Consider the following 922,746-nt stretch of genomic DNA (forward strand, 5'->3'; position numbering starts at 1 on the left):
TCTCGTCCGACCCATCCGGGCCGCGCCCCTACCGGGCGGCGGTCTCGAGGCGTACCTCCACCCGTCGTCCACGGATCGTCGCCGCGCCGAGCGCCGTGACGACGGACGCGGCGATCTCGTCGGGAACCTCGACGATCGCGAACCGATCCGCGATCTCGATCGCCCCGATGAGCCGTGGGCTGACGCCGGCCTCGTTCGCGATCGCGCCGACGAGGTCGGCCGGGCGGACGCCGGCGGTGCGGCCGGCGCCGATAAAGATCCGCGCCACCTGCCACGGCGTCGTGCCGCGGCGCCCGCGGCCGCCGGCGCTCCCGCCGCTGCTGAACGTGCCCCCGGCACCACCGCCGAAGCCCCCGCCGCGCGCCGGCCTGTCGTCGCCCCGCGGCCGGCCCTGGCCGCGCCCGCTCGGCGGGGCGTAGGGCTCGCGCATCATCGCCGCCGGGATTTCCTCGGCGTCGCCCGCCCCGGCCTGCGCCGCGTGCGCCAGCTTCACGGCGGCCGCGGCGATGTCCATCACGTCGTAGCTGTCGGACAGCGCGTCGACGATCACCCGGAAGGTGTCGAAATCGCCCTCCTCGAGCGCCTCCTCGACGGCGGCGCGCGTCTGCTGCATCTGCCGCGCGCGCAGGTCGGCGACGGTCGGCACGGTGGCTTGCTCAATCCGCTGACCGGTGAAGTGCTCGATGTTTCGCAGCAGCCGGCGCTCGCGCGGCTCGGCCAGCGTGATCGCCATGCCGGCGCGGCCGGCGCGGCCCGTTCGGCCGATGCGGTGGAGGTAGACCTCGGGCGAGACCGGCACGTCGTAGTTGATCACGTGGGAGACGTGCTCGATGTCCAATCCGCGCGCCGCGACGTCGGTGGCCACGAGCAGGTCGGTCGTCTCGTCGCGGAAGCGCCGCATGACGCGGTCGCGCTGCTCCTGCGACAGGCCGCCGTGCAGCGCTTCGGCGCGGTAGCCGCGGGCGTTCAGCGCCTCGGTCAGCGTGTCCACTTCCGTCCGGGTTCGGCAAAAGACGATCGCCGAGCCGGGCGGCTCCATGTCCAGGATCCGCCCGAGGGCGTTCAGCTTGTGCGCCCGCTGGACGAGGTAGCCCACCTGCGGGACGAGGGGCGCCTCGCCCGCCGCGGCGGCCTCGCGTTGGACGTTGATCGTCACGGGCTCGCGCAGGTGCCGCTTGGCCAGCGCCGCCACGCGCGGCGCCAGCGTCGCCGAGAAGAGGACGGTCTGGCGGGTCGCGGGCGTCGTGGACAGGATGGCCTCGAGGTCCTCGGCGAAGCCCATGTCCAGCATCTCGTCCGCCTCGTCCAGCACGACGGTCCGCACGCTCTCCAGAACGAGCGAGCCGCGCTTGAGGTGGTCGACGGCGCGCCCGGGGGTGGCGACGACGATGTCGACGCCGCGGTGGAGCGCGCGCAGCTGTTGGCTGATCGCCTGGCCGCCGTACACCGGCAGGACGGAGACGCCGAGGGCCTTGCCGTAGCGGTGCAGCGCCTCGGCCACCTGGACCGCCAGCTCGCGCGTGGGCACGAGGACCAGGGCGTGCGGTCCCGGACCGACGAGGTCGGCGCCTTCGGCGCGCAGCGCGCCGAGGATGGGCAGCGCGAAGGCGGCGGTCTTGCCCGTCCCGGTGGCCGCCTGGCCGACGAGGTCGCGGCCGGCGACGAGGACCGGGATCGCCTCGCGTTGGATGGGCGTGGGCTCCTCGTAGCCGAGGTCGGACAGCACGGCCAGGAGGCGGGGGTCGAGGCCGAGGTCGGCGAAGGCGGAGGGGGGCGGGGTTTGGGGCAGGTCGGTCATCGTCAATGGCCTCGGGTTGGCGTGCCGGGGGCGTCCGGTCGACCGTCTACAGTAGCACGCTCGGCAGGATTGGGCGCGGAACTCGACCATCATCGGCCGGCCGGCGATCACGGACTGCCCGTCGACGCCTCCTTTTTGAGCACGGGCAGGTGGATGCGCCCCCCCTGTCCTTGTCCCGGCTCCTTCGTCGCCTCCGGGGTCACGGTCGGCCCCGCTGACGTCGGCCGCGGTCCGGGCGGCGTGGCCGTCGGGATGGCGACCGTCGGGCCGCCGGGCCGCCGCGTGGCGGTCGCCGTCGCGGGCCCCGGCCGTGTGGCAGAGGGCGTCGGGCCGGCCGTCGGCACGGTGGCGGACGGCGAAGGTCCGGTGGTCGGCGTCGGCGTGGGCGGCGGCGGCGAGCCGACGCTCGGGCCGTCGTAGCGCAAGCTCGTGCAGTTGCCGGCGTGGTCGCAGACGGACATCGACGCACCGCTCACGACGTACGTCGCGTGGCACCGGATCACGGCCGCGTACGTCCGTGCCTTCAGCCGATCGCCGGCTGCCCCGTCCGCCAGCTGTTCGGCCAGCGCCAGGTGCCACGGCGAGCGGTAGGGCGCCGCGTCGACGACGACCGCGTTGCCGCAGTCGCCCGGCAGCTGCACGTGGCTCGCGTCAAGGCTGAAGTCCTCGAACCGCAGCTCGAAGCCGATCCCGCCGTCGTCCGGCTGGGCAAACCCGCCCAGAAAGCGCGGCGCCAGCGTGTCCACGATACCGCTCCACAGCGCCTTCGGCTCGGCGTCGAAGTTGAGCAGGGCGTCGACGCCGCGGGCCTTCACGTCGTAGTAGCCCTCGACGCCGGACGGCAGACCGGTCGACCACGTTGCCGCCTCGATCGGGTCGGCGCCGAGGCCGGCCACCGTCGCATCCGTCCAGCGCGCAGCCGCCAGCGCGGCCACCTCAAGCGGCGGGAGGGCGCGGCGGTAGACCCGCAGATCGTCGAGCGCATAGCGTTGGGTCGGACTCTGGTGGACGAAGCGCAGCTCGGCGGCGCCGGCGCCCACACCGGAGCCGCCGGTGATGACGTCGCTCCGCAGCAGCACGCCGTCCTGATACGTCGACAGCGCGCCGGCGACGTCGTCCCAGACGACGACGTAGTGGTGCCAGCCGCGCGCGTCGCCGACTTGCGCCGGGTACACCAAGTCGTGGATCTCGGGCGACAGCCCGCCGCCGTCGAACCCGACGGTGTTGCCGCCGTACGCCAATCGCCCCTGGTTCATGTCCTCGAGCCACAGCGCGATCGAATACGACTCGCCGTCCGCCGGCAGCCCGCCCGTCGGCGCCGCGACGACGAAGCCGTCGGACGCCGGCGTGAGCTCGAGGGCGCCGGCGCCGACGGTGCCCGCGCGGGCGTGGTTCGCGGTGTCGTCGGCCGTGAACGGGCGATAGACCGCCTCCGCGCCAAGCGCGCCCGCGTCCGCCAGCGCGCCGCCGGCGACGATGTGCGGTTCGTCGAAGCCGAGGTGCAGCGTCGGGCCGAGACCCAGGATCGTCGGCCAGTCCGCGGCGGCGATCCGGCCGCGGGCGACGAAGACCTCGTCGATCGCGCCGTCGAACGCCTCGCGCGAGGCGGGGTCGCCGGTCAGGCTGGCGGTGCCGATGAGCAGCGGGCTGTCCGCATCGGCGGTGGCCGGACGATCGCCGGCGACGGTCTCCACCAGGCGGCCGTTCACGTAGAACTCGGCGTCGTTGTCGGCGGTCAGGTGGACGGCGACGTGCTGCCAGACGCGGGGCGTGATCACGTCCGGTGCGCTGTCGTAGTCCTGGACGAACCAGCTCGTCAGCCTCAGCCGGCTGCCGCTCAGGCCGAAGCTCCAGCCTTCCGCGTTATCGGTGCGCGGGCTGGAGACGATCCGGCGGACGGGGCCTCGTCCCTCGGGCCGGATCCAGGCCCCGACGGTGAAGTCGCTGGTCAGCGCGCCGATCGCCGGGTCGTGGGGCAAGGAGAGGCCGTCATCCGCGCCGTCGAAGCGCAGCGCCTGGCCGCTCCGGCTGGCGATGCCGGGCTGGGGGCAGTTCGGGGCGGCGCAGGCGGCGGATCGGCCGGCGACGAGGTCGGCGTGGCTTTGCGCGGATGCATCGGCCGCTTGGCCGCTCTTGTCAAGGGGCAGGTAAAGCAGGACGTTGTCGGGCAGGCCGCGGTTGACGAAGGACGAGCCGTGCCCGAAGAGCGGCTCAAGGGTAACCTGCACCCGCGCAATTCCAGCGACCGTGTCCTGGGCCTCCAAGCCGCTGGGTTGTTCATTGGCGGTCCCTAGGAGCAGCGACGAGGCACCGAGATACCCCAGATCGATAGGAATCTGTTGCGTCGCCTGCGCCACGTCGGCAACACTCGTCCCTTTGGTCCCTTTGGTCCCTTTGGTCCCTTTGGTCCCTTTGGTCCCTTCTGTCCCCCCCCCACCCACCCCCGTTAGCTCCGTCGCCGGATCCGTCGAATCCAACTGGAACGGCGGAATCGCCAGGACCGTCGTCGTGCCCACGCGATCCACCGCCGTCACCTCGCCGCTGAACGTGCCCGTCGGCTGGTCCATGCGCAGCGTGTAAGCCAGGTGCCAGTTGCCGCCGACGACGATCGCGCGCTGCAGCGGCGGCTCGCCGAGCGGCACGCCGTTGGCGTCGCGGACGGTCACCTCCACGTGGGCCACGCCGCTGCCGGGGTCGGCGCCGATCGGCGGGTCGGTCACCGTGCCGGCCAGGCCGAGCGTCCAACGGGCGGGGTCCGCCGGGTCGGCGGTCGGGCGGAACGGCGCCTGCGGCTGCGGCGCGAGCGTCAACGCGGGGGCCGTGCCGTCGACGATCACGTGGAAAGGCGCGCCCGATCCTCCGGACGACCGGTGGTCCTTCACGTTGCCGACCGCGTCGACGGCGTTCACCGTGACGTCGTAGCGGCCCTCGACGGGCGGGTCGAACGTGGCGCACATCGTGCTGCCGTCCACCGCGTCGCGGCACGGCAGGCCCCACACGTAACTGACAGGCTGGCCCGGTCGCTTGAACTCCAGCACCGCGAGCTGCGCGGCAGAATGCACGTCGTGCGTGTCGATCGCGAGCGTGCTCGGTTCGCCGAGCGGCACGTACTCGCCGGACTGCGCGAACGCAGCGGTCGGCGGCGTGCCGTCGACGGTCAGCGGGGCGGTGCTGCGCTCATCGATCCAGGTGTTCTGGAAGTTGAACAATCGGGCGATGTCCTCGTCGTTCAGCGCCGACTTGTAGAACGTCACCTCGTCCAGCCGGCCGCGCCAACTGCTGTTCGCGCTGCCGCCGACGGTGACCTGCGGCGGGGTCGCGGGGCCCGTCACCTTCGGCAAGCCGGTGGCCTGCTTGACGAGCGAGCCGTTCACGAAGAGGTCCATCGCCTCGGCGTTGTCGCGCAGCGGGTCGGTCGTGCGGCGGAACACGACGTGGGTCCAGAGGTTGGGCGGGATCTCGTGGTCTGCGACCACGGTGTTCGTCTTGCCGTCCGACTCGACATAAGCGTACGGCCGGCCGTTGAAAAGGCCGAAGAACGGGTTCCGCGCCCCGCTGTCCGCTGTGACGATCGGCCGGAACACCTGGTCGCCGACGGCGCCGCCCAACGCGTCGCCCAGCACCCAGGCCGACAGCGTGAACTCGCTGCCGTACAGGTTGAACTGCCCTGCGTCGCCGATGATCGCGCGGTCCGACGGTTCGACGAACTGGCGCGACTCGTTGATCTGGCCCGCGGCGAGCTCGGCGCCCCAGCTGAGGGTCTCCGGCCGCGGGTCGTCCATCGTGAGCGTGTGATAGGGGACGCTGTTCATCAGGGTGCGCACGCCCGCCGTGTCGAGGAAGCCCTTGCCGACGACGACGTCGTCGATCAGCCCCTCGTACGGCCGCGCGCCGCCCTCGGCGCTGCCGATCGTGAGGTTCAGGCCGGGCAGCACGCCCGTGAACAGCGGGCCGACGGCCGCGCCGTCCACGTACAGCTGCCCCCTAGCGGTGGGTTGGCGGCGGTCCACGGTGACGACGACGTGATGCCAGTCGGCGCGCGCGTACTCGTTCGTCGGGAACGCGAACGGGAAGCCGTCGCCCTGGCCGAACCAGAAGCGGACACGGTCGGGCTTGCCGGCGACGGGTACGGCGCGAAGCTCAGCGGCGACGGTGTCCTGGAACTTGGCCGACAGGAAGGCACCGGACTGCTGCGCCATGCCCGGTCGGACCCACGCGCCCATCGAGTAGCCGCTGGCGGTCGCCGTCTGGAGGTAGCTCACGAGCAGCGCCCAGGCTTTGGCATCCGTGATCCGGTCGTCCACGCCGTCGAAGCTGGCCGCCAGGTTCTCGCGCCCGCGCACGCCGACCGTCGGGCAGCCTTGCCCTTCGCACGATGCGCTCGATCCGCCGACGTAGTCCTCGAAGCGCGTCTGACCCGGTACCTCGTCCAGCTTATAGCGCACGATCGTCGAGTTGCTCTCGACGAGGTCGGTGATCTGGGCCTGGCTCAGCGCCCGGCCGTAGACCTCGAGGTCCCAGATCCGGCCGGAGAACGGGGTGACGGTGTGCCGCTGCACCCTGACGTTCGCGCAGCCGTCGGCGCTGATCGCCTGCGCCGGCTCGGTCAGGTTGCCGTGGATGTCTTCGTCAAGGTCGTAGATCGACAGGTAGTCCAGTCGGGCCCCTTTGCCGGTTGGCCAAGCGGCGGAGAAGCTGCGCTGGAAGCGCACCGGTTCGAGCAGCTCCGTTTCGCCGGGCGGTGGCAGCGTCACGAGCGGCCACTCGGGGCGGGGGCGGGCAGGGTCGTCGGCGGTGATGGCCAGCATGTACTGCCCCCGACCGACGGGGCACGCGTTCAGGACCGGCAGAATGGCGTAGTTGAACGCACTGGCCGAGCCGACGAGGAAGCCCTCGGCGCTCCGCGGCACCATGCCGGTCAGCACCAGGTCCTCTTTGTACGCCTGGTTGATGTAGAGCTTCGCCCGTTGGGCCGCCTTGTCGTAGCTGACGGCCACGTGGACGTCTTCGTTCTTGTTCACGTAGGCCTGGGTGGACGTGGCCTCGCACCACCCGTTGTCCGGGTCCGTGCAGCCGAAGCCGAAGACGATGCGACCGTCCTCGACGAGGAGCGACGGGAAGGCCCGGCGCGACATCTCGCTCGTCGACTTCGGCATCCACGGCCCGCCCTCGCCCGGCTGGTCCCGGCCGGCTTCGGCGCCCATGATCCCGTGCCGCACGCCCCCCGTCGTCCCGATCCAGCTTTGGTCCCACCAGTTCAGCCACGCGGCCACCGTGATGTCCCCGCCGTCGTACCGCGCGCCCTCGGCGCTGATCGGGCGGTTGTTCGGGTCGCGCGTGTTTTGGTTCAGGACGAACGCCCGGTCCAGGTCGTACAGGATCGAGGAAGCGAAAGCCTTGTCCTCGAGGTTCCCGAGCGGCACCGTCCGCCGGTCGATGGTGGCCGCCATGTCCTGTGCCACGTCGTGGTCGCCCGACGCCGCGTCGGCGCGCACGGTCATCGGGTGCAGGATCTTCTGCTCCGCCGGCGTCTGGGCGTTCTCGACGGCCGGGCCAAGGGTGAAGTTCTCGTACGGCGGCGCGTCGCTCGTGAGGACGTCCGGGACGTCCACCTTCAGCAGCCCCACAACGTTCTTGCTCAGCAGCCGGTTCGTCAGCGCCGTCTTGTGCACGATCCGCTGGCCCGGCGCGACGACGCCGTCGTCCAGGTTGTAGATCCCGAGCATCTGGAGCTTGAGCCGCGCCTCGACGTTGTCGCCCGAGCGCAGCGGCTCCCGCACGATGACGACCTCGTCGATCCGCCCCTCGAACGCCTCCGTCACGCGCGGCGGCACCGCGCCGGGCGACGCGTTCGTCGTGAAGACGCCGCCAATCTGGAGCGGCTCGCCCAAGTCCGGCCGCGCGCCGTCCTCGGGCGATGTGACGGTCTTCTCCGCCCCGTCCGTGTCGCTGCCCACGAGCCGCGCGGCGAAGAACTGCACCCTCGTCGATACCTCGCCCGAACCCGGGTCCACGACCCGCTCGGCCGACGCGGCCACCCACGTCCACTCGTCCACGCCGATGCCCATGGCGGGGGCGATGAACTCCGCGACGTCGTAGAACGTCAACACCAGGCCGTCGTCCCTGAGCCCGAACCCGAAGCCGTCGGAACGGGCGTCGCGCGACAGGCCCACAATGCGCTGCCGGCCGGTGACGCGCCCGGGCATGATCCACGCGGAGACGATGAAATCGTTCGTCAGCGCGCTGATCTCGGGCACGGTGCCGAGCGAGAAGTGATCGTCCACGCCGTCGAACAGGGCGGAGTTGCCCATCTGCGCGCTGTGGCCCGTAACCGGGCAGCTCGGGGCGGTGCAGTAGCCATTGAACGGGCTGCCGGGCTGGGCGGTGTCGGGAACCGTCGTCGCGCCGCCGGGCTCGTCGAAGCGCATCAAGATGGACGGCGCGGTCGGCTCGCGCAGCTCGGTGGAGTAGTTCAGCACGCGGCCGTCGTTCACCGTCCACGGGCTGAAGCCGAGCGCCTGCTCGCGGCCGTCGGGAATCCCGTCGCTGTCGGCGTCGCGGTTGCGCGGCGCCGGGAACACCCAGGTCGAGTCGCCCTTCGTGTTGTACGTGATCCGCCACCCGGCCAACTCGGCATCGTCCCGCAGCCCGTCGCCGTCCGTGTCGGCCAGGAGGGGGTCCGTGTCCCGGCGCAGCTCGGCGGCGTCGCCGAGGCCGTCGCTGTCCGTGTCGGAGCGCAGCGGGTCCGTGCCGATCTGCTTCTCGCGCAGATCCGGCACGCCGTCCCCGTCCACGTCGTGTGTGCGGTCGTCGGGGTCGAACGAGCGGTGGAGGCCGTCGCCGTCCGCATCAGCCAGGACCGGGAACGTCAGCGGCCCGGTCTGGCCCCAGGCGAGCGCCTGGCCCCGCTCGTCGGGCGGCCCCTTGGGGGTGAGCGTGTAGAACGCGTCGAGGGTCGTCGGGAAGACGTCGAAGGCCAGGCCGAGGTCGATGAACTGATCGTCCGAGCGCGTCTTGACCCAGCATGCCGCAACGCCGAGGCCGGCGCACTGCTGGACGTTGATCTCGAACGCCTCGGCCAGCCAGGCGTTCACGGGCTGGTTGATCCCGGTTTCGTTCGCCAGGGCCGGCGTACCGATGACGTCGCGGTCGAAGTGGAGCACGCGGTCCGTGACCGTCCAGTCCATCGTGTCGCCGATCTTCACGCTCGGCATGCTGCTCGGTTCCTGATCCGTGGTGACGGCGTAGGCGAACGCCGATTCCTTTGCGTGGCTTTCGTCGAACTGGTGGGGGTATTCCTGGCCGATGCCGTACGGTTCGGTGCGGGTGATCGTGTTGCGCACGGTGAGCTCCACGTTCAGCGTCGCGTCCGGCACGAACGCCTTTACGGGATCGTCCAGGTACGGGCTGAAGCGGCGGAACGTGAGGCGGTTCGGGTTGGAGAGGTCGACGACGTCCGTCTCGTCGTAGATCGCGGTCGCGATCGCCTCGGCCAGCAACCCCTGGATGCCCATGCAGGCGCCGGTCGCGATCACGTCGTCCTCGTCGGGCGGCCAGGCGCTGCAGACAAGGGTGACGAAGGCGTCGATGAGGGAGATGATCGCGACGGCGAGGGTGCCCCAGCCGGTCAGGGCGATCGCGGCGAGCACGCCGTCCAGCAGCGACTCGGCGACGACGTCGACGATTTGATCGTTGAACTCGGCACCGCCCACCTCGATGCCGGAGCGCGCCACGCCCTCGAAGAACAATCCAAACGAGAGGCCCGTGCTCACGAGCCACCCGACCGCGCCCGAGACGCGCTGGGACGCGCTCGTGTCGACCTCGCGCAGGAACGCCTTGAACGTCGGGCTGCTCGGGTTCTCCAGTTTGAACGCGTTGAACGCCTGCTTGAGCCGGTAGAACTCGATCATCGCGTCTGCCGCCTGAATCCCCTGCAGCGTCAGCCCGACGACGTTCTCGGCCGTGACGCCGACCTCGGGATCGACCTCGGCGTTCACGAAGCTGCCGATGAGCGTGGACATGATCAGCGCGCCGCGCAGCGCGGTCGGCCCGTGCGTGGCGAGGCTCTGCTTCCACTCCGTGAACGTGTCGTCGGCGAAGTCGCCAACCGCCTCCTCGATCGCCTCGTCCGTCGTCTCGCCGAGCTTCATCCGCCCGATGGCACCGCGGAAGCTGTAGGGCTCCGCCTTCAAGCCCACGAAGCTGTTGATCCGGTTGCGCCGCTTGTGCTCCTTGTACTCCTCGATGAACGGCTCGCTCGTCTCGATCACGAAGTCGATGATCCGGTCGCCGATCTCGTCCTTGGCCAGCGCCGACAGCTCGCCGATCCGGGCCAGCTCGACGTCCTCGGGCGTCTCGCCCGCCGTCAACGTGAGGTTGCCGATCTGGATCACCCGCGCCACGCCGGCGAACAGCCGGGTGTACGCCACCTGCGCGATCGCGATGTCCGCCGCCGTCTCGTACCGCCCCTCGGCGCCGCGGGCCGCCTGGTCCTTGAACGCCTTCAGCGGCGTGAGCACCTTCTCCATCCGCCGCCAGTACTCCTCCAGCGGGACCATCGTCCAGCCGGCCACGGTCACGTCGTAGCGGTACGGCTTCCAGCTCATCGACGCGGTCGTCGTCGCCTCGACGCGGGCGGGGTCGAGGTGGAGGGCGACCGTGCCGCCCGATAGCGATGCGAGCGCCGGTGCGCCGCCGTCGGGCGCCGCCGCATCGAGGTTCAGGCTGCGGCTGCGCGACTCGGTCGCCAGGAGCAGCGTCGGGACGAGCGTCGTCTGCGGGTTGCCGGCCAGGTCGGGGACGTCGCGCGTGCCCTCGGCGAACTCGGCATTCAAGATCGACGGGATCTCCGTCGCGCCGAGGGCGCCGAGGCCCGCCGTTCCGTCGTAGCGGAACGTGCGCACGTTCAGCGTGTCGGGGGCGATGTTCCAGCGCTCGACGTCCGTGTAGTCGCCCGGCTGGGATTCCCAGCGCTTGGCGATCTCGGTGACCGTCATCGTCCGCGCGCCGACTTCGTTCGTCCGGTTGCCGACGAACGTGCCCTCGAGCCCGTTGGCCAATGCCCAGAGATCGTCCTCGACCTCGAGGTGCTGCGCCGTCTCCGGATCGGCGTCCGTCTGGACCCGCTCGTCGACGGCCGGATCCTCATAGGCCACCGCGACGTCGATACCGTGCTCCTCGCGCACGCCGACGCCCGTCAGCCGCCATCCTTCGTTCGCGTACTGATGGACGACCTGCATCTCGCCGTCGTCGTTCACCATCGACACGAGCCACAGCACCCGGACCTCGTGGCGCAGCGTCGCGCTCGCCCCAAGCCGATAGAGCATGCTGGCGTTGAACGCCACCGGCGCGCCCGTCTGCCTGTCGACCGTCCGCACGAGCGGCGCGATCGCCACGAGGTTGCCGTCGGCGTCCTCGTGGACCGTGATCTGGTAGCTCTGCAGCGGCGCGGCGTCGATCATGTCGATCTGGTTCGACCCGCCGCCGAAGCCGCTGACGATGTTGCCCAGCGGCGCGCACGCCACCGTCTTCGTCCCCTCGTCGACGGTGATCACGTGCTTGCCGTCCACCAGATCGACCGCGTTCGTTCCGCCGAGCGTTCGCGTCACGTTGCCCTGCAGGCCGGCGATCAGCAGGTTCTCGGCGCCGAACTTCCCGCACCGCCCATCGCGGATCCGAACGTCGTAGCGCTTCGCCAGGTCGGCGAACGCGAACACGAGGTCCGTCCGGGCGGGACCCTGCTGCGCGATCTCGAGCGTGGCGACCTCGTCGACCTGCGCGGGCGTCGTGCGCTGGAAGGCCACCGCGATCGTCGTCTCGCCTTCGATGAGGCTCGGGATCGGGGCGCAATACGGGACGATGCCGACCTCGAGGACGGCCACGTGCTGGCCGTTGGCGAGGTGGCCGAGCGTGGCGACGGTGGGCAGCGGTAGGTGCTGCGCGTCGGTCAGGTTAACGGCGCCCGTCGCGACGGTGCTCCCGGCGGCGCTCCCGGCGGCGCCGCAGCGGCCCTTGACCACGGAGAGCGTCGCCGCGTCGCCGATGAGCGCGTCGAGCGTGGCCTGCGCGGACTCGATCGTCGTCTCGTCCTGCATCTTGTTGCCGAAGACGACGCGGCCGACGACCTCGCCGGCGTTGTCGAGCGTCACGCTGGCCCGCGCCGACGTGCGCGGGAGATCCGTCGAACCACCGGGGAGCGTGATCTCGAGCATCGGCGAGACGCGCATGTCGCCGCTGAACGCCGGGTCGGACGGATCGGGGTTCAGCCCTGGCGTCGCCGGGTCGACCGGGAACGTGTTGCCGATCGTGTTGTCCAGCCGGCGCTGGATCTGGCCCTGGACGTCGCCCGTCGGCCAGTCCAGGACGTTCTGGGCGAACGAGAGCTGCTTCGCGTTCGTCGGCCGCAGCTGGATGTCGACGACGACCGGCATGCCCGGCTGCAGGCCGGCGATCTCGAGCTGCAGCGGGTTCGCATCGTCGAACACCGTCGTCGCGCCGACGAACGGTGACGTGTCGAACCGGTTCGGCACGCCGTCCCCGTCGTTGTCGATGCTTTGTACGTCGGGCGCGTCCTGCACGCCCGAGTCAACGCACGCGAGCGTCGGTGTCCACGACGACGCGTACGGGTCGGGCGGGTCCGGCATGTCGCGCATGGAGGGGCACTCCATGCCGTCCGGTATCCCGTCGCCATCGGAATCTGGGTTCCGGGCGTCCGTGTAGCCGCGCCCGGCCGCGCCGAGCGCATAGCCCTTGATCTCCGTAGGGTCGCCGATCTCGTCCCCGTCCGTGTCCACGCCGTTCGGCGCCGTGCCGATGTGCAGCACCTCCTCGCCGTCCGTCAGCGTGTCGCCGTCCGTGTCTTTCTTGGTGGGGCTCGGGCAGCCGCTCGCCGCTGCGTTCTTCGCGCGCTCGGCGGCCGTCCACGGGTCGGACGGCTCGGCGACGGGGCACAGGATCGTCTCGTCGTAGTCGGCGATGCTGTCGTTGTCCGTGTCGGGCGCGGCGTCGCTCGTGCCCCACAGGCGTTCGAGCGCCGCGCTCAGGCCGTCGCCGTCGCGGTCGACGATGGCGCCGGCGGGGGCCTGGGCGGCGGCGCGGGCGGGGGGCGCGGCGGCAGGGGAGCCGGGCGGCGGGGCGAGGTCGGCGGCGACGTCGTAGCTGGGCGTCAGCGGGTAGGCGTAGGCGGGCGTCGCACTCGAAGCTGCGGCGAACATCGCGGCCGACGTGGATGCCGACGTCGGGTCATTCGCTTCGGCCGCATGCGCCGTCCCGGCCGGCGGGAAGCGCTCCAAGAACCGGGCCATCTGCCGCGTCGTGAGCGCGGTCTGGACGAGCGGCATCACGGTCAAGTGGGCCACCATGACCGTCGCGACGATCTGGTACGCCAGGCGCGGGCGCCGTCGCCGGAGCGCGAGAAGGGCGTAGCCGAGCGCCAGGACGAGGACGAACAGCGCGGTATCGGCGGCCAGCGAGGTCGCGACGGCTGCGGTTGCGCCACCGGGCGCATGATCGGCGACCCATGCGAGCGGGTGGGTCCAGAAGTCGCCGGCAGCGCCGACGGCGCCGGCCGCCGCGGCCGCATCCCCGTACCCCGTGAAGTCCGTCTGCACCTCGACCGTCGTGCGCGTCCCGTCGCGCGCCTGTGGGTGCTCCATCGTCAGCGTCATCCGCAGCGGCAGCCCATCGCCGTCGATCCAGGCCTCGCCGCGGGTGGCGACGTTCATGAAGCGGTCGACGGTGCCGAGCCGCACACCGGCGGGCAGTTCGCCGTGCGATCGGAGGTAGTCCGTGGTGAGGTCGCGCATGTACGTGGCGTACGCCTCGCCGTCGAGCGCGAACGCGTAGCGCTCGAACGACACCTCGCGCGTGGTACCCGAGGCCGTCGGCAGCTCGCGCGTCTCGGCTCCCAGCGGGCGCACGTGCTCGGCGGCCACGAGGAAGGAGGCCGCGTCGCCCGTTTGCGCAAGGCCGCCGTCGATATCGTCCAGCGCCTGCCACTCGCCGCCCTTCACGCGTGCGCTGGCGGCGACGCCGTCGAGGCGCACCTCCAGCGCTTCGGCCGGGTCGCCGATGGCGGCACCGTCCCGCCACAGCGATAGCTCAAGGCGCTGTGCCCGGCGGTCCGCTGTGCCGTCCATGAACAGCGTCGTGACCTTGGCCTGTCGTCCGGCCGACGTGATCGCGGGAGGCGGCAGCGTGGTCTGCGTCAGCCGGGTTTCGAAGGCGTAGCGGCCGACGCGCTCGGTGCGCTGCCAGGCCGTGCGCAGGATGGAGGCGGCGTCGGCGTGGACGCGGTCGGGGGACGGCGGGGCGACGACAAAGGCCGCCAGGAGGGCGGCCAGGAGGGAGGTGCGGAGGGCGATGTGGGTGCGGGGGGGACGCGTCATCGGGGGCTCCTTGAGCCGATCGGCGGGGGGGCACGCGGGGACATGCGAAGGGCTGACCGGCGAGCGCGATTGTGGCGGGGGTGGCGGGGGTGGGTCAAGCGCAGTGGCGGGCAATGCTCTTTCGGATGGCCGAAGTGGCACCATTGTCAGTGAACGCGTGGGACATGTCGGTGAAGCAATTGGGGTGGAACTCGATTGAGATCGTCGACGTCATCGACCCGGCGACGCCGCGCTGGGTGGGCCGGACGTCCCTGCACGCGGCTCCCCAAGGGCGCGGACTGGCCGTGCTCGACCCGTACGTGTATCTCGCCGACGGTGGCCTGCGAGTGTTGGACCTGAGCGATCCGGCCGCGCCACGCGATGTCGTGACCGTCGAGCTGCCGCCGCAGGCCCGGAACGGGGGCGGAGTCGCGGTCGACGCACGAACGAGCATGCTGTACTTTGCCAGCGCCGGTCTGTTTGCGTACGACCTGGCGGACCCGTCTGCGCCTCGCATGGTATCGGGCCGTCTCGAAGAGGAGACGTACGACTCGAACATCCGTGTTGGCGACGGTATTGCCTTCGTGTTCATCCCACGGGGGTTTCTCCCTTCGAAGCTGTACGCATTCAGCCTGAGGGATCCCGCCCGTCCGCAGCGATTCCGTCGGGCGATCGTGACCGGGGCACGACGTGGTTTCACGTCGGCTTGCAACACGGTCAGCGTGTCATCGCTGCGCGGAAGTTGTGCGTCGACACTAACGACCATGCAGGTCAACGTGCGGCAAGGGCTATTCCGTTGAACCGCTGCCGGCTGCCGGCTGCCGGCAATCCCTCCCGCGTTCGTGAGTACACCGGGTGGAGGGAGCAGGGACGGGCGGTCCAGCCGGGGCTTGGCCTATGACGTCGTGGTGGTGTGGCCCACGAGGACGCGGTCCGGTGCCCAACTGGCTTGCGACCGTGTATCGTTCACGGTATGTGCAGCGTGGAGGATAAGCGAATGTTCAAAGTGACCGTCATGCTTCCCGACGAGATCCGCGACGCAGCCGGCCGACAGGGCAAGTCCGTGGAGTTGCTCGTCCAGCAACTCGTGGATGCGTATCTCGAGGAACGGGACGATGACGCGCTCGTGGAGGACCTCAATGCCCGCGAAGCGGCCGGTCTCTCACGCGTGCGCGAGTTCGCTGCGTTCGCAGCTGAATTGGGCGCCGACGAGAACGACTGATGGCGACCTATCGCGTCGAGAATGATCCTACCGTCGTCCAACCCGTGATCCTCCCCCTCCCCCAGACTTGGGGGAGGGGGTCGGGGGGTGAGGGCCTTAGGCCGAACGGCTGCGCGAAGTTCTGACGGTTGTACGGAAGCTGCCGGGTCACCGCCATGATCAACGAACACGACCGCATCGCTCGGTCCCGAATCGCAACATGGAAGCGCCCGGACTTTCAATATTGAGTCGTCCGGGCTTTCTATGGTGAAACCCAACCGGTTTCAATGTTGAAACGCCACACGAATCAACATTGCATTTCCAACCCACTCCACTTGCCGCGCCCGCCTCGCGACCGGCCACACGGTTGGACTGCGCTGGCTGCAAGCAATCCAATCGATCTCGCCGTCTATACCCGCCGTACGTCGCTGTCGTCCCCTGCCACCCCAACCACCCCCGGCAAGCCCTCCCGCGCCCGCTCCCGCGCCCGCGAGTACGCCGGCCGCCCCCCCCGCGGCTTCACCGCCAAATACGGCGCCGGCCACCACTGATCGTCGTGCCCGTACTTGGCCGCGGCATGAAGCGTGAGGTACGGATCGCTCAAATGCGGCCGCGCCATCGCGCACAGGTCGGCGCGGCCGGCGGCCAGGACGGTGTTCGCGTGGTCGGCATTTTGAATCGCGCCGACGGCCATCACCGGGATGCCGACCTCCTTCTTGATCCGCTCGGCGAACGGCACCTGGAACATCCGGCCGTAGTCCGGCAGCGCGTACGGCGCGGTCTGGCCGGCCGAGACGTCGACGATGTCGCAGCCGTGGGCGGCGAAGGCGCGGGCGATCGCCACCGCGTCGTCGCCGTCGTTGCCGCCGTCGACCCAGTCGGTGGCGGAGATCCGCACGCTCATCGGCTTTGCGGCGGGCCACGCGGCGCGGACGGCGTCGAAGACCTCGAGCGGGTAGCGCAGGCGGTTCGCCAGATCGCCGCCGTAGTCGTCGACGCGCCGGTTGGACAGGGGCGATAGGAACGACGAGAGCAAGTAGCCGTGCGCGCAGTGCAGCTCGAGCATATCGAAGCCGGCGTCGACGGCCAGCAGAGCGGCGCGGACGAAGTCGGCCGTCACGGCCTCCATGTCGGCGCGCGTCATCGCCCGCGGGACCTGGCTGAACGGGTGGTACGGCACGGCGGAAGCGGCCACGATGTCCCAGTTGTGCCACGGCAGCGGCTCGTCGTAGCCCTCCCAGCCGACGCGCGTGCTCGCCTTCTGGCCGGCATGGGCGAGCTGGAGGGCGATCGCGGCTTGGCTGTGGCCATGGACGAACGTCGTGATGCGCCGCCACGCCTCGGCATGCCGCTCGCTCCACATCCCGCAGCAGCCCGGCGTGATCCGCGCCTCGGGCGAGATGTCCGTCATCTCGGAGATGATCAACCCGGCGCCGCCGATCGCCCGGCTCCCGAGGTGGACCATGTGCCAATCGTTCGGCAGACCGTCTTCCGACAGGTACTGGCACATCGGCGAGACGACGATCCGGTTCACGAGCTCGAGGCTGCGCAGCGAAAGGGGCGCGAAGATCGGCGTGAGCGGCGTGCCGTCTCCGGCCGTCGGCGCGCCCTCGACGTCGCGGAACACCTGGCGCACGCGGCCGATGAACCCCTCGTCGCGGCGGAGGAGGTTGTCGTACGTGATCTGCTTGGAGCGCGTGAGGAGGTCGAACGCGAAGCGGACGGGGGGCACGTCGATCCGCCCGGCGACGGTCTCGAACCAGTGCTGGCTCGTCCGCGCCACGGTCTGCGTCCGCCCGACCTCGACCCAGCGCGCGTCCTCGTACGCTTGCAGCGCGCCCGTCACCCCCCCCGGCCCGTCCACACCGACGGCGCACAGCGCGTCGACGAGCGCGATCGCGCTCTCCATCGCCAGCTTCGTGCCGCTGCCGATCGAAAAGTGCGCCGTGTGGGCCGCGTCGCCGAGGATGACGACGTTGCCGTCGTGCCACTGGCGGAGCGTGACCGTCGGGAAGGACCGCCAGATCGACCGGTTGGAGATGAGCGGCGCGCCGTCCAGCCAGTCGGCGAACAGCGCTTCCCCGAACGCGACCGTCGCGGCCTCGTCGGCGGTGTCCAGCCCGGCGCGGCGCCACGTGTCCTCGTGGCACTCGATGATGAACGTGCCGAGATCCGCCTCGAACGGGTAGGCGTGGGCTTGGAACAGGCCCCACTGCGTCTCGGCGAACAGGAACGTGAAGGCCGTCATCGGCCGCGGCGTCCCGAGCCACGTGAAGCGGCACGCGCCCCAGCCGACCGTCGGCCGGAACGCGTCGCGGCGCGCCTCCCGCACCCGGCTGTTCACGCCGTCGGCGGCGATCACGAGGTCGGCGCCGCCGTGCGTCGCGTCCGCGATGAACCGCTCAACGTCCTCGATGTCGCGCTCGAACTCCAGCCGCACGCCCAGCGCCCGGCAGCGCGCCTGGAGGATGACGAGCAGCTCGCGCCGCGCCAGCCCGCAGAACCCGTGGCCGGTGCTCGTCACGACCTCGCCGCCGACGTGGACGTCGATGTCGTCCCAGTACCGAAAGGCGCCCTCGATGGCCGCGTAGCTCTCCGGGTCCGCCTCGGCCAGCGTCTGAAGCGTCTCGGACGAGAAGACGACGCCGAATCCGAACGTCACCTCGGGCGCGTTGCGCTCGATGACGGTGACTTCGTGGCGCGCGTCGATGCGCTTCAGCAGCAGCGCGGCGTACAGGCCGGCCGGGCCGGCGCCGAGGACGACGACCTTGAGCGGGCGGAGCAGGTTGGGGCGGCCGTCCGCAGGCCAGGAGCGCGATGCTCGGCCGAGGGCGGGCGTCGTCGGCGAGGCGGGGGCGAGCATGGGCGGTCTCCGGGGCGGAACGATCGGAGCGGGCTGGGCGGCGGCCGGGGCGCGAGGTCGCCACGTGGGCGGGCGAGCCGGGGCCAGTAGGATAGCGAGCGGGCGGAGAGGGGCAAGGTGGACGATGGCGATCGCTGCCGCTGTGGCCGTGGCCGCGATTAGCACCAATCCGCCGCCATGCGGCCGTGCGACGCTCATGTATGGGCACCCCTTGTGGGTGCCCATACATGAGCGTCGCGATGGACGACACGGCCGAAACACGGTGGTGTGGTATTACGACGGCTCGCTTCACCGGCCGTCGCCGGTCGATGAAGCGAGCCAGGGTCTCGCGGGGTGGCGGTGGCACGTCGCCCTTGGCCCGCGCGCCGCACCGCTGACCGGGTCCCGCCGGACCCGGGCCGATGACCGGGCGGCTACGGCGCGACGGTCAGGTGGTACGTCATGTCCTGCGACGTGCTGCCGTCCACGTCGGCCGTGAAGTGCAGCTCATGCGCCCCCACCGACAGCGGCTTGACCATCACGTAGTAGCCGTCGCTGATGTTCGGGTTGCGCACGCCGGGCGTGTACCCGAAGTCCGTCCAGAGCGAGTCCGCGAGGAGGTCGAGGCTGAAGGCACCCGAGCTGGCGCGGTAGTCGAACAGGCCGGTGATCGCCTGGCCGTCCAGGGTCATCGACAGTCCGGTGACGTTCTCGGTCATGAACGTGTCCAGGAAGCCTTGCAGGTCGGCGGCGCTGCACGTGTCGGGCTCCTCGGATGCCCCGATCCACCAGCAGTCTTCGGGTGCCCAGACATCCCAGTTGATCAGCGGGACGAGCAGGGCCTTGTTCTTGGGCACGGTGAGCGTGCGCTCACCGGGGCCGCCGAACGTGCCGGCCAGGAACCACACGTTGCCGGCGGGCTGCTCGTCGGCATCGCCGTACGTGACGACGCCGCTGTCGGCGATCGGGCTCACGGCGTACGGATACTGGCCCATCCACGCCCACCACTCGCCGCCCCACGCGCCGAGCGACCGGCCGTGGGGATGGGCGTTCGGTGGGAACACCAGGGAGTTCTGGTTGGCGGCCTGGACCGGCCCGTTGACAGCCACGATCAACGCGGCGAGCGCGGCGAGGAGGGAAGTGATCAGCACGCGGGCCCGGACAAACCGGGCGAGGCGTTCGAGTTGCACGGGTTCTGTTCCTTTGTTCGTATGTTCTTAGATGTGCGGCATGCGATACAGCGGCGAGATGGGCGTACACATGTCGTGGGGCCGGCCGCCCACTGGGCCGTTCCGTGCCGACGGTACCTTCCTATCTATGATCTGGCCCTCCTGTCCTTGTGCGTCACCGCGGCCATCCGCGGCGACATCGTGGCGCCAGCATAGTCGGAGCGAGGCCGCGCCGGGAGTCCAGAAGGGGCCAATAAGGGGTCAGTTGTTGACGCGGACGTCCGCTCCCTACCGCCGAACGCCCCGTACCGCAAACGGCATGAACCCCCACCACCGCGAGGGCGTCGGCGAGGGCTCCGGCGTCGGCGTGTTCGTCACCGTCGGCGTCGCGCTCGGCGGCTCGGTCGCCGTGGCCGTCGGGACGTCCGTCGATGTCGGTTCCGTCGTCGCGGTGGCCGTTGCGGTTGCCGTCGCCGGGAGCGGGGTCGGCGTGCGCTGGCCGGCGCGGGGTGTTCGTGTCGGCTCGACGCTGGGCGTGAAGGACGGCTGCGGCGTGACGACCGGCGGCTCGTAGGCCACGCGGCGATCCGGATCGACCCGGATAAGCGTGTTCGCCTCGGTGTCGACGAAGTACAGGCGGCCGTCGGGGCCGACCTCGAGGCCGGCCAGGCGCCGGGCGTCCGTGTCCATCCGGCCCAGCTCGGCCAGCGTCGCCGTGTCGTACGCCACGATCTCGCCCCCGGTTGCCTGACCGACGAACAGCCGCCCCGCATGGAGCGCCACGCCCGACGGCTGCTTCAGGCCGCTCGCCACGACCTCGACCGTCGTGCCGCGCCACGTGGAAAGCTCGGCCAGCGGCTCGTTGTCGGGCTCGAGCGTCTCGGCACGCCGACCGCTGTCGATCTTCAACCGGATGACGCGACCGGCGCCCGGATCCGCGGCGTACAGCCAGCCGGTGGCCTTGTCGAGGGCAAGATGACCCGGAATGTCGGCCGTGTAGCCCACCTTCGCCTCGACATAACGGCGGACGATCCCGTCGCTGTGGTCATCCCAGCCCGGGCCGTGGTCGACGGCGAAGTCGTAGCGCACGAGATGGCCGTGCAGCCCGTCGAACGCCCAGTAGGCGTTGCCCGCTTCGTGCTCGATGCCCATGCAGTTCGGGCTCTGGTGGAGCATGTCGATATGGCTGCCCAGCCGCGGATTGGGGCCCTGCGCCACGTCGAACGGCCGCAGCGCGCGCGTCGCCTTGTCGCCCGGCCCGGAGCTCGGCAAGCAGGCGAACGCCCGCCCGACCGGCGCGGCGAAGCCGAGCGTGGCGGCAGGATCGACCGGCTGGTGGGAGCGCAGCAGCGCATCCATGTCCAGCGTCTGGTTGATGCGCGCATAGATGCTCAGGTCGGCCGTCCAGAGCGTCGGCCCCATGAAGTCGTTCGGGTTGTGCTGGCGGTTGTACGTGTTCCGCGACTCCTGGCAGGTCGCGAAGTTCCCGTAGTCGCCGAACGCGACGCTGCTGACCTCTTCCATGAAGTGGTTGCGGAACTTGTCCAGCCGCGCCTCGACCCGCTCTTGCGGCGTCCCGGGCTGAAAGTAGAGGACTGTGCCGTCCGTCGGCCGGTTCACCGTCCAGAGCTCGTACGGCCGCTCCGGGTTGAACGCCAGGTCGCGCGGGCCGGACAGGCCGTCGCGCTCGTCGCCGATCACCCGCAGGGCACGCTCGCCGGTCGCGCCGAACTCGGGGACGGCGGGGCCTTGTGCCGCGACGCGACCCAGCCCGACAACGGAGAACATGATCGCACCGCTGGCGATGACCACCCATCCCACCGCCCTGCGAAACCGATTCATCGTCCGTTCCATCGTCCGTTCCATCGTCCGGCTCCTTCGTTGCGCCCGCCAAGCGTTTCGGCAAACCCACCCATCGATTCGGCCAACCCGCACACCGCCATCATCACCCCCACCGCGTAGGGGCGACGCATGCGTCGCCCTCCCCCGCCCGCCACATGGGACCGCCTGCGACGCGCTCAACGATCGAATGGGGGCAATTGTATGGATTGGGTGGCCACGGCGACGCGTTCCAGGGCGACGCATGGCGTCGCCCCTACGCGAGCGCGACGCGTGTGGGCCTTCGGCATGGCGTTGCGGTTGACTTCGAGACACCCCGTCATCGCCCCGCCCACAACGGACCCGGCGGGCAGCGGGCGGTGACGACGGCCCATTCGCCGCCTCCCTCGCCGTCGAACGAGTCGGTCCGCACGCGGACGCGTTGGCGGCTGCCGGCGATTGCGACGAGGGGAGGCAGCACGGGGGCGGCGGTGTCGCCGATTCCGCGAGCCACGACGATCGCACCGGCGGCCTCGGCGGCCCGCGCTTCGGCGGCGGCGGAGGCGGTCTGCGCCGGCCACGCCCGCCCATCGCTGATGATGACGATCAGCTTCGCCGCCGATGGGCGGGCACGGACGAGCTCGGCGCGTGCCAGGGCAAGGGCACGGTCGATCGGCGTCTCCAACGACGTCGCACGTTCGACGGTCAGGCCCTCGACGAGCGGCAGCACGTCGATCGGGCGCGTGAACGGCGCGCGCAGCGCAGCCACGTCGCCGACGGTGATGATCGCCGCGCGATCGTCGGGACCCGCGGCCAGGGCGACGAGCCCGCCCGTGGCGGCGGACTTGGCCAAGTCGAGCCGCGTAAGCGCGCCGTCCCGCTCCGCCATGTGGGCGGACGTGTCGATGACCAAGACGGCATCGACGTCGGTGTCGCCCGGACCGCAGCGGCCGAGGAGCGCCACCGGCAGCCAGAGCGTCGCCGGCGTACGGGCGGACGTCGGCGACGGGGCGGTCGGTGCACTGGAAGGTGTGGCGGAAGGCGTGGCGGAAGGCGTGGCGGTCGACGTCCACGTCGGCGGGACGGTCTGCATGCCGTCGATCGTCGGCGAGCCCGTGGCCGTGGCAACGATCGTCCCGTCGACGGTCGGCGTCGGCGATGGCGTGCGCTCCCACGGCAGTTCGATCGTCGGGCTGCGCGTCGGGCCGATCGTCGGCGTCGCACGGCGGGTCGGGGTCGGCGGCGGCGTCGGGGTGGGCGGGGCGAGGGGGAGGGCGGACAGGCGGGCCGCGTGCACGTTGTTGGCCTCGGCATCGGCCGCTGCGTCCACGGCCCGCCATCCACCGGCGCACTCGGCCACGACGCCGCGCGGGTCCACGATGACCGCCACGGTGTCCGCGTCCGCGGGCCAGGCGACGGCAACGTCGACGTACGTCCCGGCGGCGAGGGGTGCCCCGAGCGTCGCCGTGGCCGCCAAGGTGCCGGTGACGAACGTGCGGTGGAAGGCGATCTCGACGCCGCGGCCGGCCGCCGCACTGCCGGCGTTGCCGATCCGCGCCAGCACGCGCGGCGCGCCGGGCGGGGCGCCGGCGTCGCGGACGAGGCGGCCGACGGTCAGGTCGGGCTGGCCGAACGACGGCGCGCCCGGGAGGCCGGCGTCGCGGAACCCGTTGCGCAGCTGCCAGCTCGGCGGGGCGACGAGCGGGATGTGGCCGGCGTCGTCGACGAACGTGTGCGCGAAGGCGTGCTGGTTCCAGACGGGGCGGGCCGGCGCCCAGGCCGGGTTCTCGAAGACCGCCAACCCCGCGTCGGCCGACATGTTGCCGTTGGTGTCGGTGCCGCCGACGCCGACGACGAGATCGGCATGGGCATCGCCGTCGACATCCGCCACGACGGGCATCTCGAAGGTCGTGAGGCTCGGCCGGGCCGTCTGCCAGATGGGGATCCCGGTTCGGCCATCGATGAGCCGCAGCCTCGACCGGTCGGCGTACACGACCTCGGAGGCACCGTCGCCGTCGAAATCGAACGCCGTAGCCGACGTGACGCCGGAGTTGTCATCATCCGTGTCCAGCTGCCACAGGACGCCGCCGGTTGTGTTTCGGGCGGTGAAGAGCTTGCGCCCCGCCACGCCAAAGTCCGCCCGTCCGTCCCCATCGAAGTCGGCGATGACCGGCGGGCCGCCCTGTCCGCCGCGGCCCTGGCGGCAGACGATCGGTGTGTCGGCGAAGCACCGCGATCTGTCGAGCGGCGCACCGTTGTGGTGAAGAAGCTGCACATCGCCGTCGTCGCCGACGATGACGATCTCGGGGTACGGGTCGTCGTCGAGGTTGGCGACGGCGTTGAAGCCGACGCCCTTGGCGGCGCCCTCGAACTGCCACAGCGGCTCGAGCCAGCGGTCCTCGAGGTGCGCCTTGAGGGCAAAACCGAAGCCGATGATCTCCGGCCGCGGCGGACCCTCATCGCCGCTCAGGCCGACGAGGTCGAGATCAACGGCCATCGCACCGGGGGGAAGGCGGCCGAGAAGCTTGCCGGCGGCGTCGAGCAGGACGTCGTCGACGAGGATCTCCGGCCAGCCGTCCGCATCGAGGTCGGCCAGCGACGGGCCGGCGAGGCGCAGGCGGGTGTTGTCGGGGTTGGCCAGCACGGGGTCGCTGCGCCAGACCGGCGTGCCGTCGATGTCGAACGCGAGGACGTGCTCGTACGCGGCATCCACGGCGACGATCTCGGGCGGGCCGTCGCCGAGAAGGTCGCCGACGGCCGGTGCGCTGAACGCGCCCACCCGCCAGTCCGGGGCCGTGACGGCGAACCTGTCGGCGCCCGTGCGCCCGTCGACCGCGCGGAGGATGCCGCTGTCGGGCTCGGTGTCCCGGTCGAGGGTGACGAAGACGATCTCGGCCACGCCGTCGCCGTCCAGGTCGACGATCGCCGGCGACGCCTCGACCTGACGCTTCGTCGGGGACGGCGGCGTCGTGCCGGGCAGCGGCCACCGCCACTTGGCGCGCGGGGTGGCGATGCCGGCGGTCGCGCCCGGCGCCGCGCGGCGGCAGAGGCCGGCGGTCGTTCCGACATTGTTCGTCACGTTGCCCTCGCCCACCGTGCCGCTGTCCCGAACGCTGACGAGTACGGGCGCATCGCGGAACGGCAGCCGGCCGCCGCCCGGCGCGCCGATCCCGACGGTGCCGAGCGGCGGCACGTCGTCCGGCAGGAAGGCGTTCGCCAGGACGGTGTCGGCCCCCGGTTCGAACCGCCGGCTGCCGTTCGCGTCGGCGAACCACGTCACGGTGATCGGCGCGCGCGACGAAGCGGCGCCGACGTTCGTCACGGTGACGGCGAACGTGGCGGTCAACGCCAGGGTCTGCGCGTTGTGCAGCGCCGGCGCCACACGCAGGCCGCCGATCGCGAGATCCGGCCGCCGGACGGGCGTTGCGGGCACGGGCGTCGGTGTCGGGGGGCGGGGCGTGGGCGTCACGACCGTCGGTTGCTGGCGGGGGCTCGGGCCGGAATCGAAGGCGCTGCGCGCTGATCGGGCGAGCGCGACATGCCAAGCGAGCGCGACCGCGGCGGCCACGAGCACGGCGGCGATGAGGCGGTGTCGGGGCGTCGCGGGGCGGGGCGGCATGGGGGAAGTGTAGCGTGCGCATGGGACGGGGTCACCGGCAGCCGGTGGCTGCCGCCGTCTGCGCCGTGCCGGCGGCCGATCCCCGCCCGGCGTTGCCCACGGCCGCTCCCCAACGTCGCGCCCCAATGCCGCTCCCAAAACCGGAGGAGCCGGCCCGGTCATGGCGACCGGACCGGCTCCTCGTCATCGAACGCGTTCGAGCGACGCCGCGCGCACGTGGCGCGCGTACCGTCAGCGCGTCGCGCGCTCGTGCACGCTCTCGAGCACCGCGCTGCCCGTTATGGCCGGCGGCGGCTCCTCGACACCGAACAGGGCCGTGCGCAGCAGCGCCGGCAGGAACACGCCGTCCGGGGTCACCGGGACCGGCGTCGGCACCGTGCCCGTCGGGTACCAGCGGACCGGGACACGCATCATCTGCGGCGAAGCGGTCGGGCCCATGAACAGGACGCCGGTGCTCGGCTCCGTCCGGCCGGCGACGGCCTGCGCGTCCGGACAGACCCGGATCATCGTCCGCTTGCCGGCCTCGATCGAGGTCGGCGGGTCGGTGACGCCGATGTCGTCGCCGTACGTCGCATCGATCGTCAACGTGAACGTCGTGCCGTTGCCCGGCACCGTGAAGCCGTGCACGAGGACGACGTACTCGCCGGACGGGCTGATGCTGTCGAGAACGACTTCTTCGTCGGCGTTCGGGGTGGTCGAGCTGCCGACCTGCTCGTTCGTGAAGTTGAACGTGCCGTCGGCGTTGTTGTCGTAGAGGACGAAGAGGTCGAGGTCAACGCCGTCGTCGTTGCCGTCGACGGTGAAGCTCAACCGGGCCGCTTCGCTCTCCAGCGTGTAGGTGTAGCGATAGCTGGCCGCGGCGGCGACGTTCTGATCGTCCTGCTTGGCCGGTTGATCGGTCTCGACGACGGGCGGATGCATTCCGTAGGCCATTACGGCCAGGTCGTCGATCGGCAGATCGGACATGAGCGCCACTTCGGTGCACGCCGGCCCCTCGAGGACGACCTCGCCGGGCGTGATCCGGATCGAGCCGACGGTCGTCTCGAACGGGATCTCGATGGACGAGCCGCTGAAGAGGACGTTGTCGAGCATGAGCTCGTGCAGTCCTTCGCCGGCCGGCGCCGAGACCCAGTCCTCGTTGCCGCCACTCGAGGTGTTGAACGCCCAGCGGCCGTCCCCCTGGATGTTGCTCGACGGGCTCTGCGCCAGCAGCGCGAGCGTATGCGGGCCGTACCAGGCGGTGTCTGCGCGGTTGCGCGTCTGCCCGTCCGCCTCCGGCTCGCCGTTGGCGGGGTGCGTCGGGTCCGTGTACCGGTCCATCGACGGGCCGTACAGGCGCGTGTCGATGTCCGTCATCTTCTCCGACGGGTCGTCCCAGCGGGTCCTGGAGATGAGGTACGAGAGCGTGTTCTTCGGCGGCTTGGCGGCATCCAGGAGGAAGTAGCGCCAGTCGCCCGACTCCGGCCGCCAGCCCCAGCTCTGCGCGCCGGCGACCGCACCGTTGTTGTACGGCGCGTCGCGGTCGTCGCCCTCGGCACCGCCGAACGTGACCGGGCCGTTCCAGCCGTACGACGCGGCGACGTTCACGTTCACCGGGATCGTCAGGCGACGGCCGGGCAGCTCGTAACCGCCGCGCGGCTCCTCGGGTGCCAGCTCGGCGAACACCGGGACGTCGCCGCCGGCGGTGTCGCGCGCGTAGTCGGCGAAGATGGCGCCGACGTAGCTGCCGTACGCGGCGTCGGCCGGGACGCTCATCGTCGCGTCGACGGTGAAGGTGCCCGGCGTGCCGCCGGCGGCGGCCGGGATCGTGACCGTCGAGTCGCCGGTCGAGAGCCACGGCCAGTCGACGTAATCGTAGTAGTCAACGCGCAGCGTCAGGTCCGTGACCGGCATCTTCGTGCTGCGGCCGCGCTGATCCCATGTGCCGCCCGCGTTGAACCACGCTTCCCAGTGCGACAAGCCGATGTAGATCCCGTTGCCCCACCGCTCCAGCGGGTGGTGAACGGTGACGAGGTGGTTGTTCGCGTCGTTGTTCAGATAGGCGAACCGCATGTACTCGCCCTGCTCGATCTCCGATGCGCCGTAGTCGAGCATGTTCGAGATCTTGGCGGGGTTGCCCGGCGGCGTCGAGTCCAGCGTCTGGGTGTAGAAGTCGCTCAGCTTGAGGTCGACGACCCCGTTGCCGTTCGCGTCGTTCCAGAGCTTCTGGTTGTCGTTGCGGTCCGTGTGCTGATACACCGTCAGACGCCAGATGTTGTCGGAGATGAGGTAGGACTCCTTCGGCGTTCCCGGGCGCCACGGGCCGACGTCAGGCGCCTCGAAGTCCATGTCCTCGAGCGGATAGGCCATCCGCACGACCATCAGGTCGGTGCCCGCCGGAACGGCGTCCTTGTCGATCGGCACGAGGTACTGCGGCGCGTTGAAGGACGTCGGCGAGCCGACCTCCTCGGTCACGGTCTTGGACGTCCACGGGATGTCCGTGTGCCCGACGCGGCGCAGCCACTGGCCGGACACCTTGACCTCGACGGGCTTGTCGTCCGCGTTCGAGAGCGTGAACGTCTGCTTGGCCTGGGAGCCGCGCGTCTGCATCTTGGCGAAGGCCGGGTAGGTCTTGCCGCGGTAGCCGCCGGTCGTCCACTCGGACGGCATGGACGCGACGCCGTACAGGCCGCCCGCGATCCGCGCCGCGTCGGCGGCGTCGAGCACGCCGGCGCCGGTGACGAAGGCGTCGTAGCCGTTGAAGCGGCTGCCGGCCATCGCGATCGAACGCGCCTCCTGCCAGGTCGGCCAGCGCCCGTGCTTGTCGTCGAAGGCCTGGTAGATCAGGGACATCAGGCCGGCGGCGACCGGCGACGAGCGGCTCGTGCCGCCCCATGTGCCGTTCGCGAACTCGCCGTCCCGCTTGAACTCGGGCTGGTTCGCGTTCGTGACGACGGCGTTCAGCGGGCTCGAGCCCGAGGCGTACGCGCCGTCGGCGGCCAAGCTGGCGCCGGCGCCCAGCAGGGCGATCGGGCCACGGTCCGACCACGGCGTGATGTCGCCGAACGTGATCTGCTTGGTGTCGTACGCCGAGTCCCAGCCGGTCGAGCCCATCTGGGTGCTGGCGGCGATGCCCATGCCGGTGGCCGGCTTGGGCACCGGGATCGTGCCGTAGCCCGGGCCGCCGTTGCCGTTGGAGTACAGCCCGGTCGACGTCGGGTTGAACGTCCGGACGTAGTAGTCGATCGCGTGCGAGTAGAGGTCCCAGCCGTCGTCGTCGTTGCCGGAGAAGCCGTAGCTGTTGGACGTGATCTGCGGGTCGTCCGACGGATCGGCCGGGTCGGCGCCGAGGACGCCGAAGCGCCAGCCGGCATCGAACGACGGGTCACCGCCGGAGTAGATGTTGCCGACGGAGATGATCTTCGCTTCCTTGCCCATGCCCGGATTGAGCGGCATCGGCTTGTGGTTGCCCGGCAGGTCCTGGAACTGGAGCGACACCGCGTCGGGCACGCCGAGGACGCCCCGCGAGGCGACGTTGGAGGCGCACAGCGTACCGTGGCCGCCCGTGTCGGCCTGGATGGCGACGTACATGCCGGCGGCGGGCTTCTCGTCGGCGAGTCCGAAGAGGTAGGAACCGGGCGGCGTCGACTGGCCGTCGGAGATCCAGTAGACCGTGCCGGCCGAGAAGTCGGCGATGCCGTTGCCGTTGATGTCCCGCCATGCGACGGGGTTCGCCTTGGTCTGCGGCATCTCATCCGTGAAGTCGCGGTCGAAGTCGAGGTCGACATACACCGTGTCGTACACGCCGGACGCGTTCGCGTCGACGACGATCATGTCCATGTAGCGGGACACGACGAACGGCACCGCGTTCGGCTCGCCGCCGAGCGGGCGGATGTTCGCGTCCGGGTGGTAGCCGTGCAGGATCCGGCCGCTCTTGGACGGGGGCATGACGAACGAGCAATTCGGCGGCAGGAACACGTTCAAGTTCTGGTTCGCCGGCCGGACGATCGCCCGCGACTGGACGCAGCCCGTCAGGACGCTCGTGCCGTTCACCATGGCGGCGGTCGGCGTGACGACGTTGGACATGAGGACGAGGCCGCCGGCGCCCTGCTGCGCACGCGGCCGACCCTGGGTCACCGGGATGCGCACGTCCTGTGACCACAGGTTGACACCATACGGGTCGAAGATCTCGGGCCAGCCCGTGTATGGCCCCTTCTCGTAGACGGCGTACGTGCCCTGGAGGTCGGGATGGGCGAAGTCGACCGACGTGTCCAGCACGGCGACCTTGACGCCCTTGCCGGTGTAGCCGAGGTCCCAGGCCTCCTTGGCGGAGTGGTTCCGCCAGATGTCGTGCCAGCCCTTGGGCTCCGGGCCACCCTTCGCGCTCGGCGCCGGCTTGGCGCCCGCGCTCGAATCGTTCTCCGGGCGGATCGTCGGCGGCGCTGCCTCGGCCTGTGCGCGCAGCTGCACGGCCTGCTCGGGCGAGATCGCCTCGTACGGGACGGTCAGGCCGTCCATGTCCATCGGCTTGGGAACGAAGATCGCGCCGGTGGCGTCCTGCGACGCGTCCGAGACGCGCGCGACGCCGGGCAGCGCCGCCAGCGCGCCGAGCTTGCCGACCGGCACCTCGACGAATGCCACGTGCTCGCCGGCCGGCATCGTCCAGGCGTGGTGGCGCGAGGTCAGCGCGTCGAAATCGACGGCGCGGTCGGACTGCACGTAGGTCATGACCACGTCCGCCGCGTCGCCGTCCTTGGCGATCGCGGTCAACCCGCTGTCGAGCTTCTCGACCGGCGAGCGATCCGCCATGTCGGCCAACACCTCGGCCGGCGAAGGGCCGGCGGCGACAGCGTCGGCCGGCGGTTGGGCAGCCGGCGATCGGCCGGCCGCGTAGAGCGCGGCCAGGGGCAGCGCCAGCAGCGCCGCGACGATCGCCAACGGAACAAGGGCCACCCGCAGGCGGCGCAACACGTCGATCATCCTCACCCTCCTGTTTGAGCCGCCGGGCGCCGCATCGGCATCCGACAACACGGTCGTTCAAATCCGGCCGATCGCGTTCGGCCGATCAAATCCGGTCGCTGCAAATGCCGGTCGTTCAAACCCCGGTCCAGTTGAATGCCGGTCGATCCAATCGGGTCGCCGCTGGCCGGGGCCGATGGCCGGCGGCCGCTCGGCGCGGTTCGATCCGAGGCGGTACGATCCGCGCCTGACCGGTCCCGTGCGGAGCGACGTCGGATGGTACAACGAACCAGCCCGCCGCAGGCGTGACGCAGCATGCGTGCGGCTTGCGGACGGCGGACGATCAGGCGCCCGCCGGCGCGGTCCCGCCGGCCGCTGCGACGGCCGAACGGAGTGCTTCCCAGTCCGGGTTGTCGCTCACATCCGCGGCGTAGCGCGCGTAGCGCACGCGGCCCGCGCGGTCGATGACGAACGTGCCGGGGAGCAGGAACGGATCGCCGGTCGGGACCCGGGGCAGGATGCCCTGCGCCGCCAGCTGCACGCCGCGCGCGACGGCCCGCGGGTGGACGATCTCCCACGGCAGCGCGCGCCGCATGCCGAACGCTCGGTGGGCGGACGTGTCCGGGCTGACGAGGACGTCGACGCCGGGCGCCGCCTTGCGCCCGAACCGCACCGCGTGCTCGGGCTCGCCGATCGCGACGGCGACAACGCGCGCGCCGAGCGCCTCGAGCGCCGGCCGCTCGCCGGCCAGCTCGCGCAGTGCGATCTGGCAATACGGACAGCCGAAGTGGCGGATGAACAGCAGGGCCGTCGGCCCGTCCGGCCAGCGATCCGCCAATCGGACGATGCCGCCTTCGGGGTCGAGGACGGTGGCGTCGGGTGCGGGATCGCCTGGCGCCAGCCGAACGCTCATCATCACCTACGCCGGATTGACGACATGCGCTGGGTCGGTCTGCGCCCGGCGCATGTCCCCCGGCGCGGCCCCCACGGGCAGCCGCAACAGGAACAGCGACGGCCCGACCGCCATCAGCGAAAGCACCCCGCCGACGAAGTACGGCACCGGCGGCCCAACGCTGTAGAGCACGCCCGCCAGCGCCGTGCTGGCGATGACCGAGAGGTTGGCCGCGCTCTGGTACCAGCCCAGCACGGCACCGCGATCCTCGTCGGCGACGGTGTGCGTGGCCAGCGTCTGCAGCGGGGGCATGGCAAGGCCCATCCCCATCGCAAAGAAGAGCGCGGCGAACGGCGTCAGCGCCGGGCCGCGCGCCGCCATGTAGAGGAACATGCCGATCGCCCTGAGCACGTTCGCGCCGATCACCAGGCGCGCCTCGCCCCACCGCCGGAGCGCGCGCCGAAGAACGACGAGCTGCGTGATGACCTGCGCCAGCCCGACGATGCCGAGCACGGCCCCGACGGCCAGCGCCACGTAGCGCTGCGGCAGCTTGGCGAACAACACGTCGTCGCCGTAGAGCGCGAGCGTCGACTGGAGCAGGCCGAGGGCGAACTGGCCAAGGACGGCGATGCCGAGGACGAGCATGAGGTTGCGGTTGGCGAGCACGGCCGCCACGTTCAGTTGACGGCCGCCGCGGGCGGAGCGCTCCGCGGCGAGCCGAGCGCGTACGTCGGGCGTCAGCGTCTCGCGCAGCGTCAGGCGGGTCAGCAGCGCCGTCCCGAGCGTCGCGACGGTGGCACAGGCGAACACGACCTCCGGCCGGAAGATCGAGCTGAGCGCACCGCCGAGCGCCGGACCGACGATGAAGCCCATGCCGAACGCGGCGAAGATGAGACCGAGGGCCTGCGTCCGCCGTTCGCGGGGCGTGATGTCGGTGACGTACGCCTGGGCGACGGTGATGTTGCCGCCGGTCACGCCGTCCAGGATTCGGCTGACGAACAGCACCCACGGCGCGAACGCGAAGCCGAGCAGCACGAACGACAGCGCCGTCCCGATCTGGCTCACGACGAGCACCGGCAGCCGCCCGATGCGGTCCGACCACCGGCCGAGGATCGGCGCCGCCACGAACTGGGCGGCGAAGAAGCTCGTCACGAGGAGCGTGTTCACGATCGGCGAGATCGCGAATCGCTCCTTGGCGAAGAGCGGCAGCGTCGGCAGCACCATGCCGGCGCCGACGATGTTCACGAAGACGATCGCCAGGATCGTGAGGAGGCGGCGATCGCGTATCGGTTGGGCTTCGGGCACCGGCGAGGGTCCTTCGGGCGATGGGCGGATGCAGGCAGTCAGCACGTCGACGACAGCCGGTGCCGCGTTACACGCTTACCCCTGCACCGCCGCCAGGCGGGCCGCCAGCGCCTCCCGGCCGATCTGATAGACCGACTCGCCGCGGTGTGCCTTGAAGCCGAGGCGATGGTTGATGGAGAGCATCGGGTCGTTCGAGTTCGCGTTGCCGGTGACGACGGTCTTCGCCGCGGGGTAGGTGTCGCGGATGTAGAGCAGCATGGCCGCCTTCAGCCACTTGCCCAGACCGCGGCCGCGGTGGTCCGCATCGACGCCCGTGAACTGCTGCATGACGCGGTCAGGGCGACCGGGTGAGTAGTTCACGTCCGTGATTCCGGAGATCGTGCCGTCCGGCTCGCGTGTGATGAGCGTGTGCAGGCTGGCGTCGATCTTGTCGTACCGGGCGTGCATGTCATGGAGGTCCTCGGGCCGCATAACGATCTCGCCGTGGTCGAGGTCGTCGTGCGGCATCGTGTTCAGCTGTTTGGTCAGCGCGGCACAGTACGGCACGATCTCGGCCTCCGGCACCCGGTGTTCCCAGAAGACGAGCGATGTATCCGGCGAGCGGCGCCGGCCCTCGGCCGCCCAGCGCTCGACCATCGCCCAGTCGACGTCGGCCAGCGCGAGGCGGTTTTCGGCCGCCTCCAACTTCACCTCGGCGCCGAGCCACGCCAGGAAGGCCCGGCCGTCGTCCTCGTTCGTGCCGGCCGTGAGCACGGAGCGATCCCGCGCGACCAACTCGTCCGCCACGAGCCGAACGATCGCGGTGCCGATGCCGCGGCGGCGGTGGGCACGGAGCACGCCGCCGCCGCCCCACATCAGATGCCCGTTCGTCGGGAGCATCGGCCCGTCCACGACCCAGCTCGCGCTGGCAGCGCCGACGACATCGTCGCCGTGCGCGACGAGCCAGCGCCGGTCAGCGCCGCCGAGCTGCGGCGTTCGGATCCAGACCTCGACATCGGCGTCGGGTGTGACCGGGTCCTCCGGCTGCGACTCGGCGTGGCGCCGGCGCCGGTAGGCGTGGAAGCGCATCCAAAGGGCGGCATCGGCGGTGGGCGGATCGAAGTCGATGATCGCGTAACCTGCGGGCAGCGCCACGGCGGTCCTCCGGGTCGGTACGGACGGTTGCAGGTAGCATAGCGCACAATCCGGCCCAACCGTGACGCGTATGGGCCGAGTGGCGGATGCCCTGAAGCTGCGGGGATCCCCGCAGCTTCGGGCGTCTGAGAGGCTGCCTGAAAAGCCGCTACCCGGTCGTCGTCTCCTCGTCCTCGGGCACGAGGAACTGTTGGCAACGGCTCTGCTGGGAGTCCTCGCCCGTCGCGTCGAGGGCGGCGCAGCCGGCGGCGACGAGGTCGCGCAGCCTGGTCACGACGGCATCGTGCTCGCCGTCTGCGTTCCACTTGAGAATCGCGGCCGAGAGCGTGCCCATCCGGTCGCCATTGCCCAGCGCGAGCGCGTCCTGGTTGGCCATCAACTCGGTGAGGATCTTCGTGGCCTCGGTCTCGAACGTCGCCTCGTCCTCCGGGGCGAGCCGGAGGAGGGCGCGCAGGTAGCTGTGGCCCCAGCGGAAACGCGTCATCGACCCCTGGGACGTCTCCCATGCCTTGCGGTACCAGCCGATCGCGCCGGCCGTGTCGTCCTTCTCCTCGGCGATGCTCGCGAGCTCGAGCATGTAGTAGTAGGGCTGGAGCGTCGAATCGAGCTTGGTGTTCAAGAGCTCCTCGGCGGCGGCGTCTTGGCCTGTCTCCTGGAGCATCCAGACCATCGTTCCCATGACGGTCTGCATCTCGCCTGCGTCGGTCACGGTCTCGCTGGACCACTTCACGCGCTCGGCCACGCGCTGCACGAGGTCCGCCGGCAGCGGGATGGGCGTGGGCTCGGCGTCGGCGGCGTCGGCGGCGTCCGCGGCGGCCCCGTCGACGGCCGCGGCCGTCGGGGTGAGCTCGCCGGTCGCAGTCACGACGTCGCTGGCGGCGGGCGCCGCGGACGCCTGCAGCCGAGCAAGAATGATCTGTGGGTAGAAGGCGGTCAGCCGGTCGTCGACCGTCATCGCCTCGTCGTCTTCGATCGCCCGGGCCGCGGCCGCCCAGGCGGCACCGAAGGCGTCGCGGTCGGGGCCGGGTTCGGGGAAGAGCATCGTGGCGGTTTCCTCGGACCAGTAATAGATCGTGTTCGTGTTCGCCGAGCGCTGCGCCGGGTCGGTGAAGACCTCGGCCAGCCCGGCCAGGAGGGCGGTCGCCTCGTCGGCGGTCGGTGCCGGGAGTTCGGGCGTTTCGCCTTCCTCGGCGGCGCCCTCGGCGTCCGACCGGGCGGCATGCAGTGCCTCGATCCAGAGGCACAGGAAGCGGTTCTTGGCGACGTTCAAGGTCGCCGGCGTTTCCTGCCACAGGCGCTTGAACAGCGCGAGCTTGCGGTCCGTGTCGAGTTCGAGGACGCTGTCCTGGTCCCAGGCGTAGAACGCCAGCAGGTCGAGGTCCTCCCCGGCGGCCGTCGCCGGGCCACCGGCCTCGACGGCGGCGAGGACGTCCGCGATCGGCATCATCTTCGCCTTGGCCGAGGTGAGGACGGAGGCGTACTTCTCGGCGTCGATGCCGCTGGTCAGGCGCATGATCTCATCGCCGTCCGGGTTGAAGACGATGACCGTCGGGTAGCCCTTGACGTCGAACTTCTCCCCCCAGATCTGGGCGCGCTCGGTGTCCCCGTCCAACTCGAGCGCCAGGAACTCTTTGCTGGCGGCGACGAACTCGGGCCGGTGGAAGACGCGCGTCTTCAGGTAGTAGCACGGCGGGCACCACACGGCGCCCCAGTAGAGGAAGACGGGCTTGTTCTCGGTCTTGGCCGTGTCGAACGCCGTCTGGACGTCGCCCTTGAACCAGGCCACCTCCTCGTGCGGCGTCTCGACCACCGGCTCCGTGGCCACCACCGGCGGTGCCGAGGCTTCCTCGGCCGGCATGTCGGTTTTCGTCTGGCATGCGCCGAGCGCAAGCGCAATGGTGAGCGCAAGCAAGCCCTGCGCGCTGCGGGCAGCCGCCCGCCGGTGGGTCTTCATCGTCGTGATCTCCTCTTCGCCGCATGCGTCCATCCGACGGACGGCTCCGCTGGGCGCTTCGGCCGTCTGAGTGTAAAGAACGCGGGTGCGGACGTCAACGGGGTTGCCGGGCAGCAGAAGACGCGCGGCGGGCTCGGTGACGTCCGGTCCGGCCCTACAATGGGCGCCGTGCGCCGGCATCGCCACCGACGCCCACCGATCCACCCACGGCGCCTGCCGCTCCGTTCACACGAGGTTTCCCATGGCCATGCGAGCGACCCGACCGACCGCGCCGACCGTCCGTATCCGGCGCGCGCTTGCCGCGGCGGCCGCCATCGTCGTTGCGACGGCCGGCGCCGCGGCCGGGCACGCGCATCGTGCGCCCGCGCCGCGCTCGGTCGCGGCAACGCACCGCGCCGTCGTCGATGGGCGGCTGACGGCGGCGCTGGCCGCGGGGCGGCCGGTCGCGGCGCTGGCGATCCTGGAAGCGCAGGCCGACGTGCAGGCGGCGGGCGCCCTCGCCGACAAGGCGGCCAAGGGCCGCTACGTGTTCGATCGGCTCGTCGAAGTGGCCGAGGTCACGCAGCGGCCGCTGCGTTCGTTGCTCGCGCAGCGCGGCGTGCCCTATCGTCCGTACTACATCGTCAACGCCGTCGCGTTCGAGGCGGACGCAGCGACCGTGGCGGTCGTCGCGGGGCAGGCAGGCGTGACCGGCATCGTGATGATGCCGACGTTCCGCATCGATCCGTCATGGACGGTCGACGCGGCGGGCGACATGGCAGTCGACGCGCGCGATCCGGCGGCGCCCGACGGCACCCTCGAGGTGGCCGTCGCGGAGCGCAACATCAAGGCGATCGGCGCCGACAAGGTCTGGCGCCAGGGCTATCTCGGTGCCGGCGCGACGGTCGCCATCATCGACACCGGCGTGAACGCTCGGCACCCGGCGCTCGCGCAACGGTATCGGGGGCGGGCGGAGGGGGACGACTACAACTGGCTCGATGCCGTCGCCGGCCAGAACGCGCCCGTGGACGTGAACGACCATGGGACGCATGTGGCGGGCATCGTGCTCGGCAAGCAGGGCAGCCGCGAGGTCGGGGTGGCGCCCGAGGCCGAGTGGATCGCGTGCCGGATCTTCGCCCAGGACCGCGGGACGACACAGGCCATTCTGGAATGCCTGCAATGGGCCCTCGCCCCGACGAAGCGCGACGGCTCCGCGCCGCAGCCGGACCGCGCGCCGGACATCGTCAACGCGTCCTGGGGCATCTTCGGGCGGCTGTTCTGCGACAACCCGTTCCCCGGCGAGGTCGCGATCCGCAACCTCGTCGCCGCCGGCATCCTGTTCGTCGCCGCCAGCGGCAACGACGGCCCGCGCTGTGGCAGCGTCTGTCCGCCGGCCTCGCTCATCGATGCCTTCGCCGTCGGCAACTACGACGACGAGCGGCGGAGCATCGCCGACACATCGAGCCGCGGCCCGTTCGTCCAAGGGGCCGTCGAGCGGATCAAGCCCGACGTGGCCGCACCGGGCGAGAACATCACCTCGACGGTCGGCACGAGCGGCTTCGGGATCAAGCAGGGCACGTCGATGGCCGCGCCGCACGTCTCCGGTGCGGCCGCGCTCCTGATCAGCGCCCGGCCGGCCCTCAGCGGTCGGCCGGGCGAACTCCGGGCGATCCTCGAAGAGACGGCGGACCCGGTGAACGCCGACCAGTGCGGCCCGTCCGGCGCGCGCGCGTTCAACAACGCCGCCGGCCACGGCGTGATCGACGTCGAAGCCGCCGTCGCCGCCGCCCTTTCCCTGCCGACCGCCACCCCGACGGCCACCGACGCGCCGCGCCCGACGGCCACCGCCACGGCAGCGGCCACCGCCACCGGTGTGCCCTCGGCGACGGCGCGCGCCACCACGACGCCCGCGCCAACGACGCCGGGAGCGACGACCTCCGCTGTGGCCACGGCCACCACGGAATGGACGCCAACGCCGCGCCCCTCCGTGCCGCCACCCACCGCCACGCGGTCGACCCCCGGGATCCCGGTTGGGCGCCTGTGGCTGCCGCTCCTGTCCCGCTGAAGAGCGGAAGAGCTGAGGACCTGCGAGGCGGCAGGCTGTGATTTGTGCCTGAGGAGGATTGGGTTACTATTTGATCGTATCGGCTTTGTCCGGTCGCCCGCCTGCCCTAGAATACTCCATCAGGTTGTGCACGGCCCCGGATCGTGTACGGCAGGGGCGGTCGACGGCAGCGTCGGCACCTCGCCAGCAGTTGGCGGACCCTACATGGCCCGCTCATGGCCCGCTTGCCAAGACATGCCGTGAGAGACGCTCGAGGGGGTGTGTGTGTTCAGGCAATTGCCCAACGATGTGCGTGCGTTTCAGGACTGGTCTTGGGTGCAGATCGCGCCGTACTACGCCGATCTGGCGGCGCGTCCGCTCACGGCCGGCAGCCTTGAGTCCTGGCTGGCGGACTGGACACGGCTGAGCTTTCTCATCTACGAAACGGGTGCGCGGCGCCACTTGGCGCACACCCAGGACACGACGGACGCGGTCGCCGAGGCGGCGTTCTTCCGCTATCTGGACGAGATCCGCCCGCCCGCGGCCACGGCCGAGCAGGAACTCAAGCTCAAGCTCCTCGCGTCGGGCCTTTCCTTGGAGGGATTGGCCGTTCCGCTGCGCAACCTCAAGGCGGAGGCCGACCTCTTCCGCGAAGTGAACCTGCCGCTGCTCGTCGAGGAGTCCAAGCTCGGCAGCCGGTACGACAAGATCATCGGCGCGCAGACCGTCGAGTGGGAAGGCAAGGAGATCCCGCTGCCGCAGCTCCGACCGGTGCTGGCCGGCACGGACCGCGCCCAGCGCCACGCCGCGTGGCAGCTGATGAGCCAGCGGCGGTTGGCCGATCGGTCAGCGCTCAACGACCTCTGGCGCGAACTGCACGCGCTGCGCCAGCGGATCGCCGCCAACGCGGGCCACCCGGACTACCGCAGCTACATCTGGCAGGCCAAGCAGCGGTTCGATTACACCCCGGCCGACTGCGCGACCTTTCACGACGCGATCGAGGCGGTCTGCGTCCCGGCCGCGACGCGGATCTACGATCGCCGTTCCCGACTGCTCGGGCTCCCGGCGCTCCGTCCGTGGGACCTGACGAATGGCGAGTTCAGCCGACCGGCCGACATGCCGGGGACACAGCCCCTCAAGCCTTATCGGGACGGCGGCGAGCTCCTGGACAAGAGCGCCGCGATCCTGGACAAGGTGGACCCGAGCCTCGGCGGTCAGTACCGGATGATGATTGCCGAGGGACTGTTGGACGCCGAGAACCGCAAGGGCAAGGCGCCCGGTGGCTATTGCACGTACTTCCCGGTGGCCAAGCGCCCGTTCATCTTCATGAACGCCGTCGGCCTGCACGACGACGTCCAGACGATGCTCCATGAAGCGGGCCACGCCTTTCATGCCTTCGCCTCGAGCGATCTCCCGTTCGCGCCGCAACTCGAGTCGCCGATGGAGTTCAACGAGGTCGCCTCGATGGCGATGGAGTTGCTGGCGGCGCCGTACCTGACGGCCGACCATGGCGGGTTCTACGATGTCGGCGGCGCCGCGCGTGCCCGGATCGAGCACCTCGAGAGCACGATTCTGTTCTGGCCGTACATGGCAGTCGTCGACGCGTTCCAGCAGTGGGCCTACACCCATCCCGAAGGTGCCGAGCCGGACGCATGCGACGCGCAGTGGCGCGCCCTGGTGCAGCGCTTCATCCCGGCGATCGACTTCGACGGCCTGGACGACGTCATGGCCACCGGCTGGCACCGCAAGCTCCACATCTTCAACGTCCCGTTCTACTACGTGGAGTACGGCCTCGCCCAGCTCGGTGCGGCCCAGGTCTGGCGCAACAGCCTCACCGACCACCCGCGCGCCGTGGCCGACTATCGTTCAGCGCTTCGCCTTGGTGGAACGGCGACGCTCCCGCAGCTCTTCGCCACGGCCGGTGCGCGCTTCGCGTTCGATGCCGGGACGCTCGGTGAGGCGGTGGGGCTGATCGAGCGGACGGTGACGGAGCTCGGGGCGGTGGCATAACGCTGCGGCGCCCCCGGCGACGGGACGACGGCGAGCCCGTCTGAGCCGCGGGCAACAACTGAGCCACGGACAACAACAACTGAACAACGCGAACAACAGCGCGCCCGGTCCGTGAAGCGGACCGGGCGCTGCCGTGTACCCCCGGCACGGCTCGAACGTGCGACCTACTGGTTCGAAGCCAGTTGCTCTGTCCACTGAGCTACGGGGGCGTGGTTCGGCGATGATAGCATACGGCCGGACGGGGGATTCGGATCGACGTCCGGGGCCTTCGCCGAGGGTGGCCTGCTGGGCCGCCACGCGCCTGCCTTCGCAGGCGCCGGACCGTTGGCCGCGTCGATCATTGTCGTCGGCTCCGTCGCCGTCGCCTCCGCAGGCGCCGTCGCGGTCATCGTCGCTGTGGCCGTCACCATTGCTGTGGCCGTCACCGTCACCGTCACCGTTGCCGTCGCCGTCGCCGTCGGCTGCGGATCGTGCCTGACCAGCGGCAAGTAGGCGCGCCCGGCGGGCGGTGTCGCCGTGTCCGTCGGCGGGATGTCCGTCGGCGTCGGCTCGTCGGTGGGCGTGGCGGTGCGGGCGGGTGTCGGCCGCGGGATCGTGGCGGTTGGGGGCAACGTCGGGCGCGCGGTGGGCGTCGGGTAGCTGAGGTCCGGCTCCCATGTCAGGGCGACGTTGTCGAGGAACACGCCGCCGCCCGGCGGTGCGCCCGCTGGTGCCGCGGCCGTCCACTCCAGCGTCCAGGCGGCGCCGCGCAGGTCGTACACCGCCGCCGGGTTGCGGACGTCGACGAGGTTCCGCAGGTCGAGGTAGCGCTGGGGGGACGCCCACGCGCCGGTGTCGCCCGTCGCGCCAAAGATCGGCACGCGGTCGACGGCGCCGCCGGGTCGGGGCACGTGGAGCCAGACGACGAGCCCGGCGTCCTCCGCCGCACCGAGACGAAACCAGACGTCGAAGCCAAGCTCGAGGCGGTTGGCGGCGCCGGCGGCCCGGAGGTCGAGGTGCAGGAAGGCGGTGGACGAGGCGCCGGGCGGCACGGCGGCGTCGCACGGCGCGTCGGGTGACGTTCCGGGTGGGGCGAAGGCGCGCAGGCCGCGCCGACCGCCGAGCGCCTGGCAGCCGGAGGTGCGCCACGTCGTGGCGGCGGCGGGCACCGTCCAGACCGTGGGGTCCGGCCACGCGGCGGCTTCGAAGTCGTCGAGGACGAAGCGGACGTCGCCCAGGCGTGCCGCGGCGGCCGGCGTGAAGGCGAGGGCCGCCACGGCGGCAACGGCGGTCCAGCGTGCCGCCGAGCGCGGCCCGCGTGGGCGGGCACCGTAAGCTTGGGCGCGCGCCAGCAGCCGCTCGAGCATCGAGCGTTCCTCCGGCGCGCAGCGCTTCGACCGACCGTCCATCGCCCGCTATCCTAAGGGACGCGTCGGGGCCGAGGCAACCTTCACGCCTCGTGCGGCGTTATACCCGTCGTGCCGGTGGCGCCGGCACGGTCCGCTGGGCAACGTCTGTCCGATGGCCGATGTTCGTCCGATGGCCAGCGTTCGTCCGATGGCCCGGGTCCGATCGACTCCTTCCGATCGCAACCTATCGCAACGTCAGGATGCCGCCATGAACTTCCGTGACCGCCCGCCGTTCCGAGCCGCGCCGCGATGCACGCCGAGCGATCGGCCACGACGCCGCACGCTGGCCGTCGTCGGCGCGCTCGCGCTCATCGGCGCGCTGGCCACCACGCTGTCCGCGTTCGATGCGGCCGCGGCGCAGGGGCAGGCGCAGGACTCGTGCAGCTTGGCCGTCGACAAGACGGCGGCGCCGGGGCGGATCTGGCTGGGCGAGGAGGTCACGGTCACGCTGTCCATCACGGGCAGCTGCACGGCGCGCGAGATCAAGTCCGACGTCGTGCTCGTCATCGACCGCTCGCGCTCGATGCTCAGCGCGGGCAAGTTCGTCGCGGCGCGCGCGGCGGCCAAGAACTTTATCGACCGCGCCGACCCGAACCTGATCCAGATCGGCATCGTGGCGTTCGACGACGTGGCCGAGTCCGTTCACTTCCTGTCCACGGACAAGACTGCCCTGAAGGCGGCGGTCGACGGGATCTCGCCGGACACCGGCACGAACCTCGTCGACGGGCTGGACGAGGGACGGAAGATGCTCGCCAGCGCCGGGCGCCGGGCGGACGCGCGGCCGGTGATCATCTTCCTCACGGACGGCCGCCACTCCGTCGGCTCGCCCCCGATCACCGACCTGCCGCGCGTCGTCGCCGACGTCCGCGCGGCCGGCATCCTGGTCTACACGATCGGCCTCGGCAACGACATCGACGAGTCCAACCTGCGCCAGATGGCCAGCGACCCGACGAAGTACTTCCGCTCGCCGACGGCGGCCGAGCTCGAGGCGATCTACATGCAGCTCGTCGGCACGATCAGCGCCACCGAGCTGATGAAGGAAGCGTTCATCGTCGACGAGCTGCCGGCCGACATGACGTTCATCCCGGGCAGCGGCCAGCCGGCCGAGCCGACCGTCAGCCCGGACGGCCGGACGCTGACGTGGCGCCTGGTGTCCGTGGCGATGCCGCCGCCGATGCTCTCGCTGTCCTACCGCGTGCGGCCCACCCGAACCGGCACCCGCCCGACGAACGTCGAGGCGCGCGCCGACGTCACGGACGGCTTCAGCAAGCGCCAGACGCTGCTGTTCCCGGTGCCGTCCGTCCTCGTCCTCGCGCCCGTCACGCCAACGCCCCCGCCGACCGCCACGCCGCCGCCGGCCGGCGCGCAGTGCGTCTGCCGCGTGACGCGCAACAAGGTGCCGCAAGCCGTCATCGACGCGGCGCTGGCCGACCCGTCCAAGGTGTATGGCTGGCAGCAACCCCTGAACCCCAACGTGCCGGGCCCGGTGCTGCCGCAGAACCCGCCGCGGACGTGCCTTGACCTGTTGAACCGCGGGGTGCAGTACCACCCGTTGTTCAACAGCGTGATCTGGCGGGCGGGGTGTTTGATCGGGCCTCCGTAGGCGCCATCACGCCCTCTGGTACCCTGCCACCACCCCCTCATACTGCCCCACCAGCCGCGCGTTTTCCGCGGCCCACCCCCGCGTCCGCGCGTACGCGTTCGCCGCGGCCGCCAGTCGCGCGCGTTCGTCCGGCGCGTCGAGCAGCTGGCGCACGACGGCGGCCAGGCTGTCGCGGCTCTCGGCGCGGAACAGACGGCCGGTGATGCCGTCGCGAACGTGCTCGAGCACGCCGCCGGCGTCCGGCACGACGACGGGCAGGCCGCTGGCCAGCGCTTCAAGGACGACGTTGCCGAGCGTCTCGTTGGCGCCGGGGAACACGAAGATGTCGGCCGCGGCATAGGCCTCGGCCAGCGGGATGCCGGAGCGGAAGCCGGTGAAGACGACGTTGCGGCCGGCGAAGGTGCGTTCGAGGGCCGGGCGGGCCGGGCCGTCGCCGACGACGGCGAGGCGCGCTTCGGGGCAGGCGTCGAGGGCGGCGGTGATCCAATCGATCCGCTTCTCGTTGGACAGGCGGCCGACGTAGGCGAGGAGCGGGGCGTCGGGGTGGCCGCCGGAGAGCTCGGCGCGCACCTCGGCGCGGCGGCGGTGCGGGCCGTAGAGGTCGGTGTCGACGCCGCGGCTCCAGATCGCGACGTTCGGGAAGCCGTGGGCCACGAGGTCGGCGGCGGTGGTGTGGCTGGGCGCGAGGTTGAGCGCGGCCTGGCCGTGGCCCCACTTGAGCATCCGCCACAGCGTCGGCGCCAGCCAGCCATGCCCCCAGCGAGTGGCGAAGCCGGGGATGTCGGTGTGGTAGCTCATGACCATCGGCAGGCTGCGCCGTCGGCCGTAGCGGATGCCGATCAGACCCGTGGCAACGGGGCCGGCGATGTGCAGTACGTCGGGCGCGAACGCGTCCAGGACCGGGTCGATGTTGTGCCAGGGCGGGGAGAGGCGCAGCTCCGGGTAGAGCGGGAACGGCATCGCCGGCAGGCCGACGACCTCGGCGCCGGCGTAGCGCGCCGGCAGGCCGGGCATGCGCGGCGTGACGACGAGCGCCGGGATGCCGACGGCCTCGAGGTGCCGTAGCACGTGCCCGAGCGTGTGGGTGATGCCGTCGATCTTGGGATGGAAGACCTCGGTGAACAACGCGATGCGCATGCGGTGGAAATCGTCCGATCCGTGGTGTGTTGCCCGGCCCAGTGGTGCGCCGACCGGTCAATACGGCAGGGATGCCAGGACGATCGCCGCCACCCCGACGGCCGTCCCGGCGACGACCTGCCGCGGCGTGTGTCGACGGAGCACGACGCGCGCCCACCCGACGGCTAGCGGCAGCGCGAGCCAGAGTGCGATGTCGGCGCCGACGGCTCCACTGGTGCCGGCCATCGCGCCGCCGGCGGTGATCGACATTCCGGCGGCAGCGCCGGCCGCGGCGCCGTGCAGGCTGATCTTCCAGCGCAGCGTCACCGCGCATAGCAGCGCCAGCAGCGCGCTCCACGCGACGCCGAACGCCACGAGCGTCGCCGGACCGCCCAGGTTGGCGAGGACGGCCGTGGACACGACGGCGCACAACGTGGCGACGGCGAACGGCAGGTGTCGCTGCCGCCTGTCGGACAGATCGAAGTCGACGACGCGGCCGGCCCGCACGAGCGCGGCCACGACGAGCGCCGGCGTGACGACGGCCGGCAGCGCGAACATCGCCGCCCACGCCCAGGCCCGCGGCACGGGCGAGCCGTCGATGACGCGCGCGAGGAGCACGAGGGCCACGACGGGCGGGCAGGCGATGCGCGAGATCCAGACGGCGGTGTGGCGGGACGCGGCGCGGAGCGCGTCGGCGTGCGGGGCGCCGGCATGCGGGGCGCCGACGATTCCGTGCGGCGGACGTGGAAGCGAGACGGCTGGGAAGGGCCAGTGGGGTCGTACGCTCATGACGTCGAGCGTAGTCCGGGCGGGTTAATGGGGCGGCGCGGCGTGGTTAATGGGCGGCGGCAGGGACGTTAAGGATGCTCACTTGACAGAACGGGGGCAGGAAGCGTGCGGTCGAAGACAAGGCTCCCCTACCGCCGCCCCCAAAACGCCCCCGCCGGACAAGGCAACCGCACCGCGATCGAGCTGTAAATCCCCGCCAACGCCTCCGCATCCGGCGCCACGAACGCATCCGCCGGCCGGCTAGCGATCGCCCGCAGCGCGTCCACGTCCAGGTCGTACCCGACGCCCACGGTGAACACCGTCACGCCCGCCGCCTTGGCGCGCGCCGCCTCCGCCACCGCCACGTCCGCCGGCACCGGGTTCGCGCGGCCGTCCGTGAGGACGATCATCGCCGCGGCGTTCTCGGCCCTGCGCCGCGCCGGGTCGGCGAGCGCTTCGGCGGCGACGGCGACGGCGCGGTCGAGGCGGGTGAGGGATGCCGTGGTGATGGAGGCGAGCGCGGCGTCGAGGGCGGCGCGGTCATCGGTCAGCGGCTGGAGGAGCCAGGCGTCGCTGTTGAACGTGACGATCGCGGCCTGATCGCCCTCGGCCAGCCGGAGCGTGCCGAGGAACGTGCGGGCGGCGTCGACGGCGGCGGCGAGCTTGGTGCGGCCGGCGGCGGTGGGCTCGGTCATGGACGACGAGGCGTCGATGGCGAGGGCGATGTCGACGTGGCGCTCGGTGGGGGTGCAGGATTCGGTGAGGGCGAGGGGGAGGTAGACGGGGGCGGGGAGGGGTGTGGGGGTCGCGGGGAGGGTCGGCGTGGCGGTTGGGAGGGGTGACGGGGTGGCGGTGGCGCGATGGGACGGCGTGGGCGTTGGGGTGAGCGTGAGGGTGGTGGGATGCGGTGGGAGGGGGCGTCGGGGAGGGCGGGGGGGTGAGGAGGCCGTTGGCGGTCCAGATGTCGCCGGGGAGGTTGTTGCGTACCGTTGAGGCGATGAGCATGCGGCGGAGTTCAAGGCGACGACCGCCATCCAGTACTTCGATGACGGCGAAGTCGCCATCGCCATTCTCTTCGGACGAGGCGGCGATCAAGTATTGACCACTGGCGCTCCAGGCAACGGACAGTGATGGCCCACCGGGCGCGCGCGTGAAGGCGCGATCACCAGGATAGATCATCGTGTAAGGAGCTCGAATCGGAAGTCGGGCAATCTCACGGGCGATATACGGTCGCTCAGCATCGTAGGCGCGGTCCGAAGGTGACATTTCGACAAGTTCGTACACGGCAACGATCGTGTTGGCATGAACAGCCAGGAGGCCACGGTTCAACCACGCATTGTTGAACGCTACGCCTCCCACATACTTGAAGTCCGGTGCAAGTGGCACAGTCTGTGCGGTGCGGCTCACAATGTCGATCGCCGCGATGTTTCCGGCGAATTGGCGATTCGTTACGACTAGGTTGCCGCGCGCGTTCAATGTGGCATGGAGGGCAGGTAGGGATCTGCCATGGCCATAGTAGAAGTGTGGCGGCGAGACGGCGGTCGGGAACGGGATGGGTTCGGCAAGTTCCGACCAAGTCGCACCATCCATTGACTCAATCGTTCCTCCGTCCGTCATGATGATGACGTGATCATCGCGCCCAGTGGGCAGAATCTCGACGGCGAGGTGTTCCGTGCGCGGACTGGCGCTCACTGTATCGAGGTCTGGACGCGATCCCCCTGTACTGCTGAATCGGATGCGGTCGATGCCGTAGGGTGGCTGCGGAATCAAGACATAGCCCTCGGGGCTAACCGCGTATCCTGCTCTGGCGGCAAGAAACGAACCATCAGGCATCGATGAAATCGCACCATACGATGCAAAGTCAGGGCCGCGCACACGGCCCTCAACAAAGCGACCAGACGAACTTGTGTCCGCGTTTGCAACGATAGCAAACGGTGAACAGGACTTGCTAATGTCGACTTGTTCTTCGCCAAACCCAAGTCCGCAACCAGAACCAGTTCCCGCGACGATTGTCGAAAGATCGGCCACGGCTGCCATTCGTCCAAGAATATTGTACGTCTCTCCGCGAAAAATGAGTGCCCCGATGTCGATGTTGTGAATAGTAATGGCTGACATTCCATCATCGGGACGCATGTTTGGATAAACATGGTCGTCGATTAGCACCACCGCGCTCAGAGGATCAATGTATGTTTGAGCTCCCGCAATAGTCTCCGCCGCAAATACAATAGATGCAACCCATGCTCCGACAAGAGCGAGGGCCGATGAGAGGTCAAGTCTAAGGCGGCACTTTCTCACGACAATTCCCCGCGACGGCTAGGTAATGGTGGCAGTGAGCCTCACATTCGCCCACTGCCACCATTACCCGTCAACGATTAACCATGACTGGCCTACAAGGTGTGAGCGGGTGCCCGTTAGTTGTAGATGATGTCCACTTGGGGGCCGCTGGCGCCTGCACACGAGTATGTGCATTCGAACGCACCACTATCCGTCGTGCCGAACGTTTGACTGACCGGGCTGACTGATGTTCCTTCGGAGCAGAGCAAAGCGTCGATCTGGTTGCCGTCATCAACGCTCGTCGTCTCGTACTCCACACGCGACAGATAGCCGTTTACCTGTGGCTGGCAAGAGATGCTGCCGAACACCCCGTTGATCTTCGCCAGATCCACAACCAACTCGTAGCCCCAGCTGTTGTCGATGCTCATCCCGCTTCCGCAGCCGTATGTGGCGCAGACAGTCACGCCGTAGATCGGGCCGGTAGACGAGTTGCAGCCGGTGCATGACGCCGACCAACTGTCGGTGGAGTCCGACCAGTCAACATCCACGGTTACCTGGGAAGATGTGGTCGTTTGGCACCTGCAAGGTAGAGTCTCAAGCAATCGAGAGTCCCAATAGCCGGTGATTGTCCAGGACTCGCCCGTATCCGGCTCCACGGCGACCACGTCGTCTCCGCCCACTTGGTCGTAGTGGATGACATCGATTGCGGACACCTGGCGGCTAAAGTTGACGCAGTCATTCTGTCCGCAGTACTGTGCGTGGGCGACGTGCGGTGCCAGCGCCACCATCACGGCCGCGGCCACCGCCGCAAGGCCAACACTAACGCGAATGGGAATCAGCCGACGCGATGTGCGTCCGATCGGGGGCGGGGAGGAAATAACGGTAAACAACATGATCCACTACCTCCTGATTGAGCGGCCTGTAGGGGGCAGACCGCCCGGCGGGTTGCCGGAGGCGTGTACTTTGCCGTCACGGCGGTGGGGAATCCCGCGGGGATGGACGGGGCCAGTCTACCCGGCGATCAAACGCATGTCAATGGCCTTCCAAGAACTCGCGACACCGACACGACAGCCACTCCTGCCTTACCGATACCATCGTTGCAGACCGGGGACATTGGCTCGATCCGCCCTGTAAGTTGCTTCCTCCGTCGCACAGCGAGGCGCTACCGCCTTCCCCAAAACACCCCCACCGGACAAGGCAGCCGCACCGCGATCGAGGCGTAAATCCCCGCCAGCGCCTCCGCATCCGGCGCCACGAACGCATCCGCCGGCCCGCTCGCGATGGCCCGCAGCGCGTCCACGTCCAGGTCGTACCCGACGCCCACGGTGAACACCGTCACGCCCGCCGCCTTGGCCCGCGCCGCCTCCGCCACGGCCACGTCCGCCGGCACCGGGTTCGCACGGCCGTCCGTTAGGACGATCATCGCCGCGGCGTTCTCGGCCCTGCGCAGCGCCGGGTCGGCGAGCGCCTCGGCGGCGACGGCGATGGCGCGGTCGAGGCGGGTGAGGGAGGCCGTGGCTATGGAGGCGAGCGCGGCGTCGAGGGCGGCGCGGTCGTCGGTCAGCGGCTGGAGGAGCCAGGCATCGCTGTTGAACGTGACGATCGCGGCCTGATCGCCCTCGGCCAGCCGGAGCGTGCCGAGGAACGTGCGGGCGGCGTCGACGGCGGCGGCGAGCTTGGTGCGGCCGGCGGCGGTGGGCTCGGTCATGGACGACGAGGCGTCGATGGCGAGGGCGATGTCGACATGGCGTTGGGAGGGGGTGCAGGATTCGGTGAGGGCGAGGGGGAGGTAGATCGGGGCGGGGAGGTGCGTTGGGGTGGCGGTGGCGGTCGATGATGGAACGGTGGTCGGCGTGAGAGTTGCCGGCACGGGAGTCGGTGTTGGTGTATCGGTCGCGGTTGGCGTCAGCGATGATGTCCGTGTTGGTGTGGGGGACGAGGTGGGCGTGGCCGAGGGGCCGATTCGGCCATTGGCGGTCCAAATGTCGCCGGGGAAACTGTTGCTCGTGGTCGATGCGGCGAGCATGCGTCGCTGCTCGAGGCGGTGGCCGTTGTCGAGCACCTCGATGACGGCGAAGTCGCCGCCACCGACTTCTTCGGACGAAGCGGCAATGATGTACTGGCCGCTTGTGCTCCACGCGATGGAGTACGACGGGCCCATTGGGGCCTCAGTCAAGGCCCGTGAACGCCACCACTCGGCGTCGAACGGCCGTCCGATGGACAGACGTGCCACTTCACGCGCAACGTAGGGACGCGCGGGCTCAAACAATGGATCGCCAGCCGGTACTGCGGACAGTTCATACACTGCTATGAAGCTGTCAGCGTGTACTGCGAGCAGATTGCGATTCACCCAGCCATTGTTGAACGCGACGCCGCCCGTAAACGGAATGTCGGGCGCTAGCGTTGCCGTCTGTGCGGTGCGACTCTCCAAATCGATGATGGCGATGTTACCGGCATTGAGGCGATTGGTCACGACGAGTCGTTCGTTGCCATTCATCGTGGCATGAAGTGCTGGAAGCGGTCGTCCGCGGCCATAGTAATGATTGTCAGGCGCGACAGCAGTCGGAAAAGGGATCGGGGGATCAATTTCGATCCAATTCGACGCATCCCTTGATTCTATCATGCCGCCATCGGTCATGATAACAACGTGGTCACCTTGTGCCTTGGGTAGAATCTCAATCGCAAGGTGGTCCATCTTTGGGCTAGAGCTCAACAACACCTTCTGAGGGCGATTCCCTATCGGCCGTCGAAATCGGACCCGGTCGATACCGTACGGCGACTCAGGCACCAGTGCGATGAATCCGGCGTCCACTTGACGGAAAGCGGCCCTGGCGAGCACAAACGATCCGTCGGGCAATGTGGCATTACCACCAAACCCGGCGAGGTCCCTGTCGAACAAGCGGGCGTCGGAGTATGGCGGATGGGACCCGGGACTGGCATCGGCAACGACGGCGAATGGAGAGCATGTGATGTCCATTACAGGCAGTTCGCGCGGGCGCCAGCCACAACCTTCTCCAGACCCAGCCACGATCATCGAAAGATCCTGAGTTGCAGACACCCGCCCAATTCCAACATACGATCTTCCACGAAACGTGGACACACCCGTTGGAATGTCATGGATCGTAATGGCTCCTTCGCCCTCACCATCACGCGCTTCGGGATGCATGGTGACGTCGATGAGCACCACTGTATCAACAGGATTCACATCAACAGGGCTATCTGGCGACTGAGCCCTTGCGTGATCAACAAGATGATGGAGAACTTGACCCATACACAAGATTGTAAACATCCACGAAACAAAGACTGATGTATTCTGTCGACTCTTATGCACGCTACTTACTCTCCCCAAGTAGATGGCGGCCGCGGAGGCTGGACGCCAAGCAAGCCTGCCCCCGCGGCCGCACACTCATCTACTCACATCGGCACGTCCAGACGCCGGTACGGTGCCCAATTCAGTCATACACGATGTCGACTTGTGGCCCGCTCGCCGCTCCGCACGAGAATGTGCACTCGAACGGGCCGGAGTCGGTAGTGCCGAACGCTTGACTGACCGGACTGACGGCAGTGCTCTCGGAACAGTACAGAGTGTTGATCTGGTTACCGTCGTCCACGCTGGTGGTTACGTACACGACGCGGTTGAGGAACGACGGGTTGGAGCCCCCGCCACAAGTGGACCCATTGTTTTCATCGACGCTCACGACTAGTTCGTAGCCCCAACCGTTGTCAATGCTCATGCCGCTGCCGCACCCGTACGTACTACAGATGGCGACTCCGCGCACTGGCCCAGCGAACGCATTGCAGCCAGTGCATGTGGCCGACCAGCCAGTGCTATCTGACCAGTCCACCGCTACATACACGACAGCGTTGCTGACAGCATCGCAGTCACACCAAATCGGATCACTGCCGAGTTGGTTCCAATACGCCGTTATCGTCCAGTGTTCGCCCGTGTTAGGCTCAACGGGTACAACCTCAGTATCGTCGATCTGGTCGTAGTGGATGACGTCGATGGCAGACACTTCGATTACAGCGGTTGAACAGTCATTGCGGCCACAGCCACCCTGAGCGTACGCGGCCTGCGGTGCCAGCGCCGCCATCACAGCTGCGGCCACCGCCGCAAGGCCAACGCTAACGGGGATGGGAATCAGCCGACGCGACGTGCGTCCGATAGGGGGCGGGGGAGGGGATATAACGGTGAACAACATGATCAAGTACCTCCTGATACGGCGGCCTGATTGGGGGCAGACCGCCCGGCGGGTTTCCGGAGGCGTGTACTTTGCCGTCACGGCGGTGGGGGATCCCGCGGGGATGGACGCGGCCAGTCTAACCGGCGATCAAGCGCTTGTCAATGGCCTTTCAAGAATTCGCGACACGGAAACGACATCACTTCCTGTCTTTCGGAGGCTTCCATGGGAGACTGCGGAAATTGGCTCGATCCGCCCCGAAAGTCGCTTCCTCCATCGCAAGTCACTCACCTACCGCCTTCCCCAAAACGCCCCCGCCGGACACGGCAACCGCACCGCGATCGAACTGTAAATCCCCGCCAGCGCCTCCGCATCCGGCGCCGTGAACGCATCCGCCGGCCCGCTCGCGATCGCCCGCAGCGCGTCCACGTCCAGGTCGTACCCGACGCCCACGGTGAACACCGTCACGCCCGCCGCCTTGGCCCGCGCCGCCTCCGCCACCGCCACGTCCGCCGGCACCGGGTTCGCGCGGCCGTCCGTGAGGACGATCATCGCCGCGGCGTTGCCCGCACTGCGCCGTGCCGGGTCGGCGAGCGCCTCGGCAGCGACGGCGACGGCGCGGTCGAGGCGCGTGAGGGATGCCGTGGTGATGGAGCCCAGCGCGGCGTCGAGGGCGGCGCGGTCGTCGGTCAGCGGCTGGAGGAGCCAGGCGTCGCTGTTGAACGTGACGATCGCGGCCTGATCACCCTCGGCCAGCCGGAGCGTGCCGAGGAACGTGCGGGCGGCGTCGACGGCGGCGGCGAGCTTGGTGCGGCCGGCGGCGGTGGGTTCGGTCATGGACGACGAGGCGTCGATGGCGAGGGCGATGTCGACGTGGCGTTGGGAGGGGGTGCAGGACTCGGTGAGGGCGAGGGGGAGGTAGATGGGGGCGGGGAGTGGTGTTGGCGTGGCGGTGAGGGAAGGCGTGGCGGTGGGGAAGGGCGATGGGGTGGCGGTGGCGAGGGGGGAAGGCGTGGGCGTTGGGGTGAGCGTGGGGGTGGGGGATGCGGTGGGCGTGGGCGTTGGGGAGGGCGGGGGGGTGAGGAGGCCGTTGGCGGTCCAGATGTCGCCGGGGAAGTTGTCGCGGGTGGTGGATGCCGTGAGCATCCGGCGGTACTCGAGCGTGCGCCCGTCGTCCATTACCTCGATGACCGCGAAATCGCCATCGCCGGTGTCCTCCGATGATGCGGCGATGAGATAGCGACCATCCGCGCTCCAGGCGATCGAGTACGCCGGGCCAAAGGGCGCGACGGTGAGCGCACGAGTTCGAAGCCAACTGGAGTTGATGGGCCGCCGAATGCTGAGTCGGGATAGCTCCGCGGCTTCGTACGGCCGCGCGGGATCGTACGAAGCATCGCTCGTCGGAACGGGAGACAGTCGGTATACAGCCACGTACTCGTCCGCGTGGACTGCCAGCAGATCATCGTTCAGCCACGCATTGTTGAATGCGACGCCGCCTGCGAATCGGGCGTCTGGCGCCAATGTTACGGTTTGAGCAGTGCGTGCCACCAAGTCGACAAGAGCGATGTCGCCGGCAATCAGTCTGTTGGTCGCGACGAGGCGCTCCTCGGAATTCATAGTTGCGTGGAGAGCGTGGATTGGGCGTCCCTTTCCGTAAGACATGTGATCGGGAGCCGTGGCCGTTGGAAATGAGATTGCTGCACCCATCGGCGACCAAGTATCGATGTTGAATGACTCGATGGTGCCGCCATCTGTAAGCACAATAATCGTTTTGTCATCTCGAGTAGGTAGAATTTCTACCGGAAGATGATTTAGGTTGGAACTTGAGTCGACTCGTTCAATTTGCGGATAGTTGGAAATCGGACCCTTGAATCGTATGTGATCGAGGCCAAATGGTGGCTTCGGAACGACGACATTAAACGGAATGTCGTGTCGAATCTGCTGTCCGGAACGAGTCATTATGAAGGTGCCATCAGTCAGCGCGGCAACGCCGCCGAACGGTGCATAGTCACGGTCGCGTGAACGGCCATCCACAAGGCGCGAAGATGAATCCAGCTTCCACTCTGCCAGGAGCGCGAATGGTTTGCACCTTTGGTCGAAGTCCCCTGCCCAAGTGGCCTCATCGACTCGAAACCCACAGCCCTCGCCCGGCCCGGCGATCAGCATTGACAAGTCGCTGGACGCCGCCATCCTTCCTAGTCCAAGATACGATCGTCCGCGTACAAGCGATTCGCCGTTATCCACATTGTGAATCGTCAGCGCCCCTTGTCCATCATATGGCCGCGACAACGATCCCGTTAGCGTAACATCAATGAGTACCACGGCTCTCACAAGATCAGGTAACGTTTGCGCGTGTACACGAATAACTACCGCAATAGCCAATCCAATCATCGACAGCCCGGTGACAAGGATTCCTGTGATCGCGTGGAGCCGAGGCGCCTTTCGATTCATGGACTTTCGACTCCTGAATGGCGGGAGCAGCGAAGACGCACTTTCGCCTCCGCTGCTCTCGGCTCACCGTAGTGACTCCGAATTCAATTGTCGACCTAGGTCAGCACAGCGTCAGTTGTAGACGATGTCCACCGTAGGGCCACTCGCGACACCGCACGAATTGGTGCACTCGAACGGACCGCTGTCGGTAGTGCCGAAGGCCTGCGAGATTGGACTGACCGCAGTGCTTTCGGAGCACAATAGGCCATTGATCTGGTTGCCGTTGTCGACGCTGGTTGTCACGTACTCAACCTCCGAAAGGAAGCCGTCCACGGCCCCATTGCACGTCGTCCCGTTTTTCTCGTTCAAGCTAACAACGAGCTCATAACCCCAGCTGTTGTTGATGCTCATCCCGCTGCCGCAACCATACGTTGTGCAGATCGTAACCCCAAATACGGGGCCGACGAACGCGTTGCATCCTGTGCAGGTTGCAGACCAGCTGTTGGTGGCATCTGACCAATCCACCGCTACATCGACCTGAGCCGTGGCCGTATGATCGCAGTCACACTGCTCTGGCGCACCGTGGGTCGAGCCCCAATACGCAGTGATCTCCCAGTCTTCGCCAGTATTGGGCTCGACTGCGATCACTGTGGTGGGGTTGATCTGGTCGTAGTGAATGACATCTATGGCGGAAACTTCAATCGTGCCGGGCGCACAATCGTCTTCGCCGCAGTATTGTGCGTACGCCGCCTGTGGTGCCAGCGCCGCCATCACGGACGCGGCCATCACCGCAAGGCCAACGCTAACGCGGATGGGAATCAGCCGACGCGACGTGCGTCCGATCGGGGGCGGGGGGGGATATAACGGTAAACAACATGATCCAGTACCTCCTGATACGGCGGCCTGTATGGGGGCAGGCCACTCGGCGGGTTGCCGGAGGCGTGTACTTTGCCGTCACGGCGGTGGGGGATCCCGCGGGGATGGACAGGGCCAGTCTACCCGGCGATCAAACGCTTGTCAATGGCCTTTCGAGAACTTGCGACACCGAAACGACATCACGTTCTGCCTTATCGAGACGTCCGTTGCAGACCGGGAAAATTGCCTCGATCCGCCCTGCAAGTCGCTTCCTCCGTCGCAAGCCGAAGCGCTACCGTCTCCCCCAAAACGCCCCCGCCGGACAAGGCAACCGCACCGCGATCGAGCTGTAAATCCCCGCCAACGCCTCCGCATCCGGCGCCACGAACGCGTCCGCCGGCCGGCTCGCGATCGCCCGCAGCGCGTCCACGTCCAGGTCGTACCCAACGCCCACGGTGAACACCGTCACGCCCGCCGCCTTGGCGCGCGCGGCTTCGGCGACGGCGACGTCCGCCGGGACGGGGTTCGCGCGGCCGTCCGTGAGGACGATCATCGCCGCGGCGTTCTCGGCCCTGCGCCGCGCCGGGTCGGCGAGCGCTTCGGCGGCGACGGCGACGGCGCGGTCGAGGCGGGTGAGGGATGCCGTGGTGATGGAGGCGAGCGCGGCGTCGAGGGCGGCGCGGTCGTCGGTCAGCGGCTGGAGGAGCCAGGCGTCGCTGTTGAACGTGACGATCGCGGCCTGATCGCCCTGGGCCAGCCGGAGCGTGCCGAGGAACGTGCGGGCGGCGTCGATGGCGGCGGCGAGCTTGGTGCGGCCGGCGGCGGTGGGCTCGGTCATGGACGACGAGGCGTCGATCGCGAGGGCGATGTCGACGTGGCGTTGGGAGGGGGTGCAGGATTCGGTGAGAGCGAGGGGGAGGTAGATGGGGGCGGGGAGGGGCGTCGGGGTGGCGGTGGAGGAGGGCGTGGCAGTCGGGAAGGGCGATGGGGTGGCGGTGGCGAGGGGAGACGGCGTGGGTGTGGCGGTGAGCGTGGGGGTGGGAGAGGCAGTGGCGGTGGGCGTCGGGGAGGGCGGGGGGGTGAGGAGGCCGTTGGCGGTCCAGATGTCGCCGGGGAGGTTTTCGCGGACAGTTGAGGCGACTAGCATGCGGCGGAGTTCAAGGTGCCGCCCGTCATCTAGAACCTCGATGACGGCGAAGTCGCCATCGCCGTTCTCTTCCGAGGCGGCGGCGATCAAGTACTGGCCACTTGCACTCCAGGCAATTGAAAGGGAAGGACCACTGGGGGCATTCGTGAAAGCACGATTGCCGGGATAATCAGAATTGTAGGGTGCTCGAATCGGCAGTCTTGCGATCTCGCGCGCCACGTAAGGGCGCGAAGCATCGTATGCCGCGTCCAAGTTGGACATCGCTACAAGTTCGTACACGGCCACCAGCGTGTTGGCGTGTACAGCTAGAAGGTTGCGGTTTAGCCACGCGTTGTTGAACGAAACGCCGCCCACATACTTGAGGTCCGGCGCCAGTGCAACGGACTGTGAAGTGCGGCTGACGACATCGATCGCTGCGATGTTGCCAGCGAATTGACGGTTCGTTACAACAAGGCCTCTGTGCGTATTCATCGTGGCATGAAGCGCAGGCAGAGATCGTCCTTGGCCAAAGTAATAGTGCGGCGGTGAGACTGCTGTCGGGAACGGGATTGGTTCGGCAAGCACCGACCAGGTTGAGACGTCCATCGCCTCGATCGTCCCACCGTCCGTCATGATGATGACCTCATCACCACGACCAGTTGGCAGAATCTCGACTGCGAGGTGGTCGGTTCGCGGGCTGGCGCTGACCGTGTCGATCCCGGCACGCGTCCCAACGTTGCGCCGGAAATGAACACGATCGATGCCAAAGGGCGGTTGCGGCAACATGACCAGGCCAATGTCATGAAGGGCGTATCCCGCCCTGGCGAAGAGGAACGAGCCATCCCGCATGGCAGCGACTGCACCATAGGTTGCAAAGTCGCGGCCGCGAACGCGCCCTTCCTGGAACAGTTCCGGCCCGGTACTATTCAACTCTGCGACAATGGCGAACGGGGAACATGAATTGAAGCCGTTGATCTGCTCTTCGCCAAAATGAAACCCACAATTGTAGCCGGTGCCGGCAGTGACAAATGACATGTCTGGCGATGCGGACATCCGCCCCAAAGCGCTGTATGTTTTGCCTCGAAAAATACGCGCGCCGCTTTCAATATTGTGTATGGTAAGGGCCGACATGCCATCATTGGGCCGCACGTTGGGTGAGATATGGTCGTCGATGAGAATTACCGAATGGAGCACGTCGATCGAGGTCTGTGCGCGCGCGGCATTGTGTGTCGTGAAAGCTACAGCGGTTACGCAAGTTCCTCCCAATGCGATGGCCAGGACTGTGGGAACTCGACTGCGCAAGCCACTCATCACATACTCCGGCGTTCATGGAGGGCGGCGGCGTTAGGCCGACAACTCGGCCACACGCCGTCGCCCCGATCAGTGACGTTCTCTCCAAGGCTCGCTGGAACTGACCGGTGGCCCGCTCAGTTGTAGATGATGTCTACCTGCGGTCCGCTGGCGCCCGCGCACGAGTAGGTGCACTCGAATGCACCATTGTCTGTCACGCCAAACGACTGGCTGATCGGACTTACAGCCGTGCTCTCAGAACACAGGAGTCCGTTAATCTGGTTGCCATCATCGACGCTCGTAGTCACGTACTCTACGCGCGTCAGATATCCGTTCACGCCCGGATTGCAGGAGATGCTGCTGAACATTCCATTGATCTTCAGCACGTCAACAACCAGTTCGTACCCCCAACTGTTGTCAACGCTCATCCCGCTGCCGCAGCCGTACGTGGCACAGACGGTAACGCCATAGATCGGCCCATTCGTCGGGTTGCAGCCCGTGCAGGATGCCGACCAGCTATCGGTGGAGTCGGACCAGTCAACATCGACGGACACAGATGCCGAGTTCGTCTGTTGGCACTGGCAGGCGAGTGGATTCGCCAGCAGCGAGTCCCAGTAAGCCGTGATCGACCACGTCTCTCCGGTGTCCGGCTCCACCGCTACGACGTCATCGTCGTCGATCTGGTCGTAGTGGATGACATCGATCGCGGACACTTGGCGGTTGAAGTTGACGCAGTCATTGCGTCCACAGGTCTGCGCATACGCCGCCTGCGGTGCCAGCGCCGCCATCACGGCCGCGGCCACCGCCGCAAGGCCAACACGAACGCGGATGGGAATCAGCCGACGCGACGTGCGTCCGATCGGGTTGGGGGATACAAAGGTAATCGACATAATCCAGTACCTCCTGATAGGACAGCCTGATTGGGGGCAGGCCGCCCGGCGGGTTGCCGGAGGCGTGTACTTTGCCGTCACGGCGGTGGGGGATCCCGCGGGGATGGATGGACGGAGGGAAGCCTACAGGCACTCGGCGCGGGTGTCAATAGGTGCATGCGTTGTTGAACTGTGGAATCCAATGAATAATTTACAATTCCTTCTCGACATCCGCACAGTTGACGACGCTTTGAACTGCACAGAGTGCACGACACTCAGGCGCGAAAGGACATCTGACTGACTAGGTTCTCTTCAACTCTATCGAAGTTACAGTTCGCATGCCTGTAACACTCGCGTGCAATCTGTCGCACATTGATCGCGCCGCAGTTCCACCGCGTGTCTCTTACCGCCGCCCCCAAAACGCCCCCGCCGGACAAGGCAACCGCACCGCGATCGAGCTGTAAATCCCCGCCAACGCCTCCGCATCCGGCGCCACGAACGCATCCGCCGGCCGGCTAGCGATCGCCCGCAGCGCGTCCACGTCCAGGTCGTACCCGACGCCCACGGTGAACACCGTCACGCCCGCCGCCTTGGCGCGCGCCGCCTCCGCCACCGCCACGTCCGCCGGCACCGGGTTCGCGCGGCCGTCCGTGAGGACGATCATCGCCGCGGCGTTCTCGGCCCTGCGCCGCGCCGGGTCGGCGAGCGCTTCGGCGGCGACGGCGACGGCGCGGTCGAGGCGGGTGAGGGATGCCGTGGTGATGGAGGCGAGCGCGGCGTCGAGGGCGGCGCGGTCATCGGTCAGCGGCTGGAGGAGCCAGGCGTCGCTGTTGAACGTGACGATCGCGGCCTGATCGCCCTCGGCCAGCCGGAGCGTGCCGAGGAACGTGCGGGCGGCGTCGACGGCGGCGGCGAGCTTCGTGCGGCCGGCGGCGGTGGGCTCGGTCATGGACGACGAGGCGTCGATGGCGAGGGCGATGTCGACGTGGCGTTGGGAGGGGGTGCAGGATTCGGAGAGGGCGAGGGGGAGGTAGATGGGGGCGGGGAGGGGCGTGGGGGTGGCGGTGGGGGAAGGAGTGGCGGTCGGGAAGGGCGTTGGGGTGGCGGTGGCGAGGGGGGACGGCGTGGGCGGGGCGGTGAGCGTGGGGGTGGGGGACGCGGTGGGGGTGGGCGTTGGGGAGGGCGGGGGGGTGAGGAGGCCGTTGGCGGTCCAGATGTCGTTGGGGAGGTTTCCGTTCTCGGTACATGCAGTCAGATAGCGTTCAATCTCAAGGTCCCGCCCGTCGTCTCGCACGTCGATGACGACAAACTCGGCGTCATCATGATCGGTAGCGGCGATGATGTGTGTTCCTCGTGAGGACCATGCGACCGAGAAAAGGGGTCCGGCGGCCGCGGATTCGACCACGCTCAATCCTTGCTTTGCAGCGTTGCTCGGCGGATCAATCGCGATCCGTCCAACTTCGCTAGCCGTCGAGTCGGCCATTAGACGATAGACGACCACTAGATCCATAGCATGTACGGCTAGTAGTCCGGAATTGATCGGGCCGGCATTGATAGATACGCCATCCACAAAACGTAGATCAGATGACAGCGGGACAACTACTGATTTGCGCGTTGCCACGTCAATCATGGCGATGCTCGGGGATAGCATCCGATTGACGATGATACGTCGCCCGTCGGCCATGATCGTCGCATGCATTGCTCCGATTGCCGCCTTCCCTCCATACGGACGACTATATCCTGACACCGCAGTCGGATACGGGATGGGAGGCTCCGCCCACTTCATCGTACTCGTGTCAATGACTCCAACACTGCCATTGGATTGAACAATTGCCGTAAATCGTGAATCCGCAGTTCGAAGGAACTCAATCGGCAAAGATGCGATGGCCATGCGCCCGAGTTGTAGTGCAAGAGCATCTCGATTCGCGATAGCCGCGGGTAACGTGATGCGAGCAACAAAGTAGGGCGACCTTGGGACAAGAATGCTTGCACCATCGTTGAGATCATAGCCAGCCTCGGCGACCAAGAGCGTTGAATCGCGCAGGAATGCAATGCCTCCCATCGTGCCAAACTTGTTGCCGCGAATCCGCCCCGTTGAGAAGCCTCCTCGACTGCCATCAACGGCCGTGAGGGCGATGAGTGCTGGCGTGCAATCCGGTGGATTGGGTTCGCGAAAGCTCACTGCGCAGCTATTGCTCAACGTGCTAATCATCACCGACGCATCATCTCGAACTGCCAGTCTACCCGGAGACACGAGGGTGTCGCTACTCTGAATTCGTGAACCGTCCACTATGTTGAATACCGAGATTGCATCACATCCGGCTGAGTCCATTGCCAGATCTTCCGTGACGACTACCAGGTCCTCAAGTTGGACTTCGGTCTGAGCCCCCACCCGTTCAGGTCATAGAAGCCGGAGCGCCATGGTGGCAATCAAGGTGACGGAGAGCCACTCGGCCCCGCGAGCGGGTCGGGCGCAGAAGTGACGATGGCCAGTGGGCGACCATCGCGCGAGAGACGAGCGCCCGGAGGCTTCAGCCTCCGGGCGGTCGTCGGTTGCGCGGGGACCTGCCCGTTTACCCCGCTTCCCACGCCGTCGCACGCCCCGCCACACACCGTGTACTTCGTGTCACACGCCAGTGCACACCGCGTCACACGCCAGTAGACTTCGCGTCACACGCCAGTGCATCTGCCGCCGCACGCCCGCGCGCTTCGAGACACACGCCACCCGGCCCTTCGTTCCACGCTGTGCGGGTTGGAGGACAAACACGGTCTGCGTCGGCGCACCGCACCTACCGGCAGACCAGCCCCTCCGACAAGCTCTCGTACAGCGCGATGAGCTCCGCCGCCCCCGCCGCCGCGTGGTACGCTTCCGCCGCCGCCACCAGCGTCCGCAGGAACGGCGCGTCCACGTCCGCGCCGAGGCCGACGACGTGGAGCTGTGCGCCGGAAGCGCGGACGCGTTCTGCGGCAGCGACGACCGGGGCCAGCTCGCCGTTCTGGCGGCCGTCCGTCAGGAGCACGACCGCCGTGCGGGCGTCCGGACGGGCGGCGCCCAGCGCGACGAGCGCGGCGTCGAGGCCGCGGTCCAGGCGCGTGCCGGGGTCGGTTTCGGCGCCGGCGAGGGCCACGCGCAGCGCGTTCGCGTCGTCCGTGAGCGGGACGATCACGCGGGCGGCATCGTCGAACGCCACAATCGCGGCGCGGTCCGTCGTCGCGGCGTCGCCGGTCAGCCAGAGCTGGTCCACGAACGCGCGCGCGGCGGCGACGGCGGCGGCCAGCTTGGTGACGGACGCGCCGGCGCCGGCCGGCTCCGTCATGCTTTGAGACGTGTCGATCGCCAGCACGACGTCCAGCGGTCGGGCGCGGCGCGTGCAGGCCTCGCGGACGGCGAATGGCAGGTAGATCGCCCGCGGCGCGAAGACCGTGACCTCGGGAACGGGGAAGACGATCCGGCCGGCGGCGCCGACGCCGTCCACCACATCGGCGACGGCATCGACGTTCGTCGGACGCACGCCCACCTGTTGCGGCACGACGCGGAACGTGAGGACGGGCCGGCCGCCGGCGATGACGTCGGCGATCCGCCACGTCAACGTCCGCGCCGCGCCGTCGTACGTGGCCGGCGGCACCGCGGACCCCGCCACGTAGCGCATGTCGTCCGGCAGCCGGTCGACGATCGTCGCCTGGCTGAGCAGGAGCGGCGGCACGATCGGCGGGCTCGCGCCCTCGGCGACGGCGCCGATGAGCGCCGCCGCCTCGTCCGGCGACGGCTCGAACGCGAACTGCGTGCTGCGGCTGCGGAGCTCGTCGACGAACGTCCCGTCCGGCGCGTCCTCGCCGTTGTCGAAGATGAACGCCGTCAGCGTCACGCCCTCCGCGGCCATCCGTGCCAGCGCCGCGGACGACTGATCGTACGGCACGCCGTCCGTGACGAGGAGAATCGCCTGCGGGACGCCGGGCCGGCGGGCAGCCGCCAGCACGTCGAGCGTGGCGGCGAGCGCATCGCCCGGGCGGGTGTCGCCCGCTGCCTGCAGCGTCCCGACGGCGCGCGCCACGCTCGGCAGGTCGCGCGTGAGCGGCGACAGGACGGCCGGCACTTCGCTGAACGCCACGAGGCTCACCTCGGTCGTGGCAGGGTCGAGCGCGCCGAGCGTTGCCCAGACGGCCTCTTGGGCGCGGGCGATCGTGTAGCCCCAGCCCATCGAGCGCGAGCGGTCGAATACGATGGCCAGCTGGAGCGGGCCGCGCGCGGCCGGGCAGTTGCCGGCCATCGTCAGCGTGATGGTAACCTCGCCGCCAAGGGGCACGCGGGCCGGCTGGGCGGTCTTGTCGCGCGAGAGCGCGCACGCCGTGTTCGGTCGCACCACGGGTGGCACGTCGGCGTCGGGCGCGTACACCCAGATGCCGCCGCCCTGGTGCGTGTCGCCCCGCCCGTTGGGGGCCAGCCGCTGCCACGTGACGTGCACGCGGCCGCCATCGTCCACCGCCAAGTCGGTCGGCACGGCGCCCTCGCCGGGCAGGGACCACGTGTCCGATACGGTGCCGTCCGCTGAGAAGCGCGTGACCCAGCCACCGTGGCCGAGGACGTAGACCGAGCCGTCCGGCCCGAGCGCGAGCGCATCGGGCGTGTCGTAGGACTTGAACCGGCCGAGCAACGCGCCGGCCACCGTCCGCCGCTCGACGAGCCGCGCGCCGCGCAGCGCCAGCGCGACGACGCCGCCCCGCACGTCGATGTCGACCGCGCTCGCGACGGCGCCGGCGGCCGCCGGGTCCGCCGTCGGATCCGCGGTCGATGCGCCGCCGAGCTGCCAGTGCGCCACGTGCGCGCCGGCCGGGTCGACGACGACGACGCCCGCCGCGGCCGCATCGAGCGCCGCGACATGGTTCGCGTCCGCCCCGACGGCCAGGAGCGACGTCCCGACGGACGCACCCCACAGGCCGCGCGGGCAGTAGCGCCAGCCCGGGAAGGCGTCGTTCGGACGCTGGACGATGCATACGTCGTCGACGAGATAGACGGGCGGACCGGCGGCCGGCGGCGCAGCGTCCCGCCCGAGCGCGACGTCGCGCGCCCAGTCCGCCTGCCGCCCGCCGGCGCAGTGGCCCAGCTGGTCCGTCAGCGCGCCGGCGGCCGTCCAGCGCTGGATGGACTGGATCGGCCGCGCGCCCGCCGGCGGCACGGCCATCGACGGGACGTCCGTGAAGCCTTCCGTGCGGTCCGCGAGCGGGGCGAACAGATCCTGCAGGACGGCGACGTCCGTGCCGGCCGCCACGCGCCGCGGCGCGATCGGGCCGGCGAGGGCCGGCTCGTCGAGCGCGCCGGCGAGGCGCCACGGGGCCTCGGGCCGCTGGCGCAGCGTGTCGATCCAAAGGACGCCCTGCCACGTGCAGTGGTCCAGCGCGGCGGCGACGGCGTCCGGGCCGAGCACCGCCACGTGCGGCTCGCCCGTCCAGCCGGGTCCGACGACGCGCGTCAGCGGCGTGTCCTCGCCCTCGATGTGCACCCGCCCGTAGCCCGTGATGACGGCCAGCCCTTCGCCCGCCCCGACGTCGATGCCGCCGTCGAACGGGATGACCCGTTGCCGGCTCAGATCGGGTGCGAAGACGATGACGCCGCTGACGGGCTCGGTCGGCGCCTGGGCAACCCCGTCGGGTGCGTCGTCAGGCGCTGTGTCGACGGCTGTGCCCAGCGTTGTGTCGGGCGCTGCGTCGACAACGTTCGATGGCCGTCCCTCGCCGAACACGCCGCTCGGACCGGGCGGCAGCGGCCGGCCGCCGCCGCCGCCGCCGCCGCTGCGGGGCGGCGGCGGGATCGTGTGGAGCACGTGGACGGTCCCGTCCGGCGCGATGTCGACGCGCTGCGGCAGGACCATCATCGGATCGCGCAGGCTGCTGACGTAGCCGCCGTCCGGCGTGTAGATGTCGACCGCCGGCTCCAGCTCGTTCAGCCGATAGGCCTCGGTCGGGCGCGTCAGGAACAGCCGGCCGTCGGGGTGGGCCGCAATGTCGCGGTAGCGCTCGTCGAGCGACATCTGGGCGCGGACCGCGCCGTCCACCGCCAGGCGGTCGATGCGCGCCAGCGGGCGGCAGTTGGGGCACGAAGACAGGACGACGAGCGTGCCGTCCGGGGCAAAGTCGATCGCCAGCAGGCTGCGATCGGCCGCGTCCGGCACGCGCCACACGGTCCGCGGCGTGCCGCCGGCAACGACGTGGACGGCGGCGTTCACCGCGTCCAGCACGTAGAGGGTGCTGTCCGGCGCGGCGGCGATGTCCGTGGCGTTGCCGTAGCGTCCCGCCGTGAGGTGCCACGGCTCAGCCGTGCGGGTGGCGATCAGCCGGTGGTGACCGCTCGGGACGACGGTCTGGCCGCTGGCCGGCTCGTTGGGCGCGAGGAGCGCGGCGAAGAGCGTCGCGACGCACAGCCTCGTCACGAACCGCGGCTTCGCGCTCCTCGCGCCGGCGCTCACTCCGAGGCGTCCCGCGGCTCGCTCGGCGCGACGCCGCCGCGGCCGCCGAACGTGGCCAGCCAACCCTCCATCGTCAGGCGGGCCTGGCGGCGGGGGAACTCGATCTGATCGGCCGAGATCTCGAGCAGCTCGAGGTCGCTCTGCGGGATCTCGTCGAGCATGGACAGCCACGTCGCGACGTCGTCGACCTCGTCGAGCGTGTGCTGGCGCCAGATCGCCCAGCGCTCATCGGCCACCTCGTCGGGCGAGGCGACGCGGTCGACGAAGATGTGCGTTCGGCGGGCACCGTTCGGGCGGATGCCGTCCGCTCGCAAGCTGTCCGGTCGCAGGCTGTCCGGTCGCAGGCTGTCCGGTCGCAAGTTCTCGGGGCGACTGCCGTCGGGGCGATTGCCGTCCTTGCGCACGCCGTTCGCGCGACCGCTGCGCTTGCTGGGCACGACGGTGATGATCCGGTCGCAGTGGTTGCAGTAGCCGCAGTCGACGGCCTCGTCGACGTCCTCGAGGGCGGGGTGGCGCGTCGCGACGGGTGCGGCGCACCAGCCGCAGTGGACGACCGTCACGTGGCAGCAGCCGCAGCTGGCCACGCCCGTCAGGAGAACCTCGAGGTCGGCGCAGCGGTCGTAATCGGATGGTCCGGCAACGAGCCGGCCGCCGGGCTCGAGCGTGACATAGATATAGCCTTCGCCAGGCGTGTTCGAGACGGCAGGCACACCGTCCTCGGCGCCGGTCGCGTCGGCATCCACGTCGTCCGCCTCGTCCACATAGCACGTGGCGCAGCGCCCGAGCCGAAGGCCGTGGCCCCGGCACTCGACGTCCGCCAGGTCGTCCGCCGTCCACTCGACGTTGATCACGCGGCCGCACCGGACGCAGCGAACACCGGCCTGGTGCCGACCGGAGAGCGTCTCGTGGTAGACGATCTCGCCGCCGCGCAGCCGTTTGGCGGCGCTCACCACGCGACGTTCCCGGCGGGCGCGGGCGCGTGCCGGGCCAAGTGCCGCACCCGCGCCGCGATGCCCATCAAGCCCATCGCCTTGCCCATCGACAGCTCGCGCCCGAAGATCTCGTAGACGATGTCGTCGGAAAGCGCTGTCGCTTCCTCGATCGGGCGGCCGTTCAGCGCGTCGCCGAGCAGGACGGCCAATGCGCGGGCGGAGACGCCTTGCGGGTTCTCGACGGCGAAGTGGTAGTCCAACGTCCCGTCCGGCCGCGGCGCGGCCCAGACGTACGCATCGGACTCGCAGTCCTTCACCCGGTTTGCCCGATCGAACGGCCGCGTCGCGACGCTCGGCGGCACGTCGCGGAACCGGCGGGCGATGTCGATGAGCATCTGCACGCGCGCCGAGCGGTCCTCGGACATGTCGAGCGCGTCGATCGCCTCGGCGAGCCGCGGCGGCACCGTGCCACCCAGCTTGTCGGCATGCGCGTCTCCACGCGGCGCGATCTCGCTCAACCCGTCCTCCTTCGGTGCAGGCCGTTCCGGCGTGCGAACACCGGTGACGGGGCCGAAGGATAGCACGCAACCCGAACCCGCCAAGTAGGGGCGGGGCCCCGTGCCTGCCCTCCCTCCACCCACCCCCCATTCCCCCAACGGCCCCCACGCCCACCCACCCGTCTCCCCCACGCCCACCTTGCCGTTCCCCCACCCAATGGCAGCATGCCCCGGTGCACCACCCCCCGGTCCCCCCGCTCATCGGCCACCCCCCCCCCGACGCCCCCGCCCCCGCCCCCGCCCCCCCCGTCACCATCATCGGCGCGGGCGTGATCGGCCTGACCACCGCCATCCGCTTGGCCGAGTCCGGCCGCCGCGTCGAGGTCGTCGCCCGCGCCTTCTCGCCGCACACGACGTCCGACGTCGCGGCGGCCGTGTGGTACCCATTCCGGGCCGGACCGGCGGACGCGGTAGCCCGCTGGGCGCTCCGCTCGTACGCCGTCCTCGGCGCGCTCGCCGCCGACCCCGCGACCGGCATCGCGGTCGTCGAGGGCCGCGAGTACGCGCACGATATCGTCCCGTACGAGCCGTGGCACGACCACGTCGACGGCTTCCGGCAGCTCCCGCCCGGCGAAGTGCCCCCACCGTTTCGGCACGGCATCGCCTTCCGCGCGCCCGTCGTCCAGATGCCGCGCTACCTCGCCTGGCTTCACGAGCGCGCCACCGCGCTGGGTGTCGCCTTCCGCACGCACGCGTTCGATGCGGGCGAGCTTTCAGCCCTGGTCGCCGCCGGAGCGGTGGTCGTCAACTGCACCGGCCTCGGCGCCCGCGAGCTCGTCGGCGACGGGACGCTCTACGCGATTCGCGGCCAGATCGTCCGCGTCGCGCCGGGCCACGCGCCGCACTTCGTGCAGGCCACGCGGCTGCCGCAGCCCGTGACGTATGTCATCCCGCGCGCCGACTGCACCGTGCTCGGCGGCTCGACGGACGCCGGCCGCGAGGACCTCGCGATCGATCCAGCCGAGGCGGCGGCGATCCGCGCCCGGTGCGTCGCGCTCATGCCCGCGCTGGCCGACGCCGCCATCCTCGGCCACGCCGTCGGCCTCCGGCCGGGCCGCGACGCGGTGCGGCTGGAGCGCGAGGACGTCGGCGCGGGGGTGATCGTCCACTGTTACGGGCACGGCGGCGCAGGCGTGACGTTGTCGTGGGGGTGCGCGGAGGACGTTGTGGCGCTCGTGAACGGTGCCCAGCGGGGCCTCCAATCCCTCAACCCGTGATCCTCCCCCTCCCCCAAACTTGGGGGAGGGGGTCGGGGGGTGAGGGCCGCAGGCCGCCGACAGCTCAAAGCGCTAAGGCATCGGCCCCTTCTCGCACACGATCAGCGAGATCTCGTCGATGTAGTGCCAAGTGGGCACGTTCTCGCTCATTCGGCTCTTGATCTGCAGCTGGAAACGCTCCCAGCCCGGGCGGACGACGACGTGGCGCGTGACGTCATAGCCGAAGCGCTTCCACGTCGCCACCGGGGCGAGCGGCACGCTCTCCTCGCTCGCGACGGCGTCCTTCACCGCCTCCTCCACGCCGTCCTGGCTGAGGAAGATCGGCTGCAGCGTATCGTCGTCGCGGCGGTTGGGCACCTCCTCGGTCAGCATCGTGAAGTCGAAGCTGAGCGAGGCCGAGATCAAGCGGGACGATTGGATCGTCGTCCAGAGGCGCAACGGTCGCCCGGGATGGGTGATCGTCTCGACGACGCCCTGGCTGCCGCCGCCGAGGGCGGCGAAGTACTCGCCCCACGTGGGCCGCGGGATCGTGTTCGGTTCCGCCTTGCGGATGATCTGCGACAGCGTTCGCGCCCGGAAGCCGGACTGGAGGTCCCACTCGTTCGGGCCCTTCTCGAAGTCGCCGTTCGTCGTCAGCTCGCGGCAGACGCGGCCGTCCGAGGTCGGCACGGGCGTCAGCGTGGCGGTCGGCGGCGGGGTCTGTGTCGGCTCGTCCGTCGAGAAGATGCCCGGCGTCGGGGTGAGGGTCACGTCGAGCGTCGGCGTTGCGGTCGGCGGCGGCTCGGTGGGGGACGCGGTCGGGGCCGCTGCCGTCCGTGTCGCGGTCGGTGCCGCAGTGGCCGGGTGCGCCGTCGCGGCGGCCGGGATGTCGTTGCGGCTGGCGCCGCGCAGGACGAGCGGCAGATAGTTGAACACCCTCGACCCGTTCTGGGCGAACGTCGGCCGCTCGATCGAGCCGAGCGTCCCCATCGCCCCCAAAGCGACACCCGCGGCCCCGATCACGGCGGCCCGGCGGCAGATCTCCCACAAGCGACTCATCGCCATCCCCCATGTTCGAACTCGACGGCGCCCAACCGGGCGCCGCTGGACGTCAGACACCGTTTCGACCCGCCCGGGTCGCAGCGCGCGCCACCGCTATACTGCCGCGCCGCTCGCCCGAGGGCAACATCGGCCGCGCGCCGTGCGGCCGTCAGCGACAGGCGACGACGGCCGCCAACCCACGGTAGATCTCCTCGAGCACCCGTTCGTCCGCCGCCGCGCGGTACCCGTCCGGGCTGGCGACGTCCACGAGCAGCGCGGCGTCGACGTCCGCGCCGAGGCCGATCGCGAAGACGAGCGTGCCGGAGGCCTTCAGGGCCGCCGCCACCTCGCGCACCGGCTCGACGGGGCCGTTCTGCGTGCCGTCGGACAGGAGGACGACGACACCGCGGCTGCCGGGCCGGCGGTTCGGGCTGCCGGCGAGCTCGCCGGCAGCGGCCCGCAGCGCGCGGTCGATCCGGGTGCCGGGGCTCGAGGCGAGGCCGTCGATGGCGGCGATCAGCACGGCGTCGTCGCCCGTCAGGCCGGCGGCCAGCGTCGGCTGCTCGCTGAAGCCGATGACGGCCGCCTGGTCGCCGCTCTCGCCGAGCAGGCCGACGAACGTCCGCGCCGCGGCCTTGGCCGCCTCCAGCTTGGCGCCGACCATGCTGCCCGACGTGTCGATCACGACGACGACGTCGTTGCGCCGCGCGCCGGGCAGGCAGGCGAGACGGTAGGCGGCCGGCAGGTAGACCGGGCGCGGCAGCGATGTCGGGGTGGCGGTCGGCGTGGGCGTCGGGGCGACGACCTCGATCTCGGGGACCGGAAACGTGAACGTCCGCCGCGCGCCGTCGCCGTCGGCGTACTCCGCCACGGCGCGAAGGTTCGTCCGCAGGCGGCCGGTCCGGAGCGGTCGGATCTGGTAGGTCAGCGTGATCCCGCTCTCCGGCAACAGCGTCCGGCCCCACTGCAGCGCCCGCGTCCCGTCCTCGAACGCCGCGGGCCGTGCCGAGCCGGCCACGAGCTCGACCTCACCGCCCATCGCGTCGTCGATGACGAGGTTGCCCGCCAGGCTCGTCGTCACGGAGCGCAGGATCTCACCGTACACCGGGAAGAGGTCCTCGGGCGTCGGCGCGTCGAAGAACCGCTCCTGCCGCCCGGCGATCGCGACGAGCGCCGGGCGGTTCACGTCCGCGCCGAGGCCGATCGTGTAGAGCTGGACGCCGGAGCGGCGGGCGGCGTCGGCGGCCAGGACGGGATCGCCCGGCCCGTTCTGCCGGCCGTCCGTCAAGAGCACGACGACCGGCAGCGCGTCCGGCCGCCCGGCGGCCGCGAAGTGGGCCACCGCGGTGTCGATCGCCGCCGCCAGGTTCGTCGAGCCCGTCGGCGCGAGGCCGTCGAGGGCGTCGATCGTCGCCACGAGGTCGGCCGAGAGCGGCGCGACGACGGCTGCCGTCGTCTCGAACGCGACGAGGCCGACGCGGTGGTGGCGGACGTCGAGCAGCTCGGTGAACGTCCGCGCCGCCGCTTGCGCCGCGGCCAGCTTGGCGCCGGCCATCGAGCCGGAGCGGTCGATCGCCAAGAGGACGTCGGCGCCGGACTGGCGCGTCGTGGCGGGGCAGCGGGCGGCCAGCGTGAGCGTGACGTTCGCCGTCTGGCCGAGGACGATCCGCGGCGGGCCGGCCACCTTGTCGCCCGTGACGGTGCACGCGCCGGGCGAGAACGTCGGGGTGGCCGTCGGCGTCGGCGACGTCGGCGATGGGCCGGGCGTGCGGGCTGTCGGCGTCGCGGGGCCGAACGGCATGAACAGGTGGAGGGATGCGCGCCGACGATCGGAGAGCCAGACGGCACCGAAGCGGTCGAGGGCGATATCGTCGGCGCTGATCGCCGTGCCGTCCAGCAGCCGGGGCGTGAAGCGGGCGACGAGCGACTCGTCGCGATCCGTCAGCGCGTGGACCTCGACGGCGCCGTCCGCGAGCAGCCCGGCGACCCAGGTAGACGACCCGGTGCCCGCTTGGGCCGCCGCGTCGTCGGGTACGGTGGCGGCCGCCAGGCGACGCGGGCCGGCCAGCAGGCCCATCGGCCACGCGCCGCGGAGCGGGCCGGGCGCGATCGGGTTCCAGCCCTGGATGTGCGCGTCGACGAGGTCGGCGGTCAGGACGATGCCGGTCGGGAACGTCGGGTCAGGCGCGACGGCGGCGATGTCCGTGGGCCAAAGGCCCTGGCCGCTCGGCCAGCGGATCCGGCCGGTCTCGCCGCCCGTGACGGCGTCCAGCAAGACGGCCTCGTGGCCGCGTGGCTGCGTCACGGCCACGTGCGTGCCGGCGGTGATCCGCCCGCCGAGCGCGAGCGGCACGGGCACGCGCCAGGCAGGCGGCGGGTCGCTCCAGCCGGCCTGGCCGAGCAGCGAGCCGCGCCGCTCGACCGCCCCGTCGGCCGTCGTCAGGTAGAGCTCGCCGTCCGGGCCGAGGGCGATATCGAGCGTGTTGCTCGGGACGATCCGGCTGCCGATCTGCACGCCGGCGGCGTCGAACGCGACGACGCGCTCGCCGCGCAGATCGAGGGCGGCCACATGCGGCCCGTCCCGCGGGCTGCCGGACGGCGCGGCGAGCGCGATGCCGCCGCCCCACGCCTCGCCCCCCAGCCGCGGCGCCCATGCCGGCTTGGCCGTCGTCCCGACGATCGCGGCGCGCGCTCCGCCCCCGGCCAGTCGGCCCTGCACGCGCAGCCGGCTGCCGGCGGAAAGCCCCGTCGTCGTCACCGCCCACCCGCCTGCCGGGCCGTCGTCGGCCATCGCCAGGGCGAACGGCCAGTCGCCCTCCGGCGGCGGCGTGCCGAGCGCGCGGGCCGTCCATACGACGACCGGGCGGCCGGCGGCGTCGAACGTCACGAGCAGCGCCGGGTCGGTCGTCGCCGCGGACTCGGGCCGGACGAGGGCGTACACGGCGTCGGCCGCGTCGACGGCGACGGCGAGCGGGACATAGCCGCTGGCGCCGAGATCGAAGGACCGCACGACGTCGCCCCGCAAGTCGAACCGTACGACGAGGCCGATCCAGGGCGATGCCGCCACCATGTCGCCACCGGGCGCGACGGCGAACCTGACGAGCTCGCCGTCGCGCCCGATCTTGGCCAGGCGCTGGGTCGCGCCCGAAGCGCGATCGACGCGCAGCGCGGTGCCGCCGATAACGGCGATGACGTCGCCCGTCCGCGGGTGGACCGCCAGATCGACCGCCACGCCGAGGTCGCCGCGCGCCTGCTCGAACGTGTCGACGCGCACGACGGACTCGCGCCGGCCGTCGGGCAGGCGGCTCTCGAGATAGTAGACCGTGACGCCGTCTCCGAGGCTGTCGGAGCTCTGGAAGATCTCTGCCCAGAGCACGTACCGCCGGCCGCTGCTCGCGCGCGGGTCGGCGGCGACGGCGTAAGGCAGCCGCACGGACGGCAGGTCCGGCCGCGGCGTGAGGGTGTTCAGCTCTTCGGGCGCCTGCCACCACGCCGAAGGCTCGATCTCGCCGCCGCGGTACACCTGCACCGCCCGGTTGTCCCCGTCGGCCACCAGCAGCTCGCCGGTTCGGTCGAGCGCGATGTCGATCGGCGCCGCGGGCAGGGGCGGCAGGTGGATGCTGGCGGCGAGGCCCCAACGGCCGACGGATTGGCCGGCGGCGGGGGGCGCCGGGCGGATCGTGGCGAGCGTCGCGACGAGCGTGATGGCCGCGGCGCAGATGGCGAGGCGCGCGGCGGCGGGAAGGCGTCGGGCTGCGGCTGGAGGCATCATGGGCGGCTCAGGTCCGTGAAGCGCGGGTCGAAGTGCGGGTCGACGCGCGCATGGGTACATCGGGTACAACCATCGGGCACATGTCGAAGCGCGCACGAGTGTAGCGGATCGGGCAAGGCTATACTCGACCGCAGGAGAAACGATGCCATCCAGCCTGCCTGAGACCGTCGCCGCCCCGCTCACCGCCGCCGCCGAAGCGGTTCGCGCGTCGCGCCGCGTCGTCGTCCTGACCGGCGCCGGCATGTCGGCCGAGAGCGGGATCCCGACGTTCCGCGACGCGGGCGGGATCTGGTCGATGTTCGACCCCGACGACGTCGCCACGCCGCGCGCGTTCGAGCGCGACGCGGGCAAGGTGTGGCGCTGGTACGCCGAGCGGCGCCGGTCGATGGCCGGCGCCCGGCCGAACGCCGGCCACGCGGCGCTGGCGGCGCTCGAGGCACGGCTCGCGGCGCGGGGCGGGTCGGTGATCGTCGTGACGCAGAACATCGACGGCCTTCACCGCGCTGCCGGCAGCCGGAACGTCGTCGCGGTCCATGGGGACATCCACGGCGCGCGGTGCTTCGACTGCCGTGCCGACGCGGGCGAGGCCGGTGCCCATGACGCTTCGACCGTCGTGCCCCCGCGCTGCCCCGCTTGCGGCGGTCGGCTGAGGCCGGACGTCGTGTGGTTCGGCGAGGCGCTGCCGATGGCGGCCGTCGGGCGGGCACTGTCCGCCATCCGCGCGTGCGATGTGCTGCTCGTCGTCGGGACGTCGGGCGAGGTCGAGCCGGTGGCCAGCTTCCCGCTGCTCGCGCTGGAGCACCGCGCCGTCCTCGTCGAGATCAACCCGGCGCCGACGCCGCTGTCGGCGCATGCCACCCACGTCGTGCGCGCCGGAGCGGCCACGGCGCTGCCGGCGCTCGTGGAGGCGTGCGGATGATCGCCCCGGTCGCCGCGGCCGTGCTGGCCCATGTCGCCCAAGTGCCCGAAGTGGCCGACGACTTCGTCCGGACGCTCATCGGCCTGCTGACGACGTACTTCGCGCTCGTGCTCGGCTTGGTGGCACTGTGGGTGTTCATCGTCTTCCGGATCATCCGCCGGATGACGGTCGGCCTGGACGACACCGGCCTCTTCGCGCTGCGCTCCGTCACGATCGCGGTGCCGCTGGCCATCGACGCCGTGGACCTCGGGCTCGACTTCTTCGGGTCGCCGCTCGCGTGGTTCATCGCCAACCAGACGCCGCTGAAGCCGCTGCGCGGGGCGTCGCTCTGGGAGGGCCTCGTGCCCGGGACGCAGCTCCTGCCGACGATGACGCTCGGCTGGTGGTGGGCGAACCATGTGCGGCGGGATGGGCCGTGGCCGGGGCGGGCGATCGACGTCGCGGCCGCACGCCTCGATGCCGGTGACGACGCGGATCGCGACGGCCTCGACTAACGCACGCCGATGATCGCGGCCACCTCCGCCCAGTCCAGGCCGTCCCACGCGTAGCGGTCGAGGTCGATCCGCAGCGTCTCGTCCACCGCGACCCCCTCGGCCCGGAGCCGCGCCGCCTGCTCCGCTGCGTCGTACTCGCGGTTCACGATGCTGATCCGGCCCTGTGCGTTGATCACGCGCTGCCACGGCACGTCGCCGTACGCCGGATCGCCTCCACGGTCCTTCAGCGCGTTCAACGCATAGCCGACGGCGCGCGCCCCGCGCGGCTGGCCGAGCATGAGCGCCACCGCGCCGTACGTCGTCACGCGGCCGCGGGGGACGCGGCGGACGACGGCGTAGACGTGGTCGAAGAACGTGGCGGCGGGCGGGGTTGCCGCAGACATGGTCGCGCGAGACCCTAACGGCCGGAGGATGACGCGAACGGCAGGAATAGGCGGCCATCATTCGGCGGCGGCCCGAGATCGCGCCTGTGCGTCACGCGTGCGATCGTCTCGCTCGGGCCGCTGAGCCAGACGTCGTAGCGGTCGGGATGGCCTTCGATCCGCAGGCTGAACCCGCCGCTGCCGACGACGTCCGCCACGGGGCCGATGCTCACGCGCCGCCAGCGGCCGGAGCGCAGGTGGAACAGCGCGCCGCTGTCCGCGTACCTCAGCTGCCAGCCGATCGCCCACGGCGACCCGTCCGGAGCGATCGCCACGTCCCAGAGGTCGGTCTGGTGCGGCAAGCCGGCCAGTCCGTCCGTTCGGTCGATCCAACGCCCGTCGCTGCGCTCGACGACGACGCCCTGGCCGACGAGCCAGCCGTGGTCGCGGCCGTCGAACGCGATGTCGCTGATCTGGCCCCGCAAGGCCGCAGGCAGCCCGGCGGATCGCCACGTGCCCGCGTCGAGCCGCCAGGCGTCGCTGCCGACGGCCCACGCGGTGTGCGCATCGACCGCCGAAAGGAGCCGTACGGCGTCGGGCAGCGTTGTCATCAGCTGCCAGCGTTCGCCGTCGAAACGCAGCACGTCCGTGGCGGGCGGATCGCCGGCGCGCTCCTGCGTTCGCTCCGTCGCCAGCGCGAACACGCCCTCCGGCGCCGTTCCGGCGATGGCGGCGATCCGCCGCTCCGTCGGGAGGTCGAAGGCCGTCCATGTGCCGGCCGCGTAGCGCAGCGCGGTCGTCGTCCGGCGCTGGCCGACGCCGTCTTGTCCGTCGCTGGCGCGCTCCGTCAATGTGGCCCACCAGACATCGCCGCCCACCGCCGTCACGCCGTCGAGTCGGTCGGCTTCGGTCGGGCCGTCGATCTCGCGCCAGCGTCCGTCATCGCCCCGCGCGACGACCGGCCCGCCGATGCCGACGGCCAACCCGCGGCCGCCCGGGGCGACGGCGGCCCGCAGCGGCGTGTAGTCGCCCGAGCGCGTGCCGCCCCAGCGATACCATCCGCCGCGGTCCTGGCGCAGGACGTTGTCCGGCCCGACGGCCCAGAGCGCGCCTTCGGAGGTCAGCGCGAGCGCGCCGAGGCCGAACGGATTGTCGACCGAGACGTAGACGTCGGGTTGCGTCCACTGCCAGCCGCGCCCGTCGAAGTGCGCGACGCCGAGCTGGCCCGAGGCGAAGACGTCGTCCGCGGCGCGCGCCTCGACGGCGCGCATCTCGCCCTGGTTGTCGTCGACGGCCAACCGCCACGCCGTTCCGTCGAAGTGAAGGATCGTCCGCACGCTGGGCACATCCATCCAGCCGAGCGCGCCGCCGACCGCCCACACGTCGTCGGCGGTGATGCCGTGGAAGTCCCGGATGCCGCCGTTGAAGCCGGGTGCCGGCACGGCCCGCCACGCCGCGCCGTCCCAGCGCAGCAGCTGCGCGCCGTCGCCGCCGGTCACCGCTGCCCAACCGTCCGCCTCCGCCCGCAGCCAGAGCGCGGTGACGAAGTACCCCGCCGGGTGGTCCACCCGACGCCAGCCGTCGCCGTCCCGCACCGCGACGAGCGATCGCGTCGCACCGTCCGCCGTCGGCTCGTGGCCGGCGATCCAGACCGTCCCGCCGGGCGTGATCGAGACGTCGCTCAGCGTGCACGCGAACGGCAGCGGATTGGACGCGACGCCCTCGGGCCGCAGCTCGGCGACGCGGCAGTCCGCGCCGGCGCCGACCGCCCAGCCGTGCCCGTCCGCGGCCACGTCGACCGCGGCGTAGCCGTACCCGTCCCCGTCCCGCCCGTGCACGAGCCGCCACGACGCGCCGTCGAAGTGCACGATCCCGTCCCAGCCGACGGCCCAGACGTCGTTCGGGCCGGCCGCGGCGACGTCGAGCACGTGCTGGAAGCCGCCGCGCTCGACGGTCACGACGTCGTTCGCCGCCGGTTGGGCGTGGGCCGACTCCGAGCGTTGCGGCGGCGGGTGGGCGCTCGCGGCGACGAGCGCGACGGCGGTGCAGGCGCGAAGGGTCGCGCGAGCCCACCGCGCTCGACAGGCACGCCACGGCGGGGCCGCCGGGCGGTCTTGGTCGGTCGATCGGACGATTGCGGATCGGATCATCGGCACGAACGGTAGGCCGGCGGCGGCGTCGGCGCAAGCGGCGCCTCGTCCCTTAACCGGAATCCGATTGACCGGAATTAACCGGAATCCGATTGACCGGAATCCGATTGCCGAACTCAGAACAACCCGACGACCTCACCCGTCTCGAAGTCGACATCCACGTTCTCCGCCGCGGGATGGCTCGGCAGCCCCGGCATCGTGCGCATCTCCCCCAGCAGGGGGTAGATGAACCCGGCGCCGATCGAGGCGCGGACCTCGCGGACGCGGACGGTGAAGCCGGTCGGCGCGCCGAGCTTCTTGGGGTCGTCGGACAGGCTCAAGTGGGTCTTGGCCATGCAGATCGGGAGGTTGCCGAAGCCGGCGGCCTCGAAGCGCTTGATCTGGCCCTCGGCCGCCGACTCGTAGGTCACGCCGGACGCGCCGTACACCTTGGTGGCGATCGCCTCGATCTTGGCTTTGATCGGCAGGTCGATCTCGTACAGGAAGCGGAACTGGCTCGGCTCCTCGGCCGCCTCGATGACGGCCCGCGCCAACGCCTCGCCGCCTGCGCCGCCGTCGGCGAAGTGCGTGCTCACGGCGGCGCGGCAGCCGGCGGCGGCGGCGACGTCGACGATGGCCGCCACCTCGCTGTCGTGGTCCGTGCCGAAGCGGTTGATACAGACCACCGGCGTCACGCCGTGGAGCTGGACGTTCTCGATCTGCTTGGCCAGGTTCGGCGCCCCCGCCAGCACGTCTTCCGCGCTCTCGGCCAGCATCCCGTCCGGCAGCGGCTTGCCGGGCACGACACGGAACTTGCCGGAGTGCAGCTTCATCGCCCGCACCGTCGTGACGATGACCGCCGCGTCCGGGCGCAGGCCGCTGGCGCGGCACTTGATGTTGAAGAACTTCTCGGCGCCGATGTCGGCGCCGAAGCCGGCCTCGGTGACGAAGAAGTCACCGGTGCGCGTGCCGATCAGGTCGGCCAGGACGGAGCTGTTGCCGTGCGCGATGTTCGCGAACGGGCCGGCATGGACCAGCGCCGGGCCATTCTCCAACGTCTGGACGAGGTTCGGCTTGATCGCCTCCTTCATCAGCGCCGTCATCGCCCCCGCCGCGCCGAGATCCTCGGCCGTCACGGGCTTGCCGTCCCTGGTTTGGGCGACGACGATCCGCGCCATCCGCGCCCGCATGTCCTTCAGGCCGGTCGTGAGCGCCAGGATCGCCATCACCTCGCTGGCGACCGCGATGTCGAAGCCGGTCTGCCGCATCGGCCCGTCGCCCTTCGTGCCGAGGCCGATCGTGACGTTGCGCAGCGTCCGGTCGCTGACGTCGAGCACGCGCCGCCACGTGACGGAATACGGGTCGATCCCGAGCTCGTTGCCGTGGAAGAGGTGGTTGTCGATCATCGCCGCCAGCAGGTTGTTCGCGGCCACGACGGCATGGATGTCGCCCGTCAGGTGCAGGTTGATCTGCTCCATCGGCACGACCTGGCTGTAGCCGCCGCCCGCCGCGCCGCCCTTGATCCCGAACGTCGGCCCTTGCGACGGCTGGCGGATCGCGAGCGTCGTCGGCCGCCCGAGCCGGTTCAGCGCCTGCGCCAGCCCGACGGTCGTCGTCGTCTTGCCCTCGCCCAGCGGCGTGGGCGTGACGGCCGTCACGAGGACCACCTTGGCCAGCGGACGCGCCGCCAGCCGGTCGATCGCCTCCAGCCGGACCTTGGCCATGTCGCGACCGTAGTGCTCGATCTCGTCGAGCTCGAGGCCCATCCCGGTGGCGATGTCATCGATCGGCCGGAGCGTGGCGGCCTGGGCGATCTCGAGGTCGGATGGGAAGGGCATGGCGGGGCTCCTGCCGGGACAACGGTTGGCGCATGTTCGACGTCGGCCGCGCACGTACCGACGGGGCCGCGCTGCGGCATCACGGCCGCGGCGACGGCAGGCGAATATACCACGCCGCCCGGCCGGGCCCTCAGGCGAGCCCGAGCAGCGGCAGGATGAGCCGAAGGCCGACCAGCGTTACGACGAGGCCGACGATGTCGATGACGAGCCCGGCCCGCATCATCTCCCGCTGCGGCACGAGCCCGGAACCGTACACGATGGCGTTCGGCGGCGTGCTGACCGGCATCATGAACCCAAGGCTCGCCCCGAGCGCCACGCCGAGCACGGGCGCGATCGGGCTCACCCCGGCCGCCTCCGCCAGGCCGATCGCCACCGGCGCCAGGATGCTGGCCGAGGCCGTGTTGCTCGCGATCTCGCTGAGGATGACGGCCGCCGTCGTCACGAGCGCCGTGATCGTCCACAAGCTGTCGGCCCCGAACGTCCCGGCCGCGACGCCGCCGATCGTCGCCGCGAGGCCGCTCTCGTCCATGGCGCGGCCGAGGGCAATGCCGCCGCCGAAGAGCAGGATCGTCCCCCAGTCGATGTGCGCGGCGTCCGTCCACTGCAGGACCGCGCGATAGGGCCGCCGCTCGGCCGGCAGCACGAACAGCGCCGCCGCCGCCCCGATCGCCCCGACGGACAGGGGCAGGCGAGCCAGGAGCCAGGCCGCCGCCGGGTGGCTGCGGCCGAGGACCGCTGCCGCCACGTCGGGCGCGAGCCATGCGGCCAGCGCCACGACGAAGGCGGCGAGCGTGCTCCGCTCGGCCAACGTGAGCGGGCCGAGGTCGGACAGGCGGCGAGCGGCCAGCGCGGGGTCGAGGGTGGCGGTCTGCGCGCCCGTCGCCCCGCCCGGCAGGTGGTAGAGCCGGCGCAGTACGAGCCAGCACGCGCCGAGCATGACCGCGGTGATCGGCAGCCCGAAGGCCGCCCACTGGACAAAGGAGATCCGGATGCCGGTGGACTCTTCGATCGCCGCCAGGCCGATGAGGTTGGGCGGTGTTCCGACCGGCACGCCGACCGCGACGCTCGAGCCCCACGTCAGCATGAGCAGCGTCGCCACAGCCAGCGGGCTGCCCCGCTCGGCCCGACCGAGGGCGCCGGCGATGCCAAGCCCGATCGGCAGCAGCATCGCCGTCGTCGCGGTGTTGGAGGCCACGAGCGAGACGCCGCACGCGACGGCGCCGAGCGCCAGCACGGCGCGCGACGGCGAGCGTCCGACCGCCCGCCACGCGAGCACGCCCCACGCCACCCGCTCGCCGAGCCGCGTCGCCTCGATGGCGCGGGCCAGCAGGAAGCTGCCGACGAACAGCGGGATGACGGGGTCGCCGAACGCCGCGAAGACGGTCTTCTCGTCCCGGCCCGCGACGACGACGAGCAGCGCAGCCGACACGAGGGCGGTGACGGGCAGCGGCTGCGCCTCGGCCACCCAGCCGGCCACGGCGAACGCGAACACGGCGGCGACGGCGCGCTGCGAACCCGGCAGGCCGGCCGCCAGCAGCCACACCGCCGCGAAGGCCGTCGGCGCGGCAGCCCAACGCAGCGCCGCCAGGGCGAACGCGCGGTCGAGACGTCCCATCGCAACACCCCCGGGTTCGGCGGCGGACCGGCCGGACGGTCGTCCGTGCGATGCGGCCGCACCCTGCGGACGCGCGCCCCACTGGCCGCGCGGCGCGGCGGATCATAACATGTCGGCCAGCCGCGGTTCGACGCTTCGCCGCCCGGGTCGGCGACCTTGACGCCGCCCGTATCGCCGACAGATCGGGTGCGTCTCATTTTGCAGACCGGGTTGGCCGCCGACCCTGCCCCGCCCCCTCGCGAGGTTTGCCGATGCCCTCTCCCCGCCGCTCGATCCCCCGCTCCGCCCCTTTCGCCGCCGGAACGCTCTCCGTCGCCGCCGCCGCCACGATCCTCGTCGCAGCGGCCGTCGGCGCGTTGTCGGCCGGCCCAGGCAGCGCGCTGGCGCCGCAGCCGCAGCTCTACGCGGCGGCGATGGATCGGGGCGTGCACGTCGTGGATTACGGCGCACCGGCCGCGCCGGCATCCGTCGGCGACTCGCAGCGCGCCGTGCCGAGCGAGGACGCGGCGGCCAGCGGGAACGTGGTCTACGTGGCGGCCGGCGCCAAGGGAATCGGGATCTTCGACATGCGGGACCCCAAGGTGCCGTTCCTCTACCAGACGATCCAGACGCCGCGCTTCGCCGCCACGCGCCTCGTGGTGGACGGCCGGCGGCTGTATGCGCTCGACCCGGCGGCCGGCGCGCGGATCTTCGACATCACGGATCCGTACGATCCCGGGCTGAAGGGCGCCTTCCACGAAGCCGGACAGATCTGGACGGGCGTCGCAGCCTCGGGCCAGTACATGGTTCTCCTCGGTGCGAAGCGGTTGCTGACGGTCGACGTGAGCGACCCCGGCTTCGGCAAGGCGCTCGGCGAGATCGCGCGCGGCGGCACGGACGTCGTGCTGCGCGCCGGCCTGGCGTACGTGTCGGACGAGGCGGAGCTCGGCATCGTGAACGTGCGGCGCCCGGCTGCGCCGATCGTTGTCGCCGGCGAGCCCTATCCGCAGGGCGCCAGGCTGACGGGCCCGCGCATCCACCTGGCGCTGGGCAAGGGGCGCAGCTGGGCGTTCGTCGGCGGCGGCCTGAACGGGGTCGACGTCGGCGGGGTCTTCACGTTCGATGTCGCCAAGCCCACCGCGCCGGCGTCCATCGACCTCTTCCGCTTCAGCGCGCCCGTGCGGAGCCTTGCCAGCGACGGCGAGGCGCTGGCGGACGACGGCCCGCTCGGCGCGGGCGAGCTCGTGTTCGTCGGCACGTCGAAGGGCCTCTCGACGGTGGCCGTGCTGGACGCCGCGCCGGACAAGGCGCAGGTGCTCGGCAGCGCCGTCGCCCTGGCGGACGCCGAAGTGCGCGGCGTTGTCGTCGACCCGCGCGAGCGCGAACAGGCCACGCCGACCGCGGTGATTCACGAGCAAGGGCAGGCGTGCGTGGACGCCGAGGCGGACGCCTGGGTGAGCGTGAACACGCGGGGCGTGAACCACGGCTCGGAACCGGATCTCTTCGTCTCGGCCGGCGGCCAGGACCAGGCGCTGTCCTACATCCGCTTCAAGCTCGGCTTCGTGCCGGCGGATGCGGCAGTGGTCACGGCGTCGCTCGAGGCGGAGCTCATCCAGCAGCAGGGCGGCGCGACGCCGATCCTGCAGTCGGTCGTCGACGCCTCGGACGCCGCGTGGGACGAGGCGACGATCACGTTCCTCAACCGGCCGGCCCATTCAGGCCGCTACGCGTCGCCGAGCATCGACGCCAAGGCTGGGCGGAAGCTGTTCGACGTCACGACGCTGGCCGATGCCTGGCACACCGGCGCCCGTCCGAACCACGGCCTGGTGCTGTGGAGCGAGAACACCGCCACGTCGCCGATCGAGAGCCGTTTCGGCAGCCGCGAGAACACGCGCACCGCGCCGCCCCGGCTGTGCATCGGCTGGACGCGCGACGTGACGCAGACGCCGGCGCCGACCGAGACCGCCACCGTCCCGGCCTCGCAGACACCGACGCCGGTCGACACCCTGACGCCCGTCCCGTCCCGCACGCCCGCCCCGTCGACCACACCGTCGACGGAACCGAGCGCGACGACCGGCCCGAGCCCGACCGGCGAGGGCGAGCTGCCGACGGTGACGCCCCGGCCGACCGTCGACGCCACGCGCGGCCCGACGCGCACCGCCCTGCCGACCGCGGCCCCGACCGCCCGCCCGTCCGCGCTGCCGACGGCCAAGCCGGCCGGCAGCGGCTTCCGCCGTCCGGACGCCGGCGCGCCGCTGCCGCTGCGCAGGATCCGCCGGCTGCGCTTCGGCCCCGACGGCGAGCTCTGGGCGAGGGTGCCCGATCCGAGCGGCGGGCCCGACATCGTCCTGACGCGTGTCGCCGGGCGGTGGCGGCGGTGGGGGACGGTCGAGCAGGTGATCGAGCAGCGCTTCAGCGAGCTCCTCGGCAAGGGCGTCGTGCCGGACTTCTTCGCCGCCGACGCCCGCGGCCGGATCTGGGCCGGCCCGAACCTGTACGATGGCCGCGCCTGGCGCCGGCTGGCGACGGACCAGATCCACCCCGGCGGCACGCTGCGCCACGACCAGCGAACGCTCCTCGATCGCGCCGGCCGCGCCTGGGTGCCGTTCGGCGGCACGACGGAGTGCGCCAGTCCGCTGGGCTGCGCCGCCGCTGGTGTGCGCGCGTTCGACGCAGACAGCGGCGCGGGCGCGAGCGTCGACGTCGACGTCGTGCCGGAGATGGGGGAGTACGGGCTCGAGGATCTGCACTTCGTCAAGGGGCAGGCCGGCTCTGGCCCGCCGACGCTCTCGTCGAGCGCAACGGCGACCGCAGCGCGGAACGACGCGCTCGGCCGGCTTGGGCGCTGGCTCGGCCTCGTGCGGCCGGGCGGCGGGCGCACGCCGTCCACGGCATCGACGTCGTCCGCGGCGTCCATGCTCGCCGCCGACGACGTCTACGTCGTGAGCCCGTCCGCGCTCTACGTCCTGCCGGACACGATTACCGCAATCCGCTACCCGTTCCTGCCCGGCATCGAGGATGCGGGCGGCGAGACGAGGAACGCGGGTTACGCGACGACTTCGGCCATGGATCCTTCGGGGCGGCTCGTCGCCTTCACCTGGGTCGAACGGCACGAGGGCCGGACGTTGTCCTATCAGATCGTCGCGAACACGTGGCTCGGCACGGGCTGGGACACGCCGCTGGATCTCACGCCCGGCAGCCCGCTCCTGATCGCCGGCTCGGCCGAGTTCCTGCGGATCTCCGCCGCAGCCTTCGCGCCGGACGGCACGCTCTGGCTCGGGACGAGCGACGCGCAGGTGGCGTCGTTGAAGGAGGGCGTGTGGACGCACCACTTCACGGCCGCGAACAGCCCGCTGATCGCCGGCGAGCCCATCCAGGCGCTGACGGCGGCGGCGGACGGCACGCTGTGGATCGCGCAGGCGAGCGGGATGCTGACGTACGGCGGGAGCGGGTTGGTGGAGACGCCGACGATCTATCTGCCGCGGGCGGAGAAGAAGTAGGGGTGGGGGGCGTCGTCGGCCGAGCGTCGACAGGACGTTGGTGGTGGAAGGTCTGCAAGAGTACGCACGCATGGGTTCCATCAATGGTGAGGATCTCGTGCGCAGCCGTTGGGGCGCTCGCAGGCGGCGGATGATCGTCGTTGGGCCGGGTTCGCCACGGTACGTGCGGCAGTACGCAATCGGACTTGTCCCAAGTGCACATGCTGACCGGATCCAGTTCCCATGCGTACTTGGACCAAGTACGCATGCCGATCGACAAGCGCAACACGGGAGAGGCCGATGATGAGCCACCGGGGTCGTGCCGTACTCGCCGCCGCCGCCCTGGTGCTCGTTGTCGTCATCGGCTGGCTCACGGTGGGCCGGGGGCCGGGCGTGCCGACGGTGACGATGCCGCACGCGCCGAACGAGCTCGACATCGACCTGGCCGCAGGGACGCCGATGCCGCTGCTGCCGACGGCCGTGCCGGACGGGTGGTCGATCACGACGGCGGAGCAGGCGCTCGTCGCGGGACTGCGTGGCGGGCGGTGGGCGGCGCAACCGAAGGACATCACCGTACGCCTTTTGAACAAAGGGATCATCAATCGGCTGTGTGGTGGCGACGGCAGTGGTCCCATGCCTGAGGAGGACCTCACCTGGGCGGTCGCCTACACGCAAGACGGCCTCGACACCAAGATCATCGCCGGCTCATGGTACAACCGCCAGCCGCCGCTCCTTTGGCTGGAGCTGACGCCGGACAAGAGCCTGCCAACGCCGACTCCGGTGCCGTCGCCCACGCCCGAACGGGTCGCGGGCGTGCTCATCGCGGTCTATGCAGTCGAAGGTTGGTCCCAGATTCCGGGTGCGTTGTTCGATCCGAACGCAGGAGGCAGGCTCTGTCCGACGCTTGCGATGATCCGCGCGAAGCGTTCGCTGCCGGACGTCATCACGCCGATGCCGACGGCGCTGCCGGTGACGCCGATGCCGACGGTCATGCCTTAGGTCCGTTTTGGGAAGCCGGCCGACGCCAGGGGTTCAAGCCCCCGTCTCACCACGCCCCCCCATCCACATCCACCCACCCGCTGTCATACCACCAATACCAGCTCGCCGCCACGCTGTACCACATCGCCCGCCGGATCGTCACCGCGCTCACGCTGTCGCCCGTCCCGTATTGCCACGTCAGGACGCTGCGGCCGGCCGGGCCGGGGTCCTCGCCCAGGCAGGTGGAGTTCTCGATGTCGGGGACATAGCCGTAGTCCGTGGCGGACGTGCCGGTGTAGAGGGCCAGGATGTCGGCCACCTGGGTGTAGGCCGCGTCGTACCACGGCTTGAGCACGTCGTTGCGCTGCGTGGCGTAGTTCGGCAGCTCGCTCGGGACGAGCGGATCGAGCGGGTAGCGCGCGGCCAGGAGGCGCATGAGGCCGCCGTAGCCTTGCAGGAGTTCGTTGTACGCCCCGAACCCGCCCTCGTCGATCAGGTAGTCGCGCGCCGAAGGGTTGTCCTTGTCGAACGCCCAGCGCCACGGCGCACCCGGGGTGTCGCGGCAGCCGGTGGCGTTGGACGGGCTGGCGACGAACGCCGCCGGCAGCGCCGGGTCGGGGCCGGGGCGCGGCTCGCGCCAGAGGTAGCGGAAGGCGAGGGGCGTCGACAGGTCGTCGGCGTCGGCGAACAGGGGCAGGCGCTTGATCTCGGCCGGCACGGGGTACGGCCACTTGCCCGCCTCCATCGCCAGACAGCGCGGGTCGGCCGGGTCCGCCACGTCGACGCATCGGAAATAGGACGATTGCGCCAGCCAGACCCACATCGAGAACTCGTCGACGTTGTTGCGGTGCCAGGCGTCGAACAGGCTCGGCGCGAGGCCGTCGGCCACCTTGTCGGACAGCGCATAGCCGAAGAGGAGCGTGCCGTACAGCGAGTTCGGGCCGGGCAGGTGGTTCTCCATCCCGGCCGGATACTCCTGTTTGTCCTCCGCCCAGGTGTCGCCGTTCACGGCCGCCGAGTAGCCGGTCGTGTCCTGCTCGCCGTAGCTGTAGCGGCCGTTCTGCGGCATGTCGTCGTGCCGCCCGGCGGACAGCGTCCGCACCGGCCGGTCCCCGCCTCCCTGGTTCAGCTTCCACTCCATGTCGTCGTCGTACGGGTCGGCGCCGTACCAGCCGCTCACGCCGTAGCCCAGGCGGTGGCCGAACGCCTCGTACGTCTTGCCGCCCAGCTGCCCCGGCGGCGTGTCCGGATCGCCGGACGCCTCGAGCTCGCGCAGGAGCGCCGCCGCCATCCGCCCGCCGGTGTGCGTCCAGACCCATTCTTCGGCGATCGAGCCGAGGTTCGTGTCGCCGCAGCCGATCGCCGTCGCCGTGGCGCTGCGCGTGTTGCAGTCGCCCGCCCCGTAGTAGCTGCCGATCGGCGAGCGCGTCCCGCCCTTCGCCTCGCGCTTCGCGTGCTCGAGGCATGCCGCGCGCTCGGTCGTGCCGTCCTTGAAGCGGCTGTAGCACCACCAGTCGCCCGGCATCGCATAGTCCGCGTCGAACCACAAGCCGCTCACGGCGCCCGTGTCCAGCGCCGCCGGCCGCAGGCTGTTGATCGGCACGCCGTCGTACACGAAGCGGTTCGTCCCGTTCCACGACCCGTCGAACAGGAGCGCGTCCTGGTACGTCTTTTCGCTGCCCAGATCGGCGAAGCCCGCCGTCCGCGGCCCGTCCAACTGCGTCGCCTGCCATTCCCACCACGTCCGTTGCGCAAACGCCGCGACGATGTTGATCGCGTTCTTGCGCGCTGCCGCGTCCGGCCAGCCGTTCGCCTCCTCCAGCGCCTGCACCGTCCGGACGTACCCGACGGCCAGCGCGCCGGCCGAGCGCGTCAGGTCGGCCTGGAACTGCCCGTCCGTCCGCGTGTCGCGGAACATCCGGACGATGATGTCGCGCTGATGGGCCTCGTAGGCCGCCACCATCCGCACGTGGTACGCCTTGCGGTCGCGGATCGCCGGATCGTCCGCCGGCACGTAGGCGCCCGCTTGCGGCGCGTCGAACGCCAGCGCAAAGGCGTGGTAGAGGGCGTAGTAGCCCGCCATCTGCGCCACGCCCTCGTTCGCGTAATAGCCGCGCGGCGCGCTGAACAGCGACTGGCCCGGCGCGAACGCCAGGCCGAAGGTCCGCGCGAGGCGCTTGCCGGTGCACGCGGCGAAGTCGGCGCCGGTCACGGCCGGATGGCACTTCGTCCCCGGCCCGCCGTGGTACTCGAACAGCGTGTCGGGATCCTTGTGCGCCTGCTTCTTGTCGATGTCCCACTCCGGGGCGCGCAGGTAGTACGGCGTGACCGCCGGCGCCCGCTGCCCGTAGTACTGCACCAGCATGGCGCGCACCCCGTTCACGAGGTCCGGCGCGGGCCAGATCGGCGTGGCCGGCGCCGCGAGCGCATCCGCGGCCGGGTGCGCATCGGCCGCCCGCCCGCCCGGCAGCGCGAGGAGGAGCGCGGCCGCGACGGCGATCGCGACGGCGGCGCGGAGGGGGGCGTGATGGGGGGAGGTCGAAGGCGGCATGCGGCACTCCGTGGATCGTCGACGGAACTTACGGGTTATGACGTGGCGCGCGAACGGGCGGTACTGTGCGTCGGGCGAACCGCTGCTTCGGCGGGCGCCCGGCCCCTACCACGCATACGCCTCCGGCGCCTGCCCGCCCGGCCCCGGCCAGATCGCGTCGATCTCGGCCAGCGTCTCGGCGTCCAGCGCGATCTCGAGCGCCAGCAGGCAATCGTCCAGCTGCCGGACCGTCCGCGGGCCGATGATCGGCGCCGTCACGGCAGGTTGGTGGAGGAGCCATGCCAGCGCGACGTCGGCCGGCGGCTGACCGAGCCGGGTGCACAGCGCCTCCCAGCGCTCGAGCTGCGGGTGGTGGCGGGCGATCTCCTTCAGCTGCGGCTCCGTGGCCCGCCGCCCTTCGGCCGCCTTCGCCAGCGCCCCGCCGAGCATTCCGCCGGCCAGTGGGCTCCACGGGATCACGCCGAGGCCGTACGCCTGGCACGCCGGCAGCACCTCGAGCTCGACGTGGCGGCAGGCCAGGTGGTACTTGCTCTGCTCGCAGACGAGCCCGAGCGAGCCCCGCCGCACCGCGGCCTCCTGTCCCTGGGCGATGTGCCACCCGGCGAAGTTGCTGCTGCCGACGTAGCGCACTTTGCCCTGCTGGACGAGGATGTCCATCGCCTGCCAGATCTCCGCCCACGGCGTCATGCGGTCCACGTGGTGCATCTGGTAGAGGTCGATCGTCTCGACGCCGAGCCGCTTCAGGCTGCCCTCGCAGGCACGCATGATGTGGTGGGCCGACAGCCGGCGGTCGTTCGGCCCGTCGCCCATGATCCCGTAGACCTTCGTGGCCAGGACGATCAGCTCCCGCCGCCCATCCCCCTGCGCCAGCCACCGCCCGATGATCTGCTCGGTGATCCCCTCGCCCCGCACGCCGCCGTACACGTTGGCCGTGTCGAAGAAGTTCAGCCCGAGCTCGAGCGCCCGGTCCATGATCGCCCAGCTCGTCGGTTCGTCGGCGTGCTGGCCGAAGTTCATCGTGCCGAGGCAGAAGCGGCTGACCTTCAGGCCGGTCCGTCCGAGGTGGAGGGGGTCCATCGCGACAAGCTCCTGTGGTGGGGGCGGCCGCGCATCGACCGCGCAGCGTCGGAGCGATCGATGCGCCGTCGACGCGCCGTCGACGCGCTACCGCTGGACGATGACCGGCGTACCGTAGTCCGCCCAGTCGTACAGCCACGCCGCATCGCCCGGCTGAAGGTTCACGCAGCCGTGGCTGACCGGTACGCCGAAGTTCTGGTGCCAGTATGCGCCGTGGATCGCATAGCTGCCGGTGAAATACTGGACGAACGGCACGTTCGGCAGGTCGTAGCCCGGCCCCGTCATCCGCTGGCGGTCCAGGCGCGCATACACCGCGAACTCGCCCACCGGTGTCGGCGTCCAGGCCGATCCCGTGGAGGCGATGAAGCGGTTCACGAGCCGCCCGCCGGCAAGCGCGCTGACCGTCTGATCGGACAGGTCGATGACGATCCGGCGCACGCCGCCGGGCGATGCCGCGATGCCGGCGGAGGCTTCGGACTCCATGTCCACGCCGCTTGCGCCCACGCCCCTCGCGGCGTCGTCGCTGCCATTCGCGTCCTCGCCCGCCGCCTCGTCCGGATTGCCCGACGTCGCCGCGCCGCCGTTGCCGGACGCGCCCCCGCCGATGCCGCGCGTCGCCCCCGGCACCACCAGACGCCGGCCGACCCGGATGAAGCCCGCCGGTCCGATCCCGTTTGCTCGGGCGATCGCCTGCACCGTGGTACCGTGGGTCATGGCGATGGTGAACAGCGTGTCGCCCGGCGCCGCCACGTGCCAGACCGCGTCGACCTGCGCATCGGCCGTGTCGACCAACGGATCGGCCGCCTCGTTCGTGGCGGCGCCCGTCCGGTCCGTCGGCACCGGCGCCGCGGCCGCGGCCGACGGACGCTCGGCAGCCGCATCGAGGTCGACGATGGGCTCGGGTTCGCGGTCGTCACCGGACATGCCGTCCTCCGACATGCCGTCGGGCACGAGCAGCCGTTGCCCGCTGAAGATCACATCGGCCGAGGCCAAGCCGTTCCGCGCCACGATGCTCTCCACGGTCGTGTCGTGCGCGGCGGCGATGGCGGACAGCGTGTCTCCGGGGCCGACGACGACGAGGGAGTCGGCGTGCGCGGTGACCGCCCGGGCGAGCGTGAGCGTGCAGGCCACGGCCGCTGCCGCCGCGACGCGTTGGGCGAGGCGGTGCGTCGCGGGTGAGCGCTGGTTGCGGATGTGCGAAGCCCTCATGCGCCGCTCCTGCACCCCATGGGCCGGGGCTGTTGACCGCCGCCAGTATACCGCGGCGCACGTCCGGGACGGTGAGGTCACACCCCGGCTGTGCCGAGCGTATGCTATCGCCTGGTTCACGAGACCCCACCCGATCCCACCTGATCCCACCCGATCCCACCCGATCCCACCCGCCGACGGTCCGACGACGCGCCCCTTCGCGTCGCACGCCGGCCGTCGAAGCGCGACCCGCCCGCGCAACGCGTCAACGTCCACGAACCCCATCGGAGCCTCGCCATGTTCAACCTTCGATCCGCTGTTCTCGCCCTCTCCGCCACCCTCGTCCCCGCCGCGCTCGCCCTCGCCGCCCTCGCCGCCGGCGCTCTCGCCCTGCCTCCGCGCCCGGCTGCCGGCCAGCCCGCCCCGCTGCCCCACCGCATCCACCTCCCCCGTGTCGTGCGTGCCGAGCCGCCGTACACGTCGCCGCCGACCGCGCGCCCGACATCGGCCGCGCCGACCGGCACGCCGACGTCGTCCGCCGTGCCGACGGACAACGCGACACCGTCGCCGACCGGGACGCAGCCCAAGCAGCCGGGCGTGCCGGCATGCGGCGCACCCAAGGGTGACGCCGGCGGTTTCCGGTTCTCCCTGGACGGAGGCCGGACGCTCTCACCAGGCGCCCAGCGGCTCGCCCCGCTGGCCTACACGTGGGCGATCGACATCGACCCGCGCGATCCCGACCACATCGTCGAGCTGCACGCCGGCCAGCTCTTCCACTCCCACGACGCCGGCTGCACGTTCACCCGTCCCGTCCCGCTGCCCGACCTCGGCGGCGACGCGACCGGCCTCACGCGCGCCGCAGCGGCCCCGGACACGCTCGTCCTCCACTCCATCTTCAGCCACGACATCGCCATCACGGATGACGGCGGCCGGACCTGGACCGTCGAGACGCTGCCGGACGACGTCGTCGCCCTGGCGATCGCGCCGAACGACGCGGCGCGTTGGACGTTCGTCGGCCGCGAAGGGATCTATGTGCGCACCGCGCGCGACGCGAAGTGGGAAGCGCGCCGGGTCGGCGGCGACGACGCCTCGCTCGGCGGCGTGATCCACACGGCGTCGGCGGCGCCGGGGCGGTGGGGCACGTGGCTCGTCGGCGGCCTGGACGGCATCGTCCGGACGACGGACGACGGCCTGAGTTGGCGCAAGGTCGACGCCGCGATGCGCGAGGGCGGCGTCGGCACGCCGCCGCAGCCGATCACGGTCGTCGTCGGCGTCTGGGTGACGCACGCCCCGAGCGACCCGGAACGTGGCGTATGCCGCCGTCAACCAGGTCAGCCGCGACCCGTCCCGGCGCGGCATCTGGCGCTCCGGGGACGGTGGCCTGACCTGGGAGCGCCGCGTCACGCAGGACCAGCCCGTGCCGACGGACGCGGGCGGCACGCTGCCGGCCGTCATGACCGGCGCCACCCGCGTCTTCGTCAGCCCGCACGACCCCGATGCCACGATCTTCGCGTTCGGCATGGCCTACGAGGGCTACGGCACGGACCTCTTCCGCTCGTCCGACGGCCTGCAGACGCTGCGCGCCGCCCACTTCAGCGGCTTCTACGAGGTCTTCACCGTGGCGTGGGGACCGTCGGCGAGCGACGTACTGTACGTCGGGGCGTCGAGCGACATCCCGTCGGCCAGGTGACGAGAGCCGCGCCGGCGTCGCGCCCGTGCGCTCGCTCCGGCCGTTGACGGTTGGAGAACAGGCGATAGCGGGCCCCATCGAACTTCCATGCGGGTTGTGACCTCCTGCCGCGGCGCGGCGTTAGACCGTTCGTGCGGCGCCATGCCGTACCGTTGCGCCCGCCGGGCGCGTCTTCATCGTCCGGAGCGAAGGCCGTTGGGCATTCAGCCCCGCGCCTTGCCCCGCAACCCCACGCATTTGGATTTCGATCAGGAGGACCACCCGTGACCACACTGCAACGGACGATCGGCCCGGCCGCGCGTCGCCCGCGCCTTGGACGATGGGCGTCGCTGTGCTTTGCCCTGTTCTGTCTGGGCTTCACGTTCCAGATCCCGTCATCGACGAGCGCAGCAGCGCCTCACCAGGAGGCGACGCCCGTCCCATCGCCCACCCCGACGTGCGAGCAGCGGTGCAACGCGCGGGCGCATGAGGTGTACGAAGCGTGCATCGCGATGGGCCGCGGCCCGGACGCGTGCGAGAAGGAGTCCAGTGCGGCGCGTGAGGCCTGTCTGCGCGAGTGCCCAAGGGCGACGGCCGTGCCGTCCTGCGAGGACAAGTGCCGGCAGCGGGCCGAAGCGGTGTTCAAGGCGTGCATCGATGCCGGTCGCAGCGAAGAGGCCTGTCACAAGGAGTCGGCCGACGCGAAGCTGGCATGCCTGAAGGAATGCCCGCGGCCGGATGCCACGGCGACACCCAAGCCGATCGAGCGCAGCTGCACGGAGCGATGCGCCGCGCACGCCGAGGAGATCTACAAGACCTGTATCGCCGCGGGCCGGGGCGCGGACGCCTGCCAGAACGAATCGCGTCAGGCCAAGGAGGCATGCCTCAAGGATTGCCCGCGCGATGCGACGAAGACGCCGGGTCCGCCGGATAGGACGTGCGAGCAGCGCTGTGCGGCCGCTGCCGAGGAAGGCTACAAGGCCTGCATCGCCGCCGGGCGCGGCCCGGACGTGTGCGAGGCCGAAGCGAAGGTGGCGCGCGAGAAGTGCGTGGGCGCGTGCCCGAAGCCGGAACCGACGCGGATCGGGAACTGCGAGGAGAAGTGCAAGAAGCGCTTCGACGAGGTCTACAACGCCTGCATCGCCTCGGGCCGCGGGCCGGACGCGTGTGAGAACGAGGCGCGCCAGGCCAAGGAGGCCTGCTTCAAGGAGTGCCCGCGCGAAGCGACGAAGACGCCGGCGGCCGAGGAGAAGTCGTGCGAGCAGCGCTGCGCGGCGGAGGCCGAGGCGGTCTACAAGGCCTGCATCGCCGGCGGACACGGGCCGGACGTGTGCGAGCGCGAGGCGAAGACGGCGCGCGAGAAGTGTGCAAGCATGTGCCCGAAGCCGGAACCGACGCGGATCGGGAACTGCGAGGAGAAGTGCAAGAAGCGCTTCGACGAGGTCTACAACGCCTGCATCGCCTCGGGCCGCGGGCCGGACGACTGCGAGGCCGAGGCGCACAAGGCCAAGGAGGCGTGCCTCTTGGCGTGTCCGCGCCCCGAAGGCACCAAGACCCCGCAGTCGCTGTCGTGCGAGGGCCGGTGCAAGGAGCACGCGGCGGCCGAACTCAAGGCGTGCCTCCAGGGCGGCGGCGACGAGAAGGCATGCCACGAACGGTCGAACAAAGCCCTCCTGGACTGCCTCGCCCGCTGCCCGCGGCCGACGCCAAAGCCGGAGAGCTGCCGCGATCAGTGCAACGCGAAGGCCGAGGCGGTCTACGCGGCCTGTCGCGAACGCGGAGCGGGCGAGGAAGACTGCCTGGACGAGAAGAACCGCGCCCTCAATGCCTGTGTCGCCGCCTGCGAACGCCCGACGGAGTCGTGCGAGGCGGGCTGCAAGCAGCGGGCCGAGGCCGTCTTCAAGGCCTGCCGGACCGAGGGTGGCGAGGAGGCGGTCTGCCGCGAGCGGATGCGCTCCGCCCTCGAAGTGTGCCTGAAGGGCTGCCCCCGGCCGCAGCCGATCGACTGTCAGGATCGGTGCGCCAAGGCGGCGCGCGAGGTGCTGGCGAAGTGCCTTGCCGAGGGCGGCGAGCAGCAGTCGTGCGAAGGGCGGGCCAAGGAGTCGTACGACCTCTGCATCAAGCACTGCGACAAGCAGGTACCGCCGGCGCCGATTCCGGATTGCAGCACGAAGTGCGCGCGGGCCGGCGCGGCGGTGTTCCAGCGCTGCCTGGCCGGCGGCGGCACGGTCGAGAGCTGCACCGAGGTGATGGCGCAGGAGATCCAGCGCTGCCTGACGGAGTGCCTCAGGCCCGTGGCGGCGCCGATTTCAGGCCGCTAGCGCCGCTTCATCGGGTGGGCGCTGCGCCCGCCGACACATGATCTCCCCGGCCGCCCGGCAGACCTGCCGGGCGGCCGCTGTGTCGGCGGGACGGTGGCGGAACGGGAACGTGGATACAATGACGCGCCGCGGTGGCGTCCGGCACCGCTTCTCCCGTTGACCGCTCCCGCAATGCCGCCCGATCAGGAGACTGCCGATGACCGCCACTTTGCCCGTCCGCCGGGACGCCGACCCCGCAACGACATGGGACGTCGAGAGCGTGTTCCCGGACCGCGCTGCCTGGGAGCACGCGGTCGCAGGCGTCGAGGCGGCGCTGCCGGCCCTTGCGGCGTTCGCCGGAACGCTGGCCCACGGGCCGGCGCAGCTGCTGTCGTGCCTGACGGCGATGGAGGCGCTCGCCCGGCCGTTCGAGCGGGTCTGGCTGTACGCCAGCATGTTCGCGGCCGTGGATGCCGCCGACGCCGATGCGCTGGCGATGGTCGACCGAATGCGGTCGCTCGGCTCGCGCGTGGCCGGCGCGACCGCCTTTTACGAGCCCGAGGTCCTCGCGATCGAGCCGGCGCAGTTGCGCGACTGGGTGGCGCATGAGCCCGCCCTCGCGCCTTACGCGCACGGCTTCGATCGCCTGGAGCGCCGCCGGCCGCACGTCCGGTCGGCCGAAGTCGAAGCGGTGTTCGGTCAGATCAGCGACCCGTTCCGGACCGCATCCTCCGTCCATTCCGTCCTCGCGAACGCCGAGCTTGCGTTCGCGCCGGCCGTGGGCGCCGACGGAACCCCGCACGCCGTGGCCCAGGGGACGATCGGCGCGCTCGTCACCCACCCGGATCGCGTCGTGCGTCGGACGGCGTACGAGAGCTACGCGGATGCGCACCTGGCGTGCAAGCAGACGATGGCCACGGCGCTGGCGGCCGGGATCAAGCAGGACGCGTTCTTTGCGGCGGCGCGCCGCTACCCCTCCAGTGTCGACGCTGCGTTGGCCCAGACCTTCGTGCCGCGCGACGTCTACGACAACCTGCTGGCCGCCTTCAGGGCCAACCTCCCTACGTGGCACCGCTACTTCCGCTGGCGGCGCGGCGCCCTCGGCCTGGACGCGCTTCATCCGTACGACATCAAGGCGCCGTTGACGGCCGCCCTGCCGGTCGTGCCGTACGCGCAGGCCGTGGAATGGATCATCGAGGGCATGCGACCGCTCGGGGACGACTATGTGGCCGTGATGGCCGAAGGGCTGACGACGGGCCGCTGGGTGGACATCTACCCGAACGTCGGCAAGCGCTCCGGCGCCTTCTCGACGGGCAGCTACGACACCCACCCGTTCATCTTCATGAGCTACAACGACGACATCTTCAGCCTGAGCACGTTGGCCCACGAGATCGGGCACTCCATGCACTCCTATTACTCCCGGCGCACGCAGCCGTACGCCACGGCGCGCTACGGCCTGTTCGCCGCCGAGGTCGCATCGAACTTCAACCAGGCGCTCGTGCGCGCCTGGCTGCTCGAGCACCAGCAGGCGCCGTCGTTCCAGTTGGCGCTGCTCGAGGAGGCGTTCAGCAACTTCCACCGCTACTTCTTCCTGATGCCCACGCTCGCCCGCTTCGAGCTGGCGCTGCACGAGCGCGCCGAGCGCGGCCAGCCGCTGAGTGCCGACGTCATGAACGGCCTGCTCGCCGACCTGTTCGAGGAAGGGTATGGCGGCGAGGTCGTCGTCGACCGCGATCGCGTCGGGATCACGTGGGCGCAGTTCCACACCCACCTCTACTCCAACTTCTACGTCTATCAGTACGCCACCGGCATCAGCGCCGCCAACGCGCTCGCCGAGCGCGTCCTCGGCGGTGTGCCCGGCGCGGTCGGGGCCTATCGCACGTTCCTTGGCGCGGGCGGCTCGGACTTCCCGCTCGCCCTCCTCGAGCGCGCCGGCGTCGACATGCGCTCCCGCGATCCGGTGGACGCCGCGTTTGCCGTGCTCGCGGACATGGTCGACCGCGTGGCCGTGTTGACCGCTGCGGCGCCGGGGCCGAACGGCTGACGGCGTGGCGGAGCGCATGAGCGCGGCGTGAGCGGTGGTGCGGCGCGGCCGGGTGTCGCGCCGAAGCGCCCGACCGGCCACAATGAAGAGTTCGTGAGAAAGGGGCGCTCGGCGCCCTTGAACGGCGCCGGCCGGCTGTCGGCGATGCCATAATCTGCGCCCTACCCCGTGACAACGCCCTGCCCCGTGACAACCTGTGCCGGGCGCAGTGCCGCTGAGGAGATCTCGATGGCCGATCCAAACCCCGTGCCCAACGACGACGCACACGACGTCGCCGGCGCGACGACCGCCCGGCCGTGGCCGTCGTCGCCGGCAACGGACGGCGGCGGGCTCGCCGGCGCCCCGAGCCCGGAGCGAACGGACGACCACGGCCCCGTCCCGCCCGCCGACCGTGACCGGACGTCGGAGCTGCGCGATCTCGCGGCCGCCGTCCAGCGCTCCGGCGCGTTCGTCGAACCGCTCGAGGCCGCGATCCGGCGCTACGTCGTCGGACAGGACGCGATGGTCGAGCGCGTGCTCATCGCCCTGCTGGCGGACGGCCATCTCCTGTTGGAGGGCGTACCGGGCCTGGCCAAGACGCTCCTCGTCAAGACCGTTGCCGGTTGCCTTCACGCCGATTTCAGTCGAGTCCAGTTCACCCCCGACCTCCTCCCGGCCGACCTCGTCGGCACCCAGGTCTACAGCCCGCGGACGGCCGAGTTCAGCGTCCACAAGGGCCCGCTCTTCGCCAACATCGTCCTGGCGGACGAGATCAACCGCGCACCGGCCAAGGTTCAATCGGCGCTCCTCGAGGCGATGCAGGAGCGCCAGGTGACGATCGGCGACGAGACGTTCCCGTTGCCGGAGCTGTTCCTGGTGCTGGCCACGCAGAACCCGATCGAGCAGGAGGGCACGTACCCGCTGCCCGAGGCACAGGTCGACCGGTTCATGTTGAAGGTCGAGGTGACGTACCCACAGCGCTCCGAGGAGCGCCGTGTCCTCGACGTGATGACCGGTGCGGCGCTGCCGCCGCCCGTGCCGGTCGTCCAGCCGGCCGACGTCCTGGCGGCGCGCGCCGTCGCGCGCCGGATCTATGTCGACGACAAGATCAAGGAGTACGTCCTCGATCTCGTCTGGGCGACCCGCGATCCGGCTTCCGCCGGCCTGAAGGATCTCGCGCCCCTCATCGACTTCGGCGCCTCGCCGCGGGCCGGCATCTACCTCGTTGCGGCGGCGCGCGCCCACGCGTTCCTCCGCCACCGGCCGTACGTCACCCCCGACGACGTCAAGGCGCTGGCGCCGGACGTGCTGCGCCACCGCGTGATCCCGAGCTACGAGGCCGAAGCGGAAGGCGTGAGCGGCAGCGCGATCGTCCAGCGCATCCTCGAGCGCGTCGACGTTCCGTAGGATCAGCCGGTGCCGCTCTTTCGCCGCCGTCCCGCCGCGCCTGCCCCTGAGGAGGCGCCGCAGCCCGTGCTGACGCCCGAGCTCATGCGCCAGATCCGGCGCATCGAGATCCGGACGCGCCACCTCGTCGACCAGAGTTTCGGTGGCGAGTACCACTCCGTCTTCAAAGGCCGCGGCATGGCCTTCGACGAGGTGCGACCGTACCAGCCGGGCGACGAGGTCCGCACGATCGACTGGAACGTCACCGCCCGGACCGGCGAGCCCCACGTCAAGCGCTTCGTCGAGGAGCGCGAGCTGACCGTCCTCCTCGTCGTCGACGTGAGCGCCTCGTTCGACGTCGGAACACGCGGCCGTTTCAAACGCGACCTGGCCGCCGAGCTCGGCGCCGTCCTCGCGTTCGCCGCGACGACGAACCACGACCGCGTCGGCCTTGTCCTGTTCTCCGACAAGGTGGAGCTGCTCGTCCCGCCGCGCAAGGGCCGCCGCCACGTGCTGCGCCTCGTGCGCGAGCTGCTCACGACACGCCCGACCGGCCGCGGCACGAACGTTCGCCTGGCGCTCGACACCGCCAACCGGGTCCTCGCCCGGCGCGGCATCATCTTCCTGATCTCCGACTTCCAGACGGACATCGGCCGGTTCCGCACGACCCTCGCCGCCACGCGGCGCCGCCACGACCTCGTGGCCGTCGAGCTGACGGATCCGCTTGAGGCTGACATTCCGGCCGTCGGCCTGGTGCGCCTCGCGGATGCCGAGCACGGCACCCACGCGCTCGTCGACACGAGCAGCGGCCGCTGGCGCACCGCCCACGCCGCCGCCCGCGCCACTCACGCCGCCGCGCTCACCGCGGCGCTGCGCGACGGGGGCGTCGACCGGATCGCCGTCACGACCGGCGCCGACTATGCACCGGCCCTCGCTTCGTTCTTCCAACGCCGTGCGCGCACCCGCCGCCGTGCCGGCCGCCGCCGGTCGGCCGCATGATCGGCCCACGCGTGCGTCCAACGGCGCCATCCACCACAGGCGCTGAGCGAACGTGCGCCCGAGCGACGGCGCGCGTCGCGGTGGCCGTCGCGGCTGCCCTCGGGACCGCGTGCGCGCTGGGCGCCCTGCCGGCCGCCGGCCGCATCCCGGCCCAGGACGGCGCACCTGCCGCGTCCATCGAGCTCGCGACCGCGGCGCCGACGGTCGGCGACCGGATCGCGTTCGACGTGCGCGTGATCCATCCGGCCGGCTCGACGATCGTCTGGCCCGAGTTGAAGGGGCGATGGGGGCCGTTCGAGGTCCTCGCCATCGGGCCGCGGCGCGTTCGGGATGGCACCGCGGCCCCGGGCGGCATGGTCGTCATCGAGCACCGCGTGATCACGGCAACGGCGTTCACGACGGGCACCCTCCAAACGCCTCTCCTCCGCCTGACGGCCGTCGATGCGGGCGGCGCGACACAGACGATCGTCGCCGCGCCGATCGACGTCGTGATCCGTTCCGTCCTCGATCCCAACGACGCGGCGCCGCGCGGCCCGCGCGGCCCGGTCGAGCTGCCGATGCCGGGCCGCTGGCCGCTCATCCTCGGTGCGCTCAGCGTCGTCGGTGCCCTGATCACGCTGCTCGTCTGGGCGCTGCGGCGCTTGTTCCGGCGGCAGGCGCCCGCCGCGGCGGAGCATGCGCCGGTCCACGATTTCCGCTCGCCCCTCGACCTGGCGACCGCCGAGTTGGACGACCTCGCCGCCGCCGACCTGCCGGCGCGCGGCCGGGTCATCGAGCACTACACCCGCCTCGCCGACACGCTCCGGCTGTTCGTCGAGCGCACGTACCACGTGCCGGCCCTCGAGCGCACGACGCCCGAGCTTGCCGCGGCCTTCGGCCCGCCGGGCACGCGGGACGTAGAGGTCGAGCCGCTTCTGGCCGTGCTCAGCGACGCCGACCTCGTGAAGTTCGCCCGGATCATCCCCGACGCCGCCACCGCGCGTGACTCGCTGGCCGACGCGCGCGCGCTGCTCGGCGGGCTGTGGGGCGCGGCCGAGCGGCGGCGGATCGCCGCCGAGGCGGCGGCCGCGCGGGCGGCGCTGCCGTACGATGGGTCCGATTCGCCGCACGACGGCCGTCCATCGTCCGGCGCGGCGGCCGACGGCGACCCATGGCCGTTGCCCGCCGCCGACCCCGTTTCGTCGCCTGACCCCGAGCCCTTCTCTTCCCCCGGCGACGAGGCGACGACGTGAGCACGTTCCGGTTCGCCTCGCCCGAGGCGCTCGTGCTGCTGCTGGCCGTGCCGTTGCTGGCACTCGCCCCGCGCTGGCGCCGGCGCCGCACGGGCGTCGATGCCGCGGCCGCGCTACGCGTCGCGAGCACGGCGGCGGTCGGGCGGGCCAGTGCGGCGGCCGGGCATTCGCTGCGGCAGCGTCTTTACACGCTGCTCGGGCCGGTGCGCCTCGTCGCGCTCGCGCTGGCGGTCATCGCCCTGGCGCGGCCACAGAGCGGGCAGGCGCGCGAGACGATCCAAGGCGAGGGCATCGACATCGCGCTGGCGCTCGACATCAGCGGCAGCATGGCGGCGCTGGACTTCGAGCCGGACAACCGGCTGGCAGCGGCCAAGGCCGTCATCAAGGAGTTCGTGGAGAGCCGGCAGTACGATCGGCTCGGCCTGGTCGTGTTCGCGCGCGAGGCGTTCGATCAGTGCCCGATCACGGTCGACCACAGTGTCCTCCTGCGCCAGCTCGACCAGGTAAAACTGTCGACCGAGCTCGGGATCGAGGACGGCACGGCGATCGGCCTTGGTCTGGCGAACGCGGCGGCGATGCTCAAGGACCAGCAGGCGAAGAGCAAGATCATCGTCCTCCTCACGGACGGCGTGAACAACGTCGGCCAGATCGATCCGCTCACGGCGGCCGAGGCGGCGCGGGCCCTGGGCATCAAGGTCTACACGATCGCCGCCGCCCGGAGCGGCCAGGTGCCGGTGCCGGTCGACGGGTTCTTCGGGCCGCGCGTGGCCTATCAGGAGAGCCAGATCGACGAGGAGACGCTGCGCGCGATCGCGGACGCCACGGGCGGTGCGTTCTTCCGGGCGCAGGACACGGCCGCGCTGCGGGAGATCTACGCGCAGATCGACAAGCTCGAGAAGTCGACGGTGGAGTTGCGGCAGTGGACGCGCTATCGCGAGCTGTTCGCGTGGTGGCTCGGCCCGGCGCTGGCGCTGTGGTGCCTCGAGCTCGTGCTGCGCCGCACGGCGCTGCGCACGCTGCCCTGACAAAGGTTGAAGCGATGACGTTTGCCCGTCCGATGCTCCTGTGGCTGCTCGCGCTCGTCCCGCTGGCCGTGCTGCTGCTGTTGGCCTCCGCCCGCAGCCGCACCCGCGCGCTCCACCGCCTCGGCGACCCGGCGCTGATCGCCCGCCTCAGCTCCGCCGCCGATGCGAACGCGCGGCGGGTGCGCGACGCGCTCTGGCCGGTGGCGCTGGCGCTCGCCATCGTCGCGCTGGCGCGGCCGCAGTGGGGGCGGGCGGTGCAGGTTGTCCAGCAGCAGGGCAACCAGGTCATCGTCGTGCTCGACGTCTCGACGAGCATGTTGGCCCAGGACATCAAGCCGGATCGGCTGTCGCGCGCCAAGGCCGAGATCGGCCGGCTGTTCGAGCTGCTCCAAGGCGACGAGGTCGGCCTTGTGCTGTTTGCCGGCGCCAGCTTCGTCCAGCTCCCGCTCACGAGCGACTATGCCACCGCCCGCGGCTTCCTCGATTCCGCCCAGCCGGCCGTCATTTCCCGCCCCGGCACCGAGATCGCCGACGCGCTCCGCACGGCGCTGACCGCGTTCGACATGCGCCGAGAGGGCGGCAAGGCCGTCTTCCTCATCACGGACGGCGAGGACCACGCCGCCGACCCGCAAGCCGCCGCCGACGAGGCACGCGACGCAGGTGTGAAGATCTTCGCCGTCGGCTACGGCTCGCCGGTCGGCGAGCGCGTGCCGCAGCTGGACGCGGCCGGCAATGTCGTCGGCTGGAAGGTCGACGCGGCCGGCCAGCCCGTGATCTCGCGTCTGGCGGAGCGCCCGCTGGAGCGCCTTGCGGCCACGACCGGCGGCTCGTACTGGCGTGCCGGGGTCGCGGGCGGTGCGGTCGACGGCCTGCTCGCCGCCCTTGACGGCATGCAGCGCGGTACGAGCGAGGGCCGGATCGAGACGTCGCGCGTCGAGCGCTTCCAGCTGTTCCTGCTCATCGCCGTGCTCCTCATGGTCGTCGCGGAAGCGTGGCCGTTCCTCGGCCGCGGCGCCATGGCGGGCACGCGAGCGCGGGACCGCGGCCCGGCGGCACCCACCGACGCCGTTGGCCGCCGCGCCCGCCCCGCTGCGCCGACCCTCGCCTTCGTGCTCATGCTCGGGCCGCTCGCCGCGGGCTGCGCCCCGAACGTCGCGGCCGACGTGCGCGCCGGCAACGAGGCGCTGGCCGCCGGCGACACGAAAGCGGCCGCCGCCCACTACGCCGCCGCCGCCGACGCCGCGCCCGAGCGCCCCGAGCCGGCATACGACCTCGGCGTGGCGCGCCTGGTCGACGGCGACTTCGGCAGCGCCCGGCGTGACTTCGAGCGTGCCCTCGTCGGAGCGACGGGCGATCTGGCGGCGATGGCGTGGTACAACCTCGGCACCGCCGCGCTCATGGCCGGCGAACTCGACGTCGCGATCGACGCCCTCTCCGAGGTGCTGCGCACGGCGCCCGATGATGGTGACGCCAAGCACAACCTCGAGCTCGCGCTGGCGGCGCGGAACACGGCCCAGTCGCAGTCCGAGGCGGAAGACGAACGGAAGGCCGAGGGTCAGGAAGGGCAGCAGTCGTCCGACGGGCAGAGCCGGCCCGGCGAGGAACAAGGGGACGGTCAAGAGCCCGGCAGCGGCGACGAAGAGGGATCCCAATCGTCAGCGAGCGGTCCCGGTACCGGCACGCCGGGCGCGACGGGCACGCCGGCGGCGGGCGACGAGCAGGCGAGCGCCGGCGCCGGCGGCACGAGCACCGCGATGGCGCAGGCGCGCCGCACGCCCGGCGCGGGCAGCGACCGGACGAGCGGCACGCCGGCCGCCGGCCAGGCCGGCGGCAAGACCGGGGGAGCGTCGGCCCAGATGACGCAGGACGAGGCGCGGCGATTGCTCGAAGCGATCGGCGGGCGGGCGCGGACGCTGGGCGAGGTGCTGCGGATGCGGCTGATGGCGCCGGGCAACCCGCCGGAGCAGGACTGGTGACGGCGCGCCCGACCCGGCGCGCGCTCGCGGCCTGCGCTTGGACGCTGCTCGTCCTCGCCGTCGCGCCGCCCGCGAACGCCCAGCCCCCCAGCGACCCGTCAGCAGCAGCCCCGACGCCTGCTGCGCCGAGCCCGATCTCGGCGTCCGTCGACAGGACGACACTCTCGACGGACGACACGCTCCGCCTGCGCGTCGAGGTGAACGCCGACACCATGCAGCTCTCGCAGCTGCAGCAGCCCGTGTTCGAAGGCTTCGCGATCGTCGGCAGCACGAGCAGTTCCAACCTGGCGATGATCAACGGCGTGCCCTCGTTCCAGCTCGGCTACGACTACGCGCTCCAGCCGATGCGATCCGGCGACCTTGTCGTCCCGTCGTTCAGCATCGACATCAACGGCCAAACGTACCGCACCGACCCGATCCCGATCACCGTCACAGTCGGCACCCAGCCGACGGTGTCGCCCGCGCAGGCCGCGCCCGGTGCGGTGGCGCCCGGCGAGCGGTTCTTCATCACTGCCGGCGTCGACAAGCCGGACGCCTGGATCGGCGAGCAGATCGTCTACACCTTCCGCCTCTTCCAAGCCGCCAACCTCGGCCAGCAGCCGTCGTACGGCGCGCCGCCGTTCACCGGCTTCTGGCAGCGCCGCGAGTCAAGCCAGCGCTCGGACCGCGTCCTCGTCGGCGATCGCCTCTATCTGGTGACGGACCTCGACACCTATCTCTTTCCGACCCGCAGCGGCGACATCGAGATCCCGCCCGCCCGACTTTCGCTCGTCGGAGACCTGAGCGATGCCCGCAACCGCCTGACGACGGAGCCGATCACCGTCCGCGTCCGTCCGCTGCCCGCCGGCGCGCCCCCCTCGTTCGGCGGCGCCGTCGGCCGCTATGGCCTCGCCGCGTCCGCCGCCCCGACCGACGTGGCGGTCGACGAGCCCGTCCGCCTGACGCTGACGCTCAGCGGCGAGGGCAACGTCGAGACCGCACCCGACCCCGCCTGGCCGGAGCTCGTCGGCTGGCAGTCCTATGACGACGGCCAGACGCAAGCCGTCGAGGCGCGTGATGGCCGGATCATCGGCCAGCGGACGTGGCGGCGGCTGTACGTCCCGTCGCGGCCCGGCCCGGCGCAACTGCCCGCCGTGCGCTATGCCTACTTCGACCCGCAGCGCGGCAGCTACGCCGTGGCCGAGACGGCCCCGATCGATGTGCGCGTCCGACCGGCCTCGAACGCCGGCGCCGCCGCGCCCGCGGCGACGGATCCCGCGGACCGCGCTGCACCTGTGGACGCCGGCGTCGTGCCCGTACCCGACACGTCCCGCTGGCGCACGGATGCCCCGCTGCTGGAACCCGTCGTCCCCCCGCCGGGCGCACGGACCGGCCCGGGCGTCCTCGGCCGCGCCGTGCCGGGTCGTGTCACGCGGCTGGGCTACTGGCTGCTCTGGTTCGGCCCGTTTGTCGTCATCGCGCTCGACATCGGCCGCTTGCGGCGGGCGCGCCGGCGGGCCGCGCAGCGCAACGCGCACGGCGCACGGGTACACGCCGCCGCCGACGCGGCCCGCCGTGAGATGGTCGCGGCATCCTCCTCCGGCGCCGTCCCGGCCGTGGCGCTCGCCGACGCGGTGCGGGCCGTGCTGGCGGCGGCCATCGGCCCGCGCGTGTCCGGTGTCGCGCACGATGCGCTGTTGCCGCTGCTGGAAACGAGCGGCATCGGGTCGGCGCTCGCCCGGCGGGCTGTCGAGGCGCTCACGCTCGGCGACGCCGCTGCATGGCGACCCGCCGGCTTCGAGGTCGCCGAGGGACGGGAGGTTGCCGAAGGGCAACCGGTCGCCGAGGGACAGGAGCCGCGCGCAAGCGGGCGCAAGGGCCGCACGGCTGCCGCCGATGCCGACGCGCTCATCGCGGCGCTGGCTGCGGCGTTGGCACGGGGGGAGGGCGGGCGATGAGCGAAGTTCGACGGACCCGGCGTTGGGGTGCTGCGCGCGCCAGCCGCGTGCTCACGGGGACGCCCGGGTTCGGTCTCCTCGCGGTGGCAGCGGCCGTGCTCGTGGCGTGGTCGCCAGCGGGCGGCGGCCGGGTGGCGGCAATGACGCCGGTGATGCCGACACCCGGCGCTCCGTCGGCCGTCGATCTCGTCGCCGCCGGCGACGCGCTGTATGCCGCGGACGACCTCGCCGCTGCCGCCGACGCGTACACCGATGCCCGCGAGCTCGGCGGGCTCGATGCGGCGCACGCCGTGCGCCTCGGCAACGCGTTCGTTCGGCTCGGCCTGCCGGGCCGGGCGATGGCCGCCTATCGGCTGGCCGAGGCGGCGACGCCGCGCGATCCGGCGCTGCGGGCGAACATCGCCTGGCTCCGGGCGCAGCTGGCGAACGGCGCCGCTGCGGCCCCGGCCGACGCACGCGGTGCCGCCGCCGAAGGGGCAGGGGCGGTGACCGCCGGTACCGACGACCTGCCGGAGGTGGACCACGCCACGGCGTTCGCGCCGGCCAAGCGGCGCAGTTGGTCGATCGCCTGGTGGGCGGTGGCGAGCCGCGCATGGTGGTCGCTCGACGGGCTCGCGGTGTTCGTGCTCGCCGCATGGTGGGTGGCGGTGCTTGCGCTTTGGACAGGGCGGGTCGAGACCCGGCGCTGGGCGCGCGTGGTCGCCGGATGTGCGCTCGGGGCGGCGCTGCTGGCGGGGGCGTTGCTCGGCGCGCGGATGGTGCGTCGTGCGGCCGCGGTGCCCGCGATCGTCGTCGAACCGCGGTCGGCGGCGGTCCGGCAAGGGCCTGGGCTGCCGTTCTCCGCCGTGCGGTCGCTCCCGGAGGGCGCCGAGGTGCGCTACGTCGAGCGGCGCGGGCGCTGGCTGCGGCTGGCGGACGAGGGCGGCGGGGCAGGCGGCGGCGGCTGGATCGCGGCCGGTTCCGTCGTCGACGTGCCCGAGTAGGTGTTCGTCGGCGGCGCATCGTGCAGATCGGGCGCCGGTACGGAGACGTCCACCATCTTCCGGGCTGCGGGCCGGGCGGACGTCGGCGGCGGCCCGCCGGTGATCGCGGCGGCGATGTGGGCCAGCAGCGCGTCCGCGCCGCGGTGCGCGGCGGCGCTCGTCTGCACGATCGGCGGGTCGATGCCGAGTTCCGTCAGAGCGGCGGTCAGCGCCTTCGTGCTGGCGGCGCGCTCGCGCTGGTTCGGCTTGTCGGTCTTCGTCAGCACCATGACATAACGGGCCTGCGAGCCGGCGCACAGGCCGATCGCCACCCGGTCGAGGTCGGTCGGGGGGTGGCGGCTGTCGATGAGATGGAAGATGAGCTTCACGGTCGGCCGCTGCTGGAGATAGGGTGCCATGAGCTTGGCCCACGCTTCGCGCTGCGTGCGCGATACCTTGGCGTAGCCGTAGCCCGGAAGGTCGACGAGGTACGCCTTCCCGTTGATCAGAAAGTAGTTGATCTCGCGTGTCTTGCCCGGTGTCCGGCTGGTGCGGGCGATGCTGCGCCGACCGGTCACCAAGTTCAACAGTGAGCTCTTGCCGACGTTGGACCGCCCGAGGAACGCGATCTCGGGCAGGCCGTCGCGCGGATAGCCGGCAGGCGAGACGACGCCCTTGACGAACTCGATCTCGTTGATCTTCATGGCAGAGAGCGTAGTGCCATCGCCGTCGGCCGCCAAGCCCTGCACCGTGAATCGTTGACCGCCGCCCCCGCTGCCGACATCCTTGAGCCGGCCGCGTCGTGCCCCGAGGAGCCCAAGCGATGATCGGTCCACCCACTTCCGCCGACCGCCCGACCGAGCCACTCCGCCCATCGCCCGCCACGTCGCCCGCCAATTCGCCCGCCAAGTCGGCCGCCGGCGGCGCTGCGCCGCCCCGTCGGCCGCGCAGCGTTGGCACGTACGTCGGCTACGGCGCCGCGCTGTTCGCCGCGGGCGTGCTCCTATTCGTGGCGCTGTACGCCTACGTGGCGCGCCAGCTGCCCCCGGCGGACGAGCTCGCACAGCGCGCCAGCCAGTTCCAGAGCACGCGGATCTACGACCGCGACGGCGGCTTGCTGTACGAGTCGATCGACCCGAACGCCGGCCGCCGTACGGCCGTGGCGATCACCGACGTCGCCAAGGTGATGGTCGATGCGACGGTGGCGACCGAGGACGCCAACTTCTACCGCCACCGCGGCGTCGACCCGCTGGCCGTCGTCCGCGCCGTCTGGTACGCCGTCCGCGAACGGCGCGTCGTCTCGGGCGCCTCGACGATCCCGCAGCAGCTCGTGAAAGGGCTCTATCTCACGCCCGAGCGGACCGTCCGGCGCAAGGTGAAGGAGGCGATCCTGGCGACCGAGATCAGCCGGCGCTACCCCAAGGACCGAATCCTCGAGATCTACCTCAACGAGCTCTACTACGGCAACCATGCCTACGGCATCCACGCCGCTGCCCTGACGTACTTCGGCGTTCCGCCCAAGGACCTCACGCTGGCGCAGGCCGCGCTGCTGGCCGGCCTGCCGCAGGCACCCTCGCTGCACGACCCGTACACGAACCCCGAGGACGCGAAGAACCGCCGCGACGTCGTCCTCGGCCTCATGGCCGAAGCGCGGCTGATCGACGCCGCTGCCGCCGAAGCAGCCAAGGCGGCGCCGGTCGAGCTCCAGCCGCCGCCGACGTTCGAGATGCGCGCGCCGCACTTCGTCCAGTACGTCCGCCAGCAGCTCGAGACGATGTACGGTGCCGAAGCGCTCCAGAAGTACGGCCTCGAGGTCACGACGACGCTCGAACCGCGCTCGCAGCTCGTCGCCGAGCGAACGGTGGCGGAGCACGTGGCGGCGCTGGCGGCGCAGGGCGCGTCCAACGGCGCGCTCGTCGCCCTCGAGCCGGCCAGCGGCGAGGTTGTCGCGTTCGTCGGCAGCGCGGACTTCGAGAATGTCGAGATCGAGGGCCAGGTGAACATGGCCCTTGCACCGCGCCAGCCGGGCAGCACGATGAAGCCGATCGCCTACCTGACGGCGTTCGAGGGCAAGGGGCGGGGGACGGAGGATCGCTGGTCGCCCGGCACGCAGATCGCGGACATCGAGGTCCGCTACCCCGGCGGCGCGGGCAGCGACTACGTGCCGGTGAACTACGACCGGCGCGAACACGGCATCGTCACCGCACGCGTCGCGCTCGGCAACAGCTACAACATCCCGGCCGTGCGGACGCTGGCCCACATCGGCCTGCCGGCGCTGATCGACATGGCCGAGCGGCTCGGGATCACGACGCTCGACCGGGATGGGGACTACGGCCTCAGCCTCGTCCTCGGCAGCGGCGAGGTGCCGCTGCTGGAGATGACGGGCGCGTTCGGCGTCCTGGCCGCAGGCGGCATCCGCCGACCGGTCGTCGCGATCCGCAAGGTCGTCGACAGCGCCAAGGCGGTGCGCTGCGAGGCCGGCACGAGCACGCCGTGCGTCGTCGAGGGCAGCGTCCAGGGCAAGCAGGTCGTCGGGGCGGCCGATGCGTTCCTCGTCACGGACATCCTGCGCGATCCGAACAACCGCCGCCCGGCGTTCGAGGGCGTGCTTCACAACCTCAGTCTGGCCGACGGGCGCCCGGCGGCCGTGAAAACCGGCACGACGGACGACTACCGCGACTCGCTGACGATCGGCTACACGCCCGACCTCGTGACGGGCGTCTGGGTCGGCAACGCCGACCGTCGGCCGATGGCGAACACGGCGGGCTCGATCGGCGCTGCGCCGATCTGGAGCCGGTTCATGAGCGCCTACCACCAGCAAATCGAGGTGCATGACTTCCAGGTCCCCGGCGGCGTCGCCGCGTTCGAGGTCTGCCGGGACACCGGTACGTTGCCGAGCGAGGCCTGCCCCGAGCGCACGAGTCACTTCTACGCCGTCGATCACCCGCCCCTTCCGCCGGAGCGCGACCTCTGGCAGCTCGTCCGGCTCGACCCGGCCACGGGGTTGAAGGCGGCCGAAGCCGCGCCCGACTGCCTCGTCGAGCGCCGGCCGTTCAAGGTATACCCCGAGGCGTTCCGCGCCTGGGCCGAGGCGAACGGCATCCCGCAGCCGCCCGCCGAGACGAGCCCGGTGGACAGCGGCGAGGCGGACGTCGAGATCGGCACGCCCGACGACGGCGACGCCGTGACGGCGGACGTCGTCCTGGCCGGCACCGCCTTCCTGCCCGGCTTCGCGGAGTACGTGGTCGAGATCGGCGCCGGTCGCAACCCCGACGACTTCGACCGCGTCGCCGGCCCGTTCGACGATCCCGTCACGGATGGCGTCCTGGCCGAACTCGATCTCGGCGGCCTCTCGAGCGGCCCGTACGTGCTGCGCGTGATCGCCCGCGACCGGTGCGGGACCGAACGTTCGGACGATGTCCGGATCGTTCTCGACCTCCCGACGCCGACCGCTTCCCCAACCGGCATCGCGACGCTCGGCCCGACGCCGAGCGCCACTGCCACCACCGCCGCCCGCGGCACGCCGACACCCCTCACACCCAAGGCCACCGCGGCGGGCGCGACGCCGACGCTGGCCGTGCGGCCCACCGTCCCGCCGCCGCCGTCGTCGACGCCCGTTCCGCCCGTCGCGACGCCCATCCCGACGGCCGGCGACGGCGTCCCGACCCCGTTCGCGCCCACGGCGACGCCGCCGAACGAGCCAACGGCCGAGCCGACCGCGGGCGCCGTGTCTGGGCTCGGGGACGGGGACTCGGACGTGCCGAGGCGACAGGCAGACCCACAACGCCGCGCGGGACGCCGATGACCCTCCGCCGACCCGCCGGCCGCCTGGACGGCCTGATCGAGAGCCAGATCCGCGAGATGACCCGCCTGGCGATCGCCCATGGCGCGGTGAACTGCGCACAGGGCTTCCCGGACTTCGGGACGCCCGAGCCGGTCCGCCGCGCCGCGGCCGAGGCGATCATGGCGGACCACAACCAGTACGCCATCACGTGGGGCGTGCCGGCCCTGCGCGAAGCGATCACGGCGAGCTACCGCGCCCGCTTCGCGCCGCACTTCGACTGGGTCGATCCCGAGCGGCACGTGACGGTGACGTGCGGCGTGACCGAGGCCGTGACGGTGGCGCTGATGGCACTCCTCGAGCCGGGCGACGAGGTCGTCGTCCTCGAGCCGGCGCACGAGAACTATGCCCCGGCCGCCCGCTTCGCCGGCGGGCGGGCCGTCGGCGTGCCCCTCCTGGGCCCGGACCACGCGCTCGACATCGACCGCCTGGCGGCCGCCGTCGGGCCGCGGACGAAAGCGCTGATCCTGAATGCCCCGCACAACCCCACCGGCCGCGTCTTCACGCCTGCCGAGCTCGGCGCCGTCGCCGCGCTGTGCATCGAACGCGACCTCGTCGCGATCACGGACGAGATCTACGACCAGATCGTCTACGAGCCGCACGTCCACGTGCCGCTGGCGACACTGCCCGGCATGCGCGAGCGGACGATCACGCTCTCCGGCTGCTCGAAGACGTTCGCCGTCACGGGCTGGCGCCTCGGCTACGCCGTCGCACCCGAACGGTGGTCGCACGCCCTGCGCACCGTCCACGACTTCACGACGATCTGCGCCCCGACCCCCCTCCAACACGCCGCCGCCGCTGCCCTTGCCCTGCCCGAGGCGTTCTTCGTCGATCAGCGCGCCGCCTACACCGTCCGCCGCGACGCGATGCTCGACATCGTCCGCACCAGCGGCTTCACGTGCAGCGTGCCGGAAGGTGCGTACTACCTCCTGTGCCGCTTCGACGCATGGCGGTTCGGCGGCGACCGCGACGGCGATCGCGTCGGCCCTGGCGACAGCGACGCCTTCGCCCGCTGGCTGACCGAGCACGTCGGCGTGGCCGTCGTGGCCGCCAGCAGCCTGTACGTCACGCCGGGGCTCGGGCGGGACGAGGTGCGGTTCGCGTTTGCGAAGAAGGCTGAGACGTTGGCAGCGATACGGACAAGGCTGGCCACGGGATTCGCGCAATTCGCCGTGTAGGGGCACGCCGTGCCCCCCCTACACGGCGGTCGTCGCGTCCATGGGCGCGTTCGTTGGGTCGACGGTTGTCTGGATGACCTCGACGCGGTTCCCGAACGGATCCCCGACGTACAAGCGCCGGCGCGGCGCCAGCGCTTCGTCCCACGCCGCCGCGTGCCCCGCCGCCCGCAGCGCGTCCGCCACCGCGTCGATGTCGTCCGCGACGAGCGCCGGGTGCGCCTTCGCTGCCGGGACGAAGGGCGTCTCGACGCCCAAGTGCACCTGCCGTCCGTCGTCGAGCGCGAACCACACGCCGCCCCGCCCGGCGAGCGCTGCCGGCTTGGCGACCTCGCGCAATCCGAGCAGCCCGCCGTAGAACGCCCGCGCTTCGTCCTCGCCGCCGGCGGGCATCGCCAGTTGGACGTGGTCGAGGCCGGTGATCATCGTGCCGTCTTCCTCGTCATCCGCGTCGGTATCCACGTTTGCCCGGGCTGATCAGCCTCCCGCGGCCGACGCGACCGTCGCGACGGCCAGCCGGACGCTGTCGGCCGGGCTGACCTTGACCTGCGCGTCCATGACCCGCCCTTGGGGATCGATGACGAAGTGGCTGCGAAGGATCCCTTCGTACGTGCGGCCGTACATCGACTTCTCGCCCCACGCGCCGTACGCTGCGGCGACGGCGTGGTCGGCGTCCACGAGGAGCGGGAACGCCAGTCCGTACTTGTCGCGGAAGGCGACGTGCGACGCCTGGCCGTCCGGGCTGATGCCGATGACCATCGCGCCCGCGGCGTCGACCGTCGGCAGCGCGGCCTGGAAGCCGCACGCCTGAGCGGTGCAGCCGCTCGTGTCGTCCTTGGGGTAGAAGAAGAGGATGACGGTCCGGCCGCGCAAATCGCCGAGGCGCACGGTGCGGCCGTCCTGGTCGGGCAGCGCGAATTCGGGGGCGGGGTCGCCGATCTGCAGGGACATCGTATCGACTCATCCTCGTGAAGGTGAACGTGCGGCTGAAGACGGAGTCGGGCGCGTTCGTCGCGATACCGATGCTGCTATTCTACCGCCGCACAGGATCGTGGAACGCGCCGGCGACTCTAACGCCCTCGCGCGTCCGCGCGTTTGTTCCGTCGGCGCGCAACGCCGCGCGCCCGCCGCATCGACCGCTACGCACCCACCCCCAGGAGGTGCCCGATGGCCGTCAGTCGCCGCACGTTCCTCGGCCGGGGCAGCGCCGCCCTCGCCGGCGCCGCACTCGCCCCCGGCGCCCTCGTCCGCGACCAACGGCCTGTCGTGCGCTGGGCCGCACGCACCGCGGCCGATATGCCCGAGCCGGACGCCGTCGCCCTGCTCTGGCAGCGGGCCGCCTTCGGCGCGCGGCCGGGTGACGTCGACGCGGCGCGGGAGTCGGGGGCCGAAGCCTGGATCGAGGCGCAACTCGCCTTCACCAAGCTGCCCGACCCGTACACCGATGCCGCGCTCGTCGCCCTCGGGCTCACGTCGTACGGCTTGACGGCGGCCGAACTGCTGGCCGGCAACAACGGCAACCCGGCGCAGCACCTCGTCAACGGCACCCTCATCCGGCAGTGGTTCAGCCCGCGCCAGCTGTACGAGGTCCTCGTCGACTTCTGGAACGACCACTTCACGGTCTTCGTCGGCCAGGCGGACGCCGGGCGGGTTCGGATCATCGATGACCGCACCGTCGCCCGGACGCACGCCCTCGGGAGGTTCAAGGACATCCTCACGGCCTCGGCCCATTCGCCGGCGATGCTGATGTTCCTGGACAACGACTCGAACCAGGCGCGCAAGATCAACGAGAACTATGCGCGGGAGATCATGGAGCTCCATACCCTTGGGGTGGCCGTGAACGGCGTGCCGTACACCGAGGACGACATCAAGGAGGTCGCGCGCTGCTTCACGGGCTGGAACTGGGTCCGCCAGGGCGGCGGCGGTCGCGGCGGCGCCGTCGGCGACTACCAGTACCGCGACGGGATCCACGACCAGAACGCCAAGCGCGTCCTCGGCCAGGCGATCCCGGCCCGCCAGGGCGAGCAGGACGGCGTCCAGGTCATCGACATGCTCTGCCGGCACGACGCGACACCGCGCTTCATCGCCACCAAGCTCATCCGCCGCTTCGTGTGCGACGATCCCGAAGCGGACGTGCCCGGCCTCGTCGACCGCGTCGCGGCCGTCTACAAGGCCAAGGACGGGGACATCAAATCGATCGTCCGCACGATCCTTACCTCCGCCGAGTTTGCCGGCGCGTTCGGCCGCTACGGCGGACGCTACAGCCGGCCGTTGGACTTCGCCGCCCGCGCCGCCCGCGCTCTCGGCGCCCAGCCCGCAGACTTCGACGCCCTGTCCGCCTTCACGACGTCGCGCCGTGGCCGGACCGGCGCCGGGATGCTCGCCCTTGCCGGTCACCTCCCGTTCTACTGGTCCACGCCGGACGGCTACCCGGACGTCAAGGTGGCCTGGGCGAGCTCGTCCGGCCTGCTGGCACGTTGGAATTACGCCCTCGACCTCGTCGGCAGCGTCGACCGCGGCGCCGGCGGCCGGCCGGCCGCCGGGGGCGTCGAGAGCCCGCTGAACGTCATCGACCAGACGCCGTCGGACCGCAAGACGGCCGGCGCCGTGGTGGACTACTGGATCGACCGCATTCTGAGCCGACCGATGCTCGCCGCCGACCGCGCCGTGCTCGTGGACTACGTCACGGCCGGCGGCACCGAGTTCGACACGCTGAGCGCGGACCAGCGGGCGCGGATTCGGGAGCTGGTGGCGTTGATCCTGGATAGCCCGTACGCGCTCTGGCGGTAACGAAGGCAACGGCTGAAGCCGTTGAACCCAATTAGAATGGGGCGCCCGAGCCGAGCGATCCCCCCGCCCGGCCCCATTCAACCGGAGCCGCCCATGGCCACGTACCTCTTCGACATCGACATGACCCTCCTCGCCACCGGCGGCGCCGGTGTCCTGGCGATGGGCCGCGCCGTCCGTGACCTCCTCGGCATCCCGGACGGCATGGCGGGCGTGTCGTACGCCGGCCGCACGGACCGCGCAATCGCCCGCGACCTCCTCGCGCGCGGCCGCGTCGACTCGGACCGCCTCGACGGTGGCTTCGAGGGATGGCTCGAGCGGTTCGCGGCCGTGTACGCCGAGCACCTTGGCGACGCCCTCCACGAAACGGTCGGCCGCGCCCTCCCCGGCACGCACGCCCTCGTCGAGCGCCTCGCGGCCGCGCCCGGCGCGCAGGTCGGCATCGCCACCGGCAACTTCAGACGAACGGGCCTCATGAAGCTCGCCCACTACGGCTTCGGTCCGCCCCTCGACGACGGCGGCTTCGCCGACACGCACGAGGACCGCGGACAGCTCGTCGCCCATGCCGCCGCGATCGTCGGCGGCCCGGCCGCCGTCACCCGGCCCGCCGAAGTCTTCGTCATCGGTGACACCCCGCTCGATGTCGCCGCCGCCCGCGCGAACGGGTTTCGGGCGGTGGCCGTCGCCACGGGCGACTACGATGTCGCTGCGTTGGCGGCCACCGGCGCCGACGTCGTGTTCGACGACCTCGGCGACGTCGACCGCGTGCTCGAATGGCTCCTGGCAGCGCCGGAACCGGCGTAACCGGCAGTCCCGTTCGACGTTGTCAACCATCGATCGCCATTGCCCGCGACCCACGATGATTCGCCCGCCACGACGATCGTGCCCGGCCCCGCCGCCTCCCCCTCCCCCAGACGACTTTACGGGGCCCCCTCCGCACCTCGGGTGCGGAGGGGCTTCGGAGGGGGTTGGGGGGTGAGGGCTTCTTCCCGCGTCCCCTGGAGCCCAACCGTGCGAACGTCCCGCCGCATCCCCACCCGCAGCGCCCTCCGCCGAATCGTCCCCGTCCTTGCCGCCACGCTGCCGCTCTGGGCCGCCGCCGACCACGGCGCGTTCGGGGCCCACACGCCGGCCCGCGCTGCGCAAGCCGTGGCGGCTCAGACCGCCGGCGGCGGCACCCATCTCATCACGCCGGAGCGGGCGATCGTCGGCACCGTGTTCGAGGACACGGACGGCGACGGCCTGCGCGGCAGCGGCGAGGGAGCGCTGGCCGGTCGGCCGATCGCCCTTGCCGGACCGACTGGAGCGGCCGGCGCCGCGACGTCGGACAGCACGGGCGCATTCGCGTTCGGCCTCAGCGCCGCCGGCGCGTACACGCTCACGCTCGCCGTTCCCGCCGGCTGGGCCGCCACGCGCGCGAACGAGGCGCACCTGCAGTTCGATGTCGCGCCGAACAGCGCGGCCGGCGCCCTCGGCGCGCCGGTGCAGTTCGGCCTGCACCGCGTCGGCGCCGCGACGCCTCTCGTCGTGGATGTCGACGCCTCGACGGGCTGCCAGGCCGGCCCGGGCGTTTCGTTTGCGCGCCCGGCGGCATCCGCCATCGTGGGCGAGCACGCCACGCTGCGCTTCCGGGTGCGCGGCGCCGCCGACGCTTGGATCTCCGTGCAGGACATCGCGCCGGACGGCGCCGTCCGTAGTTTGGCGGAGAAGCGGGCCGTCGACGGCGGGCAGGAATACGGTATTGCGGTGCCGATCGGCGCCGCGCTCGGCACGCGCCGCGTCCTGTGGCGCGCCTTCCGCGCCGCCGGCGATGCCCAGCCGGCAGCCGAGGGTGCCTGCGCGTTCGAGGTCGTCGCGCCGGAAGGACCCGCCGTCACGGTGCGGCCCGATCGCCTCACGTTCGACCGCGTTGCCACCGGGGGCACGTCCGATCGCATCCTGACCGTTCGCAACGCAGGCGGCGCGCCGCTGACGGTGTTCGGCCTTGCTTTGCAGAGCGACGTCGGCACTTCGCCCTTCACGCTGCCGGCACCGTGGAGCGCCAACACGCTCCTCATGCCGGGCGAGGAGCGCGGTGTGACCGTCCGGTTCGCCCCGAAGGCGGAGGGCGCGTGGCAGGACTTCGTCCTCGTCCGGACGGACGACGACCATGCACCGCTCGTGACGATCAGCCTCAGCGGCGAGACGAGCGGCGTGCCGCGCCTGGCGGCGGCCGTGGCCACCGACCGCGGCTGCGTGATGGGCGACAGCGGCCCGCTCTTCGTCGCCGGCGAGCCGGTCGACTTGACGCTCAACGTCGTCTCCGGCGGCGGCGAGAACGTGCAGGCGGTGCTCGAGGACATCGGCCCGAGCGGCGAGACCGCCGTGATCTTCAGCGGCGCCGCGCCCGCCATCCCGTGGCGGCGGGCCGTGCGGGCGCGCCGTTCGCTCGCGGCCGGGGGCGCGCGGCTGTCGGCCAGCACGGGCGGCGGGGCGCGCTATGCCTACGGCCAGTGCGACTGGCTCGTCGCGGCGGGCCTGACGGACATCGGCGGCACCGCCGAGGACGTCGGCGGGCCGGCGCCGGTGCCGCTCGCCGGCGCGCGCGTGACCGTGGCCGGACCGGAGGCGCAGACCGTGCTCACCGGCGCGGACGGATCGTTCCGCGTCGCCGTGGCCCAGCCGGGCCGGTACACCGTGGCCGTGGAGCCGCCGGAGGGGTATGCGCCGTCCGGCCCACAAGCGCACGTCGTGTGGGTGCGCGGCTTCGCGGGCGAGGACATCGCGGGGCTGCGCTTCAGCGCCGCGCGGGCCGACGGTGCCCCGACGGCCACCCCGACGCCGCCGGCCGCGCTCCCGACGCTCATCGGTCCAACCGCCACCCCGGCCCTGCCGACGCCCGTCCCGACGCCGACGATCCCGACGACGTGCCGCGTGTCGATCACGCCCCGCACCGGCACCGCCAACGTCGGCCAGCGCGTCGCGTTCCGGGCGGCGATGACCCCGACGCGCGGCAACTTCACGTACAGCTGGGGCTACGACGGCGACGCGATCGCCGATTACAGCGAGAGCACGGCCGGCGCGTGGCGGACGACACCGCTCCGCGCGGCCGACATGCGCGCTTCGACGTTCGCCCTCTATTGGAAGCCGGCGTTGAGCCAGCGCCACCCGAACAATGCCGGCCCGGTGGCGCGACGCGTTTGGGTGACGGTGCGCGACGGCGTGGGCCAGTGCACGGACGTCGTCACGCTCAGCGTCGAGCGCAACGCGGCCAACAGCACCCGGCAGGCCGAGGACTTCTACACGACGAACCACACCCAGTTCGTCCAGCGCGAGCACGCGCTGTGGCACCAGCGCTATGCGTTCGAGCAGCCGTTCTACGACGGGACGTTGTTCTTCGACTTCCACGTCCAGTTCATGGACCGCTTCAACCGCTGGCGGCACGAGTTCGGCTATCCCGAGATCGGGACGTGGGACTCCGCCCAGCCGCTCCCGCGGGGGCCGGACATCGACCACGCGTCGCGCAACGCGTTCTATCGGCCGTTCGCCAAGCCGGCATCGTTCACGGCCAACGGCGGCGCCGTCCGCGGCTGGAACGGGATGCCATGCGACGTCACCGGCGGCGGCCAATCCCGGCTGTCGGACTACCCGGCCGACCGGCGACTGCTCGGCTGCGCCGTCACCGAGCCGTGGCACAACACGATTCACCTCCTCATCGGCGGCGACATGTTGAACCCGCCGAGCGCGCCGCGGGACCCCATCTTCTGGCGCTGGCACCGCTGGGTGGACACCGTGAACCGCGACCGACGGATCCTGCAGGCCGGAGGACGGACGGGCGACGCCGCGGCGTCCGGCGACCCTTCGGCTCTCGAACCGCCGCACGTCATCTACCAGACGCCGTTCCACCTCCATCCGTACGTCGTATCGCTCAGCTCGTATGCCGTCACGTTCGACGCCGGGGTCGTCGGCGTCCGGCCGGCCATGCTGACGGTGAACGGCTCGCCGGCGACTTCAGTCGCCGGCGCCGGCGCCGGCCCATACGTCTTCACCGGCTTCGCCCCACCCGCCCTCGGCCCCGTCGAGGTCGCCCTCGACCGCAACGCCGTGGCCCGGGCCGGCGCGACCGCGCCCGCCGCCGCCCTCGGCCCGCCGCAGGTGTGGCCGTACACGCTCGTCGCGCCCAAAGCGGACGACGACGGCGACGGCCTGCTGAACGGCGACGAGGTCCTGCGCACGCTCTCGTGGCCCGACGACGCCGATTCGGACGACGACGGCCTCGACGACGCGGCGGAGTGGCGCGCCGGGACGATCGCCCTGGCGCCCGACACGGACGGCGACGGGGCGGGCGACGGTTGCGAGGCGCGCGCGGGCAGCGACCCGCTTGCGGCGGCGAGCCGGTCGACGCGGTGCGGGACGGAGTTCCCGTACGTCTGTCGGACGTCGCCGGCGCCGGCTAGGGTGTCCGTCGACCGCTGAGCCGTTCGATCCATCCAACGGTTGTAACGTACGCGCCGCAGCGCGCGACGGTATGGGGCTGCGGTGCGGAATCGTCGCATGCCGCGGCGATTCGGTCGTCATTGGCCGCTGTGTCATTGACCGCTGTGTCATTTGCACCTGTGTCATTTGCCCCCAGAAGGACAAGCTGCATGTCGCTGATCGCATCGAACCACACCCCGGCGCCTCATTCCGCAAGTGATCGCGTCCGGACCGGCATCGCGCCCGCGGCGCTGCCCCTGCACAACGGCGCACGGCCGCGCCTTGCCGCCGATGCCGGCGCCGAGGTCGAAGCGCTCGTCGGGCGACTGCTCGAGCTCCTCGGCGAGGACGCCGCGCGCGACGGCCTGCAGAAGACGCCTCACCGCGTGGCCAAGATGTACCGCGAGATGCTCTCGGGCTACGGGCAGGACATCGACACGATTCTGAACGGCGCGCTCTTCCAAGTGGAGTACGGCGAGGGCGAGATGATCGTCGTCGCCGATATCGACTACCAGTCGATGTGTGAGCACCACATGCTGCCGTTCACCGGGCGGGCGCACGTGGCATACATCCCACGCGACAAGGTGGTCGGGCTGTCCAAGATCCCGCGTCTCGTCGATATGTTCGCCCGGCGCCTCCAGATCCAGGAGCGACTGACGAACGAGATCGCCGACAGCCTCATCGCGGCCCTCGACCCCGTCGGCGCGATGGTCGTCCTCGAAGGCGAGCACACCTGCGCCAGCTTGCGGGGAGTGAAGAAGCACGGCGTGAACATGATCACCACCGCCCGCCGTGGTGCCTTCCGCGACGACCCGGCGCTGCGCGATGAGTTCTACCGCCTGATCGGGCGCTAGTCGCGCGATGCCCGTTCCGGAGACCCGCCGGCCACCGGCCACCGGCCACCGGCCACCGACTGCCCGGCCCGCCGGCAACGACTCCGCACCATCGACCCCGCCCCAAGGAACGACCATGCCCGCCCGCCCGCTCGCCGGCCGCACCGCGCTCGTCACCGGCGCCGCGGTGCGCGTCGGCCGTGCGATCGCGCTCGGGCTGGCCGGCGCCGGTGCCGACGTCGTCGTCCACTACGGCGGCTCGCGCGATGCGGCGCTCGCGACGGTGCGCGACGCCGAGGCGCTCGGCGTGCGCGCCGTCGCCCTTGCGGCCGATCTGGCCGATCCGGATGCGATCCCCGGCCTCGTCGCCGACGCCGCCGCCGCTTTCGGTCGGCTCGACATCCTCGTGAACAGCGCCGCCCGCTTCGATCGCCAGGCCGTCGGGACCGTTACGGCCGCCGACTGGGACGCGTCGATGGACGTGAACCTCCGCGCGCCGTTCCTGTGCGCACAGGCCGCCGCACCGCACCTGCGCGCCGCGGCGCGCCCGGACGGGGAGGGCGCCCTGATCGTGAACATGGCCGACCTGTCGGGCGTACAGCCGTGGCCCGAGCACATGCAGCACGGCGTGAGCAAGGCCGGCGTCCTCCATCTGACGCGCGTGCTGGCCCGCGCCCTCGCGCCGGACATCCGCGTGAACGCGATCGTCCCCGGCGCGATCCTCCCGCCGCCGGACGCCGCCGACGGGGACGACTGGGGACGGCTCACCCGCAAGCGCGTGCCGCTCCAGCGCGTCGGCGACCCGTCGGATATCGTGCGCACCGTGCTGTTCTTCGCCGCGAGTTCATTCGTCACCGGCGCCGTCCTCCACGTCGACGGCGGCGAGAGCCTGATCGGGCCGATCGGGCGATGACGCCGCTCGTCGGAAGCGACGCTGACCAAACCCGCCAGGAGCGGCAATACCCCATGATCGACGACGATCGGCTCGACAAGGTGATCATCCGCGACCTCCTGGTTCGCGGCGTCATCGGCCTGAACGATTGGGAGCGCCATGTCGAGCAGGACATCCTGATCAACCTCGTCCTCTACGTGGACACGCGTGTGGCCGGCAGGACGGACGATCCGGCCGGCATCCTGGACTACAAAGCCGTCACGAAGGCCGTCATCGCCCACGTGGCCGAGCACGCACCGCTCCTCGTCGAGCGGCTGGCGGCCGACGTGGCACGGATCTGCCTGGCGTGTGGGGCCGAACGCGCGACGGTGCGCGTCGAGAAGCCGGGCGCGGTCCGCTTCGCGAAGAGCGTCGGCGTCGAGATCACGCGCCGTCGCGCAGACTTCGACGGCGACGACCTCGACGATCTCGGCGGCGGGGCCAAGAGCGGCGCATGATCCCCGGCACCTCGCTGGCGCTCGTCAGCCTCGGCAGCAACATCGACGCGCGCGCCAACCTGTCGCGGGCGGTCGCGCTGCTGGCGGAGCGAAGCGACGTGCACGCGGTTTCGCGTGTGTGGCGCTCGAAAGCCGTCGGGGGCGACGGGCCGGACTTCCTGAACGCCGCCGTGGCCGTCGCCACGTCGCTCGATGCCGCGGCGTTCAAGTTCGCGCTGCTGCGGCCGATCGAAGCGGCGCTCGGGCGTGTCCGCACCGGGAACCGGTTTGCGCCGCGGACGATCGACCTCGACCTGGCGCTGTTCGGCGATGCCGTCGTGAACCGCGCGGACGGGCATGGCGGACGCCTGCGCCTGCCCGACCCGGACATCGTACGCTACGCCCACGTGGCCGTGCCGCTGGCCGATATCGCGGGCGATCTGCGGCTGCCCGGCGACGGGCGACGGCTGCGGGACATCGCCGCCGCGTGCGTGGCCGTGGACGCCGAGGCCGGCCGCGCCGTGCCGCGCGTCGTCCTCGGCCTCGATCTGGCAGCGGCGACGATGCTGCGATGACCCGCCCGCATGCGCCGCCGCCGCCCGGCCCGGCCTATCGCCTGACGACGCCGCGGACGCTGTTGCGCCCGTGGTGCCCCGAGGACGCGCCGGCGCTGGCCGCGGCGGTCGGCGACAGCCTGGCGCACCTTCGGCCGTGGATGGGCTGGGCGCAGGAGCGCCCGGACGTCGAGGCCACCATCGCCCGGCTGCGCCACCTGCGCGCCGAGTTCGACGCCGACCGCGACTTCACGTACGGCGTGTGGGAGCCGAGCGGGCAGACCGTCATCGGCGGCTGCGGTCTGCACCCGCGCATCGGCGCCGACGCGCTGGAGATCGGCTACTGGATGCACGTCGACCACGCCGGCCGCGGCCTGGCCACCGAGCTGGCCGCTGCCCTCACGCGCGCCGCGTTCAGCTTCCACCGCGTCCACCGCGTCGAGATCCACTGCGACCCGGCGAACAAGGCCAGCGCCCGCGTCGCCGAAAAGCTCGGCTACCGCCACGAGGCGACGCTGTCCGCCCGCCTGCAGCGTCCGGACGGCACGTGGCGGGACACGATGATCTGGACGATGTTCGCCGAGCGCTACGCCGCGAGCGCGGCTGCGGCGGTGTCGGTGACGGCGTGCGACGCACTCGGCCGGTCGATGGCCGTGGCCCCGTAGCCTCGCAGGAAATGCCCCGTTCCATCCCTCGTGCAGGGGCTACGCTCTTGCCGCCGACTCGCGCCAGAGTGACAACGTCCCGGACAGATTCTTGCACCTGAAGATGCGAAGGTGGCTCGATCCAGCTCTCAAGGAACGCAGCACGAGTTTACAGACCAATCCATGAGTGTTGCTGGAGATATGCATGATATCGCTAGAAAAACGCTTGACACCCCCGCCCAACTGTGCTACCTTGTCAAGGCATGACACTGTTTACAGAGTAATAGGAGTAGCGATGCGGGAAGAGTGCTCAAGTGACCGAAGCTCATGTTCTGAATCGAAAGAGAGATTGGCTGACCGACCGCGGTAACGATCGGCCAGCCGGCTGCCTTGGTGAGCTAACAGCGCAAGGCAGACTAGTTCAGATGTTGGCATAGAGGACCGTCCCCGTCAATCCGGGCCTCTTGCTGCTGCACCTCCACGCCTCGCTGGGGCCGCCTTCGCCTAGGCCTGGTTCGCGTTCTCGCGACCGACCCCCCAAGGAGGTGTTGTCAAGTGAAGCGTTGCCAATTGTTCCTACTCGCGTGTACCTTCACCGTCGTTGCAGTCTTGAGTGCCTTTCACGACGCGGCAACGCCTGTCGCCGCACAGGTTTCCGACCGCAGCCACTTGCGAATCACGAGCAGTGTACCAGCCGGCGGAATGAATCTTGATCAAGTGGTCAATAACTCGATCGTGGTCAAGATCATTATTGAGGAGAACGGCTTCCCGAACGACGAGGATTACGGATTCTTGACGCTGACGCCGAACAATCCGCCGGCGTACTCATGGAATTGTAGCGAGTGTGATGACGGATTCTTCAGCGGGTCACCCGTAGCCTGCGCCACGATTGGCGGCTGTGACAGCAACGATGTGAAGGAGTGGCTCGTGGGAGTCACGGTCAATGTAAGCGCCAATGTTGACGCCGTGGACTACAACATCGCGAGCGGCAACCTTGGCAATGGACAACGCTGGGTGACCAGCGGACCGGACTGCAGCGATGTTGTCTCGCCGGTGACTGCTTCCTACTGGGAGACCGATGTGCAGATCGGTTGGGACCAGAGCGCACTCTGCAGCAACAACGGCGTCAGCATCAATCTCGATTACCAGTAACGACTGGCGCTATTCAAGGCGGCATCGCAGCGGTCGCCGCGCAGGAGGCCGATGCGATGCCGCCCTGTTCCACGTCGCTAGAGGGCGGACGAATGAAGCGAAGATCGTGGAATGCCGGTGGAGTGACACTGCTACTGCTACTGCTAATGCTTCAGTGCGCTGATGCCAACGCAGGCGTGTTGCCAGCCGCCCCGACACTCTCCACCGACGTCGACGACATGAACTTGGTATTTGTGACTGAGGACTTGCGGATTGGAGCTCGGGGATGTGATTCCATCACGATTTTCGATTTTCGCGACCTGCTTCCGATCTACCGCGGATCTGAACGCGTCTCTCCTGGAAGACTTACGGCAACAACGGGACTCACGCTAGTCCTTGCCGTCAACTCCAACATACTGCTGCAACCATTTCTGTACGCACTACGACGAAACGTTGCCAGTTCTCTCCCGCGGGCTTCAGACTCAGAAGTCACTGGCGCCAACTTTCGCCTGGGAGGTGGCATTGCCATCGGCCCAGACGACAACACACTTCTTGTTACGACGACCCCGCACTTTCCCAACTACATCGCCCGGCCCGGACCTGCATCCATCAGCAAGTACCTATTATCGGAGGTGAAGGGCAGCCGGATTGGACCGGTGCGAGGCCAGTACGTTCTGGACAGTCCTGCAGCCGAGATCATTGTGGATGCCTTAGGCTCGCGGGCGCATATCTTCACCGTAGCAGGAGTTGTCCGGACGATCAACACACAACGCATGGTCGAGGAAGAACCACCTATCATCGGAGTGGCGCCAATTGTAAGCGGGTTCGCGTCGGGGCGCGCTCCAGCGACATTCTTTCACGCCACGCTGTCTCCGGATGGGCGCGTGATGGTCGCGAACCGATGGCAGGGGCGCGGCGTGACACTGTTCGACCTGAATGATCGTTCGGCCATAGCCGTAGATATACCTGTTCCGATTGTAGGTGGTGTAGCTTTCAACCATGCCGATACGAATCATGGCCTGCTGGCTGTCCACGAGGACTCGCGCATATCCACGTACCGCTACATCCCTCCGGATACGCTTGAGTTAGTGAGCTCAGTCCCTATTGCTCGCCCCCTTATCTCAGGTCGTGGCGCGCAAGCGGTTCAAGGACCATTCGAGTCGATCGCTTGGTCCGGCGATGGAACACGGCTCATCGCTGCTACGGACGTCGGGACGGCAGAGTTTCAGGTAATCCGGGTGGAGGACGAAGGAAGGAGACTGATCTCGGAGCGCCTGATGACGGCATGCCCTGCACCGGACGGTCGTCCCAATTGGTCCAACGATGTCCTGACGTCCAACCGCCTCCGCCCCCCCACCTCGTCCCCCACGCCCAGCCCCACCCCTACGCCCGCCCGAACGACCACCGCCGCCGCCACCGCGTCCCCGCCCAACCTGCCCACCCCAGTGCCTTCCGTGACCGCCACAGTCACCCCGCCGCCGTCCCCGACGTTCACCGCCTCCCCGTCCCCCCGTCCCCTCTACCTCCCCCTCGCCCTCCGCGAACGCTGCCTCCCCGATGAGCAGCGCCTCGACATCGCCCTCGTCCTCGACGCCAGCACGTCCATGCTCGAGCGCACCGCCGCCGGCCGGACGAAGCTCGATGCGGCAACCGAGGCCGCCCGCGTCCTGCTCGACCAACTGCGGCTGGACAAAGGCGATCAGGCCGCGCTCATCGCGTTCAACGCGGACGTCACGACGCTGCAGACGCTCACGAGCGTGCGCGCGGATCTCGACGGGGCGCTGACGCGCATCGCCGTTGCGCAGCTGACACGCATTGACCTCGGCATCCAAGCCGCCGCCGACGAGCTCCATGGCCCCCGCCACGTCACGTCGCACTTCCCCGTCATGGTCGTCCTCACGGACGGCCGCGCGAACCCCGTGCCCGTCGACGTGGCCGTGGCGAACGCGGCGGCGGCGAAGGCGGCGGGGATCACGGTCTACACGGTGGGCGTCGGCACCGACCTCGACGTCGAGGCGTTGCGGGCGATGGCGTCGTCGCCCGCGCACGTGCACCTTGCGCCGGACGCGGAACAGCTGGCGGACGTGTACCGGGCGATCGCGGTGGCGCTGCCGTGCGCAGGTCGGTATTGGCCGCGGTAATCAGCGGCGTCACATCGTGCCGGCGGCGACGCGAGGTTCCGTATCGACCCGCGTCGTCCTCGTCAGCCCCCCCCCCCCCATCCCCCCCATCCCAACCCAAGGCACATCCACCCCCACCCGCGCCCCGAGCCGCTCCATCAGCTCGCCCGTGTGCTGCTGGATGTGGCGCAGGTTGTAGAGCTGGAGTTCGAGCTTGCCGAACGGCAGCCACTCGAACCCCGACGGGGCGTCCAGGTTGACCGACGCGAGCTGTCCGGCAACGTGGTCGCGGCAGAGCGCCAGGTAGGCCAGCACGTCGTCGCGCGTGTACGGCGCACCGATCGCCACCGGGTCGTGCGGCGGCCAGGGCAGCGCGCCGAAGAACTGGTGGTGCTCCCGGTGGAGCGCCCACGGTGTGAAAGCGAGCTCGTTCGGGCTGAGGTAGAGGTCCGTGTAGAACAGGACGTGGTAGGCCACGTGCCAGAAGCGGTTCCTGTCGGCCGGGTCGTCCCACATCGCGTCCGGGCAGAGGCGGACCGTGTGCTCCAGCATGTCGAGGGCGGCGTCGAATTGCGAGCGAAGGACCTGCCTGATGTCCACGTATCGTCGCTCCGATCAAAGGTTGTCATTGGCCGACGGCCGACTCCGGCCGGTGTCGCCATCGGCCGGAATCTAGTGCGGTCAGCGGCCGCTTCCAGTCAGCGGTCGTCTCAGCGGTCGTCGATGCTGAGCGGGCAGAGGCAGAGCGCGGTCGCACCGTTGAGCAGTCGGACGGTCTCCATCGCATCCTGTGCGGCGGCAAGCGTCGTCAGGCCGGGCACGAGCGACGCCGCGAAGAGGCGCACCGATGCGGCCGTTCGAACCGCCGCGTCGCCCGCGGCGCCCGCCGCCGGCCCGCGCCGCTTCCGCCCCGCCCGCACCTCCCGCGCCGGCACGCCCGGTCCGACGCCCGCCAGCTCGCGCGCCTTGGCCAGCGCGTCGTCCAACGTGCCGAGCGCGTCGACGAGGCCGCGCTCGAAGGCTTGCCGGCCCGTCCAGACGCGCCCGCCGGCGACGGCGTCGAGCGCCTCCAGCGGCAGGTTGCGGCTCGTGGCGACGCGGGCCAGGAAGACGTCGTACACGCGGCGGATGTGGCCGAGCATCGTGTCGCGTTCGGCGTCGCTGAACGCCGTGGCGCTGTCGAACAGGCCTGCGGCGCCGCCGCGCGAGAGGGTCTCGTGGTTGAAGGTAAGCTTTTCCCAGAGCCCGCCGAGCACGAGCTTGCCGCTGAGGACGCCGATCGAGCCCGTGATCGTGCCCGGGTGGGCCACGATCCAGCGGGCGGGTGTGGCCACGTAGTAGCCGCCGGATGCCGCCACGCCGCCCATGTGCGCCACGACCGGCTTCCGGGCGGCCACGCGCTCGATCGCCGCCGCCATTGCCTCGCTGGCCGTCGCCGACCCGCCGGGCGAGTCGATGGACAGCACGAGCGCCACGGCGTCGTCGTCGGCCAGGATGCGGCGCGCCTGCTGGACGACCGTCCGATCGCCCGAACGCCCGTCCCCGACGACCGGCACCGGCAACGGCCCCGGCGGCGCGGCGGTCTCGCCGTCGACGATCGCCCCCTCGATGCGGAGCACGGCGATGTACGGGCCGGGCCGCGGCGGCGGCTCGTTGATCAGGGACCGCCGGGCCTGTCGCTCGTGGACGATGACGGCCGGCGGTGCGGCGGGCCGTTCGGCGGGCCGTACGGCGGGCGTCGGGCCGGCGGCCGCTGGTACACCGCCACTGCTGAATCCCCGGGTTCCGCGCTCTGGTGGCAACCCCGAGCGTGTCCAGTGGCGGTGTGCTAGGCGCGTCGGGAGGTCCTCCTCGCCGCCGACGTGATCGACGATGCCGGCGGCACGCGCCTCGATGTCCGTGAAGAAGCCGTCGGCCAGCAGCGCGTCGACGGCCTCGGCGGTCAGGCCGCGGCCGTCGGCGATCGAAGCCTTCATCTCCTGCCATGCCCCCTCGAGGAGCCACTCGCCCATCTCGCGCGCCGCGGCGGACATCTCCCGGCGGGTGAACGTGTCGGCGGCGGTCTTGTGCGGGGCGATCTGAACGGCGTCGAACCGCAAACCGGCGCGATCGAGGCCGTCGGCGATGTGGAAGTAGCCGCGCCGCAGGCTGAGCGGGCCGACGTGACCGCCCTTCTGGACGATGATCTCATCACAGGCGCACGCCAGGAAGTAGCCGCCGAGCGTGTAGTGCGGCGCGAAGGCCACGACGCGCTTGCCGGCCGCACGCACCTCGGCGATCGCCGACCGAAGCGTCTCGATGGACGATGCCGGCATCGACAGCGGCCGGACATGCAGCACGATGCCCACGGGGCGCGGATCGCGCGCCACGTCGCGCAACAGCGTGACGAGGTCGCGGATCGTCGGCGCCTGCGGCACGAGGCGCTGCCAGAGCGGGCCGGGCGGCGGCAACGGGGCCATCTGGTCGTCGACGAACGCCAGCACCCATTCGGGCGCCGGCTCGCGCCAGCGACGGAGTTGATCGAGCTGCCAGGCGCCGAAGACGGCGGCGTGGCCGAGCTGGTCCGCCAGGTTGCGCGGCGCCGGTCCCCGCACGCTCACGGCGCACCGCCGGTCGAGGCCGCGCCGCCGCCGATGAACCGCGCCCAGCCGGCGTCGATGGCCTCCACCCATGCCGGCGAAGGCTCGGCCATGCGCTGCGCGGCCACGACGTCCTCGGCGAGCGCGTTCGGCGGGGTCACGACCTCGGCGTACGTCGCCTGCCAGGTCTCGGGGACGAGGTGCGGCCCGATCACCGTCGGATCGCCCCAGTTCTCCGGTCCGAGCTTGGCGAACTGGGCTTCAGGATCTTGGAGGAAGTTCGCCAACACGATGGCCCCTTGCTTGTTCGGCGCGTTGAATGGAATCGCCAGGAAGTGCACCCGTGACAGCATGCCGCCCTCGAGGGCGAACGCACGGGCCCCGGAAAGCGCGGCGGCGCGGGCGGCGGTTGCGTCATCCTCGGATGCCGCGTCGCCGTCGCCGGCGTTCATCGGTCGCGGCGGCGGTCCGTAGCGCATCGAGATGTCGATCTCGGACGCCGCGAACAGATCGTCCGCCTCCGCTTGCGTCTGCGGGTAACGCCCACCCTGCTGCCAGAGCTTGGGCCCGATCGCGTCGAGCTTGGCCCAGCACGGCTCGAGCGCGGCCTCGGCCGTCGCGTCGTCGTACGGCCGGCTGAAGACCGCCGCGTCGTCGGCGAGGGCGATGCACGCCTGGCGGACGAACGCGCTGCCGACCGGGTCGGGCGGGGCGGCGTACGTGAAGCGGCCGGGATTCTGCTCGATCCACGTCCAGAGCGCCGGCCAGGACTTCGGTGGCGCCGGCAGGCGCGTCGGGTCGTGCAGCAGCACGAAGTGCGTTCGGCCCCAGGCCAGGGCGTTCTCGCCGACGTCCCGGCCGAACGTGCGTTTCAGCCAGCCGTCCTTCGGATCGAGGTAGCGCCGGCTGGGCGTGTAGCCCGTCCACGGGCCGTAGAGCAGGCCGCCGTCGGCGAGCGCGCCGTAGCTCGCATCGTCGATCCACAGCAGATCGATCGTGCCCGTCGTCGCCTCGGACGCGCCGAGGGCAGCCGCCTTCTCGGCCGCCAGCTGCGCCACGACGTCGCCGGTCGCTTCCACGTAGTTTGGCGCGACATCGATGCCGTAGCGACCCGCCGCCACGTCGACCACCCAGTCGTCCACCCACGCCCGCGGCGGGTCGTCGTCGCGCAGCGCGAAGCGGACGGTCGTGCCGGCCGCGTCGTCCAGGAGATGCTGCCAGCTGTACGTTTCGAAGCCGGCCGGGCGGGTGCTGTTCGGCAGCGGGAACTCGCCGCGCTCCGCGAACGTGCCGGGGTCGGACGGGTTCGTCGTCGGGAACGCCGCGACGGCGGTCAGCATGCGGGCGTCCGCCGTCACGGGCTTGCCGTCCGGTCCGGCCATCCGCAAGCCGCCCGGCAGCGTCGGGGCGGGCGTCGGCACGCCAGTGCAGCCGGCGAGCGCGAGCACGAGCGCGGCGATGAGGGCCGGGGCGGGCGCGGATGCGGCGGTGCGGGGCGACGGGCACGGTGGCGGTGGCGGGGCCGGGATCGGGCAGTGGGTCGGGATCGGGCGGTGCGTCGGGATCGGGCTCATGGCTTCAGCCTCGTGCGGCGGTGCGATCGGCCCAGGCGCGGCGGGCCGCCAGCCAGCGGGTTGCGAGGGCATGGTTGCCCGGCGAGCGCCGGCGGTGGTGCGCGTCGTCGGCCAACGCGCGCACCGCATCGGCGAACACGCCCGGCGGGCGGATCGCACGGCCAAGCTCGGCGAGCGTGATGCCGGCGTCGATCGCATGCGCCAGCTCGCCGATCGCCGTGGCGGCGTCCGGCCCGACGAGCGTTGCGCCGAGCAGGACGTCCGTTCCGGCGGCCAGGTGGAAGACGACGACGCCGACTCGGTTGCCGGCGTTGGACACGTTCGGCGGCGCTTCCGTTGCCTCCGCATGGTGGACGAGGGTGTCGAGCGGCACATCGGCGGCCTCCGGCTCGTGCGCCAAGAGACCGACGGAGGCCAGCTGGGGTTCGGTGAACACGACGCGCGGGATCGTCAGCACATCCGCCCGGCGGCGGCCGTCCAGCAGCGCGTTGCGCAGCGCCACGCGCGTGCAGGCCATTGCGCCCTGCGGCGATGGGTGGTCGAGCGCCGCGTCACCTGCAGCGTACACCCGCGGGTTCGTCGTGCGCAGGCGTTCGTCCAGGCGCAGGCGGACGCCGTCCAGCTCGACGGCGGCGGCGGGAAGGTCGAGTGCGCCCAAGTCCGAACGGCGTCCGGCGGCCAAAACGACGGCGTCGAAGGTGTCGGCGTCGAAACTCCCTGCGCTGTCTGTGCCGGCAATCGCGCCGCCGCGGAATCCCCAGCCGCCCGCCTGCGTCACGGCTGCCGCCACGCGGTGGTCCGTGCGAACGCGCACGCCGTCCGCCGTGAGGGCGGCGAGGATCGCCGCCGCAGCGTCCGGTGCCTCGCGCGGCAGAACGCGACCGTCGGCCTCGAAGAGCGTCACCCGACTGCCCCGGCGTGCCAGCGCCTGCGCCATCGCGCAGCCGGTGGCGCCGGCGCCGACAACGGCGACGCGGCGGGGCGGCGTCGCGAGGTCGGCCAGCGTGTCGGCGTTCACGCGGGGCACGGCCCCGATGTCCGTGGCGGACGGCACGACCGGCGTCGCGCCGGTGGCGATCAACGCGCGCACGAAGTGAAGCCGGCGGCCGGCGAGGTGAAGAGCGTCGGCGGCGATGAAGTGGGGCGCACCGCGGTAGACGTCGATTTCGGCCGCGACGCCGGCGGGCTGCGGACCGTCCGCCTCGCCGACGAGCCATGCCACGCGGGCGCCGAGGGAGGCGGCTTCGCATGCCGCCCAACGCGCGGCGCGGTCGCTGCCGAGGATGACGATGTCGTAGCGGCCGGGTGGGATCGGGTTTGACCCGGCGTCCGCCGTCGGACGGGCGGTGTTCGGTTGACTGGGGTGAGTCGGCATGGCGCGCTCCGCGGCAGGTCGAGCGGGTATGTTAGCGCGGGCACCTGAGAATCGCCCCGCGCGCAGGCGTGGCCTATAATGGCCTGCAACACCTACATTCGCGACCACGCGCCTCCTTCTTGGCCGTGACCCGCCCGATGACGGGCGCGGCGCGGCCTTTGCGTGTGGCCTTCGCCGGCGGCGCCGTTCGCCTCGTCCGTCGCCGCCAGGAGTGGTAAGCACATGTCCGATCCGCATGCCCCCAGTTCGCATGCCGCCGGTTCGCATGCCCCAAACGGGGCGGCCGCCAGCGCCGTGGCCGAAGCCCCCGCCATCGGCGCGCCGAACATCGATGAGGTCGATTCCGTCATCATCCGCTTCGCCGGCGACTCCGGCGACGGCATGCAGCTGACCGGCACCCAGTTCACGAACACGGCCGCCGTCGTCGGCAACGACATCAGCACGATGCCCGATTTCCCGGCCGAGATCCGGGCGCCGGCCGGCACGCTGGCCGGCGTCTCGGGCTTCCAGGTCCACTTCAGCAGCCTCGACATCCTGACGCCGGGCGATGCCGCGCAGGTCCTGGTGGCGATGAACCCCGCCGCGCTGAAGAGCGCGCTGTCCGAGCTCGTCCCGGGCGGCACGATCATCGTGAACACGGACGAGTTCAATGCCTCCAACCTGAAGAAGGCGGCGTACGCCACCAACCCGCTCGAGGACGGCAGCCTGAAGGGCTACAAGATCCACCCCGTCCCGCTCACCCGGCTGAACCGGGACGCGCTCAAGGACATCGAAGGCCTCACGACGAAGGACATGGACCGCTCGAAGAACCTCTTCGCGCTCGGTCTTTCGTTCTGGATCTACGACCGGCCGCTGGACAACACGCTTCAATGGATCGAGGAGAAGTTCGGCAAGAAGCCGGCGATCTTCGAGGCGAACCGCCGTGCGCTGATGGCCGGCTACCACTTCGGCGAGACGACCGAAGCGTTCCAGCGCCGCTTCCACATCCCCCCCGCCAACCTGGCGGCGGGACAGTACCGCAAGATCACCGGCAACGAGGCGGTCGCGATCGGCCTCGTCGCGGCGGCGGTGCTGGCCGACAAGTCGCTCGTCTACTGCAGCTACCCGATCACACCGGCCAGCGACATCCTCCACAGCCTGGCCGCCCTGAAGAACTACGACGTCCGCACGTTCCAGGCCGAGGACGAGATCGCCGCGATGGGGGCGGCGATCGGCGCGGCGTTCGGCGGCGCGTTCGCGGTGACGGGCACCAGCGGCCCGGGCCTGGCGCTCAAGAGCGAGGCGATGAACCTGGCGCTCGTCCTCGAGCTGCCGATGGTCATCGTCGACGTCCAGCGCGGCGGTCCGAGCACGGGTTCGCCGACGAAGACCGAGCAGTCCGACCTCCTGCAGGCGATGTTCGGCCGCAACGGCGAGAGCCCGCTGCCGATCCTGGCGCCGGCGACACCCGGCGAGTGCTTCGACATCACGGTCCTGGCGTTCCGGCTGGCCGCGCGGATCATGTCGCCCGTCATCGTGCTCTCCGACGGCTACCTGGCCAACAGCGCCGAGCCGTGGCGGATCCCCGACGTGAACGCGATGGCGCCGATCCAGATCGGCCATCCGACCGCGATCGGCCTGAACGGCACGGGCTTCCTGCCGTTCGCGCGCGACGCCGAAACGATGGCGCGGCCATGGGCGCTGCCCGGCACGCCGGGTCTCGAGCACCGCATCGGCGGACTGTCCAAGGAGCCCGGTACGGGCAACGTCAGCTACGACCCGATCCATACCCAGCAGATGAACGACGAGCGTCGGGCGAAGGTGGCGGGCCTGGCGGACTACCTGCCCGAGCAGGACGTGTACGGGCCCGAGTCCGGCGACCTGCTGGTTCTCGGCTGGGGCGGCACGTTCGGCGCGCTGCGCCAGGCGGTCATCCAGGCGAACGCACAGGGCAAGTCCGTCGCCCACGCGCACGTCCGCTACCTGAACCCGTTCCCGCGCAACCTGGCCGCCGTGCTCGGCCGCTACAAGCAGGTGCTCGTGCCCGAGCTGAACGGCGGCCAGCTGGCGCTCCTCATCCAGGGCCGTTTCCTGAAGCCGGTGATCCAGCTCGAGAAGCTGCAGGGCCAGCCGTTCCGCATTTCCGAGATCCGCGCCAAGATCGACGAGATCTTGGGCTAGGAGGTTCGATATGACGACCGAAACGATCCCGCTTCAGCCCGTGCCCATGACGAAAGCCGACCTCGTCACCGACCAGGCCGTGCGGTGGTGCCCCGGTTGCGGTGACTACGCGATCCTGGCGACGATGCAGAAGGTCCTGCCGGAGTGCGGCATCCCGCGCGAGAACGTCGTGTTCGTGTCGGGCATCGGCTGCTCGAGCCGGTTCCCGTATTACATGAACACGTACGGCGTTCACAGCATCCACGGCCGCGCCCCGACGCTGGCCACCGGCCTCAAGCTGGCCAACCCCGACCTGACGGTCTTCGTCATCACCGGCGACGGCGACGGCCTCTCGATCGGCGGCAACCACCTGATCCACACGCTGCGGCGGAACGTGGACCTGAACATCATCCTGTTCAACAACCGGATCTACGGCCTGACGAAGGGCCAGTACTCCCCGACTTCCCTGCCCGGCCACAAGACGAAGTCCTCACCCATGGGCTCGGTGGAGCAGGGCTTCAACCCGCTGTCCGTGGCGCTGGCCGCCGAGGCGACGTTCGTCGCGCGCTCGATCGACGTCCACACGAAGCACTTGGGCGAAGTGATCAAGCGCGCCGTCGAGCACAAGGGGACGTCGTTCGTCGAGGTGTTCCAGAACTGCAACATCTTCAACGACGGCGCCTGGGAGGACGTGGCCAACGCCAAGACCCGCGCCGAGCACACGCTCGAGCTCGTCCACGGCCAGCCGCTCGTCTTCGGCGCGGCGCGCGACAAGGGCATCCGCCTGAACGGCCTCCAGCCCGAGGTCGTGAACGTCGCCGACGTGCCGGCCGACTCGCTCCTGACGCACGACGAGCGGGCGCAGGTGGGCTATCACTACCTCGTCAGCCGGATGACGCTGCCGGAGTTCCCGGTGCCGCTCGGCGTCCTGCGCTCCGTCGACAAGCCGGTCTACGAGCACCAGGTCATCCAGCAGGGGCGCGACGCAGCGGCCAAGATGGGGCCGGGCAGCCTCGAGGATCTCGTGGCGTCCAACGAGAGCTGGGTGGTCTCCGCCCGCAACGGCCTGCACTAGGCCGCGCCTCCCCGCCGCCGACGGTTTCATCGTCGCCGTTACGACCGATAACCCATCGACAAACGGGAAGGGGCGGGTCTCAGACCCGCCCCTTCCCGTTTGTCCCGGCGGCGCCCAACACCCGTCCTACGGGCAGCCCGCCACCCACTTCAACGAGTTGAACATCGGGTGGAAGTGCACGTGCGGGTTCCACAGGCTCAGGTACACCCGCCGCGGGTTCAACGGATAGCTCACCGCCACGTTTGGATTGCGGGGCCGGTTGAAGCCGTACACCGCATCCGGGTTGGCCAGCGCGCTGGCGATGACCTGGGCGGGCACCTTGTTCACGATGAACTGACAGACCTGTCCGGTCTGCGGCACCTCAGTCGGCGCCGGCGGCATGCCGACGTTGGTGGCGGTGGGCGCGGGCGGCGGCAGCGTGGCCTGGAACGGCGCGGTGCCGGCGGCCTGGGTGGCGGGCGGGCCGTTCAGGCTGGCCATGGCCAGCACGGCGGCCACGCCGACGGCCGCGGCCGCGAGCGAAGGTCGCTTCACGGGTGGTCCTCCTCATGTGTTGGGTCGTGCGATACGAGGCGAGGGAGGCACCCGCACGTCGGCCGTCTCCCCCCTGTCCGCCGCTGAGTGTAGTGCGAAGGGCGGGTGGGGCCAAGGTGGGGGGGCCGCCGTGCGGGTCCTCAACCGTATCGTCGCCGTGCCGCGTGAGCGGGGCTTCGACACGCCACTCCACCCGCAGATCGAGTTCCGTGGCAGCGGCGGGCGCAGCGTGCATCGCCCCAACCTACATCACCGCCTTGCCATCCAGCGCCCAGAGCACCCCGAACACGATCACCGTCCCGATGACGATCGCCGCCACCCGCCGCCACGGTCGTGCGCCCCACGCCGGCTCGAACTCCGCCGCCTGCGTGAGCGTGGACGAGACGAAGATCAGGATGAGCACGAACGCGGTGAGCGACAGGACCGGGATCGTGATGAAGCCGAGCCAGTAGATGTAGTCCGAACTGCACGGGACCGAAACCTTGCAGGCCGGTGTCTCGGGCAGCCAGTTCGTCTTCTGGAGCAGCACGTGGTACACGGCGACGGCCGTCCCGACGAGCGCCGACGGGATGACATAACGCGCGACGCGGCGGTCGCGGACGCCGATGCCGATCGCCAGGATGAAGGCCAGCGGGTACATAAAGATGCGCTGGTACCAGCACAGCACGCACGGCGTGTAGCCCCGGATGTTGCTGAAGTAGAGGCTGCCGACGAGCGCCGTGAGCGCGACGACGAGTGCGGCGTGTAGACCGTAGCGCCGGATCGCGCTGTCGAGCTGATCGGCGATGCCCGGCGTGGCAGCCGCATCGTGCGTTGCCGTGGCGCTGTCCGTCATGGCGAGGGCTCCTGGGAAGGGAATCGTTCGGAACGGCGGGGCGCGTTCGGGGGACGATTATAGCGGTGCTCGAGGCAGCCTCTCTCCCCGACGCCGCAACGGCCCCAGCGGCCCCAAATCCCCATCCCTTTGCCCCTACCGCGCCGCCTCGTCCCCGACCCACGGCAAGTACACCCCCGTCCGGTTCGGCTGCACGGCCCCCGCCCGCAACACGTACACCGCCCGGTCCAGCCGATCCGCCACGTACACCGTCCCGTCCGGCCCGGCGGCGATGTCGCTGGCCGGCTCGTTGCCCGCTCCGGCGGGGCGCGGCAGCGGCACGACGGCCTCGCGGCGGCCGTCGGCGGCCAGGATCACGACGTCGTCGCTGCCCGCGAGCACGGCCAACCGACCGTCCGGCAGCGCCGCGATGCGAAGGGCGCTCTCGACGTCCAGCGCCACGGCGTCCAGTGCACCCGCACCCGGGTCGAGGACCAGCAGTCGCTTCGTCGGGCCGTGCAGCACGCCGATCCGGCCGCCCGGCAGCGCCACGACGTCGCGGTATTCCAGCGCGCTGCTCGCCTCGGGCAACGGCGTCGTCGCAACGTCGATCGTGTTCGACATACCGGGAACGACGTGGTGCAGCCGGGACGTGCCGCGATCGAGCACCCAGGCGCCCCGGCCGTCGGCGTCGGGCGCGCTGGCGGCGGCGACGATCGTGTCCGACGCGGTGACGTCCGTGTCGAACGTGCGGGTGACGGCGGTGGCCAGGTCGATGCCCGGGTCGGCGCCCGGACGCACGCCGTAGCGCTCGAAGCTCACCCGGCGGATGCCCGGCGGCGGGGCGTCGCGGTCGTCGGGGGCGTCGTTGGACGACGAGCTGCGCGTGCGGATGACGACGGCGGTCGACCCGTCGCCGAGGGGCACGATCTCCTGCAGGCCGTGCAGCGTGAACTGGGTGTCGCCCGCCTGGCCATCGGGTGTCAGACGCACGGCGCGCTCGAGCTCGTCGATGACCCACACGCGGCCGGTTCCATCGACCTGCAGCCGCAGCGGCGGTCCGAACCAGCGGCCGGCGGGGCGGGGCAGCGGCAGCCGGCGCACCTCACGCCCGCCTTCGACGACGGCGACGGCCGCCGGGGCGGCGGGCGAGGCGCCGTACAGGAGGAAGACCTCGTCGGGCGCGCGGGCGGCCATCGCCACCGGGAAGCCGGCGACGGGCCAGGCCCGGCCGATCTCGCCCCGTTGCCGGTCGATGCGGCTGACGATCCGGCGGTTCGTCCAGTCCAGGACGAACATCTCGCCGGCTGCGTCGAAGCTGATGTCCCGCATCCGCCACCGGAGCTGCGTTCGCGGCGGGATGACCGCGCCGTCGGCGGAGAACTCGTACAGCACGTTGGCCGCATTCGCCACCGGGTTCTCGGCCGCGAAGAACAGCGTCCCGCGCCCGCTCGTCGCCAGGCCGCTCGGCAGCTCGGAGGAGAACGAGAGCGCGCGCTGGACCGTGATCTCCGCTTCGGCCGTCCCGTCCGGGCGCCGGACGGCCAGCGCCGCCTTCGGCCGATCGTAGACATACAACCGCCCGTCCTGTCCGACCGTTGCCGCCTCGGGCTGGGCGAACCCGGCCCACGCCGCCTGCAGCCCACCGCCGAGATCGAACGCCAGCACCTTGCGCCCAACGGCGTCGGAGACGTACACCCTGGACCGCGCCGGATCCACCGCCACCCCGATCGGCGCCTCGATGAACGCCCCGTCGCCCGGCACGCCGCCGTAGCCGACCACGACGCCGCCGGCAGCGTCGTACCGTTCGGCCCGCTGGAGGGTGTCGTCCACGACGATGAACCCGCCGTCGGGCACCACCGCCAGGTCGACCGGACGGACGACGCCGCCGGGCGGCGGCAGGAAGCCCGGACGAACGGTGTCCACCACTGCCCACACCGCTGCCGCACCGGCACTCACTTCCGTACCGGCAATCGCTGCCGCCTCTGCCGCGACGTCGGCATCGGCGGCGGCACGCGTGGCGCCGCTTCCGACGAGCCCGAGAACAACAGCGGCCACGGCCCGCGTGGAAAGCGGCGCGGACCATCGACCGGACCGTTGACCGGACCCTCGTCCGGACCGTCGTCCGGACCGCTGTTGGATCGTCCCGTTGCGCGGATCCGCCATCGCCCTACCCTTGCCCTGCGGCTGCGTCCACGGCGGCGCCGATCTGCGCCAGCGCTTGGCTGAACGCCCGTCCGTCCGCCGCGGGTAGATCGACGAGCGGCGGCCGGGCGTGCCACGTGTCGCCGCCGAGCCGCAGGGCGAGGGCGGCCTTCAGGGCGGCGACGGCCGGCCGTGCGTCGAGGGCGTCGCGCGCCGCGTCGAGCGCCGCTTGCGCCGTCCGCGGATCATCGGCTGCCGTCATGGCGCTGGCCCAGACGCGGCGCAACAGGTCGCCTCGCACGGACGCCAAGGCCGTGATCGCCCCGGCTCCACCGGCCGCCAGCACCTCGGACAGGTGGGAGTCGGTGCCGGTGAAGATCGCCAGCTCCGGCAGCGCGCGGATCCGGTGCAGCGTCGCGTCCCGGTCGGCGGTGGAGTCCTTGAGACCGACGATCGGGCCGTGCGGGCCGTAGCCGTCGACGAGGGCGCGCAGGACGGCGTTGGGGATCGGGACGCCGGTGTGGCGGGGGATGTCGTACAGGAGGATGCGCGGCCTCGGGATGCGTGGCCCTTCGATGCCGTCGCTGCTGTCGCTGCCGGACCGCGGGGCTGCGGCGCCCTGCGCGAGCCGATCGCCCGCACCGTCGACCACCCGCCGGTACCAGTCGATCAGCCCGCCATCGTCCACACCCTTGAAGTAGTACGGCGGGACGACGACGGCCGCGTCGGCCCCGGCCGCGACGGCGGCGGCTGTCGCGTGCGCGGCGTCGGGCCAGGCAGGGTGGCCGGTGCCGCACAGGATCAGGAACGGCGGCGCGTCGATCGGACGGGCGGCGCGCCAGCGGGCGGCGGCGGCCACGAGCGCGATCCGCTCATCGAGCGTCAATGACGGGCCTTCGCCGGTCGAGCCGGCGAGGAGCGCCCCGTGGCAGCCGCTCCCGGCGGCCAGGTCGAGGAGCGGCCCGACGGCGGCGGGGGCGAGGGCGCCGGCGGCGTCGAACGGCGTCGGGAGGGCGGCGAGGACGCCGCGGAGCGGGAGCGGTGGCGTCGCATCCATCGTGCGCCCTACCTTGGGGGCGTCGGGGAGAACGTGCGGATGTAGGCGATGAGGGCGTCCTCCTCCGAGGGCGAAAGGGCGAGCGGGCGCATGGCGGTGCCGGCACGGCCGCGCCGGATGGTCTGGCGGATGAAGTCGTCCGACGCGGCGGCCTGGAAGACGGCGCCGGCCAGGCGCGGTGCCTCGTCCGTCCAGCCGCCTGCACCGTGGCACGACGAGCACTCGCGCGTGTAGACGGCCTCGCCGACCGCCACGTCGCCGGCGGCCCGGTAGTCGTCGTCGAGCGGCACGGGCTCGGCTCTCTGCCACATCCGGACGTGCCGCACGATGGCGTCGATCCGGTCGTCGTCGAGCGGGGTTGCGCCGTTGCCGTAGGCCTGCATCTTTACGCCTTTGGCGCCGATCCCCTCCCGACCCGGGCGACCATGGACGATCGCGGCGCGCAGGAAGTCGTCGCTGGCGAGGGCCAACAGGTCGTCGCTGGCCAGATTCGGCGCGATGCTGCCCTCGACGGTGCGCCCGTCCACGCCGTGGCAGACTGCGCAGAACTTGACGTAATCCGCGGCGGCCGCTGCTTGGACCTTCGGATCGTCGGGCGGGCCGTCGACGTACGCCCGGCGCCGGAGCAGGACGGCGATACCGACGATGAGGAGGACGGTGGTCAGGACGAGGGCGATGAGGCGCGTGGGGCGCATGTGGGCTCCGGGGAAGGGGCGGGGTGATCGGACTTCAGGCGACGCGAGGCCACGCCCGGCTCAACGAAGTCGCGTCGGGCGAGGCGACGCGGCTGCATACCGTGTGCGGCGAACACACTCTATCCGGCGAGCATGGGTCGATCAAGGCCGGCGAGGTCGTCGTGCGGGCGACGTGAACCGGACCGCGCCGCCGGCCGCTCCAACGCACGCAGTCGCGCTACACTCCCTGGCGTGAACGCCACGACCCCATCGGCCCTCGTCGCCGACCTTCCAGTCCTCACGCTGCGCAGCGCCCCGGCCCTCGCCACCGCCCTTGCCGACCGCTTCGCCCACGGCGCCGCCGCCCACGACCGCGCCGGCACGTTCGCCGCCGACCACGTCGCGGCGCTCTGCGCGATCGGCTGGCCGCGGTTGGCCGTGCCGGCGGCGCTCGGCGGCCTCGGCGCCGGCCTCGGCGCGTCCGTCGATGCGCATCGGCGGCTGGCGGCGGGGGACGCGTCGACCGCGCTGGCGGTGGCCATGCACACCCAGACGATCGGCGCCGCGGCGGCCGGAGGGCAATGGGCCGGCGATGCGTTTGCGCGGTTGTGCGCGGATGTCGTCGGCCGCGGCGTGTGGGTGAACGCGTGCGCCTCGGAGCCCGAGCTCGGCAGCCCAAGCCGCGGCGGGCTCCCCAAGACGACGGCGCGGCGCGTGGCGGACGGTTGGCGGATCGACGGGCGAAAGACGTTCGCCAGCCTGTCGCCGGCGCTCGACGCCTTCGTGATCCCGGCGGCGGTCGAAGGCGCCGAGGCGTTCGAGGGCATCGGCCGGTTTCTCGTGCCCCGCGGCGACGGCGTGCGCATCGAGTCCACGTGGGACCCGCTCGGCATGCGCGGCACGGGCAGCGACGACATCGTCCTCGAAGGCGTCGTCGTGCCCGAGGACGCGCTGCTCTATCGCCAGAGCGCGCTGGCGCCCGATCCGAACGCCTCGAACGCGAACGCCTGGTTCACGCTCCTGCTCTCGTCCGTCTACCTCGGCATCGCCGACGCCGCGTTGAACTTCGCCGCCCGCTACGCCGGCGCGCGCGTCCCGACCGCCCTCGGACGGCCGCTGGCGACCGTCGAGGGCGTCCAGCGGCGGCTGGGCGAGGCCGAGCTGGACCGCCGAACGGCCTCGACCGTCCTCACGACGGTCGCGCGCGCGTGGGACGACGCCGCGTGGGCGGGCGATGCGGCTGGGCCCGGCGCCGCGCCGGCCGATGGCCGCGCCGTCGGGGCGGGCGATCGAGCGGCCGCGGCCGACGCCCGCCGCGCCCTCGGCGACGACATCGTCGCGGCCAAGGTCGTCGTCACGAACCACGCCCGCAGTGTCGTCGATGCGGCCGTGCGCGTCGTCGGCGGCGCCGCGATGGGGCGTGCGCTGCCGATCGAGCGGCACTGGCGCGACGTACAGGCCGGGCTGTTCCACCCGCCGAGCGACGACGCGGTGCACGTGCTGCTCGGGCGGCGGGCGTTGATCGAGGCGGGGGTGGATCCGGACGAAGGGCGATAGGGCAACCGACCTACCGCCCGCCCGCCGCCACCCGCAGCACCGCCCCGCCCGCCATGTCCAGCGCGTACACCTCGCCCGCGTCGTCCTGCCCGAACGCGCTGATCGCGGCGTCGCTGTCCGTCAGCATCGCATCGTGCCACCGGCCACGGTCGTCGCGCCAGGCGCCCCAGAGGCGGCCGCTGCAGTAGTCGGCATAGAAGTAGACGCCGTCCAGCGCCGGGTAGCGCCGGCCGCGGTAGACGTGGCCGCCGGAGATCGAGCAGTTGCCGTCCTCGTGGCGGTACTCGGCCACGGGCCGTGTCGTGCGGCCGTCGGGGTCGCAGGCGGCCAGGCTGTCACCGGCGCCGTCGTCGGCGTCGTGGCAGTGGGCGCCCTCGACGTCCGGCCAGCCGTAGTCCTCGCCGCCGCGGCTCGCGGCCGGCTGCCAGTTCACCTCTTCGTACGTGCTGTCGCCGACGTCGGCGATGAACAGATCGCCCGTGGCGCGGTCGAAGCTGAGGCGCCACGGGTTGCGCAGGCCGACCGCCCAGACCTCGGGCAGGTGGTCGCCGGCGATGAACGGGTTGTCGGCCGGCACCCGGTAGCCCCCCGGCGGGCCGTCGACGTCGAGCCGCAGCACCTTGCCCAGCAGCGACGACGGGTCATGGGCGTTCTTCCCGGCGCCGCTCCCGCCGCCATCGCCCATCCCGACGTAGAGATAGCCGTCCGGCCCGAACGCGTTCTGGCCGCCATTGTGATTCGCGGCCGGCTGGTCGACCACGAGGATCTCGCGCTCGCTGGCCGGGTCGGCCCGCCGCCGGTCGGCATCTGCGGCCAGCTCGCTGACCACCGTCGCGCCGTCGCGGCGCGTGTAGTTCACGAACAGGCGGCCGTTGGCGGCATAGTCCGGATGGAACGCCACCGACAGCAGCCCTTGTTCGGACGCGCGGCTGTTCACCCGGTCCGACAGGTCGACGAACGGCGCGTCCGCCACGGTGCCGCTCGCGAGGTCGACGATCTCGATCGTCCCGGCCTTCTCGACGACGTACAACCGTTGCGCATCGACGCCGTCGCCCGTGGCGTGCACCGGCTCGTCAAGGCCCGTGGCGATCGCTTCGAGCGATACGTGGGTCTCGTCGGGATCGAACGGCGTCCCCCGGGCGCGGGTGGCCGTCCCCACCGCGCTGGAGGTCGCCGCGTCCGTCGGCTGGAGCAACGCCGTCACGGCCGACGTCGCCGCCACATCCGCCGCCCGCAACTCGTCTGCCCCACGCACCTCGTCGGTCGGGCGCGCGTCATCCGTGCCCCCGCCGTCGCGACGTTCGCCGGGTGCGCCGACCGCTCCGGGCGCACCCGGCGTCGGATCGGCGGGCATGGCGATCTGACGGACGGCCGCGCAACCGGCGACCGTGCCGCCGACCACGGCGACGGCCAGCACCGATACGGCGATGGCGGCGGCGCGATGGGCTCGGGCGAGCGGTGCGACTAACGTGGCCGCTGCTCCGGCTCGCGCGTCGCGCTGATCCATCCGGCGACGTTGCCGTCGCGCAGCGCCGCGAACACGCCGGGCAGGGCGGTGTGCCCGTCGCCGGCCGCGAACGTGAGCACCATGTCCGGCCCGTACGTGCCGAGCATGCTCACCCCGACGCCGATGTGCGTGAAGTGCCCGTGCAGGATGTTCGCGCGGTGCGGGGCCGAGTTCATCCACCACTTCAGCGCGGCGTCGGCCGTGCGCCGCGCGCACAGGATGTTCTCGCCCGCCCAGTTGTTGTACGGGTACCCGTTGCGGCGCAGCCGGTCACGTGCCAGCGATCCGTCCGAGCCGCGGTGGCGGCAGAAGTTGCGGTAGGCCATGTCGACGGCGTGCTGGCGAGCGGCCGCCACGAGGCGGTCGTCGAGCTGCAGCGGGCCGAGGCCGCGCTCGGCGCGCACGCCGTTCACGCGCTGGAGAATCTCGAGCTCGAGCCGCGTGCGGTCGTCGTAGTCCGGGTTGGCCAGGACGGCGCCGAGGTCGGGTGCGGTCCATTCGGCCGGCGGCGCCGGCTGCGCGAACTCGGGCGCGGGGTCGGGGGCGGCGGCGGGGGGATGGGCGTCCGCGGCGGCTGGAACGGCAAGCGCATCGACGGCCGGGGCTGCGATGGCAGCGGGGTCGACGGCCGCCGGGGCGGGCGATTCGACGGGTGCTTCGTCGGCGCGGGCGATGGGGGGGGCGGCGACGGCGAATGAGAACAGCGCGACGGCGGCGGACCACTTCATCAGCGGCACGCACGTGGCGCGTGCCCGGATGCGGCTTCGCATGCACTTCAGCTCCTCTGCCAGCATCGCTGCCCATCCACGCGACCAGGGTGCGGCGCGTCCAAGCGGACCGCGCACCCGTTCCTGACGAACTCCGTCGCGGAGCCGTCTGGCCGACCGCCGATTGCCTACCGAGCGGTCGGCCGCCGCGTTTCCGGGGCGACAACGCGGCCCATTGTATGGCGTTGGGGCCGGGCGTCAATGGGTCGCCCGCGTCGCCGACCCACCCGAGCGCCGTGCTGCGCCGCGCAACCCGCCGCGCCCCCGCTCGCGTTCGCCCTTGCGACCCGGCTGGCCCGTCGCCTACAATCGACCCGCCCGCCGCCCCAGGCCCGACATGCGCCTGCGGGTGCGTCGCGGCTCCCCGCAACCCCACCGCCGCGCCCCGGACAGCCCGGATGCGCCGCGCCCGGCACACCCGCCACGCCACGATGTCCGGAGGCTTTTCGTGATCGATCCGCATTCCCTTGCGCGGGCGCCGATCGCCCGCCGCCCGTCGCGCTCGACGCTCGCGCCGGTCGCCAAGGTGCTCTCGGTCGCTGTCGTCGTCGCAATCGCAGTCGCCGCCGCCCGCCCGTTCGGCGCCGCCATGGCGCAAGCCGGCGTCCTCGACCGCGTGTCGTGGCAGGCACTCCCGGGCGACCGCGCCCTCGGCGGCCACGGCGCGGTGATCGACGGCCGCGCGATGACGCTCATCGGCGGCGAGCAGGGTGACTTCCAGCCACCGGACGCGATGCGGTCGCTCTCGTTCGCGCTGCCGCAGGCATGGACGACGCTGGCCGAGAGCGGCGACCGGCCCGTGCCGGGACTGTCCGGCCGTGGTCTCGTCGGCGCGCGTGCCGTGCGCATCTCCGACGACGGAGCTGCGGCGACGTCCACGCTTCTGATCTGCCACTGCACGGGTGCCACCACGTACAACGCCGCTTGGCCGGCAGCCGGCGGTGCGGTCACGTGGCGGAGCCTCGCCGACGTCCAGTCCCTCCCGCTGGCGAACGGCCTCATGGCCTTCGACGGGCCGCGCCGGCGCGTCATCGCGGCCGGCGGCGAGTTCAGCGGCTCGGGCGACATCATGACCGCCACATGGGCGCTGGACGTGAACGATCTGAACACGGCCCAGTGGCAGCCGCTGCCGGCCGTGCCGTTCCAGCTCATCTTCCAGGCCGCGGACCGCGACCCGCGTTCCGGCCACTTCGTCGCGTTCGGCGGCCAGGGATCCGACGCCACCCCCACCGCCCACCTCTGGCGCGCGGACCTGGCCGCGCTCGATGCGCCCGGTGCGTGGTCGGACGTCGCGGCGCAGGCCGGCGCCGGTCCGAGCGCCCGCAGCGGCGCGACGCTGACGTTCGCCGGAAGCACCGGCTGGGCGATCCTGTACGGCGGCTACTCGCCCGCGCTCGGCGAGATGGCCGACGCCTGGGCACTCGACTACCGCGACCCATCAGCCCCCCGGTGGCAGTCGATCACGCCGGCCGGCACGCCGCCGAACGCGCGCAGCGGCCAGAGCGCGGTGTGGGATGCGGCGGGTGAACGCGTCCTCGTGTACGGCGGCCTGCGGCTCGAGGGCAACGGCGTGCGGTATCTGTCCGACGGCTTCGCGATCGACTTGACGCCCGACACGGCGCCGACCGTCACCACGCCCGCCCCGACCGCCACGACCCCCGTGCCGACGACGCCGTCCTCCACCCCCGTCCCGTCGCCGACGACGCCGTCCACCGCGGGCGGGCGGATCTTCCTGCCCCTCTCGCTCCGCAGCGCCGATGTCCGCGCCGCACCGTAGGCCCATGGGGCGCCGGCTGGAGCGATGAGCGCTGCCGGCGGGGTCGATGTCCTCTTCGGGCACGCGCTGTTCATGGCGCTCGACCCCAAGCAGGCCGCGCTCCAGCGGCCGTACCCGCCCCTCGGCACGTTGTACGCCGCCGCAGCCGTCCGGGACGCGGGGTGGAGCGTGGCGTTGTTCGACGCGATGATCGCCCATGGCCCGGAAGCGTTCGAGGCCGCCCTGGACGCCCACCGCCCGCGGCTCGTCGTCCTGTTCGAGGACAGCTTCAACTTCTACTCCAAGATGTGCCTGGCCGTCATGCGCGATGCCGCGCTGCAGATGGTCGCCATGGCGGCGCGCCGCGGCCTGCCGACGCTCGTCGCCGGGTCCGACGCCAGCGACGCGCCGCAGCGGTTCCTCGACGCCGGCGCGGCCGCGGTGGCCTACGGCGAAGCCGACTGGACGATCGTCGAAGCTGTGCGGGCGCTGCTCGGCCACACCGACGCGGCGGCGCTCGACGACGATCGTCGTTCCATGCCGCACGGCGTCGTTCGCCCGGACCTGTCCGCCGTGCCCGGCCTAGTCCTCGCCGACGCCGGCGGCGGCCTCGCCCGCACCCCACCCCGCCCGACCGAACGCGTCCCCGACCGCTTTCCGCCGCCGGCCCGCGATCTCGTCGACCTCGACGCCTACCGCGCCATCTGGCGAGCGGCGCACGGCCAGTGGTCCGTCAACGCCGCCAGCACGCGCGGCTGCCCGTTCCACTGCAACTGGTGCGCCAAACCGATCTGGGGCCAGCGCTACGCGATGCGCACGCCGGACGCCGTCGCCGACGAGCTGGCGGCGCTCAAGCGCGAACACGCGCCGGACCACGTCTGGTTCGCCGACGACATCTTCGGGCTGCGTCCCGAGTGGACGGCGGCCTTCGGCGAGGCCGTCGCCGCGCGCGGCGCCGACGTGCCGTTCACGATCCAGAGCCGCGTCGATCTGATCAGCGACGCCGCCGCGGACGGCCTGGCGCGCGCCGGCTGTGTCGAGGTCTGGCTCGGCGTCGAGAGCGGCTCGCAGCTCGTGCTGGACGCCATGGACAAGGGCATCCGCGCCGCCGACGTTCCGGCCGCTGCCGCTCGCCTGCGCGCCCGCGGCATCCGCGTCGCCTTCTTCCTGCAGCTCGGCTACCCCGGCGAGGAATGGGCCGACGTCGAGGCCACCGCCGCCCTCGTGCGCGCGGTCGTGCCTGACTCGATCGGCGTCTCGGTCAGCTACCCGCTGCCCGGCACGCCCTTCCACCTCCGCGTCGCCGACGAGCTCGCCGCCGGCAGCCATTGGCATGACAGCACGGACCTGGCGATGCTCTTTCAAGGCACGTTCACGACCGCTTTCTATCGCACGCTGCACGCCCAGCTGCACCGCGAGCTTGACGCCCGACATGCCCTCGCCCGCGCCGAGGCGGCCGGCGATTCGGACGCGCCTTCCCTCCGTGCCGCCGCCCGGGCCGAGCTGGACGCGACGATGGCCGCGTGGGACGTCCTCGCCGCCGACGCCGCGGCCGCCCGCAACGCGGCGCCGACGCGCCTGGCGGTGCGGCCGCCGTCGGCGCCGCCGGATCTGTCGGCTTCGGCGGGGTGATCGGGGACTTGCGGCGCCGCCGCACCGTCGTCGGCCGACGGATCGACGGCTGAAGTCGTCGCCTGATCTGACCACGACCCTGCCTTCCGCTACCATTCCCGCACACGCCGCCAGGCGGCCACGCATTGATCATCGCGCGCACCAGGGCCGGCTGGCGCAATCTTGGAGGCCCGCCGGTTGGACGTCCTCCTGTCGCACAGCTACTTCCTGGGCGAGGACGCGCACGAGCAGCACGTGATGAAGCCGTACGCGCCGCTCGGCCTGCTCTACGTCAGCGCTTATCTCAAGCGCGCCGGTTTCGCCGTCGCCGTGCAGGACACGACGTTCGCCACGCGCGCGGCGGCCCATGCCCGTCTGGCGGCCCGCGAGGCGCCCGTGCTCGGGCTGTACACCAACCTCACGACCCGCGCCAGCGTGCTCGACCTGACGCGCCAGGCCAAGGCGCACGGCTTCACCGTCGTGCTGGGCGGGCCGGAGAGTGCGAACTGGCCGGAGGCCTACCTGTCCAACGGCGCCGACGCGATCGTCATCGGCGAGGGCGAGGTGACGATGGCCGAGCTGCTGCCCGCCCTCGCCCGCTGCGGCCCGCACCGCCTGCACGACATCGCCGGCATCGCCTTCCGCGACGAGTCCGGCGCGTTCGTGCACACCCCGCCGCGCCCGTTGCTCACCGCCCTCGACGGCGTGCCGTGGCCGGACCGCGAGGCGATCGACATCGACGCCTACCTCACGTGCTGGCGGACGCACCACGGTGCCGGCTCGCTGAACCTGATCTGCGCCCGCGGGTGCCCCTACAAGTGCCGCTGGTGCAGCCACAGCGTCTTCGGCCACCACCACGCCCGCCGCTCGCCCGCGGACGTGGCCGACGAGGTGGCCTACCTGATCGAGCGCTGGAACCCGGACATGCTCTGGTACGCCGACGACGTCTTCACAATTCACCCGCGCTGGCTGTCCGAGTACGGCGCCGAGCTCGGCCGGCGCGGCTTGAAGCGCCCGTTCGAGTGCATCACCCGCGCCGACCGATTGACGCCCGCCGCCGTCGACGTCCTGCGGGAGATGGGTGCCTTTCGAATCTGGATCGGCAGCGAGAGCGGTTCGCAGCGCGTGCTGGACGCGATGGAGCGCGGCGTTTCCGTGGCCGAGGTGGCGCAGGCAACCGCCTGGCTCAAGGCCGCCGGCATCGCGGTCGGGATGTTCCTGATGTGGGGCTACGACGGCGAGACGACCGCGGACATCGAGGCCACAGTCGACTTCGTGCGTCGGACGGACCCGGACATCTTCCTGACGACCGTCGCCTACCCGATCAAGGGCACGCCGTACTTCGACGCCGTCGCCGACCGCGTGACGCCGCCCGCCGACTGGGCGGCCGCCAGCGACCGCGACCACCACGTGGCCGGCCGCCCCGGCCCGCGCTACTACCGCCACGCCACCCGCCGCCTGCGCCAATCCGTCGCCCTCGCGCGGCTGCGCCGCGACCGCCCGCACGCCCTGCTGCCGATCGCCCGCGCATGGCTCGGGGCCGAGTGGAGCCGCTGGGGCATGCGCTGGAACGACCGGCCGGTCGACGTGGCCCGCCGGCCATGACCGCGGTGGCGGCGGAGGACGGGTGGCCGGCGGCCGTCCCACTGGCGGACCCACTGGCGGACCCACTGGCGGACCCACTGGCGGCGGCCTTGGCGTCCGCGGCCGCGTCGCCGTCCGGATCGCCCCTCGCGGCCGCTTTCGACGCGCTCGCGTCCCGCTACGACGCGCTGTTCTCCGACCACCCGTCCGGCCGGATCGTCCGGCAAGCCGTATGGCGCGTCGCCGACGAGGTGTTCGCCGGCGCCGACCGCGTCCTCGACCTCGGCTGCGGCACCGGCGTCGACGCCGTCCATCTGGCCGCCCGCGGAATCGACGTCGTGGCGCTTGACGTCGCGCCGCAGATGGTCGCGGTGGCGCGCGACGTCGCTGCGGCCGCTGCGGCCGTGTCCGCCAGCGGTGTCGGCAGCGTCGCCGTCCACGTCGCCGACGTCGGTGATCCGTCGACGTGGCCGGTGGGCGTCTCGCGGCCCGATCCGCCGGAGAACCGTCGCCCGCCTGATCGCGCGCCCGATCGCGCGCCCTACGCCGGCGCCCTGGCCGACTTCGGCGTGCTGAACTGCATCGGCGACCTCGCGCCGCTCGGCGCGGCGTTGGCCGCGCTCGTTCGACCGGGCGGGTGCTTCGTCGCCGTCGTGATGCCCCCCGGCTGCGCCTGGGAGACCGTCCTCGGCCTGGCGCGCGGCGACGTCCGGCGGGCAACGCGGCGCTGGCGCGGCCGTGCCTCGGCCGATCTCGGCACCGGTCGCTGGCCGGTCTGGTATCGCCCGCCGCGCGCTGTGGTCCGCGGGCTCGGACCGGCGTGGCAGATCATCCGCGTCGTGCCGATCGGCGTGGTCGTCCCGCCCAGCTGGGCCGTGGCGCGGGGCGGGGCATTCGATCGACCGTGGCTCTGGCGTGCCTGGACGACCGCCGAAACCGCAGCCCGCCGGCTGCCGGCGGCGGCGCGTTGGGCCGATCACGTCGCCGTCGTGCTGCGGCGCGCGCCGTGACGCCGGCGGACGAGCGCGGATCGGCGGCCGGAACGGGTGTGGCCGGCTGGGCGATGCGCTGTCCGGCATGCGGGCACCCGCTCGGCGTGCTGCCGGAAGCCACGGCCTCCAGCCGGTCGGAAGCGGATCACACAGATGCCGACGGAGATGCCGACGCAGATGCAGATGCAGACGCCAGTGCCGTCGCCGCGATCCGCTGCACCGCATGCGGCGCGCAGTGGCCGTGTCGGGATGGCATCTGGCGCTTCCTCCAAGCGGAGGATGCGGCCCGCCTCGGGGCCTTCTTGGCCGAGTACACCGCCGTACGGCGCGCCGAGGGCCGTGCCGCGATGACGGCCGCGGAGCGGTTCGCGCTGCCCGAGGCGCTGTCGTCGACGCCGCTGGCGTGGCAGTGGCGGATCCGCGCCGCAAGCCACCGCACGTTCTGCCGCACGGTGCTGTCCGGCGGCATGCCCGGGCGGGTTGTCGACGTCGGCGCCGGCACGGGCTGGCTGGCGTGGCGGCTCGCCGTCGGCGGCGCCGACGTGTTGGCCGTCGACGTCAGCGACGATGCGGGTGACGGGCTCGGCGCGGGCGGGCTGTACGCGGCCGATCTCGCCGCGCGCGGCCTGGCTCGACGATTCGTTCGCGCCGTCGCCCATGCCGACCGCCTGCCCGTCGCGGACGGCGCCGCCGATCTCGTCATCTTCAACGCCAGCCTGCACTACGCCGTCGATCCGGCGGCGACGCTGGCCGAGACGGCCCGTGCCGTGCGACCCGGTGGGCGCGTCGTCGTCGTCGACAGTCCGATCTACGCGCGCCATTCGAGCGGGGCGCAGATGGTGGCCGAGCGCGCCGCGGCGTTTACGGCGCGCTACGGCTACCCGTCCACCGCCCAGGGCAGCCGCGAGTTCCTCGTCGCCGGTGAGCTCGAGCGGATCGGCGCGGCCATCGGGCTGACCTTCCGGCACGCGCGACCGTTCGTCGACGTCCGGTGGGCGCTGCGGCCGCTCACGGCGCGGCTGCGTGGCCGCCGGGCGCCGGCGCGGTTCGCGGTGTCGATCGGCACGAAGCGCGGCGAGCGCGTCGGCGATCGACACGGCCACGGCAGAGAGAGCGGTCCGACCCGAATGCTATAATCGCCGGATGGCCGACCCCCAAGCGCCGACCGCCGCCTCGCCGGCGGCCGCCCTATCGGACACCGAGCTCGAGATCCTCCGGCTCGTCGCCACCGGCGCGACGAACCGCGAGATCGCGCACGTCCGCACGATCTCCGAAGCGACGGTCAAGAAGCACCTGACGAACATCAACGCCAAGCTCGGCACGGCGAACCGGACCGAGGCGATGCGGCGGGCGCTCGACACCGGGCTGATCGCGCTTGGCGACCCGAGCGACGGCGGGCCGGATGCCGGCGGCGGCAACGACGATGCGCGCCGCAGCGACGGCGGGGCGGCGGCGCGTCTGGCCGAAGAGCTTTCGCGCACCCGTCGGCGGGCGCGGCGGACCGTCATGTTCACGCTCGGCGGCGCAGCGCTGACCGTGCTGGCCATCCTCGGCGCCGCCACGTGGCGCCTCACGCACGGCGCCGCGACGCCGACCCCGCCGCCGACCGCAGCGGCGCCGGCGCCACAGGCATGGGTCCTCGGCCGACAGCTGCCCGAGGCGCGCACCGGGTTGGCGGCCGTCGCCGCCGGCGCCGACCTGTTCGTCATCGCAGGGGCGACGGACGGCGGCCGCCTGGTGAGCACGACGCTGCAGTACGCCGGCGGCGCGGGGCTCGACTGGCGGGTGCGCGCCTCGAAGCCGACGGCGGTGCGCGACGTGGCGGGCGTGGCCGTTCAGGGCAAGATCATCGTGCCGGGCGGCTGCGCGGCCGATGGGCGGGCGACGGGGGTTGTCGAGATCTATGATCCGCGCACCGACACGTGGCGGGCCGCCGCGCCGCTGCCGGCCGGTCGCGCCGTCTGCGGCTACGGTCTGGCGATGCTCGACGGTCAGGTCTACCTCTTCGGCGGCCGTGCCGACGAGGATGCTTCGAGCGCGACGGATGCGATCCTGCGCTACGACTGGAGCACGGATACCTGGACCGTCGAGCCCGACCGGCTCTTGCGGCCGAGAGCGGACCTGGCGGCGGCGGCCTTCGAAGGGCGGATCCACGTGGTCGGCGGCCGGAGCCCCGGCGGCAAGCCCGAGAACAACCACTGGGTGTTCCGGCCGTTCGAGCCGACCGCCGACCGGTGGGACGAGACGGCCGCACCGCTGCCGGACGCCCGCGCGGGCCACGCTCTGGCCGTCGCGAACGTCTCGGGCGAGCGGTTGTACGTCGTCGGCGGCGGCTGGAACGCCCACCTCGACGTCGGGACGCTGGCCTACGACCTCGAGCGCGGCGCGTGGTCCGAGTTCGCGGTCGTCCGCGGCTACACGCCGGATCGTGGCGCCGGGCTGGCGGTGCTCGCGCGGCAGCAGCTCGTGCTCGTCGGGGGCCAGCGGCTGAGCGGCGAACCGTTGCGCCAGACCTATCTCCGGCCGCTCAAGTATCAGATCGTCCTGCCGACCGGCGGCCAGCGATGACGCGCCGCGCCGCAGTGTTACCCGAGCAGTGCCACCCGAGCAGTGCCACCCGAGCAGTGCCACCCGAACAGTGCCACGTCGCACGGCTCGGGCCGTGGCGAACGTCAACCGATACGATTGGAGGCTTCGATGTCGAGCGAACCCGGTTCGCCCCGGCCCACCGTCCACATCCGCCGTGCCACGCTGGCCGGCCTGGCGGCGCTCGTGCTGGCGTGCGGCGCGGCGTACGGCGTCGGCGCCGCCAGTGTCGCCGGCGCCGTCCAGGTCGCCACGCTGATCGAGGACCAAGGCTTCGAGGGCGCGTTCCCGCCACCGGACTGGTATGTCCAGGACAACATGACGCCGCCCGGACAGTACGTGTGGGCGCGGACGACATGTACCGCGCCGTCCGGCGGCGGCAGCGCCAGCGCCTGGTCGGTCGGCGGCGGCGCATCGGGCGGCGGCCTGGCGTGCGGCGGCACGTACGCCGGCCCGTCGGAGAGCGACCTGATGTTCGGGCCGATCGACACCCGACCCTTCGAGGACGGGCTGCAGGTGGCAACGTACTTCAAGCTCGACCTGCACCGCGAGTCGGACTTCCAGGTCTGCGTCACCAACCCCGGCTCGCCCGGCGGAGTCGACTGCTTCTCGGTCGGTGTGCTGCAGATCGACTGGAACTACTTCGAGCCGAAGCTCCAGTTCCCGCTCGTCGGCGGGCAAGAGGAGGCGTTCGTCGTCTTCCGTTTCCGCGACCGCGATTTCGAGGCGCCGCACCAGGGGGCCTTCGTCGACCGCGTCGTCATCCACGGCCTATCGGATGCGCCGCCGCCCACGACGACCGGCGCGGCCACGACCGCCGCGCCGACCGCCACGCCCTCGCCCTCCGCCAGCACGACCCACACCGCGTCGCCGAGCGCGACGCGCACCGGCACGCCCGTGCCCACAGCCGCCACGGGCAGCCCGACGGCATCGCCGACCGGGGCGCCCTCCGGCACGCCGACCGCGACGCGCACCCCGACCGGCACGGGCTCCCCGCCGAGCGCGACGCCCACCCGCACCGGCACGCCGCCCAGCACGCCACCGACGTCCGTGGTCACGCCGGACCGCCGGACGGCCACCGCCACGCCGTCGGCCACCGGGACGTTCGTGCTCCCGCCGCCGCCGACCGTCGTCGGCACCGTCACGGACGCACCGACGTCGACGTTGGAACCGACATCGACGGCCGGTCCGACCCTGGCGACGCCGACGACACCGACGGCGACGCCGACGGTGCTCGTCACGCCGGAGCATCGGATCTACCTGCCGTACGGGGTCCTGCGCCGCTCCCCCTGAGGCGCTCCCCTGAGATTCGGCTTGCTTCGCTGCTGCGACAGAGCGTTGGCGCCGTCCGAAGGGCGTGTGCTAGACTGTCGCCCGCTGGTCATGGCCGCCTTGCGCGGATGATGGGGAGGAGACTTGTCATGAGGATGCGCGAGGGAGCGGCGGTGCTCGGTGCGGTCGTCGCGGGGATGTGGGCGCTTCAAGGGGGCGCACCGGCGGTGCGCGCCGATCGGTCCGATTCGTTCAAGGTCGTGCCGGCTGCGGCAACGGTCGTCGAGGCGGCCTCGGTTGGGCTCGTGCCGGTCGAGGTCGGCGACAGCCGGACGGTCCGTCAGCGACCCCTTGCCGTCCGACCGCGGTCCCTGCAACAGGGCGCCGTGCCGGTGGCGGAAGAGGACTTCGAGGGCGACTTCCCGCCCGAGGGCTGGACGACCTATGACTTGCGGGTGGCGCAAGGTCAGCAAGAGAACTACACCTGGGGCAACCAGGACGTGCTCCTCGCCGCGCCCGCACCGGGGCGGCCGGGGGGCGGCCTGAAGGCGCCGTGGTCGATCGGCGGCGGCCGGCTGGGTGCCAACCTGTCGCCGGGCTCGAACTACGATCAGCCGGTGGCCACCGATCTCGTCTACGGGCCGTTCGACGCGACGGACTTCGACGGCGGCGTGCAGGTGAACCTGCTGCTCTACCTCGACGGCCCGGTCGGCTTCCTGCCCAACGGCACGAACGAGGTCGTTCTGTCGTTCAGGGTCTGCGCCAGCACCACGGTGCCGACGGAGCTGCGGTGCTATTCCCTGAACTACAGGTCGGGGGACGGCACGGATCTCCGCAAGCGCTGGCTCTCGCTGTCGGAGCCGCTCAAGTTCCCGTTCGCCGCCAACCTGCCGGCCGCGCGGATCTACTTCCGTGTGGAGGACGCAACCCCCACGGGTACGCACACCGGCACGCTGATCGACAACGTGACGATCGAAGGGCTCTCGTCCTCCGTGCCGACCGCGACGCTCGAGCCGGGCGTGACGCCTTCGGCCACGCGGCCGCCGAGCGACACGCCGGTACCGGAGGCCACGCCGCCGCCCGCGACACCGGACGGATCGTCGCGCACGTACCTGCCGATCGCCGTGAACAACGTCGACAAGGACATCATGGCCCCGTCCCAACCGACGGCTTTGCCCGGCAGCGTGGTGGTGGGCTTCGGGACGAATGTTCTGAACGACGGCACGCTCGTCGGCCAAGGCACGCGCTTCGGACGCATCTTCCAGTTGTGTTCGGCCCAGCGTTGGACCGGTCTGCCCGTCGACACCTTGCTGTCCGTGCAGTGGTACGAAGACGTCGCGGGAAGGTGGCAGAAGATCATCCTGACCGACGGCAACGAGCGCCTCAACCCGACGACGAAGACCACGGCCGCGTCCGGCTTCCTGTCCGAGTGCGTGAATGCCGCCGATGGGTCGGCGCTCGAGCCGGGGCGTCTCAGGGTCGCCGTGTTCCTGCGGGGCGAGGCGGTGGCGTGGTCGGACGAGGTGGCCGAGGTGACGGGCAACAGCGGTCCCGGGCCCACACCGAGCGCCGTGCCGACACTGCCGGCGAACTGCCAGAATCCGGTCGTCAACGGCGACTTCGAACTTGGGGGCGAAGGCTGGTCGGGCAGCGCCCGCAACGGCCATGAGCTGCTGCGCACGCCGGGCTTCCAGAGCCGATTCGCGATCGACCTGGGCGGCTACGACAACGCTGAGGACATCTTGGTGAACTCCGGCAAGATCGAGACGCTGCCGCTCGAGGACATCGCGTCCGTGCAGATCAAGCTGGCGCTCGGTATGCTCGGCAACGAGACGCGGGGCAACGGCGACAACGCCGACAAGTTCTTCCTCGGCGTCGTCGGCGACGCGCCGACGGACCAGGGGGCGCAGTGGTTGAGTGAGGACTCGCCCGTCGGTGGCCAGCTGCTGCCCCTTGGCCAGTGGGTGCCGCTCTCGGTCGATCTCAAGGATCTCTGGGCCAAGCGCGATGGGTTCAACTCGGCGCAGATCTTCTTCGGCGCGACGACGAACGGGTCAAACCCGATGGCGTTCGGCCTCGACAACGTCGCCGTCGAGTACTGCCGCAAGACCGGCGAGGTCGTGCGCCAGGACGTGCGCTGGACGCCGGCCCGGATGTCCGCCGCCCACCTCGCCGCCGCGCTCCGCAACGCCCGGCCGTTCGGGACGGACGACGTGCGGCGCACCGGCCCGACCTTCCGTGCGATCGAGCAGTTCGGCGTTCGCGAGAACCGCGGCACAACGGCAGGCCGTTGACCGCCCGGCGGACCGCGCGCCCGGGCGAATGACGGTGCAGTCGTTCAGCGATCGGGTAGGGGCGCACAACCGTGCGCCCCTACCCGCGCCCCATCGCGCGGCCCGACGTCTGCTCGCCCCGCGGTGATCGCCACGCCCGCGCTCGCCGCATGATCCCGCCACCGCTTCTGCGTCGACTGCGGCTGTCCGCCGTGGCGCTGCTCGGTGTCGCCGGCGCGGCCCTGTGGCTCGCGCTCCGCCCGCCGTCCGGCGCCGGGCTGGCCGGCGCGGCCGCCCACCGCCTGGCGACGATCCCGTTCACCGACGTGCACCCGTGGGGCGCCAACGTCTTCCTCGAGCGTGAGGTCGAGGCGTGGAAGGCGGAACAGACCGTTGTCCTGGCCGCCGACGCCGGGATCCGTTGGGCCAAGCAGCACCTGCCGTGGGCCGATGTCGAGCGCGAGCGCGGACGATTGGACTGGGCGAAGTACGATCGGATCGTCGACGTCTGTGATGCGAACGGGATCGAGGTTATCTGGCGGATCGACTGGACGCCCGCTTGGGCGGCGCGCGACGACCACGGCCCGGGCGCGAACAACGTCCCGGCCGACCCGGCGGACCTCGCCCGCTTCGTGGGCGAGGCGGCGGCGCACTTCAAGGGGCGGGTCCGGTTCTACCAGATCTGGAACGAGCCGAACCTGGCCAGCGAGTGGGGCTACCGGCCCGTCGACCCCGCGAGCTACGTGGCGCTGCTGGCCGCCGCCGCCGCCGCCGCGCGCGCGGCCGACCCGGCCGCGGTGATCATCGCCGCGCCGCTGGCGATCAACACCGAGACCCTGGCCGAGGGCGACAACCTGAACGATCTCGACTACCTGCGCGGGATGTATGCCGCCGGCGCCGCCGAGCACTTCGACATCCTGGCGGCCAACGCGTTCGGGATGGACCGGCCGCCGAACGACCCGCCGGCGCCGGACCGTCTGAACTTCCGGCGAATCGAGTTGCAGCGGGCGATCATGCGCGAAGCGGGTGACGACGAGACGCCGATCTGGCTCTCCGAGTACGGCTGGAACGCTGCGCCGGTCGGCCTGGCGGACAACATCTGGGGCCACGTGCCGGCCGCGTCGCAGGCCGAGTGGACGGTCGAGGGCGTCCGCTTGGCGCAGGCCGAGTGGCCGTGGGCGGGCGTCTTCGGGCTGTGGTACTTCCGGCAGTGGGGCGGCATCGCGCCCGACCGGGCGGATTACTGGTTCGCCGCCGTCATGCCCGACTTCACGCCGACGCGCCTGTTCGACGCCGTGCGCGACGCCGCAAGCGGGACGATCGTTGCCGGCCCAGGTTTCTGGCAGGAGCGCAGCGCGCCGGTGCGCGTGACACCGGGCGGCCGATGGCGCTGGCTGCCGCGCGAGGGCGCTTCGGACGGCCAGGCGCTCGTGGCGCAGGGCGCATCGGCGGACGGCGACGACGGCGCCGCTCGGCCGGCCGAGTCCACTGCCGCGCCGGGCGCTGCGGACCGCGACGGGCTCGTCTTCACGTTCCGCGGGCGCCAGGTCGTTGCCCGGCTGGCCACCGGCCGGCAGGCCGGCACGCTGGCCGTCGAGCTCGACGGCCAGGCGCAGTCCCCGCGTGCGCTCGGCGGCGCCGAGGCGGCCTGGGCCGACGTGACGCTCGTGGAAGGCCTCGACGGCGGTGCGCACACGCTGCGACTGACGGCCGGCGCGGCGGGCGGTGAGATCGCCCTCGACCACTTCCGCGTCGACAGCGGCCCGCCGGCCGACCCGCGCACGCTGTGGTGGGCGCTGCTGGCTCTTGCGGCGGCAGCGCTCTTGGCCTCGATCCTCCGGGACGCGCGGCAGGTGGCCGTGAGGTTGAACGCTTGACCGCGCCCACGGCTGCGGCGGGCGGCGAGGGCGCGGCGCGGCCCGATGCGGTCGCGCCCGTCGACGCGGACGGGGGGAGTCGGGCTGTGGAGAATGACCGCGATGCCGTGCTCGAGGGCTGGGTCGTCCGGACGCAGAGCGGGTTCTATGCGGTCGAGACGGGGGGCGTGATCCTGAAGGCCACGCTGCGCGGTCGGCTGAAGCGGGACCGTGATCGCGAGGGGCTGATCGCCCTTGGCGACCGCGTGAAGGTGCAGCGGACCGCGGCGCCGTCGGGCGGGGGTGGCAATGATGCCGTCATCGTTGAGCGGCTCGAGCGGACGAGCAGCTTGGTGCGCCGGGCGCCGGGTCCGAAGGGCGTCTGGTCAAAGGACGTCGTCATCGCGAACATCGACCTGTTGCTCGTCACGTTCAGCTGTCAACGTCCCGACCCGAACCCGCGCCTCATCGACCGCTTCCTTGCGCTGGCCGAGATCGACGAGCTGGACTGCATGATCGTCATCACGAAGGTGGACCTCGGCATCCAGCCGGTGGTGGCCGCCGACCTGGCGGAGTACGAGCGGATCGGCTACCGGATCCTCCCCGTTTCCGTGCGGACGGAGGAGGGCCTTGCCGCGGTGAAGGAGGCCCTGCACGGGCGCGTGAGCGCCGTCGTCGGGCCGAGCGGGGTCGGCAAGTCAAGCATGCTGAACGCGATCGAGCCCGGTCTCGCTCTCGGCGTCGGGGAGGTCAGCACGACGCATCACAAGGGGCGGCACACGACGCGCGTCGGCGAACTCCACCCGCTGACGGGCGGCGGGCGGGTGGCCGACACGCCCGGCTTGCGCGAGCTTGCGTTGTGGGAGGTGGACGGCGCCGAGCTGCAGTGGGGCTTCGTCGAGTTCCGTCCCTACCTCAACCAGTGTCGCTTCCAGGACTGCAGCCACGTCCACGAGCCCGGCTGCGCCGTTCGGGCGGCGGTGGCCAGCGGCGGGATCAGCGCGCGGCGCCACGACAGCTACGTGCGGATGTTGTCGGGGGATGTCGAGCGGTCGTCGTAACCTGCCGCGTCACGGTCGCTGGAGGCGGAACTCCACGCTGGTGCGCCTGAAGCGGTTGAAGGCGGAAGCGGGCACATCGACCGGATTCGGGCTGTCCGGGCACAGCGCGTAGCCGTCCGGTACGGCCAAGCTGAACGAGGCGTCGCGCCCGAGCGGGTACTGGAAGGTCAGCCGGCCGCTCTTGCCAAGCCTCGCGCCGAGCACGTCCGCCCCAGCCACGACGTCGACGCGCGGCTGCATCGCCAGCGGGACGTCCGTTCCGCGGCGGAAGCGCCGGTCGCAGCCAACGTCGACGTAGGCGAACACGCCGACGCTCCCGCAGTCCCGGACGCCCGTGCAGGCGGTCGTGCGTTCGACTGCGCCAGGGGGCGGCGTCGGGCCGACGGGCGGCGTGGCGCGGAAGACGACGTTGTCCAGATAGGCGCCCTGCGCGTCCGCGCTGCCGTCGGCGCTGAGGAAGATGAACTCGATCAGGACCTGCTTGCCGCGCAGGTCGCCGCGCCACGCACCGTCGTACACGTCGCGGGCGCTGGCCAAGTCGAGGCGGACGCCGCCGTCGATCCAGCGCCGGACGCGGCCGGTGCCGGAGTACAGGATGTGGCGGACGTAGTAGCCCTCCGGCGCTTCCGGCCTGAGGTACGCCACGATCAGGCCTTCGTTGGGCTCGGCGTCCATCCAGAGGTCGAATGCAAGCTCGGCCGTCGCCGCACCGGCCACGTTCGAGAGGTCGAGGGCCAGGACGGTCGAGGCGGTGAAGCTGCCTTCGTATGGCGCGGCGCATGTCGGCGGCCCGGCCGGCGTCGCCCCGTTGGCCCGCAGGCCCCGCGAGCCGCCCTTGGCCTGGCACGTGGACGGCGACCAGCGCGTCCCGGTGCCCGGTCGGTTGAGGTCGGTGTCGTACAGCCAGCGGGTCGGATCGGGCCAGAGGGCGCCCTCGAAAGCATCGAGCGTCGTCGTCCCGTACGGCAGGGCGAAGGCGTGCGTCGAAAGCGCCGAGGACGGCAGGGCGGCGGCGGACGGCTGGGGCAGCGCTTCGACGGCCGGCCGGTCGATCGCCGGCAGCCCGGTCGAGCCGCCGGCGGCCGATGCCGCGTTCGCGCCCGCGAACGCCATGGTGGACGCGACCGCGACGGCAACGAAGCAGCGACGGCCGATGCCCTGTCGATCCTTCTGCTGGGCAGTGTGCTTTGCGTGTGGACTCATTCGGATGGCCTCTCGATGGATGCCGGAACTTCGGGCTGGGGCGGTGTTGTTGAGGGCGAGCGTTCCGCCGCCCCTGGATCATCGGTCTGCGGCGCGGTCTGCGGCGCGGTCTGCGGCGCGCGCTGCCGCGGGGGGCGACGGCCCGGACGGACGACGAGCAGCGCCAAGCCGACGAGCCCGACCAGCGCCGCAGCGGCCGGCAGGACGAACCACCACCAGCGCCCGGCGCGCTGAAGTTGGGGCGCAGGAACCGACGATTCGTCGTCGGACGGGCGGCTCGCGCGGATGCGCGCGGGTTGGACGAGGCCGGGCGGCACGGCGTCGGGCAGGGGCGTTGCGGCCGGGGACAGGCCGCGTTCCCGCCGGTAGGCCTGATAGAGTCCGAGCTGATCGAAGCCGTACACCTCTGTCAGCGCTTCGTCGATCGTCCGATCGCCCGGCGCCACCGTGTCGAACAGCGCGGTCAGCTTGGCGCGGCCGTGCGTGTCGACCAGGTAGGCGATCACGTCGCGGCTCTGCGCGTAGGCCAGCGTCACCTGGTCGGCATCGCCGGGAAAGCTCGTCATCGAGCGCAGGCTCATCACCGTGTCGTCGCGGATCGCGCGGTCGAGGGCGCGGCGCTCGAGCGTGCCGAAGCCGCCCTCGAGGTACATCGCCAGCCCTTCGTCGAGCCAGGACGGGACGTCGATCCAGGTTTCGTCCATCCGGAGGTGGACGGCGACGTGCGAGAGCTCGTGGCGGAGCACGGTCTCGAGCGCCACGCTGCGGCTGCCGGCGTCGAGAACGACGACGTCGTCGGCGACGCGCGCACCAAGCGTCGCCAGGCGGGCCTCGTAGACGTCGCCGCGGCCGAGGAGGGACGGCCGCAGATCGGCCTGCGAAGCGTAGGCGACGACGTTCACCGGCTGTTCGACGGCGAGACCGACGCGCTCGCGGATCGTCCGGAGGGAGGCGACCGCTGACTCGGCCAGCGCCTCGGCGTCCTTGTCCTCGAGGCTGTACGACCACAGCCGCACGCCGGCCACGTCGCGGCTGGTCCAGGAGTAGCGCTGATCGAGGTAGCGCAACGTGCGTCGTTCCGTCTGGATCTGCCTGCCATCCGCCGTCGCGATGTCCCACCACCACCGGATCTCGCTCGTCGGCGGGATCGCACCGCGCGGCGAGGGCTCTTCGTGCCGCGCCACGACGCGCGTGCCGGGTTCGAACTCGGGGACGCGGCGGTTGATCACCTCGCCGTCCCCGATCGTGAAGCGCAGCACGACATCCCGGACGGGCGCGTCCGAGCGGACCTCCAGGCGAAACGCGATGCGCTCGGCGAACGAGAACGTGCCGTCGTTCGCGACGATCACGACGGACGGATCGGGGGTGGCCGCGGGCGGCGGGGTTGGCGTCATCGCCAGAACCGCGGCGGCGAGCGCCGCAAACAGGTTTTGCGCCAGCAGGTCAGTCATGGCCGCGAGTATAGCATCCGGCAGGCAGGGCCTTCGTTAAGGTCGCCGCGCACGTCCTCCGCGTCGCGCCCGTCGATCGTGCCGCGCACCCGCCTATCGCCGGCGGCTCTGGTTGCGCAGCGCCGGCAGCCAGATCCGATCGAAGTTGATCTGGCCCCCGATCGGCGCCGGCGTCGGACGGGCGTGGGTCGGGCTCGCGGCGGCCGTCGGCGTGGGTGGCGCGGTCGGCGCATCCGTCGGCTCGGCGCTCTGCGCCGTCGTCGGCGTCGGGGGGGCCGTCGTGGCGGGCGGCGTCGCGGTCGGGACGGTCGATGCGCCGCCGCGGGGCTGGAGCGCGAGGGCGGCGTCCAGCACGGCGATGAGCGTGCCACGCTGCCACGGGCCGCTGGCATCGGCCAGGTAGTCGGCTGGGTTCTGGCCGGCGAACGCGGCGCCTTCGCCGAACGTCTCCGGGCGGAAGTAGCCGGCCAGCGCCCACGCGGCGTCCGGCATGCCGGCCGGCGGGAAGAGGTCGTAGCGGTCGTGGCTGACGGTGCCGGCGTCGTCGTGGGCCCGCGGCGCGTTGCGGCAGGAGTGCGCGGCACCGTCGGTCGGGACGAACCGGCCGCCGTTGTCAGGCCGGATCGCCTGGTCGTACACCGGGTCGGCGAGCGCAACGGCCTCGCCGGCGGCGTCCGTCCCGGCGAGCGCGGCGTAGTGCCCGCCGATCCGACGCCACCCCTCGCCCGACTGCTCCCAGACGCCGATCAGCACGACGACGCCGGCGGACCGGTCGGCCTGCGCGCGCAGCCACAGCCCATTCGGTCGCAGCGTCGTGGCGACGGCGTAACCGGGCTTGAGCCGCCGCGAGGCCACGTACGACTCAACGCCGTCGACGAAGTCCTCCCAGCGCGTCCCGCGCACGCTGCCGGGCACGCCGCGGTTGTCCGTGTTCACCCGGCCGGCGAGGTCGTCGATGAGCGGCCCGAGGTTCGCCGCGTCGTGGTCGTCGCGAGGCGGCCCGAAGGCGGGGTAGGCCGTGACGAGGCCGTGGCCGTCGCGGACGAAGGGCGGCGCGGCCGGTTGCGGCTCGGCGCGCGAGTCCAGCCACCACAGGGCGTTTGCCAGGGCGACCGGCGCGCTGAACGTCCACTGGCCGGGACCGTTCGCCTCGGCGGCGGCGCGGCTCCACTCCGGCCGGCAGGCCGAGAAGTCCGGCACGCCGACGGGGGCGTAGTCCGTGAGATCAGCGGGGACGTAGTCGATCGGGGCAGGGGCGGCGGCGGTGCCGGCAGGGGTGACGATCTGCGCCGTCCCGAGGACCACGGCGGCCATGGCGACAAGCGCGTATCGTGGTTGTCGAGACATGTCTTGCTCCGCAGGAGGCCGAGGCGTGCGGGCCTCCGACGGCATCCACAGCTCGACCACAGTTGACCGCCCTCTCTCCGCACCGGATACTTCCAACGTCTCCCTACCCGCCGCCGTTATGCCTTCTCGTCCCGCCGACGAGCGCCGAGGCCAGCCCCATGTCCGATGATCATTCGATGGATGACCCAACCGACCTCGACGTCGATGTCGTCGATGTCGTCGACGAAGCCGACGACTTGACGGACGACGCTGTCGGGGACGACGACGCGGCGCATACCGACCTCGCCGAGCTGTACGAGGCGATCGCACCGGCCGATGCGGACGATGTCCTCGCGCGGATCTTCGGCAGCGCCGCCGAGCCGTCCGACGGCGTGTTCCGCAGCGGCTTCGTGGCGGTTGTCGGCCGGCCGAACGTCGGCAAGAGCACGATCATGAACGCCTTCGTCGGCGACAAGGTGGCGATCGTGTCGCCCAAGCCGCAGACGACGCGCCGCCGGATCCTCGGCATCCGCACGACGGACGCGGCGCAGGCGATCTTCGTCGACACACCGGGCATCCACCGGCCGCGGACGCCTCTGGGCAGCTACATGGTCAAGGTGGCGCGCGACGCGATCCCGGATGCGGACGTCGTCGTCTGGGTCGTCGACGCCTCCGTGCCGCCGCGCACGCTCGACGAGCGCGTCGGGGCGATGGTCCGCCGGGCGGGGCGGCCGACGATCCTGGCGCTGAACAAGACGGACAAGCTCCCGGCGGAAGACGTCGCGGCGCGCGTCGCTGCGTTCACGGCGTTGGCCGGCGAGGGCGCACTGTGGGAGCTGACGATCGCCACGCGCGGCCACAACCTCGATCGCCTGTGGGCGCTCATCGCCGCCCAGCTTCCGCCCGGGCCGCTGTACTACCCGGCCGATCAGATCTCCGACCAGACGGACCGAATGCTCGTCGCCGAGCTCGTCCGCGAGGCGGCGCTCTTCCTCCTGGAGGACGAGGTGCCGCACGGCATCGAGGTCATCGTCGAGCAGTGGGCGGTGCGCGAGAACGGCGTGACGGTCATCGGGGCGCGGCTGTTCGTGGAGCGCGAAGGGCACAAGGCGATCGTGATCGGCAAGGGCGGGGCCGTGCTCAAAGGGATCGGCACGCGCGCGCGCCAAGAGATCGAGAAGATGCTCGAAGGGCCGGTGTATCTCGAGCTGCAGGTGGGCGTCCGGCCGGACTGGCGGCGGAGCGCGGAGGGGACGAAGCGGATGGGGTTTGTGTAGGGACGGGGCGAGGCGCCGGTGGCCGGCCGGCCATCAGCTGCCGCGTCGTGCGGGACTCCGTCGTTCCAACCGGCGCACGCCAAGGCCGAGCATGATCAGCAGCCCGACGAGCGCCAGGCGTTGAGGCGTCTCGTCGGAGCCGCCGGTGCTCGGCAGGCGCGCGGGAGGTGGCGGCGACGGCGAAGCCGATGGATCGGCCCTCGTCATCCCTGCGGCGGGGTTCGCGAGGGCAGGTGAACCCGGCACGTCGGTGCGTACGGATTCACCGGACGGCGGGGTGGGCCCGAATGCGTTCGGCGTCGCCGACGCGGGCACGGCAGTTCGTGGGACGGAAGTGCCCGGCATCGCCGTCTCTGCCGGCAACGCCGTCGGTGGCTCGGCGGTTGTCGCGCCGTGGGCGACGCGCACCACGACGCTGCCGCCGTTGTCGTGGCGGCAGGCGTCGGCGTCGTTCATCCGCATCCGGAGCGCACCGGCGTGGTCGGCCACCGTCGATTTGTGGTTCCCGATCAGGAACGGCGGCCCGTCGCCGATGCGCCCGATGAGGGCGCCGTTCTGCTCGTCGGGCAAGGCAGCGTCGGCGCAGGCCCCTTGCACATCGTGCGGGTAGAAGCCCGGGTAGCCGTCCGCATCGAACCCGTTTCCGGCGGTGTTGATCGTCCAGGTGCCCGTGATGTAGCGGACCTCCAGCGCCTCACCATCCGCCAGGTCGATCGCCGCTTCTTGCCAGCCGTCGACCGCGGTCACGGCCAGCGTCGTGGCACGCGTTTGCCCTTGGGCGGGCTGCGTGTCGGCAGCGATGACCGCCACGGTCGTCAACCCGAGCGCGGCACACAGTCCAGCGTACACGGCCTTCACGACGACCTCCTCGTTGCCTGTCGCACTGTCACCCTGTCGCACTGTCAACCTGTCCCACCGCCGGACGAATCGGATTCACTCCCGGCGAAGCGTCGGCTCGACCACCGCCGCCCGCGGCATCCTGGCGCGCCTGCCGGCAGTGCGGCGTCAGCCCCCCCACTCCCCGCGCGCGCGTTCGACATCCGAGGTCATCTGCGCGATCAGCCCCGCGACGTCGTCGAACCGCGCCTCGGGCCGCTGGAAGGCGATGAAGTCGACGGCCATCGGCGTGCCGTACAAGTCGCCGTCCCAGTCGATGATGTGGACCTCAACAGTTTGCGCGTCGCCGTCATCGAAGTGGGGCCGGATGCCGATGTTCGCCGCGCCGCCCTTCGTCAAGTCGCGGCCGTCCGGCAGTTGAAGGTGCGCGCGCACGGTGTAGATCCCGTTCGCCGGCAGCTGATAGTCGTCGTCCAGCGCCAGGTTGGCCGTCGGGAAGCCGAGCGTGCGTCCACGCTTGGCGCCCTCGACGACGCGCCCGCGCAACCGGAACGGCCGGCCGATGAGCGCGCCGGCGCGGGCGACATCGCCCTCGGTGAGCAGAGCGCGGATCCGCCCCGCCGCCGCCCGCTCGCCGTCCACGCTCACGGGCGCGACGACGTGCACGTCGAAGCCGCGCTCCTCGCCGAGCGCGCGCAGCACGTCCAGCGTGCCGGCGCGGTCCTTGCCGAACGCGAAATCGGGGCCGACGACGACGGCCTGCACGTCGTACCACTCGTCCAGCTCGTCGAGGAACTCTGCCGGCGACAGCGCGGCGATCTCGGTCGTGAACGTCAGCCAACGCACGGCCTCGATCCCGTCGGCCATCAGGAGCTGCATCCGGTCCATCATCGAGGTCAGCACCGGCACGCGCCGGCCCGCAAGCACCGTCGCCGGGTCCGGGTGGAGCACGACCGCCGCGGCCTTCACGCCCAGATCGCGCGCCACGGCACGCACGCGCGTCGACAGCGCATGGTGCCCGAGGTGCACACCGTCGAACTTGCCGATCGTCAAGGCGACCGGCAGCCCCAGCCCGTCGTCCGTCATCTTCGCCTACCCCTTGTTGTCGGCCGGGCTGTTGTTGTCGGCCGGGCTGTGGGTCGAGTTGTCGGCCGGCGGGAACACCCGGCTCGGCTGCCAGCGCTCCGTCACGGCATCCCAGCGCGCCATGCCGACGAACGCGCCGCCGGAGTGGTAGACCCGGATCTGCGGTTGCCGGCGGTCGGTGGGCGGCGCGGCGTCGAACTGGCGGCCGGCGCGCATGTCGGCCGCCACGGCGTCGTCGGCCACGATTGCCGGGTAGGCGACCAGCGCGGTGTCGAGCGGGTGGAGGATATGCCCGTACCAGCCCTCCATGAACGCCTCGACGACGCGCGCGAGCGACGTCGCGTCGTCGACGGTGAACGGTCCGACCCGCGTGCGTTCGAGCGCCGAGAGGTGCCCGCCGACGCCGAGTGCGGCGCCGAGGTCGTGCGCGATCGACCGCACGTACGTGCCGCGGGAGCACAGGAGTTCGATCGTCACGTCGGGCGGCGACCAATCCAGGATGTCGAGGGCGTGCACCGTCACGCTCCGCGCCGCCCGCTCGACCTCGATGCCCTGGCGGGCCAGTTCGTACAGCCGCTTGCCCTCGTGCTTCAGCGCCGAGACCATCGGCGGGACCTGGGCGATCTCGCCGCGGAACGCGCCGAGCGCCGCCTCGACGTCCTCGCGCCCGATCGCCGCGAGCCGCCCGGCGTCGCCCGTGGACGTCACTTGGCCCATCGCGTCGTACGTGTCCGTGGCGCTGCCGAGCGTGATCCGGGCACGGTAGCCCTTCACGAAGGCCTGCACGTCGTCCACGACGCGCGTCGCCGAGCCGAGGCAGATCACGAGGACGCCGGTGGCCATCGGATCGAGCGTTCCGGCATGGCCGACGCGCTGCTCGCCGGACGCCCGCCGCACGGCCTGCACGACGTCGTGGCTCGTCCGCCCGGCGGGCTTGTCGATGTTCAGGATCCCGCTCTTGGGCGCGAGGCCGCTGCCCACCAGCGCCAATGCGGGCGAAGGCGGCTTCGACTTGGCCACGGGCAACGGCATGATGCCGTCCGGCACGGCGTAGATCCGCGTCGCCCACGACGGGATGACGGCATCGTCGTCTACCGGGCCGCCGCCACCCCCGTCGTCGCCCGCCGCGTCCTCGCCGTCCGTTCGCGTCGGCTCGAGCGGGTCGATCGGCTCCACCGGCCCCACCGGCACCACCGGCTCCAAGGGCTCGATGGGCTCGACGGCGTCCTCGGACATCATCGTTCCGCCGCCGCCACGTGCGCCGCCAGCGCCTGCCGGACCGCGTCGAGCGCCGCCGGCAGCGGCCCGGGCGTGCGCCCGCCGGCCGCCAGCGCATGCCCGCCGCCGCCCAGCGCCCGGGCCGCCGGCACGAGGTCGACGGTGCCCTTCGCGCGAAGGCTCACGTCGAACGTGCCGTCGTGGCGCTCGCGCAGCAGCGCGACGGCCAACGGTTCGACGGCCGTCGCCAGCGCCTGGACGATGCCGCGGCCGTCCTCGGGCGCGGCGCCAAGGCCCTCGAAGTCGGACAGGGACAGCCACGAGATCGCGAATGGGCCGTCCATCACGACGCGATCGAGAGCGCGGCCCTCGAGGCGCAGGCCGGCCAGCGGGCGGCTGAGGAAGACGCGGCGCGCCACGTCGGCCAGATCGGCGCCGTCGGCGACGAGTCGGCTGGCCGCGGCCAGCGTCGCCGCCGACGTCGACGGTGTTCGGAAGCCGATCGTGTCCGTGACGATGCCGCACAGCAGGCACGTCGCGGCCTCCGTGGAGAGCTGAACGCCCAAGGCATCGGCCACCGCGAGCAGGATCTCGCACGTCGAAGACGCGCTCGGCACGATGCAGTCGACGTCACCGAAGCCGGTGTTGGAGATGTGGTGGTCGATCACGAGCGTCGGCTGCGCCGCCCAGGTGTCGGCCGCATGGAGCGTCCCGAGACGACCGGCGTCGCCGGCATCCACGGCGACGGCCAGGTCGTACGGCCCGCCGGCGGCAATCCCATGCCCCCCGTGCGTGGTCGCATGGCCCCCGTGCGAGGTCGGATGCCCGCCCGGCCCCGACGCCACGATGTCCTTGGCCCCCGGCAGCCAGATCCCGTCGCGCGGCGGCGCATCCTGGCACGCCACCGTTGCCACCTTGCCGAGCGCCCGCAGGATGTGCGCCAGCCCGAGCGCGCTGCCGATCGCGTCGCCGTCCGGATCGACGTGGGTGCCGATCCAGACCCGTTCGGCCTGCCGAAGCGCCCCGGCGGCGGCGGCGACGGCGTCGGCCTGTGTGGCGGCGTGCGGGGCGGCTGCGGTCACGGCGCCTTGTCGCCGGGATCGTCGCCCTCACCGGTCCATTCGGGATCCTCGGACAGGTGGTCGAGCAAGTCGAGGACGCGCTTGCCGGCGATGAACGCGCGGTCGAACGCGAACACGAGATGCGGCAGGCGACGCAGCCCGACGTCCGCCAGTTCCGCCCGCAGCCCGAACTCGGCCGCCTTCAACGCGACGATGATCGCCTGGATTTCGGCTTCGTCCTCGGTCGGCGCGCGGAAGTAGACCTTGGCCGTCGCAAGGTCCTGCGTCGTCTCGACGCGCGTCACGACGACATCGGCCAGCGTGTCGTCCTCGTCGGCCGGACCGGGGATCAGGAGCGAGAGCTCCTCGAACAGCCGCTCGTTGATGCGGCGCTGTCGGAGCGTGGCCACTATCGGACCCGTTCGCGGATGCAGGCCTCGATGACGTCGCCCACCTGCAGCACGCTGCCGTCGTCCAAGCCGATGCCGCACTCGAACCCTTCGCGCACTTCGCGAGCATCCTCGGCGAAGCGCTTGAGGGACGAGATCGACGACTCGCTGATCAGCTCGCCGCCGCGAAGGAGCCGTGACTTGGCGTTGCGCCGGACGACGCCGCTCGTCACGAGCGAGCCGGCGATGCGTCCGACCTTGGTGATGTTGAAGACCTGCCGGATCTCGGCCGTGCCGATCACCTTGTCCTCGTACACCGGATCGATCATGCCCTTGAGCATGAGCTCGACGTCCTCGGACAATTTGTAGATGATGTCGTACTCGCGGATCTCGACGTTCTTGGAGAGCGCCATGCGCCGCGCCCGCCCATCCGGGGCGCTCCGGAAGCCGATGACGACCGCGCCTGACGCGGCCGCGAGGTTGATGTCGCTCTCCGAGATGTCGCCGGCCGATGCGTGGAGGATGTCCACCTTCACCTCGCCCGACAGCTTCTCGAGCGTTTCGACGACCGGTTGGACCATCCCCTGCACGTCCGTCTTGACGACCAGGTTGAGCGCCTTCACGTCGCCGGCCGCCGCCTGGGCGAACAACTCCTCGAGCGTCAGCGGCCGCGCGATGACGTTGTAGACGCGGGCGTGGCTGTCGGAGTAGTCGCCGCTGCGCCCCTTGGCGGCGCGCTGGTCCTTGACGACCTCGAATCGCGCACCGGCGCTGGGCACCTTGTTCAGGCCGAGGATCTCGACCGGCATGCTCGGCCCGGCGACCTTCACCTCGGCGCCGGTGTGGTCGAACATCGCCCGCACCTTGCTGAAGTCGTCGTCCACCACGATCAGATCGCCACGGTTCAACGTGCCGCTCTGGACGAGGACGGTCGCCGCCACACCGCGCGCCGGGTCCACCTTGCCCTCGAGCACGGTGCCCCGCGCCAAGCGTTTGGGGTTGCCCTTGGGTGGGAACTCCTCCGCGGTGAACAGGATCGCGTCCAAGAGCTCGTCGATGCCCGTCCCCGTCGACGCCGACGTCTGGACGAAGAACACGTCACCGCCCCAGCTGTCCGGGACGACGCCGAGCTCGGCCATCTGCTCGTAGATCCGGTCTGGCTTGGCCTCCGGCAGGTCGGACTTGTTGACCGCCACGACGATCGGCACGCCGGCTGCCTTGGCGTGGTCCACCGCTTCCTTCGTCTGCGGCATGACACCGTCGTCCGCCGCCACGACGATGACCGCGATGTCCGTCGCCTGCGCGCCGCGGGCCCGCATGGCGGTGAACGCCTCGTGGCCCGGCGTGTCGATGAACGTCACCGGCTGGCCGTTGCGCTCGGCGGTGTACGCCCCGATGTGCTGCGTGATCCCGCCCGACTCGCCCGCCGCGACGCGCGTGTTGCGGATCTTGTCGAGCAGACTCGTCTTGCCGTGGTCGACGTGCCCCATGATCGTGACGACCGGGCTGCGGGTCTCGAGCTTGTCGGCCGGTTCGTCGACAAGGTACCACGGCACCACCGGCCCTTCCGGCACGGCCGGAACCTCGGGTTCCTCGGGCGCCGGCGCTGCGGGCGCGGCGGCCTTGGCCGGCTTCACCTCCGCCCCTTCGAGGAGCAGGTCGAAACCGAGGTCCTCGGCGACGAGCGCTGCGGTCTCGTAGTCGATGGACTCCGAGATCGCCGCCATGATGCCGTTGGCGATGAGCGCCTTCAGGAGCTCGATCGGGCTGATCGCCAGCCGATCGGCAAGCTCCCGGACCGGGATCGTCGCCGGGATCACGACCGTCGTGCGTTGTTTCGTGGTGTCTGTCATTGCGCGTCTCCCCCGCCGGACACTCGTCCGGTCGCAGTTGTGGCGGCGTGCCGACGCGCGTGGCGGCCCTCAAGTGAGGGCGCGCGGCGCCGGATCAGCCGTGCCGTGTCATCGTTCAGCCCGCGTCGTCAGCGCTGCCCGTCTTGGGCAGGCCACGCCGTCTTCTTCCAGTTCGAGGGCGCGAGCGCGAAGTCGCGCCGCATCAACTGCACCGAACTTCGCCTTCAGCGCCCGCTCGAGCTTGGGCACGAGGCCCGGATCGGCCCAGCAGCTGCGCCACGTCCCGACATACGCGCCCCGACCGGCCGTCTTGCCGCTCGGGTCGAGCGAGACCGCCGTGCCGTCCCAGACCACCCGCACGAGCTCGCGCTTGGGCGCCCGGGCGCGGCAGAGCGCGCACATCCGTTCCGGCACGCGTCGGGGGGTCATCGTGCCCGCTCGCGATCATTCGTCGTCATCGCCGCCGGCGATGAAGTCATCTTCGGTGAAGCCCATGTCGTCCAGGTTCTCCTCGCCCGCCAGCCGGTCGTCGACGTCGTCCTTCCAGCTGGCGCGCGAGTCTTTGCGCCGGCGCTGGACGACGAGGTTGCCCGTCTTCGGGTCACGCACGAGCCGCTTGCCGCGGTTGCGCTTCTTGGAGGACGTCTCGAACAGCAGGTCCTCGTCCGTCTCCTCGTCCGTTTCGCCTGTCGGTTCGGCCGTTGCGGTGTCGTCGCCTGCCGCCGGAACGACTGCCGGCTGCAAGGCCGGCACGGGCTCCGCGACGCCCTCCGGGGCCGGGACAAGCGCCTCGGGTACTTCGATCACCGCCGCCGGGGCGACCTCGACGGCCGTTTCAGCCGCGACGGCAACCGGCTCGACGGCTTCGGGCGCCTCGACCGCGGCCGCAACAGGCGCAGCCGTCGGCTCTTCGTCGGCTGACGCCGCCCGCTCGACGGCCGCAGCGGCAACCGCCGCCGCCAGCGCTTCGGCCGCCGCCGTGGCGGATGCGGCGCGGTCGCGCGTGCGCAGCTCGTCGTCCACGCGGATCCGCTCGATCAACTCGCCGGCCTCGCTCTCGGCGCGGATGTCGATCCGCCAGCCGGTGAGCTTGGCGCCGAGCCGGGCGTTCTGGCCCTCGCGGCCGATCGCCAGGCTGAGCTGGTCGTCTGGCACGACGACGTTGGCGGTGCCGCGGGCGGGCGAGCCCTCGTCCTCACCCTCGCTGAGCCAGACGTGGATGACCTTGGCCGGCGAGAGGGCATGCTTGATGAACACCCGCGGGTCGGGGTCCCACTCCACGATATCGATCTTCTCGCCGCCGAGCTCTTTGACGAGCGTCTGGATCCGGACGCCGCGCATGCCGACGCATGCCCCGACGGGATCGACACCCTGTTGGAGCGACCAGACGGCCACCTTGGAGCGGCTGCCGGCCTCGCGGGCGATGGCCTTGATCTCGACGATCCCCTGGAAGATCTCCGGAATCTCGAGCTCCATCAGCTTGGAGAGCATCGTCTTGTGGGTTCGGCTGACGATGACCTGCGGGCCCTTGGGCGAGCGCTTGACCTCGCTGACGTAGACCCGGATTCGCTGGTTGGGCAGGTAGCGCTCGCCGGGGATCTGGCCGGCCTTCGTCAGCACGGCTTCGACGCGGTCGAGCGCGACCGTGATCAGGTCACGGTTGGCGCTTTGGACCACGCCGTACACGATCTCGCCCTCGCGGTCGGCATACGTCAGGTAGGTCTGCTCGCGCTCGGCCTCCCGGATCCGCTGGAGGATCACCTGCTTGGCCGTCTGCGCCGCGATCCGGCCGAAATCCTTGGGGGTGACCTCGACGGTGATCGTATCGCCGACGCGCGCGTCGGGCTTGACCTCGAGCGCCTGCTCGAGCGTCCACTCCGACAGCGGATCCTCGATGAACTCGGGCTCCGTCACAGCGTAATGACCGAAGACGCGGGCCAGGCCGCTCGTCTCCGAGATCTCGACGGTGACGCTCGACGCGGTCCGATCGGCGATCTTGTCGTACGCCGACCGCAACGCGGCCTTGAGCGCCTCGAGGATGACCTCAGGCGGCAGCTCGCGCGCCGCGCTCAGACCGCGCACGGCGGTCATCAGCTCGGACTTGGTGGTTGTGGCGGCTGCGACGGCCATTTCACTTCCCCGCGGACGTTTTTGAGAGCACGGTCGGACCCATCGAACGACGGTATCCAAGAGACACGGAGTCCAAGAGACACTGAGCCCAAGAGACACGGAGTCCAAGAGACACTGAGCCCAAGAGACACTGAGCCCAAGAGACACAGAGCCCAAACGACGGGTGATCACCGAAAACGAACGATCACCCAACAAACAGAAAAGTGGGGAGGCCCCACTCTTCGCAACCCACGATCGGCCCCCGCATGTTGGCGGCTCACGAGTATATCGCGCCACGCTCTTCCGGACAAGTCTGTTTTCGGCATGATGCGCACGATATAATCGCCACCCGTCTTCCCCGACGGCATTCCCGACAGAGCGGAGGCAACGATGAGCCCCCAGCAGCCGGTGATCACGGCCCGCCCGCGCGTGGCATCGCGCGCCGAATACGAGGAACGCTATCGCCGATCGATCGACGATCCCGAAGGCTTCTGGCTGGCCGAGGCTTCGCGCCTGGACTGGGACGTGCCCCCCGCTGCAGCCGGCCGCTGGGACTTCAACGCGGCCGACTTCGCGTGGTACGAGGGCGGCCGACTGAATGCGTGCCTGAACTGCGTCGACCGGCACGCCGCCCGCGACCCGGACCGCACGGCGATCATCTGGGCCGCCGACGAACCCGGCCGCTATGCCCACATCAGCTACGGCCAGCTGCGCCACGAGGTCTGCCGCGCGGCGAACGCGCTCCACACGGCGGGCGTCCGCGCCGGCGACCGCGTCTGCCTCTACCTACCGATGATCCCCGAGCTGGCGTACACGATGCTGGCCTGCGCCCGCCTCGGCGCCGTCCACTCGATCGTCTTCGCCGGCTTCTCGGCCGACGCGCTCCGCGACCGGATCCTCGACGCCGGCTGCCGCGTCGTCGTCACGGCCGACGAGGGGCTGCGCGGCGGGCGGACGATCCCGTTGAAGGCGACGGTGGACGAGGCGGTGGCGCAGGCGCCGTGTGTGGAGACCGTCTTCGTCGCCCGACGCAGCCACGCGTCCGTCGGCATGACCGCCGGCCGCGACGTCTGGCTGGACGAGGCGATGGACCGCGAGCGCGGCACGTGCCCTGCGGTGTCGATGGACGCCGAGGCGCCGCTGTTCATCCTCTACACCTCGGGCTCGACGGGCAAGCCGAAGGGCGTTGTCCACACGACGGGCGGCTACCTGGTCTACGCCGCGTTGACGCACGAGACGGTCTTCGACCTCCGGGACGACGACATCTATTGTTGCGCCGCCGATGTCGGCTGGATCACGGGCCACAGTTACATCGTCTACGGCCCACTGGCCAACGGCGCGACGACGGTGATGTTCGAGTCCACGCCGCTTCATCCGGATGCCGGCCGGTACTGGCGGATGGTCGACGAACTCGGGATCACGGTCTTCTACACCGCGCCGACCGCGCTGCGGGCGATCCTGCGCGAGGGCGACGACTGGGTTCATCGCCACGCGCGCGCCTCGCTGCGGGTGCTCGGAACGGTCGGCGAGCCGATCAACCCCGATGTCTGGTGGTGGTACAACGACGTCGTCGGCGGTGGGCGGTGCGCGGTGGTGGACACGTGGTGGCAGACCGAGACGGGCGGGATCCTGATCACGCCGCTCCCCGGGGCCGTCGCGCCGAAGCCCGGCGCGGCGATGCGACCGTTCTTCGGCATCGAACCGGTCGTCGTGGACAACGAAGGGCGCGAGGTCGTGGGGGACGGGATCAGCGGCAACCTTTGCCTGAAGCGCTCGTGGCCCGGCCAGGCGCGCACGCTGTACGGCGACCACGCCCGATTCAAGGCCACGTACTTCACCCAGTTCCCCGGCCTCTACTTCACCGGCGACGGCTGTCGGCGAGACGAGGACGGCGACTACTGGATCACCGGCCGCGTGGACGACGTGCTCAACGTCAGCGGCCACCGTCTCGGCACCGCCGAGATCGAGAGCGCCCTCGTGGCCCACCCGGCCGTCGCCGAAGCGGCCGTCGTCGGCTTCCCGCACGACCTGAAGGGCGAGGGCATCCACGCCTACGTCCTCGTCAAGCCGGAGCACGAGCCCGCGGACGACGAGGCGCGCGATGCGCTCGTCGCGTCGCTGAAGGCCCAGGTCCGCAAGGCGATCGGCGCGATCGCGACGCCCGACCGGATCCAGATCACGGCCGGGCTGCCGAAGACGCGCTCCGGCAAGATCATGCGGCGGATCCTGCGCAAGATCGCGGCGGGGGAGACGGACGCCGGGGCGCTGGGGGACGTGACGACGTTGGCGGATCCGGGGGTGGTGGAGGGGTTGATGGGGGGGCGGGGGTAAGCCGGACCGGGCGGACCCGTTTGGCTGCCGGATCGCGCCGTCGTCACCCCGAGACAGTCTGTGCGCCGCGCACGACCTCGTCGGGCGACATGTACCAATCCACCTCGAGCGTCCACGCCATCGCATGCCTGCCACCGGCCGCCAGGCTTCGCCCGATCGATGTGAGGTCCAGTCGCCCCATGCCCGGCGGCAGGTGGTCGCGCACGCCCACGACATCGTGCCAGTGCATGCCCCCCCACCGACCGCCGACGCGCGCCACCGCATCGAACCACTCGTTGAACGTCGCCGTTCCGACATTCGCCTGCACCCCCACATGCCCCGTGTCCAGCCATGCGCCCACGACCGGTACGGTGTCCGCGGTACCCGTCAGCCGTGCGCCATCGCAGTCCGCCCCGCCGACGACAGCGCCGGGCATCGCCGCATCGATGTCCGCCAGCAACACCCCCATCCCCCCCGCCGTCGGCAACTCCCACCCGTGATACCCCGTCTCGATCCCCAACGCCACGCCCGCCCCCCGCAGATCGCCGACGACGCGCGTGAGCACGGCTACCGCCCGCTCGATCGCCGCCGGCTGCACCACCGCCAGCCGATCGCGCAGCGCGCCCAGCGCCTCCACATAGCGCGGCGAACCTTTCTGCCCGGCCTGATAGCGGCTGTGGAGCTCGAACCAGAGCTTGCGCACCGCTTCGTCGTGCGCGCTGCCGAGGTGGGCGCAGATCGCCGACGCCCCCAGGCGCTGTGCCGTGTCGATCGTCCGCCGCAACGCGTCCGTCCAGCGCGCGCGGGCGGCCGGGTCGGGTGACGTCGCGTCGTCGCCGGGGCGCAAGGGCGGGCCGGCGGGGCAGGGGTGGTGGATGGAGGCGATGACGACGTCGGGCGGGATGGAGGCGAGCGCGGCGGGCGAGTGCGTGTGGCTGAGCTCGAAGCGCTCGAAGCCCATTGCACGGCCGGCGTCGAAGAACGGGCGGAGGTCATCGGGGTCGTCGAAGCGCTGCGCCCACATGGACGACAGGGCGAGCGGGCCGAACGTCGCCGCCGGCGGCGAGGCGCCCGCCCCTACAGCAGCCACAGCCCAAGCGCTCCGACCGCCACGCACCACACGGCGAACACATGCAACGGCGACCGCCGCACGAACCGCAAGAGAAAGCCGATCGCCCCGATCCCGACGACGAACGCTGCCGCGCAGCCGGCCGCGACGATGCCGGCCGGCTCCATCGCCCCTCGCGCCACAGGATCCCCCAGCACCTCAACCGCCTGCAACAGCCCCGCCGCCACGATGATCGGCGCCGCCATGAGAAAGCTGAACCGCGCCGCCGCCTCCCGCGTCACCCCGAGCGCCAGCCCGGTCGCGATCGTCGTGCCCGAGCGCGAGATGCCTGGGAGGATGGCCGCGATCTGCGCGACGCCCATCGCCAGCCCCCTCGCCAACCCGACGCCATGCACGTCGTCCAGCGGCGCGTTCGCCTCTTCCTCCGTCCGCGATCGCGAACGCGAACGCGCGACCCACTCGGCCACCACCAGAATCACGGCGTTCACGATCAGCAGCCCCGCCGCCAACCGCGGAACGCTGAACTGCGCCTCGAACCAGTCCTTGAACGTGATCCCCGCCAGCCCGGCCGGCACGTTGGCTGCCACGATCACGCACAACAGCCGCCCCTCGGCGTCGCGCCACGGCGCCCCGCGCCGCAAACCGCGCCAGCCGCCCGCCATGAGGCGTACCCAGTCGGCGCGGAAGTAGAGCAGCACGGCCAGCGCCGTCGCCATGTGAAGGGTCACATCGTAGGTCAGGCTCGGATGCGGCCAGCCGAGGAGCGCCGGTATCACGACCAGGTGCCCATCGGAGGACACGGGCAGGAACTCCGTCGCGCCCTGGAGCGCGCCGATGAACAGGGACTGCCAGATGTCGATCGTCATTCGTGCGCATTCCTGCCGACGTCGCGTCGAACGAAGTCCACGCCCCTACGCCCGCTCGAACGGGTCGACGAGCCGGCGGTACTCCTGCAGCGCGTACCGGTCCGTCATCCCCGCCAGATAGTCGCAGATCACGCGGTAGCTCTCCGGCGCCAGCGGCCGGCTCGCCCGGACGTCGGGTTGGACGCGGACGATGCGCGCCGCGGTCGAGGCCGGCAGCTGGCGGTAGTCGTGCTCGAAGGATTCGAACATCGTCTCGAGGACGTGGACGGCCTTGTGGAACATCCGGATGACCCGCCAGTGGCGGTAGAGGTTGGCGTACAGGAAGTCCTTCAGCTCGCGCTGCATCGCCAGCATCTCGTCGGACAGCGTCATCAGCGGCTCGCCCGCCCGCCGCACGTCGTCCGCGCTCTGCGGCGCGTGGCGCGCGATCCGCTCCGCGCTGGCCGTCACGACATCCGTGATCAGCGCGTCGACGACGCGGCGGATGATCCGGTGCCGCCGCAGTTCCGGGTCGTCGTCGTCGATGCCGTGCGACACGTGCTGCCAGAACGCCAATCGTTTCAGCTCGGGCATGTTCATGTCGATCATGCCGCTCCGCAGCCCATCGTCCAGGTCATGCGCGCTGTACGTCAGCTCGTCGGCGAAGTTGACGATCTGGCCCTCGAGCGACGATCGCCATGCAGGCTCGTACGGCTGCATCCACTCGAGGCCGACGGCATCGTACTCCGTGGCGTGCTTGACGATCCCTTCGCGCGCCTCCCACGTCAGGTTCAGCCCATCGAACCCCGGCCAGCGCTTCTCGAGCTTCTCGACGACCCGCAGGCTCTGGAGCGTGTGGTTGAAGCCCTTGCCCTTGTTCGCCTCGTCCGCCGGATCGAGCCCGATCCGCTCGAGCATCAGCCGATCGAGCGTCACCTCGCCGGAGTGCCCGAACGGGCTGTGCCCGAGGTCGTGCGCCAGCGTCACGGCCTCCGCCAGCTCCTCGTTCGCCCGCAGCGCCCGCGCGATCGTCCGCGCGATCTGCGCCGCCTCGCCGGTGTGCGTGAGCCGGGTGCGGTAGTAGTCGCCCTCATAGTTCACGAAGACCTGCGTCTTGTACTGCAGCCGCCGATAGGCCGTCGTGTGGACGATCCGGTCGCGGTCCTTCTGGTACTCGGAGCGATAGGCGTGCGGCTCGCTGGCGTGCAGCCGCCCCCGGCTCGTCGCCGACCGCTCGGCGTACGGCGCCAGGACGGTCGCTTCCTCATGGTCGATGTCGGCGCGTGTGCGCATCAGGCGGCGGGCGGCCTCGGTGGGCTCGGTCATGGACGGCGGCTCCTGGGCAAGCCGAGGGTCGGCGGGGCGGGCGGGGGGAGGATAACGGGGCGGGGGCGGGGTCGCAAGCGCTGGGGGGGGGTCGCGGGGGTTGGCGGAAGGTGATACTGTTGACCGACCGCCTAAGGCCCTCACCCCCCGACCCCCTCCCCCAAGTCTGGGGGAGGGGGAGGATGCTTGGCGATAGGAGTCAGAACATAAGCAGTCGAACCACCCGATGGCCACCCACCTCAAGCGTCCAACCGCGTGTCCCTTCCCTCCGCCAACCTGCCTCCCCCTCCCCCAGAATTGGGGGAGGGGGTCGGGGGGAGGGGGCCTTAGGCGGTCGCCTGCGCGCCTTCTTCGGCCTCCTGGCCATCCTCGCCGCCGCCCACTTCGCCTACCCCTCTACGGCCCGCGCCGACACCCCACCTCCCACCCCCTTCGACCCCTACCACCGCGCCGGCGCCGAACTCCTCCTCCCCATCCTCGACTTCCAAGGCCAGGACGACGTCTGTGAGAGCTGGATCGACGTCCAGAATCTCGGCGCCGACGATGCCAAGGTCGCGCTGATCACATGGGGCGAGCCGGGGTTCTGCCCGCCACAGGCGGCCGGGCCGCTGCGAGCCGTGTGCAGCGGTCTCGTCAAGCCGGGCGGCACGTGGACGATCTCGGGAGCGGTCGTGCCCACGGGTTCGAAGGGCGGCGTGCTCTATCGACTCGGCGCCCAACCCTATACGCCGTCCTGGCCGGACGCCGAGCTGATCGCCGGTATGACGATGGCCGATTCGCTGTGCACGTTCCTGTACTTCGGCCTCATCGGCGACGCCGACAGCTCGCGCCCCTTCATCCAGGCCTATCGCACGGGTCGGGTGTACGGAGGCATCGACTTCTGGGGGGCCGCCGGCACCGGCCTGCTCGCCGCCACCGTTACCCGTCGCTGCCCGGGCGCCGCGACGCCCGGTGTGGACGCGATGGCCAGCTACAACGGCATCGCCCTCAACCGCGTCGGCGACATCGACCCGGTGGAGGGCGCCTACGTCGTACACGCACCCGACGTCGAGTCCGGTTCGTCGATTTTCTACGCCCAGAACGCCGGCCTCCGCTGTGCCTCCGTCCAGATCTGGTTCGCCGCCCGCGACGGCTGCGTCGGCGCGCGCCTGTGCGCCGAAGAGGCGCTCGCGCCGCTGGAAACGCTGAACGTCGACGCGTCGCGCTGCGGCACGTCCGGCACCCAGGGTGCGATGTGGGTCCGCTCGACGCAGCCGGTGGCCGTCGTCGTCGACCGCGTCGCGGGCGACCGGATGACGACGTACTCCGGCGCGCCGTCGACGCTGCTTGCCGCGCACGACCCCAAGCGCGCCGCCCCGCTGCCCACCGGTCCCGTGCTCAGCGCCGCCTACGTCTCGAACGGCGAGGGCGGCCTCGGCACGCACGTCGTGGTCATGAACACGAACGCGTCGATGACGGCCCGCATCCGCCTCTCTCTCCTCGACCCCTCCGGCGCCGTCCGCACGTCGCTCGTCGACTGGCTCTGCCCGCGCGGCAGCGCGTCCTACGACCTGGCAGCGATGGGCGACCTGCCGGCCGGCTGGCACGGCGCGGCGCGCGTCGTCGCGTTGGGCGGTGGGTCGGCGTCCGGCGGCCATGCGCGGTTGGCCGGTGTGGCACGGCTGGTTGGAGGGGCGGCGGGGAACAGGGGCGGCGATGTCTCGTACGGCCTTGCGGCCCTGCCCGAGGACGCGGCCGCGGTCCGTGATCCGTCGCCGCGCCTCTATCCCGGCCTTGATGCCGCCGGCACCGGCCTGATCGTCCTGCCCTCGGTCCGGCGCGGGCCGGGTGATTCCTCGACGACGATCGTCGTCCACAATGCCGTGGCCGCCGCGGGTTACACGGCGCTGCGCACCGGCCTGTTCGACGCGAACGGACTGGTGCAGGTCCACTGCGACACCCTTTCCGCCGGGCAGCAGCTGACCATCGACCTCGACGCGCTCGCCTACCTCGGCGCCGGGTTCCGCGGCGCGGCCGTCGTCAGCGCATGGTACTGGGACCACGGTCGGATCGACGCGGACGACGAGGTCGAAGCCGAAGCGGCGAACCGCGTCCAGCTGACCGCGCTCACGGTGATGCGGGGTGTGGATCTCGGCGGCGCGACGATCGAAGCGTCCGCCGGCACGGTGGGCATTCCGCTGCGGCGGCGCGAGATCGATCGCGAGGGACACGGCATCTGGTGGCTGGTCGCGGGATCGTGTGACGGCGAGGTCTTCGCGTCGCGGGCGAGCGGGGGCGCGGACGGTCCGTGAAGCTTCCGTCGTGACGCTTCCGTTCCGCAAAGATGCTTAACGTCCCGCCGGTATCTGACCCCCCTCTCCCCCCGTTCTATAGGACGTCGCAACGCGGCTCCCTGCCACGCGCCGTACTCGCGGCGCGTCGCATGCGCGCCGCCAACCCACGCCCGTCGCCTCGATCGCCGCACGGAGACCGCCTGATGGCCCGCACACACCGCCTCGTCCGCCTGCTCGTGCTGCCCGCAGCCGTCGCCCTCGCCGCGACCCTCGCGCTCGCGCCGCGGATGGCTTTCGCCCAGGCGCCGGACCTGTTCATCTCGGAGTACACCGAGGGGACGAGCTTCAACAAGGCGATCGAGATCTACAACGCCACCGGCGCGCCGGTGAACCTGGCCGCCGGCAACTGGGTGATCGAGCTCTACTCGAATGGTGCCGCGGCGCCGACAGGGTCCGTCGCCCTCACGGGCGTCATCGCCAACGGTGACGTGTACGTCGTCGCCAACACGCAGTCCGGCGCCGCGCTCATGGCCGCCGCCGACCAGCTGGATGCCACGGCGATCAACTGGAACGGCGACGACGCGATCGCGCTGCGCAAGGGGGGCGTCGGCGGCACGCTCGTGGATGTGTTCGGCCAGATCGGCGTGGATCCGGGCACGGAGTGGGGCACCGGGCTCCAGAGCACGCAGGACAACACGCTGCGCCGCAAGGTGGACGTCTGCCAGGGCGACACGAACGGCGGCGACGTCTTCGATCCGTCCGTCGAGTGGGACGGCTTCGCCGTCGATACGTTCGACGGCTTCGGCGCGCACGTCTCCAACTGCCTCGCGGCCGCGACGGCGCAGTTCCTCCAGAGCAACGCCGTCATGACCGTCACCGACCCCGCCGGCTGCACCGGCCCGGGCGACTACCTCTCGGTCACGACGGCGATCACGAACACCGGCGACGGCGACGCGGTCGGCGTGGAGATCATCGCCGCCTTCGAGCCCGTGCTCCAGGGCGTCGCAGGCTCATGCTTCTTCACCGGCGGCCGGAACGGCAGCTGCAGCGTCGAGTCCAACCGGCTCATCTGGCGCGGCGACATCCCCGGCACGGCCGGCGCACCGGACAACGTCCTCTCGATCACGTACGAGGTCCGCGTCGCCGGCGGCACGCGCTTCGACACCGAGGCGTGCATCGGCACGACGCTGTTCTACTCGCTGGACGAGGCGCCGGACAACGAGGAGATGCTGAAGTTCGGCGCTTGCATCACCGTGAACTGCCCGCCGACCGTCGACCCGAACCGCCAACTCGGCGGCCAGGTGCACCTTCCGATCCTGAACTTCATCGGCCAGGATGACGTATGCACGACCTGGATCGAGATCCAGAACATCGGCGACGACATCGTCAAGGCGGCGCTGATCACGTGGGCCGAGCCCGGCTTCTGTCCGCCGCAGGCCGCCGGCCCGCTCAAGGTGGAGTGCACCGGGCTGATGAGCCCGGGCAGCACGTGGAACATGGTCGGCGCCCAGATCCCGACGGGCTCGAAGGGCGGCATCCTCTTCAAGTTCAGCGGCCGCCAGTTCTCGTTCCTCGGCATCGATGTCGGCGAGGACGACATCGTGGCCGACTTCCTCTGCGAGACCCTCTTCTTCGGTGTCGTCGGCGACGCCGATGACTACCGACGCTTCAAGAAGGCCTACAACGAGGGCCTCGTCTTCGAGGGCGTCCCGCTGAACATCGCCCAGGGGCGCGGCATTCTGGCAGCCGACGTCCACCGCACGTGCCCCGGCGACCAGACGCCCGGCGTCAGCGTCACCAGCAAGTACAACGGCATGGCCGGCTCGCACCTCGGCAAGTTCGATCCGGTGTACGGCGGCTACACGTACTACGTGCCGCTCGTGCAAGCGAACGCGGGGGGCTTCAACACGATCTTGTACATCCAGAACGGTGGCCTCGGCTGCTCGTCGGTGGAGATCTGGTTCAAGGGGCGCGAGGACTGCATCCGCGCCTCGATCTGCGACATTCTGACGTTGGCGGCCGGCGAGACCTATCAGTTCAACGCCGCCGACTGTGTCGGGCCGGACTTCCAGGGCAACGCGTGGCTGCGCGCCACGCAGCCCCTCGCCATCGCGGTCGACATCCTGGGCCACGACGTCCTCATGACGTACATCGGCGAGCCCGGTGAGATCAACTACACGTTCGACCCGAAGCGCTCGGTGGCCTCCGACGGCAGCCAGGTCGTCTTCGGTCCGCTCATGTATTCGGAGTACCAGGGCTGGGACACGGGCGTCCAGGTCCAGAACCTCTCGGCCGTGACGGCCGCCAAGATCAAGGTCTACTTCCTCGACCGCGGCGGCGACATCATCACGACGCTCGTCGACTGGGTCTGCCCGCGCGGCAGCCAGACGCTGTTCCTGCCCGTCGTCGCCGACCTGCCGGGCAACTGGGTCGGCTCGATCCGCGTCGAGAGCCAGGAGTGGGTCACGCCCGGCGCGCCGAACATCCTGTCGCCCAACATCGTCGCCGTGGCAACGCTGATCAAGTACATCGACTCGGCGCGCACGAGCGTCACCGAGGCCATCGCCTACAACCTGCTGCCGGAGCACAAGGTCTACGATTGGCAGATCGGGGCGAACGCCGGCGGGCTGGAGAGCGGCGTCGGCCTGATCGCCGTGCCGTCCCTGCTGCGCGACCTCGAGAAGTCCGGCATGACGAGCGAGCTCGCGATCGCGAACGTCGTGCCCAAGCCGGGCTTCACGGACCTCGTCATCTACCTGTACGACCAGAACGGGCTGTTGGACTACGTCTGTCAGAAGCTGAACGAGAAGCAGGTCGAGTACATCGACCTCCAGACGTGGGGCTTCGTCCACAACGGCTTCAAGGGCTCGGCCATCATCAGCGCCTTCTTCTGGGAGCACGACGTCTTCGACGAGCAGGGCCAGTTCGTCCGCAACCTCGTCGGCCTCGGCGCCGTCGCCATCGAGCGGCGCAAGACGCACCTCGGCGAAGACGTGCCCGGCGACGAGGCGGCCGGCGATCGCGGCATCCCGTTCCGCGAGCAGGACGTCGAGGGTGCCGCCTTGGGCTACCTCTTCCTCGGCCCGGCGCCGCTCTGCCCCGGCTTCCCCGAGATCTTCCGGCCGGCGAACGAAGGCGAGTGCCCCGCGACGATCACGGCGGCGTGCGCGAACTGCCCGCTGCCGCTGGCCGACCCGGGCCGCACGACGCTCAAGCTGCGCGTCAACGTCCCGGCCAAGTGCCAGGTCGACGACGTGAACGTCGTCCTCGACATCGATCACGGCTTCAACGCCGACCTCGATGTCGACCTGATCAGCCCGGGCCTGAACGCCAAGTCCAGCCGCCTGTTCGACGACATCTGCGGCAACACCGACAACGTGAACGTCCTGCTCGACGACGACGCCGGCACCCCGATCGGCGTCGTCTGCCCGCCCAGCGGCGTCGTCCAATCCGAGTCCGGCACCGCCCTCAAGGCGTTCGACGGCGCCCAGGCGGGCGGCGACTGGACGTTGGCGATCGAGGACGACTTCGCGGGGACGGCGGGGACGTTGCAGAACGTCGAGTTGCGGTTGAAGATCCGGATTCCGTAGGGGGCGATCCGGCAATCGTCGTTGGGGCCGGTCGTGCGGCCGCCGGCCCTCACCCGGCGCGCTGGGGCGCGCCCGCCCTCTCCCGCGGGGGCGGGAGAGGGCGGGTGCATCCGGTGGCCGACGCTCCAACCGCAGTGTTCACCCTGGCCAAGGATGGACTCTTTCCCCCGCCCCCGCGGGGGAAAGGTGGCAGCGCCGAAGGCGCTGACGGATAGGGGGAGGGGGCGGGCGATGTTCGTGCCAACGAATGCCGCCCGATTGTCCCCCGCCCCACACGCTGCTACCGTCATCCCCCTCCCACCCGCGCCGTGCCGCCCATCCCCCAGCGAGCGTGAGGCATGCCAACGACATCGTCGACCAACCCGAAGCAACCGACCGCGGTTCGAAGGACGCGCCGATCCGGATCGCACCCACGCGGTGCGCCGGCGAAGGCGGCGACCGATCGCGATGCGGCCGTCGTCGCATCGCCGTCGCCCGACTTGTCCGACCTGACCGACCCGTCCCTCTACCTCAACCGCGAGCTGAGCCTCCTCCAGTTCCAGTGGCGCGTCCTCGAGGAGGCGCAGGACCCGTCCAACAAGCTGCTCGAGCGCGTGAAGTTCCTCGGCATCGTCGGCAGCAACCTCGACGAGTTCTTCATGGTCCGCGTCGCCGGGCTGCACCACCAGGTCGAGGCCGGCGTCGTCGACGCGCCGCCGGACGGGCTGAGCCCCGCGGCGCAGCTGGCGGCCATCCGCCGCGATGCGCTCGCCCTCATGCGCCAGAGCCGCACGACGCAGCGGGAGCTGTTCACGGCGCTGCGCGCGCAGGACATCGCCGTGCTGGACTACGCCGAGCTCTCGCTGCGGCAGCGCGAGCAAGTCAAGCGCATCTGGGACGAGCAGATCTTCCCGGTCCTCACGCCGCTGGCATTTGATCCGGGCCGTCCGTTCCCGTTCATCTCGAACCTCAGCCTCAACCTGGCGGTGGTCGTGCGCGACGCGGCCGGAACGGAGCGGTTCGCCCGCGTGAAGGTGCCCGGCGGCCTGCCGCGCTTCCTGCCCCTCAAGCGCTCCAGCGGCGGCGTGCGGCGGGACGGCACGGCGCCGCGCAACCACGTCTTCACTTGGCTCGATCAGGTGATCGCCGCCCACCTCGGCGACCTCTTCCCGGGCATGACGATCGTCACGGTCTGCCCGTTCCGCGTCACGCGCGACGGCGACCTGACGATCCAGGAACTCGAGGCCGACGACCTGCTGGCGTCGATCGAGCAGAGCGTGCGCCAGCGTCGCTTCGGCGGCGTCGTGCGGGTGACGGTGACGGAGCAGATGCCGGCCAACCTGCGAGACCTGCTCGTCGCCGAGCTCGAGATGGACCCGAACGACGTCTACGTGCTCGACGGCCCGCTCGGCATGTCGAGCTTGTTCAGCCTGTACGGGATCGACCGACCGGACCTCAAGGATCGGCCGTTCGTGCCGGCGCTGCCGGCCGCGCTCGCCGCAGGCGGCCAGGAGGACGGGCCGTCCGTCTCGGCCGCCGTCGCCCGTCCGAACGCGCAGCGCCTGTTCGAGGCGATGCGCGCCGGCGACATCCTGCTCCATCACCCGTACGACTCCTTCGCCCCCGTCGTCCAGTTCCTGGACGCGGCGGCGCGCGACCCGCAGGTGCTGGCGATCAAGGTCACGCTGTACCGCGTCGGCAGCCCGTCGCCGATCGTCGACGCGCTCCTGACGGCGATCGAGAACCACAAGCAGGTGGCCGTGCTGGTGGAACTCAAGGCGCGCTTCGACGAAGAGAGCAACATCACGTGGGCCAGGCGGCTGGAGCAGGCGGGCGTGCACGTCGTCTACGGCTTGCTCGGCCTGAAGACGCACTCCAAGGTGGCGCTCGTCGTCCGCGCCGAAGGCGACGGGATTCGGCGCTATGTCCACCTGGCCACCGGCAACTACAACCCGTTCACGAGCACGATCTACACGGACCTCGGCCTCTTCACGTGCGACGCGGCGATCGGCGCCGACGCGACGGACCTCTTCAACTACCTGACCGGCTGGTCGGACAAGCACGCCTACCGCAAGCTCCTCGTCGCGCCGATCAACCTGCGCGAGCGGATGGAGGCGCTGATCGATCGCGAGATCGAGCATGCGCGCAAGGGGCGGGGCGGCCACATCGTCATGAAGATGAACAGCCTGGCCGACCCGGGCATTATCCGCCGACTCTACCTCGCCTCGCAGGCCGGCGTCCGCGTCGACTTGATCGTGCGGGGCATCTGCTGTCTGCGGCCGGGCGTGCCGGGGGTGAGCGACCTCATCCGGGTGCGCAGCATCGTTGGCCGCTTCCTGGAACACCACCGGATCTACTACTTCCGCAACGCCGGCCGCGAGGAGGTCTTCCTCGGCAGCGCCGACCTGATGCCCCGCAACATCGACCGCCGGGTCGAGGTCCTGTTCCCACTCGAGGACCCGCGCCTGATCGCCCAAGTGCGCGACGACGTCCTCGGCAGCGCGCTGGCCGACAACGTCAAGGCGCGCGAGCTGGGTGAGGACGGTCGCTATCGACGGGTGGCGCCGGCGGCGGGGGCGGAGGCGTTCAACAGTCAGGAGCGGTTGGTGGCGCATGTCGGGGGGCCGGGCTTGCCGGAGTAGGGACGGCGGTGGCCGTCGCGCGAGGGCGTACGCGCCGCCGCTGGAATCCGACTAAGGACTCGCGGCATTCCTCAGTGGGATTCGCTTCGGTACCCAAAGGGAATCGTGCGATTCCTTAGAGGGACTTGCGGTCGTCTGCTCTCGCACTTTGCTCATGCGCCGGCCGCAAGCGCTGAGTCGCGTCACCGCCCCGACTGCTCACGGACACGAATGTGCGCTCGCTCGCCCTGCCGTCGGCCTCCGGCGCCGCCAGCATGCGTTTGCCCTGCAAGTGCGCCCCGCCCCTTGACACCCCCGCCCCCCCCGCGCGATGATTGCCCGCCCTCCGCCCCATCCGCCCGCCCCATCCGCCCGCCCCTCCGCCCGCCCCTCCGCCCACCCGCCGCCGTGCCGCGTGGCCCACCAGCCGCGCCGCGGCGCCTTGATCTGGAGCGCTCCGATGTTGAACTCTCCCACCTGCCGTACGCCGATCTCGCGCGCCGGCGCGAGTCGAGCCAGCGCCCTCACCGTCGCCGCGTTCGGCGCAGCAATGTTCACCGCCCTCCGCCCCCACCCCGCCGCCGCCCAGTCCCCCGAGTGGCGCTTCGAGCGCCCCCCCAACGACCAAACCCTCCGCACGATCACCGCCGTCGATCACGACCACGCCTGGCTGGCCGGCGGTGACGGCGACAAGGACTGCGTGATCGGCCGCACGACGGACGGCGGCGCGCACTGGCAGGGGATCCAGTGCGACGACGGCCGACGGCCGGAGTCCATGGACTTCGCCGACGTGAACAACGGCTGGATCGTCGGTCGCGCCGGCCAGATCCTGCGCACCACGGACGGCGGCCGTTCGTGGAGCGTGCAGCGCGGCGGCACGGGCGCGGCCATCCTCAACGTCTTCGCCGTCGACGCCCAAACGGCCGTCGCCGTCACGCGCGACAGCGAGGTCCTCGTCACGACGGACGGCGGCAACAAGTGGACGCGGCGCACGACCGGTCGCGGCGAGGGGCTGTTCGACAGCTATTGGTTCGATGCCAACACCGGCTTCGCCGCCGGCAGCGCCGGGCTGATCACCAAGAGCATGGACGGCGGCAGGAACTGGCGCAAGATCGAGACCGGCAGCGACCAGCGCTTCTACGCGATCACGTTCACGGACGTGCGCCGCGGCTACGCCCTGGGCAACGACGTTCGCGTCACGGATGACGGCGGCGAGACGTGGCGGCTGCAGGTGCGGCCGGACAAGACGATGGCCGACATCGCCTTCGCGCCCGGCCAGCCGAACATGGGCTGGATCATCGGCGACGAGGGCCTGATCCTGCGCACCACCGACGGCGGCCAGCGCTGGGTGAACGACGGCGTCGGCCTGACCGGCAAGAGCATCCGCGGCCTGGCGGTCGTCGACCCGGAGACGATCTGGGTCGTCGGCACCGGCGGTCTCCTCATGCACCGCGTCGGCCCGCGCACCGTCCCCACCGACCCGCCCCCGCCGCCGACGTCGACCCCCCGCCCGACCGCCATCCCGACGCGCACGCCCACCCCGACGCCGACGCTGACGCCGACACCGAGCGGCCCGTGGGTGCGGATCAACCGCGACGACCTCGTGCTCATGGTCGGATCGTACGGCGCCCGGCCGCTGGGCGTGCAGTACGGCAACCTCGGCGCCTCCGAGACCGTCTCGGCGACGCTGACCGGCCCGGTGACGTTCCTGGGCGGGCAGCGGGCGTTGAGCGCCCCGGTCTTCCCGATCGCCGGCGCCGGCGAGTACCCCGTCGTCGTCCAGGCGGCCCCCGGCGCCAAGAGCGGCGACGCGTGGTCGATCCGCGTGCGAATGGGCGCGGCCGTGACCGAGCGGGCCGGCATCATCGCCTGGCAGGCGCGGCTGCCGAAGCTGAACGTTCGGCTGCGCTAAAGGCCTTCAAGACGCGCCGAGCTTCGATCTTCGACAGGACCGTCCTCCCCATCCAGCGATGGGGAGGACAGGCGCGCGCCAGCGCGCCGGGTGGGGTCCGCAGCGACGTCTTGCTCGCCCTCGCCCTGTTCGCCCTGGCAGTCGCCGTCCGCCTGCCGTACCTCACGCACGTGCCGCGCTACACGGACGAAGTGCGGCGGATCCTGTGGTCCGTGCAGATCGGCGAGGGCGGGTTCTGGCCGCTGGCCTACAAGAACGGCTACAACGGTCCCGCGATGCTCTACCTCACGGCGCTGGCGCTGAAGGTCGCGCCGGCCGTCGCGACGCCGCGCTTCGTGGTGCTCCTCGTCAGCAGCCTGACCGTGCCGGTGACGTACGGTGCCGGGCGAGCGCTCGGCGGCCGCGCCGCCGGAACCGTGGCCGGGCTGCTCCTGGCGACGTCGTTCATCCCGGTCGTCGTGTTCGGCCACGTGGTCTGGGCGATCACGTTCGGCGCGCTGGCCGTCGTCGGCGCATGGTGGGCGACGGCGCTGGCGGTGCGGGGCGCGTCGCAGCGGTGGCTCGTCGGCGCGGCGTTCCTGGCCGGCCTCGCCGTGCAGTCGCATCCGGTGGCCGTGTTCCAGCTGCCCGGCCTCGCGCTATGGGTGCTCGCCCAACCGTCCGCTGTCCGACGGCCCCTCGTGCGCGCGCTGCCCCGCGCCGCCGCCGCCGCGGCGCTGGCCTACAGCCCGATCGTGCTGTACCGGCTGCAAGCGTGGCGAACGAGCGGCACATCGGCCCTGACGACGACACGCGACCTGCGTGCCGGCGGGCTCCTCAACCTCGGCGCATACGCCGCCGGCCTGCGCGACATGCTCGGCAGCCTCGTCGACTCGCTGAGCGGCGCCGGTCACCATGCCGGCGCGCCCGCCGTGGCCGACCCCGTCGCCTGGGTCGTCGTGCCCGCCGTCGCCGTTGCGCTCGTGCTCCTCGCCGTCCGCGGTCCGCGGCTGCCGCTGTGCGTGCTCGCGAGCGCCGTGCTCCTCCAGCCCTTCGTCATCCGCGAGTACAACTTTCCGCTCAGCGCGCGCTACGTCGGGCTCGTCGTGCCGGCGGCCTATCTGGCGATCGGGCTTGCGGCAGCCGAGGTCTGGCGCATTGGGCGGATCCCGCGCGTTGCGGCCGTCGGTGGGATCGTCGCCGCGATGGCCGTGCTGTCCGTCGTCCGCATCGCCGCGTTCTATCGGAACGAGACGGCGAACGGCAAGACGAACGCACCGATCATCGCTTTGGCCGCCGCCTGCCGCGACGGCTTCGTCGTCCTGGACGACGAGATCGGCGCGAGCTTCTCCGCCAGCGGCAACGTGAGCCGTGTTCTCGAGGCGCTCCTCGCGCTGCAGCGCACACCGCACGAGAAGGCCTCCACGCCAGCGGAGATGGATGAGATCCTCGCGGAGCGGAGCGACAGCGCGTGCGTCATCGTGTCCGACGAGCACCGCGCGGTGATGCGGATGGGCAAGCGACTCGCGCCGGTCGACGGGCAGGCGGTGGCGGCGGGGGACGATGGCGACGGGTACGGGGTGTATCGCTGGGTGCCGTGAGTGCGGTTCGTCCGACCTGTTCCGTTGGCGTTGTCCAAAACCGCCGTGGACTTACGCGGTCGCGATCGCGTCGCCGATAGGCCAGGTGGCGCGGACGCCTGCGTCACGTCCCCGCGTCCGCCCGCGCCAAGATCGCGGGTCGCTCCCCGAACACGCGCGCGAACGCGGTCAGCTGTCCGTCCAAGCCCCAGCGCTCCAGCGACCAGTCGCCGCCGGTCGTCACGTGGAGCGCCAGCGTGCCGTCGTCGCGGCGGGCGAAGCGGGCGTCGCGGACGACACCGGTGTGCGTTCGGTCCAGGCTCTCGGCCAGGCGCAGGAGCGCGGCCAGCGGCCGGACCAGGCGGCGGCCGGCGCGGGGCAGGTCGCGGTACTCGAAGCGCAGCTTGGACGGGTACCCCTTGCGGTGGAAGCGGGCAACGGCGGCCAGCAGCTCGATCTCGTGGTCGTCGAACCCGAGCAGCGGGGCGTGCCGGACCAGGTAGTACGTGTGGCGCTCGTGGCCGCTGTAGGACAGGAAGGCGCCGATGTCGTGCAGCATCGCGGCGTGGGCCAGGATCTCGCGGGCGGTATCGGGCAGGTCATGGAGCCCGCCGGCGCGCGCGGAGTCGAACAGGCCGAGCGCCAGCCGGGCGACGTGGACGTGGTGCGGCTCATCGAACTGACAGCGGCGGCCGAGTTGGAGCACGCTCTGCTCGCGCACCGTCTGGCCGGCACGGATACCTGGGTGGTGGCGGTCCAGGTCGTCGAGGATCAGCCCCTCGCGCAGGCCGCGGTCGCTGATCGTCAGGTCGTTCACGCCCAGCTCTTCCAGCAGCGTCTGCAGGATCGCCGCGCCGGCGACGATGATGTCGGCCCGCGCCGGGTTGATCCCGGGGACCTTGGCCCGCTCGGCCTGCGGCAGCCCGCACAACATGCGCGCCACGTCCGCTACCTGTGCGGCCGTCACGACGTCCGTCCGCTCGCGCAGCCGGTTGTGCGCAAGCCGGATCGCAATGTCGGCCACGTTCTGCGCCGTACCCGACGATCCGACGGCCATGTCGAGCGGTCCGTAGCCGGCCAGTCGCTGCAGCGCGCGCACCGCGGTGGCGCGGACGGTGTCCTGCAGCTCCGCATAGCGCGCGGCGCTGACCGGTCCGTCGTCGCCCGGTCGGAAGAACTGCGCCGTGAGCCGAATCGCCCCGAGCCGCAGGGAATCGAGCGCCCGATAGCTGTTCTGGTCGCCGACGATCAGCTCGGTCGACCCGCCGCCGATGTCGATGAACACCGCCGTCCGGTCGCCGAGGTGCAGGCCGCTCGCGACGCCCAAATAGATGAGCCGCGCCTCCTCCAGGCCCGAGATCGGCCGGACATCCAACCCGGTCGCGTCGCGCAGTCCGGACAGGAAGACTTCGCGGTTGCGCGCCTCGCGCGTGGCAGCCGTCGCGATCGCCACGATCTCCGTCGCCCCGTTCGCCCGCGCCATGTCGGCGAACGTCCCTACGACGAGCGTCGCCCGCGCCATCGCGTCCGGCGTCAGGAAGCCGGTGCCGAACTCGCCCTCGCCCAGCCGAACGGTTTCCTTGCGCTGCGTCAGCTCGGTCGTGCTCCCGTCGGCGGTGATCCGCACGAGCACGAGCCGCACGGAGTTCGTGCCGATGTCGATGAACGCTTTGACCTGCGGCGAACTTCCCGCGTCGCCGGGGTCGAGAGAGCCGCGCTCTTCGGCCCGCGCGGCCGTGCCGCCTACGATCGCACCACGGTGGGCGTCAAACGACATCGCCGTCCCGTGCGCCGAGGATCGACAGCGCGCGGGCCAGACGGGCGCGCTCGTCCGGCGGCAGCTCGGCCACGGCGGGCGCCTCCGCCAACAGCTCGACCGCGCGATCGAACTTGCCGCCCACGGCCGCCCGTCCGCCGCTCGCGGCCGACAGTGCCGGCACGACACGCGCCAGGTCGTCCATCGTCGCGCCCGGCACCAGCTCGACCTCGACCTCGTCGAAGCTTGCGATCGCATCCGCGCCGCGGCGGATGTCGCCGGGCAGGTGAAGCCGCACGGCGTCGATCGACAGTTCGCCGACCGTCGCGCCGTCCAGCGTCACCGCCCGGACGCGCCGGCGCTGGGCCAGCGTGAAGAGCTCTGCCAGCGGCGGCACCGCGCCGCCGACCGCCGCTTCCGCGGCCAGCCGAACGTCGTCCGGCCACCCGGCGGTGTCGAACGGCGGGCCGACGACCGGGCCTTCGTGCTCGGCGCGGACGTGGACCCCGTCCCGCAGCGTGGCGGCGCCGGCGAGCTGCTTGAGCGTCACGACGTGCTTGACGGACGGCCAGCCCTCGGCGCCGGTGATGAACCGCGTGCGGTGCCGCAGCGCCCAGCCGGCGCGCAGCAGCGCCAGGTCGTCCGTGTCCGCGTAGTCGTCCTGGTCCACCTTCTCCGCTACGGCGCCGAGCATGATGTCGTCGGCCAGCGTGTCCGCCTCGGCCAGCGCGTCGCCGACCTCGGGCGCGTCGAGGGTGAACTTGGCTTCGATCTCGATGGGGGGCGGCTGGGCGGTCATTGCGGAAGACGTCGAGGGGGTGTTTCGTTCAGCACTCGGAATAGCCGCACGTGAAGCATTTCTGGCACCCCTCGATATGAACGAACGTGGCGAAGTGGCACGATGGGCAGAGGTCGCCGCCCGGCATGTGCGGTGCGGGGTCTGTGCCGTCGCCGTGGCCGTCCGGAACGCCGCCGCTCGGACCCTGGACGCTTCCGATGGCCGTTGCGTCTTCGGCGGACGCCGGGAACAGCCCCGGCTGGACGGCCTCCGCGCCACTGTCGCCGGCCGTCGCGTCCCGCAGCGCGCTGGCGATGCCGTCCGGGATCGACCGGACACGGTCCGGTCCGAACCCGACGTGCCGGCTGCCGCCGATCCCCTCGAGCTCGTCGACGACGAGCCGGAGGCGCTCGCTGGGTCGCAACCGGCTCGGCATCCGCAGCAGCAGGCTGATCAGCCGGCCCATCGCCTCGGCGTCCGCCGCCAGATCGCTGCCCGCCTTGCCGACGTTCACGAAGACTTCGAACGGCTCGTTCTCCTCGGCCAGGTTGACCGTGACGTACGCCTTGCCGAACGGCGTGTTCACCCGCACCGTCCGCCCAACGGTCTGTCGTGGGCGCCGCCGAATCGCGTCGGCCGTCGGCCAAGCACGCATCGACGAAGCCGTTCCCACCGCGTCGTCGCCCCCCCCCCCGGCCAACTCCCCCCCCGCGTGTAGGGGCACGGCGTCGGCGGCGTCGTCGGTGGTGGAATCCCCGTCGTCCTTCCGGTGCAGCACCTGCTCGTTCCGCGAACCGTCGCGGTAGATCGTGCCGCCCTTGCACCCGAGGCGGTACATCTCCTCGTACAGCGTCCGCGTCTGTTCGATCGTGTACTCGGCCGGGACGTTGCACGTCTTGGAGATCGCCGAGTCGATCCAGCGCTGGATGGCGGCCTGCGCCCCGACATGTTCGAGCGGCGTCAGGTCCATCGCGGTGACGAAGTGCGCAGGCAGCTCGGCCGCGTCGGGGTGCGCGGCGCGCCACTCGTTCACGACCGCCACGGTCTCCTCGTGCCAGCCCAGCCGGCTCTTGCGGTAGAAGGACCAGCTGAAGAACGGCTCGATGCCGGTGCTCGTGTTCACCATCGTGCCGGTCGTGCCCGTCGGCGCCTGGGTCAGGAGCGTGACGTTGCGCAGCCCCTTGGCGCGCACGGCGTCGCGCACCTCGTCGGGCATGCCCAGCATGTAGCCGCTTTGGAGAAGCGGCTCGGCTTCGAACCGCGGGAAGCTGCCCTTCTCGGCGGCGATATCGCTCGACGCCAGATAGGCCTCGCGGGAGATGAACGCGAACAACCCGTCGCAGAACGCGTTGCCCTCCGCGCTGCCGTAGCGAACGCCGCAGCGCACCATCAGCTCGGCCAGCCCCATCGTCCCGAGCCCGACGCGCCGTTCCGACTTCTGCTGGGCCTCGTTCTCGGCAAAGTGGTAGGGTGTGGCGTCGATCACGTCGTCCAGGAACCGCACGGCGTAGCGCACCCCTTGCCCGAGCGCAGGCCAGTCGACCTCGCCGGCGGGGGTGTGGAAGCGGGCGAGGTTCAGGGCGCCGAGGTTGCAGACGCCCCATGCCGGGAGTCCCTGCTCGCCGCACGGATTCGTGCAGATGATGGGCGCAAAGTACCACGAGTTCGACAACTGGTTCGTTCGTTCCCCGAACCACACCCCCGGCTCCGCGCTGGCCCAGGCGCTCTCGATGATCGTGTCCCAGAGCTCGCGCGCGCGGACCGTCTTATACGCGATGACCGGATGCCCGGCGGCGCGCCATGCGGCCAGGTCGCCGTCCCACGCCGTGTCGTACGCGGGCGCGTTCGTGTCCGGGAACACCAGTTCCCAGTCGCCGTCCGCCTGCACGGCAGCCATGAAGTCGTCCGTGATGCCCACCGAGATGTTCGCGTTCGTGATCCGGCCCATCGTCCGCTTGGCTTCGATGAACTCCGCCACGTCCGGGTGCCAGACGTTCAGAATGAGCATCAGGGCGCCGCGGCGGCTGCCACCCTGCTCGATCAGGCCCGTCACGAAGCTGTAGACCGATCCCCAGGACACGGCGCCGCTCGAGCGGCCGTTCACGCCGCGCACGTAGGCGTAGCGCGGGCGGAGCGAGCTGAGGTTGATCCCGACGCCGCCGCCGCGCGACATGATCTCGGCCATCTGGGACAGCGTCGTGAAGATCCCGTCGCGGCTGTCGCGCGGGTTGGGGATGACATAACAATTGTAGAACGTCAGGTTCTGGTCCGTGCCGGCCGCCGTCAGGATCCGCCCGCCGGGCACGAACCGCCACCCGCCGAGCAGCCACTCGAAGCGCGCCGCCCACGCGTCCCGATCGGCGGGCGCCTCGACGGCCGCGATCCCGCGGGCGACACGGGCCTGCATCTCGTCCGGGTGGAGCTCGATCGGCCGGTCGATGTGCTCGAGCGCCCGATCGACCGACTCGCCGCCGTCCAACGCCACCGTCGCGTGGCCGCCGCCGACCGCGGTGACGACGCCGATCTCCCGCTGCCCCGTCGCGGTGTCCACGCACACGACGACGGTGTCGCCGACGGAGAGGTGGGCCTTGTCCATGTCTTTGTGCGCGTACCGGTCGAGGAAGATCCGCTCGCCGAGTTCGCCGAGCGCGTTGAGTTCACCCTCGGCCACGCGGCGTCCGAGCTGTGCCGGTACGGCGTCGTGCTCCGCGCCGTCGCGTTCGGTCGGGCGCGGTCCGTCATCGGCAGGAGCGGCAACGGCAGCGGCGGAATCGGAAGCGGCGGCGTGGTGCCCGCCCTCTGCGGCGGGGGCCGGCCATGCGATCTTGGCCATCGGCTACACCTCGATCAAGCGCATCTGGCGCTTGTCTTCCTCGTCGCGCTGCTTCTGGTCACGCAGCCGCTCGATCTCGTCGACCAGACCGTCCAAGTCGGTGAACCGGCGGTAGACCGAGGCGAAGCGAACGTAGGCCACGTCGTCCAGCAGCCGCAGCTGGGCGATCACGAGGTCGCCGATCAGCTGGCTGTCGATCTCGCTGCGCCCTTGGCGGTAGAGCTCGCTCTCCACCGTTCGCAGCAGATCGTTCACGACGTCCGTGCTGATCGGCCGCTTGGCGCACGCGATCTGAATGCTCGTGAGGAGCTTGTCCTGGCTGTAGCCCTCGCGCCGCCGATCCCGCTTGACGACCTGTAGGTTCGTCGAGGAGAGCTGCTCGTATGTCGTGAAGCGCTGCCGGCAGCCGTCGCACTCGCGGCGCCGCCGGATCGTGCTGGCCACCTCGCGCGTGTCGACGACGTGGCTGTCGGCCTGGCAGTACGGGCACTTCATCGTATGCTCCGAGGCGCAACGGGAATCGAAAGGGAACCGCGTGCCATGCGACAGGTTTGCGACGACTTTGGCGCAAATTTGCCGCCGACGCTAGATGTCGTCGCGATCCAGCCGAGGGACCACCGTATCTGGGCGCGATTGTACCACCCGGCGAAACGCGCCGCAACCGGTTTCCCGGCGAATCGACGCGTCAACGCACGAGGGCGACCGGGACAAGCCCGATCGCCCTCGTGCCCCCCGAAGGGCAGCGGCTGTGTGGGGTGGGAGGGTCGATCAGCCCCCGTTCGACTGGCGCCGCAGGAACGCCGGGATGTCGATGTCGGACGCGCCGACCGGCAGCCCGCGCTGGAGCGAGGACTCGACGGAGCGCGTCACCGGGCGGCGGTGCGAGAGGTCGATCACGTTCGACGGCGTCGGGCGGCCTTCGACGCGTGCGTTCGCCTGGAAGCCGGTGGCGATGACGGTGATCCGGAGTTCCTCGTCCATCGTCGGGTCGAGCACCGCGCCGAAGATGATGTTCGCGTTCGCGTCCAGATGGCGGCCGATGACCTCGGCGGCGTCGTTCACCTCGGTCAGCGTCATGTTCATCCCGCCCGTCACGTTGAACAGCACGCCGGTCGCGCCGTCGATCGTGATGTCGAGGAGCGGGCTCTGGATCGCGCGCTCGGCCGACTCGACCGCCCGCCGCTCGCCCTTGGCGCGCCCGACGCTCATCAGCGCCGCGCCGCCGCCGCTCATGATCGAGCGGACGTCGGCGAAGTCCAGGTTGATCAGGCCCGGTACGGTGATCAGCTCCGAGATCCCCTGGATGCCCTGGTGAAGGACCTCGTCGGCGGCGCGGAACGCGTCGTGGAACGTCAAGCGGCCGTCGTTGAGCGACATCAGCCGGTCGTTCGGGATGATGATCAGCGTGTCGACGGCCTCCGCCATCCGCTCCAGCCCGGTCTCCGCCGACCGCGACCGCGGCGTGCCCTCGAAGATGAACGGGCGCGTCACGACGCCGATCGTCAACGCGCCGGCGTCGCGGGCGATCTGGGCGACGACGGGCGCGGCGCCGGTGCCGGTCCCGCCGCCCATGCCGGCCGTGACGAAGACCATGTCGGCGCCCTTGATCGCCTCCTCGAGGTCCTCGCGGCTCTCCTCGGCCGCCCGCTCGCCGACCTCGGCGCGGCCGCCGGCGCCAAGACCCTTCGTGAGCTTCGTGCCGATCTGGAGCCGCGCGCCGGCGCGGGACAACTGGAGCGCCTGGGCATCCGTGTTGACGGTGACGAAGTCGACGCCGGTCAATCCCTCTTCGATCATCCGGTTGACGGCGTTCGATCCGCCGCCGCCGACGCCGACGACCTTGATCGTGGCCAGGTTCTCGTGCAGGTTGGTGTAGTGGTGCGGGTTCATGGGGTACCTCCGGGTTGGTGGGTCAAACGGTTCGTTGTAGCGAGCGCGGGGACCGCGCGGTTGGGTCGAGTTTCAGGCGGGTCGAGTTTCAGGCGGGTCGAGTTTCAGGCGGGTCGAGTGTCAGGCGGGTCGAGTGTCAGGCGGATCGGGTGGCAGGCGGAGCGGCGTTCAAGGAGGAGGCCACTCCTTTCGGGCCTTCATCCGCGCCTCCCATCCCGGCGCGGCAGGAGCGTTTCGCGCATCCAGCCGAACATGCCGCCGAGCGGCACGGCGTGGCCGTTCGTTGACACGTTGGGTACGGCCGCGTCCGGCACGCCGCGCACCGCCCACATCAGGAGCCCGACCGCCGCGGCGTGGTCGGGGCTCTTGGCGGCGTTCGTCAGCCCCGCCACCTGCGTCGGCCGTCCGACGCGGACCGGCACGCGCCAGCTCTCCTGCAGCCGATGCGGCAGGCCCTTGAGTTCCGTTCCGCCGCCCACCAGCACGACACCGGCCGGCGGGTGGTCGCCGAATCCGGCGCGTTCGATCTCGGCGAGGATCATGGACGCCATCTCATCCGCCCGGGCCGCCAGGACGCGGCTGACGTCGCGCCGCCGAACGCTGCGCACCTGCTCCTCGCCGAACGGAACGATGTCGACCTCGGCCCGGTCGTCGTCGTGCTCGGGCAGGACGTGGCCGTGCGTCTTCTTCAGGCGCTCGGCCTGGTCGAACGGTGTCTGGAAGAGGACGGCCAGGTCGTTCGTCAGGTGCTTCCCACCGATCTTGAGCGTGGCGGTGTGAACGATCGCCCCGTCCGCGAAGCACGCGACGCCTGTCAGCGCATGCCCGAGGTCGACGACGACGACGCCGAGCTCGCGCTCGTCGGGCGTGACCGTCGCCTCGGCCGCCGCCAGCGTGCTCATGACGAGCCTGTAGCGGTCGATGTCGGCCAACTTCAGGCAGCGGCGCACCGTGTTGAACGCGCCGAGGCTGCCGGTGACGATGTGGACCTCGGCCTCCAGCCGAAAGCCCTCCATGCCGACCGGCGAGTCCACGGCGCTGCCGCCGTCCAGTCGATAGCTTCGCGGCAGGACGTGCAGCACCTCGCGCTCGGGCTCCACCGGCACGGTGCCGGCGACCTCGAGCACGCGCTCGACGTCGGTGGCGTCCATCGGCCGCGGGCGCCGGCCGCACGGCACGGCGGCGCGGTTGGCCGTGCCCACCACGTGCGCACCGGTCACGCCGATCACCGCGGAGTCGAATGTGTCCCCCGCGAGCCGCTCGGCCCGCTCGACGCACGCCCCGATCGCCCCCGCGGCGTCCTCGACGCTCACGACCTCCCCGGCCCGGATGCCCTCGGCCGGCGCGTGGCCGGCCCCGACGACGCGCACGCCGCCGCCGGGCAGGCCCTCGCCCATGAGCGCGACGATCTTGTGCGAGCCGATATCGATGCCGATGATCATGGCGTTCGGTCCTTTGGTGCGTGTCGTTACAGTCCGGACCGCAGTCGGTAGTACGGCCGGGAGGGGAATCGCAGGTCAACCAGGCCGACCGAGTCGACCGGCGTGTCGAGCCCGCGCCGGAAAGCTTGCAGCGTGGCCGCCTGAAGCGGCGCCTGGCCGGCGTCCGCGCCGAGGATGACGGTCCAGCCGTCTTCGGTCGTGGCGCGGAAGCCTTCGGCCGGTCCGCGCCACTCCAGCGCGCCGAACCGTTCCTGATACGCCATGGCCGCCGCGACGGTGCCGGCTCCGATGAGCGACCCGATCGCCGGCGGCTGGCCGGTGGCGTCCGTGATGCGCACGAGCCCGGCCGCCCACGCGCCGTCGGGCGGCAGCGGGATCGCCCGCCCGCCCTCGTCGATCGCCACGGCGGACGCCCCGGTCTGCCAGAGCAGCGCCGGTGCGGTCTCGACGACGCGGATCGTCACCCGGTTCGGCAGCGCCACGTCGATCGTCGCGTCCCGAATGTCGGCGAGCGCGGTGAGGCGGGCCTTTACGGTGTCGGCGTCGATCGCCAGCGCAAGCCGCCCATCGATGCCGGACTGCGCGTACACCGCGGCGCTCTTCAGGCGCTCGTTGCCGACGACGACGGCGCCGTGCACGCGGAAGCGCTGGCCGGTCCAAACGTGGACCAGCATCGCCCCGAGGAGGATGACCGAGGCCAGGCTGGCGACGCGCGACGGGTTGCCGAGGAGCGCCGCGAGCGGCGCGCCGAGGTCGGGCGTCCGGGCGCGGTGGCGGGCGCGGACGCGGGGCACCGCGCCGGCCGGGGACGGTGGTGCGGCGGCGAGCGCCTGTTTGCCGCGCCTGGCGCGCCAGATGCGGGTGACGCGGCGGCGCCGACGGCTAGACCAGAGCTTCATCGTCGTCTCCAAGCGTTTCGATCTCGAGGTCGAGCCGGATGCCGGCGCGGCGGGCGACGGCCGCCCGCGCCGCGGCGATGAGACGCCGGACGTCGCGGGCGTGCGCGCCGCCTTCGTTCACGAAGAAGTTGGCGTGCACGTGCGAGATCCGTGCCCCGCCCTCGCCGTGGCCTTTCAACCCGGCGTCCTCGATGAGCCGTCCGGCGAAGTCGCCGGGCGGATTCTGGAAGACCGAGCCGACGGACGGGGTTGTCGGCTGTGTCCGGCGGCGGTAGGCGCTGTGGGCGGCGATGCGGCTGAGGATCGCGGTCGGATCGTCCCGGCGGACGGCCAGCACGGCGCGGCGCACCAAGTGGGACGGGTCGTGCTTGAGGGCGCTGGACCGGTAGCCGAACGCCAGCCGGCCGGCGTCCCAGCGCTCGACCTCGCCGCTGCTGGCCACGACCTCGGCCCACACGACGCTGTCGGCCATCGCCCAGCCGTGCGCCCCGGCGTTCGTGACGACGGCCGCGCCGACGCTGCCCGGGATGCCGACGCCGGGCTCGATGCCGGCCCAGCCCTGCCGAGCGAGCTGGTGCGCCAGCGCCGCCAGCGTCACGCCGCCCTCGGCGACGACGCGCGCCGTCGCGGCATCGTCGCCGGGCGGTGGGCCGTCCGTTGCGCCGCGCTCGCAGCCGCCGTCGTCGGCCACGACGTGCCAGCCCTCGCAGCGGTTGATCAGCGCGACGCCCGGCAGGCCGGCGTCGGCGACGAGCACGTTCGAGCCGCGGCCGAGCACGCGCACCGGCGCGCCGAGCCGCCACGAGAGGAGCCACCAGTCCGTCAGGTCGGTGAGCGTCCGGATGCGCACCGCCACGTCGGCCGGGCCGCCGATCCGCAACGTCGTGTAGTCCGAGAGCGGGGACGTGCCGAGAAGGTCGCCGCCGAGGCCGGCGGCGCGCGCGGCGTCGGCGACGGCGGCGGCGGCGCGCCGGGCGAGGGCGCGCACCGCGGCGCGGCTGGCGCGTTGGATGTCGCCGGCGCCCATGAACAGCGCCACGTCGCCCGGCCGTGCCTCGGCCGCGACGACGTCGGCGGCCTGCGTGAGGTTGTCGACGCGCGAGGCACCGCCGTGGACGTCGTCGGACCGCTTGATCGTCCGCAGGGCGGCATCGATCGCGACCGTGCCGGCATCGCCGGCTGTCTCGCGGGCGCCGTAGACGGGCGTGAGGACGATGCGGTCGGCGGCGGCGAGCGTCGTCGCGAACGCGTCGGCCAGCAGCGCGACGCGGCTGAACGTGTGGGGTTGGAAGATCGCCCAGATGCGGCGGCCCGGGAAGCGGCTGCGCGCGGCGGAAAGCGTCGCCGTGATCTCGGTGGGATGGTGGGCGTAATCGTCTACGACGGTGATGCCGGCCACTTCGGCGATCACCTCGAACCGCCGGCCCGCCCCGCGGTAGCTGGCCACGGCGGTGCGGATTGCGTCCACGTCCACGTCGAGCGCGCGGGCCGCGGCGACGGCGGCGAGGGCATTGCCGACGTTGTGCGCGCCCGGCAGTCGCGTCGTGAACGTGCCGAGGCACTCACCGTCGCACGTGACGTCGAAGAGCTGGCGATCCGGCTGGACGCCGACGATGCGCGCCGTCCAGCGCGACCCGGCGGATGCGTCGTCGTGGCCCTCCGCGCGGACGGCATACGACTCGACGGCCGCGGATGCGGCGCCGACGACGGCGCCGATGGCGTCCGAGCCGGCGCTGACGATGACGCGGCCGTCCGAGTGGACGAGGGCGACGAACGCGCGGAACGCTTCGAGCACGTCGTCGAACGCAGGGTAGATGTCGGGGTGGTCGTGCTCGATGTTCGTGACGACGGCGACGTACGGCCGGCCGAACAGGAAGCTGCGGTCGTACTCGTCGGCCTCGTAGACCACGAGGTCGGACGTGCCGGCGGCCGCGCTGCCGCCGATGTCCGGGATGTCGCCGCCGACGAAGACGGTGGCGTCCAGGCCGGCGCTGCGGAGGATGTGGCCGACGAGACCCGTCGTCGTCGTCTTGCCGTGCGTCCCCGCGACACCGACGCCGCGGCCGGCGTCGACAAGGGCGCCGAGGAGCTGCTTGCCCTTCACGATCGGCACCCCCGCCTCGCGTGCGGCGTCGACCTCGGGATTGCCCGCCGGCAGGGCGGCCGTCACGACGAGCAAGCGGGCGTCGGCGGGCACATGCCCGGCGTCGTGGCCGGCGTGGACCGTCGCGCCCGCTTCGGCGAGCCGGGTGAGGGCGGGCGACGCGTCGCGGTCCGACCCGGAGACGCGCAGGCCCCGCGCCAATAGGACGGTCGCCAGCGCCTGCATGCCGGCACCGCCGATGCCGACGAGGTGGACGGCGTCGCCGGCGGCGAGGGCGGGGGCGCCGCAGCCGGCGGGCCAGCCGCGTGCGGGGAGCATCGGGTCCATCACCGCACCGCCTTCATCGAACGACCCGCAGGCCGATGAGGAGGATGAGGAAGCCGGCCAGCACCCAGGTCTCGAGGCGGTCGGGAATCAGGGCGAGCGGTGCGAGCTGGACCCAGTGGTCGGCCCGGGCGGTGATCGGCAGCTGGAAGCCGCCGAAGGCCGTGTTCGGGTAGCCGAGGTCGTGCGTCACCTTCCAGGCCGTCCAGACGACGAGCCAGCCGTTGAACAGCCCGATGAGCAGGTCGAAGATGAGGCCGGTCGCTGGGTTGGGCGGCCACTTGCCCTGAAAGGAAAGCGTCTGACCGGCGTAATTGATGATGACGAAGCCGGTGATGATGGCCATCATGACGAACCACTTGAACAAGTCGACGTTCGTCTGCGACGCAAGGCCGAGGCCCTTGAAGCTGTCGTAGACCAGCGTGCCGAGCGCGTCGCCGCCCAAGCTCAGCATGAGCATCATCGCGGCGTACACGATCGTCGCGCCGAGCTCGCGCGGGAACTTGCGCGCCACGCCGACGACGCCGAACGCGCCGACGAACAGGACCGCGACGTACTCGATCGGGACCATCAGTTGTACACCTTGAACCGCGGCGCGCTGCCGCCGAGCGACTTCACGCCGAAGAAGATCAACAGGACGACGACGCCGAAGAAGATCATCGGCGCGTACGGCGCCGCCGCCGCGGCGATCGTGAGGCGCGGATCGACGATGCTGATCCGTGCCCCGGGGACGATCCGCGGCAGCACGAAGTGGGCGACGAGCAGGCCCGTCAGGCCGCCGACCAGCGCGCCGACCAGGCGGTCGATGACGCGCGGCATCCGCGGCGCGCCCGGCTGGCCGCCGCCGGCAGGACGCGCTGCGATCGATCCGAACACCCGGTAACCGACGAGCAGGACGACCAGCGCGAACAGCGCGATCTGCCAGACCGCGGCATTCGCTCCCGTCGCGGGCACGATGGGCTTCATCGCGGACATGGATGCGAACACCTCCGCCGGCTCACCCGTCCCGGCGCTGACCTGGACGCCGGCGTACAACAGCTTCCACTGCTTGTTGATGACGGACGCCACCTTGGCCCAGGCCGGCCCGAACAGGAGGACCGCCATGCCGGTGACGACGATCGCCCGCGTCGCCCCCTTCACGCCGCGTGCCGCGCCGATCACGGCCAGCACCGCCATGATCACGAGGGCGTACGCGCTCAGGTCGACGCCGGTCGGCAGGGTCCCCGGCACCGCGCCCGGGTCGACCGGGCCGCCGAACGCCGGGTGCGCCAAGGCCGAGGCGGCGCCGGCCGAGAGGAGGCACAGCGCAAGGCTCGCCGCCGCCGCCAACCGCGATGCACGTGAAGTCATCATCGTCACGCCGCCCGTCCGCTCGTCATCGCCAGGATCACCTGGGCGATCGACTCTGCCGCCGCCGGTCGGTCGAGCCGCCGCGCGGCGGCCTGCATGGCGGCGCGCCGCGACGGGTCGTCGAGCAGCGCCGTGACCTCGGTCGCGAGGCGCGCACCGTCCATGTCGGCGTCCGCCACGACGACGGCCGCGCCGGCGTCGGCCAGAACGCGGGCGTTCGGCCATTGGTGGCCGCCGGAGATCGGCAGCGGCACGAGGATGGCCGGCAGGCCGCGCGCCGGGAGCTCGCCGAGGACGGCGGCGCCGGCGCGGCAGACGACGACGTCGGCGGCGGCGAGGCCGTCGGCCATCGCGTCGTCCTCGAAGTACGGCGCGAGGCGCCAGCGGGCGGCCATGTCGGCGCCGAGTCGTTCGGCGAGCGCGGCGCGGGCGGCCGTCGCCGCCGGCAGCGTCGTCGCGCCGGCGGCGTGCAGCACGACGGCGCGCGCGAGGAGCGCAGGCGCGGCGTCGGCGACGGCGTCGTTGATCCGGCGCGCACCCTGGCTGCCGCCGAAGACGAGCACGACGGCGTCGTCGGGCGCGACGGCGAGGCGGGCGCGCGCGGCGGCGCGGTCTGCGTCGCGGACGAGCGGGCGGACCGGGTAGCCGGTGACGGTTGCCCGGTCGCGGGCGCGGCGGGGCAGGGCGTCGAGCGCCGCTCCGGCCGTCACGCAGATGCGGTCGGCCAGGCGGGCGATCAGCTGCACGGCGCGGCCGGGGAAGATGTCCGGCAGGTAGACGCACAGCGGCGTGCCCGTGAGGCGGGCGGCGACGGCCAGCGGGACGCTGACGTAGCCGCCGGTGACGAAGACGGCGTCGGGCCGCTCGCGGCGGAGGTCGCGGGCTGCGGCGAGCGTGCCGCGGGCGATCGCGACGGCGCCGGCAAGGACGCCGCGCGGGCCGCGGTCGACGAGGGCGCCGGTCCGCACGGCGCGGAACGGGATGCCCGCCCGGGCCGTGAGCGTCGCCTCCATGCCGCCGGCGCGGCCATACCACATCACGGCGCTAACCCGCGAGCCCAGCGCGCCGCGCACGGTAAGCGCGGGATACACGTGACCGGCGGTTCCACCACCGGAAATCCACAAGACCATACGGCGTCACCTTTGCGGGATCGACCCGCTGCGAGATCGCCACGAGCAGCCCGACGCCCACCAGCGTCGTGGTGAGGCTGCTGCCGCCGGACGAGATGAACGGCAGCGGCACGCCGGTGAACGGAATGAGGCGCGTGACGACGGCCATGTGCACGAACGCCTGGCTGACGATCCACCACGTCACGCCGAGCGCCGCCAGCTTGGCGAACGGGTCGGGCGCGCCGCGCGCGATGCGCATGCCGCGCCACGCGACGGTGGCGAAGAGCGCGACGACGAGCAGGCAGCCGAGGACGCCGGTCTCCTCGCCGATGACGGCGAACACGGCGTCCGTGGCGCCGGTGGAGAGCGGCATGAAGTGCTTGTACTGTCCGTTGCCGAGCCCGACGCCGAACCAGCCGCCGCGGAGCACGGCGCCCTGCACCAGGTTCGGCTGCCAGTTCGCGCCGTCGGCCATGCCGCTGGCGTTCAGGAAGCCCAGGACGCGGCTGACGCGGTAGTCGGCCATGATCAGCGCCCCGGTCAGGACGACGACGGCGATCGAGCCGCTCATGAGCATCTGGTCGATCCGGGCGCCGGCCGCCACGAGCATCGCGCTGGCGATGCCGAGGACGAGGATGGCGGTCGAGAAGTTCGGTTGGAGGATGATCAGGCCGCAGACCAGGCTGACGAGGACGATGAACGGCACGAGGCCGACCGCGAACTGCCGGATCTCGTGCGGCCGCCCCGACAACCAGTCGGCGATGTAGATGACGACGACGAGCTTGGCGAGCTCGCCCGGCTGGACGGAGCCGCCGAACAGCCAGCGCGTGCTGCCGTTCACCTCCTGGCCGACGAGGAGCACCAGCACGAGGAGGCCGATCAGCCCGATGAACAGGAGCGGCGACCAGCGCTGGATGAGCCGGTAGTCGCCGATCGTGGCGACGACGCCGGCGGCGGTGATCCCGACGGCCGACCACATGAGGTGCCCCTGCAGCGCGGCGCTGTCGCTGGCGGTGAAGACGGCCAGGATGCCGATGAGCAGGAGCAGCCCGACGGCCCCGATCAGGACGCCGTCCCGCTGTCGCTTCGGCCGCGGCGGCGCGTGCATCGCGTCGTGGGGCGCGGCGGGCGACGCCGGCGCATGAATCGCCGGCCGCGTTGCCTGCACGTCGCCCGCTGCGCGCTGCGTCATCGTCACGCTGCCACCCAGGCGTCGTGGCGGGCCGCCAGTACCCATTCGGTGGCGCGGGCGCGGAACGAGGCGGTTGTGTCGCATGCGTCGCTTTCGCCGCCGTTGACGCCCTCTGCCCGCGGTGCGAGCGGCGTCCATGCCACCGCGTCGCCCACGTGCGCCAGCCGCCCGGCGGCCTGCACGGCATCCGCCATGTCCGCGCACCGGACGACGATCACGCCGCCGCCGACCTGCGCGATCGCACCGGCCAGCCGGGGTGCGGACGGCCCGAACATCACGACGTAGCGCGCCTTGCCGGCGCACGCCCGCGCCCAGCCGCCGAGGGCCGCTGGCACGTCGTGCGCGGCGACGATCGGCAGGACCATGCCGGGCCACGGGCGGAGGCGGGCCATCGCCTGCGCGCCGGTCGCGGCGAGCTCGGCCGCCAGCCACGTGACGCCGTCGCGCGTGCCGATCGTCTCGATCGTCTTGAGGCGGGGAAGGGTGGGCGCGGCCAGGGAGGTGTCGTTCACGGTCGGTCTCCGATGATTGTGGGGGATCCGCATCCCGCGTATCCCCAGCCCTGGCTGGCCTGTGGCCAGCCTGTCCCTCCCCTTGGGGGCAAGGGGACGGATGCATGCGTGCACATCGCAAAGCTTCGGTTGCCTTCGATCATCCCGACATCCCCCACGTGGCCCAGTACACGAACCCCACCGCCAGCGCACCGCCCGCGGCGCCCGCCAGCCAGAACCGCCGCGTCACGGCGGTCTCGTGCATCCCACCCAGCTCGAAGTGGTGGTGCAGCGGCGCCATCCGAAAGACGCGCTTGCCGCCGGTCCACTTGAAGTAGCCGACCTGGATGATGTCGCTGAGCACTTCCGCGACGTAGACGATGCCGATGAGCGGCAGCAGCAGCCACGTGCCGGTGGCGAGGGCGATCGTGGCGAGGGCGCCGCCGAGGGCCATGGACGTCACGTTGCCCATGAAGACTTTGGCGGGGTAGCGGTTGTGGACGAGGAAGCCGAGGCAGGCGCCGGCGACGGCGAAGCAGAGCAGAAAGTGCGAGAAATCGACGACCGACGTCATGCTCAGCGTATCGGGTCGCGCGAACTGCAATCGCAGCAAGCACAGGCCGAGCGCGGCGAAGGCGATCGCCGCAACGCCGGCGGCCAGTCCGTCGAGGCCGTCGCTTAGGTTCACACCGTTGACCATAGCGACGAGCACGATCGACGCCACCGCGAGCCACGCCAATGGTCCAAACGTCGTTCCAAGCGACGTCGGATCACGCACGATTAGCGTGAGGAGGCTCTGTGCGGTTGGGTGGGGCGAAGGCCGCAATCCCGGCATAGCCGAGTTGGTTGGCATGGCTGCCGGCATCCGCGCGAGAAGTAGGGCGACGACGAGGGCTGCGGCGAATTGCAGGGCAAGAAGACGGCGGGCGGACAGTCCGATCCCCAAGGCGCGCGCCCGTCCCTTGCGTGCCAGCCCGTGCCAGTCGTCCATGAGCCCGATCGCTCCGAACAGCAGCGTCGCGCCGGCCGTCGCGGCCAACGCCCACGCCATCGTGATAGCTGCCGCGCGGGCGCTCTTGGTGACCTCGTACGAATAGTCCCCGAACGCGAAGAACCGACTCAGGAGCCACGTTCCGAAGGCGGCCGCGGCGCCGATGCCGAGGAGTATCCCCAGGACGAGCACAATGCCGCCCATCGTCGGCGTCCCGGCCTTCGATCCGTGGCTCGGCCCATCCTCGCGAATGGCCTTTCCGAGTTGGCGCTGTGCCAACCACTTCGTGAGGGGCCTGGTTGCGATGGCGGTCACAGCGAACGCACTCAGCGCGAACAGAGCCCCAATACCCACGATGAAGACGACTTCAGTCATCACTCGTCGCCCCCCGTCTTGTCCCCAACCACCCCCAACGCCCCCGCCACCACCTCCGCCACCTCGGCGAAGATCGGCGCCGCCACCCGGCTGCCGCGCTCACCGACTGGCCGGTCGAGCTTCACGAGGATGACGGCCCGCGGCTTGGAGACCGGAAAGAAACCACAGAAGCTGGCGATCAGGTCGTCCTCGCCGTTGCCGTCGCTGTCGAACAACTCCGATGTGCCGGTCTTGCCGCCGGACGTGTGGTGGGCCATCTCGGCGCCCGTCGCGGTCTCGGCGACGACGCTCTCGAGCATCGTGCGCATCGTGCGGGCGGTGGCGGCGGAGATCACTTGGGCCACCGGGATGGGCGCCACGTCCTGCGGCGGTGCCCCGTCCGCGCGCAGCTGGCGCACGACGCGCGGCGTCATTCGCACCCCGTCGTTTGCGATGGTTGCCATCGCCACCGCCATCTGGAGCGGCGTGACGTCCAGACCCTGGCCGAACGCGTTGTAGGCGAAGTTGCTGCCCACCCAGCCCTCGGCGCCCGGCTGGACGATCATGCCCGGCGCTTCGCCCGCGACGTCGATGCCCGTCGGCCGGCCGAGGCCGAACGCGTCGAGCGCGCGGTAGAAGCGGGCGCTGCCGAGCGTGTCGGCCACATGGACGGCGCCGACGTTCAACGAGAGCTGCAGCATCTGCCACATCGTCGCCGCGCCGTGGGCCGTGTAGTCCTGGTTGGGAATCGTCACCCCCTGGTAGAAGACCGTGGCCGTGTCGTCGTACGTGGAGTTGGGCGACAGGATCCCGCCGTCGATCGCCGCGGCAAGGCTCAGCGGCTTCAGCACGCTGCCGGGCGGGTAGTAGGCGCCGACGGCCGGGTCGATGTAGCGGTTCACGTCGGCCGCGGCGAAGTTGTTCGGGTCGTAGGCCGGGTAGCTGACGGATGCCAGCACGTCGCCGGTCGACGGTTCGAGGACGATGACGGTCCCGCCCGTGGCGTCCTGCGTTCCGATGTGGGCCGCCAGGATCCGCCACACCGCCAGCTGGATGTCGCGGTCGATCGTCAGCACCAGGTCCGTGCCCTCGCGCGGCGGGACGTACGCCCGCGGGTCCGTGCCGAACGGGCCGGGCGTGTGGCCCTTGACCCCGGTCAGCTGGGCGTTGTACGCCGCCTCGATCCCGTACTCGCCGTTGCCGTTCGAGTCCACGAAGCCCGTCACGTGGCCCGCCGCCTCGCCCAGCGCGTAGTGCCGGCTGGCGAGCGGCCGGATGAAGACGGCCTCTGGCGGCGCGAGGGCCTTGACGGCGTCCGCCGCCTCCCGCTGGGCGTAGCTGAACACCGTCACCCACTTTACGGCCGGCTCGTCGAGCTGCTGACGGACGAAGTCCGCCCGCGCGCCCAGATGCGGCGTCGCCGCGGCCAGGAAGCCCGCCGGGTCCGGCAGCTTGGCCTTCTCGAGGATCACCTCGTAGCGGTCGTAGCTCTCGGTGGCCACCAAGCGCCCCCGCCGGTCCCATATCGCGCCGCGCTGCGGCAGCACTTCCGTCGAGGGCTCCCAGGCAGCGCCCGCCGCCGACGCCGGCCGGGCGCTCAGCCAGACCACGCGGCCGGCGACGAGCGCCATCGCGCCGAAGAGCGCGAGCCCGAGCCACGGCAGCCGCGGGTAGTCCACGCGGCCCCTCACGGGCTCGGCTCCAGCGCCTGCCAGAACGAGAGCGGGATCGCTGAGAGCGAGGGCTCGTCCGCGGCGGCGGGCGGCACTTCGGCCGGCGGGACGATGAGTTCGAGCGGGCTGCGGCGTCCGGGCTCGGCCAGCGCCGCCGACCCGGCCGGCGCCGCGGCCGCCGTGACGACGACGACCTCGACCGCGGCCTCCTCGACCGGCACGAAGCCGAGGCCGCGCGCCCGGTCCGCCAGGCCGCCGGGGTCCGTCGCCTGCGCCAGGGCGACACGGGCCGCAGCGCGCTGCATGAGCAGCGCTTCACGGCGCTCGAGGAGGTGGGCGATCGCCCGCCCGGTGTCCGCCACGGAGTTCGCCTGGCGGACCCAGAGCAGGCCCGCCATCGTGAAGCCGAGGACCGCGACGAGGACCGTCGGGGCGAGGGCGGCGACGGGCGGGCGCCGGTCGAGGTAGGGGGACGCGTCCGGGCGCGGCATCGCAGCCGTACGGCGGTGCACGGCCTCGCGCGGACCGCCGCCGTGCGACGGCAGCTGGCCCGGATCGACGCCGCGCGCGCCGACGCGCCGCGCGATCACGCCGCCACCTCGGCCAGGCGCTCGGCGACGCGGAGCTTGGCGCTGCGGGCGCGCGGGTTCGCGCGGCACTCGTCCTCGGTGGGCGTCACGGGGTGGCGCGTCACGAGGCGGACCGTTGGGCGGCCGCCGCATACGCACAGCGGCATCTCGGGCGGGCACGTGCAGCCGGTGGCGGCGGCCTTGAAGGCGCGCTTGATGATCCGGTCCTCGAGCGAGTGGAAGCTGATCACCGCCAGACGCCCGCCGGTCGCGAGCCGCCCGAAGGCCTGCGGCACGGCGCGCTCCACCGCAGACAGCTCGTCGTTCACCGCGATCCGGAGTGCCTGGAACGTGCGCGTGGCCGGATGGACCGGTCGCCGACCCCGCTCGGGGCGGACGACCCGCGCCACGACGTCGGCCAGCGCGCGCGTCGAGCGGAGGGGGCGGGCGGCCACGATCGCGCGGGCGATCCGTCGGCTCGCTCGTTCCTCGCCGTAGCGCCAGATGACGTCGGCCAGGTCGGCCTCGGCGGCGTCGTTCACCCAGTCGGCGGCGGTCATGTCGGCGTCGGGGCCGAGCCGCATGTCGAGCGGGCCGTCGGATTGAAACGACAGGCCGCGTGCCGGATCGTCGAGTTGGTCGGACGAGATGCCGAGATCGAACAGGATGCCGTTGCACGGCGGCCAGGCGTTCGCGTCGGCGACGGCGTCGAGGTCGGCGATGTTTCCTTCGGCCAAAACGAGTCGGTCGCCGTACGCGGCCAGCCGTTCGGCGGCCCGCGCGAGCGCCAGCGGGTCGCGGTCGATGCCGAGCAGCCGGCCGTCGGGCGCGGTGCGCATCAGCAGCGCCTCGGCGTGGCCGCCGCCGCCCAGCGTGCCGTCCAACCAGTGGCCGCCGGGCGCCGGAGCCAACAGCTCGAGGATCTCGGCGAGGAGGACCGGGGCGTGGCGCGTCGTCATCGCGTCGGCTCTGCGTCGCCGCGCATCGCCGCCAGATCGGCGGCGGCCATGATCTCCGCCACCTGGCCGATCACGTCGACGGCCTGCTTCTGCCAGAGCTCGGCGCTCCAGAGTTCGAGCCGGTGGCCCATGCCGAGCGCGGCGACGGCGGAGTTGGGCTTGAGGCCGCAGTGGTCGCGCAGCGGCGCCGGGATCATCGCCCGCCCCTGGCGATCCGGTGTCTCGGCGAAGCCCGTGCGCAGGAATCGGACCGCGTCCACCGCGCCGGCGCCGGCGGTGAGGTGCGCCAGGAGCGCCGCCCGTTGCGCCGGCCACTCGTCCAAAGGGAACAGCCAGAGGCACTTGCCCGACAGGCCGCGGATCATGTGCAGACCGGCCTCGAACGGCTCGCGGAAGGGCTTCGGGATGATCACCCGGCCCTTGTCGTCGATGCTGCACCGTAGCTCGCCGTCCAGATCCCAGGCAGACACGGGGTTTCCTTCCCACTCGGCTCGCAATCATCGAGGTAAACGAGATGCGTTTCATCCACAATTCACCACGATTCTCCACACCGGTGGATCTTACCATAACGCATGGCCGGTCCACAACCCACCTTGACCAACTTTTAAGGTTTAGTTGTCCACAGGCCCGGCGAAGGATGTCGGCCACCGTGCGCCTCTGTCGAGGCTGGCGCCGACGTGTCGCCCAAGTGTCGCGAGGGCGTTGACAGCATGGAGCGGATGCGTATACTTGCGATGGACTAGAATGCATGTTCTATGCCTCTCTGGTCATGTGATCGAACCGTCACCCACGAACCCTGAACGATCTGGAGGAAGTCATGTACCAACGCACTGTCGTCGTGGGCAATCTCGGCCGGGATCCCGAGATGCGCTACACCGCCAACGGCACCCCTGTCTGCAACTTCACCGTGGCCACCAACCGGAAGTGGACGGACCAGGACGGCTCATCCCAGGAAGAGACCACCTGGTTCCGCGTCAGCGTCTTCGGCCGCCAGGCCGAAATCTGCAACCAGTACCTGGCCAAGGGCCGGCTGGTCCTGTGCGAGGGCGAGATCCGCACGAGCACCTACACGGACCAGAACGGCGCCGAGCGCAACGGCTGGGAGCTCCGGGCGAACATCGTCAAGTTCCTCGGCGGCACCGGTGACCGCGGACCGGCCGGTGCGTTCGACGACGCCGGCGCCGGCCACGGCGAGAGCCACATGGCCGAGGACGACATCCCGTTCTAAGCGTGCCGAGGATGAAGCACCCGGCCGCACCGCGTGCGGCGCGGCCGGGTGCGACGCCGTCAGCCGGGCGCGGACATGCAATGGCCGTGCCACGCGGGGCACGGCCTTCGCTGTTCGCCGAAGCGCGGGTGGATGGTCGAAGTTGACAGAGGTGGGAGGGCAGAGCCCGGTTCGCCGGGCGGGCGGGCCAACGGCTTCCCGGCACGCGAAGGTGCGGCGGCGCACGGGAATATCCGCACGGGGCTACGGGTTCGTACGCACGGCGTGGGTGACAGGGCGGACCGTCGCGACGTGGTGGGCGTCAGGGCGCAGCGCGGCGTGACCACGCGCCGGCCAACCATGACACCTTGGCCATCGTCACATCGTGCGGTAGGGACACGGCGTGCCGTGCCCACCCGTCGGTTATCGCGATGCGGATGCAAAGGGCACGGCGTGCCGTGCCCCTACCGCGCTACGGGGTTTGGAAGACCTGGATCCGGCCGTTCTGCTGATCGACGACGTAGAGCTGGCCGGCGCTGAAGGCCAGTCCGGTCGGCGTGTTGAACTGCGTCGGTCCGGCGCCAAGCTTGCCGAGGTCGCTCACCCAACCGTTCGCGTCGAAGACTTGGATGTAGTGCGAGGCCGCTTCGCTGGCGTACAGTCGGCCCACATCGTCCAGCGCCAGACCGGCGATGCGGAAGAGCGTCTCGTCCTTGTAGCCATGGGCAAAGCTCTTCTCGTACGCGCCGTCCGCACCGAACACCTGGATGGCGTAGCTGTCGCCGACGCCGACGTACACCCGCCCGTCCGGACCGACGGCCAGCGCGCGCGGCTGCGAGAACTGGCCGCGGCCGCCGCCCTTCTCGCCGATCGTCCGAAGGTGGCGCCCGCCGGCATCGAAGACCTCGATGCGGCCGTTCACGGCGTCGGCCACATACAGGTTCCCGTCGCCGTCGAGCGCCAGTGCCGCCGGCTGCGTGAGCTGGCCGGGAGACGTACCGGCCTCGCCGACGGTGCCGATCGCGGCGCCCGCCGCATCGAAGACACGCACCGGCGGCGTCCGTTCGGCCACGTACAGCCGTGCGCCGTCGGGCGCGACGGCCACGCCCTCCACCGAGACGAGCTCGCCGGCGGCCACGCGCCGCACGAAGGCGCCGCTGCCATCGAACACCTGCACCCCGACGGAGTCGGCGATGTACACGTTGCCCGTGGCGTCGACGGCGATGCCGGTCGGCAATTGGAGCTGGCCGTCGCCGTTGCCGAAGCCGCCGAAGCTGCGCACGTACGTCGGTACCTTGCCCGTCGCGCGCTGCGTGCCGAGGGCGTCCGGCGGGGAGAGCGTCGGTCCGGAGCTGCTCTCGATTGTGACGGCCGCCGTTGCGCCGGGCGGTGCGGTCGAGCCGTCCGGCGCGACGGCAGGCGGCGTGCCGACCGGCGTGTCGTTGGGCGTGCAGCCGGCCATCACTCCGAGGGACAGCAGCGCGGCGGCGGCCAAACTGCGCGCCGTGCGGCGCGTGCAGCGCAGGATCGTGGTTGCGGGCATCAGGTAAGTCCCCTATCGGTTCGTCGGTGGGGGGCGGACGGGCGATTATAGGCCGCGCCCGTCCTAACGACGCGCCGCAGCTGCTCCGATGCGCCCGTGCGTTGCGTACGGCAGGTAGACGACGAAACGCGTCGGCCGCGTCGCCGTCGCCGACGGGGCGGCGGTGGCGGTGTGGATCGGCGTGGCGGTGGGCGGGACCGTCGGCGTCGGCTCGTCTGTCGGCGTTGCGGTGGCGGACGGCAATGGGGTGGGCGTCGGGGTAGGGGGTGATGCGCGGAAGAAGTGGATGCCGGCGTTCTCCGTCCCGACCCACATCCCCCCTCGAACGGCATCGAACGCCAACGCGGTGACGGACTTGACGCCGAGCACGTCGGGCGACGGCGCGAGGGCGAGCCAGCTGCGGCCGTCGAAGATCCGGATCCCGCCCTGCGCCTTGTCGACCGTGTCGAAGCCGACGACGGCGTGCTCCGTGGCCGCGTGGCCGCGCGTCGTGCCTGCCCAGAGCCGTCCCTGGTCGTCCGTCGCCAGCGCGTCCACCCAGCCCTCGCCCTTGAAGCGTGTCGCGTGCCAGCGACCGCCGTCCCAACGGTTGACGACGGCGTCCGTGAACGGCCAGACGGCGGCGATCGTGTCCCGTGTGACGTCGATGTCGTACGTCCCCGCCCAGACCTCACCGCTGGCCGACACGACGACGCTGCGCACGTCGCCCGTCACCAGCGGGTCGCGCCCGAAGCTCGAGCCGTGGTAGCTGTCGAGGCCGTCGCGGCCGCCCGTCCACCCGCCGAAGGTCCGGTCGACGGCGCGGGTCACGCCGCCGCCGACGCGCGACTCCGTTTCGGGATCGAGGTGATGGCTCGCGGCGGCCCATATCCCGTTCGGGCCGGCGGCCAGGTCGAGGACGGTGTTGCCGACGAGCGCCCGGCTCGTGCTGTCGTAGGTGTGATCCTCCCATCCCTTCGTCCGCGGGTCGTAGATCGCGATGCCGTTGCCGCGGCTCGTCGTGCCGCTGGCGCCGGGGCCGTCCGGAGAGGCGCCAAGCCCGATCCACAGCCGCCCGTCCGGTGCGACGAGCACGCTGCCGACATCGTTGTCCGGCAGTTCGGACGAGCCGTGACGCAGCGGCGGCTGCCATTGCAGCGTGCGCACGTCCAGGGCGCTCACGCCGCCGTCGACCCAGGCGCTGCCGTCGTACGTCGACTTCGTGCTGGCGACCCACAGTGTGTCCGTGCCGACCGCGAGGTCCGTGATCGCGTCGCCCGCCAGCCGACCGCCGGTGGTGGCGCGCGTCTGCCGCGTCCACGTCCGGCCGTCATAGTGGAGCAGCCCGTGGCCGCGCGTCCCGGCCCAGAGTCCGCCGTGGCCGTCGATGGCCAACGCCGTGACATCGTTCGTCGCCGGTGTTCCGCCGGCCGTCGACAGGACGCGCGCCGGCCCGCCGTCCCGTGTCGCGATCCCGCTGCCGTCGCCCGACCCGTCGTTCGACATGCCGTCGGCGGCAAACCAAACGCGGCCGGCGGCGCCGGCAATCGCCGTGATCGCGGGCGCGCCCGCGGCGGCGGCGGCGGTCGTCCAGCGCGCACCGTCCCAGCGCGACGTGCCGACGGCACCGCTCTCGTCCGCGCAGGCGGCCCAGAGCTGGGTGCCGACGGCGGACAGCGCGGTGATGCTCTTGCCGCACAGCCCGTTCTGGGGCCGGTGCCAGTACCAGTCCTCGCCGTCGAACCGATAGAGGCCGCGCAGCCACGTGCCGGCCCAGAGGGACCCGTCCCGCGGGTCGGCGGCCAGCGTCGTGATCTGCTCGGTCTGCGGCCCGTTGTTCGGGTTCCCGCCCGGTCCGACGGACGTGACGTGATGCCACGCCCGTTCCCCCGGGTCGTAGTACGACATGGCGGCCCGATCCTCGTCCACCCGGTCGCGGCCGTGGGCGAACCAGATCCGGCCGCGGCCGTCGATCAGGCTGGCGATCGCACCGCTGGCGCCGGGGCCCTTCTTGCCGGCGCGAGAGAAGCGCGTGAACGTGTCGCGCGGGGCGACCGTGAAACGATTGTCGCCGGGCGCCATGCGGGCGATGCCGGCGTCGCCGCTGGCCCATACCGTCCCGTCCGGCTGGACGACGACGGTCCGCACGACGTCCGACGGCAGGCCGTCGGCCACGTGCCAGCTGGGCCACACCGCGCCGTCGGCACGCACGACGCCGCCGGCGGTGGCGAGCCAGGCGGTGCCGGCCGGGTCGAACGCGATGTCGTACACGCGGTTGGACGGCAGGCCGGCCTGCGCCGGCGCCGCGAACTGCGCAAACGTCCCGGCCAACGCGTCCCAGACCACGACCCCGGCGCCCGCCGTGCCGGCCCACAGCCGGTTCGCGTCGCGCGGGTCGGCCTGCAGCGTCAGCACCTCGTCCCCGCTGGCGAACGTGCGCCACGCGGCCGGGTCGGCCGGGTGGTGGAGTGGCGGGAGCGCCGGGATGCCGGAGATCTGCGCCGCGGCGGGGCGGGCGGCGGCAAGCAGCGCGCCGGCGGCCACGATGACGCCGGCGACGGCGCGGCGGATGCCGTCGGGCACGCCGGCCCGACCGATCCCGGTCGGGCGACGGCGGCCTTGCGCACAACTGGATGTCGAACGGGTCACGACGAGCGAGCCATCGGGGGGGATGGGCGTCAAGGGTGGTTACGTCCTTCGAGGTGGCCGAACGGGGGAAGGGGGCCAGATCGAACGGTGCGGATCGGATCGGTCGACATGCGAAGTCGGTGGCCGGGCGAACCGGCAATTAAGACGGAGGGGGTGAGAGCGGGGTTACGACGGGCGAGCCCGGACGCATGACGGTGCAGCGCCCAGGCGGATGGGCGTTCGTTGCCGCGCCGTGGATCATGGCCGCACGTTCAGGCGGTATGCCTATGCCTTACGGATAGCACAACTGCACGCGCGCCAGCCGCAGCTGCGTGCCGTCATCGCTCGCGTAGGCCCATCCCACGTCGCCGTTCGGGTAGTTCTCGAAGTCGTCGTGGGCGCCGACGGCGGCCGGCACGCTGACCGGCGCCTCGCGCGGTTCGGCACGGGTGCTGAAGACCGAGAGCTTGAGCTGATCGCCCTCGTTCCAGCCGACGAGGAGATGCTCGCCGTAGTTGGCCATGTGCGGGGCGACCTCGTCGACGGCGGCGCTGTTCGTGAACCAATACGGGTCGCTGATCTCCTCGGCATCGCCATATACCCGCACGAGGCCGATGTCGTACGACTTGCGGCCCTCCTTGGACTGGAAGTTCAGGGCGAAGCCGTCGTCTTCACCGCGGCCCTCGATCGTGACGAGCCCGCCGAGCGCCGCGTCGCTGTGGCCGTTGCCGTCCCCGCTCGGCTCGCTCTTCAGCGTCGGGCCGTGGCGGTAGACGATCGCTTTGGCCGGGAAGCTGTCGGAAAGGCAGACCGGGCCGACGATGTCTTGCCGGCGGTTGTAGCGCAGCCGGACGTCGAGGCTGTGGCTGCAGCCCCAGTCCCACTGCGGGTAGTCCCGCGCCTTCTCGGTCTCGGGCAGGACGCGCTTGCCGTCGCCGTCGAACAGCCACATGAGATCGCCCTGGTGGACGCCGCCCGAGCCGAAGTTCTGGGTGTGGCCGATGTACGCGGCGAAGACCTCGCCCGTCCAGCGCAGACGGCTCTCGTGCGTCCAGTCCGGGCGCGCCCACTTCTTGCCGCTGCCCGTGCCGCCGTCCCCGACGACGACGGTCTTCCACGGCACGGTCCCATCCGTCTTGAATCGGACGAGGAGCATCTGGGTGTTGTTCCGCACGAGGGCCGCCCCGCCGTCGGCGCCGACGGCCGCCAGCCCGTGGACGCTGTCACCCTGCACCTTGACGTCGTCGTGCTCCCGCCGGCCGAGCGATGTCACGAACGAGAAGTGGATCTGACCGTCCGTGTCCGGCCACGCCACGATCGTCCGGCCGAGGTCGACCGGCGCGGCGAGGACCGGCATGCTGGTGAAGTACGTCGCTCGGCGATTCACCTCGTACTCGCCGATATCGATCGGGCGGGTCGAGACACGGGTGTCGAGCGGGCCGCGGCACGGGCCCGGCTGTCCCGGGATCGCGGTCGGGGACGGGACGGCCGTCGGCTCGGACGTGTTCGTCGGCTCAGGGGTGTTGGTGGGCGGCGGTGCGGTCTGCGCGGCCGGGATATCGCGCCGCAGCGCCTGTCGCATGACGAGGGACAAGTAGATCCGCTCGACGCGCGGCGGCGGGGCGAACTGCGCGACGTTGGCTGCCCGGACGGCGTCGAACGGCGCCGCCGGGCCTGTCGCGATCGCACCGAGCGCCGCGACGAAGGCGCCGCACGCCACGCGCCGCCATCCGTGCCGTCCGTTCGGCTGTCCACCGTGCGCTGCTGTCTGTCGGGTGCGACCCATCATCAGATGCTCTCCTCGAACCTGTGACCGTGCGCTGCAGTGCGGCGTATGGCGACACAATATGGCAGAGGACGGGGCGCCTGACAAGGTGCGTTTCGCCGTGCCCTCGCATCGGCGTTGCCCGACGATCTCAGCCCCGCGTCAAGCTCCGATACCGGATCCGATGCGGCGTGTCGGCGGCCGTTCCGAGGCGCCGACGCCGATCGGCCTCGTAATCCTGGAAGTTGCCCTCGAACCAGCGCACGACGCTGTCGCCCTCGAACGCCAGGATGTGCGTCGCCACGCGGTCCAGGAACCAGCGGTCGTGGCTGACGATCACGGCGCACCCGGCGAACTGCTCGATCGCCTCCTCGAGCGCCCGGAGCGTGTTGAGGTCGAGGTCGTTCGTCGGCTCGTCCAAGAGCAGGACGTTGGCGCCCGATCGCAGCATCCGGGCCAGGTTCACGCGGTTGCGCTCGCCGCCGGACAGCACGCCGACCTTCTTCTGTTGGTCCGAGCCCATGAAGTTGAAGCCCGATACGTATCCGCGTGAGTTCACGGTCCGCGGGCCGAGCTGCAGGAACTCGTCGCCTTCGGTGATCGCCTGCCAGACGGTCTCGTCGGCGGCCAACTGGGCGCGCGACTGGTCGACGTATGCCAGTTTGACGGTCTCGCCGACGGTCACCGTCCCGGCGTCGGGCACGTCCTCACCGGTGATCATCTCGAGCATCGTCGTCTTGCCGGCGCCGTTCGGGCCGATGACGCCGACGATGCAGCCCGGTGGGATCATGAACGACAGGTTCTCGAAGAGCAGCTTGTCGCCGAACGCCTTCGTGACGCCGTCGAACGTGATCACGACGTCGCCCAGCCGCGGGCCGGGCGGGATGTAGATCTCGAGGTCGGTCCGCTCGCGCTCGCCCTCCTCGCCGAGCATCCGCTCGTAGGCCGTGACCCGCGCCTTCCCCTTGGCGTGCCGCGCCTTGGGCGCCATTCGGATCCACTCGAGCTCGCGCGCCAGCGTCTGCTGCCGCCGCGAGTCGGCCTTGGCTTCGTTCGCCAGCCGCGCCTGCTTCTGCTCCAGCCACGACGTGTAGTTGCCACGCCACGGGATGCCGTGGCCGCGGTCGAGCTCGAGGATCCACTGCGCGACGTTGTCCAGGAAGTAGCGGTCGTGCGTCACCGCGATGACGGTGCCCTTGTACTGCTGCAGGTGCCGCTCGAGCCACTGGACGCTTTCGGCGTCGAGGTGGTTCGTCGGCTCGTCCAGGAGGAGGATGTCCGGCTCGGTGAGGAGCAGTCGGCACAGCGCGACGCGGCGGCGCTCGCCGCCGGAGAGGACGCGGATGGGCGTTTCGGGCGGTGGGCAGCGCAGCGCATCCATCGCGTGCTCGAGACGGCCGGCCAGGCTCCAGCCGTCGACGGCCTCGATCCGCTGCCCGAGCTTGGCCTGCGTCTCGATGAGCGCGTCCATCTCGTCGCCCGACAGATCTTCGGCGAAGCGCCCGGAGAGCACGTCGTACTCGGCCATCAGATCGATGACGGGCTGCACGGCTTCCTCGACGACCTGGCGAACGGTCTTGTCATCGTCGAGGGACGGCTCCTGATGCAGCATCCCGCGCGTCACGCCTTTGTCGATGATGATCTGCCCGGTGAAGCCGTCGTCCTCGCCGGCCATGATGCGCAGCAGGCTGCTCTTGCCGGCGCCGTTCAGGCCGAGGACGCCGATCTTGGCGCCGTAGTAGAACGAGAGCGAGATGTCGCGCAGGACGTGGCGGTCCGGCGGATGGAAGCGGCCGACGCCGATCATGGAAAAGAGAATCTGTTGGTTGTCGGACATCGTGTGGACCTCAAGCGGGGCAACGGCACGGGCACGCCGGCGATTCGTGTAGTCATTGCCTATCGAACGGCGGCGCGAGCCGTTATCCTATGGGTTCGCCGAACCGATGGGAAGGATGGACGATGACGACCGAACCCACAGGGCCGACCGGGAATGCCGCCGCCGCCGACGTTGCGACGCCGGCGGCCGGGTCGCCGCCGATCAAGGCGTACGGCGCCGGCGATCCCGCCTTGGCCGCCTACGTCGAGTCCGTGTTCGCGCCCGAGGACGGCGTCCTGCGCGCCGCCCGCGAGCGCTCCGCCGCCGCCGGTCTGCCGCTCATCCACGTCGGCGCGATGGACGCGCGCCACCTCGAGGTCGTGACGCGCGCTGTCGGGGCGGTGAAGGCGGTCGAAATCGGCACGCTCGGCGGCTACTCGGGCATCGCGATCGCCCGCGGCCTGGCGCCCGGCGGGCACCTCTGGACGCTCGAACTGGAAGCCGAGCGCGCCGAGCTGGCGCGGGCAAACTTCGCGGCGGCGGGCGTCGCCGACCGCGTAACCGTCGTCGTCGGCCCGGCGCTGGACAACCTGCCGGCGCTGGCGGCCGACGGCCCGTTCGACCTCGTGTTCATCGACGCGGACAAGGGCGGCTACGGCGCGTACCTGGACTGGGCGGCGGACCACCTGCGCCCGGGCGGCGTCGTCCTCGGGGACAACGCGTTCGCGTGGGGGGGCGTCGTGGGGGACGAAGCGCCGAGCGATGACGCGGCGGCGATAAAGGCGTTCAACGCGCGGCTGGCGGGGGACGGGCGGTGGCGGGCGACGATGTGGCCGACGGCGGAGGGGCTGGCGATGGGGGTGCGGGTGTAGGGCCTGGCGCGGGCCGCCGTTTCATTGCCCCCCCGCCTCATTCCCATATACTTACCAAGGTTCGGCGGCCGGTGAGGGCGGCCGAGCCTTGTCTCGTCGCGAGAGGGGGAGAAACCGCATGGCCAGTATGCGCACGGCCGGCACGCTGCCGCGCCCGGGGCTTTGGCGTCGCCTGCTCGGCATCCTGCGCTACCGCGGGCACGAGGGGCAGTGGTCGTGGATGCTGCACCGGGCGGCCGGGCTCGGCATCATCCTGTTCCTCTATCTCCACATCTTCGACATCTGGCTGATCGGGCTGGGCGAGGAAACGTTCAACGACTTCCTCTTCCTCTACAGCCACCCGGTGTTCAAGGTGTTCGAGACGTTCCTCATCTTCGGCGTGCTGTTCCATGCCGTGAACGGCGCGCGGATCATCCTGGTGGACCTCGTGCCCGGGATGACCCGACACCAGCGCAAGCTCGTCTACATCGAGACAGCCATCATGCTCACCGTCCTCGTCCCGACCGTCTGGGTCACCCTCGAATCCTTGTTTCGCTGAACGCGGAGGTGAGCGTGAGCATTTACCGCACCCCGCGCGCCGAGCGCGTGCGCGCGCAAGGCAACTTCGAACTGTACGCATGGTTCTTCATGCGCGTCAGCGGCCTCGTCCTGTTGTTCATCGCCGTGTTCCATCTGCTCTACATGCACTTGTACGCGCGGGTCGAGACGATCGACTACGCCTGGGTCGTGCAGCGCTGGTCGAATCCGGGGTGGCGGCTGTACGACTGGCTGCTCCTGACGTTCGCGCTGTCGCACGGCACGAACGGCGTGCGGACCGTGATCGACGACTACGTGCCGCGCGGCCTCGGCAACGTCGTCTGCAAGTGGACGGCGTTCGGCTTGGCGCTCTTCTTCTTCGTCATGGGCACCCAGGTCATCCTGACCACCAAGGTCCCGGCAGCCGCGCTGGCGCTGCTCCGCCTCGTCGCCTAATCGAACCGCCGCGCGGCGGGCCGTTGTCCGGCGCCGCGTGTCAGGGGGAATCGTGACCGTTCAACACCACTTCGACGCCGTCATCGTCGGCGCCGGCGGCGCCGGGCTGATGGCCGCGCTGAACGCGTCCAAGCACGCCCGCATCGCCGTGATCTCCAAGCTCTACCCCAGCCGCTCCCACACCGGCGCGGCGCAGGGCGGCATCGCGGCGGCGCTCGGCAACGTCGAGGAGGACCACTGGGAGTGGCACGCCTTCGACACCGTCAAGGGCGGCGACTACCTGTGTGATCAGGACGCTGTCGAGGTCATGTGCCACGACGCCGTCGAGGCCGTCATCGAACTCGAGCACGCCGGGCTGCCGTTCAACCGCACGTCGGCGGGCAAGATCGACCAGCGCCGCTTCGGCGGCCACACCCGCCCGGCGCCGACGGACGACAACCCGGACCACCGCGTCGCCGTCCAGCGCGCGTGCTACGCCGCCGACCGCACCGGTCACATGATCCTCCAGACGCTCTACCAGCAGTGCATCAAGCACGGCGTCCAGTTCTTCGACGAGTTCCAGGTCGTGGACATCATCGTGAAGAACGGCGCCTGCCTTGGCGTCGTCGCCTACGAGATCGACTCGGGCGAGATCCACGTCTTCCGCTCGCGCGCGACGATGTTCGCCACCGGCGGCTTCGGCCGGATGTGGAAGGTGACCAGCAACGCCTACTCGCTGACCGGCGACGGCAACGCGATTGCGCTCCGGCGCGGCGTGCCGATGGAGGACATGGAGTTCTACCAGTTCCACCCGACCGGCATCTACAAGCTCGGCGTCCTGCTGACGGAGGGCGTGCGCGGCGAGGGCGGCATCCTGTTGAACAAGGACGGCGAGCGCTTCATGCCGCGCTACGCGCCCAGCATCAAGGACCTCGCCAGTCGGGACGTCGTCAGCCGCGCGATCTTCCAGGAGGTCAGGGCCGGCCGCGGCATCGACGGCAAGGACTACGTCTACCTCGACATCCGCCCCGAGGTCGTCAACCGGTACTTCGACGAGGACGGCGCGAAGAACGTGGACGGCACGCCGCGCCGCATCACGGCCGAGGACGTGAAGAAGAAGCTGCCGGACATCTCCGACTTCGTCGAGACCTACCTCGGCATCGACCCCGTCACCGCGCCGATGCCGATCCAGCCGACGGCCCATTACGCGATGGGCGGCATCCCGACGGACATCGACGGCCGGGTCGTCATCGACGAGCGGAACACCGTCATGCCCGGGCTCTACGCCGCCGGCGAGTGCGCCTGCGTCAGCGTGCACGGCGCGAACCGCCTCGGAACGAACTCGCTCGTCGACCTCGTTGTCTTCGGACGGCGGGCCGGCAAGGCGATGATCGCCGATCTTGACGGCCTGCCGACGGACGACCTGCCCGCCGACGCAGCCGAATACACCGCCGAAGCCCTCGCCCGCCTGCTGGCGGACGGCGGCACGGAGCGCGTGGCCATCCTGCGCCGCGAGCTGCAGCAGTTGATGACGGACGATGTCGGCGTCTACCGCAACGCCGCTGACCTGACGAAGGCCGTCGCCGGGATCCGGGTGCTCCAGGAGCGCTACAAGCACGTGGCCATCGACGACCACGGCAAGCGCTTCAACCAGGACCTCCTCGAGGCATGGGAGCTCGGATGCCTGCTCGACTTGGCCGAGGTGACGGCCGTGGCAGCCCTCGAGCGCCAGGAGAGCCGCGGCGGCCACGCCCGCGAGGACTTCCCGGACCGCGACGACGAGGCCTGGCTCAAGCACTCGTTGGGCTACCAGACCGCTCAGGGCGTCGAGATGCGCTACAAGCCGGTCACGATCACGAAGTACCCACCGAAGGCGAGGGTGTACTAGATGGATGTCCACCTCAAGGTCCGACGCTTCAACCCCGAACGGGACACCGAGCCGTGGTGGGGTGAGTACACCGTCGAGGCCGAGCCCGATGACACCGTGCTCACGGCGCTGAACATCGTGAAGTGGTACCACGACGGCACGCTGGCCGTCCGGCGCAGCTGCAACCACGGCGTGTGCGGCAGCGACGCGCTCCGGATCAACGGCCAGAACCGGCTGGCGTGCAAGACGATCCTCAAGGACGTCGGCAAGCACGTCACCGTCGAACCGATCGGCGGCCTGCCGGTGCTCAAAGACCTCATCGTCGACATGGTGCCCTTCTTCGACAGCTATCGGGCGGTCAGCCCGTTCCTGATCAACGACGAGACGCCGGGCGAGCGCGAGCGGCTGCAGTCGCCCGAGGAGCGCGAACGGTTCGACGACTCGACGAAGTGCATCCTGTGCGCGGCGTGCACGACGAGCTGTCCGTCGTTCCTGGCGAACGATCAGTTCATCGGCCCGGCGTCGATCGTGCAGGCGCACCGATTCATGTTCGACAGCCGGGACCGCGGCGCCGCCGAGCGGCTCGAAGTACTGAACGACGGCGACGGCGTCTGGCGCTGCCGCACGATCTTCAACTGCACGGAGGCCTGTCCGCGCGGCATCGAGGTGACGCGGCGGATCGGCGAGGTGAAGAAGGCGCTCTTGTTCAACAAGGTGCGCTGACGCCGATCGAGTGGGTATCGCAAGGGGTACGCGACGGGGCGCAGGCGCGCGCCGCGTAGCGCGAGCTTCCGGGTCGATCTGAAGGGTCGGCCGGCTGAACACGTTGAGGAGATGTGAGATCGTGTCTGACATTCTGATCAAGGGCCTCGACGGAGTCGTCGTCGCCCAGTCCTCCAAGAGCAAGGTGTACGGCGAGATTGGGAAGCTGATCTATGGTGGCTACGCCATCGAGGATCTGGCCGAGAACGTGACGTTCGAGGAGGTGATCCACCTTCTGTGGTACGGCGAGCTGCCGAACCAGGCGCAACTGGCCGCGCTCAAGTCGGAGCTGGCCGACCTGCGCGCAGTGCCGGACGGCGTCCTGGCCGTCCTGCGCGATCTGCCGCTCGACGCCCACCCGATGTCCGTCCTCCGGACGCTCGTCAGCGCCCTCGGCTGCCTGGACAACGCGGACGCCGAAGCCGCCGCGCGCGACGAAGCGGCCCGCTGGCGTTGCGCCAAGCGGCTCGTGGCGCGCATCCCGACGCTGATCGCCGCCCACGAGCGGCACCGCCGTGGCCAACCGATGGTCGCCCCGCGCGCCGATCTGGCGCACGCCGCCAACTTCCTGCACATGCTCCACGGCACGCCGCCCGGCCCGCGCGCCGAACGCGCGCTGGACGCCTACCTGGTCCTCCTGGCCGATCACGGCTTCAACGCCAGCACGTTCTCGGCCCGCGTGACGGTGTCCACCGAGTCCGATCCGTACTCGGCGATCACGACCGCCATCGGAACGCTCAAGGGCCCGCTGCACGGCGGCGCGAACGAACGCGTGATGGCGATGCTGGAGCAGATCGGCGACCCGTCCAGGGCCAAGGCGTTCGTGGACGAGACGTTGTCCGGCAAAGGCCGGATCCCCGGCATCGGTCACCGCGTCTACAAGACGCTTGACCCGCGCGCCGGCGTGCTGCGCCGCCTGAGCGAGGAGCTCGTGGCCGAGGTGGGCGACAGCCCCGAGCGCCGCTACCACGAGATCGCGACGAACGTTGCCGATGCCGCGGCCGCGTGGTTCGAGACGAACCGACCGGACCTGCGCCTCCACCCGAACGTCGACTTCTACTCGGCGATCGCGCTGCGCGTGGCCGGCGTCCCAACGGACCAGTTCACGCCGATGTTCGCGATGAGCCGCGTGGCCGGCTACACCGCCCACATCCTCGAGCAGTACGCGGACAACCGGTTGATCCGGCCGCGCGGGGAGTACGTCGGTCCGCTGGACCGCGTGGTGGCGCCGATCGAGGAGCGGTAATCGCTTGACCTCGCCTCTCCTCATCGGCATCAGCGGCGCCCCCGACGCCATCCAGGGCACCGGCAGCGCCGCATCGGTCCGCGCCTGCCGCGCGCTCGGCATCGACGCCCTCGAGTTGGCGTGGGTGCACAGCGTCTCGGTGAAGCCGGAGGGGGGTGCGAAGATACGGGCGGCGGCCGAGTCGATGGGCGTTCGGTTGAGCGTTCACGCGCCGTACTACATCAACCTGAACAGCCCGGAGCCGGACAAGGTGGAGGCCAGCATCGGCCGGATCGTCCTGGCGGCGCGCGGCGCGGCGTGGGTCGGGGCGCGGAACGTCGTGCTTCACCTCGGCTTCTACCACACGGGCGACCGGGCGGACGTCTACGCGCGGATGCGGGACGGCCTGCTCGAAGCGCTTTCGCGCATCGCTGATGCGGACGACATCGACCCGACGACGGTCTGCCTGCGCCCGGAGCTCATGGGCCGGGCGAGCCAGTTCGGTGACCTGGACGAGGTGCTGCGGCTCTGCCAGGACGTGCCGGGCATCGCCCCGTGTCTCGACGTGGCGCACTGGCATGCCCGCACCGGCGCCTGGAACACGGCGCACGAGTTCGAGTCGTTCTTCCGCGCGGTGCGCGATGCGCTCGGGCCGGCGGCGCTGCAGGACCTCCACATCCACATCAGCGGCATCGCCTACGGCCCGTTGGGCGAGAAGAAGCACCTGCCGTTCGCGGAGGCCGACCTCGACGTGCGCGCGTTCCTCGAAGTCGCCACCGACATGGCGCTGGCCGGCACGGCGATCGTCGAGAGTCCGGAGCGGGAGCGCGACGTGCTGTGGTTGATCGAGCGGCAGCGCGAGGCACGGGGCACGACGGCGGGCGGATCGGAGCAGACGATATGACCAGCACCGGCTTCGCCGCGTACTATCCTGTGATCGCCGCCAGCATGATGGCCGCCGTGCCGCTCTATGCCGTGCTGCGCGGCCGCGCGATCGGCCCGCCCGCGCCGCGGTCGCTCGGCCGGCACGCGGTGTGGTTCGCCGCGTTCTTTGCCGCGGCGCTGCTTGGCTTCCGCTTCGCGTCCGCCGTGTGGACGCTTCTCGTCTACAGCATCGTCATCGGTATGCTCACCGCCCCGCGTGTCCGACAGGTTGCGCAGCGTGTCCTGTACGGCAGGGCGTGGGTGGAAGCCCATCCCGAAACGGCGGCTGCCGAGGCCAAGCTGACGTTCATCCCGCTGTTTTCGGTCGCCATCGCGTCGTTCCTCTTCGCGATGCTCGCGCGGGCGTTCGAGATCGTGGCGTCCGTCACGGGACCGGGCGGCGGCAGCGGGCCGTGATCGACGATTCCCGGGTGCCCCGGCGGCTATAATCGCCCCATGACCTTCCTCCTGGACACGATCGTCTGCCCGCCCTTCGGCGAGAACACCTACCTCGTCGGCGACGCCGCCTCCGGCGAGGCCGTCGTCATCGATCCCGGCGGCCGGATCGACGAGATCGTGCGCACGGCCGAGCTGCGGGGCGTGCGGATCACGCAGATCTGGGGCACGCACAGCCACATCGACCACATGGCCGGCGTGGCCGAGCTGCAGCGGCGAACGGGCGCACCGTTCCTGTTGCACCCGGAGGCAGTGCCGATGCTCGTCGGCTTGCCCGTGCAGGCGGAGCGCTTCGGCATGCCGCCGGTGGCCGTGCCGACCGTACAGCGGCTGCTGGCAGCGGGCGACTCGGTTTCCGCCGGCCAGTACACGTTCACCGTGCGCGACACGCCCGGCCACGCGCCCGGCCACGTCACGTTCGTCGGCCGCGACGTCGAATACGAGGGCGTCACGGCCGACGTGGCGTTCTGCGGCGACGTGATCTTCCATGGCTCGATCGGCCGCACGGACCTGCCGGGCGGCGACTATGCGCTTCTCCTTGGATCGATCGAGGCGCAGATCCTCACGCTGGACGACCGAACCGTCCTGTTCAACGGCCATGGGCCGGCGACGACGGTCGGGCGGGAGCGGCGATCGAACCCGTTCGTGCTGGACTGGTTGGCCCATCATGTCGCGCGGTGACGCTGCCGCGCCGCCCGCGCTGGTGCACGTCCGGTTGTTCGCGGCCTACCGCGACGCAGCCGGCCGGTCGGAGCTGATGCGGTCGATCGCCGGGCCGGACGGCACGCCCGTAACGGTGGGCGATCTGTGGGCCGCCCTCGTCGCCGATCACCCTGCGCTGTCGAAGATGCCGCCGGCCGCCGCCGTCAATGCCGTCCTGGCCCGCTTCGAGCACGTCCTCGCGCCGGGCGACGAGGTCGCGTTCCTGCCGCCGGTCAGCGGCGGGTAGACGCGGACGATGGCGGCAGGAACCTGTTGAACCGCCTCGCGGCCCTGACCGCCGCCGACATCGACCCCCGCGCCGTCGAAGCGCTCGTCGCCCGCCCGGGCGCAGGGGCCGTTGTGACGTTCCTCGGCGTGACGCGCGACCACACCGAGGGGCGGGCCATCGACTGGCTGGAGTACGAGGCGTTCGACGAGATGGCGGTGCCGGCGTTGCAGGCGCTCGTCGACGGCGTGGCGGAGCGCTGGGCGGGGGCGACGGCGGCCGTCGTCCACCGCACGGGGCGCGTCGACATCGGCCAGGCGTCCGTCGTCATCGCGGTGGCGGCACCGCACCGGGCTGAGGCGTTCGAGGCGTGCCGGTGGGTGATCGACACGCTGAAGTCGACGGTGCCGATCTGGAAGAAGGATGTCTGGGCGGGGGGCGGGGCGTCGGCCTGGGTGGCGGGGACGGCGATGGAGGGACCGACGTGATCGCCGGCCTGCTCAGGCAACCGGCTCGGCTCCACGGCGTGATCGTCCGCTGAAGATCCGCACCGAAGCGCGCGAGCGGCGGACGCCTTCCCGGCTTGGCCCCGCCACCCGCCTGACGCCATAATCCACCCGATGAGCACGTTCCACGACCCCATCGTCGACCTCGACCTCGCGGCCCTCACCGCCGACGACGGCCGGCCGCTGCCGTTCCGCCACCGCCGCCCGCCGTGGCTGAAGGTCCGCGCGCCGTGGGGTGAGACGTTCGGGGCGGTCGAGCAGCTCATGCGGTCCAACGCGCTGCACACGGTGTGCGAGGAAGCGCGCTGCCCGAACATCGGCGAGTGCTGGGGGGCCGGCACGGCGACGTTCCTGATCATGGGCGACACGTGCACCCGCAGCTGCGGCTTCTGTGCGATCAAGACGGGCCGGCCGGGTGTGTTGGACGTCCTCGAGCCCGAGCGCGTGGCGCGGACGATCGAACGGCTGAACCTGACGCACTGCGTGATCACCTCGGTGAACCGCGACGAGCTGCCCGACGGCGGCGCCGCGATCTTCGGCCGCTCGATCGCGCGCAGCCGCGCGTTGGCGCCGCACACGTCCATCGAGGTCCTCATCCCGGACTTCTGCGGCGACCGCGCGGCGCTGCAGGTGGTGATGGACGCGCGGCCCGAGATCCTTAACCACAATTTGGAGACCGTCCCGCGCCTGTATCGCACCGTCCGACCGCAGGCCATCTACCCGCGCTCGCTCGACGTCCTGCGGTGGGCCAAGGAGATGGACCCGACCGTCCTCACGAAGACCGGCATCATGGTCGGCCTCGGCGAGACCTGGGCGGAGATCGAGACGCTGATCGGTGACCTCGTGGCCGTCGGCGTGGACATCCTGACCGTCGGCCAGTACCTCCGCCCGACCGAAGCCCACCTGCCGATCATGCGCTACTGGTCCCCCGACGAGTTCGACCGGCTGCGCGACACCGGCCTTGCCATCGGCCTGCGCTGGGTCGAGGCCGGTCCGCTCGTGCGCAGCTCCTACCGCGCCGAACAGCAGGTGGCCCACCTGTCCGCGCGCAGCCCGCACGACGGCATGCGCCGCACCGCCGCGGAGCTGCGCCATCTGGCCCGCGTCGCTGCCGACGACGATCACGGGCACCCATCGCACCCGTCGCCCGCAGCCGCGACCGCCGAGATCACGCTCTTCGACGCCGCCGGGGCATGATCGACCTCCACACCCACACGACCGCTTCCGACGGCACGCTCACGCCCCCCGAACTCGTTGCCCACGCCGCCGCTGCCCGCCTGCTCACGCTGGCCATCACCGACCACGACACGACGGACGCCATCGCACCGGCCGCCGCCGCCGCCGAGGCGCACGGGATCACGCTGATCGCCGGCGTCGAGCTCGGCACGGAGGATGAGCGGGGGGAGCACGACATCCTCGGCTACTTCGTCGATGTCGCCGATCCGCCCTTCCAGTCCCTCCTCGAGACGATCCGCGCCCACCGCCACGTCCGCGCCGTCGCCATCGTCGAGCGCCTTCGCGCCGCCGGTGCCCCGCTCGCCATCGACGACGTGCTGGCCCTGTCCGACGGCGGTGCGATCGGCCGGCCGCACGTCGCGCGCGCGCTCGTGGCGATCGGCTGGGCGGAGGACGTGTCCGATGCGTTCAACCGCTTCCTCGGCACCGGCCGCCCGGCGCACGTCGGGCGCTACCGCCTCTCGCCGGCCGAAGCGTGTGCGGCCATCCGCGCTGCCGGCGGCGTGCCCGTCCTGGCCCACCCGACCCCGCCCGGCAACCCATGGTCCGACCCCAAACGGCTGCGGACGATGCTCGGACCGCTCGCCGACGCCGGCCTTGGCGGTCTCGAGTGCTATTACACCGGCTACACCGCCCGCGTGAACCGCTGGCTGGCCGTGCTGGCCGACCACTTCGGGCTCGTGCCCTCCGGCGGCAGCGATTTCCACGGTCCGCACCGTCCGCGCAGCGTGCTCGGCGCGGTGCGCGTGCCCGAGGACACCGTCGAGCGGCTGCGCGCGGCGGCGGGTCCGGTGCCGGGGGACCGGCCGAGAGCCCGCCAGTGAGCGTCCCGCTCGGCGTGCCAGGGCACGTGAACGGATCCCGCCTGATCCTCGGCATCGAGACGTCGTGCGATGAGACCGCCGCCGCCGTCGTCGAGGCGGGCCGCGTCGTCTGGTCGAACGTCGTCGCCAGCCAGGCGATGCTGCACGCCCCGTACGGCGGCGTCTTCCCCGAGGTCGCAAGCCGCCAGCACGTCCGCGACATCGCACCCGTGATCGAGGCGGCGCTGCTGGACGCGGGGATCACGTTGGCCGATGTCGAGGCGATCGCCGTCACGACCGGTCCCGGCCTCGCCGGCGCGCTGCTCGTCGGCGCCAACGCCGCCAAGGGCCTCGCGATCGCGACCGGCAAGCCGCTCATCGCCGTGAACCACCTGGCCGGCCATCTGGCCTCCAACTGGCTGCACGCGGACGGCGTCCTGCATGAGCGCCCGGCGGGCCGCGGCGTCGGCGGCCCGGACGTGGACGAAGCGGGTGCGGATGGGGCTGCCTTCGACGGCGACGCCAAGCCGCGGCGCGACCTCGATCCGGCGACGCTGCCGACCCCGCCGCTCCCCCACCTCGCCCTCATCGTCTCCGGCGGCCACACCCACCTCTTCTGGGTCCGCGCGCTCGGCGACATGACGCTCATCGCGGCCACGCGCGACGACGCGGCCGGCGAGGCGTTCGACAAGGCCTCCCGCATCCTCGGCCTCGGCTATCCCGGCGGCCCGGCCGTCCAGCGCGCCGCCGAAGACGGGGATCCGTCGCGCTTCCCGCTGCCCGTCGCCCGCACGGACGACGGCGACTGGAGCTTCAGCGGCTTGAAGACGGCCTTGGCGCGCCGGGTAGCACAGCTGTCGGTAGCACAGCTGTCGGCGGCACCACCGTCCACGAATGCCGATGATCCGCCCCGTCCCCTCCCGGTCGCCGATCTGGCCGCGTCCTTCCAGGCCGCCGTCGTGCGCGCCATCACGGAGCGGCTGCAGCGGGCCGTCGCCGAGCACCCCGCGCGTGCCATCGCCGTATCGGGCGGCGTCAGCGCCAACACCGCCCTGCGCACCGCGCTCGCCACCGCGTTCGACATCCCGATCCTGTTTCCGCCGCTGGCCCTCTGCACGGACAACGCGGCGATGATCGCGGCGGCGGGGTGGTTTGCGTGGGAGCGCGGCGCGGGCGGGGATGGGCTGGGTTTCGACGTGCGGGCGGACTGGGGCTTGGGCTGAGCGCCGCGGCGGGCGACGGATCGACACCGTCCCGTTGCGCGCGCCGACCTTCGATGTGGCCGCTACCGTCCCCGGCTCCACGCCAGATACGGCGAACAGAACGGCCGATTGAACCGCCACCCCGAGCCCGGATCGTCCTCGCGGAACCCGCCGATCCCGTCCACCGGCTCGACGATCAGCCGCCACATCCGGTCGCGTCGGACGTGCCATCGGCCGTCGGGCGAGTAATCGGGCAGGAGCGTCGCGAGCGTCCGGCTTTTGGAGCGCGGCACGCTTGTGACGTTGCCGGAGTCGGCGTCGAGGATGAAGGCGATCGTCGCGTCGCCGTCCACCTGCCACGCCCCGCGCCTGCCCACGTCCTGCCCGGCCAACGGCCACGTCTCGCCGACGATGGGCGACATGCGCGACGAGTCGTTGTCGGCGCCGACGTACAGGGCCAAGCGGTGCGTGTCGGGCACCCAGCCCGCCTGCCACGCCGCACCGAACTGCCCGTCGACGGTCTGCGGCGCGTTCATCGCGACGTGCAGCTCGTCGGATTCCGGCTGCCAGGCGAGCGCAACTACGCAGTCGGACGCGTCGCCGCAGCGCGCCGCCGTCCGGAACGACGCGGCCAGCCACAGCCCGTCGTCCGACCATTCGACGCCCATGACCTCGTTCACATTGGTGAATCCCAGGACGGGATCGCGCGGTTCCATCGCCTCGGCGAGCCGGTCCATCGGCATCGTCGCCACCTCGCCCAGCGAGTCGGCGTCGAGCACGGAGACGATGTACTTGGCGACGCCGTCGTACGGGTCGAGGTTCTCGGGGCCGTCGTCTGGCGCGGGAACGTCGTCGACCTCGTTCTCTCGCGACACTTCGCCTGATGCTTCGTCGCCGTTGGTCGCTCTCGCGGCCTCGGATCGGGATATGATCCGCGCGATCCGCGTGCCGTCGGGCGACCACGCCATCGCCGCGCCGCGGACGACGTGCGCTTCGACCCCGTCCAGCGATCGCAGGATGAACCCCCGGCTGGCGCTGTCCCGAAAGGCGACGCGCGCTCCGTCGGGCGCCCACATTGGCCGGTGCCCGCGGATCGTCGAAGCCGTAGACTCGAGGTGCGAGACGTAGGCATCGGTCACGGGCCGATGAACCACGACCGTTCGCATGACCGGTCGCGCCGCGACGTCGACCGCCCACACGCCGCCAACCTCCACCATCTCGAGCGCATCGTCGATGCCCTCGCTGAACCCGGCCCATGCGATCGAGCGACCGTCGGGCGACCAGTCCAGCCACGTCACGTACAGCGAGCGGTTTCCGTCATTGGGCTGAATGGTCGTCGGCCGTTCGATTCGGTGCCACACGCCGTCGTCGGCGCGGCGACGCAGGACGGACAGGAACGCGCTTGCCTTACTTACCATGACGTCGAAATCGAGACATGCGACCGCGAGGGCCTGACCGTCCGGGCTCCATGCCGATGCCGAATGGCGCATCCCACCGCACGCCGCCTCGCCCACGCTGACGACACCGCCCTCGCGCGAGACGAGGAGACCGTCGTTCGCGTCCAACGTCCGCATGACGATCGGCTCGGCCACGAACGGCGCCTGCCGCACCGGCCAGTCGAGCGCGAACGCGAGCCCCTCGGGTCCGATCCCGTGCTCGACCGGCGGCGGGATCGAGTTGTCGTACCCGCCCCAGTCGGCGTCCGTCGTCCACGCGACCATCGCCTGCTCGAACGCCGCTTCGTCGTGCCGCAGGAGCGTCGCTGCAAAGCTGCGGGCCGCCGTCGCACGCTCACGCGGAGAAACGGCATCGGCCGTGACGCTTCGGGCGTCGAGATGCCAGAGCGTCAGGCCGAGCCGCGCGGCGGTGGGGTCGGCGATCAGGGCATCGGTCGCCTTGGCATCCGCGTCCTCGATCAGCCATGCCTCGATGAGCGCCGGGCTGAACGAGCGGTTCGCCGGCTGTCGGAAAAGGTCCGGCTGGGGCGGTTCCTCCAGGTTGGCATCGCTGAACGCGTAGTCCAACCGGTGCGCCGCCGCCCGTGCCAGGCTGAACGCCAGGAGCTGGCGCGCCGCCTCGTCGGCCGGCATCCAGCCGGCGGGTGACGAAGGCGCGGTCACGCGCTGCGCGACGTCCACCGCCGACGCGTCGGCCGTGCCGAACGCGAACCGGGCGCGCCCGCCGCAGCGACGGTGGGCAGCACAGTACCGGATGACGGCGCGGTCGGCGGCCTCGAGCGCCGGGCGGAGCACGGGGCCGTCGGCGGCGGGAAACGCGGCGTGGATTCGCTCCGCGACGAAACGCTCGAGGTCGGACGGATCGCCGATCGGGGCGTCCGCCGTGAGGGCATGAAGCCAGCGGGCGTCGTCGGACCGAACGAAGCGCTGCACCTGCACGAACCGCCCGACCCGCGCGCCGTCCGTGGCTTGGACGCGGACAGTGGCGGTGACGGCCTGCACGCTGTGCGCCGCGTCCTTGGCGGCCACGACGACGTCCTCCAACTCCGGTGGATCTTCGGTAAAGTAGAGGCCGGCATACGGACCGACGCTCTTCAGCCACCGGGCGGCAACGTCGGGCCGGCGTAGCGCCAAACGGCGGCGCTCGTCCTGCAGGCTCATGTAGAGTTCGCGGTCGCCGTCGGCCAGGGCTTCGGCTTCAAGCTGCACCACGTGCTGGACGTCGCGCTGGATCAGTCGGTGCGTCCGGTCGCCGCGATAGGCGCGCACGAGGCCGAAGAGGACGAGGACGGCGAGCGCTGCGCCGGCCGTGCGTGTCGCCCAGCGGCGGAGGCGCTCAACCGAATCGGGATGTGCCCGGAGGTCGGCGTCGCCGCCGTCGTCGCCACCGCCGCCGCCGCTTCCATGGCTGCCGTGCTCGATGTCGGCTGCCTCGCCCGCCGGCCCCCACCGGCGGCGCGCATCATCCCCATCCTCGGCGCCGTCCGCCCAGCGCGGGATCGAACGCTCGCCCTCGATTTCCCAGGCGATGCCGTCGTCGCTCGGGCGCCGCTCTGATCGACCCGTGCGTTGCTCGCCCATCGCTCGCGCCTCCGGTGCTCCGATTCCGATCGGGTCGACGGCGGACCCGCACTACGTCCAGTCGGCGTTGTCTTCGAGCGCCGCACGGACGGCGTCGGCTTCCACGGTGCGCAGCGGGCGCACGTGGCCGGCCATCGCACATGCCTGGGTGAGGGCGGCCCACTCGTGGAGCGTCAGCGTCTGCGCCCGGCGCGTTGGGTCGATTCCTGCGTCGGCGAGCGCGGCGACCGCGTCGGCGTCCGTGACATCGAGACCGGCGGCGAGGCTGTTCTTCAGCTGCTTGCGCTTCTGGCCGAAGCCGGCGCGCACGACACGGAAGAACGAGCCGATGTCGTCGACCGGCGCGGGCGGCCGTTCGTAGAGGTCGAGGCAGAGCACGGCCGACTCCACCTTGGGCGGTGGGTGGAACGCGCCCGGCGGCACGACGGCGACGCGGCGCACGGCGGCGTGGAGTTGGATCGCCACGGCCAGCACGCTGAGATTGCCCGGTGCCGCGGTGATCCGGTCGGCCACTTCCTTCTGCACCATGACGACCGCCCGAACCGGCCGCTCGCGCGCCTCGAGCAGCCGCCGCAGCACGGCCGACGTGATGTAGTAGGGCAGGTTGGCGACGACCTTGTAGTGCGGGCGCAGCGGGCCGAAGTGCGGCTGGCCGGCCGGGAGAGCCGCGTCATCCGTCGCCCCTGCGGCGACGGATGCGGAACCGTCGGCGACGCCTCCGTCGATCGGCGCCGATGCGCCGTCCGCGCCTTCGTCGAGCAGCGCCACGGGGTCGACCTTCAGGATGTCCGCGGCCACGATCGCGAGGTTCGTGCGCGCGCCCAAGCGGTTGCCGAGGATCGTCCGCATCGCCGCGTCGATCTCGACCGCCACGACCCGTCCGGCGCGCTCGCACAGCGCCTCGGTGAGTACCCCGAGGCCGGGGCCGACCTCGAGCACGGTGTCGTCCGGCGCCAGCTCGGCGGCGTCGACGATCTGCGCGAGGTAGCTCGTGTCGACGAGGAAGTGCTGGCCGAGGCGCTTGTTCGGGCGGAGGCCGTACGCTCGCAACATCGCGCTCGGCCGATCGGGGCCCGCAGCGCCGTCGGTCGCGCGCTTGCCGGCGCTCTTTCCCGCGCTCTTGCCCGCGCCCTTGACCGGACCCTTGCCCCTGCCCTTCGCGGCTGCGGCAGCGCTCTGCGCACCGCGGGCGGGGCGGCTCAGGGCAGCACCCAGGGCATTCGGTCGGGCGGCGGGGCCGGCTCGAGGAGGTAGACGTCCACGTAGTGGTGCCAGCCGATGTAGTTGTCATCGTCGTAGCCGAGGTCGATGTGCAGGCGCTTGATCCCGCCGCCCGTGTCGCCGGCCAGCCCGAGCCCGTAGCCCTCGACGTACAGGTTCGTCCGCAGCGGGATGACGCGCGGGTCGACCGCCACGATGCCCTTGCGCATGACCTCGCCGATCCGGGTGCGTCCGTACCACGGCGCCGAACGCGGCGTGCCGGCGCGGGAGGCGCTGTAGCTGGTGGCGTACGTGCGGAGCTTGCGCCAGTAGCGCATCGGACCGGCCTCGGTCATCACGGTGCCCCACGTGATGTGCGTGCCGTATGCCACCCGCTCCGCGACCGGCTCGCGCACGATCGTCTCGTCCAGCACCGCCCGGTCGACGACACGCCCGCCGTGGTACGTCACTTCGAGGCGCTGGGTGGCCAGACCGGGTACGCCCGCCTGCAGCACCGCCACGTCGTCCAGCGGGCGGTTCGGATCGGGGACCGCCTCGGTCTGATACGGGATCTCGACGTCCCGCCACTCGAGGACGTCGCGCACCCGCGTCACCTCGACGGCGAGCCCCGGCGAGACCCCGGTCTCGGCCGGCGGGTCGACGATGTCGCGGCCCGCCAAGCCCACACCGGCTGCCTCCAGCGCGGCGCCGATCGTCGGCGCGCCGGAGCGCAGCTCGCGCGTCAGGCCGTCCGCATCGAGGGCGATCGGAACGCCGCGGTGGATCGTGATCTCGGGCGCGTAGGCCAGCGGCGTATCGAGCGGCGGCTGCACCCGGTCGCCCGGCAGATGGCGCACGCCGGCCCGCTCGAGCGCCTGGCCGACGGTCTCGCCCGACGCCGCGAGCGGCGTGCGCACCCCGTCGTCGACCACCCAGATCGGGCGCGACCGCACGACGCGCACGACGTTGCGCCCGATGGTCGCCGGTGGGCGCTCGCTTGGACGAAGGGCCGCAAGGACCGGGGCGATCAGGCGGCGTGCGGCGGCGCGCGGGTCGTCGCCGGGGGTGCGCGCGGCGAGCGACGCCACGGAACGGCCCGTCGATGCGCCGCGGCCGGGGTGGTGGCCCGTTTCATCGGCGTATGCGACGCGGGGGCTGAAGACGCCGCGGAACATCTCATCGATCGGGAAACGTCCCGCCGCCGCCCGGACTGCCGCGCGGCTTCCGACGGGTGCGGGGAGGCGTGCGTCCAACGACCACGGCTGTCCGTTCACGGTGACGCTGTCCGCCGGGTCGAGGACGACACCGGCGGCTTGCAGCACCGCGCGCAGCGTACGGCCTTCGGCCGTCACGTCGGTGGCGCTGCCGTCGGCGACAACGGTGACGCGTGGCGCGCGGCGGACGACCACACGACCGCCGTCCGGCACGGCGGCATCGACCTTCGGTGCCACGACGTCTTCCCTCGCCACACGGACGCCCAGCTCCGCCAACGCCAACCGCGTGGTGGCGGCCGTCGTCACGACGCGGTCCGACCGGCCGTCGACGTCGAGCGTGACGGTGCGCGCGGCTGCGCGGTGGAGATAGGGGACCAGCGCTGCGACGGCGGCGGCGCCGAGCGGGGCGAGCCACGGCCGCACCAGCGCCAGGGATCGCCGGGCCGCACCTGAAGTGCGGTCCGCGCGGCGACCGAGCCCATTCGAGGATTTCCCCACGCCCCCCTCCACGTACTCCGTCCCCTGGCACGCCGCGGACTCACGGGCGAACCCGCGTGATCCGCTGATGCTGCTGGGACGGCGTACCAGCAGCGCCGCTCACCGGCCCGGCAGGCCCGCCCAAGGCGAACCCGCGGCACCCGGAGGACATCCCTTAGCGCTGCTTCCTTCCGGACCTGACGCGGTTCGAGCGCCTCCGCCGCGCAGGACCCTGAGCGGGCCTGCCGGATCGGCGAACGTGACGGTGGATTCTAGTACAGCGGCGTCGAAACGGGCGACGGCGAGGTGGGGGACGACGGTCAGCCAAGTGCGAAAACCATCGGATGGGGCGGCGGACTCAAGGGCGCCTTAAGCTTAATGTAACCGTAATGACAGTTCGCGCCGCGCCCCGTATACTCAGCGGCGTAGCACGAACACGCCAGCGGCTGTGTGGGGGTCTGCCACGAGAGTGGCGACGCGTTGTGTGTGGGTGCTGCGCAAGGACCAGTGTCCAGGGCGAACGCCTTGGGGCGCTGGTCCTTTGTCTTGCGACGTCCTGTTGTCTTGCGAAGTCCTGTTGTCTTTCGAAAGCCCACTCGTCATGCGAAGCGCTGACGATCACGCCAGCCACTGCCGGAATACGAGCCGCCGTCAAAATCCGTGGCCGCGCGGCAGGGCAGTCCTACATCTCTTCGCGGTAGCTCAGGCCGTACTGCTTGCGCGCTTCGAGCACCGCCGCGCGCAGGATCTCCATGACGTTGTCGGGCTCGGTGACGTTCCGAAGGACGACCAAGGCATTGTCCGGGTCATGCGACTGGACGCGGATGTCGCCGATGTTGAACATGCGCTCGCCGATCGACTGGGTCTGGTCCAGGTCCTGAATCCGCACGTGCTCGATATCCGAGCGCATCCGGGTGAGCAGGCCGTGGCTGATCCGCAACCGTTGGCTCGTGATCGTGTAACGCGTCAACAGCGACAGGAACGGGCGACCCTGCCAGAGCACGCGCTCCTTGGCCGGATCGAGGTCGGCGGTGTCGTCGTCGCCGCCCGGTGACGCGGCTTCCATGAGCGCGTCGAACTCGGTCGCCATGCCGTCGCTGATCGCGCTGACCAGGCGATCGGCCGCGTCCGGCGGCAGGCCGGACAGGTCGACGCCGCTTTGGGCCACGGACTGCCAGATCCGGGCCTTGAGCCTCGACTGGACATCGCTTGGCGTCATCCCATCGCTCGGTGTCACCCTATCGCTCGGTGTCACCCCATCGCTCGGTGTCATCGCGCGCTCCTGTCGATTCCGGCCACAGCTGCGTCGACCACGATCTGGATAGCGCCGAGCGGCTACATGACGTCGGCGAGCGTCCGGCCTTCGGCCTTGAGGGCCGCGGAAAGGCCCTTCTTGGAGATCGTGCGCAGCGCGCTGGCGGACACCTTCAGGTTCACGAACTTGCCGAGTTCCGGCACGTACAGCCGCCGGTTCTGGAGGTTGACGTTCCAGATCTTCTTCGTCCGCCGGTGCGAGAACGACACGTTCATGGCCGTGAACGGCCCCTTGCCCGTAACCTGACACTTGCGCGCCATGAGATCCTCCTTGCGCCGTCCGGCCGGTCGGCCGAATCGGCGTCGATCGTCGAGTCCAAGTCGTCGGCTTGTCGCCGCTCCGCCTTCACCGCCGCCGGACCGCGGATGCGCTCGGACACATGCCCGAGCCATCGTGCGGCCTCAGCGGCCCATCTCCCACACCACGTGCTCGATCTCAGGCGAGATCAAGCGCTCGAACGCCAACCGCACCGCGTCCGGCGAGCCGGGCAGCGCGTACACCACCGCATCTCCGACCGTGCCCGCCGCCGCCCGCGAGAGCGTCGCCGCCGCTCCGACGCTCTCCCAGCTCAGCATCCGAAACAGCTCTCCGAACCCGGGCATCACCTTGTCGAACCGTCGCAGCACGACGTCCGCCGTGTTGTCCCGCCGGCTGATCCCCGTCCCGCCGTTCACGACGACGACCCGGCAACCCGCCGCCAAACATCCGTCGAGCGCCTGATCGATCGCCGCCGGATCGTCGCGGACCAGCACAGCGGCGCCCACGACATGACCTGCGGACCGCACCGCCTCCGCCAACCACCGGCCGTTGACGTCCGTCGCGGCCGTCCGGCTGTCGCTGACCGTCACGAGGCCGATCGCGATGGCGGCCGAAGAGCGGTCAGCGCCCGTCCGACGGGCCGCGTCCCGGTGGGCAGCCGCGGTCACGGACGGCGGACTACTTCGCCTCGCGGAACAAGACGTGCTTGCGCACGACCGGATCGTACTTCTTGATCTCCAGCCGGCCGGGATCGTTGCGGCGGTTCTTTTCCGAGACGTACGTGAACGCACTCTCGGTGGACCGCAGCTTGATCACCATCCGGACGTCTTTCTTTCTACCTGCCATGAACGCACTCCTTCGGCGGACGACAAACGGCGATGATACGCGCGCGGCGGGCGGTTGTCACGTTTACGGGCAGCCGGCCTTGAACGTCACCGGGTTGAAGAGGGGGTTGTACGGCGCGTTGATGTTCGTCAGGCCGAGGTAGATCTTCGGCGGGTTCGCCGGACTGGGCGGGCGGTTCGGGGCGCTCGGCTGGCCGAACGAGCCGATGTCGGACGGGTTGGCCAGCGCGTTCTGGATGACGGCCGGCGGCACGCGGCCGTTCAGCGTCGGACAGAGGCGCGGCTCGAGCGGGCCGTACGGGCTGACGGTCGGCACGGCCGTGGGGGTCGGCGTGCGGACGACCTCGGTGGCCGTCAGGGCGTAGAGATCGCCCGAGACGGTCTGCCGGCCGGTGCGCAGCTTGCCGCGACCGCCATACAGGATCGGCGTCTTGTGGACGGGGTCGTAGATCATCGAGGCCCCGATTCGGTCGCCGAGCGGTGTCTTCAAGTTGCGCCAGACGGGCGGCGTGACGCCAAGGTCCAGCGCCCAGACATCCGGGGCAGCCACGATCTCGCCCGTCGAGTGGATCGTCTTGATGTCGCCGCCATAGACCACCAGATGGTTGAGGTCGGCGTTGTATGCGGCCGTGTGCAGCGCGCGGCCGCTGGGCACCGACAGCGCGCCCGTGTTCACGAACGCGAGCTTCTGCCACTTCGAATTGACATAATCACTGGAGGTCATGTCCAGCGTCCAGACTTCGTTCGTGCCGTCGATCCGGTCGTACGTTCCGCCGAAGAGGAGGATTCGCTTCAGGCGGCTGTCGAACACCGCCGTCGCGCCGAACAGGCGCGGGCCGCTCGGGCCGCGCACCCAGCGCGGCGCACCGGTCAACGCGTCGAACTGCAGGAACAGCGTATCGTTGTACGGATCGTCGCACTCGATGCTGGCGGTCGGGAAGAAGATGCAGCGCTCGTTGCCGCCCTGCACGACCACGACGTCGTTGTTGGGGTCGTACACCACCGCCGCCAGCACGCGGTGATCGAACGCGCCCTCGGGCTTGATCGCGCTCCACGTGTTGTTGACGAGGTCATGCACCTGGAGCTGCTTGAACGGCGTCGCCACTGCGTCCGTGCCGCCGATCCAGTAGATCTTGCGATCGACGCCCTTGGCCCGGAACGCCCCGGCGGCACCCCAGAGCTCGGCGATCGCCCCGGCGGGCCGCAACCCGTTGTCCACCTTGGCGCCCGCCAGCGCCGCCGAGAGGTCGACGGCGTCCAACTGGTTGCGAACGTTGCCGTTCAGATCGAACCCGCCGTACAGATAGAGCTTCTTGGCGACGTTGTCATAGGCCGTGGCCCGGTGGAACAGCTTGGCGTTGATCGATGCGAACTTCTGCCAGGCGTAGACCGTGACGGGCTGTGCGGCGGCCCGCGACGGGCCAAGCGGCAGGATCAGCGCGGCCGTCAAAGCCAGCGCCGCGCACCGCGCCAGCGTGCGTCGTGTGCTCAACGTGGTGTGCAGCATGAGACCTCCTCGACCCGTACGACAGCCCTGCGCAGCATCGCGCGCGTCATTGTAGCCCGCACGACCGGCACGGCCGGCGGGGCAACCGCTATAACGACGACCGGCGGCGAAGGATACGACGGCTTTGCGGGTTTCGCCCGGCGATCGACCGTTCGACGGCCACGACTCACGCGCCCGTTCGATCGAAGAGATCGACGGGATCGTCGAGATCTGCGCGATCGGCCTCAGCGGCCGGGTCGGCCGAATCGACCGTTGCCCCATTGTCGCCCGCAGGCTGCTCGCGCAGGAACCACAGCGGCTTGTACGGCCGCCAGCGGAGCCCGAACGACGAAGTGGCGAAATCGAGGAGGTGCGCCATCGCCTCCTCGGGCACGTCGGTGACGAGGATGCGGTCGACGTCCGCGGCGGCGATCGTCCCGGCGGCAACCATCGTATGGCGCATGTACGCCACCAGCGGCTGCCAGTAGTCGGCGCCCATTAGGACCACCGGGAAGCCGTGCATCTTGCCGGTCTGGATGAGCGTCGTGGCATCGAACAGCTCGTCGAGCGTGCCGAAGCCGCCCGGGAGGATGACGAAGCCCATCGAGTACTTCAGGAGCATCACCTTGCGGATGAAGAAGTAGTCGAACTCGACGTCGACGTCGAGATAGGGGTTCGCGTCCTCTTCGTGCGGCAGCCGGATGCGGCTGCCCACCGACATGCCGCCGTTCTCGCGCGCGCCGCGGTTGGCAGCCTCCATGATCCCGGGCCCGCCGCCCGTCATCGTCACGAAGCCGGCACGCGCCAGTCGCGCGCCCATCTCGTGCGCGAGCACACAGTAGCGGTGCTCCTGTGGGAACCGCGCCGAGCCGAACACCGTCACGCACGGGCCGATGAAGTGAAACGTCCGAAACCCGCGCACGAACTCGGCCGCCATCCGGAAGAGCTCGCGCGTCTCGCGCCGCCGCGGTCGTGGGCCGCGAAGGAACTCGCCCTCGAACGCCGTGGCCGACCAGCCGTCCCACGGAGGTGCGTCGGCCGGTCGTCGGGCGGCGCCGGCCGTCGCCGCAGGCGGTGGATCAGGATCGATGTCGTTGGGCATCCGTGCTCGTCCCGTTTGTTGTAGGCAAAGGTCGTGTGGGCCAGGCGATCCGGTGCGGACGCGCCGCGTCCCGGTCGTCCGCCTTTGGCCGCCGCCGCCGCCGAATGGTACCCTCACCGGGTTCGTCCGACCGAGCGATGAGGATGCAACCAGCCATGACCGACCCGCGCCCCGCCGCCACCCTGCCCGATGACGTCTTCGCCGCGCGCCACATCGGCCCGCGCCCGGCCGAGGTGGCCCAGATGCTCGCCTTGCTCGGCGCGGCCGATCTCGATCAGCTGATCGACGAGGCCGTGCCGCCGTCCATCCGGCTCGCCTCGCCGCTCGACATCGGCGCGCCGCTCTCCGAGCACGAGGCGTTGGCGCGGCTCCGCGGTCTGGCCGATCGCAACGGTGTCCTGGCCGTCGGCGCCGACGGCGAACGAACGCGCCGGCCGGCAAAGTCGTTCATCGGCCTCGGCTACCACGGGACGCTGACGCCGCCGGTCATCCTGCGGAACATCATCGAGAACCCGGGCTGGTACACGCAGTACACGCCGTATCAGCCCGAGATCTCCCAGGGCCGGCTCGAGGCGATGCTGAACTTCCAGACAATGGTCGTCGACCTCACCGCGCTCGACATTGCCAACGCCTCGATGCTGGATGAAGCGACGGCCGCGGCCGAGGCGATGACGATGTGCCACCGGCTCCACAAGGGCGACGGCGCCGACTCGTTCCTCGTGGCGGACGATTGCCATCCGCAGACCATCGCGGTGCTCCGCACGCGCGCCGAGCCGCTCGGCATCCGGCTCGTCATCGGCGACCCGGACGCGTTCGACTTCGCCGCGGCGCCGGTCTTCGGCTGCCTCATGCAGTACCCCAACACGGACGGCCGAATCCGCGACCTGCGCGCCGTGATCGAGCGGGCGCACGCCGCCGAAGCCCTCGTCGTCCTGGCCTCCGATCTGCTCGCCCTGACGCTCCTTACCCCGCCGGGCGAGCTCGGCGCCGACGTCGCCGTCGGCAGCGCGCAGCGCTTCGGGGTGCCGCTCGGCTTCGGCGGGCCGCACGCCGCGTTCATGGCCACGCGCGAGGCTTACCAGCGCCAGCTGCCCGGCCGCCTCGTCGGCGTCTCGATCGACGCCGAGGGCCGTCCCGGCCTCCGGCTGACGCTCCAGACGCGCGAGCAGCACATCCGCCGCGACCGCGCAACGAGCAACATCTGCACCGCCCAGGTCCTGCTGGCCGTCGTCGCGTCGATGTACGCCGTTTACCATGGCCCAGGCGGCCTCACGCGGATCGCGACGAACGTCCGCCGGCGGACGTGTGCGCTGCGACGCGTGCTGAGCGAGCTCGGTGCTGCGGTCGACGACGGCGTGGTGTTCGACACGCTGCGCGTCGCCCCGCCCGTCGGGCGCGCCGCGGCGGACATCGTGCGCACGCTCGCGGCCGAGAGCGCGATCAACGTGCGCCTGCGCGACGAACACGGAACGAAGGCCGCGATCGGCATCGCGCTCGACGAGACGACGACGAACGAGGACCTCGCGGCGATCGCGCGGGCCTTCGGCGGCGGCGCGGACGTCGACGCGCACGTCGTGGCGGCGCTGGCGGCCGCGGCGGCCGACGAACTGGGTGCGCCGTTCGCCCGCACGTCGCCGTTCCTGACGCACGAGGTGTTCAACACCTACACGAGCGAGACCGAGATGCAGCGCTACATGCGCCGGCTCGAGGCGCGCGATCTCAGCCTGACGACGTCGATGATCCCGCTCGGCAGCTGCACGATGAAGCTGAACGCGGCGGCCGAGATGCTCCCGATCACGTGGCCCCTCTTCGCCGACATCCACCCGTTCGCACCGGACGACCAGTCAATCGGCTATCGTGCGCTCTTCGCCGAACTCGAGGCCGACCTTGCGGCGATCACGGGCTTCGACGCAGTCAGCCTCCAGCCGAACGCCGGGTCGCAGGGTGAGTACGCCGGGCTGCTCGTCATCCGCGCCTGGCAGCACGCCCGCGGTGCCGCCGATCGTGACATCTGCCTGATCCCGACGAGCGCGCACGGCACGAACCCGGCATCGGCGGTCATGGCCGGCCTCAAGGTCGTGCCCGTGGCGTGCGACGAGCAAGGCAACATCGACGTCGCCGACTTGCAGGCCAAGATCGACGCGCACGCCGACGCCCTCGCGGCGCTCATGCTCACCTATCCGAGCACGCACGGCGTGTTCGAGTCGACGGTCGTCGACATCTGCGGGCGGGTGCACGCCGCCGGCGGCCAGGTCTACTTGGACGGCGCGAACATGAACGCCCTCGTCGGGCTGGCCCGCCCGGCCGACTTCGGGGCCGACGTCTGCCACCTGAACCTGCACAAGACGTTCTGCATCCCGCACGGCGGCGGCGGGCCGGGCATGGGACCGATCGGCGTGAAGGCCCACCTGGCACCGTTCCTGCCGGGCCACCCGCTGCAGCCGGCCGTCGGCGGTGCACGGGCGACCGGGCCGGTGGCCGCCGCGCCGTGGAGCAGCGCCTCGATCCTGCCGATCCCCTACGCCTACATCAAGATGATGGGCGGGGCCGGCCTGACGGAGGCGACGAAGATCGCGATCCTGAACGCCAACTACATCGCCCGCCGGCTCCAGCCGCACTACCCGGTCGTCTTCACCGGCGCGGGCGGCCGTGTGGCGCACGAGTGCATCATCGACCTGCGGGGCCTGAAGGCTTCAGCGGGCATCGAGGCCGAGGACGTCGCCAAGCGCCTGATGGACTACGGCTTCCACGCGCCGACGATGTCCTGGCCGGTGGCCGGCACGCTGATGATCGAGCCGACGGAGAGCGAGTCGCAGGCCGAGCTCGACCGCTTCTGCGAGGCGATGATCGCGATCCGCGACGAGGTCCGCGCGATCGAGTCCGGTCGGATCGCGGCGGCCGACAGCCCGCTCAAGCACGCCCCGCACACCGCCGCCGCCGTGACCGCCGACGCGTGGGACCGCGCCTACACGCGCGCCCAGGCGGCCTTCCCGGCGCCGTGGCTGCGCGCGCACAAGTTCTGGCCGCCGACGGCGCGGATCGACAACGTGTACGGCGACCGGAACATCGTCTGCGTCTGCCCGCCGATGGAGGCATACGCCGAGGCGCCGGCCGGTTCGGCGTAACCATCGCGGCGCTCGTCCGTCATCCGTTGGGTGGCGGCGCACCCCCCGTGCCGCCGAAACAAGCTCAAGGAGTGTGCGATGTATCGTGCCCCGCACCATCGCTTCCTCGTCGCCGCCTGCATGGCGATCGTGTTGTCCGGTTTCGTCGCCCGATCCGCCCGGGCCGAGGTTTCGGCGTTCGAGATCACGGTCCTCAACCTCGTCAACCAGGACCGCGCCGCCCTTGGGCGCGCCGCCCTTGGGACGGACGTCCGTTTGTTCAACGCGGCCGAGGGGCACACCGAGTGGATGTGCGCGAACCAGACGCTGTCGCACATCGGCGCCGGCGGTTCGAGCCCGGGCACACGCGCCACGGCCGCCGGCTACGTCTGGAACGCGATCGGCGAGACGATCGCCCAAGGCTACGCCACGCCCCAGGATGTCGTGAACGGCTGGCGCGGTTCGTCCCCGCACTGGACGATCCTGATGAGCGCCACGTACCGCGACATCGGCGTGGCATACGTGGCGTGCACCGGGCAGACCCGCCGGCACTACTGGACGGCGATGGTCGCCAACAGCACGCGCTCGGCCACGCCCGTGAGCACGCCGACCACCGGCCCGACGCCGACCGTGACCCGCACCGCCACGCGCACCCCGACGCGCACCTCGACCGCCACGAGCGCCGGGCCGACGGCGACGATCCTTGTCGTGACCGCCACACCGTCCGCGACGCGCACCCGGACCGCGACGCCCGGCACGTCGTCGACGCCGACGCGTACCCCAACGCGCACGCCCACACGCACCGCCACCTCGCCGTCCCAGCCGACGGCGACCCGGACACGCACGGCCACGCGGCCGCCGTCGACCGCCACGCCGTCACGCACACCCACCCGGACCCCAACGCGTACGGCCACCGCCGTGTCGCTCGCCACCGCCACGCCGCCGCCGGCTGCCACCGCGATCGGTCCGACGGCGGCGGCGCCGGTCGGTGTGGCTGCCCTCATCGGCCGGGTCGTGCTCCAGGGCCGCCTGTCGCACGGGGGCACGACGATCTACGTCAACGGGGCGCCGCTGGCGATCACGTCCGACGACGGTTCGTTTGTCGTTCGGGGCCTCGCGCCGGGCTTCAAGACCGTCCGGGCGCAGCGCTTCGGGTACCTGGATGCGGCCGCGCAGACCCCGCTCGTGGGCGGTCAGTGGACCGTGCTCGGTTCGGCGAAGCTCCTCAGCGGCGACGTCCACGTCGACCATCGGGTGACGGCGCTCGATCAGCTCGTCGTCCAGCTGCGCTACGGCGCATGCATCGGCACGCCGGCATACGCCGTGCACATCGATCTCAACGGCAGCGGCTGCATCGACGCCGCTGACCTGGCGCTCGTCACGCAGAACGTGGGGCGGTTCGGGCCGACGGCCTGGCAGTAGCGCCGTCGCGGACGACATCGTGCGAACCGTGCGGAATTCGGATAAGCTTACGGCCGGATCCCTCGCCGAGCGGGCGGGGGCGCCGGCCGTCATGCTTGAAGGAGGCCCCAATGGGCACTTGGACGATTCCCCGCGCGCTGCGCCACTGTGGCTACGTGCTCCTTGTCGGCGGGCCGCTCCTCGTCGCCTCGCCGGTCCGGGCCGATCAACCGGCCGCGCCGCTCCGCGAGAGCGATGTGGGTGCCGTGCTCGACACCGCCGAGCTGTCCGCGACCGAGGACGCCTGGGTGTCGAGCGCGCGCGCCGGTGACAACTTCGGCGGCGACAATCGGCTGTACATCGGCGAGCGTCCGGGCTACGGTGCGGCCCGATCGCTCGTCCAGTTCCGGATGGGCGATCTCGACAAGGCGCGCGCCGTGACCGCCGCCGAATTCGTGCTCGAGAACACGACGGGGGGGCCTTCGGGCGACCCGGCGCGCGATGTCCCGATCTTCCGCGTGGACGGCACGTGGGACGAGGGCGGCGTGAAGTGGAGCAACTTCCCGGGGACCAACGGTGATCGGCTGGCGACGGTGTCCGTCGGCGTCGGGTCCGGCGTTCATCGCTGGCGGTCCGACAAGGTGACCGACCTCGTCCGGCGCTGGCGCCTCCCGAAGTGGCAGAAGCAGTACCTGCCCAACCGCGGCCTGTTCATCCAGGGCTACGAGGCCGGCGGCTCGCACCGCGGCTTCGGATCGAGCGAGTCCGGCCAGAAACCCAAGCTGCGGCTCACGCACGAGCGCGATGAGAAGGCGCCGGTCGGGCGCCTGAAGGCCGTCCCGCGCTACTTCAACGCCAAGACCGCCGACGGCGCGACGGGCCAGTCCAAGATCAAGCTCAGTTGGGATTTCGACGACCCGGCGCCGGCCAGCGGCGTGGCGTTCTTCCGGCTGTACAGCCAGCGCAACAACCAGCCCCTCGTCCTCGAAGCGGACACCATCGAAGCCGACCATTTCGAGTTCAGGGGGGACAACGGCGTCGAGTACGCGCTCGTGATCAACGCCGTCGACCAGGCGGGCAACGTCGAGCCGCAGGAGCCCGCCGAGGCGCTGACGCTCGTCGACCACCAGGCGCCGCAGGTCGCGGCCCAGCCGCTGCCGCCCTTCAGCCGCGGCACGTTCAACGTCATTATCGGCGGCGGCGACCTGCCGAACGGGCCGGGTCAGGTGAACGCCGGCATCCTGTGGTACGACATCGTCTACCGGCTGGACGGCGGCGCCTGGGCGCCGCTCGTGCTGCAGTCGACGTCCACCGCGGTCGCCGTGCCGGACCCGATCGACGGGGCGACATATGACTTCCACGTCCGCGCGTTCGACAAGGCCGAGAACGAGCAGCCGCTCAACCTCGGCGTCGTCCAGGCGACGACGACGATCGACCGCCGGCCGCCGGTCGTGACGTTCACGCCGGTGCAGGGGATCTCCAACCCGCGCTTCAGCGTCCAGTGGGCGGGCGTCGATCCGCTGCCCGGCGCGAGCGGCGTGGCGCGCTACGACATCCAGTTCCGGATCGGCGGCGGCGTCTGGACGGACTGGGTGACGGCCTCGACCGAAACGTCGCGCGTGTTCGAGGGCGCGTTCTCCAACGTCTACAGCTTCCGTGGCCGCGCTTCGGACAACGTCGGCAACCAGGGGGTCTATCTGAGCGAGGCGCAGTTGTACGTCGGCGTGCTGGATCGTGCGACGCTGACGCACCAGATTCGGCTGCCGCTGCTGCGGCGCTAGCACACCCCCACTGCAGAGTCTCCGGGTTCCACACGCTGGTGGCAACCCCAGGCATGTCCGGTGGCGGGGCACTCACCTGCGCGGGCATCATCGTCGCTCACCGCAAGGAGCACCGCTCATGAGGGCAGCCCCGCACCGTACCCGCCAGGCGCTCGGCGCGGCCCTTGCCGCCGTGCTGTGCGTCGTCGCCGCCGGGACGATCGAGTCCGCGCGCGGCGCCGCGCGCGCGGCGGCCGACCCGCCGACGGTCTACGTCAACAGCACCGCGGACGGTCCGCCGACGCCCTGCAAGCCCGGGCGCCACTGCTCGCTGCGCGACGCGATCGAGACCGTGGCCCAGACGGGCCGACCGGGCCGGATCGCGGCCCGATTCTGCGGCACGGGCGTGCCCGGTCCGTACTGCCTCGGCCAGGACGATCCGAACTACGTTCCGGCGGCGCGCGTCTGGCGAATCCCGCTGATCGAGCCCTACGGGTTCGACATCACGGGCACGCAGGTCACGATCGACTTCTCCGTCGGCGTGCCGGACTGGCAGGCCGCGGCCGACAACGTCATCGAGCTCGACACCGGCCAGGGAGAGATCGATTGGGCGTTCGGCATCGACGGCACCGGCCATGTGCTGCGCGGTCTCAACCTGCGCGGCGACGTCCAGACGGCGCAAGTGGTCCTCTACAACGGAGCGACCGGCGTGACGCTTCGACGGCCTGGCGTTCGCCGGCGTCGGCACCGTCGGCGAAGTGGGCGGCGACGCGATCCGGGTGCGCGACGAGAAGACGACCGGCAACCGGATCATCGGGACGCAGTGCGGCTGGTTCGGTCCGCCGAACACGGACGGTGCCGCGCGGCCGCCGGAGCCGGTCAGCGGCACGTGCGTCGAGGTGTCGCGCGGCGCCCACGACAACCAGATCGGCGAGCTCGGCGGCCCGCCCAATGTCTTCGCCGATGCCGCGATCGGCGTGCACGTCACCGGCCGGGGGACACGAGGCAACGAAGTCCGCAACGCGCGCGTCGACGGCAACGGCGTCGGGATCCGCGTGAGCGCCGATGCGCTCGAAACGCGGCTGGAGGGCAACACGATCGTCCGCAGCTCGGGCAACGGTGTCGAGGTCGTGGGCGCGTCCTGGAGCACGGCGATCGTCGGCAATCGGATCGGGATCGACGCGGGCGACGTGCCGGCCGAGAGCCCGCTGCCGAACGAAGGCTGGGGGATCGACATCGCCGCGCCGGCCAAGGGGAGCCGCATCGAGGACAACCTCGTCCAGGGCAACGGAGCGGGCGGCATCCGCGTCGCGGGCCGGACGGCCGAGCAGAACGCGCTGCTCCGCAACCGAATCACGGACCACGTGGGCGCCGCGATCGCGGTAGTGAACGGCGCGAACGGCGGCGTGGCACCGCCTGCGCTCAGCTGGGCCGGCGCGCGCATCGTCGGCCGAACGTGCTCGCAGTGCGATGTCCAGCTCTTCTCCGATCCGGCCGACGAAGCGGCCGCGCTCGAGGGCGCCGCCAAGGCCGACAACGGCGGCACCGTGATCTTTACGCCGGGTCCGGCGTTCCGCTTCCGGTTCATCACCGCCCTGGCCACCGATCCCGACGGCAACTCGTCCGCATTGAGCGCGCCGTTGGACACCGTGCCGGGGCCGACGCCGACGGCCACGTCGGTGGGGCCGGTGGTGCGCGGGCGGTTGTGGCTGCCGGTCGCGTGGCGAGGATGGCCGCGCTAAGCAGGGCAGTCGAACATCGCGCCGTCGCTCGGCCTACGGCCCTCTCCCCCCGACCCCCTCCCCCAAGTCTGGGGGAGGGGGAGGATGGTTGGCGCTGGAACAAGAGTTGCGTGACAGAACGGATGTTCGTACACTGAGACAATGTCCACCGACCTTGCCGACCGCCTTGACGTCCTGGCCGATGGCGCGCAGTTCGACCTCTGTGCCCAGTCCGGCCAGCCGATGCCGGACGGCCGGCCCAAGGCGACGACCGCATCGTCCGGCGGTTCGTCGTCGACCGCCGCCGACCGCGGCACCGAACGCAGCTACCGCCACGGCGACGTCACGCGCCACATCATGCGGATCAGCGGCCCGCGCGGACCGACGACGCAGCTGCGCGTCCTGCAGACGAACGCGTGCGCCAAGGACTGCTTCTACTGTCCGTTCCGGGCCGGCCGCAACTTCCGGCGCGAGGCGTTCACGCCCGATGAGCTCGCGCGCTTGACGGACGGGCTTCACCGGGCGGGGCGGATCAAGGCGCTGTTCCTGTCCAGCGGAGTCGTCGGGCACGATGACCACTCCATGGCGCAGATCGTGGCCACGGGTGAGATTCTCCGGCGCCGCTATCGGTACAGCGGCTACCTGCACCTCAAGATGATGCCGGGCGCGAGCGACGCGGCCATCGAGGCCGCGCTGACCGTCGCCGATCGGGTCAGCGTGAACCTCGAGGCGCCGACGGCGGCACACCTCGCGCGGCTGACGTCGACGAAGGACCTCGCGGCCGATCTCCTGGCGCCGCTGCGCCGCGTGAAGCGCATCGTCGACGCGCGGCGGCTGCGGCGGCGGAACGCGGTCACGGGGCGCGATGAGCCGGTGCGGGTGTCGCGCACGACGCAATTCGTCGTCGGGCCGGCGGGCGAATCGGACCGCGACCTGCTGGGCGTCACGCAGCGGTTGTACCGCGAGCTCGGCCTGTCGCGCGTCTACTACAGCGCCTTCCGACCCGTGCCCGATACGCCGCTGGACGGCCACCCGCCCGAGGATCCCCGCCGTGAGCGCCGGCTCTATCAGGCCGACTTCCTGCTGCGTGACTACGGCTGGTCGGCGGACGAGCTGCCGATGGCGGGCGACCGGCTCGACCTGGACGACGATCCGAAGCTGGCGTGGGCGCGCGCGCATCCGGATCGCTACCCGATCGAGGTGAACCGCGCGGCTCGCGAGGAGCTCCTGCGGGTGCCCGGCATCGGCCCGGTCGCCGCGGATGCGCTGATCGCGGCACGCCGTGAGGGGCGGCTGCGGTCGCCGGACCATCTTGGGCGACTGGGCGTGGGGGTGCGGGCGCTCGAATGGCTGACCGTCGACGGGCGGCGGGCGGCGGTGCAGATGTCGCTCGGGATTTGAGCCCGAGCGCCGCCCGGGACTTCGACCCGCAATTCCGCCGAACGGCTTGTGACCGTATCCTGTGCGGCGGGCACCACGTTAGAACGGACAGCACCGAGGGGAGCGTCCGGCAGCACCGCCCGACGCGATCGCATGGCCACAGGCAGGTTGAGCGCAGATGTACAGTTGCCGACGATGTACGAGCGGCCACGTCTGATGATTCGCTTCGATCGGCGGCAGCCGTTCGCCGCCCATCGCCGGACCGGGCAGCGTCAGAACGGCTGGCAGGTCGATGAGCATTCCTTAAGCTTGGCGGCCGTATCCATCAGGACATACTCATCGTTGATTCATACAGCGCGGCCACCGCCGCGTCGTTGCTGTATGCCGCCATGCGGCCGCGCAACCTTCAGGCACACGCAACGTCGACGACCGACCACCATACGACCGTGCCGTCACGAATAGGGAGCAGATCCATGCGCCGCCTGCCGCTTGCCGGTTCGTTCCTGGCCAACAAGGCCGCAAGGTACATCCGCGTCATCGCGCTCGCGTGCTGCGCGCTGGCCTTCCTCGCGCTCGGTGCGCCGGGCGGCGCGTCGACCAGCGCCGTCCGGGCGCAGCAGCAGCATGGCGCTCCGGACAGTGTCCAGGAGGCGCAGGCGCTCGGCGCGACGATCGTCGTGAACACGACGGATCAGGAGGTCAACAGCGACGCGGACTGCTCGCTGCAGGAGGCGATCTTCGCCGCCAACTTCGATGCGGCGGTGGCGATCAACCCGAACAGCCTGAACGGCCCGAAGATCACCACGGGGTGTACGCCGGGCAGCGGCGCCGACACGATCGTGCTGGCGGCGAACGCGGTGTATACGACGAACGGATCGGTCGCCTCCGGCGTCCAGAACGGGGTCGCCCAGGACCAGTTCAACCCGGCCGGGCTGACGGCCACGCCGTCCGTCACGTCCACGATCACGATCCAGGGCAACGGTGCGCGCTTCGAGCGGACGGCGGGGACGGTCGGCGTCGTCCGCGCCTTCATGGTGAACCAGCAGGTCGGCCTTGAGGTCTCCCACGCCCAGGGCAACCTGACGATCCAGAACCTGCATATCAAGGGCTTCAAGGCCCAGGGCGGACCCGGCTCCGACGGCGGCGGCGGCGGCATGGGCGCCGGCGGTGCGATCTACGTCCGCAACGGCATCCTGACGGTCGAGAACAGCACGTTCGAGGCGAACAACGCCACCGGCGGCGCAGGCGCCGCCGTGACGGGCACCGCCGGCGGCGGCGGCGGCGGCGGGATGTCGACGTCCTCGATGGGCGGCAACGACGTGGCGGTCGGCGCCGGGAACGGCGGCGGTGGCGGCGGCGGCGCCCGTGGCCGCGGCGGGAACGGCCCGAACTCGGGCGGCGGTGGCGGCGGCACAGCGCTCAACGGCGTCGATGGCAGCGCCGGCGGCGTCGGCGGCAACGGCGGCTTCAACTGCGGCGGCAAGGGCGGCGACTTCCCGAACAACGCGGCCAACAACGGCTTTTGCTCCGGCGGCGCCGGCGGCGGCGGCGCGCAGGGCACGGGCGCCGGCGTGAACGGCGGCGCGGGCGGCAACGGCAACTACGGCGGCGCCGGCGGCGGCGGCGGCGCGAGCAGCCAGGCCAACGGCGGCAGCGGCGGCAACGGCGGCTTCGGCGGCGGCGGCGGCGCGGGCGCGGTGGGCACGAGCAACGGCGGCAGCGGCGGCTACGGCGCCGGCGGCGGCGCCCGCGGCAGCACGGGCGGCACGGCGGGCGTGGGTGGGTTCTTCGGCGTCGGCGGCAACGTGGGACCGGCGGCGGCGGCGGCGGCTCGGGGCTCGGCGGCGCCATCTTCAGCGACAGCGGCAACGTGACGGTGCGCAACAGCACGTTCTTCGGCAACACCGCAGTTTCCGGACCCCGAGGCGCCTCGGCCTCCGGCTCGTCCGGTGTGGGCGGCGGCGGCCATCTGGTCCCGCAACGGCACCCTCGACGTCATCCACGCAACGTTCAACCAACTCCAGGTCGCCTGCCGCCGGGCACGGGCGAGCGATGGGCGCTCGGCATCTGGACCGACAGTGGCCAGACCGCCACGTTCAACCTCCGCAACTCGATTCTGTTCGGCAACGGCGCGAGCGAGTGCACCGCGTTCCAGCCCGGTGGTGGCGGCGCGCTCACCAAGCTCGGCAGCGGCAACCTGATCGGCAGCAACTCGGGTGGCGCGGGTGCATGCCCCGGCGTCGCCGTGACGACCGATCCGGTGCTCGGTCCGCTCCAGATCAATGCGCCCGGCAACACGCCGACGATGGCGATCAACGAGACGAGCTCGGCGTTCAACACCGCCGACGCGGCCCAGGGCCTGCCGACGGACCAGCGCGGCGTTCCGCGGCCGCAAGGTGCCGGCTTCGATATCGGCGCGTTCGAGGCGATCCTCGTCGACCTCTCGATCACGAAGTCGTGCTACGCGCGGCCGATCGCCGGGTCGCCGACGCAGGATCCGGACGTCGTGATCGCCGGCCAGCAATGGATCTGCGATATCACGGTGTCGAACCCAAGCGGCGTGCCGTTCAAGACCTGATCATCAATGACACGGTCAGCGCGGACCTGCGGTTCGTCGCCTCCACGGCCTCGGGCGACGCGAACGACTGGCGGCGGGCCGCGTCGTGCTCGCCGACGCCGCTCCAAGGACCCGGGATCGTGACGTGCGTCGGCATCGACGTCCTGCCGTTCAGCCAGACGACGTTCCAGATGGCGTTCGTCGTGGACGCGGACTTCGTGGCGCTGACGACGACCGGCGAGCTCCCGATCTCGAACAGGGCGTGTATCCGACCGGGCGCGTTCATCGACCCCAACGTGGCGAACAACTGCGACACCGAAACGGACCTCGTCAAGGAGCTGGCGGACCTGAAGGTTACGAAGATCTCGGAGCCGCACGACACCGTGCGGGCCGGCGAGATCTTCACGTACACGATCTTCGTGGACAACCTCGGCCCGTCGGTGGCGCGCAACGTCGTGATCAGCGACACGCTGCTGAACAGCAGCAACGTGAGCATCCAGAGCTGCGCGTTCAGCGTCAGCCAGGGCGGCGGGGCGATCACGCAGTTCACGTGCACGACGGGTCCGTTGGTCAGCACGCAGTTCGGGTCGGACATCGGGACGTTCCGCACGAACATCCTCGACCCGCTCAGCCCGACGAGCCAGGGGCGGCTGCGCGCCTCGTTCCGCCTCGTCGCCCGCGGGCAGATCGACCTGACGAACACGGTGCGCGTCACGTCCGCCACGCCCGACCTCGACATGTCCAACAACATGGCGATGGACACGATCTCCGTCACGGCGGTGTCGGACGTGTCGGTCACGAAGAGCGCCACCGCCGAGGAGCAGCAGACGAACCAGCCGGGGCTGATCTTCAACAACGCCGTGTTCGGGCAGGTGTTCCCGACGGCGCCGAACTACTTCTCGTCCATCCGCGTGACGGCCGGGCGGCGGATCCGGTACACGCTCGTCGTGACGAACAACGGGCCGAGCAGGGCGGAGAACGTCGTGCTGACGGACCGGTTGCCGGCGGGGGTGCGCTACTACCAGGGCAGCCTGACGGTGACGCGGGACCCGGCCGGGGCGGCGCCGCCTGTGCTGCTGCCGGCAGGCGGCGTGCAACACCGGCACGCCCGGCGACGTGAACGACCAGCTGACGTGCGGGCTGGGCACGCTGCTCACCGGCGGGGCGGGAGCGGGTGACACGGTGACGGTCGTGTTCGAGGTGATCACCGACTCGGGCCTCGAGCCGGGCTCGATCGTCGAGAACGACGCGCAGGTGACGGCCGATCAGTTCGACATCGACAACTCGGACAACTACGTCTTCACGCAGAACACGGTGCTGGCGGCGGCGGACATGGGCGTGTTGAAGTCGGCGGTCGGCGAGGTCGTGACGTCGTACAACGCCACGCTGCACGAGTTCATCGTGACGGACGAGGCGAACACAGTGACGGCGGGCATGATCCTGCGCTACCAGATCCAGGTCCAGAACAACGGCCCATCCGACGGCCGGAACGTGACGATCCAAGAGAACCTGCCGACGTCGCCGCTGCCGGGGCCGGTGACGTTCCTGCGCGCGGACGGGGCAGTGTGCCGGCCGGACGACGTGAACCAGCAGATCGTGGTCTGCGACCTGGGCTACATGGTGGCCGGGGCGCGCAAGACGTTCGACATCTACGTCCTGGTCGACCCGTCGGTGCCGACCGGCACGGTCCTGACGAACACGAGCGACGGCGCTGCAGAGCGGGTCGAACGTCGTCCCGCCGGGCGCGCCGCCGGCGATCCCGGGGGAGGACCCGACGCGGCCGATCACGTGGGATCCGTGTGGCCTGCGGCCGGTACAGGCGAACACGGCCACGAACCTGACCACGGTGAACGCCGTGGCGGACGTGTTCATCACGAAGACGGATGTGCCGGCGCGGACCGATCTGGACGGAACGGCTTCGGCCGGACAGGCAGCGCCTGGCCGGCAACGAGCACCGCTACGAGATCACGATCGGCAACAACGGCATGTCGACGGCGGTGAACGTCGGGGTGACCGACTTGCTGGACCTCAAGCAGCCGGGCATCCTGGGCGAGACGTTCGTGCGCTGCGAGCCGATCGACCCGGACGACCAGGTGACGTGCGCGTTCACGGGGCCGAACACGGTGACGGTGACGCGGCTGCAGGTGGGCAACGAGGCGGTGATCCCCACCGCCGGCACGGGCGGCGAACGCTCGTTCCAGGACGCTCGTCAAGGCGAACATCACGACGACGACGACGGACTTCCGCACGCAGAACAACCTCGACCGCCACCATACGCTGATCGTCGCCGAGGCGGACCTGTCCATCACGAAGTCGGACGACGCGGCCGGCTTCCTGAACTGCGACCCGGTGGCGCCGGGTGGGACGATCACCTACGACCTGACGGTGACGAACAACGGCCCATCGGACGCGGCGGACGTCTACGTCGTCGACCAGCTGCCGTGGCAGTTCGTCGTCGCCGATCCGACGCTCGTGGACGTGACGGTGAGTCGCGGCCAAGTGATCGAGATCCGCGACGACGGCCAGATCACGATCCGCGTCGGCAACGACGTGAACAACTCAGGCGTGCCGCAGCTGGGCCGGGTGAACGCGGGCAGCGCGGCGGTGACGATCCGGATCACGACGACGGTGCGCAAGGACGCGGCGTGCGGCCAGCAGGCGGCCAACCAGGCGCGCGTGGAGACGCGGCGGAACGACGCGGCGGCCCGACCGGTGTGGCCGCCGGCGCCGCAGCCGTTCCCGGGCATCGACGGCGGGCCGCGGACGCCGACGGCGGACCCGAACGGCGCGAACAACGCGGCCGTGGCGCTGACGACGATCGAGTGCCCGCGGATCCAGGTGATCAAGACGGTGTCGTTCGACGGGAAGTGCCCGGGCGTGAACATCAACGCCGGCGTGTTCAACCAGACGGGGCAGCCGATCACGTTCTGCTTCGAGATCACGAACACCGGCACGACGTTCCTGGACGAAGTGTTCGTGTCGGATGTGATCGACACGCGGACGATGGAGCCGACGGAGATCTACTCGGACACGATCACCGCGGGTGCTGACCCGAACACGCCGCTCAAGCCGGGCGAGACCGTGAGCCGCAAGGTGACGGTGGACCATGCGCTGCTGAAGTGGGATTGTGGGCGGATCACCGACACGGTGACGGTGACGGCCAACCCGGTGAACTCGGGTCGGACGGACCTGCCGTGCCTGGAAGACGTGACGGACACGGACGCTGCGACGGTCGACGTGCCGTGCGCGGGTGTGGACTGGCGGCTGCAGCTGCCGGTGGTCGGCGGCGAAGGCTGCGAGACGATCATCCAGGTGCAGAACGTCGGCGAGAAGGACACGAAGGCGCTCTTGGTGTTCTGGGGCGATCCGAGCTTCTGCCCGCCGCAGTCGGCGGGACCGCTGAAGGCGGAGTGCAGCGGCCTGCTGCGGCCCGGGAGCGCGTGGACGTTCATGGCCAGCCAGTTGCCGGCGGCGGCGCGGAGCGCGATGGTCTACTCGACGAACGCGAACAACCAGGTCCGGAACAAGCAGGGGAACCTGCGCCGGTTCGCGGACGTGGTGTGTGAGGAGGCGCTGACGTTTGCGGGCAGCGCGGACCAGTGGACGTCGTTCGACGAGGCGTACCGCTACCAGGGGACGTACTACGGCGAGTGGGACCAGAGCGGGCTGCACCAGGTGGTGCTGGACTTCGCGAAGAACCAGGGCGAGCCGCTGGCGGTGACGGTGAACCGTGGCTGTCCGGATGCGGTGGACGCCAACCTGAAGGACTACGCGGCCTACACGGGCGTGTCGAGCGACCAGGAAGGTGCGCGGGACCCGCGGGGCGGGGCGTTCATGTACTACGCGCCGCTCGTGTTCGCGGCCAAGGGCGGGTTGAACAGCAAGGTCTGCATCCAGAACTCGGGGACGGAGTGCACGTCGCTCGAGATCTGGTTCAAGGCGCAGGACGACTGCCTGCGGGCGGTGATCGGCGACGTGCTCTCGCTGGCGCCGGGCGAGACGGTGTGCTTCGACCCGAACGGCGTGATCGGCCCGGACTGGCTGGGCAGCGCCTGGATCCGGAGCACGCAGCCGCTCGGGGTGATCGTGGACACGATGGGCGGGAACCACTTCACGAGCTACAACGGCGTGCCGGCGGACGTGGACGCGCTGAACTTCAGCTACGGCAACCAGGTGAGCTTCCTGCCGCTGACGTACAGTGAGTACCAGGGCTGGGACTCGGCCATTCAGGTCCAGAACATGAGCGCGGTGGTGGCGGCCAAGGTGAAGGTGTACTTCCTTGACCGGGGCGGCGACATCGTGACGACGCTGGTGGACTGGATCTGCCCGCGGGGCACGCAGACGTTCTTCCTGCCGGTGATCGCGAACCTGCCGGGGATGTGGGCGGGGAGCGCGCGGGCGGAGAGCCAGGAGTGGATCACGCCGGGCGGGCCGAACGTGCTGGCGCCGCCGATCACGGCGGTGATGCTGATGGAGCGCTGGAGCGACCCGGCGCGGACGACGCGGCGGGAGGCGATCGCCTACAACGGGCAGAGCGAGTGCCTGCTGTACGACTGGCAGCTGGGCAGCGGGACGGGCGGAACGGCGAGCGGCGCGGCCGTGCTGGCGCTGCCGCTGATCGCCAAGTACAACCGGGGGATCAAGAGCGAGTTCGCGGTGACGAACCTGGTGCCGAAGCCGGGCTTCACGGACTTCGTGATCTTCATCTACGACCAGAACGGGCTGATCGACCAGATCTGCCAGAAGATCACGGAGAAGCAGGTGGACTACGTCGACCTGGACGGGTACGGGAACATCAACCGGGGCTTCCTTGGCTCGGCGGTGATCAGCGCGGTGTTCTGGGAGCACGACGTGTTCGACGCGCGGGGCAACTTCGAGCGGAACGTCGTCGGGCTGGGCGCGACGGCGATCGAGCGGATCGGGTCGACGAGCGGCGCGACGGACGCACCGGGCGACGAGAGCAAGGGCTACGAGGCGTTCCCGGTGTTCGACTTCTTCGCGCCCGAGGACGCGCTGAGCTGCCCGGGCATGCCGGGTGGGTTCGGGGGGCGGTAGGCAACCGCCTCCGGCCCCCGTAGGGGCGACGCATGCACGTCGCCCGCAGGCCGACAGCCCAAACGAGCGCACCGAGTCGCGGCGTTGAGCCAAATCGAATCGCACTGCTGCGGGGCCGGGTCGGATCATCGACCCGGCCCCGTCCGCGTCGCGCGACGGCCAGATCGCCGTCCGGGCGGCTCGTGCGCGGCGATGATCTGACCCGCCTGCGCCCGTATCCGGACGGCGAACCGCGCGTTGCAGATCGCGAACGCGCATGTCGCGCCGTGGCGACATGTTGTGCGTGTGTGCGTACCATCGAGCCGGTGCCCTGTTTGCAGAGGCGCCGTGTGATCAACAGCCTGCAACTCGCGATCCGGCCGCCCCACGGCATATTACGGAGATGGACGATGACGCTCCTCATGATTCCGAGTCGAGCGACAACGTTGCGACAGCGCGCGCTCGCCCCACGCATCGTCGCGTTCGTCGCGGCGGTGGCGCCTCTCCTCTGGCTCGGCGCGTCCGGCGCCCCAGACACGGCTGGCGCCGCGCGCGCGCCCAAGGCCGTCGCGCCCAAGGCCCTCCACGCCCTCGGCGCGACGATCACCGTCAAGCCAGCTCACGCAGGACATCACGTCGGACGGCCTCTGCTCGCTTCAGGAAGCCATCTTCTCCGCCAACCGGGACACGAACACGGCGACGGACGGCGGCGGCAGCGAGGTCACGACGGGCTGCGCGCCCGGAAACGGCACGGACACGATCGTCCTGGCGGCGAACGCCGTCTACATCGTGACAGGCGATGTGGCGAACGTCGGCAATGAGGTCGGGCCCTCGGTCAACCCGCCGGTCACCACAGGGATGATCATCCAGGGCAACGGCGCCCGACTCGAGCGGCAGGGCAGCCTGAACGTGCGCGCCTTCGACGTGCTGCCCGGCGGCAACCTGACCATCCAGAACCTGCATGTCAAGAACTTCCGCGGCCGCGGCGGCAACGGCAGCGAAGGGGGTGGCGGCGGCATGGGCGCCGGCGGCGCGATCTATAACCGCGCAGCCAGCGTGACCATCGAGAACAGCACGTTCAGCGAGAACAACGCCATCGGCGGCAGCGGGTCGCAACAGACGACGATCGCCGGCGGTGGCGGCGGCGGTGGCCTCAGCGGCAACGGCGGCAACGACGTCGCGTTCGGCTCCGGCAACGCTGGCGGCGGCGGCGGCGGCGCGCGCGGCAACGGCGGTGACGGCGCCAACTCCGGCGGCGGCGGCGGCGGCACGCGGGACAACGGTGCCGATGGCGCCGGCTCGGGCGCCGGCGGTGCCGGTGGCGCGAACTGTGGCGGCAAGGGCGGGGACAACACCGGCGCGGTGAACGGCGTGCCCGGCGCCTGCGTTGGCGGCGGCGGCGGCGGCGGTGGCTTCCAGGTGGGCGCCGGCAACGTCGGCGGCTCCGGCGGCAACGGCAACTACGGTGGCGGCGGCGGCGGCGGTGCCGCCTCGGCGCAGGGCAACGCGGGCTCGGGCGGCTCGGGCGGTTTCGGCGGCGGTGGTGGCTCGGGTGGTCCAAACGGCAACGGCGGAAACGGCGGCTTCGGCGGCGGCGCCGGCGCGGCCGGCCCCAGCGGCGGCTCGGTCGGCTCGCCTGGTTTCGGCGGTGGCGATGCGAGCGCGACCACCGGCGGTGCCGGCACCGGCGTGGGCTCGGTGATCTTCAACGAAAGCGGCTCTGTGATCGTCCGGAACAGCACCTTCGCCGACAACGGCGCCTTCGGTGGCCGCCGACGGTCCCCGGCTTGCCGGGCATCTTCCCGCGGCCGGGTGGCAACGCCCGCCATCATGAGTCCGCAACGGCGTATTGCGCGTGACCCACAGCACGTTCAGCAACAACAGAGGGACCGGGTTCGCTGACATCTGGGTCCTCGGCGATGGCGCAACGGCCAACTTCGAGTTGCGCAACTCGATCCTGGCCAATCCGAATGCGCCGGCGAACGGCTACAGCTGCGTGGTGTCGACGAACAACGGCGGAAGCATCTCGCAGAGCGGCAGCGGCAATCTCATGGAGCAGCCCGGCGTGGCGAACGGTCCGTTCTCGCCCTGCGCCGGCCTGGTACAGACCGGTGACCCGCAGCTTGGCCCGCTACAGATCACCGCGCCCGGCAACACCCCGACGATGGCCATCGGGGCCGGCAGTCCGGCGTTGGACGCCGCGGATGCCGCCTTTGGCCTGCCGACGGACCAGCGGGGCGGCACACGTCCGCAAGGCATCGGTTTCGACATCGGCGCGTTCGAGGCGATCGTCGTCGACATCTCGCTGGTGAAGTCGTGCTATGCCCGGCCGATCGCCGGCTCGCCGACCCAGGACCCGGACGTCGTCATCGCCGGCCAGCAGTGGATCTGCGACATCGTGGTCAACAACCCGGGGGCCATCCCGTTGGCCGACCTCACCGTGACAGACAGCGTGCCGGCCGGCGCGCGGTTCGTCGCCGACACGTCGATCGAAACGCAGATCGGCGGCGCGCCATACCGGTGTGCACGCCACTAGGCGTTAGCGGGCCGGCCACCGTGACGTGCACGGGCATCGACGTCGCGGCGTTTGGCGAGGCGCGCTTCCAGCTGGCGTTCACGATCAGCCCGTCGTTCGTCGCGACGGCGCCGACGGGCGATCTGCCGATCTCGAACACGGCGTGCGTCGTGGTCGTGAACTTCATCGACCCCGATCTGACGAACAACTGCGACACCGAGACGGACCTGGTCAAGGACCTGGCGGACCTGCGGGTGACGAAGTTCGTCGAGTCCACCCACAACCCGGTCCGGGCGGGCGAGATCTTCACCTATACGATCTACGTCGACAACCTCGGCCCGTCCGTGGCGCGCAATGTCACGATCACGGACACGTTCCTGTCCAGCAACAGCGTGAGCATCCAATCGTGCGCGTTCTCGGTCAGCCAGGGCGGCGGCGCGATCACGCAGTTCACGTGCACGACGGGCAACGTGGTGTCGACGCAGTTCGGCTCGGACATCGGGACGTTCTCCACGAACCGCCTCGACCCGGTCGGCGTCGTAGGCTCGCCACCGCCCAGCGGCGGGCACCAGGGGCGCCTGCGTGCGTCGTTCCGCCTCGTCGCCCGCACCGACCTCCAGACGACGAACACCGTCCGCGCGCACGCGCTGACGCCCGATCCGAACACGTCGAACAATCTCGCGACCGTCGAGCTCCGCGCCGAGTCCGTGGCAGACCTGTCCGTGACGAAGAGCGCCGAAGGCGAGGAGCAGCAGGTCAACCAGCCCGGGCTGATGTTCAACAACGCGATCTTCAACCAGCCCTTCCCGACCGGGCCGAACTACTTCGTCTCGACGCGCGTGACAGCCGGCCGGCGGATCCACTACCAGGTCACGGTCCGCAACAACGGGCCCTCGGTCGCCGAGAACGTCGTGCTGTACGACCGGCTGCCAGCGGGCGTGCGGTTCTATCAGGGCAGCCTGATCGTCGAGCGGAGCGTCCCCAACGGCCTCGTGACGGTGCTGCCGACGCCGTGTGCGACCGGGACGCCGGGCATCGCGCTGGACAAGATGACGTGCGGCCTCGGCAGCCTGCTCGTCGGCCAGTCGATGTTCATCAACTTCCAGGTCGTGACGGACGCGAACCTGGCGCCCGGCGCCATCCTCGAGAACGATGCGTGGACGACGTCCGATACGCTGGACATCAGCAACGTCAACAACTACGGCTTCACGCAGAACACGGTGCTGGCCGCCGCCGACATGGGCGTTTCCAAGAGCGCCGTAGGGCAGGTGGTGACCGCGTACAACGCCCCGTTCCACCAGTTCATCGTCACGGACGTGGCGAACCAGGTGACGGCCGGCAAGGTCCTGCGCTACCAGATCCAGGTCCAGAACAATGGCCCGTCGGACGGCCGGAACGTGACGATCCAGGAGAACCTGCCGGCTGCGCCGGTGCCGGGGCCCGTGACGTTCCTCAGGGCAGACGGCGCCAGTTGCCGCCCGGACTCGGTGAACCAGCAGCTGCTGTTCTGCGACCTCGGCGACATGGTGGCCGGGGCGCGCGAGACGTTCGACCTGTACGTCCTCGTCGACCCGTCCGTTCCGACAGGCACGCTCCTGACGAACACGGCTACGGCGCTGCAGAGCGGGTCAAACGTCGTGCCGCCGGGCGCGTCGCCGGCGATCCCGGGCGTGGACCCGACGCGGCCGATCACGTGGGACCCGTGCGTGGCGTGCGGCCCGACGGGCAACGCGAACGCGGCCGTGAACCTCACCACGGCGACCGCGGTGGCGGACGTGTCCGTCGAGAAGGTGGACGTGCCGGCGGACGCGGCACTGGACCGGCCGTTCGAGCCGGACCTGGCGATCGCGGGCAACGAGCACCGCTATCAGATCACGATCGGCAACAACGGGCCGTCGACAGCGGTGAACGTCGGGGTGAGGGACCTACTGGACTTCAAGCAGCCCGGCATCCTGGGCGAGACATTCGTGCGGTGCGAGCCGATCGACCCGGACGACATCGTAACGTGCAGTCTCACCTTGCCGAACACGGTGACGGTGACGCGGCTGCAGGTGGGCAACGAGGCGGTGATCCCGACGGCGGGGACGGGCACGCTCGTGCCGAATCGCCAGTACGGCTTCTACTTGATCACGCGCGTCGATGCGGGCTACGTGCTCGACGGGACGGACCTGTTGGCGGAGGACACGGCGACGATCTCATCCTCGACGACGGACTTCCGCTTCCAGAACAACACGGACCGTCATCAGACGTTGATCACGGCCGAAGCGGACTTGTCCCTCACGAAGGCCGATGACGCCGCGGGCTTCCTGACGTGCGACCCGGTGGCACCGGGCGGGACGATCACCTACGACCTCGTCGTGACGAACAATGGGCCGGCGGACGCGGCGGACGTATACGTCGTCGACCAGCTTCCCGCGAACTTTGTCGCCGTCGATCCGGCGCTGGTGAACGTCATCGTCAGCCGCGGCCAGGTCATAGAGGTGCGCGACGACGGCTGGATCACGATCCGCGTCGGGAACGACGTGAACAACAGCGGCACGACGGAGCTCGGGCGGGTGAACGCGGGCAGCGCGCCGGTCACGATCCGGATCACGACGACGGTGCGCCTGGACGCGGCGTGCGGCCAGCAGGCGGCGAACACGGCGCGCGTCGAGACACGGCGGAACGACGCCCCGCGCGGGCTGACCGGCGGGTGGCCGCCCGCCCCGCAGCCGTTCCCGGGCATCGACGGCGGTCCGCGGACCCCGACGATTGACCCGAACGGGGCGAACAACGCGGCCGTCGCGCTGACGACGATCGAGTGCCCGCGGATCCAGGTGATCAAGACGGTGTCATTCGACGGGAAGTGCCCGGGCGTGAACATCAGCGCGGGCGTGTTCAACCAGACGGGGCAGCCGATCACGTTCTGCTTCGAGGTGACGAACACGGGCACGACGTTCCTGGACGACATCTTCCTGTCCGACGTCCTCGACACGCGGACGATGGAGCCGACAGAAATCTACTCGGACACGATCACGTCGGGTGCCGATCCGAACACGCCGTTGAAGCCGGGCGAGACCGTGAACCGGAAGGTGACCGTGGATCACGCTCTCCTGAAGTGGGACTGCGGCGAGATCACCGACACCGTGACCGTCACCGCCAACCCGGTGAACTCGGGCCGGACGGACCTCCCGTGCCTGGACGACGTGACGGACGACGACACGGCCGTCATCGACGTCCCGTGCGCCGGCGTGGACTGGCGCCTCCAGCTGCCCGTCCTCGGCGGCCCGACGTGCCCGACACTCGTCCAAGTCCAGAACCTCGGCCGCAAGGACACGAAGGTCATCCTGGTCGTCTGGGGCGAAGAGAGCTTCTGTCCCCCACAAGCCGCCGGCCCGCTCAAGGTCGAGTGCGGCGGCCTGCTGCGCCCCGGCTCCTCCTGGACCTTCACCGCCTCACAGCTCCCCTCCGCCGCGCGCAGCGCTGTGCTGTACTCCGTGAATGCCACTGACATCGTGATGAACGTGGACGGCAACGAGTCGCGCTTCGACCTCGAGGTCTGCGACGCGCTGATGACGCACGTCGTCGGCAACTGGAAGCAGTGGAGCGTGTTCGATCTGGCGTACCGCCGCCAGCGCGTCTACCGCAGCCCGTTCGACGGCAGCGGCCTGCACCAGATCGTCCTCGACTTCAAGGCGCACCAGGGCGAGCCGATCGCGGCGACCGTCAACCGCTCCTGCCCGGACGCCGCCGACCCGAACGTGATGTCCAACGCCGTCTACACGGGCATTTCGAGCGATCAGGAAGGCGCGCGCGATCCGGTCAGCGGGGCGCGGATGTTCTACGCTCCGCTCGTCTTCGCCGGCAAGGGTGGATTGAGCTCCAAGGTCTGTATCCAGAACTCGGGTGACGAGTGCACCTCGCTCGAGCTCTGGTTCAAGGGCCAGGACGAGTGCCTGCGCAACACGCTGGCCGACGTCCTCACCCTCAGCCCGGGCGAGACGGTATGCTTCGATCCGGCCACGGTCGTCGGACCGGACTGGCTCGGCTCGGCCCACATCCGCTCGACACAGCCGCTCGGCATCGTCGTCGACACGATGGGCCCGAACCACTTTCACGTCCTACAACGGCGTCGCGGCCGACGTGTTCGCGCTCGGGTTCAGTGCCGGCAACCAGATCGCCTATCTGCCGCTGACATACTCCGAATACCAGGGCTGGGACACCGCGATTCAGGTCCAGAACCTCGACCCGACCCTGGCGGCCAAGGTGAAGGTCTACTTCCTCGACCGCGGCGGCGACATCATCACGACGCTGGTGGACTGGGTCTGCCCGCGTGGCAGCCAGACGTTCTTCCTGCCCGTCATCGCCAACATTCCCGGCTCGTGGGCGGGCAGCGCGCGCGTCGAGAGCGCCGAGTGGATCACGCCGGGCGGTCCGAACGTCCTTGCGCCGCGCATCGTGGCCGTGGCGCTCATGGAGCGCTGGAGCGACCCGGCGCGCACGACGCGGCGCGAGGCGATCGCCTACAACGCACAAGGGGAGTGCCTGCTCTACGACTGGCAGCTCGGCAGCGGCACGGGCGGGACGGCCTCCGGCGCGGGCGTGCTGGCGTTCCCTCTCATCGCCAAGGGCAACCGCGGCATCGACACCGAACTGGCGATCACGAACCTCGTGCCGAAGCCCGGCTTCACGGACTTCGTGCTGTTCTTCTACGACCAGAACGGCCTGATCGATCAGGTCTGCCAGAAGGTCACCGAGAAGCAGGTCGACTACATCGATCTCAACCAGTACGGCTTCCTCGACCGCGGCTTCCTCGGCAGCGCCGTCGTCAGCGCCGTGTTCTGGGAGCACGACGTGTTCGACGCCCGCGGCCAGTTCGTGCGCAACGTCGTCGGCCTGGGAGCGGTGGCGATCGAACGGGTCGGAACGGCCGGCTCGGCCGGCGCCGACCTGCCGGGCGACGAGTCGAAGGGCTACGAGGCGTTCCCGGTGTTCGATACGTACCAGCCGAACGATCCGCTGCGGTGCCCGGGGGTGCCGGGGGGGTTCGGGGGGCGGTAAGGCCGACAGAGGATCGAATGGGCGCAGGGCGGCAACGCCTTCGCCTCGTAGGGGCGACGCGAACGCGTCGTCCGTAGGCCAGATCTGGCCCGTCGGAGACGGATCGAAATCGCTAGAATCGGCGGGATCACGGGATCGAAATCGACCCGAGCGCCGACCAATCTGCACACCTAGATCGAGCACCAGATCCTCCGTGATTCAGACGGGGAGGGATCACGGTGAGGTTCTTAGGACGATCATGACGTGATGCCCAGAGGTCTTCGAACCTACCGCCGCGACACCGCCGTGAACGGCAGGAACAAGTCCGCCTTCCGCCAGCACGTCCGCAGGTCCGCCGTGTCCTGCCCGTCGCGCGGGTCCTTGACGGTGACCTTCGCCTCGAGGCAGCCGACGAAGTTCGTCCGGGACCGGAAGCAGAGCTCGCGCGTGCCTTGGGCGGCAACGAACAGGCTGTCCGAGTCGTACGGCTCGGCGAACCAGCGCAAGGAGAGCACGTTGTGGTCCGGATCGTCGGCCTTGTCCGTCAGGTCGTAGCACGCCTGCTGGTTGCGGGCGACGGTCATGCCGCGCAGTTTGTCGCGCAGGATGCGGGGCGGGATGTTGCCGTCCTCGTTCCGGCTGCGCCACGTGAGCGTGATGCCGGCCGTGGCGCGGGCGCCGCCGGAGTCCTGGACCTCGAGGTCGGCATTGTCGCTGCCGACGAAGCCCACGTCGGGCTCGAAGTCGATCACCTGGCGGCCGGTCTTGTTCACCTGGGCGTGCAGGCCGTCCGGGTTCAGGACGAACCACTCGAGGTTCTGCGGCGGGTCCTCCTTGTCCGTGGCCATGCCCGTCAGGTCGACCGTGATCGTCGTGTTCACGGGGGCCACATACTCGCGGCGCAGCTTGTCGTACTCCACGAACGGCGGCGTGTTGCGGTCGTTCGACCAGTAGAGGGCGATCGCCTGGCGCGCGCTGCAGCCGTCGCGGTCCGTCACGACGAGCGTGACGATCAGGCTGTAGCTCTCCTTGATGCCGCCGTTCAAGAGGAACGCCAGGCGCTGTCCGCCGCGGCCGGTGACGGTCACATCCTTGGCCTTGTCCGGCGGGATCTCCACATCCCAGCTGAGCTTGTCCTGCGGATCCTCGGTGTCCTGGGCGTTGCCGAGCAGGCTGAGCTCGATGATCTGGCCCCACAGCGCCGGCGCCGGGTCGGGGATGCGCGGCGTGATCTTCGGACAGTCGTTGATGCTGTTCACGATCACCTTGAACGAGAGCTCGGCCTTGACGAGCCCGTCCGAGACCTCGATCCGCACGCGCGTCGAGCCGAACCACTGCGCGGCCGGCGTGATGCTGATGACGTTCGTCGGCAGGAGCTTGACGCCGGCCAGCGGATCGCCGGCGTCGAGCATCGTGAAGCGCAGGGCGTCGTCGCCGCAGTCGGCGTCCGAGACGTAGTTCTTGAGGTCGACGATGGCCGTCTGGTCCTCCTCGAGCACGACGTCGGGGATCGGCTGGATGACCGGCGGCGTGTTGTAGTTGATCGTGTTCTGATAGAGCGCGCCGATCGCCAGGCAGCCGTCGCCGCCCATCTCCTTCCAGCCCTCCCACCAGTCCTTCAGCGTGGCCGGGTGCTTCGCGTCGACGACGGCGAAAACCTCCTTGAACGTCGCGTTGCCGACGTCCGTGCCGTCCATCGTGGCGTCCTTCTCGAACAGGTCCCAGAACGCGCCGGCGATCCGTCCGGGGACGGTGTCGCCGTCCTCCCAGTCCGGCGTGCCGCTGGTGGCCGCATCGAGGTCCATCGTTCGGAGCGCGGGCGTGCTGAAGCGCGGATCGGCCTTTACGCCGATCGGGATGAAGGCCGCGAGGCCATGCAACAGCGCGCACGCCGGATCGCTCTTCAAGCGGATGTCGGGTGGCGCGATGTCGAAGCAGCCCTGCCAAGCGGCCGGCGCCTGGTCGCCGAGCAGGCTGTCCAGGAGCGCGTACGCACCGTAGCGAAGGACGAGGTCGCCGCTCCGGGCATCCTCGTCGCGAAAGTAGAGCGTCTTGCCGGCGCGGTCGAAGCGGGGCCCGTCCTGGCTTGTCGCGGACCAATAGGCGGTGAGGGTGCCGGGGTCGCGACCGGCGGCATTGCGCAGGAAGAACCATTCGCTGGCGAGGTCGACGAACGTCCACATCGCCTCGATCTCGCGATCCTTCTCGGCGATGTACTGTGACGGGAAGCCGACGATACCGTCCGGGACGTTCTTCCGGTTGCCCGAGCGCTCGTTCAGCTCATAGCTCGTCCAGACGTAGCTGTGCGGTGTGCCGGCCTGCAGGAGCCGAACCTGCTTCCCTTCGGTGTAGATCTTCAGGAAGATGTCCTGCGTCCCCTCGCGCGAAGCCCCGTCCTGATCGACGTTGGGGACCTCCTTGGACGCGTAGCGCCCTTCTTCGTCGGTGTAGGTCGTCGCCAACAGCTGCGACGTGACCGGGAAGCCCTCGTCCTTGTCGTAGACCTCGACCTTGACCCCGGCGGCCGGATGGTTCATGTCGCTGGCGCGGTCGGAGTAATAGACGGCGCCGCGAACGATGATCATCCCGGGCTCGGGGGTCGCTTGGGCGGGGGCTTCGGCCTGCGTCACCGGCACCGCAGCGGGCGGCGCGACGGCATGCGCCGCAGGCACGGAAGCGGAAGACGCAACGGCAAGGACGGCGACTAGGCCCGCGACGGCGAGCGCCATGGGCGCGCGCGCTGCGAGGGCCAGCGGTGGCCGCTGGTGCATGGGGTGTCCCTCCAGGGGTGTGTGGGTTGTCGAAGGTTCCCTGTCCCCGCGGTGTGCGCTCGGCACACCGCGCCCGTCAGGGAGGACGTTTTCGAGGGGGGAATGGTTACGGTGTGGGAGTCGGCGTCGTCGGATCGCCTAAGGCCCTCACCCCCCGACCCCCTCCCCCAATGCTGGGGGAGGGGGAGGATACTCGAATGCTGGGGGAGGATGCTTGGCGGCGTCAGGCCCCCAGCGCCGCGACCGCATCGCGCGGCGGCTTGCGCCCCGGCGTCAGCTGGCGGTCGATGAGGAGCAGCGCGGCGGTCACGACGGCGGCGATCACGGCCAGCCCATAGGCAGCCACATAGCCGTCCGTCGCTCGCACCAGCGCGCCGCCGATGAGCGGCGCGAGGATCAGCGCGGGCGTGGCGAGGCTGTGGCCGAGGCCGATGTACGCGGGGCGGGTGTGCGCGTCGCCGAACGTGAGGATGTAGACCAACGGGATCATCGTGAGGGCGATGTTCGCCGTGCCGGCGAGGACGAAGACGGTGCCCATCCAGGCAAGGGAGGGGGCGATGCCGGCGAGCAGCGCGGCCGCCCCTGCGGCGATCGCCCCGCCGGCCATCACGCGCCGGTGGCCGACGTTGTCGGCAAGCCAGCCCAGTGCCGGGCTGAGGACGACCTGGACGAGCGCGAACAGCGCGCCGAAGGTGCCGATGTCGGACAGGGTTGCACCGAGGCGCGCCTGGGCGTCGACGGCGAAGAAGGCGGCGGGCATGAGCGCGAACCAACCGGCGAGGCGGGCGGCGACGAAACGGCGGAAGTGCGGATCGGCTTGCCAGACGGCGCGGATGGACGGGGGCGGGACGTTCGTGTGCTTGGCAGTTGCTGCAGTGGCTGCAGGGCTGCACCTGCTGCATCAGCTGCATCAGCTGCATCGGCTGCATCGTCGACGTCGGATGGGGCAGATGGTGCAGATGCGTCGGATGCGTCGGCCGGGGCTGCCGCAGGGGTTGGGGCAGCGGGCTGTGTCGGCTCGCGCAGGCGCGACAGAAAACCGTAGGACACGACCATGGCCGCCGTGCCGATGCCGAAGCACGCCGCAAAGCCCATGCGGCCTGGGGAGTGCTCCAGGATCCGCCCGGCGCCCCAAGCCCCGAGCGCCGCCATCAGCTGCACGGCGCCGACCATGATGCCGATGAACGCGCCGCGACGCCGGGACTCCGTCATCCGTACGAGGAGCGACTGCCACGGCGGCGCGGTCAGGCCACCGCCCAGGCCGAACACGAGGAGCAGCGCCAGCACGGCGCCGACGGCGACATGTCGCGGGAGCCACGGCAGTCCGACGGCGAGGACGGCGAGTCCGAGGAACGGGAGGCGTTCGACGATCGTCGCGCGGAGCACGGCCGGGTGGAAGCGGTGCAGGCGCGCGACGCGGCGCACGAGGAAGAGCTGCGGGACGTGCCAGCCGAGCGGATGGAGCCACGGGATGAGGGCGAGGGCGATGACGGACGGCGAGATCGACTTGACGAAGAGGGGCATGACGGACACGAACGACGCCAAGCCCATCGCCAGGCCGAAGAAGGCGCCGTTCAGGACGCAGAAGGTGAGGTTGTGGCGTTGGTGGGGGGGCGGGGGCATGGCGGGGCCTCGATCGAAGGATGTTGCGGTATCGTGGCCGGCCGACACCGTCCCACTTGGCTCGAAACGCGGGCGAGGGTTGACCGCCAGTCCGGCAACTCGCCCGTTCGGGTCTGGTCCACTGCCGGGCGTCACGCCTCAACCCCCCGACCTCAGAACAACGCGAGCGCCCCGCCCCCCCCAAGCAGCCCCGCATCCACCTGCGCCCCGGTGCTCGCGGCGGCCGTCGCCCCTGCCGACATGCCCACCGTCGCAGCCCCGGCCGCCGCATCGCTTGCGACCGCGTCCACCCCGCCCGTTCCGATCGCCGGCAGCCGCACCGTGATCGTCGTCCCCGCCCCGAGCACGCTCTGGATGTCCATCGTCCCGCCGTGGAGCATGACCAGGTGGTGGGCGATCGTCAGGCCGGTGCCGGTGCCGCGGGCGCGGTGGGTGAACGTCGGGCCGGCCGAGCGGGGCGGGGGGCGGCGCAGGGCGTCGCGCAGCAGGAGGAGCTCGTCGGCGGCGATGCCGCGGCCGGTGTCGGCGACGGAGATCGCGACGTCGCGGCCGAGTCGCCAGGCGCGGACGGCGATCTCGCCGGACTCCGTGAAGCGCGCAGCGTTGGAGACGAGGCTGTTGAAGACCTGCTTCAGGCGCAGCGCATCGCCGCCGACGGGCGGCAGATCGTCCTCGACGTCGATCCGCAGGCTCACCGGGCGGCCGACGAGCAGTCCGGCGGAGCCCGTGCGGACGGCGTCGAGCAAGGGCGGCAGGTCGACGGCCACGCGGTCGAGGCGCATCTCGCCGGCTTCGATCCGCGCCAGATCGACGAGGTCGTCGATCAGGCCGACGAGCTGCTGGCTGCTCTCATGGATCGCCATGACGTCCTCGCGGACCTCGTCGGAGATGTCGCCGGAGTAGCCGCCGAGGATGAATTCGACATAGCCCAGGATGCTCGTGAGCGGCGTCCGCAGCTCGTGGCTCACGTTCGCCAGGAAGTCGCTCTTCAACTGGTCGACTTCGCGCAGCCGCTCGCTCGTCGCCTTCAGCTCGCCGAACAGGCGCGCATTGTCCAGCGCGACCGCGATCTGGCTGGCCAGAACGCTGAACGCGTCCACATCGGCCTGCGAGAAGCGGTTGCCCTCGTTGTCCTGGACGTCGAGGACGCCGACGAGCTCGCCATGGGCCATGAGCGGCAGGGCAAGCTCGCTGCGGGTGTCCGGCAGGAGCGGGTTGGCCACGAAGAGCTCGCCCGCGCGCACGTCCGGCTCGTAGACGATTTCCCGCCGGCTGCCGGCCCGCGCGACGAGGCTCCGCGCCGCGTCGAGGCTGATCCGGTGGCCGCGGGCGAAGAGCCGCCGGCCGACGTACCCGCTGCCCGCGCGGACGACGAGGCTCCGCGAGGCCGGCTCGTACACGTAGATGTGGACGTGGTGCAGCCCGAAGCGCATCTGCAGCAGCTCGACCGTCTCCGGCAGCAGCTGCGCCGGATCCAGGATCGCCGACAGCCGTCCGGCCGCCTCGGCCGCCGTCCGCAGCAGCCCCGTGAACCGCGCCCGCTCGACGTCCGCCGCCTTGCGCGCCGTCACGTCCTCGAGCACGCCGAGCACGCCGCCCCATGTCGTTGGATAAGCCTGCAGGTGCCACCACCGCTCCCGCACGGCCACCTCGGCCGTCACGCTCTGACCCTCGTCGAGCGCCAGCGCCAGCGCATCGGCCAGCGACGTCCCGGCGAGGTCCGGCGCCGCGTCGGCCAGCGTCTTGCCCTCGATCTCGTCGACCGTCCCGCCGAGGAAGGCGGCGAACGGGGTGTTGCAGTGGAAGATCGTCCCGTCCGTCTGGAGCGCCACGAACGGCACGCCAAGGCTCTCGACGAGCAGCCGGTCCTTCACGACCTCGCGTCGCAGCGCCTCGAGCGTGCGGGAGCGGCGGGCGCCGTCTGCGTCGGGGTCGGCGGAGGATGCGGTGGCGGCGGCGGCGGGCCCGTCCGCCGGGGAGCTGAAGTCAGGTGTCGTGGGGGGCGCATGGGACGCAGACGGCACATGGGTCGAACGCGATCCATTCGTCCCGCTGGTCCCGCCAGGCGCTGCGTTCCCGCCCGGCACCGACGCGCCGCCCCCGCCCCCGCCGCGCGTCAGCCCGGCCTTCAGCCGCACGTTCAAGTGATCGAGCGCCCGCTCGGCCTCGGCCTGGTGGACCTCCATCGACAGGGCGTGGAAGACCTCGTGATGGTGGAGCGCGCGGGAGTGGTCGCCGCGGGCCTTGTAGAGCGCACAGAGGTCGTGGTGCAGCTCGGCGATGCGGGACTGGGCCTTGATGTCCTCCACGATCGCCAGCGCCTGGTGGAGGTGGTCGAGCGCCGCGTCGCTGTCGCCTTGGCGGCTGTGCAGGTCGCCAAGGTCGCGCAGCGCGCGGGCTTCCCACTGGCGGTCGCCGAGCGCCTGGAAGATGCTGAGGCTCTCCTCGAAGTAGTCCAGCGCGCTGCCGTCGTCGCCCATCTTCAGATAGAGCTCGCCGATGACGGTCTGGCTCATCGCCTCGCCGCGGCGGTCGCCCAGCTGCTGGCGGATGACGAGCGCACGCAGGTGGTAGACGAGCGCCGTCGACAGATCGCCCAGCGCCTCGTAGGCCACGCCGATGTTCATCAGGCTCATCGCTTCGCCCGGCCTGTCCGTGAGGCCGGTCTTGATGTCCAGCGAGCGCAAGTGGTAGTCCAGCGCGTGCTCGTCGTCGCCGAGCTCGTGGCGGACGTGGCCGATGTTGCCCAGCGCCACCGCCTCGCCGCGCCGATCGCCTGCCTCGGTGGCGACCTCGAGGCTGGCGGCGAAGTGCTCGAGCGCCGCCGTGTAGTCGCCCAGGCTGCCGTGGACGCTGCCCAGCAAGTTCAGGACGCTCGCCTCGTTCGCCCGGTCGCCCAGCGCCTCGAACGCAGCGCGGATCGATGGGAGTTCGTGGAGGACGGACGCGAAGTCGCTCTGCAGGAAGCGCCACGCCGCGATCGTGCGGCGCGCAAACGCGTGCCCGAGGGCGTCGTCCCGACGGGCGGCGATCGTGCGCGCCTCCTCGGCCAGGCTGGCGGCGCGCGCCGGATCGGCGTTCTTCAACTCCCAGGCCAGGGCGTTCAGGGCAGCAAGGCGTGCCGACTCATCGGCGGCGTCGGCCAGTTGCCCCTCGAGATCGCCCAGCACGTCCGCCACTCGCCCCTCCGGAACTCAGCGCTCTTCGCCGCGCGTCATGGCGACGGCGGCCGTCTCGCTGCTCACCGCGTCTAACGCAGTGACGCCGTTGTGCGTCACCGCGGCGCCTGCACCGGCCCCGTCCGCCAACAAGTACTCGTACTTCAGGCCGTTGCCCGTGAAGAACAACAGCACCCGTTCGTCTGGCGCGATCCAGCCGCGCGCCGCGAGCTCGGCCGCCGCGACGACCGTCGCCGCCGATTCGGGGGCCGTGAAGATCCCCTCGGCGTGGCCGATCCGCGGCAGCCACGCCAGGATCGCGTCGTCCTCGACCGCGATCGCGCAGCCGCCGCTCGCCCGCACCGCGTCCAGGATCAGGAAGTCGCCGATCGCCGACGGCACGCGCAGCCCGGGCGCCACCGTCGTCGCGCCGACCCACGGCGCCGCGCGGTCCGCGCCGGTCTCCCAGGCGCGGACGATCGGGGCGCAGCCGGCGCTCTGGACGCTGACCATCCGCGGCCGCCGGCCGTCGATCCAGCCGAGCGCCTCCATCTCGTCGAACGCCTTCCACATCCCGATCAACCCGGTGCCGCCGCCCGTCGGGTAGACGATCACGTCCGGCAGCGTCCAGCCGAGCTGCTCCGCCAGCTCATAGCCCATCGTCTTCTTGCCTTCGACGCGGTACGGCTCGGCCAACGTCGAGCAGTCGAACCAGCGGCCCTCGGCCACGCCGGCCTTGACGTGGGCCGCACAGTCCGTGATCAGGCCGTCGATCAGCGTCACCTCGGCGCCGAGCATCCGGGTCTCGAGCGCGATGAGCGGCGGAACGTCGCGCGGGACGTAGACGTGGGCCGCCAGGCCTGCCCGCGCGGCGTACGCCGCCAGCGCCGCGCCCGCGTTGCCGGCGCTCGGCAGCGCGACCGCCTTCGCCCCGAGTTCGCCGGCCCGCGAAACGGCCATCACGAGGCCGCGCGCCTTGAACGACCCCGTCGGGTTCAGCCCTTCGTCCTTGACGAGCAGGTTCGGCAGGCCGACGGCCGCGCCGAGCCGAGGCGTGGCGAGCAGCGGCGTCCAGCCCTCGCCGAGCGTCAGCCGCCACGCATCGTCGACCACGGGCAGCAGTTCGGCGTACCGCCAGAGCGACCCGATGCGGTCCGCCAGCGCGGCGCGCGGCAGCGCGTCGCGGGCTGCCGCTAGGTCATAGCGCGCGAGGAGGGGCGAGCGGCACGCGGTGCAAAGGTTCAGCAGCGCGTCGACCGGGTACGTCGCGGCGCAGCGGGCGCACTCGAGATGGGTGAGGAGGCTGGTGGCGTGGTTCACGGGTCGTCCGGAGAGGGCGTTGGCCTCTCGTCGGCCCCCATGCCATCGGCCCCCATCCACCCCCTCACCCGACAACCTCCGCCGCCTGCCCGCTTGGCCAGTGCAACTCCACCAAGTGAAGCAACTCAGCCACCTTGATCGGCTTGGCCAGGTAGTCGTCGCAGCCGGCCGCCAGGAACAGCTCGCGGTCGCCGCGCATCGCCGAGGCGCTGATCGCGATGACCTTGATCCCGGCCAGGTCGGCGTCGGCGCGGATCTGGCGGACGACCTCGAGGCCGTCGATGTCGGGCAGGCCGATGTCCAACAGGACGAGCCGCGGGCGCAATTTCCGGACAAGTGCCAGGCCGGACAGCCCGTCCTCTGCTTCGACGACGACGAAACCGGACGACTCGAGGATCTTCCGCACCAGGCGGCGGTTGTGGTAGTTGTCCTCGATGGACACGACGGTCTTGTCGCTCACGCGCGGCTCCTCATGGCAGCAGGATCGTTTCGACGTGGGCCAACAGGCTGCTGCGGTCGAGCGTATCCTTTGTCCAGATCGCGTCCGCGCGCGCCGACAGCCGGGCGCGCGTACGCGGGTCCACTTGTCGCGAGCTGACGATTACGAGCGGCACGTCGGCCATCGCCCCCGCGTCGGCGATCTCGGCGACGATGTCTTCGCCGTCGGCGTCCGGCAGCGAGAGGTCCATGATGATCAGGTCGGGCCGGGCGCGCGCCAGGTTCAGCCGGGCGGCTGCGGCGGTGGACGCGACCGTTACGGAGAAACGACCGCTGGACTCGAACAACCGGCGCAGGAGCCGGGCATCCAGCTCGAAGCCGTCGATGACGAGAATGCTCGGCCGCCGGCCGTCGCCGAACGCGGTCGCGTCGCTCCGCAGACCGCTCGCGTCGAGCGTGCCTGTGTCGCTGTCGCCGGTACCCGTGCCGTTGGCGTCGGCGCCGTTGCCCGCCCGGCCGACGGTGGCCACGACGTGCTCGACGAGTTCGGCGGCGCTGAAGCTCCCCTTCTGCCAAATGGACGCCGATCGCGCCTCGAGCCACCGGCGTTCCTCGACCTCGAGCGTTTTGGCCGAAACGACGATCACCGGCACGCCGGCCGTCCGCGCATCGCGCTTCAGCGCCTCGAGGATGGCGGTGCCGTCCATCCCGGGCATCATGAGGTCGAGCAGCACGACGTCGGCCCGCCGCTGGCGGACGAGGTCGAGTCCGTCCGGGCCGTTGTGGGCCTCGAGGACGCGGTAATTGCGGTAGCGTTGGAGCAGTCGGCGAATCAGCCGGCTGTGGTCGGGGTTGTCGTCGATGACGACGACGGTCGTCACCTGCTCGTCCAGCCCTTCCAGCGCCGCGCCGAGGCCCTCGCTGCCGCCGGGTCGCTCGCGCGTGCGCCCGAGATCGAGCGTGAAGGTGTAGCGGTCCTCCAGCGCGTGCTTCTCGGCGCTGAACGTGTGGCCCGAGCAGTTCACGACGACAGTGGCGTCGGGGGCGACGAAGTTGCGCTGGCGGAGCACTTCGAGGCCGGCGAACGCCACGCTGGCCGCCGGCTCGACCGAGAAGCCCTCGGCGCGTGCCACGCGGCGCATCGCGCGGAAGGCGTCGCCGTCGCTGACGGCCACCATCGCGCCGCCGTGGCGGTCGATCGCGCTCTTGAGCATCGTGTACGCCGGGCCGGGGTCGCCGGTGGCCAGCACGGTGATGAGCGTATCGGGTTGGACGGGCGTGGCGTGTACCTCGCCGCGCTCCCAGGCGCGGACCATCGGCGAGCAGCCCTCGCTCTGGATGAGGCCGAGCCGCGGGATCCGGTCGATCAGGCCGGCGGCGAAGAGCTCGCCGAAGCCCTTGTGCACGCCCAGCGGTCCGATGCCGCCCGAAACCGCCTGCACGTACCAGTCCGGGGCTCGCCACCCGAGCTGCTCGACGATCTCGTAGGCGACGGTCTTCATCGCCTCCTTGCCCGGGATCATCTTGGCGCCGCGGTCGAACGGGATGCCGCGCCGGGCCGCGAAGTCGGCCGCCACGGACTTGGCCTGATCGTACGTGCCGGTGATCTTCACGACCTCGGCGCCGTACAGCGCCAGCTCGCGCATCTTCTCGGCCGGCACGCTCGAGGTGAGGAAGACCCACAACCGGATGCCGGCCCGCGCGCAAAACGCGGCGTAGGCCGCTGCGGCATTGCCGGTGGACGCGATGACGAGCTCGCGCGTGCCGCGCGCGGCCAGGGCCGTCACGGCGGCGGCTGCCTGGCGGTCCTTGAAGCTGCCGGTCGGCTGCTGGCGCTCGTCCTTGATCCAGAGGTCGCCGTACCCGAGCTCACCCGCCAGCCCGGCGGACCGCGTCAACGGCGTCCAGCCCTCGCCCATCGACAGCGGCTGGACCTCGTCGCCGAACGGCAGCAGCTCGGTGTAGCGCCACATCGAGCTGACGCGGGAACGGACGAGCGCCGGCCAGTTCGGCGGCAGGCGGCGCACGTCGTAGCCGGCATCGAGCCAGGCGCTGCCGCACGACGGGCAGGCCTCGGCGTACACGTCGGCGGCGGTGCGGTGGCCGCATTCCAGGCACGTGACGGCGTTGAAGAGGGTGGTCACGCGGCGGCCGTCCCATTGGCGTACGCCGTCGGAGCGCCGAGCGTCGGTGCCGCGGACCGCGCGGCGGGCAGGCGGACCGTGAACACCGTGCCGACGCCGGGTCGGCTCTTCACCTCGATCGCGCCGTTGTGCAGCTCGACGAGGAACAGCGTGATCGCCAGCCCGAGCCCGGCGCCGCGGGCGCGGCGGGTGAACGGGCTGTCGGCGTGGCGGAAGGGCCGGAAGATGGCGGCGACGTCGGACTCGCTGATCCCCGGACCGGTGTCCTCGATCTCGAGGCAGACCTCGTCGCCCTCGCCGTAGCAGCGCAACCAGACATGACCGGCGGGCGTGAACTTCACGGCGTTGCCGACGAGGTTGTTCAGGATCTGGCCGAGCCGGACGCGGTCGCCCTGAATGGGCGGGACGTCCGGCGCCGAGACGACGTGCATCTGAATCGGGCGGCCCACGAGGAGGCCGGCGTTCGTGACCCGCGCCCGTTCGAGGAGTTCGGCGGCGCCGACGGGCTCGGGCTCGAGGCGCATCTGGCCAGCTTCGATGCGCGCCAGGTCGAGCAGGTCGTTGATCAGGTGCAGCAACTGCTGACCATTGTCGTGGATCGCCTCGATGTCCTCGCGCGCTGCCGGGTCGACGTCCGAGCCGAGGCCCATCAGGATCAGCTCGGCGTAGCCGATGATCGAGTTCAGCGGGGTGCGCAGCTCGTGGCTCATGTTCGCCAGGAACTCGCTCTTCAGGCGGTCGACCTCGCGCAGCCGCTCGGCCGTGGTCTGCACCTCCTGGAACAGCCGTGCGTTCTGGAGCGCGACGGCGATCTGTCCGGAGAGGGCGAGCAGGGCGTCGATGTCGGCCTGCGCGAACCGGCCGACGGCGCGGTCCTGCAGGTCGAGCACGCCGACGAGCTCGCCGCGCGCGACGAGCGGCAGCGCGACCTCGGAGCGGGTGTCGGGCAGGAGCGCGTTCGGAAGGAACGCCGGCTCGCTGTACACGTCGTCCACCTTCACCACGGTGCGGGCCGTCGCGGCGCGGGCCACGAGGCTGCGCGGTGCGGTGAGCGGGATCGCGAAGCGGCCCTCCACGAGCCGCGCGCCGACGTCACCGCTGCAGGCGCGGACGACGAGCTGGCCCGATGTGGGGTCGACAAGGAAGAGGTGGACGTAGTAGAGGTCGAACCGGTCGCGCAGGAGCTGGATGATCTCCGAGAGCAGGGCCGCCGGGTCGAGGATCGTCGAAAGGAGTTCGGCGGTCTCGGCCGAGGTGCGCAGCAGGCCGGTGTAGCGGGCGCGCTCGTGCTCGGCCTCGGCCAGCTCCTGATAGGTTCGGGCGAGCTCGACGTTCTTCAGGCGGTAGATCTCGGCCTCGCGCTGCGCTTCCTTGACCTCGTAGCGCACGCGCAGGTTCTGGACGTTGCGCTCGGCGCCCTCGCTGAAGACTTCCCGCTCCAGCGTGTGCGCTTGCTCGAAGTGCTCGAGCGCCCGCGCCGTGTCGCCGGCGCGCTTGTAGGCCTCCGCCAGCGCGCGGTGGGCCTCGAGCTCGCGCGGTCGGAAGCTGATCTCCTGGAGGGCCTTGACCGCATCGCGTAACAGGCCGATGCCCTCGCCCAGTCGGTCGTCGTCGGCCGCCACGAGCTTGCCGAGGCTGAGGCGCACGAGTCCCTGCCACTGGCGCATCTCGAGCTCGTCCACGATCTCGAGGCTGGTGCGCAAGTACTGCTCCGCGCCGTCCGCATCGCCCTGCTTGGCGCAGACCGTGCCGAGGTTCTCCAAGCACATCGCTTCGCCCAACCGGTCGCCGAGACGGCGGCGGATGCCGAGGCTCTCCTCGTGGCAGGCGCGTGCCCGGTCGAGGCTGCCGACCATCTCGCTCATCGCGCCGAGGTTCATCAGCGTCGCCGCGGCCCCGGCCTCGTCGTCGATCGCGCGCCGCAGCGCGAGGGCGCGCTCGGTGTGCTCGAGTCCGCTCGGGAGATCGCCCAGCTCGGCGTACACCTGGCCGATGTTGCCGAGCGCGACGGCTTCGCCGCGCTGATCGCCGAGTTCGGTGGCGATCGCGAGGCCGTCGAGGAAGAGTTCGAGCGCCTTCGGGAAGTCCCCGAGCGTGCCGTACGCGCTGCCGAGGATGTTCACGACGCTGCCCTCGCCGCGCCGATCCTGGAGCGTGCGGTAGAGCTCGCGCACGGCGGGAAGCTCGGAGAGCGCCTGTTCGTGCTCGCTCTTGATCACGTGGCAGGCGCAGAGCGTCCGCCGTGCGTCGGCGATGCCCTTGTCGTACCCGAGCCCGTCCGCGTAGGCCAACGCCTCCTCGGCCAGGGCGGTGGACTCCTGCACGTCGGCCTGCAGGCGTTCCCACGCCCGCGCGTTGAGCACGTCGATCGTGGCGCGCGGATCCACCTGCCGGCCGTCGGTGGTGGAGGCGCCGAGGGTATCGACCATCCATTGCCCCTGTCGTTCGCCCCGCCCGACGCATGGGAACAAGGGGGAGCGTCGCGTGCGCAGTGTTGAGGGGTGGGGCCCGCAAGGATACCCGCATTGGGCGGCGCCCGTCAATAGGCGGTCAGTCGTTTTTCCGTCGGTTCGCGCCGCCGATTCGGATCTGCGACGTCCTCTCGTGCGCCACATTGACGGGACGCGGTGCGTCGATACCATCTGCGGTGCCGCGCTGACGGTGTGCCCGACCGGGCGCAGCGCACCATCCGTGCGCCCGTCCGGGCGCTGTGTCGACCGCGAGGTGATCGGTGGCCGATCTGTTCACGACCGCCAACATGGTGTCGTTCCTCACGCTGACCGTGCTCGAGATCGTGCTCGGCATCGACAACGTGATCTTCATCGCCATCCTCACGGGTGCGCTGCCGCGCGAACGGCAGGGGCTGGCGCGGCGCCTGGGCATCAGCCTGGCGGTCCTGTCGCGCATCCTCCTCCTGTTCTCGATCTCATGGGTGATGCGCTTGAACGACCCGCTCATCACCGGCCTTCCCGGCGCGGACCGCGGCCTCTCCGGCCACGACCTCATCCTGCTCTTCGGCGGGCTGTTCCTGATCGCCAAGAGCACGGCCGAGATCCACAAGAAGCTCGAGGCGGACGACGTGCACAAGGTCGCGCGCGTCAGCACGATGGCCGGCGTGATCGTCCAGATCCTGCTGATTGACGTGATCTTCTCGCTCGACTCCGTCATCACGGCGGTCGGTCTGGCCGACGACCTGCGTATCATGGTCGCCGCCGTCGTCGTGGCCGCGGTGGTCATGCTCGTCTTCGCCGGCTCGATCGCCTCCTTCGTCGAGCGGCACCCGACGATGAAGGTCCTCGCGCTGGCGTTCCTCATTCTGATCGGCACGATGCTCGTCATCGAAGGATGGAACCCGGAGACCGCGCACGCGCTGGGCCTCAAGCAGTACGCCTACTTCGCGATGGCATTCTCGTTCGTGGTGGAGCTGGTCAACCTGCGGGTGCGGCGGTCGAGCGAGCCGGTGCACTTGCACAACACGCCGGATCCGGACGCGGCGGGCTGACGTTTCAGGCGTCGGGACGCCGCAACGCCCTACTGCTGTCGGTGTGCGACGGGCAGATAGCTTTCGAATCGTGACACCGGCGGAACGGTCGACACGCGTGTCGGACTCGGCGTCGACGTGGACATCGATGTGGGCGCGGCGGTGGCGGACGCCGTTTCTCCTGGCCCGGCCGTGGCGGACAACGTCGGTGTTGCCGTCGGCGCCCCGGCCGTCGCCGTCTGGCCGGCCTCGAACGAGCCGCAGTCATCGTTGAGATGGCCGCGCCGGTGGATGCACAGGCTGCCAACGTCGAGCGCCGCCTGGCACGAGCCGCGTGCACCGAGACGAAGGGTCAGGGTGTGTCTGCCGGCTGCGAGCGGAACGACGGACTCCGTGCCGCTGTTGCGCCCGTTCGGAGGCGCCACGCCGTAGCCCAACACGAACGCACCGGACCATGCGTCGATGCCCTCGGACCACGACACGACCGTGCTGTCGAGCGTCTGGCCGTCGGCCTGGAACGGCTCGATCGGGAACGCGCGCCACCGATCCTCGCCCAGCTCCAAACGGTAGTGCCAGCCGACGCCCGTCAGCCCGACCAAGCGCTGCCGTGCGCCGCGCAGCACCCGCACGGCCACGGACGACTCGCGGGTCAGCGAGTTCAGGCGATGCAGTTCGCCGCCCGCGCCCACGACGAGCGTGCTCAGCCAGCTCTTCGCCGTCAGCTCGACGACCGTTCGCTGGACAAGGGCGTCGCGCAGCCGGACGGCTTGTGCGCGCCAGTCGATGAACGCACCGGTGGGGCCGGGGGGACGATCGGCGACGACGAGGAGCGCCGTCGACTTCGTCGGCGGGCCGGACAGGAGCGCGTCCGTGGCGGTATCGATCGCCCGAACCCAGTCCTCGGCACTGCGGTCCCCGTGCGGCAGCACGGCCAGCGCTCGTCGCGCCTCGCCGAGCGCGCCGGCTCCGGACCACCACCGCACGGGATCGGACGCCGCGCCGACCGCGATGACCGCCAGCTCGTTGCCCCGATCGAGCTCGACCGTCTCCGCGAGGCGCTCCAGCCCAGCGGACACGACCGTCGCCAAATCGTCCTCCACCGGCCCGACGACGATGACGATGCGGTCGCGGATGGCGAACGGGTGTGGGCCGAGGTCGTAGGCCGCTTCGATCCGGACGGCGGCCTGGTCACCCGGCCCGAGGATGCGCGGCCGGATGACGGGTGGTGCGACCACCAAGCCGCACGCCGCCGGCCCCATGGGCGTCGGCGTCCCGGTCGGCGATCGCGGGATGTTCGCCGTCTCCGGCGGGGGCTGCGCCAGGATCGACGGTGGCGGGCCGGACCCTGTCCGCGGCGCCAAGGCAGCGGCGGCGACGACGAGGCCGGCGATGGCGCCAGCGAGCGGGGACGGGCGCATGGTCCACCTTGCGATGACGACGGGATGGCGATGGTGCGTGCTTCGGCAGCGCGCCAAGGATAGCAGAGCGGCTCGCACCCCGGCTCCGGAGCGCGCGGTGAGCGATGAAAGGGCGCCGCAGGCTTGACCTTCGCCGCGGACACCGCTACCTTCCTCGGCAACTTATCGGGGAGTAGCCACCTGCCGGCGCAAGCCGGCCGTGGGACGAACGGTCGTCAGTACGGAGCCAACGCTCCCGGCCGTTCGGCGTGTGCGCCGCGGGACGGCGACATGGCAGGCGAGACCGAGACGCAACCCTCGCGGGTCGTTCGGCCTCGCCTTTTTCGTTGCCGTGCGACCGCCCTCCCGGAGTGAGTCATGGCCGACAACATCTGGTTCTGGGTCGCCTTCAATGCCTTCGTCCTGGTGCTGCTGGCGCTCGACCTCGGTGTGTTCCATCGCACCGCACATGAGGTCTCCGTGCGGGAAGCCGCAGCGTGGAGCGCCTTCTGGATCTCGCTGGCGCTGGTCTTCAACGGCGTGCTGTACCTCTGGCAAGGATCGGAGGTCGCGCTGCAGTTCTTGACCGGATACCTGATCGAGAAATCCCTGTCGATCGACAACATCTTCGTGTTCGTCCTCATCTTCGGTGCGCTCGGCGTGCCGAAGATGTATCAGCACCGGGTGCTCTTCTGGGGCATCGTCAGTGCGCTCGTCCTGCGCGGGGCGATGATCGGGCTCGGGGCAGTGCTCATTCAGCGGTTCCATTGGCTGCTGTATGTCTTCGGCGCGTTCCTCATCGGCACCGGTATCAAGATGGCCTTCCAGAAGGCCCGTAAGCTCGATCCAGAGATGAGCCTCGTCGTACGGCTGGCGCGCAGGGTCGTGCCGGTCAGCAGCGGGTATGACGGCCAGCACTTCCTCACCCGGATCAACGGCCGGCGCGCCGTAACGCCGCTGTTCCTCGCCCTGCTCCTCGTCGAGGTGACCGACCTGATCTTTGCCGTCGACTCGATCCCGGCGATCTTCGCCGTGACGACCGACCCGTTCCTCGTCTACACGTCGAACGTGATGGCGATCCTCGGCCTGCGCTCGCTCTATTTTCTGCTGGCCGGCGTCGTCGACCGTTTCCACCTGCTCAAGCTCGGCCTGGCGCTCGTGCTCGTGTTCGTCGGCACCAAGATGGTGGTGGCGGACGTCTTCAAGGTCCCGACGGCGCTCTCGCTCGGTGTGATCGCCGTCCTCATCGGCGGCAGCGTGGCGGCGTCGCTGGCGTTCCCGAAGCGCGAGCCGACAGCCGCCTAGTACCCCGCCACTGGACACGCTCGGAGTGCCCAGCAGACATACGGAGGCCGAAGAATCGGCAGTGGCGGGGTACTAACCCTGCCGCCCGCGCGGACCGAGGTCGATCCGCCACGCCTGCCACTCGGCGCCGTCCTCGCGCGACATGAGGTAGGCCGTCCGTGTCGTGTGGAAGCCGTGGTGGCCGGCCGCGCCCGGGTTCACGACGAGCGCGCCGCCGACGCGCCAGAAGCCCTCGACGTGGCTGTGGCCCACGACGACGAGGCCGGGTCGCGCCTCGTCGACGAGGGCGCGCAGTTCGGCGTTCGGCCGACCGGGCGGCCCGGCGATGTGCAGCGACGCGACGCGCGCGCCCTCGACGTCGACCCACGCCGCGAGCGGCAGGTCGGACAGCACGCCGTAGTCGATGTTGCCGCGCACGGCCAGCACGGGTGCGACGGCCCGCAGCGCGTCGAGGATGGCGGCGTCGCCGATGTCGCCGGCGTGGACGATCAGGTCGACGCCGGCGAAGTGGGCGAGGACCGCCGGATCGAGCCAGCCGTGCGTGTCGGCGACGAGGCCGAGGCGGACCGCGGGGGACGTGACATCGCCCGCGCGTTCGCCGCGGTGCGTCGTCCTCAAGGCCGCGTCGCCGCCGCGCTCATCGCCGGCCCGTCGTACCCCGCCACCTGCAACGCCTCGATCAGGTCGGCCCGCTCCAGCATCGCCCGGACGTCGCCCGGTGGCAGGTGGGGCAGCGGGCGGTCAGGCGCGTCGGCCAGCGCCCAGAGCGTGTGGGCGCCGACGCACGCGGCGCGGGCGAACGGCGCGACGGCCACCTTGTCGAACGTGTCGCCGAAGCCGTGGTAGTACCGGCCGACCTCGGGCGGGAGGACGGCCTTCAAGCCGACGATCGGGACGCCCTCGAGCATGAACGGTTCGTGGTCGCTGTGCAGGCCGGCCTTGTCGTCGAACACGCGGCGCATGCCGAGCGGCGCCAGCTGATCGGCCAGTGCGCCGAGCACCGGGCTCGGCGCGTGCCCGGGCGTCCAGTAGCCGTACGGATCGCCCGTCATGTCGAAGTTCATCACGCCGACGTGTGACGCGAGCGCCGCTCCGTGAGTATCGACATAACGATGCGAACCGAACAGCCCGATCTCCTCGGCCGCCCACAGGGCGAAGCGCATCGTCCGGCGCGGGCGGACACCGGCGGCGTGGAGCAACGCCAGCGCGCGCGCCATTTCGAGCACGATCGCGCTTCCCAGGCCGTTGTCCGTGGCGCCCTGGGCGACGTCCCAACTGTCGAGGTGGGCGCCCGCCAGGACGATCTCGTCGGGGCGCTCCGTGCCGGGCAGGTCGGCCAACACCGTCCGCGTCGTGCGCGGTGCGAACGTGTTCGTCGTCGCAACGTGCACGAGCGGCACGGTGCCGGCGCCGAGGAGGCGCTTCAGGCGCTGCCCGTCCTCGAAGCTGATGCCGAGGCTCGGGATGGCGGCCTCGCCGTCCGCGCACACCCCGGTGCGGGCGATGTTGCCCGCGTCCCGGCTGTGGATGAGGAGCGCCGCTGCACCGTGCGCCGCGGCGGCCGCCAGCTTCTCGCTGCGGTGCCGCACCCGCACGCCCGGCGACGCGTCCTCATCGGCCAAGGCGACGGCGCCGCGGACGGTGTCGCCAAGGCGCGCCCAGTCCGCCGGCTCGGCGTGGCCGACATCGACGACCGGACCGGTGACGTCGGCGGACCGCGGACAGTTGCCGTGCGCCAGGGCCGACAGGGGCCAGACCGACGGTGCGACGACCTCGGCCGTCAGCGATCCGCGCGTCCAGGCAGTGATCTCGAACGCATCGTAGCGGACGTCGGCGAGGCCCCAGCCGGCGAGCAAGTCGTGGGCCCACGCCTCGGCCGCCGCGGCGCGGTCGCTGCCGGCGGGGCGGCCGCCAACGGTGTCGCACAGCGCACCGAGCAGGCCATGGGCGGTCGGACGGCCGAGGATCTCGGCGAGGAGAACATCGGCGACTTCGGGCGGGACGGGGTGGGGCATCGGGTGCGGTCCTCGACGGGTCACGGCGCGGGGGGCCCTCGGCGTCGTGTGGTATAACACGCCGCCCGCGCGCCGTCCAAGCCGTCCGGAGCGGTATGGCGACGCCTGTGACGGCGGCGGGGAATCGAGCGGCCCTGCACACCAGAATTGACGAGGAAACCGGCGTGAACTTCGATCTGCTCAAGCGATTGTGCGAAACGCCCGGCGTGCCGGGCCGCGAGGACCGGGTGCGCGCCCTGATCGCCGATGAGATCCACGGGTTGTTCGACGCCGTCGAGGTGGATGCCATGGGATCCCTGATCTGCCGGCGCGGACCGCGCCCCGGCACGTCGACGAGCGGCCCCCACGGCGCCCCGGCGGACGACGGCGCGACGATCGGCGCCCGGCCGAAGCGGGTCATGCTGTTGTGCCACATGGACGAGATCGGCTTCCTCGTGACGGCCGTCGACGACGACGGCTTCGTGTGGCTCGATCCCGTCGGCGGATTCGACCCGCGCAACCTGTTCAGCCGCCGCGTGCGCCTATGCACGGACGACGGCGACCTGCCGGGCGTCATGAACCCGGGCGGCAAGCCCGTCCACATCAGCACGCCCGAAGAGCGCAAGCGCATCCCGGAGGTCCCGGAGTTCTACGTCGACCTCGGGATCCCGGCGGACTCCGTCCGGGCCCGCGTGCATGTCGGCGACTACGTCGTGATGGACGAGCCCTGCCTGCAGATCGGCGAGAAGGTCGTGTCGAAGGCCCTCGACAACCGGGTCGCGTGCTGGCTTGGCATCGAAGCCGTGCGTGCGCTCGACGCGTCAGGGACGGGCCACGCGTGCGAGATCGTCGTGGCGTTCACGACGCAGGAGGAGGTCGGGTTGCGCGGTGCGCGGACCGCGGCCTTCGCCGTGCAGCCCGACATCGGCCTCGGGCTGGACGTCACGCTGTCCTGCGACACGCCGGGCGTCCCGGAGCGCGAGCGCGTGACGCAGCACGGCAAGGGCTTTGGACTACACGTGAAGGACAGCTCGTTCATCGCCGACTGGGACCTCGTCAAGGAGATCGAGGCGCTCGCCATCGACCGCGGCATCCCGTTCCAGCGGACGATCCTGCGGGCCGGCGGCCAAGACGGCGCCGCGGCGCAGCAGGCCGCGGCTGGGGCGCGGGCGGTCGGGATCGTCGTCGGGACGCGCTACATCCACACCGTGACGGAGATGATCCACACCGGGGACTTGGAGGCGGCGCGGGACATCGTGGCGGCGTACCTCGGGACGGTGGGGTAGTCGGCGGCCCTATCGGCGCGGACCCCGCTCGGCGAACGGCAGCCAGAGTGTGAGCTTCATGGCCGGCGAAACGGCGGGCGGCGGCGTCGGCGGTGACAGCGTCGGCGGCAACGACGACGGGACCGCAGTCGGCATGCAGATCGGTGGGCCCGGGAGCGGCGGTCCGTCGCAGAACGTCAGGGCCTTCGTGAAGGCGCTCGTGTCGGGCGCGGGTTGCGCGCGCGGCGCGAAGACGAACGCCTGGGCAATTCCGGCACCGACCGGCGCAGCGGCTTCGACCACGGCCTGGAATCGGCCGCTGGCGCGATAACCCCCGGCCGGCAGCACCCAGTTCACCAGCGTCGGCGTGGAAACCTCCGCCGGCGGCTGGGTCTCGGGGACCCCGTCGGACCAACGCGGCCGGAGCCGCAGCTGGACCTCGACCGAGTCCAGCGGCGCGCCGAAGGCGCCGAGCGTCTGGTGAACGAGCGACGCAAGCGTCGCACGGTCCGACCCCATGGGCATCAGGGTTACGAGCATCGCCGAAAACTCGGACCGCAACGCCAACCGCTTGGCCAGCCAGCCGATTTCCGACGCATCGAACAGCCAGGCCTGACCGACGATGTCGCGGATCGTCACCAAGCTCGCTGCGATGCGGTCAACGGTTTCCGCCTCCGCCTTCGCCGGTCCCGTCGCGTCGAGCACGATCAGCAGCGGTCGGTGGGTCGGCCGCACCGTGCGCAGCGACCGGTCGGCGGTGTCAAGGCCGGTGAGCCACGACATCGGTCCGAAGGCCGGGCGGATGGGAATCCGCTGGAGGCTTCCGAGCGCAGCGGTGAACTCGTCCGCGGTCGTGGCCCAGCCCGAAGCCACACCCGGACGGTCGAGGTCGATCGTCAGCAGCGATGTGCCGTCCGCAGCCTCGAGCACCTCGACCAGCAGCGCGAAACTCTGAGCGATGTCGGCGGCGCGGGCCGGGCTCACGCCGCCGACGACCAGGACCACCGACCGGCGGTCCAGCAGCCGCGGGCATTCGACTTGGACGTCCATCGTCAACGTCACCGGAACACCCGCTTGCAGCACGGTCGTCGAGGCGGCGAAGCCGGTCCGGATGGTGCAGCTCGGCAGCGTGCCCAGGATCGTCTGGGTATCGGGCAGGCCGCCCGGAAACGTCGCCGTCGGCGACGGTGGCGGGGAGGGCGCGGGCGGGCGGGTCGGGACGGCGGGTTGGGCGCCGGCGGGCCGCACGCCGAGCGACAAGGCGAGCAGCACAGCAAACATCGACGCCGCGCCGCGGATCGGACCTCGTCGCATGGCCTTGGCGGCGGGGACAAGGGTGGGGCTGGTGGCGCCGCTTGCCGCCGGCGTGGGTTGCTCAGGCATCGAACCCTCCATTCCATGTGCGCCGGCAGGCCGGCCACCTCGGCACGACGTCATCGATCCCGGATCCCGATCGGCAGCCACAATGTCCGCGCGGGCGCATCGGGCGACGTGGCCGATGGGGCGGTCGGGTCCGGCGGATCCGGCGACGGCGGTAGCGTCGGCGGGAGCGTGCGCGTCGCGATGGCGGTGGCGGTGGCGGTGGCCATCGCCGTCCCTGTAGCGTGAACGGCGGGGCTTGGGGTGGGGGTCGGCGTTTCGGTGAGCGGATCGCTCGTCGAAATCGCACGCGGGGTCGCTGTCGGCGGCACCGCCGCGCGCCGGCAGATGGCGGGGGACGGCGGCGGAGGATCGACACAGACGAACACCCCGGCGCGGCGCGACGAACGAAGCGCCGGCAGCGTGCGCTCGATGGCGACCGTGGAATTGGTGGTGCCGATGGAGTGTATGCCGGTCGTCCGGAAAGACGCCGTGTGGCGCAGCGTCATCCGGTGGCCGGTGCCGGGCGTCTTCCACCGGGCCGTCCTGTTCGTCGCGTCGTCCGCCGTCGGTGCCGTCACCGGGATTTCCTCACCCACCTGCATGTGCGTTTCCAGCAAGACGTCCACGAACGTGATCGGCGCCGCGGCCGATGCGAGCAGCTGGTGCAGCAGGTGCTCGAGCGTTTCGTTCAATTCGGCCGCCGGGAAGAGGGCGACGACGGTGCCGTCAACCGGAACGGGGCGGAAGATTCGGGCAGCCAGCCACCCGGTGGTCGAGACGTCGAGCAGCCAGACCTGGCCGGCCCTGTCGCGTGTCGCGCCGGCCAATTCCTGCATTCGTTCGACGACGTGCGCCTGACCGGAGACCGGCCCCCAGCTGTCGAGGACGATCAGAAGCGGCTGCTCCGACGGCCGCGTCGCACCAAGCAGCCTCTCGGCGGCGCCGATCGCGTCCACCCACGCGGTCTCGTCCAGCGCGGTCTGCACCTCGAGCTGGCGCACGCGCCCGTCAAGCGCCGCGATCTCGGCCGGCGTCGACGCCCACGGCGCCGGTCCGGTCGCCGCGCCGACCTCGACGATCGCGAGGCGCGTTCCGCGGCCGGTGGCCATGTGCTCGACGAGCAGCGTAAGGCTGGCACGTGCATCGCGGATCGAGGCGTGCGTCCGGCTGCCGATGATGACCACGGCCGCACGCCGGTCGAGCTGCTGCGGGCAATCGATGGCGGTGCTGACCGTCAGCGTCACCGGCTCGCCCGCGATGACCGCATCCTGCGAAGCCGACAGCGATGCGTGGAAGTTGCACTCGGGCAGGGCGCCGAGAAGGGCGAAGCCGGGCGGCCGAGCGGTCCGACCGGGTCCCGGGACCGGGGTCGGGACGGGGGTCGGAGGGGAAGTGGTCTGCGGCTGGGGAGTCGGCGCCTGGCCCAGCACGGATCGCGCCGCGGGTGCGGTCAGCGCGAAAGCCACGGCCAGCGGAACCGCCGCGGCCAGCGCCGCGACCGTTGCCCGCGCGGATCGGACAGCTGGGCGATCGCTGTCGAAGTAGATCCAGGTTGGCGTTCCCGTTCACGTTCATCCAGCGCACTCATTGCGTTCAGCGGCCGGCGCATGCGCCTGTCGACTGGTTCGACACGCGGCGACGGGAAACGGTGCCCTGGATTTGCGCCGCGTTGTCTACAACACGCGGCCGGCTACTCGATGACCACCCCCTCGACCCCGTCCTCGGCCGGCGGGAACCGCATGTCCAACCGCTCCAACGCCTCGACGATCGTCGCGACGCACACGAGGTCGCGGTACCACTTGCGGTTGGCCGGGATGACGTACCACGGTGCGTCCGGCGTCGTCGTGTGCTCGATCGCGTCCTCGAAGGCCCGCATGTAGGCATCCCAGGCTCGGCGGGCATCGAGGTCGCCCAGACGGAACTTCCAGCGCTTCTCGGGGTCGGCCAAACGCTCGCGCAGCCGCTCGGCCTGCTCGTCCCGGTCGATGTGCAGGAAGAACTTGAGGATCGTCGTCCCCTCGTCGACGAGCAGTTGCTCGAAGGATCGAATGTGGTCGTAGCGCTTGCGCCAGCGCGCCTCGGGCACCAGGTCGAGGACGCGCACGACAAGGACATCCTCGTAGTGGCTGCGGTTGAAGAGGACCATCTCACCGCTGCCCGGCACGTGCGGATGGACGCGCCAGAGGTAGTCGTGCGCCAGCTCGACGGACGTCGGGACCTTGAAGGACGCGACGTTCACGCCTGCCGGGTTCACGCCGTCGAACACCCGCCGGATCACGCCGTCCTTGCCGCCGCAGTCCATCGCCTGGAGCACGATCAGCACGCGGTGCTTGCCCTCGGCGAAGAGCAGCTCCTGGAGAACCTCGAGCCGGTCGTTCAGTGTCTCGAACATGGCCTCGGCGTCCGCGCGGTCGCCGTCGAAGGCACCGTCGCCCTCGGGGTCGATCTTGTCGAGGTCGATGCGTTCGCCGGGCTTGACGCGGTGGCGATCGAAGTCGATGCGCTTGAGGATCGAGCGGATGTCGGGGGCGTCGGCGGGCATCGTGACCACTCCTTGGCGGTTGGTCCATGGGGATCGGATCGGGATCCGCCGATATAATCGGTCCGGACCGCGCCGCGCGCCAGCCGCCGAGCGAGCCGTGCGGCGCGGACGCGGGCGACAACGATTGAGGTGCGTTGTGGACTCTGTGACGAACACGGCCGAGACGGCCACGGCCGGGATGATCGAATTCCGCCACGTGGCGGGCACGACCCGCGGGGCGTACAACGACATCTACGCCGGCGTCGGGATCCGGCATCCGGAGCGGATGTGGGAGTGGGTGCTGGACACGCTGGGCGCGCACGCCGGGCAGGATCTGCTCGATGTGGCCTGCGGCGAGGCGCAGATGGTCGCCCACGCGGCCGCCCGCGGCCTCGAGGCCCACGGCGTCGACCTGTCCGACATCGCCCTGAAGGTCGGGCGCCATCGGGCCGGCGCGCCGGCGATAGGACTGGCCGCGGCCAACGGCGAGGCGCTGCCGTACCCGGACGACGCGTTCGACCTCGTGACGAACCTCGGCAGCCTCGAGCACTACGAGGATCCGGTGAAGGGGGCGGCCGAGATGGCCCGCGTCGTCGCCTCCGACGGCCTGGTGCTGCTGCACGTCCCGAACGCCTTCGGCCTGCGCTGGAACGTCGCCCACGCCTGGCGCCACGGCGACGTCCACGATGACGGGCAGCCGATCCAGCGCTACGCGACGCGGGCGCAGTGGACGCGGGTGCTGGAGGCGGGCGGGCTGGAGGTCGTGAGGGTGCTGGGCTACGAGGAGATGGCGCACCAGCCGACGGGCCTTGCGGGGTGGCTGGGGGCGCTGCGGCACCCGAGCCGGTTGCTCGTCCCGTTCGCACGGTTCCTGCCGGTGGACATGGCGAGCATCTTCGTGTTCATCTGTCGGAAGGCGCCGCGGTGGTTCGACGACGCCGTCGTCGCCGATGCGGTCATCACGGATGCGGTCGACTCCAAGGCCGACGTGGTCGACGCATCGACCGACGTTGTTCCAGCGAACGTAGCCGGCCCTGTCCCGAGCCCCTGGCCCAGCGTAGAACCCGTCGTCTTCCCGACACCGCGCCGCAAACGTGCGGCATCCAAGTCCGCCCGCCCGCCCGTCGACCCGATCGAGGTCGCCGGGATCGAGCTGCAGTACGGTCATGGGCGCCGCGAGGCCGTCACGATCGACATCGCCGGCGACGCGTTCGACGACTGGTGGCGGACGATCACGGATGCGAGCGACCGGCGCGGCGAGGTCGTCCTCGTCGTGCGGCGGCCGGCGGACGGGCACGTGCTCGTCCACACGAAGCGCCACTATCCGCTGGGTGCGTGGCGGCTGCCGACGGGTGGGATCAAGCCGCACGAGGCCGTGCTGGACGGGCTGGCGCGCGAGTCCGTCGAGGAGACCGGGCACAAGCTCGGCGTCGAGCGCTTCATGGCGCTCGTCGAGCACCGGCTCGTCGGCGGTCCGGACGGCCGGGAGGCGACGGCATTCCCATCGTACGTCTTCCAGCTGCGCGCGCCGGTGGGCGAGATCGACGTGCAGGACAGCTCGGAGGGCATCGACGGCTTTCGCTGGGTGTCGCTGGACGAGCTGGCGATGCTGACGGCGAACTTGCGGCGGCTGGGGGGGCGGTATGCGGCGTGGGGGCGGTTTCGGGCGGTCGTGCAGGACGTGGTGCTGGATGGGCTGTCGAGCGACGTTGGCCGGACGTGATCCTCAGGCCGGCGGGGCCACAAACCGCTCGAACACCTGATTTCCCACCATCAACCCGCGCCCTGTAACCCGCGTCCGCTCGTCGTCGACGGTGATCATCCCCCAACCCACCAGCTCGGCGAGCACGTCGGCATACACGACCCGCGGATCCACCCCGTGCAGCGCCGCGAACCGCGCATGTCCCACGCCCTCGTCGATCAGCCGCAGGCCCACCATCATCGTTTCACCCATCGCCGTCGGGCTGTCGAGGTGCTCCTCGAAGTCCGTCGGTAGCTCGCCCTCGCTCACGCGCCGGATGTAGCCGTCCACGGCGCGATGGTTGCCCCAGCGAACGTCGGTCGCGGTGCCGGTGCCGGTGCCGACGCCGGCGCCGATGCCGGTCGTCCCGCGCGTGCGCAGATGCCCGTGGGCACCAGCGCCGCACGCCAGGTAGTCGTCGTTGCGCCAGTAACAAAGGTTGTGGCGGCTCTGGTGGGCGCTCGTGCGGGCCCAGTTCGAGACCTCGTAGTGCTGGAAGCCCGCCCCGCCGAGAAGCGCCATCGCCGCCTCGTACTGTTCGGCCGCCGCGTCGTCGTCGGGCGCGGCGACGGTGCCGGTGGCGACCCAGTGGTGGAGCGGGGTGTCGGGCTCGACGATCAGGCTGTACAGGCTGAGGTGGTCCGTGCCGAGGTCGAGGGCGCCACTCAGCGTGTCCCGCCAGCGGGCCACCGGCTGGCCGGGCAGGCCGAACATGAAGTCGACGTTGATGTTGTCGAACCCGGCCGCGCGGGCGGCGGCGACGGCCGCGGCGATGTCGGCGACGCCGTGGATCCGGCCCAGGAACGCCAGCTCGTCGGGCTGGAGGCTCTGCGCTCCCATGCTCAGGCGGTTCACGCCGATCGCCCTGAGCCCCTCGAACCGCGCGGCGTCGACGGTGCCCGGGTTCGCCTCGGACGTGATCTCGGCGTCGGGGGCGATCGAGAGGTGGTCGCGCGCGGCGTCGAGGACGCGGCCGAGCTGGGCCGGCTCGAGCACGGTCGGGGTACCGCCGCCGATGAAGACCGTCGTGACGGTGCGGCCCGCCACGGCCGGGGCACGGAGAGCGATCTCGCGGCAGAGCGCGACGACGTAGCGTTCGTAGCGGTCTTCGAGTCCGGCGTACGTGTTGAAGTCGCAGTACGGGCACTTCTGGGCACAGAACGGGATGTGGAGGTAGAGGCCGATCCCGTGCGGCGTGGTTCCCGGCGGTTGGTGTAACGTCATGTTGCGTGCGATTATCGTCGCCCCGCCCGCCGAATGCCCACTGCGCACCCCGAGGTTCGCCCGTGCCCTCCGTTGCCGAGCGTTTGCCTGACTCCGTTCGCGCCTCGTGTGCCGCCGTCACCGCCACGGCCCGCCGCGCCTGGCCGGACGCCATCGCGATCCCGCAGCTCGCCGCCCGCATTGCCGTCGGCATGGAAACCGGCGCTTACGCGGCCGGATCGTGGGACGCGTCGATCCACTTCGCCGGCCCCCCCGAGGCCACGGTCCAATACCTCCTCGTGCTGGACGCGCTGAACTTCTGCTTCTGGCCCACGCCCGCGTTCGAGTACGTCGATCTCGCCACCCGCCTCCGCGATTGTCTGGCTGCCGATCCCGCCGCGTTCGACGCCGACCGCCTCGTCGCCGCGACCCCCTCCACGCTCGCCACCTGGCTCGGCGCCGACGTCGCGCCGTTGGACGAGCGGGCGCGCCTCGTCCGCGAGGTGGGCGCGGGACTCCTCGACGCCGACAACGGCTATCACGGCCTGGCCGCCAACGTCGTCCGCGCCGCCGGCGGCGGCACCGCCCGTCTCGCCGCCCTCGTCGCTGCCGCGTTCCCCGGCTTCCGCGACGGCGCGGTGTACGATGGCCGCCAGGTCTTCTTCTACAAGCGCGCCCAGATCTTCGCCGCCGATGTCTGGGGGGCGCTGGGCGGCCAGGGACTGGGCGCGTTCGATGACATCGACGATCTCACGACGTTTGCCGACTACCGCGTGCCGCAGCTGCTGCGCGCGGAGGGGGCGATCCGGCTCTCGCCCGACCTTGCGGCGCGGATCGACGCGCGCGAGGAACTACCGGCCGGCGGAGCGGAAGAGGTCGAGATCCGCGCCGCGACGGTCGTCGCCGTCGACGCGCTGCGCGCCGCGCTCGCTTCCCTCGGCCGGCCGATGAGCGCCGTCGAGCTGGACTGGCGGCTCTGGAGCCGCGCCGAGGCGATCCGGGACCGGTTGCCGGCGCACCACCGGGTGCGGACGGTGGCGTACTGATGGCGGCCGACGCGCCGACCCCACCCGTCTTCGAGACGACCTGGACGGATGGCCGCGCCCGCGTCGGCCGTCTCGCCACGGCGCACGGCGTGATCGACACGCCCGCGTTCGTCGCCGTCGGCACGCAGGCGACCGTCAAGTCGATGATGCCCGCCGATCTCACCGCCGTCGGCCAGCAGGCGATCTTCTGCAACACCTACCACCTGTTCCTCCGGCCCGGCGCCGACGTCGTGGCCGCTCAGGGCGGCCTGCACCGGTTCATGGGTTGGGACGGCCCGATCATGACGGACTCGGGCGGCTTCCAGGTCTTCAGCCTCGGCGCCGGCCTCGAGTCGGGCGTCGGCAAGCTCGGCTCGATCTTCCCGGGCGAGGGCGGGATGCGGCGCCTCAAGGCCGGCCCGTCGTTCGTGCGCGTCACGGACGACGGCGTGCAGTTCACAAGCCACCTCGACGGATCGCGCCACTTCTTCACCCCCGAGGTCTCGATCGGCCTCCAGCAGCAGCTCGGCGCCGACATCATCCTGGCCTTCGACGAGTGCACCTCGCCCCTGCACGATCACGCCTACACCGGCGCGGCCATGCACCGCACCCACCGCTGGGCCGAACGGTCGCTGGCCGCGCATGGGGACGGTGTCAGCCCGCATGGCGATCGCCAACTGTTCTACGGGATCGTCCAGGGCGGCTGGTACCCGGACCTGCGTGCCGAGAGCGCCCGCTTCACGGCCGCGCTCGCCGCGGATGGCATCGCCATCGGCGGCTCGCTCGGGCAGACGAAGGCGGACATGCACGCCGTCCTCGACCTCACGGTGCCGCTGCTGCCGGCGGACAAGCCCCGTCACCTTCTCGGCATCGGCGAGATCCCGGACATCTTCGCGGCCGTCGCGCGCGGCGTCGACACCTTCGACTGCGTCGCCCCGACCCGCATGGCGCGCAACGCCGGCCTGATCGCCCGCGACGTGGACGGCGAGCGGCTGCCGCGCTTCCGCCTGAACCTGCGCAACGCCCGCTACAAGAACGATCCGCGGCCCGTCGATCCGGCATGCCCGTGCGCGCTGTGCGCCGGTTTCAGCCGTGCCTATCTCCATCACCTTTTCCGGTGCGATGAGCTGCTGGCCTATCGCTTGGCGACGCTTCACAATCTGACCGCCATCAACCGCCTCGTCGCCGAGATGAGGTCCGCGCTCGTCGAAGACCGATTCGAAGCCCTCCGTGCTGGCTGGCTCGGCGGCGGACAGGAGACCGAATGATGCTGCGTTGGCGTTCCGTGCTCGCCCGGTTGCACGACACGAAGATCCTGGCGCTCATCGCCTCGGCCATCGTCTTGAACTTCGTCGGCGGCGAGGTCATCAAGCTGGCGCGCCTGCCCGTCTACGGCGACAGCGTCGGCACAATGCTCGTCGGGCTGTTGGCCGGACCGGCGATCGGCGCGATCGGCGGCGTCGCCAGCAACCTCGTGCTCGGGCTGCGCGACCCGAACATGCCGTTCTTCGCGCCGGTGTCGCTCGTCATCGGGGCGCTCGCCGGTGTGTTCGCGCAGGCCGGTTTCTTCCGTGCCTGGCACGGCCCGGCCGCCCGGCGCGCACCCGTCCGCACCGGCGCCGCCGCCGTCTTCGCGGGTCTGCTCATCGGCGTCGCCGCCGCGTGCGTGGCCACCCCCATCGCCGCCTACGTCTACGGCGGCGTCACCGGCGGCCCGACGGATGTCCTGTTCGCGGTCTTCCGGTCGTATGGGCTGGACGTCTGGAAGGCCGTCTTCGGCCAAAGCGTCGTCAGCGATCCGATCGACAAGCTCGTGACCGCGCTGCTCGCGCTCGCGATCGTTTCGGCACTGCCGCGCCGCACTGTCGCGCGCTTCCCGAACGGCCCCCGCCTCCTCGGCGACGCCGATGCCGTGCCGTCCGTGCCCGCCTCGGCCGACGTCGACGGCGCTGCATAGCCGCACCTGAGGGCCGGGCAGCCGGGTGCCGCCTTCTCCGCCGACCCACGGATTGCGCTCGGCCGCGACGTGGCATCCCGCCACCATCGCCAGCCTGTCCGCGGGCCTGACGCTGCTCGCGTTCTGGCCGCTCCACCGCCTCGTCACCGCCATCGCCCTGCCGGCCGCCCTCGTCGCGGTCGCCGCGGTCGCCGCTGCGTCGGCCGGTCGTGCGGCCGCGCGTCGCTGGCGCCGCTGGATGGTTGCCGCGTGGTTGCCGGTGGCCGTCAGCCTCTTCGTGGTCCACGGTCTCATCTTCCCTGAGGGCCGCGATGTCCTCTGGCACCTCGGTCCGCTGGCTGTGACGGTCGAGGGGCTGGCGTTCGCCGCCGTACGTGCCGCCCGCTGGCTGGCCGCTGTGTCCGCGCTGGCCCTCGTCGGCGCGCTCTGCCGACCGGCCGCGCTGGCCGCGGCGATCGAGGCCGCCTCGCTGCCCGGCGGCCTCGGCCACGCGCTCAGCTCGGCGCTCCTCCTCGCGCCCGCCGCCCAACGCAGCGCCGTCCAGATTCGCGAAGCCCAGCGCGCCCGCGGGCTGGAGACCGACGGATCACCGTTCCGGCGCATGTGGTCCATCGCCCCGCTCGTCGTGCCGCTCGCCGTGGCCATGATCGTCGACGGACAGCATCGGGCGCTCGCGCTGACGTCCCGCGGCTATACGCCCGGTCAGTCGATGTCGCACCTCGAGCCGCTGCCCGACAGCGCGTTCCAGCGCCGATTCAGGCGCGGCGGGCCCGCGATTGTCCTTCTGGCGCTGGTCGTCGCCCACGTCTTGGACGCTGCGCAATGAACATGGACATCCCGCTGTCGGCCAGCGGCGTGGCGTTTCGCTACGCCGACGCTCCATCCTCGCGCCCCCCGGCGCTCGCCGACATCGACCTCGCCGTCCGCGCCGGCCGGATGCTCCACCTCCTCGGCGCGAACGGAAGCGGCCGGAGCACGCTGCTCGCCGTCCTGGCGGGCCTCGCACCCGCTGCGACCGGCGGCACGCTGGGCGGCGCCGTCCGCGGCAGCGACGGCACGGCGCTCGTCCACGCCGACCCCTACCTCAACCTGTCCGGCGCGCGCGATACCGTTCGGGCCGAGCTTGCGTTCGGCCTCGAGTGCCGACGGATGTCCCGCCCGTCGATGGCCGACCGCGTGGAAGCCGCGCTCGACGCGTTCGCCCTCGACTCCCTCGCCCACCGCGACCCGACGTCGCTCTCCGGCGGCGAGGCGGCGCGCCTGGCGATCGCCTGCCAATGGGTGCTCGATCCGGCCGTGCTCCTCGTCGACGAGGTCGACGCCCAGCTCGATGCGGCCGGCGCGGCCGCGGTCCGACGCCATCTGGCGGATCGGACGGCGGCCGGGGCAGGCGTGGTGTGGGCCGGGGCGCGGTTGGACATGGTCTTTGCGGCCGGCCCGGGGGCGGGCTCGGCCGATGCGGTCGTGCTCGCGGGCGGGCGCATCGTGGCGGAGGGCGGGTTGGACGGCGTCGCCGGGCAAGTCGCCGGGCACGATTGGGGCGTCGTGGCGCGGAGCGGGCCGGCGGTCGGTCGTGGCGCGACCGACGTTTCGAGGATGGACGTCTTGTCGACCACGGCGCTTGCGCCGGACCGGCAGGCCGATCTCGAAGTCGCCGGCCTCTGCTGCGCATTCGACGGCGCGGCCGCGCCCGTCCTTGACGACATAACGTGCCGGGCGGCACCCGGCGAGACCGTCGCCGTGCTCGGCCCGAACGGCGGCGGCAAGTCGACGCTGGCGCGGGCGATCACCGGGCTGCACGTGCCCGCGGCCGGGATCGTCCGCATCGGCGGGCGGGATGTCGGGGCGGGCGGGAGCGTGGGACGCGACGGTGGGGCGGGACGCATCGGCAGGCGAGACGCTTGGCGCGTCGGACCGGCGCGCGGCGTGGCCCTGAGCGTGCAGCGGCCGGAGCGGATGCTGTTTCGGCAGACCGTGGCGGATGAAGTCGCCATCGGGTTGAGGTGGTGCGGCGCAGCGCCGGACGTCGCCCGCGCAGCGGTCGGCGCCAGCTTGGCCGCGTGCGGCCTGGCCGACCGCGCCCTCGATCATCCGCACGATCTGCAGCCATCCGAGCGCCGCTGGCTGGCCCTGGCCGCCGCGGTCGCCCTGCGCACACCCGTCCTCGTCCTCGACGAGCCGACGGCCGGCTTCGACGCCCGCGACCTCGCGCGATTCGCCCGATTCCTTTCCGTTCTGCGCGCGGCAGGTCGCACCGTGGTCTGGGTCACGCACGACCACGGCCTCGCCCGCGCGTTGGCCGACCGCGCCCTCATGCTCGTCGCCGGCCGCGTCGAGGCGAGCGGGTCGGTCGTGGACGTGATCGACCGCTGGGCCGCGACGCATGGCTGACGCCCCCCCGTCCCTCCCGTCCCTCCCGTCCCTCTCGCCCCGCCTCGCCGCGATCGCCGCCCACGTCCCGCCGCACACCCGCCTGGCCGACATCGGCACCGATCACGCGACGCTGCCTGTCGTCCTCGCGCGTTCGCACCACGTCGCGTTCGCCGTCGCGATCGACCTCCGGCCCGGTGCGGTGGCGCTGGCGAACCGCATCGTCGCCCGCCACGGCGTCGCCGACCGCGTGGCCGTCCGGTGTGGCGACGGCCTGTCGGCTCTTCGCGCGGACGAGGCGGACGTCGTCGTCGTCAGCGGCCTCGGCGGGTCGACGATCGTTCGAATCCTGGCCGCCGAACCGGCGGCGCTGGACACCGTCCGTCGCGTCATCGTCGCGCCGCAGTCCGCGACGTGGCGCGTCCGGCGTTGGCTCTTGACGAACGGCTGGGCGATCGTCGCCGAAGACCTCGTGCGGGACGGCGCGCATGACTATGAGGTCGTCGTCACCGAGCGGGGCGACCCGCGCGCGGCCTACCGTTGGCCGGGGCGGTCGTCGCCGCTGCGTCCGGCGAGCCTGCTGTGGCTCGGGCCGCTGCTGGCGCGGGCGGCCGAGGGGCACTGGCAAGCCCGCTGGCGGCAAGCGGCCGACGCGCACGATGCGCTGGCCGTCCGGACGGCTGCGAGCGGGTCGGTCGGTGCGATCAAGGCGGCGGCCCGGCACCGGCGGCGGGCGGCGCGGATACGCCGGGCGGTCGATGCGGCGGAGGGAGCGGCCGTACGAGCGGCCGAACGTGGCGACAAGCGGGCGGCCAACGTTGGGTGAACGGGCAACGCCGCACGGATTGCCGTGCGGGCGCGGACGTCCGGGGGTCGGGCCGATGTCCACGCCTGATGCAGTTCGCCTCGCCGAGCCGCTACAATTCCCGCGGATCCGACGCGCCTCTCGCCGCCACAGGATGTCCGAGCGCCCATGCCGCCCCAACCTGAACGCCACCTCGAGCCGGAAGGCGATGTCGCCGTCCGGCCACGGGTCAGAAGCCGCGCCCGTGGCGCGTGATCCTGCACAATGACGACTACACGACGATGGCGTTCGTCATCCACGTCCTGCAGAGCCACTTCGGAAAGACGGCCGCCGAGGCGACGCACGTCATGCTCCAGGTGCACCACAAGGGCAGCGGTGTGGCCGGCATCTACCCGCGGGACGTCGCTGAGACGAAGGTCGAGGTCGTCACCGAGGAGGCGCGGGCCAACGGGATGCCGCTGCTGGTGGAGGCGGAGCCGGATCCGGACGGGGGAGACGATGGCGATGATGGCTGAGCGAATCGCCGGGCGACGTTTCTCGGCGAAGTCGACGGCACTCCGTTCGACCCACAATGCTCGTTGCACCGCCGCGGTCCGCGTGACCGCGGCGCGCCCGACGGGTTGACGCCCCGATGCGCATCAACGCCGACCTCGAGATCGCCCTGTCCGTCGCCCTGACCGAGGCGGCTCGCCGCGGCCACGCCTTCGCCGGCCTCGAGCACCTGTTGCTCGCGCTCCTCATCGACGATGCAACGCGCGGCGTCCTGGCGAGCGCCGGCGCGGACGTGGCGGCGCTGCGTCGCCGGGTGGACGGCTATCTCGAAGCCTCCACGGACGATGAGTTGCCCGTCGACCCCGACTTGGCGGACGAACCGCGCATGACCGTCGGCCTGCGCCGCGTCCTCTCGCGCGCCGCCGCGCACACCGAGGGCGCCGGCAAGGCGGAGCTCGGCCCGGCGGATGTCCTCGTGGCCCTCTACGATGAAGACGACAGCGAAGCGGCCGCCTGGCTGGCCGAGAGCGGCGCCACCCGGCTCGACGTCGTGTCCTTCCTGGCGCACGGCGGGCGGCGCGGCTCGGGCGGCCGGGGCGGCCGGGCCGGCGACGCCGCCGTGCCCGGTGCTGCGGCGGGATCCGACGGCGGGATGGACGGCGACGAGCGACTCGACCGCGGCATGGACGGCGCCACATCGGCCGCCGATCCGCTGGCGGCCTACACCCGCAACCTGACCGAGGCCGCCCGGCGCGGCGAGATCGACCCGCTTATCGGCCGGGACGCCGAGGTGGCGCGGGCCATTCACGTGCTCCAGCGGCGGCGCAAGAACAACCCGGTCTTCGTCGGCGACCCAGGCGTCGGCAAGACGGCCATCGTCGAGGGCCTCGCGCGCCGGATCGCCCGCGGCGAGGTGCCGGATCGGCTGGCGGACACCGCCATCTATCGCCTCGACTTGGCCGCGCTCATGGCCGGCACGCGCTACCGCGGCGACTTCGAGGAGCGCTTGAAGGGCGTGATCCATGCGCTCGAGGCGATGTCGGCGCTGCGACCGATCCTGTTCATCGACGAGATCCACATGCTCGTCGGCGCCGGCAGCGCCTCAGGGAGCACGATGGACGCGGCGAACCTCCTCAAGCCGGCGCTCGAGGGCGGCATGCTCCGCTGCATCGGCGCGACCACGTGGGAGGAGTGGCGGCAGCACGTCGAGCGCGACCGGGCGCTCGTGCGCCGCTTCCAGAAGATCGACGTCGGCGAGCCGTCGGTGGCCGAGACCGAGCGGATCCTCGAGGGCCTGAAAGGCGAGTACGAGCGCCACCACGGCGTGCGCTATGCCCGCGGCGCCATCGCGCTCGCAGCGGAGCTCGCCGCCAAGCACCTGCGCGACCGGCGCCTGCCCGACAAGGCGATCGACCTCATCGACGAGGCCGGCGCGGCGGCGGCGCTGGCCGGACGGAAGCAGGTCGGTCGCGCGGACATCGAGCGCACCCTTGCGGCCATCGCCCAAGTGCCCGTCGAGCGCGTGGCGGGCGACGAGCGGACGCGGTTGGCGGAGCTCGAGGGGCAGCTGAAGGCCGTCGTGTTCGGCCAGGACGACGCGATTCAGACCGTCGTCGGGGCCATCAAGGTGGCGCGGGCCGGACTGAGGGCACCGAACAAGCCGGTCGGCAGCTTCCTGTTCACGGGCCCGACGGGCGTCGGCAAGACCGAGCTGGCCGTGCAGCTGGCCAAGGCGCTCGGCATTCACTTCCTGCGGTTCGACATGAGCGAGTACATGGAGCGACACAGCGTCGCCCGACTTGTCGGCGCGCCCCCCGGCTACGTTGGCTACGATCGGGGCGGCCTGCTGACCGAGGCCGTGAGCCAGCACCCGCACGCCGTGCTCCTCCTCGACGAGATCGAGAAGGCGCATCCGGATGTCTTCAGCGTGCTGCTCCAAGTGATGGACCACGGCACGCTGACGGACACCACCGGCAAGGCGTGCGACTTCCGCCACGTCGTCCTGATCATGACGTCCAACGTCGGCGCCCGCGAGCTCGCCCGCGGCACGGTCGGCTTCGGGGGATCCGGGGGATCCGGGGGAACGGGTGGATCCGGTGGGTCCGCCGGCGACCGCCCCGCCACCGCTCGTCCGACGTCGAGTGCTTTCGGCCTGGACGACGCCGCCTACGAGCGTGCCTTCAGCCCCGAGTTCCGCAACCGACTGGACGCCCGCGTCGCGTTCCGCGCGCTCGACATGTCCGTCATGGCCCGCGTCGTCGACAAGGCCGTCGCCGAGCTCGCCGCGCAGCTCCGTGCCCGCAAGGTGAAGGTCCACCTCACGGACGCGGGGCGCGACGCCCTTGCCCGCCTCGGCTTCGACCCGGCCTTCGGCGCACGCCCGCTCGCCCGCGCCGTCGAGGCGCACGTCACCCGACCGCTGACGGACGCCGTGCTGTTCGGGGAGCTGGTGGGCGGGGGTACGGTGACGATCGATGCGGATGGCGATGCGGTGAAGTTGGTCTTCGACGGACGGTGAATGTTCGCATCCGTAAGAAGGCCCCGCCGCAGCAGAGCCGCGACGGGGCCGGACGGAGAGGGCGGGATTCGAACCCGCGATCCCTTGCGGGATACACGCTTTCCAAGCGTGCGCACTAGGCCAGACTATGCGACCTCTCCACGCGCGCCGGCGAGCGTCTCGGCGCGGCGGCGAGTGTAGCACGGGGGGATGTTGGCCGCCAACGCACCGCCGCGCTATCCTCGCGGCGTGCGCCCCACCCACCCAGCCCCCCCGCGTGTCCTCGGCTGCTACCCGCCGACCGCCGATCCGCTTGCCGCGGCCGACGGCCCCGTGCTCGTGGCGGTGTGCGGCGCGCACGGCAACGAGCCGGCGGGTGTGGACGCGGTCCGCGAAATCCTCGCCGGCCTCACGGCAGCCCAGCCGCGTGCGCGCGGCCGATTCGTGGCCGTCACGGGCAACAGGGCGGCGCTGGCCCGGGGTGTCCGCTACGTGGATGCCGACCTCAACCGACTTTGGACCGACGATGCCGTGCGCGACCTGACCGATCACGGCTCGCGGTCCGCCATCGATGGGTCCGGCGGCATCCAGGGTGGCGTGGAAGCGGCTGAGCAGGCCGAGCTGTTCGCCACCCTCGCGGCGATCACGGGCGACAGGGATGCCCATGGCAGCGGCGATGTCCACCACGGCCGGGTGTCGATCCTCGACCTCCACACGACTTCGGCGCCCAGCGCGCCGTTTGCGATCGCACTGCCCACGGTGCCGAATCGGCGGTTGTTGGCCGGGGTGCCGCTGCCGCTCGTCCACGGGCTCGAGGGCCGCCTGACCGGTACGCTCTCGTCCTGGCTGGCGCGTGCGGGCCACGCCGCGCTGTCGGTGGAGGGGGGCCAGCATGTCGAAGCGTCGAGCGTACGGCACCTCGTCCACGTGCTGTGGCTTGCCCTAGCCAACGGCGGCGTCCTCGATCGGCGGGACGTCGCGTGGGCGGCGAACGCAGCCGCGCTGCGCACGGCCCGCGCCGGCCGGCCGGCCGGCGTAACGGTGGCGTACCGCCATCCGGTGGGTCGTGGTGACGGGTTCCGGATGCGGCCGGGGTTGGAGAGCTTCCAGCGGGTGCGCAAGGGCGCGGTGCTGGCCGAGACGCATGCCGGGCCGGTCGCGGCACCGCTCGGCGGCGTGCTGCTCTTCCCGCTCTACCAGGGGCTGGGCGACGACGGGTTCTTCATCGCACGGCGGATCGATACGCGGTGGCCGCATGTCGCACCGCAACAGGAGGGGCTGGCATGACGGACTTCGCGCGCGCCGCAAGGCGTCGGCAACTGCGTGGCGTCTTCGGGATCGCCGCGGCCGTCCTCGTCGCCGGCGGCGCGACCCTGTTCTGGAGCGACCTCCGAGGGGGCGACGCGGCGCGACGACGGGCCGCCGCCCAGGCGGACGGGCCGCGGCAGTGCGACGTCCAGCTGACGAAGACCGCTGCCCCGGCGCGCGTCGTCCTCGGGCAGACGGTGTTCATCACGCTCACGGCCGACGCACGCTGCGCCGACGTGATCCGGCCGCTGCACGTGGCGTTCGTCGTCGACAATTCGATCGCCGTCGGCGGGCCCAAGTTGGGGGCGATGCGCAATGGCGTCAACGCGTTCATCGACACGCTCGACTTCACGACGTCGCGGGCCGGCCTCGTGGTGTACCACAGCGTCGTCGAGATCCTGTCCGAACTCTCGGCCGACCCGGTAGTGATCAAGGACAAGACCGCCGAGTTCTTCCCCCGGCTGGGCAGCAACATGCGGATGGGCCTGATGGCCGGCGACCTCATCCTTCAGCGCGGCCGCGGGCTGGCGGTGCGTCCGGATGTGAGCGAGGTCATCGTCCTCCTGGCCGGCAACGTGGACGAGGGCGATCCGGCGGCACTGCTGGCGGAAGCGGACCGGATCAAGGCGCGCGGCGTCACGATCCTGTGCATCGGCGTCGGCGGGATGGCGGACTTCGATGTGCTCGGCCAGATCGCATCCGGGCCGAACCATGTCTACACCGAGGCCGACAATGCGCTCCTGGCCGACGACATGCGCACGATCGCCGCCGGGATCGGTCGCGTACGTCTGACGGGGGCGTTCGTCACGGACACGCTGCCCGCCGACATGTCCTTCGTATGGGGCAGCGACGACCCACCGGCCCGGCCGCGCGGCGCGGATCTGCTCTGGAACTTCGCGCTCTGGCCGTCCGAGGGCCTGACGCTGACCTACGAAGTGGAGCCGAAGGCGCTCGGCCGCCACGCCACCAACGTCGGCGCCGAGGTCGAGCTGCGCTTCGACCAGGGGCCGCCCAAGCGGTATCCGTTCCCGGTCCCCGAGGTCGAGGTCGTCCTGCCGCCCACGGCGACGTCCACCTCGTCCCCGACGCCGACCGCCTCACCGCCGCCGACGCCGACCCCGGTGATCCTCCCGGCGTACCTGCCCGTGGCGCTCCGCCGCCATTGCACGCCCGACCTGCGCGGCGCGGACTTCATCATCGTCATCGACACCTCGCTGTCCATGGTCGAACGGACGGCCGGCGAGCCCAAGCTGGCATGGGCCACGCTGGCGGCGAGCGCCTTCATGGACGAGCTAATCCTGCCGGCCGATCGCGCCGGCGTCGTCGTGTTCAACAACCAGGCGCGGCTGCTGCAGTCGCTGTCCGCCAACCTCGGTGCGCTGCAGTACGCGCTCTTGGCGCTGTTCAACCAGCTGGCCACGGGCACGCGCCTCGACCTCGGGCTGCAGCTGGCGGCGGACGAGCTGGCCGGCGTCACGCCGAGCGGATATCCGGGCCCGGTGCCGGTGCGTTACCTGGACCCCGAACGCGACAAGGTGATCGTCGTCCTGACGGACGGCCAGACGGACCCTGAGCGAACGGCCGCCGTCGCCGCCCGGATCCGCGGCCAGGGCGTGACGATCTACACGATCGGCCTCGGTGACCAGGTCGACGGGCGGCTGCTCGAGCGCATCGCCGGCAGCCCGTCGCGGTACTTCCCGACGGCCGACGGGCAGGCGCTGGCCGACATCTATCGACAGATCGCTTCGTACAGGGGTTGTCCGTAAGGGGTTGTCCGTAATCGTCCGTGTCGGTGGTTCAATCACCCGGCGCCGATGGATCGATTGCTGATTGAACTGCCGTGCGATATGATCGAATGGCCGTTGGAACGAAATCGCGGGGCACGCGTGTCTCAAGGAATCGTACGGCGAACCAGAGACGGTCGGCCGCCTGGCGACCGTACGGATGCGCCACCGCCGATCGAAGCGGCCAAGCAGCCGCGGCGGCTTTCAACGAACCCGCTGGGATGAGGAAGGGGAGGAACGATATGGAACACCGTTCTTATGCACGGCGCGCGTTCGGCGCCGCCGTGGTCGCAGCCGCGGTCGTCATCGTGACGGCATCGGCGCACGACACCGCGCAGGCCGCGCCGAACCGGCTGCCGATGGCCGCGCGGCTCTTGCAGCAGCCGACGGCGACGCCGGATCCGGACCAGGTCTATTACTACTTGGACGGTTACACGCCGTGCAGCCTGAAGGGCCACCACACGATCACGCCGCAGACCGTCGAGGAAGGCAAGATGGTCACGGTGAAGGTGGACTACGAGTTCAATTGCGGCACGGAGGAGATCAAGCAGATCGACGTCGTGTTCGTCGTCGAGAACACCGGGTCGCTGAAGTTGAACAACGTCCAGGGCAAGATGCAGCCGCTCGACAACCTCAGGCAGGGCATGTCCAACCTGGTGCGCAACATCGACCCGACGAACGGCTCGCGCGTCGGTTTGGTGAAGTACGGCTGCGACAACCACACCGACCCGCCGATCGGCAGCGGCCAGGAGCACTACGAGCGCTTCCGGACCGCCGTGCAAGGGATGAACGGCAACCTGCCGGGCGGATCGAACCCCGGCACCGCTCTGCGGCGCGCATCCGGCGAGCTGGCGGCCCTGGCCAAGCCGGACCCGTTGAACCCGCCGTCGTTCATGATCGTCATCGACGCCGGTGGTCAGCCGTGCGCCGGACAGCCGCGCCCCCAGACCGCCGACATCGCCGACGCGTGCGACGCCGCCAAGACGAACATGGCGACCGTCGTCCTCATCGCCCTCCGGCCGTCCCAGGGCCGGCTCCGCGGCTGCAACACGCCGGGCTGGTACTTCCGCTCGTCGAACGACAACGGGACCGATCTCCAGGCGATCCTCGAGGAGATCCAGGAGCGGATCTTCAAGGGCTCGCGGCCGTATCGGACCGCCTACACCGTCTACCCGAACACCTATCTCTGGGGCTACGAGTTCGGCAGCGGCGTCCCGACGGAGCCGAACGTCACGTTCCCGGACCTGGCGTGGGAAGAGGACCTCGGCAACCGCCGCAAGGCCAGCTTCCGCTACGAGTACAAGATGCGCGCCCTCGAGGCATCCGCTCCGGCGTCGTGGGTTTCCATCGCGATCACGGATGGCGGGATCCCGTCGCCGCTCATCCAGTTCCTGTACAACGACGGCACGAGCGACCAGATCGTGGTGCCGGACACCAAGCTGTGCATCTTCCGGCCCGGCAAGGAAGCCGTGGACTGCGGGCCGTTCGTGAGCCAGGTGGCGGGAACGGCCGTGGCCGGCACCGTCACCGCCCAGGCGTACAAGTCGCCGACACCGTCGTCCGGCACGCCGGATACCGTTCCGACGGACGGTCCGGCGACGACCGAGGTGCCCACCGTCGATCCGACCGCAGTGGTCGCCACGGACACGCCGATCGGACCGGATCCGACGGACACGCCCGTGCCGCCGGACACCGTCACGCCCGTGCCGCCGGACACCGCCACGCCGCCGGTGCCGACGACGGACAACAACCACGACGTCTACCTGCCTTGGGCGGCGCGGACGTTCGGCTTCTAGTCGCAAGCCGACGGGTGTCGACGGACGCTCAATTCATGGATCAGAACGACGCCCGCGGTGCACAAGCACCGCGGGCGTCGTCGTTTCTGGCGGAGGGGGTGGGATTCGAACCCACGACGGGCTCACACCCGTACGCGTTTTCGAGACGCGCGCACTAGGCCAACTATGCGACCCCTCCCGAACGAGGGGCGAGGATAGCACGGGCCGCGGTGCGGCGCCAAGCGTCGTGCAGGCACCGTCGCTCGCCCGCATGTGCGGCTACAGGATCTGCTCCAGGAACTGCCGCGTCCGCTCGCTCTTCGGCGCGGTGAAGAACGTCGCGGGGTCCGCTTCCTCGACGATCTGGCCGGCGTCCAGCAGGATGACACGGTGCGCGACGGCGCGCGCAAATCCGACCTCGTGCGTCACGACGACCATCGTCATGCCGCCCTTGGCCAGGGCCTGCATGACCTCGAGGACTTCTTTGATCATCTCGGGGTCGAGGGCGCTCGTCGGTTCGTCGAAGAGCATGACTTTGGGCGACATCGCCAGCGCGCGGGCGATCGCCACGCGCTGTTGCTGGCCGCCGGACAGCTGGCCGGGGTACTTGTCGGCCTGCTCCGGAATGTGGACCTCCTCGAGCCGGCGCATGCCGAGCGCCTTGGCGGCGTCGGCGGCCAGCCCGAGGACGTGCAACGGCGCCAGCGTGACGTTCTCGAGCGCCGTCAGGTGCGGGAAGAGGTTGAACTGCTGGAACACCATGCCGACCTCACGCCGCACGCGCTCGACTGCCCGCGTGTCGCGCGTCAGCCGCGTCCCGTCGATGATCACGTCGCCGCTGTCGTGCGGCTCGAGCCGGTTGAGCGTGCGCAGGAGCGTGCTCTTGCCGGACCCGGACGGCCCGAGGATGCAGACGACCTCGCCCCGCGCGATCTGCAGGTCGATCCCGCGCAGCACGTGGAATTTGCCGTACCACTTGTGCACGTCGCGGACGATGATGATCGGGTCGGGGGGGGCGGTCATGGGCTCGGTCACGGGCACGCTCACGGTTGTTCTCATGCGGCGGCCGGGGATCGGCCGGTCGGGCGGCACAGTGTAGTCGGACGGGTGAGGAGCGCGCAACGGCGAACGTCCGACACGATTGGCCGCCGCCGCCCGCACCGGACTACCATGCGTGGCATGCCAATCGGCTGCCTTGCTCCGAGGAATGGACCATGCACGCGATCCCGCAGCCTCGTCGCCCGCGCCGCTGGGCGACGGTCATGCTCGTCTCGGCCGTTTGCGCCGCCTGTACGCCGACCGCCGCCGTGACCACGCCGGCCGACCCACCCACCGCCGGGCAGCCCGACCTGCCGACCGGCGTGCCGGCGACCGCGGCGATGGAGCCGACCGCCACCGCGGCGGCCATCGAACCGACCGCCACCGCCGACGGCGCCGCGGGCACGGCGGTCGCCCCGACGAGCGTCGACGCGTGCAGCGATCCGCAGACGCAGGCGCTGGGCACCGGTTGGAACTTCGTCATCGCCACTGCGCCGCTGGCCGGCGAGCACGTCCAGACGGGCTTCCTCCTGCGCGGCTGCGGGGACGTCTTCGAGGCCTCGTTCGGCTGGCGATTGCGGGACGCTTCGGGCGGCATCCTGGTGGAGGACTTTGCGATGATGACGTGCGGCACGGGCTGCGTCGGCACGTTCGACGTGCCGGTGGCCTATCCGCCGGTCGCCGATCCGTCGCTCGCCAGCCTCGAGGTCTATACGACGAGCATGAACGACGGCGCCGAGATGATCCGCGGGATCATCCCGGTCATCCTGCACTAGCACGACGACGCCGATGATCGTGCGAGCGGCGCCGGCCCACGTGACGCGCGGCAAGACGGCCGCCAATCGGCTGCGGCGGATCGACGTCTTCACGGCGCGCTACGATCCGTGGCTCCTGCGCCGATCGGACGGGCCGTGGGCGGATGCCTGGGTCGTCGACCTCGGCTACGGCGAGACGCCGGCGACGACGCTCGAAGCGGCGGCCAGGCTGCGGCGGCTGAACCCGCGGCTGCGCTTCCTGGGCGTCGAGATCGACCGGGCGCGCGTCGCGGCGGCGCTGCCGTGGAGCGACGATCGCACCGCGTTCCGCCACGGCGGCTTCGCGCTGCCGCTGCGGACGGTCGACGGCCGGCGCGAGACCGTGCGCTTGATCCGGGCGATGAACGTGCTGCGCCAGTACGACGCGGCCGAGGTCGCCGGCGCGCATCGGACGCTGCTCGACCACGTGCTGCCCGGCGGCATCGTCCTCGAGGGCACGTCGGACCCGACGGGGCGGCTCTGGACGGCGAACGTGCTGCGGCGGCCGGCGGACGGGGCGCGATCACTCGATGGGGCGCGGTCGTCGGCGTCCGATTCACCTCGTATCGCCACAGGCAACGACGTCCACACCCACGCCGCCCCCGCCGCCGAGGCCGTCGTCTTCGGCACGAACTGGGCGGACGGCTTCGACCCGCGGCGCTTCAAGGCCGTGCTGCCCAAGGACCACATCCACCGCGTCGTCCCAGGCGAGCCGATCCACGCGTTCCTGGCGGCGTGGGAGCATGCCTGGCGCACCGCCCTGGCCGGCGGCGACGCGTTCGGCCCCCGCTGGCTGTTCCGCGCCGCGGCCGACGGCCTGCGCGCCGACGGCTTCGACGTCGATGGCCGGCGGGCGTGGCTGGACCGGGGCATCCTGATCTGGCGCCGAACATGGGCATCGTGAGCGGGTGCCGAGCGTGAGCGGCGCGCCGTGACCGAGTCGACGATGCCTTCGATCGCCGACGTGCGCGCCCGCGTCGCCGCCGTGCTGCCCGAGCTGATCGCGCTCCGCCGCGACCTGCATGCGCACCCGGAGCTTGGCTACGCCGAGCACCGGACGAGCGCCGTCGTCCGCGATCGGCTCGACGCGCTCGACGTCCCGTATCGCGCCGGACTTGCGGGCGGCACGGGCGTCGCAGCCTTCCTGCCGGCAACGACCGCCGACGGCGCGCTCCGTCCGCCGATCGCGCTGCGCGCCGACATGGACGCGCTGCCGATCGACGAAGCGACGGGCGTGCGCTACACATCGACCGCGCCGGGCGTCATGCACGCCTGCGGGCACGACGGCCACACCGCGATCCTGCTCGGCGCCGCCCAGGTGCTCGCCGGTCTGGCCGAGCGGCCGAACCCGGTGATCCTCATGTTCCAGCCGGCGGAGGAAGGCGGCGCCGGCGGCAAGCGGATGGTCGACGAAGGGGCGCTGGCCGATCCGGACGGTGTGCCGGCTGCGGCCGTGTACGGCCTCCACGGCTGGCCCGACGTCCCGGTCGGGCACGTCGCCGTTCGCAAAGGGCCGCTCATGGCGGCATGCAATCGGTTCGACGTCGTGCTGACGGGGCGCGGCGGGCACGCGGCGCAGCCGGAGCGGACGGCGGACCCGGTGTTGGCGGCGGCACACGTGATCGTCGCGCTGCAGTCCATCGTCAGCCGCAACGTCACGCCGGGCGACGCGGCCGTCGTCACGGTGGCCTCCGTCCATGCCGGCTCGGCGTTCAACCTCGTCCCGGCGACGGCGACGCTGTCGGGGACGATCCGCGCGTTCGACGACGGCGTGTCCGCGCTGCTCACGCGGCGGATCGACGAGGTCGCCCGCGGCGTCGCCGCCGCGCTCGGCTGCGCGGCGGACGTCCGGTGGGACATCGGCTTCCCGGCGACGGTGAACGACGTCGGCGCGACGGACCGCGTCGTCGCCGCGGCCACGGCCGCGCTCGGCGCCGATCGCGTCGACGCGGCGTTCCCGCCGACGATGACGGCCGAGGATTTCGCCTACTACGGCCAGCAGGCGCCGGCGTGCTTCTTCTTCCTCGGCGTGCGCGATCCGGCGGCCGCTCGCTGGCCGCAGCTCCACCAGGCGGACTACGACTTCAACGACGACGCGATCGCGGTCGGCGTTGAGTTGATGGTGCGGCTGGCGTTGGCGGATGCGCCGGCGATGGGGGACACGACGCTGCGCTGAAACGGTTCAGTGCCCACCCCGCCCCCAGAATTGGGGGCGGGGTCGGTTCGCGAAGCGAACCGGGGGAGGGGGCCTCCGCCAATTCGCGCTTGCGCCCGCCGATCAGTTGGCCTTGGAGAGCTTCACGTCCGTCATCGAGAGGTAGAACGTCGCCTCGCTGACGGTCAGCGTGCCGGCCAGCATGACGTTGCAGAACGTGTCCGCGCAGTCCGTGGCGATGAAGTCCTTGGCCGCCTGATCGAGCAGGGCGCCGTCGAAGAAGACGTCCACCGGCAGGCCGTCCGCGGTCTTCACGTCCTCACCGGCGTCGTCGACGACGCGGCAGGCATAGTGGCCGTCGGAGCCCGGGGTGTTCATCAGGTTGCACTTGGTGAGTAGGACGGTCTTGCCGGACAGGGACAGCGCCTGGTCGACGAAGGCCTGGCCGCCCACCGTCGTCACGGCGCCGCCCTCGGTCATGCCGGACGTCGGGAGCGTGGGCAGGACCGCGGGCGCCGCTGTGGGAAGGCCGGACGAGCCGCCGGCGCGGACATCGCGGTCGGCATGGCCGTCGGGCCGGACGCGGCGCGGCCGCAGGCGGTGAGAGTGAGGGGCAGGGCGAGGGCGATGAACAGCATCGCGAAGCGGTTCATGGGCGGTCCTTTCGGGATCGGGAGGGAGGGCGCCGATCGGATGTCGACGCGGTGGCAGGGGATTGTAACGGCGATCGGGGCGGAGTCGCACGGAAGTGGCGGTGGGCGTTGCGCGGATCGGCCGTTGGGGCGCGGGGCTTTCAGGCTGGATCGTGATCGTTTTCAGGCTGGAGGTTGGGGGGATTCAGGCTGGAATCCGTCCGGTCATACGATCACGACCAACCCCTCCCGCCGTGCCGCTTCCTTCAGCCGCTCGTCGAGACTGACGAACGGTGCCGTTTCAGGTCGGCCGTCCACAAGGGCGATGGCGGCCGCCAGTTGAAGCGCATCGGCGGCGCGCAGGACGTGCGTGCGCAACAGACGCCGGGCGAGGGGACGGATGGCGGCCACAGGTTGCACCTCGAGCCACGTCGCTGCGAGGGTGTCGAGTTCCCTGAACAGCACGGTCGAATCGGACGACGTGAGCGAACCGGCATGCTCGCGCCGAGCAATCACCGAAGCGGTTTCCACTCGCGTCGTCCACCAGACCACGATGTTCGGGTCGACGTCGATCAGCGCACGCATCGCCGTGCTGGTAGGTTCGCCGACCAACAGGGGCACGATTGCCGACGTGTCCCAAAACCTCACCGGTCTTCGTGCCGATCTTCAAGAAACGCCTGAAGCACGCTCGTACCGTCGACCGTGGTCACGAGTGGCCAAGTCAACAGGGTCCTGTCGGCGGGGCGCGTGGGCAGTCGAACCAGACCGATGGCGGCCAGCCGATTGACCCGCTCGGCGTCGTCTGCCGACAGGTCCCCGACAACGGCTGGCTCGATGCGCGCAATCGGACGGCCACGGTGCAGGATGAGCACCGTCTCGCCTTCGGCCACGCGGCGCAGGAGTTCGCTCAGGCGGGCTTTCACGTCGGTCACGTTGGTGGTGATCATGTGACCATTATGGTCAGTGCGGCATGACCGGGTCAACCTGGCGTTCGCGACGATTCCGCCGGACGGCGGGGACGCGTCACCAGCAGCAGGCGTGCTAGCGGCGGGGACGGAATGCCACGGGCAGCCAGAGGTTCGTCTTTGGCCTGAAGCGGGTCAGGACTTCAACGCCGATTCGGTCGTCGTGCGCGAAGTACACGACATCGCCCAGCGCAGCCATTCGTCCGTCCGGAGGCACGCTCAACCGCCCGACAACCCGCGGCGTGATCCGATCATCGACGCGAACGACCCAAATCACCCCGTCCAGATAGGCGTACACCCACCCATCCGTGGCGTGCAACGTCTTGAACTCCTCCTCGAGGCGCAGGTGTGCGCGCACTTCCGGTCGCTCGGGCACGGCGAAATCGATGAACACGATGTCCCGACCGCCGCCGTAGACCGCAGTCGTGCCGCTCGTGCCTGCCGGCCTTAGGCCCTCCGGCACGCCTGCGAGCGGGCCGATCGGGCGCGGCGAGAACGGCTCGGTGATGTCGACCTGATAGGGTGGCGTCGACCCGATCAGGAGTCGACGCCCAGCAACGAGCAGCGGACCCATGACGGGCATATGGTGCATGCCCACCAGACGCGTCCGCCCCGGGGTGGACACATCGAGGACCGACAGGCGACCGTCGCTCCCGAGTGCGTAGACTGCCGGGCGGACGACGGCGAGGGCGTGGACATACGGCCCGCCGGGCGGCGGAGGGCAGCGGCCGTTCCCCATGCACCACTTGGCAGTCGGGGCCATACGGTGGCCCTGTGAGACGTCCCACACCGTGACGCCTCCATCCTCCGTGTTCATGGCCAGGATCCCATCGGCGCCGGCCAGCAGCGGAGTGATCGTGTAGTCCGCGTTCCCCAGCGGAGCCGGATGCGCCGCGTCGGACAGGTCGTACATCCACCGCAGATGCTCGATCCGATCGTAGTTGTCCACGATGAGTTGCCGGCCCACGACGTTGAGCTTCTTGATCTCACCGCTCTTCCAGCCGCGCCAGCGCCGCGTGGCGCCGAGATCGGCATCAGCGGCGCCGCCGACGAGGGACAGGACCTGGCCTTCGGAGCCGTGGCTGCTCACGGCCGCCACATGGTCCCGCAGCCCATGCATTTCGACGTTCTCGGCGATGACCGTGATCGGCGCCAAGGGCACGGGCGCTCCCGGCGTGCGAACGTCCAGGCGGGTGATCCAACCGGTTGGTCGCGTGACGTAGACGATGTCGCCGAAGCGGTACAGCCAGTGGTACCACCCCGGATGGCCCACGGGCACGTCGTCCGTGATGTCGACGACGCCGATCTGGCGCGGCGGATCCGCGGCGAGATCGATTAGCCGGAGGCGCAGCGTGGCCTCGGGCCCTTCGCGCTGCTCGTTCTCGAACGTGTAGGCGATCGTCCCGCGGGCGACGAAGGGAGCACGCCATGTCCACGTGAACTCGCCCGCGAGCCGCGGAGCGCTCGGCACGGTGAGGTCGACCTTGAGCCAGGTGTCGGCGGCCGTATGGACATAGAGGTGGCTGCCGCCGTTCACGACGACGTTCGGCTCGGCAGAGCCCGGCAGCACGGCGGAACCGAGCGGCGCGAGCGTCTCCGGATCGCGTAGCATCAGCTCGACTCTCGGCTCGGGCGCCGCGAACTTGTTCATGATGACGAGGCCGGGATCTGTCACGTGCGGCCCTTCGGCCGGAATGCCGGTGTCCCGCAGGCCGATCGTGCCGCCCGCGTCGTACAGGTCGGCAAGCTTCCCTTCGTGCTGGATCAGGGTCCGGGTCGGAAGATGAAAGATCGAGTAGATGAAGCTGGCCACCGTTTCCTCGGCTCGCCACGTCGCCCTCAGCTTGCCTGCCCCGTCGTCGGCGAGGCGGTACGTGTAGCCGCTGGAAGCCACGTAGAACGTCCCGTCCACCTCGAACACCTTCACCGGCTTCGGGTAGCGGGTCTCGACCTCGCCGTCGGGCCAGCCCTCGCCCGCCGGCAACACACGATACGGCTCGTCGCCGGTCCGACAGACAAACGCCCCCTCATTGCGCTGCGAGTAGGTGAGCTCGCCGCCGGGCGTGGGCATCCACGGCACGAAGCACGTGGTACCGCCGCCGTAGGCCACGAACGCCGACGGCGCAGCCTTCGTGCTGACAACCTCAAGCCCAGCGCCGTCGACCTGGCGCAGCCGGAAGAGCTCGTGGCCGATCATATCGCCGTTGCTGGCTTTCATCTCCGTCAGCACGAGCACGTCGTCGGCCGGGCCCTCGAACGCCGACCATACGATCTGCGTGTAGTCCGGCGCGTCGTCGGCGCGGTGCCATCGCCCGCGCTCCGTCGGAGAGGGCATCGCCGTGAAGTCCCAGACGATGACGTCGTTGCGATCTTGGAGCAGCAACGAGGAACGGCCCAGGCTGACGGGGGCCAATGGCAAGGGCGCGCTCAGCGTCGGGACGAGCGATCCGGGTACCCGGGTCTCGAAGACCTCGAGCGTCCTCGATCCGCCCGGTGCCTCGACGTCCGCTCCCACGCGTCCAGCGGATGCGATCAGGGCGCGGATCGTGCCCGACGGGCGCGCTTCGGCCATGCGTCGGACGTGTCCGTCGACGATGACGTACTTCGTCACGATGCCGATAGGCTGACCCTCCGGGTTCAGCCCGAGGTAAAAGTCGTTCCCATCTGTCGCGACGAGCATGCCGGACACCGGGTGGTGTTCGACGAAACGCGGACCCCCCGGTGCGGCAAGGTCGATGAAGCGAACGACACCGTCGCAGACGATGGCGGCCGCCGATCCGGAAACGAACAGCCCAGTCCAATTGGGAAGCGGTGACGCCAGCAATAGGGTCCCAAGGTGGCGCGGTTCGCCGTCGCCGAGCTCGAACGCATCGAACCGCCCCTCCTGCAGCCGAACCACATGGTCGCCGTCCACGGCCAGCCGCATGCGCCGTCGTCGGGCGCCCGAGGCGATCAGGTCGACGATGTCGGCCTGCAAGCTCGGCCCGGTCGCGGTGTAGGCGGTCGGCACCGGCACCATGCTCGGCGCCGGAACGCTCCAGGGCGTGTCGGACGCCGACGGCGTTCGGGTCGAGGGTCTGGTGGGCGGTTCCACGGTCTCAGTCGGCGATTCGGTCGGCGTTTCCGTCGGCGTCGGCACCGGCGTCACGGCGCGCACGACCCGTGGAGAAAGCGGTGACCGATCGTCGCCCATGCGACGCCGTGCATCGACTGCGCGAAACACGGCGCCGTCCGCCGGAAACGCCGCGTTGCGCTCGTAGGCGGCTGCGTGCAGCGGACCATCGCCGTCGATCCACACGCTGCCGTCGAATCCTTCCGGCACTGCGGGCATCTCCGCCAGGTCGAACCGCACCGCGCTGTCGCCCGACAGCGCGAACGCACACGCAGCCCCGCACGGTGAGATCGTCCCGTCCGCGTTGCGCAGCGTCAGCGCGGCGTTCATGGCGGCCGGCCCCGGGTTGAGCACATGGAACTCGGTGGTCCGACGTGTCGGACCGACAGCGCGCCGCGCCGGGAGCACCGCGTGCGCAACGGCCTCCGCGAGCGGCTGCGGCGCGTACAGGCCGATCGATCGCACCACGCCGTGCTGCTCGTTCACGAGCGCGGTCACGATCACATCGCCTGTCGCGTCGAAGCGCCCGCTGCCGGCGCAACGCCCCGGCAACGGATATGCGCTGAACAGGGCCGCACCCCGGGCCGGAATCTCGGAGGGCGGGTTCACCTGCCGGACGCCGCGGCAGTCCTCGGTGAGTCCCTGCAGGGTCTGGGTCACCTGAACCGTCGTGTTGCCCGGATTCACGACGTACGTGAACGACTCGATGGGCATCGACACGCGGTCCGACCAGCTCCAATACACGAGAGGAACGTGCCAGCGCCGGGCTGCGGAGGCGGCTGGAACGGCTTCGACGCTTGCGCTGATCATGCTGCCGCCGGTCTGCGCGAGGGTCCCTTGCACGGCCAACGGTACGGACGACCGCACGCGCGCCCAGCCACGGGTACCATCGCCCACAGCGACGCCTTCCGCGGGTGACGCGATGTCGATCGTCCGCACGGCGCCGGGCGCCAGCGCGAGCCGGGTCGTCACGACCGGGGCGCCGGGATCGCGGTCCATGTACCACTCGATGGCGATGTCGTCCGCCGCCTTGCTTCCGGGATTGAAGAGCGTCACCAGCCCACTCTGGTCGATGTAGCTGCGCACCCAGTAGCCCAGGACCAGATCCGACGACGCCGCCTCGACGGCATTGGCGGCGGCAACGCCCCACCTTGGCCCGTCCTCATACGTGACCAGTCCGAGTCGGCCGCCGCTCCAACGCACCGTCGCGGCATGCCGGCCGCCGCCGACCGCCGGCTCCGCGCCGAGGCTGCGCCGCGTGCTCGCGAACGGTGCCAGGCCGGGCCAGGTCAAGGCCTGCGTCAATGCACCGTCCTCACGGACGAGATCGATGGTGACGTTGGCACCGCGATCTGGATCCAAGTTGGCCAGCCAGAGGGTACTCGTCGCATCATCGACGCTGGACTGCGACGTACGGGCGTCAGATGCGGCGGTTGTCGTGGACGGCGCTGTGTCCGACCAGTCGTGAACGGTCAGCGACAGGGCGGCGAGGCCCAGTGCGGCGACGCGGGCGCGGCGAGGCATCCATCGTCCGATCGGTCGAACGGTCATCGAATGCTCCTCCGGTCGGTGGCTCGTCAGTCGCCCGGTACCCGCCCCTTCCCCAACGCCTCCGCCAACACCTCCGCCACGTCCATCACCTTCACGCCGTCCGCCGACTCGCCCACCCCCCCGCGCGCGCTGTCGAGCATCGTCAGGCAGAACGGGCACGCGACGGCCACGCGGTCGGCGCCGCTGGCGACGATCTCCTCGAGGCGGATGACGTTCACGCCCTTCTGCGCATACCCCTCGAACCACATCTGCCCGCCGCCGCCGCCGCAGCACAGCCCACTCTCCTTGGACCGCGGCAGCTCGACGATGTCGACGCCCGCGGCGGCCAGCGAGGCGCGCGGGGCGTCATATTCGCCGTTGTAGCGGCCGAGGTAGCAGCTGTCGTGGAAGGCGACGCTCTGACGGACGGCCTCGGGGATCTGCAGTCGACCGTCGTTCAGCAACTCCTCGAGCAGCTGCGAGTGGTGGATGACCTCGAAGTCGCCGTCGAACTGCGGGAACTCGTTCTTGATCGTGTTGAAGCAGTGCGGGCAGTGGCAGACGACGCGGTCGAAGGTGTACTTCTTCATGTTCAGGACGTTCGCGTTCGTCGCCGTTTGGTAGAGGTACTCCTCGCCGAGGCGCCGCGCGCTCTCGCACGTGCAGCTCTCTTCGGCCATGATCGCGAACTTGAGCCCTGCGGCGTGCATGAGCTGCGCCAGGCTCTGGGCGATTCGTTGGTTCCGCTTGTCGTAACTGCCCGAGCACCCGACCCAGTAGAGCGCGTCGTAATGCTCGCCCGGCTGGGCGATCGGCACCGGCACGCCGGCGCCTTGGGTCCACTTCGTGCGGTCCTCGGGCGAGTAGCCCCACGGGTTGCCGGCCGTGCTCATGTTCTTGGCCGTAACGGACGTCGTGCCCGGCAGCGCGCCTTCGGAGAGCGTCAGGTAGCGGCGCATGTCGATGAGGTCGTCGACGATCTCGATCTCGGCCGGGCAGACCTCGACGCACGCCATGCACGTCGTGCAGCTGAAGAGGACGTCGGGCGCGATGAGCTGGCCCTCGCCGACGACGATCGGCGCCTCGCCCGCGGGCATCGCCGGCGCGTCGAGCTCGGCGCGCAGCGCGTCGCCCAGCGTCAGGATCACGTTCTTCGGGTTCAGCGGCGTCCCGGCCAGAAAGGCCGGGCAGACCGTCTCGCACCGCCCGCACCGCACGCACGCATCGAACCCCAGGCGCTGCTTCCACGTGAACTCGCCCAGCTTGCCGACCCCGAAGAACTCGGCCGTCTCGAGGTCGATCGGCTGGAGCGCGGCGCCGGCGGCGATGCCGATGCCGATCGGCCGCATGACAAGGTTCGCCGACGTCGAAAAGATGTGGACGGCGTTCGAGAAGGGCAGGAGGGCGATGAAGCCGAGCGAGATCACGGCGTGGCCGAGCCACAGCCACAGGTGCAGCGACGTCGCGAGCCCGACGGACTCCCCGCCGAGGCCGAGCGCCAGGAAGCCCTTGGACAGCGCGTAGCCGCCCCACGACCAGACGCCGTGCGGCACCGGCGCGAACGCCAGGCGCAAGCCCTCGACAAGGAAGCCCGTCACGTCGATGAGGAGGAGGCTCCAGATCACGAAGTCCCACTGCGCCAGGACGTGGTGCGGCTTGGCGACGTACCGCCGCCACATCGCGATGCCCAGCCCGATGAGGAGCGCCACGCCGGCGGCGTCGAGGACGGCTTCGTAGACCAGGTAGAACGGGCCGTGCAGGAAGCGCAGCGGCGAAAGCTCGACGCCCGCGCCGTTCGGATCGACGAAGTTCGCCAGCCCGGGGACCTTGCTCAGCACGAGCGGCAGGTCGAAGTCGATCGTCGCCAGCACCGTGCCGATGAACAGGAGAGAGAAGCCGTAGAAGATCCCGCTGTGGAAGATCGCCGGCAGCGTCCGGCGCACCGTTCGACGCTGGCCGATCACGTGGGTCATGAACGTGCCCAGCCGCGCCCGCCAGTCGCCCGAGTTGCGCTTCGGCGCCGGTTGGCCGGCGCGCCACAAGCGGTAGTGGCGCCAGATGCCGTAGGCAAAGATCCCGATCGCGACCGCGCTGCCGAGGTAGAGGAACGTTTCGGCCCACGGCGGCACGTTGCAGAACGTCGGCCGGAGCGGGCCGTGCGGCTGGAGGCAGACGCTCTCGACGTTGCTCCACGGGTTCATGGCGCCGTCCCCGCGGGCGTCGAGGTGACCGACGGAGTGGCAGTGCCGAGCTCAGGCGGCAGACCCGCCGGTGCGTCCGGCCGCCGCTGGTCGAACGCGTCGGCGGCGCGCGCGACGCGCACGATGCCGCCGCTGACGAGCGCCGCCACGAGTCCGAGTACCGCCACCGTCAGCGCAAAGCTCGCCCCGCTGCCGACCTCGGGCACGGTGTCGCCGTCGGACACGGTGTTGCCCTTGGGCTCGACCATGTACATCCAGCCGATCGGCCGCAGGTAGTAGAACGCCGAAAGCGCCGTGTTCAACACGAGCACGACCGCCAGCCACGTCCAGCCGCCGTCGACGGCCGACTGGAAGATCATCCACTTGCCGAGGAATCCGGCCATCGGCGGCAGACCGACGAGCGACATCAAACAGATCGTCATCGTCGCGGCCAGCCAGGGCTGGGTGCGGCCGAGGCCCGCCAGGTCCGCCAGCGTCGTCGCGTCGCGCGGACCAGGGGCAGGGCGATCGGCGGCCGGGCCGCCGCGTCCGGGATCGTCGTCCGCGCCACCGCTGCCCTGCCCGTCGAGCAGCGCCAGCACGCCGAACGCACCGAGCTTGGCCAGACCGTACGCCAGCAGGTAGTACAGCGCCGCCGCCACGCCGCCCGTCGTCGCCGCCACGAGCGCGACGAGGACGTAGCCCGCCTGGGCGATCGCGCTGAACGCGAGCATCCGCTTGACGTCCGCCTGGACGATCGCCGCCAGATTGCCGACGACCATCGTGACGACGGCCAGCGCGGCCACCGCCGGCAGCCACGTCGCGGAGAGGCCGCCGAACGCCGTCCAGAGCACACGGATCAGCGCCACCGTCGCCGCCGTCTTCGTGGCGGCCGCCATGAAGCCGGTGATCGGCGTCGGCGCGCCCTGGTAGACATCGGGCGCCCATTGGTGGAACGGCACGAGCGCCATCTTGAAGCCAAGGCCGACGAGGAGGAGCGTGAGGCCCGCCAGTCCGACGCTCAGCTGGCCCGCGCTTCCACCGCCGTCAGGGTCGGCCAGTACCTGTCCGATCCGCGCCAGCTCGGTGCTGCCCGTCGCGCCGTACACGAGCGCGGTGCCGTACAGCAGGAAGCCGGCGGCCAACGAGCCGAGAACGAAGTACTTCAGCGCCGCTTCGTAGCCGGCGCGGTCGCCGGACCGGAAGGCGCACAGGACGTACAGCGCGATCGAGAACGCCTCGACGCCGAGGAAGATCATGATCAGGTCGGCTGCGGCGCCCAGCAGCAGCATGCCGGCGGCGGCGAACAGGACGACGGCCGTGTACTCGGCCTGACGCAGCCCGCGCCGCGCCACGTACGCCCCGCCCACCAGCACCGTGAACGCGGCCGCGACGAGGATGAGCAAGCCGCCGAACGCCGCCAGCGCGTCCTGTCGCACGAGCGCGGTGGCCGGCCCGCTGACCGCCGAAGCCGCGCCGCGGTAGATGGCCGACCCGTCGCCGCCTGAGCGCAACGAGAGCGTTTCAAGGAACGCCGCCCCACCAAGCCCGACGAGCGCGATGCCGTCGATCAGCCGTGCGTTCGTCCGGCGCCAGAGCGCTTCGACGAGCACGATCACGAGCGCGGCCATCACGACGGCCAGCGCCGGCAGCGCGACGAGCAGCTCGGGCAGGCTGGCAGGCGTCATGGCGGTCCGATCCGTCCTGTGGGGCGTGGCGCGGCGGCGGCGATTCTAACATTGCGCCCCGAGCGCGGCCAGTCCGCCCAGGGCGAACGCATGCGGCCGACGCCAGGGGCCGAGGCCCCCGGCGTCGCCTCCCGACGCACCTCGACGAGCACGCTCTCCGCCCCGACGGCCACCCGAAACCGCCCATCCCGCTGCCCCAGTTGCCGCACCGCGCAGCACCTGCCGGCGCTCAGCATCTCCATCGGCAACGTCGTGACCGTGGCCGTCTCGCCCGGCGCGGCCGGCAGGTCGAGCGTGCGGGACCGGCCGTCGGGGCTCCAGGCGATCACATGGCGGTCGAGGGCGCGCGGCACCTGGAAGGCCAACGCGACGATGTCGTCGTCGCGCAGGACGGAACCGCGGCCGTTCGTGAAGCGCCGGACCGTCGGCAGCGCGTACAGGGCCGGCTTGGGGGAGCGATCCGCGCGGATCAGGCCGCGTTGCCAGAACCCCGGCACCTGGCCCGGGAAGTCGCCCCAGGCGTACCAATAGACGCGTTCGACGTCGCCGGCGGCGAGGACGCGCGGCAGGAGCTGCGTGAGGTACGTCACCTGGCGGGCATCCAGCGCGTTGCTGCCCTCGTTCGTGCCGCGGTTCGTCTCCGTGATCCAGATCGGGACGCCGACGCCGTGCCGGCGGAGCGTGGCGCGGAAGCGATAGAACAGGTCGGGGCCGAGCGGCTCGGTCGGGAAGGCGGCCTGGACATCGGGGAACCAGTGGTAGCCGGCATAGTCGATGAAGCTGCCGCCGCCCAGCTCGAGGAACCGGTCGAGGAAGTCCATGTGGAACCGCTCCTCGACGTCGGCATACGCCAGGTTGCCGAACGTCACGCGCGTGCCGGGCGCGGCGCGCTTGACCTCTTCGTGGGCCACCCGCAGGAAATCGACGTACTCCGCCACGCGGTTGCCCCAGCAGCCGCCGGTCTGCGCCGCCGGCTCGTCGCCGCCCCAGTCCGGCGGCCGCTTCCGGTCGTCCGCCGTCACGGTCGTCTTGCCGTCGATCTCGTTGCCGATCTCCCAGGCGGCGATCCGATAGGGCGCCGCGCGGTAGCGCTCCGCCGCGGCGCGCACGAACGACCGCCACTCGTCGGCCATCTCCGGCGTGGTGTAGCCGAAGCCGCAGCCGTAGACCATCGCCCACTTCGGGTAGGCGACGATGCTCACGACGACGTCCCGCCCGTCAGCCGAGTACGCTGCCAGCCGGTCGTCGTAGCGCGACCAGTCGAACCGATCGGGCGTCGTGTTCGTCGGTTCGACGTCCCGCCAGTACAGGTTCGTGCGCAGGCTGCCGATGCCGGCCGCGGCGAGGCGGGGCAGGTCGACGGACACGTCGAGGGCGTGCTCGGCGGCGTCGAACTCCATGCTGAACTGCGTGCCCCAGCCGCGCGGCGGTCCGGGCGCCCAGGCGTCGTTCCGGGCGGCGAACGGCAGAAAGGCCCTGTGCCGCTCCGGCGACGCCGGCATCGGTCCGTCCTCGGCACGCACGGCGCGCAGCCCGGGCACTCGGTCGTCGTCTCCGAACGAGGCGGCGACGACGGCGGCGGCAACGCCGGCGGCAACAAAGGTCGTGAAGGGGGTGGTGAACACGGTGCGGGCCAAGCCGGCGCGGGCCATCGGCGACTCCGGATCTGGGGGGCGGCGATGCGATCAGCCGTTGGGACACGGCATCGCCGCCCGGCGTTCCGCCGGCGCCGCCTATGCTTCCCGCATCACGTTTCGCAGGATGAACCCGACGTTCTCCGGCCGCTCCGCCAGTCGCCGCATGAAGTACGGGTACCACTGTTGGCCGTACGGAACGTACACCCGCATCCGGTACCCTTCGCCGGCCAGCTGACGCTGCAGATCGCGACGGATGCCGTAGAGCATCTGGAACTCGAACGCGTCGCGCGGCACACCGTGCTGCGCGGCGAAGGCCTTCGCGACGTCGATCATCGCCGGGTCGTGCGTCGCCACGGCGGCGTACGTGCCGTTCGCGCGTGCGTCGGCCGCCAGCAGGCGCGCAACGAGCGCGGCGTAGGCGGCGTCGACCTCGGCCTTGTCCTGGAACGCGATCTCGTCCGGCTCGAGGTAGGCGCCCTTCACGATCCTGACGTGCGCGCCCGCGGCGGCCAGCGCCTCGGCGTCGGCGGCCGTGCGATGCAGGTAGGACTGGATGACGATGCCGAGGTGCGGGAAATGCGTTCGTGCGGTATGGAAGATCCGCAGCGTGCGCGCCGTGTACGGCGAGCCCTCCATGTCGATACGGACGAACACCGGTGGCGACTTCGTCGCCGCCCGTTCGAGGATCCGTGTGAGCTGCTCGACAGCGACGTCGTCGCCGAGATCGAGGCCGATGGCGGTCAGCTTGAGCGAGATCCCGCTGTGGATGCCGGCCGCCCGGATCGCATCGACGGCCTCGATATAGGCGTCGGCCGAAGCCGCGGCCTCCGCCAGCGTGGCGACGTTCTCGCCGAGATAGTCCAGCGTCGCGGACAAGCCCTCCTGGTTGAGGGCCTGGACTGCGGCGACGGCCTCGGCCACGGTCCGCCCGGCCACGAACCGGCGCGCGCCGGTCCAGGCCAGCGGGCTCTCCGTCATGAAGCGGGCCAGCCGCTTCGAGCGCGATAGGGCGAGCAGGGCCTGGCGCATCATCGGCACGCGATCCCCCCCAGTTTGGCGACTCGCCGGTCGTGTGACCAACCGGCGCAAAGACATCAGACAGGAAGCGCAACGGCCGGCGATTGTAGACCGGCCCGCGCCGGAACGCGACGCCGCGACGGACTTCGCCGGGCGCGTGTAACCTTCGTTGCCGCACGCGTGTCACCATCCACCGGGATCGCGCCAGCCATGCACGAGCGGCCGGTCCATTGGATCGATTCAAGCGGAGCGGCGCGTGGCGCCACGTGTCAGTCACGGCGCGCCGTTCCGGTTCCCCCCTTCGTGCTCGCGGTCGCGGCCATTGGTCGCGACCGCGACACTTAACAGGGCATGACGTGCCCCGTTCAGGCGCGCACGTTCGTCCGCTTGAATGCCCACTCGGGCACCAGTCGCACGATGACGGTGACCGGTCCCCACCACCACGGCACGTACGCCACGTCCGTCCGCCGGCGCAGCGCGTGGAACGTCAGCGTGCCTGCCCGCTCGGCGCCGACGAACCACGGCCTGCCACGCTTGTGCGCCGTCATCGGGGTCCGCACCGGTCCCGGGCGGATGTCGACGACGGCGACGCCCAACGGGTGAAGGCGGCTCCGCAACCCCTGCAGGTAGGTGCTCACGGCCGCCTTGGCCGCGCCGTACAGGTAGTTCTCGCGCCGGCCCCGCTGGCCGGCAACGCTCGTGATCACGCCGATCGTCCCGCCGTGCGCCGCCACCATGTGCGCCGCCAGCGGCACGAGCAGCGCCAGGATACTGGATGCGTTCGCCTCGAACGCCCGCAGCGTGGCGGCGACGTTCCGATCGCACTCCGCCTGGTCCGGCAGGATGCCGTGCGCGATCAACGCCACGTCGATCCGGCCGAGCGCACCGGCCGCCGCGGCGATGACGTCGTCGCGTTCCTCGGCCGACAGGACGTCGACGACGATCGCGGTCACGGCGGCTGCGCCCGCTGCCCGCAGCTCGCGTGCCACCCCGTCGAGCTTGGCGCCGTCGCGCCCCGTGACGACGAGGCGCGCACCCAGCGCGGCGTAGTGCCGGGCGACGACGGCCGCGATCGCCGACGTCGCGCCGACGATGAGCACGCCGGGCGCCGGCCGCGCCGCTGCCGGAAACGGTTGCGTCACTCGAGGCCCGTCGCCGTGGCCTGCGCGCTCGTCGCCGCGCCGGCGGCCCCGTCCCGGATGACCCGCTCGATCTTGTCTGCCGCTCGCCCGATCCCGGCGTCGCACCGCCGCCGCGCCTCGTCGAGCTCGACCCAGGCCAGCGCGTGGCTCTCGGCCTCGACGTGCGCCACGTCGGCCGGCCGCGTGGTCGTGAGCAGGAACCGCAGGTCGAAGTGGAGGTGGGCCGGTTCCGCGCCCGCGGGCGGGATGGGGTGCACGTCGACATCCAGCAGGAGCGGTCGGCCTGCCGCGTCGCAAACGGCGGGGTGGAACACCAGATGGTCCAGTCCTGACTCCTCGATGGCCTCGCGCAGCGCCACGGCCGCCGCGTCCGCTTCGCCCTCCGCGTGCCCGCCGAGCTGCAACCAGAGGCCGAGCCGTCGGTGATGCACCAGGAGCAGCCGCCCGTCGCCGTCGACGACGAACGCGGATCCCGTGAGGTGACCCGGGAGCGTGCGGCGGTCGAACGGCTCCGTGGCGGAATCGACGAAGGCGCGGATCCGCACCAAGCTGTCGGCCTCGGCGCCGTCAGAGGGGCGGTGGGCGGTCAGCAGCGCGTCCAGGGTGGCGCGATCAGTGGCTGAAATGGGCATCTTGGCTCGCTGGGGTGCGGCGTCACGTGCACGCATGAGCGCGCAAGTGTAGTCGAAGCAACGGCGACTGCCGCCGACTGGCGCCGTCCAGCGCCGCCTGCCGGCGACGGCCACCGCCTGCCGCCGATGGACCGGCGCGGCTCACGACCCGGACGTGACCGGGATGCGGATGCGCACGGCGTCGTTCGGCAGCCGCCCGTCCGCGCCCGTCGCCGGCAGGCGCGCTCCGTCGACCGGTGTGTACAGGCCGAACTCGACGTGTTCGGCGAACGCCGCGCCGGCCGGCAGCGGGATCGTGACGTGGTCGACGATGACGTCGCCGCGCCGCCAATCGCGGGTCGGCGCGTCGCCGGCCGCCGGCGGGCCGTCCAGCTGGGCGATCGGTGCGCCGGCAGCGTCGAGCACGTGGCGGAAGACCGTGGCGTCGATCCCGATGCGCCCTGTGGCCCGCCAGACGAGCGTCACGTGGATCGCGCGTGCGCCGTTGGGACCGATCACCCGACCGGCGCCCGCCGAATCGAGGACGATCTGGTCGCCGAAGCGCACAGGCATTGCCGCCGCGGCCGGCCCAACGTCGACATCGTCGCCAAGCGGCGGGAGGACCGCAGGGCCCGTCCGCCGCAGCGGATCGATGCGCACCTCGCGCAGTGACACGATGTCGCTGCCGTCGAGCGCGGTGAGGCGTCGACCGGTGTCGTCGTCGAACAGCCCGGCGATGAGGTGCACCGTGATCGGGCCGGCATCGGGGGCCGGGGCCAACCGGTGCATGTCGACGATGAAGCGATCCGTCGGCCACGTGCGGGTCGGCCGCCCGCCCGGATCGGTGGACGTATGGTTGGCGACGACGTCGGCGGTGCCTTTCGTCACCAGCTGAACGAACGGGCGATAGCGCCGGTCCGTCGGGCGCAGCGCGCGCCAGTAGAGCCGCACGACCATCGTGTCACCGGCACGGACGGCCCCGGGCGCGTCGAATCCGAGCAACTCGATCGCCGCCGGCCCGCCGTCGTCTCCGAGGGCGACGTGCAGCGGCACGTCCATCGACGTGGGCGAGGCGACGGGCGATCGCGGGGCCAGGAATGCGGATCGGGGCAGGATGAAGGCGCCCGTCGTACCTGCCGCAACGAGGCCGATGGCCAGCGCGACGCGCGACCGTGGCCCGAGGTCGTCGCCGTCCGTCCCACCCGCGCCGTCGCCCGTCCGCGCCCCGCGGCGTCGAACGAACGCCGCGACGCCAACGGCCAACGCGAACAGCCACGCGACCATGCTCACCGTGCCCGCCCCGCGGGCGAGCGGCGTCCCTGTGAACCGGGCCACGATGTGGCGTTCTTCGGCCGAAGCCGGCAGCGAGACGACGAGCGCGCCGTCGTCGTCTGCGTCGCGCTCGTTGCGCACCGCCCGGCCGCCGACCGTCGTCCGCCAGCCCGGGAACCCGAGCTGCCGCAGGCGGAGCACCGTTGCCGGGCCCGGACCCACGACGATCCGGCTGTCGTGGCGGCCGACGGACTCGGTGGCCGCGGTCACGCCAACAGGCAGCCGCGCTCGGTCGACATCGACCCACCACCGACCCTCGGCGTACGCGGCGAGGGCGGCGTCGGACGGCGGCGACGCAAGGTCCACCTTGGCGCCGTGCGGCAGGTACTCCATCGAGCTCGTTGTCCCGACCGGCGCGTCGCTCTGGCGTTCGGCGGGCACCGCCGCGCGCGCCGTCGCGTCGACGAGCGGCGCGGCGGAGCGGATCGGCACGAGCCACGGCAGCGCGTTGGCGCCCAACAGCGCCAGTCCGAGGGCAAGCCCGCCCGCCCGCCGCCGCTCGGGAAGCCAGAGCAGCGCCGCACCCGCCGCCGCCGCGAGCAGCGGCTCGGCGACGGCGAGCACGCGCCACGGGAACTGCACGAGCCCGATCAGGTCGGAGCTGCGCCACAACGGCGCGGCGAACGGCAGCGTGAGGAGCGTCGCACCGAGGCCGATCGCCGTGAAGCCGACGAGTCGGCGGCCGTCCTTGGACCGGCGTCGCGACGCGCGCACGGCCGCCGCGACACCCGCGAGCGCCAGCACGGCCGGAACCGGGCCCCAGCCGTGGTGGAACGGCCACGAGTGGGCGGTGCGGTCGATCCGGCCGAGGGGGCGAACGAGGTCGACGACCGGAACGAGCGCCGTCGAGGCGTCGAACATGCCGCTCCCGGCCTTGCCGAGCTGGACCCGGGGCGCGTCGACGACGGCGGGGAGCCAGTAGACCGCGCCAAGGAGGGCCGCGAAGACAAGTCCGCCGGCGACGCCAAGGGCGGCGCGACCGAGCGCGCGGCCCACACGCGGCGAAGCGCCCTCGCCGGTCAACTGACTTGGCCGCGATGAGGGCAGCGACCCGCGGGGTCGACCGGACGGAGGCGCTCCGAGCGAGAGGAAGCACTCGCTGCCCGCCAGGACACCGGCGAGCGGCAGCACCAGGACCGTCGTCACGTGGTGCGTGAGCACGATGAGCGCGAGCGGGACGCCGAAGCGGACTGCGGTCCGCAGCGTCGGCGTCCGCACCGCCTCCACCGCGCCGGCGAGCACCCAGGGCACAAGCGCCACGGCGAGGAGCTGCGGCACGTTGCCCTGCACGTGCACCTCGAACAACCGAACCGGGCTGAACGCCGCAACGCCGGCCGCGAGGAGCGCGGCGGACGCGGGCAACGCCGTCCGTGCCAGGCGGTATGTCCCGGCGGTGGCGAGCGCCCAGGCCGCGCCAATCAGAGCAACGTTGGCGGCGAGCGGACCGGCGCCGGCGGTGATGAGCGCAGCGGCCGCGAGCGGCGCGCCGGGTGGGTAGAAATGGTGGATCGGATAGCCCCAGCCCTGGACGAAGTGGGGCGCCCAGCGCGGCCAGCCGGGCGCGGCGGTGAACAGGTAGGCCACTGAGAGCGCACGGTGGACGTGCAGCGCGCCGTCCACGGTGGAAGGCAGGCCTTTGGCCAGGGCGATGAGGGCGGGCGGGAGGGCGATGAGGGCGGCGATGAGCGGGTTCGAGAGGCGGTTGGGAAGACCGGGGAGGCGGGGGAGACGGCGCATGCGGGTAGGGTAGCGCAAGGCACCCTGCAGACAGGGTTGGCGGGCACGTTCTCGCGCGGCGGCGCATCGCCGCCGCCTGGCGCTACGGCACCGCCAGCCCGAGGTACGTCGCCGGATCCGTCCGCCGCCCGCCGCGGTCCGCGGTCGGATAGTCGTTCACGAGGACGACGACCGGGCCGTCGGCGGTCACGACGGCGCCGCCGAACGTGCCGTCGCGGAGCGCCGGAACGGCCGGTGGCCACCAGTTGACGGAGTCCTCCGGCTCGATCGTGGCCTGGCAAACCGTGCAGCCCGTCACGGCGCGCGAATCACCCGATCGTGGGTCCGTCACGCTGAACGCGATCTCGACCTCGACCGGATCGAGTCCCGGGTTCATCACCTGGATGCCCGTCGAGAGCCCGACGTGGTTGCGGCGCCAGAGCGGCATTGCCACCTGTGCCGCCGCTTCGCCCAGTCCTTGCGCCACGAACGCCGAAAGGAGAACGTCGGCGGTGCCGTCTGCCGCGGTCGCATCGTAGACCATGGCGACGACGCGCTCGTCGGGGCCGGATGTCGTGATCCGGGCGGAGCCGAAGCAGTTCGTCGGTACGTTGTGCCCACCGCCCGGCGCCTGCCGGAAGACATGTCGGCCGCCGGCAGGGACGACGGTCGGCGGATGGTGGAACGTCGCGCCGCGGCAGACCGGGGAGGCCGCATCGTTGAATGCGCCCGTAAACGCGATCGTGACCTCGACATCGCTCGGTCCGGGGTTGACGACGACGATGCGGGTGCTCAGCGTTTCGCGTGCGCGCGCGCCGCGTTGGGCGCTGCGGAAGAGGGGCACGACGAGGTCGTTGGCGGCCGCCGCGTCCGGCAAGGCCTCGAACGCCGCGACCGTCCGCGGTTCGAGCCCAGCCGGTTCGCCGACCTCCCACACCTGAACGGCCAGCGGCGAGCCGTCGCTCTCGACGGCGAGCCAGCCCTCGAACGGACCGAGCGATTGGTACGCGGCCTCGAAGTCGGCCCAGATCCGCCGCGTCGTCCCCACCGGCAGTCGGAACCGCGTTGTCGTCGCCACAGGTGCGCCGCCGCCGGTCGTGTGGAGCGTCGCGACAATCTCGGCGTCCCGCGTGCCGGCGTTGGCGACCGCGGCCATCGAGCTCCGTCCGAGCGTCCGCCGGACGAAGCTCGGCACGAGAACGCGGCGCGCCGGCTGCGGGCCGCCGGCGATGCCCGCGCCGCCGTCGTCGAACCAGTCCGTGCGCACGATGGCCCCCAGGGCGGCGTCGGACGCGACGCGCAGGCCGAACAGGCTCGGGGCGGCATCGATGGGGTCGAGCACGGTCGGCAGGTAGACGTTCGGCGCTCCGAGGACGTCGGCGAACAGGTCGAGCGTCAACACTTCGGCGCCGTCCTCGTCGACGAGGACGGCCGTCAGGTCCGTCGGCTGCGCGGACAGGTTCTGCAGCTGGATCCCGCTCTGCACGTTGGCCGGTGAGAGCCATCGCCCGTACGCGGCGAACGGCAGGATCTGGCCCGGCGCAAGGACGGGCGGCGGCAGCGTGCTGGTCGGCTCCGGCACCGTCGTCGGCGTGGCGGTCCGCACGGGCGTCGAGGTCGGCGGCGGCGTCGTCGCGCTTGCCGTTGCCGTCGGCGTGCCGGACGGCGTCGGCGGGGCGGTCGACGTTGCGGTGCGGCTGGCGGTCGGCGCGGTGGTGGATGTCCGGCTGGCCGTTGCCGTGGCCCCTTCCGTCGGCTCAGGAGTCTCGGCGGTCGGCGGATCGCTCGTCGCCGTCGCGGGCTCGGCCGTGGCCGGTGCCGTGGCGGTGCGTGTCGCCGTGCGCGTGCGCGAAGCGGTCGGCGATGGACTCGCGGCCGACGTGGTGGACGCCGTCGGCGTGCTGCTTGGCGTCACGAGCGGGTTCGGGCCGACGGTCGGCGAGCGGGTGGCCGTTGGCGAGGCGGACGGGGTGAGCGTCTGCGTCGGCGCCGTCATCGTTGGCGTACCCGTTGGGGCGACGGTCGCGGTGACGGCGATCGTCGCGGTGACCGATGGTGTCGTGGTGGCCAACGGCGTTGCGGTGACGGACGGTGTCGCCGTGACCGATGCGGTTGCGGTGACGGACATTGTCGGGGTGACCGAGGCCGTCGGCGTCAGCGTCACGGATGGGCCGAGCGAGAGCGTCGGCGTCACGGCCGGCGTGCCGCTGGACAGCGGTGCGACGGCGAGGGTCGTAACCGGGCGGATGGCGGCCACCGCCAGCGCCGCACCGGCCGCGCCGAGGAGTACGGCCGCGCAGAGGGCGCCGCCGATCCGCGAACTCCACAGCGCCGCGTCGGGTCGATGCGACCGAATCACCCTCACGCTCCTCGTCGGGCCACGTTCGGCCATGTCCTGGGTTTCGATCTCCATCGGGAGTGAAGACGCCCACCGCGAGTCGACGATACGTCGCGCGCTATACTCCAGCGCTTCCGCGTCGGGCGGCGAGCGCCGGCCGGCGCTCCGGGACCGCCAGAAGGACACAAGGGACCGAAGAATCGTGCAATCGCCAGAAACGTCAACGACCGTCGCCTCCGGTGCGACCTCCCCGGCCCTCTCCCCGGCCCTCTCCCCGGCCCTGTTGGATGCGCTGCGCAGCCACCTCGAGGCGCGCCTGCCGGACTACATGGCGCTGCTGAAGGAGATGGTCGACATCAATAGCTTCACCCGCAATCCGTCGGGCGTCAACCGGCTCGGCGAGTTGACGGCGCGGCGGTTCGTCGACCTGGGATTCGACGCCGAGACCGTCGCGAGCCGCAACCCGGCTTACGGGAGCCATGTGGTGCTCACGCGACCCGGCACGAGCGGCCGGAAGATCGGGCTCGTGACGCACCTTGACACCGTGTTCCCCGCCGACGAGGAGGTCGCCAACGGCTTTCGGTTCCGCGTCGAGGGCGATCGGATCTACGGCCCGGGGACGGTGGACATCAAGGGCGGCACCGTGTTGATCTACATGGTCATGGACGCGCTTCGCGCCTGCGCGCCGAACGTGTTCGAGGCCGTGACGTTCGATGTGCTGCTCGACGCTGCCGAGGAGGCGATGTCGCCCGATTTCGGCACGTTGATGCGCGATCGACTGGCCGGACCCGCCAACGACAGCGTGGCGTGCCTGGTGTTCGAGGGCTGTCGCGTGGGCGACGAGGGCTGGCAGCTCGTGACGCGCCGCAAAGGGATGGCCGTGGCCAGCATCACGGTGGAGGGCCGCGGTGCGCACGCCGGCGGGGCGCACGGGCAGGGCGCGAACGCGATCGTCCAGCTGGCCCGCCTGATCGACCGGGCGGCGGCGCTGACGGACCCGGCGCGCGGCCTGACGGTGAACGTCGGCACCGTGACCGGCGGAACGGTGACGAACCGGGTGCCGCATCACGCGCGCGCCCGCCTCGAGATGCGCGCCGAGGACCCGGCGGTGCTGGCCGAGGCCGTCGAGCATGTGCTCGGGCTCGGCGCGCACGTCGACGTCGCGACGGCCGACGGCACCTTCACGTGCCGCGCCGACGTGCAGATCGAGTACGACATGCCGGCCTGGCCGACGAATCAAGGGACGGAGCGACTGTACCGGATCTGGGCGGCGACCGCGGGCGCAGTCGGCGTGACCGCCGCCCCGGAGGCGCGCGGCGGGCTCTCGGACGGCAACTGGACGTGGGCGTTCGTGCCGACGCTCGACGGACTCGGACCGCACGGCGACAACCTGCACTGCAGCGAGCTCGATCCGGCCGCCGGCAAGACACCGGAGTACGCGACGGCGTCGTCGTTCGTGCCGAAGGCGGTTTGGAACGCGCTGGCGCTGTGCCGGTTGGCGGCGGAGGAGAGGTTGGCCTGACATGACGACCCCCGCCGACCGCTACGCTGCCTTCGTGCACCTCACGTTCGACCGCCCGCTGCCCGGCGTGCTTCGAATCACGATGGCGCGCCCCGACCGGCTGAACGCGGCCGACCACGGCATGCACCGCGACCTGGCGTACGTCTGGCGCGCGATCGACGACGATCCGGACGTGCGGTGCGTCGTGCTCCGCGGGGCGGGGCGCGGCTTCTCCGCCGGCGGCGACCTCGATCTCGTCGAGGACATGGCGAACGACTTCAATGTGCTGGCCCGTGTCTGGAAGGAAGCCCGCGACCTCGTCTACAACGTGATCAACTGCGGCAAGCCGATCGTCAGCGCGATGCACGGTCCGGCTGTCGGCGCCGGCCTCGTGGCCGGGCTGCTGGCCGACGTGAGCATCGCCGCCCGCACCGCCAAGATCATCGACGGGCACACCCGCCTCGGCGTGGCCGCGGGCGACCACGCGGCGATCGTCTGGCCGCTCCTGTGCGGGATGGCGAAGGCGAAGTATCACCTGCTGCTGTGCGAGCCGCTGTCCGGCGAAGAGGCCGAGCGGATCGGCCTCGTCAGCCTCGTCGTCGACGACGATCAGCTCGAGGCGAAGTCGCTCGAGATCGCGCAACGGCTGGCCGACGCTGCGCCGACGGCGGTTCGCTGGACGAAGTACGCGCTGAACAACTGGCTCCGGCTGGCCGGCCCGACGTTCGACGCTTCGCTCGCGCTGGAGTTCCTCGGCTTCACCGGCCCGGAGATTCGCGAGGGGCTGGCCAGCCACCGCGAGAAGCGGCCGCCGCACTTCGAGGCGGGGGCGGATATCTGACCAGTGCCGGCCGCACCGTCGACCATTGGACTGTCCTGCGATCTGACTGCGCACATCGTCCATTCGGCTATGTCTAATCGGCTATGATGTAGCGGCCCCCGCGACGTTCCCTCCCGTTGGAGTCACCCCCCATGTTCGGTCTCGGCAAGAGCCAATCCACGTCGATCAGCGAAGCGGACGTCATCGCTGCGCTGTCGACGGTCAACGACCCGGAGCTGCACCGCGATCTCGTCAGCCTCGGCATGATCCGCGACATCGCCATCGACGGCGGCCGCGTCGCGTTCACCGTCGTCCTTACGACACCGGCGTGCCCGCTGAAGAACGTCATCCAGCAGGACTGCGAGAATGCGCTGAAGCGCGACATCCCGGCCGTGGAGACGGTGCATGTCCAGTGGGACGCCCAGGTGCCGCGCGACAGCCGTCTTTCCAGCCGCGTTGCCGTGCCGGTTCGCAACGCGATCGCGGTCGGCAGCGGCAAGGGCGGCGTCGGCAAGAGCACGGTGGCGGTCAACCTGGCGGTCTCGCTCGCCCAACAGGGCGCCACCGTCGGCCTGCTTGACGCGGACGTCTACGGGCCGAACGTGCCGATGATGATGGGCCAGCGCAAGGCGCGTCCGGTTTCGAAGGACGGCAAGCACATCGAGCCCATCGAGGCGTACGGTGTGAAGATGATCTCGATCGGCTTCCTCGTGGACGAGCAGACGCCGCTCGTGTGGCGTGGACCGATGCTCCACGGAGCGCTGCGCCAGTTCCTGGGCGACGTGAACTGGGGCGACCTGGACTACCTGATCATCGACCTCCCGCCCGGCACCGGCGATGTCCAGCTCTCGCTCACGCAGGCGATGCCGCTGACGGGCGCCGTGATCGTCAGCACGCCGCAGGCGGTCAGCCAGCACGACGTCGTCAAGAGCATCGCGATGTTCCAACTCGAGCAGATCGACGTGCCCGTCCTCGGTGTGATCGAAAACATGAGCGGCTTCGCTGCGCCGGACACGGGCACGGTGTACGATATCTTCGGCGCCGGCGGCGGCCGCGAGGTGGCCGATCAGATGAAGGTCCCATTCCTCGGCACGATCCCGATCGACATGGCCGTCCGCCAGGGCGGCGACAGCGGCGTGCCGATCGTCGTCGGCGCGCCGGACTCGCCGGCGGCCCGGGCGATCACGCAGATCGCGGCCGAGCTGGCCGGTCGGATCTCCGTCCTGACGCTGTCGCGCCCGAAGGAGCGGACGTTCGCCGCCGACCCGGATCTCGCGTTCGTCGGATGATGTGAGGAGTACCCCCATGAACCTCCGCCGCGCCCTCTCGCCCGGAACCGCCTTCGGCCTCGCCGTCTGGGCGATGGCCGTCCGCCGACTTGCGTTCGCCCACCTGGCCGTGGTCCACGAGGGCAGCCCGAACCCTACGACACCGCGCACGATCGACGACGTGACGCTGGCCCAGGCGTTCTACGCCCGTCTCGACCGAGGCGCGCGCGATCACTACGCCTTCCGGGTGGCCGACGATGTGGCAGGCCGCTTCATCCTCCTCGTGCCGGCCACGGCCTACGACAGCGGTTTCCGCGCCGACGTCGTGCTGACAGGCCCCGGCCTTCCCGATGAAGGCCGCCCGCTTTCACCGGCCGGCGACTCGCCGATGACGATCGCCGGCATCGACTACCGGCTGGCCGCCGCGCTGAGCCCCGACCTCGGCCCGGGCGACTATCGCGTCGAAGTCCGGTCGACCTCGGACGCAGACGGCGTGTACAGCCTGTGCGTCGGCGACCGTGAGGCGGGGGCGGCGGATCCGGTGACACGAGCGCGCGTTCGCGCCCTGATCGGCGTGTAGGGGCGCGGCATGCCGCGCCCACCCGCGGGCACTCCGTCCCGCCCCGCCGCGCACAACAAGCGCGCGATCGCGGCAGCGATCCTCGTCGCGATCGCGGGCGTGGCATCATCCGCGACCGCCGCCGACATCCGCATCGCCCGCGCCGAGCCGACGTACGCGCCCGCGCCGCAGACCGCTGCCACACCGCTTCTCGAACAGTCGGGCCACGCCGTCGGCGGCCTTGCCACGGCGACCTATCACGACGGGCTGGTCTACGGCACCGCCAACTCGCTGTTCGTCACGTTCAAGCCGATGTCCGACGGGCGGCTGGTCCCGCTCGGCCATGTGGACTGCGTTTGTGATCCGGTAGACGTTCGCGTCGAAGGTCTACTGGCGCACGTTCTGACCGGCGACGGTCGCCTGGTGCTCATCGACGTCTCGGTGCCGTCGTGGCCGCGTTTGCGCGGCGCGTTGGCGCCCCTGTCCGACCCGCCGCCTGGCCGCACCGAGTTCGGCGGCAGCCTGGATCTCGGTGCGGTGCGCGGCGGACACGTGTACGTTCTGGCGACGCCGGACAAGGCCATCAACGCGTCGTCGACCCGCGTCGAGGTGATCGACGTCACCGATCCCGACCGGCCGGTGCGCGCGGCGACCCATCCGTACCCCGGACTGAACGTGCGCGCCATCGCGTTCAGCGGCGACCGCGCCGTCGTCCTGGGCGAAGCGGATGGCAGCGTGCGGCCGTGGACGACACGCGTTCTCGTCGAGGATGCGCGCGATCCGACGGGTCCGAACGGCTGGCGGCGGCTGGGCGAGCTGGCGCTGGCCAACCGCGGAATCAGCATCGCTGCCACTGGAAGGGCCGTCGTCGTGGCGACCGTGGCCAACGACACGCTCGATCCGGCGCAGTGGCCGAACCGACCGGTGGAGGCAAGCCGCGGCGGTGTCGAGATCGTCGCCCTCAGCGGGTCAGGTCAGCCGACGCTCGTGGGCCGATGGGGCGACTCGAGAGTGGTGGGCGAGCGCCTCTATCGCGCCGGTGCCACGGTGTGGCTCGAGTGGGTCGACGCCGTTGACCGCGCGAACCGCCGGCTGACGTCGTTCGACGTCACCGACCCGAGCCGACCGGCCGTCCTCGGCGACGCCGGACTCGAGCGCTTCTCGATGGCGTTTCCGGGCGACACGGACGACCCGCGCATGTTGCGACGCACGAACGGCGGCACGGTGCTCTTTGAACTCGGGCCGGCCGAAGCGCCGCGCGTGGTAGCGCGCAGGGTGAGGTCCCACGGAAGCATCGACGAGACGCACGTCGTCGGCGGCCAGCTCGTCGCATTGCTCGGGCCGGACGATCCGGGTGAGTGGCATCCGCCGCCGACCGACCTGCCGTGGACGTCGATGGTGGCCTGGTACATGTGGGTCGACGGCGATCTGGCGATCGCGCAGTACGAGAGCGACCAGTACGCGGTCCTCGACGTGCGTCGGCCGATCGCACCGGTGCGGTTGGCGTCACTGCCGTTGCCGGAGGACATTCGCGGGCTTGCGCTCTCCGGCAACCGCGCGCTGATCAGCTTCGGCTCGCCCGAGCAAACGCTCCAGCTCGTCGACTTGACCGATCCGCGTCAGCCGCAGATGGGACCCGTCATCGGCACACTTGCCGAACCATCGACGCTCCTGTCATGGGGTGACGGATTCGCGATCCTCGCCGAAGGCGGCGTGAGAATCGTCGACCCGACCGCCGGACCACAGCTCGATCTGGATCGCCCAACGCTTCCGGGCACGCGGGTGGTGGACGCGTTTCGGCGCGACGACACTGCGTACGTTGTCGAATACATCGTTCACGAAGCCCCGTACGATGTGCGAACCACGATCAAGTCGTACGATCTGAACGACCCGGCGGCCGGTCCCATCGGCGAGCTCGCGCTGCCGAGCATTGCCCGTGACATCGCTTTGGATGGTGGCCTTGCGTTCGCCTTGATGGAGCGCGGGATCATCGCCGCCGATGGGATCATCGCCGCCGATCTGAGCGATCCAGCCAACATGCGGATCGTCGATGTCGTTTCGTTCGGCCACTCTTGGGACCGAATGGTGCGATTGGGCGACGATCTCGTCCTCTTCGACGAGGGCAGCAACGTCCGCATCTACCACCGCCTCGGCGTCGACCCGCCCGCCTGGCGCACCCCGTGCGGCACGACGCGCATCCTCGAAGTCACGCTTTCCGGCGCGGCGGTCGACGACGGAACCGGCACGGCCGTTGTGGCCATCGAGGTCGATGGGCGGATCGCGACGCGCGCACCCGTCGCAGCCGGTTCGTTCATCGCAAACGTTGCGCTGGAACCCGGCGCCCACCGCCTCACCGCCATCGCCGAGTCTCCCCGCGCCGACCCACGGCGATCTCTTCCGCTCGCGGTCACGGTGTCACCTGAACTCCCATGGGACCCGCTCGGCGTTCGCGTCGCCGCGTTGGATCGCGACCGCCGGACGGCCCTCGTGCAGCCGCGGTCGTCGGCGTCGTCAGCGACGGGCTGCATGGACGCGCACGGGCCTTGGACGCTGGCCCTGTCGCGCGGGACGACGGCGCTGACGATAAGCGTGCCGGTGGCTGACGTCGCGTCGGTGTCGGTGGCCGCGCGGGCAGGCGACGCGGAAGTGCGCTTGCTTCCGGAGGGCGGCGCGACGAGCGGACCGGGCACGCTGGCCGGGCGGATCGATGTCGCGGCCGCGCTCGGGCGCGTACCCGTCCGGTTCGGCCTGGACGTCGACGACGCATCCGGCCGCCAAACGCTGGCGGGCACGCTCGTCGTAAAGCAGGTCTGGCTGCCGCGGGTCGTAAGGTAGCGTGTCGGCGAGCGGATCAAGGTAACGTCGCGCCGCGCCCGACGATCAGTCTCCCGCCGCCCAGTCGTGCCCCGCCAACAACGCCGGCAGCCACACCCGCGCCTGCCGCGGCAGCGGCACCGTCGCCGGATCGACCGCGAGCTCCTTCGGCCCGTAGTACACGAGCCAGCTGCTCTGGTCGATCCGGGCATCGAATCCCTGGTCCGCGGCGTCCGGGTTCGGAACGGCAACGTAGTCGACATCGACTTCGTTGCCGTCCTTGTCCTTCGTGCGCCACAAGCCGCGGTAACGGATCGTGTTCGGTGCCCCCGGACGCACGTCGGCCGTCACATCGGCACGCCACGGCGGGACATCTTGGCCGGGGCACCAGCCCCCGCGGCCGTACACCCACGTGCCCGCCTGGTTGGGGATCACGCCGTTGTCGACCTCGGACACGCAGCCGACGCTCGTGCCGGCCGACGGATGGGCCTTGACGTGCGGCGGGCCGTCGTTCACGGTGAAATGGTGGGTGTGGTTGCAGAACTCGGCGCAGTTCTCCATGTCACGGCCCCAGCCGTGGCCTGAGATGATCGTCGCGACCTCGACCTTGGTCGCCCATGCCGGCGCGTCGAACACGAGCGGGCGGCGGCCCTTGTTGTAGTCCTTCCAGAAGCTGCCACCGCCAAAGAGGGGCACGGCAGCCTTCGGCGCGATCGCGGCGCCCGTGTCCGTCAACCGCAGCTTGACCGTGATCTGGTACCGCTGGATCGTGGCGAACGCGAAGCGGCGCGTGCCGCCCTGGGCGATCAGCCCGAGCAGCGGCGTCGCGTCCATGACCCAGCGCCCGCCGCTCGAATACGCGGTGACCCAGCGGCCGAACTCCGTGTTGCAGCGCGTCGGCGTCGCCGTGTCGCACAAGTACATGTTCACGAGGTAGTCCCAGGCCGGGCAGCGGCCCTTCCGGTTGCCGCCGTCGCACTTCATGTCGAGGTCGATCTCGAGTTTGTCATAACGCGCCATGTCCGCCGCGTCGGGCAGCGCGACGTCCGCGTAGAAGCGCTGGCCGGACCAGCCCGGATCGGCCATCCACTCGTCCTGCCAGACCGGCACGACGCGCGTCTTGCCCGACGCTTCCTCGGCCGCGAGCCGGGCGTCCACCGCGGCCTCGTGGCGGTACAGCCGCGCCTCGAGGGCCACGGAGTGCAGCGCATCGATCGCGTCAGGCCCGAGGTCGGCGTTGAACCCGAACGGGATCGAGCCGAACTCGCGCATCCGGCCTTTGTGGTCGATCGCGAAGGCGTCGACGCCGAGGGGCTTCGGTTCGAGGGTTGCGTGGAGCGCCGTATCGGGCTGGCTCCGCAGCGCGGCGACAATCGCCTCGCCCGGCGCGAGGTCGATCATCGCCACATGCATCTTGGGGCACGGTCCGCACGTGTTCGGCAGCCGGATCTTCGGCCGGCCGTCCGAGTACATGAGCATGCCGGCCGCGCCGAAGCGGGCGGCGTTGTTGATCTTGTCCACAAGCGGACAGACACCGCGCTTCACGACAACCATCGTGCCGGTGATCGGGGCCGCGGGCTTCTCGCCGTTGCATGCCAGGCCGGTGCCGCCGAAGTCGGACAGCGCGTACTGCACCGTCGTTGTCAGCGGCGTCGCCCAGCCGGTGTCCGTCGTGCCTGCGGTCTCGATGTGGACCGTGCTGCTGAACGGAGGCTGCCCGACGACCTCGATCTGTGCCGCCGTCTCCCCCCACGCCCGCAGCACCGCCGGCGCCGTCCCGCCGACCGTCAGTGGGTTCGCGGTCACGTAGTCGAACCGTGACCGCCAGAGCGCCGGATCCTCCGACGGCGGGCGAGCCGACAGCGCGGTCTCGACGCGCGCCTGCCAGGCGGCGATGTCGGCGTCCACGCCGGCCTGCGCCTCGGCATACGACATCACGACATAACGTGCATCGTCCGGTGATTGGGCGATCAGCTTGCCGACGTCGCCGCCCCAGATGGAGGGTGCCGTGCTGCCGAGCGGGTTGTTCGTGAGGAAGACCGTGCTGTGGTCGGCGGCGCCGCCGAAGGTGATGACACCCGTCGACGTCGGCAGCGTGAAGGGCGGGGCGGGCATGAACGGGTCGAGTTGGAGGGGCGCCCCGTCCTGGCCGTTCGTCGGCGCATCGAAGTTCGGCAGCGCGCCGACGACGGCGATGGCCAAGCCAACGAACGCGACGAGGAAGGCCGAGCGTGCGATCGGTCGGAGAGGCAGCGGGCGAGCGGGCATGGCTGGGCCTCCTCATGCGGCAGGACGGGTAGGCGATGCGGTGTGGAACGGGCGACGGAATGTCGGGCGCGCGGCATGGTGCCATGCACGGGGCGGGGGCGCAATCAACTGGACTGCGCCGCCAGGACATCGATCACCGCGGCCCGCCCCTCCTCCGGCTTGAACCCGAACGGCCCCGGCCCGCCCATGTAGGCCAGCCGTCCGCCCCGGTCGAAGACGAAGATCCGCTCCGGCCAAGCCGCGAACGCCGTCCGCGCCGCGTCGTCCATCCCGTCGACGAGCGTCGGGATCGACAGCCCGAGCGCCTCGGCGCACCGCTCTGCGGCCGCCCAGCGCTCCGCGAACTCGACCGGTTGGCGGATGCGGACCCCCTCGGCCTCGTTGGAGTCCGTCTGCCAGCCGTCCACCGCGTGCGCTTCGGCGATGTAGACGACGTAGAAGTTGGCCGCGCGCCGGAACCGGCGGTACATCCGCTCGAGGTCGCCAGACTGGCGACGGAACGGCGGTCAGGTGTAGCTGCCGAAGAACAGGACGAGGGGGCGGCGGCGCGGGGCGTCGAGCCGGACGCGGCGGCCGGAGCCGAGGCGCGCGAGGCGCAGGGTGGGCACGGGGTCGCCGATTGCGAGGGTGTCGGGCTGGCGGTAGGTGACGAGGGCGCAGCGCATGGCCTCGCGGCGAGCGGGGTCGGGTTCGGCGTCGACGAAGGACTGTTCGCGGGGGTCCAGCATGGCGGGTGGGCAGCCTGCTGCAGTGCGTGACCGTCGATGACGACTGTGCCGTGATGGACGGCGCCGGCGACGGAAGGATGACAAAGCGTCGACCGAGTGTACGGGGACGCCGGGAATCGGGGCAACTGCCGCGACAACCCTCGCCCTGCGACCGTCGAACTACGACCCTCCCGTACGACCTGCGCGCCATGACGCCGCCGTGCCTCTCGATTACGTTGGTTGCGGCCGCCGTGCCCGACGTCGGCACGCATCGATCTTCTACGACGAGGAGTCCGTCTTGAACCGCCGCCAACCCCCTCTGCCTGTGTCCGCCGCCCATCGAACCGCCCCGCCAGCCGTCCCGCTGTGGCGGACTTCGCCCGCACGTGCGCTCGCGCTCGGCGTCGGCGCCGCCACGCTGCTGGCTGCCGTCATCGCCGCCGCTCACGGTGCCGCCGCCTCGACGCGCGCCGCCGAGCACGCGTCCGCCGCCGGCCAGCGCGCTTTTCTGCCATGGTCCGCCGTGAACGCGCTGCGACCGAACGGCGGCTCCGTGCCGACGGCGATGCCGAGCCCGACCGATGTGCCGCCGTCGCCGCCGCCGCCATCGGCCATCCCGACGGACGAGCCGACGACGGCGCCGACCGAAGCGCCGACGGGCGCGCCGTCAGACGTCCCGACGTCGGAGCCGACGCCGACCGCGACGACGACGCCGTCGCCGACCGCGCCCCCGCCGCTCCACTGCCAAGAGCTCATCACGAACGGCGACTTCGAGGCGGGCGCGAAGCGGTGGTCCCTGATGGTCAACGGCATGCGCGAGCAGGCGGCGAGCGCCATTCAAAACGCGACGCGCCTCGGCTTCGCGCCGCACAGCGGCACGTATGCGGCATGGCTCGGCGCGCTGGACGACTCGACGATGGACCTGCGGTCCGACGCGCTGGTCAACGTCGACCCGGCGCGGATCCTGTCGGCCACGCTCTCGGCGGCGGTCGTCATCGTGACGAACGGCCCGCGCAATCGTCATGCGGACGACACGTTCGCCGTGGTCATGGAGGGCACACACGGCGAGGTCCGGCCCGAGCCGCTGCGGCTGAACGACGAGAGCTGGAATGCACCGTGGAAGTGGCACGTCCGGCAAGCCGACGTGACGACGCTGCTGCAGCGCGACACGTTCAGCCGGGTGCGCGTGCGCGTGGAGACGGATGCTGCCGACGCGACGTGGTTCTATTTCGACGACGTCTCGCTCAACGCATGCACAACCGATGGCTGAAGCGCCGCTGTCGGGCGCGGTTGATCGCGCAACCACGGACGCGTCGCCCTTCGACCGCTCTGCGATGTGCTACGGTTGGCCATCATCTGTGGATGGCCAACCTGAACGATCGACTGCCCGACAATTCGTTCGCCCCGCCGCCGCCGCTGCGGCGTGCCGTCCCCCGTCCGGCACTCGTGGCGCGGATCGAGGCGGCGCTGGACGGCGGTCTCGTGCTCGTCAGCGCACCGGCAGGCTCAGGTAAGACGACGGCGCTCGCCGAGTGGGCCGCAGCGAGCCGCCGCGCGGTGGCTTGGCTGGCCGTCGGTCCGCGCGACCACGATCCATTGCAGTTTGCGACACATCTCGCTGCCGCCGTCCGACCGCTCGCACCCGGCGCTGTGGACGCCGTGCTTCCGACCGCCCTGCGCAGCGCGGGGTCGGTCGGCGCGCGCGCCTCCGATGCCATCCTCCCGGTCGCTCACGCGCTGGCCGGGGCGTTGTTCGAGGCCGAACGATCGTCCGTGATCGTGCTGGACGACGTGCATGAACTAACCGATGCCGCGCACTGGGCGGGCATCGAAGCCTTCGTCGCCGAACGCCCGCCGGCGATCACCCTCATCCTGGCGGCGCGCAGCGACCCGCCGCTGCCCCTGGCGCGGTGGCGGCTCGCCGGTGCGCTCGCCGAAGTCCGTGAGGCGGACCTGCGTCTCGACCGCGACGTGCTGACCGCCGTCGTTGCCAAGGTGGCCGGCGTCGCGCTGACCGGCGCTCAGGCCGCGGTGCTCGAGGCGCGCACCGAGGGGTGGGCGGCGGGCGTGCAGGCCGCGGCGCTGGCGCTGCAGGGACAGCCGGACGTTGCCGCGGCCGTCGCGCGTTTCGCCGGCGACCACCGCTTCATCCTCGATTATCTGGATGCCGAGGTCATCGACCGCCAGCCGCCGGTCGTCCTTGCGTTCCTGCTGGACGTGGCGATCCTCGACCGCATGAGCCCGACGCTGTGCGATGCGGTGCGCGCCGTGCCGCCCGGCGAGAGCGCATCGTGGCTCGATCGCCTGGTCCGCCAAGACCTGTTCCTGCAGCCGCTCGACGACGCCGGTGGCTGGTACCGCTTCCATCGCCTCTTCGCCGACCGCCTGCGCCACCGGCTCGAGCGCACCGCGCCGGACCGCGCCGCCGTCCTCCACCAGCGCGCCGCCGCCTGGTTCGCAGCCAACGATGACTTCGACGAAGCCATTGCCCACGCGCTGCAGTCCGACGCGGCGCTCGCGGCCGACCTCATTGGCCAGGCAGCCCCCGGTCGGCTGACGGGCCGGCAGGCGGCGACGGTCCTCGGTTGGTTGCGCGCCCTGCCCGACGGCACGTTGCGCGCAGATCCGAGGCTCATGGTCGCGATGGCCTGGGCGTTGTTCGCCGCCGAGTCGCGCGCGACGGCCGAGCCGTGGCTTGGCGATGCGGAGGCGGCGCTCGCGTCCACCGGCGGTGCGGCCGACGATGCGTCGCCGGCCGCGCACGCCGAGGCGCTCGGCGCAGCCGCCGCCCTGCGCGCCCAGATGGCCAGCTGGGACGGCGATGTCGACGCCGCGCTTCGCCACAGCGCGGTGGCGCTCGAAACCCTCGGCCCGGGCTCGATCTGGCGCGCCGACGTCGCCCTGGCGGTGGGCGCGGCGCATCACCTGCGCGGCGACGTGCCGGCGGCGATCGACACGTTTCGTGCGGCGGTCGTCGACGCCGAAGCCGCGGGCCGGGCGGAAGCCGCCATCTTCGCGCGGGCCATGCTGGCCGAGTCGCTCTTCCTGGCCGGCCGCCTGACCGATGCGGCAACGGTCGCGGATCAGGCGTTGGCGCGTGCCGAATCCGTTGGCGGCACCGGCTGGCCGGCGACGGCCCGCGCCGGCGTCGTTCTCGGCCACATCCATCTCGAGCGGAACGACCTCGTCGCAGCTGCCGCCGCGGCTGAACAGACGATCGCCGCCGGTCGACGCGCCTCGACGCGCGTCCTGACCTTCACCGGCCTCCTCCTGCGCGCCGACGTCCGCGCGGCGACAGGTGACCACGCCGGTGCGATCGAGGCAGTGGACGAGGCCGCTGAGGTGGCCAAGGAGCCGGCTCTCCTGGCGGACCTGGCGCAGTTCCGCGCTGAGCTCGAACTCGACGCCGGCCGACCGGCCGCCGCCATCGCCCCTTGAGCGGGCGCGCGACGCAGCGGCCCGTGATCCCGGCGCAGAGCCGCCCAGCCTCTCGGCCGCGATGCTCAGCGCAGCCGTGTTGCTGCTTCAAGGGCGCCCCGCCGAGGCCGACGCGATCATCGCGCCGCGCGTCGCCGAATGCCAAGCCACCGGGAACGGGCTCGCCGCTACCCGGTTGCGCGTACTCCTGGCGCTCATCCGCTCAGCGCGGAGCCGACTGGACAGTGCGCGCGTGCTCCTCGCCGCTGCCCTCGACGACGCGGAGCGCGACGGCTATGTGCGGTCGTTCGCCATCGGCGGGCCGTCGATGCGGAGGTTGCTCCAAAGCGTCGTGACCGTGGGCGGGTTGCAGGCGCCGACGGCACAGCGGATTCTTGCGGCGCTCGCTTCAGGGGCGCCGGGCGGCTCATCAGGTCAGTCCATGCCGCCCGAGCCGCGGGCCGGCGCCGCGTTCGGGCTCTCGGCGCGTGAACGGGAGGTCCTTGGCCTCGTGTCCGACGGGCTCACGAACCAGGAGATCGCCGAGCGGCTCGTGATCTCGGTCGCCACCGTGAAGCGGCACCTGACGAACGTCTACGGCAAGCTGGGGGCGGATGGTCGGACGCGGGCGGTGGCGGTGGCGCGGGGGCGGGGGATGTTGGGGTGAGGGGGGACGGTGGGGAAACGGGGGGGGGTAGGCTCTCCCTCTATCCGTCAGCGCCTGCGGCGCTGCCACCTTTCTCCCGCGGGGGCGGGAGAAAGGGTCCTGCCTTGGCCGAGGGGAGTGGTGATGGCGGGTCACCGACCGCGCGTGCGCCTGTTGACTTGGTTGGGAGGAAGATGTGGAACGGCAAAGGAGAGAGGTGACGAACGTTGTGGGCGAGGCCGCCAAGAGCTTGCGGCGACGAGCGACGGTGGCGGAGCGGATGCTCTGGGAACTGCTGCGCGGTGGGGTGGACAGGCCGCGCGCAGCGCGGCAAGGTGGGAAAGCCCGACCGGCTCCCCGAGCCCCTCGCCGAGCCAGCCCCAACGTCTCAGTGAGACACGTCCAAGGTCTAAGTGAGATCCGACCCCGATCTCAGTGAGACACAACCCCGTTCTCACTGAGACCCGCCAGCCATCTCACCAACCCCGCCCCGCCCCGTCACCCACCATCCTCGCCGCTCGCCCCATCCGACTCGTCCGTCTCCACCCCGCTCGCCCGATCGTGTCGCCGTGTGATCCGCCGCGCCACGAACCACGCGGCACCGCCGCCGAGGGCACCCGGCAATGCGCCGATGGCCGAGGCCATCGCCAACTCGTCGAACCCACTGCTGATCATCAAGGCCAACCCGACTGCCAGCGCACCGATGGACATCGACGCGAACAGGCCGGTCGGCTCCAGCAATCGCCGACCCACGAGGACGCCGACGACCGACCCCAGTGCGGCGCCGATGGGCACGGTCAACCATCCGACATAGACCAGTCCAAGGAGTCCAAAGAGGACAAACTCGTACAGGTCGGCGGCGGTCCATGCGTGGTCTGCGCCGCCGACATAAGGCACCACGAACCCGGCAGTGAACGTCGCCACCACCGCCGCCACCGCCCCGCACACCGCGCCGACTGCCGCGTCACCACGACGGGTTGTCGTCATCGTCTCGTTGCCTCCTCGCACGTCGCCCCCACTATAGTGCAATGCAAGGTAGCTACCAACCCGCCCCCCTCTTGACCCTCCCCCCACCGCTCCCCTATCATCGCCCCGCCCGACGTCCCCGTCCGCCGCCCGCCCCGACGTCGCTGCGCCCACCCCGAGCACCCCCGCGCAGGAGACCCGCCCATGGCGACGACGAAGCCCCCGCGCGCCCCCGCCGCCGCCAAGGCCGCCGCCCCTCGCGCCAACGGCGCCAAGCGCACGCGCGCCGCCGCAGCGGATGCGTCGACGTCGCCCTCCGCGCCCCCCTCCATCCCCGCCCAACGCGACATGCTCGCCCTCATGCACCTCATCCGCACCTTCGAGGACGCGGCCGCCCGCGAGTACACCCGCGGCAACGTGGCCGGCTTCCTCCACCTCTACAACGGCTGCGAGGCCTCCGGCGTCGGCGTCCTGTCGGCCGTCCGGCCGGACGACTTCGCGATGGGCAACTACCGCGACCACGGGCATGCCCTGGCGCGGGGCGTGCCGGCCAACGCGCTGATGGCGGAGCTGTTCGGCAAGGTCGACGGCGTCTGCAAGGGGCGCGGCGGGTCGATGCACTTCTTCTCCAAGGAGCACAACTACCTCGGCGGCTGGGCGATCGTCGGCGGGCAGCTGCCGGTCTCCGTCGGGTACCAGTTCGCCACGGAGTACAAGCGGACGGTGATGAAGGAGGACGTCGACTCGATCGGCGTCTGCTTCCTGGGCGAGGGCTCGACGAACATCGGCTACTTCTACGAGACGATGAACTTCGCCAAGCTCTGGCACGTGCCGGTCGTGTTCGTCGTCGAGAACAACCTGTACGCGATGGGCACGCCGCTGGCGTTCCACAGTTCCGTGCACAACATGGCGGACAAGGGGCGCTCGTTCGGGATCGAGGCCGAGACGTGCGATGGGATGGACGTATTGGCGGTGCACGCGGCGATGTCGGCGGCCGTCGAGCGGGCGCGCACGACGCGCGAGCCGCAGTTCCTGGAGGTGATGACGTACCGCTATCGGGCGCACTCGATGGCCGATCCCGACCTGTACCGCACGAAGGACGAGATCGAGAAGTGGCGCAAGCGCGATGCGATTGAGCAACTGAAGCACGCGCTCATCGAAGGTGATCACCTGACCGAGGACGAGTTCGCGGCGATGGTGAAGGTGAACGAGAAGACCGTGACGGATGCCGTCGCCTTCGCCACGGCCAGCCCCGAGCCGCCGCTGTCGGATCTCATGGCCTACATCACCGTCCCGCCGCCCGCCGCCGAGCCCCCGGCCGCCGACGCGCCGACGGCCGACCTGTCGATGAGCGAGGCGCTGAACGCCGCGATCGACCACTGGATGCATAGCACGCCCACGGCCTTCGTCATGGGCGAGGACATCGACCACTACGGCAGCGCGTACGGTGTGACGCGCGGCCTGCCGGCCAAGTTCGGCCAGGATCGCGTGCGGGACACCCCCATCGCCGAGGGCGCGATCGGCGGGATCGCCACCGGCGCGGCGATGGGCGGGCTGAAGCCGCTGGCCGAGTTCATGACCGTGAACTTCGCCCTCCTCGCCTCGGACGCGATCATCAACCATGCCGCAAAAGTGCGCAGCATGTTCGGCGACCAGACGAGCGCGCCCGTCGTCTTCCGGGCGAACGCCGGCGGCACGCGCCTGGGGGCCACGCACTCGCAGCACTTCGACGCGATGTTCGCCGCCGTCCCGGGCCTGTGCGTCGCCTCCCCGGCCACGCCGTACGACGCCAAGGGTATGCTGGCGATGGCGCTCCAAATGGAGGACCCGGTGTTCTTCAACGAGCACCAGCTCCTCTACCGCGCCAAAGGCAAGGTGCCCACCGGCCACTACACGCTGCCCGTCGGTAAGGCGCACGTCGAGCGCGTCGGGGCGGCCGGCGGGCTGACGCTCGTCGGGTACTCGCGTGGCCTCATCATCGCCCTCGAAGCGGCCGAGCGGCTGGCCAAGGAGTTCGGGCTCGAGGCCGAGGTGATCAACCTGCGCTGGCTGCGGCCGCTGGATCACGAAACGATCGTCGAGAGCGTCAAGAAGACGAACCGGGTATGCATCGTCGAGGAGCCGTGGCAGAGCTACGGTATCGGCGCCGAAGTGGCGGCACGCGTCCAGCAGCATGCGTTCGACTTCCTCGACGCGCCGATCGTCCGCGTCGGTGGTGCCGAGGCGCCGATGCCCTACGCCGCCAACCTCGAGCGCGCCGCGTGGCCCTCGGCGGAGGGCGTCCTCGCGGCGCTCAAAGCCAACGGCATCGTCCGCTAGCCTGAGCAGGGCAAGGAGCCGCCGGTGGCCGCTGAAGTGACAATGCCCAAGATGGGCTACGACATGACCGAAGGCACGGTCCTCAAGTGGCTCAAAGCCGAAGGGGACGCCGTGGCCAAGGGCGATATCCTGGCGGAGATCGAGACTGGCAAGGTCACGATCGAGATGGAGTCCTTCGACGAGGGCGTCCTGCGCAAGATCGTCGTCGCCGAAGGCGCCACGGTGCCCGTCGGGCAGGTGATCGCGATCATCGCCGGCGCCGACGAGACGATCGACGTGCCCGCGGCGCCTGCACCGACGACCGGCGCTGCGCCGCCCGAGGCCGCGCCCGTGGAGACATTGACGACCGCCCCGTCGCCAACGGCTCCGCCGCCTGCGGCCGCCCCGACGCCTTCGGCCGGCCCGACGACGACCGCTCCCGCGTCACCCCCCCCCGCGTCGCCATTGCCGGCGACCAACGGTGTCGCGGCGCAACCGCTGCGGACGCCCGCCGCCGCCACGCCTTCCGCCGCACCGCCCGCCGACGGCCGCCTCCGCGCCTCCCCTCTCGCCCGCCGCATCGCCGCCGACCGCAACGTCGACCTCCATGCGGTGGCCGGCAGCGGACCGGGCGGCCGGATCACGCGCGACGACGTGCTGAGCGTCGCAGCGGCGCCGGCGACGGCGGTCGCCACAGGTGTCGCCGCCGCAGCAGCCGCTCGACCCGCCGCACCCGCCCCGATGCCCGCCGGCGAGCGCGAGGCCCTGTCGCGCATTCGAACGATGATCGCCCAGCGCCTCTCCCAGAGCTGGCAGGCCGCGCCGCACATCTTCGTCACGATGGCCATCGAGATGGACGCCGCCCTCGCGCTGCGTGCGCAAGTGAACGAGGCGCTCGCCGCGACGGGCGGCGGCAAGGTCAGCGTGAACGACATCGTCGTGAAGGCATGCGGCAGGGCGCTGCGGGCGCACCCGCTCTTGAACGTCAGCTGGGACGATGGGGCGCGGATCCGCCACGACCGCATCCACATCGGCGTCGCGGTGTCGCTCGACGACGGCCTGATCACGGTCGTCGCACCGGACGTCGACGTTCGGCCGCTCGGCGAGATCGGCGCCGACATCGCCGGCAAGGCGCAGCGGGCGCGCGAGGGGAAGCTGACGGCGGACGACATGGCCACGGCCAGCACGTTCACCGTCACCAACCTCGGCATGTTCGGCGTCGAGAGCTTCACCGCCATCATCAACCCACCCGAGGCGTGTATCCTGGCGGTCGGCGCCGCCGTGCCGTCGGCGGTCGTCGTGGACGGTGCGATCGTCGTTCGATCGGTGATGAAGGTCACGCTCTCGGCCGACCACCGCGTCGTGGACGGCGCTTCGGCGGCGGCGTTCCTGGTCACGCTCAAGCAACTCCTCGAGCACCCGCTCGGGATGCTCGTCTAGCACCGGAGGCATTTGTGGCCGATTCGAAAGTGGCCGATTCGAAAGCAGCGGACGGGGCCGGTTCGGCCGCCGCGGCGAAGTCGTACGACGTCGCGATCATCGGCGCCGGGCCGGGCGGCTACGTGGCGGGCATCCGCGCCGGCCAGCTCGGGCTGAAGGCGGTCGTCATCGACCGTGACCCGAACCTCGGCGGCGTTTGCCTGAACTGGGGTTGCATCCCCACGAAGGCGCTGATCAAGAACGCCGAGATGGTCCACTTCGTCCAGGACAAGGCCGAGAGCTTCGGCATCGGCGTCCAGGGCGTGACGCTGGACTGGGCGAAGGCGGTCGACCGCTCGCGCGGCGTCGTGAAGCGGATGAACCGGGGCGTCGAGGGGCTGCTGCGCAAGGCGGGCACGGACGTCGTCATCGGCAGCGCCAGCGTGCGCGACGCGAACACCGTCGTCGTCGCGGGCGACGCGGGCGAGATCGTGATCACGGCGAAGAGCCTCATCATCGCCACCGGCTCGCGCTCCCGCTTGCTGCCTGGGATGACGGCCGACGGGGAGCGGATCATCACGAGCCGCCACGCGGTGAAGCTGGGCGAAGTGCCCAAGCGCCTGCTCGTCATGGGCGCCGGCGCGGTCGGGATGGAGTTCGCCTACGTCTACCACGCCTACGGCGCCGACGTCACGGTCATCGAGATGCTGGACCGCGTCCTGCCGCTCGAGGACGCCGAGGCGTCCGAGCTCGTGGCGAAGCACTTCAGCAAGAGCGGCATCCGGATCAAGACCGCGACCAAGGTCGAGAACGTCGAGGTCACGGCCGACGGCGTGCGGCTGACGGTCACGCCCGTCGCCGGCGGCGACAGCGAGGTCCTCGAGGGCGACAAGGTCCTCGTGGCGATCGGCCGGGCGCCGAACACGGACAACCTCGGTCTCGAAGCCGTCGGCGTCGCGCTCGAGCGCGGCTTCGTGAAGGTCGACGACCAGCTGCGCACGTCGGTGCCCAACATCTACGCGATCGGCGATGTCGCCGGGCCGCCGATGCTGGCGCACAAGGCCAGCCACGAAGGCGTCCAGGTCATGGAGATGCTCGCCGGCCTCGCGACGCATTCGATCGACGCCTCGTTCATCCCGAACTGCACGTACTGCCAGCCGCAGGTCGCGTCCATCGGCCTGACCGAGGCCAAGGCGCGCGAGGCGGGGCTGGACATCAAGGTCAGCAAGTTCCCGTTCATCGCCATCGCCAAGGCCGTCGCGATCGCCGAATACGACGGCTGGGTGAAGATCGTCTCGGACGCGAAGTACGGCGAGATCCTCGGGGCGACGATCGTCGGCCCCGAGGCGACCGAGTTGATCCACGAGCTCGTCCTCGCCCGGTCTGCCGAACTGACCGCCGACGACCTCGCCGCCGCCGTCCACGCCCACCCGACGCTGTCCGAGGCGGTGCACGAGGCGGCCCTCGGCGTCGGCGGGCTGCCGCTCCACATCTAGTCCGCCGCGAGCCCGTCGCGGCCGGTTCACCCCGGACCATCATCGACGCGGTCGGCCGTCGACCCGCGCAACACGACACGAGAGAGGCAAGCGAGATGTCAGTTCCACCCGATCTGCGCTACACCGCCGAGCACGAGTGGGTCCGCGATGCCGCCGACGGCCACGTCGCCATCGGCATCACGGACTTCGCCCAGGAGCAGCTGGGCGACGTCGTCTACGTTGAGCTGCCCAAGGTCGGTGCCTCGCTGGTGGCGATGCAGCCGTTCGGTGTCGTCGAGAGCGTCAAGGCGGCCAGTGACCTCTACAGCCCGCTGACCGGCACCGTGGTGGCCATCAACCCCGCCCTGGCCGACACGCCCGAGCTTGTGAACACCGACCCGTACGGCGAGGGCTGGATGATCACGCTTGCACCGTCCGCACCGGCCGAACTCGACGGCCTCATGTCCCCCGGGGCGTACGGCGAGCACATCGCCGCCGGTTAGTGGCGTCCGCCATCACCCGTGCCAACTGCGCCTTCCCGACCTCGTGAACCCCCACCCCTCGACGGAGCGACCGCCGCGCATGGCGACCCCCAACCACGACCACCATTCCATCGCCGACCTAGAGGCCGTCCGGCGCCGGCTGGCCGTGGCCAGCATCCGGATGACCACGGCCGCCGAGAGCGGCCATCCGTCGACGTGCCTCAGCTGTTCGCACCTCGTCACCGCGCTCTATTTCGCCGGCCTGATGCACTACGATCCGCTGCGCCCCGACATGCCCGACCGCGACCGCTTCGTCCTGTCCAAGGGCCACGCCGCGCCGATCCTCTACGCCGCGCTGGCCGAGGCCGGCATCCTGCCGTGGGACGAACTCATGGACCTGCGGACGATCGGCAGCCGGCTGGAGGGCCATCCGAACATGCGCCGCGTCCCGATGGTCGAGGCCTCGACGGGCTCGCTCGGCCAAGGCCTTTCGATCGGCGTCGGCATGGCGCTGGCCGGGCGGCTGGCCGCCTCCGACCGCCGCACGGTCGTCCTCCTCGGCGACGGCGAGCTCGACGAGGGGCAGGTTTGGGAGGCGGCGATGGCCGGCGCCAAGTACGCGCTGGACAGCCTCGTCGCCATCGTCGATCGGAACGGCTACCAGCAGATGGGCGATGCGGACGCCGTCATGCCGACCGGGCCGCTCGCCGCCAAGTGGGAGGCCTTCGGCTGGCGGACGCTCGAGATCGACGGCCACGACTGGCCGGAGGTCCTCGGTTCGCTCCGCGCGGCGCGCGAGCGCAAGGGGCGGCCGACCGTCATCGTGGCCAGAACCCGGAAGGGTTTTGGTGTGTCGCAGATCCTCGCCGACCCGGGCAACAAGTTCCACGGCGTGCCGCTCAAGCCCGCCGAAGCCGAGATCGCGATCGCCGAGATCGACGCCGCGCCCTACCCGACGGAGGCGATATGAACCACGATGCCGCCATCGGCCTTCCGCTCGGCGAACCGACCCGCAATGCCTTCGGAGAAGCGCTGCGCGACCTCGGCGCGGCCTACCCGAATCTCGTCGTCGTCGACGGCGACGTCGGCAACTCGACCCGGACCGAGGTGTTCGCCCAGGCCTTTCCGGAGCGCTTCTTCCAGGTCGGGATCGCCGAGAGCAACATGGTCTCCGTTGCCGCCGGGCTCGCCGCGTGCGGTCACATCGCCGTCACGGCCAGCTTCGCCGCCTTCCTGACGTGCAACGCCTACGACCAGATCCGTATGGGTGTCGGGTTCACGGGCGCCAATGTGAAGCTCGTCGGCAGCCACGCCGGGATCTCGATCGGCGACGACGGGCCGAGCCAGATGGGGATCGAGGACATGGCGCTCATGAGCTCCATCCCCGGCATGACCGTCCTCTGCCCGGCCGATGCCGCCGCCGCACGCGCGCTCACCGCCCGGATGGTCGCCCACGTCGGCCCGGTCTACATGCGCACCGGGCGCCCGAAGGTCCCGACGATCTATCCGGCGGACGTCGACCTCAGGATCGGCCGCGCCGAAGTCGTCCGCGCCGGCTCGGACGCCACCGTCATCGCCTGCGGCTTGATGGTCTCCGCCGCGCTGGAGGCCGCGCACGCCCTCGCCGCCGAGGGTATCGACGTCCGCGTGCTGGACATGCACACGATCAAGCCGCTGGACGAGGCGGCCGTCGAGGCCGCCGCGCGCGAGACGGGCGCCATCGTGACCGCCGAAGAGCACCTCATCGAAGGCGGTCTCGGCAGCGCCGTCGCCCGCGCCGTCGCCCGCCGCGCGCCGTGCCCGATGGGCTTCGTCGGCGTCGACAACACGTACGCCGAAAGCGGCAAGCCGGCCGACGTCCTCGCCAAGTACGGACTGACGTGGCAGGCGATCGCCGACGAGGTCCGGCGTGTTCGGCAGCGTGCAGGGGTCGCCGAGAGTGCGTCCGGTGGTGCCTGACGTGGCGAACCGGCCCCGGTGGGTCGCCGTTCCGCGCACGCCCACGCCCACGTCGACACGCACGGCCCTCGCCCTCGCCCTCGCCGTCGCGCTCGCAACGGTGGCGACGTGGTGTGCCGCGGCTCCGCCAGACGTGCATGCTTCCCCGCACCGCGGTTCGCTCGACGAAGGGCTCGTCGTCGCCGCACGCCTGCCCGCGGCGGCACCGGCGCTGGACATCGCGGTGAACGGTGACCGTGCGTTCGTCGCCGCGCACGGCGTCGGCGTGCACATTCTGGACATCGCGGACCCGCACGCGCCGGTCATCCTTGGTACGCTCTCCACCGCCGGCACCGCCCTCGCCGTCGCCGCGGACAACAACGTGTTGGCCGTCGCGACCGGCACGGCCGGGCTGCAGATCTTCGCGCGACCGGACGTCGAGGCGGTGCCCGTGCTCGTCGGCGTGATCCTGCCGGCGCCGGGCGGCAAGGCATACAGCGTCGCCGTCAGCGGCGACATCGTCTGGGTCGGCGAGTGGAACGAGGACTTCGAGAACGGGGACCCCGGGCACGGCATTCGAGCCGTGGCCCAGATGCCGGACAAGACGTGGCGCGTGATCGGCGGGCTGACGACGCCGGGCTGGGCGGCGGACATCGCCATCGACAACTTGACCGCCTACGTTGCAGACGGCCCCGGTGGCCTGCGAATCATCGACATCGCGGACCCGACGGCCCCGCACGAGGTGGGCTCATTTGCCACGTCCGTCAGGGCGTACGGCATCGCCGTCGACGGGGCCACGAAACGCGCGTACATTGCGGACAACTCCGGCGGTCTCGTGATCGTCGACGTGTCCGATCCGGCCGCGCCGAAGGCGCTCGGCTCGCTGGCCACCGCCGGCGCGGCGTACGACGTGGCCTTCGACGCGGAAGGGCAGCGCGTCTGGATCGCCCAGGCGGACGGCGGCGGTCCGGCCGACGGCGGACGCGTCACGCTCGTCGATGTCCGCCGGCCGGCGGCGCCCGTGACGGTCGACGAGATCGTGCTGGCGCAGCGGGCGTGGGGCGTTGCGCTCGGCGCGGGTGACCGGGCTTGGGTGGCGGCGACCGGGAGCGGGGTCATCGGGCTCGAGCGCCGGCTGATCGATCCGCCGCCGACGGAAACCTCGTCGCCCGGCCCGTCGGTGACACCGACGGCCTTCGCGACGCCGGACGGCTCACCGGCCGGCCGCGTCCACTTGCCCTGGGCGAGTCGTTGAGAGGCGTCAGCGCCAGACGGCGGCGGCTTGGCACGGCGCCGTCGCATCGTGTAGGCTAGTCCTCGGGCGCCGTGCCCCCGACCGATGTTGCGGCGTCCACCGCGACCGTATCCTGCCAGCGTTCGCGGCGTCTTAACTGTGAACCCGCCGGCGGCCGTCACCGCTGCGCCATCTGCCTGCGATCGGCCGTCGTTCACCAAAAGATTGCGCTGCGCGGCGTCGCCAACAGCGGCACCGCGCAGCGTTGCGTGAGAGGTAGCCCAGTGAAGCGTTCAGACCCCCGAACGACTCCAATCGCGCAGCGCCTCGGTCGCTTCGTGCTCGTCGGCGGCCTCACGGCCGCGCTGTTCGCCACGCTCGCGCCGGTCGTCGGCGTGCAGTTCGGCGACGCGCAGGACGGCCGGACGGTGACGGCGCAGGGCGCCAACGACCAGACGACGGGCGGTCCGCTGGCCACGGGCTCGTGGCAGACCGTCGCGAACGGCGACCGTGTGAATCGGCTGCTGCGCGAGGGCCGGATCGTGTGGTCCGCCACCGACGGCGGAGGCTTGGTGCGCTGGGACCTCGATGCCGGGACGTACAAGCAGTACCTTGCGCCGCAGTCCGGGCTGCCGTCGAACGTCGTCCACGATATCGAAGCGGTGGGCGACGGCTCGTACTGGCTCGGCACGGCCGGTGGCTTGGTGCACTTCTTCCCGTCCGTCGACCGGTTCGACGTCATCCGGCCGGTGGCGGGCGAGGTTGGCGGGATGCCGGGCCGGGTGGTCACGGCCGTGCTGCGCCGGCCGGACGGCAGGCTTTGGGTGGGCTTCGGACAGGAATGGGATCCCAAGCTCCGCCATGTCCGGCGCACCGAGGATGGGGCGTTCACGGCGGCGGGTCTGGCGATGTACGACCCGGCGACGAACGCATGGTCGTACCAGGTGCACGCCAGTGTGAGCGGCGAGCCGTCCTCGCTCAAGACCGTCCCGAGCGAAAACATCACCGACCTCGCATTGGACACCGTCGGCAACCTCTGGGTCGGCACGAAGCGCTACGAGGTCTGGCAACACTATTGCCCTGAAGGCGGCAGTTCCGACTGCGTGGATGCCTGGGTGCCCGCCGGCGGCGGCGTGGCGGTGACGGACCTGGACAGTGTGGCCACCAGCGGCGGCACCGTGGAGAGCGCCAAGTGGTCCGCGTATCGACAGGAATCGTCCAGCGGCGGCAGCGTCGCGTCGTCGCAGTGCTACTCGGACTCGATCAGCATGCTCCGCGCGGATGTCGAGGGGCGGATGTGGGTGGCGACGCTCGACCGAGGCCTGCTCCTCTTTCGCAAGGGGCTCGCGCAGCGCGAGTCCTGCACGAGCCTGCCGCGCTACACCACCGTCGTGCGCAGCGGCGTGCAGAAGGTGGAAGGGCTGCGCGGCAAGCACGTGTTCTCGGTCGACATCGACGAAAACGGGTGCCTTTGGATCGGGCATGGCAGCGGGCCGTCCGTGGGCCAGGGCATCGCCGTCCTGTGCCACAAGAACACGTTCGATGACTCGTCGATCTCCTACACGCCGTGGATCTCCGACGACGAGTGGCAGTTCTTCACGTTTTCCGGTCAGATCGAGGGCGAGACGAACGTGCTGGTCAGCGCGATCGTCGTCGAACCCGGCGCCACGAAAGCGATCATCGGTACGCGCGACGATCGGGCCGGCGACGGTTACGGCGTGGCGGAGTTCACGCCGGGGACGCTGACCTGGGTTCCGTATATGACCGCAGCGAACGGGCTCCCGTCCAATCAGATCGCCGACGTGAAGCAGGACCCGGTGTCGGGCGACGTCTGGTACGCCCTCAAGAATCGCGGCGTGGCGCGCCAGAAGCCGGACGGCAATTGGAACTGGTGGAAGGCGTTTGGACCGGGTCGCGAGGTGACGCAGGTCAAGACGGCAACCGCTGCCGGGACCCGCCTCGTGAACATTCCGGTGAAGCTGTCGGACAAGGCGGCCTTCGATGCGATCTTCAGCGGTTCGAACCGCTACATCGTCATCGGCGACGACCCGACACGCTACCGCGTGACGGCCTTCAAGGCCGGCGCCAACGGCCTCGGGCCCTGGATCACGATCCAGCCCAACCTGCAGCGCGACGTGCCGATCAACACCCCGATCTACCTGATCGATCGCGGCCCGGCGTCCAACGAGGCCTCGGAGATCGCGTTCGGTAAGGACGGCAAGGTCTACGTCGGCGGTCGTGAGAGCATCTGGATGTCGGACCGGGAGTGCAGCAACCCTCCGGAGTGCTGGCTGGACGGCGGCCTCGGGGTGTGGAACGGCAGCGAGTGGTTCGTGTACACGCAACCCATCGGCGCAATCGACAGCAGCGGGCTGCTCGATCAGATGGTCAAGACCGTGACGGTGGACCTGATCGGCCGGATCTGGATCGGCTTCGGCGATCAGGACAGCACGCAGGGCGACGGCATCTCGGTGCTCGACCCCGCCACGGGCAAGTTCACGCACTACTACATTCCGCCACAGGGCGGCAGCGGCGCCAAACTCGGCTCGAACGGCGTGGCCGACCTCGATGTCGACCCGGCCAACGGCAATGTCTGGGCGGCGCACTTCCCGACGAAGAAGAACAACGAGGCGCCCGACGGAACGATCTCCCAGGTCCTGTTCGGCGGCGGTGCCTCGCGCTGGAACGGAACGGACTGGACGGCTTGGAAGAAGGATCAGGGCGCGTTGATCAAGGGCTATGGCCTCGGCACGTTCAACGCGATCCTGGCCGACCGTGTGCACAACCTGGCCTGGCTGGGCGGTTGGGACGCCGTGCCGCGCCAGTTCCACTGGACCGAGGGCCGGGGCGTCAATGCCGCCCTCAACTGGTGCGGCCTCGACAACTGCACGAAGGAGTCGTGGCAGAGCCGCGTGTGGCTGAACGAGGGGGAGGTCAACGCCCTCGCCCTCGACAAGCACGGCGCGGTATGGGTATCGATGAATCGACGCGGCCTCGGACTCGTTCCGCCCTTCGGCGGGGTTCGCCTGTTCGACGGCGTCGACTGGTATGCCTACAACCCGTCCAACACGCCGATGTCGTCGCTGAACGTGACGAGCCTCGCGCCGTTTGGGGACGGGGTCTACCTCGGAACCATGAACGCGGGCGTGACGATCTTCTCGTTCACGATCCCGCCCACCGCGACGCCAGCGCCCACGTTCACGCCCTCGGCCACCCCATCCAGCACGCCGGTGAACACCGTCGAGCCGACGCCGACGTTGGAGGGCAGCCCGACCCGCACCGCCACGCGCGGCGCCACGCCGACGCCGACACGCACCCAGTCGGGCGGTACGACCGGGACGCCGGCGCCGTCGACCTGTGCCGGGGGCTGGTGCTCGATCTACCTGCCCTACAGCCGTCGCTTCTGCAGCGGCACCGGCTGCCCCAAGCGCACGACGCCCCGCCCGACGATCCCGCGCAGCACGGCCGACCCGTCGTCCACGCCGACCCTCCGCCCGCCGACGGCGAGCCCGACGGGGCCCGTCGTGCCGACGATCGGGCCGTCCCCGACGGACGTCCAACAGGCCACCCCCGGCACGCCGTCGGCCACATCGACGACCGCGGCGACGCAGGCGGGCGGTACGGCCAGCGCGACGTCGACGACGACGGCGACCGCGAGCCGCACGCCTTCGCCGACCGCGTCGGCGACCACGGCGCCCGGCGTCACGCCGTCGCCGACGGCCGGCTCGTTCCCGTCGGGCGAGTGGCAGAACGTGAACCGGTCCTTGCAGATCACACGCAATACGCTCACGGGCGTCAGCGGCGCGTCGAACGGACTTGCGGTGCTGGTTGGCGCGAACAGCACGGTGCTCATCTGGGACGGCGTGGAGTTCACCAGCGCGGCAGTGCAGCCCGGGCGGATGCTGAACGGGGTCGTCATGCTCGACGACCGCAACGGCTACATCGTCGGCGACTACCTCGGGCAGTCGAGCACGTTGATCCGGACGCGCGACGGGGCCCAGTCGTGGTCCAGCATGGCGACCGAGAACCTGGACAACTGGTCGGCGGTGGCGATGGTGCGCGGCACGCAAGGCATTCGCGGATGGATCGTCGGCAAGACGAACGGCAGCCGCCAGTTCTTCGACGGTTCGACCTGGGCCAAGCAGTCGGCGTCGGACCTGAACAACACGTCGCACAAGTACGCCGATGTGGCGATGCTGTCCGACACGAGCGCCGTGGCCGTCCAGAACGGCGGAACGGGCTCGCGGATCTACAACTGGAACGGCACGGCCTGGTCGCCAGGGACACAGTCGGGTGCGCTCAACAGCGTGGACGTCCTGCCGTCGGGCGACGGCGTGGCCGTCGGCCCGACCGGCACGGTTTGGCTGCGCGATCCGACCGGGGACTGGTCACGCATGGACAACAAGCCGAGCACGAGCGGACGCGATCTGCTGGGCGTGAAGATGCTCGCCAAGGACCGAATTTGGGCCGTCGGCGAGCGAGGCGGCATCTATCTCTGGAGCGGCGGTCCGAGCTGGCAGACGTTCGCGGTCACCGGCGTGACGAAGGACCTGAACAGCGTCTGGTTCAGCCCGGACGGCCGCGACGGCTGGGCGGTCGGCGTGGAAGGCACGATCGCACACTACGTCGTCCCATCGCCCACCCCGACACCGACGCCGCGCCCATAGCTGCCGGCAGGCGACGACGATTCCACCGTCGGCACCGATCGACATCGCCGCTGCGTCCAAACGCCATCCGCCGCGAGACACCGCCCACGTCGCGCCGCTCGTCCTCGCGTTCGGCGTGGTCGTCGCCGGCGTCGCGGCAGCCGCCTGGTCCGCGCTCGGCCTGGCCGCCGCCGGGCGGTTCGATGCGCGCATCGCGCTCGCCGCGGGCGGCGCCGTGGCGGCTGCGGTCGTCGTCGCGCTTGTCCGCGCGGTGCGACGCGGCCGTCTGCGGCTTCGCCGCGATGCGGACGACGTTGCGGTCGACGCGGCGTGCGCCGTCATCATCGCCCTCGGTGTGCTCCGCCTCGGTCCCGCCGTACCATGGCCGGCCGCGCTGGACGGCGGGTGGTATGCCGCGGCGGCGGTGCGCATCGCCCACGACCGAAGTCTGTACTTCGACGCGCCGGCCGCAGCCATCGCCGGCCTCGTGACGCCGCTGGCCGCGCTGCGGGCCGAGGGCATCCCAGCGCCCGACGACGGCACGCACGGCTTTCACGCCGTGGCCTTTGCCGTCCCGCGCATCGGCGTCCCGAAGGCCACGCCGTACCACCCGCCGTTGTTCGCTGCGTGGGCGGCGCTCGGCGTGACCCTGTTCGGCCCGTACGGTTCCGCCGACGCAGCCTTGTGGAGCGCGGCGCTCTGGCTCCTCGCCGTCGCCGCCCTCGCCCGGACGATCGGCCTTCACGCGGCCGCACCTGCGGCGGCGGCGCTGGCCGCGCTCTCGCCGCAGTTCCGTGTGTACGGTGCGACGCCCTATGCCGAGCTGTTCGCGGGCGGGCTGGCGATGGCGGCACTGGTGGCGCTCGGGGTGATTCGGGAGGCCAGCACCGCGTCGGGCCACGGCGCGGCATCCCCGGCCGGTGACGGCGGCAACCGGTCGGCGACCTGGACGCCGTTCGGCGGTGCGACGCTGCTCGCGGCGGCCGCCGGCGCCGCCGTCGGCACGGCCGTCGTCGCCAAGATCGATCTCGTGCCGTTCGCCCTCGCGACGGCCGTCCTTTGGCTCGTTGCGGCGCCCAACTTCCGCACGCGCGGCGCGTTCGTCGCCGGTGCGGCGCTGCCGTGCGCCGCGCTGATCGCCTTGTTCCGGGGTCCGACAGTGGTGTATGCGGCGTTGAACGGGACCGGCGTGTGGCGCTTGGCGGCGGCATTCGGCGCCCGGTGGGGGCTGATGATCCTGCTCGGCACGATCGGCTGCGCCGCCTTGGCGGCGGCCGGCAAACGGTCTCGGCGACGACGAAGGGCGGCGCTACCGGGGGCGATGCAGCGCGTGCCGGTCGGTGTGGTCCTCGGAGCAGCCGTCCTCGCGGCGGCCGTGTGGCAGGCCCGGCCGTCCGCGGGCGAACCGACGGGCATGGTCCGCCTGCTGACGTGGTCCGTCACGCCGCTCGGGCTGTTCGGCGCCGCGATCGCGTTGGGCGGACGAGGCGCCGGATCCCGGCGCGCACCGGCCGTCATCTGGCCGCTCGTGGCCGCCAGCGCTTTCGTGCTTGCGGCACCGATCGTGACGCGCGATCTATCGCCGATCTACGCCGCGCGCCGGCTCGCGCCGATTGCGGTGCCGACGGCGTGCGTGCTGGCGGCGCTGTGCGTCGAGCGGGTCGTCGCCGGCCGCGGCGCCCGGCAGCGGGCCGCGGTTGCCGCGTTGACGGCGCTCGGCCTCGCTGCCGCGGCGCTGCAGAGCGGTCGCCTGCGCCCGTCGCGTGAGTTCGCCGCCGCCAAGCTCCTGATCGACCGCATCGCCGCCCACACGGTGCCGGGCGACCTCGTCCTGTTCCCGAGCCCGTACGGCACGGATCTCAGCGCACGCCTGGCCGCGCCGCTGTGGGCCCTGCACGACGTCGACGTCGCCGTCTTGCCCAACGCGGTCGAGGACCCGGAGAGCGGTGCGCCGGGTGCGGCGGCGGCGGGCGCGCTGGCGCGATGGTCGGCCGCCCACCCCGGCGGGCGCGTGCTGTGGGTCGCCGCGCCGTCGACGAAGCCGCCGGCCCGGATGGCGCTCGATCAGATCGGCGAGGAGTCCCTCATCACCGAGGCGTGGCAGCCCGGCGTCATGCCGCCGGCCTTCGCGGCCGTCGAGCTCACGGTCGGCATCGGCGCATTGACCCCGGCGGACGACAACTCGCGGTAACGCGCCGCCACCCGCCGTCGTTATCGACACCGGCCGCCGGGGCCGCGGTCCCCCCACCGTATGCAGGAGCGAGCACATGTCGACCGAACCGCCCGCACGCGCCCGGCGCAGCCGCCCACTGTGGCAGTGCGCCGTACTCGCGGCCGTTCTGGGCGTCGTCGGCGCCCGATCGGCTGGCGCCTCCGGCAGCGGTGATGCGTGGCGCATCGTCGGCCGCTGGGAGACGATGGCCTCCGGCGACGACGTGCGAGCCATCGTCCGAGACGGCGACGGCCTCTGGGCGGCCAGCGTCGGCGGCGGCGTGATGCGCTGGCGAACGGACGGCAGCCAGTGGCGACAGTACCTGGCGCCGCAGGACGGCCTGCCGTGCAACGACGTGTACGACGTCGTGCGCTGGCGGGACGCGTGGTGGTTCGCCACATGCCGCGGGCTGGCGAGCTACGACGGGGCACGGGATCGCATGTTCGTGGCCGGCGAGGGCCTGCCGCTCCGCGCGCTCTCGGCCCTGGCCGTCGACGACGCGAACCGGCTCTGGGTTGCGGCGACACCTCATTGGGATCCCCTCTTGACCGTGCCGTCGAAGCTGACGCTCGGCGGCTGGACCGGCGGCGGCGTCGCGTTCAGCGCGGACGGCCAGAATTGGACGATGTTCGATGCCGCTGCCCTGCCGTCGACGGATGTGCGTGATCTGGCGGTTTGGCGAGGCGGTGTGTACACCGCCCACATCCCGCACCGCGTCTGGTCGCCACCATCGACGGATCCCGATGGCCAGCCCGTCGCCGGACGCTGGGTCATTTCCGGCGGCGGCGTCGCCCGATTTGCCGACGGCAAGTGGACGGCGTGGTCCAACGAGAACGCGCCCGAGCTGGCGGACGCCGTCAACGCGCTCGCCGCCGGCCCGACCGCACTCTGGGCCGCGACTTCGGGACGCGGACTCGTCGCCTGGAACGGCGCCACGTGGCTCGGCCGCCGCGACTGCGGCGACGAGAATCGCTGCATCCAGGACAATTACGTCACGGCGGTCGCGGTCGGCGCCGACGGCACGGTCTGGGCCGCCACCGCCCGCTTCAACGGCCGCGGCACCGGCGTCGCGCTGCTCGACGACCGCGCCACGCCGGCCGATGCCGACGACGACGGCTGGTTCGTCCTCCGCGGCGCCAGCGCCATGCCCGGTGATCTCATCCATGCGATTCTGCCGGATGCCGACGCTTCGGCTTGGTTCGGCTGCAGCACGCAGGATGACGAGGGCCGTGTCCGAGGCGCGGGTATCGCCCGGCTGCTCGACGACCGCCAGACCGTGACTCGTTTGGACAGCCGGGACCTTGCGCCCGGCGTGCTCGCGGCCAACGACGTGACCGCCGTTGCCCGGCATCCCCTGACCGGCGACCTGTGGGTCGGCACCGCCCGCTCCGGCCTGAGCGTTCGCGGCGTGGACGGTGTGTGGCGGTCGTTCACCCGCGCCTCGACCGCCGGCGGTCTGGCGGGGGACGCGATCGCCGACATCGCGATCGAGGCGAACGGCACGGTCTGGGTGGCCACGCGGCAGTCGACGTTCGATGCCGACCGTCGCGCTTGGACCGACGGCGGCTTGTCGCGCTTCGACGGTCGTGACTGGACGCGCCTGTCCGGTAGCGCCAGCGGATTGCCGGCGGACCACCTGAGCGCACTGGCGTTGGATGGCCGCGGCAAGTTGTGGGTCGGCACGGGTGCCACGGATCACGGTCCCAAGGAGTTCCATTACCGCGGCTGGGGCGTGGCCGTTGTCGACACCGCCACCCGCCGGTGGGAGCGGACCTTCACACACCCGCAGCTGGCCAGCAACAACGTGACCGACATCGCGGTGATCGGCGATCAGGTCTGGGTCTCGACGGCCTATTTCTTCTACGTGGATCCGCGACCAGGTGGCGCGCAGTTCAACACGGGCGGCGGCTTGAGCGTCTACGACCAGGCGGCCGGCACGTGGCGGAGCTACACGGACCGTGACGGCATGCCGCCTGCGGTTCGTGACCGGGGCAACCGGGCGTTGATCGATCTGCGGAGCGTCCTTGTCGACACCGCCGGCACGGTCTGGACGGGCGGTCTGGCGGTCCCGACGTCGACCGATGAGGCGGATGCCTCGCCGGACGGTTTCGTGGCCAGCGTGAACGCGGGTGCGTTGACGGCCGAGCGGCTCGATCGGAGCGGCGGGGTCGTCGCGCTGGCGGCGGACGGCCAAGGTGTGATCTGGGCGGCGACGCGAGACGACGGTCTGCGCGTGCGGCCGCCGGACGGACGATGGATTCGGCAGTCGGCGGCCCCGGGCGGTCTGCCGTCCAACCGTCTGACGACGCTGCGTTTCGATGGCGCCGGCGGCTGGCTGGGCACGGCCGATCAGGGTCTGGCGGTCCTTCGCCCGCCGCTGCCGCCGACAGCCCCGCCGCCGCCGCCCGGCACGGAGCCGCCCGGCGGGGCGCCGACGGCGACGCCCGAACCGGAGCTCGGGGAGTACGGTTACGTCCTGCGGCTGCGGACAACGTTGTACCTGCCGATCATGCACCGGGGTGCGTCGGGGGGGCTGATCGTGTTGGATCCGCTCGAACCCTAGAATTGGTCGTCGGCGCGATCGGGTGCGGCGTGGATGTGGATGGAGACGCGGGGGACGTGAGTACGCGGGCTGAGGAGGAGGTGGGCCGGGGGGCTGAGGAGGTGCTGGGCCGGCCCAGCACTTCCTCCAAGTCCAGACCGACCCCTCGGCCAGCCCGATCCCCGGCCAGACCAAGCCACCACCCCACAGTCTCGCCAACCCCCAACCCCAACCCCCAACCCAAGCCACCCTTCGCCAAGTTCACGCGCCCCTCAGATGCCACCCATGCGCTGCTAGTGCAGCCGCGCTACCCTCCCATGCGTGTTCGACCCGCGACGACACCGCACAGGAGACCACAATGCCGCCTCGACAACGCCCGAACAGCGGTCGACGGTCAGTCCCTCCCTGCCTACTGGGCATCATCATCGCCCTAAACGCCGCCCTCGCACCGTCCGCCACCGCTGTCGCCGGAGCCGCAGCCCCGGATGCCCATGACCCGGCCGCGTGGTGGACGTTCGCGCGCGGTGACGAGGTCCTGGCGACCGCCGTTCATCCGATGGACGGGCGTGTCTGGGTGGGCACGGAAGGCGGCGGCGTCGTGGTCTGGGACGCGGCGAACCGGACGTCCGAGCACTACCTCTTTCCAAACCAGCCCGGACTGCGCTCGAACACCGTTTACGACATCGCGTTCGACCCGCGCAGCGGCGACGCCTGGCTTGCCACGGCGGACGGCCTGACGCATGTCGCCCGCAGCACCGGCTGGTGGACGACGTACGTTCACCCGTCCCTCGCGCCCCAGCGGCCGAGCTTGACGTCGCCGTCGTCGACGATGGGCTGCCGCCGCTGCGGGTCTGGAGCGCCGTCGCCGTTGCCGCTGACGGCACGCTCTGGGCCGGCATTCCACAGTCCGATCGGGCGCTTGACACCAGCGATGCCCGTGCGCTCGACCGAATGGCCCCGGACGGCGGCGTGGTGCGCCGCACGCCCGACGGCCGATGGACGTGGTTTCCGTTCCACCCGCAGCGGACTGCCGGGCCCGCCCGATCGACGGTCGCCGACCTGGCCGTGCTGCCGGACGGCCGGCTCGTCATCGCGCACGGGCGGCGCGGCAACACGGACGTCGCGCTCACGATCCACGGCCCCGCAGCCGACGATTGGTCCGCCGTCCGTTCCGTCGGCCCGATCGGCGCGGTGGCCGATGGGCCGCGGACGGGCCAGGTCATGCAGCTTGCCGTCGCGGTCGAGCCCGGCGGCGGCTTCAGCCTCTGGCTGGCCACATGGAGCCGCGGCGTCTACCGCTGGCGGGATGGGCGCTGGACAGCGTTCAGCCGCACGGACCAGGGCGAAGGGATTGTGCCGGCGCCGGGGCTGTGCAGCGACCAGGTCTGGGCGATCGCGGCCGCGGCGGACGCGGTCTGGGCGGCGTGCGTCGGACGGTCGGGGGAGGAGGGGCTCGGGGTGAGCCGCTTCGACCGTGCCGCCGAGACGTGGCAGCGGATCGGGCCGGCGGAGGGGCTCCCGACCGGCACCGTCACGGCGATCGCCGCCGTCGCGGGCGGTGCGTTCCTCGGCACGGACGAACCGACGACGCGCCACTCGGGCGGTCTCGGCGTCGTGCCGCTGAAGGCCAGTGCGGCCGGCGTGACGATCGAGCCGCCGTTGTCGACGTTTGCCGACGGCCGAACGCCGCCGGCAAACGAGGTGACGGCGCTGGCGTTCGATCCGACCGGCCGGTTGTGGGTCGGCACGCGCGGCGCCGGGCTGGCTGTGTACGACCCGCGCGACGGCCGGTGGCGTTCCTGGACTGCCGCGTCGACGGACGACGGCCTGGCGGGCGACGCCGTGACGGATGTCCTGGTCAAAGGCGATGACGTCTGGGTGGCATCGACGCGCAGCCGCCACGCCGTGAACGGGCCGTCGGACGGCGGGCTGACGTTGATCGACCGCGCAAGCGGCACGGTGCGGCGGACGATACGTCCATCCGCCGGCGGGTTGCCGAGCGGCCAGCCGAGCAGCCTTGCGCTCGGGGTGGATGGGCGCGTGTACGTCGGCTTCGGCGCCGCGACGGGCGGCGTCGGTATCGACGTGCAGCAGGGCAGCGGCGTGGCGGCCTATGACCCGGCGGCCGACGTCTGGGCGATGTGGCGGCGCGGCTCCGGCGGACTCGTTGGCGACACCGTCCTCGACTTGGCCAGCGGAGCCGAGGGCATCTGGGCTGCGGTCAGCTACGCCCCGGACGGGACGAGCGCCGCTCGCCTCACGGGCGGCGGCGCGACGGTGCTCCACGAGGACGCCTGGCTCGCCTGGCAGTCCGGTGACTTCGGGTTCGTGAGCTACCGGGACGGCGAGATCTCCGGCGATGTCCGATCGGTGCACGAGGCGGCCGATGGCGCGGTGGGCGGGCAGCTATACGCTCGAGGGCGAGATCGCCGGCGTCTGGCCGAGTGTCGACGCCGTCGTGAACCGCTACGACCCGTTGCGCCGCCAATGGCGCGCCGCGACCTTCCCGCGGGACGGGTGGATCCCGGCGATCGTCGACGACGAGGACGGGCGCGTGTGGCTCGGCACGACGCGCGGTCACACCGGCGAGATCTGGCGGGCCGACGAGGTGCGAGGCGATCGGGACACCGTGGCCGATCGGCGGGATCCGGCGCTGGGGGGGATCTGGCTTGGCACCAGCATCACCGGGCCGTTCGACCGGATTGCGCCGGAGAACAGCGGGCTGGCTGCGCGGGCGATCTCGGCCCTGGCGATCGAGCCGGCGACCGGCCACGTCTGGGTCGCCACGTCGGGCGGCGGGATCAGCGTCTTCACCGGCGGCGAGCGGTTCGGCCCGACGGATCCCGGCCGGCCGATCGGCCGGGATCGCAGCCGACTGCCCTATCGGGCGTGGCTGCCGGCCGCCCAGCGGTAGACGGGCCGCGGGGCTGCCGGTCGATGGCGCGTGGGCCGTTCCGGGTGCTGCCGGAGGGACCGCACGCGTGCGCCGCAGTTTCGCCGCCGGCCGGACGATCGGCCGGCGCAAGTTGACCCGCGCTTGGCGCGTCCATACCCTTGAACGGTTGTGCGGTTGGATCGAGATGTCCGTTGCCGGCCGCGCCTACGAACCGACCTGGAGCTGTGGATGAACCTCCGACGCATGACCCGCGCCGCCTGCGGCACGCTTGCCTTGTCGCTGGCCCTCCTCGCGCCGCCGCCGGCCGCCGCGCAGCAGGGGACGATGCAGGACCCCGCCAGCTGGCTGACGTTGGCCAACGGAGACGAGATCCTCGCGGCCGCGGTGAATCCCGTCGACGGCCGGTTGTGGGTCGGCACCGAGGGCGGCGGCCTCGTGGTTTGGGAGCCCGGGCAGCGGACGTTCAGCCAGTACGTGTTCCCCAACCAGCGCGGGCTCCTCTCGAACAACGTCTTCGACATCGCATTCGACCGGCAGACCGGCGATGCCTGGTTGGCCACCGAGATGGGCCTCACGCACGTCGAGCACGCCACGATGGCGTTTCGGTCGTCCGTGGCGGACACGCCCGAGGCCCGGCCCGAGCACTCACAGGATGTCGTCGACGCGTACGGTACGGACGTGTTCCCGGACAGCCGCATCTTCTCGTCGGTGGCGGTGGCGGACGATGGTGTGGTGTGGGCCGGTACGCCGGACCGAGAGTCGCGCGGCGGGGCACGGACGGACAATGGACGAAGTTCGTCTACGACGAGGCCGACCCCGAGCTCGGACCGCTGCGCGAACAGGTGACGGACATCGCCGTCCTTCCGAACGGACATGTCTGGGTCGCACACGGCCGGACGCGCACCGACGTGTTCGTCTCGGTGTTCGACCCCGACTCGCAGGAGTGGACCGGCATCCTGACGACGGCGCCGAACGGCGACTTGGCGGACGGTCCGCGCACGAGCCAGGTGATGGAGATGGCCGTCGAGCGGCGTGGCGGCGCTGCGTTCTACGTCTGGTGCGCCACGGGATCAAGGCGTACCGCTGGGACTCCGAGACGGCGACGTGGACGGAATACAACGATCGGGATACCCGGATCGCCGGCGACGCCGACGCCGGCCTGTGCGGCGACACCGTGTGGTCCATCGCCGAGCGGGACGGCTACGTCTGGGCGGCGTGCGCGAACACGTCGGGCAACACCGGGCGCGGGGCCAGTCGGTATGACCCGGCGACGGATACCTGGCGTCGGATCCGCGGCTCGGACGGCCTGCCGACGGACATCGTCACCGCGATCGCGCTGGGGGACGGGGTCGCTTACTTGGGTACGGATGAGCCCGAGCACGTGACGCGCGGCAGCCACGGCATCATCCCTGTGCGATTCGACGGCGCCACGCCGATCGTGGACCCAGCGCTGCAAACCGCCGCGGTGACGCCGTATGTCAACGAGATCACGGCGCTGGCGTTCGACCCCGTCGGTGACCTGTGGGTCGGGACGCGGCAGGCAGGCGTGATGCGCTACAACCCCAGAACCGCAGTTGGACGCACTACACCTACGAGTCGACGGGCCGCCGATTGGCGGGGACCTGATCACCGATATCGCGATCGTCGGCGACGAGGTCTGGGTGGCCAGCGGTCACGAGCGGATCGCGAGCGGGGCCTGGGTCGACGGCGGCATCGGCATCTTCGACCGGAGCGCGAATGCCTGGGCGCGGACGCTGACGGTGGAGGCCGGCGGCCTTTCCTCCAGCCAAGCCGGTAGCTTGGCCGTGGATGGCGGCGGTCAGGTCTGGCTTGGCCACGGCTTGGGCAACAGCGTGACGAACGGCCCGGCCAGCTCCGATGTCCAACAGGGCAAGGGGCTCGACGCCATCGACCCGTCGGCGGGACAGGTGGTCGCAAGCTACACGTTCGCCAACACGGGCGGGCTGTTCACGGGCGACACAGTGCTCGGCTTGTCCGCGACCGGACCGGATGTCTGGGCCGCCACGAGCTACGCCGGCGGCACCACGGGCGACCGGGCCGGCGGCGGCGTCAGCCACTGGGACGGCGCCAATTGGCGCGGTTGGCGTCACGGCGACGCGGGCCTGCTGAGCTACGGCGACGGCGGGATCACCGGCGACTTCCGCAGCATTCTGGCCGAGCCCGGCAGCTACGTTCGGGCCGGCACCTTCGGTGGCGACGAGTCGGACGTCGTCTCCTTTTGGCCGCTCGTCACAGCCGTCGTGAACCGCTTCGATCCGATCGATCAGCGCTGGACGGCCGCTGAGTTCCCGAGCCAGGGCTGGATCTCGGCGATCGAGCGCGATGCCGTCAGCCAGGTCTGGCTCGGCACGACGCGCGGCCACATGCAGGATCTCTGGCGGGGCGACGGTGTCCTGGGCGAGGATGCGGAGAACCCGAAGGAAAAGGACCTGGCGGACGGCGGAATTCTCGTCGGCGATGTCAGCATGACGGGCACGTGGTTGAACCTGACGCCGAGCAACAGCGGCCTGGCCGCCAAGGCGATCACCGCGCTGGCGATCGAGCCGTCCACGGGGTTCCTCTGGGTCGGCACGGAAGGCGGCGGCCTGTCCGTCTACACGAACGGCGAGCCGATGGGCCCGCCGCCGACGCCGCGGCCGACGCAAACGCCGTGCCCGACCGGTGTCGACTGCCCGACCGTCACCCCCACCGCCACGCGCACGCCCCAGCCGACGACGCCGCCACTGCAGACCGCACCGCCGCCTGGTCCCGGCACGGCGCTTCCGACCGCCGTCGGGCTCGGGAGCAACGACGATGACGGCGACGACGACGATGAGCCGGAGCCACCGCCCGAGGTGCCGGAGGCGAGCACGTGGCTCCTCCTGATCACCGGCGCCGTCGCGCTCGGAGGCTACGCATGGTGGCGGCAGCGGGGCGCGGTGTCGTCGGCGCAGTGATGTCGCGGGCGTGTACAATCCGGTGCATGCCCCCGTAGCTCAGCGGACAGAGCAGCGGACTTCTAATCCGCGGGTCGCAGGTTCGATTCCTGCCGGGGGTGCTCTGTAACTGAACCTGTGCCGTCCGGTGTAATCGCCGGTTGACACCAATTCTGACACCAATTGGCGAACATTCAGCCCGCGCCGTCGGCCCACAGCAGGCCGCTGAGTTTGTCCGACGCGTCCGCTTTGAGCGACGGCAGCACGTGGGCGTAGGTGTCGGCCGTCAGCGATATCTGACTGTGGCCGAGAATCTCCTTGACCACTTGCAGGTCACCCCCTGCAACAGCAGATAGGTCGCGCACGCGTGGCGCAGATCGTGAAAGCGCTTGCGCGGCAGCCCCGCGGACGCCAGCAGCCGTTGAAACGCCTTCGTCACGTTCCGCCCGTCCAGCGGCGTGCCGATCGTCGAGGCGAACACGTGACCGGTCTCGTGCCAGCGATCGCCGGCTAGCAGGCGGTCGCGGTTCTGTCGGGCGCGATGCTCTCGCAGCTTGGCCGCCACCCCCACCGGAAACGGCAGCGTGCGGCGGCTGAGGCGCGTCTTCGGCTCGACTCGCACCAACTTGCCGTCAACGCGCTGCAACGCCTTGCGGACGGTCAACGTGCGCGCGTCGAGATCGATGTCATCCCACACCAGCCCAAGCGCCTCGCCGCTCCGCAGCCCGGTCGCGAGGACGACGTGATATAGCGCCTCATCACGGTTATCCTTGGCCACGTCGAGCAACGTGCGCGCATGCACTGGCGTCAGCGGGTCGAAGTGCGGTCGCGTGGCCGTCGGCGCGTTCGCCAGCGCCGCGACGTTCCGGCTGACCAACTCCCACTTGAGCGCTTGGTTGAGCGCACGGCGCAGAGTGGCACGGATTCGCTGGACGGTCGATGCCGTCAACCCGTCCGCAATCTTGGCCGCCCACAGCGTTTCGATGTGCTGCGGCGTGAGGCGCGCGAGGCGATGCCGGCCAAGCGTCGGCTTGAGGTGCATGCGGACGTGCTGCGCGTAGGACGTGTATGTGGCCGGGCGAACGTTCGGCTTGACGCTCGACGCCAGCCATTGATCAAGGAATGCGGCGACGGTCTGCCGTTCGTCCAACGTGGGCATCCCGCGCTCGACGTCGCGCAATGCGGCATTCATCTTGGCGGCCGCTTCCTGCCGTGTCGCGGCGTAGACGGCGCGCCGCTTGCCGTTGGGGAGCGACACGCGGGCCATCCATCGGCCGTCGGCACGCTTGACGATTGATCCTTCGCGGTTGCCACGTCTACCGTGCGACATCGTCCGCTCCGATTGTCTTGGCGCGCCGTCGGGCGCGATAGTCGCGCGCGGCGTCGCGCTGTGGGGCGCCGCTGTCGCGGCAGTTGGGGCAATACGTCCGCCGTCTCGCCGACGGTCGTGGAAATGGCGTATATCCGGCCCCGCATGCCGAGCACAGAGCCAAGCCATCGGACCGGCTGACAGCATGCATTAGCTGGATGACAAGGGCTCCAAATAGGCCGTTGCCCGCTAGGCTGATTGTCGCACCCCGGGCATCGTGCCATTCAAAGATAGGACGTGCCGCCCCGATGGCGAGCAGCTCGCGCATATAGTAGGCGAACGTAAAACGCTGGCCGCCGACGTCAACGCCCCACCATCGCGACGCCAGACCCTCAGGCGACCGTACGTAAAGCTGCTCCCAATCGGCTTCCCTGCCAATCTCGCCGTGATGGAGCCGCGCGCCGATGTTTAGAACGGCACGGAACTGCCGCGACCGGTGGCGCCACTCGTCAACCAGCTCAAAGAACTCCGGCCCACGCTCAACCCGTTCGGGTTCGCCAATTCCGAGCATGCCCCAGCGGCGAGCAAACGACACGATGGCATCGTCACCTTGGTCAGCCAAGCGAACGAACCGGTCAAGCTGTCCTGGCTCGGCACGGGTCCAAGTCCAAAGTCGCTCTCCCCCAATATGGGTCCACAGGATCCGGTTACCCTGCAACCGCACTTCGGCCGGAACAAGCCATCGGCCGATCGGCGCCGGTCGGTCGAGCCCGTCGAGCCCGCCGATCCCGGCCAACTCCCAACCTTCGCGGTCTTCCCGAAACGTCATACTGGAATCATAGTCCGGCCGTGGATGCGAGTCCACTGACGCCGTAGACTGTGCCTTGCGTCCAGGCGATACCGCATGGATGCCCCCACAGGGCATTAGGAGATTAGGAGTTGAACGATGGACAAGCTGTTGCTCAGGATCACCGAGGCCGCCGAGCTGACCGGGATTGGACGGTCAAAGGCTTACGAACTGGTGCAGACAGGTGAATGGCCAGCCGTCCGCATCGGCCGCAGCGTGCGCGTCCCGGCGGCATGGCTCGCCGGTTGGGTCGAGCGCTTGGCCACGGAGGCCGCTGAGGCGATCGGCGACGGCGCGCGTTAGCATCGGCCGCGCGGCACGTGGCACCGCTGATGGATGCCGATGCGCTGGTGGACCTTGACGATGGCTCTAACGTCGCGCGTATCGTGCCAAGGCATCCACCACCGTGCGCCGCGTCGGCCGCCATCGACCTATGGTCGCACGGGTCACAGGTGACGATACGCAGGTCGCGGGCGAGCATTCAAGGCATGCCGCAGCGGGGCGGCGGCCGGCGCGGCGACGTGACCGAGTTCTCGGCGGTGTCACGGCGCGGACTGCGGAGAGAGCTATCGATGATCGACATTCGACACGACGCGCACATCGCGACGCTGACGTATCCGGCGAACTTGGCACCGTCGGCGGCTGCGCTCAAACGCAGCCGCCGACGGTTGCGCGAACGCATGCGCCGTCAATGGCAGTCGAGGCCGCACGTCGCCTATTGCCGTCTTGGTTTTTACAAAGGCTGGCGTGCCGCACTTCCACATTGCGATGTACGGCATCCCGATTGACGAACTGCGAATGTGGCTTGGCGAGGTGTGGCCGGATGTGGCCGAGACTGCGGCGTATGGCCACAGCGAATGTAGCGTGCACGTCGCGCCGATCAGTAACCCACGCGCCGCAGCAATCTACATGTCCAAGCCTGATGGTCGCAACGTCGCAAACGCGATCGGACCGTGGGGCAAGCGCTGGTGCCGCTGGGGTGATCCGACGCCGTTCCGCTCCGAGGTGGTGACTGCCGATCTGCCGGATGCTGTAGCTGACCGGATGCTGCGCCACCTGTGCCGCTTCGCTCACCTCCGCCGACGTGCATATCCGTCGCTGACGCTGACGTGCGACCCGGCGCAGTGGTCGCGGGTGCTGGCGTACGAAGTTGAGCGGCACTACCAACTGAGCGGAGGTTGCTGATATGGCCGACCATAGTGCAGGCGTTGACAAGCCGATGACCGCTGGCAAGCGGCGTGCCCTAGTCCGCTCCGCTCTCGGCGCGATGGTGTACCGCCTCAGCGCGGCGCGCGTGTCGATGATCGCCGACGACTGCGCGGCGTTGGAGCTTGACGCGCGGGCAACGCTTGACCGGGCGGCACGATGGGCGGCCGTGTGCCGCGCGGCTCTGGACGCTGGGCGACGGCTGCCCGACGCGCTCGACGCGACCTCTTAGGACGTGCCAACGATGACCGCCGATAGTCGCGAATTGTCACCAAGAATGGCGCCGGCCGTCGCCGTGTTCGCCCGCGGCGGCACGGTCAATGAGGCGGCCGAGGCTGCGAAGGTCGACCGGCGCACGGTGCTGCGCTGGCGCCAGCTGCCGGCGTTCTCGGCGGCCGTGCGCGTGGTCGTGTCGGACGCGTTCGCCGATGCCGTCGCGGTGCTGTCGGATGCAAGCGGCGACGCATCGCGCTACCTGGCCGACGTCGCGCGCGGCCATGCCCCGTGCGATGGCGGGCGCGTGAACGCGGCGCGGCTCGTGCTGACGCTAGGGCCGTCGCTGCGGGATGCCGTCGAGTTAGAGGCGCGGCTCTCGGCCTTGGAGGATGCGATTGGAGGTCAGGATGCATCGGGCTAGGATCGCCCGTGCCGTGCGCGCGTCGGAGGCGCGACGACTCGCGTATTGCCCCACGTGCAAGGGACGACGCCGCTACGTCGTCGACGACCCCAAAAACCCCGAACGCGGCGGTTCGCCCGATGATCGTTCACCGTGCCCGCACTGCGGCCGCGGGGTGTTCGTCTTCCGGATCGTGTACGGCTCCGACCCTGGCGTCATCGGAGGCGATGATGCGTAGATCACGCCTTGACCGCGCCGAGCGGATGGCGCGGCGGGCATGCTCCCATTGTCCAGCGTGCAAGGGCCGCCAGAACTTTGTGCTACACGAGCACGACGACCTTGAGGTCGTTGCGGCCGCAATCGCACCGTGCCCGCGCTGCGGCCGCGTGCCAAGCGGCGGGTTGTGGTTCGGCTACGATCCTGAGGTCGGCGACGCTGAGCGGCGGGCATGATGGCGACGTCATACGCGCGACGCTTGGACCGTCTGGGCCGAAACGTAAACCGCCATCGCCGCACGCATTGTCCCGCGTGCCGATTCAAACGCGCGGGGGAGCCGGTCGTCGACACCCCCGACGGCACGCGAGTATGTCCGTGGTGCGGGCGCGCGCCGCGCGTTCTTTGGATTGCGCGTCCTGCTGACGTTTGGCTCTGCTATCACGACGACGGCACGCGGCATCCGCTCCCGGCGCCGTGCTCGGCTCTCGGCGGTGATGCCGTCAAGGTTTACGACGGCATCGACCCGAACGACATCTAGCGGGCGACGATGCCGCCGACGGGTTGCGGTTGGCCGTCAGACGGGGCGAACCTGGCAGCAAAGTCAGCATCGTGAAACATTCCGACGCGGCCAGATCAACAGAGTAAATCCTCTCCAAAGACTCTACATAAGAGCAATAGTGCGACATAGTTGCAACTGACAGGCGACTAAGTTGCACACTATGGGCCGCGGTGGCATCCTAGCCGGCAACCGAATGTCAGCTTGGAGGCTCACTTTGGAACAAGCAAGGCACCGACCACGGGTTGTTCTCACGTTGGGGGCGGAGACCGCCGCCGCACTGGACGCAACTGCGGCGCGGCTGTTCGCTGGCAACGTCTCCGGCGCGGGCGATCTGGCGATGGCGCTTGGACTGGCCATGCTCGCCGATGTCGAGCGCGTGCCCGGTGGTCCTGGCCCGCGCGGTCGATTCGTGCCCGATGTCGCCGCCATCCTGGCCGCGCGTGGTGCGAACCGTCCAGCGTAGCACCGGGGCGTTTCACGAACGCCCCACAACGCACCTACGCGGCCAGCTGGACGGGCGCGCCGAGGAGGGCAAGCCATCGCACCGACGACGCGACGGGCGATCGATCCGGGTCGATAGGGTCAGGGCATGGTCGGCGATTCGACCACTTTGCACTCTGTCGCTTGCATCGCGTTCGCTCCCGCTGTACTTAACCCGGCCACATTCCAAGCAACCGCCAATTAGGATTGCAACATGCGCCGTTCCGCGTGGATCGTTGCCGCCGTCGTCGCACCGTTCATCACGATACCGATTCGCGCCCATGCCGCGCCGCCGTGCGGAAACCCGATTCTGAATCGTCATTGCGTGTACCTCCTGCGGCGATCGGCCCGGCTGGGCGCGGGTGCGAGAGGATTACGGGCGACGCGTTTGACGACTCGACGGCGTGGCGGTTCCTCGCACCATCCGGCACGCGGGTGTCAGTTATCGGAGAGGCCGCGAAGACAGGGGGGAGCGGGATCCGGTTGTCGTCGGTGGGGTTTTCGCCCGTCGGAGTGCAGTCCAAGGCTACCGTCCGGTGGGCGCGAGACCGGGACGTATGGATTACCGGCTGGTATCGTGAGGTGGAGGGGACGAGCGGAGCGTTCTCAGACGGGGACAGCCTTTCGATTTGCGCCATCCCGGCCGAACGGACTGACTCGACTGGCGTGCCGGGATGCTGGAAGGTTGTGGCCCCGATCGCCGCGACGGAGTGGGGGTTGGTAGAAGAGGACATGACTCGCCGCGTCGCCATCGGGTACGAACTTCGGCTGTCGGTCGAGGCTAGGGGCGACACGAACTGGGACGTTGACGACGTCGCGCTATGGTCATGCAAGCCCGGCGAGCGCCCGCGCTGACCTACCCCCGCGCCGCCCGCCTTCCCCACCAACCGCACACCCAGGAGCCCCACCGTGCCCCCGTCGCAGCCGCCCATCGTTGTCGCACGCCAGTTCGCCGCCACCGCCTGGGCCAAATACATGTCGCTCTGGAACGCTGGCCGCGGCGGGATCGCCGTCGCGCTGTTGCTGCCGTGCTGCCTGTGCTTCTTCTGCGGATCGATCGTCACCATGTCGGGGGATGACGCCCCGAATCCGACGGCGCCGCCGCGGCCGGCAGCGACCGCACGGGCGACGCGTACGCTGCGGCCGGCAGCGACCGCACGGGCGGCGCGTACGCCGCGGCCGACGAGCGAGCCGCGGGCCACGTCGACGAAGCGGCCGGCGACGGCGACGGACGAGCCAGCGACCGAGACGAGCGTGCCAGCAACCGCGGTGCCGACCGAGCTGCCCGCGACGGTGGCACCGGCACCGCCCACGGAGGCACCCGCTACGGCGCACCCCCTCGGCTTTGCTGCGGTACCTCCGGAGGTTCCGGCGGCCCCTCCAGCCGCGGTGGCGCAGGACGGTTGCGTGGACATTAATCGCGCGGGATTCGGGGACCTCATGCGCATCATCCATATCGCCGAAGTTCGCGCCAACGAGATCATCCAGATTCGCGGTTCGCGGCCGTTCCGATCGGTGGACGATCTCACCCGCGTCAACGGCATCGGCCCTGCAAGGTTGCGAGATATCAAGGCGGAGGGTCTGGCCTGCGTTCGGTAGCGATGCCTGGACAGCACGAGACGTCCCGCCCCCGCCGCGCATGAATTGCCGCCGCGGCGAGTATGGGATTCGTGGGCGGGAGGGGTGAGGCACCACTGCACTTGACACCAGTTCTGACACCAATTGGGGCGGATGACACCAATTCTCAGCGGACGCCCGAACACGACACGCTCCGACCGTAAAGAGAATACGGCACGCCACGAACGTCCTCGGACGCCCATCCTTCGAACTTCTAATCCGCGGGTCGCAGGTTCGATTCCTGCCGGGGGTGCTCTCGTCGACCGGTATCGTCAGGCGCTGGGAACGGTACCGCCCCGGTGCCTGCCGCCAACAGCGTCAAGCACACCGCCGCCCCGCCCCCCGCCGCGTCCGTCGCCCAGATCCGCCCGCCGTGTCCCTCGACGATGTGCTTGGCAATCGCGAGGCCGAGGCCGGTGCCGCTGCCGCGTCGGGCACGGTCACCGCGATAGAAGCGCTCGAAGATGCGCTGACGCTCGCGCGGCGGGATGCCGGGCCCCTCGTCGCTCACGCAGATCATCACGTCCTGACCGCCGTCCTGACCGCCGTCCCGGCCACTGTTCTGACTGCCGTCGTCGCCCACACCCTCCACGATGTTGGCCGTCACCGTGACCTTCGCGCCCGCCGGCGAGAAACGCCGCGCGTTGTCCAACAGGTTGACGATCGCCCACGATGTGGCCCTCGTCGGCCAGCACGAGCAGTCCGGGCTCTGCGACGATCTTGACCGTGACGTCCGCCTCGGCCATCAAGCTCGCGACCGAGGCGCGGGCGGTGGCCAGCAGGTCGCCGACGGCGATCGGTACGAGCCGGAACAGCGCGCGGCCGGACTCGAGCTGGTTCAGCTGGACCAGATCGTCCGCCAGATCGCGGATCCGACCGACCTGATGGTCCATGTCCGCGAGAAGCGCCGCGCCGCCTTGTGCGTCTGCCGGCCCCTCGCGGAGCGCGTCGATCAGAAGCGTCAGCGTCGTCAACGGCGTGCGCAGGTCGTGGGATACGTTCGCCACGAGGTCCCGCCGCGCCCGCTCGAGGTACTCCAGCGCCGTCTTGTCGGCCAGCGCAAGGACGAGCTCGCCATCCTCGATCGGAACGGCCCGCACCGCGAAGAGCCGCTCCGCGATCCGCACCGGCTGGCTCTCGAGGTTGCCTCGCCGCGCGTCATCCACGACCGCGCGCAGCTCGGCGGAGCGGATGGCCGCCATCAGCGACGGGCGCTCCGACGGCGCAACCGCGAACCATGACTGAGCCGTCGGATTCGCCTGAACCACGTCGAGGCTGGCGTCGAGGAGGAGCACGGCGACGTCGACGGCCTCGCACGCGCCCCTGAGGCGCGCTTCGGCATGCGCGAGGTCGCGCGCCGACCGTTCGAGCGCCCGCTGCCGCTCCGCAGAGACGGCGAGGCCGTCCAGCCCGGCGTGGTGCGCGGCGCGTGCCCGACCGATCGCGAAGCCGATCCAGGCCGCGGCCAGCGCCACTCCGAAGACGATCGCTCCGTCGAGCATGATGGGGCAGGCTAGCCGTCGAACCGGTAGCCGACACCCCGGAGCGTGGTGATCCGAGCGGGATTCGACGGATCGTCCTCGATCTTCTGGCGCAGCCACCGGATGTGGACGTCGACGGTGCGGCTGTCGCCGAAGTAGTCGTAGCCCCAGACCTTCTCCAGCAGCAGGTCGCGGCTCATCACCGCACCGCGGTTGCGCACGAGCTCAGCCAGAAGGTTGAACTCCTTGTGCGTGAGCTGGATCTCCGCGCCGCCGCGGCTGACCCGCCGGCCGATCAGGTCGATGCGCAGGTCGCCGGACTCGAGGACGGTCTGGCGCAGCGCCGGCGCTCGCCGCAGCAGCGCCCGCACGCGCGCGACGAGCTCACCGGTCGAGAACGGCTTGGTGACATAATCATCGGCGCCGGACTCGAGGCCGACGATCTTGTCCAGGTCGCCCGAGCGCGCGGTCAGCATGAGCACAGGGATGTCGGAGCCGGCCGTGCGGAGCGCGCGACAAGCGCTCATGCCGTCGATGCCGGGCAGCATGACATCCAGAACGACGAGGTCGGGGCGGCCGTCGTTCACTTGATCGACCAAGAGGTCGGCGTGGTCGCTCGTGGCCACGCGATAGCCATGGCTGCTGAGTGTCGCCGCCAGCGTGTCGCGCAGCGTCGGCTCGTCCTCGATGATCAAGATGTGTTGCATTGCGGGCTGGCTCCGTGCGATCAAGCGCCAGCGTCCGAATCGCTGGGCTGGAGGTATTTCCGCCAACCATCGGGCCCGCCGTCATGGCCGACGAACGCCAGCGCCACGTAGCGCGGCGACTCCGGACGTGACAAGAGCTTCATCCCAGCCTCGTCCGGCAGCCGACCGCCCTTGCGGCGATTGCAGCGGGCGCACGCGGCCACCAAGTTCTCCCACCGCTTCGGTCCGCCGCGTGACCTGGGGACCACATGGTCGATCGTCAGCACGCCGCGTCCGGGCGTCCCGCCGCAGTATTGGCACGTGTAGCGGTCGCGCGCGAGCACGCCGCGGCGTGAGACCGGGATGCGCATTCGGTACGGAATCCGAACGTAGGTGACGAGCCGAATGACGGACGGCGTCGGCAGCGCGATGTGCTCGGCCCGCAGCACGGCCCCGACCGCCTCGACGAGCTCCGCCTTGTCCTTGAGCAGCAGTACGACGGCTCGGCGCACCGAGACCACGTTCAGCGGCTCGAAGGATGCGTTCAGGACCAAGACCGATGTCACCGCGCGGCCCTCGGGTGGAGGAGAAGGTCAACGCTGCGGATTATAGTCGGCCGAAAATGCGTTCCACAATTGGACGATGGTGTCCAACGTTCGTGTGCCGAGGGTGGGAGTCGAACCCACACGGGTGTTACCCCACGCGATTTTGAGTCGCGCGCGTCTGCCAGTTCCGCCACCCCGGCGAACACGGACCGGCCCGGTGGGCGGCCGTCCAGCTGAGCCCACGGGCGGATTTGAACCGCCGACCCCGTTCTTACCAAGAACGTGCTCTACCACTGAGCTACGCGGGCGGACGAACAAGCCGCCCGCAGCAACCCTGCGGACGGCCGGAGTCGGGGAGAGAGGATTCGAACCTCCGACCTCATCGTCCCGAACGATGCGCGCTAACCGGACTGCGCCACTCCCCGAAGAACTTCTGCAATTGTACGACCGCCGCGCCGAAACGCGGGTGTGGGCGCGAGAGGACTTGAACCTCTGACCTCACGGATGTGAACCGTGCGCTCTAACCAGCTGAGCTACGCACCCGCACGAACACCTGATCACGAAGTCGGGGCGAGAGGATTCGAACCTCCGACCTCTTGGCCCCCAGCCAAGCGCGCTAACCGGACTGCGCCACGCCCCGTTCGGCGATATGGGATTGTCCGAACAAGCGGGCGATGAGATTCGAACTCACGACCCTCTGCTTGGGAAGCAGATGCTCTACCACTGAGCTACGCCCGCGCCGCCCGATGGAGCTGAGGGGATTCGAACCCTGACCTCTTGAATGCCATTCAAGCGCTCTACCAACTGAGCTACAGCCCCGAGCCCGACGCGAACACCGCGCACGCTCGCACCCAACACGCCTTCTTCCCTACAGACCCGAACCGGTCCAGACAGCACTCGACCCCGACAGGACTCGACGAGGGAGACCAGAGGGGCTTGAACCCTCGACCTCCTGATCCACAATCAGGCGCTCTGCCGACTGAGCTATGGTCTCCATGGCGCTAGGCTTCGAATCGCCATCGCGTGTCCGCTGACCAGATCGACGTGGCGTCCGATCTGGAGGTGGGCGATCCAGGAGTCGAACCTGGGACCTCTCCCTTATCAGGGGAGTGCTCTAACCAACTGAGCTAATCGCCCGCGCGCTGGCGTGTTGCCAGCGAAGTGCTCCACCGACTGGACTTGAACCAGTAACCCTCCAGTTAACAGCCGGATGCTCTGCCAATTGAGCTACGGTGGATTGATTACGGACAGGGATCGATGCGAAACCGTCAAGCCGCGGCAGACCGCGCACCGCCACGTGCACAGCCGCCGCAGAGTGCCGAGGCCCAGACTTGAACTGGGGACCTCTTCCTTTTCAGGGAAGCGCTCTACCAGCTGAGCTACCTCGGCGCAAGGCCACGGCCGGAATCGAACCGGCGATGAGGGTTTTGCAGACCCTTGCCTTGCCACTTGGCTACGTGGCCACAATGATCAGCGGAGAGGGCGGGATTCGAACCCGCGACCGGCTTGCGCCCGCAACGGCTTAGCAGGCCGCTCCATTACCGGGCTATGGTAACCTCCCCACGGTTCGAACAAGGCGTCGGTTGTTAAGCTGCGCGCGCCTGAGGCTGGGGGACAGGGATTCGAACCCCGACTATCTGATCCAGGAGTCAGACGTACTACCATTATACGATCCCCCAGTGACGGGATCTGGATCCCCTTGGCCGAGCTTCTCCTGAGCCGTGCAACGTTGACCACGCAACGTCGGCAGGGCAGAGGCCTTTCGCCGAGCCTTGGGGTGAGTAGCCCCTACGGGATTCGAACCCGTGTCTCTGCCTTGAGAGGGCAGTATCCTAGGCCTCTAGACGAAGGGGCCGATGACGATAGCGGGGCAGGATTCGAACCTACGACCTTCGGGTTATGAGCCCGACGAGCTGCCACTGCTCCACCCCGCAGCAATCACATGATTGTACCATCCGCCCGCCGCGGGTCAATTCCGCGACGGATCATCGATCTAGGTGGCGGCGGCTGGACTCGAACCAGCGACCTAGCGATTATGAGCCGCTCGCTCTAACCAACTGAGCTACGCCGCCTCGCGACAGACCGTAAAGTACCCCCGGCAGGACTCGAACCTGCGCTCCTGGCTCCGGAGGCCAGTGCTCTATCCTCTGAGCTACGGGGGCGCACCAACCCTGGCAACCGGAAGCGATACCCCCGATTCTGTCGAGACCGTCATCTATCTCAGGCTCGAAACCGAGTCTGGCGCCGCCTGGCTTGGTGCGTGTTGCACACCTTCGCCGGCGCCGCTGCGACGGGACCGCGCATCGCCACACCCGCTAAGGGAGCGATTGGCCCGGCCCACCCGCCTTGCTGCCGTGGTCGCCTCGCCTGCGCGCGAACGTCACCGTCCGCGCCCTCGCCTATCCGGCGAGCTTTCACCCTTACCCGGACGGATCCGGGCAGGTCTTCTCTCTGTTGCGGCTGTTGTCGCGCGCCCTCGCGGAGCGCGCTCCCTCACTTGCTGTTTCGTGAGGACCACATGTGTATGGCAGTCGGGAAGTTCCTCTGGCGCTCGCGCGCCAGCGACGGTTTGCCCTGGTTGCCTGGTAAGGTGCGATGCGGAAGGGGAGACTCGAACTCCCACCCTCTTAACGAGGACTAGGCCCTCAACCTAGCGCGTCTGCCAATTCCGCCACTCCCGCGAGTGGACCCTGTCGATCCGAACCCTGTCGATCCGCAGACTGCCGATCCGCACACTGCAAATCCGCACCCTGCTGAACAGACCCCATGCCGAGGGCGAGACTCGAACTCGCACGAGCTTACGCTCACAGCGTTCTGAGCACTGCGCGTCTGCCAATTCCGCCACCCCGGCCACACCGAACCAGACCGAACCACACCGACCCAGACCGTGAACCCACACCCGCATCACGCAGGATCCGCTCACGAACACGGAACCGACCCACACAGTATCCCCGGGAGGACTCGAACCTCCGGCCTTCTGGACCGCAACCAGACGCTCTAATCCACTGAGCTACGGGGACCGACCCGGCCACCATGTGGTGACGACAGGAAGGGTAAGATAACACGCGGACTGCGACCGGTCAAGCCTGTCCCGTGGCGGCCCGGGGACGACCCGGGCGCATTGACGGTCCGAAGCGCTCCCCCTACAATCGCGCCGCGGCCGGCGACCGACCGCCCCTAGTACTCCACCACTGTGGATTCTAGGGGTTCCCTACTCTGGTGGCCGCCACGAGCATGTTCAGTGGTGGAGTACTAGTGCGTCGCCAACTCGATGAGCCGTTTCACGCCGCACGTCAGTCCGACGTGCGTGCCCCCTCGCATGGAGCAGACTATCGTGGCGAAGCCGACGCGGGCCGGGGTCTCGTTGCCGCTGGTGGGGATCGTTGTCCTCTTGGCCGTGTTCTTCCTCGGCGGGCTGTTCTGGTTGCTTTCCCCCAAGGATTTGCAGGAACCGCTCATCCAGACCTTCCCGGCGGCCGCCCCGCTGCCGTTCGGGACCACCGAGGACGGGCACCCCTATCTGGGCAATGCCGACGCGCCGGTCACGGTCTACGAGTTCGCCGACTTCCAGTGTCCGCACTGCAAGCAGCACAACGACGTGTTCGCGCGCGAGTTCGAGAAGACGTTCATCACGCCGGGCAAGGTGAAGCTGGTCTGGGTGACGTTCCCGTTCATGGGCGACGGCACCGAGAGCGACGAATCGGTGCTGGCGTCGATGGCCGGCTATTGCGGCTTGGAGCAGGGCAAGTTCTGGGAAGTGCACGACTGGCTGTTCGAGAACCAGGGACCGGCCGCCAACCAGGGCCAGTTCAACAAGGAGCGTCTCCGCAAGATCGCCGAGCGCATGTCGCTCGACGTGACGAAGTGGGACGCGTGCATGGATGCCTCCGCGACGCGCGACAAGGCGTTGGCCGACAAGGCAAAGGCGCAGGAGCAGGGTGTGGCGAGCACGCCGTCGTTCATGGTCGGCGAGACGATCGTCGAAGGGACCGGCACGGAGAAGATGGCCGAGTTGGCGGCCGTCATCGACAAGCCGTCGCAATAGCACCGGCGGGCGCACCCGACGCGGTCGGGCGCTCCGGGGCAACACTCCGTTGACTGCACGCGATGACGCCGCCGTATCTCCTCCGCGCCTGGCGCAGGCGGCGGCCATCGCGCGCGGCCGGGCGCTGTTCAATCGGGCCGACTTCTGGGCGAGCCACGAGGCCTGGGAGGCCGCTTGGCGCACGGCGGCGGAACCCGATCGCAGCGGCCTGCAGGGGTTGATACAGGCGGCGGCCGCACTGCACAAGTTCGTCGTTCAGAACAACCCATCCGGTGCCGTCCGGCTGATCGATCGGGCGCTCGAGGGCTTGGCGCCCGTCGGTCCAACCGGCCTTGGACTGGACTTGGCGGCACTCTCCAGCGAGTTGCGGGAGTGGCGCCGCCGGCTGACCGATGGCCCACCGTCCGACGCGAGCATCATCGGCTTGCCGCATCTCGAACGTGCATCGGTGCGGCCCGAAGGACTGCTGCCCGCGCCGTTGAGCGTCGAGGCGATCGATGTCTGGGTCGTCGAGGACGGCCGCCGTCGTGCGCTCCTCGTCGCCGTGGCCGCCGACGGTTTCGTCGGCTGGGGAGAGAGCGTCGTGCCGTGGAGCGAGCACGGTGTCTTCGATGCGTTGTGCAGCTCCCTCGCCCCTGCCCTGTTGACCGAGTCCGTCGGCTCGCCGGCCGAGCTGAGCGTCGTCTGGCGAGGCGTTGCCGCCGAAGGGCGCGCCGCCGCCGCCCTCGAGATGGCGGTGTGGGATCTCTTCGCCCGACGGTTGGGTGCGCCGCTCCATGCCGCGCTCGGCGCCGCCGCTCGTCCCGTGGCGGTGGCGCAGCGCATCCACGGCGTGACGGCCGCCGCCCTGGCGGACGGAATCGGCCGCGCGCGTGCGGCGGGCTTCACGGCCGTCCACCTGCCGGCGCGGCCGAACGCGGATCAGCGACTGCTGCCTGCGCTCGTGCCGGAGCTGCACGACCTTTCGTTTGCGTTCGATCTCGACGGCGCCTACCGGCTGGCTGATGTCCATGCGCTCGCCGCGCTGGACCGCCTGGCGCCGTCATTCCTCCACCGCCCATTTCCCGACTGGGCCGTGGCGGACATCGTGCGGCTTCGGCGTTGGCTGGGCAGCCCGATCTCCATCGGCAACGTCGTCGGTGCCGATGCGCTCGCGAACGCCTTCGAGCTCGGCGCTGTGGCGATCGCGCACGTCGATCCGACCGCGATCGGCCTGTCCGAAGCCGTGCTCGTGCTGGAAACGGCCTACGGCCACGGCATCGACGCCTGGGTCGGCACGCCCTCCGTCACGCCGGTCGCGGCGCGCGCCGCGCTGGCGCTGGCCATGGCCCCCGGCGCGACGTTGCCATGCGCGCCGGGCGACGGCTTCGGGCGCTGGGGCGCCGAACGGATCGCCGACGGCCGGTGGTCCGCACCGGACGGCGCCGGCCTGGCCGTCGACCCGCCGCCCGAGTGGCTGGCGGCCCACCAGGTGCGGCACGAGCGGCTGCAGGCCTAGTACGTCACCACTGCAGATTCTCCGGGTTCCGCACTCTGGTGGAAACCCCGAGCGTGTCCAGTGGTGGTGTACTAGGGGACGATTGAGCCCTTGGCGCGCGTCGTCGATGACCGTGGTCCGGGGGCCGACGTCCCCGGCGCGTTCATGACGAAGCCCGACGTCGCGGGCTGGGTGGGCGGCCGCGTGGTCGCGGCATGGCCGGCGGCGCTTGCCTTGGCCGTGGTGTTCCAAGGCGGCGCGATGCCGAACGAAGCCGCCGACCGGCCGCCCGTGCTCGGTGTGAACATCGATGTCGATCCGACGGCGCTTGCGAGCGCCGTGGCCGCCAGCTCCGGCATCGGCGACGCGCTGCGGGTCCGGCTGGATTGGGCGGCGGTCGAGTCCGCGCGCGGCACGTTCGACTGGTCGGCGTGGGACGAGACCGCCGGCGCGATGCGCGCCGACGGCCGGCGGGCGCTCGTCGCCGTCGATACCGCCCCGGCGTGGGCGCGCCAAGATCCGCCGTGGCCGGCGAGCTGGTGGGTGCCGTGCGAGGCGGAAGCGCGGTCGTGGCCGGCAGGGATGCCGCCAACCGATGCGGCCGACCTGGCGCGCTTCCTCGGCGTGTTCGTCGCCCGCTACCGGGACGTGCTGCTGGGCGTCGAGATCTGGCGCGAGCCGAACTCCGTGCCGCATTGGCGCCGCACCGGGCCGGACCCGGAGGGGTACGCCCAACTGCTGGTCGCGGCCGGGCGTGCGGTGCGGGCGGCGGCGCCCGAGGTGTGGGTGGTCTCGGCCGGCTTGACCCCGACGACGGACGTCGGTCCATGTCATATGTCGGACTACGTCTACCTCGACCGCTTGGCGCGAACCGGGGCGCTCGCGACCGTCGATGCCGTCGGCGTCGAGATCAGCGGCTTCGAACGCACCGTCACCGACCCGGCCGTGGACCGCGAGGTCCTGAACGTCCGCCGCGCCGAGCTGTTGCGGCGCGTCCTCGTCCGCCACGGCATCGAGCGGCCGATCTGGATCGTGGCGGCGATCCCGGGCGATGGGAAGTCGCCTGATGACCGGGACGACGGGGACGGCGATGGCGTTGTCGGCGATGACGGCGACGATGGGGTGGCCGGGGGCGGGGACGACGTGTCGACCGATCCGGCGACCGATCCGGCGACCGATCCGGCGACCGATCCGGCGACCGCCCAGGCCGCCTGGTTCGCGGCGGTCTGGGGCATGGCACGCGCCGAGTGGCCGTGGCTCGGCGCGTTGTTCGTCGGCAACTTCGCCACGGCGGGCGCACCGGTCGCGGAGCTTGCCGGTCAGCAGATGAGGCTCGTCGAGGAAGACGGCCGGCCGTCGGCACTCGGCGCCGCGGTTCGGCAGGCGACGTCGGGCGTCTCTCTCCCGGAGCCCAACCCCTCGGACGACGATCGCACGATGGCCGCGTCGCCCGAGCGGTCCCCCGTCGGATCGGCGCGCATCGTCCGGCCGTGGCCCGAGCGGCCGGGACGCTGGGCAGCGCTCATCGGGCTCGCCATCGCCGCCGCCGGCGCAGCGTGGGCGACGACGACTTGGGGAATGCGTCGGCCGTTCGTCTGGCGTGCGGCGCGCCGATTTGCGGCGGTGATGGAGGAGGCGGCGAACGACGCGACGCGGCGTGCAAACTGGCGCTCGCCGTGGTTCGGCCGCGCGGTCCTCGCCGCGCTCGTCCTGGCCGACGGCGTCGTCGGCTGGCCGCTCAACGCGCCGCTCGTGCCGGCCGCCGTCGCCGCGGCAACGGTCTGGCCGATGGCGGCGGTCTGGCTCGTCGCCGCAGCGGCGCCGTTCTACTTCGCGGCGTACGCGCTGGACCTCGCCCCGGCGCTCGGGCCTCAGGCGGTCGGGCCGGTCGAGCTGCTGATCGCGGTGACGGTCGTTGGTGCCGGTGCGCGCCGGCTGCTCGATCGCGCGGCCGCGTCGCCGGCGCCAACGACTTCGATGGGGGACGCGGCAGTCGACGCGGCAGATGAAGCCAAGGCGATGGGGACCGCGGCGACCGGGAGCAGCGTACGTCGCCTCCTTCACCCCGTCGATGTCGGCGTCGTCCTCCTCGTCGTCTGGTCGGCGTTGACCCCGCTGTGGGCCGAGGAGCCGGCGCTGGCGCTGCGCGAGTGGCGGACGGTGATCGCGGAGCCGGCCGCCTTCTACGCCGTCCTTCGCCTCTGGCCGAATCGACGATTGGCCGCGGCATCGGCTTGGCACGGCATCGTCGCCGGGGCAACGATTGCGGCGCTGTGGGGACTGTTCGGCGTCGCCGGCCATGCCATCGGCTGGGGCGAGGGTGCGGTCGCGGCCGAAGGCGTCGTGCGCGCGCAGGGCCCGTACAACTCGCCGAACAACCTGGCGTTGATCCTGGGACGGGTCTGTCTCGGGCTGGCTTCCGGCTGGGTGTTCACGCAAGCAGCGGCATCGTCCGGTCCGCGGCGCGCGACGCTCGGCTGGGCGGCGTTCCTCGCCTGCACTGCTGCACTGCTTGGCACGTTCAGCCGCGGGACCGTCCTCGTCGGCTTGCCGGTGGCCGCGCTCTGGCTCGGCGTGCTCGCTGCCCGCGGCCGCCTCGGGGGCCGCGCGGTCCGCTGGATGGTGGTGGCGGCAGTCGCGGTCGCGCTCGCCCTCGCCCCTTTCGCCCGCACCGAGCGCGTGGCCGGCGCGCTGGCGATGCAGCCGGGCACGACGCTCTACTACCGCGTGCGCCTGTGGCAGTCGGCGGTGCGGATGGGGCTCGACCACCCCGTGCTCGGCGTCGGCCTGGACAACTTCATGGGCCTCTACCGGGATCGCTACGTGCAGCGCGACGTGATCCAGGAGCGCTTCCTGAGCCACCCGCACAACGTCGCGCTCGATTGGTGGACCCGCCTCGGACTGCCGGGCGCCGTGCTCTTGGCGGCCTGGCTCGTGTGGTTCGCCCGCTCGGCCGCGCGCGTCGTGATCGCGGGGCCTGGCGCGGACCGCACGTTGGCGGCGGTCGGGGTCGGTACGCTGGTGTACGGGCTGGCGCACGGGCTGTTGGACAACAGCTTCTTCTTGGTCGATCTGGCGGTGTACACCTGGGTGTCCCAGGCGCTGATCCTCGCCGCCCTCGAGCCGAGCCAAGCCGATCCGATGCGAGTGGGCCCACCAGGATTCGAACCTGGGACCAACCGGTTATGAGCCGGCCGCTCTAACCGCTGAGCTATAGGCCCGCGCCGAGCTGTCAGGACGGTGGACGACGGCCCCGACGTGAGCGGGTGGCGGGAATCGAACCCGCACCATCAGCTTGGAAGGCTGGAGCTCTACCATTGAGCTACACCCGCAGCGGCGACGACCGTCCGAAGTCGGCCGTGCTGTCGGGGCGAGAGGATTCGAACCTCCGGCCTCAGCGTCCCAAACGCTGCGCGCTACCGGACTGCGCCACGCCCCGTGTGGCGGCGATTATAGGGGCTGGGACGGGTGGCCGCCAATCGCCCGGCCGGTGCGGCGGATGGGGATGCCGTACGGATCCACGACTTCAGTCGTTCGCCTCCCGCCGCTCTCACCGACCTACGGCCGCCGCGACGGCCAGTCCAGGTTGGCGCACGCGATCGAGCGGGCGACCTGGGCGTAGATCGCGGTCAGCTGCTCCGGGTCGGGGGCTTCGAAGAAGTCCGTCGGCGACGTGGCGACGGCCCGCAGCAGCGCGTAGTCCAGCTCGGTCGGGCTGCCCATGCCGATGACGAACAGGCGCGACACGTTCGGTTTCACGCGCTCCGCCTGATCCAGGATCGCCTGGTCCTCGATCTCGCTCTCGCCGTCCGTGAGGAGCACGACCGCGCGTGTGTTCGTCGGCAGGAGGCGCGGGCCGGTCAGCTCGTCGAATGCGACGCTCAGGCCAAGGTCGACGCGCGTCCCGGCCGCCGTCTGCAGGCCGGTGAGCGCTGCGGTCAGGACGGACTTGTCGCCGGTCAGCTCCTGCACCAGCGTCGCCTCGCGGTTGAACGCCACGAGCGCCGCCCGATCGGCCGGGCGCATGCGCTCGACGAGCACCGCCGCCGCGGCGACGGCTGCCTCCAGGCGCGTCGGTCCGTCGGGCCGGGCAAGTTCGTTCATGCTGCCCGAGTTGTCCATCACGATGATCACGTCCGTGCCGATGTCGGCGCTCTCGCACGACTGGCGGAGTGTGAGCGGTAGGAAGATCGGCATCGGGACCGGCGTCTGGGTCGGACGGGGCGTGGCGGTCGGGAACGGTGTGAACGTCGGCGTGACGGTCGGGTCGATGTCCAGCACCGAGACCTCGGGCACCGGGAAGCGCAGCTGCCCCGGCCGCGAAAGGCCGTCGATGAACGTGGCACTCGCCTTCACGTTCGTCGGCTGCTTCCCGCGCGCCGTCGGCTCGACGGTGTACGCCAGCCGGATGCCGCCGAAGGGCACGTCGGTGAGGTCCCAGGAGAGAGTTTGGCCGTTCACCCGCGGCGCCGGGCCGGCGACGGTGGCGATGAAACGCATGCCGGCCGGCAACTCGTCCGTGATGTGGACCTCGCGGGCCAGAACGTCCGCCGTCAGCCGGTTGGCGATCTCGGCGTAGATCGCGTTCAACGTGTCCGTGGATGCGGCGATGAACGCGTCCTCGGGCGTCGACGCGGCCAGCGTCATCAGCATCGGGTCGACGTCGCCGAAGCCGATCGTGAAGATCTGCGTCCCGAGCAGCTTGGCGGCGGCGGCCGCATCGAGCGTCTCGTCCGGCCCACGGCTCGGCCGTCCGTCCGTCAGCAGGATGATCACCGGCTTCGCGTCGTCGCGGTGGCGCACCCCGAACAACTCGGCGGCCGCAACGTCGATCGCGCGGGCGATGTCCGTGCCGCCAAGCGGCTGCAAGGCGGCGATCGCCGCGCGTGCCGCCGTCGGATCGTTGGAGAGGGGCTGGACGAGGGAGGCCGTGTTGTTGAACGCCACGACGGCCACGCGGTCCTCGCTGAAGTCGATCCCGCTCAGGAAGGCCGTCGCGGCCTGGCGCGTGGCCGTGATCCCGTTGTTCTCGGTCATCGAGAACGAGCGGTCGATCGCCAAGACGATATCGGCCCGCGGCAGCGTGTTCCGGGCACTCGCCGCCGACGATCAGCTCGACGGTGACGCGTCCGCCCAGGCGCAGGCTTTCGGGCGCCGCGCGCTTGTCCCCCCGCACGCGGCATGCCCCGCCGCGCGCCAGGGGCGGCTCGGCCGGTGCGCCCGGATCGCGTTCCCAGACGCGCACCGTGTTCGCGGCGCGGTCGAGGGTGTACACCCGCCCGGCGGCGTCGACCGCCAGATCCACGACATCCACACCGCCGGCGGAGAACGCGCCGACGTCCCACGCGGCCAACGCCGTGCCGTCCTGGGCGAGCTTCCAGACGATGCCCTCCGTCGTCAAGACATGCAGCCGCCCGGACGCGTCGAGGGCAATCCGGGTCGGGATGCCGTCGATGGGCAGCACGCCCGTGCGCGTTGCGTTCTCGTACACCTCGACGGTATGCGCCGTGCGGTTCACGGCGAACAGGCGGACAGGCGCGCCCGGCGCAGCCTGATGGCTGGCCACATCCCAGAAGAGCTCCCACGGCTGGCCGGCCGTCCGCAGCGGGAAGCCGCCTGCCGGCAAGAGCGTGCTCGTCAGCCCGACGTCGCGGGCGAAAGCGTACGCGCCGTCGGCGGCGGTGAGGCGGGTGCCGGACGGCTGAACGGTCAGGCCCGTTACCCACCACCGCCGTCCGGATGGGCCGAGCTGCAGCGTGGCCAGCAACTGCCCGGCCGGGCCAAGGCGGTGCATCCGCCCGAGCTCGGCGACGACGAGGCCCCCGTCCGCCAGGCCGCCGATGTCGACCGCCGGCTGCGGGAGGTCAAGCTGGCGCACCGCACGCCCGTCGGCTCCGAACGCCTGCACGCGCGGCCAGGCATCCGCCACCCAGATTTGGCCATCGGGCGCGGCGTGGATCGCCGCCGGACGGTTCAGCCGGCCCAGCGGATAGCCGGTGAGGCGCCAACTGGTGGCCGCAGCGCTCTCGCGCGGACGCCATGGGAAGCGGACGATGCCGTGGAACTGGGTGGCCACGCGCGCTGCCGTGGCGAACACGCCGTAGCGCGACACGACGGACATCGCCTGCAGACTGTCGAAGTACAGCGCGGCGCTCGACTGGTCCTTGCCGCTCTCGAACCAGTAGATCACGTCCGACGCCATGACGTACAGGTCGCCGCGCTCGTCGAGCGCCACATCGAGGGGCGCACGGGCCACGGCCTGACGCGCCACCTCGCGGCCCGTCCCATCGTGCACCGTGACGATCCCGGCGCCGGCCTGCGCCACGACGATCCGCCCATCGGCGGCAATCATCACGCCGCGCGGCTGCGCGAGCCCGGTCACCCGACCGGTTGGCTGACCGGCCGCGTCGAACAGGAGAACCTCACCCTTGGACGGTTCGCTGACCGCCAAACGGCCGCCGCCGAACGCGATGCCAAACGGTGCGACGAGCGCGCCGCCGGTCCACTGGGCGGACGGCGTGCCGTCCCTTTCGAAGACGAGCACGGCGCCCTTGCCCGGGTCGGTGACGTACACCTTCCCGCCGCCGACGGCGATGTCGCGCGGGTCCTTGAAGTCGGCGGCCCCTTCGCCGTGGCGCCCGAACGCCCGGACGAACGCGCCGTCCGTCGTGAACGACTGGATCCGACCGTTGCCCCGGTCGACAACCCAGACTTCGCCGGCGGATACGCCGTCGGTCACGTCGATGCCGCCTGGGTCCAACAGCGAGCCCGGGGCGCCGACGCCCGCGCCGGACCACGTGTCCGCCAAGCGATACGCTTCGCTCAGCGCCGGGCCCTGCGCGCGCACGGCGGTGTGCGGAGAGGCGTTCGGGGATCCAAGGAGCGCGACGGCGCCGACGGCACCGATGCCGACGAGTGCGGCCAGGATCGCACGCAGTTGGGGAGAGCGGTTGGACAGGCGCATCGTCAGGACTCCACGATCGTCGGCGGTCCCGCATTCTACTCCGTATCGCCCGAACCGCCGGCCCGTCACCGCCGGGCGCAGGGCAGCTCGCGGGCGATGTCACGGTAGATGCGGGCGAGGTCCTCGGCGTCGGGCGCCAGGACGAGTTGGGATGGCGCGGTCACGATGCGGCCGAGGAGCACCGGATCGACGTCGTCGCCGAGACCGATGGCATAGACCACGGCGCCGGTCGATCGCAGCTCGGCGGCGCGGGCGAGCACGGCGGACTCGGTCGTGCCGGACGGCTTGCCGTCCGTGAGGACGATGACCGCGCGCACCAGGTCCGGCACGTCCGGCACGGTGGACACGGACTGCGCCGCCTCGGCCAGCCCGAGGTCGAGCCGCGTGCCGATGCCGGGCGCAAGGTTGGCCAGCGCGTCGATGAGCGCGCTGCGGTTGGCCGTGAACGGTTGCACGGTCTCGGCCGTGCTGTCGAATCGGACGACGGACGCGCGGTCCCTGCCCAGTTCGAGGATGTCGATCATCGCGCGGGCCGCACCGACGGCCGCGTCGAGCTTGGTGCGGCCCGCACGCGTCAACGCCGTCATGCTGGATGACGTGTCGAGGACGAGCACGACCGCGAGCGGGGCGTGGCTCGTCTCGCAGCGCTCGTTGGCCAGCACCGGCAGGTAGATCGGCGCCGGAACGCGCGTCGCGGTCGGCGTAGGGGTCGGCAACGGCGTGTCGGTCGGCGTCGGGGTGGCGCTCGGCGTGACGCCCGGCAGTGGCGACGGTGTCGCGGTCGGGGCGATGACCTCGACGGTGGGCACCGGGAACGCGATCCGCCCGCGCGCGCCGAGGCCGTCGACCCCCTCGCCGGCGGCGACGACGTTGGTCGGATGGACGCCCGTCTCCGTCGGCTCGAGGAGATAGGTCAGGTCGAGGCCGGCGAGCGGCACGTCCGCCAGCTGCCAGACGAGCCGACTGCCGTCGAAGGCCGCCGCCGGGTTCGCCGAGCCGTCGACGTAGCGCATGTTCGCCGGCACCTCGTCGACGATCGTGAGGCTGCGGAACAGGACCGTCGCCGCAAGGCGCTGCGCGATGCCGCGATAGATCGCCGCGAGCTCGTCCGCGCCGGGGGCGAATGCGTAATCGGACGGGGCGGAGGCGATGTCGCGCAGGAGCGGCTCGTTGACGCCCATGCCGAACCCGATCGTGAAGATCCGTGCACCTTCGAGCTTCGTCAGCTGCGCTTCGCGCATCGCGTTCATGGCGTCCGATCCGCCGTCCGTCAAGAGGATGACGACGGCGTTGGCCTGCGGGCGCCGGCGCGGGCCGGTCAGCTCCCGGCGCGCCGCCGCCACCGCCCGGGCGATGTCCGTGCCGCCGCCGGCCTGCAGCCCGGTGATCGAGGCCTCGACCGTCACCGGGTTCCCGGTCAGCGGCACCTCGAGCACGGCGTCCTGGTTGAACGAGACGAGCGCGATGCGCGTGTCCACGATGTCGATCGCATCGAGGAACGCGATTCCGGCCGCCTTGGCGGCATCGAGACTCGGTCCGACCATCGAACCGGACACGTCGAGCACGAGGACGATGTCGTTGGCTGTTCGCGTCGCCGGGCACGTGCCTTCGATATGCAGCGTGACCGTCGTCTGCTCGCCGAGGACGAGCCGATCCGGCGCCGCCCGTTTGTCGCCGCCGGGCACGCAGCTCGGCTCGAATGTCGGCAGGTCGGCCGGGCGCAGCAGCGGATCCGGCGCCCAGGCCGTCACCTCGTTGCGCCCGTTGTCGACGACGAGCACCCGGCCCCGCTCATCGACGCTCAGGTCGGCCGGCGCAGAGTTGTCGTCGCCCGCTGCGGCCACGGACCACGCGGCCACGAGCGTGCCGTCGGGTCGATAGCGCCACACCCAGCCGAAGCGGTTGAGAACGTAGGCATCGCCGAGCGGGTCGGATGCCACGCGCAGGGGCTGGCCGGGCACCGCCCATGCCGCTTCGACGGTGAGTCGGTCGGCGTGGCGGCGTTCGAGCGTACCGGCGCTGCGGTTGACGGTCCACCAGCTCCCGGGTCCGGGCGCGAAGTCCCAGAGCGCCGCGAACGCGCCGGGCCCCGGCTGGAACGTCGTTTCCACGGCCGGCGTGCCGTCGGCGGCGAACCGCACGAAGCGCTGGCGGCCGAGGTCGAGCACCGTCACCGCACCGGTCCCGGCGTTGACGTCGACGGCGCGGGCCCACGGGTAGTCGGCCCCCTGCGGCAGGTTGCGGCGCCACACGGGCGTCCCGTCCACAGTCAGCCGCTCGACGCGCGTGTCGCGCACCAGCACGAGCCCGTCGTCCAGGACGCTCACGTCGTTCACGTCGCCCACCGGGCTCTGGTCGATCGGCAGCCCGTCGAGGTCGAAGCGCTGCGCCCGGCGCCAGCGATCGACAACGGTGATCGTGGTGCGGCCGGCGATGATGGCGGGGCGATCGATCAGGCCAAGGGGCGCCGGCACGGTGCCCCACTCATCCAGCAGCTGGGTGCCCCGCCAGAGCCGCACACCGTGGAGCGGCCGGTTGTCGTCGCGCACCGTCGCCAGGACGGTGCCGTCGCCGGCGACGGCCACCCCGGTCGCGCCCGGCGCCGCGAGGCGGATGCCGCGCTCCGGCAGCCCCGGCGTCAGGTCGCGTCCGACGACGGCGTCCGGCCGCGTCGTCGCGCCGGTTTCCGTGGACCAGACCGTGCCGTTCGGACCGGCGACGACGTCGTGCGGGCTGGCGCCGGCCGGCAGCGGGCCGCTCGAGTCGATCTGAACGCCGGACGGATCGAACATCGTCAGGCGCTGGTTGCCGGTGTTGGCGACGACGACCCGTCCGTCGGGGAGGACGGCCAGGCCCTCCGGGCGATTCAGAAGGTCCCCGTTGCCGAAACTCCCCAACGTCCCGAGGCGCGCCCCGTTGGCGCTGAACCACGCCACCCGGCTCGTGCGGTTCTCGGTCACGAACACGGCGCGCCCGTCGGCGGACGTTGCCACGCCGTGCGGGCCGCCGAGCCCGGTCCACTCGCTGCGGTACACGCCGTCGATGCTGAACACGGCGATGCGATCGTGGCCGCTGTCGGCGACGTACACCCGTCCGCCGCTGATCGCGGCGCCGGTCGGGTTGCTCAGGCCGCCGGGTGGGGGCCCCGCCGCGCCGATCGTCGCGAGGTGGCGCCCGTCGCGCGCAAAGACCTGAACGCGATCGTTGCCGCTGTCGACGACGAGCACCGTGTCGTCGAACGGGTCGACGGTGATGCCGGTTGGGCCCTGGAACGCGGTGGGCGGCAACGGCTGGGCCTGCGACGCCCAAGTGGCGACGCGGGCCCACGCCTCGCGTGGCTGGCCGGACTGAACGATCGGCCGCGCCCCCGCCGGGGCGCGGCCGATCGAGACCGTCCAAGCGGCGAGAAGTACGACGGCGCACGTGCGGCGCCAGGGCCGTCCTTCTGCCTTCATCGTCTAGCTCATGGTCGGTCGCGCGGGCACGGGATCAATGCCGCGATCTCACGATAGATCAACTCGAGGTCGTCCGTGGTCGGCGCTTGTCGGAAGTTGTCCGGCGTCGTCGCGACCTCGCGCAGCAGCACCGCGTCGACGTCCGAGCCGAGACCGACCGTGAACACCGCGATGTCGGCGGCCCGCAGCTGGGCGGCCAGCGCCACGACGCGCCCCCGGTCGCCGTTGTTCACGCCGTCCGTCACGAGGACGAGCGAGCGCGTGCTGCCGGGCCGGCGGCGTGCGCTGTTCAGCTCATCGAGCGCCGCTTGGAGCGCCTCGTCGATGTGCGTTCCCGTGCCCTGCAGCGACGGCAAGCGATCGAGCGCCGCGTCGACCGTCGGTCGATCTCCGGTCAGCTCGGCGAGCACCGTGGCCGTACGGCTGAACGCGATGACGGTCGCCTGGTCGCTCAACCCGTCCGACTGCAGCTGCAGGAGGCCCGCCAGCGTCTTGGCGGCCACGATCGCCGCCTGCAACTTCGTCTGCGTACCGCCTGCCGTTCCGCTCATCGACGTCGAAGCGTCGACGACGAGCGCGATGTCGACGCGCTGCAGTTCCGGCGGACACGGGTCGGGCGTGGCCGTCGGCAGCGGTTCGGGCCAGCGGTTCAGCGCGATCGGGAAGTAGCGCGCTTCCGGGGTCGGCGTGTTCGTCGCGGTTGGGGTCGGCGTGCTCGTCGAGGTTGGCGTCGTCGTCGGCGTGTTCGTCGGCGTCGCGGTCGGCGCCAGGACGTCGATATAGGCCGACGGGAAGAGCATGTTGCCGTCGATGCCGGACGACTCATGCCACGCCGCCCACGCGTCCTGGCTGATCGGCAGCGTTCCGGCCTCCAGCGGGCGGACCGTGTAGGTCAGCGTCATCCTCTCGGAGACGGTCACGAGGTCGGTCACCTTGATGCCCGTGGCCGGTGAGATGACGGAATGGGCCCAATGCCAGTCCGTCGTGGTCAGAGGCAGCGTCGGATGGACGCCCCACCACTCCATGTGCGGGTCCTTCCGCACCGATAGGGCCGGCGACGGCGAGCCGTCGACGAGCGCCATCTCCGGGGCGAGGGTGTCGCGGATGAGGAGCTGGTCCATGTTCGTCGGGACCGTGACGGCCAGGGTGGACTGGTAGAGCCCGATCAGCTGCTTGAGTTCACGCTGGGTGAATTTGTAGCGGCCGTCCGTCGCCAGCTGATCCAGCCTTCGCTTCCAACCACCGCGTCCGATGAACACCGTGACGACCTCGATGTCCCGGCCGACCTTCGCCCGGTTGAGATCGCGGGAGCAGAAGCCGCCGTCGGACAGGATCAGGATGACCTTCCGTCGGACGGGCTCGCCCTCGGCGCTCCTCGGTCGCTTGTTCAGCTCGGTCTCCGCGACGCGCAGGCCGAGGTCGATTCGGGAAAGCCCCTCGCCCTTCAGTCGGTTGCCGCTCGAGCCGACCTTCTTGCCGAGCTCACCGTCGTGGAGCGTGAGGATCGTTCGGCCGCGGCTGCCGAAGGCGGCGAAGCCGAGGCGCAGGACGCCCGACTCGATGTCTCCGCTGATCGCCGGGTCATTGACGAAGTCGCGCATGAAGATCGAAACCTCGCGGAGGAGGTCCTCGCTGCCCGCAGGCTCCGGGTCCGTCAAGTCCGAGCCGCCCGGCTCGCGCGTCGGCACCGGGATGCCGGGCTGCGGCCTGGGCTCCGTCGTCCGCGTCGGGAATGGATCCTGCAGCGGTGCGCCGTCGTTCACCAAAGGCGGTGGCGGCAGCTTCTCCGTTGGCGTCGCCTTCGGTTCGAGCGTGGGGCGGATGCCGCCGCCGCCCGGCGGGGTTTCGATGCAGCCGGGCGGCTCAGTGTTGTCGCGGCCGACCCCTGGACCGCCACCCCCCCCTGGGTTACCGGAGCCGGGCGTCGCACTGGGCTCCGGCGTCCGCTCGACGGGCGGCGTGACCCGCGGGTCGAGCGTCGCTCCGGGCGTCGGCAGCCGGCCGCCCCGGTCTTCGGCCCGCGTCATCGAGTTCGATTCGTCGGCCAGGATGACGATGTCGATCGGCGCGCGCTTGGCGACGCACGTTTGGGTGAAGACCATCGTGACATCGGCGCTCTGGCCAAGGATGATCTCGCCGGGTTCGACCGACTTGTAGGTTGCGGTCGAACACTGGTTGGCGGGCGGCGTGACCCCGGTCTGCCTCGCAGGCGAGGCATGGGTCAGCGCTGCCATCGACAGGAACAGCACACAGAGTGGGGCGACTATCAGCCCCCAACGACGAATGTGGCGCATCGATCATCGACTCCTTGTGACGTGCCGACGCGCATCGGCCCCACCGTCCTGGTGCTGCCATCTCTCGGAGGCGCGTCAACACAGATGGCCGGTCGCCCGTATCGACCGGCTCCCCCTTCTGATCGAGATTATAGGCGGTCGTGAGCGTGATGAGAACCACGTCTGCACATTTGCGCCGCGCCACGCTGCGCGGAACCGGGGTCGGCCGCACAGGAATTGAACAAGGATTGCCCAAGCCGCGCGGTTGCGTGTGCGCCACATGTCGCTGGTGCGGCACCCATGCTCGACGGTGCGGCACCCATGCCGGTGATCCAGTACAACGACGGAGGGCCGAACCTGTCACCAGGTTCGGCCCTCCGCTACGCGCGTCCTAGGACGTATCGACTACATGTTCCCGATGTTCATGCGCGCCGACGTCCGATCAATTGGTCCCTCGTCCGGCCGGCGGCCACGGCTGGCCCCAGTCGTGGCGACCGCTGCACGAGAACGTGTCGGCGATCTGAGCGTAGATGCTCTGGATCCGATCGCCGCGCGGCTCGATGAAGCTCAAGCTCGGGCGAGATGCACACGTTTGGAGCAGCGACGGCAGCACCCGATCGATCAGCTCGGGCGCATCGGCCCGGCCGAACCCGATCGTGTAGACCGTGATGCCGGCGTCGTTGGCCCGCTGGGCGGCATCGATGACCGTGCCCTCCTGATTGCCGGTCACCGGATGGATCGGCACGCGGTTGGGCAGGCCGTCCGTCAGCATGACCATGATCGGCGTGCTGTAGCTGTGGCGCAGGGCCGGCGGCAACGCCTCCATGCCCTTGTCGAACGCCTTGTCCAGGCGCGTGCCTTCCTTCTGGCGCCGCTCGAGGTTGTCGAGGGCGGCGAGGATCGCGCCGCGGTTGTTGGACAGCTTGGCTTCGATCCAGGCGTCGTCGTTGAATCCGACGATGGCGACCTGGTCGTGGTGCCCAAGGTGGTCCGGCGTCAGGCGCAGCATGTTGACGAACGCCTTGGCGGCGCTGATCACGGCGGCCTTCTTCTGCCCGCCGTCCTCGCTGGGCCGGTTCATGCTCGTCGACATGTCGATGACGAGCGCGACGTCGACGAGTTCGTCCTCGCAGTACTCCTTGACCGAGATCGGGAGGTAGATCGGTCCCGGCCGCGGTGTCGGGGTGACTGTCGGGGTGTTCGTCGGCGTGACCGTCGGGCCGATCGTGTTCGTCGGGGTCGGGGTCGGGGTCGGCGGCGGCGGCGGCGGGGCGGTGCTGGTGGCCTGCGGGTCGGCCTTCAACACGAGCACCCACGGGTCACGGAACGTGAACTCACCGCTGCGGTTCTTGTTGTCCGTGTACGTGCCGTACGCGCCGTTGTTTGTCGGGTGGTAGCCAAGCTCGAGCGGTCGGAGCTTGAAGGAGAAGGTGACGCCTTCCTTCGGGATGTGCGTCTGGGCCCACTCGAGGTACTCCCAGTTCGCCCCATGGCCGTTCGGTTCGGGCAGCGCCGAGTTCTCGATGTACTGCATGTTGTCGGGGATGTTGTCGATCACGGTCAGCCGCTTGAGGATGATGTTCTGGAACTGGCGGCGGATCGTATCGAAGATCTGGCCGAGCTGGCTGGACTGGCGCGCCTCGAAGAAGTAGCGCGGGCTCGTCGCCGCCGAGCGCATGCACTGCACGTCGCAGCCGCCGCCGACGCAGACCGTGATGACGAGGATGCCCTGTCCCTTGGCCTGACCGGCAGCCGCGATCACGGGCGGGCAGCCAGCGTTGTTCTCGCCGTCCGAGACGACGACCATCACCTCGCGGATCGAGTCGCGGTCGCCGGCGCCCGAGCGGCCGCGGTTCATCACACCGAGGCCGGTCTTGATCCCGCAGTCGATGCACGTCCCGCCGGCGGCACCGACGCGCCCGACGCAGCTGGACGCCTGGCTCTCACGGTTCGTCAGCTGGCAGAGCACCTTGGCCGACGAGGCGAAGGAAACGACGCCGACCTGCGTGCCCGGGTTGTCTTTCATGTCCAAGCGGTCGATGAGCTCGCGCCCCGCCTTGCGCAGCTGCTGGTTCGGTTCACCGGCCATCGAGCCGGACGAGTCCAGCACGAGCACGATGTGCAACGGGAACGACTCTCCGGCGCACAACGCGGTCACGGTCAACGTCACGTCAACCGTTTCACCGAGCAGCACCATCTGCGGATCTGCCGTCTTCTTCTGAATGGCGACGCATGAACTCTTGAGCGTCCCCTGCTGCAACCCGGCCTGTGCCGGGCTGGCCTTGGCCGGATCCCCATGGACCATCGCCAAGCCTGCCAACGCGATCAGCCCGAGGCCGACCGCCACCCCCATCGATCGTAACCGGCGCATACCCCTCATCTCCTTACTCCCGTCTTCCTGAGCGATCTTCGCTCAACCGGCGGCCACCGGTGCACAGGTGGCCAATGTGAAGAACGAAGCCGCTCGGATCACCGCGGATCCGCACACGGCTCGCTTGTCCACCTCGCGCCTGAAGGGCAAACGCGCGGCCGAACGAGCCGGCGCCACCGCGGAGCGGCGCCTGGGCGGCAGTATAGGCCCGCCGCCAGCAAGTTGTCAACGACTCGTCAGTGTTTGGTCACGTTTGTCACCGCGCGACCGTCGTCCTACAGTGCGATGAATCGGGCGATGGATCGGGCGACGGATTGTCGGCCTGCCGACCGTCTCCAAACACGGGCGAGATCGTCTCGATCGGACCGGACTCGGCTATCGCCGTATCCGTTCCAGCGTTAACAACCCATAAGCGCGCCGTTTCGGACAGGGCGGGGGAAAACGACCGTCGTTGCGGGGCGCTTGGGCGAGGAACCACTTCGATCATCCGAGTTCGGGGCCGTTCGCGGCCACCGTGCCCCAGGAGCCTCAGAGATGAACGGACCGGTGATGAACGGAACGATGCGCGCAACGCGACTGGGCGTCGCGGCGCTGCTTGTCGGTCTGCTGGCCGGGACCGCGACGGTCGCCGGGCCGGGCTCGCGCACCGTGCGGGCGCAGGAAGCGCTCCAGTGCACGATCACGGGCACCAAGACGGCCTCTCCGGCCAAGATCCGCTTGGGGAGACCGTCGAGATCCGGCTCACCCTCTCGGCGAAGTGCCCGCCGGCCCAGTATCGCTCGGCCGACATGGTCGCCGCGGTGGACACGAGCCTCTCGATGACGAGCGGCGGCAAGCTGGCGGCGGCGCAGGCGGCGGCGCACAAGATGGTCGACACGTTGGACTTCAGCTTGCAGAAGATGGCGATCCTGAGCTTCTACAGCAGCGCCCGAATGGTCATCGGGCTTTCGAGCGATCCGGCGGCGATCGATGCCGCGATCGACGCCATGCCCATCGACCGCGGCACGAACATCGCCAACGCCATCGACGTGGCGCAGGAGGAGCTGACGCGCAACGGTCGGGCGGACGCCCGGCCCGTGATCATCCTCATCACGGACGGCGCGCCGAACGAACCGGCCGCCGGACCGGAGCAGCAGGCGATCCTAAGCGCGAACGCCGCCAAGGTGGCCGGTACGACGATCTACACGATCGGCCTGGGCAGCGGCGCGGCCGAGACGCTGCTCAAGCAGATCGCATCGGGACCCGAGTACTACTACTTCGCGCCGAACAACGACCAGCTGAACGCGATCTACGAGCAGATCGCGCTAGTCGTCGCCAACTTCACCGTGCGCAGCGTCGGGATCGGGGACGACCTCGGCGTGAACGGTCCGTTCGTGGCCGGATCGGGTGCCCCGGCGCCGACCGTCGCGGGCGACGTCCTCGGATGGGCGGTCGACACGTTGACCGAGACGCCCGTGGAGCACGTCTACCAGATCAAGCCGACGAAGGTCGGCATCTACCCGGCCGCCGACCGCACCGCGGCACGCTACCTCGACATCGATGGCCAGGAGCGTGAGTTCGTCTTCGAGCAGCCGCAGATCGAAGTCCTCGACCCGCCGAACACGCGCGCGTGTTCCGACGGCCGCGGTTGGAGCATCAACGTCCACAGCTTCCCGGACAGCGTCGGCGTGTCGTCGGTCCGGCCACAGGGCTGCAACATCCGATTCGACTCCGGCGACTGGGCGACGGGCACGACGTACCGCCTTCCGCAGCTCGAGTACGTCCTGACGGACGGCAGCGGCACCAAGGAGCTCTTCCGCGGCTCGGCCGTGCAGGGCCCGGGCCGCGTCGACGAGTTCCTGCCGATCCGCGTCTGCCAGGCGCCGCCCTACAAGCTGCGCCTCGTGACGACCGAGCTCGCCGGCTACCAGCTCTGTCCGAACGCTTGGCGCGAGCGCACGATCACGCTGCGCGACTTCCGCCCGGTGAACTTCCGGAACACGCTGCTGCGGTTCGGGTTCTACCGCTGACCACGCGCGTCGAACGAAGCGCGGCAGGACCACTCCCGCCGGGCTTCGGGGAGGACGTCAGGACAGGATGAGGGACGGCGGCCGAGCGACGGGGCGATGGGTTCGACGGCAGTGCCCAGCTACGACAGTGTTTGGCTACGACAGCGCTCACCAACGACAGTGCTTCAGCTGTTGTCCTGCTGGCCGAGCTTGAGCACGGCCAGGAAGGCATCCTGCGGGATGTCGACATTGCCGAGGCGCTTCATGCGCTTCTTGCCGGCCTTCTGCTTCTCGAGCAGCTTGCGCTTGCGCGTGATGTCGCCACCATAGCACTTCGCCAAGACGTCCTTGCGCAACGCCTGAACCGTCTGGCGGGCGATGATCCGTGTGCCGATCGCGGCCTGGATCGGCACCTTGAACATCTGGCGGGGGATGACGTCCTTGAGCCGGCGCGTGAGCGCTTCGCCGATGCCGTACGCCTTGTCGCGGTGGATGATCAACGACAGCGCATCGACGGCCTTCTCATTGAGCAGGACGTCGAGCTTGACGAGGTCGCCGGTCCGATAAACATCGAATTGGTAGTCCATCGAGGCGTAGCCGCGCGTTCGGCTCTTCAGCTGGTCGTAGAACTCGGTGATCAGCTCACCGAGCGGGATTTGGAAGTGCATCATGACGCGGCCCTCGCTCGGGTACTCCATCGAGTCGAACAGGCCGCGCCGCTCCGTCACGAGGTCGATGATCGGGCCGATGTACGTGCTCGGCGCCCAGATCGTCAGCCGCATCCACGGCTCCTCGATCTCGTCGATCTGCGTGGCCTCGGGCAGCGCCGCCGGGTTGTCCACCTCGATGATGTCGCCGCTGTTGAGCATCACGCGATAGATGACGGACGGCGCGGTCTGGAGCAGATCGAGGTCGTACTCGCGTTCGAGGCGCTCCTGCACGATCTCCATGTGGAAGAGGCCGAGATAGCCGCACCGGAATCCGGGGCCGAGCGCGACCGAGCTCTCCGGCTCGATGACGAGCGCGGCGTCGTTCAGGCGAAGCTTGTCGAGCGCATCCCTGAGCGCCTCGTAGTCCTCGGTTTCGGTCGGGTAGAGACCGGCGAAGACCATCGGCTTGGCGGCGCTGTAGCCGGGCAGCGCTTCGGTGGCCGGATTCAACGCCGTGGTGAGCGTGTCCCCGACCTGGACGTCGCGCAGCGACTTCAGCCCGGTCGCCACGTAGCCGACCTCGCCGACCCCGAGGGATTGGACGGGCCGCATATCGGGCGCGAACGTCCCGATTTCGATCGGCTCGTGCTGCAGCCCGGTCGCGAGCATCTTCAGCTGCTGCCGGCCGCCGATCGCGCCATCGACGACGCGCACGTAGGCGATCACGCCCTTGTAGGTGTCGTAGTGGCTGTCGAAGACGAGCGCCCTGAGCGGCGCGGCCGGGTCGCCGCTCGGGGGCGGGATCCGGCGGACGATCGCCTCGAGGACGGCGGCGATGTTCGTCCCTTCCTTGGCCGAGACGCACAGGACGTCCTCGATCTTGCAGCCGAGCAGCGCCGCCACCTGCGCGCTCACCGCTTCCGGATCGGCGGCCGGGAGGTCGATCTTGTTGACGACCGGGATGATCTCGAGGTTGTTGTCGAGCGCCAGGTAGAGGTTGGCCAGCGTCTGGGCCTCGATCCCTTGCGTGGCATCGACGATGAGCAGTGCGCCCTCACAGGCCGCCAAGGCGCGGCTGACCTCGTACGCGAAGTCGACGTGGCCCGGCGTATCGATCAGGTGGAGCACGTACGGTTCGCCGCCGTCGATGCTGTGGCGCATCCGGACGGCGCTGGCCTTGATCGTCACGCCCCGCTCGCGCTCGAGGTCCATGGAGTCGAGCGCCTGCGCCACCATCCGGCGGCCCTCGATCGTGGCCGTCGCTTCGAGCAGCCGATCGGCCAGCGTGCTCTTGCCGTGGTCGATGTGCGCAATGATGCAGAAGTTGCGGATGCGCTTGGGGTCGATCATCGGCGACGCTCGGCTTGCGCGCCGGCGGGCCGGCGAAACGTGATGGGGGGAAGGGGTGGCCGGTACGCCTTCGATGGAGTGGCTGCGGCCACCCACCTCTGTCGGATAGCGATGGCATCGCGTGGGAACTGCGTACCGGGAAGCATGCGAGTATAGCACAGGGCTCTGGCGGTCGCGCCGCGGACGGGCGTGCGGCGGGACCGTGCAACCGTTTGGCGGCCACGGGCGTACACTTGACCTGGCCGGGACGACCCGCCCGCGCCGGCCTTTCCGTACATCCTGACCACGCAAGGAGTTGCGAGCGATGAACGAGCCAACACCCGTCGACAGCGGCGCCGACGCGCCACCGGTTCAGACCCAGAGCGAACGACTGGCAACGGCCGCCGACAAGATCGTCCACGAAGCGCAGACGCGGCTCGACAAGGCCACGGCCGTCGCAGGCGATGCGTTCGAGCGCCTGAGCGACGAGGCGGACGAGATGCGCGAGCGGGCCGGACAGTCCGCCGAGAACGTCGTCGACGAGCTGCGCGGGATCGGCAGCCGCCTCGCCGCGGCGCTGCAGGCGGCAGCCTCGACGCCGGAAGCCGAGAACCTCAAGGGTGACATCCGCGAGGGCGCGCAACGCCTCGTCAACGAGCTGCAGGCCGTGATCAAGGCGTCGCCGATCGGCAAGATGGGCGGCCGCTCCGATGCCGCCGCCGAAGGTGGGGGCACCGATGCTCCGGCCGTCGAAGGCGTGGCAGAGGTGCCGTCCGCACCGTCCACCCAGCGCATGGCGACGACGGTGCGCGCCGAGCTCGCGAACGCGCTCCGCAGCCTCAATCGCGCGCTCGATCGATTGGCCGGCCAACTCCAGCCGCCGGCTGCCGTCGTCGATGTCGCTGCGCAGCCCGCACCGAGCGGCGCTTCCGATGACGCGCCGACCGCCTGACGGGCACCGGCGCGTGCCGGGCGGCGGGCGATGAGCGACGCGGCAAGCGATCGCGCGACGGCGTGTGCCACGGTGTGGCGCAAGTACCCGGCGCTCGCGAACGTCCAGCCGACCGTTCGTACGGAAGGGGACGGCTCGGTCTTCACGTTCAAGGCGGCGCGCGCCGCCGGCGGCACCGGCCCGCCGGTGGCGCTCGTCGTCCGCGTGACCGTCGGCACGGACGGGCGGGTGCGGCGCGTCGTCGCGGCTCGCTAGCGCGCGGGCCCGCGCCGTTCCGTTCGCACGAAGCGCCAGGCGCCGTCGCGGACCGTCCGCGCGGCGTGGCCGCGGTCGACCAGCCAGTCAAGCAGGGCGATCGTCACGGTCAGGGCGCGGCCGGCGTCGTCGGGGTCGTCGCCCATGCCGAGCCGAGAGCTGACCTCCCAGGCAGTCAGCGGCTCAGCCGATAGCGCATGCCGGGCGGATTGCAGCGCCAGTCGCGACTCGGCCAGGCGGCGGGCAACGAGGATCCGCGGCGCGCGGATCGGCTCACCGTGGCCGGGAAGCCAGAGGTTGACCGACCGTCGGGCCAAGGTGCGCCACGCCTCCACGAGTTGGGCGAGTTGCGGGGCACGCATGCCGCCCGGCCCGGTCGGCACGACCTCCGCGAGCGTCGCCCGCCGCCGATCGATCAAGTCGCCGGTGATCGCCATCGCCCGATGCGCGTGGACGAGGACGAGATGGTCCGTGCTGTGGCCGCCGGTGTGGTGGGCGGACCACGACAGCAGGCCGTCCGGGTCGCCGGCGCGCGGGTCGAGCGGCTCCCCGTCGGCCAGCGCCGCGCACGCCGACGGGGGCACGCCGAGCGGTTCCGCGGCCAGTTCGGCCGCCAGCCGCGCCCGCCATCCGTCCGCCGACTGCGCCGCCAAGTGCGCCGGCATGCCGGCCGCTCCGGCCGCGCGGAGTGCTCGCTCCGCGCGCTGTTCGGCCGCCGCCGACGGGTCCACGAGTGCCGGAAGCGCGCCGGGATGGGCGAAGATGCGCGCGCCGCTGTCGGCCTGAACGCGTGCCGTCAACCCGGCGTGGCCCCCATGCGCGTGCGTAAGGACGATGCGCTGGATGTCGTGGAGCCCCAAGCTCAGCGCGGCCATTGCGTCGCGCACGGCGGCGTAGGCCGCATCCGTCGCCGGACCGGGATCGACGAGCACGACCGGCGGCCCCGGGATCAGCCAGGCGTTGCGCGGTTCTGACCCCCGCGGCGCCGGGACGACGATGCGAAAGACGGAGGATCGCTCCGCGGACGGAGAGGGTCTTGGCACGCGTACCAGCACGCGGCCGTCAGTCGGGCGCCGCTGCGACCGCCGACGAGCCGACCTCGGCCGCCGGCCGAGCATCGGAAGCCGAGCCGGCTTCGGCGGCCAAGGCGCGGCTCTTCAACAGGATCTCCCAGCGCCCGCGCTGCACGACGTCGCCGGACGTGTTCATGAGCTTGATGCCGAACGTCACGAGCCCGCCGCCCAGCGCGCGGGCCATGCGGGCCTCGAGCACGTCGATCTCGAGGAAGACGGTGTCGCCGGCGAAGACCGGCTTGCGGAACTTCCAGTCGAGGCCGAGAAAGGCCAGCGTCGTGCCGTCGATGATGTTCATCCGTGCGGCGAGTCCGGTGGCAATCGACAGGCCGAGCACGCCGTGCGCGATGCGCCGCCCGAACGGCGTGGTCGCGGCATAGCTGTCGTCGGTGTGGAGCGGGTTGTAGTCGCCGGAGAGTCCGGCGAACGCCATGATGTCATGATCCGTAACGGTCCGCGACGGGCTGCGGCCGCTGAATCCGGCCGAAAAGTCCTCGAACCACATGCCTTGCGGCCCTTCGACGCGCATCTCGGTCTCGCGGTTGGGTGGCGCGGTCGCCTCGTTCGCCCGGCTGGACCGTGGATTGTAGGCACGACCCGGCGGCGCCGCAACCGCACGCCCTGCGGCCGCAGGGCCTAGAATCAGGCGATGACGAAACAGGCGATGGCGGGCCGCAACGACATGGCCACGCGAACCGGACCCCGCCGGGCAGGGGCAGCTGCGGCCGTCTGGATGGTGAGCCTCGCCGCGTGCACGGCTCCGACGGCTGAACATGGCGTTCGACGGGCGCTGCCAACCGTGTCGACGGCCGGTGCGCCCGTGCCGGCGTTCAGGGCGGATCCGACCGCCGGCGCTCAGCGTTACGCCGAGCACTGCACGGCCTGCCACGGCGCCGTCGGCGCCGGCGACGGCCCGCTGGCCGCCGGACTTCAACCACCGCCGCCGGACTGGACGACGCCCGACGCGCTGCAGCGCCGATCGCCGGCCGTCCTGTTCCTGGCGATTCGCCGCGGCGTGCTCGGGTCGTCGATGAAACGATTCGACCACCTCCTCGATCCGCCGGCTTCGTGGGATGTCGTGTTTCACGTGTGGCAACTGCCGATCGAACCGGAAATGGCGCGCCAGGGCGCAGTCGGCTATGCGCGCGATTGCGCGGCGTGCCACGGGGTGGCGGGAATGCCGGATGCGGCCGCCCGGACGCCATCGCTCGTTCGGCCCGAATGGGTTCGACTGACGCGGGCGCAGCTCGTCGATCTGCTGGCGCGCAGCCACCCCGAGTTCGGCGCACCGTCCGCAGGTGGCACCGATCGAGCATCGGATGCCGCTGCGATCGCCGAGCACCTCTGGTCGTTCCTCACGGCGACGCCGGGGGCAACCGATCCATCGGCGGCCGTTCCGTGACACGCGGCGCGGCCGGGCGCCCCACGGACGGGCGCAAACGGGGCAGCCTCGCCGGGGCCGGACGGGGCAGAGCCGGCTGGCGGCTCGCGCTGTCGGCGGCGATCTTGCTCGCCGGCGTCGGATGGCGGCATACCGGGCGGGCCGGCATGGCGGCTGACGAGCCCACCCCGTGCGCCGCGAGCGCGCAGCGGTCCGTCGCGCCGAGCCCGGTCACGGTCGGCACCCGCGTCACCGTCACGGCGGTCATTCGGATCGCATGTCCGGACGTGCCCGGCCCCGTGGATGTCGCGTTGGCGATCGATCGGTCGGCGTCGATGCGCGGCACGTCGCTGGCCTTCGCCAAGGCAGCCGCCGACGTGTTCGTCGATCGGGTGGAGCTCGGCCGGACGCGGGTCGCGCTCGTGGCGTTCGACGACACGGCGGCCGTCCTCGTGCCGCTTTCGAGCATCCGGAGCCGCCTGCACAGCGCGATCGCCCGGATCGAGGTGCCGCCGGCGGCCGGGACGGACATCGTCCGGGCGCTGCGTGCGGCCGGGCAGGAGCTGGCCGCCGGCGCGAACGATGGCCGTACGGGCCGCGTCCAGGCGATCGTCCTGCTGTCGGACGGCGTGAATAACCGCGGTCCGGACGCGGTCCGGCAGCAGGCCGCCGTCCAACGCGGGAACGACGTCCATCTGACGACCGTGGCGCTCGGCCGGCGCGCCGACGTGGCGCTGCTCGCCGCGATCGCCGCCACGCCGAACGACCACTGGCGGGTTTCGACGCCGGAGGACCTGGCCGGCGTCTACATCCGGATCGCCGAACGGCTGCAGCGGTTGGGCGTGCGGCAGCTGGAGATCGACGACCGGATCGGCGCGACGCTGTCCGCCTGGCCGGGCTCGGCGCTGCCGGAGGGCACGCTCGCGGGCGATGCGCAGCGCTGGACGATCCCGGCCGCGGCCGGCGAGCCGATCACGATCACCTACGGCCTCGCGCCCAGCGCGACGGGCCGTTGGCCGGTCAGCGCGTTCACCGTCGCCACTTTCCAGGATGCGCTCGGCCGCCCGGGTTCGGTCGCGATCCCGATCCCGGTGCTCGACGTCGTCGCCGAGATCCCGTCGCCGACCACGGTCCCGAGCGGCACGCCGACGGCCTCCGCGTCCCCGACGCGCCGACCGACGGCGACCGCCACGCCGGCAACGCCCGCAACCCCGGCAGCAACGCCGTCCGCAACGACGACGGACGCCCCGACACCGCCGACGCCTGCCGGCGCCGGACGCGTCTACCTGCCGATCGCCCTGGCCGGCGGGTGTCTGCCCGGCGCGGCGCCGCTCGACCTCGTCGTCGTGCTGGATGCGTCGACGACGATGGACGGTCGGACGGCGAGCGGCCGGCGCAAGCTCGATGTTGCCGTGGAGGGCATCCGCCGGCTCGTCGACGGCCTCGACGGCCGCGGCGATGTCCGGGTGGCGCTCGTCCGGTTCGATGCCGCGGCAAGGATCTGGATCGCGCTCACCGGTGATCTGCGGGCGGTGCGGGCGGCTCTGGCGGCGCAGATCGACGCCGAACAGGGTTCGCGAATCGACCTCGGGCTCCTTGCGGCGGCCGAGCAGCTCGGTCCGCCCAATGCCGCTCGGCGGCGTGCGGTGGTGCTCGTAAGCGACGGGCAGGTGTTCGGCGCCACCGAGCAGGACGTGCTCGATGCTGCCGCAGCGCTCGGACTGGCCGGTGCCGAGCGCTATGCCGTGGCGGTCGGCCCGTACGCCGCCGAGGCGCTGCTGCGGAACGTGACCGGCGCGCCCGAACGTGTCTTCGATGCGGGGGACGGCGACGGCTTCGTGCGCGCGTTCCGTGCGGTCGGCGGCGCGCTGCCGTGCCCGTAGCGCTCCTGCTTCCGCCGTAGCCAGTGCCCGGCCGGAGCTCGCCGCCAGAGCTGCCCGCACCGCGGCGGCGCACATGGCTTCCCGTAACCCGGCGTCGTCCATCGGGTGCATTCCGGTGCCGCGGCGTTGCGGTCGCGGGGGTGGTCTGCTACACTCGCGCGGCTTTGCGCCCGGCGACCCGACGCCACCCCAACATCGGCCGCGTGATGCGGCCTGCAGAGCGCCGACGAAGACCAAACGGCATGGATCCGGGCACTGGCGTCTTGACGTCATCGCCCGGCGCATCGCCGCCAGCCGGACTTCGCAGGCCTCGTAGGAGCGCGCGCTTTGGTCGAGGACCCCACGACCGCACCAACCGAGCGTTCAGCCCGGCTGCGCACCAACGCCACGGGGTGGGGGTTCGACGCGCCGCGCCTGCGTCGGATGCTGGCCAACGAGGCCGACATGTCGTTCAAGCGGCGGGCGGAAGCGGTGTACGACTTCCTGCGGATCGGGCCCGACGACCGCGTGCTGGACATGGGCTGCGGGCGCGGCTTCTACCTCAAGTTCACGCGCGACCTCTACCCCGCAGCCGATGTCGTCGGCGTCGAACTCGATCGACCGCTGCTGTACACGGCGCGGGAGCAAGTGCCCGGCGCGCGGGTCGTGAACGGCAACGTGTACACCCTGCCGTTCGCCGACGGTGCGTTCACGCGGATCCTGTTCTCGGAGGTTATCGAGCACATCCCGGACGACCGCGCCGCACTCGCCGAGCTGGCGCGCGTCCTGGCCCCCGGCGGCCGGCTGGCGATCACGACGCCCAACGCCGATTACCCGTTGGCGTGGGACCCGATCAACAAGGTGCTCGAGGGGACGATCCGCCGCCCGATCCGCCGCGGCGTCCTGTCCGGGATCTGGGCGAACCACGAGCGGCTGTATACGCCCGAGGATCTGGCGGCCAAGGTGGCCGCGGCCGGATTGATCGTGGACGAGGTCCGCTTCTTCACCCGCTTCGCGTTCCCGTTCATCCACAACCTGGTGTACGGCCTCGGCAAGGAACTCCTCGTCGCCGGCCGCCTTCCGGCCTCGATGGCCGCTGCCGCCGACCGCTTCGACACATCGTCCGATGCGGGCGGCTGGCGGAACCCGATCCGCTGGGGGCTGGCCGCCTTCAACGCGGTCGACCGCCTGAACGATGTCGTGCCGCCCCGGGCCGATGCGCCGTTCCTCATCATCGGCCTGTGCGCCCGCAAGCCGAACGGGGAGGCGTGACCGTGACCGCGCGCGACGCCCGAGCGGTGACGACGTTCGGCCTCGTGGTCGGCGCCCTGGCGCTGGCGCTGTACGCGCAAGCCGTGATCGACCGCGTGCCGTTCGCCGCATGGGGCAGCCCGGACCCGAGCACGGCGATCCGCCGCGGCGGGCTGCTGTTCGTCGTGGCGGCGGTGTGCTGGGCGGTCGCGCTTTGGCGGCTGCCGGATGCGGGCGACGCCCAGACGCCGCCCGACGCGCCGCCCGACGCGCCGCCCGAGGCGGCGCCCGCCCTGACCGGCCGCCGGCTCAGGTTGTTCCTCATCGGCGTCGCCGCAGTGCTCGCCACGACGGTCGTCCTGCCGTTGCTCTTGGCGCCCGGCAGCGGCGGGCTGGCGATCCTGCGGTACAAAGAGGACGTTCCCGACTGGCCGTGGCGATCGAACAACGTGCTGACATGGCCCGGCCTCGTCCTGTGGGTCGTCGGCACGGCGTGCGTCGTGTCGGCACTGCGCGCCGAGACAGTCCGGGCGCGAGGTGCGCCGTCGAGCGGCCGCGCCGCCTGGATCGCCGCGCACCGGCCGGTGCGCTGGCCGGTCCGGCAGCTCGTCGTCGGCGGGGTCGTGCTGGCCGTCGCGGCGGTGTTTCGGCTGTGGGACCTGGACCGCCTGCCGCTCGACATGTCGAGCGATCACACCGAGAAGCTCCTCGACATCTGGGACGTGATCGGCGGTGCGCGCCCGGTCTTCCTCGACCAGAACGCCGGACGGGAGCCCCTCCAGTTCTACCTCACCGCGTTCCTCGTCAAGCTCGGCCTTCCCTTTGGGTTCTGGACGCAGAAGTTCGGCATGCAGCTCGTGTCGATCGCCACCGTGCCGCTCGTGGACGTCGCCGGCAAGCGGATCGCCGGGGCGCGCGTCGGGTGGCTCGCGGCGGCGGGCCTGGCGGTGGCGCAGTGGCACATCCAGATCTCGCGCGCGGCGATGCGAATCGCGTGGTCCCCGTTCTTCAGCGCGCTGACGCTGGCCTGCCTGGTCCTCGCCATGTCGACGGGCCGCCGCAACGCCTGGCTGGCGCTCGGAATCGCGCTCGGCGCCGGCATGTACGGCTACACCGGCTTCCGGCCGATGGCGATCGTCGTCGGTGTGGCGGTCGGCGCGCAGATCGTTCACGCGCTGTGGCGTGGGCCGCGCACCGCTGCGGACGGGCTGCGCGCGGCGGCGCCGGTGCTGGCGAACGCCGCGTCGGCGGCGCTCGTCTCGCTCCTCGTCGCGGCGCCGCTCATCCGGTACGCCACCGACCGGCCCGAATTCTGGGCGCGCACACTCACCCGAATGGCGGGCGACGAGGCGGCGGCGCTGCCCCCGCTGGCCGGCCTTCTCGCCCCGGTACCGGTCGTCGGGCGGACCGTCGCGCTGCTGATGGACCCGCGCTTCTGGCGAAACACGGGCCAGGCGATGGGCATGGCCAACTTCACCGCCGACAGCGCCTGGATCCACAGCCCGCCCGGCCGGCCCGGGCTCGAGACCATCGGCGGCGCGCTGCTCGTCCTCGGCGCCGTCACGGCCGTGGTATGGGCGGTGCGGCGGCGGCACTGGCGGGCCGGCCTCGTGCTGGCGGCGGTGCCGCCGATGCTCCTGGCCAGCATCCTGGCGCTGGCCTACCCGATCGAGGTGCCGCACCTGGCCCGCGCGGCCGGCGCGTTGCCGCTGGTGGCGGTGCTGTGCGCGCTGCCGCTGGCGGTCCTGTTGGCCTCGGCCGACAACTTGGCTTCGGCACACAACTTGGCTTGGCACACAACTTGGCTTCACACAACTTGGCCCCGGCGCACAACTTGGCCCCGGCACACAACTTGGCCCCGGCACACACCTTGGCCCCGGCCACCAGTGCGCTCGGCCCGGCGAGCCGCGCGGCGGCGTGGGGGGTGGTCGCGTTGCTCTTCGTCGGGATGGACCGCAACACCGCCAAGCGCTACTTCGTCGAGTACCGCGAGAACTACGACCGATCGTCGCAGAACACCTCGGACGGGGTTGCGGCCGTGCGGACGTTCCTCGCCGACGGCGGGGCGTTGGATCGCGTCTTCCTCGTTGGGTGGTCGAACGGGTGGGACTACCGCGTCATCGGCCTCAGCTTCGGCCAACCGGACTGGAACGGGTTGCTCTGGGGCATCGCCCCCGACGGCTCGGATGCGGTCCTGCAGGCCGACGACCATGCGGCCGACCCCGAGCGCCAACTGTATCTCGTCGCCGGACCACGGGCCGAGGCCAACATCGCCCACCTGCGTGAACTGTTCCCGGGCGCCGTCGTCGCGCCCGGGGCGGCCCGATCGCCTGACAAGCCGTTCTGGACCGTCGTCGTGCCGGCGGACCCCGCCCGCGGCGGGTCGGAACCAACCGCCGTGCCTGCGGAGCCAAGCCCATGATCGAAGCGCCCGACCCGATGACGCCGGCGCCCGCGCCCGCCGTCACGCCGCGCCCCGGCATGCTGGCCGCCCTCGCGCAGCGCATCCGCCGCCTGGACGACGCCACGACGGCCGTCGCGCTCGTCGTGATCGTCCTGAGCGGGTTCTACTTGCGGACCGTCGGCATCGACTGGGACGCCGGGCAGCACCTCCACCCCGACGAGCGCTTCCTGACGGACGTCGCGAGCTCGCTGGCGATGCCGAACGACCTCCTCCACTATCTCGACACGGACACGTCGACGCTGAACCCGCGGAACATGGGCAAGGCGTTTTTCTCGTACGGCACGTGGCCGATCACGATCGCCCGGGTCATGGCGGACGCGAACGGGCCGCTCGGTCTCGGTATGACGGACTTCTCGCGCGTCTACATCGTCGGCCGCTACATGAGCGCGCTCCTCGATCTCCTGACCGTGCTCCTCGTCTTCGGGCTCGGCGCCGTGCTGTACGATCGCCGCGTCGGGCTGTTGGCCTCGCTGTTCACGTCCTTCACCGCTTTCCACATCCAGCAGGCGCACTTCTTCACGGTCGACGCCGCGCTCACGACGTTCGTCACGCTGACCCTCTTCGGCCTCGCCCTCGCGATCCGCCGTGAATCGTGGTGGCCGATCGTCCTCGCCGGCGTCGGGCTCGGGATGGCGCTGGGCAGCAAGATCACGGTGTTCCTGCTCATCCCGGTGGCGATCCTGGCGATTGCCGCCGGCGAGCTGCGACACGCCCGGCTGCTCGGGCTCGATCGGGACGCTTCTTGGCGTCGGCTGTATGTCGCGGCCGGCAAAGTGGCCGTGCTTGGGCTCGTCAGCTACGTCGCGCTGCGCTTTGCCCAGCCCGACATGTGGGCCGGGCCCGGCTGGCCGAACGTCGTCGGCAACTCGGCCCGACTGACCGAGGTGACGACCGAGGTCATGGGTCTGGCGCCCGACACCTGGACCGCGCTGCGCAAGGTCGTTCCCGACGGTTTGGAGAAGTACGTCCTGCCCGATCCGCGCTGGTTGGGCAACATGGAGCGCATCAAGAGCCAAGTGACCGGGTTCGGGATGGACTGGCCGCCGAACCACCAATGGTGGGGCCGGATGGCCTACGTATTCCCGTGGCGGAACATGGTCTTGTGGGGCATGGGGCCGGCGCTCGGACTTGCCGCCTGGCTCGGCTGGTTGGCGGCCGGCGTGGCGATCTGGCGGGGGCGGCGGCGGCACCTCCTGCTGTGGCTCTGGGTGGCGGTCTACTTCGGCTACACCGGCATCCAGTGGGGCAAGACGATGCGCTACGGCCTGCCGATCTACCCGGCGCTCGCCGTATTGGCCGGGTGGGGCCTCGTGGCGTGGCTCGACCGCGCCCGTGCGATGGCCGCCGCCGGCGAACGTGACGCCGACGTCCGGGCCGACGCCCACGCCGGTGCACCCGACGCCGCCGGCACCGCGGACACCGCCGGCGACGCCGTCGCCGCCGTTCGCCGCTGGCGCATCCCCGGCCCACTCGCCGCCCGTGCCGCCGGCGCCGCCCTCGCCATCGTCGTGGTCGGCACCGTGGCGTGGGGGTTCATGTTCTCCCGTCTCTACACGCGCCACCACAGCCGCGTCGCAGGCAGCCACTGGGTCTACCACAACCTGCCGACGGCCGTCGGCGTGCGGATCAGCGCGGATGCCAAGGGCCTGTTTGCCGGCCCGTGGCTGCCCGCACAGGCGCCGGGCGCGCTGCGGACGGTCGGCGGCATCGAATGGCCGCTCGACGCGGCGTGGGCCGGGCCGATGCGGCTGCTCCTGCCGGACGAGTCGTGGCAGCAGCGCCACACCGGCGATCAGTACGGCGCGAAGCCCGACCTATGGACACCCAAGCGCGGCAGCCTCGACGACGCCGAGTCGCTGCCGGCGGTCACCGTCGATGCGGTGCGGCTTGCGTACGCCCGCGGCAGCGCCGGCGGGGACCGGACGGTGCGCGTCGTGCTCTCGAGCGGCGCGTCGCTCGGGGCGGGCGGCGTGCCGGAGCGGCCGGTGGCGCAGGGCCGTGTCGCGGCCGGCATCGGCGCCGAGCCGGCGGACGTCGTCGTGCCGCTCGACGCCCCGATCGACCTTCGCCTCGGTCAGGAGATCTATGTCTGGGTCGCCGTCGACGGCGGTCCGGTGACCGTCCGGCCCGCGCGCCTGGCATACGAGACCGGTTGGGACGACATCGTCCCGGACGGCATGTACGGCTACGGCGGCTACGACGATGCGAAGACGGACTGGGCGGACGGCCTGTTCGGCGTCACGCAGCTGGAAATGTACGGCGAGGATTACCCGGACTGGCTGAACCAGACGATCGAGCAGATCGGGCAGCTGGACTATTGGGTGTCGTCGTCGAATCGCGTGTACGGTGCGGTGGCCCAGCTGCCGATGCGCTATCCGGCGACGATCGCGTTCTACCAGGACGTGCTGTTCGGCGAGACGCAAGGCTGGCGGCACATCGCCGCGATCCGCTCGTTCCCGAACCTCGGGCCGCTGGCGGTGGACGATCAGGGGGCCGAGGAGGCCTACCACGTCTACGACCACCCGGCCGTCGACGTCTTCAAGCGGCCGGAGCCATTCGACGGCGCGGCGCTCCGCGCCTACCTCGCCCCCCTCAACGCGGCGCGCCACTGGTCCTTCCCGCCGGTCTCGCCGAACCCGATCACCCGGTTCCTCGATGCGATCCTCGGCCGCATCCCGGTCGATCGGGCCGCGCCGATCGCCGAAGCGCCGGGCGGGCAGGCGGCCGCGGGGCTGAAGGACAAGACGATCGACGCGATCCTCCTGTCCGACACGCGCGCCGCCCGGCAGCGCGCCGGCGGCACGTGGCGGGCCATGTTCAACGTCGATAGCCCGATCAACCGCTTCCCGGCGCTGGCCGTCCTGCTCTGGTACGCCGTCCTGTCGCTCCTCGGTCTCGCCGCGTTCCCGCTCGTGGCCGTGGCGCTGCCTCGCCTGCCGGACCGCGGCTGGTCGGTGGCGCGGACGGCCGGACTGCTGCTCACGAGCTACGTCTCTTGGCTGGCCGCCTCGACGGACTTCATCCCGAACACGTGGCTGCTGCTCGTCGCATCGGCGCTCGCCGTCGCGGTCCTCTCGGCGCTCGTCGCCCGCTGGGCCGGCTTCCGCCCGCTGGAGTGGTTCAAGGACAACCGCGAGGCCGTCCTGGGCGTCGAGTTCGTCTTCCTGGCGGTCTTCGTCGTATTCCTCGGTATCCGCTACGGCAACCCGGATCTCTGGCACACGTCCAAGGGCGGCGAGAAGCCGATGGACTTCGCCTACCTGAACGCCGTGCTGCGGAGCGTCCACTACCCGCCGTATGACCCGTGGTTCAGCGGCAGCAAGCTGAACTACTACTACTACGGCTTCGTGTTCATCGGCACGCTGATCAAGCTGACGCGCATCGTGCCGTGGCTGGCCTACAACCTGGCGATCCCGACGCTGGCCGCGATGACCGCGGCCGGGGTGTATGGGATCGTCGTCGGCTGGGCAGGGCGCCTCGGCGTGCGGACGGGGCGCGCGAGGCGGTCCGGCGTCGTCGCGGCGGTCATGGCCGTCCTGATGGGCAACCTGTATCAGGCGCCGTGGATGGCGGCGCGGCTGGCCGAGATCGGGCCGCAGTCGGGGGGCGATGCCGTCGAACGGCTGTCGTCGGTCTTCGACAAGTTGGGTTCGTTCGGCGGCTGGGCGCGGGCATTCGTCGGGCTGTGGGACGTCGTGTCCCAACCGCTGCAGAACCTCCCGATCCCGCTCGACTGGTGGTACTGGAACGCGTCGCGCGCGATCCCTTCCGTCAGCGGCGACGTCCAGCCGATCACGGAGTTTCCGTTCTTCACGTTCCTCTACGCCGACCTGCATGCCCACATGATGGCGATGCCGATCGCCGTGCTGGCGTGCGCCGTCGCGCTCGGCTGGGCGTTGCCCGGCCGACCCCCGTCGTTCCGCCTGCCGTGGCTGGCGCCCGAGCCCGCCGTCCGCATGGCGCTCGGCGCGCTGGCGATCGGCGCGCTCTGGCCGACGAACACGTGGGACTTCCCGACGTACGGCCTGATCGCGGCCGGCGCGATCGCGCTCGGCGCCTACGCCCGGACGCGCCGCGTGGACGCCGCCTGGCTGGGGCTCGTGGCGGCCACCGGCGGCCTGCTGCTCGGCCTGAGCCTGCTCTTCTTCCTGCCGTACCACCTGAACTACATCACCCCGTACTCGGAGTTCAAGCCCTGGATCGGCTTCCGGACGCCGACGAGCGCGTACCTCACGATCCACGGGATCTTCCTGTTCGCGCTTGTCAGCTTCGGCGCGGCGGACGTCATGGCCTCACTCCGTCGGCGCGACGAAGGGCGCGCCGTCCTCGGCCGCACCGTCGTGCTGGCTGCCGCCGCCGCCGCCGGCGCGGTGCTGCTCTGGCGATGGTCGCTCCGGACGTTCCAGGCCGATCTGCCCGCCGAGGTGCCGCGGCCCGAGCTGCTCATGCCGCTCCTCATCCTCGGCCTCGTCGTCCTCGGCCTGTCGATGGCGCTGCGGCGAACGGCCCGCCAGGGCGCGCGGCTGCTCGGCTGGTACGTCACGGTCGGCGCGCTGCTGACGGGCTTCGTGGAGTACGTCGTGTTGAGCGGCGACATCGGCCGGATGAACACCGTCTTCAAGTTCTACATCCACGTCTGGGTCCTGTGGTCCATCGGCGCCGGGGTCGCGCTGGCGGCGTTCCTCGAGTGGCTCGTCCGGCGCCCGAACATCGAGTGGCGCTGGCTGTGGCGGGGGACGATGGCCGCGCTCGTGTGCTGCGGGCTCGTCTACACCGTCACCGCCGCCCGGGCGAAGATCGAGGACCGCTTCCCGGCCGACCGATCGATCCCCGAGGCGGACATGGCCGCGCTCCATCGTCCCGGGCTCTCCGGCATCGACTACATGGCCCACGCCGCCTACATCGAGTACGACGAGCACAGCCCGCAGACGCCGCATCTGCTCGAGCTCAGCGCCGACCACGAGGCGATCCAATGGCTGCTCGCGAACGTCGACGGCACGCCGACGATCCTCGAGGGCACATGGCCGATCAACTACCACTGGGGCTCGCGGATCAGCATCTACACCGGCCTGCCGACGGTCATCGGCTGGGACTGGCACCAGCGGCAGCAGAAGGCGGCGATCACGAACGATCCGGTGGGCAACCGGCTGCGCGACGTCGAGACGATCTACGGCTCGACGGACGCCGCCGAGGCGCGGCGCCTGTTGTGCGAGCTGAAGGTCGAGCTGATCATCGTCGGCCAGCTCGAGACGATGCGCTACGACGCCGCCGGCTTGGACAAGTTCGCGCGGTGGGCGCAGGCGGGGGAGATCGAAGCGGTGTTCCAGAACGAGCACGTGACGATCTACCGGCGCCCCCTCGACCCCGCCGGTGCGCCGTGCGGCGCCGCTGAACCCGCGTCGGCGGTCGCGCCATGACGACGGTGGTCGGCCAGGCGCTGGCGTGGTGGGCGGCGACGACCGTCGTCGGCATCGCTGCCGCGCCGATCGCGCGGACGCTGCTGCCGACGCTGCCCGACCGCGGGCTGGCCTTCGCGCGGCCGCTCGGGCTGCTCCTCGTCGGCTACACGTGGTGGTTCCTCGTGACGGCGGGCGTGCTGCCGAACTCGCGCGTCGGCGTGATCGTCGCGCTCGCGCTCGTCGGCGGCGGCGGGGCGGCGCTCGTGGCGCGGGATGTGCCGGGCTGGCTGGCCGAGCTGCGCGCGCGGCGGCGGCTGCTCGTCGGCCTCGAGTCGCTGTACCTCGTCGCGCTCATGCTGTGGGCCGTCTATCGCGCGTTCTATCCCGACATCACGGAGTCGGGCGGCGAGAAGATGATGGAGATGGCGTTCCTCTCGGCCATCGACAAGAGCCCGGAATTCCCGCCGAACGACCCGTGGATGAGCGGCCACAGCATCAGCTACTACTACTTCGGCTACCTGATCGCCGCGATGCTCGTGAAGCTGACCGGCCTCTCGCGCTTCGTCGCCTACAACCTCGTCGTGCCGATGACGTGGGCGATGACGCTGGCCGCCGCGTTCAGCCTCGGCTGGGCGCTGTCCGTCCTCACGCCCGGCACGACGCGCCGCCTGCGGATCCTGGCCGGCGCGACGACGGCGACCATGCTGGCCGTCGCCGGCAACCTCGCCGGCTACCTCGAGCTGGCCTACATGCGCGGCTGGCTACCGGCCCGCGCCTTCGACTTCATGAACATCCGGAACCTCACCGTGGTCGCCGATGCGTGCGGTGAGCCCGGCAGCGGCTACGGCATGGGCGGCATCTTCCCGTCGCGCTTCATGTGGTGGTGGCGCACGTCGCGGGTCATCCGGGACGGCTGCAAGGACGTCATCCAGGAGTACCCGTTCTTCAGCTTCCTCCTGGCGGACGTCCACCCGCACCTCATGACGCTGCCCTACGCCCTCCTCGCCGTCGCGATCGGCCTTGCCCTCGTGCTCGGGGCCGGCGAGCGTTGGCCCGGCCGGCGGTTCCGGGCGCCGATGTGGTGGCTCGTGCCGCTGTGCATCGGCGCCCTCGGCTTCTTGAACACGTGGGACCTGCCGACGTACGGGCTCGTCACGGGCGCGAGCTGGTCCCTGTGGCGGCTGCGACAGGGCGGCAGGGGCGCTTCGGCGCTGCTGGACATCGGGGTCTTCGGCGTCTGGCTGCTCGGCCTGGCGATCGTGTTCTATCTTCCGTTCTACCTGGCGTTCGACACCCAGGCGTCCGGCATCGGCATGGCGCTCCACACGTCGCGGCTGGACCACTGGTCCGTGCACTTCCTGCCGCTGGCGTTCCTGGCCGCCACCGTCGTGACGCTGCGCCTGCGCGCGACGGCCGGCGCGCGCGGTCCGACCCTGGCCCTCATCGCCGCCGCCGTCACCGCCGGCGTCGTCGCGGCCTGGAGCATCGTCGTCCCGCGCTGGGCGGCGGCCGGCGCCGAAACGCGTTGGACGCCCCTCACGCCGGTGCTCGTCGTCGGCCTCGCCGTCGTCGCCCTGATCGCCCTGTTCGCCGACGGACGCTACGCCGTGCGGCTCGGCGCTGGCGCCGACGACGACACGAACGAGGACGCCGAGGACCGGGCGGTGGACGACGCCGCGGACGACACCGGTCACGCCGCCGCCGCGTTTGCGCTCGTGTGCATCATCGTCGGCTTGGCGATGGCGGCGCTGCCCGAGTTCGTCTTCCTGAAGGACGTGTTCAACGATCGGATGAACACGATCTTCAAGTTCTTCTTCCAGGCGTGGGTGCTGCTGAGCATCGGCGGCGGCTACGCGTTGACGGCCGTTTGGGCGCGCGCGAGGATGCGGCCGGCGGGCGGGGGCCGAACGACGGACGGTGCCCCGCACCGTGTGCCGCACGCGGGCGCCGGGCGCCTCGTCTGGACGGCCGCCTTCGTCGTCCTGGCCGCAATGGTCCTCTACACCCCCGTCGCCGCCGTGTTCAACCGCACGGACGGGCTCGGCTGGGTGGCCTTCCGGAGCGGCGGCTACCGGGCGTGGTCGGACCGGCTCCACCTGGACGGCATCCGGTACTGGGAGCAGCAGAACGCCGACGACCTGGCCGCCGGGCGCTGGCTCGATGCGAACGCCGTCGGCACGCCGCGGATCCTCGAGGCCGCCACGGGCGCCTACAACCTCGCCGGCCGGATCGCAATGCTCACCGGCTTCCCGACGGTGTTGGGCAACGACAACCACGAGGCGCAGTGGGGGCGCACCCCTGAACAGATCCGGCTGCGCATCGACGACGTCGCCGCCTTCTACACCCAAATGCCGGCGGGCGCGATGAAGGAGATGCTCGGCAAGTACGCCGTGCGCTATGTCATCGTCGGGGCGTGGGAGCGCTCGAAGTATCCGGAGATGGGCCCGGACATCGACGACCGGCTGGCGACGTTCATGACGCCGGCATTCCGATCGGGCCAGACAACGGTCTGGGCCCTCAACCCTGATCCGCAGTAGCACGCAAGATGGACGCAGAGATGGACGATGTGACGGACATGAAGGACGACGAGACGACGGCGACGGCCGATGCCGACAGCGGGGCGACGAGCGCGGTCGACGACGCCGAAGTGCGCGTGCAGCACGACGCAGGCGATGCCGTTGACGCCCCGGCCGAGACCGCCGCACCGCGGCGCCGTGTCCGCACCGGCCCGACCGTGCGCGAGCGGCTCGGCGGCTGGCGTTGGGATTGGGAGACCGTCGGCTGGGCGCTCGTGCTTGTCGCCGCGGTGGCCACGCGCCTCTATCTCCTCGGCAAGCGCGGCATGTCGCACGACGAGAGCCTGCACACGTTCTACTCGTGGCAGCTCGCCGTCGGCAAGGGCTACCGTCACGACCCGATGATGCACGGTCCGATCCTCTATCACTGGACCGCGCTCATGTACCTCCTGTTCGGCGTGAGCGACTTCACGGCGCGGCTCTTCGGGGCGGTTTCCGGCATCGTGCTCGTCGCCACGCCGCTCCTCCTGCGCAAGTGGCTCGGCCGCTCGGGTGCGCTCGTTGCCGGCATCCTCCTGCTCCTCTCGCCGAGCGTGATGATGTACTCGCGCTACATCCGCCACGACATCCCGGTCGAACTCGCGACCGTGCTCATGCTCATCGGCTTCGTGCGCTATCTGGACGATCGGCAGCCGAAGTGGATCGTGACCGCGTTCGTCGGCGGCCTGATCGGGATCACGTCAGCCGAGATGTCCTACATCACCGGCTTCATGCTCGTCTCGTTCATCGCCCTCGCGCTCTGGGTGGAGTCCGCCGGGCGGCGGAACGACGATTGGCTGCTGTGGGCGCAGCGCTTCGGCCTCGCGCTCGCGCTCGGGCTCGGCGGCTTCGCCGTGCGCACGTTCGCCAAGTCGGCGGCGATGGGCGCCGGGACGCCGGCGGAAGCCACGCTCGTGCCGTGGCAGATCGCGGCGATCGGCGTCGCGCTCGTCATCGCCCTCGGCGTGGCCGTTCCGCTCGTGGCGCAGGCGCTCGGCGTCCGATCGACGCCCGGCTGGCGGTCGCCGATGGGCTACGGGCTCGCCCTCATCGGCGCCGGCGCGGTGCTCCTGCTGGCCCTCGACCCGGCTGCGACGGCCGGGTCGTTCAACTGGTACATGGCCAAGGTGGCCATCAGCCTGCTGGTCGCCGGTGCGCCCGTCGTGGCGATCGCCGCCGTCGGATCGTTCATCGAGCTGCCGGCCGCCGCCAACCGCCTCGGACTGCTGGTCAGCGGGGCCGTCGCGGCCCTTTTCTACATCGTCGTCGCCGAGGGGCTGATCCATCACGGCGTGACGACGGCCTTCGACAGCGCGTACTACGCCTGGCAGATCGCGGCCGCGGCTGCGCTCATCGCGCTCGGTGTCTGGGCGGTCACGATGCTGCCGCGCGACCGGGTCTGGGCGCTGCTGGCCGTCGTCGGCTTGGCCAGCCTGGTGTTCGATCTGGCCGTGCAGTACGGCGCCAACGCCGAGCGGTTCGCCGGCTTCCGGCAGCAGGCGTCCATCATCGGCGGCGTCGGGATCGCGCTCGGCTTCGCGGCGCTGGCGCTGGAGGTGCAGGGTCGGCTGAGCGGCGGCGCCCGCGCCGTCGCGCGCTGGACGAACGCGCTCTGGCCGCTGCTCCTCGGCCCGTCCATCGGCCTCGCCGCGTTCGCGGCGACGACGTTCGGTATGGCGGACGTGGCGCACCTCACGAAGACGGCCGAGCCGCTGGCCGTCGGCGCGGGCGTGCTGTTGGCGCTGGCCGTCGGCGCGGCGCTCCTGAACGCCGCGCGGCCGAAGCCCACCGTCCTCGGGCAGCTGAACGGGCTGCCGTACGAGGGGCTGCTCGTCGGCATCGTGGTCTTCGTCGTGCTCTACATCGCCCTGTTCACGACGTGGTTCCAGGAGACGGACCTGGCGAACGGCTTCGCCCGATCGCTCCAGTACTGGTGGGGCCAGCATGACGTCCAGCGCGGCGGGCAGCCGTGGTACTTCTATATCCTCGTCATCGGCCCGCTCTACGAGTGGCTGCCGATGATCCTGTGCTTGTGCGCCGTGGCGGTGTACGGCCGCCTGCCCGCGCTCCGCTTCCACCGCGGCAACGACTCCGGTGATCCGCTGTCGCCGTCGCCCGCGGCGTGGGTCTTCGTGCCGATGATCGTCGTCTGGATGCTCGGCGTGTGGTGGATCTTCAGCTGGGCCGGCGAGAAGATGCCGTGGCTGATCACCCACATGGCCGTGCCGATGTGCCTGCTCGGCGCGCGGTTCGTGGCCGACGTGATGTCCGGGATCGACGTGCCGGCGTGGCGCGCCAAGGGCTGGCAGCTGACCGCGATGACGGTGGCGGCGTTCGCCCTGCTGGCCGGCCTCGTCGCACGCACGACGTCGCTGGCGGCGGCTGAGGCGTCGCGGCCGGCGGCCGTCGGCTGGGGCGTGGCGGTCGTGATCGTCATCGCGCTCGTCGTCGGCGTGCGCACCGTCGGCGCCGACCTCGTGTCCGCGCAGCGGCGAAAGGCCGTCGTCGTCGGCGCGATGCTGTTCGGCCTCGTCGTGAGCGCGGGCTACGCGCTGCAGGCCAACTTCAAGAACAGCGAACTTGGCACGGAGTATCTGGTGTATGCGCACGGCACGCCGGACGACAAGGAGATCTACGACCTCCTGAAGCGGATGGACACCGCGCGCCCCGACGAGCCGCTCAAGCTCGGCTTCGACAACGAGGTGAGCTGGCCCTACACGTGGTACTTCCGCAACATCTGCCCCCCCCGCGCCCGCGGTCTGGCGGCCGACTTCCTGTGCCTGCTCGGCCAGGGCTGCCCGTCGGCCGACACGTGCAGCGACTGGCGCCAGGACCCGAAGTACCTGGCCGAGGGCAAGACCGTCGACGTGGCCGGCTTGAAGGAGCTGGACGCGGTGCTCGTCGGCTCGCCGAACTACGGCAACTTCGAGCCCTACCTGCGCAAAGACTTCGTGGCGGTCGAGGTCAACCGGATGTACTGGCCGAACGAGGGCTACAAGGGACTGACGTGGCCGCGGATCCGCGAGGCATTCGTGAACCCGGACCTGCGGGCGAACCTGCTGCGGATCATCTTCCACCGCGAGTACGTGACGGATCCCACCGCGCGGCCGCTCGTCCCGAAGTCGCTGGACGACTGGTTCTACCACGCCAAGATGAAGCTCTGGGTGAAAAAGTCGTCGGCGCAGGCGCTCGCCGCAACGGGGCAGAGCTGGCCGGATTGGATGACGGACGTCGAGGTGGCGCAGGCGCCCGACCACAGCGTGCCGTTCAACGTCGACCAGGCGTTCAGCGAGGCGAACGGCGTGCCGTTCAACGCACCCAAGGACATCGCGCTCGCACCGGACGGCAGCCTGTACGTGCTGGACCACGGCAACAAGCGGATCGCCCACCTGGCGGCGGACGGGACGACGATCGCGGTGATCGACACGCCCGTCCTGCAGTACGGCGAGAAGGACACCGAGCTGCAGCCGAGCGCCTGGGGCATCGGCGTCGGCGCGGACGGCGCGGTGTACGTGGCGGACACCTGGAACAACCGGATCCTTCACTACATGGACGACCGCTGGACGGAGAAGTCGTTCGGCATCGGCGGTGTGCCGGAGGGCGGGGCGGACAAGGACCTGGACAAGCTCTTCGGCCCGCGCGACGTGGCCGTCGGGCCGGGCGGCGAGATCTTCTTCACGGATACGGGCAACAAGCGGATCATCGTCCTCGACCCGGCGATGGCGGCGGTGCGGTCGATCGGCAAGGAGGGGCCGGCGGCCGGCGAGTTCAACGAGCCGGTGGCCGTGGCGTTCGATCCCGCGACGGGCGAGATGGTCGTGGCCGACCTCTGGAACCTGCGCGTCCAGGTGTTCAGCAAGGACCTCCTGCCCGTGCGCGAGTGGGCCGTCGACGGCTGGGGCAGCAAGGAAGCCGCCCACAAGGGCTACGTGGCCGTCGGCCCGAACAGCACGGTCCTCGTGACGGACCCGCAGGGCGCGCGCGTCTGGATCTACGATTCGACGGGCAAGATCCTCGGCACGCTCGACCTCGAGAACGACCCCATCGGGCTGATGCAGCCCATCGGCATCGCGGTGAGCGCGACGGGCCAGATCTACGTCGCGAGCTCCGAGAAGAACGTCGTGTCCCGTTACGACTGGCCGGAGAGCTTGCGGGCGGCGGCGGGGTTGTCGGACGGCGGTCCGCCGGTTGTCCCGGGCGAAGGGACGCCCTCGGACGGAACGGCGGCTGACGGCACCCCAACCGCATCGACGACACCGCCGACGCCGACGCCCACCGTCGCGACGCCGGCGCCGAGCCCGACGACGGGCGATGTCGGCGACGCGGGCGGGGCGAACGGGTCGCCGTTGCCGAGCCCGACGCTGGGGCAGGCGGCGAAACCGTAGGGGCTCGCCCTCATGTGAACCGTACGTCGTGACCTGCCACCGACCCGGTGATACAATCCCCCGCGGCCCGCGCCGGACCCGTGCGCGGGCCGCGGCATGTCTGGCCGCCGCACGCCCACCCGCCGGACCGCCCACGGTCCGGTTCGCCACCGCGAGGGAACATGGACCTCTTCGAATACCAAGCCAAGCGTCTGTTCGGCGCCCACGGCATCCCGGTGAAGCTGGGCGAGGTCGCCCGCACGCCGGACGAAGCGCGCGCCGCGGCCGAGCGGATCGGCTGCCCGGTCGTCGTCAAGGCCCAGGTCCTGACGGGCGGCCGCGGCAAGGCCGGCGGCGTGAAGCTCGCCGCCACCCCGGACGAGGCGGCCGAGAAGGCGCGCGCGATCCTCGGGCTCGACATCAAGGGCCACACCGTCAAGCTCGTCCTCGTCGACCCGGCGGTCGACATCGCCACCGAGATCTATGTCGCCATCACGTTGGACCGCGCCGCTCGCCGCGCGCTGATCATGGCCAGCGCCGAGGGCGGCATGGATATCGAACAGGTGGCGGTCGAGAAGCCCGAGGCGATCGTCCGCGTCCATATCGACCCGGCCGTCGGGCTGCAGCCGTACCAGCTGCGCCAGCTCGCGTTCGGCATCGGTCTGCCCGCGGCGCATCATGCCGCCTTCGCCGACCTCGTCACGCGCCTGCACGCCGTCTTCGAGGCCGCCGACGCGACGCTGGCCGAGGTGAACCCGCTGATCCTGACGACCGCCGGCGAGATGCTGGCCCTCGACGGCAAAGTGACCGTCGACGCGAGCGCGCTGTACCGCCAGAGCGCGCTGGCGGCCGATCGCTACGACGGCGACCTGACGGACGCCGAGCGCGCCGCCCGCGACGCCGGGCTGAACTACGTCGACCTCGACGGTTCGATCGGCTGCCTCGTGAACGGCGCCGGGCTGGCGATGGCCTCGATGGATGTGATCAAGCTCTTCGGCGGCGAGCCGGCGAACTTCCTGGACATCGGCGGCGGGGCCCAGGCGGACAAGGTCGAGAAAGCCCTGCGGATCATCCTGGCGGACGCGCGCGTGAAGGCCGTCCTCATCAACATCTTCGGCGGCATCACCCGCGGCGACGAGGTCGCCCGCGGGATCGTCGCCGCGCTCGGCAACATCGCCACCGACGTCCCGTTCGTCGTCCGCATCGTCGGCACGAACGCCGAGGCGGCGCAGACGATCCTGGCCGACGCCAAGCTCCACTCCGGGGCCACACTCGCCGAAGCGGCGCAGAAGGCCGTCCAGCTGGCGGCCGAACGGGGGGCAGCATGAGCATCTACGTCGACGCGTCGTCACGCGTCCTGGTCCAAGGGATCACCGGCCGCGAGGGCGCCTTCCACACCGGTCACATGGTGACGAGCGGCACGAACGTCGTCGCCGGCGTCACGCCCGGCAAGGGCGGGCAGGTGCTGGAGGGCGATCTGGCCGGCGTGCCGGTCTTCAACACCGTCCGCGATGCCGTCAAGGCCACCGGCGCGAACGTCAGCTGCATCTTCGTCCCGGCCAAGTTCGCCGCGGACGCCGTGCTCGAGGCGGCCGACGCCGGGATCGGGGTGATCGTCACGATCACCGAGGGCGTGCCGGTCCACGACATGATCCGCGTCACGAACTCCGTGCGCAGCCGCGGGATCACGATGATCGGCCCGAACTGCCCCGGCATGATCACGCCCGGCGGCGCGAAGGTCGGGATCATCCCGGCCAACATCTGCACGCCGGGACCGGTCGGCGTCGTCAGCCGTTCCGGCACGCTGACCTACGAGGTGCTCCATGCGCTGACGAGCCGCGGCATCGGCCAGACGACGGCCGTCGGCATCGGCGGCGATCCCGTGCAGGGCACGAAGTTCGTCGACGTCCTGGCCCACTTCCAGGCGGATCCGGCGACGGAGCTGATCGTCATGATCGGCGAGATCGGCGGCACGGACGAGGAAGCGGCTGCGGCGTATGTGGCCGCGAACGTCACGAAGCCCGTCGTCGGCTTCATCGCCGGCCAGACCGCCCCGCCCGGCAAGACGATGGGCCATGCCGGGGCGATCATCTCCGGCGGCAAGGGCACCGCGGCCGAGAAGATCCGGGCGCTGCAGGCCGCCGGGATCGCCGTGGCGCGCCATCCGGATGAGATCGCGGAGATCGTCGCGGGCCAACTGGGGCGATAATCCACGCCGATGGCCCTTCGTGAACCGGTCACGCCCCTCGCCGCCGCCCGCGCCGTCCTCGCCGCGCGCAGCGTGCCCGGCTGGCTGGTCGGCGGTGCCGTGCGGGACGCGCTGCTCGGGCGGCCACTGAACGACGTCGACATCGTCGTGCCCGTCGACGCCGTCGGGCTCGCCCGCGCGATCGCCCGCGCCGCCGGCGGCGCGTTCGTCCCGCTCGCACCCGACCGCGGCATCGCGCGCGTCGTCTGGCCGCGTTCGGGCGCTGCGGGCGATGGGGACGCCGGCGCCCAGGACGCGATCCTCGACGTGACGGACTTCGTCGGCGGCACGTTGGCGACCGACCTCGCGGCGCGCGACTTCACGATCAATGCGCTGGCCGTGCCGCTCGATGACGCGCACGACGACGACGCGCCAGGCGCCGCCGTCGATCGAGCCATCCTCCGCACCCGTACGATCGACCTCGCCGGCGGCCTCGCCGACCTCGACGCGCGGATCGTCCGCATGGTCAGCGCCGCGGCGCTCGACGCCGACCCGATCCGCCTGCTGCGCGGCCCGCGCGTCGCCGCCGAGCTCGGCTTCACACTCGACGACGGGACGGCCGCCGCCATCACGACGCGCGCCGGCCTGCTCGACCGCCCGGCGCGCGAGCGCGTGCGCGACGAGCTGATGCGGCTGCTGGCCGTCGACGCCGCCGCCGAGTGGATCGCGCGGCTCGAGTCGCTCGGCCTGCTGGCCGTCGTCCTGCCCGAGGTCGCGGCGTGCCGCGCCGCCGGCACGCCCGGCGCCGACGTCCTCGATCACTCCCTGTCCGTGCTCGACGTCGCGTGCCGCATGACCCGGCGCGCTGCAACGGCCGCTGCGGACGATCCGGCAGGCGGCGCGCCGTCCGACCTGCCGCCGGAGATCGACCGCCTCATCGACCGCCGCCGCGACGTGTTCGCCGCGCACTTCGGCCGACGCGTCGGCGGCCGGCCGTGGGCCGTGTGGTGGCGGCTCGCCGCGCTCCTCCACGACATCGGCAAGCCCGCAGCCGCACGCTGGGACGACGCCGCCGGCCGCTGGCGCTACCGCGGCCACGACGAGGCCGGCGCCGCGATGGCGCTCGAGCTCGTGCAGCGCCTGCGCCTCGGCCAGGACGAGGCCCGGCGCGTCGTCGCCGTCGTGCGCCACCACCTGCGCCCGCTGGCGCTGGCCGATGTCCCGCTGAGCCGCCGGGCGACCTATCGCTTCTACCAAGCCTCCGGCGACGCCGGCGTCGACACGGCGCTGCACGCCTTGGCCGATCGCGCCGCCAAGGGCGAGCCCGGACACGCCGACCTGGCGCGCGTCTCCGAGACCGTTGCGGCGCTGCTGGACGCCTGGTACGACGCCCCGGACGTCGCCGTGGCCCCGCCGCCCTTGCTCACCGGCGACGACGTGATGGCGGAGTTCCGCCTGCCGCCCGGTCCGCGTCTTGGCGCGCTGCTGGCTGGGCTGCGCGAAGCCCAGGCGGCAGGGGACGTCGGGACGGTCGAGGCGGCGCGGGCGTGGGTGGAGCGGGCGCTGGGGGCGGAGCGGTAGCGGGCCTGCCTTGCGCCGACGCCGCCTTCCCATCAACCCACGATCACCCGCCTCCGCGCCACCACCACCAGCGTCATGCCCTTGCCCATGCCCCGAAACCAGTGATCCACCCGCAACAGCCACGGCATCAAGGCGGTGTATGCCCGATACGCCGGACTGTTCCCGATCGCACCGAACGTGTGGGCGCGACCGCTTCGCGACAAGGCCCGGTCATAGGTCCGCATGACGATCCGCTGGAACGGGAACCCTTCGGTGCCGATCTCGAGCACGTCGAAGTCCCACAGCAGCGCCCGCAGCTCGGCGGCGGTGAAGCGCGTCACGTGGCCGGCGTACGTGTCCATGGCGGTCCACAGCCGGCGGTCGTGGGGCGTCGTCAGAATGAGGATCCCGCCGGGGCGCAAGACATGCCGGGCATAGTCGACGACCCGCTCGGGCGCCGTGACGTGCTCGATGACCTCCGAGCACACTGCCACCGGGAAGCGGTCGATCCACTCGGACGGCGGATCGGCCGTCGCGTCGCCGACGACGAACTTCGTCCGGGTCGCACGCCCGCGCGCGTCCGCCGTCGCCGCCGCCAGCGCCACTGCCCGCGCCGACGGATCGACGCCGACGACGGCGTAGCCCGCCTCGGCCAGCGCGAGGGACGTCCGGCCGACCCCGCAGCCGATGTCGATCGCCGCTCCGTCGAAGTCGCGGGCGGACGGCCCGCCGACGGCCGCGGGCGGCGAACCCGGCGGCGGCGCATGACGGCGGGCCGCGGCGACGATCGTGCGCGTCAGGTGGCGCAGCAGCGGGTCGCGGTGCTGGCTGTCGAGCAGGCTGTCCGTCGGGGCGTCGTAGATCTCCATGTGGCCGGCGCCGTCGGTCATGCGTGCACCGCCGAACGCGCCGCGTCGATCCCGACGCGGCACAGATCGACGAACCACCGGTGCAGCCGGTCGTCGCCCGTCAGCTCCGGATGGAACGCCGTCGCCAGCAGCCGGCCCTGGCGTACCGCCACGATCCGGCCGTCGTCCAGCGTGGCGAGGACGTCGACGCCTGGGCCGGCGGCGGAGATCGCCGGGGCGCGGATGAAGACGGCGCGGAACGGGCCGCCTGCGAGGCCGGCGATCGTGATGTCGGTCTCGAACGAAAAGACCTGCGGCCCGAAGGCGTTGCGCTCGACCGTGACATCGAGCGCGCCGATGAGCGGCTGCGCGTGGCCGGCGTCGCGCGCCAACAGGATCAGCCCGGCGCACGTGCCCCACACCGCTCCGCCCTGGTCGACATAACGTCGCAAGGCGTCCAGCACGCCGTCCTCGCGCGCGATCAGGCCGATCGCCGTCGACTCGCCGCCGGGCAGGACGATCCCGTCAAGGCCGTCGATCTCGGCCGCGCGGCGCACCGGCACGGCCTCGGCACCGCAGCGCGACAGGGCAGCGAGGTGCTCGGCGACGTCGCCTTGGATGGCCAGCACGCCGATGCGGGGTTGGGCGGGGTGCGCCGGCGGCGATCCCACCGCGCTCACCAGCCGCGCGTCGCCAGGCGATCCGCTTCGGCGATCATCGTCGCCTGCTGGCCGCGCATCGGCGCGCCGATGCCGCGGCTGACCTCCGCGAGGACGGCCGGATCGCCGTAATGGGCGGTGGCCCGGACGATGGCGGCGGCGGCGCGGTCCGGATGCTCGCTCTTGAAGATCCCCGAGCCGACGAACACGCCGTCGACGCCGAGCTGCATCATGAGCGCCGCGTCCGCCGGCGTGGCGATGCCGCCGGCCGCGAAGTTCACGACCGGCAGATGACCGGTCTCGGCGACGACGCGCAACAGATCGATCGGCGCCCCGAGGTCCTTGGCGGCGGCCACGAGCTGCTCGCCGCCGAGCGTCGTCAGCCGCCGCATCTCGCCGATGACGGACCGGGCGTGGCGCACCGCCTCCACGATGTCGCCCGTGCCGGCCTCGCCCTTCGTGCGGATCATCGCCGCGCCCTCGCTGACGCGGCGCAGCGCCTCGCCCAGGTTGCGGCAGCCGCACACGAACGGCACCGTGAAGCCGTGCTTGTCGATGTGGTGCGCGTCGTCGGCCGGGGTGAGCACCTCGCTCTCGTCGATGTAGTCGACCCCGAGCTGCTGGAGGATCTGCGCCTCCACGAAGTGGCCGATCCGGGCCTTGGCCATGACCGGGATCGTCACCGTCCGGATGATCTCCTCGATCTTCTCGATGGCCGCCATGCGCGCCACCCCGCCCTCGGCGCGGATGTCCGACGGCACCCGCTCCAGCGCCATCACCGCCACCGCGCCGGCGTCCTCGGCAATCCGGGCCTGCTCCGCCGTCGTCACGTCCATGATGACGCCGCCCTTGAGCATCTGCGCCATGCCGCTCTTGACCCGCCATGTACCGGTCTCTCGTTCCACCCGACCACCTCCTGGCGGCTGCACCGCATCTGGCATCGCACGCGCCGCGCCCTCATTCCACCGCCGCTTCCGCTGCCGGGCGGCCGGATCGGGCGCCCAAAGTGTGCCATGGCCGCGCGCCGTCCCCCAAGCCGACGGCGCAAAGGCTTGACCCACGCCCGACGGGCTACTTATAATCGCCCGCCGCAGGGGCGCCGAACCGCTTTCGAATCGGCGTCCGAATCCTCACGGGTGCCCGACGCCGTCCGGTCGATCGTGCCGGTCCGCTTCATGCCCCATCCGACGTCCGTGCCGAGGTGCCTTCATGCGCGAGCGAACGCTCATCTGGTCGGTGGTGATCTTCATGCTGGCCACGATTGCGGTGGTCGCCAACCTCGACCTCGTCGTGGCCGGCTACGCGCATCCTCCGGCGCTGCTGCGACTCCTGCAGCCCCATCTCGAGCCTGCCCGCCGCTCGCTGCGCCTGCGCGAGGGCCTGGACTTGAAGGGCGGCCTGCAAGTGCTCCTCCAGGCGGAGCAGCAGGCGGCGGTCCCGGTGACGCCCGAACTGCTCGAGCGCGCGAAGGCCATCATCGAGAACCGCGTGAACGGCCTCGGCGTGACCGAGCCCGTCGTTCAGACGCAGGGCGTGGACAAGATCGTCGTCGAGCTGCCGGGCGTCAGCGATCCGGATCAGGCGATCCAGACCATCGGCAAGACGGCGCTCCTCGAGTTCATCTACAGCGGCACCGAGGCCCTCGCGCCCTCCACGATCGTCGAGACGACGAACCCGTTGACGATCGACCTCCTGCCGGAAGGCTACCAGGAGCCGTACCTCGGCAACCCGGACAACCCGGCGCGCGACTTCCCGGAGTCGTGGGTGAAGCCCGACGACATCGTGATCCCCGGCCGGGGCGTCAACCCGACGCGCCTGGCGCCGACGGCCGACGCGAACGCCACGGCGGCGAGCGCTGCAACGCCGATCACCGGGACGTCGCCGACGACGACCACGGCATCGACGGATGAAGTGACGGCCACGGACGCACTGACGGCCACCGAGGGCCTGACGGCCACCGACGGAACCACGGCGACGACCGGCACGACCGCGACGCTTCCGACGACGTCGACCGCGGCCGCCGACGCCACCGCGCCGGTCACCGCCACGGACGCCGTGACCGCCACCGAGCCGATCTCGACCGGCATCATCGCCGAGGACGAGACGCTCTACCCGACCGTACTGACCGGCGACGAGCTCGCATCGGCGTCCGTGACGCTCGACGAGAACCTGCAGTACGCCGTCTCGTTCCAGGTGAAGGCCAGCGCCGCGGCGCGGATGCAGCGCTTCACGTCGCAGCACCTCCAGAAGATCATGCCGATCATCCTCGACAACGCCGTGATCAGCTCGCCCACCCTGCAGGGCGCGATCGGTGCGGAGGGCCAGATCACGGGCCAGTTCACGAAGGCCGATGCTGAGTCGCTGGCGGCCCAGATCAACTCCGGGTCGCTGCCGCTCAAGCTGAACGTCGTCGGCCAGACCGCCATCGGCCCGACGCTCGGCAGCTCGGCGATCTCGTCGGCGGTGAACGGCGGCGTGCTCGGGCTGCTCGTCGTCATGCTCTTCATGCTCCTGTACTATCGGGTGCCGGGCATCGTCGCCAACGTTGCGCTCCTGCTGTACACCCTGTTCTCGCTGACGATCTTCCGGATGCTGCCCGTCACGCTCACGCTGGCCGGCATCGCCGGCTTCGTGCTCTCGATCGGCATGGCCGTCGACGCGAACATCCTGATCTTCGAACGGATGAAAGAGGAGCTGCGGGCAGGCCGACGGATCGCCAAGGCGATGGAGAGCGGCTTCGAGCGCGCCTGGCCGAGCATCCGCGACTCGAACGCGAGCACGCTCATCACGTGCGTCATCCTCTTCTGGTTCGGCAACCAGTTCGGCGCGAGCATCGTCAAGGGCTTCGCCGTGACGCTGGCGCTCGGCGTGCTGACGTCCATGTTCACGGCCATCATCGTCACCCGCCTCCTGCTGAAGGCCTCCCACCGCCTCGGCCTGCACGAGGGCGACGACGGTGCCGGCGTCCTGGAAAGCAGCCGCCTGCGGGCGATGTTCGGCATCTAGGATGCAACACGTCAAGGTCGACGATTGGATGACCCGCGACCCGCGCACGTGCACGCCTGACGCCAGCGTCGCGGCGGCGCGGGCGCGGATGGAGCGGGACGACGTGAACAGCCTGCTCGTCGTCGACGTGGACGGCAACCTGCATGGCGTCGTCACGTGGACGGACGTCCTCACGGCGTGGCCGTCGCCGTTCGACGACCTCGAGCCGGCCGAGGTGCGCGAGCTGATGGCGCGCGTCGGGGTGGCGGAGATCATGAGCCGCGACATCGCCTCGGTCGAGCCCGATGCCACGATCTCCGAGGCCGTCAACCTGATGTTCGAGCGGAAGATCAGCCTGTTGCCCGTCCTCGAAGGCGGGCGCGTCGTCGGCATCCTGACGAACGCCGACCTGCGTCAGGGCCTCGTGCGCGTCCTGTCCGAACGAGCCGGCGGCGTGGATTGAGCGGCGACGTTCCGCCCGATCGCGCCGTACAGGTTTCGCATCTCGTCAAGCACTACGGCGCCAGCGTCGCCGTCGACGACCTCTCGTTCGATGTTCAGTCCGGCGAGATCTTCGGCCTGCTCGGCCCGAACGGCGCCGGCAAGACCTCGACGATCCGCATGCTCCTCGGCCTGCTCGTGCCGACGGACGGCGAGATCGAGGTTCTCGGCGCCCGCGACGTGCGAAGCGTCCTGCCGCGCATCGGTTACCTGCCGGAGGAGCGCGGCCTGTACCGCGACGTGCGGGTCGACGACTGCCTGGTCTACCTCGCCGGCCTGAAGGGCGTGCCGCGCGCGGAGGCGCGGCGCCGGATCACGGTCGGCCTCTCGGCGCTCGACCTGCCGGGCATCGAGCGCCGCGTGATCAAGACGCTCTCGCGCGGCCAGCAGCAAAAGGTCCAGTTCCTGGCCACCGTCGTCCACCGCCCGGAGCTCCTGATCATCGACGAGCCGTTCAGCGGCCTCGATCCCGTGAACACCCGCGTGCTGCGCGACTTCCTGCTCGGCCTGCGCGCCGCCGGCACGACGATCGTCATGTGCACGCACCAGATGAACCGGATCGAGGAGCTGTGCGATCGGCTGCTCATGCTCCAAGGCGGGCGGAGCGTCCTGTACGGCGGCGTGCAGGCGATCCGCCGCGCCCACTCCGGCGACCGCGTGCGCGTCGTCCTCGCCGATGAGGCGACCGCGGCGGCACGGCTGGCCGGGCTGCCGGGCGTGGCCGAGGCCGTGCCGAGCGCGGACGGCGTCATGCTCCGCCTGGCCCCGACGACGACGCACGCGGCCCTCCTCGCGGCGCTGGCCGCGCAGCCGGAGCTGGCCGTCCAGCGCTTCGAGGTCTACCTGCCGTCGCTCGAGGAGATCTTCCTCAAGGTCGCCGGCGACGGCGATCCGACCGACGAGACGGGTGCCGTCGCGTGATCCGCGCCGCCGGTCGCGTGGCGCGCTTCGAGTACATGCGCCACGTGCGCTCCAAGCAGTTCCTCGGCACGACGTTCGGGATGCCGCTGTTCATGCTGCTCGTCGGCGGCTTCGCGGCATGGTCGGGCAGCACGGCGCAGGACGCCACGACCCATCCATGGGGCTACGTCGGCGCCGGCCTGCCGCCGGCCGCGGCCGAAGCGCTGTCGACCACCGACCTCCGGCCGTTCGCCGACGTCGAGACGGCGGCCGCCGCGCTGGCCGCCGGCGCCGTCGGCGGCTACGCGGCGTACGACGGCGCGCTCGGCTACCGCGTGACGGCGTGGGAGCCGCTGCCGGACGGCGTGTCCGAATCCCTGTCGGAAGCGATCCGCGCCGAGGCGCTGTCCGCCGCGCCGCCCGAGCTGCGCGCCGCGTTCGACGAGCCGGCGACGATCGTCTACGCGCTCGCTGCGGCCCCGGACCACGTGCGCTCGTCCGGCACGCTGTGGGCGACGCTGGCCGTCGCTTTCGCCGTGCCGCTCGCCCTCACGCTGGCGGTCCTGTTCAGCACGACGCTCCTCGTCACGGCCGTGGCGGAGGAGAAGGCGAACCGGCTGATCGAGTGCCTGGCCACGTCGGTGGCGCCGCTGGCGCTCGTCGGCGGCAAGGTGGTCGGGCTCGGCCTGCTCGCGCTGACGCAGCTCGGGATCTGGGCGGCCGGCGCCGCTGCGGCGGCCGTCATCGGCCTGCGGCTGGGCGTGCCGGGTGCGACGCTGGCGGCCATGCCGTGGCCGACGGTGGCGCTGGCCGGGATCTGGCTCGTCGGCGGCTACCTGGTGCAGGCGGCGCTCGTCGTCGGCCTCGGCATCGCGATCGGCGAGCCGCGCGAGGCCCAGCAGGTGGCCGGGTTCGCCAGCCTCGGGCTCGTCCTGCCGTTCAGCCTGGCCGGACTCCTCGTGTTCCGCCCCGCCAGCCCGGCCGCCGTCTGGCTGTCGATTCTCCCGCTGACGTCGCCGGTGGCCATGCCCATCCGGCTCCTGCTCTCGGCCGTGCCGCTCGGCCAGGCCGTCGCCTCGGCCGCCCTCCTGGCCCTCACGGCCGTGCTCGCGCTGTGGGCCGCCGGCGCCGTCTTCCGCTGGGCGATGCTCCGCCCGCCGATCCGGTGGCGACGCCGCGCCAAGGCGGCCCAACCGTGACCCTCCCGCGCTGGCACCGCGTCGCGACGATCGCCGGGCGTGAGTTCGCCTGGCACCTGCGCCGCAAGTCGTTCCTCCTCACGACCTTCGGCCTGCCGGTCGTCGGGCTCATCGTCGGCGGTGTGACGCTGGTCGTCGGCACCGGCGTGGCGGTGGAGGTCGGGGCGGCGGTCGGTCGGGCGCTCGAGGTGGACGAGCTGCGCCGCAGCGCCGACGCGCCGCGGATCGGCTGGGTGGATGAGGCCGACGGCGGCACCGACGACGCGGCCGCGCCTGCCGAGGACGACACGTTTCGCGCGTTCGCCGACATCGACGACGCGGGTGAGGCGCTGGCCGCCGGCGAGGTCGACAGCGTCTTCGTCGTGCCGTCCGACTTCCCGCGCCGCCACGACGTCGTCCGCCTCGCGCGCTCGTGGGCGCCGCCGAGCGGCGATGTCGGCGCCGTGACGGACCGGCTGCGCAGACGCGTCTGGCCCGACGCGCCGCCCGAGGTGACCGCGGCCATGGTGCGCCCGCAGCAGCGGATCGACGTCGACCTCATCGCGCCGCCGGCGTCCGTCGCGGCCGAGGCCGAGGCCGCCGCCGGCGCGGACGATCCGTCCCGGCTCATGCTCGTCCTGGCCGTCGGCCTGCTGCTCTACACCACGATCTTCACGGCGTCGTCCTACCTCATGCAGAGCGTGACGACCGAAAAGGAGAACCGCGTCATCGAGGTCCTCCTGACGTCCGTGTCGCCGCTCGAGCTCCTGGCGGGCAAGGTGACCGGCCTCGGCATGCTCGGCGGGCTCCAGCTGCTGATCTGGGGCGGCTTCGGGCTGCTGTCGCTGAACGTCGGCGCCGTGTTCATCGCCGCCGCGGCCACGATCCGCTTCGGCCCGACGGTGCTGATGCTGGCCGCAGCCTACTTCGTGTTCGGGTACTTGTTCTACGCCAGCCTGATGGGTGCGGTCGGCGCGCTCGTGCCGTCGTTCCAGGAGAGCGGACCGCTGACGTTCGTCGTGCTGCTGCCCGCCTGGCTGCCGTTCTTCGTGCTCGAGCTGCTGATGCGCCAGCCCAACGGCACCCTCGGCCGCGCGCTGAGCCTCTTTCCGCCCACGGCGCCGCTCGTGATGATGCTGCGCCTGTCGAGCGGCCCGGTGCCGGCGTGGGAGGTTGCCCTCAGCCTCGCGCTGCTCGTCGCCGGCGCGGCGGCCGTGCTGGCGCTGGCGGCGCGCGTCTTCGCGACGAACCAGCTGCTGGCCGGCGAGGGGTTCAACTTGCGGCGGGGGGTGGCGGTGCTGATGGGGCGGACGTGACCGCCTTGCCCGCCCCCGCCCCCTGTGGTAGCATCGCCCGGTTCGTTCGACCCGCGCCAGGGAGTCCGTGCGTCATGTTCGACATCATCGGCAAGCGCTACTGGTTCATTGCGTTCTCGGCACTCATCTTGGTGCCCGGATTGATCAGCATCGTCCTGAACGGCATCCCGGTGTCGATCGACTACAAGGGCGGTACGGTCTACTACATGGAGTTCGATCCCGGCACCGAGGCATCGGACGCCGACGTGAGTGCGGTGTACGCGGCGCAGGGAATCAGCGACGCCCAGGTCGTGACCGTCGTCGGCGACGAGGGCGCGGGCCGCGGCTTCCAGGTTCGATCCACCGAGATCCTGCCGGACGGCAAGGTTGCGCTCGACGCGGCCCTGGTGACGGCCATCGGTCCGCACAAGACGCTGCGCTTCGAGTCCGTCGGCGCCTCGGTCGGGCGGCTCGTCACGCAGAACGCGGCGCTGGCGGTGTTGTTCTCGGCGCTCATGATCTGCCTCTACCTGACCGTCCAGTTCCGGCACATGCAGCATCCGGTCCGCTATGGCGTCGCCGCGATCATCTCACTCCTGCACGACGTCCTCCTCGTCCTCGGCATCGCTTCGCTCATGGGCTACTTCTTCGGCTGGGAGGTCGACGCGCTCTTCCTGACCGCGCTGTTGACCGTCATCGGCTTCTCGGTCCATGACTCGATCGTCGTGTTCGACCGCATTCGCGAGAACAGCGGCCGGCTGCGTGGCATGGCCTATGAGCGGATCGTCAACCATTCCATCGTCCAGACGCTCGACCGGTCGATCAATACGCAGCTCACGGCGCTCTTCACGCTCGTGGCGATCTACGTGTTCAGCACCGGTCAGCTGCAGCGCTTCCTGTTCTGGCTGATCATCGGCCTGATCAGCGGGACGTACTCGTCCATCGCCAACGCCGCCCCCATCCTCGTGATCTGGGCGAACCGCGAGTGGACGCGCTGGTTCGGGCGCGGCAAGGACGATTCGCTCGTCACGGCCGGTTGATCGCCGCTTCATTCGCCACCGGACGGCCCGCACGACCGTGCAATCGCCGGCCGAGGCACGTCGCTTGCTGAGCGCGCGCCCATGAACACCCCCAACGATGCCGCACCCGACGGCGACTGGATGATCGAAGCGATCGACCTCGTCAAGCGCTACGGCGCGTTCGAGGCGTTGAACGGTCTGACGCTGCGCGTCGGCCGGGGCGAGATCTTCGGCTTCCTCGGCCCGAACGGCGCCGGCAAGACGACGACGATCCGCATCCTCACCGGTCTGCTCCAGCCCACGTCCGGCATCGCCCGGATCGGCGGCCACGACCTGGCGACGGACCCGCTGGCGGCGCGGGCGATCGTGTCGTTCATCCCCGACACGCCCTATCTGTACGAGAAGCTGACCGCCCGCGAGTTCATCCACTTCGTGGCCGGCCTCTACAAGACGCCGCCCGAAATCGCCACGCGGCGCATGGAAGAGCTGCTCGAGGTCTTCGACCTGGCCGACCGCGCGGACGACCTGATCGAGGGCTACTCGCACGGGATGCGGCAGAAGACGGTGATGATCGCCGCCCTCGTCCACGATCCGCAGGTGCTGTTCCTGGACGAGCCGACGGTCGGCCTCGACCCGCGCTCGGCCAAGCTCATGCGCGACGTCTACCGCCAACTGGCGGCGCGCGGCGCGACGATCTTCCTGTCGACGCACATCCTCGAGATCGCCGAGCGGATGTGCGACCGGATCGGCATCGTCCAGAACGGCGAACTCATCGCGCTCGGGACGATGGACGAGCTGCGACAGCTGGCCGCGCAGAACACGTCGCTCGAGGACATCTTCCTCGAGCTGACGGGCGGCGCCGCGTTCGCCGAGATCGCCCGGGTCCTGGCGTGAGCGCCGCCGCGGGCGACGCCGCCGTTCCCCCCGGCAGCGCCCCGCGGCCGCCGCGTCCGCCCCGACCGGCGCAACCGGCGTTCGGCTGGCTCGTCCGTTCCCGGTGGTGGATCGCGTGGAACACGATCGCGCGCGGCGCGCGTTGGCGGCGGCTGACGTATGCGATCGTGCTCGGCGGGCTCGTCGTCATCGGCGCCGCGGCGGCAGTGCTGGGCGGGTTCGCGACGTGGTTCCTGCGCGACTTCACGGCGCGGGATCTCACACCGGAGCAGATCGCGCAAGGCATCGACGCGCGCGCAGCCACCGACGTCATCCTCGCCACCTCGCTGTCGGGCGCGATGCTCCTCGTGGTGATGGTCGGCTTCACCGTCGCGTTGGCGTCGCTCTACCTGGCGCGCGACCTGGACATGCTCCTCGTCTCGCCGGTGTCCCGCCGCGCCGTCTTCGCCAGCAAACTCCTCGGCGGCATCCTGCCCGGCTTCGCGCTCGTCGGCATCCTGACCGTCCTGCCGCTCATCGGCCACGGCATCGCCAACGACTACGGCCTGGCCTACTGGTCGGCGCTGGCGTTGGCGATGCTCCTGCTGCCCATCCTGCCGACGGCCTTCGGCGCCGTCGCGGTCGTCCTGATCGTGCGGCGGATGCCGGCGCACCGGCTGGGCGAGATCGTCGGGTTGATCGTCGTGGCGATGACGATGGCGATCGTCCTCCTGCTCGGCAGCGCGAACCGGCTGCAGGAGACGATGAACTTCCGCGAGATCCTGGATTACCTCGGCCGGGTGCGGCACCCGTACTCGCCGGCGGAGTGGCTGACGCGCTTCGTGGCCGCCGCCGGGCGGCACGACGTCCGCACCGCGCTGACGTGGCTGGCGATCAACGTCGGCGTTTCGATCGCGGCGCTCGTGCCGCTGTACTTCGTCTCGGACCGCCTCTATCAGGACGGCTGGATCCGGATGCAGTCCTCCAACCTGCGGAAATCCATCCGCCGCGGCATCCTGTGGTGGCAGCGGCCGGAGCGGGCCGCCGACCTCGGGCGGCCGTCGGGCGTGCTGGCCTGGCTGTCGCCGCCGGTCGTGGCCGTCGTGCGCAAGGACGCCCGGCTGCTGCCGCGCGACCTGACGAACTCGGCGCAGATCCTCTCGCCGTTGGCGTTCGGCGTGTTCTTCATCGTCCAGCAGATCCTCTACCCGTTGCGGATCGGCGGCGGCGACAGCGGCACGGCCTTCACGCAGCCCGTCCTGACGATGTTCGCGGCGTTCGTCGCCAGCGGCGTCGCGGCGATGGTCTTCTCGCGCGTCGCCCTGACGGGCCTGAGCGTCGAGGGCAAGCACTTCTGGATCATCCAAAGCTCGCCGATCAGCCCGCGGCAGCTCGTCCTCGCCAAGTTCTTCGTGGCGCTCCTGCCGTACAGCTTCCTGTCCGGCGCGCTGATCGTCCTGTTCGAGGGCGCCCGCCTGATCCGCACCGCGGTCGACGCGCGGCTGAGCTTGACGGGGGCGCTCGGCCTCGTCGACGTCCCGATCATCCTGTACGCCTGGTTCGTCACGATCGTCGTCGGCGCCGGCGTCGTGGCGGTGAGCCTGGCGATCGGGGCGGCGCGGCCGAACCTGAAGTGGGACAGCCCGCACGAGATGATGACGCCGGACGTCGGCTGCCTGTCGATCATCTTCTACGGCCTCTACGCCGTGATCGCGCTGTTCGCCCTCGCCGTGCCGGGCGCGATCAGCCGCTTCCCGACCCTCGAACACGTCTGGCTCTACTGGCTGGCCGGCCTGACGATCGGCCTCGGCACGACGGCCGCCGTCGTGGGCGGCAGCCTGTGGCTGGCGGCGCGCGAGGTGCCGTTCATCGACGGGTGAGGCGGCGCGGCCCGCGCCGGCTACCCCTCCCGCGACTGGTTACCCCTCCCGCGACTGGCGCGGATCCAGGATGTCCCGCACCGTGTCGCCGATCAGGTTCCACGCGAGCGAGAACAGCACGAGGGCGGTGCCCGGGTACACGACGATGTACCAGTCGCGATCGATCGTGAAGATGACGTTGCGGGCCGTGGCGATCATCTGGCCCCAGTCGGCGTAGCCCTTGGGAACGCCGAGGCCGAAGAAGGCCAGTGCGGCGAACGACTGGACGACGGTGCCGATGTCCAGCGACGCGACGACCAGGACGGGAAAGATGCTGTTGGGCAGGATGTGCTGGACGATGATCCGGCCATCGCTGGCACCGAGGGCGCGCGAGGCGGCGACGTAGTCGCGTTCCTTCACGGACAGGATATCGGCGCGCACGAGTCGGGCATAGCCCATCCAGCCGAACGCGACGAGCGGGATGATCGCGGGCGCGATCGAGTTCGGGCCGAGGATCGCCTCCAGCCAGTCGCCGCCGCCGCCGCGCAGGACCGTGGCCAGCGTGAGCGCGGCGAGGAGGTACGGGAAGGCCTGGAAGATCTCGACGATCCGCATGAGGACCTCGTCGATCCAGCCACCGTAGTAGGCGGCGATCGAGCCGATCGTCAACCCGAGAACGAGCGCCAAGGCGATGATCGTCACGCCGGCCTTGAAGGCGGTGCGGGTGCCCCAGATGACGCCGTAATAGATGTCGTTGCGCTGCGGCGTGAGTCCGAAGCGGTGGGCGGCGCTCGGCGCCTCGGGTTGGGTTGTGAAGCCATAGCGGGGCACTTTGTAGACGTGCTGCTGGCACGTGATCTTCTGGTCGGGCGGGCAGGGCGCAAGCATGGGGGCAGCGAGGGCAATCGCGCCGAACCCAATGAGCAGCAGCGTGCCGAGGATGGATGCCGGCGTGCCGAGCAGGCGGCTGACGACGTAGCGCACCGAGCGCCGGTTGACGGCGCGATGGGGCGGCGGATCGACCTGCTTGTCGTGTGCGTCCGCCAACGCCTTCTCGCGGGCGAGCTTTTCGTCGTCTGACACCGGCATCGTCCTTGGCTGGCAGCGGCGTGCGGTTGGCTACCCCAACCGAATTCGCGGATCGATCGTGGCGTACAGGATATCGACGATGAGGTTGCCGATAATGAGGATGACGCCCTCGAAGAGGACGAATCCCAGCACCGTCACGACGTCGAGGTTCACCGCTGCGGCGACGAAGCGCTTGCCGACGCCGGGCAGGTTGTAGACCGTCTCGGTGATCGCCGCGCCGTTCAGCAGCGACACCAGCATCAGCCCGCCCACCGTCACGACCGGCAGGAGCGCGTTCGGGCGCGCGTGCTTCCGGACGACGGTGCGGTACGAGAGGCCCTTGGAGAGCGCCGTGCGGATGTAGTCCTGGCGCAGTGTGTCCAGCATGCTGGACCGCGTCACGCGCAGCAGGACCGCGCAGTTCAAAGCGGCCAGCGACGTCACCGGGAGGATGAGGTGCTTCAACGCATCGAGGAAGACGGCCAAGTTCCCGCGCAGCAGGGCGTCCAGCGTGTACATCCCGGTCACGGGCGCCCAGCCCACGCGCCACGCCGCGCTGTCGACGAGCGCCTGGTTGGTCAGCGACAGCCGATCGCCCGGCGGCAGCCAGCGCAGGCGGGCCGCGAACAACATGAGCAGGAGGAGCGCAAAAACGAACAACGGCAGGCTGGTGCCGATGATCGAGACGACGCGCAAGATCTGGTCCTGCCACTTGTTGTGGTTCAGTGCCGCCAACATCCCCAGCCAGATTCCCAAGGCGATCAGCGGGATCGTCGACAGCAGCGCGAGCTCGAGCGTCGCGGGGAAAAGGCGAACGAACATGTCGAAGACCGGCTCGCCGCCCGTCTTCGAGAACCCCAGGTTGCCGCGCACGATGTTCGACAGCCAATGGACGTACTGGACGTAGATCGGCTTGTCGAGCCCGTGCTGCACGATGAGCCGGGCGATGTTCTCCTGCGACGCCACCTCGCGCGTGTACATCGCCACGCGCTGTCCGGGTGAGAGCTGCGAGAGCATCACGAAGATCAGGATCGTCACGCCGAGCAGGATGATCGGCAGGATCAGCAGCCGGCGGATGATGTAGCTGGTCATGGCGGCACGCTCACACGTTGCGCGGGGCCGGACGGGCGAACGGACGTCGCCCGGCGTCGCGGGGGTCGGGGCGGCAATGCGGTCCCGGAAGGCAGCGCAGCCGTCGCGCTGCAAGCGGCGAACGACGGCTGCGCTGCCCGGGGCTCACGCCTCGATCAACCGGACCCTACGGCTGCTTGGACAGCCCGTAGTAGTACTCCTCGGGGATCAGCGGGTTGGCGAACCAGCCCTTCAGCTCCTTGCGTTGGTAGTGGCGGCCGGTGGCCTGGAAGAGGAAGATGTCGATCGCGTTGTCGTACGCCTGCTGCTGGAGCTGGCTATAGATGTCGGCGCGCTTGACCGGGTCCGCCTCGCTGAGGCCCTGGTCGATCAGCGCGTCAAAGCCGGCCTGCATGTCCTCCGGGAAGCTCTGCGCGCGGCCGTAGGCACCGGCGCTGTGCATGAACGGGTGGACCCAGTTGGAGGCGTCCATGTAGTCGGCCGACCAGCCCGAGATCGAGATCGGCAGCTGCTCGAGGCGGCGCGCCTCGAGGAACGTGGCCCACTCCAGCGACTGGACCTCGATGACGTACTTGTCGCTGACGGTGGCGATATTGGCCGCCAGGATCTCGGCCGCCGTGCGGCGCGACTCGTTGCCCTCGTTGTAGGCCAGCGTCATCTTGAAGCCCTTCTCGCCGACCTGGCCGCCCCAGGCCTTGGCCAGGTGCTCGCCGCACTTCTCGGGGTCGAGCATGTAGACGGGCGAGGTGTCGCTGAAGCCCGCGAGGCCCGCGATGATCGGCCCGCGTGCCTGCACGGCCTCGCCCTGCAGCCCGTCGCGGATCATCGTCTCCCAGTCGAAGCAGTAGTTGAAGCCCTGGCGGACATCGAGGTCCGTGAAGAAGTCCGGCGGGATGCCGTCACCGAGCTGCCCGGAGCCGATGAACGGGCTGTCCTTGGCGATGTCGAACGTGAACATCGCCGCCGTCATGGACGCCAGCGGGTAGCCGACGAACACCTGCAGGATGCCGTCGGCCGCGCCGGGCGTGGAGGGCGCCATCGCGTCGCCGCCGTTGTACGTCACGCCGACCATCGGCTCGACGGCCGTCACCTGGTCGCGCGGCACGTCGACGATGTCCGCCTCGCCGGCCTGGAGCTTGGCCAGGCGCGTCGGCCACTCATCCACCTTCTGGAACACGACGCGCTTGAGGGCCGGCGGACCCGACGGGCCGCCCTCCCACATGGGCTCCGTGCGCCAGTAGGACTCGTTGGCCACCAGGACGATCTCCTGGCCGTGCTTCCAGCTCTCGAGCTTGTAGGGACCGGTGCCGTTCGCCTGCTCGAAGAGCTTCGACTCCTGGGCGTCGGGACCGTTCCACGCCGTCCAGCTGGCCTCGCCGGCGTCGTTCTTGCACTTCCCGTCCCAGTCGCCCTGCTCGACCATCCACTCCTGGTCCATCGCCCCGCCCCACGGCTGGGCGAGGAGCTGCATGAACCACGGCGTGGCGGTCTTCAGCTTGATCGTCACGGTCTTGGCGGCGTCGTCGGCGGTGACGGCGGCCATGATCTCCTCGCAGAGCGCGATGGACACGTCGGCCGGCACGTCGGCCAGCGTCGCGCCCTCCTTGGTGACGTTCGCGCGCTCGAGGGCCTCGCCCATGAGCGAGCTCGTGCCGAGGACGGGCTCGAGGTAGAGCGCCATCGGCCCGTCGACGCGGTCCTGGAGCATCGCCCGCTGCAAGCTGTAGGCGATGTCGTGCGGCTCGAGCGTGCCGCCGGCGTGGAAGGTGACGCCGTCGCGGATGTTGAAGGTGTAGGTCAGGCCGTCCTCGGATGTCTGCCATTCCGTGGCGAGGACCGGGATGAACTCGTCGTACTTCTCGCGGTTGTAGAAGACGAGGCTGTCATAGAGGTTCATCTCGAACATCGAGCCCGTCGTCTCGTACGTCCAGGCCGGGTCGAGGCTCTCCGGCTCGCCGATGCTGACGTGCACGAGCGTGTCCGCCGGCACTTTGGACGCGTTCGCGCCGCCGGCGTCCGTCGTCTCGGTGACGGCGGCCGTTGCCTCGCCGGCCGGCTGGCCGGAGTCGGCGCCCGGCTCGGCGGTGTCGCCGCAGGCGCCGACGCTGACGGCCAGCAGCAGCGCGGCTGCGGCCGCAATGGATGAGCGCAAGGGTGTGGTCATGCAGTTCCTCCTCGGACAGTTGGGGTCAACGGGTTATACAGCGGCGGACGCCGACCCGTTCACCGGGGACGGCGCGGCCGAGAGAAGGTCGATGGTGCCGATAGAAGAGGCGCGGTCCGTGGCGACGGTCGGCGCGCCGTCGTCGTGACGATCCAACAGCCGCCCGAGCAGCACGGCGCGGGCGCACGCCTCCGCCCGCTCGAGGCCGTCGTACGCATGCGCCAGGTCGCGGCCGATGACGACGATGCCGTGCCGTGGGATGAGGATGGCGGCGGCGAACGCGGCGATGCGCGCGCGGGCGAGGGCGGCGAAAGCGCGAACCGCCTCGACTTCGTCGATCGGGTCGTCGCCGTGGACGGCGGCGACCTCGATGCGGCCGAGCATTTCGGCGGCCAGCGTCACGGGCGGGATCGCCCGGCCGGCCGCGGCGAACGCGAGGGCGTGGGGGGCGTGGGCGTGGACGACCGCGCCGGCCTCGGGCGCAGCCGCGTAGGCCGCCAAGTGCACGTGCAGGTCGCGCGACGGCTCGTTGTAGCCATCGATGCGCTTGCCGGCGAGGTCGAACCGGAGGACGTCGCCGGGCGCGATATCCCAATGCCAGTGGTGACCGGCGTAGCGCGGCGTCATGTAGATGTCGTCGCCGTCCCGCACGCTGATGTTGCCGCCTGCGACGTCCGTCATCCCGCGCGCCAGCATCGTCCGCCCGACCCGCGCGATGGCGCTGGTCGGTTTGTCGAGCACGGCGGGGGGTAGCATGGGGGCGATGATACCACGCGGGTGGAGGGGGGCAAGGGGGGGGTGGGCGACGGCCTGTTGGCCCTCACCCTGCCTGCGCCCTGAACGGGCGCAGGCGGTCCCTCTCCCGTGCGGACGCACAGGAGAGGGACGTTGGATCTTGGCGCTGTGCTTTGGTCACCGACACCCCCTCTCCCGTGCGTCAGCACGGGAGAGGGGGCAGGGGGGTGAGGGCCTTAGGCCGTACAATCCCCGCATGCCCCACACCCTCACCCGCCGCCTCCCCATCGCCGCCGCGATCCTCGCCTTCCTGCTCCTCGGCGCCGCGTACGCCCGCACCGTCCCGCCCTGGGAGGCGCCGGACGAACCGTGGCATGCGGCGTACGCGGTGGCGCTGGCGGACGGCCGCCTGCCGACGGCCGACGAGACGTACGAACACCATCACCCGCCGCTGGCCTACGGCTGGTACGCCCTGGGCATCCGGCTGGCCGGCATCGACGCGCTGCCGCTGGGCGAGGCGAACCCGCGCTACCCGTTCGCGGCGGCGGCGCTCAGCCATCCGCCGGGCGACCCGCTCGTCGGGCGCGTCGCGTTCCTTCGGACGTGGGGCGCGTTGTTGGCGGTGCTGGCGGTGCCGTTGACGTTCGCCGCGGCAAGGGTTGCGGGCTGGCGAGGCAGCGCGGCGGCGGCTCCGGCAGTGCTCACGGCCGTGTGGCCGCAGTTCGTCTTCACGGGCCACACGATCAGCAACGATGGACTTGCGACGGTTGCGGGGGCGCTGCTGCTGTACGCGTTCGTGCGAGCGGTTGTCGCGCCTTCGCGTGCTGGGCAGGCGGGGCGATCCGCGCGCTTCGCGGCAAGCGCCGCGTTCCTCGGGGCTGCCGTGGCCGTCGGAACGAAGTTGAACGCGGCGGTGCTGGTGCCCGCGGGGGTTGCCGCGGCGATGATCGCCTCCGTCCGTCTCGGGCGACGGCGTGCGTCCGGCCTCGCAGTTGCTGTAGGTGCCATCGCCGGAACGATCACCGCTCTCGCCTTCCTTGCTCTCGCCGCGCCGACCGCGCTGCGCTCTCTTGCTGCCCAGGTGCTCGTCCGCAGCGCTCGCTCTGCCGTGGCGCTGCCGCCGGCGTTCGCGGCCGATACGCTCACGAGCTTCTGGGCGCGCTTCGGCTGGGCCAACGTCGACGTCCCGCCGGTGCTGCTCGACCCGGTCGTCCTCGTCGCCGTCCTGGCCGCGGCATGCCTGCCGCTCGCGGCGCATCGCCAACGCGCCGGCTTGCTGGCCGCGGCGACGATCATGGCCACGGCCGTGGCCGCGTTCGGCGTGAGCGCGCTGGCCGATCCGCAGCCGCAGGGCCGCTTGTTGTTGCCGGCGCTGCCGGCCACGGCGCTGCTGCTCACGGCGGGCTGGGCGGCGCTGCCGGGCGGACGATGGCGCGCCGGGCTGGGCGCCACCGCGCTCGCCGTCGGCCTCGCGACGCACGCGGCGGCGCTGGCGGTCGTCTTGCCGCGCGCCTATCGCGATGTGGCGCCGGACCCAGGGGTGACGATCGTGCGCCATCTCCCCGCCGGGTGGCGCGTCGTGGCGACGGTCACCGAGGGCAAGCCGGCGGTGCAGGCTGCGGTGGCGCAGCTGGATGGGCTGCGGCGGATCGAGCTGCCGATGGTGGTGCAGGCGGCGGGGACGGTGCGGCTCATCGTCACGAACAGCAATGGTCGCGCAGTTGGGAGCGCGATGCTGCCGGTGGATGTCACGCGGGCGCGGCCGTGGTACGGGGAGGGCGGGCGCGGCCGGTGTGGGTGGGCGTGGACGTGGGGGGGGGCGAGCGGGGGAGCGAGGGGGTTGGGGGCGAGGGGGTTGGGGACGAGGGAGTTGCGGATGGGGACGGGTTCGAGCTGACGATCGAGGCGGCCGGTGGGGCGGCGGTGGCGTTGTGGGGCGGCGATGTGCCGGGTGGTGCGGCGCTGCGGAGCGATGCGTTGGCGGGGGGTGGGCCTGGCCCGATCGGCCTGCTGCGGATCGACGTGTACGGCCGCTGACGGTTCGCGCGACTTGCGGCACCGGCGACGGTCGTAGGCTATGGTCATTCGTCGAGCTGCTGCTCCGGTGTGAACTTCAACTTGGCATAGACTTCGGCGAGCGCCAGCGTGCATCCGAGTGCGGTCAACTCGACGGAGCCGTCGGGTCCGCTTGCCTCGTGGAGCAGCCATCCCGACTCGCCGCGCGTGTACCACTCCACGCGGCGACGGTCCTGGGACACCAGGATGTAGGTCCGAAGCGAGGGCAACGTGCGATAGCGGGCGAACTTCTCTCCCCGATCGTAGGCTTCGGTTGCCGGCGACAGCACCTCAATGATGACCGTGGGGTTCGTCAGCGTGTCGGCAGCGTTGTCCTCGAACGCCGGCTCGCCGCAGACAACGGTCACGTCCGGGTACGTGTAGAGCGCGCCTGCGGGCACGCTCACCCTGAGGTCGCTGCCATGCACTTCGCATGGTTGGCGCCGGAGGGCCGTGCGCAACTCGCCAATCAGGTTGGCGGCGATCAGGCTGTGCTCGTGGCTGGCGCCGGCCATGGCGACGATGACGCCGTCGATGTACTCGCTCTTGGATTCGGCGGAGCGCTCGAGGGCCAGGTAGTCGGCGGGGGAGTAGGGGAGGAGGGGGGATGGGATCGCCATGGACTATCACCGTGTCTAGGCCGAGGGGACGGCTGGAAGCCTCCGCACAGAGTAGCACAGGAGCGGTAGCACTCCAGTGGATCGCGAGCGACTGAAGGAGCAGCTCGGGCGCGTTCCGGCGCGCCCGAAAGAGGGCGTCCGGAAAGTTGTGTAACCGGAAGGTGACGTAAGGTCGGAGGGAGAACGGTCTCCGGACGATGGGGAACCGGGCCGGGGCGCTCATGCGCCCCGGCCCGGTTCCCCACCGCCCGGACTCTGGTGTAGGCTGGAGGTCCAGCAACGACCGGGGTCAGGGTGGCTCGAACCGTGAGCCGGCCGCGCAAGCGGCACAAGAAAGGACTCCCTTCGTGAGTGAAAAGACCCGACGCGAGAGCGTGGCGCAGGCCCGAGCCGCGCGGCTGGCCGAGGCCGTCGTGGAGGCGACGGCCGGGCGGCCGGGTGTGTCGATGCCATCGGCGGAACGCGTGATGGCCGAGTTGGCAACGGCCAAGTCGGTCAACGACTTCTATGGCAAGGACGGGATCTTCGCCCGGCTGTTCGCCAAAACGATCGAGGAAATGCTCGAAGGCGAGATCACCGCTCATCTGGGCTACGAAGCACACGAGGTCGTGGGCCGGAACTCCGGCAACAGCCGCAACGGGCGCTATCGACGCACGCTCAAGACCGAGGGCGGCGAGCAGACCATTGCCGTGCCCCGCGACCGCAACGGCTCCTTCGAGCCGCAGATCATCGGACCCTACCAGCGGCAGACCAACGAGATCGAGGAGAAGATCCTGGCGCTCTACGCCCGCGGCCAATCGGTGCGGGACATCCAGGACGTGCTTGAGGAGCTCTACGGCATCGACGTCGCCCCAACCACCATCAGTGCCGTCACCGACAAGATCATGCCGCTGGTGAGTGCGTGGCAGACCCGGCCGCTGGCCGCGGTCTACCCCATCGTCTTCCTCGATGGCCTGCATATCAAGCTGCGGCGTGAGAACAACCGGGTCGAGACCGTCGTCGTCTACATCGTCTTTGCGATCGACACCGAAGGCCATCGCGACGTCCTGGGCCATTGGGTCAGCGACGGCGCCGAGGGTGCCAACTTCTGGCTGTCGGTCATCACCGACCTCCAGAGCCGGGGCGTCGAGGACATCCTCATCGCCTGCGTCGATGGTCTGGCCGGCTTCGATGAGGCCATCCGGGCCATCTTCCCAAAGGTCCGCCTTCAGCGTTGCGTGATCCACCAGATTCGGGCCAGCCTCCGCTACGTCACCTGGAAGGACTACAAAGCCTTCATCGCCGATCTCAAGACGGTCTACCGAGCTCCAACGCGGGACGAAGCAGAGCGCCAGCTCCTACGCCTCGAAGAGGTCTGGGGCAAGCGCTACCCTGCTGCCGTGCGCTCCTGGCTCACCCACTGGGAGGACCTGGCCACGTTCTTCGACTTCCCAGCCGAGATCCGCAGACTCATCTACACGACCAATCGCATCGAGGCCTACAATCGCCAACTGCGAAAGGTGATCAAGACCAAGGGCTCCTTCCCGACCGCCGATGCCGCCAGGAAGCTCCTCTACTTGGCCCACATGAACATCTCCAAACGCTGGACCGGAGCCATCCAAGGCTGGCCCCTCGTCCTCAATCAGCTCGCCATCCGCTTCGATGACCGCCTACCCCTCTGACCGGATGCCCGCTGGTTACACAAGATTCCGAACGCACCCGCCCGAAACTTCCTACAACGGGACCGTCACGCCGCCCAGCGGCAGCTCGGCATCGGCCAGCGCGGCAGCGATCATCACGCCGCCCAGCGGCAGTTCCGCGTCGGCCAGCGAGACGTCGGTGACTTCGGCACGCCCCTGCATCCAGTACGCTCGGGGAGCCATTGACACCCGCTCATGATGAATGCACGACGCGTTCATTCCACATGGTTGCGACTGACCATTGCCCTGGACCTGCCAGCCGAGGAGGACGCCGGGATGTCCGAACGCATGATCGAGACCGCCGTCGGCCGCCTCAAGGTTCGCGTCGAGGGTGACGCGCCGGACCGGGCGACCGCGGTGCTGTGGCACAGCCTGTTCGTCGACGAGCGGCCCTGGGACCGGGTTGTGCCCGACCTCGCCCAGGACAGGCGGCTGGTCATCATCACCGGCCCGGGACACGGCGCCAGCGGCGACCCCGGCCGCCGCTACACCATGGAGGAGTGCGCCGAAGCCGCCGCCGCCGTGCTCCACGCCTGCGCCGTCACCGACCCGGTCGACTGGGTCGGCAACGCGTGGGGAGGCCACGTCGGGCTCGTCCTGGCGGCGCGACGACCTGAGCTCGTCCGCACCCTTATCACCGCGGGCACGCCCGTCCAGTCCTACAAGCTGCCGGAGCGGCTGCAGATGCAACTGGGACTGCTGCCGCTCTACCGGCTCGTCGGACCGGTCGGCTTTCTCACCACCTCGGTCGTCGAGGCGCTGCTGTCGGAGTCGACCCGAGCCCACGACGCAGTCGCCACCGGTCTGGTGCGGGAGTGCTTCACGGGGTCCGACCGGGCACGTATGGCCAACGCGGTCGTGTCCATCTCGCTGAGGCGCGAGGATCTCACCCCCCTGCTGGGCTCGGTGCACGCGCCCACCCTGTTCCTCACCGGCTCCGCGCACCCTGACTGGTCGCCCGAGCAGGCGCAGGCCGCGGCCGCCCGACTGCCCCAAGGATCCAGCGCCGTCGTGGACGACGCCGCCTACCTCCTGCCGCTCGAAGCACCGACCGCCTTCACCCGCTTGGTGCGCCAGTTCTGGGCGCATCCCAGCGCGTGAGCGTTCGCAACCCGCTAGTTCTGACCGGCGCCAGCGCTTAGGCCTTGACCCACTCCACACGCGAATGGAACCGGCGCAGCGGTTTCCACATGACCCACCGGCGTCCAGGGGACGGAGCGGGGCGGCCGCGGCCGGAGTGGGTGGGGGGCGAGGTGCGAGGGATCGAGGGCCCGGGAGACGGGTTCATGCTGACGATCGAGGCGTCGGATGGGGCGGAAGCTGGGGCGGCGGTGGCGGTGCGGCGTGGACATTGCCTGGGGATCGCGCAGCTCGGGAGTTGGCCAACTCGTCATCCAAGGACTGTCAGCAACGGAGCTACAAGTCCGTAGAACAACGGGCGGCCGTTCTTGACATGACTTCAGTCTGGGATTCACAGTGTGCGATAGCGCGCCGTACGTGATCGGCATCGCAGCCGGCGGGTGGTTGCCTCAGTTGTATGATCATCCCCACCACCGTCTTTGGCGACAATACGCAGCACCTTGTGTGCCAATCGCTTGCCCGCGACGTCATAGTCCGTGCAACGGCCAAGGACAGTACTATTCTATGGGCTGAATGCTTTGTATATCTCCCAGCCAACAAGCAGTAAGACGACATACTTCAGTTGGACTATGGTCAATACGGACCAAGTCCACGGCGTAGTGGGGCGATCACTCGGCCCCGGCTCGATGCGTCCTGATGTCAGGAATGGTCGCCAGTACTTTGCTGTGAACTCGTCACTGAAGAACTGGCTGTGAGACAAAGGATGATGCCGATTCTCAACGGCTGTTGTTTGAAACAGTCCGAACGCACCGGAAGGTCCGAATCCCCACGTGACGGCAGTGGCTGCGATCGGCCATGGGTCCCGCCAACCGCAATCATTGACAATCCGTCGAGGTGTCTGTACGAATTCTTGAGGCCAACCGTATCGCTGAGGCAGTATGCTGCCACAGAGAATGATCCGATGAACGCGCAGAGAAGGATTCCGCTGAAGGATCTTGGCAATGATGTATGTGCCGAAGCTGTGAGCGATGATATCGATCTGAGGGCGCGGGTCACGGTTGCTTACCTCATTGATGCGCATTTCGACGACACGAACAGCATCCCCTCGAAGGAAAGGGGTCAAGAACCGAACAATGCTAAGAAATCCGTACTTCGCCTCAATGGCCTCTGCGCCATCGTCCTCGAGTCCAGACCTGAGTCTCGGTATCCATTCGGCATGTGTTCGGATGCCGTGAATGATGATGACAACACGTAGACTGTCCGACGAACCATGCCCTGACGTGTGGTGAGCCGGCTGCACATTGATGATGTCTCGATTGGCCTGGTGGACGTCGCCGTTAACAATCACGTTCTGGACGAATCCGCCACCAACCTGTAGCTTTTCCCGACGGATGTACGGCGCGCCAGATGTCGTTGGCGCGAGCGCGCCGGACGCGAGCGCGCCGGACTCGAGTGACGTTTCTACCTCGTCGGCGAGTGGTAACGTCTTCGTCTGCACATCTCCACCCTCGCTGAGTGCCGGTACGAATTCGTCGGTATACGCCAAGTCGATACTCGGATTGTATGGGTTCCTGGTTCGTCGTAACGCTAATTCTCGGCTGCAGATCAATTTGCCAGGCCAACGCATACTTTCATCCTTTCGTACCCACGACGAGGGCCATGCATGGTCTCAACTAGCGCCAAAGTGATTGCGCAATTCGGCATGACGGCAGACGACGTCCCGTCCACTCGCAACCACTCGACCCGCGCATGGCCACTCTCCTCAGTCATAAGCGCGCTCGTCTCAACGGTCGCCAGTGGTGGCGTCAATTTGTAGTCCGGCGACTGCGCCAACCATACGCCGTTCGCATGGCAGCTCTCTGGCAACACCAACACTCGACCAGCTCCGTCGCCAATGGGCGGCGTCGCGAATGTCGGACGGTGGGTGCGGACTCTGTGGAAGGTCACGAGTTCGGTCCACTCTTTGGCGCGATGCAATGTGTTGCGAACGTTTGCGCGAACTCGCCCCAAGAGCGCACATCTTGCGATAGTGCAATTAGCAATTCATTCGTACTTTGCCTCCGCTGGAGTGTGTTTGGCGCGCATGACGAGGCTTCGTATTCAAGTCACCCTACGCGATGGGTCTATGTCTGCGCCACGTTCCCACGCATTGTGTCGTCTGGAGACTGTGTGCCGTCTGCCGACGGCGGTCGCTCCAACTGCGCGAGTCGCGCTAGCGCTGCCGCGACAAGCCCCTTGTTGCCAGCTCCAAGCGCAGCATCCAGAATGAGCCTCGCCGAGTGCTCCGGGTCCAATTCTCGCCGTGCGTCACTACGCGCGCGGGAGGGAGCCAAACCTCGCCGTGCAGGCCACCGACCACGATTTCTGCGCCATCTGACGTCGGCGCGAGTGAACTCACTGGTCCAACTTGTGGTTCCGGCTTTGGCAACTGACTGCCGCTTTCCAGATCCCACACACTTATGCCGTCCATGCCGCCTGCGATGATCACGTGTCCTTTCGATGAAACAGCCAAGGCGCGTACGATGTCGGTAGTTTGTATGGAGAGAACGGGGTCTGGACTGCCGAGTTCCCACTTCAGGATGCGGTTGCCATCTGTCGCAATGACTGCGTTGCCGTCGCGTGTCGCTGCCAACGCCACCACCGAACTCGATAACCCGTAGAACTCGACCAACTCTCGGCCGCTCGCCAGGTCCCACAAGGACACCCCGCGATCACTGCCAATGAGAAGCGACTTCCCGCTGGGCATCACCGATAGGGCGACGACATGTTGTACGTTTCCTATCAGACGGCGCGGCTTGTCATCACTCTTCCACTCCCAAACGCTTACTTCGCCGTCGAGCGCCGCCAATACTATCATATGCCCATCTGGCGAGATGGCGGCAGACACTATGGCCCGGCTGTGATCCATGATCATGCGCTTTTCTCGTCGACCAGATGCATATACAACGGTAAGTGTGGCATTTGCTTTCCAAACATAGATCGGCCCATCGTCTGTCATCGCAACGGTGACTATCGTACCGCGCAACGCGGTGTGGACGCTGGCCATGGTGTGGCTCGTTGCGCGTTCGAGAATATGAAAATAATCCTCTTCATCTGCCGAAATGATATACTTGTCGTCATTAGAAACTGCCAAAAATACCACAGGACTGCGATGAAAGGCCAGTAGCCGTCGGGGCAAAACGTTGATCAGACATACCGCGTCCAGGGCCTCTTTGAGTTCCGAGTTTGGCTTTGCATTCGCCACAGCCACTTCAAGCGCCTCTACAAGCTCAGAAGGTGGGAAGCGACGCGTGCGCCCTTCCAAGTAGTCGTAGTCACTAGCCAGCGCGCTCAACTGATGGCCGAGCAACTCCTTGCTCGAACGATCGGTCGTGTGTCGGATGGCGTCAGCAAAGATGAATCGGCGTGTAGCGTATTGCGTAGTCATCGTCACACGTTCGCCAATCGCCAGCGTACTCTCCGCAGAAATATGTTCCCACCAACCCATGCATTTCTGCCTCATAGACTCGAAAGCTGACGTCGCTTAACAGGAAGTCTCGAAACGAGGCGTGAAACAGCGAGAGTGCACTGGTTGCGCTGCGTAGATAGGCGGCCCAAGTGCGCGCCAAATCTCCCGCTTCAGATGGGCGCAGCCGCAATATCCCGGCCACCTGTTCGACGTAAAGTGGCGCATGGGCCACTGCAAAACCCAGGAAGTCGCGGTGTCGGTCGCCCCATGCTCTTGCGTCCCCCTGCAAAACGCGCTGGATTGCCTGTCGGTATACCTCCGCTATCGCATGAGGCACAGGCACATCCTTGATAGGATCCTCCCATCGCGTGGGGTCTGCGAGCAAGGCGACGGCCGCAGCCTCAGCGAAAAACATGTTGCCTTGAGCTGCTACCGTGATGGCATGTGTTGCAGGATCGCGCAGATGAAGAGGCATGGTGGCCAAGTGTGCCTGCACCATGCGCTGAACGTCGAAGGACACAAATGGCTTGTCGGCGCCTAGATCAATCCTCGTTGCAGTCAGGGTAGCCAGTTCGACCTGCGGGCGACTAGTGAATAGGAATCGCAAATTATGCAATAGTTCGCGCTCGTTCCGGGTGACGTCCGTGAGCAGCATGGCAATGCTATCACGTCCGTCGTCCGGCCGTGTCTGATCCAGGCCGTCGACCAGGATCACGACCGGATCTATGGAGTCGGAACGTAGTGTGCGCAGCGGCTTCACCACCAGCGCGTGAAATGCTGCGCGAGCCGATTCGGCGCCGATGTCGATGTCCCTGACCTGCATGCTGCCTCTCCGAATTCCAATCGGCTCCCGAAAGTCTACTCGAACCGTAGAATGACCGTCCGCGAGAGTGTCGAAAAGCGCAGCGGAGAAGGACTGATCTCGCTCGGCGAGTGCCTTCGACAATTCCGCGACAAAGCGCCGGGTGTCGAGGCTTGTTAGATCGGATGCGGAGCAGAAGTGCGCGTATGCCAGCCAGCCTGGCCTAAGGAATCGATACTTCTTATCAACCGGCACGTCGCCGTTGCTCATCTGGACGAGGCGCGCCGCCACAGCCGTCTTGCCGCTTCCCGGTCCGCCGAGGATCAACAGAGTACGATCGGTATCGTCGGCCAGCCACTCTTCCACCGTATCGAAGAGCCACTCACGCCCTACGAAGTGTGGTGCCACCGGTAATGGCGGTGCGTCGGGTCGCACCACGTGGCCCCGACTCTGTGAGGCATAGTATTTCCGACAGAGCGTACTGTCAGAAGGCGCGAGTTGGACCATCGCCGTGGTGATGCGGTGGTACGCCGCCACAAGTTCGGCCGCCTTCGGCTTTTCGGGTGGTCGGCACGCTACATCTTCACTGTAGGCAAAGAAAGGTACATATGGAATCCGCAGACTGATGAACGGGCCATTTTCGAACTGCAGTGCCTCAGAATTGAACGGCGCGAGTTCGTGCTCGAACAGCGCCGCGAACTCGTCGAGCTTGTCGCCTTCGCCCGGCTCAACACGGCTGGGTATCATTATCAGCGACATAGGTCGCCCCCTGCGACCGCGTTCGACCAGTTCCTTCTTGCTCAGGCTCTGTGCGACGCGCACGCATCCATCCACGTTCTGCCGGCTAGTGGCCGCGAACATCAGTACGACATCGGCCAGATGATGGGTACACACTCCTGTCATCTCAGCGATACCGGTCCGGCTGTCGATCAGCACGACATCGTACTTAGTCGTCTCGGCACGGAACCACTCGAAGAATTGTTCGCCCTCCCAGTTCAGATAGAAGTCGTCCCAGTCGAAACTGCGCACCTTCTCGGCATAGCGCGTGTACTCGTCGCCTGCTCGCCGCCCAGCAGGTATGAGGCGCAGTTGCCCACCAGTGGCGTTTGGGCCATAGAGGTCGACGATGAAGTTGTCCATCGGTTCGACGGGATAGGCGAAGGCCGTGCTGCCGCTGTCCGGGCCTGTCTCCACGTCTTCCAGGTGCGTGCTCGAACTGACCAAGCCACGCAGTTCTTTATAGGACAGCAGCATGTCGATTAGGCCGCGCGCGGCCAGTACCTCGGCATGCGTCGTCGCGGCATCTGGCACTTCGAAGAAGCGCTCAAGACCTGGTGCCTCCAAATCGAAGTCAACCAGAAGTACCTTCAACCCGCGTTGATATAGCACCTCAGCTGCGTTGGCCAACGCCATGGACCGCCCGACACCGCCCTTGAACGAGTAGAAGGTGAAGATCATATCTTCATCTCGCGAAGAATGCCCGTAGGTGAAGTGGTAGTAGTGGGGAGGATCTTTTTGACTTGACTGATGAACCACTTGGGGAACTCGGTTGTTTCGCTCATGTCCACGCAGGTATATTCGTCGTGTGGATCTAACCGGCGACGGTCGAATTCCATATCTGAAAGGCTCCACTCGAGCGCGATCTTCATATTGCGCACCAAGTTGAAAGCCGAGGCCAGCGGAGCGATGCGCACGATCGAGGTGGTCGGGTAGGCGTCGAGCATTGACTGATGGTAGGCGCTGAGCGGTCTTGAGTGCCGGATCGAGATGCAGTCAATGATGACGACACAACCGCGCTCTCGTAGAGCCTTGAGCATGGGGCGGTTATTGTCCGCATTTAGGAGGCGGATGTCCTTGAAATCTGCGCGAAGTGGCCGATCGTAGGTGCCGTTCTGGTATATCAGCTCGAGCGCAGACGCGATCAAGTCGGCGATGGTCTCTCCGGGTTGGGCATTGTACGGCTGCCATTCCTCAGGCGTACCTCGGTAGCGGTCCGCCCAATCAGTCAGGCCATTATCGCAAATCAATTGGACTAGCGGCTGGAAGTCACCGCGAAGAGGTTCGGGTTGTCCGAAGACGTCGAAAGCTGTGCCCGAACAGAGATCGATTGCCTCAGTGTCTGTCATTACCACAAGGATGACCGGTACCAATATGGCCGGGCTAGGAGAACTACTCTCCAATTCTCCGCGCCTGCTGTCGAATAGATTGATGACAAAGCTGTTAATGATATCGCGGCTTGCCTGGTTGAGAGTGCCGTTCACCTCGACGTTCGGCTGCACGAAGCCACCTGTGACTTCGTCGACGGCCGCCATTACGTCGTCACCCTGACTGGTCTTCTGCTGTATGTGGCGGATGCCCTTGAGTATTTCAGTGGCGCATGGAAGCAGAGTTTCACTGTCGGGGGTGTTGCGGCCCGCGCCGATCAGAGACTCGACAGTATCGAGAAAGGAGCCAAAGCGCTTGTACTCCGGCGCTTCCCGCAACTCCATGTATTCGGCTTCGACTACTTCCCAATGTCGATTGGGTTCCATGTATGGCTCCCATGAGTGGGATGGCCGACCGCGAGTGCTTCTCTCAGCCTACTGGGCGGAACGGCCAACTGCCGCCTTCCGTGAGGTTGCCTCGGACCGTGTCGGCTGTGGCTGTGGGGCGTCCGGACTTTGGATCCAATGACATGTCGGGTCCAAGGATCAATCAGTAGTACATCTTAATGTACCCATACGCCCTGTCAAACAACCCCTGATCCTGGTGCAGCCTGTACTTGAACAACGTCCTCCGCAACGCCAACTTCACCTCCCTCTCCCCGCATGCGTGCTCTGCCACCCCGCGAACCGCACGTGCCGCACGATCTCGTCGATGTCGGCGACGAAGCGCTCGATGATGACGGGCGTCTGCTCGTTGCGGACCTCCTGGAACAGTGCGGTGAGCGCGGCGACGCCGAGGTCTTCGTCGCGCGGCGTCTCCTCGACGGCCTGCTCGACCGCGAGGACGTCGTGGGTGAGGTCGAGGAGGGCCTTCAGGAACTCGATGCTGAGGAGGAGTCCTTGTTGGTGGCGCTCCTTCAGATCCTCCAACCGTTCGCCGAGGTCCTTGAAGCGCGGGTCGTCCATGTGCTTCCGCAGGCGGCGGGACACCTTGATCTCGATTTCCTTGGCCTTCCGTTCCGGGTCGGGGGCGCGCATCACGGCTTCGAGGAGCTCAGCATCCAGGACGAGCGTTTCCAAGTCGTCGCGGATGGCGTCGACGTGGATGTTGGCGTGGATGAGTTCGATCGTCTTGGGGCCGAAGGCGTGCCAGAGCAGGCGGCCGGTGCCATTGGAGGGTTTGAACGTCGTCGAAGATGCCGAGGTAGTCCACGATCAAGCCGTGGGTCTTCTCCTCGCCGTAGGGGCGGTTCGCGCGGCAGATTGCTTGAAGCAGGGTGTGGTCCCGCAGTGGCTTGTCCAGGTACATCGCCTGGAGGATCGGCGCGTCGAATCCGGTCAGGAGTTTGGCGGTGACGATGAGGATCTTGAGGGGGTCGGCGGGGTCGCGGAAGCGGTCGAGGAGCTTCTCTTCCGACTCGCGGTCGCGGCGGTAGGGGGCGTACTGACTCTCGTTGCCGGCGACGGTCATGACGATGTCGGAGGTTTCGGGAGGGAGGATCTGGTCGAGGGCGTTCTTGTAGAGCAGGCAGCTTTCTCGGTCCAGGACGACGATCTGGGCGCCGAAGCCTTTGGGTGCGACCTTGTCCTGGTAGTGCTGGACGATGTCGGCGCAGACGCGTTGTACGCGTTCGGGTGACTTGACGAGGACGGCCATGCGGGCGGCGGTCTCGGCCAGTTGATCGCGGTCGAGGTCGGTGAGGCCGCCGGTGAGTTCGGCGAAGGCTTGGTCGATGGCGGGCTTGTCGATGTGCAGTTCGAGCAGGCGCGGCTCGAAGTGGAGCGGCATGGTGGCGCCGTCGCGGATGGACTCCTCGATGCCGTAGCGGCTGAGGTAGCCGCCGCTGTCCTCCTCGGCGCCGAAGGCGGTGAAGGTGTTGAGGTCGGCGCGGTTGATGGGGGTGCCGGTGAGGCCGAAGAGGAAGGCGTTGGGGAGGGCCTCGCGCATCTTGCGGCCGAGGTCGCCCTCCTGGGTGCGGTGGGCTTCGTCGACGAGGGCGATGATGTTGGGACGATCGTTCAGGACGCCGCCGGCTTCGCCGAACTTGAAGATGGTCGTGATGATGATCTTGCGGACGTCCTGCCCGAGGAGCCGCTGCAGCTCGGCGCGGCTGTCGGCCTTGACCAGGTTGGGGGTGTCGGCGGCGTAGAAGGTGCTCGAGATCTGGGCGTCGAGGTCGATGCGGTCGACGACGATGATGACGGTGGGGTTCTTGAGCGCCGGGTGCAGGCGCAACTTGCGGGCGGCGAAGAGCATGAGGAGCGATTTGCCGGAGCCCTGGAAGTGCCAGATGAGGCCCTTCTTGGGATGCCCGGCGACGACGCGCTCGACGATCTTGTTCGTTCCCTCGTACTGCTGGTAGCGGGCGACGACCTTGATGCGGCGCTTCTTCTTGTCCGTGGCGAAGGCGGTGAAGTTCGCCAGGAGGTCGAGGAGGACCAAGGGGCGGAGCATCGAGCTGACGGCCTTGTCCACCTGCTGGATGGCCGGCGTACCGGTGTCCGCCTCGACCCGCCACGGCCCCCAGTTCTCGATCGGCAGCCCGATCGACCCGTAGCGGTACTCCTTGCCCTCGGTGGCCACCGAGAAGACGTTCGGGACGAACAGCTCCGGCACGTTGTGCTCGTAGTCCTCGTTCACCTGGATGGCCCCATCGAACCAACTCTGGCTCGACCGCACCGGCGTCTTGGCTTCGATGACGACCAGCGGGAAGCCGTTGACGAGCAGCACAAGGTCGGCGCGCTTCTCGGTGGCCCCCGCGCGGACGGTGAACTGGTTGGTGACGACGTACTGGTTCTGCTCGATGTCGTCGAAGTCGATCAGCCGAACGGTGACGTGCTCCCCGTCCTTCCCGAACGGCATCGACCGCTCCCCCGTGAGCCAGGCCGCGAACTCCTCGTTCGCCTTGACGAGCCCGTCCGTGCGGACGCCCATGATGATGGCGCGGAGTTTGTAGAGGACGTCGTCAGCGCGGTCGGGCTGGGCGGCGATGCCGGGGTTGAGGCGGATGAGCGCCTCGCGCAGGTGCGGTTCGACGAGGATCTCATGGGGCAGGCGCGGCAGGTTCTGCGGCGAGAGGTAGTGCCAGCCGAGGCCGGACACTTGTCCGAGGCGGCGGGCTAGGCCGGGGCCGACGGCGGTGTGGTGGCTGATGGAGCCGGTTAGGCGGTCGCGGATGAAGGCTTCTACGGTGTTGGATTCGTTGAAGTTCATATCAGTCACTACCCGCCAACAGGGCATTCAAAGTCCTCTTCCATACCGCCCTTCCTTCCGATATCCTGTTCGTCACAGAGTTGACCTCTTCGGAGATCTGTTGATACTGCACACCTAATCTCTCCTGGTCACTAGTTGACATCTTCGGTATCTCTACGTCGTGTACTACGCCTTGTGTTATGAGCGGCAGGTATTCCCCGAGCTTGCCGCGGTTCAGGTTGGCGCCCTCTAGACATGCAGCCAGGAAACGCATGTCGGTGGGAGATCTTAGGTACTGCGGGAAGAGCGCGTTATCGGTAACCCACGCCGGTCCGTCTGTGAGTAGGGTTACGCCGCAGAATTGACCGACACGACCGATGACGACAGTGGGCTGCATGCAGTTTGGGGAGCGGGACGGTCGTATATCCAGCGAGACCATTCCCTCCGTAGACTGGTACAAGTGCGTCGTTTGTTGGCACTTGCGACAATCCGCCAACTCTAATTTGCGCTCCGCTTGTAAACTTGGCGACCTCGCCAACGGTTGTGCGTTCCGCGTGTGTTCGGCTGATGATCAATTGGCGACAGAATGACGACCGCGCTTCTCGTGCAACCTCAAGCAAGCGACGCATTGCCTCTGCCATTCGGCTCCGACAGCGAGTGCCTGCGCGATCTGCCGCTGCTCGTCGGGTGGTGGGCAGGAACTCGTACCACGTCAGGTCCGAAAAATTGACATAGGGATTGACGGAGCCTTTCGATTGCTGTTTCGAGTGCTCGTGGAATGCCTCGGTCTGCATAATGAATGGCAACAGCTCCGGTAGAAGCAACTGCGGGTGCTTCGATTCAATTACGAACGTCGTGTTTGCAGTAATTCCGTCGAATGCGGCGACAGCGACCTTTCGTAGATACGTCCTCCGCGATCCATACAGAACTTGCCCAGGCTTGAATCGCATGTGAAACGCAGGTCCGAGATAGCTGTCACCTATGTTTCCCCAGCGCCGAATCCGCAGGTCATCGGTATCGATGTGTTCGCCGGCTACGAAGCGATCGAGGCCGGACGCTACCGGCTCCACGCGTTCCTTGACTTGTCGAACAACGTCACCAAACGCAACGCGCGCCCATTCGTTCCGGTGCGTCGGGTCAACCATTCGCTGCCTCGTCGGCCACAATACTATCGAGCATGTCGACCAACAAGTCCATGTGAAGCCAGAACTCCCGCCCGCCCACATCGAACTCAATCCATGCCGTCCTCATCGCTCCATCGCCCCGGCTCGGTGCGCCACTTTCGACTTGCGTGACGTAATTCGAGATCGACAGATTGCCGCCCTGCTGCAATACGACGTCTACTGCCGCGACTCTTGCGAACCCAGTAACACTCACGAACGCCTGATACGCCGCCACAATCCGCGCCTGATGCTCCGGCCGCAGAAAGCTCACCGCCCGCTCCCGCCCAACCTCCCGCACCGCGTCAATGAACAACACCTTCCCCCGCCGCTCCACCGGCTTCCGCGTCCGGCAGATCACCACACACGCCTCCATCGGCGAGTTGTAGAACAAGTTCGGCCCCAGCCCGAGCACGCACTCCAGCAGGTCTGACTCCACCAGCTTACGCCGCATCTCCGCCTCTTCGTTGCGGAACAGCACGCCATGCGGATTCAGGATGTGCTGGAAGAACGCGTAGTCCGCCCGGCCCTGGGGCGGCGTGCCCAGGAAGTTGCGGCCCCATGGGTCCGTCAGCCAGGCGTCGCGGTTCCACTTCTTGATGGAGTACGGTGGGTTTGCCAGCACCACGTCGAACGTCCGCAGCCGATCGCCTTGGATGAACGCCGGGTTGCTCAGCGTGTTGCCGGCGACGACCTCGAAGTCCTCGACCCCGTGCAGCACCAGGTTCATCCGCGCGATGGCAGCCGTGATGTGGATCAGCTCCTGCCCGTACAGCCCGAGTGTCCGCGCATCGCCGCCTCGCCGCTTCACCTCGGCCAGTGCCGAGATCAGCATCCCGCCCGTGCCCACCGTCGGATCGTAAATCGTCTCGCCCGCCTGCGGTTCGAGCATCTGAACCATCAGGTGGACCAGCGTCCGGTTCGTGTAGAACTCCTGCGCCGTGTGGCCGCTGTCGTCCGCGAACTGCTTGATCAGGTACTCGTAGCCGTTGCCCAGCTCATCCTCGGGCACTTCGGCCAAGCTCAGCGTGTGCTGCGAGAAGTGCTCGATCAGGTTCTTCAACGTCTCGTCCGGCAGCTGCGCCTTGTCCGTCCACGACGCGTTCCCGAACACCCCCGCCAGCCGCTCCGGGTTCGCCGCCTCGATCGCCCGGAACGCTGTGAGCAGCGCCCGGCCGACATCGCGCGAAGCGTCGCGCACGTCGGACCAGTGGGCGCCGTCGGGGATGCGGAAGCGGTCGTCGGCCGTCGAGCGGGCGTACGCCGCGTCGCCGTCCGTCTCGGCCAACGCCGTCGCGTACTCCTCGTCCCATACGTCGGATAGCCGCTTGAAGAACAGCAGCGGGAACACGTACTGCTTGTAGTCGCCCGCGTCGATCAGGCCCCGCAGCAACTTGGCGGCGCCCCACAGGTAGGCCTCGAGCGCCTGCTGGCTCATGTGTTCCGGCGCCTTGCTCATGCCAGCCAGCCCCCCTCGGTCAACACCTCGCGCAGCCGGTCCTCGGCCGCGCGGCACTCGGCCAGCGCCGCCTTGAACGCCGCCACCGCATCGGCCAATGGCGGAATGTCCTCGCCGATCGGCGGCAGCACGTAGCGGCTGATGTTCAGCGTCCAGTCCTCTTGCTTGATCTCATCCAGCGACACCACCTTCGCCCGATCCGGCACATCCTCGAACGCCCGCACCCACGCCGCGATCTGCTGCGCGTGCTCCAACTCCAGGTAGTTCTGCGCCCGCCCCTTCCGAAACAGGCTCGATGCATCGACGATCAGCACCCGCCCCTTCCGCACCGCCGGCTTATTGCGTCGCAACACGACCACCGCCGGCGCCAGCCCCGTACCGTAGAAGATGTTCGGCGCCAGCCCGATCACCGCCTCCACCAGGTCGTTCTCCAGCAGCTTCTGCCGAATCCGCCCCTCCGCATCCTTGCGGAACAGCGCGCCCTGCGGCAACACCACCGCCATCCGCCCCGTGCCGACCGCCATGGAGTGCACCATGTGCTGCACCCAGGCATAGTCGCCGTAGCTCTCCGGCGGCAGCCCGAATTGGACCCGCCCCCACGGATCGTTCTCCCAGACCTCGCGCCCCCACTCCTTCAACGAAAACGGCGGATTCGCGATCACGCAATCGAACGTCGCCAGCCACCCCCGCGCCGAGTCCGTGAACGCCGGACTGCGCAGCGTGTCCTCGCGGATGATCTGGAAATCCTCGATCCCATGCAACACCAGGTTCATCCGGGCAATGGACGCCGTCGTCAGGTTTTTCTCCTGCCCGTAGATCTTCCCGAAGAACGTCCGCGGATCTCCACCCGCCCGCTGCACGTGCTCGATCGCCCCGAGCAGCATGCCGCCCGTCCCGCACGCCGGATCGTAGATGCTCTCCCCCGCCTGCGGGTCCAGAATGTCCACCATCATCCGCACCACACTCCGCGGCGTGTAGAACTCCCCCGCCTTCTTCCGCTTCGTGATGTCCGCGAACTTCCCGATCAGATACTCGTACGCGTCCCCAACACATCCGTCCCCACCGCCGCGTTCCCCAGCGCCACCGCCGACAGCCCCTCGATCAGGTCCTTGAGGATCTCGTCGGTCAACATCTCCCGATTGCCCCAGTCCGCCGCCCCGAACACCCGGTACAGCGTCTCCGGATTCGCCCGCTCGATCTCCCGCATCGCGTGCGACAACGCAGCGCCGACGTTCGCCGGCGTCGCGCGGACGTCGTCCCAGTGGCAGCCGGGCGGCATGACGAAGCGGTGGACCTCGGGATAGTCGACGGGATCAGCGTCGCCGAAGTCCGCCACCGCCTCGGCCGTCTCCTCGTCCCAGACATCGCTGAGCCGCTTGAAGAACAGCAGCGGCAGGATGTACGCCTTCCAATCCGTGCGGTCGACGGCGCTGCCGCGGAGGATCTCGGCGCAATTCCAGAGGTGGGACTTCAGTTCGGCGAGGGTCATAGGGTGGTCAACGCCCGTCGGTGCATCAGGGAAATCACGTCGGCCTCCGACCCTCTTGCATCAACGCGACGATCTCGTCCGTCGTCAGGCCCAGGTCCACGCCCTCGACGTCCAGCGGTGATCCGTCAGGCATCTCCGACGACTCCTTGCGCCGCCGAACGCCTCGCGCAACCGCCCAAGCCGCCGCCCCCGCCTTCGTTGCCCCCTCCCGCATCCGCCCACCGACTGCCGCCGCCACGTCACTCCCCGACCGCGCCGCCTGCTCGACCGCACCGCGCGCACGCGCCATGGCGCCCTCGCCATCGGACGCAACGCGATACGTATCGGCCTGCTTCGCCAGCGCCTCGAAGTCGATTTCGACACCGAGGTGCGCCGCGACCTCCGTCAGAAACTCCGTCTCAGCCTGCGACAGGTCGCCGTCATAGGCAGCCATCAGTCCGAGCGCTTCCACAATGCCGGATCGCATGTCCGGCGAATCCGCCGTCGCCAGGGCACTCAGCAGTGCAGTACGATCGCGCATCAGCCGCTCGAACTCGAGCGCGGCCTCGTCACCCTGATCGACGTTGGCCAGGAGCGCGCGATAAAGCTCCTTCTCCGCTCCCTGTAGCACGCCATCGGCCTTGGCCATGACCATCATCGCCGCGGGCAAGGCCAGTCCAGCCGCTGCCGCACCGGTGCTGAGCATCGTACGCAGCTCGCCTGACGCTCGCCCCCGATTGCGCATGTGCGCCTTGGCAACAGCGCCGAGACTCTTCGTCGTGATGTAGTTGTACCCGCTCCCTACCGCTGCCGATGCGACCGGCGCCGCATACTTGATGATCGAACGCTGCAGGATCTTGATCCCCACGAGACGACCGAGATCCTGAACCGACTTGAGCGTGCCCTTGCTCACCACCTTCTTCACGGCCGTCCGCGACCCATGTACCGCCGCCTTCTGGATCACCTTTCCTGCCGCTCCAACCGGTGCAGCACCAAGTGCATAGTTGAAGACCGTGAGAATGTCCTCCGGATCGTCCGCGTCGAACGCTTGGCCGTAGATCGTCGCCAAGTCGAGCACGAGCCGCATCTGGATGCTGCTCAGGCAGATCATCTCGGCCCCGATGGCCCCCGCCATGATGACAAGAGACGTACCCGCGCTCGGTATTGCCAGAAGCTGATTCGCTGTAACGCTTACGCCCGTCAAGCCACCCGTGATGGTGGCATACCGCACGCCAGTCCGAACGCGCGCGTCTGCGATGTCGTCTGGTGGAAGGCCCCGATACTTGTGCAGAAAATAGGACGCCCTGGCATTCTGGTCGTAGGTAAGGACAAGCTTCCGGGTCAACTGCACGAACCAGTCGCCGCTCTTGAAGTCCTCCGCACGCAGTGATCGTGCGAACTTGGCGGCCTCTTCGAGCTCTTGGCTCACCCTGACCCTGACGATCGACTCATCGTTCGGGTCGTCCAAATCGAGCGGTGCGGTTGGCAGCGTCTGATCAGGCATCTCGATGACCTTCCACATTGCGGCCCGGTTGGCGACAGCGTGAGCAACCGACGTCACGTCGATGATCTTATCACCAGCCCCCGACCTGATCATCAGCCAATGACCGCCGCCCCCTCACCCCCCTCCGGCCCCAACCCCACCCACCCCCCATCCACCCACTCCGGATCCCCCGTCATCCACTTCCGCATCGCCACATACCGCGCATGCTGCCCCGGATCCTCCGCGTTCCGCACGTACGCTTCCTTGTCCGTGAAGAACACCGCCAACCACACCTCGTCCGCCCGCTCGTCCGGGATCAGCAGGCGCGAGCCGAGGAATCCCGGCACCGGCACGCTCTCGCCCGCTTCGATCGCGGCCACCAGCGCCGCTCGGTCTTCCGGGCGGACGGATCCGCGCATGATCGTGCCGTACATGATTGCGTCTCCTATCGTAACGGGGGCGCGACATCGCCCTCACCCCGGCAACACTCGCACCACCACCGTCCCCCGCGCCCGCCCCTGCTCCATGTACCGCACCGCCTCCGCCGCCTCACCCAGCGGAAACGCTCTGTCGACCACCGGCACGACCTTCCCGGCCTCGCTGAGCCCCGTCAGCGTCACGAGGTCCGCCTGGTTCGCACCCGGCATCAGCCCCGCAGCTTCTGCTTGGACCCGATCGACCGCAGCGGCGCCAGCATCCCGCGCAGGAAGCCGCCCAGCCACCGGTCGCCGCCCTCGCCGCCGACGCCGAGCATGTGCGGCAACGGACACATCGTGAGCGTCGATTGCAGCCAAGCATATGGCCGGCCAATCGCCCGGCGATTCTTCGCCGGGCAACAATAACGACGCCGGCTAGAGCCAGCTACGACCGGCAACCGGTTGGATCGCGTACATCCTCTCGGAAGGGGATCGTCCGCGTGCCCTAATGCGCCCGGCCCCTGCGAACGACGACAACAACGCCCCCCAGCACCGCCAATAGCCCCACCACGATCGCCGCCACCATCGGCAGCCTGCCAAGCCCGCCACCGCCGTCGGCCGCTGCGGCCGATGGCATGACGGTCTTCCCATCCGCCAGAGCGAGTGCTTGCTTCAGATCGACCGAATTCAACTTCAGCGTGGCTTCCTCGCCCGAGCGGATGGGGTGCACGCCATAGTCGAGCAGCTGCTCACTGTTGGTGGTCTCGAGGTGGAAGTCCCCGTCACCAGTGCCACGGATGACCGTGTTGTAGTCGCCGTCCGGCAGCGCGATCAGACTCGCCTGCGTGCCGTCCGGCAGGTTGACGAGCGTCTGGTCGGCGCCGGGTATCTCGTTGACGAGCGTACCGTCACCAGATTGCCCCGTTCGTCGGCCGCTGGCGTCGGACACCAGCAACGCCACCGGTGAATAGGTCAGCACCGCGGTGCCCTTGGCGCCCTGGATGCTGGCCGGAATCTCGCCTACGCTCGGGTGATACTCGCCTCCGCTGCCTGACGTCGGATACTCACCCGACCACATGTTGCCGAAGTTCCAGAACCGCGCGGGCTCGGCCCCGCCAGCGTTCATGGCCGACCACTCCGCCCAGCCCCAGGACTCCTTGGTCTGGTTGGGCCACGCATCCAACACGTAGCCTGACCGCCACCCGGTGGTCGTGTTGGCGCTGGGGTACAAGGCGGTTGCCACGTGGATGAGCCCGGTGCCGTCCGTGACCGGGCCATAGTGGACACCGCCCATCAGCAGGCGGTCGGATTGCGTCGTGCTGAAACGCAGCCCGTTCAGGAACTTGAGCGTCTTGATCGTCAAGGCCGAGCATGTATACGGCTCATACCGGCTGTCCGTCCACGACTTGATGTTCACCCGCATGCCGTAGGTCGGGATGGGGTTGAGGTCGCGTATGAAGGACTGGCTTATCCCGTTGGGCACCGACGGCTCGGCCTTCCACTTGGCGATGATCGCCCGGATGTTGGCGTCGACATCGGGCTTGAGTTCGTCCACCTTGAACTCGCGCTCGATGCTGCCGGATTGCTTTTCCTTCTTCGCCGTGGCGACGATCTTCCATGCGCCAATCGACGCGTCGGCCGTGAAGTAGCTGGTCCACTCGAAATAGCCGTCCGCATCCGTGGTCAGGGGTTGGGTCAGGGGCGTGCCGTACGGCTTGCCCTTGGGGCCGGTGATGACCAGATCCACCTTGGCGTCCGTGACGGGCACGACCTCGTCGCTCCCACCCTTCGTGGTGACCCGGCCGCGCACCTTGAAGTCGTCGCCCTGTGTGTGCGCCTCCGCCAACTCGGTGAATTCGACTTTCATCAGGTGTGCCACGGCCCGCAAAGAGTAGGTGCCGGGGTTGGCGTAGCTCAGCGTCCACGTGACGCGATCGTCCGGGGAGATGACGCCGAGTGGCTGACCGTTGACCGTCGCCTCGTCGATACTGCCAGGCAGCTTGACGCCAACGACGAAAGCGGGCGGCCCAGCCTTCTTGGCGGCCGCCATGAGCGCGACGACCTTGGGGTCGGTCATGGTTTCATCGACGGCCGAGGCAACGGCGCCCGCGAGCGCGCCAAAGAAGTCGTCCGGCGACGCCGACTGGGCCGGCGCTTGTGGCTCTTCCGGTGCCGACGCAGAGTCCTCCGGGGATTCCTGGACGGGAATGACGACGGTCGCGGTGTACTCATAGACGGGCGGCTCGTCGTTGGGCTCGTCAACGGTGACGTCCATCGCCGTGATCGGAAACTCGCCCATGTCCCACAGCCCGGCGAGCCCCGGAAGAGCGTCCTGAAACGCCGGCAGCGTGCTCAGCTGGCGAGTCATGCGCAACTTGCGCCCCGACCCCGTGACCGTCCAACCCGACGTTTTCGCCTTTGTCGCCATCGGCCACTCCTTGGCCGAGTCGGGGTCCATCTCGAGCAGCGCCTTGTACACGCCGTCTTCAATCTCGACGTCAACCGCCAAAGCACCCGTATTCGCGCCGTCCGCCTTGCGCGTCACCTCGCTCACCACGGTGAATGTGGCGCAGCCGGTCCCGATCGCAAGCATGAGCAGGCCGAGGCCGAGCAGCGGCTTGAGCGCCGTTCGGCGTTGCCCTTGGGTCGTCTGAGTGGGTGGCGAGGTACGCATGCGAGCCCCCTGTGGTGATAGGTGAAGGACGCGGGGTCCCAAGGGGGATAGGAACGTCAATCGCGCTCCTGCCGCAGCCCATCACTCTATGCCCCTCCCACCCCCGCGTCAATCGGCCCACCGGGCGAATGCATGACAGCCGCGTCGGACCCTTGGCACCCGCCGCGCCAGCATGCGGTCGCTCTGCGCCTACCCCCCCTCCGGCCCCAACCCCACCCACCCCCCATCCACCCACTCCGGATCCCCCGTCATCCACTTCCGCATCGCCACATACCGCGCATGCTGCCCCGGATCCGCCGCGTTCCGCACGTACGCTTCCTTGTCCGTGAAGAACACCGCCAACCACACCTCGTCCGCACGTTCGTCCGGAATCAGCAGGCGCGAGCCGAGGAACCCCGGCACCGGCACGCTCTCGCCCGCTTCGATCGCCGCCACCAGCGCCGCCCGGTCTTCCGGGCGGACGGATCCGCGCATGATCGTGCCGTACATGGCTGAGTCTCCTTTCGTGACGGATCGAGAACACCCAACGACCGCCGAAGCGTCGAAATCCGCAGTGAGGACGCAGTCGGCACTGTCGCTGCGGTGGCCGACGACAAGGGCGACGGACTCAATCGGTCGTTCGCCGTACGGGGCGGGCAACGCACGCATCGCGCTACGCCCCATCTGCCGGTGGGTGCCATCCTGCGTCCACCCACATACGCCGGGCGCTCACAGCAAGATCGCGGTTCACGCGCAGCGCCGCCGCGGTCGCCCGCCCCGTCGGGGTGAGACCCTCGACGATGCAGCCGTGGTCGATCCACCGGAAGTGCTCGTGCCAGCGCTGGGTGCGCGGATTGAACAGCGGAGCGATTGCCCCCGTCGCAGGATCAACCGCCTCCATGCTGGTCGCCTTGTACTGGTTGCAGTGTACGCACGAGCGCCACAGGTTCTGGCGCACCGTGGCGCCGCCAGCGGCCACTGGGACGATGTGATCGATCACAAGCGCCGTGGATGTCAGGAACTCCGAACACCGGCAGTAACCGCAGCGATGTCCGCTGTCTTCCGTTACCAGCAGTCGCAGCGCCTGCGAAATGTACAGGCGCGTCACACGGCCGGCCGGAGGTCCGACAGCGGCGGCATGGGATGCCCTCGCCAACGAAGCAGCGCGAGCGCATACGCCTTCACGATCGTCATCACATCTGCCCGTTCAGCCAGCTGCTCCAGCTCGGCCCGCTCGGCGACACCAAGCGTACCGCGTGAACCCTCCTCCAAGAGCGACGTCAGCCGCTCCTGCTCGGCCTTGTCCATCATGCCGCGGGCCACACGCCACAGTCCGTCGTCATCCAGAGCCTGCAGGCCGCTGATGGCATCCCGGGCGTCTTCCGGTATCTCGGACAGCGTCGGCGGCGGCGGGTTGCCTTCGATCGACCGCAGGATGACCGCCTCCAGTGGCTGAGAGGCTTCCTCGGCCGCTCGGCGGAACCGCACGAGCAGCTGCTCGGGAATGTGTATCCGCACCGTTTGGGCGCTCATGTTCCCTTCCTTCTCAACCCACCGAACGGCCAAGTGAATTGAAGTCCGCCCCGGCCCATATGCAGAGCAATCGCACGCCGCATTCTAGCGGAGCATTCGACGCGCTGCCCACGGGTTGCTTCCGCACCTGACGAGCGCGATAAGCGCATCGCAAACCCTCGCCGACACGAACGCCTCGAGCCGCTTGGCAGCTCGCACGCTCGTTCACCCCGGCAACACCCGCACCACCACCTTCCCCCGCGCCCGCCCCTGCTCCATGTACCGCACCGCCTCCGCCGCCTCACCCAGCGGATACGCCTTGTCGACGACCGGCACCACCTTGCCCGCCTCGATCATCCCCGTCAGCGTCACCAGGTCGTCCTTCCGCTCGTCCGGCATGAGCCCCTTGAGCTTCTGCTTGGACCCGATCGCCCGCATAGGCGCCAGCATCCCGCGCAGGAAGCCGCCCATAAACCGGCCCCCGCCCTCTCCGCCAACAACCACCAATGTCCCGTCGGCGTTCAGCGCCCGCCGCAGCTGGGACAACGGCCGCCGGCCGCCCGTGTCGACGATGAGGTCGTAGCGGCGCGTGCCGTCCGTGCAGTCCTCGCGCGTGTAGTCGATCACGTGGTCGGCGCCGATCGACCGGACCAGGTCCGCCTTGCCCGTGCTGCAGACGCCGGTCACCTCGGCTCCGATGGCCTTGGCGATCTGCACCGCGTACGTGCCGACGCCGCCCGAGGCGCCGATGATCAGCGCCTTCTGCCCCGCCTTCAGATCGCCCGCGTCGCGGACGCCGTGCAGGGCGGTGATCGCGGACACCGGCACCACCGCCGCCTGCTCGAACGTGACGTTTTTCGGCTTCGGCGCCAGCTGCGTGGCCTTGGCGCACACGTACTCGGCGAAGCTGCCGTCGCTGAACCCGTAGACCTCGTCGCCCGCCTTGAACGCCGTCACGTTCCGGCCGACCGCCTCGACCGTCCCCGCGACCTCGCGGCCCCGCACCGCCACCTTGGGCGCCCGGAAGCCCATCCCGATCACCCGCATCAGGTACGGCAGCCCCGTCATCAGATGCCAGACGCCCCGGTCGACGCCCGCGGCGTGGACCCGGATGAGCACATCGTCATCCCCAGGCTCCGGCTTGTCGATGTCCTTGAACTGCAGGACATCGGCGGAACCATACTTGTCTTGAACGATCGCCTTGATAGCGCACCTCGGTAGCGGTAAGCGGGGCTCGGAAACTCGATCCCGCCGGCGGGAGTCTACACCCGCGGACCGCTCGGCGAAACGTTCGCCGGGCCTCACCAAGACACGGCGGCAGATCCTACCGAGACGCCCGCCGTGTCTAACGCAGACACGAGCCGTGTCTAACGCTGACAGGAGCCGCGTCTAACGCAGACAGGAGCCGCGTCTAACGCAGGCGCCCCTTGTCCAACCGAGATCGGACGCCTGTCCAACCGAGATCCGCCTGCTGCCCCACCGAGTCCCGGAGCCCCACCGACAAGGCTACCGCCCACGTCGCCAACAACGACAAGGGGCGGCCCTCAATCGGACCGCCCCTCGCGCCTGTCTATTCGGTTGTCCCTCCCGCACGCGGAGTGGCTACATCGTCGTAGCTTTCGTGCGCCCCGGCGGCATCTCCAGCGCATCGCCCGGGTGCTCCCGGTCCCAGCGCTCCTTCAGCGACGCCAGGTCCAGCCCGATCGACTCCCGGTGCTGGATCGTCCCTTGGAAGGCGTCGATGTCGGACAGCCCGTCGCGCAGCTCGCTCGCCAGGCGGACCGTCGGGTACATCGACCCGTCCATCCGGACCTCGACGCCGAACACGCCGATGCCCGGCAGGCGGACCTTCTTGCCGTCGCGCAACTGCAGCAGCACGATGCGCCCGAGCTCCTCGAGGACCATCCGGGCCAGCGGACGCGTCACCAGCGTCCCGACGGCCAGGTAGTCGGCCAGCTCGTCGAGACCGACCGTCACGGCGCCGACGATGCGCGGCCGATAGGCGGACAGAGCCTGAATCCACGTAGCCATGTTGACGTCTCCTGTTGGGTGGACCGTGCGCCCGCCGGCAAGTCGCCCCGGGCGATGGCGCCAGGATAACGCCTGTCAAGGTGCCGTGAACGCCGAAAACCTGTCGCGCCGCCGCCGCGCAGCCGTCGCTCAGGGGGCGAAACCGTCGCTTTGGAGGCGACATTGTCGATCGGGACGATGGGGGGGCCGAGGTGCGTTGTGATGCGGGGGGCCTGCGGGCGATGCGATTGCATCGCCCCTACAACGCCTTGAACGCCTCGAACGGCTGCCGACACCCGTTGCAGTAATGCACGGACCGGCACAACGTCGACCCGAACGGGTTGTCCGTCACGGTGTCCATGCTGCCGCAGAACGGGCACGCCGTCGGCGGTTCGTCCGGCGCGGCCAGGGTGAGAGCGAGCGTCGGGTCGGCCGTGAAGCGCGTCGCCGGCGGCGGAGGCGCCAGGCCGATCGCGCGCATCGCCTCGCGGGCGGCCGGCGCGATCCGGTCGCTGCTCCACGGCGGGTCGAGAACGACGCGCACGTCCACCCGCGCCGCGCCGATCGACAGGACCGCCGCCGCGATCTCGGAACGCATCATGTCCAGCGCCGGACAGCCCGTGAACGTCGGCGTCATGTCGATGCGGACCGCGCTGCCGCCGCCCGCCGCTCCTTCGACCGCGTCGACCGCGTCGATCGCGTCGATCACGACCGCCTGGATGATCCCGAGGTCCACCACCGAAACCATGGGGATCTCGGGATCGTTCACCGTGCGCAGGACGTCCCAGACGGCCTCGGGCGTCAACTCTCTCGCAGGCTCCCTCGCAGGCTCCCTCGAAGGCGCACCCGCGGTCGCACCCGGCGCCGTCACCACGTCGCCTCGGGGTCGGAGCGATAGAGCGACTGCATCGCGTCCAGCATCGCATCCAGATCGTCCGTGTGCTCGCCTCGCCGCCCGCCGACGTCCGGCGCCACCGTCGCGCGCAGGACATCGCCCGCGCCCGCACCGGCCCCGGCGCCGTCACCGTCGCCGCCGAGCGCCGCCACCGATGCGATCGGGGCCGATAGCCCGGACTGCGCGAGGAGCTCGCGCACCGCGCCGAGCCAGACGGCCGCCAGCGCCGCCGACGGCGTCACCACGCCGAGCGCCGTCAGCGCCGCCTCGCCCGCCGTCGGCTCGAACAGCCCGAGCGCGGCCGGGAACAGGGCATCGAGCGCCGACTGCAGCCGGTCGTGGCTGTCCGCGCCCGCGGTGCCCAGGCGCCTCACGTAGGCCTGGTTGTGCAGGAGGTGGTACTTCTTCTCCTGGCGCAGCTTGCCGGCGGCCACCGCCAGGGGCGGCCACGCGCTGTGCCGCAGCGAGTCGTACTGGATGGCCTTGGCGATGTCGAACAGCGTTCGGCGGATCAGGCTCGTGGCGTAGTCGCCCCGCGGCAGCTCGACCAGGCGCGCGTTGCGCCACCCGGCCGCGTCACGCCGGAACGCCTGCTCGTCGGGCGACGCCGCGCCCAGGTGCTCGGCGCGCAGCGTGTACCACACCAGCGCGTGGCCGATCTCGTCCTGCGCCATGCTGCTGAACGCGATATCCTCTTCCAGGATCGGCCCGAGCCCCGTCCACTCGCTGTCGCGGTGGCCCTGGAGCAGGGCGTCGTCCGCGAGCGCCAGGACGTAGGCGTCCAGTGCGGCGCAGGCGTCGGCGGGGGCGGATGCGAGGTCGAAGGGCGTCGTGGTCGTCACGGCTTGCCCCCTTCCGCCGCCTCGTCACCCACGCGCTCCCGCCCCGCTTGCGCCTTCTTGCGCAGCCCCTGGAACCCCGCCGGATCGCGGTACATCTTGTCCGTCGTGTGCTCGAACATGTCCGCATCCTCGTAGGCGGATGCCGCGATGGCGTCCTCCGGAACGACCCAGATGTTCACGCACGGCCCGCGGCGCGCGTAGTTCTCCTTGGCCAGCATGATCGCCATCTCGGCGTCCGGCGCGTGGAGCGTTCCGGCGTGCGTGTGGTGCTCGCCGCGCTTCTCCTGGATGAAGACTTCCCAGTTGCCCCACTCCGTGTCGAAGTGCACGGCGTCGGGCGCGCCGCGCCGGGCGACGGTCAGGCGCTGGTGGTAGGGATCGAAGTGCCAGTCGCGGGTGTAGAACGGCATGTCGTGGCCGAACGCCACGCTCGGATCGGCATCGGCGGTCGGGTCACCGTACATCGTCGGCCTGCCGGGGGTGTGCGGGGCTCATGCGGCCGCCGGCAGCGGGGCGTGGCGGTCGAGCGCGGTCCGGAGCCACGAGCTCTCGTCGTAGATCAGCCGGCGCAGCGCCAGGCGCTCTTTGCTCATCGGGCCGTCGCCGTTGATCACGCGCTTGAACTCGTCCCAGTCCGGCTGGGTGATGATCCAGTCGCCGGTCTGCGGATCCTTGTGCAGGTCCTTGTCCGGGATGTCGAAGCCGAGCTCGATCATCTTCGGGACGAACTTGCGCAGGAACTCCTGGCGCTGCTCGTCGTTGCTCTTGGGCTTCACGCCCCAGCGGTGGAGGATCCCGGTGTGGACGCTCTGCTTGTCCGGCGGGCCGAAGAACATCATCGTGGGCCACCACCACCGCTTGAACGCTTCCTGGGCCATATCGCGCTGCTTGCGCGTACCGGTGGCCAGCGCCACCGTCACGTCGTAGCCCTGCTTGAGGTGGAACGCCTCCTCGTACGTGATCCGCTTCAGCGCGCGGGCGTACGGCCCGTACGAGCCCGTCGCCATGATCGTCTGGTTCACCACCGCCGCCCCGTCGATCAGCCAGCCGACCATCGCGATGTCGCCCCACGTCTCGGCCGGGTAGTTGAAGACGTTGGAGTACTTGGAGGTGCCGTTCAACAGCTCCTCGATCATCTGCGTCCGCGGCTTGCCGAGCGTCTCCGCGGCCCGATAGAGGTACAGCGCGTGCCCGACCTCGTCCTGCACCTTGGCGATCAGCGCCAGCTTCCTCTTGAACGAGGGCGCAAACGGAATCCACTGTCCTTCCGGCAGCGCGCCCATCAGCTCGCTGTTCGCGTGCTGCTGGATGAGCCGCGTCAGCTGGCGCCGGTAGTCGCCCGGCATCCAATCCCCCGGCTCGATCCGCTCGCCGCGCGCGATCCGACCCTCGAACGCGATGAGCGCGTCGGGATCGCTCGTCGCCTCGGGGACGTCGGGCAGCGGGCCGAGGGGCAGTTCGGACATCGTGACCACGGCAGGACCTCCAGCAGGGGCGGCGGACGGGAGTGCTTCGGACGTCGCCAACGGTAGTGGGCAGCCGGTATGGCGTCAACCTTGGCCGACGGTCGACGCCGGAGCCGCCTGCCTCGGCCCCAACCGTCCCCTCCCCAACCGTCCCTCCCCCAGAATTGGGGGAGGGACAGGCCGGCAAAGCCGGCCAGGGAGGGGGCCCTCCCCGCACACGAAACAGGCCGGAGAGCATCCCTGCCCCCCGGCCCGTCTTCGTGCTCCTCGAGCGGCCAGGCCGCCCGTTGCGCTATTCCTTGGGCGTCGGGACCGGGCACTTGGCCGACGAGAGGTGGGTGTACACCCCGACGCGGTTGCCGATGCCGGGCGCGCTGATGCTGAACACGGCGCGATCCGCCGCGGCGCTGCCGTAGATCGGCAGCGGCAGGACCTTCACGTCGCGCGGGTAGTGCTCGGTCAGCGGCTCGAACGTCGCCTTCGTGAGGTCGCCGCCCTCGGCCGTGAAGCGGAACACGTGCTTCTCCCACGTGAAGAGGAGCACGTTCTCACCGACGAGCGTCACGAACGACGGCACCGTCTTCCAGTTCGCCTGGCGCTTGATGATCCCGACGCCGCCGATCGTCTTGCCGTCCTTGGCCGCCGTGAGATGGTGGATGGACGTGTCGCCGAAGGACTCGGACGTGCTGTTCGCGGTGGTGACGACGAACAGGGACGCGCCGTCGCCGGCCCAGGCGATCTGCGGCTGCGTCGTGTTCTCGAACGCGTGGACCAGCGTCGGCTTGCCGGTGGCGAAGTCCAGGATCTGGACCGCCCAGCCGCCGATGCCGAGCGCCGTGGCGTAAGCGAGCTTGGTGCTGTCCGGCGCCCAGATGAGCTGCGCGCCGTTGGCCGTGATCGCCGGCTTGCGGTCGATCTCGATCGACGTGGCGGGCGTCGGCAGCTCGTTGCTCACCACGATCGCGTTGTCCGTGCCGAGGCTGTACACGAGGATCTTGTCGGCCTCGAGATCGTAGCCGCGCAGCTCGCTCAGGTCGCCGACGATGGCCGCCAACTTGTTGCCGTCCGGTGAGAGGCTGAACGTCTGGATCGCCTCCTGGTTGAGGTCGTCGTTGAGCTTCACGACCGCCAGCCCGCCGCCGTCGCCGGGACGCAGGCTGGCCGACGCGCCGATCGGCGGGACGTTGCCGCTGTACAAGCTGGCCAAGCCGCCGGCCAGGTTCTTGCGCGACACGGCCAGCACGATCCGATTGCCGTCCGCACCGACCTGCACCTGCTCGAGCTTCTCGGCGATCTGGACCGGGCGGATCGGCGTCGGCCGCAGCACGTCCACCGTGGCGTATGGCTCGATGACGACCTCGGAGTTCCACGTCGATGCGATCGGGCGCACGCGCCCGAGCTTGACGTCGTACTCGTAGACGGCCCGGCTGTCCCGGCCCCACGCGTTCTTGTCGACGTTCGAGGGCAGCTCGGTCGAGATGTAGTACTCCCGCCCGCCGTCGGCCGTCGCGGCAATGGACGAAACGCCGGAGCCGTAGCTCTCGAGGCACGCTGAGCCGTACGTGGACGGCGCAACCGCCTTGTCGGGCTCGGGCGTACCGCCGAAGATCCCGCTCACCACATCGCAAGCGCTGATGCTGAGCGCGAGTCCCGCCATGGACGCGAGCGCCGCGATTCGACCCGAATAGGCCGTCTGCGTCAAGGCCATTCGCTGCTCTCCTGTGTGCAAGTGACGTGATCGTTGGAAGACACCGCCCATCGGCCGCAGCGAGATGCGGGCCACCGAACGGTCGATCTGCCTCAAGAAGTGCCGTTCCCCGCCACCGATTGCGACGGCACCCCGAATACCCCAGTTCCCCAGCGCGCAAGTGTACCCAACAGTTGCCGACACTTCCTTGACTGGAAGCGGACGATCAACTGACAAAGGGCCGCCCGCCTGCGCGCGTGGCCGCCATATCTTTGCGATTCGCCGCTGTCTGTCAAGCCGAAGGAGGCGGATCGTCCGGGCGCCGAGCGCCGTCCGACGGCGGCGCGAGCCGTATAATGGGCCGTCGACGGCGCCCCGATGCGCTGGGCACCCGCGTAAGGCGGGCTGCCAGGCCGACAAACGGAGGCGCGCATGGTCCCACAACACGAGGCCCGGTTCGGGGCCGGGATCGACAATGGGATCGACCATGGGATCGACCATGGGATCGACACGGGGATCGACCACGGGGTCGAATTCGGGATCGACGCCGGGACGGAAGCTCTTCCCACCGTTCGTCCCGGCGCGTCTGCGCCGGCCGGCACGCTGTCGTCCGACCTCCTCGCCCTCGTCCGCCCGCGCCTTGCCACGCTTGGCCTCGCCGTCGTCGCCCTGTCGTACGTGATCGCGCAGCCGACGGAGCACGATCCGCAGCGGCTGGTCGCGCTCCTCGTCGGCAGCGCGCTGGCGCTGTGCGGTTCGAGCGCGCTGAACCAAGTGGCGGAGTGGCGGCGCGACGCCCAGATGCGGCGCACGGCGTCGCGGCCGATCCCGATGGGCCGGCTCAAGCCGTGGGCGGCCGGCATGTTCGGCGGGATTCTGGCCGTGGCCGGCGTGAGGGTGCTGTGGGGCGTCGAGCCGCTCGCGGCGTGGGCCGCCATCGGCGGCGTGCTGAGCTACGTCGGGGTGTACACGCCGTTGAAGACCCACACCCCGCTCGCGACGATCGTCGGGTCCGTGCCCGGTGCGCTGCCCGTGTTGATGGGCTGGGCCGTGGCGCGCGGTGAGATCGATCTGGCCGGCTGGACGCTGTTCGCCATCCTGTTCGTCTGGCAGCTGCCGCACTTCCTGGCGATCGCGTGGATGTACCGCGTGGACTACGCCCGGGCCGGCTTCCGGATCCTGCCCGACGGCGAGGCGGCCGCCGGGTTCGTCGCCCGCCAGATCGTCGCCTCAACGGTGCTGCTCGTCGCGGCCAGCATGTTGCCGCTGGGCGTCGGGTTGGTCGGCGGCCCGTACGCCGTGTGCGCGCTCGCGCTCGGCGCCGCGTTCCTCGCCGCCTCGATCCAGTTCGCCCGCCAACGGACCGGTGCGGCGGCGCGCCGCGTCCTGAAGGTATCCGTGATCTACCTGCCGCTGTTGTTCGCGGCGCTGGCATGGTTCAACGTGCCGCGCTGAGACCGTTTCAGATGAGCAGCTGGTAGCCGAGCCCGCGCTTGTGGGCGACGATCGGCGTGCCCGGGGCCACATCGGCCAGCCGCTTGCGCAGCCGGCGCACGAGCCCTTCGATCGCCAGGTCGGAGACGCCGTCGGTGAACCCCGGATAGCACCGGGCGCACACCTCTTCGCGCGTGAACACCCGGCCGGGCTCGCTGGCCAGCAATTCGATCAGGAGGTACTGCGGCACGGTCAGCGGCGGCTCGATCGGCTGGCCGTTCAGGACGACGCGCCGGTTCTCGGCGTCGACCCGCAGCCGCAGCCGGCGCCCCTCGGCGGTCCACGCCGTCGCGTCGCCGTCCAGGAACACGAAGCGGTAGTTCGGCGGGATCTCGATCGTGTCGCCGTCGCGCAGGCGCGTCGCGCGGTCGATCGCGTTGCCGTTCAGCCGGACGCCGTTGCGGCTCTCGAGGTCGAAGAGCATCCAGTGGTCGCCCTCATGGCGGATGGACACGTGCCGCCGCGACACCTCGCGGTCGGCCAGCACGACGTCGCAGCTGTCGGACCGGCCGATCGTCAGCGCGCTGCTTTCCAGGGTCCACCGCGCGGACGGACGGCCCGGACCTTCCTGCAGGATCAACAAGCTTCGAATCGACATCGCTGCCTCGTGGTGACCGACTGTTCGTGGACCGCGTCGGCTGTCCATTGCCGGCGTCGACCCGCATCGCACTGGCTTCGCTCCGCGTCCGGGCGTTGACGCGGGCGCCGCTTGGCCGTAGCCTACCCGCCACCGCCGGTTGGTGACAAGCCTGCGAAATCCGTCGCCCCCCAAGAACGCCTTCGACGCACCATGGCCACGAACCGAACCCTCCTCCATCGGCGCTACCGTGTGGTCTCGCCCATCGGTGCCGGCGGCAGCGGCTCCGTCTGGCTGGCCGACGATCAGCGCTTGCCGGGACGCCAGTGCGCCGTCAAGGAGATCGTCGTCCCGGCAGACCTACCCGCGGCGGAGACCGCCGTGCTCCGCCGGTCGCTGCACGCCGAAGCGACGACCCTTGCGCGTCTCGACCACCCGGCGCTGCCCAAGGTGTCGGACTGCTTCGACGGTGCGCCGTCGGCCGCGGCGGGCGCCGGCGTCCGGCACTACCTCGTCATGGACTTCGTGCCCGGTCGCGACCTGCTGGCCGTGCTCGAGGACGCGCGCTGCCGCGACCGCCAGATCGACGAGACCGAGCTCTGGTCGTGGGCCGAGGCGCTGTGCGAGGTGCTCCACTACCTGCACACGCAGCGACCGCCGGTGATCCACCGCGACATCAAGCCCTCCAACCTCAAGCTGACGCCGGACGGCCAGCTCAAGCTCGTCGACTTCGGCCTCGCCCTCGAGGTGCGATCCGACGACGGCTCCGCGCGCACGGTGGCCACCGGCGCCGGTACACGCGCCTACCAGCCGCTCGAGCAGTACGGCGATGGGGCGGCCCTGGACGCCCGGGCCGACATCTACAGCCTTGGGGCGACGCTCTACCACCTGCTGACCGGCCGCGCGCCCGCGAGCGCAAGCGAACGCTTCATCGACCCGGCCGCGCTGGCCGATCCGCGTGCGCTGCGCCCGTCCGCGCGGACCGCCCTCGGGAACATTGCGATGGCGTGCCTCGCCCTGCACCCGGACGACCGGCCCGAGAGCATCGCGGCCGTGCGCCGCATGCTGCGCGCCGGGACGCCGGGCGGTTCGGCGATGGTCGTTGCGGACCCCGCCGCGCCGCGGTCCGCGCCGGCGGACGCGTGGTGGTCCGAGCTGCGCCGGCGGCCGTTCCGGCTGGCGCTGGCGGCGGGGCTGGCGGTGGCGGCGGCCGTGATCAGTCTGCTGGGCTAGTCATCCGGCTGCCGGGCTGACCGTCGGCCCGTGCCCGATCGCGTCGCCCGCGCGATCCGACGCTGGCGGCGAGTGCCGCGACGACCGCGCCCGCCCCCGAAACGACCAAGCTGTCCACCCCCGCCACCCAGCCCGGTGGCCGGCCGATCGCGCCGAGCCGGAGCGCCGCGGCGTACGCGCAATACCCGGCCAGGGAAGCCGAGGCGACGGTCAGCGCCCGCCCGACCGCGGCGCCGCGATCCGCGCGGCGGACGACCGCGAGGCCCGCGGCAGCGGTGAGCGCCGTCGCGAGCGCCACGAGGAGGTCGATCGGGCCGGGGCCGGACGGAGGGGTGCCGTCGGCGGCACGGGGTTCCCGCTGTCCGGGCCCGCCCGGAGCGGCCGGTGTGGCGGCCGGCGTCGCCGTCGGTGGCTGGGGCACTTCGATCCGGAGCGGTTCGGCTTCGGCGGCCGCGCCCGAGCGGGCGTGCAGCGTGATCATGCCGCCTGCGAGGAGCGTGACCGTGGCTTGCGCCACACCGTCCTTCGTCAGGAGCCGGCTGCCGGCGGGGTCGAGCGCGCCGGCCGGCTCGCTGCTCAGGTCGACGAGCGTGCCATCCGGCACCGGGTGCCCGTTCGCGTCGATGATGGGTCCGACATGGAGCGTGATGCGGCGCGGCGGCGGCCCCTTGCCGGGGTCGACGGCGGTCAGGACGAGCGGCAGCGCCGGGTCGGGGTCGAGACGGTCGGCCAGGTCGTAGCCCGCTTCCTCGACCGTTACGGGCGAGCGGCCGGCCGGCGTGCCGTCGCCGAACAGGGCGGCGACGGCGGCGTCGATGGCGGCCGGCAAGCGGGTGTAGGCGCTGATGTGCGCGTCGAGGCGCGCCGCGTTCGTCTCGTCGACATAATACGGGGGTCCGAACGAGAGCACGCCGATCCGCCCGTCGTGGACGGCGGCGATGCGGTAGAGCTGCGGCAGGATCTGGCCGCGCAGCGCCCGGATCGCCTCGGGCTCGAGCTCTCCGAACGCGACGATGATCCAGTCGGCCCCCTCGAGCTCGGCCAGCACGGCCGCGGTGTCGAGCGTCGGGTCGCAGCCGAACAAGGCCGGCGGCGGCGTCGGGGCCGGGGTGGGGGTCGAAGCGGCGCCGTCGCCGGGGGTGGTTGGGGACGGTGCGTCGACGGTGCCGGGGGCCGCGCCGTCGTCCGGCGGCGGCTCGGCGCCCCCCGGCATGTCCAGCGCCGGGCTGAGCGCCTGCTCGATCTGACACAGCGCGTACGAGCGGATGTCCTCCGGGGCGATCAGGCCGGCCCCCTGGCGTCCATAGCGCGCCAGCACCGTGCCCTCCAGCAACGTCGGGCCGGGCTCGGTCAGCCGCTGCCAGTCCGCGTCGGACAGACCGCACGACTCGAGCGGACAGGCCAGCGGGCCGCCGTCGTCCGTCAGCAGCCGCTGGGCGTTCCGCCGCTCGGGGTGGATGAGGACGAGCCGGTCGCCTCGGCCGGGCGGCACCTCCGGCAGCGTCCATGCGGTCAGCCCTTGGCCGACGATCCGCTGCACGACTTCGCGGCTGGCATCGCCGCCGACGGCGCCGACGGCGTCCGGCTTGGCCGCGACGCGTTCGGCCGCCCACGAAGGGTAGACGCGGTGCTTGGCGGCGAGCACGCGGGCCAGCGCGGTGTCCACCCGCATGCGGAAGGCAGGATCGCGCCGATAGGCGTCCGCGAAGTAGAGGACGGTGTCCTCGATGTTCGCGCGCATCTCCTGCCAGGCGTTGCGCTGCGCGAACTGCGCCAGGATCAGGACGTCGTTGCCGGCCATGAGCGCCTCGCGGGCGATCTGGCGGTGCGGGAACGTGCGACCGCTCGGATCGAACCATCGCTTGACGGCCGGCACGCCCAGCGAGTCCGACACGACGAGTCCGCCGCTGTTGTGCCACGCGCCGAACCGGAAGTGCTCGAGCGCGAAGAGCGTCGCCAGCCCCTGCCGATCGAACGAAACGGGCAGGCTGGCCTGCTGCGAGTTCCGGCTGAGGCCGCGGTAGCGGATGTGGGCCGTCATGAGGGCATCGGTCGAGGACGCGGCGTCGCCGCCGGGCGGGTCGGTCGTCACTTCTCCGAACGGGGGCAGCTCGATCGTCTCGAGGCTGGCGAAGTCTTTGGTGACCACCGAGACGTCCTGATCGGGCAAGCGATCGCTGCCGCCGTGACCGGGGAAGTGCTTGGCCACGGTTAGGACGCGGCCGCCGCTGCCCGCGTGCACCCCGGCCACGTAGGCGCTGCCCATTCGCCCCACCCAGTACGGATGCCCGCCGAACGCCCGCGTGCCGATGTCGCCGCCGTTGTCGACGTGCGTGCTGGCCAACACGTCGAGCACCGGGCCGAGGACGACGTTCACGCCGACGGCGGCGAGTTCGCGGCCGGTGATCTCGCCGACGGCCGACGCATTGGCCGGGTCCCACGTGGCGCCGATGGACATCGCCGACGGGAGGGCCGTGAACCCCTCGCGCAGGTGGGTCAGCGGCGCGCCGTTGCCCTCGTGGTCCACCGCGATGAACAGCGGCACGCCGTCCGGTCGAGCCAGCGCCGTCCGTTGGATGTCGGCCGTCAGCTGGGCGATGTGCGCCGGCAGCGGCTCGCCGCGCCGGTTGACGAACACGTTGCTGCCGGTCTGGAGGACGATGCCGCCGATGCCGAGTTCCCGGGCGAGGGGTGCGATCTCGTCGAGCGGCGCAGCGCTGTCCGGCGCGTACACGGCGACGAGCAGCAGCTGCGCCACTTTGCGTTCCGGGCTGAGCGCCGCCGGGTCGGCTTCGTCGATGGGCGGGGCGCCGGCGGTGGCGGCCGTGGTGGGCGGCGTCGGGGCGGCGCGCACGTGCCCGGCGGCGGCGGCAGCGGCGGTCGCCGCGCCAAGGGCGAGCGCAAGCGCGATCCGCGCGGCCGCAGCCACGCTACGCACCGGCGGCCGAGCGGCGCAGCCCCTGCGTGTCATAGGCGCGCACGGCTCCGATCACATCAGCGAGCTTGGCGCGGTCGAGCACGCCGGGTTCGCTCTCGACGCCTTCCCAGACATCGATGCCCCATGGCCCGACCTCGCGGAGCGCACCGGGAATGTTCTGCGGGGTGAGCCTCTCGCTGGCCAACAGCATCGGGTAGCGCTCCGCGATCGCCGCGACCGCCGACCAACGCCGGGCGACGTCGCCGGCGAGTTGGAGCATGAGCGTCGGCCAGGTCGTTTCCTTCGTTCGGCGGCCGTAGGTCCGGGCCGCGGCGTCGATCTCGGAAACGGTGCGCACCGTCACGCCCTTGAATGCGTGCGGCGTGACGGCTTCGACCTCGGCCCGCGGCTCACTGCCGAAGAGCTGCGCCCCGTCCAGCTGGCACTGGTCGACGATCCGCTGGATGAGGGGCGACGGCGTGTCGACGAACACGCCGACGAAACGTACGGACGGCGGCAGGACGCGGCGGATCGCCCAGGCCTGCGTTGACGTGACATAACGCGGACTGCGGGCGCTGAACACGCAGGCCACCGTCTGCACCCCGAGCTCGGCCGCCGCTGCCGCGTCCTCCGGGCGCGTGACCCCGGTCCACTTGATGTGCGTCACCGCGCCTCGGTCCGGATTCGGGTCATGGTGACCAGGATCACGGGCAACCCGCCTTGAAGATCACCGGGTTGCTGATGGGGTGATAGGGCACGCCGCGGTTCGACAGGCTCAACCGTCGCCGCAACGGGTTGAAGGGCGAGACCGGCGCGTTCGGGTTCTGGGGCTTGTTCCAGCCGTACACGCGCTGCGGGTCGGCCAACGCGGCATCGATCACGACGCGGGGCACGCGGCCGTACAGCCAGTCGCAGACGCCCGGATCGATGGCGAGCGGCGTGGCGGTCGGCGCCGGGACGTCCGTCGGCGGCGGCGCGATGCACTGCACGGTGAGGTCGGCGCTCGTCTCGAAGGTGCGGCCGTTGTCGAACACGGACACGGTCCGGATCTGCCGCGGGCCGACGGTTCCGGGTACCACCTGCAGCTGCCACACGACGGAACCCGTGTCGGCCGGCGCGATCGAGCCGAGCGACTTCTCAGCGGTCTCGCCGGGCGCGAGCGTGAGGCCGGCCGGCAGGGTGATCGTGGCGCGACCGCTGTTCAGCGGCGCGAGGTCGAAGTTCGACAGGAACAGCGCCGCTTCGAACGTCGTGCCGCAGTTGACGAGCACCGGGGCCGTCACGAACGCGCGACCGCCGCGGTTGGCGGCGATGCCGTAGCGCGTGTTGATCTCGAAGCTCTGGCCGGGCCGGACGGTCCGCGGTCGCCAGAGCAGCGCGACGGCGCTGTCGCCGGTGATGACCCGCGTCGCATCGACGGTGTAGTCGAACGGCTGCTCCTGAATCTTGCGCCAGTTCGCGACGATCAGGTCGTCGGGCGCCGTGACGCCGGCATCCCGGACGAGACCGAGGCCTCGGAGGAAGCTCGGGTCGAAGTCGGCCGCCTGGAACGCGATCCAGAACGGCGGCACTTGCGCCCCCGAGAACTGCTGCTCGAACGTCAGCGTGCCGACGCCGGGCACGAAGTACGGCGCGCCGTCGTTCGCGCCGATCTGGATGTCCAGCAGGGAACGCAGGCCGATGGACAGGTCGACGCTGTCCCTGTTCGCGATCTGCCAGCGCATGTCAAGCAGGTCGGGCCGGCCGCTGTAAGGGTTGAGGACCGCCGAGAGCGTCTGCGTGATCACGACGCGGTGCGTGGTCCGCCGGTTCCAGACCGTCCGCACCGACGTGGCGTCCTCGACGTGCGAAACGACGTCAACCGCGTCCTGCGCCGCAAAGTCGTCGATCCCGTTCGGGCCGATGATCCGGACGGTGATGTAGCCGGAACCCGTGCTCGATGCCCCGCCCGGCACGAAGCCGTACAGCAGCCCGAGGTCGTCGTCCAGCGTCGTGCCGGGGTCGCCGCCCGTCGTTCCGAGGGAGAAGCCGCCGAACGGGTTGACGTCCGCCCGGATGAACGCATTCGCCACGCGCTGGCATGGTGCGGTGTCGGGGCGGCACTCATAAGGCTTCGAGCTCAGTGTGCCCGCGGTGCTTGCGGCCACGGGCGGGATCGCGCGGACGCCGATGGCGACGGCGACCGCGGCGCCGAGGCCGAGCACGCAGCCGCCGAGCGCGAGGGCATAGGAGGTGCGCAGCGCACGGAACGACGAAGGCCTTGCGGCATTCGGGTGCGCGCCCTGTTCGGTGGCGCGGGTCCTTGAAACCGGTGAAGGCAGCATCGTGATCCCTCCCAACGTTGTCGGCCCTGATCTTCCTCGGCGGTTGGCTGGCCTCGGCGCTCTGTCGTCACTGGAATTCGCCGAACGGCCCATGCAGCACGATCCGTGCCGCCGCCGCCCGCTCCTCCTAATCGGCGATCACCGGCTGAACGGCTTGTCGGCCGCGATCTGGTAGTACGCGTGCGGGCCGCGCGTCGTGCGGACGAGCAGGCCCTCGTTGATCGCGATCTTGATCATCGCCTTGATGTCCTGGTTGGACAGATCGATGATCTCTTTGTTCCGCAGCCCGCGCAGCGCGTCGTAGATCTGGATGAAGAGCACCGGTTCGGTGAACTGCCGGAGCGCCTCTTCGAACACCGCCCAGTCCTTCGTCGTGAGCTTGGCGGCGTCGAGCTCGGCGTCGTCGACGTCCTCTTCCGTGACGGTGGGTTCGGCGGCCGGCATGTCGGGCGCGAACTGGCTCACGGCGTACGGGTCCTCGCCCGGAAGGAGGACCTCGTTGACGGATCCGCTCGAGAAGATCTGCACCAGCTTGCGGCGCTCCGCCTCGCGGACGAAGTCCTTGAAGCTGCCGACCAGCCGCCCGCGCCGGTCCTTCGTCTTCGTCTCGTCGAAGCTCGGCACGAGCTCGAGCATGACGAGCTTGAGTGTCGCCAGCGTCGAGACGTGCCCGCGCTCGCGCGCGGCGCGAACGGCTTCGACGAGTACCTCGTACGGATCGCGCTCCACCTTGTCGGCGGCGTTGACGATGTCCTCGTCGACCTGACTGTAGAAGAGGAACTCGTCGGCCGATTGCGCCAAGTGGTTGGCCGTCGCCTGGGCCACGCCGATGACGACGGTTCGCTTGCCCTGCTGGCGAATCGCGTTGACGAGCGGGATGAAGTCGCGGTCCCCGGTGACGAGGACATACGTACCGATGTTCCCGAAGGCATGCAGCGTCTTCATCATGTCGATGCAGAGGTACATGTCGACGCTGTTCTTGATCGCCCGACCCGTTCGGCCCTCGTCGCGGTCGTAGTGGTACGTCGGGACGTACATCGGCTCGATCGCGTTGGCGTAGAGCGCGTTCGTGACGCGCGGGTAGCGATACCAGTCGGCGTAGGCGCGAGCGATCGTCACGCGCCCATAGCGCTGCGCCAGCTCCATGATGGACTCGAAGTTCGGGCTGGCGTCGTAGCGGTTGCGGACGGAGATGTAGATGTTCTCGAAGTCGATGAACACCGCCACGTCCGGCCCGCCGAACGAGCGATTGTCTGATTCCACGGGGGAGAGATTCCTTTGGTGTGATGCGCGGTGTGCCCGCCGCCCGCCGCGTCGGCGGGCACAAGGGGGGCACCTCGGGTAAGGGAGCGGGGCGATCGAGGAGGGCGCCTGGGCAACTGTGCGCCACAGGTCCGTTCCTTCGCCTCCGGCTGGCAGTATAGCATGAGGGTCGGGTCGGACTGTGGGCCGGCGTGGCTGTTGACAGCGACCCCTGCGGTGCGTATGCTACTACGGTTGCATCCAGGCCGGACCCAGCGCTGTTAAGCACCGGCCCGGTCGGCGGTCAAAGGAGCGAGCACGGCATGGCGAAGAAGCACGTGGAAGTTCAGCAGCTCGAGGACGGCATCTCGCTGGCGAACGTATCGCCCGCGGGGAGTGCCGGCGGCGGTGCGCCGCTGCGGGTGCGCAGGCAGTACGCCCGCATCCGCAACCACTTGGCGCCGCCCCCGCTGATCCTGGTGCAGGTCGACTCCTTCGACTGGTTCAGGCAGCACGGGCTGACCGAGCTGTTCCACGAGATCTCGCCGATCGTCAGCTTCAACAAGAACCTCGAGCTGCACTTCGTCGGCCACCGATTCGACGAGCCCAAGTACGGCGTCGTCGACTGCCGCGAGATGGATATGACCTACAGCGCGCCGTTGTGGGTGACGGTCCGGCTCATCAACCGCGCCACGGGTGAGATCCAGGAGCAGGAAGTCTTCATGGGGGACTTCCCGATGATGACCGACAACGGCACCTTCGTCATCAACGGCGCCGAGCGCGTCGTCGTCAGCCAGCTGATTCGCTCGCCGGGCGTCTACTTCAGCGCCGACAAGGACCTGACGACGGGCCGATCGCTCGCTTCGGCCAAGCTGATCCCGAACCGCGGGGCTTGGCTCGAGTTCGAGACGTCCAAGCGCGATGTCGTGAGCGTGAAGATCGACCGCAAGCGGAAGTTCCCGGTCACGTCGCTCCTCCGCGCCGTCGGGTTCGGCAACAACGAGGAGCTGCTCGCGCTCTTCAGCACCGTCGACGACAGCGAGGATCACCCGTTCATCTCGACGACGCTCGAGAAGGACCCGACGACGGACGAGGAAGATGCCGTTCTCGACATCTTCCGCAAGCTGCGCCCGGGCGACCCGCCCACAATCGACAACGCCCGGACGTTCCTGTCCAGCATGCTCTTCAACGAGCGCCGCTACGACCTCGGGCGCGTCGGGCGCTACAAGCTGGACCGCAAGCTCCACCTCCGCCCCGGCCAGAAGCGCGCCGTGCCGCTGGACGAGCCGCGCCCGCTGACGCTCACGCGCGACGACCTGCGCGCTGTCGTCGCGCACATGCTCGAGATCAACAACGAGCGCGAGCACCCGGACGACATCGACCACCTCGGCAACCGGCGGGTGAAGACCGTCGGCGAGCTCATCCAGAACCAGCTGCGCGTCGGCCTGCTCCGGATGGAGCGCGTCGTGCGCGAGCGGATGAGCACGCGGGACCCGGATCAGGTCACGCCGCTTGGGCTGATCAACATCCGGCCCGTCGTCGCCGCGACGCGAGAGTTCTTCGGCGGCTCGCAGCTGTCGCAGTTCATGGACCAGACGAACCCGCTCGGCGAGCTGACGCACAAGCGGCGCTTGTCGGCGCTCGGCCCGGGCGGCCTTCGCCGCGAGCGGGCCGGATTCGACGTCCGCGACGTCCACCACTCGCACTACGGTCGGATCTGCCCGATCGAGACGCCCGAAGGTCCGAACATCGGCCTCATCGGCAGCTTGGCCACGTATGCGCGCGTGAACGACTACGGCTTCATCGAGACGCCGTACCGTCGCGTGCGGAACATGGTGGCGGGTACGGTCGAGGGGCTGCTCGGCCGCGCGCTGCGCGAAGACGTGACGGACAAGGCCGGCAAGATCGTCGGCGCCGCCGGCAAGCGGATCGACAAGGCGCTGGCAGCCAAGCTCGCGGCGCTCGATCTGGCGGAGATCCCGGTGGTGCCGTTCGTCATCGAGTCGGAGGAGGTCGAGTACCTCACGGCCGACGTCGAAGATCACTACTCGGTCGCCCAGGCGAACAGCCCGCTCAACGACGAGGGCGAGTTCGTCGAGGCGCAGGTGACGGTGCGACGCGAGGACCGATTCCTCCTTCGCCGGCCCGAGAACGTCGACTTCATGGACGTGGACCCCAAGCAGATCGTCAGCGTCAGCACGTCGCTCATCCCCTTCCTCGAGCACGACGACGCGAACCGCGCGCTGATGGGCTCGAACATGCTCCGGCAGGGCGTGCCACTCGTGAAGCCCGAGGCGCCGATCGTCGGGACGGGCATGGAAGGGCCGGTGGCGATCAACAGCGGGCACGTGGCCGTGACCGAGGCGGCGGGCGAGGTGATCAGCGTCACCGGCGATCGGATCCTGGTGCGCGAGGTGGGCGGCGGAATCCGGGTCTACAACCTGACGAAGTTCATGCGCTCCAACGCGTCGACGACGATCGACCAGCGGCCGATCGTCCATCAGGGCGATCTGGTGCAGGCCGGCGACGTCCTCGCCGACTCGTCGTCGACCGAGAAGGGCGAGCTCGCGCTCGGCCAGAACGTCCGGGTGGCCTTCCTGAGCTGGGAAGGCGGCAACTACGAGGACGCGATCCTGATCAGCGAGGACGTCGTCCGCCAGGACAAGTTCACGTCGATCCACGTCGAGAAGCACGAGATCGAGGCGCGTGACACCAAGCTCGGTCCCGAGGAGATCACGCGCGACATCCCGAACGTCGGCGACGAGGCGCTCAAGGATCTCGACGAAGAGGGCGTGATCCGCGTCGGCGCCGAGGTGCAGCCGGGCGACATCCTGGTGGGCAAGATCACGCCGAAGGGCGAGACGGATCTGACGCCCGAGGAGAAGCTGCTGCGCGCGATCTTCGGCGAGAAGGCGCGCGAGGTGAAGGATTCGTCCTTGCGCCTGCCGCACGGTGAGCGGGGCAAGGTCGTCAGCATCCGCAGCTTCGACCGCGACGATGCGATCGAGCTCTCGGCCGGTGTGGAGCGCTTGGTCCGCGTCAGCGTCGCGCAGCGCCGCAAGGTGAACGAGGGCGACAAGATGGCCGGGCGGCACGGCAACAAGGGCGTGATCAGCCAGGTCGTGCCGCTCGAGGACATGCCGTTCCTCGAGGACGGCACGCCGATCGAGATCATGCTCAACCCGCTCGGCGTGCCGGGCCGGATGAACATCGGCCAGATCCTGGAGACGCATCTTGGCTGGGCCGCCGACCGGCTGGGCTTCAGCGTGATGACGTCCGTGTTCGACGGTGCGCGCGAAAGCGACATCGCCGCCGAGCTGGCGCGCGCATGGCTGATCGACACCGCGTGGCGCGAGGTCACCGACCGGGCGTTCGCGTGGCTGGACGAACAGGACCAGGCGAACGCCTCCTTCGCCGACGACGACGAGGTGCGCGCGCTCTTCCTCGACTCGTGGCTGCCCGACGGCGACCGCGAGCGGCTCTGGAGCGACGAGGGCTATGCGCGCCGCGCCGCGCTGGCGCAGTGGCTCGTGTCCGAAGGATATGATCCCACCTCGATGTTGCGCTTCGAAGACGACGCCGAGCAGGGAGATCTGCGCGAGGCGGCCAACCACGCGGCCATCGACGCCTGCCTGCGGCTGTGGGTGTTGCGCACGCTGGCCGAGCGGGACGAGAAGCCGTCGTTCGACGTGGCGAAGGCCGGCGGCGAGAAGCTGCTGGCCGAGGTGCGCGCCGTGGCGACACGGCTGCACGTGCCGCTGCCGATCGCGGGCAAGCAGCGCCTGTACGACGGCAAGTCCGGTGAGCCGTACGACGAGGCGGTGACGGTGGGCATTATCTATATGATGAAGCTGGCCCACCTCGTCGAGGACAAGGTCCATGCTCGTTCGACCGGCCCGTACTCGCTCGTGACGCAGCAGCCGCTCGGCGGCAAGGCGCAGTTCGGCGGCCAGCGCTTCGGCGAGATGGAGGTTTGGGCGCTCGAGGCGTACGGCGCGGCGCACACGCTGCAGGAGATGCTCACGATCAAGTCGGACGACGTGACCGGACGGGTCAAGACGTACGAGGCGATCGTCAAGGGTGAGGAGATCCAGGACCCGGGCGCGCCGGAGAGCTTCCGTGTGCTCGTGAAGGAACTCCAGAGCCTCGGGCTGTCGGTCAAGGTCCTGGACTCGGAGGGCGACGAGATCTCCCTCGGCCGCGAGCACGAGGACGATCGCGGCCCGCGCCTCGGCCTTGGCCTGCGATTGCCCCCGAACCGCCGCGCGGCGGACGTCGGCGAGGACTGAGCCCACCCGTCCGTTGCCGGCCCTGCGGGGGGCGACGGACGGGGTGCGAGGCAGAGTGCGGCCATTTCTTGACGCGGAGCGTGCTCTGCTCTATTCTTTCCCTTCGTGCCTGCGAACGGCACCCGAAGCTCAGCGGAGACTCCAGTGCCGACGATCAATCAGTTGGTCCGCAAGGGCCGCACGAAGCAAGTGAAGAAGACGAAGGCGCCCGCGCTGCGGTTTGCGTTCAACACCTTCCGGCGTCGCTTGGTCGACACCGGCGGTGCGCCGCAGAAGCGGGGCGTGTGCACGATCGTCCGCACGCAGACGCCCAAGAAGCCGAATTCCGCGCTCCGGAAGGTGGCGCGTGTGCGGCTTTCGAATGGGATGGAGGTCACGGCCTACATTCCGGGTGAAGGACACAATCTGCAGGAGCACTCGACCGTCCTGATTCGCGGCGGTCGCGTGAAGGATCTTCCCGGCGTGCGCTATCACATCGTCCGCGGCGCATTGGACGCCAACGGCGTCGACAAGCGGCGCCGCGGTCGGTCGAAGTACGGTGCCAAGCGGCCCAAGGCCAAGAAGTAGTCCGAGCCGCTGTGGTGATTCCATCACCGCACCAGGTGGGGTGCTGTTCGTGGCTTCCCAAACCGGTGTGGCCCTCTGAGAAGAGGGTGCATCCGCGTCAGATCCCGAGCGTCGCATCGATCCCTTTCGGAGGGACGATCGGCGGCCAATACTCGGGATCTTTCTCTGTCCAGTGACCGTGATCGTGACAGGCCCCGATCGGCGGGGCGGTGAGTAAGGAGACGCTTCAGACATGCCTCGACGAACACGACCGCCCAAGCGCGAAACCCCGCCCGATGCACGGTACGACAACCGTTTGGTCGGCGCGTTCATCAATCGGCTGATGGTCGGCGGCAAGAAGTCGACCGCCGAGCGGATCATGTACGACGCGTTCGACACGATTGAGCAGCGGTTGAAGCGCCCGGCCGTCGAGGTGTTCGAGCAGGCGATGCGCAACGTCATGCCGCTCGTCGAGGTGAAGCCGCGGCGCGTCGGTGGATCGACGTATCAGGTGCCGGTCGAGGTTCGGCCGGATCGCCGCGTTGCGCTTGGGATGCGCTGGATCATCGGCGTGTCGCGCAAGCGGAGCGGCAAGGGGATGAGCAGCAAGCTCGCCGGGGAGTTGATGGACGCGGCCAACGGGCAAGGGGCGACCGTGCGCAAGCGCGAGGAGACCCACCGCATGGCCGATGCGAACAAGGCATTTGCGCATTACCGTTGGTAGTTCGCCCGATTGAACGCAGATCGGCGCGCCGGGTCATCGGCGCGCATGGGAGCTTGAGTGATGGCTGACGAGAACCTATCGCGAACCCGCAACATCGGGATCATCGCACACATCGACGCCGGCAAGACCACGACGTCGGAGCGCATCCTGTACTACACCGGCCGGACCTACAAGATCGGCGAGGTGCACGACGGGACCGCGACGATGGACTGGATGGCCCAGGAGCGCGAGCGCGGCATCACGATCACCGCTGCGGCGACGACGGCCGAGTGGGAAGGGCACAAGATCAACCTGATCGACACGCCGGGCCACATCGACTTCACGGTCGAGGTCCAACGGAGCTTGCGCGTGCTCGACGGGGGCGTCGTCGTCTTCGATGCCGTCGCCGGTGTCGAGCCGCAGTCGGAGACGGTGTGGCGGCAGGCGGACAAGTACGAAGTTCCGCGCATCTGCTTCGTGAACAAGATGGACCGCACCGGCGCCGACATGGACCGGACGGTGCAGATGATCATCGACCGCCTCGGCGCCAAGCCGGTGCGGATCCAGATGCCGATCGGCATCGAGGCGGACTACATCGGCCTCATCGATCTGGTCGAGATGCGGCAGTGGGTCTGGACGGACGAGGATCTCGGCGCGAAGCCTGAGATCGGCGACGTCGAACCGCGGCTGCTCGCCGAGGCCGAGGCGCAGCGTGAGAAGCTCGTCGAGGGGGTCGCCGAGTTCGACGACGAGCTGATGATGATGTTCCTGGACGGGCAGCACCCCGACGCGCCGACGCTCAAGCGGGCGATCCGCCGTGCGACGCTGGCGAACGCGGTCGTGCCGGTCCTGTGCGGCACGGCGCTCCGGAACAAGGGCGTCCAGCCGTTGCTCGATGCCGTGATCGACTACCTGCCGAGTCCGGTCGACGTACCGCCTGTGACGGGCACCGAGCCGGGCGAGGGCGTCGAGCTCGTGCGCAATCCGGACAAGAACGAGCCGTTCTGCGCGCTCGTGTTCAAGATCGTCACGGATCCGTTCGTCGGCAAGCTGGCGTTCATCCGGGTGTACAGCGGTGCGGTGAACACGGGCGACAAGATCCTGAACGTTTCGCGCAACCGCACGGAGCGGCTCGGCCGGCTCGTGCTCATGCATGCGAACTCGCGCGAGGAGATCAAGGGCGTGACCGCCGGCGACATCGCCGCGATCATCGGTCCGAAGGATCTGACGACGGGCGACACGCTGTGCGACCCGGATAAGCCGATCATGCTCGAGCCGATCGAGTTCCCGGATCCGGTCATCCATGTGGCGATCGAGCCGAAGTCGAAGGCCGACAACGACAAGATGATCGAGGCGATGGCGCGTCTGGCCGAGGAAGATCCGACGTTCCAGATCCGCAACGACCAGGAGACCGGGCAGACGCTCATCTACGGGATGGGCGAGCTGCACCTGGAGGTCTTCGTCGACCGGATGCGCCGCGAGTTCCGCGTTCAGGCGAACGTTGGCCGACCGCAGGTGGCCTATCGGGAGACGATCACGCAGCCGGCGCTCAAGGTCGAGGGGCGGTTCGTCCGCCAGACCGGCGGTCGCGGGCAGTATGGCCACGTGATCATCGACATGACGCCGAACGAGCCGGGCGGCGGGATCACGTTCGAGAACGCGACCGTCGGGGTGAACATCCCGCGCGAGTACATCGCACCCATCGAGGCCGGGACGCGTGAGGCGCTGAAGACGGGCCTGTTGTCCGGCTTCGCCGTCGTGGACGTCCATGTCGCGCTGAAGGACGGTTCGTACCACGACGTCGACTCGAGCGAGGCGGCGTTCAAGGTCGCGGCGAGCCTCGCCGTGAAGGAAGCGCTGCAGAAGGGCAAGTCCGTGCTGCTCGAGCCGGTCATGAAGGTCGAGGCCGTCGTGCCGGAGGAGTACACCGGTGACGTCATGGGCGACCTCAACAGCCGCCGTGGGCAGATCGACGCGATGGACCCGCGCGCCGGCGGTGTGACGAGCATCCGCGCGTTCCTGCCGTTGGCCGAGATGTTCGGCTACGCATCGGACCTGCGGTCGATGACCCAGGGCCGGGGTACGTTCACGATGGAGTTTGCCCGCTACGAGCGGGTGCCGGAGAAGGTCAGTCAAGCCGTGGCCGCCGAGCGGGCCAAGGCCTAACCGTTCCAGACACAGCCTAACAGTTCCAGACATAGTGAGCGAGGAGAGAGGGAAATGGGCAAGGCAACGTTCGTACGCAACAAGCCGCACGTGAACGTAGGGACGATCGGGCACGTGGACCACGGGAAGACGACGTTGACGGCGGCGATCACGCGGACGCTGGCGACGAAGGGCTGGGCGAAGTTCACGGCGTTCGACCAGATCGACAAGGCGCCGGAAGAGCGGGAGCGCGGCATCACGATCGCGATCGCGCACGTGGAGTACGAGACGGAGAACCGGCATTACGCGCACGTGGACTGCCCGGGACACGCCGACTACATCAAGAACATGATCACGGGCGCGGCGCAGATGGACGGGGGCGATCCTGGTGGTGTCGGCGCCGGACGGTCCGATGCCGCAGACGCGGGAGCACGTGCTGTTGGCGCGGCAGGTCGAGGTGCCGGCGATGGTGGTGTTCCTGAACAAGGTCGACATGATGGACGACGAGGAGCTGTTGGAGCTCGTCGAGCTGGAGCTGCGGGAGCTGCTGAGCGCGCAGCACTTCGACGGGGACAACACGCCGATCGTGCGCGGGAGCGCGCTGAAGGCGTTGGAGTGCACGTCGAACGAGCCGACGGCGCCGGAGTATCAGTGCATCTACGCGTTGATGGACGCGGTGGACGCGTGGGTGCCGGAGCCGGAGCGGGAGATCGACAAGCCGTTCCTGATGCCGATCGAGGACGTGTTCTCGATCAAGGGGCGGGTACGGTGGTGACGGGCCGCGTCGAGCGCGGGATCGTGAAGACGGGCGAGGAAATCGAGATCATCGGACTTGGCGAGACGCGCAAGACCGTGGTGACGGGTGTGGAGATGTTCCGGAAGATCCTGGACGAGGGGCGGGCGGGCGACAACGTCGGCGTGCTGCTGCGCGGGATCGGGCGGGACGACGTGCAGCGGGGCCAGGTGGTGTGCAAGCCGGGCAGCATCAAGCCGCACACGAAGTTCGAGGCCGAGGTGTACGTGCTGAAGAAAGAGGAGGGTGGGCGGCACACGCCTTTCTTCAACGGGTACCGGCCGCAGTTCTTCATTCGGACGATGGACGTGACGGGGAGCGCGACGCTGCCGGGCGGGACCGAGATGGTCATGCCGGGCGACAACGTGAACCTGAACGTGGAGCTGATCACGCCGGTGGCCCTCGATGCGGGCAGCCGGTTCGCGATCCGCGAGGGCGGCCGCACCGTCGGTGCCGGCGTCATCACCAAGATCATCGCGTAGCAAGCGCGGCGGGAGGGAAACGATGGCTCGTCAGCGCATCCGGATCCGACTCAAGGCCTATGACCATCGGGTCATCGACCAAAGTGCGCGCAAGATCGTGGAAGAAGCCGAGCGCACCGGCGCGCAGTGCGTGGGTCCGGTCCCGCTGCCGACGCGCATCGAGAAGTACACCGTCATGCGATCCACGTTCATCGACAAGGACTCGCGTGACCAGTTCGAGATTCGGACGCACAAGCGCCTGATCGACATCATCGAGCCGAGCGCCAAGACGCTTGACTCGCTCACCCGCCTGAACTTGCCGGCGGGTGTCGACATCGAGATCAAGTCCAGCTAGGGTGCCGCGGGTCTGACTCGGTCGGGCGTCTTGCCCGAGCCGGTGCGGATCTTCGGGCCACACGGACCAAGGATCGAAGGGTTATGAAGGGACTACTGGGTTACAAGCGCGGCATGGCCCGCATCTTCGCCGAGAAGGGTCTCGCGGTGCCGGTGACGGTCATCGAGGCCGGCCCTTGCGTCGTGACGCAGGTCAAGACGCACGAGCGGGACGGCTACCAGGCCGTTCAGCTCGGGTTTGGCGCGGTCAAGCCGAAGCGGCTTACCCAAGCGCAGCGCGGACACCTTGAGGCCAGCGGCGGACAGTCGTTGCGGCACATCAAGGAGTTCAAGCTGAAGGGCGAGCCCGACGTCAGTCTCGGCGACACGCTGGACGTCTCGGTGTTTGCGCCGGGCGACCGCATCCAGGTGACGGCCACCAGCCGCGGCCTTGGGTTTGCGGGAACGATCAAGCGCCACCACTTCAACCGCCAGCGCAAGACGCACGGCGCCTCGGATCGCGAGCGCGCACCGGGCTCGGTCGGCGCCGGCACGACGCCGGGCAAGACGATCAAGGGCATTCGGATGGCCGGCCGGATGGGCGGCGAGCGCGTGACGGTGCGCAACCTCGAGGTCGTCGTCGCCGATCCGGCGCGCAACCTCTTGGCGGTGCGCGGCGCGGTGCCCGGCTTCGACGGCGGGCTCGTCGTCATTCGCGGCCTCGAGCGACATCCGAAGGGAGGCTGGTGATGCAGGCACCGCTCTTTGATGGCAGCGGCGCGCAGATCGGCCAGCGGGAGCTGCCGGACTACGTCTTCGGCATCGAGCCGAACCGGGCCGTCATGCACCAGGCGCTCGTCCGCCAGTTGGCGAACGCGCGGCAGGGAACGCACTCGACGCTTCATCGCGGCGAGGTGAACCGGACGCGCAAGAAGCTCTATCGCCAGAAGGGCACGGGCGGGGCGCGGCATGGCGATCGCAAGTCGCCGATCTTCGTCGGCGGCGGCAAGGTCCACACGCCGAAGCCGCGCGACTACTCCGTGCGGATGCCGCGTCAGATGCGACGGCTGGCCCTTCGATCGGCGCTCTCCGCCAAGGCACAGGCGGACGCGATCACGCTCGTCGACGGCCTGGCGATGGACGTGCCCAAGACGAAGGAAATGGCGTTGCTCCTCGACAAGCTGACCGGCGGCGCGACGACGCTCCTGCTGTTGGCGGGCCGGAACATGGAAGTCGAGCGCTCGGTGCGGAACCTGGCGCATGTGAAGTACCTGCACTCGGGTTATCTGAACGTGCGCGACCTGCTCGGGTACGACCGGATCCTGATGCCGCTCTCGGCGCTCGACGCCGTCGTCGCGCACTTGGACGACACCCGTGTGCCCGCTGGAATGGAGGGGGACGATGCATAAGTACGACGTCCTCGTCCGACCGATCAGCACCGAGAAGGCCGACGTCCTGACGGCGCGCTTCAACCAGTACGTCTTCGAGGTGGCCAGGGGCGCGAACAAGCGCCAGATCAAAGAGGCCATCGAGGGGATCTTCCAGGTGACGGTCGCGGACGTTCGGACGATGGTCATCGCCGGACAGGTGAAGCGTTGGGGTCGACACCTATCGCGGTCGTCGACGTGGAAGAAGGCCATTGTGACGCTCGCGCCGGGCGACGTCATCGACCTGGCCGTTTAGGGAGTTCCTGATGCCGATCAAGGTATACAAGCCAACGTCCCCCGGCCGGCGGGGAATGCTCGGCTACAGCTTCGACGAGATCACGCGCAGCACGCCCGAGCGCTCGCTGCTCGAGCCGCTGCCGCGCAACGGTGGGCGATCACACGGGCGCGTGACGGTGCGGCACCGCGGCGGGGGTCACAAGCGCCGCTACCGCGTCATCGACTTCAAGCGCAACAAGTTCGGCGTGCCGGGGACGATCGCTACGATCGAATACGATCCGAACCGCACGGCGCGCATCGCCTTGGTCCATTACGCGGACGGCGAGAAGCGCTATATCGTCGCCCCGGTCGGCCTCCGGGTCGGCGACCCGGTGATGAGCGGCCCCACCGCCGAGATCAAGGTCGGCAACGCGCTGCCGCTGCGGAGCATCCCGCTCGGCACGATGATCCACAATGTCGAGCTCTACAAGGGCAAGGGCGGTCAGCTCGTGCGCTCGGCCGGCGCATCCGCCCAGCTGCTTGCCAAGGACGGCGACTATGCGCAGTTGCGCATGCCGTCGGGCGAGGTGCGCAAGATCCGGATGGAGTGCCTGGCCACGGTCGGCCAGGTCGGCAACGTGGAGCACGGCAACATCAAGCTCGGCAAGGCGGGCCGGTCGCGCTGGCTCGGCCGCAAGCCGGCCGTCCGCGGCTCGGCGATGGATCCGGGCAGCCACCCGCACGGTGGTGGCGAGGGGAAGACCGGCATCGGGTTGAAGCACCCGAAGACGCCGTGGGGCAAGCCGGCGCTCGGCTTCCGCACGCGATCGAACAAGACGACCGATCCATTCATCGTGCGGCGTCGCCGCAAGAAGGGCCGCTAGCACCGCGACCTGGGTTCGCGCTGTCGAAACCTGACGACTGTCGAGACTTGGCGACTGCCCGGACCTGGTAAACGGATCTGGCGCACGGAGGACTGAACGATGTCACGCTCGTTGAAAAAGGGCCCGTTCTGCGAAACGAAGCTGTTGGCGCGAATCGACGCGCTGAACGCGACGAACGACAAGCGCGTGATCCGCACGTGGTCGCGGGCCAGCATGATCTTTCCGCAGATGGTCGGTCACACGATCGCCGTTCACAACGGGCGCTTGCACGTGCCGGTGTACGTGACCGAGAACATGGTGGGGCACAAGCTGGGCGAGTTCGCCCCGACCCGCACGTTCAAGGGGCACAGCTTCAAGGAAAAAGCCGCCAAAGTGCGGCGGTAGGGGAGGGAAACGATGAGCCTTGCCATTCGCGCCCACGTCACACGGCTGCCCGTCTCGCCCCGCAAGGCGCGGCTGGTGGTGGATGTCGTGCGCGGCATGCCGGTTGAGACCGCGTTGGCGCAGCTGCTCTACCTGCCGAACAAGTCGTCGGAGTACGTGGCGAAGCTCATCAAGAGCGCCGCGGCGAACGCCGAAGAGAACTTTGGGCTGATGCGCGACGAGTTGTACGTGGCCGAGATCTTCGCCGACGAGGGGCCGCGCAAGCGTGCCGGTCGATTCGGCGGCCGCGGCCGCTTCAAGCCGTTGATTCACCGCTCTTGCCATCTTGGCGTTGCGCTCAAGGAGCGCAACCCGATCGACCTCTCGGCGCCGCCTTCCGCGGCGGCCGAGTAGGAGGAGGACGACCCATGGGTCGAAAGGTTCATCCCTACGGCTTTCGGCTCGGCATCATCAAGCCATGGCGGGCACGGTGGTTTGCCGAGGGCCGGCTGTACGGCGAGCTGCTGCAGGAGGATCTCAAGGTCCGCGACTTGATCGACCGGACGGTCGGGCATGCCGGGATCGGCGAGATCATGATCGAGCGGTTTCCGCGCCAGCTGAACGTGACCATTCATACGGCCAAGCCCGGCATCATCATCGGCCGCAAGGGCGCCAGCGTCGAGCTGCTTCGCAAGGAGCTGACGGAGCGAACGGGCAAGGCGGTCAAGGTGGACGTCGTGGAGATCACATCGCCCGAGACGAGCGCGCCGATCGTTGCCCAGTCGATGGCCCAGCAGCTCGAGCGGCGGATCAGCCACAAGCGGGCGATGAAGCAGACCGCGTTCCGTGCGATCCGTGCCGGTGCCCAGGGCATCAAGATCATGTGCAGCGGCCGGTTGGGCGGCTCCGAGATGTCGCGAACGGACAAGGTGATCATGGGCCGTGTGCCGCGTCAGACGCTGCGCGCCGATATCGACTTCCACATCGCCGAGGCGCTCACGACGTACGGGCGGATCGGGGTCAAGGTCTGGGTGTACCACGGTGAGGTCCTCCCCGGTGAGGAGCCGCTCATGGCCACCGAGGCCGATTTCAAGAGCTAGGAGAACGCGGCCATGTTGATGCCGAAGCGCACGAAATATCGGAAGCAGTTCCGCGGCCGCATGAAGGGCGCCGCGACCCGCGGCAACTCGGTGCAGTTCGGGGAATTCGGTTTGCAGTCGCTGTCGCCCTCGTGGGTCACCAGCCGGCAGATCGAGGCGGCCCGGCGCGCCATCGTCCGCTACGTTCGACGTGGCGGCAAGATCATCATCCGTGTCTTCCCCGACAAGCCGGTGACGGCGAAGGCAGCCGAGACCCGCATGGGATCCGGCAAGGGCGCGGTGGACCACTGGGTGGCGGTCGTCCGGCCGGGCAGCGTGCTCTTCGAGATCAGCGGTGTGAGCGAGGACCAGGCCCGCGAGGCGTTTCGCCTGGCCGGGCACAAGCTGCCCGTTCAGACGCAGTTCGTGATGAAGTCCCAGTTCCAACTGGGCGGAGGTGAAGCCTGATGCACGCACGTGAAATCCGGCCGTTGTCGGACGCTGAGATCGAAGATGCGATCGAGAAGGCGCGCGAGGAACTCTTCAACCTTCGGTTCCAGCGATCGGTGGGACAACTGACCGATACGAACCGACCGCGGTTCGTGCGCCGCAACTTGGCGCGACTGATGACCGTGCGCCACGAGCGCGAGATCTGGGCGGCCTTCGAGGCCGGCTCAGCGGCCCAAGGGTAAAGGAACCAGACCATGCCAAAGCGCAGGCTCACGGGCACCGTGATCAGCAACAAGATGCAGAAGACAGCGGTCGTGCGCGTCGAGCGGCGCAAGCAGCACCCGCTCTACCGCAAGGTCATCCGCCACCACACGCACTTCCACGCCCACGATGAGGCCGACGAAGCGCGCATCGGCGATCGTGTCGTCATCGAGGAGCACCTGCCGATGTCGCGCTTGAAGCGATGGGTCATCGTCGAGTGGCTTGGCCGAGGTGACGCATGATCCAGATGCAGACCCGCCTCCGATCGGCCGACAACACCGGCGCCAAGGAACTGATGTGCATCAAGGTCCTCGGCGGCTCCAAGCGGCGTTACGCCGGCGTCGGCGACATCATCGTGTGCAGCGTGAAGCAGGCGGCGCCGCACGGCGCGGTGAAGAAGGGCGACGTCGTGCGCTGCGTGGTCGTGCGAACGGCCAAGGAGTACGGACGCGCCGACGGCAGCTACATTCGCTTCGATGAGAACGCGGCGGTCCTCATCGACAAGGACGGCAACCCGCGCGGAACGCGCATCTTCGGACCGGTGGCACGTGAGCTGCGCGATCGACGCTACATGCGCATCGTCAGCCTGTCACCTGAGGTTCTCTAGGAGTTCGGCCATGAATCGCGTACGTAAGGGCGACCTCGTCGAGGTCATCGCCGGCGACGACAGCGGCGCGCGGGGCGAAGTGCAGAGCGTGCTGCTCGGCAAGGGCCGAGTGCTGGTGCGCGGTGTGAACATGGTGAAGAAGCACCAGCGGCGAACCGGTGGCGTGCGGACGCAAACGGGCATCATCGAGTTCGAGGCGCCGCTACACCTGTCGAACGTGATGCCGGTGTGCAGCGCGTGCGACAAGCCGGTGCGGGTGGGCTTCTCGGTCAGTGGTGAGGGCCGCAAGGTCCGGCAGTGCCGCGCGTGCGGCGCGATCTTCGACTAGCGGCGGGGAGGCGAACGTGTTCAAGCCATTGCGTGAGAGGTACCACGACGAGATCGTCGGTACGTTGACGGAGGAATTCAAGTTCCGGTCGCCGATGCAGGTGCCGCGGCTTGAGAAGATCGTGGTGAACATCGGACTCGGCGAGGCGCTCACAAACGCCAAGGCGATCGATTTCGCCACCGGGGACCTGCAGCAGATCTGCGGGCAGAAGCCGGTCGTCACGCGCGCTCGCAAGAGCATCGCGACGTACAAGCTGCGCGAGGGCAACCCGATCGGGGCCAAGGTCACGCTCCGCGGCCAGCGGATGTGGGACTTCCTGACGCGGTTGATCTACGTGGCGCTGCCGCGAACGCGCGATTTCCGGGGCGTCAGCCCGAACGGGTTCGACGGCCGAGGGAACTACACCCTTGGCCTCAAGGAGCAGTTGATCTTTCCGGAGATCGACTACGACAAGATCGACAAGGTGCGCGGCATGGAGGTCACGATCGTGACGTCGGCCGCGAACGATGAGGAGGCGCGACGCCTGTTCGCTCTCCTTGGAATGCCGTTCTGGAGCCGATAGTTTCGTCGGCTGAGGAGATGACCATGGCGAAAACGTGTATGACCTATCGAGAGCAGCGGCGCAAGTTCCCGGTGCGCGTGCGCAACCGCTGCACGCGCTGCGGCCGGCCGCGCGGCTACATGCGCAAGTTCCGCTTGTGCCGAATCTGTTTTCGGCATTACGCGCTGGAAGGCAAGATCCCTGGGGTTGTCAAGTCCAGCTGGTAACCATTGAACGACGCCAGAGGACCCTTTCGCTTGCCCGGAACCGGGGATCGGAGCCGGCAGCGATGTTTCGCGACGGAGCGAACCACACATGAGCATGTCAGATCCCATCGCCGACCTCCTGACGCGCGTTCGCAATGCGAACGAGCGCCGGCACAAGTACGTCATGATGCCGTCCTCGAAGATCAAGGTTGAGATCGCCCGAATCCTCCAGGATGAGGGCTACATCAACGGCTTCGAGGTGGCTGACGTCGAAGGTCGGCCAACGCTCCGCATGGAGCTTCGGTACAGTCAAGGCCGCGCGCCGGTCATCACCCAGCTCGAGCGGGTCAGCAAGCCCGGTCGGCGGGTGTACGCCAAGCGACGCGACGTTCCACGGGTGCTACAGGGCATGGGCATCGCCATCCTCACGACGCCGCGGGGCGTCATGACGGGCAAACAGGCCCGCCATGAGAACGTGGGCGGCGAAGTCCTGTGCTACGTCTGGTAGGAGGCGCGTATGTCCCGCATCGGCAAGCAACCGATTCCCGTTCCGACGGGGGTCGACGTCAAGATCGAGGGTTCGGCCGTCACCGTCAAGGGGCCGAAGGGCCAGTTGGCGCGTGCGTTCGATCCCGACATGGCGATCGCCCGTGAGAACGGCGAGCTGCGCGTGACGCGACCGTCGGACGAACAGCGCCATCGTGCGCTGCACGGCCTGACGCGCGCCTTGCTCAGCAACATGGTCACCGGCGTGACGGACGGCTTCCAGCGTACGCTCGAGCTCGTCGGCACGGGGTACCGGGCCGAGGAGGAAGGCAAGGCGCTCGTCCTGTCGCTCGGGTTCTCCCACACGATCCGCAAAGAGGTGCCGCCCGGCATCCAATGCGTCGTCGAGGATCGCGGCAAGCGGGTGATCATCACGGGCTGCGACAAGGAACAGGTCGGCCAGTTCGCGATCGATATCAAGCGCCTTCGGCCGCCGGAGCCTTACAAGGGCAAGGGCGTGCGCTTCGCCGGCGAGTATGTTCGGCTCAAGCAGGGCAAGACCGGCAAGGGCAAGGGGAAGAAGTAAGATGGCAACCGTTTCCTACGAGCGGCGGATCTCGCGCCTCAAGCGGCACAACCGCGTGCGGCGCGGGCTTTCCGGTACGCCGGTCCGGCCGCGCATGGCCGTGTTCCGGAGCCTCAAGCACATCTATGCCCAGATCATCGACGATACGAGTGGGCACACCGTCGCCAGCGCTTCATCGCGCGAAGCGGCGCTGGCCGGAGATCTGACCGGTCAGCCCAAGCGCGAGCAGGCAAAGGTCATCGGCCGCGTCGCGGCCGAGCGGGCCAAGGCGCTCGGCATCGACGCCGTGGTGTTCGATCGCGGCGGTTACCGCTATCACGGACGGATTCAGGCCTTGGCCGACGCCGCCCGTGAAGCCGGCCTCAAGTTCTAGGAGCGATAAACATGGACCAACCCCAAACGGATTTCCCGGGCGGCGGCGGTGGTGCCGGCGGTGCCGGCGGTGGCGGCGGACGACGACGCGGTGGCGGCGGCGGTGGTGCGGCCGGCGGACGGCCGGGCGGACAAGGGGGGGGTCGCCAGGGCGGCGGCGACCGCGGCGACCGACGGCGCCGCGACCGTGAGGAACCCGAGTTCGACGAGCGCATCGTCGCGATCGACCGTACGGCCAAGACGCTCAAGGGCGGCCGGAACTTCGGCTTTCGGGTCGTTATGGTCGTCGGCGACAACAAGGGCAAGGTCGGCGTGGCCGTCGGCAAGGCGAACGAGGTGCCGGACGCGATCCGCAAAGGGATCGAGCGCGCCAAGAAGTCGATGATCACGGTGCCGATCCTGGGCCACACGATCCCGCATCAGGTCACGCACCGCAAGACGGCCTCCAAGATGATGCTGCGACCGGCGACGCCCGGTACCGGCGTGATCGCCGGCCGCGGTGCGCGCGACGTGCTCGAGGCGGCCGGGATTCGCGACATCCTGACGAAGGGGCACGGCAGCAACAATGTGCTCAACGTCACCTTCGCCACTTTCGAGGCGCTCCAGCACCTCAAGGATCCGGTGGAGGAGGCGCGCCGCCGCGGCAAGCCGTTGGCGGACGTCATGCCCTTCTGGAGCGGTCGAAATGTCGAGTGAGATGGTGCGTGTGACCTATGTGAAGAGCGCGATCGGCTACAGCCAGCGACAGAAGGACACCGTGCGCTCGCTCGGCCTCCGTCGACTGGGTGAGAGCGTGCTCGTTCCGGACAATCCTGCGATTCGTGGCATGGTGGCCGCTGTGGACCACCTCGTTCGGATCGACCCAGTGGCCGATGCCGACGTTACCTTCGTCGACGCCTGACGGCCGATTGAGCGAGGACGATGATGATGAAGTTGCATGACCTCACGCCGGCCGACGGCGCGACCAAGCGCCGAAAGCGGATCGCGCGCGGCAACGCCGGGCGCGGCGGGACGTACGCCGGCCGCGGCGTCAAAGGCCAGAATGCCCGAACGGGTGGCGCGAAGGAACCGTTCTTCGAAGGTGGCCAGTTGCCCTTCGTCCGGCGCCTGCCGTTCATCCGCGGCTTCACGAACATCTTCCGGGTCGAGTACACGCCGGTGAACGTGTCGCGGATCGAGGCGCTGTTCGACACCGGCGCCACCGTCACGCCCCTTGGCCTGTTCGAGGCCGGCGTGCTGAAGAACGCCGCCGAACCGTACAAGATCCTGGGCGGCGGGAAGCTCGCCAAGTCGTTGACGGTGCAGGCGCCCCGATTCAGCGCGGCCGCCCGCACGGTCATCGAGGGCGCGGGCGGGACGTGCGAGTCGTTGGCGGACGAATTCAAGCGGGCCGGGATGCGGCGCGAACACAAGCGCGGGAACTAGCCGCCCGTCACCGGGCGGCAAACGTCTGAGAGGAACGTCATGCTGGATTCGCTCCGCCAATCGTTGCGCTTGCCCGACCTGCGTCGGCGCATTCTCTATACGATCGCGATCCTGGCGGTCTACCGCTTCGCGGCCCATGTGCCCGTGCCGGGCGTCAACAAGGTCGCGCTCACGCAGCTCTTCAACGCGACGGATGCCGGCGCCGTCGGTCGGGCGCTCAGCTTTCTGGACCTTCTTTCAGGCAGCGCTCTGCAGCGATTCTCGGTCATGACGCTTGGCGTCTATCCCTACATCACCGCCTCGATCATCATGCAGCTCCTCACGCCGCTCATCCCGTCGCTCGAGGAGCTCTCGAAGGAAGGCGAGGCAGGCCGCAACAAGATCAACATGTGGACGTACTGGTTGACGATCCCGTTGGCGTTGGTGCAGGCGATCGCCCAGATCGCGCTCATCAACGGCCAGGGAGCCACCAGCACGGGGGGCCAGGTCATCAGCTTCGGCGCCGGTCAGCCGCTCAACACGCTGGCGGTGCTGGTGGCGCTGACGGCCGGTACGTACTTTGGGCTCTGGCTCGGCGAGCGGATCACCGAGAAGGGCATCGGCAACGGCGTGTCGATCCTCATCTTTGCCGGCATCGTGAGCGGCATGCCGGCACGGATGTACTCCGTCTTCACCGAATCGATCCTGGCGTTTATCGCCGTGATCTCGCTGACGGTCGCCACGGTGTTCCTGATCGTGATCGTCCAGGAAGGCCATCGACGGATTCAGGTGCAGTACGGCCGACAGATGCGCGGCCAGCGCGTCTACGGCGGGCAGTCGACGTACATCCCGCTGCGGGTCAACTCGACCGGCATGATCCCGCTGATCTTCGCGAACTCGCTGCTCATCTTCCCGGCGGTGATCGGGGGTGTGCTCAGCACGTCCTCGCCCCTCGACTCGATCGGCAGCCGGATCGGAACGTTTCTGAGCCTCAACTTCGATCCGAACGCGTGGCTGTACTACCTGGTCTACTTCGTCCTCGTCATCGTGTTCACGTTCTTCTACACGGACGTTGTGTTCCGGCAGCAGAACTTGCACGAGACGCTCCAGCGCAATGGCGGCTTCGTGCCCGGCATCCGGCCCGGCAAGCGCACCGAGGACTATCTCACGGGCATCATGCACCGGATCACGTTCGTGGGCGCCGTCTTCCTCGGCGTGGTCGCGGTGTTGCCGTTCTTCGCCGGAAAGCTCACCGGCCTGTCGGCCACCACCTCGATGGTGATGGACGCGACCGGGCTGCTCATCGTGGTCGGCGTCGTCCTCGACACGATCAAACAGCTCGAGGCGCAGCTCACGATGCGTCACTACGAAGGGTTTATCCGCTAGCCCGTTTGACGGGTTGGCGTCGACTGTGTAAGCTTATCCCTTGCCTTGCGGCTGGGGCGGCGGAGGAGAGACGGGCATGAAGGTTCATCCGAGTGTGAAGAAGCGCTGTGAGAAGTGCAAGATCATTCGACGCAATGGCGTGGTGTACGTCATCTGCCAAACCAAGAAGCACAAGCAGCGTCAGGGCTAGGGGGACGACGATGGCACGTATTGCGGGCGTCGATCTGCCGCGCGACAAGCGGACGATCATTTCGCTGACCTATATCTTCGGCGTCGGCCGGCACACCAGCGAGGCGATCCTCGAGGGGACCGGCGTCAATGGGAACACGCGGCTGAAGGAACTGACCGACGAGGAGATCGGGCGTCTGCGGACGTTCATCGACCAGAACATCAAGGTCGAGGGCGATCTGCGTCGCGAGGTCGGACAGAACATCAAGCGACTTCAGGAGATCGGCTGCTACCGTGGCATCCGGCACCGCCGCCGGCTGCCGTTGCGCGGCCAGCGGACCCGCACGAACGCCCGAACGAACCGAGGACCCCGCAAGACGGTTCCGGTGCGGAAGCGGGCCGGCAAGTAACGACGCCCACGGGGCCGCGCACCTGCGAGGCCCCGGCTTGACGAGGAGACGACGATGGCTCGACGCCAGACGCAAACGAGCGGCCGCCGCGGCCGGCGGGTGGCGCGTAAGAACGTCCCGAGTGGACGCGCATACGTGCATGCCACGTTCAACAACACGATCATCACGATCACCGACCCGAACGGCAACACCGTTTGCTGGAAGAGCGGTGGGACGGCCGGCTTCAAGGGCTCGCGCAAGAGCACCCCATACGCTGCCCAGCTCGCTGCCGAAGCGGTGGCAAAGGAAGCGGGCGAGCATGGGATGCGCGAAGTAGAGGTGCTCGTCAAGGGGCCAGGTCCGGGGCGCGAGTCGGCGGTTCGGTCGCTCTTTCAGGGTGGCCTGAAGGTCAACTCCATCACGGACGTCACGCCGATTCCGTTCAACGGTTGCCGCCCGCGCAAGAAGCGGCGCGTCTAGTTCGGTCTCGTCGCCCGGCGATCGCGCCGGATCGTGCGACGGACCGCCGACGCGGAGCACGGACGCCGGGACAGTGCGCTGGGTGAGGGTTGGGGGATGCGGCACGAGAAAGTGCCGGGAACAGCGGAGAGGGTGCTTTGGAGAACATGCTGTCATTGGACCAAACACGCGTTGAGATTCAGCGCTCAACAGACCGTTACGCGCAGATCACGGTTCGCCCGTTGCTGGGGGGATACGGCACGACGCTCGGCAACGCGTTGCGGCGGGTGCTGCTCAGCAGCCTCGACGGCGTGGCGATCACGAGCATCAAGGTGGCCGACGTCTACCACGAGTTCTCCGTCATCCCGAACACGCGCGAGGATTCGACGCAGCTGTTGCTGAACCTCAAGGAGGTCCGGTTTCGGCCGATGTCGGACAACGGCGTGGGAGAGTGGCGCCTGAACCTGATGGCGCATGGCGAGGGGCTGGTCACGGCGGCCGACATCCAGCTGCCGAGCGACCTCGAGATCGCCAACCCTGAGCAGCCGCTCGTGACGCTCGATTCGCGGGAGGCAGCACTGCAGCTCGAGTTCATCGTGCGCCGCGGTCGGGGATACTCGCCGGCCGAGGATCGCGGAAAGCTGCAGATCGGCGAGTTGCCGGTCGATGCGATCTTCAGCCCGATTCGGCGCGTGACCCACCAGGTCATGAAGACGCGCGTCGGCAAGCTGGCGAACTATGACAGCTTGACGCTCGAAGTCTGGACGGACGGCACGCTCAGGCCGGAGGATGCGCTTCGCAAGGCTTCGGCGCTGCTGGTCGACCAGTTCAGAATCATCGCCGGGTTCGGTGCCGAGCCGATGCCCGAGATCGAAGTCGAGCGGCAGGGGATCCCCAAGCATGTGTATGAGACCGCCATTGAAGAGCTCTCGCTCTCCGTGCGCGCGTACAACTGCCTCAAGCGCGCGGGCCTGACGCGTGTGGGTGAGATTCTCGAACGCATGTCGCACGGATTCGATGACATGCTGCTCATCCGAAACTTCGGCCAGAAGTCTTTGGATGAACTGATCGAAGCCCTGGAGGGCAAGGGTTACATGGAGTACATTCCCGGGCGTGATCTGCCTTCCGAGGCCGCGCCGATTGCCGAAGGGGCGGAGGGCTAGACGATGCATGCGAAATTCGGTCACAAGCTCGGGCGCAAGACCGGTCACCGGCGCGCCATGTTCCGCAACCTGATGAGCGACCTCTTCCGCCATGAGCGGATCCGCACGACGTCGGCCAAGGCCGACGCCGTGCGAGGCGAGGCGGAGAAGCTGATCACGTTCGCCCGCAAGGGGGACTTGCATGCCCGGCGGATGATCATGCGTGAGATCCAGGACCAGGACATCGTGGACAAGCTGATCCACGTGATCGGTCCTGACATGAGCGAGCGACCGGGCGGCTACACCCGGATCGTGAACCTTGGCCCGCGCAAGGGCGATGCCGCCCCGATGGTGTACTTGGAGTTGGTCGACTGACGGAACGACGGCTGAGGGCGCGCGTCGCGTACGACGGTTCCGCGTTCGCGGGGTGGCAGCGCCAGCCCGGAGCGCGCACCGTCCAAGGTGTCATCGAGGCCGCGCTCACCGAGATCATGGGTCAAGACGTGCGCGTCGTCGGTGCCGGACGGACGGACGCCGGGGTGCACGCGTCAGGGCAGATCATGCACTTTGACAGTCGATGGATCGGACATCCGGTGGACGTGCGCCGTGCGGCGAACGCCGTGTTGCCACGCGATGTGGCGCTCTTGCGCGTGTCCTCGGCGCCGCCGGGTTTTCATGCGCGGTACAGCGCCACGGCGCGGTCATATCGGTACCGGCTCTGGTGCCGCCAGGTCCGGCAACCGCTCGTGCGGCGAACTTCGCTACACGTGCCGTTCCCGCTCGATGTCGAAGCCATGGCCCGTGCAGCCGACCGGCTGATCGGCAGCCACGACTTCGCGGCCTTGGGCCGACCTGTGGGCGGATCGGAGATCACGGTCCGCCGGCTCGATCGCTTGGACGTCGTCAAGCGCGGCGCTTTCGTTGATCTGTGTTTCGTCGGCAACGCCTTCTTGCGGCATCAGGTGCGTAGGACGGTGGGGCTGCTTCTGGACATCGGGCGCGGCAAGTGGCCGCCGGAGACGGTGGACGCGGTGCTGGCCGGACATGCCGGCGCGCCGACTGCGTGGCGGGCACCGGCGTGGGGTCTGACGTTGACGAGTGTGTCCTATCCATCTGAGACTGAGTTCATCGCGCGTGCAGAGATGCGCGCGCTGACGGGAGGGGAAGAACGATGATGCGAACCTACACGCCGAAGCTGTCGGACGTGGAACGAAACTGGTGGGTCGTCGATGCGGACGGCCAGAACCTCGGGCGTCTGGCGTCGGCGATCGCGCAGCGCCTGCGGGGCAAGCACCGGCCGGACTTCACGCCGCATCTCGACCTCGGCGATCACGTGATCGTCGTGAACGCGTCGCGCATTGCCACCACCGGGGCGCGCATGGCCGACAAGATGTACTATACGCACTCGGGCTATCCGGGCGGCTTGCGCGAATCGAACCTCGCGTCCATGATGGACAAGCATCCCGATCGGGTGCTCAAGCTGGCCGTCAAGGGCATGCTTCCTCGGAACCGCCTCGGCCGCGCCATGATCAAGAAGCTCAGGGTGTACGGCGGGGCCGAGCACCCGCATGCCGCCCAGAAGCCGCTGATCCTCGTCATCGATACATCCCTCGGTTGATCGGCTGCGTGCCCGCGGCGACAACGGGTCGTTGCAGCGCACGCGATTAGGAGTGAGAGACCATGTCCGCACAGACCGCGACGCGACGAGCGACGATGGCCGTCAACCTGGACGGCCGCTACTTCTACGGGCTTGGCCGGCGAAAGTCAGCCTCGGCCCAGGTGCGCTTCTATCCGGCCGGCAACGGGGCCGTGCTCGTGAACGGCAAGCCGCTGGAGGACTACTTCGGCCGCGAGCGTGACCGCGCCACCGTTCTCTCCCCCATCGGGGCGGCGAACGTCGGCGCGTACACCGTCACCGCCTTGGTCCAGGGCGGCGGCATCACGGGCCAGTCGGGCGCCATCATGCAGGGCATTGCCCGTGCGCTCGTCCTTTCCGACGAAGAGAATCGCAACGCGTTCCGCCGCGGCGGGTTCCTGACGCGCGATCCGCGCGAGAAGGAACGGAAGAAGCCCGGCCTCAAGCGTGCCCGTAAGGCACCGCAGTACACGAAGCGTTAGTCCGCCGTCCTTGGCAGCAGATGAACGGGCGCCCGCTGGCGAGTCCAGCGGGCGCCTTCTTCCGCGCCCAGCCGTTTGCGCCCAGCCAACCCATTGCGCCCATTCAGTGCACAGGCTCGTCGGGCGCGCGCAGGCAGGCCTCGATCACTTCGTCGCGGTCGTGGGTTGTCGTCGCGGGCACATCGTCGAGTGCCGGTCGTCGCAGCGCGATGAGGAACTCGCGATTGCCGTCCGCGCCGGTGATCGGCGAGGACAGGCCGCCCTCCAGTTGCCAGTGCGCCTTTTCGGCGGCGTCCAGCACGTCTTGAAGCACCCGCCGATGAACCGCCGGATCGCGCACGACCCCGCCGCGTCCGACCTCGACGCGACCGGCCTCGAACTGCGGCTTGACGAGCGCGATGACGCCGGCGCCGGGCGCAACGAGGCCCCACACCGCCGGCAGCACGAGCCTGAGCGAGATGAACGCAACGTCCACGACGGCGATCGTCGGCGCTTCGGGAAAGGCTTCCAGCGCGCGGATGTCGGTGCGCTCGAGGCACGTCACGCGCGGATCGTTCCGCAAGCGCCACGCCAGCTGGCCGCGCCCGACGTCCACCGCATACACGTGGCACGCTCCGCGCTGCAGCAGGCAGTCCGTGAAGCCGCCTGTCGACGCGCCGACGTCGAGCGCGACTTGATCCGCGACGTCCCAGCCGAACGCAACGAGTGCGGCTTCGAGCTTGTCGCCGCCTCGGCCGACGAACCGCTTTGCCGGCCGGACGGTGATCTCGGCGTCGCGCCGCACCGGCATGCCCGGCTTGTCGCTGCGGTGCCCGTCGACGGTAACGTCACCGGCGCGGATCAAGGACTGCGCGCGCGTGCGGCTCTCCGCCAAACCGCGCAGGACGAGAAGCTCGTCGAGTCGGCAGCGCGCACTGGTCCGAGGCGTGTCCATCGACCGAACATGGTAGCGCAGCATCGCGCGGCGTTGACCGCGTCCGGGTCACGCCCGTAGAATCGCGCCGTGCCACCGCCCAGCCTCACCGTCGATGCGCCTCGGCGCCGCCGTTCGCGTTGGCGGGCGGTGCTGGCCGGCATGCGCCCGCGCCAGTGGACGAAGAACGCGTTCGTCTTTGCTGCGCTCTTGCTCACCCAGCAGCTGGCCTGTGGGCCGAAGCTCGCCAGCACGCTGATCACGTTCCTCTCGTTCTGCGCGATCTCGAGCGCGGTCTACCTGATCAACGACCTCGCCGATATCGAGAACGACCGGCGGCACCCCGAGAAGCGTCACCGCCCGCTGGCCAGCGGTGAGATGAGCGCCGGGCTCGCGATCTCGCTGTCGATCGTCCTGATCCTGGTTGGGATCGGATCCACGTTACTATTGGCGACCGGTCGACTGGATGACATCCTCGCCGTCGCCGAGCCGAGCCCGCTCGTGGCGGTGGCCCTCATCGGCTATCTCGTCCTCCAGCTGAGCTACACCTTCGTGCTCAAGCACTGGGTCATCGTCGACGTCCTGGCGATCGCCGGCGGCTTCGTGCTGCGCGTGCTGGCCGGCGGCGCGGCGATCGATACCCCGATCTCGCCCTATCTGTACGTCTCGATGATCAACTTGGCGCTGTTCCAGGGCTTTGCCAAGCGTCGGCACGAGCTTCACGTGCTGGCCGAGAGCGCCGGCGGGCACCGCCGCAGCCTTGAGGACTACACCGAACCGTTGCTCGACCAGTTCATCCTGTTGGCCGCGTCCGTCACCGTCGTGACGTACAGTCTCTATGCGATCACGACCCCGGCGCGCCCGCGCGGTGTGAGCGCCAACTTGATCCTCCTGACCGTGCCGTTCGTCATCTACGCCATCCTGCGCTACCTGTTCCTGGTCCAAGCGCGAGGGATGGGCGGCGCGCCGGAGGACATCCTGTTGCGCGACCGTCCGCTCCTGGCCAGCGTGGCCGGCTGGGTGGTGGCCTTCGGGCTGATCCTCTACGTCGTTCCGCAGTTGACAGGCGAGGCGGGTGCCGCCGTCGACGCGTGCCGGCCGACGTCAACGGCGCCACCGGGATCCATCGCTCCGTAGGGCGATCGAACGGGAGCGGTTCAACCGACCTCCGGGTCGCCGTACCCGCCGCCGCCCGGCGATCGCACCTCGACGGCGTCGCCCGCGTCCACGTGAAACGTCCGCTTGCCGGGAAGTCGTCGGGCACGCCCGGCGCGCCACAGCCGGTTTTCGCCGACTGCGCCGTTCTCACCGCCGGCGAGTCCCCAGGGCGCTTCTCGCCGGCGTTCGGTGACGAGCGTGACCTGCGCCGGCGCCAGAAACCGCAGCCGACGGACCACGCCGTCGCCGCCGGCCCATCGCCCGCGACCGCCCGAACCGCGGCGGATCGCGTACTTCTCAACGCGGATGGGGTATGCCGACTCGAGCGCTTCGATGGGTGTGTTGCGGGTATTCGTCATGTGGACCTGGAGGCCGTTGGCTCCGGAATGTCCGGGCGCGGCGCCGCCGCCACCGCCCATCGTCTCGTAGTACGCCCACGGCCGACCGTCCGCGGTCGTACCGCCGGCCAGCATGTTGTTCATCGTGCCCTGGCTGGCTGCCGGGATCCCTGGCACCCCGAGCGCATGGAGCGCGCCGAGCAGCACGTCGACAATCCGCTGGCTCGTCTCGACGTTGCCGGCAGCCACGGCCGCGGGGCGGGCCGGGTTCACGATGCTGTCCGCCGGGGCGTTGACCTCCACGACCCGGAACAGCCCGTCGTTGATCGGCACCCCCGGCATGAGACAGCACGCCACGTACAGCGCGGCGGAGCGCGTCACGCTCAGCGGCGCGTTCAAGCCGCCCACCGTCGCCGGAGCGCTGCCGGCGAAGTCGAACGCCATGCGCTGGCCGTCGATTTGCGCCGTGACCACGATGGGCAACGGCTCGGCGGTCCGGCCGTTGTCGTCGAGCGCGTCGGCGAAGGAGGCTGTGCCGTGCGGGAGCGTGGCAAGCTGCGCCGTGGCGAGCGCGTGGCTCCACGCCAGGAGCGCGTCGGCGCGGGAGAGAAAGGCGGATTCGCCGGCGATGAGCGCGGACAGCCGAGCCCCTCCCGCACGGTGTGCGGACGCCTGCGCCTCGAGGTCGGACCACCGTGCGTCCGGTGTGCGGCTGTTCGCTGCGACGATCCGCCAGACTTCGACGACGCGCCGACCGCGGTCGATCAGACGAACGGGGGGCACGATCAACCCTTCCCCGAAGAGGTCATCGGCGCTGGGAAGAGAGCCGGCCGCCATGCCGCCCACGTCCGCGTGGTGGGCCCGGCTGACGAGAAACGCGACCGGGCGACCTGCCCGCAGTGCCGGCGCCGGGCCGTCAGGCTCGAACACGGGCGTCACCAGCGTCAGGTCGGGGAGGTGGCTGCCACCCGCGTACGGGTCGTTGAGGAGGACGGCATCGCCCCGGCGCCACGAACCAGCGGCGGTCGCGGCGGCCACCGCGGCCGGCAGGGCGCCGAGGTGGACCGGGATGTGCGCGGCCTGTGCCAGCAAGCGGCCGTTGCCGTCGAACACGGCGCACGAGAAGTCCAGGCGCTCTTTGATGTTCGGCGAACTGGCGGCGCGCATGAGCGTCGCCCCCATCGCATCGCACACCGAGGCCAGCTGGTGCCTGACGACTTCCAGCCCGGCTGTCCCCGCGGGTACGGCTGCTTGAACCGGCCCCGCGGCCGGCGTCACAGGCTGTCTCTCCGGCGAGGACTTACGGATAGCCGGTTTCCGTCGGGGCCGCGGTGTCCGTTGGGGTGGGACCCGGCGTGACCGACGGAGTGCCTGGACCCGGCGTCGGCGTGGGCGACGCGGTGCCCGTCGTGGTGAAGGTGGTTGCGGTGCTGGTGGCCGTGGCAGCGGACTGATTCGCCAACGCACGGGCAGTTGCGGCCGCCAGACCCTCGGCGGCGAGCGCGGTGAGCGTCGTCCGACGTGCATCGTAGGCGTCGGGCACGGGAGCGCTGGGTGACGGAAGGGTGCGGGATGGGTTGCGGCCGGCGCCAGGATAGCCCGAGAAGTCGTCTTGGCTGATGACCGTCGGCGTCGGCCACGACCCGAACATGCCCTCGGTGCCGGGCGAGTTCGATCCAATCGCGGGCATCGTCGGCGCCGACGGAACGCTCGACGTGGCTTGGGCGATGGGGCGGATCGCCGCGCCGCCGCCGGCCCGGGCGGTGCCGGTCGGCGTTGGCGTTGCCGGCCGGAGCGCGGCGAGGCGGGCATTGTTCACGCAGATCCACCGACCGGCACGCGCGTCCGGTCCCGCACCGGCGCATGCGAACTGCAGGATCACGGCCGCCAAGAGGGCCATGCCGACAAGGAGCGCCGCAAGCTCGTGCGTCACCGCGCGGCCTCTCGCCGGCGTGGTGCGCTCAGGTGCGCGGTAGATCATGGGGTGAATTCCGTAACTGGGCAGAGGGTGGGCGGGGCGATAGCGGGCAAGTCTAGGGCGCCGGCTTGAAGCGGTCAAAGCCGGGCGGCTTGTTGTGGCCCATCCATTCAGGAGGACGCAGTTGACCGGCGTGCGTCCCGGCGGCTATAATCCCCTCGGGCTCAGCCCGCATGCTCGTCATTTCCTCGATCCGCTGACGAGACCGGCGCCGTCCGCCCGGCGGCGCCTTCCTTACGTTCGATGCCCGTTCGCACCCGTCCCGGCGCTGGCCGGTGCGGGCATTTGCCGACTGCCAGCTGCGCGCGCCGCGCCCGCCTGCGGCACCAACCAACGGAGGACAGGATCCTTGGAGATCAAGGACTTCCACGCAATCCGCATCAGCTTGGCCTCGCCCGATGAGATCCGATCGTGGTCTCACGGCGAGGTCACCAAGCCGGAGACGATCAACTACAGGCGGCTGCGGCCGGAGAAGGATGGCTTGTTCTGCGAAGCCATCTTCGGTCCGACGAAGGACTGGCAGTGTTACTGCGGCAAGTACAAGAAGATCCGCTATCGGGGCATCGTCTGCGACAAGTGCGGCGTCGAGGTCACGCGTGCGCGCGTCCGCCGCGAGCGCATGGGGCACATCCAGCTTGCGAGCCCGGTGGCCCACATCTGGTACACGCGCCGCGTGCCGAGCTATCTCGGCATCCTGCTCGACATTTCGCGCCGCAACCTCGACCGGGTCCTCTACTTTGCGCAATACATCATCACAACCGTCGATGATGAGGAGCGCGCACGCGTCCTGAAGCGCGTCGAGGAAGAGCATCACGAGCAAGTCACGGCGCTGCGAGCGCAAGCGGGTCTGGCGGATGCCGGCGGGGCGCCGTCCAAGGACGATGCCCTGGCGCAGCTCAGGAGCGAGCTCGAAGCACGCCGTGTCACGGCGGAGGCTGAGTTCGACGCCCGTTCGACCGAGCTCATGAAGGCATCCAAGGCGATGCAGGCCGAGCTCAAGCGCAAGCGAGACAAGCCCGCCGCCAAGGCGATTGTGTTCGAACCGACGGCGACGACGCTTGTCCCGGAGGGCGAGATCGTGACGCCGGAGGCGCTCGAGCAGCTGAACGAGCTCGTCCAGGCGCGGCTGTCCGATCTGGGCATCGAGTCACAGGAGGCCGTGCGCGAGCTGACGGAGCGCTTCGAGGGCGAGCAGACCAAGGCGCTGCGCGAGGCCGAAAAGAACACGAAGACCGCGGAGCAGCAGATCGCTGCCGAAGCTGCGGGGCTCGAAACGGCGTTCCGGCAGCGGCGCGACGAGATCAACGGCATCCAGGTCATGCAGCTGCTGACCGAGGCCGAGTACTGGGACCTCAAGGAGCGCTTCAGCGGCATCTTCACCGCCGGTATGGGCGCCGAGGCCCTGTTTGAGATCGTCAGTCGGATGGATCTCGAGCGGCTTGGTAAAGAGATGCGCCAGGAGATCCTCCAGGGCAGGAGCAAGCAGCGTCGGCGCAAGGCCACCAAGCGCTTGAAGATCGTGGAAGCGCTTCGCCGCTCGAGCAACCGCCCGGAGTGGATGATCCTGCAGGTCCTGCCCGTGATTCCGCCCGACCTGCGCCCGATGGTCCAGCTCGACGGCGGTCGCTTCGCGACGTCCGACCTCAACGACCTGTATCGTCGCGTGATCAACCGCAACAACCGCCTCAAGCGGCTTCTCGACCTTGGCGCGCCGGACGTGATCATTCGCAACGAGAAGCGCATGCTCCAGGAGGCGGTCGACTCGCTCATCGACAACAGCCGCCGCGGCAAAGCGGTCAGCGCGCGCGGCCGGCGCAAGCTGAAGAGCCTCTCCGACATGCTCAAGGGCAAGCAGGGGCGCTTCCGGCGCAACCTGCTGGGCAAGCGCGTGGACTACAGCGGGCGCTCCGTCATCGTCACCGGGCCGCACCTCAAGCTCGACCAGTGCGGCCTGCCCAAGACGATGGCCCTCGAGTTGTTCCGTCCGTTCGTCATGCGCAAGCTCGTGGAATACAACTACGCCCACAACGTAAAGGGCGCCAAGCGGCTTATCGAGAAGATGGACGACGTCGTCTGGCAGGTGCTCGAGGAGATCATCGAGGACTACCCGGTGCTCCTGAACCGCGCCCCGACGCTGCACCGTCTCGGCATCCAGGCCTTCCAGCCGATCCTGGTGGAGGGCAAGGCGATCCAGATCCACCCGCTCGTCTGCGCCGCGTTCAACGCCGACTTCGACGGCGACATGATGGCGGTCCACGTGCCGTTGTCGGAGAAGGCGAAGCGCGAGGCGCGTGAGCTGATGATGGCGTCGCGCAACCTGCTCAAGCCCTCGAGCGGCGAGCCGATCGTTGAGCCGCAGAAGGACATGGTCCTTGGGATGTACTACCTGACGGTCTCTCGGCCGGGCGTGCTCGGCGAGGGGCGATCGTTCGGCAGCCTCGAGGAAGTGGACTACGCCTACGAGGTCGGCCAGGTCCACCTGCAGGCACCGATCTCCGTGCGCGTGGAGACGTACTACGACGAGAACAACAAGCGCTACACGGATGACGTCCCACGCACCCGCATCGTGCCGACGACGGTCGGGCGGGCGATCTTCAACCTTCACCTGCCGGAGCGGATCCGCCTGTACGACCCAGGGGCTGCGCTCGGCAAGGGCGAGGTGAAGGCGCTCGTCGCCGAGATCTACCACTTCCTCGGCCCCGAGGCCACGGCCGACGCCGTCGACCGCATGAAGGCGATCGGCTTCACGTTCGCCACGCGCTCTGGCCTGTCGATCGCCGTCGACGACATCGTCGTGCCGGCGCGCAAGTCGGAGATCATCGCCGAGGCGGACGACGTCGTCCTCCAGTTGAACCGCCAGTTCCGCCGCGGCCTGATCACGGACGATGAGCGCTACATGCGCACCGTCGACATCTGGAACCGCGTGACGGACGAGCTGACGGACGCCGTTCGCAACGAGCTGCCGGACTTCGGCTCGATCCGCATGATGGCGGCCAGCGGGTCGACGAAGGGCGGGTTCAACCCGATCCGGCAGCTGGCCGGCATGCGCGGCCTGATGAGCGACCCGTCGGGTCGGATCATCGACCTGCCGATCCGGTCGAATTTCCGCGAGGGGCTCTCGACGCTCGAGTACTTCATCTCGACCCACGGCGCCCGCAAGGGTCTGGCGGACACGGCACTGCGCACGGCGGACGCCGGCTACCTGACGCGGCGACTCGTCGATGTCGCGCAGGACGCCGTGATCAATGACTTCGACTGCGGCACGTCGAAGGGGCTGATGCTCTCGGCCCGCCTCGACCCGGTGCTGGCCGACACGTTGCGCGACCGGCTGGCCGGCCGCGCCGTGCAGGGTCCGGTGGTCGATCCGACGACGGGCGAGGTGATCGTCGAGGACAAGACCGTGCTCGCCACGGCCGAGCTCGATCGGTTGGAGGCGTCCGCCGTCACCGAGGTGTTCGTGCGCTCAACGCTGCACTGCGAGCTGCAGCACGGCATCTGCCAGCTGTGCTACGGCATGGACTTGGCCCGCGGCGGCCTCATCCAGGTCGGCGAGGCGGTCGGGATCATCGCGGCGCAGTCGATCGGCGAGCCGGGAACGCAGCTCACGCTGCGCACGTTCCACACCGGCGGTGTGGCGGCGGGCGGCGGCGACATCACGCAGGGCCTGCCGCGCGTGCAGGAGCTGTTCGAGGCGCGCAACCCGAAGGGTGAGGCGATTCTGGCGGATATCGCCGGTCAGGTGCAGCTCCAACGCGACGGTGAGATCACGACGCTTACTTTGACCGACGTCCAGATCGTCAGCGACGAGTACATGCTCGCCGACGGTTTCAAGGCCAGCGTTGCCTCGGGCGATCCGGTCGAGGCGAACAAGCCCGTGGCGCTCGGCCCGGGCGGCGAGGGACAGATCGTCGCGGAACATGCCGGGGTGGCGGACGTCGCCAAGGACCGCGTGATCGTCCGATGGGAGCAGAAGCGCAACGAGGAGTACATCGTCCCGGTCGGTTCGCGGCTCCTCGTCCAGGCCGGAGACCGGGTCGAGGCCGGCATGCAGATGACGGAGGGACCGAAGAACCCGTATCGACTGCTTGCCATCCTCGGCGTCGAGGCGACGCAGACGTATCTGCTCGACGAGATCCAGAAGGTCTACCGCGCGCAGGGCGTTGTGATCAACGACAAGCACATCGAGATCATCGTCCGCCAGATGCTCCGCAAGGTGCGTATCCTCCGGCCCGGGGACACGAAGCTCCTGCCGGGCGACCTCATCGGGTTGCAGACGATCGAGGACCTGAACGCCGCCATCGGGGCGCGCGGCGGGCGGCCGGCCACGTATCAGCCGATGCTGCTCGGGATCACGAAGGCGTCGCTCGAAACGGACAGCCTGCTGTCGGCAGCGAGCTTCCAGCACACGATCAACATCCTGGCCAAGGCGGCGATCGAGGGCAAGACGGATCGGTTGATCGGCCTCAAGGAAAACGTCATCATCGGCAAGTTGATCCCGGCCGGCAGCGGGTTCCGCCGCCCGGACATCGACACCGAGATCGTCGAGCCGACGCGCGACAATCTGGCCGATCTCGACCTGGCCGACGACGTGCTGGCGGAGTTGTTCGAGGACGACGTCGACTTCGACCGCCTTGCGCTGTCCGACGGCGATCTGGATCCGGTCTCGGCCTCGCGGGCGGCGGTGTCGGAGTACGACAGCGGCGACGCCGGCATCGACCTCGGCGATGACGACGACGACGAGGAGGCTGAGAACCTCGTCGACGACGAGGAGGACGAGGAGTTGCTCGAGTACGATGACGAGGAGGAGATCGGCAACGACGCCGAGTTCGACGAAGAGGACTGATCCCACTCAACCGACTGCTCGAGAAGTAGAGGACCATGCACGACGACGCTGACGACACGCAAGACGTCGAGGCCGAGACGATTCTCCCAGACTCGCCGGCCGAGGAGCTGACCGACACCGAAACGGCCATGGACGACGGTACGCCGTCGGACACGCCGGACGGTGAACCAGCGGACCCTGGGGCGCAGGTCGACGAGGTCGGCGGCGGCGGCGCGGACGACGCGCCCACGCCCGCTCCGACGCCATCCGACGTGCGCGCGCCTGCCGAGTCGGGTTCGTCGATGGACGACCTCGCGGCGCGGGCAGAGGCGGAGGGAACGTCGATGATGGCGTTGCTCCTCGCAGAAGGCGACTTCCTGCCGAGCCGCTATCAGCGCGGCGACGTCGTCGAGGGCGCGGTCGTCAGCAAGTCGCGCGATCAGCTGACGGTGAACCTCGGCGCAAAGCAGGAGGCCGTCGTCCCGGCCAGCGACATCGCGCGCGTGCCGAAGGCCGTGTGGGACGCCGTTCAGCCCGGGGACACGATTCAACTCGTCGTCATGCGGCCGGACGGCCGGGACGGTGAGATCGTCCTCTCGCTGTCGCAGGCGCTGACCGGCGAGGACTGGACGCGGGCGGAGGAGTTGCTCGAGAACGGGCAGGTGGCCGAGCTCGAGATCGTCGGGTTCAACCGCGGCGGCCTGCTCGTGGGCTTCGGGGGTCTGCAGGGCTTCATCCCGCGCAGCCAAATGGCCCGTCCGATGCCGGAAGGCGGCCCCGAGCGCATGGCCGAATTCGTCGGCGAGCGGATCGTCGTCAAGGTCGTCGAGGTCAGTCGAGCGAAGCGCCGGCTGATCATGAGCGAACGGCAGGCCGCGCGCGAGTGGCGCACGGAGCGCAAGCGTCAGCTGCTCGGCGATCTGAACGAGGGCGACGTGCGGCGGGGCCGCGTCACGTCGATCGCCGAGTTCGGGGCGTTCATCGACCTCGGCGGAGCGGACGGTCTGGTCCACGTCTCGGAGATGAGCTTCGACCGGAACCGTCGTCCCAGCGATATCGTGAAGATCGGCGACGAGGTCGATGTCCAGGTGCTTTCGATCGACCGCGAGCGCAAACGGATCAGCCTGAGCATGAAGCGCCTGCTGAAAGACCCGTGGGCGATCGCGGCGGAGGAGCACTACGTCGGCGAGCTGGTGGATGGCGTGGTCGTGAACATGGCCGACTTCGGGGCGTTCGTGCGGCTGCAGGATCACCTCGAAGGCCTGATTCACGTCTCCGAGCTGTCCGACGTGCCGTTGCGCCATCCATCGGAGGCCGTACGCGCCGGGCAGACCGTCACGGTGGAGATCATCGCGCTCGATCCGGAACGCCAACGGCTGGGCCTGAGCCTGAAGCGTGTGCCGGAGCACCTGCGACACGTCGAACCAACGGTCCGGGAAGAAGAGCCGACGGCGGGCGATCCACTGGCTGTGGCGTCGGAACAGGCGTCGGAACAGGCGTCGGTCGGAACAGACGTCGGCAACAGGCGTCGGACGAGGCGTCGGCATCGGAGACGGACGAGACATCGGCAACGGCGTCGGACGAGGCCGCGGAGGTCGCGGGCAGTGTCGAAGGCGATGCGCCCGACGAATCGGGCGCCGAGGTCGACGACGAGTAGATGACCAACGGCGGGCGCATTGCGCTTCGTCGTATCACGATCAGGAGACGGCCCAATGGCCTTGCGGGATCAGCCGATGCGCTGTGGCGCATGTGGTTACCGGTTTGTCTTCACTGTCCGCGAACAGCGGCAGCGCGCCGAGCTTGGCCTGTGGGAGAGCGGAACGTTGCTCTTCTGCCCGCGCTGCAAGAGCGCCGACGTCCAGCCGGTCGAGACCGGGCTGGTGGACACCGATGAACCGCGCCAGGAACGCGAGCCGGCGTCGGAGAACGCCGATCGACCGCTCGCAACCGAACGCGGATCCGTGCCGGGTGGGCAGGGCGTCCGCCGCAGCGGGGCAGGTGACGACCGGCGCGGCGGGCGGGCTGGCGGTCGGGACGGCGGTCGGGACGGCGGTCCACCTCGCGCCGGACATGGTCGCCCCGGCGGTCGCCCCGGCGGTCGCCCCGGCGGGCGTCCCGGCGGAGGCACGGGCGGCCGAGCGGACCGGCACCCACCGCGGCAGACCGAGCTGCGCGTGCGGTACGTCGGTATCGTGAAGTGGTTCGATCCGGCCAGAGGCTACGGATTCATCGCCGACGACGAAGGCGGAGAGCTGTTTCTTCACGCCAGCGGCATCCTCCTCGCTGACCCCACCACCATGCGGGAGGGTACGCCGGTGGAGTACGAAATCGAGCACACGGGCCGCGGCCCGCAAGCCGTGGATGTGGTGCCCCTTGCTTGACGAAGAGCTGCCGTTCGGCGTGGGCGACCGTGTGTTCCACCCGGCGCATGGCGCTGGCATCGTCATTGCGATCGAGCGGCCGGCGCTGCATGAGGACTTCAATCGCTACTACGCGATCCAACTCGTCGCGCCACCGATGCGCGTGCTCGTTCCGGTGCGCACGGCTTCCACGATCGGCTTGCGCGCCGTGGCGATCCCGACGGCCGCCACGAGCGCGCTCGAAGCACTCCAATCCGCGGCCGACGCGCTGCCGGACGACTTCAAGACGCGCCAGGCGGCCATCGCCGACCGGCTCCGCACCGGCAACCTCGACGTGCTGGCCATGCTCGTGCGTGACTTGGCGGCGCGCGGCCGGGACCGCGTCTTCTCGCCCACCGAAGCTCGCCTGTTCGAACAGGCGCGCGTCATGCTTTGCGGCGAACTCTCGCTCGCGCTCGATGCCGCGGTCGATGTCGTCGGGCGAATGATCGACGAGCATCTGCAAGGGGCGTAGCGTGCTGCCGGCGCCGCATTCGTGGGGGCTCATGCTCCCGCCAGCCGGCGCACCCCTTCGGGCAGCTTGGCCACTTGCCCGCGGAACAAGCAGATGTGGCGGGTTCGGCCATTTGCCAGCTGGCGCGGATGGGCCGTGTCGGTGACGACCTCGTAGACGAACGTCGCCTCGCGGCTGCGCATGTCGACGAGACCCGTCCGCACCAGCAGGGCATCATCGAACCTGGCCGGGGCCACGTAGCGGACGAATGCCTCGACGACGGCCAGGTGATAGCCCTCTCGCTCCAGCTCGGCGTACAGGATGCCGTGCGCGCGCAGCCACTCCACGCGCGCAGCCTCGAACCACGGCAGGTAGCTTCCGTGATGGGCGAGACCGGCCGCGTCGGTCTCGGCGTAGCGGACGCGAAGCGGGTAGGCGTGCACGTCAGGGGAGTGGGGCATCATCTTCCTCCGAATCGGGAGTGTCGGCCCTGGCTTCTTCGTTCGCCGGTGCGGTGGCGCGGCGCACGGCCGGGCGCTCCGCCAGCGTCGCCCAGCCGAGCGCGAGCAGGACGAGGGCGCCGCCGATCCAAGCGGTGCTGACGGGCACTTGTCCGAAGATCCAGAACGCGAGGACCGCGCTGCCGACAGGCTCGAAGAGCGTCGCCGCCGCAACATACGTGGCCGACAGTCGGGCGAGCGCCCAGTTGAGCGTGCTGTGGCCGACGAGCTGCGGGAAGAGGGCAAACGCGCCGACCAGCAGCCACGAGCGCATCGGCCATCCGCCAAGCGGGGTGCCGGTGGTCAATGCCGCCGCCAGGAGGATCACGGCGGTTGCGGCGTACACGGCGGCCAGGTAGGATCGCAGCGCCAGTCGCTGCCGCAGCCGTCGGGCCACCATGAAGTAGCAGGCCACGGCCAGCGCCCCTCCAAGCGCGAGCGCGTCGGCGATCAAGTGGCTGCGTCCGAACGACATTGCGTCGCCGAGCATGATCGTGATCGCGCCGCCGAACCCGACGAGCACCGCGGCCCGCAGCTGCCAACCCACGTGTTCGCCGATCCAGCGGGGCGCGAGGACGGCCACCCACAGCGGGCTCGTTGTGACCAACGCCACCGAGCTCACGATCTTGGTGCCCGTGACGGACGGCACCCAGAGGCCGAAGTGCAACGCCAGGAAGAGCGCCGCCAGCGCCACCATGGCCCAACCACGACGGTCGATCGCCGTAAGCTCGCGGCGGGCGCGCGGCGAAGCCACGGCGAACGAGCCTGACACGAGCGCTGCGAGCACCATCCGCCACGTGGCCATCGCCAGCGCCGGCACTTCGGAGCGTGCGGCCTGGATGAGGATGGCCGACGTGCTGATCGCGAGGACGGCGGCCACAAGCGAGGCGACGGGCAGCCACACGCCTCGTGCGGTGCGATCGGCAGGCTCCGCCACGCTTCAGCTGTCGTGGCGCGGGCCGGCGATGTCGGCGCCGGCCGCCTGCCAGACCCAGATGCCCTCGATCATCGTGCCGAGCACCTTGATCGTCAGCAGCTCGGGCGCGGCGACGGACAGCGGGTCGCGGTCGACGACGATCAGGTCGGCCTGTCGACCGACGCTGAGCGTGCCGACATCGCTCTCCAGTCCGGCGGCGTATGCTGCCCCGGCGGTGTAGGCGTGCAGGGCGTCCCGCACCGTCACCCGCTGCTCGGGATGCCAACCGCCGCGTGGTTCGCCCGCGGCCGTCTGGCGGGTCACGGCCGCATGAACCCCGGCGAAGACGTCGAGCGATTCGATCGGCGCGTCCGAGCCGAAGGCCAACGCCGCGCCCGACGACAACATGGATCGCCAGGCATAACTCGTCCGATTGCGGAGGCCCCAGTATCGTTCGGCGATCACGTGGTCGGCCGTGCAATGGATCGGCTGCATGGATGCGGTGACGTTCTGCTGAACGAAGCGCTGGATGTCCTCCGGCGCGACGATCTGACAGTGCTCGATCCGCTGCCTCATGGCCGAGGCGCCCGGCACGGTGGCCGCCACATCGGCGAAGCCGTCCAGCGCCGTGCGGTTCGCCCCGTCGCCGATCGCATGCACGGCCGTGGCCAGTCCGGCCGCCGCGGCGCGTCCGGCGAGATCGACAAATGCCGGGCCGTCCATCGTCGGCAGCCCGACGTTGTCCGGTTGACCGTCATACGGCGCCAGCATGGCAGCCGTCTGCGCGCCGAGCGTGCCGTCGAGGAAGAGTTTGAGGCCGCCGACGCGCAGCCAGCCGTCGCCGAGGCCCGAACGTAGGCCGAGTCCGATGGCCTCATCGAGCTCCGTTTCCGGCAGGTACCACACGAAGCGCAGGCCGAGCTCGCCGGCATCGCGGAGCGTCGCCAGGTCCCGGAAAAGGGACTGGCGCTGGAAGCCCATGTCGTGCAGGCTCGTCAGGCCGCGGCACCACGCGTCTCGCCATGCGTCGATCATCGCGGCCTGGCGGGCGTACGTGTCCGGCGGCGGGACGGCAGCGTTGGCCAGCCGCAGCGCCGTCTCCATCAGCAGGCCCGTCGGCTGGCCGTCCGCCCGCTGGATTGCGCCGCCCTCGGGGTCAGGGGTTGTGGCGTCGATCCCGCACGCCGCAAGCGCCGCGCTGTTCAGCCACGCCACGTGGCCGTCCTTGCGGGTCAGCACCACCGGATGAAGCGGCGTGACGGCGTCGAGATCGGCTGCGGTCGGCCATCGCCCCCAAGCGCTGTGATCCCAGCCGCGGCCGATGATCCACTGCCCAACGGGCCGGTCGGACGCATGCTGGCGCACGCGGCGCAGCACGTCGGGCAGGCCGTCCTCACCCGCCAGCTGGAGGTTGCGTCGGGCGATGGCATACGTGCACCAGTGCACGTGCGCGTCGATCAAGCCAGGCAGCACCACCCGCCCCCGCAGGTCGACCGTCGGCGTGTCGCTGCCGACGACGCGCCAGACGTCCTGGTCGCTGCCGATCGCCGCAATGCGCCCCTCGCGCACGGCCAGCGCCGTGGCCGGCTCGGTGCCGTCGAAGCGGTGGATTCGGGCGCGACGCAGGACGAACGTCGCCGGCGTTCGCATCAGGGGAGCGCCGTCTCGTCGGGATCGTCGTCCTCGAGCGCCTCGGAGAGGTCGGCATCGTCGTCGCCGAGCGCCTCGCGCAGCGCCGCTAGCTCGGCCTCGCGCACGGCGACGGTGCCGCCGCCGGCCGCGGGCGCTGCCGGCGGCGCCGCCTCGGACTGCCATGTGTCGATCCGCTGCCGCACGTCCTCGAGGACGCGCAGCACGTCGCTGCCGACCCAGACGTGGCCGTCCCGATCGCGCCACGAGCCCTCGCCTTCGCCGGCCTTCGCCAGGAACGCCGTCGTCCGATCGTGCCACATCGCCACGGTGGCCAACACGTCATCGCCCTTCGTCTCGTCCAGGAGCCGCTGGAGGAGCCGGCGCTCGGCTGCCCATCCGTCGACCAGGCGCTGGGCAACGTCGCCGCCCGCCGCGCCGAACGGGCCGTTCGGGCCGGCGGTGAGTCCGGTGAGCGTCATGATTCGTTGGCTCAGGATGTTCTTCTGCCTCACGCGCTCGGCTCCCTGTCGATGGTGGGCACCGTCCGGCGCACCGGGCGGCGCACCGGGCCGCGCACCCGAACGAATCCGTCGAACGGTTGCCCGGAATCGATGGCTCAGATCCGATCGAGCGCCGGAATGCCGAGCGTGTCGAGCACGTCGCCGAACAGGAGGTCGAACGCGTGCACGAGGCCGGCTCGCCAAGCCTGCACGCAGGCGTCGGTCTCTTGGACGATCGGTCCCGTGTTGTCATAAAAGGCGCTGAACGCCGCAGCGAGATCGAACGCGAACTTGGCGACGGGCTGCGCCGTCAGCGCGTCGCCGGCAGTGGCCAGCGCACGGGGCCAGCGCAACATGTGCAGCACGAGGGCGCGGTCGGCCTCGCCGAGCACGGGCGGCGGCGGGGCGGGCACCGCGTTCACGCCCGCCTCGGCCAGGCGGCGCAGGATCCCGCGGGCACGAACGAGCGCGTATTGCAGATAGACGCCGGTCTCGCCGGTCGTGCGAAGCGCGTCGTCGAAGTCGAAGGCGATGTCCTGGGTGTTGCCGCATTTCAGCATGTAGTACCGCGCCGCGCCGACGGCCACGGCCGAGGCAACCTCGGGATCGGCCGTCCGCTCGGCCAATCGCGCCGCCAGGCGGTCGAGCAGGTCGTCGGCGAACACCTGGATGCCGCCGCGGCCGCTCATCGCCACCACCAACTGTCCCTCGTCGACCGCAACGCCGAGCTCGCGTGCCGCCGCGGCGCTCAGGTTGACGACGCCGTACGCCAAGTGGTGCGATCGATCCGCCTGCGCCGCGAAGCCGAGCCGGCGCAGGCACTCGTACACCACTTGCTGGGGATAGGATTGCCGCACGTCGATCACGTTGACGACGCGGTCGCCGTGCGCGAAAGCGGGTGCGTCGGGGTTGCCGTCGTCGAGGGCGGTCGTCCAAAGCGGCTGGCCGTCGGCCTGGGCGCCCCACAGTCGGTAGGCGAAGTCCCGGCCGAGCAGACCGAACTTCCAGAGCTGGTAGGCGATGTCCTTGGCGGTGTACGTGATCGTCCCCTGGCTCGTCACGAGCACCTTGTCCTCGCTCACGGTCTTGCCTTCGAGCTCGACCGTGCCGGCGCCGAACGGAACGACCCAGCAGCCGGCGTTCGGCCCTTCCGTCTCGAAGCGCAGCGCGCCGCCGTCGCGGAGCCGCTCGAAGGCGGTCTGCCAGAAGCCGAGGCCGAGGATGTGGGACTCCCAGGTCAACACATCGTATTCGATCCCGGCGCGCGCCATCGTCGCCAGGTTGGCCACGACGATCCGACCGGCGATGTCGTGCACGAACGCGGCGAGCGGTCCATGCCCTTCCTCGACGGACGCCTGCACTTCGCGCCGCCGGGCGAGGAGCGCCGGATCGGCCGCATACGCATGCTGGACGGCCACGTAGACGTCCGAGCAGTAGCGATCGAACGGCTGATCCCCCTGCGGCGGCACCTCGAGGAAGCGCAGCCCGACGACGACGTCCGCCACCTGCACCCCGGTGTCGTCGATGTAATTCTGGACCTCGACGGTGTGGCCGAGGCGCCGCAGGACCCGCACGACGGAGTCGCCGAGGCAGGCGTTGCGGAAGTGGCCGACATGCGCGGCCTTGTTCGGGTTGATGTTCGTGTGCTCGACGACGACCTTTTCGCCCGTTGGCGCACGCTGGGCGATGCGGCCGCCCGCACGGCAGATCCCGTCGACCGACAGGGCCAGCTGGGCCGGGCTCAGTCGGATGTTCACGAACCCGGGCGCGCTGGCCGACGCACCGGCGATCATGTCACCGTCGCCTGCTGCGCCGCCCAGCGCCGCGGCGATCAACTCCGCCACCGCCAGCGGCGGTTGGCGGACGGCCTTGGCCAACGTGAAGGCGACGGACGTGGCGAAGTCGCCGAGATCGGGGCGATTGGACACCTCAAGGTGAACCGTGCCGTCCACCTGCATGCCAAGCGCGTTCGCGGCGGCGTCGCGAACGCGTTCGGACAGAACTTCTTCGATGCTCTTCAAGTGCCCTCGCCCCCCAAGAACGGCGGTCGGATCGGCCGCCGGATCGTCACCCAAATCGGCGCGCGATTATACCATCCCGGACCCACGCCCTCTGCGGGGCGCGTGCTATCCTTGCCGGCCGCCGTCGCGATGAAGCCAGGAGGCTCGACGCGTGTTCGAACGCTTGTTTGGCCGGTCCGGCCGCGCCGAGGCACCGCCCTCCGCCGATCCGTCCCCGGAATCGACGTCGCACGACGCCGCACTCGCCCCGACCCGCCGGGGCTGGCTGAGCCGGCTTGGCGCGGTCTTCGGCCCGATCGACATCACGCCCGAGACGTGGGACGAGCTCGAAGTCCAGCTGATCGCCGCCGATGTCGGTGCCGCCACCGCCGCGGCGCTCGTTGACGCGCTGCGCGCCCGCGCCAGCGAGGCCGGTGTCCGTCGCGCCGACGAACTGCCGGCCCTGCTGCGGGCGGTGATGGTTCGTGCACTGCAAGGCAGCGGCGACCGTGGCCCCGGCAGCCGACCGGCCGGCGCGTCCGACGGGTCAGCCGCGCCGCCGCGCCCGTGGGTGATCCTCCTCGTCGGCGTGAACGGCAGCGGCAAGACGACCTCGGCGGCCAAGCTGGCGCGGCGGCATGCCGCTGCCGGCCGCGCGGTGCTGCTCGTAGCCGCCGACACGTTTCGCGCGGCCGCGATCGACCAGTTGGAAGCGTGGGCGACGCGGGCCGGCGTCGGGATCGTCAAGGGGACGCCCGGCGGCGATCCGAGCGCCGTCGTGTTCGACGCGTTGCGGTCGCAGGCCGGTGCGCGGGCGGATGTCGTGATCGTCGACACGGCCGGCCGGCTGCACACGCAGCACAACCTCATGGCCGAGCTCGCCAAGGTGAACGGCGTCATCGGACGCGAGGTGCCGGGCGCACCGCACGAGACGCTGCTCGTCCTCGACGCCACGACGGGCCAGAACGGATTGGCCCAGGCCCGCCAGTTCATGGCGGCGACGCACGTCACCGGGCTCGTGCTCGCCAAGCTCGACGGCAGCGCCAAGGGCGGCATCGCCTTTCCGATCTGCCGCGAGCTCGGGATCAGCATTGCCTACATCGGCACGGGCGAAGGGATGGACGATCTGGCGGCCTTCGACGCGGCCGCCTACGTCGACGGGCTGCTCGCCTCCGACGGGAACAGCGCGCGGTAGGCGACGATCGCCGCGGCGACGTGCACGTTCAGCGACGCGCCCCGACCGAGCATCGGAACGTACAACGCTGCGTGGCAGGCGTTGAGAGCCCGGCGCGTGACGCCGTGGTCTTCGTTGCCGAGGACGAGGGCCACCTTCGGTGGGTACGCGACGGCGTGATAGGGCACGCTGTCGGCCGCGAGTTCGATCGCCGCCACCCACCACCCGTCGCTCGCCAATCTCCGCAGCTGCGCAACGACATCATCCGTTCGCGTCCAGCCAAGGTGGACGTGGTGGCCGCGGGCCACCTTGGCCGCGGACGGCGTCGTCGGATCGGGCGTCGTGCCGGCCAGGACGACGCGGGCGCCGCAGCCGTCGGCGATCCGGAACAGGCTGCCGACGTTCACGGGGTAGTTGATGTTTTCGAGCACGAGGATGACCTCACGGCCGCCATCGCGGGCCGCCCGGCGAACGCCGCGGTTGAACCGCTTGAGCGCCGTGCCGCGCAGGGCATCGCGCCGTGCGGCCGACGTTGCATCCGTCGGATCAACCGCCGCCGCTTCCGTCGCATCGTCGTGCGGTGCGCCGGCCGGGTTCGATGCTACACTCGGCACTGCGCCGCCCGGCGCTTCGTCGTAAGGAGCCATGACCATGGATGATATCATCGCCCGCTTGTCCGAACTCGAGGACCGGCTGCGTCGCGTCCTCAACCGTCTTTGACCTAGCCGCACGCACGACTGAGGCGGACGCGCTCGAACTGGCGACGCTTCTTCCCGACTTCTGGTCCGATCCCGAGACCGCCCGCCGCACGATGCGGCGGCTGACCGAGCTGCGGTCCGATGTCGATCGCTGGACATCGGTCGAAGTCCGGATCAAGGACGCGCGCGAGTTGGCCGAGCTCGCCGCCCTCGAGTCGGACGCCGGCCAAGCGACGATGGCCGCGGCGCTCGAGGAAGAGGTTGCGGCGATCGCCACGACGCTGGCCGACATGGATCGCTCGCTGCTGTTCGCCGGCGAGTTCGACGACCACGATGCGATCCTCAGCATACATGCCGGCGCCGGCGGCACGGACAGTCAGGACTGGGCGGACATGCTGCTGCGGATGTACGAGCGCTGGTCGGATCGCCACCGCTTCCAGTGCGAGATCCTCGACCGGTCGCCCGGTGAGGAGGCCGGCATCAAGAGCGCGACGATCTCGATCCAGGGACGGAGCGCTTACGGCTTGCTCAAGAGCGAGCGGGGCACGCACCGCCTGGTGCGGATCTCGCCGTTCGACTCGGCAGCGCGTCGCCAGACCGGGTTTGCGCTCGTCGAGGTCTCGCCGCTCATCGCCGACGATGTGGCGGTCGATCTGCGCGAGGAAGACGTGCGCGTGGACATCTACCGCGCGAGCGGCGCCGGCGGACAGCACGTGAACAAGACGTCGAGCGCGGTGCGGATGACCCACTTGCCCACCGGCATCGTCGTCACGTGCCAGAACGAGCGGTCGCAGGCGCAAAACCGCGAAACGGCGACGAAGATCCTGCGGGCGAGGCTGCTCGAGGTCGAGATCGAGAAGCGCGAGGCGGAGCAGGCACGATTGAAGGGCCAGCACGTGTCCGCCGAGTGGGGGAACCAGATCCGGTCGTATGTCCTGCACCCGTATCAGATGGTGAAGGACCATCGCACCGATGTCGAGACCGGCCGAACGCAGGCCGTGCTCGACGGGGACATCGATCTGTTCATCGACGCTTGGCTGCGGCACCAGCTGGGCGAACCGATCGAGCCACCCACGGGCGGCGGGACCGCGGCCTGATGCTGACGCCATCCGCCCGGCGGTTGGCACTGCCGGTCCTTCGGACGCTGGCGCGGGCCCTTGCCCGCCTCGGGGTCGGCCCGAACGCGCTGACCGTTCTCGGCGCAGTGCTCCACGCGCCGGTCGTTTGGTGCCTCGCCGCCTTCGACACCACCTGGCCGGCCGGCGTCGCCCTCGCGTTGGCCGGCGCATTCGACGCGCTCGACGGCGCCGTCGCGCGCGAAACCGACAGCGTTTCGCCTTTCGGCGCCTTCCTGGACAGCGTCGTCGACCGCGTCTCCGAGTCGCTCGTGTGCTTCGGCCTCGTGCTGCACGCCCAGCGAACCGGTGACGCGGGCCTCGTACGCTGGGCGCTCGCCTTTTTCGCCGGTTCGATCCTCGTGAGCTACACCCGGGCACGCGCGGCCGGCATCGGGGTCCGCACCCAGGCCGGCTGGTTTGGAAGGCTGGAGCGAACGCTTGCGGTCGGTGTTGGGCTGCTCACGGGCTTCCTGACGCCCGTCGTCGTCATCGCCACCGTCGGCGCCTGGGCGACCGCATTGCGACGCGTCGTCGACGTCTGGCACCAAGCCCGGGACGCCGACGGTGCCGTTGAACGCGCTGCAAACGGCAACTCGTTCATCGAGGATCGCGAGCGCGACCCGGCCGAGGGCAAGTCGGACATCGCCCGCGAGCGGGCCGCCGAGGTTCAGGCGTGATGCGCCGCGTTGCGGCCATCGGACTCGGGCTGGCCGTCGCGCTTGGCGTCGTCGTGGGGACCGGCGCGACGACGCGTCTGTGGCGCGCGGCCTACCCGCACCTGCCGCCCCGGCTGCAGGCGGTGCCGTACCGCCTGCGCGCCCTCGTGCGTTCGGAGGCAACGCCGGTGGCGCTGCCAACGCCGGACACGCTCGGGGCGGCGATCGTACCGCCTGCGACCGCCGCGGACGGGCGATCGACCGCCGCTCCGACGGCGCAGGCGACCGCGCGGCCGTCGGCGACGGTCGCCGGGCCGCCGTCGAAGCCGCCGACCCTGGGGCCCACCGCGCCGACGAGCGCGTCGCCGACCCCGTCGCCGCCGCCTCGACCACAGTCGGCGGAGCTCGGGTCGGTGCGGCATGCCTATCAAACGTGGAACAACTGCGGGCCGGCGACGGTCAGCATGGCGCTGAGCGCGATCGGCTTGGACGAAGGTCAGGCGCGGGCAGCCGTGCGGCTGAAGCCGAACCCGGACGACAAGAACGTCAGCCCGGACGAGCTGGCACGCTATGCGCAGGAGCGAGGCGCCGTCACGGCGCTGCGGGTGGGCGGGCGGATCGAGGTGCTCGAAGCGCTCGTCGCCGCCGGCATACCGACGATCGTCGAGACGTGGTTCGAGCCGGACCCGGGCGACGAGATGGGCCACTACCGGCTCCTCATGGGATACGATGCCGCGGCGCGCACGCTCCGGATGGCCGACAGCTACGAGGGACCGAACATCGTTGAGTCGTATGACGCTTTCGATCGCGACTGGCGCGTGTTCAACCGCACGTATCTGGCGCTCTTGCCGGCGTCGCGCGCGGCGGAGGTCGTCCTGGCCGGACCCGAGGGCGCCGCGATGTGGTTCGATGCGGCGGCGACGGCTGCCGAGGAGATCGAGCGGGCGCCGGATGCTTTCGGCTGGTTCAACCTGGGCAGCAGCCTGCAGGCGACCGGGGATGCGGGCGGTGCGGCCAACGCGTTCGACCGGGCACGGGCGATCGGCCTGCCGTGGCGGATGCTGTGGTACCAATTCGGACCGTTCGAAGCGTACGGCGCCGCCGGGCGCTGGTCCGATGTCGAGGCGCTGGCAACGGCGAACCTGGCCAACGCGCCCGACCTCGAGGAGTCCGTGTACTGGCTTGGGCGGGCGCAAGAAGCGACCGGCGACGTCGACGGGGCGCGGTCGAGCTGGCGCCGTGCGATCGAGCTGAACCCGTTGTACGAAGCGCCGGCTCGGGCGCTGCGTGCGCTGGACGCCGGTGCGCCGCCGTCGCCCTAGTACTCCACCACTGAACATGCTCGTGGCGGCCACCAGAGTAGGGAACCCCTAGAATCCACAGTGGTGGAGTACTAGTATTCTGTCTCTGCACGGACTGCGGATAACCACCTCTGTCGGATGTCCGAAGCGTGTCCAGTTGACACGTTCTGTTACGCCGCCACTGCCGTTTCTTCGGGTTCCGCAGTCTGGTGGCAACCCCGAGCCCGTCCAGGGGTGGTGGACCGGCGGCCCACGCCCGAACGCCGCGCCGGGGGCGTGCGGCATCTTCCCCGAATCGGCCGGTTCTGCTATGCTCGCCCGGCCGCCCTCCCAGACGTCTCGCCGTCGTGCCCCGCACGGCGGCGCCGTGCCTCGAACGCGCGATCGGCGCGCGCCGGCCAGACCCCCAAGCCAGCCTGCGGAGATGCACATGCCCGGCCCGCGCGTTCGCCCCACGAGCGCTTTGTTCCTGCTTGCCGTCCCGTTCCTCGTAGCGGCCTGCCGCGCAGTGGACCCGCCGACCGTGACGCCTGGCGCGCCGGCGAGCGATGGCGCGACGGTCATCGAGATGACGGTGGCGCCGCCGATCCAGCCGCAGCTCGAGCCCGTTCCTGTGACGATCGGCGCCTCGTCGCTGTTCGAGGACCCGAACGGCCTGTTCAAGATCGAGGTGCCGGAGGGTTGGACGGAGAGCCGCCAGCCGCTCGATCCGGCCAAGAATCCGTTCGTGAAGGTCGGCACGGTGTTTCTCGCGCCGGAGAACGGCGATGCGCTCATGAGCGTGACCCAATGGGACAACGGGAAGAAACCGAGCAGCCTCGGTACGACGATCAACCAGGTGCTGCGCGATGTCACCGGATGGATGGACCAACCCGGCTACCGCGAGGTCAGCCGCGAGACCGTGATCGAACGCAAGGGTGAGGCGATGCGGATCGAAATCCAGTATGCCCGCTCGTCCGGCGTTGGGATGCACAGCCTTGCGCTCTTCCAGATCGACGGCACGACGTTCTCGATGGTGAACATCAGCGTCGAGGACGGCAGTTGGCGGGCGAACGAGATCCGGGCGCGCGAGATCCTCCGAACGTATGTCCCGAACCCCGCTGCGCCGCCGCCCGCCGCCGCGGTCGAGACGCCAACCCAGCCGTAGAGACCCAGGAGAGCCGTCGCATGCCCATGCCGCCCGATCCCGTCGCGTTCACCATCCCGTACTTGGGCCGCGAGGTCTTCTGGTACGGGATCATGATCACGCTCGGCACGCTCGCCGGCGCCACCGTCGCCGACCGCGAAGCCAAGCGACGGGGTCTCAACCCCGACCACATCTGGAACGCGCTGATCGTCATGATGATCCTCGGGCTGCTCGGCGCGCGGCTGTATCACGTGTTCTCTCTGCCGGCGAACGTCGACCCCGCCGTGCGGAACGAGTACTTCCAGAACCCGCTGTCGATCATCAGCTTCTGGAAAGGTGGCCTTCGCGGGCTGGGAATCTACGGCGCAATCGCCGGCGGCATGCTTGGTCTGTGGCTGTACACCCGGGTCATGCGGCTTTCGTTCCCGGAGTGGTGCGACATGGCGGCACTCGGCGCGCCGCTCGGCCAGGCGATCGGGCGGTGGGGCAACTGGTTCAACCAGGAGCTGTACGGCACGCCGACGCGCATGCCGTGGGGCACGCCGATCGCTGCCGAGAATCGCCTGCCGCAGTTCGCGAACCTGCCGGAGGAGGCCCGGTTCCACCCGACTTTCCTGTACGAGTCGCTCTGGAACCTCCTCGTCTTCTTCATCCTCCTCTACATCGTCCGGCAGTGGCCCGAGCGGCTGCGCAAAGGCGACGTCGCGCTTGCCTACCTCATCCTCTACCCGGTCGGACGCTACCTCGTTGAGCTGCAGCGGCCCGATGCCTGGACCACGGCCGGCGTGCCCGTCGCCCAAATCCTGGCGGTGGTCACCGTCGTCGCGGTGTCGCTCTGGCTCCTCGTCCGCCACGGCGTCCACCACCGCCTGGTCGGCGCGCGCGCCTAACGCACCGGCCAGCGGATGAGCGAGCTGGCTGCCGACCCGCTGGGCTATCTGCGCTTGGCCGCCGCGGTCAGCGCATGTCTGACGTTGCCCGGATCGGCCGTGCTCACGCTGCTGCGTCACCCGTCGCGCGGGATCGGTCGCTTGGCGCTGTCCATCGGCGTGAGCTTGGCGGTGATACCTGTCGCCGTGCTGTGGGCATCCACCGCCGGCGTGCGATGGTCGTGGCCCGGCCTGGCCTCCGTGCTCGGCCTGTGCGCCGCCGTCACGGTGGTGTGGGGCGCTCGGCTGTTCCAGCGGCGCCGCACGGGTGCCGGGCACGAGCGCGCGGCGGCCGGCATCGGCCTGCTCCTCGTGCTCGCCACGGCGGTGGCGCTGCGGGCGAGTCAAGCCGTCGACCTCGTGGCTGCGCCGTGGGTCGACGGCTACCACCACACCCTCATGGCGCAGCTGTTCATCGATCGCGGCGGCGTGCCGACGAGCTACCGGCCGTACCTTGCGGTCGACGGCTACTACTACCACTTCGGCTTCCACTCCGTTGCCGCTGTCGTCGCTGTCCTCGCGAACGTCCCGGCGCGCCTGGCCGTGCTCTGGCTCGGCCAGACGATCAACGCCTCGGCCAGCCTGACGACGTGGCTCCTGGCGCGCCGTCTCGGTGTTTCGCCGGCCGCCAGCGTCTGGGCCGCGGCGGTGCCGACGGGCCTCTACTTCTTCCCGGCGTACTTTCTCAGCTGGGGCCGCGAGACGCAGCTGACCGGGCTCGTCGTCCTGCCGGCGGCGCTCATGCTTCTCATCGACGCGATCCGACCGGAGCCGGCCGATCTGACGCTGGCCGAGTCGATCATGCGCTCCGTCGACCACCCGAACCGGCGGACGCCGATCCAGCGGGTCGTTGCCGCTGCCGTGGCCGCGGCGGGGCTCCTGCTGGTCCACTACCGGGTGATGATCTTCTACGCGCTCGGTGCCGTGGTCCTCGTCGGCTGGCTGGCACTGCGCCCCCGTGAGGCCGCGATGCGGGCGGCGGTGCGCACGGCACTTCTCCGGCTTGCCGCGACGGCAATGCTGGCGATCGCGCTCGTCGGGCCGTGGTTCTGGCAGCACCTGCTGCCCGGAATCCGGCACCTCCAGCAAGCCTCCGCGGACTGGTATGTGGGTCCGACCGGCGTGGACACGATCCAGATGTGGCACCTCACCGAGCGCCAGAACGCGGTGTGGTTGGCTGTCGGCACGGCGGGCCTCGTCTGGGCGTTCCTGCGCCGGAACGCCGCCGCGGCCAGTGTCGGGGCATGGCTGTGCCTCGCGGCGCTCGCGGTCGCCCTCCCGCTGTTCGGGTTCCCGCGATCATGGATGCTGCCCCCGTCGGCCCTCACGATCAGCTTGTTCATGCCGGCGGCCATCGGTGTGGCGTTGTTCGCCGAGCGGGCGGCGCGGTTGGCGGCGGCCCGCACGCAGCGGCCGGGGGCCGTGCCGTGGGTCGTCGCTGCCGCCGCCGTGCTCGCGACGTGGCAGGGTGCGGCGCAGCAGTCGGACGTCGTACGGGCCGACACCGTGCTGCTGCGGCGCGCCGACCTCGACGCGATGGCGTGGGTTCGCGCCAACACGCCCGAGACGGCCCGCTTCGTGATCGGCACGAAGCACTGGCAGTACGGTACGTACCGCGGCGTCGACGGCGGCTACTGGCTGCCCTTGCTCACCGGACGTCAGACGACGGTGCCGGCGGCGCTGTACACGTACGGCGACCCCGAGGTCGTCCGACAGGTCGGGGCGCTGTGCAAGGCGGTCGCCGACATCGAAGCGCTCAGCGCGGCGCAGCTCTCGGACGTATTCTCCGCGGCGGGCGCCGAATACGCTTACGTTGGCGCCGGGGCCGGCCTCGAGGACGGGTTCTCGGCGGCCCGTTTGCGCGAACAGCCCGACCTGAGGCAGGTTTATGCCCAGGGCGGCGTGGCGATCTTCAAGCGCGAGCCCCCGACCACGGCCGGTGGTCGCCGGCCGCCGGCGGACAATTCCATGACCCATTTGGGCGGTGTTAAGCGTCATAGCCATCAGTACTCATCCCGCGACGACACCGGGACGGCCCCATCGAGGCGTTCGAACGAGCGTTCCGCACGGACAGCGTACTGACCCCCGCGCTCCGGGTGATGACCTTGGCGCGATCGGACCATCGCAGACGGAGGCACGAATGGGCGTTTTCAAGCGATTTCGGACGGGTCGGCCGCTCGCCGCCGCGGCGGCAGGGATCTGCCTCATGGCAGTCGGCACACTCGGCGGTTTGGCGATGCGCCAAGGTGCGCGCGCCGATCTCGTCGAGGCGAGCGCGTGCACGGCCGAAGTGGATAAGTGGGCGGCGCCCACGGTCCTCGAGCTCGGCGAGACGACGCGCGTGACGCTCACGCTGAAGTCGACGTGCCCGCAGGAGAAGGCCCCGATCGACGTCATGATGGTGCTCGACGTGTCGGCATCGATGGGCGACAACGACAAGATCAGACGGGCCAGGGAGGCCGGCATTGCGTTCGTCGCTGCAATGACGAACACGTCGCGTGTCGGTCTCGTGAAGTTCAACCAGGATGCCGGCGTCGCCGTGCCGTTGACGTTCGACCGCAACCGGGTGGCGGTCGGACTCGACGTTGAGATCACGAGCGGCAAGACGAACGTGTCGCAGGCGATCGATGTCGCGCGCGCGCACATCGTCGCCCAAGCCAGACCAGGCGTGAAAACGGCGATGATCGTGCTGACCGACGGCAAGAACACCGTGCCGGCCGATCCCATCCCGGCGGCGGCGCAACGGGCGAAGGACGCCGGTATCGTCGTCGTCACCGTCTGCGCCGGCGGCCAGTGCGATCCGGACCTTTTGCCGGCGGCCAGCGATCCGAGCTTCTACTTCAATGTGCCGAACCCGGCCGACCTCGAGGCGCTCTTCGTCACGCTGGCGACCGAACTCCAGAAGAACGCGGTCGTGTCGCTGACGGTGTACGACATCGTGCCGAGCAACATGCGCTACGTCGACGGATCGTCGGTGCCGCCGGCCGTCGTGTCGACCGAGACCGGCTCACTTCGGACTGTGCTGACGTGGCAGTTTCCGGGGGACATCCCGGAGCCGGGGCTGAGCTACCTCCTCGAGCCCCTGGAGCGCGGCGAGCACCCGACCAACGTCATCGCCGAGGGCATCTTCTTCGATCGCAAGGGCCTGCGGGGCAGCGAGCTGTTCCCGGTGCCGAGCGTGATCGTGCCGGGCGGGTGCCCGCGGCGGCCGCTCGAAGTCTACTTCCTGGTGGACGACAGCACGTGCCTGCTCGGCGCCTCGCTTTCGGGCCTGGACTCGAAGGAGGCGATCGCGCAAGGCGTCGAGCGCGTGCTGGACATGATGGACATGGGCCAGGACACCGCCGCCGTCATCGGCTTCGGCAGCATCGCGACGCTCTACCAGCCGTTGACCCATGACAAGGCCGCCGTCGTCGACGGCGTGCGCCGGGTGGCGATGCAGGACCAGGCGGCGCGGCTCGACCTCGGCTTCCAGGAAGTCCGGCGTGAGATGTCCAGCGCGCGCAGCCGCCCCGAAACGACGAAGATCACGGTCTCCGTCACGGATGGACCGATGATGCCGGCCCCGAACCGTGCGATCGAGCACGCCAAGAACCTGCGGGCGAAGGGCTTCCACCACTACGCGATCGGCATCGGCCCGATCGTGCAGCACGGCGTGTTGCGCAAGGTCGCCGAGCCGGGCGGCTACCGGGCGATATCGCTGGGCGGCAACGTCATCGCGATGTACGTGGACCTGGGCGGCATCTTCACACCGCTCGCGAACGTCTGTCCGCCGACACCTGGCGCCCCGACGGTCACGCCGGTCCTGCCGACCGTGCCGCCGACCGTTCCGGTTCCTCCCACCGATCCGCCCCCGCCGCCACCCGTCGTGCGCCGGTTCATCCCGTGGGCGGAGAAGCCCTAGGACGCTGTCACTGGACACGCTTCGGATATCCGACAGAGGTGGTTATCCGCGGGCCCTGCAGTGACAGTGTCCCAGCGGGTTCGTACACGTGCCGACAGCGGGTCGGCCGGGCCCGCAACCTGCGTGCTCGGTCGATCCGCTGTCGGCGGGATCGCGCCCGCCGCACAGCGGTCGCCGCCCATCCGGCGGCGCGGCCGTGACCGACGATCGTCGCACGGTCGGGCGGCGGGCTGCCCATCGGGTGGCCGCCGTGCTCGTCCTCGGCGTGCTCGCCGGCGTCGGCACTCCGGTCCGCGGACAGGCGGCGGACGAAGCCTCCGCCTACCGCCTTGCCGCAACGTGGTCCGATCGGCCGTGGCAGCTGCGTGCCGGCGCGTTTGCCCGCGTCGTCGATGTGGCGCTCGCGCCGGGCGGGGACCGACTCGTGCTCGACGGGCACCAGTCGGCGCTGCATCGCATGCGGCCCGACGGCACGCCGGCGAGCGTCTGGCCGCTCAGCGAGCATGGCGTCGCGCCGTCCGACGGGTGGCTGCCGCAGCGACTGGCCGTCCAGCACGGGACGGGCGATATCGCGCTTCTCAGCACGCGCGAGATGTCCGGCGGCCAGCGGCGCTCCCTCGTCGTCGTGCTGACGCCGTCCGGCGCCGTGGCGCACCGGTTCGAGGCCGACGGCGCCTACCGCGACGTTGGCCTGCTCCGGGACGGCCGCGTCGTCCTCGCCCGCACCCGGCCGCGCGTGCCGCCGACGCCGGGCCGCGGCCCGGTGCCGCGCCTGCCGGGCGGACTCGACGTCTTCTCGGCGGGCGGCGTGCTGAGCGACGTCATCGAGCGGCGGGCACTCTACCTGCCGATCGCCCTCGATGTCGCGCCAAACGGCGATGTGCACGTGGTGAATTGGCTGCCGCTGCCTGCCGGCACAGAGCCCGGACCCGAGCCGACGCAGCGTCCGTCCGTTGGCCGCGCGCGCGCCGCACAGGCCGGCGAAGCGGACGCCGTCGAGGGTGTCGTGACGTTCGATGCCGCCTTCGTCTGGCGGCGCACGACGCCGTTCGACGCCGCGGACGACGTCGCGGTCGGCGGGCGCGTCTTCGTGTCGCGTCAGGCGGACGTGTTCGCGCTCGGCGACGTCGAGCCGATCTGGACCGCCCCGGCGGGCGCGCTCAGCCTGCCGTACTTCGGCCGCCTGCTAGCGCTGACCGCCGGGCCGGATCGCACGCTCGTCGCTGCGCTCGCCCACTGCTCCTTTCAAGGGATCGTCGACCTCTCGGCAGCGCCCGGCGGGCCGCCGCCGGCGCTCCACGGATCGCTCGACCGCCCCGCCCTCGCCGGTCCGCTGGCGCCGATCCGGATCGCGGCGGAGCAGGCGCTCGACGTGCTTCAGGGCCGCTTCGAGGCCGTGTCCGGCCCGGGCCGGGCGCCCGTCGTGTTCGGTCGCGCCGGCGCGGAACCGCAGTCGATCGTCCGGCTCGGCGATCACGGTGAACCGCTCCGACAGGTCGGGGTCTGCGGCGATGACCAGGTCTGGTTCGAGACGCCGTCCGACGCCCGCTGGGCCGTCGACGTCGCATCGCGCGGCGACTGGGTCTTCGAGGGCGCACCCGAACTCGTCACGGCCAGCCGTCTCGGCGCGGCCGAGTCGCTGCCGGCATGGCAGCTCTGGCTCGGGGCGATCGAACCGACGGGTTCGGCCGCGCCGTCGACCGCACCGAGCACGCCCCACCTCGCTGCCCTCGACGCCCACGCAGCGCGACTGGCGATCCTGGACGTCGGCCGGGCGAGCGTCCTCCTCGTTGACCTGGATCGCGCCGCCGCGGCCGTGGACGATGTCGCATCCGCTGCCATCGGGTGGTCGACGGAGTCGCTGCTGGGCAACCTGCCGTCGGACATTGCCCTCGGTGGCGACGCGGCGTACCTCGCCGATGCCGGCGGCCGCCGCATCGTCGTCGCGGACCTGAGCGGCCGTCTCGTGCGCGGGTTTGAGGTCCACGACACCCCGCTGGCCATTGCCGTGGCGCACGCGCCCGGCGCCGTGCAGGACGTGTTCGTCCTCGGCCGCCACGGCTGGGGCATGCGCTACACCCCCGAGGGCCGGCTCGTCGCCCGCTGGCGCCTGCCGCTGGCGAGCGCCGCCACGGACATCGCCGTCTTGCCCGACGGGCGCGTGGCGGTCTCGTTCCTGCGCGGCGCGCCGCCTGAGCCGGGTGATGCCCCGGACGGACTGCGGGTCGCGCAAGGCGGCGTCTGGGTGTTCGCCCCACAGCTGACCGAGCCGGCGACGGGATCGCCGCCGACGGCGTGCCTGATCGCGACGGACAAGCGGGCCGCTCCGTCCGTGGTCCGGCGCGGTGAGGCGGTGACCGTCACGCTCACCGCCGGCGGCACGTGCCCGGCCCGCCGATCCGAGACGGACCTCGTGCTCGTCGTCGATACCTCGCGCTCGATGAGCTGGGACGGCGCTGTGGAACGGGCGCGGAAGGCCATCATCGGGGTGCTGGCCGCACTGGACGGCCGGAGCGTGCGGATCGCGCTCGTCACGTTCGCCGATGACGGCAAGGTGGTGGAGCCGTTGACGGCCGATGTGTCCCGCATCGTACGGGCGGTCACGGCATTGTCGGCCGGCGGCGACACGCGCATGGCCGGAGCGCTCGCCGCCGCTGACCAGATCGTGCGCGACTCGACCGCGGCGCGCACCGCCGTGCTCGTCGTGACGGACGGTGAGCTGAAGGACTACCCCCAGGCGGCCGCCCGCGCGCTCGCCGACCGCGGCGCGGCGCTCTACGCGCTGGCGGTGCCGCTCCGTTCGTACACCTATCAGCATACGCGGGCGCTCGCCGGACTCGTCGGCGACGGGCATGTGTTCGTCGACCCGGACGCCGCGCGCTCGGCGGTGCTGGCCGGCGTGATCACGGCGGAGGCGCCGGTGCCTCATCTCCTGGCGCAGGCCGTCGTCACCGACACGCTGCCGGCCGACATGGCGTTCATCGAGGGCTCGGCCGAACCGCCCGCAACGTGGGACGAAATGGAGCGCCGGTTGACGTGGCACCTGCCGGTCGTGCCGCTGACGGCCACGGTGCAGCTGCGCTACGCCGTCCGGCCGACGACCACTGGGCTCCGGCGGACGAACGTTGCGGCGCGTGTGACGGGGCGGGACGGCACGGGTTGGGGGCAGGACCTGGTCTTCCCGGTGCCGATCGTGAAGGTCTGGGACCGCACCACGCTCCATTCCCGCGCCTACTTGCCGCTCGGCGTCGCCGGCGCGTGCGTCCGACCGCCGCCCGGGGACGTCGTCCTCGTGCTCGACGCTTCGCGCAGCATGAACGAGCCGGCACTGCCGGGAACGGGCACGAAGCTCGACGTCGCGAAGGCGGCGGTCCGCACCTTTGCCGCGCGGCTGTCGGGTAGCGGCGCACGTGCCGGTCTCGTCGCGTTCTCCGAGGAAGCGCGCGTGCATGTCCACCTGACCGCCGACGACGTCGAAATCGCGCGGGGCGTGGCGGAGGTCACCGCGGCGCCGGGGACGCGCATCGACCGCGCGTTGGCCGCGGCGGATCGGCTGCTGGCCGACGAGGCCCGGTCTGGCGCGTTCCGTGCCGTCGTGCTCCTGACGGACGGGCGCGCTTCAACGCCGGCGTCCGACGTGACGGCGGCGGCCGACGCCCTCACCGGTCGCGGCAGCGCACTGTACGCGATCGCGCTGGGGGACGACGCCGACATCGCGCTGTTGGGGCGGATCGTGCGGCCGTCGAGCGGTCTCGTGCGCGCCGTGGACGCCGCGGCCATCGATGGCGCGTTCGATGCCGTGTTCGAGGCGCTCCGCTGCCGCCGCTGACGATCGACGAAGCCGATCGGCGCGGGGGCATCAGAGTCCGAGCAGCTCGATCAGCTCGCGCAGGTCGTGGACAACCGTGCAGTCTAGGCTCTCGTGGCGGCGTTCCCGGTCGATGAGCACCGCGGCGATGCCGGCCGCACGGGCGCCGACGACGTCCTTGACGTACGTGTCGCCGACGTGCACGGCGCCGGCCGCGTCGATGCCAAGCCGTTGGAGGGCCATCGCAAACAGCTCGGGCTCCGGCTTGGCGATCCCGACGCGCGACGAGACGACGATCGAGTGCAGGTGATGGCCAAGGGCCAAGTCGAGCAGGATCGCCTCGAGGCCATGGCCCCAGTCGGAGACCACGGCCACCGGAATCCCGGCGCGATAGAGCGCGTCCAGCACGTCGGGCACGTCCTCGAACAACTGCCAATGCCGTGCCTGGCCGTAGGCGTCGTAGATCGCGTCGGCCAACGGGGTCCAGCGCGGGTCGACGGCGGCCGTACCGCTGAGGCGCGCGAGCGCGTCGGCATATGCGTCCGTGAACAACCGCCGCACGTTGGCCTCGCTGTGCCAGAACGGGCCGCGATGCCAGCGCCCGGCCAGGTCGGACGACGCCGCGGCCATCGCCTCGGCCAGCATGTCGTCGGGCACGACGACGCCGACGCCGGCTGCGGCTTCGGCGGCCACGGTGCCGGGCGGCGTCAGCTCGCGGATGAGGGTCTGGCCGGCGTCGAGCAGCACGCCGCGCAACGCCGGCACATCGCCGCGGCGCGGCAGGATCAAGGCTGGATCGGCCTGAGCAGCACGACGGTCGTGTCGTCCGCCAAGCGGTCGACCGCAACCCGATAGCTGTCCTGTGCGACGACGTCGCTGGCGCCCATGGCCGCCAGGAAGTGCGCCAGCGCTTCGCGCTCCGGCGGCGGTGGGTCGTCGAGCGGCAGCGCGGCGTGGACCGGGATGACGATGCCCGGCTCGAGCTTGCCGACGATCTCCGCGGCCTTCGCCGGCGGCAGGCGCCCGGCGCCGCCGATCGGCAGCAAGAGGACGTCGATCCGGCCGAGGGCCTCGAGCTCCGACTCGGACGGCACGTGGTCGGTGGCCCCCAGGTGGCACACCGTGACGTCGTCCGCGGTGTAAACGTAGGCCGTGTTCACCTGACGCTCGTCCAGCGGCCCCAACCGCGCGGGCAGCGTTCGAACGCCGATGACGAAGACGCCCGCCTTCTCGTACTCGCCCGGGCCGTCGATCCAGCGGCCCGCGTGGACGCCCGCCGGCAGCATGGCCCGCCGGCTCACGGTGACGACGTCCGCCCGTTCGGCCGCCGCCGCGACGCCGGCCGTCGGCACCGGCGGCGGGTCGATCAGCACGGCGGCGCCGGCCGTGCGCAGTTCCACGCAACCCTCAGCGAGCCATCGGATGTCCAAGCGGTGCTCCTCGGCGGTGTCCGCCATGTGTCGGATCTGGCGTGTCGGATCTGGCGGTGCAGGATCTGCGCCGTGCGGGATGCATAGCGTGGGCGAAGATGCGGCGCGGGATCGGGGGAACTGCCGGAACGACGTCAGCTGCCGGAATCCAGCGCATCCTTCAGGTCGGAGATGTAGATCACGACGTCTGCCGTCTGATGTTGCTCGGCCAGCCAGTCCTGCACCCGCTGCTCCCGCAACTTCAGCGCAAGCTCCGGATCGATGGCCCGCGCCGGATCCGTTTCGGTCACCTCGACGATGTGAAAGCCGAAGTCCGTCTTCACGACACCCGATCGCTGGCCGGACTGCAGGCCGGCGATCACGGCCTCGAGTTCGGCGCTCGGCAGGTTGCTGAAGCCGTCGATGATCGGCACCCAGCCGAGGTCGCCGCCGCCGCTCGCCGAGACCTCGTCTTTGGACGTGTCCGACGCGACCGTCGCAAATTCCTCGCCCGCGTCGAGCCTCGCCAGTGCGGCCGTGCAGTCCGCTTCCGTGATGCACAGGATGTGCCGGGCGTGGCCGAAGAGAGCGGTCGACGGCACATCGCGGCTGATCTCCTCGACGAACTTGCGGCCGACGATCGCCTGGCGCTCCATCGCAAAGACGTCGGCTTCCGAGACACCGGTGGCCGCGCGCGCCGCATCGAAGTCGGCCGTCCCGCCAGCCTGCTGCCGGTACGCCGCGAGGCTGGCCTCGACCTCTTGGTTCGTCGCCGTGATCCCGCGCCGGGCCGATTCCTGTTCGATCAGTGCCTGGTCGATGATCTCGCTCAATACGTCGCGGCGCAGCGCCAAGAGCTGGCGCTGACCGGCGTCCGTGTTGGGGTCGAGGCCCTTGTCGACATAATATCGCTGCGTGTCAAGGGCCTGCGTTTGGAAGTCCGCCAGCGGGATCGGCTGGCCGTTCACGGAGGCCGCAAGCTCGGTGGCCATCGTCGAGTCGGCGGGCGCGGTGCCGTCCGCGGTGCCCGTGTCGGCCCCGGCACCGACGACGGCCTTGCCGTTCTCGGCCGGCGCCGGCGCGTCCTCCGACGCGGCATCGCCGCCGACGTCGGCGCGACCCGATGCGTCCTCGCGGGCGGACGGGCTGCCGTCCTCCTCGCCGCCACTCGGCCGGCAGCCGGCGACGAAGCCGACGAGGAGGAGGGCACATGTGGGCACGATCCAACCATCGCGCCGCAGCGCGTGTTTCACTTGCATCTCTTGCTCCGGTTGGTGGGCGGGACGCCGCAGTATATCCGACGAGGTCGCCTAAGCAAGACGCGGGCCGCCTGGTCGGCGCACGTCGTTACGCCGAACCGTCCTCTGTGCCGTCGGACCGATGGCTTCGGCGCGCGATCCACCGCTCTCGAACGGTTCGGACGACGGTCGACGGGCCGATTCTGCGCACCTTCTGCCAGGCCGCCTCAAGCCGGTCCGACAGCCCGTCCGACGGCTGGCGCCCGAATCGCTCGGCCACGTAGGCACGCGTGATCGTGGAGATTTCCTCGTCCGCCTCGGGAATCTTCCGGGACAGCCGTCGGCTGTACTCGCTCGGGGTCTCGGCGCGTGTCGGACCCACGCCGAGCCACCGGGCAACCCTCACGACCCGCCCGTAGCTGCGCTCGGCGGCACTCATCCCGGCCAGCGGGCGCTGCCACCACCATCGGCCGCCGGCCGCGATCGCGGCGACGACGGTGATCACCGCCAGCAGCGGCCACCACCGGCCGAAGCCCTTCGCAGCCAAGGCGGCGGATTGGCCGCGCTCGGGCGACTGTTCGGCCGCCGGCGGGCGCTGGTCTTCCTCGGGCAACAGGTCCTCCGGCGGCCGGGCCGAATCGCCGGACGCCGGCGGCGCCTGTGACGCGAGCTGGCGCGCATCGTCGGCCGTTGCCGGACGGTCAAGGGCCTGCTCGTTGGCCGTCGGCTCGAACTCGATCCAGCCGTAATCGGCAAAGAACACCTCGGGCCAGGTGTGGGCGTCGAAGTCGTGCAGGCGGCGGGCGGTTCCGGTGCCGAGCTGCTCGCCCCCGGCGTAGCCGGCGGCGAGCCGGGCCGGGATGCCGAGGCTGCGCGCCAGCACAACGAACGACGTGCTGTAGTAGTCGCAATACCCCTGCTGGATGTCGAACAGGAACCAGTCCGCCTTGTCCTGGCCGCGCGGCGGGTCGGGAATCGTCTCCGTGTAGCGCATGGATCGGCGAAGGTAAGACTCGATGGCCTTCGCCTTGTCCCAGCGCGTCGGCTCTTCGCCGGCGATCGAGACCGCCAGGTCGCGCACGCGCTGGGGTACGGACTCCGGCAACTGCAGGTAACGCGCTGCCACCCAGTCCGGATCACCGGCGCGTTCGGCGCCTTGAAGCTCCGACGTGCTTGCCGCGCTGAGGTTCGACCAGACGGAGTACTGCCCCCCCTGCGGCAGAGCCGTACCGCTCTCGATCGCGAGCACGTCGCGGCCGCTGGCGGCGACCTCGAGCGTGGTGGGGATATCGAACCGATCCGGGGCGGCCAGCGCGTACAGCTGCGTAACCCCGGGCTTGAGCGTGCGCACCGTTTGCGTCACGGCCCGCGATGCTGCCCATGCGTCGCCGACCGGCTCGAGGGCGGTCGCCGTGCGCTGGTTGTCCGGCGTCCGGCGCCAGCCCTGTCCATCCCATGTGTCGAAAACCGCCATGCGGAAGTACCGCGCCGGAACGCCGTTCTGGCCGTCCAGCTCGACGTCGAACACCGGTTGGCTGCCGAGCTCAATGCTGCCGGTGAGCGGCATGGCGTTGCCGAAACTGTTGCCCTCGCCGCGGATCGGGTAGTTCAAGTTCGGGAAGTAGCGGCCGGACAGCTTGCGCGTGCGTTCGGACATGGCCGACCACGTCGCCGGCAGGTCGCGCAGGACCGCGCTCTGGATGCGCCCGGGCAGCACGAACGCCACGGCGATCGCCACGGCGGCGACGACGAGGCTGTCGCGCAGGAAGTCGAACTCCATCCCGGATCCGTGGTGAATCCGCTCGGCCTGCCAGCGCTCGAGGCGGAGCGCGATATGGGTGCGGGCGGCCAGCAGGAACGCGCACAGCATGAAGAAGCCGATATAGGCGGCGTAGCCGTTGAGCCGTGCCGAGTACAGGCTGAACACGAGCGCGAACCCGCTCGGCAGCACAGCGCCCGACCAGCTGATGTAGCGCTCGGCGAACCACGTGCAGATGTACGCCAGCAGCCACAGGAGGAGTGCCATCGTGATCGTGAAGAACAGCGCCATCATGTCCGACTGGTCGCTCGTGAGCGGCATGCCGCTGCGGGCGACGTTTGGCCAGGCAAGGTACAGGTTCCGCACGTACGCCAAGCGGTCGGTCAAAGGCAGAGCATCAAAGCCGGCCGGGGCGCTCTGGTAGTCCGACACGAGCCCGGTGGCCAGGTAGAATGTGCACGCCGTGCCGATGACAGCACTCCAGCCGTGCGCGACGAGCACCGGCATCCAGCGCCACGCCGACAACACGGCGCCAACGGCCACGCCGCCGAGGACGACCGGGGTCAGGATCGTGAGGCCGGGCACCCAGCCGGCGTTCTCGATCGACCATGCCAGGCACAGCTGCATGCACCCAACGAGAATGATGCTCACCCACCCAGAAGGTCGTCGCACGGGTCACGCTCCTCCGAGCGGCGTCCGATGCACGACACATCCCGGACACCGCTTCCTGTCGGCGGGGCGCATTCGACTGCCGACCCTCGCCCTGCACTCGTTCCGTCGGCAAGATGCTCGGCGGGTCGGGGCGGACCCAAGCACGGCCTACCATAGCAGCCGACAGCCGAACCCTCCAAGCGATGCCGCGCCGACCGGCCGATCGTCCGGCCGACCCACGCGATGATACGGCCGTGATGGCCGGGCCGTTCACCCCGCCGGCAAGCCTCGACGCGCCGCAGCGCCTTGAACTGGCCCGCTCCGCCGGGAAGCTCGCGCTGGCTGTGGCCACGGGCGTGGACCCGCGCGCCCTTGCCCGCACCACGGCCGAGATCGTCGCGGCTTGCGGCGATCCGGCGGCCGAAGCGATCGTCCGCTGGGCGGAGGCGGAAGGTATCGCCGCGCTCATCGCGCCGTCGCTGGGTCCGATGGCACCGACGGCCGTCGCTGCCGGCTTGGCGGACACGGCGCGGCGCGTTGCGGATCGCGCGGTCGTGCTGGCCGCCGACCGGGCGCGGCTGGCCGGCGCCCTCACGTCGGCGGGCGTGCCGTGGCGGCCACTCAAGGGCGCGTGGCTGGCCGACAACGCCTATCCCGACCCGACGCTGCGACCGATGGCGGACACGGACATCTACGTGCCGCCCGAGCACGTCCCGGCGGCGGACGCGGCGCTGAGCGGTATGGGCTATCGACACGCCGGCACGAGCTGGAAGCACGACGCGTACGCCATGCCGGGTGCCGCCGTCGTCGACTGGCGGGGCGAGCATCCGGACAACCCGCGGCCGGTCGACGTTCATCCGCGCGTCCTGGAAGGGTTCCGAGGGCTGACGCTCGACATCGGTGCGCTCACCGCATCGCCGGAGGCGACTGCCGCGATGCCGGTCGATCCTTGGCCGGACGATGCGGCGATGCTGCTCCACATCACCGCTCACGCGACGGTGGACGCCCTCAGCCGAAAGCTGCGGCTGCTGTCCCTCGTCGATGTCGGCGTCGTCGCATCGCGCGCCACCGATCGGACATGGCAGCGGGCCGTCGACGTGGCGGCGACGCCGCATGCCGCTCGGTTCATCTGGCCGGCGCTGTACCTTGCCGCGCGCGAACTCGACGCGCATGTGCCGTGCACGGTGCTCGAAGGCCTCGCCCGACACGTCCGGGCGCCGCTGCGCCGTTGGGCTGACGGTGTCGATGTCGACCAAGTGGCCCGCGCGGGCATGGCGACCGCTCGGAGGCCGCTGCTGGAGACCCCGCGCATGTGGCCGCTCAACGCACGCGAAACCGGCACGGTGGTCCGTTGGATCGCCTGGCCGCCGCGCAGCGCGCTGGCCGATCGGTATCCGCGCCTCGCGTCATCACCGCACTGGCCGCTCGCCTTCGCGCTCCACGTCGCCGACTCGTGGCGCACCGCGCGCCACAGATGGCGGTTGCGGGACCGGTAGGACGAACGCGCGCGAGCGATCGCCCGTGCCCCGGGACGATTCCGTCCGCTCAATCCGTGCGATGCATCGGGCTTTGTGTCGCCTCGCTCAGCGCATCCATGCGCAGGATCGTCCAGAACTCGGGCCCCCGTTCAACGACGCTCTCGTACTGGTACTTCTCGAGGACCTTGTCGACCTGTGACGCGAACAGATCGGCCATCGAGGCGATGTCGTCAATGCTGAGCGGATGCTTGATCATGACCCCGCTGCGTTCACCCGGCACCCCGTGCCGCTCCGCGTAGGCCAGGAGGATCTTGGCGACGCGCGCCGGCGGGTCGATCTGGTCGTCCAGGAGTCGCTTGTTCATGGACCGCACCATCTCCGCGAGGCTGTGCAGCACGGCATCGCAGGCCGTCGGATTCGTGTGAACCATGTCCAAGAAGGCGTCGCGGTGGAGCGCGACCAGCGTGCTGTCCGCCATCGCCGTTGCGGTGGCGCTGCGCGGCTCGCCGTCCAGCAGCGCAAAGCCGCCGAAGGAATCGCCGGGATAGAGGCTGACGAGCGTCAACACCTGCCCGGTCGGCGAAGTTGTCGTGATGCGCACCTCGCCGGAGTCGACGATGAACAGCTCGCTCCCCCGCTCGCCCTCGTCGAAGACGATGGTGCCGGCTGCGATCTGCCGGCGCTGGGTAAGGTCGGCCAGTGTCTCGAGCGCGGTGTCGCTCAGGCCGGAGGTGAGGAAGCAGCGACGAAGCGCATCGGAGGCTCGTGACATGGGTATGGGCTCTCTCTCGGCAACGGCGGAACGGACGAACGGACTCGAAACGCATTGTGCGGAGTTTGGCGGTGATGCGCAAGGGTCGCCGCTTGCTCAGTCGCCCGCCACTGCCACGGCATACACCTCCGCCGTCGCCAACGCCGTCCGTCGCCACGTGGCCGTCGCGGCATGCGCGCGGCCGTCCTCACCCAACCGCGCGCGCAGCGACGCATTCGTTCCGAGTGCCGCGAGCGCGAGTTCGAGCGCCGTGCCGGCCGTCGGGTCCGCCACCAGCGCCCCGCACGGCGCGGCGTCCCTCAACCCGCCGCGGCCGGACGACACGACCGGGCATCCCGAGGCCAGCGCCTCGAGCGCCGTCAGACCGAAGCCCTCGTGCAGCCCGACGCAGGCCGTCAGCTCAGCGCCGGCGTAGAGCGCGTGGAGCGTCGCGTCGTCGACCGGGCCGATGGGCAGAACGCGTTCTGCGACGCCAAGCGCCGCGGCGGTCGCGCGCACGCCGGCGTCCGCGTCGCCCTCCGGGCCGACGAGGACCAGGTTCGGCACCGGCTCGCCGACTTGACGGTGGACATGCGCGTACGCCTCCACCAGCCGAACGACGTTCTTCAACACGGTGCACGCCCCGACATGCAGCCACCACCGCCGGCCGACGACGCCGGCCAGTTCGTCCGACAGTGGCGCGGGCGGCTGCATCCAGTGCTCGCCGGCGCCCGGTCGGACGATGCGCATCCGGGTCGCGGTGTGCGGCCAGCGCCGGAGGACCGCTTCGCCCGTCGAGCGCGACACGCACACGATGGCCGTCGCCCGCGGTACGGACGCGCGGAGCCAAAGGCCGGCCAGCCAGCGTTCGCGGTACGGGAAGAGCGCCGGCACGTCGATCACGGCCGTGTCGTGCACGGTGACGACCGTCGGGCGGTCGTGGCGAAGCGGCGCGCGGCCGGTCGTCGCGTGAAAGAGCGCGATGCCCGGTTGCCGAGCCTGTCGGGCGGCTTCCCACTGCAGCCAGGCCAGGGTCGGGCGGCGGATCAATGCCGGCGGCGGCGGCGCGATGTGCGCGCGTGGGCTCGGACCCTGACCGGCGTGGAACCGGGCCAACCAGGCATCCGGCCGATTCGTCAGCGGCACGACGGTCAGGGGGCGGCCGGCGGCGCGGTCGGGCAGGTGCGCGATCAGCTCGGCCACATACCGTCCGACGCCGCCCGTTCCCGGCCGCACCGGGCTGGCGTCGACGGCCACGACCAGCGGCCGTGTCAACGCGTTCGCGTGCGGACCGTCACCCCGTCGGCGGTGGCGATGAACGCGGTATCCGCGAGTCCGAGGAACAGCCCCGTGGCCACGACGCCGGGCCGTTCGCGCAGCGCGCGCTCGACTTCCGCACCGTTGGCAATGCCCGCGGCGAACCGGCAGTCGAGGATCAGGAGCTGGTCGTCCGTGACGACGGCCTCCCCGTCCGGCCGAAGACGCAGCGTCGGTTCGGCACCGAGGGCGCGGATGGCGCGCAGGTGGGTCTGCCAGGCGAAGGGGACGATCGCCACCGGCAGCGGTGCCCTCGTGCCGAGTCGATCGACGACCTTGCTACCGTCCGCCACCACGACGAACCGCGCGGCGGCCCGCGCGACGATCTTCTCCCGCAGGAGCGCAGCGCCGAGCCCCTTGATCAAGTCGATCGAAGGATCGATCTCGTCCGCGCCGTCGATCGCCAGATCGAGCTCGGGCACGACGGCGAGCGTGGCCAGCGGGATGCCGAGCGCACCGGCGAGCCGCTCGGTGGCCGTCGATGTCGGGACCGCGACGATGTCCCGGAGCTCGCCCGTCGCCAGCCGACGCCCGACGGCGCGCGTCGCCCAGTCGGCCGTCGAGCCCGTGCCGAGGCCGAGGCGCATGCCGCTGAGGACGAGCGCGGCGGCAGCCTCGCCGGCCGACTCCTTGGCGGCGTCGATGGCGCTGGAATGGCGCGTCTGGTCGGCGGTTTCGTTCCCGGTCACATCCGTGCTCGCTCGGTGCCGTTCTGTTCCATCGAACTGTTCCATCGAACCGTCGGGCAGTATAACTTCAGGCAGAACATCATCGCGCAGAACATCATCGCACAGACTAGCTTCGGGCAGTCTAGCTTCGGGCAGTATAACACCGTGCCGGGCCCGCTTCCGGCACAGGATCGCCCTCCCCCGACCCTCGAGGCCGACGCATGGATCCCCACGTTCCCGCCGCCTACTTGCGCGAACCCTATCGCACCAGCATCGAAACGACCGTCGCCGCACGCGGCGACGACGCGCGCGGCCCATGGATCGAGCTTGTGGACACCGTCCTCTACCCGGAAGGCGGCGGCCAGCCGTCCGACCGCGGCTTCGTCGACGGCCAGGCCGTCGCCGACGTGCAGCGGGTTGCGGGCGTCATCCGGCACGTCCTGGAAGCCGGGGCGGCATGCCCCGTGCCGAAGGCAGCGGTTCATGTCGAGCTGGACTGGGACCGCCGATTCGATCACATGCAGCAGCACACCGCACAGCACGTGCTGACGGCGGTCGCCGCCGACCGATTCGGCTGGCTGACGACGGCGTTCCACCTCGGTCCGGACACGTCGGACATCGAGGTCGCCGTGCCCGAGCTCGGTCGGGACGGGCTCGAGGCGCTCGAGTCGGCTGTGGCGATCGAGCTGCGCGCGGCCCACGTCGTGGGGAGCACGTACGTCGATCCAGCGGACCTCGGCGGGCAGGGGGTTCGGTCCCGCGGCCTGCCAGAGGCGCACAGCGGTCCCGTCCGCCTCGTCTCGATCGGCACGCTGGACGTCGCGACGTGCGGCGGCACGCACGTCGCCAACACGGCCGAAGTCGAGGCGCTGGCGCTCCTCGGGGCGGAACGGATGCGCGGCGGGGTGCGGCTGACGTGGGTGGCCGGCGGGCGGGTCCGGCGGCGCATGGCAGCGCACGAGGCGCGAACGGCGGTCCTCCGACGGACGCTCGGCGCCGCCGACGGCGCGCTCCTCGACGCGGTGGACGCGCAGATGGCTCGCCTGGCCGCGGCGGAGCGCCGGGCGGTTGACCTGGAGGCAGAGATCGTAAGGTCGACTGCCGAGCGGATCGCAGCGCCGCGAGACGCCGGGACGTGGGCCGAACCCCTGCCGGACGGCCCGCCGAGCGTGCTGACCGCCTACGAAGCGGACGCGCCGGCGGCGCGGCTGACGGCGATCGCGCGCGCCGTCACGGCGCTGCGGCCGGATAGCCTGATCGTCGTCGCCGGTGGGACGGAACCGGACGGGCGCGTCGTCATCGCGTCGGCCGCTTCCGCGGACGATCGACGCGTGCGCGCCGTTGCGGAAGCCGTGTTTGCGGTGCTCGACGGACGAGGCGGCGGGCGGAACGGCTTGTACCAAGGTTCGACGCCGTCGCCGGAACGGCTCCGTTCAGCGCCCGCGTCGCTGGCCGCGGCCGTACAGGCCGCCTGGTTGCGGTGATTGCCAGGTTCCGGGAATTGCCTGGTTACGGTCAATGCCGTGCGGCGCCAACCCCAGTCGCGCGGCCAATCGCCCGCTCCGCTCGCGCGGAATCCGCCCGCGCTAGGCGCGCGTTTACGGTTTCTTTACAATTTGGTCCGAAGCCTGACTAGCCTGCGGACAGCGCTTGGCGTTATGGCAGCCTAGTGCTCCACCACTGAACATGCTCGTGGCGGCCACCAGAGTAGGGAACCCCTGGAATCCACAGTGGTGGAGTACTAGTGCGACATCCGGACGGGGCAAGTCCGTCGTGCGCCCGCTGCCGGCGCCGTTGCCGCATGTCCTGAGACGGTGCCCCCGCTTCCCGATCGCCCGTTCTTGGCGACCCGGTCCGACCCACACAGAAAGAGGCTCCCGATGCTCCGACCCACCGCGTGGCGTGTGCTGCGTCTGATGTTACCCGTGGCACTTGTCGGCGCTGTCAGCGCCGGCGCAACGCCATGGCACGGGCTCTCGGCTCCGGCCTTCGCGATGCCGCAGCAGCAGACCGTTCAAGCGGCGACCGGCATCGGCGCGTCGATGCACGACAACGCCCTGACGTGGCGGACGACGCCGTCGACCGTCGTGCAGGCGCAATTGCGCGAGGGGACGACGGTGCGCGCCAACGGGCAGCCGAGCGTATCGGATGCGCAGGGGTTCGTCCGGATCCAGTTCGGTGGTGCGGGGGGCGGCATGGGCGGCGGCGGCAACAACCGCGGGCCGTTCATCAACAGCGGCTACACGATCGCCCTCACGCCCCAGGGCGCAGCCGAGCAGACCGCGGCCGTGCCCGACCTGGCGGCCGACATCGATATCGACGGCGACAAGGTCGTCGGCAAGGCGCCGGCCGGCGCCAGCGTCGACGTCGTGCTGAACGCCGGGCCGAACGTGACGGCGGCGATGACGAACACCGTCACCGCTGCGGCGGACGGGACGTTCAGCACCTCGTTTTCCGGGCGTGACCTCGTCGCCGGCCACGGCGGCCAGGCGACGATCACGACCGCGGACGGCAACACGTTCTCGGCCCGCTACGTGGCCCTCAACGCCACGGCGGCCATCGGCGCGCGTTCGATCAGCGGGTCGGTGACGCCGGGCGACAGGGTGAACGTCGGCTTCAGCGCCCCGGATGGGGCCGCGCGCGGCCGTGGTCAGGTCGCCACCGTGCGGCCGACGGCCAACTGGAACGTTGCGGCCGGCGGGGGCGGGGGCGGCGGCGGCGGCGGTGGGCCGACCGCTCTGCAGCCGCTGCGCGTCGGCGACACCGTCACCGTGACGGTGACGAGCGCCCTTCCCGGTGGCACCCGCACGCTGCGTGGCGTCGCGCCGGCGGTGTACATCGATCAGGTGTCGACTTCGGATCGCAAGGTGGTCGGCCGCGCGCCGGCCGGCATGAAGGTGACGGTCGAGGCACTCTCGCCGTTCGGCGGCACGCCGCCCACGGCCACGGCGACGTCCGCGGCCGACGGCACGTTCAACGCGACGATGCCGGGCACGGACCCGATCGGACCGGGCTGGCGCATCCGCGTCGGCGTCGAGGTGGCACCGGGCCTCACGATCGTGACGATCGACGCGATCGAACAGGTCCGCGTCGGGATCCACACGAGCCAGGTGACGGGCGTGGCGGACCCAGGCACGCTCGTCACCGTCGCTGCGCGCCGCCAACGGCACGCAGAAGGCCGTTGACGACGATGTCTCGAACAACGCCGGCGCGTACGGCGTCGGCTTCGGCGGGGCGAACGCGATCGCCATCGGCGACCGCGTCGAGGTGAACTTCGTGGCGGGCGATCCGATCATCATCCCGGTGGGCAACGTCACGGCGATGACGGACAAGGCGTCCGACCGCGTGTCCGGCGAAGCGCCGGCCGGCACGACGGTGACGGTGTCGCGCCAGCAAGGCGGCCAGACGACCCGCAAGACCGTGCCCGTGGATGCTTCAGGCCAATACGTGGCCGACTTTGCCGGCACGCTGGACATCGACGACCCGATGGCGGGCGAGGTGGCGGTTCGCCTGCTGAGCGGTCATGAGCTCGTCTCGTCGTGGGCGGCGGTGCGGATGTCGCTGGAGATCAACGACACGTTCGTCAGCGGCAACGGACCCACCAGCCGCTCGGCGAGCCTGCAGCTGGTGGACAACAAGGGCGTCGTCGTGGCGACGGGCGTGGCGAATATCGGCGGCGGCGGCGGCGGTCCCGGCGGCGGCGGTGCGGGCGGCTTCGGCGGCAACTGGTTCGTCAACCTGACCGACACGACCGACCAGCCCGTGCGGATCCAGGTCGGGGACACGCTGCGCGCGACGGTGGGCGACGACATGTTCAACCTCGTCGTGCCCGAACTGCGCGGCGTCGCGTTCGTGGCCGATGACCTCGTGAACGGCGTCACGTCGCCGGCCAAGACGGTCGGCATCGATGTCGTCCGGCCGCTTGTGGGCGACGATGCGACGGCCGAGACCGTTTCGGACGGCACCGGCAACTTCAGCCACAGCTTCAGCGGTACCTTCGACCTGCAGCACAACGACAGCATCACGTTCAACATCGACGAGGGCGGGCACACGATCCTCAGCCAGATCTTCGTGCCCGGTCTGCGCCTCGACCTCGACACCGGCACGCTCGTCGGGTCGTGGCGGCCGCTGGCGGACGTCGCGATCACCGTCCTCTCGGGTGGCCGGACGCTGTACACCGGCTCGGCCAAGACGGACGTCGACGCGATCTTCTCCGTGACGATGGTCGACGGCACGGGCGAGCGCGTTCGCCCCAAGCAAGGCGATGTCGTCCGCGTCGTGCCGGCCGGCGCACCGGCCGAGACGCTCGAGATGACGATCCCGGAGCTCAGCGTGGCGTTCGACGAGGAGGCGAACAGCGTCTCCGGCCGGGCGACGCCCGGCGGCCACCTCGAGCTGAACGTCGGCGACGCGATCGCGCGGCCGGTCATCGGCGGTGGCCCCGGCATGGGCGGGGGCGGCTTCGGCGGCAACCGCAACGCCGAACCGACGATCAATGCCGACGGGACGTGGACGCAGAGCTTCCAGCCGCCGTACAACGTCCAGCCCGGCTCACGGGCCAATCTGATCTACCGCGTCCCGATTGGGCACCGTGTCTCGATGACCCGCTACGTGCCGATCCTCGTCGCCCAGCACGGCGGCAGCCACGCCTGCGGCCTCGTCGGGACGCCGCGCGACGCCGTGACGGCGGACCTGAACGACGCCGGCGGCGCGTCGCTCGGCCACGCCGAGGGTCCGGCCGGCTACAACTCGCAGTTCGACTTCGAGCTCGCCAAGGGCGGGACGCCGGTCACGACGGCCGCGGGTCAGATCGTCAAGGCCAAGCTCGGCACGAAGGACGTCAGCGTCACGCTGCCCGCACTCACGGTCTCGGTGAACTGGACGACCGGCCAACTCACCGGCACGCTACCGGCCGGTACGATCGTCCTGCGCAAGTTCCCGGCCGGCGGGTGCCTCGACCTCACCGGCGGCGGCCCCGGCGGCGGTGGCGGGGCCGTGCAGTTCGCGCTCACGAACGCCCAGGGCCGGTTCCAGTTCCAGCCGATCCCCGGCTTCCAGCGCGACCCGGGCGACGGCTTCGAGATCGGGCTGTTCACGGCCGACGGCCACTACGTCTACCGCCACGCCTACCGTGCGCGCGGCGAGGTCTATGTCCACACGGACCGCGTCACCGGCCAGGCGCTGCCCTCGAGCCCGGTCGTCGTGACGGTCAAGGCGGCGGACGGCACCACACGCGGCAGCGCGGCCGGTGTCGCCAACGCCGCCGGACGGTTCGACGTCCGCGTGAAGGACGCCGGCGGTCAGGCGCTGTCGTTGGAGCCCGGCATGACGGTCCACCTCGAGGCCAGCGGCGACACGGCGGACATCGCGGTCGAAGAACTGGACTTCGACTGGAGCCCCGGCCCCGCCAGCACGATCCGCGGCACGACGACGGCCGACCGTCAGATCCGCGTCTACCTGCGGCTTGCGAGTGGGCGGACGATCGGCTTCGATCGCGGCTCGGACCCGTCCGGCGCGTTCAGCTTCGGCGTCGGCGACGTGCCGCCGCGGGCGGACTGGTCGATGGCCGACGTGACCGGCGTCCGGATCGAGACGGACACCACCAACGGCCATATCCTCGTGGCCGAAACCGGCGACTCCGTCGGCCCGGTCCCGACACCGACGCGACCGCCGACGACGGGCGGCAACCAGATCTACCTGCCCTTCGGCTACCGCTACAAACGCTGATCGCGCAGCGCGATCGCGCAACCGCGCAGCGAACAAGAATGGGCCGGCGCCACGTGCGCCGGCCCATTCTTGTTCGCTCGATGATCGCCTTGTCGGCGTGTTCGTCGCGATGACGCGAACGCGGTCTCAAGCCCGCCCGTTGTGCCGACGGAGAGTTGTGCCGACGGAGGGTTGTGCCGACGAAGCGCTGTGCCGACGGCAAGTTGGGCCGACGGCAAGTTGGGCCGACGGCAAATCGTGCCTTACGGAAAGATGCCGAGTTCCGAGTAGCACAACGCGATCTTGTCGATCGCGCTGACGAACGACGCCGTTCGCAGGTCCGGGCAACCCTTGCGCTCGTGCTGAATGCGCCGGATCTGGCGATAGGCATCGACCATGGTGTCCTCGAGGCCGGACTGGACGATGTCCTCCTCCGAAGCGCCCTTGGCCAGCGCCCGGATCTCGATCTCGGAAAGACGCTTCTCGGTCATCGACTCCATCGCCTGCAGCAGGCCGCGGTACGCCGACTCTTCGAAGCGTCGCTCCATTCGGCCGAAGCGGACGTGCGAAAGGTTCTTGAGCCACTCGAAGTAGCTCACGACGACGCCGCCGGCGTTCAGGTAGGAGTCCGGGATGACGAGCACGCCGCGTTCGGCCAGCATCTCGCTGGCGCGCGACGTCGTCGGGCCGTTGGCGCCCTCGGCGATGATCTTGGCCTGGATCCGCGGCGCGTTCTCCTCGGTGATCTGGTTTTCGAGCGCGGCCGGCACCAGGATGTCGCACGGCAGCTCGAGCGCATCGAGGGAATGCGCGATGTACGTGCTGCCCGGAAAGTTCGCCACCGAGCCCGTGGCCGCGCGATGGGCGATGAGCGCCCGCACATCCAGCCCGTCCGGGTTGTGCACCGCGCCCTCGCGCTCGGCGACGGCGACGATGACGGCCCCTCCGTCCTGCAGGAACTGCGACGCATGGGAGCCGACGTTGCCGAGCCCCTGCACGATGACGCGCTTGCCGGACAGGCCGACCGTCAGGCCGAGCCGCGCCATGTCCTCGGGCACGTCACACGCCTCGCGCACCCCGAAGTAGACGCCGCGGCCCGTGGCCTCGGTTCGGCCGCGAATCCCGCCCTGCGCGACCGGCTTGCCGGTGACGCAGCCAAGCGCGTTCAGTTCGCCCGGGACCATCGCCATGTACGTGTCGGCGATCCACGACATCTCGCGCGGGCCCGTCCCGAAGTCGGGCGCCGGGACGTCGACGCCCGGGCCGATGAAGTTCTTCTTGACGAGCTCGAACGTGTAGCGGCGCGTGATCCGCTCGAGCTCACGATCGGAGTAATTGTGGCGGTTGATCCGGATGCCGCCCTTGGCGCCGCCGAACGGGACGTCGACGATCGCGCACTTGTAGCTCATCAGCGCCGCAAGCGCCATCACCTCGTCCTCGTTCACGGCGTCGGCGAAGCGGATGCCGCCCTTGGTGGGCTGCTTGTGGTGGCTGTGCTCGACGCGCCAGGCGTGGATGGACTCGATCGAGCCATCATCGCGCTTGAGGGGAAACGTCATGTGATAGACGCTGTTGCACTGCTTGATCAGCGACAAGAGCGTTTCGCTGTGATCGGTCAGCGCAGCGGCACGATCGAAGTTGCGGTTGACCTGGTCGAAGAAGCTGATCTGGCTCATGGATGGGGTCACCTTGTGGCGGGGTCACCGTATGGCGGGCGGGTCCGTCGACCCGACTGTCCACCCGCGCGCGCGTTGGGTGAACGCGCTGGGACGGGGCGCTGGGTGAACATGATCAGCGCCAGGCAATGCCCGGCGCCGCGCCTGAGTGTATGCCAATCGCCGCCGCCGGCAAGGTGCCGCGGCGGCACGGTCGGCCCAACGGACCGCCCGCCGCCGCGGCACCGCGACGTTCGTTCATGCCTCGCCGGCGAGGTCGATCTTGATGAGCACGTTGTCGCGCACGAGATCGTCCGGCTGGCCCGGATACCGGATCTCCCAGTCCTGGCGATTCACGGAGAACTCCGCCTTGGCCTTGACCGTCTTTTCGGCGACTTCGACCGTCGCAGGAAACGAGACCTGGCGCGCGATTCCGCGGATCGTGAGATCGCCCGTCACGGTGTGCGTGGCGCCGGCCTCGCCGCCCTCGACGATCGCCGTCGAAACGAACGTCGCCGCCGGGTGGGTCTCGACATCGAAAAAGCTGTCGCTGCGCAGGTGCTTCTCCAAGCGCTCGTTGCCGCCAGCGGTGGCGTCACAGCCGACAGTGTTCACATCGACGGTGAACGAGAGCTTGGCCGTCGCGACGGTGCCGTCGCCGGGATCGAGCGTGCCGTCCCAAGTGGAAAAGACGCAGTCGTGGGTGCGCGTGATCTTGCTGGCCACGAAGCCGATCGAGCCGGAAAGGGCGACCACGCCGACCGGTGCGGCCCCGTCGACCGCCGCAGCTGCAACATCCGGCGCGGCCTCCTCGACCGGCGCCACGAGCGCGACCTCGGGGTTTGCCGACGGCGCAACGACCGTGGGCCCGGAGGAGACCTGGGCGGCGGGCGCGTCGTCGGCGGGGTTGGGCGCGCATGCGCCCGCGGCAATGAGGAGTGCGGTGCCGGCAGCCCAGGTGAATCGTCGAATCGTCATGTTGGAGACAGCCTTTCGTCCGTAGGGGCGGAGAAAGTGCGTTGACCGGCGTTTCGCACGCGCCTAAACTTCGTGCCGCCGGCCGAGCCTGGAATGATAGCGACCGCCCTCGCGGGTCGCATACTTCCACGTTCGATCGCCCCGCCGCCTCGCCGCCCAACCGCCCCACCGCATGGACGACAGCGCCCGATGCCTGACCGCGACACCGACGAACCGGGACAGCGTGCGTTGAGCGCGGGCGGCAGGGGTGCGACGTTCGCCGACGTCGTCGCGCGACGCTGGTCGCGCCGGGACTTCCTGCGCAGCACGGCCATGGCCGGGCTCACGATCTACCTGCCGAACGTCCACAACCGCACGATTCCCACTGCCGAGAGCCGGCTTGGCTTCGGCCACGTATCAAGCACGGTCGGTGACCGCATGGCGCTGGCCGATGGGCACCGCGCCTCGACGCTGCTCCGGTGGGGCGACCCGCTCTTCGCGGATGCGCCGGCGTTCGACCCGCTGCGGCAGACGCCTGCGGCACAGGCGCTCCAGTTCGGCTACAACTGCGATTTCGTCGGCTACTTCCCGCTTCCGCGGTCCACCGAATCGTGGCGTCGCGGACTGCTCGTCGTGAACCATGAGTACACGAACCCCGAGCTGATGTTTCCGAACTACAACGCCGCGCTGCCGACCGCACAGCAGGTGGCCGTACAGCTCGAGAGCCTCGGACTCTCGATCGTCGAGGTCGTCCACGAAGGGGGTGAGTGGCAGCCGGTGCTCGGCAGTCCCTACAACCGTCGGATCACGGGCACGACGGAGTGCCAGATCACCGGTCCGGCGCTCGGCCATCGCCTGCTGCGCACGGCGGCCGACCCGCTCGGCCGTGCTGTGCGCGGCACGTTCGCCAACTGTTCTGCCGGGCGCACGCCGTGGGGGACGGTGCTCTCCGCCGAAGAGAACTTTCACGACGCGTTCGGCAACCGCCGCAGCTTGACCGACGACGACGAGGACTTGCTGAACCACGCCCGCTCTGGGGTCGCGACCGGCGTCTCCAAGTGGGCGTGGGAGAGGCATGACGGCCGCTTCGACCTCGGACGCCACCCGCACGAACCCTACCGCTTCGGCTGGGTCGTCGAGGTCGATCCGTACGACCCCCAATGGGTTCCGCGCAAGCGGACGGCGCTCGGGCGGATGCGGCGCGAGGCGGCGAACTCGGTCGTCGCACCGGGGGGGCAGGTGGCGTTGTACTCCGGTGACGACACGGCGTTCGAGTACGTCTACAAGTTCGTGACGCGCGGCCACTTCAACCCGAACGACCGTGCGGCCAACCGCGATCTGCTCGACGAGGGCACGTTGCACGTGGCGCGCTTCAACGCGAACGGGAGCGGCGACTGGCTGCCGCTCGTGCACGGCCAGGGTCCGCTGACGAGCGTGAACGGGCTGCCCACGCAGGGTGATGTCCTGATCAACACGCTCAAGGCGGCCGACCTCGTCGGGGCCACGAAGATGGACCGGCCTGAGGACATCGAGATCGCGCCGGACGGCACGGTCTACATCGCGCTTACGAAGAATGCCCAGCGCGGCGTGCCCGGCCAGCCCAAGGCGGACCCCGCGAACCCGCGGGTCGAGAACAAGCACGGACACGTGATCGAGCTGATCGAGGACGCGGGGGATCACGCCGGGCGGCGATTCAGGTGGCGGCTCTTCCTGGTCTGCGGCGACCCGGCGGATCCGACGACATACTTCGCAGGCTACCCGGCCACCGGCGGGATCTCGCGCATCAGCTGTCCGGACAACCTGGCGTTCGATCACGCCGGCAACCTCTGGATCGCCACCGATGGACAGGCTGAGGCGTTCGGGATCAACGACGGCCTGTTCGTCGTTTCGGTCGATGGTCCGGAGCGCGGCCGGGTGCGGCGGTTCTTCAGCGCCGTGGCCGGCGCCGAGGTCACGGGCCACGCGTTCACCCCCAACGACACCACACTCTTCCTCTCCATCCAGCACCCGGGTGAGGGCAGCACGTTCGCGGCGCCGTCGAGCCTATTCCCGGACGGCACGGCGCCACCGCGCCCGTCCGTGCTGGCCATCCAGCACGTGGACGGTCTGGCCATCGGGTCGGCCGTCGCCGGCTAGTACTCCACCACTGTGGATTCTAGGGGTTCCCTAATCTGGTGGCCGCCACGAGCATGTTCAGTGGTGGAGTACGAGTCCACCACCACTGCACAGTCTCCGGGTTCCCCCCCTAGTGGCCGCCCCGAGCGTGTCCAGTGGTGGCGCACTAGGAGACCGCGGCCCAACGAGATAGAATCGCCGATCGTGAACGTCATCCCCACGGACCTCCCCGGCGTGCTTATCCTCGAACCGCGCGTCTTCCGCGACGGCCGGGGCTGGTTCGTCGAGACATGGCAGTCCGAACGCTATGCCGCACTCGGTTTGCCGTCGACGTTCGTGCAGGACAATGTCTCCCGCTCGGTGCGCGGGGTGCTGCGCGGGCTGCACATCCAGAACCCGCGACCGCAGGGCAAGCTCGTGACCGTGCTCGAGGGCACGGTCTGGGACGTGGCGGTGGACGTACGCCGCGGCTCCCCGACGTTCGGCCGGTGGGCGGCCGTCGAGCTGAGCGGCGAGACGCTCCGCCAGTTCTGGGTGCCGGCCGGCCTCGCGCACGGCTTCCTCGTCCAGAGCGAGTCGGCCGTCTTCAGCTACAAGTGCACGGACGGCTACGATGCCGCCGCGGAGTTCGGCGTTCGGTGGGACGATCCGGATCTCGCGATCCCGTGGCCCTCCGCGTCACCGATCGTTTCTGGCAAGGATGCGGTGCTGCCGTTTCTGCGCGACATCGCGCCCGATCGGCTCGTGGCGTTCGATGGATAGCCATCTCGCCGATGCGCGGGTCATCATGGAAGCGACGCCGCCGCTCATCCAGCACCGCGACAAGGCGTACGCCATCCTCGAGCACTGCCTGCGGGCATACACCCGCTTCGACGCGCTGTCCGTGCCGGACATCCAGGACGACGGGGAGTTCAACCGTTCGAGCGTCGAACGCGTCGGCAACCTGGATTTCGCGCGCTGGCTGCAGACGCAGGCGTCCAAGCCGCTGAGCCTGTACCGCGTGAGCGTCGCCACCGAAGCCGAGCCGTTCGCCGCGTGGCTGGACGCGGCGGAGGCGATGGGGGTCCGCGACGTCGTCCTCGTCGGCGGCGACGCGTCGCAGAAGCGGTACGGCGAGCGGGCCCTCGACGTCGCGAAAGCAGCCGAGATCGCCCGCGGCCGCGGCTTTCACTGCGGCGGCATCATCATTCCGACGCGCCGCAAGGAGTTCGTGCCGCGCCCGGCCAGCTACGACGAGCTCGCGCGGCTGCAGCTGAAGATCGCCGAGTCGAAGCTCTCGTTCTACACGACGCAGCTGCTGTACGAGGGCGAGTGGATGAGCTGCTTGCTGCTCGACATGGTCCGCACGATCCCGCTCGATCAGTTCCCGAAGATCTTCCTGACCTTCTCGCCCTTCGTCGGGGAGGACGATCTCAACTTCGCGCTGCGCGCCCTCGGCGTGTACGTGCCGCGCGACGTCGAGCGAACGCTCCGCGGTGCCCGCAGCATGGTGGACGCTTCGATCGCCCAGCTGACGCTCGTCTGGGAGCGCCTCTCGACGTTTGCCGGCGAGATCGGGATCCCGGCCGACCGGCTCGGCATCAACGTCGAGTACCTGAACTCCCGCAACCCGCGCAACGTTCGCGCTGCGTTCGAGCTGGCGGAGGAGTTCGGACGGATGATGGGGATCGACGGCTAGCACCCCGTCACTGGACATGCCTTGGGTGCCATACAGAGTGCGCAGGCCGGCGACTGTGCAGTGGCGGGGTACGAAGCTACCGCCGCCGGTTGAGGCGCCACAGTGACGGCAGGTGGATCACGCACCCGGTCGCCGGGCAGCGGCCGAGCACCGTCGGTGCGGGCGACGGCGTCGCCTCGACCGGCGGCGTGGCGGAGGGCGTCGCCGTGGCGGCGGCCGTCGCGCTCGGCGGGCCGTCGGGCGTCGCGTCGAGCGGCGTCGTCGGTGTGGGCGATGGGGTCAGGCCCGCGGGATCGGTCGGCGTCGGCTCCGTCCCGCCGCCTGTCGGACTCGCGTCGGGCGACGGCGAAGGTGTCGGTGACGGGTCCGGTGTCTGCGTCGGCGTCAACGTCGGCGCCGCCGTCGGCAGGAAGGCGGTCGGGGTGGCGCTGGGCACCACCGCCTCCGCGTACACGGCCGCGCCGTGCCGAAGCGTCCCAACCCAGGCCGACGGGCCGTCGACCTCGAGCGCGGCGATCTGGCCGGACGGGATCCCGCTGGCGTCCGGCGACACGAGATGCCAAGCGTCGCCGATGAGCAGCTTGACGCCGCCGACCGGCGGCAGCACGCCCCGCCCGTGCCGATGGGTCCCGACCCACAGCCGGCCCGTCGGGTCGACGCCGAGCGCGCTGACGAGCCCGTCGTTCAGCCAGCGCTTGCCGACCCAATCGCGTGCGCGGCACGTGGCCAGCGGGCATGCGTCCAACTGCGCGTGCACGTTCTCGCCGCGCGGCCAATGGAAGACGCTGCCGAGCGTCGACCAGCCACCGGCCCAGACCTTGCCTCGCGTTCGGTCGACGGTCACCGCGTTGTAGACGCCGTAGTCGCCGTACGTGCCCATCGTCGAAGCGCTGTCCTTCTTCGTCCAGGACTTCCAGCGGCTGCCGTCGAAGCGGGCAACGCCGCCACCGGCGACCACGATCTGCTCCGGTTGGCCGGGTCCGATCGCAACACGGCGCTCCACCGGATAGTGCGCCGTCCAAACATGGCCGCTCTCGGGATCGATCGCCAGGTCGCTCACGCCGTTGCCGGCATTGAAGTCGGCCGTCACCTGGTGTTTGCGCCACGTACCGGCGGTCGGGTCGAGGACGGCCAGCCCGAAGCCGGTCGCCACGAGGTTGCCGTCGGCGACCCAGATGCGCCCGTCTTGGTCCGCCTCGACGGCGACGGCCTCGCGGTAGTCGCGCGGGCTGTTGTGCGGGTCGTACACCCGCCACACGCCGTCGACGAGGCCGGCAAGGCCGCCATCGAGCCAGCAGTCCGGGTAGTCCGGGCAGCTCGGTGGTGTGCCGGTCATCTGGAACAACGCATCGTTGCGCAGCGCCGACATCCAGGGCTCGCTGCCGTTGCGCAGCGTGATCTGCGTGGCCCGGTCGCCGGCCGGCCCGCGCGTCACGCGCACGACGCCGTCCGCGACGGCGAGGTCGGCGTTCAGCGTCGGCGAGAGCGTCAGCCGGCCGCTCAGCCCGTCGCCCTCGGGTGTGAACGCCATGACGGTGTGGACCGTCGTCGCATCGCCCAGACGGACGAGGTCCAGCGCCTCGGGGAACAGCGCCTCGAAGGCCACCGCCGAAGGGACGTCGACGCGCACCGTCGCTTCGCCCTTGACGGCCGCCGACGTGACCAGCGCCACGCGGCCGACCTCGCGGAACGCGCGCCACCATGTCCAAGCGTCCGTCTGCCGCTGCCAGCGCGCGACCCCACGGTTCTTCATGGCGAACCACGTCGTCTGGCCGAGCGGGTCGTCCGCCAGGGCGGTGATCTGGTTGGACGGCAGCCCGGCGTCGGCGGTCCGCAGCGCTCGCCAGGCCGGCGGCGCCGCCGGCTCGGCCGATCGCTCGGCCAGCCAGACCCCGTCCCCGTCCCCGTTGCGGTCGTCGATCGTGCCGACGATCGGTCGCCCGTCGTCGACCACGATCGCCGACGCGCGGCGGTTGCGCGCGGACGGATCGCCGACGCTCCACGAGGTGTAGACATCGTCCGAGTCGAACCAGCTTGGCGACCCGGGCGAATCGTCGAAGGTGGCCCTCGGGTCGAGGACGGTCAGGCCGAGGCCGACGTCCGTGCCCTCGCCCTGGCTCAGCCAGATCCGACCGGCGCCGGCCTCGACGGCGATTGCGCGGACGACATTGCCCTGCAGCCCGCGCACGTTCGGGTCCGGCCGGCCGCGCGGTTTGATGTAGTACGCCTGTCCGCTGGAGCACGACCACGCCTGGCCGAAGCCGCGCATCAAGAGGACGCCGTGCCCCTGCGTGGCGACCCACATCCGCTCGTCGGCATCCGCGGCGAGCGACCAGATCGTGCGGTCGTAGCACGCCGTGTCCGTCTCGGCCGTCGGATACCAGCGCCGCCACGCGCCGGCCTTGTTGGCCGCGAGGCCCCCGCCCGTGAGCACCCAGAAGTCCGTCTGCCCGAGGCAGTCGCTTTCGTGGCAGTTGCTGGCATCCCACGCGTAGTACGGCCGGGTCCCGACCCAGAGCGTCCCAGCCGAGTCGAGCGCCAGGTCGGTCACGTTGTCCGAGGGCAGCGACTTGAACCGCGGATCGGCCAGCGGATCGCCGGGCAGCGTGACGATTTCCGCTTGGCTGGCGGACGACCATGTGTTGGCGGCCGGATCGAAGCGTGCGATCCCGCCCGGCAGGAACGCGCCGCGCACGCTGCCGTCCTTCGAGGCCGGATGGGGCGCGCCGGCGTCCCACTCCTGTGCGAAGCCGACCCACAGTGTCCCGTCCGCCAGCGGCGCCACGGCCGTCACGACGCGCGCCGGCATGCCGGGCGATGTCGCCGGCGTGACGACCTGCCACTGTTCGCGCTCCGGCACGAAGCGCACGAGCCCGCGCGCCGTGGCGGCCCACACCCCCCCTCCGACCGCCGGCGCGACGTCGTACACCGTGTTGTCCGGCAGGGGGGTCTGCGGATGCAGGTATTGGACGTACGTCCCGGCGGCCAAGGACCAGCGCACGAGCCCGCCGGCATCCGCGGCGACCCACAGCGTGTCGCCGTCCTTGTGCATCGCGTTCACGCGGTCGCCGTTCGCGACGCTGCGCCAGCTGCCCCGCAGATCGGGCGCCGGATCCGAGGCCTGCATGGACGACGGCGAACGATGGGCCGACATGTCGAGGATCGTGGCCAGGATCGCCGCAGCGACGATCACCGCGCGCAGCGCATGGCGCGCGACCGGCAGCCTTGGTGGCGCGGATGCGGTGCGGTGCGTGCGATCGGACTGTGGCTCGAGCGGCTGTGGCGCGAACAATGGCATCACGGATCAGACGGTCCGCAGAAGCGGGCGATACGGCGCGGCGGCTAGCGTAGTCGATGGGCGCGCGGCTGACAAGGCGAGCCCTGCCGACGAACGTCGGTTCACGGGCCCCCGACCGGACTTTGCGTCGCCGATCCCGACGCCTCCCGCCTCGCCAGCCGTCGCACCGCCGCGGGGTCCAGCACCGGCGGCCCGATGTCGACGCGCGTCACGCCGATCCAGTCCTCGCCGGGTCCGATCGCGCCTGAGATGACGGCCGGGACACCCGAACTTGCGGTGCGGATCCGGAGCTGAACCTCTTGCGTCCCCGGCGGCGTGCCGATCGGTACGCCGGCCCGCAGCGCGATCTCGACGATCGATTCCGGCGGCGTGTCTTCGAGGTCGCGGTCGCGCAGCAACGGGTCCACGCCGAGGCTGATCGCCTGTCCGTGCTGCGCGTCCCAGAGCCGGACTTCGACGAACACCTCGCCCGACAAAGGCGCGTGCGGCTGCCAGCGGGTCATCAGCCCGAGCCGCTGCCCGGCGGCGACGGTCGGCCGCTCGAATGCCGCGTCGTTCAACGCCAGCCCGTTCGACCACGTGGCAATGGCACCGGCCGCCGCCCGCGACGATTCCGGCGTCGGCCAACCGCCCACCCGGTACTCGCGCAGCCCGACCCGCAGCCACATGCGCGCGTACTGCCGCCGCTCGACGAGGTCCCATCGCTTGTCGGCGGCCTGCACGAGCGACTCGCCCTCGAAACCGCCACGCGGCATCGGCCGGTCGACGAACCAGATCCTTCCGCCCGCTGCCGGCGCCATCGCCAGCAGCCGCGCCTCGGCCGCGTACCGATCCTCGTTCGGGAAGTGGGGCACCGGGGCCCATGGCAGCGCGACGCCGAGCGCCTTCGCCTCGGCGTCGAACGTGAAGCCGATCAGCGCGTCGTGCAGGACGATCCGATCGCCGGGCACATAGCGGACCGCCAAGTCGGCGACGAGGCTCCGAAGATCGTCCTTGACATAATCCGATGCGCCGAATTGGCGCTGCAGTTGGGCGATCGACACGACCAGGCCCATCGTCGCGGCCGCCAGCAGTGCGGCGACGGACGCGACGGTGGCCGTCCGCCCGATGATGGGCCGCGGCTTGGCGCGGCCGCGACGATCGAACCAGCGCGTGACCGCGCTCGGCAGCCGGGCGCTCGCGCCGACGAGGAGCGCGAAGGCGGGCAGCGCCGGCAGGACGTGCCGCGGGCCGTTGTAGAGCGGGTTGACGGCTGAAAGACCGAGGACGCCGACGATCGGCAGGACGAGACCGGCGATCGCCATCGCCGCGCCGCGCCGCGTGCGCGGGTCCGCGAGGCCGACGCCGGCGCCGGCGAGCGCCAGCAACGCCAGTGGGGCGCTGCGGGCCAGCGGGTGGTCCAGCGACGGCGAGATGCCCACGGCGAACGCCGCCAGCGCCTGACGCACGACGACGTACGCGTCCACCGGCGCGAAGTCCACCTGCGTCGGACCGCCGAGGATCGCGGCCAGCCGCGGCAGTGCGACGAGCGCCGCCGCTCCCGCGATTGCCGCCGCCGCCCAACGCACGCGCGTCGCCGCCCGCCGCCATGCCGCCGGCAGCACGAACGGCGCCTGCGCCAGCGCCACGAACCCGACGAACGGGTGGACGAGCACGCCGACGGCCGCGGCCGCCGCCCAGCGCCACGCCCGTGCGGTCGGATCGCCCGTGCCGGCCGCAATCGCTGTCAGCGCGAGGACGCACGGGACGAGCGCGGCGTACGGACGGAGCTCCTGGCTGTACCAGACGACGAACGGCGCGGCGGTGATGGCGATCGCCGCCGCGATGCCGGCCAGGCGGCCGAACAGGCGGCGGCCGGCGACCCAGGCCAGCGGCACGGCCGTCACGCCGAGCGCGGCGCCGAGAAAACGCTGGGCCCAGATGCCGTCGCCGAGCACGACCCGGCCGGCCGCGAGCACCAGGAAGTAGAGCGGCGGCATCGGATCCGTCGTGGCGAAGCCGTCGACGATGATCCGGCCGCGCACGAGGTCGAGGAAGCCGAGGCCGGCGCGGTGAAGGCTGAGGCCCTCGTCGCTCCACAGGGGCTGGGCGTCAAGCGCGTGGCAGCGAACCGCCGCGGCCAGCAGGACCAGCGCTGCGACCGCACCGCGATCGAGCCGCGCGCCGACCGCCGGTCGGTGCCGCTCGGGTGTGGCATCCGTCATGGACAGGCCCGCACTTCGACAAGATCGTCGAGGACGTACGCCCGATCGGCGACTTCCGTTCCCGCCACAAGCACGTTCAGGCGTGTGCCGTCGGACAGGCGATAGAAGCCGACGGCGATCGCATACGGGCCGGGCGTCAGGTCTTCCGGCAGATCGATCGCGCGCACGTCCTCCAATCGCTCGCCGGCCGACCATGCGCTCGACGGATACGGCAGGCCGCGCTGCGCGATCGCGCCGTCGGCCTGAGCCGCGGCGGTCGTCGAGCCCGGCTGACGCAGGTGGACCATGAGCTGCAAGTCCTCCGTCGGCGGCGCCTCGACGTCGAGGGTGAGCGTGAGCGTGAGCGGGCTGCCGGCGCACACGGAAGCGGGCACGGACCGATCGACCAGCCGAATGTCGACGTTGCCGTCCCCGAACCTGATGTTCGCACCGGCGTCGCGAGGCGTTCGATCCGGGCGGGTCCCGTGCACCTTCACCTGCCCGACGAAGTTGCCGACCACCGGTTGTCCATTCCGGTCAACGGTGACCATACGCTCCTGGCTGTCGCGGTCGAACATGCCGACGGCCACACGGTAGACGGCCGGCGCCGGAACCGGCTGCTCCGGCTGACCGATCGCCACTTCGATCCGCTCGCACACCGCCTCCCCGGGCCGCCATGCCCCGCCCGGCCACGTCCCGCCGCCGGGCGTGCCGTCGTAGCTCGCCATGATCGCGTCCGCCGCGCCGACAAGGTGGACGAACGCGCTCGGCTCGAAATCAGGGCGCCGGATCGCTTGCCAGCACAGGCGCACCGGCCAGAAACCCGGGTTCGCCGCCGTCGGCTCGAGCGGGGTGAACGACAGGAGCGTGACGGCGTCGCCCATGCGCCAATCGACCCGGTCGTCGAGCGCCAGGACTTCGCTCTCCGACAGGAACCGCGGGGGACCGTATGCGCTGCGCAGCGCGATCACCGGCCCGGTCACGGACCACACGACGAGGCCGGCGAGCGCCACGGCCACCCACGCGCCGCGCGGCTTGAGCCGCCCCAGGCCCGCCACGATCAAGACCGTGATCGCACCCAGAGCCGGGAACAGCAACCGCCCCCAGTTCGCCTCGACCTGCCGCATCCACACCACGAGCGTCACGATCGTGATGGCCGACCAGGCCGCGCACAGCCCAAACCCCCACCAACGGCTCCCGCCAACCGTCCGCTCCCCGCCGTTCGTCGCGCCGAGCAAAGCGCCGGCCATCGCGCCGCCCGTTCCACCGCCTACTCCAACGCCCGCTCCACCGCCGCCGACCCGGCGCGTGCGCCACCACGTGGCACCCGTAAGCACGCCGCCGAGCACAGCCGCGGCCACGACCCACTGCGCGACGTCGTACACCCACCGCGGATACCGGACCGTGCCCCAGCCGAACACGCCCCAGTACGACATGAACAGCAGGTCGAACGCATCGTCGCGCGCCAGCCGCGCCAGGCTGTGCGGCACGCGGTGGGCCCATGGCATCGCCAGGTGGAGCGCTCGGCCGAAGAGGGTCCCGTACTGGACGACGTTGCGGATGTACCACCAGCCGCCCGTCGCAATGGCCGCGACGAGCGAGATCGCTCCCCAGCGCACCACGCTGACCATGACGCCGCGTGACGATCGGCTGCGCCAGGCACCGAACACGACGCTCACCGCCACGATCGGCCCGAGCGCCAGCGCGCTCGACTTCGCGAGCGCCGCCAGCCCGTACCATGCCCCGAGCCGCGCCGCCGCGCCGTCGCCCGGTCGATCCGGGAACGCGACGGCCGCGGTCAGCGCGAGCGTCGCCAGCGCGGCCACCGCGGAGTCGTTGCTGGCGGCGCCCGACAGGAACAGGACCTGCGGCGTGAAGGCGACCCACGCGGCGGCGGCGACCGCGAACCACGGCTGGCCGGGTCGAAGCTGGCGCGCCAACCGCCACGCCGCCCATGCCGCCAGCAGGCCGAACAGGGCGGCGACGGCGCGTGCGGCCCGCAGCGCGCGGATGATCGGCACGGCGGGGTCGTCCCACGGGCCGTGGAGGGCGTAGTTGTGCTGCCGCGGCGCAAGGCCGACCCCTTTGAAGCGCGTCGGATTCTCGACGAACGCGCGTGCCAGGTCGTCCGGACCGAACGGCCACGGCAGCGTCGCCGCCGCCGCCAGCACGTAGTACAACGGCGCCTGGCTGGCCTCCTGGCGCAGCGGCGTGTCGAGCATCTCGGCCGTCAGCGGCGGCAGACGATGCGTTTCACGCAGCCACGTGACATAACCCATGTGCCACTGCTCGTCCGGTGTTTCCCACGGTGGGGTCGCGCGGGCGTACACCGTCGCCAGTGCGAGCTGGCACGCCAGGACGAGGGCGAGCGCGAGGCGATTGCGCCTCGGCCGTCCGCGCGGCAGCCGGTCGATCCAACCGCGGGGCGTACGGGCCACGGTGGCGACATCGGGCCCGTCGGCGGCCGCGGCACCGCCGGGGCCCGCGCGCGCGCCCTCGGTCGCCGGCCCGCCGTTCAACGTTCCGGCGCGTCGCCGTCGGCCAGCCAGCCGGCCGCGGCGGCGTGGGCGATGATCCGCCGCACGACGTCTCCGAGGGGCGGCACGTCGTCCGTCACGGGCAGGTTGAGGGTGCGGACCTGATCGACCGAGATGCCGTGGGCCAGCCAGCGCTCGCCGGCGGTCAGGAAGTTGTGGAGGATCGGCTGCAGTCGGTCGATCGCGTTCGCCAGGCGCGCTTCGGGCGATTCCGCCGCGCAGAACTCGTCCCAGATCGCCCGAAGGAGCGTCGACTGGTCGAGGGGCAGCAGGGCGAACAGGCGATCGGCTGCCGCCCGCTCGCGTTCGACCTGCCCGGCGCGGCCGGCCACGTCGTACAGGAACGTGTCGCCGGCGTCGATCTCGACGATGTCGTGCAGGAGCGCCATGAGGATCACGCGGTCGACGTCGATCGGCTCGGGGCTGTGCTCGGCCAGGACGCGGACGTAGAGGGCGACGTGCCACGAGTGCTCGGCGCTGTTCTCCAGGCGGCGGCCGTCCGCGGTCAACGTGCGGCGTTCGACGTGCTTCAGCGCGTCGACGGTCACGAGGAAGCGGAGCTGGGCCTCCAGGCGTGCGTCGAGGTTGAGGTCGGACACGTTCGGCGCGGCCGCGGCGGCGTCAGCCACCCGTCGTGCCCTGGATCGACGCTTCGACGCGCCGCAGCGTCTCGATCTCGCGCTCGGCGGCCGCCGCCTCGGCCGCGGCGGCCTCGGCCAGCGCGGCGGCGGCGAACGCGGCGTCGGTCAGCCCCGGCGCATTGATCCGGACGTTCAGCGCCGCGGCCCGCACGGCCGTCCGGGCGCACAGCGCACCGACGCCGGCATCCGAAATCGAGCTCGGCAGCCCGATGGCGGCCATCTCGAGCATGAGATCCATCGAGCCGAGCGCGGTGCGGATGACGGACAGCGGTACGACGATGGCCCGCTGCGTGGCTGCCTCGACGGCGGCCGCGCGGGCGGCGACGGCTGCGGCATCGTCCTTGGGCATGCGCATGGCCGCCAACAGGTCGTCGAAAGCGCGCGTGTCCTCGTCGACGAGCCAGAGCAGCTCCTTGGCCGCTGCCTGGCCGCGCTCCGCCCAGCCGGAGAACATCGCCCAGCGGTCGTCCCAGCCGCGCTTGCCGGCCGAGAGGTTCGCGACCATCGCGCCCATCGCTGCCCCGAGCGCACCGACGACCCCGGCCACCGACCCGCCGCCCGGCGCCGGCGACTCCGACGCCGCCTCAGCCACGAGATCCCGCACGGTCAGGCGCACGAGCCGCTCGTCGTCCGGCCGCGCCAGGGCATACTCGATGATCTTGGCCCGCGGATCGAAGGGCGCAAGGTCGTCGAGCCCAAGCGACTTCACGGCGATGTGCACGAGCGCCCGGTCGTCCACGCCGAGGCTGCGCGACTGCTTGGCGAGGTAGTGTCGCCCCGCCGCCAGCAGCGCATCGAGCGGGATGAGGCCGATGAGCTCGGAGCCGGTCACGCGCAGGCCGCGCGCCGCGGCTGCTTCGCAGGCGGCGTCGAACGCGACGTGGAGCGGCGTCGCGGCCAGGTCGGTCAGGTTCAACGAGACCTGGGCGATGCCGTACTCCGGAATGAACCAGCCGATGCCCTTGACGCCCTTCAGCCGTCCCGGCTCGCGGAGCGGCTCACCGGACGCGTCAACGGCCGGCTTGCCCGTCGTCGGGTCGTTGACGACGCGCCCTTGCTCGCGCACGTCGAACGCCACGGCGTTCGCGCGGCGCGTGGACGTTGTGTTCAAGTTGACGTTGTATGCCACCAGGAAGTCCCGCGCGCCGATGACGGTGGCGCCGGCGGTCGGGTGCGGCGACGAAGGGCCGAAATCGGGCGCCCAGTCCGGGTCGGCCATCTTCTCGCCCAAGCCCTCGAACTCGCCGGCGCGGATCGTGGCCAGGTTTCGGCGCTCGGGCCGGGACGCCGCGGCTTCGTAGAGGTACACCGGAATGCCGAGCTCGTCGCCGACGCGCCGGCCGAGCCGCCGCGCCCACTCGGCCGTCTCGGCCATGTCGATGCCGCTGATCGGCACGAGCGGGCAGACGTCCGTCGCGCCCATGCGCGGGTGTTCGCCGGTGTGCCGCCGCAGGTCGATGGCCTCGGCCGCCGTCCGAATCGCGCGGTATGCCGCCTCGACGACGGCCTCGGGCGCACCGACGAACGTCATGACCGTCCGGTTCGTCGATTGACCGGGGTCGGTGTCCAACAGCCGGACGCCCTCGACGCTGCGAATCGCGTCGGCGATCCGCTCGATCCTGGCCGGGTCGCGACCCTCGCTGAAGTTCGGGACGCATTCGATCAGCGCTCTCGGCTTGGCCACGGCCTGCACCCTCCACGATTCCCGGCAAGACGCGGCCGGGTGACCCCGACCGAGGGTGGATGCTACGCGCCGGGTGGATGGCGGGCAAACGTTGCACGGGCGATGCGGGGGGTCGGCAGATGATCCGCGTCGGCGGCGGCGCCGCGCGTCACAACGCGGCGTCGAGCGCCGCCTGGCGCCCGCGGGCGAAGTCCACCCGCGTCAGGACGGCGATGCCGGCCAGGAACAGGACGACGAGCACGACGATCGACTCGCGGGCGGCGACGCCGGACAGGCTGATGAGCCCGATGAGGAGCGGTCCGAGGACGCCGGCGAACTTGGAGCTGACGCTGAAGAACGCAAAGAACTCGGCGCTCTTGCCGTGGGGCACGAGGCTGGCGAACAGGGAGCGGCTCAGCGCCTGCGTGCCGCCCTGAACCATCGCCACGCCGAACGCGAGGGCGTAGAAGTGCCAAGACAGCGTGACGAAGCGGGCGAGGAAGCTGATGAGCGTGAACGCCCACAGCCCGATGAACAGGGAGCGGCGCGCTCCGATGCGCCGTGCCAACAGGCCGAAGGCGAAGCTGAACGGCACTCCGGCGAACTGCGTCATGACGAGCGCGCCGATGATCCCGATCGCGCTCAGCCCGATCTCGGACCCGTAGGCGGCCGCCTGCTTCTGGAACGTGCCGATGCCGTCCGAGAACAGCCAGAACGCGACGAGGAAGAGGAAGAGGTCGCGGTGGCGCGGCGCGGTGCGCAGCGTCGCCGCAAGCTGTCGCAGCCCACCGGCCACGACATCGCCGATCGATCCCGGCTGCACCCCGGCCGCGCGCACGGCATCGTCTTCCGGCGAGCGGACGGTGCGCCACAACGGCAGCGTGAAGACGAACCACCAGACGGCGACCGCCACGAAGCCCCAGCGCGTGGCCGGCGCGTCGAGCGCCTCGGCCGCGCTGCCGGCCGCCAGTCCGAACGACTGCGGGAAGCGGAGCATGAGGACGTTCAGCACGAGCAGCAGCCCGCCGCCCAGGTAGCCCATCGCGTAGCCGGCGGCGGATAGGCGGTCCGACTTGTCCGGCGTCGTGACGCTCGTCAGCAATGCGTCGTAGAAGACATTGGCGCTCGAGAATCCGATCAGGCTGAGCGAGAACAGGAAGGCGCCGAGTCGCCATTCGCCCTGTCCGACCAGCGCGAGCAGGGCGCTCGTCCCGATGCCGAGCGCGGCGAAGCCGAACAGGAAGCGCCGCGTCATGCCGAGCCGGTCGGCCACGGCGCCGAGCAGCGGACCCATGAGAGCGCTGACGGCCAGAGCCAAACCGTTCGTCAGTGTCCAGATCGTGTAGGCGCGCCCCTCCGGCAGACCGGCGCCGGCCACGCGCACGAAGTAGATCGGGAACACCGCCGCAGCGACGGTCGTCGCATACGCCGAGTTCGCCCAGTCGTACATCGCCCATGCACGCGCGGTCGGCGTGTCGAGCCCGATCGCATCGAGCATGCGGCCAACCCGGCCCTGGGTGACGGCGTGCATTGTGGGCTCTCCGTAACGGCGGTTCGGCCTCGGTGCGGCTGGCGCGCGGCGAACGATAACACAGCCGCCCGCGCGGGCAACGGCCGTCGGCGCGCGGTCGTCCCCGCGACGTGCGACGCGCACGGTCCGGCCGCGGCGGATCGTTGACCGCCTCGTCCAACGGTCCTATCCTGCGCCGCGCGCCCGGCCCCCCTTGTCGGCCGGGTCGATTGCTGTCAGGAGGACTGCATGAAGACGCCCATTCGCGTCGCCGTGACCGGCGCCGCAGGCAACATCGGCTATGCCCTGGTCTATCGGATCGCCAACGGCGACCTGTTCGGGCCGGACCAGCCCGTGATCGTCCAGCTGCTGGAGATCACCCCGGCGCTGCGCGCGCTCGAAGGGGTTGCGATGGAGTTGGACGACTGCGCCTTTCCGCTGCTGCACGGCATCGTGCTGACGGACGACGCGCGGACGGCGTTCGATCGCGTGAACTGGGCGCTGCTCGTCGGCGCGCGGCCGAGGTCGGCGGGGATGGAGCGCAAGGACTTGCTCGAGGCGAACGGCAAGATCTTCGTCGGCCAGGGCGCGGCGCTGAACGCGGCGGCCGCGTCGGACGTGCGCGTCGTCACCGTCGGTAACCCGGCGAACACGAATGCGCTCATCGCCATGCATTCGGCGCCTGACGTCCCGGCCGAACGCTTCACGGCGATGACCCGCCTCGACCACAACCGCGCCGCGAGCCAGCTGGCCGCCAAGGCGGGCGTTCACGTGGCGGAGGTGCGGCAGGTCACGATCTGGGGCAACCACAGTTCGACGCAGTACCCCGATGCGTTCCACGCCACGATCCAGGGCCGACCGGCGCCGGCTGTGATCGACGACGACGCCTGGCTGAAGGACGCCTTCATCCCGACCGTCCAGCAGCGAGGCGCGGCCGTCATCGAGGCCCGCGGTCAGTCGAGCGCGGCGAGCGCCGCGAACGCGTGCATCCACCATGTCCGGACGTGGCACGCCGGCACGGCGGACGGCGATTGGACGAGCATGGCGGTCCCGTCGACGGGTGCTTACGGCACGCCGTCCGGCGTCATCTTCAGCTATCCCGTCCGCATCGCCGGTGGCCGCTACGAGGTCGTCGGCGACCTCGCGCTCACCGATTTCGACCGGGCCAAGCTGGCAGCCACGGGCGCGGAGCTGCTCGAGGAGCGCGCCGCGGTGCAGGCGATGCTCGGAGCGCGCTGATCCGTCGAACAGCCGTCGATCCCTGGCCGGGACCTGTCGGCCCGGCGGCGGCAGGGGCGCAACGTCGCTGCGCCCCTGCCGCGATCTGCCGGTGGCCGTCCGCTGTCGGACGGCCTACTTCAGCCGTGTGCTGAACGGCAGGTAGATCGTGTGATCCTGGCTCGGTTCGCCGGTCGGCGTCGGCGACGGCGACGTCGGCTCGGGCGTGGTCGGCGTCGCGCTGGCCCCGGGGCCGGCCGTCGGCACGTCGAGCGGCGACGGCTCGAAGTTCACGCGCAGCAGGTACGGGCCGAACTGACCCGGATCCGTCGAGATCGCGCCGATGTAGTACGTGCCCGGCCGAATCTGGTCGTAGTGCAGCTGGCTGTTCGCGTCGAGCTCGTCGATGTTGGCGTTCGCGTCGATGATCTCCCAGCGCGCGTCGATCAGGTAGAGGGCCGGGTCGATCGTGGTCGAGGACATGTCGATCGTCAGCGCGCCGACCTCCTTGAGCGTGATCCGGTAGTAATCGACGGCCGACATGAGCTGGGCGAGCAGCGGCGGGTCGCCGAGCACGCAGTCTTCGACGGTGATCTGGCCGGTGCGGTCGGCCGGCAGCGGATCCAGGTCGGTGACGGCTGCGCATGTCGGACGCGGCTGGAACGTCGTCTGGAGCGTGTACGCGCCCGTGACGGCTCGTGTCCGGACGACGGCCTCGGCATCGAGCCAGTACGTGCCGGGCTCGGCCTCGAACTGCAGCAGCGCTTGGTGACCCACCTGCTCCGGGTCGGCGTCCGCACCGATGGGATCGCCGTACGGTCCGATCGCCAGCTGGATGCGGGGGGAGAACGACGGCGCGGTCATGAGGATCGTCAGGACGCCGGCGGATGGGACGTCGATGCGGTACCGGTCCTGGTGCGAGACGGAGTAGCGCGTCGGATCACGATCGAACGCGCGGCACTCCGTGCCCGACAACTCGGCGGGCAGCTCCGCGTTCAGACCGAGAACCGCGGTCTCGCAGACGGGCGCCGCAACGGGCGTGAACGTCGCCGCGAGGCGGTACGCGCCCGTCGACTTGACGTCCGCGAACGGTGAGTCCAGCGCTGCAACGAGGTAGCGACCCGGCCAGATCGGGAACCTGAGGCGCGCGTTCGTGTCGCGGATGGAGTCGATGTCGTCGTTGGATGGCAGGAAGTAGCCCAGCCCACCGCCGGCGGCGGTCGGTCCGCCGAACAGCATGAGATAGGGGTCGATCGCCGTCGAGGTCAGCGTGATCTCGATCTCGCCGCGCACCGGAACGTCGAGGACGAATACGTCCAACCCGCGATCGTACGGCAGGATCTCGTTGAACTCGAAGACCGCGCAGTCCGTGGCGTCGATCGTGCCGTCGACCGGACTGTTCCAGCCCAGCGGCTGCACCTGGCACGCCTTGCCGAGCGGCTCGAAGTCGATCCGCAACGTGTAGCCGCCAACGGCGGACGACTCTGCGAACACGGCCACGAGGAACCGCCCAGGCGGCAGCTTCGCCATGAACCCGTCATCGACCCAACCGTCGACGATCGCCTGGTTCAGCTCGTCGAGGATGTACATTTGGCCGTTGAAGCCGCGGGTCTCGAGCCCGATCGTCACCGTGCCGTCCTGTGGGATCGTCAGCGCATGGACGTCGGCGGCGTTGTTGAAGTAGCTGCCGTTGTTCAGGTAGGCCAAACGGCAGTCGTTGTCCAACGTCGCCACGATGTCGGTGTTCAGCGCGGCCGGCTGCGGCTGGCAAGCGGCGGACTGCGGCGCGAAGGACGAGGTCAAGGTGAACGCGCCCGCCTGGTCGGCGCCGTCCGCATACACCAGGATCAGGAAGTGGCCCGCAGGCAGGTGCACGCTGAGCTCCGTCAGCGCCGCCGGATTGCTCTCGGTGAACGTCGCGTCGATCGTCGTCAAGCCGGTGCGGGTCAGCACGGCCAGGCGCGGCGGCACGTGGCCCGTCGCGGCCACGCTCAGTGCGAGGACGCCGGCGGATGGCAACTGGACCGTGTACAGGGCAGCGTCCCCGGTGAACCATCGGCGCGGAAAGTAGTCATATCCAAGGCAACCGGACGCACCGAGGTTGCCGGCCACCGTTCCGTCGCCGGCCATCACGACCGGCACGCACCCGGTCGGCGCGTCCTCGGCCGACAGTGTGACCGACAGGCTGTAAGCGCCCGTCGCGACCGGGCCGCTGCCCGCGTTCGTGACGAACAAGAGATATGTGCCGGCCGGCAGCACGAGGTCGATGGCGGCGGACTGACCTGCGGCCGCGGCCGCCCGGTCGACTATCGGCCCGTAGCGCGCGTCGCGCAGGCTGAGCAGCGTCTCGAACGCCGTGCTCTGGCCGTTCAGTCGCACGCGCTGCCGTGCCGGTAGCCGCAGCCGGAAGACGTCGACGAGGGAGACATCCGGCAAGCCGGTCAGCTGGCCCCACCGGCAGTCCCCGTCCGCCAGCTGGCCGTTCGTCGTCCCGCCCGCCAACTCCGCCGGGGTGCAGTCGCCCGGCGCTTGCGCCAGGCGTGCGCTCGACATCGGCTGGGCACCCTTGCGCCCGACGGATTCACGCTGCGCCGCGGTCGCCAGCTCGCGTCCTTCCGGAAAGGCGTGCGGTGCCCGCCCGCCATCATGTCCCCTCGAGTAGACGATCGGTCGCGGCACCCCCGCGGCGAGAGCGGCGTGGTGCTCGTCGGGGACACCGAAAGGTGCGCCGCTGTCCGCCTGGTTGCGGATCTCGAAGCCGGCTCGGCCGCCGATCTCAGACGGTTGCCCGAGCGAGGTTCCGGTCGGACCGGGCGCCGCCAGGCCGTTCTGGGCGGTCAACGCCAGACCGCACACCGCCACGAGCGCGCATCGAATTCTTCGTCCGTGGATCATCCTAACCTCCTTGGGTCGGCGCGACGCATGGCGCCCCGTCCGTAAAACACTTCACCGGGCGTCGGACGGACACGGCGCCGACAGCGGACCGCTCCGACGCCCATCGCATCAGATTAGCCGATGCCGAACACATGCCGGATCCGTGCGAGGAGCGACGCGACGGCCCGCGGCTCGTCCGCCGCCGGACGGGCCGCCGCCAACTGGGCCGTCGTCTCTTCGGCCCGCTGCGCCACGACCCGCGCCAAGCGCTCGGCGACAACCGGATCGGTGCGCAGCAGGCCGGCGAACGCGGCGTGGTCCACTTCGATGAGCACAGTCTCTTCCTCGGCAACGATCGTCGCCGTGCGGGGTGCGCCGGTCAGGACGCCCAGCTCGCCGAAGTGCTCGCCGGCCGAGCGTTGCGCCACCGTGACGACGTCGCCGTCCTCGCCGGCGACGTCAACGCGCACGCGTCCTCGTTCGATGACAAAGAGCGGCCCGCCGACATCGCCCTGGCGGAACAATCGCTCGCCGCGCGCAAACGTCACGCGCCGGCTGGCCGCGGCCAACCGTGCGACCTGTTCCGCGTCGAGTTCGGCGAACAGATCGATCGGCGTGAGCGCGGCGATCACGGCCTGCCCTGCCTTGGCGGCCCGCAGATCCGCCGCGTCGGCCGGCACCGCCGTCAGTCGGACGTCGCGGATCGGGAACGGGATGCCCATGCCGTTGCGCTGCAGGTGGTACCAGGCGCGGGTCATCACGCCGTCGCGGGTGCGGGGCAGCGCCCAGTGATCGTCGAACCACAGCCGCAAACGGTAGACGATCGCGAAGTCGCCGAACTCGTGCACGAAGACATAGGGCGACGGCTCGGCCAGGACGCCCGGTGTCGCTCGGACGGCCGCTAGAAGCACCTCTCGCACTTCGCCCGGCGCGTGATCGTAGGCCACACCGATGAACAGGTCGCATGCCTCGGCGCGTTCGGGCCGATAGAGGTTCACGACGTCCATCTTGGCGACGCTGCCGTTCGTCAGGTAGACGATGTGGTTGTCGCGCGTCCGGATCGCCGTCGTGCGCCAGTTCATGCCGGCGACCTCACCGTCCACGTCGCCGATGCGCACCCAGTCGCCGATGTGGAACGGCGCCTCGAACTCGAGGGCCAGGCCGCCGATCACGTTGCCAAGGACGTCCTGCAGCGCCAAGCCGAGGACCGCGGAAACGACGGTCGACGTAACGAGGATGCCGCGCGCTTGGTCGGGGAACTGGTTGTAGAGCGCCAGCATCGCTGCCCCGAGCAATGCCAGCCCGCCGACCACGTGCATGACGAGCCGTGACACTTGCCGCCCGCGCACCATGCGCCGGTTCAGGACCACGTCCCAAACAACGAGATCGATGACCTGGAACGCGGCGTTGCACGACAGGAAGATCAGGATGGCCTTGCTGAACGATTGCTCAGGTGCGCTCAGGCTCACGTCGCCGCGGACGATGAGCACGACCGCCAGCCAGGCGAGCGCCAGCCACACGCTGCCGAGCGCCTTCTGCGCCAGCGGGCGGCGCCGCAGCGGACCGAGCAGCACACCGATCAACAGCCCGATCGACACAGCGGCGGCGATGGCCACCCAATCCAAATCGAACATCCATCGTCCTCGGTCGGGTCGCGGCGGACAAAGGGTTGCGGTCGGGGGACGCCCGGCGCGGCGCGGGAGTATACTCCGCCCTCGAGCCACCGGTCACTGGACGCCCTCGTTGAACTGCACAGCTTGCGGTTTCGCCAACCCGCCCAACGCGAAGTTCTGTGCCGGTTGCGGCCAAGCGTTGCATCTGCGCTGCGGCACGTGCGGCACCGAGCTCGTCGGCGGCGCCCGGTTCTGCTTCAGCTGCGGCGCGCCCGTTGCCGCGGACCCGCCGACGGACAACGCGCCCGCCCCGCCGACGGATGTCCCGGCGGAGTCGATGGACGCCGGAGCCGAGCGGCGCATGGTCACGATCCTCTTCGCCGACATCGTCGGCTCGACCGTCCTCGGTGAGCAGTTCGATCCCGAGGACTTGGCGGAGCTGATGAGCCGTGCCCTGGCGGAGATGACGCGTGCGGTCGAGGGTGCGGGGGGGACGGTCGGCCGGTTGATGGGCGACGGCATGCTCGCCTTCTTCGGGGCGCCGATCAGCCACGAGGACGACCCGCTGCGGGCGATTCGCGCCGCGCTGGCGATCCGCGACCACGTTGGCGCGTTGTCCGAATCGCTCGCCGCGGAAGGCGGACCGCAGCTGCAGGTTCGTGTCGGGTTGAACAGCGGCCTCGTCGTCGTCGGCCAAGTCGGCGGCGACGTGTTCAGTGAGTACACGACGATGGGCGACGCGGCGAACACGGCGGCCCGGATGCAGGGCGCGGCCGGACCGGACGAGGTGTTCGTCAGCGCGGCGACGGCTGAGCTGCTGCGGCACGCCGTCGCGCTCGAGTTCGTCGGCGAACTCGATCTCAAGGGCAAGGCGCAGCCCGTTGCGGCGTATCGGGTGTCCGGCGCGGCGCCGGCTCCGGGTGCGTCCACGCGCGGTCTGGCAGGTCGGGTGACGCCGATGGTCGGACGGGACGTCGAGCTTGCGCAGCTCGTGTCGCGCTATGGTGAGGTCGTCGCGTCGAATCGGCTGGCATGGGTGACCGTCGTCGGCGAGGCAGGCATCGGCAAGTCCCGCCTCACACAGGCGTTCGTCGAGGCCCTCGAGTCGACTTCGCCGACGCCGACCGTGCTGCGCGCGCGCGCCCTCGAGCAGGCCGCCGATGCCTACAGCTTGCTGCGGGACCTCCTTCTGCAGCGCTACGGCGACGTCGATGCCCGCGGCGGCACGCGCGCGGAGCGCCGGCGTCGCCTGGCCGATGCCGTCGCCGCCGACCTCGCCGGCGCGCCGGCGATCGACGTCGAGCGTTCCGGGCGTGACCTCAGCGCCCTCGTCCTCAGCGAAGCCGCCGGGCCCGATCCGCGCGGCCTCGCTGAACGCGCCTTGACCGCCCTGGCCACGCTGCTCGGAATGTTGGCGGCGCGTGCGCCGCTCGTCCTCGTGCTCGAAGACCTTCACTGGGCGGACGATGCCTCGCTCGACGCGCTGCCGCGCATCGTCGACGACCTGGTGGACCGACCGGTCTTCGTCCTCGGCAACGCGCGTGCCGGCCTGTATACCCGCCGACCGCATTGGGGCGAGGGCGAGGCGGCCCACAGCCGTCTCGACTTGGCGCAGCTGTCGGCCGTCGCGCTCGAGGGGCTGCTCCGGACGCTGCTCGACTCCGACGCACAGGTGCCCGCCGAGATCCGGGCGTTCGTCCTCGAGCGAGGGGAAGGGAACCCGTACTACGTCGAGGAGCTCGTCCACATGCTCCTCATGCGTCAGATCCTGACGCGCTCCGCTTCGGGCGGCTGGGTCGTCGATGCGACGGCCCTCGACGGCGGCGAGGTGCCGACGACGCTGGCGGGAATGCTGCAGGCGCACCTCGACGCGCTGACGGCCGCGCAGAAGCGGCTTCTCCAGCTGGCGTCCGTCGTCGGCCGCGAGTTCTGGTCCGGCGCCATCGAGGCGCTCAGCGCCACGGACGCTGTGCCCGAGAGCGACCTGGACGCCCTGCGGCACAACGGCCTCTTGTTTGCCCGCGGGCGATCGAGTTTCGTCGGCGAGCGGGAGTTCCTCTTCAAGCACGCGCTGCTGCGCGACGCGGCCTATGCATCGTTGCTCAAGCGACAACGCCCCGCGCTGCATGCCAAGGCCGCCGACTGGCTGTTCACGGCCTCCGGCGACCGCTATCCGGAGTACGCCGCCCAGATCGGCGAGCACTGCCTGGCGGCCGCACGGCCGTTGTCCGCGGCACTGCACTTGGGGGCCGCCGGCGACCGCGAGCGCGAGGTCTATGCCAACGCCACCGCTGTGGCGTTCTACAACAGGGCGATCGACCTCTGGGGCGGCGCCGGCGCCGGAGGCGACATTCCGGCGGCCGAGCGCGCAGGCGCCGCCGGCCTCCCGGACGACGTCACGGCGACACGGGCTGCGTTTCAGCTTCTCCGTGGCCGCGAGCTGGCGCTCGACACGGCGGCCAGGCGCGATCAGCAGCGCGCCGACCTTGAAGCCATGGCCCACCTGGCGGCGCGCTTGGATGATGCGGCGATCAGCTACGTCCACTTCCGCCGCTCGTGGCTGGCGCAGCGCGTCGGCGACGCGGCGGCGGCCGAGAGCGAGGCCCGCGCGGCGCTGGCCACCGCCGGCGACGACCGCCATGCGCGGGCCGATGCGCTCGTGAATCTCGGCAACGCGCTCGTGATGGCCAAGTCCGGTGCGGACGCCGAACAGCCGTTCCGCGAGGCCGTCCGCCTCCTCGACGCCCTGGGCGACCGGGCAGCGGCCGCCAACGCATGGCTTGGTGTCGCGCGCGCCTGTCGCTTGGCGGAGCGCCCGGCTGACGCGCACCGCAGTTTCGAGAACGCGCTGGCGTTGTACCGGGACGCCGGTGATCTCATCGGACAGGCGGCGACGTTGACCTCACAGGCGGTCATGCGCGGCATGCACGGCGAACTGGACGCCGTCGAGCCGCTGCTGATGGACGCGCTTCGACTCTACCGCGCGGCAGGCGAGCGGGATGGTGAGGGGATGACGCTCCACAACCTCGGCTACCTGGCCAAGGAGCGGGGCGACATCGGCGCGGCGACGGCGCGATTCAGCGAGGCGCTGGCCATCTTCAGGGCGACGAAGAACACGTCCGACGCGGCCGATGTGCTCGACGAACTTGCCGGCGCTTGGGCGACGCTCGGCGACGAGAAGTCCGCCGCCCGCGCCCGCACGGACGCGGCGAAGGCCAGGGCGGCGATTCAGACGTAGGGCCGCAGCGTTCGACGGCGCGAACCCAGGTGCACGGACGCAGCGTGACGGCGAAACGGCTGGGTATGCCGAGCGCCTACGGCCGCATCGTGCACCGCTTGCAGCTGTGCGGCAGGTGGATCTGCGAGCCGCGGACGACGAGGACGGCGAACGTCGCCGACGTCGCGTTGCAGAAGCCGTCGTTGATCCGGACGGAAAGCTCGGCCGGTCCATCCGGAACCTCGTCCGGAATCGTTCGATCCGTGACATAGATCCGCCGCCGGTCGGCGTCGTAGCGCACCGGGATCATCGCGTTGGCCAGTGTGACCACCACACCGCCGTCCGCGTCGACGCCGGACCGGTCGTCCGTCGCGGCGCCGAGGTCAGGCGGCAGCAGGCCGATCACGCGCATCCCGTTCGCCAGCGTCGCGGTGTACGCCGGCGCCGTCACGTCGAAGCCGACGGTGTAGATCGTCAACGGCTCGACGGTCTGCGCCAGGCCGTCCACCCGTGCTCCACTCGCCGCCCCGCTGCCCGGCGGCAGCGACACTTCCGCCGACGCGATGAAGGTGCTCGCACCCGGGGCGGGGGCGGCGGCGGAGGAGCCGGGCACCGGCACCCAGCATCGCCCCATCTCCTTCCAGCCGCAGATCACCGCGCCGCCGGAGCTGCCCGGACAGCCGCTGGCAGCCCCGGCAGCGTTGTACGCTTCCACCGGCGCCACGATCTCCAAGGGACCGGCGACCGCCACCGAACCGGCCTCGAGCTGGTAGATCCCGCCGCCGGCGGCGATGTTCTGCGTCCACGCGTACGGCCCCTCGCGCAGCTCGGCCGGCGCCCCGATGTATGCCGCCGCGTACGCGTCCGCGTTGCCCTGCAGCGCGGTGAACGGCGCCACGCCCTGTCCGCCGGCCGGGCCGCCGTCGTCGACGTTGGCCGGCGAGGGCATGGCCGCCGCGTGGCTCGAAGCGGCTGACAGCGCTGTCGCCAGCCGATGCCGTGCGCCGAGGCCGAGCGGGCCGAGGCCGAGGATGTCGAACAGGACGTCCCCTGGGCGGGCATCCGGCTGGGCCACCGCCACCGCCAGGTTCGGGGACCAGCGCACGCTGTGGCGCTCCATCGCCCCGTTCGGGCCGTTCGGCAGCTCGACGGCCTCGAGGCTGGTGTGCAGCTTGCGGCTGAACAGCGCGGCGGCCAGCTCGACCGGCACGCTGACATCGACGATCCCGTTGCGGACCGGGAACGACATGCCGAGGTCGTCGTCGACGAACCGCAGGAACGCGCTCGGCACGGGCGTCCGCCTCTCGTCGCGCAGCACGTAGCGGCGGACGAGTTGGCGGTTGCGCAGCGCGCCGGGCGAGGCGCCGGGGCGCTCGCTCAGCGTCCAGGCGACCCCGGCGATCGTCGGGAACGCGGCCGAGAGACGGCTCGTGTCGCCGGCTTGGGTGGCCGTGGCGGTGACGTTCGTGTCCGCCGGCAGGAAGACGAGGCCGCGGATCATCCAACGCCCGGTGCTGTCGGCCGTTGCCGATGCATCCAGCACCCGCGCGGCCTGCACCCCCGGATCGGCGAACAGCTCGACGCGGCAGCCGGCGCAAGCCGTGCCCGTGACGATGCCGACGCGGCCCTCGACGCCCGTCACGACGGGCGGCGCGGTCTCGGCGCCGCCCGGGCCGACGCCGATCGCAGCGCTGCGGTTGTTCGCGAAGCGGTTGGCCGTCAGCCGAACGCGGCCCCCGGCGGTCCGTGCCAGGAACGCGCCGACCTCGAGGTTCCGCTCGAATGCGTTGCCGTCCACCACGACGTCGGTCGACGATGCGTCGACGGCCAATCCGAACGTGTTGCGCACGAGGCGATTCCCTTGGGCGCCGCTGCCCGTCGCACCGATCGCAACGCCTGTCGTTCGGTTGACGACCGCGATGCCGACATGGAAGCCCTCGATCACGAGTCCGTCGACCACGATGCCGCGCGCGCCGTCGAGCACGAGGCCGGCCACCGAGGACGGCGGTCCGCTCGCGCTGCCGATGAGCCGAACCATCGACGTGGACTGGGTGAGGCCGAGCGGACCTATGTCAATGCTGCGGGCCAAGTGGTCAGCGCCGCTGACCGGCAGATCGCCAAGACGGCGCTCGCTCGCGGAGAGCGCACCATCGATGCTGACGTTGTCGCGCTGGATGGACGGCAGCGGCAGGGCGGCGGACACCGAAATGGTCGACACGCGTGGATCGAACGAGATTCGCACGTCGGCCGCGCCGTTGCGCCCCGCCTCGCCGAGCGCGGCGCGCAGCGTGCACCGGCCGGACGACGTCCGGCAGAACCCGTCGCCGGGCGTGCTGTCCGGTTCGTCGCCGGGGTCGGTCACCTTGAGATCGAGGGCGGAGGCGCCCTCGGTCGGCGTTGCGGTCGGCGGGCCGCCAGCGGTGCCGGTTGGCGGCACAGTGGGCGTGGCGCTCGGCGCCGTCGTACGCGACGGCGCCGGTGTCGCCGTGAAGGTTGCGCCGTTCGTCGGCGTGTCGAGCGGCGTGGCCGTTGCGGTCGCGGTGGATCCGCGCGGGGTGTCCGTCGGCATGGGCGTGGCCGTGTCGGTCGGGATGCGCGGCGTGTCGCTCGGGCGCAGCGTCGGTGTCGCGGTCGGACGGAGGTCGGGCGTGTCCGTCGGGTCGGGCGTCGCCGTGGGCAGCCGCCACTCGACGCACAGGACCGGCGGGTGCGGCGGGTCCTCGTACTCGCGGGCGTAGAACCAGACTTCGTCGAAGTCGCTGTCCGGCTCCAACGTCAGGCCATGGTTGGGCCATGTGCCGTCCAGCCAGTTCCGGACGAGCAGCGACACATCGGCCGTGACCGTGATCGTCTGCCCGCCGAAGGCCGTGTTGACGAGCGCGCCCGTCACGCGCGGTCGGTTGCTCCACGTGATCAGGTGCTCGTCCCAGCCGCCGGTGACGGCATGGACGGACTGGCTGAACGGCGGAATGCCCGCACTGTCCTCGAGGATCAGCCGCAGCGATGCGCTGACGAGCTCGATCGGGCTCGGCAGCGTCGAGGTCGGGAAGTGGAAGTAGCCGATGCGCTGCGTCGGCGGGACGGCGCGGCCGCGCGCCACCCGGAGGAAGGACTCCGCCCCGAGTGTCTCCGTCGGCCGCTCGGAGTCGACGGTGGCGTCCCGATCGGGGGTGATGCACGTCGTACCGGCCACCTGCTGCAACCCGGCGCGGCGCTGCGGGCGCAGCGCCGCCGCGTCAGCCGACGGGACCGCGGTGCGCGTGAACGTGATCGCGACGCCTGCCAGCGAGGCCGAGCCGAGGGCCAGCAGCACTGCGATGGCGGCCATGTGCGGCGCACGCCCGCCCGGCCGCACGCGTGATCTGCCGACGGCGCGGTCGGGTGCGCCGTCGCGCGCCGGTTCGTGGTCGAAGTTCTGGGGGGCGAACACGGTGGCGGGACTCCTCGTGCGAGCCGCTCATGGCGCCGGTCCGGACCTGGATGCGGGGGTGGCCCTGATCGACGGACGCGCAATCGGCTTGATCGAACGATAGGACGACGTCGCGTCCTGTGGCGATACGGTGCCACCCGCTCCCTTAGCCGTCAACGTCGCGACGCTGCGGCGGACACGGCTTGCCGGCGGTTCGAACGAGCGCGGCACCGCGGGAACGGACTCGGTTGGGGCTAGGACTCCACCACTGTGGATTCTAGGGGTTCCCTACTCTGGTGGCCGCCACGAGCATGTTCAGTGGTGGAGTACTAGAATGGACGGCAATGCGACTCGATCAGCGACGGTTCGCCACGCTCGTGGCCGAGGTCATCGACGGCCTTCCGGACCGGTTTCGGGGTGCGCTCGACAATGTCGAGTTCATCGTCGAGGACCGGCCGTCGCCGCGGCAGCTTGCGGAGAACGGCGTCCGACATGCCGATGCCCTCCTCGGGCTGTACGAGGGTACACCGCGCACCGCCCGCCCGTCGGACTACGGCGGCCGCCTCCCGGACCGCGTGACGCTGTTCCGGCTGCCGCTGCTGGCGCGCAGCCGATCGGAGGCCGAGCTGCGCGCCGAGGTCCGGCGAACGGTCCTGCATGAGATCGCTCACGTCTTCGGCATCGACGACGATCGGCTCATCGAACTGGACGCGTACTGACGTGGAAGGTCATCCGCTGGACGGGCCCCCGAACGCGACCGGCGTCTCCGCCATGCGGCAACCACCGCCGACCGTCGTGCGCGGCCGAGCGTGGCGCTGGGGTGAGCGCACGTTCGTCATGGGCGTCGTGAACGTGACGCCCGATTCCTTCTCGGGCGACGGCCTGCTCGCGCGGCACGATCCGATCGCGGCCGCGGTTGACCAGGCAACGGCGATGGTCGAAGCCGGCGCCGACATCCTCGACGTCGGCGGCGAGAGCACCCGGCCGGGCAGCGACGCCGTCGACGAGGCTGAGGAGATCGCGCGCGTGCGGCCGGTGATCGCGGCAATCCGCCGCGCGCTCGAGGTGCCGATCTCGATCGACACCTCGAAGGCGGCGGTGGCGGAAGCGGCGCTCGACGCCGGCGCCGACCTCGTCAACGATGTCTGGGCGATGAGCGCCGATCCCCGCATGGCGGACGTCGTTGCCCGCGCCCGGGTGCCCGTCGTCCTGATGCACAACCGCCTCGCCACGGCCGCGACGGGCGGGCCGGTCGGCGGCCACTACGCCGACGTCCGGTACGACGACGTCGTTGCCGACGTGCGCAACGCCCTGCTCGGGCTCGCGGAGGCGGCGCGCGGTGCCGGCATTCCGCCCGAGCACATCATCCTGGATCCCGGCCTCGGCTTCGGCAAGACGCCGGCCCAAAACCTCGAGCTCCTCGACCGGGTCGACGAGCTTCGCTCGCTCGGCTGGCCGATCCTCGTCGGGCCGTCGCGCAAGAGCTTCGTCGGCGCAGCGCTCGGGCTGCCGCCGGGCGACCGCCTTGAGGGCACGGCCGCCGCGGTTGCCGTCGCCGTGGCCCGCGGCGCCGACATCGTGCGGGTGCACGATGTGGCGGCGATGGTGCGGGTGGCGCGGATGGCGGACGCGATCGTTCGGCGCTGACGGCTACTTCAGCGAGGCGATGAACGCATCCAACGCCTCATCGTCCCATGCGTCCGCCGGGCCCATGGCCATGAACATCGCCGGTCGATCGCTCTTGGACGTGAAGACGGCGGTGGCCTGGCGAACGGCGACGCCGCCGGAGCGCGTGCCCTCGGTGATCGTCAGCGTCGTCTCCTCACCCCGGATCGTGACCTTCCGCTCCTCGAGCGTCTTCGCGTCGTTGATCCGGCCGCCCATCTGCTGGCTGGCGCTGTTCTTGATCGCCTCGGACGCCGCATCGGCGCTCTCTCCCTGGACCGGCAGCTCGATGAGGGCGATCGTCATCGTCTCGCCCTGGTTCGACTTCAGGTCGCCCGCGCCGAACAGGGCCATCTTCATCCCGAGCATGTCCATGCCCATCTGCTCGGTGTATCCCTCGGGCAACGTGTAGTCGGCGATCTCGGCGGCCGTCAGCTTGGCGTCCGCCGGGTCAAGGTCGACGTTGCGGGCGATCCGCATCCCGGCGTAGCTGAAGAGGGCAAATGCCCCGCAGCAGCCGATCGCGCAGACGGCGCCGATGATGAGGAGGATCTTGGTCGTGCGGCTCATAGGGGCGAACTCCAGTCGGGTCGGTTGTCGGCGCGCGATCGTCGCGCGCGCCGGCTTGTACGGCTGAACGGCGTGCGTCGTTGCACACCGCCGGGATCAGGCGTCATCAGGCATCGATGTCCGGCTCGCGATCCCGCAGCCGGAACCGCTGGATCTTGCCCGTCGCCGTCTTCGGCAGATCGTCGACGAACACGATCCAGCGCGGGCGCTTGTACTCGGCGATCACGTCGCGGCAGTAGGCGATCAGGGCCGCCGCGAGGTCGTCGCCCGCCACCGCGTGCGCGTGCACGACGACGTAAGCCTTCGGCTTCACGAGGTCGTTCGCGTCCGGGACACCGACGACCGCGACCTCGAGCACGGCGTCATGCGACAGCAGCGCGCTTTCGACCTCGACCGGCGAGACCCAGATCCCGCCGACCTTCAGCATGTCGTCGCTGCGACCCTCGTGCCAGTAGTAGCCGTCGCCGTCACGGCGGTACTTGTCGCCGGTGAAGAGCCACTCGCCCAAGAACGTCGTCCGGCTCTTCGCGCTTTGGTGCAGATAGAACAGTGCCGCCGTCTCGCCACGCACGAGCAGGTTGCCGATCTCCCCGTCCGGGACACCGTCGCCGCCCTCGTCGACGATCCGCACGTCGTAGCCCGGCACCGGCGTGCCGCTCGAGCCGGGCCGGATGTCGTCGGGCCGGTTCGAGACGAAGATGTGATAGTTCTCCGTCGAGCCGATTCCGTCGACGATGCCGAGGCCGGTGCGCGCTTTCCAGGCGTGCCAGATCGGTGCCGGCAGCGCCTCGCCTGCCGAGACGCACAGCCGGAGGCTGGACAGGTCGTTCGCCGTCGTGAGGTCCTCGAGGCTGAGGAGCATGCCGTAGCCGGTCGGCGCGTTGTAGAAGACCGTCGGGCGATGGCGCGCGATGACGCCGAGCAGCGCATGCGGATCCCGCGGCGGGCCGGCGAACAGCGTCACGCTCGCGCCGACGTACCACGGGAACACGAGGTTGCCGCCCGTGCCGAACGTGAAGAACAACTTGGCCGCGGCGAACGTCCGGTCGTCCTCGCGCAGCCCGAGCGTCAGCAGCCCCCAGTTGTGGGCCGTCAGCGGCAGGTCCTTGTGGGCGTGCAGGATGCCTTTGGCCTCGCCCGTCGTGCCGCTGGAGTAGTTCAGGCAGCAGAAGTCGTCGCGGTGCGTCGGAGTGGCGTCCGCCGCGGTCGGCTGACCGGCGACGAACGCGCCGTAGCGGACCCCGTCAACCTCTCCAGCGCCTTCTCCAGCGCCTTCTCCGACGCCCGCGCCATCCCCGCCCACGACGATCACGTGCTCCAGCCAGCGCGCCGTGGCCCGGATGGGCGCGATCGACCCGAGCAGCCGCGCGTCGACGAACAGCACGCGCGCCCGGCAGTCGTCGAGGGCGTAGCGGTAGTCCGCGGGTTTGAGCAGGGTGTTGAAGCTGGCGGCGACGGCACCGGCCTTGATCGTCCCGAAGAAGGCGCACACGAACTCTGGCGTGTCGAGGCACAGGATCGCGACCGTCTCACCGAAGCGCACGCCAAGCGACCGCAGGCCGTTCGTCACCTGGTTCACCTCGGCGGACACCTCGCCGAACGTCAGGTTGCGCGTGTCGCTGTGGAGCGCGGTCTTCGCCGCCCGAAGCGAGAGGTTGCGCTCCAGGATGTCGACGGCGTTGTACTCGAGGGGCAGGTCGTCGGCGCGCAGCGCGTTCATCGGGCCTCCGCAGTCGTGGGTGGCCGAGCGGCCGGCGCGCCGGCGTCCGTGCCGAGCAGATCGCGGGCGATGATCAGCCGCTGGATGTGGCTCGTGCCCTCGTAGATCTGCAGGCCCTTGACGTCGCGCCAGTGTCGCTCGACGGCGTAGTCATCCCCATAGCCGCGGCCCCCGTGCACGAGGACCGCCTGGTCGGCGGCGCGCAGCGCGGCCTCGGTGGCGAAGAGCTTGGCGGTGGCCGTGGCCCGTGTCGAGGGCGCGCCCTCGTCCTTGAGCGCGGCGGCCCGGTAGACGAGCAGCGCCGCGGCCGAGATGTCGGCGTGCATGTCGGCCAGCACGCTTTGGATCATCCCGAAGTCGCCGATCCGCTGCCCGAACGCGCGCCGCCGGCGCGCGAAGTCGACGCACGCGTCGAGGCATGCCCGGCCGGCGCCCACCGCGCCGGCGGCGACGCCGAGCCGGCCGTGGTCCAGCGCGCCCATCGCCACCCGGAAGCCGCGGCCCGGCTCGCCGAGGAGCGCCGACTCCGGCACGCGGCAGCCTTCGAACTCGACGATCGCGTGGTCGGCCGATCGGTGGCCGAGCTCGCGCCACGGCAGCGCGCTGCGCCGAATCCCGGGCGTGTCCATCGGGACGACGAAGGCGCAGATCTGGTGATGCGGTTTGGCCGCCGGCAGCTCGGGATCGCGCGCGAAGACGATGCCGACGTCCGCGATCCGGCCGTTCGTGATCCAGATCTTGCGGCCGTTCAACACGTACCCGTCACCCGTTCGCCGTGCCGTCGCCTGCAGCGCGCCGGCATCCGACCCAGCCTCGTCCTCGGTCAGGCAATAGCACCCGATCACCTCGCCCCGCGCGAGCAGCGGGATCCATCGGCGCTGCTGCTCGACGCTGCCGTGGTCCCGCAGACAGAGCGTGACGAGACCGCCGTGCACCGCCAGGAAGCCGCGCAGCGACGAGTCGACATAACCCAGCTCCTCGTACACGAGTGCGAACGCCACATAGTCCATCGCCGAGCCGCCGAGTGACGGGTCGACCGGCCCGGCCAGCAGGCCAAGCCGCCCAAGCTCGCCGACGAGCTCGATCGGAAAGCGCGCGTCGCGGTCCGCCTGCCGTGCGATCGGCGCGACGCGGTCGCGGGCGAAGGCCGCCGCGGTGTCGCGCCAGCGGCGCTGTTCGGCGGTGGGGGAGAAGTTCATGGTGCCGTCGCGCCGGGCGCGGCATCGACGATGACGGCGAAACCGTCGATCTCGACGAGGGCCTCGTCGTCGAAGAAACCGGTCACGCCAAGGAGCATCATCGCCGGATACTGCCGTCCGAAGTGCCGGCGCCAGACATCGCCGAGCGCGGCGCGTGCGGCGCGGTACGCTGCCAGATCGCATACATAGAAGTGGAGCTTGACGATGTCGGAGGCCGAGCCGCCGGCCGCCACGACGACCGCCACGATGTTCGCCAGCGCGCGATCGACCTGCGCGACGATGTCGCCGACCGCCGCGATCCGACCTTCCGCGTCCGTCCCGTTCTGTCCGGCCAGCCAGACGATTCGACCGCCGCGCGTCGCCACGCCGTGGCTGAAGCCGATCGGCGGTGCCAGCTCGGAAGGGTTGATGCGCTCGAAGGGTTCGCTTGGCGGCACGGGCGACTTCCTGGGGCGGCGGGATCCGGCCAGGCAGTATAACCCCGCAGGGGTGGGGGTCCAGCGGGACTAGTACCCCACCACTGAACACGCTCGTGGTGGCCACCAGAGTGGGGAACCCCCAGATTCTACAGTGGTGCGGTACTAGCGCCCGGCGAAGGTCGGGCGATGCTTCGCCTTGAACGCTTCGTAGAACGCACGGTGGTCATCGGCCATCATGAGCAGTGCCTGCGCCTGTGCCTCGGCTTCAAGCGCGCTCACGATGTCCATGTTCGCCTCGTTGAGGAGCATCCGCTTCGTCATGCCGAGCGCCATCGTCGGGCCGGCGGCGAGGCGCTCGGCCCACGCGGTGGCCGTCGGCAGCACGTCGTCGGGGGCGACGATGCGGTTGGCGAGGCCGTACCGCTCGGCGGTCGCGGCGTCGATCGTGTCGCCGAAGAGGAGCAGTTCGGCCGCGCGGCCGGTGCCGACGATCCGCGGCAGGAGGAACGCCGCCCCCATGTCCGCGCCGGTCAACCCGACCTTGCTGAACAGGAAGGCGAATCGCGCCGTCGACGAGACGACGCGCAGGTCGGACGCCAGCGCCAGCACGGCGCCGGCGCCGGCGGCCATGCCGTTCACGGCGGCGACGATCGGCTTGTCCAGCAGGCACATGTTCCGCACGGTATCGCCGGTCATCCGGCAGAACTCGAGGTGCGTCTTCACGTCGGCGTCGAGCAGCGCGCCGATGATCTCATTCACGTCGCCGCCGGAGCAGAACGCGTCGCCGCTGCCGGTCAGGACCACGGCCTTCACGCGCTCGTCGAAGCGCAGCGCGGCGAACAGGTCGCGCAGCTGCGCATAGATCCGCAGCGTGATCGCGTTCAACACCGTCGGCCGGTCGAGCCGGAGCGTGGCGACACCGTTGTCCGCCACGCTGAAGTCGAAGTCGAGGTCGCCTTCAGCCGGGCCGAATCCGAAGGTTGCGCCCTGAGGACTGTCTTGCGCCACGGTCCACCTCGCATGGCTCGCGATCGGTTCGCCGCGCGCCCGGCTGCCCCGGGCGCGGCGGTGCGATTCCAGTGGTTGAGCTACGGCTGAAGCGCGGTCGGAAGGTAGACCGCATACGGCAGATCGATCGGACGGATCTCGAGGACTGCCGCCTCGACCGTCTCGCCCGACGACGTGGGGGGCCACCGCACCTCCCACTCGATCGTCGCCGTGCCGCCCACCGCGGAGCGCACGACCGAGCGCTCGGCCGCTTCGCCCAGCCAGTCGTCGATGACGACCGACCCATCATGCCACAGGCGGACACCACCCGGCACGCGCACGACCATGCGCACCGCCGTCGCCGTCGGAAGCGCCAGGCGACCCTCGGCCCGGGTGCTCGCCGAACCGTCGTCGCCCCGCAGCGGCGCCGACGGCAGCGTCAGCGTCAGCGCAAGGGTGTCGGACAACGTGCGCACGCGGGCCGGCGCGCCGCCGAGCCAACCGTCCGGAAAGTCGCTCACCCGCCAGCCCGTCGTCGGCGACTCGCGGAACACGAGCAGCCGGTGGCGGTCGCGGTCGACGGCCACGAGCGTGTCGCCGACGACCGCCACGGCGCTCGGCCCGCTTGGCCCGAAGCCGTCCCACCCGGCGCCGGTGCGCCCGAACGCCGCCCGAAACGTTCCGTCGGCCGCGAACGCCGCCAGCCGTCGGCGACCGGCATCGGCCACGAGCAGCGAGCCATCCGGCCACGCCGCCACATCCGTCGGGTCGGACAGCCGTGCCGCCTCCGGTGCGTCGGAGACGGGCCAGCGAGCGCCGTATGTCCCATCCGCGCGGAGCACGTGGACGACGCTCTGGAACCAGTCGGCGATCGCCAGCCGCCCGTCGGCCAGCCGTGCCATGCCGGACGGATGGCCGAGGAGGCCCGCCGCGTTGTCCGTCGGCCACGACGCCGCGGCGTCGCCCGCGGCATCGTACCGGATCAGGGCGTGCGCCTTCTTGTCCGCCAGGAGCAGTCCGTCCGCCAACGGCAGCAGGCCGACGCGGACGGGCCGCGCGCTTGGCCCCCAGATGTCGATCCCGCTCAGGTAGCGCCCATCGGCGGCGAAGTGGAGCAGCCGCCGGCGCAGCGTGTCGGCCACGAACACGCTGCCGTCGTCCGCGCGGGCAATGCCGTCGGGCGCGCTGAGCAGGCCGGGCAGCCGCCCGCCGGCGGCCAGCACGCCCAGCCAGTGGCCTGCGCCGTCGAGGCGCACGACCCTTGATCGGCCGGTGTCCGCCACGAGGATGTCGGCGCCGTCGGCCGCCACGCCGAGCGGATAGCCGAAGTGCGGCCCATCGAATGCGTTGTGCCCGATGACTTCGCCCGGCTGGCCGTCGACCAGCCGCTGCACGCGCCCGTTGCCGAGGTCGGCGACGACGACCGCCCCCGCTCCGTCCACTGCCACACCGCGCGGGTCGAGCAAGCGCCCGAGATCGTCGCCCGGACCGCCGACGAAGTCCTGCGCCACACCGCGCGCATCCACACGCGTGAGCCGGTGGAGCGTCCGATCGCTGATCACCCAGCCACCGCCCGGCTCGATCGCCACGGACCATGCGTGCTGGAACTGGCCGATCTGACGCCCCGACGTGCCGCGGCTCTGCAGCCACACGCCGTCCGCCGTGAACCGCTGCCACCGGTACGCCTCGAGCACGACGATGCTGCCGTCCGCGGCCAGCGCCACGTCGACCGGGCCGGACAGCGTGCCGGCCGCGTCGCCGCTCCGCCCCCAGCGCCGACGCACCGCGCCGCTGCGCGTCACTTCGACGACGCGGTCGCCGAGTCCGTCGGCCACCCACACCGACCCGTCGACACCGGCCCCGATCCCCGCCGGGGCGAGGACGCCGATGTCGGCGCAAAGGACCGCCATCTGGAACCGCCCGTCCCGTTCGAACCGCTCGAGCTTCTCCAGACCGTCGTCGACGACCCACAGCCCGTTCGTCGACCAGGCGATGTCCCTCAGCTGACCGAACCGGCCGTTGCCCTCGCCGTGCCGTCCCCACGTCGTCGCCAGCCGTCCGTCGTCCTCGAACGCCAGCACGCGCGCGTTGCCCGCGTCGGCCACGAATGTCCGACCTTCCCCGTCGACCGCGACGCCGATCGGCTCGTGCATGCCCGGCGGCGGGTCGCTCGGGTCGATCGGCCATGCAGGGTGGCGCGGCAGCCCGGCGTCATCCCCCTGCGCCCGGACCGGCGTCGCCGGCGCGCACGCGGTCCCGGCGACGACCAGCCCGCCGACGGTGGCCGCACACGCGGCCCACACGGTTGCACGCCGCCCGCGCCGCCTCGCCGATTCGCCGCCGCGCCGCACCATCGCCGCTCCACCCAACATGCGTCCCTCCGCCAGCTCGTGCCCGGCCCGACGTCGAGCTTGCGTCGAGTTCGTGTAGTCATGCGGCTATGCACCCGCCTGACGTGGCAACCGATGTGATACCATCGCCGCCGTGATTGCGCACGCTTCGCCGGACGACGCAGAGGCCGCATGGGCTGCCCTCAGCCTCTCATTGCCCGCGCGTCACGATGCGGCAGCGCGCGGGGCGGACGCCATGCTGGCCCGACTGGCCGCCGACATCCTTGCCGTGCCCGCCCCCGACGCCGCGACCGCCGCCGATCGCCCGATCGAGCGCCGGCGCGAGCTCGCGCTCGACGTCCTGCTCGTCGAGGCGTTCGCCCGCCGCCACGGTGCGCTGCCGGATGCGCGCGCCGCACGGGCGCTCGATGGGGCCTGTGCAGCGGTGGCGGCCACGCTCGGCATCCAGCCGATCCTGAACTATCCGCTCTACATCCGCCACAACCCGCTGCCCCCTTCGCCCCTCCGCACGTTCACGCCGCTCGCCTCGGAAGCGCGTTTCATCCGGATGCATCGCGCCGTCGAGGAGCGCCTCGACGCGCTCATCCCGGTGCTCGACGCCGTGCTCGACGGCGACTCGGACGCCGCGTTCGATGCGGCCTTCGCGTCGGCTTATCCGACCCTGGCCGAAGGTTTCCGCGCCGTCAACGCCCTGATGGCCGCCTTCCAGGATCCCGAGCGGATGCCGGTGGACGCGTTCACTCACGGCTTTCGGCCGTACTACGCCTCGGAGTACGATCCGGCGACCGGGCGTGTTCTCCGCGAGGGTCCGAGCGGACTCCAGTCGCCCACGTTTCGCGCCGTGGCGATGCAGCTCGGCTACGCGGACCATGGCCTCGACCATTGGACGACCCACCTGGCCGGCTATCACGAGACCGCGGTGCGGAACGACCTCAATCGCCGCCGCGCCGAGCGCGACGCCGGCCGCAGTATGGCCGATCGCTTCGCGGCGCGCTTTGGCGGGCAAGCGCTGCCGCGCTTGCACCCCGGTCACGCGGCTTCCCTGCCCGACCTGCTGGCGATGGCGTACCGCGGCGGTTGGGTCGACGGATCGTCGTCCGCGCTGCTCGCCGCCGCCGGCGTCCGGATCGACGTCTGGCCGCCCGACGCGCCCACGCCGCCTTCCGCCGACGTGCCGCCGCCCCCGCCGACCACGGCGGCCGACGCGGCCTTCGCGGCGCTGCCGGCCACCGATCGCGGCGCGCTGTCCCGGTTCGCCGGGCTCGAGGCCATGCTCTTCGGATTCCACGTGGCGCACGTCGCCACCGCCGCCGCGCAGATCGGTCGCGTGCCCGGCACGGGGGGCACGTCCGGTGTGGACTTCCTCGTGATCGCGCTCTTCCGACGGGCGTTCCCGGCCCTTTGGACGAGCGGGCTCGGTGGTGCCGCCGCGCGCGCCGGCCTTGAGGTCGCGATCGGCTGAGCGTTGACCTCAGGGCCCGTCCGCCAGCCGTCGGACGACGGCCCGCACCGGCGATGCGTCGCCGCCGACGATCGCCAGCGGCACCGCGGCCAGCCAGTACGCGCCGGGCGCGAGTTCGGCCAGCTGCAGGTTCTCGAGGATGGCGATGCCGGCGCCGAACAGGGCGTGGTGGGCCGTCAGCGCGCGGCTGTCCAGCGGATCGACGGACGGGACGTCGACGCCGAGCAGCCGAACGCCGTGCGCGATGCAGGCGGCGGCCGCGTCGGCCGCGACGTGGGGCACGCTTGCCGGCCAGTGGACGCCGTCGTAGGCATGGCCGGTGGCCACGAGCAGCCGCTCGGGCCATGGCCCGTCGGGATCCAATCCGGCCGCGAGGAGTCCCGCCAAGTCGATCGCCGCGGCGGGACGGAGTCGGATGAGGCGCGCCGCACCCAGGTACGCGTCGAGCGGGACGTCCTCGATCGTCGCCCCGTCCGCCCGCACGTGGCTCGGCGCGTCGGCGTGCGTGGCCGTATGGAGGCAGGCGGTCAAGACGCCGACGTTCACGCTGTCGCCGCCGTCGATGTCGGCCAGACGGATCAGCCTGGGCGGCGCGATGCCCGCCCAGGCCGTGCTGTCGGGTCCCAACGGCAGGCTGATGTCGATCCAGTCGCTCATCGGGTTCCGCGATGCGGGGATCGCCGCCTGCGCGGATCGCACGGACGCGCGACGGCGGTCACAAGCCCCGCCGCGTTCACAGGCCGCCAAGCGTTCACGTGACGGTGTCGCGCGATCGGGCGAACGGTCGCCACTCCGCCGTGGCTTGGATGTCGACGATCGCTTGGACCGCCGCATCGAGCTCGTCGTCCCGGGTGTAGAAGTGCGGCGACAAGCGGATGCCCGCCTGGGGTCGGAAATCGCACAGGATGCCGCGCGCCTTCAGCGCCTGCGAGACGGCGTAGCCTTCCGGCACGTCGAACGCGACGGTGCCGCCGCGGCGCGACGGGTCGCGTGGGGTCGTGCACCGGAGGGTGGCGGCATCGGCAAGGTCGAGCAGTCGGGCGGTCTGGCGCATCGACTTCGCGCGGATCGGGCCGCTGCCGATCGCGCCGATGATCTCGAGCCCCGGCCGGGCGGCATACAGCGCCGGTATGTTCGGGGTGCCGGTCAGGAAGCGCCAGACGTCATCGCGCCGGTCGAGCGTCGGCGCGAAGTCGAACGGCTGACGGTGCGCCATCCAGCCGGTGATGCGCGGGCTCAGCGCGGCTTGCAGCTCCGGCCGCACCCAGAGGAACGCGCCGCCCGGCCCGCCGCACAGCCACTTCAGCACCCCGCCGATGTACACGTCGACGTCCAGCGCCATGACGTCCACCGGAATCACGCCAACGGCCTGATACCCGTCGATGACCGTGAGCGCACCGCATGCCCGCGCCCTGGCGGTTACCGGGGCGAGGTCATGGATGTATGCGCTGCGAAAGAGGACGTGCGACAGGCAGACGGCCGCCGTTCGGTCGTCCACCGCGGCGGCGATCCGCTCGGCATCGACGGTCACGCCGTCGTCGCTGTCCACGGTGACGATCTCCACGCCGTCCGCCCGCAGGCCATCTAGGAGATAGAGGATGGACGGGAAGTGCATCGCGTCCGTGACGATCCGCGGGCGGCGCCGAAGGTCGAGGGCGGACAGGACGATCGCATGGGCCAGCGTGACGCACGGCTGGAACACGACGTCGCCGGCCGCGGCGCCGATCAGCGGCGCGACGGCATTGCCTGTGTCCGCACTGAGCGTCCACCATGCTTCCTGCCACGCCTGCACGCCGCGGGTCGCCCACAGCTCGAAGTACTCGCCCAGCGCATCGCGGGCCGCTGCCGGCACGGCGCCGAGCGAGTTGCTGATCATGTAGTTCGACGTGCCGAGGATCGGGAAGCGGCTGCGCCACGCGAGCAGCGGGTCATCCGTTGACGGATCGATCCCGTTGCCCGCCATGCCGTTCGCGTCGGCTGATTCCGTCCCCACGATCCGCCCCCAGCGTCTGTGCCGCTCGCGCGCCACGATCCGTCGTTCGCCCCGTTCCGCTGATCGGGCGGCAGTATACCAAAGACCGGTACACCCACGTTGGCGCCGACACGCCCAAAGTTGGCGTCGCCGGGCGCGCACCGTACCATCGCCCTCCCACGAGCGAAGGCGTCGACGTGCCGCGGAGTGATCCACCCGCCGGCCGCCCGCTCGACGCGCCGCACCGGAGAGTCCCGCCATGGCTGAGGTGATGCAGTTCGGTGTGATCGGCTTGCCGATGAGCTCGAAGACGACGTTGTTCGGCGCCCTGACCGGCGCCGTGCCCGATGCCGCCGGCGGCGGGACGCGCTTCACGATCCAGCGCGCCATCGTCGACGTCCCCGACCCGCGGGTCGATGTGCTCGCGGCGATGTTCAACCCGCGCAAGGTGACGCGGGCGCGCGTCGCGTTTGCCGACATCGGCGGGTTGCAGAAGGGCATGGGCGAGGGGGGCCTCGGCGGCGAGCTGTTGAATGCCGTTGCGCTGAACGATGCCCTGCTGCACGTCGTGCGGGCGTTCGACGATCCGGATGTGCCGCACCTCGAGGGCAGCGTCGACCCGGCGCGGGACATCGCCATGCTGGACAACGAGCTGCTGCTGAGCGACCTCGTCATCGTCGAGAAGCGGCTCGAGAAGATCCGCGACACGCTCCGCCGACCGATCCGACCCGTCGAGCGCGAGGCGCACGAGGCGGAACAGGCCGTGTTGGAGACCGTGCACGCCGGCTTGTCGGACGCGATCCCGGCGCGCGATCTCGACCTCGACGAGGCGACGCTGTTGCCGATCCGCGGCTTCCAGCTGTTGACCCTCAAGCCGGTCGTCATCGTCGTGAACACCGGCGACACCCCGCCGGGCACCGGCGCGGCACTGCCGGCGTATGACCACCGCAAGAGCGCGGTCGTCGGCATCCGTGGCCGGATCGAGATGGAGATCGCCCAGCTCGAGCCCGACGATCGGGCCCTGTTCATGGCTGAGTACGGCGTGGGCGAGACGAGCGCCGCACGGATCCTGGCGACGTGCTACCGGCTCCTCGGGCTGCACTCGTTCTTCACGGTGGGCGAGGATGAGGTGCGCGCCTGGACGATCCCGATCGGCGCGACGGCGCTCGAAGCGGCGGGCACGATCCACACCGACCTGGCGCGAGGCTTCATCCGGGCCGAAGTCGTCAGCTACGACGACCTCGTGGGCCTTGGCGGTATGAACGCCGCCCGCCAGGCCGGCAAGCACCGCATGGAAGGCCGCAACTACGTCGTCGCCGACGGGGACATTCTCCACGTGCGATTCAACGTCTGAGCGGCGTCGACCCGGCGATCCTGTGCCGACGACCGTCAGACCGGCCCTCCGGCCGCACGCACACGGTCGTTTCGAGGATGCCGCCCTGCATGGCAGAATTGTCAGCATCGTCCGAGTGCGCTCACCGTCCGCTCACCCGAAGGTGGCCGAACGCTGTACCGCCGCCGGCCGCTGTGGCACAATCGCAGCGTTTGCCGACCACCGGAGGTTGGCGTGCGCCTTGTCCCCGCTGGATGCGCCCGGGGCCGCGCGCGCGACGCCTCCGTGGACGGCTTGGCGCAAGCGGAAGCGGGCAGGGCCAGCGCTCGGTGGGAACGCTTGACGCAGCTTGGGATGTCGCCGGTCGTATCCGAAGGGAAGGGAACTGTGAAGATCATTCGCTGGTTCATGGTGTGTGTCGCCGTCGGCGCGCTCGGCGCCCTAGCGGCGGCGACCGCGAACGGAGAGGCGCGAGCGCTGCCGATCACGGAGCGCGATGGGGCGGAGACGGCCGACATCCGGCCATGGCTCGCCGAGCAACAGGCCAAGCACGGCGTGGCGTTCGCTGAGCAAGCGCGCCAAGCGATGGCGGCCCAGTCCGCGTCGCAGGCGGCCTCCGGCCGGCCGTACGGCATGCGGCCGTTGGGCCGACAGCAGGGTGGGGCGTACGAGCAGCTGATCGACGACTTCGAGGGCCAGGTCATCGACAACCAGAAGTGGTTCTGGATCATCGACAGCGACCTCCCGCCGACACGCTTCGGCGAGTACTTCTGGGCACTGAGCCAGTGCACTTCGAAGCCGCGCAAGTCGGGCGACATCCAGAGCTTCTGGGCGATCGGCGGCGGCCGCGAGGGCAGCAAGCGGAAATGCGGCGATCTCTATCCATCGGGTGCGTCGAGCGAAGCTGCACTCCTCCTCGACCTGCGATTCTGGGATCCGACGTCGACGTCGCAGCTCGAACTGAACTATGACATCTGGCTGAACACACGGATCATGCCCGACCCGGTGACGGGCGTGGTGGAGGACGGCCTCTTCGCCGTGCTGTGCATCCCGGAGGGCGGCGAGCCGTGCCGCCGCCAGGTCGTCCTCGAGGCCCAGTTCGGCCAGTCCGTCAACTGGTTCGATCACCCGACGGTGATCGACCTGACGAACGCCTGTGACCACTACGACCCGTCCAAGTGCTATCAGCTGGCCGGGCGCGAGGTGATCATCAAGTTCGTGTTCAAGTCGGAGCGTCCGGTGTCCGGCATGGAGGCGCCGCAGACGTTCCAGGACGGTGTCTTCATCGACAACATCGTCCTCGTGTCCAGCAGCGAGCCGGGCCCGGTGCTCGATCCGCCGCTCCCGACGTGGACGCCCGTCCCGGGTCGAACCGTCACCGTGCCGACGCCCGGCGAACCGACGGCGTCGCCGACGCTCGACCTCGAAACGGATACGCCCGGCCCGTCCGAGACGCCCGAGCCGACGGAAACGCCGGAAGGGCCCGCCACGCCGGGTGACCCGCCCACGGATACGCCCGAGCCGTCCGCCTCCCCGACGATGGGCGAGGTGACGGACACCGCCACGCCGGAACCGACGGATACGCGCGCGCCGACCGCGACGTCAACGACGGCGCCGCCGCCCCCGCCGCAGTCCGTCTTCCTGCCGGTCGGCTACAGGTAGGCTGGTAACCCGACGACCGACCCGCGCCTGACCGCACGGCGCGACGGTCAGGGTCGGGCGTTAGATGTCCATCGAACAGCAGGAGGGCCGGCCGAATCAGATCGGCCGGCCCTCCTGCTGTTTCATGTGACTTTCGGTGCGGCCCGCTTTCGGGGCCTTTCGGGGCGATTCGGCTCGGACCGCGGCTCGCGGATGCGACCGCGATCGATGCCCGGAACTAGCGGAGCGTCATCAGGTAGCCGACGATCATGTCCACGTCGGCGGGGCTCAGGTCGGCGCCGCCCTTGGCGGGCATAATGCTCTGGCCCGGCTTCCCGTACTGCGTGTCCGTGGTGCCCGGCACGATGTAGGCGCCCGGATCGAGGATCGATTCGCGCAGGTATGCCTCGATGTCGCCCGCCGCCGCCTTGCCTGTGTAGCCTGCTGACGCAAGATGCTCGGCCGCCGTGGTGCTGGCGTTCGACAGGTCGGGGCACGTCTTGCTCTCGTAGCCGAGCGCATCGAGCGTGTGGCACGCTTTGCACGTCACCATCTTCGCGTCCACCGCCGCCGGGTCGATCGGCGCCGGCGCGTTCGGGTCGCGCGTGGGGCGGCCGGAGACGAGCGCCGTCAGCGTCGGGGCGACGCGCTCCATCGCCTTCGTCGTCGCCGTGCCGTCCGGCGTCGTCACGAACAGCGTTCGCATGATCGCCACGGTGAGGATGAGCGTGACGAACAGGCTCGCCCATGCGAACAGCTTGTACCCAAGGCGAAACACCTCGAACGGTGCGTCGTCGTCTTGCATGGCCATACGGTGTGCCTCTCCTCACGCGGCTCGTTACGCGCGGGCATTCTAAGGGGCGCTCGGTGGGCCGTCAAACGTTTGGCGGTCCGAGTTGCGTCCTACGTCCGTCGCTCGCGCCGGCCGCTCGGCGCATCGCCGCGCGCCGCCAGCGCCTCGCGCACCTCGCGCACCTGGTCGCGCAAAGCGGCCGCGCGCTCGAACTCGAGGCGCTCGGCGGCGTCGCGCATATCCGCTTCGAGCGCGCGCGCCAGGGAGACGAGCTGTGCCCGCTCGAGCTTCTCCGGCACGACGTACGCGCCCTCCTTCTCGGCCACGCGCACGATGTCGTCGGTCAGCGCGTGGACGGACGTCGAGATCGATCGCGGCGTGATCCCGTGGGCGGCATTGTGCGCCGCCTGCTTCGCCCGCCGCCGATCCGTCTCGTCGATCGCCCGCCGCATCGCGTCCGTCATCGTGTCCGCGTACATGACGACGGTGCCCTCGACGTGGCGCGCGGCACGGCCGATCGTCTGGATGAGGGCCGTTGCGCTGCGCAGGAAGCCCTGCTTGTCGGCATCGAGGATCGCGACGAGGCTGACCTCGGGCAGGTCGAGTCCCTCCCGCAAGAGGTTGATGCCGACGACGACGTCGAACACGCCATTGCGTAGATCACGCAGGATCTCGATCCGCTCCAGCGTCTCGACCTCGCTGTGCAGGTACTGCACCTTGATGCCGACCTCGGCCAAGTACTCCGTCAGGTTCTCCGACATCTTCTTCGTGAGCGTCGTGATGAGCGCCCGCTGCCCACGGTCGACACGGCCGCGCACGCGCGCCACGAGGTCGTCGATCTGGCCGCGGGTCGGCTGGATGATGATCTCGGGGTCGATCAACCCGGTCGGGCGGATGAGGAGCTCGGCCACGTGGGGGCCGGATCGCGTGAGCTCGTACGCGCTAGGCGTGGCCGAAGTGAAGATGATCTGGCGGACGCGCCCCTGCCACTCGTCGAACGTCAGCGGGCGGTTGTCGAGCGCCGACGGAAGGCGAAAGCCGTAGTCGACAAGCGTCGTCTTTCGCGAGCGGTCGCCGTGGAACATCCCCTGGATCTGGGGCAGCATGATGTGGCTCTCGTCAACGAAGATCAGGTAGTCGTCCGGGAAGTAGTCAAGCAGCGTCCACGGTGCCTCACCGGCGGCGCGGCCGGAGAGGTGGCGGCTGTAGTTCTCGACACCGCTGCACATCCCGATCTCGCGCAGCATCTCGAGGTCGTAGTGCGTGCGCATCTTCAAGCGCTGCGCCTCGAGCAGCTTGCCCTCGGCCTCGAGCGCCGGCAGCCGCTCGGCCAGCTCGGCTTCGATGTCGCCGATCGCCCGGGCCATCTTCTCCTTCGGCGTGATGAAGTGACGGGCCGGGTAGATGTCCAACGTGTCGAGCTCGGCCATCACCTCGCCGGTCAGCGTGTCGATCCGGCTGATCCGTTCGATCTCGTCGCCGAACATCTCGACCCGGTAGGCGGTCTCTTCATACGCCGGCTGAATCTCGAGCGTGTCCCCCCGTACGCGGAACGTGCCGCGCCGCAAGTCGAAGTCGTTGCGGTTGTACTGGATCTCGACGAGGTGCCGCAGCATCTTCGTCCGATCGCGCACCTCGCCCCGCTGGATCTTCACGACGACCTGCCCGTAGTCTTCGGGGCTGCCGAGTCCGTAGATGCACGACACGGACGCGACGATGATCACGTCGCGGCGCTCGAACAGCGTGCTCGTCGCCGCCAACCGCAGCCGGTCGATCTCGTCGTTGATCGACGAGTCCTTCTCGACGTACGTGTCCGTGCGCGGCACGTAGGCCTCGGGCTGGTAGTAGTCGTAGTACGAGACGAAGTACGAGACGGCGTTGTCCGGGAAGAACGCTTTGAACTCCGCGTACAGTTGGGCCGCGAGGGTCTTGTTGTGGACCATCACCAGCGTGGGCCGATTGACGGCTTCGATGATCTTGCTCATGACGTAGGTCTTGCCCGTGCCCGTCGCGCCGAGCAGCGTCTGCGCCGGCACGCCGTCCTGCAGGCCGCGCACGAGCTGCCGAATCGCCGTCGGCTGGTCGCCGGCGGGCTCGAACGGGCTGACGACCCTGAACTCGGGCATGGAGAACCTCCCGGTGCGTCGAACGAGCGGCGCGCGGCTATGGGCGCCGACGCGGCCGGTAGAGCAGCGCGAACGGCAGCGCGATCCGTTGATCGAGGCGCTGCGTGGCCTGCGCGTCGGCGGTCGCCGGATCGGTCGGCGTCCGAGACCCGCCCGGAACATCGGTTGGCGGCGACGGCGTGGCGGTGGGCGACACCGTGGGCGACGCCGCCGCGGTCGGCGTCAAGGCCGATTCGGTTGTCGTCGGCGTTGCCGTGACATCCGACGTCGGCTGCGGCGTCGCCGTCGGGGTAGCCGGCGGCGCCGTCGGCGATGGCACGGGCGTCGGGCGGGGCGGCGGCGTCAGGACCGGACCGTGCACGATATAGGCCTCGCCGACGCTGCGCCGACCCATGCCCGGCGCGTTCGAGAAGCCGGCGTGCAGGTCGTCCTCGCCGTCGCCGTCCGTGTCGGCCAAACCGAGCGTGATGCCGGTCCCACCGGCGTTCACATCCGCGCCGAGGACGCGAAGGGCGGCGGCGGCGTTCACATCCAGCGTGCCGGTCATCGGCAGCGGCCCGCGCAGGCCGAGGATCATGCCGCCCTCGCCGCGTGAGCCGCCGTCGATGCTCACCGCCGCGGACGGCAGCGCGACGACGAGGTCGGCCTGTCCGTCGCCGTCGAGCTCGCCGCTCGCGAGGGACCAGCCCAGCTTGCCTTCCGGCAGCGTGCTCGTCAGCGTCAGGTGGGGCGCGCCGGCCAAGTCGATGCGCGGACCACGCACCGGACCTGGCAGGACGTAGATCCGGCCGCGGCGTCCATCGTCCAGGGCCGCGCCGATGGCCAGGTCGCGCACGCCATCGCCATCGAGGTCGGCCAGCACGATCGGCTGACCATGACAGCTGCACTGGCCGAGGCTGAGCGATCCGCCGATCGTCGCCTTCGCCGGACCGACGATGTCGATGTCGGCGTCCGTGGCGCTGAGGTCGGCCGTCGCGCTGCTGATCGTCTGGCCGCGAAAGATGTGGACCGCCCCGCCGTCCGTCGGCCCCTCGAGGTCGGGCGGCGGGCTCCATGCGGCGACGATCAGGTCCGTTCGCCCGTCGGCATCGATGTCGTCGGCCAGGAGCGCCGTGCCGAAGAAGCCGCGCGGCACGGCGCCCAGGATCGACCGGTCGGGGCGTACGCCGCGCATGTTGATGATGCGCCCCTTGCTGAACGGGCCGAACCAGATGAACACCGCGCCCTCGAAGTCGGTCCGCAACACGGCCGCCGCCGCGATGTCGCCGCGGCCGTCGCCGTTGAAGTCGCCGACAACGACGTCGGTGCCGAGCTGGTCCGAACCGAGCGCGGTGCTGTTGCCGGCGATCATCAGGTCGGGCGCGCTGTTCAGGAAGTCCACCCGCCCGCCGGCCGACGTGCCGCCGAACATCGCGTACACCGCGCCCGCGTTCGCCTGGTCGAACGGATCGGCCAGCAGCGAGCCGATGATCAGATCGTCCCGCCCGTCGCCGGACACGTCGCCGGCGGCGACGCTGACCCCCATCCGCGCCTCCCGTCCGACGCCCATGAATGACCACAGCCCGGTGATCTGTTGCGCCAGGTCATAGTTCGGTTGCCACGTGTCGCGCCCGAACATGGCATAGGCCCGACCGACGATATTGCGCCCGCCGGTGCTGCCCCAGTGCGCGCCGAGCACGAGGTCGCTCCGCCCATCGTCGTTCAGATCGCCGAACGCGAGCGCGTTGCCCAGCTGCTCCTTGTCCGGCGCGCCGGAGATGACCGTCAGCGTCGCGTCGGCCGCCGCCAGATCGATCGTCCGCGGTTGCGCGGCCGTGATCTCGGCGACACCGCGCACGGCCGATGCGCCGGCCGGCGCAACGGCCGCAGCGACGAGGCTGCCGGCGAGCCAGAAGACCGTGTGGCAGCGTGGGTGCATCCGGCAAGGATAGCAGCCTCACCGGCCGGAGCATCGCGCGGCGACCGTTGGCCCGCGGCGGCCGCGTCCTCTACACTTGGAAGTCCAAGGCTTCCCACCCGTCGACGGCCACCGTTCGCCGTTCGCCCGAATCTTTCGGAAGGATCGCTGATGAGCATGTCGACCGCAGCCGACGTCGCTGCCTCGTTCTTGTTGCTTGGCCTGTTCGTCATCCACGCTGTGATCGCAGCCGTGTTGTTCGGCCTGTGGCGCGTGCTGCGCATGGCCGAGCGGTCGCTGTCGCCGGCGATGGGAAGGGCCACAGACAAGCTGGACCAACTGCGCGAACGCTTGCAGGTCGTGACGCGTTCCGCCGTCGCGCCGCAGGTTGACATGCTGTCGGTATGGGCGGGCGTCCGCGCAGGCGTTGCGGCGCTCGTTCGGCGTCCCTAGTACCCCGCCACTGGACATGCCTGGGGTGCCCGGCCGCGTACGGAGGCCAGAGATCCTGCAGTGGCGGGGTACCAGCGCGGCTCCGCGCCGGCCGATGGGTCCGTCAGCGTGGCGCCGAATCGCACAACGCCCACCGCATACCCTGCAGTGATGGAGGACTAGCCTGGGTCGGCCACGCCGGCGGTTGCGTCGCCCGTCACGCGGACGGGTGTTTCGTCCGACGCCTCGGCGGTTTCGCTCGTCCGATCATCTCCAAGCGGCGCGCCGAAAGGCCCCTCGTCCGGTGCGCCGTCGGATGCCGTCCACGCGCCGTTGCCGTTGCGGAGTTCGTCCGCGGTACCATCGGACATGGGCACGCCGCTGCCCTCGTCGGCCGGGACTCCGCTGAGACCGCGCGTCACGCGCCCCTCCTCGAAGTTCGGCATCGGCAGCACGGCGCACGCCATGATGGCAGGGTGGTCCGCGTTCAGTTCCAGCGTCCGCAGCGTGCGGCCGTCGTCGGTCGGGCGGTAGCTCTCGATCAGCACCCCGCGGTCCTTGAACTCGGTGAGCCGGTCGGTGACCTGGTCCTCGGTCAGCCCGAGGCCGTGGTGTGGCGAAAGTGCGTGCGAACGGATGAACCCGAACGTCATGTACGGCCGATGGCTGGCCAACCAGATGACGAGTTGGATGAGCCGCACGTCGTCGTCGGGCTGCGGCGCGGCCGCCGCGACCGGGGCCAACTGCTCACCGACGGGGTCATATGCGTCCGCGCTCTCGACGAGGTCGCTCGAGACGCTCCCCGGAACGCCCGAGATGACGACGTGCTTCCCGAACCGATGCCGGGCGCGTGCCGTGACGCGAATGAAGTCGGAATCACCGGTCATCAGGACGAGCGTCTGGACGTACGGCCGATCGAGCAGGCAGTCGATGATGTCCATGAGCATCGCCATGTCGGCGCTCGACTTGTGGGCGACGTCGGGGCTGCGGCGCGGCACGTCGCGCGGCGTGATGCCGGCCACCTCGAGCTTGCGCCGATAGAGTGCCGGATGCTGGGTGAAGTCGGCGTACGCATAGGCGACCGCCACAGGGCCGTACTTCCGGGCCTTCTCCATCAGCGCCTGTGGGTCGGGCTCGACGCCGAAGTTGTTGATCATGCCGTAGCGGATGTTCTCGAAGTCGATGAACAGCCCGACCTCGTGCTGCGCCGCCATCAGCCGACGTCCTTGGCGACGGATGCGGACGCCGCGGCCCCAGCCGTGCACGCGCCCAACGACCGGGGGCGGCTCATGCCAGCTCCAAGGCGATGATCTCGCGCGCCGACACGGCCGGCGCATCGGCGGCACGGCCGATCATCGACCACGGTCCGGCCCACTCGATCCGCACGTCGACGAGCTGGCCGAGGAGCGGGCGCGGGTCGGACAGATAGACGAGCTTGTTCGTTCGCGTCCGGCCACGCCACCGGTCGCGGTCCCGCCCTTCGACGAGGACCTGCACGGTCTGCCCGACATGCCCAGCGTTGATCGCGCCGACGATGCCGTGTTGGAGCGTGTCGAGCGCTGCGCGGCGCCGTTCTTTCTCCGCATCCGGGACGTCGTCGAGCATCATCTTGGCGGCCACCGTGCCCGGTCGTGCCGAGAACTTCGCGAGGTGCGCCTTGTCGAGCTTCAGCTCGGCCAGGATGTCGTGCGTGGCCATGAACTGCGCTTCGGTCTCGCCCGGGAAGCCGACGATGATGTCCGTGTGGACGGCGACGCCGGGTATCCGTGACCGAATCCGTTCGACGAGCAGGCGGTAGTCGTCGGCGGTGTATCCGCGCTTCATGCGTTGGAGCACATCGTCGTCACCCGCCTGGATCGGCACTTCGATGTGCTCCATGACCTTTGGCAGGTCGGCGACCGCGTCAAGCAGCGCGTCCGTCATGAACACGGGATGGCTCGTCAGGAAGCGGATCCGCTCGAGGCCGTCGACACCGTTCAGGCGCTCGAGCAACCGCGCCAATCCGTCGGCGGCACCCCAGTCATGGCCATAGCGGTCGACGATCTGGCCGAGCAGCGTGACCTCGCGCACCCCTTGCGCCACGAGGCTGCGCACGTGCGATTCGATCTCCTCTGGCGGCCGGCTGCGCTCGCGTCCGCGCCGGGACGGGATGATGCAGAACGTGCAGACCCAGTTGCAGCCGAAGATGATCGGGACGTGGGCGCTCACGAGGGTCGCGCGCTCGCGCTCCGGCAGGGCGATCGGACCGCGGGTGAGCCAGGTCTCGTCCTCCGGCGCGTCCTGAACCGCCCAGCGCGAACCAAGCTGCTCGGATTCTGATACGCGCGCCGCCTCGTCGAGGGCGCGCGCCGCCAGGTGATCGATGAGCGGCTGCGTCTCGCTCGGGGCGATGAAGACATCCACATGCGGAAACCGCTTCCGGAGCGCCGGCGACGGCTTCGCGCCGACGACGCAGCCCATCAGGCCGATGACCATCTCGGGCCGCGCGGCCTTTATGGGCTTGAGCGATCCAAGGCGGCCGTCGATCTTGTCCTCGGCCTGCTGCCGCACGACGCACGTGTTCAATACGACGACGTCGGCCTCTTCCGCCTGCTCAGTCCAGCGATAGCCCACACGCTCGAGCTCGCTGGCCATGCGCTGGCTGTCGGCCGTATTCATCTGGCACCCAATCGTCCAAATGTGGTATTTCATCCCAGAAGTTCCCCCGAATCTCGCGGCATTCTAGCGGTGCCCCTGTACGGGGTCAACGACCTGCCGGACGGGGCGGCCGGCTCGCCTGCGCCGCACGCGCGCCTTTCAGAAGCGCGCGATCACGTCCTCGAAGTTCCAGAAAGCGTCCAGCCGCGCGATCTTGCCGTCGTCATCGACGACGAAGGTGTTGATCCCGTCGAACGAAATCTCATTGCCCCCGACGCTCGTACCGTGCGCCTGCCACCGGACCGCCACCTCGCGGCCCCGGACGTACGACTCGACCGGCGTCATCTCAAGCGACTGCCATGCGCGATGCAGTCGTGCATGGAACTTCGTCATGCCTGCCGGCCCGGCGAGCGCCGGCGCACCGACCGGATCCCGCACCTCGGCCGTTGCGGCGAACAGGGCCGCGAACGCCTCGGCGTCGGGTGCCGTCACCCGCTCGAAGTACGAGGTCACGATCTCGTCCACGTCACCGGTCACGTTCACCACCTCTGTGCGTCGTTTCTGTTCTTGCGAATCTTGCGAAGGGTGTCGTACGAACGGTGCTTGCAGCGGGGCAGCCCTGGCGCGACACCGTTCGTCGGCGGCCCCGGCGGGGCAGTATAGGCGTGCCCCATCGCCCGCCCAAGCGAGCGATGGCCGAGCGAGGGTGCCCCGCTCCGGACCCGAGTGGGGCCTCTGCCTGCAAAATCCGGTGTCCGATTCCCGAACGGCGCGCATGACTCGCGCATGACTATGGACCGAGCGCCTCGTCTCCGAGCACCCACGCCGACCGAGTGAACAGGTTCCAGCCGCCGTCCCAGCCCTCCGGCCGGGCGCGCGAGGTCAACTGCATCGTCACCGCGATGCGCCCACGGTCCGGCATGACGAACTGCTGGACGATCGGTTCGACGTGCGCCTCGAATGCGCTCCGCCGACCGTCGGCAGCGATCCCCCAGGCGCGCGGCACGGCCACGAACACGCGGTCGTAGCTGCCGGACGGCAAACGCCCTTCGGCCACCGGCACTGCAGCGCCCGTCGGCACGTCGAGCGAGGCCCGGAGAACGGTCACCGGCACGCGCGCCCAGCCGGCTTCACGCGCCGCACCACGGTTCGCACCGGCGCAGTCGAGCAGCTCGACCTCGATCGCGGTGAAACCGCCCATGCTCTCGGGATCGGCCGCGAGCCACAACGACAGCGTGCCGGCCGATGCTCCTGCATCGGCCGGCACGCTGTCGAGGTCGAACGAAACGTAGCATCCTTCGTACACCGGCACCCGCGGCGTTGCGAACACCGGACCCGAATGGGGTGTCAATTCAGGTGTGACACGACCCGCAGCCGACCCATCCGTGGCGCCGCAACCGCCCGTGAGGACCATCGCCGAGGCGACGGCGACGAGCCATGCGCGTCGCCCGCGCCGGGGCATGGCGGCCTATTCCGTCGGCTCGACCGGCATCTTGAGGCCGTCGCGCCAGCCACCCAAACCCTCTTCGAGGACCTTGACGTACGTGAAGCCCTCGTTCCACAGGCCCATTGCCGCCTCGCCGGACTCATGGTGCGGGCATTCGCAGTACGTGACGACCCACCGGTCGCGCGGTACGTCGGCGACGTGATCCGAGATCTCGAAATACGGCGCGCTGATCGCGCCCGGAATGTGCCCGAAGTCGAAGTTCTCCTTGCCCCGCGCGTCCAACCAGACGATGTCCATGCCGGCGCGGATCCCGGCTTCGACATCGGCGACCTTCACGAAGAAGTCCTCGAGCGCCGGCTGGTCTTCGGCCGCGATCGGCGCGCTGCCCTCCGGCTTGGCCGGCATCGGCTTGAACGCGTCCTTCAGCTCGACGGCCACCATTGGCCCGCCCGGCTCGACCTCTTCGAGCTTGCCGCTCAAGGGTGGGCGTACCGAGATGGTCGGCTCGGCCGGGACGGTGTCTGAGACCGATTCTTCCGGCAAGCCGAGTTCGGCCCCCAGCGTATCCGTTACCGTGCCCAGCTCCGCGCCGGGTGCTTCCGTGATCGGATCGACGTCGGTCGCCGGCGCACAAGCCGCCGCTTGAAGTGCGAAGATCGCGATGGCCGCCATGCGGCTGGTTCGCCAAGTCATGTCAATCGTCTCCTCGTGTCTAGGATCGCCATCATGGGCGCGCACGGCGTCAGAGCGCCGTATCGCGGCCAGACGCGCAATGATACCCCATGCCTTGTCGGCCAGACTGAGCGTGCGATGAGCCGTCGAGGTACCGGACGCCAACCTCAGGGCGACGTGCCGGCCGCCGCTGCAGCCGGCCGGTAGCCCGGCGGCGGCGCGTGGTAGACGTACGGCTCGAGCACGACCTCGTTCGCGCCCGGCACCGCCGGCCGAATGCCGACGAGCTGCACGTTGTTGTCGGCGTCAACGAACAGCGGTCCCCATTCGCGCCGCCCGTACGGCGTCTGGAACGCGCTGCGGGCGGCGTCGATCACGAGGTCGGTTTCCTGCGTGTCCAGCAGGAACTCGCTCGGGCGCGCCCCGTACTCGGCCCGCAGCGTGTCCGTGATCGCCTGGTCGAGCGGCCACACGGCGCGCGGGGCCGCCGCGGAATCGGCGGGCGCCGATGCGGGCGCCTTCGTGATGAACGCCACGGACGACTCGGGCGAGTACGGCACGCGCAGATCGGTCCACCAGCCGAGCAGGCTCGTCACGGCGTCGGTGAACTCCGGCGCGTAGGTTTGGTTCACGCCTTCTTTCCAGTGCTGCACCATGTTCACGACCTCTTTCAGCCGGTCGATGCGATCCTTGTCGGGTCCCGACGGGGCGTTGATCTCGCATTCGCTCATCACCAACCGTCCTTCGCGCGCAGCCGTGCGCACGAAGATGACGCCCGTCGCGCGGCATCCCTTCGGCTGGCCGGCCGCGTCGACCGCAAACAGCACGGGCTCTTCGCTGTGCCGTTCGGCCAAGTCGAACACATCGATCTCGTCGGCGAACAAGCGCACGAACGCGCGGGCGGCTTCGGGGGCGATGCTCGCCTGGTACCAGCCGCTGCGGTCCGGCCCGGGATGGCTGAACACGATCCGGCCGTTCGCTTGCATGGAGAAGTGCGGCGTCATCTGGGCCAGCAGTGCCGGTTCCCACGGCGTGTGGTCGATGCGGGCCAGCTGGATCACCGGCGCGCTGCCGTCCGCCGGCAGTTCGGCTGCGGCGGAGAGCGTCGTCGTGACCTCGGTCGTCGCCGTGGCCTCGGACGTCGGCGGCGGTGCCGTCGCGGGTTGAACGGTGGCCGCCGGGCGCGACGTCGGCACGGGGGGCGGCTCGCTGCCGCCGCACGCTGCAAGTACGGCGGCCAGCGCCGTGGTGAGTGCCAGTGCGGCGCGCTGGGCGCGGAAAGGCGCGACGATCGCGATCATGGGCGGACTCCTTGGCGGTCGGAAGAAGGGCACCGGGCAACTGCGGCAGGTGCTGAGGGTTGTCGTGCGGCTCGAACGGTCACTCGGCGACCCGAACCGGTTCGGGTGTCCACTTGCCGGCGAGGACGTGTTTCAAATAGGCGCCGGTGTAGGACGTCGGATGCGCGGCCACGGTCTCCGGCGTGCCGGCGGCAACGAGCATGCCACCGCGCACGCCGCCGTCCGGGCCGAGATCGATGACCCAGTCGGCGGCCTTGATGATATCGAGGTTGTGCTCGATGACGAGTACGGTGTTGCCGGCTTCGACCAATCGCTGCAGAACCTCGAGCAGCCGCTCCGTGTCGGCGAAGTGCAACCCGGTCGTGGGCTCGTCCAGAATGTAGAGCGTGTCGCCCGTTGCCGCACGCGACAGCTCCTTGGCCAGCTTGACGCGCTGCGCCTCGCCGCCGGACAGCGTCGGCGCTGGCTGGCCGAGCCGGATGTAGCCCAGGCCGACGCTCTCGAGCGTTGAGAGCTTTCGTTTCAGGCCAGGAATCGCGTCGAAAAAGACGAGAGCCTCGCTGACCGTCATGTCGAGCACGTCGGCGATGCTCTTGTCCTTGAACGTGATCGCCAGCGTCTCGCGGTTGTAGCGGGCACTGTGGCAGACCTCGCACGGAACGTAGACGTCGGGCAGGAACTGCATCTCGATCTTCAGGATGCCATCGCCCTGGCAGGCCTCGCAGCGCCCGCCCTTGACGTTGAACGAGAACCGCCCGGCTGCGTACCCGCGCAGCTTGGCGTCCGGCAGGCTTGCGAAGAGGTCGCGGATCTGACCGAACGCCGCCGTGTACGTGGCCGGGTTCGATCGCGGCGTCCGGCCGATCGGGCTCTGATCGATGTCGATGACCTTGTCGATGCTCTCCCAGCCGGTGATGGCGGTGTGCGTGCCCGCCTTGCCGCGGGCGTTGCTCACGAGCTGCGCCAACCGTTGGTAGAGGATGTCCAGCACGAGCGTGCTCTTGCCCGATCCGGAGACGCCCGTCACCACGGTCAGCGTGCCGAGCGGAAACCCGACGTCGATCCCGCGCAGATTGTTCTCTGCCGCCCCGACGACGCGCAGCAGCTTGCCCTTGCCTGCTCGCCGCGTCTTCGGCACCGCGATCTCGCGCCGCCCGGAAAGGAACGCCCCCGTCAGCGACGCCTCGGATGCCTCGATGTCGGCGACCGTGCCCTGAGCCACGATGTGCCCGCCGTGCTCCCCGGCGCCCGGCCCGAGGTCGACGATCCAGTCGGCCGAGCGCATCATCTCCTCGTCGTGTTCGACGACGATGACGGTGTTGCCGACGTCGCGCAGGTTCAAGAGCGTCCGGATCAGGCGCGCGTTGTCCCGCGAGTGCAGCCCGATGGACGGCTCGTCCAGGATGTAGAGCACGCCCATCAGCTGACTGCCGATCTGGGTTGCGAGCCGGATCCGTTGCGCTTCGCCGCCCGAGAGCGTCCCGGCCCGTCGATCGAGCGTCAGGTAATCGAGCCCGACGTCGATCAGGAAGCGGGCGCGCGCCGCGATCTCCTTGAGAACGTCCGTCGCGATGTGCATGTCCGTCGCGCCCAGCGGCGCGGCTTCGACGAGGCGCGCATGGTGTCCGTTCGTCGCCGTGTGCCCGCGCAATGCGTCCACCCAGCCGAGCACTTCGCGGATCGGCACCGTGCAGACATCGACGATCCGGTGCGCGCTGACGGTCACACCGAGCATCTCGGGCCGCAGGCGTGCGCCGCCGCAGTCCGGGCACGGGCGGGCCGTCATGTAGCGCTCGATCTCGCTGCGCATGAACTCGGATTCCGTTGCCAGGTGCCTCCGTTGGAGGTTGTTGACGATTCCTTCGAATGCGGTTTCGTAGCGTCGCTTGCCGCCACTTCGCGTCTGGTAGAGGACCTCGATCTTCCGGCCGTCCGTCCCGTAGAGCACGGCGTGTCGGGCCGCCTCGGGCAGCGTGCGCCACGGCCAGTCCAGCTTGAAGCCGAGGTCGATCGCCAGCGAGGCCAGGATCTGCTGGAAGTAGCCCGCCTCGGTACGCGATCGCGAGACCGGCGCCAGCGCCCCGCCGTCGATGCTCAGGTCGGCGTTCGGCACGACGAGGTCCGGATCGACCTGCAGTTGGTGGCCGAGGCCTTGACAGGCCGTGCACGCGCCATGCGGCGAGTTGAAAGAGAACGATCGCGGTTCGATCTTCGGCAGGCTGATCCCGCAGTTCGGGCAGCTGAAGTGCTCGCTGAAGAGGCGCTCGTCCGTGACGTTGCCGCCATCGTCCAGGGTCGCCACCGAGAGCACGCCCTCGCCGGACTTCAACGCCGTCTCGACGGAGTCGATCAGCCGTGTCTCGTCCAGCCCGTCGCTGCCGCCCCGAACGACCAATCGGTCGACGACGGCTTCGATCGTGTGCTGCTTGTACCGATCGAGCGCGTGGTCGTCGTCCACGTGACCGAGCACGCCGTCCACGCGCACGCGCACGAAGCCTGCCTGTCGGATGTCGTCGAACACGCGCTCGTGCGTGCCCTTCCGGTCCCGGACGATCGGTGCGAGCACGAGCAGCCGGGTGCCGTCCGGCAGCGTGCGAATCGCGTCGGCGATCTGTTCCGGGCTCTGCCGCTGAATCGCCCGGCCGCAGTTCGGGCAATGCGGCACGCCGATCCGCGCAAACAACAGGCGCAGGTAGTCGTAGATCTCGGTGACGGTGCCGACCGTCGAGCGCGGATTGTGGCTCACGCCCTTCTGGTCGATCGAGATCGCCGGCGAGAGGCCCTCGATCCCGTCAACGTCCGGCTTCTCCATCTGGCCGAGGAACTGGCGGGCGTAGGCGGACAGGCTCTCGACGTAGCGCCGCTGGCCTTCCGCATAGATCGTGTCGAACGCCAGCGAGCTCTTGCCGCTGCCGCTCAGACCGGTGATGACGACGAGCTGATCGCGCGGGATCGAAACATCGACGTTCTTGAGATTGTGCTCGCGCGCGCCGCGGACGACGATCGCGTTGTGCTTGCCTTCGCCCATGCCCCTCGTTCCGGTTCATGCGGGTGCGGCCGTTCACCGCCCGAGGACGAAGGTCGAGGATAGCACTAGCACAAATATTCGACAATTCGACAATTCGTCGGTTCGACGTCCTCGACCCGTCGCGGCGATCCGGCCGCGGATCAGCCGAGGACCTCGCGAAAGAACCAGACGTAGCCGTCCGGATCGCGTACCGGGAACTGGCGCGTCCCCCCCTCGTCGCTCTCCGGCCCGGTATCGATGCCGCGGGCGACAATGGCGTCGTGGTAGGCGTCCAGCGCGAGCACGTCGATCCGGAAGCCGACGCCGACGGCGCGACGGCCGCGCGTCGGCGGCGCCTCGGCCAAGAGCACGGACAGCGTGCCGGCGCGCAGCTCCGCCCGCCGCGGCACACCGTTTGGCGGAACGACGAGCTCAAAGCGCAGCCCGTCGAGGTAGAACTGTAGCGACCGGTCAAGCTCGCCGACTTCGAGGCGAATGCTGGCCAAACCCTGGATCACACTGTGCTCCTCAGGCGGAGGATAAACGAAAGCCTGAAGGGCGGTCAATGGCCTGGAGGGAGACGTCCATCGGCCGGACCGTCGGACGGCCCGCTGGGCCGTCGCGCCGTGCCGGCCGATGGACGCTCGCAGGTGATCCGGACGTGCTCGATCAACCCGCCGGCCTTGGCATCTATGCCGCCGGCATGGGCATCGCTCCGGGCTGATCCGTCGCCGCCGAGCGCCAGCTCCGCACCCATGGGAGGAGGATGGCCCCGAGACCGAACGCCATGATCAGCCAGCGGGCCGGCGTTCCGACGACCGGGAGCACCATCGCCAGCGCCACGATCGGGGCGCCGGCCAGCAGCGCCATCCACCGCTCTTCGCGCAGCCGCCCACCGAACAGCCGGCCGAGTGTGATCGCCACCGTGGCGTAGCCGCACCAGACGGCAACGTACAGGCCGGCGGTGAACACCGCCATGAGCAGCGCCGCAACCGCCAGCCACGGCATGATGAGCTGTCCGAGCAGCACGTAGCGGAGAATCAACGAGACGACGATCGCCCCGACGAGGACGAAGCCGATGAGGATCGGGGTGATAGCGAGGCTGAGAACGCCCCACAACCCGCTGGCCAGCGGCGTGTTCCGCAACCCGTCCGTTGCCGAGCGTAGGACGCCGGGCAGCACGCTCAGCGCAATCAACCCGAGGACGATGAGCGCCAGCGTGCGCTTCAACCACCGCAACGCGACCGCCGCCGCCGTGTCCGCCGGCTCCGCCTCCTCGACCGGCGCCGCGGCTTGCGCCTCGAACGATGACTTGCCGCCGACGACGCCGGTCGGCACGTTCGGCTCGCTCCGCCCGGTGAGGGACAGGTCGCCGCCGATCTCGGCGCTCGGGTCGACATCCACGCCGGCGGCGATCGACGGCGGCATGTCGATCGCGGGCTGGTTCGGCAGCATCGCAAGGAGGGCGGCCGGCGGCGCGCCGCCGGTGTCGGCGCTGACGACGACGTTCACGTCGCCGTCGAGCTTGCCCTTCAACCGGACGGCGCCGGCGCCGACCTCGACATCGCCGTGAACCGCCCCGTCGAGCGCCACCTGGTTGCCGCCGGCGTACAGCCCGCGGCGAACGGTGCCGCCCTCGTCCACACCGACATGAAAGCCGCCCGCCATCAGCTCGCCGCCGACCGTGCCGCCGTCCAGTACGCGTACGACGGTGCCGCCTGCCCGTAGGTCGCCGTCCAACTGGCCCGCGACCGATACTTCGCTGCCCCCCGCGAACATGTCGCCGTTGACGTGTCCGCCCTTGGCCAAGTGCACCCGGCTGCCCGCCCCGAACAGGTTGCCGGTGACCGTACCGTTGATGATGACCTCCTGTCCCGCGGCGAATAGGTCGCCGTCGACGGTGCCGTCGATCGTGACCTTCAAGCCGGCGGCGAAGAGGTTGTCGTTCACGGTCTCGCCGGCCGGCAGGACATAGCCGTCGTCATCGCTCTCGCTGAACGTGGCCGCGCTGGCGCGGCCGGCCGCCAGAGTGAGGGCGGCGCACACCGCCACGCCGGCGGCGAGGACGAGCGTTGTCCGTCCGCGGGGCGACGGGCGCCGCCGGTCGACGGTCTCGGTGCAGTCGTTCATCGGGGTACTCCATGTGCATGCCGGATCACCGCCGGCCAGGACGACACGCCGCGCGGCGCCGCAAGGTGTAGCGCTGCCGGACGCATACGCAGCGGGTCGCCGATCGGTTGCGTTGTTCAGGTTGGCCGCACTCGACCCGTTGGTCAGCGCATCGTCCGGGCGAGCTGGAGGCCGTTCGCCCGACAGCCGGGCGGCGCGATCAGCGTGCCGTGCTGGCGCGCCCACTCCAGCGCCGCCTCCTGGACCGGTCCGCTTGGCGGCAGGAAAAGGCCGACGCGGGCCGCGCCCGCTCCGGCAGGGCCGTCGAAGCACGTGCCCCCACCCGGATCGAACCACGCGAACGCGACGCCGTCGTCGCCGGCCCTCCGACCGGCCGCGAATACCTCGTCGCGCCGGGCACACCGGCCATCGGCGGTGAGCGTCGAAAGGTCACACACCGGGGCGGTCACGATGTTCGCCGGGCGCGGAAAGCCCTCCACCGGCGGCGCGCCGTCGCCGAAGCTCGCCAGCACGTCGGCGTCGGCGTGCAGGCGTTCCATCACGTCGCGCCAGATCGGTGCGGCGCCGGTGATCCCGAGCACGTTGCGCATCGGACGGGAATCCTTGTTGCCGGTCCAGACGCCGACGACGACGTACGATGTCCAACCGACGGTCAGATTGTCGCGGAAGTCGTTCGTCGTGCCGGTCTTGACTGCCGCCGGGAACGAGAGCTCGAGCGGGCTCGGCCGCGGGAATGCCGGCGTGCGCGCCGCCGCGTCGCTCAGCATGTCGTCGATCAGCCAGGCCGTGTCCGCCGAGACGATCTGCGAACCCAGTGCCGGGTTCCGCCACAGCTCGCGTCCCGTGGCCAGATCCTCGATGCGCTCGATCGCCGTCGCCGGCACGTGCCGTCCGCCGTGGCCGAACGTTCCGAGCGCACTGGCGAGCTTCACGAGGGGCACTTCGCCGCCGCCGAGGGTCAGGCTGAGCCCGTAGTGCCACGGATCGGGGTCGAGCGGCAGATCGAGCGCCAGGCCGAGCGCGTGCACGGGCTCGACGCCGACCTCGGCCAGCAGGTTGATCGCCGCCGCGTTCAGCGAGTTCGCCAACGCACGCCTGAGGCGCACCGGTCCGCGGTACTGGCCGTCGTAGTTCGCCGGCCGGTACGCGTCCGGACCGGGCGCCGAACCGGCTCGGTACATCCCACACGACGCTCGACGGTGACCACCCGCTTGCCAGTGCGGCGGCGTACGTCAGCGGCTTGAACGAACTGCCCGGCTGGCGCGGTTCGACGGCCATGTTCACCTGGCCGCCGTTCGGGTCGTCGTACCGGATCCCGCCGACCATCGCGCGGATCTCGCCCGTGGCCGGTTCGATCACGACGACCGCCGCGTCGCCGACGTCGTGCGCGGCGCGCAAGCTCTCGACGTGGCGCTCCGCGATGCCGCGGACTTCCTCGGTGAACGCCGGGTCGATGGTCGTCACGACCCGGAACCCGCCCTGCCTGGCGCGTGCCGAACCAAGCACGCGCTCGACCTCTGAGGTGACATAATCCACGAAGTGGCCGACGAGCCGCGGCGGCGGTGGGGGAGGCGTGACGAACGTCAGCGGCGCCTCGAACGCACTGCGCGCCGACGCGGCGTCGATCGCGCCGACGGCAACGAGGGAGTCGAGCACGGTTTGCTGCCGCGCGCGAGCCGCCGGGAGGGACGTGTCCGGATCGTAGGCCGACGGTGCCTGCAGGAGCCCCACGAGGAACGTCGACTGCGCCAGGTCGAGATCGAGCGCGTGCCGACCGAAGAAGCGCTGCGCGGCGGCCTCGATGCCGTAGGCGCGCCGTCCGAAGTACGCGATGTTCAGGTAGGCCTCGAGGAGGTCGGCCTTGCTGTATCGGTCATCGAGCTCCGCCGCCAGATAGGCCTCGCGCGCCTTGCGTTCGATCGACCGATCGAAGCGCTCCGCCGGTTCGAACGCGACGAGGCGTACGAGCTGCATCGTGATCGTCGATGCGCCCGACACCGTGCCGCCGGCCGACGCGTTCTGCAGCGCGGCGCGGGCAACGGCGCGCTTGTCGATGCCGCCGTTGTGGTAGAACGTCCGATCCTCGGTGGCGATCACCGCCGCCCGCACCGACTCGGGGATGGACGACAGCGGCACCCAGATGCGGTGGCCTTCCTCGGCCAGCTCGGCGATCGGCTGCCCGTGTCGATCGACGTACTCGACGGTCTGCGGCACGGCGTGCGTCCGCACCGCTTCGAGGCGTGCGCGGTGGGTCTCGATCGGCACGAGCGTGCTCTCCACACGCACCGTGCAGCCGGCGACGACGGCCCCCGAGAGGAGCGACGCGATCACTGCAGCACGAACGGGCACGATTCGCCTCCAACGGCGCGGGTCTGTCGGGCGGGTCGTTCGAACGCACGGACACCCGGCCGCGGAACGATTAACGGAATTGTAACCGAATGGTCAGCGCGCGCCAACCGACTTGCTCAGCCGACCGACCTCGTCGCCGATCGCCGTGAGCCGATGGCCCACCACGTCCAGGCGCGAGCGCTCCGCCACCACGAACGTGCGATACGGCTCGAGCAGCGCGTTCAGCCGGCCGTCGAACGCGGCGAGTTCGGTGTCGAACGTGTCGGTGAGGCGGGTGCGCAGCTCGGCACGCAGCTCGGCAAGGCGCTCGCGCATCGCCAGCGCCGCTTTCCGGCGGCGATAGGGCAGCACGGCGAGGCCGATCATTCCGAGCGCGCTGCCGGCGACGATCCCGGTCGCGTCGAAGACGCTCAGCGAGACGATCGCCAGACCAAGGCCGAGCGCGCCGACTTCGAGGAGCGCGGTGTGCGCCAACGCCTCGCGCACCGTCGACTCGAGCCGTGCCGCCTCGGCGTCCGGGTCGAACGCCGCGAGCACCGTCGCCGCCTGACGTCCGATCGTGCCGAGGAGCGCCTGGCGGCGGCTGGCGAAGCCCGGACCGGCCTCCAGCGCCAGCGTCTCCAGCCGGCCGGACGTGGCCGTCTCGGCCAGTCGTACCCGCAGCGAGCGCCAGCGCTGCTCCTCCTGCTCGACGAGCCAGTCGATCTCGGCGTTGATGTCCGCTGCCACGTGCGTCGGCGTCGCGCCGATCACCTCTTCGTCGAATGCCCGCTTGAGCGCTTCGCGGTCGAGCAGGGCCCGGATGTGCGCCAAACGCATGTGTTCGTCCAGGAAGGACTCGCCGCGCTCGCGCAACCCCTGGATCCGCGCGTCGATCGTGTCCAAGCGGCCGGCGTGCTCGCGCCGGAGCGCCTGCTCGGATGCCGCCGCCTCGACGTCGATCGCGGCCAGCATCTCGCCGTCCGCCGTGAGAACCGCCTGCCGCGCGCCGATCTCGGCCAGTGCATCGGCCGCCACCCGCTCGGCAAGGGCCAGCGGGCTGGAGAGCTTGAGGCGCAATCCCTCCTCGGCCGTCAGGTGCTCGGTCAGCCAAGCGTCGAACACGGCCCAGTCGGCGTCGGTCTGCCCGAGCGCATGCGCCTCGCGCGCCCGTCGCGCCGATACGGCCAGCACCGGCACGGGCTCGCCGATGAGGTTCTGAACCTGTGCGGCGACGAACTCGAGGATCTCCGCCCGTTCGGCATCGGTGCGCACGAGATCGATCTTGTTCACCACGACGACGGTTCGGCGGCGCCACGCGTGGATGAGCGACATGAGGTCGCGCTCGCTCTCCGGGAACGGGCGATCGGCCGACGTCACGAACACGACGATGTCGGCCCGGGGCACGAACTCACGGGTCAACCGCTCATGTTCACGCAGCACGGCGTTCGTGCCGGGTGTATCGATGATCGCGAGTTCGCGCAGGCGTGGCGCCGGGAGCGGTCGCCACAGCACATCGCCGGCGACCCGCGCCTCCGCGGCGTCGCCGAACACGAGCCACTGCACCTCGGCCGTCGTCGGCGTGACGCCCTCGGCCAGGTACGGTCCGCCGAGCAGCGTGTTGATCAGCGCGCTCTTGCCGGCGTTGAACTCGCCGACGACAACGACGAGCAGGAGGGAGGAAAGGTCTTCGGCCGCCTGCCGCACGCGCCGGATCCCGTCCGGCCGCTCGACCGTGCCGTCAAGGGCATCGGCGAGGTCGGCGAGGAGTGCACGGATCTCGGCAACCGACGCCGCCATACGGGGATCGAGCCAACCCGGACCGGTCGGTTGTGTCATCATGGCACCCATTATATGTTGTGCGGGCGGTTCGCGCGGCGCCGACTTTGCCCCGACAGACTGCGACACGGTATACTCGGCCACATGCAGATCGTAACGATGGCGTTGGCGGCGGCGGTGATGACCGCGCTGGCCTACACCGTCCTGACCGAGCGGGCCTCGTACTCCTCCGTACGGCGCAGGCAGCTCGACGCCTGGGCCGCGATCGTGGCGTTCCTCTGCCTGATCTTCCTGGCGTCGGGTGGGCACGATGTCCAGCAGGCCTACGAACGGCGCATGGCCCTCGCGCAGTCCGTCACCGCACCCGTGATCCCGATCGGACGGCGCGCGCCGGTGAGCCTTCGGACGCCGTCGCCCGAGTCCATCGCCCGGCCGGACGACGCCATGCGGCGTGCCGAGTCCGATGCCGCGACCGTCGCCGTCGAAGCTCCGCCGATCGCCCCCGACGCGCCGGCCGAGCCGCTCCTGTCGGCCGCTTCAGGCCCCGAGAGCAGTCCGGTCGAAGGCCCGAACACCGGGGCCTCGCTCGTCAGCGCGGTCGGCGGCGAGCCCGTGCTCGTGGTCGTCGGCACCGAGGCGCCGCCGGCGGCAACTGCCGTCCTGGCCGTCCCGACCGCTGTCCGGCGCTATGCCGTTGACCCGCCGCCGCTCATCGTGCCGACGCTGCGCGCACCGACCGCGCCGCCGAGCATGCCGCAGCCGCTGCCGCCTGCCACGCCGACCGCGACCGCGACCCCGGAGTGCGGGAGCCCCGACGACATCGAGCTCGCGCTGTCGATCCGCGACGCGCGCGCGGACCGCAGTGACGGCGACCTCGTCGTGCGATACCGGGTCGAGGTCGGCAACGGCGCCGGCTTCCCGGTCACGCTGGCGAACATCAACGTGACGGCGCTCAACTCGGCCGGTGGCAGCGAGACGTACGGCCACGCCACCCGTCCGGACACCACGGTTGGCGCCGGCGCGTCGGTCATTCTCGAAGGCGGGCTGCGGCTCGACCGCAGCCCCGGCCCGTTCGGGCGCACCGAACTCTGCATCTCGCTCACCGGCGACACGTGCGGGCGGCGAAGCCGGTACGAGGCGTTCCGCCGGTGCAGCACGGTGAACGGGTTCTAGCAGGCTGCGTGTCCACTAGCGCTCTGCAATCGCGTCGGCGTCGTCGTTTGCGTCAATGAAGTCCGCCGAGCCATCGTCATCCGCCGAGCCATCGTCGCCGCACGCGTGCATGCTGCGCTCGATCGCATCCCGCAGCGTTGCCGCCGCCCCCTCTGCCGCCAACGCCGCCGCCGCCCGCGCATCCACACCGTGGATCGCCGCGTCGACGACATCGCGTGCGTCCAACGTGCCGAAGTACTCGGCGTAGCGGCGGATGTCCGTGGGCGTGACGCCGTGGATCGCCATCGCGACGACATCCCCTGGCCGGACGTCCGCGACATGCATCGTTGCGGCCGCGACGAGGTCGGGGCTTGCATCGTGGATCGCCATCTCGATCATGTCGCGCGGCCGGAGGCTCGCGCCAAGGGCGTCGCGCATCGCTTCGATGTCGGCCGGAGACACGCCGTGATCCGCGAACTCGATCATGTCGCGCGCCTCGAGCGCCGGCCACGCCCGGCGCAGCGCCGCAACCAGACTCGGCCGGACGCCATGGTCGGTGAAGCGGACAAGGTCGTCGATCGCGATGTCAGGGAAGAGCCGCCGCAGCTCGCCGGCATGGGCTGGGCGGACGCCGTGGTCGACCATGCACGTGAGATCGCGCACGGACACGCCGCGCAATCCGGCGGCGGCGAACGCCGCGATGCGCTCTGGCGTGACGCCGTGTTGCCGCAGTGCGTCGAGCTCGCGATCCGACTCGGCCGTGCCGCCGCTGGCAGCGAGCGCGGCGCGCAGTTCGCTCGTGCGAATGTCCCATCCCGGCTCGAAGTGCGCCGCCCGATCGCGGCTCGGCGTCGGTGGGGCGGGCGGCGCGGCCGGAATGGATTGTCGCGGCGCGATCGGCGGTGCCGGCGGGCTGGGCGCCCCGAGGGACGCGGTCGCAGCCGGTCGCCCTACGCCTTGCTCAGGCGCCGCGGTGTCGTTGATGGCGGCGAGTCGTCGCGCCGCCTCGTCCACCCCGATCTCGCCCAGTGCCAGGCTCTCCAACACCCGCAACGATTCGCTGGCCATCGTCCATCGCTCCTTCGCTCGATCCAGGTGGATCGTCAGGGGTAAATGTCGACCCGCGTCGATCCTGCGACTAGTACTCCACCACTGTGGATTCTAGGGGTTCCCTACTCTGGTGGCCGCCACGAGCATGTTCAGTGGTGGAGTACTAGGCGGAGTTCAACCGTCGCGCGATCCACCTCCGGACGCCTCGAGCAGTTGCTCGGCGTCGGCCGCCGTCAGCTCGCCGCGGGCAACGGCCTCGAGGACGTCGCGCTGACGATCGATCGGCGGCTCGGCGGCGCCGAGACCGAGGCGATCGATCACCTCGCCCAGCCGGCCGCGGATCGTCCAGTAGCCGAGACCCGTCTCGCGCTCCATCTCCTTCACGTTGCCGCGGCTGGCGACAAACAAGGCGACGAAGCGGACGTCCTCGGGCGATAGCCGGCAGAACGTGCAGCCCTGGTAGCGACCGCGAACGGTCGTCTCGCAGGCCGGGCAGTGCAGTTCCGTGACGTCGAGCGGGCTCTGGCATGTCGGACAGGATTCAAGGACCTTGCGCACGCGATCAAACTCCTTGCGACGAGGATAGTGATTATTGGCGCTCACGTCAATAGCGTGATCGAATCAATGCGTGATGACGATCAACTTTTGACTTCACGCCAATAATCGAGCGGCAACGCCCTCCATCGCCGTCGCCAGCGCGATGTCGAGCGACGTGACGCCGCCCGCCGCGTGGGTCGAGAGCGACACATCGACCTTGCGGTAGCTGTTCGACCAGTTCGGGTGGTGGTCGAGTCGCTCCGCGGCCAGGGCGCCGGCGGTCATGAAGGCGAACGCCTCGACGAAGCCGGCGAACGCGTACGCCTTGTGCAGCGCCCCGTCGGCGTACGTCCAACCGTCGAGCGCGGACAGGGCAGCGGCCCGTTCGGCGGCGGTCAGGATATCGGGCACCTTGGTCATCGATCGTCCTCCTGGCTGGAGTGAGAAGCGGGGCATGCGGCACGTGAACGGACGCCCATCGCGCCGTGCGAACCGCCCGTGATCCGGACGGCGGCGGGGAGGATGGTGCCGCGGGTGCCAAGGCGGATGCTACAGCGGATGCTACAATCGACCTTCGTTCCCGATCCAGTCACGCGGTCGCCGTCATCGACCGATCCCCTTGGTGGTCGCATGCCCCTCCCCCTCGTCGCCCTCGTCGGCCGGCCGAATGTCGGCAAGTCGACGCTCTTCAACCGTCTTGTCGGGCAGCGCCTTGCCATCGTCGAGGACATCCCCGGCACGACGCGCGACCGCCTGTACGCCAGCAGCGAGTGGTCCGGCTACGACTTCGTCGTCGTCGACACCGGCGGCTTGGCGGCCGACGATGAGCACGCCTTCGCCGAGGCCGTCCGCAACCAGGCGCTGGTCGCGATCGAGGAGGCGGACGTCGTCGTCCTCCTGACGGACGCCGGTGCTGGACCGACGGCCGGCGACCGCGACGTGGCGCAGATGCTCCGCGAGAGCGGCAAGCCGATCGTGCTCGCGGTGAACAAGGCGGAGCAGCGGACGCGCGCGCTCGACGCCGCGGAGTTCTGGACGCTCGGCATCGGCGAGCCGATGCTCATCTCGGCGATTCAGGGCATCGGCACGGGCGATCTGCTGGACGCGGTCGTGGCGCATCTGCCGCGCCAGGACGTGGACCCCGCGCCGGACACCCGCCTGCACCTGGCGATCATCGGCCGGCCGAACGTCGGCAAGTCCAGCATCCTGAACCGCCTCGTCGGCCACGAGCGTGCCGTCGTCAGCCCGTTGGCTGGCACGACGCGCGACGCCGTCGACACGCCGCTGCGCTACCACGGCGACGAGATCGTCCTGGTGGATACAGCCGGTATCCGGCGGCGCGGGCAGATCGAGCCCGGCATCGAGAAGTACAGCGTTCTGCGCGCGCTCCGTGCCCTGGAACGGTGCGACGTTGCCGTCCTCGTCATCGACGCCGTCGACGGCGTGACGGCGCAGGACGCGCATATCGGCGGCTATCTGCAGGCGGCCGGGGTCGGGGCGATCATCGCGGTGAACAAGTGGGACCTCGTCGAAAAGGACACGAACACGTCCATCGAGGTCGAACGGATCGTGCGGGATGCGCTCAAGCACCTGGACTACGCGCCCGTCGTCTTCATCTCGGCGCTGTCCGGCCAGCGTGTCATCAAGCTCGTCGAGCAGGCGATGGCGGTGGATGCGTCGCGCCGGATGCGGATCGGGACGGCGGAGCTGAACCGGCTGGTCGCCGATCTGCAGGCCAAGCACACGCTCTCGCGCTCCGGGCGGCCCCTGAAGATCAAGTACGCCACGCAGGTCGGCGTCGCGCCGCCGCACATCGTCTTCTTCGTGAACGACGCGGAGCTTGTCCACTTCAGCTACGAGCGATATGTCACGAACCAGATCCGGGAGCGCTTCGGCTTTGCCGGAACGCCGATCAAGCTGAGCTTCCGCTCAGGCGAGCGACGCGAGGAAAGCGATGCGAAGGCGCGGCGCGGTAATCCGCGATCCCGTACACGGTGACATCGAGCTGACCGGTGAGGAGCTCTCGCTCCTCGATACGCCCGACATGCAGCGACTGAGGGGCGTTCGACAGCTCGGCACGGCCTACCTGGTCTTCCCCGGCGCGCAGCACTCGCGTTTCGAGCACAGCCTCGGCACGCTGCACGTCGCGGCCCGGATGATCGACGCGATCAACCGCAGCCGCGAGCGGGCGCCGCTCGAGCGGATCGGCATCGCGCCGGACGAGGCGCGCATCGTGCGCGCCGCCGCGCTGGTGCACGATGTCACGCACATCCCGTTCGGGCACGGCATCGAGGACCAGAGCGGGATCCTCGAGCGGCACGACAGCCCTGAGCGCTTCCAGCGCGCGCTCGCGCCCTCCACACCGCTCGGCGCGGCGCTGGACGGGATGGGGATCCGGCGCGAGGTCCTGTCCGTCCTCCTGCCGCCGGGCGTCGGCGACGGGCCGACCGTGCCGCCGTACTGGCGCGAGATCCTGTCCGACACGATCTGCGCCGACATTCTGGACTACCTCAAGCGCGACGCCTATTACACCGGTCTGAACCTGCTGTACGACCCGCGCGTGATGGACTACTTCATGGTCGATCGCGCCTCCGGCCACCTCTACGTCGATGTCGCCAAGCGCGGCCTCGTGCGCGAGGACATCGTCTCCGAGCTCGTTCGCGTGCTCGAGGCGCGCTACTTCTTCAGCGAGCGGGTCTACTACCACCACGCCAAGATCTCCGCTTCGGCGATCATCGCCTCGCTCGTCGAAAACGCGTTGATCAGCGGCGGGCTCGCCCCCGAATCGCTGTACACGCAGACGGACGAGAGCTTGAAGGCCCTCCTCGCCGGCCACTTGCCCACCGAGCCGTCCGCGTTCAGCCGACAGACCGAGCTCCTCGAGCGCCTCGCCAGCCGCCGGCTCCTCAAGCGCGCGTGCGTGTTCCCGCGCTACGCGAACGCCGAGGCCCAGGAGGCATTGGTCGCGCGCTTCTTCGCCCGCGGCCAGCACGGCGAACGCGCCGCTTTCGAGGCCGCGGTGGCCGACGGCCTTGAGCGTCGCGGCATGACGGACGTCCCGCTCGTGGTGCTATACTGCCCGGCAAGGCGGATGCAGCTCAAGGAGGCGCAGACGCACGTCCGTTTCCCGGGCGCCTCGACCGTCGAACCGCTCGCCGCGTATCACGACCGCATCCCGCGGCTGGGCGACCTCGAGCGCAGCTACCGCGATCTCTGGAAGCTCTACGTGCTCTCCGGTACCGACGACTGGACGGTGCTTGCCACGATCGGTGAGATCGTGCGCGACCTTCTGCCCGAAGCGACGAACGTCTACCGTCCGCGGGACGCGTGACGGTCCGTCTCCCCGTCCGGATCCGGTGCGCACCGGTCTGACCACCCCTCTCGGGTCCGAACCACAGCGGGAGCACGCCATGTGTGGCGTCATCGGCTTCTATTCGCCAGCGCGGGACGGCTTGGACGACATCGTCACCGGCCTCTTCCAGATGCAGCACCGCGGCCAGGATGCATGCGGCATCGTCCTGTCCGACGGCGAAGCGCTGCGGCTCCACCGCAGCCTCGGCTTCGTGCGCGAGGTGTTCCACCAGCGACCATCGGCCGAGTTCAACGGCCGGATCGGAATCGGCCACGTCCGCTACCCGACCCAGGGCGGCAATCGCCTCGAGAACACGCAGCCGTTTCTCGACGCGCGGCCCGGCGGCACGGCGATGGCGCTGTGTTCGAATGGCGATGTCGTGAACTACTGGGCGTTGCGGCAGATGCTCGAGGCCCGCGGCATGGCCTTCGAGGGGACGAACGACGGCGAGCTCATGCTCCGCCTCGTCGCGACGTGGCACAACGACGACGGCCTGTCCATCGTCGACGCGCTGCGCCGCCTGCAGAACGAAGTGAAGGGCGCGTACAGCGCGTGCCTGCTCGTCGCCGACCGCCTGTACGCCGTCCGCGACCCGTGGGGCGTCCGGCCGATGACGTTCGGGCGCGTCGATGACGATTGGGTCGTCGCCAGCGAAACGACCGCGCTGGACATCAACCGGGCCGAGCTGATCGACGAAGTCCAGCCGGGCGAGATCATCGTGTTCTCGGCCGACGGCGTCGAACGCCTCGCGCATCCGGACGTCGTCGCCGCGCGCGACGGCCGGGCGACGCCCGCGCACTGCGTCTTCGAGCACGTCTACTTCAGCCGTCCGGATGCGCTCGTGTTCGGCCGCTACGCCTACGACGTCCGCAAGCGGATCGGCGGATGGCTGGCGCGGCATGACCCGGTCGTGGCCGACCTCGTCGTCCCGGTCCCCGACAGCTCGAACGCCGTCGCGCTCGGCTACGCGCAAGCATCCGGCGTGCCGTTCGAGCTGGGCCTCGTGCGCAACCACTACATCGGCCGGACGTTCATCCGGCCCGAGCAGGCGCGCCGTGACGACGGCGTGAAGATGAAGTTCAACCCGGTCCGCCACCTGTTCGAGGGGCGGCGGGTCGTCCTCGTCGACGATTCGATCGTCCGCGGCACCACCAGCCGCAAGCTCGTGCGGATGATCCGCGGCGCCGGCGCGCGCGAGGTCCACCTGCGGGTCGGCAGCCCGGTCACCGCCAACCCGTGTTTCTACGGCATCGACACCCCGACCCGCGCCGAGCTGATCGGCTCCCAGAACGACGTCGAGGGGATCCGCGCGTTCCTCACCGCCGACACGCTTCGCTACATCACCGTCGACGGCCTGAAGGAGTGCGTCGGCGACCGCGGCGACTTCTGCATGGCGTGTTTCGACGGCCAGTATCCGATCGCGCTGTCCGAGGACAAGCGGTGGGAGGTTGGTGGAGGCGCTGACGCGGCGGATGCGGTTGTGCTTGAGCCGAATGCGGTGTGATGGGTGCGGGCAATCCGTGGGCGATCCGGTCCGCCAACGTTTTGCCGCTCAGTAGTCGCCATCCACGGGGTAGCCCATCATTAACTGACTCACTAGTAGCCCTCGCTGCGGCGGTATTGCAGAGGGCGATCCGTCGCTACCGGACATAAAACAGAAAGGGCGGCGTAGGGCCCGTCCGGGCGGTGGGGGCGGGGAAGGGATCTCGTTGGACCAAACGCGCTTCCCCAACGCCGGTGTGGCCCACCCCCTCTGATGGAAATGACATCGATAACGATCGGAGAGGCGGTTTGGACCCGCACGCGCGCTGCTCTATCGTTGGGATTCGAGTTCGCTGAGCTCGGCCAGATCAGAGTCTCCTTCCCCCCGAGGACGCCTACTGATGTCTATCCGTGCGCCTGAAGAACCGGCGAAGCTTACCGATGAGGAATGGCAGCTTATCGAGCCACTCCTAGCACAAAAGCAACACCCGCACAAATCGGGACGTCATCGGCGGGACGACCGAGAAATATTTAGTGCAATCATTTGGGTATTGGACACAAAAACATCGTGGCGTAGATTACCTCAGAGCTTTCCGCCTTATCCTACCTGCCACAGACGATACTTAGAGTGGGAACATGACGGAAAACTCATCCGTGCTCGCGATAAACTCCGACGATTCCGCGAACAGACGGATGAGTCACGATAGGCCGACAGACGAGGAGATGATCGATGACCGATTAAGGAAGCGTTTTCTCGTCGAGCGCTGGAACCTCTACCAGAAGGCTGAACCGTGACTACTCGCGACACCTGGCAGTTCAATAGCACCGCTCGCTCGGTCTTAGCGCGGGATGCAATCTCGAACCGCGACCAACTCAACCGGTCGCCGGCGACACGGTAGACGCCGACCGACAATTTGAGACAATTTCTGGACAGAGTAAGAGATCGAGCTTACTGACAGGGACTCATCGAATTTGAGACACGATCAATTGACAGTCCCCGCAACACGACTTATGCTGACGCCGTTGGATCACCCCTCCCCTCCCAAACAGATACATACCCTCAATGGTGAACCGTGCTCTTATCTCGACAGGAACACTACGCGATCACCAGCTCACTGAAGGGCGATGTCTGACCAAGGATGGGGAAAGATGTGTCTACCCGCGACGCAAAAGGAGATGGGGAAATGAAGAGATTTGTATTCCTGACCATGATCGCACTCGCGATTGTACTGTCCCCGGCGCAAGTCACTGTGTTTGCACAAACATGTCCAGTCAATACGGTGCGCCAATTTGCGCGCGTTGAGGCCGTCGAGAGTTTGGAGATTGTGCAGGCGGATCAGACGATTGAGGTGGCAGATGAATGGTTAAATGGATGTAGCGGGCCGCCCTCAGCTCAGACATACATCGCAAGTAATGTGGATCATAGATCCACCAACAGGCCAAAGCACTACCACTCGATGGCTGGAGGTTGGTATCCGAAAGAGGTGTGACATTTCGCAGTCCGTAGAGTTGCGTCCATATTGGAGCACAGGGGTTCTTAATGGTGGCGTAGGATCTGCGTTCCCTGCCCCATTCAAGAACGGGACCAGTGATGTTTCTGTGGATCCGGCGACACGCGTAGACGTTCACGTGAAGAAGCTTGGATTTGCGGATCCGAACCACGCCCAGTCCCTTTGGCAATTTGAGGTAAGTATTAATGGAACCACATTTGCATCAAGACCTCAAGTAATGCCAGGGAGTTTTTCTCCAAATGTTATACGAGTCGGCGGGGAAAACATGTCTGATCTCCACGACATGGGCGTTTCTGGCCATCTTAACACGCGCTATTTACTTGAGAACGGAGCTAATCTCGACCTAACATTCCTAGCGGACAGAACGGTAAACAAACTTGAGGACCCCCGCTACTTTATCGATAAAGGCAGCGGCGGATTTGGAGATTCAGAGTACTTCCAGACAACGACGACATTCATCATAATGATCCCACTCCAACTGAAGTGCCAGAAGGGTTTGACATGTGCGACGGCGAATAGAAAAGTCCTATCGGCCGAAACATGAAGGGCGATCCAGACCGACAGGCCTGGCACAAAGGAGGTCACGAATGAAGCAGATACTACGCCACGTAACGCGACCGTGGATTGGAGCGCTGATTCTTGTCGGTATCGCGATTGCAGCAATCCAAGTGCCGCATCCGTTGAGTCGCACAAGCGCCACTGGGAATCCGACTCCGACCGTTGCTCCAGGGTGGATATCCGACCTCCCAACCGCAGTGTCAACACCAGAGCGGAACATTACGGAAACGTGGATAACCGCGGTGCCGGGCACGCCAGTGATTACACCCCTGCCCACCGCAACACCATGATCGGAAGATCTAGGGGGAGATGAGGCAGTTGCTGTAGGTGCTGAACGGAAAACGAGCTGGCGCAAGGTGAAGCAATGGGCTGAAAGGGCTAGACATCCTTTCAGCCCATTGCTTAATGTTTACCGTTGTTTGCGAAGGCGATTCGAGGTCATGCGAAAATGAATGTTCAACTGGTTTCGCGGCGGCGGCGGGGCTTGACCAGCCAATATGCGGTCGCGGCACGAACGGATGGAGAGCATAGGGCGTTTGGGTTGACACACCGGCGCGCCTATAGGAGGATTAGTTGGCGTCTGACCCCGCTTGACATAAGGCGTTTTATCCGATGACGAACACCCTTGTAACGGGTTCGGCCGGCCGAGTGTGCTCATTTCTTGTTACCATTGCATCGTTGTGCTTTTTGATGTCAAGCAATACAAGTGTTGGGGCAGAAACGAATGACACAAACTTTGAACTCGGCGGATTTATTGGCTTGATGGATGTGGTAGTAAACGCGGACGGAAATATGATAGGCGCCGCGGGTAATGGTATTGCGATGTACAACGGGCAGTCATGGAGAGCGATAAAGATATTCGACGATAATACAGAATTGACCGCAATGGACGTAGATGGTGACGTCGTATGGGCAGCTGGTCCGTCTTGTGATCTTGTAAAGATAGTTGGCAAGGCCATAGAGATTTTTCATCTCGATCTTGTTTGTTCTATGACTGCACTGGTTTCGTCCATGCATAGCGAGGCGATAATTCTCTCCGGCCGAGTTGCTTCTGGAGACGGAATTGTCGCGAGATACGATAACGGAGAAGTAACAGTAGTATATTCAATTAAAAACACCATCCTGTGGTCTGTTGCCGAATCAAAATCTGGAAACATCGCCGTCGGCGGAGACGGTGTGGTTGCGATTATTGGCCCCGAAGCCCTAGAAGTATTTCGAGATGAGTGGCTTGGATGCACAATCAACAAGGTGAAGTATTCCGAGAATGACGAACTCTATGTTGGTGGGTTCTGTCTTGTCGAGAATCCCGGTAGATCATCGTTTGTCGAACGACCACTAATGGCCGTTTACAGGGACGGGAAATGGGAGCGACAAGAAGTCATTGTCGGCGGTCGCATGATCGTGGACTTTATTGTCAAGAGTGGTTGGGCGGTAGGAGATGGACTTATCATATATAGATTTGACGGCGCGGCATGGAAACCCGCGTTTGATGGAGGCGGCGGGCTGAACGATCCATTTAATGCAATTGAGGAAATCGACGACAAGGTATACTTTGTCGGATCAATGGCCACCATGGTAATTTATCAAAACGGTATATTTAGTCGATATATGGATTCTCGAAATACAAGCCATCGCACTTTGTGGTATGACAAAGGTAATCTCACCAGATTATCAGTTCGCGCAGATGGTTATGGTATAGCGGTTGGGGGCGGGGGATCTCCAGTCGAGCGCATCTCACGAAATACGGGATGGAGTGAGTTGACAGACATCGAATCGGAAGCTGATATAATATCAGTTGCAGTTGGAGATGAGGGTACATGGTTCGGGTCGGCCGAGCATTTGCCACGCGAAGAGCCAGTGTTCATTGAGAGAACGCCGGGCGGTGACTATCGTATCCAATACAATGCAACAAAGTTATCTATTTGGGATATCGACTATTTCGAGCATGCGGGGGGGTGGGCGGTAGCATCAACACGAGGTGCCGAGATTCCGGCGAGGCAGGTGGAAGTATTGCAGCTTACGGATGACACGTGGAGTGTGAGGTGCCACATAGCGGGTGACGAGATATTCGCCGTCGCTGGTTTGAATAATGAAAGTGCCATCGCCGTCGGAACGAGCGTTATTGTATGTGATTCGCGGGGCAATATTAACCGCATTGACGGCATTGATGGCATGGCGTCAAATGTACACTATGATGGGCGGGGGGTGGTTCTCATCGCCGCAACCACGGGGATATGGCAGTTCGATGTTAATAATGACAGCGTACAGCAATTGTTAGTCACTAACGAGCCTGTATTGAGCGTTGTGGCGCGAGATGAGTGCATAGTAGCAACCGGTTCCACTACTGCGTGGGTTCGAAATCGGGAGGTGTGGGACCAGACTGTTATCGCTGTTGCGTCGTGGTATCTAGGACCGTTTGCCTTCAGTGATACGGCGATAGACAGTGATAGCGTTGGCGACTCAACATCTGTTTTGGCTAGTGGTCAATGGAATTCGATTGTGAGATTGGAACGAATCTGTGGGTCTTTGGATGATACGACACCTCGAACGGCCACAGAGTCGGCCGTTCCTCATGAAACCCCGGTGCCGACTATAGTTATGACTGCAACACGTCTTCCTCTTCATCGTGTCATACTTCCTGTATTGATGCAGTATCACTGGGATTAGAATCATAGGGCATGTTCCTGCAGCGCCCGCTTCTGAGCCTGCTTGGCAAGGGACACGTAGAGTGCTGTCGTCGCCAGGTCGGCATGCCCGAGAGTCTCCTGTACCGTCTTGAGGTCGGTGCCGCGGGCGATGTGGTGGGTGGCCATCGTGTGCCTGAGGCTGTGGACGGAGGCGCCAGGGATCTTCGCGGCCGCCAGATGCTTGGCCACGGTGTCTTGGATCGCCCGCTTGGAGAGCCTCAAGCCGTACTTCGAGACGAACACGGCATCGCACCCTGCCTCCCGCTTGTGCTTCGTGCTCTTCCATGTCTTGAGCACCCGGCAGGCCTTGTAGTTCAGGGGCACCAGAACAACCTTCCCGCCCTTGCGGGTGATCCGGGCGTGCCCAACGTTGTCCGGCTCGGGCGTCACCTTCGCCGGCAGCTCCACATCAGCCCACGTCAGGCCGGCAACCTCAGACAGCCGCATGCCGGTTTGCAGAAGAAGCTCGACAAGCGCCGCATCCCGCGGGCTGTGGGAGCACGTGCGCAGAAGCTCCTTGTACTCGACCTCGCTGAGGAACCGAGGCTCCCGCCTGGGGATCCGCGGCGGGACGAGCCGGGCAGCGATGTTCTCGGACAGGACGCTTTGATCGTGGAGGAACCGGAAGAAGCTCTTCAAGGCCTGGGCCTTCCGATTCGTCGAGCTGGCCTTGAGCCCGCGGCCGTCCAAGTGGGCGAGGTAGGCCTCAAGGTGCTGGAGGGACACCTCACCAAGCTGTGAGAGGCCACGATCCGCAACGAATCGGGCGAACTCCGCTAGATCGTTGCCGTACTCGACCCTCGTGCGTGCTGAGAGCCCTCTGGCCGGCATGCCAACGACGGAGAAGAGCCGGATGGCGTCCTCCATCGTCTGGGCGGTGAACTGTGAATCATGGTCGCTGGTGGTCATAGTTGGTATTGGGGTTCCCGTATTGGTTCAATGGGTAACGGCAGGGCGTCCGGACTTCGCGCCAGGGTCTCCAAGAGACCTGCGTCTAACGACTCCGTCAGGCGCACTTAGTGGACGGCAAACAGCCTCGAATCGCCCTTCTCCCGCGTCTAATGAGTAACTAGGCGCATGTGGACAACGCAGCGGTGCCAACGAGAGACCTCGTGTTTTCGTAACACTCGAACCTGAACGGTCGTCACGTTCACACCTTGCATCCCACCACGGCGTCCGACCCGACGCCATCACCCCACGATCCGCCCCGCCGCCGACCGATCGCTCGTCCACGGCGCCGGCGGGCCATGACGAGCGCGGCCAGGCTGAGCAACACGACGTCGTAGTTCACCCGCCAACCGCCGAACGCCTGCCACGCCGCGTCGCGGTCGGAGACCACGGGCACGCCCGCCACGGCGAGCCGATCGAGCGCATCGTCGAACTCGGCGCGGTCGATGCTGATCGGATCCGCCGGGAAGTGCGGGTCGGCAGGGTGGCGGATCCGGAACACGTCGCCGATGCGACGCAGCGCGATGAAGCCGGCCCGCAGGCAGAGCTCGCGCTGGGCGTCGCGCGGGATGGCCACGCTGCTCGTCACCAGAGCCGCGGTATCCAGCACCGTTCCGGCCGCGGTGACCCAATTCCGCTCGGCGCGCGGCGAGCGGAAGAAGGCGAGGCCGGGGATCGTCGTATGGCTCTCCTCGATGTCGGCGAAGAGCCCTTCCCAACCCGCCCACAGCGGCTGCATCGCATCGTTGCTCTCCAGCCGGCCCACCCGGTGGAGCCGCAGGACCATGTCGACGGCTGTGGGCGGCGTGCCGGCCCGCACCTCGAGCATCGTCACTGCCTGCTCGCGCCGCGCGAACGCGGCATACATCGTCGGCAGGTACGCCACCAGCAGGGCGACGAGGATCAGGCCGATCGTGGCCTCGGTGAACGCCAGCGCCGTCTGGAGCGTGCCCTTGGGCTGCACGAAGCCGAGCGTCAGCAGCGACGAACCGCTCTCGGCGAGCGCGTGGCGCCACGACGGGCTGCCGGTCGCGATGAACAGCCCGGCGAAGCCCAGCAGCGTCATCGCCAGCCACGTCGGCAGGAGGCACATCGTCGCGATCGGCGCGTAGGCCGCCATCACGGCGTCGCGCGCCGCGAACGACTCGAGGTGCTTCAGGTAGAGGTCAAGGCCGCGCCGGATGACGATCCATACGAACGTGACGATCGGGTCGCGCGAAGCGCGCGGCATGACGAGCAGGCGCACGGCCGAGAAGACCGCACCGACGACGAGCGCGGCACCGAGCGCCCCGCTGATCGCACGTCCGGCGACCGTCAACACCCGTGGCGCTCATCTCGCGCCGCACGCAGACGACAGCGACCCACTGGACTCACGGCCACCGCCGCGCCAGGAACGGCAGGTGGATGACGCCCGACAGCCGCACTTTCCGGTAGCGGACAAGCGTCCCACTGCCGCCGACGCCCCAGCACGCCGTGTCGTCGGCGCAGTCGAGCCCTTCCACGCGGTCGTCGAACGCGCGCGGCCAGAGGCGCCACGTTTGTCCGTCGAGGAACAGGATCGTGCCGTTCTGGCCGACGGCCCACGCCTCGCCGTCGGCGACGGCGGCCACGGACGTCAGATCGACGGTCTCCGGGCTCGGCCAGCCCTGCCAGCGGCCGCGGTCCATGTACAGGATCGTCCCGCCGTCCCCGACCGCCCAGCCGGCCGTCGGGCTGAGCATCGCGACGTCGTTCAGCGCGCCGCCGCCCAGCGAGCGCTCGGCCGTCCAGACACCATCCGCGAAGCGCAGAATTGCGCCCGTCTGGCCCCACCGCCGCGCCGTTCGCGGCGTCGACGAAGCTCACGCCGCGCAACGACGCGCCGGTCGGACCCGTGACGGCGGACCAGGCACCCGCGGTGAAGTGCAGGATCGTTCCGCTGTCGCCGACCGCCCACGCGTCGTCCGGCCCGACGCTCACGACCGCGTGCAGTGTGTTCGTCGTCGGGCGGTCGCTGCGCTGCCACGTCCGGCCGTCGAAGCGCAGGATGATCCCGCTCTCACCCACCGCCCAGCCCGTATCCGGCGACGAGATGTCCACCGCCAGCAGCGTCGCCTCGGTCGGGCTCTCGATCCGGTGCCAGTCCGCTCCATCCCAGCGGGCGATCACGCCGCCGCCCCCGACCGCCCACGCCCCGTCCGCACCGACCATCGCCACGTCGTTGAAGTCGGCGACAAGCGGCACGTAGATGCCCTGCCAGTCGCCCCGGACACCGTGCAGTAGCGTGCCCCGCCGGCCCATCGCCCAGACGTCCTCGCGCGCCGGGTCGGCGATGGCAACGGCGCGCGGCACGCCGCCGGTCGGGTTGTCGCTGACGATCCAGTCTTCGCCGTCGAAGCGCACGAGCGTCCCGTCCTCGGCGACGGCCCAAGCCAGCGTGCGGCTCGGCATGTCGAGGCCGATGAGCGAGGCGCTCGTGCCGCCGTCCTCCTGCTGCCACCGCTGGCCGTTCCAGACGGCGACGGTGCTGTTCCCGCCGACGGCATACGCCTCGTCCGCGCTGAAGACGGCGACGCCGTTCAGGGCGACCGCGAGGCCGGTGTTCACCTGCTGCCACTTGTTCCCGTGCCAGCGCAGCGCCGTGCCCTGCGCCCCGACCGCCCAGCCCTCGTCCGCGCTGGCGAACGCCACGGCATGCAACGCCTTCGTGACCTCGGGAAAGTCGACCGTCGACCACCCCTGGCCGCGCTGGTAGCGGTAGAACCGGCCGTTCTCGCCTGTCAACGTCGAGCCGACGACGTAGCCCCACTCGCCCGTGCCCATCCAGATGTCCCGCACCCACGTCGGCTTGGGCAACGGTTCGCGGTCCCAACGGCCGGCGTTGTAGTGGACGACGTCCGGACCGGTACCGGCGAACCATCCCTCGTCCGAACTGATCATGTCAAGGGCGTTGAACGAAGCGCCTTCCGGCGTCGCGACCCGCGACCAGACGCCGCCCACGCGCGCGCCGCGCCGCCCTTGCCCGCCGCCCAGCCGACCTGCGGCGACGGAAAGTCGATCGCCACGAAGTCGATCGCGCCGCACCCCAGGCCCATTCGGGCATCGCAGCGCCATTCCCGGAACGCCGGCTCAGCCTGTGCGAGCCGGCCGGCCGCCCGCGCCGCCGCCGGAGCCGCGCGAACCGCCGCCGCCGGAGCCACCAGGCCCGCGCGAACCACCGCCGCTGCCGGAGCCGCGTGAACCGCCGCTGCCGGAGCCGTGTGAACCGCCGCCGCCGGAGCCACCAGGCCCGCGCGAACCGCCCCACCGGAACCGCGCGGTCCTCCGCCTGGGCGTTGCGGCCGGCCAGCGTCGCCGCCGCCATCACGGCGAGCAGGACCTTGGGAAGGACCCTTGTACGGACCACTCGGCCTGCCCTGTGGCGGACCTTGGCGGGAGCCGTCGGGGCGCGACGGGCGAGCGGAGCCGGCAGGGCGGTCGCGGTCGGGGCGCGGCGCGCCGGGGCGGGAGGGTGCACTGGGCCGTCCTTTCGGTGGGGCGCCCGGTCGGCCGCCGCGCGTTGGCGCGGGGGAACCGCCGTAGCGCCGCTCGTCCGCGCCCGGCGCGCTGCTGCGCCGGGGCGGCCTATCTTGCCGCGCCTGGCCCGGATCGTCGACCACCACCTGCAACATCGTGAGGTAGCGTGCCTCGGGAAACCAGCGCGGCGTCGGGTGATCCGGACCGGCGCCGTAGCGCCCCACGATGCGGACCTTGGCCCCGCGGTCGCGTGCGGAGTCGTCGACGAGCCGGGAGAACGTCCGGGCATCGAGGTGGCTCGAACAACTCGCGGTGAACAAGAGCCCGCCCGGCGCCGTCCGAGCGATCGCCAGCCGGTTCAGCTGACGATAGGCTGCCGTGGCGCGATCCAGGCCCGACGCCGACGCGGCCATGCTCGGCGGATCGACGATGATGATGTCCCACTGCGTGGTGTTGGCTTCGAGCCACTTCTCGACGTCTTCGACGACGCACGGGAACGCCCCGCTCTTCGGGTCGAAGCCGTTCAACGCCAAGTTGTGGCGCGCGGCCTCGATCGCGCCGGCCGCGACGTCGACGCTGGTCACGGCGACGGCGCCGCCGGCGGCCGCCGCGACCGAGAACCAGCCGGTGTACGAAAAGAGGTTCAGGACGCGCTTGCCCTTCGCGAGCGCCCGGATCCGGCGGCGGTTGTCGCGCTGGTCGAGGTAGGCGCCGGTCTTGTGGCCGCGCACGATGTCGACGTCGAACACCAGTCCGTTCTCTCGCACCCGCACCGGGCCGCGCGGCAGCTCGCCGATGAGCGCGACGACGGCCGGCCCATCGCCCTGCTGGCGGCGCTGCGGCTTGTAGATCACGTGCTTCACCAACGGCACCGCCTCGCACAGCGCCGCAGCGAACGCAGGCAACAGGTGGGCCACCGCCGGCGTGTCGGCCTGCACGACCGCGACGTCGGCATAGCGGTCGGCGATCAAGCCCGGCATGTGGTCGGACTCGCCGTGCACGAGCCGCAGACAGTCCGTGTCCACAAGCGGCACATCCCGCTGGCGCCGGGCGCATGCCGCCTCGACGCGGGCCCGGATCAATGCCTCGTCGATCCGCTCGCCGACCGTGTGGGACCACAGCCGAACGGCCAGCGGCGACCGGCTGTCGTACAGGCCGCTGGCGACGAACTGGCCGTCGGGCGTCACGACGTCCACCGTCGTGCCGGTCAGGATGTCCGTCCGGCGGGCCAGGGACTCCGCCCACAGCCATGGGTGGCCGTCGGCGATGTGCGTTCGCACGTCGCGCACGAGCTGGATCGTTGTCGTGTCCGTCATGGAGGGTGATCCGTCGAGGGGGGCGGGGTCCGACGATCGGTCGGGATCCGTCTTGGGTCGGGATTCTAGGCGCGCAGGCCCGTCGGATGCTAACCTCACGGCTTGCGCGCATGACACGTCCTCGAGCGCACCCCGCCACGGCGGGGCGCGGATCGCCGCCGGGCGCGCCGGCGGCAGAAGGCGAAGCTCGACCCAACAGGCCTCGGTGCGGCGCGCACGGCCCTTGCGCCGCGTCGCCGTCGGGCCTGCGCCAGAGGAGGCGAGCGATGCCGGACACCAGGTTGACGTCGATGGCGGTGGACCGCGAACCGATGGTCCCACCCGACGGGCGGACTGCGGGGTCGCTGCCCGCATGGGCGGTCGAGTCCCCGACGACGGCCGTCATCGGCCTGCAATGGGGCGACGAGGGCAAGGGCAAGATCGTCGACTGGCTGGCCGCACGGCACGACGTCGTCGTTCGCTTCAACGGCGGCGCCAACGCGGGCCACAGCGTCGTCGTCGACGGGCAGCGCCACGCGCTTCACCTCGTGCCGTGCGGCGTGCTCCATCCGGGCACGGACAACATCGTCGGCAACGGGGTCGTGGTGGACCTTGCCGGCCTGCGCGGCGAGCTCGACGCGCTCGAAGCGTATGGTGTCGACACGATCGGCCGCGTCTGGTTGTCCGAGCGCGCCCACGTCGTCATGCCGTGGCACCCCGTCGAGGACCGGCTGTACGAGGCGGCGGCCGCCCGTGTCGCCGGCGCGGCGGCCGCGGTCGGGACGACGGGCCGCGGCATCGGACCGTGCTACGCCGACAAGGCGCTGCGCACGACGGCCGTCCGCGTGGCCGACCTGTACGCTGCGGATCGCCCGGCCCGAATCGCTAGAATCACCGCCCTGAAGAACGCGACGCTCCGGGCGCTCGCCGAGGTCGCAGCAACGTCCTTCGAGCCGCTGGACGCGGCGGCGATCGACGCGGCCGCGGCCGCCGACGCCGCCGCGCTCGCACCCCGCGTCACGGACACCGCGCGCCGTCTGGGCGACGCGGTCGCAGCCGGGCGGCGCGTCCTGTACGAGGGCGCGAACGCCTGCCTGCTCGACGTCGACCACGGGACCTATCCGTATGCCACCGCCAGCCAGACGACGGCGCTCGGGATCGGCTCCGGCGCCGGGATCGCGGGCGGCGCGCGCGAGGTCATCGGCATTGCCAAGGCCTACCAGACACGCGTGGGCGCCGGGCCGATGCCGACCGAGCAGGCGAACGCGATCGGCGAGCGCCTGCGGGAACGGGGCCGCGAGTACGGCACGACCACGGGCCGCCCGCGGCGATGCGGCTGGCTCGACCTCGTCCTCCTGCGCCACACCGTCCGCCTCACCGGCGCCACGCGCGTCGCGCTCATGCTCCTCGACGTGCTGGCCGGTCTGCCGTCCCTCAAGGTGGCCGTGGCCTACAGCCTCGACGGCCGGACGATCGACAGCCCGCCGGCGCTGGCCGAGGACTTGGCGCGCTGCGAGCCGAGCTACGTCGACCTGGAGCCATTCGACGGTCCGATGGAACGCTGCACCTCGGTCGACGCGCTGCCGGCGGCGGCGCATGCCTACGTGCGGTTCGTCGAGGCGGCCGTCGGCGTGCCCGTGTCGATCGTGAGCGTCGGGCCGGACCGGGCGCAGACGCTGTTGCGGTGATGGACGGCGGCTGCGCGATGTCCGTGCGCCCGGTTGCGCGGGGCCGTGCCACGGCCATGCTACACTCGCAGCCGTGCGGATCGCCGCCGCCCGGACGAATGGGTTGTCGAATGGGATGTCTTGCATGAATATCGCCAACCGCATCACGATGGCCCGGCTCGTCGTCGGGTTGGTGGCGCTGCTTGCCCTGTCCTTGGTCGAGGCGGGTGCGTGGCCCGGGGACGGCCACGGGCGTCTGGGTGAGCTTCGTCCTGTTCCTGCTGGCCACGATCACGGACGCCGTGGACGGCTACCTGGCGCGCAGCCGCGGGATCGTCACCGTCTTCGGCCGGATCGCCGACCCGTTCGTCGACAAGGTCGTCGTGGCCGGCGCGCTCGTCCTGTTGACCGTCTTCACGGCCACGCGGGTGCTCTTGGCGCCGTGGATGGTCGTCGTGATCGTCTCCCGCGAGTTCCTTGTGACCGGCATTCGGGGCTGGATGGAGAGCGAGGGCATCAACTTCCAGGCGGAGAAGCCCGGCAAGTACAAGATGGTCCTGCAGGTCATCGCGATCTCCGGCCTGCTCATCGTCCTGGCGACGGGCACCGAGGCCGCGTGGTTCCTCTGGACGGTGCGCGTCGTCATCTGGGCGACGCTGCTGCTCACCCTCTACTCCGGTTGGTTCTACGTCCGCAAGGCGATGAGCGCCACCACCGGCCTTTCGATCTGAGCCCGTCGCCCGCCCGCATCCTCGGCACGCTCGGCGGGATCGGCCGCTTCCCGGTTGCGCCCGGCACCGTCGCCTCCGCCGCCGCGCTCGCCGTCGCGGCGGCGGTCCCGGCGCGCGCGTACGGGCCGACGATGCTCGCGCTCATCGCCGCGGCCCTCGCCGTCGCGCCGTGGGCGGCGCGGCGCATGGCCGAGCAGACCGGCGACGAGGATCCGCGCGCCTTCGTGCTGGACGAGGCGATCGGCGTCTGGCTGGCGGTGCTGCGGCCGGCGCGGCCGGCGCTCCTTACGTTCGCCCTCGCCTTCGTGCTCTTCCGGACGTTCGACATCTGGAAGCCGGGCCCGATCCGCCGGCTCGAGCGGATCGGGCGGGGCTGGGGCGTCGTGCTGGACGATGTGGCCGCCGGGGTGCTGGCGGGGGCGGTGATGTTGGCGATGGCGGCCGTTGGTGGCTGGCTGCACGGGTAGGGGTTCCCTTAGCGTTGGATTCTTCTCCGTTGCTACGGGAACCCCTGGTTCATGGCGGGGCGGGCGGGGCTGGTGGCATTTCCGTATCCGTTGCCGGAGCGCCGAGCCAAGGCGCTGCCTACGGGTGAACCAGGAAGCCTGGGCTGGCGCCCCTGAACCGGAGGGGCGCCAGGGGGCATAGAGTTCTGCAGACACACACGTAAGACGATCATCCTGCCCCTAAATACCAGACCTTCCAGTTCCACTCCTGGCCATCCCGCCTACGCTCGCAGCCAATCGACCGCACTAGTTCGTGGACTCGCCCTAAGCTGACAGGGGAGCGTACTATCCACCACAAGACACTACTCACTTACACGACACAACTCTCACTGGACCCTTTCCATCCACTCGCCCATTGCGGACATTCCGTGCCTGGATGCCATTCGCCAAGTGGCGAAGCAGTTGAACGATGAAATACTCGACACTGAGGATCTTCCCACACCACTACGCCGAACACAAGCTCCCTCGTCGCCGCGGTGAGGTCGTCGCATGTTCCAACAAGTCGATAGCGCTCTGGCGCCGTCGCGACAAACCACCCACTTATCCCGACGGTAATCATCAACAATAGTAGCTTTAACAGTTGCTTTCCAGACCGAACTTCTGACATCATTCCGAGAGCCATGCTCAACAAGATATACACCATAAGCACGATCGTCGCCCTGCGAGAGTACTGGATTGCTTGCAGAGCCGCAGGGTCCACGCGGGCCGCAGCAATCCATGCAATGACGTTAAGAACGCCGCCCAGCGTCAGGGCGCACCATTGCCAAGCGGAGCGACTCAATTCACGCACCTAGTACCTCTCCGCCATGAATCGTGAGCGTAGAAGCGGTGAAGCCTGGCGCGGGAGTCGTGGACGGTGAAACGCCATTGGATGGTGGCATGGTCGCGGCTGCGACGCTCTCCTGCCAAGGGGTGATGCCGGCTGCAAGGGCGTCGATCGTCGGGTAGTGCTCGTCGACCAGATTCCGCATTCGTGCGGCGAAGTCGACCTTGGCGCGTGTCGAACTGGGAACCACATCGCGTCAGCCGACCGCGGACTCGACCGTGACCAGCAGGTAGTCGGTACCGCATTGAACGTACTCGTAGTCCTGGCATTCGGGCTGGTCGGGTTTGGCAGGCAGAGGCGCGTGGACCTCGCCGAGCAACTGCACCGGGCACTCGTCGAAGCACACCACCGGCTCGGCCGGGTCGCAAGGTTGCCGATGCAGCTCCAACAGGCTCTCCATGCGCGCCAGGAACTCCGGATCGCATTCGCCGCTGTACCACTGATTGGTCGGCCACGGCTTGACCTTCTGTTTTTGAGAACCCGATGCACTACCTACGCCTAACCAGCAGGAGTGAAATCGTCGCAAATAGTGCAATCACACCTAAGATTGCCAAAGCTCCTTTGGGGGTCGAGTCCGTTCGGCGATGGTCATTGAGGGCGATTCGATCTCTTCACGGCTATAGTAGCCCGACTCCGATAGCCAGACAGCAGGATGGCCTGTGAGATACCCTGCCAGTGCCTCAGTATCAGCTGTCACGCGTATCAGGCCATCAACGCTAATCGTTCCCGTGATTTCATTACTTTCGATGTCAGAACGCAACACATCAGGGTCGATGGTGGTCAACTCCATCCTCTGATCGTCATCGATCAGGCGCACACGAAAGATCCGCCACGCGTCCCGATAGGGGAAGTAGGCCACGACGCCATCACCAATTTCGACACCTCGAAACTGGCCCATCGTTGTACTACTGACGACATCGGTTACAGTGGCAACATTCCCATCAGCGCTGATTTCGATCGGTGATGTAACTGTATGGGTCACTTCCTCTGGAATCCAGGTACCAACAAATGCACTGGGATCTACTTCTCCCGACGGATCGCCGGGAGGGACGCTGAAGGTGACCCCGCAACCAGCAGCACTGACAAGCAATAGACCCAAGATCACTGCAACAACGGCGCTCCCATGGGATGTGCGTCCACTAGCCAATGGTCTCGGCTCTGAGTCTATTGGTTCCTTCACATTAGGGCTCCCTCTTGAAGCGTCCTAGGGGGACGGGGTGGCGGTTGTGGAGTTCCCCCGCTTTCGCGGACTGCGGATAATTGGGGATCTCACGCTGCCACCGCAGCGTCGGCCCGCCGTTCGAAGTTGACCGGCGACAACTGGCCAAGCGCCGAGTGGCGTCGATGCGGATTGTACCAAGCCTCGATGTAGTCGAAGAGAGCGATGCGGGCGTCAGCGTGGCTTCGAAAGGTCGAACGGTCGATCAGTTCGCACTCGAGCGACGCGAAGAAGCTCTCGGCCATGGCGTTGTCGTAGCAGTCGCCGACGCTGCCCATCGACACGCGGATGCCGAAGGCATCGCATCGGCTGCCAAAGGCCAGAGAGGTGTACTGGGAGCCGTGGTCGGAGTGATGGATCACACCGCTTGCCTCGCGCTGCGTGGCGGCCATCGTCAGCGCGTCCATCACCAGCTCCTGGCGCATGTGCGTTGCCATGGACCAGCCGACGACTTTGCGGCTCCAAGCGTCGATGACCACCGCCAGATAGAGGAAGCCCGCCCAGGTGGGCACGTACGTGATGTCGGCTACCCAAAGGCGGTTCGGCCCATCCGCGCCGAAGTCGCGCCGGACCAGGTCGGCAGCGGCCGGTTCAGTGCCGTGACGCGTCGTCACGGTGCCCTTGCGCCGGCTGACACCTTGCAGACCAGCGCCGCGCATCAACCGAGCCACGCGCTTGCGACCGATGCGCCACTGCTGGTCCATGAGGTCCTCGTGGATCCTCGGCGCACCGTACGTGCCTCGCGAGGCGGAGTGCAGCACCTTGATCTCCTCAGTCAGCACCGTGTCCTCCTGTGCCCGCTTGGAGGGGATCCGACCTCGCGCGGCATAGTAGCCGCTGGACGAGACTCCTGCCGCTTGGCAGAGAACGGCCGTCGGGTAGTCGTCCTGGTTCGCCGTCACGAAGGCGTACGCCGCTTGGGTGTCCCTTCGTCCGTGCGTCCGGCAAACCAGGTGACGGTCACTTTTCCCAGGATTTCGAGCTCCTGCTGCAGCCGGCGATTGTCCCGACGAAGCTGGCGCAGCTCCTCGCGCTCCGCTGTGGTCAGCCCGTCCCCGTGCCGGCCCTCATCCCGATCGGCCTGCGCTACCCAGTTCCGGATCGTCTGTGCTGTCGGCTCGAAGTCTCGACCAAGAGACTCAGCTGATCGCCCCGCTCGGGCCATCTCGATCAGCCGCTGCCGGTACTCCGCTGGGTACGTCTTGCGCCCTCTTGCCATCGTGGCCACCTCCTGGCTCCCAAACTGTGAGGTGTCCGCGAAGACGGGTCAACTCCACGAGCGCCTCGGGGGCCATCCAGACTTCTGAGGCGTGCACCTCGATCGGACCAGCTGTCGAGACAATCGTCGCGTCAGGCCCAGTCGTGCCTTGTCGGCCGAGAACAACATGGGTGGTGCCCTCCGGGCTGACGACATGGGCCTCGATTGTCATGCGCTTGCGTTGCCCGCCGCCTGCAGGTAACTGCCGTCGGGCGCGATCAGAGCAAGATGGGAGGGGCCGGAGCGGCACAGGCGCCGCAAGCTCACGACGCAGGACGTCGTCGGACGGATCGAGAATCGGCTGCTCGATGCCTTCACCCTCAAGGCGAACGCCGCCCTTCGTAGGCGCGCCAGGGGTTCCCGGAGAAGCGGAACAGTTGTGGCTGCCACGGGAATGTCGGCAAGGGCGCGGGCGCTGGCCGAGGCGTGGCCGGACGCTCAATCGCACGACGGAACGTTGGCTCGGGCGTTGCTTCGACCAGCTCCGGAATATCCTCGACCACATCGGCAGCGATGTCTTCCTTGGCAGAGAGTAGTTGGCGGATGCGTGCGACGATCTTCATGTGCTTTCAGTCTATCAGGTGCACCAGCCACGTCTCAAGGGGTAATTTTAAGGATTCGGCCCCGTTGTCTTGGCCCAAGCCAAGGCCCTGCCGCAGGCGGGCCGCAGGCGCAGGGCCTATGCCGCCACCGGAGAGGGGAACGGGGAGAGGAGGTGGCGGCTTTGCGAGCGAGATTGACGAGCGAGCCCATCCAACTCGGATCCGCCAATGGCGGATGCCTGTGCGCCGTCGGGAGTGAGCCGACGCGAAGCGGCGGTGAACGTCGAGCGAAGCGAGCCCGACTACCCGCCGCGCCAGCGCCCAGACAGCGGCCATCAGGCCAGCTGTCGGGGGCGCAACCCGCCGAGTCGCCCATCGGGCGGCGAGGGAACGGGGCATGGTATTCCCGTAGTAATGGAGAAATTTCCAACGCTAAGGGAACCCCGGGTAGCGCTGTCGAGGGCAGACTGCGTGGGCCGCGTGCCGTGGTCGATCAGCCCCCAGAAGCGTACGCCCGGGCCTCTTCGATCCAGGGCGCGACGTCCGGCGGAACACCGTTGTCCCGCGTGACCGCCGCGGCCAGTGCCTGCGCATCCGACGTCGCCAGCCCGGCGAACGTCGTGATCCCGGCCTCGGCCAGGAGCCGGGCGTACACGGGGCCGATCCCCTTGATCCGCTTGAGGTCGTCGCTGCGCGGCTTGCCGGCAGCCTTGCCGGCGACTTTGGCCGCGCGGTCGGGCGGCGCGCCGTTCGACGCAGTGACAGGCTTGACGGCGGGTGCGACCACTGTCGCTGCGTTCGCCTCGACCCTCCCTTCGACATCCGGTTCGACAGCCGGCTCGACGACCGTTGCGGCCGGCGCTGCAACAACCGGCTCGACGCCGCGTGTGCCCGCCGCCCCGCCCGGCTTCTGGGCGCCCCGTTCGGTCAGCTGCCGAATCCGTGCGTCACGCTTGGCAAGCTCGCGCCTGCAGCGCGGCCTTCTCCTCCTCGACGAGGGCCATGTCGTGCTTGTAGGCGGCCAGCAGCTTGGCGTTCGCGGCCTTCTCGGCCGCCGTCGGGTCGACGGCGGCCACCGGTGCGGCGATCGGGCGCCGCGCGAGCTCGGCCTGCGCTTCCAGGAGGGCAGTCTCGAGCTGGGCGATCTGGCGGTTGCGCTCGGCAAACCGCGGCGTGAGCTCCTCGACGGATCGGCTGAGTTCGCCGCTGCGCTTGCGGACGTTGCCGAGCTCCTCGCGCACGCTCGCCATCTCCTTCTGGAGCTGGACGATGCGCTGCTCGCGCTCCTGCGCCTTGCCCTCGGCCGCCCGCGCCGCGGCCTGCGCCTGCTCGACGACGACGCGCAGGTCGACCGCCGGCGCATCGTCCGCGGCCGTCCGCTCCGCACCGCCCAGCGACGCGACGCGCTCGAGCAGCAGCGCCACCCGCGTGTCCCGCTCCTGCAACTCGGTCTTGCGGTCGGCGATCGACCGATCCCGTCGCTCGACCTCCGCTTGGTGTGCCGCGACGAGCGCCTTGCGTGCCTGACCCGCCGCCTCGAGCTCCCGCCGGGCCGCCGCCAGCTCGTTGGCCAGGCGCTTCGCCTCGGCGCGGTGACCGCCGTCGGCGGCGGCCTGCGCGGCGACGGCGGGGCGGGGACCATCCAGCGCCCGCTGACGCGACGGTGAGACGGCCGTCTGGCGGCGGCGCGGCGTCGAGAGCATCAGGGCGATCGTGAAGCCGATGATCCCGCCGATGATCAGCGGGAGGATGGCGCTGCCGAGGCCGTTGTTCATATCGATCATGCTCCGGTACGGGTGGATACGGGGTTCCGCGTGCGCCGGCCGATGGGCGACGCCGGATGTGCCTGCAGATGTGGTGGCCCGAGGGCCGAAGGCGGCACGGCGTCGCATGGCGACCGACCGGGCCGTTCGAGCAGGCGATTCGGGGGACGGGACAGTTTACGGGGCGGCGCGGGAAGCGTCAACGAATGGAGGCAAGCCGGCGCCGCGATCCGGGCGGCGATGGCCGGCCGCACTTCGTGTAGTCAGTGGCTATTGCGGCCGGCCGTGATGTCCGCAAGCGATCAGATGACCGTCGCCACAGAATCGGTCAACCGGGCAAGCGTCGCTTCGATCACGTCCAGTCCGCGTTCGATGTTCGCCATCGAGGTGGTGTAGGCGAGGCGAAGATGTCCGTGACCGGCGACCCCGAACGCCGTGCCGGGGCTGCAGAGAACGCCGTCGGCCAGGATCGCCATGGCAATGTCCTCGCAGCCGAGCCCTCCGACCCCTCCGACCCCTCCGATGTCCACCTTGGGGAGACATAGAATGCCCCCTCCGGCTTGTGGCACGACACGCCGGGCATGGCGTTCAGGCGCCGGACCATCACGTCCCGCCGGGCGCGGAACGCGGCGACCATCTGGTTGGGGTAGTCCGAAGCATGCTCGAGCGCCACGAGCACGGCGCGCTGCATGGCATCGTTGCTGCAGGCGGTGACGTAGTACTGGAGCTTCATGATCAGCTGCATCGCTTCGGTGTGGGGCGAAAGGACATAGCCGATCCGCCAGCCCGTCATCGCGAACGTCTTGCTGAAGCTGTTGACCATCAGCACCTTGTCATAATCTGGAGTCAGGAAGCTCACGTGCGGCCTGTCGTAGATGATCCGGTCGTACACCTCGTCCGAGATGATCCAGAGGTCGTGGCGGCGGGCGAACTCGATCAGCTCGTCGCGCTGGGCGATCGTGAGCGTCGCCCCGGTCGGGTTGGAGGGGAAGTTGACGACGATCGCCCGCGTGCGCGCGTCCACGAGCGCTTCGAGCGTTTCGATCTGCGGGACGAACTCGTGCGCGAAGTCGCAAGCGTAGGCACGTTCGAAGCCGCCGAAGATCGTGGCATGCGGGCCGTACAGCGGAAGCCGGGGTCGGGCACGAGGACATTGTCGCCCGGATCGACGAGGATCATCGCGCAGTCAGGAGCGCGTTCGTGCCGGACATCGTGATGCAGACGTTGCTGCTGTCGAGGCCCGAACGGTAGGCGGCCCACGACGCGGCGATCGCCTCGCGCAGGGGCGGATAGCCGGCCTGCGTCGTGTACTTGTTGTACCCGTCGACCATCGCCTTGTGGAAAGCCTCGATGGCCACCGCCGGCGGCTGGAAGTCCGGCTCGCCGAGGCCGAACTGCAGCGTCTCGGCGGTGGCAAGGTCGAACATCTTGCGGATGCCGGTCGGGCCGATCGCCAGCGAGCGTGCGCTGAAGTCGGGGGAGCGGCGAGAGGAGGGGCGGGCATCGGCGACCTCGTGTGCAGTCGATTGCGGGTGCCGGATGGGGCGCCCGTCGGTCGGAGCGATCTTGGCGGCTGCGGAAAGCCTACCGCCCGCGTTCGCGGGCGTCAATGGCGGCGCGCTCCGTTCGGTCGACGCATGCACGGCCCGAGCCTCGCCATGACATCCGACGCCCAGCGCGTGTACCATCGCCGGCCACCCGATGGCGGCACAGCCTTGATGCCTTCGCCATCCGAGGACCACGAGCAAGGAAGCGTCATGCCCATCGATCCGAACCTCAGGTCGTTCGTGCCCACGGATGCGGCCGGGCACTTTCCGTTGCAGAACCTGCCGTACGGCGCGTTCCGTCCCGCGCCCGGCGCACCCGTCCGGATCGGCGTTGCGATCGGCGACCGCGTGCTCGACCTCGCCGCGGTGGCGGATGCCGGCGTGCTCGAGGGGCCGGCGGCGGCGATGCGGGCATTCCACGCGCCGACGATCAACGCGTTCCTCAGCCTGGGACCCCACGGCTGGGCGGACACGCGCGGCCGGATCGCGGCGCTGCTCACCGAGGGCAACGCCGGATGGCTCGACGACGCCCGCCTCGCCGCCCCGCCGTTGCACGACCGCGCCGCCGTCGAGTTGTCCCTGCCGGTGGACATCGGCGACTACACCGACTTCTACGCCTCCCGCCAGCACGCGACGAACGTCGGGACGATGTTCCGCGGCGCCGAGAACGCGCTGCTGCCGAACTGGCGCTGGGTGCCGATCGGCTATCACGGCCGCGCGAGCTCGATCGTCGTCAGCGGGAGCGCGGTGCGGCGCCCGTCGGGGCAGCGCAAGGCGCCCGACGCCGACGCGCCGACGTTCGGGCCGACGCGGCAACTGGATTTCGAGCTCGAGCTCGGCTACATCGTCGGCGTCGGCAACCCGCTCGGCGCGCCGGTCGCGGTGGCCGAGGCGCCCGGCCACATCTTCGGGTGCGTCCTCGTGAACGACTGGAGCGCGCGGGACATCCAGGCCTGGGAGTACGTGCCGCTCGGCCCGTTCCTGTCGAAGAACTTCGCGACCTCGATCTCACCGTGGATCGTGCCGCTGGACGCCCTTCTGCCCTTCCGGGTGCCCGCGCCGCCGCAGGACCCCGCGCCGCTGGACTACCTGGCGCGCCGCGGCGACTGGGCGCTGGACATCGCGCTCGATGTGGCGCTCGCAACGGCCGCCGGACGGGCGAGCGGGCGCGCCGCGCACCGGATCGCGCGCACGAACGCGTCGACGCTGTACTGGGACATCGCCCAGCAGCTGGCCCATCACACCGTCACGGGCTGCAACCTGCGGCCGGGCGACCTGCTGGCGACCGGGACGATCAGCGGGGACGCGGCGGACAGCCGCGGGTCGATGCTGGAGCTGTCGTGGCGGGGGCAGGAGCCGGTGGACGTCGGCGGCGGCGAGCAGCGGGCGTTTCTGGAGGACGGCGACGAGGTGGTGATGACCGGTTCATGCGAGGGCATGGGGTGCGGCTGGGGTTCGGGGAGGTGCGGGGACGATCGCAACGGGTTAGGACCGCGCCCCGATGCGCGTCGAATCCTCGGTACGGGCACTTCGGTACAGGCAATCCTACAGACCGACGGTCGCGGTCGCAGGACGTCGATCACCCCATCCCCTGAGCTGCACGGCTCCGGCCGTCGCCTCGGACACGGCCACCGCGACATCCGCGACGCGTCTTCGTCGACCACCACCGTGATCCCGACATCCGCCCCGAACTCCCTCCCCGACGTCCCCGCCGGCGCCGGTGCCGACGCGCCGCACGACATCGAACAACGCATAGGTCGTCCGACCGACGAGCCGGACGCGGTCGATCTTGCGCGTCCGGGGGCACTCGGCCAGGACGGCCTGGGCGGCATCCGTGTAGGCGCGGACGAGGCCACCGGTGCCGAGCTTCGTGCCGCCGAAGTGGCGGATGACGACGACGGCGACGTCGCCGAGGCCGCTGCCGTTCACGACGGCGAGGATCGGGCGGCCGGCCGTGCCGGAGGGCTCGCCGTCGTCGCTCGAGCCGTGGTGACGGTGGCGCCGTGGCCGACGGCGAAGGCGAAGCAGTGGTGTGGCGTCGGGGTAGAGCCGGCGGAGGTCGGCGACGAGGGCGCGGGCCTCTTCGACGGAGGCGACGCGGTCGGCGACGGCGATGAACGTCGAGTTGCCGGCGCGGGTCGTGGCCTGGGTGCGGGCTGCGGGGACGAGGGTAGGCGGACATGACAGCGGCATAATACACGCATGCCGGTCCTCTCCTTGCCGAGCCTCGACCTCTACCACGAGCTTCACGGCCCGCCCGACGCGCCGCCGCTCGTGCTCCTCCACGGCGCAACCGAGACGTTCCGGGTCAGCTGGAAGCGGCTGATCGCGCCGCTGTCCGCACGCTACCGGGTGATCGGCGTCGATCTGCGGGACACGGGCAGTCGACGAACCCGGCCGGCGCGCTGGATCTGCGCCAGATGGCGGACGACGTGGCGAACGGACTCGACGCGCTCGGTGTGCCGGACGGCCCACATCTGCGGCTTCTCGGGCGGCGCGTCGACGACGCTCTTCTTCGGCCTGCGGCATCCACACCGCGCCCGGTCGCTCGTGCTGATCAGCAACAACTTCGCGCGCGACGAGGCGCGGCTGAAGGGCGACTTCTGGTCGCCGGACGCGATCCGGCAGCGGGACGCGCTGTGGTTGAAGGGCATGGCCGCGTGGCACGCCGTGCCGGCCGAAACGCTCCTCGGCTGGTGGGAGGCGGAGGACCAGCTTCGGCCGGACTTCACGCCGGCCGAGCTTGCGGCGTTACAGATGCCGGTGCTCGTCGTCGGCGGCGACCGCGATCCGGTGGTGCCGCTCGATCAGACGATCCGGCTCTTCCAGGCGCTGCCGAACGGGCAGCTGGCCATCCTGCCCGGCGTCGGCCACGGCGCGCCACACCGGGCAGCCGATTGGCTCGACGCGCTGCTCGGGAACTTCATCGACGGCGTCGAAGCCAAACGAACCCCGAGGGGGAATCGAAGTGACGAATCCGACCACGGCGATCCTTCAGACGGACGGTACATCCATCGGCCCGTCGTTCGCGGCGCTCCTCGAACGGATCCGGCGCCTGAACGACGTCGGCAAGGCGGCCGGGCTGATGGGCTGGGACCGCGACGTGAACATGCCGGCCGCGGCATCCGGTGACCGCGCGCACCAGATGGCGACGCTGGCGCAGATCGGCCATGAGTTGCTCGTGGACGAGCGGGTGGGCGACTGGCTGGGCGAGGCCGAGGGCGAGGCGCAGCGGTGGGGCGCAGCGAGCAACGCCGGCGACGGGCGCGCCGACACGTCGGCCGAGGGGACACCGCGGTCGACTGGTTCGCAGGCCGTTTCCGACCGAACAGCGGTCATCGCTCTCCTGCGCGAGTTCCGACGCCAGCGGGACGACGCGATCAAGCTGCCGGGCGAGTTCGTCGCGCGGCGGGCGCGGCTCAGCGGGGCGGCTTACCGTGCCTGGGTGGACGCGCGCGCGGCGTCGGACTGGCCGGCCTTCCGGCCGCACCTGCAGCACACGATCGACCTGGCGCGCGAGCAGGCCGAGCTCTACGGCTACACGACCGAACCGTACGACGCGCTCCTCGACCGCTACGAGCGCGGATGACGTCGGCCGCCGTCGAGCGGCTGTTCGACGCGGCCACCGCGGCTCTGCTGCCGCTGCGCGAGGCGATCGTGCGCGACGGCCGGCCGGTGAGTGCGGCAGTGCTGCACCAGGCCTATCCGGTGGAAGCGCAACAGGCGTTCGCCCGCCACATCGCCCCCTCGTCGGCTACGACTTCAGCCGCGGCCACTTCGGTACGACGGTTCACCCGTTCGCCTCGAGCTTCTCGCAGTCCGACTGCCGGATCACGACGCGCTGGAACCCGGCGTTCATCAGCCCGTCGCTCTTCGGTACCCTCCACGAGTGCGGGCACGCGATCTACGAGCAGCACACGTCGCCGGTCCTGGCGCGCACGCCGCTGGCGCGTGGGACGTCGTCGGGGATCCACGAGTCACAGTCGCGGATGATCGAGAACATCGTCGGCCGGAGCCAGGGGTTCTGGCGGGCGCACTTCGGCGCGCTGCAGTCGCACTTCCCGTCCCAGCTGGCGAACACGACCGCGGACGAGTTCTGGCGGGCGGTGAACCACGTCGGTCCGTCCTTCATCCGCGTCGAAGCGGACGAACGGACCCATAACCTCCACATCATCCTGCGCTTCGGCCTCGAGCGCGCGCTGATCGGCGGCACGCTGGCCGTGGCCGACGCGCGGGACGCCTGGAACGCGGCGATGGAGGACCTGCTGGACATGACCCCGCCGGACGACGCGCACGGCATTCTCCAGGACGTTCACTGGTCCAGCCCGATGTTCGGCTACTTCCCGACGTACGCCCTTCGGGAACCTGCATGCCGCCCAGCTGTACGAGGCGGCGACGGCGGCCGATCCGGCCGTGGCGGAGGGTTCGAACGACGGCAACGTCTCGCCGCTGCTGGCGTGGCTGCACACGAACGTCCACCGGTACGGCAAGGTCTACCCGCCGGCGGAGCTGATCGTGCGGGCTACCGGACGGGCGCTCGACGAGGGGGCGTTCGTGCGGTATGCGGATGCGAAGTTCGGGGACGTGTATGGTCTTGGGTAGCGGGGCGGCCGGCGCACGCGACGATCGTGCGTGGCGGTGCTATCCTGCCGCCAGGCGATCCGCCAACGGGGCAGCCGTCCCCCACAACGCACCAACAGGAGGGATCCAACATTGAACGCGCACACCGAGCTCCCACCGCCCGCGGCCGCACCACCACCTCGCTGCTCGTCCTGCTCGCCCTGGTTCGCCGCGTCGGCATGTCGGCCCCCGTCCGGATGGGACCGAAACCCCGGACCGTTGTCAGGGCGCAGAGCGCCACACCGACGCCTTGGCGGCCCCATCAGCCTCGTCGCTTGATATCGCCAGGGTTCCGCGACCCAGCCCATGGGCGGCGCATCGGCGAGCCCTCGCCAATCGGGTCCGTAACGCCTCCGGCGAGATGAACGAACCGGCCGTCGCCGGGGTGACGATCCGCCTGAAGAACAGCGCGGGTACGATCCTCCGCCAGCAGCCGACGAACAGCTACGGGATCTTCGACCTGTACGATGCGAACGTCGCCCTCGACGAGAAAGCACGAACTCGACGTCGCGCTCGACGGGACGGGCTGGGGTCCCCGCTGCGCACAGCCCGGCACGGAGCAGTCCACGGTCTACAGCAGCCCGGTCGGAATCGAGTCGCCGGGCGACTATCCCGAAGAGATGCGGATCACGATCGGCGTGAACTGAGGCCGATCGGCGTGAACAGAGGCTGATCTGAGGTCCCGTTGCCGCCGCGGCTGTCCAGCGGACAGCCGCGGCGGCTGGGGACCGCTGGGCGATCACGCCGAGCAGCAACCGAGACGTCGGCCGTTCAGGACTGCGGCCCGCGAGTCCCTCCGCCACCTCCCGCCCAAACCGATCCACCGCCTCCCAATCCGTGAACTCGTACTCCCGCGACGTGTCCGTCGGCCCGCCGCTGCGCCTGCTGATCACCTTCATGATCCACCGCGTGACGATCCCGTAGTGCCGAAACCGGAGCGCGCCGCCGAACTTCGCCGTCCAGCGCGGCGCCCAGCCCGTGGCCTGCAGGAACGTGGCGACGTACGCGCGGCCTGGACCTGCCACTCGGGACTCGATTCAGGATTCCCACCGTTCACCGAGACGAACGCCGTCGGGCGGGCTTGGAGCGCGGGAGGTTTCGGGTCACGAAGTCGCGGATGTAGTCCTGGTACTTCCCGACCAGGATGGACGCCCCCACCACCACAGCGCCGTAGTCCTCCACCACGACGCTCGCCGGGACGCTGTCGCCCTTGAACACGTTCACCTCGTGCCCAAGGGCTTCCAGCGCCTGCGCGATCCGACGGATCACCGCCTCGGTCTGCCCGTAGTTCGAGCCGTACACGGCCAGGATCTTCACCGTCGGTTCCGTCGGTCTCCGTCCGTTCCCGTCGATCAGCGTTGAGTCGATCAGCGTCGATCAGCGTCGATCAGCGCGCCGAGAAGTTCATCGTGGTCGTGCCGTCCGCCATCCCAAGCACAAGCGCCGTCTCGTCGACCTGCCACGTGGCCACCTGCCCGAGTTGTTCGACGAAGGCATCCGCGCGCGACTCCGCGCCGCACTCGTCCGTCGTCGTGACCTTCACGTGCACCGACATCGTGCCTGTTTCATCGGCGTCGTAGGTGCCGGCGGCTTCCTTGCAGTCCGCCACGACCGCGAGCGCACCGGCCGCGAACGTGAGCGTGTACTGTGCGGGATCGGGCGACTTCGTGGCCGATCCATCCGTGGCCACCGTGCCCTGCCACTGCCAGACGCGCGCCGTCAGGCGGTCCTTCATCATGTCCTGGGCGGCCGCGCCCGCGTCGCCGGCCATCGACACGACGGTGCCGCCGGCATCGGCGGCCATGGCGCCGGCCGTCGAGGCGGCGTCGCCGATTTCGGCGCCCGTCGTCTCGAGCGCCGGCGCCACCGAGGCCACCCGCGCATCGGCCGTGGCGCCGGCTTCCTGCATCGTGTCGGCGGACGGTTGGCAGGCGCCGAGCAGCAGGGCCATACCGGTAAGGGTCAAGAGACGGTGGGTGTGCTTCATTGATCTCACTCCTCGTGGCTCAATCCGAATGCCGGCATGCACGGCGGGGCGGCGTGCCGGTCGGAAGGACGGCGCCGCGCGCGCACCTCCCATGAACAGGCAGCGTAGCGCACGATCGCAAACGCGGCCAACATGCTGGGCCCGCGCAGCCCTGGCCCGTCATCGCCCGCCCCACGGCAGGGAAGGCCCGTGTCGGGACGGCCATCGCTCCTGAGCATGCGTTCGCCCGGCCGGGCGTGGGCCGTCCGCACAAGTCCCACGCGTCCGCGCCGTCCGTCCTCCGGCCGAGGCTGATGTCCGTCGGACGACGCCCGTGTCGACGGAGTCGACGATCGACGTCGCATCGGACAGCACGACGCTGTCGCCGTCCTTGTCCAGACGGAACGGCGCGTGGTCCGGACCCTGCGAGCCGTCGCCGTCGCACCAGATGACCGCGTGCTCGCGCGGCTGGAGGACCCGCGCCGGCAGCCGGAACGCGAACGGGTCATACGGATCGTCGGACAGCGTGTAGGCGGACAGGTCGATGGGCGCCGTGCCGCGGTTGTAGAGCTCGACCCAGTCCTCGTACTCGCCGGCATCGTCGACGACGATCGACGTGTTGGACGGCATGACCTCGTTGACCACCAGCGCCCCCGCCTCGCCGCGCGGCAGGTCGACGCCCGTGACGTCGTAGCGGTAGGGCGCCGTCTGGTTCGCCGCCGGGAAGAACGTGGCCCGTCCGTCGGCGGTCGCGGTCCGGAACGCGTACGTCACGCTGCGGCCGGCCCGCTCCGCGGGCAGCGTCGCGGTCCATGTGGCGTCCGCACCGCCCGACCCGCCCCCGCCCTGGCCATCGCCACCCGCAAGCCGGCCCCGCCTCGCACGCGGTAGCGGACCTCGACGCCGACCGGCGCGTCCGCACCGGCGAACGTGGCCGACACCGTCACCGCATCGGCCGCGGTCGGCATGGCGGGCGTGGTCGAATGGTCCGCCAAGTGCTGATCCGGCGACGCCAGCGCGGGCAGGCCGCTCAGGTACGTTTGGCGGGTGCTCACGAGCGCGAGGAGGCCCGGCTTCGTGCCGCCGCCGAAGCCGCCCGAGCCCCCTGGACGTCGTCGCGCAGGTTCGCCTCGAACTGGGCCAATGAGTACGCGCCGGAGATGTTGCCCTGCGAGGCGACCTCGTCGGCCGCGGCCTGGCGCACGAGATCCTGATACGACTGTCCGACCTCCTCGAGCCACGACCGTTGGAAGACGGAGTCGCGCAGCGCACGGTAGTGGGCGATGTAGTCCGCCTTGAAGGACGGCACGGCCAGGAGTCGCCGGATCAGTGGACGGTTCGCGTCCGTGGCCTGCGCGAACGGATCGGCGATCGCCGGGTCGCTCGGCGCGCCGCCCCCGCCGCCTCCGCCGCCGCCCGGCCTTCCGCCGCCCACCTGCAGTCCGAACAGCCCGAACGAGAGGCCGAGGTCCCACGGCACGACGTCCCAGCGCGCGTCCCGCTCGCCGCGGTAGAGGTAGTAGTTCTTGCCGACGTAGTAGCTGTCGAAGTTCGTGATGATGTTGTTGCCCGCCAGGTACCACAGCGCTGTCCACATCCAGAGCGTCGTTGATCTTCGCCTCGAAGTCGGCGTCCGCGATCCCGCCCATGCCGGCCCGGCGCCGCGAGGGCGCGGATCATCTCCCACAGTTCCTCATACCCCCGCGTCCCCCGTCCGCCGCCTTGCCCACCACCTCGTAACCCGCCTTGTACGGCGGCGCCTCGCCCTGCCACGTGGGCGGCGACGAGTTGAAGGCGATGCGATGGGCGAAATCGCCCTTCACGATCATCCCGTCGTCCTCGTCGTACCAGTGGTTCGCCCACTCGCTGTTCACCTGCTCGCACCATCGCGTACGGGCCGACGACCTTGCCCTGCACACGCTCACGCGCGCAGACGCGAAGCGGCTGACCGGCATGTACTCGCCGAGCGGCTTCAGCGCCCCAGCGCCTCGCGCAGTTAGGTCGGATCGTTCCGGTTGTTGTTCCAGGTTGGTGACGTCGATGCCCCAGATGTCCTGCCCGGGCAGAAACGCATCCGTGGTGATGTTCAACGGCTTCTTCGTGCCCGACGCGTTCAGCGTCGGGGCGCCTACGGGTACTCGCTGTCCTTCCGACCGCCACCCGTCCACCACGGGCTCCGCCGGCACGTTTGTCCCGCGGCACGTTCGACGCCCCGCCGCCCGGTCCGCCCGTGCCCGGCGCCGGTCGCAGCCAGAACGCCAGCCGGTTCGCGCCCGCAAGCGTCAGCTGCACGTCGCGCACGGCCATGTCCGTGTAGAGCTCGGGCTCAGGCGCGCCGTCCTGGGCGATGGCGCCGGCGACCGCCAATGGGGGGCGTCGGCGCCCGCCGCAGCGCAGGCAGACGGCCGCCACCGTCCGGACCGGCCGCCGACACGTCCGCCGTCCCGGCGGCATGCACAGCGACCGACAGCCCGAGGGCGACGACGGCGGAGAAAAGGCGGTGGGTGGTCGGCATCATTGTGCTCCTGATCGGGGTCGGGGCGCGAAGGGTGGCGGCGACATGGGCACGGACGGGATAGGTCAGGACAGGATGGGTCAAGCCGAGATGGGTCAGGACGGGATGGGGGGACAGCAACGACACCGTCCTGCAACCCGCGGGCGGCCGGAAGTGATACGCACGGCCGCGACGGACTGATCGGTCGGCCGCCACCTGACCTGCCAACCACCTTGCCCCCGCCTCGCCGTCCGCCCTACGTCAACAACCCCTCCACCCGCCGTCCCCGCAGCGCCTCTACCACCCCCGTCCACCGCCTCGACGCTCACGTTCGCTTGCGCCTCGGCCGTGCTTCCGCCCAGGTGCGGCGTGTGGAGGACGTTCAGCAGCCCGAGGAGCGGATGATCCGCGGGCGGCGGTTCGACTGAGTACACGTCGACGGCGGCGGCGCGCAGCCAGCCGGAGCGCCCCGCCTCGGCCAGCGCCCGCTCGTCGACGAGTCCGCCGCAGGCGCCGTTGATCAGGACGGCCGAGGGCCGCATGCGCGCCAGCGCCGCGGCGTCGATCGTGTGCCGCGACTACTCCGTCAGCGCCGCGTGGAGCTGACCGCATCGCTCTCGGCCAGCAGCGTCGGCAGGTCGACGCGGCGCGCGCCGCCCTGGGTCGCCCGATCGTCGGTCAGGCCCGGGCTGGAGGCGATGACCTCCATATCGAACGCCCTGCGCCCGCCACGTCGAAAACCGCGCCACGCGCCCGAAGCCGATGAGGCCGGGCGTCTTGCCGGCAAGCTCCGTCCCGCCGAAGTCCGCCCGGCGCCACTCGCCTGCGCCGAGCGAAGCGTGCGCCGGCGCGATGTGCCCGCACGAGCGCGAGGAGGAGCGCGAACGCCATCTCGGCCGTCGCCACACTGTTCGCGCCGGGCGTGTTCAGGACGTGGATGCCGCACGCCTTCGCCGCTGCGACGTCGATGTTATCCACACCCGCGCCCGCGCGGGCGACGACCGCCAGGCGCGGCCGGCCGGCATCGAGCACGCGCGGTCCACCTGTGTGGCGCTCCGGACGATCAGCGCGTCGCCAGCCGCCGATCGTCGCCAGGAGCACGTCGCGGCCCAAGCCGCTCGGCGCGTCGACAGCGACGCCAGCGGCAGACAGGCGGGCGGGGCCCGCGGGGCTGATGGGGTCGGCGACGAGGACGCGCCGGTGCGAAGGTCGCTCGTCATGTCGGGGTCGCTCGTCATGTCAGGGCGCCTGCCCGAGGCCGTCCTGCGCCAGGTAGTCGTCCAGCGCCACGAGCAGCACGTCGATGTCCGGCACATCGAGGCTCGCCCATGGCCGATCCGCCACGTGATGTTCTTCAGCGTGCCGTAGCCGTTGCCCAGAATCATGTTCCGCGTGCGCAGGAAGCGGTTCAGCGCCCCGATGTCCCAACCGTACGTGTTGTCGATGCAGCTGACGGTCGGGGATTCGTGACCCGGCTCGGCGCGCAGCGTGAAGTCCCGATCCCGTGCCCACTCGATCGTCCGATCCCGCATCCGCATGTGGCGGGCAAAGCGGTTCGCCAAGCCCTCAGCCGGGATCGGTCGAGCTGGACGTCGAAGCGCCCAAAGGGCAGGATCGCCGGCGTCGCCGGCGTCTGGTACTTTTCGAGCGAGGCAAAGGAGCGTCAGGAAGTCGAAGTAGTAGCCGCGGTTCGGCACGGACTTCGCCCGCGCCACAGCCCGCTCGCTCACGCTGCAAAACGACAGGCCCGGCGGCAGAGCGACGCCTTCTGGCTGCTTGTCAGGACGACGTCGAGGTCCCAGCCGTCGGGCCGGATGTCCACCCCGACACGCCGCTCACCGCATCGACCAGGATGACGATGTCGTCCCCGCCCGGCAGCGCGCGCACCGCCCAGGCGATGTCCGCCAGCGGGTTCAGCACGCCCGCGCTCGTCTCGTTGTGGACGATCGCGAGCGCATCGAACGAGCCGCCGGCGAGCGCGGCAACGACCGCGTCCGCCTTGATCGCCCGTCCCGGCTCGGCCGAGAGGACCTCGACCTCCTTGCCGTTCAATGCCGAGACCTCCGCCCAGCGCTCGCTGAACGCGCCGTTCACGCAGTGCAGGACGCGGGAGCGGACGCAGTTCCGGCTGGCACCTTCCCACAGCCCCGTCCCCGAGCTTGCGCTGATCAGGACCGGCTGGTCGGTCTGGAAGACGGCCTTCAGCTGGGCTCGATCCGCTCGACGAGATCGGCGCATTCCGGCATCCGGTGGCCGTACATCCAGCGTGCCTGCGCGTCCAGGACGTCCGGATGCACCTCGACCGGACCGGGAATGAAGAGCTTGAGGTGCTCGGCTGGGCGATCCGCCATGGTCAGGAGGCTCCTTGGTGGCGAGCGGTGGCTCGGTGCGGGCGTTACGTCGCGGACGGCCGGACGAGCGCGTGCCGCTTCTTGCCGCGCGCGAGCCGGATCGTGCCGTCCGCGCCGACGTCGCCCAGCGTCACGGCCGTCATCGCGTCCGCCACGACGACGCCGTTCACCACCGCGCCGCGCTCGGCGATCACGCGGCGGGCATCGCTGCCGCTCTCGGCGAGGCCGGCGCGGACGAGGAGCTGGAAGGCCGGAACACCCGCCAAGAGGTCGGCACGCGGGATCTCGATCTCCGGCAGGCCGGCGCCCGTGCCGCCGCCGGCGAATACGGCGCTCGCCGTCGCGGCGGCATCGCGGGCGGCACCCTCGCCGTGCAGGAGCGCGGTCGCCTCGTTCGCCAGCACGACCTTGGCGTCGTTCAGCGCCTGCCCATCGCGCGGCGCCACGGCGTCGATCTCGGCCGTCGGCAGTTCGGTGAAGATCCGGAGCAGCTGGCCGACCTGCGCGTCATCGCAGTTCCGCCAGTATTGCCAGTAGTCGTAGGGCGAGAGCATGTCGGCCGCGAGCCAGACGGCGCCCGATTCCGTCTTGCCCATCTTCTTGCCATCGGCGGTGAGCAGGAGCGGGACGTCAGGCCCTGCAGCTCGGCGCCGCGCATCCGGCGGGCGAGGTCGACGCCCATCGTGATGTTGCCCCACTGGTCCGATCCGCCCATCTGCAACGCGCATCCGTGCCGATCGAACAGCTCGACGAAGTCATATGCCTGGACGACGGCGTAGTTGAACTCCAGGAAGCTGAGCGCCTGCTCGCGGTCCAGCCGGCTGCGGATGCTCTCCAGCGCGAGCAAGCGGTTCACCGTGAAGTGCCGCCCGACATCGCGCAGGAAGTCGATGTAGCCCAGTGCGCCGGAGCCACTCGCCGTTGTCCAGAATCAGCGCGCCGTTCGGTCCGTCGACGTCCAGCAGTCGCTCGAACGTCCCGCGGATCCGATCGCGGTTCGCTTGAATCGCCGCCGCATCCAGCACCGGCCGCATCTCGTCCTTGCCGGACGGATCGCCGATCCGCGTCGTCCCGCCGCCCAGGAGCGCGATCGGGCGGTGGCCGGCCTGCTGCAGCCGCCGCAGCTGCATGATGTTCACGAGATTGCCCACATGCAGGCTCGGCGCGGTGAGGTCGAAGCCGATGTAGGCCGTCTGCGGGCCGCGCAACAGCGCCTCGTCGAGCGCGGCGAGGTCCGTGCACTGGTGGATCAAACCGCGCTCGGCGATGGTGCGAAGGAATGGGCTCGCCGGCGACCCAGCCTCGCTCACGGCGCCGGTTCCGCCGCCGCCTGCGGCCGGCGGGCGACGTAGTCTTCGACCGCCAGCAGGTTGCCCTCGCCGGCGCGCTCGACGGTTGCCAGCAGCTCGCCGATCGAGGCGACCTCCTCGAGCTGCTCGGCGACGAACCACTGCAGGAACTGCTGCGCGATGAAGTTCCGCTCGTCGAGCGCGGTGCCCATGAGGTCGTTGATGTGGCCGGTGACGGCGTGCTCCCACGCCAGCGCCGCGTTCACCGCATCCTCCGCCGAGGCGAAGGCGTGGCGCGCCGCCGGGATCGCCGGGATCGCCACCTCGCCGCCCGAGTCGTTCACGAAGTGCACGAACTTCATCGCGTGCATCTTCTCTTCGTCGGCCTGGCGATAGAAGAAGTCCGCCAGCTGCGGCAGGCTGGAACGATCGAAGTAGCTGGCGATGCTGACGTACTCGAGAGAAGCACCGAACTCGCGTCCGATCTGGGCGTTCAGCGCGGCCTCGAGCGTGCCGCTGATCAGCTTCCGCTCGCGCGGCTTCGCGCGTCCGTCGCCACCGGTCGATTTGGCCATTGTCGTCGACTCCGTGCGGATGTTTCGTGGGCGGTTGAGTTCAACCGACGGCCCGATCCAGGGCCAATCTTTCCCCACCCGCCGCCGCGCCGCGCTACACTGCCGCCGTCCGCCACGCCCGAACTCGATCCGCCTCGAACCGAACCGATCTGCCACGACGCGACCCGATCCGTCCACCGCAAGCGAGGGACAGCCCATGGCCACCATCTTCGAGAAGATCATCGCCGGCGAGATTCCGGCTGAAATCCTCCACCACGATGATCTCGTGACCGCCTTCCGCGACATCACCCCGCGCGCGCCGACGCACATCGTCATCGTCCCGAACCGCGCGATCCCGACCGTGAACGACGCGACCGCGGATGACGAACCGGCGCTCGGGCGGATGTTCACCGTCGCGCGCACGCTGGCCGCGCGCGACGGGATCGCCGAGGGCGGCTACCGCCTGATCGTGAACTGCAACAAGGACGGCGGGCAGGAGGTGTTCCACGTGCACATGCACTTGGTGGGGGGGCGGGCGCTCGGCCCGATGTTGGGGCGGGAGACGGCTTGATCGCGGGGCGGGCGCGCGGCTGTTGCCCAACCCCTCATCCCAACCGCACATCCCCCCGAAGGGTCCCGGCCCGCGCCCCGTGCGCGGTGATCGACAGCGTCGCCCCCGCCGGCGCCCGTACGAGCCACTCCGCCTTGCCGCGGTGATCCGTGGCGCCGTTCGAGAACCAGCCGCCGGCCATCTTGCTGGCGCGACCCTCGAGGTGGCCGACCTCGACGGCCGGCGGCCCGCCGACGAGCGTGGCGCCGTCGCCGAGGTGCAGTTCGAGTCGCACCGGGCGGGCGGTGCCGACCTTGCGCGCCTGCTGGCTGGCGGACGTCGCCAGGAAGCCGGTGTTGTCGACGACGGCGACGATCCGCCAGACGTCGTCGCCGAGCGCAGTCGCCTCCAGGGCGCGCCAGGCGAGGCGCGGGGCGAGGTCGGCGAAGGCGAGGGCGAAGGCGGCCTGCGGAGCGATCTCGGCCTCCAGGAGGTGGGGCGGCGGGTTGCGCCACGTGAGGAAGCCGTTCGCGCCGCCGACTTCGACCGGGCCGAGCTGCGGGTGGTCGAACGGCGTCCAGGTGTGCAGCTGGTCCGGCGCGTTCGCCGCGAGCCAGTCGAAGATCTTCACGTCGTCGGCCGTCGGGTGGAAGCGCATCCATTCGATGAACCGCTTCTCCTTGTTCTTCTCTTCGATCCCGGCCGCCGTCGGCAGGTCCCAGAGCTCGACGGTGAAGGCGAAGACGCCGCGGTCGCTGTAGAGCCAATCGTCGAACACGCCGCTGATCACCTCTTTGGGGTGGTAGCGGAAGTGGTGGTAGACGCTGACGTTCGGGTAGCCGGTCAGGTCGGTCCCCCGCTGGCCGATGGCCTCGTACGTGAACTTGTCGGCCGTGTCCATCTCGTCGTCGGGCTTCATCGAGAACGGGCGCAGGATCGCGCGGCTGTAGGTGTGGTAGGTCAGCGCGCCGAAGACGTTGTCGTGCGCGGCGAAGAACCGGAGCACGGCCTGCGCCTCGGGCTCGGAACCGGGGTAGTCGCCCGCGCCGTACTGCTGGCCCTCGGGCCGCCATCCGCCGGCAAAGTTCCGGTTCAGGTCGAGGCTCTGCTCGGGCCGGGCAAGCTTGATCACGTGGCCGTCGTAGTTGTGAATCGTTCCTTCCGGCAACACGCGATAGTATGTCCCGCCGTGCTCGTCCGGTGCGCGCTTGACCATGCAGCGCGGGTCGTGATCGGACGCCTTCCAGTCGCCGTTCGGGTCTTGGATCCGCATCTGCAGGATCCGCCCGTTGCCGTCGATGTCCTCGGCATGCAGGCCGTCCTGCTTGTCCTGGTAGGGGTAGCGCCGCGTGCTGCTGCGCACGTGGCGCGGCGAAGCAGACAGCGCCAGCGCCGCGCCGTCCGGATTCAGGCGGGGCACAATGTACAGCGCGCCGGTGTCCAGGATGCGACGAATCGCTTCGTCGCCGGCGTCGTGGCGCGTCAGCACGCTGTGGATCACGTAGAGCGCGGCCATCGACGCCGTCACCTCCGTGGCGTGGATGTTCGCGTCGATCCACAGCGCCGGCTTGTCCGTGTCCGGCCCGGTCGCCGTGTTCGTGAGGACGATGAGCTCGATCTCGCGCCCCTCGTGCGACAGCCCGAGCACGTCGCGCCGGGCGAGCGTCGGATGGGCCGCGACGAGCTCGGCCAGCTGCGCCGACAGGTCGTCGTTGTCGTAGTAGGTGTCGAAGCGGGCGGGCATCGGCGGCTCCTGATTCGGCGGATGTGAGGTCTTCGGCGGATGTGACGTCACGGTGCGAGGACGGCGAACGCGACGCCGTCGCCGGGAATCGTCACTTCGGTGCGGATCGACGCGCTGTGGTGGACCATGGACAGCGCGTAGCGGCCGGGCGGCAGGTCGCTGAAGACGAGGTTCTCGTCGAACGGCGCAGTTGGATGGACGTGCTCGGCCGGATAGGTCCGACTGTTGGCGATCCAACGCTCGCCGCCGTCCAGCGCAAACAATCCAACCTGCGCACCGTGCAGCGGCCGCCCGACGGCGTCGCGGACGCGGGCGACGACGGCGCCGGTGCCCGGCACGGGCGCCAGGAACAACAACGGGTTGCGCGTGGCCTCGTAGTCGACCGCTGCCGTGCGGACCTCAAGGTGCAGGTGCGGCCCGAGCGCGATCCCGGCCATCCCGACGGTGCCGATCGCGGCACCGCGCTGCACCTTCTGCCCATACCGCACCCGCGTCGACGCCAGATGCCCATACAGCGAGTACAACGGCTGGCCGTCGAGCGTGGCATCATGTCGGACGATGACGAGCCGGCCGAAGAAGTCGAACGTCGGTCCGAAGCGGCGGGCTTCGTCCTCGCCCGCATACGCCACCGTCCCGTCGCCGATCGAGCGCACCTCGGTGCCCGCGCCGGCGCCAAGGTCGTTGCCGTGGTGGAGGAGGAGCGAACCTTCGGCGTTCGTGCCGTAGAGGTATGAGTTCGCGGGCAGGGCGAGGTCGGGCGGATCGAACGGGCGGCCGAAGCGGAAGAACGGGGCGGGCGGCGAAACGACGCCCACCGCAGGCGCCCACGGTGTCGCCGTCGCGCTCGGCCGCGGGGACGGCGTGGCCGGCCGGGGCGATGGGCTGGGCGTGGCCGTCGCAGCCAGCCACGCCGGCAGGCGGATCGGGCCGGCGGGGAAGGACGGGCGGGCGATCTGCCACCACGCGGGCAGCACGACGGCGCCCAGCAGGAGGGCGGCGAGCGCGAATCGGCGTCGACGCCGCCGACGCCGCCGCGGATCCGGCTCACCGCCGGCCAGCGCACCGCTGATGGGAAGAGGCGAGAGGGGGTTCATCGTGGCGGGGGAGTATACGGAGCCAAGCGAGGCGGGCAACGATCCGCCCGCGCCGGTCGGCGGACCGGCACCGGGTTCGGACGCGCTGCGCATCGATATCGTGACGTTGTTCCCGGCGATGTTCGCCGGGCCGTTCGACCACAGCATGATCGCCCGCGCCGTCGCCGCCGGCCTCGTCGACATCCGCGTGCACGACCTGCGGCTGTGGGCGACGGACCGCCACCGCACGGCGGACGACTACGCCTTCGGCGGCGGCGGCGGCATGGTCCTCAAGCCGGAGCCGCTGTTTCGCGCCGTCGAGGACCTGCTCGGGATCGAACCGCTCCGTCCGGACGGCCCACCGCCGCCGTGCCCGGTCGTCCTGATGACGCCCCAAGGCCACCGCTTCGACCACGCCCGAGCCCGAAGCCTCGCCGCTGCGGACCGGTTCATCCTCCTGTGTGGCCACTACGAAGGCTTCGACGAGCGCGTCCGACTGCACTTGGCCACGCTCGAGGTCTCGATCGGCGACTTCGTCGTCACCGGCGGCGAGCTGCCGGCGATGCTCGTGGCGGATGCCGTCGCGCGGCTCCGACCCGGCGTCATCGGGCTCGCCGGCGGGGTCGAGTCCGACAGCCACGCGGCCGGACGCCTCGAACACCCTCACTACACCCGCCCGGCCGACTTCCGCGGCTGGACGGTGCCGAGCGTCCTCACCAGCGGCGACCACGGCGCCGTGGCCACGTGGCGCAAGCGAACGGCGTTCCAGCGAACGGCGGAGCGCCGACCGGACCTGCTGGTCGCCGTTCCGCCGGACGTGGATGAGGCGCGCTGGTCGGGCCAACCTTGAAGTTCCTTGTCCGCCGCTGCGCCCCGTGGTAGCATACCGCGGTTCGCCGTACCACCTCTAGGAATGCAGACCATGTCCGACCTCGTCAAGAGCCTCGGCGTCGAGCACATGCTCGATCGGCCCGACGCCGTTCCGTATGGCAAGCTGCGCGTCGGGGACACCGTGCGCGTGCACTTCCGGATCGTCGAAGGATCGCGTGAGCGCCTTCAGGCGTTCCAGGGTGTCGTGATCGCAGTGAACCCCGGCACGTCCGATGCCAACTTCGCGGTGCGACGCACCGGGGCGCACGGCGTCGGGGTGGAGCGGATCTTCCCGATCCACTCCCCGCGCCTCGAGCAGCTCGAGATCCTGCGCCACGCCCACGTCCGCCGCGCCCGGCTGTACTACCTCCGCGAGCGCACCGGCAAGCGGGCCCGCCTGCGCGAGAAGCGCCGGTTTGCCGCGGTCGCCCGCGCCGAGCCCGAGGCGAACGCCGAATCGTAGGGGCAGCCCCCATTGGCTGCCCCCTGCGCCCCGACGGTTCCCGCCATTGCCCAAGAACGATCCCTCATCGACGCCGGCCACCGCCACGTGGCCGGCGTCGATGAGGTGGGTCGCGGCGCACTGGCCGGCCCGGTCGTGGCCGCCGCCGTCGTGCTCCGGCTGGGGGACGATCGAGAGCGGACCCGGACGTGCGAGCGCTTGGCCGCGGTGCGCGATTCCAAGGTGCTGGACCGTCCGGCCCGGGTCCACCTCGCCCCGCTCGTCGAGACCGAAGCGCTGGCTTGGTCTCTCGGCTGGGCGATGGCGGACGAAATCGACATGCTCGGCATCGGCCGCGCGACGTGGCTGGCCATGCGCCGGGCGCTGCGGGGACTGGCCCTCGTGCCCGACGCCGTGCTCGTCGACGGTCGGGCGCTGCCGTCGCTTGGCCCGTGGGTGCAACGGAGCATCGTCAAGGGCGACGGGACCGTTCTCTCCATCGCCGCGGCCAGCGTCGTCGCCAAGGTTCGCCGTGATGCATGGATGATCCGGCTGGACGAGGCCTGCCGCGGCTACGGCTTCGCGTCGCACAAGGGCTACGGCGCGACGAGCCACCGCGACGCGATCGCGGCGCACGGCTCGACGACGCATCACCGGCTGACGTGGCGACTGCTGCCGGCGGATCTGACGCCCGAGGCGGCGCCGAATGAACGAACCCCCGACGACGCCCGCAACGCCGTCGCCGGACGACCGGAAGCCGATGGGCGCGCGCGCCGAGGCGCACGTCGCCGAACGACTGGTGGCGGCGGGCTGGACGATCCTGGTGCGCAACTGGCGCTGCCGGCTGGGTGAGCTCGACATCGTCGCCCGGGACGGGGCGGACCTGGTGTGTGTCGAGGTCCGGGCGCGGCGCGGGTCGCGGTTCGGCTCGCCCGAAGAGAGCGTCGATGCACGGAAGCAGGCGCGCCTCGCGCGCCTCGCCCAGGCATATGTCCAGGCCGTGGGTTGGCACGGACCGTGGCGGATCGACGTCGTGGCCGTCGAGGCGTCCGGCGACGGGACGCCGCAGCGCGTCCGGCACTACAAGAGCGCGGTCGGGCTGTAGATGGCGGTGCGTGTGATCGTGCTCGTCGGCCCGACAGCGGTCGGGAAGTCGGGCTGCGCCCTCGCGCTGGCCGAGATGCTCGGCGGTGAGATCGTCTCACTGGACTCGCGGCAGCACTATGCCGGGATGGACATCGGCACCGCCAAGCCGACCGCATCCGAACGCGCGCGCGTGCCCCATCACCTGATCGATGTCGCGGACGCGGCGGACGTGCTTTCGCTGGCCGAGGTGCTGGAACGCGCCGCACGCGCGGTGGCCGACATCGCTGCGCGCGGGCGGCAGCCGATCCTCGTCGGCGGGACCGGACAGTACGTCCGGGCCTATCTCGAGGGCTGGTCCGTGCCGGCGGTCCCGCCCGACCCTGTCCTGCGCGCTGAGCTCTTCGCGGCCGCGGAACGCGACGGCCCGCCGGCGCTCCATGCGCGCTTGGCGGCTGTCGACCCGCTGTCCGCGGCCCGCCTCCACCCCAACAACGTGCGGCGCGTCGTCCGGGCGCTCGAGGTGTTCGCTCACGCCGGGCGGCCACTGTCCGAACTGCAGGCCGAGCGGCGGAGCGTGCCGGACACGGTCGTCGTCGGCCTCGCCCGCGACGCGGACGACCTCGGCCGGCGGATCGACGTTCGAATCGACCAGATGATCGCTGCGGGGCTCGAGGACGAGGTCCGGGCGCTCGTCGCCCGCGGCGTCGGGTTCGACCACCCGAACATGAGCGGCGTCGGCTACGCCGAGTGGCGGCCGTTCTTCGCGGGGACGACACGCTGGACGAGGTCGTCGTGCGCCTGCGTTGGACGACGCGCCGCCTCGTGCGCAAGCAGGCACTGTGGTTCCGGCCCGATGATCCTGGGATCCGGTGGGTCGCGGCGGAGGATGACGATGCGCGGAATGCCGCCCTCGTCGCCGCCGTCGTCGGGCTGAGCTGACCCGGGCGCAGTCGTTCGGCGCGCCGGTCGCACGGCGGCGCGCCGTCGGGTTCGCCCCGTCACTCCGCCCGCTTGTGCGCCTTCTCGGCCCGCCGCACGATCCGGTTCCACGCGCCAGTCAGGCCCATCGCCTGCTTGACCGCCTTCATCGTCTCGCGGGCCTCGTCGCGCATCCGCAGCGTGCCCTCCACGATCAGCGCGTCGACGAAGCCGCCGCGCGCGGCGTACTCGGCCCGGCGGTCGCGGACGGGTGAGAGGAAGGCCTCCAGGACATCGAGCAGGTGCGCCTTCACCTCGACGTCGCCCACCGTGCCGGTGCGGTAGCGCGCCTTCAGGGCATCGACCGCACCGGTGTCGGGGTCGAAGAGGTCGAGATAATCGAACACCGGGTTCCCCTCGACCGTGCCGGGAATGTCCGCGTGCACGCGCTTGGGGTCGGTGTACATGCTCCGCACGCGGCGGCGGAGCGCCGCGGCATCGTCGGACAGGAAGATCGCGTTGTCGAGGCTCTTGGACATCTTCGCGTTCCCATCCGTCCCGACGAGCGTACCGCCGACGACGAAGGCGTCCGGGATCGGGAAGACCTCGCCGTAAGCCGTGTTGAAGCGGCGGGCGATCTGGCGCGTGATCTCGACGTGCGACTCGTTGTCCTTGCCGACCGGAACGACATGCGCCCGCGGCAGGAGGATGTCGGCGGCCTGGAGCACGGGGTAGCCGAGCAGGCTGTACGGAATCTGCTCGAGCCCGGCGGCGGAAGCCATGTCCTTGATCGTCGGCAACTGCTGCAGGCGCTCGACGGTCACGAGGGACGACAGGAGCAGTTGAAGCTCGTAGACCTCGTGCACGGCCGACTGCAGATAGAACGTGACCGCGGCCGGGTCGATCCCGACGGCCAGGTGGTCGAGCACGATCTCGCGCGCATGCTCGCTGATGTGCTCGATGTCGTCCTTCGACGGCTTCGTCGTGAGCATGTGCAAGTCGGCGATGATGAAGAAGCTGTCGTGGTCATGCTGGAACGCCAGCCGGTGGCGCAAGCTGCCGACGTAGTGCCCGAGGTGGAGCCGGCCCGTCGGGCGGTCACCGGTCAGGATCCGCTTGCGGGGCTTTTCGACCACGGTGCCCGGGTTGTCGGTACGCATCTCGTCCACTGGTCACCTCGCTACGGAAGGATCGACTCGAGCACGAGCGGCCGAGGCGCGGCCGAACCGTCCGCCTCGTCCAGGCGCATCGCGGCGCGAACCGCCGCCGCGCCCGCCTCGGCGGCGGTCTCGCTTCGCGCGTGCACCCAAGCCAGCGTGTCGCCCGACGATACGGTGGCCCCGGCTTTGGCCTCCAGGACGATCCCGACCGCCGGATCGATCGCCTCGCCCTTCACGCACCGCCCTGCGCCCAGCGCCACGGACGCATCGCCGAGCGCACGCGCGTCGACCGTCGTCAGGATGCCCGCGCGCTCCGAACGCACGGCATGAACGACGTCCGCGCGCGGCAGGCGCACGTCGTCGTCGATCGCCCGCGGGTCGCCGCCCTGCGCTTCGACCATTCGCTTGAAGCATTCGAGCGCCTGTCCGGAACGGATCGCTTCGAGCAGGGCCGGCCGCGCGTCGTCGACGGTGGCGTATGTGCCCCCGGCGACGTGCATGAGGCCGGCGAGTTCGAGCGAGAGGGCGGTGAGGTCGGCCGGGCCGGCGCCGCGCAGCGTTTGAACGGCCTCGCGAACCTCGAGCGCGTTGCCGATCGCGAACCCGAGCGGCTCGTCCATCGCCGAGATCAGCGCCGCCACGCGGCGCGGCGGGTCGGCCGCGCGCCCGAGCGCGACCATCGTCCCGGCCAGCGAGCGGGCGCTGTCCAGATCGGTCATGAAAGCGCCCTTGCCGACCTTGACGTCCAGCACGATCGCGCGTGCGCCGGCCGCAAGCTTCTTTGACATGATCGAGGCGGCGATGAGGGGCAGGCTCGGCACCGTGCCGGTCACGTCGCGCAGCGCGTACAGGATGCGGTCCGCGGGCGCGAGGTCGGCGGACTGCCCTGCGATGACGAGCCCGATCCGCTGCGCCTGCAGGATGAACCGCTCGGTGTCCAGGTCGACGGTCAGGCCGGGGATGCTCTCGAGCTTGTCGAGCGTCCCGCCCGTGTGGCCGAGCCCCCGGCCGCTCATCTTGGCGACGACGAGCCCCGTTGCGGCGGCGAGCGGCGCAACGACGAGCGTCGTCTTGTCACCGACGCCGCCGGTGGAGTGCTTGTCGACGATCGGCCGCGTGATGCGCGACAGGTCGAGGCGGACGCCGCTGTTGGCCATCGCGTCCGTCAGCGACGCCGTTTCGGAAGCGTCCATCCCGCGCAGCACGACGGCCATCAACCACGCCGCCAGCTGGTAGTCCGGCACGTCGCCGCGCACGACGGCGCGGATGAGCGCCGTGATGTCGGCCGCGCCGAGGGCGTGCCCGTCGCGCTTGGCTTCGATCAGGGGCAGGATCGAGTGCATCGGAGTCGCGTCCATCGGATCAGTATAATGGCGGGGCCCTTCCGGGCGGTCCACCGAACGAACAAGGACTTGCATGCCCAACCGCACCGACCCCGAACGTGACCCTCGCCCCCACCTCGCCGTTGTCGGCGGCGGCCTGGCCGGCTGCGAGGCCGCATGGCAGGCCGCACAGCGCGGCGTCGACGTCACGCTGTACGAGATGCGCCCGCACCGAACGACGCCGGCGCACACGACGGACCGCTTGGCCGAGCTCGTATGCTCGAACAGCCTCGGCAGCACGCTCCCCGACCGCTCCGGCGGCTTGCTGAAATCGGAGATGCGTGCGCTCGGCTCGCTCGTCCTCGCGGCGGCCGAAGCGGCGGCGCTGCCCGCCGGCGGTGCGCTGGCCGTCGACCGGGCGCTGTTCGCCGAGGGTGTGACGGCAAAGCTCGAGGCCCACCCGCGGATCACGGTCGTCCGGGAGGAGATCACGCGCGTCCCGGACGGCCCGACGGTGATCGCCACCGGCCCGCTGACGAGCGATGTGCTCGCTGCCGACCTCGTTCGCCTGACAGGCGCCGAACACCTGTACTTCTACGACGCCCTCGCACCGATCGTCGCGGCCGACTCGATCGACATGCGCATCGCATTCCGCGGCTCGCGCTGGGGCAGGGGCGAGACCGAGGCCGGCGACTACATCAACTGTCCGATGGACGAGGCCGAGTTCACCCGCTTCTACGATGCGTTGTGCGCCGCCGAGCGGATTCCGCTGCCGGCGTTCGAGCGCGCGCACGGGGCGGTCGAGGACGGGCCGGTCGAGAGCGGGGCGGTGGGCGTCGCCGGCGACGACTCCGACGCCGGCGCTGAGCCCGCCGACGCGTCCGATCCGTCCCCGACGCACGAGCCGCATTTCGAAGGCTGCCTGCCGATCGAGGTGATCGCGCAGCGTGGCAGGAAATCGCTCACGTTCGGGCCGATGCGGCCGGTTGGCCTGCGCGATCCACGCATCGGACGCCGTCCGTTCGCCGTCGTCCAACTGCGCCAGGACAACGTCGCCGCCACGCTCTACAACCTCGTCGGCTTTCAGACGAACGTGCGCTGGGGCGAGCAGGAGGCCGTGCTGCGCCTGATCCCCGGCCTCGATGGGGCGGAGTTCGTCCGGCTGGGTCAAATGCACCGCAACACGTACATCAACAGCCCCGTCCTGCTCCGGCCGACGATGGCGATGCGCGACCGGCCCGACCTCTTCTTCGCCGGTCAGATCACCGGGATCGAGGGCTACACCGGCAACGCGGCCTGCGGGCTCGTCGCCGGCGCCAACGCCGCGCGGGCGATCCTGGGCCAGGCGCCCGCCAGCCTGCCCGTCACGACGATGCTCGGCGCGCTATGCCACTACGTCACGCACGCGGATCCGGCGCACTTCCAGCCGATGAAATCGAACTTCGGCCTCATGCCGCCGCTCGACGCGCCGCCGCGTGCCAAGGCGGATCGCCACCGCGCGTACGCCGATCGGGCGCTGGCGGACCTGGCGGCATGGTCGGACGCAGTCGACTGGCGGCCGCCGTCGGCCTTGGCCCCCGAACGTGGGGCGTTGCTTGAAATGGAAGGCGCCCGCCTGTGACCAAGCGCAATGCGTCCGTCAAGAAGGAAGCCATCGCCAGCGGCCGGGCCGGTCGGGCCGGGAAGGGCGTCGCCGGCGCCGGCGCCGCACTCGATCCGGAGGGATTCGGCGACGACGTGCTCGACGATTCGGATGACGCCGCGGACGGCGATTCGGACGACGATCCCGAACTCGAGGTCGAGCGGGAGACCGACAACCTCGCGGGCGACGAGCGGCTCGATTGGCAGCTACGGGACGTCAAGCCGACCGAGCGCGGCTTGCTCGTGGGCGTCGACATCGCCGGCGAGGCGGCCTGGCCGATCGCGGCGTCGCTCGACGAGCTCGGGGCGCTGGCCGAGACCGCCGGGGTGGGCGTTGTCGGCCGCGCCACGCAGCGTCGACGCTCGCCTGAGCCGAGCACGCTCGTCGGGCGCGGGAAGGTCGAGGAGCTCAAGGAGGCCGCGGCCGATCTGTCGGTCGACGTCGTCCTGTTCGACCGCGAGCTTTCGCCGCGCCAGCAGCGCAACCTCGAGAAAGCGCTCGACAAGAAGGTCATTGACCGCACCGCCCTCATCCTGGACATCTTCGCCCAACATGCGCGCACGCGCGACGGCATGCTGCAGGTCGAGCTGGCGCAACTGGAGTACCGACTGCCGCGCTTGACCCGCATGTGGACCCACCTCGCGCGGCAGGCCGGCGGGCGGGCCGGTGGGGCGGGCGGCGGCGTCGGGGTGCGCGGGCCGGGCGAGACGCAGCTCGAGATCGACAAGCGCGAGATCGGGCGGCGGATCGCTTTTCTCAAGGGGCAGATCGAGACGCTGCGCGCCCAACGCCGCCAGAGCCGGCGGCGGCGCCAGCGCTCCGGGCTGCCGACGGTCTCGCTCGTGGGCTACACGAATGCCGGCAAGAGCACGCTCTCGAACGTCCTCGTCGGCGAGGCGACGATCTATGCGGCCGACCAGCTCTTCGCGACGCTCGACCCGACGACGCGGCGCATCCAGCTGACGAGCGGACGGCAGGCCCTGATCAGCGACACGGTCGGGTTCATCCAGCGCCTGCCGACCGAGCTCGTCGCCGCCTTCCGTGCGACGCTGGAGGAGGTCGTCGAGGCGGACGTGCTGCTGCACGTCGTCGATCTGTCCCATCCGGCCGCGATCGACCAGGCGGAGACCGTGGAACGAGTGCTCGGCGAGCTCGGCCTCGAGTCACCGCCGATGGTCGTGGCCGTGAACAAGATCGACCGCATCATCGAACCCGACACGTGGCGCGCGCTGCGCCAGAGCGGCGACGGCGCCGCGCTCATCGATGCGCTCGAAGACGTTCCTCGCTGGGGACTCCTCACGGCGCGCTACCCGGACGCCGTTCCGATCTGCGCGGCCGAGGGCGTCGGATTGGACGCGCTGCGCGACGCGTTGGACGAGGCGCTGCGCGGCGGCCTCGTGCCGGCCGAGCTCCTGATCCCATACAGTGCCGGCGAGCTCTTGCACCGGCTGCACACGTACGGCGTCGTGGACGACGAGCGCTACGAGGCCGGCGGCACCCGGATCACGGCACAAGTGCCGCCGTACTTGTTGGGCGACGTCGAAGCGTACCGCGTGGCCATGTGAGGCCGCGAAGGGCGGTCGAAGCCGCGGGATGCGGTGGACGTCGTTGGCCCGATCGGATCCGACCGGGCCTGTGAGCTGCCGCCTGCCACAGTGCGCCTCATGGATGATCCCCGTCGGTGCCGCTCAGCAGTGCCGCTCAGCAGTGCCCCTCACCGGCGCCGCTCAGCGGCGCCGGTTGGGCAGTACGGCACGGAACATCCGCGGGAGGTAGATCCGTCCGGCACCGCGCGCGGTCGCGGACGGGGTCGGCGCGGCCGTGACCGTCGGCGGCGGCTGGGTTGGGGACGGGGTCGGCGTGGCGGGATCGGGCAACGTCGGGGTCGGTTCCGTCGTCGCTGACGCCGTTGGCCCATCGGTGGGGGTGGCGGTGCCGGCCGTCCAGTCGGGCATGAACCCGAACTCGAAGTTCGTCGCGCTGTTCGGCGCCTCGGCCCCGCCCGCCGCGCCGGTCAGGCGGCCGACGGTCCGGGACGCGACGTCGATGCGGTAAAGGCCCTTGTATTGACTTGCGGTGCGTGCATGCGGCGAGGAAGCGGCGGGCCGTTGCTCCATCGGCGGCGCCAACGATGCCGTGAGCGACAGGTTGTGGCTGAAGGACGCCTCGAGCAGGCGGACTCCGGCGTTCGCGATGTTCGCGAACAGGATCTCGCTGCCGTCCGGTGACCACGTCCACGCGTCGCTCGCGAGCTCGCACAGCCGTTCGCGCCGGCCGGTGAGCGGATCGAACGTACTGAGAGCGCCGAACGGCAGGTTCTGGCGATTGCCGATGAAGCCGATCCGCTCGCCCGACGGATCGTGGCGGGGAAAGCGGATGTGCTCATCCGACAGCGCCAGCACTTGGCGTCGATCCGTGCCGTCCGAGCGAACGGAGTGGAGCGTCCAACGGTCGGCCGGAGCCGGCGCATGGGGTAGGGCGACGAACGCGATCCGGGTGCCGTCCGGTGACCAATCCGGATCCCGCTCGTCGATTTCGGGCGTATCGGTAAGCGTCCGCCGCGAGCCGTCTGGCGATCCATCGTCGCACCACACCTTCAGGTCGAAGCGCATTTCGTCGTCCGCCCGCCCGCCGTTGTAGACCAGGCAGCGGCCGTCAGGCGACCATGCGGCATCGCCGCTCATCCCGTCGCGGACGACGACCGTGCGCGGCACGCCGCCGTGCGCATCGAGGATGTGGAGCGTCGCGGCGCCGTCGCGGAACGTGGAAAACGCGATGCGTTGTCCGTCGGGCGACCAGCGGGGCTGGTCCTCACCGGCAGCGGATTCGTTGATGTCCGACAGCCGCGTCTCGTTCGATCCGTCCGGATCGGACGTGAACATGTCGAACTCGTCCAACGCCTGACGGGTGTACACGATTCGGCCCGCGGCCGGCATGGCCGGCGGGAATTCCTGCTGCTCGTCGGCTCGTACGCCGGCGCGCTGGGAGGGGCCGCCGAGCGACAGGCCGGACGCGGTGACCGCGGCGAAGGCGAGCGCAATCGCGGCGCAGGTGGCGGGGCGCTTGCGTGCGATCCGGTTTGTCATAACGCGATGATACCACGGCGCGCGAATCATCAAAAGGGAGTGAGGGGGAAGGGAAGCACTACGGCGTGCGGACAGCAAGAAGGCGGATGGGTCACCCCATCCGCCTTCTTGCTGTCGGATGCGCCGGTCGTTAGTTGCCCGTGGCCGGAATCGGGGGATCGAGGCGGATCGGCGCCGGAGTGCGAATCGTGTAGTGGCGGATCCACACCAGGGCGGCGCGTGCCTCGGACAGGTCGTGATCGATGGCGGCAGTGAGGGTGATCGGTGCGCCGCATGCGGTGGCGGACATCACGCTGATCGCGTCGACGGCGTTAGCCAGACGGCTGTGCTGAGCGGCGAGCGCGGCGGGCGCGACCGTTCCAGCCAAGTCCTCGGCCATGGAGTTGCCGCGAGCAGCGAGGTCGGCGATTTCGGCCGAGCACACGAGCTCGGGCTTCGCGACGCTGGCCGAAGCCAAGCTGTCGACGTCGTTCGTCCAATCGGTGATCACGGGCGCGAAGTCGCGCATTGCGTCGCGGTAGGTGTCGATCTCGTCGGCGCTGGCGTGGGCGGCGGTGGCGACGAAGGCGGCGGACAGGGCAGCGGTCAGGGCGAAGGTCTGGATCAAGCGGCGCATGTTCGTCTCCATCTGGTGGCGCTGTCACGACTGCAGTGACGATGTACAGTGTACCGGCCGGTTGGGGCGGCCGCTTGACCATGGCGTCCCGGCGGCGCGACGCAGGACGGTCCCGGTGCTGACGCAGCAGTGACGGCGTGCTGACAGGGCGGATTCGACGGGCTTGCGGAGGTCGGCGAACCTCGGCGCGCGGCGGTTGTGGAGCCTGCGCGTATGTCGCACTATGGTCATTATGTCGACTAAATGCGATTACGGGGGAGTCAGCCGCCGGCCGATCGGTCGCATGCCTTGCGCTATACTCGTGCACCCCGCCGTCCGCCCCTGATATGCGAGGTTCGTTGGGTCATGCGGTACTTCTTGCGGCTCACGTTGTTGTTCGTGGTGGCGTTGGTCGTTCTCCTGTTCGCGTTCGCGCTCGGGTACCGGTCCGCGGACCGGTTGGACCCGGCGCTTACGGCCCGCCTCGAGACGCTCGTCGCGCGGCGGGCGGACGGCGGCACGGCCCCCGGCGCGAATGGCTCGGAAGCCGCTGTGGACGGCGCCGTTCCGGACGACGCAGCGGCGTCGCCGTCGAACCCAACCTCGTCGGGAACGGCCGGGTCGCAGCCAGACGGCTTGTCGGATGCCGGGTTCGACACGTTCTGGTCGGCCTGGAAGGCGATCACCGACACGTACGGCAGCGATCTGCCCGACTCCAAGGTGATCACGTACGGCGCCATTCGCGGCAGCTTGCGCGCGCTGAACGATCCGTACACGCTCTTCTCCGATCCAGTGGACACGGAGATTCAGCGGCCGGAGCTCGAGGGCGAGTTCAGCGGCATCGGGGCGTTCGTGAATCAGAACGACCAGGGCCAGTTGGTGATCCAGACCCCAATGCGCGGCCAGCCGGCCGAGAAGGCCGGTATCAAGTCCGGCGACGTCGTCCTCAAAGTGGACGGGCGCGACATCGCGGGACTTGAGACGAACGAGGCCGTTCTCCTGATCCGCGGCAAGAAGGGCACGCGCGTCGTGCTCACATTGCTGCGCGAAGGCACGCCCGAACCGTTCGACGTCGCGGTGGTGCGCGACACGATCAAGGTCCCGTCCGTGAACACCGCGCGCCTCTTGACCGAGGAAGGCGCGCCGACCGTCGGCTACATCGAGCTGACCGTCTTCGCCCAGGAGACCCGCGACGAGATGCGCACGGCGATCCGCGACCTGCGCGAGGCCGGCATGGAGGCGCTCGTTCTCGACTTGCGCAACAATCCGGGCGGGTACCTGAACGCCGCAATCGGTGTGACGAGCGAGTTCGTCGAGAGCGGCGTCGTCACGTATCGCGAGGACCGGGCCGGCGTTCGCAACGAGGAACGGGTCGTGCCGGGCGGCACGGCATACGACGTGCCGCTCGTCGTCCTGGTCAACGGCGGCAGCGCCTCGGCCAGCGAGATCGTGGCCGGCGCGATCCGCGACCACGACCGCGGCGTGCTGGTGGGCGAGCAGACGTTCGGCAAGGGCTCGGTCCAGAACGTCCACCATCTGTCCGACGGCTCCGAGTTGCGCGTGACGGTCGAGATCTGGCGCACACCGGATGGCTCGCTCATCCACCGCCGCGGCATCGCGCCGATGATCGTCGTGACGCCCCCTCCAGAGCCGACACCCCTCCCGACCCCCACCGGTGCGACCCCGGTGCCATCCGCAACGCCGCCGCCGACCCCATCACCGGCCGCAACGGCCGTCGATGCCGCCGGATCCGCCGGATCCGCTGGCGACGATGCTGCGCCGGACGACGCCGGTCTCGGCGGCGCACCGGACGCCGACGCGCCACCGGACGTCCAGCTTGAACGAGCGGTCCAAGAAGCGTTGCGACTGCTGGGGGCACGCTGATGAACACCGAGAACGCGCAACCTGAGGGGCTCCACGAAGCTTCGCTCGCCGCCCCCACGCCGCGACCGCGGCGCCGCGGCGCCATCATGCAGTTCGTCGTCGGCTTCGGCCTGATCGTGGCCGCCTGGTTGTTCGGAGTCGTCGCGCGCGTCGCGCAGCGGCAGCTCCCTCCCCTGCCCCCAAGCGATGTCGTGCCTCCGGCGCAGTTCGAGCAGCTGTACGGCGAGGCATGGGATTATGTCAATTCCGAGTTCTACGGCGACCGACCCGCTCCGGCGGCGATCACCGATGGCGCGGTCGAGGGCATGGTCGAAGCGCTGGATGACCCGTGGGCCCTCGTCGCGACGCCGGCGGCCGGTGCGGGGCGTGTCGGATCGAACGACGGCGCGGATGGGACGGGTCCGGCGGCCGACGATCCCCTCTCGCCGGCGTTCATCGGCCCGCTCGGATTGTGGATCGTCGAGACGAGCCGCGGGGCGCGTGTATTGGCCATTGTGCCCGACGGTGTGGCGGCGGAGGCGGGCATCGAGGCCGGCGACCTGATCGTGCGTGCCGAAAACGGCCCGGGCACCGATTCGGCGCCCACCCCGACGCCGGCGGCCACCGAGGCGGCCGCGGCGGATGGGCACGATCCGGTGACGAGCGGAGACCGCCTGCCTCCGGTGTCGATCGTCTTGGCGGACGGGTCGATGCCGGACGTCGAGGTCGTCGTCGCGCGCGATGACACTTCGATCTTTGCGCGAGCGCTGACCCGGTCCGCCGAGAACGCCGGACCGCGCGGACCGGTGGCGGAGTTCGACGGCGACGTGCTGCGCATTCGCCTCGCCCACCTGATGCCGGGCGCCGCGGAGGATCTGGCTGCCTTGCTGGCGAGGGCCGAGCAGCGGGCACCCTCGTCCGTCATCCTCGACTTGCGGGACAATCCCGGCGGAAGCCGGAGCGAACTTGCTCTGGTGGCGGGCCGCTTCATGTCGGGCACGGTCTGGATCGAGCGCGCGCGCGACAACGAGGCGCCGATCGAACATTCGGCTGAAGCACCGAGCGACGGACCGTCGTTCACGGACGCCGACCTCGTCGTCGTCGTGAACGGCGGAACGGGCGACGAGGCCGAGATGCTGGCGGCGGCGCTGAGGGAGGCGCGGGGCGCGCGGCTCGTCGGCGAACCCACGTTTGGGCACGGCACGCTGCAGACGCTGCGCGAGATCGGACGGCTGCAACTGCGGTTGACGACCGGCACGTGGCAGTCGCCGGGCGGGGCCGATATCGCGGAAACCGGAATCGCACCGGACGTCGTCGTGGAAGGACGGGCCGAACAGGACGCGGCAGCCCTCACGTTGACGACGGCTGCGAGCAAGGCGCAGGCGGCGGACGGCGGTGGCTGATCAGCCGGCTCGCGCGACACCGGCGGCGGGTCGCGGGCCCACCAAGGGCGCACCGTCCGGCCGGCCGAATGGCGCAGCCACCCGTTCGAAGGGTGCGTCCGGCAAGGCCGGCAGCAAGGCGGATGGTCCGCCGCCCGTCAAGGTCGTCGCGACGAATCGCAGGGCGCGGCATGACTTCGAGATCACGCGCACGCTCGAGGCCGGCATCGTCCTCATGGGCAGCGAGATCAAGAGCCTGCGCGCCGGGCGGGTCAGCCTGCAGGAAGCGTATGTCTCGATCGATCGCGGCGAGGCTTGGCTGGTCGGCGCGAACTTCGCGTCGTGGCAGGCCGCCAGCTACAGCGACCATGACCCGTTGCGCCGCCGCAAGCTCCTGCTGAAGAGCAAGGAGATCTTCGAGCTCGGCAGGACGGTGCAGCTGAAGGGCATGACGCTCGTGCCGATGCGCCTCTACCTGAAGGGCGGCTGGGCGAAGCTCGAGATCGGCGTCGGACGCGGCAAGAAGCTGTACGACAAGCGCGACAGCCTCAAGCAGCGCGACACGGCCCGCGAGATGGCCCGCGCGACGGCGCGCTCCGATCGCTAGCACCACGCCATAGGACATGCCTGCGGTGCCCGGCAGAGTACGGAGGCCGGCGATTCTGCAATGGTGGGGTACCGGGCGTGCGTCAGGGGAACGTGCTTGACGCCGCCCGGCGCGCCCGCTATCGTTGACGTTGCGCCGCGTACGCGCGGCGACCCCGGGGATGTTATGGATTCGACGGGGAGGGCTGGTTCCGGATTGCGTGCCGAGCTTGGCTCAAGCTCGTTAAACAGGGCCAAAAACATAGAAGCCGAGCCAACGCTCGCTCTCGCCGCTTAAAGCGGCGATGCCCGCCCGGTGTATCGTAGGCGCTCCGGGGCCGGGTATCATGCAGTCGACGTGCCGCCGCCCCCATGCTGATCAGGGCAGCGAAAGACAATCGGCTGGTACGGTCCGGGCGCTCTGCCGGGTGAGGTTGGACCGTACGAGATACAGGTGATCCGGAGACGCACGTGGTACATCCGTTGCCGAACTTTTCGGACGCCGGTTCGATTCCGGCCATCTCCAAGAACGCGGGGGGCGAGATTCGCCCCCCGCGCTTGAATTAACAGCGTCAACGGCGTCGTTCAGCCTTTCGCCAGAGGCGTCGTACGGCCTTTTCGGTTCAGCCGTCTCGATCGGACCGCGCGAACGCCCCGTCCTTCGGTCGTTCGACGGCGATGTCATTCGCAGGCGAGCAAGCCCCCCATGATCCGCTCGAACACGTCGTCCACCGCACCTTCGCCGTCCACGGCCACCAGTTTGCCCTGGGCGCGGTAGAACGCGATCACGGGCTCGGTGTCGCGCCGGAACGCCGCCAGACGCGTGCGGATCGCATCCGGATTGTCGTCCGAACGGCCGCGACCGGCCATGCGCTCGACGACCGTCGCCTCGCTGACGTCGATGAACACCGCGGCCCCTACACTCCCGGCGCCGATCTCGCTGAGAAGCACGTCCAGCGCGTCGGCCTGGGCCACGGTGCGGGGGAACCCGTCGAAGAGCACGCGGCCCTTGCCGTGCACGTCCGGCTGGTCCAAGCGATCGGCGATCATCCCGATCGTCACCTCGTCCGGCACGAGCGCGCCGGCGTCCATGTACGAGCGCGCGAGTTCGCCGAGCGGCGTGCCGCGGCCGAGGTGGTCGCGGAAGAGGTCGCCTGAGCTGATGTGGACCAGGTCGAGCGCATCGGTCAGGCGCTCCGATTGGGTGCCCTTGCCGGAACCCGGCGCGCCGAGGAGGATCACGATCATCGAGGATGCCTTGTGCAGGAGAACGGGATCGAGTGCGGGGCGAATCGCGGCGGTGCGTGTTCCGGATCGGTCGACGCCGCCGGATCAGCGGACGCCGCCGGGTCAGCCGGATCCGTCGACGATTGTACCGCCCCGCCGTCCGGCTGTCATCCCTGCGCCATCCGTCGGAGTTCGTACAGCCGCGTCAGCGCCTCGAGCGGCGTGAGGCCGTCGAGGTCCAGCGCGCGCAGCGCCTCCAGCGCCGGATGAGGCGCCGCCGCGGGCGCCGGGGCGAAGAGTGAGAGCTGCCCCTTCTCGTCGGCCACCGGCCGGCCGACCGCCTCCTGCAACGGCACGCCGTCTCCCTCCTCCAAGCGCTCGAGCAGCGCCCAAGCGCGGCGCACGACGCTCTGCGGCAGGCCGGCGAGCTCGGCGACGTGCACGCCGTACGATCGGTCGGCGGCCCCGTCGACGACGCGGTGCAGGAACACGATTCGGCCGTCCGTCTCGGCCACTTTCATCGACACGTTGCGCACCCGCGGGAGCACCTCGGACAGCGCCGTGAGCTCGTGGTAATGCGTGGCGAACAGCGTTCGCGCGCCGAGCCGCGGGTGGTTGTGAACGTGCTCGAGCACGGCCCAGGCGATTGCTATCCCATCGTACGTGCTCGTGCCTCGCCCGAGCTCGTCGAGAATGATCAGGCTTCGCGGTGTGGCGTGGTGGAGGATGTTGGCCGTCTCGACCATCTCGACCATGAACGTGCTCTGCCCCGCCGCAAGCTCGTCCTGCGCGCCGATTCGGGTGAAGATCCGATCGACGAGCCCGATCCGCGCCCGATCGGCCGGCACGAAGCTCCCGACTTGGGCGAGGAGCACGATGTGCGCGACCATTCGCCCGACGGTGCTCTTGCCGGCCATGTTCGGCCCCGTCAGGAGCACGATCTCCCCCTCGGCCAGGACGAGGTCGTTGGGCACGAACGGCACGCCGCCGAGGCGCCGCTCGACGACCGGGTGGCGTGCGCCGACGAGCTCGAGTGAGCGGCTGTCGTCCAGCGACGGCCGAACGTAGTGGTGGGTTGCGGCGATGTCGGCCAAGCTGGCGAGCGCGTCGAGGATGCCGAGGTCCCTCGCGGCGGCAAGGAGCACCGGCGCGGCGGCGGCGACGTCGGCGACGAGGTCGCGGAAGATCGTTCGCTCCAGTGCCTGAATCTGCTCCTCGCCGCCGAGAACCTCGGCCTCGCGCGACTTCAGCTCAGGCGTGACGTAACGCTCGTTGTCGACGAGCGTCTGGCGGCGTTCGTAGTCGGCCGGCGCGCTGTCAGCCATGGATTTCGGCAGCTCGAGGTAGAAGCCGAACACCCGGTTGTACCCGACCTTCAACTTGCGAAGGCCCGTCCGCTCCCGCTCCCGCCCCTCGAGGGACGCGATCCACGCCCGCGCTGCGCTGATCCCATCGTGCAGCGCATCGAGGGCCGCGGAAGCGCCCGGCCGGATCGTGCCCGCGCTGCCCAGGACGGCCGGCGGCTCGTCGACGAGGGCCAGCTCGATCCGCGCGGCGATGGCGCTCGTGTCCTGCCTGCACAAGCCGCCGAGGTGCTGGGCCGCCGCCCCGCCCGCGGCCGTCACGATCGTGGCGACCGCGGGCGCCGCTCGCGCCGCGCGCGCGAGCGCGAGGATCTCGCGCGGGCCGGCGTAGCCCGCGACGGCGCGGTTGACGAGGCGCTCGAGGTCGGGCGTGCCGGCAAGCGCTTCGCGCATCGCGGTGCGCACGTCGGGCGCGTCGACGAGCGCGCCGACGGCGTCGTGGCGGTGGGCGATGCGCGGGGCGTCGACGAGCGGCCGGTCGAGCCAGGCGCGGAGCGTACGGGCACCGAGCGCGGTGCGGGTCGTGTCGAGCACCGAAAGCAGCGTGCCGCTTCGCGCGTCGCCGCGCAGCGTGACCGAGATCTCGAGGTTCCGCCGCGTCGCGGCGTCGAGCGTCATGAAGTCGTCGACGTCATACGTGGCCAGCCCCGTCACTTGGGCCAGTTGGCCGCGCTGTGCGACCAGGGCGTAGCCGAGCGCGGCGCCGGCGGCGGCGCAGGCCAGCGGGCGGTCGGCGCAGCCGTACGCGCGCAGGGTCGTTGCGCCGAAGTGCTCGAGCAGAACGCGCTGGGCGTTCGCGTCCTCGAATTGCCATCTGGCATGGCCCATGACGACCGTCGGCAGACCACTCAGGCTGAGCTGTTCCTTCAAGCGCGCCACGAACGCGTCGTCCGCGGCGCTCTGGGGCTCGGGCACGACGACTTCGGCCGGCCGCAGCCGGACGAGCTCGTCGTGAGCGCGGCGCAGGCTGTCCTCGCCCGCGAAGTCCGTCGTCGCGAAGGCGCCCGTGGAGATGTCCAGGTGCGCCAGGCCGACGCCGTCGCCCTTGTCGGCCCGGACGAGCGCCGCCAGGTAGTTGGCCTGCCGCGCTTCGAGCAGCTCGCCCTCGATGAGCGTGCCGGGGGTCACGACGCGGACGACCTCGCGGGCCATGAGCTTGGGCTTGGCGGTGGGCTTGGCGGTTTTGACGGCAGGCGGGGCGGTGGCGCCAAGATCGAGTGCGGTCGCGTCACCGGGCGATTCGGCCGTTGTCGCCGGTCGGCCGCCATCGCCCGGTTCAGCTGCCTGCGGCAGCCCGGCGCGGCTCATCCGCGACCGCTTGTCCGCGCCCCCTTCCCCGCCGCTCTGCTCGACGATCGCGACCTTGACGCCGGCGCGCACGAGTTGGGCGATGTAGCCGTCGACGGCATGGAACGGGACGCCGGCCATGGGGATCCGCCGGTCCTTGCTGACCGGCCGGCTCGTGAGGACGACGTCGCAGACGCTTGCGAACCGTTCGGCGTCCTCGTTGAAGGCTTCGTAGAAATCGCCCAGGCGGAAGAAGATCAGGCAGTCGGCGAACTGCGCCTTGATCTCCGACCATTGCCGGAGCATGCTGGAGTCACTCATGAGGGGTCCGGCTTGAGCGATTTCACGGTTGGCACGCGGGCGAAAGGGAGGTCGATGGCGACGATGGGCGTTGGCGCGTCCGGGCGCGGCGACTGGCGCGTGGGGGTCGATCTGGGCGGCACGCAGCTCCGGGCCGCCGCGGTGTCGGCCGACGGCCAGATACTATCACACGACCGGCGGCCGACTCCGGGCACGTCCGCGGCCGACGTGGTGCAGGCGATCGTCGAGGCGTTGACGATCGTCGAGGCGGGCGCTGCCACGACGTCCCTTGCTTCGGCTGCGTCCAACCCGCTCGTCATCGCCGCACCCGGTCCCCTCGACCTCGCGACCGGACGGATCCTCGACACGCCGAACCTCCCGCACCTGCGCAACTTCCCACTGGCCGCCGCCGTCGCCGAGGCGCTGCACCGTGAAGTCCACTTGGAGAACGACGCGACGCTGGCGGCGCTCGGCGAGGCGACCTTCGGTGCGGGCCGGGGATTCGATGTCGTCCTGTTTCTGACGATCAGCACGGGCATCGGTGGCGGACTTGTCGTCGACGGCCGCCCCTACCGCGGCACGTCGGGCCAGGCCGCCGAACTGGGCCACTTGATCATCGACGGTCGGCGCGACGCGCCTGCTGCGGGGCCGGGCACACCGGCTGCCTCGAGGCGCTGGCGAGCGGGAGCGCGATCCGGCGGGCGGCGGCGGCGGCGGGAACGGCGGGCGGGGGCGACGGCCCTGACAGCGACGTCGAGGATCGCGGCGGTCGTCGGCCGTCGGCGCGGGATGTGGCCGCGGCCGCGCGCGCCGGCGATCCCGTCGCGCTCGCGATCTTGGACGATGCCGCTCGTTGGCTCGGCCTCGGGATCGGCAGTGCGATCAACGCATTCGATCCGGCCGTCGTGGTGCTCGGCGGCGGGGTGATGGGGGCGTGGGATCTGCTCGGCGGCGGCGTCATGCTGGGCGTCGAGGAGGTGGCGATGAGCGAGGGCTGGCGGCGGGGAGGCATCGTGGCCGGAGCGCTCGGGGACGACGCGGGGGTCGTCGGAGCGGCAATGTGGCGAACCTCGTCCGGCCCTCGGTGACCTTGGTTCACGGACAACCGCGCGACCGCGACCACCACCCGCTCGTCAGCCGCCACACCCACCCGCCACGTACCGCTCGACGTTCGCCAGATGCTCCTCGTACGTCACCGCAAACACGTGCGTCCCGTCGCACGCCGCGCTGGCCACGAAGAACATCCACGGCCCGTCCGCCGGCGCGACCACGGCTGTGATCGCCGCCAGGCCGGGGCTGGCAATCGGGCCGGGCGGGAGACCGGGCAGCTGGTAGGAGTTGTAGGGCGACACGACCTGCTTGTCCGTGTCGTACAGCGGCCGCTTCCACCACGTGCCCGGCAGCGGATCGCTCTGGAAGCCGAGGGCGTACTGGAGAGTCGGGTCGGCGTTCAGGATGTACGGCGCCTCGGCCAGGCGGTTGATGTAGACGCGGGCAATGCGGGGCAACTCGTCCGCCTTCACGCCCTCACGCTGGACGATCGAGGCCAGGATCACGGCCGCGTGGCCACCGGCCAGCCCGACTGCCTTCGCGCGGGCGTCGAGATCGGCGGGAACGCGCTCGGCAAACGTGGCCAGAAGCTTGACCAGCACCGCCTCGGCGCCCGCGGCGGGGTCGAAGCGGTAGGTGTCGGGGTAGAGGTAGCCTTCCAGGGACGGACCGGTGCGTGCGGCCACGATCCCGGGTACGTCCACTGCGCCCGGCACGGCCGTCGCGGGGTCGGCGGCGAGCGCCAGGAACGCGGCGCGATCGACGAGGCCGGTGGCCGAGAGTATGTCCGCGACCTCTTCGGCGCGGAGGCCCTCGGGCAACGTCACGCTCACGTCCGTGCCCTGCGCCGTCGCGAGGGCCTCGAGCACGTCGGCCGCCGTCATGTTCGTCGCCAACGCGTGGTCGCCGGCCTGGATCAGGCGATCCCCACCGGTGACCTTCGCCAGCAACACGAACGCGTCCGCATCGCGCACGAGCCCAATGGCCGCCATGCGCGACGCGATGTCCTGCACCGGTTCGCCCGCCACGACCGTGAACGTGAGCACCGTCGGATCGCTTCCGGGCGCGGCCAGGTCGTCGGCGGACAGTCGGAGCATCGCCTGGCCGACCGGTCCGCGCATGAGCGCCCCGCCGCGGCCGGCGCGCACGGCCAGGGACGCCGTTGCGGCGCCGCCGCCCAGGACAACGACCGCGGCGAGCAGCGCCCAGGCGCGCCAGCCGCATCCCCGCCGGGTGGCTTCGGGCGACGGGTTCCCGTCATCGGCGCGCTCGATGCCCGAGATCGGCAGCGGGTCATCGACCATCGTCGGCTCCATATTCCGCATGTTGAGATTCCGCATGCTGAGCGCGTTCAACGATTTGGACGGTCTCCCCCCGATCCGCCGTGTCATCCGGGCTGGGTCCGCACTCCATTTGGCCGCGCAACCACGACTCCAGCATCACCGCCGCCGCCGCCGCGTCGATCGCCCCCTTGTCCGCCGGACGCCCGCTCTCGCCGCGCCTCGGCCCGCGGCCGCCGCGCCCGGCGGCAAGCCGCGACGCGGCCTCCTGGCTCGTGTTCCCTTCGTCCGTCGTGATCACCTCGATCTCCGGCCCGAGCGCCGCGCCGAGCGCCGCCGCCAGACTCCGTGCCGGCACGGCGACGACGCCTTCGTCGCCGCTGGCGAGGCGCGGGATGCCGACAAGGATGCGATGCGCCGCCTCGTCGTGCGCCACGGCGACGATCGCCGCAACGACGTCGGGCGTCCGGCGCCGGTCGATCGCCCCCAGCGGCCGGGTCGTGATCCCGAGCGCGTCGCAGACCGCGAGGCCGACGCGGCGCGAGCCGTAGTCGACGGCCAGCGTCCGGCCGATCTCCCGAACGGCCCCGTCACGCCCCACGCTGCCCCCGCACGAGCGCCGCCACATCCGCCAGCGCGCCATCCAGCCCAGCCGCGTCCCGCCCGCCGGCCTCCGCCATGTTCGCCCGCCCGCCGCCGCCGCCGCCCAGACGCTCGGCCAGCGCCTTGACGAGCTTGCCGGCGTTCAAACCACCGGCCACGAGGTCGTCGCTGACGCTGGCGATCACGCGCGGGTTGCCGTCGATCACGGCGCCGAGGACGAGGACGCCGGTGGGAACGGCGGCGCGCAGCGCCTCGATCTGCGTGCGCAGCGCCTCGATCGTGTCGGCCTGGGCGCGCGAGGCGAGAACGTGCACGCCGTCGACGTCGACGGCGGAGGCGGCCAAGTCGGTGGCGCCTGCGGCGGCGAGCTCCGCCCGGGCGCTCGCAAGCTCGCGGGCAAGCTCACGGGCGCGGCCGAGGAGCTCGTCGACCCGTGACTCGAGGCCGTCGGGCGTCTGGGCCCCGACGCGTTCGGCAAGGAGGCCCAGCCGCGCACGGTTCAGGCGCGCCGTCCGCTCGGCCTCGCGGCCCGTCAGGGCCTCGATCCGGCGCAGGCCGCTGCCGACGGATTGCTCGCTCATGAGCAGAAACAGGCCGATCTCACCCGTGCGGTTCACGTGCGTCCCACCGCACAGCTCTTTGCTCACGCCGTCGATGTCGACGACGCGCACGATATCGCCGTACTTCTCGCCGAAGAGCATCGTCGCGCCGAGCTCGCGGGCGTGGTCGAGCGGCATCTCATGTGCGCTGACGGCCGTGTCCGCGCGGATCGCCGCGTTGACGGCTGTCTCGATCGTCGCAAGCTCGTCCTCGGAGAGCGCCTTCAGATGCGCGAAGTCGAAGCGCAGCCGGTCGGGCGCGACGAGCGAGCCGCGCTGCTGGGCGTGCTCGCCGAGCGTCGCCTGGAGCGCGTTGTGGAGGAGATGGGTGGCGGTGTGGTTGCGGCGGATGTCGTCACGGCGCAGCATGTCCACGACGGACACGACGGCCTCGCCGACGCGCACCTCGCCCTCCGTCACGCGGCCGATATGGGCCAACGTGCCCCGGACCGGCTTCACGGCGTCCGTGACGATCATCCGCCCGCGCGGCGCGTCGATCCGGCCCTCGTCGCCCACCTGGCCGCCGCTCTCCGCGTAGAACGGCGTCGCATCGAGGACGATCTCGACATCGTCGCCGGCGCGGGCAACGTCAACGCTTTCGCCGTCGACGAGGATCGCCTCGATCCGCCCTTCCGCCGCGGTCGTCTCGTAGCCCAGGAACATCGTCTCGCCCAGCGCCAGGCGGCGGTAGCGCTCGGCCCGGTCGCCGGCACCGAACTTGCCGCCGACGCGCCCGCGCGTGCGCTGGTCGGCCATCGCCGCGTCGAAGCCCGCCTGGTCGATGCCGAGGCCGTGCTCCTCGGCCACCACCCGCGTCAGATCGGGCGGGAAGCCGAACGTGTCGTACAGCTTGAAGACGTCCGCGCCGCCGATCGCGCTGCCGCCCGCTGCCTTGACCCGCCCGATGAGCTCGTCGAGCAGCCCGAGGCCGCTCTCGAGCGTTCGGGCGAATCGCGCCTCCTCCTCGGCGACGACCTCGCGGATCCAGTCGGCGCGATCGACGAGCTGCGGGTAGGCATCGCGCATCGTCGCGATCACGGCGTCGACGACGTGGCCGAGGAACGGGCCGTCGAAGCCGAGCTGACGGCCGAAACGCATCGCCCGGCGCATGACGAGGCGCAGCACGTACGCCCGGCCGTCGTTGCCGGGCACGACGCCGTCGGCGATGAGGAAGGTCATTGCTCGGCCGTGGTCGGCCAGGACGCGGTAACCCACGTGGTTGGCCGCGCGCGCCGCGTCGTCGTGGCCCAGACGCGCCTGGACGACGTCCATGATCGGGCGGAAGAGGTCCGTGTCGTAGTTCGCGTACACGCCCTGCAGGACGGCGCTCGTGCGCTCGAGGCCCATCCCGGTGTCCACGCCCGTTCGGGGGAGCGGCACGCGCGTGCCGTCTTTGTGCTGGTCGAACTGCATGAACACGAGATTCCAGATCTCGACCCAGCGGCCGTCATCGGGGTCGAACGGACTGTCCGGCGCGGTGTTGCCGCGGGTGGAGTACGTCGGCCCGAAGTCGTAGTTCAGCTCGGAGTTGTAGCCGCACGGTCCGACGTCGGCCATCATCCAGAAGTTGTCCTTGTCGCCGAGCTTGGCGATCCGGGCCTCGGGCAGGCCGACGACGTCGCGCCAGAGCGCGAACGACTCGTCGTCGTCGCGGTGGACCGTGGCGACGAGGCGCGAGGGGTCGATGCCGAGTTCGCGCGTGACGAAGTCCCAGGCGTAGCCGATCGCTTCCTTCTTGAAGTAGTCGCCGAAGCTGAAGTTGCCGAGCATCTCGAAGAAGGTGTGGTGCCGTGCGCTCGGGCCGACGTTCTCGAGGTCGTTGTGCTTGCCGCTCACGCGCATGCACTTCTGGCTCGTCGTGGCGTTCGCGTACGGCCGCGTCTCGAGCCCGAGAAAGGTGTCCTTGAACTGGACCATGCCTGAGTTCGCGAACAACAGCGTCGGGTCGTCCGGCACGAGCGAGCCGGACGGCACGACGGCGTGGCCGCGCGCGGCAAAGTAGTCCAGATAGCGTTGACGGATCTCGGCGCTCTTCATCGGTCATCGTCCAAATGGGTGAGGCATCGGGGGGTTGGGCTGCCGTGCGAACGACCATTCTACTTACGTCGCCGGCGAGGGGCCACGCCGCCGGCGAGGGGTATGGCGCGGGGATGGCGAGAGGTGTCACGAGGCGCAGCACGCCTCGCCGGCGAAGGGATCCGACGGCGAGGCGATCAGCACGCACACGGGCGGCCGCGGCACTTCGGGCAGCCGGCAGAAAAACGGGCGGCGGCGGCGGCCATGTCGACGCCGTGCAGATTGGCGAGCGTGACCAGCCACGCCAGCACGTCGCCGAATTCGCCCTGCCGCTCGTCCGCCGTGCCTCTTCGGATCGCCTCCGCCATCTCGCCGACCTCCTCGACGAACCACAGGAACGCGGCTGCCTCGCCGCGGGCCCGATCCCGGGCGCCGTACGTCTCCTCGATGGCCGTCTGAAACGCGCGGATGTCCACGTGCCGCCCCTGGTGTATGATCGTCCCTGCTTGCGCGCGCTCGCGCGTGCGGCCGGCAGAACGAACCAATCGGTCCGACCTCGACTTCTCCCCCTGACCCCCGCCAGGAGCCTTGAAGCCTATGCGCGCCGTCAACGGGATGCACATTTCGAACCATCGCCACTGGGACATCGAGCTCATGCTCAAGGCCGCCAAGGTGCGCGGCGCGGTGACGATCCTGCACCACATGATGTTCGAGCACGACGCCGTGGCCCAGCAGTGGGGCGATGCCGAGAACGCGTACTGGTACAACAAGCTGCGCTGGGGCTGGCCGCCCCAGGGCATCCCGGCGGCGCCCGAGCGGCTGATCCACGTTCGGATGTTCCACCCGAACTGGCGGGCGATCGATCCCAAGGTGTGGGCCGAGCACAGTGTCCGGATGCTCTCGAGCTGGCGGAACGGCGCGCAGAGCGCGAACCTGTGGGAGGATCCCATGGTCTGTGTCTCGGCGTGCAACGAACAGAATCTCGAGCCCTACCTGGCGACGACAACCGCCGAGTACGACAAGATGGGCAAGTGGCAGATCGATTTCTGGAACGAAGTCGATCGGCTGATCCCGGGCCGCAAAGCCCTCTCGTGCTTCGGCGCGCTGGCCTTCGGCCACGACGCGCAGCCCGACGTCCCGGACAGCGAGTACATGGTCCCGGCCATCAAAGACGCCGTCCAGCGCGTCGAGATCATGGCGACGCACCCGTACGGGCACATGGAGTGGGGCGCACAGGGCGACAAGACGCTGCCCGGCGGCAGCGACGCGTTCTGGCACATGCTGCGCGACTTCCGACCCAAAGGCTGGCGGGACACCGTCCAGCCGGGTCGGCCGCCGGATCCGGGAGGCGTGCGCGCGCAGTTCCCGACCAAGCCAATCTTGATCAGCGAGAGCGGGACTTTCGCGCACAACGACCCGGCCCGCGCAACGAAGACGATCACGGCGATGCGCGGCCTGCTCGACGCTTGCGCCGCCGACGGCAAGGTGCTCGGTGTGACATGGTTCATCTGGAACTCGGATGAGAGCCATCCGACGAACGTCATTTGGCCCAATGTCCCGTTGCGCAACGCCATGGCCGATCTGGCCGAAGTGACGACGAACGCCGCCGTGCCCGTCCGCGGTGCGCCCGGCCCGGGACCGGTCGATCCCGGCCCGACGCCGACACCCGTGGAACCCGCCGTCTTCCCGGCGATCAAGGTCCTCCAAGGGGAAGGGATGTTCGCCGTCGCCCGCCGCGCGTACGGGGACGCGGACGTTGCCCGCAACGCGCGGCGCCTGGCGGATGCCAACGGGATGGGCTGGCCGCCGGTGCTGCGGGCAGGGATGGTGCTGAAGGTGCCGGGGTTCCGCGCGGTGCGGGAGGCGTAGGTCGCAACGGCGTCGCGGGCGCCGACGCTATACTGTCGCCGACGCATGTCGGGAGGAGTGCCGGAGAGGCCAATCGGCGCCGCCTTGAAAGCGGATGGCCCGCAAGGGCACGGGGGTTCGAATCCCTCCTCCTCCGCCATGCGCTGAACAGGGCTGGGCTCGGCGGCAAGATCGCCCGGTTGCGCTCAGCCGACCCCGCCGCCGGCGACCGTGACCTCGCCGAGCACCCGCACGTGCCAATCCCGCCACACCTGCCCGTACAACGCTTCGACCCGCTCGGCGATCGCCGGCCAGCCGTACGCCTCGGCCGTGGCAATGCCGTGCTCGCCCAGCGTGTCATGGATCTCGGGCAGTGCGAGGAGCGGCTGGAGCTTGGCGGCGAGCGCCTCGGGGTCGCCGTCCGGCACGAGGAAGCCCGTGCGTCCGTCCCGGATCAGCGTCGACAGGCCGCCGACGTCGGAGGCGATGACCGGCGTGCCGCACGCCATGGCCTCGAGCGCGACCATCCCGAAGCTCTCGTAGCGCGACGGCACGACGACGACTTCGGCTGCGTTGTAGTAGTACCGCAGCGCGTCCTGGCCGAGCGCGCCGATGAAGCGCACGAGGTGGCCCAGGCCGAGCGACTCGGCGAGGTCGTTCAGGCGGCCGAGCTCGGCGTCCGCGCGGCGCAGGTCCTCGCTCGTGTCGCCGCCGACGACGCACAGGCAGGCGTTCTCGCGCAGCGACGGGTCGCGCGCGACGACGATGCCCATCGCCCGGATCAGCGTGTCGAGGCCCTTGATCGGGTCCATCCGACCGACGAACAGGATCATCCGCTCGCACGGGTCGCGCTGCAGGTGCGCCAGCGCCTGCTCGCGCGGCATCGGCCGAAAGACGTCGAGGTCGACGCCGGGTGGGATGATCTCGATCTTCGACGGGTCGGCGCCGTAGAGCTCGACCATGTGCTCCATGTCGATTGATGTCGCCGCCACGAGCGCGTCGGCGTAGCCCATGATCGCGCGCTCGGTGGGGATCCGATCGATGTTCTCGGTCGACGCCCCTCCCCCGGCGGCGAGGTCCTTCATCGCCCCGAGCGTGTGGAACATGTGGACGATCGGCGCCGGGTGGCAGCGGCGCAACTCGGCGGCGACGTGCCCGCTCATCCAGTAATGGCTGTGGTAGAGGTCGTAGCGCACGCCCTCGGCGGCGACGAAGCGGCACACGCCCTCGATGAACGACGGCACGTTGGCCCAGATCTCGTCGCGCGTGACGGGCGTCTCCGGACCGGACACGATGTGGATCACACGGACGTTCGGGCCGAGGTCGGTGTCCGGCACGTGCGGGATCAAGGCGCTCTCGGAGCGGGTGAACGCGTCCACAAGGAAACCGCGGCGCCCGAGCTGGCGCATGAGCTCGCGCACGTAGACGTTCATCCCGCCGGTCTGCTTGCCGCCCGGCGCTGCGAGCGGGCACGTGTGGACGCTGAGCATCGCGATTCGGGGCGGCGCGTGCAGCACCGCGGCGCAGCGCGGATCCGTGCTCGCGGCCGGGCCGGGGTGTGACGCAGCCGAATGGCGCCCCTCTGCGTCGGGGGGCAAGTGGTTCGATGACGCGATCGCGCCCATGGTGCCTCCGTGGACCGTGCATTGTCGCGCGCACGCGCAATCGCGCAAGACTAGCACAGCGTTAACTCCGCCACGGCGCCGAACCCGGCCACGGCGTTGACCCTGCCGCTGCGACTCGCCTACCATCATGCCGAACCGCTTCATCCCGGAGTTCCCGATGGCCATTCGCCCGATCGTCACGCTCGCCGACAACAACCCCGTCCTGCGGCGCCCCGCCAACCGCGTCCGCCGCATCGACAAGTCGACGCGCGCACTGATGGACGACATGATCGACACGATGCGCGACGCGCCCGGCGTCGGCCTCGCGGCGCCGCAGATCGGCGTCGAGCTGCGCGTGATCGTCGTCGAGGTGCCGACGGACCCGGAGGACCCGGAGTCGGCGATGCGCCTGCACGCCTTGGCGGATCCCGAGATCCTGTGGTTCTCGCCCGAGATCGAAGAGGACCAGGAGGCGTGCCTCTCGATCCCCGGTCTGTACGGCGATGTCCCGCGCTACGTCGCGATCCGCATTCGCGGCCTCGACCGCTCCGGCCGACAGATTGAACTGGAAGTTGCGGACTACGAGGCGCGTGTCTTCCAGCACGAGATCGACCATCTCGACGGCATACTCTACACCCAGCGGGTGACGAGTCCGGACAAGCTCTATCGGCTGCAGCAGGATGCCGCGGGAGAGTACGTGCGGACACCCCTCGGCATGGACGAACTACACGTGCTTTGACGTGGCCGGACCCGAACGCTGCATGTTCCGAAACGGCATGCTTGGCCCCTGACGGGTCCGCCTGCTAGAATCGTCCGCCCTGCGCCCCCATCGTCTAGGGGACTAGGACACCACCCTTTCAAGGTGGTAACCGGGGTTCGAATCCCCGTGGGGGTACACGAAGGCCGTGGCGCCGCGCATGCACGATCCCCTCGACCTGGCCGCGGCCGATGGCCATCCAAGGCAGCTCACGATCCGCGACGTCGTCCACGTCGCGCGGGGGCTCCGCGCCGTGGCCCCGCTCCGCGAGGAGCCGGCGACCCAGCGCGCGCTCGAGGCGGCCATGGAGGCGTCGGCGGCGTGGGTCGCTTCGCTCGTCGAGCGCATCGAGGATCCGGCGACGCCGACGGTGTACGGCATCAACACCGGCTTCGGCGCGCTGGCGGGACGCCAGACGCTGCGCAGCGCGTATGAAGCCGACGTGCTGCAGCGCAACCTCCTCGTCAGCCACGCCGTCGGCGGCGGCCGGCTGCTGGACGAGGACGAGGTGCGCGCGGCGGCGCTCGTGCGCGCCAGTCAGCTCGCACGCGGCCGCAGCGGCATCCGCGTCGCTGTCGTCAACCGCCTGATCGCCCTGCTGAACGGCCGCGTCCTGCCGACGGTCCACGCGATGGGCTCGCTCGGCGCCAGCGGCGATCTGGCGCCGCTGGCCTACCTCGCCTTGGCGATCAGCGCCCCGCCTGAGCCCCCAACGGGCACAACTCCTTTGCCGGTCGACGGTTTCGACATGCCGGCGTGGGTGTTGGCGGACGAGGCGCCGGGACAGACGCTGACGTGGCTGCCCGAAGACGTCCGCATCCTGCCCGACCCGCGCGACGGCCGGCCGCTTGTCTGGCGCCAGGTACCCGCCGCCGTGGCAATGGCGCCGTTCGGCGGCCAGATCCGGCTGCGCGCCAAGGAAGGTCTGGCGCTGACGAACGGGGCCACCTTGACGGCCGCACTGGCCGCGCTGGCGGTGCACGACGCGCAGCGTGTGCTCGAGCACGCCGAGCTGGCGCTGGCGATGACGCTCGAGGCGGCCCGCGGCTTTCGCGACGCATTCCTCGCGCCGCTGCAGGCAGCGCGCGGCTCACCGGGCCAGGTGGCGACGGCCGCGCGGGTCCTGGAGCTGACGCACGGTTCGACGCTCCTCGACCCCGGCGACGAGGACCACGACCCCGAGCGCGTGCCGCCGCAGGATCCGTATTCGATCCGGTGCGGTCCGCAGGTCATCGGCGCGGCCCGCGACGCGCTCGACTTCATCGGCGCCACCGTCCAGCGCGAGTTGAACGCCGCGGTGGACAACCCGCTGATCTTCACCGACTTGCAGCGCCCGACGAAGGCCGTCAGCGGCGGGAACTTCCACGGCGCGCCGCTCGGCTACGGCCTCGACCTGTTGAAGATCGTCGTCACGGACGTCGCCAGTCAGTCGGAACGGCGAACGTACAAGCTGACGGACTATCGGTTCGACGATCCGGGGCGCCGCGCCTACTCGCTGCCGTTCTTCCTCGTGCCGCCCGACAGCGGTCCGGAGGGCCTCAGCAGCGGCCTCATGATCCCGCAGTACGTGGCGGCCGCCCACGTTTCGGCGTGCAAGACGCTCGCCCATCCCGACAGCGTCGATTCCATTCCTTCCTCGGCCGGCCAGGAAGACCACGTCGCGATGAGCCTGAACGCAGCGCTGCATGCTCGGATGATCCTGGACCACGCGGCGGACGTTGTCGCGATCGAGCTCCTGACGGCGGCGCAGGCGCTCCGGCTGCGGCTTGCCGAAGGCTCGGGCTCGCCGGGCGGGCCCGTCGGACGCGTGATCGAGCGCGTGGCGCGTGACATCGGAGCGCCCGGCTTCGATCGGTCGCTGCACGTGGACCTTTCAGCGATGCGGCGGCTCGTCCGGACGGGCGAGCTGCTGGCGGCCGCCGACGGGCCGAGCGGCGCGGATCGACGGTTGCGCGGCGGCGGCGCGGCGGTGAACGGGGCCTGATTGCGCTTGCGGCGCGGCGGTGCGGCCCGTAGACTAGTACTCTGTCGCTGGACACGCTTCGGATGTCCGACAGAGGTGAACATCCGTAGACTCTGCCGTGACAGGGTACTGGACGGCGTTCGGTAAGGGCGCCGTCGTTCTGATGACGCAACGCATTTCGACTTCGTGTTCCCAGTCGCACACGGCCCGCTCGCCAAGATCCACGCCGAGGCACGTTCATGACCCTCGAACTCGACCACGCCCCGCAAGATCACCCTACGCCCTCGGCCCACCGCATCACCCGGCGCGGCGCCTGGCCCGTCCTCGTGCTTGCCGGTGTCCTCGCCCTCGTGCTCGTCCCAAGCGCCTATCGCTGGCGGTGGGCAGAGCACGTGCTGCCGGGCGTGCGCGTGGCGGCGGTCCACGTCGGCGGGCTCGATCGCGATGCCGCAGCGCAGCGCTTGCAGGCGGCAGGTCTCGATGCCGCGGTCGAGGCGAGCGTCCGAGCGGATGACTTCCGGACGACGATCGGTTCGGAGGCGATCGGACTCGACATCGAAGCGACGCTCGACGCCGCGTTCGCGGTCGGGCGCGCTGGCTCGCGGCCGGCGCAGCTGGCCGACCTCGTGCGTACACGCTTCGGCGGCCGGACCGTTGTGCCGCTCGTTCGCGTGGACCGGGATCGTCTGAACACGGCGCTGCACGCGTTCGCGGCCGACATCGACGCGCCGGCCCAGGATGCGCGACTCGTGCTCGAGACGAACGGCGTGACGGCCACCGAGGCGCTCCCCGGGCGGGCGCTGGACGTCGTGTCGGCCGCGACGACGCTGCAGGGTCTTGCGGAAGTGGGCACGTGGCCGCTGAGCGACGTCCAACTGCCGGTGAACGTGCTCGAGCCCGGCGTGACGGACGTTGGCCCGGCGCTGGAACGGGCGCGCGTGCTGGCAGCCGGTACGGTCGAGCTGTCCCACGGCGACCTGCGGTGGACGCTCGAACCCGCCCAGCTCGTCGGAGCGATGACCGTCGTGACGGACGCCGAACGCGTGCGGTTGGCGATGGCGCCGGCGGAGTGGTCGGCGCTGCTCGCACCGGTCACGGCGGCCGTCTCCAGGACGGCGCAAGCGCCGCGGTTCGACTTCGATCCGGAGACGGGGCACTTGGCCGTCGTCAGGCCGGCCGAGGACGCCCTCGTCGTGAACGTCGAGCGCACTGCCGAGCGCGTGTTGGCGCTCGGCGCCGGTGCCGAGCGCGTCGTGGCCGTCGCGGTGGACCGTACGCCGCCACCGATCACGAACACGGTCTCCGCTGACGAGCTTGGGATTCGCGAGCTCGTCGCCGAAAACACCAGCTATTATGTCGGGTCGGCGCCGGGCCGGGTCACGAACGTTCGGATTGCCGCCCTGCGCTACGACGGGCTCGTCATCCCGAAGGACGCCGTCTTCTCGTTCAATGAGTTCCTGGGCGATGTCTCCGCCGCCGAGGGCTATCAGAAGACGTTGATCATCCTCGATGGCGCCACCGCCGACGGCATCGGCGGCGGCGTGTGCCAGGTCTCCACGACGCTCTTTCGAGCCGCCTTCTGGGCCGGACTGCCGATCGTCGAGCGTTGGGCGCACGGCTACCGCGTCGGCTACTACGAGCAGCACTCCGGTCCCGGCCTTGACGCGACGGTCTACAGCCCCACCGTCGATCTCAAGTTCAGGAACGACACCGGTGCCGCGCTGCTCATCGAAGCGGAACCCAACCCGCGCGCGATGACGCTTACGTTCCGACTGTACGGCACGAAGCCGGCGCGTGAAGTCGAGATGGAGGGACCGTTCACGACGAACATCACCCCGCCGCCTGCGCCGCGCGTCGAGGTCGATCCTTCGCTGCCGCCGGGCGCGAGCGAGAGCAAGGAACTTGCCCGCAACGGGGCGTCGGTTTCCGTCCGGCGGATCGTACGCGTGCCCGGTCAACCGGATCGGGTGGATACCTACCACAGCCGCTATGTTCCGACCGGTGCGCTGACGCTCATCGGACCACCCGCCGCGCCGCCCGCCGAGTTCCAGGCAAGCGCGCCGGCTCAGGCGCCGGTCACCCCCTGACGCTCGCCGGCCGTCGGGCACGTGCCGTGGCCCACGCCGCCAGGCGACCACGAATGCGGCTCGCGATCGTGACGGCCGCCTTTCACGCTTCGGACGACGACCCGTTCGTGCCGGTGTGGCGCGACATGGTCCATGCGTTGGGCGTTCGCGCCGACGTCGTCGTGTTCCCGCTGCGCTTGCCGGCGGCCGGCCCACCGTACACGTTGGACGGCGCGCGCGTCGTGCCGCTCGGCCATGGCATGGTGCGCCTGCGCCGCAGCCCGGCGATGTGGCGTTCGGCTGTGCGAGCCGTCGTGACAGACCACAGTCGGCGGCCGTTCGACGCCGTTCTCGCGCTGCAGGCGGGCGAGCCCGGCTTCGTCGCGGCCCTCATCGCCTTACGCATCGGGCGGCCGCTCCAGGTGCACGTCGCCGGGGGCGAGCTCGTCTGCCACCCCGCCCTGGGCTATGGGTCGCGCTGCCGCTGGGTCGAGCGCGCTCAGGTGAGGGTCGCGCTGCGGCGGGCTGCCGTCGTCACGACGGGCTGCGACGCGATGGCGCAGCGTGCCCGGTCGAGCGTACCGGCGGGCCGGGCGCGCCGGGTCCGGCTGGCGCCGCTCGGTATCGAACCGCGGACCTGGGGCTCGATCGAGCCACGCGTCCTGCCCGAGCGTTTCGCCGCGCGCGGCACACCCGTACCGCGGCTGCTCTCCGTGGCGGACCTTCGGCCGATCAAGGACCATCGCCTCTTGATCCACGCCTTCGCCCGCGTCGCCGCGCAGCAGCCGGTGACGCTGGATATCGTCGGCGCGGGCGAAACGCTGGCCGAGACGCGCATCATCGGCCGGCACCTCGGCGTCGCCGATCGGATTCGGTACTGGGGCCGCGTTCCGCCCGGTGTGCGGCACATCCCGTTTGCCCAAGCGCACGCCTTCGTCCACACCAGCCGCCACGAGGCGCAAGGCATGGCGCTGATCGAAGCGGCGATGCTGGGCCTACCGATCGCCACCACGCGGGTCGGCGTGGCCGAGTCGCTGCCGGAAGGCGGGCGCACGTTGGCCGACGTCGGCGACGAGGACGGCCTCGTGCGCGCGATCCAGCGGGCCTTGGACGGCGCAACGGCGCCCCTGGCTCGGCGGGCGATGGGACGCGCGGCGGTGTCCGCCACGTACGACCGGGATCACTGCGCTGCCCGCTGGATCGACCTCCTGGCGGCGGCGAGCGGGCGGCCCTGCGCGGTCGAACAAGACGAACCGTGAAGGATCAGCCCGTGACCGGACCGGCCCCCCATTGGCAGGACGGCGCGCCCGACCCGCTGTGGTCACGCCCCGCGCCGGCGCTGCGTGTCCGACTCAACCGCCTCGGGTTCGCGATCGAGGTTCAGGCGAACGCCCAGTCGCTGCTCGAGCTGGCGGTGGATGCCTTTGGCCCGCCGGAGCCGGGGGCGCTGCCCGACGAAGGTCCGCCCGACCTGCGTCTCAGCCTCATCGAGGGCCCTCCGCCGGGCGGGGATGGCTGGCCGGTCGACTGGCACGACCACGCGGCCGCGGCCACGCGGCCGATCTTCCGCGAGCACGATGGCTTGTTCGTGGCCTTCGATGGCGCCGGCAGCTGTGTGACGGCCGACCTGCACGCGGGCATGGCCGCCGTGTGGGTCCGCGCCGGGGCCGAAGCGGATCGCGTCCGCGCGCTGTTGATCGAATCGCCCCTGTGGCGGCTTGCCACGCACCGCGGACGGCTGGCGCTTCACGGGGCGGCCGTCGTCATCGACGGAGTGGCCGTCGTCGTGCGCGGTGCGGCGGGGGCGGGCAAGTCGTCCGTTGCGTTGGCTGCGGATGCGGCAGGATGGCCGGTGCTGGCCGAGGAGGTGGTCTGGATCGATCCGCCGCGATGGGCGATCTGGCCGGTGGCGCGCCGCATCCATTTCGACGATGACGCGGCCCTTCGATTGGCCGGCGGGGGCGCAGCACCGCCCGCAGCTCGATCATGGACGGACTCGACGGCCGGTCGGTACCGCGACAAGACCGCCACTCCCCTCGTCACACCGCCTCCGTCCGCGGCGGCGCCGATCGGTCCGCTGGTCCTGCTGGAGCCCGTCCCCAGGCCGTCCGGGCAGGCAGGGGCGGTGTGGCATGCGGTGGCCCCGGCCGAGGCGCGGACACGGTGCGCCGCGGAGCGGATCGTCGGCGAGCACGCCCAACCGGAGTCCCGTTGGGACGAGGTCGTCGGGCGACTGTGCGGCGGCGGTGCGTACGAGGTGCGGGGCGGCGATCCTGCGGCCCGGATCGCCGCCCTTGGCGAGATCGTCCAACACTGGCGACAGTGCCGGCCGCCGGCGATGGACGACCTGGATGCGCCAGCGCCGAGCGGTCCGACCAGGCGGTGACTCGGCGCCGGCTGCGGGTGGCCCTGGTCATGCCGTACTACGATCCGCGGGTCGACGGCGATCCGGCGGTGCGGCTCGCCCGATTCCCGACCGTGCCGGAGCTGGCGGCCGAGCTTGCGCGCCTCGGGTTCGACGTGCGGGCGTTCCACCTCTCCGATCGGAACGCGGAGGCGCGCTGGTCGGGTGTCGAGCACCGCTTCGTGGCCACCGGGTGGGTGCGACGGGCAGCCGCACGCCTGCTGTGGCGGCTCTCGCCGCGGTTCACGGCACCCTATTACGAGCCGGCGTTCGGGCTCGTGCGTCGCGTACTCCTGAGCCGGCCGGACATCGTCCACGTGTTTGGTCTGAACATGGACGTGAACGTGTGGCTCCTCGCGCGCGCCGCTGCGTACCGCGGCATACCCCTCGTCGCGCACTTCCACGGCGGCGTGCCGGCCGTCGACTCGTTGACCCGCTTCCTGCAGCGCGGCTCGCTTCGCCGGATGTCTCGCGTGCTCTTCACGCACGCGGCGCAAGCGCAGCCCTGGCTCACCGCAGGCTTGCGACCGGATCAAGTCGGGGTCGTGATCGAGACCTCGACGTGCATCCCGCGCCTGCCGCGACCTCGACGTGCGGATCGAACGCTGTCCGGCAACCCGGCGTGCGTCCTCGTCGGTCGGCTCCACCCCGTCAAGGATCCGCTGACCGCGCTGACCGCATTCGCCCTGCTCGCTGAAGCTGTGCCCTCGGCGCGCCTGCATGTGTTCAGCGGTTCGGATGCATTCGGCCGTCGGTTCCCTGCCCTTGTTCGTTCCGTGCCTGTTCTGGCTGGGCGTGTAGTCTTCTATGACTACACGAAACCGCGGGATTTGGCGGCTGTTCTGGCGGACGCCGACCTCCTGCTGCAGGCCAGCCGCCGGGAATGGTCGAGCTTGAGCGTGCTCGAGGCGCTGGCGACGGGCGTCGTGCCGGTTGTCACCGACATCCCCGCCCTACGCGCGCTCACGAACGACGGCCGCGTCGGCCGCCTGGTCCCGGTCGGCGACGCGCGGGCGATGGCCGACGCCGCGATCGCGTTGGCCGGGAACCGCGCCGAACTCGAGCGTCTGAGCCTGGCTGGTCGGGCGGACTTCGACGCGCGCCTGTCGTTTCGCGCGCTGGCGCGGGAGGTGGCGCGGACTTACGGCGACGTCGTGGCCGATTCGGCGTCCAGCGTGGACGTGCCGAGCGGGAGACGGACGCGGCGACCCTCCGCATCGACGTCGCCGCCGGCGGCGTGACCGCGGAGGGCGGCGCGTTCGAGGGTCGTCGCATCGTACAGGCCGAACGCCAGCGTCCAGTGGGGGACGGCTGTCCCATCCGGCGGGTCATCGGGCCACGTCAGCACATGCGTGCTCTCGAGCGTCGCACCCCGCGGCCACAGGTGAGTCGGGAAGTGCGGGCCGAGCGGCATGCCATCCGCCTGGGCGGCGGGCTCGGCGACGGACGGATCGCGCAGCACGTGAAGGAAGGCCGTCCAATCGCGGGCGATCGGATCCTCGACGTGCCAGCGGAGCGTGACCGTGGCGGCGTCGCCCGGCCGGAGCCGTTCGACGGACGGCGCATCGATGCCGGTGAGGCGCGGACCGCCGTCAAACGCGATGTCGGCCGTGGTGAAGTCGGCCGCGGACGTCGAAGCGCGGGGCCCATCGATGACGTACAGCCCGGTCAGAACCCGATCGTCGCCCTTCGAGCCGTCCGCGCCGAGGACCGCCCGGCGCACCCGTGAGTCGCGGTCGTACAGCCCGAGTTGCAGCAGCGCGGGTCCGGCCGGCATGTCCGGCGGCACGCGCACGAAGAACGTGTCGGCGTGGATCTCGCCCGACCGCCACTCGTCCATCGGCTCGGCGCCGTACAGAATCTCGCGGTCGGAGCCGGCGCGGAGTGCCTGTCCAGAGTCCAGGAGCTGCACAAACGCCTTGTCCCGGTGGGACGGCGCGCGTTCGGCCGTCCACTGCGTGTCCACCGCCAGCCAATCGCCCGGACGGATGGTCCGTCGGCGCGGCTGGAAGGCGGCAAGCGTGACGCCGCCGTCGAAGCCCAGCGGTCCGTCAAGGCCGGGCGTCTCACGCCGCACTGCAACGCGCGGCAGCCGCCATGGTCGCCCGAACGGCGCCGCGGCGGCGGTCGGATCCAACTGCCGGACGAGGCGAGCCGCGAACGCCGTTGAGCCGAGTGCGCAGCGCATGCCCCGAATCGTCGCCACCCCGGCGCACGCCTCGTCCGGCGGGACGGTCAGCGAATGCCGCGTCACCCGAACGGCTTCCGATCCGCCCGGCCACGCGCCGCTCGGCAGGGCGGCCGCCGTGCCCGAGTCAGCGCCGGACCGCGATGCCGTCAGGCGCACCGTGCCGCCCCTGGCGCGTGCCGTCGAAGGGTGGGCCCAGTAGGCGCGCACACCCATCGAAGCGCCGACGCCGACCGTCGCCGGCGCTTCGATGCCGACGAGGATTGTGCCGTCGGGCCACGCGCGCCGAACGGGCATGATGTCGCCGAAGGCCGGGTCCTCCGCCAGGTCGCGGCGCGTGATCGGCGCGACCGTCACAGCGCCGAGCTTGCGCCACGCGGCATCCTCGAGCACTGCGCCTGCCGCGGCTTCGCGATCCGGTCCGGCGCCTGCGGCCCCGGTGCCGACCCCGGCGACGCGGGCGTTCGCCCCACTTTCGTCAAGGGCACCCTCCAGCCTGTACGCGCCCGGCGCAACCTCGCGCGCGAGGCCGAGTCGGACTTCCGCGGTCTCGACGCGAGCATTCCCGTCCGGCGAGAGCATCGACCGGCCGGCCGCGGCCGGCTGACCCGTCGCATCCGCGACGAGGCGGATACGGACGTTGCCGCCGGCGCCATGTTCGCCGCTGCCGCGCAGAGCCAGCTGGACGATCAAGTCGTCGCCGGGCAATGCGGCCCGGGCGCCGGCGCGTGCGGGGGATGGCATCACGCGCCAACCGACCACGTGAACCACATCGTCAGCGGAGGCGAGCGCCTGCTGCGGAGCGGCCATGCCGGCCGGCACGCCGGCATCCGATGACGGGACGAGCGCGTACGACGGGCCGATCGGCACGGACCGTACGCCGATCGACGGCAGCACGTCGCGGGCGATCCCGTACGCGACGACCGGTCGATCCTCCGACAGTGGGTCGGCGCGCGCGCGCCGGCCGGCCGGCCAGTCGGCGTATACGACGTCGAGATCCGGTCGGACGCCCATCAGGTGATGCGCATACAGGAATCCGGCGCCGACGGAGGGGTGGACGACGAGGCGCGCGCCTTGCGGGATCGGTTCCGCCAGCGCCGCGTCGGCAGCGGCCTGACCGGACCAGCCGCGCGACGCGTCCACGCGCGGCCATGCGTGGGCGAGCGACACGGCCACAGCACCCGAGCACACCGCGGCGACGGCGGCGCGCCGGAAGGGCGACCGGCGCGCCGTCGGCCCGAGCGACATCGCCGCGGCGGCGGCGCCGATGCCGGACGCGATCGCCAGTGCGGCCAGCGCCGGCAGGAGCACCACCCAGCCGTCCCACGCGAAGTAACCCAGGTAGAACGCAGCATAGGCGCAGATGACTGCGGCAAGGGCAACCGCCCAGTCGAAGCGCCGCCGTGCGGCCAGGGCGGCGATGCCCACGGCGGCAAGCACCAGCGTCAGCGGTCCGAACGCAGTGACGATTGCGTGCCGCAGCAGTCCCCAGCGCGCGGGTTCGGCGGGCAGACGGCTCAGATCGAACAGCCCGGGGTAGTTGCGGCCGGTGACGTAGCCGAACAACGTGGGCACATCCAACGCCGTGCCGTTCACTGCCTGCCAACGCCACGGGAAGTAGAGGAGCGGCGCAAGGCCGACGATGAAGGCGAGTGCCGAGCGCGCGACATCGCCCGGGCGAGTGAGGAGCTTCGGATCGCGGCACAGGACGAGCCATGCGACGACCGGGTAGAGGAAGACGGTCGTCAGATGATGCGTGAAGCCGAGGCCGGCCAGGGTCAGCGCGGACAGGCGCCACGCGGCATCCGTGCGACCGCTGCCGACCGGCACTGCCGCCACGCTCAGCCGAGCGTTCGGGCTTCGGGTGGGCCGGCGGCGCAGGTGCGCCAAGCACGCCAGCACACCGAGCACGAGGACGACGTTCAGCGTGTAGACCTCGGTGATCACGGCCTGCGACCACAACTGCGGCGTGAAGGCCATCGCCAGCGCGGCCACGACGCCGGCGAGCGGGTCGTTCGCCAGGCGGCGTGCGAGCGTGAATGCGAGCGCGGCGGCGACCGTGCCGCACGACGCGGACAGCAAGTTCATCCGCCACGCCACGTCCGCGACAGGCAGCCGCGTGAACACGTGGCCGAGCAGCGTGTAGAGTGCATAGCCCGGTGCGTGCGCAATGCGGAGCGTCGCCGCCACGAGCTGGAACTCGATGCTGTCCGTGGCGTTCGTCGTCGGCGAAAGCGTGGCGAAGTACGCTGCGCCGACGGCCAGGACGACGAGCGTGCCGGCCAACCGGCCGCGCGGGCGACCGCGGCGATCGCGCCGATCGCGGATCGGCGCACGCTGCGGTACGGCATCGGAGCCGGACGGCGTGGCCGATGCCGATGCCGCCGCGAACGCGAGGCCGATGAGCACGGCAACGCCGGCTTGGAGCGGGCGGTATGCCGCTTGCGCGCCGACGGCGGCCAGGGCCACGCCTGCGGGCAGCATGTGCGCCGCGCCCGCGATCGCGGCCGACCGCGGCGCCTTCATCCGGGCGATTGTCCGCGCGGCGGTCGCCCCGGCAGCCGGAGCCGGCGCCGCGCGTACCAGCGCCGCCACGCGAGGCGCACCACGGTCTCGGCGGCGCGGCCGATCTCGGCCCGCGAGATCTTGGACGCCCCGTGGCGGCGGTCGGTGAACCGGATCGGGACCTCGGCCACGCGAGCGCCGGCGCGCTGGCATCGAAAGAGCATCTCGATGAGGTAGCTGTACCCGCTGGACCGGATGCCTTCCAGGTCGACCTCGCCGAGCAGGCTGGCGCGGTAACATCGAAAGCCCGAGGTGCAGTCGTCTGCCGAGAGGCCGATCACGCGGCGGGAGAGCGCGTTGGCGCCGGCGCTCAGGAAGCGGCGGTGCCAGCCCCAGTCGCCGTCGATCGAGCCGCCGGCGGTGTAGCGGCTGCCGATGACCAGATCCGCTTCGACGGCTGCGGCCAGCAACAGCGGGAGGACGGCCGGGTCGTGCGAGAAGTCGGCGTCCATCGTGCAGACGAGCGCGGCGCCCATTTGGAGCGCTTCGCGGAAGCCGGCGCCGTACGCCGTTCCGAGGCCGAGCTTGCGGCCGCGGTGCAGCACGACGACCCGTTGGCCGTACCGCGCCGCCAGGGCGTCGGCCGCCCGGCCGGTACCGTCCGGCGATCCGTCGTCGACGACGACGACGGCGCGGATGCCCCCCTGGGCCAGGATGGACTCGACGAGCGGCGTGATGTTGTCCACTTCGTTGTACGTCGGCAGGACGACGACGGCGCCGGCTTGCGCCGCGGACGCAGGCTCAACGGGGTGGAGCGGCGCCCGATCGATCACCGACACGTCGTTCATCGCGCTGCGTCGCCCGAAACCGCGGCGGTCGTTGCCGGCGGGGTTGCGCCGACCGCTCCGCAGACGGTGCGCACAAGCTCACCGATGTCATCCGACAATCGGCCGTCCCGCTCCGCCACGCCGTGCCCGCGCCGCAGGAGCCGTGCATGCGCCGCTCCGTGCTCGATCGAACGTCCCGGCGCCGGCATGAGCACGAGGACTTCGTCGGGCGAGAGCCCATCCGTCCGCACCGCCGGCCGCGCCGGACCGACGCCGGCGGCAGTCGTGCCGTGCCCACGGACGGGCCACGCACCGGTTCGTACGTCGTCGGCCACGGCAAACGGCGCGTGGTCGATGTTGTGCATGACGACCTGTCCGCCGCACAGCGGGGCCTCGTTGGCATCCATCGGCGCCTGGTCGGCGTCCGGATCGAGGTGGGCGATGACATGACGCGCCAGGAGCGGCAGTCGACCGTCCGCCAGCTCGAGCTGCGTGCAAAGCGCGATCGAGGCGATCAGGCGTGGGTTCACCTCGATCACGTAGACCCGCCCGTCGTCGCCCTGCACGAAGTCCACCCCGAACACGCCGCGAAACCCATCGGCGGCGAGCGCGCGGCCGATGGCCCGCGCCGCAGCGCTGAGCGCCGGCGTGGCGACGTCCATGTGCGCCATGATCGCCCAATCCTGTCCGCACGAGCCGAGGCGATAGGGGGTGATGCGCTCGAGGCCGGTCAGCTGCAGGAACGGCGCACCGACGGCGACCCCTCGCGCGGTCACGCACGCGTTGATCGACAACGGCGTGCCGGCGACGAGGCCCGTGACGCGCCACTCAGGACTCCGGGCGCTCGCCAGCGCGTGGTCGATCTCGGACGACGAGGAGACGACGTAGCTCTGCATCCCGGCATAGCCGTACGGCGCCTGAACGACGAGCGTCGGGCCGAGGTCGGCGGCGAGGACGTCGTAGTTCATCGCGGCACGCGCGACGATGCGGCCGGGCGGCTGAACCAGGCCGAGCGAGGCGGCGAGCCCTCGAAAGGCGACCTTGTTCTCCCACCGTCGTGCCAGCGCAGCCGACGAACAGAGCAGTCGCCATCCTTCGGCGTGCGCGGTCTGTTCCAGTTGGTGGGACGGCTTGAAGACGAGGAGCGGCAAGTCACCGCCGGCGCGGACGCTGCGTTCGCGCAGCCACGTCAGCGCGCGGGGCGACCGCATGAGCGCCGGCGTGCCGCGCGGGTCTCCCCGCGCCGCACCGGTGGGTTCGTCGGCGGCGGCGTCGCCACGGCCGTGGTCTTCGACGTGCGACGACGCGCCGAGCGCGAGGACGTCGACGGCCTCGTCCCGCAGCAGCGCGGCCGCAGGCGTTTCGTCGAAGCACAGGATGCCGAAGTCGGGCAGGACGCGGTCGAGGCCGATCCCGTAATGCGGGTCGGGACCGGCGAACGTGACGGAGCGCGCGGCCCGCGCCGCCCAGCCTTCGACGTCCGCGGCCGTCCGCACGCGCTCGGCAACGCTCATCGGCCGCCGCCGGACAACGGCAACGGGCCGAGCGTGCGCCGGACGATCCGGTCGACGTCCTCGATCGTCCGCGCTTCCGAGGACGGCGAAATCGCATCGTCGGTCGAAGGATCCGACGATGCCATGGTCGCCGCCCCGCCGGCTCGCTGGGCACCGGTGACGACGACGATCGCCGTTCGGATGCCCGACTCGGCCGCCGCCCGGCGCGCAGCGGCGAGTGCGGCTGCCGCCTCGAGCGCAGCGTGGACGCCGTGCGCGCGAAGAAGCTCGTCCGCCGCATCGGCTTCGGCGTCCGTGATCCACCAGCCGCCGCCGTGCGTGGCGCGGATGAGGCGCTGCGCCTCACCCAGCCGTCGCGTCTTCCGCGCGCCGAGTGCGCCAACGCGGCCTGGTCGGAACGCGGGCTCGGCGGGCCGCGCTTCAAACGGGGCAGCCACCGACCCGCCGATCCCCTGCACGGCATGCAGGGCCGGTGTCGGCGCCGTGCGCGGGAATGCGGCGACGTCGCGCCGGGCAAAGGCACGACCGATGCCGACGAACGACGCGGCGCTTGATACGAACGTGAAGAGTGCCTCAGGCACGAATGCCGGCACCCCGGCCTGATCACGCAAGTCGGACAGGATCTCCCAGCCGAGGGTCAGAAAGCCCTCCACCGCCGCCGGGTCGGTCGACGGCCTGAGGTTGGGGATTCGGTGCGCGGCGCACCACGCCTCGCACAGCGTGAGGGCGTTCGGACTCACGACGACCGCCGCGCCGTTCGCGCGAACGGCGCCCACCTTGCCCGCGTCCGTGCCGGGCGCAACGAAGGCGACGACGCCGACGCCCGCCGCGCGCCCGTACGCCGCCGCTGCGATGGCGGCGTTGCCCGATGACGAGAGCGCCACGCAGCGGAGCGCACGCCCGCCGTCGGCGGCGGATGCGATGGCGGCCGACACCTGGAATGCCATGCCGCGGTCCTTGTGCGAACCCGTCGGGTTCCGGTCCTCGCGCTTGAGCCAGAGGTGCGCCAGACCGAGCGCGGAGGCCAGCCGCGGCGCACGCTCGAACGGGGTGTTGCCCTCGCCGAGCGAGACGCGATACGGCCGTTCGATCGGCGGCTCGAAGGCATCGGCATAGCGCCAGATGCCGGCAGCCGGCGCCTCGGATCGCACCGTCATCGCGTTCACGCAGCGCTGCGCTACCGGCGGCGAGCCTACTTCTCTTCCTCTTCGAAGAACTCGAGGAGGATCGGTGCAAGGCTGATCACCTCGATCTCGGCCCCGCAATGTGCGCAGACGAGGACCTCGCCGACGACGACGTCTTTCGGCGTCGGCACGTCGATTCCACAAGCAGGGCAGGCTGCGACTTCATCCATGGGAGGGCGGCTCCAGGCTGGGCGGGTGCGATCGACCGGCATGATAGCCGCGTCGCTTTCGTTCGGTGAACGTCGCTATGATGGTCCGACCTTGTCCGACGCGTCGAACGGCGGATCGGCCGCACGAACGGCCCTGAGCAGCTGACGAAAGCCCACTTCGGCGCCGCCGTCGACGTAGTGCCGGCGGAAGAAGTACGGGCAGGCCGGCGAAAGCAGCACGGTGTTCCCGGCCACGGCGCCTGCGGCCGCGGCAGCGACGGCGTCCGGGAGCCGGTCGAAGCGGTCGACGACCGGGCCGTGGACCGTCGACCCGGTGCCGGTCTCGCCGGCCCGTTCGACTTCGGCCGCGATCCGCTCGCCGCCGGGTCCCGGCAGAACGATCAAGCGCCGGACGTGGCGTCGGATCGACGCGACGAGCGGTCGCACGTCGAGGCCCTTGTCGTCACCGCCGATCAGGAGCACGACCGACGGCTGGTCCGGCGACGCTGCGTCGGTGCCGCGCGTCAACGCCTCGAGCGCGGCGATCGTGGCCTGTGGCGTCGTAGCGTTCAGGTCGTCGTAATAGCGCACGCCGCCCGCGCTCCACACGAGCTGCGTGCGGTGCCGCAGGCCGCGGAACGTCTTGAGCGCAGTGTCGACGGCGTCCGGGGTGGCCCCGGCCCACAGCGCCGCGGCAGATGCGGCCAGCGCATTCTCGACGTTGTGGTCCCCTGGGAGGGTGAACGAGGCGAGCGTGGCCACGCGTTCAGCGGGTCCACCGGACGTCCGGCGCACGTGGATCAGCCCGTCCGCGCTCCATACGCCCATGTCCACCGGCCCGCGGCGGCTGTACCAGACGACAGGTGCTTCGAGCCCGTCCGCCATCGCGCACGTGAGTTCGTTGTCGGCGTTGAGCACCGCCCAGCCGCGGCGGTCGATACCGGCGACGAGTTTGCGCTTCGTGCGGGCATACGACGCGAGGTCGTTGCCATGCTCGTCGAGGTGGTTGGGGAGGACGTTCGTGACGACGCCGATCCAGGGATGGGGGTCGAGGTCGATCAGGTGGCGGTTGCTGACCTCGAGCACCAAGCGATCCGCGTCGTTCATGTCCGCGAGCGCATCGAGGACCTGGACGCTGCGCCGCTCGTTGCCGGCATAGAACACCCGCCCGGGCTGCCGGCGAAGGATGTGCTCGATCAGCCGGCTCGTCGTCGACTTGCCGTTGCTGCCCGTCACGGCGATGATGCGCGCCCTCGACAGCCCGAAGTAGAGGTCCATCAGGCCGTAGAACGGCACGCCGCTGGTGCGAAGCGCGCCGAGCGCCGTGAGGTTGCGCGCGTACAGGTACCACGCCTGCGGCGCGAACACGACCTCCGCGTCGGCAACATCCAGCAGGTAGTGATCCCCGAGGTGCCACCGGGCGTCGATCGACCGGAGGGCCAGCCACGCCGCAGCGCGCTCAGGCGCCGCAAGGCCGACGTGCTGGCGCTTGAACTCGGCCTCGATCGCATCCTCGCCGGCCAAGTCGTGCAGCGTCAGCCGTCCGACACCGGCCGTGGCCAGGAAACGGGCGATCGCCGCGCCTTCCGTGCCGGCGACGCCGACGACGTGCACACGCTTGTTCCGCCACGCCTCGACCTCGAGCCAATCGACGGCGGGGCGCGTCCGCTCGACCGGGCCGCTCATGCTCCGCCTCGGTAGCCCGGCGGGAACCGGCGTGCCGCACGGAACGCATAGCGCGTCAGGACGGCGGCCAGCGTCTCGACGGTCACGACGCCGTGGTCGAGACAGGCATGGGCCACGGTGGCGGCGGCCCCCGTTGGCCCCAGCACGAGCACGATGTGACTCGTTCCGCGCTCGAGATGGGTCACGTGAACGACGTCGCCCGCCGCGACATCGTCCAACGCCACCCGGAAGCCGAAGCGGGCCTGGTCGCTCGAGTGGCGCGGCAGACCGAGACCGGTCGCCGCCTTGACGACGTGCTGAACGAACGCCGAACAGTCGATGCCGCTCATCGACCGGCCGCCGAGGACGTACGGCACGCCGAGCCAGGGCCGGACCGCCTCCGCCCACGCGCCCGGCGATGCGGCCTGCGCCGCGCCGGCCCAGCCCGCTCGCCATGCCGTCACGGACGCGGGCGCGTGCTGCGGGGCAAGCACGGTGACGTCCGCCGTCGCAACCCAGCCGACGGTCCGGTCGGCCAGCTCGACCACCGTGTGATCACCGACCTGCGTCAACCGGCGGGCCGGCGGATCGCTCGGGAGGAGCTCGGACGACAGATCGCCCGTCGCCGTGGCGCGCACCGGGACCGGTCGGGTCGATACGCCGCGCAACCAGCCTTCGCTTTCTGCTCGTTCGGTAAGGGCGACGACCGCGCTCGGCAGCCGAGCCGGGTCGAGTCCGGCCGCGGCCAACTGCCCGCCCACGCTGCGCACGAGCGCGTCGCGCTGCGCCGGCACGAGGACCGTGCCCTCGAGCACCGGCGTACCGTCCCCCTGCCGGGCGACGCGGACGTCGGCGACGACGTGGCCGTAGCGGGCGCGCCATGCCTCGAGCACGCCGGCGAGCGCGCGCTCGGCGGCAGCGGTCAGGGCATCGACCATCGCGGCGTCGTTCGATGGGGCATCGTCGGGTGGACGAACGTCCGTCCGCGGCGCATCAGGCATGGGGGTGCTTCGGGCATGGGGGTGCTTCAGGCATGGGCACGATCGTATCCGAAGGGGTGGCGATCGGCCAAGCAACAAGCGCAATTGGCGGCATGCTAGAATCGCTGGCGCTCGCCCGTCGCGTGATCCGCCGGCGGGCATGACCACGCGCGAGATCGTCAGGAGAGACCGCTATGCCCACCCGAGATGCCTTCGGCACCCGTGATGTCCTTCAGACGGCCGACGGCCCGGTTGGCTACCACCGCTTGGCGGCGCTCGTCGATCGGGGCCTGCCCGATCCGTCGCTGCTGCCCTTGTCCATCCGGGTCATGCTCGAGGCCGCCCTGCGCAACCTTGACGACTTCGCCGTCACCGAGGCGCATGTCGCATCGATCGCTGCCTGGCGGTACGACGCCCAGGCGCCGGACGAGGTTCCGTTCGTGCCGGCCCGCGTGATCCTGCAGGACTTCACGGGCGTGCCGGCCGTCGTCGACCTTGCGGCGATGCGGGATGCCGTGGCGCGGCTGGGCGGGGATCCGCAGCAGATCAACCCACGGGTGAACGTCGACCTCGTCATCGACCACTCCGTCCAGGTCGACGCGTTCGGCTCGCTTGCCTCGCTCTTGATCAACGCCGACCTCGAGTTCGAGCGGAACAAGGAACGCTACGCGTTTCTGCGCTGGGGACAGCAGGCGTTCGAGCACTTCAAGGTCGTGCCGCCGGCCAGCGGGATCGTCCACCAGGTGAACCTCGAGTTCCTGGCGACCGTCGTGGCACGATCGGTGGTGGACGGCGCGGCGATGGCCTACCCGGACACGCTCGTCGGCACGGACTCGCACACAACGATGATCAATGGCCTCGGCGTGCTCGGCTGGGGCGTCGGCGGGATCGAAGCCGAGGCCGTCATGCTCGGACAGCCACTGTACATGGTGCTGCCGGAGGTCGTCGGCTTCGAGCTGCAGGGTGCGCTGCCGGAGGGCGCGACGGCGACCGACCTCGTGCTGCGCGTCACGGAGATGCTCCGCGGACACGGCGTCGTGGGCAAGTTCGTGGAGTACTTCGGCGACGGCCTCTCGCGGCTCTCGTTGCCGGACCGGGCGACGCTTGCGAACATGGCGCCCGAGTACGGCGCGACGTGCGGGTTCTTCCCGGTCGACGCCGAGTGCCTGGACTTCCTCCGCCGCACGAACCGGGCCGCGTCCGTCGACCTCGTGGAGCGCTACGCCAAGGCGCAGGGCCTGTTTCGCGAGGACGGCATGCCGCCACCGAAGTTCAGCGCGACGCTGCGATTGGACATGGGCACCGTCGAGCCGAGCCTTGCCGGACCGAAGCGGCCGCAGGACCGGGTGAGCCTGGCGAATGCCAAGCGGTCGTTCTGGCGTGCGATGGACACGACGTACGGCAAGCCGCCGCCGTCCGCGGCCACGGTCGGCGAGCCGGTGGCGCGGTGGCTGGACGAGGGCGGCGCGGTGCGCGAACCGGTGCGGGCGACGGAACGGCTCGACCTGTTCGCCGGTTCGCGGGCCGGTGTCGCGCTCGCAGACGCGGCGTGCACGTTGACCCACGGTTCCGTCGTCATCGCCGCGATCACGTCGTGCACGAACACGTCGAACCCGTCCGTCATGGTCGGCGCCGGCCTCGTGGCACGCAAGGCCGTCGAGCGGGGTCTCACGCGGCGGCCATGGGTGAAGACGAGCATGGCGCCCGGCTCGAAAGTGGTGACCCGCTACCTCGACGCCTCCGGCCTGACTCCCTACCTCGAAGCGCTCGGCTTCCACACCGTCGGCTACGGCTGCACTTCGTGCATCGGCAACAGCGGGCCATTGCCCGCGCCGGTCGAGGCGGCGATCCGCGAGAACGATCTCGTGGCGGTGGCCGTGCTGAGCGGCAACCGGAACTTCGAGGGCCGCGTCCACCCGCTGACCCGCGCCAACTACCTCGCCAGCCCGCCGCTCGTCGTGGCGTACGCCATCGCCGGGACGATGGACATCGATTTCGCCAGCGAGCCGATCGGCTTCGACCCGGGCGGCGCGCCGGTGTACCTGTCCGACCTCTGGCCGACGCAGGCCGAGATCGCCGCCGCCGTGCGCCGCAGCCTGACTCCGGCGATGTTCGCCGAGGAGTACGGCCACATCTACGACGGCAACCCGCAATGGAACGCCGTGCCGGTGGGCAGCGGCGCGCGCTACGCCTGGGACGAACGCTCCACCTATATTCGCGAGCCGAGCTTCTTCCAGGGCCTGTCGATCGAGCCCCCGCCCGTCCAGCCGATCCGCGGCGCACGTGCACTGGCCGCACTTGGCGACTCGATCACGACGGACCACATCTCGCCTGCCGGGAGCATCCCGCCGAGCACGCCGGCCGGCGCTTACCTGATGGACTGGGACATCGAACCGCGCGACTTCAACAGCTACGGCAGCCGGCGCGGCAACCACGAGGTGATGGTCCGCGGCACGTTCGCCAACATTCGGCTGCGCAACCACATGGCGCCGGGCACGGAGGGCGGCTTCACGACGCACCAGCCCACCGGGGACACGCTGTCCATCTTCGAAGCCAGCCAGCGCTATCAGGCCGACGGCGTTCCGCTGCTCATCCTGGCGGGCGCCGAGTACGGCACGGGCTCGAGCCGCGACTGGGCCGCCAAGGGCACGCTCTTGTTGGGGGTGCGGGCCGTGATCGCCAAGAGCTATGAGCGGATCCACCGCTCGAACTTGGTGGGGATGGGGATTCTGCCGTTGCAGTTCACTGCCGGCGAGGGCTGGGCGGAGCTCGGCCTGACCGGCCGCGAGACGTTCGACGTGCCCGTGCCGGCCGATGTCGTGCCGGGACAGCCGATCGAGGTCACGGCCGTGGATTCGGACGGGCGGACCGTGCGGTTCACGGTGATCGCCCGTCTGGACAGCCCGGTCGACATTCGGTACTGGCGCAATGGCGGGATCCTCCAGACGGTGCTGCGGGACATGCTGACGGCGGAGCGCGCGTCGTCGTAGGCGATGGTGCAGGACAACGAGGACGGGCGTCATGACGTGGAAGCCAGGATGGCCGGGTCTTGTGGCGCGGACGGCGGCGGGCATTGGCGCGCTCGTGATCGGTGCCGCCGGCGAACGGGATCGCCCACCGCGTGATCCGCGGGTGAGCGCCCAAGCATCGGCGGCTGCGGCGAGCATCTGGATCGAAGGTGAGGCAGCAGAGGCCACGACGTTCAACCGGCACGGCTGGTACTGTTGCGACGGCGTGCGGTCCGACCTCCTGTCGCCGGGCGTGCCGGGCAGTGCGCCCGGCGATTGGCTGTCGCACTACGCGAACAACGACGCCCGAGAGGTCACGGCGACCTACCGGTTCGAGGTGACCGCTGCCGGACGGCGCGTGCTGTGGCTGCGCGCGAGCGTCTATCAGGTTCGAAGCTGGTGGCGATTGGACGACGGGCCGGCGGTCGACGTCGATCTGGCGACCGAAGCGCGCGAGCGCCTGAACCTCGTCGCGCCGGCCATCGACATCCGCTTCCTGGCGTGGGTGCGCGCCGGCGTCGTCGACATGAACGCCGGCGCGCACCGCCTGACCGTCGGCCTGGCCGGCCACCCCTCCCGGCGGGATGGGCGCGAGGTGCACGGCGGGCTGGATGCGATCGTCCTCGTGCCGGAGGGCGAGGCGTGGGCGCCGACGGGCGGGCTGAGGCCGCCCGACCCGGCACGGCCGGCGCCGGTGCCGGCCGCCGGCGATTGGTTCCCGCTCGTCCCGATCGAGGACGCAGTGTCCGCAGACAGCGTGACCGACGCGTCGGCGCTCGTCGAACGACCCGCTGGAGCACGCGGGCCCGTGCGTGCGGTCGGCGACGGTCTCGCGTTCGCCGACGGCACGCCGGTGCGCTTCTGGGGCGTCAACGCGCTGCCGATGGCGACGCCGGAGAAGATGGCGCGCCAAGCGCGTTACTACGCCAAGCACGGTGTGAATCTCGTGCGGATCCACCCCGTCGAGAGCATCGTCGGCGTTCTGCGCCGCGGTCCGGACGGCCAGCGCCTCCTCGACCCGGCGGGGCTCGATCGGCTGGACCGGTGGTTCGCCGCCCTCAAGGACGCCGGAATCTACGTCAGCTGGTCGCCCTTCTACCCCCATGTGATCACGAGCGATGACGACTATCCGGCCGACCTGTACGCCGAGCTGCCCGACGCGAACGCCTGGAACCTTCCGGCAGGCACGGTAGGCAAGAGCTCCAGTGGTTATGTCAACTACATCCCTGCCCTTCAGGAAGCCGAATGGACGTGGCTGGCGTCGTTGCTGGAGCATCGGAACCCCTACACCGGATTGCGTTATGTCGATGACCCTGCCCTGGCGATCGTCGAGGTCCACAACGAGGACAGCATCTTCTGGCACGCGCCCCTGAACGACCTCGAGGCAGGCCGCGCCGGGCCGCGCCACATCGCGGAGCTGCAGCGACAGTGGCAGGCATGGGTTCGCGCGCACTACCCCAGCGACGGCGCACTGCGCGCCGCTTGGGGACCGGTCGGCCGCGGCAGCCGGGACGGCGACTCGCGGGACAACCCCCGGCTGGGCATCTACGGTGCCTGGGAGATGCAGGCGGACGGCCCTTCCCGCAACCGTGCCGAGTCGAAGCGGATGGGCGATTTCATCCGCTTCCTCGCCGAAACGCAGCGCGGCTACTTCGAACACCGCCGCGACGCGCTGCGTGCGCACGGCTATGACGGCCTGACGATCTCGACGGCTTGGCAGGCCGGCGGCCCGGCCGCCCACCTCGCCAACCTCTGGACGGACGACGCGATGGACGTCATCGACCGCCACGCCTACTTCGGCGGGGGCGCGGGCGGGCATCAGGTCGGGGTCGGCGACGTGAACTCCGCCTCCCACCTCGGGACGCTCGACGGTGGCATCCTGGCGCGCGGCTACGAGCAGGTCGAGGGCAAGCCGTTCATGCTCAGCGAGTGGACGCAGTCACCGCCGAACGAGTGGAAGGCCGAAATCGCGCCCCTCGTGGCGTTCTACGGCTTCGGCCTCGGCGGCTGGGATGCCAGCACGCACTTCTCGGCCGGCCGCGCCGACCTGGGCGGCGGCTGGCCGGACGAGGACAGTTACGTCACCGAGACGCCGAGCTACATCGGCCAGTTCCCGGCCCTCGCCCGCGCGGTGCACCGGGGCGACTTCACGCAAGGACCGCTGATCGCCGCCCGCCGCCTGGCGATTGACGACGCGTTCCTCGGCATTGACGCGCTCGCGCAAGGCGCGCCGAGCGGCGGCTGGGGCGGCGGCGGTGGACCGCTCGCGCTGCCGTTGGGGGCCCAGCTGATGGGCCGCGTGACGGTGAAGGTCGGCGACGGGCTGGCCCCGAGCACGCTCGGCGACGTCCGTGCCCTCGTCGACCCGGTGCGCGAGGTCATCCGCAGCGCCACTGGCGAGCTGGCGTGGCACGTCGCCGAAAGCGTCGTCGTGGCGGACGGCGCGCGGACGCAGGCCGTCGTCGGGTTCGCGGCGAACAAGGCGTTCACGACGGGCGCGTTCGAGGTCGCGTTCGGCGAGACGCCGTTCGCCAGCCTCATCCTGACGAGCCTTGACGATGCGCCGCTGTCGGCCAGCCGCAAGGTGCTCGTGACGGCGCTGGCGCGGGATCGCCAGACCGGCGCGCGTTACAGCGTGAATCGGCGGCGGCTCGAGGCCGTCGGAGGCCCGCCCCTGCTCATGGAACCCGTGCAGGCGCGCATCGGACTGCGCTCGGGCACGATCCGGTCGGCCCGCGCCCTGCGTCCGGACGGCGTGCCCGTCGGAGGGCAGGTCGAACATGATGGCCGGACCGTCCGAATCGATGGGCGCAGTGCGACGTACCTCTACGTGCTCGAGATCGAGCGGGAGGGCGCCGTTTCGCCCAGTCCGACGGCCACAAGGGGTACGGCGACCCCGCCCGCAACGCCATCGGCGGGCGCGCCGACGCCCGCGAACACGCGCGCGGCGACGACCGAGGTGCCGGGGACGCCGGCCGGACCGACGGCCACCCCGCCGACGGCGCCCGCACGAACGCGCCTGTGGTTGCCGTTGTGCGCCGCGGCTTGGCCGGTGCGCTGAGACGGAGCCCGCCTCGGACGGCGGGGCCCGTGCCGGCGGCGCCGGGTCACAGTCGGGCTGTGCTAGACTGTCGGCCCCGTCCGCTCCGGCCAGATCGTCCACTCGGATCGTCCGCCCCCCATTGAGGCAAGACATGTACAGCATCTATGTTTCGCTTGGCATCGCGGTCGCCGCCTACTTGGCCGCATGGCAGCTGAGCGGTCGATGGTGGGTCGGACTCATCGCTGGGCTCATCGGTGCCGTCGGCGGGTTCGCCGGCATGGCGCTCTGGATGCGGCGCACGCTCCAGCAGCGGATGCCGGCCATCGAGACCGCGGTCCAGGGGCAGCGGATCGACGTGGCGCTCAAGCTGCTCGAGGAGATGCGCTCGCTCGCCAAGTGGCAGCCGGGCCTCGACGCGATCGTCGACGGCCAGATCGGCGTCCTCACCTACGCCACGAAGATGGACTTCGACAAGGCGCAGCCCTACCTGGAGCGGTCCGTCGTCAAGAACTGGCACGCCAAGGCGATGTTGGCGGCGCTGCACTACAAGGCGCGGCGGTTCGACGACATGGCGCGCGTGTTCGAAGAAGCCGTGAAGTACAACAAGAAGGAACCGATGCTCTGGGCGGCGTACGCCTGGTGCGAGGCGCGACGCCAGAACCGCGGCAAGGCTGTCGAGATCCTGCAGCGCGCGCTCAAGGTGTTGCCGGACGACGGCGACCTCAAGGAGAACCTCGCGGCCGTCCAACAAGACAAGAAGATGAAGATGAACGCGTTCACCCCGGAGTGGTGGGCGCTGCACCTTGAACGGCCGCCGGCCAAAGTGCTCATGGAGGATCCCCGTCAGCAGCTCCGGATGCGGCAGATGCGGCGCATGCGCCCGTAAGCGCGCCGCTCCGCCCCGCCGCCTCGCACCGTCCCGATCCGACCGTAACGCGGGCCGGACCGCACCGTTAGTGCACGCCGGGAGCCCCTGCCAGACGCCCCGTCGGAGCTTGCGATGCGTGCAGCTGTCGCCTGGCCTGTCCTATGGACGAGGTTCCCCCGCCCGGCGCTGACGCGCGCCGCGCTCGCCGTGGCCGCGGCCCTCCTGTATGCGACCGCGCTTCGGGATCCGCGCTGCCCACCGCCCGACGGCGCGCCGTGCCGTCCCCCTGCAGTCCACGCCGAAGACGGTGTCGACGCGCTCCCCCAGTGGGAACGCCTTGGACAGGTCGGCGGCGCGCCGACGGCGATCGCCGTCGAAGGTCGCTTGGCGGTGCTCGGCGTCGCCGAGGTCGTCTGGGTCGTGGACCTTACGGTCGACAACCGTCCGCGCGTGATCGGGCGCACCGGGCTGCTTGGCTCCACCGTCGTGGATCTCGCGATCGTCGGCCGCACCGCGGTCGCGGCCCTCGGCGACGGCGGGCTCGTGTTCATCGACATCGCCGAACCCACGGCGCCGTCCGAGACGGCGCGCCTGGAGGGAGTGGCGAGCACGCTGGCCGTCGCCGGCGATCGGCTCGTCGCGTGCGGCGGCCATGCATGTCGCATCGTGCGCGTCGCCGCGGAGGAGCCGCCGGATGTCGTTGGGACGGTGGCCTTCGGCGAACCCGTCGGGCCCGTCGCAGCGGAAGGACAGCGCGCATACGTGGCCGTCGAACCCGCGAGCGACGCCGGCAGCCCGATGCTGCACGTCGTCGACATCGCCGATCCTGCTGGCCCGCAGACGCTGCTGACGAAGGCGCTCGTGCCGAGCGCGGTGCGCGGTCTCGGCGTGACGGGCAGTTGGCTGTATGTCGTACAGGAGTCAGGCGTCCTGCGCGCGTACGACCTGAGCACCGAAGGACCGCCGGTGCCCCGCGGCGGCGTGCTCCTGCCGTCGGGGGTGTCGTCCACCGGCGTCCGCCCGATGGCCGTCGCCGGCGAACGGGTGTACGTGGCGTCCGGACTCGAAGTCAGCGCCGTCGACATCTCCCAGCCCACCGCACCGCGCTTTCTCGGCGCAACGCCGGTCGACGGCCTCGTCGCGGCCATCGGCGCCTCGCCTGGCCGCGTGTACGTCGCCAACCATGCCGACTTGCTCGGGGGGCGCCGCGCGTTCCACGGCCTCGAAATCCTGGCGGCGGCGATCGATGGCGGGGCGCAGCCGCTCGGGAGCTTGGACGAGGCATGGCACGCGTACGGTGTCGCGCTGCACCGCGAGCGCTATGCCGTCGTTGCGGCCGGTCGAAGCGGCCTGCGCGTCGTCGATGTCGAGGCCGCCGGCGGGCCGCGCGAGATCGCGGCCTGGATCGGCGCGGCCGAGCTCGTGGATGTCGTGCTGGCGGGCGACGTCGCGTTCGCCGCCGATGCCTCGACCGGGGCGATGCTCCAGCTCATCGACCTCTCGGATCCGGCGCTGCCGCGCGCGATCGGCGCGCTGCGCGAGCCGGCGCCGCGCGCCAGCGCCGTCGTGCGGATCGGTCGCTTCGTGGCGGTCGGCCTCGAGCCGCGCCAACTCGTGCTGCTGGACGCCTCCGATCCGCGCGCGCCGCGCCACGTCATGCAGCTGGACCTGCCCGGCGCCACGCTGGCGCTGGCGACCTTCGGCTCACGGCTCTACGTTCTGACCGGCCGCCCGGCCCGCACGCCGTCCCTGCTCGTGCTGGACGTGGCTGCCGACGGCCGCGTCGCGGTGCGCAGCAGCGCCGTTCTGGACCTGCCGCTGCTCGAGCGCTCCCTGTTCGGCCTTGCGGCCGGCGCCGACGCCGTCGTCGTGAGCACCGAGGGCCTCGTCGTCACGCTCGACGCCGATGGCCTGCCGCCGCAGGCGCACGGCCGGCTGAGCCTGGCGCATGCGGCCGTCGCGGTGGCCGGCAGCGGCGGCCGAATGATCGCCGTCGGGGGCGGGTTGTCGTTGATCGACGTCGCCGACGTCGACGAGCCGCGCCTGATCGCCTCCGTCCCATGGAACGCGGGCTGGCCGGAGGTCCGCAACGCCGTCGCCTTCGGCAGCGAGATCGTCGCGGCGGCGCAATGGGATGCCGGGCTTGCGATCGCGCGCCTCTCGCCCGCCGGTTGGCTGCCGGACGGGCCGGCCGAGCCGCCGACGGCGCCGGCGCCCCCGACGGACGAGCCCACCGCCACGTCGGCCGCCACCGCGTCGACCGAACCGCCGCGGACGGCCGAGCCGACGCCGTCCATCGATCCGACCGTGGAGGCCACGACATCCGGCGACCCGACGCCGTCGTCCACGCCGAGCGCGCCGGTCGATCCGACGCCTCCCACTCCGCCGACCGAAACGCCGCCGGCGACGGTTGGCCCGCCGTCGGCGACACCGTCCGCGTCGCAAGCCACCGCGACACCGCGCGCCGCGACCGCGACGCGCCGCCCGAGCGCGACCGCGCGCCCGACATCCGACCCGCTGCAGGCGAGGACGATCTACCTGCCGCTGCTCGTGACGGAGGCGTGCCCGCCCAAGGACGTCTTCAGCGACATCGTCCTCGTCATCGACGCCTCGACGAGCATGGCCCTCCTGACGCCCGGCGGACAGCAGAAGATCGATGCCGCGCTCGACGCGGTCTGGACGTTCCTCGACGGCCTGCGGCTGCAGGGCGGCGGGGATCGGGCGGCCATCGTCACGTTCAACCGCACGGCGGCCACGCTGCAAGAGCTGACGGGTGAGCGCCGACGGCTCGTGTCTGCCCTTCGACGGGTTTCGTTGGCGGCCAACTCGCGGGTCGACGCCGGGATCCTCGCGGCCGCCGCCGAACTCAGCGCGCACGGGCGCGACACCGCCACGAAGGCGATGATCGTCCTGTCCGACGGCAAGGCGAACCCGGTCTCGTCCGCCACGGTCGTCAGCGCCGCCCAGTCGGCACGGCGGATGGGCTTCGGCCTGTTCGTCGTCGGTATCGGGCCGGACATGGACGCCCCGACGCTCCGGGCGATGGCCGGCGTGGCCACCCGCTTCTTCCCGGCGCCCGATCCGGACCAGCTCCGTCCGATCTACGCCCATCTCGTGCGCACGGTGCCGTGCCCGGCGTCGGGCTACTGGGGCCGCCGGTGACCGCAGGAAGCGCTCACGCGGACCGTGGCGCTTGCCGCTGCGGTTCGTCCGCCGTTGGGGGCGCACCTCTCGGCAAGTCGAGAGCGGCCGCCACCGCTTGGGCCACCGGATCGACGGCCAGCCAACCCATCGCCGATGGGGACGGTGGGGCGAGCACGGTGATGCGCGGCCCGATCGGGCGCCACACGTGCGGCGGCGTCGGGCCGAACAGCGCGACGGTGGGCACCCCCATCGCCGCGGCGAGGTGAGTGGGACCGCTGTCGTTGCCGACGTAGGCGCCGGCGTCGCCGAGGAGCGCCTCAAGCTCGACGAGCGAGTCGGGCAATCGAACGTCGTACGCCGCACGCCACCGCCGGATCTCGGCCTCGTGCCAGCGCGCCCGCTCAGCCTCGCCGAGCACGACGAGAACGTGACGACCCTCGCCGCGCAGCGCCTCCGCCAGCGACCAGAAGCGGTCCGCCGGCCAGCACTTGGCAAGCGCGCCGCTGCCCGGATGGAGGACGATCGGGCCGTCGGTCGGCCCGGCGGCGCCTCCGTCTCTCGCGCCGCCGGGCAGGTCCTCGCTCCGGCGGCCGGCGCGCGTCGCGGCGTGGGCTTGCGTCATCCCTGCCGGCCAGCCGGCGTTGACGAGCCGCGCGTCGAACCACTCCATCGCATGCCCCGGCCAGTCGTCAGGTGGCCGCGGGGGCACGAATGCGAACCGTGCGCTCGGCGCGAGCGCAGCCACGTTCACCGCCCACGCATCGGACGGCCCGGCCACGAACGAGACGACGCGCTTCGCGGCCGCCAGTCGCTCGGCCAGCTCGGGATCGGCCGGCGGCCGCGGGCCGAAGAGCCGCGCCCAGCGCGGTTGGTCCCCGTCGACGGCGACGACGCCGGTTACCCGGCGGGCAGCCAGGCGGGCGGCCGCCCAGCCGGTGACCGCCCAGACCGGGCCGTGATCCGCGAGCGCGCGCAGGATCGGAAACGTGAGCACGAGGTCGCCGAGCGTGCCGGTGTGGACGACGATCGACAGGCCGGGCGGCAGGCCGTCGTTGGCACTGGGCTGACGCTCGCCGCGGTCAGAAGCCATCGGATTGCTCCATGAGGGGCGGCACGGCCGCCGGCGGCATTGGTGTGGGCGACCAAGGCTGCGGGCAGCGAAGACCCATCCGCTGGCGGATGAGCTCGAGGTCGACGACGCTCACCGCACCGTCGCGGTTCACGTCGCTGCAGGCATTCACTTCGTCGGGCGGCTGGCGGACATCCCAGGCAGCGCGGGCGAGGTCGCGCACATCGATGACGCAGTCGGGCACGACGTCGCCGCTGAGGAAGGTCGCCGTGCCGAGATCGAGTCGCTGTCTTGGCTGCAGATCGAACGTCCCGGCCGACAGGGCGAGGGCACACGGCACCGTCGCGGTGATGTTCACCGTGGCCGGCGCGACGCCGGTCAGTGAGAACCGCCCGGACCGACCGCTGAGCGCAACTTGCCGCCCAACGACGATCCGCGCGCCCGGCAGCGGACGGCCGTCCTGAAGCGTGCTGCCGAACACCGATGCCGCCGTCCGCGCGCACGGCGGTGTCCGCAGCGTGAAGGTGTCCGCCGCCACCCGAACGCAACCCGGTTCGTCGATCACCGCACCCTCGACGGCGATGTAGGCGCCGGCGACGCGGGCAAGCGCGGGTGCGTCGGACAGCACGATGACCTGCGACGTGCCGTCGCACGCGACGATCCGGTAGCCGTCACGTGGGCAGCCGAACACGGCGGACTCCGGCTCGAGGTAGCCCTCGAACGTCTGCACCACGCGGTCCGGTTCCGGCAGGCGTCCGGTGCTGAAGGCGATGGCCGCCCGCCCGTGCGTGGCCGGCTGGTTCCACGCCAGCGCCGCTTGCCACGTGCCGTTGGAGGCGAGGACCGGCAGGCGTGCGATTCCGTCGCGCACGGTACCATCGACGCGCCGCACGTCGACGAGTTGGCCCGCAGTATCCAGACGGCCGGCGTACAGTCGGGAACGGCCGGCGGCGCGGGACTCGGTCCACGCCAGGACAAGATCGGCGTTCGGCGCCGCGGCGACGGTCACGTCGAGGACGGTGCCGTGCTCGGCCTCGTACACCCGACGCGACGGTTCCCAGTACGGTCCGGCCGGCGAGAGGCGGGCGAGCATCGTCCGGGCCGCATCGTCCGCGTCCGTCGTCACCCAGAGGGCACGGACGACGCCGTCCGCCGTCGCGGCGATCGCCGGCGGCCCGGCCACGCCGTCGGCAGGGCGCGAGAGGGGCGCGTCCGGCCACCAGACGAAGCTCCGCTCCGGCAGCTGGCTCGTCCAGACCGCGAGCCGGCCGTCCCGATCATCCCGCCACACCGCGTGGACCGTGCCGTTTGGGGCAAGCGCGAGGGCGGGCGACGACTGTGCGCCGATCGCTGGATCGTGGACGGCGGACACGTCCCGCCACCGGCCGTCGGGCAGGCGCTGGCGATAGAGGACATCGCCCCCGCCGGTGCCGTCCGTCCACACCACGTGCACGTGTCCGATGTGATCCGCAACGATGGCCGGATCGAGCCGGCGCACACCGGTTGCGCCGCCGCTGATGCGTTCGGCAGCCGACCAGCGCGCCGTGCCCGGAACGCGCTGTCGATGATGGATCTCCGCGCCGTCGGACAGCACGGCGACATAGACGAGATGGACGATGCCGAGCGCGTCGACGGCGACCGCGGGATCGCTGCATGCGACGACGAACCGGCCGCACGGCACGCGTTCCGGCGGCGTCCAGCCGCTCGCCTCGTGGGCGGCATAGCCGATGGACGTCGCATTGCCGTCCCAGCCGTCGTGCTTCAATGTGACGTCGGAATCGAGGTCGACGTCGGTGTAGGCCACGTGGACCACGCCGGCGATGTCGAACGCCACGGCCGCATCGCTGTGCCATCCGCCGGCGAGCGGCCAGACGGGTGCGGTCCATTCGCCGACGGACGACTGTGCGGCACCGGGCCGGGATGTGCCGGGACCAAGCGCATGTGCGCCGGCCAGCACGAGCGCAAGGAACGCCATCTGACGGCGGGGAGCGCTCCCGATGCGGCGGATCACGGGCAACGGCCCATCGCCGGCCTGGCACGGTGGGCTTCTGCCGTGCCGCCGCTGACCACGTGCGCCCTGCGAACGGCGTCGGCCAGCAGCGCGTCGTAGCGGGGCGCCATGACCGGCCACGCCAGCGGCGCGATCGCGGCGCGCAGCACGCCGTGCGGCCGCCGCCGTGCCGCGCGGTTGCCCGGCGTTGCGGCGGCCTGCAGCGCACGGACCGTCAGCGCCAGCAGCTCGTCGGCGTCGTGGTAGATGACCGCCGAACGCATGGCGGCGGGCAGCCACTCGCCGTACCCGAGCCCGTGCGGCAGGACGGGCCACGCCCCCGCCCAAACCGCCTCGCACACGCTCGCCCCGAAGAACTCGTGGCGCGCGGTGGACACGACGACATCGCTGCGCGCGAGTTCGGCGCGGTAGGCCCCGACGTCGACGACGAACCCGTCGTGCGCCAGCCGGTCGCCGAGGACGTTGACGGCCAGGCGACGCGCAGGGTGGGCACGGCCGAACGTCTCGCCGAGGAGGGCGACATCGAACGGGATGTCGAGAGCGACGAGGCGCGACAAGAGTGCCACGAACGCATCGGGGTCCTTGTCATGCTCCCAGCGGTGGTTCCAGACCAGGCGCGGCCGACGCACCGCGTCGTCGTCGGTCCGGGGTGCCGTCGGCCAGAGGTCGATGCCGAGCGGCAGCACCGTGCTCTTGGCGGCGATGGTGTGCGGAATGTGATCGGGCACGGCGTCCGGGAACTGGCGGAGGAATGCGGGCACAGCTTCCAGGAACGAGTCGCGGTTGTGCGCGGAGTTCCATGCCACGGTGTCGGCAGCCAACGCGGCAGTGATGTTCAACCAAGCGTATCGGACGTCCGGGCGTGCCGCCCGCCGCTGCCGCGACGGCGTCCAATCGGCGTCGATCGAGGCCGCGGGGTAGGCGAGCTGGTTCTCGTGCATGTAGAGCACAAGCGGGGGCCGCGACGGCCATGGTGCCAGGCCGCGCCACGTGGCCACGTCCAACATGTCGGTTGTCAGGACGACATCCGGCGCGTCACGGTCAGCGCCCAGTCGCTCGGCGAACACGACGGCGGCGCCATGCATCCGCCACTTCCAGAATCGACCCGGCAGGCGCAGTGCGCGCCAGTCGACCTCGGAGTGGCGCAAGTATCCGTCCGCCCAAGCGCGATGCGAGCCGGCGTCGTAGGGCTGGAGGAGCAGTCCGCGCATTCGCTCAGCCGCCGGGGCGGCCGTCGCCGGCCTCGAGCTGAAGCTCGACCGTCTCGGGCGAGACGCTGACGCGCTCGATCCCCGGCGGCAGGCGCAGGTCGACCGCAACGCGGTGGACGCCTGCCGACAGGCGACGGGCGCTGACGACGGCTTGGATGTCGTCCGTGTCCAGCAGATCGAGCACGGGCCGGTCGCCTCGCAGCACGACGAGCACCGTGCGCGGGCTGAGCGTCGACCGAAGGCCGGGCGGAACACCTTCCGGTTCGACGGCAACCGTGAACTGCTGCGAGCCGGGCAGGACATCCACTTGCACCGTCACCGTGATGAGGCCGTCCTTCAACCCGACGGCCTGAATCCCGGGCGGCAGCTGCAGCGGTGAGCGGATGCGCACGGTTCGGGTGATCGGACCGAGGTCGATCGGGCGAGCACTGACCTTGCCTGAAGTCAGGAGTTGTTGGATCCCCGCGTCCGGGCCGAAGACGTGGACCTCCTTGGGTTCGTACGTCAGGCCGCGCCAGTCGTAGCCCGGCGGCACGTTGCCGCGCGGCTCGACGACGACCGGCAGCCGATAGCCGAACGACGCCGGATCGACGGTCACGGCCACGGTGCCGGGCGAGAGAGCGACGCCGTCCACCAGACTCCCGGCCGCGTCCATCGCCACGAGCGGCACATCCGAGATGCGTGGGGCGGCTGCCCCAGCCAGCATCGCGCTGTCGACCAGCGCGACGGCGCGCGTGATGCGGGTGAGCGCGGCGCGCGGGCCGGTAACCTGCACCTTGGCCGGCGTCGCCGTGCTCTCGCCGAGCTCGAACCCGCCCGCATTGGAAGGCGTGAGCTCGACGTCGACGCGCAGCGTGCTCGTCACGATCGGGTCGAGCCGCACCATGACGTGCGAAGGCTCGGTGCCGATCGCGCGCAGCCCGAGCCGCCTGCGGTCAGCCCAACCTACACCCTCGCCCCAGTGCCAGGCGACGGGCAGGCGCACCGGCGTCTCGACGGCGACCGTCGCCTGAACGTCCTTCAGGCCGGCCAGATCGACGACGAGCCGGAAGTCCGTGGCATCGAGCGCTTCGAACGCGTCCTCGAAGCCCCGCAGGACGACCCGCACCTTGCCGTCATCCGGTGAAAGCGCGACGTAGCCATCCGGGACATGTTCGAATTGTAGCGCCAAGCCGCCAGTCGGAGGCACGCTGTCGGTCTGCATCGGGCGATCGCGATCACTGATCAACAGCCAAATCATGAGCGACAGGAACAGCGCCAACATGAGCGATCCCATGTTGTCGAGCCAGCTGCGCACCATGCTAGCGCCGCTCCGCGGCGGGGGACGAGCGTTGGCGCCAGCTCCGTCGAACCGCGCGCGGCACCACTTTGCGCATCCGTCGCCGCGCAACCACCCACCGGGAGGGCGCGCCACGTCCGACGAGCCCGGTGGTCAGAAGGCTGGCCAGGCTGCTCTCTTCGAGATGCCTCGTCAAGCGCCCGTCGCTGGCCAGTGAGATCGTCGAAGTCTCCTCCGACACCGCGACGACGAGCGCGTCCGAACGTTCGCTGATCGCCATCGCCGCCACGTGGCGGGTTCCGAGCGCCTCGTCGGATGGTGGGAGGTCGCCGATCGGGATGACGACACGTGCCGCGGCGATCCGGTCACCGCGCACGATGATCGCCCCGTCGTGCAGCGGCGTATGGGGGTGGAAGATCTGCAGGATCAAGTCGACGGACACCTTGGCGTCCAACTGCAGGCCGTGCGCGACGAGCTCGTCGAGACCGACGGAGCGCTCGAGGACGATCAACGCTCCGTGTCCGCGCTCCGACAGGCTGCGCGCCGCCTGGGTGATCGTCTGGACGACCATCGGCGCGCCGACGAGCTCGGCGTGTCTTCCCGTCAGGAGACGCGTCCCACCGAGGCGGTCGATCGCGCGGCGCAGTTCGGGCTGGAAGACGACCGGCACGGCGACGATCACGCCCTCGAGAAAGACCCGGGTGACGGTCTCGAACGCCTTCAGTTCGAGCGACGCCGCATTGCGCAGCACGAAGTAGATCAGCGCCAGCAAGAGCGTCCCGCGCAACAGGCGTACGGCCCGCGTGCCGCGGACGACGTACAACAGCGCATAGACGAGCGCGGCGACCAAGAGAATGTCGAGACCGTCGCCAGCGCGCATGGCCAACAGGCGCGCCGAGATGTCGCCGAGGGTTTCGCTCAAGATCCTCGCCTGGTCACGACGTGCGTTCTCGGAAGCGACCGGGCAAGCAAGCACGCCGCAGGGCGGCCGACGGGCCACCCGGCCGGGTCAGCGGCCGATGCTCGTCTGCGCGCTCGTTCACCACGCCCGCTAGTCGCATGCCCGCTAGTATACGGAGCCGCGGCGACCGCGACAACGGGCGGCTTGCCGCACGGGTCGAAGGTTCGTCGTGTCCGAACGCGCTCAAGGGATGAGGCGGTCGACGATGCATACGGCGCCGAGCGCGAACGGCAGCCACGAACGCGCCGGCAAAATGGGGCCGTTCCAGGCCGATTCCGATCGACCGGGCCAAAGCGCGGCGGCACACAGCGCCGCCAGCCACAAGCCGCCCGGCCGGTCGGCCACGATCAGCCCGGACGCAAGCACCACGAACCCCGCTACGTACACCGCTCCCGACCAAGGACGCGCGGCACGCGTCCTCGCGTCGTCCGTCCCCGTTGCGCCGACCGCGAGGGCGCAGCCAGCCAGGATCAAGGCGACGTCGAAGCCGTTCACCTGCAGCGCGCCATAGGGTGCGAGCGTCCCGGGTTCGGCAAACCGCGCCCCGCGGGCGGCGGCCACCCCGTTGAGGGCGAGCCACGCGCCAAGTGCGCCCATCCACAAGCGGAGTTGCAAGGACACCGCGCCCCATCGCGCCTCCGGCCGAAACCGCCGGACGCCAACGGCAAGCCATGCCGCGAACACGATGAGCGGTCCCGTGCCGAGCACCGCAGCCACGGCCAGCGCGGCGACGGCCAGCGCACCGCGGCCGCCCGGGATCGTCGTCGTCCCGTGGCGCCGCGCGGGGTCCTCGAGGTCGCGCGCCCAGGTGAGCAGCCAGACGATGACGCCGACGGCGGCAACCCGTGACCACGTCCCGCCGATCGTCAGGTCCGGCTGGGCCAGCGCCATGCCCCAGACGGCCGCCCAGCCGTCCAACCACGCCGGCTGCGCCGCTCCGGCGGCGAGCGCATCGGCGGCACGTGAAAACCGATTCGTCGTGGCGTCGCCGGGTCGGCGCAGCGTCTCAGGGCCCGACGACACGCGTCAGCGCCCGAGACGACGGCGGGCCATCGACACCCAGAGCTCGGCCGTGGCGCGGTCGATCCCGAGCACGCCCGGCACGGCCAGGCTGGCCACGATGTCGTCCGGATCGCGCTCGGCCAGCTCGACGAGGCTCGTGACGCCGGCAGCCCGCAGCACGTGGGCGTAGATCGGCGAGATGCCCGGGATCCGGCGCAGGTCGAGTGCCGGCGAGGGATCCGCGTCTCCCGGCAACGGTGCGGGCTCTGCCTCTCCCGTCGGCGCCGCTTCAGTGGCCTCGCCGTCGAGGGCGTGCGCCTCGGTCTGCGCGTCCGGCGAAGCCGTACGTTCGATCTCAAGCGCTGTCGCGGGTGCGGAGATGGCCGCCACCTTGGGTTCCGAAGCGGTGTCGGGCTGTTGCGCCCCTTCGGGCGTCCATAACGCTTCGGGCGCGGTGGGCGGTTGGGGCGTCTCCACACGGGCCGGCGGCGCGGCCGACAGCTCCGCGGGGGCGACCGCCGATCGGCGGTCCGCGCGGAATCCGACAAGCGCCAGCACGACGACGCCAATCGACCATGCGCCGACAAGCAGGAGCACGAGGCCACCGGTGCAGAACAACGCCCAGTGGCCGAGCTGCAGGACGACCGTTGCCGCCGCCGCCATGAGCGAAAGGCCGAGCGCAGTCTGCGACACCGGTCTTCGCCGCGGCAACAACCGTGCGCCGAGCCGACCCGCGACGCCGAGCGCGCCGACCAGGGCCAGAATCGCCGGCAGGGCGACGATAGCGCCGGCGGCCCCGTGTTGCCTGAGCGCCAGCGCGATGCCCGCTGTGCCGACCAGCACGCCGAGGCCGATGCCCGTGGCGGCGACAACCACACCAGGACCGCGGCTCGCCACGCTGCGCAGCCGGCCGACGAAGACGGGTGACGCGAGCGTGGCGAGCGCGCCGAACAGCGCGGCGAGCAACAGCGTAACGAGCACCTTGAAGAGCAGTAGCGCGACATCTGACAACCACGGCCGTTGGCCGCGAGGCATGCCCGCCCAGCCTCGTCCGAGCTCGGTTGCGGCGCCGTCCACCTGTGCACCGACCTCGGACTGGATGTCGCCACCGGTCACGTTGCCGTGGACGCGCGCCCGGGCGCCAAGGCGCACGATGCCGGACGCGTAGACGTCGCCGCGCACCCGCCCGGAGATCGCGGCATCGCCGCCGAGCACGTTGACGGACCCGTTGACCTCGCCGTCGATCGCTGCATGACCGAAAGCGATGATGACCCCGCCGTCGACCTCACCCTCGCGCGCCACCGCAACGTCGTGCCCGACGACGACGATCCCGCACGGTCGATGCTCCCCCGGCTCGACCACGATGCTCTCGTCGAGCGACACGTTGCACGATGTCTGCGCGCTGACGCGCTGCGGCAGTGCGAGCGCGAGAACAAGCCCCGCAATGACCGTTCGGACGCCGGGCATCATGGGCGCCGACGCAGCATCGCGCGCTGGGCGAGGCCGCGCGGTGCGACCGTCACGCCGAACCAAAGCACGGCAACCGCCACGGCCGCCAAGCCGTACAGTGCGGTTCGGCCGCCGAACCAAGCCGGCGGCGGCGCGAAGGCCAGCAGGGCGACGGCGACGCCGCTGGCCACATCCAGGAACACCGCGGCCATCGGCGTCGACTGCATCGTCTGGTGCCAATCCAGGAACAGCTGGGAGGCCGTCCAAGCGATCAGGACGCCGCCGCTGAGCAAGGTACCGATGACGACGAGCGCCCGCCGCCAAGGCGGTACGCGCCGCAGCTCGGCATCGACGTAAGCCATGACGCGCGACGCATAGCCCGCCGGCGGTTCGACGTCGAGGTCGGCTTTCAGCCAGCGATCCAGGCCGGCGAGGTGCTCATCGCTGAGCTCATGATCCTCGTCAGCTCCGGGCCAGGCGGTAAGCATGTTCATCGGTCCGTCCTTCCGTCCTCTGCGCCCGTGCGTGCCGAGCGTGCTTCGCTTGATGTGCGCACGTTACGAACCTGCCATCGCTGCACCCGCCGCGGCGACCGGCTCCGACGCCCCGGCCGTCGGTCCGACAACGCCGTCCGGGGCGTCGATGACGCTCGGCAACCCCGGCACGCCGGCGGTCATGTGCTCCGCCAACTGTCGCCGGGCGCGATGCAGGCGGCTCTTGATCGCCGACTCGCTCTCGCCGGTCAGCGCCGCGATCTCGGCGTACCCGAAGTCATGCCAGTAGCGCAGCACGACGACGAGACGGTAGTCCTCGGGAAGAAGCTGAAGGTACTGCCTGACGCGTCTCGAGTGATCCTGGTAGACCGCAACGTCCTCCGGATCGGGCGTCTGCGCTGCCAGCTGACGCCACGGCGGAAGCGCATCCAGCGACACCTCGTGCATCCGCCGGCGCCGGATCCGATCGATGCAGTGATGCGCCGCGATCGACAGCAGCCACGTCGAGAAGGGCCGGCCGGTGTCGTACGCGGACAGCGCGCGGTACGCCTTCAGGAACACTTCCTGGCCGGCGTCCTCGGCATCCTCGGCGCGGCCGAGCATCCGCAGCGACAAGTTGTACACCGGTCGCTCATAGCGCGTGACGAGCGCCTCGAACGCCCGCCGGTCCCCCGACCTGGCAGCGTGGACGCAAGCTTGTTCATCCAGCCCTTCGACCATGTTCGTTGCCTCCAGCCCGAGCCGTGTGGACGTGTACGTCACGCATCACCGCCCGGTTGCACAGACGCCATCCGTCGGTCCAAACTCTGACGCGAGGAGAACAAGCAGTGGCAGACGGCACCTTGATCGATCACCCCGGAACGTACGGCGGACCGCGGTCACGCGACGAGATCATTCGGCTTTTGAAAGAGGCCCTTGCGCTCGTCGAGTATACCGCGGGCGACGCACGACTGGAATGCAGCGGCCTGCGGATCAGCGTGACGGACGCCGGCACGCCCCCGCGTGAGCCGCATTGATCGCCCGGTAGCGGTTGAACGCCGGGTAGAGCCTGTGGCGCGATTGCCGACCTCTATGGCGCGGCGGTTGCCAACGGTCGGCCTTGGCCGAGTTCCTGTTCGAACAGCCGCAACATCTCGACCCACTCCTCGGGCGGGATCGCGCCTTCCAGCTTGCGGCCGTTGATCAAGTAGACCGGCGTGCCGCTGAAGCCCTGCGCCTTGGCCGAGGCCGTCGTCGCCTCGACGCGGGCACGGTGCCGGCCGGAGGCGGCGCAAGCCTGGAACGCTTCCGTGTCGAGGTCGAGCGTGCGGGCGAGGCCGACGAGGTGGTCGACGTCCAGCGTCTCGCCGGACCCGCGGAGCGAATAGAGCCCGTCCGCGTAGCGCCAGTACCGTCCGTGCTCGCCCGCACAATGGGCCGCTTCCGCCGCTCGCTGCGCCTCGGGCCCGAACACGATGAAGTCGCGCTGCACGATGCGAACGAAGCCCGTGCGGATCCAGCGGTCTTTGATGGCGGGCAAGACGTCGCGGGCGAACTGGCGACAGTTTGGGCAGAGGTAGTCGCCGTACGCGATGATCTCCACCGGCGCGGTCGGCAGCCCGAGCTGCGGCTCGCCGGCAGCGGTCACGCCGTTGAGTGCGTCGTACGGGATGGCCGTCGTCGGCGCGGCCGGTGGCGACGGGTTGGCGGTCGTCGGCACGGCCCCGCCCCACGCACGCCACCACCACGCGCCTGCGATCAGCACGCCGCCGACGACGAGGACGCCGACGAACGCCGCGGCGAAGCCGCTGACCTCGATCGATCCTGAACCGGTCGCGCGGCCCGTGCGCTTGCGCTCAGCCATCTAGCGGAACGCGCCGCGCGCCGACCACGGCAAGTAGAGCATCGATTCGAACAACGTGTCGGACGGCGTCGGGCCGGGCGTCGGCGATGGGCCGGCTGGCGTTCGGGTCGGCTGGATCTGCACCGACCTGAAGTTGGAGAGCTCGCTTGTGATCTGGCCGTTCGTGGCCGTCACGCTGATCGTGTGGAAGCGGAACGACGTCGGAAGCTCGAAGCGGAACGTTGCATCCGCTGCGTCGGCGACCGTCCGTCCCTCGAAGTGCTGCGCTTCGCCCGCTGGGTCGGAGAAGACCTCGATTGTGCAGCCGCCGCACGCTCGGCCGGCGATGAAGTTCGGACCGGCGTCCGTGACGACCGGCTTGGCGATGCGACCCTGCGCGCCCTGCGAGAACACGATCGGCTTCTGGTTCGTCTCGCCGATGCTGTTTTCGGAGATGCGGTTGTTCGTCGAGCCCGCACCGCTGATCGTGATGCCGCCGCCGCGCGTACAGCGGACGCGGTTGTGTCGTACGACGGTCTGCTTCGGACCGAAGTTCAGGCTGACGCCGGCGCCCTTCAACGCGATGCACTTCGTACCCGTGGCATCGAACCCGAGGAGGTTGTCCTCGATGACGGTCTCGAGGCTCTCCTCGAAGACACCGATCGCATCGCTGTCGACGCCGGCGATGACGTTGCCGACCACCCGCGTGCGAACCGCGCCGTGCACGACGAGCACGCCGCCCGGCAGATCCCCCTTGGCCACGCCCGTCCGGTCGAGGCCGATCCAGTTGCCGACCACGGCGTTGTCCGCGCTGCCGGGCCCCTCGATCTTCACCCCGACGCCGAGTGCGCTTGCGGCGAAGATGTTGCGGTCGGCGGCCGAGGCACCGCCGATCGTGTTGCCGCTCGTTCCCTTGTCCAGGACGAAGCAGTCCTCGGCCACAGGATCGATCTCGCCGTCGCCCCGCATGCCGCACCAGCTGCCGATGATCCGGTTGTTGACCGAGGATGGGTCGCTGATCCGGATGCCGTTGCCGCTGCTCAGGCCGGCAAACGTGAGGCCCGGCCCGAGGACATTGTTCGCAGATCCGTCGCCGGCGAGACTGGCCTTCAGCAGCAACGCCGAGTCCTGGTACGTCCCGGTGAAGTCCAGCGCCGAGAGCACGTTGCCGTTGCTCTCGATCCGAAAGGCGACCTGCTGGTTCCCGTCGGCGCTCGCGACCTGCATCCGATTGTCCGCCGGCCCGGCATAGCCGTCGATGAAGCGCCCGAACTCGATCCGCGTGCCGCCCTTGCTCATCACGAAGTTCTGGCTGCCGCTGGCGAGCGTGATCCGCCACTTCCCGAGGACCGCGTCAAATCCGGGGTCGTCGGCGAGCAGAGGCTGGAAGCCGAGCTGGCACTTCTTGGCGTTCGGCACGACCGTCGGATCGAAGCATGCGGTGATGATCGCACCGCTCGAAACGCTTTCGGCCTTCTCGATCGCCGCCCGCAGTGTGCACACCTTGCCCGGCAGGCACTGATCGCTCGACACGGGCAGGTCGGCGGTGGTGTTGACGAAGAGCTGGGCCTGCGCCGCAACGGGACGCGCGTCGGCGATCGCGGCGAGGACCGCAACACAGGCCATGGCCGATGGAATGCGCATTCGGCGCAGCATGTACAGCCTCCCAGGACAACAGCGGTCAGGCGTGGGGCACGAGGGTGCGGCTCGGCGGCTCGCGGCGGTGGTCGGGGCCGCGATGGACCCGTGGGCGCTCGACAAGTATACCGTCTAACCCGTCGATGTCGCCGGCAGTGCACGGCCGGTGGCCGGTGACGATCCGGCGCTACAGCGGCGGTGTCGGTGTGGCATTCGGCGAGTAGAAGAGGCGAAACACGCGCATGCCGGCGTCGTCGGCCACGAGCAGCGCACCGTCGGCGCCGACCACGATGTCCGCCGGGCGTCCCCACAGGCGCGTGTCCGGCTTCATCCAGCCGGTCGCGAAGTCGCGCACCTGTCCGGTCGGCGCACCGTTCGCGAACGGCAGGAACAGGATCTTGTATGCCTGCAGCATGACCTGCACGTCGGACCCGTGGCTGGCGACGAAGAGGCCGCCGTCGTACTCGGCCGGGAACGCGCCCCCATCGTAGAACGCCGCGCCCATCAACCCGGTGTGGGCGGCGAACGCGATGACCGGCGGCTGCGTCGCAGCGCAGAGATCCGCGCCGGCGCCAAGCTGCGGATCGGGGCGTCGGTCACCGACGCAGAACGGCCAGCCGAACTCGGCACCGGGACCGATCCGGTTCAGCTCGTCCGGCGGAGACGACTCGCCGAGGTCGTCGCGTGCCCGGTCCGTCACCCAGACCTCGCCGCTGTGCGAATCGATGGCGATGCCGCTGGGCGCACGCATGCCCGAGCTGTAGCGCGACGTGCGCGTGCCGTCCGTCAGGATGCGCAGCACGGAAGCCCGCCGCACATCGTCCTCGACGCAAGCGTTGCAGCTGGCGCCCACCCCCATGAACAGGTGGCCAAGGCGGTTGACGGCCAGCGGGCGGCCGCGCACCCGCCCCCCTGCCGGCAGCGGGACGACGGGTTCGGGCGGAGCGACCGCCGCCAGGTCCCCCGTGCGGTACGGGAAGCGCACGAGGCCGTCCTCGTTGGCGACCCACAGGTGATCGCCCCAGAAGGCGAGGCCGTCCGGCGCGTTGAGGCCCGGGCCCTCCCACCACACCAACATACGGTCGGCGAACCCGTCGCCGTTGCGGTCCGGCAGGACGACGATGCGGTTGTCGCGGGCGAGTGAGCCGAAAATGTCCCCGTTCGGGGCGCGGGCAAGGCGGGCGATCGGGCCGACGGCGTCCGCGTACACGCTTGCCCGGAAGCCTGGCGCCAGCTGGAGGGGCTCGGGCGGCTCGACGACAACGGTCGGCGCGACGGACGGCGTCGGCGACGGGCCGGGGGTCGGCGTGGCGGTGAAGATGACGCCACCCTTGCCCGACGGCGGCGTGTCCTCGATCCCGTGCGGGGACCGCGCCATCATCGAGGGTCGCTGCGTGCAGGCCGCCCCCGATGAAAGGATCGTCAGGACGACAGCCGATGCGGCCGCGCGGCGGATGGGGCGCTTCATGTCCTTCAACGTCATCGGCCGACGATTGTACCGGGGTGCGGACGACTTCCGAAACCGCGCCCGCCCCCTTATACTCGCCACCCGCCCGCCGGCCCGCCCATCACCGGCCCGGATTCGAGCAAGGACCGTTCGGATGCGCCTCTTCAACAGCGCCACCAACGCCGTCGAGAGATTCCGGCCGCGGCCGGGTCTGCCGGTCAGCCTCTACGTCTGCGGGATCACTCCCTACGACACGACGCACCTCGGCCATGCGTTCACATACGTGATCTTCGACGTCCTGCAGCGGCACATGCAGGTAGTTCATCGGTGGCCGACCCGTTATGTCCAGAACGTGACGGACATCGACGACGACGTGCTGCGAAAAGCCGCCGCCACGGGCGAGGACTGGCGGGCGCTCGGTCTGCGTTGGACGGAAGTCCTGCGCTCCGACCTCGGACGCCTCGGGCTCTTGCCGCCCGAGGTCTTTCCCGGCGCCACGAGCTGCATACCAGCGATCATCGACGACGTCACGCGCCTGCTCGCCCTTGGCCGCGCCTACGAGCGCAAGGGTTCGGTCTACTTTCGGACTGCTGCCGACGGCGCGTTCGGCGAGCTGGCCGGCTTGCCCCGCTCGGAACTCCTGGCGCTGGCAAACGAGCGGGGCAACGACCCAGCCGATCCGAACAAGGACGATCCACTCGACTTCGTGCTCTGGCAGGCCGGTCGCCCGGGCGAGCCGGCGTGGCGCAGCCCGTGGTCCGTCGGCAGGCCTGGCTGGCATATCGAGTGCTCGACCCTCGCGACACACCATCTCGGCGCGCCGGTCGACGTGCACGGCGGCGGCGGCGACCTGATCTTTCCGCACCATGCCTGCGAGATCGCCCAATCCGAACCGCTGACGGGCGTCCGGCCCTGGGTGCGGCTCTGGATGCACGTGGCGATGGTGCGCATGGACGGCGAGAAGATGAGCAAGAGCCTCGGCAACCTCGTGCTCGTGCGGGACCTGCTCGCCTCCCACGAAGCGGACACCATCCGTCTCTACCTTCTCAACCACCATTGGCGCAGTGCATGGGAGTGGTCGCGCGACCAGTTCGAGGCTTGCGACGCGTCGCGCGAGGCGCTTCATGCGGCGATGCGCCGTGCGAGCGGCAGTGGCCGCGAGCTGGACTTCACGAGCTTCGGACCTCGCGCCACCGCCGCACTCGACAACGACCTCGACACGCCGGCCGCCGTGGCCACGCTGCTCGACTTGGCCGACGCGATTCTCGGCGCGCCGGCGGGTGCGGACGTGCGCGGCGCCCAGGACGTCCTCGAAGCCGTCGGCCACCGGATCCTCGGCCTCTGGCTGCGCCCGCTCGACGACGTTCCACCCGCCGAGAAGGCACCGTGGCCCGAACCACTCGTCGCGCCGCCCGACGTCGTGCTGCCGGGCGCGCTGGCGCACTAGCTGGCGTTCCGGTTGTGCCTCACGACTTACGGCGCGCGTTCGTGACGGCCGCTATCACGTTCGGCGGGGGAGATCTTTCCGCAGCGGCACTTTTGGCAGGTCACGCATCGGTGACGACGACGGCCCGTTACGATCGTCGGCAGGAACGCGCCGCGGCCGCGGTTGCGGCGGCCATTCCGGCGCCGGCGCTGCAGGAAAGGTGCAATCCACTATGGCGTAGGCGTAGCAGTTGGGGTGTCAGTCGGGATATCGGTCGAGGTTGGGCCCGGTGTATTTATCTCGTTTACCACTGCTCCTACAAAGGCGGATTTTGACATACCTTCCATATAACTGGGTACTGTTCGAAGGCTGTCCGAACAACCGGGCCCCCCCCCCGCGGCCCCCCCCCCCCCCCCCCGCGCCGGCCCCCCCCCCCCCCCCCCCCCGGGGGGGGGGGGGTTGGTGTGGGCGGCGACGAAGCAGGAGGAATTGTTCCAAGGCTGAAAACATCGGATTGTGTTACGAGAACGATTGCAGACGTACTGGCGACCAGTTCCGAGAAAGAAGGCAGATATGCGACTCCTGAGCCTTCCATCCGGCCGCTTGCCTCATCTCTGGAATTCTGATCTGTCGCAGATTGTCGCAACATGATGACGGCAACAAATGATAGGAGACCCATCACGATTCCAGCTGAACGCCAGCGAGTATTCTGCATCTTCACGTGAGCCCTCTTTCTCAAACGCCGTCAGGCGTATAGGGGGTCCCGGCAGTATTGGAACGAGAACATGCGATAAAGAGCCCCTGGCTAGCGGGCGTTGAATTCGCCCCCGTCCGTCGCCGCCAGATCTGCCGCGAGCGCGGCCGGATCGTCGACGGGCCGCAGGCAGCGACCGCGGACGCAAACTTCGGCAGCCGGGCGCCGTCCCGAGGGCAGCGGAGTTGGCGAATCGGCGCGCACGCGGACCACCGTCCCGACATTGAATCGCCCACGAACCACGCCGCCCAATGGATCGTCGGCGGACGGCGGCCGATCGAACGTGACGGTGCGCATGCCGGCGACGTGCACGTCGACCGCGACGAGCGTGTCTCCGAACGCGAGCGGCGCCGCAGGGATCGCATGCGCAATTGCGGCGAGTGCTTCGGCGGCGCGATCGGCGAGGACGGCGTCGTCGACGAGCGCGGCGACGCGCAGGAGCGCGAGCGACGCCGCAGCGTTGCCGGATGGCGTCGCGCCGTCCACGACATCGTGCGCCCGCACGGCCAGCGCCTCGTGGTACGCCGCGGTCCGGTAGAACGCACCCCCGTCCGGACCGGTGAAGTCCGCGACGAGCGACCGGGTGAGCGCGACGGCTTCGTCCCGCCACCGCGGATCGAACGTCGCCCCGTACAGGCTCACGCAAGCGTTGGCCAGGCACGCGACGTCGTCGCAGAACGCGGGCACCCCGACGGCGCCAGCGGCGGTGTGATGGGCAAGGCCTCCGGCCGTCGCCGACGATCGGACGTGCCCGAAGAGGAACGCGGCGGCCGTCTCGGCAGCGCGAATCCACCCGCCTTCACCCAGTGCGCTGCCCGCGCGCGCCAACGCATCGATCGCCAGCGCATTCCAGCCCACGATGATCTTCGTGTCCGTCGCCGGCGCCGGCCGCCGCTCCCGGGCCGCCAGCAGCGCCGAGCGGATCGTCGCAACGCGCTCGAACAGCGCGTCCACGCTGCAGCCCAGCGCCGCGGCGGCGCCGACCGGGTCGCGACGCGCGGTCAGCACCGAGCGGCCGTCGTCCGTGTTGCCCGATGGGTTGACGCCGTACCAGGCGGCCGCCAGTTCGAGGTCGGAGGGGTCGAGCACGGCGGCCAGCTCGTCCGGCGTCCAGGTGTGGTACGCGCCCTCTCCTTCGGTCGTGTCAGCGTCCTGGGCGCTGAAGAAGCCGCCGTCAGGGCTGCGTAGCGCCTTCAGCACGTAGTTCGCCGTCCGATGCGCGCCTTCGGCGTACCGCGGCGCACCCGTCAGCTGGTGGAGCTCGGCCAGCAGCGCGAGCAGCTGGGCGTTGTCGTAGAGCATCTTCTCGTAGTGCGGAACGGTCCAGGTGGCGTCGACGCAGTAGCGGTGAAAGCCGCCGGCGAGCTGATCGTGCAGACCGCCCGCGAGCATGGCATCCATCGCCGCAGCCACGGCCTCGAGCGGCGCGGCCGATCCCGTGCGGGCATGTCGGCGCAGCAGGAACGCCAGCGCGCCGGCCTGGGGGAACTTCGGTGCGCCGCCGAACCCGCCGCCGACCGGGTCGATCGTCGCCAGTAGCCGCTCGGTGGCCCGGGCCAGCAGACCCTCGTCCAGCGCGCCGACCGCGCTGCCGGCGGCGCTCGGCGGTGACTTGTCGACGAGCGCCGCGACGAGCGCGTCGGCATGGGACTCGATGTCCGCCCGCCGCGTCCGCCACGCTTCGGCGATGGACGTGACGACATCGCGCCACGCAGGCAGGCCATGACGCGCCGTCGGCGGGAAGTACGTGCCGGCATAGAACGGTCGTCCATCCGGTGCGGCGAACACGCTGAGCGGCCATCCCCCGCGCCCCGTCATCACCTGCAAGGCGTCCATGTACACGGCATCGACGTCCGGGCGCTCTTCTCGGTCCACCTTCACGTTCACGAATGCGGCGTTCATCAGCGCCGCGACGGCCGGGTCGTCGAACGACTCGTGCGCCATGACGTGGCACCAGTGGCAGCTGGAGTAGCCGATCGAGATGAAGAGCGGCCGTTCGAGACGGGCGGCCTCGGCCAGCGCCGCGGTGCCCCACGGCCACCAATCCACCGGATTCGAGACGTGTTGCAGCAGATAGGGCGACGTTGCGCTCGACAGTCGTTCGGCCATCTCCAGCCCTCCGATGCGCCATGTCACGGGTTCAGAAGAAAACAAACGGGCGAGCCCCCCCGCTCGCCCGTTTGTCAACCATGGCCCCCATCTTGCGACGGGGCCCCCCATGGGGAAGAGTCTTCTCGTCGGCTAGGCGCGCGCTTCCAACAGCCGCGTGACCTGCGCCGCCCGACCGTGCGCCCCAGCGCGGTTGAATGTCTCCAACGCGCTCTGCAGGTGGTCGACAGCGTCAGCGCCGCGGCCCATGTGGAGCAAGGCGGCACCGAACGCCGCCTCGGTCTTCGCCCGCTCATGCCGGTCGGAGAGCATCTCGAACACCGCAAGGCTGGTCTGGAAGTGCTCCTCCGCCGCGCTGGCGTTCGGCTCGCTGACGGCCTTCACTTGCCCGAGCACGCGATGCGCCACACCGATGAACGCCGGCACGCCCAGCTGTTCCGCCGCCTGGAGCGCTTCCGCCGCCCGCTCCGCCGCCGCGGCGACCTCGCCGGCAGCAAGGTCGCGCTGCGCCATGACCCGCCGGATCTCGGGCACGAGCCATGTTGCGCCGACGGTCTGCGCCGCAACATCCGCCTCCGCGAGCCGCACCGCCGCCGCCGCATGCCGGCCGAGGTGCGTTTCGATGAGCGCCAGGTTCGTCAGCGCGATCGCCCGGCCGTAGTGGTCGGCGATCGCTTCCTTGATCAACAGGCTGTCGCTGTAACGCGCCAGCGCCGCTTCGTCGTCGCCGGCGTGGTAGTGGACGACGCCGAGGTTGTTGAGGACCGTCGCCTCGCCGAGCCGATCGCCCAACTGCCGCTTGAGGGCCAGACTGCGCGTCAGGTTGTCCAGCGCGAGCGCGTACGCATCCCCGTGCAGATGGGCCATGCCGACCGTGTTCCGCAGCCACGCCTCGGCCTGCAAGCGCTCCCCGTCCGTCAACGCATTGCTCACGGCAAGCACCGTCAACGCGTCCTTGCCGAGCGACAGCGCCTCGCTCACCCGACCGAGACGGACGTACACCGTCGCCAGGCCGTCAGCGGTGCGCAGCGCAGCCAGCGTGGCCGGATGGCTGCGCAAGTGGTCGCGGGCGCGGAGGTAGGCGGCGATCGCGGCGTCGAACTCGCCGCGGCGCTCGTACGCGCGGCCGATGCAGCGTTCGAGCTCGGCCCGGGCGCCATCATCCGGCGCGTGTTGAAGGGCCTCGGTGTAGGTGAGCACGGCCTCGCGCGCGCGGCCGAGGGCGACGAACGCGTGGCCCGCGCCCGACAGCGCCGCGTACTGCTCGGGCGCGGTCGCCGCCAGCTGGCGTGCCGAACGGAAGTGCTGCAGAGCGTTCTCGGCAGCGTACACGGCCAGCGCCGCGTCGCCCGCGCGCAGCGACCACGCGCAGGCGCGGTCGCGGACGCCCCCGCGCAGATAGTGATAGGCAATTCGGTCGGGCTCGGCCGTCGTGGCGGTCTCGAGCTGTCCGGCCACCTGGCGGTGCAAGTATTGGCGCCGCGCCGACGACAGACGGCCGTAGATCCGGTCGCGCACGAGCGCATGCGCGAAATCGTAGTGGGCCGTCAACCCATCGTTGTCCGCCTCGCGCCAGAGGCCGGCCACGAGAAGCCCGTCGAGCCCGTCGAGCGCAGCGGGCGCCGGGAGGCCGCTGATGCGCTGCACGACGTCGAACTCGATGTCGCGGCGCAGGACGGACGCGGCGTCGGCCAACGTGCGCGCGTCGTCGGACAATCGATCGAGGCGGGCATCGACGATCTGGCCGACGCTGACCGGCACGGGCAGCTCGGAATAGCCGCCCTCGGCCGTGCCGGCCGTCGTCGTCCAACCCTGCCCGTCCGGCTCGACGCTCAACGTGCCCTGCTCGAACAGGGCGCGCAGCGTTTCGACGACGAAGAACGGGTTGCCGCCCGTACGCTGCACGAGCTGAGCGCCGAACTCGGTCGGTGGCACGTCGGCGCCGGAAAGCGCTTGAACGAGCGAGGCCGTCTCGGCGGTGGAAAGCGGGCAGAGCTCGTGCCTCGTGCCCGCCTGCTCGATCGCGCGGTGCAGCGCGCGCCGGTCCGCAGCGACGTCGGCGTCGCGCGCGGTCACGACGAGCAAGCAGCGCGTCGTGGCCACGGCGCGGGCAAGCGAAGCCAGCAACGACAGGGACGACTCGTCGGCCCAGTGGACATCCTCGATCACGAACAAGACCGGGGCATCCTCCGCGGCAGCCGCGACGACGGCGCACACCGCCTCGAACAAGCGGTCCCGGTCACGCAACCCGTCGAGCGGGGCGTTGCGCCCGTCCTCGACTGCGCTCTCGATCTCGGGCAACAGGCGTGCGATCTCGCGCAGCCAGACGTGCTGCACGGGCAACGCCATGAGCTCGTCGGGCGCGAGTCCGTCGCGCAGCGCCTGGACGAGCGGGGCATACGGTGCCTGGGCCGTCGCCTCGTGGCACCGACCGTACCACACGCGATCGTGCGCCGCCACGGCATCGGCCAGGTCGGCCACGAGCCGTGACTTGCCGATGCCGGCCTCCCCCGTGAGCACGACGACCCCGCCGCGGCCCTCGACGGCAGCCGACCAGGCCGCGCTCAGCGAACGGCGTTCGATCTCGCGGCCGACAAGCGGGCCCATGTGCTCCGCCAGCGGTCGCGGCAGGCCGCCCGGGACGCGCGCCTGCCGCGCACGATCCGCGGCGGCACGGGCCACGGCCGCCGGTGGGGCGACCTGCGACTCGCCAAGCGGGGCGTCGGACTTGATCGCCTCGAACAGCCGCATCGTGCTCTCGAGGGGCCGAATGCCAAGCTCGGTGTCGAGCAGCGCCTCACAGAGTTTGAACTGGGCCAGCGCCGCGGCCCGCTGGCCGCTGCGCGCCAGGTAGAGCATCAGCGCTTGGTGGACTTCCTCTCGCAGCGGGTCGACGGCCAGAACGCGCCGCGCGAACGCCGCGGCGCGATCGAATCGCTCGACCGCCGCGTTGTGGCGCCCGAGGCGCCAGGCCGCCCGCACGTACAGGTTGAGATACCGCTCGCGCTCGACGACGAGCCAGTCATCGAACTCCGGCGCGTCCGGTACGGCCACGCCTTCGAGGAACGTGCCGTTGTAGGCGGCGACGGCTGCCTCGGCAGCCGCTTCATCGAAGCCGTCGCCGTCTGCCGCACCGACCTCGAGCGTCGCCAGATCAAGTTGGACGATCCGCTCGGGGCGCAGTCCGACCCGGGTTCGCTCCACGAAGAGCACGTCGCTGGCGTCGCCGAGGGCACGGCGGACGTCGTACAGCGCCGTGCGGAGGGATGCGAGCGCGTTCCGCTCAGGGACGTCCGGCCAGAACAGCCCGCTGAGCCGCTCCCGGGCATGCATCTGCCGGGTGGCCACAAGGTATCCGAGCAGCGCCGGAACGCGCCCGCTGCCCAGGGGCAGCAGACGGCCGTCGACTTCGAACACCGGCGCTCCCAAGAGCCGGGCCTGAACGTCCGGCACGCACATCTCCTCGCAGCGGCGGCGCCAACCCGAAGGTCGAACCACCTGGGGGGCCAGGGCAGGCCGCACGACGCCTCTCGGCATCGAGCCGAACCCGCATATAGAACGCATGAACGAAACGCCAAGATACGGGCGTTATGTTGGCTTGGCGAAGCCCTCACGGACGCTCCAGGCACATGTCGAAGGCGGGGCCGACCGTTCCGCGCCAACCGGCCGCCACCCACGTCGTCGCGTCCTGCTGAACGAGGATCGCGGGCCCGACGAGGTCCGCGCCGATCGCAAGGGAAGCGCGCTCAACCACCGGCACGCGCGCGTCCGTCCCGTCGTCGAGCACGGTGTCGAACGCCTGCGGCAACGGACCGCCCGCCCCGCAGGCCGGTGCCGGAACCGGCCGTCGCCCCTCCGGACCGATCGCCCGCACCCGCAACGTGACGACGGCCACGGGTTCCGAAGCGACGAAGCCGAACCGGGCCCGGTGGGCGGCGGTGAACGCGCGCTCGATCCGGCCGTCGGCCGGCCACGGCACGGTCAGCGCCCACGACTGGCTGGCGTATCGGACATCGGCCGAGCGCTCGACGCGCGTCGCCGCCGCACCGCTCAGGCGAGCCAGCGCGGCGCCGGCCTCGTGCTCGAGCGTGCCGAAGACGCCGCGCCACGCCGCCAGGCGGCCGCCCGCGACGACCGATCGGCTGACCGAGACGGCCGGCACGGCGACCGCCAGACCGAGCGCCGACAGCGCGCCGGCCTGCGCCGGAACACAGACGCGGCGGATGCCCAACCGCTCGGCCAATCGGCATGCGTGCAGCCCGCCCGCCCCGCCGAACGCCACGAGCGTGAGCGCGGCCGGATCCACGCCGCGCCGCACCGAGACCGTCCGCAGTGCGTGCTCCATCGTCGCATCGGCCACATCCAACGCCGTTCGAGCCGCGTCGGCCGCCGGCAGGCCGGCCGCGTCCGCCAGTCGCCCGATCGCCCGCCGGGCCGCGTCGACGTCGAGCGTCGCGCCGCCGCCGAGTGCGATGCCGCCGGGCAGCCGGCCGAGCATGACGTGGGCGTCCGTGATCGTCGCCTGTGTGCCGCCGCGTCCGTACGCTGCCGGACCCGGCGATGCGCCGGCGCTCCGCGGACCGACCCGCAACGCCCCGCCGGCGTCCACGTGCAGCAGCGAACCGCCGCCGGCCCCCACGGTGTGGACATCGACGATCTGGCGTTGGATCGGCAGGCCGTCCAGGACCGCGTCCTGGGTCAGCGGCAGCTCTTCGCCGGCGACGCTGACATCCGTCGAAGTACCGCCCATGTCGAACGTGAGGATGCCGCCGAGGCCGGCGCGGCGCGCCACCGCCAGCGCGCCCGTCACACCGGCCGCTGGGCCGGAGAGGATCATCGTCAAGGGCAGGCGCGCCGCGACGTCCGGCGCCAGCGTCCCGCCGTGGGAACCCATCACCGCGAGGCGACGACCGTCCAGGCCGGTGTGAAGCCGGTTGAGGTAGCGCGACGTGCGGGGACCGACGTAGGCGTTCACCACCGTCGCAGTCGCACGCTCGTACTCGCGGAATTCGGGCAGGACGTCGACGGACAGGCTCGTGAAGCACGTCGGAGCGCGGCGGGCGATCGCGCGGCCGAATGCGCGCTCGTGGGCAGGGCGGAGGTACGAGAACAGGCAGCACACCGCCGCCGCTTCCGCGCTCCGCGCGCCCACCTTGCGGGCCGCGGCCGCGGCGGCACGATCCGACAGCGGGCGCAGGCAACCGCCGTCGGCCCCGACACGCTCCGGCAGCTCGACGACATCGCCGTCCGCCACGAGGTTGGTCAGCGGGTCGGGCGCAAGGTGGTACAGGTCCGTTCGCGCACCGCGGCCGAGCGTCAGGAGATCGCCGAAGCCGGCGGTCGTGACGAACACCGTTCGCGCACCACGCCGTTCGAGGAGCGCGTTCGTGGCGACGGTCGAACCGTGGACCACCGCCGCCTCGCCAGCCGGGTCGAGCGACCGGACGGCGGCGAGGACGGCGGCGGCGGGATCATCTTCGGTGGTCGGGAGCTTGAGGAGCTCCAGCCGGTCACCGTCGAGGGCCACGCAGTCCGTGAACGTGCCGCCGATGTCGATGCCGATGACGGGCGGCGGCGAAGCGGACGACGGGTCACGCGGCTGCATGGCGGTCGTTCTCACGCGCAAACGCGGATCCAGCGACGTGTTGTGTGCCGTGCGGGCCGCAGCCGGATGCCGCGTGCCCGCCGGCCGTCACGCGTTGTCGAGGGCGTTGGTCAGGTAGTTCACCGCGTCGCCGACGGTCTGGATCTTCATCGCATCGTCTTCGCTGATGTCGCCGACGTTGAACTGCTCCTCGAACTCCATGATCAGCTCGGCCAGGTCGAGCGAATCGGCGTCGAGGTCGTCCCTGAAATGGGTGTCCATCGTGATCTGCGCGGCATCAACGCCCAGGTTCTCGACGATGATGTCGCTCACCCGCGCGAACGTGTCCTCTGCGGTAGACATGCCTACTTCCTCCTGCCAGCGGCGCTCGGCGGCCATGGCCGAGTCGCGCGCCCGATCGGGCGCGGCGCGACACTATACGCACGGCGCCTGAGGTGGTCAATCACCTGACGGCGCCGATGGCGGTCGCCCTTGACCGAGCCGCACGCCGACCGCACCATTCGCTTCCCCTTCGACACCCTCCCCCCGCCACGACCCGCCCCCGTCGACCCTCGACCCAGCCCTTCGACCTCAGAGGTTCGCGCCCGATGAGCGACGTGTCGCCCACCCAGCAGCGGAAACGTGACCACGTGGCGATCAACCTTGGCGAGGACGTCGCCGGGTCGGTCGCCAGTGGCTTCGAACGGTACGCCTTCGCGCCCGAAGCGCTGCCGGATCTGGATCTCGACGACGTGCGCAGCGACGGCTCGTTCTTCGGCCGCACGTTCCGGCTGCCGATCCTCATCTCGTCGATGACGGGCGGCGCGTCCGACCTCGCGCGGATCAACCGCACGCTGGCCGAGGCCGCCCAAGCGACGGGCGCGGCGATGGGCGTCGGCTCGCAGCGTGCGGCGCTCGAGGATCCGGCCCTGGCGGCGAGCTTCAGAGTGCGGGACGTCGCCCCGGGCATCCTGCTCCTCGCCAACCTGGGCGCCGCGCAGCTGAACACCGGCTACGGGGTCGACGAATGCCGGCGCGCCGTGGAGATGGTCGGGGCCGATGGCCTGATCCTGCATCTCAACGCCCTACAAGAGGCGGTTCAGCCGGAAGGCGACACGCGCTGGGCCGGGCTGCTCGGCCGGATCGAGGCCGTCGCCCGCGCCCTCGACGTCCCGCTCGTCGCCAAGGAGGTCGGCTGGGGGATCTCCGGCCCGACGGCTCGGCGCCTCGTCGACGCGGGCGTGCAGGCGATCGACGTGGCGGGCGCCGGCGGGACGAGCTGGAGCCAGGTCGAGATGCACCGCGCGCCATCGGAAGCCGCCCGCGCCGTGGCCGCCGCGTTCGTCGGGTGGGGCCTCCCGACCGCCGAGAGCCTGGTCGAGGTGCGCGCCGCCGTGCCGGGCGTGCCGCTCATCGCCAGCGGAGGCATTCGCGACGGCGTCGACGTCGCCAAGGCCGTCGCCCTCGGCGCATCGCTCGTCGGTCTGGCGGGGCCGCTCCTCAAGGCGGCGCAGGCGGACACCGTCGTCGAGGCGCTGACGACGCTCGGTCGGACGCTTCGCATCGCCCAGTTCGCCGTCGGCGCGGGGAATCTCGATGAGCTGCGCGACTCGCCGGCGCTGCGACGACGCCCCGCATGACGGGCGAGACACCGGCCGCCGGCAACGAGCCGTCATGGGTGGCCAAGCGCAGCCGCATACCGGGCGCAATGTCGCTGGCCGACGTGCGTCTGGACGCCGTTCACGCGCGGATGCGCCGCGCCGTCACGCCGGACGAACCGACGGCCACACCTCTCTTCGGCTGGCTGCGCGGGCACCTCGGCTGGCCGGACGGCGGCGTCGACTCCCGGGCCGCCAGCGCCAAGGGGCTTCGGCCGCGCGTCGTGCTGGTCGCCTGGGCCGGCGCCGGCGGCGCGATGGACGACACGGCGGCGATCGATGTGGCGGCCGCAATCGAGCTGACGCACGAGTTCTCGCTCGTCCACGACGACATCGAGGACGGCGACCGGTTGCGCCGCGGGCGGCCGACGCTCTGGACGGTCGTCGGTGTGCCGCAGGCGATCAACGCCGGCGATGCGCTGTTCGGGATCGCCCGCCAGGTCCTCATGCATGCGCCCGTGTCACCGGCGGCGCTCGTGGCCATGGCCCGGCGCTACGACGAGGCGTGCGTTCGACTCGCCGTCGGGCAGAGCCTCGACCTTGCCTTCGAGGCGGCGGACGTCCAGCACGTGACGCCCTTTGACTACCGCGGGATGGTGCGCGCCAAGACGGGCGCGCTCTTGGGGGCGGCCGCGGCGCTGGGCGCACTCGGCGCCGGCGGAGACGAGGACACGGCCTCCACCCTGGCGACATGGGGCGAGCACGTCGGCACCGCGTTCCAGATCCAGGACGATGTCCTCGGACTGTGGGGCGATCCGGCGGTGACGGGCAAGCCGGTGGGGCACGATGTCCTGCGGCGGAAGAAGGGCTTGCCGCTTCTCCTCGGCGCGGTCGATCCGACGACGGCCGATCGCGTCCAGGCCGCGTTGACCAACGACGCCTTGGACGAAGCGCAGGCCGCCGAGCTTGCGCGCGCGCTCGAGCGTGCCGGCATCCGGGACGCGTGCCGGCACTGGGCGGATCGCCGGGCCGCGGACGCCGACACGGCGCTCGATGGGCTCGCGATCACGGCCGACGCGCGCGCGGCGCTGCGCTCACTGTCGCACTTGGCCGTTAACCGCGATCGCTGATCACGCGCCCTCGGTCGGTTTCTGCCCTCAGATCAGGCCCCACTCCCCCCAGTCGCCGCCCTCCATCAGATCGGGCGACCACGGCGGTGTATCGAGCAGCGTGACGCGCACGTCGTTGCCGGCGACGTTGCGCGTCACATCCTTGATCTGTTGGATGATCGAACCGGCGTACGGGCAGAACGGGGTCGTCAGGATCATCTGGACCTCGGTCTCGGCCGGGTGAAACACGATCTCGCGGATCAGGCCGAGCGTCACGACGTCGATGTTGATCTCGGGGTCGACGACGGTGCGCAGCGCCTCGCGGATCTCCGAGTCGAGCGCTGCGTGCTCGGCCGGATCGAGCGCAAGCACGGACGGCGGAAGAGGGGTCGCATCGGTCATGTCGGTCGCTCCTGGTCGTTCGACGCCGGCCGCCGGCCGATCAGACGCCAGCGCGGCTTGTCCATCCGTCGGCCGCGACGCGTCGCGGTCACTCATCATAGAGCACCGTCGGCTCATCGTACGCACGGATCTGGTTCGCCTGGCGCTTGCGTCGGATCCACTCGATCAGGTGCCGGTTCTTCTCGTCGCGCGGCGCCTCATCCGCCAGAATGGCCATGCTGAAGTGCAGGCGCAGCGCCCGGCCTGGGATCACGTGGCGCGAGATCCCGCTCGGCAGCACGCCGCCCTCGCGAACGAGCGACAGGATGTCGTCGGGTGTGAACGCCGGGAAGACGACGAGGCCGCCGACGTCGTCGTAGTGCGCATCGATCGCGCCGAGTTCGGAGGCGCGGACGCGGTGGATGTCGGCACGGCCGTTGTAGACGGATACGACACGTCGGAGCATCTCGCACCGGCCGACGAGATCCGAGCCGCCGCTGAGCGTGACCGTGGCGCCGCCGTCGTACACGACGTACGCCGTGGCATCGTTCGCCTTGAGCGACGCCTTGGCCTCCGGCAGCGTCGCATCGTCGGTGGCCAGGCCGGGTATGGCCGACAGGCCGGCGGCGAGCGCCTGGGCGCTCAGGCCGACGACGAGGTGATGCCATGTCGACAGCGCCACCGCATCGTAATCGACCACCTGGACGAGGGCATCCCGGTAGCCGAGGTGCTTGAGGGCACTTGTGCGGTTCGCCCCGTCCAGCACGACGAAGCGGCCGTCGCCGAGCGGCGCCACGATCGGCGGATCCTTCAGCACTTCCTCGCGCACCAGCCGTTCCGCCAGCGCCAGGATCCGCCGTTCGTCGAAGTCCTCGTGCGGCACGACGCGCGCAAGCTCGACGATCCGTAGGTCGGGCAGCTCGTGGGTGCCCCCGTCGCTCATGCGCCGTCCCTCCCAACCGCCGGCTCGCCGTCCCGGCCGGCGCTGTCCGTGAGAAAGGCGATCAGGTCGATCTTCGTGAGCACGCCGAGGAGCGCGTCGCCGCTGCGGACGATGGCGAGGTCCGTGTCGGCGAAGATGCGGCCGAGGACGGACAGCGTCGTGCCGGGCTCGACGACGGCGATCCGGTTGGAGACGAGGGCGGCCACGGTCGCATCGGCCGCCCGCCCTTCGCGGCCGGCGTCGAACATCGCCGCCAGCACGTCGCGCTCACCGAGGACGCCGACGATGTCGCCCGCCGCGTCGACCACCGGCAGCTGCGAGATGCCGTGGCGCCGCATGAGCGCGACGGCCTCGCCGACGGCGGCATCCGGGCGGACGGTCACGACGGGCGACGGTCCGCGGCGGGCGAGGACGTCCGTGACGTAGCCGCGGATCCGCTCGCCCATGTGGAAGCCGTTCTCGCGCAGCCAGTCGTCGTTGAAGAGTTTGGAGAGGTAGCGCGCACCGCTGTCGGGCAGGAGGACCACCACGACCGCGTCCGGGCCGAGGGCGCGGTCGCGGGCGTACGCCAGCGCCCCGGCGACCGCGCTGCCGCACGAGCCGCCGACGAACATCCCCTCCTCGCGCACGAGCCGCCGCGCCATCCGAAACGACTCGCCGTCCGTCACCTGGACGATGTCGTCGATCACATCGAAGTCGTAGACGCTCGGGATGAAGTCCTCGCCGATGCCCTCGACGGCGTAGCTGTGCGCCGGTGGCATGACGCCGGTGTAGAAGTAGTCGTGCAGGATGGACCCGACCGGGTCGACGCCGACGACTTGGATTGCGGCGTTCCGCTCTTTCAAGTAGCGCCCGGTTCCGGTGATCGTGCCGCCCGTACCGATCGTGCAGATGAAGTGCGTGATCCGGCCGCCGGTCTGATCCCAGATCTCCGGTCCCGTGCTCAGATAATGGGCCATGGGGTTCGCCGGATTGCTGTACTGGTCCACGAGCACGGCGCCCGGCGTGTCGGCCGCGATCCGGCGCGCCACCGAGTAGTACGACCGCGGGTCCTCGGGCTCGACGGCCGTCGGCGTGACGATGACCTGCGCGCCGTACGCGCGGAGGACCCGGATCTTCTCGTCGCTCATCTTGTCGGGCATCGTGAAGATCGCGTGGTAGCCCTTGAGCGCCGCAGCGATCGCCAGTCCGACACCGGTGTTGCCGGATGTGCACTCGACGATCGTGCCGCCGGGCTTGAGCCGCCCGTCGCGTTCGGCCGCCTCGATCATCCCGAGACCGATCCGGTCCTTCACGGACCCTCCCGGGTTGAAGAACTCGACCTTGGCCAGGATGTCCGGCGCCGCCCCGTCCGTGACGTGGTGCAGCCGCACGATCGGCGTGTGGCCGACGGTCTGGAGGATGTTGTCGAGGACGCCCGGCATCGCGGCGTCCCTCGGATGATGCGGCGCCGAAGCGGAGCTGGGATCCACGGCTGACTCCTGAGCAAAGGGGAGGTGACGGTAGCATCCGGGCTTTGGCCCGGTCAAGACGTTGGCCGCGAAACGGATGTCCTCGACGGCGATTCGAGCGACGCGCGGTATCATGGCGCCATGATGGAACCGCACGAAGTGCCCGCCGAGCCGCCGCCGCCCGAGCCGCGCGAGCTGCCACTCGACGACACCCGACGCGCCGCCGGGCGGCGGATTGCCCGTGCCTCTGCTCTGATCGGCGTCCTGTTCCTGGCCGCCAAGGTCGTCGGCCTGCTCCGCGAGCGGGCGATCAGCCATGCGTTCGGCCTCTCCGCCGAGTACGAGGCATACGTCGCCGCATTCCGCGTGCCGGACCTGCTCTTCACGCTCTTTGCCGGCGGTGCGCTCGTCAGCGCGTTCCTGCCCGTCTTCAGCCAGGCGCTGACGGACGAGGACCGCGACGGCGCCTGGCGTCTTGCGAGCGGCGTGACGAACCTGGTGGCCGTCGCCACCGCCCTCGCGGCGGCCGGGGCGTTCGCACTCGCCGTGCCGCTCACGCGCTGGATCACACCCGACGTCCCGTTGGCGCAGCAACTCCTGACCGCCCACCTCATGCGGATCATCCTGGCTTCGACGCTCGTCTTCGCCGTCTCGGGCCTGCAGTTCGGCATCCTGAACGCGTTCCAGCACTTCCTGACGCCGGCGCTCGCCACCGTCGCTTACAACCTCGGGATCATCGCCGGCGCGGTCTGGCTTGCGCCGCACTTCGCGGTGCCGATCGAAGGGTTGGCGTGGGGCGTCGTCGTCGGCGCGCTCGGCCACCTCCTCATCAAAGTGCCGGCCCTCGTGCAGCGCGGCTTCCGGTGGCACGCGACGTTCGGACTCCACGATCCGCGTGTGCGACGCGTCCTGTCCCTCCTGTGGCCGCGGATGCTCTCGCTCGGCGCCGTTCAGGCGGTCTTCATCGCCAACACCCGCCTGGCATCCGGCGCCGGTGTCGGGGCGCTAGCCAGCCTGAACTACGCCTGGGTGATCAGCCAGATGCCGCAGTCCATCCTCGGCACGGCGGTCGGCACCGCCGCGTTCCCGACGCTGGCCGAGCTTGCCGCCCGCGGCCGCCGCGCCGAGCTGCGCCGCACCGCCGCCGACGCCCTCGCGGCGATGACGATCCTGGCCGTGCCGGCGGCCGTCGGTCTTGCGACGCTGGCCGGCCCGGCGGTGCAGGTGCTCCTCCAGACCGGTCGCTTCGACGCCGACGCCGCCGCGCTCACCGCCGCCGCGCTGCGGATGTTCGCCCTCGGACTCGTGGGCCACGTCACGCTCGAGGTCGCGGCCCGGCTGTTCTACGCCCAACAGGACACCCGTACGCCCCTCTACATCGCCGTCGGCACGATGGTCGCGAACATCGCGTTGGCGGCGCTCTTCACGGCGCTCGCGACGGCGCGCGGCTGGGGACTGGCGGCGACGGTCGGCGGCATCGCCCTCGCGAACTCGATCGCCGTGAGCGGTGAGGTTGCCGTCGCGCTCTGGCTCGTGCGGCGCCGGCTGGACGGCATCGAGGGGCGCCGGCTCGGGTCGATCCTGGGGCGCACCATGGCCGCGGGCGCTGGAATGGCCGCCGTGATCCTCACCGTGGCGCGCGCACTGCCCGCCGGCCTCGCCCTCGGGCCGCTCGACGGCCCGCTCGGCGACGGGCTGCTCCGCTTGGCGATCGCGGGCACGGCGGGTGGCGCCGTTTACGTAGGGCTGGCGCTGGCGTTCGGCGTCGTGCCGCGCTCGGCGGTCGCGGGCGTGCTCCGACGCGTGTTCCGACGCTAGCTCGCGACCTCTGCGTCAGCGGCCGCGACCCCATCGACCGGCGCCGCGCTGCCCTCGGCGAGCATTGCCCGCGCCACCGGATCGAGGCTGAGCGCCTCGGCAACGACCTCGGCGCCCGGCAGCACGGCCAACAGCCAGCGCGCGACGACCGCGACCGCCACGTGGCAGCCGAGCGTCGGCCGCGGCTGGCCGATGGTCGCGAGGCCGACGACCCATGCGCCGTCCGCACGGGGATGGACGGCCACCGCGATGTGCTGCTCGATCGTCGGGTCGACGACGACGGTGTCGATGAGCAGTCCGGTCGGTCCGACGTAGGCGGCGAGGGGGTGGACGTGGCATCCGGCCACGCGGACCTGGCGCGACGTGAACGTCGTGGCCGCGGCCGACGGGTCGGCGCCGGTCGAGCGAAGGGCGACGTGCGGCATCGGGAGCTCCGTGAGGACGGGGGTGGGCGCGGCGGCCGTAGCGGTGCGCGCGTACTTGAAGTAGGCGCACGGCCGGCCGGCCGCGATTGCGAGCGACTCGTACTTCGTGACGGCGCCGTCGAGCCGCGTGGGCGACGCGCGTTGATCTGCGGCCAGCGCGTTCGCCAGAGCGGGCTCGCCCGCGAGCGCGCGGTCGATCTCGACGGCGTAGGCGGCGACGTCCGTCGCGCAGTGCAACGTCCCGCCGATCTCGAGGCAGGACGCGATGCGCGCGATCGTCATGGGCGCGAGGAGCCGGCGGTGGGCGTGGCGCGTCTTGAACCACGGATCCGGGAAGTTCACGTGCACCTCGCCGACCGTGCCGGGCGCGAAGAGGTGGGCAAGTGCAGCCTGGCCGGTGGCGTGGACGGCCCGCACGTTGTGCAGCCCCTGAAGGGCCGCGGCGCGCTCGACGGCGACGAGGCTGCGGTTGGAGATCTCGATGCCGATGACGTTGGCCTCGGGCCTGCGCCGCGCGAGGTCGAGAAGAAACGCGCCGCGCCCGAAGCCGATCTCGACGCACAGCGGACCGTCGCGCCCGAACAGTTCCGTCCACGGCGTCGGCCAGGGCAGGCGGTGGATCGACAGCGCCATGCCCGGACTTGGCGGCCCACCCCGCGGCGCACGATCGAGCCCGTCGACTTGCGCCCCGTGACCGGCAATCGCACGGTCTGGCTCGGCCGGGCCAGGGCGCGGATTGCGCGGGAACGAAGGCGCATTGACGGGCGCATCGACAGGCCCATTGACGGGCGCATAGACGGACGCATCGCTGCTGCGGTTCACGGCAGGCGCTCGAGTTCGGCTGCGGCCGGCGCGAACCCTGGATGGAACGCAATCGCACGCTCGAACGCCGCGCGCGCCTCTCCCGTACGGCCGAGCGCGGCGAGCGCACGGCCTCGCCAGACGTGCCACTCCTCGAGGTTCTCACCTTTCATCGTCTCGATCGTCGCGTCGGCTTGGGCAACGAGCGCATCGTACGCACCGCGATCGAACAGCGCGCGGGCATAGCCGAACTGGTACCAGAACGCGCGGAACGGCAGCCCGATCGCGCGCGCCTCGTCGAACGCGGCCACCGCGCCCTCGGCCATGCCCTGCCGGGCACGCCATTCCCCGAGGGCGAAGTGCGCCCACGGGTCGGCGACGTTGGCCGCAGCGTACGACTCGACGTCCGCGCCGACGCGCGCCCACATCACGCCGTCCACGGCGTCGCCGGCCAGCGCGTCGTCGACGGCGGCGGCCTGCTCGGGACGGAAGACGGCGACGTACGCGCCGAGGAACGGCCGGCCCATCGCGTCGACGGCGTCGTAGCCGTAGCGCCGATTCGCACCATAGTACGAGTCGACCGCAATGAACTCGGCGGGCCCGTCGTCGTAGCCGACGAGGACGCGGTAGTGCCCCATCTCCCCGCGCCCCTCGACGCTGACCCAGTGCTCGACGATCACCGGCACGCCGGCTCGCAGCAGCGCCCGCAGGCGCCCGCGCTCGGCACCGTAGCGGACGCGCGCCCGCAGCCCGTGCTGCGCGACGTATGCCGCCAGCTCATCGGGTGCGACGTTCGTATCCTCGCGGTCGGGCTTGATGCTGGCCGCCGCCACGAGCTGGTCGACATCGACGCCGAGTGGGCTCATCGCCATGACGACCGCCGATGGGCCGCAGTTGTTCCACTTCTGCCACGTGTGCGACACGCCCGACAGCAGGACGCTCGACGCGTCGAGCGCGGATGCCTGCACCGGGGCGCCGCCCGTTGTGACGGCAGCGGTGAGCACCGCGGTTGCGGTCGTCGCCGACGGCGGCGTGGACGCGACCGCCGTCGCTTCGTAGGCGGCGTCGGCCGTCAAGAGCACGGCCGGATCGGGTGCGACGGGCGTCGGCTCGGCGGTGGCGGCCGACGATCGGGCGGCCGTGGCGCCGTCCGGGGCCACCGCGTGCTCGACCGCACCGTCGCGCGGGCCGCATGCCGCGAGGGCCAGCGCGAGGAACGCCGCCGCGATCCGCTCGGCCGTGCACCGCCGCCGCCAGCCGCTCGTGTAACCGCTGAGCGTTTGACCCGCCCCGTCGCCGCTGTCGATAATGCGCCTCCGCCGGCTCCTATGATCGGCCGTCGGGAGGCCGGAGCGCCGGTCGGCTACGATAGCACAGGCGGCCTCGGGCGATGTCGCCGTGCGTGCTGGTGCGGCGGCCGCGCCGCTCGTCCCACCGAGCGAGACCAACGGAGAGTCCGAGATGCCCGATCAGTTCGTCCTCACCGATCGCGACGGCCCGGTCGGGATCGTGCAGTTCAACAGGCCCGACAAGCTGAACGCGCTCAGCCCGGCGCTGATCGCCCAGATGGCCGACGCGCTCGAGGCGTTCGACGCGGATCCGGAGGTCGGGGCGATCGTCCTCACCGGCAATGCGCGCGCGTTCGCCGCCGGCGCAGACATCGGCGACATGGCCGAGGCGGGCGTGGTCGACCAGATCCGGCGCGACATGTTCGCCACGTGGGACCGCGTCCGCAAAGTGAAGAAGCCGATCATCGCCGCCGTGAGCGGCTTTGCGCTCGGCGGCGGCTGCGAGACGGCGATGATGTGCGACATGATCGTCGCCAGCGAGACGGCACAGTTCGGCCAGCCCGAGATCAACATCGGCGTCATGCCCGGCGCAGGCGGGTCGCAGCGACTGGCGCAGGCGATCGGCAAGGCGCGGACGATGGAACTTGTGCTGACCGGCCGCTTCTTCAGTGCCCACGAAGCGCATGCCTGGGGCCTGGTGAACCGCGTCGTGCCCGTCGAGGCCTATTTGGACGAGGCGATCCGCTTGGCCCGCGAGATCGCGTCCAAGCCGCCGATCGCCGTCCAGCTGGCCAAGCAGGCCGTGAACAGCGTCTTCGATGACTACCTGGACCGCGGCCTCCTCACCGAGCGGCGGCTGTTCTACCTGCTCTTCGGAACCGACGATCAGACCGAGGGGATGCGCGCCTTCCTCGACAAGCGCGTGCCGGTCTGGAAGGGGCGATAGGGGGTCCGACCGATGTCTCGACGCACCTGGATCGTTGCCGCGGCCGTGCTGGCCCTCTTCGCCGTCGCCGGATTCTGGTTGACACGCTCGGCGCGTGCCCCGGGCGATGGCGAGGGCGGGTCGACCCCGTCGGCGGCCGGACCGGCGGCCACCATCGACCCGACCGCGGCGACGCCGCCCGCCGGGACGATGCCGAGCGCCGTCGCGCCGCTGAGCGGAACGGCGGGCATCACGCCGACCACCGGCATTGCATCGACGACGGCCGCCCAGCCGGAATCCGCCGTCCGCGAGATCGCCCTCGACGGCCCGCTGGCCGTCCGCGAGGCCGAGGTCTCGGGCATGGCGTGGTTCTCGGACACGCTCGTCTTCCTGCCGCAGTACCCGGGCCGCTTCGGCTACGATGGCACCGTCGTCACGAAGACGAACACCGGCGACGGCACGCTGTTCGGCGTCCGGCGGGCCGATGTCGAGGCTGCGCTGACGCGGCAAGCGCCGTCCGTCACCCCGTTCGCAATCCCCGTTGCCGGCGCCGGGTTCGGCGATGGGGAGCCGCGGGCGATCGACGGGTTCGAGGGTTTCGAGGCGATCGCGTTCCACGGACGAACCGTCTACGTGTCGATCGAGGTCCAGAACGGGGACGACATGGCCGCCTTCGTGGTCCGCGGAACCGTCGACGTCGATGCGGACGGCATGCCGATCGGCATCACGATCGATGCCGGCGATCCGGCGGGCGTACCGCTGCCCGTCGAGATCGACAACATGTCGATCGAGTCGCTCGTCGCCGATGCCGAGGGTGTGACGGCGATCTTCGAAGCGAACGGATCGGCCATCAACCCGTCGCCGAGTGGCTATCGACTCACCCCCGATCTGCAGCCGGCGGGCGACTTCGCGTTCCCGACGATCGAATACCGGGTCACGGATGCATCCGAGGCTGCGCCGGACGGGTCGTTCTGGATGACGAACTACATGTTCCCGGGCGACGCCGCGGTGCTCAAGCCGTCGACCGACGGGATCGCGCAACGCTGGGGCGAGGGCGCAACGCATGCGTCGTTCGAGCACGTCGAGCGGATCATTCGCATCGAGCGCCTCCCGGACAGCGCCGGGTTCGGTTCCGGCTACAAGCTGGCCGACGAGCCGCCCGTCCAGCTTGCCCTGCTCGATGCCGAGACAGCGCGCAACTGGGAGGGCCTCGTGACGCTCGGCGATATGGGTTTCCTCGTCGTCACGGACAAGTTCCCGAGCACGATCTTCGCGTTCGTCCCCGTGCCGGACAAGGCGACTGCGCCCTGACGGCGACGTCCTCCACCCGCTGTCGTCGCCGTCAGGCGAAGACGTCCATGCCACGGCGACGTGCTAGAATCGCCGCGCCGCTGCCGCCCGAGCGGTGCGCGCCCGCCAGGAGCGTCCGATGGCCGACGGCCCAGTGTCCGTGACCGGGAGCGATACCGTCCAGTACGCCTTCGCCGACGGCGTCGCGACGCTCACGTTGAACCGCCCGGACAAGATGAACGCCTTCACCGACGCGATGCTGCACGCGCTGCTCAAGGGGTTGCGCGCGTGCGAGCGCGACGCGGCCGTGCGCGCGATCGTCCTGACGGGCGCCGGGCGGGCGTTCACGGCCGGCCAGGACCTGGGCGACGTTCAGGACCGCGGGCACGGCCTGAGCTTCAAGGAACACCTCGAAGCGACCTACAACAAGATCGTCCGGGCGCTGCGCACCGTCGAGAAGCCCGTCATCGCGTCCGTGAACGGGGTTGCGGCCGGGGCGGGCGCCAGCATCGCCTTTGCATGCGACATCCGGCTCGCCGCCGAGTCCGCCAAGTTCGCCACCGCGTTCGGCCTCGTCGGCCTCGTGCCCGACAGCGGCGCCACGTGGTTCCTGCCACGGTTCCTCGGCTACGCGCGGGCGTACGAGCTCTACGCCACCGGAGGCCGCTTGACCGCCGCCGAGGCGCATGCCGCCGGCATCGTCAACCACGTCGTGCCCGACGCCGAGCTGGCGGACCGCACGGCGGTGCTCGCCGCGCAGCTTGCGAGCGGCCCGACGAAAGCGTTCGGCCTGACGAAGCGGGCGATGAACCGCGCCGCCGCGGGCTCGCTGGACGACGCGTTGGACTACGAGGCCCACCTCCAGCAGATCGCGGGCCTCACCGCCGACCATGGTGAGGGCGTTCGCGCGTTCCTCGAGAAGCGCCCGCCCCGCTTCACGGGCACGTGAGCGGCTGCCGTGGCTGACGATTCACGCACGCAGGCGCCTGCCGCGGCCCGAACCGACGCCGACGCACGCGACCTGGCGCCCGGCGACGCATGGGGCACCGAGCTCGACGCGTCCCGCCCGATCGGTGTGATCGGCGCAGGGACGATGGGTGCCGGCATTGCCCAGGTGGCGGCCGTCGCGGGTCACCCGGTCGTGCTGTTCGATGTCGCTCCGTCGCAGGTCGAGCTGGCACTGGGCCAGATCGCCGGATTCCTGCGGCGCGACGCCGCCAAGGGACGGTTGTCGGCCGTCGAAGCCGAGCGAGCCGTCGCGCGCATCACCGGCGCCTCGACGCTGGATGCGTGCGCGCCGTGCGCGCTCGTCGTCGAGGCGGCGCCCGAGCGTCTGGCGCTCAAGCAGCAGCTCTTCGCCGATCTCGAGGGCATCGTCGCGGAACGGGCAGTGCTGGCGACGAACACGTCGACGCTGTCTGTCGCGGCGATCGGCGGCGCGTTGAAGCGGCCGGAGCGACTGATCGGCCTCCACTTCTTCAACCCGGCGCCGCTCATGCCGCTCGTCGAGGTGATCCGCGGCCCCGCCACGGACGAGGGCGTGGTGGCTGCGGTCGCGGCGATGGCCGCGCGGTGGGGCAAGACGCCGGTGCTTGCCAAGGACACGCCCGGGTTCATCGTGAACCGCGTCGCCCGGCCGTTCTACGGTGAGGCACTGCGCCTGCTGGGCGAGGGCACGGCCGACGCGGCGACGCTCGACGCGCTCGTGCGCGACGGCGGGTTTCCGATGGGGCCGTTCGAGCTGATGGATCTCATCGGCATCGACGTGAACTTCGCTGCGGCCAGCTCCGTGTTCGAGGGTTTTTTCGGCGACCCGCGCTTCCGGCCGCACCCCATCCAGCGGGCGATGGTCGAGAGCGGGCGCCTCGGCCGGAAGTCGGGCCGCGGCTACTTCACCTACCTGCCGTGAGGCACGCAATCCCATGCGCCTGACGATCCTCGGCGAAGCGGAGACGGACTGGGCCGAGGCGTTGGCCGAGCGTTTCCGCGCCGCCGGCCACACCGTGGTCGCCGGCGACGTCGGCGCCGACCACCGTCCGAGCGATGTCCAACTGGCCGATGCGCTGGCCACGAGCGACGCCTGCATCGATGTCTGCGTCGTCGACCGCGCGCGCAAGGCCGCGGCGCTGGCGCTGGCCGATCGCCACCTGCCTCCAAGTCGCCCGCTGTGGTCGTGCTGCCTTGCCACGTCGGCCACGTACGTCGCCGCCAGCGTCGAGCACCCCGCGCGCGTGTTCGGCTTCAGCCTGCTGCCGCCGTGGGCCGGCCGGACGACCGTGGAGTGCGCCCGCGCGCTTCAGGCCGCCGATTCCGACGCCGGTGCCGCCGCCGCGGTCTGGACGGCGATCGACCTTGCACCGGTCTGGGTGGCGGATGGAACCGCGCTCGTCCTCGGCCGGATCGTGTGCTGCCTGGCGAACGAGGCGGCGTTCGCGTTGATGGAACGGACGGCCGGCGGCGCGGACATCGACACGGCGATGCGGCTGGGAACACGCTATCCCCGCGGGCCGATCGAGTGGGCGAACACCGTCGGGCCGCGGGTGGTGGTGGCCGTGCTCGACGCGCTGGCCGCCGAGCACGGCGAGGACCGCTACCGCGTCGCCCCGCTCCTGCGCCGCCACGCCGCCGCCGGACTGCCGCTTCCGCTCGGCTGACGGGCCGACGACCGCAATCCCAACCGCATGGCCCCGAAGAGGGGCGACCCCGGAAGGCACGCGCCGATGAACGCAACGCTCGACTCGACAACCCTCGTCACGGCGATGCTGTGGCTCCTCGCGCTCGCCCTGCCGCTGGCGATGCTGCTGTGGATGGCGGCGCAGTTCGTCGCGCTCCGCTCGCTCGGCCGGCGCGTGCGCGCGCTCGAGGGCGCCGCGTCGACCGCTGCCGCGGGGGCTGGGGCATCGGCAACGGCAGCGTTGTCCGAACTGCCGGTCGCACCGCGATCGGGCGGCGGCCCCGGCCGCGAACAGGACGGCCAGCACGACGTCGAGCCCGCGACGATGGGGGCCGCTTCGGCTGCGCGGCCCGACGACGACCGCACCGCGAACGATGCCGCCGAGGGCCACGCATGAACGAAGCAGTCGTCGTCGACGCGGTCAGGACGCCCGTCGGCAAGCTCGGCGGCGCGCTGGCCGACGTCCGACCGGACGACCTCGGCGCGATCGCCATCCGCGCACTCGTCGAACGCACGGGCGTCGACACAGCCGCCATCGAGGATGTCTACTTCGGGTGCGCAAACCAAGCCGGGGAGGACAACCGCAACGTCGCCCGGATGTGCGCCCTGCTGGCGGGCCTGCCGCACAGTGTGGCCGGAACGACGGTCAACCGGCTGTGCGCCTCGGGACTCGACGCGATCCAGCAGGCAGCGCGGGCGGTGATGGCCGGCGAGGGCGCGTTCTTCGTGGCCGGCGGTGTCGAGAGCATGTCGCGCGCGCCGCTCTCACTCGCCCGCACGCCGCGCGGCAACGTCACCGCCTGGGACACGTCGCTCGGCTGGCGCTATCCGAACCCGGCGATGGAAGCGCTGTTTCCGCTCGAGAGCATGGGCGAGACGGCTGAGAACGTGCAGACGCTGACCGGGATCTCGCGGGAGCGCCAGGATGCGTTCGCGTTGCGGAGTCACTGCCGGGCAGTGGCCGCACACGACGCCGGATGGTTCGCCGACGAGCTCGTCGCCGTCGACGTTCCGGGTCGCAAGGGTGCAGTGACGCGCTTCGAAAGGGACGAAGGGCCGCGGGCTGACAGCTCGATCGAAACCCTTGGATCCTTGCGCCCGGTCTTCCGCAGCGGCGGCACGGTAACGGCCGGCAATGCCAGCAGTCTGAACGACGGTGCGGCCGCCGTGCTCGTCGCCGATCGCGCGGCGGCCGAAGCGGCCGGCATGCGGCCGCTGGCGCGCATCGTCGCCTCGGCGGTGGCGGGCGTCGATCCGCGCACGATGGGCCTCGGGCCGGTGCCGGCGACCCAAAAGGCGCTCGCGCGCGCCGGCCTGACGGTGGCCGACCTCGATGTGATCGAGCTGAACGAGGCCTTCGCCGTGCAGGCCCTGGCCGTCATCGACGCCCTCGGACTGGACGAGGCGCGCGTGAACCCGAGCGGCGGTGCGATCGCGATCGGTCACCCGCTCGGCTGCTCCGGCGCCCGTCTGACGGCCACGCTGCTGCACGAGCTGCGCCGCACCGGCGGTCGGTACGGCCTGGTGACGTTGTGTGTCGGCGTCGGCCAGGGCGCCGCAACGGTGTTCGAGAACCTGGACCGCTGAACCGACGCCCGCCGCGTTCCGCCGCCGATCGGGCCCATTGCGTCGCCCTCGTTGCCCCCGGCCTCACCCATCCGCCCCGCCCATCCGCCCCGCCCGCAGGAGCCCCCCATGTCCGCTTACGACCGCAACCGATTCCAGATGATCATCGGCAACGCGCCGGTGGATGCCGCGTCCGGCGCATGGACGACGACGATGAACCCGGCGACCGGCCGGCCGCTGGCCGAAGTGCCCGACGGCGGACCGGCGGACGTCGACCGTGCCGTCGCCGCAGCGCGGGCGGCATTTGACGGCGGGAAGTGGGCCCGAATGGGCGGCGCACGACGGACCCGGCTCATGTTCAAACTGGCCGACTTGCTGTGGTCGGCGATCGATGACCTGGCGACGCTCGAGGCCAAGGACAACGGCAAGGCGATCCAGAGCGTCAAGGCCGAGATCGCGCAGGGCATCGGCGAACTCGAGTTCTTCGCCGGCGCCGCGACGAAGATCCAGGGCCGGACGAACGAGGCGCCGTTCGGGTTCCTGAACTACACGTTGCGCGAGCCGCTCGGCGTCTGTGCGTTGATCGTGCCGTGGAACTACCCGCTCATGCTCACGCTCCGCAAGCTCGCGCCGGCCCTCGCCGCCGGCAACGCCTGCGTGATCAAGCCGGCGTCGTACACGCCGCTCTCGGCGCTCGTCCTCGGCGAGCTGGCGGTCGAGGCCGGCTTCCCGGAGGGGGCGGTGAACGTCGTCACCGGCGGTGGAGCGACCGTCGGCGCAGGCCTGGCGCGCCATCGGGGCGTGGACAAGGTGAGCTTCACGGGCTCGACCGAGGTCGGTCGCTCGATCCTCGATGCCGCCAAGGGCGACTTCCGCCGCGTCTCGCTGGAACTCGGCGGCAAGAGCCCCGCCATCGTGTTCGGCGATGCGGACCTCGGCGCCGCGGTGCCGGCGACGGTCTGGTCGATCTTCTACTCGGCGGGCCAGTCGTGCGAGGCCCGCAGCCGAATCTTCGTCCAGCGCCCGGTGTACGACGCGTTCGTCGAGGCGTTCGCCGCGGCAACGCAGCGGCTCGTCGTCGGCGATCCGCTGGACAAGGCGACCCAAATCGGAGCACTGATCACGCCCGAGCACCGCGCCGGCGTCGAGGGCTACATCGCCGCCGGCCAAGCCGAAGGGGCGCGGTTGCTGACCGGCGGCGGCCGACCGACGGACCCGGCGCTTGCGGACGGCAGCTTCCTGCTGCCGACGACGCTGGCCGACTGCACGAACGACATGCGCGTCGCCCAGGAGGAGATCTTCGGACCCGTCGCCTGCATCCTGCCGTTCGATGACGACGCGGCAGCCGTCGCCGGGGCGAACGACAGCATCTACGGCCTCGCCGCATCCGTCTGGACGCGCGATATCGGCCGGGCGCACCGCACGGCCGCGGCGATCAAGAGCGGCATCGTCACCGTCAACCAGCCGTTCACCGTGTTCCCCGGCACACCGTTCGGTGGCTACAAGCAGTCCGGCTGGGGACGCGAGGTCAGCCTCGAGGCGTTGGACGATTTCACCGAGCTGAAGAGCGTCGTCGTCTACACCGGCACGCGTCCGGTCGACCCGTTCGGCCTAGGCTAGCGCCACGGCGCCGACGAGCGCCGCCAGGACGAGGACGACCGCCGGATGGACGTCGAACAGGAGGAGCACGAAGCTGGCCGCCAGGATCGCGCCGAACCACGCCAGGCCCGCCGGCGGCATCGTGCGCGTGACGCCGCGGCCGACGTCCCAGGCCGTCCACGCCAACAGCGCGACGACGGCCGGCCGGGCGGCGCTGAGCGCACCCTTGGCGCGCGGCCGGTCCTGGTAGGCCGCGACCGTGGCGGCGACCGCCAGCATGATGAGCGCGGTCGGCAACACCATCCCGACGAGGCCGGCCGCCGCGCCAAGCGACCCGGCCTGCCGCCAGCCGATGACAGCCGCCAGCTTCGTCGTGATCGGGCCCGGCAAGGCGTTGCCCATCGCCAGGAGGTCGACGAACTCGGCGTCCGTCAGCCAGCCGCGCCCGACGACGACCTCCTGCTGCATGAGCGGGATCATCGACGGCCCACCGCCGAACCCGAAGGCGCCGCAGCGCGTGAACGTGACGAACACCGCCCAGACGCGTACCAAGTGTTCCATTGCCGCCCTCCACGGGAGACGGCGATTATACTGTCGGCGGAGGCGGAGCCGTGGCAACGACCGAACAGCAACACCTGCCGAGTCCGACGTCGAGCAGCGAGGTTCAGCGGACGCTCAGCCTGTCCCTCATGGGCGGCTCGGTCGCGTTCCTCGCCTTGCTGCTGGCCGTCGTGTGGGTCTTCGCCGTGCCGCACGGCCCGTACACCGTGCGCCGTGTCCAGCCCGTGCTCGATGCGGCCGTCCGCCGGGCGGCGGTCGGCGACGCGCTCGGCGTGCACGGCCTCTATTCCAACGCCGGCCTGCGGCAGACGACGCTCGAATCCGTCGATGCCCTCGTGCTCGGCAACGACGCGTTCGCGGGCGCCGTCGGTGTCCGCATCGCCCGCATCGTGCCGATCGACGGGCTCGACGCCCTCGCCCCGCAGGCGGCGATCGTGAACGCGTTCATCCGCTACGGCGACGGGCGCGCGACGTTCCCGTTGTCCGCAACGCTCGACCTCGAAGACCGCGACTGGCGAATCCGCGAGCTCGTCGTCGGCACGGCCGGCGCCGGCGGCGAAGGCCAGAACGAGGCTGGCGGATCATTCTTTCCGGGCGACGGCATCGATGACGTGCCCGGCATCGACGGCAGGACCACGCCGTGAGCGGCCACACCAACGGCGTCGGGCCGAACGCGCGTTGGCGGTCGTTCGGGTCGCTCTACATCCTGGGCATCGGCGGGCCGGTCGACGACGAGGGAGTCGGCCACGTCGAGCGGTTCGCCTGGCGCTTCCTCGTGCGCACGGGTGCACGCGCGAGCGACGCGGTGCTGGCGTTCAGCACGATGCCCAAGCTGATGGCCTTCACGCGTGCCGTGAACGGCGCGACGCCGCACGCGGTGTCGACGGAGGCGCTCAAGGTGGACACGGTTCGGATCGCGCGCGATCCGGCGATCGACATCGAAGTCGATCTGGCTCCGTCCGACTTCGCCGGCTGGCTCGGCGGCGGGACGCTTGTCGAACGCATCGTGCCGGCGCTCGAGCGATGAGCGACGCCCGGGTCAACCTCAGTTGGGAGGACGTCGTCGCGCTGACGCGTGCGCTGGCCGTTCAGTTGGGCGACGTCCCGTTCGATGCCGTCCTCGCCGTCTCGCGCGGCGGGCTCGTTCCGGCGGCGGTGCTGTGCAGCGTCCTCGACCACCGCAACGTGCTCTCCGCCGCGCTGGCCAGCTATCACGGCGAAACGAAGACGGACACGATGACGGTCTACCACTTCCCGCGCGACGACGACGTGCGCGGCCGGCGCGTGCTCATCGTCGACGACATCTGGGACTCGGGGCGCACCGCGGTGGCCGTTCGAGACCGCGTGCGCGCGCTCGGCGGCGAGCCGATCGTGGCCGTGCTGCACTACAAGCCGCGCCGTTCCGCGTTCCCGAACGAGGCGCCGGACCATTGGGTCGTCGAGACGGACGACTGGATCGTCTACCCGTGGGAGGGACTGCGGCCGTGACAGCCGCGGCGCGGCCCGCCGTCGAGAGGGCCGTGGTCACGTACTACTCGGTGTCCGCCGTCGACTCGTCCGGATCGCCGCCATAGGCCATCCGGGCGATGTGGCCGACCGCGTCATGGGACGTGGCGCCTTCGATGTGGCGCACCCCGCGCGCCGCGCCGGCCTGGCCTCGGTCGGGCAGCTTGCGCACCAGGAACTCGACGAGATCCCCCTCGGCCAGCGCGCCGAACAGCGATTCGTCCTCCATGTCCGCGACGTGACAGAAGTAGTCGCGGCCATCGGCGGCGTGGATGAAGGCATACATCCGGTCGTCGAACTTGCGCTTGATGTAGCCTGTCATCGACTGCCCGACGCGGGGTGCGACGCCGTGCGGCGCATCGTCCTCACCGGACGGATGGCCCTCGGACGCTCCGCTCCAGGCGTGCTCGCGCTGGCGCGAGAACTCGCTGCGGCACGTGTCGCAGTAGAATTTCTGGCCCTTGCGCGGGTAGTACGTCGTCGTGACCATCCGATCGCCTTCGTGCGCCGGCGACTCGCAGCGGCGCAAGTGCGGCTCGTACGTGAGCTCGATCTCGTCGACGAGGTCGTTCAACCAGATGACGTCGTAGTCCTTCACGCGCGCCTCGTCGAGCGGGTCGCTGAACTCGGCGGCGCAGCTGCCCTGAACGCTGGCGATCGCCACGCGCTTCCCCAGCAGCCGCAGGTACTGGAACACGGGTCGATAGTCCCCGTCGCCGACGACGGCGATCGCCACGTCGTACACCGTGCCGAGCGCGGCGTAGTAGAGCATCGTCGTCGCGAGCGCGATGTCGACGCACTTCTCGCGCGGCTCGAACGTGTCGTCGGGGTCGCGGTCGGAGCGGCGCACGCGGCGGCCCATGTAGTTCACGCGGAAGAGCTGGACGTCGTAGCGGTACTCCTCGCGCAGGAAGTCGTAGAAGTCCAACTGCCGCTCGACGGCTTCGTCATCCAGGGCGTCGTGGTGGGCTGGATAGCTCGACACGAGGTGCGTACGGACGATATCCACCGGCGCACCGCCGGCCTTGTCGCCGATGATCCCGGCGAGCACGTTCGGCAACTTGCCGAAGTGGATGCGGTACTCCGGCTTGCCGGCCGACTCGGCCAGCTTGAACGTGTTGCGGTACAACCACGTACCGTCGATGAACACCATCACTTTGGGCATCTTGACCTTGACTCCTGGCGGGTACGGTTGCAGTTGGCCTGAATGCGAAACGTGAGATCGATCTTTGTATGCCGCATCGATGTCGACGAACGCGCCTAGTGCGCGCCTCTTCCTCGTCGGGCGCTCAAGAGCGCGCCCAAGCCGCCGATTAACAGCGCCGCAGCAAGGGCGATACCGAGCCGACCATCCGGGCGTCCGTCGCCCGCTTCGGCAACCGCATCGGAATCGCCTGCCCCTCCGGCCGCCCCGGCGGACCCTGCAGGCGCACCGCCGCCCGCACCTGCGCCAAGCGGCGGCACCGTGCCGGGCGGCAGCAAGTCCATGCCCGGTGGCTCGGTTGGCGGCGCCCCGGCCGGCGCCCCGCTGCCCGCCCCGTCGTCCGGCGACCCGATGGCGGTCGGCGTCGCCAGACCGCTCGTCAGGACGCGCCCCGCCACGGACTTCCGTGTGGCCAATGAACGCCCGGCCAAGTCGGTGGCCGAGATAACATCGATCGTGATCGGGATCCCGCCGTCGGTGGAGAGGGATGTGACGTACGCCTCGACGCCGCCCGCCAGCGCCGCGCGCGCCGCACCGATCGCCTCGACGATCGCGTCGGCCCCGGCCGGCTCGGGGCGGCTGGCACGATCGAGCAGCCCGAGCCAGGCGGTTTCGACGAGGGCGGACCGATCGACTTCTTCCAGCCGGGCGTACAGGCTGCCCATCACGCCGTTGCCGTCGGCGAAGCCGGCATACGCGCCGAACAGACGGGCCGATGCCATGGCGACCTCTCCGGAAAGCGTAAGTCGCTCTGCCTCGTCGAGCGCATCGTTCAACGCCGCCAGCGGTTCGGACGGAACATAGTCCGCCGCGTCGGGCGTCACCCCGAGGACCGTCATCACGAGCTCGGCCACGCGCGCGTCGACCTCGGGACCGACCGGCGCCGGCGGCAATTCGAGGATGTAGTGTCCGGCCGCGACATCGTTCGCCGTCGCGCTTGCCGCGCCGCCGAGGTTCCAGCGCACGTCGTCCATCCGCAGCGCACGAGGACTCCAACGGATATCGAGCACGAAGCCGCCGAGCCCCCCAACGTCCGCGACGCCGCGCGTCATGATCGGCACCGCGACGCTCTGGCCCACTTGGCCGACCACGGGCAGCCCCTCGAACGACAGGATGGCCGGCACCTCGCGCGGCGGCACCCCGCCGGTCGACACGGATGTCTCGAGCTCGTCCATCGCGCGTTCGAACAACGCCAATGCGCTGGCCGCCGCGTCGGCCGACTGGTCGAGCGCCGCCATCCGCATCCGGTAGGCCATCACGCGCACGCGCTGGAGTGCGACGGCCCCCGCGGGCACCGCCGCAGCGACGCTCGCCTCGCGCGCCGCCACGTCGTCCATCAACGCGATCGCCGCGTTGCGCATGTCCCGCCACACATCCTCGCCGCCCCGTTGGCGGGCGGACAGCCGCTCGAAGTCCGCTGCCAGCTCACGCCAACCGGCCAGCGCCGTGCCCAGCGCCGGCGCGCTGCCGGCCAGGCCGGGCGCCAGCACGTCCAGGGCCCCTGCGACGCGTTCGGCCTCGGACCGGATGCGGGCCGCATCCTGGCTGTCCAGCGCCTGACCGACCTGGAACAGCGCCCCGTCCACCGTCGCCAGCGGGCCGCGCGCGGCGTCACCGGCCAGCACGAGGGACGGGCGGTGGAGGTCCAGCGCCGCCAACACGACGTTGTTGTACGTGTCGTCGGCCTGCTGCCAGCCGGCGTCGTCGGCGGCCGCGGACGCGACATCGGCCAGCGCGCGGAACGCCGCGGCGATGCTGCGGGCGGCCTCAGCCTGCGGCGACGCCGCGGCGGTCGGATCCTGGGCCAGTGCCGGCGGGGCAAGCCGCAGCCCGACGCCGCACGCGACGGCGACGGCAACGGTTGGCCAAGCCCATCGGGCTCTGGGGCGCGGTGCATCAGATAGGACGGCCACACGTGCTCCTGCCGGCTGTCGAGCGGTCGGGAATGGCGACTGGAGGGGATGGGTGAGGGATGTCGCCGACGTTCGACAATGATAACAGACGCCCCGGCCCCCGAAGTGGACAAACGCCGCTGCCGTCGACACAATCGTCGGCTGGCCGCGCGTGAGGCGGCGCTGGATCGAGCGACGCATGCGAGGGGGTCGACCCATGGCTGACTACGGTTTTGAGCCTTATTCCGCGGAGCCCGAGCCGGATCCGCCGACGTCGTCGCGCCTGACGGGCGGCATCAGCCCCCAGACCGCGGCGGCCGTGCTCCTGATCGCGATCGTGCTCGCCACGCTCTACCTCTTCTTTGGCCCGCTGCCCGACGACGGTGCCGCCGTGCCGGCGACGCCGACGGCCCTCGTGTCGGCTGCCACCAGCGCCCGTCCATCGGCCGCCGCCACCGGCAACGCCGCCGGCGGGCTCTCGGTTGCGACGCCCAGCCCGGCCACGATGGCCGGCGTCGCGACGGTCCCCATCGGGACGCCACTCGGTGCGCCGACGAGTTCGACGCCGTCCATGCTCGGTGCCAGCGCTGCTACCCCGTTGCCGGGCGCAGGGTCGGTGAGCGGTACGATTGCGATCGGCGCGTTCGTCACGGTCAACGGTGTCGGCACGGACGGCCTCCGATACCGGATGGGGGCCGGCGCCGACAACCTGACGATCCGGATCGTGTCGGAGGGCGAGACGTTCAAGATCCTCGGCGGACCCGAGACCGCCGACGGCACGGTCTTCTGGCGCGTGCAGGACGCGCGCGGCAACGTCGGCTGGGCGGCCGAACCGTTCCTTGCGCCGTCGGCTGCGCCCAGCGGCTGGAACCCGCCCGTTGCATCGCCGACGTTCGAAGCGGACGCCGCGCCGGCGCCGTAGGTCGAAGCGGTCCGTTTACGCTTCGTCGCGCGGCCCGATCGGTGTCCAGTCCAGAAAGCGGCGAATCGCCGGCGCGATCTCGGTCACGGAAGCAGGCGGCGAACCGCCGGCGTCGGGTCCTCGCCACGCGCCGAGGGCGGGGGCAAGGGTATGCTGCGTGGTGGTCGCGTCCTCCAGGTTGCCGTGATCGCTCATGAGCACGAGGGCGCTGTCGGCGGGCCAGGCGGACAGGATGCCGCCAATGAACGCGTCGAGGCGCTGCAGCACATCGACCGCGTCGTCCATGTCGCCGCGGTGTCCCGCGGCATCCGTGGCGAAGTGCTCGTACACGCAGAGGGCATAGGTCCGCGCATCGGCGGCCAGCTTGCGGCCGGCCTCGTACGGATCGGCGACGATGGGCCGACGGCCGGTGCTCCCGCGCGGAGGGCTGAAGTACGGCGGAATTGCGCGTCCGGCGGCCGACTCGGCCGGCCCGCGCAACGGCACGCCCGCCTGCACCGCCGCCCGCGCGATCGCCGAGAGCCGCCCGGCGCCGCCCGTGACGCGCTCGATCAGGCGTTCGGGATAGGCCGTTGCCAGTGCGGACGGAGCGCCGTGCCGGCGGGCATCCTGCCAAAGACTGTGCAGGGCCATCACGGCCTGTACATCCGATCCGGCGAAGGGCCCGCTGTGCGCGCCGACGGCCGCGGCGACGTTGCGCCCCGTGATCAGTGCCGCCTGCCCCGTGCCGCTCTGCGGCAGTCCGGCGACACCCATCGTTGCGTCGAGCGCCAGCGCCGGCAGCGTCGGCCGGCCGGTGCCTGCCACCGGCCGACGGCCGAGAAGCCGGCACATGTGCGGCAACTCGGCGCGCGCGAACGGGTTCGTGTCCGACTGATCGACCCCCCAGCCGATCCCATCGACGAACAGCACGAGCACGGAGCGCCGAGCCACCGTGCGGCCGTCGGCAACCGCGCTTCGGTCCGCAACGTCGACGATTGCCCTCCGCCCGGTCAGGCGCCGGTGTCGCCGAGATCGACCAACTGGGCGTAACGCGTGTTGTGGAACACGAGCGGCGACGCATCTTCGTCGCCTGCATGGCACGCCACGACCCGGCCGACGAAGATCGTGTGGTCGCCGGCGTCGTACGCCCGGTCGACGACGCAGTCGAACCACGCGACCGCATCGTCGAAGCACGGGCAGCCCGTCACCGCGGTGCCGTACGGCACGTCCGCGAAGCGGTCGGCCGCGTCGGCGACGCGGCCGGCGAAGACGTCGGATCGTTTCGACTGGTCGGCGGCGAGGACGTTCACGCAGAACGCACCCGACGCGGCCACGCGCGCATGGGAGCGCCAGCGGCGGTCGATGACGACGAGCACCATCGGCGGCGCGACCGAGACCGACGTGAACGCGCTGGCCGTCATGCCGTGCGGCACGCCGTCGCTGACCATCGTGATGACGGTCACACCGCTTGGCCACCGGCGCATCGCGGCGCGGTAATCATCGGCGCTGGCCGTCGCGTCCGGCGGCGTTGGCTGGGTCGGGGTCATGGCGGCCGATTCTAGTGGTCGGCCCGGCGCGGGTCAACGCGCGGTCCGACGACCGCCGCACCCACCGCACCGCGACCGAGCCACGGCAGGACGCTCATCGCCGGGCGCTCCGCGCCCGTGCACGGCATGGCGCGCGGCGGCAGGGACTGCACGTCGAACGAGAGCGGCAGGTGGACGACGCGATCGACGGGGATCGTCGGATCGAGGCCCGGCCATGTGATCCGGATCGGGACGTCGTCGCCCGGCACGATCGGGCGCCGCGGCGTGACGACGTTCAGCGTGAACGTGAGGACGCCGCCGGCCGCCGCTGCCGCGCTCGAGACAAGGGCGAACTCGGAGACGGGCCGCTGTCCGCAATGCACGAGCCGCCCCGCAAACGTGACGGCGCCGCCCTGATCGTCACGCGCCAAGTCGATGACGCCGAGCGGAACGGGCCACAAGCCGTCGGCGTAACGCTTGGCCACGACCCAGTACTCGAGCTTGGTCCAAGGCCCGTCCGGCAGTCGTAGAAACCACGGATAACGACCGTCGGGTGCGTGCCCTTGTCCGACGAGCGTGCCCGGCTGGTAGACGATCGGCATCGTCGCGGCGTGCGTTTCGCGCAGGCCAAGCTCATCCCAGAAGCCGGCGATGATGTTCGTGTTCGACGCGCTGGCGTATGCGTCACCGGCGTTGCGCAGCCAGCCGAACAGTGCCGGCGCGCCGCCAACGGTCCGCGTGACGACGTCCTCCACGACGAGCGCGCGGTACCGGCGGCCGTCCGCCGGCCGCACACCGAGGGTGATGTCCACATGGCCGACCGCGGACGAAGCGAGCGGCCCGACGAGGATCGTGAAGGGCGACGACTCGCCCGGCGCAAGTTCGGGAAGATCGGCGATCGTCGTGCCGATCCGGAGGACGGGCGTCCCCTCGGCGGCGCGGAATCGGGCCGCGATCTCGACCTGGCCGACCGGCGCTTGGCGCTCATTGACGACGAGCCCCGTCAGCCGCGTCAGCGTCGCCCCGCCGAAGTCCATGTCCCGCCAGCTGAGGTCGGTGATGCGGATGCCGTCGCCGAGGTCCTGCGCCGACACGGGCCAACGCACGGCAGCCGCGCCGCCCATGCCCAGGAGCGCCGCGAGGATGAGGGCCGCGAACGCGCGGCGGCGGACATCGCCCAGACGATCGGACGGCGTCACGCGTCGAGATCCACGCCCTGGCTGGCGCCGCCTGCCGCCGCACCGTCGACGCCACTCGCCTCGAACACCGCCATCGCCGCCAGAGCGGCCGCCTGCGACGCCTCACTCTTGGAGCGCCCTTCGCCGCTCGCCCAGACGTGCTCACCGACGCGAACCTCGACGATGAAGTGTCTGGCATGGGCCGGGCCGAGCTGCGAGGAAACGACGTAGTGCGGCGTGACCCGCCAACGCGCCTGCACCGCCTCCTGGAACTGACTTCGCGCGTCCTTGCCCCGCTTCGCCACTACGAGCCGCTCGAGCTCCGGGCCGATGAACCGGTCGAGCACGCGGCCGCACGCCTCGATGCCGTCGTCCAGGTAGACGGCGCCGATGATCGCCTCAAACGCAGCGCACAGGAGCACCGGCCGCACCCGCCCACCGCCGACTTCCTCGCCGCGGCCCAGCCGGATATGGCTGCCGAGGCCCATCTGGCGGGCGAACCCGGCCAGCGACGGCTGGCAGACGAGCGCCGCCCGAATCCGCGTAAGCTCGCCCTCGTCGGCGTCCGGCAGCGCCCGGAAAACGCGCTCGCCAACGACGAAGCCGATGACGGCGTCGCCGAGGAACTCGAGGCGCTCGTTGTCGGCCGTCGGCTCCGACTGTTCGTTCACGAACGAACTGTGCGTGAGCGCCGTCTCGAAATGCGCCCGGACGTGCATCTCGACGCCAAGCGCGCGGGCGACGGCGTCCGGCCCGACGTCGGCGTCGTTCACGCGATCTCGATCCCACGGCCCGCGACGACGCGGCCGATCACCGGCGCCGGACCATCGAACGCCGCGCGGAATGCGTCGACGTCGGCTTCCGACAGCGCCACGAGGAGGCCGCCCGACGTTTGCGGATCGTACAGAATCGAGCGCCACGGCTCGTCGAGCGCGCCCACGACGTGCGGACCGAACGCCTCGGCATTGCGGTCGGTGCCGCCGGGCGTGTGGCCGGCGGCGGCGTACGCGAGCACGCCGGGCAGGAGCGGCAAGCGCCGCAGTTCGATGCGGAGCGCCACGCCGCTCGCGTCGGCCATCTCCAGGCCGTGGCCGATGAGGGAGAACCCGGTGATGTCCGTGACCGCGTGCGCGCCGACGGCGGACGCCGCCCGGCCGGCCGCGCGGTTGAGCGCCGCCATGGACTGCATGGCCACCCGAACGTCATCCGCATCGGCGACACCGCGCTTGAGCGCCGTGCTGACCAGCCCCGTGCCGAGCGGCTTCGTGAGGACGAGCACGTCGCCCGCGCGTGCGCCGCGCTTGCGGAGCACGCGCGCCGGATCGACGCGGCCGATAACGGCGAGGCCGTACTTCGGCTCCGGGTCGACGACGCTGTGGCCGCCGGCCACGACGCCGCCGGCAGCGCGCACGGCCTCGGCGCCGCCGCGGATGATCGCCTGAACGTCCTCGGCGGGCAGGTCGTCCGGGAAGGCGACGATGTTCAGTGCGAGGAGCACCTCGCCGCCCATCGCGAACACGTCGCTCATCGCGTTCGCGGCGGCGATGGCCCCGTAAGCGTACGGGTCGTCGACGACGGGCGTGAAGAAGTCCGTCGTCACGACGATCGCCATGTCGTCGGAGAGCTGATAGACCGCAGCATCGTCCGCCCCGTCGAGACCGACGAGGAGGGCCGGATGTTCGGCCGCCGGGAACATTCCCACCAAGGGGCGCAGCACGTGCGCCAGGGCCTCCGGGCCCATCTTGGAAGCTCAACCGGCACAGGCGGCGCGCTCGGTCAGCCGAATCTCGCCACCGGACTTGCCGTCTTTGGGACGCACCATGTGCGCTCAACCCTTCCGATCGTGCGAAACGACGAAGCGCGGAACGACGTCCTGCGGAAGCACCGCGCGTGGAACAGCGTCCTTGAGCCCCGAGCCCGTCAGGACCGCGACGACACGCGCGCCCGGCCCGCCGGACCGCGCCAGCGCGGTCGCGGTCGACGCGACGACGGCGCTCGTCGGCTCGACGAACCAGCCGAGCGATCCGAGCGCCGCCTGCCCCGCGCGGATCGTCGCCTCATCGACGGCCCGGACCGTGCCGCCGCTGCGCCGCACCGCCGCCAGGACGGCCTCCCCGCGCGGCGGGTCCGTGATCGCGATGCCGCCGGCGACCGTCGGCGCGGCCGGCACCGGTGGACTGCCGGACCGTGCCGGGCGCGCCGCGCCGCTGGCAAACGCGGCCGCGATCGGCGCCTGCACTGCGGCTTGTACGCCGTGCAACCGCGGGCGACGGTCGATGCAGTTGCCATCCAGGAGTGCCTGGAATCCGAGCGCGAGGCCGAGCAGCAGTCCACCGTGGCCCAGCGGCACGACGACGTCGTCCGGCGCCCGGCCGAGCTGCTGCCAGATCTCGAACGCGACGGTCTGCTGCCCGGTGAGGTAGGCCGGGTGATAGACGTGGCTGGCGTACACCGCACCGGCGTCGGCCATCACCCGGGCGCGTTCGGCCGCGGCGGCCCGCGTCGGGCCCGTCCGGTCGATCGTCGCCCCGAACGCAAGGGCCTGCGCGATGCGGACGCCGTGCGCCGTGTCGGCCGGCAGGCAGAGCGTCACGGCGATGCCGGAGGCCGCGCCGTACGCCGCCGCGCTCGCGCCGGCGTTGCCCGACGAGTCCTCGACGACGGATGGGACGCCGGCGTGGCGCAGCGCCGTGAACAAGGTGGCGAAACCGCGATCCTTGTAGCTGCCCGTCGGCTGGAGGAAGTCCAGCTTGAAGTGAACCGCCGCCCCGTCCAGCGGTGCGGCGATGAGCGGTGTCCCGCCCTCGCCGAGGGTCAGCGCCGGCGCATCGGCGTCGACGTCCAGCGCGGCGCGGTAACGCCAAATGCCCGAAGCCGCATCGTCAACGGCCGCCGGGTCGAACGGCCGAACGGCCGGCCAGAGCAGGCCGCCGTCCTCGGCCAGCCAGCTCAGCGGATCGTGCGTCGTTCGGATCGCACCGACGTGGCCAAGCGCAGGCGAAGTCATGGCGACGTCGCGGGATGGGCGGCAGGCGCGGGATCTCCCGCCGCCGCGCCGTCGTCAGCGTCCGATCGTCGGCTCCACGGACCGTGCCGGCCACCGGCCTTGGACTCGAGCCCGATGTCGCCGAGCACCATCCCGCGCTCGACGCCCTTCGCCATGTCGTAGATCGTCAGCAGCGCCACCGAGACGGCCGTGAGCGCCTCCATCTCGACGCCCGTCGGCCCGCGCGCCGCGACGGTGACCCGCACGCGCAGCGCGACGGCCCCGTCCGGCCGTCCGTCCGCGACACCCGCGGACTCCACGACGTCGTCGGGCGCGATGTCGACATCCACCCGGTTCAGCGCCAGCGGGTGGCACAGCGGGATGAGCGTCGCGGTCTGCTTGGCTGCCTGGATCCCGGCGATCCGGGCGACGGCAACGACGTCGCCCTTGGGCAGGCCGCCGGAGAGGATCAGGTCACGCGTGGCGGGGGACATGACGATCCGCCCGCTGGCCGTCGCGACGCGCTCGGTCGCCGGCTTGCCGCCGACGTCGACCATGCGGGCGCGGCCGGCGGCATCGAGGTGCGTCAGGCCCATCGCGATCAGGCGGTGGGCGGGCGGATCGATCGGAAGGCCGTGGGCGGGCTCGAAAGCCGCACGCGAATCAGGCCCTCGACGTCTTCCACGGCCGTCTTGGCGATCTTGACGCGCGTGTCGAGGTCCTCGATCCACTCCACCGGCACTTCGGCGATGCGATAGCCCTTCTGGAGGGCCCGCAGCAGGAGCTCGCTGTCGAAGAACCAGTGGTTGTTCTCGACGAGCGGCAGGAGTTCGTCCACGGCGCGCCGGCTGACGGCCTTGAAGCCGCACTGCGCATCGGAGAACGTACGGCGCGGGAAGAACATCAGGATCAGGAGGTTGTAGCCGCGCGAGATCAACTCGCGCTTCCACTGCCGCTTCACCCGAGCCCCGCGCTTCAATCGCGAGCCGATCGCGACGTCGTACCCACCGGACCCGATCGCCTCGACGAGCGGAACGAAGGCGCTGAGGTTCGTCGAGAGGTCGACGTCCATGTAGCTGACGATGTCGGCGTCGCTCGTCGACCATGCGCGGCGCAGTGCGCGCCCGCGACCCTTCTGCTCGAGCCGCAGGTAGGACACGCGGTCGTACCGTTCCGCCAGCGAGCGGCCGACCTCCGGCGTTCGGTCGACGGACGCGTTGTCGGCGATGACGATGCGCCAATCCACCGGCAGCTCGGTGCCGAGAAACGCGTGCAGCGCCGCGATCGAGGGCGGCAGCGCACGCTCCTCGTTGTAGACCGGGATGACGACGTCGACGCGCAACTCGCTCTTGAGCATCGTCTTTCGCTCTCCGCGGGGACATGGATAGGCGGTCGGGGGCAACGGGCGCCGGCCGGGCACGCAGGGATGGCGAGCGCACCGGGCGGCTGGCCGACAGTTTAGCATACGGGTCAGGCGTACGGGTACGGGACATGCGTACAGGTACGGGTCAGGCGCATGGGTACGGGTCAGGCGTACGGGCCGACGCCCATGCGGGCCGTTGCGCATGCCGCCGCGGGGCGCCGGAGGCATCGACTTGCGATGGCCGTGGCAGCCGCCGGCGGCTTGCGTCCGGAATGCCGCCGAGGCTTCCGGATTGCGACCAAGGAACGTATACTGCCGCGCCCCATGCGGATCAAAGAGCTGTCCCTCACCGGGTACAAGAGCTTCGCCTCGCGCACCCGCTTCGTCTTCCCGAGCGGTGTCACCGCGATCATCGGCCCCAACGGCAGCGGCAAGTCGAACATCGCCGACGCCGTGCGCTGGGTGCTCGGCGAGACGCGGCCGACGCATCTGCGCGCCCGGAGTCAGGACGACCTGATCTTCGCCGGCACGGAGCGCCGCTCGCGCTCCGGCATCGCCGAGGTCCAGCTGACGATCGACAATGGGGACGGCGGGCTCGACATCGCGTTCGCCGAGGTGACGATCGGCCGGCGCGTCGAGCGGGACGGCACGGTCATCTACTCGATCAACGGCGCCCGCGTCCGGCTGCGCGACGTGCAGGACCTTGTCGCCGGCCGCTTCGGCCAGGGCCACTTCACCGTCATCGGCCAGGGCCTCGTCGACAGCTTCATCGTCATGCGCCCCGACCAGCGGCGCGCGCTGATCGACGATGCCGCCGGGTTGACGCCCTTGCAGCGGCAGGCGGACCGATCCCTCAAGAAGCTGGCCGACACGGCGGAGAACCTCCGTCGTGTCCGGGACATCCTCGGCGAACTCGGCCCGCGGCTGCGCCGGATGGAGCGTTTGGCCGAACGCGCCGAACAGCACGGCGCCGTGGCCGCCGAGCTGCGCGGCCTGCTGGCGCAGTGGTACGGCTGGCACACCGCGCAGGCGGCGGCGGTCCTCGAGCACGCCCGCGCCCACGGCGCGGCCCTCGACGCCGAGCGCGATGCCGCGCGCCGGCACTCCGAAGCCGCGACGACGGCGCTCGACGCCGCTGCGAGCGCAACGGACCGCACCGACGAAACGCTCCGCACGCTGCGCGCCGAGCGCGACGCGACCGCCGGCGCCCTCGCCGCGGCGCGCCAGCAGGCCGCCGTCGCCGACGCCCAGCTGGCCGCCGTCGAGCGCCAACGCGAGAGCCTTCAGTCCGCGTCCACCGGCCTGAGCGAGGAATCCGCCGCGCTGTCCGCTCAGCTCACCGCGTACGAGCGAACCCTGGCGGAACTCGCCACTGCGCTCGACGCGCACAACGCCGCCGTAGCCGAGGCGCGACGCGCGCAGGACGCGGCCGAGGCGGAGCGCGTCGGCCGCGGGGCCGAGGTGGATGCGGCGCGCGCTTCCCTCGCCGCGCTGCAGGCCGAGATCGCGCGACTGGCGGCCAAACGCTCGTCGCTTCTGGAAACGCGCACCGCCCGAACCCTCCAGCTCGCCGCAGCGGAAGAGTCGCTCGCCGGTGCGGCCGCCTCGATCGCGCAGTTCGGCGCCGCGAACACGGCGGCACAGGCGGCATTCGATGACGTGGAAGCGCGCTACACGGCGCATGTTGCGCGCGTGACGGACATCGAACGCGCGCTGGCGGACGCGCACACGGCGCTGGCCGCAGCGCGCGAAGCGCACGCCACAGCGCGCGACAGTCTCGGCATGCATGAGTCGCGCCACCGAACGCTGCAGGCCCTCTTTCGCGAGGCCGGGACGGACGCGGCCGTCATGGCCAAGCTGGGCGACGGCGACCGAGTGGCGCTGCGCGGCACGGTCGCCGAGCTCATCGTCGTGCCGGACGCATGGGAGGCGGCCGCCGCGGCGGCGCTCGGCCCATTCGTCCGGGCCGCGGTCGTGGCCCGCAGCGCCGACATCGCCGCAGCGGTGGCCATCGTCCGCGACGCGCCGGCGGCGGCCTACCTGGCGCCGGCGACCGTCGAACGGCCGGTGGGCGGGACGTGGGCCCCGCGCAAGGGAGAGCAGCGGGCGGTGGACGTCCTCCGTGCGCCCGACGCGCCCGGGCTGGTCGAAGTGCTGGTGGCGGACGTCGCTTTCGTGCGCGACCTGGCCGCCGCGAATGCCGCGGTCGATCGACCCGACGGGCCGGCGCGCGCCGCGACCGCGGACGGGCTGCTCGTCCACCGCGGCGGCGCGGTCACGGTCGGCGCCGGCAACCGCGACGTCCTCGCCATGGCCCGCGAGCGCCGGGACCTGCCCGACGTCCTCGATGCGGCGCGCGTGGACGCCGAGGCGGCAGGCAGCGCCGTCGACCGCTGCCTCGACGCGCGCCGCGCGCTCGAGGCCGAGCTCGGCACGCTGGCCGACGCGCGCGCCGTGCTGAGCCGCGCGCGCGACGCCGCCGCCAAGGAGCGCGACGCGGCGCGCGCAGCGCACGAGCGGGCAGCGCGCGAGGAAACGTGGGCGACGGAGCGGCGCGCCCAGCTGGCCGCGGAGTGCGCGGCGCTGAGCGACGAGCTTGCCATGGTGGAGCAGGCGATCCTGCAGGCCGAGCCCGAGATCACGGTACGGACGACCGCCGTCGAGGCCGCCAGCCGGGCCGCCGAAGGAATCGATGTGAACACGCCGCGCGTCGCGCTCGCGGGCGCAGGCGCGGCCCAGGCGGAGGCGGCGGCCGTACTGGCGGGCCAGCGCGCCGCCCGCGATGCCGTCGTACGCGAAGCTGAGGCGGTTCGCGGCCGGGCGGCGGCGAACCTGGCGCGGGCCGAGACGCTCGACGTCGAAGCGATCCGCTGGTCGGACGAGGCGGCGCGCGCGGCGGCCGAAGGCGAACGGCTGGCGAGCGGGTTGGTCGATCTCGAGGCCGCGCTCGTCATCGCCGAGAGCAACGCCGGCGACCTGCGGCACGAGGCGCGCTCGCAGGCGGAGGCGCTCGAGGCCACGCGCCGCGCCGTGGCCGCCGTGGACAGCAGGTCGGCCGAGGCGCTGGTGGCGATCGCACGGGCCGAGGACCGAATCGGCCGGCTGTCGGAACAGCGGCTGGTGGACGCCGAGGCGCTCGACATCGAGCCCGACGCTTTGGCGGCGGTGCCGGACGGGCCAATGGATGCGCCGGACGAAGCGGCCGAGGCGCGCATCGGCCAGCTTCGCCGGCGGCTCCGCGACATCGGGGCGATCGACCGCGAGGCGCTCGCCGCATACCACGAGACGGCCGAACACCACGCCCACCTGATCGCCCAGCTGGACGACCTCGAGGCGGCGGACCGCGACCTCCGCACGGCGCTGGCCACCCTCGACGGCGAGATGGCCGCCGGCTTCAGCACGACGTTCGCGGCCGTGGCCGAGTCGTTCGGGCGTTCGTTCCCTTTGCTCTTCGGCGGCGGGGAGGCCGAGCTCGTGCTCATGCCGGTCGAGGAGGAGGGCGCGCCGCCCGGCATTGACATCATTGCTCGGCCGCCCGGCAAGCGAAGCCAGCCGCTGTCGCTGCTGTCCGGCGGCGAGCGAGCGATCACGGCGGTGGCGCTGCTCTTTGCGCTGCTCGAGGTCAGCGGCACGCCGTTCGTCGTCCTCGACGAGGTCGACGCGGCGCTGGATGAGGCCAACGTCGACCGCTTCCGAACGTGCCTGACAGCCCTCGCCGAGCACATGCAGGTCGTCATCGTCACGCACAACCGGGCCACGGTCCAGAGCGCGGCCACGGTGTACGGCATCACGATGGCCGAGGACGGCGCGAGCCAGGTCGTCAGCCTCAAGGTCGACGCGGCGGCGTAGGGCGCGCTGCCCGCCCGGCGGACCGGGCCGGCTCCGGCGGTCGAACGCTCCGACAGGTTACGGCGGGCGCCGAGGCTCTAGACGTGGCCGTCGCCGGCATGCTATGATCGCGCATGCGGACCGTTGGCCCGTGTATTCGGTTTGCCGGTTACCGGGCACCATGCGCCGCTGCCAAGGCTTCCCCGATCCTCGACTCTGCAGACCGATGTCCGCACGGTCATCATCCGATCCGTCCGAATCCGATCCGTCCTCATCCGACCGTCCTCATCCGAACCGGGACCCGCCTCGAGCACGCCGACCCATCTTGGGACACCGACAAAGGGAGTCACCGTCCATGGCCCATCACCCCTCACTGCGCCGCCGCGCCCACTTCTCCGCCATCGCGCTGGCGACGGTGTTGGCTGCGGCCTTCGCGGCACCGGCGCTGGCCGCCCCCACCCGCCGCGCCGCGCAGGGTCCGATCGACCTGTGTGCGGCCGGCAACCCGATCACGGCCCGCGGTGAGTTCACGCGTTCCGTGACGCTTGCCCCGGGCGCGTACGTGGCGCCGAACTGCGCCCTGCGCGTGAAGGACGTGGCCACACTGACCCTCTCGGCGGGCACGACGATCGAGTTCGGTGACGACACGAACCTCCAGGTGACCGGACGGTTGATCGTCGCCGGCAACAACGCGGGCGACGTCGTGCTGCGCTCCGCCGCGCAGGTGAAGAACCGCGGCGACTGGCAAGGGATCCGCATCCAGAACAAGGGCACGGCCACATTCAAGGGCCTCGAGATCCGGCACACCGGCCAAGGCGGCGCCGCGGCGATCGAGAGCGAGGGCGCGGTCTCGATCGAGAACAGCACGATCGCCGAAGGCGACGGCAGCGGCGTCGTCGCCCGGCGCGGCGGCGGCACGATCCGCAACACCCGGATCACGGGCCAGACCAAGCTCGGCCTCGACGCGCAGGCGCCGAGCGGCGTCGGGCTCAGCGACATGACGCTCGACGGCGTCACGTTCGAAGGGAACCAAGGCGCGGCCGTGCAGGGCGGCGCCGCGATGCAGTGGACGCTTCTCAACAACTCGGCCACCGGCAACGATGTGAACGGCATCGTCGTCCCGGGCGGCAGCGTCGATCGGCCGATGATCCTGCGCGGCGGAGACCTGCCGTACGTGTTCACGGGCAGCGTCGTCCACTCCAAGGATCTGACGATCGAGCCGAACACGATCCTGAAGTTCAGCAGCCCGACGGCCAACCTGCGCGTCCGCAGCGCGGCGCGGCTCGTCGCCGAGGGCAGCGAGGCGCAGCCGATCATCGCGACGACGGACGCCGACGACAGCGCCTGCCTGTTCGCCGGCAACCCGACACCCCGCATCAGCTGCGACACGGACAACGATGCCAAGGAGCCGCGGCCGGGCGCATGGCAGCGGATCGAGGTCGAGGACACGGGCGGCGTCGCATCGATCAAGCACGTCACGCTCCGCTACGGCAGCAGTGAGTCGCTCCTCATCCGCTCGCCGGGTGCGGTGCTGGATCACGTCGCCATCGAGTACTCGAACGGCGTCGCGCTGCGGCTGTTCAACGGAACGAAGACGGCGGCCGGCAACTACATGACGGTCTCGAACAGCCATTTCGCGAACAACCTCGGCTCGGCGGTCGACCTCGACTCGCTGACGGTTCCGATCACGGTCAGCCTGCAGTCGTCGACGTTCGAGGACAACGCGTTCACGGTCCGCATGTCGCCCGACGTCGAGCTGCTGAACGGTGGGAACACGGCCACCGGCGACGGCGTGAAGGGCTACATCGTCAACCAGGGCGAGGCCAAGAAGAGCCACACGTGGCGCGCCGGTGACCTGCCGTTCGTCATCCCGGCGTCGCTCCGGCTCGTCGACTCGGCGGCGACGCTGACGATTCAGCCCGGTGTCGTCCTGAAGATGGGGGCGCTCGGCACGGCGCGGGGCCAGGGCACGCTCGAGATCGAGCGCGGCCGGCTCGTCGTCGGCGGGAGCGATCCGACCAAGAAGGTGCTGATCACCTCGGTCCACGACGACGCCTGCGCCGCGGGCGACACGACGTCCGGCTGCGACACGAACAGCGACGAGGGCGGCTCTGAGCCCCAGAGCGGCGACTGGACGTGGGTCCATGTCGGCCGGCTGGCGCAGGAGTTCCGGATGACGAACGCCGTCGTCAGGTACGGCGGCGGCAGCGGTGCCCGCTTCGGCATGCTCGAGATCGACCACTCGAACAGCATCGTCACGGACAGCGAGTTCGCCTACAGCCTGATCAGCGGCATCGCGATCAACGGGGTCCAGCCGCGGATCGAGCGGAACACGATCCGCGGGAACGCCAAGAGTGCGATCCGCATCGTCGGCGCCGACCGCGAGATCCGGGTGTCCATCAAGGACAACATGATCTACGACAACAACGGCGGCGCGATCGAGATCGACGCGAACGTCGAGGTCGACCTCTCGGGGAACTCGACCCAGATGCCGCCGGGTTACACGCCGAACGGCGCCTTCCGGCAACTGAACGGCATCCTGATCAGCGGCAACGCCCAGTCTTCGACGACGTGGCGCCGCTCGACCGACATGCCGTTCATCATCAACACGCGCGTCGACGTCATGAACCAAGCCGTCCTCACGATCGAGCCGGGCGTCATCCTGAAGTTCACGCCGCTCGGTTCGATCTCGACGAGCCGCGGCACGCTCGTCGCCGTCGGGCGGCCGGATGCCAAGATCGTCTTCACGTCGGTGGCCGACAGCACGGTCGGCGGCGTGTCCGTCGACGGATCGGGCCCGCCGGGCAACCGCGACTGGGGCGGGCTCGAGTTCACACGGCCCGGCACCGTCCGCAGCGGCACGCTGGAGCACGTCGAGCTGCGCCACGCCAGCGGCGGCAACCCGCCGGCGGCGGTGCGCGTGCAGCAGGACAACGTCCGGATCGTCAACGTGACGATCTCCGACGGCGCGAACGCCGGGATCTACATCGACGACGCGGACGGCGTGAGCGTCACCGAGACGACGATCGAGCGGATCGGCGGCGCGGCGGTGCTGGCACGGACGGTCACGAACCTGACGGCCACCGTCAAGAACAACACGATTCGGAACTGCGGCATCGCCGTCTCGGCGGACGCGAACGCCCAGATCGAGATCGGCGACAACACCGTCACCGACAATCGGATCAACGGCATCCTGATCGCCGGCACGGTGAAGACGAAGCGGACGTGGTACGCCGACGACATGATCTACGTCACCGACGAGGTCTCGATCGAATCGGGCGGCAACCTCCAGATCCAGCCGGGCACCGTCGTCAAGTCGTTGACCGACAAGGGGCTGACGCTCCGCATCGGCGCGCTGATGCTCGAGGGCACCGCCGAGCGCCCGATCGTGTTCACGTCGATCCGCGACGACCGCTGCAGCGCGACCGTCCTGACCGGCTGCGACACGGACTCGCTCGACCAGGACGTCGAACCGGGCGACTGGAAGGGCATCCTCGTCGGCGCCGGCACGAACAACAGCGTCGTCCTGTCGCACGTCCTGTTGCTCTACGGCGGCCAGGGACCGGCCGCCTTCGAGAGCAGCGCGAACAGCACGAAGATCGAGAACTCCGAGATCGCGTGGTCGAACAGCAACGGGATCACGTTGAACAACGTCCGCACGATGGTCGTGACCGGCAACTACCTCCACCACAACGGCGGCGCCGGCCTCACGATGACGGGCGCGACGGCCGGGCAGCTCCAGTCGAACGTCTTCACCGACAACGAGCGGCCGGTCATCCTGAGCTCGACGGGCATCATCACCACCAAGGACAACGTCTCCGTCGGCAACGTGGCGGACGGGATGCTCTTCACCGTCGACACCGTATCGAACGCCCAGGTCTGGGCGGCCGACCTGCCGCGCGACATCACGCGCAACGTGTCGCTCGTGACGAACCCGCAGGGCGGCGGCAACCCCGATCTCAAGATCGATCCGGGCCTGCTGCTCCGGTTCGCGCCAAGCGCCGGGATCAAGGCCCGCGCCGGCCGCTTCGAGGTCGGCGGCGCCTACTTCACATCCGATCTCTCGGACCCGCGACTGCGTTCGTGGTCGGGCCTGAGCTTCGAGGGCACGGCGCGCGGCAGCCTGAAGCACAGCGTCGTGGCGCTGGCCGGCGTCGGCTCGATCGGGGCGGTGGACATCAAGAGCGAGGGCCAGGGCACGCCGATCCAGGTGGCGTACAACCAGCTGCTGCGCTCGAACGCATCGGCGATCACCGTCGGCTCCGACGCGGGCAACGTGCCGGCCCCCGTGATCTCCGGCAACCTCATCGCCAGCACGAAGGAGAGCGGGTCCGGCTACGCGATGCGCTTGACGGGCGAAGGGGAGATGACGATCCAGTACAACCGGATCGCCGACTTCCCGAACGGCATCCTGGTGAACCACAAGCTGCCGCGGATCAACTTCAACAACTTCTTCGGTGTGCGCGTCAAGGCGGTCGAGAACGTGACGCAGTCGAACTGCGTCGATGCCCAGAACAATTGGTGGGGCGATGTGACCGGCCCGCTGGACAACAAGTCCGATGGGGCGACGGACCGCTGCAAGCTCACGAACCCCGGCGCCAAGGGCGCGGAGGTCTCGGAGTTCGTCGACTGGGATCCCTACCTCAAGGCCTCGCCGCCGCCGGTGCCGATGCTCGACCTGCCGCGCTGCGGCTATACGAACAAGACGACGGTCGCCGTTGCCGGCCACGCCGGCCCGGGCGCGCAGGTCGTGCTCTACGACACGGACACGAAGCTCGACGTGCCGATCACGGCCGACAGCGCCGGCAACTTCCGCACCGAACTCTCGCTCTCGGCGGGCGTTCACGACCTGTCGGTCGAGACGATCGGCACGGTCGACAATTCGGCCGTCCCGCCGCAAGCGCAGAGCCTGAAGAGCCCGCGGATGGGCTTCCGCGTCGTGCGCGTCGATCCGGTGCCGGACATCGATCCGGCGACGATCGTCTTCCAGTACGGTACGCAGGTCCAGCCGCTGCGCGACGCGACGGGCTGCGCCACGCCGTGCGGCGGCGCGTCGAGCGGCCGCGTCACGCTGCCGCCGTCGACGATGGTCACCGTCCAGGTCGAGGTCCGCGGCAGCCCGACCGCGGTCGAGTTCGTCCAGCCGGGCCGCCCGGCCGTCCCGTTCACGGCGCGCGCGAATGGCTGGCGCACCGACCCGTTCCAGCCGGCGCCCGGCATGTTCACGATCCGGATCAACGGCCAGGGCGGCGCGTTCTGCCAAGGCTTCGTCTACTTCGGCGGCCTTGGCCGGGTCTTCGCCGACACCGGCGCCCCGGGCGATCCGCTGTTCACGATCGACTTCGAGGACCCGACCGTCCTGTCCAACACGCTGCGGATGGGCGCGTTCGTGCGATCGGACGTCAAGCCGTTCGGCGCGGGTCGGTGGAGCGCGGCCACTTCGCCGGGCGTTGACGCGGAGGGCAAGCCGCGGCCGTATGCCCGGAGCGCCGAGTACGTTATGTCGTTCCTGAACCCGATCGACCTCGCGAGCATCCCGTCGCCGGTCCTGACGTTCCAGCATCAGTTCTACCTGGCGACCGGCGATTCGATCACGATCGAAGGCCGGGCGTCGTCGGCCGACCCGTGGGTCACGCTCGGCAAGAGCGTCACCGACCCGGACGGCTGGAAGATCGACAAGGGCTCGAACAACAACTGGACCGGCGTCGCGATCCCGCTCGACACGTTCGCGCGCTCGAGCCGGTTCGAGCTGCGCTTCGCGATGAAGTCGAACGCCGACAACCTGGTGTCCGAAGGCTGGTACCTGGACGACATTTCCGTCCGTCCGGGCGGCAGCAACAACGAGCGCTACGATGTCGGCGAGCCGCTGCTGGCCGGCGCCACGGTCACGCTCCTGCAGCGTGATCCTGAGTCCGGCGAGTTCGTCTCGTGGGATGCCAGCCGCACCGGCCAGAACAACCCGCAGTCCACGGACAGCGACGGCCGCTTCGGCTTCTTCAGCCTGCCGCCGGGTGAGTACCGCGTCCTCGTCGTGCGCAGTGGCGCCAGCGGCGGCCTTGCGCCCTTCCAGAGCGAGGCGTTCATCGTCCTCGACGGCAGCTTCGTCATCGACGTCCCGCTCTCGGGCGGGAAGCTCATCTACCTGCCGCACACGTCCCGCGGGGCGCAGCTGCGGTAGGGCGATTCGGATGATCGGATGAACGTGTGATGTGACGCGACCCAAAACGCCCCTCGGCCGCTTCGGCGACCGAGGGGCGTTTTTGCCGGGTGATGTGATCGAACATCCGTTCTGGTACAATCGTCACCCTCCACCCAGCCGCGTCCACGTCGCCCCCCATCTGCCGACGGTCGACCGGTGTACATCGAACTGCACGCCCATTCGAACTACTCGTTCCTCGATGGCGCGAGCCCGCCGGAGGCGCTAGCGGCGCGCGCGGCGGCGCTCGGGATGCCGGCGTTGGCGCTGACGGACCACCAAGGGCTGTACGGGGCCGTGAAGTTCCGCAATGCGTGCCGTGACGTCGGGATCAAGGCGATCTACGGGGCGGAGATCACGGTGGCGCCTTGGGCAGGCAGCGCACGACGTGGCGACGCGGAGGGCGATGGCGCGGGGTGGGCGTCGAGGGCCAGGCATGCCTCGCCCCTACACGGGGGCGCGAGCGGCGAGGGGCGTTTGCCGGACGACGGCGGGAGCCTGCCGGGCGGCCACCTGACGTTGTTGGTGGAGAACGCGGTCGGGTGGGCGAGCCTTTGCCGGCTGCTGTCGGCGGCGGGGCGGGTCGGCGCCAAGCGGGATCGCCCCGTGACGTGGCCGATGCTGGCGGCGCAGGCCGAGGGCCTCATCTGCCTGACGGGCTGCCGAGACGGCGTCCTTGCCGCTGCGGCGCGGCGCGGCGACAAGGACACGACGCTGCGGGCGGCGCGAGCGCTGTGCGCGGTGTTCGGTGAAGGCGCGCTTTATGTCGAGTTGCAGCGACACCGCGAGGCCGGCGATGTCCGGCGGAACGCGACGCTGCTGGCGTTGGCCGAGCACATCCGGCGGCCGGTCATCTGCACGAACAACGTCCACTACGCCGCACCGGACGGCTTCCGGCTGCAGCACGTCCTCAGCTGCGTGCGCGAGCACGTGGCGCTCGACGGCGCCGGGGCCATGCTGTATGCCTCGGCGCAGCGCTGGCTCAAGGCGCCGGACGAGATGGCAGATCTCTTTCGCGATCGACCCGACGCCGTCGCGAACACCTTGCGCGTCGCCGAGCGCTGCGATTTCACGCCGGACCACACCGCCTTTCGGCTGCCGACGTTCCCGACGCCGGGCGGGGTGGCGGCGCCCGACCATCTGCGCACCTTGTGCGCGGTCGGACTGGCGGCGCGCTACGCGGGGGACGCGGCCGCAGCCGAAGCACAGCTGGCCAAGGAGCTGGCCGTCATCAACCGCAACGGACTGGCCGACTACTTCCTCGTGGTGCACGACATCGTCCGTGAGGCGCGGGCGCGTGGGATCCTTTGCCAGGGCCGCGGCTCGGCAGCCGGCAGCATCACCGCCTACACGCTTGGGATCACGCCCGTCGACCCGCTGGCGCACGGCCTGCTGTTCGAGCGCTTCCTGGCCGATGGCCAGACGAGCACGCCGGACATCGACGTCGACTTCGCCGCCGATCGGCGCGAGGAGGTGATCCAGTACGTCTACGCCAAGTACGGCGCCGAGCGGACGGCGATGGTGGCCAACGTGATCACGTTCGGCGCGCGGTCGGCGGTGGCGGACGTCGGGCGCGCGCTCGGGTTTCCCGCCGAGCTGCTCACGAAGGTACGGCGACACCTGCACACCCGCCAGGCATCCGACGTCGGGATCGACCTGGCGGAGGTCGAGACGTTCCGCGCGCACCTCGACCACCTGCCGTGGCGGCTGCTCGTCGAGACGTGCCGGGCGCTCGACGGCTACCCGCGGCACCTCGGGATCCATGTGGGCGGGATGATCGTCACGGCGTCCCCGCTGGACGCGCTCGTGCCGCTCGAGCCGGCGAGCATGGCGGGGCGGGTGGTGGTGCAGTGGGACAAGGACGATGTCGAGGATGTTGGGTTGATCAAGATCGACGTGTTGGGCTTGCGGACATTGGGGCTGGTGGCGGAGTGTGTGCGGGCCGTCGCCCCCCTCCCCCCTCCCGAACCCCACCGCACCTACGGTGCGGCGGGGACCCCGCCGGACAGGTTGGGGGAGGAGAAGGATCAGGGATGGGGCGGCGAGAACCTTGCCGCCTTCCTGGACGCCATCCCCGACGACGATCCGGCCACGTGGGAGATGCTGCGCTCAGCGGATGCGATCGGGTGCTTCCAGGTCGAGAGCCGGGCACAGCTCGCGCTGCTGCCGCGGCTCCGGCCGGAGCGGATCGAGGACCTGATCATCGAGGTGGCGCTGATCCGGCCGGGGCCAGTGCAGGGCGGGATGTCGAAGGCGTATTTGCGGCGGCGGGACGGGAGCGAGGACGTGAGCTACTGGCACCCGTCGCTGGAGGGGGTGCTGAAGGAGACGCTCGGGATCCTGGTCTTCCAGGAGCAGGTGCTGCAGGTGGCGATGGTCGTCGCCGGCTTCAGCGGCGCCGAGGCGGACGGACTGCGGCGGTCGATGAGCCGCAAGCGCTCGCGGCAGGCGATGGAGCGCTGGCGCGCCCAGTTCGTGGCGGGCGCCGAGGGGCGCGGTATCGCGGCGCAGGTGGCGGACACGATCTTCGACCACCTGCTCGGCTTCGCCAGCTACGGCTTCTGCAAGAGCCACGCGGCGGCCTTCGCCCGCCTCACGTGGGTGACGGCGTGGCTGAAGTGCCACCATCCCCTGGAGTACGCCTGCTCGCTGCTGAACGCCCAGCCGATGGGGTTCTACACCGTCGAGGCGGTGATCGAGGATGCCAAGCGGCACGGGATGGCGGTGTGGGCGTTGGATGTGAATCGGTCGGGGGTGCGATGGGCGGTCGAAGGTTCCCCTCCCCCAGAATCGCGGGAGGGGTCGGCGAGCGCAGCGAACCGGGGGAGGGGGCCTGCTGCGCCCCATGATGCCGCCGGCCTGCGCGTCCCGCTCGCCCGCCTCCGCGGCATGCCCGACGCCGTCGCGCACCGGATCGTGCAGGCGCGCGACGACGGCGGGCCGTTCGCCAGCCTGTGGGACTTCGTGCAGCGGGTCCGGCCGCCGCGCGACGTGACGGAGCGGCTCGTGCAGGCCGGGGCGTGTGACGGCTGGGGCGTCGAGCGGCGAGAGTTGCTCTGGGCGCTGGGCGACATGCGCTGGGACCCGGCGGAGCTGGCGATCGAGCCCAACGTGCGCCACATCGGGCTGCCGCAGACGACGCACATGGAGGCGGTGATCGCCGACTACAAGCTGCTCGGGTTGGCGCAGGGCGCGCACATCCTCTCCGTCCTCCGCCCCGCCCTCGCCGACGCCGGCTGCGTGCCGTGCAGCGCGCTGGCCGACGGTATCCACGGCGCGCCGATCAGGATCGGCGGGCGGCTGGAAGTCCTCCAGCGGCCGCAGACGGCCAAGGGCATCGTCTTCGTGACGATCGAGGACGAGACCGGGTTCGCGAACCTGGTGTTGTACACGGACGTGTTCGAGGCGCACCGGCACGTGTTCCGGCGCTCGCCGGTGGTCCTCGCGTCGGGGCGGGTGCAGCAGGATGGGGGGGTGGCGCATCTGATCGTCGAGCGGGTGGAGGCGGTGGTGTGGGGGGAAGACGGCGCGCCTGCATGATGGGCGCCCGCCGATCGTGGACGATGCGCGGTCCCGCGGGGTCATCGTTTGGGCGACGGACGTGTGAATGCCGGCACCGGTGACCCTTTGCCGCCGTCCGGGGTTGATATCTCCATCGCGGGCGACTACCGTACCGCCTGCGACAACGGCTCGCGACGCGAGCGATCACCGGAGGACCGTGATGGCCACGATTCAACTCGAGATCAACGGCCGAGCGCACACTGTCGACGTGCCGCCCGACATGCCGCTGCTGTGGGTGCTGCGGGACGTGCTCAACCTCACCGGCACGAAGTACGGCTGCGGCGTCGGCGTGTGCGGCTCGTGCGTCGTGCACGTGAACGGCCACAAGGAGCAGTCCTGCCACTTCAGCGCCGAGCGCGCCGACGGGACGAAGATCACGACGATCGAGGGTCTCTCGCCGGACGGGACACACCCGCTGCAGGAAGCGTGGCAGGCGCTCGACGTCCCACAGTGCGGGTACTGCCAGCCCGGCCAGATCATGCAGGCCGCCGCACTGCTCAGCCGCAAGCCCAGCCCAACGGATGCCGACATCGACGGCGCGATGGTCGACAACATCTGCCGCTGCGGGACCTATCAGCGCATCCGGGCCGCCATCCACCACGCCGCCGACGCCGGCGGCCACCGCCACGGCGTCGACGTCCCGATGGCGCTCGCCTCCGGGGCGCTCGCGGGCGCCGTCCTCACCGGCCGCACGCACGGCGACGGGGCGTTGGCCGATCGCGACGCGCCGGGTGGCATCGCTCCTTCGGACAATGTCGTCGTCGACCACTCCGCGTCGCCGTGCGCCGGCGACGGACCGTGTGACGGTACGTGCGACGGCCACTCGAACGATCGCCCGACGGACATGACGCGCCGCGCCGTGATCAAGACCGGCGTCGCGTTCCAGCTCGCGATCGTCATGGGCGGCCTCGATCTGCGGCCCTCGTTCAAGAACGTCTCGCGGCGCAGGGCCGCCTCCGCCGCTGCCTTGGCCGACGACACCCCGCTGCCGCTCTCGGCCTGGATCCAGGTGGCGCCCGACGATCACGTGACGATCACGGTCAGCCGGAGCGAGATGGGCCAGGGCGTCCGGACCTCGATGGCGATGATCGTCGCCGAGGAACTCGACGCCGACTGGGGGCGGGTCCAGATCGCCCAGGGCCAGGCCGACGCGGCCAAGTACGGCAGCCAGCTGACGGTCGGCAGCATGAGCACGCGCACGATGTGGGACACGCTGCGCAAGGCCGGCGCGACGGCGCGCGCGATGCTCGTGAACGCCGCCGCCGAGTCGTGGGGCGTGACCGCGGCCGACTGCCGGACCGAGGCCGGCGCCGTCCTCCACCCGGCCTCCGGACGCCGCATGACGTACGGTTCGCTGGCCGCGTTGGCCGCCGCGCAGCCCGTGCCCCCTCCCGCCACGGTGGCGCTCAAGGATCCCAGCCAGTTCCGCATCGTCGGAACGCCGATGCTGCGCGTCGACAACGCGGCCGTGGTGGATGGCACGGCGATCTACGGCATGGACGTCCGCCGACCGGGCATGCTCCACGCCGTCGTGGCGCGCCCACCCGTGTTCGGCGGCACTTTCAGCGCCGTCGACGACACGGCGGCCCGCGCCGTGCCCGGCGTGAAGCACGTCGTGACGATCCCGAGCGGCGTCGCAATCGTGGCCGACACGACGTGGGCGGCGCTCCAAGGCCGGGACGCGCTGAAGCTCACGCTCGACGCCGGCCCGAATGCCCAGCTCGATGACGACGGCGTGCGCACCGCGCTCGCCGCGGCGCTCAAACCGCTGGCCGACCTGCCCACGGACGCCGCCCAGCAACTCGAGGCCCGTTTCGACCTGCCGTACCTCGCCCACGCCACGATGGAACCGATGAACTGCGTGGCCGAGGTCGCGGCAGGCCGCTGCGAGCTTTGGGCGCCGACGCAGGACCCGGGCGGTCTCCAGAAGGCCGTCGCCGAGGCGCTCGGTCAGGCAACGAGCACGGTGACGGTCAACGTCACGCTCATGGGGGGCGGGTTCGGGCGCCGCGCCGCATCGGACTTCGGCATCGAGGCGGCGCTCGTGGCCAAGGCGGTCGGCGCGCCCGTCCTGCTCACGTGGACGCGCGCCGACGACATGCAGCACGACCTCTATCGCCCGGCCAGCATGCACCAGCTTCGGGCGGCCATCGACGATCGCGGTGAGATCAAGGCTTGGCAGCATTCCGCCGTGTTGGCGATCAACGGCGGCGGCAACACGAGCCCGCAACAGGTGCGGCCGTTGTACACCGTGCCGACGCCTGACATCCAATTGGCCGCGGCCCGACTGGCCGTTCCGTCCGGCTTCTGGCGCGCGGTCGGCCTGACGCAGCTCGTGTTCAGCAACGAGTGCTTCCTGGATGAGGTGGCATTCGCCACCGACCAGGACCCCGTGGCGCTGCGGCGCGCGCTGCTGGACCACGACCGGCTGGCGGGCGTGCTCGAGCGGGCGGTGGCCGAGTCCGGCTGGGGCCAGCCGCTGCCGGCCGGCGAGGGCCGCGGCATCGCGCTCGTGGATGACTTCGGTGCGTTCGCAGCTGTGGTCGCGCACGTGCACGTGACCCACGATGGCGTCGTCAGCGTGCGGCGCGTGACGGCGGCGGTCGACTGCGGCCGGGTCGTCAACCCGTTGAGCGCCGAGGCCCAGGTGCAGGGTGGCGTGATCGACGGCCTATCCACGGCGCTGATGGCCACGATCACCCTTTCCGGCGGACAGGTACAGCAGGCGCACTACAACGACTACAAGTGGATGCGGATGCCGGACGTGCCGGTCATCGACGTCCACATGATCGACAGCCAGGAGGCGCCGACCGGCCTCGGCGAGGTCGGCGTCCCGGCGGCGGCACCGGCCGTGGCCAACGCGGTCTTCGCCGCCACGGGACGGCGCGTGAGACATCTGCCGATCCGCGCAGCCGACCTGGCCGGCTGGACGCCGCCCGCGACGCCGGAGCCCCACCCGACGGCCGTTCCGACGGCGGCGCCCACCATCGGAGTGGATGAACACCGGATCTACTTGCCGCAGCTGAAGAACCGCTGATCGCTGCCGCGCCTTCGAGGTCCCGCCCCATGCGACCAAGGCCCTTCCGCTTCCGGACCCCGCTCGCACTGTCGTCCGTCGCCGGCGCGCTGGCATACGCGCTGGTAACCGCCATCCAGCCAAGTGCCGGCGCCGCCCAGGCCCGGCTCATGGCCTGGAACGATCTCGGCATGCACGAGATCGAGGCCAACTACGCCGTCTATGGCGTCGAGCCGCTCGGCAACAACCTGCGCGCACAACTCGTCGACGCGAACGGCAAGCGCGTCAGGCCCGAGGCCGGCGCCGTCCACCTGACGTATCAGGCGGTGGCCGATCCGTCCGGCTCGACGAATGCGACGTCCATCGGCAAGTCCGACTTCTGGGCGACCGCCAAGGCGCTGTTCGGCCGGGATCCGGCCCCGGACCGCGGCCTCGGCGGCCAAGCGATGCCCGGCGCCGCGAATGCCCCGCAGCCTATGGCGATCGATGCGGCGCACGGCGGCTGGTCGGCCACCGGCATTCCGATCACGCCCCGCGACGACGCTGGGCGGCCCAACGCCTACCCCATGATGCGCGTCACGGCGCGCGATGCCGGCAACACCGTGTTGGCCACCGCCGACGTCGTGCTGCCCGTGTCGGACGAGACGAGCTGCAAGAGCTGCCACGGATCGAACACCGTCGGCGCGGCGCGGCCCGAGGACGGCTGGGTGAACGATCCGGACCCGGAGCGCGATTACCGCCTCAACGTCCTGCGCCGCCACGACGACCGCCATCGGGGCGACGCCGTGTACGTGGCCGGCCTTGCCGCCAACGGCTACCTGCCCAACGGGCTGTACGACACCGTGGTGACGGCCGGCCGCCCGATCCTGTGCACGGCCTGCCATGCCGGCGGCACGACCTCGGCGCCCGGGCGGACCGACACCACGGCGCTGACGCGGGCGATGCACCACCGCCACGCGACCGTCATCGACCCGGCGACGAGTCGGTCGCTGAACGTCGCCACCGACCGGGCGGCGTGCTACACCTGCCACGCCGGCGTGGCGACACAGCATTTGCGCGGCGCGATGGGCCATGCGGTTGCCGCAGACGGACAGCCGGCGATGCAGTGCCAAAGCTGTCACGGGAACATGCAGGTCCTCGGCAGTCGGGACCGCAAGGGTTGGCAGGACGTGCCGAACTGTCAGAGCTGCCACACCGGACATGCGCTCAAGAACGCGGGCGAGCTGCGCTACACGACGGCCTTCGACGCGAGCGGCAAGGTGCGATCGGCAGCCGATCCGATCTTCGCCACGAACGTCGACAAGCCGTCGGCGGGTCTATCGCTCTACCGCGAGTCCACCGGCCACGGCGGCCTGGCGTGCGCGGCGTGCCACGGCAGCCCCCACGCCGAGTACCCCAGCCGCAGTGGCAACGACAACGTGCAGCCCGTTCAGATCCAGGGACATGGCGGCTCGATTGGCGACTGCACGGCCTGCCACAGCGGCACGCTGAACACCGTGACCGGCGGGCCGCACAACATGCACCCGGTGAGCCAGGAGTGGGCGCGACGGCATGCCGAGCCGGCCAGGCAGAACCTGGCCGCGTGCCAGTCGTGCCACGGCGCCGACGACCGCGGCACGGTGCTGTCGCGCACGTGGGGCGACCGTCGTTTCACGGCCGAGGGGCAAACGATCAACGCCTGGCAGGGCTACCAGATGGGCTGCTACAACTGTCACAACGGTCCGCGGACCGAGCGACTCAGCGGCAACCGCCCGGCGACGGTGCGCGATTCGGCGCTGTCCACCGGCGTCGGCAAACCCGTCAGCATCGACCTCGATGCCTCCGACGCCGACAACGACGCGCTCACGCTGCGGATCGTCCGCCAGGGCGAGCACGGACGGGTGGCGCTGGCGGACCGCCACGCGACCTACCAGCCTGATCCGGGGTTCCAGGGTGTCGACACGTTCACGTTTGCGGCATGGGACAATCAGACCGACTCCAACCTCGGGACGGTGCGGGTGACCGTCGGCAGTGGGATCCCGTCGCCGACGACAGCAGGGCCGTCCCCGACGTCGTCCGCCACGGCCGCTGCGACCCGTGTGGCCACGGCCACGCCGACACGGCCGGGCGAGGGAACGTCGGTGGCGGTGCAGCCGCAGCTGTACTTGCCGTGGGGTGTGAGGTTGGCCAGGTAATCGAGGTGGGCGCCGGACGCCTATCCCGGTAACCAGACCTCGACCCGGGTCCCGGTGCCGCGCTCGCTGTCGATCGCGATGCGCCCGCCCTGCGCCTCGACAAGCGCCTTGGCCACGGCCAACCCCAGCCCGGCTCCGCCGTCCGCGCCGCCCGTACTGCGCTGGCCCGCCCGAAAGAAGCGATCGAACACATTCGGCAGGTCCTCTGGCGCGATGCCTTCGCCCGTGTCGGCGACGACGACCGTGGTGCCGGCCGCCGTGTGGCCCGATGCCCGATCCGAGGTTCGGCCCTCCTGGGCACCATGCGCGCGGCCTGCTTCGGCGCGGGCCTCCAAGCGGATACCGCCTCTGGGCGGCGTGTGCCTGAGGGAATTGTCCAACAGGGCGAGCAGCACCTGCCGGAGCCGAATGCGATCGGCCAGGACAACGACGGGTACGCCCGCAGGACCCTCGTCGACGATGGCCGAGAAGGAAACGCCCTTGGACTCGGCCACCCGGCCGAACTGCCGCGCCAGATCGGAGAAGAGTCCGTCGAGGGCAACGGGTTCCCGGCTGAGGGCGAGCTGACCACTGTCGATGCGGGACAACAGGAGCAGGTCGCTCACCAGCCGGCTCGTATGGTCGCACTCCACCAGGATGTCATCGATCAGCGGCCGATGATCGCCGGCAGGCGGGAGGCTGCGCCGGAGCACCTCGGCGCTGGCGCGGATGAGCGTGAGGGGCGTTCGCAGCTCGTGGCTGGCGTTGGCGACGAACGCCTGCTGTTGCCGCCAGGCCCGCTCGGCCGGTTGAAGCGAACGACCCGCCAGCCACCACCCGCCTGCGCCGAGCAGGACCGCACTGAGGCTGCCGAGGCCAAGCAGCACGACCAAGAGCCGGCGCAGGACCCGCTCCTGGTCGTCCAAGGGGCGGCCGAGCTGCAGGAAAGCCGTGCCGGCGCTGTCGCCGGACGCCAGGTGAAACGTCATGAGCCGCACGCCGGTGCCGTCCGAAGTGCGGACCGTCCGCCAGTCGCTCCCGTGTGCCAGCGCACCCGTTACCGCGTCGGTGCTCGCCGGCGACGGAAGTGCGGGGTGGCCCTGGCTGGCGCCCAGGACGTCGAGCGGTTGGCCGTCCGAGGCAAGGTGGCGGGAGAAGACGACCGCCAGCTCGCTGTCATATGACTCCTCCAGTGCCTCGTCGTGCGGCGGCTCGGCTCCCTCTGTCCCATTGCCCGACCCATCGTCGCTGCCAAAACGGTCGTGCTCGTCGTCTTCCGCCGAATCTTCTCCACCGCTTCGCTCATCGTTGTCGCGCCGCTCATCGTCGCCGTGCCGATCATCCTCCGCCTCGTTCCTGTCGTCGCTGTCGTTCGAACCATCCTCGTCGTCCTCCGTCTCGAGCGGCCTCGCCGTCGGCAACGGCGGCGCAACCCGCCCGCGGCTGGCATACCAGGCCAGGTCGGCCGCGGCCAGCTCGGGCGGCGGGGTGGCGCCGAGGAGGCGCAACTCCTCCACCAGGCGATGCTGCAGGGCCAAGTCCGTGCTCGTCTGGTAGTAACCGCGCAGCAGGCCATAGCTGCCGGCGCCAACGAGCAGCAGGAACGCCAGCCCGATGCCGAGGTAGAGAAGCGTGAGTCTGAGGCGCAGCCCTCCAAGGTTCCCTATCAAGACCGGCGCGATGACTGGATCCGCCTCTGCAGCGATCCTTGGCCGTGTCGTTCTGATCGGCGTTCTAAGCACGGTCCGCTGCCAGTCGATAGCCGACGCCGCGCACGGTTTCGATCGGGTCGGTCTCGTGGCTGGTGCTCAACTTCCGGCGCAGGTACGAGACGTAGACGTCCACTTGCGTAGCGAGTACACCACTGTCGTACGACCACACATAGTCCAGGATCTGCTGGCGGGTGAGCGCCCGGCCGGGATGGCGCATGAGGAACTCGAGGAGCGCCCACTCGGTGGTCGTCAGCTGCAACGCCCGCTCGCCCCGGCGGGCCGTGTGGGCACGCAGGTCAAGGACGAGGTCGCCAAGCCGCAGCTCGGACCCGTCCGCCGCTGCGATTTGAAACCGCCGCCCCAGCGCGCGGACGCGTGCCAAAAGCTCATCGAATGCAAACGGCTTGATCAGGTAGTCGTCCGCGCCGCTGTCGAGTCCGGCGACGCGATCCTCGACCTCGCCCCGTGCGGTGAGGAGGAGGAGCGCCGTCGACAGCCGTGCCGCCCGAACGGCGCGGCAGATGGACGGCCCGTCGCGCACCGGCAGCATCCAGTCCACCACGGCGACGTCGTAGACGCCCCGCAGCGCGAGTTCGAGCCCGGTGCCGCCGTCATGGGCCGTATCGACGGTGAACCCCTCTTCTTCGAGCACCCGCGCGACGAGCCGCGTCAGCCGCTCGTCGTCCTCGATCAGCAAGACCCTCATGGACCCGCCAGCCTTCCGGTTTCCATCCGTCCACACCGTACGTTACCGCCATTGGAATCGGATTGGGAAAGCGGGGCGCCGGGGCAAGCGGTTTCCAACGTTGGCGCGTCATGCTGGGTCACGGTGTCGATCGACACACGCTTCCGCTCATCGAAGGGAGACTTCATATGACGCACTTGAACCCCATCCAGCGCAACGCCCTCGTTTTGGCCGGCGCGCTCAGCGCCTTCACGTTGGTGCTGATCGGCGCCGTCGCCAGCCGGGTCATGCAGGATTCGGCGTTGGACGCGGCGGCGCCGACCGTCGCCGCGCCGACCTCCGCTCCCGCGACCGCCGGGCCGGATCCGGCCGTCCAGGCGCTCATCGACGCACGTGAGGCCGGGTACAAGTCGATGATCCAGCAGGCGAACGACCGACTGTCGCAGGCCAACTCCAGGCTCAAGATGGCCTACGCCGTCGCGGCACCGGTTGATCTGCCGTCAGCGGCGCGGCAACCGGCCTACCTTGCCGCGGACCGCGCGGCGCAGCTCGCCTTGGCCGTCGCACCCGGCGCATCGGTCGTACGGACGCCGGAACTGGTGAACTTCCAGGGCGCCGCCGCCTATGAAGTGACGCTGGATGCCGGCACGGTCTACGTGGATGCCGTGAGCGGGCAGGTGCTGTACAGCGGCGTGGCGGCCATGGTCGCGTCATCCGGCGGCGGGGGTGGCGGCGGTCGGAATGGCGGCGCCAGCGACAGCGGCGAGCGCGAAGTGCGCGACGGCGGGGACGACGAGGGCGACGACGACGGGGAGCACGAGGCGCGCGAGGCGCGCGAGCACGACGATGAGGATCGCGATCACGGAGACGACGACCGCGACGACGACGATGATTGAGCCCGCGCGCCCGCCGTCCGCGACAGCCCAACGCCCGCCCCGACGGACGGGGGGGCGAGCGCAAGGTGTCCGCGGCGTGAAGTTGCTGATCTCGTCCCTGGCGTTGGTCACGACGCTGGCCGGCTGGGCGCGGCTGGCGAACGGCAAGTACGCACCGGCGGGAGGAGCGGCCGGGGGAGCGGCAGGGCTGGCGACACCGTGGGCAATCGTCGCGTCGACGAACGACGCACGTGCGATCCCCTACCGGGTGGAGGCGCTGCCAACGCTGGTGCCGCTGATCGAACCGCCACGCGAGGATACGCGCCGCGCCGTCGATCCGGCCGCCGCTGCACCGGTATCGGCAAGCGATGCCCCGTTGCTGACGTCGCTTCGCCACGTCAGCGCGCCGCCGCCACCGCCGGCCCCGTCGCCGCAGGAGCAGGCGCAGGACAGACGGCGGGAACCGGTCGCGGTGACGCGTTCGTCGCGGTGACGTGCGGCTGGCCGCATGCTCGAGTTATGTCGAGTAAAGATGCGTGGGTCTGGGCGGCCTCGATGTAGACGCAGTCGGGACGTGTAGGACCGGCACGCGCCGGGGGTGTGCCGAAGGGTTGCCGAAGGTGTCCCGATGGAGGTGAGCGATGGGTACCACAACCGATGGCGAGGCTCGGACGATCGAAGGCGACGTCGAGTTCCGGCACATCGACTTCCGCGCGATGGGCTCCGGGATGCGCGCGGTCTTGGCCGGCAGGGCGCACCTGCAGTCGCACGCCGACGACGCGCGGCGCGGCGGGCCGGGTGCCGACGACGATGCCTTGGCGCATGTAGCTGATTGGTTCGCCGAATGGGAGTCGCACCTGAGCCGGTTCCGTGGCGACAGCGAGCTCGCTCGGCTGAACGCCGCTGCAGGCCGCCGTACGGCCGTCAGCGAGGTCCTGTGGGGCGTGCTGCAGGCGGCGCTCGGTGCCGCACGCGCGACGAACGGGCTGGTCACGCCGACACTGCTCGATGCCGTCGAGCGGGCCGGCTATGACCGCAGCTTCGAGCGGCTGGGCAACGGGTCGACAGTTGCGGGGCGGGCATCGGACGGGCCGGCGCCGGACGGGATCATCGCGGTCGAGCGCATCGGAGGACGCGCTCGGCCGGCGTCGACCGTGCGGGCGGACGGGCAGGCGGGCTGGCGCGCGATTCGCACCGTCGATGCCGACCGCACGGTCACGCTGCCGGCCGGCGTGCGCCTCGACCTCGGCGGCATCGCCAAGGGGTGGGCCGCGGACGAGGCTGCGCGGCGGCTGGCCGTCCACGGACCGGCGCTGGTGGATGCGGGCGGCGACATCGCGGTGAGCGGCCCGTTGCCCGACGGCGGTCGGTGGCCGATCGCCGTTGGCGATCCGCGCGCGCCGGATGCGCACCTGACCGTGCTGTGGCTGGCGGGGGGCGGCGTCGCCACGTCCGGCACGGACATCAAGCGTTGGCAGCGGAACGGGGATTGGCAGCACCACATCATCGATCCGCGCACCGGCGCGCCGGCGGTGACGGACGTGCTCAGCGCGACGGTCGTCGCAAGATCGACCCGCGTGGCCGAGACGGCGGCCAAGGCCGTGCTGCTCTTGGGTAGGCGCGCCGGGATGGCCTGGATCGAGCGGCAGCCAGCGCTCGCCGGGATCTTGGTCGGGAGCGACGGAGAGGTTCATGCCAGCCGCCGGTTGGCATGCCATTTGGGAGGCTGAACGATGTCGGGATCGCACGTTGCGCCCGTGAGCGATGGGTTCGAGGGCTTTCCGCCGGCCATGGCCGCGCGGAACGTCGCCCTGCTCCTGTTGGCGAGCCTGGGCGGGGTGGCCGCCGCCGTATTCGTGCTGCCGTACTGGCTGCCGGGCTTGAGCGCCTCGTTGGTCGGGGCCGAGGCACACGGCTACTGGTTCCTCTCCCGCGCCAGCGCCTGGGTGGCGTTCGGGCTGCTCTGGATGAGCTTGGTGTTCGGACTGCTGATCACGAATCGCCTGGCGCGCCTCTGGCCCGGCGGACCGACGGCGTTCGACCTTCATCAGTACGTCAGCCTCTTGGCGCTCGCTTTCGCGTTGTTCCACGCGCTCATTCTGCGGGGCGATCCGTACATCGGGTACTCGCTCGTCTCGCTCCTCATCCCCTTCGCCAGCCGCGGCTACCGGCCGCTCAGCGTCGGCCTTGGCCAGCTCGGCTTCTACGCGTTGGCGATCGTGGCGCTGAGCTTCTACGTTCGTCGCCGGATCGGCCACCGAGTGTGGCGAATCGTCCACTTCTTGAGCTTCGGCGTCTTCGTGCTGGTCGTCGGCCACGGGTTGTGGAGCGGCACGGACAGCGGCGCTATCTGGGCGCGCGCGGCGTACTGGGGGAGCGGAGGGAGCGTGCTGTTCTTGACGCTGTTTCGGGTCTTGGTGAGCGGGCGGAATGCGCCCGCCCCTGTGCGGCGTTGAGACACGCGGATCGGGTCGGTGTTGCAGGGCGATTGCCGGCCACGGCAGTTTGATGCGATTGTCGTGGTCGATGTTGCGACAGACCGCCTATACTTGTTTGCTTCGGGTTTGCTTCGGGATTCGGAATCGAGGCAGGAGCGGACATATCAAAGGGCAAGCTGCACATGCCGCCACGTGACCGAGGAACGACCGACGCGCTCGGCGTCCGATCATGGGTCGCGCCTCGAAGTTGGATCGCGCGCCGGACGTTGGCGCGCCTTCAAGTTGCGGCGGTACGTGCCTGCTGTGTCCTACTCGCCACGATCGTCCTCGGCGCGCTGGGACCGCCCCGCGTCCGCGTCGCGCTGGCCATCGGCACCGCGCCCAGCCTCGGCACCGCGGCCAGCTTCGCCGTCCTGGGCGGCAGCGCGGTGACGAACACCGGTCCGACGACGGTGGTCGGCAACCTCGGCGTCCATCCGGGCAGCGCCGTCACGGGCTTCCCGCCCGGCACCGTCGCAGGGACGATCCACGCGGCGAACGCGGTCGCCGCGGCGGCGCAGGCGGACGTCACGACGGCTTACCTCAACCTCGCGGGCCAGGCATGTGACACCGACCTGACCGGACAGAATCTGGGCGGCCTCACCCTTACCCCCGGCGTCTACTGCTACTCCTCGACCGCTCTCCAGACGGGCATCCTCACGCTCGATGGACAGGGTGACCCGAACGCCGTCTTCGTGTTCCAGATCGGCACGGCGCTGACGACGTCGCCCGGCGCCTCCGTCGTCCTCATCGACGGCGCGCAAGACTGCAACGTCTTCTGGCAAATCGGCAGCTCCGCGACGCTGGATACGACGACATCGTTCGTCGGCAACGTGCTGGCGCTGGCCAGCATCACACTGAACACGGGCGCCACGCTTTCGGGCAGAGCATTGGCCCGCACCGGCGCCGTTACGATGGACGACAACGACATCACGCGCTCCCTGTGCGCCGCGACGGCCACGCCGACGCTAACCACTACCGCCACCCGCACCCCGACGCGGACGCCGACGAACACGGCCACCCGAACCGCCACGCGCACGCCGACCCCCACCCGCACGCCCACGCGCACACCGACGATCACGCCGACGCGCACCGCCACGGTGACGCGATCGCCCACGCCGCTGCCGTCAGCCACCCGTACGGCGACGCCGACCCGCACGCCGACGCCCGTTGTCGCACCGGCCACCCTCATCGCGTCGGCGATCGACTCCAGCGCGATGGTCGGCGGCGAGGCGCTCGGCGTGCTCGTCCCGCGAGCGCCAGATGCCCGGACGCAGCCGACGACGCGCCGCGAACCGGACAGCTTCTTTGTCCTCCTGGCGGCGTGGGCTGTGGCCGTGGTATTGGTCTTGGTCTTGAGGTGGAAGTGGCCCGTTTGCCGTTGAAGCGGCCGCAGCCGGCGGCGCGCGCCGTGCAGGACATCCCTGTTTCGACGCGCATGCGGGATCCCTTCGCGGGGTTCGGCGTCGTGGCGCTGGGGGCGCTCGTCGCGGCGCTCGGGGCGTACGTCGGCGCCGGACACCCGTTGTGGCGCCCCGCCCGGCGGGCCGTTCTCATCGATGAGCTGGCGGTGTTCGCACCCCATCCGGCGTTTGTGCGAGAGATCGGGGCAACGCTCGACGAAGCAGGATACGGGATGACGTACGTGCCTTCCCAAGAAGTGACGGTCGAACGCCTGCGGTCGGTGCCGGACGATCGGGCGAACCTGATCATCGTGCGGGCGCACGCCGCTCTGATCTTCGACCGCGGCCGGTGGACGGACGATGCCGCCCTCTTCAGCAGCGAGCCCGTCGATCTGGCGACGTTCGACGTGAGCGGGTTGCGGGCGCTTGATCCGTCGGCGCTCGACCGGCCGTCCATTCCGGCCGCGGGCGCGGCGCCCGTCGGCGCGTCGCAGCTCGGTGCGGCCGCGGCCGCCGCCCTGATCCCGGTGCGCCGCGATGTCGGCGAAGACCGGCGACCCTACCTCGGTCTCGGCGCGCGATTCGTCCGCGACCATCTGCGCGGCCGCTTGCGAAGCGACGCGGTGGTCGTCTTGATGGGCTGCGACACGCTCCGCGGCCGCGGCCTATCGGAAGCGTTCATGTCCCGCGGCGCGCGCGCGGTGATCGGATGGAATCGCGAGGTGTCCTCCGCGCACACGGATCGCGCCACGGCATCCCTTGTCGCCCATTACGTCGTCCACGGCGACGTGGCGGAGGCCGTCCTCGCGGCGACGGTCGCGGTGGGGCCGGATCCGAAGAGCGGCGCGCATCTGGTGGCGGCGATGCGCTGACCGGCGCCGTCACATCACATCCGGCGACGAGCCCGGATCCGTTGGCGTTGCCGGCGGCGAGGGCCGGAGAGCGCGGTGCGGTTGCGGCCGCGATCCAGGCCGCGCTCGCCGCTCCGGCGGCCGTCGGCGGCTTCGGCAAGCCCGTCCATCCGGGCCGCGCGGTCGGGCCGTACAATCCGCTTCGCACTTGGTTGTCCTTGGACGTCCTGGCGCAGCCGTACCACCCGCTGGGAAACCGGCTCGTCTACAAGGCGGGGTGCCCGTAGGCCCCGTCTTGCGGCGCACGTTCAACGCCCGGCGCGCTTGACCGCCCGGAGACTTCAGCCTCCGGGCGGAAGCGCACCACGCTCGGCCCAAGGTGAACGTACCGTTGCCGCGCAGTCGCCCCACCGGCGACCGCTACGCCGCGCCGCGCCGCGCCGCAACACCCTCCGCAATGCGTCGCCCGAACTCCGCGTCGGCCTTGCGGAAGTGCTCGACGGAACGCTCGATGATGTCATCGCGCGAAACTTGCGACAGGCTGTCGGCGATGTTGTCGACGAGTCGCTGCTGCGCGTCCGGCGCCTGCAGGCGATAGAGGTCGCCCGCCTGCTTGAAGTCGTCCACCGCGCGCGGCACCTGCGGATAGTGTCCCGACACACCGGTCACGCTCAGACCGGCGAACATTTCCTCGTCCGTCTGGATGGGGCCGTCGAAGCTGTTCGGCTCGTAGTTCTTCAGCCGCCCGCTCGGCGCGCCGATCGGCATCGCGCCGTCGCGGCCGTAGTTGTGCACGCCGTCGACCGCTGCTTTGGCGCTGTTGACGGGCATGTGGGCATGGTTGATGCCGAGGCGGTAGCGATGGGCGTCGCCGTAGCCGAAGAGGCGCGCCTGGAGCATCCGGTCCGGCGACGGGCCGATGCCCGGGACAAAGTGCCCCGGATCGAACGCCGCGTGCTCGGTCTCGGCGAAGAAGTTGTCGGGTGTGCGGTTCAGGACGAGCTTGGCGATCGGGATCAGCGGGTAATCCCCGTGCGGCCAGACCTTCGTGAGGTCGAACGGGTCGATGCGGTACGTCGCCGCGTCGGCTTCCGGCATTACCTGCACGTTGAACGTCCAGGACGGGAACTCGCCGCGCTCGATGTGCTCGTACAGTTCCTGGTGGCAGTACTGCTGGTTCTCACCGCCGACGATCGCCGCCTCCGCGGACGTGAAGTTCTGGATCCCCTGGTCCGTCTTGACGTGGAACTTCACCCAGAAGCGCTCCCCGGCGGCATTCACCCACTGGAACGTGTGCGAGCCGAAGCCGTGCATGCAGCGGAACGAGGCCGGGATGCCGCGGTCGCTGAACAGGATCACGAACTGATGCGTGGCCTCGGGTGAGTGCGAGAAGAAGTCCCAGACGTTGTCCGGCTCCTGCCGGTTGGTGTACGGGTCCTGCTTCTGGGAGTGGATGAAGTCCGGGAACTTGATCCCGTCCTTGATGAAGAAGATCGGCGTGTTGTTGCCCACCAGGTCCCAGTTGCCGTCTTCCGTGTAGAACTTCATCGCGAAGCCGCGCGGGTCGCGGGCCACGTCCGGTCCGCCGCGCGACGCGGCGACGGTCGAGAAGCGGATGAACATGTCTGTCCGCTTGCCGACCTTCTCGAAGACCTTCATCTTCGTCCACTTCGGCACGTCGGGGCTCGTGACCTCGAGGTAGCCGTACGCGCCCGTGCCCACCGCGTGCACGATCCGCTCCGGGATCCGCTCGCGGTTGAACCGCGCGAGCTTCTCGATGAGGTGCTGGTCCTGCAACAACGTCGGCCCATGGGGGCCGGCGGTCTGCGAGTTCTGGTTGTCGACGACGGGCGCGCCGCTCTCGGTCGTCAGCTTGGGTCGTTTGGCCATGTCGGACTCCTATCGGGTTTCGTGCGATCATTTTGGCAGGACTTGCGCAGAAGCGTCAATGCACCACGTCGGGCGACGACCACGCCTCAACCTGCGCTTCCATCTCCGCCTGCGAGTCGAACCGCGACCGGTCGTAGCAGCCGAGGGAGAGGACGTCGTGCCGCCGATGGACGAGCGGAGGATGAGGTTCTTGAACGTGACGTTGTGGATCGTGAGGGGTTGGAGGAGAATGGTCGGCCCTCACAGGCGGTGCAGCACGGCGGGCCGTGATCGGCCGCCGTGGCATGGGTCCGGCGAGCCGTGGCTTGCGTCCGGCGAGTATATTTCGTGCACGGGTATCGAACAATCGATACCGGTCGGAATGGAGACGAACGATGCATCCGCTTGCCACCTTCCGCCTCCGACGCGCCGCAGCCGGGGCCATCCTCGTCGGCGCCGCCACGTTCGTCGCCGGCTTCCTCGCGGCGCCGCCGGCCCGCGCATGCAGTTGTCTACCGCCCGTGCCGCCCGTCGAGGCGCAGGCGGCCGCCGACGCCGTGTTCCGCGGCACCGTGCTGGCGGTGGTTTCGAACGACCTGGGCGTCAGCGCCACGCTGCGGATTCGAACCGTCTGGAAGGGGCCGACGCCACTCCAGCTGAAGATCCGGACGGCGACGAACTCGGCAGCGTGCGGCTACCCATTCCGTGTCGGCGACGACACGATCGTCTATGCCCACGGCGAGGCGGTGGGCGCCCCGACCGATCTGTACACGACGAGTTGCGACCGCACCGGCGCCTACGACCCTGCCGAAGCCGCCGCCCTCGGCGCGCCGCTGTACGATCGCCCGGCCGACGACCCGCCCGTCCCGAACTGCCCGCGCTGTCCGATCCCGTCTGCCGCCGGCGCGCTGGCGAACGCCGACGTGGCGTTCCTCGGGCGCCCGCTCCGCGTCCAGGACGCGGGCAGCGACGGCGGTTGGGAACGGCGCGTCCGCTTTCGTGTCCTCGGCGTGTGGAAGGGCGATCCGCCGGCCGAGGTCGACGTCGTCGCCCCGTACGCGGCATGGGCGTGCCGCGGGGAGCACTGGCTGGACGACGACGCGGGCGCACTGGTCTTCGCCCAGCGCGCCGCGGACGGCGGTCTCACGATCTCGATCTGCGGTCGCCTGGACCGATACGACGCCGGGGATGCCGCGTCGCTCGGGCCGATGACGCCTGTTCCGGTCGCCCTGCTCTACATGCCGTTGGCGACGCGACTTTCACCCTGAAGGGCCGCGCGCGTGGCAGCGCCCGTGCCCCTCGGCCGATGGCGCCGGCCGGGCGTGCGCCTCAGCGAGCCCCGCCGAGCAGGTCCGCCAGCCCGCCGCCGCCGAGCATGTCCTGAATCGCCGGCATGAGCCCGCCCAGCTCGCTCGCGTCGAAGCCGCCCTGCTGCCGCTGCTTGCCGAGCTGGCCCATGATGATCGGCGCCAACATCGCCAGCGCGGCGCTCACCGTCGACGGGTCGAGGCCGAGGCGGCTCGAGATCTCCTTGACGATCGCCGATTCCTTGCCGCCGAAGACATGGCCCAGGATCGCGCCGCCGGTTTTCGTGTCGGCCTTGCCGAGGTAGCCGACAAGATCGTCGAGAATGCTCCCGTCGTGGTCGGCATCCAGCGCGCCGTTCAGCAGGTCGGCGCCCATCGCCGACTGGGCGTTCCCGGCCATGCCGGCCATCAACGCCGGGACGGCGCGGTTCACGATCTCGCCGGCGGCCGTCGGATCGATCCCGAGCTGGGCGGCGATCTGGTTCACCGCAGCGGGGTCGATCTGGTCGAGCATCGCCTGAAGTTGGTCGGGGGTCATGTCGATCTCTCCTGGATTGGGGGGAAGGCCAGCGGGGCGGGTGCGCCCGAATTGCATCTGCGCCTTGTTGGATCGGCGCGGCCGCGCGTATTGTAGCGCCGCATGCGCACGCCACCGACCGGCATCGTCACGTTCCTCTTCACGGACATCGAGGGCTACACCCGCGGCTTCGAGGCGGCGCCCGAGGCGATGGCCCGCGCCGTGGCGCGCCACGACGCCTGCGTGCGGGGCGCGGTCGAGTCGGCCGGCGGGGTCATCTTCAAGACGATCGGCGACGCATTTCAGATCGCGTTCGCCCTGCCGCAACAGGCGCTCGCCGCGGCGGTCGCGGCGCAGCGCGCCCTGGCGGCCGAGGACTGGTCGGCCATCGACGGCCTGCCAAGCGGCTTGCGCGTGCGGATGGCCGTCGACGTGATCGTCGCCGAGCCGCACGACGGCGACTACCGCACGCCGCGGCTCAACCGGATCGCGCGGCTGATGGCCGCCGGCCATGGCGGCCAGGTCCTGTTGACGGGTGACGCCGTCGTCGCCCTTGCCGACCGCATCCGCGCAGGCGTAACGCTCCGCCCGCTCGGCGCGCACCGCCTCAAGGACTTGCGCGAGCCGGTGACGGCCTTCCACGTCGTGGCGCCCGACACACCCGACATCGCGACGCCCCTCAAGACCGCCGGCCCGCTCACGACCCGCGACCGGATCGTCGTCGTCGACCCGCACGCCGGCGAAGGGGCGCGCGTTGGCGGCGCGGCCCGACCGTCCGGTGCGCTGTTCGCCGATCTGTTGGCGGTCGTCCGCGGCCAGGCCGAGACGGCCCAGATCAGCTTGGCCGAGGTGAGGCAGCTCATCGGACACCGGCCGGCCGACGAGGCGGAGTACCGCCTCATGCGATTGGCCGAGTGGAGCCAGCCGCGGTACCAGTTGGACAGCCGCTTCGTGGCGCTTTCGATGTGGGTCGACCAGGGCGAGCAGGCCGCCAAGGACCGCTGGGTGGCCGCACCGGAGCGCTACGACGACCTCGGCACCCTCTTGCGCACCGTGCCGGACACGGCGCTCGTCGTCCTCGGGCCGCCGGGCAGCGGCAAGAGCACGTTGCTGCGGCGGCTCGAGCTCGATCTCGCGATCGACGGGCTTCGCGTGGGCGGCGACCATACCGTACGCGCCCCCCTCTCGTGGTTCGTTCCGCTCAACCAGTACCGCGCCGACACGGACGCGGATCCGGCCGATTGGCTCGCCGATCGCTGGGCCGCTCGCTACCCCGCCCTGCCGCCGATGCGCGACCTCATCGCCGCCGGCCGGATGATCCTCCTCCTCGACGGCCTTAACGAGATGCCGCACGCTTCGTCAGACGAGTACCGCCGCCTCGTCCGACGCTGGCAACGTTATGTCGCCGAAATCGCCCGGAGCGCCCCCGGGACGCGGGTCGTGTTCAGCTGCCGCAGCCTCGACTACAGCGCGCCGCTATCGACGCCCGATCTGCGCGTGCCGCAAGTCGTCGTCGAGCCCATGTCCGACGGCCAGATCCGCGAGTTCCTCGACGCGTACGCGCCGTCGCTGGCCCTCGAGCTCTGGACCCAGCTGACGGAGCGCGGCCAGTTGTCCCTGGTGCGCTCCCCGTTCCTGGCACGGCTGCTCGTCGAGCAGGCGCTGCACGAGGGCACGCGTGCCACGAGCCAGGCGGCGTTGATCACCGGCTTCGTGCGGCAGGCGCTGCGGCGTGAGATCGAGCTCGGCAACGGCCTGCTCGAACCCGACGCGCTCTTGACCGAGCGCGACGTGAATCGGATCACGGCCGGTGGGTGGCCGGGGGCCTACGATCTGCCGGAACGGGGCGCACTTATAGGCGCGGTGGCCGGACTGGCGCACGCAATGCAGGCCGGCCGCACCCGGCCCGACGGCGGCCAGGTGCGCATCGACTACGACGCCGCGCTCGCGGCCGTCGCGCATCCGCGGGCGGCGGACATCGTCCACGCCTGCATCGACCTTGGCTGGCTGGACGAGGACACCGGTGCGGACGAGGTCCTGTTCAGCCACCAGCTGCTGCAGGAGTACTTCGCGGCCCGGGCGTTCGCGGCGCACCCGGACGTCGAGCGGCTGCGAACGGCATGGCAGGCGGCGGATGCGGGCGCCGGCCTCGACGACATCGTCGCCCGCCTGCCGGCCGCCGATCCGCTGCCGCCGTTGCCGACCACCGGCTGGGAGGAGACGGCGGTCATGGCGGCGGCGATGGGCGACGATCCGGCAGCCATGGTCGGCGCGATGATGGATGTGAACCTGGCACTCGCCGGGCGCTGCGCCGCGCAGCCCGACGTGCTGCCCCGACTGGGCGCCGATGTCGTCGACCGGATGCGGCGCGCGCTGGCGGATCGCAGCCGCGACGGCGCCGCCGACCTGCGCGCCCGGTTGGCGGCCGGGCTCGCGCTCGGGCCGCTGGGCGATCCGCGCTTCGAGCGGCGCGCGGGTCCGCATGGCGCGTTCCTCGCGCCGCCGGTCGTGTCGCTGCCGGGCGGCGAGCACGTGCTCGGAGACGACGCGCCGATCCACTTCGGCGAGCAGGTCTGGTCGGACCATCAGCCGCGCCACAAGGTGGTCCTCGAACCGTTTGCCGTCGGCCGATTCATGGTGACGAACGCCGAGTGGGCATGCTTCGTGGCGGCCGGCGGCTACGACGACGAGTGCTGGTGGGACACGTCCGTGGGCCGTGGGTGGCGCCGCGGGGAGGGGACGGAGGCCGCGGCTCATGCCAACGTGCGCAACTGGCTGGCCGTGATCCGGGCGAACCCCGGCATGCCCGCCGAGGAGCTTGCCCGCGGGCGCTGGAGCGCCGAGATCCACGAGCGCTGGCTGCGGCGGCTGGCGATGACCGCGGCGGAGTTCGAGGCGCACCTCGAGGCGTCGTTCCCCGGGCAGCGCAAGACCGAGCCGCAGTTCTGGCGCGACGCCCGCTTCAACAACCCGGCGCAGCCCGTCATCGGCATCAGCTGGCACGAGGCCCGCGCCTACTGCGCCTGGCTTCGCGCCCAGACCGGCCAGCCGTTCCGCCTCCTGACCGAGGCCGAGTGGGAAGCGGCCGCGCGCGGCCCGGCCGGCCGGCGATTCGCGTACGGCGACACCCTGGATCGCTGGCGGGCGAACACGATGGAGACCCACCTGCGCCAGGTCGCGCCGATCGGCCTCTTTCCCGACGGCGACACGCCCGAGGGGCTCGCGGACATGGCCGGCAACGTCTACACTTGGACGAGCACCGCCTGGGGCGCCGACCCCGAGACGTCGGCCTTCCCGTACCCGTATGCCGCCGACGACGGCCGTGAGGCCGCCGACACGGCGCCGGACGTCCAGCGGATCATCCGCGGCGGCTCGTGGTACGACGACCACCCGACATCGCTCGTGTACGCGCGGAACAACGCGTACGCGAGCGATCGGCGGCGGATGAGCGGGGTGGGGGTGCGCCTTGCGCTCGGCTGATCGCCGGGCAGGGCATTCGCCGGCGCTTGTTCGGAGCAGCTGGCCGCTATATCACTGCCGCTTCACTGCCTTCACGACTTGCAGCGTGATCACGTAGATCATCCCGCCGCCATATCCCCACATCATGTTCGCTTCGCAGCACGGCGTGAGGCGAACGATGCTGTCGCCCCAGCTGCGCAAGATCAGGGTCGTACGGACTGTTGGCTGCTCTTACCCCAGGTAGTCGTGCACGTGAGCACGGCCTTCGCGGGGCAGCACTCCACTCACAGTTCGCACTTGATCTTCATCATGGCGGACACGGTGCTACCGCCCTTTCGGACCGCCTGCGTCATGAGCGCCTGCTCGATCACTGGCAGTTGGTCGACGCCAAGCGCCTGAACCCCCTGACCTCGAGTGAGTGCCACGTCACGAGGTGCGATACAACCGACTGGCTTGCTCTCCGGCGCTGCCTGTATACTCGCCGCCGACCGCGGCGCAGCGGCGGCCGCGCAGCCGCGCCCACCCGTGCTCGAAGTGCATACCCGTGAGGCCATGTTCGCAGACTCCGACGCCGAAATCGTCGCCGCCACGCTCGCCGGCCGCACGGAGCGGTACGGCGCCTTGGTGGAACGCCACCAGCGCCGCTTGTTCCTCTCCCTGCGTCAGCTCACCGGCAGCGACCGCGACGCCGAGGAGATTGCCCAGGACGCGTTCGTCCGCGCCTGGGAGAACCTCAAGCAGTTCGACCCGGCCTACCCGTTCTTCCCGTGGCTTTCCCGCATCGCCGTCAACCTCTGGCACAACCGGACCCGGCGCGTGCGGCGCGAAGTGCCGCTGGACGACGGCGGGCGGGATGACGGCACGGACGGTGACGCAGCCGACGAGTGGCGCTTTGCGGACGACGCCCCCTCGCCCGACGTGCTGGCCGACGCCGTCGACGTGCGTCGCCGCGTCTGGCTGGCCGTCGACGCCCTGCCGGCCGACGCCCGCGAGATCGTCGTGATGCGGCACGCGCTCGAGTTGTCGTACGAGGAGATCTGCGCGGCGACCGGTCTGGCGATGGGGACGGTGAAGAGCCGGCTGTCGCGGGCACGGGCGGTGCTGGCGGGGGCGTTGGGGGACCTGGAGGCAGCCGAACGTTGATCGTCGCGGCTACGACGATCCGTTCTCTCTCAGTCGCCGCGCCTCCGCCTGCAACCCCTTGAAGAACTCGCTCTCCGTGATCTCCGCCACGCTCTCCGCCCGCCGCGCCTGATCGATCTCGACGCGCAGCGCCGCGAGCGCGCGGACGAGCTCGCGCTCCCGAGCGCGGACGGTGGCGAGCATGGCGGTGAACGAGGCGACGAAGCGGGCCGTGTCGTCGTCCTCCGCCGCTTCTGCCGCGGCGGCGATGGCCGCCTGGGCCTCGTCATAGCGGCCGTCGGCGACGAGCTCGGCCCAGGCGATGAGGTGGTCGATATGGCGCAGGTTGCGGCGCAGGCGGCCGCCGGTCAGCGTGAGCAGGCGCGCCGCCAGCGCCGGCGAGCGGGCGAGCGCGTCGATGAAGACCGCGCGGCGCAGCACGTGCAGCGTCGCATCGCTCGCGGCGGCCACGCCGGCCGTGCGCGTCCCGCCGTCCAGCAGCGCCAGCTCGCCGAACGTGGCGCCGGGCCCGAGGCGTTCGAGCACGACACGGCGGCCGTGATCGTCCGCCAGGTAGGCCTCGACCGTCCCGCTCTGCACGACGTAGAAGGCATCCCCCGGATCCCCGGCCTCGAACAGGACATCACCGGCGGGCACGGACACGCGCTCCCAATCCGACAGCGGAACGCCGAGGTCCGGCAGTGGCACCGTCATCCGTCCACGCCCGCCGGTCGGGGCGCCACGCGCCTAGCCACCCGTCCGATCGTCCAGCAGCGCCCACAGATCGATCGGCAGCTCCCGCGTCTGCCGCTGGCCGAAGTCGACGTTGTAGCGCCGGACGCTGCCGACGTCCTCGGCACGCGCGAACCCCTTGGCCTCGAGGTCCGCGAGCAGACGACGCGCCTCGTCGACGCCCACGCCAAGCGCGTCGGCCGCGTCCTCGGCCGCGACGTCGCCCTTGCGGGCCACCCACTGGACCAGGCGGCGCAAATCATCCGGCAGCTCGATGAGATCCTCGGGGCTGACGCCGGCGCGGGGCGATTCGCGGTCCATCGCCTCCTGCATGCGCGCGAACAGATCGTCCATTCCGTTCCTCCCCCTTCGCGGGCCCGTCAATACAGCTCGGGCATCGGGATCGGCGCGGGATGGGGCCGGCACGTCTGGCACCACAGCGCGTTCGACACGGCGATCGCCTTCGGCGTCTGCGCCTCGCCGACATACACCGTCAGGACGTAGACGTGCGGCCGATAACAGTCCTCGCAGATCAGCCGGCCGCAGAACGGACAGATGCCGATCGGCTCGCCCTTGCAGCGATGGCACCTCATGGGGTTGCCGTTCGCGGTGGCGTCGGCCCAACCGGCGACGTCGTCGTCGACGGCGCCCCCGTCATCGCGCCGACGACGTGCAGTGCCACGCCACGCAGCTCGCTCGTCAGCGGATCGTCCGGATACCGCACGCCGAACAGCTCGGCGCTCGACAGCCGCATGAGCGCGTCGCTGTGCGGCAGCACCGCCAGCACCGGGCAGCCGTACGCCGCCTCGACGTCGCGCTTCAGCGCCGCCAGATCGGTCCCGTCGGGCACCTTGTTCACGACGATCGCGAGTTCGGGCACCTCGAGCCGCCGCGCCACGTCGATCGTGACGCTCGTGCCCTGGTAGTCCTGCTGGTCGGGCCGCAGCACGACGACGACGCAGTCGCTGATCGCCACCGAGAGCAACGTCTCGGGGTTCAGACCGGGGTGGGTGTCGATGAACAGCGCATCGAGCGCCAGGGCCGACTTCAGGCGGCGGAAGCCGTCGTTCAGCCGGCCGACGTCGAATCCCTCGCGCAGAACCTTCGTGATCGCGCCCGTGTTCAGGCTGCCGGGCACGAGGAACAGCCCCGGCCCGACCTCCGCCTCGGCCACCGGGTAGGCCGCCTCCTCGATCGCGCACTTGCCCCACAGGTAGTCGTTCAGCGTCGGCCCGGCGGGCGTCGACGACCACCCGAACGGGACGTGCAGCCCCGGCGACTGGATGTCCGTGTCCACGACGCCGACGCGCCGCCCTGCCTGCACCGCCAGTGCCGCCAAGTTGGCCGTCAGGTTCGTCTTGCCCGTGCCGCCGCGATAGGAATGGATCGAGATCGTCCTGCCCATGCCGCCCCCTGCCGAGATCACTGCGCCCGCTCGTCGAGCGTGTCCCAGAGATTATCCGCCCCGTCGTCGGTCGCCGCAACCGCCTCGTCCAGCCGCGCCCACAGCGTGTCGTCCGCGGTCGGCCAGACGGCGCGCACGTAGGCCATCACGTATACGCCGATCGCCCGCTGCGCCTCGTCCATCGCGCGCTGCAGCGCGGCGGCCTCGACCTCGAGCCGCTCCTTCAACGCACCGGCCGGCGCCAGCGCGGCAGCCTGCCGCTTGAGGCCGAACCGCGCCTGCAGGCGGAGCAGGTCGCCGACCTCCGCCGCACGCGCGGCCCCGAAATGCGCCTCGACCGGCGCGAGCAGCGTGCGCACCTGGCGCAGCCGCTGGACGGCGCCAGCCTCGGCCTCGGTGACGCCGACGTCGGGCGCCAGCGCCTGTCGCAGCCACGACCGCTCCTCGTGCAGACCCTGGACGATCATCGCCGCTACGGCCGCGACGCCGCACAGGCCGAGCCCGATTGCGCCGTAGACGCGCACGGCCGGCGACAGAACGTCCACGGCCGCGGTCCAGCCGTTGAACGCCACGTGCAGCACGATCGCCGCCGCAAGCCCGCCCGCCAGCGCCACCGCGCGGCGGGCATCCCGCCCGAACCGCCACCGCCCGAGGGCCACGCCCACCAGCGCACATGCCGTGCCGTGCATGAGCGACGCCCCGAACACGCGGTTGATGCTCAATCCAAGACCGTCCGCCGCCGGTGCGCCGAGCAGGTAGACGAGGTTCTCGATCATCGCGAAGCCCGTGCCGGCGGCAAAGCCAAGGATCGCGCCGTCGACGAAGTACGTGAAGCTCGGGCGCCGCACTTGGTCCACGAGGACGACGGCTTTCACGAGCTCCTCCGCGACAGGGGCCACGGCGACGATGACGACGGCCCTCGCCAGCACGCCGAGCGCGGCGCCGTTCACCGCGTAGGCGATCCCGAACGAGGCAATCCCCCAGCCGATGCACAGCGCGACGGCGCGATGGTCCGTCGAGGCGTACAAGTCGAGCCGGCGCACGACATACAGGAACAGGAGCGGGATGAGAACGGAAACGACCGCGGCCGCGATCGTCGGCACGGCGCCGGGCGGCATGCGGTTAGTACCCCACCACTGGACACGCCCGTGGTGGCCACCAGAGTGGGCAACCCCTGGACTCCACAGTAGTGGGGTACTAGCGGCGCCGGAGCCACGCGGCGGCGAGGCCGACGCCAAGGGCGACGAGCGCGACGACGAGCAGCACCGGCGCGGCGATGCCGGCCGCGGCACCGCTCAGCGAGCCGGCCGTGCCCACATCGCCGGCCGACCACAGCGCGAAGGCCAGAACCGCCGCCAGCGAACCGACGGCCACCGCGGGGCCGAGATCGATGCGCCCCAGGGCAGCCCGCAGCCGCGCGACCAGACCGACGGCTTGTGCGCGCGGCGCCCCGTTCGACGCCGGCGCCGCGCCGGCCGTCGCGGCACGGCGAGCGATGCGCTCCATGACGATCGGCACGAGGTTGGGCGTCGCCCCGGCCGTCGGCGGCTCCTGCAGCGCCTCATGAAGCGCCACCAGACGTGGGTCGTTGGCCGGCTCGGCGTCCGCGCCGGCGCCGTGCTCGCCGCCGAGACGACGGGTGCGCGCGGCGTCCGTCAAGGTGTCGAGCTTGCGGTTGGGGTCCGCCATGGCCATCCTCACCCTCGTGGGTCCGCTCCCTCAGCGCGCCGCTGCGAGCTGTGCAGTATACACACGGCGGGCGCGGCTTGTTCCGCGCCGTGCGCCGCTCACCCGACACCAAGCGACTCGCTCCGGTGTTAGGATGGGTGGGGGGCTCGGGCAAGCACGGGATCGGCGCTCGGCGCCGCAGCGTCGACGCGCGCCGCAGGCGCGACGACGGACAAGGAGCGATGGATGCAGACGAGAACGAGTACCCCCCACACGTCGCCGAACCGCTGGCACATGGCGGTGATCGCCGCCGCCGCGTTCGCCCTCGGCACGGCGGCGGGGATCTGGACGTCGACCGTGGCGCCGCATCCGTCCGACGACCGCCGGGTGCACGCGCAGGCGGCCGATCCGCGCCAAGTCCCTGCGAGGCGCGTCCATCTGCCCTTCGTACTCAAGTCGCCCCTGTGCCGCGTCGAAGGCACGTACGTCGACGTCGTCCTCGTCCTCGACCGCTCGACCTCGATGCGGCGCTCGATCGAGCCCGGAACGCTCTCCAAGAACGATGCCGCGATTCAGGCGGCGCACGATTTCGTCGGGCTGCTCGACCTCGCGCCCGACGCCTCCGGCCGGAGCGATCAGGTGGCCGTCGTCGGCTTCAACGACACGGCGTGGACCGCGCAGCCGTTAACGGACGATGCCGCGGCGGCCGGCGCGGCGCTCGACGCGATCGCCGAATCGCTGTCGGACGGCACGCGGCTCGATCTCGCGTTCGCCGGCGCCGCGGCGGCGCTGGCGGGCGCCGGGCGGCGCAGCACGAACAAGGCGCTCATCGTCGTGCTGACGGACGGCCTGCCCAATCGGGTGCCGTTCGGCCCGGGGAGCCCGTACCCCGGCAGCCTGCGCCAGGAGGACGCCGTGCTCCAGGCGGCCGCGTCCGCCAAGGCACCCGGCGCACGCGTCTACACGATCGGCCTCGGCAGCGCGACCGACATCTCCGTGGATCTGCTGACCTCCTGCGCCAGCGATCCGTCCTACTTCCACCACGCCCCGCGGCCGGAGGACCTCGCCGCGATCTACGGCCGGATCGCCACCCAGCGCCGGATCTGCGACCCGCCGCCGACCGCGACGCCGGTCCCACCGACGGCAACCCCCACCGTGACGCCGAGGCCGAGCCCGACGGCGTGCATCCCGTCCGTGACGCACACGGACGTCTCCGTCGTCCTCGACCTGTCGACATCGATGAACCGCGCGACGCGCAGCGGCCAGACGCGCTTGGACGCGGCGCTCGCGGCGGCGCGGCAGCTGGTCGGCCTGCTCCGCTTCACGCCGGACGCGCGCGGCGGATACGACCAAGTGGCGATCAGCGGCTTCCACGGCGAAGCGTTCACGGCGATCGGCTTGACACGGGACGCGGCGGCGGCGGACGCCGCACTGCAGGACTTGGCCCAGCGACTGAACCGCGGCACCCGACTCGACCTCGCGTTCGTTCAGGGCCAAGCGGCGCTCGACGCCGGCCCGCGGGGGATCGGCAACACGCCGGCGCTCGTCGTCCTGACGGACGGTCAGCCGAACGGCGTGCCGGCGGATCCGGGGCTCACGGACGCCGAGACCGTCCTCGAGCGCGCCGCGCGCGCGAAGGCGGCCGGCACGACGGTGTTCACGGTCGGGCTGGGCGATCCGGACGAGATCGATCGGGCGCTCCTGCAAGCCGCCGCGAGCGACCCGTCGCTCTTCTTCGAGGCACCGGACGGCGACGACCTCGCGGCGATCTACCGCCGGATCGCGGGCCGGCTCACGGGTTGTCCGTAGCCGCCGCGTTCGCAAAGGCGGGCCGTGGGACGGCCTTCGTCGGACAGCCCGCGTAGACGCCGCCCGCTGCCAGCACATCGCCCTTCATCACGACGCCGTGCGGCAGCAACCGGGCGCCGGCCCCGACCGTGGCGCCGTAGAACACGACCGCGTTGTCGCCGATCGTGGCGCCCGGGCCGATCCGAACGTGGTCGATCTTGAGGATGCGATCCTCGAAGCTGTGCGCCTGGAACTGGCCGAGGACGATCGCGTCGTTGCCGAAGTGGAGCATGTCGGGGTCGACGACGTGCGCGAAGCCGGGTCCAAGCACGACGCGCTTGCCGATGTCCATCCCGAACAGGCGCAGCACCGCGTTCAACCACAGCGTCCCCTCGAGCGGCGCCAGCACGCCGTGCGCCCAGATGCCCCACGCCATGTAGAAGAAGTCCCACCGCCCGCACCAGCATGACCAGAACGCGTGCTGCCCCGGCTTCACCCGGCCGAGCAGCGCCCACTTGAGGACCACCACCGAGGCGACGAGGACGGCCGCCGCCGCCAGCGTCGCGGCGGGCACGAATACGCCAAGCAGCCAAACCGCGCCGAACGGCACCGGGCGGAGGCTCGCGGCAGCGTGGGCGACGACGGCGAGCCAGCCGATCGCCACGCACGTCGGCCAGGCGGGCAGCGCGAAGCGAAGCGCCTCCCAGAACGCGCGCGTCCACCACCTGGCGGGGCCGGGGACGTGCGTCAGCCGGCGGTCGGAGGGAACGAACGCGCGCCGGGGCAGGCGAAAGGGCGGGTGGCCGAACCATGCGACGCCGTTCGGCCCGGCCGCTGGCCCGCCGGAAGCGACCGGGTCGATCGCAGCGGGATCGGGCGCGGTGGCGACGCCGACGAACAAGGCGTCGGGCCAGCGGTGGCCTGCGGCGATCACGCTGTGGTTGCCGAGAAAGGTATCACGGCCGAGCGATGTGTCACGGACGGTGAAGGTGCCGCGGTCGACGCGCGGCCCGGCCAGGTAGATGCCGTCGGCGAGAAACGAATCGGCGCCGATCGAAGTGCACTCCGGCACGGTATCGATGATCGTGCTGACCTCGCCGCCCGGCCCGATCCGCATGCCGGCGGCGCGCAGCCAGCCTCGCCAGAGCATCGAGCCCGACAGCCACGTGCCGGCCGATGCGAGCACGCCGGTCTTGAACATCGCCCGCGCCGCAGCCGCGCTGAGCCGGTCGTACGTTCCCGGGCGCACGCGCCCAACGGCGCGCATTGCCCCGACCTGGGCCGCGAGGCCGAGCACAAGGCCGAGCGCCGTCAGAACGACGGTCGCCCCCGCCAGCGCGGCCACGTCGCTCGGTGCGGTCAGCCAGTGAGCGACGTCATCGCCCGTCCACGAGGCCGTGCGGAGCACGACGGCGGCCGAGGCAAACAGCGGCGTCAGCCACAGGACAGGGATGAGCGCGCGCCCGACGACGATCAGGAGCGCGTGAACGCCCGGCGACCACGCGCGCCCGCCGGAGATCGCCGGCGGCGCAGGCGACCGGTCTTGCGGTCCGGCCGGGACGCCGTCCCAGCGCTCCCCCGGCGGGACCGCGGCGCCGCTGGCCAGGAATGACAAGGCGGTCAGCTGCCCGCCGCGGCCGATCGCCGCGCCCGGCCCGACGCCGGCCCGCACGCCGAGCGTTGCGCCGTCGGCGAGCGTCACGGCATCGACGACGAGCTCGCCCCGCTCGAACGTGACCGGTCGCGCCGCGGCGTCCTGGCTGAGCGTCACGTCGTCGCCCAGCGAGAGGACATCCCAGCCACCGCAGCTCAGGTCCACGCCGCGGTGCACGTGCACCCGCCGGCCGACGTTTGCGCCGAGCGCCCGCAGCGCAGCGGACGTCCATGCCGTGCCGGCGATGAGCGCCCACGGCACTTTGCGGGCGGCGTGCGTCGCGATCCAGTGGCGGGTGTGGAAGGCGCCCCACACGGGGTGCCGCCCCGCCACGTACCGCCCGATGACGGTCCGCTTGACGAGCGCCGCCCACCCGATGGCCAGCGGCAGCGCAGCGAGCCGCGCCCCGCCGAGCGCAATCGGTATGAGGACGAACCCGCCGAAGAGTCCGACGCGCTGCAGCAGCCAGGGCCAGACGATGAGCACGGAGGCGTAGGCCAATGCGCTGCCGGCGACAAGGTGCACGGCCAGCCAGACGGTTTGGACGGCGATCATCCGGCGGGGGGCGGAGAGCGAACGTACGGGACGGGCAACGTGGGGGGATAGTGCCGAATGGGGGGAGTGGGCTGAGCGGGGGAATGGGACCAAGGGGTCGGATGAGGAGCGTGGGATGGCTTGCGCAGCGGATCGGAGGCGCGCCGCAAGGCGAGCGACGGTCGGGGCTTCGTAGAGGTCGCGGACGCCGATTCCGGCAAGCGACGTCGGCGGATCATCGGGCAAAGCCGCCCGGTCGTCCCGCAGCGCCAGGATGACGGCAACGGCGGTCAGAGAGGTGCCGCCGAGGGCGGTGAAGAAGTCGTCGTCGGGATCGATGAGCGGCTGGGCCCGGCCGTCGACGGGGCGATCCGCGTCCTCGGCCAGGTCGAGCGCGGCGGCGAACGCCTGGGCGACGCGGCGCTCGGCCCAGTCGCCCGGACGCGCTGTGCCGGCGGCGCGAACACGGGGCCGCGCTTCGATCGGCGGCAGCGCGCGGCGGTCCAGCTTGCCCCGACGCTCGTGGGCAGGTCGGACAGGAAGCCGAAGCGGCGGGGCACCATGTGATCGGGAAGGATCGCGCCAAGGGCGGCGGCGAGGGCGACGGCCTCCGGCGGCGCGTCGGATCGCTCCGGGACGATGTGGGCGACGAGGACGGCCGCCGGGCCGTCGCCCTGGACGCACGACGCGGCGGCGCGGACGCCGGGCAACGCGGCCAAGTGCGTGTCGATCGCCTCGAGCTCGATTCGGTGGCCCCTCAGCTTGACCTGCGCGTCGATCCGGCCGAGGTATGCCAGCGTGCCGTCGGCCATCCGCCGCACGCGGTCGCCCGTACGGTAGATCCGGCCCATGTGCGGGTGTATCGGGAAGCGCTCGTCGGTCAGCGCATCCTGGCCGAGGTAGCCGCGGGCGAGCGAGATGCCGCTGATGCAGAGCTCGCCGTCGGCGGCCAGGACGTGCGCCTCGCTGCCGTCGATCGCCCGGCCGATCGTCACGGGCTGCCCGGGCATCACGTCCGCGCGCACGACGGTCACCGTGCATTCGGTCGGGCCGTAGCCGTTCACCATCCGCCGGCCGCGCGACCAGGTGTCGGCCAGATCCTGGGGCAGCGCCTCGCCGCCGACGTACAGCAGGCGGAGCGCGGGCAGCGCGGTCGCGGGATCGTCGCAGGCCATCATCCGCAGCAGCGTCGGCGGTGGGCAGAGCACGGTGATCCGTTCGCGCGCGAGCCAGTCGACGAGGTCCGGGCCGAGGCGGACGGCGGCATCGTCCAGGACGACGAGCGTTGCACCGGAGGCGAACGCGAGCCACGTCTCCTCGATGGACGAGTCGTACGCCGGCGAGGAGCACTGGGCGACGCGGTCGTCGGGCGTGAGGGCGAAGGCGGTGACGTCCGAGGCGACGAGGTGGACGATGCTGCGGTGCTCGATCATCACGCCTTTGGGGCGGCCGGTGGTGCCGGACGTGTAGGTTAGGTAGGCGAGGTCGGTGGGGGTGGTGGACGGGGAGGTGGACGGGGAGGTGGACGGAATGGACGTCATTCGATCGATCGCAGCCACCTCGACCACCTCGACCCCCTCGACCCCCTCGACCGCCGCGACGTCGGGCAGTCGGCTGGCGCCGGCCGCATCCGTCAGGATCGCGACGGGGGCGGCGTCGGCGATGACCGCGGCGAGGTGGGGGTCGGGGAACGCAGGGTCGAGGCAGACGTGGGCGGCGCCGGCGAGGAGGGTGCCCAGTTGGGCGGCGTACAGGGTGACGGTGTCGCGCGGGAGGAGGATGACGACGCGCGCGTCGGGGGTGACGAGCGGGCTTAGGCGGGCGGCGATGGCGGCGGCATCGGCGGCGAGATCGGCGTAGGTGATCGACGCGCGCTGCGGGCGCGCCGGGCCGGGCGGCACCTCAACGGCGGTGCGGTCGGGGTGGCGGCGGGCGGCGGCGACGAAGATGTCGTGCAGGAGGGGACCAACCGGGGCGGCGGGCCGGGCGGCGGCGGGATAGGGCATGGAGGACATGATGCGCGATGGTGTGGCTCGCGTGCACGGATTTGGGGGCGCGCGCGCCGCCGCACGCCGCGGTCATTCGGCGCGCCGCGCCTTCATCCCTCGTTTCGACGCGAGATCGGCAGGAAGATCTTGCCGGCCGGCTCCCCCGCCACGAACGTCGGCGTTGCCGGGCCGCGCGTGGCGGACGGGCTCGGGACGGCGGTGGTGGCGGAGGGCGGGGCGGTCGGGCCGATCGGATCGGCGGTCGGCAGGGCGTCGGGGCCGGGGTCGAGGGCAAGGGCGCCGACGGCGCTGGCGTCGGCGACCTCGACGCCGCGGACCTGGGGGATGATGCCGCACGAGACGCGGCCGCCGAAGCGGCCGGTGCCGCGCAGCAGGCGGATGGCGTGCTGGCCGTTCGCAAGCGCGCGGAAGTCGATGTCCGTCAGCGTTGTGCTGGAGCGGCCGCCGACGACCTCCGAGAGCGGATGGAGCGCCGGGGCGTCCTCGTCCGAGCACGTGGTGGCCTGGATTTGGGCGGTCATGGACGCGCCGGTGCTGCCCTCGGTGATCGTGATGTTCACGCGCAGCGTCGTGCCGTCGGGCGTGAGAACGGCCTGGCCCTTGACCATCGAGTTGCGCTCGTCCTCGAGCGGGAAGGTGAGCGGCTTGGGCGGGTAGATGCGCGACGCATCGCGCCGCTCGTAGACGAGCACGCCCAGCGGCGTGTCGGACTCGATGGCGGCGCGGCCGGTCCCGACCGGGAACTCGGGCAGCGTGGCGATCTCGACGACGTGGCTGGCGCCGGGCGCGAGCGGGATCACGCTGTCGATTCGGCCCCTGGCCGGTCGAATCGTATGCCTTCAGGCGGGCGTTGGCCGGCGCCGCGCCGGGGTTGTGGAGGACGAGATCGGTCGAGACGAAGTCCGTGGCGCGGCGGATCACCGGAACGCTGAAGCGCGTGCTGAGGTCCTTCGGGCCGAAGGCGTTGTAGCCTGCGAGCGCGTCGACGTTGCCGCCTACCCGCCAATCCTCGAGCGCGGCGGCCAGGATGGCGCCCGAGGCGGTGACGACGGCGCTGCCGCGGAACGGGGCCGGGGCGCCGGCGTCCGCCGGGATGCTCCGCCCGCCGGGCGAGAGGTCGATGTAGGCGGCGCCGAGGCCGGCGATCGTCAGCTTGCGTTCGGCGGGCACGCCCGCTGAGCCGCCGTCCTCAGCGAAGAAGCGCACGGTGGCCTGCACCGCCTTGTCGGTGGCGTTGGCGATGGCGAGGAGCGTGCCGCCGTCGGCGCCGCCGCGCACGCGGGGCAGCACCTGGACGGTCGCGGCGGCGTCGATGGGGCGGGCGACGAGGCCGGCGGCGCCCGGGTTGGCGTGGTCGTCCACGTAGCCGATCAAGGCCAGCGACCGCGGGCCGGTGATCCGCAGCGGGCCGATGAAGCCGCCGGCGGCGTTCGGGGCAAGCGTTTCCGGACCGAAGAGGTTCGTCTCGACCGAGGTGTCCCACTCGGCGATCTGGTGGTCTTCGAGCTGCTCGGGGAACGCAACGAGCGGCGCACCGGTCTTGGGATCGTTGATCTTGATGTCCGCCTGCGTGCCGGAGCCGGGCGCGGCGTTCTGCAGGATGAGGACGCTGGACTGGCTGCCGACGTTGACGGCCATGAGGGGCAGGAGGAGCGCGCGTCCGCCCGGCGCGGATTCGATCGCCACGCCGGCACCGCTCGGCCAGCGCGTCCGGGCGAGCGCGGCGACGTAGTCGGTGGTCGTGAGCTCGCCGCCGAAGCTGCTCGCTCCAGACTGGTTGGAGAGAACGGAGAGGTCGTACGCCGCGACGCGCCCGCGCCGATCGTCCCGCCCGTCCGGCCCGCGGCGCTGCCGTCGAACTTGGCGAACACGCGGATGGACGTCGTGACGTCCCCGCCGGTGTCGTTCATGACCTCGATGACGGTCTTGCCATAGCCTTCCTGGCCGAGAGGGGCGAGAGGGCTGTGGGGGGCGAGAGGGGCGAATGCGTGCCGTGGCGCCAGACCGCCGAGGCCGCGCGTGTGGCGGCGGACGAGGGCGTCCAAGCCGAACGAGAGGTCGTCGCCCCCGTTCTCGCTTCCGCCGCCGTTCTCGCTTCCGCCGCCGTTTGCGGCGAGGCCGTAGCGGATGTTGTCGGTGTGGACCTCGGGGAAGAACCACGCCGTGCCGGTCTGGGCGTGGGCGATTCGGGCGATCGGCAGGGCGGCGGAGAGCGTGGCGAGGAGGGTGGTGAGCGCAAGGATCGGGATTATGGGGACGATGGCGGTTGGGCGGGCGGTCGGTCCGTCGGTCGGGCGGGCCGTTGATCGGGCTGTTGATCTGGCCGTTGAGCGGGCCGTTGAGCGGGCCGTTGAGCGGGCGGTCGGGCGGGGCATGGTTCCTCCGGGCGGAGCGCGGGCGGGCAGGCGGTGGGCGGCGGGTGAAGCGGCCGCGCCTGTCGGCGGCGATGGAAGAGATAACCCCTTGGAGGGTGGTTTGGTAGAGTGTCGGGACGGGATGACGCGGACGGCGGCAGTCTCGGGCTTGGATCGTCGCCTCAATCCACTCAATCCAACCGCCGCCCCACGAACCACCGCGCCCCCGCCACGTCCTCGTAGATCTCGCACACCACGCCGCGGTGCGTGACCACGAGGTAGTACCGCCGGTGGATCTCGCCGTCGGGAACCCACCAGTCAAGGCGGGGCTCGCGGATCTCCTCGATGGAGTCGATGCGGTGCGTTTCGCCCGCCCAGACGAAGGCGTGCGGGTGGCCGGCCGCGTCCACGCGGACGCGGATCGGGATGCCGTCGGGGTACTGGCGCATCGTGCGGTCTCTGGTCGGATCGCCCGTGCCCTGGCCGGCCTAGCCGGCCGCGGGCTTGCCGGGGGCGGCGGAGGAGGCCGCAACGTTCGACGCGACGGGGACACCCGGCCACGGGACGAAGCCGCGCCCGGCGCTCATGGAGCGCGGCGCCGGCGTCCTGGACGCGGCCCTGGCGGACGACGTCGTCGCCGAAGCGGTGCTGCAGATCGCGCAGGGCGGTCTCCGCTTCCAGACGGCGGGCGTGGGTGTGGCGGAAGAGGTCGAGCTGGTGGCCGACCGTGGGACAGAGGCCGCGGGCGAGGAGCTTGAGACGCTCGACCGGACCGGTCCACTGGACGGATTCCATCAGCGCATCCGCGTGGGTCAGGAGGACGGACGGCTTGACGGACGGCTCGAGGAACGTCCGGCTGGCGCTGGCAACCCCGCCGCGCTCGAACGTGACCGTGAGCGCGAGGGCGCTTGCCATCTGGAAGCGCTCCGAGAGCGGCCGGACGACCTCGTAGACGAGCCGCTCGAGGTGCCAGCGGAGGCTGCGGAGGTTGGACAACGGTTCCGGAAAGACGTGCTCGGCCTCGAGGAACGGCGCCGAGCGCCACGGCTGGACGGGCTCGTCGTCGTGCCCGTGGCCCAGCCGCCACGCGCGCAGGCCCTCGTAGCCGAAGCGGGGCAGGATCCCGCCTTGGGGCAGCGCGGCATACGCGTGGACCTTGCCGAGCCCGAGCGCCAGGATCCGCTCCTGCGTCGGGCTGGCCAGCGGGAGGTAGCGGATGGACAGCCCCCCCAGAAAGGCAACCTCGCGCCCGCGCGGCAGCGCCATCGCCGGCCGGGCCTGCAGGTAGCGGGTGACGATCCGGCTGGTGAGCTTGCCGTGCGCCACCCCGACCCGCGCCACGAGCCCGGTGGACGCCGCCGCACGCGCCGCGACGGCCTCGGCCAGCTTGGCCTCCTCCTCGCGGTCCCGCGCCAACCCCGACGCCGACAACCAGGCATGCTCCAGATCGGCCGGCTCGACGGCGCCGGTGTACTCGGACAGCGCATCCAGCAGCCGCTGGAACGCCTCGCGGTACGCGTCCGGCCGCGGCGCCACGACGACGACCTCCGGGCAGAGCTTGCGCGCCTGGAAGACCGTCATCCCACGCATGACCCCGGCCATGTGGGCGGCGTGGGTGAGGTCGTGGACGGTGGGCGTGCCGGGCTGGGGCGCGGTGACGATGGCCGGTCGATCGGCGAGGGCGGGGTTGTCGCGCACTTCGACGGCCATGGCGGCGTGGGGGAGGTTCACGCACGCGACGCGGGTGGCGGCGGCGGCTGGGGTCGTGGGGATGGGCGTCGGCATGGGCGTCAGCGTCGGGGTTGGTTGGGCGGATGGGGTGAGGTTGATTCGGTGGTTGGGGAGTGTCATCGGTAGGGCCCTCGCCGGATGGGCGGGTCGGAGGGGTCGCTTGGGGTTCAGGGGCGAAGGTGAGTTTATAGAACGTTTGTTTCATTGTCAAGGGGGTGCGGGGGGTGTCCCATGCTCGACCGCGTGGCCGACGAGGGCCCCCAACCCCCGGCAGGACATCGGCCGGCCCACGCACTATCCTTGTCCGATGACGACCGCCCCGCCCCTCGACCCGTACGTCTTCGGCTGGGATCCGACGCCGGGCATCGTCTCGGTGTGGGCCGATCGCGACGGGCGGGCGCTGGTGTGGCGCCGCGAAGGCGAGCGGGTCGTCTGCGAGCGCGACCGCTTCCGGCCGTGGATCTTCGCCACGACGCTCGCCGATCTCGCCCACCTCGGGCCGGCGCTCGCGGCGGAAGGCGCGTCCAGCGGGCCGGGCGACGGCGCCGCTTCGGCGAGCGACGGGTCGACGGCAGGCAACTCGACGGCGGCAGGCAACGGGTCAACGCGGGGCATCGCCTCGGCGCACGCGGCGACGATCACCTACCGCGAGCTCGACGGCTCGCCGACCGCCTATCGCTTCGTCGTTTCGGCGCCGACGTCGCGGGCGCTGGAGCGTGCCATCCAGGACGGCGCGGCGCGGCGGCTGGGGAGCGGCGCGGCCAAAGAGCGCCGGCGCGAGGGGTACCATCGGGTGGGACCGGTCGAGCAGTACCTGATGGGCACCGGGCGGACGTACTTCCGCGGCCTCGTCTACGACGACCTGCATCGCCTGCAGTTCGACCTCGAGACGACGTCGCTCGACCCCGCACGCGGACGCATCTTCCTGGTCGCCGTGCGCGACAGCCGCGGGCTGGCGACGACGATCGAGGCGCCGCAGCCGGACGACGAGCGCCGCCTGATCGCCGAGCTGTGCGCGCTCGTCCGTGCGCGCGATCCGGACGTCGTCGAGAACCACAACCTGTTCGGCTTCGATCTGCCGTTCCTCGAGGCGCGGGCGGCGCAGCTCGGCGTTCCGCTCCTCCTGGGCCGAGCGGGCGCGCCGCCGCTGCTCGGCCGCTACCCCGAGCCGCCACCCGACGCGCGCCGTCGCCGCCGCACCGTCCGCTACACCGTCGCCGGCCGCGAGCTCATCGACACGCTGGAGGCCGTGCGCCGGCACGACTTCGTCGCGCGCGATCTGCCCGGCCACGGGCTGAAGGACGTCGCGCGCCACTTCGGCATCGCCGCGCCGGAGCGGACGTACGTGGCGGGGCGGAGGTCTATCGAACGTACCTCGAGCAGCCCGACATCGTGCGGCGCTACGCCTTGGACGACGTCGCCGAGGTGGACGGCCTGTCGCGGCGGCTGCTCGGCGCGCCGTTCGCCCTGGCCGGCATGGCCCCGCGCCGCTACGAGCAGCTGGCGTCGGCGGGGCCGGCCATGGGGATCCTGGAGCCGATGCTGGTGCGGGCCTACCTGCACGCCGGCGCGGCGCTGCCCTACGGCGCGGCGCGCGGCGAGGAGGACCTCGAAGGCCATGCCGGCGGCGCCGTGCACCTCTTCGCCACAGGCGTCGCCGAGCACGTCGTCAAGGTCGACATCGCCTCGATGTACCCGTCGCTCATGCGGGCCTACAAGATCGGCCCGGCGTGCGACTCTCTCGGGGCGTTGCTGCACATCGTCTCGCAGCTGACGACGCTGCGCCTCGGTCACAAGGATGCGCTGCGCACGGCCCCGCCCGGCTCGCTCGAGCGCGGCCATCACGACGCGATGCAGGCGGCGATGAAGCTCCTCATCAACTCGGCCTACGGCTACATGGCCGCCGGCTCGATGGCGCTCTTCGCCGACCGCCGCGCCGCCGACGAGGTGACGCGGCGCGGGCGCGAGATCCTTGGCCAGGTCGTCGAAGCGCTGCGCGCGCGCGGCATGGCACTCCTCGAAGCCGACACGGACGGCGTCTTCTTCGCCGCGCCGCTGGACTGGACGGAGGCGCGCGAGCGGCGCTGGTGGCCGACGTGGCATCCGAGCTGCCGGACGGCATCCGTCTGGAATACGAGGGCCGCTACCGCGCGATGCTCAGCCACGAGGTGAAGAACTACGCACTGCTCAGCTATGACGGCACCCTGATCGTGCGCGGCGTCGCGCTGCGATCGAGCCGCTCCGAGCCGTTCGGCGAGCGCTTCCTGCGCCGCGCGCTCGGCGCGACGCTGATCGGCGACGTCCCGGCGCTGCAGCGGGCGTTCCGCGAAACGGTCCGGGCGCTCACGGAGCGATCCCTGCCGGCCGCCGACGTCGCCACCCGCGTCCGGCTGACGAAGACGCCGGAGGCCTACCTTGCCGCACGCGGCGAACATCGCGAGGCGGCGTACGAGGCGCTGCTGGCGGCCGGGCGCGACGACTGGGCGCCGGGGGAGCGGGTGCGGTGCTACCGGGCGAATGGGGCGAGTGGGGCGAGTGGGAAGGGGTACGTATGGCTGCCGGACGAGAACGATGACCCGTCGGCCGATGCTACCGGCTCGAGCGGAGCCAGGACGACCGACGCGACTACGACGTCGACCACTACGTGCGGGCGCTCGTGACGTCATACGCCGGACGGCTCAGGAAGGCGTTTGCGCCGGAGGACTTCGCGCAGCTCTTTCGCACGGATCGGCAGGGGGGGTTGTTCGATCGGCCGGTGGAGGAGATCGCGCCGCTGTGGGTGCGGTGTGCCGCAACGACGACCTTGGTCGCGACCCGGCCGGCTCCCGGGGATGAATCCCCGGGCTCGTTCATGACGAAGTCCCCCTCGGGGACTGGGCTTGAGGACGCCAATGGGCATGGACAGCCTCTGCGAAAGCCTTCCAGGGAATCGCCGAAGTCCTTCGAGTGAATCGTCCGAAACACTCCAAGGAATCGCCGCGATCGCTGGAGTGAATCGTCCGCACGTGTCGCCAACGTGTCGTCCTTGCCCTTCCCCCATCGTCCACCCGCCGTTACCCTGCCCGCTATACTGTCCAGCGTCGCCCGATCGCCGGTGGCGTCCTTCGTCGGCGGCGACGGGAGGCGACGAGAACGCGATGGAGGGGCACCCGATCGTGATCGCCACCCAGACCCCCACGACCGAGCGCCCGATCAAACGGCAGATGCGGCGCTGGCGGTTCGACGTCTCGGACTACGTCCGGCTGCACGAATCGGGCATCATTCCCGAGGAGGCGCGGACGGAGCTCGTGCAAGGCGAGATCCGCATCATGGCGCCCATCGGTCCGGAGCACGGGTCATCGGTCAACACGCTGAGCCATCACTTCGTCCGGCACATCGGCCCGCGCGCGTTCGTCTCCTCACAGAGCAGCCTGCGGCTCGACGATCGGACGATGCTGCAGCCCGACATCGCCATCCTCCGCCCGGAGCCGAACGACTACTTCGATCGCTACCCCGAGGCGGCCGACGCGCTGCTCGTCGTCGAGGTCGCCTACAGCAGCCTGCGCTACGACCGGGGTCGCAAGGTGCCGCTCTACGCGCGCCACGGCATCCCCGAGGTCTGGATCGTGGCCATCAACGAGCGCCGGCTCGAGGTCTACCGCGCGCCGGCGGGCGACAGCTACGCGAGCGTCGTCGTGCTGACGGAGGGCGACAGCGTGGCGCCGCTGGCGTGGCCGGACGTCGTGCTCGATGTCGGGGCGATCGTGCGGGCGCGGGGTTAAGGAACCAGGGGGCGGCGATACGCGACCGCACGGCGCTGACGCGCCGACCGGCACGCCCACAGCCAGGCACCGACCACGGGCTCCGCAGCCACGGCTATGTCGACCACCTTGCGTTCCTTCGCATGGACGTCCATCGCATCCTCCTCCGCCAGGGACCGCCCCGGTTCGGTGTCCGCTACGATTGCGGTCTGACGCGCCGACGTGCGATGATCGTCCCGTCCGCACGATCGGCGGTTCGGCGCCGCCCTACCTCCGTCATCCCTCCGCCCTGCCCACCCAGAGAAACGAGAACACCCGCACATGAACCAACCGATCGAACGCCTCATCGCATCCACCTCGTCGCTCGTGCTGGCATTCGCTATCGGCGCATGCGGCGCCCCCGCTGCCGACAGCGGCGACCCGGCCGCGCCGGTCGAGCCCGCCACGGTCGTCGCCGTCGAGGTGAGCACGGACGTTCCTGTGGCCGTCGTCGGAACCGAGGCCGCGTCCGAGCCCGCGCCGGATGCCACAGCCGCGGCCACCTTGGGCGACGAAGCTCCGATCGCCGCGAAGATCAACCTCAACGACGGGACCGAGGCGGAGTTCCGCACCGTCCCGAACGTCGGGGACAAGATGGTCCGCGAGTTCATGGAGTACCGGCCGTACGCCAGCATCCAGATCTTCCGCCGCGAGATGCTCAAGTACGTGGACGAGGACCTGGTGGCGCACTACGAGGACTACGTCTTCGTGCCCGTCGACGTGAACGCGTCGGACGCCGAGACGCTGCAGCAGCTGCCGGGCGTGGACGAGACGATCGCCGCCGACCTCATCGCCGGCCGGCCGTACTCCACTGCGGCGGACTTCCTCACCGCGCTAGGCGCCCGCGTTTCCGCAGCCGAAGCGGCCGCCGCCGAGAACTACCTCGCGGCGCCGTGACGTCGACACCGGTGGAGGACACGCTGCGGCGCGTGCTGCTTGCCCTCACCGCGGCGAGCGCCGTCGGCACGGTCATCGAGCTCGCGCTCCTCGAGCACTTCGAGGATGCCTGGCAGTGGGCCCCGTTCGTGCTCTGTGGCCTTGTGCTGGCGGCCGTCGCCGCCGTCTGGCTGCGGCCCGACCGGCGGTCGATCCTGGCGCTCCGATCCGTCATGGGGCTTGCGGTGCTCGGCAGCGCGGTGGGGGCCGTCCTGCACCTGCAGGGCAACTGGGATCTCGTCGCGGAGACGCAGCCGGACGCGGCGGGTGCGCACGCCCTGTGGGAGACGATCCACGGCGGGAATCCCGCCCTCGCGTCCTTCATCCTCGCGCTGATGGCGGCCATGGCGACGGCCGCCACGTACCGTCACCCGGCGCTCGGGCGCGGTGCGGACGGCCGAGCGCTTCCCGTCACCGATACGCCTCCGCCTGCAAATTGAACAGCTCCGCATACAGCCCCCCCGCCGCCAGCAGCTCGTCGTGCGTCCCTTGCTCCGTGATCGTCCCGTGTTCGAGCACGAGGATCCGGTCCGCCAGGCGCACCGTGCTGAAGCGGTGGCTGATGAAGAGCGTCATCTTGCCCGCGGTCAGCTCCTTCATGCGGGTGAAGATCTCGTGCTCGGCGCGGGCGTCCAGGCTGGCGGTCGGCTCGTCGAGGATCAGGATCTCGGCGTCGCGCATGAAGGCGCGCGCCAAGGCCACCTTCTGCCACTCGCCGCCCGAGAGCTGGTAGCCCTCGTCGAACCACCGGCCGAGCGTCGTCTCGTAGCCCCTGGGCAGCTTTTCGATGAAGCCCGCCGCGCCGCTCTTGGCCGCCGCGTCCTCGACGCGCGCCCGGTCGTCGACGGCCTCGAGGCGCCCGAGGCCGATGTTCTCGCGGGCGCTGAAGAAGTACGTCACGTAGTCCTGGAAGATCACGCCGATGGCGCCGTGCACGTCGGCCAGGGCGTACTCGCGCACGTCGTGGCCCTCGAGCAGGATCTGGCCTTCGTCGGGATCGTACAGCCGGGTGAGCAGCTTGACGATCGTCGTCTTGCCGGCGCCGTTCTGCCCGACGAGCGCCACGGCCTCGTCGGGGCCGATCCGGAAGCTCACGTTCTGCAGGGCGGGCTCGGTCTTGCCGGGGTACGTGAAGCGGACGTTGCGGAACTCCACGCCCTGACGCAGCGGCAGTTGCAGCGGGCGCGGGTGCTCCGGGCTGCGGATTTCCGGCTCGTGGTCCAGGAAGTCGTAGAGCGTGCCCAGGTAGAGGCTGTTCTCGTACATGTCGGACAGCCCGCCCAATATGCTGCTGAAGCTGGACTGCACCTGGCCGACGGCCTGGCTGTAGAACGTCAGGTCGCCGAGCGTGAGGCGCCGCCGGACCGCCTGGAGCGCCACGTACAGGAACGTGCCGCTCGTGACGATCGTCGTCAGGCTGCCGAGCGCGAAGGCCATCAGGTAGCGGCGGCGCACGAGGGACCGATTCTCGAGGTAGAAGCGGTCCGCGATCTCGCGCCAGCGGTCGATGAAGTGGCCGCCGAGGCCGAACAGCTTGATCTCCTTGTTGTAGGTGTCCCGCGTCAGCAGGTCCAGGTAATAGGCCATCCGGCGACGGTCCGGCGACTGGCGGCGCGACATCTGGTAGCCCTGCCAGCCGTAGCGCGAGCTGGCGATGAAGCTCGGGATCGGCGCGAGCAGCGCCGCCACCGCCACCCACGGTCCGAGGCTGGACATCAGCGCGATCATGCTCACGAACGTGATCGCCGAACGCGCCAGGCCGAACAGCTGCTCGATCATCGTCACCGGCCGGCGGCTGGCCTCGCGCTGCGCCTGCTGGAGGGAGTCGTAGAACTCGGGGTTCTCGAAGAACTGGAGGTCCAGCCGGTTGGCATGCTCCATGATCATGAGCTGCACTTTGCGCGCGGTCAGCTCCTGGAGCGCCTGCTGGTTGATGTTGCGCACCGTCTGCAAGAGCGCCGTGCCGACGAAGAGGCCGAACTGCAGGACACCAAGCCAGACCACGCGGTTCACGAGGTCCGCCCGCGCATCGCCGTCGACGGCGGCCACCACCCCGTCGATCAGGAGCTTGCTCACCCAGGCCGTGGCGGTGGGCAGGATGCCGAAGACGATCGAGAAGATCGCCATCCCGGCCGTATAGCCGCGGTGTGCGCCCCACACGAGGCGCATCGCGCGCGGCAGCGACGCCATCGTCGTGCCGGCGTTGCGCCACCAGCGCATCAGGCGCTGTGCGGCGGGCAGCGGGTCGTCGGGGTCCTCGGACGGGGTGGGCTGAGTGGGCCCCCGGCCCCGGCGGGTGGGGTCGGAGGGGAACGGGGAGATCAAGGGGCGGATCGCTTTCGGGGGCGGCGCGGCGGCGGATGCGGTCGGGCGGCGTGACCAGGATGGTGTGGGGGCACGATCCGGTCAAGCGGATCCGGGGGCAATCGCTTCGAGCGTAGCCGGCGATCGCCCGGCGATCAATCGCCGGGCTACAATAACTGCGCCTGCTGAAGCAGGCTTTTCAGACCGTAGCCGGCTTCAGCCGGCGTCGTTATTGTAGCCCGGCCGTTCACGGCCGGGCGGTCGGCGGTCCCAAACATCTCGAACAATTGCTCAACTTTCATCAGCCTCCGGGCGAGCGCTCCCCGGCGAACCGTCCGGCCCGCTGGGGCTCCCGTCAGGAGTGCATGCTCCCATGGCCATCGACACGCCGGCGCCTGCCGACCTCCCCGCCGTAACCGACGCCCCCACCGCTCCCGCGCTCCCGATGGACGCGGCCACGATCCGCGCCCTCGGCTACCGGATCGTCGACATGATCGCCCGCGAGCTGGAGGATCCGGCGCGGCGGCCGGTCTACCCGCCGCCGCAGCGCCGGGACGACATCGAGGCGGTGTTCGGCGGGCCGGTGCCACGCTCCGGGCGGTCGCCGGACGAGCTGTTGACGCTGCTGGAGGAACGCCTGCTACCCATTGCGGCGAACTTCGGCCACCCGCGGCTGATGGGCTACGTGCTCTCGAACCCGCTGCCGCTGGCCGGGCTGATCGAGGCCCTCACGAGCACGCTGCGCATGGTCCCGGGCCACTGGCGGTGGCACCCGGCGAACAGTTGGATCGAGGTCACGGTGGCGCGGTGGCTCGGCGAGATCGTCGGGTTCGGGGACGACGCCGTCGGCTACATGGCCACCGGCGGGTCGTGGGCGAACCTGATGGGGCTGGCCGTGGCCCGCGTCCGCCGCGCCGGCTGGGACGTCCGGGCGGAAGGGCTCGCCGGCCGGCCGCAGCTCACGGCGTACGTGTCCGAGGAAGGGCATTCGTGCCTGGACAAGGCGATGGAGCTGATGGGCATGGGCCACGACCAGCTGCGCAAGGTGCCCGTCGGAGGGGACTTCCGCATCCGGCTCGACGCGCTGGAGGCCGCGATCGAGGCCGACGTGGCGGCCGGGCACCGGCCGTTCTGCGTCGTCGGCAACGCCGGCACGGTGAACACGGGCGCTGTCGACCCGCTGGCCGAGCTGGCCGCGCTGGCCGGGCGCCACGGGCTGTGGTTCCATGTGGACGGCGCATATGGCGCGCTGGCCACGCTGGATCCCGCCAAACGAGGGCTGTTCGCGGGCATCGAGGCGGCCGACTCGCTCGCGCTCGACCCCCACAAGTGGCTGAACGTCCCGTTCGACGCCGGCTGTCTCCTCACGCGCCGCTGGGCGGACCTGGCCGACGCGTTCAGCCTCGTACCGCCCTACATCCGCGCCGCGACGGACGCCGAGCACAACCACATGCACTACGGTTTCGAGCTGAGCCGGACGGACCGCGCCCTCAAGGTGTGGCTGTCGCTGCAGCAACACGGCGTGGACGCGTACGCTGCGATGATCGCCGGCCACATCGCCCTGGCGAGCCACCTGGCGGACGTGCTGCGCGGGGCGCCCGACTTCGAGGTGATGAGCGAACCCGTGCTGAGCATCTGCTGCTTCCGGTACGTCCCGTCCGACCTGTCGGCCGGCCCCGAGCCCGTCGAGCGCTACCTGGACGCCCTGAACCAGGCCGTCGAGCTGGGGCTCATGGACGACGGGCGGGCGATGGTCTCCGGCACGGAGCTGCGCGGGCGCCGCGTCCTGCGGGCGTGCATCGTCAACCACCGCGCCACGCGGGACCACGTGGACGCGACGATCGAGCTGTTGCGGGAGATCGGACGGGCGACGGATGCGCGGATGCGGGCGGAGGTGGCGGCGCTGCCCTCATGAGGACGGACACCGGCTCGAAGGGCGACGCCATCGAAGCGAAGGACGACGCCACCGAAGCGCCCTACGCGCTCCGCCGATACCGCATGTACACCACCCCCGTCGGCAGCGGCGTCGCCTCAGCCAGCGTCATGTCGAGGCGCTTGCCTTCCGCGAACAGCTTCTTGCCGCTCCCGAGCACGATCGGGTAGACGTGCAGGCTGTACTCGTCGACCAAGTCGTGCTCGGAGAGCAGCGGGACGAGCACGCTGCTCCCGTCGACGAAGATGTTCTTGCCGCTCTGCGCCTTGAGCGCGCGCACGGCCTCGACGACGTTGTCGCGGATGAGCGTGGAGTTCCGCCACGCCGCGGCGGAGTCCAGCGTGGTGGACACGACGTACTTGGGCATGTTGTTCAGCGTATCGGCGAACGGGTCGTCGACCATCGGCTCGAACGCGGTGCCGTGGATCTGCCACGTCTTGCGGCCGAGCAGGATCGCGTCGGCCTTGGACATCGCTTGGAAGAAGTGCGCGCCGATGTCGTCGTGCCAGTACGGCACCGTCCAGCCGCCGTGCGTGAAGCCGCCGTCCGTGTCTTCGTCCGCGCCGCCCGGGGCTTGGATCACGCCGTCCAGCGTGATGAACTCGGCGACGATCAACTCTCGCATGGTCTGTTCCTTCCGGGGGGCTTGCGCCCGATGGGGTCGGGGGGGATCGACGCCGACGGCCCGGGCCGCCAACGCCCATGTGGCCGTCGAGCGGACGGCCACGTAAGCGACAGCGCGATCGGCATTGCGATCGACGTCGCGGTGAGCGCGGGCGATGGACGATCGCATAGGGCATGATCAAACCTGGTGCCTCAGACGCCCAGCCGCCGGATGATCTCCCGCGCTCCAACGTCGGCCCCATCCGTCGCCACATCGTTGGCGAAGCGGCGCGCTCGGTCCGCGACGGCCGGCGCGAGCGCGACGTCGAGCGCTGCGGCCAACGTCTCGGCGCTGAGCCCCATGCTGGCGGCCGAGGTGCCAATTGCGAGCTCGCAGACGCGGTGCGCCCAGTAGAACTGGTCGGAGAACATCGGCGTGATCACCTGCGCGGCGCCGGCGCGCGCCGCCGTCGTCGTCGTCCCCGCTCCGCCGTGGTGGACCACCGCGGCGACGCGCGGGAAGAGGGCCTGCTGGTTGACGTCGCCGACGGCGATGGCGTCGGGCGCCGCGTCGATCGGGTCGAAGTCCGCCCAGCCGCGCGACACGATCGCCCGGCGTCCGACCCGGCGGGCGGCGTCGAGAACCGTACGGCCCAGGCTCGGCGCCGCCGGCATGCTGCCGAACCCGAAGTAGATCGGTGGTTCGCCGCCCTCGAGGAACGCTCCAGCTCCGGCGACAGCGGGGCGGCATCCGCCAGGAGCCAGGCGCCCGTCTGGAGAACCGCCAGATCGGGGGCGTCCGGCGCCGGGCCGAGGGCCGGGTCGGCCGCAAGCAGCGGCCGCAGCCCGATGATGTGGCGCCGGGCATCGTCCACCGGCTGCAACCCGAGCGCCGCACGATTTTCGTTCATGCGGCCGAGGAAACGCTCGTTCCACGACCGCGCGTCGGCCTCCCAGCGCCGGGCGTTGTCCGCGCCGTCGCCCGGCAGCCAGACCTCGCCCGGCTGCGCGCCCGGCGGCAGGTCGGGCGAGGGGATGGACGTCGGCGCGTAGACGGCGTTCACGTACGCCGCGCCCACGCGCTCCGCGATCGAGCGGGCCGCGAACTGGTGCGCGCCGGCGCCCACGATCACATCGCAGCCCGGGGCGGCGAGCGCGAGCTGGGCGAACTGGTCGGCCACGAGGTCGCGGATCATGTCCTCGGGTCGCGGCGGAGGCGCGGGAGAATGCGCGGTCGGCGAACCGGCGGAACGGGCCGGCGCACGCATCTCCACACCGACGGGCGTGGCCTGGAAGCCGAGATCGGCGGCCCACGCGGTGAAGTTCGGTGGCACGGCCAGCCGCGGCTCGTGGCCGTGGGCACGCAGCGCTAGGGCCAGCGCCAGTACAGGTTGGACGTCGCCGCGGGTACCGACGGCTGAAACGAGTACGCGCACGTGGGTTCTGTCCTTTGTAGTCGTCCGGATCATGGAGCGAAACGGGGTCGGTCTGGGTCGCCTACCGTCATGGTCCCACAGCCGCGACCGAGCGCAGCGCAGCGTCGAGATCGACCCAAAGATCGTCCGCGTGCTCGATGCCGACGCTGAGTCGCAGGAGCGAGGGGGGCAGGTGTTCCTGTCCGGGAATCGCGGCCCGCCGTTCGATCGTCGATTCTACCGCGCCGAGGCTGGTGGCGTGGCGGATGAGTCGGACATGCCCGCAGACGGCATCGGCGGCCCGCGCGCCTCCATGCACGTCGAACGAGATGATCGTCCCGAACCCCTTGAGCACGCGCTTGGCGACGGCATGGGTCGGGTGCGAGGACAGGCCGGGGTAGCGGACGCGGGCGACCAGCGGGTGCATGTCGAGCCGCTCGGCGAGCGACATGGCCGTCTGCTGCGCCCGCTCCAACCGAAGCGCGAGGGTCCTGGCGCCGCGGACCGCCAGGAATGCCTCCAGCGTTCCCGGCGTGGCCCCGGTCAGCTCACGGGACTGCCGCAGGGCGTGCCACAGATCATCGTCCCGGGTCGTGGCGACACCCGCCAAGAGATCGGAGTGGCCGCCGATGAACTTTGTCGCCGATTGCAGGGACACCGTTGCCCCGTAGGCAAGCGGTTGCTGGTTCAGCGGCGTGGCGAAGGTGTTGTCCACGGCGACGATGTTCCCCGGCTTGCGCGGCGCGGCGCAGATGGCTTCGAGATCCGCGACGGCGAGCAGGGGGTTCGAGGGCGATTCGAGCCATACCAGATCCGCGACGCGGCAGGCGCCGGTCCAACCATCCGTGTCATCGACCGGAACGCGCTGGACGGACCAACGGCGCTTGTCCGCTCCGGCCGCCGCCAGACCGGCGATGCCCTGATAGCAGTCGTCCGGCAGCACGACAACGGCGCCCACCGCAAGTTGATCGAACACGGCGGCTGCGGCGGCCATGCCGGAGGCGAACGCCACGGCCCTGCCGGACTCGAGGCCGCCGATCACCGCCTCGAGCGCCTCCCAGGTGGGCGTACCGTCATCGCGCGCGTATGCGCGCCCGCTGCCCCCGCCGCCGATGATGAAGTTGGACGCGGGAACCAGCGGTACGTTGAGCGGAGCCCCGGGTGCGGAGTCCCGGCCGGCCGAGACAAGCCACGACTCTACGTGGATCTCAGGCGTTTGCTCATCCATGGTGCGGAGTCCCTGCATGCACGATCGGTTTCGACGCTCGATCTGACTCGATCTGACTCGATTTGACTCGATCCGCAGCGACTCAACCTTGCCGACGCACGATCTCGTTGATCCAGATCGGGGCAAAGGGTGAGGTGCAGCCCTTGGAAACGGGATAGTCCCGGTAGATCCCGAGCGCTTCGCCGATGGCGAGGGCGCGCGCGCGATGCTCGGGGTGGTGGATGCCGATGCCCGCCAGGCAGTAGTTCATCGTCCACTGCACTTCCGGCGCGGCGCCCGGCATCTCGGACTGGATGCGATCGAGCAGCGCCGGCAGGTCGAGCCCTTCGGGGGACTTGTCGATGCGCTGGTTGGTGAGGCTCCAGCCGGCGCGGGCCGCCCAGGGATCATCTGCGGCCATCCACTTCTGGCGCAGCGCCTCCTTGTCCGGGTGTTTGCTCACGACATAGTTGTTCAGCCAGTCCGCCAGCCACGCGTAGTCGGCGGACCGCACCAGCCAGTCCATGTCGTCGGCCGACAGGTCCTTCGGTTTCATCAGGAGGATGGCCAGGAGCCGGGCCTCGACGTTCCCGGTCTCCCAGAGCGCGAGGGCCAGCGCGTGGTCGGTCTTGATCTTCGCGGCCAGCTTTCGAATGTCGCCGAGCTGGACGCCGAACTGATTGTCGCCGGCGCCGCGCTTGGCGTTTTGTGCGCGCAGCTTCTCGGTGCCGAGGGACTCGAGGTGGGCGAGGGTGGCTTCGACGGAGTGGGTGGTCATGATGGCGTTCCATCCTTGCCCCAGCGCCAACGAGGCGGCTCGCCCTTGGCGAAGCAGATCGCCAGCAGCCCCCCGGACAGGATGAACGTGTAGATCGTGAAGCTCCAGACCTTACGGTCAGGCGGGAACAGTCGGGTGCCGGCGAGGAGGAGCGCTCCGAAACCAGCGAGGACTGCCCAGCCTTGCCATGCGCACGGCAGACCCCAGCCCCATCCGTACCGTTTGGCGGCAAACCAGTACTTTGTCGATTCGCTCACTCGTGTGACCTCCATGCCGCGCGTTCGGCGGCCGCGCGATCGCGATTGTCCCGGACCATGATGATGTCCGGCGTGGTCTCGGCGCCGGATGCGACGATAAACGTCCGAGTGCCGACCGGCTCGAACGCGTGGCGGTGGTAGAGGCGCTGGGTGCCTTCATTCTGCACCCAGACGTCCAGGGCGATCAACCGGGCGTTGGCGAGGATCGGATGTTCGAGGGCAGCCTGCATCAGAGCGGTGCCGATGCCTTGACGCTGGAAATCCGGATGGACGTAGAGGCGGCGGAGCTCGGCGTCGATGCGGGGTGGCACGGCGGTGAGTGCGGCGGGTGCGGCGGGTGCGGCGGGTGCGGTGCCGAACTGTGCGTAGCCGACGCGGCGGCCCGACAGGTCGGCGACGAAGGAAGTGTCGGTTTCGAGGATGCGGGCGAAGGCTTGCGGGAAGAGATATTGGTCGGCGTGCGCGCGGAGGTCTTCGGGGGAGAACGAGTGACCGAACGCATGACAGTACGTCTCAACGGCGCGGGCCGAGATGAGGTCGGCGTCGCGCAGATCGGCCGGGCATATGTTGGGCTCCATCGCTGGTTGCGACGCCTAACGCTGGCGCTCAGCCGCGCCTGAAAGCGGGAGCGCAGCGGGCGCTGCATGGCGTCGACTGCAGCGGCTTGTCATGCGGAGTCCTTCCCGAACATCGATCACCTAGCAATCTCGCGCCGTGGCTCAACCTACGATGGATCAACCCACTCCACACGACTGATTTTGCCACCTGATTTCCTAAGGTCTGCAATCTCACGCCAGGCTTCTTCTGTGAATAGCGGCATGCCTGTCATGATATAGTCATATGCGTCGAGTTCATTGACGAAACGTTGGGCGTTTTCTTCCACCGGTGCGCCGGGTGAGAAGAGACTCTCGTCGTAGTCCTTGCCCGCGAAGATCTGAAGATCTTCACGGTCCACAATCTCAGTTTCAGGCCCTTCGGCGCGTCGCACGACCTCCAGAAAACATACTCCAGGAGGCTGAACAATAGCAACCGAGACGATATCTGGTTTCAAGTAGCCCCGATACAGCTGGCGGAGCGCCTCGAGGATTTCAACACGCCTAATGAGATTCAGTGGATTAACTCGGCAGGCGCTCGCCTCTTCCTGAAGCGTTCTAATCGCTTCCTTGACCGGAAGTCGAAAAAACTCCCGATCATCAGACACTCTATACCCTGCGAGTCGCCGGTGAACCGCGCTCTCCACGGCGACGCAGTCTGTGACAAGCTCATCGTAAAGAACGATGAAATTAGTTGGAACACCCGTCGTTCGTAACTCGCGGGCTCGCTCCTCTGACGTGCGTTCGGTAAGCCCAATCTTAATCACATCTGGATAGGATGGATTCAGCAAGACGTACACAAAGCCGGTCGGCATTGGTCGCTCCACATGTCCTGTTTATGGCCCTATAGGCAATTCGCGCATGAACCTACAGTGCATCAATGGTCAGGGGAGGCGCAATTCTGAATGACGCCTCGCATCACCTGCCGGCGGAAGCGGTAAGAGCTCGCTGTAGCCGGCCAGGCACATTCGGAAGTTATGAGTCCTCTTCGTGTGTTTTTGACATGGCTTCATGCATTTGATGTACTGGAAAAAGCCAACGGTTGCGTCGACGACAGTGCCAGATAGTACGTTCGGCATCGCTCCTTGCCGCCGATCAACGGGAACCAGGCGAACCCAGCAGTCGAGTCGTCGACCGAACCGATCCAGTCGATTAGGTTTCCCATGAAATAGGACGGAGCCACTCCCTCTAAGTTGTATGCATGCCATACGGGCCCACGTTCGGGTGAGTTGACGTCTGCACCTCGCGACCAGAACCTCACGAAGTTGTCCTTTCCGGCTGAGACGCAGTTCACGGGACGCCTTGTTTGGGCATACGCGTCGCCTACACCCTCGAGGAGCATATGAGAGATATCCCGATCCCCATCGAAGATGAACAGTCCCGTCCAAACCGAGTCCCTCCCGGTCACATCCCGACAAATGTCCTCGACTCGTGTCAACTTGCGAAGGGCTTCAGCGATGGAGGTTCGCGTGCTAAGCGCGGTCTTAACCTCGATGACTGCACGGACAGCGTCAGGGGTGACAATCAGAAGGTCGCCATCTTTGAATAGCGTCGGCTTCGCCGCGTCCACTATGAGTACGTCAACTTGAGTGGAGCTTCCTGTAGGAGTCACAACAAAGCCTCGTCCAACGACCATCGACTGTGGAAGATGCCTCCTCAGGACGCTGCGAAGAGCTACCTCTTTCGACTCGCCATCAGTGGGCCAATGAGAAACGAGATTGCGGATCCTGTCCTTGAGCGAATAGAGCTCTTCGCTAACAGAGCGATGAAAGGCAGCGTAGTCAGGTTGCTGATCTGGCATCTTCGTCTCTCCACTCACACTTTTCGGCGATACGCGTCTTCATAACGCATGGCGCTCGGGATCAGCTGCGGCGCGCAGCGCCGTCAGCCGCATGCCGTTGTTAGACGGCCTTTCCTTTAGCACCCCGGAGTAGCTTCATGTATGAATTCTCCGATGCACGGTTGTCCCATGCACCCTTGATGAATTCGCGAAGACTTGGCATGTCCTTCTCGATCGTCGTTTGCCAAAGGTTCGGGCTGTACTCGAAGACACGCAGCATGTTGTCGACATCGAACAGCGGGCCAGTGCCCTGGGCCTTGATGAGCACGACGGGCTTGTCCTCAGCCATGCGTACGCCGAGCTCAAACATGACGTTAGGATTGTGCTCGGTAAGGTCGGCAATGACGAGGTCGGCTTCGATGAGATCATTGATGATTGTCGACTGAATCAGGTCGCTGCCCTGTCGATTCGCCGTCTTCACGGTGAACAGCGACTCCTTGGCGGCAGGCGTGATCAGACTCCGAAGGACTTCCGCAAAGAAACCCGAGGGATGCTTGGAATCGCGTTCGACGAAAGGCATGATCACAAACGCCGTGAGCTTCGAGGCTCCCATGGCTTCGGCGAGCGTCACAGTATCGGGCGTAATCGGACTTGGAGCGCCCTGCCCGTATTCAGCGCCTGAAGCGGGAATGCCCGACGTGATCCCGAGGTACTGACAGTTCTCGCGGAAGGTACGTGAGAACTCTTCGTGAGTTTCCGGCGCGAGTCCGAACTCCTTCTGGAGCACATTCCCGAGGTACTTCATCTCCGGAAGGTTGCTACCCTTGTAATACTCGAGCACGCGCTTGAAGACGTCGATCGCGAGAAAGGCGCGGACACTTAGTGCCCTCTCGGCCTCTGGGTCTGGTGCGTAGACCAGCTCTCTCCCGAGGTCGGTAAGCTCAATCTTCTCCGCAGCGTTCGTACCGACGGTCAGGCCATGATCTCTCGATGCAGTAGTAAGGTAAAAGAATGCGTTTCCCCCAGTGCCGGCTCCGATCGCTTTGCGAATCTCTTCCGGTTCCCACGGGTTCCCGCCGTTGTGTTCCTTGATCGCGTAAGCAATTCTGATTGCATCACCGAGCGTGGTTCGGGGGAACGGCCAACGCACTCTAGGCTTCGTCTCGGTTCTCGGCTTAAGAGTGGTCGTGCGCTTTTCTGCCACTGGATCCTCCGACTCTCGTTCGGCCTTCTGGTCCGCCTAACTACTCACTTTGCCATGCCCATCCCACCCATCGACAGCGCGGCGCACGTCATGACGACCCGCGCGCCGGCCCGATTGCCGCGCGCCGTATTCGTCGACAGGTCCGCCGATTCGCATGTCAGGATCCCTACCCAGACCGGCTGTGGCTGGTCACTTGCATGATAAGCCGGTCGGCACAAGCCCGTCAACGCCCCCGGCAACGCCGCGCCGGCCCTCGCACACCTTCTGCGTGCGACCCCGTTCAAATTGCTGTGTCTACCTACGCCCAAGCACCTCGCGCCGCTACGCCAGCGCCGCCGCCACGAGCGCCCGCACCGCGGGGCTCCCCGCGTCCTCAACCGAGCGCACCTTGACGTGTCTCACCTTCGCGCCGGTTCCCTGAAGAAGCCGGCGGGGTCCGGGAGACCGACGCCGTGCCAGAACCCGAGGTTCACGTACGCTGCCTACGGCATCACGTAGACAAGCGACTCGCTCATCTCCTTGGGGCCAATCCCGAACGGGGCGGCACGGTCCCCAAGGCGAACGACCTCCATGGCTTTCGGGAAGTCGTCGAGGATGACGGCGCGCAGCTTCCGCGCGATCGCCTCGACGCCGGCGGCGCTTCCGGGCGGCAACTCGCGCATCCGATCGTCGAAGGAGCCGAGTCGTGCAGTCGTGGCCATGATGCTTGATACCCTTGACCCGTACGTTTGCCTACGCCGCCGCGCCGACGTTCTCCAGGATCACCCTCGGATGGCGCGCCGCGATGCGTAGGAGGGCGATGGCCGGGCCATCTGGGTGCCGGCGGCCCTGTTCCCAGTTCCTGAGTGTGTGCACGCTGATCCCCATCGCGGCTGCAAACTGCTCCTGCGTCAGCCCGATGAACCGGCGCAGCGCCGTGACGTCAGCCCCGGACTCGACGTGACCCGCCATGAGCCTGCGGCGGCCGCTGGAGGGAATCGCACGTTGGAACTGCTCAGCGGTGAGTTCAGGGATGTCGATCATTGCTGACCTCCCAACGTCGTCGGGCGGATCTACCGGAGTCCGACGAGGAGCCGGTCGTAGTCCGCATGCGGCCCGATCCAGAAACAGATCAGATCATCTGCGCCTGGCGTTGGACCCGCGGCGGAAGGGTGGCGAACGCCTCCCGAAAGCGCCCGGTGGTGCGCGACCGCAACTATACCGAACCTCGCTAGAGTGTGTCGGGGTCGAGCAGCTGGGACCGACCCTGCCGGTGCTCGCTCAGCGCCTCGTCAGCCAGGCGCGCGAGCGCGGGCGCCGAGGCATGGAACTGCGCATCCCACTCTGCGTCGCCCGCAACCCCGGCGAGAATCGCCGCCGCCAACGCGTCCTGCTCGGCGTCGGACCACTCGGCGACAGCGCGGAGGGCTTCTTCGAGGAGCTTCGTCATGTTCGGAGTATAGCCAAACGTCGCGAACAGAGCCGTGAGCTCTGTTGGCCGTCGCCCCACGGACTCACACCAGCCTCGCCAGCAGCCGCTGGATCAGCCAGATGATGATGGGCAACAACAGCGTCGACGCAAAGCCTCTAAGCGTGCTCGACCGCCACGGCCAGGTCGAGATGCCCTCGATCAGTTGCCGTTCCTCGATCAATGCGCTCAAGGTCGTTCTGAGATTGCCGACGGCCTCGTGCTCACCGGCGTCGATGCGAGCGTGGATCTGCCCGATCGTGCGCTGAATTCGCGCGTTCGCTTCCCCGACGAGGCGCGCCTGCTCGGCACGCAGCCGGCCGCGCATGCCCAGCAGCGGGACCACGAACACGGTGACCGCCAACGCGCCCATGATCACCAAGGCCACCACGTTGAGGAAATTGATGTCCGATCCTTCGACCAGCCGGTTGTACGTGATGAAGGCGATGAGCCCGATGCCCGTCCGCGAGGTCAGACCGGACAAGGCCTGCGCCGGTCCGAGCTGGAATAGGTTGATATCGGTCGCCCGTGCGTGTAGGTCGTTCACCAGCCTCAGTTGCCGGATGCACTGGAGCGCCAAGGCGAACATGCAGCCGAAGCCAAGGGGGCTTTGGACGAGCAGACTGATCGCCGGCCACGGCGAGTGTGCGCCGGCAACCCCGAACGATTCCGGGTTGGCCCGGAGGCTCACCGTCTCGAGACCGAGTCCGAGCAAGACCGCCAACACGCCGAGCCACCGAGGCAGGTTCGTCAACCGGTATTCCAGGGTTCGCGACTCCGCCTTTGGTGCGTCCAAGACGGGCTCGAACTGTCGGAAGCTGCGCCGGGCCGCCGAGTTGAGGTAGTGGTAGAGGGCGAGGAAGAACACGCCGTAGCCACCGTCTGCCACCCGCAGCCTGACGAACGTTCCTGCCGGCTGCGACCCGTCGATCCACATCACCGCGTTGCTCCAGAGCGCGAGCAGGGCAGCGAGCAGGACATAGAACAACCACGCCGGCGCCGGGCCGTAGTCGATCCACCGGATCAGTAAGTCGATCCAGCTGCGCGGATACGGCCGGTCCGCGATCGGCAGGTCCGGGACGACGGGATCGACAGCGGCGCTGGTCATGTTCGTGGCGATCCCTGTACTCCGTCGGCGGCCATGGCCACAAGTTCGGTCAGTCGACAATCACAAAGTCGATGGACGGATATGGCCCGGTCCGAAACAGTGGTGGTGACCCAACCCCGCAGCGAATCCGGACCATGCAATCAGACGATAGCACGACCGGCGTGTCGGAAGGCAGGCGTCGCTCTGCGAGCCACCGGCCAGCGGCTCCTGGACCACCTCGAAGTGCCCGCTCGACCTCGATCACACGCTCTGCCGAGGGCCGCTTGACGCCATCAGCTGATCGAGGTTACGACAATGGACCTATTTAATACGGATGGCGTCGCGGGCGCCGGCGTTTCGGGTCGGTCCGAGCAATACGAAAGAAACGCGATTCGGTTCTTGAAGAAACGCGGGTCCGTTCTTGAAGAAACGCCGGCCCGTTCTTCAAGAACCGAGGCGCGTTTCTTCAAGAAACCGCGGACGAGGCCGAAAGAGGCGCTATCCGGACTGTCAAGGCCGTCCGCCGATCACGTCGGGCGCTTGCCGGCGGGCGCTCGCCGGCGGGCGCTGGACCGCGATCCGCGCGATCCGCGCGCTCCGCGCCACCCCAGCGTCGGGTAAACGACGGTCACGCGACGGTCAAACCCCTTCCATGCGGCCATCGCACCCCGTACCCTGTCCGCACGCCCGCACCGTTCGCGGGCGTAACACGGAACAGGAGAACACATTCCCATGGCAAGCTGGATTGAGGCGATCAGCGCCTACCGCCCGCGGGTCTCGAACCTGCCGACGCTCGACCTCGATGCCCTGGCCGAACGCCTCGCCACCGGCACGCTGCTCACGCCGCGCGTCGCCCGGATGGTCCTCGAGGAGCTCGGCCACGAGATCGGACAGCAGCTTCGCACGGGCCACCGTGTGAAGCTGCCGGGCATCGGCACATTCGGCCCGCGGATTCGACTGGACGGGACGATGCGCGCCACGCTGCGCCTCGCCCCGGAGCTGCGCGACGCGGTGACGGACGTCGGTACGTTCCTCGGCGGTGTCACCGGCCGGGAGAGCGTCGGGCTCGACCTCATCGCCCTCAAGGAGCGCTGGGACGCCGAGCACCCGGACGACCCGCTCGAGCTGCCGACGAACTACCGGAGCCGGGCCAAGCGCACGGCGGCGTGAGCCGGCGCGCGGACGTAGTGCGGCACCATGACCGGCCACGAGGGCGTCGCCCACGAGGGATCGACGTCCTCGTGGTCGGCGGGCAGCCTCTCAACCAGGGACAACGTGTGGTCATCGCGGGACAAGGTCTAGCGGCCGTCGGGCTGTTTGGAGTATGCGGGGCGGTCTCAAGTGGTCAGCGCAACAAATACGGCCAAAATGGCGATTCTTCTCTTGGCCGATGCCCAGCCTCACGACGGACCAGCTGTGGCCAGCGCCCACACCGTCGCCACCACGAGCACCAACGCACCCGCGGGCAACACCCAGCCTACCCGCACCCGCCCGCGCCACAGCGCCCAGATCCCGGCCGCCGGCGCCGCGATTCCGAGCACGATGCTCCCGACGTGTGCGACGTCCGTCAGCGGCGCACCGGTTGGGCATGGCGGCAGGCAGTACATGATCGCGAGGCCGTTGATCAGCACCGTCCACCCGAGCCCCAGGATCACCGCACTCGCCACCCCGCCGCCTACGCCGCGCGCACCCGCCGCCAGTGAGACGACCCACCAGACCTGAATGAGGGGTATCAGCAGCACCACCGCCCCGACCGCCGGCGCGAGGGTGCCCTGCATCGGAAATAGCCCGACGCCGAAGTCCAGGAGAATATGCATCATGCTGACAGCCATCGCTGCCAGGCTGAGCCAGAACCACAGCGGTAGCCGCCACGTCTGGCCCGACCAGGCCAAGTCATTGCTCTCCATAGTGCCCTCCATTTGGCTGCGCCACACCCGCCAAGTGTTTTTCAATGCGCTGGGACACTTGGCATACGTTGTCCCAGGCGCGGCCTGATCCCTAGCCGGCTCAGTTTGCGCTCCGTTCGCGACGATGTGTCATTCTTCGCTTCCCGGTCGAGTGTTGCAAGGACCGCTTGAGACCGCCCAAGGAGTCACCAGATGCCCCGGTACCTGATCTCGTTCGACGACGGTTCGATGGCCCACATCCCGGACGGGGACTGGCCTGAGGTGGGCCGGGCCTCGCACGCGGTGGTCCAGGAAGCCAAGGACGCCGGCGTCTGGATCTTCGGCGGCGGCGTCGAGCGCCAGCAGGCGACCATCGTCGGTACCGACGGGGCCATCACTGACGGCCCGGTCCCGGAAACGAAGGCGGTCGTCGGGGGGTTCGCGATCATCGAGGTGCCGTCGCGGGCCGAGGCGCTGGACTGGGCTGCGCGCATCGCCCGCGGCTGCCGCTGCGCGCAGGAGGTTCGGGAGATCATGTACGACCCGGATTCCTGAGAGCAGGCGGCGTAGCGGCATCTACCCACGAGCAGGGCGCCGCTTGAGCGCAGCGTCTACCCGCGCCCAAGCACCGCGCGCCGCTCCTGAAGCGCCGCCGCGACGAGCGCGCGCACCGCAGGACGCCCCGCGTCCTCGACCGAGCGCACCTTGACGTGTCGCAACTTCGCTCCGGTCCCCTCGAGAAGTCCGGCGGGGTCCGCGAGACCCACGCCGTGCCAAAACCCGAGGTTCACGTACGTTGCCTGCGGCATCACGTAGACATGGGACTCGCTCATCTTCTTGGTGCCGACCCCGAACGAGGCGGCTCGGTCACCCAGACGAACGACCTCGATGGCTTCCGGGAAGTCGTCGAGGATGACGGCGCGCAGCTTCCGGGCGATGGGCTCGACGGCTGGGGCGGTGCCGGGCGGCAGCTCGCGCATCAGGTCGTCGAAGGAGCCGAGGCGTGCAGATGTGGCCAAAGTGCGACCTCCAGCGACGCCTGACCGTGAACGGTCAGGCTCGTTCATGACGAAGCCCCTGCCGGGGCTGGCGCAGAGCTGTTCTCCCGCATCCGGGAGCCGGCGGCTGATCGCGGCGCGGGCCGGTCAGGGCGTCGCGACCATCGGTGTCGCCGTCGGCGCCGGCACCTCGACCTGGCTCACCGGCGCCAGGGTCAGCCGCAGGCGCACGGAGGGTGCGAGGGTCTCCGCCAGGCGCGCGTGGAGCACCGCCGCGACGGCCGCCGCGTCCGGGAGCGTGCTGCCCTCCCCGGTCGCCCAGGCCTCGACCACGATGCGTTCGGCGCCCTCGCGCCGCCAGCTGCGGATGATCACGGGGGCGACCCCCCCTTCGGAGAGGTCGGCCACGCCGGCGTCCAGCGCCGCCTGGATCTGCTGCGCGGATCGAACCTCGGCCGACACCCGGGTGGTCGCCCAGCCCAGCACCGCGACCAGGACGACCAACAGCAGCGCCGCCAGGCGCGCCCCGTGCCGGAGCAGCGCACGCTCCCGCGTGGCCTCGCTCGTCGGCCCGAGGCCCAGGAGCAGGAAGACGAGCCCGCCGGCGGCCACAATGGCCACGTAGTTGGTGGCGAACAGCAGCAGCGCACCGAGCGCCGCGTCCGTCCTGCCGATGGCCAGGCACAGCCCGGCCGTGGCCAGCGGCGGGACCAGGGCGACGGCGATGGCCACGCCGGGCAGGCTGGCGCTGACGCGCTCGCGACAGAGCGCCCACGCGCCCGCCGCGCCGCTGGCCAGGGCAATGGCCAGATCCAGGAAACCGGGCCGCGTCCGGGCGAGCATCTCGGGCGTCAGCTCGCCGCCGCCGATCGCCAGACCGATGAGCAGGCTGACGATCACGGCCAGGGCCATCCCGCGCGCGCTGGCCGAAATCCCGTCGGCGAGCAGGCGCGGCTGACCTTCGACGATGCCCAGCGCCACCGCGATGATGGCGCTCATGAGGGGCGCCACGAGCATGGCGCCGATGATGACGGCCGGGCTGCTCTGGACCAGCCCGAGGGCGGCGATGCCCGCCGACAGCCCGATCATCACGAAGTAGTCCTTGTTGGGCCGCGTCGCGTCCCCGATCACGGCCTGGATGGACGTCTGCTGTGCCGGCGTGATCTTGGGGAGGTGGTCGTAGAGCAGCGACCAGACGCGCTGGAGCACGTACCGGAAGCCGGGCGCGCGGGGCCTCAACACCAGCACGGGGACCTCGGCGCGCTGCGCCACCTCGAGCTGCGTCCCGCCGAACAGTTGCCGCTTGATCACCGTCTCGGCCGCGGCGGCCATCACCACGGCATCGAATCCGCCCTCGCCGAGCACCGCCTGCACGCCCTCGGCCCGACTGGTCGCCGCCACCACCCGCACCGCCGCCGCGCCGAGCCCCGCGTCCTCCAAGACACGACGCGCGCGGTGCTCGGCGGACAGCGCGGCCCCACGTGGCGCGTCGGGCGGCACGACGGTCAGCACCGCAACGCCCGCGCCGCTGGGATCGCCCGCGAGCGCGACGGCGTGATCGAGCGCGACACGGTCGTCGCGTCCGGACCCGAGCAGCACCAGCGGGCGGCGCAGCGGGACGCGCGGCGCCGGTCCTCCGACGATCAGGACATCGGCCGGCGGGAACTGGAGCACGGCGCCCAGCGAGGCCGGCAGCACCGCCAGCTCCGCGGCCTCCCCGTCCGTTCGCGCGTCCGCCTGCGCCGTCGTGATCGCGTCGCGGGCCTCGGCGGCGCGCGCGAGCGCGTGCGCCTCGGCGCGGGTCCAGCCCATGACCATCAGCCCGGCCCGCTGGTGGCGGGCCTCGCGGCGCAGCGCGGCGCCGACATCGCTTGCCGCCCGAACCACCCAGCCGGCCGCGATGCCCTCCGCCTCCAGCCGGGCCAGCGCTTGCCCAAGCGCCGGGAGCGCCTGGGGGAGCGCCTCGGGTGGCGACTCGGCGGCGACCGCGGCATCGGGCGCGACGACGGTCACCACCACCACATCGTGCGTCGGCCCCGCCGGGCTGCCGGCGCCGGCCAGCCGCGCGGTGACCCGCGCCAGGTCGCTGGCCGTGCTGGCGCGCACGACGGACAACAGGATGCGCGGGCGCCCGTGCTCGCCTGGCGCGGACGACCCGATCACCACACCGTCGGCGTCGGCCGCCATACGGCGCTCGAAGGCTGCCACCCAGGGCGCCTGCGCCGCGCGCAGCCGCAGGCGCAACGCGCGGGCGCGGACGCGCGCCCGACGTGCGAGGGAGCTCCCGGGCTTCATCGCACGCTCGCGGGAGTCGCATGCTGGAACTGCTCGGCGGTGCGTTCAGGCGCCTCGGTCATGGCTGGCCTCCGCGGCAAGCGTATCGTGCTCGCGGCGTCCGGTCGAATCGATTGTCGGACAGTGCAAACACGCCGCTACGCCCGTCAGCCATCGAACACCGACCAACAGATCTCGTTTCTGAGCCGCTGATCCTCCAAGACGAGTTCGCGAATCGCATCGGGCAGCTGTTCGCGCTGCCACCGGCATTCGAGCCGGCCGGCGCTCTCCCCCTCACCATCAGAGGCGGCCGCACGCGCAGCCTTGATCGCGTAGGCCGCTGCCCCGAGCTCGTGTGCGGCGACATGCGCCACCGCCGCGGCCTGGCCGGCGGCATACGCGGCGTGGCGAGCGGCTCCGCTCAGCTCTCGCGCTGCAGCGTTGGCATGGCCAGCCGCCGCGCGGGCCTCTGACATCGTGATCTCGCCGCGCACCCATGCCCGAGCCTGCTCGATCGCCTGGCGCGGCCGCGGGTCCGAGGGCTGCACCGACTCGAAGAGGTGCAGAACGTGCTCGGCGCACGCGGCCGCCCACAGAGCCAGGAGCCGATGGTCCGCATCCGTGAGCGTCCCGCCGCGGCGGAGGGTGATGAAGCGGGGGTCGCGGACCTTGGGGAGGATCACGGTTGCAGGCGTGTCAACGCCCGCGCTCGCGCGTCGCACGCAATTGCGCTGATCCGCTCCTCGGGGGACGAGCTCGATCGCCCCGGGTCCAGCACGGGGCGAATCCTCATGTCGGCACCGGGTCCAAGCGAAGCGAGGCTCCGAAGACGAGAACTTTGAGCGTGGGCTCCAATCGTGATGTCACCATCGCTCGTCCTTCAGCTGTTCTTGAAGATCTGGAAGCCGTCTTCCACCGGGATCGTCGACCCGTTGATGGCCGATGCCCCTTCGGTGAAGAGGAAGGCCACCACGCTCGCCACCCGCTCCGGCTCGATCAGCTTGCCGTGAAGGTGCTGCTTCGCGAGCATCTCCTTCATCGCGGCATCGTTGCCGAGGATCGGCGTGTTGATGAACCCTGGCGCCACCGCGACCACCCGGATACCGTGTGGGGCGAGCTCCAGCGCAGCCGAGCGCGTCATCATGATCACGGCCGCCTTCGCCGCGTTGTAGTTGAAGCTCCCGAGCGCCGCGGTCGTCCCGTAGATCGACGCCGTGTTCACGAACGTGCCCTTCGTTCCGAGCGCGACCATCTTCTTCGCCGCGTAGTACATGCCGTAGTACACGCTGTGCTGATCGACCTCGATGACCCTGTGGTAGGTCGCCGGGTCCATCTCGAGGAAAGGCTTCAGCAGGCCGATGCCGGCGTTGTTGAAGATGCCGTTCAGCGTGCCCAGCTTCTCGACCGCGAAGTCGACCATCGCCTCGACCTCGGCAGCCTTCGAGACGTCGACCTTGAACGGGAAGGCCCTGACACCCATTTGCGTCAGTTCGGCGGCAACCTCGGTCGCACCGGCGATATTGAAGTCGGCGACGATGACGTTCGCGCCCTCCGCGGCGAGCGCGAGGGCGGCTTGGTGGCCGATGCCGCTTGCGCCGCCGGTGACGATGATCGACTGGTCCTTGAGCTTCATGATCTCCTCCTTGAGGCAGTGCCTCGGTTGGAACTTCGCGATTACTTCGGCGGGCAGACGACCCCCGAACACCTACAGCGTCACTGGCCGCGAACCGCGTACCGCAACACGACCACACCGTTGCCGAACCCACGCTGCTCGATGCGCTCCAAGTCCATCCGCACGCCGTCCGGAAGGAACCGCTTGCCGCCGCCCAACACCACGGGGCTGACGATCATCTGAAGCTCGTCGACAAGACCGCTTCGTAGCGCATGCGCGGCGAGTTCAGGGCCGTTGACCGTGATGTCATGCGGGCTGTCCGCCTTGAGGCGCCGGACCGCGTCGGCATCGAACGCCCGCTCGATCCGCGTCCGCGCGCCCTGCGGCTCGGCGAGGGTCCTGGAGTAGACGACCTTCTCGGCCGCCAGCCACTGCCGCGCCCAATCGTAAAAGACCGGCGGTTCGTCCGGGACCGTGAGCGCGGTCTCCCAGTAGACCATCATCTCGTACATCCTGCGCCCGTAGAGGTAGGTGCCAACCGACGACGCGAGGTCGTTGATGTAGCCATGCACGTCTTCGTCGGGCTCGCCCCAGCCGAGGTCGCCGTGCTCGTCCTCGACGTAGCCGTCCAGCGACGTGATCATGCCGTAGATCAACTTGGCCATGCGTCATCTCCCGCCTGCGCCGCCGAGCGGTCCGAGTTGTCGCCGCTTGAGACGGTCGACGGATCAGTGGCCAGTTTAGCATCGCCCAACTATCATCGCGGCCATGACCGAACACGCCGTGGTGATCGCCGGAGGCGGCCCGACGGGCCTGATGTTGGCGGCCGAGTTGGCGCTGGCGGGCGTCGACGTCGCCGTCGTCGAGCGGCGCGCCAGCCAGGACCTGCCCGGCTCGCGCGCCGGCGGTCTGAGCGCACGCACCCTCGAGGTCTTCGATCAGCGCGGCATCGCCGATCGGTTCCTGGCGGAGGGGCAGATCGCCCAGGTCACGGCCTTCGCCCCGGTGCGCCTGGACATCAGCGACTTCCCGACCCGGCACAACTACGGGCTCGCCCTCTGGCAGAACCACATCGAGCGCATCCTGGCCGGCTGGGTCGATGAGCTGCCGGTGACGTTCTATCGCGGGCGTGATGTGACCGGCTTTGCGCAGGACGACACCGGCGTCGACGTCGCGGTGTCCGACGCCCCGTCGCTGCGGGCGCAGTATCTCGTCGGGTGCGACGGTGGCCGCAGCCTCATCCGCAAAGCCGCCGGCATCGAGTTCCCCGGCTGGGATCCGACGATGAGCGCGCTGCTCGCCGAGGTCGAGATGACCGAGGAGCCGGAGCTGGGCATGCGCCCCACCGCCTCCGGCATGCATTCCCTGGGCAAGGTGGACTACGAGATCCGTGACGGCGAGGTGATCTACAAGAAGGGCGGGACGGTCCGGGTCATGGTGACCGAATCGCACGTCGGCTCGACGAGCGAACCCACCCTGCGCGATCTCAGCGAGGGCCTCATCGCCGTATACGGCACCGACTACGGCATCCACAGCCCCACCTGGATCACCCGGTTCACCGACATGACCCGGCAGGCCGCGGCCTACCGCAAAGGGCGAGTCCTGCTGGCCGGCGACGCGGCGCACGTGCATTCCCCGGTGGGCGGGCAGGGCCTGAACACCGGTGTGCAGGATGCCGTGAACCTGGGCTGGAAGCTGGCCCAGGTGGTCAAGGGGACAGCGCCGGAAAGCCTGCTGGACACCTACCACACCGAGCGCCACCCGATCGCCGCCCGCGTGCTGCGCAACACGATGGCCCAGGTCGCGCTCATGCGCCCCGACGACCGCATCGAGGCGCTCCGCGACTCCGTGACCGAGCTGCTCAGCATGGACGAGCCCCGCAAACGCTTCGCCGCGATGATGTCCGGCCTGGACATCCGCTACGACCTCGGCGAGGGGCACCCGCTGCTCGGGCGCCGCATGCCCGACCTCGACGTGGTCACCGCCGACGGTCCACGGCGGGTGTTCACGCTGCTGCACGCCGCCCGGCCGGTGCTTCTCAACTTCGGCGCGCCCGGCGGCTTCGATATAACGATCACGCCGTGGGCGGATCGGGTGAGGATGGTCGATGGCACGTATGGGGGTGCGTGGGAGCTGCCGGCGATTGGGGCGGTGGCGGCGCCCACGGGCGTGTTGGTGCGGCCGGACGGGTATGTGGCTTGGGTGGGAGAGGGGGAACAGGTGGGGCTCGCGGACGCGCTGACGACCTGGTTCGGGCCGCCTGCTGCGGCGTAGCAGAGCGGGCATAGAGCGGAGTAATCCGGCTGCTCGCCGTCCGACAGCGCTCACAGCACCTCGACCGGCACCTCCGAACACCGCGACAGCGCCCTGTCGCCAGTCAAGAACGCGGCCGCCCCGACCTCCACGGCCGTGGCGTAGTGGAGGGCGTCGGGCGTCTTGAGGTTGTATTTCGAACGGAGGTCGGTGGCCCGCTCGACGACCGCCGCGCTCACCTCGACCACGGCGAGCTCGACGTCGGCGAAGAACACGTCGCATCCAGGTAGATCAGCGGTCACCCCATTCGTCGCGGTCGGCACGCACTTGGGCCAGGATATCGTCACCGCTCCGCAGGACGGACGCGGTCCCGAAGGCATCGGCAACTGACCCGCCCGGCCGGGGTGCCTCCGGGGTGATGACCAGTTCCGCCGCCCCCTCGGCGTCGGGCAGCGGGCCGTCCGGAATGAATGCCCGGCCGGTGTACCGTCCACGAATGACCAGCGTCTGGCTCATCGCATCCCCTCCCCGATCGGCCCGATTGCTGCGCGCCGCGTTCATCGTCGGATCCGCCGAATACCATTCTCGGATCCCCGATCCCGGATCAGACCAGCTGGGGCTAGTGACGCGCATGTTAGGCCGGTCGGCTTAAGAGCGTCAACCTCCGACCGCGAAGCACAGTGATTAGCCCCTCGATTCAATGTGCTTCTCCGCGGCGGCCATCACCGGATTGACACGGGCGCCCTAACAACGTACGCTTTCACGTACGCAACAAGGAGCCGACCGATGACCACCATCACCGCGACCGAAGCGCGCAAGCTGCTCTACAAGCTGCTCGCCGATGTCTCCGACACCCATGAACCCATCCACATCACGGGCAAGCGCGGCAACGCCGTGCTGATCGGCGAGGACGACTGGCGCGCCGTCCAGGAGACGCTGTACCTGGTCTCGATTCCCGGTATGCGCGAGTCCATCCGCGAGGGGATCGCGACACCGGTCGAGGAGTGCGCCGACGAGCTGGAGTGGTGAGCTGGCGGATCGTCTACACGAGCCAAGCGCGCAAGGACGCTAAACGACTGGCCGCAAGCGGGCTGAAGGAGAAGGCCGCCGGCCTGCTCGACGTCCTCGCCGACGATCCGTACTGCACGCCACCGCCCTTCGAGAAGCTCGTGGGCGATCTGCACGGGGCGTACTCGCGGCGGATCAACATCCAACACCGCATCGTCTACGAGATCCTCGACGAGATGCGCGTCGTGAAGGTGTTGCGGATGTGGACGCATTACGAATAGCGCTGTCCGGCGCGACTACTTCCTCGTCGCCTAGAGCCGCCCGCGGGTCGAGCACTACCAGCGCCAGGGCGACGTCTGGGTGCTCCGCGAGATTGAGGGGCGGCGGCCAATCGACTCTTCGTCCAGCACCATCCGACGGGCGCGCCAAATCGTCTGGCGCGGTACCGCCGACGTCAACGTTAGTCACCGGTGCCCTTCGGCGGGTTCAGATCCGGTGGGTGGTCAAGGTCGACCTGCTCGACGTCGGTCCAGGGCACGTACTCGGGGCTCTGACGGCCGTCTTGGAAGATCAGCAGGCCGGCATTCCCCTCGCCGAGGTCGCCGGTACGCTCGAGCTGAAGCGCCTCGCCGCTATTGAGCGTCACCTTGGCTCGCTGGACGCCGCGCTCTTCGAGGCTGGTGGGCACGATCGAGGCGATGAGGCCGAAGGGGATCGTGTAGTCGACGCCCTGCGATGGAGCATCGAGTGTCTCGGTGGTCTCGCTCTCGTCGAGGTCGTATACCAGGCGGCCGGTGAGGCGGCGGCCGGAGCGGGTGATGACGCTGCCCGTGAGCGGGCGGCCCGGCGGGAAATCGCCATAGGCGGGGCCGGCGCCGCCTTCGCTGAAGTCGACGCGCTCGAAGGCGTCCCAGGAGATCAGCACACGTCCGTAGCGCGGGTCGTCGACGTAGATTCCGCCGTCGCCGCCGCCGACCTCGCGGATGCCGGAGAGCTCGATCTCGCGGCCTTGGAGCCGCGTCACCAGGGCGCTGTCCGGCGAGCGGCGCGCGATGGAGCGGATGGTGTCGAAACGCAGGCTGAGCTCACCGTCGGCGGTGTGGCCGTCGAGCTCGTCGGAGCCGACGCACGCTTCCCGGTCCCACTGGACGAAGCCGGTGAAGTCGCCTTGCCGCGTGCGCACCGTGCCGTGCAGCGGATAGGGGCCGGCGCCAACTCGGGAGGCGGGAAGAAGCTCGAGGGTGCGGATCTGCTGCTCCCGGAGGTCCACCACGCCGCGCGTGCCGTCCCACACGCGCAGACCGTCGGCCAAGTCGTCGGCGGCGAAGCGGTCGAGGACGAACACGGCACCGCTCTTGAGAATCACTCGAATATCGCGGCCGCGCGGCTCGATGCGCGCGATGTCGCCGAAGCGCGCCATGAACGGCCGGCCGAGGTCCCTCCGGCGCTCCCAGCCTGCGATCTCGATCCCCAAGACCTCGATCGAGCGCCGCTCGGGCGGCGCGTAGAGGACCCACGGGTTCTCGTCCTTGAACCCGTCGAAGTAGTTGCCCCACAACGCCTCCTCGTCGCCACCCCAGCGCAGCCGCCCCTCGTAGATGGCGCCGTCATCGGTGGTGACTCGGCCGTAGAGGAGGCCCGCGTGGGTCCCCGCGATCTCGGGCGTCGTTGTGGGCGAGGTCACCACGGCAGGGGGGCCGACGCGGCGCTCGAGGGCTTGGTAGCCGGCGGCGAGAGCGAAGGCGAGAAGGACGAGCACCACGCCGGCGATCTTGGCTCTCGTCATGACCGGATCTCCGCAGAGGACACGCGTGGCATGCCGCGTTGCGGCCCGGCTATCCTGGTTGAAGAATGGGCCATATGGCTTCGATTGGCATCGGCTTCTCTGTCCATACCTGCGCCCTCGCTCACGACGTCGCGAGCACCCCCAGCGGCAAGTGATGCACCTCGACGGCCTTCAGATCCACGACCGTGCTGGCATGATCGATGTCGATGCCGACGATGTTCCCGGCCGCGTCGAAGTCCACGACAACGCCCGGCGCCACCTCGATGGAGTCCTGGCTGGTGCGGTCGGCGAGGTCGATGTAGAGCGAATCCGTTTCAGGATCGTAGTGGAGCTTCATGCCTCATCTCCTCGGAATCCGCGGCCTGACAGCTCCGGATTGCAGCCGTAGCCGGCTTTAGCCGGCGTCGTTATTGTAGCCCGGCGATTCATCGCCGGGCGATCGGCCGGCAATACGTTTGCCTGCGATCGACGCTTAACTTGTCGCCTACTGGGCACGGCATGCCGTGCCCCTACACGGGTCTTGGAATGGGCGGGCGGGCCGCTTGGATGGGTGGGCGTCTGCTCACAACCACACCTCGATCCCCGACTCCCCCCCCTGCAACCCCGGCGACTTCAGCACCTGCGCCCGCGTGCACCACCCCCGAAACACGCCCCCCGGCCTGAGGAACCCGACCTTCGTCAGGCACACCCGCAGCGCCGCCGCGTGCGCCAGCGCCGGCGTGTAGCGGTCGGGCGCGGAGAGGACGAGCACGGCCGTGGCCGTGCGCGCCAGGCGCGGGACGACGACGCGGACGAACTGCGCCAGCGCGCGCTCCGTCGGGCCGCCGGGCGGGAGGTCGGCCAGGGCGTCGAGGACGACGAGGTCGAAGCCGCCCGAGGCGGCGACGCGGTCCGCGACGGCGAAGGCGTCCGTGGGGGTGGGCGGGCGGAGGACGAACAGGCGGCCGAGATCGACCCCGCCGTCCGCCAGGCAGGCGACGTCCAGGCTGCCCGTCAGGTCGACCCACGCCACGAGCCCCTCGCACGCCGCCGCCGACCGCGCCGCCACGGTCTCGCGACCGGACGTCGGCCGCCCGATGAGCTCCGTGAGCCGGCCGCGCGGCAGGCCGCCGAGCCCCGTGGCCGCGTCCAGCGCCGGGAAGCCGGTGGATAGCGCGGACAGCGCATGCGGCGCGGCGCCGACGCGGACGGCGCCGGTGCGCAGGGCAGTGTTGACGGCGTCGGCCAACGCCTGCGGCGTGGTGGTTGGGCTAGGTTGCGGCGACGGCTTCGGCGATGGCGGCGTCGGCAGCGGCGATATCGGCAGCGGCGATGTCGGCGGCAGCGGCGAGGGGATGGATCGAACGGCGGGGGTTGGCCTGGGTGACAAAACGGGCAAACGGTCGGTGGCGCTGTGCGTCATCGGGGGACCCTGTCCTTTGCGGCGGGTCGGAGAAGCTCGCGCGTGGGGGGCTGAGCTGGGTGAGGGGCTCAGGATATAGAACGGATGTTCCGCCGTCAAGCCGCCCCGTCGTACAGGCCCGCCCCCCGCGACGCCCCCCGGCCATCGTGCACACCACCCATGATGCCGGCACGCCGCCCCCGCCACACCCCCCGCGTAGGGGCGACGCGAACGCGTCGCCCGCAGGCCCCCCACCCCACACCAACCCACGGGTTCACGACCACGGCGAACATGTGTGGGCCGGGGTATGGCGTGATCCGACGGCCTGCGGGCGACGCGTTCGCGTCGCCCCTACGCGGGGGTGGGTACAGCACCCAGCGGGATGGCATCTGGGGCGGCCTGCGGGCGCGTCGACCCGGCCCTCGGTTCGCAACGGCGTCCGCCCGATCGTCACGGCCGATCGGGGCTTCGAAGGGGTTGGGGATATGGCGCGGATCGATCCAACAGGTTTTGACCCGGGGTCGCGTCGATCCCGTCCATCCGCCGCCACTCGATCGCCGACTGCCACACCGCCCAACCCGTCCACCCCGCGAGCACCGCGAACGGCACCACCAGCCCCCACGCCAGCCGCGTCCGGCCGCGCGCCACGGCCCATGCAGCGAGCGCGAGCGCCAGGAGCGCCAGCACCGGCACGATCGACCTGCCGCGCAAACCGTACGCCGCCGCGATGTACAACGAAAACGGCGTCGCCGCCACGGCGCCGAACGCCACCCACCACGGCCGCCGCCGCACGATGCCGGCGGCGACGAGCACGAGAGCGAGGCCGACGGCCGGCCAGCCAACGACCGCGAGCACGAACCACCCGAACAGCGACCGCTCGTACGACACCATCGACTCCTCGGTGCAGCGTGCCACACAACTGTGTCATACTACTGTGCAATACACGATAGTCGCCCGCAGCCCCGCGCGCAACCGCCGACCCACCCCCATCGAGGCCGCCGATGCCACTCTCCCTCCCCGCCCTGGCCGGCACGATCGACCGCCGCATCCTCGTGAACTACCGCGTCGACCCCGACGTCCTCGCACCGCACGTCCCGCCGCCGTTTCGCCTCAAGACCGTCCACGGCCACGCGATCGCCGGCATCTGCCTGATCCGCCTCCGCCAGCTCCGCCCCCGCGGCCTGCCCGCCTGGCTCGGCGTCGGCAGCGAGAACGCCGCGCATCGGATCGCCGTCGAGTGGGACGCGGACGGCCGAACGCACACGGGCGTCTACGTCCCGCGCCGCGACACCGCCTCGCGCCTGAACGTCCTCGCCGGCGGCCGGCTGTTCGAGGGCTACCAGCACCACGCCCGCTTCGACGTGCACGAGACCGCCACGCACCTCGAGGTCGCGGTCCATAGCGACGACGGGGTGACGCGGCTGGCGGTGGTGGCCGATGTCGTCGCTATCGTCGATATCGCCGACGCCGCGGACATCACCGACGCCGCCGCCCGCCCGTTGCCCGGCTCGACGTTCGCCTCGCTCGCCGAAGCCTCCGCTTTCTTCGAGGCGGGCGCCGTCGGCTACTCGGACACGCCGACCGCAGGACGGTACCAGGGGCTCGAGCTGTGCTGCCGGGAATGGCGCGTCGAACCGCTCGTCGTGCAGTCCGTGCGGTCGAGCTTCTTCGACGACCCGGCGCGCTTCCCCCCCGGCAGCGTCGCGTTCGACAACGCGCTGCTCATGCGCGGCGTGGCGCACACGTGGCGGGGCCGCGCCGACCTCTGCTGCGTGCGGTAGTTCCGCCCGTGGCCGGCGCTCCGCTCCGGGATTACCCCCGGCTCGCCTCGAACTGCAGCTCCCACAACCGCCGGTACAACCCGCCCGCCGCCAGCAGCTCCGCGTGCCGCCCGACCTCCACGATCCGCCCCTTGTGCATCACGTGGATCCGGTCGACGTCCTGGACGGTGGAAAGGCGGTGGGCGACGATGATCGTCGTCCGGCCGCGGGACACGACGTGCATCGCGTGTTGGAGGGCTTCCTCAGTCTCCGAGTCGATCGAGGCGGTCGCTTCGTCCAGGATGAGGATCTCGGGGTCGAAGGCCATCGCGCGGGCGAAGCTGATCAGCTGGCGCTGGCCGGCGGAGAGCGTCATGCCGCGCTCGACGACGGGCTCGTCGTAGCCGCGCGGCAAGCGGCGGATGAAGGCGTCCGCGCCGACGATCTCGGCGGCGCGGACGACGGCGGCGCGGTCGATGTCCGGGTTGCCCAGCGAGATGTTCTCGGCCACGTCGCCGGCGAACAGGAAGACGTCCTGCATGACGCTGCCGACGTGGGCGCGCAGGTCGGCCTGCGGCCAGTCGCGGACGTCGATGCCGTGGACCCGGACCGCCCCTGCCTGGACGTCGTAGAACCGCGGCACGAGGCCCATGATCGTCGACTTGCCGGCGCCCGTGTGGCCGACGAAGGCGACGCGCTCGCCCGGCTGCACCTCGAAGCTCACACCGCGCAGCACCGGCTCGCCTTCCTTGTAGTGGAAGTGGACATCGTCGAACGCCACGGCCGGCACGCCGGGGCGGCCGGCGCGCGGGGCGACGTAGCGCGGCACGACGGACGCGTCCGCGGCGCCGCTCGTGCGGCCGTTCGTGTGCGCATCGGCGCGCATCGCGTGGCCGGCGGAGGACGCGAGGAGCGCCGCGACGGCCGGGCTCGGAACGCTCGGGTCGACGATCTCGACGGGCGTCGCCATCAGCTGGCTCAGGCGCTCGGCGGAGGCCAGGGCGCTCTGGAGGATGTTGTACTTCTCGGCGAGGCCGTTGATCGGGTCGAACAGGCGGCGGAGGTAGGCCTGGAAGGCGTAGAAGACCCCGAACGTCATCGCGCCCTGCAGGACGAGGTTGCCGCCGATCAGGACGACGAGCGCGAGGGCCAGCGTCGTCATGAGGGCCAGCGTCGGGGTGAAGACGGCGAAGATGTTGATCAGGCGGCGCGCGGTGGCGTAGTAGTCCGAGTTGATCGCCCGGAACTCGGCTGCGCTCCGCTGTTCGCGGCCGAAGATCTGGATGATCCGCATCCCCGAGAACGTCTCGGCCAGCGTGGCGTTGATCCGGGCCAGCTTGGCGCGCATCGCGCGCCACGTGGCGCGGCTGTAGCGGCGGAAGATGTAGCTCGTGACGGCCACGACCGGCATGAAACCGACGCCGACGAGCGCGGTCCGCCAGTCCAGGGCCAGCATGAAACCGAGCGCGCCGACGATGATGAACAGATCGCGGAAGAGGTCGACGAGGACCGAGGTGTACATCTCGTTCAGCGCCTCGACGTCGTTCGTCGCACGCGTGACGAGCCTGCCCACCGGATTGCGGTCGTAGAACGACAGGGAAAGCGTCTGGACGTGGTCGAAGACGTCCTGGCGCAGCCGGGCGATGATCTTCTGCCCGGTCACCCGAAGCCAGAGCGCCTGGCCGTACGAGATCACGCTGTTGCCGAGGATCATCGCCATGTACAGCGTGACGAGCGGTGTGAGCCGCGCCGCGAACGCCGCCCGCTCGCCGAGCGGCGCCTGCAGAGCGGGCGTCATCACGCTGTCGATCGCGTGGGCGATGATCGCCGGCTGGGCCAGCTGCAGGCCGGTCAGCGCCAGGAGCAGGACGATGCAGCCGGCCAGGCTCCGCCAGTACGGCCGCGCGTATCCGAGCAGCCAGCGCATGAGCTCGTGGTCGTAGCTCACCAGGACGACGTCGTCGTCCCGCCACGGGTCTGGGCTAGCCATCGTCGGCCTCCGTCCCGTCGCTGGCGAAGAGATCGGACAGCGTTTCGATCTGCGGCGCCTCGCCCTGCCCGGCGCGCAGATCGGCGTTCGCCGCGACGTCCGCCGGCGAGTCGGGCGGCGGCTGCGGGCGGTTGCCCGTCGGCGGCAGCGGCGGCGCGTCGCCCTGCAGGTCCTCTTCCATCTGCTGCTTGCGCCACAGCCGGGCGTACTCACCCTCCGCGTTCATCAGGCTGTCGTGCGTCCCGCGCTCGACGATCCGGCCGCCGTCGAGGACGACGATCTCGTCCGCGTCCCGGAGCGCCGAGACGCGGTGGCTGATGATGATCGCCGTCCGCTCGGCGATCGTCGGCCGGAGCGCACCCAGGATGCGGGCCTCGGTGGCGGTGTCGACGGCCGACAGGCAGTCGTCGAGGACGAGGATCGGGCTCTCGCGGACGAGGGCCCTGGCCAGGCAGACGCGCTGGCGCTGGCCGCCGGAGAGCGTGATGCCCCGCTCGCCGAGCAGCGTGTCGTAGCCGTCGCTGAAGCCGAGGATGTCGTCGTGGACGTCGGCGATGCGGGCGGCGGCGAAGACGGCCTCGTCGCTCACATCGTGCGGATCGAAGGCGATGTTGTCGCGGATCGAGCGGCTGAACAGGAAGGCGTCCTGCGGGACGTACGCCACCGCGCCGCGCACATCCGCCAGCCGGACGTCGCGCACGTCGTGGCCGTCCAACAGCACCGTGCCCGGCGGCGGGTCGAAGGCGCGGACGAGCACGTTGGCCAGCGTGCTCTTGCCGCTGCCGGTGCGCCCGAGGATGCCGAGCGTGCCGCCGTGCGCCACCTGGAGGTCGATCCCGTCAAGCGCCGCCGGCAGGTCGGGCGCGTAGCGGAACGTCAGGCCGCGGACGACGACGTCGCCGCGCGCGCGGGGCAGCGGAACGGCGTCGGGCGCGTCCCGGATGTCCGGCGGCACGGCCATCAGCGTGTCGATCCGCGCCAGGGAGGCCGTCGCACGCTGGACGTGGTTCATCACCATGCCGAGGGCCATCATCGGCCAGGCGAGCATCCAGAGATAGCTGTTGAACGCCATGTAGCCGCCCAGCGACAGCCGGCCGTCGATGACGAGCCGTCCGCCGTACACCAGGCCGAGCGCGGCGCTCATGCCGACGAGCACGCCGATCACGGGATCGAACCCGACGTCGTAGCGCAGCATCTGCCCGAAGAGCGCCTGGTAGCGCCGGTTGACGGTGGCGAACGCCTTCGACTGGTGCGCCTCGCGGCCGAAGCCCTTGACGACGCGGATCCCGGCGAAGTTCTCCTGGACGCGGTCGGACAGCGTGCCGAACTGGGCCTGCACCTTGGTGTACGAGGTGTGCATCCGCTTGCCGAGCCAGTACGTGGCCGGGTTCAACAGGAGGAGCGGCGCGAGCGCGATCAGGCTCAGCCGCGCGTCGATCGTGACGACCATCGCCACGGCCGAGCCGACGAGCAGGATCACGGCGTCCAGGAACTGCATCATCCCGCCGGCCGCCGCCTGCTGGACGGACGGGATGTCGTTCGTGGCGTAGGCCATCAGATCGCCGACCTTGCGGTCCAGGAAGAACCGCGGCGAGAGCGTCTGGAGGTGGTCGTACAGCGTCTGCCGCACGTCACGCTCGATCATCCGCGAGCTGCCGAAGATCATCTGCCGCCAGCCGAAGCGGGCCACGAGCACGGCGACGCCCGTGCCGGCCACGATTCCGGCGTACATCCGCACATCCGCCGCATCGGCGCTGCCCGCCTCGAGCGCGTCGATGAAGCGCTTGATCACATCGATCGCCACGAGCTGTCCGAGGTCGGCCACGGCCAGCATGAGCGCGCCCGCGAGGTAGCGGCGCTTGTGGCGGCCGATGAGGCGCAGCAGCGGGCGGAGGTCGGTGGTCATTCGGGGAAGGATACCGCAAGGGGGCGGCGAGGACCCAGCGTCGGGCGCGTGGGCCCCCTCGCGCGCCAGAGCGATCGCCAGCCGCCTCGATGTTATGATCCGCTGCCCCGCCGCCGCCCCGTCCAGGAGACCGCCTCGTGCCGCAGCGCCCCCCGCGCCGAGCCCCCCGCATCGCCCGCACCGCCGCTGCGGCGACGTTCATCGCGCTGTCGGGCGCATGCGGTCGAGCGACGTCGGATCATGCGGCGGACAGGGCGAGCGATGGGTCCCGCCCGGCGCCGACGAAAGCGGCAACCGCCGCCCTGCAGGCCGCCCTCGCCACGCCCCGCCCGGCGGACGATTGGCTGGCCATCGTGCCCGCCCTCGCCACGCGCGAGGCCGTCTGGCACGCCGCCCTCGCCGCCGATGCGCCGATCCTGCCGCTGACCGCCGACGTCGATGCCGCCGCACAGCGCGCCCAGGCGCTCGCGATCGCCGACCCGCGCATGGCGGCCGCGGCGCACGACGCGGCGACGGGGGCGCCGCTGCGGAGCGAGGTCATGCAGATCCGGCCGGTCGTCACGGCCGACCTCACCGCGTCCGCCGAGGCATGCCGCGGCATCGATTGCCACCGCGTCGAGGTGTACAACTACGCCGCCAACGTGACGTGGACGGCGTTCGTCGACGTCGCGGGTGAGCGCGTCGTCGACGTTCGTTCGTCGCCGGCCACGCAGCCGGAGATCCCGGCGCACCTCGCGGCGCTGGCGGTCGAGATCGCGCGGGCGGCGCCCGAGGTCGAGGCGCTCCTTGGCGGACGGCCGGAGGCAGGCGACGCCGTCATGCAGGGCGTGAAGTCCGCCCTGAACGGCAGCCGCTGCGAGCGCTCGCAGCACCTGTGCGTGGCGCCCACGTTCATCGTCGGCGACCAGGCACTCTGGGCGGTCGTCGACCTGACGGACGGGCGGCTCGTCGGGACGCGCTGGACGGACGTCGGGGCGGCGAACGGCGGTGCGGCGGGACGTCGTCGCGGCGCGGCCGGGGGCTCGCCGGTGACGGAGCAGAGCCTGTCCGACGAGGTCGTGATGGCCACGTACTGCCAGTCGCCGACGGCCGTGGCGCGCGACGGCTGGACGTTCGAGCACGTCCTCACCCCGTCCGACGGCCTCGAGCTGCGCGACGTGCGCTTTCAGGGGCGGCCGGTCATGCGCTCGGCCAAGCTCGTCGACTGGCACGTCAGCTACTCGGGCACGGACGGCTTCGGTTACAGCGACGCCATCGGCTGCCCCAAGTTCAGCACGGCGTCCGTCGTGGCGTTCAACGGCCCGTCGTTCGAGGACATCCGCGAAGGCGGGGACGTCGTCGGCTTCCGCGTGACGCAGGACTTCCGCAGCGAGCTCTGGCCGGGCCCGTGCAACTACCGCTACGCCCAGTACTTCGACCTGTACCGCGATGGCCGGTTCCGCGTCGGCGGCGCGAACCTCGGCCGGGGGTGCGGCAACACCGGGACGTATCGGCCGGTCGTGCGGATCGACATCACGGCGGGCGGCGACGCGGCGGGCGGCGATGACCGGTTCGCGACGTGGGACGGTTCGGCGTGGCGCCCGTGGGAGGAGGAAAGCTGGCACCTCGAGGACGCATCGTCGCCGGTCACGGCGGAGGGCTACGCGTATCGCGTCACGGGTGGGGGTGGAGGAGGGGGTGACGACGTCGGGTCGGAGCGCGCCGGATACGACATCGCCCCCAACCGCGGCCAACTCGGCGACGGCAGCCGCGGCGACAACGCGTTCACGTACGTGACGGTGCACCGGGCCGACGAAGGCGACGGCGACCTGCTGACGATCGGCCCGTGCTGCAACGCCGACGCGGCGCAGGGGCCCGAGAAGTTCATGGCGGCGCCCGAACCGCTGGACGGCGACGACCTCGTCGTCTGGATCGTCCCGCAGCTCGTGAACAGCAACGCGCCGGGAGCGGAGTACTGCTGGGCCGAGCCGGCCGTGGAGGACGGCCGGACGGTCGCGCGCGTGTTCCCGTGCGCGTTCGGCCCCATGTTCGTGCCGATCGGGTCGGGGGAGTGAGGACGTCGGTGGGCGGGACACGGAAGCGCGTCAGCGGCTGGACGCTCGCGACGATCGCCCTGCTCGGCGTCGCCGTCGCGGTCAAGGTCTGGGGCGGTGGCTCGTCGCCGAGCGGCGGTGCGGGCGACGGCGCGGGCGGCGGTGCGGGCGCGATCGGCGGGGCGTCGGCGTGCCAGGCGCTGCCGCGGTTCGCCGCGACGCTCGGTGTCGGGCCGCGGGCGATGTTCGGGACGTCCGTCCAGGGCGTGAAGGGGCTGGCCGTGGTCGATCCCGATGCGCAGGCGGCCGGCCGGAGCGCGGTCTACCAGCACGAGAGCTGGGACGACGGCGGCTATCTCGGGCCGTTCGTCTACGACCGGCGGGGCGACATCTACGCCGCGCCGGTCCCGCTCGTCAGCCTCGAAGAGAATCCGCCCGCGTTGCAGAACAAGGTGTACCGGATCGACTCCGTCAGCCAGGCGATGGCCGAGTTCGTCGACCTGCCGGCCGCCGCGCCGCCGACCGGCGCGAACCCGTTCGGCGTGATCGGTCTGGCGTACGACTGCGACGGCGAGCGGCTGTACGCCGCGTCGGTGGCCGGGTCGACGGCCGGCGAGGAGACCGGACGGGTCTTCCGCATCGCGTTGTCCGACGGCGAGGCCGACGTCGTTGTGGAGGGCTTCGATCCGTTCGGCGTCGGCGTGTTCAACGGGTCGGGCGGCAAGCGGCTCTACTACGGCCTCGCGCGCCAGCCGGAGCTCTTCTCGGTGGCGCTCGACGAGGCGGGCGACGCCGTCGGCGAACCGCGCCGCGAGCTCTCGCTGGCGTCCGTGCCGAACGGCACCGCCGACAAGATCCGCCGCATCCGCTTCACGGCCGGTCCGACGATGACGCTGCACGCCTACGACTTCGGCTACACGCTGCAGGTGGCCAGCCAGCGCCAGGAGCGGCAGTTCGTGTTCGGGTACGACGCGGCGAGTGATCGCTGGACGTTCCGGCATGAGGTGCAGCTCGGGGGGCCGTCCGTCGAACCGACCGCGGCGGGCGCCGGATCGGCGGCGCCGTAAGGCTGCGCTTGACCGGGCGCCGACAATGCCGATACGCTCCGCCCCTGATCGTCCCCTCGGGAACCAAGGAGCTGAACATGTCCGTCGCCAAGGTCATCGAGCTGATCGCCGAGTCGCCCACGAGCTGGGAGGACGCGGCCCAGAACGCCGTGAATGCCGCGAACAAGACGCTGCGGCACGTGCGGAGTGTCTACATCAAGGACATGCAGGCCGTCGTCGAGAACGGCAAGATCACGCAGTTCCGGCTGAACTGCAACGTGACGTTCGTGGTCGACCCGGAGCTCTAGTACTCGGTCACTGGACACGCTTCGGATGTCCGACAGAGGTCTTTATCCGCAGACCCTGCACTGACAGAGTACCGGTCGCTCCCGTCGACCCTCCCTTGCCGGGCGCGCCGCGAAGCCTGACCTCAGCGCCAGACGAGCGTCGCCACCACCGGCCGGTGGTCCGAGCCGAGCCGCGGCCCGACCGTGTAGGCCACGGCCGACAACGACGCGTCGATCAGACAGACGTCGATCGGGATGCCGAGCGACGTCGGCAGGACGGTGGGCCACGTGCCGGCGTACCCGTGGCCCTGCGACGCGTCGTGCAACGGCGCGGTGCGGCCGACGGCACGGCGGGCGGTCGACCACGGCGCGGCGTTGATGTCGCCGCAAAGGATGCCGGGTCGGCCGCTGGCCGCCAGCCGCGCTCCGGCCGCCTGTAGCGCCCGGTCGCGCTCGATCGTCATCCGCGCGCCCTTCGGCGGCGGCGGGTGGACGCCGATGAGCGTTGCCTGCCGACCGGCCCACGCGACCGTGGCCGTGACGCTCGGGCGCTGCTTCGGGTCTTCGGCCAGCAGGACTTCGGCGCGCCCGTCTGACACCACGATACCGCGGGCGGCCGCGTCGCGCCGGACGTAGATCCCGACGCCGTAGAAGTCGTCCCGCGGCGCCGTGGCCACCGGGGCGAAAGACCAGACGGTCGGATCCGCCAGGAGCGCGGCCAGCGGCGGGCGGAGCTCGATGAGGACGACGATGTCGGCGCCGCACGCGTCGAGGTAGGGGGCGATGCGGTGGGGCGTCGGGTTGATTCCCCAGACGTTGAAGGTGGCGATGCGCAGCACGCCGGCGTCGGCCACCGACCTCGGCGTCGGCCGCGGCACGCCGGCTTTCGACGCGGGCCGCGGCACGACCGGCGGCAGCCAGCAGCGCGCGACGCTCGCCGCGCTGACGAGCCACGGCACGCCGAGGGCCAGCGCCAATCGCCGCCGGCGGCGGGCCACGGCCCACGCGAGGCCGGGCGTCAGGGCGACGAGGCCGTGCAGCCGGAAGTGCGTGGCAAGGTCGAGGATCGGCCACCACCGCCCGCCGAGACCGGCGAGGGTCGCCAGGCCGGCGGCGGCGGCCGCAGCGGTCGTCAGCGCGGCGGCGCGGTCACGGCAGGCCGACGGCGACCGCGGGGGTGGTGCGGTCGCCGTCGGGTCGCTGGCGGAGGATCTCATCGAGGGGCACCGTCCGGGTTGAGGGTCGGCCGGCAGGCGGGCCGGGCGGCGGGATGGACGGGGCATGGTTACAGCTGCCCGTCCGACCGTCGGGTCATTCGTCCTCGATCGGCGCGGCCAGGTCGCCGTGCAGCGGGTCGAGGTCGTCGTCCGATCCGGCTGCGGTCGGGCTGTCGGCCGCCGACCATGAGGGTGCCGGCGGCGCGGGCGGCGGCGGGACGATCGGCCGTACCGCGGCGGTTGCGTTGGCCTTCATCAGGTGGTCGCGCCCGCCGGTGACGAGCCAATAGAGCAGGAAGGCGAGACCGAGGAAGAGGAGCGTCAGCCCGGGGATGAGCGCCGGGAAGGCGCGGAGGTTGTCGATCGCGATCGGGGCGAGGCCGCACGACAGGGCCAGGCCGAGCGCCAACAGGATGAGCGACCAGCGCAGCATCCGGTTCGTGCCGTTCGGCGCATCGGCGGGGGCGAAGCCGCGGTCGGCCAGGGCGATCGTCTCGCGGAAGCGCATCCAGCGAAGCCAGCCGAGGAAGGCGAACACGAGGGCGAAGAACAGGGTCATGAACGTGGCCGGAATCGCGAACTCGAATACGTCGCGCATGGTGATCCACTCCTAGGGTTGCGTGTCGAGAGCCGTGAACGGGGATGGAACGGCGTGTCGTGCTCGGTTGAGCCATGAACGCCGACGGGCGCACGTCGTCCGCGCGCGGGGTGCGATCAGCGCGCCGCCCCGGCGATGGTGAGGCGGGCGTCGCCGCTGTCCGTCGACAGCGTCACGCGCGGACCGCCGGCGCCGATCCGCCCGGTCACCGGCTTGCCGGGTTCCGGGACCTCGCCGGTTCCGGTCGCGAACGGGCCCGAGATCGACCCGAAGCGCGTGACCAGCGAGGCATCGGCCCCGGCGCCCGCCGGCAACGTGACGCCGACGTCGCCGAACTTGGTCGTTGCCGTGACGGGACCGATCAGGCGGTCCAGCTCGACGTCGACGTCGCCGCTGTCCGAACCGGCCGTGATCGGGTTGCCGATCGTGTTGGACAGGCGGACATCGCCGAAGTTCGTGCGGGCGGTCAGGCCCCCTGCGCCCCCGGCCTCGACGCGCGCAAGCACGATGTCGCCGGAGGAGGACTCCGCTCGGACGGATGCTGCGCGCACGACGTTCAGGCGAACGTCGCCGAACTCGGTGCGCAAGACCACCTTCCCGAAGCCGGCCTGCACGTTGTCGGCCTCGATGTTGCCGGAGGAAGTCGATGCCTGAACAGCGCCGGTCAGATTTGCCAGTTCCAGATCGCCGAAGGCGGTGGCGGCCATCACGGACCCGCGAATGTCCCGCACTGCGATGTCCGCCGCGCGCGTCTCGATGGAGAGTGTCGTCGACACGGCGGTGGGAATCTGGACGAACACGTCCAGTGTTCGGCTGTCGAATCGCCGTGGCCGCGGGTCGGGGTCGCCGTGCCAGATGACGGACAAGACGCCGCCGCCGTACTGGATCTCGGGCTGGATGGACTCCAGTGCCGCCCGCGCGGCCGCATCCGATCCGGCGCTGCCGGTCGGCGTCACGACAACCGTCGCCGTCGCGCCGCCGCCGACGACCCGGACGCTGCCCTCGTCGATCGAGATGTCGACCGTCAGCGGACCCGTTACGTCGAACGACCGAGGGTCGAAGCGCTTGGCCATGCTGGCGGTGTAGCGGCCGCCGAACGGGCCGTTCGACAGGCCCTCGAACCACCCGTCCCGTGTCGCCATTGCCCCGGCGATGCCGAGCGCGATCATCGTCGCGAGCAGGGCGAGGATGACGACGATGATGCCGATCGTGCGCAAGCGCATGGCTGCTCCTCCATGGGGTGCCGCGACGATCCGGCGCCGCGGTCACTTGCTTGGACCGGCGCGGCGTGGGAAAGTTTCAGGGCGCGGCGTGAAACCTAAGGGGATGCGCGACCGTCCAATCGGTTAGCTGTCCCGCATGGCGATCCCGTCCTGCTATCCCGTCAGGCTGTTCAGTAACGCTGTTCATTCGGCTGTCCGGCGCGACCGCGTTGCGGCGCAGGGCTCGGCAGCCGTCCCCGTGGCGTAGAGCGCCGGATCCCCACTCCCCACCCCAAACGGACCGCCGAATGCCATCCGCCGTCCTATCGCAACAGTCCGCCTGGCCGCTCGGCGCCCCGCGCGTCGGCCCGGCGCAGCGCGCCGACGACGCGCACGCCGTTGCCCGCGCCGCGGCCGGCGATTCGGACGCGTTCGAGGCGCTCGTGCGCACGCATTGCCGTTATGTCTACAATCTGGCGTTCCACACCCTTCAGGACGCCCGCGAGGCCGAGGACGCGGCGCAGGAGGCGTTCGTGCGCGCCTGGCGTGCGATCGGCGGCTTTCGGGCCGAGGCCGGCGTGCGGACGTGGCTCTATCGGATCACGGTCAACGTCTGCTTCGATCGGCTGCCGCGGCTGCGCCACGACCTGGCCGGTCTCGACGTGGACGGGGATGCGTCGGTGGCGGCGCTGGCGGATGAAGGCGATGGGCTGGACGAGGCGGTCGGGCGGGCGCAGCTGGCGGCGGCGGTGCGGGCGGCGGTGGCCGAGCTGCCGGGTGGCTACCGGCTCCTGCTCACGCTGCGGCACTTCGACGACCTGTCGTACGACGAGATCGCGCACGTCACCGGCCTGCCGATCGGGACGGTCAAGACGGGCATCCACCGCGCCCGCGGGCAGCTCAGGACACGGTTGGCCGGCGTGGCGGCGGGCTGAGCCGCGGCTCGGCGAAGGCGTGGAAAGGCAGGCAAGCGGCGATGGCGAGGCACTCGATGGCACGGACGAACGCAGATCACGGATCGCACTCGGGCGCGGCCGACGCGTCGCGGAATTCGGCGCCGCCGCTGAGCAACGCCGATCTGGACCGCGCCCTCGCGCACTGGACGCCCGCCCCGCTGCCGACCGCCTTCGTCGCTTCGACGATGGCCCGGGTGCGCGCCCAGCCCCGGTTCCGGCTCTCGCCCGCAGACGCCGTCGTCGCGTTCGTTGCGGCGATCGTCGGTTCCGGCGCGATCGCACTGACGACGTCGTTCAGCGGATTGCCCGAGGCCCCGGTGTGGCGCTCGGCCATGCTCACCGCGGCGCGGGTGTGGTTGGCGGTGCGACCGGCGGATCCGCGGCTGACCGCCACCGTCGTCGCCGCGGTCGGGCTGACGCTGGCGGCGGTGGCGATGGCGTCGTGGATCGGCCGACCGCCGCGCGGCTGGTCCGTAGCGGGGCGTTAGCGCGCCGGCACGACGTCGTGCTCCTCGGCAAACGCGCGCGCGCGCTCGCTCTCGAGGTGCGGATGGGTCAGCCGTCCGGCGCCCTTCCGCCGCAGCTCCTGGCGCTCGCGCGGCACGCGGTAAACGTCGCTGGCCAGGCCGACGGACTCCATCGCGCGGATGATGTAGCCCGAGGCGTCGATCTGCCACCAGCGCAGGCCGTGGAAGGCCGAGCGCGGGAAGGCGTGGTGGTTGTTGTGCCAGCCCTCGCCGAAGGCCAGCAGGCCGACGATCAGGTTGTTCCGACTGACGTCCTTCGTCTCGAACATCCGTCCCCCGAACACGTGGCAGACGGAGTTCACGCTCCACGTGATGTGGTGGGTGACGAAGATCCGTACGAAGCCGCCCCACACCAGCGCCATCCACGCCGCCGACCACGACCAAGCGGCCGCCGGCGCCGACGGGCCACCGATCGGGCCACCGATCGGGCCGCCGAAAAGGCCGCCGACGGCAAATGGCACGACGAGCCCGACACCTACCCAGACGATGAACGTGCGCTCGAACCACCGGACGAGCGGGTCGCCGACAAGCTGCGGCACATAGCGCTCCGGGTGGCCGCCGAAGCCGTTCCACATCCAGCCGAAGTGGGCGTGCCAGAAGCCGGCCAGCGGGCTGTGCGGATCGCCCTCTTGGTCGGAGTGGACGTGGTGCTCGGCGTGGATCGCCGCCCAGTTCAGCGCACCGCCCTCGACCGCCATCGAGCCGAGAGCCAGCCAAAAGGCGCGCACCCAGACCGGCGCCTCGAAGCTGCGGTGCGTCAGCATGCGATGGAAGCCGACCGTGATCCCAAGCCCGGTGACGATCCAGCCGCCGATGAGCAGGCCGACGTCCAGCGGTGTGACCCACGCCATCCAGAGCGCCCAGACGGCGTAGGCCGTGGCGGCCATCGGGCCGAGAACGAAGATGAGCAGCAGAACCTTGCGCGTCGTCTCGGCGCGCGTGGCGTCGTCATGCATGGCGAGTGATGGCCCCTGCGGCGGTAAGCGGCAACCGTTGAGCCGGAGGTGCCTCCGACCGCATGGCGCCACGAAGAATTTCGATCGGCAGGGCCCGATGCGCGCGCCCGTCGACGTTACAACACGGCATGCGCCGAAAAGTTGCGATCCATCTCGGTCGTCGGCGCCCTTCGGGCGCTTCCCTATGCCGCGGCATGCGGCTGTCGTCGATCCGGTGCCGGCATCGCTCGCGCGCGGCGGCGGTCAAGCGCGCCGACCCCGGCTCAGCCGGTGCAGGCACACCGCCGCCGCCACCGCCACGTTCAGCGAGTCGACATCGGCCCGCATCGGCACCCGCACCGCCGTGTCGCACAGCGCCAGGGCGGCGGCGCTCAGCCCGTCCCGCTCCGTGCCGACGATGACCGCGACGCGCTCCGGGATCGGGGCGTCATCCAGCGCCACACTGCCGGCGCCCGTCGCGGCGGCGACCAGCGTGCAGCCCCAGCGGTCGCGCAGCAACGCCAGGTCGGCCGGCCAATCCGTCGCGCGTGCCCAGGGCACGTCGAGCGCGTGGCCGATCGACATCCGCAGGCAGCGACGGTAGAGCGGATCGTGGCAGCGCGGGCTGAGGAGAACGGCGTCGACGGCGAACGCGGCGGCGTCGCGGAAGAGCATGCCGAGGTTGTCGTGGTGCGTGATGTCCTCGCAGACGAGGACGGTGAGCGGTGCCGTCGGCGCTCCCGCCGGTGCATCGTGTCCGGACAAGACGGCATCCAGCGTGTGCGCGGCGTCCGGTGGCCGATGCCCGACGGCGAGCACGCCGCGGTGGATGTCAAAGCCGACGACGGCGCGCAGCACTTCCTCCGGCGCCACGTAGAGCGGCACATCGTCGGGCACGAGCGGGGCGACGCGCTCGAGGCGGCTCGGCAGGACGAGGACCGACTTCGTGCGTCCCGGACGCGCCAGCATCCGTTCGACGATGAGGAGGTGCTCGCCGATGAACAGCCCCGGGCGACCGTCGCGGCCGAGCAGGTCGCGGTCGCGGACGGCGCGGTAGTCCTCGAGGCGCGGGTCTTCGATCCGGTCGATGTGGATGGGATTCGCCAACGATGGACACCCCGTTTGCGTGCGGCGGCGGGTCGTCGAAGGGTTGACCGCGGGTGCGGCGACGTCCTAGGATAGCCCGCTTGTGCGCCGCCGACGGTTCGGCGCTGCGCGCATGTCCACCACACGTCCCTCCCTCTGACAAGAAAGTGAGACCTGATGAACCGCACGACCACCGCGGCGCTCCTGTGCGCCGCCCTGCTTCCGTTCGCGGCCGCCGCCTGCGGCCAGACGACGACCACGGACGGCGCGGACCCGAACGCCGCCGCCCCGACCGCGGCGGTCGAGGAATCGGCCGGGCAGGCCGACGCCGGCGTCCAGGACGCCGCGCCGGTCATGCCGGTGAGCGCGCTGTGCGCGGCCGAGCCGACGTTGCCGGACATCTCCGGCGATGGGTTCACCGAGATGGACGGCGGTCTCAAGATCAAGGACACCGTCGTCGGCACCGGCGCCGAGGTGAAGCCGGGCATGGCCAGCGCGATCCACTACGCCGGCTTCCTGGAGGACGGCACGCTCTTCGACACTTCGTGCACGCGCGGCGCCCCGTATCCGACCGACCTCACGGGCGGTGTGATCGACGGCTGGCTGCAGGGCATCCCCGGGATGAAGGTCGGCGGCCGGCGGATCCTGGTGATCCCGGGCGACCTCGGCTACGGCGCCGCCGGCAACGGGGGCATCCCGCCGAACGCGACGCTCATCTTCGAAGTCGAGGCCGCGGTCAGCCAGTAATGGATTCGGACGCGTGCGCGGCCGCCGTCGACGCCGTCGTCGTGTGTTGCGGCGAGTCCGCCCGTGCGGGCGCGACGGCCGGCGTGGCGCGCGTCGCGGCGCGCTGGCTGGAGGACGACGGCGACGCCGCCGCGTTCGTCGCGTTCGGTGCCTCACATTATGTCGAGGAGGCGGGCGATCGGGCCCGCCTCCTCGACCGCCTCGAAGCGGCGCTCGCCCTCGTGGACGGCCACTTGTACGAGATCCGCCGCGGCCTGCGCCGCTGGGCCGACCTCGAAGGGCCGCCCGCGCCGGCGTTCGACGACGTCGCGGCCCTGTTCGACCCGGCCCCCGACCTCGCCGACCAATGGTTCCGACAACGCGTCGCGTTCGTTGCGCTCTTGAATTTCGCGCCGCCGACGCTGGCGACGATGTTGGCGGACGGGCCGGGCTGGACCGTCGAGCGATGGGCCGAAGCCCGCGTCGCGTTGCGCTTCGGCCCGCGCGTGCCCGAGGCGCTGTCGCACGCCGGCCGAACGGTCCGTCACGCCGCCGACACGTTCGTCAACGGCCACCACATCCGCGTCGACAACCTCGTCGACGCCGAAGGGGCTTCCTGGTTCGAGCCCGGCCGGAAGCTCGTCGCGCACTGGCTGATCCGCGAGGCGATCCGCGACGGCTACCGCGCGGCCGACCCGGGCGTCGGGCTGCGCCGACAGCGGGCGCTGGCCTGGGTCATGCGCCGCCATGCGGACGGCACCGTGCCCCGCTCGCAGCTGACGGACGGCGAGGACCCGCCATGGGACGCCGCCGCGAACACGCTGGACGGCGTGCCGATCGACCCGTCCGCCCACGTCGGCCCGGAGCGGTACCGGCACTTGCTGGCCCAGTTCGGCATCGCCCGGCGCCTGGACGCCCACCACCCGGACCACCCGACCGCGATGGCCCGCGCCTGCGACCGCGACCGCGAGATTCCGGAGGCCGAAGTCGAGCGAGTCCTCGTCGAACTGCTCGACGCCCCGGAGCGCGCAGCGATGAACGACTGGCTCCGGCGGCGGCTCGGCCGGCCGCTCGAGCCGTTCGACATCTACTTCGATGCCGCGCTGCCGAGCGAGGACGCGGACGCCCTGGACGCGCGCGTTGCGGCCGTCTACCCGGATGTCGCCGCTCTGCAGTCCGACCTCCCGTCCCTCCTCGGCCGCCTCGGCTTCGCGCCGGACGACGCGGCGTTCCTCGGAACGCGCGTGCGCGTCGAGCTGGCGCGCGGTGCGGGGCATGCGGTGCAGCCCGGACAGCCGGAGTACCCGGCGTGGCTGCGCACGAACGGCCGCAACGGCCGCTTGGCGTGGGCCGGCTTCGACATCGCCATGCACGAGCTCGGCCACAACATTGAGCAGCTCGTCAGCTGCCACCGCGTGCCGCGGCCGGCGTTGCGCGGGGTGCCGAACACGGCGTGCAGCGAGGCGTTCGCCTTCCTGTTCCAGGCCGAGGCCCGCCGCGCGCTCGGGCTCGCCTCCAATGTCGACCCGGCCGTCGCGCAGGCCGCGGCGACGCTCGAGTCGGCGCTGTCCGCCATCCAGATTGCCGGGCCGGGCCTGCTCGAGCTGCGCGCTTGGCGCTGGCTGTACGCCCACCCTGACGCCGGCGACACCGAGCTGCGGGATGCCGTCCTCGGCCTGGCGGGCGAAGTCTGGTCGCGTCACTTCGAGGCGGACTTCGGTCCCGATCCGTACGCGCTGATGGCCGCCTACCAGCACATGATCGCCTATCCGCTGTATCTGCCGAACTATGCGATCGGCCACATCGTCAGCCACCAGATCCGCAGCCACCTCACCGGTCGCCAGCTGGCCGCCGAGACGCTGCGGATCTGCGCGATCGGCAACGTCACGCCGGCCCTCTGGCTCGAACGTGCCGTCGGCGAACCGCTGTCGGCACGGCGGCTGGCCGCGGACGCCGGCGCGGCGGTGGCGGTGCTCCGCTGACGTCGAACCCGTCGCGGGACGTCGTCGGACGCGTCGCGACACCATTCGCCGCCGCCGTGCGTCATAGGTAGGCGTGATCCGCCTTCCCGAGGGCAGCCCGCTTCGTCGTTGGCCGCACCGCGCTGCGCGGGCCGCGGTGGTCGGCCTGTGCCTGGCCGCCTCCGGCCGAGTCGCGGCGATGCCCGCCGGCGGCGCACCCGCGCGCGGATCGTCGTCCGGCCACCCAGGCTCGCCAGCGGGCGTGCCGAGCGCGGTTGGCGGGCCGCTGACGGACCGCGGCGGCTTCGGCCACGCCATCCCGCCGTGGCACGACGCCGATCCGACCGTCCGCCACGATGTCCTCGTCATGCTCGCGGCCCCGCCGGCGCTCGATCGGCTGCCGGATCCGGCGCCGGTCGTCGACATGACGGCATTCGCGTTCGGGCTCCGTGCGCCGGCATCGGCGCTCGCCGTGACGCGGGCGGCCGTTGACGCCGTCGCCGCCGAGCAGGGGCCGCTCCGGTCGCACCTTGCGGCGCTCGGCGTGCCGGTCCTCAGCACGTACGGCACGGTGGCCAACGGCTTCCTCGTCAGCGCGCGCCCGTCCGACATCGCCCACCTGGCGACGCTGCCCGGCGTGGCGGAGGTCGTCGCCGCACCCAACCACCGCCTGGCGCTGGCCGACGCCGTGCCGCACATCGGCGCCGATCGCGTCGCGGCGACGCTCGGCTTCGACGGCCGCGGCGTGACGATCGGCGTGATCGACACCGGCATCGACTACTTCCACGCCGCGTTCGGCGGCCCCGGCACGGCCGACGCCTACGGCGGCGACGATCATGCGGCGGTCGAGGCCGGCACGTTTCCGACCGCCAAGGTCGTCGGCGGGTACGACTTTGCCGGCAGCCAGTACACCGGTGCCGGCGCGGCGGTGCCGGACGAGGATCCCGTCGACGAGAACGGGCACGGGACGCACGTCGCCGGCATCGCCGCCGGCGGGGCGTGGGGCGGGCGGCACGGCGGCGTGGCGCCGGGGGCGCGGCTCGTGGCGCTCAAGGTGTTCGGCGCGAACGGCAGCACGAACCTGGCGTACGACGCGATCGAGTGGGCCGTCGAGGCCAAGCTCGGCCTCGATGTGCCGGGGCACGCGGCGTCCGTGGATGTGCTGAACCTCAGCCTCGGCTCGGCTTGGGCGTCGACGTCGTCGTTCGAGGAGCGCCTGATCGACCGCGCGGTCGCGGCCGGCATCGTCGTCGTCGGCGCGGCCGGCAACGACGGCGACGTGGCGTTCGTCACCGGCGGGCCGGGACTTGCGCCGTCGGCGATCGGCGTCGCCAGTTCAGTCGGCCCGGGACAGCTCGGAGACCGCGTGCAGGCGATCGTCGACGGCGCGGTCGAGGACATCGAGGCGCTCGAGTCGCACCCGAGCCTGGCGGTGCGGATGGTCGGGATCGGGCGGCTGCAGGGGCAGGCGATCTGGCTCGGCCGTGGCTGCGCGGCCGACGCGTTGCCGGCGGACGTCGGGGGACGGGTCGCCCTCATCCTGCGCGGCGGGTGCACGTTTCGCGAGAAGATCATCCGGGCGGCGGCGGCGGGCGCCGTCGCGGCGGTCGTCGTCGACGACGGCGGCGGACTCGTGCCGATGGGCGCGGACGGCACGCCGGTCGCGATTCCGGCCTACATGATCGGGGCGGCCGCCGGACAGCGCCTGCGCGCGGAACTGGACACCGGTGCGGTCGTCGAGATCCGCCTCGACGGCGCGTTCAACGGCCGCTTCCCGCGTACGTCGCTCGTCGACACCGTTTCGGGCTTCTCGAGCCGCGGCGTGACGCGTGGCGGGACGTTCAAACCCGACCTGGCCGCGCCCGGCTCGGCGATCCGGGCACCGGCCGTCGGCACGGGCGATCGCGCTGCCGTGCTCTCGGGCACGTCCATGGCCGCGCCGATGATCGCCGGCAGCGCGGCCGTCGTGATCCAGGCGCTCGCGGCGGCGGGCCACCGGCTCCAGGGGGACGTGACCGGCGGCGGCATCACGCCGCTCGACGTCCGCACGGTGCTCATGTCGACCGCCTTCACGGATCTGAAGCGCCTCGACGCCGCCGAGCTCGCCGTCGCGCCGTTCGCGCTGCGCGGTGCCGGGCGGGTGGCGCTCGAGGACGCGGTCCGGGCCCGGACGCTGCTTCGGGCGGTCGGTGGCTCCGGCGCCCTGTCCTTCGGTGCGCTGGCGGCGGCAACCACTTGGTCGGGCAGCCTGCCGTTCGAGCTGCGGAACCTGTCCGACGCGCCACGGCGCTACGTGCTGTCCGTCGTCGCGTCCGGGCCGGGCGAGGCAACGCCCGGTGTGCGGTTCGCGTTGAGTGAACCGGAGATGGCCGTCGGCCCTGGGGCGACGGCCGGGGCACGCCTGCTCGCCGAGATCGTGCCGAGCGAGCTCGAGCGCTATGCCCTGCGCGGCGGCGCATCAGCGATGAACGGCGACGGCCTATTGGACGCGGCCGAGCGTGATGCGTACGTCGTGGCGACCGAGATCGGCGCAAGCGGACTGCCGCTGGACGGCGGCGACGTCGTGCGCCTGCCGGTGTGGGTGTTCGCCCGGGGCGCCTCTGACCTGGAGGCTTCAGCGGCCGCGACCGTGCCGGAAGGGACGACGGAGACAAGCGTGGAGGTCGCGAATGCCGGCGCGCAGTCCGGGCGCTGCGAGGTGTTCGCCCACCTGGCGACGGACGCCGTCGAGACGACATCGGCGCGCGCGTTCAACGCCGTGCACGTCGGTGCGCGCGTGGCCGGCAGCGGGGCGGCGCGCCGGATCGAGGTCGCGGTCGTGTTCGCCGAGGGTTCGCTCGTGCCATTCGACGTGGCGGTGGAGGTGTCGATCGACACCGACCGCGACGGCGCGATCGACCGCGTGCTGACGTTCGACGACGACTCGGTCGTCGAGGCTTCCACGCCGTGGAGCGGTGTGCTGCAGACGATCGCCACGGACGCACGCGGCCGGGGCGCGGTCGTCGTCGGACCGGCGGACGTCGACGTGAACAACCGGATCGTCGTGCTGCAGGCCGGCGCCGATGCGCTCGGCTTCGCCCCGGGCGCACCGATCGCGTTCGACGTGGCCGTGGAGACGACAGCCCGTTTCAGCGGCGCCCGCGTCGACGGCGTGCCGGACGGAGGTGTGCGCAGCGGGCGCCTGGCCATGCCGCTGGCGTTCGCCGCCGACGGCCTGCCTGTCATCGTCGATACGCCGTCTGTGACGCTCCGTCCCGGTGAACGGGCGCCGATCGTCGCGCACGTCGCCGACCGCGCGGCGCTCGGCGATGCCCGGATCCTACTCCTCTACCCGGACGACGCCCCTGGGGACGGCGACGCGCAGGTCGTGACGTTCCGGAACGCCGAGCCGGCGACGCCACCGCTGGGTGCGACGACGACCGCCACGCCGGCCATCACGGCAACGGCCACGACCGGACCGACGGTGGCGACCAGCGAATCGACGGGCACGGCGACGCCGTCGCCAACGCCGTCGCCGTCGCCAACGCCTCCGCCGACCGAGGAGCCGACGCGTGCGCCCCGGCTGCCGACCGTCGTTCTGCCGGTCGAGCCGACCGCCACCCCGGCGTCAACCGCACCGCCCGCCCCATCGCGCGCTGCGAAGATCTTCCTGCCGTTCGCCTACCGCCGGATTCCGCGGCCGCGGCCGTGATCGCGCCGAACCGGCGATCCGTCGTCTAACCCTTCGTATCAATCGGACGTTTCCCTCGTCAGAGCAGGTGGTTCTCGGCGAGCGCGATGCGTCCGCAGCGGGAATCGTGCTCGCGATACCGAACCCACATCTTGCGGAACCAAGGAGTCGTAATCCCATGAACGATCGAACCATCCGCGCCGGCGCGGGCCGTCGCGCGGCCATCGGCCTCGCGGTCGGCGCGCTGGCCCTCGTTGCGGCGCTGGCGCCCGCCGTCAGCCATGCGCAGGACACGCGTCCGGTGCGCCCGTCCCCCGAACAGTGCGAGAAGCAGTGTGATGCGCGCGCCCGCGCCATGTACAAGAGCTGCGTCGACGGAGGTACGGAAGAGGCGCGCTGCGCGGCCAGGGCGCGCGAGGCAGCGCAGAAGTGCAAGGCAGCGTGCGGCACGGAGACGAAGCCACCGCCATCGGTGATCGGCGCCTGTCAGCGTGACTGCAGCGTGAAGGCGCGCGAGGCCCACAAGTCCTGCCTCGACAATGGCGGTGACCCGGCTGCATGTTCCGAAGCGGCCCGCACGGCCCTTCGCGAGTGCACGGCGGCCTGCCCGAAGCCTGAGCCGCAGCCGAATCCGAACTGCGACCGGTTGTGCGCCCGGGCGGCGGCACACGCTGAGAAGCGTTGTCTCGATGCCGGTGGTTCTGAGGACAGCTGCAACGCCGTCGAAGCCGAGACGCTCGCACAGTGCGCTCGGCGCTGCGCGCGCGCGGACAAGCCGGTGCCTGGTACGGGCCCGCGACCGCGCTAGCTCGTCGCTCCGGCACAACCCGGCCGGCGTTGTCCGCGGTTACACATCCTCTACAACGAACAGCGGGGCACGGAACGAAATTCCGTGCCCCGCTGTTCGTTGTGGCGCCGCCGTCGGATCTGCCGCGGCTGGAAGCCGGGTGCTAGGCCCGCCGCATCGCCGTCCACCAGCCGGCCGCTGCGAGGAGGACGAGCAGGCCGGCCAGGCCGCCGAACAACGTCGCGTCCCCGCCCGGCAGCAGGTCGCCCGCGCCGGCGACGGGCATCGTCGATAGGTCAGCCGCGACCGGTGCGTCGGCGGGCTGGGCGCCCGGTGCATCGCTTTCCGTGTCGTCGGCCGGTGCCGCAGGCTGCGCGCTTGCGGGCGGAGCGGTCTGCATTTCGCCGCCGCCGACGACGACCGCGCCCGGCATGGACGCGGCGGCGACGGTCTCCGTCATCGCGCCAGTCGTCGACGTTGCCGTGACCGCTTCGGTCGCGCCCGCGGCGTCGGGATCGGACGCGGCGGGCATGGCGGACGGCAGTTCGGGCGCGGGCTTGAGCTTGGGTTGAACGGCGCCGGAGTCGCCAGCGGCCGACTCACCTGCGGCGGCCGACCCGTCAGCCGCATCGCCGTCACCGTCGACACCCGCGACATCACCGCCCGCACCGGTGCCGCAGTCGACAGCCGGGTTGAACGTGGCGTGGCGGTCGGCCGGATCGCCGACGAAGTAGACGTGCAGGCTGAGGTGCTCTTCGTCGATGCCGGGATCGGGCGGCGTGACGGCGAGCGATACGCCGCCGACGCTCGGGATCGGGTCGACGACGGTCGGGATCACGAACTCGAGCCCGGCGACGCGATCATTGGCGTCGAACAGCACGATCTCGGGCGCGTCGGCGTCGGCCTTCCCGTCCTCCACATAGTCCGGTCGGACGAAGTGCCGGCCCATTGCGCCGGTCGCGGCCGGCAGGCCGACGGAAGAGGCGGTGACGCAGACGTCCGTCGGCAGGTAGCCGGCCTGCTCGGCTTGCGCCGGCGACCAGCGGCCGTACGTCGCCACCCAGTCGGCGTATTGCGCGTCGGCCTCCGTGGTGGAGGAATCAGCGCCCGCCGTGCGCTGCGCCAGGCTGGACGAGGGCCGCGCCCACGCGAAGACGACGGCGGCCAGGATCACCGAGCCGACCCGAATCGAGCGCATACGAAGCATGACGTCACCCCCTGTTGCCGCCCCGCGCGGCGCGCGGTCCGCTCGCGTCGTCAGGGCCGTTCGCCTGACGACATCGGCGCCCGTGCACGCAGCGGGTGGGGTGATCGCAGCATCCGATCAGGCGCGTTCGTAACGCAATAGTAACCGGATCGGCGACAGTTGTCCAGTGGCGCCGCGGTCAGCGCACGGCGGTGCGCAGCGCGGCCGGGAAGTACAGCGACGGGCGCGTCGTGATCGCGGGCACGGCGTCCGGCCGGGCCTGGAACACACCGCGGTCGGTGGGTGTGTAGTTCGGAAAGACTTCGAAGACACGCGGGTTGCCGAGGCGCTTGGCCAAGAGCTCGGCCAGGATGTCGCGGTAGTCGATCGTGATCGCCAGGTCCTCGCCCTCCGCCAGCGACTCCGGCGCGAGCCCCGGCCACTGCGTGTGCACCGCCCGCTTCACGCCGCCGGAAATCGCGAACATGCAGCTGCCGTGGCCGTGATCCGTCCCGTTGCCGGCGTTCTGCGCCACCCGCCGGCCGAACTCGCTCATCGTCAGCACGGTCACGCCGGGATCGTCAAACCGCCGGCCGAGGTCCTGGTAGAACGCGAGCAGCGCCTTGTCGAGCGAGTTCAAGAGGTTGAACATCATCCCGCGCGTCGGATCGTCCCAACCCCAGATCTGGTTCGCGTGCGTGTCCCAGCCGCCGTTGTCGATGCACGCAACCTCGAGTCCGAGGTCCGCCTTGATCAACTGTGCGATCTGCTTCAGGCCCTGGCCGAGCTCGTCGTCCGGGTACTGGGCGCCGTTCTCGGGGGCGTGGCTGGCCGGGTCGGCCTTCGCCAGCAGGTCGAGGGCTTCGAATGTGGACCTCGCGTCCGACGCGAACCAGTCGCCGGCGCACCAAAGCTGTTCGAGCAGCGCCTGGAAACGCACGATGTCGGCCGTGTTGCCGCCGAGGTGCATGTCGGCGATGTTCTGCAGCGCGGCCGCCGGTACCGGCCCGCGCAGGCTCTCCGGCACGACCGGCCCGACGCCGAGCGCGCGGAACGGCGAGGTGTTCCGCTGGGCGGTGGCAGAGAGGTGCCGTCCGAGCCAGCCCGTGGTCAGACTCTGCGCGCCGAGCGCGCCGCGCTCCATTAGGCTCATCGCGTCGAAGTGGCTGCGCGAGCCGTGCGGTGCGCCGGTGGCATGCACGACGCCGAGCCGCCCGTCGTCCCAGATCCGCTTCAGCCCCGTCAGCGCCGGGTTGAGGCCGAACTGGTCGTCCAGGCCGATGACGGTCTTGCTGTCACCCGTCTTGGGCGGCTTGAAGGCAATCCGCGGGCGCTTGTCGTAGTACGCTTGCTCGTTGAACGGCACGACGGCCGACAGGCCATCCATGCCGCCGCGCTGGAAGATCACGACGAGGATGTCGCCCCGCTGCGGCGAACCGGCGCTGCGGAACGCCAGGCGCGGGAAGCCGCCCGGCAGCGCCGCGGCGCCGAACGCGCCGGCGCCGGCCAGAAGCTGACGGCGACTGATACCGGCACCGGCGCGTTCGGCGCCAGTGGACGCCATGGTGCGGTTCGAATCGGAAGGGATGTCGGGCATGTCGCTGCGCTCGTTCATGATCGTTCCCCCGGCGTATGCGTGATCCGGCGCTAGCGCCAGCTGAAGTACGGGCTGTCGAGCAGGGCGGCCACCGTCATCGGCAGTCGGGCGCGGAGCGTCGCCTCGTCAAGGGCGTCGGCGCGGCCGTTGCCGAGGAAGTCAACGAGGCGGGCGCGGTCTTCAGCCAGCAACGGTCGCGGCAGGATGCGCGTCGCCCAGTCATCGACGACGTTGACGGCCGTGCGGTCGGCGATGCGGATGACGGTCTGCTCGTACAGGTAGGGAGGCAGGTTTCGCAGCTGGCCGGCACACAATGCCTGCGCGTAGTTCCAGCGGCCGACGATGACGTGCATCCCGCTCCATGGCCGACCGGAGTCCGGGTAGCCGTCGGGGGCACGCCAGCGGAACGGCATCTGGTCCATCTGCTGCAGGTACGCCTCCGCCCGGCCGTCGTACTTCACGCCGTCGCCGCCCTCGTAGAAGTCGGGCGGCAGCTCGGCGATCAGCGCGCCCGGATCGACCTCCAGCGCGCGCAAGCAGGCCGCCCAGTGCTCGAACGGGCGGCGGATCTTGGCCGGACCGCCGTCCGCGGCGCGCGTCGCCGACCAGAAGGCCGGGGCGTTGAACAGCGTCCGGAGCATCGCGCGGATGTCGCCGTCCCGCCCGAAGGCGCCGGCCACTGCCGTGACGAGATCCTCGTCCGAGATGTCCGACACGAAACGGCGGACGAGCCGGCGGGCCACGTGCCGCGCGCACGACGGCTGGTCGACGAGGAGATCGATGACGGCCTCGCCCTCGTCGACGCCCCCCGCGGGGATCCGCGTGCCGAGGACGATCTTGTCGCCGGGCGCGTGGTCGGCGGGGCGGAACTCGAAGACGACATTCGCATTCCAGTTCCAGCCGGTGAAGCACTTGGCGACGGCCTTGACGTCGTTCTCGGTGTAGCCCCCCCCGACGCCCAGCGTGTGGAGCTCCATCAGCTCGCGGGCGTAGTTCTCGTTGGGGCCGTTCTTCGTGTTCGTCGCCGTGTTCAGATAGCGCATCATGACCGGGCTCTTGGCGCTGGCATGGACGAGGTCGCGGAATGTGCCGAGCGCGTGCTTGCGGACGACTTCGCGGTCGTCGACCGTCTTGTAACGGACGATGAACTCCTCTGGCATGAAGACGTTCAGCTGGTTCGACCAGTGGTCGACGACCACCTCGAACAGCTGGCGGCGGCTGGCGACGGCCCGGAAGAGCGTGGCCGCGGTCAACTCGCTGGACACGGGGTGGGTCGCGTCCTTGTGCGCTTTCAGCGCGGCGGGCGACAGGGCCAGCGTCGGCAACGCCGCCAGCGCGTCGTCGCAGTCGTGGTCATCGATCCGCTCCGGCGCGAGCTGCTCGTCGATCCACGCCGCCGGCCCGATCGTGCGGACCCGGGCGCGCTCGGCGGCCGTCACGCCGAATGTGGCGCGGCTGAGCAGGTGGTCTTCGGGCGACGGATCCGTGATCTGACCGCACCCGGCGGCCCAGGCACGCAGCGGCGTCGCAGCAGGCGGGTCGGCGGCGGCGAGCGCGGCGCCGGCGGCGCTCGTGGCGAGGAATCGGCGGCGGGTGAGCGGCATGGGCGGTCTCCCGGCGGGGCTGGCGACCAGCGCGGACGTGGTCGACGGACGGAGGGCCGTTGGGCGAGCCCACCCGTCCAATGGACGGCCGGGCAGCTTTCGTCACAACCCGGACGATCGCGACGTCCGTGACGGAATGTACCTCTGAACTTGCGCCCAGGCGGCAGCGAGCATAGAATCGCGCGATTGTTGCCTTTCTGAAGGGCCCGACGATGCTGCACGCCGGTGGGGCGTGCGGATGCGGATATTGAGGAGTTCGTCACCACCATGGGTCGCTATACCGGTCCGCGGAACAAGCTCTCGCGGCGCGAAGGGATGGACCTGTTCGGCAACGGCGGGGCATCTCTGGCGCGGCGCCTCGAACAGATCCCGGGAGATCACGGACGGAAGCCGCGCCGCGGGCGGCCGTCGGACTTCCAACGCCAGCTGCGCGAGAAGCAGAAGGTGAAGCGCATCTACGGCGTGCGCGAGCGGCAGTTCAGGCGCGTCTTCGAGATCGCCCGCCACGAGCCCGAAATGACGGGCGTCGCGCTGCTCAAGCTGCTCGAGCGACGCCTCGACAGCACGCTCTACCGCGCCGGGCTCGCCCGCACGCGGGCAATGGCGCGCCAGCTCATCGGCCACGGCCACGTCCTCGTCAACGGGCGCAAGGTGGACATCGCGTCGTTCGTCGTCGAGCCCGGCATGACGATCGGGATGGACACGAAGGCCCGTAAGATGACGGACGTCCAGTGGTCCATCGACTCGCCGGTCGTCATGTGCCCCGCTTGGCTGAGCCGCGACGACTTCGAGGTCCGCGTGCTCGACATGCCGGATCGACGAGACATCGACGCGCAGATCGAAGAGAACCTGATCGTCGAGTACTACTCGCGCTAAAGGTTGTTTGCGCGCGCTGGTGCGTCCGTGTCAGCCGCGCCGTCGTCCAATGGGCCAACCGGATTGCCGGTCGCATCGACCGGCTTGACCTCGTTTAGTGCGGCGTCGAGCAGCGGCAACACGAACGCTGCCGTCGCCGCGCCGAACAGGGCGCCGGTCAGCGTGCGCAGGAGCGGCGTCGATTCACGCCAGCCGACGAGTTGCGTCAGGCCGTCGAGCCCGATCGGCACAAGGGCCAGCGCATAGAACGCGCCGGGCAACGGACGAAGCCGCCCGATTCCGCGGCGTGCCATCGCGAGCCCGACGCTGGCCGCGAAGAGCGCGCTGAACGTGGCGACGTCCCGTACGCAGACCGCCACCTGGTAGCCGACGGCCGAGTCGCGCACCGGCTGATGGAACGACATGAGCGGCCGGCCGAGCGGCGCGGTGGTGAACGGCTGCAACTCCGGCCAGCTGTAGTGCGCGTGCGGCCCGAAGAGGAACCAACTGTGGTGGGGCAGCTGGTGGCACATCGGTCGATAGAGCACGTACAGCACGGACGACATCCGTTCGGCGCCCAGCCATGCCAGCACCGGCGCGGCAACGGCGCCGGCAACGTACGTCCCAACCCCGATCAGCCAAATCCCGAGCCAGTGGCGTCCGATCCAGTCGGCCACCCGGCCGATCCACGCCCCGCCCCCGGACCCGAACGCATCTCCACCGCGCATCACTTGGCGCCCGAAACCCCTGCTGCGCCGGAAGCGTTGTCGCCCTCGGTCCGCGCCGCTTCGTCCGCTGCGTCAGCGGCGACGGTGCGCCGCCGTCGCCAGATGGACCAGCCGTAGCCACCGACCAGAATGCCGGCCACGAGCCAAGCCGCCGCCACGTAGCCCATCGTCAAGCCTCCTCACCGGCAGCGGATCCCGGATCCGCGTCGAACGGCGCCGCCTGATCGCCCGCCGTGGCCGCCCGCAGCGCCAGCGCCCGCGCGACGAGCGCCGCCCTGCGCCGCCGGTGGGCGTTCGGGGCGATCTCGCCGCGCTCGGACGCCGAATCCAATCGGACGAGCGCCGCGATGACGCCGTTGTATGCCCGCGCTGCGCGCCGGCTCGGCGACCGACCACGGCGTGCGCGGCGGACGGTTGCGCCGGCCAGCAGCGCCGCAAGCACGCCGATGGCGGCAAGCACGACGGCCGCGGTTCGGACGTGCGCCTGCTGCACGACCGCCTTCGGCGCCGGGCCCAACACATCCTGCGGCGAAGCCGGCGCTTCGGCGGCCGGCGGAAGGCCCGTGATGCGGATGGTCCAGTGCTGGTCGGCTGCCAGCGGGCCGCCGACATAGCGTTGGACGGGCTGATCGCCGAACCGGTCGGGCGACGGGCCGGACAGTTGGTCGCTCTCGGCCAGCGCGCCCTCGTCGGCCAGCACCCAGCCGAGCTGCGCGGCGCCGTCGGGCATCGTACGGTCCAGCACGGCCGTCGTGCCGCGGTACGGCATGCCGTAGCTGGCGACGATCTCACGTCCGCCCGGTGGAACGGGCAGCCGGCTGGCGATGTAGCCCTCATCGCTGGCGTCCGAGCGCGACGCCACGTCCTCGCGCCCGGTCCGGTCCTCGAGGACGACGTCGCGCGCCCCGACCGGCAGCGGCAGGCGGAACGTCGGCGCACCGCCGGCCGAGACGCGGGTCCGCTGCCCGTCGTTTGCGATCTGCCAGACCTCGAAGACCGCGACCTCGCCGCGTTCCGGGTCCGCTTTGGCCAACCCCGACAGCGCGGCGATCTTAACGGGCGCGTTCGGATCCGCCGGAAAGACCTCCACGACGACATCGGCGCGGCTGGGCACGCTCGACGTCAGCGTGACGGCCGAGGTTGGGCGATACCGGACGCCGTCGAACCATGCCTCGGGCTCGTACGCGATCCCATCGCCCACGACGAGGCCAGCGACGGCAAACGCACCGTCGGACGCGAGCGGCACGGCGCCGAGGTCGACGCCGAGGCCGAGCGCATCTGCGTGGAGCGTCACCGTTGTCCCGCGCGCCGCCTCCGGCGCAGCGCCGCCTGGCAAGACGACCCGGCCTTCGATCCGGCCGCCGGAAGCGGCACCGGGCAGCGTGAGCGGGCGGCTGCCCCGGCGCCGCAGACCGGCCAGCGCGGCCTCGATGGACCGGTCGTCGAACGGCGTCGCGGCGTGGGCGCCCGCACCGTCGAACGCAGCGCGCATCGCCGCGGGCGACCGGACGGCCAGTGCGTCGACGCCCGGCGGTGCGGCGGGATCCGGGACAAGTGAGTCGGCGGCGAGCTCGCCGGCGAAGGCATCGGCGGATCCGTGGCAGCTGGCGCAGTCGTGCGTCCAGCCGGCATCCGCCGCGGCGAGGAGGAGCGGGTGCTGGTCGCCGAACGCGCGCACGGCGGCCACGACGTCCCAGCGTTCGGCGTCGCTGAGCAGGCGGCTGAACGGCGGCATGCCGCGTTCGAGCCGGCCGGTCGTCACCGTCCGCCAGAGGTCGGCGGCGGCGCTCTCGCGCATGCGCGTCCGATCCGCCAGACTGGGAGGAGGCGCCGGCAGGCGGTCGACGAGCGGCCCGTCGCCGCGGCCGGTCGGGCCGTGGCAGCCGGCACAGTGCGCATCGTACAGGACGACACCGCGCTCCGCATCGCCCTGGGGCGCGGCGCCGGAGAGCGCAACGGCCGTCGGGGACAACGTCGTTGCCGTGGTGGCGACGGTCGGCCCGACTGCACGCTCCGCCGCCGCGCGCGGTGCGCCGGCGGTCGGCTCCGCGGCCCGCACATCGCCCAAGGCGGCCACGGCTGCGAGCGCGACGCACGCGAGCGTGGCCGAGGTCGCCCCGACGACGCGCAGCGCACGGCGTCGGCACTTCGTCGGCGGTCGCCCCAGGGAAAACGACCGGGTCATGTGCCGCCGGCCGAGCGCGCGCGCAGCCGGCGGACGTCGGCCTCGATGGCCGCCGCGTCAGCTTCGGCGTCGCCGGCACGGTGGGCGGAGAGCCCGTCGAGTGCCGCCAGCACCGCGGCGCCGCGGGCGACCGCCTCGTCGCGCTGGGCACGGTGTTCGTCGGCGTCGACCCGGCCATCGTTCATGTCGTCGTCGAGGTCGCGCAGTCCGGCCAGGACGGCCTCACGCTCGACGAGGAGGCCGACGACGCGCGGGTCGTCGGCGGTGGCGGCGGGCGCGCCGTACCACAGCGGCGCGGCGACCCAGGCGAGGCCGGCGGCGAGGACGGCGAGGGCCAGCGCGAAGATAAGCCCGGCCGCGGTCAACGGACCACCCGCTGTCGCGACCGCGGAGGACGGCTGTCGGACCCGGTCGCCGGTCGGACGAGGCGCTCGATCAACGCCGCAAGGTCGGACGGCGTGAACGCTGCGGCAGCGGTCAGCGGCGCCTTCAGCCGATCGACGGGCTCCGCGCCGGGCGCCGCCAACGAGACGAGCCGTCCGTCGGGGTCGACGACGAATGTCTCCGGCACGCCCGTGACCTTGTAGGGTTCGGAGATCCGTCCGCCGAGGTCGGGACCGTTGGGATAGGTCACGCCATGCGTCGCCAGGTAGCGGCGCGCCGGGCCCTCGGTGTCGACGTAGTCCACGCCGATGAACATCACGCCCCGGTCCTTGAACCGCCGCCACAGCGCTTCGAGCTCGTCGGCCTCGTCGGCGCACGGCACGCACCACGACGCCCAGAAGTTCAGCACGACGACTTGGCCGCGCATGTCGTCCAGCGCCACGGTGCCGCCATCGAACGTGAGCAGCGTGAAGTTGGGCGCCGGCTGGCCGACCTCCGGCCCTTGCTCCGGCCGGCGCACCGCCGACGCGAACGCGGCGAACAGCAGCACGGTGAGCCCGCCGATGATCGCGATGGCCAACGCGGCGCGTCGACCGCCACCGGCGGCCGGGGCATCCACCGGGCTCGATCCGCCTGGCACCGTCACCGCGTGTCCCCTCTGTCCCGATCGGCGACCATCTGCTCGAGCGCGGCCGCATAGGGTGATTCGACCTCGCCTTCGCCCGTAGCCGTTGCCCGGATCGGCACGGCCGCCGGCCGAACGATCCGCGCCACGAGCCAAGCACCGCCGACGAGCAGCCCCATCGGCACCCACCACGCCAGCCCGAGCAGCCCCGAGATCGGCGGCGTGTTGCGGACCGCCGGTCCGTAGTAGTCGACGAAGTGCTGGATGATCGCGGCTCGGTCCGCACCGGCCGCGAGCCGGACGCGGATCTCGTCGCGCATCTCGGCGCACACGGGCAGCGGGCACTCGACGAGGTTGCGTCCCTGGCAGATCGGGCAGTTCAGCCCGCGCGCCACTGCGAGCACCTCGGCTTCGTCGACGGGGATCGCGATCGGCACGGCAGGAGCAGTCGATGCGGCTCCTGATGCCGCGCCCGTGGCCGCGTCCAGCGTCGCCGGGTCTGGGAGCGGCGCTTGCGCGCGGACGCGCACCGCACCGAGGGCGCCCGACACCGCGAACAGGGCCGCAACCGCGACGGCGCGCGCCGCGCCGGCTGTCCGGAGCTGCGCGTGCAGCCCCGTCGACCCACTGCCGGATCGCCTCACGCCGCGGTAGGCCGGGGCGATGATCGGCCGGCCAACAGGCGGGCCAGCTCGGCGTCCAGGACGCGCTGCTCGCGCCCGTCCGGCCAGGCAGCCAGCATCGTGCCGAGGGCCAGCACGAGCAGGCCAAGCCAGACGCAGCCGACGAGCGGGTTGACGTGAACCTTGACGGTGACGACGCCGGCCTCCGGATCGAAGCCGCCGAGGAGCGCATACACGTCGCCCAGCGGGCGGTGGAGAACGGACGGGATCGTCATCGGCTGCTCTTCGCGGTTGCGGAAGAGCTGCCGGCTGGGGGCGACGGTGCCGACCGACCGGTCGCCCTGCAGGACGGTGAACCGGGCGCGGTCGATCTGGCGGTCCGGCTCGCTTGACTGCTCGAAGCCGTCGAAGCGCAGCGCATACGCGCCGCTCGTGAGCACATCGCCCTCGCGCAGCGCGCCCTCCGCCTCGGTCTTGTAGGCGTTGCCCGTGATCCCGACCGCCAGGACGACGACACCCAGATGGACGATGTAGCCGCCGTAGCGCCGGCGGTTGCGGGCGACGAGGCGGACGAACGCGGTGCCGACGTTCTCGCCAAGGCGCCGGCGCGCGCGAACGCCGCGCGCGATCTCCACCAGCGTCGCCGCGCCGGCGAACGCCGACACCGCGAAGCCCGCCAGCGCCGTCGGCTGCCGCACCCCTCCGGCGACGAGCGCCGCGACGAGGGCGAGCGACAGGAAGGCAGGGCGGGCGAGCAGACGTCCGACGCTTCGCGGATCCGCGCGCCGCCACGCGACGAGCGGGCCGATGCCCATGAGGAGCACGGCGGCGCCGAGGATCGGCAGGACGAGACGGTTGAAGTAGGCCGGGCCGATCGTCACCTTCTGGCCGGTGACCCATTCGCTGATGATCGGGAACGTCGTCCCCCAGAAGACCGCGAACAAGGCGCCCATGAACAGGAGGTTGTTGCCGAGGAACGCCGCCTCGCGGCTGACGACGGACTCGACGCGCACCGTGGAGCGCAGGAGCGGCAGCCGCCACACGAGCAGCGCCAGACTGCCGGCGACGACGAGGATCGTGAACGCCAGGAAGGAGTCGCCGATATCGCTTTGCGCGAAGGCGTGCACGCTGGCCACGAGGCCGGCGCGGGTGAGGAACGTGCCGATCAGGGAGAGGCAGAACGTCAGCAGGACGAGGGCGACGTTCCAGGTGCGGAACAGGCCGCGACGTTCCTCGGCCATGATCGAGTGCAGGAAGGCCGTCGCCGTCAGCCACGGCAGGAGGCCGGCGTTCTCGACCGGGTCCCAGCCCCAGTAGCCGCCCCAGCCGAGGACGTCGTATGCCCAGCGGCCGCCGAGGGCCAGGCCGATCGTCAGGCACAGCCAGGCGACGAGCAGCCAGCGCCGCGAGGCCGACAGCCACGACGCGTCGAGGCGGCGCGTGATCAACGCCGCCACGGCGAACGCGTACGGGACGGCGAGCCCGGTGAAGCCGAGGTAGAGCATGGGCGGGTGGAAGGCCATGCCCGGGTGCTGCAGGAGCGCGTTCAGGCCGTTGCCATCGGCCGGGAGGACATCGAGCCGTGCAAACGGGTTGGCCTGGAACACGACGAGGCCGAGGAAGAAGGACATGATCACGGCGCCGACGGCAGCGAACCACGGCAGCAGGCCGACGTCGGCGCGCCACGGCCGCGCGAGGGCGATGGACAGGAACACGCCGAGCAGCCAGCTCCAGAACAGGAGCGACCCCTCCTGGCCGCCCCAAAGCGCCGTCATCAGGTAGAGGCCGGGCGTCGTGAGGCTCGACGTCTTCCAGACGTAGGCGATGCTGAAGTCGTGGCGGTAGAGGCTGATCTCGAGGACGGCGACGGCCGCCGTGCTGAGGCCGGCCGACAGCCAAAGCGCCCGCCGACCGCTCTGGACGAGCCCCGGTGCGCCGCGCCGTGCACCGATGGCCGACGCAACCGCCGCGTAGACGGCCGCCCCGAACGCGGCCGCGATGCAGCCGTAACCGAGCTCAGCCATCCAACGCGCCGTCCGCGTCGCCGGCCGGCGCAGTCGCGCCCGGCGGCACCGCTTCGTACTTGGACGGGCACTGAACGAACAGCTCGTCGGCGACGAAGGCGCCGTCCGCGCCGAGCGTGCCGCCGACGGTCACGGACTCCGCCCGGTCGAACGTGTCGGGCACGAGGCCCTGGTAGGTCACGCTGAGATTGCGATCCTCGTCCGTGAGGACGAACGCCAGCTGCAGCCCGTTGTCGCCGCGCCGCACGGAAGCGGCGTCCACGTAGCCGCGCACGCGCATCCGCTCGCCGGCCGATGCCGCAAGCGCGGACGGTCTCGCCTCGGCGGGCGATCCGGGCGCGACGGCGTCCCAGAGCTCGGCCACGGTGTAGTACGCCTCGGCCTGTCGGCTGAAGGTGACGATGCTGATCACGGCGACCGCGCCGATGATCAGCCCGGCTCCCAGGACATAGCGCAAGCGCATCGCTCGTTCCTCCGCTGCAAGGTCACAGGCTCGGCCGCATGGCGGTCGATGCCCGGTTGTCACGACTTCGGCGCGGGCCTGACCGGTTCGGGACGAATCGGCACCGGACGGGTCGGAACCGCGACGATGGGCACTGCTCAGTCGGGCACAGTGTAGGCACCGGCCAAAGGGCGGTCAATGGCACGCGGGGTCCGTCCGCGGCGGCGCACGTCAGCACCGGATCGGCAAGCACGCCGATGCGATGCGCTTGGCACCGCTTCGACACGGGATCGGAACCCGAAGCCGCCCGCCATCGACCTCACGGCCCGCCCGGCGACACCCGCCGGGCTGTGCGTCCGATGAACGCGACGTCAAGCGTCGGCACGAGCGGATCGTTCGTGGCCAGGGTGACGCTGTGGCGGTAGGCGCCGTGCGCGGCCAACGCATCGTCCTCGCGTACCGGCGGGAGCACGACGGCAAGCCGCATGGATCCGCCGGGCGGGACGACACCGCCCTCGAGGGTGGCCGTACCGGCCGCCGGTCCCTCCACGGCCAGCGTGAGCGGCACCGCGCCGAGGTTGCGGATCGTTGCGAACGCGGTGCCCGGCGCAGCGCCGTCGATCGGGCCGAGGTCGACGACCCGACCGCCGCGCCCCCAGCGCGCGCCCTCGTCGAGCCAGATGCGCGGGACGTTGGGCGGAATCGGTCGTTCGGCGTCGGCGACGGGGCGACCGGGCGCGTCGGGCGACCGGAGGACGAACACGATGCGCAGCCGGCGCTCGCCGCTGTCCGGATCGCCGTCGTCCATGCGCGGTGCGGAACGGTCGTCGCTGAAGAGCTGGACGTACAGGGCCTGGGCACCGATGTCCACCGGACCGGTCTCGCCCGGTGCGCGCACGAAGTCCGGGTCGAAGCGGAGCGTCACGGCTTGCTGGTCGCCGGCCGGGATCGCCACGCCGCCGCGCAGCCGACCGGCGGCGTCCTGGGGAGAACCGGGAACGTCGAGCGCGACGGCCGCGGAGGGCGTGTGGATCTGGGCGAGGTGGAGCGGCGCGTCGCCGGCGTTGGCGAGGACGAGCGGGACGGTGACCGGCTGGCCGGCGACGACCTCGCCGAGGTCGATCGTGCCGTTCGTGGCGCCCCCGGCCAGCGCCAGCCGTGGGCCGCCGACGCTGTCCGTCACGGCGTCGAGCGCGGTGATCGCATAGCGTGGGTCGGTGGTGTTCGGGTCGGGCAGCGCGGCCAGGACCTCGTGGGGCAGGCCGCCTTCGAGCCCGGCCGGGGTGAAGCGCCGGCTCAGGCCGACGCGCGTCGGGGCCGGCGTCGGAACGGGACTGAAGTACCGGAACGAGTGGGGCAGCGGCGTCGGCAGCGGTGCCGCCTGGCCGTCGTCGTCCCGCGCGCGGGACGTCAACCACCAACCGGCGCCGATCGCAACGATGAGTGCGGTCAGGACGACCCCGGCCTCGGCGGCGCGGCGGGCGATGGCCAACGGCTCAGCGATCCGTCCGGCTCAGCGGAGCGGCGACAACGCCAGGCGGTCGCCCAGCGTTCGGGCGGCGCTGATCGGCGTGTCGAGGATCTGATCGAGGTACTCGTTCAATTCGGGCCGATTGTGAATCGTGCCGCGGACCGCCTTGACGACGATGCCGTTGGCGTCCACGAAGAACGTCGTCGGCAGCGCCTTGACGCGGTAGATGGACGACGTCGTGCCGACGCCGTCGATGACCATCGGGTAGCTGATCTTGAAGCTCTGCATGAACGGCGTCACGAGCTCCGGCGTCTCCTGCGAGTTCACGCCGAGGACGACGAGTTCGGCCTTGTTCTTCTCGTACGCGTTCACGAAGAGCGGGATCTCGGCGCGGCACGGGGCGCACCACGTGGCCCAGAAGTTCAGCATGACCGCCTGGCCCTTGAAGTCGGACAACTTGTGGAGCGTGCCGTCCGGCCCGGGAAGCTCGAACTCCGGCGCCGGCTGCCCTTCGCGCACCGGGGCGATGATCTGCCCGTCGATGTGCAGCTTGACGTCGGCCTTGGCGATGAGGGATTGCGCCACCGGGTCAACCGGATCCTGCGCCGGGCCGTGCTCGGCGGTCCACTGCTGGAGCACGTTCTGCGCCTCGGGGCTGGCCAGGTAGCGCTCGACAAGGGCCTGCTGGCGCGCCCAGCGGTTCAGGTCGGCTTCGGTCAAGCCGAACGGGCTGCCGAGGATGGCCTGGCGCACCGTGCCCGCCGGGAGTCCGAAGCGCTGATCGGCCGTCACGACGATCGCAGCGACGGCGGCGTCGTCGACCACGATGTTCGCCTTCGTGGCCGCGTCGACGACGAGCCAGCGGTCGATCAGCCGGTCGGTCAAGTCGCGCCGGAAGCCCGCCTCGGCGGAGGGCGAGGCGTCGAGCACCTTGCCGGAGAGCTTGAGCTGCAAGTCCTTCTGGACGGCGAACTCGATGTCGACGTCGCGCGTCGTCAGCGGCACGCCGTTCACTTCGGCCGCCACGTCGCCCCCGGTCGGTGCCGGCCCGCCGAGCGCACCGCCGTTCGCCCGCCAGTAGCTCACGCCGATGCCGCCGCCGAGCGCCGCCGCGACGAGCGCGGTCCAGGCGAGGATCATGCCAAGGCGGGGCCGGCGCGTGCCGGCCGCCGCTGTCGTTTCGTTCGTACGTGCCATCTGAACCTCCCGCCCATACACGTCGGGCGATTGCGATCCCGCCGCCAATCGGACTTGTGGGGCCGCGGGCGCGCGCGGTCGGGCGCGGTCGGGCGCCCGCTGAGCCGTCCCTGCGCTGCGCCGACGCCGCGCTTACTTGGCCGCTTCCGCCGTCGCCTTCTTCGCGTCGTCGGACGGCGTCACGAGCTGGCCGGCCGGCAACGGGCGGACGACGATCCGGAAGCGCGTCTCGTGCGTGAGCTCCGGCGCGGCGTCGTCGAAGACGGCCTTCGTCGGATCGTTCGAGAAGATCTGGATGAACTTGGCCAGCGCGACCGGCCCCTCCTGCGAAAGGCGCGCGTCGAACTCGACGGTGAACGGGATCTCTTGCCAAGGCTTCAAGGTGAGCGGCGAGGGCAGGTTGCCCGCCCCGTCGATCGGGATGTCGCCGATCTTCGTCGTCGTGCAGCCGCAGCCGGTGTAGACCCGGCTGATGATGAGGTCCGCGTCGCCGACGTTCTTCACGACGAAGTCGCGTGACACCTTGGTGTTCTTGTCGACGTCGCCGAAGTTGTAGCTCCACAGCTTGTTCAGGTCCTTCACCGCCAGCTTCGGCCCGCCCGGGACCGGCTCGGTGTAGTCCTCGACCTTGTACGGGCGGTACGGCTCGGCCAGGTTGGGGTCCTCGATGCTCTCGGCGAGGACGTCGGGGGTCCACTTCTCCGCGTTCTCACGCGCCTTTGGCGAGATCTCGTCGATCGGGAGGTCGACCGAATTCCCCTCGCCCAACAGGTCGACCGCATCCTGAACCTCTTGCGGCGCGCCCGCCAGGTCGCCCGTGGTCGGGGTGGTCTGCTCGACGATCGTTTCGACGATCTGCACCGAGGTCGGCAGTCCGAGGGCGACGGCCTGAGCACGCGCCGCCGCGTCGCCGACGCCCAACGGCAATCCCGTCGCTTGCGGTGCGACGCCGCCCGTCGCGGACGTCACGGCCTGCGAACCGCCGCGGCGGTTCGCCAGCATGCCGGCAGCGAGAGCGACGCCGAAGACGGCGACGACCGCAACGCCGATGAGAAGGCGGCGGTCGAGGGTGACGACGACTTCCTTCTCGTCCTCAGGGCCGCCGTATGCGGCGCGGGATCGGTTTCGGTTCTGGGACATGGGAGGGGATCCTTTGACTCGAGGGCGCGGAGGGCGGGATTGCCGCTGCGGGGGGGGGCGCTTGGGCGGCAGATGGGCGGGTATGTCGGCGCGCCGCTGGATGCGAGCGCGTGCAGCCGGGCGATCGAGGTGCCGCCGGCCCGCAGATCGCGCTGCGGCCGGCGGCACCTCGATGGAGGTGTGCGCTATTGCGCGGCGACGTCGGCCTGGATCGTGAACTCCACGAGCGGCGTCTTGGGGTCGTTGGACTTGATGCGGACCTGCTTCTGGACGAACTTGCCCTGCTCGGAGTTCACGCGCGGGTCGTAGCTCACCCGGACCTGCGACGTCTCGCCCGGCGCGAGCTCCTTCTTGCCGACGTGGGCGGCCGTGCAGCCGCAGCTGGCCGAGGCGTCCTCGATCACGAGGAGCGCGGTGCCGATGTTGCGGATCGTGAAGTCCTTCTCGGTGGCCTTGTCACCGGGAATCGTGCCCATGTCGACGGTCCAGGCCGTCTCCGACGGCTCGTCGATCCAGATGCGCGGCTCGCTCGCGCCGACCGGGGCTTCCTCGACGGACACCGGCTGGACGGCGGTCTGCGCGGCCGGGTTCACGGCGGCGGCGGCCAGCGGATCGGCCGTCGGCACTGCGCCCTGACTGACCGGATCGACGACCTGGCCGACCGGCGGCGGCGAGTTGAGGTCCGTCGCCTGCTGTGCCGTCGGCTTGCCGCCGATCGCACCGCCGAGGTACATGCCGATGGCGAAGATGCCCGCCACGGCCAGGATGGCCACCAGGCCGTAGAAGACCCGCGAGTCGATCTTCACGGTCACGTTGTTGTTGCTCATGCGGACGTTCTCCTTGGATGACAATGGGTGCGGAAGGTGCGAATCGGATGGGAGCCCGAGGCCTCCACGGCACGGGCGATCGGTCGATAGCCGGCCGGACGTCCCGGCGCGGCTAGGGAACCCACTGGAACCAGCGGACCGGCGTGTCGATCGACACCGGCTTGCCTCCGCCGTTCGGTATGACGAGCAGTCGCTGGGAGCGATCCAAGTACGTGAAGCCGATGAAGGCGTACGCCCGGCCGTCCGGCGACGGTGCGGCCTCGTTCAGGTAGAACGCCTTCGTCAGGTCGGTCAGCTGGACGGGCGGCGTTCGCCCGTCGATCGGCACGGCGTACAGGTTTTCGATGTCGTCACCGGCCGCCGGCAGTGCGCCGACGACGCCAACGCGGTCCTTGAGGCCGTAGTCCTTGCCGACGCGCGAGAACACCACGGTCTTCCCGTCGCGCGACCACGTCACCTTGAAGTTCGGGCCCGGGACGGGCGGCGAGGTCTGCATGAGCGGCAGCTTCTCCGTCAACGCCCGCTGCCCCTTGCCGTCGCGGCCGATGACGTTCATCCGCCAGCCGGTGCCGTCCATCGGCAGGCCCTCGCCGAACAGGATCGACTTCCCGTCCGGCGACCACTGCGGGAAGAACGCGTTCCGCTCGACCAGGCGCGTCACCTTGCCGGCCCGGTCGACGATGAAGACGCCGCCGGCATCCGCCTGCCCGGCCACCCAGACCTCGGCGGCCCCGTGGAACGCCCAGGCGTTGGCGGCCTCGGACCACGTCAGGCCGTTCAGCGCGCCGTCGTAGACCTGCGCGACCTTCTTGGTGGCCAGCCCGTACGTCCAGATCCCGCGCGTCACGAGCTCGGTCCGCGGGGCGAAGTACACCGTGCCCGCGTCCGCCCAGCCGAGCGTCTCGGCGAACGTCACCTGCTTGTCCGCCGGAACGCGCTCCGCGGCCCGGATCGGCGCCGTGTCGACGACGGACGCCGCGCCGCCGGCAGCTGGCTGGACGACGAGCGCAAGCGTTTGGTTGGCGGTGTCCAGCGACTGCCAGAGCAAGTGCTTGCTGTCGGGGGACCACAGCGGGTTGATCTCGCGGCTCACGTCGTTCGTCAGCTGGCGCGCCTTGCCGTCGATGCCGGCCACCCAGAGGTCGTGTTGACCGGTTTCGCCGGACAGGAAGGCCACCTGCTTGCCGTCCGGCGACCAGACGATGGGCACCTCACCGGCGCGCAGCCCATAGATATCGATCCGCATGTCCTCGAGCTCGCCCTCGGCCATCGTGCCCTGCGCCTCAGCATACGGACTCAGCTGGCCTTCGGCCACGCCGCGAACCACCGTCGGCTGCCCGTCGATGACGAGATCGACCGGGGTGGCGGAGGCATTGAAGATCCGCACGCGCGCCTTGCCGGCGCCGGGTCGCGTGCCGGACTCGTACGTGACGCCGTGAACCTTGATCGCGTTCTTTTCGCCGTACACGAACAGCGTCTTGACCTCGCGGTCCGCCACGGTGAGGTCGTCGAACGTCGCCAGCGACCCGCCGCTCTGGGCGCGCACCTCGAGCTTCAGCGGGCCGGGCGCGGCGAACGCGTTCTCGCCGCTCGCCCGGCCGTAGGCCGCGCGGTTCAGCGGATCGCCGTTCACGACCGGCAGCAGGACGGTGTCGGCCAAACCGCGCGCGGCGTGCACGATTCGGACCCGCGCCTCGCCATGCTTGTGGTAGTCGTTGTTGTCCACCAGCACGCCGATGGGCGACGCGCCGCCGGGCGACAGGACGAGCGTGTAGTCGCTGCCCGGCCGGAGCTTCACGTCTTGCTCGAACCCGCCGATCGTAACCTTGTGGACCTCGTTGGGCAGCGTGTTCGCGTGCGCCTGGCGACCGTTCTTGCCGTCCGTGTCCATGATCCACAGCCCGGCCTCGTTGCCGGCCAGGAAGGCGACCCGCTTGCCGTCGTCGGACGGCCAGGCGCGGCCCGGGTCATCCGGCGGCGACCAGACCGACGGCATCGAGCTGTTCTCGAGCGCCAGCTTGCGGGTGTTGCTGCCATCGGCGGCGGCCTGGTAGAAGTCCCCGCCGCGCACGAAGAGCAACGACCCGCCGATCGATGGCGCCTTGGGCTGGGGCGTGAACGTGGCCAGCGGCGGCATCCCGGAGACGAGCTCGTCCACGTTGGCGATCTGGCTCTTGGCCTCCGCGGTCTGGCGAACCGTCCTTGCCTGCTCCTCGGCGCTCTCCGGCGACTGCCCGCCCGGCTGCGCGGCGTTCGCACCGTCGACGATCAGCTCATCGACGCCCGGCGTCGGCATCGGTGGCAGGGGCACGCCCTCATTGCTCTCGGCCACGAGCGTTGCCGCGTAGTCGTCGGGGCTGGGCGGCGCCGATGCGCCGGTGGTGGCCAGCGCGGCCGTGTCGGACGGCACGGTGTCCGTGACGGCGATACCGGCCGCCGCGGTCGGCGCCGCAGCGTCGTCGGCCGGCACGGTACCGAGGGCCACTGCGGTCAGCGTTCCCAACGGACCGCTCCGACCGTCATCGACCGGTGCGCCGCCATTGCCGCAACCGGCGATTGCAGGCGTGGCCGCCAGCGCCAGCACGGCAATCGTGCCCAACCGGATCGCGCCGCGACGCGACGCCAAGAACGAACCAAGTGTCATGATCACGCGTTGTGCCTTCCCAACTCTTACCCGACGTAAGACCAATTGTCCGACGGGTGTGCGGATGCTGTCAAGACGCCGCGCAGCGAGCGGCGCGGCAGGACTCGGCGCCGGTGCGCCGCGCCTTATCGCTTCGCCGCCCCTTGCGCGACGAGGCCGGGATCGAACGCCAGCGCCGGGGCGCAGGCGGACTCGACGGTGGGCGTTTGGCGGGCGGCCGCCGCGCCGAAGCTGAAGCCGAACAGTCCGGCGACGAGCGCCGCGCTGACGATCCAGTCCATTGGCGACGGCAAGGTCCGCGGCGAGCGCGTCGGCTCGATGAGCTGCTGCAAGCGTGCCTCGGTCGGCGAAAGCGCGCCAATCGCCAGCACGCCGGCCGGCCAGACCGGTCGATCCGCGCCGAGGAGCTTGACGAGGGCGCGGGCCAGCGAGAGGTCGTTGGGATCCGTGTTCGCGTCCGCGTCGGCGCAGAGCTCCTTGCCGGCCAGGAAGCCGTTGCGGAGCAGCCCGGCCAGCGGCAGGAAGAAGAGCCCGCTGGCCAGCGTGCGGCCGACGAGGATCTTCAGCGGATCGTGGAACCGGACGTGATGGCGCTCGTGGCGCAGCACGGCCGCCAACTCCGCGGGGGCGAGAAGCTGCGCGAGGCCGGTCGTCACACAGACGCGCGGCCGGATCAAGCCATGGCAGAACGTGAAGGCGTGCGGGTCGGCGACGAGGTCGATCCGACCGGCCAGCCCGACACCCTCGGCCAGCGTCGCGATCGATGGCGTCAACCCGATGCGCGCCCCGAGCACCTTGCCGAGCATGCGCCGCGTGACGACAAGCTGATGCGCCAACGCCAGCACCGCGGCGATGGCGGCGGCAGCGAGGACACCGGACGGCAGCAGCACCCCGACGGTCGACAGGCGGGCGACGGCGGTCGAGAACCAGGTCTCGCACGCGACGAACGGATCGACGGACCAGCTGTAGCGGGCGACGAACGCCAGCAGGCCGGCGCTGAGCGCCAGCGTCACGGCGAGGAGGATGACGAGCGGCAGGTCGGCGGTCAGGCGGCGAAGGCGCATCACCGGACCTCCTCGACGTCGCCGCGCTCCACGGCATCGTCGACCGATTCGCCAACGCCGTCAGCGGCCGCCGCGTCCGTGCGCGCCTGGATGAGCGCGGTCAGCTGACGCAATAGCGCCGGGTCGACGGTGTCGAGGACGTCGACGAACTGGGCCACAGCGAGTGCGCCGTACTCCTCCACCAAACCCTCGGCCACGTGCCACGAAACCCGGTTCACGAACGACGAGCGGCTCTCGGCCGCGGCGTACGTGAACGCCCGCGACGCACGGCGCCGCACGAGGACGCCTTTTTCGACGAGGCGATTCATGACCGTCATCACGGTCTTGTAGTTCGCGCCGTCACCGAGCCGCCCGCAGACGTCGGCCACGGTGCAGGCCTGCAGGTCCCAAACCGCCGCCATGACCTCCGCCTCGAGCTCGCCGAAGACACGGGCGAGGCCGCGGCGGTCGAGCTTGAAGGCGGGCAGTCGATCCGTTCGATCGGGGCACGTCATGGGGCCGGGTCCTTGCGGATGGCGCTGCGCCAGGCGGCGGGGCGCGGGATGGTCTCTTGCGGGAACGCTCTGGCGGGAACTCTTACGGGTCGTAAGCTGTGACGGGAATTGTAACGCTTCCACCGAGCCCGCGATACCGGGTGCGGCTGAGCGGTGGATGAGAGTTTCACGCTTTGCCTCTGGACGCCGACCGCTGCGCATGCTATCCTGCACTGGTAATCTTCTCGTTAAGGCGGCCAAGGAGAAAGAACGATGACGACCTCCAGCCGGCGGCCGCAGTCCCCGTTCAGCCGGCGCTCGCCGTCCAGCACCCGAACCACGCCCACGCCAAGCGTGTCGCCCGCTCGACACGCGGTCATCCTGTCGATGCGCCTTGCCGCGATCACCGCCATCCTCGCCGCCGCGGCGGCGTGCCGCCCCGCGCCCGGCGCGGACAATGACGCGATCGGTCCGGCCGTCGTCGCCGGGCAAGGTGCCGGGGCGGCCGCGCAACGAACGCCGCGCGGTCAGGGGGCGGACACCCAAGCCGCCGACCGCGCCGCTGCACCGCACGAGCCGGGCCGCGGCGTCGTCGCCGGCCGCTTGATCGACAGTGCGACCGGGTTGCCTGTCCCGGATGTCCAGGTCCAGCTCGTCGAGACCGGACGGCGGACGCTCACCGGCGCCAGCGGGACGTTCCGCTTCGACGGCGTCCCGGCCGGGGACATGACGGTGGCATTCGGCCCGAGCGACACGCACGTGATCGCCAGCCGTTCCGCGAACGTCGGCGAGGCCGGCTTCGACTTCGGCCTCGTGCCGCTCTTGGCGGCGGATGCGCCGACCTACATCGTACCCGAGCTCGGCGGTGTGGCGCCCGGATGCGGCCGCACCGAGGCGGCGGTCCCGGCCGGTGCGCTCGACGCCCCGGCGGCCCTGCGCGTGACGTGCCTGCCCGACGAAAAGGCGTTCCCGGTGCCGGCGCCGCCGGGCCGACTGCCCCTGGCGGTCGTGGATCTCGCGCCGGGCGATCGCGTGCTGTCCGTGCCCGTGACCATCACGCTGGCGCTGCCGACGCAACCGCGCTTTGCGGCCGGCGTGGCGCTCGAACTCCTCCAGCTCGATGTCCGCCGCCTGAAGTGGGATCCCGTCGGGGTCGCGACCGTCGATGCCGGCGGCGAGACCGCCAGCGGCAGCGTTGGCGCACTGGCGCCGGTCATGGTCGTCGCCCCGCCGTTCGGTTCCGCCGGCGCGGCCGGCGACACGCCGCCGACGGTCGCCCGCTACAACGTGGCGGCCGCGCCCGACGGCGTGCCGTCGGACATCTTCGATGGCCGCACGATCCTGGTGTATGCCGGCTTCGACTATGCGGGCATGGCGAACACGACGGTCCGCGTGAAGACGACGGACGCGCGCGGCGCGACGCTGTTCGAGAGCGCACGACCGTATACGGACGCCGGGCGCGACAACGTCCCGATGATCGCCCAGGGCGGCGAGCCGTGGCCGATCGGCGACTATCGGACGACGTGGTCGATCGGCGAGCCGCCCGTCGCGGTGGGCAAGGCCGTGGCGTGGTCCGTCACCGAACGGCCGACACCCGGTCCGACGGCGATCGCGCTGGTCATTGCACCCGCACTGGCGCGCGAGGGCGTGTCGTTCGAGGCGCCGTACGGCTCGGACGGCCTGCCGCCTCGCGCGGTCCCGGTCGGCGCCGCCGACTGCGGTCGGCCGCCGGGGTGGGTCGAGTACACCGTGCAACCCGGCGACACGCTCTCGCTCCTGGCGCAGCGGAGCACCGTCGACGTCGCCACGCTCATGCGCGCGAACTGCCTCGCATCAGACGCGATCTTCGCCGGTCGGTTGCTGTATCTGGCGCGCTTCCCGAGCAAGCCGTACACCCAGGGCGCATGGCCGCCGCCCTACCCCGTCAAGCCGGGGAGCGGCTGGCCGGAGCCGCTGCCGACCCGGACCGTCCCGTCCGGCGGCGGCGTGCCGATGTGGCCAACGAAGGGTCCCGGGTTGCCGCCGACCCTCGCGCCGCTGCCCTATCCGACGACGTGGTACACCCCGCCGCCGCCGCAGTACGAACCGACGCCGGGTGGCCCCGCGCAACCCGTGCCCGGTGTCGGCGCAAGCGGCGGCGGCGCCTCCGGCGGACCGGGCATCGGTGGGCGGCAGCCCGAGCCGCAGCCCTTCGTCCCGCCGTCCGCGCCGACGCGGATCCCACCCAAGGATCCGTCGCCGGCCGAGCCGACACTGGCCCCACGGCCGAACCCATGATCGTGCTGTGCGGACTCGGGGGCCCTGGGCGGACTCAGCGCCCCGGCGCGTCCGCCAGCCGGCCGACGCACGGCATCCGCATCACCGACTCGATGCCGTGCGGCGCGTCCGCCAGTTCCGCCGTCAAGTCCTGGCCGGCCCAGTGCAGCGAGCGGTGCAGGCCGCGCGGCCAATGGCTGCTGGCGCTCACGTCGTAGACCAGGCCGCCGCACGCCACGTACGCCGGGGCCCGGTCGCCGTCATGGCGCGCAAGTTGGCCGCGCGTGAAGATGGGCAGGTCGTCGTTCAGACCGTCCATGCGTCGCCCTCGCGCGCGAGATCCACCGGGACAGTGCACGCCGCCGCAGCTGCCCGGCGCATCGCTTCGCGGTCGTCGGTAGCGAACATGTGCGTGAGCACCAGACGGCGCACGCCCGCGCGCGCCGCGAGCCGACCCGCCTCCTCCGGCGCAAGGTGTCCGAGGTCATCCTCCCGGCCGCGCCGCGTCGGGAACGTGCACTCAAGGATCAGGAGATCGGCGCCATCGGCCAGCGCCGTCACCGCGTCCGACGGCCCCCCGTCGGCACCATACACGATCGACCGGCCACGGCGGTCCGTGAAGCGCATCGCCCAGCACGGCACGTAGTGCGACGTCGGCGCAAACGTCACGGCCACGCCCGTCAGCTCGAGCACGGCCGCCGGATCGAATGTCCGGCGTTCGATGACCGGCGACCAGTAGTCCGCGATCGGACCGGTCGCCGCGTCGTCGACGAATGCCGAGCCGAGCGTGTCGAGCTGCGCGTGCATGCCCGGGGCGAGGTGGATCGGCAGCCCGGCGTCACGATGTCCGTCCGGTCCGTATCGCAGCGCCTGGCGCAGCATGACGAGTTCGAGACAGTGGTCAGGGTGGCCGTGCGAGACCAGCACGCTGTCGAGGTCGCCCAGCCGCACATGGGTGAGGAGCTGTGCGACGACGCCCGGCCCGCAGTCCACGAGGTGGCGCGCGCCGTCGGCTTCGAGGAGGTAGCCTGCGCAGGCGGCGCCGGGGTTCGGGCGCACCGCGCTGGCACCGAGCACCGTCCATCGCAAGGGAGGCGCGCCTAACGGACGGTCAACGTTCGCGTCGCCCGGCGGGCGGCGCATCGGACGGCACGATGCCCCAGGCGCGACGCGGCCAAACGCTGAGCCAGACCTTGCCGACGACCCGCTCAGCGTCGAGGCCGGGCACGGGCCACAGCCGGGAGTCGCTCGATGCCGCGCGGTTGTCGCCCAGGACGAACAGCTGGCCGTCCGGCACTTCGTACGGGCCGAACGCCGTGGTGTCTGCCGCCGGCAGCCACGGTTCGTCGATCGGCACACCGTCGACGAAGACCTCACCGGCGCTGAGCTGCACGGTCTCACCGCCGACGGCGATGATGCGCTTGATGTAGTCCTTTTTAGGTCCGTCCGGCGCGTGAAACACGATCACGTCGCCGCGATGCGGTTCACCGAAGCGGTAGGCCAGCTTGTTCACCATGACCCACTCGTCGTCGAAGAAGTTGGGTTCCATGCTCGTCCCCTCGACGATCGTGCTCTGCAGCGCGAACTGGAGGACGAAGAACAGCACGCCCGCCAGCACGACAGCCTCGACGATGTCCCGAACGAGCACCGTGACCGCGCGCCCGACGCGGCGGCCCAATGACGGCGCGACAGGGCCTTCGGCCGTCGACTGGACGCCATCGACAGGCTCGAAACCATCGCCGCCGGATGGCGGCGGGACTCCGAGCAGGTCGGGCACGGCGTCTGGTGAGGGGCTGGGCAAAGGGTCTTCCGTCACGGTGGCCGATTATAGTCCATTCAGCGCGTCGTCCGCAGCGACGCTTGTCCGTCTGTCGGGAGTTCTGTTGGGACGTCTGTCGGGGCGTCTGTCGGGACGTCGGAGACCGTTGGCGCCGTGGCGTATTGCCCGGGCTCCGGCACCGGGAGCGCGGTGCCGCAATACGGACAGTGCGTCCAACCGGCCTCCAGCACCGTGTTGTGGCAGCTTTGACAGATCACGAGCGGCGGCTCGTCCGGCACCTCTTCGAAGCCATACATCTGGCGTGCCGAGCGCACGACGACGCGCAGCAACAGGTAGACCGGCGACGCAACCAGTGCGAAGATCGCCAGGGTGCGAATGCAGCCCGGACCGTCGCCGGCTACGGGTTCTAGCGTCGACATCGGCGCAAGCTTAGCGGAGCGCGCGGTGCTGTCAACGACGGGCACGTCGCTGCGCCGCGTCACGGCAGGCGCGGTATAATGGCGGCATGGCGCCCGTCGCGCGTTTCGAGACCTTTGTCCGCGGCATGCTCGAGGGTCGTCTCGGCGCGTGGCTCGGCGCGCGCCTCCAGCCCGTCGATATCGCGCGCCAGCTGTCGGCCTACATCGACAGCCACCTGACGCTCGGCAGCGCGACGCGGTACGCCCCGAACGCTTTCCGGGTCTACCTTTCGCCGCGCGCGCTGCAATCGTTCAGCGCCTTTCAGCAGGCGCTGGCGGACGAGTTGGCGGCCAGCGCCGTCGCCCACGCCCAGGCCAGCAACTATCGGTTTCTCGGGCGGGTGCGTGTCGTGCTCCTGGAGGATCCGTCGCTGCCGGCACACCGCATCCGTTTCGAAGCCGATGTCATCGACCGCACCGCGTTCACCGGCGAGGGTGCCGGCACGACGACCCCGTTGGTGCTCGGGCCGGCCATGACCGGCGGCCCGCTGCCGATGGCGCTCGTCTGGCGCGGCCGCCGGCTCGTGCTGCCCACCGACGCCGAAGCCGTCGTCACGCTCGGACGCGCGCTGGACAACGACATCATCCTGGCGACCGCCACGGTCTCACGCCACCACGCGCGCCTCGTCCCACGCGGCGGCGTCTGGCTCGTCGAGGATTTGGCGAGCACGCACGGCACTTCGGTGAACGGCCGCGCCGTGACCACCGGCCTGCTCCGGCCGGGCGACGTGCTCGCGCTCGGTGGCGAGCACCTCACCGTCGCCGCCGAGCCGTCCTGACCCCCGTCGCGACACCATGACGCCCATCGAGGCCGAGCTCCTCTTTGCACGGGCGCTCGTGCTCATCGGCCTGTACGCATTCATCGGGCTCGCCGGCTATGCCGCGTGGCGCGAGCTGCGCCACGCGCGCCGTGCGGCACCGGCGGCGCGGGGCGTGCACGCGGCGCGGCTGATCGTCCTCGAGGGCGGCGCGAGCGACCGGATGCCGGGCACCCAGTTCGGCATCGGCCCGATCGTCCGCATCGGTCGCGACATCGACAACGACGTCGTCCTGGCCGACCCGACGATCTCCGGCCGGCACGCGCTCCTCGCGCGCCGCGACGGCGGGTGGTGGATCGAGGACCTCGGCAGCCGGAACGGGGTGGAGGTCAACCGAACGCGCCTGGGCGCCGGCATGCCGTTCGTGCTGCGCAGCGGCGACACCGTCGGCCTCGGCGCCGTCCGGCTCCGCCTCGTCTGCCCCGACGAGACCGCGTGACGCCCCGGGTCCGCGGCTGGCGGCCGCTGGAAGGCGCGCTGCTGGCCGTCGCCGCCATCGTGGCACTGGCTGCGGCGGCCGCGCCGGCGCTCGTGCGCGACGGCCGCGTGGCGCCCTCGGCGCTCGGCGCGGCGGCCGCCGTCCTGGCGGCCTACGCCGCGCTTCACGTGGCGCTGTGCTGGCGCGCACCCGACGCCGATCCGTTCATCGTCCCGATCATGGCGCTGTTCGGCGGCCTGAGCTTGGCCCTCGTGAGGCGGCTGGCGCCCGATTTCGCGGCCGCCGAGCTGCGCTGGCAGCTCCTCGCCGTTGCCGCCGTCGCGGTGGTGGCGCTCGGGCCGATCGAGACGCGCGTCCTGCAGCGCTATCGCTACAGCCTCGCGAGCGCCGGCATCGCGCTCGTCGGCGTCACGCTGCTCTTCGGCCGCTCGGCCGAGGGCGCCGTCGCCGACGCGCCGCGCCTCTGGCTGGGCGTCGGCAGCCTCGGATTCCAGCCGTCCGAGGTGATGAAGCTCGTCCTGATCGTCTTCCTGGCCGGCTACATCGACGATCGACGGGAGCTCCTCAGCGAGGCCGGGCCGCGGATCGGGCGCTGGCGCCTGCCGCCGGTGCCCTATCTGGCGCCGCTGGCGGTCATGCTCGGGCTGTCCCTCCTGATGCTCGTCGTCCAGCGCGACCTCGGCGCGGCGCTCCTCCTCTTTGCGATCACGCTCGGCATGCTCTACCTGGCGACGCTGCGCGCCGACGTCGTCGCCGTGGCGCTGGCGGCGTTTGCAGGCGGAGCGGTCTACCTGCACGGCCACGCCGAGATCGTCGCGACGCGGGCCGCCATCTGGCTCGACCCGTGGTCCGCCAGCCAGGACGCCGGCTACCAGCTCGTGCAAGGGCTCGTGGCGATCGCGTCGGGCGGCATCGTCGGCACCGGCATCGGGCGCGGCCAGCCCGGCATCGTCCCGGCGGTGCACACGGACTACATCTATGCGGCGGTGGCCGAGGAGCTCGGGGTCGCGGGCGCGGCGGCGGTGCTGGCGGTGTACGGCGTGCTGGCCTGGCGCGGCTTTCGGATCGCCCTCGGGGCACGACGGTCGTTCGACGCCCTGCTGGCCGCGGGCCTGACGATCGGACTCGCCTTCCAGGAAGCGATCATCGTCGGCGGGAACCTGCGCCTCATGCCCCTCACCGGGATCACGCTGCCGTTCCTGTCGTACGGCGGCTCGTCCCTCCTCATCTGCGCCGTCAGCGCCGGCCTCCTGCTGCGGATCAGCCGACCGTCCTCCGTGCCGGAAGGCGGGCTGGCGTGACGCCCGTGCGCGACCCGTTCGCGATCGGCGTGGCGCGGCTGGCCGCGCTCGTCCTCGGCTTGCTGGCGTTGCAGGGTTTCGCGACGGCCTACTGGGGCTTCGTGCGCGCCGAGGGGCTCGCGGCGCGGCCGGACAACCCGCGGCGGATCGCGTTCGACCAGCAGATTCGGCGCGGCCGCTTGCTCGACCGCGCCGGCACCGAGCTGGCCGTCACGCGCTTCGACGCCGACGGCATCCCGTCGCGTGTCTACCCCGAGCCCGCTGCGGCTCCGGTCACGGGCTACCAGACGTGGCGCTACGGCGCCGGCAGCGTCAGCGGCGCGTCGTACGGGGCCGGCGGCGCCGAGGCGGCGTACGACGCGGCGCTGCGCGGCGATCTCGGGAGCACCATCGGTCAAGTGCTGGCGACGCGGGTCCTCGGCCGTCCGCAGGTCGGCCACGACGTCGTGCTCACGCTCGATGCCGCGCTGCAGGCCACGGCCGCGGACGCGCTGGCCGGACGCGAGGGCGCCGTCGTCGTCCTGGACGTCGCCGACGGCGCCGTTCGGGCGCTCGTCAGCCAGCCGACGTTCGATCCGGCCGCGCTCGACGACGGGCTGTCGCTGCCAAACGAGGCCTCATCGCCGCTGTTCAACCGTGCCACCCAAGGGCGCTACCCGCCCGGCTCGACGTTCAAGACGATCACGCTGGCCGCGGCGCTCGCCGCCGGCGCCACGCGTCTCGACGCCGTCGTTGCCGACGGCGGCGGCGCGGTGGAGATGTTCGAAGGCTACGCGGTGCGCTGCGCGAACGAGCCGGACGGCGTGGAGCGCTTCGACATCGCCCACGCGTTCGCCTACAGCTGCAACCTGACCTTCGCCCGCCTCGGCCGGGACGTGGGCCGCACGGCGTTCGAGCGCCAGGCACGGGCGTTCGGCATCGACGCTGCGCCGCCGTTCCCGCTGCCGACGGCGGCCGGGCAGATCTCGAACGACGGCGCGATGCCGCTGCCCGAGCTCGTCAGCGCGGCCTTCGGCCAAGGGGAAGTGCTGGCGACACCGCTCCACATGGCGCTCGTGGCCGCCGCGGCCGCGGGCGACGGACGCATTCCAACCCCCTATCTGCTGGCCGACGTACCCGGCGTGCGGTGGCGGTCGATCGGCGACGAGCGCGGTACGTGGCGGCGGGCGATGGGCGCGAGCGTGGCCGGCGACGTCCGCCGGGCGATGATCACGGCGGCCGAGGTCGGGTATGTCGGCACGGCGCAGCTGGCGGGCGGGCCGCGCGTCGGCGGCAAGACCGGCACGGCGCAGGCGGCCGACGGCCTGCCGCACGCCTGGTTCATCGGCTTCGCGCCGGCCGAAGCGCCGCGTGTGGCGGTGGCGGTGCTCGTGGTGCACGGCGGCGAGGGCATCCGGGCGGCGGCGCCGATCGCGGGCCGGGTGCTGGCCGCGGCGCTGGCGGCCGACGGTGCGTCCGCTACAATGCCGGTCCGACTCCGCCGCACCGCCGCCCATCGCACTGCCCTTCTGCCGCCCGCCGAAGGCGAGTAAATGATCGACCACGACACCTTCCAAAGCGCGCTCGGGTGGCGGTACGGCTCGGAGCCGATGCGTCGGCTGTGGAGCGAGGCGCACAAGCGTCGCCTCATGCGCCGCGTCTGGCTGGCGCTGGCCGAAGCGGAGGCGGCGGCCGGCCTCGTGCCGGAAGCCAGCGTCGGCGCATTGCGCCGGACGGTCGACGACATCGACATTGCGCGCGCCGCGGTGCACGAGGCGACGACACAGCACGACGTCATGGCCGAGATCCTGACCTGGGCCGAACAGATCGGCCCGGCGGGCGGAATCCTGCACCTCGGTGCGACGAGCGCCGATATCACGGACAACGTCGACGTTCTTCGCTTGCAGGGCGGTCTCGACATCGTGCGGGCCGGCCTGGCGCGCGTCGTGTCCACGCTTGCCGCCCGCACCGAGGAGACGGCGGACACGGTCTGCCTGGGCTGGACGCACCTCCAGCCGGCCGCCCCGACGACCGTCGGCTACCGCCTGGCGTTCGCGCTGCAGGACTTCGTCGATGACCTGGCCGCCGTGGACGACGCGCGCGCCGGACTGCGCACGAAGGGCTTCAAGGGCGCGGTCGGCACGTCCGCCAGCTACGCGGCGCTCCTCGAGGGCCACGCCGCCACGCCGGCCGACCTCGAGCGTGACGCGTGCGCCCGTCTCGGGCTGACACCGGCCCTCGTGACCTCGCAGGTCTACAGCCGCAAGGGCGATTGGCGCGTGCTCAACGCGCTGGCCGGCCTCGCCGCGACGGCCGCGCAGCTGGCGTTCGACATCCGGATCCTGCAGAGCCCGCCGTTCGGCGAGTGGTCCGAGGGCTTCGCAGCCGGGCAGGTCGGATCGAGCGCCATGCCGTGGAAGCGCAACCCGATCAACGCCGAGAACGTGGACTCCCTCGCCCGTCAGCTGGCCGTTCTGCCGCAGGTGGCGTGGCACAACGCCGCAAACTGCCTCCTCGAGCGAACGCTCGACGACTCGGCGAACCGGCGGCTGCTCCTGCCCGACGCTTTCCTATTGGCCGATGAAATCGTCGCGCGCACGCTCAGGCTGATCGAGCGGCTGGCCGTCGACGCGGCGAGCGTCAGTGCCAACCTGGCGCGCTTCGGCCCGTTCGTGGCCGGCGAGCGCGTGCTCATCGCCGCCGCCGGCCTCGGCGCCGACCGCCAGGTGCTGCACGAGCGGATCCGGCAGCACAGCGTCGAAGCGTGGGCGGTCGTCGCCGCCGGCGGGGCCAACCCACTGCCCGCCCCTGCTGGCCGGCGACGAAGCGATCACCGCGTGGCTCACGCCCGACGCCGTGCGGGCGCTCGTCGCCGATCCGGCCGCGCATGTCGGCGACGCGGCGGCGCGCGCCCGACAATGCGCGGCCCTGGCGCGGCAGGCGGCTGAACGGCCGGCGGCGACGGTGCGGTCCGCAAGACCGGCAGCCGAAACGACCGAAGCCACGGCGACGATCCTGCGGGCCGACGCCCCGGCGCGATGAGCGGAACCCCGGCCGATCGTTCGGACGGACCGCACGCCGGACGTGTGGCCGGCCGGACATCGGTCGACCCAGCGGCGGCCGACGTCCCCGGCAATGTCGATCTCCCCCTGGCGCACGCGCTCGGCGCTCCGGCGCTGGCGGCCGTCCGAACGATCGGCCGGATCGCCGCAGCGCTGGCAACGCCCGTCTACTTCGTCGGCGGCGTGCCGCGCAACCTGATTCTCGGCCGCGAGATCGGCGCCGACCTCGACATCGTCGCGGTGGGCGACGCCGTCGCGCTTGCCCGGGCGGTCCGCGCCGCGGCAGGCGGCGCCATGAAGCTGCACCCGCGCTTCGGCACGGCGACGTGGCGCACCGAGGGCGTCTACATCGACCTCGTCACGGCGCGCAGCGAGCGCTACGCCCGCCCCGCGGCACTGCCGGACGTCGCCCCCGGTTCGCTGGACGACGACCTGGCGCGGCGCGACTTCACGGTGAACACGCTGGCGCTGGCGATCGTCGGCGATGGCTTCGGACCGCTGATCGACCGGCACGGCGGGCTGAGAGATCTCAAGGACGGCGCCGTGCGCGTGTTGCACGCGGCGAGCTTCATCGACGACCCGACCCGGATCTTCCGCGCGGTGCGCACCGAGGTCCGGTTCGATCTGACGATGGAGCCGGCGACGGAAGGTTGGGCCCGTGCGGCCGTCGCCGGGATCACGGCCCTCTCGGGCGCCCGGGTGCTGGCCGAGCTTCGGCAGCTTTTCGCCGGAGAGAACGCCGACCGGGCGATCCGGCGACTCGGTGATCTCGGCGCGCTGAACTTCCTCGGCCCTTGGCCGCTGACGGCCGCATCGGTGCCGACGGTCGCGATGGCCCGTCCCGCCGCACATGGCGCCGTCGACGATCCGGACGGCGGCCCGACGAACCGGGCCGCGATGCGCGAAGGTGATGCGCGCCTCCTCGTTTGGCTGGCGGCCAACGGCCCGGCCGGCGTGCGTTGCAGCGAGCGGTTGGGACTGAAGGCGGCGGCCCGACGCGACGTCGCGACGGCCGTCGCGCTCGCCGGCGCGCCGACGCTCTCATCGGCCGCGACCGCGACGAGCGCGGCCTACGCCGTCATCGCCCGTCATCGACCGTCGCCGCTGGCATTGGCGATCGCCGCCGCGGTGGCTGGCGGCGCGGTGGAGCGGGGGCGGCTCGAAGCCTACGCCGCGGTCTGGCATGACCGGCCGATGCCGCTGGACGGCGACGACGTGATCGCCCTCGGCGTGCCGGCGGGCCGGGCGGTCGGCGAGACGCTTCATGCGCTGCGCGCGGCATGGTGGGACGGTGCGATCGCCGATCGGGAGGCGGCGATCCGGTTCGTGCGCCGGCATCGTGGCGGGACGCCGGGGACGGACGGCGAAGCCGCAGACCGTACGGGCGCGATGCTATGATCGTTGGTGGCCCGGCGATGCCGAGATCGACCACGGGCCGAGCGATTCGTCGGGAGCGCGGGCAGTGGAACGAGGGCCGGGCCAGGTGATCACAGCAGATCCGAACGACATCATGCCTCCGGATGGGCTGCACGTTGCGGCGCCGGTTCTTGCCGGTGACGGTCCGGCAGCGCGCGCCGCCGCGGCCGCGGCGATCGAGCGCGAGGCGATGGCCTGGCCCGTGCCTTCCTGGGAGCGACCGCCCGGCGTGTGGCGGCCGGACGAGTGGGCGGCGCCGCCGCCCGATGTCGCGCCGCCCGCCGCACCCGCCGGTGAGGACGAGGGCACGCGCGCGGCCGAGACGGCACAGACGGCGAGCGTGAAGCGGTTCGTGCGGGAGGTGGCCGAGACGCTCGGCATGGCCGGGGTGATGCTCCTCGTGCTCCTCGCGCTCGTACGGAACTACAAGATCGAGGGCACCAGCATGGCGCCGACGCTGGCGCCGGCGGAGTACATCCTGGTGAACAAGCTGTCGTACAGCGCGTTCGGCGATCCGGCGCGGGGCGACGTGATCGTCTTCGTCGACTGGAACGACGACCAGGACTACATCAAGCGCGTCATCGGGCTGCCGGGCGAGACGGTGGACGTGCGTGACGGCTCGGTCTGGATCGACGGCGAGGTGCTCGCCGAACCGTACCTGAACGGCGTTTCGACCGGTGGGGGTGGCGGGCCGCGCACGCTCGGCCCGGACGAGTACTTCGTGCTCGGCGACAACCGGGGCAATTCGAGCGACTCGCGGACGCACGGGCCGCTGCCGCGCGACCACATCGTCGGGCGCGCGTGGCTGACGTACTGGCCGCTGACGGAAATCCGGTACCTCAGCCACGGCGACGAAGCGTACTCCGAGGCATCCGGGTGAGCTCGACCGGCGTACCCGTGTCGCACGCACTTCCAGCGGTCAACGTGCCGGACGACGGCCGGCTGGAGTACGCCGGCATGGCGTGGCCGCCCTTGGCGTGGGAGGCCGGCCTGGGCGCGGAACGCCGCGCCCCGCAGCCCGGCGCGCTCACGTGGCGGGACATCGTCGAGACGGCCGTGCTCACGCTCGCCGTCTCGATCGCCGTTCACGCCGGGGTCCAGTCGCGCCAGGTCGAGGGCTCGAGCATGGAGCCGACGCTGCACACCGATGAGCGCGTGCTCGTGAACAAGCTGGCGTACTTGAGCTTCGGCCAGCCCGAGCGGGGCGATGTCGTCGTGTTCCATGCCTGGTCGCAACAGGAGGACTTCATCAAGCGCGTCATCGGCCTGCCCGGCGATACGGTCGAGATCAAGGACAACCGCGTGTTCGTGAACGAGGCGCCGTTGGACGAGCCGTACCTCGACCAGCCGACGAGCGGCCAGGAAGGTCCGGTGCGCGTCGGAACGGACGAGGTGTTCGTCATGGGCGACAACCGCGGCAACTCGAGCGACTCCCGACTCTACGGACCGCTGCCGCGCGCGCAGATCGTCGGCAAGGCGTGGCTGCGCTACTGGCCCTTCGGGCTCGCCGGCGCGATCCCCGACGGCGATGCGCTCGCACGCGGGCGGTCGGTGGCGACCGGGCCGTGAGCGTGGCTGGGCGGTCGGCCATGGCGCTTGCGGCAACGATGGATCGGCGCACCGATGGCTAAGGCCAAGATCGTGTACGTCTGCAGCGAGTGCGGCGCCAGCCAGCCGCGCTGGGCCGGCCAGTGCGACGCGTGCCGCGCCTGGAACACGCTGCGCGAGATGCGCGCTCCGGATGGCGACCGCCGCGGCCCGGTGCGCGGTCCGCTCGAGCCGAGCCACGCCCTGCCGCTTTCCGCCATCGACGCCGATGCCGCCGGCAGGCTCGTGCTGCCGATCGGCGAGTTGAACCGTCTGCTCGGCGGCGGGATCGTGCCGGGCAGCGTGATCCTCCTTGGCGGCGAGCCCGGGATCGGCAAGAGCACGCTCGTCCTGCAGGCGGCGGCGCTGCTGGCCGAGGTCGCCGGCCCGGTCCTCTACGTTTCGGGCGAGGAATCGGCCCAGCAGCTCAAGCTGCGCGCCGAACGGCTCGGGCTCACCGGCGATCGACTGTACGTCCTGTCCGAAACGAACCTCGATGCCGTCCTCAGCGAAATCGACCGCCTCTCGCCGGGCGCCGTCGTCGTCGACAGCATCCAGACAGTGTACGTGCCGGAGGTGACGTCGACGGCGGGCTCGGTGACGCAGGTGCGCGAGAGCGCTGCCAAGCTCATGCGCGTCGCCAAGGCGCTGTCGCTGCCGATGATCCTCATCGGGCACGTGACGAAGAGCGGCGACCTGGCCGGGCCGCGGGTGCTTGAGCACATGGTCGACGTCGTCCTCCAGCTCGAGGGCGATCGATACCACAGCTACCGCCTGCTCCGAAGCGTGAAGAACCGCTTCGGCTCGACGAACGACGTCGGCGTGTTCGAGATGCGCGGCGAGGGGATGGTCGAGATTCCGAACCCGTCGGAGGTCTTCCTGGCCGAGCGGCTGGCCGGCGCGCCGGGCAGCTGCGTCACGGTCACGATGGAGGGCACGCGGCCGCTCCTCGTCGAGGTCCAGGCGCTCGTCAGCCAAGTGCAGGGCCAGGTTCCGCCGCGACGGATGGCGAACGGGATCGACACGAACCGGCTGCTCCTGCTCGTCGCCGTGCTCGCCAAGCGCTTCGGGATGCCGCTCGGCAATGCCGATGTCTTCGTGAACGTCGTGGGCGGCATGCACATCAACGAGCCGGCGCTCGACCTGGCCGTCGCGCTGGCGATCGTCTCGAGCGGCCGCGGGGCGCCCGTGGCCGACGACCTCGTGATCCTCGGAGAGATCGGCCTGTCGGGCGAGCTGCGGAGCGTGGGGCAGATCGAGCGGCGGCTGGCCGAGGCCGCCAAGTTCGGCTACAAGCGGGCGCTCGTGCCCAAGGGTGCGCTCGGCCGCAAGCTCGAGACGGGCGGGCTGAAGGCGATCGGCGCACGGACGCTCGGCGAGGCGTTGGACGCCGGCGTCGGCGGGCGGGAAGAGCGCGGGCGCGCGGACTGATTCGCCGCCCCGTGAGCCGATCGCTACAATCGCTTGTTCACCCCCAGGAGCCGTTCCGTGCACGATATCCGCTTGTTCCGCGACCAACCCGACGCCATCCGACGCGCCCTTCGCCGGCGCGGCGAGGACGGGATGGTCGTCGACGAGATTCGCGCGCTCGATGAGGCGCGCCGCACGGTGCTGACCGAACTCGAGGCGCTCAAGGCAACGCGCAACACGGAGTCGAAGCGGATCGGCGCGCTGAAGGACGCCGTCGAGCGTGACGCAGCCATTCAGGCGATGCGCGCCGCGAACACCCGGATCGACGCGCTCGAGGCGCAGCTGGCCGAGGTCGATGCGGCGTTGCAGGCCAAGATGAACGGCGTGCCGAACATGCCGGCCGAACGCGTGCCCGACGGCCGGAACGCCGACGACAATGTCGTCGTGCGGACGATCGGCGATGTCGGCGACCCGGCGCGGGACGTACAGCCCCATTGGGACATCGGCCCGGCCCTCGGCCTGATCGACTTCGAGCGCGGCGTGCGGATGAGCGGCAGCCGGTTCTACGTCCTCAAGGGCGCGGGCGCCCGGCTGCAGCGCGCGCTGATCCAGTGGATGCTGGACTTTCACACGAGCCGTGGTTATGTCGAGATCATGCCGCCCTACATCGTTCGCGAGGCCTGCATGTGGCACGCCGGCCAGCTGCCGAAGTTCCGCGACAACCTGTACCACGACGCGGAAGAGGACTTCTGGCTCGTGCCGACGGCCGAGGTGCCGCTTACGAACCTCCACGTCGACGAGATCCTGACCGCCGACGATCTGCCGCTGCACTATGTGGCCTACACGCCGTGCTTCCGGCGCGAGAAGATGAGCGCCGGCAGCGACGTGCGCGGGATCAAACGCGGCCATCAGTTCGACAAGGTGGAGATGTACAAGTTCACGACGCCCGAGACGTCGGCGGCCGCGTTGGACGCGATGCTGGCCGACGGCGAGGCGACGCTCGCCGCGCTCGGCCTGCCCTATCGCGTGCTCCAGCTGTGCGCGGGCGATCTCGGCTTCGGCTCGACCGTCACGTACGACCTCGAGGTCTGGGCGCCCGGCTGCGGCGAGTGGCTCGAGGTCAGCTCGATCTCCGACTTCGGCGGCTTTCAGGCCCGCCGGGCGAATATCCGCTACCGCGCCGAACCAGGCGCGGCCGCGGTTCCCGTCCACACATTGAACGGCTCCGGCCTCGGCATCCCGCGCACGATGATCGCGATCCTCGAGCACCACCAGCGCCCCGACGGGACGATCTCCGTGCCCGAGGTGCTCCGCGATCGGGTCGGGGCGGACGTGATCGGCGGATAGGGGCGACGAAGCGATGACCCGCAGACACCCGATCCGCCTCCTCGACGACCTCTCGATCGCCCGGATCGCAGCCGGCGAGGTCGTCGAGCGGCCGGCGTCCGTCGTGAAGGAGGTCGTCGAGAACGCGCTGGATGCCGGCGCGACGCGGATCGACGTCCGGATCGACGGCGGCGGTCTGCGGCGGATCGAGGTCGCGGATGATGGCACCGGGATCGCCGCCGACGAGGTGGCGCTGGCGTTCACGCGGCATGCAACGAGCAAGATCGCCTCGGCCGGCGACCTCGAGCACGTCTCGAGCCTCGGCTTCCGGGGCGAGGCGCTCGCCTCCATCGCGTCCGTCGGCCACGTGACGGTCGTGACGCGCGCGGCGGGGGCCGAACTCGGGGTGCGGGTGCGGATCGACAATGGGCGGTTGCTGGGCCAGGAACCGACATCGGCGCCGGTCGGCACGCGCCTCACGGTGGAAAACCTCTTCAACGCCGTGCCCGCGCGGCTCAAGTTCCAAAAGAGCGAGGCGACGGAGTCGGGTCGGGTCGGCGAGTGGTTGTCGCACCTGGCGTTCGCCCACCCGCACGTGGCGTTCTCCCTTGCCCGCGGCGAGCGGACGACGTTTCGCACGACGGGCGACGGCGACCGGCGCGCCGTGCTGGCGGCGGTGCTCGGTGACGACGTTGCGCTCGAGCTGCTCGAGGTCGTCGGGACGTCGGGCGCTGCCGCAGCGGGCAGCGCCGCCGGGGACGGCAGCGACGAGGCCGCCGATGGGGGGCCGGCGGCCGTGCGTGTCACCGGCTTCGCCGGGCCGCCGCACGTTCAGCGCGCGAACCGCAGCGGCATCGCCCTGTTCGTCGGCGGCCGCTGGATCCAGAGTGCGCGCCTCACGCACGCCGTCGTCGAAGCCTACCACGCGCTGATGCCCGCCGGCCGGTTTCCGATCGCATGGCTCATGATCGACGTCCCGCCCGCGACGGTGGATGTGAACGTCCACCCCGCCAAGACCGAGGTCCGCTTCCGCCGCGAGAACGATGTCTGGCACGCCGTGCAGCAGGCGGTCCGCGGTGCCGTGACGGGCCTCGCGCCGCTCGCGCCGGCGCGGCCGGCCCACGGCCCGGGTGCACGGGCCGCGTCGTACGGCCGCCCGGCTACGCCGCCCCCCCCGTCGGGCGGCGCGACGGCGTGGCCATGGGCGGTCAGCGGCGGGTCGTTCGAGGGGCCGGCGATGGCGACGGACCGGTTCGCACCTGTGCCGCGCATTGCCGACGAGCCGACCGCCACCCCGCCCGGTGGGCCGCCGCCGACCGTCCACGCGCCGCTGCCGGGTGCGCCGACAACGGCGGCGTCCGCGCCCCCCGGCACCGCGTCCGCGCCGCACCCGGCGCTGCCGCCGCTGCGCGTGGTGGGCCATGTGGCCGCCACGTACCTCGTCGCCGAGGGTCCGGACGGCCTCTACCTCATCGACCAGC

General features: G+C 70.7%; 693 protein-coding genes, 30 tRNA genes, 2 other RNA genes and 13 pseudogenes (1 of these 738 only partly in view). 336 read left to right on the forward strand and 402 right to left on the reverse strand.

Annotation, left to right across the window (positions count from 1 at the left end; translation table 11 throughout):
* Window positions 1-28: 28 nt before the first annotated feature.
* Window positions 29-1,798 (reverse strand): DEAD/DEAH box helicase, encoded by a 1,770-nt coding sequence (locus tag IPG72_04645; GenBank protein ID MBK6768309.1) that lies wholly within the window; start codon window positions 1,796-1,798, stop codon window positions 29-31.
* A 107-nt stretch (window positions 1,799-1,905) separates the two neighbouring features.
* Entirely contained in the window at window positions 1,906-14,184 is a 12,279-nt protein-coding gene (locus IPG72_04650; GenBank protein MBK6768310.1) for a hypothetical protein, read from the reverse strand.
* A gap of 125 nt (window positions 14,185-14,309) precedes the next feature.
* Here IPG72_04650 and IPG72_04655 point away from each other — a divergent pair, with 125 nt between their 5' ends.
* Complete coding sequence (locus tag IPG72_04655; protein ID MBK6768311.1) at window positions 14,310-14,963, forward strand: hypothetical protein; 654 nt, start codon at window positions 14,310-14,312, stop codon at window positions 14,961-14,963.
* A 197-nt stretch (window positions 14,964-15,160) separates the two neighbouring features.
* Window positions 15,161-15,385 (forward strand): hypothetical protein, encoded by a 225-nt coding sequence (locus tag IPG72_04660; GenBank protein ID MBK6768312.1) that lies wholly within the window; start codon window positions 15,161-15,163, stop codon window positions 15,383-15,385.
* 388 nt (window positions 15,386-15,773) lie between these two features.
* On the opposite strand, the gene IPG72_04665 is transcribed toward IPG72_04660, so the two are convergent.
* The 9 genes from IPG72_04665 to IPG72_04705 all read right to left on the reverse strand — a co-directional run bounded on the left by IPG72_04665 (window position 15,774) and on the right by IPG72_04705 (window position 35,035).
* Window positions 15,774-18,227 carry a bifunctional salicylyl-CoA 5-hydroxylase/oxidoreductase gene (locus IPG72_04665; protein MBK6768313.1) on the reverse strand — a complete coding sequence of 818 codons (2,454 nt, stop codon included), beginning with the start codon at window positions 18,225-18,227 and terminating at the stop codon, window positions 15,774-15,776.
* A gap of 413 nt (window positions 18,228-18,640) precedes the next feature.
* Window positions 18,641-19,396: a hypothetical protein gene (locus tag IPG72_04670; protein MBK6768314.1), complete on the reverse strand. Its 756-nt coding sequence runs from the start codon at window positions 19,394-19,396 to the stop codon at window positions 18,641-18,643.
* A 267-nt stretch (window positions 19,397-19,663) separates the two neighbouring features.
* The gene (locus IPG72_04675; protein MBK6768315.1) at window positions 19,664-21,241 is read right to left on the reverse strand and encodes a hypothetical protein; all 1,578 of its coding nucleotides are present in this window, start codon (window positions 21,239-21,241) and stop codon (window positions 19,664-19,666) included.
* 292 nt (window positions 21,242-21,533) lie between these two features.
* Window positions 21,534-24,812 (reverse strand): VWA domain-containing protein, encoded by a 3,279-nt coding sequence (locus tag IPG72_04680; GenBank protein ID MBK6768316.1) that lies wholly within the window; start codon window positions 24,810-24,812, stop codon window positions 21,534-21,536.
* Between the two features lie 231 nt (window positions 24,813-25,043).
* Window positions 25,044-29,771, reverse strand: coding sequence for a S8 family serine peptidase (locus IPG72_04685; protein ID MBK6768317.1), 4,728 nt, complete (start codon window positions 29,769-29,771; stop codon window positions 25,044-25,046).
* Between the two features lie 322 nt (window positions 29,772-30,093).
* Entirely contained in the window at window positions 30,094-30,666 is a 573-nt protein-coding gene (locus tag IPG72_04690; GenBank protein MBK6768318.1) for an AhpC/TSA family protein, read from the reverse strand.
* Between the two features lie 3 nt (window positions 30,667-30,669).
* Window positions 30,670-31,947, reverse strand: a complete 1,278-nt coding sequence (locus IPG72_04695; GenBank protein ID MBK6768319.1) for an MFS transporter — start codon at window positions 31,945-31,947, stop codon at window positions 30,670-30,672.
* A gap of 75 nt (window positions 31,948-32,022) precedes the next feature.
* On the reverse strand, window positions 32,023-33,081 hold the full coding sequence (locus tag IPG72_04700; protein ID MBK6768320.1) for a GNAT family N-acetyltransferase: 1,059 nt from the start codon (window positions 33,079-33,081) through the stop codon (window positions 32,023-32,025).
* A gap of 148 nt (window positions 33,082-33,229) precedes the next feature.
* Window positions 33,230-35,035 (reverse strand): thioredoxin family protein, encoded by a 1,806-nt coding sequence (locus IPG72_04705; GenBank protein MBK6768321.1) that lies wholly within the window; start codon window positions 35,033-35,035, stop codon window positions 33,230-33,232.
* 241 nt (window positions 35,036-35,276) lie between these two features.
* Here IPG72_04705 and IPG72_04710 point away from each other — a divergent pair, with 241 nt between their 5' ends.
* Together IPG72_04710 and IPG72_04715 are read left to right on the forward strand one after the other, a co-directional pair.
* Window positions 35,277-37,079 (forward strand): S8 family serine peptidase, encoded by a 1,803-nt coding sequence (locus tag IPG72_04710; protein MBK6768322.1) that lies wholly within the window; start codon window positions 35,277-35,279, stop codon window positions 37,077-37,079.
* A gap of 264 nt (window positions 37,080-37,343) precedes the next feature.
* Window positions 37,344-39,068 (forward strand): M3 family oligoendopeptidase, encoded by a 1,725-nt coding sequence (locus IPG72_04715; GenBank protein ID MBK6768323.1) that lies wholly within the window; start codon window positions 37,344-37,346, stop codon window positions 39,066-39,068.
* 136 nt (window positions 39,069-39,204) lie between these two features.
* On the opposite strand, the gene IPG72_04720 is transcribed toward IPG72_04715, so the two are convergent.
* Window positions 39,205-39,277: transfer RNA gene (locus IPG72_04720), tRNA-Arg, on the reverse strand.
* Window positions 39,278-39,392: 115 nt separating this feature from the next.
* On the opposite strand from IPG72_04720, the gene IPG72_04725 reads away from it, so the two are divergent.
* The 4 genes from IPG72_04725 to IPG72_04740 all read left to right on the forward strand — a co-directional run bounded on the left by IPG72_04725 (window position 39,393) and on the right by IPG72_04740 (window position 42,059).
* Window positions 39,393-39,560 carry a hypothetical protein gene (locus tag IPG72_04725; GenBank protein ID MBK6768324.1) on the forward strand — a complete coding sequence of 56 codons (168 nt, stop codon included), beginning with the start codon at window positions 39,393-39,395 and terminating at the stop codon, window positions 39,558-39,560.
* 398 nt (window positions 39,561-39,958) lie between these two features.
* Window positions 39,959-40,126: a hypothetical protein gene (locus IPG72_04730; protein ID MBK6768325.1), complete on the forward strand. Its 168-nt coding sequence runs from the start codon at window positions 39,959-39,961 to the stop codon at window positions 40,124-40,126.
* The gene (locus IPG72_04735) at window positions 40,077-40,382 is read left to right on the forward strand and encodes a hypothetical protein (GenBank protein ID MBK6768326.1); all 306 of its coding nucleotides are present in this window, start codon (window positions 40,077-40,079) and stop codon (window positions 40,380-40,382) included. The genes IPG72_04730 and IPG72_04735 overlap by 50 nt, the downstream gene beginning before the upstream one ends.
* 282 nt (window positions 40,383-40,664) lie before the next feature.
* Window positions 40,665-42,059, forward strand: a complete 1,395-nt coding sequence (locus IPG72_04740; protein MBK6768327.1) for a VWA domain-containing protein — start codon at window positions 40,665-40,667, stop codon at window positions 42,057-42,059.
* A gap of 6 nt (window positions 42,060-42,065) precedes the next feature.
* Here the strand turns inward: IPG72_04740 and IPG72_04745 are convergent, their stop codons facing one another.
* The 13 genes from IPG72_04745 to IPG72_04805 form a co-directional block, all read right to left on the reverse strand.
* Window positions 42,066-43,196: a glycosyltransferase family 1 protein gene (locus IPG72_04745; protein ID MBK6768328.1), complete on the reverse strand. Its 1,131-nt coding sequence runs from the start codon at window positions 43,194-43,196 to the stop codon at window positions 42,066-42,068.
* Window positions 43,197-43,253: 57 nt separating this feature from the next.
* A complete protein-coding gene (locus IPG72_04750; GenBank protein ID MBK6768329.1) occupies window positions 43,254-43,964 on the reverse strand; it encodes a hypothetical protein in 711 nt (236 codons plus the stop codon).
* Between the two features lie 128 nt (window positions 43,965-44,092).
* Window positions 44,093-44,638 carry a VWA domain-containing protein gene (locus tag IPG72_04755; protein ID MBK6768330.1) on the reverse strand — a complete coding sequence of 182 codons (546 nt, stop codon included), beginning with the start codon at window positions 44,636-44,638 and terminating at the stop codon, window positions 44,093-44,095.
* A 1,716-nt stretch (window positions 44,639-46,354) separates the two neighbouring features.
* The gene (locus IPG72_04760; GenBank protein MBK6768331.1) at window positions 46,355-47,110 is read right to left on the reverse strand and encodes a hypothetical protein; all 756 of its coding nucleotides are present in this window, start codon (window positions 47,108-47,110) and stop codon (window positions 46,355-46,357) included.
* Window positions 47,111-47,379: 269 nt separating this feature from the next.
* On the reverse strand, window positions 47,380-48,912 hold the full coding sequence (locus IPG72_04765; protein MBK6768332.1) for a VWA domain-containing protein: 1,533 nt from the start codon (window positions 48,910-48,912) through the stop codon (window positions 47,380-47,382).
* A 1,777-nt stretch (window positions 48,913-50,689) separates the two neighbouring features.
* Entirely contained in the window at window positions 50,690-51,829 is a 1,140-nt protein-coding gene (locus IPG72_04770; protein MBK6768333.1) for a VWA domain-containing protein, read from the reverse strand.
* Between the two features lie 1,131 nt (window positions 51,830-52,960).
* On the reverse strand, window positions 52,961-53,614 hold the full coding sequence (locus tag IPG72_04775; GenBank protein ID MBK6768334.1) for a hypothetical protein: 654 nt from the start codon (window positions 53,612-53,614) through the stop codon (window positions 52,961-52,963).
* 361 nt (window positions 53,615-53,975) lie between these two features.
* Entirely contained in the window at window positions 53,976-56,120 is a 2,145-nt protein-coding gene (locus IPG72_04780; protein MBK6768335.1) for a VWA domain-containing protein, read from the reverse strand.
* Between the two features lie 116 nt (window positions 56,121-56,236).
* Complete coding sequence (locus IPG72_04785; protein ID MBK6768336.1) at window positions 56,237-56,989, reverse strand: hypothetical protein; 753 nt, start codon at window positions 56,987-56,989, stop codon at window positions 56,237-56,239.
* Window positions 56,990-57,371: 382 nt separating this feature from the next.
* A complete protein-coding gene (locus IPG72_04790) occupies window positions 57,372-58,373 on the reverse strand; it encodes a VWA domain-containing protein (GenBank protein ID MBK6768337.1) in 1,002 nt (333 codons plus the stop codon).
* A 1,384-nt stretch (window positions 58,374-59,757) separates the two neighbouring features.
* Complete coding sequence (locus IPG72_04795; protein ID MBK6768338.1) at window positions 59,758-63,393, reverse strand: VWA domain-containing protein; 3,636 nt, start codon at window positions 63,391-63,393, stop codon at window positions 59,758-59,760.
* 32 nt (window positions 63,394-63,425) lie between these two features.
* The gene (locus IPG72_04800) at window positions 63,426-64,379 is read right to left on the reverse strand and encodes a hypothetical protein (GenBank protein MBK6768339.1); all 954 of its coding nucleotides are present in this window, start codon (window positions 64,377-64,379) and stop codon (window positions 63,426-63,428) included.
* On the reverse strand, window positions 64,376-64,879 hold the full coding sequence (locus IPG72_04805; protein ID MBK6768340.1) for a SufE family protein: 504 nt from the start codon (window positions 64,877-64,879) through the stop codon (window positions 64,376-64,378). The genes IPG72_04800 and IPG72_04805 overlap by 4 nt, the downstream gene beginning before the upstream one ends.
* Window positions 64,880-65,118: 239 nt before the next feature.
* Between IPG72_04805 and IPG72_04810 the strand changes: the two genes are divergently transcribed.
* On the forward strand, window positions 65,119-66,135 hold the full coding sequence (locus IPG72_04810; protein MBK6768341.1) for an FAD-binding oxidoreductase: 1,017 nt from the start codon (window positions 65,119-65,121) through the stop codon (window positions 66,133-66,135).
* Window positions 66,136-66,207: 72 nt separating this feature from the next.
* Here IPG72_04810 and IPG72_04815 read toward each other — a convergent pair whose 3' ends face one another.
* Together IPG72_04815 and IPG72_04820 are read right to left on the reverse strand one after the other, a co-directional pair.
* Window positions 66,208-67,173 (reverse strand): hypothetical protein, encoded by a 966-nt coding sequence (locus IPG72_04815; protein ID MBK6768342.1) that lies wholly within the window; start codon window positions 67,171-67,173, stop codon window positions 66,208-66,210.
* 151 nt (window positions 67,174-67,324) lie between these two features.
* A complete protein-coding gene (locus IPG72_04820) occupies window positions 67,325-70,927 on the reverse strand; it encodes a VWA domain-containing protein (protein MBK6768343.1) in 3,603 nt (1,200 codons plus the stop codon).
* Between the two features lie 142 nt (window positions 70,928-71,069).
* On the opposite strand from IPG72_04820, the gene IPG72_04825 reads away from it, so the two are divergent.
* The gene (locus IPG72_04825) at window positions 71,070-71,846 is read left to right on the forward strand and encodes an NAD-dependent deacylase (GenBank protein MBK6768344.1); all 777 of its coding nucleotides are present in this window, start codon (window positions 71,070-71,072) and stop codon (window positions 71,844-71,846) included.
* Complete coding sequence (locus IPG72_04830) at window positions 71,843-72,340, forward strand: hypothetical protein (GenBank protein ID MBK6768345.1); 498 nt, start codon at window positions 71,843-71,845, stop codon at window positions 72,338-72,340. The genes IPG72_04825 and IPG72_04830 overlap by 4 nt, the downstream gene beginning before the upstream one ends.
* On the opposite strand, the gene IPG72_04835 is transcribed toward IPG72_04830, so the two are convergent.
* The 4 genes from IPG72_04835 to IPG72_04850 form a co-directional block, all read right to left on the reverse strand.
* On the reverse strand, window positions 72,337-72,723 hold the full coding sequence (locus IPG72_04835) for an MGMT family protein (GenBank protein MBK6768346.1): 387 nt from the start codon (window positions 72,721-72,723) through the stop codon (window positions 72,337-72,339). The genes IPG72_04830 and IPG72_04835 overlap by 4 nt on opposite strands.
* 14 nt (window positions 72,724-72,737) lie before the next feature.
* The gene (locus tag IPG72_04840; protein ID MBK6768347.1) at window positions 72,738-74,852 is read right to left on the reverse strand and encodes a hypothetical protein; all 2,115 of its coding nucleotides are present in this window, start codon (window positions 74,850-74,852) and stop codon (window positions 72,738-72,740) included.
* Between the two features lie 116 nt (window positions 74,853-74,968).
* A complete protein-coding gene (locus tag IPG72_04845) occupies window positions 74,969-76,669 on the reverse strand; it encodes a formate--tetrahydrofolate ligase (protein ID MBK6768348.1) in 1,701 nt (566 codons plus the stop codon).
* 130 nt (window positions 76,670-76,799) lie between these two features.
* Window positions 76,800-78,284, reverse strand: coding sequence for a DASS family sodium-coupled anion symporter (locus IPG72_04850; GenBank protein ID MBK6768349.1), 1,485 nt, complete (start codon window positions 78,282-78,284; stop codon window positions 76,800-76,802).
* 251 nt (window positions 78,285-78,535) lie between these two features.
* On the opposite strand from IPG72_04850, the gene IPG72_04855 reads away from it, so the two are divergent.
* Complete coding sequence (locus IPG72_04855) at window positions 78,536-81,763, forward strand: DNRLRE domain-containing protein (GenBank protein ID MBK6768350.1); 3,228 nt, start codon at window positions 78,536-78,538, stop codon at window positions 81,761-81,763.
* Window positions 81,764-82,042: 279 nt separating this feature from the next.
* Entirely contained in the window at window positions 82,043-82,741 is a 699-nt protein-coding gene (locus IPG72_04860; protein MBK6768351.1) for a hypothetical protein, read from the forward strand.
* Between the two features lie 46 nt (window positions 82,742-82,787).
* Here IPG72_04860 and IPG72_04865 read toward each other — a convergent pair whose 3' ends face one another.
* The 3 genes from IPG72_04865 to IPG72_04875 form a co-directional block, all read right to left on the reverse strand.
* Window positions 82,788-85,271, reverse strand: a complete 2,484-nt coding sequence (locus IPG72_04865) for a hypothetical protein (GenBank protein ID MBK6768352.1) — start codon at window positions 85,269-85,271, stop codon at window positions 82,788-82,790.
* Between the two features lie 105 nt (window positions 85,272-85,376).
* Complete coding sequence (locus tag IPG72_04870; GenBank protein MBK6768353.1) at window positions 85,377-86,348, reverse strand: aldo/keto reductase; 972 nt, start codon at window positions 86,346-86,348, stop codon at window positions 85,377-85,379.
* A gap of 87 nt (window positions 86,349-86,435) precedes the next feature.
* On the reverse strand, window positions 86,436-87,557 hold the full coding sequence (locus tag IPG72_04875; protein MBK6768354.1) for a L,D-transpeptidase family protein: 1,122 nt from the start codon (window positions 87,555-87,557) through the stop codon (window positions 86,436-86,438).
* Window positions 87,558-87,833: 276 nt separating this feature from the next.
* Here IPG72_04875 and IPG72_04880 point away from each other — a divergent pair, with 276 nt between their 5' ends.
* The 10 genes from IPG72_04880 to IPG72_04925 all read left to right on the forward strand — a co-directional run bounded on the left by IPG72_04880 (window position 87,834) and on the right by IPG72_04925 (window position 103,066).
* A complete protein-coding gene (locus IPG72_04880; protein ID MBK6768355.1) occupies window positions 87,834-89,273 on the forward strand; it encodes a hypothetical protein in 1,440 nt (479 codons plus the stop codon).
* Between the two features lie 216 nt (window positions 89,274-89,489).
* On the forward strand, window positions 89,490-91,526 hold the full coding sequence (locus tag IPG72_04885) for a hypothetical protein (GenBank protein ID MBK6768356.1): 2,037 nt from the start codon (window positions 89,490-89,492) through the stop codon (window positions 91,524-91,526).
* Between the two features lie 196 nt (window positions 91,527-91,722).
* Window positions 91,723-93,549, forward strand: coding sequence for an oligoendopeptidase F (gene pepF / locus IPG72_04890; GenBank protein ID MBK6768357.1), 1,827 nt, complete (start codon window positions 91,723-91,725; stop codon window positions 93,547-93,549).
* 228 nt (window positions 93,550-93,777) lie between these two features.
* Window positions 93,778-94,935, forward strand: coding sequence for a MoxR family ATPase (locus IPG72_04895; GenBank protein MBK6768358.1), 1,158 nt, complete (start codon window positions 93,778-93,780; stop codon window positions 94,933-94,935).
* Between the two features lie 66 nt (window positions 94,936-95,001).
* On the forward strand, window positions 95,002-95,913 hold the full coding sequence (locus IPG72_04900; protein ID MBK6768359.1) for a DUF58 domain-containing protein: 912 nt from the start codon (window positions 95,002-95,004) through the stop codon (window positions 95,911-95,913).
* Window positions 95,914-95,993: 80 nt separating this feature from the next.
* Complete coding sequence (locus IPG72_04905) at window positions 95,994-97,145, forward strand: hypothetical protein (protein MBK6768360.1); 1,152 nt, start codon at window positions 95,994-95,996, stop codon at window positions 97,143-97,145.
* Window positions 97,142-98,170: a VWA domain-containing protein gene (locus IPG72_04910; GenBank protein MBK6768361.1), complete on the forward strand. Its 1,029-nt coding sequence runs from the start codon at window positions 97,142-97,144 to the stop codon at window positions 98,168-98,170. Before IPG72_04905 ends, IPG72_04910 begins: the two co-directional genes overlap by 4 nt.
* 14 nt (window positions 98,171-98,184) lie before the next feature.
* The gene (locus IPG72_04915; GenBank protein ID MBK6768362.1) at window positions 98,185-100,146 is read left to right on the forward strand and encodes a VWA domain-containing protein; all 1,962 of its coding nucleotides are present in this window, start codon (window positions 98,185-98,187) and stop codon (window positions 100,144-100,146) included.
* Window positions 100,143-102,083: a protein BatD gene (locus tag IPG72_04920; protein MBK6768363.1), complete on the forward strand. Its 1,941-nt coding sequence runs from the start codon at window positions 100,143-100,145 to the stop codon at window positions 102,081-102,083. The genes IPG72_04915 and IPG72_04920 overlap by 4 nt, the downstream gene beginning before the upstream one ends.
* Window positions 102,080-103,066, forward strand: a complete 987-nt coding sequence (locus IPG72_04925) for an SH3 domain-containing protein (protein MBK6768364.1) — start codon at window positions 102,080-102,082, stop codon at window positions 103,064-103,066. The genes IPG72_04920 and IPG72_04925 overlap by 4 nt, the downstream gene beginning before the upstream one ends.
* Here the strand turns inward: IPG72_04925 and IPG72_04930 are convergent.
* Entirely contained in the window at window positions 102,961-103,749 is a 789-nt protein-coding gene (locus tag IPG72_04930; protein ID MBK6768365.1) for a YihA family ribosome biogenesis GTP-binding protein, read from the reverse strand. The genes IPG72_04925 and IPG72_04930 overlap by 106 nt on opposite strands.
* 119 nt (window positions 103,750-103,868) lie before the next feature.
* Here IPG72_04930 and IPG72_04935 point away from each other — a divergent pair, with 119 nt between their 5' ends.
* Both IPG72_04935 and IPG72_04940 read left to right on the forward strand, forming a co-directional pair.
* Window positions 103,869-106,850 (forward strand): transglycosylase domain-containing protein, encoded by a 2,982-nt coding sequence (locus IPG72_04935; GenBank protein MBK6768366.1) that lies wholly within the window; start codon window positions 103,869-103,871, stop codon window positions 106,848-106,850.
* Window positions 106,847-108,064 carry an aminotransferase class I/II-fold pyridoxal phosphate-dependent enzyme gene (locus tag IPG72_04940; protein ID MBK6768367.1) on the forward strand — a complete coding sequence of 406 codons (1,218 nt, stop codon included), beginning with the start codon at window positions 106,847-106,849 and terminating at the stop codon, window positions 108,062-108,064. The genes IPG72_04935 and IPG72_04940 overlap by 4 nt, the downstream gene beginning before the upstream one ends.
* Window positions 108,065-108,082: 18 nt before the next feature.
* Here IPG72_04940 and IPG72_04945 read toward each other — a convergent pair whose 3' ends face one another.
* Complete coding sequence (locus tag IPG72_04945; GenBank protein MBK6768368.1) at window positions 108,083-108,487, reverse strand: VOC family protein; 405 nt, start codon at window positions 108,485-108,487, stop codon at window positions 108,083-108,085.
* A 51-nt stretch (window positions 108,488-108,538) separates the two neighbouring features.
* The gene (locus IPG72_04950) at window positions 108,539-109,012 is read right to left on the reverse strand and encodes a peroxiredoxin (protein ID MBK6768369.1); all 474 of its coding nucleotides are present in this window, start codon (window positions 109,010-109,012) and stop codon (window positions 108,539-108,541) included.
* 216 nt (window positions 109,013-109,228) lie between these two features.
* Here IPG72_04950 and IPG72_04955 point away from each other — a divergent pair, with 216 nt between their 5' ends.
* The 10 genes from IPG72_04955 to IPG72_05000 all read left to right on the forward strand — a co-directional run bounded on the left by IPG72_04955 (window position 109,229) and on the right by IPG72_05000 (window position 121,974).
* Entirely contained in the window at window positions 109,229-110,851 is a 1,623-nt protein-coding gene (locus IPG72_04955) for a DUF1800 domain-containing protein (protein MBK6768370.1), read from the forward strand.
* A 93-nt stretch (window positions 110,852-110,944) separates the two neighbouring features.
* On the forward strand, window positions 110,945-111,652 hold the full coding sequence (locus IPG72_04960; protein MBK6768371.1) for an HAD family hydrolase: 708 nt from the start codon (window positions 110,945-110,947) through the stop codon (window positions 111,650-111,652).
* Between the two features lie 207 nt (window positions 111,653-111,859).
* A complete protein-coding gene (locus IPG72_04965; protein ID MBK6768372.1) occupies window positions 111,860-115,303 on the forward strand; it encodes a tyrosinase family protein in 3,444 nt (1,147 codons plus the stop codon).
* Window positions 115,304-115,473: 170 nt separating this feature from the next.
* Window positions 115,474-116,157: a GTP cyclohydrolase I FolE gene (folE, locus tag IPG72_04970; GenBank protein MBK6768373.1), complete on the forward strand. Its 684-nt coding sequence runs from the start codon at window positions 115,474-115,476 to the stop codon at window positions 116,155-116,157.
* 115 nt (window positions 116,158-116,272) lie between these two features.
* Window positions 116,273-117,049, forward strand: a complete 777-nt coding sequence (locus IPG72_04975; GenBank protein ID MBK6768374.1) for an SDR family oxidoreductase — start codon at window positions 116,273-116,275, stop codon at window positions 117,047-117,049.
* A 53-nt stretch (window positions 117,050-117,102) separates the two neighbouring features.
* Window positions 117,103-117,525 (forward strand): dihydroneopterin aldolase, encoded by a 423-nt coding sequence (locus IPG72_04980; GenBank protein ID MBK6768375.1) that lies wholly within the window; start codon window positions 117,103-117,105, stop codon window positions 117,523-117,525.
* Complete coding sequence (folK, locus tag IPG72_04985) at window positions 117,522-118,079, forward strand: 2-amino-4-hydroxy-6-hydroxymethyldihydropteridine diphosphokinase (protein MBK6768376.1); 558 nt, start codon at window positions 117,522-117,524, stop codon at window positions 118,077-118,079. The genes IPG72_04980 and folK overlap by 4 nt, the downstream gene beginning before the upstream one ends.
* Window positions 118,076-118,723, forward strand: a complete 648-nt coding sequence (locus IPG72_04990) for a GNAT family N-acetyltransferase (protein MBK6768377.1) — start codon at window positions 118,076-118,078, stop codon at window positions 118,721-118,723. Before folK ends, IPG72_04990 begins: the two co-directional genes overlap by 4 nt.
* 534 nt (window positions 118,724-119,257) lie before the next feature.
* Window positions 119,258-119,854 (forward strand): hypothetical protein, encoded by a 597-nt coding sequence (locus IPG72_04995; GenBank protein MBK6768378.1) that lies wholly within the window; start codon window positions 119,258-119,260, stop codon window positions 119,852-119,854.
* Window positions 119,855-121,287: 1,433 nt separating this feature from the next.
* Window positions 121,288-121,974, forward strand: a complete 687-nt coding sequence (locus tag IPG72_05000; protein MBK6768379.1) for a VWA domain-containing protein — start codon at window positions 121,288-121,290, stop codon at window positions 121,972-121,974.
* A 9-nt stretch (window positions 121,975-121,983) separates the two neighbouring features.
* Here the strand turns inward: IPG72_05000 and IPG72_05005 are convergent, their stop codons facing one another.
* The 4 genes from IPG72_05005 to IPG72_05020 form a co-directional block, all read right to left on the reverse strand.
* Complete coding sequence (locus tag IPG72_05005) at window positions 121,984-122,553, reverse strand: DinB family protein (protein ID MBK6768380.1); 570 nt, start codon at window positions 122,551-122,553, stop codon at window positions 121,984-121,986.
* 110 nt (window positions 122,554-122,663) lie between these two features.
* Window positions 122,664-124,553, reverse strand: coding sequence for a signal peptide peptidase SppA (gene sppA / locus IPG72_05010; GenBank protein MBK6768381.1), 1,890 nt, complete (start codon window positions 124,551-124,553; stop codon window positions 122,664-122,666).
* Window positions 124,550-126,106: an ABC transporter substrate-binding protein gene (locus IPG72_05015; GenBank protein ID MBK6768382.1), complete on the reverse strand. Its 1,557-nt coding sequence runs from the start codon at window positions 126,104-126,106 to the stop codon at window positions 124,550-124,552. Before IPG72_05015 ends, sppA begins: the two co-directional genes overlap by 4 nt.
* A gap of 4 nt (window positions 126,107-126,110) precedes the next feature.
* On the reverse strand, window positions 126,111-127,481 hold the full coding sequence (locus tag IPG72_05020) for an FAD-dependent oxidoreductase (GenBank protein MBK6768383.1): 1,371 nt from the start codon (window positions 127,479-127,481) through the stop codon (window positions 126,111-126,113).
* 222 nt (window positions 127,482-127,703) lie between these two features.
* Here IPG72_05020 and IPG72_05025 point away from each other — a divergent pair, with 222 nt between their 5' ends.
* Together IPG72_05025 and IPG72_05030 are read left to right on the forward strand one after the other, a co-directional pair.
* Complete coding sequence (locus IPG72_05025; GenBank protein ID MBK6768384.1) at window positions 127,704-129,641, forward strand: 2-oxoacid:acceptor oxidoreductase subunit alpha; 1,938 nt, start codon at window positions 127,704-127,706, stop codon at window positions 129,639-129,641.
* Between the two features lie 10 nt (window positions 129,642-129,651).
* Window positions 129,652-130,695, forward strand: coding sequence for a 2-oxoacid:ferredoxin oxidoreductase subunit beta (locus IPG72_05030; GenBank protein ID MBK6768385.1), 1,044 nt, complete (start codon window positions 129,652-129,654; stop codon window positions 130,693-130,695).
* A gap of 126 nt (window positions 130,696-130,821) precedes the next feature.
* Here IPG72_05030 and IPG72_05035 read toward each other — a convergent pair whose 3' ends face one another.
* The 5 genes from IPG72_05035 to IPG72_05055 form a co-directional block, all read right to left on the reverse strand.
* Window positions 130,822-131,229, reverse strand: a complete 408-nt coding sequence (locus tag IPG72_05035) for a hypothetical protein (protein ID MBK6768386.1) — start codon at window positions 131,227-131,229, stop codon at window positions 130,822-130,824.
* A 244-nt stretch (window positions 131,230-131,473) separates the two neighbouring features.
* A complete protein-coding gene (locus tag IPG72_05040) occupies window positions 131,474-132,064 on the reverse strand; it encodes a disulfide bond formation protein B (GenBank protein ID MBK6768387.1) in 591 nt (196 codons plus the stop codon).
* 135 nt (window positions 132,065-132,199) lie between these two features.
* Window positions 132,200-134,101 (reverse strand): hypothetical protein, encoded by a 1,902-nt coding sequence (locus IPG72_05045; protein MBK6768388.1) that lies wholly within the window; start codon window positions 134,099-134,101, stop codon window positions 132,200-132,202.
* A 112-nt stretch (window positions 134,102-134,213) separates the two neighbouring features.
* Window positions 134,214-135,245, reverse strand: coding sequence for a dihydrodipicolinate synthase family protein (locus tag IPG72_05050; protein MBK6768389.1), 1,032 nt, complete (start codon window positions 135,243-135,245; stop codon window positions 134,214-134,216).
* An 8-nt stretch (window positions 135,246-135,253) separates the two neighbouring features.
* A complete protein-coding gene (locus tag IPG72_05055) occupies window positions 135,254-135,940 on the reverse strand; it encodes a c-type cytochrome (protein ID MBK6768390.1) in 687 nt (228 codons plus the stop codon).
* 231 nt (window positions 135,941-136,171) lie between these two features.
* Between IPG72_05055 and IPG72_05060 the strand changes: the two genes are divergently transcribed.
* On the forward strand, window positions 136,172-137,476 hold the full coding sequence (locus IPG72_05060; GenBank protein MBK6768391.1) for an acyl-CoA/acyl-ACP dehydrogenase: 1,305 nt from the start codon (window positions 136,172-136,174) through the stop codon (window positions 137,474-137,476).
* Window positions 137,477-137,486: 10 nt separating this feature from the next.
* On the opposite strand, the gene IPG72_05065 is transcribed toward IPG72_05060, so the two are convergent.
* Together IPG72_05065 and IPG72_05070 are read right to left on the reverse strand one after the other, a co-directional pair.
* On the reverse strand, window positions 137,487-138,983 hold the full coding sequence (locus tag IPG72_05065; GenBank protein ID MBK6768392.1) for a PQQ-dependent sugar dehydrogenase: 1,497 nt from the start codon (window positions 138,981-138,983) through the stop codon (window positions 137,487-137,489).
* The gene (locus IPG72_05070) at window positions 138,941-139,753 is read right to left on the reverse strand and encodes a CAP domain-containing protein (protein ID MBK6768393.1); all 813 of its coding nucleotides are present in this window, start codon (window positions 139,751-139,753) and stop codon (window positions 138,941-138,943) included. Before IPG72_05070 ends, IPG72_05065 begins: the two co-directional genes overlap by 43 nt.
* Before the next feature lie 445 nt (window positions 139,754-140,198).
* Here IPG72_05070 and IPG72_05075 point away from each other — a divergent pair, with 445 nt between their 5' ends.
* The 10 genes from IPG72_05075 to rsgA all read left to right on the forward strand — a co-directional run bounded on the left by IPG72_05075 (window position 140,199) and on the right by rsgA (window position 154,741).
* Window positions 140,199-141,527, forward strand: a complete 1,329-nt coding sequence (locus IPG72_05075; GenBank protein MBK6768394.1) for a hypothetical protein — start codon at window positions 140,199-140,201, stop codon at window positions 141,525-141,527.
* Window positions 141,528-141,551: 24 nt separating this feature from the next.
* Window positions 141,552-143,138 carry a B12-binding domain-containing radical SAM protein gene (locus IPG72_05080; GenBank protein MBK6768395.1) on the forward strand — a complete coding sequence of 529 codons (1,587 nt, stop codon included), beginning with the start codon at window positions 141,552-141,554 and terminating at the stop codon, window positions 143,136-143,138.
* 177 nt (window positions 143,139-143,315) lie between these two features.
* On the forward strand, window positions 143,316-144,722 hold the full coding sequence (locus tag IPG72_05085; GenBank protein MBK6768396.1) for a B12-binding domain-containing radical SAM protein: 1,407 nt from the start codon (window positions 143,316-143,318) through the stop codon (window positions 144,720-144,722).
* Window positions 144,719-145,711, forward strand: coding sequence for a methyltransferase domain-containing protein (locus tag IPG72_05090; GenBank protein ID MBK6768397.1), 993 nt, complete (start codon window positions 144,719-144,721; stop codon window positions 145,709-145,711). The genes IPG72_05085 and IPG72_05090 overlap by 4 nt, the downstream gene beginning before the upstream one ends.
* Window positions 145,708-146,829, forward strand: a complete 1,122-nt coding sequence (locus IPG72_05095) for a class I SAM-dependent methyltransferase (GenBank protein ID MBK6768398.1) — start codon at window positions 145,708-145,710, stop codon at window positions 146,827-146,829. Before IPG72_05090 ends, IPG72_05095 begins: the two co-directional genes overlap by 4 nt.
* A 7-nt stretch (window positions 146,830-146,836) precedes the next feature.
* Window positions 146,837-148,261 (forward strand): hypothetical protein, encoded by a 1,425-nt coding sequence (locus IPG72_05100; protein MBK6768399.1) that lies wholly within the window; start codon window positions 146,837-146,839, stop codon window positions 148,259-148,261.
* 129 nt (window positions 148,262-148,390) lie between these two features.
* Window positions 148,391-149,572 carry a hypothetical protein gene (locus IPG72_05105; GenBank protein ID MBK6768400.1) on the forward strand — a complete coding sequence of 394 codons (1,182 nt, stop codon included), beginning with the start codon at window positions 148,391-148,393 and terminating at the stop codon, window positions 149,570-149,572.
* Between the two features lie 128 nt (window positions 149,573-149,700).
* A complete protein-coding gene (locus tag IPG72_05110; GenBank protein ID MBK6768401.1) occupies window positions 149,701-151,845 on the forward strand; it encodes a hypothetical protein in 2,145 nt (714 codons plus the stop codon).
* Between the two features lie 149 nt (window positions 151,846-151,994).
* On the forward strand, window positions 151,995-153,701 hold the full coding sequence (locus tag IPG72_05115; GenBank protein MBK6768402.1) for an endo-1,4-beta-xylanase: 1,707 nt from the start codon (window positions 151,995-151,997) through the stop codon (window positions 153,699-153,701).
* Between the two features lie 107 nt (window positions 153,702-153,808).
* On the forward strand, window positions 153,809-154,741 hold the full coding sequence (gene rsgA, locus IPG72_05120; protein MBK6768403.1) for a ribosome small subunit-dependent GTPase A: 933 nt from the start codon (window positions 153,809-153,811) through the stop codon (window positions 154,739-154,741).
* A 9-nt stretch (window positions 154,742-154,750) separates the two neighbouring features.
* On the opposite strand, the gene IPG72_05125 is transcribed toward rsgA, so the two are convergent.
* From IPG72_05125 to IPG72_05135, 3 genes are all read right to left on the reverse strand, one after another.
* Window positions 154,751-155,944 (reverse strand): hypothetical protein, encoded by a 1,194-nt coding sequence (locus IPG72_05125; GenBank protein ID MBK6768404.1) that lies wholly within the window; start codon window positions 155,942-155,944, stop codon window positions 154,751-154,753.
* Entirely contained in the window at window positions 155,941-157,395 is a 1,455-nt protein-coding gene (locus tag IPG72_05130) for a hypothetical protein (protein ID MBK6768405.1), read from the reverse strand. The genes IPG72_05125 and IPG72_05130 overlap by 4 nt, the downstream gene beginning before the upstream one ends.
* 93 nt (window positions 157,396-157,488) lie before the next feature.
* Window positions 157,489-158,709: a hypothetical protein gene (locus IPG72_05135; GenBank protein ID MBK6768406.1), complete on the reverse strand. Its 1,221-nt coding sequence runs from the start codon at window positions 158,707-158,709 to the stop codon at window positions 157,489-157,491.
* Window positions 158,710-158,918: 209 nt separating this feature from the next.
* On the opposite strand from IPG72_05135, the gene era reads away from it, so the two are divergent.
* Window positions 158,919-159,998, forward strand: coding sequence for a GTPase Era (gene era, locus IPG72_05140; protein ID MBK6768407.1), 1,080 nt, complete (start codon window positions 158,919-158,921; stop codon window positions 159,996-159,998).
* A 33-nt stretch (window positions 159,999-160,031) separates the two neighbouring features.
* Here era and IPG72_05145 read toward each other — a convergent pair whose 3' ends face one another.
* From IPG72_05145 to nusA, 8 genes are all read right to left on the reverse strand, one after another.
* Entirely contained in the window at window positions 160,032-160,856 is an 825-nt protein-coding gene (locus IPG72_05145) for a hypothetical protein (GenBank protein MBK6768408.1), read from the reverse strand.
* 147 nt (window positions 160,857-161,003) lie between these two features.
* Window positions 161,004-161,921 (reverse strand): riboflavin biosynthesis protein RibF, encoded by a 918-nt coding sequence (ribF, locus tag IPG72_05150; protein ID MBK6768409.1) that lies wholly within the window; start codon window positions 161,919-161,921, stop codon window positions 161,004-161,006.
* 6 nt (window positions 161,922-161,927) lie between these two features.
* Entirely contained in the window at window positions 161,928-163,160 is a 1,233-nt protein-coding gene (gene truB / locus IPG72_05155; protein ID MBK6768410.1) for a tRNA pseudouridine(55) synthase TruB, read from the reverse strand.
* Window positions 163,157-164,221 carry a DHH family phosphoesterase gene (locus IPG72_05160; GenBank protein MBK6768411.1) on the reverse strand — a complete coding sequence of 355 codons (1,065 nt, stop codon included), beginning with the start codon at window positions 164,219-164,221 and terminating at the stop codon, window positions 163,157-163,159. Before IPG72_05160 ends, truB begins: the two co-directional genes overlap by 4 nt.
* Window positions 164,218-164,610 carry a ribosome-binding factor A gene (locus IPG72_05165; protein MBK6768412.1) on the reverse strand — a complete coding sequence of 131 codons (393 nt, stop codon included), beginning with the start codon at window positions 164,608-164,610 and terminating at the stop codon, window positions 164,218-164,220. The genes IPG72_05160 and IPG72_05165 overlap by 4 nt, the downstream gene beginning before the upstream one ends.
* A complete protein-coding gene (infB, locus tag IPG72_05170; protein ID MBK6768413.1) occupies window positions 164,610-166,442 on the reverse strand; it encodes a translation initiation factor IF-2 in 1,833 nt (610 codons plus the stop codon). The genes IPG72_05165 and infB overlap by 1 nt, the downstream gene beginning before the upstream one ends.
* Window positions 166,443-166,550: 108 nt before the next feature.
* Window positions 166,551-166,871: a YlxR family protein gene (locus IPG72_05175; protein MBK6768414.1), complete on the reverse strand. Its 321-nt coding sequence runs from the start codon at window positions 166,869-166,871 to the stop codon at window positions 166,551-166,553.
* A gap of 15 nt (window positions 166,872-166,886) precedes the next feature.
* A complete protein-coding gene (nusA, locus tag IPG72_05180) occupies window positions 166,887-168,572 on the reverse strand; it encodes a transcription termination/antitermination protein NusA (GenBank protein MBK6768415.1) in 1,686 nt (561 codons plus the stop codon).
* A gap of 369 nt (window positions 168,573-168,941) precedes the next feature.
* Here nusA and acs point away from each other — a divergent pair, with 369 nt between their 5' ends.
* The gene (gene acs / locus IPG72_05185) at window positions 168,942-170,882 is read left to right on the forward strand and encodes an acetate--CoA ligase (GenBank protein ID MBK6768416.1); all 1,941 of its coding nucleotides are present in this window, start codon (window positions 168,942-168,944) and stop codon (window positions 170,880-170,882) included.
* 43 nt (window positions 170,883-170,925) lie between these two features.
* On the opposite strand, the gene IPG72_05190 is transcribed toward acs, so the two are convergent.
* From IPG72_05190 to IPG72_05200, 3 genes are read right to left on the reverse strand one after another with little or no spacing between them, the layout of a single operon-like run.
* Complete coding sequence (locus tag IPG72_05190) at window positions 170,926-171,951, reverse strand: TIM barrel protein (protein ID MBK6768417.1); 1,026 nt, start codon at window positions 171,949-171,951, stop codon at window positions 170,926-170,928.
* Window positions 171,939-172,796, reverse strand: a complete 858-nt coding sequence (locus IPG72_05195) for an undecaprenyl-diphosphate phosphatase (protein MBK6768418.1) — start codon at window positions 172,794-172,796, stop codon at window positions 171,939-171,941. Before IPG72_05195 ends, IPG72_05190 begins: the two co-directional genes overlap by 13 nt.
* A 45-nt stretch (window positions 172,797-172,841) precedes the next feature.
* Entirely contained in the window at window positions 172,842-174,068 is a 1,227-nt protein-coding gene (locus IPG72_05200) for a deoxyguanosinetriphosphate triphosphohydrolase (GenBank protein ID MBK6768419.1), read from the reverse strand.
* A 215-nt stretch (window positions 174,069-174,283) separates the two neighbouring features.
* On the opposite strand from IPG72_05200, the gene IPG72_05205 reads away from it, so the two are divergent.
* The 5 genes from IPG72_05205 to IPG72_05225 all read left to right on the forward strand — a co-directional run bounded on the left by IPG72_05205 (window position 174,284) and on the right by IPG72_05225 (window position 186,056).
* On the forward strand, window positions 174,284-176,392 hold the full coding sequence (locus tag IPG72_05205; GenBank protein ID MBK6768420.1) for a hypothetical protein: 2,109 nt from the start codon (window positions 174,284-174,286) through the stop codon (window positions 176,390-176,392).
* 185 nt (window positions 176,393-176,577) lie between these two features.
* On the forward strand, window positions 176,578-179,964 hold the full coding sequence (locus IPG72_05210; protein MBK6768421.1) for a lamin tail domain-containing protein: 3,387 nt from the start codon (window positions 176,578-176,580) through the stop codon (window positions 179,962-179,964).
* Window positions 179,965-180,302: 338 nt separating this feature from the next.
* Entirely contained in the window at window positions 180,303-182,585 is a 2,283-nt protein-coding gene (gene ppk1 / locus IPG72_05215; protein ID MBK6768422.1) for a polyphosphate kinase 1, read from the forward strand.
* 439 nt (window positions 182,586-183,024) lie between these two features.
* Entirely contained in the window at window positions 183,025-184,476 is a 1,452-nt protein-coding gene (locus IPG72_05220) for a hypothetical protein (protein ID MBK6768423.1), read from the forward strand.
* A 110-nt stretch (window positions 184,477-184,586) separates the two neighbouring features.
* Window positions 184,587-186,056 (forward strand): hypothetical protein, encoded by a 1,470-nt coding sequence (locus IPG72_05225; protein ID MBK6768424.1) that lies wholly within the window; start codon window positions 184,587-184,589, stop codon window positions 186,054-186,056.
* 103 nt (window positions 186,057-186,159) lie between these two features.
* Here IPG72_05225 and IPG72_05230 read toward each other — a convergent pair whose 3' ends face one another.
* The 18 genes from IPG72_05230 to IPG72_05315 all read right to left on the reverse strand — a co-directional run bounded on the left by IPG72_05230 (window position 186,160) and on the right by IPG72_05315 (window position 207,219).
* Entirely contained in the window at window positions 186,160-187,812 is a 1,653-nt protein-coding gene (locus IPG72_05230; protein MBK6768425.1) for a Ppx/GppA family phosphatase, read from the reverse strand.
* Window positions 187,802-188,590, reverse strand: coding sequence for a CYTH domain-containing protein (locus tag IPG72_05235; GenBank protein ID MBK6768426.1), 789 nt, complete (start codon window positions 188,588-188,590; stop codon window positions 187,802-187,804). Before IPG72_05235 ends, IPG72_05230 begins: the two co-directional genes overlap by 11 nt.
* 28 nt (window positions 188,591-188,618) lie before the next feature.
* Complete coding sequence (locus IPG72_05240; GenBank protein MBK6768427.1) at window positions 188,619-191,165, reverse strand: adenosylcobalamin-dependent ribonucleoside-diphosphate reductase; 2,547 nt, start codon at window positions 191,163-191,165, stop codon at window positions 188,619-188,621.
* A 240-nt stretch (window positions 191,166-191,405) separates the two neighbouring features.
* Window positions 191,406-191,897: a transcriptional repressor NrdR gene (gene nrdR / locus IPG72_05245; protein MBK6768428.1), complete on the reverse strand. Its 492-nt coding sequence runs from the start codon at window positions 191,895-191,897 to the stop codon at window positions 191,406-191,408.
* A gap of 273 nt (window positions 191,898-192,170) precedes the next feature.
* Window positions 192,171-193,292: a cell division protein FtsZ gene (gene ftsZ / locus IPG72_05250; protein MBK6768429.1), complete on the reverse strand. Its 1,122-nt coding sequence runs from the start codon at window positions 193,290-193,292 to the stop codon at window positions 192,171-192,173.
* 197 nt (window positions 193,293-193,489) lie between these two features.
* Window positions 193,490-194,734, reverse strand: a complete 1,245-nt coding sequence (gene ftsA, locus IPG72_05255) for a cell division protein FtsA (GenBank protein MBK6768430.1) — start codon at window positions 194,732-194,734, stop codon at window positions 193,490-193,492.
* A gap of 26 nt (window positions 194,735-194,760) precedes the next feature.
* The gene (locus IPG72_05260; GenBank protein ID MBK6768431.1) at window positions 194,761-195,633 is read right to left on the reverse strand and encodes an FtsQ-type POTRA domain-containing protein; all 873 of its coding nucleotides are present in this window, start codon (window positions 195,631-195,633) and stop codon (window positions 194,761-194,763) included.
* Complete coding sequence (murC, locus tag IPG72_05265) at window positions 195,617-198,064, reverse strand: UDP-N-acetylmuramate--L-alanine ligase (protein MBK6768432.1); 2,448 nt, start codon at window positions 198,062-198,064, stop codon at window positions 195,617-195,619. The genes IPG72_05260 and murC overlap by 17 nt, the downstream gene beginning before the upstream one ends.
* A gap of 13 nt (window positions 198,065-198,077) precedes the next feature.
* Window positions 198,078-198,632 carry a hypothetical protein gene (locus IPG72_05270; GenBank protein MBK6768433.1) on the reverse strand — a complete coding sequence of 185 codons (555 nt, stop codon included), beginning with the start codon at window positions 198,630-198,632 and terminating at the stop codon, window positions 198,078-198,080.
* Window positions 198,632-199,414, reverse strand: coding sequence for a hypothetical protein (locus IPG72_05275; protein ID MBK6768434.1), 783 nt, complete (start codon window positions 199,412-199,414; stop codon window positions 198,632-198,634). The genes IPG72_05270 and IPG72_05275 overlap by 1 nt, the downstream gene beginning before the upstream one ends.
* A gap of 2 nt (window positions 199,415-199,416) precedes the next feature.
* Complete coding sequence (locus IPG72_05280; protein ID MBK6768435.1) at window positions 199,417-200,502, reverse strand: UDP-N-acetylglucosamine--N-acetylmuramyl-(pentapeptide) pyrophosphoryl-undecaprenol N-acetylglucosamine transferase; 1,086 nt, start codon at window positions 200,500-200,502, stop codon at window positions 199,417-199,419.
* Window positions 200,456-201,712 carry a cell division protein FtsW gene (locus IPG72_05285; GenBank protein ID MBK6768436.1) on the reverse strand — a complete coding sequence of 419 codons (1,257 nt, stop codon included), beginning with the start codon at window positions 201,710-201,712 and terminating at the stop codon, window positions 200,456-200,458. The genes IPG72_05280 and IPG72_05285 overlap by 47 nt, the downstream gene beginning before the upstream one ends.
* Before the next feature lie 2 nt (window positions 201,713-201,714).
* Window positions 201,715-202,224, reverse strand: a complete 510-nt coding sequence (locus IPG72_05290) for a hypothetical protein (protein MBK6768437.1) — start codon at window positions 202,222-202,224, stop codon at window positions 201,715-201,717.
* 139 nt (window positions 202,225-202,363) lie between these two features.
* The gene (locus IPG72_05295; GenBank protein MBK6768438.1) at window positions 202,364-203,473 is read right to left on the reverse strand and encodes a phospho-N-acetylmuramoyl-pentapeptide-transferase; all 1,110 of its coding nucleotides are present in this window, start codon (window positions 203,471-203,473) and stop codon (window positions 202,364-202,366) included.
* A gap of 95 nt (window positions 203,474-203,568) precedes the next feature.
* Window positions 203,569-205,239, reverse strand: a complete 1,671-nt coding sequence (locus tag IPG72_05300; GenBank protein ID MBK6768439.1) for a penicillin-binding protein 2 — start codon at window positions 205,237-205,239, stop codon at window positions 203,569-203,571.
* On the reverse strand, window positions 205,236-205,811 hold the full coding sequence (locus tag IPG72_05305) for a hypothetical protein (protein MBK6768440.1): 576 nt from the start codon (window positions 205,809-205,811) through the stop codon (window positions 205,236-205,238). The genes IPG72_05300 and IPG72_05305 overlap by 4 nt, the downstream gene beginning before the upstream one ends.
* The gene (rsmH, locus tag IPG72_05310; GenBank protein MBK6768441.1) at window positions 205,808-206,749 is read right to left on the reverse strand and encodes a 16S rRNA (cytosine(1402)-N(4))-methyltransferase RsmH; all 942 of its coding nucleotides are present in this window, start codon (window positions 206,747-206,749) and stop codon (window positions 205,808-205,810) included. Before rsmH ends, IPG72_05305 begins: the two co-directional genes overlap by 4 nt.
* Window positions 206,746-207,219: a cell division/cell wall cluster transcriptional repressor MraZ gene (locus tag IPG72_05315; GenBank protein MBK6768442.1), complete on the reverse strand. Its 474-nt coding sequence runs from the start codon at window positions 207,217-207,219 to the stop codon at window positions 206,746-206,748. Before IPG72_05315 ends, rsmH begins: the two co-directional genes overlap by 4 nt.
* A gap of 347 nt (window positions 207,220-207,566) precedes the next feature.
* Between IPG72_05315 and ssb the strand changes: the two genes are divergently transcribed.
* Entirely contained in the window at window positions 207,567-207,977 is a 411-nt protein-coding gene (gene ssb, locus IPG72_05320) for a single-stranded DNA-binding protein (GenBank protein ID MBK6768443.1), read from the forward strand.
* Between the two features lie 451 nt (window positions 207,978-208,428).
* Here the strand turns inward: ssb and IPG72_05325 are convergent, their stop codons facing one another.
* The 4 genes from IPG72_05325 to ettA all read right to left on the reverse strand — a co-directional run bounded on the left by IPG72_05325 (window position 208,429) and on the right by ettA (window position 215,708).
* Window positions 208,429-209,499: an NHL repeat-containing protein gene (locus tag IPG72_05325; protein MBK6768444.1), complete on the reverse strand. Its 1,071-nt coding sequence runs from the start codon at window positions 209,497-209,499 to the stop codon at window positions 208,429-208,431.
* 63 nt (window positions 209,500-209,562) lie between these two features.
* A complete protein-coding gene (locus IPG72_05330) occupies window positions 209,563-212,160 on the reverse strand; it encodes a hypothetical protein (protein ID MBK6768445.1) in 2,598 nt (865 codons plus the stop codon).
* A gap of 238 nt (window positions 212,161-212,398) precedes the next feature.
* The gene (locus IPG72_05335; protein ID MBK6768446.1) at window positions 212,399-213,895 is read right to left on the reverse strand and encodes a hypothetical protein; all 1,497 of its coding nucleotides are present in this window, start codon (window positions 213,893-213,895) and stop codon (window positions 212,399-212,401) included.
* A 127-nt stretch (window positions 213,896-214,022) separates the two neighbouring features.
* Window positions 214,023-215,708 carry an energy-dependent translational throttle protein EttA gene (gene ettA / locus IPG72_05340; GenBank protein MBK6768447.1) on the reverse strand — a complete coding sequence of 562 codons (1,686 nt, stop codon included), beginning with the start codon at window positions 215,706-215,708 and terminating at the stop codon, window positions 214,023-214,025.
* A 122-nt stretch (window positions 215,709-215,830) separates the two neighbouring features.
* On the opposite strand from ettA, the gene IPG72_05345 reads away from it, so the two are divergent.
* The 14 genes from IPG72_05345 (at window position 215,831) to IPG72_05410 (ending at window position 227,440) form a co-directional block, all read left to right on the forward strand.
* Window positions 215,831-216,559 carry an O-methyltransferase gene (locus IPG72_05345; GenBank protein MBK6768448.1) on the forward strand — a complete coding sequence of 243 codons (729 nt, stop codon included), beginning with the start codon at window positions 215,831-215,833 and terminating at the stop codon, window positions 216,557-216,559.
* Window positions 216,560-216,677: 118 nt separating this feature from the next.
* Complete coding sequence (gene sdhC, locus IPG72_05350; GenBank protein MBK6768449.1) at window positions 216,678-217,097, forward strand: succinate dehydrogenase, cytochrome b556 subunit; 420 nt, start codon at window positions 216,678-216,680, stop codon at window positions 217,095-217,097.
* Window positions 217,098-217,111: 14 nt separating this feature from the next.
* Entirely contained in the window at window positions 217,112-217,531 is a 420-nt protein-coding gene (locus tag IPG72_05355; protein ID MBK6768450.1) for a succinate dehydrogenase hydrophobic membrane anchor subunit, read from the forward strand.
* A 52-nt stretch (window positions 217,532-217,583) separates the two neighbouring features.
* On the forward strand, window positions 217,584-219,398 hold the full coding sequence (locus IPG72_05360; GenBank protein MBK6768451.1) for a succinate dehydrogenase flavoprotein subunit: 1,815 nt from the start codon (window positions 217,584-217,586) through the stop codon (window positions 219,396-219,398).
* The gene (locus IPG72_05365; protein MBK6768452.1) at window positions 219,399-220,100 is read left to right on the forward strand and encodes a succinate dehydrogenase iron-sulfur subunit; all 702 of its coding nucleotides are present in this window, start codon (window positions 219,399-219,401) and stop codon (window positions 220,098-220,100) included.
* A gap of 130 nt (window positions 220,101-220,230) precedes the next feature.
* Window positions 220,231-221,385, forward strand: a complete 1,155-nt coding sequence (locus IPG72_05370; protein ID MBK6768453.1) for a citrate/2-methylcitrate synthase — start codon at window positions 220,231-220,233, stop codon at window positions 221,383-221,385.
* 4 nt (window positions 221,386-221,389) lie between these two features.
* The gene (locus IPG72_05375) at window positions 221,390-222,268 is read left to right on the forward strand and encodes a TIM barrel protein (protein ID MBK6768454.1); all 879 of its coding nucleotides are present in this window, start codon (window positions 221,390-221,392) and stop codon (window positions 222,266-222,268) included.
* Complete coding sequence (locus tag IPG72_05380) at window positions 222,265-222,705, forward strand: hypothetical protein (GenBank protein ID MBK6768455.1); 441 nt, start codon at window positions 222,265-222,267, stop codon at window positions 222,703-222,705. Before IPG72_05375 ends, IPG72_05380 begins: the two co-directional genes overlap by 4 nt.
* A 39-nt stretch (window positions 222,706-222,744) precedes the next feature.
* Entirely contained in the window at window positions 222,745-223,425 is a 681-nt protein-coding gene (locus tag IPG72_05385; protein ID MBK6768456.1) for an MBL fold metallo-hydrolase, read from the forward strand.
* On the forward strand, window positions 223,412-223,693 hold the full coding sequence (locus tag IPG72_05390) for a MoaD/ThiS family protein (protein ID MBK6768457.1): 282 nt from the start codon (window positions 223,412-223,414) through the stop codon (window positions 223,691-223,693). Before IPG72_05385 ends, IPG72_05390 begins: the two co-directional genes overlap by 14 nt.
* A gap of 26 nt (window positions 223,694-223,719) precedes the next feature.
* Window positions 223,720-224,160, forward strand: coding sequence for a molybdenum cofactor biosynthesis protein MoaE (locus IPG72_05395; GenBank protein MBK6768458.1), 441 nt, complete (start codon window positions 223,720-223,722; stop codon window positions 224,158-224,160).
* 132 nt (window positions 224,161-224,292) lie between these two features.
* The gene (gene lipA, locus IPG72_05400; GenBank protein ID MBK6768459.1) at window positions 224,293-225,375 is read left to right on the forward strand and encodes a lipoyl synthase; all 1,083 of its coding nucleotides are present in this window, start codon (window positions 224,293-224,295) and stop codon (window positions 225,373-225,375) included.
* Window positions 225,372-226,238, forward strand: coding sequence for a PHP domain-containing protein (locus IPG72_05405; protein ID MBK6768460.1), 867 nt, complete (start codon window positions 225,372-225,374; stop codon window positions 226,236-226,238). Before lipA ends, IPG72_05405 begins: the two co-directional genes overlap by 4 nt.
* On the forward strand, window positions 226,235-227,440 hold the full coding sequence (locus IPG72_05410) for a tRNA (adenosine(37)-N6)-threonylcarbamoyltransferase complex transferase subunit TsaD (protein MBK6768461.1): 1,206 nt from the start codon (window positions 226,235-226,237) through the stop codon (window positions 227,438-227,440). The genes IPG72_05405 and IPG72_05410 overlap by 4 nt, the downstream gene beginning before the upstream one ends.
* Before the next feature lie 62 nt (window positions 227,441-227,502).
* On the opposite strand, the gene IPG72_05415 is transcribed toward IPG72_05410, so the two are convergent.
* The 10 genes from IPG72_05415 to IPG72_05460 all read right to left on the reverse strand — a co-directional run bounded on the left by IPG72_05415 (window position 227,503) and on the right by IPG72_05460 (window position 238,354).
* Window positions 227,503-230,457, reverse strand: coding sequence for a PD40 domain-containing protein (locus IPG72_05415; GenBank protein MBK6768462.1), 2,955 nt, complete (start codon window positions 230,455-230,457; stop codon window positions 227,503-227,505).
* A 51-nt stretch (window positions 230,458-230,508) separates the two neighbouring features.
* Entirely contained in the window at window positions 230,509-231,510 is a 1,002-nt protein-coding gene (locus IPG72_05420; protein MBK6768463.1) for a 16S rRNA (adenine(1518)-N(6)/adenine(1519)-N(6))-dimethyltransferase, read from the reverse strand.
* A 146-nt stretch (window positions 231,511-231,656) separates the two neighbouring features.
* Window positions 231,657-233,369 (reverse strand): DUF348 domain-containing protein, encoded by a 1,713-nt coding sequence (locus IPG72_05425; protein MBK6768464.1) that lies wholly within the window; start codon window positions 233,367-233,369, stop codon window positions 231,657-231,659.
* A gap of 116 nt (window positions 233,370-233,485) precedes the next feature.
* Window positions 233,486-233,585: signal recognition particle sRNA small type (gene ffs / locus IPG72_05430), an RNA gene on the reverse strand.
* 445 nt (window positions 233,586-234,030) lie between these two features.
* A complete protein-coding gene (locus IPG72_05435; GenBank protein MBK6768465.1) occupies window positions 234,031-234,567 on the reverse strand; it encodes a PH domain-containing protein in 537 nt (178 codons plus the stop codon).
* Window positions 234,568-234,683: 116 nt separating this feature from the next.
* A complete protein-coding gene (gene rpmB, locus IPG72_05440) occupies window positions 234,684-234,923 on the reverse strand; it encodes a 50S ribosomal protein L28 (GenBank protein MBK6768466.1) in 240 nt (79 codons plus the stop codon).
* A 141-nt stretch (window positions 234,924-235,064) separates the two neighbouring features.
* Window positions 235,065-235,526 (reverse strand): molybdenum cofactor biosynthesis protein MoaB, encoded by a 462-nt coding sequence (locus IPG72_05445; GenBank protein MBK6768467.1) that lies wholly within the window; start codon window positions 235,524-235,526, stop codon window positions 235,065-235,067.
* A 73-nt stretch (window positions 235,527-235,599) separates the two neighbouring features.
* Window positions 235,600-235,767, reverse strand: coding sequence for a 50S ribosomal protein L33 (gene rpmG, locus IPG72_05450; protein MBK6768468.1), 168 nt, complete (start codon window positions 235,765-235,767; stop codon window positions 235,600-235,602).
* Between the two features lie 63 nt (window positions 235,768-235,830).
* The gene (locus IPG72_05455; GenBank protein MBK6768469.1) at window positions 235,831-237,273 is read right to left on the reverse strand and encodes a hypothetical protein; all 1,443 of its coding nucleotides are present in this window, start codon (window positions 237,271-237,273) and stop codon (window positions 235,831-235,833) included.
* Window positions 237,274-237,439: 166 nt separating this feature from the next.
* Window positions 237,440-238,354 (reverse strand): TIGR00730 family Rossman fold protein, encoded by a 915-nt coding sequence (locus tag IPG72_05460; GenBank protein ID MBK6768470.1) that lies wholly within the window; start codon window positions 238,352-238,354, stop codon window positions 237,440-237,442.
* Between the two features lie 137 nt (window positions 238,355-238,491).
* Here IPG72_05460 and gcvP point away from each other — a divergent pair, with 137 nt between their 5' ends.
* From gcvP to IPG72_05475, 3 genes are all read left to right on the forward strand, one after another.
* Complete coding sequence (gcvP, locus tag IPG72_05465) at window positions 238,492-241,479, forward strand: aminomethyl-transferring glycine dehydrogenase (GenBank protein ID MBK6768471.1); 2,988 nt, start codon at window positions 238,492-238,494, stop codon at window positions 241,477-241,479.
* 78 nt (window positions 241,480-241,557) lie between these two features.
* Window positions 241,558-242,880, forward strand: coding sequence for a hypothetical protein (locus tag IPG72_05470; GenBank protein MBK6768472.1), 1,323 nt, complete (start codon window positions 241,558-241,560; stop codon window positions 242,878-242,880).
* A gap of 110 nt (window positions 242,881-242,990) precedes the next feature.
* Window positions 242,991-244,640: a DNRLRE domain-containing protein gene (locus IPG72_05475; GenBank protein MBK6768473.1), complete on the forward strand. Its 1,650-nt coding sequence runs from the start codon at window positions 242,991-242,993 to the stop codon at window positions 244,638-244,640.
* Between the two features lie 97 nt (window positions 244,641-244,737).
* Here the strand turns inward: IPG72_05475 and IPG72_05480 are convergent, their stop codons facing one another.
* Window positions 244,738-245,424 carry a hypothetical protein gene (locus IPG72_05480; protein MBK6768474.1) on the reverse strand — a complete coding sequence of 229 codons (687 nt, stop codon included), beginning with the start codon at window positions 245,422-245,424 and terminating at the stop codon, window positions 244,738-244,740.
* On the opposite strand from IPG72_05480, the gene IPG72_05485 reads away from it, so the two are divergent.
* From IPG72_05485 to IPG72_05510, 6 genes are all read left to right on the forward strand, one after another.
* Complete coding sequence (locus IPG72_05485; GenBank protein MBK6768475.1) at window positions 245,399-246,361, forward strand: right-handed parallel beta-helix repeat-containing protein; 963 nt, start codon at window positions 245,399-245,401, stop codon at window positions 246,359-246,361. The two genes, IPG72_05480 and IPG72_05485, sit on opposite strands and share 26 nt — an antisense overlap.
* A gap of 141 nt (window positions 246,362-246,502) precedes the next feature.
* On the forward strand, window positions 246,503-247,741 hold the full coding sequence (locus IPG72_05490; protein MBK6768476.1) for a radical SAM protein: 1,239 nt from the start codon (window positions 246,503-246,505) through the stop codon (window positions 247,739-247,741).
* A 452-nt stretch (window positions 247,742-248,193) separates the two neighbouring features.
* Window positions 248,194-249,594 (forward strand): hypothetical protein, encoded by a 1,401-nt coding sequence (locus tag IPG72_05495; protein ID MBK6768477.1) that lies wholly within the window; start codon window positions 248,194-248,196, stop codon window positions 249,592-249,594.
* On the forward strand, window positions 249,591-250,298 hold the full coding sequence (locus IPG72_05500; protein MBK6768478.1) for a hypothetical protein: 708 nt from the start codon (window positions 249,591-249,593) through the stop codon (window positions 250,296-250,298). The genes IPG72_05495 and IPG72_05500 overlap by 4 nt, the downstream gene beginning before the upstream one ends.
* Window positions 250,244-251,455, forward strand: coding sequence for a DUF11 domain-containing protein (locus IPG72_05505; protein ID MBK6768479.1), 1,212 nt, complete (start codon window positions 250,244-250,246; stop codon window positions 251,453-251,455). The genes IPG72_05500 and IPG72_05505 overlap by 55 nt, the downstream gene beginning before the upstream one ends.
* Window positions 251,394-252,278, forward strand: a complete 885-nt coding sequence (locus tag IPG72_05510) for a hypothetical protein (protein MBK6768480.1) — start codon at window positions 251,394-251,396, stop codon at window positions 252,276-252,278. Before IPG72_05505 ends, IPG72_05510 begins: the two co-directional genes overlap by 62 nt.
* On the opposite strand, the gene IPG72_05515 is transcribed toward IPG72_05510, so the two are convergent.
* Complete coding sequence (locus tag IPG72_05515) at window positions 252,235-252,456, reverse strand: hypothetical protein (GenBank protein MBK6768481.1); 222 nt, start codon at window positions 252,454-252,456, stop codon at window positions 252,235-252,237. The genes IPG72_05510 and IPG72_05515 overlap by 44 nt on opposite strands.
* A gap of 41 nt (window positions 252,457-252,497) precedes the next feature.
* On the opposite strand from IPG72_05515, the pseudogene IPG72_05520 reads away from it, so the two are divergent.
* The 4 genes and pseudogenes from IPG72_05520 to IPG72_05535 all read left to right on the forward strand — a co-directional run bounded on the left by IPG72_05520 (window position 252,498) and on the right by IPG72_05535 (window position 262,943).
* Window positions 252,498-252,719: pseudogene (locus IPG72_05520) on the forward strand (DUF11 domain-containing protein).
* A gap of 3,393 nt (window positions 252,720-256,112) precedes the next feature.
* A complete protein-coding gene (locus IPG72_05525) occupies window positions 256,113-257,213 on the forward strand; it encodes a hypothetical protein (GenBank protein ID MBK6768482.1) in 1,101 nt (366 codons plus the stop codon).
* Window positions 257,167-257,847: a hypothetical protein gene (locus tag IPG72_05530; GenBank protein ID MBK6768483.1), complete on the forward strand. Its 681-nt coding sequence runs from the start codon at window positions 257,167-257,169 to the stop codon at window positions 257,845-257,847. The genes IPG72_05525 and IPG72_05530 overlap by 47 nt, the downstream gene beginning before the upstream one ends.
* 20 nt (window positions 257,848-257,867) lie before the next feature.
* The gene (locus tag IPG72_05535) at window positions 257,868-262,943 is read left to right on the forward strand and encodes a DUF11 domain-containing protein (GenBank protein ID MBK6768484.1); all 5,076 of its coding nucleotides are present in this window, start codon (window positions 257,868-257,870) and stop codon (window positions 262,941-262,943) included.
* Between the two features lie 189 nt (window positions 262,944-263,132).
* Here the strand turns inward: IPG72_05535 and IPG72_05540 are convergent, their stop codons facing one another.
* The 7 genes from IPG72_05540 to IPG72_05570 form a co-directional block, all read right to left on the reverse strand.
* Window positions 263,133-265,616 carry a hypothetical protein gene (locus tag IPG72_05540; GenBank protein MBK6768485.1) on the reverse strand — a complete coding sequence of 828 codons (2,484 nt, stop codon included), beginning with the start codon at window positions 265,614-265,616 and terminating at the stop codon, window positions 263,133-263,135.
* Window positions 265,617-265,839: 223 nt separating this feature from the next.
* Window positions 265,840-266,376 carry an MFS transporter gene (locus IPG72_05545; protein ID MBK6768486.1) on the reverse strand — a complete coding sequence of 179 codons (537 nt, stop codon included), beginning with the start codon at window positions 266,374-266,376 and terminating at the stop codon, window positions 265,840-265,842.
* Between the two features lie 1,015 nt (window positions 266,377-267,391).
* Complete coding sequence (locus tag IPG72_05550) at window positions 267,392-270,418, reverse strand: tetratricopeptide repeat protein (GenBank protein MBK6768487.1); 3,027 nt, start codon at window positions 270,416-270,418, stop codon at window positions 267,392-267,394.
* Between the two features lie 15 nt (window positions 270,419-270,433).
* Entirely contained in the window at window positions 270,434-271,717 is a 1,284-nt protein-coding gene (locus IPG72_05555) for a threonine synthase (protein MBK6768488.1), read from the reverse strand.
* A 64-nt stretch (window positions 271,718-271,781) separates the two neighbouring features.
* Window positions 271,782-272,177 (reverse strand): response regulator, encoded by a 396-nt coding sequence (locus tag IPG72_05560; protein ID MBK6768489.1) that lies wholly within the window; start codon window positions 272,175-272,177, stop codon window positions 271,782-271,784.
* 10 nt (window positions 272,178-272,187) lie between these two features.
* Entirely contained in the window at window positions 272,188-274,299 is a 2,112-nt protein-coding gene (locus IPG72_05565; protein ID MBK6768490.1) for a pyridoxal-phosphate dependent enzyme, read from the reverse strand.
* Window positions 274,296-276,728 carry a tetratricopeptide repeat protein gene (locus IPG72_05570; protein ID MBK6768491.1) on the reverse strand — a complete coding sequence of 811 codons (2,433 nt, stop codon included), beginning with the start codon at window positions 276,726-276,728 and terminating at the stop codon, window positions 274,296-274,298. The genes IPG72_05565 and IPG72_05570 overlap by 4 nt, the downstream gene beginning before the upstream one ends.
* A gap of 329 nt (window positions 276,729-277,057) precedes the next feature.
* Between IPG72_05570 and IPG72_05575 the strand changes: the two genes are divergently transcribed.
* Window positions 277,058-277,801 (forward strand): TerC family protein, encoded by a 744-nt coding sequence (locus IPG72_05575; GenBank protein ID MBK6768492.1) that lies wholly within the window; start codon window positions 277,058-277,060, stop codon window positions 277,799-277,801.
* A 29-nt stretch (window positions 277,802-277,830) separates the two neighbouring features.
* Here IPG72_05575 and IPG72_05580 read toward each other — a convergent pair whose 3' ends face one another.
* The gene (locus IPG72_05580; GenBank protein ID MBK6768493.1) at window positions 277,831-279,198 is read right to left on the reverse strand and encodes a hypothetical protein; all 1,368 of its coding nucleotides are present in this window, start codon (window positions 279,196-279,198) and stop codon (window positions 277,831-277,833) included.
* A 357-nt stretch (window positions 279,199-279,555) separates the two neighbouring features.
* On the opposite strand from IPG72_05580, the gene IPG72_05585 reads away from it, so the two are divergent.
* Entirely contained in the window at window positions 279,556-280,482 is a 927-nt protein-coding gene (locus IPG72_05585) for a TerC family protein (GenBank protein MBK6768494.1), read from the forward strand.
* Window positions 280,483-280,554: 72 nt separating this feature from the next.
* On the opposite strand, the gene IPG72_05590 is transcribed toward IPG72_05585, so the two are convergent.
* The gene (locus IPG72_05590) at window positions 280,555-281,100 is read right to left on the reverse strand and encodes a metallophosphoesterase family protein (protein MBK6768495.1); all 546 of its coding nucleotides are present in this window, start codon (window positions 281,098-281,100) and stop codon (window positions 280,555-280,557) included.
* On the reverse strand, window positions 281,097-282,497 hold the full coding sequence (locus IPG72_05595) for a M28 family peptidase (GenBank protein ID MBK6768496.1): 1,401 nt from the start codon (window positions 282,495-282,497) through the stop codon (window positions 281,097-281,099). Before IPG72_05595 ends, IPG72_05590 begins: the two co-directional genes overlap by 4 nt.
* Before the next feature lie 164 nt (window positions 282,498-282,661).
* Here IPG72_05595 and IPG72_05600 point away from each other — a divergent pair, with 164 nt between their 5' ends.
* Window positions 282,662-283,762 (forward strand): M20/M25/M40 family metallo-hydrolase, encoded by a 1,101-nt coding sequence (locus tag IPG72_05600; GenBank protein MBK6768497.1) that lies wholly within the window; start codon window positions 282,662-282,664, stop codon window positions 283,760-283,762.
* Window positions 283,763-283,771: 9 nt separating this feature from the next.
* On the opposite strand, the gene IPG72_05605 is transcribed toward IPG72_05600, so the two are convergent.
* The 3 genes from IPG72_05605 to IPG72_05615 all read right to left on the reverse strand — a co-directional run bounded on the left by IPG72_05605 (window position 283,772) and on the right by IPG72_05615 (window position 287,645).
* Window positions 283,772-285,124: a hypothetical protein gene (locus IPG72_05605; GenBank protein MBK6768498.1), complete on the reverse strand. Its 1,353-nt coding sequence runs from the start codon at window positions 285,122-285,124 to the stop codon at window positions 283,772-283,774.
* 50 nt (window positions 285,125-285,174) lie between these two features.
* On the reverse strand, window positions 285,175-286,569 hold the full coding sequence (locus tag IPG72_05610) for a hypothetical protein (GenBank protein MBK6768499.1): 1,395 nt from the start codon (window positions 286,567-286,569) through the stop codon (window positions 285,175-285,177).
* 224 nt (window positions 286,570-286,793) lie between these two features.
* Window positions 286,794-287,645: a polyphosphate kinase 2 family protein gene (locus tag IPG72_05615; protein MBK6768500.1), complete on the reverse strand. Its 852-nt coding sequence runs from the start codon at window positions 287,643-287,645 to the stop codon at window positions 286,794-286,796.
* 136 nt (window positions 287,646-287,781) lie between these two features.
* On the opposite strand from IPG72_05615, the gene IPG72_05620 reads away from it, so the two are divergent.
* Window positions 287,782-289,347 (forward strand): methyltransferase domain-containing protein, encoded by a 1,566-nt coding sequence (locus tag IPG72_05620; GenBank protein ID MBK6768501.1) that lies wholly within the window; start codon window positions 287,782-287,784, stop codon window positions 289,345-289,347.
* Window positions 289,348-289,350: 3 nt separating this feature from the next.
* On the opposite strand, the gene hemW is transcribed toward IPG72_05620, so the two are convergent.
* Window positions 289,351-290,589, reverse strand: coding sequence for a radical SAM family heme chaperone HemW (hemW, locus tag IPG72_05625; GenBank protein ID MBK6768502.1), 1,239 nt, complete (start codon window positions 290,587-290,589; stop codon window positions 289,351-289,353).
* Window positions 290,590-290,651: 62 nt separating this feature from the next.
* On the opposite strand from hemW, the gene IPG72_05630 reads away from it, so the two are divergent.
* From IPG72_05630 to IPG72_05665, 8 genes are all read left to right on the forward strand, one after another.
* A complete protein-coding gene (locus IPG72_05630) occupies window positions 290,652-291,614 on the forward strand; it encodes a hypothetical protein (GenBank protein MBK6768503.1) in 963 nt (320 codons plus the stop codon).
* The gene (gene tgt, locus IPG72_05635; protein ID MBK6768504.1) at window positions 291,614-292,861 is read left to right on the forward strand and encodes a tRNA guanosine(34) transglycosylase Tgt; all 1,248 of its coding nucleotides are present in this window, start codon (window positions 291,614-291,616) and stop codon (window positions 292,859-292,861) included. The genes IPG72_05630 and tgt overlap by 1 nt, the downstream gene beginning before the upstream one ends.
* A complete protein-coding gene (locus IPG72_05640) occupies window positions 292,858-293,550 on the forward strand; it encodes an ECF transporter S component (GenBank protein MBK6768505.1) in 693 nt (230 codons plus the stop codon). The genes tgt and IPG72_05640 overlap by 4 nt, the downstream gene beginning before the upstream one ends.
* 52 nt (window positions 293,551-293,602) lie before the next feature.
* Window positions 293,603-294,376, forward strand: coding sequence for a hypothetical protein (locus IPG72_05645; GenBank protein ID MBK6768506.1), 774 nt, complete (start codon window positions 293,603-293,605; stop codon window positions 294,374-294,376).
* On the forward strand, window positions 294,373-295,941 hold the full coding sequence (locus IPG72_05650) for an ATP-binding cassette domain-containing protein (GenBank protein MBK6768507.1): 1,569 nt from the start codon (window positions 294,373-294,375) through the stop codon (window positions 295,939-295,941). Before IPG72_05645 ends, IPG72_05650 begins: the two co-directional genes overlap by 4 nt.
* Window positions 295,934-296,746 carry an SAM-dependent methyltransferase gene (locus IPG72_05655; protein ID MBK6768508.1) on the forward strand — a complete coding sequence of 271 codons (813 nt, stop codon included), beginning with the start codon at window positions 295,934-295,936 and terminating at the stop codon, window positions 296,744-296,746. The genes IPG72_05650 and IPG72_05655 overlap by 8 nt, the downstream gene beginning before the upstream one ends.
* 230 nt (window positions 296,747-296,976) lie before the next feature.
* Complete coding sequence (locus IPG72_05660) at window positions 296,977-297,240, forward strand: ATP-dependent Clp protease adaptor ClpS (protein ID MBK6768509.1); 264 nt, start codon at window positions 296,977-296,979, stop codon at window positions 297,238-297,240.
* Between the two features lie 116 nt (window positions 297,241-297,356).
* Window positions 297,357-299,735, forward strand: coding sequence for an AAA family ATPase (locus IPG72_05665; protein ID MBK6768510.1), 2,379 nt, complete (start codon window positions 297,357-297,359; stop codon window positions 299,733-299,735).
* A 53-nt stretch (window positions 299,736-299,788) separates the two neighbouring features.
* Here IPG72_05665 and IPG72_05670 read toward each other — a convergent pair.
* Window positions 299,789-299,875: transfer RNA gene (locus tag IPG72_05670), tRNA-Ser, on the reverse strand.
* Between the two features lie 49 nt (window positions 299,876-299,924).
* Between IPG72_05670 and IPG72_05675 the strand changes: the two genes are divergently transcribed.
* The 3 genes from IPG72_05675 to IPG72_05685 all read left to right on the forward strand — a co-directional run bounded on the left by IPG72_05675 (window position 299,925) and on the right by IPG72_05685 (window position 304,602).
* Complete coding sequence (locus IPG72_05675) at window positions 299,925-301,001, forward strand: succinylglutamate desuccinylase/aspartoacylase family protein (GenBank protein ID MBK6768511.1); 1,077 nt, start codon at window positions 299,925-299,927, stop codon at window positions 300,999-301,001.
* The gene (locus IPG72_05680; protein MBK6768512.1) at window positions 300,998-302,788 is read left to right on the forward strand and encodes a VWA domain-containing protein; all 1,791 of its coding nucleotides are present in this window, start codon (window positions 300,998-301,000) and stop codon (window positions 302,786-302,788) included. The genes IPG72_05675 and IPG72_05680 overlap by 4 nt, the downstream gene beginning before the upstream one ends.
* A 260-nt stretch (window positions 302,789-303,048) precedes the next feature.
* Window positions 303,049-304,602, forward strand: coding sequence for a VWA domain-containing protein (locus tag IPG72_05685; GenBank protein MBK6768513.1), 1,554 nt, complete (start codon window positions 303,049-303,051; stop codon window positions 304,600-304,602).
* An 87-nt stretch (window positions 304,603-304,689) separates the two neighbouring features.
* On the opposite strand, the gene IPG72_05690 is transcribed toward IPG72_05685, so the two are convergent.
* Window positions 304,690-304,780, reverse strand: a tRNA-Ser gene (locus IPG72_05690).
* 80 nt (window positions 304,781-304,860) lie between these two features.
* The gene (locus IPG72_05695) at window positions 304,861-305,604 is read right to left on the reverse strand and encodes an amino acid ABC transporter ATP-binding protein (GenBank protein MBK6768514.1); all 744 of its coding nucleotides are present in this window, start codon (window positions 305,602-305,604) and stop codon (window positions 304,861-304,863) included.
* Window positions 305,605-305,795: 191 nt separating this feature from the next.
* On the opposite strand from IPG72_05695, the gene IPG72_05700 reads away from it, so the two are divergent.
* Genes IPG72_05700 through IPG72_05710 form a run of 3 tightly spaced genes read left to right on the forward strand, consistent with a single transcriptional unit; the run spans window position 305,796 to window position 308,589 of the window.
* Window positions 305,796-306,395, forward strand: coding sequence for a Gmad2 immunoglobulin-like domain-containing protein (locus tag IPG72_05700; protein MBK6768515.1), 600 nt, complete (start codon window positions 305,796-305,798; stop codon window positions 306,393-306,395).
* Between the two features lie 13 nt (window positions 306,396-306,408).
* On the forward strand, window positions 306,409-307,317 hold the full coding sequence (locus IPG72_05705) for a methylase (protein MBK6768516.1): 909 nt from the start codon (window positions 306,409-306,411) through the stop codon (window positions 307,315-307,317).
* Between the two features lie 42 nt (window positions 307,318-307,359).
* The gene (locus tag IPG72_05710; GenBank protein ID MBK6768517.1) at window positions 307,360-308,589 is read left to right on the forward strand and encodes an amidohydrolase; all 1,230 of its coding nucleotides are present in this window, start codon (window positions 307,360-307,362) and stop codon (window positions 308,587-308,589) included.
* A gap of 102 nt (window positions 308,590-308,691) precedes the next feature.
* Here the strand turns inward: IPG72_05710 and IPG72_05715 are convergent, their stop codons facing one another.
* From IPG72_05715 to IPG72_05770, 12 genes are all read right to left on the reverse strand, one after another.
* A complete protein-coding gene (locus IPG72_05715) occupies window positions 308,692-309,048 on the reverse strand; it encodes a hypothetical protein (GenBank protein MBK6768518.1) in 357 nt (118 codons plus the stop codon).
* A 377-nt stretch (window positions 309,049-309,425) separates the two neighbouring features.
* Window positions 309,426-309,821 carry a hypothetical protein gene (locus IPG72_05720; protein MBK6768519.1) on the reverse strand — a complete coding sequence of 132 codons (396 nt, stop codon included), beginning with the start codon at window positions 309,819-309,821 and terminating at the stop codon, window positions 309,426-309,428.
* 23 nt (window positions 309,822-309,844) lie between these two features.
* On the reverse strand, window positions 309,845-310,147 hold the full coding sequence (locus tag IPG72_05725) for a type II toxin-antitoxin system prevent-host-death family antitoxin (protein MBK6768520.1): 303 nt from the start codon (window positions 310,145-310,147) through the stop codon (window positions 309,845-309,847).
* A gap of 94 nt (window positions 310,148-310,241) precedes the next feature.
* Window positions 310,242-314,828 (reverse strand): hypothetical protein, encoded by a 4,587-nt coding sequence (locus IPG72_05730; protein ID MBK6768521.1) that lies wholly within the window; start codon window positions 314,826-314,828, stop codon window positions 310,242-310,244.
* 26 nt (window positions 314,829-314,854) lie between these two features.
* Window positions 314,855-317,008, reverse strand: a complete 2,154-nt coding sequence (locus IPG72_05735; protein MBK6768522.1) for a 4Fe-4S dicluster domain-containing protein — start codon at window positions 317,006-317,008, stop codon at window positions 314,855-314,857.
* Window positions 317,005-318,675 carry an NADH-quinone oxidoreductase subunit N gene (locus IPG72_05740; GenBank protein MBK6768523.1) on the reverse strand — a complete coding sequence of 557 codons (1,671 nt, stop codon included), beginning with the start codon at window positions 318,673-318,675 and terminating at the stop codon, window positions 317,005-317,007. Before IPG72_05740 ends, IPG72_05735 begins: the two co-directional genes overlap by 4 nt.
* Window positions 318,672-320,327, reverse strand: coding sequence for a hypothetical protein (locus IPG72_05745; protein MBK6768524.1), 1,656 nt, complete (start codon window positions 320,325-320,327; stop codon window positions 318,672-318,674). The genes IPG72_05740 and IPG72_05745 overlap by 4 nt, the downstream gene beginning before the upstream one ends.
* Before the next feature lie 81 nt (window positions 320,328-320,408).
* Window positions 320,409-321,344 (reverse strand): proline dehydrogenase family protein, encoded by a 936-nt coding sequence (locus IPG72_05750; GenBank protein ID MBK6768525.1) that lies wholly within the window; start codon window positions 321,342-321,344, stop codon window positions 320,409-320,411.
* A gap of 350 nt (window positions 321,345-321,694) precedes the next feature.
* Window positions 321,695-322,471 (reverse strand): SDR family NAD(P)-dependent oxidoreductase, encoded by a 777-nt coding sequence (locus IPG72_05755; protein ID MBK6768526.1) that lies wholly within the window; start codon window positions 322,469-322,471, stop codon window positions 321,695-321,697.
* On the reverse strand, window positions 322,468-323,103 hold the full coding sequence (locus IPG72_05760; GenBank protein MBK6768527.1) for an NUDIX hydrolase: 636 nt from the start codon (window positions 323,101-323,103) through the stop codon (window positions 322,468-322,470). The genes IPG72_05755 and IPG72_05760 overlap by 4 nt, the downstream gene beginning before the upstream one ends.
* A gap of 141 nt (window positions 323,104-323,244) precedes the next feature.
* Window positions 323,245-326,151 carry a hypothetical protein gene (locus tag IPG72_05765; protein ID MBK6768528.1) on the reverse strand — a complete coding sequence of 969 codons (2,907 nt, stop codon included), beginning with the start codon at window positions 326,149-326,151 and terminating at the stop codon, window positions 323,245-323,247.
* An 82-nt stretch (window positions 326,152-326,233) separates the two neighbouring features.
* Window positions 326,234-327,736 carry a hypothetical protein gene (locus IPG72_05770; GenBank protein MBK6768529.1) on the reverse strand — a complete coding sequence of 501 codons (1,503 nt, stop codon included), beginning with the start codon at window positions 327,734-327,736 and terminating at the stop codon, window positions 326,234-326,236.
* On the opposite strand from IPG72_05770, the gene IPG72_05775 reads away from it, so the two are divergent.
* The 5 genes from IPG72_05775 (at window position 327,693) to IPG72_05795 (ending at window position 335,451) form a co-directional block, all read left to right on the forward strand.
* On the forward strand, window positions 327,693-329,990 hold the full coding sequence (locus IPG72_05775; GenBank protein MBK6768530.1) for a M20/M25/M40 family metallo-hydrolase: 2,298 nt from the start codon (window positions 327,693-327,695) through the stop codon (window positions 329,988-329,990). The two genes, IPG72_05770 and IPG72_05775, sit on opposite strands and share 44 nt — an antisense overlap.
* A gap of 1 nt (window position 329,991) precedes the next feature.
* Window positions 329,992-330,810, forward strand: coding sequence for an enoyl-CoA hydratase/isomerase family protein (locus IPG72_05780; GenBank protein ID MBK6768531.1), 819 nt, complete (start codon window positions 329,992-329,994; stop codon window positions 330,808-330,810).
* Between the two features lie 131 nt (window positions 330,811-330,941).
* The gene (locus IPG72_05785) at window positions 330,942-332,078 is read left to right on the forward strand and encodes an Mrp/NBP35 family ATP-binding protein (protein ID MBK6768532.1); all 1,137 of its coding nucleotides are present in this window, start codon (window positions 330,942-330,944) and stop codon (window positions 332,076-332,078) included.
* 16 nt (window positions 332,079-332,094) lie between these two features.
* Entirely contained in the window at window positions 332,095-332,637 is a 543-nt protein-coding gene (locus tag IPG72_05790) for a hypothetical protein (GenBank protein MBK6768533.1), read from the forward strand.
* Window positions 332,638-332,646: 9 nt separating this feature from the next.
* A complete protein-coding gene (locus tag IPG72_05795) occupies window positions 332,647-335,451 on the forward strand; it encodes a hypothetical protein (GenBank protein MBK6768534.1) in 2,805 nt (934 codons plus the stop codon).
* A gap of 45 nt (window positions 335,452-335,496) precedes the next feature.
* On the opposite strand, the gene IPG72_05800 is transcribed toward IPG72_05795, so the two are convergent.
* The 3 genes from IPG72_05800 to IPG72_05810 all read right to left on the reverse strand — a co-directional run bounded on the left by IPG72_05800 (window position 335,497) and on the right by IPG72_05810 (window position 338,426).
* Window positions 335,497-337,698 (reverse strand): hypothetical protein, encoded by a 2,202-nt coding sequence (locus tag IPG72_05800; protein MBK6768535.1) that lies wholly within the window; start codon window positions 337,696-337,698, stop codon window positions 335,497-335,499.
* Between the two features lie 104 nt (window positions 337,699-337,802).
* Window positions 337,803-338,168: a hypothetical protein gene (locus IPG72_05805; GenBank protein MBK6768536.1), complete on the reverse strand. Its 366-nt coding sequence runs from the start codon at window positions 338,166-338,168 to the stop codon at window positions 337,803-337,805.
* Window positions 338,169-338,204: 36 nt separating this feature from the next.
* A complete protein-coding gene (locus IPG72_05810) occupies window positions 338,205-338,426 on the reverse strand; it encodes a hypothetical protein (protein ID MBK6768537.1) in 222 nt (73 codons plus the stop codon).
* A 277-nt stretch (window positions 338,427-338,703) separates the two neighbouring features.
* Between IPG72_05810 and IPG72_05815 the strand changes: the two genes are divergently transcribed.
* The 3 genes from IPG72_05815 to IPG72_05825 all read left to right on the forward strand — a co-directional run bounded on the left by IPG72_05815 (window position 338,704) and on the right by IPG72_05825 (window position 342,489).
* On the forward strand, window positions 338,704-339,675 hold the full coding sequence (locus IPG72_05815; GenBank protein ID MBK6768538.1) for a hypothetical protein: 972 nt from the start codon (window positions 338,704-338,706) through the stop codon (window positions 339,673-339,675).
* Between the two features lie 92 nt (window positions 339,676-339,767).
* Window positions 339,768-341,843, forward strand: coding sequence for an AAA family ATPase (locus IPG72_05820; GenBank protein ID MBK6768539.1), 2,076 nt, complete (start codon window positions 339,768-339,770; stop codon window positions 341,841-341,843).
* Window positions 341,844-341,919: 76 nt separating this feature from the next.
* On the forward strand, window positions 341,920-342,489 hold the full coding sequence (locus IPG72_05825; GenBank protein ID MBK6768540.1) for a hypothetical protein: 570 nt from the start codon (window positions 341,920-341,922) through the stop codon (window positions 342,487-342,489).
* A 477-nt stretch (window positions 342,490-342,966) separates the two neighbouring features.
* On the opposite strand, the gene IPG72_05830 is transcribed toward IPG72_05825, so the two are convergent.
* Window positions 342,967-343,455 (reverse strand): hypothetical protein, encoded by a 489-nt coding sequence (locus IPG72_05830; GenBank protein ID MBK6768541.1) that lies wholly within the window; start codon window positions 343,453-343,455, stop codon window positions 342,967-342,969.
* A 183-nt stretch (window positions 343,456-343,638) separates the two neighbouring features.
* Between IPG72_05830 and pdhA the strand changes: the two genes are divergently transcribed.
* The 14 genes from pdhA to IPG72_05900 all read left to right on the forward strand — a co-directional run bounded on the left by pdhA (window position 343,639) and on the right by IPG72_05900 (window position 367,634).
* Window positions 343,639-345,753: a pyruvate dehydrogenase (acetyl-transferring) E1 component subunit alpha gene (gene pdhA / locus IPG72_05835; protein ID MBK6768542.1), complete on the forward strand. Its 2,115-nt coding sequence runs from the start codon at window positions 343,639-343,641 to the stop codon at window positions 345,751-345,753.
* A 42-nt stretch (window positions 345,754-345,795) separates the two neighbouring features.
* Complete coding sequence (locus IPG72_05840) at window positions 345,796-347,172, forward strand: 2-oxo acid dehydrogenase subunit E2 (protein MBK6768543.1); 1,377 nt, start codon at window positions 345,796-345,798, stop codon at window positions 347,170-347,172.
* A gap of 29 nt (window positions 347,173-347,201) precedes the next feature.
* A complete protein-coding gene (gene lpdA / locus IPG72_05845; GenBank protein ID MBK6768544.1) occupies window positions 347,202-348,647 on the forward strand; it encodes a dihydrolipoyl dehydrogenase in 1,446 nt (481 codons plus the stop codon).
* Window positions 348,648-348,742: 95 nt separating this feature from the next.
* The gene (gene gcvH, locus IPG72_05850; GenBank protein ID MBK6768545.1) at window positions 348,743-349,129 is read left to right on the forward strand and encodes a glycine cleavage system protein GcvH; all 387 of its coding nucleotides are present in this window, start codon (window positions 348,743-348,745) and stop codon (window positions 349,127-349,129) included.
* Window positions 349,130-349,208: 79 nt separating this feature from the next.
* Complete coding sequence (locus IPG72_05855) at window positions 349,209-350,078, forward strand: transketolase (GenBank protein MBK6768546.1); 870 nt, start codon at window positions 349,209-349,211, stop codon at window positions 350,076-350,078.
* Window positions 350,075-351,067 carry a transketolase family protein gene (locus tag IPG72_05860; GenBank protein MBK6768547.1) on the forward strand — a complete coding sequence of 331 codons (993 nt, stop codon included), beginning with the start codon at window positions 350,075-350,077 and terminating at the stop codon, window positions 351,065-351,067. The genes IPG72_05855 and IPG72_05860 overlap by 4 nt, the downstream gene beginning before the upstream one ends.
* A 1-nt stretch (window position 351,068) precedes the next feature.
* On the forward strand, window positions 351,069-352,301 hold the full coding sequence (locus IPG72_05865) for a hypothetical protein (GenBank protein MBK6768548.1): 1,233 nt from the start codon (window positions 351,069-351,071) through the stop codon (window positions 352,299-352,301).
* 263 nt (window positions 352,302-352,564) lie between these two features.
* A complete protein-coding gene (locus IPG72_05870) occupies window positions 352,565-356,947 on the forward strand; it encodes a hypothetical protein (GenBank protein MBK6768549.1) in 4,383 nt (1,460 codons plus the stop codon).
* Between the two features lie 115 nt (window positions 356,948-357,062).
* Window positions 357,063-359,117, forward strand: a complete 2,055-nt coding sequence (locus IPG72_05875; GenBank protein ID MBK6768550.1) for a hypothetical protein — start codon at window positions 357,063-357,065, stop codon at window positions 359,115-359,117.
* Between the two features lie 76 nt (window positions 359,118-359,193).
* Window positions 359,194-361,701, forward strand: coding sequence for a hypothetical protein (locus tag IPG72_05880; GenBank protein ID MBK6768551.1), 2,508 nt, complete (start codon window positions 359,194-359,196; stop codon window positions 361,699-361,701).
* Between the two features lie 741 nt (window positions 361,702-362,442).
* Window positions 362,443-364,710: a hypothetical protein gene (locus IPG72_05885; GenBank protein ID MBK6768552.1), complete on the forward strand. Its 2,268-nt coding sequence runs from the start codon at window positions 362,443-362,445 to the stop codon at window positions 364,708-364,710.
* 94 nt (window positions 364,711-364,804) lie between these two features.
* Window positions 364,805-365,422, forward strand: a complete 618-nt coding sequence (locus IPG72_05890) for a hypothetical protein (protein ID MBK6768553.1) — start codon at window positions 364,805-364,807, stop codon at window positions 365,420-365,422.
* 211 nt (window positions 365,423-365,633) lie between these two features.
* On the forward strand, window positions 365,634-366,374 hold the full coding sequence (locus IPG72_05895; GenBank protein MBK6768554.1) for a hypothetical protein: 741 nt from the start codon (window positions 365,634-365,636) through the stop codon (window positions 366,372-366,374).
* A gap of 1,187 nt (window positions 366,375-367,561) precedes the next feature.
* Window positions 367,562-367,634: transfer RNA gene (locus IPG72_05900), tRNA-Arg, on the forward strand.
* 72 nt (window positions 367,635-367,706) lie between these two features.
* On the opposite strand, the pseudogene IPG72_05905 reads toward IPG72_05900, so the two are convergent.
* Window positions 367,707-368,842, reverse strand: a pseudogene (locus IPG72_05905) (site-specific integrase).
* 925 nt (window positions 368,843-369,767) lie between these two features.
* Here IPG72_05905 and IPG72_05910 point away from each other — a divergent pair.
* The 7 genes from IPG72_05910 to IPG72_05940 all read left to right on the forward strand — a co-directional run bounded on the left by IPG72_05910 (window position 369,768) and on the right by IPG72_05940 (window position 374,344).
* Complete coding sequence (locus IPG72_05910) at window positions 369,768-369,971, forward strand: excisionase family DNA-binding protein (GenBank protein ID MBK6768555.1); 204 nt, start codon at window positions 369,768-369,770, stop codon at window positions 369,969-369,971.
* Window positions 369,972-370,000: 29 nt separating this feature from the next.
* Window positions 370,001-370,456, forward strand: a complete 456-nt coding sequence (locus tag IPG72_05915; protein MBK6768556.1) for a hypothetical protein — start codon at window positions 370,001-370,003, stop codon at window positions 370,454-370,456.
* Window positions 370,437-370,853, forward strand: a complete 417-nt coding sequence (locus IPG72_05920) for a hypothetical protein (protein ID MBK6768557.1) — start codon at window positions 370,437-370,439, stop codon at window positions 370,851-370,853. The genes IPG72_05915 and IPG72_05920 overlap by 20 nt, the downstream gene beginning before the upstream one ends.
* Window positions 370,854-370,887: 34 nt before the next feature.
* Entirely contained in the window at window positions 370,888-371,106 is a 219-nt protein-coding gene (locus tag IPG72_05925) for a hypothetical protein (protein MBK6768558.1), read from the forward strand.
* 12 nt (window positions 371,107-371,118) lie between these two features.
* The gene (locus tag IPG72_05930; GenBank protein ID MBK6768559.1) at window positions 371,119-371,511 is read left to right on the forward strand and encodes a hypothetical protein; all 393 of its coding nucleotides are present in this window, start codon (window positions 371,119-371,121) and stop codon (window positions 371,509-371,511) included.
* Window positions 371,512-372,518: 1,007 nt separating this feature from the next.
* Window positions 372,519-372,728 carry a hypothetical protein gene (locus tag IPG72_05935; GenBank protein MBK6768560.1) on the forward strand — a complete coding sequence of 70 codons (210 nt, stop codon included), beginning with the start codon at window positions 372,519-372,521 and terminating at the stop codon, window positions 372,726-372,728.
* A gap of 926 nt (window positions 372,729-373,654) precedes the next feature.
* Entirely contained in the window at window positions 373,655-374,344 is a 690-nt protein-coding gene (locus IPG72_05940) for a helix-hairpin-helix domain-containing protein (GenBank protein ID MBK6768561.1), read from the forward strand.
* Window positions 374,345-374,576: 232 nt separating this feature from the next.
* On the opposite strand, the gene IPG72_05945 is transcribed toward IPG72_05940, so the two are convergent.
* The 24 genes from IPG72_05945 to IPG72_06060 form a co-directional block, all read right to left on the reverse strand.
* Entirely contained in the window at window positions 374,577-375,026 is a 450-nt protein-coding gene (locus tag IPG72_05945; protein MBK6768562.1) for a sensor histidine kinase, read from the reverse strand.
* 849 nt (window positions 375,027-375,875) lie between these two features.
* The gene (locus IPG72_05950) at window positions 375,876-376,550 is read right to left on the reverse strand and encodes a response regulator transcription factor (GenBank protein ID MBK6768563.1); all 675 of its coding nucleotides are present in this window, start codon (window positions 376,548-376,550) and stop codon (window positions 375,876-375,878) included.
* A 20-nt stretch (window positions 376,551-376,570) separates the two neighbouring features.
* Window positions 376,571-377,095: an HNH endonuclease gene (locus IPG72_05955; protein MBK6768564.1), complete on the reverse strand. Its 525-nt coding sequence runs from the start codon at window positions 377,093-377,095 to the stop codon at window positions 376,571-376,573.
* Window positions 377,096-377,190: 95 nt separating this feature from the next.
* Window positions 377,191-377,274 (reverse strand) — tRNA-Leu (locus IPG72_05960).
* Between the two features lie 36 nt (window positions 377,275-377,310).
* A tRNA-Thr gene (locus tag IPG72_05965) sits at window positions 377,311-377,382 on the reverse strand.
* Window positions 377,383-377,424: 42 nt separating this feature from the next.
* Window positions 377,425-377,499: transfer RNA gene (locus IPG72_05970), tRNA-Pro, on the reverse strand.
* 44 nt (window positions 377,500-377,543) lie between these two features.
* A tRNA-Val gene (locus IPG72_05975) sits at window positions 377,544-377,617 on the reverse strand.
* Between the two features lie 22 nt (window positions 377,618-377,639).
* Window positions 377,640-377,714, reverse strand: a tRNA-Pro gene (locus tag IPG72_05980).
* 26 nt (window positions 377,715-377,740) lie between these two features.
* Window positions 377,741-377,812 (reverse strand) — tRNA-Gly (locus IPG72_05985).
* Between the two features lie 9 nt (window positions 377,813-377,821).
* A tRNA-Ala gene (locus IPG72_05990) sits at window positions 377,822-377,893 on the reverse strand.
* Between the two features lie 102 nt (window positions 377,894-377,995).
* Window positions 377,996-378,068, reverse strand: a tRNA-His gene (locus IPG72_05995).
* 69 nt (window positions 378,069-378,137) lie between these two features.
* Window positions 378,138-378,211: transfer RNA gene (locus IPG72_06000), tRNA-Ile, on the reverse strand.
* A gap of 27 nt (window positions 378,212-378,238) precedes the next feature.
* Window positions 378,239-378,311, reverse strand: a tRNA-Asn gene (locus tag IPG72_06005).
* Window positions 378,312-378,390: 79 nt separating this feature from the next.
* A tRNA-Phe gene (locus IPG72_06010) sits at window positions 378,391-378,463 on the reverse strand.
* Between the two features lie 3 nt (window positions 378,464-378,466).
* Window positions 378,467-378,537: transfer RNA gene (locus IPG72_06015), tRNA-Cys, on the reverse strand.
* A gap of 11 nt (window positions 378,538-378,548) precedes the next feature.
* A tRNA-Ser gene (locus IPG72_06020) sits at window positions 378,549-378,636 on the reverse strand.
* A gap of 45 nt (window positions 378,637-378,681) precedes the next feature.
* A tRNA-Arg gene (locus tag IPG72_06025) sits at window positions 378,682-378,753 on the reverse strand.
* 103 nt (window positions 378,754-378,856) lie between these two features.
* Window positions 378,857-378,929 (reverse strand) — tRNA-Glu (locus IPG72_06030).
* Window positions 378,930-378,938: 9 nt separating this feature from the next.
* A tRNA-Met gene (locus IPG72_06035) sits at window positions 378,939-379,007 on the reverse strand.
* Between the two features lie 65 nt (window positions 379,008-379,072).
* Window positions 379,073-379,146: transfer RNA gene (locus IPG72_06040), tRNA-Met, on the reverse strand.
* 18 nt (window positions 379,147-379,164) lie between these two features.
* A tRNA-Arg gene (locus IPG72_06045) sits at window positions 379,165-379,236 on the reverse strand.
* 434 nt (window positions 379,237-379,670) lie between these two features.
* Window positions 379,671-379,755 (reverse strand) — tRNA-Leu (locus IPG72_06050).
* 86 nt (window positions 379,756-379,841) lie between these two features.
* A tRNA-Leu gene (locus IPG72_06055) sits at window positions 379,842-379,925 on the reverse strand.
* 95 nt (window positions 379,926-380,020) lie between these two features.
* A tRNA-Arg gene (locus tag IPG72_06060) sits at window positions 380,021-380,094 on the reverse strand.
* Window positions 380,095-380,408: 314 nt separating this feature from the next.
* Here IPG72_06060 and IPG72_06065 point away from each other — a divergent pair.
* The 3 genes from IPG72_06065 (at window position 380,409) to IPG72_06075 (ending at window position 385,785) form a co-directional block, all read left to right on the forward strand.
* The gene (locus IPG72_06065; protein MBK6768565.1) at window positions 380,409-381,119 is read left to right on the forward strand and encodes a thioredoxin domain-containing protein; all 711 of its coding nucleotides are present in this window, start codon (window positions 380,409-380,411) and stop codon (window positions 381,117-381,119) included.
* Window positions 381,120-381,168: 49 nt separating this feature from the next.
* On the forward strand, window positions 381,169-382,617 hold the full coding sequence (locus IPG72_06070) for a DUF309 domain-containing protein (GenBank protein ID MBK6768566.1): 1,449 nt from the start codon (window positions 381,169-381,171) through the stop codon (window positions 382,615-382,617).
* 144 nt (window positions 382,618-382,761) lie between these two features.
* Window positions 382,762-385,785: an O-antigen ligase family protein gene (locus tag IPG72_06075; protein MBK6768567.1), complete on the forward strand. Its 3,024-nt coding sequence runs from the start codon at window positions 382,762-382,764 to the stop codon at window positions 385,783-385,785.
* Here the strand turns inward: IPG72_06075 and IPG72_06080 are convergent.
* The 4 genes from IPG72_06080 to IPG72_06095 form a co-directional block, all read right to left on the reverse strand.
* Window positions 385,745-385,817 (reverse strand) — tRNA-Ile (locus IPG72_06080). The two genes, IPG72_06075 and IPG72_06080, sit on opposite strands and share 41 nt — an antisense overlap.
* 40 nt (window positions 385,818-385,857) lie before the next feature.
* Window positions 385,858-385,928, reverse strand: a tRNA-Gly gene (locus IPG72_06085).
* A gap of 33 nt (window positions 385,929-385,961) precedes the next feature.
* Window positions 385,962-386,035 (reverse strand) — tRNA-Pro (locus IPG72_06090).
* A gap of 119 nt (window positions 386,036-386,154) precedes the next feature.
* A complete protein-coding gene (locus IPG72_06095; GenBank protein MBK6768568.1) occupies window positions 386,155-387,657 on the reverse strand; it encodes a VWA domain-containing protein in 1,503 nt (500 codons plus the stop codon).
* Window positions 387,658-387,863: 206 nt separating this feature from the next.
* On the opposite strand from IPG72_06095, the gene IPG72_06100 reads away from it, so the two are divergent.
* A complete protein-coding gene (locus IPG72_06100; GenBank protein MBK6768569.1) occupies window positions 387,864-388,151 on the forward strand; it encodes a hypothetical protein in 288 nt (95 codons plus the stop codon).
* The gene (locus tag IPG72_06105) at window positions 388,151-389,668 is read left to right on the forward strand and encodes a hypothetical protein (GenBank protein ID MBK6768570.1); all 1,518 of its coding nucleotides are present in this window, start codon (window positions 388,151-388,153) and stop codon (window positions 389,666-389,668) included. Before IPG72_06100 ends, IPG72_06105 begins: the two co-directional genes overlap by 1 nt.
* On the opposite strand, the gene IPG72_06110 is transcribed toward IPG72_06105, so the two are convergent.
* The 3 genes from IPG72_06110 to IPG72_06120 all read right to left on the reverse strand — a co-directional run bounded on the left by IPG72_06110 (window position 389,626) and on the right by IPG72_06120 (window position 397,659).
* Window positions 389,626-393,015, reverse strand: a complete 3,390-nt coding sequence (locus IPG72_06110) for a VWA domain-containing protein (protein ID MBK6768571.1) — start codon at window positions 393,013-393,015, stop codon at window positions 389,626-389,628. The two genes, IPG72_06105 and IPG72_06110, sit on opposite strands and share 43 nt — an antisense overlap.
* Window positions 393,016-393,023: 8 nt before the next feature.
* Complete coding sequence (locus IPG72_06115; protein ID MBK6768572.1) at window positions 393,024-395,309, reverse strand: VWA domain-containing protein; 2,286 nt, start codon at window positions 395,307-395,309, stop codon at window positions 393,024-393,026.
* A gap of 421 nt (window positions 395,310-395,730) precedes the next feature.
* Window positions 395,731-397,659 (reverse strand): VWA domain-containing protein, encoded by a 1,929-nt coding sequence (locus IPG72_06120; GenBank protein ID MBK6768573.1) that lies wholly within the window; start codon window positions 397,657-397,659, stop codon window positions 395,731-395,733.
* Window positions 397,660-398,330: 671 nt separating this feature from the next.
* Between IPG72_06120 and IPG72_06125 the strand changes: the two genes are divergently transcribed.
* A complete protein-coding gene (locus tag IPG72_06125; protein MBK6768574.1) occupies window positions 398,331-399,668 on the forward strand; it encodes a VWA domain-containing protein in 1,338 nt (445 codons plus the stop codon).
* A gap of 164 nt (window positions 399,669-399,832) precedes the next feature.
* Here IPG72_06125 and lepA read toward each other — a convergent pair whose 3' ends face one another.
* The gene (gene lepA / locus IPG72_06130) at window positions 399,833-401,647 is read right to left on the reverse strand and encodes an elongation factor 4 (protein MBK6768575.1); all 1,815 of its coding nucleotides are present in this window, start codon (window positions 401,645-401,647) and stop codon (window positions 399,833-399,835) included.
* Between the two features lie 304 nt (window positions 401,648-401,951).
* Here lepA and IPG72_06135 point away from each other — a divergent pair, with 304 nt between their 5' ends.
* Together IPG72_06135 and IPG72_06140 are read left to right on the forward strand one after the other, a co-directional pair.
* A complete protein-coding gene (locus IPG72_06135) occupies window positions 401,952-402,578 on the forward strand; it encodes a hypothetical protein (protein ID MBK6768576.1) in 627 nt (208 codons plus the stop codon).
* A gap of 30 nt (window positions 402,579-402,608) precedes the next feature.
* Window positions 402,609-402,833 (forward strand): hypothetical protein, encoded by a 225-nt coding sequence (locus IPG72_06140; GenBank protein MBK6768577.1) that lies wholly within the window; start codon window positions 402,609-402,611, stop codon window positions 402,831-402,833.
* Here IPG72_06140 and IPG72_06145 read toward each other — a convergent pair.
* Window positions 402,830-403,765, reverse strand: a complete 936-nt coding sequence (locus IPG72_06145; GenBank protein ID MBK6768578.1) for an MBL fold metallo-hydrolase — start codon at window positions 403,763-403,765, stop codon at window positions 402,830-402,832. The two genes, IPG72_06140 and IPG72_06145, sit on opposite strands and share 4 nt — an antisense overlap.
* 130 nt (window positions 403,766-403,895) lie before the next feature.
* Window positions 403,896-404,339, reverse strand: a complete 444-nt coding sequence (locus IPG72_06150) for a dehydratase (protein MBK6768579.1) — start codon at window positions 404,337-404,339, stop codon at window positions 403,896-403,898.
* Between the two features lie 216 nt (window positions 404,340-404,555).
* Between IPG72_06150 and IPG72_06155 the strand changes: the two genes are divergently transcribed.
* The 3 genes from IPG72_06155 (at window position 404,556) to IPG72_06165 (ending at window position 408,421) form a co-directional block, all read left to right on the forward strand.
* The gene (locus IPG72_06155) at window positions 404,556-405,308 is read left to right on the forward strand and encodes a c-type cytochrome (GenBank protein MBK6768580.1); all 753 of its coding nucleotides are present in this window, start codon (window positions 404,556-404,558) and stop codon (window positions 405,306-405,308) included.
* 146 nt (window positions 405,309-405,454) lie between these two features.
* The gene (locus IPG72_06160) at window positions 405,455-407,170 is read left to right on the forward strand and encodes a VWA domain-containing protein (protein MBK6768581.1); all 1,716 of its coding nucleotides are present in this window, start codon (window positions 405,455-405,457) and stop codon (window positions 407,168-407,170) included.
* Window positions 407,171-407,497: 327 nt separating this feature from the next.
* Window positions 407,498-408,421, forward strand: coding sequence for a methyltransferase domain-containing protein (locus tag IPG72_06165; GenBank protein MBK6768582.1), 924 nt, complete (start codon window positions 407,498-407,500; stop codon window positions 408,419-408,421).
* Here IPG72_06165 and IPG72_06170 read toward each other — a convergent pair.
* The 3 genes from IPG72_06170 to IPG72_06180 form a co-directional block, all read right to left on the reverse strand.
* Window positions 408,381-409,082, reverse strand: a complete 702-nt coding sequence (locus IPG72_06170; protein MBK6768583.1) for a hypothetical protein — start codon at window positions 409,080-409,082, stop codon at window positions 408,381-408,383. The two genes, IPG72_06165 and IPG72_06170, sit on opposite strands and share 41 nt — an antisense overlap.
* A 102-nt stretch (window positions 409,083-409,184) precedes the next feature.
* On the reverse strand, window positions 409,185-409,502 hold the full coding sequence (locus IPG72_06175; GenBank protein MBK6768584.1) for a hypothetical protein: 318 nt from the start codon (window positions 409,500-409,502) through the stop codon (window positions 409,185-409,187).
* 66 nt (window positions 409,503-409,568) lie between these two features.
* Window positions 409,569-410,048: a hypothetical protein gene (locus IPG72_06180; protein ID MBK6768585.1), complete on the reverse strand. Its 480-nt coding sequence runs from the start codon at window positions 410,046-410,048 to the stop codon at window positions 409,569-409,571.
* Between the two features lie 222 nt (window positions 410,049-410,270).
* Here IPG72_06180 and IPG72_06185 point away from each other — a divergent pair, with 222 nt between their 5' ends.
* The 7 genes from IPG72_06185 to IPG72_06215 all read left to right on the forward strand — a co-directional run bounded on the left by IPG72_06185 (window position 410,271) and on the right by IPG72_06215 (window position 426,951).
* Window positions 410,271-410,822 carry a hypothetical protein gene (locus tag IPG72_06185; GenBank protein MBK6768586.1) on the forward strand — a complete coding sequence of 184 codons (552 nt, stop codon included), beginning with the start codon at window positions 410,271-410,273 and terminating at the stop codon, window positions 410,820-410,822.
* Entirely contained in the window at window positions 410,819-416,281 is a 5,463-nt protein-coding gene (locus IPG72_06190; GenBank protein MBK6768587.1) for a glycosyltransferase family 39 protein, read from the forward strand. The genes IPG72_06185 and IPG72_06190 overlap by 4 nt, the downstream gene beginning before the upstream one ends.
* A complete protein-coding gene (locus IPG72_06195) occupies window positions 416,278-418,800 on the forward strand; it encodes a hypothetical protein (protein ID MBK6768588.1) in 2,523 nt (840 codons plus the stop codon). The genes IPG72_06190 and IPG72_06195 overlap by 4 nt, the downstream gene beginning before the upstream one ends.
* 8 nt (window positions 418,801-418,808) lie before the next feature.
* Entirely contained in the window at window positions 418,809-423,203 is a 4,395-nt protein-coding gene (locus IPG72_06200) for a TIGR03663 family protein (GenBank protein ID MBK6768589.1), read from the forward strand.
* Window positions 423,204-423,364: 161 nt separating this feature from the next.
* Window positions 423,365-424,510 (forward strand): ADP-forming succinate--CoA ligase subunit beta, encoded by a 1,146-nt coding sequence (sucC, locus tag IPG72_06205; protein MBK6768590.1) that lies wholly within the window; start codon window positions 423,365-423,367, stop codon window positions 424,508-424,510.
* Entirely contained in the window at window positions 424,507-425,391 is an 885-nt protein-coding gene (gene sucD, locus IPG72_06210) for a succinate--CoA ligase subunit alpha (GenBank protein MBK6768591.1), read from the forward strand. Before sucC ends, sucD begins: the two co-directional genes overlap by 4 nt.
* 9 nt (window positions 425,392-425,400) lie before the next feature.
* A complete protein-coding gene (locus IPG72_06215; GenBank protein ID MBK6768592.1) occupies window positions 425,401-426,951 on the forward strand; it encodes a CCA tRNA nucleotidyltransferase in 1,551 nt (516 codons plus the stop codon).
* A gap of 32 nt (window positions 426,952-426,983) precedes the next feature.
* Here IPG72_06215 and IPG72_06220 read toward each other — a convergent pair whose 3' ends face one another.
* The 3 genes from IPG72_06220 to pdxS are packed head-to-tail and all read right to left on the reverse strand — an operon-like array spanning window position 426,984 to window position 429,378.
* A complete protein-coding gene (locus IPG72_06220; protein MBK6768593.1) occupies window positions 426,984-427,820 on the reverse strand; it encodes a class I SAM-dependent methyltransferase in 837 nt (278 codons plus the stop codon).
* On the reverse strand, window positions 427,817-428,449 hold the full coding sequence (pdxT, locus tag IPG72_06225) for a pyridoxal 5'-phosphate synthase glutaminase subunit PdxT (GenBank protein ID MBK6768594.1): 633 nt from the start codon (window positions 428,447-428,449) through the stop codon (window positions 427,817-427,819). The genes IPG72_06220 and pdxT overlap by 4 nt, the downstream gene beginning before the upstream one ends.
* A gap of 5 nt (window positions 428,450-428,454) precedes the next feature.
* Window positions 428,455-429,378 (reverse strand): pyridoxal 5'-phosphate synthase lyase subunit PdxS, encoded by a 924-nt coding sequence (pdxS, locus tag IPG72_06230; protein MBK6768595.1) that lies wholly within the window; start codon window positions 429,376-429,378, stop codon window positions 428,455-428,457.
* Between the two features lie 268 nt (window positions 429,379-429,646).
* Here pdxS and secD point away from each other — a divergent pair, with 268 nt between their 5' ends.
* From secD to IPG72_06270, 8 genes are all read left to right on the forward strand, one after another.
* On the forward strand, window positions 429,647-431,443 hold the full coding sequence (gene secD / locus IPG72_06235; GenBank protein MBK6768596.1) for a protein translocase subunit SecD: 1,797 nt from the start codon (window positions 429,647-429,649) through the stop codon (window positions 431,441-431,443).
* 28 nt (window positions 431,444-431,471) lie between these two features.
* Window positions 431,472-431,885: a CBS domain-containing protein gene (locus tag IPG72_06240; GenBank protein MBK6768597.1), complete on the forward strand. Its 414-nt coding sequence runs from the start codon at window positions 431,472-431,474 to the stop codon at window positions 431,883-431,885.
* A complete protein-coding gene (locus IPG72_06245) occupies window positions 431,882-432,844 on the forward strand; it encodes an ATP-binding cassette domain-containing protein (protein MBK6768598.1) in 963 nt (320 codons plus the stop codon). The genes IPG72_06240 and IPG72_06245 overlap by 4 nt, the downstream gene beginning before the upstream one ends.
* The gene (locus IPG72_06250) at window positions 432,841-434,022 is read left to right on the forward strand and encodes an ABC transporter permease (protein ID MBK6768599.1); all 1,182 of its coding nucleotides are present in this window, start codon (window positions 432,841-432,843) and stop codon (window positions 434,020-434,022) included. The genes IPG72_06245 and IPG72_06250 overlap by 4 nt, the downstream gene beginning before the upstream one ends.
* Window positions 434,019-435,317, forward strand: coding sequence for an ABC transporter permease (locus IPG72_06255; GenBank protein MBK6768600.1), 1,299 nt, complete (start codon window positions 434,019-434,021; stop codon window positions 435,315-435,317). Before IPG72_06250 ends, IPG72_06255 begins: the two co-directional genes overlap by 4 nt.
* A gap of 74 nt (window positions 435,318-435,391) precedes the next feature.
* Window positions 435,392-436,336: a protein translocase subunit SecF gene (gene secF / locus IPG72_06260; GenBank protein ID MBK6768601.1), complete on the forward strand. Its 945-nt coding sequence runs from the start codon at window positions 435,392-435,394 to the stop codon at window positions 436,334-436,336.
* Window positions 436,337-436,456: 120 nt separating this feature from the next.
* The gene (locus IPG72_06265; protein MBK6768602.1) at window positions 436,457-437,209 is read left to right on the forward strand and encodes an ABC transporter ATP-binding protein; all 753 of its coding nucleotides are present in this window, start codon (window positions 436,457-436,459) and stop codon (window positions 437,207-437,209) included.
* Complete coding sequence (locus IPG72_06270) at window positions 437,206-439,068, forward strand: hypothetical protein (protein ID MBK6768603.1); 1,863 nt, start codon at window positions 437,206-437,208, stop codon at window positions 439,066-439,068. Before IPG72_06265 ends, IPG72_06270 begins: the two co-directional genes overlap by 4 nt.
* A gap of 39 nt (window positions 439,069-439,107) precedes the next feature.
* On the opposite strand, the gene IPG72_06275 is transcribed toward IPG72_06270, so the two are convergent.
* From IPG72_06275 to IPG72_06290, 4 genes are all read right to left on the reverse strand, one after another.
* Window positions 439,108-440,136: an ABC transporter permease gene (locus IPG72_06275; protein MBK6768604.1), complete on the reverse strand. Its 1,029-nt coding sequence runs from the start codon at window positions 440,134-440,136 to the stop codon at window positions 439,108-439,110.
* Between the two features lie 30 nt (window positions 440,137-440,166).
* Window positions 440,167-441,207 (reverse strand): ABC transporter permease, encoded by a 1,041-nt coding sequence (locus IPG72_06280; GenBank protein ID MBK6768605.1) that lies wholly within the window; start codon window positions 441,205-441,207, stop codon window positions 440,167-440,169.
* Window positions 441,208-441,373: 166 nt separating this feature from the next.
* On the reverse strand, window positions 441,374-443,371 hold the full coding sequence (locus IPG72_06285) for an ABC transporter substrate-binding protein (protein ID MBK6768606.1): 1,998 nt from the start codon (window positions 443,369-443,371) through the stop codon (window positions 441,374-441,376).
* Window positions 443,372-443,404: 33 nt separating this feature from the next.
* Window positions 443,405-444,127: a class II aldolase/adducin family protein gene (locus IPG72_06290; GenBank protein MBK6768607.1), complete on the reverse strand. Its 723-nt coding sequence runs from the start codon at window positions 444,125-444,127 to the stop codon at window positions 443,405-443,407.
* Window positions 444,128-444,362: 235 nt separating this feature from the next.
* Here IPG72_06290 and IPG72_06295 point away from each other — a divergent pair, with 235 nt between their 5' ends.
* On the forward strand, window positions 444,363-446,003 hold the full coding sequence (locus IPG72_06295; GenBank protein ID MBK6768608.1) for a phospholipid carrier-dependent glycosyltransferase: 1,641 nt from the start codon (window positions 444,363-444,365) through the stop codon (window positions 446,001-446,003).
* A gap of 184 nt (window positions 446,004-446,187) precedes the next feature.
* Here the strand turns inward: IPG72_06295 and IPG72_06300 are convergent, their stop codons facing one another.
* Window positions 446,188-446,781: a Uma2 family endonuclease gene (locus IPG72_06300; GenBank protein ID MBK6768609.1), complete on the reverse strand. Its 594-nt coding sequence runs from the start codon at window positions 446,779-446,781 to the stop codon at window positions 446,188-446,190.
* Window positions 446,782-447,227: 446 nt separating this feature from the next.
* Between IPG72_06300 and IPG72_06305 the strand changes: the two genes are divergently transcribed.
* Window positions 447,228-448,442 carry an IS256 family transposase gene (locus IPG72_06305; protein ID MBK6768610.1) on the forward strand — a complete coding sequence of 405 codons (1,215 nt, stop codon included), beginning with the start codon at window positions 447,228-447,230 and terminating at the stop codon, window positions 448,440-448,442.
* A gap of 51 nt (window positions 448,443-448,493) precedes the next feature.
* On the opposite strand, the gene IPG72_06310 is transcribed toward IPG72_06305, so the two are convergent.
* Window positions 448,494-448,643, reverse strand: coding sequence for a hypothetical protein (locus IPG72_06310; protein MBK6768611.1), 150 nt, complete (start codon window positions 448,641-448,643; stop codon window positions 448,494-448,496).
* A gap of 105 nt (window positions 448,644-448,748) precedes the next feature.
* Between IPG72_06310 and IPG72_06315 the strand changes: the two genes are divergently transcribed.
* On the forward strand, window positions 448,749-449,561 hold the full coding sequence (locus IPG72_06315; GenBank protein MBK6768612.1) for an alpha/beta fold hydrolase: 813 nt from the start codon (window positions 448,749-448,751) through the stop codon (window positions 449,559-449,561).
* Between the two features lie 541 nt (window positions 449,562-450,102).
* On the opposite strand, the gene IPG72_06320 is transcribed toward IPG72_06315, so the two are convergent.
* The 21 genes and pseudogenes from IPG72_06320 to IPG72_06420 all read right to left on the reverse strand — a co-directional run bounded on the left by IPG72_06320 (window position 450,103) and on the right by IPG72_06420 (window position 476,199).
* Window positions 450,103-451,086 (reverse strand): hypothetical protein, encoded by a 984-nt coding sequence (locus IPG72_06320; protein ID MBK6768613.1) that lies wholly within the window; start codon window positions 451,084-451,086, stop codon window positions 450,103-450,105.
* 666 nt (window positions 451,087-451,752) lie between these two features.
* Window positions 451,753-452,967, reverse strand: coding sequence for a hypothetical protein (locus IPG72_06325; GenBank protein ID MBK6768614.1), 1,215 nt, complete (start codon window positions 452,965-452,967; stop codon window positions 451,753-451,755).
* The gene (locus IPG72_06330; GenBank protein ID MBK6768615.1) at window positions 452,927-455,248 is read right to left on the reverse strand and encodes a hypothetical protein; all 2,322 of its coding nucleotides are present in this window, start codon (window positions 455,246-455,248) and stop codon (window positions 452,927-452,929) included. The genes IPG72_06325 and IPG72_06330 overlap by 41 nt, the downstream gene beginning before the upstream one ends.
* Window positions 455,245-456,321, reverse strand: coding sequence for a hypothetical protein (locus IPG72_06335; GenBank protein MBK6768616.1), 1,077 nt, complete (start codon window positions 456,319-456,321; stop codon window positions 455,245-455,247). Before IPG72_06335 ends, IPG72_06330 begins: the two co-directional genes overlap by 4 nt.
* Window positions 456,322-456,484: 163 nt before the next feature.
* Window positions 456,485-459,148, reverse strand: a pseudogene (locus tag IPG72_06340) (HsdR family type I site-specific deoxyribonuclease).
* A gap of 1,116 nt (window positions 459,149-460,264) precedes the next feature.
* Window positions 460,265-461,746, reverse strand: a complete 1,482-nt coding sequence (locus IPG72_06345) for an SAM-dependent DNA methyltransferase (protein ID MBK6768617.1) — start codon at window positions 461,744-461,746, stop codon at window positions 460,265-460,267.
* Window positions 461,743-463,235, reverse strand: a pseudogene (locus tag IPG72_06350) (SAM-dependent DNA methyltransferase). Before IPG72_06350 ends, IPG72_06345 begins: the two are co-directional and overlap by 4 nt.
* A gap of 34 nt (window positions 463,236-463,269) precedes the next feature.
* Window positions 463,270-464,775, reverse strand: coding sequence for a TerB family tellurite resistance protein (locus IPG72_06355; protein ID MBK6768618.1), 1,506 nt, complete (start codon window positions 464,773-464,775; stop codon window positions 463,270-463,272).
* A 35-nt stretch (window positions 464,776-464,810) separates the two neighbouring features.
* Window positions 464,811-465,131, reverse strand: coding sequence for an antibiotic biosynthesis monooxygenase (locus IPG72_06360; protein MBK6768619.1), 321 nt, complete (start codon window positions 465,129-465,131; stop codon window positions 464,811-464,813).
* Between the two features lie 39 nt (window positions 465,132-465,170).
* Window positions 465,171-465,469: pseudogene (locus IPG72_06365) on the reverse strand (zinc-binding dehydrogenase).
* Window positions 465,470-465,618: 149 nt separating this feature from the next.
* Window positions 465,619-467,787, reverse strand: a complete 2,169-nt coding sequence (locus IPG72_06370; protein ID MBK6768620.1) for a hypothetical protein — start codon at window positions 467,785-467,787, stop codon at window positions 465,619-465,621.
* A gap of 189 nt (window positions 467,788-467,976) precedes the next feature.
* Entirely contained in the window at window positions 467,977-468,276 is a 300-nt protein-coding gene (locus IPG72_06375) for an antibiotic biosynthesis monooxygenase (GenBank protein MBK6768621.1), read from the reverse strand.
* Window positions 468,277-468,439: 163 nt separating this feature from the next.
* Window positions 468,440-468,874, reverse strand: coding sequence for an HNH endonuclease (locus tag IPG72_06380; protein MBK6768622.1), 435 nt, complete (start codon window positions 468,872-468,874; stop codon window positions 468,440-468,442).
* On the reverse strand, window positions 468,871-469,299 hold the full coding sequence (locus IPG72_06385; GenBank protein MBK6768623.1) for a hypothetical protein: 429 nt from the start codon (window positions 469,297-469,299) through the stop codon (window positions 468,871-468,873). Before IPG72_06385 ends, IPG72_06380 begins: the two co-directional genes overlap by 4 nt.
* 204 nt (window positions 469,300-469,503) lie before the next feature.
* The gene (locus tag IPG72_06390; GenBank protein MBK6768624.1) at window positions 469,504-470,484 is read right to left on the reverse strand and encodes an NAD(P)-dependent alcohol dehydrogenase; all 981 of its coding nucleotides are present in this window, start codon (window positions 470,482-470,484) and stop codon (window positions 469,504-469,506) included.
* A 396-nt stretch (window positions 470,485-470,880) separates the two neighbouring features.
* The gene (locus tag IPG72_06395) at window positions 470,881-471,309 is read right to left on the reverse strand and encodes a hypothetical protein (GenBank protein ID MBK6768625.1); all 429 of its coding nucleotides are present in this window, start codon (window positions 471,307-471,309) and stop codon (window positions 470,881-470,883) included.
* Between the two features lie 238 nt (window positions 471,310-471,547).
* Window positions 471,548-472,093 (reverse strand): phenylacetate-CoA oxygenase subunit PaaJ, encoded by a 546-nt coding sequence (paaJ, locus tag IPG72_06400; GenBank protein ID MBK6768626.1) that lies wholly within the window; start codon window positions 472,091-472,093, stop codon window positions 471,548-471,550.
* A gap of 62 nt (window positions 472,094-472,155) precedes the next feature.
* Entirely contained in the window at window positions 472,156-473,025 is an 870-nt protein-coding gene (gene paaC, locus IPG72_06405; protein MBK6768627.1) for a phenylacetate-CoA oxygenase subunit PaaC, read from the reverse strand.
* Entirely contained in the window at window positions 473,022-473,435 is a 414-nt protein-coding gene (paaB, locus tag IPG72_06410) for a 1,2-phenylacetyl-CoA epoxidase subunit B (GenBank protein MBK6768628.1), read from the reverse strand. The genes paaC and paaB overlap by 4 nt, the downstream gene beginning before the upstream one ends.
* Window positions 473,436-473,516: 81 nt before the next feature.
* A complete protein-coding gene (gene paaA / locus IPG72_06415) occupies window positions 473,517-474,491 on the reverse strand; it encodes a 1,2-phenylacetyl-CoA epoxidase subunit A (protein MBK6768629.1) in 975 nt (324 codons plus the stop codon).
* A gap of 292 nt (window positions 474,492-474,783) precedes the next feature.
* Entirely contained in the window at window positions 474,784-476,199 is a 1,416-nt protein-coding gene (locus IPG72_06420) for a hypothetical protein (GenBank protein ID MBK6768630.1), read from the reverse strand.
* A 411-nt stretch (window positions 476,200-476,610) separates the two neighbouring features.
* On the opposite strand from IPG72_06420, the gene cyoE reads away from it, so the two are divergent.
* Window positions 476,611-477,633 (forward strand): protoheme IX farnesyltransferase, encoded by a 1,023-nt coding sequence (cyoE, locus tag IPG72_06425; protein MBK6768631.1) that lies wholly within the window; start codon window positions 476,611-476,613, stop codon window positions 477,631-477,633.
* A gap of 7 nt (window positions 477,634-477,640) precedes the next feature.
* On the opposite strand, the gene IPG72_06430 is transcribed toward cyoE, so the two are convergent.
* Window positions 477,641-478,270 carry an FHA domain-containing protein gene (locus IPG72_06430; GenBank protein MBK6768632.1) on the reverse strand — a complete coding sequence of 210 codons (630 nt, stop codon included), beginning with the start codon at window positions 478,268-478,270 and terminating at the stop codon, window positions 477,641-477,643.
* A 192-nt stretch (window positions 478,271-478,462) separates the two neighbouring features.
* Here IPG72_06430 and IPG72_06435 point away from each other — a divergent pair, with 192 nt between their 5' ends.
* A complete protein-coding gene (locus IPG72_06435; GenBank protein ID MBK6768633.1) occupies window positions 478,463-479,482 on the forward strand; it encodes a serine/threonine protein kinase in 1,020 nt (339 codons plus the stop codon).
* Here IPG72_06435 and IPG72_06440 read toward each other — a convergent pair.
* The 4 genes from IPG72_06440 to IPG72_06455 all read right to left on the reverse strand — a co-directional run bounded on the left by IPG72_06440 (window position 479,466) and on the right by IPG72_06455 (window position 485,986).
* Window positions 479,466-482,411: a glycoside hydrolase family 3 protein gene (locus IPG72_06440; protein MBK6768634.1), complete on the reverse strand. Its 2,946-nt coding sequence runs from the start codon at window positions 482,409-482,411 to the stop codon at window positions 479,466-479,468. The two genes, IPG72_06435 and IPG72_06440, sit on opposite strands and share 17 nt — an antisense overlap.
* 1 nt (window position 482,412) lies before the next feature.
* Window positions 482,413-483,066, reverse strand: coding sequence for a hypothetical protein (locus tag IPG72_06445; protein MBK6768635.1), 654 nt, complete (start codon window positions 483,064-483,066; stop codon window positions 482,413-482,415).
* Between the two features lie 37 nt (window positions 483,067-483,103).
* The gene (locus IPG72_06450; protein MBK6768636.1) at window positions 483,104-484,723 is read right to left on the reverse strand and encodes a hypothetical protein; all 1,620 of its coding nucleotides are present in this window, start codon (window positions 484,721-484,723) and stop codon (window positions 483,104-483,106) included.
* 138 nt (window positions 484,724-484,861) lie between these two features.
* A complete protein-coding gene (locus IPG72_06455; protein ID MBK6768637.1) occupies window positions 484,862-485,986 on the reverse strand; it encodes an NYN domain-containing protein in 1,125 nt (374 codons plus the stop codon).
* Between the two features lie 302 nt (window positions 485,987-486,288).
* On the opposite strand from IPG72_06455, the gene IPG72_06460 reads away from it, so the two are divergent.
* The 35 genes and pseudogenes from IPG72_06460 to rpsI all read left to right on the forward strand — a co-directional run bounded on the left by IPG72_06460 (window position 486,289) and on the right by rpsI (window position 510,107).
* Complete coding sequence (locus IPG72_06460) at window positions 486,289-490,254, forward strand: DNA-directed RNA polymerase subunit beta (GenBank protein ID MBK6768638.1); 3,966 nt, start codon at window positions 486,289-486,291, stop codon at window positions 490,252-490,254.
* A gap of 144 nt (window positions 490,255-490,398) precedes the next feature.
* Window positions 490,399-490,821, forward strand: coding sequence for a 30S ribosomal protein S12 (gene rpsL / locus IPG72_06465; GenBank protein MBK6768639.1), 423 nt, complete (start codon window positions 490,399-490,401; stop codon window positions 490,819-490,821).
* 232 nt (window positions 490,822-491,053) lie between these two features.
* Complete coding sequence (rpsG, locus tag IPG72_06470) at window positions 491,054-491,524, forward strand: 30S ribosomal protein S7 (GenBank protein ID MBK6768640.1); 471 nt, start codon at window positions 491,054-491,056, stop codon at window positions 491,522-491,524.
* 60 nt (window positions 491,525-491,584) lie between these two features.
* Window positions 491,585-493,669: an elongation factor G gene (fusA, locus tag IPG72_06475; protein MBK6768641.1), complete on the forward strand. Its 2,085-nt coding sequence runs from the start codon at window positions 491,585-491,587 to the stop codon at window positions 493,667-493,669.
* Window positions 493,670-493,723: 54 nt separating this feature from the next.
* Window positions 493,724-494,923: pseudogene (tuf, locus tag IPG72_06480) on the forward strand (elongation factor Tu).
* Window positions 494,924-494,945: 22 nt separating this feature from the next.
* A complete protein-coding gene (gene rpsJ, locus IPG72_06485) occupies window positions 494,946-495,257 on the forward strand; it encodes a 30S ribosomal protein S10 (GenBank protein ID MBK6768642.1) in 312 nt (103 codons plus the stop codon).
* Between the two features lie 83 nt (window positions 495,258-495,340).
* A complete protein-coding gene (rplC, locus tag IPG72_06490) occupies window positions 495,341-495,985 on the forward strand; it encodes a 50S ribosomal protein L3 (protein ID MBK6768643.1) in 645 nt (214 codons plus the stop codon).
* A complete protein-coding gene (rplD, locus tag IPG72_06495; protein ID MBK6768644.1) occupies window positions 495,985-496,644 on the forward strand; it encodes a 50S ribosomal protein L4 in 660 nt (219 codons plus the stop codon). The genes rplC and rplD overlap by 1 nt, the downstream gene beginning before the upstream one ends.
* Complete coding sequence (gene rplW / locus IPG72_06500; GenBank protein MBK6768645.1) at window positions 496,637-496,918, forward strand: 50S ribosomal protein L23; 282 nt, start codon at window positions 496,637-496,639, stop codon at window positions 496,916-496,918. Before rplD ends, rplW begins: the two co-directional genes overlap by 8 nt.
* Before the next feature lie 10 nt (window positions 496,919-496,928).
* Window positions 496,929-497,762, forward strand: a complete 834-nt coding sequence (gene rplB / locus IPG72_06505) for a 50S ribosomal protein L2 (GenBank protein MBK6768646.1) — start codon at window positions 496,929-496,931, stop codon at window positions 497,760-497,762.
* Between the two features lie 99 nt (window positions 497,763-497,861).
* A complete protein-coding gene (gene rpsS, locus IPG72_06510) occupies window positions 497,862-498,146 on the forward strand; it encodes a 30S ribosomal protein S19 (GenBank protein ID MBK6768647.1) in 285 nt (94 codons plus the stop codon).
* Window positions 498,147-498,158: 12 nt separating this feature from the next.
* Complete coding sequence (rplV, locus tag IPG72_06515; GenBank protein MBK6768648.1) at window positions 498,159-498,539, forward strand: 50S ribosomal protein L22; 381 nt, start codon at window positions 498,159-498,161, stop codon at window positions 498,537-498,539.
* A gap of 14 nt (window positions 498,540-498,553) precedes the next feature.
* Window positions 498,554-499,225 carry a 30S ribosomal protein S3 gene (gene rpsC, locus IPG72_06520; protein ID MBK6768649.1) on the forward strand — a complete coding sequence of 224 codons (672 nt, stop codon included), beginning with the start codon at window positions 498,554-498,556 and terminating at the stop codon, window positions 499,223-499,225.
* A gap of 12 nt (window positions 499,226-499,237) precedes the next feature.
* Entirely contained in the window at window positions 499,238-499,672 is a 435-nt protein-coding gene (rplP, locus tag IPG72_06525; GenBank protein ID MBK6768650.1) for a 50S ribosomal protein L16, read from the forward strand.
* The gene (rpmC, locus tag IPG72_06530) at window positions 499,672-499,896 is read left to right on the forward strand and encodes a 50S ribosomal protein L29 (GenBank protein MBK6768651.1); all 225 of its coding nucleotides are present in this window, start codon (window positions 499,672-499,674) and stop codon (window positions 499,894-499,896) included. Before rplP ends, rpmC begins: the two co-directional genes overlap by 1 nt.
* Before the next feature lie 12 nt (window positions 499,897-499,908).
* Window positions 499,909-500,157 carry a 30S ribosomal protein S17 gene (gene rpsQ, locus IPG72_06535; GenBank protein MBK6768652.1) on the forward strand — a complete coding sequence of 83 codons (249 nt, stop codon included), beginning with the start codon at window positions 499,909-499,911 and terminating at the stop codon, window positions 500,155-500,157.
* Window positions 500,154-500,522: a 50S ribosomal protein L14 gene (rplN, locus tag IPG72_06540; protein MBK6768653.1), complete on the forward strand. Its 369-nt coding sequence runs from the start codon at window positions 500,154-500,156 to the stop codon at window positions 500,520-500,522. Before rpsQ ends, rplN begins: the two co-directional genes overlap by 4 nt.
* Before the next feature lie 10 nt (window positions 500,523-500,532).
* Window positions 500,533-500,850, forward strand: coding sequence for a 50S ribosomal protein L24 (locus tag IPG72_06545; GenBank protein MBK6768654.1), 318 nt, complete (start codon window positions 500,533-500,535; stop codon window positions 500,848-500,850).
* A 16-nt stretch (window positions 500,851-500,866) separates the two neighbouring features.
* A complete protein-coding gene (gene rplE, locus IPG72_06550) occupies window positions 500,867-501,412 on the forward strand; it encodes a 50S ribosomal protein L5 (GenBank protein ID MBK6768655.1) in 546 nt (181 codons plus the stop codon).
* Between the two features lie 23 nt (window positions 501,413-501,435).
* Complete coding sequence (locus IPG72_06555; protein MBK6768656.1) at window positions 501,436-501,618, forward strand: type Z 30S ribosomal protein S14; 183 nt, start codon at window positions 501,436-501,438, stop codon at window positions 501,616-501,618.
* 88 nt (window positions 501,619-501,706) lie between these two features.
* On the forward strand, window positions 501,707-502,105 hold the full coding sequence (rpsH, locus tag IPG72_06560) for a 30S ribosomal protein S8 (GenBank protein MBK6768657.1): 399 nt from the start codon (window positions 501,707-501,709) through the stop codon (window positions 502,103-502,105).
* A 9-nt stretch (window positions 502,106-502,114) separates the two neighbouring features.
* On the forward strand, window positions 502,115-502,669 hold the full coding sequence (gene rplF, locus IPG72_06565) for a 50S ribosomal protein L6 (GenBank protein MBK6768658.1): 555 nt from the start codon (window positions 502,115-502,117) through the stop codon (window positions 502,667-502,669).
* Between the two features lies 1 nt (window position 502,670).
* Complete coding sequence (locus IPG72_06570; GenBank protein ID MBK6768659.1) at window positions 502,671-503,042, forward strand: 50S ribosomal protein L18; 372 nt, start codon at window positions 502,671-502,673, stop codon at window positions 503,040-503,042.
* A gap of 11 nt (window positions 503,043-503,053) precedes the next feature.
* A complete protein-coding gene (rpsE, locus tag IPG72_06575) occupies window positions 503,054-503,737 on the forward strand; it encodes a 30S ribosomal protein S5 (protein ID MBK6768660.1) in 684 nt (227 codons plus the stop codon).
* Window positions 503,727-503,942, forward strand: a complete 216-nt coding sequence (gene rpmD / locus IPG72_06580; protein ID MBK6768661.1) for a 50S ribosomal protein L30 — start codon at window positions 503,727-503,729, stop codon at window positions 503,940-503,942. Before rpsE ends, rpmD begins: the two co-directional genes overlap by 11 nt.
* Window positions 503,943-503,968: 26 nt before the next feature.
* Window positions 503,969-504,466 carry a 50S ribosomal protein L15 gene (gene rplO / locus IPG72_06585; protein ID MBK6768662.1) on the forward strand — a complete coding sequence of 166 codons (498 nt, stop codon included), beginning with the start codon at window positions 503,969-503,971 and terminating at the stop codon, window positions 504,464-504,466.
* 39 nt (window positions 504,467-504,505) lie between these two features.
* Window positions 504,506-505,831, forward strand: coding sequence for a preprotein translocase subunit SecY (gene secY / locus IPG72_06590; GenBank protein ID MBK6768663.1), 1,326 nt, complete (start codon window positions 504,506-504,508; stop codon window positions 505,829-505,831).
* 76 nt (window positions 505,832-505,907) lie between these two features.
* Window positions 505,908-506,021, forward strand: a complete 114-nt coding sequence (gene rpmJ, locus IPG72_06595) for a 50S ribosomal protein L36 (protein MBK6768664.1) — start codon at window positions 505,908-505,910, stop codon at window positions 506,019-506,021.
* 10 nt (window positions 506,022-506,031) lie between these two features.
* A complete protein-coding gene (gene rpsM, locus IPG72_06600) occupies window positions 506,032-506,409 on the forward strand; it encodes a 30S ribosomal protein S13 (GenBank protein ID MBK6768665.1) in 378 nt (125 codons plus the stop codon).
* Window positions 506,410-506,463: 54 nt separating this feature from the next.
* Entirely contained in the window at window positions 506,464-506,868 is a 405-nt protein-coding gene (rpsK, locus tag IPG72_06605) for a 30S ribosomal protein S11 (protein ID MBK6768666.1), read from the forward strand.
* A gap of 155 nt (window positions 506,869-507,023) precedes the next feature.
* Window positions 507,024-508,010, forward strand: a complete 987-nt coding sequence (locus IPG72_06610) for a DNA-directed RNA polymerase subunit alpha (protein MBK6768667.1) — start codon at window positions 507,024-507,026, stop codon at window positions 508,008-508,010.
* Between the two features lie 3 nt (window positions 508,011-508,013).
* Entirely contained in the window at window positions 508,014-508,364 is a 351-nt protein-coding gene (gene rplQ, locus IPG72_06615; GenBank protein ID MBK6768668.1) for a 50S ribosomal protein L17, read from the forward strand.
* Window positions 508,361-509,164 (forward strand): tRNA pseudouridine(38-40) synthase TruA, encoded by an 804-nt coding sequence (gene truA, locus IPG72_06620; GenBank protein ID MBK6768669.1) that lies wholly within the window; start codon window positions 508,361-508,363, stop codon window positions 509,162-509,164. Before rplQ ends, truA begins: the two co-directional genes overlap by 4 nt.
* Window positions 509,161-509,607, forward strand: a complete 447-nt coding sequence (gene rplM / locus IPG72_06625) for a 50S ribosomal protein L13 (protein MBK6768670.1) — start codon at window positions 509,161-509,163, stop codon at window positions 509,605-509,607. Before truA ends, rplM begins: the two co-directional genes overlap by 4 nt.
* Before the next feature lie 95 nt (window positions 509,608-509,702).
* Window positions 509,703-510,107, forward strand: coding sequence for a 30S ribosomal protein S9 (gene rpsI, locus IPG72_06630; protein MBK6768671.1), 405 nt, complete (start codon window positions 509,703-509,705; stop codon window positions 510,105-510,107).
* Between the two features lie 103 nt (window positions 510,108-510,210).
* On the opposite strand, the gene IPG72_06635 is transcribed toward rpsI, so the two are convergent.
* Window positions 510,211-511,041, reverse strand: a complete 831-nt coding sequence (locus tag IPG72_06635; GenBank protein ID MBK6768672.1) for a TlyA family RNA methyltransferase — start codon at window positions 511,039-511,041, stop codon at window positions 510,211-510,213.
* 141 nt (window positions 511,042-511,182) lie between these two features.
* Here IPG72_06635 and IPG72_06640 point away from each other — a divergent pair, with 141 nt between their 5' ends.
* A complete protein-coding gene (locus IPG72_06640; GenBank protein MBK6768673.1) occupies window positions 511,183-512,157 on the forward strand; it encodes a decaprenyl-phosphate phosphoribosyltransferase in 975 nt (324 codons plus the stop codon).
* 20 nt (window positions 512,158-512,177) lie between these two features.
* Here the strand turns inward: IPG72_06640 and IPG72_06645 are convergent, their stop codons facing one another.
* Both IPG72_06645 and IPG72_06650 read right to left on the reverse strand, forming a co-directional pair.
* Window positions 512,178-513,698, reverse strand: a complete 1,521-nt coding sequence (locus IPG72_06645) for a hydantoinase B/oxoprolinase family protein (protein MBK6768674.1) — start codon at window positions 513,696-513,698, stop codon at window positions 512,178-512,180.
* 118 nt (window positions 513,699-513,816) lie between these two features.
* On the reverse strand, window positions 513,817-514,497 hold the full coding sequence (locus IPG72_06650; GenBank protein MBK6768675.1) for a hypothetical protein: 681 nt from the start codon (window positions 514,495-514,497) through the stop codon (window positions 513,817-513,819).
* A gap of 352 nt (window positions 514,498-514,849) precedes the next feature.
* Between IPG72_06650 and rpoC the strand changes: the two genes are divergently transcribed.
* Genes rpoC through IPG72_06670 form a run of 4 tightly spaced genes read left to right on the forward strand, consistent with a single transcriptional unit; the run spans window position 514,850 to window position 522,190 of the window.
* Window positions 514,850-519,337: a DNA-directed RNA polymerase subunit beta' gene (rpoC, locus tag IPG72_06655; protein ID MBK6768676.1), complete on the forward strand. Its 4,488-nt coding sequence runs from the start codon at window positions 514,850-514,852 to the stop codon at window positions 519,335-519,337.
* A gap of 35 nt (window positions 519,338-519,372) precedes the next feature.
* The gene (locus IPG72_06660) at window positions 519,373-520,977 is read left to right on the forward strand and encodes a S1 RNA-binding domain-containing protein (GenBank protein MBK6768677.1); all 1,605 of its coding nucleotides are present in this window, start codon (window positions 519,373-519,375) and stop codon (window positions 520,975-520,977) included.
* A 51-nt stretch (window positions 520,978-521,028) separates the two neighbouring features.
* Window positions 521,029-521,697, forward strand: coding sequence for a cold shock domain-containing protein (locus tag IPG72_06665; GenBank protein ID MBK6768678.1), 669 nt, complete (start codon window positions 521,029-521,031; stop codon window positions 521,695-521,697).
* Window positions 521,690-522,190, forward strand: a complete 501-nt coding sequence (locus tag IPG72_06670; GenBank protein ID MBK6768679.1) for a CarD family transcriptional regulator — start codon at window positions 521,690-521,692, stop codon at window positions 522,188-522,190. Before IPG72_06665 ends, IPG72_06670 begins: the two co-directional genes overlap by 8 nt.
* Window positions 522,191-522,219: 29 nt before the next feature.
* Here the strand turns inward: IPG72_06670 and IPG72_06675 are convergent, their stop codons facing one another.
* From IPG72_06675 to argS, 5 genes are all read right to left on the reverse strand, one after another.
* Complete coding sequence (locus tag IPG72_06675) at window positions 522,220-522,630, reverse strand: acyl-CoA thioesterase (protein MBK6768680.1); 411 nt, start codon at window positions 522,628-522,630, stop codon at window positions 522,220-522,222.
* Window positions 522,614-523,606: a DMT family transporter gene (locus IPG72_06680; protein ID MBK6768681.1), complete on the reverse strand. Its 993-nt coding sequence runs from the start codon at window positions 523,604-523,606 to the stop codon at window positions 522,614-522,616. The genes IPG72_06675 and IPG72_06680 overlap by 17 nt, the downstream gene beginning before the upstream one ends.
* Before the next feature lie 3 nt (window positions 523,607-523,609).
* Window positions 523,610-525,235 (reverse strand): amidohydrolase, encoded by a 1,626-nt coding sequence (locus IPG72_06685; protein MBK6768682.1) that lies wholly within the window; start codon window positions 525,233-525,235, stop codon window positions 523,610-523,612.
* Window positions 525,235-525,696, reverse strand: coding sequence for a hypothetical protein (locus IPG72_06690; GenBank protein MBK6768683.1), 462 nt, complete (start codon window positions 525,694-525,696; stop codon window positions 525,235-525,237). Before IPG72_06690 ends, IPG72_06685 begins: the two co-directional genes overlap by 1 nt.
* A 137-nt stretch (window positions 525,697-525,833) precedes the next feature.
* Window positions 525,834-527,738, reverse strand: coding sequence for an arginine--tRNA ligase (gene argS, locus IPG72_06695; protein MBK6768684.1), 1,905 nt, complete (start codon window positions 527,736-527,738; stop codon window positions 525,834-525,836).
* A gap of 151 nt (window positions 527,739-527,889) precedes the next feature.
* Here argS and ftsY point away from each other — a divergent pair, with 151 nt between their 5' ends.
* Window positions 527,890-528,912 (forward strand): signal recognition particle-docking protein FtsY, encoded by a 1,023-nt coding sequence (gene ftsY, locus IPG72_06700; GenBank protein ID MBK6768685.1) that lies wholly within the window; start codon window positions 527,890-527,892, stop codon window positions 528,910-528,912.
* On the opposite strand, the gene IPG72_06705 is transcribed toward ftsY, so the two are convergent.
* Entirely contained in the window at window positions 528,867-529,544 is a 678-nt protein-coding gene (locus IPG72_06705; protein ID MBK6768686.1) for a tRNA methyltransferase, read from the reverse strand. The two genes, ftsY and IPG72_06705, sit on opposite strands and share 46 nt — an antisense overlap.
* On the opposite strand from IPG72_06705, the gene prfB reads away from it, so the two are divergent.
* The 8 genes from prfB (at window position 529,543) to IPG72_06745 (ending at window position 542,452) form a co-directional block, all read left to right on the forward strand.
* Window positions 529,543-530,686 (forward strand): peptide chain release factor 2 gene (prfB, locus tag IPG72_06710; GenBank protein MBK6768687.1). Its coding sequence is split into 2 segments (ribosomal slippage): window positions 529,543-529,608 and window positions 529,610-530,686, totalling 1,143 coding nucleotides; the frame shifts between segments, so codons are not numbered across the junction. The genes IPG72_06705 and prfB overlap by 2 nt on opposite strands.
* Window positions 530,686-531,384 (forward strand): CDP-alcohol phosphatidyltransferase family protein, encoded by a 699-nt coding sequence (locus IPG72_06715; protein MBK6768688.1) that lies wholly within the window; start codon window positions 530,686-530,688, stop codon window positions 531,382-531,384. Before prfB ends, IPG72_06715 begins: the two co-directional genes overlap by 1 nt.
* Window positions 531,384-532,685 (forward strand): C39 family peptidase, encoded by a 1,302-nt coding sequence (locus tag IPG72_06720; GenBank protein MBK6768689.1) that lies wholly within the window; start codon window positions 531,384-531,386, stop codon window positions 532,683-532,685. The genes IPG72_06715 and IPG72_06720 overlap by 1 nt, the downstream gene beginning before the upstream one ends.
* A 409-nt stretch (window positions 532,686-533,094) precedes the next feature.
* Window positions 533,095-533,811: a hypothetical protein gene (locus IPG72_06725; GenBank protein ID MBK6768690.1), complete on the forward strand. Its 717-nt coding sequence runs from the start codon at window positions 533,095-533,097 to the stop codon at window positions 533,809-533,811.
* A gap of 20 nt (window positions 533,812-533,831) precedes the next feature.
* Window positions 533,832-534,680 carry a prolipoprotein diacylglyceryl transferase gene (lgt, locus tag IPG72_06730; protein MBK6768691.1) on the forward strand — a complete coding sequence of 283 codons (849 nt, stop codon included), beginning with the start codon at window positions 533,832-533,834 and terminating at the stop codon, window positions 534,678-534,680.
* Window positions 534,681-534,695: 15 nt separating this feature from the next.
* Window positions 534,696-536,801 (forward strand): hypothetical protein, encoded by a 2,106-nt coding sequence (locus tag IPG72_06735; protein ID MBK6768692.1) that lies wholly within the window; start codon window positions 534,696-534,698, stop codon window positions 536,799-536,801.
* Window positions 536,802-536,925: 124 nt separating this feature from the next.
* The gene (locus IPG72_06740; GenBank protein ID MBK6768693.1) at window positions 536,926-538,623 is read left to right on the forward strand and encodes a VWA domain-containing protein; all 1,698 of its coding nucleotides are present in this window, start codon (window positions 536,926-536,928) and stop codon (window positions 538,621-538,623) included.
* 196 nt (window positions 538,624-538,819) lie between these two features.
* A complete protein-coding gene (locus IPG72_06745) occupies window positions 538,820-542,452 on the forward strand; it encodes a VWA domain-containing protein (protein MBK6768694.1) in 3,633 nt (1,210 codons plus the stop codon).
* 30 nt (window positions 542,453-542,482) lie between these two features.
* Here IPG72_06745 and IPG72_06750 read toward each other — a convergent pair whose 3' ends face one another.
* The 4 genes from IPG72_06750 to IPG72_06765 all read right to left on the reverse strand — a co-directional run bounded on the left by IPG72_06750 (window position 542,483) and on the right by IPG72_06765 (window position 547,488).
* Window positions 542,483-543,220, reverse strand: a complete 738-nt coding sequence (locus IPG72_06750; protein MBK6768695.1) for an HAD-IA family hydrolase — start codon at window positions 543,218-543,220, stop codon at window positions 542,483-542,485.
* Window positions 543,217-543,831, reverse strand: coding sequence for an MBL fold metallo-hydrolase (locus tag IPG72_06755; GenBank protein MBK6768696.1), 615 nt, complete (start codon window positions 543,829-543,831; stop codon window positions 543,217-543,219). Before IPG72_06755 ends, IPG72_06750 begins: the two co-directional genes overlap by 4 nt.
* A 164-nt stretch (window positions 543,832-543,995) precedes the next feature.
* Entirely contained in the window at window positions 543,996-545,099 is a 1,104-nt protein-coding gene (locus tag IPG72_06760; protein ID MBK6768697.1) for a peptidylprolyl isomerase, read from the reverse strand.
* Between the two features lie 88 nt (window positions 545,100-545,187).
* The gene (locus IPG72_06765) at window positions 545,188-547,488 is read right to left on the reverse strand and encodes a DUF4129 domain-containing protein (protein MBK6768698.1); all 2,301 of its coding nucleotides are present in this window, start codon (window positions 547,486-547,488) and stop codon (window positions 545,188-545,190) included.
* Between the two features lie 257 nt (window positions 547,489-547,745).
* Between IPG72_06765 and IPG72_06770 the strand changes: the two genes are divergently transcribed.
* A complete protein-coding gene (locus IPG72_06770) occupies window positions 547,746-548,984 on the forward strand; it encodes a nucleotidyltransferase family protein (GenBank protein ID MBK6768699.1) in 1,239 nt (412 codons plus the stop codon).
* Window positions 548,985-549,033: 49 nt separating this feature from the next.
* Here the strand turns inward: IPG72_06770 and IPG72_06775 are convergent, their stop codons facing one another.
* The 3 genes from IPG72_06775 to rpiA form a co-directional block, all read right to left on the reverse strand.
* A complete protein-coding gene (locus IPG72_06775; protein ID MBK6768700.1) occupies window positions 549,034-549,738 on the reverse strand; it encodes a Crp/Fnr family transcriptional regulator in 705 nt (234 codons plus the stop codon).
* Between the two features lie 96 nt (window positions 549,739-549,834).
* Window positions 549,835-550,992, reverse strand: a complete 1,158-nt coding sequence (locus IPG72_06780) for a glycosyltransferase family 4 protein (protein ID MBK6768701.1) — start codon at window positions 550,990-550,992, stop codon at window positions 549,835-549,837.
* Window positions 550,989-551,768: a ribose-5-phosphate isomerase RpiA gene (gene rpiA / locus IPG72_06785; GenBank protein MBK6768702.1), complete on the reverse strand. Its 780-nt coding sequence runs from the start codon at window positions 551,766-551,768 to the stop codon at window positions 550,989-550,991. Before rpiA ends, IPG72_06780 begins: the two co-directional genes overlap by 4 nt.
* A gap of 155 nt (window positions 551,769-551,923) precedes the next feature.
* Here rpiA and IPG72_06790 point away from each other — a divergent pair, with 155 nt between their 5' ends.
* The 3 genes from IPG72_06790 to IPG72_06800 all read left to right on the forward strand — a co-directional run bounded on the left by IPG72_06790 (window position 551,924) and on the right by IPG72_06800 (window position 557,429).
* Window positions 551,924-553,186, forward strand: a complete 1,263-nt coding sequence (locus IPG72_06790; protein MBK6768703.1) for a hypothetical protein — start codon at window positions 551,924-551,926, stop codon at window positions 553,184-553,186.
* 441 nt (window positions 553,187-553,627) lie between these two features.
* Window positions 553,628-554,887, forward strand: coding sequence for a hypothetical protein (locus IPG72_06795; GenBank protein MBK6768704.1), 1,260 nt, complete (start codon window positions 553,628-553,630; stop codon window positions 554,885-554,887).
* A gap of 82 nt (window positions 554,888-554,969) precedes the next feature.
* Window positions 554,970-557,429, forward strand: coding sequence for a hypothetical protein (locus IPG72_06800; GenBank protein ID MBK6768705.1), 2,460 nt, complete (start codon window positions 554,970-554,972; stop codon window positions 557,427-557,429).
* Window positions 557,430-557,671: 242 nt separating this feature from the next.
* On the opposite strand, the gene IPG72_06805 is transcribed toward IPG72_06800, so the two are convergent.
* Window positions 557,672-559,084, reverse strand: coding sequence for a Glu/Leu/Phe/Val dehydrogenase (locus IPG72_06805; GenBank protein MBK6768706.1), 1,413 nt, complete (start codon window positions 559,082-559,084; stop codon window positions 557,672-557,674).
* Window positions 559,085-559,321: 237 nt separating this feature from the next.
* Complete coding sequence (locus IPG72_06810) at window positions 559,322-560,041, reverse strand: YceI family protein (GenBank protein MBK6768707.1); 720 nt, start codon at window positions 560,039-560,041, stop codon at window positions 559,322-559,324.
* 189 nt (window positions 560,042-560,230) lie between these two features.
* Between IPG72_06810 and IPG72_06815 the strand changes: the two genes are divergently transcribed.
* From IPG72_06815 to IPG72_06825, 3 genes are all read left to right on the forward strand, one after another.
* Entirely contained in the window at window positions 560,231-562,156 is a 1,926-nt protein-coding gene (locus tag IPG72_06815) for a PhoX family phosphatase (protein MBK6768708.1), read from the forward strand.
* A gap of 183 nt (window positions 562,157-562,339) precedes the next feature.
* Window positions 562,340-562,897 carry a dTDP-4-dehydrorhamnose 3,5-epimerase gene (gene rfbC / locus IPG72_06820; protein ID MBK6768709.1) on the forward strand — a complete coding sequence of 186 codons (558 nt, stop codon included), beginning with the start codon at window positions 562,340-562,342 and terminating at the stop codon, window positions 562,895-562,897.
* Window positions 562,890-563,813, forward strand: a complete 924-nt coding sequence (locus IPG72_06825; protein MBK6768710.1) for a hypothetical protein — start codon at window positions 562,890-562,892, stop codon at window positions 563,811-563,813. The genes rfbC and IPG72_06825 overlap by 8 nt, the downstream gene beginning before the upstream one ends.
* Before the next feature lie 76 nt (window positions 563,814-563,889).
* On the opposite strand, the gene IPG72_06830 is transcribed toward IPG72_06825, so the two are convergent.
* The 6 genes from IPG72_06830 to IPG72_06855 all read right to left on the reverse strand — a co-directional run bounded on the left by IPG72_06830 (window position 563,890) and on the right by IPG72_06855 (window position 575,666).
* Complete coding sequence (locus tag IPG72_06830) at window positions 563,890-567,114, reverse strand: hypothetical protein (protein MBK6768711.1); 3,225 nt, start codon at window positions 567,112-567,114, stop codon at window positions 563,890-563,892.
* A gap of 98 nt (window positions 567,115-567,212) precedes the next feature.
* A complete protein-coding gene (locus IPG72_06835; protein MBK6768712.1) occupies window positions 567,213-569,315 on the reverse strand; it encodes a glycosyltransferase family 39 protein in 2,103 nt (700 codons plus the stop codon).
* Window positions 569,312-571,732: a hypothetical protein gene (locus tag IPG72_06840; protein MBK6768713.1), complete on the reverse strand. Its 2,421-nt coding sequence runs from the start codon at window positions 571,730-571,732 to the stop codon at window positions 569,312-569,314. The genes IPG72_06835 and IPG72_06840 overlap by 4 nt, the downstream gene beginning before the upstream one ends.
* Window positions 571,733-571,809: 77 nt before the next feature.
* Window positions 571,810-572,430 (reverse strand): HD domain-containing protein, encoded by a 621-nt coding sequence (locus IPG72_06845; GenBank protein ID MBK6768714.1) that lies wholly within the window; start codon window positions 572,428-572,430, stop codon window positions 571,810-571,812.
* Between the two features lie 22 nt (window positions 572,431-572,452).
* Window positions 572,453-574,156, reverse strand: a complete 1,704-nt coding sequence (gene ftcD, locus IPG72_06850) for a glutamate formimidoyltransferase (GenBank protein ID MBK6768715.1) — start codon at window positions 574,154-574,156, stop codon at window positions 572,453-572,455.
* Between the two features lie 148 nt (window positions 574,157-574,304).
* Window positions 574,305-575,666 carry an MFS transporter gene (locus IPG72_06855; protein ID MBK6768716.1) on the reverse strand — a complete coding sequence of 454 codons (1,362 nt, stop codon included), beginning with the start codon at window positions 575,664-575,666 and terminating at the stop codon, window positions 574,305-574,307.
* Window positions 575,667-575,894: 228 nt separating this feature from the next.
* On the opposite strand from IPG72_06855, the gene IPG72_06860 reads away from it, so the two are divergent.
* On the forward strand, window positions 575,895-576,884 hold the full coding sequence (locus tag IPG72_06860) for a malate dehydrogenase (protein ID MBK6768717.1): 990 nt from the start codon (window positions 575,895-575,897) through the stop codon (window positions 576,882-576,884).
* Window positions 576,885-576,998: 114 nt separating this feature from the next.
* On the opposite strand, the gene IPG72_06865 is transcribed toward IPG72_06860, so the two are convergent.
* Window positions 576,999-579,758, reverse strand: a complete 2,760-nt coding sequence (locus IPG72_06865) for a PPC domain-containing protein (protein MBK6768718.1) — start codon at window positions 579,756-579,758, stop codon at window positions 576,999-577,001.
* 113 nt (window positions 579,759-579,871) lie between these two features.
* A complete protein-coding gene (locus IPG72_06870) occupies window positions 579,872-581,371 on the reverse strand; it encodes a mechanosensitive ion channel (GenBank protein MBK6768719.1) in 1,500 nt (499 codons plus the stop codon).
* A gap of 109 nt (window positions 581,372-581,480) precedes the next feature.
* Here IPG72_06870 and IPG72_06875 point away from each other — a divergent pair, with 109 nt between their 5' ends.
* Window positions 581,481-584,588 (forward strand): AAA family ATPase, encoded by a 3,108-nt coding sequence (locus IPG72_06875; protein MBK6768720.1) that lies wholly within the window; start codon window positions 581,481-581,483, stop codon window positions 584,586-584,588.
* Between the two features lie 76 nt (window positions 584,589-584,664).
* Here the strand turns inward: IPG72_06875 and IPG72_06880 are convergent, their stop codons facing one another.
* Window positions 584,665-587,997: a DNRLRE domain-containing protein gene (locus IPG72_06880; GenBank protein MBK6768721.1), complete on the reverse strand. Its 3,333-nt coding sequence runs from the start codon at window positions 587,995-587,997 to the stop codon at window positions 584,665-584,667.
* Window positions 587,998-588,320: 323 nt separating this feature from the next.
* Between IPG72_06880 and IPG72_06885 the strand changes: the two genes are divergently transcribed.
* On the forward strand, window positions 588,321-588,695 hold the full coding sequence (locus IPG72_06885; GenBank protein MBK6768722.1) for a metallopeptidase family protein: 375 nt from the start codon (window positions 588,321-588,323) through the stop codon (window positions 588,693-588,695).
* 52 nt (window positions 588,696-588,747) lie between these two features.
* The gene (gene folP / locus IPG72_06890; GenBank protein MBK6768723.1) at window positions 588,748-589,623 is read left to right on the forward strand and encodes a dihydropteroate synthase; all 876 of its coding nucleotides are present in this window, start codon (window positions 588,748-588,750) and stop codon (window positions 589,621-589,623) included.
* A 3-nt stretch (window positions 589,624-589,626) separates the two neighbouring features.
* On the opposite strand, the gene IPG72_06895 is transcribed toward folP, so the two are convergent.
* The 6 genes from IPG72_06895 to IPG72_06920 form a co-directional block, all read right to left on the reverse strand.
* Complete coding sequence (locus IPG72_06895) at window positions 589,627-590,211, reverse strand: hypothetical protein (protein ID MBK6768724.1); 585 nt, start codon at window positions 590,209-590,211, stop codon at window positions 589,627-589,629.
* 106 nt (window positions 590,212-590,317) lie between these two features.
* Window positions 590,318-591,931, reverse strand: a complete 1,614-nt coding sequence (locus tag IPG72_06900) for a benzoate-CoA ligase family protein (GenBank protein ID MBK6768725.1) — start codon at window positions 591,929-591,931, stop codon at window positions 590,318-590,320.
* The gene (locus tag IPG72_06905) at window positions 591,928-593,130 is read right to left on the reverse strand and encodes an acyl-CoA dehydrogenase family protein (GenBank protein MBK6768726.1); all 1,203 of its coding nucleotides are present in this window, start codon (window positions 593,128-593,130) and stop codon (window positions 591,928-591,930) included. The genes IPG72_06900 and IPG72_06905 overlap by 4 nt, the downstream gene beginning before the upstream one ends.
* Complete coding sequence (locus IPG72_06910; GenBank protein ID MBK6768727.1) at window positions 593,127-593,567, reverse strand: RidA family protein; 441 nt, start codon at window positions 593,565-593,567, stop codon at window positions 593,127-593,129. Before IPG72_06910 ends, IPG72_06905 begins: the two co-directional genes overlap by 4 nt.
* Before the next feature lie 144 nt (window positions 593,568-593,711).
* Complete coding sequence (locus IPG72_06915; protein MBK6768728.1) at window positions 593,712-594,557, reverse strand: enoyl-CoA hydratase family protein; 846 nt, start codon at window positions 594,555-594,557, stop codon at window positions 593,712-593,714.
* A gap of 80 nt (window positions 594,558-594,637) precedes the next feature.
* Window positions 594,638-596,908, reverse strand: coding sequence for a hypothetical protein (locus IPG72_06920; protein MBK6768729.1), 2,271 nt, complete (start codon window positions 596,906-596,908; stop codon window positions 594,638-594,640).
* A 214-nt stretch (window positions 596,909-597,122) separates the two neighbouring features.
* Here IPG72_06920 and IPG72_06925 point away from each other — a divergent pair, with 214 nt between their 5' ends.
* Window positions 597,123-598,349: a hypothetical protein gene (locus IPG72_06925; protein ID MBK6768730.1), complete on the forward strand. Its 1,227-nt coding sequence runs from the start codon at window positions 597,123-597,125 to the stop codon at window positions 598,347-598,349.
* A 9-nt stretch (window positions 598,350-598,358) separates the two neighbouring features.
* Here IPG72_06925 and IPG72_06930 read toward each other — a convergent pair whose 3' ends face one another.
* Window positions 598,359-599,006: a cyclase family protein gene (locus tag IPG72_06930; protein MBK6768731.1), complete on the reverse strand. Its 648-nt coding sequence runs from the start codon at window positions 599,004-599,006 to the stop codon at window positions 598,359-598,361.
* A 94-nt stretch (window positions 599,007-599,100) separates the two neighbouring features.
* Window positions 599,101-600,312 (reverse strand): aminotransferase class V-fold PLP-dependent enzyme, encoded by a 1,212-nt coding sequence (locus tag IPG72_06935; protein MBK6768732.1) that lies wholly within the window; start codon window positions 600,310-600,312, stop codon window positions 599,101-599,103.
* 280 nt (window positions 600,313-600,592) lie between these two features.
* Between IPG72_06935 and ychF the strand changes: the two genes are divergently transcribed.
* Both ychF and IPG72_06945 read left to right on the forward strand, forming a co-directional pair.
* The gene (gene ychF, locus IPG72_06940) at window positions 600,593-601,675 is read left to right on the forward strand and encodes a redox-regulated ATPase YchF (protein MBK6768733.1); all 1,083 of its coding nucleotides are present in this window, start codon (window positions 600,593-600,595) and stop codon (window positions 601,673-601,675) included.
* Window positions 601,676-602,041: 366 nt separating this feature from the next.
* Window positions 602,042-603,316 carry a hypothetical protein gene (locus tag IPG72_06945; GenBank protein MBK6768734.1) on the forward strand — a complete coding sequence of 425 codons (1,275 nt, stop codon included), beginning with the start codon at window positions 602,042-602,044 and terminating at the stop codon, window positions 603,314-603,316.
* Window positions 603,317-603,533: 217 nt separating this feature from the next.
* On the opposite strand, the gene IPG72_06950 is transcribed toward IPG72_06945, so the two are convergent.
* From IPG72_06950 to IPG72_06960, 3 genes are all read right to left on the reverse strand, one after another.
* Entirely contained in the window at window positions 603,534-604,106 is a 573-nt protein-coding gene (locus IPG72_06950) for a cytochrome c (GenBank protein ID MBK6768735.1), read from the reverse strand.
* Between the two features lie 92 nt (window positions 604,107-604,198).
* On the reverse strand, window positions 604,199-606,214 hold the full coding sequence (uvrB, locus tag IPG72_06955; GenBank protein MBK6768736.1) for an excinuclease ABC subunit UvrB: 2,016 nt from the start codon (window positions 606,212-606,214) through the stop codon (window positions 604,199-604,201).
* A 37-nt stretch (window positions 606,215-606,251) separates the two neighbouring features.
* Window positions 606,252-608,132, reverse strand: coding sequence for an FG-GAP repeat protein (locus IPG72_06960; GenBank protein ID MBK6768737.1), 1,881 nt, complete (start codon window positions 608,130-608,132; stop codon window positions 606,252-606,254).
* A gap of 156 nt (window positions 608,133-608,288) precedes the next feature.
* On the opposite strand from IPG72_06960, the gene IPG72_06965 reads away from it, so the two are divergent.
* Complete coding sequence (locus IPG72_06965) at window positions 608,289-608,564, forward strand: hypothetical protein (protein ID MBK6768738.1); 276 nt, start codon at window positions 608,289-608,291, stop codon at window positions 608,562-608,564.
* Between the two features lie 158 nt (window positions 608,565-608,722).
* Here the strand turns inward: IPG72_06965 and IPG72_06970 are convergent, their stop codons facing one another.
* The 13 genes and pseudogenes from IPG72_06970 to IPG72_07030 form a co-directional block, all read right to left on the reverse strand.
* The gene (locus tag IPG72_06970) at window positions 608,723-609,757 is read right to left on the reverse strand and encodes an NYN domain-containing protein (GenBank protein ID MBK6768739.1); all 1,035 of its coding nucleotides are present in this window, start codon (window positions 609,755-609,757) and stop codon (window positions 608,723-608,725) included.
* A gap of 73 nt (window positions 609,758-609,830) precedes the next feature.
* Complete coding sequence (miaB, locus tag IPG72_06975) at window positions 609,831-611,234, reverse strand: tRNA (N6-isopentenyl adenosine(37)-C2)-methylthiotransferase MiaB (GenBank protein ID MBK6768740.1); 1,404 nt, start codon at window positions 611,232-611,234, stop codon at window positions 609,831-609,833.
* 105 nt (window positions 611,235-611,339) lie between these two features.
* Complete coding sequence (locus IPG72_06980) at window positions 611,340-611,717, reverse strand: nuclear transport factor 2 family protein (protein MBK6768741.1); 378 nt, start codon at window positions 611,715-611,717, stop codon at window positions 611,340-611,342.
* Window positions 611,718-611,970: 253 nt separating this feature from the next.
* Window positions 611,971-612,642: a hypothetical protein gene (locus tag IPG72_06985; protein MBK6768742.1), complete on the reverse strand. Its 672-nt coding sequence runs from the start codon at window positions 612,640-612,642 to the stop codon at window positions 611,971-611,973.
* A gap of 6 nt (window positions 612,643-612,648) precedes the next feature.
* The gene (locus tag IPG72_06990; protein MBK6768743.1) at window positions 612,649-613,464 is read right to left on the reverse strand and encodes a hypothetical protein; all 816 of its coding nucleotides are present in this window, start codon (window positions 613,462-613,464) and stop codon (window positions 612,649-612,651) included.
* A 2-nt stretch (window positions 613,465-613,466) separates the two neighbouring features.
* The gene (locus IPG72_06995) at window positions 613,467-614,600 is read right to left on the reverse strand and encodes a hypothetical protein (protein MBK6768744.1); all 1,134 of its coding nucleotides are present in this window, start codon (window positions 614,598-614,600) and stop codon (window positions 613,467-613,469) included.
* A 79-nt stretch (window positions 614,601-614,679) separates the two neighbouring features.
* Window positions 614,680-617,628, reverse strand: a complete 2,949-nt coding sequence (uvrA, locus tag IPG72_07000; GenBank protein MBK6768745.1) for an excinuclease ABC subunit UvrA — start codon at window positions 617,626-617,628, stop codon at window positions 614,680-614,682.
* Between the two features lie 140 nt (window positions 617,629-617,768).
* Complete coding sequence (locus IPG72_07005; GenBank protein MBK6768746.1) at window positions 617,769-618,125, reverse strand: VOC family protein; 357 nt, start codon at window positions 618,123-618,125, stop codon at window positions 617,769-617,771.
* A 172-nt stretch (window positions 618,126-618,297) separates the two neighbouring features.
* A complete protein-coding gene (locus IPG72_07010) occupies window positions 618,298-619,737 on the reverse strand; it encodes a polymer-forming cytoskeletal protein (GenBank protein MBK6768747.1) in 1,440 nt (479 codons plus the stop codon).
* 143 nt (window positions 619,738-619,880) lie between these two features.
* On the reverse strand, window positions 619,881-620,918 hold the full coding sequence (locus tag IPG72_07015; protein MBK6768748.1) for a hypothetical protein: 1,038 nt from the start codon (window positions 620,916-620,918) through the stop codon (window positions 619,881-619,883).
* Window positions 620,917-621,063, reverse strand: a pseudogene (locus IPG72_07020) (hypothetical protein). Before IPG72_07020 ends, IPG72_07015 begins: the two are co-directional and overlap by 2 nt.
* Before the next feature lie 315 nt (window positions 621,064-621,378).
* A pseudogene (locus IPG72_07025) lies at window positions 621,379-622,089 on the reverse strand (transglycosylase domain-containing protein).
* A 90-nt stretch (window positions 622,090-622,179) separates the two neighbouring features.
* Window positions 622,180-623,907, reverse strand: a complete 1,728-nt coding sequence (locus IPG72_07030) for a dynamin family protein (GenBank protein MBK6768749.1) — start codon at window positions 623,905-623,907, stop codon at window positions 622,180-622,182.
* Window positions 623,908-623,988: 81 nt separating this feature from the next.
* Between IPG72_07030 and IPG72_07035 the strand changes: the two genes are divergently transcribed.
* Window positions 623,989-625,017, forward strand: a complete 1,029-nt coding sequence (locus tag IPG72_07035; protein MBK6768750.1) for a hypothetical protein — start codon at window positions 623,989-623,991, stop codon at window positions 625,015-625,017.
* Window positions 625,018-625,032: 15 nt separating this feature from the next.
* Here IPG72_07035 and IPG72_07040 read toward each other — a convergent pair whose 3' ends face one another.
* From IPG72_07040 to IPG72_07050, 3 genes are all read right to left on the reverse strand, one after another.
* Complete coding sequence (locus IPG72_07040) at window positions 625,033-626,064, reverse strand: hypothetical protein (protein ID MBK6768751.1); 1,032 nt, start codon at window positions 626,062-626,064, stop codon at window positions 625,033-625,035.
* 156 nt (window positions 626,065-626,220) lie between these two features.
* Entirely contained in the window at window positions 626,221-626,604 is a 384-nt protein-coding gene (locus tag IPG72_07045) for a DUF2089 domain-containing protein (GenBank protein ID MBK6768752.1), read from the reverse strand.
* A 93-nt stretch (window positions 626,605-626,697) separates the two neighbouring features.
* Entirely contained in the window at window positions 626,698-627,003 is a 306-nt protein-coding gene (locus tag IPG72_07050) for a 4a-hydroxytetrahydrobiopterin dehydratase (GenBank protein ID MBK6768753.1), read from the reverse strand.
* Window positions 627,004-627,213: 210 nt separating this feature from the next.
* On the opposite strand from IPG72_07050, the gene der reads away from it, so the two are divergent.
* The 7 genes from der (at window position 627,214) to IPG72_07085 (ending at window position 636,153) form a co-directional block, all read left to right on the forward strand.
* Window positions 627,214-628,581 carry a ribosome biogenesis GTPase Der gene (gene der / locus IPG72_07055; GenBank protein ID MBK6768754.1) on the forward strand — a complete coding sequence of 456 codons (1,368 nt, stop codon included), beginning with the start codon at window positions 627,214-627,216 and terminating at the stop codon, window positions 628,579-628,581.
* The gene (locus IPG72_07060) at window positions 628,538-629,914 is read left to right on the forward strand and encodes an HD domain-containing protein (GenBank protein MBK6768755.1); all 1,377 of its coding nucleotides are present in this window, start codon (window positions 628,538-628,540) and stop codon (window positions 629,912-629,914) included. Before der ends, IPG72_07060 begins: the two co-directional genes overlap by 44 nt.
* A gap of 79 nt (window positions 629,915-629,993) precedes the next feature.
* Complete coding sequence (gene purF, locus IPG72_07065) at window positions 629,994-631,439, forward strand: amidophosphoribosyltransferase (protein ID MBK6768756.1); 1,446 nt, start codon at window positions 629,994-629,996, stop codon at window positions 631,437-631,439.
* A 379-nt stretch (window positions 631,440-631,818) separates the two neighbouring features.
* Window positions 631,819-632,124, forward strand: a complete 306-nt coding sequence (locus IPG72_07070; protein ID MBK6768757.1) for a transposase — start codon at window positions 631,819-631,821, stop codon at window positions 632,122-632,124.
* Window positions 632,125-632,568: 444 nt separating this feature from the next.
* Window positions 632,569-632,907 (forward strand): hypothetical protein, encoded by a 339-nt coding sequence (locus IPG72_07075; GenBank protein MBK6768758.1) that lies wholly within the window; start codon window positions 632,569-632,571, stop codon window positions 632,905-632,907.
* 139 nt (window positions 632,908-633,046) lie between these two features.
* Window positions 633,047-633,472 carry a hypothetical protein gene (locus IPG72_07080; GenBank protein MBK6768759.1) on the forward strand — a complete coding sequence of 142 codons (426 nt, stop codon included), beginning with the start codon at window positions 633,047-633,049 and terminating at the stop codon, window positions 633,470-633,472.
* Between the two features lie 626 nt (window positions 633,473-634,098).
* The gene (locus tag IPG72_07085) at window positions 634,099-636,153 is read left to right on the forward strand and encodes a hypothetical protein (GenBank protein ID MBK6768760.1); all 2,055 of its coding nucleotides are present in this window, start codon (window positions 634,099-634,101) and stop codon (window positions 636,151-636,153) included.
* Between the two features lie 2 nt (window positions 636,154-636,155).
* On the opposite strand, the gene IPG72_07090 is transcribed toward IPG72_07085, so the two are convergent.
* The 4 genes from IPG72_07090 to IPG72_07105 form a co-directional block, all read right to left on the reverse strand.
* Window positions 636,156-637,082 carry a tyrosine-type recombinase/integrase gene (locus IPG72_07090; protein MBK6768761.1) on the reverse strand — a complete coding sequence of 309 codons (927 nt, stop codon included), beginning with the start codon at window positions 637,080-637,082 and terminating at the stop codon, window positions 636,156-636,158.
* A gap of 241 nt (window positions 637,083-637,323) precedes the next feature.
* On the reverse strand, window positions 637,324-638,442 hold the full coding sequence (locus IPG72_07095; GenBank protein MBK6768762.1) for a hypothetical protein: 1,119 nt from the start codon (window positions 638,440-638,442) through the stop codon (window positions 637,324-637,326).
* Complete coding sequence (locus IPG72_07100) at window positions 638,436-640,040, reverse strand: hypothetical protein (protein ID MBK6768763.1); 1,605 nt, start codon at window positions 640,038-640,040, stop codon at window positions 638,436-638,438. The genes IPG72_07095 and IPG72_07100 overlap by 7 nt, the downstream gene beginning before the upstream one ends.
* Window positions 640,037-641,932 carry a class I SAM-dependent methyltransferase gene (locus tag IPG72_07105; protein ID MBK6768764.1) on the reverse strand — a complete coding sequence of 632 codons (1,896 nt, stop codon included), beginning with the start codon at window positions 641,930-641,932 and terminating at the stop codon, window positions 640,037-640,039. The genes IPG72_07100 and IPG72_07105 overlap by 4 nt, the downstream gene beginning before the upstream one ends.
* 311 nt (window positions 641,933-642,243) lie before the next feature.
* Between IPG72_07105 and IPG72_07110 the strand changes: the two genes are divergently transcribed.
* From IPG72_07110 to IPG72_07120, 3 genes are all read left to right on the forward strand, one after another.
* Entirely contained in the window at window positions 642,244-643,599 is a 1,356-nt protein-coding gene (locus IPG72_07110) for an adenylosuccinate synthase (GenBank protein ID MBK6768765.1), read from the forward strand.
* A 239-nt stretch (window positions 643,600-643,838) separates the two neighbouring features.
* A complete protein-coding gene (gene pgsA / locus IPG72_07115; protein ID MBK6768766.1) occupies window positions 643,839-644,309 on the forward strand; it encodes a CDP-diacylglycerol--glycerol-3-phosphate 3-phosphatidyltransferase in 471 nt (156 codons plus the stop codon).
* On the forward strand, window positions 644,258-644,776 hold the full coding sequence (locus tag IPG72_07120) for a phosphatidylglycerophosphatase A (GenBank protein MBK6768767.1): 519 nt from the start codon (window positions 644,258-644,260) through the stop codon (window positions 644,774-644,776). Before pgsA ends, IPG72_07120 begins: the two co-directional genes overlap by 52 nt.
* 1,061 nt (window positions 644,777-645,837) lie before the next feature.
* Here IPG72_07120 and IPG72_07125 read toward each other — a convergent pair.
* From IPG72_07125 to IPG72_07160, 8 genes are all read right to left on the reverse strand, one after another.
* Window positions 645,838-646,041, reverse strand: coding sequence for a hypothetical protein (locus tag IPG72_07125; GenBank protein ID MBK6768768.1), 204 nt, complete (start codon window positions 646,039-646,041; stop codon window positions 645,838-645,840).
* 141 nt (window positions 646,042-646,182) lie between these two features.
* A complete protein-coding gene (locus tag IPG72_07130) occupies window positions 646,183-646,746 on the reverse strand; it encodes a hypothetical protein (protein MBK6768769.1) in 564 nt (187 codons plus the stop codon).
* Between the two features lie 164 nt (window positions 646,747-646,910).
* Window positions 646,911-648,079, reverse strand: a protein-coding gene (locus tag IPG72_07135; GenBank protein ID MBK6768770.1) for an IS3 family transposase whose coding sequence is annotated in 2 segments (ribosomal slippage) — window positions 646,911-647,828 and window positions 647,831-648,079 — 1,167 coding nt in all. Because the reading frame shifts where the segments join, the coding sequence is not laid out codon by codon here.
* Between the two features lie 359 nt (window positions 648,080-648,438).
* Window positions 648,439-648,681, reverse strand: a complete 243-nt coding sequence (locus tag IPG72_07140) for a hypothetical protein (protein MBK6768771.1) — start codon at window positions 648,679-648,681, stop codon at window positions 648,439-648,441.
* A 472-nt stretch (window positions 648,682-649,153) separates the two neighbouring features.
* A complete protein-coding gene (locus IPG72_07145) occupies window positions 649,154-649,447 on the reverse strand; it encodes a DUF4332 domain-containing protein (GenBank protein MBK6768772.1) in 294 nt (97 codons plus the stop codon).
* Window positions 649,448-649,607: 160 nt separating this feature from the next.
* Window positions 649,608-650,435, reverse strand: coding sequence for a hypothetical protein (locus IPG72_07150; protein ID MBK6768773.1), 828 nt, complete (start codon window positions 650,433-650,435; stop codon window positions 649,608-649,610).
* Window positions 650,436-650,775: 340 nt separating this feature from the next.
* Window positions 650,776-651,609: an aminotransferase class I/II-fold pyridoxal phosphate-dependent enzyme gene (locus IPG72_07155; protein ID MBK6768774.1), complete on the reverse strand. Its 834-nt coding sequence runs from the start codon at window positions 651,607-651,609 to the stop codon at window positions 650,776-650,778.
* Entirely contained in the window at window positions 651,599-652,033 is a 435-nt protein-coding gene (locus IPG72_07160) for a hypothetical protein (protein MBK6768775.1), read from the reverse strand. Before IPG72_07160 ends, IPG72_07155 begins: the two co-directional genes overlap by 11 nt.
* A gap of 147 nt (window positions 652,034-652,180) precedes the next feature.
* On the opposite strand from IPG72_07160, the pseudogene fahA reads away from it, so the two are divergent.
* Window positions 652,181-653,413, forward strand: a pseudogene (gene fahA / locus IPG72_07165) (fumarylacetoacetase).
* Between the two features lie 102 nt (window positions 653,414-653,515).
* Here fahA and IPG72_07170 read toward each other — a convergent pair.
* Window positions 653,516-654,163 (reverse strand): YigZ family protein, encoded by a 648-nt coding sequence (locus IPG72_07170; GenBank protein ID MBK6768776.1) that lies wholly within the window; start codon window positions 654,161-654,163, stop codon window positions 653,516-653,518.
* A gap of 9 nt (window positions 654,164-654,172) precedes the next feature.
* On the opposite strand from IPG72_07170, the gene IPG72_07175 reads away from it, so the two are divergent.
* The 3 genes from IPG72_07175 to IPG72_07185 all read left to right on the forward strand — a co-directional run bounded on the left by IPG72_07175 (window position 654,173) and on the right by IPG72_07185 (window position 657,237).
* Window positions 654,173-655,102 carry an alpha/beta hydrolase gene (locus IPG72_07175; protein ID MBK6768777.1) on the forward strand — a complete coding sequence of 310 codons (930 nt, stop codon included), beginning with the start codon at window positions 654,173-654,175 and terminating at the stop codon, window positions 655,100-655,102.
* A gap of 305 nt (window positions 655,103-655,407) precedes the next feature.
* Window positions 655,408-656,955: a hypothetical protein gene (locus IPG72_07180; protein MBK6768778.1), complete on the forward strand. Its 1,548-nt coding sequence runs from the start codon at window positions 655,408-655,410 to the stop codon at window positions 656,953-656,955.
* A 102-nt stretch (window positions 656,956-657,057) separates the two neighbouring features.
* Entirely contained in the window at window positions 657,058-657,237 is a 180-nt protein-coding gene (locus IPG72_07185) for a hypothetical protein (protein ID MBK6768779.1), read from the forward strand.
* 406 nt (window positions 657,238-657,643) lie between these two features.
* Here IPG72_07185 and IPG72_07190 read toward each other — a convergent pair whose 3' ends face one another.
* The 13 genes and pseudogenes from IPG72_07190 to IPG72_07250 form a co-directional block, all read right to left on the reverse strand.
* A complete protein-coding gene (locus tag IPG72_07190) occupies window positions 657,644-657,907 on the reverse strand; it encodes a hypothetical protein (GenBank protein ID MBK6768780.1) in 264 nt (87 codons plus the stop codon).
* Window positions 657,908-657,977: 70 nt separating this feature from the next.
* Window positions 657,978-658,577 carry an META domain-containing protein gene (locus IPG72_07195; protein MBK6768781.1) on the reverse strand — a complete coding sequence of 200 codons (600 nt, stop codon included), beginning with the start codon at window positions 658,575-658,577 and terminating at the stop codon, window positions 657,978-657,980.
* Between the two features lie 159 nt (window positions 658,578-658,736).
* Complete coding sequence (locus IPG72_07200; GenBank protein ID MBK6768782.1) at window positions 658,737-659,330, reverse strand: lamin tail domain-containing protein; 594 nt, start codon at window positions 659,328-659,330, stop codon at window positions 658,737-658,739.
* Window positions 659,327-659,611: a hypothetical protein gene (locus tag IPG72_07205; GenBank protein ID MBK6768783.1), complete on the reverse strand. Its 285-nt coding sequence runs from the start codon at window positions 659,609-659,611 to the stop codon at window positions 659,327-659,329. Before IPG72_07205 ends, IPG72_07200 begins: the two co-directional genes overlap by 4 nt.
* Window positions 659,608-660,153, reverse strand: a complete 546-nt coding sequence (locus tag IPG72_07210) for a CotH kinase family protein (GenBank protein ID MBK6768784.1) — start codon at window positions 660,151-660,153, stop codon at window positions 659,608-659,610. The genes IPG72_07205 and IPG72_07210 overlap by 4 nt, the downstream gene beginning before the upstream one ends.
* 79 nt (window positions 660,154-660,232) lie before the next feature.
* A complete protein-coding gene (locus IPG72_07215) occupies window positions 660,233-660,646 on the reverse strand; it encodes a hypothetical protein (protein MBK6768785.1) in 414 nt (137 codons plus the stop codon).
* 236 nt (window positions 660,647-660,882) lie between these two features.
* Complete coding sequence (locus tag IPG72_07220) at window positions 660,883-661,071, reverse strand: hypothetical protein (GenBank protein MBK6768786.1); 189 nt, start codon at window positions 661,069-661,071, stop codon at window positions 660,883-660,885.
* Between the two features lie 95 nt (window positions 661,072-661,166).
* Entirely contained in the window at window positions 661,167-661,592 is a 426-nt protein-coding gene (locus IPG72_07225) for a hypothetical protein (GenBank protein MBK6768787.1), read from the reverse strand.
* A 136-nt stretch (window positions 661,593-661,728) separates the two neighbouring features.
* Window positions 661,729-662,226, reverse strand: a complete 498-nt coding sequence (locus tag IPG72_07230; protein MBK6768788.1) for a hypothetical protein — start codon at window positions 662,224-662,226, stop codon at window positions 661,729-661,731.
* 603 nt (window positions 662,227-662,829) lie between these two features.
* Window positions 662,830-663,288, reverse strand: a complete 459-nt coding sequence (locus IPG72_07235) for an alanine--glyoxylate aminotransferase family protein (GenBank protein ID MBK6768789.1) — start codon at window positions 663,286-663,288, stop codon at window positions 662,830-662,832.
* Window positions 663,252-663,401, reverse strand: coding sequence for a hypothetical protein (locus IPG72_07240; protein ID MBK6768790.1), 150 nt, complete (start codon window positions 663,399-663,401; stop codon window positions 663,252-663,254). Before IPG72_07240 ends, IPG72_07235 begins: the two co-directional genes overlap by 37 nt.
* Window positions 663,402-663,445: 44 nt before the next feature.
* A pseudogene (locus IPG72_07245) lies at window positions 663,446-664,711 on the reverse strand (tyrosine--tRNA ligase).
* Window positions 664,708-665,265, reverse strand: a complete 558-nt coding sequence (locus IPG72_07250) for a ferritin (protein ID MBK6768791.1) — start codon at window positions 665,263-665,265, stop codon at window positions 664,708-664,710. The pseudogene IPG72_07245 and the gene IPG72_07250 overlap by 4 nt, the downstream one beginning before the upstream one ends.
* A 196-nt stretch (window positions 665,266-665,461) precedes the next feature.
* On the opposite strand from IPG72_07250, the gene IPG72_07255 reads away from it, so the two are divergent.
* A complete protein-coding gene (locus IPG72_07255) occupies window positions 665,462-665,815 on the forward strand; it encodes an HIT domain-containing protein (protein MBK6768792.1) in 354 nt (117 codons plus the stop codon).
* Between the two features lie 34 nt (window positions 665,816-665,849).
* Here IPG72_07255 and IPG72_07260 read toward each other — a convergent pair whose 3' ends face one another.
* Both IPG72_07260 and IPG72_07265 read right to left on the reverse strand, forming a co-directional pair.
* Complete coding sequence (locus tag IPG72_07260; GenBank protein ID MBK6768793.1) at window positions 665,850-667,538, reverse strand: carboxypeptidase; 1,689 nt, start codon at window positions 667,536-667,538, stop codon at window positions 665,850-665,852.
* Between the two features lie 47 nt (window positions 667,539-667,585).
* Window positions 667,586-668,632, reverse strand: a complete 1,047-nt coding sequence (locus tag IPG72_07265) for a peptidoglycan DD-metalloendopeptidase family protein (GenBank protein MBK6768794.1) — start codon at window positions 668,630-668,632, stop codon at window positions 667,586-667,588.
* 85 nt (window positions 668,633-668,717) lie between these two features.
* On the opposite strand from IPG72_07265, the gene trmD reads away from it, so the two are divergent.
* From trmD to miaA, 5 genes are all read left to right on the forward strand, one after another.
* Window positions 668,718-669,461: a tRNA (guanosine(37)-N1)-methyltransferase TrmD gene (gene trmD / locus IPG72_07270; GenBank protein MBK6768795.1), complete on the forward strand. Its 744-nt coding sequence runs from the start codon at window positions 668,718-668,720 to the stop codon at window positions 669,459-669,461.
* A 72-nt stretch (window positions 669,462-669,533) separates the two neighbouring features.
* Window positions 669,534-669,944, forward strand: a complete 411-nt coding sequence (gene rplS, locus IPG72_07275) for a 50S ribosomal protein L19 (protein ID MBK6768796.1) — start codon at window positions 669,534-669,536, stop codon at window positions 669,942-669,944.
* Window positions 669,945-670,010: 66 nt separating this feature from the next.
* Complete coding sequence (locus IPG72_07280; GenBank protein ID MBK6768797.1) at window positions 670,011-670,775, forward strand: ribonuclease HII; 765 nt, start codon at window positions 670,011-670,013, stop codon at window positions 670,773-670,775.
* Window positions 670,684-671,028 carry a YraN family protein gene (locus IPG72_07285; GenBank protein MBK6768798.1) on the forward strand — a complete coding sequence of 115 codons (345 nt, stop codon included), beginning with the start codon at window positions 670,684-670,686 and terminating at the stop codon, window positions 671,026-671,028. The genes IPG72_07280 and IPG72_07285 overlap by 92 nt, the downstream gene beginning before the upstream one ends.
* A gap of 12 nt (window positions 671,029-671,040) precedes the next feature.
* Window positions 671,041-671,943, forward strand: a complete 903-nt coding sequence (gene miaA, locus IPG72_07290; protein ID MBK6768799.1) for a tRNA (adenosine(37)-N6)-dimethylallyltransferase MiaA — start codon at window positions 671,041-671,043, stop codon at window positions 671,941-671,943.
* A gap of 64 nt (window positions 671,944-672,007) precedes the next feature.
* On the opposite strand, the gene trpS is transcribed toward miaA, so the two are convergent.
* On the reverse strand, window positions 672,008-673,087 hold the full coding sequence (trpS, locus tag IPG72_07295; GenBank protein ID MBK6768800.1) for a tryptophan--tRNA ligase: 1,080 nt from the start codon (window positions 673,085-673,087) through the stop codon (window positions 672,008-672,010).
* A 20-nt stretch (window positions 673,088-673,107) separates the two neighbouring features.
* On the reverse strand, window positions 673,108-674,430 hold the full coding sequence (locus IPG72_07300; protein ID MBK6768801.1) for a thymidine phosphorylase: 1,323 nt from the start codon (window positions 674,428-674,430) through the stop codon (window positions 673,108-673,110).
* A 73-nt stretch (window positions 674,431-674,503) separates the two neighbouring features.
* Here IPG72_07300 and trmFO point away from each other — a divergent pair, with 73 nt between their 5' ends.
* Complete coding sequence (gene trmFO / locus IPG72_07305; GenBank protein ID MBK6768802.1) at window positions 674,504-676,030, forward strand: methylenetetrahydrofolate--tRNA-(uracil(54)-C(5))-methyltransferase (FADH(2)-oxidizing) TrmFO; 1,527 nt, start codon at window positions 674,504-674,506, stop codon at window positions 676,028-676,030.
* Between the two features lie 116 nt (window positions 676,031-676,146).
* Entirely contained in the window at window positions 676,147-677,616 is a 1,470-nt protein-coding gene (hflX, locus tag IPG72_07310; protein ID MBK6768803.1) for a GTPase HflX, read from the forward strand.
* A gap of 162 nt (window positions 677,617-677,778) precedes the next feature.
* Here the strand turns inward: hflX and IPG72_07315 are convergent, their stop codons facing one another.
* Together IPG72_07315 and IPG72_07320 are read right to left on the reverse strand one after the other, a co-directional pair.
* Window positions 677,779-679,137: a PD40 domain-containing protein gene (locus IPG72_07315; GenBank protein MBK6768804.1), complete on the reverse strand. Its 1,359-nt coding sequence runs from the start codon at window positions 679,135-679,137 to the stop codon at window positions 677,779-677,781.
* A 130-nt stretch (window positions 679,138-679,267) separates the two neighbouring features.
* Window positions 679,268-679,753 (reverse strand): hypothetical protein, encoded by a 486-nt coding sequence (locus tag IPG72_07320; GenBank protein ID MBK6768805.1) that lies wholly within the window; start codon window positions 679,751-679,753, stop codon window positions 679,268-679,270.
* 345 nt (window positions 679,754-680,098) lie between these two features.
* On the opposite strand from IPG72_07320, the gene IPG72_07325 reads away from it, so the two are divergent.
* The 4 genes from IPG72_07325 (at window position 680,099) to ssrA (ending at window position 684,089) form a co-directional block, all read left to right on the forward strand.
* Window positions 680,099-681,616: a S41 family peptidase gene (locus IPG72_07325; GenBank protein MBK6768806.1), complete on the forward strand. Its 1,518-nt coding sequence runs from the start codon at window positions 680,099-680,101 to the stop codon at window positions 681,614-681,616.
* Window positions 681,616-682,998, forward strand: a complete 1,383-nt coding sequence (locus IPG72_07330) for a hypothetical protein (GenBank protein MBK6768807.1) — start codon at window positions 681,616-681,618, stop codon at window positions 682,996-682,998. The genes IPG72_07325 and IPG72_07330 overlap by 1 nt, the downstream gene beginning before the upstream one ends.
* The gene (gene smpB / locus IPG72_07335; GenBank protein MBK6768808.1) at window positions 682,991-683,584 is read left to right on the forward strand and encodes an SsrA-binding protein SmpB; all 594 of its coding nucleotides are present in this window, start codon (window positions 682,991-682,993) and stop codon (window positions 683,582-683,584) included. The genes IPG72_07330 and smpB overlap by 8 nt, the downstream gene beginning before the upstream one ends.
* Before the next feature lie 156 nt (window positions 683,585-683,740).
* Window positions 683,741-684,089, forward strand: a transfer-messenger RNA (tmRNA) gene (gene ssrA / locus IPG72_07340).
* Between the two features lie 154 nt (window positions 684,090-684,243).
* Here the strand turns inward: ssrA and IPG72_07345 are convergent.
* Window positions 684,244-684,810 (reverse strand): adenylate kinase, encoded by a 567-nt coding sequence (locus IPG72_07345; GenBank protein ID MBK6768809.1) that lies wholly within the window; start codon window positions 684,808-684,810, stop codon window positions 684,244-684,246.
* Between the two features lie 146 nt (window positions 684,811-684,956).
* Window positions 684,957-687,761 carry a DNA mismatch repair protein MutS gene (mutS, locus tag IPG72_07350; protein MBK6768810.1) on the reverse strand — a complete coding sequence of 935 codons (2,805 nt, stop codon included), beginning with the start codon at window positions 687,759-687,761 and terminating at the stop codon, window positions 684,957-684,959.
* A gap of 54 nt (window positions 687,762-687,815) precedes the next feature.
* Between mutS and IPG72_07355 the strand changes: the two genes are divergently transcribed.
* Both IPG72_07355 and IPG72_07360 read left to right on the forward strand, forming a co-directional pair.
* Window positions 687,816-688,667: an ROK family protein gene (locus IPG72_07355; protein ID MBK6768811.1), complete on the forward strand. Its 852-nt coding sequence runs from the start codon at window positions 687,816-687,818 to the stop codon at window positions 688,665-688,667.
* Window positions 688,646-688,828: a hypothetical protein gene (locus IPG72_07360; GenBank protein MBK6768812.1), complete on the forward strand. Its 183-nt coding sequence runs from the start codon at window positions 688,646-688,648 to the stop codon at window positions 688,826-688,828. The genes IPG72_07355 and IPG72_07360 overlap by 22 nt, the downstream gene beginning before the upstream one ends.
* Before the next feature lie 45 nt (window positions 688,829-688,873).
* Here the strand turns inward: IPG72_07360 and mltG are convergent, their stop codons facing one another.
* The 4 genes from mltG to IPG72_07380 all read right to left on the reverse strand — a co-directional run bounded on the left by mltG (window position 688,874) and on the right by IPG72_07380 (window position 693,911).
* Window positions 688,874-690,094, reverse strand: a complete 1,221-nt coding sequence (gene mltG / locus IPG72_07365; GenBank protein ID MBK6768813.1) for an endolytic transglycosylase MltG — start codon at window positions 690,092-690,094, stop codon at window positions 688,874-688,876.
* Complete coding sequence (gene ruvX, locus IPG72_07370) at window positions 690,084-690,671, reverse strand: Holliday junction resolvase RuvX (GenBank protein MBK6768814.1); 588 nt, start codon at window positions 690,669-690,671, stop codon at window positions 690,084-690,086. Before ruvX ends, mltG begins: the two co-directional genes overlap by 11 nt.
* Window positions 690,661-693,309, reverse strand: a complete 2,649-nt coding sequence (gene alaS / locus IPG72_07375; protein MBK6768815.1) for an alanine--tRNA ligase — start codon at window positions 693,307-693,309, stop codon at window positions 690,661-690,663. The genes ruvX and alaS overlap by 11 nt, the downstream gene beginning before the upstream one ends.
* A gap of 176 nt (window positions 693,310-693,485) precedes the next feature.
* A complete protein-coding gene (locus IPG72_07380) occupies window positions 693,486-693,911 on the reverse strand; it encodes a hypothetical protein (GenBank protein ID MBK6768816.1) in 426 nt (141 codons plus the stop codon).
* Here IPG72_07380 and IPG72_07385 point away from each other — a divergent pair.
* On the forward strand, window positions 693,886-695,157 hold the full coding sequence (locus IPG72_07385) for a hypothetical protein (GenBank protein ID MBK6768817.1): 1,272 nt from the start codon (window positions 693,886-693,888) through the stop codon (window positions 695,155-695,157). The genes IPG72_07380 and IPG72_07385 overlap by 26 nt on opposite strands.
* A 51-nt stretch (window positions 695,158-695,208) precedes the next feature.
* Window positions 695,209-695,296 (forward strand) — tRNA-Ser (locus IPG72_07390).
* 46 nt (window positions 695,297-695,342) lie between these two features.
* Here the strand turns inward: IPG72_07390 and IPG72_07395 are convergent.
* The gene (locus IPG72_07395) at window positions 695,343-696,761 is read right to left on the reverse strand and encodes a glycosyltransferase (GenBank protein MBK6768818.1); all 1,419 of its coding nucleotides are present in this window, start codon (window positions 696,759-696,761) and stop codon (window positions 695,343-695,345) included.
* A 157-nt stretch (window positions 696,762-696,918) separates the two neighbouring features.
* On the opposite strand from IPG72_07395, the gene def reads away from it, so the two are divergent.
* The 7 genes from def to IPG72_07430 all read left to right on the forward strand — a co-directional run bounded on the left by def (window position 696,919) and on the right by IPG72_07430 (window position 705,171).
* On the forward strand, window positions 696,919-697,479 hold the full coding sequence (def, locus tag IPG72_07400; GenBank protein MBK6768819.1) for a peptide deformylase: 561 nt from the start codon (window positions 696,919-696,921) through the stop codon (window positions 697,477-697,479).
* Between the two features lie 83 nt (window positions 697,480-697,562).
* A tRNA-Glu gene (locus tag IPG72_07405) sits at window positions 697,563-697,635 on the forward strand.
* A 22-nt stretch (window positions 697,636-697,657) separates the two neighbouring features.
* Complete coding sequence (locus IPG72_07410; GenBank protein MBK6768820.1) at window positions 697,658-699,481, forward strand: aromatic amino acid lyase; 1,824 nt, start codon at window positions 697,658-697,660, stop codon at window positions 699,479-699,481.
* Window positions 699,482-699,699: 218 nt separating this feature from the next.
* Window positions 699,700-701,547: a VanW family protein gene (locus IPG72_07415; protein MBK6768821.1), complete on the forward strand. Its 1,848-nt coding sequence runs from the start codon at window positions 699,700-699,702 to the stop codon at window positions 701,545-701,547.
* A 53-nt stretch (window positions 701,548-701,600) separates the two neighbouring features.
* Window positions 701,601-702,785, forward strand: coding sequence for a glycosyltransferase family 4 protein (locus IPG72_07420; protein MBK6768822.1), 1,185 nt, complete (start codon window positions 701,601-701,603; stop codon window positions 702,783-702,785).
* 11 nt (window positions 702,786-702,796) lie between these two features.
* Window positions 702,797-703,912 (forward strand): hypothetical protein, encoded by a 1,116-nt coding sequence (locus IPG72_07425; protein ID MBK6768823.1) that lies wholly within the window; start codon window positions 702,797-702,799, stop codon window positions 703,910-703,912.
* Window positions 703,909-705,171: a glycosyltransferase family 4 protein gene (locus IPG72_07430; protein MBK6768824.1), complete on the forward strand. Its 1,263-nt coding sequence runs from the start codon at window positions 703,909-703,911 to the stop codon at window positions 705,169-705,171. Before IPG72_07425 ends, IPG72_07430 begins: the two co-directional genes overlap by 4 nt.
* On the opposite strand, the gene IPG72_07435 is transcribed toward IPG72_07430, so the two are convergent.
* The 7 genes from IPG72_07435 to IPG72_07465 form a co-directional block, all read right to left on the reverse strand.
* Window positions 705,072-708,644 (reverse strand): DUF2723 domain-containing protein, encoded by a 3,573-nt coding sequence (locus IPG72_07435; protein ID MBK6768825.1) that lies wholly within the window; start codon window positions 708,642-708,644, stop codon window positions 705,072-705,074. The two genes, IPG72_07430 and IPG72_07435, sit on opposite strands and share 100 nt — an antisense overlap.
* Window positions 708,641-709,471 carry a polyprenol monophosphomannose synthase gene (locus IPG72_07440; protein ID MBK6768826.1) on the reverse strand — a complete coding sequence of 277 codons (831 nt, stop codon included), beginning with the start codon at window positions 709,469-709,471 and terminating at the stop codon, window positions 708,641-708,643. Before IPG72_07440 ends, IPG72_07435 begins: the two co-directional genes overlap by 4 nt.
* The gene (locus IPG72_07445) at window positions 709,468-710,964 is read right to left on the reverse strand and encodes an ATP-grasp domain-containing protein (protein ID MBK6768827.1); all 1,497 of its coding nucleotides are present in this window, start codon (window positions 710,962-710,964) and stop codon (window positions 709,468-709,470) included. Before IPG72_07445 ends, IPG72_07440 begins: the two co-directional genes overlap by 4 nt.
* Window positions 710,961-712,130, reverse strand: a complete 1,170-nt coding sequence (locus tag IPG72_07450; protein MBK6768828.1) for a PLP-dependent lyase/thiolase — start codon at window positions 712,128-712,130, stop codon at window positions 710,961-710,963. Before IPG72_07450 ends, IPG72_07445 begins: the two co-directional genes overlap by 4 nt.
* Before the next feature lie 26 nt (window positions 712,131-712,156).
* Window positions 712,157-712,318 (reverse strand): lysine biosynthesis protein LysW, encoded by a 162-nt coding sequence (locus IPG72_07455; protein MBK6768829.1) that lies wholly within the window; start codon window positions 712,316-712,318, stop codon window positions 712,157-712,159.
* A gap of 75 nt (window positions 712,319-712,393) precedes the next feature.
* Complete coding sequence (gene murD, locus IPG72_07460) at window positions 712,394-713,983, reverse strand: UDP-N-acetylmuramoyl-L-alanine--D-glutamate ligase (GenBank protein MBK6768830.1); 1,590 nt, start codon at window positions 713,981-713,983, stop codon at window positions 712,394-712,396.
* A complete protein-coding gene (locus tag IPG72_07465) occupies window positions 713,980-714,963 on the reverse strand; it encodes a C40 family peptidase (protein ID MBK6768831.1) in 984 nt (327 codons plus the stop codon). Before IPG72_07465 ends, murD begins: the two co-directional genes overlap by 4 nt.
* Before the next feature lie 173 nt (window positions 714,964-715,136).
* Here IPG72_07465 and acnA point away from each other — a divergent pair, with 173 nt between their 5' ends.
* The 4 genes from acnA to IPG72_07485 all read left to right on the forward strand — a co-directional run bounded on the left by acnA (window position 715,137) and on the right by IPG72_07485 (window position 725,023).
* Window positions 715,137-717,932: an aconitate hydratase AcnA gene (gene acnA / locus IPG72_07470; GenBank protein ID MBK6768832.1), complete on the forward strand. Its 2,796-nt coding sequence runs from the start codon at window positions 715,137-715,139 to the stop codon at window positions 717,930-717,932.
* A gap of 31 nt (window positions 717,933-717,963) precedes the next feature.
* The gene (locus tag IPG72_07475) at window positions 717,964-721,011 is read left to right on the forward strand and encodes a hypothetical protein (GenBank protein ID MBK6768833.1); all 3,048 of its coding nucleotides are present in this window, start codon (window positions 717,964-717,966) and stop codon (window positions 721,009-721,011) included.
* A 133-nt stretch (window positions 721,012-721,144) separates the two neighbouring features.
* A complete protein-coding gene (locus tag IPG72_07480) occupies window positions 721,145-721,879 on the forward strand; it encodes a tetratricopeptide repeat protein (GenBank protein ID MBK6768834.1) in 735 nt (244 codons plus the stop codon).
* Window positions 721,880-721,993: 114 nt separating this feature from the next.
* Complete coding sequence (locus IPG72_07485) at window positions 721,994-725,023, forward strand: VWA domain-containing protein (GenBank protein MBK6768835.1); 3,030 nt, start codon at window positions 721,994-721,996, stop codon at window positions 725,021-725,023.
* Window positions 725,024-725,036: 13 nt separating this feature from the next.
* Here the strand turns inward: IPG72_07485 and IPG72_07490 are convergent, their stop codons facing one another.
* The 9 genes from IPG72_07490 to IPG72_07530 all read right to left on the reverse strand — a co-directional run bounded on the left by IPG72_07490 (window position 725,037) and on the right by IPG72_07530 (window position 735,201).
* Complete coding sequence (locus tag IPG72_07490) at window positions 725,037-726,095, reverse strand: glycosyltransferase family 9 protein (protein MBK6768836.1); 1,059 nt, start codon at window positions 726,093-726,095, stop codon at window positions 725,037-725,039.
* Entirely contained in the window at window positions 726,085-728,085 is a 2,001-nt protein-coding gene (locus IPG72_07495; GenBank protein MBK6768837.1) for a hypothetical protein, read from the reverse strand. The genes IPG72_07490 and IPG72_07495 overlap by 11 nt, the downstream gene beginning before the upstream one ends.
* Window positions 728,082-729,296, reverse strand: coding sequence for a DUF3524 domain-containing protein (locus IPG72_07500; protein MBK6768838.1), 1,215 nt, complete (start codon window positions 729,294-729,296; stop codon window positions 728,082-728,084). The genes IPG72_07495 and IPG72_07500 overlap by 4 nt, the downstream gene beginning before the upstream one ends.
* Before the next feature lie 4 nt (window positions 729,297-729,300).
* Window positions 729,301-730,596, reverse strand: a complete 1,296-nt coding sequence (locus tag IPG72_07505; GenBank protein ID MBK6768839.1) for a hypothetical protein — start codon at window positions 730,594-730,596, stop codon at window positions 729,301-729,303.
* Between the two features lies 1 nt (window position 730,597).
* Window positions 730,598-731,497, reverse strand: a complete 900-nt coding sequence (locus IPG72_07510; GenBank protein MBK6768840.1) for a TIGR00159 family protein — start codon at window positions 731,495-731,497, stop codon at window positions 730,598-730,600.
* Window positions 731,498-731,719: 222 nt separating this feature from the next.
* Window positions 731,720-732,559: a hypothetical protein gene (locus tag IPG72_07515; GenBank protein MBK6768841.1), complete on the reverse strand. Its 840-nt coding sequence runs from the start codon at window positions 732,557-732,559 to the stop codon at window positions 731,720-731,722.
* 3 nt (window positions 732,560-732,562) lie between these two features.
* Entirely contained in the window at window positions 732,563-734,008 is a 1,446-nt protein-coding gene (locus IPG72_07520) for a DUF4332 domain-containing protein (GenBank protein MBK6768842.1), read from the reverse strand.
* Window positions 734,005-734,481 carry a hypothetical protein gene (locus tag IPG72_07525; GenBank protein ID MBK6768843.1) on the reverse strand — a complete coding sequence of 159 codons (477 nt, stop codon included), beginning with the start codon at window positions 734,479-734,481 and terminating at the stop codon, window positions 734,005-734,007. Before IPG72_07525 ends, IPG72_07520 begins: the two co-directional genes overlap by 4 nt.
* Before the next feature lie 63 nt (window positions 734,482-734,544).
* Window positions 734,545-735,201 (reverse strand): sigma-70 family RNA polymerase sigma factor, encoded by a 657-nt coding sequence (locus IPG72_07530; protein ID MBK6768844.1) that lies wholly within the window; start codon window positions 735,199-735,201, stop codon window positions 734,545-734,547.
* 107 nt (window positions 735,202-735,308) lie between these two features.
* On the opposite strand from IPG72_07530, the gene IPG72_07535 reads away from it, so the two are divergent.
* Window positions 735,309-735,497 carry a hypothetical protein gene (locus tag IPG72_07535; protein MBK6768845.1) on the forward strand — a complete coding sequence of 63 codons (189 nt, stop codon included), beginning with the start codon at window positions 735,309-735,311 and terminating at the stop codon, window positions 735,495-735,497.
* Between the two features lie 53 nt (window positions 735,498-735,550).
* Here IPG72_07535 and IPG72_07540 read toward each other — a convergent pair whose 3' ends face one another.
* From IPG72_07540 to IPG72_07550, 3 genes are all read right to left on the reverse strand, one after another.
* Window positions 735,551-736,324, reverse strand: a complete 774-nt coding sequence (locus IPG72_07540; GenBank protein ID MBK6768846.1) for a thioredoxin domain-containing protein — start codon at window positions 736,322-736,324, stop codon at window positions 735,551-735,553.
* Window positions 736,325-737,929, reverse strand: a complete 1,605-nt coding sequence (locus IPG72_07545) for a hypothetical protein (GenBank protein ID MBK6768847.1) — start codon at window positions 737,927-737,929, stop codon at window positions 736,325-736,327. It lies immediately after the preceding gene.
* A gap of 199 nt (window positions 737,930-738,128) precedes the next feature.
* Window positions 738,129-739,409, reverse strand: a complete 1,281-nt coding sequence (locus IPG72_07550; protein MBK6768848.1) for a PQQ-dependent sugar dehydrogenase — start codon at window positions 739,407-739,409, stop codon at window positions 738,129-738,131.
* A gap of 133 nt (window positions 739,410-739,542) precedes the next feature.
* Between IPG72_07550 and IPG72_07555 the strand changes: the two genes are divergently transcribed.
* Window positions 739,543-740,835, forward strand: coding sequence for a cysteine--tRNA ligase (locus IPG72_07555; protein ID MBK6768849.1), 1,293 nt, complete (start codon window positions 739,543-739,545; stop codon window positions 740,833-740,835).
* 784 nt (window positions 740,836-741,619) lie between these two features.
* Here the strand turns inward: IPG72_07555 and IPG72_07560 are convergent.
* The 4 genes from IPG72_07560 to acpP all read right to left on the reverse strand — a co-directional run bounded on the left by IPG72_07560 (window position 741,620) and on the right by acpP (window position 749,624).
* Complete coding sequence (locus IPG72_07560) at window positions 741,620-743,677, reverse strand: thioredoxin domain-containing protein (protein ID MBK6768850.1); 2,058 nt, start codon at window positions 743,675-743,677, stop codon at window positions 741,620-741,622.
* Between the two features lie 132 nt (window positions 743,678-743,809).
* Window positions 743,810-747,130 (reverse strand): AAA family ATPase, encoded by a 3,321-nt coding sequence (locus IPG72_07565; GenBank protein MBK6768851.1) that lies wholly within the window; start codon window positions 747,128-747,130, stop codon window positions 743,810-743,812.
* Between the two features lie 157 nt (window positions 747,131-747,287).
* Window positions 747,288-749,282 carry a hydantoinase/oxoprolinase family protein gene (locus tag IPG72_07570; GenBank protein MBK6768852.1) on the reverse strand — a complete coding sequence of 665 codons (1,995 nt, stop codon included), beginning with the start codon at window positions 749,280-749,282 and terminating at the stop codon, window positions 747,288-747,290.
* A gap of 87 nt (window positions 749,283-749,369) precedes the next feature.
* Window positions 749,370-749,624: an acyl carrier protein gene (acpP, locus tag IPG72_07575; protein MBK6768853.1), complete on the reverse strand. Its 255-nt coding sequence runs from the start codon at window positions 749,622-749,624 to the stop codon at window positions 749,370-749,372.
* Between the two features lie 245 nt (window positions 749,625-749,869).
* Between acpP and IPG72_07580 the strand changes: the two genes are divergently transcribed.
* Complete coding sequence (locus IPG72_07580) at window positions 749,870-750,901, forward strand: type 2 isopentenyl-diphosphate Delta-isomerase (protein ID MBK6768854.1); 1,032 nt, start codon at window positions 749,870-749,872, stop codon at window positions 750,899-750,901.
* Window positions 750,898-751,989 (forward strand): polyprenyl synthetase family protein, encoded by a 1,092-nt coding sequence (locus IPG72_07585; protein MBK6768855.1) that lies wholly within the window; start codon window positions 750,898-750,900, stop codon window positions 751,987-751,989. Before IPG72_07580 ends, IPG72_07585 begins: the two co-directional genes overlap by 4 nt.
* Before the next feature lie 27 nt (window positions 751,990-752,016).
* Here IPG72_07585 and IPG72_07590 read toward each other — a convergent pair whose 3' ends face one another.
* The 3 genes from IPG72_07590 to IPG72_07600 all read right to left on the reverse strand — a co-directional run bounded on the left by IPG72_07590 (window position 752,017) and on the right by IPG72_07600 (window position 754,716).
* Window positions 752,017-752,370 carry a metal-sulfur cluster assembly factor gene (locus tag IPG72_07590; GenBank protein ID MBK6768856.1) on the reverse strand — a complete coding sequence of 118 codons (354 nt, stop codon included), beginning with the start codon at window positions 752,368-752,370 and terminating at the stop codon, window positions 752,017-752,019.
* An 88-nt stretch (window positions 752,371-752,458) separates the two neighbouring features.
* Complete coding sequence (locus IPG72_07595; GenBank protein ID MBK6768857.1) at window positions 752,459-753,292, reverse strand: hypothetical protein; 834 nt, start codon at window positions 753,290-753,292, stop codon at window positions 752,459-752,461.
* The gene (locus IPG72_07600; GenBank protein MBK6768858.1) at window positions 753,289-754,716 is read right to left on the reverse strand and encodes a cystathionine beta-synthase; all 1,428 of its coding nucleotides are present in this window, start codon (window positions 754,714-754,716) and stop codon (window positions 753,289-753,291) included. Before IPG72_07600 ends, IPG72_07595 begins: the two co-directional genes overlap by 4 nt.
* A gap of 168 nt (window positions 754,717-754,884) precedes the next feature.
* On the opposite strand from IPG72_07600, the gene murJ reads away from it, so the two are divergent.
* The gene (gene murJ / locus IPG72_07605) at window positions 754,885-756,561 is read left to right on the forward strand and encodes a murein biosynthesis integral membrane protein MurJ (GenBank protein MBK6768859.1); all 1,677 of its coding nucleotides are present in this window, start codon (window positions 754,885-754,887) and stop codon (window positions 756,559-756,561) included.
* Here the strand turns inward: murJ and trmB are convergent.
* Together trmB and IPG72_07615 are read right to left on the reverse strand one after the other, a co-directional pair.
* Window positions 756,558-757,619, reverse strand: coding sequence for a tRNA (guanosine(46)-N7)-methyltransferase TrmB (gene trmB / locus IPG72_07610; GenBank protein MBK6768860.1), 1,062 nt, complete (start codon window positions 757,617-757,619; stop codon window positions 756,558-756,560). The genes murJ and trmB overlap by 4 nt on opposite strands.
* 185 nt (window positions 757,620-757,804) lie before the next feature.
* Window positions 757,805-759,235 carry a C39 family peptidase gene (locus tag IPG72_07615; GenBank protein ID MBK6768861.1) on the reverse strand — a complete coding sequence of 477 codons (1,431 nt, stop codon included), beginning with the start codon at window positions 759,233-759,235 and terminating at the stop codon, window positions 757,805-757,807.
* A gap of 13 nt (window positions 759,236-759,248) precedes the next feature.
* Here IPG72_07615 and IPG72_07620 point away from each other — a divergent pair, with 13 nt between their 5' ends.
* From IPG72_07620 to IPG72_07655, 8 genes are all read left to right on the forward strand, one after another.
* Complete coding sequence (locus IPG72_07620) at window positions 759,249-760,022, forward strand: enoyl-CoA hydratase/isomerase family protein (GenBank protein ID MBK6768862.1); 774 nt, start codon at window positions 759,249-759,251, stop codon at window positions 760,020-760,022.
* 12 nt (window positions 760,023-760,034) lie between these two features.
* On the forward strand, window positions 760,035-761,312 hold the full coding sequence (locus tag IPG72_07625) for a hypothetical protein (protein ID MBK6768863.1): 1,278 nt from the start codon (window positions 760,035-760,037) through the stop codon (window positions 761,310-761,312).
* 139 nt (window positions 761,313-761,451) lie between these two features.
* The gene (locus IPG72_07630) at window positions 761,452-762,240 is read left to right on the forward strand and encodes an enoyl-CoA hydratase/isomerase family protein (protein ID MBK6768864.1); all 789 of its coding nucleotides are present in this window, start codon (window positions 761,452-761,454) and stop codon (window positions 762,238-762,240) included.
* A gap of 144 nt (window positions 762,241-762,384) precedes the next feature.
* On the forward strand, window positions 762,385-763,200 hold the full coding sequence (locus IPG72_07635; protein MBK6768865.1) for a hypothetical protein: 816 nt from the start codon (window positions 762,385-762,387) through the stop codon (window positions 763,198-763,200).
* A gap of 13 nt (window positions 763,201-763,213) precedes the next feature.
* On the forward strand, window positions 763,214-763,945 hold the full coding sequence (locus IPG72_07640) for a 3-hydroxybutyryl-CoA dehydrogenase (GenBank protein ID MBK6768866.1): 732 nt from the start codon (window positions 763,214-763,216) through the stop codon (window positions 763,943-763,945).
* Between the two features lie 66 nt (window positions 763,946-764,011).
* Complete coding sequence (locus tag IPG72_07645) at window positions 764,012-764,362, forward strand: hypothetical protein (GenBank protein ID MBK6768867.1); 351 nt, start codon at window positions 764,012-764,014, stop codon at window positions 764,360-764,362.
* Window positions 764,359-765,552, forward strand: coding sequence for a thiolase family protein (locus IPG72_07650; GenBank protein ID MBK6768868.1), 1,194 nt, complete (start codon window positions 764,359-764,361; stop codon window positions 765,550-765,552). Before IPG72_07645 ends, IPG72_07650 begins: the two co-directional genes overlap by 4 nt.
* A 108-nt stretch (window positions 765,553-765,660) precedes the next feature.
* Window positions 765,661-767,151 carry an aldehyde dehydrogenase gene (locus IPG72_07655; protein MBK6768869.1) on the forward strand — a complete coding sequence of 497 codons (1,491 nt, stop codon included), beginning with the start codon at window positions 765,661-765,663 and terminating at the stop codon, window positions 767,149-767,151.
* On the opposite strand, the gene IPG72_07660 is transcribed toward IPG72_07655, so the two are convergent.
* Window positions 767,143-767,691, reverse strand: a complete 549-nt coding sequence (locus IPG72_07660; protein MBK6768870.1) for a chromate transporter — start codon at window positions 767,689-767,691, stop codon at window positions 767,143-767,145. The genes IPG72_07655 and IPG72_07660 overlap by 9 nt on opposite strands.
* A gap of 50 nt (window positions 767,692-767,741) precedes the next feature.
* On the opposite strand from IPG72_07660, the gene IPG72_07665 reads away from it, so the two are divergent.
* Genes IPG72_07665 through IPG72_07675 form a run of 3 tightly spaced genes read left to right on the forward strand, consistent with a single transcriptional unit; the run spans window position 767,742 to window position 769,179 of the window.
* The gene (locus tag IPG72_07665) at window positions 767,742-768,335 is read left to right on the forward strand and encodes a hypothetical protein (GenBank protein MBK6768871.1); all 594 of its coding nucleotides are present in this window, start codon (window positions 767,742-767,744) and stop codon (window positions 768,333-768,335) included.
* Window positions 768,332-768,718: a hypothetical protein gene (locus IPG72_07670; protein ID MBK6768872.1), complete on the forward strand. Its 387-nt coding sequence runs from the start codon at window positions 768,332-768,334 to the stop codon at window positions 768,716-768,718. The genes IPG72_07665 and IPG72_07670 overlap by 4 nt, the downstream gene beginning before the upstream one ends.
* Window positions 768,715-769,179 carry a phosphoribosyltransferase gene (locus IPG72_07675; protein MBK6768873.1) on the forward strand — a complete coding sequence of 155 codons (465 nt, stop codon included), beginning with the start codon at window positions 768,715-768,717 and terminating at the stop codon, window positions 769,177-769,179. The genes IPG72_07670 and IPG72_07675 overlap by 4 nt, the downstream gene beginning before the upstream one ends.
* 43 nt (window positions 769,180-769,222) lie before the next feature.
* On the opposite strand, the gene IPG72_07680 is transcribed toward IPG72_07675, so the two are convergent.
* A complete protein-coding gene (locus IPG72_07680; protein ID MBK6768874.1) occupies window positions 769,223-770,362 on the reverse strand; it encodes an NYN domain-containing protein in 1,140 nt (379 codons plus the stop codon).
* A 95-nt stretch (window positions 770,363-770,457) separates the two neighbouring features.
* Window positions 770,458-772,314: a hypothetical protein gene (locus tag IPG72_07685; GenBank protein ID MBK6768875.1), complete on the reverse strand. Its 1,857-nt coding sequence runs from the start codon at window positions 772,312-772,314 to the stop codon at window positions 770,458-770,460.
* Window positions 772,315-772,510: 196 nt separating this feature from the next.
* Here IPG72_07685 and IPG72_07690 point away from each other — a divergent pair, with 196 nt between their 5' ends.
* Window positions 772,511-773,215: a hypothetical protein gene (locus IPG72_07690; protein ID MBK6768876.1), complete on the forward strand. Its 705-nt coding sequence runs from the start codon at window positions 772,511-772,513 to the stop codon at window positions 773,213-773,215.
* Between the two features lie 15 nt (window positions 773,216-773,230).
* On the opposite strand, the gene IPG72_07695 is transcribed toward IPG72_07690, so the two are convergent.
* The 8 genes from IPG72_07695 to IPG72_07730 are packed head-to-tail and all read right to left on the reverse strand — an operon-like array spanning window position 773,231 to window position 780,244.
* On the reverse strand, window positions 773,231-774,148 hold the full coding sequence (locus IPG72_07695; protein ID MBK6768877.1) for a hypothetical protein: 918 nt from the start codon (window positions 774,146-774,148) through the stop codon (window positions 773,231-773,233).
* Between the two features lie 59 nt (window positions 774,149-774,207).
* Complete coding sequence (locus tag IPG72_07700) at window positions 774,208-774,744, reverse strand: flavin reductase family protein (protein MBK6768878.1); 537 nt, start codon at window positions 774,742-774,744, stop codon at window positions 774,208-774,210.
* Between the two features lie 11 nt (window positions 774,745-774,755).
* Window positions 774,756-775,922, reverse strand: coding sequence for a hypothetical protein (locus IPG72_07705; protein ID MBK6768879.1), 1,167 nt, complete (start codon window positions 775,920-775,922; stop codon window positions 774,756-774,758).
* The gene (gene rnc, locus IPG72_07710; protein MBK6768880.1) at window positions 775,919-776,674 is read right to left on the reverse strand and encodes a ribonuclease III; all 756 of its coding nucleotides are present in this window, start codon (window positions 776,672-776,674) and stop codon (window positions 775,919-775,921) included. The genes IPG72_07705 and rnc overlap by 4 nt, the downstream gene beginning before the upstream one ends.
* The gene (gene selD / locus IPG72_07715; protein MBK6768881.1) at window positions 776,671-777,723 is read right to left on the reverse strand and encodes a selenide, water dikinase SelD; all 1,053 of its coding nucleotides are present in this window, start codon (window positions 777,721-777,723) and stop codon (window positions 776,671-776,673) included. Before selD ends, rnc begins: the two co-directional genes overlap by 4 nt.
* Window positions 777,724-777,729: 6 nt before the next feature.
* Window positions 777,730-778,908 carry a pyridoxal-phosphate dependent enzyme gene (locus IPG72_07720; protein ID MBK6768882.1) on the reverse strand — a complete coding sequence of 393 codons (1,179 nt, stop codon included), beginning with the start codon at window positions 778,906-778,908 and terminating at the stop codon, window positions 777,730-777,732.
* Window positions 778,905-779,483 carry a cyclic pyranopterin monophosphate synthase MoaC gene (gene moaC, locus IPG72_07725; protein ID MBK6768883.1) on the reverse strand — a complete coding sequence of 193 codons (579 nt, stop codon included), beginning with the start codon at window positions 779,481-779,483 and terminating at the stop codon, window positions 778,905-778,907. The genes IPG72_07720 and moaC overlap by 4 nt, the downstream gene beginning before the upstream one ends.
* Window positions 779,484-779,488: 5 nt before the next feature.
* Window positions 779,489-780,244 carry a glycosyltransferase family 2 protein gene (locus IPG72_07730; protein ID MBK6768884.1) on the reverse strand — a complete coding sequence of 252 codons (756 nt, stop codon included), beginning with the start codon at window positions 780,242-780,244 and terminating at the stop codon, window positions 779,489-779,491.
* A 330-nt stretch (window positions 780,245-780,574) separates the two neighbouring features.
* Between IPG72_07730 and smc the strand changes: the two genes are divergently transcribed.
* The 6 genes and pseudogenes from smc (at window position 780,575) to IPG72_07760 (ending at window position 799,025) form a co-directional block, all read left to right on the forward strand.
* Window positions 780,575-784,099: a chromosome segregation protein SMC gene (smc, locus tag IPG72_07735; GenBank protein ID MBK6768885.1), complete on the forward strand. Its 3,525-nt coding sequence runs from the start codon at window positions 780,575-780,577 to the stop codon at window positions 784,097-784,099.
* Window positions 784,100-784,433: 334 nt separating this feature from the next.
* Complete coding sequence (locus tag IPG72_07740; GenBank protein MBK6768886.1) at window positions 784,434-790,256, forward strand: right-handed parallel beta-helix repeat-containing protein; 5,823 nt, start codon at window positions 784,434-784,436, stop codon at window positions 790,254-790,256.
* Between the two features lie 177 nt (window positions 790,257-790,433).
* On the forward strand, window positions 790,434-793,814 hold the full coding sequence (locus IPG72_07745) for an error-prone DNA polymerase (protein ID MBK6768887.1): 3,381 nt from the start codon (window positions 790,434-790,436) through the stop codon (window positions 793,812-793,814).
* A 181-nt stretch (window positions 793,815-793,995) separates the two neighbouring features.
* Window positions 793,996-794,445, forward strand: a pseudogene (locus IPG72_07750) ((2Fe-2S)-binding protein).
* A gap of 234 nt (window positions 794,446-794,679) precedes the next feature.
* A complete protein-coding gene (locus IPG72_07755) occupies window positions 794,680-796,872 on the forward strand; it encodes a xanthine dehydrogenase family protein molybdopterin-binding subunit (GenBank protein MBK6768888.1) in 2,193 nt (730 codons plus the stop codon).
* A gap of 29 nt (window positions 796,873-796,901) precedes the next feature.
* A complete protein-coding gene (locus IPG72_07760; GenBank protein ID MBK6768889.1) occupies window positions 796,902-799,025 on the forward strand; it encodes a hypothetical protein in 2,124 nt (707 codons plus the stop codon).
* 20 nt (window positions 799,026-799,045) lie between these two features.
* Here the strand turns inward: IPG72_07760 and IPG72_07765 are convergent, their stop codons facing one another.
* Window positions 799,046-800,674 carry a histidine kinase gene (locus IPG72_07765; protein ID MBK6768890.1) on the reverse strand — a complete coding sequence of 543 codons (1,629 nt, stop codon included), beginning with the start codon at window positions 800,672-800,674 and terminating at the stop codon, window positions 799,046-799,048.
* A 64-nt stretch (window positions 800,675-800,738) separates the two neighbouring features.
* On the reverse strand, window positions 800,739-801,422 hold the full coding sequence (locus tag IPG72_07770) for a response regulator transcription factor (protein ID MBK6768891.1): 684 nt from the start codon (window positions 801,420-801,422) through the stop codon (window positions 800,739-800,741).
* 167 nt (window positions 801,423-801,589) lie between these two features.
* Between IPG72_07770 and IPG72_07775 the strand changes: the two genes are divergently transcribed.
* The 7 genes from IPG72_07775 to IPG72_07805 all read left to right on the forward strand — a co-directional run bounded on the left by IPG72_07775 (window position 801,590) and on the right by IPG72_07805 (window position 807,294).
* Complete coding sequence (locus IPG72_07775) at window positions 801,590-802,297, forward strand: PepSY domain-containing protein (GenBank protein ID MBK6768892.1); 708 nt, start codon at window positions 801,590-801,592, stop codon at window positions 802,295-802,297.
* A 76-nt stretch (window positions 802,298-802,373) separates the two neighbouring features.
* A complete protein-coding gene (locus IPG72_07780) occupies window positions 802,374-802,769 on the forward strand; it encodes a hypothetical protein (protein MBK6768893.1) in 396 nt (131 codons plus the stop codon).
* 148 nt (window positions 802,770-802,917) lie between these two features.
* Entirely contained in the window at window positions 802,918-804,006 is a 1,089-nt protein-coding gene (locus IPG72_07785; GenBank protein ID MBK6768894.1) for an FAD:protein FMN transferase, read from the forward strand.
* Between the two features lie 3 nt (window positions 804,007-804,009).
* On the forward strand, window positions 804,010-804,732 hold the full coding sequence (locus IPG72_07790; GenBank protein ID MBK6768895.1) for a ferric reductase-like transmembrane domain-containing protein: 723 nt from the start codon (window positions 804,010-804,012) through the stop codon (window positions 804,730-804,732).
* Between the two features lie 164 nt (window positions 804,733-804,896).
* Complete coding sequence (locus IPG72_07795; GenBank protein ID MBK6768896.1) at window positions 804,897-806,138, forward strand: DUF3494 domain-containing protein; 1,242 nt, start codon at window positions 804,897-804,899, stop codon at window positions 806,136-806,138.
* Window positions 806,120-807,028: a hypothetical protein gene (locus IPG72_07800; GenBank protein MBK6768897.1), complete on the forward strand. Its 909-nt coding sequence runs from the start codon at window positions 806,120-806,122 to the stop codon at window positions 807,026-807,028. The genes IPG72_07795 and IPG72_07800 overlap by 19 nt, the downstream gene beginning before the upstream one ends.
* Before the next feature lie 41 nt (window positions 807,029-807,069).
* Entirely contained in the window at window positions 807,070-807,294 is a 225-nt protein-coding gene (locus IPG72_07805) for a hypothetical protein (protein ID MBK6768898.1), read from the forward strand.
* 133 nt (window positions 807,295-807,427) lie between these two features.
* Here the strand turns inward: IPG72_07805 and IPG72_07810 are convergent, their stop codons facing one another.
* Window positions 807,428-808,897 (reverse strand): catalase, encoded by a 1,470-nt coding sequence (locus IPG72_07810; GenBank protein MBK6768899.1) that lies wholly within the window; start codon window positions 808,895-808,897, stop codon window positions 807,428-807,430.
* 374 nt (window positions 808,898-809,271) lie between these two features.
* On the opposite strand from IPG72_07810, the gene IPG72_07815 reads away from it, so the two are divergent.
* Entirely contained in the window at window positions 809,272-810,144 is an 873-nt protein-coding gene (locus IPG72_07815; protein MBK6768900.1) for a hypothetical protein, read from the forward strand.
* 61 nt (window positions 810,145-810,205) lie between these two features.
* Here IPG72_07815 and IPG72_07820 read toward each other — a convergent pair whose 3' ends face one another.
* Window positions 810,206-810,721: a DUF937 domain-containing protein gene (locus IPG72_07820; protein MBK6768901.1), complete on the reverse strand. Its 516-nt coding sequence runs from the start codon at window positions 810,719-810,721 to the stop codon at window positions 810,206-810,208.
* Window positions 810,722-810,823: 102 nt separating this feature from the next.
* On the opposite strand from IPG72_07820, the gene IPG72_07825 reads away from it, so the two are divergent.
* Window positions 810,824-814,180: an SUMF1/EgtB/PvdO family nonheme iron enzyme gene (locus IPG72_07825; protein MBK6768902.1), complete on the forward strand. Its 3,357-nt coding sequence runs from the start codon at window positions 810,824-810,826 to the stop codon at window positions 814,178-814,180.
* Between the two features lie 531 nt (window positions 814,181-814,711).
* A complete protein-coding gene (locus IPG72_07830) occupies window positions 814,712-815,302 on the forward strand; it encodes an RNA polymerase sigma factor (protein MBK6768903.1) in 591 nt (196 codons plus the stop codon).
* Between the two features lie 9 nt (window positions 815,303-815,311).
* Here the strand turns inward: IPG72_07830 and IPG72_07835 are convergent, their stop codons facing one another.
* The 6 genes from IPG72_07835 to IPG72_07860 all read right to left on the reverse strand — a co-directional run bounded on the left by IPG72_07835 (window position 815,312) and on the right by IPG72_07860 (window position 819,107).
* Window positions 815,312-815,995 carry a cyclic nucleotide-binding domain-containing protein gene (locus IPG72_07835; GenBank protein MBK6768904.1) on the reverse strand — a complete coding sequence of 228 codons (684 nt, stop codon included), beginning with the start codon at window positions 815,993-815,995 and terminating at the stop codon, window positions 815,312-815,314.
* A 33-nt stretch (window positions 815,996-816,028) separates the two neighbouring features.
* The gene (locus IPG72_07840) at window positions 816,029-816,367 is read right to left on the reverse strand and encodes a hypothetical protein (GenBank protein ID MBK6768905.1); all 339 of its coding nucleotides are present in this window, start codon (window positions 816,365-816,367) and stop codon (window positions 816,029-816,031) included.
* Window positions 816,368-816,393: 26 nt separating this feature from the next.
* Window positions 816,394-816,606: a hypothetical protein gene (locus IPG72_07845; protein ID MBK6768906.1), complete on the reverse strand. Its 213-nt coding sequence runs from the start codon at window positions 816,604-816,606 to the stop codon at window positions 816,394-816,396.
* Window positions 816,603-817,418, reverse strand: a complete 816-nt coding sequence (locus IPG72_07850; GenBank protein ID MBK6768907.1) for a MinD/ParA family protein — start codon at window positions 817,416-817,418, stop codon at window positions 816,603-816,605. The genes IPG72_07845 and IPG72_07850 overlap by 4 nt, the downstream gene beginning before the upstream one ends.
* Window positions 817,419-817,435: 17 nt before the next feature.
* Window positions 817,436-818,536: a PrsW family intramembrane metalloprotease gene (locus tag IPG72_07855; protein ID MBK6768908.1), complete on the reverse strand. Its 1,101-nt coding sequence runs from the start codon at window positions 818,534-818,536 to the stop codon at window positions 817,436-817,438.
* 79 nt (window positions 818,537-818,615) lie between these two features.
* Complete coding sequence (locus IPG72_07860; protein ID MBK6768909.1) at window positions 818,616-819,107, reverse strand: hypothetical protein; 492 nt, start codon at window positions 819,105-819,107, stop codon at window positions 818,616-818,618.
* Window positions 819,108-819,332: 225 nt separating this feature from the next.
* Here IPG72_07860 and IPG72_07865 point away from each other — a divergent pair, with 225 nt between their 5' ends.
* A complete protein-coding gene (locus tag IPG72_07865; protein ID MBK6768910.1) occupies window positions 819,333-820,895 on the forward strand; it encodes a VWA domain-containing protein in 1,563 nt (520 codons plus the stop codon).
* Here the strand turns inward: IPG72_07865 and IPG72_07870 are convergent.
* The 3 genes from IPG72_07870 to IPG72_07880 form a co-directional block, all read right to left on the reverse strand.
* Entirely contained in the window at window positions 820,879-823,083 is a 2,205-nt protein-coding gene (locus IPG72_07870; protein MBK6768911.1) for a hypothetical protein, read from the reverse strand. The two genes, IPG72_07865 and IPG72_07870, sit on opposite strands and share 17 nt — an antisense overlap.
* Before the next feature lie 269 nt (window positions 823,084-823,352).
* On the reverse strand, window positions 823,353-825,077 hold the full coding sequence (locus IPG72_07875) for an amino acid adenylation domain-containing protein (protein ID MBK6768912.1): 1,725 nt from the start codon (window positions 825,075-825,077) through the stop codon (window positions 823,353-823,355).
* Window positions 825,078-825,160: 83 nt separating this feature from the next.
* Complete coding sequence (locus tag IPG72_07880; protein ID MBK6768913.1) at window positions 825,161-825,871, reverse strand: hypothetical protein; 711 nt, start codon at window positions 825,869-825,871, stop codon at window positions 825,161-825,163.
* Window positions 825,872-826,278: 407 nt separating this feature from the next.
* On the opposite strand from IPG72_07880, the gene IPG72_07885 reads away from it, so the two are divergent.
* Both IPG72_07885 and IPG72_07890 read left to right on the forward strand, forming a co-directional pair.
* Window positions 826,279-826,437, forward strand: coding sequence for a hypothetical protein (locus tag IPG72_07885; protein ID MBK6768914.1), 159 nt, complete (start codon window positions 826,279-826,281; stop codon window positions 826,435-826,437).
* A 128-nt stretch (window positions 826,438-826,565) separates the two neighbouring features.
* Window positions 826,566-827,006 carry a hypothetical protein gene (locus IPG72_07890; GenBank protein MBK6768915.1) on the forward strand — a complete coding sequence of 147 codons (441 nt, stop codon included), beginning with the start codon at window positions 826,566-826,568 and terminating at the stop codon, window positions 827,004-827,006.
* Window positions 827,007-827,743: 737 nt separating this feature from the next.
* Here IPG72_07890 and IPG72_07895 read toward each other — a convergent pair.
* The gene (locus IPG72_07895) at window positions 827,744-829,276 is read right to left on the reverse strand and encodes a hypothetical protein (protein ID MBK6768916.1); all 1,533 of its coding nucleotides are present in this window, start codon (window positions 829,274-829,276) and stop codon (window positions 827,744-827,746) included.
* 187 nt (window positions 829,277-829,463) lie between these two features.
* On the opposite strand from IPG72_07895, the pseudogene IPG72_07900 reads away from it, so the two are divergent.
* The 4 genes and pseudogenes from IPG72_07900 (at window position 829,464) to IPG72_07915 (ending at window position 834,311) form a co-directional block, all read left to right on the forward strand.
* A pseudogene (locus IPG72_07900) lies at window positions 829,464-832,106 on the forward strand (ribonuclease H-like domain-containing protein).
* 187 nt (window positions 832,107-832,293) lie between these two features.
* On the forward strand, window positions 832,294-832,917 hold the full coding sequence (locus IPG72_07905) for a Uma2 family endonuclease (GenBank protein MBK6768917.1): 624 nt from the start codon (window positions 832,294-832,296) through the stop codon (window positions 832,915-832,917).
* 300 nt (window positions 832,918-833,217) lie between these two features.
* Entirely contained in the window at window positions 833,218-833,832 is a 615-nt protein-coding gene (locus IPG72_07910) for a hypothetical protein (GenBank protein MBK6768918.1), read from the forward strand.
* Window positions 833,829-834,311 carry a hypothetical protein gene (locus tag IPG72_07915; protein MBK6768919.1) on the forward strand — a complete coding sequence of 161 codons (483 nt, stop codon included), beginning with the start codon at window positions 833,829-833,831 and terminating at the stop codon, window positions 834,309-834,311. The genes IPG72_07910 and IPG72_07915 overlap by 4 nt, the downstream gene beginning before the upstream one ends.
* Here the strand turns inward: IPG72_07915 and IPG72_07920 are convergent.
* Window positions 834,283-836,196 carry an ABC transporter ATP-binding protein gene (locus IPG72_07920; protein ID MBK6768920.1) on the reverse strand — a complete coding sequence of 638 codons (1,914 nt, stop codon included), beginning with the start codon at window positions 836,194-836,196 and terminating at the stop codon, window positions 834,283-834,285. The genes IPG72_07915 and IPG72_07920 overlap by 29 nt on opposite strands.
* Window positions 836,197-836,548: 352 nt before the next feature.
* Here IPG72_07920 and IPG72_07925 point away from each other — a divergent pair, with 352 nt between their 5' ends.
* A complete protein-coding gene (locus IPG72_07925; GenBank protein ID MBK6768921.1) occupies window positions 836,549-838,090 on the forward strand; it encodes a hypothetical protein in 1,542 nt (513 codons plus the stop codon).
* Window positions 838,091-838,151: 61 nt separating this feature from the next.
* Here IPG72_07925 and IPG72_07930 read toward each other — a convergent pair whose 3' ends face one another.
* From IPG72_07930 to IPG72_07985, 12 genes and pseudogenes are all read right to left on the reverse strand, one after another.
* Window positions 838,152-838,733 (reverse strand): dihydrofolate reductase, encoded by a 582-nt coding sequence (locus tag IPG72_07930; protein ID MBK6768922.1) that lies wholly within the window; start codon window positions 838,731-838,733, stop codon window positions 838,152-838,154.
* A 191-nt stretch (window positions 838,734-838,924) separates the two neighbouring features.
* Window positions 838,925-840,147, reverse strand: a pseudogene (locus IPG72_07935) (glycosyltransferase family 1 protein).
* A gap of 67 nt (window positions 840,148-840,214) precedes the next feature.
* Window positions 840,215-841,354 carry a PLP-dependent transferase gene (locus tag IPG72_07940; protein ID MBK6768923.1) on the reverse strand — a complete coding sequence of 380 codons (1,140 nt, stop codon included), beginning with the start codon at window positions 841,352-841,354 and terminating at the stop codon, window positions 840,215-840,217.
* Between the two features lie 82 nt (window positions 841,355-841,436).
* Entirely contained in the window at window positions 841,437-842,111 is a 675-nt protein-coding gene (locus IPG72_07945; protein MBK6768924.1) for a DNA alkylation repair protein, read from the reverse strand.
* Window positions 842,108-842,383 (reverse strand): hypothetical protein, encoded by a 276-nt coding sequence (locus IPG72_07950; protein MBK6768925.1) that lies wholly within the window; start codon window positions 842,381-842,383, stop codon window positions 842,108-842,110. Before IPG72_07950 ends, IPG72_07945 begins: the two co-directional genes overlap by 4 nt.
* On the reverse strand, window positions 842,365-842,946 hold the full coding sequence (locus IPG72_07955; protein MBK6768926.1) for a GNAT family N-acetyltransferase: 582 nt from the start codon (window positions 842,944-842,946) through the stop codon (window positions 842,365-842,367). Before IPG72_07955 ends, IPG72_07950 begins: the two co-directional genes overlap by 19 nt.
* Before the next feature lie 146 nt (window positions 842,947-843,092).
* Window positions 843,093-843,776, reverse strand: a complete 684-nt coding sequence (locus IPG72_07960) for a GIY-YIG nuclease family protein (GenBank protein MBK6768927.1) — start codon at window positions 843,774-843,776, stop codon at window positions 843,093-843,095.
* Between the two features lie 1,086 nt (window positions 843,777-844,862).
* Complete coding sequence (locus IPG72_07965) at window positions 844,863-845,354, reverse strand: hypothetical protein (GenBank protein ID MBK6768928.1); 492 nt, start codon at window positions 845,352-845,354, stop codon at window positions 844,863-844,865.
* Window positions 845,355-846,427: 1,073 nt separating this feature from the next.
* Window positions 846,428-846,646 carry a hypothetical protein gene (locus tag IPG72_07970; protein ID MBK6768929.1) on the reverse strand — a complete coding sequence of 73 codons (219 nt, stop codon included), beginning with the start codon at window positions 846,644-846,646 and terminating at the stop codon, window positions 846,428-846,430.
* A 31-nt stretch (window positions 846,647-846,677) separates the two neighbouring features.
* Window positions 846,678-846,968 (reverse strand): helix-turn-helix domain-containing protein, encoded by a 291-nt coding sequence (locus IPG72_07975; GenBank protein ID MBK6768930.1) that lies wholly within the window; start codon window positions 846,966-846,968, stop codon window positions 846,678-846,680.
* Between the two features lie 187 nt (window positions 846,969-847,155).
* Complete coding sequence (locus IPG72_07980) at window positions 847,156-847,374, reverse strand: hypothetical protein (GenBank protein ID MBK6768931.1); 219 nt, start codon at window positions 847,372-847,374, stop codon at window positions 847,156-847,158.
* Between the two features lie 64 nt (window positions 847,375-847,438).
* Window positions 847,439-848,500, reverse strand: coding sequence for a hypothetical protein (locus IPG72_07985; protein ID MBK6768932.1), 1,062 nt, complete (start codon window positions 848,498-848,500; stop codon window positions 847,439-847,441).
* Window positions 848,501-849,211: 711 nt separating this feature from the next.
* Between IPG72_07985 and IPG72_07990 the strand changes: the two genes are divergently transcribed.
* Complete coding sequence (locus tag IPG72_07990) at window positions 849,212-849,649, forward strand: HU family DNA-binding protein (protein ID MBK6768933.1); 438 nt, start codon at window positions 849,212-849,214, stop codon at window positions 849,647-849,649.
* Between the two features lie 230 nt (window positions 849,650-849,879).
* Here IPG72_07990 and IPG72_07995 read toward each other — a convergent pair whose 3' ends face one another.
* Window positions 849,880-850,386 (reverse strand): hypothetical protein, encoded by a 507-nt coding sequence (locus IPG72_07995; GenBank protein MBK6768934.1) that lies wholly within the window; start codon window positions 850,384-850,386, stop codon window positions 849,880-849,882.
* 192 nt (window positions 850,387-850,578) lie between these two features.
* Here IPG72_07995 and IPG72_08000 point away from each other — a divergent pair, with 192 nt between their 5' ends.
* On the forward strand, window positions 850,579-850,920 hold the full coding sequence (locus tag IPG72_08000) for a hypothetical protein (protein ID MBK6768935.1): 342 nt from the start codon (window positions 850,579-850,581) through the stop codon (window positions 850,918-850,920).
* A gap of 56 nt (window positions 850,921-850,976) precedes the next feature.
* Here the strand turns inward: IPG72_08000 and IPG72_08005 are convergent, their stop codons facing one another.
* The 5 genes from IPG72_08005 to IPG72_08025 form a co-directional block, all read right to left on the reverse strand.
* Window positions 850,977-851,384 (reverse strand): DUF1801 domain-containing protein, encoded by a 408-nt coding sequence (locus IPG72_08005; GenBank protein ID MBK6768936.1) that lies wholly within the window; start codon window positions 851,382-851,384, stop codon window positions 850,977-850,979.
* Window positions 851,385-851,510: 126 nt separating this feature from the next.
* Complete coding sequence (locus tag IPG72_08010) at window positions 851,511-853,658, reverse strand: DUF389 domain-containing protein (GenBank protein MBK6768937.1); 2,148 nt, start codon at window positions 853,656-853,658, stop codon at window positions 851,511-851,513.
* A 146-nt stretch (window positions 853,659-853,804) separates the two neighbouring features.
* A complete protein-coding gene (locus IPG72_08015) occupies window positions 853,805-854,320 on the reverse strand; it encodes a hypothetical protein (protein ID MBK6768938.1) in 516 nt (171 codons plus the stop codon).
* A 197-nt stretch (window positions 854,321-854,517) separates the two neighbouring features.
* Window positions 854,518-855,270, reverse strand: coding sequence for an SDR family oxidoreductase (locus IPG72_08020; protein MBK6768939.1), 753 nt, complete (start codon window positions 855,268-855,270; stop codon window positions 854,518-854,520).
* Window positions 855,271-855,350: 80 nt separating this feature from the next.
* Window positions 855,351-855,914, reverse strand: a complete 564-nt coding sequence (locus IPG72_08025) for a dihydrofolate reductase family protein (protein MBK6768940.1) — start codon at window positions 855,912-855,914, stop codon at window positions 855,351-855,353.
* A 103-nt stretch (window positions 855,915-856,017) separates the two neighbouring features.
* Here IPG72_08025 and IPG72_08030 point away from each other — a divergent pair, with 103 nt between their 5' ends.
* On the forward strand, window positions 856,018-857,523 hold the full coding sequence (locus tag IPG72_08030) for an FAD-dependent monooxygenase (protein MBK6768941.1): 1,506 nt from the start codon (window positions 856,018-856,020) through the stop codon (window positions 857,521-857,523).
* 50 nt (window positions 857,524-857,573) lie between these two features.
* Here the strand turns inward: IPG72_08030 and IPG72_08035 are convergent, their stop codons facing one another.
* Window positions 857,574-857,777: a PIN domain-containing protein gene (locus IPG72_08035; GenBank protein MBK6768942.1), complete on the reverse strand. Its 204-nt coding sequence runs from the start codon at window positions 857,775-857,777 to the stop codon at window positions 857,574-857,576.
* Window positions 857,778-857,793: 16 nt separating this feature from the next.
* Window positions 857,794-858,063 (reverse strand): hypothetical protein, encoded by a 270-nt coding sequence (locus IPG72_08040; protein ID MBK6768943.1) that lies wholly within the window; start codon window positions 858,061-858,063, stop codon window positions 857,794-857,796.
* A 225-nt stretch (window positions 858,064-858,288) separates the two neighbouring features.
* Here IPG72_08040 and IPG72_08045 point away from each other — a divergent pair, with 225 nt between their 5' ends.
* The gene (locus tag IPG72_08045) at window positions 858,289-858,531 is read left to right on the forward strand and encodes a type II toxin-antitoxin system Phd/YefM family antitoxin (protein MBK6768944.1); all 243 of its coding nucleotides are present in this window, start codon (window positions 858,289-858,291) and stop codon (window positions 858,529-858,531) included.
* Window positions 858,528-858,791 carry a Txe/YoeB family addiction module toxin gene (locus IPG72_08050; protein ID MBK6768945.1) on the forward strand — a complete coding sequence of 88 codons (264 nt, stop codon included), beginning with the start codon at window positions 858,528-858,530 and terminating at the stop codon, window positions 858,789-858,791. Before IPG72_08045 ends, IPG72_08050 begins: the two co-directional genes overlap by 4 nt.
* A 179-nt stretch (window positions 858,792-858,970) precedes the next feature.
* Here the strand turns inward: IPG72_08050 and IPG72_08055 are convergent, their stop codons facing one another.
* From IPG72_08055 to IPG72_08070, 4 genes are all read right to left on the reverse strand, one after another.
* The gene (locus tag IPG72_08055; GenBank protein MBK6768946.1) at window positions 858,971-860,272 is read right to left on the reverse strand and encodes a hypothetical protein; all 1,302 of its coding nucleotides are present in this window, start codon (window positions 860,270-860,272) and stop codon (window positions 858,971-858,973) included.
* Window positions 860,273-860,417: 145 nt separating this feature from the next.
* Complete coding sequence (locus IPG72_08060) at window positions 860,418-860,633, reverse strand: DUF2283 domain-containing protein (GenBank protein MBK6768947.1); 216 nt, start codon at window positions 860,631-860,633, stop codon at window positions 860,418-860,420.
* Between the two features lie 225 nt (window positions 860,634-860,858).
* A complete protein-coding gene (locus tag IPG72_08065; protein MBK6768948.1) occupies window positions 860,859-861,698 on the reverse strand; it encodes a hypothetical protein in 840 nt (279 codons plus the stop codon).
* A 429-nt stretch (window positions 861,699-862,127) separates the two neighbouring features.
* Complete coding sequence (locus tag IPG72_08070; GenBank protein ID MBK6768949.1) at window positions 862,128-862,592, reverse strand: hypothetical protein; 465 nt, start codon at window positions 862,590-862,592, stop codon at window positions 862,128-862,130.
* An 86-nt stretch (window positions 862,593-862,678) separates the two neighbouring features.
* On the opposite strand from IPG72_08070, the gene IPG72_08075 reads away from it, so the two are divergent.
* A complete protein-coding gene (locus tag IPG72_08075; GenBank protein MBK6768950.1) occupies window positions 862,679-863,458 on the forward strand; it encodes a DUF2071 domain-containing protein in 780 nt (259 codons plus the stop codon).
* Between the two features lie 31 nt (window positions 863,459-863,489).
* On the opposite strand, the gene IPG72_08080 is transcribed toward IPG72_08075, so the two are convergent.
* Together IPG72_08080 and IPG72_08085 are read right to left on the reverse strand one after the other, a co-directional pair.
* The gene (locus tag IPG72_08080; GenBank protein MBK6768951.1) at window positions 863,490-865,427 is read right to left on the reverse strand and encodes an ABC transporter ATP-binding protein; all 1,938 of its coding nucleotides are present in this window, start codon (window positions 865,425-865,427) and stop codon (window positions 863,490-863,492) included.
* Window positions 865,420-867,333, reverse strand: a complete 1,914-nt coding sequence (locus IPG72_08085; GenBank protein MBK6768952.1) for an ABC transporter ATP-binding protein — start codon at window positions 867,331-867,333, stop codon at window positions 865,420-865,422. The genes IPG72_08080 and IPG72_08085 overlap by 8 nt, the downstream gene beginning before the upstream one ends.
* Before the next feature lie 137 nt (window positions 867,334-867,470).
* Between IPG72_08085 and IPG72_08090 the strand changes: the two genes are divergently transcribed.
* From IPG72_08090 to IPG72_08100, 3 genes are all read left to right on the forward strand, one after another.
* Entirely contained in the window at window positions 867,471-869,387 is a 1,917-nt protein-coding gene (locus tag IPG72_08090) for a hypothetical protein (protein MBK6768953.1), read from the forward strand.
* Window positions 869,388-869,395: 8 nt separating this feature from the next.
* Window positions 869,396-870,433 (forward strand): hypothetical protein, encoded by a 1,038-nt coding sequence (locus IPG72_08095; GenBank protein MBK6768954.1) that lies wholly within the window; start codon window positions 869,396-869,398, stop codon window positions 870,431-870,433.
* 77 nt (window positions 870,434-870,510) lie between these two features.
* Complete coding sequence (locus tag IPG72_08100; GenBank protein MBK6768955.1) at window positions 870,511-870,720, forward strand: dodecin domain-containing protein; 210 nt, start codon at window positions 870,511-870,513, stop codon at window positions 870,718-870,720.
* 122 nt (window positions 870,721-870,842) lie between these two features.
* Here IPG72_08100 and IPG72_08105 read toward each other — a convergent pair whose 3' ends face one another.
* The 3 genes from IPG72_08105 to IPG72_08115 all read right to left on the reverse strand — a co-directional run bounded on the left by IPG72_08105 (window position 870,843) and on the right by IPG72_08115 (window position 873,737).
* Entirely contained in the window at window positions 870,843-871,916 is a 1,074-nt protein-coding gene (locus IPG72_08105) for an endonuclease/exonuclease/phosphatase family protein (protein MBK6768956.1), read from the reverse strand.
* Window positions 871,917-872,010: 94 nt separating this feature from the next.
* The gene (locus tag IPG72_08110) at window positions 872,011-872,514 is read right to left on the reverse strand and encodes a hypothetical protein (protein MBK6768957.1); all 504 of its coding nucleotides are present in this window, start codon (window positions 872,512-872,514) and stop codon (window positions 872,011-872,013) included.
* Between the two features lie 116 nt (window positions 872,515-872,630).
* The gene (locus IPG72_08115) at window positions 872,631-873,737 is read right to left on the reverse strand and encodes a DUF4097 family beta strand repeat protein (GenBank protein ID MBK6768958.1); all 1,107 of its coding nucleotides are present in this window, start codon (window positions 873,735-873,737) and stop codon (window positions 872,631-872,633) included.
* 287 nt (window positions 873,738-874,024) lie between these two features.
* Between IPG72_08115 and IPG72_08120 the strand changes: the two genes are divergently transcribed.
* Together IPG72_08120 and IPG72_08125 are read left to right on the forward strand one after the other, a co-directional pair.
* Window positions 874,025-874,651: a sigma-70 family RNA polymerase sigma factor gene (locus tag IPG72_08120; GenBank protein ID MBK6768959.1), complete on the forward strand. Its 627-nt coding sequence runs from the start codon at window positions 874,025-874,027 to the stop codon at window positions 874,649-874,651.
* A 56-nt stretch (window positions 874,652-874,707) separates the two neighbouring features.
* A complete protein-coding gene (locus IPG72_08125) occupies window positions 874,708-875,160 on the forward strand; it encodes a hypothetical protein (GenBank protein MBK6768960.1) in 453 nt (150 codons plus the stop codon).
* Here the strand turns inward: IPG72_08125 and IPG72_08130 are convergent.
* Together IPG72_08130 and IPG72_08135 are read right to left on the reverse strand one after the other, a co-directional pair.
* Complete coding sequence (locus tag IPG72_08130; protein ID MBK6768961.1) at window positions 875,157-876,155, reverse strand: acyl-CoA desaturase; 999 nt, start codon at window positions 876,153-876,155, stop codon at window positions 875,157-875,159. The genes IPG72_08125 and IPG72_08130 overlap by 4 nt on opposite strands.
* A gap of 243 nt (window positions 876,156-876,398) precedes the next feature.
* Complete coding sequence (locus IPG72_08135; GenBank protein ID MBK6768962.1) at window positions 876,399-877,241, reverse strand: RNA methyltransferase; 843 nt, start codon at window positions 877,239-877,241, stop codon at window positions 876,399-876,401.
* 156 nt (window positions 877,242-877,397) lie between these two features.
* Between IPG72_08135 and IPG72_08140 the strand changes: the two genes are divergently transcribed.
* The 4 genes from IPG72_08140 to IPG72_08155 all read left to right on the forward strand — a co-directional run bounded on the left by IPG72_08140 (window position 877,398) and on the right by IPG72_08155 (window position 884,385).
* On the forward strand, window positions 877,398-877,967 hold the full coding sequence (locus IPG72_08140; GenBank protein ID MBK6768963.1) for an FKBP-type peptidyl-prolyl cis-trans isomerase: 570 nt from the start codon (window positions 877,398-877,400) through the stop codon (window positions 877,965-877,967).
* Window positions 877,967-879,928 (forward strand): hypothetical protein, encoded by a 1,962-nt coding sequence (locus IPG72_08145; GenBank protein MBK6768964.1) that lies wholly within the window; start codon window positions 877,967-877,969, stop codon window positions 879,926-879,928. The genes IPG72_08140 and IPG72_08145 overlap by 1 nt, the downstream gene beginning before the upstream one ends.
* Window positions 879,929-880,001: 73 nt before the next feature.
* The gene (locus IPG72_08150) at window positions 880,002-883,598 is read left to right on the forward strand and encodes a S8 family serine peptidase (GenBank protein MBK6768965.1); all 3,597 of its coding nucleotides are present in this window, start codon (window positions 880,002-880,004) and stop codon (window positions 883,596-883,598) included.
* Between the two features lie 157 nt (window positions 883,599-883,755).
* Window positions 883,756-884,385, forward strand: a complete 630-nt coding sequence (locus tag IPG72_08155; GenBank protein ID MBK6768966.1) for a hypothetical protein — start codon at window positions 883,756-883,758, stop codon at window positions 884,383-884,385.
* A 142-nt stretch (window positions 884,386-884,527) separates the two neighbouring features.
* On the opposite strand, the gene IPG72_08160 is transcribed toward IPG72_08155, so the two are convergent.
* The 3 genes from IPG72_08160 to IPG72_08170 form a co-directional block, all read right to left on the reverse strand.
* Window positions 884,528-885,571 carry a hypothetical protein gene (locus IPG72_08160; protein MBK6768967.1) on the reverse strand — a complete coding sequence of 348 codons (1,044 nt, stop codon included), beginning with the start codon at window positions 885,569-885,571 and terminating at the stop codon, window positions 884,528-884,530.
* A 178-nt stretch (window positions 885,572-885,749) separates the two neighbouring features.
* Window positions 885,750-887,165 (reverse strand): DUF1501 domain-containing protein, encoded by a 1,416-nt coding sequence (locus IPG72_08165; protein MBK6768968.1) that lies wholly within the window; start codon window positions 887,163-887,165, stop codon window positions 885,750-885,752.
* Window positions 887,166-887,197: 32 nt separating this feature from the next.
* The gene (locus IPG72_08170) at window positions 887,198-888,751 is read right to left on the reverse strand and encodes a DUF1800 domain-containing protein (GenBank protein MBK6768969.1); all 1,554 of its coding nucleotides are present in this window, start codon (window positions 888,749-888,751) and stop codon (window positions 887,198-887,200) included.
* A 267-nt stretch (window positions 888,752-889,018) separates the two neighbouring features.
* Between IPG72_08170 and rpsD the strand changes: the two genes are divergently transcribed.
* Window positions 889,019-889,627, forward strand: a complete 609-nt coding sequence (gene rpsD, locus IPG72_08175) for a 30S ribosomal protein S4 (GenBank protein MBK6768970.1) — start codon at window positions 889,019-889,021, stop codon at window positions 889,625-889,627.
* On the opposite strand, the gene IPG72_08180 is transcribed toward rpsD, so the two are convergent.
* From IPG72_08180 to IPG72_08250, 15 genes are all read right to left on the reverse strand, one after another.
* On the reverse strand, window positions 889,624-890,283 hold the full coding sequence (locus IPG72_08180) for a DUF2085 domain-containing protein (GenBank protein MBK6768971.1): 660 nt from the start codon (window positions 890,281-890,283) through the stop codon (window positions 889,624-889,626). The genes rpsD and IPG72_08180 overlap by 4 nt on opposite strands.
* A gap of 50 nt (window positions 890,284-890,333) precedes the next feature.
* Window positions 890,334-890,501, reverse strand: a complete 168-nt coding sequence (locus tag IPG72_08185) for a hypothetical protein (GenBank protein MBK6768972.1) — start codon at window positions 890,499-890,501, stop codon at window positions 890,334-890,336.
* A 2-nt stretch (window positions 890,502-890,503) separates the two neighbouring features.
* Window positions 890,504-892,519, reverse strand: coding sequence for a cytochrome c (locus tag IPG72_08190; protein ID MBK6768973.1), 2,016 nt, complete (start codon window positions 892,517-892,519; stop codon window positions 890,504-890,506).
* The gene (locus IPG72_08195; protein MBK6768974.1) at window positions 892,516-892,884 is read right to left on the reverse strand and encodes a hypothetical protein; all 369 of its coding nucleotides are present in this window, start codon (window positions 892,882-892,884) and stop codon (window positions 892,516-892,518) included. The genes IPG72_08190 and IPG72_08195 overlap by 4 nt, the downstream gene beginning before the upstream one ends.
* Window positions 892,881-893,522, reverse strand: a complete 642-nt coding sequence (locus IPG72_08200) for a TlpA family protein disulfide reductase (protein ID MBK6768975.1) — start codon at window positions 893,520-893,522, stop codon at window positions 892,881-892,883. The genes IPG72_08195 and IPG72_08200 overlap by 4 nt, the downstream gene beginning before the upstream one ends.
* 23 nt (window positions 893,523-893,545) lie before the next feature.
* Window positions 893,546-894,172: a cytochrome c-type biogenesis protein CcmH gene (locus IPG72_08205; GenBank protein ID MBK6768976.1), complete on the reverse strand. Its 627-nt coding sequence runs from the start codon at window positions 894,170-894,172 to the stop codon at window positions 893,546-893,548.
* The gene (locus IPG72_08210) at window positions 894,169-896,175 is read right to left on the reverse strand and encodes a heme lyase CcmF/NrfE family subunit (GenBank protein MBK6768977.1); all 2,007 of its coding nucleotides are present in this window, start codon (window positions 896,173-896,175) and stop codon (window positions 894,169-894,171) included. Before IPG72_08210 ends, IPG72_08205 begins: the two co-directional genes overlap by 4 nt.
* On the reverse strand, window positions 896,168-896,638 hold the full coding sequence (locus IPG72_08215; protein ID MBK6768978.1) for a cytochrome c maturation protein CcmE: 471 nt from the start codon (window positions 896,636-896,638) through the stop codon (window positions 896,168-896,170). Before IPG72_08215 ends, IPG72_08210 begins: the two co-directional genes overlap by 8 nt.
* A 298-nt stretch (window positions 896,639-896,936) precedes the next feature.
* On the reverse strand, window positions 896,937-898,109 hold the full coding sequence (locus tag IPG72_08220) for a hypothetical protein (GenBank protein MBK6768979.1): 1,173 nt from the start codon (window positions 898,107-898,109) through the stop codon (window positions 896,937-896,939).
* Between the two features lie 21 nt (window positions 898,110-898,130).
* Window positions 898,131-899,285: a redoxin domain-containing protein gene (locus IPG72_08225; protein MBK6768980.1), complete on the reverse strand. Its 1,155-nt coding sequence runs from the start codon at window positions 899,283-899,285 to the stop codon at window positions 898,131-898,133.
* A 132-nt stretch (window positions 899,286-899,417) separates the two neighbouring features.
* Window positions 899,418-900,425 carry a DUF1573 domain-containing protein gene (locus tag IPG72_08230; protein MBK6768981.1) on the reverse strand — a complete coding sequence of 336 codons (1,008 nt, stop codon included), beginning with the start codon at window positions 900,423-900,425 and terminating at the stop codon, window positions 899,418-899,420.
* 185 nt (window positions 900,426-900,610) lie between these two features.
* Complete coding sequence (locus tag IPG72_08235) at window positions 900,611-900,901, reverse strand: DUF1573 domain-containing protein (protein MBK6768982.1); 291 nt, start codon at window positions 900,899-900,901, stop codon at window positions 900,611-900,613.
* Between the two features lie 463 nt (window positions 900,902-901,364).
* On the reverse strand, window positions 901,365-903,896 hold the full coding sequence (locus IPG72_08240; protein MBK6768983.1) for a PD40 domain-containing protein: 2,532 nt from the start codon (window positions 903,894-903,896) through the stop codon (window positions 901,365-901,367).
* 125 nt (window positions 903,897-904,021) lie between these two features.
* The gene (locus tag IPG72_08245; GenBank protein ID MBK6768984.1) at window positions 904,022-904,960 is read right to left on the reverse strand and encodes a M56 family metallopeptidase; all 939 of its coding nucleotides are present in this window, start codon (window positions 904,958-904,960) and stop codon (window positions 904,022-904,024) included.
* A complete protein-coding gene (locus IPG72_08250; protein ID MBK6768985.1) occupies window positions 904,960-905,454 on the reverse strand; it encodes a BlaI/MecI/CopY family transcriptional regulator in 495 nt (164 codons plus the stop codon). Before IPG72_08250 ends, IPG72_08245 begins: the two co-directional genes overlap by 1 nt.
* Before the next feature lie 252 nt (window positions 905,455-905,706).
* On the opposite strand from IPG72_08250, the gene IPG72_08255 reads away from it, so the two are divergent.
* Window positions 905,707-907,710, forward strand: a complete 2,004-nt coding sequence (locus IPG72_08255; GenBank protein MBK6768986.1) for a LysM peptidoglycan-binding domain-containing protein — start codon at window positions 905,707-905,709, stop codon at window positions 907,708-907,710.
* 34 nt (window positions 907,711-907,744) lie between these two features.
* Here the strand turns inward: IPG72_08255 and IPG72_08260 are convergent, their stop codons facing one another.
* Genes IPG72_08260 through IPG72_08275 form a run of 4 tightly spaced genes read right to left on the reverse strand, consistent with a single transcriptional unit; the run spans window position 907,745 to window position 909,888 of the window.
* Window positions 907,745-908,008, reverse strand: coding sequence for a cytochrome b5 (locus IPG72_08260; protein MBK6768987.1), 264 nt, complete (start codon window positions 908,006-908,008; stop codon window positions 907,745-907,747).
* Complete coding sequence (locus IPG72_08265) at window positions 907,996-908,766, reverse strand: MBL fold metallo-hydrolase (GenBank protein ID MBK6768988.1); 771 nt, start codon at window positions 908,764-908,766, stop codon at window positions 907,996-907,998. Before IPG72_08265 ends, IPG72_08260 begins: the two co-directional genes overlap by 13 nt.
* A 34-nt stretch (window positions 908,767-908,800) precedes the next feature.
* The gene (lepB, locus tag IPG72_08270) at window positions 908,801-909,466 is read right to left on the reverse strand and encodes a signal peptidase I (protein MBK6768989.1); all 666 of its coding nucleotides are present in this window, start codon (window positions 909,464-909,466) and stop codon (window positions 908,801-908,803) included.
* A 59-nt stretch (window positions 909,467-909,525) separates the two neighbouring features.
* Entirely contained in the window at window positions 909,526-909,888 is a 363-nt protein-coding gene (locus IPG72_08275; protein ID MBK6768990.1) for a hypothetical protein, read from the reverse strand.
* 86 nt (window positions 909,889-909,974) lie between these two features.
* Between IPG72_08275 and IPG72_08280 the strand changes: the two genes are divergently transcribed.
* The 11 genes from IPG72_08280 to mutL all read left to right on the forward strand — a co-directional run.
* Window positions 909,975-910,706 carry a DUF3662 domain-containing protein gene (locus IPG72_08280; GenBank protein MBK6768991.1) on the forward strand — a complete coding sequence of 244 codons (732 nt, stop codon included), beginning with the start codon at window positions 909,975-909,977 and terminating at the stop codon, window positions 910,704-910,706.
* Window positions 910,707-910,722: 16 nt separating this feature from the next.
* Entirely contained in the window at window positions 910,723-911,184 is a 462-nt protein-coding gene (locus tag IPG72_08285) for an FHA domain-containing protein (protein ID MBK6768992.1), read from the forward strand.
* Complete coding sequence (locus IPG72_08290) at window positions 911,181-912,485, forward strand: FtsW/RodA/SpoVE family cell cycle protein (GenBank protein ID MBK6768993.1); 1,305 nt, start codon at window positions 911,181-911,183, stop codon at window positions 912,483-912,485. The genes IPG72_08285 and IPG72_08290 overlap by 4 nt, the downstream gene beginning before the upstream one ends.
* The gene (locus tag IPG72_08295; protein ID MBK6768994.1) at window positions 912,482-914,017 is read left to right on the forward strand and encodes a cell division protein FtsI; all 1,536 of its coding nucleotides are present in this window, start codon (window positions 912,482-912,484) and stop codon (window positions 914,015-914,017) included. Before IPG72_08290 ends, IPG72_08295 begins: the two co-directional genes overlap by 4 nt.
* Entirely contained in the window at window positions 914,018-915,412 is a 1,395-nt protein-coding gene (gene purB, locus IPG72_08300) for an adenylosuccinate lyase (GenBank protein MBK6768995.1), read from the forward strand.
* Window positions 915,413-915,502: 90 nt separating this feature from the next.
* Window positions 915,503-916,924, forward strand: coding sequence for a CCA tRNA nucleotidyltransferase (locus tag IPG72_08305; protein ID MBK6768996.1), 1,422 nt, complete (start codon window positions 915,503-915,505; stop codon window positions 916,922-916,924).
* Window positions 916,925-917,009: 85 nt separating this feature from the next.
* A complete protein-coding gene (gene lepB, locus IPG72_08310) occupies window positions 917,010-917,822 on the forward strand; it encodes a signal peptidase I (GenBank protein MBK6768997.1) in 813 nt (270 codons plus the stop codon).
* Entirely contained in the window at window positions 917,819-918,511 is a 693-nt protein-coding gene (gene lepB / locus IPG72_08315) for a signal peptidase I (GenBank protein ID MBK6768998.1), read from the forward strand. The genes lepB (IPG72_08310) and lepB (IPG72_08315) overlap by 4 nt, the downstream gene beginning before the upstream one ends.
* Before the next feature lie 54 nt (window positions 918,512-918,565).
* Window positions 918,566-919,960, forward strand: a complete 1,395-nt coding sequence (gene radA, locus IPG72_08320) for a DNA repair protein RadA (protein ID MBK6768999.1) — start codon at window positions 918,566-918,568, stop codon at window positions 919,958-919,960.
* A gap of 57 nt (window positions 919,961-920,017) precedes the next feature.
* Window positions 920,018-921,286, forward strand: a complete 1,269-nt coding sequence (gene serS / locus IPG72_08325) for a serine--tRNA ligase (protein MBK6769000.1) — start codon at window positions 920,018-920,020, stop codon at window positions 921,284-921,286.
* Between the two features lie 13 nt (window positions 921,287-921,299).
* Window positions 921,300-922,746, forward strand: partial view of a DNA mismatch repair endonuclease MutL gene (gene mutL / locus IPG72_08330; GenBank protein ID MBK6769001.1) — the 5' portion only. 497 nt of this gene lie beyond the right edge of the window; 1,447 of the gene's 1,944 nt are visible here — the first part of the coding sequence; its start codon is at window positions 921,300-921,302; its stop codon lies beyond the right edge, outside the window.

The sequence above is a fragment of the Candidatus Avedoeria danica genome (assembly GCA_016703025.1).
GTDB lineage: Bacteria > Chloroflexota > Anaerolineae > Epilineales > Epilineaceae > Avedoeria > Avedoeria danica.

Coding starts and splice junctions, on each gene's coding strand:
- IPG72_04645 (MBK6768309.1), bottom strand. CDS start 1,798: ATGACCGACCTGCCCCAAACCCCGCCCCCCTCCGCCTTCGCCGACCTC.
- IPG72_04650 (MBK6768310.1), bottom strand. CDS start 14,184: ATGACGCGTCCCCCCCGCACCCACATCGCCCTCCGCACCTCCCTCCTG.
- IPG72_04655 (MBK6768311.1), top strand. CDS start 14,310: ATGGCCGAAGTGGCACCATTGTCAGTGAACGCGTGGGACATGTCGGTG.
- IPG72_04660 (MBK6768312.1), top strand. CDS start 15,161: ATGTTCAAAGTGACCGTCATGCTTCCCGACGAGATCCGCGACGCAGCC.
- IPG72_04665 (MBK6768313.1), bottom strand. CDS start 18,227: ATGCTCGCCCCCGCCTCGCCGACGACGCCCGCCCTCGGCCGAGCATCG.
- IPG72_04675 (MBK6768315.1), bottom strand. CDS start 21,241: ATGGAACGGACGATGGAACGGACGATGAATCGGTTTCGCAGGGCGGTG.
- IPG72_04680 (MBK6768316.1), bottom strand. CDS start 24,812: ATGCCGCCCCGCCCCGCGACGCCCCGACACCGCCTCATCGCCGCCGTG.
- IPG72_04685 (MBK6768317.1), bottom strand. CDS start 29,771: ATGATCGACGTGTTGCGCCGCCTGCGGGTGGCCCTTGTTCCGTTGGCG.
- IPG72_04690 (MBK6768318.1), bottom strand. CDS start 30,666: ATGATGAGCGTTCGGCTGGCGCCAGGCGATCCCGCACCCGACGCCACC.
- IPG72_04705 (MBK6768321.1), bottom strand. CDS start 35,035: ATGAAGACCCACCGGCGGGCGGCTGCCCGCAGCGCGCAGGGCTTGCTT.
- IPG72_04710 (MBK6768322.1), top strand. CDS start 35,277: ATGGCCATGCGAGCGACCCGACCGACCGCGCCGACCGTCCGTATCCGG.
- IPG72_04740 (MBK6768327.1), top strand. CDS start 40,665: ATGAACTTCCGTGACCGCCCGCCGTTCCGAGCCGCGCCGCGATGCACG.
- IPG72_04745 (MBK6768328.1), bottom strand. CDS start 43,196: ATGCGCATCGCGTTGTTCACCGAGGTCTTCCATCCCAAGATCGACGGC.
- IPG72_04750 (MBK6768329.1), bottom strand. CDS start 43,964: ATGAGCGTACGACCCCACTGGCCCTTCCCAGCCGTCTCGCTTCCACGT.
- IPG72_04755 (MBK6768330.1), bottom strand. CDS start 44,638: ATGACCGAGCCCACCGCCGCCGGCCGCACCAAGCTCGCCGCCGCCGTC.
- IPG72_04760 (MBK6768331.1), bottom strand. CDS start 47,110: ATGTTGTTTACCGTTATTTCCTCCCCGCCCCCGATCGGACGCACATCG.
- IPG72_04765 (MBK6768332.1), bottom strand. CDS start 48,912: ATGGACCACCTTGCGATTGAGATTCTACCCAAGGCACAAGGTGACCAC.
- IPG72_04775 (MBK6768334.1), bottom strand. CDS start 53,614: ATGGCCGCGTCCGTGATGGCGGCGCTGGCACCACAGGCGGCGTACGCA.
- IPG72_04780 (MBK6768335.1), bottom strand. CDS start 56,120: ATGAGTGGCTTGCGCAGTCGAGTTCCCACAGTCCTGGCCATCGCATTG.
- IPG72_04785 (MBK6768336.1), bottom strand. CDS start 56,989: ATGTCGATTACCTTTGTATCCCCCAACCCGATCGGACGCACGTCGCGT.
- IPG72_04815 (MBK6768342.1), bottom strand. CDS start 67,173: ATGAGTCGCTTGTGGGAGATCTGCCGCCGGGCCGCCGTGATCGGGGCC.
- IPG72_04820 (MBK6768343.1), bottom strand. CDS start 70,927: ATGATGCCTCCAGCCGCAGCCCGACGCCTTCCCGCCGCCGCGCGCCTC.
- IPG72_04825 (MBK6768344.1), top strand. CDS start 71,070: ATGCCATCCAGCCTGCCTGAGACCGTCGCCGCCCCGCTCACCGCCGCC.
- IPG72_04830 (MBK6768345.1), top strand. CDS start 71,843: ATGATCGCCCCGGTCGCCGCGGCCGTGCTGGCCCATGTCGCCCAAGTG.
- IPG72_04835 (MBK6768346.1), bottom strand. CDS start 72,723: ATGTCTGCGGCAACCCCGCCCGCCGCCACGTTCTTCGACCACGTCTAC.
- IPG72_04840 (MBK6768347.1), bottom strand. CDS start 74,852: ATGATCCGATCCGCAATCGTCCGATCGACCGACCAAGACCGCCCGGCG.
- IPG72_04845 (MBK6768348.1), bottom strand. CDS start 76,669: ATGCCCTTCCCATCCGACCTCGAGATCGCCCAGGCCGCCACGCTCCGG.
- IPG72_04850 (MBK6768349.1), bottom strand. CDS start 78,284: ATGGGACGTCTCGACCGCGCGTTCGCCCTGGCGGCGCTGCGTTGGGCT.
- IPG72_04855 (MBK6768350.1), top strand. CDS start 78,536: ATGCCCTCTCCCCGCCGCTCGATCCCCCGCTCCGCCCCTTTCGCCGCC.
- IPG72_04860 (MBK6768351.1), top strand. CDS start 82,043: ATGATGAGCCACCGGGGTCGTGCCGTACTCGCCGCCGCCGCCCTGGTG.
- IPG72_04865 (MBK6768352.1), bottom strand. CDS start 85,271: ATGCCGCCTTCGACCTCCCCCCATCACGCCCCCCTCCGCGCCGCCGTC.
- IPG72_04870 (MBK6768353.1), bottom strand. CDS start 86,348: ATGGACCCCCTCCACCTCGGACGGACCGGCCTGAAGGTCAGCCGCTTC.
- IPG72_04875 (MBK6768354.1), bottom strand. CDS start 87,557: ATGAGGGCTTCGCACATCCGCAACCAGCGCTCACCCGCGACGCACCGC.
- IPG72_04880 (MBK6768355.1), top strand. CDS start 87,834: ATGTTCAACCTTCGATCCGCTGTTCTCGCCCTCTCCGCCACCCTCGTC.
- pepF (MBK6768357.1), top strand. CDS start 91,723: ATGACCGCCACTTTGCCCGTCCGCCGGGACGCCGACCCCGCAACGACA.
- IPG72_04895 (MBK6768358.1), top strand. CDS start 93,778: ATGGCCGATCCAAACCCCGTGCCCAACGACGACGCACACGACGTCGCC.
- IPG72_04915 (MBK6768362.1), top strand. CDS start 98,185: ATGACGTTTGCCCGTCCGATGCTCCTGTGGCTGCTCGCGCTCGTCCCG.
- IPG72_04925 (MBK6768364.1), top strand. CDS start 102,080: ATGAGCGAAGTTCGACGGACCCGGCGTTGGGGTGCTGCGCGCGCCAGC.
- IPG72_04930 (MBK6768365.1), bottom strand. CDS start 103,749: ATGAAGATCAACGAGATCGAGTTCGTCAAGGGCGTCGTCTCGCCTGCC.
- IPG72_04935 (MBK6768366.1), top strand. CDS start 103,869: ATGATCGGTCCACCCACTTCCGCCGACCGCCCGACCGAGCCACTCCGC.
- IPG72_04940 (MBK6768367.1), top strand. CDS start 106,847: ATGACCCTCCGCCGACCCGCCGGCCGCCTGGACGGCCTGATCGAGAGC.
- IPG72_04945 (MBK6768368.1), bottom strand. CDS start 108,487: ATGATCACCGGCCTCGACCACGTCCAACTGGCGATGCCCGCCGGCGGC.
- IPG72_04950 (MBK6768369.1), bottom strand. CDS start 109,012: ATGTCCCTGCAGATCGGCGACCCCGCCCCCGAATTCGCGCTGCCCGAC.
- IPG72_04955 (MBK6768370.1), top strand. CDS start 109,229: ATGGCCGTCAGTCGCCGCACGTTCCTCGGCCGGGGCAGCGCCGCCCTC.
- IPG72_04960 (MBK6768371.1), top strand. CDS start 110,945: ATGGCCACGTACCTCTTCGACATCGACATGACCCTCCTCGCCACCGGC.
- folE (MBK6768373.1), top strand. CDS start 115,474: ATGTCGCTGATCGCATCGAACCACACCCCGGCGCCTCATTCCGCAAGT.
- IPG72_04975 (MBK6768374.1), top strand. CDS start 116,273: ATGCCCGCCCGCCCGCTCGCCGGCCGCACCGCGCTCGTCACCGGCGCC.
- IPG72_04980 (MBK6768375.1), top strand. CDS start 117,103: ATGATCGACGACGATCGGCTCGACAAGGTGATCATCCGCGACCTCCTG.
- folK (MBK6768376.1), top strand. CDS start 117,522: ATGATCCCCGGCACCTCGCTGGCGCTCGTCAGCCTCGGCAGCAACATC.
- IPG72_04990 (MBK6768377.1), top strand. CDS start 118,076: ATGACCCGCCCGCATGCGCCGCCGCCGCCCGGCCCGGCCTATCGCCTG.
- IPG72_05015 (MBK6768382.1), bottom strand. CDS start 126,106: ATGAGCCCGATCCCGACGCACCGCCCGATCCCGACCCACTGCCCGATC.
- IPG72_05020 (MBK6768383.1), bottom strand. CDS start 127,481: ATGCCGACTCACCCCAGTCAACCGAACACCGCCCGTCCGACGGCGGAC.
- IPG72_05025 (MBK6768384.1), top strand. CDS start 127,704: ATGTCCGATCCGCATGCCCCCAGTTCGCATGCCGCCGGTTCGCATGCC.
- IPG72_05030 (MBK6768385.1), top strand. CDS start 129,652: ATGACGACCGAAACGATCCCGCTTCAGCCCGTGCCCATGACGAAAGCC.
- IPG72_05040 (MBK6768387.1), bottom strand. CDS start 132,064: ATGACGGACAGCGCCACGGCAACGCACGATGCGGCTGCCACGCCGGGC.
- IPG72_05050 (MBK6768389.1), bottom strand. CDS start 135,245: ATGGATGCGACGCCACCGCTCCCGCTCCGCGGCGTCCTCGCCGCCCTC.
- IPG72_05055 (MBK6768390.1), bottom strand. CDS start 135,940: ATGCGCCCCACGCGCCTCATCGCCCTCGTCCTGACCACCGTCCTCCTC.
- IPG72_05065 (MBK6768392.1), bottom strand. CDS start 138,983: ATGGATCAGCGCGACGCGCGAGCCGGAGCAGCGGCCACGTTAGTCGCA.
- IPG72_05070 (MBK6768393.1), bottom strand. CDS start 139,753: ATGCGAAGCCGCATCCGGGCACGCGCCACGTGCGTGCCGCTGATGAAG.
- IPG72_05080 (MBK6768395.1), top strand. CDS start 141,552: ATGAGCGCTGCCGGCGGGGTCGATGTCCTCTTCGGGCACGCGCTGTTC.
- IPG72_05090 (MBK6768397.1), top strand. CDS start 144,719: ATGACCGCGGTGGCGGCGGAGGACGGGTGGCCGGCGGCCGTCCCACTG.
- IPG72_05100 (MBK6768399.1), top strand. CDS start 146,837: ATGGCCGACCCCCAAGCGCCGACCGCCGCCTCGCCGGCGGCCGCCCTA.
- IPG72_05105 (MBK6768400.1), top strand. CDS start 148,391: ATGTCGAGCGAACCCGGTTCGCCCCGGCCCACCGTCCACATCCGCCGT.
- IPG72_05110 (MBK6768401.1), top strand. CDS start 149,701: ATGAGGATGCGCGAGGGAGCGGCGGTGCTCGGTGCGGTCGTCGCGGGG.
- IPG72_05115 (MBK6768402.1), top strand. CDS start 151,995: ATGATCCCGCCACCGCTTCTGCGTCGACTGCGGCTGTCCGCCGTGGCG.
- IPG72_05125 (MBK6768404.1), bottom strand. CDS start 155,944: ATGAGTCCACACGCAAAGCACACTGCCCAGCAGAAGGATCGACAGGGC.
- IPG72_05130 (MBK6768405.1), bottom strand. CDS start 157,395: ATGACTGACCTGCTGGCGCAAAACCTGTTTGCGGCGCTCGCCGCCGCG.
- IPG72_05135 (MBK6768406.1), bottom strand. CDS start 158,709: ATGGCCGCCGTGGTCCTCGGGACGGCGCAGATCGTCACCCCTGCCGGC.
- era (MBK6768407.1), top strand. CDS start 158,919: ATGGATGACCCAACCGACCTCGACGTCGATGTCGTCGATGTCGTCGAC.
- ribF (MBK6768409.1), bottom strand. CDS start 161,921: ATGACGGACGACGGGCTGGGGCTGCCGGTCGCCTTGACGATCGGCAAG.
- truB (MBK6768410.1), bottom strand. CDS start 163,160: ATGATGTCCGAGGACGCCGTCGAGCCCATCGAGCCCTTGGAGCCGGTG.
- infB (MBK6768413.1), bottom strand. CDS start 166,442: ATGACAGACACCACGAAACAACGCACGACGGTCGTGATCCCGGCGACG.
- IPG72_05175 (MBK6768414.1), bottom strand. CDS start 166,871: ATGACCCCCCGACGCGTGCCGGAACGGATGTGCGCGCTCTGCCGCGCC.
- nusA (MBK6768415.1), bottom strand. CDS start 168,572: ATGGCCGTCGCAGCCGCCACAACCACCAAGTCCGAGCTGATGACCGCC.
- acs (MBK6768416.1), top strand. CDS start 168,942: ATGAGCCCCCAGCAGCCGGTGATCACGGCCCGCCCGCGCGTGGCATCG.
- IPG72_05195 (MBK6768418.1), bottom strand. CDS start 172,796: ATGACGATCGACATCTGGCAGTCCCTGTTCATCGGCGCGCTCCAGGGC.
- IPG72_05200 (MBK6768419.1), bottom strand. CDS start 174,068: ATGCGCACACGCGCCGACATCGACCATGAGGAAGCGACCGTCCTGGCG.
- IPG72_05205 (MBK6768420.1), top strand. CDS start 174,284: ATGCTTGGCGATAGGAGTCAGAACATAAGCAGTCGAACCACCCGATGG.
- IPG72_05210 (MBK6768421.1), top strand. CDS start 176,578: ATGGCCCGCACACACCGCCTCGTCCGCCTGCTCGTGCTGCCCGCAGCC.
- ppk1 (MBK6768422.1), top strand. CDS start 180,303: ATGCCAACGACATCGTCGACCAACCCGAAGCAACCGACCGCGGTTCGA.
- IPG72_05220 (MBK6768423.1), top strand. CDS start 183,025: ATGTTGAACTCTCCCACCTGCCGTACGCCGATCTCGCGCGCCGGCGCG.
- IPG72_05230 (MBK6768425.1), bottom strand. CDS start 187,812: ATGTCGTTTGACGCCCACCGTGGTGCGATCGTAGGCGGCACGGCCGCG.
- IPG72_05235 (MBK6768426.1), bottom strand. CDS start 188,590: ATGACCGCCCAGCCGCCCCCCATCGAGATCGAAGCCAAGTTCACCCTC.
- IPG72_05240 (MBK6768427.1), bottom strand. CDS start 191,165: ATGGACAAGGCCCACCTCTCCGTCGGCGACACCGTCGTCGTGTGCGTG.
- nrdR (MBK6768428.1), bottom strand. CDS start 191,897: ATGAAGTGCCCGTACTGCCAGGCCGACAGCCACGTCGTCGACACGCGC.
- ftsZ (MBK6768429.1), bottom strand. CDS start 193,292: ATGAACCCGCACCACTACACCAACCTGCACGAGAACCTGGCCACGATC.
- ftsA (MBK6768430.1), bottom strand. CDS start 194,734: ATGATCATCGGCATCGATATCGGCTCGCACAAGATCGTCGCGCTCATG.
- IPG72_05260 (MBK6768431.1), bottom strand. CDS start 195,633: ATGAAGCTCTGGTCTAGCCGTCGGCGCCGCCGCGTCACCCGCATCTGG.
- murC (MBK6768432.1), bottom strand. CDS start 198,064: ATGGACCCGATGCTCCCCGCACGCGGCTGGCCCGCCGGCTGCGGCGCC.
- IPG72_05270 (MBK6768433.1), bottom strand. CDS start 198,632: ATGGTCCCGATCGAGTACGTCGCGGTCCTGTTCGTCGGCGCGTTCGGC.
- IPG72_05275 (MBK6768434.1), bottom strand. CDS start 199,414: ATGATGACTTCACGTGCATCGCGGTTGGCGGCGGCGGCGAGCCTTGCG.
- IPG72_05285 (MBK6768436.1), bottom strand. CDS start 201,712: ATGACGCAGCGCGCAGCGGGCGACGTGCAGGCAACGCGGCCGGCGATT.
- rsmH (MBK6768441.1), bottom strand. CDS start 206,749: ATGACGACGCGCCACGCCCCGGTCCTCCTCGCCGAGATCCTCGAGCTG.
- ssb (MBK6768443.1), top strand. CDS start 207,567: ATGTACCAACGCACTGTCGTCGTGGGCAATCTCGGCCGGGATCCCGAG.
- IPG72_05325 (MBK6768444.1), bottom strand. CDS start 209,499: ATGCCCGCAACCACGATCCTGCGCTGCACGCGCCGCACGGCGCGCAGT.
- IPG72_05335 (MBK6768446.1), bottom strand. CDS start 213,895: ATGATGGGTCGCACCCGACAGACAGCAGCGCACGGTGGACAGCCGAAC.
- ettA (MBK6768447.1), bottom strand. CDS start 215,708: ATGTCCGACAACCAACAGATTCTCTTTTCCATGATCGGCGTCGGCCGC.
- IPG72_05345 (MBK6768448.1), top strand. CDS start 215,831: ATGACGACCGAACCCACAGGGCCGACCGGGAATGCCGCCGCCGCCGAC.
- sdhC (MBK6768449.1), top strand. CDS start 216,678: ATGGCCAGTATGCGCACGGCCGGCACGCTGCCGCGCCCGGGGCTTTGG.
- IPG72_05365 (MBK6768452.1), top strand. CDS start 219,399: ATGGATGTCCACCTCAAGGTCCGACGCTTCAACCCCGAACGGGACACC.
- IPG72_05380 (MBK6768455.1), top strand. CDS start 222,265: ATGACCAGCACCGGCTTCGCCGCGTACTATCCTGTGATCGCCGCCAGC.
- IPG72_05385 (MBK6768456.1), top strand. CDS start 222,745: ATGACCTTCCTCCTGGACACGATCGTCTGCCCGCCCTTCGGCGAGAAC.
- IPG72_05390 (MBK6768457.1), top strand. CDS start 223,412: ATGTCGCGCGGTGACGCTGCCGCGCCGCCCGCGCTGGTGCACGTCCGG.
- lipA (MBK6768459.1), top strand. CDS start 224,293: ATGAGCACGTTCCACGACCCCATCGTCGACCTCGACCTCGCGGCCCTC.
- IPG72_05405 (MBK6768460.1), top strand. CDS start 225,372: ATGATCGACCTCCACACCCACACGACCGCTTCCGACGGCACGCTCACG.
- IPG72_05415 (MBK6768462.1), bottom strand. CDS start 230,457: ATGGGCGAGCAACGCACGGGTCGATCAGAGCGGCGCCCGAGCGACGAC.
- IPG72_05420 (MBK6768463.1), bottom strand. CDS start 231,510: ATGTTGCGAGCGTACGGCCTCCGCCCGAACAAGCGCCTCGGCCAGCAC.
- IPG72_05435 (MBK6768465.1), bottom strand. CDS start 234,567: ATGACGCCAAGCGATGTCCAGTCGAGGCTCAAGGCCCGGATCTGGCAG.
- rpmB (MBK6768466.1), bottom strand. CDS start 234,923: ATGGCGCGCAAGTGTCAGGTTACGGGCAAGGGGCCGTTCACGGCCATG.
- rpmG (MBK6768468.1), bottom strand. CDS start 235,767: ATGGCAGGTAGAAAGAAAGACGTCCGGATGGTGATCAAGCTGCGGTCC.
- IPG72_05455 (MBK6768469.1), bottom strand. CDS start 237,273: ATGCTGCACACCACGTTGAGCACACGACGCACGCTGGCGCGGTGCGCG.
- IPG72_05460 (MBK6768470.1), bottom strand. CDS start 238,354: ATGCCCAACGACATCGATCCTGATCCACCGCCTGCGGCGACGGCCGGC.
- gcvP (MBK6768471.1), top strand. CDS start 238,492: ATGAGGATGCAACCAGCCATGACCGACCCGCGCCCCGCCGCCACCCTG.
- IPG72_05470 (MBK6768472.1), top strand. CDS start 241,558: ATGTATCGTGCCCCGCACCATCGCTTCCTCGTCGCCGCCTGCATGGCG.
- IPG72_05475 (MBK6768473.1), top strand. CDS start 242,991: ATGGGCACTTGGACGATTCCCCGCGCGCTGCGCCACTGTGGCTACGTG.
- IPG72_05490 (MBK6768476.1), top strand. CDS start 246,503: ATGTCCACCGACCTTGCCGACCGCCTTGACGTCCTGGCCGATGGCGCG.
- IPG72_05495 (MBK6768477.1), top strand. CDS start 248,194: ATGCGCCGCCTGCCGCTTGCCGGTTCGTTCCTGGCCAACAAGGCCGCA.
- IPG72_05505 (MBK6768479.1), top strand. CDS start 250,244: ATGGATCTGCGATATCACGGTGTCGAACCCAAGCGGCGTGCCGTTCAA.
- IPG72_05540 (MBK6768485.1), bottom strand. CDS start 265,616: ATGCACCAGCGGCCACCGCTGGCCCTCGCAGCGCGCGCGCCCATGGCG.
- IPG72_05545 (MBK6768486.1), bottom strand. CDS start 266,376: ATGCCCGCCGCCTTCTTCGCCGTCGACGCCCAGGCGCGCCTCGGTGCA.
- IPG72_05570 (MBK6768491.1), bottom strand. CDS start 276,728: ATGGTCGATACCCTCGGCGCCTCCACCACCGACGGCCGGCAGGTGGAT.
- IPG72_05575 (MBK6768492.1), top strand. CDS start 277,058: ATGGTGTCGTTCCTCACGCTGACCGTGCTCGAGATCGTGCTCGGCATC.
- IPG72_05580 (MBK6768493.1), bottom strand. CDS start 279,198: ATGCGCCCGTCCCCGCTCGCTGGCGCCATCGCCGGCCTCGTCGTCGCC.
- IPG72_05585 (MBK6768494.1), top strand. CDS start 279,556: ATGGCCGACAACATCTGGTTCTGGGTCGCCTTCAATGCCTTCGTCCTG.
- IPG72_05595 (MBK6768496.1), bottom strand. CDS start 282,497: ATGCCCCACCCCGTCCCGCCCGAAGTCGCCGATGTTCTCCTCGCCGAG.
- IPG72_05605 (MBK6768498.1), bottom strand. CDS start 285,124: ATGCCTGAGCAACCCACGCCGGCGGCAAGCGGCGCCACCAGCCCCACC.
- IPG72_05615 (MBK6768500.1), bottom strand. CDS start 287,645: ATGCCCGCCGACGCCCCCGACATCCGCTCGATCCTCAAGCGCATCGAC.
- hemW (MBK6768502.1), bottom strand. CDS start 290,589: ATGACGTTACACCAACCGCCGGGAACCACGCCGCACGGGATCGGCCTC.
- tgt (MBK6768504.1), top strand. CDS start 291,614: ATGGCGGCCGACGCGCCGACCCCACCCGTCTTCGAGACGACCTGGACG.
- IPG72_05640 (MBK6768505.1), top strand. CDS start 292,858: ATGATGCTGCGTTGGCGTTCCGTGCTCGCCCGGTTGCACGACACGAAG.
- IPG72_05650 (MBK6768507.1), top strand. CDS start 294,373: ATGAACATGGACATCCCGCTGTCGGCCAGCGGCGTGGCGTTTCGCTAC.
- IPG72_05655 (MBK6768508.1), top strand. CDS start 295,934: ATGGCTGACGCCCCCCCGTCCCTCCCGTCCCTCCCGTCCCTCTCGCCC.
- IPG72_05665 (MBK6768510.1), top strand. CDS start 297,357: ATGCGCATCAACGCCGACCTCGAGATCGCCCTGTCCGTCGCCCTGACC.
- IPG72_05675 (MBK6768511.1), top strand. CDS start 299,925: ATGTTGGCCGCCAACGCACCGCCGCGCTATCCTCGCGGCGTGCGCCCC.
- IPG72_05680 (MBK6768512.1), top strand. CDS start 300,998: ATGACGGACTTCGCGCGCGCCGCAAGGCGTCGGCAACTGCGTGGCGTC.
- IPG72_05685 (MBK6768513.1), top strand. CDS start 303,049: ATGGAACACCGTTCTTATGCACGGCGCGCGTTCGGCGCCGCCGTGGTC.
- IPG72_05695 (MBK6768514.1), bottom strand. CDS start 305,604: ATGACCGCCCCCCCCGACCCGATCATCATCGTCCGCGACGTGCACAAG.
- IPG72_05700 (MBK6768515.1), top strand. CDS start 305,796: ATGCACGCGATCCCGCAGCCTCGTCGCCCGCGCCGCTGGGCGACGGTC.
- IPG72_05705 (MBK6768516.1), top strand. CDS start 306,409: ATGATCGTGCGAGCGGCGCCGGCCCACGTGACGCGCGGCAAGACGGCC.
- IPG72_05710 (MBK6768517.1), top strand. CDS start 307,360: ATGCCTTCGATCGCCGACGTGCGCGCCCGCGTCGCCGCCGTGCTGCCC.
- IPG72_05715 (MBK6768518.1), bottom strand. CDS start 309,048: ATGACCGAGGGCGGCGCCGTGACGACGGTGGGCGGCCAGGCCTTCGTC.
- IPG72_05725 (MBK6768520.1), bottom strand. CDS start 310,147: ATGATCACCACCAACGTGACCGACGTGAAAGCCCGCCTGAGCGAACTC.
- IPG72_05730 (MBK6768521.1), bottom strand. CDS start 314,828: ATGACCGTTCGACCGATCGGACGATGGATGCCTCGCCGCGCCCGCGTC.
- IPG72_05735 (MBK6768522.1), bottom strand. CDS start 317,008: ATGAACCCGTGGAGCAACGTCGAGAGCGTCTGCCTCCAGCCGCACGGC.
- IPG72_05740 (MBK6768523.1), bottom strand. CDS start 318,675: ATGACGCCTGCCAGCCTGCCCGAGCTGCTCGTCGCGCTGCCGGCGCTG.
- IPG72_05745 (MBK6768524.1), bottom strand. CDS start 320,327: ATGGCCCGCGCCGGCTTGGCCCGCACCGTGTTCACCACCCCCTTCACG.
- IPG72_05750 (MBK6768525.1), bottom strand. CDS start 321,344: ATGATGCGCCAGGCCCTGCTCGCCCTATCGCGCTCGAAGCGGCTGGCC.
- IPG72_05760 (MBK6768527.1), bottom strand. CDS start 323,103: ATGCCCATTTCAGCCACTGATCGCGCCACCCTGGACGCGCTGCTGACC.
- IPG72_05765 (MBK6768528.1), bottom strand. CDS start 326,151: ATGCGCCGTCTCCCCCGCCTCCCCGGTCTTCCCAACCGCCTCTCGAAC.
- IPG72_05780 (MBK6768531.1), top strand. CDS start 329,992: ATGACGACCCCCGCCGACCGCTACGCTGCCTTCGTGCACCTCACGTTC.
- IPG72_05785 (MBK6768532.1), top strand. CDS start 330,942: ATGTTCGGTCTCGGCAAGAGCCAATCCACGTCGATCAGCGAAGCGGAC.
- IPG72_05790 (MBK6768533.1), top strand. CDS start 332,095: ATGAACCTCCGCCGCGCCCTCTCGCCCGGAACCGCCTTCGGCCTCGCC.
- IPG72_05795 (MBK6768534.1), top strand. CDS start 332,647: ATGCCGCGCCCACCCGCGGGCACTCCGTCCCGCCCCGCCGCGCACAAC.
- IPG72_05800 (MBK6768535.1), bottom strand. CDS start 337,698: ATGCCCGCTCGCCCGCTGCCTCTCCGACCGATCGCACGCTCGGCCTTC.
- IPG72_05805 (MBK6768536.1), bottom strand. CDS start 338,168: ATGTACCGCCGGTTCCGGCGCGCGGCCAACTTCTACGTCGTCTACATC.
- IPG72_05810 (MBK6768537.1), bottom strand. CDS start 338,426: ATGCTGGACCCCCGCGAACAGTCCTTCGTCGACGCCGAACCCGACCCC.
- IPG72_05820 (MBK6768539.1), top strand. CDS start 339,768: ATGGCCAACCTGAACGATCGACTGCCCGACAATTCGTTCGCCCCGCCG.
- IPG72_05830 (MBK6768541.1), bottom strand. CDS start 343,455: ATGACGACAACCCGTCGTGGTGACGCGGCAGTCGGCGCGGTGTGCGGG.
- pdhA (MBK6768542.1), top strand. CDS start 343,639: ATGGCGACGACGAAGCCCCCGCGCGCCCCCGCCGCCGCCAAGGCCGCC.
- IPG72_05840 (MBK6768543.1), top strand. CDS start 345,796: ATGCCCAAGATGGGCTACGACATGACCGAAGGCACGGTCCTCAAGTGG.
- gcvH (MBK6768545.1), top strand. CDS start 348,743: ATGTCAGTTCCACCCGATCTGCGCTACACCGCCGAGCACGAGTGGGTC.
- IPG72_05855 (MBK6768546.1), top strand. CDS start 349,209: ATGGCGACCCCCAACCACGACCACCATTCCATCGCCGACCTAGAGGCC.
- IPG72_05860 (MBK6768547.1), top strand. CDS start 350,075: ATGAACCACGATGCCGCCATCGGCCTTCCGCTCGGCGAACCGACCCGC.
- IPG72_05880 (MBK6768551.1), top strand. CDS start 359,194: ATGTCGACCGAACCGCCCGCACGCGCCCGGCGCAGCCGCCCACTGTGG.
- IPG72_05890 (MBK6768553.1), top strand. CDS start 364,805: ATGAACCTCCGACGCATGACCCGCGCCGCCTGCGGCACGCTTGCCTTG.
- IPG72_05910 (MBK6768555.1), top strand. CDS start 369,768: ATGGACAAGCTGTTGCTCAGGATCACCGAGGCCGCCGAGCTGACCGGG.
- IPG72_05915 (MBK6768556.1), top strand. CDS start 370,001: ATGGATGCCGATGCGCTGGTGGACCTTGACGATGGCTCTAACGTCGCG.
- IPG72_05920 (MBK6768557.1), top strand. CDS start 370,437: ATGTACGGCATCCCGATTGACGAACTGCGAATGTGGCTTGGCGAGGTG.
- IPG72_05925 (MBK6768558.1), top strand. CDS start 370,888: ATGACCGCTGGCAAGCGGCGTGCCCTAGTCCGCTCCGCTCTCGGCGCG.
- IPG72_05930 (MBK6768559.1), top strand. CDS start 371,119: ATGACCGCCGATAGTCGCGAATTGTCACCAAGAATGGCGCCGGCCGTC.
- IPG72_05950 (MBK6768563.1), bottom strand. CDS start 376,550: ATGCAACACATCTTGATCATCGAGGACGAGCCGACGCTGCGCGACACG.
- IPG72_06075 (MBK6768567.1), top strand. CDS start 382,762: ATGACGAAGCCCGACGTCGCGGGCTGGGTGGGCGGCCGCGTGGTCGCG.
- IPG72_06105 (MBK6768570.1), top strand. CDS start 388,151: ATGGCTGGCCACATCCCAGAAGAGCTCCCACGGCTGGCCGGCCGTCCG.
- IPG72_06110 (MBK6768571.1), bottom strand. CDS start 393,015: ATGAAGGCAGAAGGACGGCCCTGGCGCCGCACGTGCGCCGTCGTACTT.
- IPG72_06115 (MBK6768572.1), bottom strand. CDS start 395,309: ATGCGCCACATTCGTCGTTGGGGGCTGATAGTCGCCCCACTCTGTGTG.
- IPG72_06120 (MBK6768573.1), bottom strand. CDS start 397,659: ATGCGCCGGTTACGATCGATGGGGGTGGCGGTCGGCCTCGGGCTGATC.
- lepA (MBK6768575.1), bottom strand. CDS start 401,647: ATGATCGACCCCAAGCGCATCCGCAACTTCTGCATCATTGCGCACATC.
- IPG72_06135 (MBK6768576.1), top strand. CDS start 401,952: ATGAACGAGCCAACACCCGTCGACAGCGGCGCCGACGCGCCACCGGTT.
- IPG72_06140 (MBK6768577.1), top strand. CDS start 402,609: ATGAGCGACGCGGCAAGCGATCGCGCGACGGCGTGTGCCACGGTGTGG.
- IPG72_06150 (MBK6768579.1), bottom strand. CDS start 404,339: ATGGCGTTCGCCGGACTCTCCGGCGACTACAACCCGCTCCACACCGAC.
- IPG72_06155 (MBK6768580.1), top strand. CDS start 404,556: ATGACGAAACAGGCGATGGCGGGCCGCAACGACATGGCCACGCGAACC.
- IPG72_06160 (MBK6768581.1), top strand. CDS start 405,455: ATGGCGGCTGACGAGCCCACCCCGTGCGCCGCGAGCGCGCAGCGGTCC.
- IPG72_06170 (MBK6768583.1), bottom strand. CDS start 409,082: ATGTCGAGCGGCAGGCGGTCCAGGTCCCACAGCCGAAACACCGCCGCG.
- IPG72_06175 (MBK6768584.1), bottom strand. CDS start 409,502: ATGCCGGCGCCGAGCGCGATTCCGAGCGCCAGCCAGGCGTTGCGGCGG.
- IPG72_06180 (MBK6768585.1), bottom strand. CDS start 410,048: ATGCTGGCCAGGAGCATCGGCGGCACCGCCGCCAGCACGAGGCCGGCC.
- IPG72_06190 (MBK6768587.1), top strand. CDS start 410,819: ATGATCGAAGCGCCCGACCCGATGACGCCGGCGCCCGCGCCCGCCGTC.
- IPG72_06195 (MBK6768588.1), top strand. CDS start 416,278: ATGACGACGGTGGTCGGCCAGGCGCTGGCGTGGTGGGCGGCGACGACC.
- IPG72_06200 (MBK6768589.1), top strand. CDS start 418,809: ATGGACGCAGAGATGGACGATGTGACGGACATGAAGGACGACGAGACG.
- sucC (MBK6768590.1), top strand. CDS start 423,365: ATGGACCTCTTCGAATACCAAGCCAAGCGTCTGTTCGGCGCCCACGGC.
- sucD (MBK6768591.1), top strand. CDS start 424,507: ATGAGCATCTACGTCGACGCGTCGTCACGCGTCCTGGTCCAAGGGATC.
- IPG72_06215 (MBK6768592.1), top strand. CDS start 425,401: ATGGCCCTTCGTGAACCGGTCACGCCCCTCGCCGCCGCCCGCGCCGTC.
- IPG72_06220 (MBK6768593.1), bottom strand. CDS start 427,820: ATGACCGACGGCGCCGGCCACATGGAGATCTACGACGCCCCGACGGAC.
- pdxS (MBK6768595.1), bottom strand. CDS start 429,378: ATGCCAGATGCGGTGCAGCCGCCAGGAGGTGGTCGGGTGGAACGAGAG.
- secD (MBK6768596.1), top strand. CDS start 429,647: ATGCGCGAGCGAACGCTCATCTGGTCGGTGGTGATCTTCATGCTGGCC.
- IPG72_06240 (MBK6768597.1), top strand. CDS start 431,472: ATGACCCGCGACCCGCGCACGTGCACGCCTGACGCCAGCGTCGCGGCG.
- secF (MBK6768601.1), top strand. CDS start 435,392: ATGTTCGACATCATCGGCAAGCGCTACTGGTTCATTGCGTTCTCGGCA.
- IPG72_06265 (MBK6768602.1), top strand. CDS start 436,457: ATGATCGAAGCGATCGACCTCGTCAAGCGCTACGGCGCGTTCGAGGCG.
- IPG72_06275 (MBK6768604.1), bottom strand. CDS start 440,136: ATGCCGGTGTCAGACGACGAAAAGCTCGCCCGCGAGAAGGCGTTGGCG.
- IPG72_06280 (MBK6768605.1), bottom strand. CDS start 441,207: ATGACCAGCTACATCATCCGCCGGCTGCTGATCCTGCCGATCATCCTG.
- IPG72_06285 (MBK6768606.1), bottom strand. CDS start 443,371: ATGACCACACCCTTGCGCTCATCCATTGCGGCCGCAGCCGCGCTGCTG.
- IPG72_06290 (MBK6768607.1), bottom strand. CDS start 444,127: ATGCTACCCCCCGCCGTGCTCGACAAACCGACCAGCGCCATCGCGCGG.
- IPG72_06295 (MBK6768608.1), top strand. CDS start 444,363: ATGCCCCACACCCTCACCCGCCGCCTCCCCATCGCCGCCGCGATCCTC.
- IPG72_06300 (MBK6768609.1), bottom strand. CDS start 446,781: ATGGCGATCCCATCCCCCCTCCTCCCCTACTCCCCCGCCGACTACCTG.
- IPG72_06305 (MBK6768610.1), top strand. CDS start 447,228: ATGCCATCGGCGGAACGCGTGATGGCCGAGTTGGCAACGGCCAAGTCG.
- IPG72_06310 (MBK6768611.1), bottom strand. CDS start 448,643: ATGGCTCCCCGAGCGTACTGGATGCAGGGGCGTGCCGAAGTCACCGAC.
- IPG72_06315 (MBK6768612.1), top strand. CDS start 448,749: ATGATCGAGACCGCCGTCGGCCGCCTCAAGGTTCGCGTCGAGGGTGAC.
- IPG72_06325 (MBK6768614.1), bottom strand. CDS start 452,967: ATGACTACGCAATACGCTACACGCCGATTCATCTTTGCTGACGCCATC.
- IPG72_06330 (MBK6768615.1), bottom strand. CDS start 455,248: ATGATCTTCACCTTCTACTCGTTCAAGGGCGGTGTCGGGCGGTCCATG.
- IPG72_06335 (MBK6768616.1), bottom strand. CDS start 456,321: ATGGAACCCAATCGACATTGGGAAGTAGTCGAAGCCGAATACATGGAG.
- IPG72_06345 (MBK6768617.1), bottom strand. CDS start 461,746: ATGAGCAAGGCGCCGGAACACATGAGCCAGCAGGCGCTCGAGGCCTAC.
- IPG72_06360 (MBK6768619.1), bottom strand. CDS start 465,131: ATGTACGGCACGATCATGCGCGGATCCGTCCGCCCGGAAGACCGAGCG.
- IPG72_06370 (MBK6768620.1), bottom strand. CDS start 467,787: ATGCGTACCTCGCCACCCACTCAGACGACCCAAGGGCAACGCCGAACG.
- IPG72_06375 (MBK6768621.1), bottom strand. CDS start 468,276: ATGTACGGCACGATCATGCGCGGATCCGTCCGCCCGGAAGACCGGGCG.
- IPG72_06385 (MBK6768623.1), bottom strand. CDS start 469,299: ATGAGCGCCCAAACGGTGCGGATACACATTCCCGAGCAGCTGCTCGTG.
- IPG72_06395 (MBK6768625.1), bottom strand. CDS start 471,309: ATGGCTACGTGGATTCAGGCTCTGTCCGCCTATCGGCCGCGCATCGTC.
- paaB (MBK6768628.1), bottom strand. CDS start 473,435: ATGCCGTTCTACACCCGCGACTGGCACTTCGATCCCTACCACCAGCGC.
- paaA (MBK6768629.1), bottom strand. CDS start 474,491: ATGTCCGAACTGCCCCTCGGCCCGCTGCCCGACGTCCCCGAGGCGACG.
- IPG72_06420 (MBK6768630.1), bottom strand. CDS start 476,199: ATGGCCTTGACGCAGACGGCCTATTCGGGTCGAATCGCGGCGCTCGCG.
- cyoE (MBK6768631.1), top strand. CDS start 476,611: ATGGTCCCACAACACGAGGCCCGGTTCGGGGCCGGGATCGACAATGGG.
- IPG72_06430 (MBK6768632.1), bottom strand. CDS start 478,270: ATGTCGATTCGAAGCTTGTTGATCCTGCAGGAAGGTCCGGGCCGTCCG.
- IPG72_06435 (MBK6768633.1), top strand. CDS start 478,463: ATGGCCACGAACCGAACCCTCCTCCATCGGCGCTACCGTGTGGTCTCG.
- IPG72_06450 (MBK6768636.1), bottom strand. CDS start 484,723: ATGCTGCCTTCACCGGTTTCAAGGACCCGCGCCACCGAACAGGGCGCG.
- IPG72_06460 (MBK6768638.1), top strand. CDS start 486,289: ATGGCGAAGAAGCACGTGGAAGTTCAGCAGCTCGAGGACGGCATCTCG.
- rpsG (MBK6768640.1), top strand. CDS start 491,054: ATGCCTCGACGAACACGACCGCCCAAGCGCGAAACCCCGCCCGATGCA.
- fusA (MBK6768641.1), top strand. CDS start 491,585: ATGGCTGACGAGAACCTATCGCGAACCCGCAACATCGGGATCATCGCA.
- rpsJ (MBK6768642.1), top strand. CDS start 494,946: ATGGCTCGTCAGCGCATCCGGATCCGACTCAAGGCCTATGACCATCGG.
- rplC (MBK6768643.1), top strand. CDS start 495,341: ATGAAGGGACTACTGGGTTACAAGCGCGGCATGGCCCGCATCTTCGCC.
- rplD (MBK6768644.1), top strand. CDS start 495,985: ATGCAGGCACCGCTCTTTGATGGCAGCGGCGCGCAGATCGGCCAGCGG.
- rplW (MBK6768645.1), top strand. CDS start 496,637: ATGCATAAGTACGACGTCCTCGTCCGACCGATCAGCACCGAGAAGGCC.
- rplB (MBK6768646.1), top strand. CDS start 496,929: ATGCCGATCAAGGTATACAAGCCAACGTCCCCCGGCCGGCGGGGAATG.
- rpsS (MBK6768647.1), top strand. CDS start 497,862: ATGTCACGCTCGTTGAAAAAGGGCCCGTTCTGCGAAACGAAGCTGTTG.
- rplV (MBK6768648.1), top strand. CDS start 498,159: ATGAGCCTTGCCATTCGCGCCCACGTCACACGGCTGCCCGTCTCGCCC.
- rpsC (MBK6768649.1), top strand. CDS start 498,554: ATGGGTCGAAAGGTTCATCCCTACGGCTTTCGGCTCGGCATCATCAAG.
- rplP (MBK6768650.1), top strand. CDS start 499,238: ATGTTGATGCCGAAGCGCACGAAATATCGGAAGCAGTTCCGCGGCCGC.
- rpmC (MBK6768651.1), top strand. CDS start 499,672: ATGCACGCACGTGAAATCCGGCCGTTGTCGGACGCTGAGATCGAAGAT.
- rpsQ (MBK6768652.1), top strand. CDS start 499,909: ATGCCAAAGCGCAGGCTCACGGGCACCGTGATCAGCAACAAGATGCAG.
- rplN (MBK6768653.1), top strand. CDS start 500,154: ATGATCCAGATGCAGACCCGCCTCCGATCGGCCGACAACACCGGCGCC.
- IPG72_06545 (MBK6768654.1), top strand. CDS start 500,533: ATGAATCGCGTACGTAAGGGCGACCTCGTCGAGGTCATCGCCGGCGAC.
- IPG72_06555 (MBK6768656.1), top strand. CDS start 501,436: ATGGCGAAAACGTGTATGACCTATCGAGAGCAGCGGCGCAAGTTCCCG.
- rpsH (MBK6768657.1), top strand. CDS start 501,707: ATGAGCATGTCAGATCCCATCGCCGACCTCCTGACGCGCGTTCGCAAT.
- rplF (MBK6768658.1), top strand. CDS start 502,115: ATGTCCCGCATCGGCAAGCAACCGATTCCCGTTCCGACGGGGGTCGAC.
- IPG72_06570 (MBK6768659.1), top strand. CDS start 502,671: ATGGCAACCGTTTCCTACGAGCGGCGGATCTCGCGCCTCAAGCGGCAC.
- rpsE (MBK6768660.1), top strand. CDS start 503,054: ATGGACCAACCCCAAACGGATTTCCCGGGCGGCGGCGGTGGTGCCGGC.
- rpmD (MBK6768661.1), top strand. CDS start 503,727: ATGTCGAGTGAGATGGTGCGTGTGACCTATGTGAAGAGCGCGATCGGC.
- rplO (MBK6768662.1), top strand. CDS start 503,969: ATGAAGTTGCATGACCTCACGCCGGCCGACGGCGCGACCAAGCGCCGA.
- secY (MBK6768663.1), top strand. CDS start 504,506: ATGCTGGATTCGCTCCGCCAATCGTTGCGCTTGCCCGACCTGCGTCGG.
- rpmJ (MBK6768664.1), top strand. CDS start 505,908: ATGAAGGTTCATCCGAGTGTGAAGAAGCGCTGTGAGAAGTGCAAGATC.
- rpsM (MBK6768665.1), top strand. CDS start 506,032: ATGGCACGTATTGCGGGCGTCGATCTGCCGCGCGACAAGCGGACGATC.
- rpsK (MBK6768666.1), top strand. CDS start 506,464: ATGGCTCGACGCCAGACGCAAACGAGCGGCCGCCGCGGCCGGCGGGTG.
- rplQ (MBK6768668.1), top strand. CDS start 508,014: ATGCATGCGAAATTCGGTCACAAGCTCGGGCGCAAGACCGGTCACCGG.
- rplM (MBK6768670.1), top strand. CDS start 509,161: ATGATGCGAACCTACACGCCGAAGCTGTCGGACGTGGAACGAAACTGG.
- rpsI (MBK6768671.1), top strand. CDS start 509,703: ATGGCCGTCAACCTGGACGGCCGCTACTTCTACGGGCTTGGCCGGCGA.
- IPG72_06635 (MBK6768672.1), bottom strand. CDS start 511,041: ATGGACACGCCTCGGACCAGTGCGCGCTGCCGACTCGACGAGCTTCTC.
- IPG72_06640 (MBK6768673.1), top strand. CDS start 511,183: ATGCGCCCGCGCCAGTGGACGAAGAACGCGTTCGTCTTTGCTGCGCTC.
- IPG72_06645 (MBK6768674.1), bottom strand. CDS start 513,698: ATGGGGGCGACGCTCATGCGCGCCGCCAGTTCGCCGAACATCAAAGAG.
- IPG72_06650 (MBK6768675.1), bottom strand. CDS start 514,497: ATGATCTACCGCGCACCTGAGCGCACCACGCCGGCGAGAGGCCGCGCG.
- IPG72_06660 (MBK6768677.1), top strand. CDS start 519,373: ATGCACGACGACGCTGACGACACGCAAGACGTCGAGGCCGAGACGATT.
- IPG72_06665 (MBK6768678.1), top strand. CDS start 521,029: ATGGCCTTGCGGGATCAGCCGATGCGCTGTGGCGCATGTGGTTACCGG.
- IPG72_06675 (MBK6768680.1), bottom strand. CDS start 522,630: ATGCCCCACTCCCCTGACGTGCACGCCTACCCGCTTCGCGTCCGCTAC.
- IPG72_06685 (MBK6768682.1), bottom strand. CDS start 525,235: ATGCGAACGCCGGCGACGTTCGTCCTGCGTCGCGCCCGAATCCACCGC.
- IPG72_06690 (MBK6768683.1), bottom strand. CDS start 525,696: ATGACGCTCACCGGACTCACCGCCGGCCCGAACGGCCCGTTCGGCGCG.
- IPG72_06705 (MBK6768686.1), bottom strand. CDS start 529,544: ATGGTCATGGCTCCTTACGACGAAGCGCCGGGCGGCGCAGTGCCGAGT.
- IPG72_06715 (MBK6768688.1), top strand. CDS start 530,686: ATGCTGACGCCATCCGCCCGGCGGTTGGCACTGCCGGTCCTTCGGACG.
- IPG72_06720 (MBK6768689.1), top strand. CDS start 531,384: ATGCGCCGCGTTGCGGCCATCGGACTCGGGCTGGCCGTCGCGCTTGGC.
- IPG72_06725 (MBK6768690.1), top strand. CDS start 533,095: ATGCCCGGCCCGCGCGTTCGCCCCACGAGCGCTTTGTTCCTGCTTGCC.
- lgt (MBK6768691.1), top strand. CDS start 533,832: ATGCCCATGCCGCCCGATCCCGTCGCGTTCACCATCCCGTACTTGGGC.
- IPG72_06735 (MBK6768692.1), top strand. CDS start 534,696: ATGAGCGAGCTGGCTGCCGACCCGCTGGGCTATCTGCGCTTGGCCGCC.
- IPG72_06740 (MBK6768693.1), top strand. CDS start 536,926: ATGGCAGTCGGCACACTCGGCGGTTTGGCGATGCGCCAAGGTGCGCGC.
- IPG72_06760 (MBK6768697.1), bottom strand. CDS start 545,099: ATGCAAGTGAAACACGCGCTGCGGCGCGATGGTTGGATCGTGCCCACA.
- IPG72_06770 (MBK6768699.1), top strand. CDS start 547,746: ATGGCCGGGCCGTTCACCCCGCCGGCAAGCCTCGACGCGCCGCAGCGC.
- IPG72_06775 (MBK6768700.1), bottom strand. CDS start 549,738: ATGTCACGAGCCTCCGATGCGCTTCGTCGCTGCTTCCTCACCTCCGGC.
- rpiA (MBK6768702.1), bottom strand. CDS start 551,768: ATGGAACAGTTCGATGGAACAGAACGGCACCGAGCGAGCACGGATGTG.
- IPG72_06790 (MBK6768703.1), top strand. CDS start 551,924: ATGGATCCCCACGTTCCCGCCGCCTACTTGCGCGAACCCTATCGCACC.
- IPG72_06805 (MBK6768706.1), bottom strand. CDS start 559,084: ATGAGCCAGATCAGCTTCTTCGACCAGGTCAACCGCAACTTCGATCGT.
- IPG72_06810 (MBK6768707.1), bottom strand. CDS start 560,041: ATGACGATTCGACGATTCACCTGGGCTGCCGGCACCGCACTCCTCATT.
- IPG72_06815 (MBK6768708.1), top strand. CDS start 560,231: ATGCCTGACCGCGACACCGACGAACCGGGACAGCGTGCGTTGAGCGCG.
- IPG72_06825 (MBK6768710.1), top strand. CDS start 562,890: ATGGATAGCCATCTCGCCGATGCGCGGGTCATCATGGAAGCGACGCCG.
- IPG72_06835 (MBK6768712.1), bottom strand. CDS start 569,315: ATGACGGATGCCACACCCGAGCGGCACCGACCGGCGGTCGGCGCGCGG.
- IPG72_06855 (MBK6768716.1), bottom strand. CDS start 575,666: ATGCACGCCGTCACCCAGGGCCGGGTTGGCCGCATGCTCGATGCGATC.
- IPG72_06860 (MBK6768717.1), top strand. CDS start 575,895: ATGAAGACGCCCATTCGCGTCGCCGTGACCGGCGCCGCAGGCAACATC.
- IPG72_06865 (MBK6768718.1), bottom strand. CDS start 579,758: ATGATCCACGGACGAAGAATTCGATGCGCGCTCGTGGCGGTGTGCGGT.
- IPG72_06870 (MBK6768719.1), bottom strand. CDS start 581,371: ATGTTCGATTTGGATTGGGTGGCCATCGCCGCCGCTGTGTCGATCGGG.
- IPG72_06885 (MBK6768722.1), top strand. CDS start 588,321: ATGCGACTCGATCAGCGACGGTTCGCCACGCTCGTGGCCGAGGTCATC.
- folP (MBK6768723.1), top strand. CDS start 588,748: ATGCGGCAACCACCGCCGACCGTCGTGCGCGGCCGAGCGTGGCGCTGG.
- IPG72_06895 (MBK6768724.1), bottom strand. CDS start 590,211: ATGAGCCGCACGACCAAGATCCTCCTCATCATCGGCGCCGTCTGCGCG.
- IPG72_06900 (MBK6768725.1), bottom strand. CDS start 591,931: ATGAACGCGCTGCGCGCCGACGACCTGCCCCTCGAGTACAACGCCGTC.
- IPG72_06905 (MBK6768726.1), bottom strand. CDS start 593,130: ATGAACTTCTCCCCCACCGCCGAACAGCGCCGCTGGCGCGACACCGCG.
- IPG72_06920 (MBK6768729.1), bottom strand. CDS start 596,908: ATGTTGGGTGGAGCGGCGATGGTGCGGCGCGGCGGCGAATCGGCGAGG.
- IPG72_06925 (MBK6768730.1), top strand. CDS start 597,123: ATGCTGGCCCGACTGGCCGCCGACATCCTTGCCGTGCCCGCCCCCGAC.
- IPG72_06930 (MBK6768731.1), bottom strand. CDS start 599,006: ATGAGCGACTGGATCGACATCAGCCTGCCGTTGGGACCCGACAGCACG.
- IPG72_06935 (MBK6768732.1), bottom strand. CDS start 600,312: ATGGCGGGCAACGGGATCGATCCGTCAACGGATGACCCGCTGCTCGCG.
- ychF (MBK6768733.1), top strand. CDS start 600,593: ATGCAGTTCGGTGTGATCGGCTTGCCGATGAGCTCGAAGACGACGTTG.
- IPG72_06950 (MBK6768735.1), bottom strand. CDS start 604,106: ATGGCCATGCAAGACGACGACGCACCGTTCGAGGTGTTTCGCCTTGGG.
- uvrB (MBK6768736.1), bottom strand. CDS start 606,214: ATGCCCGAGTTCAGGGTCGTCAGCCCGTTCGAGCCCGCCGGCGACCAG.
- IPG72_06960 (MBK6768737.1), bottom strand. CDS start 608,132: ATGCACCCACGCTGCCACACGGTCTTCTGGCTCGCCGGCAGCCTCGTC.
- IPG72_06965 (MBK6768738.1), top strand. CDS start 608,289: ATGTCGACCGCAGCCGACGTCGCTGCCTCGTTCTTGTTGCTTGGCCTG.
- IPG72_06970 (MBK6768739.1), bottom strand. CDS start 609,757: ATGGCGGCGCAGCACGAGGTCGGGCTGTTCATCGACTTCGAGAACATC.
- miaB (MBK6768740.1), bottom strand. CDS start 611,234: ATGAAATACCACATTTGGACGATTGGGTGCCAGATGAATACGGCCGAC.
- IPG72_06985 (MBK6768742.1), bottom strand. CDS start 612,642: ATGCCCCGGCGCGGGCGACGCGCATGGCTCGTCGCCGTCGCCTCGGCG.
- IPG72_06995 (MBK6768744.1), bottom strand. CDS start 614,600: ATGATCGCGATCGTCGCGCCTTTCCGCGCCCAGCGCGCCGCACTGGCA.
- uvrA (MBK6768745.1), bottom strand. CDS start 617,628: ATGGGCGAAGGCAAGCACAACGCGATCGTCGTCCGCGGCGCGCGCGAG.
- IPG72_07010 (MBK6768747.1), bottom strand. CDS start 619,737: ATGAACGACTGCACCGAGACCGTCGACCGGCGGCGCCCGTCGCCCCGC.
- IPG72_07015 (MBK6768748.1), bottom strand. CDS start 620,918: ATGTACCGAGCCGGTTCGGCGCCCGGTCCGGACGCGTACCGGCCGGCG.
- IPG72_07030 (MBK6768749.1), bottom strand. CDS start 623,907: ATGATGACACAACCGACCGGTCCGGGTTGGCTCGATCCCCGTATGGCG.
- IPG72_07035 (MBK6768750.1), top strand. CDS start 623,989: ATGCAGATCGTAACGATGGCGTTGGCGGCGGCGGTGATGACCGCGCTG.
- IPG72_07040 (MBK6768751.1), bottom strand. CDS start 626,064: ATGGCCAGCGAATCGTTGCGGGTGTTGGAGAGCCTGGCACTGGGCGAG.
- IPG72_07050 (MBK6768753.1), bottom strand. CDS start 627,003: ATGACCAAGGTGCCCGATATCCTGACCGCCGCCGAACGGGCCGCTGCC.
- der (MBK6768754.1), top strand. CDS start 627,214: ATGCCCCTCCCCCTCGTCGCCCTCGTCGGCCGGCCGAATGTCGGCAAG.
- IPG72_07060 (MBK6768755.1), top strand. CDS start 628,538: ATGCGAAGGCGCGGCGCGGTAATCCGCGATCCCGTACACGGTGACATC.
- purF (MBK6768756.1), top strand. CDS start 629,994: ATGTGTGGCGTCATCGGCTTCTATTCGCCAGCGCGGGACGGCTTGGAC.
- IPG72_07070 (MBK6768757.1), top strand. CDS start 631,819: ATGTCTATCCGTGCGCCTGAAGAACCGGCGAAGCTTACCGATGAGGAA.
- IPG72_07085 (MBK6768760.1), top strand. CDS start 634,099: ATGACGAACACCCTTGTAACGGGTTCGGCCGGCCGAGTGTGCTCATTT.
- IPG72_07090 (MBK6768761.1), bottom strand. CDS start 637,082: ATGACCACCAGCGACCATGATTCACAGTTCACCGCCCAGACGATGGAG.
- IPG72_07100 (MBK6768763.1), bottom strand. CDS start 640,040: ATGATCAGTTCGGACGAGGGATGGTTCGCCGGTACCGGTCCGGACGTC.
- IPG72_07105 (MBK6768764.1), bottom strand. CDS start 641,932: ATGACGGACACGACAACGATCCAGCTCGTGCGCGACGTGCGAACGCAC.
- IPG72_07110 (MBK6768765.1), top strand. CDS start 642,244: ATGGTCCCACCCGACGGGCGGACTGCGGGGTCGCTGCCCGCATGGGCG.
- IPG72_07125 (MBK6768768.1), bottom strand. CDS start 646,041: ATGGAGAGCCTGTTGGAGCTGCATCGGCAACCTTGCGACCCGGCCGAG.
- IPG72_07140 (MBK6768771.1), bottom strand. CDS start 648,681: ATGAAGATCGTCGCACGCATCCGCCAACTACTCTCTGCCAAGGAAGAC.
- IPG72_07150 (MBK6768773.1), bottom strand. CDS start 650,435: ATGAACAACGGCCTCGGCAGCGCCATCCTCCCGCTGATCATCGGCGGG.
- IPG72_07170 (MBK6768776.1), bottom strand. CDS start 654,163: ATGCCGCTGTCATGTCCGCCTACCCTCGTCCCCGCAGCCCGCACCCAG.
- IPG72_07175 (MBK6768777.1), top strand. CDS start 654,173: ATGCCGGTCCTCTCCTTGCCGAGCCTCGACCTCTACCACGAGCTTCAC.
- IPG72_07185 (MBK6768779.1), top strand. CDS start 657,058: ATGCGAACGTCGCCCTCGACGAGAAAGCACGAACTCGACGTCGCGCTC.
- IPG72_07195 (MBK6768781.1), bottom strand. CDS start 658,577: ATGAAGCACACCCACCGTCTCTTGACCCTTACCGGTATGGCCCTGCTG.
- IPG72_07210 (MBK6768784.1), bottom strand. CDS start 660,153: ATGTGGACAGCGCTGTGGTACCTGGCGGGCAACAACATCATCACGAAC.
- IPG72_07220 (MBK6768786.1), bottom strand. CDS start 661,071: ATGCCGACCACCCACCGCCTTTTCTCCGCCGTCGTCGCCCTCGGGCTG.
- IPG72_07225 (MBK6768787.1), bottom strand. CDS start 661,592: ATGCGGCCCTCGGCCGTCCTGATCAACGGCGCCTGCGGCGGACTCGTC.
- IPG72_07235 (MBK6768789.1), bottom strand. CDS start 663,288: ATGCGCCGATCTCGTCGAGCGGATCGAGCCCAGCTGAAGGCCGTCTTC.
- IPG72_07240 (MBK6768790.1), bottom strand. CDS start 663,401: ATGGCGGATCGCCCAGCCGAGCACCTCAAGCTCTTCATTCCCGGTCCG.
- IPG72_07250 (MBK6768791.1), bottom strand. CDS start 665,265: ATGGCCAAATCGACCGGTGGCGACGGACGCGCGAAGCCGCGCGAGCGG.
- IPG72_07255 (MBK6768792.1), top strand. CDS start 665,462: ATGGCCACCATCTTCGAGAAGATCATCGCCGGCGAGATTCCGGCTGAA.
- IPG72_07260 (MBK6768793.1), bottom strand. CDS start 667,538: ATGCCCGCCCGCTTCGACACCTACTACGACAACGACGACCTGTCGGCG.
- IPG72_07265 (MBK6768794.1), bottom strand. CDS start 668,632: ATGAACCCCCTCTCGCCTCTTCCCATCAGCGGTGCGCTGGCCGGCGGT.
- rplS (MBK6768796.1), top strand. CDS start 669,534: ATGTCCGACCTCGTCAAGAGCCTCGGCGTCGAGCACATGCTCGATCGG.
- IPG72_07285 (MBK6768798.1), top strand. CDS start 670,684: ATGGGCGCGCGCGCCGAGGCGCACGTCGCCGAACGACTGGTGGCGGCG.
- trpS (MBK6768800.1), bottom strand. CDS start 673,087: ATGCGTACCGACAACCCGGGCACCGTGGTCGAAAAGCCCCGCAAGCGG.
- IPG72_07300 (MBK6768801.1), bottom strand. CDS start 674,430: ATGCACTCGATCCTGCCCCTGATCGAAGCCAAGCGCGACGGGCACGCC.
- trmFO (MBK6768802.1), top strand. CDS start 674,504: ATGCCCAACCGCACCGACCCCGAACGTGACCCTCGCCCCCACCTCGCC.
- IPG72_07315 (MBK6768804.1), bottom strand. CDS start 679,137: ATGACAAACCGGATCGCACGCAAGCGCCCCGCCACCTGCGCCGCGATT.
- IPG72_07320 (MBK6768805.1), bottom strand. CDS start 679,753: ATGCGCCGCTTGATCCAGACCTTCGCCCTGACCGCTGCCCTGTCCGCC.
- IPG72_07325 (MBK6768806.1), top strand. CDS start 680,099: ATGCGGTACTTCTTGCGGCTCACGTTGTTGTTCGTGGTGGCGTTGGTC.
- IPG72_07330 (MBK6768807.1), top strand. CDS start 681,616: ATGAACACCGAGAACGCGCAACCTGAGGGGCTCCACGAAGCTTCGCTC.
- IPG72_07345 (MBK6768809.1), bottom strand. CDS start 684,810: ATGATCGTGATCCTCCTCGGCGCGCCGGGTTCCGGCAAGGGCACCCAA.
- mutS (MBK6768810.1), bottom strand. CDS start 687,761: ATGAGTGACTCCAGCATGCTCCGGCAATGGTCGGAGATCAAGGCGCAG.
- IPG72_07355 (MBK6768811.1), top strand. CDS start 687,816: ATGGCGACGATGGGCGTTGGCGCGTCCGGGCGCGGCGACTGGCGCGTG.
- mltG (MBK6768813.1), bottom strand. CDS start 690,094: ATGGTCGATGACCCGCTGCCGATCTCGGGCATCGAGCGCGCCGATGAC.
- alaS (MBK6768815.1), bottom strand. CDS start 693,309: ATGAAGAGCGCCGAGATCCGTCAACGCTATCTGGACTACTTTGCCGCG.
- IPG72_07385 (MBK6768817.1), top strand. CDS start 693,886: ATGCGCGCCGTCAACGGGATGCACATTTCGAACCATCGCCACTGGGAC.
- IPG72_07380 (MBK6768816.1), bottom strand. CDS start 693,911: ATGTGCATCCCGTTGACGGCGCGCATAGGCTTCAAGGCTCCTGGCGGG.
- IPG72_07395 (MBK6768818.1), bottom strand. CDS start 696,761: ATGGGCGCGATCGCGTCATCGAACCACTTGCCCCCCGACGCAGAGGGG.
- def (MBK6768819.1), top strand. CDS start 696,919: ATGGCCATTCGCCCGATCGTCACGCTCGCCGACAACAACCCCGTCCTG.
- IPG72_07410 (MBK6768820.1), top strand. CDS start 697,658: ATGCACGATCCCCTCGACCTGGCCGCGGCCGATGGCCATCCAAGGCAG.
- IPG72_07415 (MBK6768821.1), top strand. CDS start 699,700: ATGACCCTCGAACTCGACCACGCCCCGCAAGATCACCCTACGCCCTCG.
- IPG72_07420 (MBK6768822.1), top strand. CDS start 701,601: ATGCGGCTCGCGATCGTGACGGCCGCCTTTCACGCTTCGGACGACGAC.
- IPG72_07435 (MBK6768825.1), bottom strand. CDS start 708,644: ATGAAGGCGCCGCGGTCGGCCGCGATCGCGGGCGCGGCGCACATGCTG.
- IPG72_07440 (MBK6768826.1), bottom strand. CDS start 709,471: ATGAACGACGTGTCGGTGATCGATCGGGCGCCGCTCCACCCCGTTGAG.
- IPG72_07445 (MBK6768827.1), bottom strand. CDS start 710,964: ATGAGCGTTGCCGAGCGCGTGCGGACGGCCGCGGACGTCGAAGGCTGG.
- IPG72_07455 (MBK6768829.1), bottom strand. CDS start 712,318: ATGGATGAAGTCGCAGCCTGCCCTGCTTGTGGAATCGACGTGCCGACG.
- murD (MBK6768830.1), bottom strand. CDS start 713,983: ATGAGCGGCCCGGTCGAGCGGACGCGCCCCGCCGTCGATTGGCTCGAG.
- IPG72_07465 (MBK6768831.1), bottom strand. CDS start 714,963: ATGCCTGATGCGCCGCGGACGGACGTTCGTCCACCCGACGATGCCCCA.
- acnA (MBK6768832.1), top strand. CDS start 715,137: ATGCCCACCCGAGATGCCTTCGGCACCCGTGATGTCCTTCAGACGGCC.
- IPG72_07475 (MBK6768833.1), top strand. CDS start 717,964: ATGACGTGGAAGCCAGGATGGCCGGGTCTTGTGGCGCGGACGGCGGCG.
- IPG72_07480 (MBK6768834.1), top strand. CDS start 721,145: ATGTACAGCATCTATGTTTCGCTTGGCATCGCGGTCGCCGCCTACTTG.
- IPG72_07485 (MBK6768835.1), top strand. CDS start 721,994: ATGCGTGCAGCTGTCGCCTGGCCTGTCCTATGGACGAGGTTCCCCCGC.
- IPG72_07490 (MBK6768836.1), bottom strand. CDS start 726,095: ATGGCTTCTGACCGCGGCGAGCGTCAGCCCAGTGCCAACGACGGCCTG.
- IPG72_07500 (MBK6768838.1), bottom strand. CDS start 729,296: ATGCGCGGACTGCTCCTCCAGCCCTACGACGCCGGCTCGCATCGCGCT.
- IPG72_07505 (MBK6768839.1), bottom strand. CDS start 730,596: ATGGTGCGCAGCTGGCTCGACAACATGGGATCGCTCATGTTGGCGCTG.
- IPG72_07520 (MBK6768842.1), bottom strand. CDS start 734,008: ATGATGCCCGGCGTCCGAACGGTCATTGCGGGGCTTGTTCTCGCGCTC.
- IPG72_07525 (MBK6768843.1), bottom strand. CDS start 734,481: ATGAACATGCTTACCGCCTGGCCCGGAGCTGACGAGGATCATGAGCTC.
- IPG72_07530 (MBK6768844.1), bottom strand. CDS start 735,201: ATGGTCGAAGGGCTGGATGAACAAGCTTGCGTCCACGCTGCCAGGTCG.
- IPG72_07540 (MBK6768846.1), bottom strand. CDS start 736,324: ATGGCTGAGCGCAAGCGCACGGGCCGCGCGACCGGTTCAGGATCGATC.
- IPG72_07545 (MBK6768847.1), bottom strand. CDS start 737,929: ATGGCCTGTGTTGCGGTCCTCGCCGCGATCGCCGACGCGCGTCCCGTT.
- IPG72_07550 (MBK6768848.1), bottom strand. CDS start 739,409: ATGAAGCGCCCCATCCGCCGCGCGGCCGCATCGGCTGTCGTCCTGACG.
- IPG72_07555 (MBK6768849.1), top strand. CDS start 739,543: ATGCGCCTCTTCAACAGCGCCACCAACGCCGTCGAGAGATTCCGGCCG.
- IPG72_07560 (MBK6768850.1), bottom strand. CDS start 743,677: ATGGCCGAACGACTGTCGAGCGCAACGTCGCCCTATCTGCTGCAACAC.
- IPG72_07570 (MBK6768852.1), bottom strand. CDS start 749,282: ATGCAGCCGCGTGACCCGTCGTCCGCTTCGCCGCCGCCCGTCATCGGC.
- acpP (MBK6768853.1), bottom strand. CDS start 749,624: ATGTCTACCGCAGAGGACACGTTCGCGCGGGTGAGCGACATCATCGTC.
- IPG72_07580 (MBK6768854.1), top strand. CDS start 749,870: ATGAGCGACGTGTCGCCCACCCAGCAGCGGAAACGTGACCACGTGGCG.
- IPG72_07585 (MBK6768855.1), top strand. CDS start 750,898: ATGACGGGCGAGACACCGGCCGCCGGCAACGAGCCGTCATGGGTGGCC.
- IPG72_07590 (MBK6768856.1), bottom strand. CDS start 752,370: ATGACCGATGCGACCCCTCTTCCGCCGTCCGTGCTTGCGCTCGATCCG.
- IPG72_07595 (MBK6768857.1), bottom strand. CDS start 753,292: ATGAGCGACGGGGGCACCCACGAGCTGCCCGACCTACGGATCGTCGAG.
- IPG72_07600 (MBK6768858.1), bottom strand. CDS start 754,716: ATGCCGGGCGTCCTCGACAACATCCTCCAGACCGTCGGCCACACGCCG.
- murJ (MBK6768859.1), top strand. CDS start 754,885: ATGATGGAACCGCACGAAGTGCCCGCCGAGCCGCCGCCGCCCGAGCCG.
- trmB (MBK6768860.1), bottom strand. CDS start 757,619: ATGGCGCTGTCGATCCACCGCCTGCCCTGGCCGACGCCGTGGACGGAA.
- IPG72_07620 (MBK6768862.1), top strand. CDS start 759,249: ATGCCCGATCAGTTCGTCCTCACCGATCGCGACGGCCCGGTCGGGATC.
- IPG72_07625 (MBK6768863.1), top strand. CDS start 760,035: ATGTCTCGACGCACCTGGATCGTTGCCGCGGCCGTGCTGGCCCTCTTC.
- IPG72_07635 (MBK6768865.1), top strand. CDS start 762,385: ATGGGTGCCGGCATTGCCCAGGTGGCGGCCGTCGCGGGTCACCCGGTC.
- IPG72_07640 (MBK6768866.1), top strand. CDS start 763,214: ATGCGCCTGACGATCCTCGGCGAAGCGGAGACGGACTGGGCCGAGGCG.
- IPG72_07645 (MBK6768867.1), top strand. CDS start 764,012: ATGAACGCAACGCTCGACTCGACAACCCTCGTCACGGCGATGCTGTGG.
- IPG72_07650 (MBK6768868.1), top strand. CDS start 764,359: ATGAACGAAGCAGTCGTCGTCGACGCGGTCAGGACGCCCGTCGGCAAG.
- IPG72_07655 (MBK6768869.1), top strand. CDS start 765,661: ATGTCCGCTTACGACCGCAACCGATTCCAGATGATCATCGGCAACGCG.
- IPG72_07660 (MBK6768870.1), bottom strand. CDS start 767,691: ATGGAACACTTGGTACGCGTCTGGGCGGTGTTCGTCACGTTCACGCGC.
- IPG72_07675 (MBK6768873.1), top strand. CDS start 768,715: ATGAGCGACGCCCGGGTCAACCTCAGTTGGGAGGACGTCGTCGCGCTG.
- IPG72_07680 (MBK6768874.1), bottom strand. CDS start 770,362: ATGCCCAAAGTGATGGTGTTCATCGACGGTACGTGGTTGTACCGCAAC.
- IPG72_07690 (MBK6768876.1), top strand. CDS start 772,511: ATGGCTGACTACGGTTTTGAGCCTTATTCCGCGGAGCCCGAGCCGGAT.
- IPG72_07700 (MBK6768878.1), bottom strand. CDS start 774,744: ATGACCCCGACCCAGCCAACGCCGCCGGACGCGACGGCCAGCGCCGAT.
- IPG72_07720 (MBK6768882.1), bottom strand. CDS start 778,908: ATGACTTCGCCTGCGCTTGGCCACGTCGGTGCGATCCGAACGACGCAC.
- moaC (MBK6768883.1), bottom strand. CDS start 779,483: ATGGGCCTGACGCACCTCGATGCCGCCGGCCGCGCCCGCATGGTCGAC.
- IPG72_07730 (MBK6768884.1), bottom strand. CDS start 780,244: ATGCTCAAGAGCGAGTTGCGCGTCGACGTCGTCATCCCGGTCTACAAC.
- smc (MBK6768885.1), top strand. CDS start 780,575: ATGCGGATCAAAGAGCTGTCCCTCACCGGGTACAAGAGCTTCGCCTCG.
- IPG72_07740 (MBK6768886.1), top strand. CDS start 784,434: ATGGCCCATCACCCCTCACTGCGCCGCCGCGCCCACTTCTCCGCCATC.
- IPG72_07755 (MBK6768888.1), top strand. CDS start 794,680: ATGACGCGCCGCGCCGTGATCAAGACCGGCGTCGCGTTCCAGCTCGCG.
- IPG72_07760 (MBK6768889.1), top strand. CDS start 796,902: ATGCGACCAAGGCCCTTCCGCTTCCGGACCCCGCTCGCACTGTCGTCC.
- IPG72_07770 (MBK6768891.1), bottom strand. CDS start 801,422: ATGAGGGTCTTGCTGATCGAGGACGACGAGCGGCTGACGCGGCTCGTC.
- IPG72_07775 (MBK6768892.1), top strand. CDS start 801,590: ATGACGCACTTGAACCCCATCCAGCGCAACGCCCTCGTTTTGGCCGGC.
- IPG72_07785 (MBK6768894.1), top strand. CDS start 802,918: ATGGGTACCACAACCGATGGCGAGGCTCGGACGATCGAAGGCGACGTC.
- IPG72_07790 (MBK6768895.1), top strand. CDS start 804,010: ATGTCGGGATCGCACGTTGCGCCCGTGAGCGATGGGTTCGAGGGCTTT.
- IPG72_07795 (MBK6768896.1), top strand. CDS start 804,897: ATGCCGCCACGTGACCGAGGAACGACCGACGCGCTCGGCGTCCGATCA.
- IPG72_07810 (MBK6768899.1), bottom strand. CDS start 808,897: ATGGCCAAACGACCCAAGCTGACGACCGAGAGCGGCGCGCCCGTCGTC.
- IPG72_07815 (MBK6768900.1), top strand. CDS start 809,272: ATGCATCCGCTTGCCACCTTCCGCCTCCGACGCGCCGCAGCCGGGGCC.
- IPG72_07820 (MBK6768901.1), bottom strand. CDS start 810,721: ATGACCCCCGACCAACTTCAGGCGATGCTCGACCAGATCGACCCCGCT.
- IPG72_07825 (MBK6768902.1), top strand. CDS start 810,824: ATGCGCACGCCACCGACCGGCATCGTCACGTTCCTCTTCACGGACATC.
- IPG72_07830 (MBK6768903.1), top strand. CDS start 814,712: ATGTTCGCAGACTCCGACGCCGAAATCGTCGCCGCCACGCTCGCCGGC.
- IPG72_07835 (MBK6768904.1), bottom strand. CDS start 815,995: ATGACGGTGCCACTGCCGGACCTCGGCGTTCCGCTGTCGGATTGGGAG.
- IPG72_07840 (MBK6768905.1), bottom strand. CDS start 816,367: ATGGACGATCTGTTCGCGCGCATGCAGGAGGCGATGGACCGCGAATCG.
- IPG72_07845 (MBK6768906.1), bottom strand. CDS start 816,606: ATGAGGTGCCATCGCTGCAAGGGCGAGCCGATCGGCATCTGTCCGTTC.
- IPG72_07850 (MBK6768907.1), bottom strand. CDS start 817,418: ATGGGCAGGACGATCTCGATCCATTCCTATCGCGGCGGCACGGGCAAG.
- IPG72_07855 (MBK6768908.1), bottom strand. CDS start 818,536: ATGCCGCCCGGCGCCGTGCCGACGATCGCGGCCGCGGTCGTTTCCGTT.
- IPG72_07860 (MBK6768909.1), bottom strand. CDS start 819,107: ATGGCGGACCCCAACCGCAAGCTCGACACCTTGACGGACGCCGCGCGC.
- IPG72_07865 (MBK6768910.1), top strand. CDS start 819,333: ATGCAGACGAGAACGAGTACCCCCCACACGTCGCCGAACCGCTGGCAC.
- IPG72_07870 (MBK6768911.1), bottom strand. CDS start 823,083: ATGATCGCCGTCCAAACCGTCTGGCTGGCCGTGCACCTTGTCGCCGGC.
- IPG72_07875 (MBK6768912.1), bottom strand. CDS start 825,077: ATGTCCTCCATGCCCTATCCCGCCGCCGCCCGGCCCGCCGCCCCGGTT.
- IPG72_07895 (MBK6768916.1), bottom strand. CDS start 829,276: ATGACACTCCCCAACCACCGAATCAACCTCACCCCATCCGCCCAACCA.
- IPG72_07905 (MBK6768917.1), top strand. CDS start 832,294: ATGGAGGGGCACCCGATCGTGATCGCCACCCAGACCCCCACGACCGAG.
- IPG72_07910 (MBK6768918.1), top strand. CDS start 833,218: ATGAACCAACCGATCGAACGCCTCATCGCATCCACCTCGTCGCTCGTG.
- IPG72_07925 (MBK6768921.1), top strand. CDS start 836,549: ATGGCCATCGACACGCCGGCGCCTGCCGACCTCCCCGCCGTAACCGAC.
- IPG72_07930 (MBK6768922.1), bottom strand. CDS start 838,733: ATGCGAGAGTTGATCGTCGCCGAGTTCATCACGCTGGACGGCGTGATC.
- IPG72_07940 (MBK6768923.1), bottom strand. CDS start 841,354: ATGGATGAGCAAACGCCTGAGATCCACGTAGAGTCGTGGCTTGTCTCG.
- IPG72_07945 (MBK6768924.1), bottom strand. CDS start 842,111: ATGACCACCCACTCCGTCGAAGCCACCCTCGCCCACCTCGAGTCCCTC.
- IPG72_07950 (MBK6768925.1), bottom strand. CDS start 842,383: ATGGAGGTCACACGAGTGAGCGAATCGACAAAGTACTGGTTTGCCGCC.
- IPG72_07955 (MBK6768926.1), bottom strand. CDS start 842,946: ATGGAGCCCAACATATGCCCGGCCGATCTGCGCGACGCCGACCTCATC.
- IPG72_07960 (MBK6768927.1), bottom strand. CDS start 843,776: ATGCCGACCGGCTTTGTGTACGTCTTGCTGAATCCATCCTATCCAGAT.
- IPG72_07965 (MBK6768928.1), bottom strand. CDS start 845,354: ATGGGAGCCTCGAAGCTCACGGCGTTTGTGATCATGCCTTTCGTCGAA.
- IPG72_07970 (MBK6768929.1), bottom strand. CDS start 846,646: ATGGCCACGACTGCACGACTCGGCTCCTTCGACGATCGGATGCGCGAG.
- IPG72_07975 (MBK6768930.1), bottom strand. CDS start 846,968: ATGATCGACATCCCTGAACTCACCGCTGAGCAGTTCCAACGTGCGATT.
- IPG72_07980 (MBK6768931.1), bottom strand. CDS start 847,374: ATGACGAAGCTCCTCGAAGAAGCCCTCCGCGCTGTCGCCGAGTGGTCC.
- IPG72_07985 (MBK6768932.1), bottom strand. CDS start 848,500: ATGACCAGCGCCGCTGTCGATCCCGTCGTCCCGGACCTGCCGATCGCG.
- IPG72_07990 (MBK6768933.1), top strand. CDS start 849,212: ATGGCAAGCTGGATTGAGGCGATCAGCGCCTACCGCCCGCGGGTCTCG.
- IPG72_07995 (MBK6768934.1), bottom strand. CDS start 850,386: ATGGAGAGCAATGACTTGGCCTGGTCGGGCCAGACGTGGCGGCTACCG.
- IPG72_08000 (MBK6768935.1), top strand. CDS start 850,579: ATGCCCCGGTACCTGATCTCGTTCGACGACGGTTCGATGGCCCACATC.
- IPG72_08010 (MBK6768937.1), bottom strand. CDS start 853,658: ATGAAGCCCGGGAGCTCCCTCGCACGTCGGGCGCGCGTCCGCGCCCGC.
- IPG72_08020 (MBK6768939.1), bottom strand. CDS start 855,270: ATGAAGCTCAAGGACCAGTCGATCATCGTCACCGGCGGCGCAAGCGGC.
- IPG72_08025 (MBK6768940.1), bottom strand. CDS start 855,914: ATGGCCAAGTTGATCTACGGCATGATCACGTCGCTGGACGGCTACGTC.
- IPG72_08030 (MBK6768941.1), top strand. CDS start 856,018: ATGACCGAACACGCCGTGGTGATCGCCGGAGGCGGCCCGACGGGCCTG.
- IPG72_08040 (MBK6768943.1), bottom strand. CDS start 858,063: ATGAACGCGGCGCGCAGCAATCGGGCCGATCGGGGAGGGGATGCGATG.
- IPG72_08045 (MBK6768944.1), top strand. CDS start 858,289: ATGACCACCATCACCGCGACCGAAGCGCGCAAGCTGCTCTACAAGCTG.
- IPG72_08060 (MBK6768947.1), bottom strand. CDS start 860,633: ATGAAGCTCCACTACGATCCTGAAACGGATTCGCTCTACATCGACCTC.
- IPG72_08065 (MBK6768948.1), bottom strand. CDS start 861,698: ATGACGCACAGCGCCACCGACCGTTTGCCCGTTTTGTCACCCAGGCCA.
- IPG72_08075 (MBK6768950.1), top strand. CDS start 862,679: ATGCCACTCTCCCTCCCCGCCCTGGCCGGCACGATCGACCGCCGCATC.
- IPG72_08080 (MBK6768951.1), bottom strand. CDS start 865,427: ATGGCTAGCCCAGACCCGTGGCGGGACGACGACGTCGTCCTGGTGAGC.
- IPG72_08085 (MBK6768952.1), bottom strand. CDS start 867,333: ATGACCACCGACCTCCGCCCGCTGCTGCGCCTCATCGGCCGCCACAAG.
- IPG72_08100 (MBK6768955.1), top strand. CDS start 870,511: ATGTCCGTCGCCAAGGTCATCGAGCTGATCGCCGAGTCGCCCACGAGC.
- IPG72_08105 (MBK6768956.1), bottom strand. CDS start 871,916: ATGAGATCCTCCGCCAGCGACCCGACGGCGACCGCACCACCCCCGCGG.
- IPG72_08110 (MBK6768957.1), bottom strand. CDS start 872,514: ATGCGCGACGTATTCGAGTTCGCGATTCCGGCCACGTTCATGACCCTG.
- IPG72_08115 (MBK6768958.1), bottom strand. CDS start 873,737: ATGCGCTTGCGCACGATCGGCATCATCGTCGTCATCCTCGCCCTGCTC.
- IPG72_08120 (MBK6768959.1), top strand. CDS start 874,025: ATGCCATCCGCCGTCCTATCGCAACAGTCCGCCTGGCCGCTCGGCGCC.
- IPG72_08125 (MBK6768960.1), top strand. CDS start 874,708: ATGGCACGGACGAACGCAGATCACGGATCGCACTCGGGCGCGGCCGAC.
- IPG72_08130 (MBK6768961.1), bottom strand. CDS start 876,155: ATGCATGACGACGCCACGCGCGCCGAGACGACGCGCAAGGTTCTGCTG.
- IPG72_08140 (MBK6768963.1), top strand. CDS start 877,398: ATGAACCGCACGACCACCGCGGCGCTCCTGTGCGCCGCCCTGCTTCCG.
- IPG72_08145 (MBK6768964.1), top strand. CDS start 877,967: ATGGATTCGGACGCGTGCGCGGCCGCCGTCGACGCCGTCGTCGTGTGT.
- IPG72_08155 (MBK6768966.1), top strand. CDS start 883,756: ATGAACGATCGAACCATCCGCGCCGGCGCGGGCCGTCGCGCGGCCATC.
- IPG72_08160 (MBK6768967.1), bottom strand. CDS start 885,571: ATGCTTCGTATGCGCTCGATTCGGGTCGGCTCGGTGATCCTGGCCGCC.
- IPG72_08165 (MBK6768968.1), bottom strand. CDS start 887,165: ATGAACGAGCGCAGCGACATGCCCGACATCCCTTCCGATTCGAACCGC.
- IPG72_08170 (MBK6768969.1), bottom strand. CDS start 888,751: ATGCCGCTCACCCGCCGCCGATTCCTCGCCACGAGCGCCGCCGGCGCC.
- rpsD (MBK6768970.1), top strand. CDS start 889,019: ATGGGTCGCTATACCGGTCCGCGGAACAAGCTCTCGCGGCGCGAAGGG.
- IPG72_08185 (MBK6768972.1), bottom strand. CDS start 890,501: ATGGGCTACGTGGCGGCGGCTTGGCTCGTGGCCGGCATTCTGGTCGGT.
- IPG72_08190 (MBK6768973.1), bottom strand. CDS start 892,519: ATGACCCGGTCGTTTTCCCTGGGGCGACCGCCGACGAAGTGCCGACGC.
- IPG72_08210 (MBK6768977.1), bottom strand. CDS start 896,175: ATGGCTGAGCTCGGTTACGGCTGCATCGCGGCCGCGTTCGGGGCGGCC.
- IPG72_08215 (MBK6768978.1), bottom strand. CDS start 896,638: ATGCGCTTGCGCTATGTCCTGGGAGCCGGGCTGATCATCGGCGCGGTC.
- IPG72_08225 (MBK6768980.1), bottom strand. CDS start 899,285: ATGGCACGTACGAACGAAACGACAGCGGCGGCCGGCACGCGCCGGCCC.
- IPG72_08230 (MBK6768981.1), bottom strand. CDS start 900,425: ATGTCCCAGAACCGAAACCGATCCCGCGCCGCATACGGCGGCCCTGAG.
- IPG72_08235 (MBK6768982.1), bottom strand. CDS start 900,901: ATGGGCACGATTCCCGGTGACAAGGCCACCGAGAAGGACTTCACGATC.
- IPG72_08240 (MBK6768983.1), bottom strand. CDS start 903,896: ATGACACTTGGTTCGTTCTTGGCGTCGCGTCGCGGCGCGATCCGGTTG.
- IPG72_08245 (MBK6768984.1), bottom strand. CDS start 904,960: ATGCGCCTTCGCCGCCTGACCGCCGACCTGCCGCTCGTCATCCTCCTC.
- IPG72_08250 (MBK6768985.1), bottom strand. CDS start 905,454: ATGACGTGCCCCGATCGAACGGATCGACTGCCCGCCTTCAAGCTCGAC.
- IPG72_08255 (MBK6768986.1), top strand. CDS start 905,707: ATGACGACCTCCAGCCGGCGGCCGCAGTCCCCGTTCAGCCGGCGCTCG.
- IPG72_08260 (MBK6768987.1), bottom strand. CDS start 908,008: ATGGACGGTCTGAACGACGACCTGCCCATCTTCACGCGCGGCCAACTT.
- IPG72_08275 (MBK6768990.1), bottom strand. CDS start 909,888: ATGTCGACGCTAGAACCCGTAGCCGGCGACGGTCCGGGCTGCATTCGC.
- IPG72_08280 (MBK6768991.1), top strand. CDS start 909,975: ATGGCGCCCGTCGCGCGTTTCGAGACCTTTGTCCGCGGCATGCTCGAG.
- IPG72_08285 (MBK6768992.1), top strand. CDS start 910,723: ATGACGCCCATCGAGGCCGAGCTCCTCTTTGCACGGGCGCTCGTGCTC.
- purB (MBK6768995.1), top strand. CDS start 914,018: ATGATCGACCACGACACCTTCCAAAGCGCGCTCGGGTGGCGGTACGGC.
- IPG72_08305 (MBK6768996.1), top strand. CDS start 915,503: ATGAGCGGAACCCCGGCCGATCGTTCGGACGGACCGCACGCCGGACGT.
- radA (MBK6768999.1), top strand. CDS start 918,566: ATGGCTAAGGCCAAGATCGTGTACGTCTGCAGCGAGTGCGGCGCCAGC.